General features: G+C 64.4%; 854 protein-coding genes, 6 tRNA genes, 8 pseudogenes, 1 riboswitch and 1 other annotated feature (2 of these 870 only partly in view). Of the genes and pseudogenes, 470 read left to right on the top strand and 398 right to left on the bottom strand.

Translation table 11 applies throughout. From position 1 onward, the window contains the following. From hisD to U8330_RS15295, 6 genes are all read right to left on the bottom strand, one after another. On the bottom strand, positions 1–1,139 hold the 5' portion of the coding sequence (gene hisD / locus U8330_RS15320) for a histidinol dehydrogenase (protein ID WP_323106117.1). 190 nt of this gene lie to the left of the window's left edge; only the first 1,139 of its 1,329 coding nucleotides appear in the window; its start codon is at positions 1,137–1,139; its stop codon lies off the left edge, out of view. Positions 1,140–1,199: 60 nt separating this feature from the next. Further along, positions 1,200–2,000 carry an ABC transporter permease gene (locus U8330_RS15315; RefSeq protein ID WP_323106116.1) on the bottom strand — a complete coding sequence of 267 codons (801 nt, stop codon included), beginning with the start codon at positions 1,998–2,000 and terminating at the stop codon, positions 1,200–1,202. 7 nt (positions 2,001–2,007) lie between these two features. Continuing rightward, the gene (locus U8330_RS15310) at positions 2,008–2,952 is read right to left on the bottom strand and encodes an ABC transporter permease (protein ID WP_323106115.1); all 945 of its coding nucleotides are present in this window, start codon (positions 2,950–2,952) and stop codon (positions 2,008–2,010) included. 68 nt (positions 2,953–3,020) lie between these two features. After that, a complete protein-coding gene (locus tag U8330_RS15305; RefSeq protein WP_323106114.1) occupies positions 3,021–4,136 on the bottom strand; it encodes a PotD/PotF family extracellular solute-binding protein in 1,116 nt (371 codons plus the stop codon). Positions 4,137–4,170: 34 nt separating this feature from the next. Beyond that, on the bottom strand, positions 4,171–5,307 hold the full coding sequence (locus U8330_RS15300) for an ABC transporter ATP-binding protein (RefSeq protein ID WP_323106113.1): 1,137 nt from the start codon (positions 5,305–5,307) through the stop codon (positions 4,171–4,173). Between the two features lie 267 nt (positions 5,308–5,574). Then, positions 5,575–6,342 carry a glucose 1-dehydrogenase gene (locus U8330_RS15295; protein WP_323106112.1) on the bottom strand — a complete coding sequence of 256 codons (768 nt, stop codon included), beginning with the start codon at positions 6,340–6,342 and terminating at the stop codon, positions 5,575–5,577. Positions 6,343–6,530: 188 nt separating this feature from the next. On the opposite strand from U8330_RS15295, the gene U8330_RS15290 reads away from it, so the two are divergent. Together U8330_RS15290 and U8330_RS15285 are read left to right on the top strand one after the other, a co-directional pair. After that, positions 6,531–6,710: a DUF3606 domain-containing protein gene (locus tag U8330_RS15290; protein WP_323106111.1), complete on the top strand. Its 180-nt coding sequence runs from the start codon at positions 6,531–6,533 to the stop codon at positions 6,708–6,710. 136 nt (positions 6,711–6,846) lie between these two features. After that, positions 6,847–7,845 carry an SDR family oxidoreductase gene (locus tag U8330_RS15285; protein ID WP_416236864.1) on the top strand — a complete coding sequence of 333 codons (999 nt, stop codon included), beginning with the start codon at positions 6,847–6,849 and terminating at the stop codon, positions 7,843–7,845. A 178-nt stretch (positions 7,846–8,023) separates the two neighbouring features. On the opposite strand, the gene U8330_RS15280 is transcribed toward U8330_RS15285, so the two are convergent. The 4 genes from U8330_RS15280 to U8330_RS15265 form a co-directional block, all read right to left on the bottom strand. Next, on the bottom strand, positions 8,024–8,611 hold the full coding sequence (locus U8330_RS15280; protein WP_323106110.1) for a DUF2076 domain-containing protein: 588 nt from the start codon (positions 8,609–8,611) through the stop codon (positions 8,024–8,026). A 202-nt stretch (positions 8,612–8,813) separates the two neighbouring features. Further along, on the bottom strand, positions 8,814–9,530 hold the full coding sequence (locus U8330_RS15275; protein ID WP_323106109.1) for a Bax inhibitor-1/YccA family protein: 717 nt from the start codon (positions 9,528–9,530) through the stop codon (positions 8,814–8,816). A 41-nt stretch (positions 9,531–9,571) separates the two neighbouring features. Continuing rightward, positions 9,572–10,360 carry an anti-sigma factor gene (locus U8330_RS15270; protein WP_323106108.1) on the bottom strand — a complete coding sequence of 263 codons (789 nt, stop codon included), beginning with the start codon at positions 10,358–10,360 and terminating at the stop codon, positions 9,572–9,574. Then, positions 10,347–10,886, bottom strand: a complete 540-nt coding sequence (locus tag U8330_RS15265; protein WP_323106107.1) for a sigma-70 family RNA polymerase sigma factor — start codon at positions 10,884–10,886, stop codon at positions 10,347–10,349. The genes U8330_RS15270 and U8330_RS15265 overlap by 14 nt, the downstream gene beginning before the upstream one ends. Before the next feature lie 156 nt (positions 10,887–11,042). Here U8330_RS15265 and U8330_RS15260 point away from each other — a divergent pair, with 156 nt between their 5' ends. After that, on the top strand, positions 11,043–11,177 hold the full coding sequence (locus tag U8330_RS15260; RefSeq protein ID WP_323106106.1) for a hypothetical protein: 135 nt from the start codon (positions 11,043–11,045) through the stop codon (positions 11,175–11,177). Positions 11,178–11,206: 29 nt separating this feature from the next. Here the strand turns inward: U8330_RS15260 and U8330_RS15255 are convergent, their stop codons facing one another. From U8330_RS15255 to U8330_RS15240, 4 genes are all read right to left on the bottom strand, one after another. Next, positions 11,207–11,599, bottom strand: a complete 393-nt coding sequence (locus U8330_RS15255; protein WP_323106105.1) for a DUF930 domain-containing protein — start codon at positions 11,597–11,599, stop codon at positions 11,207–11,209. A gap of 83 nt (positions 11,600–11,682) precedes the next feature. After that, positions 11,683–12,141: a YbaK/EbsC family protein gene (locus tag U8330_RS15250; protein WP_323106104.1), complete on the bottom strand. Its 459-nt coding sequence runs from the start codon at positions 12,139–12,141 to the stop codon at positions 11,683–11,685. Between the two features lie 75 nt (positions 12,142–12,216). Next, positions 12,217–12,396, bottom strand: coding sequence for a hypothetical protein (locus tag U8330_RS15245; protein ID WP_323106103.1), 180 nt, complete (start codon positions 12,394–12,396; stop codon positions 12,217–12,219). 23 nt (positions 12,397–12,419) lie between these two features. Continuing rightward, complete coding sequence (locus U8330_RS15240) at positions 12,420–12,674, bottom strand: GlsB/YeaQ/YmgE family stress response membrane protein (protein ID WP_323106102.1); 255 nt, start codon at positions 12,672–12,674, stop codon at positions 12,420–12,422. A 736-nt stretch (positions 12,675–13,410) separates the two neighbouring features. Here U8330_RS15240 and U8330_RS15235 point away from each other — a divergent pair. The 14 genes from U8330_RS15235 (at position 13,411) to visR (ending at position 26,387) form a co-directional block, all read left to right on the top strand. After that, complete coding sequence (locus U8330_RS15235) at positions 13,411–15,030, top strand: globin-coupled sensor protein (RefSeq protein WP_323106101.1); 1,620 nt, start codon at positions 13,411–13,413, stop codon at positions 15,028–15,030. Then, positions 15,027–15,224, top strand: coding sequence for a hypothetical protein (locus U8330_RS15230; protein WP_323106100.1), 198 nt, complete (start codon positions 15,027–15,029; stop codon positions 15,222–15,224). Before U8330_RS15235 ends, U8330_RS15230 begins: the two co-directional genes overlap by 4 nt. 4 nt (positions 15,225–15,228) lie before the next feature. Then, positions 15,229–15,522, top strand: a complete 294-nt coding sequence (locus tag U8330_RS15225) for an STAS domain-containing protein (RefSeq protein ID WP_323106099.1) — start codon at positions 15,229–15,231, stop codon at positions 15,520–15,522. Between the two features lies 1 nt (position 15,523). Next, complete coding sequence (gene cheY1, locus U8330_RS15220) at positions 15,524–15,889, top strand: chemotaxis response regulator CheY1 (RefSeq protein WP_264220499.1); 366 nt, start codon at positions 15,524–15,526, stop codon at positions 15,887–15,889. A 79-nt stretch (positions 15,890–15,968) separates the two neighbouring features. Continuing rightward, positions 15,969–18,287, top strand: a complete 2,319-nt coding sequence (locus U8330_RS15215) for a chemotaxis protein CheA (protein WP_323106098.1) — start codon at positions 15,969–15,971, stop codon at positions 18,285–18,287. A 4-nt stretch (positions 18,288–18,291) separates the two neighbouring features. Further along, complete coding sequence (locus tag U8330_RS15210) at positions 18,292–18,756, top strand: chemotaxis protein CheW (protein ID WP_323106097.1); 465 nt, start codon at positions 18,292–18,294, stop codon at positions 18,754–18,756. Beyond that, complete coding sequence (gene cheR / locus U8330_RS15205; protein WP_416236863.1) at positions 18,753–19,661, top strand: protein-glutamate O-methyltransferase CheR; 909 nt, start codon at positions 18,753–18,755, stop codon at positions 19,659–19,661. The genes U8330_RS15210 and cheR overlap by 4 nt, the downstream gene beginning before the upstream one ends. After that, complete coding sequence (locus U8330_RS15200; protein WP_323106096.1) at positions 19,658–20,731, top strand: chemotaxis response regulator protein-glutamate methylesterase; 1,074 nt, start codon at positions 19,658–19,660, stop codon at positions 20,729–20,731. Before cheR ends, U8330_RS15200 begins: the two co-directional genes overlap by 4 nt. Further along, positions 20,731–21,120 (top strand): response regulator, encoded by a 390-nt coding sequence (locus U8330_RS15195; protein ID WP_323107311.1) that lies wholly within the window; start codon positions 20,731–20,733, stop codon positions 21,118–21,120. Before U8330_RS15200 ends, U8330_RS15195 begins: the two co-directional genes overlap by 1 nt. Further along, positions 21,117–21,671, top strand: coding sequence for a chemoreceptor glutamine deamidase CheD (gene cheD, locus U8330_RS15190; protein ID WP_323106095.1), 555 nt, complete (start codon positions 21,117–21,119; stop codon positions 21,669–21,671). The genes U8330_RS15195 and cheD overlap by 4 nt, the downstream gene beginning before the upstream one ends. A 106-nt stretch (positions 21,672–21,777) precedes the next feature. Continuing rightward, on the top strand, positions 21,778–22,167 hold the full coding sequence (gene cheT / locus U8330_RS15185; protein ID WP_323106094.1) for a chemotaxis protein CheT: 390 nt from the start codon (positions 21,778–21,780) through the stop codon (positions 22,165–22,167). A 298-nt stretch (positions 22,168–22,465) separates the two neighbouring features. After that, on the top strand, positions 22,466–24,151 hold the full coding sequence (gene fliF, locus U8330_RS15180; RefSeq protein ID WP_323106093.1) for a flagellar basal-body MS-ring/collar protein FliF: 1,686 nt from the start codon (positions 22,466–22,468) through the stop codon (positions 24,149–24,151). Between the two features lie 761 nt (positions 24,152–24,912). Beyond that, positions 24,913–25,653 carry a transcriptional regulator VisN gene (gene visN, locus U8330_RS15175; protein ID WP_416236862.1) on the top strand — a complete coding sequence of 247 codons (741 nt, stop codon included), beginning with the start codon at positions 24,913–24,915 and terminating at the stop codon, positions 25,651–25,653. Positions 25,654–25,664: 11 nt separating this feature from the next. Then, positions 25,665–26,387 carry a transcriptional regulator VisR gene (gene visR, locus U8330_RS15170; protein ID WP_323106092.1) on the top strand — a complete coding sequence of 241 codons (723 nt, stop codon included), beginning with the start codon at positions 25,665–25,667 and terminating at the stop codon, positions 26,385–26,387. 70 nt (positions 26,388–26,457) lie between these two features. Here visR and U8330_RS15165 read toward each other — a convergent pair whose 3' ends face one another. The 6 genes from U8330_RS15165 to motA all read right to left on the bottom strand — a co-directional run bounded on the left by U8330_RS15165 (position 26,458) and on the right by motA (position 31,748). Next, a complete protein-coding gene (locus U8330_RS15165; RefSeq protein WP_323106091.1) occupies positions 26,458–26,898 on the bottom strand; it encodes a hypothetical protein in 441 nt (146 codons plus the stop codon). A 5-nt stretch (positions 26,899–26,903) separates the two neighbouring features. Next, positions 26,904–27,983: a flagellar biosynthesis protein FlhB gene (gene flhB, locus U8330_RS15160; protein WP_323106090.1), complete on the bottom strand. Its 1,080-nt coding sequence runs from the start codon at positions 27,981–27,983 to the stop codon at positions 26,904–26,906. Between the two features lie 120 nt (positions 27,984–28,103). Continuing rightward, the gene (fliG, locus tag U8330_RS15155) at positions 28,104–29,135 is read right to left on the bottom strand and encodes a flagellar motor switch protein FliG (protein ID WP_323106089.1); all 1,032 of its coding nucleotides are present in this window, start codon (positions 29,133–29,135) and stop codon (positions 28,104–28,106) included. Positions 29,136–29,197: 62 nt separating this feature from the next. Then, a complete protein-coding gene (fliN, locus tag U8330_RS15150; protein ID WP_323106088.1) occupies positions 29,198–29,872 on the bottom strand; it encodes a flagellar motor switch protein FliN in 675 nt (224 codons plus the stop codon). Positions 29,873–29,930: 58 nt separating this feature from the next. Beyond that, the gene (locus U8330_RS15145) at positions 29,931–30,869 is read right to left on the bottom strand and encodes a FliM/FliN family flagellar motor switch protein (RefSeq protein WP_323106087.1); all 939 of its coding nucleotides are present in this window, start codon (positions 30,867–30,869) and stop codon (positions 29,931–29,933) included. A 3-nt stretch (positions 30,870–30,872) separates the two neighbouring features. Further along, positions 30,873–31,748: a flagellar motor stator protein MotA gene (gene motA / locus U8330_RS15140; protein ID WP_323106086.1), complete on the bottom strand. Its 876-nt coding sequence runs from the start codon at positions 31,746–31,748 to the stop codon at positions 30,873–30,875. Positions 31,749–31,966: 218 nt separating this feature from the next. Here motA and U8330_RS15135 point away from each other — a divergent pair, with 218 nt between their 5' ends. The 36 genes from U8330_RS15135 to U8330_RS14960 all read left to right on the top strand — a co-directional run bounded on the left by U8330_RS15135 (position 31,967) and on the right by U8330_RS14960 (position 63,295). Then, positions 31,967–32,746, top strand: a complete 780-nt coding sequence (locus U8330_RS15135) for a DUF1217 domain-containing protein (protein ID WP_323106085.1) — start codon at positions 31,967–31,969, stop codon at positions 32,744–32,746. Positions 32,747–32,748: 2 nt separating this feature from the next. Continuing rightward, a complete protein-coding gene (flgF, locus tag U8330_RS15130; RefSeq protein ID WP_323106084.1) occupies positions 32,749–33,474 on the top strand; it encodes a flagellar basal-body rod protein FlgF in 726 nt (241 codons plus the stop codon). Next, a complete protein-coding gene (gene fliI, locus U8330_RS15125; protein ID WP_323106083.1) occupies positions 33,471–34,868 on the top strand; it encodes a flagellar protein export ATPase FliI in 1,398 nt (465 codons plus the stop codon). Before flgF ends, fliI begins: the two co-directional genes overlap by 4 nt. 6 nt (positions 34,869–34,874) lie before the next feature. Then, on the top strand, positions 34,875–35,423 hold the full coding sequence (locus U8330_RS15120; RefSeq protein ID WP_323106082.1) for a flagellar protein: 549 nt from the start codon (positions 34,875–34,877) through the stop codon (positions 35,421–35,423). A 281-nt stretch (positions 35,424–35,704) separates the two neighbouring features. Beyond that, positions 35,705–36,085 (top strand): flagellar basal body rod protein FlgB, encoded by a 381-nt coding sequence (gene flgB / locus U8330_RS15115; protein ID WP_323107309.1) that lies wholly within the window; start codon positions 35,705–35,707, stop codon positions 36,083–36,085. Positions 36,086–36,090: 5 nt separating this feature from the next. After that, the gene (flgC, locus tag U8330_RS15110) at positions 36,091–36,510 is read left to right on the top strand and encodes a flagellar basal body rod protein FlgC (RefSeq protein ID WP_323106081.1); all 420 of its coding nucleotides are present in this window, start codon (positions 36,091–36,093) and stop codon (positions 36,508–36,510) included. After that, on the top strand, positions 36,510–36,854 hold the full coding sequence (locus tag U8330_RS15105) for a flagellar hook-basal body complex protein FliE (RefSeq protein ID WP_323106080.1): 345 nt from the start codon (positions 36,510–36,512) through the stop codon (positions 36,852–36,854). Before flgC ends, U8330_RS15105 begins: the two co-directional genes overlap by 1 nt. Positions 36,855–36,890: 36 nt before the next feature. Next, entirely contained in the window at positions 36,891–37,679 is a 789-nt protein-coding gene (flgG, locus tag U8330_RS15100; RefSeq protein ID WP_323106079.1) for a flagellar basal-body rod protein FlgG, read from the top strand. Positions 37,680–37,699: 20 nt separating this feature from the next. Then, entirely contained in the window at positions 37,700–38,212 is a 513-nt protein-coding gene (flgA, locus tag U8330_RS15095; RefSeq protein ID WP_416236861.1) for a flagellar basal body P-ring formation chaperone FlgA, read from the top strand. Continuing rightward, on the top strand, positions 38,209–39,336 hold the full coding sequence (locus U8330_RS15090; RefSeq protein ID WP_323106078.1) for a flagellar basal body P-ring protein FlgI: 1,128 nt from the start codon (positions 38,209–38,211) through the stop codon (positions 39,334–39,336). The genes flgA and U8330_RS15090 overlap by 4 nt, the downstream gene beginning before the upstream one ends. Beyond that, on the top strand, positions 39,333–39,869 hold the full coding sequence (locus tag U8330_RS15085; RefSeq protein ID WP_323106077.1) for a MotE family protein: 537 nt from the start codon (positions 39,333–39,335) through the stop codon (positions 39,867–39,869). Before U8330_RS15090 ends, U8330_RS15085 begins: the two co-directional genes overlap by 4 nt. Further along, positions 39,866–40,573 (top strand): flagellar basal body L-ring protein FlgH, encoded by a 708-nt coding sequence (gene flgH, locus U8330_RS15080; protein ID WP_323106076.1) that lies wholly within the window; start codon positions 39,866–39,868, stop codon positions 40,571–40,573. Before U8330_RS15085 ends, flgH begins: the two co-directional genes overlap by 4 nt. Before the next feature lie 30 nt (positions 40,574–40,603). After that, entirely contained in the window at positions 40,604–41,161 is a 558-nt protein-coding gene (locus tag U8330_RS15075; protein ID WP_323106075.1) for a flagellar basal body-associated FliL family protein, read from the top strand. After that, a complete protein-coding gene (gene fliP / locus U8330_RS15070; protein WP_323106074.1) occupies positions 41,158–41,895 on the top strand; it encodes a flagellar type III secretion system pore protein FliP in 738 nt (245 codons plus the stop codon). The genes U8330_RS15075 and fliP overlap by 4 nt, the downstream gene beginning before the upstream one ends. 311 nt (positions 41,896–42,206) lie before the next feature. After that, positions 42,207–43,163, top strand: a complete 957-nt coding sequence (locus U8330_RS15065; protein ID WP_323106073.1) for a flagellin — start codon at positions 42,207–42,209, stop codon at positions 43,161–43,163. Between the two features lie 276 nt (positions 43,164–43,439). After that, on the top strand, positions 43,440–44,396 hold the full coding sequence (locus tag U8330_RS15060) for a flagellin (protein WP_323106072.1): 957 nt from the start codon (positions 43,440–43,442) through the stop codon (positions 44,394–44,396). Positions 44,397–44,705: 309 nt separating this feature from the next. Then, complete coding sequence (locus U8330_RS15055; protein ID WP_323106071.1) at positions 44,706–45,674, top strand: flagellin; 969 nt, start codon at positions 44,706–44,708, stop codon at positions 45,672–45,674. 364 nt (positions 45,675–46,038) lie between these two features. Then, positions 46,039–46,695 (top strand): hypothetical protein, encoded by a 657-nt coding sequence (locus U8330_RS15050; protein ID WP_323106070.1) that lies wholly within the window; start codon positions 46,039–46,041, stop codon positions 46,693–46,695. Further along, complete coding sequence (locus U8330_RS15045) at positions 46,692–48,041, top strand: MotB family protein (RefSeq protein ID WP_323106069.1); 1,350 nt, start codon at positions 46,692–46,694, stop codon at positions 48,039–48,041. Before U8330_RS15050 ends, U8330_RS15045 begins: the two co-directional genes overlap by 4 nt. A 4-nt stretch (positions 48,042–48,045) precedes the next feature. Next, a complete protein-coding gene (locus U8330_RS15040; RefSeq protein ID WP_323106068.1) occupies positions 48,046–49,425 on the top strand; it encodes a chemotaxis protein in 1,380 nt (459 codons plus the stop codon). A gap of 233 nt (positions 49,426–49,658) precedes the next feature. Then, positions 49,659–51,032, top strand: a complete 1,374-nt coding sequence (locus U8330_RS15035; protein WP_416236927.1) for a flagellar hook-length control protein FliK — start codon at positions 49,659–49,661, stop codon at positions 51,030–51,032. Beyond that, entirely contained in the window at positions 50,959–51,543 is a 585-nt protein-coding gene (locus U8330_RS15030; protein ID WP_416236926.1) for a transglycosylase SLT domain-containing protein, read from the top strand. Before U8330_RS15035 ends, U8330_RS15030 begins: the two co-directional genes overlap by 74 nt. A gap of 281 nt (positions 51,544–51,824) precedes the next feature. Further along, entirely contained in the window at positions 51,825–52,496 is a 672-nt protein-coding gene (gene rem / locus U8330_RS15025; RefSeq protein ID WP_323106065.1) for a transcriptional activator Rem, read from the top strand. Between the two features lie 226 nt (positions 52,497–52,722). Further along, a complete protein-coding gene (locus U8330_RS15020) occupies positions 52,723–53,931 on the top strand; it encodes a flagellar hook protein FlgE (RefSeq protein WP_323106064.1) in 1,209 nt (402 codons plus the stop codon). 27 nt (positions 53,932–53,958) lie between these two features. Then, complete coding sequence (gene flgK, locus U8330_RS15015; RefSeq protein WP_323106063.1) at positions 53,959–55,431, top strand: flagellar hook-associated protein FlgK; 1,473 nt, start codon at positions 53,959–53,961, stop codon at positions 55,429–55,431. A 2-nt stretch (positions 55,432–55,433) separates the two neighbouring features. Next, positions 55,434–56,480 (top strand): flagellar hook-associated family protein, encoded by a 1,047-nt coding sequence (locus U8330_RS15010; RefSeq protein WP_323106062.1) that lies wholly within the window; start codon positions 55,434–55,436, stop codon positions 56,478–56,480. Positions 56,481–56,516: 36 nt separating this feature from the next. Further along, positions 56,517–56,864, top strand: a complete 348-nt coding sequence (gene flaF, locus U8330_RS15005; RefSeq protein WP_323106061.1) for a flagellar biosynthesis regulator FlaF — start codon at positions 56,517–56,519, stop codon at positions 56,862–56,864. Then, the gene (gene flbT, locus U8330_RS15000; protein WP_323106060.1) at positions 56,861–57,310 is read left to right on the top strand and encodes a flagellar biosynthesis repressor FlbT; all 450 of its coding nucleotides are present in this window, start codon (positions 56,861–56,863) and stop codon (positions 57,308–57,310) included. The genes flaF and flbT overlap by 4 nt, the downstream gene beginning before the upstream one ends. Further along, on the top strand, positions 57,301–57,717 hold the full coding sequence (gene flgD / locus U8330_RS14995) for a flagellar hook assembly protein FlgD (RefSeq protein WP_323106059.1): 417 nt from the start codon (positions 57,301–57,303) through the stop codon (positions 57,715–57,717). Before flbT ends, flgD begins: the two co-directional genes overlap by 10 nt. 53 nt (positions 57,718–57,770) lie before the next feature. Continuing rightward, the gene (fliQ, locus tag U8330_RS14990) at positions 57,771–58,037 is read left to right on the top strand and encodes a flagellar biosynthesis protein FliQ (RefSeq protein ID WP_323106058.1); all 267 of its coding nucleotides are present in this window, start codon (positions 57,771–57,773) and stop codon (positions 58,035–58,037) included. 117 nt (positions 58,038–58,154) lie between these two features. After that, positions 58,155–60,242, top strand: coding sequence for a flagellar biosynthesis protein FlhA (gene flhA / locus U8330_RS14985; protein WP_323106057.1), 2,088 nt, complete (start codon positions 58,155–58,157; stop codon positions 60,240–60,242). Further along, positions 60,239–60,991, top strand: coding sequence for a flagellar biosynthetic protein FliR (locus tag U8330_RS14980; protein WP_323106056.1), 753 nt, complete (start codon positions 60,239–60,241; stop codon positions 60,989–60,991). The genes flhA and U8330_RS14980 overlap by 4 nt, the downstream gene beginning before the upstream one ends. Positions 60,992–61,120: 129 nt before the next feature. Further along, positions 61,121–61,537: a hypothetical protein gene (locus U8330_RS14975; protein ID WP_323106055.1), complete on the top strand. Its 417-nt coding sequence runs from the start codon at positions 61,121–61,123 to the stop codon at positions 61,535–61,537. 114 nt (positions 61,538–61,651) lie between these two features. After that, the gene (locus U8330_RS14970; RefSeq protein WP_323106054.1) at positions 61,652–62,227 is read left to right on the top strand and encodes a rod-binding protein; all 576 of its coding nucleotides are present in this window, start codon (positions 61,652–61,654) and stop codon (positions 62,225–62,227) included. 130 nt (positions 62,228–62,357) lie between these two features. Continuing rightward, the gene (locus U8330_RS14965; protein WP_323106053.1) at positions 62,358–62,726 is read left to right on the top strand and encodes a hypothetical protein; all 369 of its coding nucleotides are present in this window, start codon (positions 62,358–62,360) and stop codon (positions 62,724–62,726) included. Beyond that, positions 62,726–63,295, top strand: a complete 570-nt coding sequence (locus U8330_RS14960; RefSeq protein WP_323106052.1) for a hypothetical protein — start codon at positions 62,726–62,728, stop codon at positions 63,293–63,295. The genes U8330_RS14965 and U8330_RS14960 overlap by 1 nt, the downstream gene beginning before the upstream one ends. 63 nt (positions 63,296–63,358) lie before the next feature. On the opposite strand, the gene U8330_RS14955 is transcribed toward U8330_RS14960, so the two are convergent. After that, positions 63,359–65,164, bottom strand: a complete 1,806-nt coding sequence (locus tag U8330_RS14955; RefSeq protein WP_416236925.1) for a bifunctional diguanylate cyclase/phosphodiesterase — start codon at positions 65,162–65,164, stop codon at positions 63,359–63,361. A gap of 114 nt (positions 65,165–65,278) precedes the next feature. Beyond that, positions 65,279–66,268, bottom strand: a complete 990-nt coding sequence (locus U8330_RS14950) for a glycosyltransferase family 2 protein (protein WP_323106050.1) — start codon at positions 66,266–66,268, stop codon at positions 65,279–65,281. A 165-nt stretch (positions 66,269–66,433) separates the two neighbouring features. Here U8330_RS14950 and U8330_RS14945 point away from each other — a divergent pair, with 165 nt between their 5' ends. Genes U8330_RS14945 through U8330_RS14935 form a run of 3 tightly spaced genes read left to right on the top strand, consistent with a single transcriptional unit; the run spans position 66,434 to position 69,411 of the window. After that, positions 66,434–67,690: a glycosyltransferase family 4 protein gene (locus U8330_RS14945; RefSeq protein ID WP_323106049.1), complete on the top strand. Its 1,257-nt coding sequence runs from the start codon at positions 66,434–66,436 to the stop codon at positions 67,688–67,690. Next, entirely contained in the window at positions 67,687–68,511 is an 825-nt protein-coding gene (locus U8330_RS14940) for a WecB/TagA/CpsF family glycosyltransferase (RefSeq protein ID WP_323106048.1), read from the top strand. The genes U8330_RS14945 and U8330_RS14940 overlap by 4 nt, the downstream gene beginning before the upstream one ends. A 6-nt stretch (positions 68,512–68,517) precedes the next feature. After that, positions 68,518–69,411 (top strand): DUF6492 family protein, encoded by an 894-nt coding sequence (locus U8330_RS14935; protein WP_323106047.1) that lies wholly within the window; start codon positions 68,518–68,520, stop codon positions 69,409–69,411. A gap of 67 nt (positions 69,412–69,478) precedes the next feature. Here the strand turns inward: U8330_RS14935 and U8330_RS14930 are convergent, their stop codons facing one another. After that, on the bottom strand, positions 69,479–70,744 hold the full coding sequence (locus U8330_RS14930; RefSeq protein ID WP_323106046.1) for a lipopolysaccharide biosynthesis protein: 1,266 nt from the start codon (positions 70,742–70,744) through the stop codon (positions 69,479–69,481). Between the two features lie 159 nt (positions 70,745–70,903). Here U8330_RS14930 and U8330_RS14925 point away from each other — a divergent pair, with 159 nt between their 5' ends. Together U8330_RS14925 and folD are read left to right on the top strand one after the other, a co-directional pair. Next, on the top strand, positions 70,904–72,946 hold the full coding sequence (locus U8330_RS14925; RefSeq protein ID WP_323106045.1) for a GumC family protein: 2,043 nt from the start codon (positions 70,904–70,906) through the stop codon (positions 72,944–72,946). A 153-nt stretch (positions 72,947–73,099) separates the two neighbouring features. Beyond that, positions 73,100–73,999: a bifunctional methylenetetrahydrofolate dehydrogenase/methenyltetrahydrofolate cyclohydrolase FolD gene (gene folD, locus U8330_RS14920; RefSeq protein WP_323106044.1), complete on the top strand. Its 900-nt coding sequence runs from the start codon at positions 73,100–73,102 to the stop codon at positions 73,997–73,999. 27 nt (positions 74,000–74,026) lie between these two features. Here the strand turns inward: folD and U8330_RS14915 are convergent, their stop codons facing one another. After that, complete coding sequence (locus tag U8330_RS14915) at positions 74,027–75,079, bottom strand: LacI family DNA-binding transcriptional regulator (protein WP_323106043.1); 1,053 nt, start codon at positions 75,077–75,079, stop codon at positions 74,027–74,029. Positions 75,080–75,370: 291 nt separating this feature from the next. On the opposite strand from U8330_RS14915, the gene U8330_RS14910 reads away from it, so the two are divergent. The 5 genes from U8330_RS14910 to U8330_RS14890 all read left to right on the top strand — a co-directional run bounded on the left by U8330_RS14910 (position 75,371) and on the right by U8330_RS14890 (position 81,796). After that, positions 75,371–76,729 (top strand): ABC transporter substrate-binding protein, encoded by a 1,359-nt coding sequence (locus U8330_RS14910; protein WP_323106042.1) that lies wholly within the window; start codon positions 75,371–75,373, stop codon positions 76,727–76,729. 104 nt (positions 76,730–76,833) lie between these two features. Beyond that, positions 76,834–77,844: a sugar ABC transporter permease gene (locus U8330_RS14905; RefSeq protein ID WP_323106041.1), complete on the top strand. Its 1,011-nt coding sequence runs from the start codon at positions 76,834–76,836 to the stop codon at positions 77,842–77,844. Position 77,845: 1 nt separating this feature from the next. Beyond that, complete coding sequence (locus U8330_RS14900) at positions 77,846–78,991, top strand: carbohydrate ABC transporter permease (RefSeq protein ID WP_323106040.1); 1,146 nt, start codon at positions 77,846–77,848, stop codon at positions 78,989–78,991. A 28-nt stretch (positions 78,992–79,019) separates the two neighbouring features. Continuing rightward, on the top strand, positions 79,020–80,678 hold the full coding sequence (locus U8330_RS14895; protein WP_323106039.1) for an alpha-glucosidase family protein: 1,659 nt from the start codon (positions 79,020–79,022) through the stop codon (positions 80,676–80,678). Between the two features lie 29 nt (positions 80,679–80,707). Further along, entirely contained in the window at positions 80,708–81,796 is a 1,089-nt protein-coding gene (locus U8330_RS14890; RefSeq protein ID WP_323106038.1) for a sn-glycerol-3-phosphate ABC transporter ATP-binding protein UgpC, read from the top strand. Here U8330_RS14890 and U8330_RS14885 read toward each other — a convergent pair. The 8 genes and pseudogenes from U8330_RS14885 to U8330_RS14850 all read right to left on the bottom strand — a co-directional run bounded on the left by U8330_RS14885 (position 81,784) and on the right by U8330_RS14850 (position 90,637). Further along, positions 81,784–83,031 (bottom strand): multidrug effflux MFS transporter, encoded by a 1,248-nt coding sequence (locus U8330_RS14885; RefSeq protein WP_323106037.1) that lies wholly within the window; start codon positions 83,029–83,031, stop codon positions 81,784–81,786. The two genes, U8330_RS14890 and U8330_RS14885, sit on opposite strands and share 13 nt — an antisense overlap. Before the next feature lie 12 nt (positions 83,032–83,043). Then, a complete protein-coding gene (locus U8330_RS14880; RefSeq protein WP_323106036.1) occupies positions 83,044–83,331 on the bottom strand; it encodes a HigA family addiction module antitoxin in 288 nt (95 codons plus the stop codon). A gap of 8 nt (positions 83,332–83,339) precedes the next feature. Next, positions 83,340–83,612 (bottom strand): annotated as a pseudogene (locus tag U8330_RS14875) (type II toxin-antitoxin system RelE/ParE family toxin); the annotation flags it as partial. 97 nt (positions 83,613–83,709) lie between these two features. Continuing rightward, a complete protein-coding gene (gene edd, locus U8330_RS14870) occupies positions 83,710–85,530 on the bottom strand; it encodes a phosphogluconate dehydratase (RefSeq protein ID WP_323106035.1) in 1,821 nt (606 codons plus the stop codon). 86 nt (positions 85,531–85,616) lie between these two features. After that, positions 85,617–86,315 (bottom strand): 6-phosphogluconolactonase, encoded by a 699-nt coding sequence (pgl, locus tag U8330_RS14865; protein ID WP_323107307.1) that lies wholly within the window; start codon positions 86,313–86,315, stop codon positions 85,617–85,619. A 7-nt stretch (positions 86,316–86,322) separates the two neighbouring features. Further along, complete coding sequence (gene zwf / locus U8330_RS14860; protein WP_323106034.1) at positions 86,323–87,798, bottom strand: glucose-6-phosphate dehydrogenase; 1,476 nt, start codon at positions 87,796–87,798, stop codon at positions 86,323–86,325. Positions 87,799–87,901: 103 nt separating this feature from the next. Then, positions 87,902–89,188, bottom strand: coding sequence for an FAD-binding oxidoreductase (locus tag U8330_RS14855; RefSeq protein WP_323106033.1), 1,287 nt, complete (start codon positions 89,186–89,188; stop codon positions 87,902–87,904). A gap of 12 nt (positions 89,189–89,200) precedes the next feature. Further along, entirely contained in the window at positions 89,201–90,637 is a 1,437-nt protein-coding gene (locus U8330_RS14850; protein ID WP_323106032.1) for a glutamine synthetase family protein, read from the bottom strand. A gap of 152 nt (positions 90,638–90,789) precedes the next feature. Here U8330_RS14850 and U8330_RS14845 point away from each other — a divergent pair, with 152 nt between their 5' ends. The 3 genes from U8330_RS14845 to U8330_RS14835 all read left to right on the top strand — a co-directional run bounded on the left by U8330_RS14845 (position 90,790) and on the right by U8330_RS14835 (position 95,415). Then, complete coding sequence (locus tag U8330_RS14845) at positions 90,790–91,974, top strand: NAD(P)/FAD-dependent oxidoreductase (RefSeq protein ID WP_323106031.1); 1,185 nt, start codon at positions 90,790–90,792, stop codon at positions 91,972–91,974. Positions 91,975–92,149: 175 nt separating this feature from the next. Next, positions 92,150–92,299: a hypothetical protein gene (locus U8330_RS14840; protein ID WP_323106030.1), complete on the top strand. Its 150-nt coding sequence runs from the start codon at positions 92,150–92,152 to the stop codon at positions 92,297–92,299. Positions 92,300–92,889: 590 nt separating this feature from the next. Continuing rightward, on the top strand, positions 92,890–95,415 hold the full coding sequence (locus tag U8330_RS14835) for a methyl-accepting chemotaxis protein (RefSeq protein ID WP_323107306.1): 2,526 nt from the start codon (positions 92,890–92,892) through the stop codon (positions 95,413–95,415). A gap of 73 nt (positions 95,416–95,488) precedes the next feature. On the opposite strand, the gene U8330_RS14830 is transcribed toward U8330_RS14835, so the two are convergent. The 4 genes from U8330_RS14830 to U8330_RS14815 form a co-directional block, all read right to left on the bottom strand. Beyond that, on the bottom strand, positions 95,489–96,304 hold the full coding sequence (locus U8330_RS14830) for an ABC transporter permease (RefSeq protein ID WP_323106029.1): 816 nt from the start codon (positions 96,302–96,304) through the stop codon (positions 95,489–95,491). After that, the gene (locus U8330_RS14825; RefSeq protein ID WP_323106028.1) at positions 96,304–97,215 is read right to left on the bottom strand and encodes an ABC transporter permease subunit; all 912 of its coding nucleotides are present in this window, start codon (positions 97,213–97,215) and stop codon (positions 96,304–96,306) included. Before U8330_RS14825 ends, U8330_RS14830 begins: the two co-directional genes overlap by 1 nt. Positions 97,216–97,220: 5 nt before the next feature. Continuing rightward, positions 97,221–98,366 (bottom strand): ABC transporter ATP-binding protein, encoded by a 1,146-nt coding sequence (locus U8330_RS14820; RefSeq protein ID WP_323106027.1) that lies wholly within the window; start codon positions 98,364–98,366, stop codon positions 97,221–97,223. Positions 98,367–98,491: 125 nt separating this feature from the next. Next, entirely contained in the window at positions 98,492–99,562 is a 1,071-nt protein-coding gene (locus U8330_RS14815; RefSeq protein WP_323107305.1) for a polyamine ABC transporter substrate-binding protein, read from the bottom strand. Between the two features lie 273 nt (positions 99,563–99,835). Between U8330_RS14815 and U8330_RS14810 the strand changes: the two genes are divergently transcribed. Then, positions 99,836–101,788, top strand: a complete 1,953-nt coding sequence (locus U8330_RS14810; RefSeq protein ID WP_323106026.1) for an acetoacetate--CoA ligase — start codon at positions 99,836–99,838, stop codon at positions 101,786–101,788. Between the two features lie 272 nt (positions 101,789–102,060). Here U8330_RS14810 and U8330_RS14805 read toward each other — a convergent pair whose 3' ends face one another. Continuing rightward, entirely contained in the window at positions 102,061–106,128 is a 4,068-nt protein-coding gene (locus tag U8330_RS14805; RefSeq protein WP_323106025.1) for an ATP-binding protein, read from the bottom strand. Positions 106,129–106,465: 337 nt separating this feature from the next. Here U8330_RS14805 and U8330_RS14800 point away from each other — a divergent pair, with 337 nt between their 5' ends. Both U8330_RS14800 and U8330_RS14795 read left to right on the top strand, forming a co-directional pair. Then, complete coding sequence (locus U8330_RS14800) at positions 106,466–106,903, top strand: phasin (protein WP_323106024.1); 438 nt, start codon at positions 106,466–106,468, stop codon at positions 106,901–106,903. Positions 106,904–107,166: 263 nt separating this feature from the next. After that, positions 107,167–107,243, top strand: a tRNA-His gene (locus U8330_RS14795). Positions 107,244–107,294: 51 nt separating this feature from the next. On the opposite strand, the gene U8330_RS14790 is transcribed toward U8330_RS14795, so the two are convergent. Next, complete coding sequence (locus U8330_RS14790; protein WP_323106023.1) at positions 107,295–108,176, bottom strand: LysR family transcriptional regulator; 882 nt, start codon at positions 108,174–108,176, stop codon at positions 107,295–107,297. Between the two features lie 113 nt (positions 108,177–108,289). On the opposite strand from U8330_RS14790, the gene U8330_RS14785 reads away from it, so the two are divergent. Both U8330_RS14785 and rirA read left to right on the top strand, forming a co-directional pair. Then, the gene (locus U8330_RS14785; RefSeq protein WP_323106022.1) at positions 108,290–109,786 is read left to right on the top strand and encodes a CoA-acylating methylmalonate-semialdehyde dehydrogenase; all 1,497 of its coding nucleotides are present in this window, start codon (positions 108,290–108,292) and stop codon (positions 109,784–109,786) included. Positions 109,787–110,022: 236 nt separating this feature from the next. Then, positions 110,023–110,502, top strand: coding sequence for an iron-responsive transcriptional regulator RirA (gene rirA / locus U8330_RS14780; RefSeq protein WP_323106021.1), 480 nt, complete (start codon positions 110,023–110,025; stop codon positions 110,500–110,502). 33 nt (positions 110,503–110,535) lie between these two features. Here the strand turns inward: rirA and U8330_RS14775 are convergent, their stop codons facing one another. Continuing rightward, positions 110,536–110,925, bottom strand: coding sequence for a response regulator (locus tag U8330_RS14775; RefSeq protein ID WP_323106020.1), 390 nt, complete (start codon positions 110,923–110,925; stop codon positions 110,536–110,538). Between the two features lie 77 nt (positions 110,926–111,002). Beyond that, the gene (locus tag U8330_RS14770) at positions 111,003–111,710 is read right to left on the bottom strand and encodes a helix-turn-helix transcriptional regulator (RefSeq protein ID WP_323106019.1); all 708 of its coding nucleotides are present in this window, start codon (positions 111,708–111,710) and stop codon (positions 111,003–111,005) included. Positions 111,711–112,175: 465 nt separating this feature from the next. On the opposite strand from U8330_RS14770, the gene U8330_RS14765 reads away from it, so the two are divergent. The 9 genes from U8330_RS14765 to U8330_RS14725 all read left to right on the top strand — a co-directional run bounded on the left by U8330_RS14765 (position 112,176) and on the right by U8330_RS14725 (position 120,980). Continuing rightward, a complete protein-coding gene (locus tag U8330_RS14765) occupies positions 112,176–113,771 on the top strand; it encodes an ABC transporter substrate-binding protein (RefSeq protein ID WP_323106018.1) in 1,596 nt (531 codons plus the stop codon). Between the two features lie 83 nt (positions 113,772–113,854). Further along, a complete protein-coding gene (locus tag U8330_RS14760; RefSeq protein WP_323106017.1) occupies positions 113,855–114,859 on the top strand; it encodes an ABC transporter permease subunit in 1,005 nt (334 codons plus the stop codon). A 130-nt stretch (positions 114,860–114,989) separates the two neighbouring features. Continuing rightward, positions 114,990–115,880 (top strand): ABC transporter permease subunit, encoded by an 891-nt coding sequence (locus U8330_RS14755; RefSeq protein WP_323106016.1) that lies wholly within the window; start codon positions 114,990–114,992, stop codon positions 115,878–115,880. Beyond that, entirely contained in the window at positions 115,880–116,896 is a 1,017-nt protein-coding gene (locus U8330_RS14750) for an ABC transporter ATP-binding protein (protein ID WP_323106015.1), read from the top strand. Before U8330_RS14755 ends, U8330_RS14750 begins: the two co-directional genes overlap by 1 nt. Further along, positions 116,893–117,942 carry a peptide ABC transporter ATP-binding protein gene (locus U8330_RS14745; protein ID WP_323106014.1) on the top strand — a complete coding sequence of 350 codons (1,050 nt, stop codon included), beginning with the start codon at positions 116,893–116,895 and terminating at the stop codon, positions 117,940–117,942. The genes U8330_RS14750 and U8330_RS14745 overlap by 4 nt, the downstream gene beginning before the upstream one ends. Positions 117,943–117,988: 46 nt before the next feature. Further along, on the top strand, positions 117,989–118,282 hold the full coding sequence (locus U8330_RS14740) for a PepSY domain-containing protein (RefSeq protein ID WP_323106013.1): 294 nt from the start codon (positions 117,989–117,991) through the stop codon (positions 118,280–118,282). 170 nt (positions 118,283–118,452) lie between these two features. After that, a complete protein-coding gene (locus tag U8330_RS14735) occupies positions 118,453–119,127 on the top strand; it encodes a response regulator transcription factor (RefSeq protein WP_323106012.1) in 675 nt (224 codons plus the stop codon). Beyond that, positions 119,124–120,530, top strand: a complete 1,407-nt coding sequence (locus U8330_RS14730) for a HAMP domain-containing sensor histidine kinase (protein ID WP_323106011.1) — start codon at positions 119,124–119,126, stop codon at positions 120,528–120,530. Before U8330_RS14735 ends, U8330_RS14730 begins: the two co-directional genes overlap by 4 nt. A 105-nt stretch (positions 120,531–120,635) precedes the next feature. After that, complete coding sequence (locus U8330_RS14725; protein WP_323106010.1) at positions 120,636–120,980, top strand: RidA family protein; 345 nt, start codon at positions 120,636–120,638, stop codon at positions 120,978–120,980. A 57-nt stretch (positions 120,981–121,037) separates the two neighbouring features. Here U8330_RS14725 and U8330_RS14720 read toward each other — a convergent pair whose 3' ends face one another. After that, a complete protein-coding gene (locus U8330_RS14720) occupies positions 121,038–121,418 on the bottom strand; it encodes a hypothetical protein (RefSeq protein ID WP_323106009.1) in 381 nt (126 codons plus the stop codon). A gap of 211 nt (positions 121,419–121,629) precedes the next feature. Here U8330_RS14720 and U8330_RS14715 point away from each other — a divergent pair, with 211 nt between their 5' ends. Continuing rightward, the gene (locus U8330_RS14715) at positions 121,630–121,800 is read left to right on the top strand and encodes a hypothetical protein (protein ID WP_323106008.1); all 171 of its coding nucleotides are present in this window, start codon (positions 121,630–121,632) and stop codon (positions 121,798–121,800) included. A gap of 8 nt (positions 121,801–121,808) precedes the next feature. On the opposite strand, the gene U8330_RS14710 is transcribed toward U8330_RS14715, so the two are convergent. After that, positions 121,809–122,237 carry an Lrp/AsnC family transcriptional regulator gene (locus U8330_RS14710; RefSeq protein WP_323106007.1) on the bottom strand — a complete coding sequence of 143 codons (429 nt, stop codon included), beginning with the start codon at positions 122,235–122,237 and terminating at the stop codon, positions 121,809–121,811. Between the two features lie 123 nt (positions 122,238–122,360). On the opposite strand from U8330_RS14710, the gene U8330_RS14705 reads away from it, so the two are divergent. Together U8330_RS14705 and U8330_RS14700 are read left to right on the top strand one after the other, a co-directional pair. After that, the gene (locus tag U8330_RS14705) at positions 122,361–123,422 is read left to right on the top strand and encodes an ornithine cyclodeaminase (protein WP_323106006.1); all 1,062 of its coding nucleotides are present in this window, start codon (positions 122,361–122,363) and stop codon (positions 123,420–123,422) included. Positions 123,423–123,600: 178 nt separating this feature from the next. Further along, positions 123,601–124,728 (top strand): AI-2E family transporter, encoded by a 1,128-nt coding sequence (locus tag U8330_RS14700; protein WP_323106005.1) that lies wholly within the window; start codon positions 123,601–123,603, stop codon positions 124,726–124,728. 44 nt (positions 124,729–124,772) lie between these two features. On the opposite strand, the gene U8330_RS14695 is transcribed toward U8330_RS14700, so the two are convergent. Continuing rightward, positions 124,773–125,570, bottom strand: a complete 798-nt coding sequence (locus U8330_RS14695; RefSeq protein ID WP_323106004.1) for a response regulator — start codon at positions 125,568–125,570, stop codon at positions 124,773–124,775. Between the two features lie 190 nt (positions 125,571–125,760). Here U8330_RS14695 and U8330_RS14690 point away from each other — a divergent pair, with 190 nt between their 5' ends. Further along, positions 125,761–125,946, top strand: coding sequence for a NepR family anti-sigma factor (locus tag U8330_RS14690; protein ID WP_323106003.1), 186 nt, complete (start codon positions 125,761–125,763; stop codon positions 125,944–125,946). A 103-nt stretch (positions 125,947–126,049) separates the two neighbouring features. Here the strand turns inward: U8330_RS14690 and U8330_RS14685 are convergent, their stop codons facing one another. Next, the gene (locus tag U8330_RS14685) at positions 126,050–126,298 is read right to left on the bottom strand and encodes a YMGG-like glycine zipper-containing protein (RefSeq protein ID WP_323106002.1); all 249 of its coding nucleotides are present in this window, start codon (positions 126,296–126,298) and stop codon (positions 126,050–126,052) included. Between the two features lie 52 nt (positions 126,299–126,350). Further along, complete coding sequence (locus U8330_RS14680) at positions 126,351–126,506, bottom strand: DUF3309 family protein (protein ID WP_323106001.1); 156 nt, start codon at positions 126,504–126,506, stop codon at positions 126,351–126,353. Between the two features lie 405 nt (positions 126,507–126,911). Here U8330_RS14680 and U8330_RS14675 point away from each other — a divergent pair, with 405 nt between their 5' ends. Continuing rightward, positions 126,912–127,886 (top strand): PRC-barrel domain-containing protein, encoded by a 975-nt coding sequence (locus U8330_RS14675; RefSeq protein WP_323106000.1) that lies wholly within the window; start codon positions 126,912–126,914, stop codon positions 127,884–127,886. A 156-nt stretch (positions 127,887–128,042) separates the two neighbouring features. Then, positions 128,043–128,450 carry a cupin domain-containing protein gene (locus U8330_RS14670; RefSeq protein ID WP_323105999.1) on the top strand — a complete coding sequence of 136 codons (408 nt, stop codon included), beginning with the start codon at positions 128,043–128,045 and terminating at the stop codon, positions 128,448–128,450. Between the two features lie 12 nt (positions 128,451–128,462). Here U8330_RS14670 and U8330_RS14665 read toward each other — a convergent pair whose 3' ends face one another. Beyond that, positions 128,463–131,531 (bottom strand): PAS domain-containing protein, encoded by a 3,069-nt coding sequence (locus U8330_RS14665; protein WP_323105998.1) that lies wholly within the window; start codon positions 131,529–131,531, stop codon positions 128,463–128,465. Between the two features lie 222 nt (positions 131,532–131,753). Here U8330_RS14665 and U8330_RS14660 point away from each other — a divergent pair, with 222 nt between their 5' ends. From U8330_RS14660 to U8330_RS14640, 5 genes are all read left to right on the top strand, one after another. Continuing rightward, the gene (locus tag U8330_RS14660) at positions 131,754–132,014 is read left to right on the top strand and encodes a hypothetical protein (protein ID WP_323105997.1); all 261 of its coding nucleotides are present in this window, start codon (positions 131,754–131,756) and stop codon (positions 132,012–132,014) included. Positions 132,015–132,101: 87 nt separating this feature from the next. Continuing rightward, a complete protein-coding gene (locus U8330_RS14655) occupies positions 132,102–132,596 on the top strand; it encodes a hypothetical protein (protein ID WP_323105996.1) in 495 nt (164 codons plus the stop codon). A 193-nt stretch (positions 132,597–132,789) separates the two neighbouring features. Continuing rightward, a complete protein-coding gene (locus U8330_RS14650; protein WP_323105995.1) occupies positions 132,790–133,275 on the top strand; it encodes a BON domain-containing protein in 486 nt (161 codons plus the stop codon). 105 nt (positions 133,276–133,380) lie between these two features. Beyond that, a complete protein-coding gene (locus U8330_RS14645) occupies positions 133,381–134,241 on the top strand; it encodes a TIGR02587 family membrane protein (RefSeq protein WP_323105994.1) in 861 nt (286 codons plus the stop codon). A gap of 7 nt (positions 134,242–134,248) precedes the next feature. After that, positions 134,249–134,653, top strand: a complete 405-nt coding sequence (locus tag U8330_RS14640) for a TIGR02588 family protein (RefSeq protein WP_323105993.1) — start codon at positions 134,249–134,251, stop codon at positions 134,651–134,653. Between the two features lie 13 nt (positions 134,654–134,666). Here U8330_RS14640 and U8330_RS14635 read toward each other — a convergent pair whose 3' ends face one another. The 3 genes from U8330_RS14635 to U8330_RS14625 all read right to left on the bottom strand — a co-directional run bounded on the left by U8330_RS14635 (position 134,667) and on the right by U8330_RS14625 (position 136,657). Continuing rightward, complete coding sequence (locus U8330_RS14635; RefSeq protein ID WP_323105992.1) at positions 134,667–134,870, bottom strand: hypothetical protein; 204 nt, start codon at positions 134,868–134,870, stop codon at positions 134,667–134,669. A 145-nt stretch (positions 134,871–135,015) separates the two neighbouring features. Continuing rightward, a complete protein-coding gene (locus tag U8330_RS14630) occupies positions 135,016–136,269 on the bottom strand; it encodes an FAD-binding oxidoreductase (RefSeq protein WP_323105991.1) in 1,254 nt (417 codons plus the stop codon). Between the two features lie 223 nt (positions 136,270–136,492). Next, positions 136,493–136,657, bottom strand: coding sequence for a DUF1328 domain-containing protein (locus U8330_RS14625; RefSeq protein ID WP_037105882.1), 165 nt, complete (start codon positions 136,655–136,657; stop codon positions 136,493–136,495). A gap of 250 nt (positions 136,658–136,907) precedes the next feature. Here U8330_RS14625 and U8330_RS14620 point away from each other — a divergent pair, with 250 nt between their 5' ends. Next, positions 136,908–137,069, top strand: coding sequence for a hypothetical protein (locus U8330_RS14620; protein WP_323105990.1), 162 nt, complete (start codon positions 136,908–136,910; stop codon positions 137,067–137,069). Between the two features lie 62 nt (positions 137,070–137,131). Here the strand turns inward: U8330_RS14620 and U8330_RS14615 are convergent, their stop codons facing one another. Next, on the bottom strand, positions 137,132–137,317 hold the full coding sequence (locus U8330_RS14615) for a DUF2256 domain-containing protein (RefSeq protein ID WP_323105989.1): 186 nt from the start codon (positions 137,315–137,317) through the stop codon (positions 137,132–137,134). A gap of 18 nt (positions 137,318–137,335) precedes the next feature. Next, a complete protein-coding gene (locus tag U8330_RS14610) occupies positions 137,336–138,025 on the bottom strand; it encodes a L,D-transpeptidase (protein WP_323105988.1) in 690 nt (229 codons plus the stop codon). A 227-nt stretch (positions 138,026–138,252) separates the two neighbouring features. Here U8330_RS14610 and U8330_RS14605 point away from each other — a divergent pair, with 227 nt between their 5' ends. From U8330_RS14605 to U8330_RS14580, 6 genes are all read left to right on the top strand, one after another. After that, positions 138,253–139,017: a transporter substrate-binding domain-containing protein gene (locus U8330_RS14605; protein ID WP_323105987.1), complete on the top strand. Its 765-nt coding sequence runs from the start codon at positions 138,253–138,255 to the stop codon at positions 139,015–139,017. A gap of 6 nt (positions 139,018–139,023) precedes the next feature. Continuing rightward, the gene (locus U8330_RS14600) at positions 139,024–140,397 is read left to right on the top strand and encodes a GGDEF domain-containing protein (protein WP_323105986.1); all 1,374 of its coding nucleotides are present in this window, start codon (positions 139,024–139,026) and stop codon (positions 140,395–140,397) included. 207 nt (positions 140,398–140,604) lie between these two features. Next, a complete protein-coding gene (locus U8330_RS14595) occupies positions 140,605–142,518 on the top strand; it encodes a methyl-accepting chemotaxis protein (RefSeq protein ID WP_323105985.1) in 1,914 nt (637 codons plus the stop codon). Positions 142,519–143,053: 535 nt separating this feature from the next. Next, the gene (locus U8330_RS14590) at positions 143,054–145,204 is read left to right on the top strand and encodes an EAL domain-containing protein (RefSeq protein ID WP_323105984.1); all 2,151 of its coding nucleotides are present in this window, start codon (positions 143,054–143,056) and stop codon (positions 145,202–145,204) included. A gap of 239 nt (positions 145,205–145,443) precedes the next feature. Further along, a complete protein-coding gene (locus U8330_RS14585; protein ID WP_323105983.1) occupies positions 145,444–145,686 on the top strand; it encodes a DUF6894 family protein in 243 nt (80 codons plus the stop codon). Continuing rightward, positions 145,683–146,282: a DUF1003 domain-containing protein gene (locus U8330_RS14580; RefSeq protein ID WP_323105982.1), complete on the top strand. Its 600-nt coding sequence runs from the start codon at positions 145,683–145,685 to the stop codon at positions 146,280–146,282. The genes U8330_RS14585 and U8330_RS14580 overlap by 4 nt, the downstream gene beginning before the upstream one ends. A 35-nt stretch (positions 146,283–146,317) precedes the next feature. Here the strand turns inward: U8330_RS14580 and U8330_RS14575 are convergent, their stop codons facing one another. From U8330_RS14575 to U8330_RS14565, 3 genes are all read right to left on the bottom strand, one after another. Then, on the bottom strand, positions 146,318–147,244 hold the full coding sequence (locus U8330_RS14575; protein WP_323105981.1) for a MerR family transcriptional regulator: 927 nt from the start codon (positions 147,242–147,244) through the stop codon (positions 146,318–146,320). A 94-nt stretch (positions 147,245–147,338) separates the two neighbouring features. After that, a complete protein-coding gene (locus U8330_RS14570) occupies positions 147,339–147,707 on the bottom strand; it encodes a hypothetical protein (protein ID WP_323105980.1) in 369 nt (122 codons plus the stop codon). A 71-nt stretch (positions 147,708–147,778) separates the two neighbouring features. Next, the gene (locus tag U8330_RS14565) at positions 147,779–149,497 is read right to left on the bottom strand and encodes a methyl-accepting chemotaxis protein (RefSeq protein WP_323105979.1); all 1,719 of its coding nucleotides are present in this window, start codon (positions 149,495–149,497) and stop codon (positions 147,779–147,781) included. A gap of 364 nt (positions 149,498–149,861) precedes the next feature. Here U8330_RS14565 and U8330_RS14560 point away from each other — a divergent pair, with 364 nt between their 5' ends. Beyond that, positions 149,862–150,428: a GXWXG domain-containing protein gene (locus tag U8330_RS14560; protein WP_323105978.1), complete on the top strand. Its 567-nt coding sequence runs from the start codon at positions 149,862–149,864 to the stop codon at positions 150,426–150,428. A 107-nt stretch (positions 150,429–150,535) separates the two neighbouring features. Here the strand turns inward: U8330_RS14560 and U8330_RS14555 are convergent, their stop codons facing one another. The 5 genes from U8330_RS14555 to U8330_RS14535 all read right to left on the bottom strand — a co-directional run bounded on the left by U8330_RS14555 (position 150,536) and on the right by U8330_RS14535 (position 156,954). Beyond that, positions 150,536–151,324, bottom strand: coding sequence for an inositol monophosphatase family protein (locus tag U8330_RS14555; protein ID WP_323105977.1), 789 nt, complete (start codon positions 151,322–151,324; stop codon positions 150,536–150,538). 24 nt (positions 151,325–151,348) lie between these two features. Further along, complete coding sequence (locus tag U8330_RS14550; RefSeq protein WP_323105976.1) at positions 151,349–152,410, bottom strand: ABC transporter ATP-binding protein; 1,062 nt, start codon at positions 152,408–152,410, stop codon at positions 151,349–151,351. Then, positions 152,407–154,650 (bottom strand): iron ABC transporter permease, encoded by a 2,244-nt coding sequence (locus U8330_RS14545; protein ID WP_323105975.1) that lies wholly within the window; start codon positions 154,648–154,650, stop codon positions 152,407–152,409. The genes U8330_RS14550 and U8330_RS14545 overlap by 4 nt, the downstream gene beginning before the upstream one ends. 77 nt (positions 154,651–154,727) lie before the next feature. After that, positions 154,728–155,762 carry an ABC transporter substrate-binding protein gene (locus U8330_RS14540; protein WP_323105974.1) on the bottom strand — a complete coding sequence of 345 codons (1,035 nt, stop codon included), beginning with the start codon at positions 155,760–155,762 and terminating at the stop codon, positions 154,728–154,730. Positions 155,763–155,937: 175 nt separating this feature from the next. Further along, positions 155,938–156,954 carry an ABC transporter substrate-binding protein gene (locus tag U8330_RS14535; RefSeq protein WP_323107304.1) on the bottom strand — a complete coding sequence of 339 codons (1,017 nt, stop codon included), beginning with the start codon at positions 156,952–156,954 and terminating at the stop codon, positions 155,938–155,940. A 225-nt stretch (positions 156,955–157,179) separates the two neighbouring features. Here U8330_RS14535 and U8330_RS14530 point away from each other — a divergent pair, with 225 nt between their 5' ends. The 7 genes from U8330_RS14530 to U8330_RS14500 all read left to right on the top strand — a co-directional run bounded on the left by U8330_RS14530 (position 157,180) and on the right by U8330_RS14500 (position 165,590). Continuing rightward, positions 157,180–157,911 (top strand): response regulator transcription factor, encoded by a 732-nt coding sequence (locus tag U8330_RS14530; RefSeq protein ID WP_323105973.1) that lies wholly within the window; start codon positions 157,180–157,182, stop codon positions 157,909–157,911. Next, positions 157,908–160,031 (top strand): ATP-binding protein, encoded by a 2,124-nt coding sequence (locus U8330_RS14525; protein WP_323105972.1) that lies wholly within the window; start codon positions 157,908–157,910, stop codon positions 160,029–160,031. The genes U8330_RS14530 and U8330_RS14525 overlap by 4 nt, the downstream gene beginning before the upstream one ends. A gap of 88 nt (positions 160,032–160,119) precedes the next feature. Continuing rightward, the gene (locus U8330_RS14520) at positions 160,120–161,502 is read left to right on the top strand and encodes a cache domain-containing protein (RefSeq protein WP_323105971.1); all 1,383 of its coding nucleotides are present in this window, start codon (positions 160,120–160,122) and stop codon (positions 161,500–161,502) included. Further along, positions 161,502–162,164 carry a response regulator transcription factor gene (locus tag U8330_RS14515; RefSeq protein ID WP_323105970.1) on the top strand — a complete coding sequence of 221 codons (663 nt, stop codon included), beginning with the start codon at positions 161,502–161,504 and terminating at the stop codon, positions 162,162–162,164. The genes U8330_RS14520 and U8330_RS14515 overlap by 1 nt, the downstream gene beginning before the upstream one ends. Before the next feature lie 95 nt (positions 162,165–162,259). Next, positions 162,260–162,808 carry a TRAP transporter small permease subunit gene (locus U8330_RS14510; protein ID WP_323105969.1) on the top strand — a complete coding sequence of 183 codons (549 nt, stop codon included), beginning with the start codon at positions 162,260–162,262 and terminating at the stop codon, positions 162,806–162,808. Positions 162,809–162,823: 15 nt separating this feature from the next. Then, positions 162,824–164,425, top strand: a complete 1,602-nt coding sequence (locus tag U8330_RS14505) for a TRAP transporter large permease subunit (RefSeq protein WP_323105968.1) — start codon at positions 162,824–162,826, stop codon at positions 164,423–164,425. 49 nt (positions 164,426–164,474) lie between these two features. After that, complete coding sequence (locus U8330_RS14500) at positions 164,475–165,590, top strand: TRAP transporter substrate-binding protein (RefSeq protein WP_323105967.1); 1,116 nt, start codon at positions 164,475–164,477, stop codon at positions 165,588–165,590. Between the two features lie 993 nt (positions 165,591–166,583). Here U8330_RS14500 and U8330_RS14495 read toward each other — a convergent pair. Both U8330_RS14495 and U8330_RS14490 read right to left on the bottom strand, forming a co-directional pair. Further along, the gene (locus tag U8330_RS14495) at positions 166,584–167,372 is read right to left on the bottom strand and encodes an SDR family oxidoreductase (RefSeq protein ID WP_323105966.1); all 789 of its coding nucleotides are present in this window, start codon (positions 167,370–167,372) and stop codon (positions 166,584–166,586) included. Further along, positions 167,369–167,698, bottom strand: a complete 330-nt coding sequence (locus U8330_RS14490) for a nuclear transport factor 2 family protein (RefSeq protein WP_323105965.1) — start codon at positions 167,696–167,698, stop codon at positions 167,369–167,371. The genes U8330_RS14495 and U8330_RS14490 overlap by 4 nt, the downstream gene beginning before the upstream one ends. A gap of 95 nt (positions 167,699–167,793) precedes the next feature. Between U8330_RS14490 and U8330_RS14485 the strand changes: the two genes are divergently transcribed. Continuing rightward, positions 167,794–168,705: a LysR family transcriptional regulator gene (locus U8330_RS14485; protein ID WP_323105964.1), complete on the top strand. Its 912-nt coding sequence runs from the start codon at positions 167,794–167,796 to the stop codon at positions 168,703–168,705. A gap of 172 nt (positions 168,706–168,877) precedes the next feature. On the opposite strand, the gene U8330_RS14480 is transcribed toward U8330_RS14485, so the two are convergent. Then, positions 168,878–169,252 carry a DUF2382 domain-containing protein gene (locus tag U8330_RS14480; protein ID WP_323105963.1) on the bottom strand — a complete coding sequence of 125 codons (375 nt, stop codon included), beginning with the start codon at positions 169,250–169,252 and terminating at the stop codon, positions 168,878–168,880. Between the two features lie 380 nt (positions 169,253–169,632). Between U8330_RS14480 and U8330_RS14475 the strand changes: the two genes are divergently transcribed. Beyond that, a complete protein-coding gene (locus tag U8330_RS14475; RefSeq protein ID WP_323105962.1) occupies positions 169,633–170,037 on the top strand; it encodes a gamma-glutamylcyclotransferase family protein in 405 nt (134 codons plus the stop codon). Between the two features lie 298 nt (positions 170,038–170,335). Here the strand turns inward: U8330_RS14475 and U8330_RS14470 are convergent, their stop codons facing one another. Next, on the bottom strand, positions 170,336–172,552 hold the full coding sequence (locus U8330_RS14470) for an MHYT domain-containing protein (protein WP_323105961.1): 2,217 nt from the start codon (positions 172,550–172,552) through the stop codon (positions 170,336–170,338). A 329-nt stretch (positions 172,553–172,881) separates the two neighbouring features. After that, positions 172,882–173,130: a DUF6894 family protein gene (locus U8330_RS14465; protein WP_323105960.1), complete on the bottom strand. Its 249-nt coding sequence runs from the start codon at positions 173,128–173,130 to the stop codon at positions 172,882–172,884. Positions 173,131–173,620: 490 nt separating this feature from the next. On the opposite strand from U8330_RS14465, the gene U8330_RS14460 reads away from it, so the two are divergent. Further along, on the top strand, positions 173,621–173,875 hold the full coding sequence (locus tag U8330_RS14460) for a DUF6894 family protein (protein WP_323105959.1): 255 nt from the start codon (positions 173,621–173,623) through the stop codon (positions 173,873–173,875). A gap of 366 nt (positions 173,876–174,241) precedes the next feature. Further along, complete coding sequence (locus tag U8330_RS14455; RefSeq protein ID WP_323105958.1) at positions 174,242–174,625, top strand: response regulator; 384 nt, start codon at positions 174,242–174,244, stop codon at positions 174,623–174,625. Between the two features lie 388 nt (positions 174,626–175,013). Here U8330_RS14455 and U8330_RS14450 read toward each other — a convergent pair whose 3' ends face one another. Beyond that, positions 175,014–175,499, bottom strand: a complete 486-nt coding sequence (locus U8330_RS14450; RefSeq protein WP_323105957.1) for a MarR family transcriptional regulator — start codon at positions 175,497–175,499, stop codon at positions 175,014–175,016. A 147-nt stretch (positions 175,500–175,646) separates the two neighbouring features. Here U8330_RS14450 and U8330_RS14445 point away from each other — a divergent pair, with 147 nt between their 5' ends. From U8330_RS14445 to U8330_RS14430, 4 genes are all read left to right on the top strand, one after another. After that, entirely contained in the window at positions 175,647–176,432 is a 786-nt protein-coding gene (locus U8330_RS14445) for an alpha/beta hydrolase (protein WP_323105956.1), read from the top strand. Positions 176,433–176,814: 382 nt separating this feature from the next. After that, positions 176,815–178,404, top strand: a complete 1,590-nt coding sequence (locus U8330_RS14440) for a GMC family oxidoreductase (protein ID WP_323105955.1) — start codon at positions 176,815–176,817, stop codon at positions 178,402–178,404. 81 nt (positions 178,405–178,485) lie between these two features. Continuing rightward, positions 178,486–179,682 (top strand): cytochrome P450, encoded by a 1,197-nt coding sequence (locus U8330_RS14435; RefSeq protein WP_323105954.1) that lies wholly within the window; start codon positions 178,486–178,488, stop codon positions 179,680–179,682. A 568-nt stretch (positions 179,683–180,250) separates the two neighbouring features. Continuing rightward, positions 180,251–180,955 (top strand): response regulator, encoded by a 705-nt coding sequence (locus U8330_RS14430; protein ID WP_323105953.1) that lies wholly within the window; start codon positions 180,251–180,253, stop codon positions 180,953–180,955. Here U8330_RS14430 and U8330_RS14425 read toward each other — a convergent pair. After that, positions 180,945–181,100 carry a hypothetical protein gene (locus U8330_RS14425; RefSeq protein WP_323105952.1) on the bottom strand — a complete coding sequence of 52 codons (156 nt, stop codon included), beginning with the start codon at positions 181,098–181,100 and terminating at the stop codon, positions 180,945–180,947. The two genes, U8330_RS14430 and U8330_RS14425, sit on opposite strands and share 11 nt — an antisense overlap. Between U8330_RS14425 and U8330_RS22430 the strand changes: the two genes are divergently transcribed. The 4 genes from U8330_RS22430 to arsK all read left to right on the top strand — a co-directional run bounded on the left by U8330_RS22430 (position 181,047) and on the right by arsK (position 184,660). Continuing rightward, positions 181,047–181,289, top strand: coding sequence for a DUF1127 domain-containing protein (locus U8330_RS22430; RefSeq protein WP_416236924.1), 243 nt, complete (start codon positions 181,047–181,049; stop codon positions 181,287–181,289). The genes U8330_RS14425 and U8330_RS22430 overlap by 54 nt on opposite strands. Positions 181,290–181,323: 34 nt before the next feature. Continuing rightward, positions 181,324–182,418, top strand: coding sequence for an excisionase family DNA-binding protein (locus tag U8330_RS14420; RefSeq protein WP_323105951.1), 1,095 nt, complete (start codon positions 181,324–181,326; stop codon positions 182,416–182,418). A 332-nt stretch (positions 182,419–182,750) separates the two neighbouring features. Further along, positions 182,751–183,476, top strand: coding sequence for an arsenical resistance protein ArsH (gene arsH, locus U8330_RS14415; RefSeq protein WP_323105950.1), 726 nt, complete (start codon positions 182,751–182,753; stop codon positions 183,474–183,476). After that, a complete protein-coding gene (gene arsK, locus U8330_RS14410) occupies positions 183,473–184,660 on the top strand; it encodes an arsenite efflux MFS transporter ArsK (RefSeq protein ID WP_323105949.1) in 1,188 nt (395 codons plus the stop codon). Before arsH ends, arsK begins: the two co-directional genes overlap by 4 nt. A gap of 870 nt (positions 184,661–185,530) precedes the next feature. On the opposite strand, the gene U8330_RS14405 is transcribed toward arsK, so the two are convergent. From U8330_RS14405 to U8330_RS14395, 3 genes are all read right to left on the bottom strand, one after another. Further along, on the bottom strand, positions 185,531–186,094 hold the full coding sequence (locus U8330_RS14405) for a peroxidase-related enzyme (RefSeq protein WP_323105948.1): 564 nt from the start codon (positions 186,092–186,094) through the stop codon (positions 185,531–185,533). A gap of 62 nt (positions 186,095–186,156) precedes the next feature. Then, positions 186,157–186,876 (bottom strand): hypothetical protein, encoded by a 720-nt coding sequence (locus tag U8330_RS14400; protein WP_323105947.1) that lies wholly within the window; start codon positions 186,874–186,876, stop codon positions 186,157–186,159. Between the two features lie 37 nt (positions 186,877–186,913). Continuing rightward, entirely contained in the window at positions 186,914–187,492 is a 579-nt protein-coding gene (locus U8330_RS14395) for a MarR family winged helix-turn-helix transcriptional regulator (protein WP_323105946.1), read from the bottom strand. A gap of 243 nt (positions 187,493–187,735) precedes the next feature. On the opposite strand from U8330_RS14395, the gene U8330_RS14390 reads away from it, so the two are divergent. After that, positions 187,736–188,062 (top strand): hypothetical protein, encoded by a 327-nt coding sequence (locus U8330_RS14390; RefSeq protein WP_323107303.1) that lies wholly within the window; start codon positions 187,736–187,738, stop codon positions 188,060–188,062. A 277-nt stretch (positions 188,063–188,339) separates the two neighbouring features. Here the strand turns inward: U8330_RS14390 and U8330_RS14385 are convergent, their stop codons facing one another. Next, positions 188,340–189,458: a metallophosphoesterase gene (locus U8330_RS14385; RefSeq protein ID WP_323105945.1), complete on the bottom strand. Its 1,119-nt coding sequence runs from the start codon at positions 189,456–189,458 to the stop codon at positions 188,340–188,342. A 322-nt stretch (positions 189,459–189,780) separates the two neighbouring features. Between U8330_RS14385 and U8330_RS14380 the strand changes: the two genes are divergently transcribed. Both U8330_RS14380 and U8330_RS14375 read left to right on the top strand, forming a co-directional pair. Next, a complete protein-coding gene (locus U8330_RS14380; protein ID WP_323105944.1) occupies positions 189,781–189,942 on the top strand; it encodes a hypothetical protein in 162 nt (53 codons plus the stop codon). Positions 189,943–190,314: 372 nt separating this feature from the next. Beyond that, positions 190,315–192,870 carry a methyl-accepting chemotaxis protein gene (locus U8330_RS14375; RefSeq protein WP_323105943.1) on the top strand — a complete coding sequence of 852 codons (2,556 nt, stop codon included), beginning with the start codon at positions 190,315–190,317 and terminating at the stop codon, positions 192,868–192,870. A 251-nt stretch (positions 192,871–193,121) separates the two neighbouring features. Here U8330_RS14375 and U8330_RS14370 read toward each other — a convergent pair whose 3' ends face one another. Genes U8330_RS14370 through U8330_RS14350 form a run of 5 tightly spaced genes read right to left on the bottom strand, consistent with a single transcriptional unit; the run spans position 193,122 to position 198,008 of the window. Then, positions 193,122–194,318 (bottom strand): alpha-hydroxy acid oxidase, encoded by a 1,197-nt coding sequence (locus U8330_RS14370; protein WP_323105942.1) that lies wholly within the window; start codon positions 194,316–194,318, stop codon positions 193,122–193,124. Between the two features lie 4 nt (positions 194,319–194,322). Continuing rightward, positions 194,323–195,831: a tripartite tricarboxylate transporter permease gene (locus U8330_RS14365; RefSeq protein WP_323105941.1), complete on the bottom strand. Its 1,509-nt coding sequence runs from the start codon at positions 195,829–195,831 to the stop codon at positions 194,323–194,325. A gap of 21 nt (positions 195,832–195,852) precedes the next feature. After that, positions 195,853–196,311, bottom strand: coding sequence for a tripartite tricarboxylate transporter TctB family protein (locus U8330_RS14360; RefSeq protein WP_323105940.1), 459 nt, complete (start codon positions 196,309–196,311; stop codon positions 195,853–195,855). Then, positions 196,311–197,270, bottom strand: coding sequence for a tripartite tricarboxylate transporter substrate binding protein (locus U8330_RS14355; protein ID WP_323105939.1), 960 nt, complete (start codon positions 197,268–197,270; stop codon positions 196,311–196,313). Before U8330_RS14355 ends, U8330_RS14360 begins: the two co-directional genes overlap by 1 nt. Positions 197,271–197,312: 42 nt before the next feature. Continuing rightward, positions 197,313–198,008: an IclR family transcriptional regulator gene (locus tag U8330_RS14350; RefSeq protein WP_323105938.1), complete on the bottom strand. Its 696-nt coding sequence runs from the start codon at positions 198,006–198,008 to the stop codon at positions 197,313–197,315. Positions 198,009–198,144: 136 nt separating this feature from the next. On the opposite strand from U8330_RS14350, the gene U8330_RS14345 reads away from it, so the two are divergent. From U8330_RS14345 to U8330_RS14310, 8 genes are all read left to right on the top strand, one after another. Continuing rightward, a complete protein-coding gene (locus tag U8330_RS14345; protein WP_323105937.1) occupies positions 198,145–199,146 on the top strand; it encodes a hydroxyacid dehydrogenase in 1,002 nt (333 codons plus the stop codon). Positions 199,147–199,177: 31 nt separating this feature from the next. Continuing rightward, a complete protein-coding gene (locus U8330_RS14340) occupies positions 199,178–199,852 on the top strand; it encodes an RraA family protein (RefSeq protein ID WP_323105936.1) in 675 nt (224 codons plus the stop codon). Between the two features lie 402 nt (positions 199,853–200,254). Then, positions 200,255–200,932, top strand: coding sequence for an SDR family oxidoreductase (locus tag U8330_RS14335; protein ID WP_323105935.1), 678 nt, complete (start codon positions 200,255–200,257; stop codon positions 200,930–200,932). A 9-nt stretch (positions 200,933–200,941) separates the two neighbouring features. Further along, entirely contained in the window at positions 200,942–201,625 is a 684-nt protein-coding gene (locus tag U8330_RS14330) for an SDR family NAD(P)-dependent oxidoreductase (RefSeq protein WP_323105934.1), read from the top strand. A gap of 226 nt (positions 201,626–201,851) precedes the next feature. Then, a complete protein-coding gene (locus U8330_RS14325; protein WP_323105933.1) occupies positions 201,852–202,871 on the top strand; it encodes a nitrilase-related carbon-nitrogen hydrolase in 1,020 nt (339 codons plus the stop codon). Positions 202,872–203,079: 208 nt separating this feature from the next. Further along, positions 203,080–204,078 (top strand): ABC transporter substrate-binding protein, encoded by a 999-nt coding sequence (locus U8330_RS14320; RefSeq protein ID WP_323105932.1) that lies wholly within the window; start codon positions 203,080–203,082, stop codon positions 204,076–204,078. Positions 204,079–204,156: 78 nt separating this feature from the next. Beyond that, the gene (locus U8330_RS14315; RefSeq protein ID WP_323105931.1) at positions 204,157–204,975 is read left to right on the top strand and encodes an ABC transporter ATP-binding protein; all 819 of its coding nucleotides are present in this window, start codon (positions 204,157–204,159) and stop codon (positions 204,973–204,975) included. 2 nt (positions 204,976–204,977) lie between these two features. Next, the gene (locus U8330_RS14310; protein WP_323105930.1) at positions 204,978–205,796 is read left to right on the top strand and encodes an ABC transporter permease; all 819 of its coding nucleotides are present in this window, start codon (positions 204,978–204,980) and stop codon (positions 205,794–205,796) included. Between the two features lie 123 nt (positions 205,797–205,919). Here U8330_RS14310 and U8330_RS14305 read toward each other — a convergent pair whose 3' ends face one another. From U8330_RS14305 to U8330_RS14295, 3 genes are all read right to left on the bottom strand, one after another. Beyond that, positions 205,920–206,903, bottom strand: a complete 984-nt coding sequence (locus U8330_RS14305; protein ID WP_323105929.1) for a PDR/VanB family oxidoreductase — start codon at positions 206,901–206,903, stop codon at positions 205,920–205,922. Between the two features lie 77 nt (positions 206,904–206,980). Beyond that, on the bottom strand, positions 206,981–208,312 hold the full coding sequence (locus U8330_RS14300) for a Rieske 2Fe-2S domain-containing protein (RefSeq protein WP_323105928.1): 1,332 nt from the start codon (positions 208,310–208,312) through the stop codon (positions 206,981–206,983). Positions 208,313–208,334: 22 nt separating this feature from the next. After that, positions 208,335–209,408 carry a nitrilase-related carbon-nitrogen hydrolase gene (locus U8330_RS14295; RefSeq protein ID WP_323105927.1) on the bottom strand — a complete coding sequence of 358 codons (1,074 nt, stop codon included), beginning with the start codon at positions 209,406–209,408 and terminating at the stop codon, positions 208,335–208,337. Positions 209,409–209,602: 194 nt separating this feature from the next. Between U8330_RS14295 and U8330_RS14290 the strand changes: the two genes are divergently transcribed. The 8 genes from U8330_RS14290 (at position 209,603) to U8330_RS14255 (ending at position 216,317) form a co-directional block, all read left to right on the top strand. Then, complete coding sequence (locus tag U8330_RS14290; RefSeq protein WP_323105926.1) at positions 209,603–210,286, top strand: GntR family transcriptional regulator; 684 nt, start codon at positions 209,603–209,605, stop codon at positions 210,284–210,286. 154 nt (positions 210,287–210,440) lie between these two features. Beyond that, a complete protein-coding gene (locus tag U8330_RS14285; protein WP_323105925.1) occupies positions 210,441–211,058 on the top strand; it encodes an NIPSNAP family protein in 618 nt (205 codons plus the stop codon). After that, on the top strand, positions 211,059–211,517 hold the full coding sequence (locus tag U8330_RS14280) for a RidA family protein (RefSeq protein ID WP_323105924.1): 459 nt from the start codon (positions 211,059–211,061) through the stop codon (positions 211,515–211,517). A gap of 73 nt (positions 211,518–211,590) precedes the next feature. After that, a complete protein-coding gene (locus U8330_RS14275) occupies positions 211,591–212,952 on the top strand; it encodes a dihydroorotase family protein (protein ID WP_323105923.1) in 1,362 nt (453 codons plus the stop codon). Between the two features lie 18 nt (positions 212,953–212,970). Next, complete coding sequence (locus U8330_RS14270; RefSeq protein ID WP_323105922.1) at positions 212,971–213,897, top strand: dihydrodipicolinate synthase family protein; 927 nt, start codon at positions 212,971–212,973, stop codon at positions 213,895–213,897. A gap of 1 nt (position 213,898) precedes the next feature. Beyond that, a complete protein-coding gene (locus U8330_RS14265) occupies positions 213,899–214,657 on the top strand; it encodes an SDR family oxidoreductase (RefSeq protein ID WP_323105921.1) in 759 nt (252 codons plus the stop codon). A 269-nt stretch (positions 214,658–214,926) separates the two neighbouring features. Continuing rightward, the gene (locus U8330_RS14260) at positions 214,927–215,340 is read left to right on the top strand and encodes a Rid family detoxifying hydrolase (protein WP_323105920.1); all 414 of its coding nucleotides are present in this window, start codon (positions 214,927–214,929) and stop codon (positions 215,338–215,340) included. Beyond that, positions 215,337–216,317: a D-2-hydroxyacid dehydrogenase gene (locus U8330_RS14255; protein WP_323105919.1), complete on the top strand. Its 981-nt coding sequence runs from the start codon at positions 215,337–215,339 to the stop codon at positions 216,315–216,317. Before U8330_RS14260 ends, U8330_RS14255 begins: the two co-directional genes overlap by 4 nt. Before the next feature lie 64 nt (positions 216,318–216,381). On the opposite strand, the gene U8330_RS14250 is transcribed toward U8330_RS14255, so the two are convergent. Further along, on the bottom strand, positions 216,382–217,497 hold the full coding sequence (locus U8330_RS14250; RefSeq protein WP_323105918.1) for a mandelate racemase/muconate lactonizing enzyme family protein: 1,116 nt from the start codon (positions 217,495–217,497) through the stop codon (positions 216,382–216,384). 87 nt (positions 217,498–217,584) lie between these two features. Next, entirely contained in the window at positions 217,585–218,304 is a 720-nt protein-coding gene (locus U8330_RS14245; RefSeq protein ID WP_323105917.1) for a GntR family transcriptional regulator, read from the bottom strand. Positions 218,305–218,556: 252 nt separating this feature from the next. On the opposite strand from U8330_RS14245, the gene U8330_RS14240 reads away from it, so the two are divergent. From U8330_RS14240 to allB, 5 genes are all read left to right on the top strand, one after another. After that, positions 218,557–219,435, top strand: a complete 879-nt coding sequence (locus tag U8330_RS14240; RefSeq protein WP_323105916.1) for a transporter substrate-binding domain-containing protein — start codon at positions 218,557–218,559, stop codon at positions 219,433–219,435. A 214-nt stretch (positions 219,436–219,649) separates the two neighbouring features. Beyond that, on the top strand, positions 219,650–221,212 hold the full coding sequence (locus U8330_RS14235; protein WP_323105915.1) for an amino acid ABC transporter permease/ATP-binding protein: 1,563 nt from the start codon (positions 219,650–219,652) through the stop codon (positions 221,210–221,212). Positions 221,213–221,217: 5 nt separating this feature from the next. Further along, positions 221,218–222,288: an alpha-hydroxy acid oxidase gene (locus tag U8330_RS14230; RefSeq protein WP_323105914.1), complete on the top strand. Its 1,071-nt coding sequence runs from the start codon at positions 221,218–221,220 to the stop codon at positions 222,286–222,288. Beyond that, positions 222,281–223,204, top strand: coding sequence for an ABC transporter substrate-binding protein (locus U8330_RS14225; protein ID WP_323105913.1), 924 nt, complete (start codon positions 222,281–222,283; stop codon positions 223,202–223,204). Before U8330_RS14230 ends, U8330_RS14225 begins: the two co-directional genes overlap by 8 nt. 17 nt (positions 223,205–223,221) lie before the next feature. Beyond that, positions 223,222–224,601 carry an allantoinase AllB gene (gene allB / locus U8330_RS14220; protein ID WP_323105912.1) on the top strand — a complete coding sequence of 460 codons (1,380 nt, stop codon included), beginning with the start codon at positions 223,222–223,224 and terminating at the stop codon, positions 224,599–224,601. A gap of 113 nt (positions 224,602–224,714) precedes the next feature. Here the strand turns inward: allB and U8330_RS14215 are convergent, their stop codons facing one another. Continuing rightward, a complete protein-coding gene (locus tag U8330_RS14215; protein ID WP_323105911.1) occupies positions 224,715–225,617 on the bottom strand; it encodes a LysR family transcriptional regulator in 903 nt (300 codons plus the stop codon). 261 nt (positions 225,618–225,878) lie between these two features. Here U8330_RS14215 and U8330_RS14210 point away from each other — a divergent pair, with 261 nt between their 5' ends. Further along, positions 225,879–226,853, top strand: coding sequence for a hypothetical protein (locus U8330_RS14210; RefSeq protein ID WP_323105910.1), 975 nt, complete (start codon positions 225,879–225,881; stop codon positions 226,851–226,853). Between the two features lie 308 nt (positions 226,854–227,161). On the opposite strand, the gene U8330_RS14205 is transcribed toward U8330_RS14210, so the two are convergent. From U8330_RS14205 to U8330_RS14185, 5 genes are all read right to left on the bottom strand, one after another. Continuing rightward, a complete protein-coding gene (locus tag U8330_RS14205) occupies positions 227,162–230,182 on the bottom strand; it encodes a GAF domain-containing protein (RefSeq protein ID WP_323105909.1) in 3,021 nt (1,006 codons plus the stop codon). Between the two features lie 65 nt (positions 230,183–230,247). Then, positions 230,248–231,090, bottom strand: a complete 843-nt coding sequence (locus U8330_RS14200; protein ID WP_323105908.1) for an AraC family transcriptional regulator — start codon at positions 231,088–231,090, stop codon at positions 230,248–230,250. A gap of 10 nt (positions 231,091–231,100) precedes the next feature. Continuing rightward, positions 231,101–232,000 carry a glycosyl hydrolase 53 family protein gene (locus U8330_RS14195; RefSeq protein WP_323105907.1) on the bottom strand — a complete coding sequence of 300 codons (900 nt, stop codon included), beginning with the start codon at positions 231,998–232,000 and terminating at the stop codon, positions 231,101–231,103. Positions 232,001–232,131: 131 nt separating this feature from the next. Next, positions 232,132–232,506: a VOC family protein gene (locus U8330_RS14190; protein ID WP_323105906.1), complete on the bottom strand. Its 375-nt coding sequence runs from the start codon at positions 232,504–232,506 to the stop codon at positions 232,132–232,134. Between the two features lie 319 nt (positions 232,507–232,825). After that, positions 232,826–233,440 carry a TetR/AcrR family transcriptional regulator gene (locus U8330_RS14185; protein WP_323105905.1) on the bottom strand — a complete coding sequence of 205 codons (615 nt, stop codon included), beginning with the start codon at positions 233,438–233,440 and terminating at the stop codon, positions 232,826–232,828. A 74-nt stretch (positions 233,441–233,514) separates the two neighbouring features. On the opposite strand from U8330_RS14185, the gene U8330_RS14180 reads away from it, so the two are divergent. Beyond that, positions 233,515–234,456: an oxidoreductase gene (locus tag U8330_RS14180; RefSeq protein ID WP_323105904.1), complete on the top strand. Its 942-nt coding sequence runs from the start codon at positions 233,515–233,517 to the stop codon at positions 234,454–234,456. A 7-nt stretch (positions 234,457–234,463) separates the two neighbouring features. Here U8330_RS14180 and U8330_RS14175 read toward each other — a convergent pair. From U8330_RS14175 to U8330_RS14160, 4 genes and pseudogenes are all read right to left on the bottom strand, one after another. Then, a pseudogene (locus U8330_RS14175) lies at positions 234,464–234,833 on the bottom strand (hypothetical protein); the annotation flags it as partial. Positions 234,834–234,851: 18 nt separating this feature from the next. After that, positions 234,852–235,022 (bottom strand): annotated as a pseudogene (locus U8330_RS14170) (DUF6538 domain-containing protein); the annotation flags it as partial. 482 nt (positions 235,023–235,504) lie between these two features. Next, entirely contained in the window at positions 235,505–235,972 is a 468-nt protein-coding gene (locus tag U8330_RS14165; RefSeq protein ID WP_323105903.1) for a penicillin-binding transpeptidase domain-containing protein, read from the bottom strand. A 33-nt stretch (positions 235,973–236,005) separates the two neighbouring features. Further along, positions 236,006–236,938, bottom strand: a complete 933-nt coding sequence (locus U8330_RS14160; RefSeq protein ID WP_323105902.1) for a LysR family transcriptional regulator — start codon at positions 236,936–236,938, stop codon at positions 236,006–236,008. Between U8330_RS14160 and U8330_RS14155 the strand changes: the two genes are divergently transcribed. The 9 genes from U8330_RS14155 (at position 236,931) to U8330_RS14115 (ending at position 246,619) form a co-directional block, all read left to right on the top strand. After that, the gene (locus U8330_RS14155) at positions 236,931–237,869 is read left to right on the top strand and encodes an ABC transporter ATP-binding protein (protein WP_323105901.1); all 939 of its coding nucleotides are present in this window, start codon (positions 236,931–236,933) and stop codon (positions 237,867–237,869) included. The genes U8330_RS14160 and U8330_RS14155 overlap by 8 nt on opposite strands. Beyond that, positions 237,862–238,686: an ABC transporter ATP-binding protein gene (locus U8330_RS14150; RefSeq protein WP_323105900.1), complete on the top strand. Its 825-nt coding sequence runs from the start codon at positions 237,862–237,864 to the stop codon at positions 238,684–238,686. The genes U8330_RS14155 and U8330_RS14150 overlap by 8 nt, the downstream gene beginning before the upstream one ends. A gap of 46 nt (positions 238,687–238,732) precedes the next feature. Then, positions 238,733–240,253: an ABC transporter substrate-binding protein gene (locus U8330_RS14145; protein WP_323105899.1), complete on the top strand. Its 1,521-nt coding sequence runs from the start codon at positions 238,733–238,735 to the stop codon at positions 240,251–240,253. Between the two features lie 66 nt (positions 240,254–240,319). Then, entirely contained in the window at positions 240,320–241,237 is a 918-nt protein-coding gene (locus tag U8330_RS14140; RefSeq protein WP_323105898.1) for an ABC transporter permease, read from the top strand. Positions 241,238–241,241: 4 nt separating this feature from the next. Continuing rightward, entirely contained in the window at positions 241,242–242,132 is an 891-nt protein-coding gene (locus U8330_RS14135; RefSeq protein ID WP_323105897.1) for an ABC transporter permease, read from the top strand. A gap of 22 nt (positions 242,133–242,154) precedes the next feature. After that, positions 242,155–243,564 carry an amidase gene (locus U8330_RS14130; protein ID WP_323105896.1) on the top strand — a complete coding sequence of 470 codons (1,410 nt, stop codon included), beginning with the start codon at positions 242,155–242,157 and terminating at the stop codon, positions 243,562–243,564. A 5-nt stretch (positions 243,565–243,569) separates the two neighbouring features. Continuing rightward, positions 243,570–244,619, top strand: coding sequence for an AbrB family transcriptional regulator (locus U8330_RS14125; RefSeq protein ID WP_323105895.1), 1,050 nt, complete (start codon positions 243,570–243,572; stop codon positions 244,617–244,619). 62 nt (positions 244,620–244,681) lie between these two features. Then, positions 244,682–246,052 carry an amidase gene (locus U8330_RS14120; protein WP_323105894.1) on the top strand — a complete coding sequence of 457 codons (1,371 nt, stop codon included), beginning with the start codon at positions 244,682–244,684 and terminating at the stop codon, positions 246,050–246,052. Between the two features lie 195 nt (positions 246,053–246,247). After that, positions 246,248–246,619: an inositol monophosphatase family protein gene (locus U8330_RS14115; protein WP_323105893.1), complete on the top strand. Its 372-nt coding sequence runs from the start codon at positions 246,248–246,250 to the stop codon at positions 246,617–246,619. 234 nt (positions 246,620–246,853) lie between these two features. On the opposite strand, the gene U8330_RS14110 is transcribed toward U8330_RS14115, so the two are convergent. The 5 genes from U8330_RS14110 to U8330_RS14090 form a co-directional block, all read right to left on the bottom strand. Next, positions 246,854–247,609: a 5-formyltetrahydrofolate cyclo-ligase gene (locus U8330_RS14110; protein WP_323105892.1), complete on the bottom strand. Its 756-nt coding sequence runs from the start codon at positions 247,607–247,609 to the stop codon at positions 246,854–246,856. 18 nt (positions 247,610–247,627) lie between these two features. Then, positions 247,628–249,178 carry an ABC transporter permease gene (locus tag U8330_RS14105; RefSeq protein WP_416236923.1) on the bottom strand — a complete coding sequence of 517 codons (1,551 nt, stop codon included), beginning with the start codon at positions 249,176–249,178 and terminating at the stop codon, positions 247,628–247,630. Between the two features lie 25 nt (positions 249,179–249,203). Further along, on the bottom strand, positions 249,204–249,974 hold the full coding sequence (locus U8330_RS14100) for an ABC transporter ATP-binding protein (protein WP_323105890.1): 771 nt from the start codon (positions 249,972–249,974) through the stop codon (positions 249,204–249,206). Then, positions 249,974–250,888, bottom strand: coding sequence for an ABC transporter substrate-binding protein (locus U8330_RS14095; RefSeq protein ID WP_323105889.1), 915 nt, complete (start codon positions 250,886–250,888; stop codon positions 249,974–249,976). Before U8330_RS14095 ends, U8330_RS14100 begins: the two co-directional genes overlap by 1 nt. Before the next feature lie 93 nt (positions 250,889–250,981). After that, positions 250,982–251,719 carry a 5-formyltetrahydrofolate cyclo-ligase gene (locus tag U8330_RS14090; protein WP_323105888.1) on the bottom strand — a complete coding sequence of 246 codons (738 nt, stop codon included), beginning with the start codon at positions 251,717–251,719 and terminating at the stop codon, positions 250,982–250,984. A gap of 100 nt (positions 251,720–251,819) precedes the next feature. Between U8330_RS14090 and U8330_RS14085 the strand changes: the two genes are divergently transcribed. Continuing rightward, positions 251,820–252,671 (top strand): MurR/RpiR family transcriptional regulator, encoded by an 852-nt coding sequence (locus tag U8330_RS14085; protein WP_323105887.1) that lies wholly within the window; start codon positions 251,820–251,822, stop codon positions 252,669–252,671. 470 nt (positions 252,672–253,141) lie between these two features. Here the strand turns inward: U8330_RS14085 and U8330_RS14080 are convergent, their stop codons facing one another. Continuing rightward, complete coding sequence (locus U8330_RS14080; protein WP_323105886.1) at positions 253,142–254,485, bottom strand: adenylosuccinate lyase family protein; 1,344 nt, start codon at positions 254,483–254,485, stop codon at positions 253,142–253,144. Between the two features lie 75 nt (positions 254,486–254,560). Next, positions 254,561–255,544, bottom strand: coding sequence for a tripartite tricarboxylate transporter substrate binding protein (locus U8330_RS14075; RefSeq protein ID WP_323105885.1), 984 nt, complete (start codon positions 255,542–255,544; stop codon positions 254,561–254,563). A 159-nt stretch (positions 255,545–255,703) separates the two neighbouring features. On the opposite strand from U8330_RS14075, the gene U8330_RS14070 reads away from it, so the two are divergent. From U8330_RS14070 to U8330_RS14055, 4 genes are all read left to right on the top strand, one after another. Beyond that, positions 255,704–256,843 (top strand): GntR family transcriptional regulator, encoded by a 1,140-nt coding sequence (locus U8330_RS14070; RefSeq protein ID WP_323105884.1) that lies wholly within the window; start codon positions 255,704–255,706, stop codon positions 256,841–256,843. A gap of 1 nt (position 256,844) precedes the next feature. Then, positions 256,845–257,321 (top strand): tripartite tricarboxylate transporter TctB family protein, encoded by a 477-nt coding sequence (locus tag U8330_RS14065; protein ID WP_323105883.1) that lies wholly within the window; start codon positions 256,845–256,847, stop codon positions 257,319–257,321. A 10-nt stretch (positions 257,322–257,331) separates the two neighbouring features. Next, positions 257,332–258,834: a tripartite tricarboxylate transporter permease gene (locus tag U8330_RS14060; protein ID WP_323105882.1), complete on the top strand. Its 1,503-nt coding sequence runs from the start codon at positions 257,332–257,334 to the stop codon at positions 258,832–258,834. 823 nt (positions 258,835–259,657) lie between these two features. Continuing rightward, positions 259,658–260,530 (top strand): hypothetical protein, encoded by an 873-nt coding sequence (locus U8330_RS14055; protein ID WP_323105881.1) that lies wholly within the window; start codon positions 259,658–259,660, stop codon positions 260,528–260,530. Between the two features lie 219 nt (positions 260,531–260,749). On the opposite strand, the pseudogene U8330_RS14050 reads toward U8330_RS14055, so the two are convergent. The 7 genes and pseudogenes from U8330_RS14050 to U8330_RS14020 form a co-directional block, all read right to left on the bottom strand. Continuing rightward, positions 260,750–260,945: pseudogene (locus tag U8330_RS14050) on the bottom strand (ATP-binding protein); the annotation flags it as partial. Further along, positions 260,946–261,920, bottom strand: coding sequence for a 3'-5' exonuclease (locus tag U8330_RS14045; RefSeq protein WP_323105880.1), 975 nt, complete (start codon positions 261,918–261,920; stop codon positions 260,946–260,948). A gap of 3 nt (positions 261,921–261,923) precedes the next feature. Then, the gene (locus tag U8330_RS14040; RefSeq protein ID WP_323105879.1) at positions 261,924–269,441 is read right to left on the bottom strand and encodes a CHC2 zinc finger domain-containing protein; all 7,518 of its coding nucleotides are present in this window, start codon (positions 269,439–269,441) and stop codon (positions 261,924–261,926) included. A 230-nt stretch (positions 269,442–269,671) separates the two neighbouring features. Then, on the bottom strand, positions 269,672–270,877 hold the full coding sequence (locus U8330_RS14035; protein ID WP_323105878.1) for a GIY-YIG nuclease family protein: 1,206 nt from the start codon (positions 270,875–270,877) through the stop codon (positions 269,672–269,674). After that, complete coding sequence (locus U8330_RS14030) at positions 270,877–273,003, bottom strand: DEAD/DEAH box helicase (RefSeq protein WP_323105877.1); 2,127 nt, start codon at positions 273,001–273,003, stop codon at positions 270,877–270,879. Before U8330_RS14030 ends, U8330_RS14035 begins: the two co-directional genes overlap by 1 nt. Then, the gene (locus U8330_RS14025; RefSeq protein ID WP_323105876.1) at positions 273,004–275,679 is read right to left on the bottom strand and encodes a class I SAM-dependent DNA methyltransferase; all 2,676 of its coding nucleotides are present in this window, start codon (positions 275,677–275,679) and stop codon (positions 273,004–273,006) included. Between the two features lie 39 nt (positions 275,680–275,718). Then, positions 275,719–276,780 carry a restriction endonuclease gene (locus U8330_RS14020; RefSeq protein WP_323105875.1) on the bottom strand — a complete coding sequence of 354 codons (1,062 nt, stop codon included), beginning with the start codon at positions 276,778–276,780 and terminating at the stop codon, positions 275,719–275,721. Positions 276,781–277,371: 591 nt separating this feature from the next. Here U8330_RS14020 and U8330_RS14015 point away from each other — a divergent pair. From U8330_RS14015 to U8330_RS13990, 6 genes are all read left to right on the top strand, one after another. Further along, entirely contained in the window at positions 277,372–277,899 is a 528-nt protein-coding gene (locus U8330_RS14015) for a GNAT family protein (RefSeq protein WP_323105874.1), read from the top strand. A gap of 735 nt (positions 277,900–278,634) precedes the next feature. Beyond that, positions 278,635–279,765, top strand: coding sequence for a hypothetical protein (locus U8330_RS14010; protein ID WP_323105873.1), 1,131 nt, complete (start codon positions 278,635–278,637; stop codon positions 279,763–279,765). A 1,971-nt stretch (positions 279,766–281,736) separates the two neighbouring features. Then, the gene (locus U8330_RS14005; RefSeq protein ID WP_323105872.1) at positions 281,737–282,771 is read left to right on the top strand and encodes a hypothetical protein; all 1,035 of its coding nucleotides are present in this window, start codon (positions 281,737–281,739) and stop codon (positions 282,769–282,771) included. A 619-nt stretch (positions 282,772–283,390) separates the two neighbouring features. Beyond that, positions 283,391–285,322, top strand: coding sequence for an ATP-binding protein (locus U8330_RS14000; protein WP_323105871.1), 1,932 nt, complete (start codon positions 283,391–283,393; stop codon positions 285,320–285,322). Next, positions 285,319–286,167, top strand: a complete 849-nt coding sequence (locus U8330_RS13995) for an ATP-dependent Zn protease (protein WP_323105870.1) — start codon at positions 285,319–285,321, stop codon at positions 286,165–286,167. The genes U8330_RS14000 and U8330_RS13995 overlap by 4 nt, the downstream gene beginning before the upstream one ends. Before the next feature lie 235 nt (positions 286,168–286,402). Continuing rightward, positions 286,403–286,741 (top strand): hypothetical protein, encoded by a 339-nt coding sequence (locus tag U8330_RS13990; protein WP_323105869.1) that lies wholly within the window; start codon positions 286,403–286,405, stop codon positions 286,739–286,741. Positions 286,742–286,907: 166 nt separating this feature from the next. On the opposite strand, the gene U8330_RS13985 is transcribed toward U8330_RS13990, so the two are convergent. Further along, entirely contained in the window at positions 286,908–289,163 is a 2,256-nt protein-coding gene (locus tag U8330_RS13985) for a DUF6538 domain-containing protein (protein WP_323105868.1), read from the bottom strand. Positions 289,164–289,320: 157 nt separating this feature from the next. After that, positions 289,321–289,394 (bottom strand) — tRNA-Gln (locus tag U8330_RS13980). A gap of 903 nt (positions 289,395–290,297) precedes the next feature. Here U8330_RS13980 and U8330_RS13975 point away from each other — a divergent pair. Both U8330_RS13975 and U8330_RS13970 read left to right on the top strand, forming a co-directional pair. Next, positions 290,298–291,962 (top strand): exopolyphosphatase, encoded by a 1,665-nt coding sequence (locus U8330_RS13975; protein ID WP_416236922.1) that lies wholly within the window; start codon positions 290,298–290,300, stop codon positions 291,960–291,962. A gap of 90 nt (positions 291,963–292,052) precedes the next feature. Then, entirely contained in the window at positions 292,053–292,835 is a 783-nt protein-coding gene (locus U8330_RS13970) for an RlmE family RNA methyltransferase (RefSeq protein ID WP_323105867.1), read from the top strand. 4 nt (positions 292,836–292,839) lie between these two features. Here the strand turns inward: U8330_RS13970 and U8330_RS13965 are convergent, their stop codons facing one another. Then, positions 292,840–294,264 (bottom strand): MFS transporter, encoded by a 1,425-nt coding sequence (locus U8330_RS13965; protein WP_323105866.1) that lies wholly within the window; start codon positions 294,262–294,264, stop codon positions 292,840–292,842. 251 nt (positions 294,265–294,515) lie between these two features. On the opposite strand from U8330_RS13965, the gene U8330_RS13960 reads away from it, so the two are divergent. Then, positions 294,516–295,514: an MBL fold metallo-hydrolase gene (locus U8330_RS13960; RefSeq protein WP_323105865.1), complete on the top strand. Its 999-nt coding sequence runs from the start codon at positions 294,516–294,518 to the stop codon at positions 295,512–295,514. A gap of 41 nt (positions 295,515–295,555) precedes the next feature. Here the strand turns inward: U8330_RS13960 and U8330_RS13955 are convergent, their stop codons facing one another. Next, positions 295,556–295,864 carry an ATPase inhibitor subunit zeta gene (locus U8330_RS13955; protein ID WP_323105864.1) on the bottom strand — a complete coding sequence of 103 codons (309 nt, stop codon included), beginning with the start codon at positions 295,862–295,864 and terminating at the stop codon, positions 295,556–295,558. Positions 295,865–296,225: 361 nt separating this feature from the next. Between U8330_RS13955 and guaB the strand changes: the two genes are divergently transcribed. From guaB to U8330_RS13935, 4 genes are all read left to right on the top strand, one after another. Further along, the gene (gene guaB / locus U8330_RS13950) at positions 296,226–297,710 is read left to right on the top strand and encodes an IMP dehydrogenase (RefSeq protein ID WP_323105863.1); all 1,485 of its coding nucleotides are present in this window, start codon (positions 296,226–296,228) and stop codon (positions 297,708–297,710) included. Between the two features lie 77 nt (positions 297,711–297,787). After that, complete coding sequence (locus tag U8330_RS13945) at positions 297,788–298,195, top strand: MAPEG family protein (protein ID WP_323105862.1); 408 nt, start codon at positions 297,788–297,790, stop codon at positions 298,193–298,195. Between the two features lie 211 nt (positions 298,196–298,406). Continuing rightward, positions 298,407–299,189 carry a 3-hydroxybutyrate dehydrogenase gene (locus tag U8330_RS13940; RefSeq protein ID WP_323105861.1) on the top strand — a complete coding sequence of 261 codons (783 nt, stop codon included), beginning with the start codon at positions 298,407–298,409 and terminating at the stop codon, positions 299,187–299,189. An 804-nt stretch (positions 299,190–299,993) separates the two neighbouring features. Next, a complete protein-coding gene (locus U8330_RS13935; RefSeq protein ID WP_323105860.1) occupies positions 299,994–300,893 on the top strand; it encodes a dienelactone hydrolase family protein in 900 nt (299 codons plus the stop codon). 34 nt (positions 300,894–300,927) lie between these two features. Here U8330_RS13935 and U8330_RS13930 read toward each other — a convergent pair whose 3' ends face one another. Together U8330_RS13930 and U8330_RS13925 are read right to left on the bottom strand one after the other, a co-directional pair. Then, complete coding sequence (locus U8330_RS13930; protein ID WP_323105859.1) at positions 300,928–301,230, bottom strand: HigA family addiction module antitoxin; 303 nt, start codon at positions 301,228–301,230, stop codon at positions 300,928–300,930. A gap of 180 nt (positions 301,231–301,410) precedes the next feature. Beyond that, positions 301,411–302,310, bottom strand: a complete 900-nt coding sequence (locus tag U8330_RS13925) for a hydrogen peroxide-inducible genes activator (protein ID WP_323105858.1) — start codon at positions 302,308–302,310, stop codon at positions 301,411–301,413. A gap of 189 nt (positions 302,311–302,499) precedes the next feature. On the opposite strand from U8330_RS13925, the gene katA reads away from it, so the two are divergent. Further along, entirely contained in the window at positions 302,500–303,996 is a 1,497-nt protein-coding gene (gene katA, locus U8330_RS13920; RefSeq protein WP_323105857.1) for a catalase KatA, read from the top strand. 231 nt (positions 303,997–304,227) lie between these two features. Here the strand turns inward: katA and U8330_RS13915 are convergent, their stop codons facing one another. Continuing rightward, complete coding sequence (locus tag U8330_RS13915) at positions 304,228–304,617, bottom strand: YkvA family protein (protein ID WP_323105856.1); 390 nt, start codon at positions 304,615–304,617, stop codon at positions 304,228–304,230. A gap of 103 nt (positions 304,618–304,720) precedes the next feature. After that, the gene (locus U8330_RS13910; protein WP_323105855.1) at positions 304,721–305,671 is read right to left on the bottom strand and encodes a LysR substrate-binding domain-containing protein; all 951 of its coding nucleotides are present in this window, start codon (positions 305,669–305,671) and stop codon (positions 304,721–304,723) included. Positions 305,672–305,845: 174 nt separating this feature from the next. On the opposite strand from U8330_RS13910, the gene U8330_RS13905 reads away from it, so the two are divergent. Then, entirely contained in the window at positions 305,846–306,127 is a 282-nt protein-coding gene (locus U8330_RS13905; protein WP_323105854.1) for a DUF1127 domain-containing protein, read from the top strand. A gap of 179 nt (positions 306,128–306,306) precedes the next feature. On the opposite strand, the gene U8330_RS13900 is transcribed toward U8330_RS13905, so the two are convergent. The 7 genes from U8330_RS13900 to U8330_RS13870 form a co-directional block, all read right to left on the bottom strand. Continuing rightward, complete coding sequence (locus tag U8330_RS13900) at positions 306,307–307,116, bottom strand: DUF937 domain-containing protein (protein WP_323105853.1); 810 nt, start codon at positions 307,114–307,116, stop codon at positions 306,307–306,309. 87 nt (positions 307,117–307,203) lie between these two features. Further along, complete coding sequence (locus U8330_RS13895; protein ID WP_323105852.1) at positions 307,204–308,577, bottom strand: glutamate--cysteine ligase; 1,374 nt, start codon at positions 308,575–308,577, stop codon at positions 307,204–307,206. Between the two features lie 129 nt (positions 308,578–308,706). After that, a complete protein-coding gene (locus tag U8330_RS13890; protein WP_323105851.1) occupies positions 308,707–309,444 on the bottom strand; it encodes a 16S rRNA (uracil(1498)-N(3))-methyltransferase in 738 nt (245 codons plus the stop codon). Between the two features lie 10 nt (positions 309,445–309,454). Beyond that, positions 309,455–310,951, bottom strand: a complete 1,497-nt coding sequence (locus tag U8330_RS13885; protein ID WP_323105850.1) for an inorganic phosphate transporter — start codon at positions 310,949–310,951, stop codon at positions 309,455–309,457. A 183-nt stretch (positions 310,952–311,134) separates the two neighbouring features. Beyond that, a complete protein-coding gene (locus U8330_RS13880) occupies positions 311,135–311,653 on the bottom strand; it encodes an NUDIX hydrolase (protein WP_323105849.1) in 519 nt (172 codons plus the stop codon). 306 nt (positions 311,654–311,959) lie between these two features. Further along, on the bottom strand, positions 311,960–312,667 hold the full coding sequence (locus tag U8330_RS13875) for a L,D-transpeptidase (protein WP_416236860.1): 708 nt from the start codon (positions 312,665–312,667) through the stop codon (positions 311,960–311,962). 205 nt (positions 312,668–312,872) lie between these two features. Continuing rightward, entirely contained in the window at positions 312,873–313,676 is an 804-nt protein-coding gene (locus U8330_RS13870; RefSeq protein WP_323105848.1) for a L,D-transpeptidase, read from the bottom strand. Between the two features lie 220 nt (positions 313,677–313,896). On the opposite strand from U8330_RS13870, the gene U8330_RS13865 reads away from it, so the two are divergent. Beyond that, complete coding sequence (locus U8330_RS13865) at positions 313,897–314,553, top strand: DNA-3-methyladenine glycosylase I (protein ID WP_323105847.1); 657 nt, start codon at positions 313,897–313,899, stop codon at positions 314,551–314,553. Here the strand turns inward: U8330_RS13865 and U8330_RS13860 are convergent. The 3 genes from U8330_RS13860 to U8330_RS13850 all read right to left on the bottom strand — a co-directional run bounded on the left by U8330_RS13860 (position 314,531) and on the right by U8330_RS13850 (position 315,669). After that, positions 314,531–314,716: a hypothetical protein gene (locus tag U8330_RS13860; protein ID WP_323105846.1), complete on the bottom strand. Its 186-nt coding sequence runs from the start codon at positions 314,714–314,716 to the stop codon at positions 314,531–314,533. The two genes, U8330_RS13865 and U8330_RS13860, sit on opposite strands and share 23 nt — an antisense overlap. A 103-nt stretch (positions 314,717–314,819) precedes the next feature. Next, positions 314,820–315,146, bottom strand: a complete 327-nt coding sequence (locus U8330_RS13855; protein ID WP_323107300.1) for a DUF305 domain-containing protein — start codon at positions 315,144–315,146, stop codon at positions 314,820–314,822. A 163-nt stretch (positions 315,147–315,309) separates the two neighbouring features. Further along, positions 315,310–315,669 (bottom strand): hypothetical protein, encoded by a 360-nt coding sequence (locus U8330_RS13850; protein ID WP_323105845.1) that lies wholly within the window; start codon positions 315,667–315,669, stop codon positions 315,310–315,312. 203 nt (positions 315,670–315,872) lie between these two features. Here U8330_RS13850 and hisS point away from each other — a divergent pair, with 203 nt between their 5' ends. The 5 genes from hisS (at position 315,873) to U8330_RS13825 (ending at position 321,712) form a co-directional block, all read left to right on the top strand. Then, positions 315,873–317,360 (top strand): histidine--tRNA ligase, encoded by a 1,488-nt coding sequence (hisS, locus tag U8330_RS13845; protein ID WP_323105844.1) that lies wholly within the window; start codon positions 315,873–315,875, stop codon positions 317,358–317,360. Positions 317,361–317,658: 298 nt separating this feature from the next. Continuing rightward, entirely contained in the window at positions 317,659–318,801 is a 1,143-nt protein-coding gene (locus U8330_RS13840; protein WP_323105843.1) for an ATP phosphoribosyltransferase regulatory subunit, read from the top strand. Beyond that, positions 318,798–319,493 carry an ATP phosphoribosyltransferase gene (hisG, locus tag U8330_RS13835; RefSeq protein WP_323105842.1) on the top strand — a complete coding sequence of 232 codons (696 nt, stop codon included), beginning with the start codon at positions 318,798–318,800 and terminating at the stop codon, positions 319,491–319,493. The genes U8330_RS13840 and hisG overlap by 4 nt, the downstream gene beginning before the upstream one ends. A gap of 172 nt (positions 319,494–319,665) precedes the next feature. Then, positions 319,666–320,373, top strand: a complete 708-nt coding sequence (locus tag U8330_RS13830; protein ID WP_323105841.1) for a glutathione binding-like protein — start codon at positions 319,666–319,668, stop codon at positions 320,371–320,373. Positions 320,374–320,494: 121 nt separating this feature from the next. Further along, positions 320,495–321,712, top strand: coding sequence for an NAD(P)/FAD-dependent oxidoreductase (locus U8330_RS13825; protein ID WP_323105840.1), 1,218 nt, complete (start codon positions 320,495–320,497; stop codon positions 321,710–321,712). Positions 321,713–321,829: 117 nt separating this feature from the next. On the opposite strand, the gene U8330_RS13820 is transcribed toward U8330_RS13825, so the two are convergent. After that, the gene (locus U8330_RS13820) at positions 321,830–322,714 is read right to left on the bottom strand and encodes an RDD family protein (protein WP_323105839.1); all 885 of its coding nucleotides are present in this window, start codon (positions 322,712–322,714) and stop codon (positions 321,830–321,832) included. Positions 322,715–322,900: 186 nt separating this feature from the next. Here U8330_RS13820 and U8330_RS13815 point away from each other — a divergent pair, with 186 nt between their 5' ends. Further along, a complete protein-coding gene (locus U8330_RS13815) occupies positions 322,901–323,593 on the top strand; it encodes a hypothetical protein (RefSeq protein WP_323105838.1) in 693 nt (230 codons plus the stop codon). Positions 323,594–323,609: 16 nt separating this feature from the next. On the opposite strand, the gene U8330_RS13810 is transcribed toward U8330_RS13815, so the two are convergent. From U8330_RS13810 to groES, 5 genes are all read right to left on the bottom strand, one after another. After that, entirely contained in the window at positions 323,610–323,909 is a 300-nt protein-coding gene (locus U8330_RS13810; protein ID WP_323105837.1) for a hypothetical protein, read from the bottom strand. A 23-nt stretch (positions 323,910–323,932) separates the two neighbouring features. Further along, entirely contained in the window at positions 323,933–325,633 is a 1,701-nt protein-coding gene (locus U8330_RS13805) for an ABC transporter ATP-binding protein (RefSeq protein ID WP_323105836.1), read from the bottom strand. A 115-nt stretch (positions 325,634–325,748) separates the two neighbouring features. Beyond that, positions 325,749–326,129 (bottom strand): ester cyclase, encoded by a 381-nt coding sequence (locus tag U8330_RS13800; RefSeq protein ID WP_323105835.1) that lies wholly within the window; start codon positions 326,127–326,129, stop codon positions 325,749–325,751. Positions 326,130–326,291: 162 nt separating this feature from the next. Further along, positions 326,292–327,929 (bottom strand): chaperonin GroEL, encoded by a 1,638-nt coding sequence (groL, locus tag U8330_RS13795; RefSeq protein ID WP_323105834.1) that lies wholly within the window; start codon positions 327,927–327,929, stop codon positions 326,292–326,294. 64 nt (positions 327,930–327,993) lie between these two features. Continuing rightward, complete coding sequence (gene groES / locus U8330_RS13790; protein WP_323105833.1) at positions 327,994–328,290, bottom strand: co-chaperone GroES; 297 nt, start codon at positions 328,288–328,290, stop codon at positions 327,994–327,996. A gap of 258 nt (positions 328,291–328,548) precedes the next feature. On the opposite strand from groES, the gene chrA reads away from it, so the two are divergent. The 3 genes from chrA (at position 328,549) to U8330_RS13775 (ending at position 331,817) form a co-directional block, all read left to right on the top strand. After that, on the top strand, positions 328,549–329,886 hold the full coding sequence (chrA, locus tag U8330_RS13785) for a chromate efflux transporter (RefSeq protein WP_323105832.1): 1,338 nt from the start codon (positions 328,549–328,551) through the stop codon (positions 329,884–329,886). A gap of 96 nt (positions 329,887–329,982) precedes the next feature. Then, positions 329,983–330,831 (top strand): TIGR01459 family HAD-type hydrolase, encoded by an 849-nt coding sequence (locus U8330_RS13780; RefSeq protein WP_323105831.1) that lies wholly within the window; start codon positions 329,983–329,985, stop codon positions 330,829–330,831. Between the two features lie 5 nt (positions 330,832–330,836). Beyond that, positions 330,837–331,817 (top strand): bifunctional riboflavin kinase/FAD synthetase, encoded by a 981-nt coding sequence (locus U8330_RS13775; protein WP_323107299.1) that lies wholly within the window; start codon positions 330,837–330,839, stop codon positions 331,815–331,817. Between the two features lie 7 nt (positions 331,818–331,824). Here the strand turns inward: U8330_RS13775 and U8330_RS13770 are convergent, their stop codons facing one another. Next, the gene (locus U8330_RS13770; protein WP_323105830.1) at positions 331,825–332,022 is read right to left on the bottom strand and encodes a type II toxin-antitoxin system HicA family toxin; all 198 of its coding nucleotides are present in this window, start codon (positions 332,020–332,022) and stop codon (positions 331,825–331,827) included. Then, entirely contained in the window at positions 332,022–332,435 is a 414-nt protein-coding gene (locus tag U8330_RS13765) for a DUF1902 domain-containing protein (protein WP_323105829.1), read from the bottom strand. The genes U8330_RS13770 and U8330_RS13765 overlap by 1 nt, the downstream gene beginning before the upstream one ends. Before the next feature lie 193 nt (positions 332,436–332,628). Here U8330_RS13765 and ileS point away from each other — a divergent pair, with 193 nt between their 5' ends. The 6 genes and pseudogenes from ileS to U8330_RS13735 form a co-directional block, all read left to right on the top strand. After that, positions 332,629–335,634 carry an isoleucine--tRNA ligase gene (gene ileS, locus U8330_RS13760; protein ID WP_323105828.1) on the top strand — a complete coding sequence of 1,002 codons (3,006 nt, stop codon included), beginning with the start codon at positions 332,629–332,631 and terminating at the stop codon, positions 335,632–335,634. Between the two features lie 188 nt (positions 335,635–335,822). Beyond that, the gene (locus U8330_RS13755; RefSeq protein ID WP_323105827.1) at positions 335,823–336,437 is read left to right on the top strand and encodes a hypothetical protein; all 615 of its coding nucleotides are present in this window, start codon (positions 335,823–335,825) and stop codon (positions 336,435–336,437) included. A 4-nt stretch (positions 336,438–336,441) separates the two neighbouring features. Next, positions 336,442–336,978, top strand: coding sequence for a GNAT family N-acetyltransferase (locus tag U8330_RS13750; RefSeq protein ID WP_323105826.1), 537 nt, complete (start codon positions 336,442–336,444; stop codon positions 336,976–336,978). A 143-nt stretch (positions 336,979–337,121) separates the two neighbouring features. Continuing rightward, positions 337,122–337,233: riboswitch (TPP riboswitch) on the top strand. 200 nt (positions 337,234–337,433) lie between these two features. Next, a complete protein-coding gene (locus U8330_RS13745) occupies positions 337,434–338,417 on the top strand; it encodes an FAD-dependent oxidoreductase (RefSeq protein ID WP_323105825.1) in 984 nt (327 codons plus the stop codon). Next, positions 338,414–338,611, top strand: coding sequence for a sulfur carrier protein ThiS (gene thiS, locus U8330_RS13740; RefSeq protein ID WP_323105824.1), 198 nt, complete (start codon positions 338,414–338,416; stop codon positions 338,609–338,611). The genes U8330_RS13745 and thiS overlap by 4 nt, the downstream gene beginning before the upstream one ends. A 1-nt stretch (position 338,612) precedes the next feature. Then, a pseudogene (locus U8330_RS13735) lies at positions 338,613–339,380 on the top strand (thiazole synthase); the annotation flags it as partial. Positions 339,381–339,416: 36 nt separating this feature from the next. Here the strand turns inward: U8330_RS13735 and U8330_RS13730 are convergent. Beyond that, positions 339,417–339,866 (bottom strand): nucleoside deaminase, encoded by a 450-nt coding sequence (locus U8330_RS13730; protein WP_323107298.1) that lies wholly within the window; start codon positions 339,864–339,866, stop codon positions 339,417–339,419. Between the two features lie 73 nt (positions 339,867–339,939). On the opposite strand from U8330_RS13730, the gene U8330_RS13725 reads away from it, so the two are divergent. From U8330_RS13725 to U8330_RS13715, 3 genes are all read left to right on the top strand, one after another. Continuing rightward, on the top strand, positions 339,940–342,090 hold the full coding sequence (locus U8330_RS13725; protein ID WP_323105823.1) for a pseudouridine synthase: 2,151 nt from the start codon (positions 339,940–339,942) through the stop codon (positions 342,088–342,090). Between the two features lie 6 nt (positions 342,091–342,096). Next, positions 342,097–342,657, top strand: coding sequence for a 16S rRNA (guanine(966)-N(2))-methyltransferase RsmD (rsmD, locus tag U8330_RS13720; RefSeq protein WP_323105822.1), 561 nt, complete (start codon positions 342,097–342,099; stop codon positions 342,655–342,657). 133 nt (positions 342,658–342,790) lie between these two features. Beyond that, positions 342,791–343,705: a patatin-like phospholipase family protein gene (locus U8330_RS13715; RefSeq protein ID WP_323105821.1), complete on the top strand. Its 915-nt coding sequence runs from the start codon at positions 342,791–342,793 to the stop codon at positions 343,703–343,705. Between the two features lie 256 nt (positions 343,706–343,961). On the opposite strand, the gene U8330_RS13710 is transcribed toward U8330_RS13715, so the two are convergent. Beyond that, positions 343,962–345,782: a monovalent cation:proton antiporter-2 (CPA2) family protein gene (locus U8330_RS13710; RefSeq protein ID WP_323105820.1), complete on the bottom strand. Its 1,821-nt coding sequence runs from the start codon at positions 345,780–345,782 to the stop codon at positions 343,962–343,964. Between the two features lie 135 nt (positions 345,783–345,917). Here U8330_RS13710 and U8330_RS13705 point away from each other — a divergent pair, with 135 nt between their 5' ends. From U8330_RS13705 to lpxK, 6 genes are all read left to right on the top strand, one after another. Then, positions 345,918–347,264: a TldD/PmbA family protein gene (locus U8330_RS13705; protein WP_323105819.1), complete on the top strand. Its 1,347-nt coding sequence runs from the start codon at positions 345,918–345,920 to the stop codon at positions 347,262–347,264. A gap of 97 nt (positions 347,265–347,361) precedes the next feature. Continuing rightward, the gene (locus U8330_RS13700) at positions 347,362–348,180 is read left to right on the top strand and encodes a 3'(2'),5'-bisphosphate nucleotidase CysQ (protein ID WP_416236921.1); all 819 of its coding nucleotides are present in this window, start codon (positions 347,362–347,364) and stop codon (positions 348,178–348,180) included. Between the two features lie 56 nt (positions 348,181–348,236). Beyond that, positions 348,237–348,473 carry a DUF4170 domain-containing protein gene (locus tag U8330_RS13695; RefSeq protein ID WP_323105817.1) on the top strand — a complete coding sequence of 79 codons (237 nt, stop codon included), beginning with the start codon at positions 348,237–348,239 and terminating at the stop codon, positions 348,471–348,473. A 70-nt stretch (positions 348,474–348,543) separates the two neighbouring features. Continuing rightward, positions 348,544–349,875, top strand: coding sequence for a lipid IV(A) 3-deoxy-D-manno-octulosonic acid transferase (gene waaA / locus U8330_RS13690; protein ID WP_323105816.1), 1,332 nt, complete (start codon positions 348,544–348,546; stop codon positions 349,873–349,875). After that, positions 349,865–350,605, top strand: a complete 741-nt coding sequence (locus tag U8330_RS13685; RefSeq protein ID WP_323105815.1) for an HAD family hydrolase — start codon at positions 349,865–349,867, stop codon at positions 350,603–350,605. Before waaA ends, U8330_RS13685 begins: the two co-directional genes overlap by 11 nt. Positions 350,606–350,684: 79 nt before the next feature. Beyond that, a complete protein-coding gene (lpxK, locus tag U8330_RS13680) occupies positions 350,685–351,746 on the top strand; it encodes a tetraacyldisaccharide 4'-kinase (protein ID WP_323105814.1) in 1,062 nt (353 codons plus the stop codon). Positions 351,747–351,819: 73 nt separating this feature from the next. Here the strand turns inward: lpxK and U8330_RS13675 are convergent, their stop codons facing one another. Both U8330_RS13675 and mutL read right to left on the bottom strand, forming a co-directional pair. Continuing rightward, positions 351,820–352,044 (bottom strand): DUF2093 domain-containing protein, encoded by a 225-nt coding sequence (locus U8330_RS13675; protein WP_323107297.1) that lies wholly within the window; start codon positions 352,042–352,044, stop codon positions 351,820–351,822. Between the two features lie 275 nt (positions 352,045–352,319). Next, the gene (gene mutL, locus U8330_RS13670) at positions 352,320–354,152 is read right to left on the bottom strand and encodes a DNA mismatch repair endonuclease MutL (RefSeq protein WP_323105813.1); all 1,833 of its coding nucleotides are present in this window, start codon (positions 354,150–354,152) and stop codon (positions 352,320–352,322) included. A 295-nt stretch (positions 354,153–354,447) separates the two neighbouring features. Here mutL and U8330_RS13665 point away from each other — a divergent pair, with 295 nt between their 5' ends. Further along, positions 354,448–356,223 (top strand): response regulator, encoded by a 1,776-nt coding sequence (locus U8330_RS13665; RefSeq protein WP_323105812.1) that lies wholly within the window; start codon positions 354,448–354,450, stop codon positions 356,221–356,223. A gap of 160 nt (positions 356,224–356,383) precedes the next feature. Then, on the top strand, positions 356,384–357,748 hold the full coding sequence (locus tag U8330_RS13660; RefSeq protein ID WP_323105811.1) for a putative bifunctional diguanylate cyclase/phosphodiesterase: 1,365 nt from the start codon (positions 356,384–356,386) through the stop codon (positions 357,746–357,748). Positions 357,749–357,814: 66 nt separating this feature from the next. On the opposite strand, the gene U8330_RS13655 is transcribed toward U8330_RS13660, so the two are convergent. From U8330_RS13655 to U8330_RS13630, 6 genes are all read right to left on the bottom strand, one after another. Further along, entirely contained in the window at positions 357,815–358,477 is a 663-nt protein-coding gene (locus tag U8330_RS13655) for a PRC-barrel domain-containing protein (RefSeq protein ID WP_323105810.1), read from the bottom strand. Between the two features lie 332 nt (positions 358,478–358,809). Next, the gene (locus tag U8330_RS13650; protein ID WP_323105809.1) at positions 358,810–360,534 is read right to left on the bottom strand and encodes an IlvD/Edd family dehydratase; all 1,725 of its coding nucleotides are present in this window, start codon (positions 360,532–360,534) and stop codon (positions 358,810–358,812) included. 98 nt (positions 360,535–360,632) lie between these two features. Continuing rightward, positions 360,633–361,505 (bottom strand): SMP-30/gluconolactonase/LRE family protein, encoded by an 873-nt coding sequence (locus U8330_RS13645; protein ID WP_323105808.1) that lies wholly within the window; start codon positions 361,503–361,505, stop codon positions 360,633–360,635. After that, positions 361,502–362,143, bottom strand: a complete 642-nt coding sequence (locus U8330_RS13640) for a 2-dehydro-3-deoxy-6-phosphogalactonate aldolase (RefSeq protein WP_323105807.1) — start codon at positions 362,141–362,143, stop codon at positions 361,502–361,504. The genes U8330_RS13645 and U8330_RS13640 overlap by 4 nt, the downstream gene beginning before the upstream one ends. Before the next feature lie 46 nt (positions 362,144–362,189). Beyond that, positions 362,190–363,116 (bottom strand): 2-dehydro-3-deoxygalactonokinase, encoded by a 927-nt coding sequence (locus U8330_RS13635; RefSeq protein WP_323105806.1) that lies wholly within the window; start codon positions 363,114–363,116, stop codon positions 362,190–362,192. Beyond that, the gene (locus tag U8330_RS13630) at positions 363,113–363,880 is read right to left on the bottom strand and encodes an SDR family oxidoreductase (protein ID WP_323105805.1); all 768 of its coding nucleotides are present in this window, start codon (positions 363,878–363,880) and stop codon (positions 363,113–363,115) included. Before U8330_RS13630 ends, U8330_RS13635 begins: the two co-directional genes overlap by 4 nt. 155 nt (positions 363,881–364,035) lie before the next feature. On the opposite strand from U8330_RS13630, the gene U8330_RS13625 reads away from it, so the two are divergent. Continuing rightward, entirely contained in the window at positions 364,036–364,863 is an 828-nt protein-coding gene (locus tag U8330_RS13625; protein WP_323105804.1) for an IclR family transcriptional regulator, read from the top strand. A 25-nt stretch (positions 364,864–364,888) separates the two neighbouring features. Here U8330_RS13625 and U8330_RS13620 read toward each other — a convergent pair whose 3' ends face one another. Further along, on the bottom strand, positions 364,889–365,839 hold the full coding sequence (locus tag U8330_RS13620; RefSeq protein ID WP_416236859.1) for a nucleoside hydrolase: 951 nt from the start codon (positions 365,837–365,839) through the stop codon (positions 364,889–364,891). Positions 365,840–366,067: 228 nt separating this feature from the next. Between U8330_RS13620 and U8330_RS13615 the strand changes: the two genes are divergently transcribed. Both U8330_RS13615 and U8330_RS13610 read left to right on the top strand, forming a co-directional pair. Continuing rightward, the gene (locus tag U8330_RS13615) at positions 366,068–366,805 is read left to right on the top strand and encodes an autoinducer binding domain-containing protein (protein ID WP_323105803.1); all 738 of its coding nucleotides are present in this window, start codon (positions 366,068–366,070) and stop codon (positions 366,803–366,805) included. Then, complete coding sequence (locus U8330_RS13610) at positions 366,802–367,692, top strand: LuxR family transcriptional regulator (RefSeq protein ID WP_323105802.1); 891 nt, start codon at positions 366,802–366,804, stop codon at positions 367,690–367,692. The genes U8330_RS13615 and U8330_RS13610 overlap by 4 nt, the downstream gene beginning before the upstream one ends. Before the next feature lie 56 nt (positions 367,693–367,748). Here the strand turns inward: U8330_RS13610 and U8330_RS13605 are convergent, their stop codons facing one another. Beyond that, positions 367,749–368,840: a helix-turn-helix transcriptional regulator gene (locus U8330_RS13605; protein ID WP_323105801.1), complete on the bottom strand. Its 1,092-nt coding sequence runs from the start codon at positions 368,838–368,840 to the stop codon at positions 367,749–367,751. 501 nt (positions 368,841–369,341) lie between these two features. Between U8330_RS13605 and U8330_RS13600 the strand changes: the two genes are divergently transcribed. The 9 genes from U8330_RS13600 (at position 369,342) to U8330_RS13560 (ending at position 378,398) form a co-directional block, all read left to right on the top strand. Further along, entirely contained in the window at positions 369,342–370,505 is a 1,164-nt protein-coding gene (locus U8330_RS13600; protein WP_323105800.1) for an Mrp/NBP35 family ATP-binding protein, read from the top strand. 318 nt (positions 370,506–370,823) lie between these two features. Continuing rightward, complete coding sequence (locus U8330_RS13595) at positions 370,824–371,801, top strand: magnesium transporter CorA family protein (protein ID WP_323105799.1); 978 nt, start codon at positions 370,824–370,826, stop codon at positions 371,799–371,801. A 38-nt stretch (positions 371,802–371,839) separates the two neighbouring features. Next, positions 371,840–373,741, top strand: a complete 1,902-nt coding sequence (locus tag U8330_RS13590) for a potassium transporter Kup (protein WP_323105798.1) — start codon at positions 371,840–371,842, stop codon at positions 373,739–373,741. Between the two features lie 245 nt (positions 373,742–373,986). Beyond that, positions 373,987–375,138 (top strand): cell wall hydrolase, encoded by a 1,152-nt coding sequence (locus U8330_RS13585; RefSeq protein ID WP_416236920.1) that lies wholly within the window; start codon positions 373,987–373,989, stop codon positions 375,136–375,138. 289 nt (positions 375,139–375,427) lie between these two features. Next, complete coding sequence (locus U8330_RS13580) at positions 375,428–375,793, top strand: AtpZ/AtpI family protein (RefSeq protein ID WP_323105797.1); 366 nt, start codon at positions 375,428–375,430, stop codon at positions 375,791–375,793. Positions 375,794–375,921: 128 nt separating this feature from the next. Then, positions 375,922–376,686 (top strand): F0F1 ATP synthase subunit A, encoded by a 765-nt coding sequence (locus tag U8330_RS13575; protein WP_323105796.1) that lies wholly within the window; start codon positions 375,922–375,924, stop codon positions 376,684–376,686. Positions 376,687–376,766: 80 nt separating this feature from the next. Beyond that, positions 376,767–376,994 (top strand): F0F1 ATP synthase subunit C, encoded by a 228-nt coding sequence (locus U8330_RS13570; RefSeq protein ID WP_323105795.1) that lies wholly within the window; start codon positions 376,767–376,769, stop codon positions 376,992–376,994. A 171-nt stretch (positions 376,995–377,165) separates the two neighbouring features. Beyond that, entirely contained in the window at positions 377,166–377,888 is a 723-nt protein-coding gene (locus U8330_RS13565; RefSeq protein WP_416236858.1) for a F0F1 ATP synthase subunit B, read from the top strand. Between the two features lie 18 nt (positions 377,889–377,906). Further along, entirely contained in the window at positions 377,907–378,398 is a 492-nt protein-coding gene (locus U8330_RS13560) for a F0F1 ATP synthase subunit B (RefSeq protein WP_416236857.1), read from the top strand. Positions 378,399–378,696: 298 nt separating this feature from the next. Here U8330_RS13560 and U8330_RS13555 read toward each other — a convergent pair whose 3' ends face one another. After that, positions 378,697–379,407: a ribonuclease HII gene (locus tag U8330_RS13555; RefSeq protein ID WP_323105793.1), complete on the bottom strand. Its 711-nt coding sequence runs from the start codon at positions 379,405–379,407 to the stop codon at positions 378,697–378,699. 159 nt (positions 379,408–379,566) lie between these two features. Then, positions 379,567–380,724 carry a PA0069 family radical SAM protein gene (locus U8330_RS13550; RefSeq protein ID WP_323105792.1) on the bottom strand — a complete coding sequence of 386 codons (1,158 nt, stop codon included), beginning with the start codon at positions 380,722–380,724 and terminating at the stop codon, positions 379,567–379,569. Positions 380,725–380,944: 220 nt separating this feature from the next. Between U8330_RS13550 and U8330_RS13545 the strand changes: the two genes are divergently transcribed. Next, entirely contained in the window at positions 380,945–381,481 is a 537-nt protein-coding gene (locus tag U8330_RS13545; RefSeq protein ID WP_323105791.1) for a glycosyl transferase, read from the top strand. Between the two features lie 33 nt (positions 381,482–381,514). On the opposite strand, the gene moaB is transcribed toward U8330_RS13545, so the two are convergent. From moaB to U8330_RS13525, 4 genes are all read right to left on the bottom strand, one after another. After that, positions 381,515–382,060 (bottom strand): molybdenum cofactor biosynthesis protein B, encoded by a 546-nt coding sequence (moaB, locus tag U8330_RS13540; protein WP_323105790.1) that lies wholly within the window; start codon positions 382,058–382,060, stop codon positions 381,515–381,517. Between the two features lie 99 nt (positions 382,061–382,159). Beyond that, the gene (locus U8330_RS13535; RefSeq protein WP_323105789.1) at positions 382,160–383,062 is read right to left on the bottom strand and encodes a 4-(cytidine 5'-diphospho)-2-C-methyl-D-erythritol kinase; all 903 of its coding nucleotides are present in this window, start codon (positions 383,060–383,062) and stop codon (positions 382,160–382,162) included. A gap of 322 nt (positions 383,063–383,384) precedes the next feature. Beyond that, positions 383,385–385,214: a tetratricopeptide repeat protein gene (locus tag U8330_RS13530; RefSeq protein WP_323105788.1), complete on the bottom strand. Its 1,830-nt coding sequence runs from the start codon at positions 385,212–385,214 to the stop codon at positions 383,385–383,387. Positions 385,215–385,398: 184 nt separating this feature from the next. Further along, positions 385,399–386,415: a polyprenyl synthetase family protein gene (locus U8330_RS13525; RefSeq protein ID WP_323105787.1), complete on the bottom strand. Its 1,017-nt coding sequence runs from the start codon at positions 386,413–386,415 to the stop codon at positions 385,399–385,401. Between the two features lie 122 nt (positions 386,416–386,537). Between U8330_RS13525 and U8330_RS13520 the strand changes: the two genes are divergently transcribed. From U8330_RS13520 to U8330_RS13505, 4 genes are all read left to right on the top strand, one after another. Continuing rightward, a complete protein-coding gene (locus U8330_RS13520; protein WP_323105786.1) occupies positions 386,538–386,759 on the top strand; it encodes a DUF2007 domain-containing protein in 222 nt (73 codons plus the stop codon). Further along, positions 386,756–387,559, top strand: coding sequence for a tRNA1(Val) (adenine(37)-N6)-methyltransferase (locus U8330_RS13515; RefSeq protein ID WP_323105785.1), 804 nt, complete (start codon positions 386,756–386,758; stop codon positions 387,557–387,559). Before U8330_RS13520 ends, U8330_RS13515 begins: the two co-directional genes overlap by 4 nt. Positions 387,560–387,668: 109 nt before the next feature. Further along, entirely contained in the window at positions 387,669–388,535 is an 867-nt protein-coding gene (locus U8330_RS13510; protein ID WP_323105784.1) for a S49 family peptidase, read from the top strand. A 141-nt stretch (positions 388,536–388,676) separates the two neighbouring features. Continuing rightward, positions 388,677–388,862: a hypothetical protein gene (locus tag U8330_RS13505; RefSeq protein ID WP_323105783.1), complete on the top strand. Its 186-nt coding sequence runs from the start codon at positions 388,677–388,679 to the stop codon at positions 388,860–388,862. Positions 388,863–388,999: 137 nt separating this feature from the next. On the opposite strand, the gene U8330_RS13500 is transcribed toward U8330_RS13505, so the two are convergent. Next, a complete protein-coding gene (locus U8330_RS13500) occupies positions 389,000–392,539 on the bottom strand; it encodes a S8 family serine peptidase (RefSeq protein ID WP_323105782.1) in 3,540 nt (1,179 codons plus the stop codon). An 83-nt stretch (positions 392,540–392,622) separates the two neighbouring features. Then, on the bottom strand, positions 392,623–393,024 hold the full coding sequence (locus U8330_RS13495) for a hypothetical protein (protein ID WP_323105781.1): 402 nt from the start codon (positions 393,022–393,024) through the stop codon (positions 392,623–392,625). A 387-nt stretch (positions 393,025–393,411) separates the two neighbouring features. Here U8330_RS13495 and U8330_RS13490 point away from each other — a divergent pair, with 387 nt between their 5' ends. Then, positions 393,412–394,362 carry a glycine--tRNA ligase subunit alpha gene (locus U8330_RS13490; RefSeq protein WP_323105780.1) on the top strand — a complete coding sequence of 317 codons (951 nt, stop codon included), beginning with the start codon at positions 393,412–393,414 and terminating at the stop codon, positions 394,360–394,362. A gap of 7 nt (positions 394,363–394,369) precedes the next feature. Here the strand turns inward: U8330_RS13490 and U8330_RS13485 are convergent, their stop codons facing one another. Continuing rightward, complete coding sequence (locus U8330_RS13485; RefSeq protein ID WP_323105779.1) at positions 394,370–394,516, bottom strand: hypothetical protein; 147 nt, start codon at positions 394,514–394,516, stop codon at positions 394,370–394,372. 432 nt (positions 394,517–394,948) lie between these two features. Between U8330_RS13485 and U8330_RS13480 the strand changes: the two genes are divergently transcribed. The 5 genes from U8330_RS13480 (at position 394,949) to U8330_RS13460 (ending at position 401,606) form a co-directional block, all read left to right on the top strand. After that, positions 394,949–395,500 (top strand): LemA family protein, encoded by a 552-nt coding sequence (locus U8330_RS13480; protein ID WP_323105778.1) that lies wholly within the window; start codon positions 394,949–394,951, stop codon positions 395,498–395,500. A gap of 39 nt (positions 395,501–395,539) precedes the next feature. Next, on the top strand, positions 395,540–396,805 hold the full coding sequence (locus U8330_RS13475; protein WP_323105777.1) for a 3-phosphoshikimate 1-carboxyvinyltransferase: 1,266 nt from the start codon (positions 395,540–395,542) through the stop codon (positions 396,803–396,805). A gap of 38 nt (positions 396,806–396,843) precedes the next feature. Then, positions 396,844–398,817, top strand: coding sequence for a DUF2207 domain-containing protein (locus U8330_RS13470; RefSeq protein WP_323105776.1), 1,974 nt, complete (start codon positions 396,844–396,846; stop codon positions 398,815–398,817). Positions 398,818–398,927: 110 nt separating this feature from the next. Continuing rightward, entirely contained in the window at positions 398,928–401,039 is a 2,112-nt protein-coding gene (gene glyS, locus U8330_RS13465) for a glycine--tRNA ligase subunit beta (RefSeq protein ID WP_323105775.1), read from the top strand. Positions 401,040–401,045: 6 nt separating this feature from the next. After that, entirely contained in the window at positions 401,046–401,606 is a 561-nt protein-coding gene (locus tag U8330_RS13460) for a DUF523 domain-containing protein (protein WP_323105774.1), read from the top strand. 271 nt (positions 401,607–401,877) lie between these two features. Here the strand turns inward: U8330_RS13460 and U8330_RS13455 are convergent, their stop codons facing one another. From U8330_RS13455 to purD, 3 genes are all read right to left on the bottom strand, one after another. Beyond that, positions 401,878–402,009 (bottom strand): hypothetical protein, encoded by a 132-nt coding sequence (locus tag U8330_RS13455; protein WP_323105773.1) that lies wholly within the window; start codon positions 402,007–402,009, stop codon positions 401,878–401,880. Between the two features lie 147 nt (positions 402,010–402,156). After that, positions 402,157–402,687 (bottom strand): plant virulence effector HPE1-like domain-containing protein, encoded by a 531-nt coding sequence (locus tag U8330_RS13450; protein ID WP_323105772.1) that lies wholly within the window; start codon positions 402,685–402,687, stop codon positions 402,157–402,159. A gap of 151 nt (positions 402,688–402,838) precedes the next feature. After that, a complete protein-coding gene (gene purD / locus U8330_RS13445) occupies positions 402,839–404,104 on the bottom strand; it encodes a phosphoribosylamine--glycine ligase (protein ID WP_323105771.1) in 1,266 nt (421 codons plus the stop codon). Positions 404,105–404,522: 418 nt separating this feature from the next. Here purD and U8330_RS13440 point away from each other — a divergent pair, with 418 nt between their 5' ends. Beyond that, a complete protein-coding gene (locus U8330_RS13440) occupies positions 404,523–405,731 on the top strand; it encodes a glycosyltransferase family 2 protein (RefSeq protein ID WP_323105770.1) in 1,209 nt (402 codons plus the stop codon). Between the two features lie 12 nt (positions 405,732–405,743). Here U8330_RS13440 and U8330_RS13435 read toward each other — a convergent pair whose 3' ends face one another. Both U8330_RS13435 and U8330_RS13430 read right to left on the bottom strand, forming a co-directional pair. Further along, positions 405,744–408,113: a putative bifunctional diguanylate cyclase/phosphodiesterase gene (locus U8330_RS13435; protein WP_323105769.1), complete on the bottom strand. Its 2,370-nt coding sequence runs from the start codon at positions 408,111–408,113 to the stop codon at positions 405,744–405,746. After that, entirely contained in the window at positions 408,110–409,153 is a 1,044-nt protein-coding gene (locus U8330_RS13430; RefSeq protein ID WP_323107293.1) for a spermidine/putrescine ABC transporter substrate-binding protein, read from the bottom strand. Before U8330_RS13430 ends, U8330_RS13435 begins: the two co-directional genes overlap by 4 nt. Positions 409,154–409,322: 169 nt before the next feature. On the opposite strand from U8330_RS13430, the gene ubiA reads away from it, so the two are divergent. Continuing rightward, positions 409,323–410,282 carry a 4-hydroxybenzoate octaprenyltransferase gene (ubiA, locus tag U8330_RS13425; protein ID WP_323105768.1) on the top strand — a complete coding sequence of 320 codons (960 nt, stop codon included), beginning with the start codon at positions 409,323–409,325 and terminating at the stop codon, positions 410,280–410,282. Positions 410,283–410,505: 223 nt separating this feature from the next. Here ubiA and U8330_RS13420 read toward each other — a convergent pair whose 3' ends face one another. Next, on the bottom strand, positions 410,506–411,069 hold the full coding sequence (locus tag U8330_RS13420) for a DUF6101 family protein (RefSeq protein ID WP_323105767.1): 564 nt from the start codon (positions 411,067–411,069) through the stop codon (positions 410,506–410,508). Positions 411,070–411,411: 342 nt separating this feature from the next. Here U8330_RS13420 and U8330_RS13415 point away from each other — a divergent pair, with 342 nt between their 5' ends. Together U8330_RS13415 and U8330_RS13410 are read left to right on the top strand one after the other, a co-directional pair. After that, positions 411,412–413,709 carry a DUF1217 domain-containing protein gene (locus tag U8330_RS13415; RefSeq protein ID WP_323105766.1) on the top strand — a complete coding sequence of 766 codons (2,298 nt, stop codon included), beginning with the start codon at positions 411,412–411,414 and terminating at the stop codon, positions 413,707–413,709. Between the two features lie 78 nt (positions 413,710–413,787). Continuing rightward, positions 413,788–414,105, top strand: coding sequence for a helix-turn-helix domain-containing protein (locus U8330_RS13410; protein WP_323105765.1), 318 nt, complete (start codon positions 413,788–413,790; stop codon positions 414,103–414,105). A gap of 28 nt (positions 414,106–414,133) precedes the next feature. Here U8330_RS13410 and U8330_RS13405 read toward each other — a convergent pair whose 3' ends face one another. The 4 genes from U8330_RS13405 to U8330_RS13390 all read right to left on the bottom strand — a co-directional run bounded on the left by U8330_RS13405 (position 414,134) and on the right by U8330_RS13390 (position 417,705). Next, positions 414,134–414,481 carry a type II toxin-antitoxin system RelE/ParE family toxin gene (locus U8330_RS13405; RefSeq protein WP_323105764.1) on the bottom strand — a complete coding sequence of 116 codons (348 nt, stop codon included), beginning with the start codon at positions 414,479–414,481 and terminating at the stop codon, positions 414,134–414,136. A gap of 80 nt (positions 414,482–414,561) precedes the next feature. Further along, on the bottom strand, positions 414,562–415,998 hold the full coding sequence (locus U8330_RS13400) for an FAD-binding oxidoreductase (RefSeq protein WP_323105763.1): 1,437 nt from the start codon (positions 415,996–415,998) through the stop codon (positions 414,562–414,564). Positions 415,999–416,024: 26 nt separating this feature from the next. Further along, complete coding sequence (locus tag U8330_RS13395) at positions 416,025–416,999, bottom strand: L-threonylcarbamoyladenylate synthase (RefSeq protein WP_323107292.1); 975 nt, start codon at positions 416,997–416,999, stop codon at positions 416,025–416,027. A gap of 106 nt (positions 417,000–417,105) precedes the next feature. Then, positions 417,106–417,705: a DUF6656 family protein gene (locus U8330_RS13390; RefSeq protein WP_323105762.1), complete on the bottom strand. Its 600-nt coding sequence runs from the start codon at positions 417,703–417,705 to the stop codon at positions 417,106–417,108. Between the two features lie 552 nt (positions 417,706–418,257). Between U8330_RS13390 and U8330_RS13385 the strand changes: the two genes are divergently transcribed. Both U8330_RS13385 and U8330_RS13380 read left to right on the top strand, forming a co-directional pair. Beyond that, entirely contained in the window at positions 418,258–419,502 is a 1,245-nt protein-coding gene (locus U8330_RS13385) for an aromatic ring-hydroxylating dioxygenase subunit alpha (RefSeq protein WP_323105761.1), read from the top strand. A gap of 1 nt (position 419,503) precedes the next feature. Beyond that, the gene (locus U8330_RS13380; protein ID WP_323105760.1) at positions 419,504–420,604 is read left to right on the top strand and encodes a hybrid-cluster NAD(P)-dependent oxidoreductase; all 1,101 of its coding nucleotides are present in this window, start codon (positions 419,504–419,506) and stop codon (positions 420,602–420,604) included. A gap of 53 nt (positions 420,605–420,657) precedes the next feature. Here U8330_RS13380 and U8330_RS13375 read toward each other — a convergent pair whose 3' ends face one another. After that, positions 420,658–421,611: a glycoside hydrolase family 25 protein gene (locus U8330_RS13375; RefSeq protein WP_323107291.1), complete on the bottom strand. Its 954-nt coding sequence runs from the start codon at positions 421,609–421,611 to the stop codon at positions 420,658–420,660. Positions 421,612–421,842: 231 nt separating this feature from the next. Between U8330_RS13375 and U8330_RS13370 the strand changes: the two genes are divergently transcribed. Next, complete coding sequence (locus U8330_RS13370; protein ID WP_323107290.1) at positions 421,843–422,289, top strand: BA14K family protein; 447 nt, start codon at positions 421,843–421,845, stop codon at positions 422,287–422,289. 166 nt (positions 422,290–422,455) lie between these two features. On the opposite strand, the gene U8330_RS13365 is transcribed toward U8330_RS13370, so the two are convergent. After that, positions 422,456–423,469 carry a zinc-binding alcohol dehydrogenase family protein gene (locus U8330_RS13365; RefSeq protein ID WP_323107289.1) on the bottom strand — a complete coding sequence of 338 codons (1,014 nt, stop codon included), beginning with the start codon at positions 423,467–423,469 and terminating at the stop codon, positions 422,456–422,458. A 136-nt stretch (positions 423,470–423,605) separates the two neighbouring features. On the opposite strand from U8330_RS13365, the gene U8330_RS13360 reads away from it, so the two are divergent. Continuing rightward, complete coding sequence (locus U8330_RS13360; protein ID WP_323105759.1) at positions 423,606–423,971, top strand: winged helix-turn-helix transcriptional regulator; 366 nt, start codon at positions 423,606–423,608, stop codon at positions 423,969–423,971. 10 nt (positions 423,972–423,981) lie between these two features. On the opposite strand, the gene U8330_RS13355 is transcribed toward U8330_RS13360, so the two are convergent. After that, on the bottom strand, positions 423,982–424,971 hold the full coding sequence (locus U8330_RS13355) for a transporter (RefSeq protein ID WP_323105758.1): 990 nt from the start codon (positions 424,969–424,971) through the stop codon (positions 423,982–423,984). A 304-nt stretch (positions 424,972–425,275) separates the two neighbouring features. Here U8330_RS13355 and U8330_RS13350 point away from each other — a divergent pair, with 304 nt between their 5' ends. Both U8330_RS13350 and U8330_RS13345 read left to right on the top strand, forming a co-directional pair. Beyond that, positions 425,276–427,012: an acyl-CoA dehydrogenase gene (locus tag U8330_RS13350; protein ID WP_323105757.1), complete on the top strand. Its 1,737-nt coding sequence runs from the start codon at positions 425,276–425,278 to the stop codon at positions 427,010–427,012. A gap of 37 nt (positions 427,013–427,049) precedes the next feature. Continuing rightward, positions 427,050–427,802: a crotonase/enoyl-CoA hydratase family protein gene (locus U8330_RS13345; RefSeq protein ID WP_323105756.1), complete on the top strand. Its 753-nt coding sequence runs from the start codon at positions 427,050–427,052 to the stop codon at positions 427,800–427,802. Positions 427,803–427,816: 14 nt separating this feature from the next. Here the strand turns inward: U8330_RS13345 and U8330_RS13340 are convergent, their stop codons facing one another. Further along, positions 427,817–428,638, bottom strand: a complete 822-nt coding sequence (locus U8330_RS13340) for a hypothetical protein (RefSeq protein WP_323105755.1) — start codon at positions 428,636–428,638, stop codon at positions 427,817–427,819. Continuing rightward, on the bottom strand, positions 428,635–429,093 hold the full coding sequence (locus tag U8330_RS13335; protein WP_323105754.1) for an abscisic acid-deficient protein Aba4 family protein: 459 nt from the start codon (positions 429,091–429,093) through the stop codon (positions 428,635–428,637). Before U8330_RS13335 ends, U8330_RS13340 begins: the two co-directional genes overlap by 4 nt. Positions 429,094–429,184: 91 nt before the next feature. Between U8330_RS13335 and U8330_RS13330 the strand changes: the two genes are divergently transcribed. Next, entirely contained in the window at positions 429,185–430,102 is a 918-nt protein-coding gene (locus U8330_RS13330; protein WP_323105753.1) for a LysR family transcriptional regulator, read from the top strand. A 729-nt stretch (positions 430,103–430,831) separates the two neighbouring features. On the opposite strand, the gene U8330_RS13325 is transcribed toward U8330_RS13330, so the two are convergent. Together U8330_RS13325 and U8330_RS13320 are read right to left on the bottom strand one after the other, a co-directional pair. Continuing rightward, on the bottom strand, positions 430,832–432,085 hold the full coding sequence (locus tag U8330_RS13325; RefSeq protein WP_323105752.1) for a class I SAM-dependent RNA methyltransferase: 1,254 nt from the start codon (positions 432,083–432,085) through the stop codon (positions 430,832–430,834). Then, complete coding sequence (locus U8330_RS13320; protein WP_323105751.1) at positions 432,082–432,858, bottom strand: TlyA family RNA methyltransferase; 777 nt, start codon at positions 432,856–432,858, stop codon at positions 432,082–432,084. Before U8330_RS13320 ends, U8330_RS13325 begins: the two co-directional genes overlap by 4 nt. Before the next feature lie 209 nt (positions 432,859–433,067). Here U8330_RS13320 and U8330_RS13315 point away from each other — a divergent pair, with 209 nt between their 5' ends. Then, positions 433,068–434,180 (top strand): OpgC family protein, encoded by a 1,113-nt coding sequence (locus U8330_RS13315; protein ID WP_323105750.1) that lies wholly within the window; start codon positions 433,068–433,070, stop codon positions 434,178–434,180. Between the two features lie 21 nt (positions 434,181–434,201). Here U8330_RS13315 and dxs read toward each other — a convergent pair whose 3' ends face one another. The 9 genes from dxs to U8330_RS13270 form a co-directional block, all read right to left on the bottom strand. Then, the gene (gene dxs / locus U8330_RS13310) at positions 434,202–436,187 is read right to left on the bottom strand and encodes a 1-deoxy-D-xylulose-5-phosphate synthase (RefSeq protein WP_323105749.1); all 1,986 of its coding nucleotides are present in this window, start codon (positions 436,185–436,187) and stop codon (positions 434,202–434,204) included. A gap of 131 nt (positions 436,188–436,318) precedes the next feature. Then, complete coding sequence (locus U8330_RS13305) at positions 436,319–437,704, bottom strand: APC family permease (protein WP_323105748.1); 1,386 nt, start codon at positions 437,702–437,704, stop codon at positions 436,319–436,321. Positions 437,705–437,889: 185 nt separating this feature from the next. Further along, on the bottom strand, positions 437,890–438,564 hold the full coding sequence (locus U8330_RS13300; protein ID WP_323105747.1) for a DUF2268 domain-containing putative Zn-dependent protease: 675 nt from the start codon (positions 438,562–438,564) through the stop codon (positions 437,890–437,892). Between the two features lie 75 nt (positions 438,565–438,639). Then, complete coding sequence (locus tag U8330_RS13295) at positions 438,640–438,948, bottom strand: nucleotidyltransferase family protein (protein WP_323105746.1); 309 nt, start codon at positions 438,946–438,948, stop codon at positions 438,640–438,642. A 40-nt stretch (positions 438,949–438,988) separates the two neighbouring features. Beyond that, positions 438,989–439,249 (bottom strand): exodeoxyribonuclease VII small subunit, encoded by a 261-nt coding sequence (locus U8330_RS13290; protein WP_323105745.1) that lies wholly within the window; start codon positions 439,247–439,249, stop codon positions 438,989–438,991. Between the two features lie 2 nt (positions 439,250–439,251). Further along, positions 439,252–440,181: a histone deacetylase family protein gene (locus tag U8330_RS13285; protein ID WP_323105744.1), complete on the bottom strand. Its 930-nt coding sequence runs from the start codon at positions 440,179–440,181 to the stop codon at positions 439,252–439,254. Between the two features lie 40 nt (positions 440,182–440,221). Next, positions 440,222–440,785 carry a biotin transporter BioY gene (locus U8330_RS13280; RefSeq protein ID WP_323105743.1) on the bottom strand — a complete coding sequence of 188 codons (564 nt, stop codon included), beginning with the start codon at positions 440,783–440,785 and terminating at the stop codon, positions 440,222–440,224. A 36-nt stretch (positions 440,786–440,821) separates the two neighbouring features. After that, positions 440,822–441,424, bottom strand: a complete 603-nt coding sequence (locus U8330_RS13275) for an energy-coupling factor transporter transmembrane protein EcfT (protein WP_323105742.1) — start codon at positions 441,422–441,424, stop codon at positions 440,822–440,824. Further along, on the bottom strand, positions 441,421–442,101 hold the full coding sequence (locus U8330_RS13270; RefSeq protein WP_323105741.1) for an ABC transporter ATP-binding protein: 681 nt from the start codon (positions 442,099–442,101) through the stop codon (positions 441,421–441,423). The genes U8330_RS13275 and U8330_RS13270 overlap by 4 nt, the downstream gene beginning before the upstream one ends. Before the next feature lie 111 nt (positions 442,102–442,212). On the opposite strand from U8330_RS13270, the gene U8330_RS13265 reads away from it, so the two are divergent. The 3 genes from U8330_RS13265 (at position 442,213) to U8330_RS13255 (ending at position 444,135) form a co-directional block, all read left to right on the top strand. Beyond that, entirely contained in the window at positions 442,213–443,403 is a 1,191-nt protein-coding gene (locus U8330_RS13265; RefSeq protein ID WP_323105740.1) for a winged helix-turn-helix domain-containing protein, read from the top strand. Between the two features lie 82 nt (positions 443,404–443,485). Continuing rightward, positions 443,486–443,767 (top strand): nucleotidyltransferase, encoded by a 282-nt coding sequence (locus tag U8330_RS13260; protein WP_323105739.1) that lies wholly within the window; start codon positions 443,486–443,488, stop codon positions 443,765–443,767. Next, positions 443,764–444,135: a DUF86 domain-containing protein gene (locus U8330_RS13255; RefSeq protein WP_323105738.1), complete on the top strand. Its 372-nt coding sequence runs from the start codon at positions 443,764–443,766 to the stop codon at positions 444,133–444,135. Before U8330_RS13260 ends, U8330_RS13255 begins: the two co-directional genes overlap by 4 nt. A gap of 65 nt (positions 444,136–444,200) precedes the next feature. Here U8330_RS13255 and aroC read toward each other — a convergent pair whose 3' ends face one another. After that, entirely contained in the window at positions 444,201–445,301 is a 1,101-nt protein-coding gene (gene aroC, locus U8330_RS13250) for a chorismate synthase (protein ID WP_323105737.1), read from the bottom strand. Between the two features lie 375 nt (positions 445,302–445,676). Here aroC and U8330_RS13245 point away from each other — a divergent pair, with 375 nt between their 5' ends. Further along, positions 445,677–445,937: a DUF1344 domain-containing protein gene (locus U8330_RS13245; protein ID WP_323105736.1), complete on the top strand. Its 261-nt coding sequence runs from the start codon at positions 445,677–445,679 to the stop codon at positions 445,935–445,937. Between the two features lie 10 nt (positions 445,938–445,947). Here the strand turns inward: U8330_RS13245 and U8330_RS13240 are convergent, their stop codons facing one another. The 4 genes from U8330_RS13240 to U8330_RS13225 form a co-directional block, all read right to left on the bottom strand. Continuing rightward, positions 445,948–446,532: a histidine phosphatase family protein gene (locus U8330_RS13240; protein ID WP_323105735.1), complete on the bottom strand. Its 585-nt coding sequence runs from the start codon at positions 446,530–446,532 to the stop codon at positions 445,948–445,950. A gap of 68 nt (positions 446,533–446,600) precedes the next feature. Continuing rightward, complete coding sequence (gene fabI / locus U8330_RS13235) at positions 446,601–447,419, bottom strand: enoyl-ACP reductase FabI (RefSeq protein WP_323105734.1); 819 nt, start codon at positions 447,417–447,419, stop codon at positions 446,601–446,603. A gap of 237 nt (positions 447,420–447,656) precedes the next feature. Continuing rightward, complete coding sequence (locus tag U8330_RS13230) at positions 447,657–448,724, bottom strand: J domain-containing protein (RefSeq protein WP_323107288.1); 1,068 nt, start codon at positions 448,722–448,724, stop codon at positions 447,657–447,659. 251 nt (positions 448,725–448,975) lie between these two features. Further along, entirely contained in the window at positions 448,976–449,401 is a 426-nt protein-coding gene (locus U8330_RS13225) for an RT0821/Lpp0805 family surface protein (RefSeq protein WP_323105733.1), read from the bottom strand. Positions 449,402–449,501: 100 nt separating this feature from the next. Between U8330_RS13225 and pdxH the strand changes: the two genes are divergently transcribed. Further along, the gene (gene pdxH / locus U8330_RS13220; RefSeq protein WP_323105732.1) at positions 449,502–450,116 is read left to right on the top strand and encodes a pyridoxamine 5'-phosphate oxidase; all 615 of its coding nucleotides are present in this window, start codon (positions 449,502–449,504) and stop codon (positions 450,114–450,116) included. Here pdxH and U8330_RS13215 read toward each other — a convergent pair whose 3' ends face one another. The 3 genes from U8330_RS13215 to tldD all read right to left on the bottom strand — a co-directional run bounded on the left by U8330_RS13215 (position 450,117) and on the right by tldD (position 453,935). Then, positions 450,117–451,160, bottom strand: a complete 1,044-nt coding sequence (locus tag U8330_RS13215; protein ID WP_323105731.1) for a polysaccharide deacetylase family protein — start codon at positions 451,158–451,160, stop codon at positions 450,117–450,119. 185 nt (positions 451,161–451,345) lie between these two features. Next, complete coding sequence (locus U8330_RS13210; protein WP_323105730.1) at positions 451,346–452,272, bottom strand: hypothetical protein; 927 nt, start codon at positions 452,270–452,272, stop codon at positions 451,346–451,348. A gap of 247 nt (positions 452,273–452,519) precedes the next feature. Beyond that, the gene (gene tldD / locus U8330_RS13205; RefSeq protein WP_323105729.1) at positions 452,520–453,935 is read right to left on the bottom strand and encodes a metalloprotease TldD; all 1,416 of its coding nucleotides are present in this window, start codon (positions 453,933–453,935) and stop codon (positions 452,520–452,522) included. 181 nt (positions 453,936–454,116) lie between these two features. Between tldD and U8330_RS13200 the strand changes: the two genes are divergently transcribed. Beyond that, a complete protein-coding gene (locus tag U8330_RS13200) occupies positions 454,117–454,440 on the top strand; it encodes a hypothetical protein (protein ID WP_323105728.1) in 324 nt (107 codons plus the stop codon). Next, positions 454,412–454,948: a hypothetical protein gene (locus U8330_RS13195; protein ID WP_323105727.1), complete on the top strand. Its 537-nt coding sequence runs from the start codon at positions 454,412–454,414 to the stop codon at positions 454,946–454,948. The genes U8330_RS13200 and U8330_RS13195 overlap by 29 nt, the downstream gene beginning before the upstream one ends. Before the next feature lie 50 nt (positions 454,949–454,998). Here the strand turns inward: U8330_RS13195 and U8330_RS13190 are convergent, their stop codons facing one another. Then, entirely contained in the window at positions 454,999–455,544 is a 546-nt protein-coding gene (locus U8330_RS13190; RefSeq protein WP_323105726.1) for an invasion associated locus B family protein, read from the bottom strand. Positions 455,545–456,176: 632 nt separating this feature from the next. Between U8330_RS13190 and coxB the strand changes: the two genes are divergently transcribed. The 12 genes from coxB (at position 456,177) to rnhA (ending at position 466,040) form a co-directional block, all read left to right on the top strand. After that, positions 456,177–457,076 (top strand): cytochrome c oxidase subunit II, encoded by a 900-nt coding sequence (coxB, locus tag U8330_RS13185; RefSeq protein WP_416236856.1) that lies wholly within the window; start codon positions 456,177–456,179, stop codon positions 457,074–457,076. A gap of 26 nt (positions 457,077–457,102) precedes the next feature. Continuing rightward, positions 457,103–458,803 (top strand): cytochrome c oxidase subunit I, encoded by a 1,701-nt coding sequence (gene ctaD, locus U8330_RS13180; RefSeq protein WP_323105725.1) that lies wholly within the window; start codon positions 457,103–457,105, stop codon positions 458,801–458,803. Between the two features lie 162 nt (positions 458,804–458,965). Beyond that, the gene (locus U8330_RS13175) at positions 458,966–459,919 is read left to right on the top strand and encodes a heme o synthase (RefSeq protein ID WP_323105724.1); all 954 of its coding nucleotides are present in this window, start codon (positions 458,966–458,968) and stop codon (positions 459,917–459,919) included. Beyond that, positions 459,919–460,059, top strand: coding sequence for a hypothetical protein (locus U8330_RS13170; protein ID WP_323105723.1), 141 nt, complete (start codon positions 459,919–459,921; stop codon positions 460,057–460,059). Before U8330_RS13175 ends, U8330_RS13170 begins: the two co-directional genes overlap by 1 nt. Positions 460,060–460,075: 16 nt before the next feature. Continuing rightward, positions 460,076–460,684 (top strand): cytochrome c oxidase assembly protein, encoded by a 609-nt coding sequence (locus U8330_RS13165; protein WP_323105722.1) that lies wholly within the window; start codon positions 460,076–460,078, stop codon positions 460,682–460,684. Positions 460,685–460,814: 130 nt separating this feature from the next. Further along, positions 460,815–461,690, top strand: coding sequence for a cytochrome c oxidase subunit 3 (locus U8330_RS13160; RefSeq protein WP_323105721.1), 876 nt, complete (start codon positions 460,815–460,817; stop codon positions 461,688–461,690). Positions 461,691–461,815: 125 nt separating this feature from the next. Then, entirely contained in the window at positions 461,816–462,091 is a 276-nt protein-coding gene (locus U8330_RS13155; protein WP_323105720.1) for an addiction module antidote protein, read from the top strand. 61 nt (positions 462,092–462,152) lie between these two features. Then, positions 462,153–462,536, top strand: coding sequence for a DUF983 domain-containing protein (locus U8330_RS13150; protein ID WP_323105719.1), 384 nt, complete (start codon positions 462,153–462,155; stop codon positions 462,534–462,536). Between the two features lie 7 nt (positions 462,537–462,543). Continuing rightward, positions 462,544–463,323 (top strand): SURF1 family protein, encoded by a 780-nt coding sequence (locus tag U8330_RS13145; protein ID WP_416236919.1) that lies wholly within the window; start codon positions 462,544–462,546, stop codon positions 463,321–463,323. Positions 463,324–463,428: 105 nt separating this feature from the next. Continuing rightward, complete coding sequence (gene ispH, locus U8330_RS13140; protein ID WP_323105718.1) at positions 463,429–464,451, top strand: 4-hydroxy-3-methylbut-2-enyl diphosphate reductase; 1,023 nt, start codon at positions 463,429–463,431, stop codon at positions 464,449–464,451. A gap of 153 nt (positions 464,452–464,604) precedes the next feature. Continuing rightward, entirely contained in the window at positions 464,605–465,585 is a 981-nt protein-coding gene (locus U8330_RS13135; protein WP_323105717.1) for a homoserine kinase, read from the top strand. Next, the gene (gene rnhA / locus U8330_RS13130) at positions 465,582–466,040 is read left to right on the top strand and encodes a ribonuclease HI (RefSeq protein ID WP_323105716.1); all 459 of its coding nucleotides are present in this window, start codon (positions 465,582–465,584) and stop codon (positions 466,038–466,040) included. Before U8330_RS13135 ends, rnhA begins: the two co-directional genes overlap by 4 nt. Positions 466,041–466,369: 329 nt before the next feature. Here the strand turns inward: rnhA and U8330_RS13125 are convergent, their stop codons facing one another. Continuing rightward, the gene (locus tag U8330_RS13125) at positions 466,370–466,855 is read right to left on the bottom strand and encodes a peroxiredoxin (protein WP_323105715.1); all 486 of its coding nucleotides are present in this window, start codon (positions 466,853–466,855) and stop codon (positions 466,370–466,372) included. Positions 466,856–466,943: 88 nt separating this feature from the next. After that, positions 466,944–467,810 carry a protein-disulfide reductase DsbD domain-containing protein gene (locus U8330_RS13120; protein WP_323105714.1) on the bottom strand — a complete coding sequence of 289 codons (867 nt, stop codon included), beginning with the start codon at positions 467,808–467,810 and terminating at the stop codon, positions 466,944–466,946. A 250-nt stretch (positions 467,811–468,060) separates the two neighbouring features. Between U8330_RS13120 and U8330_RS13115 the strand changes: the two genes are divergently transcribed. From U8330_RS13115 to U8330_RS13105, 3 genes are all read left to right on the top strand, one after another. Continuing rightward, entirely contained in the window at positions 468,061–468,660 is a 600-nt protein-coding gene (locus U8330_RS13115) for a YqgE/AlgH family protein (protein ID WP_323105713.1), read from the top strand. A 180-nt stretch (positions 468,661–468,840) separates the two neighbouring features. After that, the gene (locus U8330_RS13110) at positions 468,841–469,032 is read left to right on the top strand and encodes a CsbD family protein (protein WP_323105712.1); all 192 of its coding nucleotides are present in this window, start codon (positions 468,841–468,843) and stop codon (positions 469,030–469,032) included. Between the two features lie 306 nt (positions 469,033–469,338). Beyond that, the gene (locus U8330_RS13105) at positions 469,339–470,439 is read left to right on the top strand and encodes a putative zinc-binding peptidase (RefSeq protein ID WP_323105711.1); all 1,101 of its coding nucleotides are present in this window, start codon (positions 469,339–469,341) and stop codon (positions 470,437–470,439) included. A 162-nt stretch (positions 470,440–470,601) separates the two neighbouring features. Here the strand turns inward: U8330_RS13105 and U8330_RS13100 are convergent, their stop codons facing one another. The 4 genes from U8330_RS13100 to thrC all read right to left on the bottom strand — a co-directional run bounded on the left by U8330_RS13100 (position 470,602) and on the right by thrC (position 476,937). Beyond that, complete coding sequence (locus U8330_RS13100; RefSeq protein WP_323105710.1) at positions 470,602–473,517, bottom strand: EAL domain-containing protein; 2,916 nt, start codon at positions 473,515–473,517, stop codon at positions 470,602–470,604. Continuing rightward, on the bottom strand, positions 473,517–474,128 hold the full coding sequence (locus tag U8330_RS13095) for a GNAT family protein (protein ID WP_323105709.1): 612 nt from the start codon (positions 474,126–474,128) through the stop codon (positions 473,517–473,519). Before U8330_RS13095 ends, U8330_RS13100 begins: the two co-directional genes overlap by 1 nt. Positions 474,129–474,208: 80 nt before the next feature. After that, positions 474,209–475,513 (bottom strand): pitrilysin family protein, encoded by a 1,305-nt coding sequence (locus tag U8330_RS13090; protein ID WP_323105708.1) that lies wholly within the window; start codon positions 475,511–475,513, stop codon positions 474,209–474,211. Positions 475,514–475,530: 17 nt separating this feature from the next. After that, on the bottom strand, positions 475,531–476,937 hold the full coding sequence (thrC, locus tag U8330_RS13085) for a threonine synthase (protein WP_323105707.1): 1,407 nt from the start codon (positions 476,935–476,937) through the stop codon (positions 475,531–475,533). A gap of 340 nt (positions 476,938–477,277) precedes the next feature. Between thrC and U8330_RS13080 the strand changes: the two genes are divergently transcribed. Next, entirely contained in the window at positions 477,278–477,841 is a 564-nt protein-coding gene (locus U8330_RS13080; RefSeq protein WP_323105706.1) for a hypothetical protein, read from the top strand. Positions 477,842–478,195: 354 nt separating this feature from the next. Continuing rightward, positions 478,196–478,390 carry a hypothetical protein gene (locus tag U8330_RS13075; RefSeq protein WP_323105705.1) on the top strand — a complete coding sequence of 65 codons (195 nt, stop codon included), beginning with the start codon at positions 478,196–478,198 and terminating at the stop codon, positions 478,388–478,390. An 83-nt stretch (positions 478,391–478,473) separates the two neighbouring features. Here the strand turns inward: U8330_RS13075 and U8330_RS13070 are convergent, their stop codons facing one another. Then, a complete protein-coding gene (locus U8330_RS13070; protein ID WP_323105704.1) occupies positions 478,474–479,169 on the bottom strand; it encodes an HAD family hydrolase in 696 nt (231 codons plus the stop codon). A 201-nt stretch (positions 479,170–479,370) separates the two neighbouring features. Here U8330_RS13070 and U8330_RS13065 point away from each other — a divergent pair, with 201 nt between their 5' ends. Continuing rightward, complete coding sequence (locus tag U8330_RS13065; RefSeq protein WP_323105703.1) at positions 479,371–480,513, top strand: site-specific DNA-methyltransferase; 1,143 nt, start codon at positions 479,371–479,373, stop codon at positions 480,511–480,513. Between the two features lie 654 nt (positions 480,514–481,167). On the opposite strand, the gene U8330_RS13060 is transcribed toward U8330_RS13065, so the two are convergent. From U8330_RS13060 to mutY, 3 genes are all read right to left on the bottom strand, one after another. Further along, positions 481,168–482,199 (bottom strand): calcium-binding protein, encoded by a 1,032-nt coding sequence (locus tag U8330_RS13060; protein ID WP_323105702.1) that lies wholly within the window; start codon positions 482,197–482,199, stop codon positions 481,168–481,170. A gap of 203 nt (positions 482,200–482,402) precedes the next feature. Then, positions 482,403–483,017 (bottom strand): HAD family phosphatase, encoded by a 615-nt coding sequence (locus tag U8330_RS13055; protein ID WP_323105701.1) that lies wholly within the window; start codon positions 483,015–483,017, stop codon positions 482,403–482,405. Next, the gene (gene mutY / locus U8330_RS13050) at positions 483,014–484,159 is read right to left on the bottom strand and encodes an A/G-specific adenine glycosylase (protein WP_416236855.1); all 1,146 of its coding nucleotides are present in this window, start codon (positions 484,157–484,159) and stop codon (positions 483,014–483,016) included. The genes U8330_RS13055 and mutY overlap by 4 nt, the downstream gene beginning before the upstream one ends. A 129-nt stretch (positions 484,160–484,288) precedes the next feature. Here mutY and U8330_RS13045 point away from each other — a divergent pair, with 129 nt between their 5' ends. The 4 genes from U8330_RS13045 (at position 484,289) to ppdK (ending at position 492,351) form a co-directional block, all read left to right on the top strand. Then, positions 484,289–484,798 (top strand): DUF721 domain-containing protein, encoded by a 510-nt coding sequence (locus U8330_RS13045; protein WP_323107284.1) that lies wholly within the window; start codon positions 484,289–484,291, stop codon positions 484,796–484,798. 131 nt (positions 484,799–484,929) lie between these two features. After that, positions 484,930–485,748: a DsbA family protein gene (locus U8330_RS13040; RefSeq protein ID WP_323105700.1), complete on the top strand. Its 819-nt coding sequence runs from the start codon at positions 484,930–484,932 to the stop codon at positions 485,746–485,748. Positions 485,749–486,069: 321 nt separating this feature from the next. After that, positions 486,070–489,534 carry a chromosome segregation protein SMC gene (gene smc, locus U8330_RS13035; protein ID WP_323105699.1) on the top strand — a complete coding sequence of 1,155 codons (3,465 nt, stop codon included), beginning with the start codon at positions 486,070–486,072 and terminating at the stop codon, positions 489,532–489,534. A 150-nt stretch (positions 489,535–489,684) separates the two neighbouring features. After that, entirely contained in the window at positions 489,685–492,351 is a 2,667-nt protein-coding gene (gene ppdK / locus U8330_RS13030; protein ID WP_323105698.1) for a pyruvate, phosphate dikinase, read from the top strand. Positions 492,352–492,375: 24 nt separating this feature from the next. On the opposite strand, the gene U8330_RS13025 is transcribed toward ppdK, so the two are convergent. Next, positions 492,376–492,768, bottom strand: coding sequence for a hypothetical protein (locus U8330_RS13025; protein ID WP_323105697.1), 393 nt, complete (start codon positions 492,766–492,768; stop codon positions 492,376–492,378). A 466-nt stretch (positions 492,769–493,234) separates the two neighbouring features. On the opposite strand from U8330_RS13025, the gene U8330_RS13020 reads away from it, so the two are divergent. Then, positions 493,235–494,140 carry a DUF1499 domain-containing protein gene (locus tag U8330_RS13020; protein ID WP_323105696.1) on the top strand — a complete coding sequence of 302 codons (906 nt, stop codon included), beginning with the start codon at positions 493,235–493,237 and terminating at the stop codon, positions 494,138–494,140. Between the two features lie 12 nt (positions 494,141–494,152). Here the strand turns inward: U8330_RS13020 and U8330_RS13015 are convergent, their stop codons facing one another. Continuing rightward, complete coding sequence (locus tag U8330_RS13015) at positions 494,153–495,067, bottom strand: MBL fold metallo-hydrolase (RefSeq protein WP_323107283.1); 915 nt, start codon at positions 495,065–495,067, stop codon at positions 494,153–494,155. Between the two features lie 253 nt (positions 495,068–495,320). Between U8330_RS13015 and U8330_RS13010 the strand changes: the two genes are divergently transcribed. The 6 genes from U8330_RS13010 (at position 495,321) to rfbA (ending at position 501,772) form a co-directional block, all read left to right on the top strand. Beyond that, positions 495,321–495,395 (top strand) — tRNA-Gln (locus U8330_RS13010). Between the two features lie 196 nt (positions 495,396–495,591). Further along, positions 495,592–498,252 carry a glycosyltransferase family 2 protein gene (locus U8330_RS13005; protein ID WP_323105695.1) on the top strand — a complete coding sequence of 887 codons (2,661 nt, stop codon included), beginning with the start codon at positions 495,592–495,594 and terminating at the stop codon, positions 498,250–498,252. A 94-nt stretch (positions 498,253–498,346) separates the two neighbouring features. Continuing rightward, positions 498,347–498,904 (top strand): dTDP-4-dehydrorhamnose 3,5-epimerase, encoded by a 558-nt coding sequence (gene rfbC, locus U8330_RS13000; protein ID WP_323105694.1) that lies wholly within the window; start codon positions 498,347–498,349, stop codon positions 498,902–498,904. 22 nt (positions 498,905–498,926) lie between these two features. Beyond that, positions 498,927–499,985 (top strand): dTDP-glucose 4,6-dehydratase, encoded by a 1,059-nt coding sequence (gene rfbB, locus U8330_RS12995; RefSeq protein ID WP_323105693.1) that lies wholly within the window; start codon positions 498,927–498,929, stop codon positions 499,983–499,985. After that, positions 499,985–500,875 (top strand): dTDP-4-dehydrorhamnose reductase, encoded by an 891-nt coding sequence (rfbD, locus tag U8330_RS12990; protein ID WP_323105692.1) that lies wholly within the window; start codon positions 499,985–499,987, stop codon positions 500,873–500,875. The genes rfbB and rfbD overlap by 1 nt, the downstream gene beginning before the upstream one ends. 24 nt (positions 500,876–500,899) lie before the next feature. Continuing rightward, complete coding sequence (gene rfbA, locus U8330_RS12985) at positions 500,900–501,772, top strand: glucose-1-phosphate thymidylyltransferase RfbA (protein ID WP_323105691.1); 873 nt, start codon at positions 500,900–500,902, stop codon at positions 501,770–501,772. A 154-nt stretch (positions 501,773–501,926) separates the two neighbouring features. Here the strand turns inward: rfbA and U8330_RS12980 are convergent, their stop codons facing one another. From U8330_RS12980 to U8330_RS12950, 7 genes are all read right to left on the bottom strand, one after another. Then, on the bottom strand, positions 501,927–503,765 hold the full coding sequence (locus U8330_RS12980) for a rhamnan synthesis F family protein (protein WP_323105690.1): 1,839 nt from the start codon (positions 503,763–503,765) through the stop codon (positions 501,927–501,929). After that, positions 503,758–505,761, bottom strand: a complete 2,004-nt coding sequence (locus U8330_RS12975) for a tetratricopeptide repeat protein (RefSeq protein WP_323105689.1) — start codon at positions 505,759–505,761, stop codon at positions 503,758–503,760. The genes U8330_RS12980 and U8330_RS12975 overlap by 8 nt, the downstream gene beginning before the upstream one ends. A 211-nt stretch (positions 505,762–505,972) precedes the next feature. Beyond that, a complete protein-coding gene (locus tag U8330_RS12970) occupies positions 505,973–507,400 on the bottom strand; it encodes a discoidin domain-containing protein (protein ID WP_323105688.1) in 1,428 nt (475 codons plus the stop codon). Positions 507,401–507,872: 472 nt separating this feature from the next. Continuing rightward, the gene (locus tag U8330_RS12965) at positions 507,873–509,036 is read right to left on the bottom strand and encodes a DegT/DnrJ/EryC1/StrS family aminotransferase (protein WP_323105687.1); all 1,164 of its coding nucleotides are present in this window, start codon (positions 509,034–509,036) and stop codon (positions 507,873–507,875) included. Further along, positions 509,029–509,970, bottom strand: a complete 942-nt coding sequence (locus U8330_RS12960) for a GDP-L-fucose synthase (RefSeq protein WP_323105686.1) — start codon at positions 509,968–509,970, stop codon at positions 509,029–509,031. The genes U8330_RS12965 and U8330_RS12960 overlap by 8 nt, the downstream gene beginning before the upstream one ends. After that, positions 509,970–511,103 (bottom strand): GDP-mannose 4,6-dehydratase, encoded by a 1,134-nt coding sequence (gene gmd, locus U8330_RS12955; RefSeq protein WP_323105685.1) that lies wholly within the window; start codon positions 511,101–511,103, stop codon positions 509,970–509,972. Before gmd ends, U8330_RS12960 begins: the two co-directional genes overlap by 1 nt. Before the next feature lie 389 nt (positions 511,104–511,492). After that, complete coding sequence (locus U8330_RS12950) at positions 511,493–512,395, bottom strand: LysR family transcriptional regulator ArgP (RefSeq protein ID WP_323105684.1); 903 nt, start codon at positions 512,393–512,395, stop codon at positions 511,493–511,495. A gap of 95 nt (positions 512,396–512,490) precedes the next feature. Between U8330_RS12950 and U8330_RS12945 the strand changes: the two genes are divergently transcribed. Beyond that, positions 512,491–513,099 carry a LysE/ArgO family amino acid transporter gene (locus tag U8330_RS12945; RefSeq protein ID WP_323105683.1) on the top strand — a complete coding sequence of 203 codons (609 nt, stop codon included), beginning with the start codon at positions 512,491–512,493 and terminating at the stop codon, positions 513,097–513,099. Between the two features lie 23 nt (positions 513,100–513,122). Here U8330_RS12945 and U8330_RS12940 read toward each other — a convergent pair whose 3' ends face one another. Both U8330_RS12940 and U8330_RS12935 read right to left on the bottom strand, forming a co-directional pair. Then, complete coding sequence (locus tag U8330_RS12940; protein WP_323105682.1) at positions 513,123–514,388, bottom strand: CHASE3 domain-containing protein; 1,266 nt, start codon at positions 514,386–514,388, stop codon at positions 513,123–513,125. Positions 514,389–514,599: 211 nt separating this feature from the next. Further along, entirely contained in the window at positions 514,600–515,010 is a 411-nt protein-coding gene (locus U8330_RS12935) for a hypothetical protein (protein WP_323105681.1), read from the bottom strand. 272 nt (positions 515,011–515,282) lie between these two features. Between U8330_RS12935 and U8330_RS12930 the strand changes: the two genes are divergently transcribed. Then, positions 515,283–515,359, top strand: a tRNA-Pro gene (locus U8330_RS12930). A gap of 213 nt (positions 515,360–515,572) precedes the next feature. Then, positions 515,573–516,574 (top strand): hypothetical protein, encoded by a 1,002-nt coding sequence (locus tag U8330_RS12925; RefSeq protein WP_323105680.1) that lies wholly within the window; start codon positions 515,573–515,575, stop codon positions 516,572–516,574. 34 nt (positions 516,575–516,608) lie between these two features. On the opposite strand, the gene U8330_RS12920 is transcribed toward U8330_RS12925, so the two are convergent. The 3 genes from U8330_RS12920 to U8330_RS12910 form a co-directional block, all read right to left on the bottom strand. Beyond that, complete coding sequence (locus U8330_RS12920) at positions 516,609–517,892, bottom strand: hypothetical protein (RefSeq protein WP_323105679.1); 1,284 nt, start codon at positions 517,890–517,892, stop codon at positions 516,609–516,611. Positions 517,893–517,990: 98 nt separating this feature from the next. Next, positions 517,991–519,244, bottom strand: coding sequence for a lipase family protein (locus U8330_RS12915; protein ID WP_323105678.1), 1,254 nt, complete (start codon positions 519,242–519,244; stop codon positions 517,991–517,993). Positions 519,245–519,510: 266 nt separating this feature from the next. Continuing rightward, a complete protein-coding gene (locus U8330_RS12910) occupies positions 519,511–520,506 on the bottom strand; it encodes an aldo/keto reductase (protein WP_323105677.1) in 996 nt (331 codons plus the stop codon). Positions 520,507–521,235: 729 nt separating this feature from the next. Between U8330_RS12910 and U8330_RS12905 the strand changes: the two genes are divergently transcribed. Both U8330_RS12905 and U8330_RS12900 read left to right on the top strand, forming a co-directional pair. Further along, entirely contained in the window at positions 521,236–521,517 is a 282-nt protein-coding gene (locus U8330_RS12905) for a hypothetical protein (RefSeq protein ID WP_323105676.1), read from the top strand. 291 nt (positions 521,518–521,808) lie between these two features. Then, positions 521,809–522,051: a hypothetical protein gene (locus U8330_RS12900; protein ID WP_323105675.1), complete on the top strand. Its 243-nt coding sequence runs from the start codon at positions 521,809–521,811 to the stop codon at positions 522,049–522,051. A gap of 265 nt (positions 522,052–522,316) precedes the next feature. Here U8330_RS12900 and U8330_RS12895 read toward each other — a convergent pair whose 3' ends face one another. From U8330_RS12895 to U8330_RS12875, 5 genes are all read right to left on the bottom strand, one after another. After that, a complete protein-coding gene (locus U8330_RS12895; protein WP_323105674.1) occupies positions 522,317–522,934 on the bottom strand; it encodes an MAE_28990/MAE_18760 family HEPN-like nuclease in 618 nt (205 codons plus the stop codon). Beyond that, entirely contained in the window at positions 522,921–524,003 is a 1,083-nt protein-coding gene (locus U8330_RS12890) for a DUF262 domain-containing protein (RefSeq protein ID WP_323105673.1), read from the bottom strand. Before U8330_RS12890 ends, U8330_RS12895 begins: the two co-directional genes overlap by 14 nt. A 256-nt stretch (positions 524,004–524,259) precedes the next feature. After that, positions 524,260–525,774, bottom strand: a complete 1,515-nt coding sequence (gene cysN / locus U8330_RS12885; RefSeq protein ID WP_323105672.1) for a sulfate adenylyltransferase subunit CysN — start codon at positions 525,772–525,774, stop codon at positions 524,260–524,262. Further along, positions 525,774–526,727: a sulfate adenylyltransferase subunit CysD gene (gene cysD, locus U8330_RS12880; RefSeq protein ID WP_323105671.1), complete on the bottom strand. Its 954-nt coding sequence runs from the start codon at positions 526,725–526,727 to the stop codon at positions 525,774–525,776. Before cysD ends, cysN begins: the two co-directional genes overlap by 1 nt. Positions 526,728–526,764: 37 nt before the next feature. After that, positions 526,765–527,616, bottom strand: coding sequence for a phosphoadenylyl-sulfate reductase (locus tag U8330_RS12875; protein WP_323105670.1), 852 nt, complete (start codon positions 527,614–527,616; stop codon positions 526,765–526,767). Between the two features lie 263 nt (positions 527,617–527,879). Between U8330_RS12875 and U8330_RS12870 the strand changes: the two genes are divergently transcribed. Continuing rightward, the gene (locus U8330_RS12870; protein WP_323105669.1) at positions 527,880–528,908 is read left to right on the top strand and encodes a hypothetical protein; all 1,029 of its coding nucleotides are present in this window, start codon (positions 527,880–527,882) and stop codon (positions 528,906–528,908) included. 66 nt (positions 528,909–528,974) lie between these two features. On the opposite strand, the gene betA is transcribed toward U8330_RS12870, so the two are convergent. Further along, on the bottom strand, positions 528,975–530,630 hold the full coding sequence (betA, locus tag U8330_RS12865; protein ID WP_323105668.1) for a choline dehydrogenase: 1,656 nt from the start codon (positions 530,628–530,630) through the stop codon (positions 528,975–528,977). Positions 530,631–530,764: 134 nt separating this feature from the next. Between betA and U8330_RS12860 the strand changes: the two genes are divergently transcribed. Together U8330_RS12860 and U8330_RS12855 are read left to right on the top strand one after the other, a co-directional pair. Then, the gene (locus tag U8330_RS12860) at positions 530,765–530,962 is read left to right on the top strand and encodes a cytotoxic translational repressor of toxin-antitoxin stability system (RefSeq protein WP_323105667.1); all 198 of its coding nucleotides are present in this window, start codon (positions 530,765–530,767) and stop codon (positions 530,960–530,962) included. Positions 530,963–530,968: 6 nt separating this feature from the next. Beyond that, on the top strand, positions 530,969–531,343 hold the full coding sequence (locus tag U8330_RS12855; RefSeq protein ID WP_323105666.1) for a helix-turn-helix transcriptional regulator: 375 nt from the start codon (positions 530,969–530,971) through the stop codon (positions 531,341–531,343). Here U8330_RS12855 and betB read toward each other — a convergent pair. From betB to betI, 3 genes are read right to left on the bottom strand one after another with little or no spacing between them, the layout of a single operon-like run. Further along, the gene (gene betB / locus U8330_RS12850) at positions 531,337–532,800 is read right to left on the bottom strand and encodes a betaine-aldehyde dehydrogenase (RefSeq protein WP_323105665.1); all 1,464 of its coding nucleotides are present in this window, start codon (positions 532,798–532,800) and stop codon (positions 531,337–531,339) included. The genes U8330_RS12855 and betB overlap by 7 nt on opposite strands. Before the next feature lie 4 nt (positions 532,801–532,804). Beyond that, positions 532,805–534,337 (bottom strand): choline-sulfatase, encoded by a 1,533-nt coding sequence (gene betC / locus U8330_RS12845; protein WP_323105664.1) that lies wholly within the window; start codon positions 534,335–534,337, stop codon positions 532,805–532,807. Continuing rightward, positions 534,334–534,948, bottom strand: a complete 615-nt coding sequence (betI, locus tag U8330_RS12840; protein ID WP_323105663.1) for a transcriptional regulator BetI — start codon at positions 534,946–534,948, stop codon at positions 534,334–534,336. The genes betC and betI overlap by 4 nt, the downstream gene beginning before the upstream one ends. Before the next feature lie 231 nt (positions 534,949–535,179). Between betI and U8330_RS12835 the strand changes: the two genes are divergently transcribed. Beyond that, the gene (locus U8330_RS12835; protein ID WP_323105662.1) at positions 535,180–536,178 is read left to right on the top strand and encodes an NAD(P)H-quinone oxidoreductase; all 999 of its coding nucleotides are present in this window, start codon (positions 535,180–535,182) and stop codon (positions 536,176–536,178) included. Positions 536,179–536,750: 572 nt separating this feature from the next. Here U8330_RS12835 and U8330_RS12830 read toward each other — a convergent pair. After that, positions 536,751–536,978 (bottom strand): hypothetical protein, encoded by a 228-nt coding sequence (locus U8330_RS12830; RefSeq protein ID WP_323105661.1) that lies wholly within the window; start codon positions 536,976–536,978, stop codon positions 536,751–536,753. Between the two features lie 244 nt (positions 536,979–537,222). On the opposite strand from U8330_RS12830, the gene U8330_RS12825 reads away from it, so the two are divergent. Beyond that, entirely contained in the window at positions 537,223–538,191 is a 969-nt protein-coding gene (locus tag U8330_RS12825) for a hypothetical protein (RefSeq protein WP_323105660.1), read from the top strand. Between the two features lie 23 nt (positions 538,192–538,214). On the opposite strand, the gene U8330_RS12820 is transcribed toward U8330_RS12825, so the two are convergent. Beyond that, a complete protein-coding gene (locus U8330_RS12820) occupies positions 538,215–538,952 on the bottom strand; it encodes a DUF3750 domain-containing protein (protein ID WP_323105659.1) in 738 nt (245 codons plus the stop codon). Between the two features lie 154 nt (positions 538,953–539,106). Between U8330_RS12820 and U8330_RS12815 the strand changes: the two genes are divergently transcribed. Next, positions 539,107–540,111, top strand: coding sequence for an asparaginase (locus U8330_RS12815; RefSeq protein WP_323105658.1), 1,005 nt, complete (start codon positions 539,107–539,109; stop codon positions 540,109–540,111). A gap of 12 nt (positions 540,112–540,123) precedes the next feature. On the opposite strand, the gene U8330_RS12810 is transcribed toward U8330_RS12815, so the two are convergent. Further along, positions 540,124–540,876 carry a DeoR/GlpR family DNA-binding transcription regulator gene (locus U8330_RS12810; protein WP_323105657.1) on the bottom strand — a complete coding sequence of 251 codons (753 nt, stop codon included), beginning with the start codon at positions 540,874–540,876 and terminating at the stop codon, positions 540,124–540,126. Positions 540,877–540,963: 87 nt separating this feature from the next. Here U8330_RS12810 and U8330_RS12805 point away from each other — a divergent pair, with 87 nt between their 5' ends. Further along, a complete protein-coding gene (locus U8330_RS12805) occupies positions 540,964–541,335 on the top strand; it encodes a DUF4406 domain-containing protein (RefSeq protein ID WP_323105656.1) in 372 nt (123 codons plus the stop codon). Between the two features lie 380 nt (positions 541,336–541,715). Then, positions 541,716–542,627 (top strand): LysR substrate-binding domain-containing protein, encoded by a 912-nt coding sequence (locus U8330_RS12800; RefSeq protein WP_323105655.1) that lies wholly within the window; start codon positions 541,716–541,718, stop codon positions 542,625–542,627. Positions 542,628–542,666: 39 nt separating this feature from the next. Here U8330_RS12800 and U8330_RS12795 read toward each other — a convergent pair whose 3' ends face one another. Further along, positions 542,667–543,326: a glutathione S-transferase family protein gene (locus tag U8330_RS12795; protein ID WP_323105654.1), complete on the bottom strand. Its 660-nt coding sequence runs from the start codon at positions 543,324–543,326 to the stop codon at positions 542,667–542,669. A gap of 352 nt (positions 543,327–543,678) precedes the next feature. Here U8330_RS12795 and U8330_RS12790 point away from each other — a divergent pair, with 352 nt between their 5' ends. Together U8330_RS12790 and U8330_RS12785 are read left to right on the top strand one after the other, a co-directional pair. Further along, positions 543,679–545,988 carry a putative bifunctional diguanylate cyclase/phosphodiesterase gene (locus U8330_RS12790; RefSeq protein ID WP_323105653.1) on the top strand — a complete coding sequence of 770 codons (2,310 nt, stop codon included), beginning with the start codon at positions 543,679–543,681 and terminating at the stop codon, positions 545,986–545,988. Positions 545,989–546,255: 267 nt separating this feature from the next. Then, on the top strand, positions 546,256–547,038 hold the full coding sequence (locus U8330_RS12785) for a L,D-transpeptidase (RefSeq protein WP_323105652.1): 783 nt from the start codon (positions 546,256–546,258) through the stop codon (positions 547,036–547,038). Between the two features lie 60 nt (positions 547,039–547,098). On the opposite strand, the gene U8330_RS12780 is transcribed toward U8330_RS12785, so the two are convergent. From U8330_RS12780 to U8330_RS12770, 3 genes are all read right to left on the bottom strand, one after another. Further along, the gene (locus tag U8330_RS12780; protein WP_323105651.1) at positions 547,099–547,488 is read right to left on the bottom strand and encodes a response regulator; all 390 of its coding nucleotides are present in this window, start codon (positions 547,486–547,488) and stop codon (positions 547,099–547,101) included. Continuing rightward, complete coding sequence (locus U8330_RS12775; protein ID WP_323105650.1) at positions 547,485–549,404, bottom strand: PAS domain-containing sensor histidine kinase; 1,920 nt, start codon at positions 549,402–549,404, stop codon at positions 547,485–547,487. The genes U8330_RS12780 and U8330_RS12775 overlap by 4 nt, the downstream gene beginning before the upstream one ends. Positions 549,405–549,610: 206 nt before the next feature. Beyond that, a complete protein-coding gene (locus tag U8330_RS12770; protein WP_323105649.1) occupies positions 549,611–550,144 on the bottom strand; it encodes a MarR family winged helix-turn-helix transcriptional regulator in 534 nt (177 codons plus the stop codon). Positions 550,145–550,351: 207 nt separating this feature from the next. On the opposite strand from U8330_RS12770, the gene U8330_RS12765 reads away from it, so the two are divergent. Continuing rightward, positions 550,352–550,771 carry an organic hydroperoxide resistance protein gene (locus U8330_RS12765; RefSeq protein ID WP_323105648.1) on the top strand — a complete coding sequence of 140 codons (420 nt, stop codon included), beginning with the start codon at positions 550,352–550,354 and terminating at the stop codon, positions 550,769–550,771. A gap of 117 nt (positions 550,772–550,888) precedes the next feature. On the opposite strand, the gene U8330_RS12760 is transcribed toward U8330_RS12765, so the two are convergent. Next, positions 550,889–551,356, bottom strand: coding sequence for a MarR family transcriptional regulator (locus tag U8330_RS12760; protein ID WP_323105647.1), 468 nt, complete (start codon positions 551,354–551,356; stop codon positions 550,889–550,891). Between the two features lie 60 nt (positions 551,357–551,416). Here U8330_RS12760 and U8330_RS12755 point away from each other — a divergent pair, with 60 nt between their 5' ends. Continuing rightward, a complete protein-coding gene (locus tag U8330_RS12755) occupies positions 551,417–552,202 on the top strand; it encodes a VOC family protein (RefSeq protein ID WP_323107282.1) in 786 nt (261 codons plus the stop codon). A 330-nt stretch (positions 552,203–552,532) separates the two neighbouring features. Here U8330_RS12755 and U8330_RS12750 read toward each other — a convergent pair whose 3' ends face one another. From U8330_RS12750 to U8330_RS12740, 3 genes are all read right to left on the bottom strand, one after another. After that, complete coding sequence (locus U8330_RS12750; protein WP_323105646.1) at positions 552,533–552,757, bottom strand: hypothetical protein; 225 nt, start codon at positions 552,755–552,757, stop codon at positions 552,533–552,535. A 324-nt stretch (positions 552,758–553,081) separates the two neighbouring features. After that, positions 553,082–553,291, bottom strand: a complete 210-nt coding sequence (locus U8330_RS12745) for a cold-shock protein (protein WP_323105645.1) — start codon at positions 553,289–553,291, stop codon at positions 553,082–553,084. A 298-nt stretch (positions 553,292–553,589) separates the two neighbouring features. Beyond that, on the bottom strand, positions 553,590–555,161 hold the full coding sequence (locus U8330_RS12740; protein WP_323105644.1) for a DUF853 domain-containing protein: 1,572 nt from the start codon (positions 555,159–555,161) through the stop codon (positions 553,590–553,592). A 279-nt stretch (positions 555,162–555,440) separates the two neighbouring features. Here U8330_RS12740 and U8330_RS12735 point away from each other — a divergent pair, with 279 nt between their 5' ends. Beyond that, the gene (locus U8330_RS12735) at positions 555,441–555,833 is read left to right on the top strand and encodes a hypothetical protein (RefSeq protein WP_323105643.1); all 393 of its coding nucleotides are present in this window, start codon (positions 555,441–555,443) and stop codon (positions 555,831–555,833) included. Between the two features lie 84 nt (positions 555,834–555,917). Here U8330_RS12735 and U8330_RS12730 read toward each other — a convergent pair whose 3' ends face one another. Further along, on the bottom strand, positions 555,918–556,766 hold the full coding sequence (locus tag U8330_RS12730) for an aldo/keto reductase (protein ID WP_323105642.1): 849 nt from the start codon (positions 556,764–556,766) through the stop codon (positions 555,918–555,920). A 248-nt stretch (positions 556,767–557,014) separates the two neighbouring features. Beyond that, positions 557,015–558,190 carry an MFS transporter gene (locus U8330_RS12725; RefSeq protein ID WP_323105641.1) on the bottom strand — a complete coding sequence of 392 codons (1,176 nt, stop codon included), beginning with the start codon at positions 558,188–558,190 and terminating at the stop codon, positions 557,015–557,017. 129 nt (positions 558,191–558,319) lie between these two features. Between U8330_RS12725 and U8330_RS12720 the strand changes: the two genes are divergently transcribed. Together U8330_RS12720 and U8330_RS12715 are read left to right on the top strand one after the other, a co-directional pair. Next, positions 558,320–559,252: a LysR family transcriptional regulator gene (locus U8330_RS12720; protein WP_323105640.1), complete on the top strand. Its 933-nt coding sequence runs from the start codon at positions 558,320–558,322 to the stop codon at positions 559,250–559,252. 188 nt (positions 559,253–559,440) lie between these two features. After that, complete coding sequence (locus U8330_RS12715) at positions 559,441–560,142, top strand: gamma-glutamylcyclotransferase (RefSeq protein WP_323105639.1); 702 nt, start codon at positions 559,441–559,443, stop codon at positions 560,140–560,142. 31 nt (positions 560,143–560,173) lie between these two features. Here U8330_RS12715 and U8330_RS12710 read toward each other — a convergent pair whose 3' ends face one another. From U8330_RS12710 to U8330_RS12700, 3 genes are all read right to left on the bottom strand, one after another. Then, on the bottom strand, positions 560,174–560,569 hold the full coding sequence (locus U8330_RS12710) for a response regulator (protein ID WP_323105638.1): 396 nt from the start codon (positions 560,567–560,569) through the stop codon (positions 560,174–560,176). A gap of 190 nt (positions 560,570–560,759) precedes the next feature. Then, positions 560,760–561,530, bottom strand: coding sequence for a trans-aconitate 2-methyltransferase (gene tam, locus U8330_RS12705; protein ID WP_323105637.1), 771 nt, complete (start codon positions 561,528–561,530; stop codon positions 560,760–560,762). 90 nt (positions 561,531–561,620) lie between these two features. After that, a complete protein-coding gene (locus U8330_RS12700) occupies positions 561,621–562,181 on the bottom strand; it encodes a phosphatase (RefSeq protein WP_323105636.1) in 561 nt (186 codons plus the stop codon). Positions 562,182–562,542: 361 nt separating this feature from the next. Here U8330_RS12700 and U8330_RS12695 point away from each other — a divergent pair, with 361 nt between their 5' ends. The 4 genes from U8330_RS12695 (at position 562,543) to U8330_RS12680 (ending at position 567,559) form a co-directional block, all read left to right on the top strand. Then, positions 562,543–564,870 carry a glucose/quinate/shikimate family membrane-bound PQQ-dependent dehydrogenase gene (locus U8330_RS12695; RefSeq protein WP_323105635.1) on the top strand — a complete coding sequence of 776 codons (2,328 nt, stop codon included), beginning with the start codon at positions 562,543–562,545 and terminating at the stop codon, positions 564,868–564,870. A gap of 126 nt (positions 564,871–564,996) precedes the next feature. Beyond that, on the top strand, positions 564,997–566,301 hold the full coding sequence (locus tag U8330_RS12690) for an MFS transporter (RefSeq protein ID WP_323105634.1): 1,305 nt from the start codon (positions 564,997–564,999) through the stop codon (positions 566,299–566,301). 64 nt (positions 566,302–566,365) lie between these two features. Continuing rightward, complete coding sequence (locus U8330_RS12685; protein ID WP_323105633.1) at positions 566,366–566,827, top strand: helix-turn-helix domain-containing protein; 462 nt, start codon at positions 566,366–566,368, stop codon at positions 566,825–566,827. Positions 566,828–567,040: 213 nt separating this feature from the next. Beyond that, complete coding sequence (locus U8330_RS12680; protein ID WP_323105632.1) at positions 567,041–567,559, top strand: GNAT family N-acetyltransferase; 519 nt, start codon at positions 567,041–567,043, stop codon at positions 567,557–567,559. A 59-nt stretch (positions 567,560–567,618) separates the two neighbouring features. Here U8330_RS12680 and U8330_RS12675 read toward each other — a convergent pair whose 3' ends face one another. The 4 genes from U8330_RS12675 to U8330_RS12660 all read right to left on the bottom strand — a co-directional run bounded on the left by U8330_RS12675 (position 567,619) and on the right by U8330_RS12660 (position 570,871). Continuing rightward, positions 567,619–568,536 carry a cytochrome c gene (locus U8330_RS12675; protein WP_323105631.1) on the bottom strand — a complete coding sequence of 306 codons (918 nt, stop codon included), beginning with the start codon at positions 568,534–568,536 and terminating at the stop codon, positions 567,619–567,621. A gap of 148 nt (positions 568,537–568,684) precedes the next feature. Then, the gene (locus U8330_RS12670; protein WP_323105630.1) at positions 568,685–569,122 is read right to left on the bottom strand and encodes a c-type cytochrome; all 438 of its coding nucleotides are present in this window, start codon (positions 569,120–569,122) and stop codon (positions 568,685–568,687) included. A gap of 172 nt (positions 569,123–569,294) precedes the next feature. Further along, entirely contained in the window at positions 569,295–570,152 is an 858-nt protein-coding gene (locus tag U8330_RS12665) for a metallophosphoesterase (RefSeq protein WP_323105629.1), read from the bottom strand. 119 nt (positions 570,153–570,271) lie between these two features. Next, positions 570,272–570,871, bottom strand: coding sequence for a superoxide dismutase (locus U8330_RS12660; protein ID WP_323105628.1), 600 nt, complete (start codon positions 570,869–570,871; stop codon positions 570,272–570,274). 197 nt (positions 570,872–571,068) lie between these two features. On the opposite strand from U8330_RS12660, the gene U8330_RS12655 reads away from it, so the two are divergent. The 4 genes from U8330_RS12655 (at position 571,069) to U8330_RS12640 (ending at position 573,949) form a co-directional block, all read left to right on the top strand. After that, complete coding sequence (locus U8330_RS12655) at positions 571,069–571,356, top strand: toxin-antitoxin system TumE family protein (protein ID WP_323105627.1); 288 nt, start codon at positions 571,069–571,071, stop codon at positions 571,354–571,356. Next, positions 571,353–571,715 carry a transcriptional regulator gene (locus U8330_RS12650; protein WP_323105626.1) on the top strand — a complete coding sequence of 121 codons (363 nt, stop codon included), beginning with the start codon at positions 571,353–571,355 and terminating at the stop codon, positions 571,713–571,715. The genes U8330_RS12655 and U8330_RS12650 overlap by 4 nt, the downstream gene beginning before the upstream one ends. Positions 571,716–571,832: 117 nt before the next feature. Then, positions 571,833–573,152 (top strand): hypothetical protein, encoded by a 1,320-nt coding sequence (locus U8330_RS12645; protein ID WP_323105625.1) that lies wholly within the window; start codon positions 571,833–571,835, stop codon positions 573,150–573,152. A 20-nt stretch (positions 573,153–573,172) separates the two neighbouring features. Then, positions 573,173–573,949, top strand: a complete 777-nt coding sequence (locus tag U8330_RS12640; RefSeq protein WP_323107281.1) for a hypothetical protein — start codon at positions 573,173–573,175, stop codon at positions 573,947–573,949. 251 nt (positions 573,950–574,200) lie between these two features. On the opposite strand, the gene U8330_RS12635 is transcribed toward U8330_RS12640, so the two are convergent. The 6 genes from U8330_RS12635 to U8330_RS12610 form a co-directional block, all read right to left on the bottom strand. Continuing rightward, on the bottom strand, positions 574,201–575,085 hold the full coding sequence (locus tag U8330_RS12635; protein ID WP_323107280.1) for a branched-chain amino acid aminotransferase: 885 nt from the start codon (positions 575,083–575,085) through the stop codon (positions 574,201–574,203). 100 nt (positions 575,086–575,185) lie between these two features. Further along, positions 575,186–576,664 (bottom strand): protein adenylyltransferase SelO, encoded by a 1,479-nt coding sequence (locus U8330_RS12630; RefSeq protein ID WP_323105624.1) that lies wholly within the window; start codon positions 576,662–576,664, stop codon positions 575,186–575,188. Between the two features lie 193 nt (positions 576,665–576,857). Then, positions 576,858–577,196: a hypothetical protein gene (locus U8330_RS12625; RefSeq protein ID WP_323105623.1), complete on the bottom strand. Its 339-nt coding sequence runs from the start codon at positions 577,194–577,196 to the stop codon at positions 576,858–576,860. 229 nt (positions 577,197–577,425) lie between these two features. Then, positions 577,426–577,890, bottom strand: coding sequence for a hypothetical protein (locus U8330_RS12620; RefSeq protein ID WP_323105622.1), 465 nt, complete (start codon positions 577,888–577,890; stop codon positions 577,426–577,428). Between the two features lie 114 nt (positions 577,891–578,004). After that, positions 578,005–580,101 carry a S9 family peptidase gene (locus U8330_RS12615; RefSeq protein ID WP_323105621.1) on the bottom strand — a complete coding sequence of 699 codons (2,097 nt, stop codon included), beginning with the start codon at positions 580,099–580,101 and terminating at the stop codon, positions 578,005–578,007. 128 nt (positions 580,102–580,229) lie between these two features. Next, the gene (locus U8330_RS12610) at positions 580,230–581,120 is read right to left on the bottom strand and encodes a VOC family protein (protein ID WP_323105620.1); all 891 of its coding nucleotides are present in this window, start codon (positions 581,118–581,120) and stop codon (positions 580,230–580,232) included. Positions 581,121–581,476: 356 nt separating this feature from the next. On the opposite strand from U8330_RS12610, the gene trhA reads away from it, so the two are divergent. Next, entirely contained in the window at positions 581,477–582,133 is a 657-nt protein-coding gene (gene trhA / locus U8330_RS12605) for a PAQR family membrane homeostasis protein TrhA (protein WP_323105619.1), read from the top strand. A 66-nt stretch (positions 582,134–582,199) separates the two neighbouring features. Here trhA and msrB read toward each other — a convergent pair whose 3' ends face one another. After that, positions 582,200–582,625: a peptide-methionine (R)-S-oxide reductase MsrB gene (gene msrB / locus U8330_RS12600; RefSeq protein WP_323105618.1), complete on the bottom strand. Its 426-nt coding sequence runs from the start codon at positions 582,623–582,625 to the stop codon at positions 582,200–582,202. A 657-nt stretch (positions 582,626–583,282) separates the two neighbouring features. On the opposite strand from msrB, the gene U8330_RS12595 reads away from it, so the two are divergent. The 3 genes from U8330_RS12595 to U8330_RS12585 all read left to right on the top strand — a co-directional run bounded on the left by U8330_RS12595 (position 583,283) and on the right by U8330_RS12585 (position 585,379). After that, complete coding sequence (locus U8330_RS12595) at positions 583,283–583,726, top strand: MucR family transcriptional regulator (protein WP_323105617.1); 444 nt, start codon at positions 583,283–583,285, stop codon at positions 583,724–583,726. A gap of 278 nt (positions 583,727–584,004) precedes the next feature. After that, complete coding sequence (locus U8330_RS12590; RefSeq protein ID WP_323105616.1) at positions 584,005–584,487, top strand: helix-turn-helix domain-containing protein; 483 nt, start codon at positions 584,005–584,007, stop codon at positions 584,485–584,487. Continuing rightward, positions 584,480–585,379, top strand: a complete 900-nt coding sequence (locus U8330_RS12585; protein ID WP_323105615.1) for a DUF6456 domain-containing protein — start codon at positions 584,480–584,482, stop codon at positions 585,377–585,379. The genes U8330_RS12590 and U8330_RS12585 overlap by 8 nt, the downstream gene beginning before the upstream one ends. Before the next feature lie 23 nt (positions 585,380–585,402). Here U8330_RS12585 and U8330_RS12580 read toward each other — a convergent pair whose 3' ends face one another. Continuing rightward, positions 585,403–585,837 (bottom strand): SufE family protein, encoded by a 435-nt coding sequence (locus U8330_RS12580; protein WP_323105614.1) that lies wholly within the window; start codon positions 585,835–585,837, stop codon positions 585,403–585,405. A gap of 84 nt (positions 585,838–585,921) precedes the next feature. Beyond that, on the bottom strand, positions 585,922–586,389 hold the full coding sequence (locus U8330_RS12575) for a DUF5330 domain-containing protein (RefSeq protein WP_323105613.1): 468 nt from the start codon (positions 586,387–586,389) through the stop codon (positions 585,922–585,924). Positions 586,390–586,941: 552 nt separating this feature from the next. Between U8330_RS12575 and U8330_RS12570 the strand changes: the two genes are divergently transcribed. The 3 genes from U8330_RS12570 to U8330_RS12560 all read left to right on the top strand — a co-directional run bounded on the left by U8330_RS12570 (position 586,942) and on the right by U8330_RS12560 (position 590,000). Then, a complete protein-coding gene (locus U8330_RS12570; protein WP_323105612.1) occupies positions 586,942–588,492 on the top strand; it encodes a HAMP domain-containing sensor histidine kinase in 1,551 nt (516 codons plus the stop codon). Then, entirely contained in the window at positions 588,464–589,546 is a 1,083-nt protein-coding gene (locus tag U8330_RS12565) for a peptidoglycan-binding domain-containing protein (protein WP_323105611.1), read from the top strand. Before U8330_RS12570 ends, U8330_RS12565 begins: the two co-directional genes overlap by 29 nt. Positions 589,547–589,640: 94 nt before the next feature. After that, positions 589,641–590,000 (top strand): DUF1491 family protein, encoded by a 360-nt coding sequence (locus tag U8330_RS12560; protein ID WP_323105610.1) that lies wholly within the window; start codon positions 589,641–589,643, stop codon positions 589,998–590,000. 68 nt (positions 590,001–590,068) lie between these two features. On the opposite strand, the gene U8330_RS12555 is transcribed toward U8330_RS12560, so the two are convergent. Next, positions 590,069–591,217 (bottom strand): DUF2336 domain-containing protein, encoded by a 1,149-nt coding sequence (locus tag U8330_RS12555; protein WP_323105609.1) that lies wholly within the window; start codon positions 591,215–591,217, stop codon positions 590,069–590,071. A gap of 371 nt (positions 591,218–591,588) precedes the next feature. Then, on the bottom strand, positions 591,589–592,356 hold the full coding sequence (locus U8330_RS12550) for an SH3 domain-containing protein (RefSeq protein ID WP_323105608.1): 768 nt from the start codon (positions 592,354–592,356) through the stop codon (positions 591,589–591,591). Positions 592,357–592,716: 360 nt separating this feature from the next. Between U8330_RS12550 and U8330_RS12545 the strand changes: the two genes are divergently transcribed. Further along, the gene (locus tag U8330_RS12545; protein ID WP_323105607.1) at positions 592,717–592,998 is read left to right on the top strand and encodes a hypothetical protein; all 282 of its coding nucleotides are present in this window, start codon (positions 592,717–592,719) and stop codon (positions 592,996–592,998) included. A 387-nt stretch (positions 592,999–593,385) separates the two neighbouring features. Next, complete coding sequence (locus U8330_RS12540; RefSeq protein WP_323105606.1) at positions 593,386–593,568, top strand: hypothetical protein; 183 nt, start codon at positions 593,386–593,388, stop codon at positions 593,566–593,568. A gap of 72 nt (positions 593,569–593,640) precedes the next feature. Here U8330_RS12540 and U8330_RS12535 read toward each other — a convergent pair whose 3' ends face one another. The 4 genes from U8330_RS12535 to U8330_RS12520 all read right to left on the bottom strand — a co-directional run bounded on the left by U8330_RS12535 (position 593,641) and on the right by U8330_RS12520 (position 597,399). Then, positions 593,641–594,240 (bottom strand): DUF1254 domain-containing protein, encoded by a 600-nt coding sequence (locus U8330_RS12535; protein WP_416236854.1) that lies wholly within the window; start codon positions 594,238–594,240, stop codon positions 593,641–593,643. Further along, on the bottom strand, positions 594,233–594,820 hold the full coding sequence (locus U8330_RS12530) for a DUF1214 domain-containing protein (RefSeq protein WP_323105605.1): 588 nt from the start codon (positions 594,818–594,820) through the stop codon (positions 594,233–594,235). The genes U8330_RS12535 and U8330_RS12530 overlap by 8 nt, the downstream gene beginning before the upstream one ends. 156 nt (positions 594,821–594,976) lie before the next feature. Further along, entirely contained in the window at positions 594,977–597,280 is a 2,304-nt protein-coding gene (locus U8330_RS12525) for a transglycosylase domain-containing protein (protein ID WP_416236853.1), read from the bottom strand. Continuing rightward, a complete protein-coding gene (locus tag U8330_RS12520) occupies positions 597,202–597,399 on the bottom strand; it encodes a hypothetical protein (protein ID WP_323105604.1) in 198 nt (65 codons plus the stop codon). The genes U8330_RS12525 and U8330_RS12520 overlap by 79 nt, the downstream gene beginning before the upstream one ends. On the opposite strand from U8330_RS12520, the gene U8330_RS12515 reads away from it, so the two are divergent. From U8330_RS12515 to U8330_RS12505, 3 genes are all read left to right on the top strand, one after another. Then, positions 597,398–597,895 (top strand): YcgN family cysteine cluster protein, encoded by a 498-nt coding sequence (locus U8330_RS12515; protein ID WP_323105603.1) that lies wholly within the window; start codon positions 597,398–597,400, stop codon positions 597,893–597,895. The genes U8330_RS12520 and U8330_RS12515 overlap by 2 nt on opposite strands. A 140-nt stretch (positions 597,896–598,035) precedes the next feature. Then, complete coding sequence (locus U8330_RS12510; RefSeq protein WP_323105602.1) at positions 598,036–598,650, top strand: hypothetical protein; 615 nt, start codon at positions 598,036–598,038, stop codon at positions 598,648–598,650. A gap of 193 nt (positions 598,651–598,843) precedes the next feature. Further along, complete coding sequence (locus U8330_RS12505; protein ID WP_416236918.1) at positions 598,844–600,109, top strand: DNA-packaging protein; 1,266 nt, start codon at positions 598,844–598,846, stop codon at positions 600,107–600,109. Positions 600,110–600,471: 362 nt separating this feature from the next. Here U8330_RS12505 and U8330_RS12500 read toward each other — a convergent pair whose 3' ends face one another. Next, the gene (locus U8330_RS12500) at positions 600,472–600,624 is read right to left on the bottom strand and encodes a hypothetical protein (RefSeq protein ID WP_323105601.1); all 153 of its coding nucleotides are present in this window, start codon (positions 600,622–600,624) and stop codon (positions 600,472–600,474) included. 383 nt (positions 600,625–601,007) lie between these two features. On the opposite strand from U8330_RS12500, the gene U8330_RS12495 reads away from it, so the two are divergent. The 27 genes from U8330_RS12495 (at position 601,008) to U8330_RS12365 (ending at position 628,739) form a co-directional block, all read left to right on the top strand. Continuing rightward, complete coding sequence (locus U8330_RS12495) at positions 601,008–602,147, top strand: phage portal protein (protein WP_416236852.1); 1,140 nt, start codon at positions 601,008–601,010, stop codon at positions 602,145–602,147. Between the two features lie 265 nt (positions 602,148–602,412). Then, the gene (locus U8330_RS12490; RefSeq protein WP_323105600.1) at positions 602,413–602,730 is read left to right on the top strand and encodes a DUF6107 family protein; all 318 of its coding nucleotides are present in this window, start codon (positions 602,413–602,415) and stop codon (positions 602,728–602,730) included. 267 nt (positions 602,731–602,997) lie between these two features. Further along, complete coding sequence (locus tag U8330_RS12485) at positions 602,998–603,573, top strand: HK97 family phage prohead protease (RefSeq protein WP_323105599.1); 576 nt, start codon at positions 602,998–603,000, stop codon at positions 603,571–603,573. Between the two features lie 32 nt (positions 603,574–603,605). Further along, positions 603,606–604,865 carry a phage major capsid protein gene (locus tag U8330_RS12480; protein WP_323105598.1) on the top strand — a complete coding sequence of 420 codons (1,260 nt, stop codon included), beginning with the start codon at positions 603,606–603,608 and terminating at the stop codon, positions 604,863–604,865. Positions 604,866–605,027: 162 nt separating this feature from the next. Further along, on the top strand, positions 605,028–605,600 hold the full coding sequence (locus tag U8330_RS12475) for a head-tail connector protein (protein ID WP_323105597.1): 573 nt from the start codon (positions 605,028–605,030) through the stop codon (positions 605,598–605,600). Then, complete coding sequence (locus U8330_RS12470; RefSeq protein ID WP_323105596.1) at positions 605,597–605,941, top strand: phage head closure protein; 345 nt, start codon at positions 605,597–605,599, stop codon at positions 605,939–605,941. The genes U8330_RS12475 and U8330_RS12470 overlap by 4 nt, the downstream gene beginning before the upstream one ends. Further along, entirely contained in the window at positions 605,938–606,342 is a 405-nt protein-coding gene (locus U8330_RS12465; protein WP_323105595.1) for a DUF3168 domain-containing protein, read from the top strand. The genes U8330_RS12470 and U8330_RS12465 overlap by 4 nt, the downstream gene beginning before the upstream one ends. A 46-nt stretch (positions 606,343–606,388) precedes the next feature. After that, positions 606,389–606,796, top strand: a complete 408-nt coding sequence (locus U8330_RS12460) for a phage major tail protein, TP901-1 family (RefSeq protein ID WP_323105594.1) — start codon at positions 606,389–606,391, stop codon at positions 606,794–606,796. 3 nt (positions 606,797–606,799) lie between these two features. Then, positions 606,800–607,180: a gene transfer agent family protein gene (locus U8330_RS12455; RefSeq protein WP_323105593.1), complete on the top strand. Its 381-nt coding sequence runs from the start codon at positions 606,800–606,802 to the stop codon at positions 607,178–607,180. Continuing rightward, a complete protein-coding gene (locus tag U8330_RS12450) occupies positions 607,177–607,407 on the top strand; it encodes a rcc01693 family protein (protein WP_323105592.1) in 231 nt (76 codons plus the stop codon). Before U8330_RS12455 ends, U8330_RS12450 begins: the two co-directional genes overlap by 4 nt. Beyond that, entirely contained in the window at positions 607,397–607,963 is a 567-nt protein-coding gene (locus U8330_RS12445) for a phage tail tape measure protein (protein WP_323105591.1), read from the top strand. Before U8330_RS12450 ends, U8330_RS12445 begins: the two co-directional genes overlap by 11 nt. An 83-nt stretch (positions 607,964–608,046) precedes the next feature. Then, on the top strand, positions 608,047–608,688 hold the full coding sequence (locus tag U8330_RS12440) for a DUF2460 domain-containing protein (RefSeq protein WP_323105590.1): 642 nt from the start codon (positions 608,047–608,049) through the stop codon (positions 608,686–608,688). Beyond that, the gene (locus U8330_RS12435; protein ID WP_323105589.1) at positions 608,685–609,566 is read left to right on the top strand and encodes a DUF2163 domain-containing protein; all 882 of its coding nucleotides are present in this window, start codon (positions 608,685–608,687) and stop codon (positions 609,564–609,566) included. The genes U8330_RS12440 and U8330_RS12435 overlap by 4 nt, the downstream gene beginning before the upstream one ends. Continuing rightward, entirely contained in the window at positions 609,541–610,011 is a 471-nt protein-coding gene (locus U8330_RS12430) for an NlpC/P60 family protein (protein ID WP_416236851.1), read from the top strand. The genes U8330_RS12435 and U8330_RS12430 overlap by 26 nt, the downstream gene beginning before the upstream one ends. A gap of 18 nt (positions 610,012–610,029) precedes the next feature. Continuing rightward, the gene (locus U8330_RS12425) at positions 610,030–613,887 is read left to right on the top strand and encodes a baseplate multidomain protein megatron (protein ID WP_323105588.1); all 3,858 of its coding nucleotides are present in this window, start codon (positions 610,030–610,032) and stop codon (positions 613,885–613,887) included. Positions 613,888–614,090: 203 nt separating this feature from the next. After that, positions 614,091–614,342 (top strand): hypothetical protein, encoded by a 252-nt coding sequence (locus tag U8330_RS12420; protein WP_323105587.1) that lies wholly within the window; start codon positions 614,091–614,093, stop codon positions 614,340–614,342. 185 nt (positions 614,343–614,527) lie between these two features. Then, positions 614,528–615,214: a response regulator transcription factor gene (locus U8330_RS12415; RefSeq protein ID WP_323105586.1), complete on the top strand. Its 687-nt coding sequence runs from the start codon at positions 614,528–614,530 to the stop codon at positions 615,212–615,214. 33 nt (positions 615,215–615,247) lie between these two features. Further along, positions 615,248–616,636 (top strand): ATP-binding protein, encoded by a 1,389-nt coding sequence (locus tag U8330_RS12410; RefSeq protein WP_323107274.1) that lies wholly within the window; start codon positions 615,248–615,250, stop codon positions 616,634–616,636. A 191-nt stretch (positions 616,637–616,827) separates the two neighbouring features. Continuing rightward, positions 616,828–617,241 carry a hypothetical protein gene (locus U8330_RS12405; RefSeq protein WP_323107273.1) on the top strand — a complete coding sequence of 138 codons (414 nt, stop codon included), beginning with the start codon at positions 616,828–616,830 and terminating at the stop codon, positions 617,239–617,241. Positions 617,242–617,370: 129 nt separating this feature from the next. Further along, complete coding sequence (ccmI, locus tag U8330_RS12400) at positions 617,371–618,516, top strand: c-type cytochrome biogenesis protein CcmI (RefSeq protein WP_323105585.1); 1,146 nt, start codon at positions 617,371–617,373, stop codon at positions 618,514–618,516. Next, complete coding sequence (ccmE, locus tag U8330_RS12395; RefSeq protein WP_323105584.1) at positions 618,513–618,962, top strand: cytochrome c maturation protein CcmE; 450 nt, start codon at positions 618,513–618,515, stop codon at positions 618,960–618,962. The genes ccmI and ccmE overlap by 4 nt, the downstream gene beginning before the upstream one ends. Then, positions 618,959–620,941 (top strand): heme lyase CcmF/NrfE family subunit, encoded by a 1,983-nt coding sequence (locus U8330_RS12390; protein ID WP_323105583.1) that lies wholly within the window; start codon positions 618,959–618,961, stop codon positions 620,939–620,941. Before ccmE ends, U8330_RS12390 begins: the two co-directional genes overlap by 4 nt. A gap of 248 nt (positions 620,942–621,189) precedes the next feature. Then, positions 621,190–621,726 (top strand): cytochrome c-type biogenesis protein, encoded by a 537-nt coding sequence (locus U8330_RS12385; protein WP_323105582.1) that lies wholly within the window; start codon positions 621,190–621,192, stop codon positions 621,724–621,726. A gap of 186 nt (positions 621,727–621,912) precedes the next feature. Next, positions 621,913–623,481, top strand: coding sequence for a Do family serine endopeptidase (locus U8330_RS12380; protein ID WP_323105581.1), 1,569 nt, complete (start codon positions 621,913–621,915; stop codon positions 623,479–623,481). A 127-nt stretch (positions 623,482–623,608) separates the two neighbouring features. Continuing rightward, entirely contained in the window at positions 623,609–624,310 is a 702-nt protein-coding gene (locus U8330_RS12375) for a response regulator transcription factor (protein ID WP_323105580.1), read from the top strand. Next, on the top strand, positions 624,307–625,728 hold the full coding sequence (locus U8330_RS12370; protein ID WP_323105579.1) for a sensor histidine kinase: 1,422 nt from the start codon (positions 624,307–624,309) through the stop codon (positions 625,726–625,728). Before U8330_RS12375 ends, U8330_RS12370 begins: the two co-directional genes overlap by 4 nt. Before the next feature lie 29 nt (positions 625,729–625,757). Beyond that, positions 625,758–628,739, top strand: a complete 2,982-nt coding sequence (locus U8330_RS12365; protein WP_323105578.1) for a bifunctional [glutamine synthetase] adenylyltransferase/[glutamine synthetase]-adenylyl-L-tyrosine phosphorylase — start codon at positions 625,758–625,760, stop codon at positions 628,737–628,739. A 9-nt stretch (positions 628,740–628,748) separates the two neighbouring features. Here U8330_RS12365 and U8330_RS12360 read toward each other — a convergent pair whose 3' ends face one another. Then, entirely contained in the window at positions 628,749–631,091 is a 2,343-nt protein-coding gene (locus U8330_RS12360) for a PAS domain-containing sensor histidine kinase (RefSeq protein ID WP_323105577.1), read from the bottom strand. 207 nt (positions 631,092–631,298) lie between these two features. Continuing rightward, the gene (pepN, locus tag U8330_RS12355; protein ID WP_323105576.1) at positions 631,299–633,947 is read right to left on the bottom strand and encodes an aminopeptidase N; all 2,649 of its coding nucleotides are present in this window, start codon (positions 633,945–633,947) and stop codon (positions 631,299–631,301) included. 329 nt (positions 633,948–634,276) lie between these two features. On the opposite strand from pepN, the gene U8330_RS12350 reads away from it, so the two are divergent. Further along, on the top strand, positions 634,277–635,215 hold the full coding sequence (locus tag U8330_RS12350) for a DMT family transporter (RefSeq protein WP_323105575.1): 939 nt from the start codon (positions 634,277–634,279) through the stop codon (positions 635,213–635,215). 3 nt (positions 635,216–635,218) lie between these two features. On the opposite strand, the gene U8330_RS12345 is transcribed toward U8330_RS12350, so the two are convergent. After that, positions 635,219–636,031 carry a calcium-binding protein gene (locus U8330_RS12345; protein ID WP_323105574.1) on the bottom strand — a complete coding sequence of 271 codons (813 nt, stop codon included), beginning with the start codon at positions 636,029–636,031 and terminating at the stop codon, positions 635,219–635,221. Positions 636,032–636,520: 489 nt separating this feature from the next. Here U8330_RS12345 and U8330_RS12340 point away from each other — a divergent pair, with 489 nt between their 5' ends. Then, positions 636,521–636,910 (top strand): hypothetical protein, encoded by a 390-nt coding sequence (locus U8330_RS12340; RefSeq protein WP_323105573.1) that lies wholly within the window; start codon positions 636,521–636,523, stop codon positions 636,908–636,910. A gap of 229 nt (positions 636,911–637,139) precedes the next feature. Here the strand turns inward: U8330_RS12340 and U8330_RS12335 are convergent, their stop codons facing one another. The 5 genes from U8330_RS12335 to U8330_RS12315 all read right to left on the bottom strand — a co-directional run bounded on the left by U8330_RS12335 (position 637,140) and on the right by U8330_RS12315 (position 642,240). Next, positions 637,140–637,952, bottom strand: coding sequence for a calcium-binding protein (locus U8330_RS12335; protein WP_323105572.1), 813 nt, complete (start codon positions 637,950–637,952; stop codon positions 637,140–637,142). A gap of 758 nt (positions 637,953–638,710) precedes the next feature. Further along, a complete protein-coding gene (locus tag U8330_RS12330; protein WP_323105571.1) occupies positions 638,711–639,127 on the bottom strand; it encodes a hypothetical protein in 417 nt (138 codons plus the stop codon). A 535-nt stretch (positions 639,128–639,662) separates the two neighbouring features. Beyond that, positions 639,663–639,839 carry a hypothetical protein gene (locus tag U8330_RS12325; protein WP_323105570.1) on the bottom strand — a complete coding sequence of 59 codons (177 nt, stop codon included), beginning with the start codon at positions 639,837–639,839 and terminating at the stop codon, positions 639,663–639,665. 160 nt (positions 639,840–639,999) lie between these two features. Then, positions 640,000–640,887 carry a uracil-DNA glycosylase gene (locus U8330_RS12320; RefSeq protein WP_323105569.1) on the bottom strand — a complete coding sequence of 296 codons (888 nt, stop codon included), beginning with the start codon at positions 640,885–640,887 and terminating at the stop codon, positions 640,000–640,002. A gap of 54 nt (positions 640,888–640,941) precedes the next feature. Beyond that, complete coding sequence (locus U8330_RS12315; protein ID WP_323105568.1) at positions 640,942–642,240, bottom strand: Hsp70 family protein; 1,299 nt, start codon at positions 642,238–642,240, stop codon at positions 640,942–640,944. 363 nt (positions 642,241–642,603) lie between these two features. Between U8330_RS12315 and U8330_RS12310 the strand changes: the two genes are divergently transcribed. Together U8330_RS12310 and U8330_RS12305 are read left to right on the top strand one after the other, a co-directional pair. Further along, positions 642,604–644,532, top strand: a complete 1,929-nt coding sequence (locus U8330_RS12310) for a putative bifunctional diguanylate cyclase/phosphodiesterase (protein WP_323105567.1) — start codon at positions 642,604–642,606, stop codon at positions 644,530–644,532. A 133-nt stretch (positions 644,533–644,665) separates the two neighbouring features. Next, a complete protein-coding gene (locus tag U8330_RS12305; RefSeq protein WP_323105566.1) occupies positions 644,666–646,324 on the top strand; it encodes an electron transfer flavoprotein-ubiquinone oxidoreductase in 1,659 nt (552 codons plus the stop codon). Positions 646,325–646,345: 21 nt separating this feature from the next. Here U8330_RS12305 and U8330_RS12300 read toward each other — a convergent pair whose 3' ends face one another. Together U8330_RS12300 and U8330_RS12295 are read right to left on the bottom strand one after the other, a co-directional pair. Beyond that, positions 646,346–646,720: a type II toxin-antitoxin system VapC family toxin gene (locus U8330_RS12300; protein WP_323105565.1), complete on the bottom strand. Its 375-nt coding sequence runs from the start codon at positions 646,718–646,720 to the stop codon at positions 646,346–646,348. A gap of 7 nt (positions 646,721–646,727) precedes the next feature. Then, positions 646,728–646,925, bottom strand: a complete 198-nt coding sequence (locus U8330_RS12295) for a type II toxin-antitoxin system VapB family antitoxin (RefSeq protein ID WP_323105564.1) — start codon at positions 646,923–646,925, stop codon at positions 646,728–646,730. A 134-nt stretch (positions 646,926–647,059) separates the two neighbouring features. Between U8330_RS12295 and U8330_RS12290 the strand changes: the two genes are divergently transcribed. After that, positions 647,060–647,677 carry a L,D-transpeptidase gene (locus U8330_RS12290; protein ID WP_323105563.1) on the top strand — a complete coding sequence of 206 codons (618 nt, stop codon included), beginning with the start codon at positions 647,060–647,062 and terminating at the stop codon, positions 647,675–647,677. Between the two features lie 52 nt (positions 647,678–647,729). Here the strand turns inward: U8330_RS12290 and U8330_RS12285 are convergent, their stop codons facing one another. Further along, entirely contained in the window at positions 647,730–648,164 is a 435-nt protein-coding gene (locus U8330_RS12285) for a DoxX family protein (protein WP_323105562.1), read from the bottom strand. Between the two features lie 111 nt (positions 648,165–648,275). Then, on the bottom strand, positions 648,276–648,398 hold the full coding sequence (locus U8330_RS12280; protein WP_323105561.1) for a hypothetical protein: 123 nt from the start codon (positions 648,396–648,398) through the stop codon (positions 648,276–648,278). 91 nt (positions 648,399–648,489) lie between these two features. Here U8330_RS12280 and U8330_RS12275 point away from each other — a divergent pair, with 91 nt between their 5' ends. Then, positions 648,490–649,407 carry a diacylglycerol kinase family protein gene (locus tag U8330_RS12275; RefSeq protein ID WP_323105560.1) on the top strand — a complete coding sequence of 306 codons (918 nt, stop codon included), beginning with the start codon at positions 648,490–648,492 and terminating at the stop codon, positions 649,405–649,407. Between the two features lie 36 nt (positions 649,408–649,443). On the opposite strand, the gene U8330_RS12270 is transcribed toward U8330_RS12275, so the two are convergent. From U8330_RS12270 to U8330_RS12260, 3 genes are all read right to left on the bottom strand, one after another. After that, positions 649,444–650,220, bottom strand: coding sequence for a M15 family metallopeptidase (locus tag U8330_RS12270; RefSeq protein WP_323105559.1), 777 nt, complete (start codon positions 650,218–650,220; stop codon positions 649,444–649,446). Positions 650,221–650,335: 115 nt separating this feature from the next. After that, positions 650,336–651,835, bottom strand: coding sequence for an AMP nucleosidase (locus U8330_RS12265; protein ID WP_323105558.1), 1,500 nt, complete (start codon positions 651,833–651,835; stop codon positions 650,336–650,338). Between the two features lie 538 nt (positions 651,836–652,373). Beyond that, on the bottom strand, positions 652,374–652,547 hold the full coding sequence (locus U8330_RS12260; RefSeq protein WP_323105557.1) for a hypothetical protein: 174 nt from the start codon (positions 652,545–652,547) through the stop codon (positions 652,374–652,376). A gap of 219 nt (positions 652,548–652,766) precedes the next feature. On the opposite strand from U8330_RS12260, the gene U8330_RS12255 reads away from it, so the two are divergent. Next, a complete protein-coding gene (locus U8330_RS12255) occupies positions 652,767–653,468 on the top strand; it encodes a glutathione S-transferase N-terminal domain-containing protein (RefSeq protein ID WP_323105556.1) in 702 nt (233 codons plus the stop codon). Positions 653,469–653,560: 92 nt separating this feature from the next. Here the strand turns inward: U8330_RS12255 and U8330_RS12250 are convergent, their stop codons facing one another. Then, positions 653,561–655,855, bottom strand: a complete 2,295-nt coding sequence (locus U8330_RS12250) for a HAMP domain-containing methyl-accepting chemotaxis protein (RefSeq protein WP_323105555.1) — start codon at positions 655,853–655,855, stop codon at positions 653,561–653,563. Between the two features lie 117 nt (positions 655,856–655,972). After that, on the bottom strand, positions 655,973–656,344 hold the full coding sequence (locus tag U8330_RS12245) for a DUF2147 domain-containing protein (RefSeq protein ID WP_323105554.1): 372 nt from the start codon (positions 656,342–656,344) through the stop codon (positions 655,973–655,975). A gap of 440 nt (positions 656,345–656,784) precedes the next feature. Here U8330_RS12245 and U8330_RS12240 point away from each other — a divergent pair, with 440 nt between their 5' ends. Beyond that, positions 656,785–657,051, top strand: a complete 267-nt coding sequence (locus U8330_RS12240) for a sel1 repeat family protein (RefSeq protein ID WP_323105553.1) — start codon at positions 656,785–656,787, stop codon at positions 657,049–657,051. A 295-nt stretch (positions 657,052–657,346) separates the two neighbouring features. Continuing rightward, positions 657,347–657,871, top strand: a complete 525-nt coding sequence (locus U8330_RS12235; RefSeq protein WP_323105552.1) for a DUF992 domain-containing protein — start codon at positions 657,347–657,349, stop codon at positions 657,869–657,871. A gap of 173 nt (positions 657,872–658,044) precedes the next feature. Here U8330_RS12235 and U8330_RS12230 read toward each other — a convergent pair. From U8330_RS12230 to U8330_RS12220, 3 genes and pseudogenes are all read right to left on the bottom strand, one after another. After that, a pseudogene (locus U8330_RS12230) lies at positions 658,045–659,161 on the bottom strand (pyridoxal phosphate-dependent aminotransferase). Positions 659,162–659,253: 92 nt separating this feature from the next. After that, positions 659,254–659,661 carry a DUF2177 family protein gene (locus tag U8330_RS12225; RefSeq protein WP_323105550.1) on the bottom strand — a complete coding sequence of 136 codons (408 nt, stop codon included), beginning with the start codon at positions 659,659–659,661 and terminating at the stop codon, positions 659,254–659,256. An 82-nt stretch (positions 659,662–659,743) separates the two neighbouring features. After that, the gene (locus U8330_RS12220; protein ID WP_323105549.1) at positions 659,744–660,109 is read right to left on the bottom strand and encodes a hypothetical protein; all 366 of its coding nucleotides are present in this window, start codon (positions 660,107–660,109) and stop codon (positions 659,744–659,746) included. 284 nt (positions 660,110–660,393) lie between these two features. Here U8330_RS12220 and U8330_RS12215 point away from each other — a divergent pair, with 284 nt between their 5' ends. Together U8330_RS12215 and U8330_RS12210 are read left to right on the top strand one after the other, a co-directional pair. Next, positions 660,394–660,657, top strand: coding sequence for a hypothetical protein (locus U8330_RS12215; protein WP_323105548.1), 264 nt, complete (start codon positions 660,394–660,396; stop codon positions 660,655–660,657). A gap of 80 nt (positions 660,658–660,737) precedes the next feature. Then, positions 660,738–660,827 (top strand) — tRNA-Ser (locus U8330_RS12210). 157 nt (positions 660,828–660,984) lie between these two features. Here U8330_RS12210 and U8330_RS12205 read toward each other — a convergent pair. Beyond that, positions 660,985–661,119: a hypothetical protein gene (locus U8330_RS12205; protein ID WP_416236850.1), complete on the bottom strand. Its 135-nt coding sequence runs from the start codon at positions 661,117–661,119 to the stop codon at positions 660,985–660,987. Between the two features lie 350 nt (positions 661,120–661,469). Between U8330_RS12205 and U8330_RS12200 the strand changes: the two genes are divergently transcribed. The 3 genes from U8330_RS12200 to U8330_RS12190 all read left to right on the top strand — a co-directional run bounded on the left by U8330_RS12200 (position 661,470) and on the right by U8330_RS12190 (position 664,530). Then, positions 661,470–662,852: a bifunctional enoyl-CoA hydratase/phosphate acetyltransferase gene (locus U8330_RS12200; protein WP_323105547.1), complete on the top strand. Its 1,383-nt coding sequence runs from the start codon at positions 661,470–661,472 to the stop codon at positions 662,850–662,852. Next, complete coding sequence (locus U8330_RS12195) at positions 662,849–664,087, top strand: acetate/propionate family kinase (protein WP_323105546.1); 1,239 nt, start codon at positions 662,849–662,851, stop codon at positions 664,085–664,087. The genes U8330_RS12200 and U8330_RS12195 overlap by 4 nt, the downstream gene beginning before the upstream one ends. A gap of 89 nt (positions 664,088–664,176) precedes the next feature. After that, positions 664,177–664,530 (top strand): hypothetical protein, encoded by a 354-nt coding sequence (locus U8330_RS12190; protein ID WP_323105545.1) that lies wholly within the window; start codon positions 664,177–664,179, stop codon positions 664,528–664,530. A gap of 90 nt (positions 664,531–664,620) precedes the next feature. Here the strand turns inward: U8330_RS12190 and U8330_RS12185 are convergent, their stop codons facing one another. Next, the gene (locus U8330_RS12185; protein ID WP_323105544.1) at positions 664,621–665,046 is read right to left on the bottom strand and encodes a hypothetical protein; all 426 of its coding nucleotides are present in this window, start codon (positions 665,044–665,046) and stop codon (positions 664,621–664,623) included. Between the two features lie 173 nt (positions 665,047–665,219). On the opposite strand from U8330_RS12185, the gene U8330_RS12180 reads away from it, so the two are divergent. Then, a complete protein-coding gene (locus tag U8330_RS12180; protein WP_323105543.1) occupies positions 665,220–665,729 on the top strand; it encodes a ferritin-like domain-containing protein in 510 nt (169 codons plus the stop codon). Between the two features lie 133 nt (positions 665,730–665,862). Here U8330_RS12180 and U8330_RS12175 read toward each other — a convergent pair whose 3' ends face one another. The 3 genes from U8330_RS12175 to U8330_RS12165 all read right to left on the bottom strand — a co-directional run bounded on the left by U8330_RS12175 (position 665,863) and on the right by U8330_RS12165 (position 669,366). Further along, positions 665,863–666,813, bottom strand: a complete 951-nt coding sequence (locus U8330_RS12175; RefSeq protein ID WP_323105542.1) for a site-specific integrase — start codon at positions 666,811–666,813, stop codon at positions 665,863–665,865. A 504-nt stretch (positions 666,814–667,317) separates the two neighbouring features. Further along, a complete protein-coding gene (locus tag U8330_RS12170) occupies positions 667,318–668,304 on the bottom strand; it encodes a porin (RefSeq protein WP_323105541.1) in 987 nt (328 codons plus the stop codon). A 75-nt stretch (positions 668,305–668,379) separates the two neighbouring features. Beyond that, a complete protein-coding gene (locus tag U8330_RS12165; protein WP_323105540.1) occupies positions 668,380–669,366 on the bottom strand; it encodes a porin in 987 nt (328 codons plus the stop codon). 620 nt (positions 669,367–669,986) lie between these two features. Here U8330_RS12165 and U8330_RS12160 point away from each other — a divergent pair. Then, positions 669,987–671,027 (top strand): porin, encoded by a 1,041-nt coding sequence (locus U8330_RS12160; RefSeq protein ID WP_323105539.1) that lies wholly within the window; start codon positions 669,987–669,989, stop codon positions 671,025–671,027. A 139-nt stretch (positions 671,028–671,166) separates the two neighbouring features. Here U8330_RS12160 and U8330_RS12155 read toward each other — a convergent pair whose 3' ends face one another. The 3 genes from U8330_RS12155 to U8330_RS12145 all read right to left on the bottom strand — a co-directional run bounded on the left by U8330_RS12155 (position 671,167) and on the right by U8330_RS12145 (position 674,566). Then, positions 671,167–672,030 (bottom strand): alpha/beta hydrolase, encoded by an 864-nt coding sequence (locus tag U8330_RS12155; protein ID WP_323105538.1) that lies wholly within the window; start codon positions 672,028–672,030, stop codon positions 671,167–671,169. Between the two features lie 156 nt (positions 672,031–672,186). Beyond that, the gene (locus U8330_RS12150; RefSeq protein WP_323105537.1) at positions 672,187–672,417 is read right to left on the bottom strand and encodes a hypothetical protein; all 231 of its coding nucleotides are present in this window, start codon (positions 672,415–672,417) and stop codon (positions 672,187–672,189) included. Positions 672,418–672,523: 106 nt separating this feature from the next. Next, positions 672,524–674,566, bottom strand: coding sequence for a lytic transglycosylase domain-containing protein (locus tag U8330_RS12145; protein WP_323105536.1), 2,043 nt, complete (start codon positions 674,564–674,566; stop codon positions 672,524–672,526). A gap of 350 nt (positions 674,567–674,916) precedes the next feature. On the opposite strand from U8330_RS12145, the gene dapA reads away from it, so the two are divergent. Both dapA and smpB read left to right on the top strand, forming a co-directional pair. Then, positions 674,917–675,801 carry a 4-hydroxy-tetrahydrodipicolinate synthase gene (gene dapA / locus U8330_RS12140; RefSeq protein ID WP_323105535.1) on the top strand — a complete coding sequence of 295 codons (885 nt, stop codon included), beginning with the start codon at positions 674,917–674,919 and terminating at the stop codon, positions 675,799–675,801. Next, a complete protein-coding gene (gene smpB / locus U8330_RS12135; RefSeq protein WP_323105534.1) occupies positions 675,801–676,280 on the top strand; it encodes an SsrA-binding protein SmpB in 480 nt (159 codons plus the stop codon). Before dapA ends, smpB begins: the two co-directional genes overlap by 1 nt. 101 nt (positions 676,281–676,381) lie before the next feature. Here the strand turns inward: smpB and U8330_RS12130 are convergent, their stop codons facing one another. Further along, a complete protein-coding gene (locus U8330_RS12130; protein WP_323105533.1) occupies positions 676,382–676,960 on the bottom strand; it encodes an NYN domain-containing protein in 579 nt (192 codons plus the stop codon). Between the two features lie 500 nt (positions 676,961–677,460). On the opposite strand from U8330_RS12130, the gene rpoZ reads away from it, so the two are divergent. From rpoZ to U8330_RS12075, 11 genes and pseudogenes are all read left to right on the top strand, one after another. Continuing rightward, on the top strand, positions 677,461–677,862 hold the full coding sequence (gene rpoZ, locus U8330_RS12125; protein WP_323105532.1) for a DNA-directed RNA polymerase subunit omega: 402 nt from the start codon (positions 677,461–677,463) through the stop codon (positions 677,860–677,862). 259 nt (positions 677,863–678,121) lie between these two features. Beyond that, positions 678,122–680,353 (top strand): bifunctional (p)ppGpp synthetase/guanosine-3',5'-bis(diphosphate) 3'-pyrophosphohydrolase, encoded by a 2,232-nt coding sequence (locus tag U8330_RS12120; RefSeq protein ID WP_323105531.1) that lies wholly within the window; start codon positions 678,122–678,124, stop codon positions 680,351–680,353. Positions 680,354–680,487: 134 nt separating this feature from the next. Beyond that, complete coding sequence (locus tag U8330_RS12115; protein WP_323105530.1) at positions 680,488–680,640, top strand: DUF3563 domain-containing protein; 153 nt, start codon at positions 680,488–680,490, stop codon at positions 680,638–680,640. A gap of 461 nt (positions 680,641–681,101) precedes the next feature. Then, positions 681,102–681,665 (top strand): DUF2062 domain-containing protein, encoded by a 564-nt coding sequence (locus U8330_RS12110; RefSeq protein ID WP_323105529.1) that lies wholly within the window; start codon positions 681,102–681,104, stop codon positions 681,663–681,665. Between the two features lie 12 nt (positions 681,666–681,677). Continuing rightward, complete coding sequence (gene acpS, locus U8330_RS12105) at positions 681,678–682,097, top strand: holo-ACP synthase (protein WP_323105528.1); 420 nt, start codon at positions 681,678–681,680, stop codon at positions 682,095–682,097. A 161-nt stretch (positions 682,098–682,258) separates the two neighbouring features. Continuing rightward, positions 682,259–683,002 carry a signal peptidase I gene (lepB, locus tag U8330_RS12100; RefSeq protein ID WP_323105527.1) on the top strand — a complete coding sequence of 248 codons (744 nt, stop codon included), beginning with the start codon at positions 682,259–682,261 and terminating at the stop codon, positions 683,000–683,002. Then, complete coding sequence (rnc, locus tag U8330_RS12095; protein WP_416236917.1) at positions 682,999–683,709, top strand: ribonuclease III; 711 nt, start codon at positions 682,999–683,001, stop codon at positions 683,707–683,709. The genes lepB and rnc overlap by 4 nt, the downstream gene beginning before the upstream one ends. A 205-nt stretch (positions 683,710–683,914) precedes the next feature. Next, positions 683,915–684,892: a GTPase Era gene (gene era, locus U8330_RS12090; protein ID WP_323107272.1), complete on the top strand. Its 978-nt coding sequence runs from the start codon at positions 683,915–683,917 to the stop codon at positions 684,890–684,892. Positions 684,893–685,011: 119 nt separating this feature from the next. After that, the gene (locus U8330_RS12085) at positions 685,012–686,010 is read left to right on the top strand and encodes a glutathione S-transferase family protein (protein ID WP_323105524.1); all 999 of its coding nucleotides are present in this window, start codon (positions 685,012–685,014) and stop codon (positions 686,008–686,010) included. A gap of 72 nt (positions 686,011–686,082) precedes the next feature. Beyond that, positions 686,083–688,255 (top strand): annotated as a pseudogene (locus U8330_RS12080) (Tex family protein); the annotation flags it as partial. Positions 688,256–688,793: 538 nt separating this feature from the next. Beyond that, positions 688,794–689,429 (top strand): sugar transferase, encoded by a 636-nt coding sequence (locus tag U8330_RS12075; protein WP_323107271.1) that lies wholly within the window; start codon positions 688,794–688,796, stop codon positions 689,427–689,429. A gap of 214 nt (positions 689,430–689,643) precedes the next feature. Here U8330_RS12075 and U8330_RS12070 read toward each other — a convergent pair whose 3' ends face one another. Both U8330_RS12070 and U8330_RS12065 read right to left on the bottom strand, forming a co-directional pair. Continuing rightward, on the bottom strand, positions 689,644–689,823 hold the full coding sequence (locus U8330_RS12070) for a hypothetical protein (RefSeq protein ID WP_323105522.1): 180 nt from the start codon (positions 689,821–689,823) through the stop codon (positions 689,644–689,646). Positions 689,824–689,988: 165 nt separating this feature from the next. Further along, positions 689,989–690,708 (bottom strand): metallophosphoesterase family protein, encoded by a 720-nt coding sequence (locus tag U8330_RS12065; RefSeq protein WP_323105521.1) that lies wholly within the window; start codon positions 690,706–690,708, stop codon positions 689,989–689,991. A gap of 419 nt (positions 690,709–691,127) precedes the next feature. Between U8330_RS12065 and U8330_RS12060 the strand changes: the two genes are divergently transcribed. Next, positions 691,128–692,345 carry a polysaccharide biosynthesis/export family protein gene (locus U8330_RS12060; protein ID WP_323105520.1) on the top strand — a complete coding sequence of 406 codons (1,218 nt, stop codon included), beginning with the start codon at positions 691,128–691,130 and terminating at the stop codon, positions 692,343–692,345. A gap of 351 nt (positions 692,346–692,696) precedes the next feature. Here U8330_RS12060 and U8330_RS12055 read toward each other — a convergent pair whose 3' ends face one another. Then, the gene (locus U8330_RS12055) at positions 692,697–692,984 is read right to left on the bottom strand and encodes a hypothetical protein (protein ID WP_323105519.1); all 288 of its coding nucleotides are present in this window, start codon (positions 692,982–692,984) and stop codon (positions 692,697–692,699) included. A 179-nt stretch (positions 692,985–693,163) separates the two neighbouring features. After that, positions 693,164–693,748, bottom strand: coding sequence for a transglutaminase-like cysteine peptidase (locus U8330_RS12050; RefSeq protein ID WP_323105518.1), 585 nt, complete (start codon positions 693,746–693,748; stop codon positions 693,164–693,166). A 231-nt stretch (positions 693,749–693,979) separates the two neighbouring features. On the opposite strand from U8330_RS12050, the gene U8330_RS12045 reads away from it, so the two are divergent. Then, complete coding sequence (locus U8330_RS12045) at positions 693,980–694,918, top strand: hypothetical protein (protein ID WP_323105517.1); 939 nt, start codon at positions 693,980–693,982, stop codon at positions 694,916–694,918. A gap of 93 nt (positions 694,919–695,011) precedes the next feature. Here the strand turns inward: U8330_RS12045 and U8330_RS12040 are convergent, their stop codons facing one another. The 3 genes from U8330_RS12040 to U8330_RS12030 form a co-directional block, all read right to left on the bottom strand. Continuing rightward, complete coding sequence (locus U8330_RS12040) at positions 695,012–695,221, bottom strand: KTSC domain-containing protein (RefSeq protein WP_323105516.1); 210 nt, start codon at positions 695,219–695,221, stop codon at positions 695,012–695,014. A 659-nt stretch (positions 695,222–695,880) separates the two neighbouring features. Continuing rightward, positions 695,881–697,308 (bottom strand): mannose-1-phosphate guanylyltransferase/mannose-6-phosphate isomerase, encoded by a 1,428-nt coding sequence (locus U8330_RS12035; RefSeq protein WP_323105515.1) that lies wholly within the window; start codon positions 697,306–697,308, stop codon positions 695,881–695,883. Positions 697,309–697,397: 89 nt separating this feature from the next. After that, the gene (locus tag U8330_RS12030) at positions 697,398–698,831 is read right to left on the bottom strand and encodes a phosphomannomutase (RefSeq protein ID WP_323107270.1); all 1,434 of its coding nucleotides are present in this window, start codon (positions 698,829–698,831) and stop codon (positions 697,398–697,400) included. A gap of 1,011 nt (positions 698,832–699,842) precedes the next feature. On the opposite strand from U8330_RS12030, the gene U8330_RS12025 reads away from it, so the two are divergent. Beyond that, positions 699,843–702,137: a polysaccharide biosynthesis tyrosine autokinase gene (locus U8330_RS12025; RefSeq protein ID WP_323105513.1), complete on the top strand. Its 2,295-nt coding sequence runs from the start codon at positions 699,843–699,845 to the stop codon at positions 702,135–702,137. Positions 702,138–702,293: 156 nt separating this feature from the next. Here the strand turns inward: U8330_RS12025 and U8330_RS12020 are convergent, their stop codons facing one another. Genes U8330_RS12020 through U8330_RS12010 form a run of 3 tightly spaced genes read right to left on the bottom strand, consistent with a single transcriptional unit; the run spans position 702,294 to position 705,725 of the window. Further along, on the bottom strand, positions 702,294–703,379 hold the full coding sequence (locus U8330_RS12020) for a glycosyltransferase family 1 protein (RefSeq protein WP_323105512.1): 1,086 nt from the start codon (positions 703,377–703,379) through the stop codon (positions 702,294–702,296). Between the two features lie 37 nt (positions 703,380–703,416). Next, complete coding sequence (locus U8330_RS12015; RefSeq protein ID WP_323105511.1) at positions 703,417–704,571, bottom strand: glycosyltransferase family 4 protein; 1,155 nt, start codon at positions 704,569–704,571, stop codon at positions 703,417–703,419. Next, on the bottom strand, positions 704,568–705,725 hold the full coding sequence (locus U8330_RS12010) for a glycosyltransferase (RefSeq protein WP_323105510.1): 1,158 nt from the start codon (positions 705,723–705,725) through the stop codon (positions 704,568–704,570). The genes U8330_RS12015 and U8330_RS12010 overlap by 4 nt, the downstream gene beginning before the upstream one ends. Positions 705,726–706,200: 475 nt before the next feature. Between U8330_RS12010 and U8330_RS12005 the strand changes: the two genes are divergently transcribed. From U8330_RS12005 to U8330_RS11970, 8 genes are all read left to right on the top strand, one after another. Further along, positions 706,201–707,364 (top strand): SGNH/GDSL hydrolase family protein, encoded by a 1,164-nt coding sequence (locus U8330_RS12005; RefSeq protein ID WP_323105509.1) that lies wholly within the window; start codon positions 706,201–706,203, stop codon positions 707,362–707,364. Between the two features lie 112 nt (positions 707,365–707,476). Then, positions 707,477–708,916, top strand: coding sequence for an O-antigen ligase family protein (locus U8330_RS12000; RefSeq protein ID WP_323105508.1), 1,440 nt, complete (start codon positions 707,477–707,479; stop codon positions 708,914–708,916). 140 nt (positions 708,917–709,056) lie between these two features. After that, the gene (locus U8330_RS11995) at positions 709,057–710,280 is read left to right on the top strand and encodes a glycosyltransferase family 4 protein (RefSeq protein WP_323105507.1); all 1,224 of its coding nucleotides are present in this window, start codon (positions 709,057–709,059) and stop codon (positions 710,278–710,280) included. A 3-nt stretch (positions 710,281–710,283) separates the two neighbouring features. After that, positions 710,284–711,531, top strand: a complete 1,248-nt coding sequence (locus U8330_RS11990) for a glycosyltransferase family 4 protein (RefSeq protein ID WP_323105505.1) — start codon at positions 710,284–710,286, stop codon at positions 711,529–711,531. Beyond that, on the top strand, positions 711,528–712,604 hold the full coding sequence (locus U8330_RS11985) for an acyltransferase (RefSeq protein WP_323105504.1): 1,077 nt from the start codon (positions 711,528–711,530) through the stop codon (positions 712,602–712,604). Before U8330_RS11990 ends, U8330_RS11985 begins: the two co-directional genes overlap by 4 nt. Positions 712,605–712,989: 385 nt before the next feature. Then, complete coding sequence (locus U8330_RS11980) at positions 712,990–714,075, top strand: acyltransferase (protein WP_323105502.1); 1,086 nt, start codon at positions 712,990–712,992, stop codon at positions 714,073–714,075. After that, positions 713,975–715,750, top strand: coding sequence for a lipopolysaccharide biosynthesis protein (locus tag U8330_RS11975; protein WP_323105501.1), 1,776 nt, complete (start codon positions 713,975–713,977; stop codon positions 715,748–715,750). Before U8330_RS11980 ends, U8330_RS11975 begins: the two co-directional genes overlap by 101 nt. A 14-nt stretch (positions 715,751–715,764) precedes the next feature. Further along, positions 715,765–716,706, top strand: coding sequence for a polysaccharide pyruvyl transferase family protein (locus U8330_RS11970; protein WP_323105500.1), 942 nt, complete (start codon positions 715,765–715,767; stop codon positions 716,704–716,706). 432 nt (positions 716,707–717,138) lie between these two features. Here the strand turns inward: U8330_RS11970 and U8330_RS11965 are convergent, their stop codons facing one another. The 7 genes from U8330_RS11965 to U8330_RS11935 all read right to left on the bottom strand — a co-directional run bounded on the left by U8330_RS11965 (position 717,139) and on the right by U8330_RS11935 (position 724,238). Next, positions 717,139–717,609, bottom strand: coding sequence for a hypothetical protein (locus U8330_RS11965; RefSeq protein ID WP_323105499.1), 471 nt, complete (start codon positions 717,607–717,609; stop codon positions 717,139–717,141). Next, the gene (locus U8330_RS11960) at positions 717,584–718,420 is read right to left on the bottom strand and encodes a hypothetical protein (protein WP_323105498.1); all 837 of its coding nucleotides are present in this window, start codon (positions 718,418–718,420) and stop codon (positions 717,584–717,586) included. The genes U8330_RS11965 and U8330_RS11960 overlap by 26 nt, the downstream gene beginning before the upstream one ends. Before the next feature lie 12 nt (positions 718,421–718,432). After that, complete coding sequence (locus tag U8330_RS11955; protein WP_323105497.1) at positions 718,433–718,720, bottom strand: hypothetical protein; 288 nt, start codon at positions 718,718–718,720, stop codon at positions 718,433–718,435. 657 nt (positions 718,721–719,377) lie between these two features. Next, on the bottom strand, positions 719,378–720,496 hold the full coding sequence (locus tag U8330_RS11950; protein ID WP_323105496.1) for an acyltransferase: 1,119 nt from the start codon (positions 720,494–720,496) through the stop codon (positions 719,378–719,380). A 72-nt stretch (positions 720,497–720,568) separates the two neighbouring features. Next, entirely contained in the window at positions 720,569–721,807 is a 1,239-nt protein-coding gene (locus tag U8330_RS11945) for a hypothetical protein (RefSeq protein ID WP_323105495.1), read from the bottom strand. 369 nt (positions 721,808–722,176) lie between these two features. Then, positions 722,177–722,362, bottom strand: a complete 186-nt coding sequence (locus U8330_RS11940; RefSeq protein ID WP_323105494.1) for a hypothetical protein — start codon at positions 722,360–722,362, stop codon at positions 722,177–722,179. Positions 722,363–722,501: 139 nt separating this feature from the next. Beyond that, complete coding sequence (locus U8330_RS11935; RefSeq protein ID WP_323105493.1) at positions 722,502–724,238, bottom strand: hypothetical protein; 1,737 nt, start codon at positions 724,236–724,238, stop codon at positions 722,502–722,504. Here U8330_RS11935 and U8330_RS11930 point away from each other — a divergent pair. The 10 genes from U8330_RS11930 to nadA all read left to right on the top strand — a co-directional run bounded on the left by U8330_RS11930 (position 724,216) and on the right by nadA (position 738,148). After that, complete coding sequence (locus tag U8330_RS11930; RefSeq protein ID WP_323105492.1) at positions 724,216–724,404, top strand: hypothetical protein; 189 nt, start codon at positions 724,216–724,218, stop codon at positions 724,402–724,404. The genes U8330_RS11935 and U8330_RS11930 overlap by 23 nt on opposite strands. A 275-nt stretch (positions 724,405–724,679) precedes the next feature. After that, positions 724,680–725,693, top strand: coding sequence for an NAD-dependent epimerase/dehydratase family protein (locus U8330_RS11925; protein WP_323107269.1), 1,014 nt, complete (start codon positions 724,680–724,682; stop codon positions 725,691–725,693). A 100-nt stretch (positions 725,694–725,793) separates the two neighbouring features. Beyond that, on the top strand, positions 725,794–727,215 hold the full coding sequence (locus U8330_RS11920) for an O-antigen ligase family protein (protein WP_323105491.1): 1,422 nt from the start codon (positions 725,794–725,796) through the stop codon (positions 727,213–727,215). A gap of 249 nt (positions 727,216–727,464) precedes the next feature. After that, positions 727,465–729,774 carry a polysaccharide biosynthesis tyrosine autokinase gene (locus tag U8330_RS11915; RefSeq protein WP_416236849.1) on the top strand — a complete coding sequence of 770 codons (2,310 nt, stop codon included), beginning with the start codon at positions 727,465–727,467 and terminating at the stop codon, positions 729,772–729,774. A gap of 48 nt (positions 729,775–729,822) precedes the next feature. Further along, positions 729,823–730,533, top strand: coding sequence for a hypothetical protein (locus U8330_RS11910; protein WP_323105489.1), 711 nt, complete (start codon positions 729,823–729,825; stop codon positions 730,531–730,533). Positions 730,534–730,573: 40 nt separating this feature from the next. Continuing rightward, positions 730,574–731,356, top strand: a complete 783-nt coding sequence (recO, locus tag U8330_RS11905) for a DNA repair protein RecO (protein ID WP_323105488.1) — start codon at positions 730,574–730,576, stop codon at positions 731,354–731,356. A gap of 247 nt (positions 731,357–731,603) precedes the next feature. Beyond that, positions 731,604–734,603, top strand: a complete 3,000-nt coding sequence (locus U8330_RS11900; protein ID WP_323105487.1) for a DUF2339 domain-containing protein — start codon at positions 731,604–731,606, stop codon at positions 734,601–734,603. Between the two features lie 78 nt (positions 734,604–734,681). After that, positions 734,682–735,545, top strand: a complete 864-nt coding sequence (locus U8330_RS11895) for an MOSC domain-containing protein (RefSeq protein WP_323105486.1) — start codon at positions 734,682–734,684, stop codon at positions 735,543–735,545. 90 nt (positions 735,546–735,635) lie between these two features. Beyond that, positions 735,636–736,886 (top strand): MFS transporter, encoded by a 1,251-nt coding sequence (locus U8330_RS11890; RefSeq protein ID WP_323105485.1) that lies wholly within the window; start codon positions 735,636–735,638, stop codon positions 736,884–736,886. A 146-nt stretch (positions 736,887–737,032) separates the two neighbouring features. Further along, entirely contained in the window at positions 737,033–738,148 is a 1,116-nt protein-coding gene (gene nadA, locus U8330_RS11885; RefSeq protein ID WP_416236848.1) for a quinolinate synthase NadA, read from the top strand. An 88-nt stretch (positions 738,149–738,236) separates the two neighbouring features. Here nadA and U8330_RS11880 read toward each other — a convergent pair whose 3' ends face one another. Next, a complete protein-coding gene (locus U8330_RS11880) occupies positions 738,237–738,968 on the bottom strand; it encodes a hypothetical protein (protein WP_323105484.1) in 732 nt (243 codons plus the stop codon). 106 nt (positions 738,969–739,074) lie between these two features. On the opposite strand from U8330_RS11880, the gene U8330_RS11875 reads away from it, so the two are divergent. The 5 genes from U8330_RS11875 to U8330_RS11855 all read left to right on the top strand — a co-directional run bounded on the left by U8330_RS11875 (position 739,075) and on the right by U8330_RS11855 (position 745,500). Continuing rightward, entirely contained in the window at positions 739,075–740,673 is a 1,599-nt protein-coding gene (locus U8330_RS11875; protein WP_323105483.1) for an L-aspartate oxidase, read from the top strand. An 85-nt stretch (positions 740,674–740,758) separates the two neighbouring features. Continuing rightward, on the top strand, positions 740,759–741,709 hold the full coding sequence (gene nadC / locus U8330_RS11870; protein WP_323105482.1) for a carboxylating nicotinate-nucleotide diphosphorylase: 951 nt from the start codon (positions 740,759–740,761) through the stop codon (positions 741,707–741,709). 57 nt (positions 741,710–741,766) lie between these two features. Further along, complete coding sequence (locus U8330_RS11865; RefSeq protein WP_323105481.1) at positions 741,767–742,495, top strand: sulfite exporter TauE/SafE family protein; 729 nt, start codon at positions 741,767–741,769, stop codon at positions 742,493–742,495. A 201-nt stretch (positions 742,496–742,696) separates the two neighbouring features. Then, complete coding sequence (locus U8330_RS11860; protein WP_323105480.1) at positions 742,697–743,212, top strand: superoxide dismutase family protein; 516 nt, start codon at positions 742,697–742,699, stop codon at positions 743,210–743,212. Positions 743,213–743,709: 497 nt separating this feature from the next. Beyond that, complete coding sequence (locus tag U8330_RS11855; RefSeq protein WP_323105479.1) at positions 743,710–745,500, top strand: ABC transporter ATP-binding protein; 1,791 nt, start codon at positions 743,710–743,712, stop codon at positions 745,498–745,500. 70 nt (positions 745,501–745,570) lie between these two features. Here the strand turns inward: U8330_RS11855 and U8330_RS11850 are convergent, their stop codons facing one another. From U8330_RS11850 to U8330_RS11815, 8 genes are all read right to left on the bottom strand, one after another. Further along, a complete protein-coding gene (locus tag U8330_RS11850) occupies positions 745,571–746,584 on the bottom strand; it encodes an NUDIX hydrolase (RefSeq protein ID WP_323105478.1) in 1,014 nt (337 codons plus the stop codon). Next, positions 746,538–747,056: a tyrosine phosphatase family protein gene (locus U8330_RS11845; RefSeq protein ID WP_323105477.1), complete on the bottom strand. Its 519-nt coding sequence runs from the start codon at positions 747,054–747,056 to the stop codon at positions 746,538–746,540. Before U8330_RS11845 ends, U8330_RS11850 begins: the two co-directional genes overlap by 47 nt. Continuing rightward, positions 747,053–747,658 (bottom strand): HD family hydrolase, encoded by a 606-nt coding sequence (locus tag U8330_RS11840; RefSeq protein WP_323105476.1) that lies wholly within the window; start codon positions 747,656–747,658, stop codon positions 747,053–747,055. The genes U8330_RS11845 and U8330_RS11840 overlap by 4 nt, the downstream gene beginning before the upstream one ends. Next, on the bottom strand, positions 747,655–748,497 hold the full coding sequence (locus U8330_RS11835) for a folate-binding protein YgfZ (RefSeq protein ID WP_323105475.1): 843 nt from the start codon (positions 748,495–748,497) through the stop codon (positions 747,655–747,657). Before U8330_RS11835 ends, U8330_RS11840 begins: the two co-directional genes overlap by 4 nt. Positions 748,498–748,579: 82 nt before the next feature. Next, complete coding sequence (locus U8330_RS11830) at positions 748,580–749,302, bottom strand: hypothetical protein (RefSeq protein ID WP_323105474.1); 723 nt, start codon at positions 749,300–749,302, stop codon at positions 748,580–748,582. Between the two features lie 11 nt (positions 749,303–749,313). Continuing rightward, positions 749,314–749,583 carry a hypothetical protein gene (locus U8330_RS11825; RefSeq protein WP_323105473.1) on the bottom strand — a complete coding sequence of 90 codons (270 nt, stop codon included), beginning with the start codon at positions 749,581–749,583 and terminating at the stop codon, positions 749,314–749,316. Between the two features lie 131 nt (positions 749,584–749,714). Then, a complete protein-coding gene (locus U8330_RS11820) occupies positions 749,715–750,194 on the bottom strand; it encodes a TIGR02301 family protein (RefSeq protein ID WP_323105472.1) in 480 nt (159 codons plus the stop codon). Then, positions 750,191–750,622, bottom strand: a complete 432-nt coding sequence (locus U8330_RS11815) for an NUDIX hydrolase (RefSeq protein ID WP_323105471.1) — start codon at positions 750,620–750,622, stop codon at positions 750,191–750,193. The genes U8330_RS11820 and U8330_RS11815 overlap by 4 nt, the downstream gene beginning before the upstream one ends. 129 nt (positions 750,623–750,751) lie before the next feature. Here U8330_RS11815 and U8330_RS11810 point away from each other — a divergent pair, with 129 nt between their 5' ends. After that, positions 750,752–751,543 carry an SOS response-associated peptidase gene (locus U8330_RS11810; protein WP_323105470.1) on the top strand — a complete coding sequence of 264 codons (792 nt, stop codon included), beginning with the start codon at positions 750,752–750,754 and terminating at the stop codon, positions 751,541–751,543. A 71-nt stretch (positions 751,544–751,614) separates the two neighbouring features. On the opposite strand, the gene U8330_RS11805 is transcribed toward U8330_RS11810, so the two are convergent. Together U8330_RS11805 and U8330_RS11800 are read right to left on the bottom strand one after the other, a co-directional pair. Beyond that, entirely contained in the window at positions 751,615–751,959 is a 345-nt protein-coding gene (locus U8330_RS11805; RefSeq protein WP_323105469.1) for a hypothetical protein, read from the bottom strand. A 264-nt stretch (positions 751,960–752,223) separates the two neighbouring features. Next, positions 752,224–752,388 carry a hypothetical protein gene (locus tag U8330_RS11800; RefSeq protein WP_323105468.1) on the bottom strand — a complete coding sequence of 55 codons (165 nt, stop codon included), beginning with the start codon at positions 752,386–752,388 and terminating at the stop codon, positions 752,224–752,226. 427 nt (positions 752,389–752,815) lie between these two features. Between U8330_RS11800 and cysS the strand changes: the two genes are divergently transcribed. The 10 genes from cysS (at position 752,816) to U8330_RS22425 (ending at position 759,737) form a co-directional block, all read left to right on the top strand. After that, entirely contained in the window at positions 752,816–754,261 is a 1,446-nt protein-coding gene (gene cysS, locus U8330_RS11795; protein WP_323105467.1) for a cysteine--tRNA ligase, read from the top strand. Between the two features lie 169 nt (positions 754,262–754,430). Next, on the top strand, positions 754,431–754,679 hold the full coding sequence (locus U8330_RS11790; RefSeq protein ID WP_323105466.1) for an AbrB/MazE/SpoVT family DNA-binding domain-containing protein: 249 nt from the start codon (positions 754,431–754,433) through the stop codon (positions 754,677–754,679). Then, on the top strand, positions 754,676–755,092 hold the full coding sequence (locus U8330_RS11785) for a type II toxin-antitoxin system VapC family toxin (protein WP_323105465.1): 417 nt from the start codon (positions 754,676–754,678) through the stop codon (positions 755,090–755,092). The genes U8330_RS11790 and U8330_RS11785 overlap by 4 nt, the downstream gene beginning before the upstream one ends. Further along, the gene (locus tag U8330_RS11780; RefSeq protein ID WP_323105464.1) at positions 755,089–755,577 is read left to right on the top strand and encodes a GFA family protein; all 489 of its coding nucleotides are present in this window, start codon (positions 755,089–755,091) and stop codon (positions 755,575–755,577) included. The genes U8330_RS11785 and U8330_RS11780 overlap by 4 nt, the downstream gene beginning before the upstream one ends. Continuing rightward, the gene (locus U8330_RS11775) at positions 755,574–756,059 is read left to right on the top strand and encodes a GFA family protein (protein WP_323105463.1); all 486 of its coding nucleotides are present in this window, start codon (positions 755,574–755,576) and stop codon (positions 756,057–756,059) included. Before U8330_RS11780 ends, U8330_RS11775 begins: the two co-directional genes overlap by 4 nt. Then, positions 756,056–757,045 (top strand): prolyl aminopeptidase, encoded by a 990-nt coding sequence (gene pip, locus U8330_RS11770; protein WP_323105462.1) that lies wholly within the window; start codon positions 756,056–756,058, stop codon positions 757,043–757,045. The genes U8330_RS11775 and pip overlap by 4 nt, the downstream gene beginning before the upstream one ends. Continuing rightward, positions 757,042–758,661, top strand: coding sequence for a citramalate synthase (gene cimA / locus U8330_RS11765; RefSeq protein ID WP_323105461.1), 1,620 nt, complete (start codon positions 757,042–757,044; stop codon positions 758,659–758,661). Before pip ends, cimA begins: the two co-directional genes overlap by 4 nt. Then, a complete protein-coding gene (locus U8330_RS11760) occupies positions 758,658–759,104 on the top strand; it encodes a DUF2442 domain-containing protein (RefSeq protein WP_323105460.1) in 447 nt (148 codons plus the stop codon). The genes cimA and U8330_RS11760 overlap by 4 nt, the downstream gene beginning before the upstream one ends. A gap of 157 nt (positions 759,105–759,261) precedes the next feature. Next, positions 759,262–759,486: a DUF433 domain-containing protein gene (locus tag U8330_RS11755; RefSeq protein ID WP_323105459.1), complete on the top strand. Its 225-nt coding sequence runs from the start codon at positions 759,262–759,264 to the stop codon at positions 759,484–759,486. Next, on the top strand, positions 759,486–759,737 hold the full coding sequence (locus U8330_RS22425) for a DUF5615 family PIN-like protein (protein WP_416236847.1): 252 nt from the start codon (positions 759,486–759,488) through the stop codon (positions 759,735–759,737). The genes U8330_RS11755 and U8330_RS22425 overlap by 1 nt, the downstream gene beginning before the upstream one ends. A gap of 80 nt (positions 759,738–759,817) precedes the next feature. On the opposite strand, the gene U8330_RS11750 is transcribed toward U8330_RS22425, so the two are convergent. Further along, entirely contained in the window at positions 759,818–761,797 is a 1,980-nt protein-coding gene (locus tag U8330_RS11750) for a bifunctional 2',3'-cyclic-nucleotide 2'-phosphodiesterase/3'-nucleotidase (RefSeq protein ID WP_323105458.1), read from the bottom strand. Positions 761,798–761,995: 198 nt separating this feature from the next. Here U8330_RS11750 and rarD point away from each other — a divergent pair, with 198 nt between their 5' ends. After that, complete coding sequence (gene rarD / locus U8330_RS11745; protein ID WP_323105457.1) at positions 761,996–762,985, top strand: EamA family transporter RarD; 990 nt, start codon at positions 761,996–761,998, stop codon at positions 762,983–762,985. A gap of 11 nt (positions 762,986–762,996) precedes the next feature. Here rarD and U8330_RS11740 read toward each other — a convergent pair whose 3' ends face one another. Beyond that, the gene (locus tag U8330_RS11740) at positions 762,997–763,617 is read right to left on the bottom strand and encodes a TIGR00730 family Rossman fold protein (protein ID WP_323107267.1); all 621 of its coding nucleotides are present in this window, start codon (positions 763,615–763,617) and stop codon (positions 762,997–762,999) included. Positions 763,618–763,847: 230 nt separating this feature from the next. Here U8330_RS11740 and U8330_RS11735 point away from each other — a divergent pair, with 230 nt between their 5' ends. From U8330_RS11735 to U8330_RS11715, 5 genes are all read left to right on the top strand, one after another. Further along, on the top strand, positions 763,848–765,812 hold the full coding sequence (locus U8330_RS11735) for a LysM peptidoglycan-binding domain-containing protein (RefSeq protein ID WP_323105456.1): 1,965 nt from the start codon (positions 763,848–763,850) through the stop codon (positions 765,810–765,812). A 220-nt stretch (positions 765,813–766,032) separates the two neighbouring features. Continuing rightward, complete coding sequence (locus U8330_RS11730; protein ID WP_323105455.1) at positions 766,033–767,919, top strand: ABC transporter ATP-binding protein/permease; 1,887 nt, start codon at positions 766,033–766,035, stop codon at positions 767,917–767,919. Between the two features lie 91 nt (positions 767,920–768,010). Continuing rightward, the gene (locus U8330_RS11725) at positions 768,011–768,709 is read left to right on the top strand and encodes a phosphatidylserine decarboxylase (protein ID WP_323105454.1); all 699 of its coding nucleotides are present in this window, start codon (positions 768,011–768,013) and stop codon (positions 768,707–768,709) included. 127 nt (positions 768,710–768,836) lie between these two features. Beyond that, on the top strand, positions 768,837–769,685 hold the full coding sequence (gene pssA, locus U8330_RS11720) for a CDP-diacylglycerol--serine O-phosphatidyltransferase (RefSeq protein ID WP_323105453.1): 849 nt from the start codon (positions 768,837–768,839) through the stop codon (positions 769,683–769,685). A gap of 58 nt (positions 769,686–769,743) precedes the next feature. Next, positions 769,744–770,004: a type II toxin-antitoxin system ParD family antitoxin gene (locus tag U8330_RS11715; RefSeq protein ID WP_323105452.1), complete on the top strand. Its 261-nt coding sequence runs from the start codon at positions 769,744–769,746 to the stop codon at positions 770,002–770,004. A 319-nt stretch (positions 770,005–770,323) separates the two neighbouring features. Here the strand turns inward: U8330_RS11715 and U8330_RS11710 are convergent, their stop codons facing one another. From U8330_RS11710 to U8330_RS11675, 8 genes are all read right to left on the bottom strand, one after another. After that, on the bottom strand, positions 770,324–771,067 hold the full coding sequence (locus tag U8330_RS11710; protein ID WP_323105451.1) for an SDR family NAD(P)-dependent oxidoreductase: 744 nt from the start codon (positions 771,065–771,067) through the stop codon (positions 770,324–770,326). 20 nt (positions 771,068–771,087) lie between these two features. Beyond that, on the bottom strand, positions 771,088–772,593 hold the full coding sequence (gene purF / locus U8330_RS11705) for an amidophosphoribosyltransferase (RefSeq protein WP_323105450.1): 1,506 nt from the start codon (positions 772,591–772,593) through the stop codon (positions 771,088–771,090). A 143-nt stretch (positions 772,594–772,736) separates the two neighbouring features. Next, the gene (locus U8330_RS11700; protein ID WP_323105449.1) at positions 772,737–773,348 is read right to left on the bottom strand and encodes a CvpA family protein; all 612 of its coding nucleotides are present in this window, start codon (positions 773,346–773,348) and stop codon (positions 772,737–772,739) included. Positions 773,349–773,548: 200 nt separating this feature from the next. Further along, positions 773,549–774,949 carry a DNA repair protein RadA gene (gene radA / locus U8330_RS11695; RefSeq protein WP_323105448.1) on the bottom strand — a complete coding sequence of 467 codons (1,401 nt, stop codon included), beginning with the start codon at positions 774,947–774,949 and terminating at the stop codon, positions 773,549–773,551. Then, positions 774,950–775,282 (bottom strand): type II toxin-antitoxin system RelE/ParE family toxin, encoded by a 333-nt coding sequence (locus tag U8330_RS11690; protein ID WP_323105447.1) that lies wholly within the window; start codon positions 775,280–775,282, stop codon positions 774,950–774,952. Continuing rightward, a complete protein-coding gene (locus U8330_RS11685; RefSeq protein WP_323105446.1) occupies positions 775,279–775,536 on the bottom strand; it encodes a type II toxin-antitoxin system ParD family antitoxin in 258 nt (85 codons plus the stop codon). Before U8330_RS11685 ends, U8330_RS11690 begins: the two co-directional genes overlap by 4 nt. A 59-nt stretch (positions 775,537–775,595) precedes the next feature. Next, positions 775,596–776,732 (bottom strand): alanine racemase, encoded by a 1,137-nt coding sequence (gene alr, locus U8330_RS11680; RefSeq protein WP_323105445.1) that lies wholly within the window; start codon positions 776,730–776,732, stop codon positions 775,596–775,598. Between the two features lie 107 nt (positions 776,733–776,839). Beyond that, positions 776,840–777,835: a nucleoside recognition domain-containing protein gene (locus U8330_RS11675; RefSeq protein WP_323105444.1), complete on the bottom strand. Its 996-nt coding sequence runs from the start codon at positions 777,833–777,835 to the stop codon at positions 776,840–776,842. A 129-nt stretch (positions 777,836–777,964) separates the two neighbouring features. Here U8330_RS11675 and U8330_RS11670 point away from each other — a divergent pair, with 129 nt between their 5' ends. Next, entirely contained in the window at positions 777,965–778,417 is a 453-nt protein-coding gene (locus tag U8330_RS11670) for an Lrp/AsnC family transcriptional regulator (RefSeq protein WP_323105443.1), read from the top strand. Between the two features lie 12 nt (positions 778,418–778,429). Here U8330_RS11670 and U8330_RS11665 read toward each other — a convergent pair whose 3' ends face one another. Both U8330_RS11665 and U8330_RS11660 read right to left on the bottom strand, forming a co-directional pair. Continuing rightward, entirely contained in the window at positions 778,430–779,200 is a 771-nt protein-coding gene (locus U8330_RS11665; protein WP_323105442.1) for a glycoside hydrolase family 16 protein, read from the bottom strand. Positions 779,201–779,225: 25 nt separating this feature from the next. Next, positions 779,226–780,725 (bottom strand): replicative DNA helicase, encoded by a 1,500-nt coding sequence (locus U8330_RS11660; RefSeq protein WP_323105441.1) that lies wholly within the window; start codon positions 780,723–780,725, stop codon positions 779,226–779,228. A gap of 339 nt (positions 780,726–781,064) precedes the next feature. Here U8330_RS11660 and U8330_RS11655 point away from each other — a divergent pair, with 339 nt between their 5' ends. The 3 genes from U8330_RS11655 to U8330_RS11645 are packed head-to-tail and all read left to right on the top strand — an operon-like array spanning position 781,065 to position 784,309. Next, positions 781,065–781,517 (top strand): MarR family transcriptional regulator, encoded by a 453-nt coding sequence (locus U8330_RS11655; protein WP_323105440.1) that lies wholly within the window; start codon positions 781,065–781,067, stop codon positions 781,515–781,517. Further along, positions 781,514–783,223 (top strand): MFS transporter, encoded by a 1,710-nt coding sequence (locus U8330_RS11650; protein WP_416236846.1) that lies wholly within the window; start codon positions 781,514–781,516, stop codon positions 783,221–783,223. Before U8330_RS11655 ends, U8330_RS11650 begins: the two co-directional genes overlap by 4 nt. Before the next feature lie 39 nt (positions 783,224–783,262). Then, positions 783,263–784,309 carry an HlyD family secretion protein gene (locus U8330_RS11645; protein WP_323105439.1) on the top strand — a complete coding sequence of 349 codons (1,047 nt, stop codon included), beginning with the start codon at positions 783,263–783,265 and terminating at the stop codon, positions 784,307–784,309. Between the two features lie 76 nt (positions 784,310–784,385). Here the strand turns inward: U8330_RS11645 and rplI are convergent, their stop codons facing one another. The 5 genes from rplI to U8330_RS11620 all read right to left on the bottom strand — a co-directional run bounded on the left by rplI (position 784,386) and on the right by U8330_RS11620 (position 788,205). Continuing rightward, complete coding sequence (rplI, locus tag U8330_RS11640) at positions 784,386–784,964, bottom strand: 50S ribosomal protein L9 (protein ID WP_323105438.1); 579 nt, start codon at positions 784,962–784,964, stop codon at positions 784,386–784,388. Between the two features lie 24 nt (positions 784,965–784,988). Beyond that, positions 784,989–785,978, bottom strand: a complete 990-nt coding sequence (locus U8330_RS11635) for a DUF2232 domain-containing protein (RefSeq protein WP_323105437.1) — start codon at positions 785,976–785,978, stop codon at positions 784,989–784,991. Positions 785,979–786,163: 185 nt separating this feature from the next. Continuing rightward, the gene (gene rpsR, locus U8330_RS11630) at positions 786,164–786,412 is read right to left on the bottom strand and encodes a 30S ribosomal protein S18 (RefSeq protein WP_323105436.1); all 249 of its coding nucleotides are present in this window, start codon (positions 786,410–786,412) and stop codon (positions 786,164–786,166) included. A 23-nt stretch (positions 786,413–786,435) separates the two neighbouring features. Continuing rightward, positions 786,436–786,876, bottom strand: a complete 441-nt coding sequence (gene rpsF, locus U8330_RS11625) for a 30S ribosomal protein S6 (RefSeq protein WP_323105435.1) — start codon at positions 786,874–786,876, stop codon at positions 786,436–786,438. 285 nt (positions 786,877–787,161) lie between these two features. Continuing rightward, a complete protein-coding gene (locus tag U8330_RS11620; protein WP_323105434.1) occupies positions 787,162–788,205 on the bottom strand; it encodes an aldo/keto reductase in 1,044 nt (347 codons plus the stop codon). A gap of 228 nt (positions 788,206–788,433) precedes the next feature. On the opposite strand from U8330_RS11620, the gene fabD reads away from it, so the two are divergent. The 7 genes from fabD (at position 788,434) to gmk (ending at position 795,462) form a co-directional block, all read left to right on the top strand. Further along, positions 788,434–789,375: an ACP S-malonyltransferase gene (gene fabD, locus U8330_RS11615; protein ID WP_323105433.1), complete on the top strand. Its 942-nt coding sequence runs from the start codon at positions 788,434–788,436 to the stop codon at positions 789,373–789,375. A gap of 100 nt (positions 789,376–789,475) precedes the next feature. Then, positions 789,476–790,213 (top strand): 3-oxoacyl-[acyl-carrier-protein] reductase, encoded by a 738-nt coding sequence (fabG, locus tag U8330_RS11610; protein ID WP_323105432.1) that lies wholly within the window; start codon positions 789,476–789,478, stop codon positions 790,211–790,213. Between the two features lie 421 nt (positions 790,214–790,634). Then, on the top strand, positions 790,635–790,871 hold the full coding sequence (locus U8330_RS11605; protein ID WP_323105431.1) for an acyl carrier protein: 237 nt from the start codon (positions 790,635–790,637) through the stop codon (positions 790,869–790,871). Positions 790,872–791,049: 178 nt separating this feature from the next. Beyond that, positions 791,050–792,309: a beta-ketoacyl-ACP synthase II gene (gene fabF, locus U8330_RS11600; protein ID WP_323105430.1), complete on the top strand. Its 1,260-nt coding sequence runs from the start codon at positions 791,050–791,052 to the stop codon at positions 792,307–792,309. Positions 792,310–792,561: 252 nt separating this feature from the next. Further along, a complete protein-coding gene (gene mltG / locus U8330_RS11595; RefSeq protein WP_323105429.1) occupies positions 792,562–793,800 on the top strand; it encodes an endolytic transglycosylase MltG in 1,239 nt (412 codons plus the stop codon). 103 nt (positions 793,801–793,903) lie between these two features. Beyond that, a complete protein-coding gene (locus U8330_RS11590) occupies positions 793,904–794,791 on the top strand; it encodes a YicC/YloC family endoribonuclease (RefSeq protein WP_323105428.1) in 888 nt (295 codons plus the stop codon). A gap of 2 nt (positions 794,792–794,793) precedes the next feature. Next, positions 794,794–795,462, top strand: coding sequence for a guanylate kinase (gene gmk / locus U8330_RS11585; protein ID WP_323105427.1), 669 nt, complete (start codon positions 794,794–794,796; stop codon positions 795,460–795,462). Between the two features lie 6 nt (positions 795,463–795,468). Here gmk and rsmA read toward each other — a convergent pair whose 3' ends face one another. The 7 genes from rsmA to U8330_RS11550 all read right to left on the bottom strand — a co-directional run bounded on the left by rsmA (position 795,469) and on the right by U8330_RS11550 (position 804,093). Continuing rightward, positions 795,469–796,308 (bottom strand): 16S rRNA (adenine(1518)-N(6)/adenine(1519)-N(6))-dimethyltransferase RsmA, encoded by an 840-nt coding sequence (gene rsmA / locus U8330_RS11580; RefSeq protein ID WP_323105426.1) that lies wholly within the window; start codon positions 796,306–796,308, stop codon positions 795,469–795,471. Beyond that, on the bottom strand, positions 796,308–797,333 hold the full coding sequence (gene pdxA / locus U8330_RS11575) for a 4-hydroxythreonine-4-phosphate dehydrogenase PdxA (protein ID WP_323105425.1): 1,026 nt from the start codon (positions 797,331–797,333) through the stop codon (positions 796,308–796,310). Before pdxA ends, rsmA begins: the two co-directional genes overlap by 1 nt. 4 nt (positions 797,334–797,337) lie before the next feature. After that, positions 797,338–798,312 carry a peptidylprolyl isomerase gene (locus tag U8330_RS11570; protein WP_323105424.1) on the bottom strand — a complete coding sequence of 325 codons (975 nt, stop codon included), beginning with the start codon at positions 798,310–798,312 and terminating at the stop codon, positions 797,338–797,340. Between the two features lie 205 nt (positions 798,313–798,517). Beyond that, positions 798,518–800,803 carry an LPS-assembly protein LptD gene (locus U8330_RS11565; RefSeq protein WP_323107265.1) on the bottom strand — a complete coding sequence of 762 codons (2,286 nt, stop codon included), beginning with the start codon at positions 800,801–800,803 and terminating at the stop codon, positions 798,518–798,520. A gap of 47 nt (positions 800,804–800,850) precedes the next feature. Then, a complete protein-coding gene (gene lptG / locus U8330_RS11560) occupies positions 800,851–801,927 on the bottom strand; it encodes an LPS export ABC transporter permease LptG (RefSeq protein ID WP_323105423.1) in 1,077 nt (358 codons plus the stop codon). After that, positions 801,924–803,084: an LPS export ABC transporter permease LptF gene (gene lptF, locus U8330_RS11555; protein WP_323105422.1), complete on the bottom strand. Its 1,161-nt coding sequence runs from the start codon at positions 803,082–803,084 to the stop codon at positions 801,924–801,926. Before lptF ends, lptG begins: the two co-directional genes overlap by 4 nt. 157 nt (positions 803,085–803,241) lie before the next feature. Beyond that, positions 803,242–804,093: a phosphatase PAP2 family protein gene (locus U8330_RS11550; RefSeq protein ID WP_323105421.1), complete on the bottom strand. Its 852-nt coding sequence runs from the start codon at positions 804,091–804,093 to the stop codon at positions 803,242–803,244. 149 nt (positions 804,094–804,242) lie between these two features. Between U8330_RS11550 and U8330_RS11545 the strand changes: the two genes are divergently transcribed. Continuing rightward, positions 804,243–805,736, top strand: coding sequence for a leucyl aminopeptidase (locus U8330_RS11545; RefSeq protein ID WP_323105420.1), 1,494 nt, complete (start codon positions 804,243–804,245; stop codon positions 805,734–805,736). Between the two features lie 7 nt (positions 805,737–805,743). Further along, positions 805,744–806,193, top strand: coding sequence for a DNA polymerase III subunit chi (locus U8330_RS11540; RefSeq protein ID WP_323105419.1), 450 nt, complete (start codon positions 805,744–805,746; stop codon positions 806,191–806,193). A gap of 201 nt (positions 806,194–806,394) precedes the next feature. Here the strand turns inward: U8330_RS11540 and U8330_RS11535 are convergent, their stop codons facing one another. Continuing rightward, positions 806,395–807,318 (bottom strand): Gfo/Idh/MocA family oxidoreductase, encoded by a 924-nt coding sequence (locus U8330_RS11535; protein ID WP_323105418.1) that lies wholly within the window; start codon positions 807,316–807,318, stop codon positions 806,395–806,397. A 99-nt stretch (positions 807,319–807,417) separates the two neighbouring features. Between U8330_RS11535 and U8330_RS11530 the strand changes: the two genes are divergently transcribed. Continuing rightward, on the top strand, positions 807,418–808,260 hold the full coding sequence (locus U8330_RS11530; protein ID WP_323105417.1) for a GNAT family N-acetyltransferase: 843 nt from the start codon (positions 807,418–807,420) through the stop codon (positions 808,258–808,260). Positions 808,261–808,363: 103 nt separating this feature from the next. Here U8330_RS11530 and U8330_RS11525 read toward each other — a convergent pair whose 3' ends face one another. After that, positions 808,364–808,666 carry a hypothetical protein gene (locus U8330_RS11525; RefSeq protein ID WP_323105416.1) on the bottom strand — a complete coding sequence of 101 codons (303 nt, stop codon included), beginning with the start codon at positions 808,664–808,666 and terminating at the stop codon, positions 808,364–808,366. A 214-nt stretch (positions 808,667–808,880) separates the two neighbouring features. Here U8330_RS11525 and U8330_RS11520 point away from each other — a divergent pair, with 214 nt between their 5' ends. Next, the gene (locus U8330_RS11520; protein WP_323105415.1) at positions 808,881–809,054 is read left to right on the top strand and encodes a hypothetical protein; all 174 of its coding nucleotides are present in this window, start codon (positions 808,881–808,883) and stop codon (positions 809,052–809,054) included. A gap of 101 nt (positions 809,055–809,155) precedes the next feature. Next, the gene (locus U8330_RS11515; protein WP_323105414.1) at positions 809,156–809,332 is read left to right on the top strand and encodes a hypothetical protein; all 177 of its coding nucleotides are present in this window, start codon (positions 809,156–809,158) and stop codon (positions 809,330–809,332) included. A 42-nt stretch (positions 809,333–809,374) separates the two neighbouring features. Here U8330_RS11515 and U8330_RS11510 read toward each other — a convergent pair whose 3' ends face one another. From U8330_RS11510 to U8330_RS11500, 3 genes are all read right to left on the bottom strand, one after another. Next, complete coding sequence (locus tag U8330_RS11510; protein ID WP_323105413.1) at positions 809,375–811,258, bottom strand: ABC-F family ATP-binding cassette domain-containing protein; 1,884 nt, start codon at positions 811,256–811,258, stop codon at positions 809,375–809,377. Between the two features lie 86 nt (positions 811,259–811,344). Beyond that, complete coding sequence (locus U8330_RS11505) at positions 811,345–812,454, bottom strand: GGDEF domain-containing protein (protein ID WP_323105412.1); 1,110 nt, start codon at positions 812,452–812,454, stop codon at positions 811,345–811,347. A 110-nt stretch (positions 812,455–812,564) separates the two neighbouring features. Then, positions 812,565–813,083 carry a DinB family protein gene (locus tag U8330_RS11500; RefSeq protein ID WP_323107264.1) on the bottom strand — a complete coding sequence of 173 codons (519 nt, stop codon included), beginning with the start codon at positions 813,081–813,083 and terminating at the stop codon, positions 812,565–812,567. Between the two features lie 254 nt (positions 813,084–813,337). Between U8330_RS11500 and ndk the strand changes: the two genes are divergently transcribed. Continuing rightward, positions 813,338–813,760, top strand: a complete 423-nt coding sequence (gene ndk, locus U8330_RS11495) for a nucleoside-diphosphate kinase (protein ID WP_323105411.1) — start codon at positions 813,338–813,340, stop codon at positions 813,758–813,760. A gap of 55 nt (positions 813,761–813,815) precedes the next feature. On the opposite strand, the gene U8330_RS11490 is transcribed toward ndk, so the two are convergent. After that, the gene (locus tag U8330_RS11490) at positions 813,816–814,325 is read right to left on the bottom strand and encodes a hypothetical protein (RefSeq protein ID WP_323105410.1); all 510 of its coding nucleotides are present in this window, start codon (positions 814,323–814,325) and stop codon (positions 813,816–813,818) included. Continuing rightward, the gene (locus U8330_RS11485; protein WP_323105409.1) at positions 814,322–814,873 is read right to left on the bottom strand and encodes a CGNR zinc finger domain-containing protein; all 552 of its coding nucleotides are present in this window, start codon (positions 814,871–814,873) and stop codon (positions 814,322–814,324) included. Before U8330_RS11485 ends, U8330_RS11490 begins: the two co-directional genes overlap by 4 nt. A 59-nt stretch (positions 814,874–814,932) precedes the next feature. Here U8330_RS11485 and U8330_RS11480 point away from each other — a divergent pair, with 59 nt between their 5' ends. Next, entirely contained in the window at positions 814,933–815,829 is an 897-nt protein-coding gene (locus U8330_RS11480) for a branched-chain amino acid ABC transporter permease (RefSeq protein WP_323105408.1), read from the top strand. A 29-nt stretch (positions 815,830–815,858) separates the two neighbouring features. Here the strand turns inward: U8330_RS11480 and U8330_RS11475 are convergent, their stop codons facing one another. The 3 genes from U8330_RS11475 to pgsA are packed head-to-tail and all read right to left on the bottom strand — an operon-like array spanning position 815,859 to position 817,201. After that, a complete protein-coding gene (locus tag U8330_RS11475) occupies positions 815,859–816,332 on the bottom strand; it encodes a molybdenum cofactor biosynthesis protein MoaE (protein ID WP_323105407.1) in 474 nt (157 codons plus the stop codon). Between the two features lie 4 nt (positions 816,333–816,336). Further along, positions 816,337–816,591 (bottom strand): molybdopterin converting factor subunit 1, encoded by a 255-nt coding sequence (moaD, locus tag U8330_RS11470; RefSeq protein WP_323105406.1) that lies wholly within the window; start codon positions 816,589–816,591, stop codon positions 816,337–816,339. A gap of 1 nt (position 816,592) precedes the next feature. Beyond that, on the bottom strand, positions 816,593–817,201 hold the full coding sequence (pgsA, locus tag U8330_RS11465; protein WP_323105405.1) for a CDP-diacylglycerol--glycerol-3-phosphate 3-phosphatidyltransferase: 609 nt from the start codon (positions 817,199–817,201) through the stop codon (positions 816,593–816,595). 268 nt (positions 817,202–817,469) lie between these two features. On the opposite strand from pgsA, the gene U8330_RS11460 reads away from it, so the two are divergent. After that, positions 817,470–817,970 (top strand): acyl-CoA thioesterase, encoded by a 501-nt coding sequence (locus U8330_RS11460; protein WP_323105404.1) that lies wholly within the window; start codon positions 817,470–817,472, stop codon positions 817,968–817,970. A 13-nt stretch (positions 817,971–817,983) separates the two neighbouring features. On the opposite strand, the gene uvrC is transcribed toward U8330_RS11460, so the two are convergent. After that, positions 817,984–820,026 carry an excinuclease ABC subunit UvrC gene (uvrC, locus tag U8330_RS11455; RefSeq protein ID WP_323105403.1) on the bottom strand — a complete coding sequence of 681 codons (2,043 nt, stop codon included), beginning with the start codon at positions 820,024–820,026 and terminating at the stop codon, positions 817,984–817,986. Then, a complete protein-coding gene (locus U8330_RS11450; RefSeq protein ID WP_323105402.1) occupies positions 820,023–820,787 on the bottom strand; it encodes an SDR family oxidoreductase in 765 nt (254 codons plus the stop codon). Before U8330_RS11450 ends, uvrC begins: the two co-directional genes overlap by 4 nt. Positions 820,788–820,820: 33 nt before the next feature. Between U8330_RS11450 and U8330_RS11445 the strand changes: the two genes are divergently transcribed. Both U8330_RS11445 and U8330_RS11440 read left to right on the top strand, forming a co-directional pair. Then, positions 820,821–821,144 carry a hypothetical protein gene (locus U8330_RS11445; protein WP_323105401.1) on the top strand — a complete coding sequence of 108 codons (324 nt, stop codon included), beginning with the start codon at positions 820,821–820,823 and terminating at the stop codon, positions 821,142–821,144. A 14-nt stretch (positions 821,145–821,158) separates the two neighbouring features. Beyond that, entirely contained in the window at positions 821,159–821,797 is a 639-nt protein-coding gene (locus U8330_RS11440; protein WP_323105400.1) for an outer membrane protein, read from the top strand. A gap of 81 nt (positions 821,798–821,878) precedes the next feature. Here U8330_RS11440 and U8330_RS11435 read toward each other — a convergent pair whose 3' ends face one another. The 4 genes from U8330_RS11435 to U8330_RS11420 form a co-directional block, all read right to left on the bottom strand. Beyond that, a complete protein-coding gene (locus U8330_RS11435) occupies positions 821,879–822,469 on the bottom strand; it encodes a glutathione S-transferase (protein ID WP_323105399.1) in 591 nt (196 codons plus the stop codon). 21 nt (positions 822,470–822,490) lie between these two features. Continuing rightward, complete coding sequence (locus U8330_RS11430) at positions 822,491–823,168, bottom strand: ribonuclease T2 family protein (protein WP_323105398.1); 678 nt, start codon at positions 823,166–823,168, stop codon at positions 822,491–822,493. Positions 823,169–823,173: 5 nt separating this feature from the next. Beyond that, entirely contained in the window at positions 823,174–823,623 is a 450-nt protein-coding gene (locus U8330_RS11425) for a hypothetical protein (protein WP_323105397.1), read from the bottom strand. Between the two features lie 80 nt (positions 823,624–823,703). Further along, positions 823,704–824,579 (bottom strand): 23S rRNA (adenine(2030)-N(6))-methyltransferase RlmJ, encoded by an 876-nt coding sequence (locus U8330_RS11420; protein WP_323105396.1) that lies wholly within the window; start codon positions 824,577–824,579, stop codon positions 823,704–823,706. Between the two features lie 68 nt (positions 824,580–824,647). Here U8330_RS11420 and U8330_RS11415 point away from each other — a divergent pair, with 68 nt between their 5' ends. Further along, the gene (locus tag U8330_RS11415; protein ID WP_323107263.1) at positions 824,648–826,810 is read left to right on the top strand and encodes a molybdopterin oxidoreductase family protein; all 2,163 of its coding nucleotides are present in this window, start codon (positions 824,648–824,650) and stop codon (positions 826,808–826,810) included. Beyond that, positions 826,807–827,403, top strand: a complete 597-nt coding sequence (locus tag U8330_RS11410; RefSeq protein ID WP_323105395.1) for an NUDIX domain-containing protein — start codon at positions 826,807–826,809, stop codon at positions 827,401–827,403. The genes U8330_RS11415 and U8330_RS11410 overlap by 4 nt, the downstream gene beginning before the upstream one ends. Positions 827,404–827,405: 2 nt before the next feature. Here U8330_RS11410 and dcd read toward each other — a convergent pair whose 3' ends face one another. Together dcd and U8330_RS11400 are read right to left on the bottom strand one after the other, a co-directional pair. Then, entirely contained in the window at positions 827,406–827,939 is a 534-nt protein-coding gene (gene dcd / locus U8330_RS11405; protein ID WP_323105394.1) for a dCTP deaminase, read from the bottom strand. Between the two features lie 12 nt (positions 827,940–827,951). Continuing rightward, positions 827,952–828,206 carry a hypothetical protein gene (locus U8330_RS11400; protein WP_323105393.1) on the bottom strand — a complete coding sequence of 85 codons (255 nt, stop codon included), beginning with the start codon at positions 828,204–828,206 and terminating at the stop codon, positions 827,952–827,954. Between the two features lie 216 nt (positions 828,207–828,422). Between U8330_RS11400 and U8330_RS11395 the strand changes: the two genes are divergently transcribed. Next, complete coding sequence (locus U8330_RS11395) at positions 828,423–829,244, top strand: alpha/beta hydrolase (protein ID WP_323105392.1); 822 nt, start codon at positions 828,423–828,425, stop codon at positions 829,242–829,244. A gap of 46 nt (positions 829,245–829,290) precedes the next feature. Here the strand turns inward: U8330_RS11395 and purN are convergent, their stop codons facing one another. Then, positions 829,291–829,911 carry a phosphoribosylglycinamide formyltransferase gene (gene purN, locus U8330_RS11390; protein ID WP_323105391.1) on the bottom strand — a complete coding sequence of 207 codons (621 nt, stop codon included), beginning with the start codon at positions 829,909–829,911 and terminating at the stop codon, positions 829,291–829,293. Further along, complete coding sequence (purM, locus tag U8330_RS11385) at positions 829,908–830,978, bottom strand: phosphoribosylformylglycinamidine cyclo-ligase (protein WP_323105390.1); 1,071 nt, start codon at positions 830,976–830,978, stop codon at positions 829,908–829,910. Before purM ends, purN begins: the two co-directional genes overlap by 4 nt. A gap of 261 nt (positions 830,979–831,239) precedes the next feature. Here purM and U8330_RS11380 point away from each other — a divergent pair, with 261 nt between their 5' ends. The 5 genes from U8330_RS11380 to U8330_RS11360 all read left to right on the top strand — a co-directional run bounded on the left by U8330_RS11380 (position 831,240) and on the right by U8330_RS11360 (position 837,220). After that, a complete protein-coding gene (locus U8330_RS11380; protein WP_323105389.1) occupies positions 831,240–832,370 on the top strand; it encodes an AI-2E family transporter in 1,131 nt (376 codons plus the stop codon). Further along, positions 832,367–833,092 carry a DnaA regulatory inactivator HdaA gene (gene hdaA / locus U8330_RS11375; RefSeq protein WP_323105388.1) on the top strand — a complete coding sequence of 242 codons (726 nt, stop codon included), beginning with the start codon at positions 832,367–832,369 and terminating at the stop codon, positions 833,090–833,092. Before U8330_RS11380 ends, hdaA begins: the two co-directional genes overlap by 4 nt. Before the next feature lie 65 nt (positions 833,093–833,157). Continuing rightward, a complete protein-coding gene (locus U8330_RS11370; RefSeq protein WP_323105387.1) occupies positions 833,158–835,344 on the top strand; it encodes an RNA degradosome polyphosphate kinase in 2,187 nt (728 codons plus the stop codon). A gap of 12 nt (positions 835,345–835,356) precedes the next feature. Then, a complete protein-coding gene (gene ppx / locus U8330_RS11365; protein WP_323105386.1) occupies positions 835,357–836,877 on the top strand; it encodes an exopolyphosphatase in 1,521 nt (506 codons plus the stop codon). A 136-nt stretch (positions 836,878–837,013) separates the two neighbouring features. Then, positions 837,014–837,220: a hypothetical protein gene (locus U8330_RS11360; RefSeq protein ID WP_323105385.1), complete on the top strand. Its 207-nt coding sequence runs from the start codon at positions 837,014–837,016 to the stop codon at positions 837,218–837,220. A gap of 242 nt (positions 837,221–837,462) precedes the next feature. Here the strand turns inward: U8330_RS11360 and U8330_RS11355 are convergent, their stop codons facing one another. From U8330_RS11355 to U8330_RS11345, 3 genes are all read right to left on the bottom strand, one after another. Continuing rightward, positions 837,463–838,818, bottom strand: coding sequence for an esterase-like activity of phytase family protein (locus U8330_RS11355; RefSeq protein ID WP_323105384.1), 1,356 nt, complete (start codon positions 838,816–838,818; stop codon positions 837,463–837,465). A gap of 449 nt (positions 838,819–839,267) precedes the next feature. Next, positions 839,268–840,458 (bottom strand): ribonuclease D, encoded by a 1,191-nt coding sequence (gene rnd / locus U8330_RS11350; RefSeq protein ID WP_323107262.1) that lies wholly within the window; start codon positions 840,456–840,458, stop codon positions 839,268–839,270. A gap of 119 nt (positions 840,459–840,577) precedes the next feature. Next, the gene (locus U8330_RS11345; RefSeq protein WP_323105383.1) at positions 840,578–841,984 is read right to left on the bottom strand and encodes a multicopper oxidase family protein; all 1,407 of its coding nucleotides are present in this window, start codon (positions 841,982–841,984) and stop codon (positions 840,578–840,580) included. A 195-nt stretch (positions 841,985–842,179) separates the two neighbouring features. Between U8330_RS11345 and aspS the strand changes: the two genes are divergently transcribed. Next, the gene (gene aspS, locus U8330_RS11340) at positions 842,180–843,970 is read left to right on the top strand and encodes an aspartate--tRNA ligase (RefSeq protein WP_323105382.1); all 1,791 of its coding nucleotides are present in this window, start codon (positions 842,180–842,182) and stop codon (positions 843,968–843,970) included. A 129-nt stretch (positions 843,971–844,099) separates the two neighbouring features. Here aspS and U8330_RS11335 read toward each other — a convergent pair whose 3' ends face one another. The 4 genes from U8330_RS11335 to U8330_RS11320 all read right to left on the bottom strand — a co-directional run bounded on the left by U8330_RS11335 (position 844,100) and on the right by U8330_RS11320 (position 846,341). Next, positions 844,100–845,062, bottom strand: a complete 963-nt coding sequence (locus tag U8330_RS11335; RefSeq protein WP_323105381.1) for an endonuclease/exonuclease/phosphatase family protein — start codon at positions 845,060–845,062, stop codon at positions 844,100–844,102. A 294-nt stretch (positions 845,063–845,356) separates the two neighbouring features. Next, entirely contained in the window at positions 845,357–845,737 is a 381-nt protein-coding gene (locus U8330_RS11330) for a DUF6481 family protein (RefSeq protein WP_323105380.1), read from the bottom strand. A 33-nt stretch (positions 845,738–845,770) separates the two neighbouring features. Then, positions 845,771–845,995, bottom strand: a complete 225-nt coding sequence (locus U8330_RS11325) for a hypothetical protein (protein WP_323105379.1) — start codon at positions 845,993–845,995, stop codon at positions 845,771–845,773. Positions 845,996–846,131: 136 nt separating this feature from the next. Further along, on the bottom strand, positions 846,132–846,341 hold the full coding sequence (locus U8330_RS11320) for a cold-shock protein (RefSeq protein ID WP_323105378.1): 210 nt from the start codon (positions 846,339–846,341) through the stop codon (positions 846,132–846,134). Positions 846,342–846,672: 331 nt separating this feature from the next. Continuing rightward, positions 846,673–846,730 (top strand) — a sequence feature (sul1 is cis-regulatory element that is thought to sense ions involved in sulfur or methionine metabolism; They are found in Alphaproteobacteria). A gap of 72 nt (positions 846,731–846,802) precedes the next feature. Here U8330_RS11320 and U8330_RS11315 point away from each other — a divergent pair. Continuing rightward, the gene (locus U8330_RS11315) at positions 846,803–848,281 is read left to right on the top strand and encodes a SulP family inorganic anion transporter (RefSeq protein ID WP_323105377.1); all 1,479 of its coding nucleotides are present in this window, start codon (positions 846,803–846,805) and stop codon (positions 848,279–848,281) included. 60 nt (positions 848,282–848,341) lie between these two features. Here U8330_RS11315 and U8330_RS11310 read toward each other — a convergent pair whose 3' ends face one another. Next, positions 848,342–849,556, bottom strand: a complete 1,215-nt coding sequence (locus U8330_RS11310; protein ID WP_323105376.1) for a hypothetical protein — start codon at positions 849,554–849,556, stop codon at positions 848,342–848,344. Between the two features lie 191 nt (positions 849,557–849,747). On the opposite strand from U8330_RS11310, the gene parC reads away from it, so the two are divergent. Then, positions 849,748–852,003, top strand: coding sequence for a DNA topoisomerase IV subunit A (gene parC, locus U8330_RS11305; RefSeq protein WP_323105375.1), 2,256 nt, complete (start codon positions 849,748–849,750; stop codon positions 852,001–852,003). Here parC and U8330_RS11300 read toward each other — a convergent pair. From U8330_RS11300 to U8330_RS11265, 8 genes are all read right to left on the bottom strand, one after another. Then, positions 851,993–852,385: a type II toxin-antitoxin system death-on-curing family toxin gene (locus tag U8330_RS11300; RefSeq protein WP_323105374.1), complete on the bottom strand. Its 393-nt coding sequence runs from the start codon at positions 852,383–852,385 to the stop codon at positions 851,993–851,995. The two genes, parC and U8330_RS11300, sit on opposite strands and share 11 nt — an antisense overlap. Beyond that, the gene (locus U8330_RS11295; RefSeq protein ID WP_323105373.1) at positions 852,382–852,603 is read right to left on the bottom strand and encodes an AbrB/MazE/SpoVT family DNA-binding domain-containing protein; all 222 of its coding nucleotides are present in this window, start codon (positions 852,601–852,603) and stop codon (positions 852,382–852,384) included. Before U8330_RS11295 ends, U8330_RS11300 begins: the two co-directional genes overlap by 4 nt. A 120-nt stretch (positions 852,604–852,723) precedes the next feature. Further along, positions 852,724–853,485, bottom strand: coding sequence for an arginyltransferase (locus U8330_RS11290; protein ID WP_323105372.1), 762 nt, complete (start codon positions 853,483–853,485; stop codon positions 852,724–852,726). Between the two features lie 140 nt (positions 853,486–853,625). Further along, positions 853,626–854,090, bottom strand: a complete 465-nt coding sequence (locus U8330_RS11285) for an RDD family protein (RefSeq protein WP_323105371.1) — start codon at positions 854,088–854,090, stop codon at positions 853,626–853,628. 69 nt (positions 854,091–854,159) lie between these two features. Beyond that, positions 854,160–854,423, bottom strand: a complete 264-nt coding sequence (locus U8330_RS11280) for a type II toxin-antitoxin system VapC family toxin (protein ID WP_323105370.1) — start codon at positions 854,421–854,423, stop codon at positions 854,160–854,162. A gap of 9 nt (positions 854,424–854,432) precedes the next feature. Beyond that, on the bottom strand, positions 854,433–854,549 hold the full coding sequence (locus tag U8330_RS11275; RefSeq protein WP_323105369.1) for a type II toxin-antitoxin system VapC family toxin: 117 nt from the start codon (positions 854,547–854,549) through the stop codon (positions 854,433–854,435). Positions 854,550–854,552: 3 nt separating this feature from the next. Next, entirely contained in the window at positions 854,553–854,840 is a 288-nt protein-coding gene (locus U8330_RS11270; RefSeq protein ID WP_323105368.1) for a type II toxin-antitoxin system VapB family antitoxin, read from the bottom strand. A gap of 52 nt (positions 854,841–854,892) precedes the next feature. Then, a complete protein-coding gene (locus tag U8330_RS11265) occupies positions 854,893–855,000 on the bottom strand; it encodes a hypothetical protein (RefSeq protein WP_323107261.1) in 108 nt (35 codons plus the stop codon). Positions 855,001–855,154: 154 nt separating this feature from the next. Between U8330_RS11265 and U8330_RS11260 the strand changes: the two genes are divergently transcribed. Continuing rightward, the gene (locus tag U8330_RS11260; RefSeq protein WP_323105367.1) at positions 855,155–856,174 is read left to right on the top strand and encodes a calcium-binding protein; all 1,020 of its coding nucleotides are present in this window, start codon (positions 855,155–855,157) and stop codon (positions 856,172–856,174) included. Between the two features lie 110 nt (positions 856,175–856,284). Here U8330_RS11260 and U8330_RS11255 read toward each other — a convergent pair. The 3 genes and pseudogenes from U8330_RS11255 to hemB all read right to left on the bottom strand — a co-directional run. Then, positions 856,285–856,419: pseudogene (locus tag U8330_RS11255) on the bottom strand (porphobilinogen synthase); the annotation flags it as partial. A gap of 96 nt (positions 856,420–856,515) precedes the next feature. After that, the gene (locus U8330_RS11250; protein WP_323105366.1) at positions 856,516–856,791 is read right to left on the bottom strand and encodes a hypothetical protein; all 276 of its coding nucleotides are present in this window, start codon (positions 856,789–856,791) and stop codon (positions 856,516–856,518) included. Positions 856,792–856,842: 51 nt separating this feature from the next. Then, positions 856,843–857,856 (bottom strand): porphobilinogen synthase, encoded by a 1,014-nt coding sequence (gene hemB, locus U8330_RS11245; RefSeq protein ID WP_323105365.1) that lies wholly within the window; start codon positions 857,854–857,856, stop codon positions 856,843–856,845. A gap of 221 nt (positions 857,857–858,077) precedes the next feature. Here hemB and U8330_RS11240 point away from each other — a divergent pair, with 221 nt between their 5' ends. The 3 genes from U8330_RS11240 to U8330_RS11230 all read left to right on the top strand — a co-directional run bounded on the left by U8330_RS11240 (position 858,078) and on the right by U8330_RS11230 (position 860,814). Beyond that, positions 858,078–858,515, top strand: a complete 438-nt coding sequence (locus U8330_RS11240; RefSeq protein ID WP_323105364.1) for a DUF6163 family protein — start codon at positions 858,078–858,080, stop codon at positions 858,513–858,515. Between the two features lie 129 nt (positions 858,516–858,644). Further along, positions 858,645–859,157 carry a transcriptional regulator LdtR gene (ldtR, locus tag U8330_RS11235; RefSeq protein WP_323105363.1) on the top strand — a complete coding sequence of 171 codons (513 nt, stop codon included), beginning with the start codon at positions 858,645–858,647 and terminating at the stop codon, positions 859,155–859,157. Positions 859,158–859,494: 337 nt separating this feature from the next. Beyond that, positions 859,495–860,814 carry a L,D-transpeptidase family protein gene (locus U8330_RS11230; RefSeq protein WP_323105362.1) on the top strand — a complete coding sequence of 440 codons (1,320 nt, stop codon included), beginning with the start codon at positions 859,495–859,497 and terminating at the stop codon, positions 860,812–860,814. Between the two features lie 436 nt (positions 860,815–861,250). Here U8330_RS11230 and nusB read toward each other — a convergent pair whose 3' ends face one another. Both nusB and ribH read right to left on the bottom strand, forming a co-directional pair. Beyond that, entirely contained in the window at positions 861,251–861,733 is a 483-nt protein-coding gene (gene nusB / locus U8330_RS11225; RefSeq protein WP_323105361.1) for a transcription antitermination factor NusB, read from the bottom strand. Further along, positions 861,730–862,191, bottom strand: coding sequence for a 6,7-dimethyl-8-ribityllumazine synthase (gene ribH, locus U8330_RS11220; RefSeq protein WP_323105360.1), 462 nt, complete (start codon positions 862,189–862,191; stop codon positions 861,730–861,732). Before ribH ends, nusB begins: the two co-directional genes overlap by 4 nt. Positions 862,192–862,357: 166 nt before the next feature. On the opposite strand from ribH, the gene U8330_RS11215 reads away from it, so the two are divergent. Then, positions 862,358–862,873: a GNAT family N-acetyltransferase gene (locus U8330_RS11215; RefSeq protein ID WP_323105359.1), complete on the top strand. Its 516-nt coding sequence runs from the start codon at positions 862,358–862,360 to the stop codon at positions 862,871–862,873. Positions 862,874–862,889: 16 nt separating this feature from the next. On the opposite strand, the gene U8330_RS11210 is transcribed toward U8330_RS11215, so the two are convergent. From U8330_RS11210 to glyA, 5 genes are all read right to left on the bottom strand, one after another. Beyond that, positions 862,890–863,960 (bottom strand): GGDEF domain-containing protein, encoded by a 1,071-nt coding sequence (locus U8330_RS11210; RefSeq protein WP_323105358.1) that lies wholly within the window; start codon positions 863,958–863,960, stop codon positions 862,890–862,892. Between the two features lie 146 nt (positions 863,961–864,106). Continuing rightward, positions 864,107–864,724: a riboflavin synthase gene (locus U8330_RS11205; RefSeq protein WP_323105357.1), complete on the bottom strand. Its 618-nt coding sequence runs from the start codon at positions 864,722–864,724 to the stop codon at positions 864,107–864,109. Further along, positions 864,724–865,863 (bottom strand): bifunctional diaminohydroxyphosphoribosylaminopyrimidine deaminase/5-amino-6-(5-phosphoribosylamino)uracil reductase RibD, encoded by a 1,140-nt coding sequence (gene ribD / locus U8330_RS11200; protein WP_416236845.1) that lies wholly within the window; start codon positions 865,861–865,863, stop codon positions 864,724–864,726. The genes U8330_RS11205 and ribD overlap by 1 nt, the downstream gene beginning before the upstream one ends. 4 nt (positions 865,864–865,867) lie before the next feature. Continuing rightward, on the bottom strand, positions 865,868–866,341 hold the full coding sequence (gene nrdR, locus U8330_RS11195; RefSeq protein ID WP_323105356.1) for a transcriptional regulator NrdR: 474 nt from the start codon (positions 866,339–866,341) through the stop codon (positions 865,868–865,870). A 13-nt stretch (positions 866,342–866,354) separates the two neighbouring features. Then, entirely contained in the window at positions 866,355–867,653 is a 1,299-nt protein-coding gene (gene glyA / locus U8330_RS11190; protein ID WP_323105355.1) for a serine hydroxymethyltransferase, read from the bottom strand. Between the two features lie 304 nt (positions 867,654–867,957). Here glyA and U8330_RS11185 point away from each other — a divergent pair, with 304 nt between their 5' ends. Together U8330_RS11185 and U8330_RS11180 are read left to right on the top strand one after the other, a co-directional pair. Next, positions 867,958–870,093, top strand: a complete 2,136-nt coding sequence (locus tag U8330_RS11185) for a sodium-translocating pyrophosphatase (RefSeq protein ID WP_323105354.1) — start codon at positions 867,958–867,960, stop codon at positions 870,091–870,093. 146 nt (positions 870,094–870,239) lie between these two features. Next, positions 870,240–870,575 (top strand): hypothetical protein, encoded by a 336-nt coding sequence (locus U8330_RS11180; RefSeq protein WP_323105353.1) that lies wholly within the window; start codon positions 870,240–870,242, stop codon positions 870,573–870,575. Between the two features lie 148 nt (positions 870,576–870,723). On the opposite strand, the gene U8330_RS11175 is transcribed toward U8330_RS11180, so the two are convergent. Next, on the bottom strand, positions 870,724–871,269 hold the full coding sequence (locus U8330_RS11175; protein ID WP_416236844.1) for an outer membrane protein assembly factor BamE: 546 nt from the start codon (positions 871,267–871,269) through the stop codon (positions 870,724–870,726). A 131-nt stretch (positions 871,270–871,400) separates the two neighbouring features. On the opposite strand from U8330_RS11175, the gene U8330_RS11170 reads away from it, so the two are divergent. The 6 genes from U8330_RS11170 to U8330_RS11145 all read left to right on the top strand — a co-directional run bounded on the left by U8330_RS11170 (position 871,401) and on the right by U8330_RS11145 (position 876,004). Then, positions 871,401–871,964, top strand: coding sequence for a ubiquinol-cytochrome C chaperone family protein (locus tag U8330_RS11170; RefSeq protein ID WP_323107258.1), 564 nt, complete (start codon positions 871,401–871,403; stop codon positions 871,962–871,964). After that, positions 871,961–872,512: a DUF177 domain-containing protein gene (locus tag U8330_RS11165; protein WP_323105352.1), complete on the top strand. Its 552-nt coding sequence runs from the start codon at positions 871,961–871,963 to the stop codon at positions 872,510–872,512. The genes U8330_RS11170 and U8330_RS11165 overlap by 4 nt, the downstream gene beginning before the upstream one ends. 229 nt (positions 872,513–872,741) lie before the next feature. Next, positions 872,742–873,800, top strand: coding sequence for a phosphate acyltransferase PlsX (gene plsX / locus U8330_RS11160; RefSeq protein ID WP_323105351.1), 1,059 nt, complete (start codon positions 872,742–872,744; stop codon positions 873,798–873,800). An 8-nt stretch (positions 873,801–873,808) separates the two neighbouring features. Further along, on the top strand, positions 873,809–874,780 hold the full coding sequence (locus tag U8330_RS11155) for a beta-ketoacyl-ACP synthase III (protein WP_323105350.1): 972 nt from the start codon (positions 873,809–873,811) through the stop codon (positions 874,778–874,780). A gap of 116 nt (positions 874,781–874,896) precedes the next feature. Further along, positions 874,897–875,235 (top strand): integration host factor subunit alpha, encoded by a 339-nt coding sequence (locus tag U8330_RS11150; RefSeq protein ID WP_323105349.1) that lies wholly within the window; start codon positions 874,897–874,899, stop codon positions 875,233–875,235. Positions 875,236–875,434: 199 nt separating this feature from the next. Next, positions 875,435–876,004: a MerR family transcriptional regulator gene (locus U8330_RS11145; protein ID WP_323105348.1), complete on the top strand. Its 570-nt coding sequence runs from the start codon at positions 875,435–875,437 to the stop codon at positions 876,002–876,004. Between the two features lie 149 nt (positions 876,005–876,153). Here U8330_RS11145 and U8330_RS11140 read toward each other — a convergent pair whose 3' ends face one another. Beyond that, the gene (locus U8330_RS11140; protein ID WP_323105347.1) at positions 876,154–876,924 is read right to left on the bottom strand and encodes a DUF3800 domain-containing protein; all 771 of its coding nucleotides are present in this window, start codon (positions 876,922–876,924) and stop codon (positions 876,154–876,156) included. 259 nt (positions 876,925–877,183) lie between these two features. After that, positions 877,184–877,260 (bottom strand) — tRNA-Pro (locus U8330_RS11135). A 207-nt stretch (positions 877,261–877,467) separates the two neighbouring features. On the opposite strand from U8330_RS11135, the gene U8330_RS11130 reads away from it, so the two are divergent. Continuing rightward, positions 877,468–877,956: a BA14K family protein gene (locus U8330_RS11130; RefSeq protein ID WP_323105346.1), complete on the top strand. Its 489-nt coding sequence runs from the start codon at positions 877,468–877,470 to the stop codon at positions 877,954–877,956. A gap of 92 nt (positions 877,957–878,048) precedes the next feature. On the opposite strand, the gene U8330_RS11125 is transcribed toward U8330_RS11130, so the two are convergent. The 5 genes from U8330_RS11125 to U8330_RS11105 form a co-directional block, all read right to left on the bottom strand. Continuing rightward, complete coding sequence (locus U8330_RS11125) at positions 878,049–879,212, bottom strand: glycosyltransferase (RefSeq protein WP_323105345.1); 1,164 nt, start codon at positions 879,210–879,212, stop codon at positions 878,049–878,051. Positions 879,213–879,281: 69 nt separating this feature from the next. After that, positions 879,282–880,520 (bottom strand): O-antigen ligase family protein, encoded by a 1,239-nt coding sequence (locus U8330_RS11120; protein ID WP_323107257.1) that lies wholly within the window; start codon positions 880,518–880,520, stop codon positions 879,282–879,284. 71 nt (positions 880,521–880,591) lie between these two features. Continuing rightward, complete coding sequence (locus U8330_RS11115) at positions 880,592–882,154, bottom strand: undecaprenyl-phosphate glucose phosphotransferase (RefSeq protein WP_323105344.1); 1,563 nt, start codon at positions 882,152–882,154, stop codon at positions 880,592–880,594. 56 nt (positions 882,155–882,210) lie between these two features. Then, the gene (locus U8330_RS11110; RefSeq protein ID WP_323105343.1) at positions 882,211–883,386 is read right to left on the bottom strand and encodes a glycosyltransferase family 4 protein; all 1,176 of its coding nucleotides are present in this window, start codon (positions 883,384–883,386) and stop codon (positions 882,211–882,213) included. 5 nt (positions 883,387–883,391) lie between these two features. Beyond that, a complete protein-coding gene (locus U8330_RS11105; protein ID WP_323105342.1) occupies positions 883,392–883,967 on the bottom strand; it encodes a polysaccharide biosynthesis/export family protein in 576 nt (191 codons plus the stop codon). A 202-nt stretch (positions 883,968–884,169) separates the two neighbouring features. On the opposite strand from U8330_RS11105, the gene U8330_RS11100 reads away from it, so the two are divergent. Then, complete coding sequence (locus tag U8330_RS11100; RefSeq protein ID WP_323105341.1) at positions 884,170–886,341, top strand: GumC family protein; 2,172 nt, start codon at positions 884,170–884,172, stop codon at positions 886,339–886,341. A gap of 18 nt (positions 886,342–886,359) precedes the next feature. Here U8330_RS11100 and U8330_RS11095 read toward each other — a convergent pair whose 3' ends face one another. Together U8330_RS11095 and U8330_RS11090 are read right to left on the bottom strand one after the other, a co-directional pair. Beyond that, positions 886,360–887,655, bottom strand: coding sequence for a GNAT family N-acetyltransferase (locus U8330_RS11095; protein ID WP_323105340.1), 1,296 nt, complete (start codon positions 887,653–887,655; stop codon positions 886,360–886,362). A 215-nt stretch (positions 887,656–887,870) separates the two neighbouring features. Further along, positions 887,871–888,083: a DUF2842 domain-containing protein gene (locus U8330_RS11090; RefSeq protein ID WP_323107256.1), complete on the bottom strand. Its 213-nt coding sequence runs from the start codon at positions 888,081–888,083 to the stop codon at positions 887,871–887,873. 165 nt (positions 888,084–888,248) lie between these two features. On the opposite strand from U8330_RS11090, the gene U8330_RS11085 reads away from it, so the two are divergent. Next, a complete protein-coding gene (locus U8330_RS11085; protein ID WP_323107255.1) occupies positions 888,249–889,346 on the top strand; it encodes a COX15/CtaA family protein in 1,098 nt (365 codons plus the stop codon). Positions 889,347–889,364: 18 nt separating this feature from the next. Here U8330_RS11085 and argC read toward each other — a convergent pair whose 3' ends face one another. Together argC and speB are read right to left on the bottom strand one after the other, a co-directional pair. Further along, positions 889,365–890,297: an N-acetyl-gamma-glutamyl-phosphate reductase gene (gene argC / locus U8330_RS11080; RefSeq protein WP_323105339.1), complete on the bottom strand. Its 933-nt coding sequence runs from the start codon at positions 890,295–890,297 to the stop codon at positions 889,365–889,367. Positions 890,298–890,377: 80 nt separating this feature from the next. Next, the gene (gene speB, locus U8330_RS11075; RefSeq protein WP_323105338.1) at positions 890,378–891,331 is read right to left on the bottom strand and encodes an agmatinase; all 954 of its coding nucleotides are present in this window, start codon (positions 891,329–891,331) and stop codon (positions 890,378–890,380) included. Between the two features lie 183 nt (positions 891,332–891,514). Here speB and U8330_RS11070 point away from each other — a divergent pair, with 183 nt between their 5' ends. Further along, complete coding sequence (locus tag U8330_RS11070) at positions 891,515–891,796, top strand: DUF1778 domain-containing protein (protein WP_323105337.1); 282 nt, start codon at positions 891,515–891,517, stop codon at positions 891,794–891,796. Beyond that, positions 891,784–892,290 carry a GNAT family N-acetyltransferase gene (locus U8330_RS11065; protein WP_323105336.1) on the top strand — a complete coding sequence of 169 codons (507 nt, stop codon included), beginning with the start codon at positions 891,784–891,786 and terminating at the stop codon, positions 892,288–892,290. Before U8330_RS11070 ends, U8330_RS11065 begins: the two co-directional genes overlap by 13 nt. 60 nt (positions 892,291–892,350) lie before the next feature. Here U8330_RS11065 and rpsI read toward each other — a convergent pair whose 3' ends face one another. The 3 genes from rpsI to U8330_RS11050 form a co-directional block, all read right to left on the bottom strand. Continuing rightward, positions 892,351–892,821, bottom strand: a complete 471-nt coding sequence (gene rpsI / locus U8330_RS11060) for a 30S ribosomal protein S9 (RefSeq protein ID WP_323105335.1) — start codon at positions 892,819–892,821, stop codon at positions 892,351–892,353. A gap of 2 nt (positions 892,822–892,823) precedes the next feature. After that, on the bottom strand, positions 892,824–893,288 hold the full coding sequence (gene rplM, locus U8330_RS11055; RefSeq protein ID WP_323105334.1) for a 50S ribosomal protein L13: 465 nt from the start codon (positions 893,286–893,288) through the stop codon (positions 892,824–892,826). Positions 893,289–893,539: 251 nt separating this feature from the next. Next, positions 893,540–894,376, bottom strand: coding sequence for an EamA family transporter (locus U8330_RS11050; protein WP_323105333.1), 837 nt, complete (start codon positions 894,374–894,376; stop codon positions 893,540–893,542). A 294-nt stretch (positions 894,377–894,670) separates the two neighbouring features. Between U8330_RS11050 and U8330_RS11045 the strand changes: the two genes are divergently transcribed. From U8330_RS11045 to U8330_RS11035, 3 genes are all read left to right on the top strand, one after another. After that, positions 894,671–895,099 (top strand): CoA-binding protein, encoded by a 429-nt coding sequence (locus tag U8330_RS11045; RefSeq protein WP_323105332.1) that lies wholly within the window; start codon positions 894,671–894,673, stop codon positions 895,097–895,099. A gap of 134 nt (positions 895,100–895,233) precedes the next feature. Further along, entirely contained in the window at positions 895,234–896,514 is a 1,281-nt protein-coding gene (locus U8330_RS11040; protein WP_323105331.1) for an O-acetylhomoserine aminocarboxypropyltransferase, read from the top strand. A 2-nt stretch (positions 896,515–896,516) separates the two neighbouring features. Continuing rightward, entirely contained in the window at positions 896,517–896,858 is a 342-nt protein-coding gene (locus tag U8330_RS11035) for a cupin domain-containing protein (RefSeq protein ID WP_323105330.1), read from the top strand. A 19-nt stretch (positions 896,859–896,877) separates the two neighbouring features. Here U8330_RS11035 and U8330_RS11030 read toward each other — a convergent pair whose 3' ends face one another. Next, positions 896,878–898,125, bottom strand: coding sequence for a cytochrome P450 (locus U8330_RS11030; RefSeq protein WP_323105329.1), 1,248 nt, complete (start codon positions 898,123–898,125; stop codon positions 896,878–896,880). 254 nt (positions 898,126–898,379) lie between these two features. Between U8330_RS11030 and U8330_RS11025 the strand changes: the two genes are divergently transcribed. The 7 genes from U8330_RS11025 to U8330_RS10995 form a co-directional block, all read left to right on the top strand. Next, complete coding sequence (locus tag U8330_RS11025; RefSeq protein ID WP_323105328.1) at positions 898,380–899,261, top strand: endonuclease/exonuclease/phosphatase family protein; 882 nt, start codon at positions 898,380–898,382, stop codon at positions 899,259–899,261. An 8-nt stretch (positions 899,262–899,269) separates the two neighbouring features. Beyond that, on the top strand, positions 899,270–900,826 hold the full coding sequence (locus U8330_RS11020; protein WP_416236843.1) for a phospholipase D family protein: 1,557 nt from the start codon (positions 899,270–899,272) through the stop codon (positions 900,824–900,826). Between the two features lie 151 nt (positions 900,827–900,977). Beyond that, positions 900,978–901,610, top strand: a complete 633-nt coding sequence (locus tag U8330_RS11015; RefSeq protein ID WP_323105326.1) for an ATP-dependent Clp protease proteolytic subunit — start codon at positions 900,978–900,980, stop codon at positions 901,608–901,610. 345 nt (positions 901,611–901,955) lie between these two features. After that, on the top strand, positions 901,956–903,233 hold the full coding sequence (gene clpX, locus U8330_RS11010; RefSeq protein WP_323105325.1) for an ATP-dependent Clp protease ATP-binding subunit ClpX: 1,278 nt from the start codon (positions 901,956–901,958) through the stop codon (positions 903,231–903,233). Between the two features lie 435 nt (positions 903,234–903,668). Continuing rightward, complete coding sequence (lon, locus tag U8330_RS11005; protein WP_323105324.1) at positions 903,669–906,086, top strand: endopeptidase La; 2,418 nt, start codon at positions 903,669–903,671, stop codon at positions 906,084–906,086. 228 nt (positions 906,087–906,314) lie between these two features. Continuing rightward, positions 906,315–906,587, top strand: coding sequence for a DNA-binding protein HupB (gene hupB / locus U8330_RS11000; protein WP_323105323.1), 273 nt, complete (start codon positions 906,315–906,317; stop codon positions 906,585–906,587). Between the two features lie 201 nt (positions 906,588–906,788). Then, on the top strand, positions 906,789–907,060 hold the beginning of the coding sequence (locus U8330_RS10995) for an esterase-like activity of phytase family protein (RefSeq protein WP_323105322.1). The gene runs 1,936 nt beyond the window's last position; only the first 272 of its 2,208 coding nucleotides appear in the window; it begins with the start codon at positions 906,789–906,791; the stop codon falls past the right edge of the window.

Here is a 907,060-nt window from a genome sequence, read left to right as displayed (position 1 = left end):
CGGCTGGTCGGCAGCACCGCGTTCGGCCCCAGCGAGAAGTTGGCGATCGAGACCGGCGTATGCGTGCCGAGCAGGATCTCCGCCGCCTCGGTGATATGGCCGAGATGGATGAAGGGCTCTTCCGAGAGCAGCTCGAGATGCTCGGGCGCATAGGCGTTGACGAAGGCGTAGCTCTCCTCGATCGACGAGGTCAGCACGATGCCGCCGGTCTTGCCGGTCAGCACCGCCTTGGAGAAGGCCACGCGCTGCTCGCTCATCTGCGCCCAGTGGTCGGGCAGGGCGGCCAGCGCCTCTTCCGCCACGCGGCGGCTGTGGGTGACGAGATAGGCGGAGGAGTCCGGGCCGTGTTCCGCCTCGATCAGCAGGTCGAGGGCCGCAAGGCCGCCATGCACCGTGTCGTCGGCAAGGATCATCACCTCGGACGGGCCGGCAGGCAGGCCGGTGTCGATGACGCCGGCCAGCGCGCGCTTGGCGGCCACCACCCAGGGGCTTCCCGGGCCGACGATCTTGAGCGCCGGCTTGACCGTTTCCGTTCCATAGGCCACGGCGGCGACGGCCTGGGCACCGCCAACCTTGTAGACCGTTTCCACGCCCGCCAGCCGCGCCGCGACCAGCGTCGCGGCATCGACCGTGCCATCGGGCGCCGGCGGAGTGACGATGGCAAGGTTCGGCACGCCGGCCACCACCGCCGGCACCGAGGTCATCATGGTCACGGACGGGAAGGAGCCCTTGCCGCGCGGCACATAGAGCGCCACCGACTGGATAGGGGTGAAGCGATCGCCGGCAAAGGCGCCGGGGCGGATCTCCTTCAGCCACATGGCCTCCGGTTTCTGCTCCTCGTGGAAATGGCGGATGTTGTCGATGCCGAAGCGGATCGACTCGACCACGCTGTCATCGACAAGCCCGAAGGCGGCGTCGAATTCCGCCTCGGTGACCTTCAGCGTCGCCTCGGTCACGTCCGCCTTGTCGAGGTCGCGGCCGAAGCGGGCCAGCGCCGCATCGCCCTCGGTCCGCACGGCCTCCAGGATCGGCGCCACCTTTTCCATGAAGCTCGAAAGGTCGGTTTCCGACCGGCGCAGAAGGGCCGCCTTTTCCTCCGCGGTCAGTGCCGCATATTCGTAGAAAGACACGTCGGTCATGGGTTTGTCCTTGGCTCTGGCAGGGGGCCTTTGAAAGGCCGCTCACTTGGATTTCAAAAATCACTTGGATTTCAGGAAGATGTCGAGGCCGACGAAGCGATCGAGCGCTGCGATCGCCAGGCCGGCGCAGAGAATGAACACGACGGAAATGGCGGCGAGATCCGGCGTGATGATCGAGCGGATGGAGTTGTAGATCTGGACCGGCAGGGTGACGCTGCGGGCATCGACCAGCAGCAGGCTGACCAGAAATTCGTTGAGCGCCAGGATGAACATCAGCAGCGATCCGGTGATGACGCCGGGCAGCACGGCGGGCAGGGTGATGTAGAGGAAGCGCTGCAGCGGCGGCGCCCCGCAATTGGCAGCGGCCAGCTCGAGATCGGGGGAAAGATTGCTGGCGCTCGCCGTCACCGCCCAGATCATGAAGGGCAGGTTGATGACGGCGCAGGCGAGGCCGACCGGCCAGAGCTGGCCGAGAACGCCCAGATTGCCGAAGACGAGCATCATGCCGATGCCCGAGCCGATCAGCGGAATGGTGAAGGGCAGGAGCAGGTAGACCTGCATGGATCGGGCAAAGCGCACCCGATACTTGGCAAGCGCAATCCCGGCCAGCGTGCCCACCGGGATAGAGACGAGCGTGCAGATGGCCGCGACGATGAGCGAGCGCCAGAAGGCCTGGCGCAGATCGCTCGCCTGCGCGATCTTGGCGTACCATTGCAGCGAGAAGCCGTCCGGCGGGAAGGTGATGATGTTGCCGGCCGTAAACGACGCACCGAGCACGACGATGGTCGGTGCCGAGAGCATGAGCAGGGCAAGGGTGACGAAGGTCCAGAGGGTGACGGACTTGCTGCGGCTTCCGGTCATGGCATCCTCATTTCCGCTCGCCGCCCATCGCCAGCGTGCCTGCGCCGAACAGCAGGAAGACGACGCCGACCAGCATGGAGCCGACCGCGACCAGCATCAGCGACAGCGTGGCTCCCATGCCCTGGTCGGAGGTGCGGAAGAACTGGTCGTAGATCGCATTGGCAATGAAATCCTGCCGCCCGCCGCCGAGAATGGCGGGAATGGCAAAGTCGGTGAGCGACAGCGTCACCACCACAAGCCCTGCGCCGACCAGACCCGGGCGGGCGAGCGGCAGGACGACATGGCGGAAGGTGCGCAGCCAGTTGGCGCCGAGCGAGGCGGAGGCAGCCTCGAGTTCCGCGGGTATCGCCGTCAGCGCCGGCGCCAGCATCAGGACCGCGAAGGGCAGCATGTACTGCACGAGGCCAAAAAGCACGGCCGGGTAATTGTAGAGAAGCTGCATCGGCGGCACGCCGACGAGGCCGAGCGCCTCGTTCACCATGCCCTGGCTGCCGAGAATGATCAGCCAGCCATAGGCGCGGACCACCTGGCCGATGAAGAAGGGCAGGAACAGTGCGACGAGCAGCAGCTTGCGCAGGCCGGACGACGGCGTGCGCACCATGAGATAGGCATAGGGAAAGGCGAAGATCAGCGTGACCACAGTCACGATCAGTGCGCCGATCAGGCTGCGGCTCGCCACCGTCAGGAAGAAGGGCTCCGTCAGCACGCGGCGGTAATTGTCGAGCGTCCGGACATCCGAAAGCAGGAAGGTGCTGGTGTCCAGCGTGCGCAGGCTCGTGTCGCCGATCTCGACGAGGCCGAGCACCAGGAGCCCGACCAAGAGAAGCGCCGGCAGCAGCATGAGATAGGGCAACGCACTGCCGAAGCGGGCAGGCCACACCATCGCCGCCAGGCGTTCCAGCGCATCCATCACGCGCCATGTCAGGGGATAGGCGGCACGAGGCGTGCGCATGGGGCCTTCCTTCACCGTGGATGGGACGCCTGCCGCCGGGCTTGCTCCGGCGGCAGGCGCTGCCGGGCTCAGCCCTGCATGATTTCCTTGAACTTGGCGAACCACTGGCTCTCATTCTCGACCTGCACCTTGGAGGAGATGCGGATGAGGTGTTTGAAGTCCTCGTCCTTGGTCGGGTAGGAGGGATCGTTTGCGAGATCGGCCGGCGGGTTGACGCCCGGGATAACGCCCGGCAGGCCGAGGCCGTCGAGCCAGATCTGCTGCGCCTCCTTGGTCAGCGCGTGGTTGATATATTGCTTGGCCCAGTAGAGCTCGTTTTCCGGCAGGCCCTTCGGGATCCACAGGCCATCGGTATCGAACTTCGCCCCTTCCTCCGGCACCACCCAGGCAATCTCGATGCCGTTCTTCTTGGCTTCGCGCGCATTGGTGGAGATGGTGCAGGCGGCGTCGATCTCGCCCTTCTGGAACCAGGTGGTGAAATCCGGATCCTCGCCGAGCAGCGGGTCCTGCGCCTTGATCTTGGTGATGAAATCCCAGGCGGGCTGCATGTTGCCGGGGATATCCTCCAGCTTGCCGCCGCCGGCGACCTGGGCGGGGAAATGGAAGCCGATGCCGTCATTATAAAGCGCGATGCGGCCCTTCAGCTTCGGGTCCAGCAGGTCCTTCCAGCTCTTCGGCGGTCCATCGGGGAAGGCGGATGGGCGATAGGCCAGAACATAGACATAGCCGTAGGTGTTGACGATCGGATAACCGTCGAGGCCGACCGGCTTGGCGAGGTCGGTGGCGTTCTTCAGGTTCGCCAGGTCCGAGAGATCCTCGGTCACGCCGCGCAGCGCCGATTTCGTGGCATTGGTCGTCGTGTCCCAGTTGATGTGGATCGGCGGCACGCGCTTCTGCGCCACGGCCGCCCAGACCTTCGGCTGGATCTCGTTGTCTTCGGTCAGGTCGTGGCGAACCGCGATGCCGGTTTCCTTGGTGAAGCTGTCGGAGACGCCGGCCTTCAGCGCATCGACCCAGCTGCCGCCCCAGGCGCGCACGATGATTTCGGCCGGCTTTTCCGGCTCTTGCGCAAAGGCGCGGGGCACGCCCAGCGTGGAGAGGCCAGCGGATGCGCCGGCCGCCGCTATCGAAGCAAGCAGGGTCCGGCGGCGCAGGCTCGCGGACAGGATCTTCTCGTCTGACATTGAAGCATTCTCCTCTGGCTGGACCTTCTCGGGGTCACTTTCGAAAGACGTGCATGTCTCGAACATTCCAGCCGAGGCGCACCGCGTCGCCCGCGCTGAACTGAAGGTGGGATTCGGCATCATGGTCGAAAACGCGCATCAGGGCGCCGCCGAGCATTGGCACGCGCAGCTCATAGACCATGCGCTCGCCCTCGAAGATGCAGTCCTCGACATGCGCCTCGACCAGGGTGGACAGCCCGTCGAGCCGCGCTTCGAGCGGCGCGATGCGGATCTGCTCGGCCCGGATCGCCCCAGCGCAGGCGGCGCCCACCGCAAGGCCCGCTTCCGCCGCAATGCCCGCGATCTGCACGCCGGCCGCCTCGATCGTCACCGCCGGGCCGTCGACCGCGATCACGCGGCCTTCAAGGAAATTGGTGACGCCAATGAAATTCGCCACGAAGGCATTGGCCGGGCTGCGATAGGCCTCTACCGGCCGGGCCTTCTGCTGGATGCGTCCGCCGTCCATGACGATCACCTCGTCCGACACGACGAGCGCTTCCCGCTGGTCGTGCGTGACGTTGATGGTGGTGACGCCGAGCTCCTTCTGGATGCGGCGGAATTCAAGCTGCATCTCCTCGCGCAGCTTGCGGTCGAGTGCGGCGAGCGGCTCGTCGAGCAGCAGCAGGTCCGGCTCGAACACCAGCGCACGGGCAATGGCGACGCGCTGCTGCTGGCCGCCGGACAGCGCGTTGATCCGCCGCTCGCCATAGCCGCCGAGCCGGACGAGATCGAGATAGCGCTCGACCTTGGCGGGGATGGTGCGCGCATCATGCCGGCGCATCTTCAAGGGAAAGGCCACGTTTTCGGCGGCGGTCATGTGCGGGAAGAGCGCCAGCTTCTGGAACACCATGCCGATGGCGCGGGCATGCGGCGGCACGGCGCTGACCGGGGCGCCATTGATGAAGATCTCGCCGCTGGTCGGCCGGTCGAAGCCCGCGATCATGCGCAGCAGCGTCGTCTTGCCGGAGCCGGACGGGCCGAGAATGGTGAGGAAGCGGCCGCGCGGCAAATCGAACGATGCATCCTTGACCGCATCCACCGGGCCGAACCGCATGCCGACATGCTTGACCGAAACGGCAATGGCCTCGGCTGCGGATACGGCCTGCCGGAACCCGGCGCCAGCAACGCCCATGGCGTTTCCCCTCACTGCCCTTGGCCCGATCGGGGCCTTGTCCTTACGCGTCGCCGTCGTCGCAGCGCCGCTTCTGTCGTGACTTGTCTATACAGGCCTGTACAAGATGCGTCAACGAAACTGAACATATTTTGCGCTGCAGCACAGCATGCGCAGTTTTTGTGCAGTCATTGGTTGGCTGCTGCTTTTGTCAGCTATTTCTTTCCGTCTGAGGCCAAAACACAAGCGTCCGCCGCTGTCTGTTCACAGCCTGTCGTGCGCCGACGCTCAGATCGACGCAAGGAATCCGCCGTCCACCGGGATGCAGTGACCGTTGACATAGGCGGCGGCGTCGCTTGCGAGGAACACGGCGACGCCGCCGATGTCGCTGTCCTGGCCGAAGCGCCCCTGCGGGATCTTCGCCAGCATGGTCTCTTGCCAGGCCTGGTTTTCGTAGAAGACTTCGGTCATCGCCGTGCGGAAATAGCCGGGAGCGATCGCATTGACGCGGATGCCCTTCGGCGCCCATTCCGCAGCCAGCGCCCGGGTGACACCCAGCAGGCCGGACTTGGACGCGCCGTAAGGAACCGCTGTCGGAATACCCACATAGGAGGTGAGCGAGCAGAGATTGATGATCGACCCCTGTCCGGCCGGCGCCATGATCCGCCCTGCCGCCTGGGCGCAGAAGAAGGCGCCCTTCAGATTGGTGGAGAGGATCTGGTCCCAGAGCGCCTCGTCGACATCGAGCGAGGGGCTGACCTGTTCGAAGCCGGCATTGTTGACCAGGATATCGAGCCCATCAAGCGCCGCCGCAGCCTCGGCCGTAACCCTTGCGCAGGCCTCCACATCGCGCACATCCTGGGCCAGCGCCACCGCGCGTCTCCCGCTTGCCTCGATGAGGGACCGGGTCTCGTCCAGCGTCGCGGTGCTGCGGGCGGTGACGGCCACATCGGCGCCGGCTTCGGCCAAGGCCCGCGCAATCGTCTGGCCGATCCCGCGGCTTGCCCCGGTCACGAGCGCGCGGCGGCCGGACAGGTCGAAGATCGGGCGGGTCATAGGGTTCTCCAGGTAAGGATTTTCGGACCGAGGCGGGGATCCATGACAGCAAGCCGGGCCGGAAAAGTCCATGCGCTCTCCGGTGCATCCCCGGCTTTCAGCCGTCAAAACCGCTCTTCCTGCACCGCTGCCGGAACTTCGGGACTCGCATCGTGTTTGTTCGGCAGGTTGAACAAAGGAGATGCACCATGTCGACCACCACGCGCGGGCGCAACCAGGACCGGGCCCGGGTCGCAGCCGGACAGGATCATGAACTTCGCTACGAGGCGGAAAAGGAAGGCGTGTCGAAGGACAAGGTCGCCGAGGCGGTGAAGTCCGTCGGCAACAGCCGCAAGGCGGTCGAGCAGTCCCTCGAGAACAAGCATTGACCTTTTGCGCCGCGCGAAAGGCTGGCCGGCGTTCCATCGAACGCCTGCCAGTCTTTCGCGTGCGCTGCTGGGAGCTTGCCCTGCTGACCCTTGATCGCGCTCCCGGCCGCCAGCACCTCAATCGTAGAGAAGAACCATGTCCTCCCCACCCGATTTCTCCCTGACGCGGCGCAGCGTGCTTGCCGCCACCACGGCGACGCTTGCCGCGTCCGCTATGCCGGCCTTTGGCCAAACCACCACCGAGAAGGAGGCTTCCATGCTGGAAGACCCGACGACCAAATATCCCAAGCCGCCATTCGAAAGGCAGTCACAGCCCTTTCCGGGCCTGGCCGGCAAGATGGTGCCGAAGCCCGATCATGGCGAGACCTCCTACAAGGGCTCCGGCCGGCTGATCGGCCGCAAGGCGCTGATCACCGGCGGCGATTCTGGCATGGGGCGCGCCGCCGCCATCGCCTATGCCCGCGAAGGCGCGGATGTGGCGATCAACTACCTGCCCGACGAAGAGCCGGATGCGCGCGAGGTGATCGCGCTGATCGAAAAGGAAGGCCGCAAGGGCGTGGCGCTGCCGGGCGACCTGCGCGACGAGGCCTTCTGCCAGAAGCTGGTGGAGGACGCGGCTGCGGCCTTGGGCGGTCTCGATATCCTCGTCAACAATGCCGGACGCCAGCAGCAGGCCCAGGCCCTCACCGACATCACGTCCGAAGCCTTCGACGCGACGATGAAGACCAATATCTATGCGATGTTCTGGCTGACCAAGGCGGCGCTCAAGCATCTGAAGCCGGGCTCGGCCATTATCCAGACCACTTCCGAACAGGCCTATGATCCCTCGGAGAACCTGGTGGATTATGCCATGACGAAAGCGGCCGGCATGAACTTCACCAAGTCGATGGCCAAGCAGCTCGGACCCAAGGGCATCCGCGTCAATGGCGTGGCGCCGGGGCCGATCTGGACGCCGCTGCAGGTTTCGGGCGGCGCCACCATGGAGAAGCTGATGCAGTTCGGCGGCGATACGCCGCTCGGTCGCCCCGGCCAGCCGGCGGAACTTGCCTCCATCTATGTCCAGCTCGCCGACAGCAGCGCCAGCTACGCGACCGGCCAGGTCTACGGCGCAGCCGGCGGCGGCGGCCAGCCGTAAGGCACGGCGCAGCAGCCCGGTGAAGATAAAGGAAGAGCCGGCGCGGGGATCCCGCGCCGGCTCTTCTTATGTCAATGCGCCGCCCTCATCGCCGCGGCTGAGGCCAAGGGCACGCTCGCTGATCACTGATCACCGATCACCGATCACGGACGAAGTTCTGCGCCCCGGCTGGACCTGCTCAGAACTCGAAATCGCCGCCCTCGTCGCCGCCGGCATCTCCGGCGTCACTGGCGTCCTCGGCTGCCGGGGTCTCGGCCGCTTCGGCATCGCCGGCAAACATGCCGCCGATCGCGCTGCCGATCAGCATGCCGCCGGCAACGCCCATGGCCGTCTGTGCCGCGCCGGCAAGAAAGCCGCCGCCGCCCGGACCGCGGCCTGCCGGATGCGCGCCGGGATAGGCGCCGTGCGGGGTGGCGGACTGACCGCCCCAGGGGCTGTTGGCGGGTGCCGCGGGCATCGGGTTGCGCGGCGGGGCGGAGGGCTGGCTGCTGCCGCCGAACAGGCTGGAGAACAGGCCGCCACCGCCGGATGCGCGTGGCGCGTTGCGGACCTGGTGCTCGAGCTCGCGGATGCGCTCTTCGGCCTGGGCGAGCGCCTGGTCCTGCACCACGATCGTCTGGGCCATCAGATAGGGGGCGGCCGGCTGGCGGGCCATGCGGTCGCGGATGAAGGCGTCGGCCTCCCGGTCGATCTGGGGGCTCTGCCGTTCGACATCGGCAATCCGCGTAAAGAGCCCGTCGATTGCCTGGCGGTCGTTCACGTCCATGGGTGTCGTCCTTTCGGGTTGGTCAGCGCTGTCCAGAGCCGCTCACGGCGGATCGCCGGACAACAGGGGGCCCTCGCGGGCGAAAGCACGCGCGGGAAGGGTCAACGAATTTGGGTTTCCATCAGGGGTCCGGTGGCCGGCGGCGGTACTCGCCGCCGGCTGAGGCCGGAGAGCGCGGGGCGTGCCCCGCGCAAGCTGGCGCTTATTCTTCGCGCTGGCCGGTCAGCTGCAGCAACAGCTGGAAGATGTTGACGAAGTTCAGGTAGAGCGAGAGTGCCCCGAAGACGGCGAGCTTCTGCTGGCTCTCCTGGTCCATGTTCTCGGCAAATTGCTCCTTGATGTTCTGCGTGTCATAGGCGGTGAGGCCGACGAACACGACGATGCCGATGACCGAGATCGCGAACTGCAGGGCGGAGGAGCCGAGGAAGATGTTGACGATCGAGGCGATGACGACGCCGATCAGGCCCATCATCAGGAAGGACCCCATCTTCGACAGGTCGGCCTTCGTCACATAGCCATATAGGCTGGTGGCGCCGAACATGGTGGCGGCGATGAAGAAGGTGCGCGCGATCGAGGTTCCGGTAAAGACCAGGAACACGGAAGCGAGCGACAGGCCCATCACCGCGCAGAAGGCCCAGAACATGCCCTGGGCCGCGCCGGCCGACATGCTCTGCAGGCGGAACGACATGAACATGACGAAGGCGAGCGGCGCCAGCATCACCACCCATTTGAGCGGGCTCTGGAAGATCGGCACGTAGAGGGCGGGCGTCGTGCCGACGACGAAGGCGACGATGCCGGTCAGAACGAGGCCGAGGCCCATATAATTGTAGACGCGCAGCATGTGCTGGCGGAGCGCCTCATCGAGATAGGCGCCCTGACGCAGGCTGGCATAGCCTTGGCGCGGGTCGGTGAAGCTCATGGTTTCAGTCTCCTTGGTTGAGAGGTGTTGAACTTGGTCGGTCAGTACAGCGTGCGGGACAGGCGTTCGGCCTCTTCCGAAAGCACAGCTTTTCCATCGCGGGCCGCAACGAGTGCATAGGCGACGTCGCCGATCTGCCAGGATGCGGCCTGCGTGCTGCCGATGGTGAAGGTGGCGACGGTTTTCACCGCAAAGGCGCCGGGCCGCACGGCGAAGAGCGACAGCGGGCCTTCGCTGGGCGTGGCGATGGCGAGCTCGACGCTCGGGCCGAAGCGCGAGGGAAAGATCTGGGCGTCCACCACCGTCCAGTCGCGCGGCAGCTCCGGCAGCACGATCGCGGTCGCGGCGCGGATCTCTTCCGGATCATAGGTGCCGCCTTCCGGCTGAGACTGCATGGCTTCGCGCAGCACGGCGGTCTCGTGCGCCCGCACCGCTTCCTCGACATGGGCCGGCGGCGGTTCGGAGGCGACCACTTCGGTGGCGCGGAAGGGGCCGAGCGCGCTGCCCGCCGCCCATCCGCCGGCCACCAGCAGGCCCACGGCGGCAATCTTCTGCAAACGTTGCCCGAAATGCGCGGTGCGCAGCGCGCGCTCCAGCCGCCGGGCGGCCTCGCGGGTCTCGCGTGCCTCGCCGCCGTCCACAGCCGGCCCCAGCGCCTGGCGCAGCTGACCGCGCAGGCTGAGATCCGCCATCACCCGCGCTGCCGCATCCGGCCGGCTGGCGAGATAGGCCTCGACGGCAGTGCGGCGGGCGGCGCTGAGCTGGCCATCGACATAGGCGTCAAGGTCGGACTGGACGATCGGTTCGCCGAGCGGATCATTCGCGGTCATTGTCGGTGCCTCCAACGATCTTCAAATGCGTCACCGGGGCGACGCCATCCTCGAATTCGCGCAGCCGGGCGCGGGCGCGCGCAATGCGCGACATCAGCGTGCCGACCGGAATGTTGAGAACCCTTGCCGCTTCCTGGTAGCTGAGCTCGTCGATGGCGACGAGATGCAGCGCTGCCCGCTGCTCCTCCGGCAGGGCGGCGAAGGCGGTGCGCAGCTGGGCCAGCCGCACGCTGTCGTGCTGGCCGCCGTCGCGGCCCTCGTCCTGCAGGTAGGCGGCATCCTCGGCGCGGCGCGCCAAAGACCGGCGGCGGCGCAGGCCGTCCACATGCGTGTTGTGCAACACGGAGAGCAGCCAGGCCTTGAGGTTGCCGCCGGTCCTGAAGGTCGGCCGCTTCTCGTAGGCGCGCATCAGCGCATCCTGCACCAGGTCTTCCGCGTCGGAGGGATCGCGCGTCAGCGATCGCGCATAGCGTCGCAGCGCGCCGATCTGGCCAATGACGTCAAAGGGGCTCTTCCTGTCGTCCATGCCCCATATACGCAGCCGGGCCTGATCTTATTCCCGAGGATAGAGAAAAAATTTGACCACGGCACGCCGGGTTTGCGCGATGTGCCAAATTCGGCCAACGGAGGCTGGAGGAGCAAGCTTCGGTTAACTCTATCAGCCTATGCTGATGGACGAGTGATGAGGCGGCTGTCCGTGGTTGGACCCACGCCACGAGGAGGCAGGGCAATGGCAGTGCATCTGATGAGAATGCTGCTCAATCTCTTCGCAGCCTTCACGCTGGTCTCGATCCTCGCTCTCGTGATGATCGTCTGAGGCGAAGGCCGGCGAGGGCGCTCTTCGGTTTACGGATAGAGATAGTGGGCCCGCCACTGGTCCTTCGGCACGCGCGCGCCGATCTGATAGCTGAAGGAGACGATGCCGATCCGGTCGGTTTCCGTACGGCAGCGGAACGCCAGGCGGTACCATTCGCCCTTGCTGCGAAACACCGCGCCCGGCGCCTCGATCCGCGTCTTGTCGATCGTCGGATCGGAGAAGGCGTAGGCGATGACCTTGTCCGCCTTGAAGCTGTTCTTGCCCTGGGTGATCCGCTCCATGGCTTCCGTATCGCATCGCTGTTCCAACCGCGTCTGCGGATCGAGCTTCTCGAATTGACGGACCATGGCCTGGTCTATTGCGAAGGCCTTGCCACCGGCGAGGGCGAGGAAAAGAGTGGTCGCGGCGCCGCGTCGAATCATGAGCTGCCTCCTGAGTGCCTGAAAGCGGCCCCTTCAATGCCGATAATGGGACCAGAGGATGGCAGCGGCGAGAAAGGAGGCGCTCAGGCGCAGACGTCGATCCAGTCGGCGCCCGTCAGCGCCGCCATCTGCTCCGGTGCGATCTTTACCGCTGCATTGATGGCGCCGGCGGCGGGAACGACGATGTCGAAGGCCTTCAGCGAGACATCGCAAAAAACCGGCAGGGGACGTGGCAGGCCGAACAGGCACACGCCGCCGACCGGATGCCCGGTCTCGGCTTCCACTTCACCAAGGTCCAGCATCTTGGCCTTCGCCTTGAAGCGATCCTTGAATTTGCGATTGTCGAGCCGGGCGTCGCCGCGGGTCGCAATCAGGATCACCTCCGGCCCGACGCGCAGCGCCAGGGTCTTGGCGATCTGGGCCGCCGCAACCCCGTGCCCGTCTGCCGCTTCGGCCACCGTGGCCGTGCTTTGCGACAGCTCGATGACGGTGATGTCGGGGGCGTGTTCGGCGAAAAAGGCTTGGACGGAGGCTAGGCTCATGGAAGGGCTCTCATCGGCGCGTTCGGCCCGTCAAGGCCGGAGGAGCCGGCCGCCGGGGGCCGGCCCTTCCTCTTCTCAATCGTCGTTCGACGCGTCAAGCTCTTCCGGGCGGAGGCCTTCCTGGCTGTGCGGCAGGTAGCCATGGCTGGAGAACCAGTTCTCCAGCACGGCGGCAATCGCCTGCTCGCGGGTCTCGATGTCCGGGTGATCGGCGATGAAAGCCTTCAATGCCGCTTCCAGGGTCTCGTTCAACATGCCTGTCTCCTTGTCCGCCGGCATCAGGCCCGCTTGATCACGCGGATCAGAAGCAAGAGGAGGATCGCGCCGATCGTCGCATGCACGATGGCCGCAAGGATGCCGCCGCCGAGGCTGAAGCCCAGTGCGGGGAAAAGATAGCCGGCAATCACCGCGCCGAGAATGCCGATGATGATATTGCCGAGCAGCCCGAAGCCGAAGCCCGAGACGATCAGCCCGGCCAGCCAGCCGGCGATGGCACCGATGAGAAGAAAGATAAGCAGCGATTCAATGCCCATGGACGGGTCCTTTCCTGATGGATCGGAACCTCAGTTAGGGCAGGCAATCATGGAGGGCAGTGGGCCGCGACGCTTTTTCGAGCGCCGGGTATGAGGCATGGCGCGTCGTTTCAGAAAACGCGCGGCGCCACGACCTTGCGGTCGTCGTCGATGTTGATCAGCACGGAGAGCGCGCCCAGAGTCAGAAGCGCGATCAAGGTTGCACTGTATGCGAGAACAATCATTGTCCGTTCCCCCGCGTCATCGTCATGATGTGGATCATCGAACCTGAGCAAGCTTGCTCCGGCCTGACCTCCCTGCGTTCTATACCACCCTTAGAACCTGCCCGACCTCGTGACAATTACTAGGATTAGGGAGTGAAAACTCAGCGTGTCCGAGCCGCCTCAGCCCCCGGTTTCTGGGGATTTGAGCGATCTCGCGCACCCGCCGTTAACCTTCAAGCAAGGAATTAACCATAAGAATTGTCTCACACGTCGGAATGGGGCCGAACCGGCCTTCGCCAAGGCATGATGCCGATCCGACGCGCCGGTTTGCAGTCCGGCATGTCCCACCGCATCGATCCGTCGTCTTCGCCGTCCCCGGCTGGAGCTTGCCGCCTGCCCGTCTGCGTCTTCGCAGGGGGCAGCCGGATCGGTCGATGCGTTCACGAACAAGCCGGCGCCAGAAGGAGCCGGACGGATGATCCGGCCGGATGCTGCCAGCACGTGTCCCCGGGAGCGAGCGATGAGGACAGAGCGTGGAGCAGGAAGCGGCAGAACAATCTCGGAGGGCGCAGGCGGGCAGCCTGGTCGAGCGCCTGAGATTTGCCGGCCTCGACACGGTCGAGACCGAGACCTTGCGTCGTCATCGCCCCATGCTGCAGGCCCAGGTCGAAACCGGCTTGCGCGATCTGTTTCAGCGCCTGCAATCCTCCTCCGATGCAGCGCGCCAGTTTACCAGCGACCGGCAGTTCGACCGGCTGCATGATCTCTACTCCGCCCACTGGAGCGTGCTGACCGACGCGCGCTTCGACAGCCTCTATGCCGAGCGGGTCAAGGTGCGCTCCGATGCGGAAAGCCGGATGGCGCTCGATCCGCGCTGGCAGCTGGCGGGCCAGGCGGTCGTGCTCGAGCACCTCGTGCTCGCCGCCGTGGAAAACTTCTGGCCGAAGAGCCTGATGAGCGGCAAGGGCAAGCGTGCCGAACTGACGACGCTGCTCTCCGCGCTCATCCGCACGGTCTTCGTCGATACGGAAATCGGCGTGTCGCTGCGCTTCAACGAACTGCGCGTCGCCTCGCAGCGCCAGGTCGCCGACATGCGCGCCTCGACGGAAGCGGATCTGACCGCCGCCGTTGCCGCCGTGGCCGAGGCGCTGGTCGCCGAAGACCTGACCGTCCGCCTTGCCGAAACCGCCCCGGCCGCGCTGGCCGAAACCGCCACCGACCTCAATGCCGGCCTCGATGCGATCGAGGCGAGCTTCCTGCAGATCGAGACGGGTCTTGCTGGCGCAAAGGACCGCGCGGCCGGTCTTGGCGACGACGCGGCCGGCATCGCGCGTGCTGCCGAGAGCGGGAGCCACGCCCTCGAACGGGCAGGGGCCGGCATCGCCGAACTATCCGGCAAGCTGGTAGACAGCGCCGAGGAAAGCCAGGCCGCAGAAAAGAGTGTCGTGGCCGCACAGGGCTCGGTCGAGCAGAGCGGCGAGATCGCCGGGCTGGCCATCTCCGCCATGGCCGATATCGAAGCCTCGGCCGAGAAGATCGGCCAGATCATCGGCGTGATCGACGAAATTGCCTTCCAGACCAATCTTCTGGCGCTCAATGCCGGGATCGAGGCGGCGCGGGCCGGCGAAAGCGGCCGCGGCTTTGCCGTCGTCGCGCAGGAGGTGCGGGCGCTCGCCCAGCGCTCCGGAGATGCGGCGCGCGAGATCAAGCAGCTCGTGTCCTCGACCAAGGCGCAGGTGGAAGCCGGCGTCGAGCGCGTCGGACGCACCCAGAACGCCATCAGCCGCATCGTCGAGGAAGTGCGCGCCATCAACCTGGCGGTCTCCGGCATCGCCCGCAAGGCCAGCGAGGAGATCGCCGATCTCGGTCAGTTGCGCGGCGAGATCGAAACGGCGAGCCGCGACATGCGCGCGGTCCATGAAGATGCGGCCCGGACGGCCGGCGAGGGGGCGGCGCTCGCCTCCGTTCTCGTCGAACTCGCAGGCAGCACCCATCGCTTCACCCTGCGCCGTGAACCCGTTTCGCCACGCGGCGCGGCGCGCCCGGCGCGCGCTGCGGCGTCCCGGTCCCTTCCGGCCCGTCCGGACCTGGAGACTGCAGGCGACGATGCCTTTCTCTCCACACCCTTGAGAGCCCTTGGAGGACGAGCATGAGCCAGAGTCATGATCTTTCCCTGTTCGGACTGCGCCAGGCGCCGCCGCGTGTCGGGCCCGCGCGCCGGGCGCAGGTGCGCGATCTCATCTTCGGTGCGCCGCCGGCCGCCGGCCCCACGCAGGTGACGGGCCGCAGCGCGGCGCCGTTCACGTTCTGCCTATCCAGCAACCGCCTGCTCAGCCAAGGGAAATGATGCAATGCCTGCACGCAAAGCCGCACCGAAAACGCTGGCGCTCGCGCCCGTCCTCGATCTCAACGAGGCAAGCGCGCTGCATGCGAAACTGATGGAACTGCGCGGCAACCCCGTCGAGGTGGATGCCTCGGCGGTGGAGCGGGTCGGTGCACTTTGCGTCCAGGTCCTGATGGCCGGGGCGAAGACCTGGGAAGAGGAAAAACTGTCCTTCAGCTTTTCGAAGATGTCGGACGCGTTCACGAAAACCACACAGCTCATCGGCGTCGATGTCGACCGTCTGATGGCCAAGGAGAATTGAAATGAAAAAGAAGGTTCTCACCGTCGACGATTCGCGCACGATCCGGAACATGCTTCTGGTCACGCTCAACAATGCCGGGTTCGAGACCATCCAGGCGGAAGATGGCATCGAGGGGCTGGAAGTCCTCGAAGATGCCAATCCGGATGTGATCGTCACCGACATCAACATGCCGCGTCTCGATGGCTTCGGCTTCATCGAAGGGGTCCGCCGCAACGAGAAGTATCGGGCCATTCCGATCCTGGTGCTGACGACGGAAAGCGACGCGGAAAAGAAGAACCGCGCCCGCCAGGCCGGCGCTACCGGCTGGATCGTCAAGCCCTTCGATCCGACGAAGCTGATCGACGCCATCGAGCGCGTCACGGCCTGACGAAGACGATGCGAGCGGAGCCCCCGCCCGCATCCTCGCCACGCAGTCGTCAAAGCACAACCCGTCAGGACGCACGCCCATGGACATGAACGAAATCAAAGAGATTTTCTTCCAGGAATGCGAGGAACAACTCGCCGAACTGGAATCCGGTCTCTTGCGGCTGAACGATGGCGACCGGGACCCCGAAACCGTCAACGCCGTGTTCCGTGCCGTCCACTCGATCAAGGGTGGCGCCGGAGCCTTCGGCCTCGACGACCTTGTCTCCTTTGCGCATGTATTTGAAACGACGCTCGACTGCGTTCGCTCCGGCAAGCTGGAACCGACGCAGGAGGTGCTGAAGGTCATGCTGAAGTCGGCCGACGTCCTGGCCGACCTGACCAACTGCGCCCGCGACGGCGGCAGTGTCGACGAGGCGCGCTCCCGACAGCTGATCCGCGAGCTGGAAGCCCTAGCGCATGGCACGCCGCTGGCGCCTGCCGCCGAAGCGCCCGCCAAGGCGCCTGCCGCAAAGGCGCCCGCTGCGAAGGCCGCCGCGCCGGCGCCTGCCGCGCCCGCAACCAACGACGAAGGCTTCGCGCCCGTCGCCTTTTCCTTCGACGATTTCGAGGGAGAGGCGGCTGCGTCGACCCTGCCGCTCTACGAAATCACCTTCAAACCGAAGGATGATCTCTATCGCAAGGGCAATGAGGCGACACTGCTTCTGCGCGACCTCGCGCGCCTCGGCGAGATGAGCATCCATTGCGACACCGACAGCCTGCCCAGCCTCGACCAGCTGAACCCGGAGAATGCCTATTTCTCCTGGAAGATCTCGCTGCGCACCGACAAGGGCGAGGATGCGATCCGTGCCGTCTTCGAATTCGCCGAATGGGATTGCGACCTCGAAGTGGTGGAAACCGCCGAGGGCGCCGACGCCGCACCTGGCGAAGACCTGCCGATGCAGCCGGTTCCCTTCGATCTCTCGGCCCTCTTCGATGAGCACGAGCACGAGCCGGCGCTTGGCGTCGTCGAGGAAGAAGAGCAGATCGCGGCCGGAGAGCGCGAAGCGGCGGTCGCCACCGCCGATGCGGCCAGCAACGTCCTGCAGATGGCAAGCGCGGCTGCCAAGACGGCGGATGCCGCCCGGTCTTCGGCAGCAAGCACGGCCAATTCCGCAGCCGGTTCGGCAGCCTCCGCCCAGCAGGCCGCCGCTGCCGGCCAGACGATCCGCGTCGATCTCGATCGCGTCGACCGCCTGATCAACCTCGTCGGCGAGCTCGTCATCAACCAGGCCATGCTCTCCCAGAGCGTGATCGAAAACGACACCAACGGTACGTCCTCGATCAATATGGGTCTCGAAGAGCTGCAGCAGCTCACCCGCGAGATCCAGGACTCGGTGATGGCCATCCGCGCCCAGCCGGTGAAGCCGGTGTTCCAGCGCATGGCCCGCACGGTGCGCGAAATCGCCGATATCACCGGCAAGTCGGTCCGCCTCGTCACCGAGGGCGAAAACACCGAAGTGGACAAGACGGTCATCGACAAGCTGGCCGAGCCGTTGACCCACATGATCCGCAACGCCGTCGACCATGGTCTGGAAATGCCGGAGAAGCGCCTCGCGCTCGGCAAGAATCCGGAAGGCACGGTGCGGCTGACCGCAAAGCATCGCTCCGGCCGCATCATCATCGAACTGGCCGACGATGGCGCCGGCATCAACCGCGAGCGCGTCCGCCAGAAGGCGATCGACAACGACCTGATCGCGGCCGATGCCAATCTGTCCGACGAGGAGATCGACAACCTGATCTTCCACGCCGGCTTCTCGACCGCCGAGAAGGTTTCGGACCTCTCCGGCCGCGGGGTCGGCATGGACGTGGTCAAGCGCTCGATCCAGGCGCTCGGCGGCCGGATCAACATCTCCTCGCGCCCCGGCCATGGCTCGGTCTTCACCATGAGCCTGCCGCTGACGCTCGCCGTCCTCGACGGCATGGTGGTGACGGTGGCCAACCAGACGCTGGTCGTGCCGCTGACGGCGATCGTCGAGACGCTGCAGCCCGACCAGGCCTCGATCCATTCCTTCGGGGCCACGCAGCGGCTCATCTCGATCCGCAACTCCTTCTGCCCGCTCGTCGATGTCGGCCGGATCCTCAACTTCCGCGCCACGCAGGCCAATCCGGTTGAAGGCGTCGCGCTCCTGGTGGAATCCGAAGGCGGCGGCCAGCGCGCGCTCATGGTCGATGCGATCCAGGGCCAGCGGCAGGTCGTGATCAAGAGCCTGGAAGCCAACTACACGCATGTGCCGGGCATTGCCGCCGCCACCATTCTCGGCGACGGCCGCGTGGCACTGATCTTGGATGTGGATGCGGTGGTCGCCGCCTCGCGCGGCCAGCCACTGCGCATGGAAATGGGTTTGGCAGCAGCGGGTTAAGCGTATGACGTTTGCGAAGACGATGATCAACGATGCTCGGGAGCTGATCGCGTTTCGGATCGGTGACCAGGAATTTTGCGTGGACATCATGTCCGTGCGGGAAATCCGCGGCTGGACGCCGGCAACACCCATGCCGCATTCGCCGTATTACATGCTCGGTGTCATCAATCTGCGGGGCGCGGTGCTGCCCATCGTGGATCTTGCGGTGCGCTTCGGAATGCGCCCGTCGGAGCCTACGGTGCGGCATGTCATCATCGTCGCGCAGGTGCGCAGCAAGGTTGTTGGACTGCTGGTCGAAGCCGTTTCCGATATTTTGACGGTTACGAACGACAATATCCAGCCAACCCCGGACATGAGTTCGGACTTTGAACGAACCTTCGCGCGCGGTGTGCTCGCGATCGACAAACGCATGATCTGCCTCATCGAATTGGATGCCGTCTTCCCCGACACCGAAAGCGAAGCCGCATGAACAGAATGGCCGCCATCGACACGAAACTGTCGCCTGACGAATGTCTGGCGAGCGGAGAATATCCGCTGACCCGGCGCGACCTCACGGAGATTGCGGCGATGATCTATGCGGATGCCGGGATCTTCCTCAACGAGAGCAAGGCCTCGCTCGTCTATTCGCGGCTGTCCAAGCATATCCGCAACCTGGGGCTGAGCGGCTTCCGGGAGTATTGCACGCTGGTCGCTTCCCCCGCAGGTGCCGCCGAACGGCGGGACATGCTGTCGCACCTGACCACCAACTTCACCCGTTTCTTCCGGGAGAACCATCATTTCGACCATCTGCGCGATACCGTGCTGCCGGGTCTGATCAGCCGGGCAAAGGCCGGCGGACGCGTGCGCATCTGGTCGGCCGCCTGTTCGGACGGCCAGGAGCCCTATTCGATCGCGCTGACGCTCCTGTCGGTGCTGCCCAATGCCGCCGACTACGACATCCGCATCCTGGCGACCGACATCGACCCGAAGATCCTGGCGATCGCCCGGGCCGGGGCTTATGACTTCAACGCACTGGAAACGGTCTCGCCGGCCATGCGCAAGCAGTATTTCTCGCAGGTCTCGATGAACGGACGCGAGAAGTGGCAGGTCGATGATCGGCTGAAGAAGCTCATCACCTTCAACGAGCTGAACCTGATGGCGCAATGGCCCTTCAAGGGTCCGTTCGACGTGATCTTCTGCCGCAACGTGGTGATCTATTTCGACGAGCCGACTCAGATGAAGATCTGGTCGCGCTTCGCCTCGATGCTCGATACGGGGGGCCACCTCTATATCGGCCATTCCGAACGGGTGTCGGGCGACGCCAAGGCGGTTTTCGACAACACCGGCATCACAACCTATCGCTACACGGGCAAACACATGGGAGGCAGGGCATGAACGCACCGGCACGTGTTCTCGTGGTGGACGATTCGGCGACCATGCGTGGCCTGATCACCGCCGTGCTCAATGCGGATCCTGCAGTCAGCGTCGTCGGCCAGGCCGCCGATGCGCTGCAGGCGCGTCAGGCGATCAAGGATCTCGATCCCGACGTCGTCACGCTCGACATCGAGATGCCGAACATGAACGGCCTCGATTTTCTGGAAAAGATCATGCGGCTGCGGCCCATGCCGGTCATCATGGTCTCAACGCTGACCCACAAGGGCGCCGAGGCCTCGGTGGCGGCGCTGGAAATCGGCGCCTTCGACTGTGTCGGCAAGCCGGCGCCGGGCGAGTTGCACCCCTTCGCCGATCTGGCGGAGAAGGTGAAGGCTGCTGCCCGCTCGCAGCGCAAATACATCCTCAGCGGCAACAAGAACGCCGCTGCGCTCGGACACGCCAATACCAATGCTCACGCAAGCCCCAGCGTCGATTATCGCGCCGGGCGCAAGATCATCGCCATCGGTTCCTCGACCGGTGGCGTCGAGGCCCTGATCACCGTCCTGCAGAAGTTTCCTGCCAATTGCCCGCCGACGGTGATCACCCAGCATATGCCGCTGAACTTCACCAAGAGCTTCGCCGAGCGGCTGAACCGCCTCTGCGCGCCGACGGTGGAGGAAGCGACAGATGGGGCCCGGCTAGAAATCGGCCGGATCTATCTGGCCCCGGGCGGCGACCGCCATCTCCAGGTCGTCAATCCGCATGCACCGGTCTGTCGGCTGGTGGATCGTGAGCCGGTGAATGGTCACCGGCCCTCGGTCGATGTTCTGTTCGATTCCGTTGCGGAGCTTGCCGGGCGCAATGCCATCGGCGTGATCCTGACGGGCATGGGACGCGACGGTGCCTCCGGCCTGCTCAAGATGCGCAAGGCCGGTGCCCGCACGTTCGGACAAAATGAAAAGACATGTGTGGTCTACGGCATGCCGCGGGTCGCCCACGAGATCGGCGCTGTAGAAACGCAATTGCCCCTCACCGCAATCGGGGAAGAAGTGTTGAAAAGCGCTGCCGCCCGAAGAGAAGGAACTGAATGATGTCGATCGCCGAGAAAATCAAAGTCCTGATCGTCGATGATCAGGTAACCAGCCGTCTTCTGCTCGGTGAAGCTCTGCAAAGCCTTGGCTTCAAGCAGATCACCGTCGCCGCGGATGGCGAGCAGGGCATGAAGATCATGGCGCAGCAGCCGCATCACCTGGTCATTTCGGACTTCAACATGCCGAAGATGGACGGGCTCGGCCTGCTGCAGGCCGTGCGCACCAATCCCAACACGAAGAAGGCCGCCTTCATCATGCTCACCGCCCAGGGCGACCGGGCGCTGGTGACCAAGGCGGCGGCGCTGGGCGCCAACAACGTGCTGGCCAAGCCGTTCACGATTGAAAAGATGAAGGCGGCGATCGAGGCCGTGTTTGGGGCGTTGAAATGATCGCTGACGCTGCGGCCAGACGTTTGCATGTCATCCAGGGCGAGTTCAAGGTCGTGACGGACCCGGACGTGGTCCTGTCGACCATCCTCGGCTCCTGCGTGGCAGCCTGCATGCGCGATCCGGTCGCAGGGGTGGGGGGGATGAACCATTTCCTCCTGCCCGGAAGCGCCGATGCGCTGGCCTCGGGCGGCGACGCGACGCGCTATGGCGTCCATCTGATGGAGCTTCTGATCAACGGTCTTCTCAAGAAGGGCGCCCGGCGCGACCGGCTTGAGGCCAAGATCTTCGGTGGCGCGAAAACCATCGCGCGCTTTTCCAATGTGGGCGAGCAGAACGCGCTCTTCGCCCGACGCTTCCTCCAGGACGAAGGCATCGCGATCGTCGGGGAAAGCACCGGGGGCGATCACGGGCGCAAGCTCGAATACTGGCCGCTGAGCGGCCGGGCCCGTCAATATGCGCTGACCGGCGTCGAGGCCCAGAAGGCCGTGGCCCAGGAAAGCCGTCCGGCGCCCGCGCCGAAACCGGTCGATCATTCGATCGAGTTCTTCTAAGGGCGGTCGGTCGCGGGGAGCGATCGAACCGAGCCATCTCAGTCGGATGGTGTGGCCAGAACAGACAAAACAGGGGCAGCCGCACCGCGGCGAAAGAGGGACACAGATGCTGAACGAGAAGAAAGCGGTCGGCCACGGCCTCGAGGAAGCATTGCCTGATGTCATGATGCGCGTGGTGAGCGAACTCCACGACGTCGCCTACCTGATCGAGCGGATCGAGCCCATGCTCAATGCGCTGGGCGAAGGCGCGATCGCCAACAGCGCCGACCACGTGAAGGTTCTCCAGGGCATCGACCTGGCCGTGCAGAAAACGCGTGGCCTGGCGGAGTTCATCGATACGGTGACGGCCGCGATCCCGCAATCCTGGCTGGTCGACGTCTCGACCGCGCTCAACCTCGTCAAGCTCGCGGATATGCAGCGCTCGCTGGCGAGCGGGCTTCGCCATGGCCATTCTCAGCCGTTGACGGAAGAGGCCGGAGATTTCGAGGCTTTCTAGCCGGTTGAACAGTGCCGGATCGACACTGCAAGAACGCCGCAGGCCCTCGGGCAAGCGGCTTTTTTGATGTCCGTACTCCAGGAGCGGCAGCCGGAACACCTCAGGTTGACGAGCCGGACAAAGGTCACGCTCGCGCAAGCTTCGCCACCTAGCTTGGCGACGGGTTCGGTGGATTCGTGCCGACATCGGACAGGGCATCAGGCCTTGTCCGCGGCGGGAAGAACCCTTCGTTTTGGACGGCGCATGACCCTTGTGCGGCAATCTTGCCGGATGAGGCGCGCTAACGGGTGCGGACAGAATGACTCTGTTGGATCAACTCTCTTCAGTTGCCAAGAACCTCAAGAGCCTGGGGCAGGGCAAGCTCATCGCCCTGGCCAGCGCGGGACTGGTCGCGGTCGGACTGGTCTTGGCCGCCGGGCTTTATGTCAACAAGCCAGCCTATGAGACCCTTTATGTCGGTCTCGAAAGCGCCGATCTGAACCAGATCAGCATCGCGCTCGCCGAAGCCAATATCGATTTCGAAGTGGGTGCGGACGGCACCAGTGTCCAGGTTCCGGTCGGCACCACCGGCAAGGCGCGCCTTTATCTCGCGGAGCGAGGTCTGCCGAACAGCGCCAATGCCGGTTACGAGCTGTTCGACAATGTCGGCTCGCTCGGCCTCACCTCCTTCATGCAGGAAGTCACCCGCGTCCGGGCGCTGGAGGGCGAGATCGCCCGCACCATCCAGCAGATTTCCGGCATTTCCGCCGCCCGCGTCCATATCGTCATGGCCGATCGCGGCAGCTTCCGCAAAACCGAGCAGAAGCCGACCGCCTCCGTCATGATCCGCGCCTCGGCGCAGCTCGGCCGCCAGGCCGCCGCCTCGATCCGCCATCTGGTCGCCTCCTCGGTTCCGGGCCTCTCGCTCGACGACGTGACCATCCTCGATTCGGCCGGCCAGCTTCTCGCCTCCGGCGAAGACCCGCAGAACGGGGCGCTCAACCAGTCGCTCGGCATCGTCCAGTCGGTCCAGTCGGAGATCGAGAACAACATCGACAAGGCGCTGGCACCCTTCCTCGGCATGGACAATTTCCGCGCCAGCGTCACCGCCCAGCTCAACACGGACAGCCAGCAGGTCCAGGAAACGATCTTCGATCCGGAATCGCGCGTTGAACGCTCGACGCGGGTGACGAAGGAGCAGCAGAAGTCGAGCCAGCAGCAGGCCGACAACGCCGCGACCGTGCAGCAGAACGTGCCGCAGGCCGCGCCCCGCGGCGGCGCAGGCCCGCAGTCGAGCGACCAGGCGGACAAGAAGGAAGAGCAGACCAACTACGAGATCAACCAGAAGACGGTTGCCACGACCAAGAACAGCTACAAGGTCGAGAAGCTGTCCGTCGCCGTCGTCGTCAACCGTGGCCGGATTGCGGCCATGGTCGGCGAGGGTGCCGACCAGGCCAAGATCGACGCCTATATCGCCGACATGCAGAAGATCGTCGCCTCCGCCGTCGGCATCGATCCGGCCCGCGGCGATGTGATCACGCTCACCGCCATGGATTTCGTCAATGCCCAGCTGCTCGACGAGCCGGTGGCCGGCCCGACGATCATGGAGACGCTGACCCGCAACCTCGGCGGCATCATCAACGCACTCGCCTTCGTCCTGGTCGCGGTGGTGGTGGTCTGGATGGGCCTGCGTCCGCTCGCCCGCTCCATGGGTTTCGGCGGCCCGGGGACCCTGGCCGAAGCCGAACCGGCAGGCCTCGAGCTTCCCGACTTCTCGCCGGCTCCGGCCGCTGCAGGCGGCGGGGCAGCGCTCATGGAAGGCTTCGGCTCGGATTTCGGTTTCGACAGCACCGACGACCTGCTGAGCCTCGGCGACGAGTCGAGCGGCGAGTTCAATCGCCGCGTCAAGGAAGGCCCGGAGCGCCGCTTGGCCCGCATGGTGGAAATCAGCGAAGAACGCGCCGCCAAGATCCTGCGCAAATGGGTGGCCGAACGGGCCGCCTGATCCTCCCAAGGACCCCCCTCGATCCCGCCTCGCACAGGCGGGATTTTTTTTGCCTTGCGACAACCGCTTTGTGAGCCGGCGCTCAATCACCTGGGGGCGGAGGACAAGGCTCAAAGCATCGGGCGCCCACGCGTCAGACATAGCCGGCACACGGCGGAATCGCGGCGTTAACCTTTCAGTCATATTTTTATGTGGAAGAGCGCGGTTTCTTAAAAGCCTGCCACAATGACTCTCGGCCTCCATGTACATCCGAGGCGATCTCATGTTAAAATCTGTAGATATACGATTAACGACCTGAAGAAGATACATGGAAGGGCGAAGCGTTACATAAGATGCAAATCTGCAACAGGAAGAATTCGAAATTTCTTAAGCAGAACAGAGCGGAACATCCGAACGATCCGACAGGCCATAAAAGCGCTTTGACGACTGCAAGTTTAAAGTTCATTGAATAAGAAGTCATACATATAATCGGAGGTATCGGCTTTTTTAATGAGTGAAAACAGTGCGTTGAGATATTTCTCAATGTGCCGCAAATCACCGGAAAGTCCCGTCAAGCGGTTTTGTCCGAATCAATCCAACCCAAAATGGAAAAGTAAATCCCGACAAGACGGCAGTAGTCTTTTGTCCACGTCTCTGTATAGTTTTAGACAGTGATTCGAGAGTGAGTCGCGTGATCCAAGGGAGGCGGAACCCGAGGACACGCTGCCGAAGCAGGCATGCAAGCGCGACACGATCGACGGATCCAACACGGGGACATCATCATGAACGCTCTACATGTGGAGATCGCGGCACGGCCTACTCCGGCCATGCCGATGCACGGTCATAGCCCGGCCGCGGCCAAGCGCCATCTTCTTGCCCGGTTGGCGGACTGCGCGGAGCGCGGCAACCTCAACCGCGCCCTGGCAGTTCTGACCGACTATGTCGGCGCCAGCCATTATCTTCTCGCCCGTTACGACCTGTCGCAGGATACCGGTCTCGATTTCGTTCTGTGTTCGGATTGGCCCTTCGATGCCGTCAAGCGGCTCGGGCAGATCCTCAACGGGCTTCATACGAAGTCGAGCGAACAGGAGAAATGCCTGTCGCTGCTGCAGCCCGCTTTCCTGACCCTGCCTGACGACGTGTCGCTCGGCCATGGTCTCAGCCGCGACTATTGCGCGGTTACCTTCTGTGTCGGTCGCGAGCGCTTTTCGCTCATGCTCCTCTTCCCGCAGGATGTCATCCTGTCGCGCGAGTGCCTGCGCGAGATCGGGCTGCTCACCGGCTATTTCGCAAGCTTCGCCAGCCAGAAGGTCATGCGGGCCGATCGCGATTTCGACCTGACCGAGCGCGAGCTCGAATGCCTCTACTGGATTGCCGAGGGCAAGACGAGCGAGGAGATTGCGCTGATCCTCGGCATCTCGCGCAACACCATCAACAACTACATCACCAGCGTGATGCGCAAGACGGCGACGAAGACGCGGTCCGAGGCGATCGCCTACGCTGTCCGCAACAACCTCGTCTAAGGAGCGTCGGCATGGCGGTCTATGTGACGGGAGGGCGGGGGAGCCAGAGCAAGGCGATGCGGGCGGCAACGCTGATCACGCGGCTGCAGACGATGCAGCGTGATATCGACGCCTCGCGTTTCGCCGTCTTCCGCCTGAACGGCAATGGACTGCCGGCCGCACGCAAGCTGACCTGCGTCCTCGACAATTGGGGCACGGAAGCCGAAATGATGGCGCACGAGCTCGTGCGGGCCTATGGCGACGAGCTGAAACTGCATCTCGACGATTCCCTGCTGCCGCTCTTGTGGAACGGCAGCGGAGAGGGGCAGACGGCCGATACGGTGGATTTCGAGCGCTTCGTCCGGCGCGTGAAGGGCCGGCAACTGCCCTTTGCCGGCATTGCCTTTCCCGTGCGTCTCGGCGCGCAGGGCAATGGCTATGTGATCTTCATGGCCGACGTGCTCGATCTCGCCAGCGAAACCATCCTCGACCTGCACGGCCGCGCCTGCCATGTCATGACCGATCTGCTGGCCTCCGACGAGCGTCGCCTGCAACCCTCGGAAGCGTTGAGCGAGCGGGAGCTCGGCTGCCTGCAGATGGCAGGGGACGGGATGATCAGCGAAGAGATCGCCGAGAAGATGGGGCTCTCCGTCCACACGGTCAACGCCTATCTCGGCGCTGCCACCACCAAGCTCGATTCCGTGAATCGCATCCAGGCGATCGCCAAGGCCCTGCGACTCGGTTACATCCGCTAGATCGTCGTCCACGGACGCCCGACAGGGGCGGGCAGGGCGCTTCCGCGATGAGGGAGGCGCCCCGTTGCGCTCAGCTGGCGAGCGCTGTCGGGTAGGATTTGAGGAATTTCGCCGCTTCGAGGCTCTGGGCCAGGAAGGCGGTGTTTTCCTCTGGATCGCTCGAAGGACTCTTGAACGCGATATGGTTGATTTCGAGGCCGGCGGCGTCGTTCTTCAGCGCCAGCTGGGCATAGACCGTCACGCCTTCCGGTTTCAGCTCGAGATCGAGCGTCACTTCCGGCTCGGTACCCCAGTCGCAGCGGTAATTGCCGCCAATGCCGAAATTGACCGTGCCTGGCTGGAAATAGAGTTCGGCGGCCGAGGAGACGAGATCGGCGATGCTGGCGTGCGATTCGAACCGCAGGAGGGCGATGAAATCGGCCGCATCGATCAGCCGGAGTTCAGTGGCAACCGGGCGGATGGCCTCGGCAACGATTTTCTCACGCTGTTCGGAATAGCGGCACTTTTTCATGGGGCTCAGTTCGTCCGTCTCGAGTTCGCGTTCGCAGCGTAGATCCGGTGGATCAGTTCCGCCACGGCCTTGTAGAACACCGGCGGAATGACACTATCCACCGAGACTTGCGCAAACATTGAGCGCGCCAGCGGCGGATCTTCGAAAACGGGGATGTTGTTTTCCTCGGCGATGGCGCGGATTTTCAGCGCAACAAGGTCCTGGCCCTTGGCAACCACGACCGGCGCATCGCCTTCCTCGCGCACATAGCGCAGCGCAACGGCGAAATGGGTCGGGTTGGCGATGACGAGCGTCGCGCGCGGCACGGCGGTGATCATGCGCCGGCGGGCGCGGTCGCGGGCGATCGAGCGCAGGCGCGCCTTGACGATCGGATCGCCCTGCATCTGCTTCATCTCTTCCTTCACCTCCTCCTTGGTCATGCGCAGCTCGCTGTACCAATGGTGGCGGGTCCAGAAATAATCGGCGATGGCCAGCACGCCGGTGCACAGGATGATGACGACCATGATCTGGTTCAGGTCGTCGCCGATTCGCGTGAAGAGCGTCGAGGGGTCGGAGAACATCGCCTCCAGCGTGCCGTAATAATCGTTCCACAGCACGAGCACGACGATGGTCGAGATGATGGCGATCTTGAAGAAGGCCTTGGCGAATTCGATCAGGCCGGGAACGCTGTAGATGCGGGAAAAGCCGGCAACCGGGCTGATCCGCTCCATCTTGGGCGCGATCCGGTCGAGCACCACGCGCGGCATGTTCTGCAGGATCGAGGAGGAAACGCCGAAGACGATCAGAAGCACGAAAAGCGGGATTAGCAGGCCGCCCGCTTTCCAGAAGAAATGGGTGATCAGCGCCACCACGTCATTGGCATTGGTCAGCTGCCAGGCATCCGGCTGCTCGAAAACATCCTTCAGGGCCTCCACGAAGGTCGAAAGCCCGCCAGGCAGGAAGAAGACCACGAAGATGTAGACGGCGAGCGCAGAGGCGAAGAGCGGGATCTCGCGCGAGACCGGGACATTGCCCTTCTCCAGCGCATCGGAGATGCGCTTGTCGGTCGGGCTCTCTGTTTTGCTTTCCTTGTCGTCGTCCGCCATGCCGCACCCCCGCTGCCCGGATGGCTGGTCGCGCGAAAACGCGCATCAGGCCGGGCGGGCCCGTTGTGAGCCTGTCCGGCCTGTCATGCAAGGGGAGGGGCGGCGTAGAACGCCGAACGATCAGGCCGCGACGGCGTCCTTTTCCTTCAGCTCGATCTGGCCGGCGGCGGAAAGGCGGATCGCTTCCTGCGTGACCGAGCGGCGCGCCACCGCGATGTCGCGCGGGTTGATGCCGGCATCGCCCGAAGCGAGATCCGATTCGATCATGCGGCGCTGGCGCGCGCCGATCGACGCGAGCACGCATTCGCGCAGATCCATGCCTGCGCCGCGCAGCGCCATGGTGATGATGTCGCCCGAGACCTCGTTGAACAGCGTGACGCGGCTGCGCTGCGGCATCTGCAGGATATCGTCGAAAAGGAAGATCTTCGGACGCACCTTCTTGACCGATTCGGCGTTGAGGGATGCGAGCGAGGCGAGCAGATCGTCGACCTGCGTCTTCTCCATCTCGTTCATCACCTCCGCCGCCTTGATCGAGCCGGTCGAGTTGCGCTCTTCGTGCATGGCGCGCAGCAGCTCCATCACGCGGGTCTCGATGATGGCGGCAGCCTTGGGGCTGACGTTCTTCATATTGACTGTGCGGTTGATGATGTCGGCGCGACCCTCTTCCGGCAGTTGCAGCAGCACCTTGGCACCGAAGCTCGACGGCATCATCGACAGGACATAGGCGATGGTCTGATGGTGTTCGCTGCCCAGGTGCCGCGCGACGAAAACCGGGTCGCTGTCCTGCAGCTGTTCCCAGATGCTCGATTCATAGGCCTGGAAGGCGGTGCGGCGTCCGAGCAGGCCGTCCACCTCGTCGGGCGTCAGGCCTTCTTCCAGGATCGCCTCGATCGCCTTGGCGTTGTCCATGAGGCCGGCGCCTTCGGTGAAGAGATCCTCGAACTCGTTGACGAGGACTTCCAGCTCCTGCGGGGGAATGGAGCGCAAGTTCTGTGCCGAGGCGATGATGCCCTGCAGCTCGCTCTGCGTGAAGAATTTGAGCAGTTTGCCCGCGATCGGCTTGCCCATGGCAAGCAGAACGGCCGCCGCCTTGTCCGTCTGGCTGAGCGGACGGGTGGGGGCCTGGGCCTGAAAATCGTCGAAATCCATCATGGATCGTTCCTTTTAGGCCCTGACCGGGTCCCGTCTGTCGTCGAAGGCGCGCGACGGCGCGCCTATTTCTTGCCGCCGATCACCTCGATCAGCTTTACGCCGAAGCGCGTATCGTCGTTTTCGAGCACCGTGATCTCGCCGCGTCCGATGATGCGGCCGTTGACCATGATCTCGACCGGCTCGCCGATCCGGCGATCGAGCCCGATCGTGGCACCCTCGGTGAGGTTCATGAGGCTCGCGACCTGCATCTTGCTCGAACCGAGGATGATCTGGACCTCGATCGGAATGTCCATGATCAGGTCGAGATTGCTCTCGAGCGCCGAGCCGGCCGGCTTGGTGGCGGACGGCATGTCGAAGCCGCCGGCGTTCAGGTCGCTGTCGCCGAAGTCGCTGCCGCCGAAGCTCGCGCCGCCGAAATCGCTGCCGGTGCTGGCACTGCCGCCGAAATCGCTGCCGCCGCCGAAGCTGTCGGCATCGAAGCTCGTTTCTTCCGCAGCCGCCGTGCCGAAGCTGCCGGCAAAGGGATTGTCGCTGTCGAGATCCGCGCCGAAGGAGGCGGAAAAATCGGAGGCGGGGCTTTCCGCGCCGAAGCTCGCATCGAAGCCCGCGTCGGGAACGCCGCCCTCGGCATCGGTTTTCAGGACGCCGCGCAGATCGTCGATCGCCTTGTCGAGCTCGTCGTCGCCGCCAAGGCCTGCCATCAGTGTGTCGTCGGTGGGTGCTGTTTTCGGTGCCATGTCCGGATTATTCCAATTGAAGCTTGCCCCAAGCCTGTCCGCGCTGGCGTGCCGCGCCTCAGCTCATGAGGTGGTGGAGGATGTCCTGTTCGGATCCGTGCGTATCGGCGATACGCACGGTGTAGCGGGCACCGGAGCGCCCGAATTCGCAGACGTAGAGATCGCGGCCATTCGCATTGACCTCGACCCGCACGTCCTTTGCATCATGAAACGGAATGATGTCGCCGGCCTGCAGGCGGCTGACCTGGCCGAGCGTCAGGTTCTCCAGGCGAATCCGCGCCTGAAGCTCCACCATGGACCGGCGCACTTGCTCTTCGATCTTGTCCTGGAAGGCGGACTTGTTCCGCCGCGCCTGGTTCATGCCCTGCGGGAAGACGATGCTGGTCTTGAGCAGCACCTGCTGCGGAATGACGATTGCGAAGGTAGAGAGAACCGGCCCGATGCCCATCGTGATCGTGACGCACGCGGCATAGAGGGTCGGCTCGTCCGGGCTCGGAGCCGGATGCTTGTCGGCGTTGCAGGGCTTGCCCACGAGCGGCTCGAAACCGCCCTCGGCATTGACCGCGCTCTTCAGGACATTGGCGATCTTCTCCACCATCAGCGCCGCCACCTCGAGCTCGATGGCCGAGAGGTTGCGGGGTGGACTTTCCTCGACCGCCTCCGGCTCCGCGCCGAGCAGCATTTCGGTGAGCGCGATGATGGCGGGGCTGTCGCAGCTGATGGTGAAGTCGCACCAGTTGCGCAGCGTACAGTCGCTCAAGGCCACGCCGTCGCCGAGCTTGCGCAACAGCGCGGTCTTCTCGCCGCTCTCGAAGCCGGCATAAGCGATCGCGATGTCGAGACCGGTTTCCGATTTGAGCACGTCGGGCAGGAACTCCCCGAAGACCTGGCCGAGCTCGGCGCAAATCTTGCCGAGCGTCTGCGGATCGCCGAGCGCGCCGGTCATTCGCGCAAGCAGCCGCTTGTCGAAGGTGTAGATGTTGGTGTTCGCCGTCATGGATCAGGCCGCCTTGCTGTCGCCGCCGCCGGGATTCATCATCTCCTGCTCGACCGCGTCGATCGACGGGCGCTCGTAGGCGGAGATGGTCTTGCGCCCGTATTCCAGCGCGACCTGCGGAACGGAGCCGTTCATATAGGCAAGCAGGGTCTGCTTCACGATGATGTAGAGCCGGTTCTGCTTCTCGCGCACATGCTTGACGTTGGCGATCAGCGGGCTGACCACGCAATAGGACAGGAAGATGCCGAGCATGGTGCCGACGAGCGCTGCGGCGATCTTGCCGCCCAGCACTTCCGGGCTTTCCGTGATCGCGCCCATGGCCTTGATGACGCCGAGAACGGCCGCGACGATCCCGATGGCCGGGAAGGCATCGCCCATCGTGTGCAGCGCATTGTAGGAATGCAGCTTGTCATGGGTGATCGTGTTGATCTCCTCGTCCATCAGCGCCTCGATCTCGTGGCTGCGGGCATTGCCGATGATGATGAGGCGGACGTAGTCGCAGATGAAGGCCGTCAGTTCCTTGTTTTTCAGAACCGTCGGCGCCTGCTGGAAGATCGAGGATTCGTCGGGATTGTCGATGTGGCTTTCGATCTCGTTGCGCGATTTGGTGCGCAGGTCGCGCATCAGGCTGTAGAGCACGCCCAGCGTGTCGAGATATTCGCGCTGCTTGGGGACCTTGTGCTTGAACCCTTCGCCCAGCGCCTTGCCGGCATCCTTCACGGTCTTCATCGAGTTGGCCATGATGAAGCCGCCGATGCCGGCGCCGCCGATGATGACGAGCTCGAACGGCTGGTTGAGGACCTCCATGTGGCCGCCCATCGCGATGAAGCCGCCGAGGATACAGCCGAGCGTCAGCACGAGGCCAATGATGATGTTCATGTCGTTCCCTGCCGCAATGGTGGAATAGTGAGGCCATCCCTAGGCGCTCAGCCTTGCGTCAGGCTGGCTGTAAGCCCCCGCGAACAGCCGGTTTTCGCCGATCAGCCTCGCGCAAGTTGCTTGCGGCAGCTTCACCGATGAAGACGCCGCCCCTGTGCCCCAGGAGGACCGGCTTCCCCTCCCGATCCAGGGGAGGCGGCAGGCGATGAGGATTCCGCGTGACCACCACCACCACGAGCTACCGACTGATCGCGACGGATCTGCCGACCTCGCTGAAGCGGGTTGCCGAGCAGCCCGACGTCAAGCGCGAAACCGACTATTACCTGAAGACGATCGGCAGCGTGAAGACGCTCGACCAGTTCTTCGCCGATACGCGCCTCTACAATTATGCCATGAAGGCGCATGGGCTGGAGGACATGGCCTATGCCAAGGCCTTCATGCGCAAGGTGCTGAGCGAGGGCATCGATGACGACAAGGCCTTTGCCAAGCAGCTGACCGACAGCCGCTACACCGATCTCGTCGCCTCGCTCAACTTTGCCCGCAATGGCGATGCCGCCACCAGCTTCGAGCGGGCGCAGAAGGGCGTTGCCGACAAATACATGCGGCAGACGCTGGAGCAGGAGGCCGGCGAAGACAATTCCGGCGTCCGCCTGGCGCTCTATTTCGAGCGCATGGCGCCGAGCATCACCAGCGCCTATGGCCTGCTGGCCGACGATGCGCTGGCGCAGGTCACCCGCACGCTGCTGCAGATGCCGGACGAAGTCGCCGCCGCCGATATCGACAAGCAGGCTGCGATGATCTCGGACGCCATCGATATCGCCGATTTCAAGGACCCGCAGAAGCTCGGCAAGATGCTGGATCGCTTCACCGCCCTCTGGGAGCTGAAGAACCCGACCAATGCCGTCGATCCGCTGGCGGTTTTCGGCGGCGGGTCCGGCACCGGCATCTCCGCCGACCTGCTTTTGTCCATCAACACACTCAAGCTCGGAGGCCGCTGACCATGCAGACCAGCCTTTATGTGGCCGTCTCCTCGCAGATCGCGCTCGAACGCCGGTTGAACACGTTGGCAGACAATGTCGCCAACGCCAACACGGTGGGGTTCCGCTCGACCGAGGTGAAATTCAACACCGTGCTCGGCGATACCAAGCCCACCAAGGTGGCCTTCGTCGACGAGGGCAAGGAGTACATCAACACCCAGAGCGGCGGCCTGAAGCAGACCGGCAATTCGCTCGACTTCGCCATCAAGGGCGATGCCTGGTTCGCGATCGATACGCCGGCCGGCCAGGTCCTGACCCGCGACGGCCGTTTCACGCTGACGGAAACCGGCGATCTCGTCACCCTCAAGGGCTATCCGGTGCTCGACGCCGGCGGCGCGCCGATCCAGATCAATGCCAATGCCGGCGAGATCAAGGTCGGGGCGGATGGCATCATCCACCAGAACGGCAACCAGGTCGCCTCGCTCGGCCTTTACGAGGCGGATTTCTCGAACGGCTTCTCCCGCTTCGAAAACTGCGGCGTCATTCCGCCGAACCCGGGCAACCCGGTCGTCGACCGGATGGATGTCGGCGTGACGCAGGGCTATCTGGAAGAATCCAACGTCGACCCGATCCAGCAGATGTCGCAGCTGATCATGGTCTCGCGCGCCTTCGAGAACGTCACGTCGCTAATGCGCGACAATGACACGACGCTCAACGAGGCGATCAAGACGCTCGGCGGGGCGAAATGAGCGATATCCAGTCCGAACCGCTGCAGATCGGCCAAGGCTCGCCGGCGCTTGCCGCCATGGCGGGCCTTGTCGGGCGATATGCCCAGCCCGATGCCTGCATCGCGCCGGGCGGGCATGTGCAGACCATCTCTCCGGGCCACTACACCGTCAGCGGCCTGTCGCGTCATGTGCGGCTCGGCGAATTCGTCGCCCATCTCGGCGCCGATGGCGTGCATCTGGGCGAGGTCGTCAAGGTCGAGCAGGAGACCGTGGTGGTCTGCCCGATCGGACCAGGCGACCCGATCGGCATCCACGACCGTGTCATCCGCAAGGGCGCCTTCCGCGTCGCGCCGGATGAAAGCTGGTGCGGCCGCACCATCAACTCGCTGGGCGAGCCGATCGATGGGCGCGGACCGATCAGCCAAGGCGACGACCGGCGTCCGATTTCCAACACCGCACCGCCCTCGATGACCCGCAAGCGCGTCGAGCACGGCTTCCGCACCGGCGTGCGGGCGATCGATCTCTTCTCGCCGCTCTGCCTCGGGCAGCGCCTCGGCATCTTCGCCGGCTCCGGTGTCGGCAAGTCGACGCTTCTCTCCATGCTGGCGCGGGCGGATGCCTTCGACAAGGTGGTGATCGCGCTGGTGGGCGAGCGCGGACGCGAAGTGCGCGAATTCATCGAGGATACGCTGGGCGACAATCTGGCGAAGTCGGTCGCCGTCGTCGCCACCAGCGACGAGAGCCCAATGCTGCGCAAGATGGCGCCGCTGACCGCCGTGACCATCGCCGAATATTTTCGCGACCAGGGCGACAACGTGCTGCTGATCGTCGACAGCGTTACCCGTTTCGCCCATGCGATCCGCGAGGTGGCCACCGCCTCGGGCGAGCCGCCGATCGCACGCGGCTACCCGGCCTCCGTCTTCACCGAACTGCCGCGCCTCCTCGAGCGCGCCGGCCCGGGCGCGGAAGGCACCGGCACGATCACCGCGATCATCTCCATCCTGGTCGATGGCGACAACCACAACGACCCGATCGCCGATTCCACCCGCGGCATTCTCGACGGCCATATCGTCATGGACCGCAGTCTTGCGGAGGAGGGGCGCTATCCGCCGATCAACCCGCTCGCCTCCGTCTCCCGCCTTGCCCGCAAGGCCTGGACGCCGGAGGAAGAGGTGCTGGTCGGCCGCCTGAAGGCGCTGATCCACCGCTATGAGGAAACACGCGACCTGCGGCTGATCGGCGGATACCGCCCGGGCTCGGATCCCGATCTCGACATGGCGATCAAGCAGGTGCCGGTGATCTACGACATCTTGAAACAGACCCCGAGCGAAGGCCCGTCCTTCGACGCCTTCACCGACCTTGCCAATGCGCTGAAGGCGGCCGCAGGCATGGGCGGGCAGCAGACCAGACGGTAGGATGGCATGAAACAGACACGGTTCGACGAACGCGACGCCGACGAGATCGTCCGCCAGCCTCGGCTGAAGGACCGCACGCCGATGATCGACCGGGCGCTGATCGCGACCGGTGTGGCGCTGGCGGGGCTTGCAACCTTTTTCCCCTGGTATGCCTTTCTCAACCAGGACAAGTTCGCCATGCCGTCGCTCTGGCAGGGGCAGACCCGCGACCTGTCGCAGAAGATCGGCCATGACGAAGCCACCGCCTCTCCGCTGGACGGGCAGATGGATGAGGAGACCAAGGCGCTCTTCGACCAGCTGATGACCGCCTCGACGCCGGCCAAGGCCGCCCCGTCATCACCCTCGGATGGGCAGGACCAGCCTTTTCCGGGCACCGCCGGCTTCAAGCTGGTGCATGTCGCCAGCGGCCGCGCACTGATCGAGGATGCGAACGGGCTCTACATCGTCAAGGTTGGCTCGCCGCTGCCGGACAACAGCCGGCTCGCCACGCTCGAGGAGCGGGATGGCGGCTGGGTTCTCGTCACCTCGAAGGGCGAGGTGTTCCGCGCCCCCTGACGGGTGCTGCCGACCGGCCTTTGCGAGGCCGGGTCCTGGGGTGATGCGCAGGGCATCGTCCCGCTTTCGCGGATGCGCTCGCGCGGATCCGCCGTCTCCATCTCCGCAGCATGATGCTCGCGCCGCGCTGTCCGAACCGGACAGCCTTGCCATGATGGCGCGACCCCTGCCGGCTGGTGCCGGACAGGACGGCGTCCGCCTGCGCGCGGCACGCTTCTGGCGACAGTCCCACGCAAGTTTACCGGCCTAGTGTCGGAGGCAATGAAGCATGGAGTCGCATGATGCAACCTATTCAGCTTTTCGAACTGGCATCGAGGCAAGCTCAGTGGCTTTCCGTCCGCCAAGGTGTCGTAGCTGGCAACATCGCCAACGCAAGCACCCCCCATTATGCCGCCAAGGATGTGACGCCCTTCCAGAGCGTCATGCAGCAGACCGGTGTCCAGATGGCCGCCACCAATCCCGCTCATTTCCGCGATGCGCCGCTTGCCTCGCAGATCACCGAAACGGCGCTCAACAATGAGGCCGAAGTTCAGCAATCCGGCAACAGCGTCGAGCTGGAGAAGGAGCTGATGAAGGCCGGCGAGATCAAGCGCGACTACGAGCTCAACACCGGGCTCGTCAAATCCTTTCACCGCATGATGCTGATGGTCGTCAGGAGATAATCGCGATGGATCCTCTCGTTTCTGCCCTCAAAGTCTCGGCCAGCGGCCTCGAAGCGGAATCCACCCGCCTGCGGATCGTGTCCGAAAACATCGCCAATGCGCGCTCGACCGGCGATGCGCCGGGCGCCGATCCCTATCGCCGCAAGACGGTCAGCTTCGCCGCCGAGATCGACCGCGCCAGCGGCGCCTCGACGGTCGAAGTCCAGCGCCTCGGCGTCGATGACAGCAGTTTCGTCTTCGAATACGACCCCGGCAACCCGGCGGCCGACTCCCGCGGCATGGTCAAGATGCCGAACGTCAACGTTCTCGTCGAAATGGCCGACATGCGCGAGGCCAACCGCGCCTACGAGGCCAATCTCCAGGCGACGCGCCAGGCGCGTGACCTGATCAGCCAGACCATCGACCTCCTGAGGGCTTCGCAATAATGATCGACGCGATCTCCACCATCACCTCCTCGCTCTCGAACCTCGCCGGCACTGCCGGCTCGAGCGCCACCAGCGCGGCAAGCACCGCCGCCTCGGCGCTCTCGGGTGCGACCGGCGTTCCCGGCGCCCAGAGCTTCGCCGAAGTCATGGGCAGCATGGCGAGCGATGCGGTCGGCGCGCTGAAGTCGGCCGAAACCGCCTCGATCCAGGGCATTCGCGGCGAGGCCAACACCCGCGAAGTCATCGATGCCGTCATGCATGCGGAGCAATCGCTCCAGACCGCCATCGCCATCCGCGACAAGGTCGTGACCGCCTATCTCGACATCACCCGCATGTCGATCTGACGCCTGATCCGCGCTCAATCTTGAAGGACGACCCGCATGAAGGCTCTCTCGATCGCTGCGACCGGCATGAACGCCCAGCAGCTGAACCTCGAAGTGATCGCGAACAACATCGCGAACATCAACACGACCGGCTACAAGCGCGCCCGCGCCGAGTTCTCGGACCTGATCTACCAGACCGAGCGCGCCTCGGGCGTGCCCAACCGCGCCAACCAGGCGATCGTTCCGGAAGGCGCGATGGTCGGCCTGGGTGTCCAGACCTCGGCCGTGCGCAACCTGCACATCCAGGGCAGCCTGATCTCCACCGGCAACGACCTTGATCTCGCGATCGTCGGTCGCGGCTGGTTCCAGGTCGAAACCCCGGACGGCCAGACCGCCTACACCCGCTCCGGCGCCTTCAACACCAATGCCAATGGCGAGCTGGTGACGATCGACGGCTATACCGTCGTCCCCGGCATCACCATCCCGCAGGGCGCCTCGCAGATCACCGTCTCCACCTCCGGCGAGGTGATGGCCCGCGTCGGCAACAATTCGGTGCCGCAGTCGGTCGGCCAGCTCACGGTGGCGAACTTCGTCAATGAAGCCGGTCTGGAGCCGCAGGGCGACAACCTCTTCAAGCAGACGGCCGCCTCCGGCGATCCTGTGGTCGGCGTGCCGACCGATCCGGGCTACGGCCAGATCAAGCAGAAATATCTGGAAGCCTCCAATGTCGATCCGGTCAAGGAGATCACCGATCTCATCTCCGCACAGCGTGCCTATGAGATGAATTCGAAGATCATCCAGGCCGCCGACGAAATGGCCTCCACGGTCAGCAAGAACCTGAGATAAGCGTGAAGGGAGCGGCGAACATGATGTTTGGTCCGAAGGCAGGCGGCCCGATCCGGAAGGGTCCTGCACCCCATATCCGGCGCTGCGGCGCGGCCATGGCCGTCTTCATCGGCGCGCTGCTTCTCTCGGGTTCCGCCTGCGCGGAAGGCCGCACCGCGGTCATTCCGACCGAGACGATCTATCCCGGCCAGACCGTGGAGCCGGGCATGCTGCAGGTGGTCGAGGTCACCAATCCCGATCTCGTCGGCGATTATGCGGTGAAGGCGGAGCAGGTCGTCGGCAAGGTGACCGACCGGACGCTGCTCGCCGGCCGCGTCATCCTCGTCCAGTCGCTGCGCGATCCCTATCTCGTCGAACGCGGCAAGGCCGTGCGTCTCGTCTACAACAACGGCCCGCTGACGATCACCGCCGGCGGCGCACCGCTCGAAAATGCGGGCATAGGTGCCCTTATCCGCGTCCGCAACACCGACTCCGGCGTCGTTATCTCCGGCACTGTCATGGCGGATGGTTCTGTACAGGTGGTGGCAAAATGATCGTCTGTCTCGCTCGGCGCCTGTCGCTCCTTGTGGCAGCCTGCGCCGTGGCCCTTCTTCCCCTGGCGCAGCCGGCAGCCGCCGCCTCGCGCATCAAGGACGTCGCCTCGCTGCAGTCGGGCCGCGACAACCAGCTGATCGGCTACGGCCTCGTGGTCGGCCTGCAGGGCACGGGCGACAGCCTGCGCTCCTCGCCCTTCACCGAGCAGTCGCTGCGCGCCATGCTGCAGAACCTCGGCATCTCGACCCAGGGCGGCGAATCCCGCTCGAAGAATATTGCCGCGGTTCTCGTCACCGCCAACCTGCCGCCCTTCGCCAGCCCGGGCAGCCGCATCGACGTCACCGTCGGGTCGCTCGGCGATTCCACCTCGCTGCGCGGCGGCACGCTGGTCATGACCTCGCTCTCGGGTGCCGACGGGCAGATCTATGCCGTGGCGCAGGGCTCGGTCGTCGTCTCCGGCTTCAGTGCCGAGGGCGATGCTGCCACGCTGCAGCAGAACACCACCACCTCCGGCCGCGTGCCGAACGGCGCGATCATCGAACGCGAGCTGCCGGCCAAGTTCAAGGACAGCGTCAACCTCACGCTGCAGCTGCGCAATCCGGACTTCTCGACCGCCGTCGGCATGGCCGCCGCCATCAACCGCTATGCCGAAACGCAGTTCGGCGGGCGGATCGCCGAAGCGCGCGACAGCCAGTCGGTGATCGTCGACCGGCCGAAGATGGCCGATCTTGCCCGGCTGATGGCCGATATCGAGAATCTGGTGATCGAAACGGACGTGCCGGCCCGTGTCGTGGTCAACGAGCGAACCGGCACGATCGTCATCGGTCAGGACGTGCGCATCTCGCAGGTGGCCGTGAGCTACGGAACCCTGACGGTCCAGGTGACGGAATCGCCGACCGTGGTCCAGCCGGAACCCTTCTCCCGCGGCCAGACGGCTGTGGAGCCGAACACCACCATCGACGCCACCCAGTCCGGCGGCAAGGTGGCGATCCTCAACGGCTCGAACCTGCGCACCCTCGTTGCCGGGCTGAACTCGATCGGCGTCAAGCCGGACGGCATCATATCCATTCTCCAGGGCATCAAATCGGCCGGTGCCCTCCAGGCGGAGCTCGTGCTGCAATGAGGACACCGAACCGTTCCCCGCGCGAGGCGCGCCTGCGCCGCCTGCTGCTCTCGGCTGCGGCCGTGGCACTCCTCTCGATCCCCGGCGCCTATGCCGAAGATGTCGCGGCTCCGGCCGCGGCAGAGACGGGCGGTGAGGTGCAGCAGTTCTGCACCAACATCGCCGATGCCGCGCGCGACCAGCGCTATCTCCTGCAGAAGAAGCAGCTCGAAGAGCTGCAGGCCAGTGTCGATCAGCGCATTGCCCTTCTGGAGAAGCGACGCGACGAATATCAGGACTGGCTAAAGCGCCGGGACGATTTTCTCAAGCAGGCCGAGCTCAATCTCGTCGGGATCTACAAGACCATGAAGCCCGACGCGGCAGCCGAGAAGCTGACGCTCGTCCATCCGGAGATCGCGGCGGCGATCATCATGAAGCTGCCGCCGCGCCAGTCGAGCCTGATCCTGAGTGAAATGCCAGGCGAGAAGGCGGCCGTGCTGACCAACATCATCTCCAGCGCCACCGATCCCAACACCTCGAAGGAACCCTCATGAGAACGCGTCTCACGGCTCTTCTGACCGCCGGACTCCTTTCGGGATGCCAGAGCTCGCTCCATGATGTCGGCCGCGCGCCGGCTATGAGCCCGATCGGCAGTGGCCTGCAGTATACGCAGACGCCGCAGCTCGCCATGTATCCCAAGGAGCCGCATCAGGTGGCGGCCGGCTATTCGCTGTGGAGCGACCAGCAATCGGCGCTCTTCAAGGATGCGCGCGCCATGAAGGTCGGCGACATCATTACCGTCGACATCCGCATCGACGACAAGGCCTCCTTCGACAACAAGACCGACCGCAGCCGCACCAATGGCAGCGACTTCAACATCGGCGCCAAGGGCAAGTCCGAGAGCAGCGATTTCGGATGGAACGGCGGGCTGAACTACGATTCCAGCACCAAGACGAAGGGCGAGGGAACGACGGAGCGGGCCGAAAAGCTGCAGCTGCTCGTGGCCGCCGTCGTGACCGGCGTGCTCGACAACGGCAATCTGTTGATCAGCGGATCGCAGGAGGTTCGCGTCAACCACGAGCTGCGCATCCTCAACGTGGCCGGCATCGCCCGGCCGCAGGATGTCGATGCGAAGAACTCGATCTCCTATGACAAGATCGCCGAGGCGCGCATCTCCTATGGCGGTCGCGGCCGTCTCACCGAGGTCCAGCAGCCCCCATGGGGCCAGCAGGTCATGGACATCATTTCGCCGATCTAACCCGCGCAGACGAAAGAACGAGGGCCGGAGATGGACAGTTCCGACGAGGCAAAGCCGAGCGCGAAGAAGGGCAAGATCCTCACGATCGCGGCTCTCGCCGCCATCACCCTGCTGGGTGCGGGCGGCGGCTGGGTCGTGGGCGGCATGCTCGCCACACCGCCGCTGACGGCCGAAGAGGCCAAGCTGGTCGAAGAGGCGAAGGCCGCGGTCAAGGCCAAGCAGGAGCACGGCACGGCACCGGAGGCCGGCGGCCATGGCGGCGGCTCCAAGAAGGAGGAAGGTCTGCCGACGATTTCGGCGGCCTTGCCGGGCCTGATGCAGCTCGATGCCATCACCACCAATCTTGCCTATCCGGCCGAGAACTGGGTCCGGATCGAGCTGGCGCTGGTCTTCAAGGGTCCGGCGGATGCGGAAATGGCGAAAACCGTTCAGAACGACATCACCGCCTATCTCAAGACCGTCTCCCTGCAGCAGATCGAGGGGCCGCGCGGCTTCGAGTACCTGAAGGACGACATCAAGGAGCGGGTTGACCTGCGTTCGGAAGGGAAGATATCGGATGTGATCGTCCGAACATTTGTCATTCAATGATTCGTCTTGCCGCCTTCATAGCCGCCTTCGGGGCGATGACCGGGATCGCGGTGGCGCAAGGCTTCCCGACCCAGCTTTTCAACGCGCCTATCGACGGCTCTGCCGCGTCCTGGATCATCCGCACCTTCGGGGTGCTGACCATCCTCTCGGTCGCGCCGGGCATCCTCATCATGGTGACGAGCTTTCCCCGCTTCGTCATCGCCTTCGCCATCCTGCGCAGCGGCATGGGGCTCGCCACCACGCCGTCGAACACGATCATGGTCAGCCTGGCGCTGTTCATGACCTTCTACGTCATGTCGCCCACCTTCGACCGCGCCTGGCGGGATGGCGTCGATCCGCTGATCCAGAACCAGATCACCGAGACGGAGGCGATGACCCGGATCAGCGAGCCGTTCCGTCAGTTCATGGTCGCCAACACGCGCGACCAGGATCTGCAGCTGTTCATCGATATCGCCCGGGAAAAGAACCAGACGGTGGTGACCAACGGCCAGGTCGATCTTCGCGCCGTCATCCCCGCCTTCATGATCTCGGAGATCCGGCGCGGTTTCGAAATCGGCTTTTTGATCGTGCTGCCCTTCCTGGTCATCGACCTGATCGTCGCCACCATCACCATGGCCATGGGCATGATGATGCTGCCGCCCACCTCGATCTCGCTGCCCTTCAAGATTCTCTTCTTCGTCTTGATCGACGGCTGGAATCTTCTTGTCGGCAGTCTGGTGCGTTCCTTCAATTGATCGCCATCGTGGTTAATCAACCCTTTCCGAATTGACCGCTGAAAAAGCGTTCGTCGGCGCTGCAACATGCTGTTTTCACGTTCCTATTCCATCATTAGATCGGAATAATGTGCGCGAGAGCTGACTGTGGACGGGCGGCCCGATTAAGCAGATCGCAAGCTTTGGATGCGACATTCATCCTCACATGACGGGTTTGGTTTTCTTCGGGACGAATGAAGAGCCGAGTGGCATGATGCCGAACCGCCATCACCGGTAAGTATTAAGTCCGGTATGTCCCTGTTTTGTTTTTCGTACCGTAGAGGGACAGTCTCATGTCAAGCGTCAACACCAATATCTCTGCACTGGCAGCACTCTCGACGCTGCGTTCCATTTCCAACAACATGGAAAGCACGCAGAACCGCATCTCCTCCGGCCTGCGCGTGCAGACGGCGTCCGACAACGCCGCTTACTGGTCGATCGCAACGACCATGAAGTCGGACAACAAGGCACTCGGCGCCGTTCAGGACGCCCTCGGCCTCGGCGCTGCCAAGACCGACACGGCCTATACCGGCCTCAACAACGCCATCGACGTCGTTTCCGAAATCAAGGCCAAGCTGGTTGCTGCCCGCGAGCCCGGCGTCGACCGCACCAAGATCAACAAGGAACTGACCGAGCTCAAGAACCAGCTCGCTTCCACGGCGAAGTCCGCTTCGTTCAACGGCGAAAACTGGCTCTACAACACCTCGACCACCGCTGTTGGCACGAAAACCATGGTCGGCTCCTTCACCCGCGCCGCTGACGGCACCGTCTCCATCGGCACGCTCGATTTCGACGCCTCCAGCTCGGTTCTCATCGACACCAACGACACGACCAAGGGTCAGCTGACCAAGGGTATCGCTGTCGACCAGACCGGCAACGGTACGGCTGCGAACACCTACTACCTCGTCTCGGTTTCGGGCGCGACCCAGACCGGCACGTCCATCTCGCTCTCGTCCACCACGACCGATGCAGACGTCGTCGGCATGATGAAGGCTGTCGACGCGATGCTGAGCACGCTGACGTCGTCGGCTGCAACGCTCGGTGCGACCAACAAGCGCATCTCGATGCAGGACGACTTCATGGCCGATCTGATGGGCACCATCACCAAGGGTGTTGGCCGTCTGGTGGATGCGGACATGAACGAGGAATCGACCCGCCTCAAGGCCCTGCAGACCCAGCAGCAGCTCGGCATCCAGGCCCTGTCGATCGCAAACTCCGACAGCCAGAACATCCTGTCGCTGTTCCGCTAAGCAAAGCCGAGAAGCAGTCGAAACGCCTTCTGCGGGCGTTTCGAGCTCACGCAGACGAAGCCGCGTTCCGAAAGGAGCGCGGCTTTTTTCGTTTCTTCTGATTTCCGCCTATGGTTTCAACTTTCCTTAACCAAGATGGTGTTTGATGTGTTTATCGAAACAGCGGGTTAACCAACAAAGTTAAGACGTTAGCAGGCATGATGCTGGCCGCTGTTTCCCGGTGAAGACCGGAGTGCCCTTCCTCAATCTTTGTCACATCAAAGGGGCAACACACCTATGACGAGCATTCTCACCAACGCTGCAGCACTGGCAGCTCTCTCGACCCTCCGCACGATCGGCTCCAACATGGAGAGCACCCAGGGTCGCGTCTCCTCCGGCCTGCGTGTCGAAACCGCCGCCGACAACTCCGCCTACTGGTCGATCGCCACGACCATGAAGTCGGACAACAAGGCACTCGGCACCGTTCAGGACGCTCTCGGCCTCGGTGCTGCCAAGACCGACACGGCCTATACCGGCCTCAACAACGCCATCGACGTCATTTCCGAAATCAAGGCCAAGCTGGTTGCCGCCCGCGAGCCGGGTGTCGACAAGACCAAGATCAACAAGGAACTGACGGAACTCAAGAACCAGCTCGCCTCCACGGCAAAGTCCGCCTCCTTCTCGGGCGAAAACTGGCTCTACAACACGTCTTCGACCGCCTTGGGCACGAAGAGCATGGTTGGCTCCTTCACCCGCGCCGCCGACGGCACGGTTTCGATCGGCATGCTCGACTTCGACGCGTCGAGCTCGGTGCTGATCGACACCTATGACTTCTCGAAGGGTGCGCTGACGAAGGCCGTGGCTGTCGACCAGACCGGCAACGGTACCGCGCAGAACACCTACTACCTCGTGTCCGTCACCGGCGCGACGCAGACGGGAACATCGATCACGCTCTCGGGCAGCACCTCCGATGCCGACGTTGTCGGCATGATGAAGGCTGTCGATGCGATCCTGCTCAATCTGACCGCGGCTGCCTCGACACTCGGTGCGACCAACAAGCGTATCTCGATGCAGGACGACTTCATGGCCGACCTGATGAGCACCATCACCAAGGGCGTCGGTCGTCTGGTGGACGCAGACATGAACGAGGAATCGACCCGCCTGAAGGCTCTGCAGACCCAGCAGCAGCTCGGCATCCAGTCGCTCTCGATCGCGAACTCCAACTCCGAAAACATCCTCTCGCTGTTCCGCTAATCGGATAACGGGAGGCTCCGACCGGAGCCATGATCAGGAAGCCGCTCTCCATCCCGGAGGGCGGCTTTTCGCCGTTCATGGCGAAGGCCGCCGCTCAATCCTTTGTTAACCATGAATCTTACGAAAAAATTGATCTTTATGAACGCCCGCAAGGTTGCGTAAAGCCTTTGTTAACTATGATGGGATTAACGTCTGCTTAACAGCAACGGGCTGCCCGACGGGTAAATCTGGGCAGAGAGCATGAAGCCCTCCCGTTCCGCCGGCATCAGATCCGGCATGCCGTTCTCCTTGACCAAAAGGGCTTTCCCCATGACCAGCATCATGACCAATGCAGCCGCCATGGCGGCGCTGCAGACGCTGCGGACCATCAACGACAATATGGAACAGACGCAGGCACGCATCTCCTCGGGGTACCGGGTCGAGACGGCTGCCGACAATGCAGCCTATTGGTCGATCGCCACCACCATGCGGTCCGACAACATGGCGCTGTCGACCGTCCAGGACGCGCTGGGCCTCGGCGCTGCCAAGGTCGATACCTCCTATTCCGCCATGGACTCGGTGATCGACGTTATTTCGGAAATCAAGCGCAAGCTGGTCGCGGCCCGCGAACCGGGCGTGGACAAGACGAAGATCAACAAGGAACTGACCGAGCTCAAGAACCAGCTTGCCGCTGCCGCCGAGTCCGCTTCCTTCTCCGGGGAAAACTGGCTCTACAACGCCAGCACCGTACCCCCGGGAACGAAATCGATCGTCGCCTCCTTCAACCGCTCGAACACGGGCGCCGTCTCGATCACGACGCTCGACTACGACACCAGCACATCCATCCTCATCGACACCAAGGACGCCTCGCGCGGCCAGCTGACGAAAGCCATCACGGTCAGCCAGAAGAGTGGTGCGACGACTGCGACGGCGACCTATCACCTCATCAGCGTTGCCGGCGGCACGGCGCCGGCGGGCTCGACCCTGATCGAGATCAATGCAACGACGTCGGACGAGACGATCGAGGGCATGGTCTCGGCCGTCGAAGCCATGTTCAGCACGCTCACCAACTCCGCCTCGACGCTGGGTGCCATCAGCAAGCGCATCGACATGCAGGAAAGCTTCGTCGCCAACCTGATCGACGTGATCGACAAGGGTATCGGCCGCCTCGTCGATGCGGACATGAACGAGGAATCGACGCGGTTGAAGGCGCTGCAGACCCAGCAGCAGCTGGGTATCCAGTCGCTGCAGATCGCCAACACCAATTCCGAAAACATCCTGCGCCTGTTCCAGCAATAAGGACAGGCCCGTCGCGACGCGACGACACGCGCTTCGCCACCGCCGCCGGTCATCGGCGATGGCGACCTGGTTGGACCGCGCTATTGCCCGAGCGCGGTCCAACTCTTTTTCGTTCCTCCCGCCTTCGCTGGTGGTCTGCCTGCCAGTTTTGCTTCGCACAAGTTTGACCGCCTAGGTTTGCCATGCGCTCCGACCAGGAGTGTCGATGCGCGCTGACAAGCGCATCGCCCGCTTGACGATGCGAGACGCCGGACCGAACCGGCTGATCTCGAAGGAGAAGACAGGCCGTGTCGCGAACTCACCTTCAAGGAGCCCGGACCCCTTCGCGCAGTGCTGGCGCGGCCGCGCTGAAAGTAGTCGGCCGATGAGCGCGCCCCTGTCTCGCTATTTGAAGGATTTCAGCGCGCCGAAGCTCAACATGACGGCACTGCCGCCCGTCCATGTGCCGCGCGCTGCCGAACCCGCCCGCAGTGACATCCACTACACGCCGAAACCGGCGCCGGAGCCCAAGATCGACATCGAGGCCGAGCGCCAGAGCGCCTATGGCCGCGGCCGCGAGCATGCGGAGGCCGAACTCGGTGCCCGCCACGCCGCGGAGCTGGAGGCCTTGCGGGCTGCCCATGCCGCCGAACTGGCCGTGCTCGAGCGCCGGCTCCTCGACGAGGCCGCCCTGACCATCCATCGGCGCTACAGCGAACTCGGCGCGGCGCTCGCCACGATCTTGACGGCACAGACCGCCGAGGTTCTCCGCCCCGTGCTCACGGACGCGCTGGCCGAACGGGCGATCGCCGATCTGGCTGCCGCGCTCCGTCAGGCGCTGGGAGACGGGGAGGGGGTCACGCTCACCGTCTATGGCCCCGCCGCCCTGTTTGCAGCGCTCACCGCGCGCTTTCCGGCGGATGCCCCGGTCTTCCGTCATGTGGAGACCCAGGAGATCGATCTGACGGTGGAGTTCGGCGAGGCGATCCTCATGACCCGGCTTTCCGCCTGGGCTGACACCGTAGGGAAGGTGCTCGCATGAGCGAGAATGACAGCCATCACGGCAAGAACGAGATCATCATCATCAAGCGCCATCATGGCGGTCACGACGGCCACCATGGCGGTGCCTGGAAGATCGCCTATGCCGACTTCATGACGGCCATGATGGCGTTCTTCCTTGTCATGTGGCTGATCAACGCCTCGAATGCCGAGACCAAGGCGGCAATCGCCTCCTATTTCAATCCCGTGCAGCTGACCGACGAAAAGCCCTCCGAGAAGGGCGTGAAGAAGCCGGCCAAGGATGCGAAGGGCGAAGAGACGCAGGAGAAATCCGAGGTCGACGGCGAACAGTCGAAGACCGGCGGCTCCGCCAAGACCGGCGACGACATGACCGCCACCTCCGGCGAGGAAACGAAATATTCCGACGCCGACTTCTTCGAGAATCCCTATTCCGTGCTCTCGGAGATCATGAACCAGACGGGCCAGCAGGCCAATATCAGCAGCAAGGGCGACGGCGGCGCAAGCGATTCCGGCCCGGCAACCGGTGCCGAGGGCGGGGAAGCCTTCCGAGACCCGTTCGACCCGGATTTCTGGGCCAAGCAGGTGGAACTGCAGGCCATCGCCAAGAACGGCGCGGCCGCCGCGACGGAAACGGCCGCTGCGAACCCGGCAGATGGAGCCGCGACGAGTGCCGCCGGCGCGACGGCGGCTGCAAGCCAGGCAGACGCCGCTGCGGCAAGTGCCGCCAGCGCGGCGCAAAAGGCGATGGTCGATGGCAAGGACGGCAAGGATCCTGTCGGAAAGGACGCTGCCAATCCGGCAAAGGACGCGCAATCCCGCGCGATGGAAATGGCGGCGCTGCAGGCCGAGAAGGATGTGAAGGACGAGGCTGCCAAGCCCGTGCCGGCGCCGACGCCCGCGCAGACCCAGGCGGCTGCCGCGCTCAAGGGTGACATCGAGAAGGCGATCGGCGGCGCGGCCGGCAAGCTTGCCGAAGGCTTGATCGTGACGCCCACCGAAGGCGGATTGCTGGTGACCATCAGCGAGCAGGTCGATACGCCGATGTTCACGGTCGGCTCTTCCGTGCCGGAAAAGGACCTTGTGGTGGCCATGGAGAAGCTCGGCAAGGTGCTGGCCGGGCGGCCCGGCGCCATCGCCATCCGGGGCCATACCGACGGCCGTCCGTTCAAGAACGGCGCCTACGACAATTGGCGGCTTTCGGCCGATCGTGCGCAGAGCGCCTATTACATGCTTGTCCATGGCGGGCTGGCCGAAAGCCGCGTGAGCCAGATCACCGGCTTTGCCGACAAGCGCCTGCAGGTGCCGACCGACCCCTACGCGCCGGCCAACCGCCGCATCGAAATCCTGCTCCAGACATCGGGAACCTGAAGGGATGAAGGGTCTGCTGCGCCATCTCCTGGTTTCGGCCTGTCTTCTGGGACCGGTGCTGGCCGCCTCCAGCCTGCCGGCGCAGGAGAAGGCGTCGCAGGACGATCTGCCGCCCTTCAAGATGGTGCGCTCGCTGCAGGCGATGCAGGATGCCGCCATCGGCGGCGATTCCGCCTCGAACGAGATGCAGGCCTTCATGCTCAGCGCCATCGACAAGCGCCTGCGTGCTGCCGACCGCACCGCCTTCGATGATCCACGCAATGTCGAAGCGGCGATGATCTATGCCATGAGCGGCGGCAATCCGCAGACGCTCGCCTTGCTCGTCTCGCGCGACATCGATGGGCGGTTCGACAACCGGCTGACCGATGCGCTGAACCATTATCTGACCGGCAAGACCGCCCTGGTGACGGAAGCGCTGTCCAAGGCCGTGGACGAATACCGCGACCAGCGGGTAGGACCCTATCTCTATCTCGTTCTCGCCAATTCGATCTCGCAATATGATCCCGGCAATGCCGTGCGCCATTACGATCAGGCGCGGTTGCTTTCTCCGGGTACCAATATCGAAGAGGCGGCGCTGCGCCGCTCGCTGCTGCTCTCGGTCCGCGGCCGGCTGGTGCAGAGTTCGACGGGCAAGGCCAAGGGCTCCTCCGACGCGCGCAATCCGGACAAGGCGTTCCGCTATGCCTCCGTCTATATGCGCCGATTCCCGCATTCGCCCTATGTCAGCCAGGTGGCCGATCTCTTCGTCGAACTGCTCGTCGGCCATGACAGTGCGGCGGCGCGCGAGACGACGCAGGAGGCTTTGCACTTTCTCGATCCGGTTCGCCGCCGCGAGGTCTATCTGCGCATTGCGCGTGCCGCCGTCATTGCCGGCCGGCAGGAGCTGACGCGCTTTGCCACCGATGCCGCGCAGGCCCTGTCGCCGCCCGGCGCAAACGTCGAAGAGGCGCTGACGACGCTTTATTCCGGCCTGATCAACGTGCCGTCCGGCGATGTGCTGGAAGCGGTGAAACAGCTCGATGCCGTGCCGGAAGAGGATCTTTCGCCGCGGGACCGCGCCCTGCGCGATGCGGCGCGCCAGGTTGCCGACAATATCCTGCGACTGCCGCAAGCCCCCGCGACACCGCCGCAGATCGAGGAGAAGCCCGTAGCGGACGCTGCGCCGATCGCCGATCCGGCGGTTTCGCTGGAGGGAACCGGCAGCGGCGCCAGCCCCTTCGCCGCCAAGCCGGCGGCCACGGCTGCGGCAGCGCCTGCATCACCTGCATCGACCATTGCCAATGCCCCAGACGAACCGGGCGCAGATCCGGAAGTTGCCAAGTTCCTGAAGGCCGGAACCAGCAAGCTTGGGGAGATTGACGCCCTTCTGGAGGACTCGCAATGACCAGCATCGACGATATCATGATGACCGCGTCGCCCCTGAAAAGCGGCCAAAAGCCCAGCGCCAAGGCCATGCCGGGCCTGGACGACGACCAGGGCTTCGAACGCGCAGTGAGCGACCTCGGCAAGCGTCCGGGCCATGGCAAGGCGGTGGGCAAGGCAACGCCCCACGCCGAGTCGAAGGACGACGCACTGGGCGCCAAGGGCGATGCGCAAAGCCAGGCCGGGCGCGAGTGGATGCCGGAGACCGAGATCGAGACGAAGACGTCCGACGGCGGCGACCCGCTGTCCAGTCCATCCACCGGTCAGGCAAAGCTGACCGCCGGGACTGGGCAGCTCGGTGCGCAGCTGCGGCTCTCCGATGCGCTGCGCCGCGCGGGCCAGCCGGCCAAGACGATGGCCGAGGTGCTTGGCAAGGACACGGGCGCAGAAGCGCAGGCTGAGATCGATCCGTCGGCGGCGGCGACCGCGAAATCTGGCGCCGTTGACCGCCACAGCCGGATGCACGCAAGGATCGAAGAAAAACTGCCGAATGCACTGAGCACAGCACCATCAGACGAGCCCATGGCGGCTGAGACCGCTCAACCCTTTACCGACCGGACGCAACGCGGGCTCAAGGCCGCAACGCCGATCGAGAACAGCGAAATAGCAAGCGACCTTGGTCTGCCGACCGCAGCGCCGGGCACGCAGGCGGCACCGGGCAGCGACACCCGCCAGCTCTTCGCGCTTCTCGGCGTGCCGTCGCCGGCGGCCAGAGGCCAGTCTCAGGTCAAGGGGTCGGAAGATCGGGCCGCGGCGGGCGAGACGACGGGCGAGCTTGCGCTGCCTGCCGGCATCAGGAAACAGCAGGGCGCGGCCACCAGCGAAGCAGCGCGTGCCAACAAGGCGGCGGCGAAGGATGCAGACCCCGGAGCGCCGGCGGACCGGATCTTCCGCTTCGCCAGCGCCGACGGCAAGGCAAGCCCGATGGCGGTCGCTTCAGGATCGGACGGCGCGAAGATCGGCGCTGCGCACGAGTCCGCCTCGGCTGGGCGGGCGGAGACCGTCACCGTGCTGGAGGCGCGTCGCTATCTGGGCCTCGCGCCCTCGATCAACACGCAGGCCGTCACCTCGGCCATTGCCGGCAGCCCGGAGCTCGCCCAGAGCCTGAAGGCCGGCGCCGACCCGCTGCAGAGCGGCGCCGGGCGCGTCATGAACACCTTGCGGATCCAGATGCACCCGATCGACCTCGGCACCGTCACGGCCACGCTGCGGCTCAAGGACGACGCCCTGCAGGTCGAGCTGAAGGTGGAGACCGGCGAGGCCTACCGGCAGCTCTCCGACGATCAGGACGCGATGATCCGCGCTCTGCGCGACCAGGGCTTTGCCGTCGACCAGATTACCTTCGTGCTCAGTCCCACGGCCTCCGGCGACCCGTCCCAGGCCTCGGGGCAGGGGCAGAACCAGTCTGCCTCCAACCAGCCCGGACGAGACCCACAGAATCCATTTTCCTCGAGCGAAGAGGGACGACAGAATGAGAGTTCCCGCAATCGTCAGCCTGGCCAGGACGCGCGCCCTGACATGGGCGGCGATCGCAACCGCACTGGCGGTCAGTCCGGCGTTTACATCTGAGGGGCGCGCCGCGACCTCCGGGGCAGGCGTCTGCGAGCGGGAGATTCTGTCGGCGGCCGAGCGCTACGGAATCCCCGCCGGCATCCTCTACTCGGTGGGGCTGACGGAGACCGGCGTGCGTGGCTCCCTGCAGCCCTATGCGATGAACATCGAGGGCAAGGCAGTGTTCGCGGCGGATGCCGCCGACGTGATGCGACGGTTCGAGGCGGCGCGCGCGCAAGGCGCGACCTTGATCGATCTCGGCTGCATGCAGATCAACCACCGCTTCCATGGGGAGAATTTCGCCTCGCCGCAGGAGATGCTCGACCCGCACAAGAATGTCGACTACGCCGCACGCTTTCTTGCCAACCTCCATGCGCGGCATGAAACCTGGACCATGGCGGTGGCGCGCTATCATGCCGGGCCGAACAACGATCCGGCGCAGAAGAGATATGTCTGCCGCGTGATCGCAAATCTGGTGGCGACCGGTTACGGGCAATGGACGCCGAACGCTTCTGCCTTCTGTCGGTGATGCAACCATTGCGCGACGAGGCAGGTCGGGAAGCGCGCAGAATACGGCATTCTTATGGTAAGCGGTCCTGCATATGCGCAAGGTGCGCTGTTAACGACCGTTAACCTTTCCACAAGATTTTTAGGCGTTGTATCGGAATGACCCACTAGATGTAGATCAAATCGGCGCAATGCCGACCAGCTAGTATCATTTGTTGCCTGCGAAACCATCTAGTTGTGGCAAAACGATACGATTCGTACCCCTTAGGCATCGAAACACCATACTGATTCGGAGGCGGACGAATGATCGTAGTGGTTGATGAACGAGAATTGGTTAAGGACGGGTATACGTCCCTGTTTGGGCGCGAAGGCGTGCCATCCACGGGCTTCGATCCGAAGGAATTTGGCGACTGGGTTTCGACCGCAGCCGATACGGATATCGACGCAGTCGAGGCCTTCCTGATCGGCCAGGGCGAGCGCTCCATGAGCCTGCCGCGGGCGATCCGCGATCGCTCCACGGCGCCGGTCATCGCGATCAGCGATACCCCGTCGCTCGAGACGACGCTCGCCTTCTTCGACTGCGGGGTCGACGATGTCGTGCGCAAGCCGGTCCATCCGCGCGAGATTCTGGCCCGGGCGGCTGCGATCCGTCGCCGGCTGAAGGCACTGGCCAACTACACCGATATCGGCCCGATCCGGGTGTTCTCGGACGGTCGTGATCCGGAAATCAACGGCGATGTCTTCGCCCTGCCGCGTCGCGAGCGCCGCATCCTGGAATATTTGGTCGCCAACCGTGGTCGCCGCGTCTCCAAGTCGCAGATCTTCAACGCGATCTACGGCATCTTCGACGAGGACGTCGAAGAGAACGTCGTGGAAAGCCACATCAGCAAGCTGCGCAAGAAGCTGCGCAAGAAGCTTGGCTTCGACCCGATCGATTCCAAGCGTTTCCTGGGATATTGCATCGACTGGTCCTGAAAAAGGGCAATCGGCACAGCCTGTCCTGCGGGGCCGCGAAGCTGGAGAGACTGCGAACGACGAGGGTTCGCACATCTTCCGCTCCGCGGCCCCGAAGCGTTTGTAAGTACTGACTTTTCTTGTGGTTCCGGAACTGCGGCAATCGAGCGGAAGCGCCAGGCTCGACAGGTTCACGCAAGGCCCGCCTTCTAGTGTTCGAGCGACCAAAGAAGCGAGGATCGGACCCATGAGTCTCTACGGAATGATGCAAACAGGCGGTTCCGGCATGAATGCCCAGTCGAACCGGCTCTCGACCGTTGCGGAGAACATCGCGAACTCCAGCACCGTCGGCTACAAGCGTGCCTCGACCGAATTTTCCTCCATGATCCTGCCCAGCTCGAACGGAAACTACAATTCGGGCGGTGTCGAAACGACGGTTCGTTACGCGATCAGCCAGGAAGGCGCGAAGACCTACACGACCTCGAAGTCGGACCTCGCTATTTCCGGCGGCGGCTTCTTCGTCGTCTCGAACGGCAGCGGCCAGAACTTTCTGACCCGCGCCGGCGCATTCACGCAGGACAAGGACGGCAATCTCGTCAATTCCGCCGGCTTCGCGCTGATGGGCTACGAATATGGCGACGGCAGCGAACCGACGGTCGTCGTCAACGGCTTCGATGGTCTGACGAAGGTCAACATGGCCTCCGACGGGTTGAAGGCCAAGGGATCGACCAAGGGTGGAATGGGCGCCAACCTGAACGCCAACGATCCGGTCGGGACCGAATCCAAGACCTCGCTCGTCACCTATGACAGCCAGGGCAACACGCGCATCCTCGATTTTGTCTACAAGAAGAACGCCGCCAACGACTGGACCCTCACGGTGACGGACCAGAAGTCTGGGACGACGCTTGCGACCAAGGCGCTCGCCTTCGATACGGCAGGTAAGCTGACGACAACGCCGGCGAGCCTGACGACAACGGCCATGACCAACCTGCCCGGCTCTGGGGGCGATCTCGCCGCCCTGACGATCGATCTCTCGAAGACCACGCAGCTCGGCTACAAGTTCAATCCGGATGGCGGCACGATCGACGGCAACGGACCGAGCAAGGTGGCCGGCTTCCAGATCGATGCCGAAGGCATCGTCTATGTCCGCTACGAGAACAACAAGCTCGAGCCGAAGTACCGGATCGCGCTTGCCACCGTTCAGAGCCCGGACAGGCTCAGCCCGCAGGCTGGCAACGTCTATTCGCAGGGCGCGGATTCCGGCGTCATCGTTACCGGTTTCCCCGGCCAGGGCAGCTTCGGTTCCATCACCTCCGGCGCGCTGGAAAGCTCCAACGTCGATATCGCCCAGGAACTGACGGCGATGATCGAATCGCAGCGCAGCTACACCGCGAACTCCAAGGTTTTCCAGACGGGCGCCGATCTGCTCGACGTTCTGGTCAACCTGAAGCGCTGATCTCCTTAAAGGAAGACGGGCCAAGCCATGTCACTCGCCTCCGCCATCTCAACGGCACAGACCATCTTCTCCAACACTGGCATTCAGACGGCCATTGTGGCGAAGAACATTCAGAATGCTGGAAATCCCGACTATTCCCGGCGTCTGGCCCTGATGTCGGTCGGCAGCGACGGGTATACGATCTCGATCCAGAGGGCGCAGAACGACGCCCTCTTCAAGCAGACGCTCAGCTACACCTCCGACGCCAGCGCCCAGGCACGCCTGGGCGACGGGCTGGAGATGCTGCGCTCCGTACTCGGCGGCAACAATTATCCGTCCTCGCCATCGACCTACATCGCAACGCTGCGCACGAGCCTGCAGACCTATTCCAGCTCCTCCAGCAGCCTTGCGGCCGGCGCAACGGCCGTTGCCAATGCCCGGGATATCGCCAATTCGCTGAACGCTGCCTCGGCTGCCGCCCAGAATCTCCGCGCCACCGCCGATCACGAGATCCGGGATCAGGTCGCAGACCTGAACAAGTATCTGAGCGACTTTCAGGAGGTGAACAACGGGATCGTGGGAGCCCTGGCGACCGGAAAGGACGCCAGCGACCTCCTCGACAAGCGCGACAACCTGTTGAAGTCGATCTCCTCCATCATCGGCATTTCGACGGTCGAGCGGCAGAACCACGATACGGTGATCTATTCGAGCGACGGTGCGGTTCTCTTCGAAACCGTGCCGCGCAAGGTCACTTTCTCGCCCACCGAAAATTTCGATGCGACCGTGACCGGTGGTGCCGTTGCCATCGATGGCGTCCCGGTCAAGCCCGGCAGCGGCGGCAATACCACGAGCCAGGGCACGCTGACGGCGCTCCTGCAACTGCGCGACACCATCGCGCCGGAGATGCAGAAGCAGCTCGACGAAATCGCCCGCGGCCTGATCAAGACCTTCGCGGAAAGCGATCCGGATCCGGCAACGAACCCGGTGGTCGCCACGAAGGCCGGCCTCTTCCAGCACAAGAACAGTGCCGGTGCCGCCGACAGCACAGTCCCGGCGGACGGCATCTGGGTTCCGGGCCTCGCGGCGTCGATCATCGTCAATCCGGCGGCCGTTGCCGACCCGACCAAGCTGCGCGACGGCGGCCTCAACGGACCCGACTATGTGTCGAACACCACCGGGGCAGCCGGCTATACGGCGCGGCTGGACAAATACATCACGGCGATGAGCACGAAGATCAGCTTCGACCCCGCCGCCGGTCTCAGCCCCGAAACGACGCTCATCGACTACGCCTCCTCCTCGATCGGCTGGCTGGAACAGCTGCGAAAGTCCTCGGCCAGCGCAGAGACGACCAAAACGGCCATGTATGCGCAAAGCAGCCAGGCGCTGTCCAATGAAACCGGCGTCAGCCTCGATGAGGAACTGTCGCTGATGCTGGATCTCGAACAGTCCTACAAGGCCTCCTCGCGGCTGCTCAGCGCCGTCGACGAGATGATCCAAACGCTCCTGGATTCGGTGAGATAATCATGAAGACCTCTTTCGTCTCCAATCTGGCGGTTCAAAACGCCATGCGCCTCACGCTCCAGCAAAGCCAGCTGGAGATGATGAAGCTGCAGCAGGAAATGACGAGCGGCGTGTGGGCCGACACGGGCACCGCGCTCGGCTCGACCACCTCCCGCTCCGTCAACCTGAAGGCCGAGCTCGACCGGCTGAAGAACATCAAGGACACGAATTCGCTGGCCACCCAGCGTCTCTCCGCCTCGCAAGGCGCGCTCTCGACCATGCGTACGTCGGTGGAAGAGATCCGCAAGCAGCTGATCAGCGCCAAGGGAACGGACGACAAGGGCAAGCTCGACGTCGCCCACACCACCTTCGTCACGCAGCTGTCCGCCTTCACAGCCGCTGCCAACACCCAGTTCAACAACGAGTACGTCTTTGCCGGCGTCAACTCGGATGTCCGGCCCCTGACGGATTACGGACCGGGTTCGCCGGCCAAGGTCGCTTTCGACACGGCGCTCAGCACGTTCCAGGCCGCGAACGGCAACGTGGCGCTGAAGGATTTCACCTCGGCGCAGATGACCGATTTCATCAACAACACGCTGCAGCCCATGTTCCTGGGCAGCGGCTGGGACGGGACCTGGTCGCAGGCCTCCAGCGACAACATCCAGACCCGCATCAGCCCGAACGAGGTCATCGAAACCTCGAGCAACACCAACACGACCGGCGTCCGCCAGTTCATGATGGCGACGGTGATCGCGACCGAGCTCATGAAGCCGGAACTGTCGACCGCCGCCCGCGACACGGCCCTGACGGCCGCGCAGGATCATCTGGAAAAAGGCCTGACGGGCATCATCCAGATGGGCGCGCAGATCGGTGTGGCGGAAGGCCGGGTCAAGGCGGCCAATACGTCGATCGACAACCAGGTGAAGCTGATCAACACGCATATCCTCGACATCGAGGGCGTCGATCCGACCGAAACGTCCTCGCGCCTCACCGCGCTCAAGACGCAGATCGAGATCTCCTACACGCTGACTGCACGCATTCAGGAGCTCAGCCTGATCAATTACCTCTGATGCAAGAGGTCTGAGACAAACATGAAGGGTGTCTGAATGTACCAGTTTTCATATGCCGAGATCATGGAAGACGGCGTTGCCGACTCCAAGGATCGTGAGCGGCAGGTGCTGGATCGATCCATTGCATTGCTCTCGGCGGCCAAGCAGCAGAAGGGCTATTCACGTGAGGCGATCGAGGCAGTCTATTTCACGCGGCGCGTCTGGATCCGCTTCATCGAGGATCTGCGCGCGGCTGACAACCAGCTGAATGAAGAGTTGCGTGCCAATCTCATCTCCATTGCCATCTGGATTCTCGGCGAAACGGAAAAGATCCGCAAACGCGAGTCATCGAACTTCCAGGGCATTATCGACATCACCACCATCATCAGGGATGGACTGAAATGAAAAGCACTTTGCGTATCTCTCTGAAGTCGGGCGAGCGGATCTTCGTCAATGGGGCTGTGCTGCGCGTCGACCGCAAGGTGGCCGTCGAGTTCCTGAACGACGTGACCTTCCTCCTCGAGAACCATGTGCTCCAGCCGGAAGATGCCACGACGCCGCTGCGCCAGCTCTATTTCATCGCGCAGATGATCCTCATCAATCCGGAAGGCGCCGACCAGTCGGCCATCATGTTCCGCAAGTCGGTGGTCATGCTGCTCAACTGCTTCAAGAACGAGGAGGTTCTCTCCGAGCTGAAGCGGATCGACGGCATGGTGGCCCAGGATCGCGCCTTCGACGCGCTCAAGGCCATCCGCGCGCTCTATCCGATCGAGGACCAGATCCTCAACACGCCGGAAATGCCTCCGGCAACGATCGAGCAGATCCGGAAGGAGATCGCACCATGGCGGTAGACGGTGTCACCGGAGTAGGGTCGGGCAACACCACCCTGACGGGCCAGTCGGATTCGGCGCAGGCGGCCAGCAAGGCGACGCTCAACTATGACAGCTTCCTCAAGCTGCTCGTGGCACAGCTGAAGAACCAGGATCCGACGCAGCCGATGGATTCCGCCCAGCAGATGGCGCAGCTCGCCTCCTTCTCGCAGGTCGAGCAGACCATCAAGACCAACTCCAATCTGGAGAACCTCCTGCAGCGGACCTCGCTCAGCGAGGCCAATGCGGTCATCGGCAAGACGGTGACCAGCGACGACGGCAAGATCACTGGCAAGGTGACCGAGGTCACGCTATATTCGGACGGAATCATCGCCACGCTGGACAACGGCAAGAAGCTGCCGATCGGTCCGGGCGTTGTCGTGAAGTAACGGGCTCCTGCGGGGGCGGTGGGATCAACAGCGCCCCTCGGAGACCCTCATCCATGAATGAAGCGGATGCACTGGACCTCGTCCAGACGGCGATGTGGACCGTGGTCGTCGCCTCCGGTCCGGCCGTGCTTGCGGCCATGGTGGTCGGCCTCGTGGTGGCGCTCATCCAGGCGCTGACCCAGGTTCAGGAAATGACGCTGACCTTCGTGCCGAAGATCCTCGCGGTGCTGGCCGCGGTGGCTCTTTCGGCACCCTTCGTCGGCTCGCAGGTCTCCATCTTCACCAATCTCGTCTTCTCCCGCATCCAGTCCGGCTTCTGACGCGCTGCCGGCGCAAGGGTCGCCGACCACCCTCGCGCAAGCTTGGCTGCCTAGACATGCCGTCAGATGGGGCAACGGATGAACGTTGCCTGCCTCTCATGATGAGACGGATTTCCGATGGCACAACCTCCTGCACTGATCATCCCGAAGGTGTCCCCGCGCGGGCGCGATGTGGGCTTCGCGCTCGGCATCGTGATGATCCTGTCGATCCTGTTCCTGCCGATCCCGCCCTTCCTCATCGACATGGGCCTTGCTTTCTCGATCGCCTTCTCGGTGCTGATCCTGATGGTCTCGCTCTGGATCCAGCGGCCGCTCGATTTCTCCTCCTTCCCGGTCATCCTGCTGATCTCGACCATGACGCGACTGGCGCTTAACATCGCCACCACCCGCGTCATCCTTTCGCACGGGCATGAGGGGCACGACGCCGCCGGCAGCGTGATCGCGGGTTTTGCCAGCCTGGTCATGTCCGGCGATTTCGTCATCGGTCTCATCGTCTTCCTCATCCTGATCACGGTGAACTTCATCGTCATCACCAAGGGCGCGACCCGTATCGCGGAAGTCGGCGCCCGCTTCACCCTCGATGCGATCCCCGGCAAGCAGATGTCGATCGATGCCGATCTCTCGGCCGGCCTGATCGACGAGAAGGAGGCCCAGCGCCGCCGGCGCGAGCTCGAGGAGGAAAGCTCCTTCTTCGGTTCGATGGACGGTGCCTCGAAATTCGTCCGCGGCGATGCCGTCGCCGGCCTGCTCATCACCGCCATCAACGTCTTCGGCGGCATCATCATCGGTTATTTCCGCCACGGCATGTCGATCGGCGAGGCAGCGGACGTCTTCGTCAAGCTGTCGGTCGGCGATGGCCTGGTCTCGCAGATCCCGGCGCTGATCGTCTCGCTCGCCGCGGGCCTGCTCGTCTCGCGCGGCGGCACCTCCGGCTCCACCGACCAAGCGGTCGTCGGCCAGCTCTCCGGCTATCCGCGCGCGCTCTATGTCGCCTCCGGCCTCGTCATGCTGCTCTCGGTCATGCCGGGTCTGCCCTTCCTGCCTTTCGCCATTCTCGGCGGCGGCATGGCGGCGATCGCCTATGTCATCCCGCGCCAGATCGCGGCAGCCAACCAGCTCAAGCGCGAGCAGGACCTGCAGACGGCGGCGCAGGTCAAGGAAACGGAGAAGGATTCGGTCAAGTCTGTCCTCAAGACGGCCGAGATCGAGCTGCTGCTCGGCAAGCAGGTCTCCACCCGCCTGCTCGGCGCCCATCAGGAACTGGCGTTCCGTGTCGGCAAGATGCGGCGCAAGTTCGCCGGGCAGTACGGCCTGATCGTTCCCGAGATCAAGGTGTCCGACGATATCGCCATTCCCGACAAGGCCTACCAGATCCGCGTCCACGGCACGACGATCGCCTCCAACACGGTGCGCGTCGGTGAGGTCATCGTGGTCACCGGCGGCGGTCGTCGACCGAGCATCCCCGGCGACGACATCCGCGAACCCGCCTTCGGCATGCCGGCGGTGTCGATCCTCGAAACCTTTGCCGAGGATCTCAAGCGCGAGGGCTTCCATCCGATCGACAACGTGTCGGTGGTGCTGACCCATCTCTCGGAAGTCATCCGCAACAACCTGCCGCAGCTTCTCTCCTACAAGGACGTCAAGATCCTCATCGAGCGGCTGGACCCGGAATATCGCAAGCTCGCCGACGAAATCTGCACCTCGCACATGTCCTATTCAGGCCTCCAGGCGGTGCTGAAGCTTTTGCTGGCCGAGCGCGTCTCGATCCGCAACCTGCACCTGATCCTCGAAGCCGTGGCCGAGCTCGCGCCGCATGTGCGCAAGACGGAGCAGATCGTCGAGCATGTGCGGGTGCGCATGTCGCAGCAGCTCTGCGGCGATCTCGCCGACAATGGCACGCTGCGCGTCCTCAGGCTCGGCAGCAAGTGGGACATGGTCTTCCACCAGGCGCTCAAGCGCGACGTGAAGGGCGAGATCGTCGAGTTCGACATCGATCCGCGGCATCTGGAGGAGTTCAGCGAGCAGGCGACCCGCGTCATTCGCGAACATCTCGATCGCGGCATGCCGTTCGTGCTGGTCAGCTCGCCCGAATCCCGCTCTTATGTGCGCATGATCATCGAACGTCTTTTCGCCACATTGCCGGTCTTGAGCCATGTCGAGCTCGCCAAGGGGCTCGAGATCAAGATTATCGGCTCCATTTCATGATCACCGACCCGGAAGGCACCGTGCTGGCGCTGTTTGCGGCCTTCTGCCGCATCGGCGCCTGCATCATGGTCATGCCGGGTTTCTCCACCGCGCGGCTCGCCATGCAGATCCGCCTGTTCACCGCGGTCGCGATCTCGCTCGCCATCCTGCCGCTCATGTGGAACGACATCTATCCGCAGATCGCCGGCAAGGGACATACCTATCTCTACATCGTCGCAACGGAGACGGTGATCGGCAGCGTCATCGGGTTGATCGCGCGCTATTATGTGCTCGGTCTGCAGTTCGTCGGCACGGTCATCACCAATCTCATCGGCTTCACCGCGCCGCCCGCCGCCGACATCCTGGAAGATTCGGGCGAAAACCAGCTGACCAACCTGATCTCCTTCACCGGCGTCCTAGTGCTGTTCATGATGGATTTCCATCACGTGATCTTCGAGAGCATCTTCGACAGCTACCGCGTCATGCCGCTCGGCGTCGGTTTCGATCCGCAGGGCGTGCTGATCACGCTGACCAACGGGCTGGAGGCGATCTTCATGATCATGCTGCGCTTGTCGAGCCCGTTCATCATCTACGGCATGCTGTTCAACGTGGCGCTCGGTCTCGTCAACAAGCTGGCGCCGCAGATGCCGCTCTACTTCATCTCCACGCCCTACATCATCATGGGCGGACTGTTCTTGCTCTATCTCGGCATCGCCGCGATGTTCCGCCTGTTTGCCGATGGGTTTGCCATCGTCATGCAGGCGATCTGAGGCCGGAGTGCTGCCGGTGATCTTGGGATCAGCGGCAACCCCCTCCGCCTCCGCTCTTGCCGCATTGTCCGACGCCGAAGCCCTTGCCCTTCGGCTGGATCGAATCTCTCCGTCGCTCGAAGGACCGCCATGCCCCAGTCCCGCTCCGAAAAGCTCAAGCGTCTCGTCACCGTGCAGCGGCATCTCGAGCGCATGGCGGAATATGAGCTGAACGAGACCGCCCGCCAGCGCCAGGTGCTTGGAGAAACGATCGATGTCGTGGTCGACGCCATGGGCTCGGGAACGCCGCTGCACGCCATGTTCTCCGGCCATTACAGTGGCCATCTCGGCCGGCTGATCCAGAAGGACCAGATGCTGCACGGCATCCAGCAGGTGCATGAAAGCCGCGTCCTGAAGGAGCGGGCCAAGGGCGACCGGCTGGAAGAGCATATGAAGGACGCCCGGACGAGCGAGGAGCGGACCGCGGCCGACGATGCGATCTATGATCTCGTCGATCAATATGTCCTCGGCGGCTCGCCAGCTTCCGGTAAGCTTGATCGCCCATAGTCCTCTGCAACAGCGGCAGGGAGCATGAGGCTCCTGACGACCCGCTCATCCAATCCTTGTCAGACCACGAAAGGCCGATGGCGTTTGCGCCGCGGCACGAGAGGACGCGTCTTCATGGCCATATCACCCCCCAGCGATCTGGTGCTCGATGTCGTTCGCGCGGCCGATCCGGCGCGGGTCGAGGAGGCGCAGGCCCGCCTGCAGGCGAACCGCGCCGCCTTCCGGGCCACCAGCCTTGCCGAAAACGGCAATGGCTTCGCCAATACGGTCGCCATTCTCAACCAGAACGAGGGCACGAGCGGGCTCGGCGATATCGACAACCGGGCCCCGGCCAAGCCGGTGCCGGAAGCCTATCGCAAATTCGAGTCCATGGTGCTGCAGAACTTCATGAAGTCGATGATGCCGCGCGACGGCGAAGAGGTCTATGGCCAGGGCATCGCCGGCAACATGTGGAAGGACATGATGGCGGAGCAGATGGGCACGGTGCTGGCGCAGGGCCGCGGCATCGGCATCGCCGAGCACATGATGACCGACCGGATCGACGATCCAGTTGCCGCCGGTCTCGTCAACGCCTCGCTCGGCGGCAATGATCGCAATGTCGCCCGCAGCATGGTCGAGCAATATCAGCGCCACACCATGGCCGATGTCATGACGGCGGATGACGACGACCGCACCACGATCGATCCGTAAGCCTCCAGCGAACCGGATCAAGACAAGGCGGCACGCATCCCGCGGGCCGTCACAAGACACCAGGAATGAACCTCACCGTCCTGAGCGCCCGATAACCGGGCGGGGCGGGGGCATGATACGGGAGTGACACATGGACGTTCAGGCAGCAGCCGATCTTCGCATCCGAGCCGTGCTCGGCCGGCTGGAAACGATTCTGGACAATGAGAATGCCCGGATCGGGGTCGATCCCTCCTTCGATCTGAAGGCGTCCAACCAGCGCAAAAGCCGCTGCCTCTACGAACTCGCCATGTTCAACCGCGACCAGGCCAAGATCGAGCTGACCGACACCTTCCGCTCGCAGACAGGGCACCTGCGCGAGAAGCTCTCCACCAATGCCGAAAAGATCGAGGCCCATCTCGAAGCCTGCCGCTCCGTCGTCGAGCTGATCAAAACCACCGCGCAGGATGTCGAAGCGGACGGCATCTACACCGAAGAGCAATTCCGCTACGGCGCCGTCTGATGATCAAACTTCTCCTCACGGGCGTCTGGGCAGCGGCGATCACCCTCGGGTCGGTCTACGTGTCGCTGCGCCACGCCTCCGCCCCGATCGAATCGAGCGAAGACGCGGCGCGCGCGGCCGTGCAGGAATATGTGCCGGGCGAGCTTATCACCGTCCCGGTCATCACCGGCGGTGCGGTTCAGGGCTATTTCCTGACCAAGCTTTCCTTCGCCGTCGACAAGACCAAGGTCGCCAAGCTCAGCGTTCCGCTGAAGGAAAGCGTCACCAACACCCTGTTCGACGTTCTGATCGGCAAGAACCTCATCAATGTCGCCGACAATTCCAGCTTCGATCTCGCCACCTTCAAGGACACGGTGAAGAAGGGGCTGAACGAGCAGATGAAGGGCGAGGTGATCTTCGAGGTCCTCGTCGAACAGCTCGAATATCTCTCCAAGGAAGACGTCAAGAAGCTCGGCAAGCCGAGCAAGGACCGCAGTCCGCCGGTGCCGATCGTCGACCGCAACGGCGACACGGCCCATGACGTGATTCCCGGCAAGGAAAAGGAAGAGGCCGCGGCCGGCGGCCACTGACGCGGCGCAAGCGGCGGCGGTCGAAGGCCGCCTGCCAGCGTTCGGCTGGCCCGGAGGCGGGGCTCACCGCCCCTCGGACAGCGTGTCGAAGACAAGGCCGGAGGCACTGGCCTTGGCGCGGCTCTTCAGCGCCGCGACGCGGGCGGTAACGCCCTGAACGTCGGTCATCACAAGGCCGGTCTCCAGTGCGAGAACGCCGATGCTGCAGCGCATCAGCGGATAGGTCCGGCTTTCGCCGTTCCGGTCGTGCCCATGAAGGCCCCCGTTCGCGCGGTCTTCCTGCGAATAGAGGGCGCAAACGCCATCGCTGAACGCGTCGAGCAGGCGGGTGAGCTCGGCTTCGATCTCCGCCTGCGCTTGACCGGCAACACCAATGAAGAAATCGTCCCCGCCGACATGGCCGATGAAATCCTCCTCGCCGATGAAGTGACGGCGCAGCAGGGCGGAAAATAGCGTGATTGCTGCATCGCCGGCGTGGAAGCCGTAATGGTCGTTGAACGGCTTGAAGTTGTCGAAATCGCAATAGCAGAAGAACCGTTGGCGATCGCCGTCGAGGATCGCATCGTGGACATGGTCGCGAATGGCGCGATTGCCGGGCAAGCCGGTCAGTGGGTTCTGGTCGCGCGCTGTTTTCAGCTGTTTCTCGCTGATGATGCGCAGCAGCGAGGAGGCCGACAGGATGCCGGCATAGCGCATGTTCTCCGTCAGGATCAGGCAGTCGCTGCCATTGGCGCCGGCAAAGATATCGAGCATTTCGTCGGCGGGCACGGTGATGTCAGCGATCGGCGCCGGGGTTGCGAAGTTTGCCACCCGCCGCTGGTACACCCTGTTCTTCAAGAGGTCCCGGCCGAAGGGATGGTAAATCAACTCCTTGAGATGGACCTCGTGGATCACGCCGCGCGGCTCGCCATTGGCGTTCAGCACGGGAAAGAAGGTCTGGCCGGGCGATGTGCGGAAAAGCTCGAAAGTGGTATCGAGCATGTCGCTTTCCCGCACCGTCGGCAGGCGCTCGATCTGTCGGCGGATGAGCACGGTATCGGCCGAGGCGGTGCGGCGGCGCGTTTCGCCGGCCTGCGCCAGATGCGGATAGTTGGGCCGCAAGTCCTCGAGGCAGACGGTCGGACGGGCGACGAAATAGCCTTGCAGCAGGTCGCAGCCGAGATCGCGGCAGACATGGAATTCCGCCTCCGTCTCCACCCCCTCGGCAATGACCCGCGCGCCGAGCTTGTGGGCCATGGTCACCATGTGCTTGACCAGATGGCGATGGCGCGGTGTGCTGTCGATCTGCGAAATGAAATGCCGGTCGATCTTCAGATAGTCTACCGCGGCGCGCGAGAGCAGCTTCAGTCCGCTGAAGCCCGCTCCGAAATCGTCGATCGCCAGCTTAAACCCGTGCTGTCGAAGGCGGCTCAGGACCCGGTCGAAGCCGGGCGCCGCATCGGTCTCGTGGCGCTCGGACAATTCGAAACACAGGCTGGACGGCGGGATGCCGGCCCGCTTCAAGCGGTCGTCCAGCCGCTGCAGCACGGCGTCGTCATCCATGCCCATCAGCCGCGTATCGAAATTGATGAACAGCGTCCGCTCCGCAAAGCCTGGGACGGCTGCGAAGGCGGCCAGAGCCCGTGTGGCCAGCATATGTTCGAGCGCCATCAGCTCGGCATTCTCATGCGCCTTGTCGAGCAGCGCGACGGGGGAGGGGAAGCCAAGCCGGTCGAAGCCGCGCATCAGGCTTTCATATCCGAAACAATCGCCCGTCGACGCTTCGACGATCGGCTGAAGCGCGGTTTCAATAACGAGTTTTGCCAGGGTGACGATCTGCTCGGCACCGAGATGGCAGGCGGGAAGCGCCGCAAGTGGAACAGCCAAGATCAACTCCTTTGGTAGATTGGCGGAACCATGACCACTGGAGTTGAATCTTTAGTTTTCGCAGTATGACAGTTCGATGAAGTTCTTTTGCAGTGCGGAATGTCGCTGCGCTTCGACTCAGTTCTTTTCGGGATTGCGATATTGTTCGCCCACCCGCCCCACTTCGGCCATCAGCCGGCCGAGAGCCACCTGGCCGTGATAGAGGCTGGCGGAGGGCAGGCCGGTGCGCCGCCACATCACGAGGCCGCGGGGGGCGGCGGCGGCAAGAAGGGCAATCGATTTGGCGAGCGTGCGGGCGCGGCCGAACAGGCCGGGCGCCGCGCGATGGTCCAGCATGGCGGAAATGGCGCCGTTGCGCAGGCTGCGGGCGTGAATCCAGTCCCATTCCGTGCGCCGCGCGGGAATCGTTTCCGTCACCGCCGCATCGGCCGCCCAGGCAAAGCGGAACCCTTTTTCACGCGCCCGACGGTAGAAATCGCTGTCGCCGCCGCCGATGAAGTTGAACAGCGGATCAAGGAAAGGGCGCGGCATGGCGTCCAGAACCGCGCGGCGGATCAGGACATTGCCGGAGGAATAGAGGATCGGCACCGGGCCGTTTGTGCCATAATGCGCCGTGAATACCGGGTGTCTGGCGCTTTTCTCCCGGGACCCTGTCTCGAAATGCGGCACCTGCGGCCCGCCCACCATGTCGGCACCGCTTTCCTTCTGTTGCGAAACGAGACGAAACAGCCAGTCCGGCTGGGCCAGCTCGTCATCGTCGATCACGGCGAGAGCCTCGAAGTTCGGATAGGCGGCCAGTGCATCGGTCCACCCGGCATTGTAGGCATGGCAATTGCCGCGCCGATGCGCGAGCACGATCCGCGCGGAGACAGGGGCCGTCTGCAGGAAGGCCCTGGCCGCCCGCGCGCCGGCCAGTCCGTCCGTGTCGTTCTCCATCACGATGATGGCGAAGGGCTTGCCAGGGTTCTGAACAACCAGGCTTTTCAGCGTCGCCACCAGATGGTCCGGGCGCCGGAAGGTCGGAAGCGTCACGACATAGGCGATGGCGTCGGCAGGGGTGACCGCGCGCTCGAAATTAAGGCTCACATCCTGGTCCGGCTCAGACATCGCGCGTGGCGCCTCTTCTTCGTAAGCGGTGACGAAATGCACTAAACCAAATCTTCCTAAACAGATGCTGAAAGCGCGAAATCGCTTTTGAATGAATGGTTTAAACGCGACTTCACGGCCCTTTGCTACTGTCCTGCCACTGCCTCTCTAACCGTGCGTGGCCTGATGCATCTCGTGTTCCTTTCCTCGCTGGTGCCGGTCGATCATCCGGCCTCGGGCTTCGACATCGCCAATCGCGTGGTGCTCGACGGTCTGCGGGCGCTGGGGCACAGGGTCACGGTGGTCGGCTATCTGCAACCCGGCCAGACGCCGGCGCCGGGCGGCGATCTCGTCCTGCTGGGTGAGCAGGAGGTGACCAATGCCAAGGTCGGTCGCGCCACCAAGGCGGCCTGGCTGGCACGGGCGATCCTGCACGGCACGACGGTTTCCTCGGCCAAGATGCTGGCCACGTCGACGGCGAAGATGCGCGCCATCCTCGCTGATCTCGCCCCCTTCGACGGTCTCGTTTTGAACTCCGTGCAGCTGGCCGGCGCCTTTGCGGGCGTCTTTGCGCGCTACCCCTTCGTCTATGTGGCCCACAATGCCGAGGCCGCGACGGCGCGGCAAAACGCATCCACGGCCGGCGGGCGTTTGGAGCGGCTGCTGTTTGCGCGCGAGGCGCGGCTTCTCGACGGGCTCGAGCGCCGCTTGACCCGGCAGGCGCTGGCGGTCTGGACCTTCTGCGAGGCCGACCGCCATGCCTTCGGCAGCGAGGTCGCGGCCCGTGCCAGTCTGGTGCCCCTGCTGCGCCAATGGCAGGCACCGCCGCGCGAGCCGGCGCACCCCGCCTATTGCCGCGATATCGGCCTGATCGGAACCTGGAGCTGGGCGGCCAATCGCACCGGGCTCGACTGGTTCCTGAACGCGGTCGTTCCGCATCTGCCCGCCGATCTTTCGATCGAGGTGGCGGGCAGCGTGCCGGACCAGCCGGTTTCGCCGCACCCGGGCCTGCGCTTTGTCGGCCGGGTCGAGGATGCGGCGCAGTTCGTGCGCTCCAGCCGCGTCGTGCCGCTGGTCAGCCGCGGCGGCACGGGCGTGCAGCTGAAAACCATCGAGACCTTTGAGGCCGGCATGCCGAGCGTCGCCACGCGGTCCTCGCTCCGCGGCATCGATGCCGTGCCGGACAATTGCGTGATGGCGGACACGCCGGAGGCGTTCGCGGCAGCGCTAGTGGACCAGGTGCGCGCCGTCCGCAGCGGGCAGACCGGACCCGTCTCCGGCTACGACTTCCACGAGCGCCAGAAGGCGGCCCTCCTTGCCGGCCTGTCTGCCGGGCTTCTGGCCTTGTCCAGGGATCCGCCGCCCATCCGCAGCGCCTTCGCGCTTCGCCCGTCGCGAAGCGCCGCCGTCCTCTCCATTCCCGACCGAGGTCTGTCCCAATGAAGATTTTTCCTCCGGTCTCGATTCGCGCCTCGCAGCGCCCGATCCTCGACCTGCCGGTCTGCGACTTCGACTGGGAGAACGCCCTGTCGTTTGCCGACGAGGTGTCGCGGCTTCCCTTCGGGCAGACGGTGATCTCGTTCCTCAACGCCAACAATGCCAATTTCCTCGTCGACGATCCGGAGTACCGGTCGATCATGGAGCGCCACGTGGTGCTGCCGGATGGGGTCGGCATGGACATCGCCTCGCAGATCCTGCACGGCGCGCCCTTTCCCGCCAATCTCAACGGCACGGATTTCGTGCCGGCGCTGATGACCTACATGACCCAGCCGCGCCGCGTGGCGCTTGTCGGGGCGAAGCGGGATGTGCTGGAACGGGCGGCCGAAGGCTTCCGGCGCCACGCGCCCTGGCACGAATTCATCCCCGTGGCCGACGGCTATTTCGACGCTGCCGAGTCCGACACGGTCATGGCCAAGGTCCGGGCCGTCTCGCCGGATATCCTCATCATCGCCATGGGCACGCCCAAGCAGGAGAAGTGGATCGACACCTATGTCGGGCCCGGGCATGCCCGCCTGGTCATGGGGGTCGGCGCGCTCCTGGATTTCATGGGCGGCGCGGTGCCCCGCGCGCCCGAAAGCGTGCGCCGGCTGCGGCTGGAATGGCTCTATCGCCTCACGGTCGAGCCCGGCCGGCTGTGGCGGCGCTACATTCTCGGCATCCCGATCTTCTTCCGCAACATCCTCTGGCAGAAATTCGCGGGACACACGATCGGTCACCTGCAGCCGGGAGCGCCCGCCAGGCTGCGAAGCTCCTCGAAAGGCTGATCGCTGATGGCCACCGCTCTGATGACCGCGTCCTATGCGCCGGATTACGAGCGCTGCCGCATCTTGTGCGACAGTCTCGACCGGCACATGCAGGGCGACTGGCACCACTATCTTCTGGTCGACAGCGGCGACGTCGCGCTCTTCTCCGCGCTTGCCGGGCCCCGCCGCACGGTGATCGACCAGCGCGCGCTCCTGCCCTGGTGGCTGCGGGCCGTGCCCGATCCCCGCAAGCCCAAGCGCAAGATCTGGCTTTCCCCCTTCGGCAAGCCGCTGCGCGGCTGGCACATTCAGCAGATGATGAAGCTCGACTTCAGCCGTCAGGCGCAGGAAGCGGCGATCATCGCCATCGACAGCGACGTGATCCTCGTGCGCGACTATGACCCGGCTGCGCTGTGGCGCGATGGGCGCCTGCGGCTCTACCGCCAGCCGAACGAGATCGTTCCGACGATCCGTTCCGACCATGTCGCCTGGCTCGCGCACAGCGACCGCCTGCTCGACATCGGCCCCTTCCGCCTTCCTGCCGCCGGGCATATCGACAGCATGGTCTCCTGGCGCGCGGACACGGCGCGGGCGCTGCTCGCGCGGATCGAAGAGGTGAACGGCTGCAGCTGGCCGCGCGCGCTGACCCGCGCCCGCGCCTTTTCCGAATACATGCTCTATGGCCGGTTTGCCGAAGAGGTGCAGGGCGGGGAGGGGCATTGGGCGACAGACCGGTCCTTCTGCCACGTCGTCTGGTTCGCCGATCAGTTGACGGACGGGCCGGACGGTCTGCGCCGCTTCGTGCGCGGTCTTGCCGATGACCAGATCGCGGTCGGCATCCAGTCCTTCATCGAATGTCCGCTGGAGGATGTGATCCGGATCGTTCGCGAGGAAGCCCCGGCACTCGCCCTCACCGGCTGACGCCGTCCTTCCCCTCAAAACCGTGTCGTGAGAGCCATTCGCGCGCCCGGTCGGGCAGCGGCGGACCTCAGATCGGCCGCGCGCCGGCTTTGGCGATCGCCGGATAGGTGAGAAGGGCGGAGGCGAGGTAGAGGGCGAAATAGACCCCGTTCAGCGTCGGCACCCAGAGCGTCGGCTCGACGCTCCAGACCATCAGCCCGCAGAGCAGGGCGATCTTCGACGCGCCGACCAGCGCCAGGTTGAGAACGCGGCGCACGGTGCGGCCGGTCGCGTAGAGCAATTCGGAGTGATATTCGACCAGATTGCGGAAGCCCGGCACGAGCAGGATCATCAGCACGAAGGGGGCGATCTCGGACACATTGCGCCCGAGCCCGTTCGGCAGGATCTTCAGGTACAGCGCCATCGAAAAGATCGCCGCAAAGGAGACGCCGGCGATGGCAAGCTCGATCAGCGGCCGGGCGAAGGGGCGGTCGAGCGTCTTCGGCGCCCGCATGATCGCCTGAACCAGGAGCATGTTGAAGGAGCGCACCGGCAGGGCGGTGAGATCGGCGAGCCGCATGATGATCGCATAGATGCCGGACACGGCCGGGCCGCCGATCGCCAGCACCACCAGCTTGTCGAATTCCGACTGCACGTAGAAGAGAATCTCGGCGCCGGCGACCGTCACGCTGTCGGCCCAGCGCCGTACATAGAGGCGCGGCTGCCAGCGTAAGCGGCGGCGCGGGTAGAAGTGGATGATGGCGATGGCGAGCGCGAGACAATTGGCGCCAAGATAGAACCAGGACCAATCAGACAGCGTGCTGTAGGACAGCGCGACGAAGGCCAGGGCCGCGAGCGTGCGCAGCGCCGTGCCCATGACCACCATGATCGAACTCAGGCCGAAGCGGCCGAGGCCGTTCAGCACGATCGACACCACTTCGAGCCCTCGCCAGCAGAGGATCTCGGCCAGCATGAAGCGCAGGAAGACACCGGCTGCCATATCGCCCCGAAACAGGACGAGGAAGATGCCGGCGCAGATGGCGGCCACAAGCGGCAGGGACAGAAGACCGGCCACCAAGAAGCCGAGTGTATAGGTGCCGACCAGGCGCGGCTTGACGGTGGCGACGCGATAGAGCGGCGAAACGAAGCCGAAGGCGAGCGCGCGCGACACCATGACCCCGGTCGCAGACGCCGTGGCGAACAGGCCGAAATCGCTGATCGGCAGCACGTTGGCAATGCAGATGAAATAGACGAGCGACAGCGCCAGCCGCACCGCCGATCCGCTGACCATCGACATATAGGCGCGGATCAGGCCGCCGTGCCGGCCATAGACTGTCTTAGCGAGCGTGATCACGAAAGGCGGTTCCTGTCTCCACGCCCTTCTAACCGGCAAAGCTTAAAAGCCTCTAACGCTGCTCGTTCGGATTGTCTCGAAGGGCGCGTCTTAACGCTTTGTTGGGCATGTTTGCTTAAGGTCCCTTCATCATCCCGCGCTGCAGGCCCGCGAGCACTCATGTTCGATCCGCACTACCCGAAAAAGGAAAGCGCTCGCCGCTCGCTGCTGGATCTGGCGCCGCCGCCGGTCGAGCCGGCTTCCGCTCCGGCCGCGCCGCGCCTGTCGTCTGCGGCCGAGGCCGCGCCTCTTCGGCCCCAAGAACCGTCGCCCACACAGCAGACGCCTCCCGAGCAGGCGCCCCCTCAGCAAGCGGGCGGGCGCGAGCCGCGCAATCGCCGGGCCAGCGACCAGCCGCTGATCGACCTCGGCACCATTGCCGACAGCGTCTGGCGGCTGCGCCGCGTCGTCATCGGCACAACGGTGCTCGGCGCGGTGGCGGGCGTGGCGCTGGCACTGACGACGCCGAATAGCTATCTCGCCGAAAGCAAGCTCTATATCGACCCGCGCGAAGTGCGGCTGACCGATTCCGATCTTTCCAAGGATGCGCTGGCGACGGAAGCGATCCTGGCCTTGATCGACAGCCAGCTCGAGGTTCTGCGTTCGCGCACCGTACTGGACAAGGTGGCCGCCGCGCTCGACCTCGACAACGACCCCGAATTCGGCTCGGCGAAGGGCAGGGCGGCCGGGGGCAGCGGACTGCCGGGCATCGGCGCCGTCACCTCCCTGCTGTCCGGCAGCCAGTCGGACCCGGCTCCGCAGCCGGAGCCGCAGAGCCGGGTGAACCCCCGCACGCTCGATACGCTCTCCGATGCCGTCTCGGTGTTTCGGGATCCGAAGACCTTCATCGTCAGCGTCGTCGTCAAATCGCGCGATCCGGCCAAGGCGGCGCGCATTGCCAACAGCATCGTCACCACCTTTTTCGCCGAGGAGCAGGCCGCGCAATCCGGCTTCTTCCAGCGCACCACCGCCGCGCTCGATACCCGGCTGGCGGAGCTGCGCAAGGAGCTCGACGTGGCCGAAGGTGCGGTGGAAGACTACAAGGCCAAGCACGATATCGTCGGGGCCGGCGGGCAGCTGATTTCCGACCAGACGCTGCTGGCGCTCAACACGCAGGTGGCCGCCGTGCGCAGCCGTATCGCCGAGGCGCGGGCCAAGGTGGACATGGCCAGCCGCACCCAGCTCAAGGACATTCTGAGCGGCGCCTACCCCGAAGAGGTGGCCTCCGCCACGCTGCAGGAGCTGCGGGCCCAATATTCGCAGGCGCGCGCCCAGCTGAGCGCGCTCGATGCCAGCCTCGGCCCGCGCCATCCCCAGAGGCTGGCAGCCAGCCAGGCGCTCGACTCCGCGCGGCTGGAAATCGACAACGAGCTGAAGCGCATCGCCGCCTCTACCCGCACGGAGCTCAACCGCGCGATCGCCACCGAGCAGGATCTCGTGCGCCAGCTTAGCGCCGGCAAGGCGGATCAGGTCAATGCCTCCGCGAGCTTCATCCAGCTGCGCGAGCTGGAGCGCAAGGCGAATGCCACGCGCACCATCTACGAATCCTTTCTGAAGCGCGCCAGCGAGACAGGGGAGGAGGAAAAGCTCAGCTCCAAGAATATCCGCGTCATTTCCGCGGCCGAGCCGCCGATCCAGCCGACCGGGCTGTCGCGCAAGGTGATCGTGGTCGGCGGCGTGTTCGCGGGCTTTGCCGCCGGCATCGGCCTCGGCGTCCTGCTCGGCATCGTCCGCAGTCTCAAGGACAGCTATCGCCGCAGCCGCCAGGGCATATCCTCCGCAATGGAGCACCCCTTGCCGCGCGACCCCGCACCGGCCAACCCGCCGCCCGCCCGGCCGCGCCGTCCGGCCGCAAACCAAGGACTCTCCACGGCGAGCCCGGTTCGCGCGCCCGCACCATCAAGACCCGCGACCGCCTCGGGCGTCGTGCGGGCTGCGGAAGGTCCCTTGCCGCCGGTGCCACCCACCCGCGAGCCGCGCCAGCCCTCCGCCCATCATGTCACCGCCACCGCCGCAGCGCTCTCCGCCCTGTCCGCGCGCCAGCGGGGCGAGCTTTCCGGACGCGACGCGTCGTCCGACGTCGCGCGGCTGCGCTCGGATCTCAAGGCCCTGAAGAGCCGCGTGCAGCAGTATCAGCAGAGCCGCAGCGCTGGGCACGGCTGAACCGCCGCTCGGGCAAAGCCGGCCTTGCCGGCCATACGTCCTTCGGATCCCTTGAATTTCTCCTGCCAGACCAGCATAGGACGCAGACGGGCCAGCGCTGGACGCGGCAAGGCCCGAGACTGGCGCAACGAGCGATCACGGCAGGAGCATTGCATGAGCATCGTCATCGACGGCAAGCAGGTGGCCGCGTCGGTCATCGACCGCGTGAAGCAGGCAACGGCCTCTCTGGAGCAGGAGGCAGGGCTGCGCCCCGGCCTGGCGGTGGTGATCGTCGGCAACGACCCGGCCAGCCATGCCTATGTCGGCGCGAAAAGCCGCATGGCCAAGGAATGCGGCTTTACCTCGATCCAGCACACGCTGCCGGAAGAGACCAGCCAGGAGGCCCTGGCCGCCCTGGTCGAGACGCTGAATGCCGACCCGGCGATCCACGGCATTCTTGTGCAGCTGCCGCTGCCCAAGCACCTGCAGGCCGAGCCGATCATCCAGTCGATCCGGCCGGAAAAGGATGTGGATGGCCTGCACGTGGTCAATGCCGGAAAGCTGGCGACGGGTGACCTGACGGGCGGGCTCGTGTCCTGCACGCCGGCCGGCGCCATGGTTCTGGTGCGCCAGGTGCATGGGGAGGATCTCTCCGGCCTCTCCGCCGTGGTCATCGGCCGCTCGAACCTGTTCGGCAAGCCGATGGCAACGCTGCTGACAGCGGCCAACGCCACCACAACCATCGCCCATTCCCGCACGCGCGATCTCGCCGCGGTCTGCCGGGAGGCGGATATCCTCGTTGCCGCGGTCGGCCGGCCGATGATGGTCAAGGCCGACTGGGTGAAGCCGGGCGCAACGGTGATCGATGTCGGCATCAACCGCATCGAGGCGCCGGAGCGCGGCGAGGGCAAGACGCGGCTGGTGGGCGATGTCGATTTCCAGGCGGTGGAAGCGGTTGCCGGCGTCCTCACGCCGGTGCCGGGCGGGGTCGGGCCGATGACCATCGCCATGCTGATGGCCAATACGCTGATTGCCGCCAGCCGCGTGGCCGGCCGCACGCCGCCGCGCTTCTGATCGGCCTGTTTGGAGCCGGCGGACGGCTCAGATCCGGGCGGACCGTGGCACGCGGGGAGCGGGCCCGGTCGATTCGCGCCGGATCAGCTCCGTGCGCCAGAGCTCCTGTTCGGGCGGCGCATCGCTCGGCTGCTCGCGCGAGGCGATCAGCCGTTCGGCCACGCGGGCGCCGGCAGCGCGCAGAGAGGATGTCGTGGTGGTCAGCGGCACGCTGAAGTGCTCGGGCTTCAACAGCGGCAGCACGTCGTCATGGGCGATCAGCGAGACATCCTCGCCGATCTTCAACCCGGCGCGGTTCAGCGCCCGCACGGCACCAAGCGCGATCACCGTACTGGAACAGAGGATGGCGGTCGGCGGCACGGTCGCTTCGAGAAAGCGGGTGGCGGCGCGATAGCCGAACTCGTCCGTCATGAAGCCATAGTCGATCGGCAGATCCTCGACCGGCAGACCCGCTTCGAGGAGCGCTTTCTTCATGCCCGTCTCGCGGCGGATCGAGAAGGTCAGCTGCTCCTGGCCGTTGATCAGCCCGATGCGGCGGTGGCCGAGGTCGATCAGGAGCCGCGCCGCATCATAGAAGGCGCCTTCGTTGTCGATGTCGAGAAAGGGATAGTCCTCGCCCTGACCGATCGCCCGGCCATGGACCATGTAGGGGATCTGCAGCGTGCGCAGCATGGGGATCCGCGGATCCTCGCGCCGGACATGGGCGATGAACAGCGCATCGACATTGCCGCTGGCCGCGAGCCGGCGGAAGGTGGTCTCCTCCTCCTCCGGCGAACTCGGATTGATGACCAGATGAACATCGTGGCGCTGCGCCGCTTCCCCGAGCCCGGAGAGGAACGAGCTGAAATGCACGTCGGTCTCGATGCCGGCCGCCACGGGCATGACGAGGCCGATCGACCCGGCACGCCCCGTCGCCAGGCGCTGGGCGGCCTTGTTGGGCCGATAGCCGGTCTCCCGCACCGCCTCCAGCACGCGCTGGCGCGTTTCCTCGTTCACTTCGGGATAGCCGTTCAGCGCGCGGCTGACGGTCGTCTGGGAGAGCCCGAGATGCGCGGCCAGCTGTTTCAGCTTGATGCTCATTGCGGGGGGAACCTCCCTTGCGTCCGGACGCATGATGGCAGAGAGTTGCCTTGCCACGTGCGTCTGTTAGCATCTGCCTCCTTAGCCGGTAAACGGGAAAATCCGGCTGCTGCACTGCAAACCTATGCTGCGCGGCAAAAGTGCAGGCGCATATGAGGGTGGACTGAATTTTAGCTTGACTTCATGCTGCAGAGGATGATTTGTAAGCGGCATCCAAAGCGCTTTGAGGAATGGATGTCCAGAGGTGGGACATCACCGAGGGCGCTTTCAACCCCGAGGGAGGATATGGCGTTGAGAAAGACTTTCCTTTTGAGTGCATGCGCTCTGGCCCTGCTTGCCGGCCCGCTGGCCGCGGCCGAGCTCAAGTTCAAGCCGGGCGAAGATTCGAAGTTCAATTGGGCGAGCTTCGAGGAGTTCAAGAAGGGCCATGACCTGAAGGGCCAGACCCTGACGATCTTCGGCCCCTGGCGCGGCGAAGACCAGGCGCTCTTCGAATCCGTGCTCGACTATTTCCGCGAAGCAACGGGCGCCGACGTCAAGTATTCGTCGTCTGAGAATTACGAACAGCAGATCGTCATCGACACCCAGGCCGGCAGCCCGCCGAATGTCGCCATTCTCCCGCAGCCGGGCCTGATCGGCGATCTGGCCTCCAAGGGCTACCTGACCCCGCTCGGCGAAGACACGCAGAAGTGGTTGATGGACAACTATTCTGCCGGCCAGTCCTGGGTCGATCTTTCGACCTATACGGGTAAGGACGGCGCGAAGGCCCTCTACGCCTTCCCCTACAAGATCGACGTGAAGTCGCTCGTCTGGTACGTGCCGGAAAACTTCGAGGATGCCGGTTACGAAGTTCCGAAGACGATGGAAGACCTGAAGGCGCTGACCGAGAAGATCGTTGCCGACGGCGGCACGCCGTGGTGCATCGGTCTCGGTTCGGGCGGCGCGACCGGCTGGCCGGCCACCGACTGGGTGGAAGACCTGATGCTGCGCACGCAGTCGCCGGAAACCTACGACAAGTGGGTCACCAACGGCATCCCCTTCACCGATGCCGCCGTGACCGGTGCGCTGGATGAATTCGGCTGGTTCGCCAAGAACCCGAAATTCGTGGACGGTGGCTCGCAGGCCGTGGCCTCGACCGACTTCCGCGACAGCCCGAAGGGTCTCTTCGCCTCGCCGCCGAAGTGCTACCTGCACCATCAGGGCTCCTTCATCCCGTCCTTCTTCCCGGAAGGCACCAAGGTCGGGGAAGATGTCGACTTCTTCTTCTTGCCGCCCTATGCCAGCAAGCCGGAACTCGGCAATCCGGTGCTCGGTGCCGGTACGCTGGCGATGATCACCAAGGACTCCCCCGCCTCGCGCGGTTTCCTGGAGTTCCTGAAGACGCCGATCGCGCATGAAGTCTGGATGGCGCAGTCGAGCTTCCTGACGCCGTACAAGTCGGTCAACCAGGATGCCTATGCCAACGGCCCGATGAAGAAGCAGGGCGAGATCCTGCTGAATGCGACCACCTTCCGCTTCGACGGCTCGGACCTGATGCCGGGCAAGATCGGGGCCGGCGCATTCTGGACCGGCATGGTGGATTTCGTGGGCGGCAAGTCCGCAGCCGATGTCGGCGCCGAAATCCAGAAGGCCTGGGACGCGATCAAGTAATCGACTGCAAACAAGCCATAAAGGCGCAGAAAACCGTCGCCCGGGCAAGGCCGGGCGGCGGCAACGACGTACCAGGGGGCAGCCTCTGTCTCCAAGGGGGAATCATGGAGCAACTAGCACTCGCCGTCGTCACCATGGCGGCCGGCGTCCTCGCCTGCGCAGCCTATTTCTATGTGACGAACCTGATCCTGGACCTGATCTTTCCTTCCAAGGGCAGGAGCGGTGCAGCAGCCTCTCGGAACCTGCGAATTACCAACGCGATCCGACCCTGGCTCTTTCTCTTCCCCGCACTCTTCGCCATGACGATCTATCTGATCTACCCGGTGATCGAGTCGGTCTGGCTGTCCTTCCATGATCGCGAGGGCCAGCGCTTCGTCGGCCTCGCCAATTATTTCTGGATGTTCAGCGACGGCGAATTCCGCCAGTCGATCTTTAACAATTTCCTGTGGCTGCTGGTCGTTCCGGCGCTCTCGACCTTCTTCGGCCTGATCATCGCCGCGCTGACCGACCGCATCTGGTGGGGCAACATCGCCAAGACGCTGATTTTCATGCCGATGGCGATTTCCTTCGTCGGCGCCGCCGTCATCTGGAAATTCATCTACGACTATCGGGCCGCCGGCAGCGAGCAGATCGGCCTGCTCAACGCCATCGTCACCGCCTTCGGCGGCGAGCCGCAGGCCTGGGTCACCATCCCCTTCTGGAACAGTTTCTTCCTGATGGTCATCCTCATCTGGATCCAGACCGGCTTTGCCATGGTCATTCTCTCCGCCGCCCTGCGCGGCATTCCGGAGGAAACGGTGGAAGCCGCGGTGATCGACGGGGCCAATGGGCTGCAGATCTTCTTCAAGATCATGATCCCGCAGATCTGGGGCACCATCGCCGTCGTCTGGACGACCATCACCATCCTGGTGCTCAAGGTCTTCGATATCGTGCTCGCCATGACCAACGGGCAATGGCAGACACAGGTTCTCGCCAATCTCATGTTCGACTGGATGTTCCGGGGCGGCGGGGATTTCGGCCGCGGCGCCTCGATCGCGGTGGTCATCATGGTGCTGGTCGTTCCGATCATGATCTGGAACATCCGCAATGCGACCCGCGAGATGAAGGCCCATTGACATGATCGCATCGAAACGTTCTCCGCTTGTCCTCCTCGTTCATCTCTCGGTTCTGCTGATCGTCGCGCTCTGGACCCTGCCCACCGCCGGCCTGCTCATCTCCTCGCTGCGCGACAAGGATCAGCTCGCCGTTTCCGGCTGGTGGACGGCCCTGTCGACCTCCAGCCAGGCGATCACCTATCGCGCACCCGGCGCGGAGGCCCAGGTCGAGAAAGACGGTAAGTTCGTCATTGCCGGCAATGTCCTCGACAATGCCGCCGCCAAGGTTTCGACCTTCGGCTTCAGCAGCCGCGAACCCGCCGCCTTCAAGGCCGGCGAAACCGCAACGCTTGCCGATGGCGAGCGGCTGACCGTGCAGGAGGATGGCCGCTTCGAGATCGTCTCCGATACGCGCATGGAGGAGGGACGTGGCCAGCGCATCTTCCTGAATGCCGCGATTCCGCCGCGCTTCACCTTCGACAATTACCGCGAGGTGCTGAACGCCGAGGGTATCGGCGCCTCCTTCATCAATTCGCTGACCGTTTCGGTGCCCGCCACCATCATTCCGATCCTGGTTGCCGCCTTTGCCGCCTATGCGCTGGCCTGGATGCCCTTTCCCGGCCGCGCCATCCTCATCGCCGTGGTGGTGGGGCTGCTGGTCGTGCCGCTGCAGATGTCGCTGATCCCGCTTTTGAAGCTTTACAACGGCGTCGGCGCCTTTCTCGGCGTGCCGTCCAAGACCTATCTCGGCATCTGGCTCGCCCATATGGGCTTCGGCCTGCCGCTCGCCATCTATCTGCTGCGCAACTACATGGCCGGCCTGCCGCGCGAGATCATGGAATCGGCCCGGGTGGATGGCGCCAGCGATTTCGATATCTTCATCAAGATCATTCTGCCGCTCTCCTTCCCGGCGCTGGCGTCCTTCGCCATCTTCCAGTTCCTCTGGACCTGGAACGACCTTCTGGTGGCCATCGTCTTCCTCGGCACCGGCAACAACGAACTGGTGCTGACCGGCCGCCTGGTAAACCTTCTCGGCTCGCGCGGCGGCAACTGGGAGATTTTGACAGCCTCGGCCTTCATCACCATCATCATCCCTCTTATCGTTTTCTTCGGCCTGCAGCGCTACCTCGTGCGCGGCTTGCTCGCCGGCTCTGTCAAAGGCGGCTAATCCCTTGTACAAGGACCATTCCTATCCCATGACGACTGCCCCTTCGACAGCATCGAGCCTCGTCGCTGACCGCGACTGGTGGCGCGGCGCGGTGATTTACCAGATCTATCCGCGCTCCTATCAGGACTCCAACGGCGACGGCATCGGCGACCTGAAGGGCATTACCGCCCGTCTGCCCTATGTCGCCGCGCTCGGTGTCGATGCGATCTGGATCTCGCCCTTCTTCATGTCGCCCATGAAGGATTTCGGCTACGACGTCTCCGACTACACCAATGTCGATCCGATCTTCGGCCAGCTCGCCGATTTCGATGCGCTGATCGCCGAAGCGCACCGGCTCGGCATCCGGGTGATGATCGATCTGGTCCTGTCTCATACTTCCGACCAGCATGCCTGGTTCGTGGAAAGCCGCTCCTCCCGCTTCAATCCCAAGTCAGACTGGTATGTCTGGGCGGATTCCAAGCCGGATGGCACGCCGCCCAACAATTGGCTGTCGATCTTCGGCGGTTCCGCCTGGCAGTGGGATGCCACGCGCCTGCAGTACTACATGCACAACTTCCTGACCTCGCAGCCCGACCTGAACCTGCACAATGTCGAGGTTCAGGACGCGCTGCTCTCGATCGAGCGCTTCTGGCTGGACCGCGGGGTCGATGGGTTCCGCCTCGACACGATCAACTTCTACTTCCACGACCGTCAGCTGCGTGACAACCCGGCCCTGGCGCCCGAGCGCCGCAACGCCACCACGGCGCCGGCCGTGAACCCCTACAACTACCAGGAACATCTCTACGACAAGAACCAGCCGGAAAACCTGGCCTTCCTGCGCCGTTTCCGCGCGGTGATGGACGAGTATCCGGCGATCGCCGCTGTCGGCGAGGTCGGCGACAGCCAGATCGGTCTCGAAATCGCCGGCCAGTACACCTCCGGCGGCGACAAGATGCACATGTGCTACGCCTTCGAATTCCTGGCGCCGGATCCGCTGACGCCGGCGCGCGTGGCGGAAGTCCAGCACGCCTTCGAACGGGCCGCGCCGGAAGGCTGGGCCTGCTGGGCCTTTTCCAACCATGATGTCATTCGCCATGTCTCGCGCTGGGGCCAGGATATCGCCGATCACGATGCCCATGCGAAATTCCTCGCGAGCCTCCTGATGTCGCTGCGCGGCTCGGTCTGCATCTATCAGGGCGAAGAACTGGCCCTGCCGGAGGCCGAGCTGGCTTTCGAGGATCTGCAGGATCCCTATGGCATCCAGTTCTGGCCGGACTTCAAGGGCCGCGACGGGTGCCGCACGCCGATGGTCTGGCACGCGGACGAGGCGAATGGCGGCTTCGGCGAAAGCCGGCCCTGGCTGCCGGTGCCGGCCGAACACCTGCCGCGGGCGGTGTCGGTTCAGGAGCAGGACATGCGCTCCGTTCTTCATCATTACCGCCGCTTCCTGGCATTCCGGAAGCGTCATCCCGCCTTCGCCAAGGGCGAGATTGAGTTCAAGCCCTATGAGGCGCCGCTGCTCGGTTTCCACCGGACCTTTGGCAACGAGACCCTGTTCTGCCTGTTCAATCTCAGCGCCGAACCGGTGACCGCGCCGCGTCCGGAAGAGCGCCTCGACGTGCTTGGCGGCCACGGATTTGATTCGCATCTTGGCGATGAACGCATCACATTGCCCGCCTGGAGCGGCTTCTTCGCCCGGCTCGTGTAAGCGCGGCGAAACAGAGAAAGGAGGCCATCATGGCAGGTTTGGAACTGCGTCAGATCCGTAAATCCTATGGTGCAGTCGACGTTATCCACGGCGTCGATCTCACCATCGAGCGCGGCGAGTTCATCGTCTTCGTCGGTCCCTCGGGCTGCGGCAAATCCACGCTGCTCCGCATGATCGCCGGGCTGGAAGAGATTTCGGGCGGCGAGCTCTATATCGAAGGGCAGAAGGTCAACGACGTGCCGCCCTCGCAGCGCGGCATCGCCATGGTGTTCCAGTCCTATGCGCTCTATCCGCATATGACGGTCTACGACAACATGGCGTTCGGCATGCGCATCGCCAAGGAAAGCAAGGACGAGATCGACCGCCGCGTGCGCGCCGCTGCGGAAATCCTGCAGTTGACCAAATATCTCGACCGCCTGCCCAAGGCCCTGTCTGGCGGCCAGCGCCAGCGCGTCGCCATCGGCCGCGCCATCTGCCGCAATCCCAAGGTCTTCCTGTTCGACGAGCCGCTCTCGAACCTCGATGCTGCCCTGCGTGTCGCGACCCGCATCGAGATCGCCAAGCTCAGCGAGCAGATGGCCGATACGACGATGATCTATGTGACGCACGACCAGGTCGAGGCGATGACGCTGGCCGACCGCATCGTCGTTCTCTCGGCCGGCCATATCGAGCAGGTCGGTGCTCCGCTCGAGCTCTACGAGCGGCCGGCCAATCTCTTCGTCGCCCGCTTCATCGGCTCTCCGGCCATGAACATCATTCCCTCTACGATCGTGTCCGCCGGCGCGCAGACGACGGTCGAGCTCGTCGGCGGCAAGCGCGATATCCTCGATATTCCCACCGCCGAGACCGAGATGGGCAAGACGGCGAGCTTCGGCGTACGGCCCGAGGATCTTCAGGTCACCACCGGCGACAGCTTCCTCTTCGAAGGCACGGTCTCGATCGTCGAGGCACTCGGCGAGGTGACGCTGCTTTATATCGAAGGTCTGGTGCCGGACGAGCCGATCATCGCCAAGATTGCCGGCATCCAGCCGATCGAACGCGGCCAGAGCGTGCGGTTCACGGCCGATCGCGCCAAGCTGCATCTCTTCGATTCGGACGGCAAGACCTACCGCCGATAAGGCTTCTCTCCGATCGGCTCCGCCGGGGACGATCCATCTCGTCGGCCGGCCTCCAGCAACAGGAGCCCGCCGATCCCGGCAAGCGTGAAGGCTGCGGCGAGCACCGTGGGCGTTGCGCGGGTGATGGCGCCGAGCGCGACGGCGAAGAGCGTCGCGATCAGGCTCGAGCCGGAGGCGACGATCGAACTGCCGAGCCCGGCCAGCCGGCCGAGCGGCTGCATGGCCAGCGCGTTGAGATTGCCGAACAGCAGGCCGATGCAGAAGAAGGCTGCAAGACCCAGCGCCAGAAACGGCGGCAGGGAAGGCCGCCCATCAGGTCCGAAACTGGCAATCAGCATCATCAGCCCCGTCGCGCCCAGCCCTTGAAACGCCCTGCGCGTGATCGGCTCCGAACCGAGCCGCTGAACCAGCCGCGCATTCGCGAAGGAGGCGAGCCCGAGGCCGGCGGAAAACAAGGCGAGAACCAGAGGCAGCCCTTCGGAGATGCCATAGACCTCGGCAAAGAGGTCCGCTGCGGTGGACAGGAAGAAAAGCTGCGCGCCGAAGACCAGCCCGGTTGCGACAATAAGGCTCGACACGCGGCGATGGCCAAGGATGCGGCGCCCATTAGCGAGAAGCAGGGTGGGGCGGAGGGGGATCCTGGACGCAGGATCAAGCGTCTCCGGATGCCGGAGAGCCAGCCAGAGCCCAAGCATCAGCGCGAGCGCGAGCGACAGCACGAAGAGGCTGCGCCAGCCGAACGCCATCATGATTGTTTGCCCGAGCCAGGGCGCCAGCAGCGGCACCAGGATGAACAGGGTGAAGATCAGCGAAAGAATCCGCGCCATCTGCGCGCCGGCAAACTGATCACGGATCATGGCCCGCGTGGCAATCTTCGGCCCGGCCACGCCGATGCCTTGCAGCACACGCGCGCAAACAAGAGTCTCCAGCGACCCGGCCGAGACGGCGAGAAGGGTGCCGAGGCCATAGAGCGCAAGCCCGGCGAGAAGCGCCGGCTTTCGGCCGGTGGCATCGGACACGGGCCCGAGAACAAGTTCGCCCAGCGCCATGCCGAAAATGAAGAGCGAGATGACGTGCTGCGTCGAGAGGGGCGGCGAGGGGGCAAGCGCCGTTTCAATCAGCGGCAATCCCGGCAGCATCGCATCGATGCTGAACGCTGTCAGCGCGGTCAGACATGCATAGAGCGCAATGCGTTCGCCGAGTTGCGGCGTGCGGACCGTCTCGTGGCGTCCCATTGGACTTGCCAGCTACGCGGCTTCAGGGCGCAGGGGCTCGACATGCGGGGGCTCGTGCTGCCGCGCTTTCCATAATTCATAGTTCGTCTGCAGAATCATCCAGAAGCGTGCCGTGCTGACCCCGGCAAGCTCGAGTCGATAAGCAAGGTCCGGGCTGATACCAGAATGCCCGTTCAAGACACGCGACAGGGTGGTGCGCGCAACGCCCAGACGTCGCGCCGCCTCGGTGACCTCGATACCCAGCGGTTCCAGCACATCGTCCCGAAGAAGGGACCTCGGATGAGGATGCGTCTTCATCATGTCAGACCTCAATGATAGTCTTGATAATCCACAAGCTCGACGTCCATTCCGATGAAGCGAAAGGTGACACGCCAGTTCGCGTTCACCGAGACCGACCAGTGGCCTCGCATCGTGCCTTTCGAAGCGTGCAGCCGGTAGCCAGGGAGATCCATATCCTCTGGGTCGGCAGCGCTATCCAGCGCAGCCAGGATCCGTCGAAGCTTCGCTGCGTGCGCCGCCTGAACCCCTTTTGTGGAGCCAGTTCGGTACAGCGTTTCGAGTTCCTTGTGCCGGAAGCTGACGTAGCATGATGCGCGACGCCCATCAAACTGAGTGACATGCTCGGCGTGACAGACAAGGGAGAGCCCGGCACGATAGACGGCCGAGCCCCACATTCACTTACGCAAACAACACGCTCGCCCCGCGATCCGCCGCGCCCGCGACGGCGCGGAAGGGGGCGAAGAGTTCGCGGCCCATGCCGTAATCATTGTCGCTGAGATCGGCGACAGCCGGTTCGCGGGCGGCGAATTCGGCGGCATCGACGAGGACATTCACCTTGCCGGTGGTGGCGTCGAGGCGGATGATGTCGCCTTCGCGGATTTTTGCGATCGGCCCGCCATCCTTGGCCTCCGGCGTCAGATGAATGGCGGAGGGCACTTTGCCGGAGGCGCCCGACATGCGCCCATCGGTGATCAGCGCCACCATCTGCCCGCGATCCTGCAGGATGCCGAGGACGGTCGTCAGCTTGTGCAGCTCCGGCATGCCGTTGGCCTTCGGGCCCTGGAAGCGGACGACGGCGATGAAATTGCCCTCGAGCTGGCCATCCTTGAAGGCGGCGTTCAGGCTCGCCTGGTCGTGGAAGATCTTGGCCGGCGCCTCGATGATGTGGCGCTCCGGCTTGACGGCAGAGATCTTGATGACGGCGCTGCCGAGATTGCCGGAAAGCATCTTCAGCCCGCCGCTCGCCTGGAAGGGCTGGTCGATCGTGGCGAGCACCTTCGGGTCGTGGCTGATGGCGGGCGCCGGCTCGCGGTGCACCGCGCCGTTCTCGCCGAGCTTCACGTCGATCGCATAGGCGTCCAGCCCCTGGCCGAAGACGGTGCGCACATCCTCGTGCAGCAGGCCCTTCTTCAGAAGTTGGGAAATGAGGAAGCCCATGCCGCCGGCGGCATGGAAATGGTTCACGTCGGCGAGCCCGTTCGGGTAGACGCGCGCGAGCAGGGGGATGATGTCGGAGAGTTCGGAAATATCCTGCCAGGTCAGCTGGATGCCGCCGGCGCGCGCCATGGCGACCAGGTGCAGCGTGTGGTTCGTGGAGCCGCCGGTCGCATGCAGGCCGATCACGCCGTTGACGATCGAGCGCTCGTCGATCATCTCGCCGGCCGGCGTGTATTCGTTGCCCTGTGCCGTGATGGCGAGCGCCCGCTTGGTCGCCTCGCGGGTCAGCGCGTCGCGCAGCGGCGTGCCGGGGTTGATGAAGGAGGCGCCGGGCAGGTGGAAGCCCATGATCTCCATCAACATCTGGTTGGAATTGGCCGTGCCGTAGAAGGTGCAGGTGCCGGGCCCGTGATAGGATTTTGATTCGGCCTCCAGAAGCTCGTCGCGACCGACCTTGCCTTCCGCGTAGAGCTGGCGCACCCGGGCCTTTTCATCGTTCGGCAGGCCGCTGGTCATCGGCCCCGCCGGAATGAAGACGGCCGGCAGATGGCCGAAGGTCATGGCGGCGATCATCAGGCCGGGAACGATCTTGTCGCAGACGCCGAGATAGACGGTGGAATCGAACATATTGTGCGAAAGCCCGATGCCCGCCGCCATGGCGATCAGGTCGCGCGAGAAGAGCGAGAGCTCCATGCCCGGCTGGCCCTGGGTCACGCCGTCGCACATGGCGGGCACGCCGCCGGCAACCTGCGCAATGCCGCCGGCCTCCGCCGCCGCGGCGCGGATCAACGCCGGATAGGTCTCGAACGGCTGGTGGGCCGAAAGCATGTCGTTATAGGAGGTGATGATGCCGAGGTTCGGCACGACATCGCCCGAAAGCGCTGCCTTTTCGGCGGGGGAACAGACCGCGAAGCCATGGGCAAGATTGCCGCAGCCGAGCACGGAGCGGTGCACGCCCTTGGAGGCGGCCTTGCGCACGCGGTCCAGATAGGGCTCGCGGGTCGGCTTGGACCGCTCGACGATGCGGGCGGTGATGGCGTGGATGCGGGGATCGACGGACATGGTCTATCCTTTCGGAGCCTGTCGCGGCTCCTTGTCTGACGCTAGTGTTTCACTCTGTCCGACGCTTTGGCGCCGGTCTGCGCATGTTACGGCGCCCAGTAGATCTCGACGGGCGACGGCGCGCGACGCAGGATCGCGCGAATGGGCATGTCGGTTTCCGGGCCCGCCGCCTCGGCGGCCTCCAGCACGGTCTTCTTGCCGGCACCCTCGATATGCAGCACCAGCAGCCTGGCATCGGCGAGGCTCGAGAAGGTGAAGGTCAGCCGCGGTTCGCCCGCGCCCTCGGCCTCCATGGTCATCACGCCGCGCGGCGTGCCGGCGTCAAGCGCTTCGTCGAGCCGCGAGCCGCCGGGGAAGAAGGAGGCGGTGTGGCCGTCACTGCCCATGCCGAGGATCACCACGTCGAAGGGCGTGCCGAAGCCGGCGGTCTGCTTGCTCGCCGTGGCGGCCGCCTCTTCCACGCTGGCCGTCGGATAATAGAGCGGGGCAAAGCGCGCCGCAGCGGCTTGCCCCTGCATCAGGTTTTCGCGCACCAGCCTTTCGTTGGACCGCTCGTGGTCCGGCGGCACGAAACGCTCGTCCACCAGCGTGATCGTGATGCGGGGCCAGTCGAGCGCCGCAGCGGACAGGGCCTTGAAGAAGGCCTTCGGTGTCGAACCGCCGGAAACGGCCAGGCTTGCCGAGCCGCGTTCGGCAAGGGCCGCAGACAATGCGCCGGCCACCCGATCGGCAAGAGACCGGGCCAGATCGGCCGAGGTGTCGAAAGCGTGCAGGCTGCTCGTCATCGCCGCCTCAGACCACTTCATGCCAGGTGCGGCCGTCCCGCTCGATCAGCGCGATGGCCTGGCTCGGACCCCAGGTGCCGGCCGTGTAGGACTGCACCTTCTGGCCCACCGTTTCCCAGGACTTCAGGATCGGGTCCACCCAGCGCCACGCGGCTTCCACCTCGTCGCGGCGCATGAACAGCGTCTGGTTGTTGCGGATCACGTCGAGCAGCAGCCGTTCATAGGCGTCGGCGCTGCGGGCGTTGAAGGCGCGGGCGAAGGTCATGTCCAGCGAGACATTGCGCAGCCGCATGCCGCCCGGACCCGGATCCTTGATCATCAGCGACTGCTTGACGCCCTCGTCGGGCTGCAGGCGGATGATGAGCTGGTTGGCCTCGATGCGGCCGGCGGCCTCGTCGAAGATCGAATGCGGGATCGGCTTGAAGGTGATGACGATCTCCGACATGCGGGTCGCCATGCGCTTGCCGGTGCGGATGTAGAAGGGAACGCCCGCCCACCGCCAATTGTTGACCTCGGCCTTGATGGCAACGAAGGTCTCGGTGTTGGAAACGCCGCCTTCCAGCTCCTCGAGATAGCCCTTGACCGGGCCACCGGCAGACGCGCCGGCCTTGTACTGGCCGCGCACCGTCAGCTTTTCGACATTGGCCGGCGTGATCGGCTTCAGGGCGCGCAGCACCTTCAGCTTCTCGTCGCGCACGGCTTCCGCGTTCATCGACGGCGGCACTTCCATCGCCACCAGGCAGAGCAGCTGCAGAATATGGTTCTGCACCATGTCGCGCAGCGCGCCGGCCTTGTCGTAGTAGCCGGCCCGGCTTTCAAGGCCCACCGCTTCCGCCACGGTGATCTGCACATGGTCGATATGGGAGGAGTTCCACAGCGGCTCATAGAGCGCATTGGCAAAGCGTAGCGCCATCAGGTTCTGCACCGTCTCCTTGCCGAGATAGTGGTCGATGCGGAAGATCTGCTCTTCCTTGAACACCCGGCCGATCGTGTCGTTCAGCTCGAGCGCAGAGGCGAGATCGCGGCCGATCGGCTTTTCCACGACGATCCGGGTGGATTTGGTGATCAGCTTGTGGTCGCGGATCTTCTCGGAAATATCGCCGAAGATCGCCGGGGCGACGGCGAGGTAGAAGGCGCGCACGCGCTCCTTGGCCTCGTCCAGCAGCTGCTTCAGCTTGTCCCAGCCCTGGTCGGACTTGGCGTCGACCGGCACGTAGAACAGCTTGTCGATGAAGATCTTGACTTGGGCCTCGTCGAACTCGCCGGGCTTCAGATGCTCTTTCAGCGCATCGGTGGCGAATTTGCGATATTCCTCATGGGTCAGCGCACTGCGCGAGGCGCCGATGATACGCGTCGGGTCGGTCAGCTGGCCGTCGAGCTGGCGGTGGTAAAGGGCCGGCAGGAGCTTGCGCTCGGCAAGGTCGCCGGTGCCTCCGAATACCACATAGTCAAACGGCTCGACGGGAATGATCTGGCTGCTCATGGGGTCTCGATCTCTCGCGGGGTCAGGGGATCTATAATTCAATCGATTTAAATTCGCTAGTGCGCTGCCGCAATTTTTTGCCCCGGGGAGAGGCGCGGCCGGTCTAGAGCCTGTCTCGCAGAGCATACCAAGTGAGAGCCAGGAACAAAAGTCCGGAGCGGAAGCGCTGACCGCCGGGGAAGGGCGGAACCTTGAGTGCTTTGAAAAGATCCAGATCGCTTGGCCGACCGAGAACGAGGTCGGCATAGAGCTTGCCGCAATAGTTGGACAGCATGACGCCATGGCCGGAATAGCCGCCGATCGCGGTCACGCCGGGCATCACCTCCCGCACGAAGGGCTGGCGCGGCAGAGTGATCCCCACCGATCCGCCCCAGGCGTGGTCGATCGAAACATCTTTCAGCTGCGGGTAGATTTCCGCGATCTGGCGACGGATATGCTCGGAAATATCGCGCGGGGAATCCGCCGTATAGGCCTCGCGCCCGCCAAACAGCAGGCGGCCATCGCGCGATTTGCGGAAATAGCGCACCACGAAGCGCGAATCGGCCACCGATTCCCCACCCGGCAGCACGTCGCTTGCCGCCCCCAGCGGCGGCGTCGCGCCGATAAAGGACCGGATCGGCATGACATGGGCAGAGGTAACGGGTTCCAGCCCGCCGATATGGGCGTTGCAGGCGAGGAGGGCGCGATCGGCGGTGATCGTGCCCCGTGCCGTCGTCACCCGCACCTTGCCGCCGGAGACGGTGATGGCCTCTGCCCGCGTCATCTCATGCAGACCGGCGCCGGCCGCCGCCGCGACGCGCGCCAGGCCGATCAGCAGCTTCATCGGCTGGATATGACCGGTGCCGGTGTCGAGCAGGCCGAGCTTGTAATGGCGCGAGCCGAGCCGGTCCGCCGTTTCCTCCGCATCCATGAAGCGGATCGGCTGATAGGCGTAGCGCTCGCGCATGGTCTCGGCAAAGGCGCGATAGGCCTTCTCCTCCCGAGCACGATGGGTCACGGAGAGATGGCCCGGCTGGAATTCGATGTTGATCTGGTGGTCGCGGGCAAAATCGAGCAGATGCCGCTTGGCATCCTCGGCCATGGAAAACAGGGCGCGAGCGCGGTCGCGCCCATATTGGCGCTCGAGCTCGTCCACCTCGGCGCGCTGGCCCGTGCCGAGCTGCCCGCCATTGCGCCCCGACGCGCCATCGCCGAAACGGCAGCCATCGATCAGCGTCACCCGCACCCCGCCCTTGGCAAGATTGTAGGCAGCCTGCAAGCCTGTAAAGCCGCCGCCCACCACGACGACGTCGGTCTCTAGAGACCCATCGAGCGCCGGATAAACCGGCCGCTCCGCAACCGCCGCCTCATACCACGAAACCCCGGGCGAAATCGGGCTCTGCCATGTCATGCTGTCGGTCCCTCACACGTTCAGCAGCAAATATTCCCGTTCCCACGGGCTGATCACCTGCATGAAGGTTTCGAATTCGCCGCGCTTGAGGCCGCCATAGATGGCGATGAATTCGGCGGAGAAGACCTCGTGGAAGGCGGGTTCGGCCTCCAGGGCGGCGACTGCCTCGAGCAGGCCGCGCGGCAGGTCGATCGTCTTGTCGTTGACCGTATCGTCGGACGGGGCGCTGGGCTCGATCTCGCGCGTCAGGCCCAGATAGCCGCAGCCGAGCGAGGCGGCGAGCGCCAGATAGGGATTGGCGTCCGAGCTCGGCAGCCGGTTCTCCACCCGCCGCGCTGCGGGCTCGGAATCCGGTACGCGAAAGGCGGTCGTGCGGTTGTCGTAGCCCCAGGCATTGTTGACCGGCGCCGACATATCGGGCGTCAGCCGGCGATAGGAATTCACATAGGGCGCCATCATCGACAGCGCCCTCGGGATGAAGGTCTGCATGCCGCCGATGAAGTGGAAGAATTCCTTGGACGCGCTGCCATCGGCATTGGAGAAGAGATTGCGGCCGGTGTTGATCTCCACCACCGACTGGTGGATGTGCATGGCCGATCCCGCCTGGCTCTGCATCGGCTTGGCCATGAAGGTGGCATAGATGCCGTGCTTGAGCGCCGCCTCGCGGATCGTGCGCTTGAATAGGAAGACCTGGTCGGCAAGTTCGATCGGATCGCCGTGGCGCAGATTGATCTCGAGCTGGGCCGGGCCCTCCTCGTGGATCAGCGTGTCGATCTCCAATCCCTGCTTTTCGGAGAAATGGTAGATGTCGTCGATCAGCTCGTCGAATTCGTTGACGCCGGCGATCGAATAGGCCTGACCGCCCTGGATCGAACGGCCCGAGCGGCCCTTCGGTGGATGCAGCGGATAGTCCGGATCGTCGTTCTTGGCGACGAGGTAGAACTCGATCTCGGGCGCCACCACCGGCTTCCAGCCCTTGAGCCGGTAGAGCTCGACCACGTGCTTGAGCACGTTGCGCGGCGTATAGGGCACGTTCTCGCCCTTCGAGCCGGCGATGTCGCAGATCACCTGCGCCGTCGGGTCGGTTTCCCAGGGAACGATGGAGAGCGTCGAGAGGTCGGGCACCAGCTTGATGTCGCTGTCGCGGGAATCATAGCGAAAGTCGCCGGTTTCTTCCGGATAGTCGCCGGAGATCGTATGGCGGTAGATGGCGGAGGGCAGGGCCAGCGAAGTGTTGGAGGTGAATTTCGAGGAGGGCATCATCTTGCCGCGCGGCACGCCGGCAATATCAGGGGTGATGCATTCCACATCCTCGATGCCGCGCAGCTTCAGCCAGTCGGCGGCTTCCTTCCAGGTCTTCACGCCACGGGCGGACTGCAGGGAAGGGGGGATCTTGGCACTCTTGGAGGGTTTGCTTGTCTGCTGTGCGATGGTTCTCTTCGCGGGCATAAATCACCGTTTTTGAGGTCGGATCGGAGCATCATAGCGGGAGTTCGGCCCGAGGCCAGCGCCAACTTGCCTCTCCCGGCCCTGCGATGACGAGGAATTGACATCTTAGGCCCGCTTGCCGAAGACGGGGCATCAGTAAGGAGACCCTTTGCGTGGCAGAGACTGTCGACGTGATCATTCTGGGAGCGGGCGCCGCCGGCATGATGGCCGCAATCGAAGCGGCGCGCCGCGGCCGGCGCGTTCTGGTTCTCGATCATGCCAAGGCGCCGGGCGAGAAGATCCGCATCTCCGGCGGTGGGCGCTGCAACTTCACCAATCTCGGAACGACAGCGGCGAATTTCCTCTCCGCCAATCCGCATTTTGCCAAGTCCGCGCTGGCCCGCTACACGCCGCGCGACTTTCTGGCGATGGTCGAGACGCACCGGATCGCCTGGCATGAGAAGACGCTCGGTCAGCTCTTCTGCGACGAGAGTGCCAAGGACATCATCCGCATGCTGCTGAGCGAGATGCGCGCGGCCGGCGCCGAGCTGCGGCTCGAAACCGCGATCCAGACAGTCGAAAAGGATCTCTCCGGCTTCCGCATCGAGAGCTCCGCCGGCACGATGCACTCCGAGACGCTGATCGTCGCCACCGGCGGCAAGTCCATTCCGAAGATGGGGGCAACGGGTCTTGCCTACCGCATTGCCGAGAGTTTCGGTCTCGAGCTGGTCGAAACCCGACCCGGCCTGGTTCCGCTGACGCTGGCCGACCCCTTGAAGGAGGCGCTCGCGCCGCTCGCCGGCGTCGGCGTTCCCGTTCGCGCCAAGGCCGGAAAGGCGAGGTTCGAGGAGGCGATGCTCTTTACCCATCGCGGTCTCAGCGGGCCGGCCATTCTGCAGATCTCCTCCTACTGGCGGGAAGGAGAGGCAATCGAGATCGCCTTCACGCCGCAGAGCGACCTTGCCGCTCTCCTGAAGTCGGCGCGCAAGACACAAGGGCGTCAGGTTCTGCGCACCGTTCTCGGCGACTTTCTGCCGAAGCGCCTGGCGAACCACCTTGCCGGAACGAGCCCCCTCGGTGAGCGTCCGCTTGCCGATCTCTCCGACAAGGCGATCGAGGGCTTCGCCTCGGATCTTTCCGCTTGGCCGATCCGCCCGGCGGGGTCGGAGGGGTATCGGACCGCGGAGGTGACGCTGGGTGGGGTGGACACCCGCGCCCTCGACAGCCGGACCATGATGGCACGCGCCGTCCCCGGCCTGTTTTTCATCGGCGAATGCGTCGATGTCACCGGCTGGCTCGGCGGCTATAACTTCCAGTGGGCATGGTCCTCGGGTTTTTCTGCAGGGCAGGCGGCATAAGAAGAAAAGGCTTCACGCCTTGTTAGCGAATGTCGGGGAACCTACTTGTCGGGGAGACAGGAGACCGCGGCCAGAAGCACATTTTTTCCGCATCGCGTCATGATGCGACAAAAAGGAGCTGGCGGATCGGGGCGACCGGGTCTATTCTTCGCTGAGGATGAAAGGACATGTTCTCATGAACCAGCATCGCCGCCGCACAGCTCGCGCCATCGCCATCGCCCGTACGCAGGAGAACCGCACGCTCGATCTCGTCAAGATCGGTGTGACCACGCTTGCTCTTGCCCTCACGGCGGTTGCCGTTCTCCTGGCACTTTCCGCCGGCTGATCGTGCACGCGGCAGCGCCTCGTAGAGCGCTGCTTGAAGCTTCGCCCGTATTGCGGGCCTGAAACGTTTTCCCCTTGGCTGACGTCTCTTCTCCGCTCGCCCGCTGGCGAGCGCTCGTTTCCCGGCAGAGCCTGCCCGCCATTCAGTGGCCGCGCACAGTCTCGCTCGACGGCTTTTCTTTCAAAAACGACCGGCCGCCCACCTCGCATCCGCCTTCCGGTTGCGGTTTTGCGCCGTGATGCCCAGCGTCCTTCGACGGTGCGGTCTTCATCGTCCATGTCAGCCACCGCCGCGTAAGTCCTACGTCCTCGGCGTGAAATCGTCGGCTTTCACGCGCGCGAACCACAACTGGAATATTAGTGAGTTGTGGCTTACCTCATCTTAACAGGTTGTAGGACACTCTCTTCAGAGAGGAGCCTGTCGGACTGTGCGTGGAGGGTATGCGCAGTCTGCGATGATCGCGTGACAGGTTTGCGGCCGCCCCGCATGTTCATCGACAGATTTGCTGCCTGAACGTCGTGCGCCGGGGGACCATCGATGAATGATGGGCTTGCGAGGGGCGGAGCGGGCGCGTGAACCAGGGTTCCCCGATGTTGATCGACAAGATTCTCGCCCGCTTCAAGATTCAGACGAAAGTCCTTCTGTTCATCTTTCCGTTCGTGGTCAGCATCTGCGCGGTCGGCATCACCGGGCTTTATGCCTCGGGTCTCCTCCAGGGGCGCATGGAGATTTCCAACAGCGTCCTGCAGTCGCTCTCCGGCTTCCGCGATGTCTATGACGGCATGAACCGGTTCCTGGCCGAGACCTCGGAGGAAAGCCGCGAAGCGGTTCTGAAAACCATTACCGCCCAGCGGGCCGTGCTTGAAGACACGCATGCGCAGATGGAAAATGCCGAGGGCGCCAGCGAGCTGGAAAACGCCATTGCCGGCACCGAGAAGATCGGCGACAGCGTGGCCGGTCTCTGGTCTCTGCATGAGAACGAGGTGCAGCTGCGCAGCTCGATCAACAAGGGCCTGCGTCTGCTTCTGTCCACGCAGATGAAGCTGGTCAACGAGGCCTCCGCCGTTGAACGCAGCGTGCGCGACGATGAGAGCGCCGCCAAGTCTCTGCTGCGCGAGGCAGAGCGGCTGACCTCGTCCAGCGAAACCCTGACGGCGCTGAGTCAGGACTTTGCCAAGGCCCCGGATGCCCAGGCGAAGATCACCCTGATCAAGGGGAAGATCCCGGCGCTGAACAAGCTGATCGCCAAGGTCGCCGGAAGCCTGCCCGACAATCAGAAGGCCGTCGTCGATACCTTCAAGAAAACCGTCGATGGCATCAAGGATCTCGCCGGCAACGGCGATCTCAGCGACGACAATGCCAAGGCGATCGGCCAGCTTCTGGCCCGCTTCCGCCAGACCAGCATTCAGCTTCAATCGGCCGCCGGCATCAAGATGCGGGCTGCGACCGAAACCTTCGGCAAGCTCGACCAGCCGCTGGTGAAGGCCAATGCGGTGCTCGACAGCACCCGCTCGATCGTGAGCGCCGTCTATGCCATCCGCCTGGCGGCCGGCAGCTTCCTCGACAATGCCGATCAGACCGGCCAGGCGCGTCTCGCCCGCGAAATCAACGTCTTCAACCAGGAAGTCAGCGGTCTGGCGCAGACGGCGCCCGATATCGCCTTCTTCGCCGAACTGCCGGACAGCATCCGCCCGGTCGCCGAGCAGATGAAGGCCGACAGCATCACGCTGATCGAGGTCAGCAGCGCGCGGGAGAAGCAGTTCGCCGATGCCGGCGCGCAGATCAACCAGATCTGGCAGCAGCTGGTCTCCTTTGCCGAAGAGCAGAAGACCAATGCCGCCATCGAGCGCGACCGCGCCAACCAGGTCTCGGTCTTCGCCACCGTCGCCGGCGTCGTCATCGCCATGCTGGCCGGTGCCGCGCTGGTGCTGACGCTGAAAGGACCGATCGGCCAGATCACCGCATCCATGCGCAAGCTCGCCGAGGGCGTGCTCGATACGCGCATCGACGGCGATGCGCGCCGCGACGAAATCGGCGACATGGCCCGCGCGCTCGGGATCTTCAAGGAGAATGCCTTGTCGAAACTGCGCATCGAGGCCGAGAGCGAGGAGCAGCGCCAGCAGGCGGAGGCCGATCGCGCCCGCAACGATGCGGAAAAGCGCTCGCTCGACAGCCAGATCGACTTTGCCGTCAGCCAGCTCGCCGCCGGTCTCGGCCGCCTGGCCCGCGGCGATCTGTCGGAGCAGATCGAAACGCCCTTTACCGGCCGTCTCGAACAGCTGCGTGTCGACTTCAACGGCTCGCTGATCCGCCTTCAGGATACGCTGCTTCAGATCCGCAACAATGCGCTGATGATCCAGAGCAGCGGCAATGCGATGAACGGATCCGCCGACCAGCTTTCGCACCGCACCGTCGCCCAGGCCGCCTCGCTGGAAGAGACCGCCGCGGCTGTGGACGAGATTACGGCCACGGTTCGCGCCTCGGCCGAGCGGGCGCACGAGGCCAATGTCGCCGTCACGGCCACCAAGAAGAGCGCCGATGGCTCCGCCGCCGTCGTTTCCAACGCCATGTCGGCCATGGGCCGGATCGAGGCCGCCTCGCGCCAGATCGAGCAGATCATCGAGGTCATCGACGATATCGCTTTCCAGACCAACCTTCTGGCACTCAATGCCGGGATCGAAGCGGCGCGGGCGGGCGAGGCGGGCAAGGGCTTCGCCGTCGTCGCCCAGGAGGTGCGGGAGCTTGCGCAACGCTCGGCCGGCGCCGCCAAGGAGATCAAGGGGCTGATCAACAAGTCGACGCTCGAGGTCACCTCCGGCTCCGAGGCCGTCAAGGAGACCGGCGCCGTGCTCGCCTCCATCAGCCAGCAGATCGTTGCCGTCAGCCACCATGTCGACATGATCGCCACTGCCAGCCGCGAACAGGCGGCCGCACTTCTGGAGGTCAACGGTTCGGTCAACCAGATGGACCAGATGACCCAGCAGAATGCCAGCATGGTCGACGACGCCACCGCCGCCAGCCGCAGCCTCGCCCAGCAGGCCGATACGCTGATGATGCTGGTCGAACAGTTCCGCCTGGAACCAGCCGAACGCAGCGGCTACAGCCGGGCGGCGTAGAGAAGTCGAGAGCGTGAAAACAAAAAATGCCGGCCTGGAAGCCGGCATTTTCCGTATGGAGGAATCGGCCAGCTCACGCCCCAAACGCGGCCCTTTCGTCGGCCTGGCGCTGGGCTTCGCGGCGGCGGGAGATGATGGAGGCGACGAGGACGCCGAAGGCGACGATGCCGATCAGGATCGTGCAGACGGCGTTGATTTCCGGCGTCACGCCCAGGCGGACCTGGCTGTAGATCTTCATCGGCAGGGTGGTGGCGCCGGGCCCGGAGGTAAAGCTGGAGATGACGAGGTCGTCGAGCGACAGCGTGAAAGCCAGCACCCAGCCCGAGAAGACGGCGGGGGCAATGACCGGCAGGGTCACCTGGAAGAAGGTCGCCACCGGCGTCGCGCCGAGATCCATCGCCGCTTCCTCGATCGACTGGTCGAAGGTGACGAGGCGCGACTGCACCACCACGGCGACGAAGCACATGGTGAAGGTGATATGGGCGATGGTCAGCGTCCAGAATCCGCGGTCGAAGCCGAGCGCCACGAAAAGCAGCAGCATGGAAAGGCCGGTGATCACCTCGGGCATGACCAGCGGCGCATAGATCATGCCGGAAAACAGCATGCGGCCGCGAAAGCGGGTGTAGCGGGTCATGGCAAGGGCTGCCAGCGTGCCGAGCACCGTGGCGATCGTGGCCGAGAGCAGGCCGACGCGCGCCGTCACCCAGGCGGCATCGAGCAGGCCCTGATTGTTGAGAAGGGCGCCGTACCATTTGGTCGAGAAACCCGCCCAGACGGTGACGAGCTTCGACTCGTTGAAGGAGAAGATGACCAGAAGCACGATCGGCAGATAGAGGAAGGCGAAGCCGACGACGATCGAGGCGATGTTGAAACGGGACCAGCGAGGCATCAGCGTGCCTCCCCGTCTGCCCGCGCCTGGGCGCGCTGGAAGATCATGATCGGCACCACCAGGATCAGCAGCAGGATGGCGGCAACGGCCGAGGAGACCGGCCAGTCGCGATTGGAATTGAACTCGTTCCAGAGCGTGCGGCCGATCATCAGCGTTTCCGAACCGCCGAGCAGGTCGGGAATGACGAATTCGCCGACGGCGGGGATGAAGACCAGCAGGCAGCCGGCAATGACGCCCGGCAGCGACAGCGGGAAGGTGATGCGCCAGAAGGCGGAAACCGGCGTGCAGCCGAGATCGAGCGCGGCTTCCGTCAGGCTATGGTCCATCTTCTCCAGTGCCGAATAGAGCGGCAGCACCATGAAGGGCAGGTAGGAATAGACGATGCCGATATAGATCGCCGTATTGGTGTTGAGGATGACCAGTGGCGTATCGATGAGGCCGAGCGACAGCAAGAGCTGGTTGAGCAGTCCTTCGGGCTTGAGGATGGCGATCCAGGCATAGACGCGGATCAGGAAGCTCGTCCAGAAGGGCAGGATCACCAGCATGAGCAGGGTCGGGCGGATGCCTGTCGGTGCCTTGGCCATGCCATAGGCGATCGGATAGGCGATCAGCAGCGTCAGCAGCGTCGAGAAGAAGGCGATGGTGAGGCTGGAAAGATAGGCATTGGTGTAGAGCGCGTCTTCCGTCAGCCAGACGTAATTGTCGAAGGAGAGCTGACCGAGCTTCTCCAGCGTGCCGGAAAGACCGTCGGCGAGCGAGAAGACCGGCTCGTAGGGCGGCATGGAGATCGCCGTGCTGGACAGCGAGATGCGCAACACGATGAAGAAGGGAATGAGGAAGAAGATCAACAGCCAGCCATAGGGGATGATGATCACGAGACGGTTGAAGAGGGCGGAGGCAAGCCGGTTCATGGCGATCAATCCTTCAGGACGACGCCGGCATCCCGGTCGAAGGAGATCCACACCTTCTGCTCGTAGCCGAGCGGGTCATCGACCGCACGCACGGCATTGAGCAGCGAGGCCTTGACCACCTTGCCGCTCACGAGCCTGACATGGAACACGGTCATGTCGCCAAGATAGGCGATGTCCCAGATCTCGCCTTCCGCCACATTGACGGCGGACGCGCTTGCCGGCGGCTTGCTGGAGACGCGGATTTTTTCCGGCCGGATGGCGAAGCCCGCTTTGGCGCCGGGCTGCGGCCGCTCGGGCGACAGCGTCTCGATCGCCAGCCCGGCCTCGGCGTCGATGCGGACGCTGGTGCCGTCCGCAGAGGTGACCGTACCGTCGAAAATGTTCACATCGCCGATAAAATCGGCGACGAAGCGGGAATTGGGCGCCTCGTAGATCTCGGCAGGCGTTGCCACCTGCACCACCTTGCCATGCGCCATGACGGCGATGCGGTCGGCCATGGTCATGGCCTCTTCCTGGTCGTGGGTGACGACGACGAAGGTGAGACCCAATTCCTGTTGCAGGTCCATCAGTTCGAACTGCGTTTCCTCGCGCAGCTTCTTGTCGAGCGCGCCGAGCGGCTCGTCGAGCAGCAGCACCTTCGGCCGTTTGGCGAGCGAGCGGGCGAGCGCCACGCGCTGGCGCTGGCCACCCGAAAGCTGGTGCGGCTTGCGGGTGGCGAAAGGCTCGAGCTTGACGAGCTTCAGCATCTGCTTGACCCGCTCGGCAATCTCGGGTTTCGCCATGCCGTCCTGCTTCAGGCCGAAGGCGATGTTGGCCTCGACGCTCATATGGGGAAACAGGGCATAGGACTGGAACATCATGTTCACCGGCCGGCGATAGGGCGGCGTGCCGGCCAGGTTCTGCCCGTCGAGCACGATCTCGCCGGAGGTCGGCTGCTCAAAGCCGGCCAGCATGCGCAGCAGCGTGGACTTGCCGCAGCCCGAAGCACCGAGCAGGGCGAAGAACTCGCGCGGATAGATGTCGAGCGAGAGATCGTTGACCGCGACGAAATCGCCGAATTTCTTGGTGACGTTGCGAAAGGAGATGAAAGGCGTGGAGGCCGGATCCGTCCAGGGAGCGAAGGAGCGCCGGATGCTGCCGAGTGACTTCATGATCGATCCTGGAAGGAGGCCGCAAGGGGCGGGCGGAGTGGGCGGGCGGAGGGAGCGGCCGCCTTGCCGGCGGCCGCGATAGAAAATTGCCCGGATCATGGATCCGGGCAAGAGCGGGGTCGGACTTACTGTCCCGTCGTCACCTTGGTCCACAGCCGCGTGACGACGCGCTGCGCCTTGGGGTCGAGCGGCGGTACGGTGAAGAGCTTGGCCATGACATCGTCCGGCGGGTAGATCGCCGTGTCTTCGATCACGTCCTTGTTCAGGAACTGCTGCGAGGCCTTGTTGCCATTGGCGTAGTAGACGAAGTTGGACGCCTTGGCCGCTACCTCCGGCTTCATCATGTAGTTGATGAATTCATGCGCCTCTTCCACATGCTGAGCGTCGGCCGGGATGCCCATGACGTCGAAGAAGATCTGCGCGCCCTGCGGCGGGATCGAGTAGTCCACGGTCACGCCGGCCTTTGCTTCGGCGGCACGGTCGCGCGCCTGGAAGACGTCGCCCGAATAGCCGAGCGCCAGGCAGATATCGCCGTTGGCAAGGCCGTTGATATATTCGGAGGAATGGAACTTGCGGATGAAGGGGCGAACGGCGAGCAGGGTCTCTTCGGCCTTGGCGAGATCGTCCGGCTTGGTGCTGTTCGGATCAAGACCCAGATAGACCAGCACCGAGGGGATCACGTCGGTCGGGCTGTCGAGCACGTAGATGCCGCAATCCTTGAGTTTGGCCGCTTTGGCAGGGTCGAAGAGCACATCCCAGCCCGGCTTCTGGTCGGTTCCGAGCGCGGCCTTCAGCTTGTCGACATTGTAGCCGAGGCCCGTCGTGCCCCACATATAGTCGACGCTGTATTCATTGCCCGGATCGAAGGTGGCGACACCCTTGGTCACCACATCCCACATATTGGTGAGGTTCGGCAGCTTGGACTTGTCGAGCTTCTGGTAGACGCCGGCGGCGATCTGCCGTTGGAGGAAGGAGGCGGTCGGCACCACGACATCATAGCCGGACCCGCCGGCAAGCAGCTTGGTTTCCAGCACCTCGTTGGAATCATAGACGTCGTAGACGACCTTGATCCCGGTTTCCTTGGTGAACTCCTCGATGATGCTCTGGTCGATATAATCGGACCAGTTGTAGACGTTGACGACGCGCTCCTGCGCCGCCGCGAGGCCCGCCGAACTGAAAAGCGCAAGCGCGGCCATCAGTCCCGTCGTCAGTCTCGATGTCGTCGTCGGCATGCCATTCCCCTTTTGACGTTCAAATGCGTCGACGCGATCCTGTGTTCAAATCAACGTCTTGGTGAAGCTATGCAGCTTTCTTGCCAATCTCAAGTCAGTCTTCGCCGACCATCCGGAGAAGCCTGAATGGCGGCTGCCCTCTGCGCCCGTCGCAGAGATCGTCGACGGCAGGCTTTTCATCCATTTACGATCCCGTTTCCGCGTTATAGATCGATGAGGGAACATGTGGAGGTGCTGATGGAATCAACCCTGCCGCTCTGGGAGCCGTCTGCTGCTTTTGCCGCCGAAACGCCGATGCGTGCCTTCATGGAGGCATGTGCGACACGCTTTGGGCAGCGCTTTGACACGGTGGATGCATTTCACGCCTGGTCGGTCGCCGAGCGCGGCGCGTTCTGGAGCGCCGTCTGGGATGTCTGCGGCGTGATCGGGTTGAAGGGCGAGCGGGCGCTGGTGGACGAGGGCCACATGACCGAGGCCCGCTTCTTCCCCGACGCCACGCTCAATTTCGCCGAAAACCTTCTGCGCAAGACCGGCCCGGGCGATGCCCTGGTGTTCCGGGGCGAGGACAGGGTGCGCGCCCGCATGAGCTTCGATGCGCTGCATGCGCTGGTTTCGCAGCTGCAGCAGGCCATGCTTGCCAGCGGCATCGGGGTCGGCGACCGGGTGGCGGCGATGATGCCGAACCTGCCGGAAACCATCGCCCTGATGCTCGCCGCAACCTCGATCGGCGCCATCTGGTCGTCCTGCTCGCCGGATTTCGGCGAACAGGGCATCGTCGATCGCTTCGGCCAGATCGAGCCGAAGCTGTTCGTCGCCTGCGACGGCTATTGGTACAATGGCAAGCGGCAGGATGTGGCCGACAAGGTGGTGGCCGTGGCCGCGCGTCTGGATGCGCCGGTCATGATCGTCCCCTATTGCGGCGATGCCGAAGGCTTGGCCGCCCGCATCCCGGGAGCGCGGACGCTTGCGCAGGCGATCGCCCCCTTCGCCGCCCGCGCCATTGCCTTCACGCCGCTGCCCTTTTCCCACCCGGTCTTCATCCTCTTCTCTTCCGGGACGACCGGCGTGCCGAAATGCATCGTGCATGGCGCAGGCGGCACGCTCCTGCAGCTGATGAAGGAGCATCGCTTTCACTGCGGCGCGCGGGAGGGCGACAAGGTCTTCTACTTCACCACCTGCGGCTGGATGATGTGGAACTGGCTTGCCGCCGGTCTCGCCAGCGGCGAAACGCTCTGCCTCTACGATGGCTCCCCCTTCCACCCGAGCGGCGCGGTCCTCTTCGACTACGCACAGGAGGAGGGGTTCTCGATCTTCGGCACCTCGGCTAAATATATCGACGCCGTGCGCAAGGCCGGTCTACGGCCGGCCGAGACCCATGATCTCGCGCCGCTGCGGCTGATCACCTCCACCGGCTCGCCGCTTTCGCCGGAAGGTTTCTCTTTCGTCTATGAGGGTATCAAGCCGGATGTGCAGCTTGCCTCCATTTCCGGCGGCACCGACATCGTCTCCTGCTTCGTGCTCGGCAATCCGCTGAAGCCCGTCTGGCGCGGCGAGATCCAGGGTCCCGGCCTCGGTCTGGCCGTCGATGTCTGGGATGAGGAGGGCCGGCCGGTGCGCGGCGAGAAGGGCGAGCTGGTCTGCACCAAGGCCTTTCCCAGCATGCCGGTCATGTTCTTTAACGATCCGGACGGGGCGAAATACCGCGCCGCCTATTTCGAGCGCTTCGCCAATGTCTGGTGCCACGGCGACTTCGCCGAATGGACGGCGCATGGCGGCCTCATCATTCACGGTCGCTCGGATGCAACGCTCAATCCCGGCGGCGTGCGGATCGGCACGGCCGAGATCTACAATCAGGTGGAGCAGATGGAGGAGGTCGCCGAGGCGCTGTGCATCGGCCAGGACTGGGAGGATGACGTGCGCGTCGTGCTCTTCGTCCGGCTCGCGCCTGGCGTCACCCTCACCGACGATCTGGAAAAGGCGATCCGCACCCGCATCCGCAGCGGCGCATCGCCGCGCCATGTGCCGGCCCGCATCGTCGCCGTCGCCGATATTCCGCGTACCAAATCCGGAAAGATCGTCGAACTGGCGGTGCGCGAGGTCGTCCACGGCCGCCCGGTCAAGAACAAGGAGGCGCTCGCCAACCCGGAGGCGCTGGCGCTCTTCGAGAAGCTGGACGCCTTGTCACGCTAGCTGCCCCGCTCTTTCTGCGCCGGTCTTCCGCCGCCTCCTCGAATCTCGGGATCGGATGTTGAAGAAGCGTTAGGGTTTGCCGTCGCAATGTCGGCTCAGACGCGGGGCCATGACGGGCCCATTGCCGGCCCGGGTGGTCTCTTGCCTCGGGCCCTGGGACATGAAGTCGGAATGGACAGGAACGTCAGCATCACCTTGACGAGGCGGCCTTCGGGCCGCCTCTTTTTGTTGGGTGTCAAGTGTCCCGGCCTTGCCCGCCTGGCGGCGCAGGCTCAGTCGGCCAGCACCCGCTGCGAGGGGAAGGCGACTTCGACGAGCGTGCCTTCGTTCGGCGCCGAGTGGATGGAGAAGGTGGCGCGGTTCGCCTCGGTCATCGCCTTGGTCAGCGGCAGCCCGAGGCCCGTGCCGTCGCCGCGCTTGCGCGCACCGGTGGTCACCTGGCGGAAGGGCTTCATGGCCTGGTCGAGCTCGCTGCGGGTCATGCCGATGCCGGTGTCGCGGATGCGCAGGATCACGCTGCCATTCGGCTCATAGGCGGTCGACACGACGATCTGTCCGCCCGACGGCGTGAAGCGAATGGCGTTTGAGAGGATGTTGAGCGCGATCTGCTTGATCGAGCGCTGATCCGCCACGACAGCCGGAACCGTGCCGGGCAGCGAGGTGCGAATGATCACCCGCTGCATATTCGCCTGCGGCTGCACCAGCGCCACGGCCTCCGACACCGCTTCGTTGATATCGACCTCGGCGAAATCGAGCTCCATCTCGCCGGCCTCGATCTTGGAAATGTCGAGGAGGTCGTTGACGATGTCGAGCACATGCCGGCCGGACCGGCCGATGTCTCCGGCATATTCCACATAGCGCGCATTGCCGATCGGGCCGAAATGCTCGCTCGCCATCATGTCGGAGAAGCCGATGATGGCGTTCAGCGGCGTGCGGATCTCGTGGCTGACGCGGGCCAGGAATTCGGTCTTGTGCGCGTTGGCCGTTTCGGCAGCCCGCTTGGCGGCGCGCAATTCCTCTTCCGAGCGCTTCCACTGGGTGATGTCGCGGATCACGGCGCAGTAGCCGTTGGAGGAGGAGAGACGGCCCATGGTCATGAACAGCGGAATGAAGCCGCCGCCCGCCTCGCGGCCGATCACCTCGCGCCCGTCATTGAGCACGCTTGCCACGCCATGGCCGGAGAGGCCGGCAAGATAATCCATCACCGCCCGCTGGCTCTCATGGGCAAAGAGCATGGCAAAGGGTTTTGCCCGCACTTCCGCATCGTCATAGTTGAACAGGGCGCTGGCCGAACGGTTCAGCGAGCGAATTTCGCCGTCCGCGCCGATCACTACCACGCCGTCGGTCGCCGTTTCCAGGATCGAGCGCAGCTCTTCGGCCTCCATGCCGAGCGCTGCAGCGCGTGCTTCGGCGGTCTCGAGCGCTCCCTGAAGATCGGAGGTCTGCGAAACCTCGGCATCCGACACCTCCGTCGCCACCGGCGGCGGCGCCGGAGGGACGAGCGACAGGGTCACGGGCGGCGGGGCAGGGGTGGGCGGTTCCGGCGCGACGGTTGCCAGCGACATCATCAGCGCGGCGCCACGATCCTCGAAGCGGATCGATTGCAGCCGCGCATAGACGGGCAGCAGCCGTCCGTCATTGCGGATCATCATCACCGCGCCGTCCGGCGTATCCAGCATGCCCTCATCGTCGCCGACGAACAGCGCATCCAGCCCGCCCTCGACGCGCAGCTCCTCGAGCGTCGCATAGCCGGTCAGCTTCAGGAATTCCGGATTGGCGTGGTAGAGCTCGTCGCCACTATGGACGAGCATGGCCATCGGCATGCGGTTCAGCGTCGCGACATTCAGCGAGGCCTCCTCGCGGGCCGTCTCGACTGCCGCTTCACGCTCGCCCCCGACGGCCGGCTCGCCCCCGACGGCCGGCTCGTCCTCGACGGCCGGCTCGGCCTCTGCCTCCGTTCCGCCGCGCTGATCGTCCTCGTCAGTGCTGGCGTCGTCGGACTCGGCCGCGGGGTTCGGGTCGGAATCGTTCGCCATCTCGTCGTGAAGCGTGTCGCCTGGCGCGTCGTCCAGCGCCGGCAGTTCGGCTTCGGCCGTCGGACTGGAACCCTCATCAAACTCCACCGCATCCGGGCGGTCGTCGGACTGCGGAGCTGTCTCTGCGGCAGGGGCGTCGGGCTGCGGGTCGCCCGGCACCACACCCGCCGTCTGTTCTGCTGCCTGCTCAGCTGCGTCCGGCGCCTCATGCGGCGATTGCCCAGCCTCCGTCGCGAGCGGGGACTGCGCCTCCTCGCCCGCCGCAGCGGTTTGAAGGGGGGACATATCGGCTTCGGGAAGCGACGGGGATGCTGGCGCTTCGGGCACATCGGGTTCGGCAGGCGGCGTCGTCCGCTTGCCGAAGGTCGTGCCGAGCTGGCGGGCAATCTCGCGGAAGGCCGCCTGTTCGGCGCGGCTCAGCGTTTCCGGCGTTCCCGCGCGGTGTGCCTCGATGGACACGATTTTGTCGGTCGAGCGCCGGTTCGGCGTTTCCACAAGCTTGAGCGCCGGGCGCTCGCCATGGAACGGATCGTCCTCATCGCCATCGGGGCCAGCCGCCGGCGCCGGTGTGTCGCGCGGGTCCCCTGCGGTCGGCACATCCTGCACAACGGGGGCTTCGGCAGCAGCCTCCACTTGCAATGTGGAAGGCGTTTCGGCCGCAGCCTCCTCTTGATCCATCGTGGCCTGCGGCGCCGCCGCCGTCGCGTCTGCTGCAGCAGGTGCGTCGTCGATGACCACCGTCTGCGTCGTCACCACGTCCGACATGCGCACGATACCAAAGCCGCGGAACCCGTCGAAATCGCGGTTGCGGGAATAGGTGGGCAGCGCCGCCAAATCCACAGGGACGCGCAGCGCCTCGCCCTCGACCGGCCAGAGCACGGTCTTGCCCGACCATGTGTCGCGCCGGCGCAGGAGCGTGGAAATCGTCTCGTCCGGATCGAGCCCGAGCCGGCTTGCCAGTTCCTCGAACGTCTGGCCGATCACATCGGCCGCCCGCGGACCGACGGCGAGCGCGAAATCCGGAGAAATTTCGCTGAAACGGCCGTCCGCGCCGATCTTCCAGACAAAGCGCACCGCGCGCATCGCCCGGTCGAAGACGAAGCGCGGCGCAGGGAGACCTGCGGTCTCGTCCTGCAGCGGCTCGGAAGAGGGGGCAGTCCCTTTGGGGACCGCTTCGATCGCGGGTTCCTCGCTCTGCTCCTCCGCTGCGACGTCGTCGGCTGGCCTGTCCTCAAGGTCCGCACGTGTCTCCTCTGCCATGGTTTCCGGCAGGGATGGCGCGGGCTCGGACTGATCGGTCTGTTCTGGGGCGTCCGCTGCTTCACGGTCTGCGGTGTGCGGTGCATCCGGCGACACGTCGTCCGCGGTGTCCGCGCCGTGATCGGGGTCGATGCGGGCCTCACTCGGAATCTCGACTGCGGCCTCGTCCTCGGCCGGGGCCGGGGCCTCCCACTCGAACGGGGCCTGCTCCTCGGCGGAGAGGTCATGCGCATCGTCGAGAAGCGGCGCGGCGACTTCGGTGCTGGTCGGGGCCGCGACAGGCGCAGGCGTTGAGGCCTCGGCAGCCGGCGCGTCCCCGCGAACCGGCGGCGAAGCCGGCGGGGCCTCGTCGAAATCGGGCGAGGCATCGAGATGGCCGAGAATGGTTTCCACGGCGAAGAGAAGATGCAGGGCCGGCGTATCGGACAATTTGCCGATCGCGGCAGGCAGGGTGCCACGGCCGGTCGGCACCGGCCGTTTCAGCAGCCAGTCGCTGTCGCGCCCGACGGCGGCAACCAGATGAGCAAGCGTCCGAGGCTGCATGGCAAGAGCCGAAAAGCCCGGCGAGGCGGCAACGATCGCCCCTTCGCCATCCAGCACCGCCATGTGCGTATCGGGATCGTCGAAGCCGGAAATCATTCGCGCCGCCGCCTGCGAAGGGCTGAGCGGCCCACCAGGCCGCGGGGTGGCGAAGAGCACGGCCTGCTCGCCCGGGCGAAGCGCGATGCGCTCCACCGAGGCGCCGACCGTCAGGCTGCGGAAGCCCTGCGGAATGCGTATGGTGAAGCGGCGGATCTCGCCGACGGAGGTCAGCGCACGGGCTGCGGCCTGCAGCTGCCGGAAGGCGACATCGCCCGTGGCCGGGCCTGCATCGAGAAAGTCGTAGATGAAGGCCTCGCCGAACAGCGCCGCGCCCTCGCCATTCGACCAGAGCACCGAGGACAGATCCGGCGCAAACAGGCAGACGGCATCCCCTTGCGCAAAATGCGCGCGCACCCGTTCGTGAACGGCGATATCGATAAAGGGGTAGGACGTGACGGGCATGAGGATTCCGGCTTCAGCAATCGGCGGGGCTCAACCGCATTAACGCTCTATTAATAGCTTCGCCCCGGTCAAGGGTCCAGCAGGCCGCCCATTTTCCCATCGCCGCACGCCCTGTTTCGCTGGGCAGGGTTAATGTTCGGGATTGACACATGGTGCGGCGCGAAATCGTGTTGCACTGCAGCATAAGTCGTGCTATGTCATCGCTTACGCAGGCTGGGCTGCGGCGCAAAGACCATCCACGCAGCGCGTGTTCATGGAAAGCCGTCACTGTCGAATGGCCTGACATCACGCGCAACCGACCTGATCGCGCCGATCGGGCAAGAGATGGGTAGAGCCAATGGCCCAGGACATGTTTTCGATTTCCAGCTTCGACCCCAACAAGCTCACCGAGAGCTTCCGTGATTTCGCCGAGAAGGGCGCCGCCCAGTCGCGCGATGCCTATGCCAAGATGAAGACCGCCGCCGAAGACGCCGCCAAGACCGTGGAAGCCACGGTCGAAAGCGCTCAGAGCGGCACGGTCGAACTCGGCCTCAAGGCCATCGAGGCGCTGCGCGCCAATGCCGACAGCTCGCTCTCCCACATGGAAGCCCTGCTGAGCGCCAAGTCGCTCTCCGAACTGTTCGAACTGCAGACCGCCTTCGTGCGCAAGCAGGCAGAGCTGGCCCTGGAGCAGGCCCGCGCCATGCAGGAAACCACCCGCAAGGTGGCCGAAAGCGTTGCCCAGCCGAGCAAGGATGCCGCGCAGAAGGCGATGGCCAGCTTCAAGCCGGCCTGATTGCCGCACGACGGCACATGCGCCGAGGTCGTCTCGCGCCGATGGCCAAGCAGAGGTCCTGCCCGTGCCTGTCGCAATTGCCCGGACGTCCATTTCCCAAAGGCCGGATGCCCTGCATCCGGCCTTTGGGCGTTTCGCTGCATCCGAGGCTTTGCAAGATTTTTGGCACGCGCGCTGAAGTTCGGGCTTGCCAAATCCGCTCTCTCCCCGTATTTCACCCGCCAAGACCGCCGCGCCGGATAAAGCGCAGCGCTGGTCTTCGTGCGGTTGTAGCTCAGTTGGTTAGAGCGCAGGTTTGTGGCACCTGAGGTCGGAGGTTCGAGACCCCCCAACCGTACCATTCCACTCTTCTTCTAATTGATCGTCGGGCTGTCTGCGCTCTTTCGCACGCTCACACGAACACGCCCTGTTCCTCCGAAACCAGCGCCTGCAGAAACGACACCACCGTTCGCACGCGGGGGAGGTTGCGGGCGGATTCGTGGTAGGTGGTCCAGTAGGCGCGGCGGATCGTGGTGTCCGGCAGAATGCGGATCAGCGTCGGGTCCAGCCGGGCGATGTAATTGTGCAGAATGCCGATTCCGGCGCCGGAGCGCACGGCCTCCGTCTGGCCGGTGGCGCTGGAGATCTCGAAGGCGGCATCCCAATTGCGCATCACCTCGCCGGTGAAATCGAGCGAGGCGGTAAACAGCAGGTCCTCGACATAGCCGATCCGCCGATGCGCCTTCAGCGCCTCGATCGTTGCCGGCGCACCGTGGGCGGCGAGATAGCCGGCCGAGGCATAGAGGCCGAGCGTATAATCCGTCAGCTTGGCCGAGACGAGGCGGCCCTGATCGGGGCGCTCGAGCGTGATGGCGATATCCGCTTCGCGCTGCGACAGGGAGAAGGAGCGCGGCACCGGCACCAACTGGATACGCAGCGCCGGGAAGCGGGCTGTCAGCGCGCCGAGCCGCGGGGCAAGGAAGGAAACGCCGAAGCCATCCGGCGCACCGATGCGCACCGTGCCGGACACCGCGCCATCGACCAGGCCAAGCGCGCCCTGTGCCGCCATCATCTCCGCCTCCATGCGCTCGGCCGCATGCAGGAAGATTTCGCCCTCCGCCGTCAGGTCGCAGCCATTGGTGCGGCGCACCAGCAAGAGCGTGCCGAGCGCCTCCTCGAGCGCCGTCACCCGGCGGCTCAGCGTGGCATGGTTGATGCCGAGCCGCTTCGAGGCGGACAGGATCTGGCCGGCTCGCGCTACGGCAAGAAACACGCGCACATCGTCCCAGTTCATCGGTTGCCGCCTTCCCCCGACTTCAATTTCTGCACAACGGTTGCTGAATTTCGCGCGTTGCTTTGTGAGAATTGTAGTGCGATCTTTGCTCCATAATCAATCGGGAGGATCACATGATCGAGGTCGGACATTTCATCGGCGGCCAGCGCGTTGCCGGCACCAGCGGCCGCACGGCCAATTTCTTCAATCCCGCCACGGGCGAGGTGCAGGGCACGGTGGCGCTGGCGAGCGATGCGGAACTCGCCGCCGCCGTGGAGAATGCCAAGGCCGCGCAGCCGAAATGGGCGGCCACCAATCCGCAGCGCCGCGCCCGTGTCTTCATGAAGTTCGTTCAGCTTCTGAACGAGAACATGGACAGCCTGGCCGAGCTCTTGTCGCGCGAGCACGGCAAGACGATCGAGGACGCCAAGGGCGATATCGTCCGCGGCCTCGAGGTCTGCGAATTCGTCATCGGCATCCCGCACCTCTCCAAGAGCGAGTTCACCGAAGGCGCGGGTCCGAACATCGATATGTATTCGATCCGCCAGCCGGTCGGCATCGGCGCCGGCATTACGCCGTTCAATTTCCCGGCCATGATCCCGATGTGGATGTTCGCCCCGGCGATCGCCTGCGGCAATGCCTTCATCCTCAAGCCGTCCGAGCGTGACCCCTCCGTGCCGATCCGGCTCGCGGAGCTGATGATCGAGGCCGGCCTGCCGGCGGGCATTCTCAATGTCGTCAACGGCGACAAGGGCGCGGTCGATGCGATCCTCACCCATCCCGATATTTCCGCCGTCTCCTTCGTCGGCTCCACGCCGATCGCGCGCTATGTCTATGGAACGGCGGCGATGAACGGCAAGCGCGCCCAGTGCTTCGGCGGCGCGAAGAACCACATGATCATCATGCCGGATGCCGATCTCGACCAGGCTGCCAATGCGCTGATGGGCGCGGGCTACGGCTCCGCCGGCGAGCGCTGCATGGCGATCTCGGTGGCCGTGCCGGTCGGCGAGGAGACCGCCAACCGGCTGATCGACAAGCTGACGCCGATGGTCGAGAGCCTGCGCATCGGCCCCTATACGGACGAAAAGGCCGATATGGGCCCGGTCGTGACCAAGGAAGCGCGTGACCGGATTCTCGGCCTGATCGACAAGGGCGTCGAGGACGGTGCGAAGCTTGTCGTGGACGGCCGCAACTTCTCTCTCCAGGGCTATGAGAACGGCTATTTCGTCGGCGGCTGCCTGTTCGATCATGTCACGCCGGACATGGACATCTACAAGACCGAGATCTTCGGGCCGGTTCTCTCCGTCGTGCGCGCCAAGACCTATGAAGAGGCCCTGGACCTGCCGATGAAGCATGAATATGGCAATGGTGTCGCGATCTATACCCGCGATGGCGATGCGGCGCGCGACTTCGCCTCCCGGATCAATATCGGCATGGTCGGCGTCAACGTGCCGATCCCGGTTCCGCTCGCCTATCACTCCTTCGGCGGCTGGAAGTCCTCCTCCTTCGGCGATCTCAACCAGCACGGCACCGACTCGATCAAGTTCTGGACCCGCACGAAGACGGTGACCAGCCGCTGGCCCTCCGGCATCAAGTCGGGCGCCGAATTTGTCATGCCGACGATGAAGTAACCCGCATCCTTGAACGGTGTGGGGAAGGGGCTCCGGCAGCGGGGCCCCTTTTTGCTGGTCCGACCGTGCGCGCGGCGCCGCGCTTTTCTTGACCTTTCGAGGAAGGATGCGGTTTTTGGAATTGTTCCAAACTGCAATGCGTCCTATATCTGGTGCCTGATCGCGATTTCGACCGGGCGTTTCCCGGCGGCATCAGCGGAACGGGATCCTCCCCGTCATGACCCGCGGAGTTCGCAATGCGCCTGACCAAGCAGACAAATTACGCCGTTCGCATGCTGATGTATTGCGCGGCCAATGACGGGCGCCTCAGCCGCATTCCGGAAATCGCCAAGGCCTACGGCGTTTCCGAACTGTTTCTCTTCAAGATCCTGCAGCCGCTCACCAAGGCCGGTTTGGTGGAAACCGTGCGCGGCCGCAATGGCGGCGTCCGCCTGCCGAAGCCGGCGACCGATATTTCCCTCTTCGACATCGTCAAGGTGACGGAAGACAGTTTTGCCATGGCCGAATGTTTCGAGGCGGGCGAGATCGACTGTCCGCTGGTCGACAGCTGCGGCCTCAACGCCGCGCTGCGCAAGGCGCTCAATGCCTTCTTCGACGTGCTCGCCCAATATTCGATCGACGATCTCGTCAAGGCCCGGCCGCAGATCAACTTCCTGCTCGGCCTCGACGATCTTCCGCGCCCTGCGCCGCGCGTGCAGCCGCAGTCGGCCGCCTGATCGCTTCGGAGCCCGATCCGGCCTGTCGCCCGGTCAGGCGGCAGAAAGATACTCACGCAGCAGAAACTCGATCGCGGTTGGGTCCAGTTCCGCCTTGTCGAGGCGGAAATCCGCCCCGTAGTCCTCGAAGGTCTGGAAATAGGGGTCGGCCAGCGACGACGAGATGACGCCGATCGGGCCGATGAACCCGGCCTGGCGGATCAGCGGTACGCTCTTGCGAAAATCCACCTCGTGCTGCAGGCGGTTGTCCATCAGCACCATGGAGACCGGGGCACCGGACGCAATCAGCGACAGCGCCGCATCGACCGTTTCGCAATAGGACAGCGCGATGGCGAAATTCTGCACCTTGCGCAATTGCCTGGCCAGAAGAACCTGCTCGGCCGGATCGTCGTCAACGAGAAGAATGTGAACGGTCTGGCTCATGCTATGCCCTGTCTGTCGATCTCAAATGCTTAGGTGGATAAACAGGCAGCCCGCAGCAGGGCGGGCGGCCGAGCATCCTACTGGATGATCTGCTCGCGGATGGCCTTGGCAACCATCTGCGTCCTGTTGACCACGTCGAGCTTCTTCAAGATCGTGGCCGTGTGCGAGTTGATCGTGTGCTCCGAGACGGAGACGATCAACGCGATTTCGCTCGCTGTCTTCCCGTGGGAAATCCAGCGCAGGATTTCCGTTTCCCGCGGCGTCAGGCCCATGCCCGCCTTGTTGGCCAGCGAGACGCGCGAGAAATAGTCGAAGATCGAGGCAGACTCGCAGCAAAGCTCATACAGCGCTGTCTTTTCAATATCTTCATTGTCGCCGAAATAGAGCACGGCAAAGCGCTGTCCAGTGATCGTCGCAACGGGACAGCAGACGAGCAATTCGAAGCCGAGCTGCGCTACGATATTCTGTCCCTCTGCCGCCGGGTCGCCGGCCCGCCAGACGGAGGCGATGGTCGAGGCATGCAGGCTGCGGATGAGCAGGGATGCGGCAAAGCGGTGCCGCCGATCATACTCCTCGGCCAGTCCGGAGGGCAGATCATGAAGAACCAGGCGTGTCGTCAGCGCGCTGAGATCCGCTTCGCTCCCCAGCTGCATCACCCCGAAGTGATCGAAGCCGTGGCGCAAAGCCGTGGTATGAAAGAGGCGGAAAAAATCGACCCGGTTGAGCGCCTTCTCCAGCTCGGCGCCCAATTCATATCGACGATGGTTGTGCAACAGTGCCGCCACGGCGGAACACCTTCATCTGATCCAGAATCGCAAGTCTATCGCAAGAATGTAGGTAAGCAACCACCTACACGCGAGCCTCCATCGAAGTGTACAGCCGGACAAGAAAATTTCAATCGCGGCGGTCGGGAGGATCCTCGCAGCAGCGCTCCGCCACCCCGAATGGCCACGGCGCCGGCCAGATCCTCCCTGTCCCCGCGGCCCGGTTGTGGCATGCCGCCGGTGAGCCGACTATCGGGCCGTCTTGCGATTGACAGAATCAGACCCCTATGCCGCGCGAAGCACTGTCTGCGGGGATTCTTCTGCCTCAAAAAACGTAAGGTATAGGTTATTTTTCCGTCTGGACAAAATCTCGTGGGTGCTTATTGCATAGCCACGCCAAATGTCGTTCCATCTGCGATAAGGGCGGCACTGACCGGCTCGAAAGAAAATCCGAAAGAACGAAGAACAAAACTGGGAAAATCGTTCATGAAAAAACTCCTCACGCTCGTGGCCGCCTCCGCGCTGGCCACGCTGATGGCCGGTTCGGCCTGGTCCAAGACGCTCGTCTATTGCTCGGAAGCCTCCCCGGAAGGCTTTGATCCCGGTCTCTATACCGCTGGCCAGACCTTCGATGCCGCCTCGCGCACCGTTTACAACCGTCTGGTCGAGTTCAAGAAGGGCGGCACGGAAATCGAGCCGGGTCTTGCCGAAAGCTGGAAGATCTCCGACGACGGCACCGTCTATACCTTCACGCTGCGCAAGGGCGTCAAGTTCCAGACCACCGAGTTCTTCACGCCGAGCCGCGAGCTGACCGCCGACGACGTGGTCTTCTCCTTCGAGCGCCAGCTGAAGGCCGACAATCCCTGGAACAAGTATGTCGCCGGCGGCGCTTGGGAATATGCCGACGGCATGGGCTTCCCGGGCCTCATCAAGTCGGTCGAGAAGGTCGATGACCTGACGGTCAAGTTCACGCTCAACCGTCCGGAAGCTCCGTTCCTGGCCGATCTCGGCATGGACTTCGCCTCCATCATGTCGAAGGAATATGCCGACAAGCTGGCCGCCGACGGCAACATGGCGCAGCTGAACCAGATGCCGCTCGGCACCGGCCCCTTCGCCTTCGTCGCCTACCAGCCGGATGCGGTCATCCGCTACAAGGCGCACCCGGACTATTGGAACGGCAAGCAGAAGATCGACGACCTCGTCTTCGCCATCACCACCGATGCCTCCGTCCGCGCCCAGAAGCTCAAGGCCGGCGAATGCCACGTGATGCCCTATCCGAACGCGGCCGATGTCGAGGAGCTGAAGAAGGACGAGAACCTGACGGTTCTGGAACAGCCGGGCCTCAACGTCGCCTATCTCGCCTACAACACCACCCAGGCTCCGTTCGACAAGCCGGAAGTGCGCAAGGCGCTCAACATGGCGATGAACAAGCAGGCGATCGTCGACGCCGTGTTCCAGGGTGCGGCTTCGGTCGCCAAGAACCCGATCCCGCCGACCATGTGGTCCTATAACGACAAGATCGAGGACGACAAATACGATCCGGACGCTGCCAAGAAGGCGCTCGAAGCAGCCGGCGTCAGTGGCCTGAAGATGAAGATCTGGGCCATGCCGGTCTCGCGTCCCTACATGCTCAACGCGCGCCGCGCGGCCGAGCTGATGCAGGCGGATCTCGCCAAGGTCGGCGTCGAGGTCGAGATCGTCTCCTATGAGTGGGCCGAATATCTCAAGCTCTCCAAGGACAAGAACCGTGACGGCGCAGCCATCCTCGGCTGGACCGGCGACAATGGCGATCCGGACAACTTCCTCGACACGCTGCTCGGCTGCGAAGCTGTCGGCGGCAACAACCGCGCGCAGTGGTGCAACCCGGAATTCGACAAGGTCGTGAAGGCTGCCAAGGCCTCCTCCGACCAGGCCGAGCGCACCAAGCTCTATGAAGAGGCGCAGGTCATCTTCAAGCGCGAAGCACCCTGGGCGACGATCGACCATTCGGTCGGCTTCACGCCCATCTCCAAGAAGGTCACCGGCTTCGTCATGGACCCGCTTGGCATCCACCGCTTCGAAGGCGTCGATATCGCCGAATAAGCGTCCTTGAGACACGCCCGGCCCGCCGGGCCTTTGCCGGCGGTCGGGGCAACCTGGCCGCCGGATCATTTGGGTAGAAGTGAATGTTCCGCTTTATTCTTGGACGCCTCGCGGTCCTCATCCCGACCTTCCTTGGCGTGTCCCTGATCGCCTTCTCCTTCATCCGCCTGCTTCCGGGCGATCCGGTCATGCTCATGTCGGGCGAGCGGGTGATGTCGGAAGAACGCCATGCGGCGATCATGCACGATCTCGGCCTCGACCGGCCGATGTATGTGCAGTATCTCGACTATCTCGGCTCGGTGGTTCAGGGCGACCTCGGCACCTCCATCGTCACCAAGCGCCCCGTGCTGCAGGATTTCCGGGCCCTGTTCCCTGCCACGCTCGAGCTTTCGCTCTGCGCGATCATCCTTGCGGTCGCCCTCGGCGTGCCGGCCGGCGTCTTCGCCGCCGTCAAGCGCGGCACCTGGTTCGACCAGTCGGTGATGGGGGTGGCACTGGTCGGCTATTCCATGCCGATCTTCTGGTGGGGCCTGCTGCTGATCATCTTCTTCTCGGGCTATCTGCAGTGGACGCCGGTATCAGGCCGCATCTCGCTGATGTATTTCTTCCCGCCGACCACCGGCTTCATGCTGATCGACAGCCTGCTCTCCGGGCAATCCGGCGCCTTCCGCTCCGCACTCTCCTATCTCATCCTGCCGACCATCGTGCTCGCCACCATTCCGCTCGCCGTCATCGCGCGCCAGACCCGCTCGGCCATGCTTGAAGTCTTGAGCGAGGATTATGTGCGTACCGCCCGCTCGAAGGGTCTTTCGCCCTTCCGGGTGATCGGCATTCACGGCCTGCGCAACGCCATGATCCCGGTCATCACCACGATCGGCCTGCAGGTCGGCGTGCTGCTCGCCGGCGCCATCCTGACGGAGACGATCTTCTCCTGGCCGGGGATCGGCAAATGGATGGTCGATGCGGTGTTCAAGCGGGATTATGCGGTCGTGCAGGGCGGCCTGCTGCTGATTGCCGGCGTGATCATGCTGGTCAATCTCGCGGTCGATGTCACCTACGGCTTCATCAATCCGCGCATCCGCCATTAGGGCCTGACACGCGAACCGCGGCGACGCTTCGAGCGCGCCACATCCGGGCGAGGGAACGGGCCGAAAGCGCCAACCCCGCCCGATCCGTTTTCTTTCTCTTTGCCCTCGCGGCAAAGGCCAGGAGCACATCATGAGCATGGCCACGACCAAGACCAGCCATCCCTCCGCCGCTTCGGAGTTCTGGTACTATTTCTCGCGCAACAAGGGTGCCGTCATCGGCCTGGCGATCTTCCTGATCATCCTCGTCGTCGCGATCTTCGCGCCCTTCGTGGCCCCCCACAGCCCGAGCGAGCAGAACCGTGAGGCGCTCCTGATGCCGCCGGTTCTGGCGGCCGGCGGGCAGTGGACCTATCTTCTCGGCACGGATGCCGTCGGCCGCGATATCCTGTCGCGGCTGATCTATGGCGCGCGCTTCTCGCTCTTCATCGGTCTGGTGGTCGTCAGCCTGTCGGTCGTCTCGGGCGTTCTGATCGGGCTGTTGGCCGGCTTCTTCCGCGGTTGGGTCGATACCTCGATCATGCGTGTCATGGATATCATCCTGGCCTTTCCCTCGCTCCTTCTGGCGCTGGTGCTCGTCGCGGTCCTCGGGCCGGGCCTGCTCAACGCCATGGTGGCGATCTCGCTTGTCAACCTGCCGCATTTCGTGCGCCTGACCCGCGCCTCGGTCATGACCGAGCGCAACAAGGATTATGTGATCGGCTCCCAGGTCGCCGGTGCTGGCACCTGGCGCATCATGTTCCGCACCATCCTGCCCAACTGTCTGGCGCCGCTGATCGTGCAGGCGACGCTTGCCTTCTCCGCCGCCATTCTCGATGCGGCAGCGCTCGGCTTCCTCGGCATGGGCGCCCAGCCGCCGACGCCGGAATGGGGCACGATGCTTTCCGAGGCCCGCGAATTCATCCAGCGTGCCTGGTGGGTCGTGACCTTCCCCGGCCTTGCCATTCTCATCACCGTGCTCGCCATCAACCTGATGGGCGACGGCCTGCGCGATGCCCTCGATCCCAAGCTGAAGAGGTCGTGATGCCGCTTCTCGATATTCAGAACCTCACCGTCGAGTTCCAAACGTCGACCGGCCTGTTCCGCGCCGTCGATGGCGTGTCGCTCACCTGCGACAAGGGGGAGATCCTCTCGATCGTCGGGGAATCCGGCTCCGGCAAGTCGGTTTCCATGCTCGCCGTCATGGGTCTTCTGCCCTGGACCGCCCGCATCACCGCCGACCGCATGGCCTTCGATGGGCGCGATCTGCTGAAGCTTTCGCCGCGCGAGCGCCGCATGATCATCGGGCGGGATATCGCCATGATCTTCCAGGAGCCGATGTCGAGCCTCAATCCGTGCTTCACCGTCGGCTACCAGCTGGGCGAGACGCTGCGGATTCATATGGGCCTCGACCGCGCCGCCCGCCGGGCGCGCTCGATCGAGCTGTTGACGCTGGTCGGCATTCCCGCACCGGAGGACCGGCTCGGCAATTTCCCGCATCAGATGTCGGGCGGCATGAGCCAGCGCGTGATGATCGCCATGGCGCTTGCCTGCAATCCGAAACTGCTGATCGCCGACGAGCCGACCACGGCGCTCGACGTCACCATCCAGGCGCAGATCCTCGATCTCCTGATCCGGTTGCGGGAAGAGCACGGCATGGCGCTGGTGCTGATCACCCACGACATGGGCGTGGTGGCCGAGACCGCAGAGCGCGTGCAGGTGCAATATGCCGGGCAGAAGGTGGAGGAGCAGCCGGTCAAGGCGCTGTTCCGCGATCCGCATCACCCCTATACGGCAGCCCTTCTCGCCTCGCTTCCCGAACGTGCCCGTGTCGGCGAGCGGCTGCCGTCGATCCAGGGCGTGGTGCCCGGCCAGCATGACCGGCCGGAAGGCTGTCTCTTCTCGCCGCGCTGCGCCTTTGCCACTGACCTCTGTCGCCGCACCGTGGTCAAGCAGGGGCCGGAGCTCGGCCATGCGCTCTGCAATTATCCCCTGATCGGCGGTATCCCGCAGAACCACCCGACGATGACAGTCGAACTTGTGAGCGAGGATGCCCGATGAGCGACATCACAACCCCCGTCGCCGCGGGCGCATCCACGCGGCCGGCGCCCACCTCCATCCCGGTCGTCAGCGGCCGCGACCTGCAGCGCTTCTATTCGGTGAAGCGCGGCCCGTTCAAACCGGCCGCGACGGTCCGGGCGCTGAACGGCGTTACCTTCGAGCTTCATTCCGGCCGGACACTGGCCGTCGTCGGCGAATCCGGTTGCGGCAAGTCGACGCTGGCCCGGCTCGTCACCATGATCGAGGATCCGAGCGGCGGCGAGCTGCTGATCGACGGGAAGCCGGCGCGCGTCGGCGACCGCTCGCTGCGTTCGCTCGTGCAGATCGTCTTCCAGAACCCCTATGGCTCGCTCAACCCGCGCCAGAAGGTCGGCACGCTGCTCGAAGAGCCGCTGAAGATCAACACGTCTGACGATGCGGCCACCCGCCGCGCCAAGGTAGAGGACATGATGCGCAAGGTGGGCCTGCGCCCCGAGCATTATGACCGCTATCCGCACATGTTCTCCGGCGGCCAGCGCCAGCGCATTGCCATCGCCCGGGCGCTGATGCTGCGGCCGAAGGTGCTCGTGCTCGACGAGCCGGTCTCCGCGCTCGACCTGTCGATCCAGGCGCAGGTGTTGAACCTCTTGATGGACCTGCAGAAGGAGATGGGGCTTGCCTATCTCTTCATCTCCCACGGCCTGTCGGTCGTGCGCCACATCGCCGATGACGTGATGGTCATGTATCTGGGCCGCCCGGTCGAGACCGGTTCGGCGGAGGCCGTCTTCGCCGCCCCGCAGCACCCGTACACGGCTGCGCTCCTTTCGGCGACGCCTGTCGCCAATCCGGAAGGCGAGCGCCGCCGCATCGAGCTCAAGGGCGAGCTGCCGTCGCCCCTGAACCCGCCGAGCGGCTGCCCGTTCAATCCGCGCTGCTGGAAGGCAACCGATCGCTGCAGGGAGATCATGCCGGCGCTGGCGGGCACGGCGGATCATCAGTTCGCCTGCTATCACCCGCTCGGCGATGCCCCGCCATCGCCTCCGGAGACCGGTTCGACAGCTTTCTGACGGCAAGGATCAGGCATCGCTCTGCGGGCCTTTTGCGGAGTCGTCCATGCCGTTCCTGCTCGCAGCCCTGCTTGCCGCGCTCGCAGCCCTGTCCCCGCCGGTCCTGTCCGCGCCGGCCCTGGCGGCGGAGGGCAGCTGTACCGCGGCCCCGCGCGAGCGCTGGATGAGCCGGGAGGCGATCGAAAGGCGCGCCGGCGAGGCGGGCTATCGCGAGATCGACATGGTGGCCGTGGAGGGAAGCTGCTACGCGCTGCACGGCCGCACCGTCGATCACCTGAATGCCGAAATCCTGATGAACCCGATGACCGGCGACGTGATGCATGCCGAGACCTATCGGTAAGTCGGGGTAAGTGCGAACCACTTCCCCCCGCGCGCAAAGCTGATAAGCTCGGCCCGAGCCTCTCCAGCACAGGCATACCGCCCTGGCGCCGGAGACGCGGCAAAGACATGAAAAGAGTGCGCCTCCTCGCCACGCCGCGTTGGCCGGGATCGCTCGAGCCGGATCCGCCCATGCGTCTTCTCCTCGTCGAGGACAGTGCCCGTCTTGCCGAACTTTTGGGAGAAACCGTGCGCGAGGCCGGGTGGCGCCTGGATGCGGTCACCAGCATTGCCGATGCCGAGGCGGCCCTGGCGCTGAGCGAGCATGATCTCGTGCTCCTCGATTTGGGCCTGCCCGATGGCAATGGCCTTGACCTTCTGCGCACCATCCGCCGGCAGCACAAGGATCTTCCCGTTCTCGTCATCACCGCCCGCGGCTCGATCGAGGAGCGGATCGAGGGGCTCGATGCCGGCGCGGACGATTATCTCGTCAAGCCCTTCCACCACCGGGAGTTCCTGGCCCGCTGCCGCGCCATGCTGCGCCGCAGCCCGACGGCTCTGCAGCCGGTGCTCGAATGCGGGGGCCTTCGCTTCGATCCGGCCACGGCCGAGCTTTCCTGCGACGGCGTGCCCGTGCCGCTGCCCCCGCGCGAGCGCGCGCTGGTGGAGCTGTTGATGCGCGATGCCGGGCGTGTGGTCCAGAAGAGGAAGCTTGAGCTGACGCTGTCGGAATTCGGCGAGGAAATGACCGCCAACGCGCTCGAGCTCGCCGTATCCCGCCTGCGCAAGAAGCTGCAGCCGCTGCCCACGCGCGCCAATCTCGTCACCGTGCGCGGCGTCGGCTACATGCTGCAGGCCGAGGCATGACGGGGCAGGCCAACCGATCGCTGATCGGCATCGTCGCCTGGCGCATCGTCATCTTCGCCATGCTCGCGCTGGTGCTCGAATTCGGCATCGTCATCATCGAATACTGGTCGAACGACGAGGATCTGGCCGGCTTCATCATCACCGAGGAAACCGAGCAGCTGGCGAGCGGCATCGTCGCCACCAATGACCGGCTTTCCTTCGTCATGAGCCCGAGCCTCGTCGAGCGCTACACCATGCGGGACGACGAGGGGGAGGGCGGGATCTTCGTGCGGGTGCGCACGGCGGCCGGCGCGGTGCTCTATTCCAATTGCGAGGAAATGTGCCAGCGCCACTTCCTGCCGATCGAGGTCAATCCGCCGGATCTCTGGCAGCGCGAGATTGCGCCCGGAAAGCCGCTCAGCGTCGCCGGTGGCCGGTCCTTCACGGTGGCGGGGCACGAAGTCTTCGTGGAGCTCGCCGTGCTGCGGGATCCGCACAATTTCGTGGTGGGCGTGCTGCTGCACGAGCTGCGCGACCATCTGATCATTCCCATGCCACTGATGTTCGGCCTGGTGGCCGGGGCCACCATTCTCTCGGTCGGTGCGGCGCTGAAGCCGGTGGTGGCCGCCGCGCGGGAGGCCGACCAGATCGATCCGCGCGCCGCCCTGCAGCCGCTGCCGACCGACGGCATGCCGCGGGAGGTGGCGACGCTGGCCCAGGCCGTCAATCGCCTGCTCGAACGGGTGGCGGATCTGATCCAGTCGCAGAAGATCTTTTCCACCTCGATCGCCCATGAAATCCGCACCCCGGTGGCCGTGGTGCGCATGGAGCTGGAGCGGATCGCCGACCCTAGGGCCCGCAAGGCCGAGAAGGATCTCGACGCGCTGACGCACATGCTGGAGCAGCTGACCTCGCTCGCCAAGCTCGACGTGGTCGATGCAAGCGCGTTCCGCACGCTCGACCTCGAAACGATCGCGGGCGACAGCGTCGCCGCGCTTGCCCCTTACGTCTTCGAAAGCGGCCGCACATTGGAATTCGTCGCCGATCCGCAGACCAATCCCATTCGCGGCGTGCCGGCGTTGATCGAAAACACCATCAGCAATCTCGTCGGCAATGCGGTCAAGCATACGCCGAAGGGCACGCACATCACCGTGCGCGCTGCGGCCCCGGCGGTGCTGGAGGTCACGGATACCGGCCCCGGCTTCAGCCAGGCGCCAGCCCAAGTGCTGGAGCGCGGCCGCATCAAAAGCTCGGATGCGCTCGGCGTCGGCCTGCGCATTGTCGAACGCATCGCCGAGCTGCATCAGGCGCAGCTGGTGGTCGACAGCGAACGCGGCAAGGGCACCTGCGTGCGCATCGCGTTTCCGGAAGAGGAGTTGGCGCAGCCGGCCGAGGATCGCGCGGCGGCACCCGCAAGGCTGTAACGGCAAGAGGCGTGCTTGGGGTTTTGCTCGCCCGCAAAACCTTGTAAGCCGCGCGGGTCATCCTCTAGCTCCGGCGCTGCCGAGCGGTGAAAAAAGGAAGTTTCCATGGATATCAAGCGTTTTGAAACCGGCCCGCGCATGAGCCAGGCTGTCGTGCACAATGGCACCGTCTATCTCGCCGGCCAGGTCGGCAAGCCGGGCGATGATGTGGCCACGCAGACGGGCCAGGTTCTCGAGCAGATCGACCGCCTGCTCGCCGCGGCCGGCACCGACAAGACGCGCATCCTGTCCGCCACCATCTGGCTGGCCGACATGGCCGATTTCCAGAAGATGAACGCCGTCTGGGATGGCTGGGTGCCGGCCGGCAATGCGCCCGCCCGCGCCACCGGCGAATCCAAGCTCGCCGGCCCGGAATATCTGGTCGAAATCATCGTCGTCGCCGCGCTCTAAGCGCTCGGCACGCAGGGCGCCCCCGTGGGCGCTCTGCCTTTGCGGAAGGGCGGCTGCTCAATCGCCGATCCGGGCGATGCCCGTTTCGCCGTCGTCGCGCACCCATTTGACCTTGCCCGGCCCGGCATCGGACAGGGCAAAGCACATGCTCTTGCCATTGTACCAGGTCTTGAACTGCTGGCAGAGCTGGTCGGACTGGATCCACCAGCGGCCGCTATCCTTCGGCTTGATGAACTTGCCGAGCCCGACGGCATCGCCATCGCCGCTCACCGTTCCCGACTTCGCATAGTTCAGCGGAAATTCGCCGCCGATCGGGGCCGCGAGATAGATGGTGCGGCCGATGATGCGATCACGGATTTCAGGCTCTTTCATCGTCTCCGCCTCGGCAAGGCCGGCGGAGGCAAGAAGGGCGCCGAGCATCACTCCAGTTTTGCGCATGCGTTCCTCCGTCAATACCGCCCGTTTACGACCGCGATTGCGCGGCGGATCATCGTTGTAGGCGGTTGCCGGCGCCTTGACGCGGAAGAAGCGAGCGGCCGGGAACAAGTTGCGGGCGGCTGCGTTCACCTATCCGAAAGAACACAGACGCTGAAATGCGAAGAGCAGCAGTCCGTCCGGTTCGCCCACAGTTTGTTCCGAGGATATCATCATGTTCTACTGGCTCCCGCGCATCGGGATGATCCTGCTTGTCTGCGCTGCCTTGGCGTTCGGTGCCTTCTCGGCCACGTCGGATGACGTGGCGCGCACCCTCGTCGTCGTTCTGCTCGGCCTCGGCCTGTTCTCGGTCACGCTGCGCATCTTCCCGCCGGAGCGCTACTGACACGACACTCAGACGGCGGTGAGCAGAATGCTCGTCTCGCTGTTCAAGACCCCGTCGATCGTGCGCACCTCGCGCAGGACGCGGTCGAAATCCTGAAGCGACGCGGCGCTGATCTCGGCCACGAGATCCCAGGCGCCGTTCGTCGTATAAAGGCGGTGGACCTCCGGCAGGCCGCGCAGCCGCCGCACTACGGCGCTCGTTGATTTGCCCGTCACTTCGATCATCATCACTGCCCGGACGCCCGAGCCGTCATGCTCCTCGCGCGCCCTCACTGTGAAGCCGAGAATGGCGCCTTGCTCGAGCATCCTGTCGATCCGCGCCTGAACGGTGCCGCGGGTGACGCCGAGGATATCGGCGAGCTTTGAGACCGGCGCGCGGCCGTCGCTGCGCAGCAGGGCCAGAAGGCGACGATCAAGATCATCCAGTCGAACCGTCACTTTGTCTAGTCTCCCTGATCGAACTGCTCGATCCATAACACGATTTGCCGCAGGCGCACGATTTCGTGCAGCAGGGCGCAGCGTTATCCTTGGCGATCATCGTCCCAGTCCATGGATCCGCACATGCTCGCCACGCCGCCGGTTGCCCAGAAGCTCAATGTCGTTCCCTTCGTCAGTGTCGATCACATGATGAAACTGGTTCTCTCGGTTGGAATCGAGCGATTTCTGACCGAGCTTTCGGGCGTTGTTGAGGACGATTTTCGGCGCTGGGAGCATTTTGACAAGACACCGCGTGTCGCGGCCCATTCACCGGATGGGGTCATCGAACTGATGCCGACGTCGGATGGTGCCGCTTACTCGTTCAAATATGTAAACGGCCATCCGAAGAACACACGCAGCGGCCTGCAGACCGTCACCGCCTTCGGCGTGCTGGCGGATGTTGAAAGCGGCTATCCGGTGCTGCTGACGGAAATGACGATCCTGACGGCGCTGCGCACGGCTGCCACCTCCGCCGTTGCCGCCAAGCATCTGGCGGCCAGGGGCGCGCGCACCATGGCGATCATCGGCAATGGCGCGCAGGCCGAATTCCAGGCACTGGCCTTCAAGGCGCTGCTCGGCATCGACCGGCTTCGGCTCTACGACATCGACCCGACAGCCAGCGAAAAATGCCGCCGCAATCTCGCGGGCTTCGGCTTCGAGATCACTCTGTGCGGCAGCACGGAGGAGGCGGTGCAGGGGGCCGAGATCATCACCACCGTCACCGCGGACAAGCAATATGCCACGATCCTGACGGACAATCTCGTCGGCGCCGGCGTGCATATCAATGCCGTCGGCGGCGATTGCCCGGGCAAGACGGAACTCCACGCCGATATTCTGCACCGCGCCGCCATTTTCGTCGAGTATCCGCCGCAGACCCGGATCGAAGGGGAAATCCAGCAGCTGGCGCCCGATCATCCGGTGACCGAACTCTGGCAGGTCATCGCCGGACAGGCGGAGGGGCGGCGCGATCCGAGCCAGATCACGCTGTTCGATTCCGTCGGTTTCGCCACCGAGGATTTCTCGGCCCTGCGCTATGTGCGCTCCAAGCTCGCCGGCACCGCCTTCTTCGAGGAACTCGACCTCGTCGCCGATCCGGACGAGCCGCGCGATCTGTTCGGCATGCTTCTGCGCGCGCAGCACGCTTAGCGTGTAGAGCGCGTTCTTCGCCGCCTTAGATAAGCCGGAACTTTCCTTTCTCGGGCGCGTTCCTCTGCGTCGCGCAGTGCATCCTGCCCTGCGTGGGTGTCGTATCGTATCAATCAGGAACGAGACGTGGAGAGGCGCGGCGGCCCAAAGCTGCGCGCGTGACCAGGAAGGTGGGGGGATGGGATCGGCCATACCGGAGCGGGCGCTCTTCAAGGCGAAGAAGAAGGGCGAAATTCCTGCTCCGCCCGTCGCAGAGGACGAGCTCAATTTCGAGCCGAAGAGCGGCCTCGATCTCGTCGTTGCCTGGAGCATCGTCGGCACCTTCGTCATCGCCATGTCCGCCGTCGTCTACACCTTGGAATCGATCCTGATGCCGGTGACGCTCGCCATCGTCGTCGGCATGGTGCTCGGCCTCGCCGCCGACAAGCTGGAGCGTTTCGGCCTTCCGCCGGTGCTTGGAGGGTTGACTTTCGGCGTCATCTTCGTCGTGCTCATCTTTCTGCTGGTCAATGAGCTGATCGACCCGCTGTCCAATATCGCCGCCGACGCGCCGGCCCTGATCGAACGCGGGGTGCAGCGCTTTCTGCCCTATCTCGAGCGGTTCGAATGGGCGCGCCGCGCCATTGCCGGGGCGGACGAAAAGGCCATGGCCGACATGGCGATCGCCAATGCCGGCGCCATGCTCGGCGTCGTGGCGGCAGGCATCACGCCAGCCTTCGTCCAGACCCTGATCTTCCTCGCGGCCCTCGGCCTGTTTCTCCTGGGCCGCACCCATCTGCGCAAGACGATCATCATGGGCTTTGCCACCCATGATCGCCGGCTGGCGGCCATTCGGGTCATGAATGCAACGGAGAGCGCGGTCGGCTTCTATTTTTCCACCGCCAGCCTCATCTACCTGACACTGGGGACGGTGACGGCGCTGATCGCCTTCGTAGGCGGGCTGCCGGGCGCCATGCTCTGGGGGCTGTTCGCCTTCGTCTCCAGCTTCATTCCCTATCTGGGCGTGACCGCCATGACTTTGGCGCTCGCCACCGGCGGATTGATGACGCATGACACGATGTTTTTCGCGCTCTTGCCCGCAACGCTGTTCTTCCTGCTGCATCTGGTCATGGAAAACCTGGTGACGCCCGCCATTCTCGGCCACCGGCTGGAGATCAATCCCTTTTTGATCTTCGTCGCCATCATCTTCTGGACATGGATGTGGGGCGCGGTCGGCGCCATGCTCGCCATGCCGCTGTCGCTCATCGCCATGACCATCTTCAACGAGGTCCGCACCCGCCCGCCGGAGCGGCAATTGCCGGGCTGAGGCGGGGTTATGGCGATAGGAGCACCGTCTGCGGGCAGGCCGGCTTAGCCGCGTCCGGCCTGGGCGTTCTCGTCGAAGAACAGGGCCTGACTGATCAACGCCTTTACCATGTCGGGGTTGAAGGGCTTGGTGACGAGGAAGGCCGGCTCCGGCTTCTCGCCGGTCAGAAGCCGCTCGGGGAAGGCGGTGATGAAGATGACCGGCACCGTCGTGCTCGCCAGAATCTCGTTGACGGCATCGATGCCCGAGCTGCCATCGGCGAGCTGAATATCGGCCAGGACCATTTTCGGCTTGGTTTTATGGAAAAGCTCCACCGCCTCGCTATGGGTGCGGGCAACGCCTGCCACGCCATGGCCGAGACTGCGCACCATATCCTCGATATCCATGGCGATCAGCGGCTCGTCCTCGATGATCAGGATCTCGGTCACCACCTGCTGGGCGATATCCTGCGAAGCCTTTGCGATCAGCCGGTTCGTTTCCTCTTCCGAAATGTCGAGGATTTCGGCGGTCTCGGTGCGGGTGAAGCCTTCCACAGATACGAGCAGGAATGCCTTGCGGGCGTCCGGCGCGATGCGGGAGAGATTGGCTGCCGCCTTCTTTTCCCAGCCAAAGGGCGAATCCGTTTCCGGCAGTTCGATCTCGATTCCTTCAAACTGCGAGCAATAGAGCTTGAACAGGCTGACCCGGTCGCTGGATGCAGAGGGGAAGAGCGACAGATCGGCAATCAGCGCCTCGAGCACGGCGGCGACATAGGCATCGCCCGAGGTCTGCGAGCCGGTGATGGCGCGGGAAAAGCGGCGAAGATAGGGGAGGTGGGCGGCGATCCGCGTGGAAAGTGACATTTAAGACGTCCTTCAGTATGGTGTCGCCTGCGTGACAAGGCCGCGCTTACGGTTTCCCGAGTCGGGCCTCAAGCGTTTGACCATGTTTCGCCGCGGATGGAAAGTTTGCACATCCAAAATCGAAGCGGTGCAAAGGGATTGTAAGCAAAGTGTTAAAAATTGGATGGACCGTGCCGGAAGGACCGAAAGGATGAGCGATCGTCCCGCCAAGCCGGCGCGCCCGCCTGCCACCGGGAAGGGGGCCATCCCGCTCGAAAGCCAGATCGCCGAAACGCTGAAGGCGTTCTACACCTCGGTCGAGCAGGAGCCGATCCCCGACCTGTTCCTCGATCTGCTCGAGCGGCTGGACAGCGTCGAAAAGGCCAGCAAGCGTTGACTGGATTTTCTTCCCACCCGCTTTGGTAAGCAATAACCAACAAAGCTGCAGACGTGAAAAAGCCCCGGCTGAGACCGGGGCTTTTCCATGCGTCCGTCTGCGATCAGCAGGCGGCGATGTAGCGGCGGCCGTAACGGTCGCGGTAGTAGCAACGGCCCGGCTCGTTGGCGCGGCCGATGAGGGCGCCGGCGACACCGCCGACTGCAGCGCCGACAGCAGCGCCACGGACATTGCCGGTGGCCACGCCGCCGATGATGGCGCCGGAGCCGGCACCGATGGCAGCGCCACGCTCGGTCTCAGAGCAGGCTGCGAGCGGCAGGATCAGGGCGACGGCGAGAAGAGCTTTTTTCATGGTGATGTCCTTCAGTTGGGGTTTCAAGCAAGCGGTGGTGGAGAGGGCTGGTTTAGATGCGTCCCATCAACACCAGAACGAGAAGGATGATCACCACAAGGCCAAGTCCTCCCGAGGGACCGTAGCCCCAGTTGCGACTATGCCCCCAGTTCGGCAGGGCGCCGATCAGGAGGAGGATAAGGATAATCAGGAGGATTGTGCCGAGCATGGCAGGTCCTTTCGGGTTCAATCGAAGTGCGAGCTGAAAACGTGGCAATCACCGTTTTGTTCCACGCACTTGCATCTTTGTGAGCGTGTGGTGATGGAGCGGCTTCTGCGCAGATAGACTGCGGATATTGCACCGTGTGCAGGTGGGTGGAGAGCGAACGCCCCTCTGTTGCCGAGCGGAACATTTGTCCTCGGTGCCGCGTTAGCAGGCCGTGAAAAACGACGGGGGTCGCGGATCGACAAGCCTGCGATCGCCCTCCGTCCTTGACGCCGGCCATGATGGCCATTCCGCAGGCTCGAGACGCCGATCGGTGGTGAGAGACCTGCGCTCCATCCCCGCCAGTCCGTTTCTCTCGCGGGCCGGCTGCCTGCGCTCCCGCCGTTTATCCTTCAAGGAGTCTTTCCCATGCTCAAGTCCTTTCTCGCCGGCACGGCTCTTGCCGCCGGCCTTTCCGGATTCGCCTTTGCCCAGCAGCCCGCTGCCCCCGCCGCAGCGCCCGCCGCCCAGACGTCGACAGCCGGCACGGCTGCAGAGCAGATGTTGGCATCGGCGGTGATCGGCAAGACTGTCTATGCCGGTGGCGATGAAGAGGGAGAATCGATCGGCAAGGTGCGCGATGTCGTCATCAATCCGACCGGCGGCACGCAGGCGCTCGTCGTCGGCGTCGGCGGGTTTCTCGGCATCGGGGAAAAGGATGTGGCGATCAACTTCGACCGGGTCACCTGGTCCAATCGCGACGGCGAACGCATCCTTGTCGCCTCGGTCACCAAGACCGATCTGCTTGCCGCGCCGCCCTTCGAGATGAAGCCGGTCATGGATCCCGCCGTCAGCACCGGCGATGCCGCGGCACCGGCGCAGACCGGCAGCGCGCCGCTCGCCACGCCCGAAAATACGGAAGTGCCGCTCGATGCTGCAGGAGCCGGCACCGCCGCCACCCGCGCCGCCGGCCAGACGCCGACCGTCGGCACCACGCCGGACATGACCGATCCCGACGCCGCGCTCGACACTGCGGGCAATGGCACGGTGCCGCCGGATGACGAGATGAAGCCGGTCGATCCCGCGATGCTCTCCACCGCCAAGCTGATCGGCACGCCGGTCAAGCAGGCCGACGACAGCCAGATCGGCAAGGTGGGCGACGTGATCCTCGGCGAAAACGGGGCGCTCGAAGCCTATGTCATCGACGTCGGCGGCTTCCTCGGCCTCGGTGAGAAGCCGGTCGCCATGAGCGCGCGCGATATCCAGGTGATGGCCGATGCCAAGGGCGCGATGACGATCTATTCGCCCTTCACCAAGGAGCAGCTGGAGAAGCAGAAAGCCTATGACGAGAAGGCCTACAAGGCCGACCCCGCCTCCATCCTGCTCACCAACCCCAAGCCCTGACCGGCAAAAATCGTTACCAGGTCGAAGGATCCAGCCGCCCGCGAGGCAGTCTCGCGGGCGGTCCTGCAGAGCGGGTGGCTGAAGAGGACCAAGACGGAACGGTTTGTTCGGTCTATCCTTGCCTCCGTCCGTCCTGACACTGAACGGGAGTTTATCATGAACATCACGCGTGCCGGTTCCGCACCATCGTCCGCCGGGTTGCCGGACTATTTCACCGGCGCCGTCCGGCTCGATTCCCCCTTCAAGGCCGAGGCGCCGGCCCGTGTTTCCGGCGCCACGGTCACCTTCGAGCCCGGCGCCCGAACGGCCTGGCATACGCATCCGCTCGGCCAGACCATCATCGTGACGGCCGGCTGCGGACGAGCGCAGCGGGAGGGCGGGCCTGTCATCGAAATCCGCCCGGGCGATATCGTCTGGTTTCCGCCGGGCGAGCGCCATTGGCACGGCGCAGCGCCGACCACCGCCATGACCCATATCGCAATCGCCGAAGCGGAAAACGGGTCCGTGGTCGACTGGCTGGAGCAGGTCAGCGACGAGGCGTATCACGCAGCCGTCGCCGGCTAAGGGTCCGGCCGCTCAGTCGGTTTGCCGGGCGGCGGCAATGGCTGCGACAAGCCGCGTCACGTCATAAGGCTTGCCGAGCAGAACCGCCCGTTCGACTGCGCCGCTCGGTGGGTGGCTGTCGCCTGTCGCATAGACGACGCCGATCCCAGCCTTGCGTGCCCGGATCTTCCGGGCAAGCTCGCTGCCCGACATGTCCGGCAGGCCGAGATCGGTGACGAGAACCTCGAAGTCCTGCGCATCGATCGCCGCCATTGCGGCCCCGGCCGTCGCCGCTTCGAAGACCTCGTGACCCAGCTCGATCAGCATCTCGGCCGTGTTCATGCGGATCAGGTCGTCATCTTCCACCAGAAGAATGCGGCAGGCGCGGTCGGGCGTCGCGCTGTTGAGAACGGACGCCTCGCCCGTCGGGGCAGAGACGGACGGTGTTGCGGGCGTGACGAAGCCCGGCGTGCGCCGGTGTGCGGCCATGCGTGCCTGGTCGCGGTTGGCCAGCAGGTGGCGCAGCCGCCGGGCGAGCGCCTCGCGCGTGTAGGGCTTGGAAATCAGCTCGACCCCCGCATCGAGCTTGCCGCCATGCACGATTGAGTTTTCCGTATAACCGGAGGTGAAGAGAACGACGAGCTCCGGCAGCCGCTCCTTGGCGCGCCGCGCCATTTCCCGGCTTTTCAAAGGCCCGGGCATGACCACATCGGTAAACACGAGATCGATCGGGATGCCGCTCTCGACCACGGTCAGGCCGGCCTGGGCATCGCGCGCCGTCAGCACGCGGTAGCCGAGGTCGGACAGCGTTTCGACCACGGTCTCGCGCACCGCCTCGTCATCCTCCACGACAAGAATGGTTTCGCTGCCGCCGACGATCGGTCCGGACTGCAGCAGAACCTCGCGGTCCTCGTCCGCATGGGCGCGGGGGAGATAGAGCCGCACCGTGGTTCCCTGGCCAAGCTCGCTGTAGATCTTGACGTGCCCGCCCGACTGCTTGACGAAGCCGTAGACCATGGAAAGGCCCAGGCCCGTTCCCTTGCCCTCCGGCTTGGTGGAGAAGAAGGGGTCGAAAACTCGTTCCAGCACCTCCGGCGTCATGCCGGCGCCTGTATCGGTCACCGCCACCATCACATATTGGCCGGGCTCGACCTCGGCATGGGCGCGTGCATAGTCCGCGTCGAGAGCGGCATTGCCGACTTCGATCGTCAGCTTGCCGGCGCCGTCCATCGCATCACGCGCATTGATGGCGAGGTTGAGAATGGCATTCTCAACCTGGGTCGGGTCCGCGAACGTGTTCCACAATCCGCCGGAGACGATGGTTTCCACCTCCACGGCCTCGCCGATCGACCGGCGCAGGAGATCGTCCATGCCGTTCAGAAAGCGGGCAATGTTGATGACCTTCGGCTCCAGCGCCTGGCGGCGGCCAAACGCAAGGAGCTGGCTGGCGAGCTTCGCGCCGCGGCTCACCCCGGCCAGCGCATTGCTGACCCGGCGTTCGGCGCGCGCATTGCCGGCCACATCGCGCGCCAGGAGCTGCAGATTGCCGGCCACGACCTGCAGGAGATTGTTGAAGTCGTGGGCAACCCCGCCGGTCAGCTGGCCGATCGTCTCCATCTTCTGCGCCTGCTGCAGCGCCTTCTGCGTGGTCATCAGCTCGCTCGTGCGCTGCTCGATCCGGCTTTCAAGCGTGGCGTTGAGCTCCGCGAGCGCGGCTTCGTTGCGCTTGGCGTGTTCGATGTCCGTGTTGGTGCCGATCCAGCGCTGGATGTGCCCGCCCTCGCCAAGAACGGGCAAAGCGCGCACCAGATGCCAGCGGTAGACACCATCCTTGCGACGCAGGCGATATTCGGTCTGGAACAGGGTGCCCGTTTCAAGCGCGCTCCGCCAGGCGGACAGGGCGGCCTCGGTATCCTCCGGGTGGATGAACGGGCGAAGCCCGTCCGGCATCTCCTCCGCCGTCACGCCGACGAAGTCATAGACACGGTCGTTGAACCAGATCGCCCTGCCGGTCGCATCCGCGGTCCAGACATGGTTGAGCATGGATTGGGACAGCGTGCGGAACTCCGCTTCGCTGGCTCGCAACGCCATTTCCATGCGGCGCTGCATGGTGCGATCATTGAAAAGCACGGCGACATGGCCGCTGTCCGGCCCGTCGATCGGGAAGGCCTGAACCTCGTACCAGCGGTCGTCCAGCTGTGTCGCCGGGTTTTCGAAGGCGATCGCTTCCTGGTCGCGCGCCACCTTGCCGTAGAGATCGAACCAGGACTGCTCGTGCTGCGGCGCGATTTCGCGCATGCGCCGGCCAACGGCATCCTCGATGCCGGTCTGGAACTTGAAGGCGGCATTGACCTCCAGGAATTCATAATCGACCGGCTTGCCGCTCTCATCGAAGATCATGCGGATCACGCAGAAGCCGGCATCGAGCCGCTCGAACAGCGAGCGGTAGCGGCCCTGATGGCGCATCGCCTCGCGCTCTGCCTGGCGGCGTTCGGTGACATCGAAGAGCACGCCCGGAAGCCGGGACGGTCGCCCGTCGCCGCCCTGCACGAATCGGCCGCGTGCCGCGACCTCCCGCACCCGGCCATCGGCATGGTGGACCCTGTATTCGCTGGTGAAGAGCCCGCCATTGCCGAGCGTGTGCAGGATCTCGGATGCGACCCGTTCGCGGTCGGCATCGTGAATGCCGGCGGTGAAGCGCTCGAGCGGAAGGCCGTTCCTCGCTTCCTCGGGATCAAGCCCGAAGGTCTCCGCAAAGCGTGCGTCAACGCTTACCTTATCGCGTCCGATATCCCAATCCCACGTGCCGATCACCTCGCTGTGCGAGAGGGTCAGTTCCAGCTGTTCACGCAGCGTCTGGTGCGCGCGCAAGGCAAGCGCGGTGAGGCCGCCGGGCGCGGCGACCGTCGAGACGGTCAGGTCCAGCACCCGCCCGTCGCGTGTGCGGAAGCGTTCCTCGCCCGGCAAACGCAGGCTTTGCAGCGGCTGGCCGACAACTTCGCCAGCCTGCCAGCCCAGCATGAATTCGGCGCCGTCGCTCCAGCCGGTTACCGTCTGGTCGGCATCGATGAAGATGAGGGGTGCCGGGTTCGTTGTATCCATGGATGGATAGACCCTTGTTAGCGGCGGCCCGAGGCCGCGAAAATCGGCGGGCTGATAGCATTTCACTGCCCGCGTCGCAAACGATTTGGGCCGTTTGCAGGCTGAAAAGGAAAGTAATGACTAACGCAGTTGTCGCACCCTCCAGGAGTGGCGGCAGGAACCATCGCACCCGGCGCGGCGTTGCCTCTGCACTTTCCGCTTGAAGACAGAAGGAGACGTTCAATGGACAGTGCTAAGACAGGCGCGGCAGGCGACGATCGGCAGGACCGCGCTCTCGATCTGCCTCATGAACCCGAAGCGATCGAAAGCGACGGCCAGTTGCGCGACCGCGAGGACGAAACCGGGATCGAACCCGATGACATGGCGAACCTCGCCGCCCGGCGCGAGGCAGCCCGCCAGCATGGCGATGCCTTCATCGTCGCGAGCGATCTCGAGGACGCCGACCAGCGCGAAGCGACGCCCGGCACCCGCGAGCAGGATTGAGCCCGGCGGAACATTCGCGATACCCTCGCGTTGAACGATCATAGGCCGGGAGGATCCGGCTCAACAGAGACCGAAAGGAAGCCCGTCATGAACCAGCGCTTCGACCCGAACGACAAGCGTCCCGTCAATCCCACCACCTGGCCTGCCGACAGTGCGACTGCCCGTGAGGAGGCCCGCGCGGCTGATCCGCTGGCCCGCCCGGTCAATGATCCGATCGTCAACAACTCGGTCGATATCAACGCACCGGTCACGGCCTCGCGCCGCAGCAGCTGGCCGATCCTGATCATCCTTCTGGCAGGTCTCGCCCTGGCGCTGCTCGTCTGGCTCCCGGCCGAAATGAACAACGGATCGGACACCGCCACCCAGCCGGCACCGGCCGCTCAAAACGCTACGCCGCCGGCCGCTGATACCACGACCCCGGCCGCCCAGACGCCCGCCGCGACGCCGAATGCGACGGCCCCGAGCGCTCCGGACGCTACCGCTCCGTCGACAGCCCCGGCTGCCCCGGCTGCCGGTACCAATGAAACGCCGGCCACGGGCGCTGCTCCTGCCACCGGTACGGCTCCGGCTACCCAGAACTAATCTGACCAGACGAAGCTCTGATCACGCAGTGGCGAGGCTCCGGCCTCGCCATTTTGCGTTCTGGTCACCTGTCGCGTTGGCTCGCGGCGTGCTGGCGATGCGAATTGAACAAAAGGGCGGTTCAGAGGTTTCTCTCCCGAGCCGCCCGGGTCTGAACCGGGCGGGTGAACGGAATGAGGGAAGGACCCCCGTCATGATCGAGAAGACAACCCGCCGCGAAGAAGACTACCGCGATTACGAGGAGCGCGACATCGGCGAAGGCTGGCCCTATGCCGACGGCGTTTCCGGCCCGGAGACGAAGATCGAGAACGCCGGCTATGGCGAGACCGCTGAATCGTTCGATGAAACCGGCAATCCCGGCTTTCAGCCGAGCGATGAAAGCGCCCATTTCGGCAAGGGCGGCCCGAGCATCCTGACGGACGATCCGGGGTCCGACTCCAATGACGACGCGATCGAGGATACGATCGCCAACGCGCTGGAAGACCACGAGATCGAAACCTCCGGTGTCGAGATCAAGGTCCGTCGCGGTGTGGCCGAGCTGTCCGGCTTCGTCGAAACCATGGAAGACCGCCGCGCTGTCGAGGAGCTGGTCTACAGAACCGCTGGTATCTCGGCCGTTCGCAACGGACTGACGACCCAGGCTGTGGATGCCGGCATTCCGACCGACTGGAACGATTGACGCCGTAAGCTTTGACTTGCGAAGTGGGGCCGCTGGTGTTGCAGAAACGCCGGCGGCCTTTCCGCTTTCGGGCGGTCGGTCGGCGGCGGGCGAGAGGAGACCAGGGTGAGCGAGACGGCGCAGGGCGCACATGACGCGCGAGACGACGGGTTCGAGGCCAGCGAATTCCTCGTCGGTCTTGGCCGCGGGCTGGCCGGCGCGCTGCTTTTCGCGCTCCCCATGCAGATGACCATGGAAATGTGGGATCTTGGCCATGCCATGGACCGCTGGCGCCTTCTGGCGCTGATGCTGCTCGCCATCCCGCTTCTCGTCGGCATTGCCCATGGCATCGGTTTCGAGCGCACCTTCACCTGGCGCGAGGGGATGCGGGATGCGATGGTCGCCTTCGCCCTCGGCATCGTTGCCAGCGGCCTGATCCTGGCGCTGTTCGGCCTTCTCGATGCGCGCGACTCGCTGAACGACATCGTTGGCAAGATCGCGGTTCAGGCGGTGCCGGCTGGCATCGGCGCCTTGCTCGGCCGCAGCCAGCTCGGCAGTGGCGGCGAGGAAGAGGCGGAGGAGGACGAGCCCGGCATGAGCTATGGCAGCGAGCTGTTCATGATGGCGGTCGGCGCGCTGTTCCTCAATCTCAACATGGCGCCGACCGAGGAGATGGTGCTGATCTCCTACATCATGACGCCGTGGCATGCCCTTCTCACCATCCTCTGCTCCATCGCCGTCATGCATGGCTTCGTCTATGCCGTGTCCTTCAAGGGCGGGCAGTCGCTGGAGGCGGATACGCCCTGGTGGCACGCCCTTATCCGGTTCACCCTGCCGGGTTATGCGATCGCCCTCCTCATCAGCCTCTATTCACTCTGGAGCTTCGGGCGGCTGGACGATGCCGGGTCCATGCCGGTGCTGATGTCTATGATCGTTCTTGGTTTTCCCGGTGCGGTCGGTGCCGCCGCCGCCCGGCTCATCCTGTGAGGCGCTGATGGCCGGCAAGCAAAGCAAGCGCGTCTCGCGCAACCCGCACTGGATCGAATGGGCGACCGGGGCTGCCTCGACGATTCTCGTCCTGAGCCTGATTGCAGTCATCGCCTATCATGGTGTCGCCGCGCGCGGTGCGACGGCCGAGCTTTCGGTGGCGCTGACCACCACCCGCAGCACGGCGCAGGGGTTCGAGCTGTCCTTCATCGTGGTGAACGGCGGCAAGCAGACCGCCGCCGGCGTGCCGGTCACCGGCCGCCTGCTGAAGGACGGGGAGCCGGTAGAAGAGCGGGAGGTTACGTTCGACTATGTGCCTGCCCAGTCGAGAGCGGAGGGTGCGCTGCTCTTTGCCAACGATCCCTCCCTCTATGAGCTGGAACTGCGCGCCTCGGGATATCGAGACCCGTAACGGGGCTTCACGCTCAGGAGGCCTTGGCTTCCGCCGCTTCGGCACAATTGTCGTTCAGATGCGCGGTCAGGGCCCGCAACGCGTCATGATGGCTGGCAAAGCGCTCGCCATCGAAGGGCCAGACGTGGAACTTGACCGCCATGAACCGGAATGCATCGCCCTCCGGCATCAGCGCGCCGACGGCTTCGCCGGCAATTTCAATGATCTGTCGTTTCACGAGAACCACTCCTGCAGGCGCCGATCACCGGCACCCGACGTGGCTCGAAACGGCACATCCCCCCGTTCGTTCCGTACAAAGTTTTCTTGACAGTTTTCGAATCGAACAGCGGCGGCGAGGTTTGCCGTGCGCCCGCCGCGCGCCTTCAGGCGAGGAAGCGCTCCGGACGATAGGGGCCGAGATCGACGACCGTGCGGTCGCCGGTCATCAGTTCCGCCAGTGCCCGTCCGGTCACGGGACCGAGCGTCATGCCGTGATGGGCATGGCCGAAGGCGAACCACAGGCCCTGGTGCCGCGGCGCCTTGCCGATGATCGGCATCATGTCCGGCGTGCAGGGGCGGGCGCCCATCCAGGGCTCGGGATCGCGCCGCTCAGCCAGCGGATAGAACTCGCGGGCGACGCGCTCGGCACGATCGAGCTGCACCGGCGTTTTCGGCGCATCGCGCGTTGCGAATTCCGCGCCGGTCGTCAACCGGATGCCGCGCAGCATGGGGGCGAGGAAATAGCCCTTTTCGGCGTCCAGAACCCAGTTGTTGAGCTGCGCCCCCTCCTGCGATCCATAATGCATATGGTAGCCGCGCTTGACGGCGAGCGGGAAGCGGTAGCCGAGCTTGCGCGTGACGGTATCCGCCCATGGGCCGAGGGCCACGACCACCTCCATGGCCTCGATCGGTCCATCCGGCGAAGCGACGCGCCAGCCGGGCCCTTCGAGAACATGCTCCAGCGTCGCTGCGTCGCCGGCAACGATCTGCCCGCCGAGCGACTGGAAATAGGAGAGGTAGGCCTTGTTCAGGCTGTGCGGGTCGCGGATCGACCAGGGGTCGCTCCAGCGCAGGCCGCCGGCCAGCTCGGCGCGGATCGAGGGCTCGATCGTCTTGATCTCGCTGCTGGACAGTTTTTGATGGTGGACGCCGAAGCCGGCGGAAAGCCGCTCGGCCTCGCGATAGGCCTCGTCACGCGCCTTTTCTGTGCGGAACACCTTCATCCAGCCGTCGCGCTGGATCAGATTGTCGGCGCCCGAGGCCTTGATCAGGTCGTCATGCTCGGTGATCGAGTTCTCGATCAGCGGTGCATAGAGCCGCGCGATGCGCTGGTGCTGGGTGAAGCCGGAATTCCACCAGTAGCGGATGAGAAAGGGCACGAGCCCCGGCAAGGCCTTGACGTGATAGTGGGCGTCGATCGTGTTGTTGAGCGCATAGCGGAACAGCGCGCCGAAATCATGCGGGAAGCCATAGGGCACCACGCCCTCGCGCTGGATGAGCCCGGCATTGCCGAAGGAGGTTTCCTCACCGACGCCGCGGCGATCGACCAGCAGGACCGACTTTCCGCGCCGCGCGAGATGGATCGCGGTCGATAGTCCGACGATCCCTGCTCCAAGAACGACCACATCCGCCTTCATTCCGTCCCGCTCCTTGCTTGGTGACTGGCACGCTCGCTTCGTCTCGCATCCCCGCGCGCTGGCGCGCCGCGGGAAGAGTTGTGCAACCGCGAAGATTTCCAACTTGAATAGCCAAGCCTCAGGCGCCCCGCAAGCGCCGGGCCGGGGCGGGTTGCCTCGGCTCAAAAAGAAAAAGGGGAGCGCCGTGGCACTCCCCTCGAAAGGCTCAATCTTAAGCTGTTCCTCAGGTCCGGCGCATCAGGCCGGCGACCAGGGAAATGACCAGGAAGGCCAGGAACAGGAAGAACAGAATTTGTGCAATGCCGGCCGATGCGCCTGCGATGCCGCCGAAGCCAAGAACGCCGGCAATGATTGCAACAACCAGGAAAACAAGTGCGTAGTAAAGCATGATCGGCTCCTCTCGATGACTGATGCCATTTAACGCGCCGATCACGAATTTGTTCCTCGTTCGACCTTGACCTGTGAGCTCAGGCATTAACCAAGCATTCACCATAAATCGCAAGAACGGGTCATTTTGGGACGGTTGCGCACATGGTGAATGGGAACTTCACCTTGTAGGAGGCGTTGAAGCAGCACTTGGACATCTTGCGAAAGCGACGAACATGACCGTATCACACTCCAATATATGGAAATCTGCGTTGGCTTCGTCACGTCCGGCAAACGGCTCGGGGGACAACAGCCATATTGGGCGAACCCTGAAGGACCTCTATTTCAACGGCGAGACACCGCGCACCGAAGGCCGGTTCGAGCAACTGCTCGACCAGCTCGACAGTGCCGAGCGCGGCCGCCGTCACCACTGAGGTCCTCATCCATCGCCACATGAAAAAGGGCGGTCTTGTGCCGCCCTTTTTCATGTCCTGCTTCAGGCTTTGCCGGCGCCGTTCGAAGGGGAGGGCTTGTCCTGCGCCGCACGTTTGTCGCGGCAGCGGTCGGAGCAATAGCGCACCGCGTCCCAGTCCCGCGCCCATTTCTTGCGCCAGGTGAACGGACGGCCGCAGGTGGCGCAGATCTTCGTCGGAAGATCTCCCTTGCGCACCATCTTGGCCATCCGCTGCTCCCGTAACCCTTACTGACGCACGACGATCCGCGCCTTGTAGGGAACGCGGGTATAAAGGTCGATCACGTCTTGGTTCATCAGCCGCACGCAGCCGGATGAGGTGGCCGTACCGATCGAATTCCATTCCGGTGTTCCATGGAGACGATAGAGCGTGTCCTGGCCGTTCTGAAAGATATAGAGCGCGCGGGCGCCGAGCGGGTTTTTCAGGCCCGGCTCCATGCCGCCATTCTCGATGGAATACCGGGCGAGCGAAGGCTGGCGGGCCACCATTTCGTTCGGCGGCTTCCAGCGCGGCCAGGCCTGGCGCCAGTGGATCACGCCTTCGCCCTGCCAGGCAAAGCCCTCGCGGCCGATGCCGACCCCGTAGCGCATGGCCGTGCCACCGGGTTCGACGACATAGAGAAGGCGCGACGGCGTATCCACGACCACGGTGCCCGGCGCCTCGCCGGTCGGGTCGATCACGCGCTGGCGGTAGAAGCGAGGATCGATGCGCTGGAAGGGAACGGCCGGAATCAGGAAGCCGCCATCTTCGACCGGCCCATACATCACCATCAGCTCTTCCTGCGTCGGCGGCACGATCGGCCGGCGAACGGCCTGGGGCACCGGCGCCGAACGCGGCAGCGAGGCCGAGCAGGAGGCAAGGGCCGAGGAAGCAAAGCCGACGAGAAGCAACCGGCGCGAGAGAGGTTGAGCGGACATGAACGATCCCAAATGAATACAGTGCCTTTCTGACATAGACGAGCCCCGGCCGGAGGCACAGGGCCGCCGCACATCAATTCCGCAGTGCCGCATTTCGGCAACGGATGATTTTGTAAGTCATTTGTTTCCTTTATCCACGGAACTCACAGGATGGGGGAATGCAACCGGAAGAGTCGTTAAGGACCATCGTGTCACGATCCGCCTACCGATTTGCGGAGTGCGTTGTGATGTCGCTGAAAACCCTGCTTGCCGCCGCCTGCCTGACCCTTGCCGCCCTGACGAGCGCCCACGCCGATGAGGCCGTGCTGCGAATCGGGACGGAAGGGGCCTATCCGCCCTTCAACTTCATCGATGCCAAGGGCGAGCTTTCGGGCTTCGACGTCGATATCGCCAAGACGCTCTGCAAGGAGATGAAGCGCCAGTGCAGCTTCGTCGCCGTTCCCTGGGTAGAGATCATCGATGGCCTCGAGCAGAACAAGTACGATCTGATCGTGGCCAGCATGGCCTATACGGAAGAACGGGCCAAGCGCATCGCCTATTCCGATCCCTATTACCGCTCGCACGCCGTGTTCATCGGCGATACGCAGCGCTTCACCGAAACGACGCCGGAAGCGCTCGCCGGGGCGCGGATCGTCGCCGGCGAAGGCACGATGCATGCCGATTATCTCGACAAGGTCTATGCGGCGCGCAGCACGGTGCTGCATGCCAAGGACCAGCCGGAGGCGCAGGCCATGCTCGAACAGGGCAAGGCAGACCTGCTTCTCGCCGATGCGATCGACCTGATGAGCTTCCTCGAAAACACCAAGAACACCGGCTTCGATTTCATCGGCGATCCGGTCACCAACGATCTGCTGCAGAGCACCTCGCACATCACCGCCCGCAAGAGCGATACCGCTCTGCTCGGCGAGGTGAATGCGGCGCTGAAACGCATCCGCCTCAACGGCAGCTACGATCAGGTCAACGACACCTATTTCCCCTTCTCCATCTATTGATCGATCATGCCGGGACTGTTTCCCCCCTTGCGCAGACTGTCGCTGAGAACGGCGGGGCACTTCGCCCTGCTGATGGCGGTGCTCTACGCGCTCTGCGCGTCCGCCTATTCGGTCAGCTTCCTCAATACGGTGGAAGAAAGCGCGCGGCTGACGCGCGAACAGCAGATCCCGCTGATCCTCTCGCAGAACCGCAATGCCCTGAAGGTGGAGCGCGCCGCCTCGCTGATCCGCTCCGTCTATCTCGCGCACGACCGCCGGGTGGAGCGGCAGATCCAGCTGCAGCTGCAAACGCTCTGCCAAAGCTTCAGCCTCGATGACAATCGCATGCTGATCGACGGGGCCCGCATCATCGCCGGCGAGGTGAAGAAAATCGTCGTCGGCCGCGAGGCCGCGCGCCGGCTGCAGGCCGGTGAGACCGCGGGCGACCAACCGCTCGACGCAGAGGAGCGCGATAGGCGGATTGCCCGTGCCGAAGCCGACAGCACGCAGGCCTACAAACGCGCCATCGCCACGGCCGACCGGTTGAGCGACAGCCTCTCGACCGATGCGGTCATGCTGGCGGATTCGCTGGTCTCCTCCGTCGCCAGCGCCGCGTCGGAGGTCAAGAAGCGCTGGATCCTGATCGTTATGCTGCCGGTCCTGTTCCTGATCGTCACGCTGTGGGTCGTGCGGCGCTTCATCGTCGCCCCCATCGGCGCCGCGATCCTGAAGCTGGAGGCGATCGGCCGCGGCGGAGAGGTGGAAGGCGCGCTGCCACGCCCGCTTTTCCAGGAACTTGCCACCATCGCCGATGCGGTCGACAGTTACGGGGCGCTTTCGGAGAACCTCAAGCGCACAAACTCGACGCTGCAGATCCTCTCGGATCGGGACGGGCTGACCGGCCTTCCCAACCGCCGCAAGCTCGAACGCCTGCTCGAGGAGGCTTTCTCCCGCGCCAGCGCCGCCGATGGCAATCTCTCGGTCATGATGATCGACCTTGACCACTTCAAGGCGATCAACGACACGCATGGCCACAAGGCGGGCGACCAGTGCCTGCGGGCGGTGGCGGAGTTGCTGCAGACGGTCGGCGAGGACCCCGCCATCTCCGTGGCGCGGTATGGGGGAGAAGAGTTCACTGCGCTGGTGGAAGGCCTGGACGTGCCCCAGGTCAAGGCGGTGGCCGAGCGTATCCGCCGCATGGTCTCCGCGCTCTCGATCGACCTCGGCGCCGGCCAGAGCGTGCATCTGACGACCAGCATCGGCATCGCCTCGCGCGGAACACGCCGCCTCAGCGATGTCGGCCTGCTTCTTTCCGAGGCCGACAAGGCGCTCTACGCCGCCAAGCATGGCGGCCGCAACCGCGTCACGCTGCACGACCCGATGGGGACCTGGGCGGCGTAAGCGGCCAGGCGCGAAGCCTCCCTGCCAAACGACTCCGTGCCTCCCCACGCCGCATCCCGAGGCGCTCTCGAGCCCTTCGGTCCATTTTACCTAAAGCAGTAAACTCTTTCAGTGTAAAACCTTGATTACTAAATCTATGAATTACTAAAACTTAACGTGTCGCATGCATGATCCAGAGCCATCGTTCGAGATAGCGGAGCCTCTTTCATGAAACGACCGAGTATCAAACTGACCCTCATCGTCATCTTTGCCACGGTGTTTCTCGCGGTGGGACTGCTGGCCCGCGCCGGCATATCCGGCGTTGCCAGCACCAATGGCGCCACGCGAGAGATCAGCACCAACTGGCTGCCTTCCATCAGCACCCTCAACGCTTTGAACACCGCCACCTCCGATCTTCGCATTGCAGAGGGCAGCCACATCATCTCGACCTCGCCGGCGGAGATGGACAAGGCGGAAGGCGACCAGAACGGCATGCGGGCAAAGATTGCCAGCCTGCGCGCTGCTTACGAACCGCTGATTTCCTCGGCCGAGGAGCGCGAGCTCTACCAGCGCTTTTCGAAGGCCTGGCTGGATTATGAAACGATCATGACCAGCGTTCTCGAGCTGTCCCGGGCTAACGAGAATGAGAAGGCTGCCGCGCTGTTCAAGGGCGATGCGCGACAGACGTTCGACGCGGCATCGGCTCTCCTTGACGATCTCGTGGCCATGAACCGATCCGGCGCCGAGGCAGCCTATCGTGAAAGCCAGGACTCCTACACCGCGACGCGGACCATGACCTTCTTCCTGGCGGGGCTGACGCTCTTGCTCGTCGCGGGCGGCGTTGGCTTCGCCCTCACCAGCATTTCCGCGCCGATCCTCAAGATCACCGCAGCCATGGGCCGGCTTGCCGGCGGCGATACGGAGGCCGCCATTCCCTATCACGGCCGAACGGACGAGATCGGGACCATGGCCCATGCCGTGGAAATTTTCCGCCAGTCGGCCATCAACAAGATGACGCTTGAAGCCGAGGCCGAGGAGAGCCGCCAGCAGGCTGCGGCCGCGGATGCCAGCCAGCGTGCGGCAGAGGCTCGTGCCAACGAGGCCCTTCGCCAGGCGACGGCAGGCCTTGCGGCCGGGCTCAAAAAGCTTGCCGCCGGCGATCTTGCCTTTCGTCTGGACGAGGCCTTCGCGCCGGAGTTCGAAAATCTCCGGCAGGATTTCAACGCATCGACGCAGCAGCTTGCCGCGACGCTGGTGGAGATCTCCCAGGCGATCACCACCCTCGATTCCGGCACGCAGGAAATCGCTGCCGGGGCCAACGACCTGTCCAAGCGCACCGAGCAGCAGGCCGCTTCGCTGGAGGAAACCGCGGCGGCGCTCGATGAGATCACCACCAATGTTTCCAACTCTTCTCAGCGCACGGACGAAGCGCGCCATGTGGCGGTCGATGCCAATCGCGCCGCCGAGCGCTCTTCCGAGGTCGTCTCGCTTGCCGTCAATGCGATGAAGGGCATCGAGGAAAGCGCGCAGCAGATCTCCAACATCATCGGCGTGATCGACGAAATCGCCTTTCAGACCAATCTCCTGGCCTTGAATGCCGGCGTCGAGGCAGCGCGTGCCGGCGAAGCGGGGAAGGGCTTTGCCGTCGTGGCGCAGGAGGTGCGCGAGCTTGCCCAGCGCTCGGCGCAGGCCGCGAAGGAAATCAAGGGCCTGATCCAGCATTCCTCCGGCCAGGTGGAAAACGGCGTTCGGCTCGTGCGGGATGCGGGCGAAGCGCTGGAAAGCATCGGCGGCTTCGTCCGGCAGATCAACACCCATATGGATTCGATCGCGCAAGCGACCAGCGAACAGCGCACGGGCCTTTCGGAAATCAACATGGCGGTAAACGCCATGGACCAGACGACCCAGCAGAACGCCGCGATGGTCGAGCAATCGACCGCGGCCGCCAACACGCTAGCCAATGAAGCGGCGCGCCTCCAGAGCCTCGTTTCCCGCTTCTCGCTCGGTCAGCAGGGACGGACATCGTCCGCCACCCTCACTGCCATGGCCCATGCCATGGCAACCCCCAGCCGCCCCGCCGCCCTCCGCCCGAAAAGAGCGGCAGGCGGCGGGGCCGGCGGCGGCCAGTGGAGCGAATTCTGAGCGGCATTCTCCAAGCAATGGGTTCCCAGCCGGGAGCAGGCGAGGTCTGCTCCCGGCAGACGTGCGCGATCAGCCCGCCTGTCGCACTACGTCTTGTCCTTCTTGTCCTGGTCGTGATGCCACTTGATGGCGAAGAACATGCCTGTTCCGAGCACGAGCAGCTTGAAGGGAAAGAAGACGATCGGGAACCAATCCCACATGGACGAGACCTCACTGCTCTCTGATGCGCTGGGCTGCGGCAGACCTATCCCATCGTCTTCGCTGCTGACATTCGCCATCTTGCCGCAGTGCAGCATCTGTACGTTGCCGCACGCGCAGGGTCGAATGGACCCTCAGGGTGGTTCGGTATCGCTTACGTATTTGGTCAGTCCAAGCCATCGCCTCCCCAGATCTAGGGAGGCGGGATCCAGGCGTTAACCGTGTCCTTTAGGACGGGATACATCGGCTGGGAGCATCCTGCGCCTGCGACAAGAGCTCGGCATGAGGCCACGAATGGGCGTTCGCAGATGCTGATGACCCCATTCCCGGAATGACCATGACCAACCGTGCCTTGTCCACGCGCGGGAGCTCGACGCTCTCCGTCGTCTTCGCAACCCTCTTCTTTCTCTTCGTCGGCCTGACGCTCTCCGCCATCATGGCCCATGTGGTAGGCACGATGGTGGGATCGGCCGATGCGATCGACAATGCCCGCGCCAGGCACGCCGCGCAGTCGGTGCTCTCCTCGCTGAAGGACAAGATTGCCGCCGTCACGGCCGACAACAGCGTCTGGGACGATGCCTATGCCGCGTCGCTCGGCAGCGATCCGGTCGGCTGGGCTTACAGCAACTGGGCCAAGACCAGTGCCGACTATGCGCTCTATGACGGCGTTCTCGTGATCGATCAGGATCGCAAGACCTATTCCTCCTATTTCAAGGGGCAACCTTTCGATGCCGCGGCCATGTTCGGCCCCGCGCTGGCGGATCAGACCGCGCTCGCCGCACAGGGCGGGCGCACCCCGATCGTGCATGTGTTGAAGAGCGACGGCCGCATCTTTCTCGTCTCCTCCAATGCCATCCAACCCTTCGACGCCACGACCGACACGGCGCGGCATCATGTGCTGACCTTCTTCAAGGAGTTGACGCCCGCCGTGCTGGCGGAAGAAGCGGAGGAGCATGATCTGCCAGGTCTCCGCCTCACCACGGCGCCGGTAGAGGGTGAGCTCAGCCTTCCGCTCGGGCTGGATCTCGGCTCTCTCGCCTGGGCCGCCAAGCATCCGGGCCATGATATCTACCGCGTCGTCGAACCCTTCATCTATGTGGCGCTGACCATTCTCCTCGTCTTCCTCCTCGGCATCCTTGCCTGCGGCACCGTCGAGGCGCGGCGGCTGAAGAGGCTGGCGAGCGCTGCCCAGTACGAGGCGGCCCATGATGGCTTGACCGGGCTCTTCAACCGCACGGGTCTGCTGCAGGACATCAGCCGCCTTCAGAACCTGGGGCTCAGCGATGGCGAACTCACGCTCCATCTCGTCGATCTCGACGGGTTCAAGGCGGTCAACGATGCCTGGGGCCATGCCGTCGGGGATGCGCTGATCAAGCAGGTCGCCGAGGCCTTCTCGAGCCTGCGTCCGCAGGTCGAGGCGGTCGCCCGGCTTGGCGGGGACGAGTTCGCTCTGGTTCAGTCCGGCGCCCTTTCGGCCGAGGTCGATGCCGCCATCCTCGACATCTTCCGTGTGCCCTTCGTCATCGCCGGCCGCACGATCGAGGTCGGCGCCAGCATCGGCACTGCCTCCGCCATTGCAACGGTCGATCCGCTGGAGATCCTGCGGCGCGCGGACATGGCGCTCTACCGGGCGAAGGAGGACGGACGGGGCCGCGTCGTCCATTACGACCCCACGCTCGATGCGGAGCGCGAGCACCTCTCCCTCCTCGAACATCAGCTGCGCGAGGCGATCGCGCAGGGCGAGATCCAGCCGGTCTTCCAGCCGCTGGTGTCGGCCATCGACGGAACGATCCGCGGTGTCGAGGCGCTTGCACGCTGGGAAGGGCCGAGCGGGCGGATCAGCCCCGACGTTTTCATTCCGCTGGCGGAAAAATCCGGGCAGATCGATGCGCTCGGCCGGCACATGCTTCTGACGTCGATCGCCTTCGCCAAGGGCTGGCCGGATCTCTACCTCTCGGTCAATGTCTCGCCGCTGCAGCTCTGCAATCCCGATTTCTCCTTCATGGTGCTCGGCCTCCTCTCCGCGGAGGGGTTCGATCCCAAGCGGCTGACGCTCGAGATCACCGAAGGCGTGCTGATGTCGAACCCGGACCAGGCGCGGCGGTCCATCGAGGGGCTGAAGAAGGTGGGCGTCAAGTTCGCACTGGATGATTTCGGTTGCGGCTATGCGAGCATCGGCGCGCTGCGCGCCTTTGGCTTCGACCGCGTCAAGATCGACCGCTCCCTGGTCACGGCACTGGAGGAAAAGGCCAACGGCCGCGACGTGCTGACCGCGACGGTCCTGCTGGCGACGGCGCTCGATATACCGGTCACCGCCGAGGGGATCGAGCATCCGACGCAGGCCGAAATCTTGCGCGAAGCCGGCTGCGACCAGTTCCAGGGCTACCTGATGGGCAAACCCATGCCGGGCAGCGAGATCGACCGGCTACTCCAACTCGGGCAGCCTCTCGGACCCTCGCACAGCGCCCGCACCGCAGCCGTCGCCTGATCGGCACTGAGACCGGTTTCCGGGCCGCACCGGCGTAGAGCCCGGTTCGAAGGCCTCTCCTGCCATCCGCACGCGCAGGGGAGGCAGCAAGCCCTTGCCGTCCCTCGGGCCTCCCATTCCCGCTCCGCATCACGCCCCGCATCGGGCGGAACGGTCGGGGAGCGTACCGGACCTTTCCCCCTATCGCGCTGTTCGGCGCTTCATCCGGCATCATCGCCGGCATGGAAGGACAGCGCGCATTGCCCCGTTACTATTTCCACCTTCGTATGAAAGACCGGGTCATCCAGGATCTGGAAGGAGACGATCAGCTTGCCTCGATCGTCGCCGCGCGCACCTGCGCCCAGATGACGATGATGGCGATCCTGGACGAGAGCCGGCAAAACGAAGAGCCGGTGGAAATCCTGGGCATCGAGGTGTGCGACAGTTCGGGGCCCCTGTTCGAGGTCCGCCTTCAGGATGCCGAACCGGCGGATCCGCAATGAGTTTGACCGGACCGGCCCCCGTCTCACCGACCACGGCGCATGACGATGCTCCGGTGGCAGACCGACGGCGCGGCGTCACGACCGAGGCTGCCGACGGACTGGCGCCTGCTCTGGCCCGCAACATCGACGCGGTGATGGAGCGGCGCCGCGAGGCCGCACGTGCCGCCTCTCTTCAGGAGCGCGCCGCCGCCGCCATCAGCCGTTTCGCCGGCTCCATGCCGTTCGTCTACATTCATCTGGTGCTGTATGGCAGCTGGATCCTTGCCAATCTCGGCATCGTGCCGGGTCTTCCCGTCTGGGATCCTTCCCTGGTGATCCTGGCCATGGAAGCCTCCGTCGAAGCCATCTTTCTCTCCACCTTCGTATTGATCAACCAGAACAGGATGGCCGCCGAGGACGATGCGCGCGCCGACCTCGACCTGCAGATCAGCCTTTTGAACGAGCACGAGACGACCCGCCTGATCGAGATGGTGGAGGCGATCGCCCGCAGGCTCGATGTGCCGATCGAAGCGAGCGAGGAGCTGACGGAGTTGAAAAAGGACGTTGCCCCCGAAGCCGTGCTCGACCGGATCGAGCAGACAGGCGACGCAGAGTGATTTCCAGGGCTAAACTGCGCGGCGAGCGTCCGGCGTTAGGAGGTTTCCCTCGCGCAGCCTGCGTCCGGCTTGGCCGATCCTGCCAGGTTCTGCAGGATTGCTTCCAGGGTCTGCATGTCGTTCAGGACCTGAAGCCCCTGCATCGGCGTCAGCTGTTCGGCGGCCAAGCCGCCGGCGATGATGAGGATCTCCGGCGGCAGGGCAGCGCGCAGTGTCGTGAGTTGGGCGGGAAGGCTGCGCCGCGCCGACCCCATGCAACTGAGAAGCACGAGGCCCGCCCCATATTGACGCGCCGCGCCGACGATCTGGTCGTTCGGCAGGTTTGGGCCGAGATAGAGCGTATCGATCCCCTGGCTGCGGGAGATGAGAGCGACCACGAGCGCGCCGAGCTCGTGCATCTCGCCCTCCGGTGTCGTCGCAATTGCCTTGAGAGCACCCGGAGCGACTGGAACCCGCGCCAGGCACGCGGCGAGAAAGCGGCGGATTTCCGCAGACGCCAGATGCTCGGCGGCGATGGAGAGGCTGCCCTCGTGCCAGCGCCGGCCGACCTCCTTCATCAGCGGAGCGGCAACGCGCAGCGCGAAGGCAACAGGTCCCAGCGCTTCCAGGCGTCGCTCCAGATCGGCGCCCAGCGCCGCCCCGTCCAGCCTCTGCACCGCATCGAGCGTCGCGCAGAGGTCCAGCCGCAAGGAATGCTCTGCGGAAATCCGCACCAGCTCGTCATCGGGAAGCTGAATGATCGCGCCGATTCGAAAGCCCGCTTCGGTGCACAGCTTGAGCAGCCGCAGCCGCTCGACCTGAAGATCGGTCATGTAGCGGCGACCGGTAACGGTCCTCTCGCTCAGCTCGACGTTGAAGCGCCGTTCCCAGGCATGCAGGACGAGTTTGGAGATGCCGGCACGCTTCAAGGCGTCCGAAAATTTCACCACCGCGGTCGAACTGCGTCCTGCGTCGTCCCTCATGGCTCCCGCTACAGCCAGCTGGTCGGTATCTTCGAAACTCTTTATGTAAGCGAGAATCCGTTTCCGATCAATCGCAAATCATCGCAAAGCGGCCTCAGCCGTCGTTGGCCGCCGGTCTCGCCGTGCGCGCGACGGCGAGCTTGGTGCCGCGCTGATGACGAAGTGTCTCGGCGCGGGAAAGGAGGCGCTCCATGGATCGCGGCACCTCCACGGGAGGCGGCACATCCGTTTCGTCCCAGGAGCGGATGAGTGTCGCGAGATGAACGGCCTCCCGGCGAACCTGCGCCGAAAACTGGGCCAGCGCCTCTGCGCCGGTCTGCCCGTCGGGAAACTGGCGGGCGATCGCGTGGGACAGGACGTTTTCGAGCGCGATGATGCGGCTGCTCAACATCATGTTCTGTTCCGCAAGCCGGTGCAGGATCTGTGCCGCGGCGGCGAGGCGGTCTTCAAGGTGGATCTCCACTGCAGCAACTCCATCTGTGTTGAACCAAAGGAAGGGAAGGGTGCGCCGGGGGCAGCGCACCCGGGCCGGTGTCACGCAGCGCGGGAATAGGGGGCGCCGGAGCCCTTGCTCCAGGAGGCCGGAGCCGAATGGCTGCTCGATGAGGTCAGCGTGAACTGGCCGATCATCGCGTGCAGCTTGGCGGTTTCCGAAGCCAGCGTGCCGGCCGCGGCGCTGCTTTCCTCCACCATTGCCGCATTCTGCTGGGTGGACTGGTCCATGCTGTTGACCGCGCCGTTCACCTCGCTCAGTCCCGTGGACTGTTCCTTCGCCGCCGTGGAGATCGCCACGATATGGTCGTTGATCTCGACGATCAGCTGGCTGATGGTCTTGAGCGCGAGACCGGTATCGCTGACCAGCTTGACGCCGGCCGAGACCTCCGAGGCGGAGTTGCGGATCAGTTCCTTGATCTCCTTCGCTGCCTTGGCGGAGCGTTGCGCCAGTTCGCGCACTTCCTGGGCCACGACCGCAAATCCGCGTCCCGCCTCGCCGGCGCGCGCCGCTTCCACGCCGGCGTTCAAGGCAAGCAGGTTGGTCTGGAAGGCAATTTCGTCGATCACGCCGATGATGCTGGAGATCTTGCCGGAGGAGTCTTCGATCCGGCTCATCGCATCCACGGCATGGGACACGACCTCGCCGGATTGCTCCGCGCTCATCTTGGCGCGCGATGCCACGTCGCGGGCATCTTGGGCGCGCTGGGCGGAGGCGCCGACATTGGTGGTGATCTCGTCCAGCGCGGCTGCCGTTTCCTCCAGGCTCGCGGCCTGGCTTTCGGTCCGCCGCGAGAGATCGGCCACCCCTTCGCTGATCTCGTTCGTTCCCGTGCCGATCAGATCGACACTCTGCGCGATCTGGCGGAAGGTGTCGCAGAGCTGCGCAACGGATCGATTGAGATCCACGCGGAGGAATTCGAACTCGGGCGCAAAGGGCTCGTTCAGCTGGAAGCCGAAATCGCCGGAACACAGGCGCTTCAGGCTTTCGCCGAGCGCATTGACCGTTTCCACCCGCTTGGTGACATCGGAGGCGAACTTGACGACCTTGGTCGCTGTCCCGTTTGCATCGAGGATCGGATTGTAGGAGCCGGAGATCACCACCTCGCTCCCGTCCCTGCGGTAACGCTTGAACTCGGCGGCGTGATAGCGCCCTTCGGAAAGCTCCTTCCAGAAGGTCTTGTACTCCGCGCTCGCGGCGAGGTCGGGGTGCACGAACAGGCTGTGATGCTTGCCGCGCAGCTCCTCGACCGAGGAATATCCCATCACCTCGAGGAAGTTCTTGTTGGCTGTCAGGATATGGCCGTCGACCGTGAACTCGATGATGGCCTGCGAACGGCCGATGGCCGCGATCTGCGCAGCATAGTCGACATTGAGCAGCCGCGCCTTCGCATCGGCCCATTCGACCACATAGCCCGTCGTCTTGGCGCCGGCCTTTAGCGGGGTGACCAGCAGGTCGAACACCCGGGTCCCGACGCGGATGGTCGCGCTGTGCCGGCTCTTCAGCGCTGCCAGCATGCCGCGCTGATGCGCCGGGTTCTTGTGGAACACATCGATATTGCTGCCGATCAGCGTGGCGACCGAAAAGCGCGGCAGCTCCTTCTTCAAGTCCGCCTCCGCCTCTTTCAAGAGCTCGAGGACCGACGGATTCATGTAGGTGATGGTCAGCTTGGCATCGGCAACCATCACATTGGCCTTCAGCGCATCGAGCGCGAGCAGCTTGTTGGCCTCCCTGGCATTCATCAATGAAGCGATCCCCATACCTTCCACCCCTCTCTCTCCCCGACTGTCTGCGTCAGGACGGTATGACCATGCTTTGTTCGCAATGACTTAAATATATACAAGAACCAAATATTCCGTTAATGTTCGAATATGTGTATATCTTTTCGAACGGAACCCCCTGGTTGCCGATGGCTTGCCGTGACCAACGACCGCCAGCCGCGCCTTTCTATCCGGCGCGAGGTCCCAAAGTGGCTGGGTTCAAGGCAACGTTCGTCAGTCGATTTCAGCCTCATTCACGACTGGATCACGCAGCAGTGTCGGAACCTCCCCTTTGAGCTCTTCATTCCCACGGCGCCGGACATCCGAATGATCGAGGACGTGATGACATGAGAGGGAAGACACCGTGAATCAGACGCCGCTGCAGGCGGCCTTGCAGGCCGAGGCTTTTCGATGGTTTCAGTCCCTCGGTCCTGTCCGGCCGCAGGAGATGGTCGGACTGTGGCGAGGCGTCAGCCGTCCCTCAGGGCATCCTCTGGATGGTGTCCTGGAGAACCTGCACTGGTTCGGCAAACGGGTTCACCCGGATCTGCGCGTCGATGCGCTGCTTTTCGAGGGCGAGCCCGGCCGGCTGGTGCCGGTCGATCCGAAATTTCTGCCTGCGCGGTTCCTGACGCGCTTCGGTGCGTTCGGCCGGTCGGTCCGCGCCCGGAACCTGTTCTCCCATCTCAGGCCGCGACTGCGGGCCCGCAGCACCACCGCGAGCCTCAAGACCTCTTCGGGCGACGACGCGCCGACCGCAAGCATGGTCTATGACTGGCAACCGATCTCCGACACGTTCCGACGCATCGACGACCACAGCGTCGCCGGGATGATGGTTCTGGACCGCGACCCGAGACGCTACTTCTTCGAACTGACGCGGGTCGAGGATCGTGCCGCCGCCGAGACCGACGGCGGACCGAGCCTCCGCTGACGCTGGGTGCCCTCGCTGCGTCCTATGCGACAGACCGACAGGTTCACGCCGCGGCATCCGGCGCGGTCAGATGCTGGACGGTGTCGGCCATACCGTCCCTTGCGCGATCAGACCCCGGCGATCCTGCGCAGATCGTCGATGGCGCCCGGCGCGGCGGCGAGCACCGGCGCGCCCTTGGTCAATCGCTCTCCCTCGACCGGGAAGGGGTGGTGCCAGCCGCCCGCTTCGGTGACCAGGCAATAACCGGCCAGGCAATCCCAGGCATGCATATAGGGTTCGTAATAGCCGACAAGCCGGCCGGCGGCGACATAGGCGAGCATGAGGGCGCCGGAGCCGTTGCGAATGAAATTCCCGCCGGCCTCCATCAAGGTTTCCACCATCTTGCCGACGAAGGCCGGTGTGACATGGTTGTTCGCGCCGATCCCGGTCACGGCGTTGCAAATGGTGCGCGAGGGGTCGAGCTGCAGGGTCTTGCCGTTGAGAACCGCGCCACGGCCGGCGGCTGCAGCATAGAGTTCATCGAAGCAGGGTGCATGGATCACGCCGATCACCGGCTTGTCTTCGAACAAGACGGCGATGGAGACGCACCAGCTCGGCATGCCGTTGACGAAGGGGCTGGTGCCGTCGATCGGATCGACCACCCATGTATAGCCTGAACTGCCGGCAACAAGGCCATATTCCTCGCCCAGGAAGCCATCGTCCGGGTGGGCGTCGGCCACCGCGTCGCGGATCAGCGTTTCCACCTGGCGGTCTGCGATGGAGACGACATCCTGCGCGTCGCGTTTGGTTTCGATGACCAGCGTTTCGCGGCGGTGGAAATAGTCGAGGGCGGTCGCGCCGGCGATGCGGGCGATCGTCTGCGCAAGGGCAAAACGGGCGTCGAGATCATGCGTCATGGAGAATCCTTTGTCTGCGAAGGGCTAGCCGTTGATAATGGCGATGCCGCGGCCCTTGAAGCCGATAGCGACATCGGTGGCCGGGGGCAGGGCGCGCTCCACGGCGGGATCGACGACGAAGAGCCGGCCCGTATCGGTCTCCACCTCATATTCCACATGGTCGCCGAGATAGGCCGAATGGGTGATGCGTCCGGGCAAGGCCGCATCCGAAGCCGGCTCCAGCGTGATCGCGTTCGGCCGCACGGCGAGCTTGGCCGGCCCCGGCCGCGCGTTGCGGCTCGGCACGCGGTGCTCCAGACCAGCAATGCGGATGACCGCATCCGCACCTTCGACGCTCAGCACCTCGCAGGGCACGACGTTCGCCTCTCCCATGAAGTCGGCGATGAAGGCGGAGGCAGGCGCCTCGTAAAGCTCGCGCGGCGCACCTTCCTGGGCGATCACCCCGTCCTTCATGATGATGATCCAGTCGGACACGGCAAGCGCTTCATCCTGGTCATGCGTCACATAGACAGCCGTGAAGCCGAGGCGTTGCTGTAGCTCGCGGATTTCGGTGCGGACCTGCCGCCGCAGACGGGCGTCGAGGTTGGAAAGCGGCTCGTCAAGCAGCAGAACCTGCGGCTCCAGCACAAGCGCGCGGGCAACGGCAACGCGCTGCTGCTGTCCGCCGGACAGCTCGGCCGGAAGCCGCTGGCCCATGCCGGCAAGGCCAACGAGCGCCAGGCCTTCCTCAGCCTTCTCGCGCGCCTCCTTCCGCTTCATGCCGGAGGACTCCAGACCATAGGCGACGTTCTCGAGCGAGCTCATATGGGGAAACAGCGCATAGGACTGGAACACCATCGAGACGTCGCGCTCGTTGGCCGGCAGCATCGTCACGTCCTTGCCACCGATCAGGATCTGGCCGGACGTCGGATGTTCGAGGCCGGCCAGCATGCGCAGCGTCGTCGTCTTGCCGCAGCCCGACGGCCCGAGCAGCGTCACGAGTTGACCCGGTTCGATGGTCAGCGAGAGGTCGTGAATGGCCGTGAAGGCTCCGAACTGCTTCTTGACGTGGTTGAAGACGACCGAGCCGGCGCGGGGGGTAATCATGCTGCTTTCTCCTGACCGAGAACGAGGGAAGGGGCCTTGGTGACGCCGGCGACGCGATTTTCGCGCCGCAGCCGTCGTTCGCCCACAAGAAGCTGGAAGGCGGCGATGATGACGATCATCACGACGATGAGCATCGAGGAGTAGGCGATCGCCACACCGTATTCCCCGTTCTCCACGAGTCCGACGATGTAGGAGGTTGCCATGTTATACTCGGCGCTCACCAGGAAGATGACGGCGCTGATGGAGGTGATCGCCCGCACGAAGGAATAGACGAGGGCGGCGGTGATCGCCGGGCGCAGAAGCGGCAGGATCACCTTTCGCACCGTGCGCAGGCTGGTGGCCCGCAGGGTCAGCGAGGCTTCGTCGAGGCTCTTGTCGAGCTGGCTCATGGCCGCCACGCCGCCGCGCACGCCGACCGGCATGTTGCGGAAGACGAAGCAGGCAATCAGGATCAGCGCTGTCCCGGTCATTTCGAGCGGCGGCAGGTTGAAGGCCATGATGTAGCTGATGCCGATGACCGTGCCGGGAATGGCGAAGCTCATCATCAGCGCGAATTCGAAGACGTTCCGGCCAACGAACCTCTGGCGGACGATGATATAGGCCGTCAGCAGTCCGACTGCTGCCGTCAGCGGCGCCGAGATCAGCGCGATTTCCATGGTGGTCCAGAAGGAGTTCCAGGCGACCCCCGTCCAGGCGATGGCGCCATCCCTGATATCGACGGAGAACGCCTTGGCGTAGTGATCGAGCGTCAGCGAATTGTCGAGACCCCAGGTTTTGACGAAGCCGCCGAACAGGATCATGCCGTAGATGACGACGGTGAAGAGCATCCAGGGCACGACGAGGGCATGGACGCCGATCGACAGCGGCCGGGGCAGGGCGATATGCGACCCGCTGTCGCCCTTGCCGGTGACGGTGGCGAAATTCTTGCCTGCCAGCCAGAAGCGCTGGGCGAGGAAGGCGGTCAGCGTGAAGCAGAGCAGGATGATGGCGAGCACGGCGGCGCGCGACGGATCGTTCTGCGACCCGACGACGGCGAAGAAGATCTCTGTCGACAGCACCCCATGGCTGCCGCCCAGCACCAGCGGGTTGCCGAAATCAGCCATGCTCTCGATGAAGCCGATGAGGAACGCGTTGGCGATGCCGGGCTTCATCAGCGGAAGGGAGACGCGCCAGAAGGTGCGCCAGCGGTCGGCGCGCAGCGTCTGGGATGCCTCTTCCATGGAGGGGGAGACGCCTTCGACCACCCCGATCAGGACAAGGAAGGAGATCGGCGTGAAGGAGAGGACCTGGGCAATCCAGATGCCCGTCATGCCGTAGAGCCAGCGGCCCGGCTCGATGCCGAACAGGCTCGACAGCGCTTCGGTCACGACACCGGCTCGACCGAAGAGCAGCGTCAGCGCCAGGCCGATGACGAAGGGCGGCGTGATGATCGGCAGAACGGTGAGAAGACGTAGACCCTTCTTGAAGGGAAAACGGGTGCGGGTGGCAACGAGAGCGAAAGCAAGCCCCATGATGGTCGAGCCGCCTGCCGTCATGATCGCCAGCCACAGGGTGCGCCAGGCAACGCCGCATCGCTCGCCACCCATGACGCAGCCGAGGCTCCAAATGGCCGGATCCTGGATGTTGCGGCTGAAGCCGTCCGGCTTGAAGGAGCCATCGAAATCCTGGAACGCGCCCACCAGCATGCTGCCGACGGGATAGAAGACGAAGATCGCGACGAGGAAGACGAGCAGCGCGATGGAGGCAACGACGAAGGCGTCGCCCTTCATGACGCCGCGTTCGGCAAGGCCGAAGGAGAAAAGCAGGACGAAGACCAGGGCAGACAGCATGGCGCCGGCCCCCATCGACGGCTGGCCGTCCGAAAGCGCCCCGAACAGCCGCTCGCTCACCGTCCAGGCCCAGCCTGAATAACCGATTGCCAAGCCCTGCAGCATGAGGAACACGACGCCGATCGCCCCACACAGGGTCAGAAGCCTGCCGCGCCGGCGGGTGTCCCCCGTGAAGCGGGCCAGCAGGCCGCCCACCAGCATCAAGGCCGGAACGGCAAGCCACCAGCGGCCATGAAGCAGGATCTGCAGCAGGCCAGGCGACACGGAGGCCTCTGTCGGAAAGCCGCTCAGCCAGCCAAAGCCGAGAAACCCGCCTTCGATCCGGTACCAGGGCACGAGCAGAAAGGCGAGGATGCCCAATCCGAGCACGATCTCCAGTCTGCGGTTGCGATTGTCTTTGCCGGTGTCCATCCCGATCCCCTCCTCAAGCCATGCCGTCATGCACGCGCAAGACCGGCCGGGGCGAGCCTTGGCCGGTCTTGTCTCACTCAGTTCGCGTTGGCGCTGATCTCGCGATCCCAGCGCTCGAGCAGTTCCTTGCGCTTGGCGGGCTCGCCATAGGTCTTGAAGTCGTAGTCGATCAGCTTGATGTCCTCGAAGCGCGGCGCCTCCTTCGGGATCTCGGCCGCCTTGTTCGACGGCAGCTGGAAGGACTTGGCGTCCTTCATCCGCGACTGCACGGCCGGCGACAGCGCCCAGTCGTACCAGGTCTTGGCATTGTCGAGGTTCTTGGCGCCCTTGACGATCGACATGGAGCCGATCTCGTAGCCGGTGCCTTCGCACGGTGCGACGGCCTTGACGGGGAAGCCTTCCGCCGTCTGCGCCACGGCATCATGCATGAACACGATGCCGATGGCCGTTTCGCCGCGGGCCGCCGCCTTGATCGGGGCAGAGCCCGACTTGGTATACTGGGAGACGTTGGCGTTGAGCTTCTTCAGATAGTCGAAGGCCTGGTCTTCGCCCATGATCTGCACCAGAGAGGCGAGTGCTGTATAGGCCGTGCCGGACGAGTTCGGATTGGCGATCTGGATCTCGCCCTTGAAGGCGGGATTGAGAAGATCGGCCCAGCACTTCGGCTCCGTGAAGCCTTTCGTCTTGAAGATCTCGGTGTTGTAGCCCCAGCCGAGCGCGCCGGCATAGACGCCGACCGTCTTGAACCCGGAGCCTTCGGCCTGCTTCTGCGCCCATTCCTGTAGCTGATCGAGGAGCGGCGACTTGTATTCCTGCGTCAGCCCGTCAGAGGCGGCCTGCATGTGCGGATCGCCCGTGCCGGCCCACCAGATATCCGTCTTGGGATTGCGGGCCTCGGCCCGGATCTTTGCATAGGTTTCGCCGGAAGACAGGCGAACCATGTTGACCTTGATGTCATGGTCCTTCTCGAAATCGCCCTTCATCTGCTCGCAGATGACGACGTCTGCCGAGCAAATCAGGTTGAGCGTGCCGGCCGCCTGCGCCGGAAGGGCGGTCAGAGCGGGCGCGGCACTCGCGGCGAGTGCCAGAAGGGCGGCTGTGTGGATCTTCATGGGTTTTCCTCCTTGGTTATCGGTCGTGCGTTCGGCATGGCACCGCCGGTCCCGCCTGGCGCTCCAGGCGGGGGGCAGGGTCTTGCCGGTCGGTGGATCCGCCGCCCGCTTGGTGGTCGGGGCGACGGCTATGCCGGGGAAAAGACGACAGGCGCCCTTCCCGCATGGCGTGCGATCAGGGGATCCGGCGGATCTCGCTGTCGAAGCGCTTGAGAAGCCGGCGGCGTTCGTCGGCCGAGCCGAAGGTCGCGAAATCGTAGTCGACCATCCGGATCATCGAAATGTCAGGCGCACCTGGCGGCAGGGAGGCTCTGGCATTGGACGGCACCTGGTTCTGCCCGGCAGCGGCCCCCGTCGCCTGCCCCTCCGCGCTGAGCGCGAAGCCGACGAAGGCCCGCGCCGCGTCCTTGTTCTTGGCACCCTTGACGATGCTCACCGCCCCGATCTCGTATCCCGTGCCCTCGCAGGGTGCGACGATCTCGAGAGGGTAGCCCGCCTGGCGCAGCGTCACGGCGTCGTGGATGAAGGAGATGCCGATCAGCGCCTTGCCATGGGCCGTATCCTTGACCGGGTCGGAGCCCGACTGCGGATAGGCGCGGATGTTGCCGGCAAGCTGCGCCAGATATTTGAAGGCCTCGTCTTCCCCGAACAGCTGAACGAGGGTGGCAAGCGCGGTGTAGGCCGTTCCCGAGGAGTTCGGATCGGCGAGCTCGACCGCGCCGGCATAGCTGCCGTCGATCAGATCCTTCCAGCAGGCCGGCGCCTTCAGCCCTTTCTGCTTCAGGAGATCGGTGTTGTAGGCAAAGCCGAGCGCACCCGCATAGATTCCGGCCGAGCGACCGCCGGAAAGATCGAAGAAGTTGTCGGCCCAGGGCAGCATCGCCGTGGTCGGCTCGGGCTGGTAGGGTTCGAGCAGTCCTTCGGCTGCGGCCTGCAATTGCGCGTCGCCGGTTCCACCCCACCAGACATCCGTCTGCGGATCGTCCTTCTCGCGGCGGATCTGGTCGAGGATTTCGCCGGTGCTTCGGCGCGTCAGGGTGGCATCGATGTTCAACCGGGCGAGAACGGCCGTCTTCATGGTGGCGCACCAGGCTTCGTCCACGCCGCAAAGAACGGTCAGCCGCGACGCGGGCTCTGCGCGTGCCGTGACGCCTGTTGCCAGGCAGGCCGCTGCGACCAGACAGACGAACATCCTCACCGAACTCTCCCATTCCGGAACCTCAAGCGGTTCCAGCCTCCGCCGTCAGAATGGCAGATACGGCCGTGGCTTCAAGAAAGGAGTGGTTACGCTTGTTACAGCCGGGCCGGTCATCGCCGGGAAAAACTTTCAAATCTTACAACTATGACATTTCCCGTCACGGGCGAGCGTTTGAACATCGGGCCGTCAGGCCTAAGATGGGGGCGGGAGGATGCGTGCATGCAGGTCAAGGTTCTGATCGTGGAGGACGATCCGGATATGGCGGAGATTCTGTTCGATCTCGTGGAGGCGGAGGGATGGGCGCCGTTTCTCGCCGGCTCCGCCGAGGAGGCAGGCGCCTTCCTGTCGCGTGAAAGCGTTCATCTCGTCCTGCTCGATCACAATCTGCCGGGCGCGTCCGGGCGGACCTTCGCTCAGCGCATCCGCAGCACCCTGGATGTGGCGATCATCATGGTCACGGCGGCCGGCAGTTCGGCCGAGCGCGTGCTCGGGCTCGAAACGGCCGCGGATGATTACATCGTCAAGCCGTTCGAGCCGATCGAGCTTGCGGCACGCATGAAGGCGGTGCTTCGCCGCTCGATCCCGAGCGCCAAGCCGGAGCGCGGGCCGGATCTCGCATCCGCGCCCTCGGCGCTGACCCTCGGAGACTGGACGATCGACCTCAAGCGCCGGCTGGCCTCCTGCGAGGGGTCGCCCGGCAAGACGCTGACCGGCGCGGAGTTCGCGCTGCTGGAGCTCTTGGCCGAAACGCCGAACCAGCCCGTCAGCCGGGCGCAGATCCTCGAGCGGCTGGGCAGCGGCACGGAGCGCTATCTGGATCGCAATGTCGACGTGCTTGTCCTGCGGCTGCGTCGCAAGATCGAGCAGAACCCCGAACTGCCGCGCTTCATCAAGACGCGTCGCGGTCGCGGCTATATGCTGGAGGCTCCGGGGCGCGAGACCGACCCATGACGCATCGCGCCTACTTCTCTTCGATCGCCTTCCGGCTGCCGGCCGCCATTCTGCTCATCGGAGCGCTTGTCCTCGGCATCTCGGCTGTTGCCATTTTCGGCCTCCTCAAGGCGCGCAACGAGATGGCGACCTATGGCACCGAGGCATTCGTCAGCCTCGGCAAGTCGGCGATCGTGTCCAAGCAGGTGTCCGATCTCGTGTCCAGCGCTCCCTTCCTGATGAATGCGACCTCGCCCTACCGCATCTCCAGCGAGAGCCGCGCCGTGCTGACGCAGGTGGATGGACTGATGAGCATGCTCCGTCCGCGCTCCGAGCGGACGGCGGCGCGCTCCGATGGCCGCGTGCTCGCCCTGCTCGAGGCGATCCAGGAGCAGACGGTGATCATGATGCGCAACGCCGAGGCGGCGCAGGCGCACAAGTCGGATGCCGCCATCGCGCTGAGCCAGATCGCGACGCGCGACATCACCACCGTCCGGAACCTGCCGCCGAGCCTCAACACCATCGCCCAGTCAGCCTCGACCTCGGACAGCCTGTTTCAGCTCGGCGAGCTGCAGAGACGCTACGTGCGGGACCTCTCGATCGCCCAACTTGCCCCCGTCCGCCTGGATCGGGACGCGCTCGACGCGCATCAGCGCATCTTCGCCGCGCAGACCCGCTATCTTCGGGAAATGTTTTCCATCCGCGCGGCGATCACGCGGCTGCATACGGTGTCGCGTGCGCTGTCGCGCGCCGTCGAAGCGCAGAACGACAGCGTCGTGCGGAAGCTGGGAGAGGATGTGCGGGCGACGTCGCAGATGCTGCAGCGGCTCTTGAGCATCGTCTTCGCCACGGCGCTCCTCATGCTGCTCATTGCCGCCTTCGCCATCCGCTCCGTCATGCGGGTCTCGCGCGGGATCATCGATCTCTCCGCCGGCATGAATGCCCTGGCTGTCGGCCAGACGCTCGATGCCGCGCCGCGCTATCGCGGCAACGAAACCGAGCTCGTCCGCCTGGTCAATGCCTTCAGCGCCTTTCGGGACAATGTCGATCGCGTCAGCCGGATGCGGCGCAAGGCAGAGACCGCGGCACGGACCATTCGGGCGGTTTTCCGCAGCATGAACGAAGGGATCGCCGTCTTCGACCAGACAGGCAAGCCGCTTGCCATGAACCGCCGCGTCATCGAACTCGTCGGCCGCAGCAGCGCTGCGCGCAAGCTGCCCCTGCGCCGCTTCCTCGATATCCTTCCTGCCGCCGAGATCGGCACTTTGAAGGAGATGCTGGCGGACGACGACCGATGGACGAAGCCCTTCGTCTTTCGTCATCGCCGCGCCGACGGGCAGGTGGTCGAGGTTTCGCTCTCGCGCCAGAAGGACGGCGGCTTCGTTCTCCTGGCCCGCGATGTCACCGAAGCCGATCGCCAGGAGGCGGAGGCGGCGAAGGCGCAGCGGCTGGTGGGGATTACCCGCATGACGCACCAGCTGGCCCATGAGGTTGGCAATATGATCGGCATCGTGACCGGCAGTCTCGGCCTGCTGGAGCGCGAGACCGGCATCACCGATCGGCAAAGGCGGCATCTCAACCGCATTCGCAAGGCGGCAGACCGCGGCCGCGCCTTGTCCTCTAGCATGCTGTCCGTCGCCAGCCAGCAGCAGCTCTTCCCCGTCTCCGTCGATCTCAAGGCCGTCCTCACCGGCATGATCGACGTTCTGGAGATCGCCGTGGGTGAGCGCTGCCAGGTGACGCTTCGCGTCGCCCCGGACCTGTCGCCGGTCTTTCTCGACCCGGCCTTGTTCGAACAGTCGATCCTCAATCTTTGCCTGAACTCGGCAGCGGCCATGCCGAACGGCGGCGAGATCGCGATTGCAGCAGGCAATGACGCAACATCCGTGCTCGTCACGGTGTCCGACGAGGGCATCGGCATGACGCCCGAGGCAATCGACAAGGCCTTCGAGCCCTATTTCACGACACGGATCGAAGACGGCGGCGCCGGCCTCGGTCTCGCGACCGTCTACGGCTTCGTCCGCCAATCCGGCGGGGACGCCACGATCAAATCCAGACTCGGCCACGGCACGGAGGTCACGCTGACCTTTCCCAGGCACCCGAGCGGATCGATCCAACTCGGTCTCAACGTGGCTTCGTAGCTGTAATCAGACGAAGAGCCGATTTTCGTCCTCAGAAGCGTGATATCAAACAGCTCTGGTCTGAAACGACGCCAACCGAGAACCACCGATGCAGTTGCGCTATCAAATCGTCGCCCTCGCCATCGTGCCCTTGATCGTCGCCATCATGACGATCACCGCTTTTATCACCTGGCAGTCGACCCGGCTTGCGCAGAGCAGCATCGAGACCTTCGAGCGAAACATGCTGAAGGCGAAGGAGACCGAGCTTCTGAACCTGACCAACCTCGCTCTCTCCGCAATCCAGGATATCTATGCCAAGGCCGGGCCGGACGACATGGTGGCCAAGGAGCGCGTCCGGTCGATCCTCTCGTCGCTGGACTATGGCGTCGACGGCTACTTCTTCGTCTATGATTACGACGGCAACAATGTCGTCCATCCCCGGCAGAGCTTCCGCCCCGGCAGGAACTGGCTTGCCCTGACCGATCCGGATGGCGACCGGGTCATCGCCAACCTGATCGAGAAGGCGAAGGAGGGGGGCGGTCTGCATCGCTACAAGTGGGAGCAGCCGTCCACCGGCAAGATGGCCGACAAACTGTCCTTTGCCGCCGGCCTCGACAAGTGGCGCTGGATGGTGGGAACCGGTGTCTATCTCGACGAGGTCTATGCCCAGACCGCCGCCGCGAATGCCGATACGAGGCAGAATATCCGGGGCACCTTCGCGATCGTGGCGATGATCGCCGTGCCTGCGGTCCTGCTTGTCTTTGCGACCTGTATCTGGATCACCCTGAGCGAGCGGCGGCTTGCCGACCGGAAGCTCGCGGCGCTGACCCAGCGGGTCATCGACGCGCAGGAGGAGGAACGGGCAAGGCTTGCCCGCGAACTGCACGATGGCATCTCCCAGAGCCTGATCGGCGTGCGCTATGCGATCGATCTCGCCAGCCGCAGGGTCAGCAGCCATGCCGACGACGCCTCGGCCGCGATCGAGCGCGGTGCCGAGGCGCTGAACAGCGCGATCAAGGAGGTCCGGCGGCTTTCCCACGAACTGCGGCCGCGACTCCTGGACGATCTCGGCCTGACGCCGGCTCTCAAATCACTGGCGGCCAATTTCAGCGAGCGCACGGCGATCCGTGTCGAGATCGAGACGGAGGCGCCGGACCGGCTGAAACCGGAGGCGAGCACGGCGCTCTACCGCATCGCGCAGGAAGCGCTGACCAATGTCGAGCGCCATGCAGAGGCCTCGCGGGTCGACATCCGGCTCTGGAGCGAGCGTGGCCGCATGCGGATGACCATTGCCGATAATGGCACGGGGTTTCAAGCGCAGATGGGCCAGACGCCGAACTCGGGCGGACTGGGTCTTCGAAACATGGCTGAGCGAATGGCGCATTTCGGCGGCATCCTGCTGATCAAGTCCGGGGAAGGGGGAACTGTCCTGACGGCGATGCTGCCGAAGTCCGCCAACCGCCAGGGATCACAGGAAAGGGATGCCGCCTGATGCCCTCCGCCCCGATTTCCGTCCTCCTCGTCGACAATCACCCCCTCGTTCTGGATGGGTTGAGAGCGCTGCTCGGCACCTATGGAACCATCGCCGTCGTCGGCACGGCCGTGCTTGCCAGTGCCGGCGTGGAGGAGGCCAAACGGCTGCGGCCGCAGATCGTGCTGATGGACATCAACATGCCCCAGATGAACGGCATCGATGCGATCACCCTGTTCAAGTCCGCCGTTCCGGACACCCGCATCGTCATGCTCTCCATGCATGACAACCGCGAGTATATTTCCGCCTCCGTCCTGCGCGGCGCCTCCGGCTACATCCTGAAGGACGTGCCGACCGAGGAGATCGTTGCGGCGATCGAATGCGTCGCGGGCGGTGGAACCTATTTCTCGTCCGGCGTCTCCGACGTTCTTCTCGAACGCCACGACCAAAGTGGGCCGGCGGCGATCACGGCACGCGAGCGGGATGTCCTGCTGGCGCTCGCCTCCGGACGCAGCAACCGCGATGTGGCCCTCGCGCTGTCCATTTCCACGGCAACGGTGGAAACCCACCGAAAGAACATCAAGAAGAAGCTTGGCATAGCGAGCACCGCCGGTCTGATCCGCTATGTGATGGAGCATGGTCTGGCGCGGACCTCCACGGATGATCTACCCAGTTCTGGGTAGGACGGGCACTCGTCCGCGCAAGTGCCCTTGTCCAACCAGAACGGGACACGTACTAGTTTTCTTCAGATCCGGGAGTGGGTTCGGGAGGGAACATCATGGCGGGCCTTTTGGCAGTGTCGCGTCTTATCGACGCGGCAAACACATTCATTGGAAAAGCCGTTTCGTGGCTCATCCTGCTGGCGATCATCATCAGCGCGGTGAATGCGACGACGCGCAAGCTGTTCAACGTCAGCTCGAACGCCTGGCTTGAGGCGCAATGGTATCTGTTCTCGGCAGGCTTCCTGGTGGCTGCCGGCTATACGCTGCTGAACAACGAGCATGTGAAGGTCGATCTGGTCTATGGCCGACTGTCCCGCCGCACGCAGCTGTGGATCGAGATCCTCGGCACGCTGTTCTTCCTCTTCCCCTTCTGCCTGATCACCATCGCTCTCTCCTGGCCGCGCGTCACCTCGAAGTTCATCAGCGGCGAGATTTCGAATAATACCGGCGGTCTCATTCTCTGGCCGGTCTGGGCGCTCATCCCCCTCGGCTTCGGGCTGCTCGCCCTTCAAGGCCTGTCCGAGCTCATCAAGCGGATTGCCATCCTGCGCGGGGACCTGCCGGATGCCATCGCGCTCGCCGACGCCGAAGCACAAACACTCTAGGGCCGGATCACCGTCATGTTTGCTTTCTTTGCGGAAAATCTCGCCCCCATCATGTTCCTGTCGCTGATCGTCGTGCTGTTGCTCGGCTATCCCGTGGCATTCGCGCTGGCCTTCGTCGGCTTTGCCTTCGGCTTCGTCGGCATCGAGATGGGCCTTCTGCCGGTCAATCTCTTCGGCGCCATCCCGGATCGCATCTTCGGTCAGATGTCGAACGAAACGCTTCTCGCCATCCCCTTCTTCACCTTCATGGGCCTGATCCTGGAGCGAAGCGGAATGGCGGAGGAACTGCTCGACACGATCGGCCAGCTTTTCGGCCCCATTCGCGGCGGCCTCGCCTTCGCCGTCATCTTCGTCGGCGCGATCCTCGCCGCGACCACCGGCGTCGTTGCCGCCTCGGTCATTTCCATGGGCCTGATCTCGCTGCCGATCATGCTGCGCTATGGCTATGACCGGCGCGTTGCGGCCGGCACGATCGCCGCCTCAGGCACGCTGGCGCAGATCATCCCGCCAAGCCTCGTTCTGATCATCCTGGCCGACCAGCTCGGCCGCTCGGTCGGCGACATGTACAAGGGTGCGCTCGTCCCGGCTCTCATCATGGTGGGCGCCTATATCGGCTACATCGTCCTGATCTCGTTCCTGCAGCCGAAGAGCGTGCCGGCCCTGCCGCTGGAAGCGCGGTCGCTGCGCGGCTGGAAGCTGTTCAACAAGGTCATCATCTCGCTCGTCCCGCCGCTGGTGCTGATCTTCCTCGTTCTGGGCACGATCTTCATCGGCCTTGCCACGCCCACCGAAGGGGGCGCCATGGGCGCCGTCGGCGCGCTTGCGCTCGCGGCGCTCAACCGGCGCCTCAGCCTTGGCATCGTGACGTCGGCGCTCTACGCCACGGTCAAGCTGTCCTCCTTCGTTCTCTTCATCCTGCTCGGCGCCCGCGTCTTCTCGCTGACATTCTATGGCGTCAACGGCCATGTCTGGGTCGAGCATCTGATGACCTCGGTCCCGGGCGGCGAGATCGGCTTCCTGATCGTCGCGAACCTGCTGGTCTTCTTCCTGGCGTTCTTCCTCGATTATTTCGAGCTCGCCTTCATCATCGTGCCGCTGCTGGCGCCGGTGGCCGACAGTCTCGGGATCGATCTGGTCTGGTTCGGCGTCATGCTGGCGATCAACATGCAGACCTCGTTCATGCATCCGCCCTTCGGCTTCTCGCTGTTCTACCTGCGCTCCGTCGCCCCCTCGCGGGCCTACAAGGACCGGGTGACGGGTGCGACCATCCAGCCGGTGACCTCCGGGCAGATCTACATGGGCGCACTTCCGTATCTCGCCATCCAGCTGGTCATGGTCGCGGTCGTGATCCTCTTTCCCGGGCTCGTCACGCATTACAAGTCCGGTTCGTCCGACGTCGATCCGAACTCGATCCAGATCAACATTCCGATGCCGGGCGCAGGCGGCATGAACCCGTTCGCCGCACCGGACGCCTCCGGCGTGCCGTCGCCACCGAGCTTCGGCGCACCGCCGCCGCCCAGTTTCGGCGCACCGCCATCCGACGCCCCGCAGCCGGCGCAGCCGAGCTTCGATTCCCCGACACCGAGTTTCGGCACTCCGCCGAGCTCGAACCCTTGAAGACGCGGCGATCTGATCGACCGCAAGACGATCACCGAGGAGGACAAAGATGACCAAGGATGTAAGCCGTCGTGGCTTCATGACGAAAGGGGCGCTGGCCGGTGCGGCCGCAGCGGCCGGCTCGACGCTGGCTGCGCCGGCCATTGCCCAGAGCCTGCCCACTCTGCGCTGGCGCCTGACCTCGGGTTTCCCGAACAATCTCGACACCATCTATGGCGGCGCGGTCGTCATGGCGGATGCGCTGAACAAGATCACCGAGGGCAAGTTCCAGATCCAGGTGTTCCAGGCCGGCGAGCTGCTGCCGGGCGCGCAGGCGATCGATGCGGTGCGGGAGAACACCGTCGAGATCGCCCATACCTGCGGCTATTATTTCACCGGCAAGGATCCGACATTCGCGATCGGCTCGACCATTCCCTTCGGTCTCAACGGCCGCCAGCAGAATGCCTGGCTGTATCACGGCGGCGGCAACGAGGCCTACAACGAGTTCCTGTCGAACTACGGCGTCATCGGCATTCCGGGCGGCGCGACGGGCGCGCAGATGGGCGGCTGGTTCCGCAAGGAGATCAACAGCCTCGCCGATCTGAACGGCGTCAAGATGCGCATTGCCGGCGTGGCCGGCCAGGTCATGTCCCGCCTCGGCGTCGTGCCGCAGCAGCTGCCCGGCGGCGATATCTACCCCGCGCTCGAGCGCGGCACCATCGACGCCGCCGAGTGGATCGGCCCCTATGACGACGAGAAGCTGGGCTTCTACCAGATCGCCAAGAACTATTACTACCCGGCCTATTGGGAAGGCGGGCTGACGATCCACTTCTTCATCAACCAGGCGCAATATGCCGGCCTGCCCGACACCTACAAGGTGGCGCTGGACACCGCCTGCAAGGCGGCCAATATCAACATGCAGGCGCTCTACGACGTCAAGAACACCTCCGCCATCCGCTCGCTCGTGGCCAAGGGCGTACAGCTGCGCCCGCTTCCGCGCGATGTGATGGACGCAGCCTACAAGGCGTCGTTCGAGCTTTATGCCGAATACAGCCAGCAGCATCCGACCTGGGCCAAGATCTATCCGGGCTGGAAGAAATTCCGCGACGAGAGCTTCGAATGGTTCCGCGTCGCCGAATACAGCTATGACAGCTACATGTACGCAGCACAGGCTGCCGGTCGCTGATCGCCAACAGGACCGGAGGCGCGATCCTCCGGTCCTGTTCATGCAGCGTCCGCATCGCCAAGACACTACCGCGTACGCACTCGACTTTCGAAGACACTGATGACTCCCTTGCCGTGTCCGGTGATCGGGGCGACCGGGCGCCCCCCCCAACCGCCATGCGTGGACACCCCCTCAATGGCCGACGGTCGAGAAACCGGAGAGGCGTACGCCGCAGGGGTGGCACCACGCCCCGGGGGAAGGCGGCAACCTCCTGGCGGCGGGCTCTGCGTTTGGACGGGAACGGTCGCGAGCAGTCGGCTCCGTGATGGCGCCTGGCCTGCATGACAGCAAATCTGACTGAGCCCGGTCCACGCGAGGAACTGCCGGTGGCATGTCCAGTTTGCAGGAGCAACACGCGTGACAGGGCTGTCCATTGATCAACAAACCATACGACGGGACGCAGGAGGAGCGGACCCCTCGCTTTGGCTTTGCCTTTCGGGTGGCAATGCGTTGGGCGCCGTTCATGCCGACGCCTGGGAGGAGCTTGAGGCGCGGGCCCTCACTTCGAGCCTGATTGCCGGGTCCTCTATCTGGCCGGTCTTATCTTAAGGTCACCGTGTTCCACGATGCCAGCAGCCGCCCGCACAGAGTTCTCCTGTCGCAAAACCAGGCGCTTTTTCCAAACGGTATCAGCAAGGTCGATCTCCTCCAACGAACGAAGGGTAAGCCATCGCCTTTGGAGCCTATCTTCATTGCACCAAGATTCGGACTTGGCTCTTTGCGGCAGCGGGTTCACGGAGCGCGCCGATGATGGGGTCGTTCGGGCAAGATCTGTCCCCTTGGCAACCGGCGTCATCAACCGCCGGCCGAAGATGATGACCGGCAGCATGACGATGCGGAGAGGCGTTAGATCATCGCTGTCCGGACCTGATCTGGCATAGGGGTATGCCGGCGCGCGCAGCCTTTTTTCCGGCATCGCCTCTCTGGGCGAGAGGGCGGGTGCCGAAGGCCTCGTCAAACGGTGCGGATCGTCCCCCCATCGATGACGAACTCGGCGCCGTGGATCGCGGCGGCACGGTCGGAAGCGAGGTAGGCGATCAGGTCGGCCACCTCTTCGGGCTCGGCGCCCCGCCCGATCGGGATCCCGCCAAGGGCATCGAGCACGGACTGGCGCGCGTCCTCGATCGTCCCGCCATTGGCGGCCTGAAGCCGTTCGACAAAGTCTCCTGCCGCTTGGGTCATGATCCATCCCGGCGAGACAGAGTTCACGCGCACGCCCTTCTGGCCGAGCTCCTTCGATATCGACTTGCTGTAGGTTCGCAGCGCCGCTTTCGCAGCCGCATAGGCCGTGGTGGAGTCGGGCAGCGGCAGAACGGACTGGATGGAGGTGACATGGACCACCGTGCCCCTGCCGCGCTCGATCATCTGCGGGATCAACAGGCGATCGAGCCGGACGGCCGCCAACAGGTTGAGGTTCAGTTCGGCGAACCAGTGGTCGTCGGTCAGCGCGGCAAACCCGCCCGCCGGCGACTTCGAGCCGCCGATCACATGGGCGAGGATGTCGATGCCGCCCAGCCGCTCCAGGGCCGCCTTGGCGAGCGCTTCGCTGCCCGCGGCCGTCGCCAGATCCGCCTCGATATAATCGACGCCCTCGATGGGGCTGTTGGTCGCGCGGGCGGCCGTGATAATCCGGGCGCCTCCGGCCAGGAAGCGCTCGACCGTTGCGCGGCCCAAGCCCTTCGTGCCGCCGCTGACGAGCACGCGCTTGCCGGCGAACTCTGCAGGATCGGCCTTGATGGTCATAGCCTCACCTCCAAGGTCTCGATGGCGCCGTTCGAAAGGGTGAAGCGATAGGTGAACCGCAGCGGGCTGCCGGGGAAATCACCGCGAGCGGGACCTTCGACGATGACATTGCCTCCCTCTTCCCGAACGGTGTCGGGCACGAAGATCGCCTTGACGGCGATCACCTCATTCTCGAACAGGTGCCGGATGGCCTCCTGCCCCTCGAAGGACTTGCCATTGTCGATAAAGACGGCATCGGGCGAAAAGAACGCCACCATGCCGTCCAGATCGAGACGGGCGTTCGCCTCGATATAGTCGGCAATGGGCTTGGGTAGCTGCATGGACATGGTTATCTCCTCAATGGTGCGAGTTGAAGATAACCATAGACGGCACGCCCGATAATCGGCACAAAGCGGCATAGCGCGTCACGGAGATCGGGATAATGGCTCGCCATTCGCTCATCGAGCTGGAAGCGGTTCTGGCCATCGTCCGGTGCGGCTCGTTCCGGGCAGCGGCGCTCGATCTCGGCATGTCGACCACGGCCATCAGCAATGCGGTGGCCAAGCTCGAGCGGGAGCTTGCCGTTCGATTGTTCAACCGCACGACGCGCAGCGTCTCGCTCACCCATGCGGGGCGGATCTTCGTCGCCCAGATCACGCCATCGCTCGAAGGCATCCAGAAGGCGATGAACACCGCGCGCGCCCAGCAGGAAACGCCCTCCGGCACCCTGCGCATCAATGCCTTCGCGACGGCGGCGCGCGAGATCATGGCGCCCCTGGTCCTCACCTACATGCAGCGCTATCCGCAGGTTCATATCGACATCGTTACCGAAGGGCGGCTGGTCGATGTCGTGGCGGCCGGCTTTGATCTCGGCGTGCGCAGCGCAGATCTGGTGCCGAGCGACGCCATCGCCATACCGCTGGGCCAGATGCGCCGCATGGCGGTTGCCGCTTCGCCTGCCTTCTTCCAGGGCAGGACTATCCCGCACGTGCCGCAGGAGCTGCTCAGCCACCCATGCATTCGCGTAAGGCTCCCGAACGGCGCCCTGTTTCGCTGGCGCTTCGAGAAGGGCGGCGAGGCGTTGCAGATCGACGTCGAAGGCCCGGTCACCCTCGACGAAGCCTCCCTGGCCCGGATCGCGGTCATCAACAGCGTGGGGATCGGCTATTTCATGGAGACCGATATCCGCGACGACATTGCGGCGGGACGGCTTATCCGCATTCTGGAGGACTGGACGCCGCCGCTCGCACCGCTGTGCCTCTATTATCCCAGTCGCCGCAACGCCTCCGCGGCCTTCCAGGCCTTCATCGCGCTCGCGCGCGACTTTGCCGCCGGACGGCTCACCGCACCCTGAGCCCGCTGATGCCTCCGCAAAACACAATGCATCCCCAAGCCGGCAAGTCGATGATGGGGCGGGTGGAAGGCAAGCAGTGTGACAAACTGCCGCCTGCTGCCGGCTAGGCATCTTGGTCAAACTGGGCGCACCGCAGGGAGGGGAACTCCCAGATGTCAGGCCTACAGCGATGTCAAAGACCGTCGATGATCAGCCGGCGCGACTGACGGTGCGAAACGGCATTGGCGGCAGACCCTTCCGTCGCCGCCGATGCATCAGTCGGTAAAAGCCTTTGGTCGCGGAGGAAGCGCTTCTCCTCCAGGTCGCGGTTGTCCTCGACTTCGACTTCGGACTTGCGGACCGTGTCAGACATCGTCTCCTCGCGCTCTGTTGCGGTCTTTCTCAGCTCGATCTCCCCGACGACGCGGGCTTCCTTGTTGATTGCAGCTTCCTCGCAATGCTCCTCGGCCTCGATGGTCCGATCGACGAACGCGAACGCGGCCGTTGTTGAGGTCGCGCTTGCCGACGCGACGTTCTTCTCCGACGACCGGGATGACGTCCTCGCCATCGGCTTCGAGAGGTCGACGCGCGGCCAGTCAGCCTGTAGTTGAACTTGTCGGCGAGCGGGCGTAACGTCCTTACGGCGTCAACGGAAAGCGTACGCTGGAAGAAGGGCGCGCGCTAAGCCATCAGCACGCGGGCCATCCCCACCTCGGCTCCGCTGTCGAAGACCGTGACACGACCCGGAAACCGAATCCACAACTCGTCGACGATCTCGATCTTTCGCATGTGCCTCGTCTTGAACCGACGGAACGATCGTCGCCCGTCATAGTAAAAGATCGCTGAACAGGAAGGCGCGAGAGCTGGGGTGCGACTTGGTTGGTAAAACCGCCAATCTCAGGACGTCGAGAACCGCCCCAGCTCATTTTGGGAACACAGGAAGCAGAATTGAAAGTCTTCATTTACGGAACGCTGAAGCAGGACTTTCCGCTTCACGACAAGGGTCTTGAGAACGCGCGCTACATCGGTGAGGTCCAGACCGTGCAGCCTTATCCGCTCTTTATCGCAGGAAGCTTCTTCGGGCCGATGATGCTGGACCGGCCGGGAGAAGGGCTGCGCGTTAGGGGCGAGCTCTACGAGATCGACGACGGGCGTCTTCCCGTGCTGGACGAGCTGGAGGCCGTCGGCGAAGCCGGAAGCTTCCGGTCCCGTGTGGATGTCGTGCCACTTGCGGGAGGAGATCATCTTTCAGCGGTTGCTTTCTTCAAGTCGGAAACGTGGCTCCGGCCGCTTCATGAGGGGCCTCTCGCAGACTATCAGGACCGTCGGTTTGTTCCGCCGTGGGAGCGTTGAAGGAAGGGCAAGGACGACGCGCCACATAGCAAGGGTCCCTGTCGGCCGGTTCCGGCTTCGCCGGGATCGACCTCGTGACTGGCCGTGTTCATCAGGAGTTTCCCGAACCATACGCCAACATCGACAAAGGCGGCAAAGGCGAATCCGAGACGATCGGGGCTCGGAGTTGTTGGGTTTCGACCTGGACCGCCGAGCTGTCTACGATCGAGTTCCTGTCTGCAGGGACTAAAGGACTTCGTCCCCGTTTTAGCGAATGTTCTCATTGCACGGAAAACTCGATGCGGGTGCCGGCGGGGCGTCAACCGGATGGGAACCGGATGACGTCTGCGGTGCGCGGTGCGATCTCCGCCGTCACGGCGCTGACGAGCGCTTCGGCGGCGAAGGGTTTCTGAAGCCGGGGATACTGCGCGATTTCTTCCGGAAACTCCGCATATCCCGACGCGACGATGATGGGCATGTTGGGATGGCTGACACGGACGGCCGCAGCAAGCTGAGCCCCTGTCATGCCGGGCATCGCGTAGTCGGTGAGAAGGCAACCGATCTCGGGATGACGGCGCACGACCTCCAGCGCCTCCACGCCGTTTGTGGCGGAATGGACCTTGGCTCCGGCTTCCAGCAGGACGTCTTCCGTACTCATCAGGATCAGCGGCTCGTCATCGACGACGAGGACAACCACGTGCTGTAGGGGACGGGTGGGTATCGAGCGAGTCTCGCGGGGGCCGCTTTCAATGACGACGTCCGCGGCATCCGAAACCGGGAGCCAGATATCCACGCGCGTGCCCTGTCCCTTCCGGCTCGTGATCTCGAGAAAGCCGCCGGACTGTTCGGCGAAGCCGCTCACCATGGCTAGCCCGAGGCCGGTGCCTCGGCCGACCCCCTTCGTGGTGAAGAATGGCTCGCGTGCCCGCGCGAGCGTCGCCTCGTCCATTCCGGTTCCATTGTCGATGACACTCACGCGCACGAAGCGCTCCTCGACGGGCGTACCCGGCGGCGACTCCGGACGGTCTGCTACGATCCGTATATCGCCTTCCTCCATGGCATCCCGAGCGTTCACGGCGAGGTTGAGAAGCGCCATCTCCAACTGGTTGGGATCGGCTTGTACGGATGGGAGTCCGGGGGGCAGTTCGAGGTTCAGTGCGATACGGGGGCCGAGCGACCGCGAGATCATCTCCTTCATCCCATCCACCAGCATCCGGATATCGATCGGTTGCGGGTTCAGGTCCTGACGTCGCGCGAAGGACATCATCCGTTGCGTCAGAGCCGCTCCCCGCTTGGCCCCTTCCATGGCGTTGTCGACCATCCGCAGAGCCCGATCGTCGGAAGAGACACGCTTGCGCAGCATTTCGAGACTTCCAAGGACGACCGCCAGGACATTGTTGAAGTCATGGGCGATGCCGCCGGTCAATTGCCCCACGGCCTCCATCTTCTGCGCCTGCCTGAGCGAGGCTTCGGCACTCTTCCTCGCCGTCTCGTCCACCAAGCCGCCAACCGCTCTGAGAACGTTTCCATCCTCGTCACGCTCGACCCGAGACGTCGAGACCACGTCGATGATCTCACCCTCCCGCGTGACCAATCTGTATTCCCGCTCGTGGGTCTCATCCGCCGAGAGCAGGGTCTTCCAGTCGGCTAGGCGCTGGCGCGCAGATTCCTCCGTCATGAAGTTGATGAGCGGACGTCCGATCACGGCGTCCCGGTCGTAGTGCATCAGGGCCAGCCACGCATCGCTTACCTCCTCAATCCGTCCTTCGACATCGAGCGAGTGGAGCGGCAGAGGCGTCCGGCGGTAAAGCAGTCTGAACTGCTCTTCGCTCCGCTTGAGCGCAAGCGCTTCGCGTGTGACGAGCGCGGCGAACCGTCGATCGAACATCGCTGCCACGATCGCTGCAACCAGAATGAGGAACGTGATCGAAGCCACGGCCAAAGCCAGCGTTCCCTGGTCCACGGTGGCCGGAGCCGCTTCTTCGGCGACGGTTGCATGAATGCCGAAAGATGCGGCCTGCATGCCCGCGAAGTGCATCCCGGACACCGCCAGTCCCATCGCGGCGGCAGCCTGGCTTTTCCGGACGAAGCCGCCGCCACGGAAGGCGAGCCACAGGGCGGAGATCGACGCTCCGATGGCAATGAACACGGAGAGTGCCACCCACGCCGCCTCGTATGACGGTGTGGCATGCATTCTCATCGCTGCCATACCGACATAATGCATCGCGAGGATGCCGATACCCATGAACAGTCCGCTCAGCAGAAGGGCGGCTGTCCCGGCCTGCGGGCGAGAAACGACCGCGAAACCTCCCCCGGTAACCGCTACGGCGATGAGAAGCGAAAGGACCGTGAGGAACGGATCATAGGCGACCGTCATGTCCGGAACGGAATAGGCCAGCATTGCGACGAAATGCATGGACCAGATGCCGCCGCCCATGCAAATGGCTGCGGCAGCCAGCCAGGCACGGGATCCGAGCCTTGAGGATGCCTCGCCGATACGCGCCGCAATGTCCAGTGACGTGTAGGATGCAGCCACGGCAATCAGCACCGCCAGTATGACCAGACTGGTACTATGAGTTCCAACCAACCCGCATCCTCCTGCGCTCTGCAGCGTCTTCCGGCTGCAACCTGCCTCGGGATGTTTCCATCTTCAGGCAAACCGTTTCAAGGGAATCCTCATGCAGTTGCGATCAGCATCGAGGGTCTAGAGGAGAGTGAGAGAAGTTCGTGCCGTTGATGGACAAGATTTTCATAATGGTTCTTCTACTGAGTACAGTATGTATTTCGATTACCGAATGTACGGCTGTTGCGGGAGGTGAACTGGCCTCAACAGTGGAGCTTTGCAGTCTATCCATTGCTCCGGCGTCAATGGGTTGCCGTGGGTGAGACGATACCGTCACGCAAATTGATCTTGAGAATTGGCTGAAAGCGCGCGTCTCGAACCCGTATGGCCGTTATCCGCACCTGTTCGCCGTTGCGCATAAAAGCCGCCGCCATCTCTCGCAAACATGAGGCAGCACGAGCAGCAGCCGCGTCACTGTCAACGAAGTGCACCGCTTCCCGGGTCTCGACGACCTCGTCTCCGAAACAGATATCGAAATAGAAGGCTTGCATACTCACTCCAGCATTGTGTGGCGGGCGAAGGAGCAAACACTGAAATGAAACGCAAGTTCTGTGCGGTTCCAGACGGTGGGCCAAGCGGCTTTGGTTCCACTTGCCACCCTGCATTCCGCGATTATCCTCAGAGCTCTCGATTCAGAAAAGGACTATCTACCGGGAGACTTCTCATGTTGTTTCGCGATGAACGTGCAGTACAAGAAATCACACCTCCTCAGCGCTTTGCCTGCCTGCAAGAGACGGCGACGTGCTCACCAACTGCCAATGCATCCACTCAGACCGTGTTGCAGGCATTTAGCAGGTACTTGGATAGTCTCTATCCGAAAGAAGACCCCGACAGACGCCACTGAACTTTCCTCGCCAACACGACAGGCCGAGGGCATCTGACCGTGCGGCCAGTCAACCTCGGATCGACCGCTGATGGGGCGGAACAGTGCCTCGCTCCCATAGTTCGTTGCCAACCGAAGGGAGATGGAGGCAGCAGGCAATGAAGGTAAAGTTTTTCACCGATGACGGAAGACGCATCGATGAAGATGGCGGTTCGGAATTCGTCGATCAATCCGCAGCAGAGCAGGAAGCGCTCGTCGGGCTGGTTGATTGGCTACGGGAACACGACATCAACGCCTTGCCCTATCAGGCGGCGGTCATTGCGAACAATGCGGACGGCCGACCGCTGTTTCGAATGACGCTCCGTGCGACAATCGATCGTTTCGACGGGGAGCACACTGATGGCGTCGGCTAGCAGCGCCATGGATTTGGCTTATCGGTTGGTTCGAACAAGACAGCCGGCAGCGAATCAAGGGTGCTGGGGAACATGCCGAGAATGCTCGGAAGGCCTCATCTTCCCACGCGTGATGCAGTCCTCCCCCTAGACCGTCGTCGCAGCCGTGCCTTCGAGAAGGCAATCCAGTCTGCCATGGCCGGGCACCCATATGTATACCACGTAAATCCGCAGTCTCGCGCTCAGCTTCGTACGGTATCTGACAGAACTCCTTCGCGCGACCCAAATCTAGCTAGATACCGACTGCGAGCATTCGTCTAAACCGATTTGATCCGAGGCAATGTTCGTATCTTTGCGTCGCATATGAGGCACTGAGAGGGACCTGCCGTGGGCCACCCATTACTGCTCATCGTTGAGGACGAGAGGCTCCTTCACCTCTTTTTGGAGGACGTTCTCTCAGCCGCCGGGTTCGCTGTGGTGCTTTCAGCAAATGGTGATGATGGGCTTGCTGAACTGGACGCAGATATTGGCCGCTTCTCCGGTTTGATCACGGATATCAGGCTGGGTAGTAAGGCAAACGGGTGGGATGTCGCACGGCACGCACGCGAGCTGAACCCGTCGATACCGGTCGTCTATATGACCGGCGATAGCAGCCATGAGTGGGCGGCTCAGGGTGTTCCAGGCAGCGTGGTGCTGACAAAACCCTTTGCCGAAGCACAACTCATCACCGCAATTTCGCAGTTGATGAACACTGCGCAAACGCCGATTTAGGTCTCTTTCAAAGCGACACGGGGTCGTGACCTCTGTCGCCGCTCCGGGTGTTGGGCAGCCTGCAATGAAGGGAGGCTGTGCAGGACGAACCAGGAGTGACAATGATTGACGACATGGTCCTCCTTGGCCGCAACTCGCCAGCCATAGTGGCGAGCCTCGTTTCATAGCGAGGAATGGCCTGAAGACCAGCCGCTAGAATTCTTTGAATTTTTTTGAGCAGCTGTCGCTTTATTCAGTAAGCAAAAGCCGACGCTGTAGCTGGCCGCCGAATGCGGCCATTCCTCATGGATCAAGGTAGCTGCCAAAGGCTTCCAGGTGTCTCCGAGCAGTGAGCTCAATCTTCGACGGGCGTTTCTTGGGTGGCAAAACGCCCGCCGACGCTTCGGTATCAAGCTGGCGCGTCCCACCCGCCGATCTGGGAATAGATGGCATTGCGCAGCGCGCGGACATCGCGATTGAGGGCTGCCAGTTCCTGCGGCGTCTGGGTCGAAGCGGCGAGCAGCGTATCGCTGAGGCAGCCGGCCCGATGCTGGAGGGCGCGGCCTTGCTCGGTCAGCGAGACGACCACCTGGCGCTCATTGTGCTGATTGCGCGTGCGGCTGAGCAAGCCACCCGCTTCCAGCCGCTTGAGAAGCGGTGTCAGCGTGCTCGATTCCAGCGCCAGCGCTTGAGCGATCGCTCCGACAGTCTGGTCCCCGTCCCGCCAGAGTACGTTAAGGACAAGATATTGCGGATAGGTCAGGCCGAGCTCATCGAGAAGCGGCTTGTAGGCACGCTGGATCGCGATTCCCGCTGTGTAGATCGCGTAACAGAGCTGATCGTGAAGCGCGGGCGGGTCATTGTGGGCGGCGGGGTCCGGCCGGGATGTTGTCATCGAAGGCACTCCTGTTTCCACTTATCTAATAAGCTTCACCACAAAAAACAATATCGCGATAAGAAAGGGGTTGACGATTGGAGGCAGAGCTGGCAGCTTATTTATATCGCGATAAAGGTTATCGCAGGAAACAAAAAGGAGATCATCATGTCCATCCTGAAGACGCTCGCTACCGCCGCCTTCGCCAGCGCCGCCATGCTGACCGCTGGCGCCAGCCATGCCGCCGATCGCATCCCGGCCGACCAGGCGGTCAAGAATGTCGTGCTCGTTCATGGCGCCTTTGCCGATGGGTCGGGCTGGAAGTCGGTCCACAGCCTGCTGACCGACCTGGGCTATCACGTCACCATCGTTCAGAATCCGCTGACCTCGCTTGCCGATGATGTCGCGGCCACCAAGCGAGCGCTGGAGCGGCAGGATGGACCGGCCATCCTCGTCGGCCATTCCTGGGGCGGGACGGTGATCACCGAAGCGGGCGTCGACTCCAAGGTCGCAGGCCTGGTTTATGTCTCTGCTTTTTCGCCTGACGCCGGCGAGACCAGCGCCCAGCAATATGAGGGCTTCGAACCGGCCAAGGACTTCGTGCTCGAAACGACGGCCGACGGCTTCGGCTATATCCGCCCCGACAAGTTCAAGGCCGGCTTTGCCCATGACGTCAGCGACGCGGACGCTGCCTTCATGCGGGACGCGCAGGTGCCCATCAACATGTCCGCCTTCGGCACCGTTCTGAAGAACGCTGCCTGGAGGACGAAGCCGAGCTGGGCCGTTATCGCCACGGAAGACAAGGCCTTCGACCAGGCCATGCTCATCCACATGGCCGAGCGGATCAAGGCAAAGGTCACCAAGGTTTCCGCCAGCCATGCCCTGTTCATGACGCAGCCGGGCGTGATCGCCGAAACGATCGACGCGGCCGCCAAGTCGGTCTCCGTCAAGTAAGTCACCACGGACGCGCATCGAGGCAGGCTTTGCCTCGATGCTTCTAGAGGCATCTCTGGAGCGAGGCGCGCCTAGACGGGATCCTGATCGGCCAGCGTCGGCGCATTCATGATCAGCGCATCCCGCCTTGGATGCCGCCCCTCCAAACGACGATCGACCTGTGCCTGAAGGTCCAGGTTCGATCGGCCGGCACCCGAACACGCTCGGCATCGCGGCACCTCACCGCATCCACGAACCAACCGCTGCAACCCTGCCGAAACCCACGCAACCCGCGTCGGGAACGGCGACCGTTACATCTGAAATTTGATGGAAATGATAAAATAATACGGAAACGGCAGTTTCCGGCCTGTCATCGACAACCGTGATTCACCGAGGAAGACCCATGACCCCACCCTCCCATCAGACCGAGAAGGTCGCGAAAACCCTCGATCAGGATGCGGCCCGGTTCGACTTCATCGTCTGCGGTGCCGGCTCCAGCGGATCGGTCGTGGCAGCGCGTCTGGCCGAATGCGGCGGGCCGCGGGTGCTGCTGCTCGAAGCCGGCGGCGATGCCGCCGCCGACTGTGTCAGCGAGCCGGGGCAGTGGCCGCTCAATCTGGGCTCGCAGCGTGACTGGGGTTTTGTCGGCGAGCCGACGCGGGGCCTTGCCGGCCGTCGGTTGCCCCTGAACATGGGCAAGGGACTCGGCGGCGGCTCGAGCATCAATGTCATGGTCTGGGCGCGGGGGCACAAGCAGGATTGGGAGCACTTCGCCGCTGAGGCCGGCGATGCGGGATGGTCCTACGAATCCGTGCTCGGCTATTACCGGCGGATCGAGGACTGGCAGGGCGTGCCGGATCCAATCCGCCGTGGCACGGGCGGACCTGCGCATGTCGAACAACCGCAGACACCGCAGCCTGTTGCCCATGCACTGCTGAGCGCGGCCGCTGCCGCAGGCATCCCGGTCTTCGACACGCCGAATGGCGCGATGATGGAAGGCGAGGGCGGTGCGGCCATTGCCGAGCTGCGCATCAAGGACGGAAAGCGCCAGACGGTTTACCAGTCCTATGTCGAGCCGCTCGAACACAAACGAAACTTGACGGTCATCACCGGCGCGATGGTGTCGCGGCTGCTGTTCGAAGGCAAGCGTGTGGTCGGCGTCGAGGCGATCGTGGATGGCCAGCGCCGGCAGTTTCGCGCTTCTTTCGAGACCATTCTCTCGCTCGGCGCCATCCAGACCCCCAAGCTCTTGCTGCAGTCGGGCATCGGCCCGAGCGCGATGCTCTCGCGGCATGGCATAGCGGTCGTCGAGGACCTGCCCGGTGTTGGCGAAAACCATCAGGATCACCTCGCTTTCGGCTGCACCTGGGCCTATCGCAAGCCGGAGAGCGTCGGCGGCAGCGGATGCGAAGCGACGCTCTACTGGAAGAGCGACTCCCGGCTCACCCAGCCGGACATCCTGCAGTGCCAGCTCGAATTCGCCGTTCCCTCGCCGGTCGAAGCGGGGCTCGAAACCCCGGCGCAGGGCTGGACCATGTTTGCCGGTCTCGCGCAGCCGAAGAGCCGGGGCCGGCTGCAGCTTTCCGGGCCGAATGTCGAGGATCCATTGCTGATCCAGCCGAATTCTTTGAGCGAGCCGGAGGATGTCGAGGCGGCGATCGCGGCCGTGGAACTCTGCCGCGAACTTGGCAACAGTGCCGCCTTTGCGCCGCTGGTCACAGGCGAGACCGCGCCCGGCGCCCGCGACCGGCGGGGGTTGATCGATTTCCTTCGCCGCGCCGGCATTACTTTCTGGCATCAGTCCGGCACCGCCAAGATGGGGCGCGACCCTCTCTCGGTCGTGGATCATCAGTTGAAGGTCCACGGCATCAAGGGGCTGCGCATCGCCGACAGCTCGATCATGCCGCGCATCACCACCGGCAACACCATGGCGCCCTGCGTGGTAATCGGCGAGCGCGCCGCCGACATGATCCGCGCCCAACACGACCTTTGAATCGGAAGCTGCCCGGCCTCACTCCCTCTGCGTGAGGTGAGGCCGGAGCCGGCGCGTCGGCCATTCCCAGAAAGATCCGTTATGCTCGATCAAGTCCGCCCCGTGCCCATCGTCGAGGCTGCAGCCCTCGAAGCCGACATCCACGGCACCTTCGCCGCTTACCGCGCGACCCATCCGCTCATCGCGCTCGCGGGCGGCGGCTATGTCGTGCTGCGCTATGCGGATGTCGAGCGGCTGATGAGCGATCCGCGCCTGCAGGCCACCGAGACCGCCCTGCCGCATCAGGCGGGGCTGACCAAAGGCGCGCTCTTCGACCTGTTCGAACACGGCATGCTGACGGCGAACCGCGAGACGCATGCCCGCCGCCGCGCCGCCGTGTCTTGCGCTTTGGCGCGGGAGAGCCTGGAGCGTTTCCGCCAGCATGTCCGCGACGCAGCCTCCCACTTGATCGATGCTTATTTGGATGACGGGAGGCTCGAGCTTGTCTCCGGTTATGCGCGGAGGCTTCCGGTCCTGGCGCTCGCGCGCCTGCTCGATCTGGCGGATGATGCGTTGCCGGCATTCGAGCGGGATGTTCTGACCATGAACGCCTTCTTCCGGCCGGGACCGACGCCGGCGGCAGTCGATGCTGCGGAAGGGGCGGCTTCGCGCCTGCAGAACGCCCTCGGCGACCGTCTCGATCAGGTGGACGTAGAACGATCCGGGAGCTTCTTCTCGACATACAAGACCATTGCGGGCGAGAATCAGCTCTCGCCGCTCGAAGCGCTGATGCAGATCGTCTCCGTGGTGCTGGGCGGCAGCGACACGACGCGCGCGGCGATCGTTGTCATGGTCGGGCTGCTTGCTGAGCGCGGCCTCTGGCAGGAGGTGCGTCGCCAGCCCGCGCTCATCGGTGCGGTCGTGTCGGAATCGCTGCGCTGCGAGCCGGCCGTCGGCTCGGTGCCGCGGCTGACTGTCGAGGAGATCGAGCTCGACGGCACGGTCGTTCCGGCCGGGCGTCCCGTCCTGCTCAGTACGATGTCCGCTCTTCGCGACCCGGATGTCTTCCCCAATCCCGATGCCTTCGACCTCACGCGCCCGCCCTTGCGCTGGCACCCCATGTTCGGCGGCGGCGAGCATCGCTGCCTGGGCGAAGCTCTCGCCAAGATCGAGATGGAGGAGGCGCTTTCGGTGCTCCTGGCCAGCCTTCCCGATCCGCGTATCGACGGGCAGGGGCTAACCATCCATGGTCATGCAGGTGTCCGCAAGGTCGATGAACTGACGCTTCGCTGGCACTGAGCAGCCGGCCGAAAAGATAGGCCCGAGCTGTCTTTCGAAGCGAGGCGCGGCGACCCTATCCCATGCGCACCGGTCCAGCCACGCTCAATGACACGAACGGGCGAGCAGCGCGGTCGATACCAGGAGCAAAAGAGGCTCATCATGCCCATCACCCGTCTCGACAAGAGCCTCACGAGCCGCACCGCGGCTGGCCTCTGGTGCCTGAGCGAGCGCCTGGAGCGCCTTATGCCGATCCTTCTCGAGGCCTTTGGCTCGGCAGCCATGGCATCGATCCATTTCTCGCCCCTCTATCCGCTTCCGGACGATCGCCCTGCGGCCGAGAGACATTCAGAGCCGCTCGACCTCGACGGAACGAGAACCGCAAAGACGAGGTCACCCGGTCATGACAGGCCGCAGCCTGCCTCCCACTCTTCAGCTCCTGTCCCACTGCATGGAGGACGTGAATGAACCGCTCGACCGCCATCTGTTCAGCCGCACCCGACCGGCCATGCTGCAAGCGGAGAGGACAACCAATCCGGATCGCGCCAGAGCCTGCCTCGGCCGCGCCGCCTGCCAAGGGAGCTGCGCCATGAAACATGTCCTGGTCATCGACGACGATCCCACCCTTCGCGGCATCCTGGTCGATTATCTCTCGCAGCATGCCCTGAAGGTGACAGGCTTGAGCGGCAGCCGGGATCTGCAGCGGATCCTGAATACCGAGCCGGTTGATCTCTTCATCATCGACCTCAATCTCGGCCGCGAGGATGGGCTGGATATCGTCAAGCGGCTGGCAGGCACGGCGAATGGCCCGATCATCATCATGAGCGGCGATCGGATCGAGGAAGCCGACAAGGTGGTCGGCCTTGAACTGGGCGCCAGCGACTATCTCACCAAGCCCTTTGGAACGCGCGAATTGCTGGCCCGCGTGCGCGCTTCGCTGCGCGAACGTCCGGCGCCGGCGTCGAAGAAGGACCGAACCATCTATCGCTTCGCCGAGTGGCAGTTGAACGTCAAGCTGCGGCGCCTTGCCCGGCCGGAAGGGGAGGTGAAGCTGACGGCCGGCGAGTTCAACCTCCTGACCGCCTTTTTGCGCGCCCCCCGGCAGATCCTCTCGCGCGAACAGCTTCTCTCGGCAAGCCGTGTCCATGACGAGGAGGTCTACGATCGCAGCATCGATGTCCTCATCCTCCGCCTGCGGCGAAAGCTCGAGGAGGACGCCTCGCGGCCGAAGCTGATCCGCACCGAACGCGGCGTCGGCTACCTGCTCGATGCCGATGTCGAGGTCAGCCGCTGAGGCGGATGACGAACAGGGAATGATGATGATGAGACACGTCCATATAGTCTCCGAGCTGCAACTGCCTTGGCTGCGTCGCATTGGATTTCTGGTGCTCCCGCGTCGTCTCCTGCGCCTGCTGGCGCGGCAAAGGGCGCTTGATCATCTCCGCAACCTGCCGGACCATTTGCTGAAGGACATCGGCCTGTCGCGCTTTGACGTCGTCTTCCCGGACGCTGGGCCCTTTGATCGGGATGCCGCGGAGCGGAAGGGCAGCTCGGTTTGCGCAGACCCAGACTCAGCAGAACCCAGCCGAGCTTCCGCACGGTCTTTATTTCCCGAGCCGTTCGCATAAATCCAAGGTAAGGCCCGAGCATGTGGACGCATCGATGAAGGATATTCTCACCACTGCCAAGGCCGCCGAGTACCTCGGCGTGTCGATCCGAACGACGCAGCTCTGGGTCGAGAGCGGCCGCCTGGCGTCCTGGAAGACCCCGGGCGGCCATCGCCGCATTCCGCGCCAAGCGGTTCTTGATTTGATCGATGAATCCCCACGCCCTTCAACGGTGTTGCTCGCTCGTGCGGTCGTATGGGCCGCACGAGGCCGGGCTGCTGAGTGGAAGACCACAGGGTTGCCGGGGACCGGTCTTCTGCTGCATGCGGTAGAAGAGGCGGCGGACGTGAAACTGTTGCTCGATGAAGCGACGCCGACCGTGCTGGTCATCGAGGCAGCCGAGGATGATGACTGCGGCCGCCTTCGCAGCGAATTGAGCCGGGACAGCCGCTATGCGCAGACGATCCTGGTGACGATCAGAGACCGATTGGCCAAGCCATCGGTGTCTCGGGATGGTCGGCGGATCACGTTGCAAAGGTCGCCCGACGTCCGGTCACTGAGTGAAGCGCTCGTGACTGCGCTTGGCCAGCGGCGCGGAGTGAGCCATCCGAGTTCAGCCTACCCGACACCCCTGAACGAGCCGGCGCGGCTTGCTGCCGTGCATCGCTCCGGCCTCGTCGGTTCGCAGCCCGATCCCCGCTTTGATCGTCTGGTCCGTCTGGCTGCCATGGCGCTGCATGCGCCGATTGCCATGTTCACGCTCATCACCGAGGATCAGCAATGGTTCAAGTCGAGGGTTGGCTTCGACGGGCAGAGCACGGCCCGCGACTGGGCGTTCTGCAACGAGACCCTGGTCGCCAACACCTTGACCATCATCGAGGACATGACCACGTCGCCGGCCCTGGCCGCGAACCCGACCTTGCAAGAGCCCTATGGGTTCCGTTTCTACGCCGGCGCGCCTGTGCGCGATCCGCTGGGCTTCGCGCTTGGCTCGGTCTGCGTCATCGACGTGGTCCCGCGAAGCCTGAAGCCGGATGAACGGGACGCGCTGACGACGATCGCCGACGCCCTGTCCAACCTCATCCGCCTGCAGCCTCTCGAAGCCGGGCAGACGCGGCAACGCGACAAAGCAGTTGCCGACTCTCGATGAGCGCACCCGTCAGGACCAAGGCCGACCATGCAGCTCCGCTCAGGCTCTCGTTGCTCGATCATCTTCCTGTGTTCGATCTGTACAGGATACCGCGCTGCTGACATGGTTGTACCATAACCGGCTGGCAGAGAGGGGGCTGACGACATGTCGGAAGGATCCTCCGATGCCAAGCCGATCGCCTTGTCCCTGCACCGGTCGCGGGGTCTCGATCCACGAGGACGGAAAGGCGTTCTCCACGTTCAGAGAGGAGTTCCCCTTGCTTTCTCCACCTCGCTCTTCTTCGGCTGAGCCGGCGTTCCTGCAGCGCGTGAGCACTCCCGCACCTTTCCTCGATGGGGAAGGCAAACGCATTGGCTGACCTGCCCGCTGCCTCGCTGGCCCATCTGCGCCAGCCGGACCTGGACGCGCTACGGCCAGTGTTCTCGACCCATAAGCCACGTATTCTGATCCTCTACGGCTCTCTGCGCGCCGTGTCCTACAGTCGGCTGCTGGCGGAGGAAGCCGGACGGCTGCTGGAGCACTTCGGCTGCGAGGTGCGGATCTTCGACCCGGCCGGACTGCCGCTTCCGGACGCCGAACCCGTGACCCATCCCAAGGTTCAGGAGCTGCGCGCGCTGACGCAGTGGTCGGAGGGCCAGCTGTGGGTCTCGCCGGAGCGGCATGGGGCGATGACCGGAATCATGAAGGCCCAGATCGACTGGATCCCGCTCGCGGTCGGGTCGATCCGGCCGACGCAGGGCAAGACACTCGCCGTGATGCAGGTCTCGGGCGGCTCCCAGTCGTTCAACGCGGTCAACCAGCTTCGTGTGCTTGGTCGCTGGATGCGCATGGTCACCATCCCCAACCAGTCCTCGGTCGCCAAGGCTTTTCAGGAGTTCGACGCGGACGGCCGCATGAAGCCGTCTTCATACTATGACCGCGTCGTCGACGTCTGCGAGGAGCTGGTGAAGTTCACGCTGCTGACACGCGACGCCAGCACCTATCTCACGGATCGCTACAGCGAGCGGAAAGAAGAGGCGGAGAAGCTGGAAGAGCGCGTGGGCCTCGAATCCCTATGACCGAAAGGCTGCCGATCGGCGCGATCTCCGCGTTGGGCGTGACGCAGATCATCGGTTACGGCACGCTGTATTACAGCTTCAGCATCCTCGCGCCGAGCATGGGCGCTTCCCTCGGCTGGTCGCAGGAATGGATCTTCGCCTCCCTTTCGATTGCGCTGCTCGTGGGCGGGTTCACGGCACCCTGGTTTGGCAGCCTCATCGACCGGGTCGGGGCGGGTGTCGTCATGACGTTCGGTTCCGCCGCGGCGGCCGCCGCCTTGATCGCTTGCGCCTTCGCGCCCGGTGGAAGCACCTTCGTCGCCGCGCTGATCGGCATCGAGGTCGCCGCCAACCTTGTCCAGTACGGCGCAGCCTTCGCGCTGCTTGTCCAGCTTCAACCGAACGCGGCCCAGCGTAGCATCACCGCCCTGACGCTGATCGCCGGCTTCGCTTCGACCCTGTTCTGGCCACTGACGTCAGGGTTGCATGCGGTTCTTTCTTGGGAAAAGGTCTACCTGATCTTCGCCGCGTTGAACCTTCTGATATGCCTTCCACTGCATGCATGGCTGGCACAAGGCGCATCACGCAGCCGCAAGCAGACCGCGTCACCCTTGCCACTGCCGGTGGCCGGCACCCTGCCGCCAGAGCGACGGCGTGCGGCATTTGTGATCATGACGCTGGGCTTCGCCCTGCAATATCTTGCCGGCTCCGCCGTGCTGGTGCACATGGTCCCCCTGTTGGCCGGGCTGGGGCTTGGCGCGAGTGCTGCTGTCGTCGGTAGCCTATTCGGTCCCTCGCAGGTGGCGAGCCGCCTGCTCAACATGGGGCTTGGCAGGCGGCTCGCTCCCCTCCATCTCGCTCTGATCTCCGCCGCTCTGATCCCGGTCAGTGCGGCGATCCTCATCCTGACCGCTCCGCTCGTTCCAGGCGCCATGATCTTCGCCGTGATTTTCGGCATGGGCAATGGTTTGTTGAGTATCGTCTCCGGCACACTCCCCCTGTCGCTCTTTGGCAGCGACGGCTATGGCAGGCTTCAGGGACGAATGATGGCGGCTCGTCTGGTCGCTTCGGCACTGGCGCCCTTTATGCTGTCCTTTACGATGACCTCGTTCGGGATCCCGGCATCGATCGGTGGCATCATCAGCCTTGCGGCCATGGCCGTCATCGCTTTCGCAATCCTGCTCCGATTTCATCGGCCACGCTGACCGCACAGAGAGGAGCTCGATCTGTTGAGGTTGTCCTCGATATGCGTCGAGCGCGTCCAAAGCCGGCGGACGTTCCGAAGGATCGGGCGGCAGGTGTGGTCCGGCTTGATCTCCCGCATCGGAGACGACGCCGTCCCGCTCGACCACCTATCGGGCCGGCAGAGGCCAGCGCCCATTCCGACCTGCACTGTCCTGCAAGAGGTTGCTGCCGAAGCGCTTACAGACCTCGATCAGCCCGTCCGGCAGCAGGCCAGACGTCCACCAGAGAGCACGAACCACGGCTGACCGTCGATCTCGATCACGCGGATGGAATTGGAGAGAGAGTTGGGGTTCGGATCAAGGCTGCCAGAGGTACATAATCGGGTACCAAGCGAGGGCTGCGGTCCATTCTAAGCATCTGTTTTGATTGTGAACTGGAACGTTGGCTGGGGAACCTGAGTTCACATGATTTTAATAGCTTAGAGAAAGATCTTTGAAATTCCCTCTGTTTTCCCATCGCGAGCGACCGTGGATGCCAGCTTTGTGCCTTGGCTTTGGGTCCCAATCAACCGGATGGCGAAGCGGCAATAATTTCCGCTTGCGGATCTCAAGTTTGCTGGGGCGCAGACATAAGACTGCCCCGCAGCTTTGGCCTTCATATCCGACATAAGAAACGTCTGTCGCGTTCATGAAAGCGGGTGTGGTCCAGAGCGCAGCGATCGGCGCTATGCGCGCAAGCTGAAGGGTTTAGCGGACGCCACCCGATCGCTGTCGCCTACCATCAATGTAGTGAAGCTGGCGCGGGAGCGTCCGTCCTGTCAGCAGATGCCGTCACTACTCTTGTCCGTGACGTCACGGTCGTCTTCGACATCGACCCCCTTCGACATTGGCTTAGCGTGACACGCGGCTCAGCTTCACGCCGGGGAAATCGACCGGTACGTCCAACGCGACATTCACGTAGTTGGTGAACAGGTTGAGGGCCACGTGTGCGATGATCTCGACAACTTCCCCGTCGTCGAAGCCAGCATCGCGAAGGCCATCGACATCGGACGCGTCGATGTTCGCGCGGTTCTCAACGACGTGGAGCGCGAAGGCCAGAGCGGCTGCTGTGCGCGGGTCGGCCGAGCGGCCGACCTGGGCTTCCGCCATCTCCTCAGCCGTCGCACCGGCCCTGCGGCCAAGGCCGGTGTGGGCTGCCAGGCAGTAGTGGCAGGCGTTGCGGTCAGCGATCGCAACCGCAATCTGCTCTCCGAGCTTCGCGCCCAGTCGGCCGTGGCCAAGCGCGCCGAAGGCGCTCCACATGCTCGACAGCGCGGCCGGCGAGTTTGCCACTGCCTTGAACATGTTGGGCACGACGCCGAAGGCGGACTTCACTTGGGCGAGCGTGTCGGCGACGCCGCCTGTTGCGCTGGCGGGATCGATAAGGGTAATTCTTGTCATGTTCTTTTCCTTCATTTGCCTGGAGGGGAGAATGAGCCGGTTCGTCGATGGCAGTCGGCGAACCGGCGCCTGCAAGCTTACCTGGTCTGATCGACCTTGCCTGGGAGACTGAGGGTGCCGGACGCGACCTTAAAGACGTCGCTGACGCAGAGCAGCGGCGCATGCAGGTTCCCGTTCACCTTGAGACCCGCAGTTACGCCGTCGAAGGACGCGCCCTTGATCCCGTCTATCAGCGAAACGGGAATTTCGACATCGACTGCGTCGCCCGAGAACCTGGTCGGATAGTCGGGGCTATCGATCAGAAGCGGCACACCTGGCCAGGTCTTCGGGACCTTCGGCTTGGCATCCTTCGCGATGTCGACGACCTTCAGCCCTGCGCCGCAGGCTGCGTCCTTCGCAAGCACCACCCAATGCGGATGCCAGACATGGCGGTTCTTGCCGCCATAGGCCGCATCGTCGAAGTCCGGATGGAAGGTGACGGCGAGGGCGACGATGCCCTGCTTGCTGTCGAAGCCAATCTCGCCGCTGTCGAGCGTGGTCGGCCAGACATAGGCATAGACGCTCGATCCACCGAACTTGCCGGTCGTGTCTGGCTTGTCCTTGCCGGCTTCGCCACGGACGCGGGTCGTGAACACGGCCGTGTCGCCCTTGGTGATGATCGTCGTCTCGACGATGTCGAACGAGGCCTGCACGGCCTGGTCCGGTGCAGCCTTGACCGGATGCGCGAGCGCAGGCGTCAGCCATAGCGAGACCGTCCCGGCGGCGGCGAGCGCCCCGGTGAGGATCGGGTTCCACATGATGATGTCCTTTCTATTCTGCCTGGAGGGGTTGAGATTATCCCGTTTGAAATGCGGCCCAGGTGGCAGCCCGGATCGCGGGATCGGCTTGTTCGTGTTCACGGCAATCGACGCGCAGATCGCGCTGACCAAAGGCCGCATTCACGAGATGGCAATGATGGGGGCGGTCCTCATCCGGATGGGCGAAGGGCCCGAAGTAGCGGCAGGTCACGCACATGCGCTGGACGGGAATAGCGTTCTGCTCCTGAAGATGCCGGATCATCTTGACGAGGGCGAGCAGCAGCTCTTCCTGTTCGCGGTCCTCCAGCGATCCGACCGCCTGCTCGCCGAGATCGCCGCCTTCATGGGCAAGCGCCGCGAGGCCGTCCTCGGTGAGCGCGACGCTGACGGCCCGTTTGTCGGCTGCATCAGCCCGCTTCACCACGAGTCCCTTCTTCTCCAGAGCGAGAATGGAATCCGTCGCAGTGGGCTGCGATACCCCGAGGTGCGCGGCGACGTCCTTCACGCCCATGCCGCTTCCGCGTCCCTCAAGCAGGGTCAAAATGGCCAACTGTGTCGGGTTTACTCCGGACGCCTTCGCCCGGTTCCACTCGTCCAGACGGGCGATCATGGCCATCCGAGCAAGGCCCTCGCGGATGCGGTAGTTGATCGACAGGGGGTTCTTCGGCGTTTCCATAGTGCAAGGATAGATAGGATTCCTATCTATGTCAAGCAGTCACCATTGGCGCGGCTTGATCCACGTGATCTCGGAGACGTCACTAAACGACCACTTCAGCGCGGTCTCATGCTATACCGTTATAAAGGCCGAGTGCTTCTCGCGTTTCCGTGTCGGCGCGCCGCCGCCATGAGATCGGCCGTGATGTCCAGGACAGCGGACAAGCTGATCGGTTCAGGACTGTGTTCGCCTCTTGGGATGGCACTCTTCGAACTTCAATATGACAGGGTAGATCGAGCGATGTGGGATTGGGTCCCAGTAGTCTTTCTGGTGTTCAAGGTCGGTGCGCTCGGAACAGCGATGTTCTACGCCATCAAGTGGCATTACGATCAGAGCGAAAGAGGAAGCGGCCGGGCATTTATCCGAACAGGCGCCTTGCTTGTTGCCGGTTTCCTGGTCTCGCTGTTAGTCGTCGGGTTTCTCGCGTACTTCCTCAGCAGCATGCTTGGGCTGGATTTGAGTATGCCGTGACACCCGAAACAAGGATCCCGTATGCGAGCTGCTGATAGGTCCTTACCAAGCACTGAACCAGCGGGCAGCTAGTCTATGCAGGAAAAGCACGCGCTGTCGCCAGAGCAGGGCCGTGCGTCCCGAGACACGGAATCCACACGGCGATACGCCAAGCGTTTTCGGCTGACGCTTACCGTGAGAGGGCGGGTGGTCGGTCCCGATGCTGAAGCGCTCTTATTCCTCATGAAAACGAGTCCCGGACAGCTCCTGTCCAAAACAACGCTGGCCCGGAGCGAGTTCATTGCTTTCTACGCAGCGTGATCCTTGTCAGCTCGGAGGAGACGCCGAGCCTCAACGCAAACCCCGGCCAGAGGCCGGTCCCGTTGCTCACGTAGAGCGTCATGCCACCGATCTCGTAGCGGCCGGAAACAAATCCGTTGTTGGCTCGGGCGACCAGGAGGTCCAGCCCCCGGATCATGCCGCCATGGGTATGCCCGGAAAGCTGGAGCGATACGCCTGCCGCCGCCGAATTCCGGGCCATCATGGGTTGGTGGTCGAGCAGGATGACGGGAGTGTTGGCCGGCGCTCCCGCGAGTGCTTTCGTCAGATCGGGAGCCGGTGCGCCGTGTCCGGGCGCTGAAAGATCCGTGACGCCGGCGAGGATGAGCGCATCGTCGCCTCGCGTAAGCACGGCATGATCATTCAGAAGGAACCTCATGTTCAGCATCGCGAGGTGGCGCATCCACGCATCGTAGCTGAAGAAGTACTCGTGGTTGCCGGGGATAGCGTAGACACCGTCGCGGGCACGCAGTCCGGCAAGCGGAGCGACATCGTTCCAGCGGTTCTCGACGCTCCCGTCGATGAAGTCTCCGGTGACGACGATCAGATCGGCTTCCAGCCCGTTCGTCCTCTTAACGATCCTCTCTGCCCAGTATGCGGGGAAGAGCCGGCTAATGTGCAGATCGGTGAGCTGTACTAGGCGATACCCATCGAAGGCAGGCGGCAACCCGGAAATCTCGATTTCGACGTCCCTCACGGGCGGGACCCTGATCGCCTGACTGACACCGAGTACGGAAAGCATGAGCGCGGCCGAGCCGATAGCGTATCGGAGGGGAGGGGGCACCGGCTGAAGTTGTCCCCTAATTGCAGCAATCGCAAGAAAGAGGACGTCAATCGCGATCTGGAATACGGCAAGCAGGACAATAGCGCCGAACAGGATGTTGAACGTGATGATCAGCGGTCGTGGGAACTCGGGCGAGAATACCGAGCCGGAGGACAGCCGGCTGACCAGATGATACTGCGAGGCGATCAGAAGTAGGACGGCGACCGCCACCTTCACCGACCAGAGCCACGGCAGGGGCTGAAGAAAGCGGAGGACGACGACGAGCCATGGGAGGCCAAAGATCAGGTGGAACATAAGCCTCTTTCAATGGCCTGCCGATGATGGCACGAGCTTCACCATACCTTACGCGGTTCCGCCATCGGATCCTGAGTGGTGAAACTCGTGCGGAAGGTGTGATGCATAGCTACCGCTTGCAGCGTTCATTCTCCAGTCGAACTATCTTCACTGGCAAAAACTACGAAAGGACACAACGTCACTGCCTCTGCAGCGCGAGCCAGATGCCGAGCTCGATTTGGCGTGTACCGATCGCCTTGCCCATCTATCAACCCGCTCCGGCACGTCTGCGCATCAGGCTTCCGACGGGCCGGCTCCGAGCGTCAAACGCGCCGTTACGGCGATGCTCAGTCCCGTAATCAAACCGAAGGCCTTCGCGCGCTCGCCATCCAGCCAGATTGTCGTCGAGTTCGAGCAGCGTGTCTTCAAACTCGAAAGGCTGCCGCTGGACGGCGAGTGGGAGCATGATCTGAAGGATGAGACGGTGAAGCACGCCTTCGGATGAGCGACAGAAAGATCGTGCGGTGGGATACGGTTTGACAACCAAGGTCCTAAAGACTTCTGCAGCCCAGCACCGTCGGACCGCTCTCACCAGGGTTTGAGACAATAAAGCCTTAGAAGCCTCCCATCAATGGATCCCGGAGTTTCGGTTGGGCAGACCGAGATGGAAGCCGATAGTCTCTGGCGGGCTCGCCCGGCGTGTGCATCAGCGGAAGATTCTACTGAATTCAGAGCCCTGACGCAGTAACATTTAACGTTTGCTCAACGCAATATCCCCAATGCTAGGGACATCGTCCCAGCATGAAGCAGGGGATCGTGCACGACGCTCGCAGATTTTCCGATGCGCAGCCGGCACAACCGTCGCCCAGAGGGTTTTATGTCGCTGATCGATCGTCTTCTCCAAAGCCGCAAGATTGTTACGAAAGTGCTTCTTTTTGTGGTGCCGCTCATCCTGCTGATCGCCGGTGTCGGACTGGCGGGCTACTATACGGCGAGCACGCTCAACGGCCACATGACCGTTACCCGTGCGACGATCGAGAACATCGGCGATTTCGAGAACGTTCAGGGGGCCTTGCAGAGTTTCACGGACGAGCCAGGGGAGGCGTCCAGGGCAGCTCTCAAGGCAGCAATCGATCGGCAGGACAAGGGCGTCAAAGCTCTCGATGCGTTGATCGTGGCGCCAGGAGATCGCGAACGGCTTGCCGCAATCGACGGCTTGGCGGAAACCATGCACCAGAAGGCCGATATGCTGTGGGCGATCAAGCAGAAACGCGACAGCAGTGCCGCGTCGATCAGCGCCCAGACAACCGAGATCGTTGCACTCGGCGGGACGATCGAGCAGCGGATTGTCGACATCCGCAAGCAGTTCGAGGGCAGGGAACGCTTCGCCAAGTCGGCGGTGCTGGAATCCTTCGCCTTCAAGACGATCTTGGACCGCATCACCAACATGCAGAAGGCCGTTGGCGGCAGTTTCAGCGACGATGGCGTCGTTCAATCCGCTGCCCTCTACATCGATCCGCTGATCAAGGAATTTGAAAATGTCCGGCCGCTAGTGGCCGCCAAGGTGATGAAAGGACTCGATCCGATACTCAAGGCAGCCGTCGATCTTCAGCAGGTCGCTGCCTCTGCCGGTGACGTCGCCGCAAAGAGTCAGCAGGTCCGCGACGCCATGAGCACGTTCCAGCGCTTCCAGTCGGATCTTCAGGCCAAGATCGTCAAGAAGTCGGGGGACGCGGCCGATCGGTTCGCAGGGCTCGAGGGCGAGGTGAACACGCTAAGGGAACTGCTGGCACAGGTGGAACAGTCCTCAACGCTTATCGATTCGCTCAACCTGCACATGGAACGGCTGCGCGGCCAGCTGAGCGCTGAGGCTCAGGAGGTCGTGGCCGCCGACATCGCTGCCCTGCGGGCCGCTGCCGCCAGGGTGTCCGAGCTTGGCAGCTCTGACGAACACTTGAAGGATTTTGCCCGCAATCTCGGCCAACCGCTTAACGTCCTGGAGCCCGAGAGCCGCGCCATCCTGGCCATTGAGGGGGATTGGCACATGGCACGGGATGAAGCGACGGAAACTCTGAAGCGGGGCATGAGCGACCTCAAGAACTTCGTCGCCCAGGCGCAGGAGGTCGGCAAGGAAGACAGCGAATGGTCGGCGAACGTCTCTGTCGTAGCAATGGTGCTCGGAACGCTCCTGGCGATCGCCGGGGGGCTGATGCTTGTGGAGACGCTGCGCGGTCCGCTGCGCCGGGTCACCGAGGTGATGAAGCGTCTGGCAGACGGCGATCTCGACGTACGGATCGAGGGTCGTGAGCGGGGCGACGAGATCGGCGAAATGGTTCGTTCGGTGAATGTCTTCCGAAGCGCGGCTCTCGAGAACATCCGGCTCGACCAGGAGGCCAAGGCGGCGCGAGAATTGTCGAGCGCAGAAGCGGAGCGCCGCAATGCCGAGCGGGGGCGTATCGCTGCAGAACAGCGTCAGGCGTTGACCGCCTTGGCCGGAGTGCTGGCGAGCCTTGCAGAAGGCGACCTCGAGACCTTGATGGACGAGAAACTGCCGGACGACTTCGCCGAGATGGCCAGTACCTATAATCTGGCTGTCGAGGCGCTGCGCGCAACCTTGTCGGATGTTCGCTCGGCAACCTCGGAGATCGACGGCGGAACCGGCAATCTGGCAGCTTCGGCCGATGAACTGGCGCACCGGACAGAACAGCAGGCCGCAGCTCTCGAACAGAGTTCGCGGGCGCTGCACCATCTGAGCGAGATCGTCAAAGGCACGGCCACGAGCGCGCATCAGACGTCGAAATCGGTCAATGAGACCGAGGCATTCGCAGTCCGCTCTGGCGAGGTGGTCACGCGGGCCGTCGAGGCGATGGGCGAAATCAGCCGCTCGTCCGAGAATATCGCGCGGATCATCGGCGTCATCGACGAGATCGCTTTCCAGACCAACCTTCTGGCCTTGAACGCCGGTGTCGAGGCCGCTCGCGCTGGTGAGGCGGGCCGTGGATTTGCCGTCGTTGCCCAGGAGGTCCGCGAGCTGGCGCAGCGTTGCGCCAGCGCTGCCCGCGAGATCAAGACCCTGATCTCGGCTAGTTCGACACAGGTGGAAAGCGGTGTTCATCTGGTCGAGGAGACTGGCGGGGCGCTGAGCCAGATCATCGCCCACATATCGGACGTGCGCAAACTGGTGGCGCAGATTTCCGCCGCTGCCGAGGAACAGTCGACCGAGCTGACGCAGGTGACCCGCGGCGTCCAGGAGGTCGAGCTGATCACCCAGCGCAACGCCGCTATGGTCGAGGAGAACAATGCGGAGATCCATGGACTGCGCCGACGGGTCGAGGCCCTGACCTCGAAGATTGCCCGTTTCAAGACAGGCGAGCGGGCCCTGCAACTGCAGGCGGACGGGATCGGCGGCGACAGACGCCGTAATGCCGCCTGAGGCGAAATAGCCGATGCGTGACTTCGTAGCCTCGTTTCGAGGTGAACGGCACTTCGAGGCCTTGATCGTTGTGGCGAGCAGCGGAGCGACACTAAGACGGGGCTTACTCAGGCAGATCTCCGGCCCCGTTGCGGAAATGGTTTCCGCTTTGCGCCTCCAATTTCTGTCAATGGGAGGGTTACGACATTGCTCGCTGCACTGTCGCTGGGCTTAGAAAGGCAATCGGACTGCAGGGCGTCATTCGTGCGCCGTCATGAGCCCTTCACTCTGAAGAGGTCGCTCGCACCTATCTGGCTCAGGCTGGTCAGGCCCATAAGGGCCAAATTGCGGTGGAGTTCCGTTTTGAGGATATCGGCCGCAAGCAGGGTGGCGTCGAGGCCGCCGATCGAGGCGGCGTAGAGGAATGGGCGGCCGACGAAGACGAAGCGAGCGCCGAGTGCCAATGCCTTCAGGATGTCGGAGCCGCGTCGGATGCCGCCGTCCAGCATAACAGGCAGCTTGTTCCCGACCGCCTCGGCGATCGGTGGCAGCGCGTCGAGCGGGGACAGGGCGCCGTCCAGCTGGCGCCCGCCATGATTGGAGACGATGATGCCGTCGACACCCAGGTCTGCCGCCTGGTGGGCATCGTCTTCGTGGAGAATACCCTTCACGACAAGGCGTCCCGCCCATCGCGTGCGGATGCGTTCAAGATGCGCCCAATTAAGATGGTCCTTCTTACCAAAGTCGCGCATGACCGAAGACGAGATGATCGGAGCGCCGCGGGTCGCGTAGGAATTCTCGAAATGTGGGATGCCCTGCCGCAGGATCGTGCGCAGGAAGGTGCCCGCGGTCCAGCGCGGATGCGAGATGCCTTGCCAGGCAAGGCTGAGGCTGGGCCTCAACGGCGTCGAGAAGCCGGCGCGAATATTGTTCTCGCGGTTGGCGAGTGCGGCCGTATCGACGGTGAGCACGAGCGTGCCGAAGCCGGCGGCGGTCACCCTGTCCACCAAAGCGTCGATCCGGTCGGTTTCGCCGGGCAGATAGGCCTGGAACCAGGCGTCCGGCGCAGCTCTGGCGATCTCTTCCATCGGGATCAGCGAGGAGCCGCTCATGATCACCCCGATGTCCGCGCGTGCGGCGGCCTCAGCCAGCACCAGATCGCCGCGATAGGCCATCAGCGCGCTAATCCCCATCGGAGCGATCCCGAAGGGCGCCGCATAGGTCTTGCCGAAAAGCTCGGTGGTCATGGAGCGCTCGGAGACATCGCGCAGTACTCGCGGCCGGAAGGCGTAAGCCTGGAACGCGGATGCATTCATTCGAAGTGAGGCATTGGTTTCCGATGCGCCGGCGATATAGCCGAAGAGCGGGCGCGGCAGGTGGCGCTGCGCCCGCGTCTCGAAATCGTCGAGCGAGAGGATGCCCGTCAATCGTCCCCGCCCGAGCGGGCGGGGCTGGGTTGGCTTGCCCATGCTGCTAGTCCTCGCTAGCCTCGAAGGCTTCCTTGCGGCTCTTCCGGATGGCGGGCAGGATCAGCGTCAGCAGCATGCCGGCCGTGATCAGAAGCAGCACAGCGCTGATCGGACGTTCGACGAAGACCAGCGGATCGCCCTGGGAGAGGAGAAGGGCGCGCCGAAGATTGGTCTCGAGCAGCGGTCCGAGAACGAAGCCGAGCAGCAGCGGCCCCGCCTCGCAGCGCGCCTTGCGCAGGACATAGCCCAGAATGCCGAACAGGATGACCAAAGCGACGTCGAAGCCGCGATTGTTGACGCTGTAGACGCCGATGCAGCAGAAGAGCAGGATTGCGGGATAAAGCAGCCGATAGGGAACCTTCAGCAGCCGCACCCAGATGCCGATCAGCGGCAGGTTGATGACGAGCAGCATCGCATTGCCGAGCCACATGGAGGCGACCAGCCCCCAGAACAGTTCCGGCTGGTTCTGGATGACCGAGGGGCCGGGCGTGATCCCATGGATCGTCATCGCGCCAAGCATCATCGCCATGATCGAGTTGGAGGGGATGCCGAGAGTGAGCAGCGGGATGAAGGAGGATTGCGCGCCGGCATTGTTGGCCGCTTCGGGGCCGGCGACACCGGCGATCGCGCCATGGCCGAACTTTTCCGGCGTTTTTGAGATCTTCTTTTCCACCGAATAGGCGCTGAAGGCGCTGAGCGTCGCGCCGCCCCCAGGCAGGACGCCGAGCAGCGTGCCGACCGCCGTGCCGCGCAGAACGGCGGCCCAGCTTTCCTTGAACTCCTCCCGCGTCGGCCAAAGGCGCCCGATCGTGCTTTGCAGGACGCCGCGCGCTTCCTTGAATTCGAGATTGCTGGCGATCTCGGCGACGCCGAACAGGCCGACCGCGATGACGACGAAGTCGATGCCGTCATAGAGCTCGGTCGAGCCGAACGTCAGGCGGGTCGAGCCGCTGTTGACATCGATGCCGACCATGCCGAGCACAAGGCCAAGGCAGACCATGCCGATCGCCTTGATCACCGATCCATGGGCGAGGATCGTCGCCGCAAGGAGCCCGAAGACGCAGAGCGAGACATATTCCGCGGGGCCGAAGGACAGGGCGAAGGAAGAGAGCGTGGGGCCCGCCACCGCGAGGCCGATTGTCGCGACGGTTCCGGCGAAGAAGGAGCCGAGCGCCGCGATCGCCAGCGCGGCACCCGCTCGTCCTTTGCGCGCCATCTGGTAGCCGTCGATCGCGGTCACCACCGCCGAGGCCTCGCCAGGCAGGTTGACGAGGATCGCCGTGGTCGAGCCGCCATATTGCGCGCCGTAGAAGATGCCGGCCAGCATGATGAGGGCGGCGAGCGGCGGCAGGAAGAAGGTGACCGGCAGGAGAATGGCGACCGTCGCGGTCGGGCCGATCCCCGGCAGGACCCCGATCAGCGTTCCGAGGAGGGCACCGATGAAGCAGAACAGGAGGTTGGTAGGCGTCAGGGCTTCGGAGAAGCCGAGCATGAGAACGTCGAGAAAGGCCATGGATGTTTCCTCCGGTCCCGGTCAGAACGGCAGGATCGGCATCTGGACGCCGAGACCGTAGATGAAGACGAGCGCGCCGAAGAGCGTCAGCAGCAGCGTCGAGATGGCGATCTCGCGCCAGCGCGATTCCTGATCGGCCAGACTGCCGATGACGAGCAGCCAGATGGTCGAGACGACGAAGCCGAGTGGTTCCGCCATCAGGGCAAAACCCGCAATCGCCACGACGAGGATGATCAGCGGCTTGATGTTGGACTCGCCGATCGGATCGAAGCTTTTGGCCAGGCCTTTGACGAGCACCCAGCCGCCGATCGCGATCAGCAGGCCGCAGATGACGTCGGGCAGGAAGCCCGGTCCCATCATGGCGGCGGAGCCGAAGCGCAGGTCGCGCCCGGCCCAAAGGCCAAGCGCTCCCAATCCGACCATTAGCACGCCCGCCAGGATATCGGGACGATCCCCTTTTGTCTTGGAGGAGCCGCTCATCACTGCACCCAGGGTGTTTCGTTCCAGATCTTTTGGAAGCGCGCCAGGCGATCGGGCATCTGCTTTTCCCAGTCCGGCCCGGAGAGGTAGGCGAGGGGCAGAGCGAGCTGCTTGGCCTGCTTCTGGAACTCCGGATTGTCGAGGACCTTCTTCATCGCCTCGGAGAACTTCAGAGTAATGTCGTCGGGCAGATCGCGCGGCGCGGCGATGCCGCGTTCTGACGTCATCTGGACGTCGAAGCCCTGTTCCTTGGCGGTCGGGACATCGGGCAGCTGCGGCGACCGTTCGGCGCCGAAATGGCCGATCATGCGCAGGCCCGAGGTGTCGTTGCCGGCAAACTCGCTGACATTCAGGCCGCCGCCGGAAACCTGCGCGCCGAGAACGGCGGTCCGCGTTTCGCCCGCGCCGCTGAAGGGGATGTGGGTGAAGGTGGTCCCGGATGCCGCGCCGAGCAGGATGATCGCTAGATGGTCATCGGTGCCGACGCCGGAGGAGCCGTAGGAGATCGCGCCGGGATTGGCCTTCGCCGCATCGACGAAGTCCCTGAGCGTCTTGATCTCGGAGGCGGCGGGCACGACCACGGCGGTCGGATCGTCGACGATGCGGACGATCGGCTTGATTGTCGCCGGATCATAACCGAGCTTGCGCTGCACCTGCATCGACAAATAGCCGGGCGTGTTGATGTAGGAGAAGGTGTAGCCGTCCGGCTTCGACTTCGACAAGGCGGTATAAGCGATCTCGCCCGAGGCGCCCGGCCGGTTCTCGATGACGATATCGGCGCCGAGTTCCTTTTCGAGGAAGGGCTCGATGGCGCGGGCCATGACGTCGGTGCTTCCGCCCGGTGCGAAGGCGACGATCATCTGGATCGGGCGGTCGTTCGGCCAGTCGGCATGCGCCAGTGAGACGGAAGCTGACAGCGCCACAGCGGCCAAAGCGAGTTTCGTGGTCAGTCTCTTCATGTTCCAATCCTCCATTGGAAGCTGCGGGCCCGGTCCCGCCGATCAGCCGGGTTCTCCTCCCATGGCCGCCGAAAGCTTGTTGGCGGCCATCTGGAGCGTCTTGAGATGGGTGGTGATGGCGTCTTCGGTGAAGCGGGCCGGCGGCCCGGTCAGCGCCAGCGATCCGAACAGCGTGTTGCCATCGCGGAAGATCGGCACGGCGAGGCTGGCGACCTGCGGGTCGCGCTCCCCGAAGGTGGCGAAGAAGCCCTGGCCGCGAATCTCGTCATAGACGGAACCCTGCTTGCCGGTGAAGGCCAGGATGACGCGACCCGGTGCGCCGAGTTCTAGCGGCATCGTGTCGCCGACCCGGGCGGAATGGCGGATCGATTGATGGGAATCGTGGCGAAACAGGCAGACGCGCATCTGCCCCTCGCGGACATAGACCGCGGCGCTCTCGCCCGTTTGATCGACAAGCTCCGTTAGCAGCGGCTCAACCACATCGGCCGCGCGGAAGGTGGACTGGTAGATATTGCCGAGCTTCATAAGCTTCGGACCGAGCCGCCAGCTGCCATCCTCGTTGCGGATGAGCAGACCGAATTTTGCGAGCGACCGCGCGATTCGCAGGACCGTGGATTTGTCCAGTTCGACTCGACGCGAAAGTTCGCCGAGCGACAGCGAGAAATCGCGCTCGGTAAAGGCTTCCAGCAGTGAGGCCGCGCGTTCGACCGCAGCGACGCCGTTCGAGTTCCCAGGCATTAGCTCCTCCCAAAAAGATGCTCTACGTTGTACCGAGTACAACACCTTTTCATCAAGTACAATACGCGATAAACGTTATTCGTCAACGGGTACTGACCGTTTGAGTGAACGCACTGGGTGAATGAGGGAGGAGCAGATGATCGCAGCAGCCGAATCGGGCGCAGGGAAGGGTGGCCGGGTCATGGTCACAGGCGCCGAACTGGTGGAGGAGGCCAGGGAATTGCTGGCCGCCCATCAGGTGGATGTCATCTATGCGCCCGCCTACTCGACCTCCGACGACCTAGCGTCACTGGCGCGCGAAAGCGCGGTGGACGCGATCCTGGTTCGCCAAGGCCAGATCTCCCACGCCGTCATCGAGGCATCGCCCCGCCTGCGCGTGGTTGCTAAGCATGGCAGCGGCGTCGACAATATCGATCTTTCTGCCGCCACGGCCCGTGGCGTGCCCGTGCTCCGGGCGCTTGCCGCCAATGCGCAGTCGGTCGCCGAGCTAGCGATCAGCCTGACGGTGAGCCTGATGAAGGACGTTGTGCCGCTGGATGCAGCCGTGAAGGGCGGATCCTGGCCGAAGACCAAATATGTTGGGCGCGATCTCGCCGGTGCGGTGTTCGGGGTGATCGGTTTCGGCGAGATCGGCCAGCGGGCGGCAGCGCTTGCGCGCGGCCTCGGGATGGAGGTCGCCGCCTATGACCCTTTCGCCGGCGATGTGTCGGGCATCGTCGTCAGTCGTGATCTCGCCGAGGTTCTGAAGAAAGCCGATATCGTCAGCCTTCACTGCCCGCTGATCCCGCAGACCCATCACCTGATCAATTCTGAACGACTGGCCCTGATGAAGCCGACGGCTTTCCTCGTCAACACCGCCCGTGGTGCCGTGGTTGACGAGGCAGCCTTGGTCGCGGCTCTCCGTAACGGGACGATGGCCGGCGCGGCGCTCGACAGTTTCGAGTCCGAGCCGCCGGCCAAGGACAATCCGCTCTGGACGCTGCCCAATGTGATCGCCACCCCGCATGTCGGCGGGGCAAGCCGCTCGGCGCTCCGCAACATGGCGGTGCAGAGCGTCCGGCACATCATCGGCGTCCTCGAAGGCCATGGCTACGACCGCCAGGCGCTCGCCAACACGGACCTGATTGCCGCTGCCTGAGGCGGCCATCTCTTTAAGAAGGAGGAATGGAATGATCGGATTTCGAGTCTGCCGCCGGGAGCGGAAGGTCGAGACACGATGGGTGGAAGCCTTTCGCAGCCTGCCCGTCGCCAATGTAAGCGATGTGATGAGCCGCATGACCGCGGCCGGCGCGGCGCTGCGGCCCTTTTACACCGGCGCCACCATGATCGGCCCGGCAGTCACCGTGAAGGCGCGGCCGGGCGACAATCTCATGGTCCACAAGGCGCTCGACCTTGCCGAGCCGGGCGATGTCGTCGTGGTCGATGCCGGCGGCGACCTGACCAATGCCATCATCGGCGAGCTCATGGTTGCCCATGCCGACCAGCGCGGCCTGGGCGGCATCGTCATCTTCGGCGCTATCCGCGACAGCGCCGAGCTCAGCGCCGGCTCCTTCCCCGTCTTTGCCTGCGGCGTTACCCATCGCGGCCCCTATAAGGACGGCCCTGGCGAGGTGAACGTGCCGATCTCCATCGGGGGCATGGTCATCCACCCCGGCGATCTCGTCTGCGGCGATCGCGACGGCGTGCTGAGCGTGCCGATCGACGATGTCGAGACCATCTACACGGCTGCCACCAAGAAGCACGAGGCCGAGACCCGACAGATGGAGAATATCCGCAACGGGAAGAACGACCGTGCTTGGGTGGATGCCGCGCTGCAGAAGCAGGGTTGCGTCATCGAGGGCTGATCGGTCGACAGTTACGAAGGAATGACTTCCACTCCTCGCAACTGCAAGCCTACGTTCTTTAAAGATCGTGTCCCACGCTGTGGGGCACGGCCTCTCGAACTTGCAAGCGCGGGAGCCGGGTCGAAGCGTGGCCTTTGTCGCTGCGACCTTCCCCCGCCACAGCGCCCGGCTCCGTGTGTCGATTGACACGCCCTATTTTCGCTACTGAGGCGCGCGCTTTGCAGGGGTGCGCACATGTCACCGCCGCGAAGGGCGAGGCGTGGAGCGCAGTGCGGTTTAACCTCGGGGCTACTTCGCAGGCCTATCACCACTGCCGCTTCATTCTCTCCCACGTCGACCATTTCACCATTGTGCAACCGGCAGATTTTGGTATACCAGCAATATGCCAAGAGGTAATGCGCTATGTCGACTGTTTTGATCTCGGGGGCCAGTCGCGGTATCGGCTTCGAACTGGCGCGCCAATTCGCCAATGACGGCTGGAGCGTGATCGCGACAGCGCGGGATCCGGCCTCCGCCGCGGCGCTCGCCGCTCTGCCGAACACACGCGTACTGCCGCTTGAAGTGACCGATGCCGCATCAATCGAGGCTCTGCTGACCGCGCTCGATGGAGAGCCGATCGACGTGCTGATCGCCAATGCCGGGATTGCGATCAATCTCGAGGCCAAGCCGATCGAGGTGACGCGCGAGGATTTTCTCTTGCTGCAGGAGACGAACGCCTTTGCTCCGCTCGCGCTGGCAGCGGCGCTCAAGCCCAATATCCTCGCTGGCGAGCTGAAGATCGCGACCGCCATGTCCAGCCTGATGAGCTCTATCTCTGCCAATGACTGGGGCACACAATATACCTATCGCGCTTCGAAGACCGCACTCAACGCGCTGTGGCGTCAGCTCGCGCAAAGATGGGCACCCGAGGGCATAACTTGTACCCTTCTGCGCCCCGGCCTCGTCGCCACGCAGATGACCGGCTTCAACGGCCTGCCGGTCGAGGTGAGCGTTCGGGGCATGAAGGCCGTCGTCGAGAGGCTGAGCCTGAAGGATAGCGGGCGGATCATCGGTTATGACGGCACCGACGTGCCCTGGTAGGAGCAAGACATGCCGACCATTCTCATCACCGGTGCCAATCGCGGGATCGGTCTAGACGTCGCCCGGGCCTACGCCGCCGATGGCTGGCGCGTCATCGCGGCAAACCGAACTCCTTTTGCTGCGGAGGCTGCTGCCATGCTGGGCAGCGTAGTCGAGGAGATCCCCTACGACGCGTTGGACGACGCCGCGACCGATGACCTCGCGAAGCGGCTTCGGGGACGGCCCGTCGACGTGCTGTTCTGCGCAGCGGAGCTCAGGGGCGGGGAACGCCTGAAGCCTGATGTGATAACGCGGGACGTGTGGCGGCCGATCATGCTTACCAATGCCTATGCTCCGCTTCGCCTCGCAAGCCTGCTTGAACCGAACCTGCGCGCCGGCTCAGGCAAGGTGCTGGCGGCAATCTCGCGGCACGCCTCGACGCTCGCGACCGATGGACACGCCTCCGATTTTGCCTATCGGGCGTCCAGGGCCGCGCTCAACCAGCTGTGGCGGACGCTGTCCGTCGAGTGGCGGGACTGGGGCTGCAAGGCCCTGCTGCTCTGCCCCGACAGCATGCAGCCGCCGCAGGGCGCGACACCCGGCTTCCCCACGAGATCCGATGCGGTCGCCAGCTTACGGACGCTGATCGCATCTGTCTCGCTGGAGCAGAGCGGCCAGCATTGGAGCGCTGATGGCCACGTGCTGCCCTGGTAGCTCGACTGCCTTTCCGTCAGTAAGCACTCTCACTCGACATCCCTGTTCGATCGACGGTGGCTCGAAAGTCGTGGGCGTAGCTCGCGATTGCTGGCACCAGCTCGCGTTGGGACCGAAGCTTCCAAGCGCACGCAGCGGAGCCAAACGCACTCGTTGAACAAAGGCGTTGACCATTGTGTACCGTTGGTATTCCAATGGAGTGCCAAATCTTAACGGAGATGTCATCATGCCTATCAAGCCGTGGCGCGCCACCTGCATCCAAATGGACAGCCGTGTCGCCAGCAATGCCGAAAGCCGCGAGGAAGCCTGGGCGATCATTGAGAACAATCTTGCTCGCGCCATCGAAAAGATTGAAATTGCCTGCTCAAGCGCCGAGCCGCCAAAGCTCGTGGTCTTGCCGGAATTCGCCTTCCAGGGTCCGCCGCGGGCGACGCCGGTCAGTGTCTGGATCGATCGAGCCTGCGCCGAGATCCCTGGGCCGATCACCGATCGTCTGGCCGCTGTTGCCCGGACTTATGAGATATTCATCGCCGGCAACCATTTCGAAGTCGATCCCCGCTGGCCGGACCGCTACTTTAATTCCTCCTTTCTCCTTGATCCCAAGGGCGAGGTGATCCTGCGCTACAGACGTATCAACACCGCCAGCTGGACCTCGCCGCACGACATCCTCGACAACTATCGCGAAGCCTATGGCGAGGATGGCATCTTCCCCGTCGTCGAGACCGAGCTTGGTCGCCTGGCAATCTTTCCCTGCGGCGAGGTCAGCGTGCCCGAGCTTTCGCGCGTCTTCATGCTGCGCGGCGCCGAGGTGCTCCTGCATCCGTCCAACGAGCCGGTCAGCGCGCGGGCCGATGCCGCCAAGCTCTGCCGTGCGGCGGAGAACATGTGCTACCTGATCAGCACCAATGTCTCGGGCAGCATTGGTTTCTCCGACGCCGATCGCGGCGGCCATTCCCAGATCGTCGACTTCAACGGCACCTATCTGGCTTTCGAGACGAGCGATGCGGAAAGCAATGCTGCCTCGGCCATGATCGACATCGAGGCGCTGCAGGCCGCGCGGCGTGATACAGGCATGGGAAATGCCCTCCTGCGCTCCCGCTTCGACATGTACCGGGACTATTTCGCCAAGGCCAACTTCTACCCGGTCAATGCCCTCGCCGACGGGGCGTTCGAAACTTATGGCGAGCTGACGCCGATCCACGACCAGGCCGTCGCCAACCTGACCAAGGCCGGCGTGATCCGTTAGCGGTTGAGAGAACTAGCGAGGCGGGGTTGCCCCGCTTCGTATTGGCTCGGTAAGCGCGCCATCGCGTAAGTGATTGGCTCCATTTTGACGACTTTTGCCTATAAATGCATCGTGATTTCTGGTTGCCTACAGAAGTTACAAAGCCGCGTTGACAGCCGATATTCCCTTGGCATACCATCAGAATGCCAAATAAGAATAGGGGAACCAAATGGGACTTCGAATGATGCGCTTCATCGCGCCGCTTCTGGGATGTGCGGCGCTCAGCGTGCTTGCCGCCTGTCCGTCTCTCGCACAAGACAAGGTCAAGGTGCGTCTTGCCTGGGTGGCGGGCGGCGTCGATGCGCCGATCTTCATGGCGGCCTCGAAGGGGTACTTCAAGGATGCGGGGCTCGACGTCGATATTGTCGACGGCAATGGCAGCACCGGCACGATCCAGGCCATTGGCAGCGGCGACTTTGACATCGGCATTGCCGGTCTCGGAGCCCTGGCGCAGGCGCAGCAGGGTTCGGGCGCCGATACGATCATCGCGGTTGCCGGCCTTCTGCAGAAGGATCCGACCGCCATCATCAGCCTGAAAGGTTCCGGCATCACCAAGCCCAAGGATCTCGAAGGAAAGCGGCTCGGCACCGATGCCGGCAATTTTGAAGATGGGATGATCAAGGCCTTCGCGGAAGCGAACGGCGTCGACATGGGCAAAATCGAGGTCGTCATGATCAATGGCGGCGGTGACCGTGTCGCTCTTCTGAAGCGCGACGTCGATTTCATCAATGGCTGGGCCAATCCCGACGGTGACAAGGTGGCCGCCCAGGCGCCGATCGAGCCGCCGATGCTGTTCGCCGATTACGGCGTCAACATTCTGGGTTCAAGCGTCATCGTGCGCAAGGACTACCTCTCGACCCATGCCGAAACGGTCAAGAGCTTCCTCGTCGCGCTGCAGAAGGGCAAGGCAGCCGCCGCGGCCGATCCTGATGGGGCGCTGAAAGTACTGATGGAGGCGCGGCCCGATTCCGATGAGGAAGGCATCCGCGGCGAAATTGCGACCATGCCGAAATACGAGCACACGGCGGCATCCGAGGGCAAGGCTTACGGCTGGATTGCCAAGGAGGATGTCGATCTGACGATTTCGCTTCTCGAAAAGTACAGTGGCATGAAGCCGGGGCTGACGTCCGACAAGATCTATGACGGCTCCTACCTGCCTGCCAACTGACGCCCCCGGAGGGTGGCCTCAGGCCACCCTTCGCCTGACCATTGCGCCATCAGGGCGGCCACTCCTCCGGTAGAATCGATGAACGCTATTCCTGCGACTGAGACCCTCCAGACTGCCGCACCCACGCATATCGCGATCTCGGGCGTGTCGAAGACCTTCGAGACCCGCACCGGCACCGTCCATGCGCTCCAGAACATCAACCTCAACATTCGCAAGGGTGAGTTTGTTTCCGTTCTCGGGCCAAGCGGCTGCGGTAAGAGCACGCTGATGATGTTGCTGGCGGGCCTGACCTCGGTCAAGCTCGGCCGCATCATGGTTGGTGACAAGCATATCGACGGACCCAATGCGGATGCCGGCATCGTCTTCCAGCAGGACGTGCTGCTGGAATGGCGCACGGCGATCGACAATATCCTGCTGCAGGCCGAGATCCGGAAGGCGGATATGACGCAGGCACGCGAGCGGGCCCGCCAGCTCCTCGAAATGGTGTCGCTTCAGGATTTCGAGACGGCCTATCCCAAAGAGCTGTCCGGCGGCATGCGCCAGCGCGTCTCGATCTGTCGCGCGCTCTTGCACAAGCCGCCGCTGCTCTTGATGGACGAGCCCTTCGGCGCACTGGACGCGATGACGCGTGACCAGCTGCAGATCGACCTGCTGCGCCTGTGCGCCGACAATGAGATGACGGTGTTCTTTATCACCCATTCTATCCAGGAGGCGATCTTCCTCAGCGATCGCGTCGTCGTCATGTCGCCGCGCCCCGGCCGCATCGAGCGGATCATCGATATCGACCTGCCGCGACCGCGCCGGCTGGCCATGCGCGAGACCGCAAAATTCACTGCCTATACCCGCGACCTGACCGCGATCTTCAAGAGCCTCGGCGTCTTCCGGGAGGAGTACTGATCATGGCCCCCGATGTCCAAGACTATGCCGAAGTGCGACCAAGCCGGATCGACCGGCTGCTCGGCCGCGTGCCGCCCGCGCTCTGGATGATGACGGTGCTGCTTCTCGTCTGGGAATTCGTCGTGCGCGCTGCCGAAGTGCCGCCCTTCATCCTCCCGGCACCCTCCGCCATTCTCGAGGAAATGATTACTTACGGGCACCGCCTGCTTCCCAATGCCTTGGTGACGCTGAGCGAGGTGCTGGTCGGCTTTATCTGTGCCGTTCTGGTCGGCGTGCCGCTCGCCGTGATGATCGTCTATTCCCGCTTCATGGAAAAGGCGGTCTACCCGCTGATCGTCGCCAGCCAGACGATCCCGAAAGTGGCGATCGCGCCGCTGATGCTCACCTGGTTCGGCTATGGCATTGCGCCGAAAATCGTCATCGTCGTGCTGCTCTCCTTCTTCCCGATCGTCATTAATTCCGTCATGGGGCTCAAATCGACGACGCGGGAAATGGTCTATCTGTCCCGCTCCATGGGAGCGACCGGATGGCAGACCTTCTGGAAGTTCCGCCTGCCGCAGGCGCTGCCCAGCATCTTCGCCGGCTTGAAGCTCGCGACGGCGCTGTCGGTCATCGGGGCAATTGTCGCCGAGTTCATCGGGGCGGACAAAGGTCTCGGTTACCTCATCCTTATCGCAGGGGCCAACTTTAACATCGCCCGTCAATTCGCCGCCGTGGTGCTGATCTCGCTGATCGGCGTGCTGTTCTTCATCGTGCTCGAACAGATCGAGCGGATCGCCATTCCATGGCGCGCTCGCAGCGCGGCGAATGGCGACGGCTGAACGGCGTCTGGATCGACGAACACGAGAAACCGCCCGGCCAGGAGACTGGCAGGGCGGTTTTCCATTGTCGCCATGTCGTTGGCCAAATGCCGCATCGGTTGCGCGTACCGATTGCGATTTAACTCAGATGTCGAGAACGAGCCGGTCGGTCTTGGCGCCGGAGCAGCAGATCATGATCAGCCGATTGGAGTCTTTCTCGCGGGCGGACAGCACAGTGTCCTTGTGGTCGCACACGCCTTCGAGCACGACCGTCTCGCAGGTGCCGCAGACGCCTTCGCGGCAGGAATGCGCGACGGCGATGCCGTTGGCTTCCAGCACGTCCATGATGCTTTGGCCCGCCGGCACATGGAACTCCTTGCCCTGGCGCTTCAGAACGACGGTGAAGGCCTGAGTTGGTCGAGCATTGGTTCCAGAAAAGTGCTCGATATGCACATGCTCGGGCGGACGCCAGCCGGCGGAAGCCTTGAAGGTCTCGATCATCTTCGACGGCCCGCAGCAATAGAGATGTGCAACCTTCGGGATCGTCATGACGAGCTTGAGCAGCGGCATGACCCTGCCGGCTTCATCGTCGAAATGGAGGTGAACGCGGCCGGGCTGGGCGGCTTCAAGCTTGTCGAGTTCATCGAGGAAGGCGGCGCTGGCGCGGCTGCGCGCTGCGTAGAATAGTGTCCAGGGGCGGCCTAGCGCCTCCATCCGGCGGACCATCGCCAGGATCGGCGTAATGCCGATGCCGCCGGCGAAGAAGGCGCTTCGGTCCGCCTCCTCGAACAGGGGAAAGCTGTTGTGCGGCGGATCGGCAGGCAACACATCGCCCTCCTGCAGCCGCTCGGCGATATAGGACGAGCCCCCACGGCTCGCGGCATCGCGATTGACGGCGATCACATAGCGATCGCGCGTCTCAGGGCCGTTCGTCAGCGAATAGGAGCGACTGAGGTCGCCCGGCAATTTCAGATTGATGTGCGCCCCGGCGGTAAATGACGGGAGCGGCGACCCGTTTGCCGAGACCAGCTCTACGGCCCTGACCCCTTCTGCAACCGTGCGGATCGCGTCGACGCGCAGCATCAGCGGCTGCGCTGCGGCGCGGGGTTGAGGCTCTGCCATCGACATGGCATCTCCTGCTGGATCGTCGCGTTTCGAAAGAAGATCCGGCGACGGCGCGCCGGATCTCAGGGTCGGACTGGCGCTCATTCGGCAGCGGAGAGCCGGGGGCGGTGGCCTTTGATCTCGGCCATCTTCTCCTCATAGCCTTCCAGCCAATCGGTACCGTAGGGGACGACGATGTCGCCGCCGCGGGCGTCTCGCGCGAGCTCGGGGTTCGTCACCACCTCGGGGAGCTTGCCGGAGACGGCGAATTCCTTGGCGGCGTCCAGCATGACGCGGCGCGTCAGGATAACCATGCGGTCGGAGGCAGCGAGATGCTCCATGTCGCGATCGACGATGTGCCCCATCGATTCCTGGATGGCCTGGTCCTGCAGGGGAACGCCAACGATCCCGGTATAGCTGTCGCCGTTCCTCTGCCAGTCGCGGTCGATGCCGTAATCATTGCTGCGGTCCTTCACCGGACGCCAGCGCCCCTTCCAGTCCGTCGTGTTCGGCAGGTATTCGAGCGGCCGGGCAAGGCCGCCGACCGGCGTGCCGTCCTTGTACATCAACCCCTTCTTGCCGCCGCCTGAGGCGCGGCGCAGGTCGATGTTGAAGATCATGGTCGAGGTATCGTCGATCGGCACCCAGGCATTGACGGTGACGTTCTGGTCGATCTCGCCGGAGGGATAGGTAACCCAGAAGGGGAAGATATAGCTGGCGAAACGATGATGCTCGGTGCCTTCATAGGCATTGCGCTGCGCCGAATACATGGTGCCGAAGCGCATGACCGAGACATTGATCTTCGGCGCCTTCTCGGTGACGGTGAAGACTTCCGGATCGCTCAGATCCAGCTTTTCGCCATCGATGCCGCCGACATGCAGGAAGCCCAGATGCGAGGTGTCGATGTCGCCTTCCAGCGCCTGCATATAGTTGCAGTCGCGATGGGTAAGCGCGATGTTGCGGTCGTCCGGCTCGCCCATGATCGCTTCGATCTGCGGCAGCTCCGGCGGGTTTTCCTGCGCCTCGCCCATATAGGCAAAGACCATGCCGCCGGATTCCTTCACCCGATAGGCGATCGCCGGCGTGCCTGCCGGATATTTGGATTTGTCCTCGAGATTTGGCTGGTCGAGACACTTGCCGGTGACGTCGAATTTCCAACCGTGATAGGCGCAGCGGATGCCGCCCATCTCGTTGCGGCCGAAGAAGAGCGACGCGCAGCGGTGAGGGCAGCGGTGATCGAAGACGCCGACCCGGCCTTCACTGTCGCGAAAGGCGACCAGCTTCTCGCCGAGAATCATCAGACGGACCGGATCGCCATCCGCCTTCAGTTCGGACGAGAGGCAGACCGGGATCCAGAACTGACGGAAGAAATTCCCCATCAGCGTGCCCTTGCCGACGCGGCAGAGCTGTTCGTTTTCTTCAGCAGTGATCATATCGTGTCTCCTGATGGTCGGACTAATGGGCGGATCGGGCGACCGGCTCTTCGGCGCCTGGCGGCAGCGGGGCGAGAATATGCGCGCGCTCCATATTGGCGCGGGCAATTGCGACGGCGGCCCTGGTCTCCGAAGTCTCCGCCATTGGGCGGTGGAGGAAGTGATCCGGGGGATAGAATTTGGCTTCGCTGTAATAGGGCACGTACATTTCGTAGCGTGCGCGCAGCAGCGGATTGGAGAGGCCGGTGTCGGTCCTTCGGTCGCGGCGGAGCGCCTCGATGTCGATTAGGGCGCTGACGGCAATGCTCTCCTCGGCATCCTCCTGGAAGGCCAGCGTCTGGCCGTGGTGGTCGAGGATATGCGAGCGGCCGCCAGGGATGCTGTTGTCCGGGGAGAAGCCGATCGGCCCGGCGACATTGGCGCTGACAAGATAGACCATGTTTTCGGCGACACGGGTCAGCTTGGCCGCTTCCTGAGCCTCCGTCCGCATGGAATTGGTGGGATGCAGGATCACCTCCGCGCCCTGCATCATCATGACCCGCGCCACTTCGGGCACATTGATCTCGCCACAGGGGATCAGGCACACGCGGCCGAGTTCCGTGTCGACCACTGGAAACACCTCTTCCTGCGGCGTGGCGGCCAGATAGTCGCTCATGAAGTCATGCACGGAGGGGAAGGCCGCGGTGTTGACGCGCCGATAGTTGAGGATGATCTCCCCCTGCCGGTCGATCAGAAAGGAGGAGTTGAAATAGCGCCCAGGCCATTCCGGCGGCGCCTCGAACATACTGCCGGCGATGTAGATGCCTTCGCGTTTGGCGAGCGCCTGAAGCGGCGCCGTCAGCGGGCCGGGGATCGCCGAGCAGGCGCGCCTGATCCAATCTTCCACGCCCATCTGCAGCGGTGGCCCCTGCATGGCGAATTCCGGGAAGACTACGAGGTCCGGCTTCTCGTCGGAGTCACAGGCCTGCTCAATGAGCGTCAGGAGGCGATCGAGGTTGCGTTGGATGAGAAGGGCGGCCTCGCCATCGTCCGCGGCCTGACAGGCACGCTCGCTGCGCATCTGGATGCTCGTTGCCCGCCAGGTTCTGACTGCCATTTCCCGCTCTCCCTATCCGGCAGACACGCTGCACGCCATTGGTATACCAGTTTGTAGCGCTCATAATCCGTCTTGCCAAGAGGCTTTCGACAGGAGGTGCTCGGGACCACTAACTCTCGGATGCCAGCGGCATGCCTGTGGTCTATCGGTTCGGCAGATGCTGGGCTAGAAGGGGACATTTGAGGGGGCAGACCATGACCATAGCAGAAGAAGATCTTGTCACGATGGATGGACCAGTCGAGCGCGTGAACCTGACCGAGCAGGTCTATGAGCAGATTATCGAGATCCTAATCCGCGGCGAACTTAAGCCGGGAGACGTCATCGTCGAACGGCGCATGGCCGAGCGGTTGAACGCCTCGCGGACACCTGTGCGCGAGGCGCTCGGTCGGCTGGAAGCGGAAGGGCTCATCTATAAGCAGGCCGGCCGAGGCGTGACGGTCAGTCCGTTCTCCACGGAAGCCTTCGTCGAGCTCTTGAACGTGCGGCAGCTGCTCGAGGCGGAGGCCGCGCGACTGGCGGCGGGGCGAATTCCGCAAAGCCGCATCGACGCGATCCGTCAGGCGCTGCATCAGCTCGCCGAGAAAACCAACCCCACTCTCAGCGAGATCTGGGACATTGATGACATGCTGCATGGCGAGATCGCCGATGCGGCGGGCAATCTGCTGCTCGCAGGGATGATCCGCGATCTGCGCCGACGCACCCATGTCTTCAACGCCTATCGCAACCCGACGCGCTACAAGTTCAGTGCCGAGGAGAATGCGGTGCTGCTGGATGCCATCGCCACTGGCGACCAGGATAAGGCCCGCCAGGCGATGAAGGATCATATCGAGGCCGTGAAGGTTGCGGTGATCGACCGGCTGAGCGGTGCGAGCCGCTGAGGCGCGGCCTCATTAGTCCTTAAGGCCATTTTCAGAGACCTCGGACAGCCAAACCGGCTGCTCTTCCTTTTTTGGCGTGCAAATGGCATTCTGTTGGTGTACCAAGATTGGCAGCCCGCAGCCGGCGTCTTTCCGCACTTCCAACATCGGATGTATGATGATCTACGACCTGACGATCCTGTCGCTTCTCCCCAACACGCTCGGCGCCGTCATGCCGATCCTACCGCAAACCTATCGGCAGTTCTCGTCGACGGGAACATCGCTCGGCGCCTTTGCCTGCGAGTTCGGTACGCTGAACCGCTTCGCTTTCCTGACCGCCTATGAGACGATCGAGGCGCTGACGCAGGAGCGCGCGCGGCTGATGACGGAAGAAAACCCCTATGGCATCGGCCAGTATCTTGGCGGGGTGAGCACCGCGGCCTTCAAGCCGCTCGCCTTCGCCAAGCCCATCGTTCCCGGCACCTACGGACCTTTCTACGAATTCCGCACCTATACGCTGGCGCCCTTCGGCCTCGCCGAGACCGAAGAAGCCTGGTCAAAGATCATCGACCGTCGGCATGCCATGTCGCCGCTTCTGACCAATATGGCCTCGATCGAGGACGGGCCGCAGAAGATGGTCCACATCTGGCCTTATGCGACGATCGAGGCCCGGATGGCTGCGCGCGCCGAGGCCAGCAAGGAAGGTATCTGGCCACCGCCGGGCGGCTCCGGCAAGCTCACCAACCTTCAGTCCGAGCTCTTTGTCGCAACTGCCTTCTCGGACTTGAAGTGAATGGGCGCCTCGCGGCGACTGATCGAGCTGGGCCTCGTCCTTCCCCCGCCGCCGGCGCCCGTTGCCCGGTTCCTGCCGGCCGTGGAAGCCAACGGCTTGCTCTTCCTGTCCGGGCTCGCACCGCTTGGGCCCGATGGTGCGCCAGTGATCGGCCTGGTCGGCCAGGACTTTACGGCCGAGGAGGCGCAAGGCTTTGCCCGGCTGGTGGGTCTCAATCTGCTTTCGGTCATGCAAGCGACCTTGGGCAGCCTGGACAGGGTGCAGCGGATCGTGAAAGTGCTCGGCCTCGTCAATGCCGTCCCGGACTTCACCCGCCACCCGTTCGTCATCGACGGATGCTCGACGCTCTTCTACGAGGTCTTCGGCGATCAAGGGATGCATGCGCGCACCGCCATGGGCGCAGGCTCTCTGCCAAGCGGCATCCCGGTCGAGATTGAGGCCGTCGTGCAGATCGCCTGATGCTGGCCTGCGAATTGGGGAAGCGTGATGAATCAAGACGCCGTATTGACCTCTGGAACCAACAGGACGCGCTATGTGTGAACTCCTTATACGCGGCACGATCGTCACGCCGGATGGTCCAATCGAAAACGCCTGGTTGGCCATTGAGGACGGCAAAATTGCTGCGGTAGGCAGCGGGCCAGCGCCCGCCGCCGCGGAAGTCTTCGATGCCGGCAGCGCGCTCGTCATGCCGGGGATCATCGATGGTCAGACCCATGCCGGCAGCTATGGCGGCTTGGAAGGCCTCCGCTCGACCACGCGCTCGGCCGTCGCCGGCGGGGTCACCACGATCGTCGACATGCCCTATGACAATCCCGTACCCTTGAACGACAAGGCGACGCTTGAAGCGAAGATCGACGCGATCGGCCAGCATGCCCATGCCAATGTGGCGCTCTATGGCACCATCATGCCGGATCAGACCACCGAGGATCTGAAGGTACTGATCGAAGGCGGCGTCTGCGCCTTTAAGATTTCGGCCTTCGAAAGCAGTCCGACCCGCTTTCCGCGCATTCCCGCGGATCGGATGCTCGACATCTTCGAAGCCCTGGCGCCGACCCAGCTGCCGCTCGGCATTCACAACGAGGATCAGGAGATCGTCCGCGCCAGGATCGCCCGCGCCAAGGCCGAGGGTCGGGACGGCATCGCCGCCCATTCGGACAGTCGCCCGCCCGCAGCAGAACTTTCCTCCACCGCCCATTTTCTCGAACTTGGCGCCGCGACCAGTGCCCATGCCCATATCGTGCACCTCAGCCTGGCGCGCGGCTTCCAACTGGTCGATACCTATCTTCAGGCAGGCTACCGCGCCACCGGCGAGCTCTGCGTCCATTATCTCTGGTTCGACCCGTCCACGCATGGCGCGGAGCTCGGCGCGCGCATGAAGGTCAATCCGCCCGTCCGTCCCGGAGAAATCGAGCGGCTCTGGCAGGAGGTCGTCTCCGGCCGCGTCGCTTTTGTGAGCTCTGATCATTCGAGCTGGCCAATCGACAACAAGTTCACGCCGTCGATTTTCGAAGCAGGGGCGGGGGTGCCGGGGCTCGAAACCCTGCTTCCGGCCTTCTTCACAGGCGCCGCGGCGCGCGGACTCGACGCCGTCGCGCTGACGGCGCAGCAGCTCTGCGAGAACCCGGCTCGCTTCTTCGGGCTGTGGCCGCGAAAGGGTGCCCTGATCGCCGGTGCGGATGCCGATATCGCCATCGTGGCGCGTCAGGCGCATATCTGGAACGCGCAGTTTGCCCATGACGGGCTGAATTGGTCGCCCTTCGATGGACGAGAGTTCGGGATCAAGGTCGCACGCACTTATGTCAATGGAAAGCTGGCTTATGACGGGGCAAAGGTCTGCAACGCGCCCGGTGATGGGCGCTATCTGCCGCGCGGCGATCATCACTGGTTTGCATGAGAAGAAGCGAAAACTGACATGAGCTTGATCACCACTGAAACGAGGGGCGTCTTCGTCATTGCCGTCACGCCCTTTCGCGAGGACATGTCGATCGATGTAGAGAGCATCGATCGCGTCACCGATTTCTACTACGAAAAAGGGGCCGACGGGCTGACAGTGCTCGGCATGATGGGCGAGGCACCGAAGCTGACGCAGAGCGAAGCGCTTGCGGTCGCGCGGCAATCCATCAGGCGATCGAACGGCAAGCCGGTGGTGGTCGGCGTATCCGCACCGGGGCTCGCCGCGATCGGCGAGCTGACGAAGGCGGTGATGGACGAGGGTGCCGCCGGCGTCATGGTCGCGCCGCCTTCGACCTTGAAGACTGATGAACAGATCCTCGGCTATTATCAGACTGTCGTTGCAACGATCGGGGCCGATGTCCCTGTCGTTCTTCAGGATTTTCCGCTGGTCACCCATGTGCAGATCTCGACCGGAACGCTCGGGGCGATTGTCGAGGCCTTACCAAGCATCGTCATGCTCAAACATGAGGACTGGCCGGGGCTACAGAAGATCAGCGATCTCAGAAAGGCTGAAGCGGCCGGGCGCCGGCGCATCTCGATCCTGTGCGGCAATGGCGGCGTCTTCCTGCCCGAGGAGATGAAGCGCGGCGCCGATGGCGCCATGACGGGCTTTGCCTTTCCAGAAATGATGGCCGATATTGTCCGCCTTTCCAATGCCGGCGAGCATGAGCGCGCGATGGATCTTTTCGAAGCCTATCTGCCGCTCGTTCGCTATGAGCAGCAGCCTAGCATTGGCCTTGCCGTCCGCAAGCATGTACTGGCAAAGCGCGGCGCGATCGCCAGCGCCACCCAGCGCCGCCCGGGTACGGGCCTCAGCCCGGCGGCGATTGCCGAGGTCGAGGACATGATCGCGCGCCAGGCGCGCAAGCTCGAACAGGTGAAGTAGAATGGATCTCGGACTTTCCGGAAAAAAGGCGCTCGTGCTCGGCGCGAGCCGCGGCCTTGGTGCGGCCGCCGCGCAGGCGCTGGCCGCCGAAGGCGTCACGGTCTTCGCGGCCGCGCGCAATGTCGGTGCGCTGACGCCAAGCGAGGCGATCAGGCCCATCCAGGTCGATCTTGCCGACAAGCAATCGATCGGGGCACTGATCGAGACCGTCCAGGCCGAAGGCGGCGTCGACATTCTCGTCAACAATGGCGGGGGCCCGAAGGCCGGTCCCGCGCAGGGGCAGCCCACCTCCGCCTGGACCAGCGCCTTCGAAGTCATGGCGCTGCCCTTCTTCGGGATCACCGATGCGCTGATCGGCGGGATGATCGAGAAGGGCTGGGGCCGCATTCTGACGATCGGTTCGTCGGGCATCGTCCAGCCCATCCCCAATCTCGGCCTTTCGAACGGCATTCGCGGCGCCATTGCCGGCTGGTCGAAGACCCTGGCGAACGAGGTGGCGCCGCACGGGATCACGGTGAACATGATCATTCCCGGCCGTGTCGCCACCGACCGGCTGCAGGAGCTTGATTCCGGCAAGGCTGAGCGGACAGGTGCGAGCCTCGAGGATGTCCAGGCCGCTTCGCGCGCTGAAATCCCTGTCGGCCGCTACGGTCGCCCCGACGAGTTCGGCGCAGTCGCGGCCTTCCTGGCGAGCCAGCAGGCAAGCTACATCACCGGCTCGATCATTCGCGTCGATGGTGGGCTGATCAGGGGGCTTTGACGTCCTGAGCCGCGTGCTGTGACGGAGCCCAAGGGCTTAATCGACAATCGGGGCCTGTGCGGATCCCACTCAAGGCTGACAAGGAGAGGCGTTCGCTACTCGGCTCTCGTTGTTCCTGAGACTGGCGCCACCGAAGTTACCCCCGGCGACTGGTCATTTTTACTGGTCAGGTCCTCATCCCCCAAGCACGTGGCGGTGAGAGCCTGAGCGAGCTTGACTTCGAGAGGCAAGACAGCAAGATTGTATCTTCGTATACAAAAGGTGCTGTAATGTTTGAGATCGTCAACTATCCCGGCCATGCGCCATCCTCCAAGCCTCTTGGCCCGGCGCCGCTCAGTCCGGCGTTGGTCGGAGGCGACGTGCTGTTCATCTCCGGTCAGGTCGGGATCGATCCGGATACGGCCGAGATTGTCGGGCCAAGCTTTCCCGAACAGGCCCACCAGGCTCTCAAGAATGTCCGATCGCTGGTCGAGAATGCCGGCTTCTCGATGAGCGATGTCGTCAAGGTCACCATTTTCCTGACCCGGCTTGAGGACTTCGCCGAGCTCAACGCGATCTACCGCCAATATTTTGCCGAACCCTATCCCACCCGCTCCACGGTCGGGATCTCGCTTCAGCCGGCAAGCCTGCTGATCGAGATCGAGGGCATCGCCATGCGACGTAACGCGGGAGGACGACCATGACCAAGACGATTGAGATCCTCGTCGAAAGCGATCCTGCACAGGGCCTCGGCCTCCAGATCGAGGGTGACGCTGTCTCTTCCCGCTGCCGCGCAGCGGGCATCGCAGTGTCCGTCACGACCAATACGGATCCCGCTCGCCTCGCCGAAGCGGCGCGCAGTGCGGATGTCATCATCAGCAATCACAAGTTCGATATCGGGCGCGTGAAGGAAACGGCACCGTCCTTCGCCTGGCTTCAGGTCACCTCGGCCGGTGTGGAAGCCTATCTGAAGACGTTGCCGGACGATGTCATCCTCACCAATGCCTCCGGCGTCCATGCGGAGAAGGGGGCGGAGTTTATCCTTGCCTCGGTGCTGATGCTGAACTACCGCATCCCGTACTTCGCGTCGCAAAAGGTTCAGCGGGCCTGGACCCCGGTGTTCGAATCGGTCGTCCGCGGCAAGACGGCAACCATTCTCGGCGTCGGCGCGATCGGCGGCGCTGCCGTACCACTGCTGAAGGCACGGGGGATGAGGGTCATCGGCGTCACCAGCCGCGGCACCACGGAAGCGCCCGTCGATGCCTGCTACCGCCTGGACCAGATCTCCACTGTCCTGCCCAAGACAGACTTCCTGATCTCCACCCTGCCGCTCACTCCGGAGACGGAGGGGCGGATCGGCGGCGAGGCGCTTGATCTCCTGCCGCACGGCGCCGGGGTGGTGGTAGCCGGCCGCGCCAAGGTCCTCGATTATGGCGCCCTGGCGGCGCGTCTCGAGAGCGGCCGGCTTAGCGGGGCGGTGCTGGACGTGTTTCCCGAAGAGCCGGTTCCCGCCGACCATCAGATCTGGTCCGTACGGAACCTGGTCATGACGCCGCATTGCAGCGTCGACGATCACGCCGGCTATATCGATCGCTGCCTCGATATCTTCATGGACAATCTCCCCCGCTTCCTGGCCGGCGAGCCCATGCGCAACGTCGTCCGTCCTGAAAAGGGCTACTGAGACGGCCAAAGCGAAGCCTTGGTTGAAAGGGAGAGGCCGGCGAAATCGCCGGCCTCTCCTGTGTTCAGTTCCTGACGAGATATTTCTCGATGATCGCCGGATCCGGCTCGACGCCGAGGCCCGGCTCAGTCGGCAGATGGGCAAAGCCGTCCTTGATGGTGACGGGGTTGCGGGCGAGCTTGCGGGCGATCTCGTTCGGCTCGACGCAATATTCCATGACCAGCGCGTTTTCGGTGGCGCAGAGGAAGTGGAGAGACGCGGCGGTGTTGATGTCGGTCGTAAAATTGTGGTTGCAGACCTTGCGGCCGCGGCTCATGGCGTAGTCGGCGATCCGGACGGCCTGGGTAAATCCGGTGCGGGTCAGATCGATCTGCACGACATCGATGCCGCCCTCGTCGATTAGGCGCTCGAAGCCGACGACGCTGCATTCCTCCTCGCCGGCAGCGATATATTGCGAGCAGGCCTCGGAGACCTTGCCATAGCCGGCATAATTGTCCGGGTGCAGCGGTTCCTCGATCCAGAACAGGCGGTAGGGTTCGAAGAGCGAGGCGCGGCGGATCGTGGTCTTGGCATCCCAGGTGAGACCGACATCGAGCATGAAGTCGTTGTCGTCGCCGATCGCCCTGCGCACGGCCTCGACATAGGCAAGGTCGGCGCGCTCGTCGCGGCCGAAGGGCTCCCAGCCGAACTTGACGCCGGTATGACCGGTATCGATCGCCGCCTTGGCGCGATCGACCGTCGCCTCGATGGTGAACTGGAACATGTTGGAGGAGTAGACCCGCATCCTGTCGCGGAAGGCGCCGCCGAGCAGCGTCGAGATCGGCTGGCCAAGCGCCTTGCCCTTGATGTCCCACAGCGCGATGTCGATCCCGGCCATGGCCTGCAGGGTGGCGCCGGCGCGGCCATAGAAGATCGTCGCGCGATGCATGAGCGACCAGAGGCGGCCCGTGTCGAGCGGGTTCTCGCCGATCAGCAGCCGCTTCAGGCCCGTCACCATCGTGTGCGAATAGGGAGCGTCGATGATGGACTTCACGACCGATGGGCATCCGTCCACCTCACCCCAGCCGACGATGCCCGCATCCGTGCTGATTCGGATCAGCAGCGTGTCCTGCGAGCTATCGGTCCGGCTCTCGATGGTCGGCAGCTTGAGATAGAAGGTTTCGACGTCGGTGATTTTCATGCGGGACTCCTAAGCAGAAAGCCAAGCCTCGCATATCGTCTAATTATATACAATCCACAGCGTTCGAAAATCGCTTTTCGGTTACGATCAGTCTGCGCGCGCCGCTTTCCGAGCGCGACGTTCCTCAACAATGGCAGCGAAATCGATGCCGGCGGGTTGATCGAGCGCATGTTCGCGAATAGCCGCTTCCGTCGCTGCCAAATGTCCGGTGGCGAAGATTGACAGCAGCGTCCGATGCTCCTCGATGATGTCGTCCATGCTCTTCCCGAAGGTCGAGAGGCCGAAGATTACCGTTAGCTGCCGGGCGATGGACTGCCAGAGTGTCAGGAGCACAGGGTTGCCCGAAAGTTCGCAGAGAACGCGATGGAATTGGGTATCGGCCATGGCAAAACCATAGGCATCGCTGCGGTCGCGCATCAGGATCAGTTCCTTGAAGGCCGCTTCCAGGCGCGCGAGATGGCGGCCCTTGTGGTGACCCTTCTCGATCGCCCGCCGAGCCGCATGGCTTTCCAGTGTGGCCCTGACGTCGAGGACATTGTCCAGCGTGGCCTTGTCGATCTGCATCAGGCGAATGCCCTTATAAGGCTCGTTTGTCACCACCCCCTGGCTCTCGAGGATCCGCAGCGCCTCCCGGATCGGAACGCGGCTCATATTGAGAAGCTCGCTCAACTCCTTCTCGGTCAGTCGCTCGCCGGGCAGGATCAGGCCGCGGGCGGCTGCCGACATGATGACATCGATCGCATGGTCCACCAGCGTGCGTGGGCGCTCGGGCTGCCAGTTCTCGACATTCATTGGGGTGGCGGTCATGTCCCTCTCCTCATCAACCGGTCTCATCTCTACCCCGAGATGATATGCAAAAATACACGTTTCGCCGCCCAACCGCGATAATTTCTGCCGATTTTAGCGGCACATGTCATAAACGACCAACAAGAAGGCAGGGCGGCTTGACATTCGTATAATAGTATACAAAATGGCGGTAAGCAATTGCTTCCCAGGTCCGGGCCTGACGCGCGCTGCGGGCTGGGGTAACGAAAAAAAGCGCGCTCAGGGGATAAGATCATGATGAAATGCCTGGTGTCGACTATGCTTGCCGCCTTGCTTGCCGGAGCGACAACCGCCGCCGCCGAAGACACGCCCAGCCCGGCCCCGGCGGAGTTCGCGGCCATGCCGGCCTGTCAAGCGCTGCAGACCAAATATCCCGGGCTTAAGGGCAAGGAGCTGGTCGTCGGCCTCGGTGGCTACAACAAGGGCTTCCAGTCGCCGAAGGCCGGCAATCCGGATCAGCTCGAGGGTCTCGATCCCGACATGTTCGACCGCCTCGGCGCCTGCCTCGGCTTCACCTATAAATTCCAGCTCGGCGCCTTCAACGTCCTGATCACCTCGCTGACCTCCGGCCGTATCGATATCGGGCCGTCTCTCTATGTCACGCCGGCCCGCCTCGAACAGGTAGCATTCGTGTCGTCCTATCAGGTGATCGACGGGTCCGTGGTCGCCAAGGGGAATCCGAAGAAGCTGACGTCGCTCGACGATCTCTGCGGCATGACCATCTCTGCAGCCGCTGGCACCTTCGAGGCTTCGACGCTCGCGCCCGAACAGACGAAGAAGTGCCTGGAGGCCAAGAAGCCGGCAGTCGACGTCCTCCTCGTCCAAAACACCGACAATGCGATCATGGCCGTCCAGGCCGGCCGTGCCGATATTCATCTCACCTCGGCGGCCGTCGCCCGCGGCCTTGTTGCAGCCGACCCCAAGCTCGAGCGCGCCTTCGATGTCAATCTGCCGATCCGCAACGGGTATCCCATCGCCAAGGAAAATACTGAGCTGCGTAGCGCCATCACCGAGGGCATCAAGATCATTCAGGACACCGGCGTCCAGAAGAAGCTGCTCGAAAAATGGGGTCAGGGCGGCGATGCTGAGCGCCCGGTCGAAAATCTCGGCTGATCATGGCGCGATCGAGCCGATGTCCTACGGCTCGACTCTGTAAACTTCCGCCGTTCCCGAGATCGGCCTTCGCCTTCGGAAACGGCCTAACGCCTGACGGTCGCGCCGCCACGCAGAGATCTTCTCTGCCTGGCGCGGCCGGCTGCATGCACATCCAGGTCTCTCCCGCTCTTCAACAGCGTCGGGACGCCCTTTCCGCTCGCAGGCTTTTCCGATGGATGCATTTTTCCAGTATCTGACCTTCCCCTATCTCTGGCAGGGCGCGGTCATCGCCGTTCAGCTCATGATCGGCGCGCTCTTCGGCGGCATTGTCATCGGCTTCTTCCTGGCGCTCGGCAGCATGTCGAAGCACCGGTTCATCAGCTTCCCGGTCAAGGCCTATATCTATTTGCTGCGCGGCACGCCGGTGCTGCTGCAGCTGATCCTGCTCTATAATGTGCTGCCACAGTTCGGCATCCGGCTGTCGCCCTTCTTCAGTGCGCTCCTGGCCCTGACCATCAACGAGACCGCCTACTGCGCCGAGATCATCCGTGGCGGTATCATGTCGGCCAATCGCGACCAGCGCACGGCGGCCCAGGCCTTCGGCTTTACCCGCACGGCGGAGATGATCCATGTCGTCATCCCACAGGCGCTGCGCGCGATCATGCCGACGCTCGGCAATGAATCCGTCGGCCTGCTCAAGTCAACCTCGCTCGCCTCCGTCGTCGGCGTCAGCGAGCTGACCATGCGCAGCCAGACCATCGTGTCAGAAAACTTCCTGTTCATTCCCGTCCTCATGGCAACGGGTGCCATCTATGTGCTGATGTCGAGTGTCATGGCGATCGGACAGTGGTGGCTGGAATCGCGGGTCGGGCTGGAGTTTCGCGCGCAGCGCGCCCGCAAACGCAAGCCGGGCGCGGTCGCCGCCCTGCCGGCACCCGGCGCGGTCTCTGCGGATGGCGCGCCGCAGAAGGTGCTCGATGTCATCGATCTCAAGGTCGCCTATCACGGCAAGGAGGTGCTGAAGGGCCTCTCGCTCACCGTGCGTCGCGGCGAGGTCGTCGTTCTCCTCGGCCGATCCGGCTCCGGCAAGAGCACGCTGCTCAAATCCATCCTGGCGCTGGCGCCGGTCCTCAGTGGTGATATCCGGGTCGGCGGCGAGCGGATCGGCCGCAGTGCCAGCGGCGCCCCGCTGCCGGCCCGCGCTCTGCCCGGCAATCGCGCCGCGGCCCGCATCGGCATCGTCTTCCAGAATTTCGCGCTCTTCGATCATCTGACCGCGGAAGAAAACGTGATGAGCATTCCGGTCATCGTCCAGAAGCAGACCAAGCCAGTCGCACGCGCCAAGGCGCGTCGGGCCCTCGACCAGGTCGGCCTTTCCGCCTTCTACAATTCCCTGCCGCATGAACTATCGGGCGGCCAGCAGCAGCGCGTCGCCATCGCCCGGGCGCTAGCCAGCGATCCGCAGCTAATCCTTTTCGACGAGCCGACCTCGGCCCTTGATCCCGAGCTGGTCCGCGAGGTGCATCTGACGATCCGCAAGCTCGCCGAAGCAGGCATGACCATGGTCATCAGCACCCATGACGTCGAATTCGCCCGCAGCGTCGCCGATCAGATCGTCTTCCTGCAGGACGGCGTGCTGGTCGAACAGGGCCCGCCGGCCATGATCGACAACCCGCAGACCCAGACCTTCGCAGCCTATCTCCGTCAGGAGGCGGCCGGCGAGATCCCGCATCCAGTGGAACGTCCCAAGCCTGCGCCGCTCCCAGTGCAGACACTGATTCATACGGACCGATGAGCGCGATGCTACCCTTTGAAACGGAAGCGCGGGCTGCGATCGGGGACGAGCTGTTTGGCTATCTGCTGGGCCGCGCGGTGGATGGCGGTGATGAGGACGCCAATGAAGCGGCGCTCCGCCAGTTCCGCCTCGTGCCGCGCATCATGGCCGATGTGCAGGCGGTGGATCTCAGCACCCGGATCCTGGGGCTGGAGGCCGCGGCGCCGCTGATCGTCGGCGCCTTTGCCGGCGACCGTCTCTTTCATCCGGAGGGGCTGCTTGCGGTGGCGCGCGCCTGCCATCGCCTTCGTCTGCCGCTGATCGTGTCGGAGGAGACGGTCACGCCGCTGGCCGAGATCGCTGGCATCCACGACCAGGTGCTCTTGCAGCTGCGGGCTGCCGGCCCGGTGGCGCGCGTCATGGCCCTTGCGGATCATGCCGCGAAGGTCGGCGCGCGCGGGCTGGTGCTGACCGTCCTGGCACCGGCGCATCCAATCGACGGCCTGCGGCCCGGCGGCTTCAATGTCGGCCAGGAACTTCGCGACCGCGGCTGGACGACGATCGGCTCCGACCGGCCCGGCCCCATGCCCTTGCCGGCCTTTCCGAACTGGACAACCGCCGAGGTCAGCCAGATCGCCGCCCATTCGAAGGCGCTCGGGCTTGCACTCATCGTTAAGGGCGTTCTGCATCCGGACGATGTCGCACGCTGTGAGCAGGCGGGCGCGGATGCCGTCATGGTTTCCAATATCGGGCTGCGGCAATCCTCCCGCTGGATTGCGTCTGCTCATGCTCTAGCGGCCGTTCGTACGGGCTCGTCGACGAAGACACCCCTGCTTTTCGATGGCGGCGTCCGCCACGGCAGCGATGTGCTGATCGCCTGCCTGCTCGGTGCGCAGGCGGCGGTGGTTTCGCGGCCCATCCTCAGCGCGTTGGCGGGCAGGGGCGAGCAGGGTGTTGAGGCCACCCTTCGCAGCCTGATCGACGCGACGATGGCGATGACGCTCTGGATGGGGGCAGGGCGCATCGATGCCCTGACGCAAGATCAGCTTGTCACGGCGGATGGACGCCCAGTCGTAGGAGGAGAACACCATGGCTAAGCGCCGCCCCGTCTTGAAGCTCAATGAGGGCGATCCCAGCGAGCAGCGCCTGTATTACCTGCCGCATTATGTGGCCGCCGAGCGCGGTTTTTTCGCCGATGCCGGCCTCGACGTCGTCTTTACCCGAACTGCCAGCGGAGGAGAAACGATCCGCGGTGGCCAGATCCCGGCCGTTCTCTCCGGAGAAGCGGACCTGACGATCGGCGGCCCGATGGTGACGATGAAGATGCTGGAGGAAAACTCCGCCCATCTGGTCAATATCTGTGCAGCGGTGCGAACCCATCCTTGGTTCATCCTCTCGCGCCGCCCGATGCCGGCCTTCGTCTGGGATGACCTGCGCGGCAGCACCGTGATCGACCTCGCCAGGATCGGGACCGCGACCTTCACCTTCACCGCCCTGCTGCAGGAGAGGGGGCTCGCCGACGCGGTGACACTCGTCCCGGCCTCGCTGCCGGAAGACGAGGCGCTCGCAGCCTTTGCCGGCGGGGAGGGCGATTTCGCGATCCAGCATCTGCATGCCGCCGGCCCGGCGCTTGAAAGAGGGACGATCTTCGCGGTCCAGGATTTGGCAAGACCAACCGGCCCCGTGCCCTGGAGCGCCTATATCGCCTTGCCGGACGTCGTCGAACAGCGCCGGGCGGACTTCCGGGCCTTCGTCCATGCCATGGATCGCGCTTTCTCCTGGATCGCCGGCCATGCCGGCAGCGACATCGCTGCCCTCGTCGGCGATCGATTTCCCAATCTCCCGCAGCCGGCCATGGCGAAGGCAATCGACCTCTATCGAAACGTTGATCTCTGGCCCTCCGACCGACAGATCGCGGAGCCCGATTTCAAGCGATTCTCGGATCTGCTGATCCGATCCGGATGGCTCTCGGCGCCAGCCCCTTACTCGATGCTGGTTCGCGATCCCGGCTGAAACGACTGGAGAAGACGATGGACACTCTCATTCTCGGCGGCACAGTCGTTACCGAAGACGGCGTTGCCACGCTCGATATCGGCATTTCCGACGGCAGGGTCGCCCTGTTGTCGGCACCGGGCAGCGCGGTGTCCGCCGACCGGATCATCGATGCGACGGGTCTCCTGGTCGTGGCCGGCGCCGTCGATGCCCATGTCCACTTCACAGGCTCCAATCCCTTTCCCGAACAGGAGCTGTTTGACGGCACCTGCGCGGCGGCGATGGGGGGTGTCACCACCATCGTCGAGATGCCGCACTCCACCCCGCCGGCAACGACGCTCGCCGCCTTCGAGGCCAAGAAGGCCATGGCTGCGCGGCAATGCGTCGTCGATTTCGGCTTGTGGGGCGGACTGGACGGGAAGAACCTGGACGAGCTGCCGCGCATGCGCGACGCCGGGGCCCTGGCTTTCAAGGGCTTCCTCTGCAGTTCGGAACGCGACCGCAAGGCGAGCGATCCCTCCGGCCTGCCGGCGCTGAATGATGCCGAGCTGCTTGAGGCGATGCGTGTAACAGGCGCGTTCGACGGATTGATCGGCCTGCATGCGGAAAATCACGACCTTCTGATCGAAGCGCAGGCGAGGCTGAAGGCGGCTGGACGGCACGACATGCGGGCGCACGCGGAAGCCGGGCCGGAAATTGCCGAGATCGAGGCGGTCGCCCGCATCATTACCTTGGCCCGCGAAACCGGCACGCGCTGCCACATCGTTCATCTGAGCTCCGGCAAGGCGGCGGCGCTGATCGCTGCAGCCAAGGGTACCGCGCCGATCTCGGTCGAGACCTGCTCACACTATCTTCTGCTCGATGAGGACGATTTGATCCGCATCGGTCCATGGGCGCGATGCGGCCCGCCGCTGCGCCGCCGCGAGACGATCGATCTGCTCTGGAAACATGTGCTGGATGGGACCATCGACAGCCTCGCCTCCGACCATTGCCCCTATCTGCCCGAGGCAAAGGCGATTGGCGCCGAGAGTGTTTGGAAAGCCGGCATGGGGCTGACGGGCGTGCAGACCACCGTGCCTCTGCTCTTCAGCGAAGGCGTGCTCAAACGCGGCCTCAGCCTCGAGGACTTTGCGCGCATGACGGCGGCCGGGCCGGCTAAGCTCTTTGGCCTCTATCCGCGCAAGGGTACGATCGCGACCGGCAGCGACGCGGATCTCGCCTTCTACCGGGCCGATGAGAAGTGGACCATTTCCGGCAAGGACTTCCCAGGCCATGCCCCATGGACAGCCTTCGAAGGCACGACTTGCACCGGACGCGTGGTCCGCACCATGGTGCGGGGTATCGACGTTTTCAAAGACGGTGAGATCCAGGTCAAAGCAGGCTTCGGACGATTTCAGCGCAAATCCGAGGCGCTGTGAAGGATCTTTGCCCGAAAGCACTCGCGGCTGCGCGTTCGAGGCAGCCACGTCTCCTTATTGGCCTAGGCGAGTGCACGCAGGCAGGTCTTGGCGTGGCATGCACAATCGCTGAGTTAGAGTTGGTCATTCATACCAGCGTCCATTCGTCCCTCGACCTTGGCAGCGACGGTTCGCATGGTGTGACGTATCCGTTCGCAGAGAAGCCTGACCCGAAGGGTTTGCCGGGTGTCGACATGCGTCAACAGCCATACATCTCCTGTGTGTTTCACCGGGCTGCCGGGGACACGCGACAGCAGCGGGTCCGCGTCGCCGACAAAGCAGGGCAGGGACGTCATCCCCATGCCAGCGCGTGCTGCGTATAGTCTCGACCGCATTTCCGAAAAGCGGACAGGAACCTCGGCTGATCTGAAGCTGTCTCGAGGTGCCCAGTCGCTCGGAACATCCTCGCCGGGCCCGAGCAGCCACGCCAAGGGAGGCGCGATGCCCTTCGTCCTATCAAGACGGCGGGCATAATAGGCCGTGCTGAAGGCGCAGAGCCGGCTTCCATAAAGGTTGTCGGGCGGCGATCCATCTCCGAGAACCACCCGCAAAGCCACATCCGCCTCGCGATTGCTGAGATTTGCAACCGTTCCCGTCCCGATGATCTCGAGCGCGATATCAGGGTAGGACGATCGGAAGTCTGTCAGCGTCTCCATGAGAAGATCTGTCGCGAAGGAAATGGGCAGGGTGAGGCGCAGCGGTCCGGAAACGCTCTGGTCGCGCGCGAAGATCCGCCCCTCGATCTTGGTCGACGCCTCCGACATCTGTGCGGCCAGATCGACAATATCGGTCCCGGCCGACGTCAGCCTGTACCCTGATGGAAGCTTGTCGAAGAGCTTCGTTTTAAGCCGCTGCTCCAGGCGCGCTATGCCCCGGAGAACCGTGGCGTGGTTGAGCTGGAGCGCGTCTGCTGCCGCACGCACCGTGCCGCCCTTCGCAACAGCGAGGAACATCCGCAACTCATTCCAGTGATCCATGGTGCGTTTCTTCACAACCCCTATGCCAAGCCGCCCAGTTTATCTGCCGTTTCCTGCCGTTGTATAGCCTGATGCACGGTCGAGCTGTGATTTCGCACCACCAATACGACTGTCGACCTTCATCGAACAAGCACGCAAAAACGAAGGTCAATGATGCGCAGAGTGTTCCAAATGCAGGCCGCCATGCTTGCGCTCCTCCTCGGTTCAACGGCCGCGTCGGCGCAATCCCTTTCCGACATTGAGCCGTCACGGGAGCCGCTGGTGCTCCAGAGCCAAGGCAGCTTTTTCGTCGGTGGCCGAACCGTCAGGACGGAGTCCGCCGGCTGGGGCGATCTGAAAGATGTTTTCGGAGAAAGCTTCGAAGCGGGCGATGTCGTCGTCGATCAGATGTATGTGCAATTTCAGGCGCCACCCAAGCCGACGCATTTGCCGATCGTCTTCATGCACGGCGGGCTTCTCTCCTCGAAGCAGTGGGAGACCACGCCGGATGGCCGCATGGGCTGGTTCGAATATTTCACGCGACAGGGATTTCCCACCTATCTGGCCGAGCAGACCGGCAGGGCCCGGTCTGGCTTCAATGGTACGGCCTTTAATCAGGTCAAGAACGGACGTTTGCCGCCTGGCGCGCAGCCGAAGGTCTTTCTTGGCACATCGAGCATGGCCTGGAAGGTGTTCAGGTTCGGTCCTGAGCTTGGCAAGGCTTGGCCCGATGTCCAGTTTCCGGTGAAGGCCTTCGGCGAATTTGCCAAGCAGGTTATCCCGGACATGATCGAGACCGAGGTGCCGAGCCTTCTGAACGAACTGGTTCAGCCGGAAACGAAAAACCCGACCGTCGACAACGTTGCCGATCTCGCCGCAGACCTCGGCGGAGCCATCCTGGTTGGCCACTCCCAGTCGGCGGGGTTTCCGACCCAGGCGGTCCTGAAGGGCAAAGGCGGGATCAAGGGGCTGATCCAGCTGGAGACCGGCTGCTTCTCCAACCTGACGGATGAGCAGGTGAAGGCGCTTGCGCAGGTTCCGATCCTGGTCGTGGTAGGCGACTATCTCGGCAGTGACCCGTCCGCAGCCTGTGGCAAGGAAATGGATCAGATCAAAGCAGCCGGCGGTGACATCACCTTCGTCTCGCTCCCCGCCGCAGGCATCAAGGGCAGCACGCATATGTTCATGCAGGGCAAGGAGAACATCAAAGTGGCGGATCTGCTGATCGAGTGGGTCGACAAGCATGTCAAACGCTAGAACCAGGTCGTGAGCTCTGGCGCCACGATCGACACGCGAGGCCCTTGGTTGGTGTCGATGCCCGCTGACAGCAACCCGTGAGCCTCCCGTGGGGGCTGTCGCTCTCCCATGACGGCCCCCGCAAGATGAAGACTCTAGCCAGGGTATTCTTCGCCTCACGGTGCGCTGAGCCTGTCCAGAACCGGCAAGACCTTGGAAGGCTCGGGTGGCGGGTGTAGTCCGGGTTGACCCCCGCATAGGCGAGAGCTGGACAACAACTTTCGTTCAGTCGATGTCGGTGCGTCTCGCATGCGTAAACCGCATGGCGCTTACGACGGTTTGCTGAGCATGCTTGCGAGATCTTCTCTCCTGAACGGCTTGGTCAGCCGCGGCAGGTCCGGCGCCACGTCTTCGACCTCCGAGAAACCGGACACGATGAGAACTTGGACATCCGGATGGGCTGCAAGGACAGATCGCGCGAGTTGTGTCCCGCTGATGCCTGGCATGAGATGATCGGTGACCAAGAGCTTCGGCGTCAGTCCCTGTTCGAACAGCTTCAGCGCGTCCTCCGCGGACCTCGCTTCGACAACGTCGTAGCCGAGCTCGCGTAGCATCTCCGCCGTGCTGAGGCGGACTAGGTCCTCGTCATCGACAAGCAGCGCAGTGCCGGAGAGCGCGGCTGAGACGAGGCTTGCCGGACGCTCCCCTTCTTGAATGGCCTCCGCGCTGACCGGCAGCCAGATTTCGACGTTCGTGCCGATCCCTGGGCGGCTCCTGATGGTCAGTGTACCGCCCAACTGGAGAGCCAGGCCGTGAACCATGGAAAGCCCGAGCCCCGTCCCTTTGCCGATCCCTTTCGTCGAAAAGAAGGGCTCGGTTGCGCGCTTCAGTGTCTGCTCGTCCATGCCTGTGCCGGTGTCGGAAACCGACAGCCAGATGTAACGGCCTGCCGCCAGTTCCGAGGGCCTTGTCGGTCTCTCCGAAGACGTTCCAGCTGTAATCCTCAATGTTCCGCCATCCGGCATCGCATCACGCGCATTCACTGCAAGGTTTAAAAGGGCCATCTCCAACTGGTTGCGATCAGCCAAGGCAGGCGGAAGATGGTCCGAGACCTCGACTGCGATGCGGATTTGAGGTCCGGTCGTGCTGGAGATCAGCTCGGCCATACCCCGGATCAAATCGCCGACATCGACAGCCGCTGCCTGCAGGGGTTGCCTGCGCGCAAAGGCGAGCAGACGCTGAACAAGGACGCGAGCTCGCTCCGCCGCCTGGGCGGCGCCGGAAATCATGCGCTGCTCTCGTTCGCCGCCGAGTTGCTTGCGCTGCAGGATGTCGAGACTTCCGATGATCGGCGTCAGGAGATTGTTGAAGTCGTGTGCGACCCCGCCGGTCAGTTGCCCGATCGCCTCCAGCTTCTGCGCCTGTCGGAGCTGATCTTCGACAAGCGATAGGCGTTCCTGCTCGTTGAGAAGCTCCGTGACGTCGCGACCGATGAGATAGGCGGCGCTGACCACACCATCGTCGCCAAGGACCGGACGAAAACGCATCTCATAGGCGCGCCGCTTGGCATCGCCGTCGCCCCACCAACCGGTCTGGTCGAAGGATTGACCGGAGAGCGCCCGATCCCAGACAGCTCTTGCTCCATCTCTTTGCTGAGGAACATGGGCGAGGAGGTCCAGCAGGCTCTGCCCCGTTCGGGGCCGGACCCCAAAAACCCTTTCATAATCCGCCCGCGCAGCGGGATTGATTGCCAGGAACCGATAGTCGCGGTCGATCATCTGGATTGGCGAATCGGTATCCTCGACGATGCGTGCATAGATGCGGCGCTCGGCGAGGCTCTGGTTCACGCGCTCCTCGAGGGTTGCATTCATAAGACGCAGAGCGCTCTCGGCGCGGGCGCGTTCGACCGCTGCCCATGTCCGATCCGCAACCTCGGAGGCGATGGCTACCTCTTCATCCGTCCAACGCCGCGGCTGGCTTTCGTGGACATACAGGATCGCCACCAACCGGTCTTCCTTCAACAGCGGAACGACCAGCAACGACTTCGTCCCGATGCTCGCATATCCCTCCGCATAAGGCGCAGAGACCGGGTCGTCGGCAACCGAGTCCAGACGGAGCAGTCGCCCGGCCTTCAGCTCAGCGATAATCGCTGCTCCGAATATCTCCAGCCGTCTCGTCTCTCCACCGAGCGAGGACATCTTGCCATCGCTCCAGTCGCGCTCGACCGTGACATGCTCCTGGCTTGCGTCTATCTCGCCGTAGCCGGCTCTTCCTGCCGCCAGATGTTCGCCAAGCATTTGCGCTGCCATCTGCTTGATCTCGTCAGCGCTCGCGAGCGGACGCAGGTAGTCCGACAAGTTCAGCAGGAAGGATTGCCTTTTGGCGAGTGCACGCAGGCTGGTCTCGGCATAGGCACGCTCAACCGCTGACCACGTGCGCTCGGCCACTTCGCGGATCAGCGCGCATTCCTCAGCCGTCCACGCCCGCGGTTCCTTGTCATGCACATAGAGCGCCGCGACGAAACGACCGTTGCGGATCAGCGACACGGTCACCACGGATCGGATTTGAAGAGCCTGGAATGCCGATGCGGCTTCGGGGCCGATAACCCTCCTATCCGTGAGGGCATCGGAGATGACAAGCGAAACGCCGTTTTGTAATGCCGCAAGCACGTGAGGTCCGAAGGCGGCAAGATCATGCGTGCCGCTGTGGCTTTCTACGGTGCCATCGGTCCAGTTGCCGGGCGTGGTAAAATAGCGTTCGCTTTCATCGACCGATCCATAGCCGACGCGGCTGACGCCGAGATGCGACCCTAAAGCCTGCTGCGCGATCTCGATGATCCTGAACGGGTCATCACTGTTTTGAAATGCGGCTTCGAGATCGATCAGAAAAGCCTGACGAAGCCTGGCCGTCACGGTTTCTGTCGTTTCGGTACACAGGCAGAGAGCCGCAACGACACTGCCGTCTTCGCCGCGAACCGGGCTGTAGGAGAAGGTGAACCAGGCCGGTTGCGGCGTCGGCCGGCTCAGCATCACCCTCATGTCTTGAAAAAGCCTGGAGTGTCCGGCAAAGGCCTCATCGATGACGGGCGTCACCTCCTCGACGACTTCGGGCCAAACCTCGAAAAACGGCTTCCCCAAAGCGGACGGATGGCGGGCGCCAAGAATGGGTATATAGGCCTCGTTATAGACCAGGCGGCGGTCCGGGCCGATCACCATGAACATCGGGAAGGGCGCTTCCGCGATCGTGTCGACAACGCCTCTTATGCGCGGACATTGCTCCGCCAGGAGGAGCTTCAGATCCTTATCGGTTTCGAGCTGCTCGCCCAACAGTCGCTCCAGAAATTCACGCACTCAATGCTTCTCCGCGCCGTCGATGCGGTCTCTGTTTGACGGCTGACTATATGGCTGAACAGCGATCAGCAAAGATGGCGGCCGGACAGCTGAGACCGTTGAACAGATCTTGGAGACTTTCCGCAACCACGAAGAGTGAGCCGGAGCCGGCGGCATGAGCCAGAAGACATGCTTGCTGCGTGAAGAGCAAGGGCCTTTTCGAGCTTTATGAACAGATTAGCCGCCGTGGTCGCAAACCAGCTTTCGGATAAACCAACCGTTTTCGCCATCTCCGCGACCGAAAGCCGGCCGTCGGGAATCTCTGAGAAACGGTGGATCAGTTTGTTCATCTGCGCCTGCGTTAGCCGGGAAGACGATCTGGCAGCTCTTTCCGTTGGGATTTCAACCAGCCCGCAGATAAGGCTCCGGACAAGGCTCTCGGCGAAGACCGGATGTTTCGTCGGCTCCCTTATCTCATCGGCGAGGAGACTGGCGAGAAGCCGGATCGCCGGGTCGTCATGCACTTCAACCGGTCGGCGAACCGCAAGTTGCGCCATGGACGGCGCGATTGCTGGACCCAGGAAGCGGGAGAGCCGATCCGTTCGAAGGTGAAGATTGAGATGCGAAAAGCGTTGGCCGGCAAGGCTCTTCGTCCAGAGCGGCATTCCGGGTGGAACATAGATTGCGTTGGCAAGCGGTCGCCAGACCGAACCGACTGCCGGGTCGTCATTGGTAATCCGGAACGTATCGGACACATCATCAAGGAAGATCATGATCCAGGGATCATCGGCAAGGTAGTAGCCGCTGGCTCCTTCTTCCGCTTCGGCTTCCCAGACGACCCCGACCAAGCCCTCCCATCGATGCCACTTTACCGGTGCGGTCGCGCGAATGCCTTGTGTCTTCCACGACATCGCATGCCAGAAACTCATCGCAAGATTCCTATCCACAAACTGTCGAATGAACTTCGATAAGATCTGTATCCGAGGATCGGCCAGGAGGCCCGTCGTATGGTAACGCAGCGTCGATGCCCACGTCTTGCCGAACGCAATCGGTGCGGAGTGATCTCAACTCGGCGGAGAGAGGGGCATCGACGGAGAGGTCGGAGCGAATGAGGCCGTGGCTCCAGCGATCCTTGGAGAAAGGGCGGTGCCAGGGTGGGCAGTCGACAATCGGATACCAGCAGACGCCCGCGATGACCGCACCATGAAAGGCGGCGATGTCGACCTGATCCAGCACGTGTCGGAGCCAGGTGCCCTTGTTCAATCCGGGGTATCGGCGGTGGTGGACGGGATGGCCGTCGTGCCAGCTCGTTTCCGAAACCATGATCGGTTTGCGGTATCGTTTCCATGCTGCAAGCAGGACCTTGACGAGCGACGTCCGCGCCGTGTGCGGGTAATAGTTCACGCCGATGATGTCCACATCCACGGCGGAGACGATCGCATCGGTCGCCTCGAACTGCCGCTCTCCGACTCCCGTGATCGGGTCGTTGGTAAGGATGCCGACAGCGGGGTGATGGTCGCGGGCGACCTTGGCCATCTGGATCGCCATGTCGACAGCGTTGTGACGCGGCAGTCCAGCAATCATCGGATAAAGCGACGGCTCGTTCACCGGACAAAGCCAGAGCCGTTCCTCGCCATTGATCGCATAGGCCGCCTCGGCCGCGATGCGCGCGCATCGGACCGCATCCTGATTGCGATGATAGTGAGACAGGTCCCAGATCGCCTGGATCCCTGCGTCCCTCGCTGCGCGAAGACGCTGGAGGGCGCCATGACCAGGCACGAGACCATCGCGGACGGTGCGGAGTCCATGCTCTCCGACAATGCGGAAATGGTCGGCCATCCGCGCATCCGGCGTGTGGCCGGTCGTCACCAGGAGATCATGACGACCGCCGTGAACGAGCCCGCACTCGAAGCCAGCGATGACCGAACTTCGGAAGAGGGAAGCCGGTCGGATCGGCAAAGGCAGTTGGCTCATGCCGCCGTCTGACACCGGGCGGTCAGCTTGTTTCCGTCGGGGTCACGCAGGTAGGCAACGAAGACCCCGTCCGGACGGAGGGTCGGAGGTGTCTCGATCGACGTTCCCCCATTCAGCGCTCCGGCGTCATGCCACGCCTGAACATGAGCCCGGCTAGCCGCCAAAATCCCGATCGTTCCACCATTGGCGGCGGTCGCCGGCTTGCCGTCGATCGGTTTCGTGATCATCAGCCGACCGCCGTCGTGACGATAGATCAGCCGGCCCCTCTCATCCATCTCCCCGGCCTGCCCTCCCAAGGCAGCGAAGGTGGCATCGTAGAACCGTCTGGACAGTTGAAGGTCGTTGCTGCCGACCATGACGTGGGTGAACATGCGTCATCTCCGAAATCAGAATGCGGGCCCGACAGTGCCATGACGCGAACCTTGGTGGTGGCGAGTCGAGAAGGTTGAGAGACCGGCGGGAATTGGATCCTATCAGAGACTGCAGGCGTATTCTCGCTTTGACGCGGTAAACGGTTCAATCTATCCGATTGTTCTAGAGAGTGCCTGGCGGCTTTGATTGGGCTGCAGGCTCCCGTAGAGCTCTACAGTGATAACCCAGAGCGTCGCGCTGTGCTCATAACGGAACGGCGAAAACCGAGCCGTAGGAAGATGGCATATTTGCGAGCTTGGTTGCGGAAATTGTTTCCGCTTACTGGTGATTACGGATCAACTCTGCTTGCAGGCCCTCGAACGCGCCATCGAGGATCAAGGGAAAGGGGCGTTTTCCGCCTTCCTGATTGAAGATCTCCGAGGCAAGCCGCAACGCAGAGACAGCGACCATCGCGACGAGCCTGAGCCTCGGCTCACGATCAGGTTCTGGCCAGCGCTGTTGTAACGCCGAGAAAAGGGTCGCTTCGTGTCGTGCATAGCTTGCCTGTTTACGGGCCTGCACCGAGGCGCTTCCCCGCATCATGCGATCCAAAGCGAACATGTCTTCACTGGGGATCGATCCGGTGATCTTCAACAGAGCAAGGCGCACCGCGTCATAAGGGCTACTTTCCAACGGTGCCGTCCGGATTTCTCCAGCGATCATCTCGCTCATCCCGCTTTGGAGCGAAAGCAGAATATCGTCCTTCGATCCAAAATAGTGGAAGAACGTGCGTCGCGAGATCCCGGCCGCTTCTGCAATCTCATCGATTGTGGTGCCGTCTATGCCTTTCTCGATGAAAAGGCAGATACCGACATCGGTGATGCGGCGCAGCGTTTCTCGACGCTTTTGCTCCCGCACGCCGCTTTCTTTCGGAGCCTCCGTCCCTACACGCATGCTCTCTCCAAAATTTTCGTTGCACCGAGTGCAAAATAATCTTACACCCAGTGCAGTTTTTGAAAGGGACTGCCATGAAAAGATGGACAGCGAACGACATTCCTCCGCAATACGGCCGGACTGCTATTGTGACAGGCACAGGCGGGCTGGGATTCGAAGACGCACTTGCGCTAGCACATGCTGGCGCCTCGGTCATCTTAGCTGGGCGGAACTCCGTCAAAGCTGCAGAAGCGATAAGACGTGTGGAGCACGCTGTGCCGCAATCGGATATTCGGTTCGAAAAGATCGATCTGGCCAGTCTTGTTTCCATCGAAAGCTTTGCGGAAAGGGTCGCCAAAACCTGTAGCCGCATCGATCTGCTGATCAACAACGCAGGCGTCATGGTGCCCCCACGACGCTTGTCCACCGAAGATGGTTTCGAGCTGCAGTTGGGCACCAACTATCTCGGACATTTTGCGCTCACAGCCCATCTCATGCCGCTGCTGCGTAAGGCCGAGGCGCCCCGCGTTGTTTCGGTTTCCAGCGTCGCCGCTCGGGCTGGCGCCATTGATTTTGAAGACCTGAATGCTGTTCGCAACTATAATCCTATGGCTGTCTACAGTCAGTCGAAGCTTGCGTGCCTGATGTTTGCCTTGGAGTTGCAGCGTCGAAGCGAGGAGGGCAGGTGGGGCGTTATGAGCCTTGCCGCCCATCCGGGCATTGCTCGCACGGATCTTCTGCACAATGGACCTGGCCGGTGGAGCCTGCACGGGTTAGTGCGAACACTCCTGCCCTTTCTGTTCCAGCCTCCCACGATCGGCGCACTCCCAACGCTATTCGCAGCCACCGCGCCTGATGCGCTTGGCGGAGCCTATTATGGGCCTGACGGCATGGCTGAAACTCGCGGGTATCCCACACATGCAAAAGTTCCGAGCCAGGCACGTGACAGGGACGCTGCAGCCAAGCTGTGGCGGATCTCTGAACAGCTAACCCACACCCGCTTTCCTGAGAGGTCGCAAGACCCATCCGTTCACTAGCGTTCGAGCCCTCGCAGGTTCGGATGTAGGTGATGTCCGTGACCCACGCCTTGTCTGGAGCCACCACGTCGACTTGCCGGTCGAGCCTGTTGTCGAGAGCGACGGCAGGCCTGCCGCCATAGATGCCGGGACGGAGCTTGTAGCCGGTCTCGACCTTGATCCCCGCGAGACGGGTCAGACGCGCGATCCTGTTCGGGCAGCACATCCCTCCCTGATCGAGAAGGTCGTCGTACAGCTAGCGCCTTTCGGCGATTGTGGAACAATCGCCTGTCGGCCGATGGATAACCGTAGACCTTGCCGCTCTCTTCCCATGCCTTGAGGAGCAGATCGGTCTTCCGCTTGTCCTCGCTGGCTCGCCTGCTCAGCGGGCTCTTCATCTTCAGCTCAGCAAGCCGCAGGTTGAGCCGGCGGCCGATCATCTGTGCCTTTCTATGGTTGGAACACTGAAGGCTCAATGAAAGTCGGCTGCCGGGTCGACAATGTGTGAAGGCGCTCGGGATACGGGCGCGCCAATAAAAGATGTTGCCCCGGCGGATGAGATTTTCGACGTCGTGACGAACCGGCATGGCGCGACTGCCCTTACAGGCCACCGGTCAGGAACCACGTCAACGCACGCGTGGGCCTCACCTGTGGGCATCAGGTCGCCAATGATGCCAAAACGGGGTCCGGAGCGGCTGGAAAACTGAAGAAAAACAGGAATTTGGGAGAATTGGCTGGGGAACCTGGATTCTCAAATAATTTCAATGGCTTAGTTCAAAAGCCTTGAAATTTCCTCTGTTTTTCTGCCGCGAGCGACCGTGGATGCCACCTTTGTGCCCTGGCTTTGGGCATCGGTCAACTGGGCGCCAAAGCGGCAATAATTTCCGCTTTCGGACCTATAGTTTGCGGGTATACGGCGGTAGGGCGTCGGCAGCTCAGCACCACCGATCCGGACGATAAAGCGATGCCTCAAGGTGCGCGAAACGGACGTGTTTCTATCACAGTGGCATGTGCGTCGGTGACAGCCACCAAACGACGAAGCGTCACGACATGAGCTGCTTCTTGGCCTTTAAAACAGGCCAGGCGCTCCAGTCTCAATTGCCCTTCTTACGGATGGACTGAGCTCGCTTTGCATGCCGTCATCTTCGATGGTGGCCATTGCTGCAGGTGGTCGTGTGCCAGGCTTGAACGCCTCAATCACGGCATTAGGACCGTCAGCGGATGCTACCATCCCAGTGTGGAGGCCTATGCGGTACTCCTTCATTCCCGTCGGCATGCTGAACTGCGAGACCGGCACGCCTGCCAAAGCGGCATTCATGAAGTCGTTGAAGACCGGAGCGGCGAGTCTGCTTCCGCTTCCGCCTTTCTCCAAGCTCTTAGGAGCATCAAAGCCGATGTAAACCCCGGCCACCAGATCGGGAGTGAAGCCGATGAACCAAGCATCGTTGTTCCCGTTCGTCGTTCCGGTCTTGCCTGCCACAGGTCGCCCCAAATTCACTCTCCTCGACGCTGTGCCTTCTTCGACGACACCCTCCAATAAAGTTTAGCATCCGCTGCGGCTTCTATGATCTCAAATGAGCTTCTCGAGCGCAAAACCTTTGGCCCGCATCTCATCGCAATAGGCCGACAGAATCTTCCTTAAGACCGCCTCGAACCTCATGAGCAGACGCGGCACGGGACGATTGCGCGAATACATCATTGCAAAGGTAAGCGGCACTTCGAGTTCATAGGGGATGGCGGCCACGACGTCGCGATGGTCGAACGGAAGGATGAGAGGATGCGCGAAGGCAATGCCGAGGCCGTGCTGGACGAGATGCATCGACGCCATGGATTGATTGGTGGTCAGCATCATAAATTGTCCGACTTCGGCGCGAAGCCCCTCACGCAGAAGGATCCCCGGTGTCGTCTGCGCCCCATGGGCTATGATCGTCTCCCCCACGAGATCGGCCGCGGTAATGACCGTATGCGATGCCAGGCGGTGATCTCTTGGAACCAAACAGATCATGGACATGCGCATCAAAGGCTGAGCGGCGACACCAGCTTCGTCGAAAGGCAGGAAAGCGAAGCCCACGTCGCAATATTCTTGTCGAACTTGGCGCACTACGTCTGAAGCGCTGTGTATTTCGAGGCGCACTGCAACATTCTGCCTTTCGCTGCGAAAAGCCTTGAGCGCGGTCGGCAGAAGGTCATTGGTGAAGGAAGGCACGGAGGCGATGGACAGCGATCCTGCCTGAGTGTCGCGCAGCTCGGCTGCCTTGCCCTTGAGCGATGCCATCTGTGCAAACATGCGTTCGACGTCCGGCAGCACATTGTTGGCTTCGGTCGTCAGGCGCGTGCGGCCGTTGGTGCGAACGAACAGCGCAAAGCCGAACTGCCCCTCAAGATCCTTGAGGGTCTGGCTGACGGCGGGCTGCGACACTCTCAGAAGCCTAGCAGTTTCCGTCACGCTCTGAGTACGCGCGAATAGCCTGAACGTTTCCAATTGCCGGAAGTTGATGTTCATAACCTACGCCTTATGTGGGCATTGGGTTTTTGTATTAGTTCTAATGTCAGTCTTCTGCAATGGTTCTGCCAGTGAGTTTTTGGAATCGCTAACGGCCTTGCAGAACATTCTCGAAATAAGCGATCTTGAGATCGATATCCCCATGAAGAGCGGCACTATCAACGCTGTCCGGGGCGTGTCCTTCGCCATCGAAAAGGGCAAGACGCTCTGCCTCGTCGGCGAATCCGGATCCGGTAAGTCCCTCACGGCGATGTCGATCCTGGGCCTCCTGCCGGCACGGGGCATCCGGCGTCTTTCGCGTAGCCGGTTCGACGGCCGCGACATCGCGCACTTCTCCGAAAGAGAGATGCAGGATCTGCGGGGAAAGATGATTGGCGTGATCTTCCAGGATCCGATGATGGCCTTCAACCCGACCATGACGATCGGCCGCCAACTCGAGGAGGTCTATCTTCGACACATTTCGAATGACCGGGCGAAGGCTCGCGCCAAGTCGCTCCATCTGTTTCGTAAAGTCGGTATGACCGATCCGGAAGCCCGGCTCAGCCAGTATCCCCATGAACTGTCGGGCGGTCTCCGCCAGCGTGCAATGATCGCCATGGCGCTCATGTGCGAGCCGTCGCTGCTGATCGCCGATGAGCCGACCACGGCGCTCGACGTCACCATGCAGGTGCAGGTGCTGGCGCTGCTGCGCCAGATCCAGGACGATCTCGGCATCTCGATCCTATTCATCACCCATGATCTCGGAGTGGTCGCTGCGATCGCGGATCATGTGGCCGTCATGCAGTCTGGCCGGATCGTCGAGTTCGGCGATGTCCGCCAGGTGTTGAAGGCGCCGCGTGAGGATTACACCCGTGCCCTGATTGCCGCCGTACCCAAGACCAGGAGGCTCGACGCCGGGCCGACGGCAACCCCGGACGTGGCCCATGGATAAGGTCGCACGGAAAATCGCGCTTGAGGCGGCTGCAGTCGTTCGACAGTTTCCGGTCAAGGGCAGGAAGACCCCTTTCACGGCGGTCGATACCGTCAGCCTCAGGCTCTACGAGGGCGAGACGCTTGCCCTCGTCGGCGAATCCGGATCCGGCAAGACCACCCTGTCGCGCATGATGCTCGGCCTTCTGCCGCCGACGCGCGGCGACGTCCAGGTCTTCGGCCGTGATATCTCCACCTATTCTCGCCTCGACCTTGCCGGCCTGGTACAGCCGGTCTTTCAGGACCCCTACGCCTCGCTCAATCCGCGTAAGCGGCTGGCGGACATCATTGCCATGCCGCTGCGCGCCGCGGCATCGCCGTCGCGCGAGGAAGTCCGCAAGCGTGTCGAAGAACTCCTGCAGCAAGTCGGCCTGCCGGCCTCCTTCGCCGAGCGCTTCCCGCACGAATTGTCCGGCGGCCAGCGCCAGCGGGTGGCGATAGCCAGGGCCCTCATCAACCGACCCCGTGTGCTGATATGCGACGAACCGACCTCCGCGCTCGACGTGTCGGTGCAGGCGCAGATCCTCGAACTGCTGAAGGAGCTGCGCATGCAGTTCGGACTCTCCTACCTGATCGTCACCCACAACATCGGCGTCGTCAGCGAACTCTGCGACAGGGTCGCCGTGATGTATCACGGCCGCATCGTCGAATATGGAAATGTCGACGAGGTTCTGTCCGATCCGGCCGACGCCTACACACGCCGGCTTCTTTCCGCCGTCCTGCCGGTCGATCCGGATCTGGCGCGGCCGGCGGTGAGCGCCGCTATCTCCCTCGCCTGACCTGAAGAGCACACTTGACGTGACAATGCAAAACGGAGACTGCCGAATGCCCAATCTTGTCCGCCGGGGCGCTCTTGCCCTCATGGCAGCCAGCTTTTCCCTGATGCCCATGACAGCCTATGCCGACAAGGCGAACGATACGCTCGTCGCCGCCTTCCAGGCCAAGCTGCCGAGCCTTGACCGCTATCATGCACCGGGTCGCGAAGGCTTCCTGCTGGGACTGCTCGCCTATGACGCGCTTGTCTATCGCGACCCGAACACATTCGAGGTCAAGCCGCTCCTTGCAACTACCTGGCGCCAGATCGACGAAAGAACCTGGGAATTCGATCTTCGCGACGGCGTCAAGTTCCACAATGGCGATCCGATGACGGCCGAGGACGTTGCCTACAGCCTGACCTACGCCGCCGATCCCGACAACCGCGTATTTAACCGCATGACCGGCGGCTGGATCGACCACGTCGAAGTCGTCGGCCCCCTCAAGGTGCGTGTCGTCGGTAAGCAGATCACGCCGCTCGCCATCGAATACATCATCCAGTTGCCGATCGTGCCGAAGCGATATCGCGAAACCGTCGGCATTCAGGGCTTTGCCGAAAAGCCGGTCGGTACCGGGCCGTACAAGATCGTCAGCAGCACCGGAAACGACATCACCTTCGAACGCAACGACGACTATTTCGAGGGCGGCGGCAAGTCCAAGCCGGCGATCAAGACCTTGATTTATCGCGCCATCCCCGACGTCAACACGCAAGTGGCCGAACTCATCAGCGGCGGTGTCGACTGGGCCTACTATATCCCAGCGGACCAGGCCGAGAAACTGAAGCGCATGCCGATGGTCGACGTTATCAACGCCGAGACCTTCCGTATCGGCTTCCTGACCCTTGACGCCGCAGGCCTTTCCAATCCGAACAGCCCGCTGAAGAACGTCAAGGTGCGCCAGGCCATCGCCCATGCCATCGACCGCGAAGCGATCGCCACGCGGCTGGTCGGCGGCGCCTCCAAGCCCGTCCCGTCGGCCTGCACGCCGTCGCAGTTCGGCTGCGAGCCCGAAGTCTCGCAATATGCCTATGACGTGGAAAAGGCCAAGGCGCTGATGGCCGAGGCCGGGTTTGCCGACGGCTTCGACATCGACGTCTACGGCTACCGCAGCCGCCCGGTCGCCGAAGCGATCATCGGTTATCTCAACGCCATCAGCATCCGTCCCAACCTCCACTGGCTGCAATATTCGGCAGTCATCCAAGCCCGCCGCGATCACAAGACCCCTATCGTCATCGACGACTACGGCTCTGCCGGCGTCAACGACGCTGGCGGCATCCTTCCTTTCTTCTTCGCCGGATCTCCGGACGATCAGTCCCGCGACCCGGTCGTCACCGAAGCGGTCAAGGAAGCCGGCGCGATCGCCGATCAGGACAAGCGCAAAGCGCTCTACTCCAAGGCCTTAAAGCAGATCGCCGATCAGGCCTACTGGGTGCCGATGTTCTCCATGCCGGTCAACTACGTAATGTCCAAGGCTGCCGACGTCCCGGTCCCCGCCGACGAGAATGTCGAGTTCTGGCGCGCCTCGTGGAAGTGATGTCAGTCGGTCCCCGTCGGGCAGTCGTTTGACGGGGACCGAAGTTTTCGATGAAGGAAGAACCGAATGGCCAACTTTATCGCCCGAAGACTGGGCCTTGCTGTTCTGGTGATGCTGACGATCTCCTTCCTCAGTTTCATCATGCTCAAAATGTCCGGCGACCTCGCCATCTCCATGGCGGGGGAGGGAAGCGGTGCCGACTATGTCGAGTTTCTCCGCAAGACCTATGGCTGGGACAAGCCGCTGGTGGTTCAGTACTGGAACTGGCTTCTCAATGCATTGAGCGGGGATATCGGCACATCCTTCTATTACGGGAGCCCCGTCACCACGCTGATCGCGGAGCGCATGCCCGCCACGCTGGCACTCGGTGCGATGGCGATTGTCATGGCGCTGGTCGTTGCAATTCCACTCGGTATGTCGGCCGGCCGCCATCAGGGCAAGTTCGTAGACAGGATCGCCTTGTTCATCGCGCTTCTTGGCGTCTCGACGCCCATCTTCTGGCTGAGCTTCGTTCTGATCCTCTGGCTGGGTCTGCAGTGGGCGATCCTGCCGATTTCCGGCGGCGGTTCAGTCCGGCATCTGCTTATGCCCGCCATGGCGCTCGCTTTCTATTCCATGCCGGCCATCATCCGCATTTCCCGCGCCGGCATGATCGACGTCATGCGGTCCGACTATATCCGCACCGCGCGCGCCAAGGGACTGCGTCCCCGGCAGATCTATCTCCGTCACGCGCTGCGCAATACGCTGGTGCCGGTGGTCGCGGTAGCGTCGGTGCAGTTCGGCTTCTTGCTCGGTGGGTCTGTCGTGGTCGAAAACATCTTCGCCGTCCACGGCATCGGCTACCTCACCTGGGAAGCCATCAACCAGAACGACTATCCCGTCGTGCAGGCAGCCTTGCTCACCGTGTCCGCCGCCTATGTCGTCCTCACGCTCCTCGCCGACGTCGTCAACGTGATGATCGATCCCCGTATCAGATTGAATTGAAGCCATGACCACGGAACTTGCAGAACACACTAAGGCCGCCCGCCTCTGGTCGCGGCCCCGACTGCCTGTCGGACGGCTGGGCCTTCTTACAGGCGCCGTCGTCATCGGCCTTATCTTCCTGGTTGCCGTATCGGCGCCCTGGATCGCGCCGCACTCGCCCTACGAACAGTCGCTGACGGATCGCCTGATACCGCCAGTCTTCATGGAGAACGGTAGCTGGAACCATGTGCTTGGGACCGACCATCTCGGCCGTGACTATCTCAGCCGGCTGATCTATGGCGCCCGCCTGTCCCTGCTGGTCGGCTTCGGTACGATCCTGATCTCGGCAATCGTCGGCATCGGTCTCGGCCTGCTGGGTGGCTATTTCGGCGGCCGCACCGACATGGCGGTGATGTTCATCCTCACGGTACGCCTCAGCCTGCCGATTATGCTGGCGGCGATCTCGCTCGTCGGCCTGCTCGGTAATTCGCTTCCGCTGATGATGCTGATCCTTGCCTGTTTCCTCTGGGATCAATTCCTGGTCGTAACGCGCTCGCTCACCATGCGCCTGCGTGACGCGGAATTCGTTCTCGCGGCCAAGTCGGCAGGCCTGTCCGATCTCCGCATCATGACATCGGAAATCCTGCCCAATCTGGTCAGTCCGCTCGTTGTCGTAGCAACGCTCGAAATGGCTCACGCCATCCTGCTGGAAGCGGCGCTTTCCTTCCTCGGCCTTGGCATCCGCCCCCCGGATACGTCCTGGGGCTTGATGATCGCCGAAGCCAAGGACTTCGTCTTCTTCGAATCATGGCTCGTCAACATTCCGGGCCTCGCCATCTTCGTGCTCGTCGTCGGGATCACCCTGCTCGGCGAAGGACTGCGTGTCCTGCTCGCGCCCGATTCATCCCAATCATAAAACGATAATGGAAGCTGGGAACATGACCTCGGACATCCATCGACTGTCCATTCGCGAGATGGGCGCTCGCCTGCGAGACGGCTCTTTGAGCGCGTCGGTAATCCTCGACCATTACCTGCACCGCATCGAGCGGCTCAACCCCGTGCTCAACGCGATCATCCATCTGGATGCGGAGGGCGCGCGCAAAGCGGCCGTGCAAGCCGATGAGCGGTTTGCCGCGAAGGCGCCGCTGAGCCTGCTCGATGGAGTTCCCGTGGCAGTCAAGGACAATATTCTGGTCGCCGGCATGCCCTGCGTGTGGGGGAGCAGGCTTTTTGCCGACTTTGTCGCCGATCATGACGAACTGCCCGTGCGTCTGTTGCGGGAAGCCGGCGCAGTGATCGTCGGCAAGACCAATGTGCCGGAATTTACCCTGCGCGGCTTCACCGGAAACCCAGTCTTCGGCGTGACGGGCAATCCCTGGGATCTCGAACTGACACCCGGCGGGTCGAGCGGCGGCTCGGTCTCGGCAGTCGCCGCCGGCCTTGTGCCCTATTCGCTCGGCACGGACGGCGGCGGGTCGATCCGCAGGCCGGCGGGTTATACGGGGATCGTTGGTCTCAAGACGACGATCTCGCGCATTCCGCGCGCCAACGGCCTGCCACCATTGCTCGCCGATTGCGAGGTGATCGGCCCGCTAGCCCGCTCGATCGACGACACCCGCCTCGTTTTGAGCGTGCTGGCCCGCCCGCATTCCGACGACCAGCACTCCCTGGGCTTCCCGCCGATCGCAGAGGAGGCGGCTCCGGTCCGACCGCTCAACATCCTTTTCGTCGAACGTTTCGGCGATGCACCTGTCGATGTGGAGATCGCCGCCATCTGCCGGGAGGCTGCCGGGTCTTTAAAGGCCTTGGGCCATTCCGTTTCCTTCGGCCCGCTGCCGCTTGATCTTTCCGCCATCTCGGCCAACTGGCAGATTCTGGCGAATGCCGGCCTGGCCAAGCTTGCCGCTGACATGCCGAGATATTTCGATCTCGTGACCCCGCCTTTCGCCGAGCAGGCCCGCGCCGGCGACAGGCTGAAGGTCCCAGATTACCTCGCCTTCCTCGAGACGATCGCAACCTTCCGTGTCGAGGCTGCGCAGCTCTTCCGCGATGTCGACGTTGTCATTACGCCCACATCGGCGGCTAACCCCTGGCCAAAATCGACGCAGTTTCCGCCGATCATCGACAGCCGGGATGCAGGCCCCCGCGGGCATGCGATCTTCACAAACTGGGTGAATGCCTGCGGTCATCCCGGACTGTCTGTCCCCGCCGGCTGGAATGCTGCGGGGCTGCCGGTTGGCATGCAGATCGTTGGTGCTTTCGGGGCGGACGATCTGCTGCTCGATCTCGCCGCCCAGTATGAAGGCGCCGCGCCCTGGGCCGATCGCTGGCCGGCCATGGCAGGGTAAGCACGATGGTCACAATCCTGAAGCCTGTAGGCTGGCGCTCCACGCGCCGGCTGGTGGAAACCCTTGCCTGTGGCGCTGCGGGCGGCGCCCTTCTCGAATCCGGCGGCTTTCCCGCGGGGTGGCTCTGCGGATCCATGGCCGCGGTGATGATTGCGGTCTTGTGCCGCCGTGATTTGAAAGTTCCCGAACGTCTGCGCGGAGTAGCCTTCGTATTTCTCGGTGCTTCAATGGGCAGCAGCTTGACGCCTGACACGTTCGCTAAGATTCAAACTTGGCCTGTCAGCATCACACTTCTTATGCTTTCGGTGATTGCCACCATGGTGGTCGGCACGCAATATCTGATGCGTCGCCATTGCTGGGATATTGTATCGGCACGGCTTAGTTCCGTACCGGGCGCCCTGTCTGCCGTCCTCGCCATCGCAGCCGACTCCAGAGGCGATCTGGGCAAGATCACCGTCAGCCAGGGGCTGCGACAGGTCGTGCTGGTCTGCATGGTGCCGGTCATGCTGTATTTCAGTCCGGAACTTGCGCCGGTGACGAAGGCGGCCGTGGCCTCCCTGCTAGATCTCGTGTTGATGACGGGTGCGGGCATCGCCGGTGCAGCCCTTTGCACGCTGGTGCGCATTCCTGGCGCCCTGCTTGTCGGTGCGCTGCTGGGTAGTGGCCTCGTGCATGCCATGGGTTTGGTCAGCGGCACCATGCCACCAATCGTGCTCATCATTGCCTATGTCGTTGCCGGGTCATCGATCGGCACGCGGCTGCGCGGCATGTCATTAAGTGCGCTCAAAGCGATCTGTATTCCAGCAATAGGCAGCATCTTCGCAGCGATCATCATCGCCGCCTTGTTCGCCGCGCTGACGGCCAGCCTGACGGGCCTGCCCTTCGTCGAGGTCTGGCTTGCCTTCGCGCCGGGCGGCGTGGAATCCATGACGATCCTCGCCTTTGTCCTCAATCTCGACCCGAGTTTCGTCAGCTCACACCACATCATCCGGTTGATCGCGCTGATGCTTCTCAGCCCTCTGTGGACGATGGGTCTACAGAAGCCCTCCGCCTAGGACATCCGGTAACGGGGCCGGCCGCGGCCCGAACCTGACAAAGCCATGACAAAGGAACGACCATGACTGGACTCCTCTGGAAACTGTCGGCGACTGAACTGGCCACGGCCTATCGCCAGGAAAAGACCAAGCCATCCACGGTGCTGGCCGATATTCTTGAACGGATCGCTATCGTCGATCCGCAGCTCAACGTTTTTGCTCTGCTCGACGCGGCAGGCGCGCGAAAGTCTGCTGCCGAAAGCGATTTGCGGTTCGCCGAAGGACGGCCGCTTGGCCCCTTCGACGGCATCCCAGTTACGATCAAGGACAACATCGAAGTTGAGGGGCTGCGATGCGCCTGGGGCAGCAAGCTCTATCTCGACCGGATCTCCCCGACCGACGAATTGCCGGTGGCGCGCCTGCGCGCGCAAGGGGCCGTTATCCTCGGAAAAACCAACGTGTCGGAGTTCACGCTTGGACGCGGCAACGTCAACACGCTCGCTTTCGGCACCACCCGCAATCCCTGGAACCCGGCGAAGACGAGCGGGGCATCGACCGGCGGCGGCTCGGCGGGTGTCGCGGCGGGTCTCGGCCCGGTGGCCTTCGGCACCGATGGCGGGGGCTCCATTCGCCGTCCGTCCTCCTACAACAATCTGGTCGGTCTCAAGCCTTCAACCGGGCGTGTGGCGCGCACCGATGGCCTGCCAGCGATCCTGCACGATTTCGAGGTGATAGGGCCGATCGCCCGCACGGTCGACGATCTCGCCATGGCGCTTTCGGCAATCGAAGGACCCGACGCTCGCGATCGTCTTTCCTTCGGCTTCACATCCGGCGCCTTCGAAGCGGTCGAAACGGGACTGAAGGTCCTGTACGTGCCTCATTTCGGCTCGTGGGACGTGGAGGAGCCGATTGCGCGATCCTGCGCCAGGGCGGCCCAACAGCTTGCTGCTATCGGCTTCTCGGTGGAAGAAGGCGAAACACCCTTCGACCTCGACCTGTTTGAGACCTATTGGCCATTGATCGGCGGTTCCGGCCTCGCCTGGCTGCTGAGGGATACGGACTGGCAGGGCCGTATCGGCGATGCCTATCCGCCGATGATCGAAAAAGGCAAATCTGCGTCTGCAACCGATTATGTGGCGGCGCTGGATGCTGCCCGACGTATCTATCTGCAATTGATGGAAAAATTCGACAGCTACGATCTCATCATGACGCCATCGGCGGGAGGGATGCCGTGGAAGGCGGAAGACCACGGGCCGGCCTACCACAGGGTCTTTACCGGTTTCGTCAATGCGGCAGGCCTGCCGGCAATTAGCATTCCCTGCGATCCTTCAGAGGACGGCATGCCGATCGGCTTCCAGCTGATTGCGCCGTTTGGTCGCGACTGGCAGTTGGTGTCGATTGCGAAGCTGTTCGAAGAGACCTATCCGTGGGCACAACGCTGGCCCGTGATCTAATCTCGGGCGCACCGATTATCGGTGCTCAGATTGCTCGAAGGGCTAAGTGTCGAATGAAATTGGTGTCCGGAAGGAGGGGCTTGGACGGTACCGTTGATGTCGCAGCATACATAAGGATCGTTCTCACCTTTTTTCTAGCGCCGAGTTGGTGGCAAAACGCGCCGGTGTCTCCCGTGCGGGCTGGTCTATAGCCCGGTGACGGAGGAGATATTCACCGCTGAGAAGGGGCGAGGGGCCTTCCTCAACGGTCGGCAGCTCGCCATGCGAGACAACCCCGACATAGGGCCGATGGTGGTTGGCACGGGTCTCCCGACGCCGAACCTCACCAATTACGAGGGCGCCTATGCCTGGCTGGACCAGATCCGCGCGCCGATCGGTGCCGTCCGGGTCCTTGGCAGTACCGCCAGTTGCTGCGCTTACGTCGCCTGCGGGCGCTTCACCGGCTATTTCGAGCAGACAGGCTTGGTCGATAGAGCGGCAGGCGTCCTGCTCGTCGAGGAGGCTGGCGGCATCGTCACAGACTGGTGGGACGTGGGCCAACCAATTTCGAAAAGTCCAGCTTGCTGATCGTCGCCAACCCATCGACGCATGCCTTTCTCTTGGGTCATCTGGGCGAGGTTGAAAGACAGGGAGAGGGTGGCGAGCAGAAGGCCTGACAGCGGCTTACATCTCGCCTATGACGAAAATGGCTTCAAGGGCTCCGTTCCACAGCATCGTCGCGATTCTTACTTCCACAAAACCTTCCAGGCGCTACAACGACGCTTGTTGGCTCCTTTGACTGCTGACGACGCGAGGCGTTGTTCACAAACCCATCGCCTTTAGCTCCTGCAATGGCGGTATGGTCTCGAACATGTGTTGGTCGAGGCGGTCCCAGAGAATGCCGCATGTGGGCTTGTGCGGAGAGTTGATTTGGATGGTGCGTGTCGGCGTGAAGATTAGGTCGACAACAGTGTCATAGACGTCCGGCCTCAGTTGCTCGGAAAGAACCTGGCAGTCGTGAACCACGGCGGCGCAGGGCGTGTCGACTGATATGCGGCCGATTTGGTACAGCATGCCCCATTCCGCATCGAAGAAGCCATGGCCTTTGCCGAAACGCACGCCGTCCATATTAATGGCGCCGGTTCCCGTGACCATGTAGTCGATCACCGGAAGTTCGTCCCGGATTTCCGCCAGCGTCATCTGGCGTCCGATCCGTTCCATGCCGTCGAGAGTCGAGGCGTAGAGATGAAGGTCCGGTTTGATCCTGGTCGGATCGAGAAGCCAAAACCCACGCTTGATCGAGTATGTCGTCATCAGGATCGTCTTGCCGTCCTGCAACGCTTTCAGCCGAAGCCGGTCGAGGCAATTGTCGGGCGTGATGAAAATAATCTCGGCATTAAAATAAGCCTCGTGAGCGGTCAGTCTTGCGACAGCCTCTTCACCACCATCGAAATCAGCGATGAACTCGCCGAAGTCGAAATGAAAGCGGCTGTCTGCGACTGCGACCTTGCGCAATTCGGCCCAGACGCGCTCGCGGACGGAGGTCTTGTGGTCCGCTATTTCGGCGAGGGTAGTCATGCAAACTCCTTCAAGCATTTAATTGGCCGGACGCATCCCGCGGCGCGGAAGGACCTGTTGTTCGATGATGACGATGAGCTGATAGAAGAAGACGGAGACTAGGACGGAGACAAGCGCCACCGACCAGATCATTCCGTAATCGAGATAGCCGCGCGACTGGTTGAGCAGATTGCCGAGCCCTGTCCCCGTTGCCAGCCATTCGGCGATCATGACCCCCAGCAATGCGCGCGGCACAGCGAGGCGGATCGCGGCAAAGACATAAGGCAGCGAGGCGGGAATCGAGACGAGGCGGAGCTGCGTGATGGGCCCGGCGCCATAAGCGCGGACGACGTCGAGCGCGCCACGCGAAACCATGCCAAGCCCTTGGGCGAGGGTCACGAAGGCCGGGAAGAAGGTCACGGACACGGTGATCCAGACAATGACGGCCGGGCCGCGGCCAAGCATGAGAACCAAGAGCGGCGTCAGCGCGACCAGTGGCATGGTCTGCGTGACCAAAGCCACCGGCATGAACGAGCGAACGATGCTGGGGCGCACGACCGAGGCGAGCGCGAGGGCGAAGGCGGCGGCAAGGCCAGCGATCATGCCGATTAGCGTCATTGGCAGAGTTTCGAAAAGCGCGGCAGCGAGCTTCGCTTGAGCAGAAGCAGAGGCAGGTCCGAGGAAGAGATAGTCGAAGACGCCGGCGGGTGTCTTGGCGATCATATCGGGCGTGCCCAACGCTTTCAGCGCCAACCACCAGACGAGGAAAGGCAGGACGATCGCGGAAACCGTCACTGCAACTGAGAACGGACGAAGGCGCTGGGAAGTCGGCGGGCTCGGGGGTGTGGCGGCGATGGTGACGGCACGTGTCGAATGCGTCAGCCGACGCTCCGTCCAGGAAAACAGGGCGTAGGCCAGAAGCGCCAGGGCAGTTGCCGCAAGGCCGATGCCCCAGAGGCGGGTGGGTTCGGCACGGCCGAGCGAGCCGATGAGATAGGCGCCAAGGCCAACCCGTCCTCCGCCGCCGAATTCCGCCAGGATAGAGCCGAGCACGGCGGCAGGTGCTGCCACGCGCAGGCCAGCGAGGATCGCAGGAAAGGCTGAGCGCAACTCCACCAGCCGCAGCGTTGCCCACCGCCCGCCGCCATAGGCCCGGACAACATCCACCATGCGTCGATCGGTTTGTTCAATCCCGGTGATGGTGGCACTCATGGTGATGAAATAGCAGCCCAACGCAGCGAGAACGATCCGTGGCGTCATGCCCGAAAAGGTGAGAACCAGGATCGGTGACACTGCGATGGGCGGGAGGGCGAAAAGCGCGACGTTTACGCCGCGAGCCAAGCGGGCGGAGAGCGGCGAGACCGCGAAGAGGATGCCGGCGAGAATGGCGATGGCATTGCCGCAGACGAAGCCGAGCGCCGCCCCTTCAGACGTCGCCATCAGATGTGGCGGATAGTCGGCGCGATCCGTGATCAGTCGGAGGAGGATGGCGCTCGGAGCCGGCAATGCGCCATCTGCAATGAGGTGAAAGTGCCCAATAAACTCCCAAACGAGAAGCAGGATCGCCAGATTCCGGAAACCGTTGAGCATGTGAATGGTTTGGCGGCCAACCGACTCAGGAACCATTGAGCGCCTCCGCTACCTGGGCTTCGAGTGCGTGGAAGGCGGGTGTGGCGAAGATCTCTGCGCGCCGTGGGCGCGCAAAGGGGACCGGGATGATGCTTGCGATCCGGCCGGGTCGACTGTGCATCACGACAACACGGTCGGCTAGAAAGATCGCTTCGTCGATTCCATGCGTGACGAGCAGCGTGGTCGCGCGGCTTTCCATCCAGATCCGCTGGAGCTCCAGATTCATCTGGCGCCGGAGAATCTGGTCCAGAGCCCCGAAGGGCTCGTCGAGGAACAAGACTTTGGGATCTGTGACCAAGGCGCGCGCAATCGCAACGCGTTGGCGCATCCCGCCTGACAATTCTCCCGGCAGCGCCTTCTCAAAACCCGTGAGACCAACGAGGGCGATAAGCTCGGCAATTTTTTCCGCATGATCGGCGCGACGGCGCGACAGCACATCAAGGGGGAGGGCGATATTGTCCTCGACGCTGCGCCAAGGCATCAAGGCCGCATCCTGAAAGGCAACACCCGTCAGCCCGGCTCGCGCCGCCTGCTGCGGTGTAAGCCCGGCAACCGTGATGGTGCCGGATGTCACGATGTCGAGACCAAGAGCCAGTCGAAGAAGGGTGGATTTACCGCAGCCGGAAGGGCCAATCAGCGCGGTCAACGAGCCGGCGGGTGCGTTGAGAGAGACATGATCGAGCGCATGGACGATCGTCTCGCGCAATTGGAAGCTGCGCGAGACGTCGCTAATCAGGATGCCGCTTGGCTCGGTCATTAGATCTCTTCGAGCAGCGTCGTGTCGAAGGATGAACGGTTAGCCTTGATGCCGACAGCCGCGAGCGCTTCAATGTTGGCGGCGATCGCCTCTTCAGTCATCGAGAAGATGCCGTTCGAACTTTCGATCAACGGTTTCTGTGCCGTGTTAAAGAACACCTCGTTCTCGATCGAACGGCCGGTGCCTTTGAACCAACTCTCGGCGAAGGTCTTTGGATAGAACGTAGGATCAGCCAGGTTCTCCTCCCAGCCCTTTCGGCTTGCTTTCAGGAAAGCGACGATTTCCTTGCGTTTCGCCTTCAGAACGTCTTCGGTTACGACGACCGTATCGTTGAAAATGGTGAAGCCAAAATCGTAGAGAAGGAAGGATGTCGCCTCTTCGCCCGCCTGCTTGATGGTGAAGGGCACATTTGTCGTAAAGTCGAGCGAAGCGTCGATCTCCCCTTTGATCAGCGGCGTAGGGTCGTAGGCATAGGGGACGATATTGACCTGGCCGCGGTCGACACCGGAAATCTTCAGCATTGCTTCGACCGAGATGACGTTGACTGGTGGGACGGCCAGCGTCTTGCCGACCAAGTCCTTGGGCTCGCGGATAGGGTTCTTGGCCAGCGAGACGATGCCGATCGGGTTCTTCTGGTACTGTGCTCCGATGATCTTGAACGGCGCGCCCTGTTCCGCGATCGCTTTCAAAGTCGTGTCGGGTGTTGTGAGGGTGAGATCGGCCTTGCCGGCGATGATCGTGCTCTCTGGAATGACGTCGGGACCGCCGGACAGATAGGTAAGGTCAAGGCCTTCCTCTTTGTAATAGCCTTTGTCGGCGGCCACGAAGTAACCGGTGAACTCGGCATCGTTGATCCAGGAGGCCTGGAAGGCGAAGGGCGAGGCTGCTTGAGCAATGCGCCCGAGCAGCGGCATGGAAGAGGCCGCGCCCATCAAGCCTAGGAAGCGACGGCGGTCGAGGGTTAGATGCATATAAGCTGTTCCTTCTTTTTGTTGATTGCTGGGAGGTCAGGCGACGCCGCGCATTCGGGCGAGTTCGTTCAGCGGTGGCAGGCTGGCGATCTCTTCACGCGTTAAGCGCTCCCATCGGACACCACGGGGACGCCGCTTCTGACGCTCGATCGTGGCGAGCCGGCTCGGCGTCGCGATGTAATCGACCTGAATATCGGTCTCGCTCTGGTTTAGCTGTTCTTCAACGACCTGGACATCGTGGACGATCGCGGCGACCGGCGTCTGCTCGTGAACAAGGCCGATATCGGTAAACATGGCCCACTCGAGATCAAAGAACGTGTGCCCTTTTCCGAAACGGATACCGTCTCTGGTTACAGCGGAAGCGCCAGTCGCCAGCAGATCAAAACGGCCAATCTCTGAGAGATCGGCGAGATCGACCGGCCTTGCGAAATACTCCATGCCGTCAAGCCAAGCGGCGAAGGACGCGGCTTCCGGTGGCACGATGCCGGGTGCCATGTAGAGAAACCCGCGTTGCATGTTGTAAGTCGACATGACGAAACCCTTGCCCTCGACGATCAAGCGCCGACGAAGTTCGGTCATGGAATTGTCCGGTGTCACAAAGGCGAGGCGGCAGTCGCGAAAGGCCTTCAGGCGGGTGAGCCTGTCGGTTGCGACATCGGCACCGATAAAGTCGGGAATAAACTCGGAGAAGCTCAGGTGGAAGCGTGTATCCGGACGGGCAACGGCCTTGAGGCTGTCCCAGATTTTTTGCCGGATGACGCGGGGTTGAACCATCTTCGCCTCAGTTTCATAGTTTCATAATCCTGAAACAATGGTTTCATCATTGCAAGAGGGGTGCTAATCTTTTTATTCAGAGCGTCACAATGGGGAACTCATGGCATCGCGTCTCGTCTTGCGGATCCAGGAACGCTACGCACGGCTGACAGCCGGCGAGCAGAAGCTTGCGCAGCTCATTCTCGACCGCCAAGACGATATCCTCATCCATTCCGCGACCGAGATCGCGGAAATGGCGGGCGTTTCCAAAGCGACGGCGGCGCGCTTTTTCCAGCATCTCGGCTATGCGGACTTCAACGAGGTGAAGCTACAAGCGCGTGAAGAACGCAATCGCACCGAACCCTACGGCTATTCAGTAACGCAGTCGGAGGAGGTGGCGCTCGGGCGCACGATTGGCGCCCATCTTGAGCTGGAACTGAAGAACCTGACGAAGACCTTTGAGGAGATGCGCTCCGATACCGTCAGGCATGCAGCCGAATTGATCGGCGCTGCGCCGAAAGTCTGGGTTCTGGGGCTCGGGACAGAGGAGGGGGTGGCGCGCTATGCGCGGCTGATCCTATCGCGACTGAGGCATAGTGTGATGATCCTCGGCATCAATCATGGCTCGTGGGCGGAGGATCTTGCAATGACGGGGCCTAAGGATGTTCTGCTTGTCGTAACACTTCCGCCGCACCAGCCGATTCTTAAACCCATTCTCGGTCATGCGGCAACCAGTCGGCTCAGTGTCATCACCATCACCGACCGGACATCGATGCTGGAGGCGCAGCGCTATTCCCATGTGGTTTTGCCCTGCCATGTTGCGAGCTTCGCGCTCGGCCCCTCGCATACCACAGTGCTCAGCACGGTGCGGCTCCTCGCTCTAACTTATGCAGCTCATGCGGGGCGCTCGGCGCAGCAGCGGGCGGAAATCATTGCTGCAATCGAGGAAGAGCTTGGCGACTTGGAGTCGTGAACTGCTCCGGGTTTGCCCGAGCCTCAAACTTCTTAAAAAGGGAGGCTGACATGAGCGCGACAGCGAACAAGTCTTGACCCGAAGTCCGCGAACGTTCCATGCGGATGGTGCTGGATCACGAGGCAGAACACCGATCACGATGAGCGGCCGTTTCATCTCTCGCGGGCAAGATCGGTTGCTGGCTAGCCACGCTCCCTCAGCGAAAGTGCTGCACCGGTCCGGTTTGATGGGTCCGCAAGGCGTTCAAGTGGGCGGCCTGGACCCGCCAGAGCGGCAATAATTTCCGCTTCTAGACCCCGACTTTGCAGTGCCGTCGCGATGATACGTACGGCAGCTTTTTGTCGTCACTGCACACGTTCAGACGCAGATATTTTCGAGCGCAGCAATTGCAATCTTGAATTGCGGAAGGGCGAGAATGAGGCCGCCGAGCCTGTTGTGGTCACGACAGGCTCGGCTCGCAATTCCATCCCTTATGACTGAAGCTCCTCATCACTCGAGCCATCTCTGATAATCTCGCCGATCTCGCCCAGATAGGCCGATGGAGAGAGATCCAGGTGCACGTCGCCTAGCTCGACGCGGTGCAGGGAATGCCGCATCGTTTTAAGGAATGGCGTCCCCTGCGTCGCTGTTTCCTGGGCGGCCTCGTAGAGAAGATGATGGGCCTTGTGGCGTCCGATCATGGGAGATAGCTGCATCATGGCTGCTTCAGACATGATCAGCCCTTGCGTAAGTTCGAGATTTCGAGCCATCGCCGCCTCATTCACCTGGAGACCGCCGAGCACGCGTTCTGCGGCTTCGGCGATAGATACAGCAAGGATCGCCATCTCGCTGACGACAATGTCAGACACGTTCGTGGCGGACGAATCGCCTTCGTCCATGCGCACCATGCTTGACAGAATTAGCGGCATTCGCGCTTCGAGAAGGCGGCAAAGGCTAATCAGAACAAGGGCTGTGGAAGGGTTGCGCTTCTGGGCCATCGTTGAACTGCCGACCTTACCCATGTGGAAGGCTTCTTCCACCTCGCCTATCTCCGTCCTCTGCATGAAGACAATGTCGCCGGCGATCTTTTGAAGCGTGCCGGCCAGGACGGAAAAGCCGCCTAGATAGTCTGCCACCCGATCAAAGGACGAGCGCACAGGTAGCTTTGCGGGCGCAAGGCCGAGCAGCCGGGCGGCGGCTTCCTCCACGGCCCGACCCTTGCCGCCCATGGCCGCAAAGGTGCCGATGGCGCCGCCGAAATAAGCCAAGAAAGCCCCATCAGTCCTGGCCGCAAGGCGCTCCCGGCCACGCCGCAGTTCCGCATGCCAAGCGGCCGCTTTGAAACCGAATGTCATCGGCAGGGCGTGCTGACCATGGGTGCGACCGGCCTGCAGCGTTGCCTTGTGCTGCTGCGCAAGCCGGCCGACATGATCCTCGCACCGCTGCAGAACGTCGGTCAGATGCGCGTGGGTCTGCTTCAACTGAAGAGCAATTGCTGTGTCGAAGATGTTCTGGGTCGTGGCACCCCAGTGCACGTATCCGGCCGTTGGCTCGCCGCAGCGTTCTTCCAGTTGTTTTAGCACGGGCACGAAGGGGTGTTGCGCGAAGGCGATCTCGCGACTGAGACGTTCGTGATCGAAACCTTCAGCGCGGCAGCATCTCGCGATCCGGTCCGCGGCGTCCTGCGGGATCATCTTGAGCTCTGCCTGGGCGCGTGCCAGCGCCGCTTCCACATCCAGCCATGCCTGCAGGGTCGCATCGTCCGACCAGATGCGGATCGCGGTCGGGCTAAACCAGTGCCGGGTGATGAAGGACGTGAACATGCCGATGGTCATGCGGTTACCTCAGTCAATCTGTGAACGCAAAAAGCCGCGGCGCCACCAATATCGGGGCGCCACAGTACCAATGATTTATTCCGAAACGATCTTTGCGCGGTCGATGACACCCTTGTAGGTAGCTGCCTGTTGCCCGACGAAAGTCTTGAAAGCAGCAGAAGCGAGCGGCGCTGCAGTGAAGCCCACATCGGCATAGCGCTTCTGCACGGCCGGCGTGGCTAGGGCTTCCGCAATCGCCTTATCCAGCGCAGCCACAAAGTCCGGCTTTGAACTTGCCTTGGCAAACACGCCCTGCCACAGCGGCAGTGACAGGCCGTTCAGCCCCGGTAATTCGGACAGCGTCGGCACATCCGGAAGCTGCGCGGCACGCTCGGGTCCCGAAACGGCCAGCACCCGGATCTTGCCTTCCTTGGCAAGCGGCAGGGCCGTGGATAGTGTAAGAACCGCGGAATCCAGAACGCCAGCCAGGAGGTCATTGGTCACCTGCGCGCCGCCGCGATAAGGCGCATGCAGCATTTTGACCCCTGCACGCTGGGCAATGATCTCGCCCAGCAAATGCTGTGCGGAGCCTATTCCGGGAGAACCGTAGCTGACGCTTTCCGGCGCTGCTTTGGCGGCGGCGATAAGCGCTGCCATGTCCCTTCGCTCGGACTCGGCCGGCACGACCATCGCCATAGAAGTCGTGGTTGTTCGGCCAATTGCGATCGTATCCGTTTCCCAGTTGACCTTGACCTTGGCGTTAGTCATTGGCACGGCGACCGTGTCGAAGCCGCCGTAGTAGATCGTATTGCCATCGGCTGCTCCGTTGACCAGCTTCCCGAGCGCGATCATGCCGCTGGCGCCGGTCGCGTTTTCGACGATGACCGTGCGGCCGATACGGCTGGAGATCTCGGGGGCAATGATACGCGCGGCCAGGTCCGCGCTGCCGCCGGCGGAATAGCCGACTAGCAATGTCAGCGGAGCATCCGACTGAGCCAGAGCGACCGGCGCGGCAACCGGAGCTGTGACCGCAAGCGCAAGAGCCAGGCCCGCCAGTGCATTTCCAATCCTGTAAAACATGTAAAATCCTCCTCAATCTGATACATATTGTATCTGTACAGCCTCGTGTTGGCTTCGCTTATCGATTATGACTGACTAGCGATTGGAGCAATGTGTTTTTCTCTTCAACGCCAAAATACATTCTTGATGATACAATTTGTATTGTGATAGGGGGCCGGCATGGAGAAGATTGGGAAGCTGCAAGACTATCTGAAGTCGCTGGCCGAGACGGCGCAGCCGGGAGATCGGTTGCCGACAGTTCGTGGCCTCATGCGCGATTTCAAGATATCGCAGCCGGGGGTTCAGCGTGCGCTGCAGGCGCTGAAGGAGGAAGGGCTCGTTGATGCGCAGGTCGGGCGCGGCACTTTTTTCGTCGGAAGCGGCGCCAACTCTTCTGCAGCAGGCGCGCGCATCCTGCCACAAAAGGGGCGCAGCGTCATTCTGCTGCGCCGGCCAAGCGCCACGCAGCGGGCCCGTTTCGTTATGGATCGGCTACAAGCGATGGTGGCAGATGGCGGCGATATAACGCTCGAAGTCGCCTATTCCAATGCCGATCATGCCCGCCGCGTGCTGCAGTCGCTGCCGCGTTTTGATGCCTGCGTCATACAGAATTCGTTCGAGCAGATGCCCGTCGAGATGCTGGCGGCGCTCCGCCGCAAGTCGGACAATGTCATCGTTGATGGCGCATGGCTGGTCGGCACGGATGTTGATGCCGTGGGCTTCGAATGGGGCAGACCGGTCGAACGGGCGGTCCGCCTGCTGTTGAGAGGCGGGCATCAGCATATCCACTACATCACGACGGCGAACTCCTTTCTTGCCAATGAACTCGGCCTGCATCGATACCGGCAGATTCAAGAGGAGGCCTCCCCCGCCACGCTGCTGCACGAGCCCGACCTGCTGCCTTCCCTGCCATCGCGCGAGTTCGAATTAGCCGTGCTGGAGCGGCTGGCTGCCATTTCCCGCGAACCCGGAGGCAAGCAGCGGGGCGCGCTCGTCTGGGGCATCGAGAGTGGCCAGCGACTTCGAGCAGGTCTGCATGCCCGCGGCATTCGAGTGCCGGAGGATATCTCGATCGTCCTTCTGGGCCGCAGCGACGTCGAGGCTGAGCGGGAAGGCTTCTTCCACCTGATCGGCTATAGCGCCCAGGAACAGGCCGAGGCGCTTTATGCGCGGCTGAAAAGCCGGTGGAGAGATCCGCAAGCACCCTACGGACTTTCATTAATCACCATGCACGAAATCGAGGGGCACTCGGTGCTTCTGGCGGCATCTAGCGCCACGGAAGGCCCGTCGAGCCAGGCCAAGAATAAACCGGGAGGATAGTATGATACTGAAAATAAGATCGGCGAAAGAGTTTGGCAGTGCGCTGCTTTATGGAGCACTAGGCATCGCCGGTTTAGTCGTTGCAACCGATTATAGTTTCGGCACGGCCGGCCGCATGGGACCCGGATATTTTCCAAGGGTCATTTCCGGTCTGCTAATCCTGGTCGCTCTCGTATCGCTGCTGCGCAGCCTGCAACGGGATGGGGACCCGATAGGCCCGATCAACTGGAGGGGGCTGCTGCTGGTCACGGCATCGGTGTGCTTGTTCGGCCTAGTGCTGACAGGAGCAGGGTTGGCGGTGGCGCTGACCGGGCTTCTTTTGGTGTCCGCCCTAGCAAGCGATCATTTTGCCCTTTCGGTTCGTTCTCTCGCCGCTCTGGTGGCGCTTGTCGCTGTTTGCACGCTGGTCTTCGTCAAGGGACTGGGGGTACCCATGCCGCTCATCGGAAGCTGGCTTTCACCTCTGTTCGCCTCCTGAGGACCGTCCAATGGATATGCTGTCTAATCTCTGGATGGGGCTCACGGTTGCCTCGTCGATCATAAATCTCGGCTATTGCCTGCTTGGCGTTTTTCTTGGTACGGCGATCGGCGTGCTGCCGGGCCTTGGCCCGGTTGCAACCATTGCCATGCTTTTGCCGCTGACCTTCGGCCTGCCGCCGGAAACGGCACTCATCATGCTGGCGGGCATTTATTACGGCGCCCAGTATGGAGGCTCCACAACCGCTATCCTTGTCAATTTGCCTGGTGAGCCGTCTTCCGTGGTGACCGCGCTCGACGGCCATCAGATGGCCCGTCAGGGCCAGGCGGGACGAGCCCTATCGACTGCCGCCATCGGCTCGTTTATTGCCGGAACGATCTCGACGCTGCTGATCGCGCTCTTTGCACCTGCCCTGGCGGTGGTGGCGCTGCAGTTCGGGCCAGCAGAATACTTCGCGCTCATGGTACTTGGCCTCATCGCCTCCGTCGTCATGGCGTCTGGCTCGCTGCTGCAGGCCTTCGGTATGATCTTAACCGGATTGCTGCTCGGCATGGTCGGCACGGACGTCAACTCTGCCGTTCCGCGTTTCACCTTCGATGTACCCATGCTCTCCGATGGTATCAATTTCGTCGTCCTTGCCATGGGCATCTTCGGACTAGGCGAGATTGTCGCCAATCTGGAGGCGGAAGGGGAGCGCACGCTGCTTACCCGCAAGGTAACCGGCCTCATGCCAACGCGCGAGGACTGGCGCCGAATCATCGGCCCGATCGCCCGCGGCACGGCGCTGGGTTCGGTGCTCGGCATCCTGCCCGGTGGTGGAGCAGCACTTGCTTCCTTCGGCTCCTATTCGCTGGAGAAACGCCTTTCAAAGGAGCCGCAGCGTTTCGGCAAGGGTGCAATTGAAGGGGTGGCAGGGCCGGAAGCGGCCAACAACGCCGGTGCGCAAACGTCGTTCATCCCGATGTTGACACTCGGCCTGCCATCGAATTCGGTAATGGCCTTGATGATCGGCGCCATGCTCATCCAGGGCATACAGCCGGGACCGTCGGTGATGACGGAACAGCCGGCGCTATTCTGGGGACTGATCGCTTCGATGTGGATCGGCAATCTGATGCTGCTCGTGCTCAACCTGCCGCTGATCGGCCTGTGGGTGCGCATGATCGCCATTCCCTACCACTTCCTGTTCCCCACCATCATCGCTCTGTGTGCCATCGGCGTCTTCAGCGTCAACAACAGCCTGTTTGATGTGTATGCCATGGCGCTGTTTGGCGTAGTCGGCTACCTCTTCCGCAAACTGGACGTCGAGCCGGCGCCCATGCTGCTCGCCTTCATCCTCGGGCCCATGATGGAGGAATTCCTGCGCCGGACGCTTCTCTTCTCAAAGGGTGACCCGAGCGTCCTCTTTACCCGGCCGCTGAGCGCGGGCCTCCTCTTGATTGCGGCAATCATGCTGCTTGTGGTTGTTCTGCCGTCGGTCAGGAAGAAGCGGGAGGAAGCGTTTCAAGAGGGGTGATGGAGAAAGAAACAAGCGGTGACGCCGGGAGATCCTCCGGAATACATTTGCATGACTACGCGCAGGTTCCGCGACACGGCTCGTCCTTCTGCCGCGGACAGCACCCAATCCTAGCTTAAACGGGATGTCCGCTTCATCGGTTCAACAGATCGAAGCGGACAGCCCGCTCATGGCCCCGTTGCAGTCATTGATCGCGGGTCCCCAGCCGATTTTGCGAGACCAGTTTTAGCACGACGGATGGCCCGATAAAAGGACCTCAGAATTCGTTAACTTGTTGAGAAGACACCGCTTTTATCGGTAAGGAACACCGGCCAGATTTACGCCAGAGAGAGACCCGAAATGGACTGCCTGGAGAACCTGGATTCTCACATGATTTCAATAGCTTAGCTGAATAGCCTTGAAATTCCCTCTGTTTTCCCATCGCGAGCGACCATGGACGCCACCGTTGTGCCCTGGCTTTGGGCATCAATCAATATGGGGCGCGGAACGGAAGTAATTTCCGCTTTCCAGGCCAGTTGGCCATACGACGGGTCACCGCACGCATGACCGCTTCGCGCCAATTGCGGAAAGCCCTCGAAGCGTTCATGTCAGTCCGCTCCCGCCTCCTTCGCGGACATTCGAGGCGTCTTCAACAAGGTTGGAAAGCGGACGTTGGACATCCTCACGCGGATGCCCTACCGTTCCAAATTTATAAAACTAGGGTTGGGGGCAGCACTTCGTCGCAGAGTTGGACGAGCCGCACGTTTAGAGCGTCGGACAGATCGGCCACCGACGTGTGTGCTTCTGCTCCGCGTTAACAATGTACTACGGACATAATCAGATCATGATTCACAGATTACATTTTGAGCGCGGCCGGATATATTCCAACTACGCATGCCTCGCGGACGAGATGCATAATAGGAACGCCTTTGGCCCAATTGAGCATTTCGTTCGGAAAAGCTTCAGGCGGCGTATCGAGCTTCTCGCAGCTCTTAATCGTTTCCTTGACGATCTCGCCGCGACGGGCGGCTGCGACGAGGAACACGAGCGCGTCGCGCTTCAATCCTACGACTTCCTTCTTCGGAAATGGTCGGAATTTATGGATCTGTATCAGGAGAAGCAGGTAGGGACGGCCATCGAGAACTGGAATGTTCACCAAGAGTCGGTGTCAGCATACGTTTCTAAGGCGAAGAAAGCTCGCGACGGTTGGGCTGAGATCAGCAACCTGCTCAAGCACAACGATCGATTCCTAAATCCACTACAGGCTGTTCCTGACCGGTCCAATCTCGTCGTGCGAGGCTATTGCATCATGGAGACTTCTAATGGCGTCGATCGGTACGATGCTGCGGTCCACAGCAAGGGACGAGGACGTCAGGGTTTCAAGCACGAAGCTTTCTCTTACCATCAAGATGTACACGCGCTCATGACGGCGGCGCTGCGAACGGACATCGCGTTCGGCAGACTGCTCCATACGATCGGAAGATTGGATCCGGAGGAGGGCTTTCGACCTTTCTTTGACGCAAAACCGTTTGAGCGCATATCCTCGTTGCCTAGAGTGGTCTTTCCTTGGGAGACGGCGAGATCAGAAGGCATTTCAATCGAAGCCGACACACTGACGATCGGGCAGATGGACTTCACGCGGCCGTCAGTCGCCTGGAATGTGACCGTGTTCCACACGGTGGGTGCTAACAGATCGCACGAGTTCGCAAGAACGTGAGCGCGGCGAACGCGTATGGGACGAAGTTAAGAGTTCGCATCGGCCCCTCTCACTGACGTTCGTCAACAAACACGCGAAGCCGCCAACCTGTCAACGGCGGAGTAGAAACCGGCCATGCGGCGGCGCAAAAGTCGGCCGCTGTGGCGCGCGGATGAGACCCCGGGAGGGCGTAGCCCGAGCGGTGGTCTCATCCGCGCGTTGCGATTTTTTTGAGGGGTTTCAGCCGGCCTTTCGGGCGCGGCTTTGGGCGAGGCGATAGCTGTCGCCGTTCATCTCAAGGATGGTGACGTGGTGGGTGATGCGATCCAGCAGCGCGCCGTTCAGGCACTCTGCCCCTAAGAGTTTCCGTCCATTCGTCAAACGGAAGATTGCTGATGATGAGGGTCGCGCCTCGCTCGTATCGTTGCGACATCAGTCAAGGGCGAACGGAGGACGCCAGATGTTCTCGCGAATCCGCCTGCCGAAGCGCGCGTCTGGTCATCGGGATTGAGTAGCGATCGTATGCCGTCATTTCCTCCATTGGTAAGCTTATAGGACGGTGAAAAATCTCATTCTCAAGGAATTGAAGTTCAGGCTCGACTTCCTTCATTCCCAGATCGATCCACCACGATTTGGGTCCGAATTCTGGGGAAGCATTCCAGCGGTATCCGCGTTGCCGCAGTAATTCACGAGCGTCGTAAGGCGCATCTATTGCGAAGATCCTCCAACATGGCTTTCGGGCTGTCTCCAAAAGCATCTCGAGTACGCGGCGACCCGAACATGGAACCTTCTGGGCCAAGAGACCTACGCCAGCCTCACAGTCATCCAAGGCGCGGTGAGCATCGAAAAATACCCCAAACGCTGCCAACAATTCGCCCAGGCGTCGGCCTTCGAATCCCTCGCTTTTCCAATCGACATCCGACATAGTGCATGCCCAAGGTTTGGCAATGAACGCGGGCGAAATTCGCTCGGCGATTGGACGGTCGAACGCAGCGTTGTGTGCGATGATGATAGCGGCATCTTCGACAAAATTCGCAACGGTGGCGGGATCGATGTGATGTCCAGAGACCATTTCATCGTTGATGCCAGTGATCTTCGTAATGTTGGGAGGGATGGGAGCCGACGGCTGATTGACTTGCTGAAAAGGAGGGTGAATGGCCACGATTGCTCCATCGAGACGATACTCGAAGGGTAAGATCGCCAATTCAATCGGCTCGCATGTCAAAGGATCGAGACCGGTGCATTCGATGTCGAGAAACATGCCGAGCCGCGTCGGACTGCTGTCACGGTCAGCCAAGCATGCAGCGAGATCCAGCCGGCGGAGCACCCGGTACCGTCCGGATGCTTCGAGCTGGCGAGCGGCCGCCTCCAGTAGCTCCTCGGAGGCAGTATCTCCAATTACACTGCTCACAACTTAGGCCTTAAATTCTGTTGTACCACCATCACGCGGTACATGGAGCACACTCTCGTCGACCTCGTATGGATGGCGGTCCCCCAAGTCTACCTTGGTCTCGCGCCAACTGTCGTCAACATATAGCCAGTCGATCAGAGCCGGAAGATTCGACGGCGGTGGATAATGCCACCTTTTTTCACAAAATGCAGCAGAGCGGCGCCGCAACCATTCAGGGTCGTCGGCAAAGCAAACGAGCATCTCCAACGCTGCGACAGTCTTCTGAACGATCGCTGTCTGTCGTCGCTCTATCAAAGGATCCGGGTCGGGCGCAGCACGCTCATGACGCCAGTTCGGATCAGGTGTATCCAAGACTTCTTGCACAGCTATGGCAGCCTCAAGAAAGGTCTTTTGCGCATCGCCGACGTGGCGAGTTCGCTGCATCCGTTCGCGAGTTCCGCGAGCTTCAGGCGATGGATTGGATTCAGTGGCAAAAATGAGCGGAAGATGCGCGACAAGCTGTAACGACCGACCTTGATGGTGCGGACGCGGCTTCAGGTCAGTGGTACGGATCGGATCGATGTCCGCAATCACCATCGCGGCCTCATGCTTGCCAAGTGCATCGCTATGCTTACTACCGAGTTGGAAGATCCCCGGCGCTAAGGAGCCGTAAGGCGTCGCCGTCTCAATTCCGGATTTCCAGCCATCAAGTCCAATGAAAGCAGATCCCCCGACCCCCGCCGTTGGTTCCACTGCATTGCAGAAAGCAGTCACGAGCCCCGCTGCAAGATACTGGTTCTGGCCGAAAATGTGATAGTCGGCAGACCGTGACGTCATGGCCGGGAGAATGATCAAGGTTCGCTGCATTGCTTCGCCGCGAGAGAGCTCTGGCGGCTCTTCGACACTACGATAGGACGTCCAACGCGCGAACTCGTGCACGTCGGCATTGAGCGTTTGGACGGCATCGGATGTTGGCCATGGGATTGCGTAGCGTTGAGCGAGGCTCCGGTTTTCTTCGAGAATGCCTATGTAATTGGAAGCGCTTGCGTGGAGAAACATTTCCGAGCATACGAGTTCAACCGTATAGTTTCCGAGGCGGAACGGATCTTTCACGTGAGAAAGCAAAGGCTGCCAAGGCTCGTTTGCAGAGGGCCTAATCAATTCGCCAGCGGCTGACGAAGGGTACCGCTTGCGTCGTACAGCGCACCGAATTTGAATCCTATCTTCCGAAGCCTGTGAGTCTACACAGGTTAGCAAAGCGGAATGCATGTCCCACTCAATCGCTCCAGCACGCCCCATGGGCGTTGGCCGAAGGAAAGGCGAAGGTCCGTTGGACGGGATTTCTGTCGAGATTGACGAGCCGTCAGGAACGCGGAACGTTCCGCACCAGACGGTCAGCGATAAATTTTTGGCGGAGAGCTGGCGTGTAAGCCAATTCACGGTCTCGGGTCGCAGGCTGTATTCTGGCAGCACAAGACCATCGACTTTGAAGCGGGCGCAGGCGCGAAGCACTTCGAGCAAAATAGCTCGTCGCCGGCCTTCGGCGATCGATTGGAATTCTCCTCCTTTGCTTACTGTCGCTGCGGTGACCTTGCCACCGTTGAGATCGCGCAAACCCTCGTGCTTTCCACCTCCGGTGCCAGGCGCGTAATATGTGTCGACAACATCCCATTGCACTATGGCGAGCCGTTGGTGGCCGTGGCCACGTTTGGCTCGATCGCCCCAAAGCCGATCTTGCCACTGAATGATACGGGCCATCGCGTCGACGGGCGCCAATGTGCTGGGTACCCCACCCTTGGTGCTTTGTGGCAGCGTTGCTGGAGGATCCTCGGTAGTAACTTGGCCGAGACGTGAACCATTGTTGACTGCTAGATGCTCTTCTTGAGAGTTCGGGCCTTCTATCGGCCCTTCCTGCACATCTCCAGTGATTTGTGTCACTACTGAAGTTTCAGTTTGCCCGGCAGTTCTATGTGCTACCAGTTCGTCGCTATTGGTTTCTGCGCTCCCAGCGGTCCCATCTGACGCGGCGCAAAACGCCACTTCGGCCAGGCTTTGAGACACGAGGTGGAGACCAACGACCCGGTCATTGTTCCAGGCTACTGAATAGCGATAGTGAATGCGGCTTTCATGCTCCTCGCACTCGGTAGATAGACGGCGCTCGCCTGCCACATATGCTACATCGATCTGCCATTCGGACAACCGATGTGAACTGCCGTCCGCGAGCCGCAGCACTGGCCGTCCGTCGACGACTTCACCCGTTCGCGGATTGATAGTTGAGCGCAAAACATCGATGCGGATCGCTGCCGCTACGGACAATTCTGTCAAGTAGTCTTTGAGGCCCCCAGGCATCGCAGTGCGAAGCGGCTCAAAGGTGTTCCAAGGCCAATCGCCGTCTTCTGCAACATCAGGCGCCGCAGCCGCAAGGAACGGCAGCAGACCGGAAATTGCCGTTGCCGCGCGTTCGAAACCGTCTGATGTCATACGCCATAGGGCTGGTCGAACTTCCCCAAACTCTGTGGTTACTGGTGGTGTAAGTTGCAACAGCGTCGACACAAGAATCAGCCATCCGAGCGGCGTTATCGCATCGCGCGCCGCCGCCGCTGCGGTGCGGCGTCCCTCGACGATCTGCCTGAAGACTAGCAACATGCGCCTTGTCTGCACGTTCGGATCGCCGTCAAGATGGCTCTCCGCATCGTCGATCAATGCGATCTCGCCGCCCAGGTGTTGGGCAGCGAAGGACAGATCGATCGGAAGATTTTGCAGGCGCTCGAGACTCCCCGAGGGCAAGGCGGCAGCCATCTCGAAAGCTAGAGCGCGTAATTCGGCCATAGTTCCCAGAAGGGTAAGTCCTATACCGAGTGTTGCTAGCGGAATCGCGGCTGCCTCGCCAAGTTCGCCGACCTGCGTTTCAACGCGATGTGCAGCGGCGAACCATGCAGCCGCGCTTCTTCGCTCAGCGCTGGTGAAAGACTGCCTGACAGGCCACAATCGGCCGGCGGCCGGAAGGGCCCGGCTCACACGCCGCGCGGCCCGAGCCGCTATCGCAGCCGGCCGACCGCTATGGCTCGCATCTCCGACCGTACCCAGCCGTTCGCTCATAAATACGCCTTCGGCCGTTGCCGCGACAAGATAACTTGCATGTTGGTCGGGGAGTACGGTCGTACCGAATGCGGTCAGCAGTCGAAGCGCTCGAGCAATACGTGTGGGAATAGCACCGTCATCGGATTGTAGTCCGGCACCCCATCGATCGGCTCCGGAGAGCCGGGGCAGCACACGCGCTAAAATCGCCTCGCGGCGGTGACTTAAACGGTCAAGCTTAGTGTCGCTATGACCTTCCAAGGCCGTAATATCTTCCGCGGGACCTTCTGGTCGGCGACAGAGATCACGTACCGCCCAGCCGTAACGCCAATGGTCGGCGTCAAGGAGATGGACCGGCCGCGCTTCAAGAGCGCTTCCGTTCCGCACGAAAGCGTGACCATCGACTGCCGGACGGGGGGCGGTCCAGCAGATAAGGGTTGTACGGTGGATGTCGGGCATCTCGTTCGCATCGACAGGAGCAAAGAACGAAAAGACCGTTGGAACTGGTACATGCTCTGTCGTCGCGGCGGCGAGCAGGCCGCGATATGATCCATACCCTGCTTCGTATAGCGCGGCGATATCTTGCGCATCCCAATCCCTTTCAACCGCGAACATCGGCCTGATATCGGCAGCCAGGTCGGCCTTCCATAAATGAAGGAAACCCTGCCCATTGGAGTTCTCTTCGCGCCACTGAGCACCCACTGGACGCGGCGCATCGCTCAGCGGCGCTGCAAAAAGCAGATGACCATTAGCGCACCATAACATCAAACCCGAGGCTTCAAGACCTGGCGGTGACGGAAGCGCTGTCGCGTCGCTTCTGTTCGAGATCATCCGTATCAACCGCGGCCTTGCAGGAGCGATATTGGCGAAGTGTCGGTGGGTGACGTTGACGAGCGTAGCCGCGGCATCGACTTCCACCGGGTCGATCTTTGCGTCGTCATCTGCGCCAGGTGTCCAGATCTTTAAGATATTCTCGACCACCTGTTCAATTTCCGTCGCAAAGGTATCAGCAATTGGAGTCGGGGATAAGTCGGGCGCCCCGTCGTCGAGCCTTTGCAGTTTCACCAGTGCGGTCTCGAGACGATGAAAGGCGTTGCGGGTCTGCTGCTCGGATGGGACAGTTAGTCCAGGAAGACGGGGCTCAAGGTCCCCATCGTGACGGTACAGCGACAGTCGCAAGCCGTCGTACATAAGTTCGACGCCTTCTGCTGGAGAGAGATATGGCATGAGCGAGGCAAACGGGTGCTCGCCATTGGCGACCTTCGCATCTTTTAGAACTGAGAGCGCCAAACAGGCGATGATGGCAACATGGCAGCGAACATCATGGCGCCGAAGGAATGACTCTGCATCTGTGCCCATAAAGGCGCTGGCAAGGGGGGCAAAAATGTCGGCTAGAACCGCCTCCGCTAACCAGCGTCGGCGCTCTGACCAGTAGTCGCGCGCGTCTTCCTCCAATGCTTCTGGAATATGGGCGCGTAACGCGCGCTCGATCGCTTCTAGGGCCGTAACCGTGATATCGAACGGAGCGTCAGCCATCCGCGCGCCCACGTCCACGCGAAGGGCTTCGGTCCGAAATGAGCGTGCGATCTCGGTGGGCCCCAAGTGATTTTCGCCCGCCGCGATCAGCCAAAGACGCCGATAGGCGTTAGCGCGGTCGCTAAATCGCACCTCGTCGGCACGAAATGCCCGTTCTAACCGTTCCTGTATGCGCTCTGGGCGCCGCAAGTCGTCGAGTTCGGGGTCGAAAAGTAAACCAAGCGCAGTTCGGCGATCAATGTCGCCGGCATCGGCCAGCGGATCCATCGTATCTGTCACTGGCATGTCTGCCAGAGGACCAGAGAAGCCGAAGCCCATGCGGCTATCTGTGAGCCACTCGCGCGCTTCTTGGCGGGTCATCAAGGGTGGGGTCGCGTTCTTTCGATTCAGCGAAAGCCCCCTCAGTTGAAGGTGAGTTTCGATCTTTCGTCGCAGTAGCCCGGCAACGTCGGCGTTCGGGCATATAAGGATTATATCATCCACATAACGCGCATAGGCTGCACTACATTGATTTCGGCGCTGCTCTTGTTTGACGTCGCCGTGAGTCTCCTGTGATTCGTGGGGGTTTGGCGTGCCCCGCTTTCGTTCGCTCTCAAGTTCTTTATCTATGTAAGCGGCGTCGATACGCTTCACCTCGGCCCGCATCATGTCATCAAGCTCGAAAAGCGAAATGTTTGCAAGATAAGCTGATAGGTCAGGACCTTGCGGAAGGCCCCTAAGACGCGCAGATTGGCCTGATTTGGGATCTGCATGCTCATTGTGGAAGGCATGACGGAGCAGGAAGTCGGTAAAGACGTTTGCACGAAGAGGCGCATCTGCACCGGAATCGGGAAGGAGCAGCGGGGCGAACCCCATAGGTCCGCCGTCGGCTTGCGCAAAATGGCCAAGAGCACGTTCTAGCGGCCCTTGCAGAGCATCACCGACCACTTCAGGACGCACGAACTCATAGAATCCTGTAATATCGAGCCGCAGGATCTGTAGATCTTCATGCCGATAGTGCCGGATCTTGTTATCCAAATGATCAATAAAGGCACGCCAGCATTCGAAGTAGGGTCGAAAAATACCTTCACGCATCGGTGGCGCTTCGCCGTTAACAATCGCCATATCGACCTGATAGGCAAAGCTCAAGGCCTCGGTTTCTCCCTCGACACCTGTCCGGTAAATCCCTCTGCCACCCGTTCGGCGATCGAAGCGGACGGCGGGGATCCGATCGGAGAAACCGGGAGCGCCAGAACGATCACGCAGCAACTCAACAAGTGCATATTGTTGAAGCAGCGCGTCAGCCGCGACTGGCCCAGCTTTGAGGCGGTATCGCCCACCACCCTTGGGGAGATGGCGCGCCAGGAGCGGTGCCATCGGGCCATCACCGATTTTTAGGCGTTCACGATGGAGATGGAACAGCGGCGAGGCGGCGACCGCTAACCGCTCCCATGCGTCGTCATCGAGAGGATATTCACGGCGTTTTGTAGAAGATCGCCCGAGACTCAGAGCAGTGATCAAGTCTGCTCGCGGATCGCCCGTTGTTTCGCGCCGGTCGACAGGTTTAAGCGCCCCACGCGGTACACCGTCGCTATAGGTCCGGATCATCGCAGCGAATCCGCCTAAGGTTTCCGCTACATCCAGTGGCGCCAAAACTCTGTCCCAGTTTACATCAGGAAGGGCGTGGGCAATGCGACGCGCGCTGCTTGCCAGTTGGACGGGGGACAGCCCCTCGATATTGATAGGAAGTTCGCCCTGTCCGGTCCGCATCCAGAGCATGAATTCGAGTGCTGGATAGGCGTTACGGTCGAGCAGCGAATCTGCGTCCTCGTGATTTCGGCCACGTAAATAGCTGTCGGGATCAGCTTTCTCGGCATTTGGAGGCGGCACCACTACCTCAATCCCGAAAGCGCTACCACCATCCAGCAGGCGCAACAGCGCTAAAATCAAGTCGTAAGTGCCGTCTCGCCCTGCAGTGTCGGGGTCGAGAAAAAGGCGAAAATTGAGAGGCCGATCGGCCTGGCTGGCGATGTCTACGATATGCGCGAGCGCAGCGACTTGGCCCGGTGCAGCACGTGAGCCGAGCAAGGCAACCGCGGTGAAATTAAGGGACTCCAGACGCAACTGATCGAAAATTCCTTCGACCACATAGATATATGCCATGTTCCCGCGTAACTCGCGCCGGCTGAGCATTGCTTCGACACGCTCGGCCCCGTACAGCGTGTCGCGGCGCGGGAAGTCGAAGGAATATAAGTATCGGGGATCTTCATTCCCTAAAGCCCGAGCGGCAAACCCTACGGGTGCGCCGCCTCGACTGCCCAAAGGAAATACGATCCGCTTGCCCGAGTAGAAGCCGCGTAGCCAATTTCGCGTTTCACTGTCTGGAAGCGCCGCTGCCTCGGCACGCAAGATGCCGGCTTTGCACAGCGCTTCTTCAAGTGCACGATCCGTCGAGGCTTCGCGACGGAGCCTGGTGAGATCATAGACGCTAGCGCCGATCCTCCTAAGCATATCGGGCTCGAACCCGCGATGTGCCGCGATGCGCTCAAGCTCCTGTTCGTCAGATCCTCCGCGCAACCATTCGACAAATTGTTTTGCCCCGCTGCGCCGATCAATGCTCGGCCTTCGGATGTTTTCGGCAAGCGAAACGCCCGCGTGTGGGGCGAGCCATTGAACCGCATCCCAGAAGTTGAGATTATTCCGCCGCTGCACAAGCGACAGAACATCGCCATGGGCGCCACATGCGAAGCAATGGAAATTGTCACGTTTTCCCGCCCGCTGATAGAGATTCAGAGATGGACTATGGTCGTCATGAAAGGGGCAAAGCGCCTTATGAGGCCGAGATTTAGTTCGGTCGACCTGAAGACCGAGGGCAGTTGCGACCGCCACGATGTCGCATTGCTCAATTATTCCCTTAAGGTCAACGTTTCCCCTCGATTTTAACGCCAACAACCCCTCCTATTTCTACGCAAGGTTTTAGAAATCTAGGCTCATCAAGTTCTGTTATAATTAACGACAAATTCAACTAGTGGTAAACTGCACCGAAGCATTGCCGTTTCGAAACTCTCGTGACCGGACTCGGTTGGACAACGAAAGCGCGAAGCACAAGCCGATTTGAAATTGAACAGAAGGCATGGCGGCGCTATCCTGGCATCGGAAATAATTTCCGCGGCCCAGCCCTACGATCTCCTGACAATCTTCTGCGTCTCGCGGTCGTATCGGTACAGATGTAGCTGTCCGTCCTTGATGAGCTGAGCTGCGTGAGCGACGTGCTCCGGCAGCACATAGAACCATTCTCGCGGTCGAATTCTTTTGCCGAAGCGGTCAATAATGAACAGCTCTCCGGGCCTTGCGGCGTCAAAGAACCGATGGAGCAGATTCTCGACTTTGGAACGCGACAGGTTCTGCAGCTCGTAAGTCGCGACAATCTCGACTGGCGCAAGAAGGAAGGTCGGGTCGTTTCGGGCGTCAGCTACGCGACGCCGGACGTCTTGTGAGGTGACACCGATCTTGTAGAGGATGTCGCGCTGCGGTTTGATCGCCGGATCTTCAGAAAGGCTGCGCGCCACATAGATTGTGCCGGAAAGCGAAACCTTGTCGGTCTCCCAGTCGGGATCGAGCGGACCGAGGCCCAGGCGCTGAATGATGCGAGCCGTTTTGTCGTCATTGAGGGATTTGCGGAACGACGACATCAGCGGGTCGCTTTCAGTGCCGTTCGAGAAAATCACCCGCAGGCGATGGTCGCGCGCGCCGCCGCGCTGCGTGCTTTCGCTCTTTTCCGCGATAAAGGCCAGAAGGCCGTTGCGAATGAAAAAGTCGCCTTCCAGTGGCTCGATAACGGCCCATTTTTCAATGAGCGTGGCTTCACGTGCACCGCTATCGAGGGCCTGTTCCATGGTCTCGAACAGACCGGCGAACTGATCGAAATCCTTGCAAGGTATGAAATCCGCCCGATGGTCAGGCAGTAGGCGTTCTGCCGCTGGCGTGACGTGTTTGAGCTGAACAAGCTCAGGCTGAACATCCAGGCCGTCATCGGCGAAGATGTCATCAAGCGAGTTGGGAATGTTGTCGTCTTCAACCTCATCGCGCCAGGAAACCTTAGCGACGTCCTCTTTCCGTGCCAGAAGTCTAAGCCTGTCCGCTTGCCGAAGCTCCTCACTCGGATACTTGGCAAGGTTTTCCCAGATCGTGCCAAGCCGCATCTCTTCGTGGTTGGATGCGTTGGCATCGGGCAAACGTCCGTGGTGCTCGAAAAAGCGCGTCACATCATACAGAATTGATAGGCCATTGTTGCCTGAAGATGAGGCCCTTGGTTTCAGCTTCACAGCAAGAAGACCAAATTCGTCTGGCTCTGCAAAGATCTCTTCCAGCGTGGGGCGGGTCATCAGCTTGCCGTCTCCCGCATCATCTGGGTCTTGCGGTTCTTGAGCCAGGCCAGCGCTTCTCCCATGCGCTTTTCCAGCGCATCTTCGGCATGGACATTCGGCTCGCGCCCCTCCTGCGCCCGGAACCGCTTGATCCGGGGCCACAGCGTCCGTGCTTCCTCTTCCGTCATCTGCACACGCATGGCCACCATGGCCGACTGTACCTGAGACAGAAGCAGGGCATCGAAGCTGCGCGAGGCCACCTCGAAGCATTCCTGAAAGGCGTTGACGCTGTCGATGAGATCAATGTCGAGTTCACGAACATTGATGAAGCGGCGCACCATGGCCAGCAGCGTGTTGGGTGCCACCCTTATATCGTCGTCTGCGTTTTCGCTATCCGCCTGTCCGGCGTCGCCGCCCATTCGGGGCGCTTCCCCGCCTTCCTGATCGGCACCGACGAACGGCGCGCCCGCTTCCTGAAAACCACGTTCGGCTTCCTGGCGTGCCAGCGTCAGCAGGTTCATGCGTGCGGCGAGGTTCTGGCGAATGGCTTCGGTTTCGTCATCGTTGAGGTTCACATAGCGATGCTCGATAATGTCCGTCAGCAGCATCTGGGTTGCCACTTCCGGTGCCGTGTCTGGCGAAACGATGCGGGCATCGACGGCCTGACAGGCGGTTGCCATCAGATCGGCCATATCGTTTTCGCAAATGTCTCGCGCCCGGTCGGTCGGCGGATCCATCAGGCCCTTGATGCCGATGGTGATCGTGCCCTGTCCGTCATCGGTGATTGGTTCGCGAATGTCGCCATCTTCGCGGCGACAGAATTTGAAATTGGGCGCCAGCACCTGTTCCATCAACAAGGAGCCGGAAATGGCCTTCAGCATGTCGTTAACGGCATCCTTCACAGCCGCCGTTTCCACGCCGGGTTCCGCGACTAGATTGGTGAAGATGGCTTTCGGCTTGCCCGGCGCATCGCGCGTGGCGCGGCCAATGATCTGGACGATTTCGGTCAGTGATGCCCGATAGCCGATGGTCAGCGCGTGTTCGCACCACACCCAGTCAAACCCCTCCTTGGCCATGCCGAGCGCAATGATGATGTCCACCTTGGCGCGGTCCGCCTCATCGTCGCGCTTGCCATTTGGACCTTTGATCTCGCGGGAAAGTGCCGCCTTTACTCCCTCGCGATCCGGGCCATCGTTGACGAGATCGGCCACCTTCAGCACCCGGCCATCTGCCGTGCGAATCAGATCGAAGCCGGTGCCGTCCTCCACGCCGATATGCTCGCCGATCAGATCGAGAATGCGGCCCACCTCATCGTTCTTCTCGCCAAAGGCTTCCGCCGAACCGCGATGGGGAATGTGGATGATGGTCTTCAGCGTTGTGTCCAGCACATCCGGCAGGCCGTTGATGTATTGGCCGCGATAGAAGCTGTAGTTGACGCCGAGCGCCTTCAGATACTCATAGCCTTCAAGCTGCTCGTAATAGGAATAGGTGATCGTCTTGAAGCGCGCCTCGTCTTCCGGCCGCAGCACCGGCACGGCATCGCCCCGGAAGTAGGAGCCGGTCATGGCCATCACATGGCACTGGCCGCGCGCAATGATCTGCCGCAGAATTTCGCCGAGACGGTTGTTATCGGCTGCCGAGACATGGTGAAACTCATCGATGGCGAGGAACACAGTGTCGAAGGCCTCAATGCCATGCAGCCGCTCCACCGCCTCAAAGCCGAAGCGGAAGGTGGCATGGGTACAGACCAGAACGCGGGCGTCGGATTGCATGAAGTCTGAAAACGCCTTCACCTTCTGCGCGGTCGAGCCATCTTCGGTGCCGGAAAGGCAGAGGTTCCAGCGGTCCTCCACCTGCCAGTCAGCATCGAAGCCGTAGCTTTTCAGATCGGTTGAGCGGAAGGAGCCGCCAATCGAGGTTTCCGGCACGCAGACAATGGTTTTCGCCAGCCCCTGATGGTTCAGCTTGTCCAGCGCCACGAACATCAGCGCCCGGCTCTTGCCCGCCGCAGGCGGGGCTTTCAACAGAATGAACTGCGCGCTGCGGGCGGCATAGGCGCGGGCCTGCATGGGCCGCTGGCCCAGCGCATTGGTGGCCTTGGATTGCCCGGTGCCGTTGTAGCGCACATTGACCATCTCAACCATTTACTTCGCCCCCTGCTTCACCCGCGCCGCGTAAAGCTTGAACAGCTTTTCCAGCCGCTCCGTGTCATTGCGGAAGGGGCGGCCAATATACATGCTCTCCAGAAGCTCATCATTTTCCCGGTGCACGGCCCGCAGATCATCCGGCATCTTGTCCGGGTCGTAGAGATCGGCAATGGTTTTCGGGTAATGCTGATAGCGCGTTTTCAGAATGCGACGTGCGGAGGCTGAAAGCTGATCCAATTGATCAGCGGTGAATTTCGGCACCGGAAAGGTGTTCCAGCCCAGCGTGTTGGAATACTGAAATCTCGATTCGAGTCGACCGCAAACGGTTCCGATCCAAATTAAATGAAGCCTAGACGCTATGAGCGCGATACACCATTCGGGACCATCATATATAACAAAGTTTTTATTCGATGAAACAGTTTTTGAGTTCACCCAATCAACAGGTAGATAAGGCCTATTTTCCGAAGATATACTTGGGATTAATATAGCATGATCGTCTGCATTGATGTACTCTCTAAACTGGTGAGGGCGCTCTGCTAGTGCCTTTCCAGCTACATCTTTCATTTTGAGACGAGCAATTCTATTTTTCTCTACGCGATCCCATATAGGCTTGCAAAGTTTAGCTATTTCTAATTCTTGATCATGAATCCAAATACAGTAACGCGATATTCCATGGATGACCTCATCAGATCCAACAAATTTTCTTATGAAACGATCTGCTGCGGGCGCTATCTCAATTAGCTCATCTCGCTCTGAAGCCGACAATCTAAGATTACCGGCATCATAGGGCATGCAGCCGAAGTTCATAACTGGGAGACCGTTTGAAGGTAACGATGTAGGGCGAACGAATATTTCAGATTCGTCAATTAGATAGGAGTTTATTTTTGTTGCAATGGTCTTGACATCGGAATCAATCAGATAGCGGTTACTATCTGATTGATTTCTGATTCCAACGATTACACAAGTGACGGTAGCATTTGCGGCTGCGTTGTTTCTCCACTTAAATGAGCGATAAGCAAAACCAATTTCAACACCGTTTCTTAGTATCTCAGGCCACAGGCTTGACGCTGACGCTCCCTGACAAATTGAGTTTGTGGCAACCAATGCTGCCTTAGCCACCCGGCCAACTATATATTTGGCGGCTTTGAAATACCAAGCAGCAACTAAATCATAGGCCCGATAATTTCTAATTTCACCCGAGAAAACATAATCCATATCTGCTTTATGTGTCGCTTCTTGCTTTGCTTTTCCCAAAAACGGCGGGTTTCCCGCAATGTAAACCTCGTCCTCCCCAACGGGTGGCGGACAAACCTCATCCCAATTTACCCGCAGAGCATTGTCGCACCTGATCTGTCCACCATCCCGCAGCGGCAGCAGCGGAGGCATGCGCCCGAACACATCGGCAAAGCGGGCATTGGCCTGATATTCGGCAATGAACAGCGCCAGCTTAGCCGTTTCCGCCGCAAAGTCCGTCAACTCGATGCCGTAGAACTGGTTGAGGCTGACGGAGGAGAACATGACGTTCTGCGGATTATACTCCAGCTCTCCCAACCGTTTCAGAATGCGAATTTCGCGCTCCCGCATCTGCCGATAGGCGACGACCAGAAAGTTGCCGGAGCCGCAGGCGGGATCGAAGACGCGGATTTTTGACAGGCGGTGAAGCTGGACCTTCAGCGCCGCTGGCTTGTCCCAGGCCTTGTCCAATGCCTCATCCAGATCGTCCAGAAACAGCGGCCCCAGCACCTTCATGATATTCGGCACCGAGGTATAATGCATGCCCAGTTCGGCGCGCGCCTTGGGATCGGCAATCGACTGGATCATCGAGCCGAAAATATCCGGGTTGATCAGCTTCCAGTCCAGCTCTGCGGCATCGCGCAGATAGCGGAAGGAGATGGGGTCGAATTCCGGGGCTTCGATGGCATCAGCAAACAGCCCGCCATTGACGTATTCGAACGTGTCCGTCCAGGCAGGCAGTCCCTCCCGCTGGCCTTTGGGCAGGTTCATGGCGGTGAACGCCTGAACCAGCACATGGCGCGCATGTTCACCCTTATTGCCGCCATAGGAGAAGACGGCGAAGGAGAACTGATCTTCCTTGAAGACACCGACATCCTCAGAAAACAGGCAGAAAATCAGCCGCGTCATGAACAGGTTCATGGCATGGCGGCGCTCCGGCACGGCCCAATCCGGGTTTGCCTTCAAAAGCGCATCGTAAAGTTTCGCCAGCTTGCCGGTGGCCTTGATATCGACCGGGTTTTCCTCTGCCGCCCGATACCGCTCCTTGCCAGCAGCAGGCAGGAAGAAGGAAAAATGCGTGCCAAGCTCGGCAAAGGGGCAGTGCAGCGTTTCCCCGGACTTCGGGTGCTCGGCGGCAATCATCTCGCCATCCGTGGCAATCAGGATTGCGGGCTTCGCTTTTGCCGTGCGCTTGGAGGCACGAAGCGCATCAAGCATGTCAGCCGCCCTGCCTTGCAAGGCAGGTGCATAATGGAACTTGCCGTTCAGCAGAACGCCGCCCGCAATATCCGACTTGTTGGTGCTGCCCACCCTCAGCTTGGCAATAGTTGCCTGCGCATTGTCTGTCGCCTGCGCAAAGGCATAGCCGCACTCGGTGGGATCAAACTTCGTCTTGGCAATGGCATCAAGGGCATCGGCAATTTCGGTGGGGTTCATCATGAAAGGTCAGGCTTCTTCTTATCGTTGCAGGCGGTGCGGTCAGACCCAGGCCGGAATGAAAATGCGCTTCAGGGGAATGAGCTGCTGGGTCTCGAGATCGAGCTTATCGTACTGCTCCAGCAGGCTTTTCACCAGGTCATCGAGATCCATAAGCGCAGTCGGGATGCGGGCGCGTTCGGCCTCATAGCGCGCCTCGCGGGTAAAGCCGCCGGTGCTGACGTAAAGGCCTTTGTCGAGATCATGACGCCCGGCAATGAAATTGCGCAGATCCGGCGCGCCCATGGAGCCTTTGCGATGCTTGACCTCCACAACAATGCGGGGTGCCTCAAAGCCGAAACCATCGGGCGAGGCGACGATGTCCTTACCTTGATCGGGACCAGCGTCCGAGACGCGCGTCTTGTAGCCGAGGGAGCGGAGCAGACCCGCAACGAGATCCTGCATTTCCGACCAGCTCAAGGCGTTCACCTTGTCCTTGATGAATTCATGGGCTCGGCTGGCCATGGATTCGAACAGATCCTCCTCGGCAGCCTCGGCCGCGGGGGCAGACAATTCGGCGGGGGTAGTGATGTTGCCGGACAGAGCCTTCTTGAGTTCTGCCGCCACGTCATCCGATAGGCGAAACAGTGTAGATATGGAGCCGAGGCTGTTGCGGCTTTCGACAGAGAGCAGGTCGCGGCTGACTTCGCCATCCCATCGCACCGAGCGAACCTGTGTGTCTTCCGGGTCGATCGAAGCATCGTGGCGATAGGCGCTGGCGATCTCCCCCACCAGATAGACCCTGCGCGACGGATCGTAGGTCACGACCATATCGCCGATGGTCATCTCATTGACGAAGCGATGAAGCTGCCCGGCTGCCATGGCCTGGCTCTGCGGCCTGGCGCCAGCGTAGACCTTTGCCAGCGCTTCGCCGATGGCTTTGCGGCTCTTGGCGTCAGACAGGTCGCCCAGCGCCGGCCAACCAATGGCAACGACCGACTTTTCCTTGAACGCATCGAACAAGCGGCCGTTGCGTTCGGCGCGAACCATCCACGATTTTGTCATGTGCATCCCCCTGTCGCAAGATACATTCATCACGCATCGCAGAATTGCAAGATTGATCAAGCCTCTACGCTATGGCTGTAGCGACGGTGTCACCGGTCTGGAAATTATTTCCGCTTTGACGGACATTCGATGATGTCGGGGATCCTGGCTGTCGCGAAATATACCTGCTTGCCATCCGTTTTCGTCGGATTGCCGCTCGGCGGCCGTGGCTTGTAGTAGACGATCCAGTCTCCCCCGCGCGGCTTCGACCTGACGCAGATAGGTGCGTGGGAAATGGTCCGCTGCTCCGGAAGACGTCGTAGGTCGGATCAACTTTTGACGTCAGGACCGCTTTTCGCCGCCGATACTAGAGAGACTATAGAGCCCGAAGAAATAGCGCTGTTTATCAAAAATGTGTGGTCATCTGACCTTACGGCAAGCGACCGAGTACGTATCGCCAGAGTGGTATATAACGGCAGCGAAATCGTCGACAGCAACTCGGTCGGCGAAAAACGGCAGCATCCGACCGTTATTTCCTCTTGAGCGCCTCCAAGCCGACGATCCGCTCCCGGCCCGTTCGCGGGAATAATTTCCGCTTCGCGCCAGAAGGGGACGTTGCACTGTGGATGCGCCGGCTATAGGCCTAATTTCGGTTCAGTGTGTAATGAGCTGATGATGACTTTAATCGATTTCGAAGCAATCCACTTTCCGGTCCTTCGCAGTTGGCTGGGCAGCGAGCGCGATGTGGTGCAGTGGGGCGGACCTGATCTGACTTATCCGGTCACCGACGATCAGCTTGAACAGATGATTATCGACGGGCAAACGTTACCGCCCAAGCGGCTATCCTGGATGGCTGTTAACGCCTCCCAGGTTATAGCAGGGCATCTCCAATTAGCTGTGGACTGGAAAAATGGCGTCGCAAGGATCGGCCGCGTCATAGTCGCGCCAACAATGCGGGGGCAAGGACTAGCTAAAGCGTTACTGGAAGCGGGATTGGAGCGGGCGTTCTCTCACTCGCAAATCGAGAGGACTGAGCTGAATGTATATACCTGGAACATTGCCGCTATCCGAACCTACAAAAAGCTCGGTTTTGTCCACGAGGGAGTGAGGCGGTCGTCTACCAAAGTTGGTAACGAGAGATGGGACACCGCGATCATGAGCATGCTTCGTTTGGAATGGGAAACGGGACTGCCCAAATGACCGCTTCGGGCGGCGAAGCTGATGTCGAAGGTTCGGGTCAGAACGGCAACTCATAGGCTCTCCAAAAAAATCTCCCACTGGCTGCAATGGGGTCGGGAAGCGGTAATGAAGGTCGCCCACGCTCTAAGGCAGCCAATTCTTTCTCGAGCACCAGAACCAGTCAGTCTGCTCACGGCCCCATACCGGTCGTTGCCCAGCAAAAAAGTGAGACTTCATGTACTCACTTCACTCTCGTTGAACTTTGACATTTGTGGTCGGCGGCATGTGGAGCGGAAATAATTTCCGCATCCTGATCCCTGGCTAGTTTAGCCCAAGCACGCATAGTAGGTGCGAATGTTCCCTTCGAGCTTGCCACCACACGGGACGCATCTTCGGTACGATGATGCCGGAGATGCGTCGGGAGCTGCGCGTTAAAGGATTTTCAGGCGGCCTTCCGTGGCAGGCTGCACTGACCTCTCCACCTCCTGGTTCTCACCATCACAACTAGCACCAAACACCCGCAGTGGCGCAAAAACGCTCGCGCTGTCGAGATAAGTATAAGATTTATTAAAAAAAAATTCTATGGGTCTAACTAGTCGATTTTCAAAATTATAAATAGTATTATCTAAGCAAGTCTGTGTAATGTTTCGGCCTTCTCTAAAGTTATCTATTTGACAGGCTTACGTTTATCTCCAAAACTATATGAGGTTGCTTGAATGGTTCAGCAACCAACGGTGTCAACATGGAGATGTCCGCATGACCACAGCGATTACCGCTGCTGACTACGACTACGCCGCCGACGAGATCAACGAGGAGGTCAAGACGCGACTGGAAGCCGCGGCCTCCAGCATCCATCAGCTTGGACGGAAATCCACCGAGCAGGCTTTCGAACTTGGCAGGCACCTGTCCGATGCCGCGGACCTTCTTCCCGAAGGGGCCTTTGGCAAATGGGTCGCCAAGCGGTGCGGCATGACCGATCGCCACGCACGCAACTTCCGGGCAATCCATCGCTCGCTGTCACGTTACCGGCAAACGCTGGTGCAGCATGCCGTCAATTCGACCGTGCTGTTCAAGCTCGCGTCGGCGACCGACGAGCAGATCGAGGCGGCAATCGACCTTTGCAAGGAAACTGGGTCGATCAAGGTGAAAGACGTCCAGGCCATCCTCGCGGAGGCCACGGCGGGCGAGAGTGCGCCTGCAGCCGATCCCTACGATGTCGGCGGCATCGACGGGCTGAAAGCGCTGATCGCAGACAAGGTTGCCACCGGCCTGAAGTCCTTCGTCGGGCATCTCGAGACGCTGCAGTCCAGGATTGGTGCTGCTTGCACAGGCAGGAAGGTCGTAAAGGCCAAACTCGCCGACGAGATCGAAGCGCTCGCGCGGATCACCAAAGCAGAGCTGAAGAGCCTTGCACACTTCGTTACACCGAACCCGACGACGCCGGGAAACATCTGCGACGTCCCGTTCCCAATCAACAGCCGATGGGCGAGCGTGTTTGCGATCTTAGACAAGCTCGGGGGGCACGCCGCTTGGCCCGAAAGCGGCAAGATCGGCTCCTGGCTTCGAGACGAGGTTCTGCCGGCCTTGGCATGGGCGTTAAGCAAGACCAAGAACCCGGAATGGACCTTGGACCCTATCGCGGCTCACTCCGAGCCGACTTCGAAGGCCGGCGCCGAGCTCGACGCGGCCCCGATCGCTCTGCGGGAAGAGGCCGCAAAGGTTGCCCCGGCCAGGATGATCGATCTTGATGTGATCCGGCCGGCGAAGAAGGATGAGATGCGGGCGCTTCCTGGGCTTGTCCCGGAGGACGACATCGATCCCGCAGGCGTGGTCGTAGGGTCGGAACAGCTCTTGGAAGCAGAAGGCTCGGTCATGGGCATGCGCTGACCGCGCTCCGCTCTGGATCACTTACCATCGAACATTGCAAAGGGCCCATGCGGCCCTTTCGCTTGTCCGGGCACAGCGCATCCTCTTCGCCCGGCTACCGACCGACCTCGCGGGGACAGCCCGCGCGCAGGCCGGTCGACCGCACCCCCTCTGCCGGATCGTCGTGCTACCCCACGGCGGGGTCGCGCCAAGCTTCGAACAGCGCAAGACCAATCTTGATCGAGAAGATGGACCGCCTCGAAAGCCTGACAGGCAGTTGGCTTTCCGCATGATCGAAGGCGGACCCTCTCTCGTCTATCGTCTCTCGCCGCAAACGCTATTTGGCTCTGCAAATCCGATTCAACTGCAAACGGCGTTTGATGAAGTAACGGGGGGAGAACGCACACGTTGCTCTGTTCGGAGAACGCGCAGGACCTCAGGAAGATGGCAGCTCGACCCTTCGAGAAGGTCGGCTCCCCTTGAGTTGGCCGGTAGCGAGTGGGAGCTGCCGCAGTCCCGCTCTGCCAGCGTTCGAGCAGTTGGCCACGCTGTGCTTCGCCCGCTTGGCCATACTGAAGGCAGCGTGGCGCTTGCTTCCGCTTCCCTGGTTACCCGAGGCTTAGGCCTTGGCGCAACGGTCTGCCAGCGCCGAATTCAGGGGGCCAGCAAGGCCTCAACATGACCGTCGTGGCGGCGCTGACGATGAAACATCCTCGACGAACCGGCACGCCAAGGTTCAAAGCCGCAGCCGATGGAGCCGCATCAGCCGAGACTCCGTGCCAGCGACCTCAGGTTCGACCATGCCGCAGACGACCGGCCTCTGTCGGGTGCAATGAGGGAGCGGACACCCAAGCCGGGCTTGAAGCGCAGTGGCAGGTCTACGAGCGTCTCGGGTCGTCGTGAGAGATCGGGTGTATGCTGGCATCGCCTGAGCGGTCGGGGAGGCTCGGTCGAACGGCTGGCTTGCCGTCGGAATCGGTTTTGCAGAGTTGCGCACCACCATTCATAAATCAGGAATCACGAATGCGTGCTTTTGAATCGCTTATGCCGACGTCGGAATCAGAAGGCCGCGGACCTAAGAGCCGGTTCGATGGACAATAGACGGAAGCCTGTCCGCGACGATACGGAAGCAGCGGCTACCGAGGCAGCGGGACCTCGTCTGATGGCTGATGGGTCGGAGGTGCGGTTCGTGAGACGTAGCTACCACAAGTGCTGTGCGATCAAAACATCTGAGTCAGGCGCAAACGACGTTCGATGAAGTAACGGGGGGAGAACGTACAAAATGGATGACGCCGGTCACGGAAGGCGTGACGAACGAACGGGACATGCGTACTCCTGCCAGGCTGGTTTAAGTGGCGCTATCACAGAGGAGACGCGTAGGCGATCCCGCCGAAAGACAGATGAGCACGCAACGTCTCTTGCAAAGGTCAGCCCGACGAGGACCTCGACCATGCAGGCGCGGCGGATCGCCTGCAACAATGAGAGAGAGGAAGCACATGTCCATTGGAGCGATGGAGCATCCGGTGCCGTTGACCTGATGCCGAGCTGCACTTCAGCGGACAGAAGAGAACACCGGCTCACAGGCTGTGGACGCAGTGTCGTGGAGCGGCCGATCCAACCAGAGAGCCGGCACGCGCACCTAGCCCAAACTGCAAGCGGGTCTGTGCCGCCACCGGCCCATCAAGCCTGGAAGCAAGTGGACCTGCGATGACGTCCGACGCCGTTCCTCTCCGTGTTCGAAGCATCGTTGGAGGGTCATCCTGCCAGGCCAGCCGGCCAAGACGTCGTCAGGCAGCCTACGCCGCTGGTACGCCGTTCATGAGCCCGCCGTTAACCTTGCGATCGCTTCGAGCCCCTGGGGCTCCTTGAGCTCGGGCTCAAACACTGCCAGGTTAGGCGTGTTCCTCATGGGGAACATCAAGCGGCCCAAGCCGGTGGTGGAACACCGACAAGGGCCTGACCCTCACTCCTTGTTTGAGAAGGAATCGGGCTATGGACATCCATATCGCCTCCGCATCTGCCGGGGAAGGACCCCGCGCGTTCCGCCGGTCCGGTACGGCCGCACCGTCGCTGTTGTCGGTCGAGCCGGCCATTCTCCGCCGCCATGCGCATCTCGTCCGCTTCTCGGACGTCGAAGCCGACTTCACTGCACTGATCGACGCCGCGATTGCTGCGATCGTCGATGGCGAACCCTGCGACGACGACATCCTCGGCGACTACATCCATCTGGCGTCGCTCGTGCGTGCTGTCAGCTTCCGGGAGGGCAAGTTGCTCGAGCAGGCGCTCGAACGTGTGTCGCGCGCCAATCCCGATCTGCTTGTCCTCACGCAGTCGATCAAGCTGCCGCTGGTCAAGAGCGCGCTCGAGGCGATCGCCGGCAACGACTGGAGCCAGCTCGACGGCATCACACTCGACTGCGAGTCTCCGGCCAAGGGCAGCTATACGCCGGACATGATCGTGGTTCATCGCACGCGCCATGTCGCTACCATCCTCGATCTCAAGCGCTCGCTTGCTTCCTATGGCGACACCAGTCGGCTCGAGGAACTCAAAGCCAAGATGATGGCCGCAGCCCTGGTTCTGCCCGACTGGCTTTACAAGCAGCACAAGAGGGTAATGGTTGATACGGTCGGCGTCGCGATCGTCGATGGCGCAAGTCGTCCAAGCGATCATGAGAGCGGCATCTGGGCGCTGTCGGAGATCGACGACCTCATCGGGATCGACGGAGCCGCCGCTTGCATGGCGGAGCTGCGGCTGCGTTTTGGTTATCGTGTCCAGCAGGTTCTCGAAGGGGCGGCCCGCAAGGTCCTTCGCCCGCTCGTCAGCTCTCACCCGTCCGAGATCACGACTCTGCCGGTGGCTCCTTCTGTCAGCGCGCGCATCAACTTGAACGCCCATGGCGACTGGCCCGAGCCGGTGCTGGCCGACCTGCCTCCCGGAAGGCTTGACGAAGCCGAAGAAAGCCAGCCGCAAGGCCGTTTGCCGGCCCGCGTGCGCGTCGGCTTCGCCCGGCGATCGCTTCAGAGCTGAGTGAGCTGACGCTCGCGCGGACATCGTCGCGCCAACAGTCCTGCCTTCCCGTTTCTTTCTTCATGACCTGACGTCGTCCCGCTGATCGTGGACGCCGCAGGCGGAGCTTTGCCATGTCCTCCACCACACCGTTCCCGCCGTCCCCTCCGACGTCTCTCACGTCTCTCCAGCAGCGATCGCCGCTAGTGCGATGCCAGCCGGTCAACGCCGCGGCCGTCACCTCGACCGACTGCGACCGGCACATGGATGCCGCTGTTCTCATCGGCCTTGCCTATCTCACGCTACGCCAGGGGCTATCTGTCCCGGCAGCCATCCTCACGCCCCTTGAAGAGCGAGCTGCACTCGGTGACGCCACGTGCCGACTTGTCGTAGGCTGGGTCGCCCAGCGCCAAGCAAGCATCCTCGTGGAAGAGACCGGTGTCGCGGCTGATCCGGCCTCGTCGAAGAACGGCGGTGGCGTGCCGGCTGCCGGATCCGGATCCGCATCCACTGCCCGAACGCGCCGGGATCGTATCTCGATGAAGGAACCGCCGCCTGTAGGCTCGACCGCTCTTCGTCCGCGAGGTCGGAGCCGACCGCGTCATGTTCAGCCGCCGTCCCGTCACCTGCCGCAGGAGGAATGCTGATGGACCGACTGTCTCGCCTCTTCGTCCTCCGCCTCAAGCACCTCGCACGGCGCGACCGCATTCGGCAGGCGACTGCGAGCGGCTTGCTCGTTGAAACGCTCGTCGATGTCGATGGGCATCTCGTCCGCCGGTTCGCGGCAGCCTTCGATCTCCACGCGCTTTCCGGTGATCCCGAACGGGACGGCGTCTTGCTCAAGCGCTGGGAGCAGCACCGCGCTGTGTTGGCCGGTCTGACGGTACAGGCTGTACCGCCGAGCGTAGGGCTCTCAGACTCGGTGCAGGCCGTTGGACGTTCAGGCAGCGCAGAGCCTGCGCCCGAGACCTCGCCGCTCGGCGGGCAGGCTGCCTATGCCGTTCGTCTGGTCGGTTCCACGGCCGAGCCACCACCTGTTCCCCACATGCTTCTCGCGCTCCTGCTCGCAAGGGCGATCGGAACTGCCGGCCTGTCGCTGCGGCACGTCGTCGACATCGTCCGGCGGCCAGCACCGATGGTGATGCTCGAGGCTCCGACTGTTGGCTTCCTGACGGCGATGGCGGACTTCCTCGAACTGAGCGCCCTGACGCCGACCGGTCCCTTCGCATCGGCGTCCGGCCCGATCTATCGCGGCAGGCCGGATGAAGATTTTGCGGCGGACGAGCAGCGGCGGAGGATCGTGCGCTTTCTCGGGCACGAGTATCATGGGCAGGGTCTGCACAACAGTTCGGGCTTGGCAGCAGCCTTCGCTGCACGCCTGCCGGTCGTGATCGTTGTCGAGGAAGGTGCAGATGTCCCAGCACCCCTCCGCGACGATCTCGATCTCGACCTGCGGCTCGGCGCGGTCGACGCCGACCTCGTCGCCAGTCTGCTCGACGCCATCTACGGCGACGAGGCCGGTGATCCCGATGACGGAACGGCAAGCTACGACGACCTTCGGCTACTGACCGTCGATGATGTGGTGCTGGCTTTGCGCCCCGGCCGCAGCCGCGCCACGGCCTGGACAGCTCTCAAGCAGCGCGCTGCGCTCAACCGGCCAGAAGACGATGACGTCGCTGACGACACCGCCTCCGAGCCGGAGCGGGACCGCAACAGGAAGCCACAGCGTCCGGAGAAGCCGCTGCAGCGGAAGGCCAGGCCGCAGAAGCAGCCGGACAAGACACACGGCCGGCTGACCGGCCTCGGGATCGAGCTGGTCCAGCCTCAGGACGTCGGAGAGACGACCGATACCAAACCCGCGCTGGCGATCGAGACCATGCCCGGCCTCGGAGCGGCTCGCGAATGGGCTTTGGATCTCAAGGTCGATCTTGATGACTACCGAGCCGGATCGCTCGACTGGTCGGCCATGTCGACCAAGCTGCTGCTGTCAGGTCCGCCTGGGACCGGCAAGACGACCTTTGCCCGTGCGCTCTGCAACACGACACAGATCCCGTTGCTGGCAACCTCGGTGTCGACCTGGCTTCAGGGCCGGCACCTCAACCACGTGATCGACCGCATGCACCAGACCTTCACCGAAGCACGGTCTCACGCGCCGGCGATCCTGTTCATCGACGAGATCGATGGCATCGGCAAACGGCACGATGCGGCGATGGAGCATGCGGACTACTGGAATACGATCGTCAACAAGATGCTGGAGCTGCTCGACGGCGTATCACGCAGCGACGGCGTCATCGTTATCGGCGCAACCAACCGCCCGGAGCAGATCGATGCGGCGATCACGCGGTCCGGCCGGCTGGAAACACACATCCACATCGCGATGCCCGACATCCCGACGCTCGCTGCCATTCTCGCGCATCACCTCGGTGAGGATCTCCAGCGGCTGGAGCGTGAGCATAACGGCACCAAGGTGGACCACGAACAACTCGCAGCAAGCACAGACCGCAACACCGGAGCGCAAGAGACTGCAGGGATGGAAGCTGGACACGTAGGCAGAACGGGAGATCGGACATGACACGCACACAGATGCACCACGAGCCCGCCAGCACCAGCAACCCGGTACCTCTTCGATCGGGATCCGTCGAAGACCGGCGCAACGAACGGGCACCATCTCCAGCGTCAGGAGCCAGCTCGCTCTTACGGCATCTCGCAAAGCGAGCGATGGGCTTGAGCGGTGCGGATATCGAGCGCATCGTGCGGCAAGCGCGCTCGAGAGCAAGGCGCAGAAAGCGCGATCTTCGGTTGGACGACATCGTGGAGGTCCTACGTGGTCAGCGGCCGGTGCTGCCGGAGGCAATCCGCTGGCGCTACGCCGTGCACGAGGCCGGTCATGCCGTCGTGCATCATGTGCTCGGCCTCGGGGCCGTCGAAGGGATCACCATCGATGCTGCGACGGGTGGGCTCAACACCATGAGCTTCGCGAAGCCGGACGAGTCGCTCGCCTGGTACGAGCAGATGTTGGCGATGGTCATGGCGGGCAGAGCGGCCGAGCTTCTCGTGATCGGTGATGCCTCGACGGGGTCAGGCGGATCCGAGAAGTCCGATCTCGCCAAGGCCACCGAGCTGGCACTGACGATGGAAACGCGGCTTGGCTTCGGAGGAACACGGCCGCTCCTGTACCTGGCGCACGCGCAGCCGGCGCAGGTGCTGACCTTCGATGCCGCACTTGCCACGCGGGTGCACGGTCGCATCGAGGCGGCGGCACAGGCGGCAACTGATTGCCTCACCGAGAACCGGCGCACGCTGGATGTCCTGGCGGCGTCTTTGTTCCGACAGACCGTGCTCGATGCAGAGGATGTAGAACGCATTCTTGGTCAGGCTGCGCGTGGGCATGTCAAGCCACGAGCGTCCCCTGGCTGATCGCGGTACGGCTTCAGCCGCAGTCGCGCTGGCATCCGAGAGGGCAATCAACTGCAGTACACTCGGCGACAACCGGTTTGCCTTTGTCTGCAAGTGCATTGCCTTTGCGGGTATCCGATTCAGGAGTCTGGATTTTTGATTCAAACATCTCGTTTACCGATTCACCTGCAAACGTGTTGCGCCGGAGGACCGGCCGGGTGACCCTTGCAGCAAGAAGACGACGAGAGAGAGCTGGATGGCAGGCAAGACGTATGAGGCGCGCAACCGCGAGCAGACCGAGCGCCAGCGCAAGCTCCGGGCGAAAAACAAGGCCGAGAAGCGGCCGGGCCGCGATGACTTCGCTCGCGTCGCGCTGCATTGGATGATTCAAGATGCACTGGCGAAGAACGACGAGCAGCAGCTTGATGGCATACAAGACGAACTCGTTTACCGGCTGGTGGAGCAAGGGTTCGATGAAGCTGCGGCTAACACTGTCTTCGACGATCTGGTCGAGAGATACGGCCGTGAGAGATGGGGGTTTCGTCGCAAGATGCACCTCTTCGCGCGGCCCAACGAGGAAAACCCTGAGGACTAGTGGTTCTCTGCGAGCAGGGCTTGAACGCTGAAAGCCAACTGATCGCGTAGCCGACTTGAGTTCCAATACCGACGCAGACGTCGAAAAACGCTCTACACTCGCAAGTAAGCAGAGCCGCTCAGGGTTGCGCTGATGGCCAGCAGCGGAATGATGGCGCATGATCGCGTCATTTCCGTCTCGACTCTGAAATGGCCGAGCGTGCCCATGGTGGCGGCTGCAGATCCTGCACCCATGGCAGCAGTCGGATAGGCTTGGCTTCGATACCACTCGTGATGATCGGGTACTTCTTCAATGTCTGCCGGATCAGCGCGAGGTTTGCGGGGTTGGTATAGCGGGTGTTGGTTTCGCTGCCCGCACTTAGCCGGCCGGAGATATCGTCAATCACCTCACTTGAAACTCCGGCCTGCTTTAGCGTGTCCGCCATGCCATGCCTGAGAGCGTGAAACGCGCGGCCCCACATCTGCTCACCTAGGGCTTTCGTCATGATGGGCGTGAAGACATCGTAGAACCGGTCACCCGGATCGTTCTTGGTTCGATGTGAAAAAAGGTCCGGAAAGACTTCCCGGTAGCCGAGCGCCTTCAATGCCGCGAGATAGTCAGCGAAGCCAAGCCGCAGCAGTTCGTCAGGCACGGGAAGCTTTCGCTCCGACTGTTCCGTCTTCAACCGACGGAACTCGTTGCTCTGGATGTTGATGATCATGCCGTCTGCATCCTCAACGATGTCGTCCAATGCCAAGCCCGCGAACTCCCTGCGTCGAGCGCCGAGATAGGTGAACATGATCGGAAGGAAGTACGCGGCGTCGTGATAAACGAAAGGACCGGGCTTGCCGCGTCCGCGGCGATCATCTCGCGAGCCGGTGTAGACAGGAGAGGCGAAGATCGGCGCAATATCTTCCGGCTTCGGTTTCATCTGCTGTCTGCGGACACTGCCTGGCTTCGGCTTCTTTGGACGTAGGCCCTCAAAGGTCCAGGACGTCAGTGCATAACCGTGACCACTGATATGTTTGAGAAAATGGTCGAGATTCCCCATGTGCTTTCGGATCGTCGCAGCACTTAAGCCCACAGCGGCAACAGTCTTTGTTTGCTCTGCTTCGAGTTTCAGCTTCCCGCCCTCAGCGCGGAGTTCGGCAGTGGACATGGCACGCATTCGGGCGCTTTGACCCCAGCGCACTGGAATCGCATTAAAGTGCTGGCGAAGCTGGCCGATGTGAAACTGGGTGATCTCGCCGGAGTGTTCGACGCCGTGTTCTTCAAGCACGCCCTTGAACATCCGCACCAGCGCGTAGACATCACGCGCCGTTGCCTCGTCCCAGCTATCGCGCATGTTCTTGACCAACTTGTCGCACTCAACTTCGAAATCACGGACGGCGACAACATGGTTCCGCTGGGCAGGTGTCGGCGAAAGGGCAGGAGAAGTGAGGGCAGACGGCGTGGTCGTTGCAGGGAGAGCCGAAGCGGCGTGTTCGGCCTCCTCCCTTGAAGGCTGGTAATCGAGTGTTCCAACGACAATCGCGTGGAGATCCGTTGAACGATGCCCTGCCTTGCCAGGTGCAGACAGATCCTGCCCCGTATGCGTCCCTGAGAAAGCATCATTCCGAATGTGTTGCGGTGTGGAATTTATTTCCGCTTTCGCTGGAGCAGCCGGTGCTACATTCAGGCTGGTATGCACCGGATAGCCAGCGACAGAGGCTTGCCATTCCTGTGGTGCCGATGCAGCGGCTCTCTGAGCCTTTGACGCACCGCCAGTCAGTTCACTCAAGCTGTGGTCTGCAAGCGGGAATCGCTCGCTCGTTTCCATCAATGCCTCGGCTCGGCCACCAAAATACGCCTGCATCGCGCGTTCATGGTTGAGCGAGGTCGCCTCGATCTTGAACTGCGTCATCATGGCCTTGATGGCATTCTGGAAGACTTGGCTCCGTGCTTTCTGCACCTGCGCGCGGTAGTTTGCTGCGATGGCGTGCATGTGCGAAGCAGGCACGCCGTTCTTCAGGAGATAGGCGCGGCCCTCGCAGTCCTCTTCCAGTGTCAAGCGGCGACTGACGCCGAACAGTGCGAGCAGCTTGTAGGCCCAGCCGTTTTCGAGGTCGAGTTCGACATCCCGAATGTCTGACGGCCGGCCCATGCGCTTGGCGGCTGTCGCCACGTCGTCGAGATGCTCGAGCATGGCATTCCGCTCGGCTTCGAAAAGCTGTCGAAGGTGCTCTCTGTCGGACATGACGTGTACCTGGCCCATTTTCAGCTCAGCAAGCCGCAGGTTGAGCCGGCGGCCGATCATCTGTGCCTTTCTATGGTCGGAACACTGAAGGCTCAATGAAAGTCGGCTGCCGGGTCGACAACGTGTGAAGGCGCTGGGGATGCGGGCGCGCCAATAAAAGATGTTGCCCCGGCGGATGAGATTTTCGACGTCGTGACGAACAGGCATGGCGCGACTGCCCTTGCAGGCCACCGGTCAGGAACCACGTCAACGCACGCGTGGGCCTCACCTGTGGGCATCAGGTCTGGGCATCAGGTCGCCAATGATGCCCAAACGGGGTCCGGCACGACGGAAGAACAAAGGAATCAAGGGATTTAGGGAGAATTGGCTGGGGAACCTGGATTCGAACCAGGACTAACGGAGTCAGAGTCCGTGGGTCTACCGTTAACCTATTCCCCAGCAGGCCGGTGGGCGGTGGCTTGGCCGGGCGCCGTTCGGTGAGCGGGCTTATAGACAAAAGCGGGGCGGATGCAAAGCGGTTTTTGACGAAGAATCCCGAAAAGATGAGGATCGGCTGTCCGAAGGGCGAGAGGGGTGGGCGCGGGGTGCCGGGCGGCTTGCGAAGGGGGATCGAGTGGTCGCGGTCGGCGGGGGTGGCCGGGCCTTGGTCCGTGGCGGCGGCGGGTTCGGCCAAGCTGCGGAACGAGGTCGGCAGGACGGGGGCTTTGTTCGGTGTGGCTTGCGCAGGGAGGGGCAAAAAGGGTTTGGCGAATGCGCGGCCGGCTGGTAGTGTTCGCCCAACGTTCATAGTGAGAGCGTCTTGAGCGGCCTTCGGGCTTGCGCGGCGCCATGGTAGATACAGTGAAAGACCCCGATCACGGCGATCAGCCGTCTGTTTCCGGGGTGTCGGCCGAGGGCCGGAGCGAGGGGCAGGGTCTGCCGCGCGCCGGAAAAGCCAAGCGCAGGCGCGGAAAACGCGCCCGCGCCGCTTCGCCCCATGCCGCCCCCCTCCCTGTCGCCTCCTTGCCTGCTGCCTCCGCGCCGGCTGCCGTCGGTGCGGGCTCCGCCGCGTCGCCCATGGGCGATCGCGGCGCCGATGCCGCAGCCGGTTCGGGTCACGGCTCTGCCTGGCCAGGTTCCGGCGGGAGCGGTCCCATGTCGGGCGCGCGCCCTTCGCTGGCATCGTCCTCGGAGAGCCGATCCGCTTCCGAGAAAGGGTCCGCGTCCGAGAAAGGGTCCGCTGGGCCGGAGCGCAAGCGGAAGCGCCGCCGTCGTGGCAAGGCCTCGTCCGCCGGCACCGGGCAGTTCCCCGCTGCCGGGGCGCAGGCCGAGCGCGCCGCGCGTGCCGGGTCCGATCGCCCGGTGAACCCGGCGCAGGACGGGGGCAGGCCTGCAAGCCCATCCGGCGCGGAGCCGCGCAAGGGGAAGCGGCGGCGCAAGCGGCACGAGCAGGCGGGGCGCCATCCTGGCCACGCCTCGAATGCGACACCGTCACTTCTCTCCCGCGCTGCGGGTGCGGCTGGTTCGCAGGAAGGCGATCCGTCGTCGGATCGTTCCGCTGATCATCACGGTCAATCTTCGCTTTCGCAGAACGGCCAGACGCGCGGCGGGCCGGCGGAGCCCGGCCACCGCCATGCCGGGGCGCGTCCAGCCGGTCATGCCGGCGCGTCCAAGGGGCGTCCGCGCTCCTTGCAGGGCCGTCCCCTGCCGGCCCACGAGGCCAAGGCCTCCCGCCATCCGGCGCCTGTGGGCGAGGGGGGCTCGGCCGGGCGGAATGTGTCCGGTTCGCAGGCGGGGTCGGCTTCGCAGGTGGGCTCGGCCGGCAGGCGCTCGGGCGAGGCTGAAGGCTCGGCCGGCCAGCTCCCGCAATCCGGCCTTGGCGGAGCTGAGGGATTAGCGGCGGCACAAGGTTGGGGCACGGCGCGTCCGCCGGGCCGCGGGGCGGGCCAGGCGCGGCCGATGCCGGGTGCCGGCTGGGCACGCAGCCAGTCCGGCGCCTCTGCCGGAGACGAGGCGGCGCCGCTCTATGCCGCGCTCGATCTCGGCACCAACAATTGCCGCCTGCTCATCGCCCAGCCGACCCGGCCGGGCCAGTTCCGCGTCGTCGATGCCTTTTCCCGCATCGTGCGGCTGGGGGAAGGCCTTGCGGCGAGCGGCCGGCTGTCCGACGAGGCGATGCACCGCGCCGTCGAGGCGCTCAAGGTCTGCGCGGTCAAGCTTGCCGGGCGGCCGGTCCGCAGGCGGCGGCTGATCGCCACAGAGGCGGCGCGCCGGGCGGAGAACGGCGCGGCCTTCATGGCGCGGGTGGCGGCCGAAACCGGGCTGGAGCTCGAAATCATCGACCGGGAAACCGAGGCGCGGCTTGCCGTCTCCGGCTGTTCCTCGCTGGTCGGGCGCGAGGCCCGCTCGGTCGTGCTGTTCGATATTGGCGGCGGCTCGTCGGAAATCGCGGTGCTGAAGATCGGCGAAAGCCGCTCCTCCCGGCTTGCCAATCATATCACCCACTGGACCTCGCTGCCGGTCGGCGTCGTCACCCTTTCCGAACGCCATGGCGGGCGCGACGTCACGCCCGAGCGCTTCGAGGCGATGGTGCAGGAGGTGGAGGCGATGCTCTCCGGCTTCGATTGCCCGGCCATCGAGACGTCTCGCTCCAACTCCGGTGCGGAGAGCGATTTCTACCTGATCGGCACGTCGGGCACGGTCACGACGCTGGCCGGCGTCCATCTCGACCTGCCGCGCTATGACCGGCGCCGGGTCGATGGGGTCTGGCTGACGAATGACGAGGTGACCGCCATGCAGGCGCGGCTGCTCTCGTGGGATTTCGCGGCGCGGGCCGCCAATCCCTGCATCGGGCCGGATCGCGCCGATCTCGTTCTGGCGGGCTGCGCCATTTTGGAGGCGATCCGCCGCCGCTGGCCCTCGACCCGCATGCGGGTGGCCGATCGCGGCCTGCGCGAGGGGCTGCTGACCGACATGATGGCCGATGACGGCGTCTGGCGGCGCGGGCGGCCGCGGCGCGGCGCCTGAGGGCGGTTTGCATGCAAGAGCAAGGGCTGCGATGCTGCCTCGCCTGAACGCAGGGCGGCGCTTCTGCGGCGATGAAAAGGATTGAAACCCATGACCAAGCCACCGATCGGCGGCAACCGCACCGGCCGCAAGCTCGGCCAGAAGGTTAAGAAGGGCAAGCTCAAGGCCTCTTCGCGCCGCTGGATCGAGCGCCACATCAACGATCCCTATGTGCAGCGCGCCCAGCTGGAAGGCTATCGCGCGCGCGCCGCCTTCAAGCTTCTGGAGATCGACGAGAAGCACAAGATCCTTTCCGGCGCCCGGCGCATCATCGATCTCGGCGCCGCCCCCGGCAGCTGGTCGCAGATCGCCGCCAAGGTAACGGATTCCCATGATGCCGATCCGCGCGTCGTGGCGATCGACTTCCTGCCGATGGATCCGCTGCCGGGCGTGACGATCTTCGAGCTCGATTTCCTCGATCCCTCCGCGCCCGACCGGCTCATGCAGGCGCTCGGCGGCGCGCCGGATCTGGTGCTCTCCGACATGGCGGCGCCGACAACGGGCCACCGCCAGACGGACCATATCCGCACCATGCATCTGTGCGAGGTCGCGGCCTATTTCGCGGTCGATGTTCTGGCGACAGGCGGCCACTTCCTTGCCAAGACCTTCCAGGGCGGCACCGAGCGCGATCTCCTGACCATGCTCAAGCTCAACTTCCGCCAGGTCATCCACGTCAAGCCGGCCTCCTCGCGCGCCGAATCGGTCGAGATGTTCCTGCTCGCCAAGGGCTTCAAGGGCCGCCCGGCGCAGGGCATCGGCGCCGGCCGGGACGAGGCGGACGAGATGGCGATGGACGAGGGGCCCGATCAGGCAGCCGAGGATCGCGACGCCTGATCGCTCACTTCCCAGCCGCCACCTCCAATTCCTTTTCCGCCCGGCGTTTTGCCGGCGTGCGGTGGCCGGAAACGGAGGCGCCGGCGTCCTTGTTCATGCGCAGGAAGGGAATGACCGAGACGAGCGTGATCGCGGAGATGATCATGAAGGCGAGCTGGAAGTCGTCCAGCGTCAGCGCCGTGCCGGTGATCCGTGTCTCGATCTCCAGGATCGCGCCGGCCACGGCGACGCCCATGGCAAGGCTCATCTGCTGCAGAACCGCGCTCATCGCGGTGGCCTTGCTCGCCATGCTGTCCGGAATATCGGCAAAGGACAGAGCGTTGACGCTGGTGAAGAAGAAGGAGCGGGCAAAGCCGGCAAGCAGCAGCACGCCCGCCATGACAGCCCAGGGGGTCGCGGGAGTAAAGAGCCCGTTGACGAAGGTCAGCACCGTGCCGATCACGGCTGCGGCGATCAGCGTCGTGCGGAAACCGGCGAAGACCAGCACGCGCTTGGCAAAGAATTTCGTCGTCAGCGCGCCGATCGCGCCGACGAAGGTGATCATGCCGGACTGGAAGGGCGACAGACCGAAGCCCACCTGCAGCATCAGCGGCATCAGGAAGGGAATGGCGCCGATCGAGATGCGAAACAGCGTGCCGCCGAGCGAGGCCGCGCGAAAGGCGCTGTCCCTGAACAGAGCCAGATCGAGCAGCGGCGCGGGGTGCTGGCGCGCGTGGCGCACATAGAGAATGCCGGTCAGGAGCCCGATCGCCGTCGAGATCGCGCCCACGATCGGCGGCAGGGCCGGCAGGCTCATCACCGAGAGGCCGAACATCGTGCCGGCGGCGGCAATGGCGCTTAGGAAAAAGCCCGTCACGTCGATCGGCGGCGGCTGCTCGCTTTTGACCTCGGGCAGATAGAGACCGGAGAGAATGTAACCGAGGATGCCGACCGGCACGTTGATGAGGAAGATCCAGTGCCAGGAGAAATAGGTGGTGATGAAGCCGCCGAGCGGCGGGCCGGCCAAGGGACCGGTCAGCGCCGGAATGCTGAGCAGCGCCATGGCGCCCACCAGCTCGCTCCTCTGCGTGGAACGCACCAGGACCAGGCGGGCGACCGGCGTCATCATCGCGCCCCCCATGCCCTGGAGGAAGCGCGCGCCGACGAAGGCAAGCAGGCTGCCTGAGACCGCGCAGAGGATGGAACCGACGATAAAGACGAGGATTGCCAGGCGAAACACGCGCTTGGCGCCGAAGCGGTCGGCCATCCAGCCGCTCAAGGGAATGAAGATCGCCAGCGACACCATGTAGGAGGTCAGCGCCAGCTTGAGCGTGATCGGCCCCACCCCGAGGTCCCGCGCAATGGCGGGCAGGGAGGTGGCGATTACGGTCGAATCCATCTGCTCCATGAAGAGCGCGACGGCGAGAATCAGCGGGACAATGCGGTTCATGCAAACGAGGCCTTGCGGGCGCGAGGACAGGCCGCCTGCAAGACGCAGGCGGTCCGGCGAAAGGTCGCTACAGGGCAGGCGATGCGCGGCCGGAACTTGAACTTAGGGCAGCGAAGGCCAAAAGGCAGCAGCCCGATGCACGGCGCTATCACAACGGCGTGAAATGATCCGGCCGTTCTGTCCGCCCGTCTTCATTGCGCTAGGTTGGCCTTACGAAAAAGAGACCGCACGCTCGAAACGGAGTTTGAACCATGGACAAGGTCAATTTTCGCCGCCGCACGCTGTTTGGTGCAACGGCGCTCACGGCGCTCGCCGCGCCGATGATCCTCAGGCCCGGTTCGGCCTATGCGCAGGAGGGCGCCAAGCCGATGAGCCAACCACAGACCACGCCGGCCGGGCGGGCAAACAGCATCAAGCTCGGCGATTTCACCGTCACCGTGATCAGCGATGGTATCCGGGTCGCCGAAAACCCCAACGAGACCTTCGGCATCGACCAGCCCAAGGACGCGGTTGCCGCACTGCTGGAGCAGAATTTCCTTCCCTCGGACAAGTTCGCGAACGGCTTCTCGCCCGTGGTCGTCGATACCGGCAGCGCCGTCGTGCTGTTCGACACCGGTTTCGGCGAAGCGGGCCGTGAGGCCGGCAATGGACAGCTGATCAAGGGCCTGGCCGATGCCGGCTACAGCCCGGATTCCATCACCCATGTGGTGCTGACCCACATGCATGGCGACCACATCGGCGGGCTGATGGAAGGCGGAAAACCGGCCTTCCCGAAGGCCGCGATCATTGCCGGCGAGGTGGAATATGCCTTCTGGACCGACCCCGCCCGCGCCGGCACCCCGGCGGAAGGCAACCAGAAGGCGGTCATGGCCAGCGTCGTGCCGCTGAAGGACAAGATCACCTTCATCAAGGAGGGGGCCGAGGTGGTGCCGGGCATCACCGGCATCGAGGCCTTCGGCCATTCGCCGGGCCACATGATCTTCCGCGTCTCCTCCGCCGGCAAGGACCTGATGCTGACGGCCGATACGGCGAACCATTATGTCCTGTCGCTGCAGAAGCCGGACTGGCAGGTGCGTTTCGACATGGACAAGGACAAGGCCACGGCGACGCGCCGCAAGGTCTTCGACATGATCGCCGCCGAGCGCCTGCCCTTCATCGGCTATCACATGCCCTATCCGTCGCTGGGCTATGTCGAAAAGGCAGGCGAGGGCTATCGCTTCATTCCCGCCTCCTACCAGTTCTATTTGTGAAGCACTGAAGGGTCGGCGGCGGCAGCGCCGCCGGCCTCGTCTCAGCGGCGATGCATGTCGTCGGCGATCTCGCGCAGCATGGCGACCATGCGGGCGCGAATTTCGTCCTCGAGGCAGATGACGCCGGCGGCATCGAAATCGGCGCGCAGCTTCTCGATCACCGCTTCGGGATGTTCCACACCGGCCTCGACCATGTCGCGGGCATAGGTTTCCCGCTCCGGATGGCGCAGCGCATCCGCCGCCCAAAGGCCGATCAGCGCATTGCGGCGGGCCTCCGCCTTGAAAAGAATTTCCTGGTCGATCGCAAACCGCGTTTCATGGGCCTGCGCACGCTTCTTCAATGCCGTCATGGTTCATCCCCGTCATCTGTTTCCCGTCCGCCGGCCTCTTGCGTGCCGCAGCGCTGACCTTCTTACAGGGCGAGCTTTAAAACCTGTGTAAGGGAAAAGGCTAATAAAGCTTCAAAACCATCAGGCGCCTGTCTCAGGGCCCGTGGCTGACGGCCGGAGGGGGGAGGGACGGCTCGTCCACATCGCACATTGCCTCGCATTTTGTGCTGCGGCTTTTTCTATTTGCATCCCGTCATATCCGTGTTACGAGCCCTCGCCAACTTCCCTGCAACCTCTTGCCGGCCTCTCCTCCCAAAGGTCCCGGCAGGCAGTGCTCCCGGCGGCTCGCTTCCGGGCACGTCATCTTTTTAAGGAAATTGGCATGGCACGCATCATTGAAACGGCAACCGGGCTCGAGGCCCTGACCTTCGACGACGTCCTGCTGCAGCCGGGCCATTCCGAAGTCATGCCCGGCCAGACAAACATCGCCACCCGCATCGCCCAGGATATCGACCTTAACCTGCCGATCATCTCCTCCGCCATGGATACGGTGACCGAGAGCCGGCTGGCGATCGCCATGGCCCAGGCCGGCGGCATCGGCGTCATCCACCGCAATCTCACCCCGGTCGAACAGGCCGAGCAGGTTCGCCAGGTCAAGAAGTTCGAAAGCGGCATGGTGGTCAATCCGGTCACCATCGGCCCGGAGGCCTCGCTCGCCGAAGCGCTGGGCCTCATGAAGGCGCACGGGATTTCCGGCGTGCCGGTGGTCGAGGGCGGCAAGGGCGGCCGGCTCGTCGGCATTCTCACCAATCGCGACGTCCGCTTTGCGTCCGACCCGTCCCAGCCGATCCATGAGCTGATGACGCGCGACAATCTGATCACCGTCAAGGAAACCATCGACCAGCAGGAGGCCAAGCGCCTGCTGCACAGCCACCGGATCGAGAAGCTGCTGGTCACCGATGGAGAAGGCCGCTGCGTCGGGCTGATCACCGTCAAGGACATCGAGAAGTCGCAGCTGAACCCCAACGCCTCCAAGGATGCCCAGGGCCGCCTGCGGGCCGCCGCCGCCATCAGCGTCGGCGATGACGGCTTCGAGCGGGCCGAACGGCTGATCGAGGCCGGGGTCGACCTGATCGTGGTCGACACGGCGCACGGCCATTCCCAGCGCGTGCTCGATGCCGTGACAAGGGTCAAGACGCTGTCCAATTCGGTGCGCATCATGGCCGGCAATGTCGCGACGGCCGATGGCACGAAGGCGCTGATCGATGCCGGCGCGGATGCGGTCAAGGTCGGCATCGGCCCGGGCTCGATCTGCACCACGCGCATCGTTGCCGGCGTCGGCGTGCCGCAGCTGGCCGCCATCATGGCCTCGGTCGAAGCGGCAGCGGCGTCCGGCATTCCTGTCATCGCCGATGGCGGCATCAAGTTCTCCGGCGATCTCGCCAAGGCGATTGCCGCCGGCGCCTCCGCCGTGATGATCGGCTCGCTGCTGGCCGGCACGGATGAAAGCCCGGGCGAGGTCTTCCTCTACCAGGGTCGCTCCTTCAAGGCCTATCGCGGCATGGGTTCGGTGGGCGCCATGGCTCGGGGTTCGGCGGATCGCTATTTCCAAGCGGAAGTGCGCGACACGCTGAAGCTCGTGCCGGAAGGCATCGAAGGCCAGGTGCCCTACAAGGGGCCGGTTTCCGGCGTGCTGCATCAGCTGGCCGGCGGGCTCAAGGCCTCCATGGGCTATGTCGGCGGCCAGACGCTCAAGGACTTCCAGGAGCGCGCCACCTTCGTGCGCATCTCCGGCGCGGGCCTGCGCGAAAGCCACGCCCATGACGTCACCATCACCCGTGAAAGCCCGAACTATCCGGGCGCTTGAGCTCTCCTGAACAGCCTTTCCCGCCGCAAACGGCGGGCAAGGCCACGCGATCGTTGCTCCGGGACGGGAGATTAGTGATGCAGACTGCGATCTTCTGGCCGGTCATCGCGCAGGTCGTGCTGGTCCACGCTCTTTATATCCTGATGCTGCGCCGGCGCATTGCCGGCGTGCGCTCCGGCTCCGTCTCGGTCTCCGCCTTTCTCATACCCTCGGTGGAACCGGCGCCCAGTGCCACCGTTGCCCGCAGCCTCGTCAACCAGTTCGAGCTGCCGGTGCTGTTCTACCTCGTCACCGTGCTCCTGTTTCTGACCGGCGGCGCCGGCTGGCTGGCGGTCGCGCTCGCCTGGGGCTTCGTGGCGACGCGCTATGCCCATGCCATTGTGCATGTCACCGTCAACCGGCTCTTCGTCCGCCAGAAGCTTTTCATGGCCGGCATGGCATTCGAAAGTGCCCTGTGGCTGTTGCTCGCCCTGCAGATCCTGTGATCCCGGCTTCGGTGTCCGGGCCGGGCTGATGCTTTACAGCCGGACGGATCGGCCTATCCTCCCGCGCATCATGATGATGACGGCGGACGGGCGTCGATCCGGCGCCCCATGGCAAGGCGCAGATTTGCTGCCGATGAGACGGATGCGGAACACGGGCTCGGGACCAAAGGAGCCTGTTGCGGAGTGTGACGAAGAGGGAAGGAGAAGGCGCATGAAACTGAAGGACAAGGTCTGCCTGGTCACCGGCTCGGCCAGCGGCATCGGCCGCGCCATCGCCGCGAAATATGTCGGCGAAGGCGCGCGCGTCGCCATTGCCGATCTCAAGCAGGAGGCCGCGGATGCGACCGCCGCCGCGCTGACGGCCAAGGGGCCGGGCGAAGCCTTCGGGCTTGCCATGGATGTCACCAGCGAGGCGGCCGTCAATGACGGCGTCGCTTCCGTCATCGACCGCTGGGGCCGGGTGGACGTGCTCGTCTCCAATGCCGGCATCCAGATCGTTCATCCCGTGGAGGACTTCCCGTTCGAAGACTGGAAGCGCATGCTCGCCATCCATCTCGACGGGGCTTTCCTGACGACCAAGGCCTGCGTTCCACACATGAAGGCACAGGGCGGCGGCGCGATCATCTATATGGGCTCTGTCCACAGCCACGAGGCCTCACCGCTGAAATCGGCCTATGTGACCGCCAAGCACGGTCTTCTGGGCCTCGCCCGCGTCATGGCCAAGGAAGGCGGGCCGCACGGCATCCGCGCCAATGTCATCTGCCCCGGCTTCGTGCGCACGCCGCTCGTCGACAAGCAGATCCCCGAACAAGCCAGGGCGCTCGGCATTTCTGAGGACGAGGTCGTGAAGAAGATGATGCTCGGCGGCACGGTGGACACCGAATTCACCACCATCAACGACGTCGCCGAAGTCGCCCTCCTCTTCGCCGGCTTCGAAACCAACGCGCTGACCGGCCAGTCGCTTGTGGTCAGCCACGGGTGGTATATGCAGTAGGCGTGCTGATCGCGGGAAAGAATTCTCGCAGTTTGGAAGCCGCCGCTCGCGTTTCTTGACCGAGAGCAGGTTTGGCCCTAATTTATAGGCGTGACATAAAGAGCTTTTTGAGCCGGCATCACCTGTAAATCGGCCCGCTCATGGGGATGGTGGTCCTTGCAGGAGGACCATTTGCAGGACATTGAGTTGGTCTCCGACCCTTCAAGCTAAGGCGACGCTGCTACTGCGATCACGCATTAAAAAAGCACGGTCCCGATCAGGGTGCCGTGCTTTTTACTTGCCGAAAATGCTGTGACCACCGACCAGAACGAAGTGTTCCGCTGTTCCCGAAACTCCAGAATGGCTGTTCCCGCCGCAGCGCGCACAGCCATGAGCCGAACGCGTCTGATCGTCTCTCCACCGTAATAAAGCGGGGCCCCGGGCCTGATAATATGGGCGACATATGCCGGAACATCGCCTTCGAAGAGAAGGCCGAGACTGCGCATCTCCTTTTGGTGTTCAGCCCAGATATGGCGCGCCCCGTAGCCACGGTGTGGCCCAGTATGCACGCCTCGAAGCAGCCGGATCTCTCCCCCTTGAATCAGTGCACCTCGGCTTCGTGTCGTCGGCACGAGGCCGAAGGACACGCAGCCGGACAGAGGGTGCAAGAGGATCGTGGTTGGCATGATGTAGGCGTATCTAAAACATGAGTGTCACGCCATTGGCTCGTTCTTTCGAAAGCTACCCTTCTTCAAGCCTCTCACGCTCTTGTGCTTTGCGCTGGCCGTCTGGCTTGGGGAGAGTGGGGTGTGGAGGACGGAACGGATGAGCAGGGAACCGAGAATCGAGGCCGAGGGCCCGGTCATCACGCAGGCGATGATCAAGGCCTATGACGACTATACCCATCTGACGCTCGACCGGCGCGGCTTCATGCAGAAGCTGACCGCGCTGACCGGATCGGCGGCGAGTGCGGCGGCGATCGCGCCGCTGCTGGCGGCAAACGGTGCAAGGGCGGCGATCGTCGCGCCCGACGACGCGCGGCTGAAGAGCGAGACGGTCACCTATCCCACCGAGGCCGGCACGATGAGCGGCACTCTGGTCCGCCCGGTCGAGGCCACAGGCCGCCTGCCGACGGTCATCGTCATTCACGAAAATCGCGGGCTGAACGCGCATATTCGCGATGTCGCGCGCCGCATGGCGCTCGAAGGCTTCGTGGCGCTGGCGCCGGATTTCCTTTCGCTGAGCGGCGGCACGCCGGAGAATGAGGACGAGGCCCGCACGAAGATCGGCGCCCTCGACCCGGCGCAGACGGTCGAGACTGCCAAGGCGACCATCGCCTATCTAGCCGGCCTTGATGGGACCAATGGCAAGGTGGGGGCGGTGGGGTTCTGCTGGGGCGGGGGGCTCGTCAACCGGCTGGCGGTGGCCGCGCCCGATCTCGGCGCCGGCGTCGCCTATTACGGCGCGCAACCGCCGGCCGATCAGGTTCCCGCCATCAAGGCGCCCCTGCTCCTGCACTATGCCGGGCTCGACGAGCGCATCAATGCGGGCATCGAGGCCTATCGCGCGGCGCTGACCAAGGCCGGCAAGACCTTCACCATCGAAGTCTATGACGGCGTCAACCATGCCTTCAACAACGACACCTCCGCCGCCCGCTACAACAAACCCGCCGCTGACCTCGCCTGGGGGCGGACGGTTGCGTTTTTCAGGACCTATCTGGGGTAGAGCGAGATATCCGAACCGTCGGCTGCGAGGCGGCTTAGCGGGCAGTGAGCCGTGGGATCGCCGATGTATCGACATCGCGTTCCGCTCGCCAGGCGTCATGCGCGGCCTGCATGCGTAGCCAGATTGCCGCGCCATCGCCGAACATCCTGCCGAGCCGAGCTGCGACGGCCGGCGAGATGGGGCGACGCTGCTTGAGTATGTCGATCAGCTGCTGGCGCGGCATGCCGAGCAGGTTCGCGACATCCGTCTTCGATCGCCCGGTTGCGGCGATGATCTCTTCGAGAAGAAGGCCAGGATGCGAGGGGCAACGCTCCTGTGTTACCTCTTCGTTCGGCATGGTTTCTCCCTCCGCAAGGCGAAGCGCTCAAAGCAGGATCCGCCTATGAGGCGCGGGCGCAACACGCCGCGTCCGTCCCGTGTTGAAGAGCTCCGCCAGCCCTTTGCTTCGGAAAGAGAGGGTCGTACTTTATAATAAAGAAAGTCATCATGGTTTTCAATTGAGGCTAGCGCTTGGATTCTATTCCAGCAACCCTTTTGCCGCTTCCCTGCCTGCCTCCGCCAGCGCCCGATAGTCGCCGGTGCGGCGGGTGCGGTGGCGCCAGATGAGGCCGATGGTGCGGGCCGGCTGCGGCTCGGCGAAGGGGACGATGCGCATGCGGTTTCGGCCGCGCTCTTCCTTGACCGCGATTTCCGGGATCAGCGTGATGCCCATGCCGTGGCTGACCATCTGCAGGAGCGTCGCCATGGAGGTGGCGCCGTAATTGGCGACCCGCCGCCCTGCGGCCGTGCCGCAGACGGCGAGCGCCTGGTCGCGCAGGCAGTGCCCTTCCTCCAGCAGCAGCAGCCGGTCGAGATTCACCTCCGCCTCGCTCATCGGCGAAAGGAGAACGGTCTGCTCGTCCTCGGAGCTGGCGATCAGGAACCGGTCGCGAAAAAGCTCCTCCGCCTCCAGCGCCTCGTCGCGGTGGGGAAGCGCGATGATCGCGCAGTCGAGCCGGTTGGCCTTGACGTCGTCGATGCAGGTGGAGGTCAGCGTTTCGCGCAGCTCCACCTCGAGCCGCGGGTAGCGGTGCTTGAGAAGGGGGATCAGCCGCGGCACGAGATAGGGAGCGACGGTCGGGATGATGCCGACCTTCAGGCGTCCGATGAGAATGCCCGAGGCCTGGCGCGTGCGCTGATAGAGCCCATCGATGGCGGCGAGGATCGCACGGATTTCCGGCAGCAGCGCCTCGCCCTCGGTCGTCAGCCTGGCGCCGGCGCGCTGGCGCTCGAACAGGGTGACCCCCAGCGCCTTCTCCATCTCCGCGATCTGGGCGGACAGCGCGGGCTGGCTGACATTGACCGCCTCTGCGGCGCGGCCGAAGTGGCGGGCTGTCGCCAGCGCCTCGAAATAGCGCATCTGCCGAACGGTTGGCATGATCGGAAAAACCTATCGTCGCTTTCATCAAATACGATTGGAAATTATAACACAGCGATGCGATAAGCACAGGGCCATGTCTGAGGCCATCGCCGCCTTGCGCGCTGCCATGCGCGCGCCGCGATGGAGGGATATCCATGGTCCTGCCGGCTCGCGCCGGTCCCGCACAGGAAGAAGAGGAAATTGGCAATGACCGATCGCCCGACAATGACCACCACGGCCGGCGCACCGGTGCCGGACAACCAGAATTCGCTGACGGCCGGCCCGCGTGGCGGCATCATGCTGCAGGATTACCAGCTGATCGAGAAGCTGGCGCATCAGAACCGCGAGCGCATTCCGGAACGCGCCGTCCATGCCAAGGGCTGGGGTGCCTATGGCACGCTGAAGATCACCGGCGACATTTCCAAATACACGAAGGCGGCCGTCTTCCAGCCGGGCGCCGAGACCCCCATGCTCGCCCGCTTCTCCACCGTAGCCGGTGAGCAGGGTGCTGCCGACGCCGAGCGCGACGTGCGCGGCTTCGCACTCAAGTTCTACACCTCGGAAGGCAACTGGGATCTGGTCGGCAACAACACGCCGGTCTTCTTCGTCCGCGATCCCTACAAGTTCCCGGACTTCATCCACACGCAGAAGCGCCACCCGAAGACCAATCTGCGCTCCGCCACCGCCATGTGGGACTTCTGGTCGCTGTCGCCGGAAAGCCTGCATCAGGTGACGATCCTGATGTCCGACCGCGGCTGTCCGGTGTCGCCGCTGCACATGAACGGCTACGGCTCGCACACCTTCTCCTTCTGGAACGATGCCGGCGAGCGCTACTGGGTCAAGTTCCACTTCAAGACCCAGCACGGCCACAAGTTCTACACGAACGAGGAAGCCGAGACCGTCATCGGCAAGACGCGCGAAAGCTACCAGGAAGCGCTGTTCGGCGCGATCGAGGAGGGCAATTATCCGCGCTGGACCGTCCAGGTTCAGATCATGCCGGAAATGGATGCCGAAAAGACCAGCTACAACCCGTTCGACCTGACCAAGGTCTGGCCGCACAGCGAGTACCCGCCGATCGATGTCGGCGTGCTGGAGCTGAATCGCAATCCCGAGAACTATTTCGCCGAGATCGAGAACGCCGCCTTCTCGCCCTCGAACATCGTTCCGGGCATCGGCTTCTCGCCGGACAAGATGCTGCAGGCCCGCGTCTTCTCCTACGCGGATGCGCACCGCCACCGCTTGGGCACGCATTACGAGCATATTCCGGTCAACCAGCCGAAGTGCCCGGTGCATCACTACCATCGCGACGGCCAGATGAACACGTTCGGCGGCATCCGCACCGGCAATCCGGACGCCTATTACGAGCCGAACTCCTTCAACGGCCCGGCCGAAGCGCCGGCCGCCAAGGAACCGCCGCTCAGGATCGATGGCGACATGGCCCGCTTCAATCATCGCGACGGCAATGATGATTACGGCCAGCCGCGTGCGCTGTTCAACCTGTTCAGCGCCGAGCAGAAGGCCCGCCTGTTCTCCAACATCGCCGCCGCCATGGGTGGCGTTCCGGGCTTCATCGTCGAGCGCCAGCTCGGCCACTTCAAGCGCGTGCACCCCGATTACGAGGCCGGCGTCCGCGCCGCGCTCGAAAAGGCGCATGGCTACACCGCCGACACGATCAGCGCCGACCAGCCGGCCGCTGCCGAGTAATCGGGCTCTGTCATGACATCAAACGCCGGGGGTGGCAGCATCCCCGGCGTTTTTGCGTTTTGGTGAGTGCGAGCGGGTCTCAGGCGGCATTCCTTGTCGCAGCCGAGAGGAGGTTTTGGTGGCGGAGAAACCAAACCTCGCCTCGTCCTAGCCTGAAGCAACACGGTCCTGCGCCTTGCGCCCGCCTTCGGCGGAAGGCCCTCTCTGCGCTGATGACGGAGGGGCGGACGTTCAACTTGCCCGCAGGAGCCACCACGCAGTTCCGCCCGCCGCTGCCAGCCAGATGGCGACGATCGCCACCAGTCCGCCCCGGCTGACAGGCCGTTCAGCCTGCGCCGCCGCCTTTGCGCGCGCCTCCTCCATCAGCTGATGGGGCACGAGCCGCAGGGCAAGGAGGATGCCGAGGGGCACGATCAGCAGATCGTCGAGAAGCCCGAGCACGGGGATGACGTCGGGAATGAGGTCGATGGGCGAGAGTGCGTAGGCGGCAACCGCAGCGGCCACGAGCTTCGCCAGCCACGGCGTGCGCGGATCGCGGGCCGCGAACCAGAGCGCGACGACCTCTCTCTTGAGGTGGCGGGCCGCCCGTCGGGCGCGGGTGAGAAGCGGCTCACCTGTCATGCTGCCGCGGTCCGATCAGCTGTTCCGGCTTCGCGTCCCATGGGGTTTTGCGCGGACACGAGGGGCCATCGCCGCCGAGGTCGCATCGGCTGCTTGAGCCTTGCTACCACCCGGCCAGCAACTGCCCCTGCCGCAGGCGCGACTGGCGGGAGAGGGGGCGGACGTTGACGTCGAGATCTTCGTCCGCCGAGGGCAGCGAGATGTTGTCCAGGCAGGCGGTGATGTGGTTGGTGATGGCGCTGGACAGCGAGGGCGAGAGGCCCGGCCGCTTCATGATGCCGATCTGCACCGGGGCGAGCGGCGGAAAGCCGTCGGCCTGTGTCAGCACCTTCATGCCGCTGCGCAACGCCGATTCCGGCATGACCGAGACCGCCATGCCGGCCAGCACCGCGGCGGCGATGACGGTGGAGGACCAGCTGGTGAAGAGGATGTTGTAGTCCTTGCCCGTCGCATCCAGCGACGCGCAGGCGGCCTGCCGCCACTGGCAATCCCGCTTGCCGACCGCGAGCGGCACCGGCGCATGTTCGGGCAGGGGGTGGCTGTTGGACGCCACCCAGCAAAGCGGCTCGGTCCGCACGACATCCGAGGCACGGGCGCGCGGCGAATGGGTGACGAGCGCGATATCGAGATCGCCGCGCGCCATCTTCTCCGACAGATCGACCGAGGGCTCGCAGACGATATAGAGCTCGACATTGGGATGGGTCTTGGCGAAACGGGCGATGATTTCCGGGATATAGCGGTCGGCATAATCATCGGGCGTACCGATGCGCAGCGTGCCTTCCAGCCGATTGTCGTCGAAGGCGGCCACGGCCTCGTTGTTGAGGCGGATCATGCGCCGTGCATAGTTGAGAAGCTTTTCCCCCTCCAGCGTCAGCCGGTTGCCGCGCCCGTCCTTGGTGAAAAGCGCCTTGCCGATCCGCTCTTCCAGACGACGCATCTGCATCGAGACGGCCGATTGCGTCTTGAACACGCGGTCGGCGGCGCGCGTGAAGCTGCCGGTATCGGCAATGGCCACGAAGGTCTGGAGCTGGTCGAGGTCGAGCGGAGACGACATGGGCGGCGCCTATCAGTGAGTTTGATGAATTACATTAAAAACATTCGTTGGACTGATCAATACTCTTTCGCGACACTGCAACCGTCAAGCAGAGAATGCCCGACGCCACCAGCAACCGTGGATGGTCTCCGTTCGCGGATCGATTTTTCGTGCCTTGCAACAGGAGTGACCCCCATGCGCACGACCAGCTTTGCCCCCACCAGCATCTTCGCCGGACGCAGGCCCGCTCTGCGGGATGTTCTCCAGGCAGTGGCGCGGCTCTGGCATGTGCTTGGCAATCGGCGAAAGACCGCGCGCCTGACGGAGCTGACCGACAACCAGCTCGCCGATATCGGGCTGACGCGGGTCGAGCTGCGCGATGCCTTGTCGGCGTCGCTGCTGCAGGATCCCTCCGGCGCGCTGACCATCGCCGCCCGCAACCGCGCCGCGCTCTTCTATCGCGAGGCGCGCCGCTGAGCGGCATCTGCCCGCGCGTTGCGCTGTCTTTCAGAGGAGAGGAGAGACCCACTTCCCATCCTTGCCCGGCCTGCCGGGCAGAGAGCCCCGCAGGGTGAGAGCCAAACGTCCCCTGCCACCTGACCCGGCCCGGCACCCAGCCGGCGCCGGGATTTTTTCGGCGCGAGACGGCGCGACCCTCAGCTCTTGAACCGGGTGAAGAGCGTGTCGATCGCCTTCTGATATTCCTTCTGCACCTCGATCCCGCTGTCGAACATGGCATTGACCATGTCGACCATTGGTCCCTTGGCCGGCGGCGGCTCCGCTGCCTTGGGTGCGGCGGACGCCGAGACCATCATGTCCTGAAAGGCTTTCATGAACGGGTTCATGGCGAACATGTCGGGGGCGGCCTTCGGCTTCTCCTCCGCCTTCGGCGGCGTGAAGAAGGCCTGCATCGCCTGCGTGAAGGGGTTGTCGAAGGGCGTCATCGGTGCGGTCGTCTCCGGCTTGCGGCTGAAGCCGGCGGCCTCGAGCCAGCTCTGCATCGCCGCGCCGAACGGGTTCGCGTCGGAAGCGGGCGGTTTCATCTGGCCCGTCGCCTGCTTGAAGAGCCCGCCCATCAGGGCGTTCGCCACCGCCGGCATCATCGACTGGTAGATGTCCTGGCCGATGCCGGTCAGGCGCGCGGCCTGTTCCGCCACCGCGCGGGCCGTCTCCGGCGAGCCGAACAGGGAAAGGAGTGCGGCATTGCCGTCGGCTATGCCCTGCGGCGTAAAGGCCTTGGTCAGGTCCTCGAAATAGCGGGCATAGTTTGCCTGGCCCATGGCCGTCAGAAAGGAGCCGAAATCATAGGGGTTGGTCGCCTTTGTCTTCAGCCCGGCGGAGAAGGCGGGCATCAGGGCTGCCATGGCCCGCGCCATCTGTTCCTGGGCCAGCCCATATTGCTTGGCCATGATGTCGATCGCGCGCCCGTCCTGAGCCTGCATCATCATGTCAAAAAGCGGGATCATGCGCGCATTCCTTCCGTGCCGGCCAGTGGATGGCCTGCACTATAAAGGGAATTGGCAGCGAGGAAATCGGTTTATGCGCGAAAGCTGTCAATACTGGTAGTCGGCAAAGACCGGTTCCACCGAGCCGTTCCAGGCGCCGTGATAGCGCGCCAGCATGTCTTCGGCGAGCGTCGCCCGCTTGGCCAGCACCTCTTCGACCGGAAGAAGGAAAATGCTTTCGTCCATGCCGTCGCCGTTCAGCCGGGCGCGGCGCTGCAGTCCGGCCTTGGAAAGCGCCACGACCTCGCGGCCGATCTCGTGCAGGCTGCGGCCGGCGATTTCGGCCGAAAGACCCTTGGCCGGCGCGGCATCGCGCAAGGCGACGACCTCGGCATGCGTCCAGCCTGCGGTCAGCGCATCGGCGCCGGCAAGCGCATCGGCATCATAGAGCAGACCGACCCAGAAGGCGGGCAGGGCGCAGATCCGCCGCCACGGCCCGCCATCGGCTCCGCGCATTTCCAGAAAACGCTTCAGCCGCACATCGGGGAACAGGGTGGAGAGATGGTTCGTCCAGTCGCCCATATTGGGCGTCGGGTCGGAGAGCTCGTCCTTCAGCGCCCCGTTCAGGAACTGGCGGAAGGTGACGTGGGTACAGTCGTGATAGCGCCCATCGCGCACCACGAAATACATCGGCACGTCCAGCGCCCACTCCACATAGTCGGCAAAGCCGAAATCGGGGCGGAAGACGGCGTCGAGCACGCCGGCGCGCTGGTTGTCCGTGTCGCGCCAGATCTCGCCGCGCCAGGACAGGAGGCCATTCGGCTTGCCCTCGGTAAAGGGCGAACTGGCGAAGAGCGCGGTCGCGAGCGGCTGCAGCTTCAGCGAGGTGCGCATCTTGGCCGCCATGTCGGCTTCGGAGGAGAAGTCGAGGTTCACCTGGATCGTGCAGGTGCGGTACATCATGTCGAGCCCCTGGCTGCCAACCTTCGGCATGTAGCGGGTCATGATGTCGTAGCGCGATTTCGGCATGCGCGGCGTGTCCGCCAGCGTCCATTTCGGGCTGCCGCCCATGCCGAGGAAGCGGATGCCGAGCGGTTCGGCGATCTCGCGCAGCATGGCGAGGTGGCCGTTCGATTCCGCACAGGTCTGGTGGAGTGTCTCCAGCGGCGCGCCGGAGAGCTCGAACTGTCCGCCCGGTTCCAGCGAGATCGCGCCGGCGCCGGTCGGCGAAACGAGGCCGATCAGGTTGCCGGCGTCGATGATCGGATCCCAGCCGGTGCGAGCCTGCATGCCCTCCAGCAGCGCCAGGATGCCGCGCGCGCCGGCATAGGGCACGGGGCTGTTGTCGGCGCGGTAGAAGACGAATTTCTCGTGCTCGGTGCCGATGCGGAACGCCTCTTCGGGCTTGCATCCGCCGGCCAGATACTCTGTCAGCTCGGAGAGGGAGGTTACCGGCGTCTGGTCGGTGGTATCGCGGGCCATGGGCGTCTTCTTGCAGCGGCGGGACCCCTGGAAGGCAAGGGCCGGGATAGGGTGATTGGACCGGATCGGCAGGCCGTGCAAGTGAAATTCTTTGAACGCGCCGTCAAACTTACATAGCGTGGCGGCGGCCTAGCGCCAGTCGCCGCGGCTGGCCTGCAGCACGGCGAGCGCTGCCACCGCCGCAGTATCCGCCCGCAGGATGCGGGGGCCGAGCGGGATGGCGGTGACGAAGGGAAGGCTGTGCAGGCGCGCCCGTTCCTCCTCCGAAAACCCGCCTTCGGGCCCGACCAGCAAGGCCAGCGCCGGCTCGGCGATCGTCTCGAGGATCGGCAGCGGATTGTTGCTCTCCGCTCCCTCGTCGCAGAAGATGATCCGCCGGTCCTGCGGCCAAGCCTCAAGGACGGCGTCGAGCCGCAGCGGCTCGCGCACCTCCGGCACGGCGAGGATGCCGCATTGCTCGGCCGCTTCGACGACATTGGCGCGCAGGCGGTCCAGGCTGCCGAGCTTGCCCTGCACATGCTGGGTCATCACCGGCTGCAGCAGGCCCGCGCCCATTTCCACCGCCTTTTGCACGAGATAGTCGAGCCGCCCGACTTTAAGCGGTGCGAAGAGATAATGAAGGTCGGGCAGGGGCGGCTGCGGCCGCGTCTGCTCCTCGCTCAGAAGCTCGATGCGCTTGCGCGTCGGGAAGGTCAGCCGCGCCCGCCACTCGCCGTCCCGTCCGTTGAAGAGCAGCACCTCCCGCCCTTCCTCCATGCGCAGCACATTGGCGAGATAGTTGAACTGCTCGCGGTCCGCCTCGATGCGGGCGCCGGCGGCAAGGGGAGCGGCCACGAACAGGCGCTGCAGGCGAAAATTGGCTCTCATGGCCCGTCCTTTACAGGAAGATGGCGGCAAAGACGGCATAGACGAGCGCCGCCAGCAGCGCCGAGGCCGGCACGGTGACGACCCAGGCCGCGACGATGGTGAGGAAATGCGAGCGCCGCACCAGCCGGCGGTGCTGGATCTCGTCCGCGCTGCGTTGCACCGCCGCCTTGAACTCGGTCTGCCCGGTCTTCTTGCGTACATACTCAAGCCGAAGTTTCGAATGTCGGGTGAACCATTCGCGGAAGAAGCCGATGCCGAAGACGGCGCCGACGGCGATATGGGTGGTCGAGATCGGCAGGCCGAGCGTGGAGGCGATGAGCACGGTGATGGCGGTGCCAAGCGCCACGCAATAGGCCCGCATCGGATTGAGCTTAGTGATCTCCTCGCCCACCACCGAGATCAGCTTCGGCCCGTAGAAGATCAGCCCGCAGGAAATGCCGAGCGCGCCGATCAGCAGCACCCAGAAGGGCACGGCCGCCGCCATCGCCGGTCCGCCGGGGCCGACATTGGCGACGATGGAGGAAAGGGGGCCGACGGCGTTCGACACATCATTCGATCCATGCGCGAACGACAGCAGCGCGGCGGAAAAGATCAACGGCAGGCGAAAGAGCGGACGCAGGGCCTGGTTGCGGTTTTCGAGCCCGACAGCCTGGCGTGCGATGACCATGCGCGCCAGCGGATAGGTCAGCGCGAAGACGGCAAGGCCGATCGCCAGCCCGCTCAACGGCGCGATCGCGTAGACCCTCTCCATGCCGACCATTGCGAAATAGGCGGCAAAGGTGCCGCTCATCAGCGCGACGAGGATCGGCATCCAGCGCACGGCGGCGGCAATCTTGTCGTCGCGGTAGAGAATGAAGACCTTGAGGAAGAAGAGCAGGGCAGCGGCCACCGCACCGCCGAGAAAGGGCGAGACGATCCAGCTTAAGGTAATGCCGCCGAGCGACAGCCAGTGGACGGAGGAAAAACCGACCGCCGCGACGCCGGCCCCGAGAATGCTGCCGACGAGAGAATGGGTGGTGGAGATCGGCGCGTTCAGCCAGGTGGCAAGATTGATCCAGACGGCCGCCGAGACCAGGGCCGCCATCATCACCCACACCAGCATCTCCCCGGTCGGGAAGGCGCTCGCCTCGACGATCCCGCCTTCGATGGTGGACACGACCCGCCCGCCCGCGAAGACAGCGCCGGCGATTTCGAACACGGCGGCGATGCCGAGCGCCAGCGGCAGGCTGATCGCGCGCGCACCGACGGCGGCGCCGACATTGTTCGTCACGTCGTTTGCGCCGATATTCATCGCCATATAGGCGCCGATCGCCGCCGCGGCGATGATGACGATGGCGCCGGGCGAGCCGGTGACCGCGCCGGCCGCCATCACCATGGCCAGAATCAGCATGATCAGTCCGAAGCCGATCCCGACCGAGCCGCGCAGCACATGGTTCGAGGCAGCCTCCTGCAGGGAGAGCTTGTCGAGATCCTTGTCCAGCGTCGGTTTTTCCAGAAAATGCGCCATCGGTCCTGTCGGTCGTCGCGGCGCGGATGCGCAGCGAATCATTGGGGTCTATTAAAGCATGGCAGCCGAGGCGCGGTCAGCGTCTTGCGGAACGGACGGCAATGATCGCGCTCAAGCGCGACCGGCGCTAGCCTTGGAAGGGTTGAACGTGGGGAGGCGCTCCCCGCGAGCGCAGGTCCGGCTCTAGCCGGCGGCGGAGCGCGGCGGGTCCTGCTGGTCCGCCTTCATCGTTTCCAGAAGCTTGGTCTGGAAATCGAGGATCAGCGTGCGCAGGCTCGGCTCGGCGACATTGCCGGCCGCTTCGGTGAAGCTCATCCATTCGAGCCGGCGGCTGCCCTTTTCGGGGAAGCGCTTGGCCATGTCGAAGACGACGAGAGGGTAGACCTTGACCATGACCGACAGTTTGAGCCCGTTGCTCATGCGCTTGTCGTAATGATAGGCGCCGATCGAATCCGGGGAGACCTCGCCCTTCACGCCCGCTTCCTCCCACGCTTCGCGGGCCGCGACCTCGTGGGAACAGCGGTTTTCCATCGGCCAGCCCTTCGGGATCACGAAGCGGCCCGTGTCGCGGCTGGTGATCAACAGCATCTCGGGCATCGCGCTCTTTTTGCGGAAGCGATAGCACAGGGCTGCAAACTGGACCCGCTCGGGACGGCGAAACATCAGGCGGACCTCCGAAAGAAGGCTGTCGATCAGGTTCAATTCAAGGTGGTCCTTTCCGGAATCATGCAGCGACGCGGGAGAGATCCATCATGCTCTTGCCTGCGGCGCGTGTGAATATCGGTATTTGACGTAGATAGGGCGGCCAGCGGTGCTTTTGTAGGCTGCGCCGGCTGGAACCGTCCTCATGCGTACACGCTGCAGTCGGTTTAAGCACTGTTTCGACCGACACGGGCCCGCCCAAACGCGACCCTGCCGACCTGCATCTCCGCCCGACGGCAACCGGGCGAAGACTGTAGGTTTATACTTACCGCCCAAGCCTTGCCCGGGCCTGCCGTTCTGCGGGGTTCAGCCGCCGAAGATCGTGCGCAGGAAGTCCACGCCGCGATCGTCGAAGGAAACGGCGCCCTGCTTGTTGCCGGGGCCGACCACGATGACCTTGGTGCCGATAGAGGTGCGGGCATAGAGGTGCTCCACATCTTCGTTCATCATGCGGATGCAGCCCGAGGACATGTTCTGGCCGATGCTCCAGGGCTGGTTGGTGCCGTGGATGCGGAAGCCGGAATCGCTCTTGCCCTTGTAGAGATAGAGCGCACGCGCGCCGAGCGGGTTGTCGATTCCGCCGGGCTGGAAGGCCGGCAGGATATGCCCCTTCTTGCGCTCGCGGGCGATCATTTCCGGCGGCGGCGTCCAGCCGGGCCATTCCGCCTTGCGCTGCACCTTCACCACGCCCGACCAGCCGAAGCCCTCGCGCCCGACGCCGATGCCGTAGCGCGTCGCCTTCTTCGGCCCTTCGACCAGATAGAGGAACTTGTTGTTCGTATCGACGATGATGGTGCCCGGCGCCTCGTTCGTCTGCAGCCGCACCTTGGTGCGCCAGAATTTGCTGGCGGGCTTGCGCGGCTGCGCCGCAACCGGCGTCACGGCACTCACACCGTTTGCCACTGCGGGCCGCTCCAGCGTTACCGCGCCCGCCGTCTGGGCGCCGAGCACCAGCGTCGCCGCCACCACGGCCAGAAGCCGCTTGGCCCTGCTCGAACCTGTTGTCATCGTCATCGTCTGTCCCTCTTCAACCCGTCTGCCACGCCGGCCGGTGCTGTTTGCAGCCCGCCGGATGTGGCGGACAACCGTAAGTCACAAATTTCGCTCGGCAAGTCCGAGCCGCCTCGCAAGGGCCGAATGTGATCGGCCGATCCGTTCCCAGTGCCGCCCCTGTTGCGCAAAGGACACGCGGCGCGCCTCCGCCGCGTGTCCCTCCTGCTCAGATGACCTTTACCGTCGTGCCGACCTTCACGCGCTCGTAGAGATCGGTCACGTCTTCATTGCGCATGCGGATGCAGCCGGAGGAGACGGCATAGCCGATCGTCCAGGGCGCATTGGTGCCGTGGATCCGGTAGAGCGTCGAGCCGAGATACATGGCGCGCGCGCCGAGCGGATTGGCCGGTCCGCCCTCCATGGAGGCGGGGAGATAATGCCCCTTGGCGGCTTCGCGCGCCCGCATCTCGGAGGGCGGCGTCCAGGTCGGCCATTCGGCCTTGCGGGTCACCCGGTGGGTGCCGGCCCATTCGAAGCCCGGCTTGCCGACTCCGACGCCGTAGCGCCGGGCCTGGCCATCGCCCTCCACGAGGTAGAGAAAACGATTGTTGGTGTCGATGACGATCGTGCCCGGCTTTTCCGCGCTGTGATAGGCAACGGTCTGCGGCAGGAACTGCGGGTCGATCGGGCGCACCGGCCGTTCGGCCGGCGCAAGGCCGATCGGCTGAACCTGGGCCCGCCGCGGCTTGAACAGCGGCTGGCGCGCGGCCGGCACCTGTCCGACCCGGACGCCGGGCGGGGCTTCGAAGCTCATGCGCGCGGGCGGCGCCTGGCGCAGCAGCACCTGGCGGCGCGGCGAACGGACCGCGCCCGCCGGAGCGCCGGCGCCCAGCTGCATGAGCCAGGGCGCCGTCAGGTCGGGGCTGACGATCACCGGCGGCCGGTCGCCATAGCGCCCGCGCTGATCGGCCGCGGCCGTATCGGCCAGGATCAGCGACAGAGCGGAGGTGAGGAGAAGCAGGATCTTCATCGGAACACTCGTTTCGTCTCGGGAACATCGTCGCCACGAAGGCGGGCCTTCGCCCTGCCGGGCTTCGGTCAGGCAAAACCTCTCACCCCCGCGGACTCGGAAGCGTAAACGGCAGGGCAGGAAGCGGGTGTCGGAGGATGAAACCTTCCGGTAGGGTTATCGCCAGCTTGTCAGGCATGGTTGACGCCGGGTGAACGCCAGGCGCGAAAAGGCGAGGAGGATGCAGATGGATGGATTGCTGGAAGGCACGGATGGCGTGGTGCGCTGCGCCTGGCCGGCCAATCTGCCGGACTATCTCCACTATCATGACACCGAATGGGGCGTGCCGGTCGATGAAGACCGGCGGCTGTTCGAGAAGATCTGCCTGGAAGGCTTCCAGTCCGGCCTTTCCTGGCTGACGATCCTGCGCAAGCGCGAGGCCTTCCGCGCGGCCTTCGCGGGATTCGACATCGACGCCGTCGCCGCCTTCACCGAGGCGGATGTGGCGCGCTGTCTCGCCGATGCCGGCATCGTCCGCCATCGCGGCAAGATCGTCTCGACCATCAACAATGCCCGCCGCGCCCAGGCGCTGCGGGCGGAATTCGGGTCGCTCGCCGCCTATTTCTGGTCGCACGAGCCGGGGCCCGACACACGGCCGGACAGGATGACTCTGGAGGTGCTGCGCGCCAATCCGACCACGCCGGTCTCGATCAGGATTTCGAAGGATTTGAAGACGCGCGGCTGGACCTTCGTCGGCCCGACGACGATCTATGCCTTCATGCAGGCCATGGGCCTGGTCAACGACCATCTGGAGGGCTGCGCCTGCCGGGAGCGGATCGAGGCGCTGCGGGCGGGCTTCGTCCGGCCCGTGTCGGTCACGGCCGCTTCGAAAAGCTGATGCCGAGAAGACCGAGGCCGGCCAGCACCAGCACGCCGCCGATCACCAGCCATTGCGTCTGGCCGGTCATGAAACTGCCGCCGACAAGCCCCACGCCCTGCAGGGCCCAGAGCCCGCCCAGCACGAGACAGATGATCCCGGCAATCCGCGAAACACGCTGCATGGGCTGACTTCCCTTCTTGCCGCCGGCCTTCGCCAAGCCGCTCCCTTGTCCTGGAAGCGCGCCGTTCAGCCGCGGCGCGCCTCCCTTGTGCTGGAGAGGGGCTTTAGCCGCCGTTGCGCGCCAGCCAGGCCTTCATCTCGGCGATCTCCTTTTCCTGCGCCGTGATGATGTCTTGCGCAAGGGTCTTGAGTTCGGGGTCGCTGCCATAGCGCAGTTCCACCCTGGCCATGTCGATCGCCCCCTGGTGGTGGGCGATCATGCCGCGAACGAAATCGACGTCCGGCTTGCCGGTATAGGTGATCGCCATGCCGGCATGCATTTTGGCGTTGGCGGCCGCAAAGGCCTGGCTGGATTCGCCCTGGTCGCCCTTCGGCATCGCCATGCCGGCATCGCCGTTCATGGCGATGCCGTCCATCATCGTGCCGTCCATGGCATGACCATTATGGGAGGCGTCCTCGGCTGCGGCCGGAGCGAGGCCAAGCGGGGTGGTGAAGGCGGCGAAAGCAAGCCATGCGCCGGCCACGGCCGCGCGCGTCGTCAGTCTGGAAGACATGGATGTCTCCTTTGTCCATGCTGATTGAAGGAATGTTCGGTCAGGCGGGACAGGCAGGCTTGGGGGGCGGCACACGGGGCGCCGGCGCGCGCGCGGCGAGCGTCGTCTCGCAGGGGCGCGGGAAGATCGGCCTGTAGGCTGGCGGAACGGGCGCTGCCGTCTCCTCCGCCTGGACCGCGAAACAGGCCGCGCAGAGCATGGGATGGGTGGTACGATGCCCCGAGCAATCGCGGCATGCGGGCTGGCCCGCCGCCGCATGTCCCTGTGCGCCGTGGTGTCCTTCACCGGTCGCATGATGGGAATGCGCGCCGCCCTCATGCCCCGGCAGTTGCGCCAGCGCCGGCATCCACCCTGAAAGGATGGCGCAGAGCACGGCAAGGGCGAGAGCGAAGCGGCGCATCGAGGCACCATAGACCCTTCTGGGGCGAATGAAAGGCCGCGGCGCGCTTATCCCGTCCCCCTGCCCAACCTTGCCGCTCAACCCAGGCGCCCAGCCCGCCCGTCCAGCCCGGCGGCGGACCGGCGGCAAGGCTTGCCGGGCAAAGCCCTTTCGGCTAGGGAAGGCGCCGTTCCCGATCCCCGCCTGCCGAAGGTTCGATCCTCATGAGCGACAAGAAGAAAAAGCCTCAGAAGCTCAAGGCGCGCCTGCCGCGCGGCTTTGTCGACCGCTCCGCCGCCGATATCCGCGCCGTCGATGAAATGGTGGCCAAGATCCGCGCCGTCTACGAGCGCTATGGCTTCGATCCGGTGGAAACTCCGCTCTTCGAATATACCGATGCGCTCGGCAAGTTCCTGCCCGACAGCGACCGCCCGAACGAGGGCGTCTTTTCGCTGAAGGACGACGACGAGCAGTGGATGAGCCTGCGCTACGACCTGACCGCGCCGCTCGCCCGCTATGTCGCCGAAAACTTCAACGAGATCCAGCTGCCCTATCGCAGCTACCGCGCCGGCTGGGTGTTCCGCAACGAAAAGCCGGGCCCGGGGCGCTTCCGCCAGTTCATGCAGTTCGATGCCGATACGGTCGGCGCCAGCGGCGTCCAGGCGGATGCCGAAATGTGCATGATGATGGCCGACACGATGGAAGCGCTCGGCATCGCGCGCGGCGACTATGTGATCCGCGTGAACAACCGCAAGGTCTTCGACGGCGTGCTCGACGGCATCGGCCTTTCCGGCGAAGACAATGCCGGCCGCCGGCTGACCGTGCTGCGCGCCATCGACAAGCTCGACAAGTTCGGCTTGGAAGGCGTGCGCCTGTTGCTCGGTGCCGGACGCAAGGACGAAAGCGGCGACTTCACCAAAGGCGCGGGCCTTTCCGAAGAGGCGATCGCCAGCGTCCTCGCCTATCTCGCCCAGGATGACTACCACCCATCGAGCGATCTTTACACGCAGGGCATCGAAGAGTTGACGCAGATCGAAGCACTGGTGCGCGCCGGCGGCTATGGGGCCGATCGCATCAAGATCGACCCCTCCGTCATCCGCGGCCTCGAATATTACACCGGTCCGGTCTTCGAGGCGGAGCTTACCTTCCCCGTGACCAACGAGAAGGGTGAGACGGTGGTGTTCGGCTCGGTCGGCGGCGGCGGGCGCTATGATGGGCTCGTCTCGCGTTTCATGGGCCAGCCGGTGCCGGCCACCGGTTTCTCCATCGGCGTCTCGCGGCTGATGACCGCCTTGAAGAACCTCGGCAAGCTCGGCACGGACGAGGTGCTGGCCCCGGTCGTCGTCTGCGTCATGGACCGTGACATCGAGGCGCTCGGCCGCTACCAGCGCTTCACCCAGGCGCTGCGCCATGCCGGCATCCGTGCCGAAATGTACCAGGGCAACAAGAAGAATTTCGGCGACCAGCTGAAATATGCTGACCGCCGCGGCGCGCCGCTCGCCATCATCCAGGGCTCCAGCGAGCGCGAGACGGGCGCGGTGCAGATCAAGGACCTGATCGAGGGCAAGCGACTGTCGGGCGAGATCGAGGACAACGCCGCCTGGCGCGAGGCCCGTGTCGCCCAGGTCTCCGTGCCGGAAGACGCGCTGGTCGAGAAGGTCAAGGAGATGCTCGCCGCCCAGGCCGAGGACCGCGCCCGGAGCGCTCCGTGACCACCCCCGTCGCGCCATCGGCCCCCGTCGCGCCATCGGCCCCCAAGTCCCCCTCTGCCTGCCGGCATCTCCCCCACAAGGGGGGAGAGGGCTGGGGGCGCTCGCTACGTGCCCTGTCTGACGTCTGCGGGTCGGCGCTCGCGCAAACCGCAATGCACCCGGCATCTTGCAGACCTCCAACCCCTCTCCTGGCAGGCGCCCGCCTCACGGTCTCTCGCCCCTTGTGGGGGAGATGGGCGGCAGGGCAGAGGGGGGCTAGCGTTGGTGCGTCAGCCTCTGCCTTTGGGGCGCGCAGCGCATGAGCCTCGTCGATCTTCCCGATTTCGCTCCCGCCCTTCTGGCCGAATTCGCCGTGCGCTCGGCCGAGCGGGTCAATACGCCGGTGATCCAGCCGGCCGATCCCTTTCTCGACATGGCGGGCGAGGATCTGCGGCGGCGAATCTTTCTGACCGCCAGCGAGACCGGCGCCAATTTGTGCCTGCGTCCCGAATTCACGATCCCCGTCTGCCTGCGCCATATCGAAACGGCGACGGGCACGCCGAAGCGCTACGCCTATCTGGGCGAAGTGTTTCGCCAGCGGCGCGGCGGGGCGGAGGAGTTCTACCAGGCCGGCATCGAAGATCTCGGCGAGCGTGACACGGCGACGGCCGATGCGCGCGCGATCCTCGACGCCAGCCAGATCCTCGGCCAGCTGCTGCCTGAACGCCGTCTCCAGGTGACGCTCGGCGACCAGGCGGTCTTCGAAGCCGTGATCCAGGCGCTCGGCCTGCCGCTCGGCTGGCGCAAGCGGCTGATCCAGGCCTTCGGCGACCGCGCCCAGCTCGACCAGTTGCTCGACCGCCTGGCCCGGCCGCAGCCCATGCCGGGTCTCGATCCGGAGACGGAAGCCCTGTTGTCCTCCGGCGACGAGGCCGAGCTTGTCGCCCGGCTCGCGGCGCGCATGGAGGCGACCGGCTATTCCACCAATGCCAGCCGCTCGCCGCTGGAGATTGCCCGGCGGCTCAAGGAGAAGCGCGATCTCGCCGAAACGCGGCTGGACGGCACGGCGCTGCTTCTGCTGCGCGAATTCCTGACGCTGGAACTGCCGCTCTGCGAAGCGCCGGCCGCGCTGGCGGGCTTTGCCGATGCGGCGGGCCTGCGCCTTGCCAGTGCGCTTGCCCCTTTCGCCGCGCGTCTCGCCGCGCTCGAGACGCTCGGGGCCGATCTTTCCGTCATGACCTACCGCGCCGCCTTCGGCCGCCCGCTCGATTACTATACCGGCCTCGTCTTCGAGATCGCCGAGCCGGGCGCCACGGAGGTTCTGGCGGGCGGCGGCCGCTTCGACCGGCTGATGACGCTGCTTGGCGCGCGGGACCATATTCCGGCCGTCGGCTTCGCCCTCTGGCTCGACCGGATCGGCGCATTGCGCGACGGCGCCGACAGCATGAGGGGGCCGGCATGACGCTGACCATCGCATTGCCCTCCAAGGGCCGCATGAAGGAGGAGGCCTCGGCCATCTTCCAGCGCGCCGGGCTGAAGATCGTCGTCATCGGCAATGATCGCTCCTATCGCGGCCGGCTGGAGGGGATCGACGATGTTGAGATCGCCTTTCTTTCGGCGTCCGAAATTGCGCGAGAGCTCGGCGCCGGCGCGGTGGATTTCGGTGTCACCGGCGAGGATCTGGTGCGCGAAGGCATGCCCGAGGCCGACCGCCGCGTCGAGATCTGCGTTCCGCTCGGCTTCGGCCATGCCGATGTCGTGGTGGCCGTGCCTGATCTCTGGCTCGATGTCGACAGCATGGCCGACCTCGGCGATGTCGCGGCCGATTTCCGCGCCCGCCACGGCCGCCGCCTGGCGATCGCCACGAAGTACTGGCGGCTTACCCAATCCTTCTTCTCCGGCAGCCACGGCATCCAGCTCTACCGCATCGTCGAGAGCCTCGGCGCAACGGAGGGGGCCCCGGCCTCCGGCTCGGCCGATATCATCGTCGACATCACCTCGACCGGCGCGACCTTGCGCGCCAACCACCTCAAGATCCTGGAAGACGGCATCATCCTGCGCTCCCAGGCCTGCCTGATCCGCGCCCGCAAGCCCGCCCACGAGGCGGACGCTCGGGTGCGCGAGATCGTGGAGCGGGTGCGCAGGGCGGTCTAGGCGAGGGGCGATTCCGGGGACCGGAAACGGGCGTGCCGCCTCGTCGCCAGCGCTGCGGGAAGCGGCGCGAGAGGCTGGGAAAGGCAAAACCCTCCGCCTTGTTTCGCCCCGCCGACACCCCTATCTCCAGCGTCTCATCCCGCCGCCCCCTCCCGCCGCAAGGAACCCGTCCATGGCTGATCTCTCCGCTTTTCCCATCACCACCCGCTGGCCGGCCACCCGGCCGGATGTCATCCAGCTCTATTCGCTGCCGACGCCGAATGGCGTGAAGATCTCGATCGCGCTCGAGGAACTGGGGCTCGACTACGAGCCGCATCTCATCAATTTCTCCAGCAACGACCAGAAGTCGCCGGAATTCGTGTCGCTCAATCCGAACGGCCGCATCCCGGCGATCATCGATCCGAACGGGCCGGAGGGGCAGCCGATCGGCCTGTTCGAATCCGGCGCCATCCTGGTCTATCTCGCGGAGAAGACCGGCCGGCTGCTGCCGGCCAGCGCGGCCGGGCGGTACGAGACGCTGTGCTGGGTCATGTTCCAGATGGGCGGCGTCGGGCCGATGTTCGGGCAGTTCGGCCATTTCTTCAAATATGCGGCCGACAAGGTCGCCAACAATTCCTATCCCATGGAGCGCTATCGCGACGAGGCCAAGCGCCTGCTCTCGGTGCTCGAAGCGCGGCTTGAGGGCCGGCAGTGGCTGATGGGCGACGACTACACGATCGCCGACATCGCCACCTTCCCCTGGATCGAGGGCGCGCGGAAGTTCTACGGCGGCGACCAGGTGCTGGAGTATGACCGCTTCCCGAATGTCATGGCCTGGGTCGATCGCGGCCTGGCGCGCCCGGCGGTGCAGAAGGGCATGGACATTCCGAAGCGCGATTGAACCGGCTCGCGTTCCCAAAGAGCGAAACGCCTCTTTCTCCCGCCATGCACGGCCCCGCCTCTGTTGACCCTGGGCGGGCCGACGCGTTAGGTCTCCGCCAGACAGGTGCGGGAGATTGGATGTGACGGGTAGGCTGGTTGTCGTTGGTGGCGGGCAGGCGGGCTTTGCCCTGATCGCGAAACTGCGGGCGCTCAGCGACACGCGGCCGATCACGCTGGTTGCCGGCGAGGCGAGCCTGCCCTATCAGCGCCCGCCGCTCTCCAAGAAATATCTCACCCGCGACATGACGCTCGACCGGCTGATCTACCGGCCGGAGAGCTGGTATCACGACAACCGGATCGAGCTCCGCCTCTCCACCCGCGTGACCGCGATCGACCGCGCGGCGCGCAGCCTCGCGCTCTCCTCCGGCGACATGCTTGCCTATGACACGCTGGTGCTCGCCACCGGCGCCACGCCCCGCCATCTGCCGGAAAGCCTGGGTGGCGCGCTGGACGGCGTCTACACCCTGCGCGATTTTGCCGATGCCGATCGCCTGGCCGAGGCCTTGCAGCCGGGAAAGCGGGCGCTGATCATCGGCGGCGGCTATATCGGGCTGGAAGCCGCAGCGGTCGCGCGCTCGCTCGGCCTCACGGTGACGCTGATCGAAATGGCAGACCGGATCCTTCAGCGCGTTGCCGCCCCCGCCACCTCCGATCTGGTGCGGGCGCTGCACCAGGCGCGTGGTGTCGATCTGCGCGAGGGCACGGGCCTGCGCGCGCTGATCGGCACGGAGGGGCGGCTGGCCGCCGCGCTGTTGAGCGACGGGACCGAGCTGCCGATCGATCTTGCCATTGTCGGCATCGGTGTCACGGCGAACGACGCCCTGGCGCGGGAGGCCGGGCTTGCCACCGCCAATGGTGTGGTGGTGGACGCGGAGGCCCGCACCGCCGACCCATCCATCTTCGCCATCGGCGACTGCGCGGTGCTGCCCTTCGGCGGAATGATGGTCCGGCTCGAATCCGTGCAGAATGCAGTCGACCAGGCCGAAGCCCTGGCGGCGATCCTGACAGGCGGAACGGAGCCCTACCACCCCAAGCCGTGGTTCTGGTCCGACCAATATGACGCCAAGCTGCAGATCGCCGGCTTCGGCCTCGGCCATGACCACACGGTGACCCGGCCCGGCACCCGCCCGGGCAGCGCCTCGGTCTGGTACTTCCGCGAGGGGCGGCTCATCGCGGTCGATGCCATCAACGACGCCAAGGCCTATGTGGTGGGCAAGAAGCTGATCGAATCCGGGCTCAGCCCCACGCCCGAACAGGCCGCCGATCCGGCCGCCGACCTCAAGGCGCTGCTGGGCTGAGAGCGGACTGCCAAGGCAGTCATGGTTTCGCCCGCCACCAGCTTCACGAGAGCCATTTTTGCTGCCGAACGGGCGAAATCCACCCGATTGTTCCAGGACGATCTGGAACCGGCTTTGTCACCCTGCCTTTCCGGGTTCAGGAGCCTTGATGAGAACGCAGCCGGCGATCCTGTCGTAGAAGGTCTGTCCCCGCCAGAAAAGAAAGGGCAATAGCCACCAGATATGCCCGACGATGAAGAGAACGACGGCTGGGAGCAGAATGGGCGGGACAATCGTTGGGCCGGCATCCCAAAACGCTTGCATCATGCGGAGTTGAAACCAGTAATCTCCGTCCCATGCGATGGCTGCAGTCATGATCAACATATATAAGGTGGAGGCGATGAACGGGGCGAATTTAAGGATCTCGCGCTTGGCGTTTCTCCGGATCCCCGGCGGGGTGCCATCCAGCTGTAGAATACGCAGCCGCATCAGCCGCTTCCCCGGCGTTCGTCGACCGTTGGCCGACAGGATCACAAGAGCCGCGAATGCTAGGGTTCCTAGCACGAGCAGAAAAACGCTGCCGACGACAATTGAGTTCGGCTGAGCCGCCTCCGGTGAAGCGCGACCGCTTTCATCAATTTGTACGGAGTTTGACTCACCCGCTCGTCCGAGGCCGTTCTGGGTCTGCGGGCTGGGAGTCGCGCTCGGCTGGTCGAGCGGCTCGTTGGTTGCGCAGGCGAACGTGCGCGGCATTTCGCTGCCCTGCAGTGGCGCTTCCTGATCCATTCTTTTGTTCAGTTCATTCAGCAGTTCTGGAGGGCAGTTCGTGCTGGATGGTGGAAGGTTCTCCCCGCCAAAAAAGAGCGGTGTGATTATAGTCAGCACGGAAAGGATCAATTGAGCGGCAATATTGAGGACGAAACCATCGATTAGAAAGGCCAGACCCCGACGGAAGAAATGCCGCTCCGGCTTACCCTTGAGGACCATCTCGCCGGCTCCGCTTGCGCCCGTTGCTTCGTCCAATCCAACCATCTCCTTCTGAATCATCTAATGCAGTATCAACTGAAATAAGGAATAAGGCAAGGGTTGGGGGACGGCGATTGCCGCACGAACGACAAAAGCTTCGGCGCGCTGCAGCTGGAAGCGCAAGAGTCGCACATGAAGCGACCGATGTGCTAAGCGCCGGGAAAACGGATTCGAAAGGCCGATATGCTCCCCTGGATCGAACTCGATAGCGCCGAAATTCCGGGCCTGGACGCGGTGGCCGGCGGGTCCACGCATCTCCGGCTGAAGCGGCGGGGAGACGAATTCTCGATCATGCTCGGCCCGACCGAGCTGATGAACAGCCGGTTGAGCGGCTCGGAAGAGGCATTGGCGACGCTGGCACAGGCAAGGATCGCCGAGCGCCCGCGGCCTGCCATGCTGATCGGCGGGCTCGGCATGGGCTTTACGCTGCGCGCGGCGCTCTCCGTCCTGCCGGAAGCGGCGAAGGTGACGGTTGCCGAACTGGTGCCGGCGGTGATCGCCTGGGCGCGCGGGCCGATGGCCCCGGTCTTCAAAGGCTGTCTGGAGGATGCGCGGGTGCGCCTGCACGAAGGCGATGTCGCAGCCCTGATCCGCAGCACGCCCGGCGCCTGGGATGCCATCCTGCTCGATGTCGACAATGGGCCGGACGGGCTGACCCGGGCCGGCAATGACAGGCTCTACAGCGCCGCCGGGCTTGCCGCCACCCACCGCGCCCTGACCCCTGGCGGCGTCCTCACCGTCTGGTCCTCCGCGCCCGATGCCGCCTTCACCCGCCGCCTGACCCAAGCCGGCTTCGCCGCAGAGGCGGTACCCGTCCGCGCCAACGGCAAACGCGGCGGCGCGCGCCATGTGGTCTGGGTGGCGGTCAAGCGGTAAGGGTACGAGGTAGGCGTCAGCTTTCGTCGGGTGACCTTGTCTCGGCTCGCATGCGCGCGAGCCGCTCGCAAAAGGCATCCACGCATTCCTGCGGGTAGCCGAGCAGGAACCCGGCGATCCGGTGGAGATCCTCCTCTGTGAACCCCGCAGCGATCAGATGCTCGCTAGGGCGCGTCATGAGGAAGCGTGCGAGCTTGCCGCGCCATGTTTCCCCCGGTTGACGATACCAGACCATTTCCGTCGTCGGTGGCGTCCAGGAGGCGGTCAGCTTGTCGAAGCGGCCTTCCGCCACGTGGGGCTCGAACTCATAACCCATATAAGTAGTTGGGTTTTTCAAGATCATTGCGGAGAGCTGGCTGCGCCCTCGTGTTCGATCAGGCCTTCCCCGTCCGGTGCCGTCAGCGTCACCACCTGATCTGCCGGCGTGATCACGCTGCGGCGGTGGGTGATGGCGAGGATGGTGACGGTGTCGGCGATCCGGCGGATGTGCTGCATGATGTCGGCTTCGGTCGCATCGTCCAGCGCGGCGCTGGCCTCGTCGAGAAAGAGCAGGGCCGGGTCCGCGTAAAGGGCGCGGGCGATCGCGATGCGCTGGCGCTCGCCGCCGGAAAGCTTCAGGCCGCGCTCGCCGACATTGGTGTCGAAGCCGTCGGGGAGGGCGAGGATGAAGGGGAGGATGGCGGCCTTGTCCGCTGCCTCGTGGAGCCGCGCCTCGTCGCGCGGGCGGCCGAGCAGGATGTTGTCGGCAAGGCTTTCGTTCAGGAGCACCACATCCTGCGGCACGATGGCGATCTGGCTTGTCCAGGCGGTGCTGTCGATGGTGGCGAGATCCGTTCCGTCGATCAGGATCCGTCCCTCGGTCGGTTCCAGCATCTTCAGTGCCAGCCGGAAGACGGTGGATTTGCCGGCACCGGTCTCGCCGACGAGGAAGGTGATCGCGCCACGCCGCGCCGAAAAGCTCAGCGGCGCCAGGCCGCGCCGTGTCTCGTAGCGATAGGCGACGGCCTCGAACCGCAGGCAGCCGGCGGAAAGCGGGGCGAGGGGCTGCGTTCCCGGCGCATCCATCTCGGGTGCAGCCCACATGCGCAGAATCGGCACGACCCGCGCCCTGGACCGGACAAGTGTGTCGATCGACTCGCCGACCATTTCGAAAGGGGCGTTCAACTGCAGAACCAGCATGTTGAAGAGCACGAGATCGCCAAGCGACAGGCTGCCGGCTTCATGGCGGGGCAACAGCAGCCAATAGGTGACAGCGAGCTGGATGGCGACGGTGACCCCCGAAAGGGTCACGAATGGCAACCGCCGCCCGATGAAGCGCAGGATATTGTCCCGTACGAGACGAGCGCTGGCGGCAAAGCGTTGGTTCAGCCAGTCCTGGCGCCCGAAAATCCTCAGTGTCTCCATGGCGCCGATGGCGTTGCCGACAAGCGAAGCAACGTCCTGTCCCGCCTCGATCGCGGCATCGAGATGCGGTCGCACGCGCTGGATGGCAATGACCGCAAGCGCGACGGAGACCGTGCCATGGACAGCGACGATGATCAGGATTTCCAGATCGATCTTCGCGCCGAGCGTCGCCACCGCCAACAGAATCTGCAGTCCGCCCGGGAGCAGGGCGACAAGCACAAGATCCGCAACCTGGGAGAGGGCCTGACACCCTTCCTGGCTGGCGCTCTGGATCTCGGCGGAGTTATGCTCGACGAAGAAGCCGCTGGTCTTGCGCAATACTCTCTCGAAGAAGCGCGTGTTGACGATGAAGCTGAGATTCTCCGCGCTCATAAAGGCAAGCGACTGGGCGATACGGGGAAGCGCCATCGACGCGCCGCTCAGCGCCGCATAGGCCAGGAAGCCGAGCAGCAGCGAGCGGGAAGGCCCCGCCTGCGACAGCGCGTCGACCAGCCGTGCGAACAGGATCGGCGCCGCCACCGAGACGAGGCTCGACAGGAGGATGGCGAGGAGCACGGCTGAAAGCAGCCATCGGTCCGCCTTGAGATAGGCGCGGGCAATCTCGACGATCGGGCGGAGACTCGATGATCTATCCATCAGGAAGGGCTAATTGACGATCTGCCGTCCGTCAATCCTGCGGCGACCTTTTGCTGCGGCGCCCCTTTGCTGTGGGACCGCCGGGCTGCGCCCGCAGACCGCCGCTCGCCCTCCGTCAGAGCTGGCGTTCGATCGCCGGCTTGTCGATCACCGAGAGAACCGTCCAGATCTTGCTGTCGCGATAGGTGTAGAAGACGTTTTCGGTGAAGGACACCGTCCGGCCATTGACGGGAAGGCCGAGGAACTCCCCTTTCGGCGTGCAGGTGAAGGAGAGCCGCGCCGCAAGATCCGGCGGCTCGCAGATCAGGAGCTCGACCTTGAAAGCAAGATCGGGAATGGCGGCCACATCGGCTTCCAGAAGCGCGCGATAGCCCGCAAGTCCGAGCGGACGGTCATTGTGACGCACGGAGTCATGCACGTGCTGGCCGAGTCTCGCCCAGTCCCGGGCGTTGAGGCAGTCGATATAGGCTTCGTAGAGGTCTTTGAGGTCGGTCATGGCCTGTCCTTTCCCGCCGTTCGCCGCTGGAAGATAAGCGCCGCAGGGCCGGCGGCGAGAGGGGCAGGCGGTTCGACGCGGCGGAGCGCAAGATGCGAAAAAGGCGGCCCCTTGCGAGGCCGCCTTCTCAATTCGGCATCCGGCTTTCGCCGAACGGCCTGATTACATCATGCCGTCCATGCCCATGCCGCCCATGCCGCCCGGCATAGCCGGAGCGTCCTTCTTGGGCAGTTCGGCGATCATGGCTTCGGTGGTGATCAGCAGCGAGGCGACAGAAGCTGCGTTCTGCAGCGCGGTGCGAACGACCTTGACCGGGTCGACGATGCCCATGGAGAGCATGTCGCCATATTCGGAGGTCTGGGCGTTGTAGCCGTAGTTGTCGTCGTTCTTCTCGAGGATCTTGCCGACCACGATCGAGGCTTCGTCACCGGCATTGTCGGCGATCTGGCGAACGAGCGACTGCAGGGCGCGACGGATGATGTTCACGCCGGCTTCCTGGTCGGAATTTTCGCCCTTCACGTCGATCTTGGTGGAGGAGCGCAGCAGAGCGACGCCACCACCGGGAACGATGCCTTCCTGAACGGCGGCGCGCGTTGCGTTCAGCGCGTCGTCGATGCGGTCCTTCTTTTCCTTGACTTCGACTTCCGTCGAGCCGCCGACGCGGATGACGGCAACGCCGCCAGCGAGCTTGGCCAGACGTTCCTGCAGCTTTTCGCGGTCGTAGTCCGAGGTGGTTTCCTCGATCTGCGCCTTGATCTGGGCCACGCGGCCTTCGATCTCGTTCTTGGCGCCGGCGCCGTCAACGATGGTCGTGTTCTCCTTGGAGATCGAAACCTTCTTGGAGCGGCCGAGCATGTCGATGGTGACGTTTTCGAGCTTGATGCCGAGGTCTTCGGAGATCACCGTGCCACCCGTCAGGATGGCGATGTCTTCGAGCATGGCCTTGCGGCGGTCGCCGAAGCCCGGAGCCTTGACGGCAGCGATCTTGAGGCCGCCACGCAGCTTGTTGACGACGAGGGTCGCCAGCGCTTCGCCTTCGACGTCTTCAGCGATGATGAGGAGCGGCTTGCCGGTCTGGACGACGGCTTCGAGAACCGGGAGCATCGCCTGGAGGTTCGAGAGCTTCTTCTCGTGCAGGAGAATGAAGGCGTCTTCGAGATCGGCGACCATCTTTTCCGGGTTGGTGACGAAGTAGGGCGACAGGTAGCCGCGGTCGAACTGCATGCCTTCGACGACTTCGAGTTCGGTTTCGGCGGTCTTGGCTTCTTCAACCGTGATCACGCCTTCATTGCCGACCTTCTGCATGGCTTCGGCGATATCAGCGCCGACCTGCTTGTCGCCGTTTGCCGAGATCGTGCCGACCTGGGCAACTTCTTCCGAGGTGGAGATCGGCTTGGCCTTGGCCTGCAGGTCCTTGACGACGGCGGAGACGGCGAGGTCGATGCCGCGCTTCAGGTCCATCGGGTTCATGCCGGCGGCAACGGCCTTGTTGCCTTCCTTGACGATCGCCTGGGCGAGAACGGTCGCGGTCGTGGTGCCGTCACCGGCGATGTCGTTGGTCTTCGAGGCCACTTCGCGCACCATCTGGGCGCCCATGTTCTCGAACTTGTCTTCCAGTTCGATTTCCTTGGCGACCGATACGCCGTCCTTGGTGATGCGCGGTGCGCCGAAGGACTTGTCGATCACGACGTTGCGACCCTTCGGGCCGAGCGTCACCTTCACTGCATCGGCGAGAACGTCGACGCCGCGCAGCATCTTTTCGCGCGCAGTGCGGCCGAACTTGACTTCTTTGGCTGCCATTTTTCAAACTCCCGGGCGGGTTGCCCAATGGTTGTAAACTCAGGATGGAAGGAAGGGATCGACCTTAGGCGATAACGCCCATGATGTCGGATTCCTTCATGATCAGCAGGTCTTCGCCGTTGAGCTTGACCTCGGTGCCCGACCACTTGCCGAACAGCACGCGATCGCCAGCCTTGACATCCAGCGGGATCACCTTGCCGGACTCGTCACGCGCGCCGGTGCCGACGGCGACGATTTCGCCTTCCTGCGGCTTTTCCTTTGCGGTGTCCGGGATGATGATGCCGCCCTTGGTCTTGGCTTCGGACTCGACGCGGCGAACCACGACACGGTCGTGAAGCGGACGGAAGTTGGTGCTTGTCATTGTCTTATCCCTCGATCAAATGACGCTGCGGATCGCTCCTCGCGAGCCGATCCGCCGGATGATGTTAGCACTCCCCTTTGGCGAGTGCCAGCGCCGTCGAGATAAGGATGGTCCGTGCGGGTGTCAAGACGAGGCGCAAGCCGACGGGCAAGATTTCATCGCTTCGTCACAGGCCGATCTGTCATCGTCCCGTCATCGCTCGCAGGGCAAAGGCAGGAGGCGCCGGCCTTGCACAGGCCGCAAATCGTAAGGACAGTCATGGCAGCCTTTGGCGACGGGAATGAGGCAGCGGGCACAGACGCGGCGTCCGCCCCCGTTCTCCCCAGCTTTTTCGAGGCCGCGCGCCTTTGGGCGGCGATCGGGATCTCAAGCTTCGGCGGCCCGGCCGGGCAGATCGCGCTCATGCATCGCGAGGTGGTGGAAAAGCGCCGCTGGATCGACGAGGCGCGGTTCCTCCATGCGCTCAACTACTGCATGCTGCTGCCGGGTCCGGAGGCCCAGCAGCTGGCCACCTATATCGGCTGGCTGATGCATGGCACGCGCGGCGGGCTCGTGGCCGGCCTGCTCTTCATCCTGCCGGGGCTCGCCGTCATTCTGGCGCTTTCCGTGCTCTACGCGCTCTACCACCAGACCGGGCTTCTCGCCGCCGTCTTCTTCGGGCTGAAGGCCGCGGTCCTCGCCATCGTGGTCGAGGCGCTGGTGCGGCTCGGCCGGCGGGCGCTGAAGACCTGGGCGGCACGGCTGATCGCGCTCACCGCCTTCGTCGCGCTGTTCCTTTTCGCCGTGCCCTTTCCGCTGGTCATCCTCGCGGCCGGCCTCCTTGGCCTTGCAGGCCTCGCCGGCGGGGCAGGGGCGGCGGACATTGGTTCGGGCGCGCCGGCGCGGGGACGCAGCGTTGCGCAGGTCCTTCGCCTCACCTTCGTCTGGGGCGCCTTGTGGATGGCGCCGGTCGCCCTTGCCGCGGCGCTCGGCGGCGAAATCTTCGTCGCCATCGGCCTGTTCTTCGCCAAGATGGCGGTCGTCACCTTCGGTGGGGCCTATGCGGTCCTGGCTTATGTGGCGCAGCAGGCGGTGGAGACTTTCGGCTGGCTGCGGCCCGGTGAAATGCTGGACGGGCTGGCGCTCGCCGAAACCACGCCGGGGCCGCTCGTGCTGGTGCTCAGTTTCGTCGCCGCCATGGCCGCCTTTCGCGAGGCGAGCGGGCTCGATCCGGTTCTGGCGGCGCTGGCGGGCGGTTTGCTGGCTGCGTGGGTCACCTTCGTGCCGTGCTTCTACCTGATCTTTCTCGGCGCGCCCTCGGTGGAGCGGCTGCGCGGCAACCGCCGGCTTTCGGCCGCGCTTTCCGCCATCTCCGCGGCCGTCGCGGGCGTCATCCTCAACCTCGCAGTCTGGTTCGCGCTCCATGTGCTCTTCGCGCGGGTCGAGCGGCTGAAGACGGGTCCTCTCTCGCTGGCCTGGCCGGACCCGGCCAGTTTCGAGCCGAGAGCGCTTCTGCTGGCCGGCCTGGCCGCCCTTCTGCTCTTCGTCTTCAGGCGGGGCGTGCCGCTGACCTTGCTCTTGTGCGGGCTTGCCGGCGTGGCGCTGGCGCGGTTCTGAGCCGAGGGCAATTCCAGCGTGGCGGGCGATCAAGACTTGTCTTTTCGCGCCGTCCTTGCGATGTGATCGGCAACGAAAAAGGAACTGGACCCGCCGATGGCCACGCGCATCAACAGCTTCAAGGACATTGTCGGCCGCTACGACGTGGTGCTGTGCGATGTCTGGGGCGTGCTGCACAACGGCGTCGAGGCTTTTCGCGAGGCCGGCCTGGCGCTCAGCGATGCGCGGCAGCGGGGCGCCACGGTCGTCCTCATCACCAATTCGCCGCGCCCCCATCCGGGCGTCATCGTCCAGATCCGCGGCCTCGGCGTGCCGGATGCCGCCTATGACCGGATCGTCACCTCCGGCGACGTCACCCGGGCGCTGATCCAGGCGGGCCCCAAGAAGATCTTCTTCATCGGCGCCGAGCGCGACCTGCCGCTGATCGAAGGCCTGGGCGTGGAGATGGTTTCGGCCGCCGATGCGGACATCATCGTCTGCGCCGGCTTCTTCGACGACGAGACCGAGACGCCGGAAGACTACCGCGCCACGCTGGCGCCGCTCGCCCGCCGCGGCGTGCCCTTCATCTGCGCCAATCCTGATCTCGTGGTCGAGCGCGGCCACAAGCTCATCCCCTGCGCCGGCGCGATCGCTGAAGTCTACACGGCGCTTGGCGGCGAGGCGCGCATTGCCGGCAAGCCGCACAGGCCGATCTACCGCGCGGCGATCGGCGAGGCGCGTGCTGCGCGCGGCCCCTTCGAGGCATCGCGGGTGCTGGCGATCGGCGACGGCATGCCGACGGATGTGCGCGGCGCACAGGAGTTCGGCATCGATCTGCTGTATATCGGCGCCGGGATCCATGCTGCCGACTACATGACTGGCGAAAAAACCGACGAAGCGCGGCTGAACGCTTTCCTGAAGAAGGAGGGCGTCGCCCCGAAATGGTGGATGCCGAGGCTTATCTGACGACCATGACCGTTTTCCATCGTAACGAGACGAAGGCCCCGCTGCCCGGTTCGCTCGAAGGCGGCGTGGTCGCCATCGGCAATTTCGACGGGCTGCATCGTGGCCACCAGTCGGTGTTGAACCGGGCCCTGGAAGAGGCACAGGCGCGCGGCGTGCCGGCGCTGGTGCTGACCTTCGAGCCGCATCCCCGCACGGCCTTCCGTCCCGACCAGCCGGTTTTCCGCCTGACGCCGGCGCCGCTGAAGGCCAAGATCCTCGAAGGGCTCGGCTTTGCCGCGGTGATCGAATATCCCTTCGACCGCTCGTTCTCTGCCCTGTCGGCCGAAGCCTTCGTCGAACGGGTGCTGATCGACTGGCTGAAGGTCGGCCATGTCGTCACCGGCTTCGATTTTCACTTCGGTAAAAACCGCGAGGGCGGCCCGGCTTTCCTGATGAAGGCCGGCGCGGAGAAGGGCTTCGGCGTGACGCTCGTTGATGCCTATCGCGACGAGAACGCCGAGGTGATCTCGTCAAGCCGGATCCGCGAGCATCTCTGCCGCGGCGAGGTATCGGAAGCGGCCGGGCTGCTCGGCTATCATTACACGGTGCAGGCCACCGTCATTGGCGGCAAGCGGCTTGGCCGCACGCTCGGCTACCCCACCGCCAACATGCGGCTCGGGCGGGAGGTGACGCTGGCGACCGGCATCTATGCCGTCCGCTTCCGCCGCCCGGACGGCGCGCTCCATGATGGCGTGGCGAGCTTCGGCCGCCGCCCGACGGTCGACAGCGATGGTGAGCCGCTGCTCGAAACCTTCCTCTTCGACATGACCGCCGATCTCTACGGCGAATGCTCCGCCGTCTCCTTCTTCTCCTATCTGCGCCCCGAGCTCAAATTCGATGGTCTCGACGCCCTGGTGGTGCAGATGAAGCAGGACGAGGCCGAAGCCCGCGCGGTCCTGCGCGGCGTGACGGCGCTGGGGGAGATTGACGCGCGGCTGTGTTTCTAGGCGCTGGTCAGAGCTTTCCACTATGGCCTGCGGTCTTCAAGATCGCGTTGGCCGTGTGCCGACTCATGAGATTGTAGGGCACGATCAGTGTCTTCTGGCTGGTCGAAGCCTGCCACTTCTCATGCGACCCTTTCGCGTTCCCAATTTTTCGGTAGCCAAGTTCAATCAGGATCTTGCGGACGTCATCGTAGTAGCCGTCCGGCATCAGGCCGCAGCCGGCAAGATCGGATGATGCCAGAAAATGGTCGGGATCAGGCTTTTCATCGGCATCGATGCGAGTTCGGCCTCGGAAAGATGGTTGGCGACGATCAGATCGCCCGCGACTTCGGTAACCACAGCCTCCAGCGATTGAAGATCCGCGGCTTCCGCATGCAGTCCGATGATATCGCTCTCGGTGTAGAAAACCTGAGCCTCATCATCCCACACAGCCCTGACGAAGAATGTCCGCTTCTGCATCCTGTTCTCCAACCCGCCGACATCGGGAGCCGCTTCCGGCCCGAGTTTAGCGAAATTCGCGTTCGGGCGAAAGGCGAAGGCTTTTGCCTCCTCCGCGCCGGATCGAGCCGCGAGTGAGCAGGGAGCGATGTCGGCCAGACTCCCCCTTCCTTTCGGCCCCAAAACCCCTTACAGAGCCGGCACGATGTCCAGTCCCGCCGTTTGCCGTTTTCGAATTACCGGCCCGGCCTTCCGCGCCGGCTAGCGTGCCGACGGGAGGGTCCGGGATTTTGCGCGGGGCGAGCGCTGGACCCAAGCGCGCCGCTTCACTCCCTTGACCGCATGCGCGCACCGCGCGCCAGAGACGATGTGACCGATGACCGCCGAAAAGATCGACTATTCGAAGACCCTCTATCTGCCCGAAACCGAATTCCCGATGCGCGCCGGCCTGCCGCAGAAGGAGCCGGAGATCGCCCGGCGCTGGAGAGAGATGGACCTCTACAAGCAGCTGCGCGCCTCCGCCGCCGGCCGCGACAAGTTCGTGCTGCATGACGGCCCGCCCTATGCGAACGGCAATATCCATATCGGCCATGCGCTGAACAAGGTGCTGAAGGACGTCATCACCCGTTCCTTCCAGATGCGCGGGCGCGACGCCAATTACGTTCCCGGCTGGGACTGCCACGGCCTGCCGATCGAGTGGAAGATCGAGGAGGCCTATCGCGCCCGCGGCAAGGACAAGAACGAGGTCCCGATCAACGAATTCCGCAAGGAATGCCGCGAGTTTGCCCAGGGCTGGATCGACATCCAGTCGGAAGAATTCCGCCGTCTCGGCATCGAGGGCGATTTCGACCATCCTTATACGACCATGAACTTCCACGCCGAGAGCCGCATCGCCGGCGAGCTGTTGAAGCTCGCCATGAGCGGCCAGCTCTATCGTGGCTCCAAGCCGATCATGTGGTCGGTGGTGGAACGCACCGCGCTGGCCGAAGCGGAGGTGGAGTATCACGAGGTCGAGAGCGACACGATCTGGGTGAAGTTTCCCGTGGCGGTAGATACCAATTCCCGCTTGTTGAAGAACGCTGAAGCGCGTTGGTATTCGGCAGGAGAGCTTGATGAGCAGAATGGTCTCCCGGATCCAAAGGTCGAACTGGAAACGCTGTCGCCTTCCAGTCTCACTGGCGCGTCCGTCGTCATCTGGACCACGACCCCCTGGACCATCCCCGGCAACCGGGCGATCTCCTATTCGGCGCGCATCTCCTACGGCCTCTATGAGGTCACAGCGGCCACCAACGACTTTGGTCCCCAGCCCGGCGAAAAGCTGATCTTTGCGGATAAGCTGGCCGGCGAGGCCTTCGCCAAGGCCAAGCTCGAATACAGGCGGCTGCGGACGGTCGAGGCCGGCGAACTCGCTGCCATCACCTGCGCCCACCCGCTCGCCGATCTCGGCTATACCTTCGCCGTGCCGCTGCTCGACGGTGACCATGTCACCGACGATGCCGGCACCGGCTTCGTGCATACCGCACCCAGCCATGGCCGCGAGGACTTCGAGGCCTGGATGGCGAATGTGCGGGCGCTGGAGGCCCGCGGCATCGAGACGAAGATCCCGTTCCCGGTCGACGATGCCGGCTTCTACACCGACGAGGCGCCGGGCTTCGGCCCCTCGGCGGAAGGGGGCGCGGCCCGCGTGCTCGACGACAACGGCAAGAAGGGCGATGCCAACAAGCGTGTCACCGAGGCGCTGATCGCCGCCAACACGCTGTTCGCGCGCGGCCGCATCAAGCACGATTACCCGCATTCCTGGCGCTCGAAGAAGCCGGTCATCTTCCGCAACACGCCGCAATGGTTCGTCTTTATGGACAAGACGCTTAGCGACGGCACGACGCTGCGTTCGCGCGCGCTCTCCGCCATCGACGAGACCCGCTTCGTCCCCGCCGGCGGCCAGAACCGGCTGCGCGCGATGATCGAGCAGCGGCCGGACTGGGTCTTGTCCCGTCAAAGGGCCTGGGGCGTGCCGATCTGCGTCTTCGCCGACAAGGACGGCGAGGTCCTGAAGGACGAGGAGGTCAACGGCCGCATCCTGGAGGCCTTCGAGAAGGAAGGCGCCGATGCCTGGTTCGCGGCCGGCGCCAAGGAGCGTTTCCTCGGCAATGGCCATGACGGCGACCGCTGGCAGATGGTCACCGATATTCTCGACGTCTGGTTCGATTCGGGCTCGACCCACACCTTCACGCTCGAAGACCGCCCGGATCTCAAATGGCCGGCGGATGTCTATCTGGAAGGCTCCGACCAGCATCGCGGCTGGTTCCATTCCTCGCTTCTCGAAAGCTGCGCGACGCGCGGCCGCGCGCCCTATGATGCCGTCGTCACCCACGGCTTCATCATGGACGAGAAGGGGGAGAAGATGTCGAAGTCCAAGGGCAATGTGACCGCGCCCCAGGACGTGATGAAGGATGCCGGCGCCGATATCCTGCGCCTGTGGGTCATGAGCTCGGACTATGCCGAAGACCTTCGCGTCGGCAAGACGATCATCCAGACCAACATCGACGCCTACCGGAAGATCCGCAACACGCTGCGCTGGATGCTCGGCACGCTCGCCCACGACACGGGCGAGGAGATCGCCTATGCCGATCTGCCGGATCTCGAAAAGCTGATGCTGCATCGCCTCGCCGAGCTCGACGAGCTGGTGCGCAAGGCCTATGACGACTTCGACTTCAAGCGCATCACCCGGGCGCTGACCGATTTCGCCAATGTCGAGCTGTCCGCCTTCTATTTCGACATCCGCAAGGACACGCTCTATTGCGAGGCGCCATCGAGCCTCAAGCGGCGTGCGGCGCTCCACGTCATCCGCAAGCTCTTCGATTGCCTGGTGCTGTGGTTCGCGCCGATGATCCCGTTCACGACCGAGGAAGCCTGGCTCTCGCGCGACCCCTCTGCCGTGTCCGTTCATCTCGAACAGTTCCCGGCCATTCCGGCCGAGTGGCGGAACGAGGCGGTGGCCGAGACCTGGCGCAAGGTGCGCACCGTGCGGCGCGCCGTCACCGGCGCGCTGGAGATCGAGCGCAAGGACAAGCGCATCGGCGCCTCGCTCGAGGCCGCACCGACTGTTCACATCGACGATCCGGCGCTGCTTTCGGCCCTCGATGGCCTCGATTTCGCCGAGATCTGCATCACCTCCGGCATCACCGTGCTGGCGGGACAGGGTCCGCAGGCGGCCTTCCGACTGGAGGATGTGCCGACGGTCGCCGTCGAGCCGACGCTGGCGGCAGGCACCAAATGCGCCCGCTCCTGGAAGGTGACGACCGATGTCGGCAGCGATCCGGCGTTCCCCGATGTCTCGGCCCGCGATGCGGCGGCGCTGCGCGAGCTCGGCTACGGCGCCTGAGGGCGCCGTGATCAGCGGCAGCTCTGCCGGGTCAATTGCGCTCCTGCGCATAATCCGGTAGATCTGCCTGAAATTCGGCGGATTTCTCCGCCAAGGGGACGAGAGCGGACAGGCGGGGCGCGCGTGGTCCGCGGGCAAGGGGCTCGGGGCAAGGGGCACTGGGCAGAAGGCTTGGCTGGAAGGATTTCATGCGTATGACACGACAGTTTCGGGCCGGTGCCGGCCTCGTCGCGGTTCTCGTCGCGGGCCTGACCCTCACAGGCTGCATCGGTGGCCCAACCTACGGAACGGACAAGACCGCCGGCGAGCAGCTGATGGACGACATCGGCTCTTCGGTCAGCATGGAGTCGGGCGCGCCGAAAAACCTGAAATACCAGCCGCGGCCCGGCCTTGTCCTGCCGCCGGCCCAGGAGCGCGTCGCCCTCGTCGCGCCGCAGAAATCGGCCGTGGCCGACAATCCGGCCTGGGTGGAAAGCCCGGAGGAAACGCGCCAGCGCCTGCGCGAAGAGGCAGACGCCAACAAGAATACGCCCGGCTATGTATCGCCGCTCGCCAAGGCCTCGGCCAATGGCCGCCAGCTGACGGCGGCTGAACAGACGGAGGCCTATCGCGAAGCCCGCCGCCTGCAGATGGGCGCCTATTCCGACCAGCGTCGGTCGCTGTCGGATCCGCCGCTCGCCTATCGCCAGGTGCCGGAAGAGGCCATGGCCGATCTCGGCGAGCCGGAGCAGCAGAAGGAGCGCGAGCGCAAGAAGGCCGCGCAGATCCAAGGCAGCGGCAAGCAGTGGTGGCAGATTTTCTAAGCGCATGACTTCATCACCGTCTTGCCTGCGCCTGCGCCGCGCGACCCCTGCGGACGCACCGACCATCCTGCGCTTCGTTCGGGAACTTGCCGAGTATGAGCGCGCGTTGCACGAGGTCGAGGCGACGCTCGACAGCGTCACCCAGTCGATCTTCGGCGAAGGCTCGATCACGCAGGCGCTCATCTGCGAGCGGCTTTGCGATGCCGCGCCGGCAGGGAACGAGCAATCTCCCGGACAGGCGGAGCCGATCGGCTTTGCCGTCTGGTTCTTCAGCTATTCCACCTGGCTCGCCCGCAACGGTCTCTATCTCGAAGACCTCTATGTCACGCCCGAAGCGCGCGGCGCCGGCGCCGGCCGCCTGATGCTGCGCGAACTCGCCCGCATCGCGGTCGCCGAAGGCTGTGGCCGTTTCGAGTGGAGCGTGCTCGACTGGAACGAACCCGCCATCCGCGCCTACAACGCCATCGGCGCCGCCCCCCAGAGGGAATGGATCCGCTACCGGCTCGACGGCCAGGCGCTGAAGGATTTCGCTGAAGGCTGAGCGAGGGATCATCGTCTCGACGCCGGTGCCGCGGCCTTTTGGTCGCCTCCTGTCTTCAGGCCTCTTGCGGCCGCGCTCACGCGGTTCCCCTGCGGCCGTCTCACCACGATCTTGACATCCTCCCGCTCGCTCGGGCAGTCTTCCCCCATCACCAGGGGAGCCCCGGCAGGGGGCTGAGAAACTGCCTGAGCGCGCAGTGACCCGTTGAACCTGATCCAGTTCATGCTGGCGGAGGGACGGTGCAGCCATCTCGGGCCGAGCGCGCAGCGCGTGCCGCCTTCGTGGTATCATCCTCTTGCGGCAGGAACGGGTCTCCTTTTGGTCGGAGCCTGCACCATGCGCCTGACGATGATGCCGCGATCGAACGAGCCATCGCACCCTGCTTGCCCGCTTCCCGTCCTTCCTCTCGCTGTCGCAGGATGGCCGGCTCTGGCCGTCTCTCGCAGGCAAAAGCCATGAGCGTCGTCGTTCGGGGTGCGGGCGTCGCCGGCCTGGCTGCGGCGCTGGAGCTGGCGCGTCACGGACTTCACGTGACGGTGGTCGAGCGTCGTCCCGCCATCGGCCTCGGCGCCTCGCATTGGGCCGGCGGCATGCTGGCGCCGTTCTGCGAAGGGGAGGTGGCGGACCCGAGCGTGGTGGAGCGTGGCCGCACGGCCGCCGCCTGGTGGGAAGCGGCAGTGCCCGGTTCGGTCACGCAGCGTGGCACGCTCGTCCTCAGCCACCCGCGCGACCGGGCAGATCTTGCCCGGTTCGCTGCGCGGACCACAGGCCATCGCCGGGTGGAGGCTGCGGCAATCGCGGCGCTGGAGCCCGATCTCGGCCATCGCTTCGATACGGGCCTCTTCTTCGAGACCGAGGCGCATCTCGATCCGCGCAAGGCGCTGCAGGGGCTCCACGATGCCGCCCTGCGACAGGGCGTCCGCTTTCTCTTCGGTCAGGAGGCCTTGCCGGGCGGAAAGGACGAGGTCGTGGTCGATTGCCGGGGACCGGATGCCATCGGCGGGATCGCCGGGCTGCGCGGTGTCCGCGGGGAAATGCTGATCCTCGAAACCCGCGACATCACCCTGTCCCGCCCCGTCCGCCTCCTCCATCCGCGTCATCCCCTTTATCTGGTGCCGCGCGGCGGGAGCCGCCTCATGGTCGGCGCGACGATGATCGAGACCGAGGATGCCGGCCCTGTGTCCGTCCGCTCGATGATGGAACTGCTGAACGCTGCCTATGCGCTGCATCCCGCCCTTGCCGAAGCGCGGATCGTGGAGACCGGCACCGGCGTGCGCCCGGCCTTTCCCGACAATGTGCCGCGCCTGGTCGAAACGGCCGAGGGCTTTGCGCTGGCCGGCATGTATCGCCACGGCTTCCTGCTTGCCCCGGCACTCGCCCTGGAGCTTGCGGCGCGCCTGACCGCTTCCCGCATGACGACAGAAAGGAAAACGGCATGATCCTGACCGTGAATGGAGAAACCGTGGACTGCGCGGTCGACCGCCTGGCCGCGCTGCTCACCGCACTTGATTTCGAGGGCGACTGGCTGGCGACCGCCGTCAATGGCGAACTCGTCCACCGCGAAGAGCGTGCCGCCCATCCTCTCAGGCCGGGCGACCGCATCGAGGTTCTCTCGCCGATGCAGGGAGGCTGAGATGACGATCACGCTCTATGGCGAGACGATCGCCTCGCGGCTGCTGCTCGGCACGGCAGGCTATCCGGCGCCGGCCGTGCTCTCGGAGGCGGTGCGGCGGTCGGGGACGGGCATCGTCACCGTGTCGCTGCGCCGGGAAATGGCCGGCGGGCGGCAGGGCGGCGCATTCCTCGGGCTTATTCGCGAGCTGGGCGTGCGCGTGCTGCCCAATACGGCCGGATGCACCAGCGCGCGCGAGGCGATCCTGACGGCGCAGATGGCGCGCGAGCTGTTTGCGACCAACTGGATCAAGCTCGAGGTCATCGGCAACCACGACACGCTGGCGCCGAACGTCTTCGAGCTCGCCGAGGCGGCCCGTGTTCTCGCCGCCGATGGCTTTCAGATTTTTCCCTATACGACCGACGATCTGGGTGTCGGCGAGACGCTGCTCAACGCCGGCTGCGCGCTGCTGATGCCGTGGTGCGCACCGATCGGCAGCGCCATGGGGCCGCAGAATTGGACTGCGCTCAAAGCCATGCGCGCCGCCTTTCCCGAGACGGTGCTGATCGTCGATGCTGGGATCGGGCGTCCCTCGCATGCGGCGGCGGTGATGGAGCTCGGTTATGATGCGGTGCTGCTCAACACTGCCGTTGCCGGCGCGGCCGATCCCCCGGCCATGGCCGAAGCCTTTGCCCAGGCGGTCGCGGCCGGCGCCTGCGCCTACCGCGCCGGCATGCTGGAGCCGCGCGACATGGCCGTGCCGTCCACGCCGGTGATCGGCCGGGCGCTCTCTCTTTGCCTGAAGGGTGACGGTTCGCCGTCCCGGTCACCGCCGCGCGGCGAAGAAGTCCTTGAGGATGCGGGCCGCCTCCACCTCGCCGAGGCCGGAATAGACCTCGGGCGCGTGATGGCAGGTGGGCTGGTGGTAGAAGCGGGGGCCGTGGTCCACCGCGCCGCCCTTTGCGTCCTCGGCGCCGTAATAGAGCCGTCGGATCCGGGCGAAGGAAATGGCGGCGGCACACATGGCGCAGGGTTCCAGCGTCACGTAGAGATCCGCCTCGGTCAGCCGCTCGCTGCCCAGCGCCTGCGCGGCGGCGCGAATGGCTTCGACCTCGGCATGCGCAGTCGGGTCGGAGCGCTCGCGCGTGCGGTTGCCGGCGGCCGCGATTACGGCGCCGTCCACGACGATGACCGCGCCCACCGGGACTTCGCCCCGTGCGCCGGCCGCGCGTGCCTCGCGCAAGGCCACGTCCATGTAACCGCCGGTCCCGACCATCCCTTGCGCGCCGATTTCCTCTTAACCCTTTGGCCCCGACCTGATAGGAGAGCCGAAAAGGCAGGCAACACAAATGACATCCAAAGACAAGCCCCCGCGCGGCGCCGCATCCGGCCGCCCCACCGGCAGCAAATCCTCCGGCTTCAAGCCCTCCCGCTCCTCGGCGCCCAAGGGCGAAGGGCGCAATGCGTCCGGCTCCGGCAAGCCCGGTGGCGGAAGTTTCGGCGCCGGCAAGTTCGGCGCTGGCAAGGCCAGGGCCGGTTCGAGCGGCGAGAGCAGGGGCGAGGCCCGTTCGGAAGGCCGCAGCCGCGATACGAAGCCCGATTTCGCCAAGCACGGCGCAGGCAAGCCCGGCGCAGCCAGGCCGCCGCGGTCGTTCGGCGCTGCCCGCGAAGATCGCGATGAGACGCGGGCACCGCGTCCGCGCTTCGACAAGGCGGACGGCAAGCCGGCCCGGGCCCGCAAGGCCGAGACGCTCGCCACCAGCGAGGATGCGCCGCAGCGCATCTCCAAGATCCTGGCGCGCGCCGGGGTCGCCTCGCGGCGCGATATCGAGCGGATGATCATGGAAGGCCGCGTGGCGCTGAACGGCGTCGTGCTGGAGACCCCGGTCGTCAATGTCACGCTGTCCGACCGGATCGAGGTGGATGGCCAGCCGATCCGTGGCATCGAGCGGACCCGCCTCTGGCTCTATCACAAGCCTGCCGGGCTGGTGACCACCAATTCGGATCCGGAGGGGCGGCCCACCGTGTTCGACCGCCTGCCGGACGAGCTGCCGCGCGTGCTCTCGATCGGCCGCCTCGACATCAACACCGAAGGCCTGCTGCTGTTGACCAATGACGGCGGTCTGGCGCGGGTTCTGGAGCTGCCTTCCACCGGCTGGCTGCGCCGCTACCGCGTGCGCGCCCACGGCGCCGTCGAACAGGCGGACCTCGACAAGCTGAAGGACGGCATCGCCGTCGACGGCGTGCTCTACGGCTCGATCGAAGCGACGCTCGACAAGGTCCAGGGCTCGAATGTCTGGATCACCATGGGCCTGCGCGAAGGCAAGAACCGCGAGATCAAGAATGTGCTCGGCGCGCTCGGCCTCGAGGTCAACCGTCTGATCCGCGTGTCCTACGGGCCCTTCCAGCTCGGCGAAATTCCGGAAGGCGCGGCGCAGGAAATCCGCGGCCGCATGCTGCGCGACCAGCTGGGCCCGCGCCTGATCGAGGAAGCCAAGGCCAATTTCGAGGCGCCGCTCTTCAACGATTCCCCGGCCGTGACCGAGGAACAGGCCGATGCGCCGCCGACCCGCAGCGCCGGCCGCGAGCGTTCGAGCTTCCGCGAGGATGACGGCGACCGCCGCGAACGCCTGCGCGCCCGGCTCGATACCAGGCCGGACGCCGGCCGGGGAGGCCGGGAAAGCAGGGATGCCGGCCGGGGAGGCCGCGACGGCAAGGATGCCGGCTGGAAGAGCCGCGATGCCCGCGACGGCGGCCGGGGTGGCCGCGATGGTGGGCGGGACGAAGAGCGGTTCGAGGCGCGGCCGAAGCGCCAGCCGGCGCAGCGCAAGCGCACCGCCAATGTCTGGATGGCGCCCGGCGCACGGCCTGTCTCCGAAAAGCGGGCCGAAGGGGAGGCCGCGGAAGCGCCGATCCGCCGCGACCAGACCGATGGCGTGCCGCGCGGCAAGCGCTATGGCCGCACCGCGGAGGGCCAACTGACCAAGGGCGCCCGCAAGTTCGATCCCGATCGCAAGACCGAGGATCGCGCGCCACCGCGCCGCACGCCGCGCGCGGCGCGCACCGTCGATTCCGAAGGCGAATGGATCAGCGCCAGCACGCCGGCCCCGCGCGACGAGGGCGGTTTCGGCCGAGGCAACCGTGAGGGCGGCGCCGGCAGGGGCGCCCGCGAGGGCGGTTTCGGCAAAGGTGGTCGCGAGGGCGGCTTCAGCCGCGGCGGCCGCGAGGGTGGCTTCGGCGATCGCCCCTCCGGCGGCAGGAGTTTCGGAGACCGTGCTGAGGCTCCGCGCGGCGGCAGGGATCTCTCCGGCCGGCCCGCAGGCGGCAAGCCTTCGGGGGGCAAGAGTTTTGGCGAAAAGAGTTTTGGCGGCCGCCCGTCCGGGTCCAAACCGTCCGGATCCAAGCCGTTCGGGTCGAAGCCGTCGGGGTCGCGGCCTTCGGGCGGCAAGCCCTTTGGCGGCCGACCGGGCGGCGGCAAGCCGCGTGGGCGCGGGAACTAGGCGGCGATGCGGATCGTCGGCGGAAGCCTGCGGGGCCGCAGCCTTTCGGCGCCGGGCTCGGCCGATATCAGGCCGACCACGGACCGGACGCGCGAAAGCCTGTTCAACATCCTGAGCCACAGCTATCCCGACAGTCTGGATGACACGCGGGTGCTCGATCTCTTTGCCGGTACCGGCGCGGTCGGGCTCGAGGCTCTGTCGCGCGGGTGCCGACAGGGGCTGTTCGTGGAAATGAGCGCCGAGGGGCGGGGCCTGCTGCGCACGAATATCGAGGCGCTCGGCCTCACCGGGCGGGCGCGCATCTACCGCCGCGATGCCACCGACCTCGGCGGCATCGGCACGGTGGAACCCTTCCAACTGCTGTTCGCCGATCCGCCCTATGGGCAGGGGCTCGGCGACCGCGCGCTTGCCGCAGCGGCGCGCGGCGGCTGGCTGGTGGCGGGCGCGCTCGTGGTGCTTGAAGAACGGGCCGATGTCGTGCCGGCGCCCGGGCCCGGCTATCGCAGCCTCGATGATCGCCAGTTCGGCGACACCCGCATGCATTTCTACCGTTTCGAGCCGGCCTGAGCCGGACCGGCCAAGAAGGAGGCGGCGCATTACAGACGAGCAGGACCTCGGGCGCAGTTCCCCAGCCCCTCTCTCTCCAACCTCCGTCTCTTCAGTCTCATCCCCCGAGACGACTGCCTTTCTGGCTGCGCACATGGCTCCCTCCGCCACGCCGCACGCCACAGATCCGGCGCCCGCCGGCCGGCCTTCCGCCGATCAGGGGTCGGCGAGCCTTGCGCTTGCGCTCGGCTGCGGCGGGGCGCGGGGGCTTGCCCATATCCAGGTTCTCGAAGCGCTGGACGAGCTTGGCCTCCGTCCGGTGGCGATCGCGGGGGCCTCGATTGGCGCGATCCTCGGCGCCGCCTATGCCGCAGGTCTCACCGGAAAGGAGATCCGGGCGCTGGTGCTTTCCAGCGTAGCGCGGCGGGACCAGCTGATGGGCCGGCTGTGGAAGGCGCGGCCCACCCGCTGGGCGGAGATCGCCAGCGGCGGCTTCGGCTTCGGCCCCTATCATCTCGAACGCATTCTCCAAGGATTCCTGCCGGACAGCATCCCGCTCGATTTCGCCGGCCTGCGAACCCCGCTGACCATCGTCGCGACCGATTATTACGGCCAGTGCGAGGCGCACCTGATGACGGGAGATCTGCGCAAGGCCATCGCTGCCTCCGCGGCCATTCCCGGGCTTTTTCAGCCGGTGATGGTGGAAGGGCGGGCCATGGTCGATGGTGGGCTGCTCAATCCCGTTCCGTTCGATTGTCTGGCCGGGAAGGCGGAGATCGTTCTCGGTGTCGATGTCGTCGGAGGACCGGAAGGGCCGGGCGCCAATTCGAGGCGCGGGCAGGCAACGGGTGCGCCGGGCCGCCTCGATGCCATGTTCGGCGCCAGCCAGCTGATGATGCAGACCATCATTTCGATGAAGATGAAGGCATCGCCGCCGGACCTCCTGATCCGCCCCGCCATCAACCGGTTCCGCGTGCTCGATTTCCTCCGCGCCGACGAGATCTTTGCCGCAACAGTCGGCACCAAGGATGAGGTCAAGCGCGCGCTGGCTGCACGGCTGGAGCAGTAGCGGAGCCATGGTGTGGTCTGCACGAAACCGCTCGCCCGCAAACCCCCTCAGGCCTGCCGGCCAGAGGGGGTTTTATCACTCACCATAATAAGGAATCCACCCTGCCACCCCAGGGAGGCTTCCGGTGCAGGCCAGGGCGCCCGAACCGTCCACCTAGAGCGTGTACGGTCACCCCAAGATCACCGGACATACTCTTCGCTTTTGCCGTCTCCGCATTCTCCAACGCCGAAGCGATGCCGCTTCGGCTGGACATGTTCTAGCTCGCCGCAACGCCGGCGGCGATTTCCTCGTCGGGGCCGACGGTGGTGGCGGTTTCGCGCTTGGGCTTGATCAGCGGCTCCGGCTTGACCGGCTTGGAGTGCAGCTGGTCGTGGCCGCCGGTGAAGCCGTCGACGGCCTGGGCGGCAAGGCGTGCCTCGTCGCGGCGGCGGATGTCTTCCACGATCGCTGCCGTCTGCGCACTGCCGACGCCGAGCTCCTCCAGCGTCTTCTGGCCGAAGAGGAAGCCGGATTCCAGTGTTTCGCGCAGCTCGTAATCGACGCCGCGCGCCCGCAGCGACAGCGTGTGCCGCCGGTCGTACGAGCGGACGAACAGGCGCACATCGGGATAGTTGGCCTGCACGAGGTCGACGATCCGGTCGGTGATCTCGATATTGTGGGTGCAGATCGCCACGATCTTCGCCCGCTCGATGCCGGCCGCGCGCAAGACGTCCAGCCGGGTGCCGTCACCGAAATAGATGCGGAAGCCGAAGGTGGCGGCCTGGCGGACGCGGGTGGCGGAGTGGTCGATCACCGTCACATTTCGCCCGCCGGCCAGCAGGATCTGCGAGGCGATCTGGCCGAGGCGCGAGAAGCCGATCATCAGCACGTCGGCGCCGGCTCCCTCGAAATCCTCCTCGATTTCTTCCTCCTCCTCCGCTTCCGCCTCCATCAGCCTTCCCGCCAGCGCGGCGGCGGCGGGGGTCATGGCCATGGAGAGCGTGACGACGACGACCAGCAGCGAGGCGATGTCGGAGGAGAAGACGCCGGCGGCGGCAGCGGCGCTGAACAGAACGAAGCCGAACTCGCCGCCCTGCGGCAGAAGCAGCGCGATGCGCACCGCATCATTGTGCGGCGAGCCGGTGAGGCGGCAGAGCGCATAGATCACCAGCGCCTTGATGACGACGAGCAGAGGCACGGCGACGAGCACCAGCATCCAATTGGCTAGGATCACGTCGAGCTTCAGCGACAGGCCGACCGCCATGAAGAACAGCGCCAGCAGCAGGCCGCGGAAGGGCTCGATATCGGCTTCCAGCTCGTGGCGGTAGGAGGATTCGGCGAGCAGCACGCCAGCCAGGAAGGCGCCCATGGCCATGGAGAGCTGCGCCATCTGCATCAGCGTGGCCGCGCCGAGCACGATCAGCAGCGCGGCGGCGATCATGATCTCCCGCGCCCCGGTGCGCGCCAGGATCTGGAACACCGGATTGATGATGTAGCGGCCGACGACGACGAGGATCAGCACCGCGCCGACGGCAATGGCGAAGTCCTCGATCGGCGGCGTGGTGTCCTCTGGCGCCTGTTGGGCCAGAAGCGGGATCAGCGCCAGCAGCGGCACGATCGCCAGGTCCTGCAGCAGCAGGACGGAGAAGGAGCGCTGGCCGTAATGGGTGTTGGTGTCCCCTTTCTCGTCGAGGATCTGCAGCGCGAAGGCGGTGGAGGAGAGCGACAGGCCGAAGCCGGTGATCAGGCTGCCCGCCCAGTCGAGCAGGCCGAGCGCATAGATGATGCCGGACAGCACGGCGCCGGTGGCCAGGACCTGGGCGGTGCCGAGACCGAAAATGTCGCGCCGCATCTGCCAGAGCCGCGACATCTTGAGCTCGAGCCCGATGACGAAGAGCAGGAAGACGACGCCGAGTTCGGCGAAGCCGAGGATCTCCTCCCCTTCCGTGATCTGGTGCAGAAGCGGACCGATGACGACGCCGGCGGCGAGATAGCCGAGCACGGTGCCGAGGCCGAGTTTCTTGAAGATCGGGGCAGCCACCACTGCGCCGCCGAGCAGCAACAGGGCCTGGCCGGTCATGGCCGACGTGGTCGACATCGAGCGTTCCCTTTCGGTTCGAGGCGCCGGTCGGCGCGATGCATGGATTGTGTCCAAGAGCGGCGAGAATCGCGCTATGGCCTTGATGCTGAGGTCAGTGCACAATAAATGGGGCGCGAAAGAAAGGCCACATCCATGTCCGAACCGATCAATTCCGCCGCGCTCGAAACGCGGGCCGCCGAACTTGTGGATCTGGCCCGCAAGGCAGGCGCCGACCAGGCCGATGCCGTGGTCGTGCGCGGCCGGTCCCGCTCCGTCAGCGTGCGTCTCGGCAAGGTGGAGGGCACGGAATCCTCCGAAAGCGACGATTTCTCGCTGCGGGTCTTCGTCGGCCGGCGGGTGGCGAGCGTATCGGCCAATCCGGGCTTCGATCTGAGGATGCTTGCCGAGCGCGCCGTCGCCATGGCCAAGGCCTCGCCCGAAGATCCCTATGCCGCGCTCGCCGACGAGGCGCGGCTGGCCCGCACCATTGCCGATCTGGACCTGTTCGACCCGACCGAAGTGCCGACGGAGGCGCTGAGCGAGGCCGCACTCGAGGCCGAGGCGGCGGCGCTTGCCGTGCCGGGCGTCACCAATTCCAGCGGTGCCGGCGCGTCCGCCGGCATGGGCGGGCTCGTCCTCGTCACCTCGCACGGCTTTTCCGGCGCCTATATGGGCACGCGCTTCGGCCGCTCCGTCAGCGCGATCGCCGGCGAAGGCACGCGCATGGAGCGCGATTACGACTACGACAGCACCCTGTTCTTCGCCGATCTGCGCGCCTCGGCCGAAATCGGGCGCCTGGCCGGCGAGCGAGCGGCCGGCCGCATCAATCCCCGCCAGGTGGATACGCAGAAGAACGTCACGGTGGTCTTCGATCCGCGGGTGGCCCGCGGCTTTGCCAGCCACATTGCCAGCGCCATCAACGGCGCGGCGGTTGCCCGCAAGACGACCTTCCTGAAGGACAGCATGGACAAGCCGGTGATGAAGGCCGGCATCCGCGTCACCGATACGCCGCAGATCCGCCGCGGCCCGTCTTCCCGCCCCTTCGATGGCGAGGGCATTGCCGGCGAGCCGCTGACCGTGGTGGAGGACGGGGTGCTGCGCCACTGGCTGCTTTCCACGTCTACCGCCCGCGAGCTGGGGCTCGAAACCAATGGCCGCGGCGTGCGCGGCGGGCCGTCGGTGAACCCGAGTTCGACCAACTTCGCGCTCGAACCGGGCGAGATGTCGAGGGACGAGCTGATCAAGGGTGTCGGCACCGGCTTCTACGTGACCGAACTGATCGGTCATGGGCTGAACATGCTGACGGGCGAATATTCGCGCGGCGCGTCGGGCTTCTGGATCGAGAATGGCGAGATCACCTACCCCGTTTCCGAGGTAACGATCGCCTCCAATCTCAAGCAGATGTTCATGGCGGTCACGCTTGCCGACGATATCGACCGCAGTTTCGGCACTGCGGCGCCGACGCTGGCGATCGAAGGCATGACGCTCGCCGGAAAATAGCCGCAGTCGCGCGGTCAGAAGCCCGCGGGAGGATTGATGACAGGCAGTGGCGGGAAACCCGCCGAGCTCCAGGCGACGGCCGGGAGCGCAAAGGATGATGATGACGGCTTCCGCCCTTCCAGACACGCAATGGCTTCGCGATCTCGAGCTCATCACCACCGCCGCCATGGCGGCCGGGGAAAAGGCCCTCGGGTTCTTCCGCAAGAATCCCGATTTCCGCTACAAGAACGAAGACCGCTCGCCGGTAAGCGAGGCCGATTACGCCGCCAACGACGTGCTGAAGGAACGGCTGCTTGCCGCCCGCCCCAATTATGGCTGGCTGTCGGAAGAGACCGATGACGACGAGGCGCGGCTCGGCTGCGAGACCGTCTTCGTCGTCGATCCCATCGACGGAACGCGCGCCTTCATCGCCGGCAAGGATGTCTGGTGCGTCAGCGTCGCGGTCGTGCATGAAGGCCGGCCGGTGGCGGGCGTTCTCTACGCGCCGGCGCTGATCGAGCTTTACCAGGCGGCGCAGGGCCAGGGGGCGCGGCGCAACGGCCTGCCGATCCGCACCAGCCAGGCCGGCGATGGCGACAAGCTGCAGATCGCCCTGTCGGAGCAGCGCGTGGCGCGCCTTCCGGCCGCCTTTCGGGCGGGCATGACCCGGATCGCCCATGTTCCCTCGCTCGCCTATCGGCTGGCGATGATCGCGGACGGGCGGATCGACGGAACGGTGGTGGAGCGCAATTCCCACGACTGGGATCTTGCCGCGGCCGATCTGATCCTCGACGAAGCCGGCGGACGGCTCGCCGGTCTCGATGGGCAGCCGCTCGCCTATAACGGCAAGCAGGTCACCCACGACCTGCTTTGTGCGGCACGGCTGTCCGTGCTCGACCCCCTCGTCGCCGCGGCCGGCGGCAGCGGACCCCATTGACCTTTCATCCGGGATGGCTCACATCCTCTCCTCACACCCATCAGGACGATCACACGATGGCTCCCCAAAGCGAGAAGAAACAACTCCTCCACCTGGTCTTCGGCGGCGAGCTGACCACGCTCACCGAAGTCCAGTTCCGCGATCTCGACAAGCTCGACATCGTCGGCATCTATCCCGATTACCAGAGCGCGCTTGCCGCCTGGAAATCCAAGGCGCAGCTGACGGTGGACAATGCGCATATGCGCTATTTCATCGTCCATATGCACCGCCTGCTCGACCCGGGCGCCCTCTGATGCGATTGGCGGAGCGGACGGTCCCTATGCCGGCCGCTGCGGTCGTTTTCGGCCGTCGTGAGGGTGCGGCATGAGCCGGTTCTTCGCCCGGGCGGTCCTGACCACCTATCGCGTCATGGGCACGGCGCTGACGCCCTTCATCTGGTCCTACCTCGCCACGCGCGCGGCCAAGGGCAAGGAAGACCGCGCCCGCCGGCAGGAGCGCTACGGACATCCGAGTGCACCGCGTCCGCAGGGCCCGCTCGTCTGGTTCCATGCCGCCAGCGTCGGCGAAACGGCTTCCGTCATTCCGCTGATCCGCGAGATTCACAAGCGCGGCATCGCCGTGGTGCTGACCACGGGCACCACGACATCCGCCCGCATCGCCACCGAGCGGCTGGGATCGGCGGCGATCCACCAATATGTGCCCCTCGACATCAAGCCTGCCGTGGCGCGCTTCCTCGACTACTGGGAGCCGGATCTGGCGATCATCGCCGAATCCGAGATATGGCCGATGACGATCATGGAGCTCGGCCGCCGACACATTCCACAGATCCTCGTCAATGGCCGCATGTCGGACCGCTCCTTCAAGCGCTGGCGCAAGCGCGCCAGCCTGGCGGACGCGCTGTTTGAAAACCTGGCGCTGGTGATCGCCCAGTCGGATGCCGATGCCGAGCGCTTCAGTGCGCTGGGGGCGCTGCCGGTGATGGTCTCCGGCAATCTGAAGGTGGATACGGATGCGCCGCCGGCCGATGCCGAGACGCTGCGGACCTATCGCCAGCAGCTCGGCAAGCGCAAGAGCTGGGCGGCGATCTCCACCTTCGACGGCGAAGAGGCGGCGGCGGCCACGGTTCATGCGGCGCTGAAGGAACGCACCGGCCTGCTGACCATCATCGTTCCCCGCCATCCCGATCGCTGCGACGCGATCGAGAGCATGCTGAACGCCCGCGGGCTGACCGTCGCACGCCGCACCCGCCGCGATCCGTTGACGCCCGATACCGATGTCTTTCTCGGCGATACGATCGGCGAAATGGGACTTTACCTTCGCCTGACCGAGGTCGCCTTCGTCGGCCGGTCGCTGTTCGGGGAGGGCGGGCAGAACCCGCTGGAGCCGGCCATGCTCGGCTGCGCCATCCTGTCCGGCGGCAATGTGCAGAATTTCCGCGAGAGCTACCAGCGCCTCGCCAAGAACGGCAGCGCCAAGATCGTGCGCGATGTGGAAATGCTCGCCAAGGGCGTCCACTATCTGCTGGCCAATGACGAGGTGCGCCGCACGATGATCGATGCAGGGCAGGAAACCATGCAGGAGATGCGCGGCGCACTGGCCGCCACGATGCGCGGGCTGGAGCCCTACATCAATCCGCTGACGGTGAAGGCCCGCCTTCTGCCGCGCGACGAGGGGGAGAGAAGCGATGCCCGCTGAGACGGCGGCCGGCAGCCCGGCGATCGCCGGCATCCTGTTCGACAAGGACGGCACGCTGCTCGACTATGCGAAGAGCTGGGTGCCGGTCAATTACGAGCTGGCGCGGATCGCGGCACGCGGCGACGCGGCGCTGGCCGACCGGCTGCTCTCCGCCTGCGGCATGGACCCCGCCACCGGCCATGTGGTGGCCGACAGCCTGCTTGCGGCCGGCAACACGGTCGAGATCGCGCAAGGCATGGTGGAGGCCGGCGCACCCTATCCGTTCGAGGAGCTGCGGGCGCTGTTCGACGACCTCTTTTCCCGGTCTGCCGCCTATGCGGTTCCCGTGGCCGAGCTGGCACCCTTCTTCGCCGGACTGAAGGCCGAGGGCTACCGGCTGGGGGTTGCCTCGAGCGACAACGAGACCTCGATCCGCGAAACGGCCAGGCGCTTCGGCTTTGCCGAGTGCCTGGATTATGTGGCGGGCTATGACAGCGGCCATGGCACCAAGCCTGGTCCCGGCATGGTTCTGGGCTTCTGCGCCGCCACCGGCCTTGCGCCGCACCAGGTGGTGGTGGTGGGCGACAACAATCACGATCTGCACATGGGCATCAGCGCCGGAGCGGGGCTGACGGTGGCCGTCCTGACAGGCACCGGCTCGCGCCAGTCGCTCGCCGATGCCGACCATTGCCTGAACGACATCACCGAACTGCCGGCCCTTCTCGCCGCCCGCCCCGCGGCCGGGGCCTGACCATGCATCAGAAGCGGGCGAGACGCGCGAAGGGGCAAGCGCCGGGTCAAGAGGCCGCGCGCGGGAAGGGGCACGGCTGATGGTCTCCGAAGCACCGCCCTTCTGGTGGGAAAAGCCGGGCTTCACCGCCGCCGCACTCGCCCCCGTTTCCTGGATCTATGGCCGGGTGGCCGGTGCGCGGATGGAAAAGGCCCGCCGCTGGGCCGCGCCCGTTCCCGTGCTCTGCATCGGCAATTTCACCGTCGGCGGCGCCGGCAAGACGCCGACAGCGCTGGCGCTCGCCCGGGCGGCGAAGCGTCGCGGCCTGACGCCGGGTTTCCTCAGCCGCGGCTATGGCGGCTCGCTGGACCGCACCACCCGCGTCGACCCCGACCATCACCGAGCCCGCGATGTCGGCGACGAGCCGCTGCTGCTCGCCCGCGAGGCCCTGACCGTCATCTCGCGGCGGCGGATCGAGGGCGCGCAGAGGCTGGTGGCCGAGGGCGCCGACCTCATCATCATGGATGACGGCTTCCAGAGCGCCCGGCTGGTCTTCGACTATGCGCTGCTGGTCATCGATTCCCGCCGCGGCATCGGCAATGGCCGCGTGGTGCCGGCCGGTCCGGTGCGTGCGCCGCTGCCGATCCAGCTCCGCCAGACCTCGGCGCTTCTGCAGATCGGCACGGATTCGGCCGCCGATCCTGTGGTGCGCGCCGCCGCGCGCGCCGGCCGCCGGTTCTTCGCCGCCGGCCTGCACCGCTCCGGCGACGATGCAAGCCTGAAGGGCACGCCCGTCCTCGCCTTCGCCGGCATTGCCGATCCGGAAAAATTCTTCCGCACCGTTCGGGAAACCGGCGCGACCCTCGTTCACGAACGCCGCTTCCCCGATCATCATCATCTCGCCGAAGACGAGATCGCCGAACTCCTGGAGATCGCCGAGCGCGAAGGCCTGACCCTGGTCACCACCGCCAAGGACTGGGTACGGCTGGAAGCCGGCCACGGCCGGAGCGGCGAACTCAAAGGCCGCGCCCAGGTCATCGCCGTGGAAATCCGCTTCGACGACCCCGCAGCCCCGGACGCCATCCTCGACGCCACCCTCGCCAACGCCCGCCAGCGCCGCCTGACCCATTCCACGATCGAAACCCTCGACCCCACCCCCTAACCTCACTCAAGCGCTACCACTGCATCAGCAGAGCCGCGATCGATCAGGGTGCAGCATCAAGGCGTCTTTCGCTTCACCCCGCCGCCGTGCCGGCCTGGCGTTCGGCGTCGAGGGAGGCCTGGGCGTCGGCATAGGCTTCCTGGCGAGCGACGCTCCAGTAGCGCAGTTCGTCCACGGGGATGGCGACGCCGGTGATGGCGCAGGTGACATGGGTGCCCGGCATGACGATCTGGAAGTCGCCGTCGAGATAGCGAATCTTTGCCGGCCTGTTGCCGCTGCCTTCAAACCGGTTCATGATCCGTCGTCCCCGCATTGTCTTCGTCCGCACGAAGCGTCCGCCTTTTCGTTCGAGAGGCAGTAGCGCCGCATCCGGCATCCGTCAAATCCACAAGAGTGACGGTTCGCTGCCTGCTTGGTGCGCCCGCATCAAGGCGGGCTGACGGTAGCAGGCCCGTCCCGTCCGCTGGCAGGGTGAGCCGGGGGGACCGTTCCGCCGGCGGACCGGGCGATTGGTCGGTCGATCCGTTCCCCCTTCCGATCGCCAAGACGCTGCCGCAGTCTGCCGGGCGTGCGTCAGCTTCGGCCGAACAGGCGTTCGATGTCGGCCAGCTTGATTTCGATATAGGTCGGCCGGCCGTGATTGCACTGGCCGGAGCCGGGGGTGGATTCCATCTGGCGCAGCAGCGCGTTCATCTCCTCCGGCTTCAGCCGCCGCCCGGACCGCACCGAGCCGTGGCAGGCCATGGTGGCGGCCAGATGGTCGAGCCGGCTGGCGAGGCCGCTGGCACTGTCCCATTCGGCGAGTTCGTCGGCCAGCTGGCGGATCAGCGCCGCCGCGTCGATCTCGCCCAGCATGGCCGGCGTGTCGCGAACGGCGATGGCACCGGGGCCGAAACGCTCGATCGTCAGGCCGAGGCGGGAGAACTCCTCCGCCCGGGCGATCAGCCGGTCGCAATCCTCCTCCGGCAGATCGACGATCTCCGGAATGAGCAGCGCCTGGGCCGGAACCGGGCGGCTGGCGAGCCCCTTGCGCAGCGCTTCGAAGACCAGCCGCTCATGCGCCGCGTGCTGATCGACGATCACCAGCCCGTCCTGCGTCTGCGCGACGATGTAGTTCTCATGCAATTGGGCGCGGGCGGCGCCGAGCGGATGCTGGATCTCGGCCGGACTGGCCGGCGGCAGCGGCGCGGCGCTGGCGGACGGCGCGGTGGCAAAGACGCTCTGCAGCCCTTCGGCAAAGCCGAAACCGGGCGCAGCACGCGCCGGTTCGTTCGGCTCGAATGACAGGGGGCGGGAAGGGGAGGTCTCTGCCGACCAGGGGGCAGAGGGTGGCGGATCGCGGCGGAAGGGCCAGCCGGGCGCGGCCCCCTCCGGCCGGAAGGCCTGCATCAGGCCGCGTGCGCCGAGCGTGGAGGCGCGGTCGCCATGCAGTGCCAGCACCTGGCGGATCGACCCGACGATCAGGCCGCGCACCAGGCCGGGATCGCGGAAGCGCACGTCGGATTTCGCCGGGTGGACATTGACATCGACCAGCGCGGGATCGATCGCGATCGACAGCACCACGACCGGGTAGCGCCCCTGCGGAATGGTTTCGGCATAGGCGCCGCGCAGCGCCGAGAGGATCAGCTTGTCCTGCACCGGCCGGCCATTCACGAAGACGAACTGGTGGAGCGAGTTGCCGCGGTTGAAGGTCGGCACGCCGGCAAAGCCGGTCAGCCGCACCTCTTCGCGCTCGGCTTCGATCGGAATGGCGTTGTCGCGGAAATCGCGGCCGATGACCTGGGCGATGCGGGCCAGCCGATCATCGCCGGTCGAGGGAAATTCGAGCGTCGCGCGGTCGGCCCCCGACAGGACGAAGCGCACCTGCGGGAAGGCGATCGCCATGCGCCGCACCACCTCGGAAATCGCAGCCGCCTCGGCGCGCTCGCTTTTCAAAAATTTCAGCCGCGCGGGCGTTGCGAAGAAGAGATCGCGGACCTCCACCACCGTGCCGATATTGGCGGGCGCCGGCCGGACGGGCGACAGCACGCCGCCATGCACCGCAATCTCCGCGCCTTCCGAACTGCCGGCCGCGCGGCTGGCGATCGTCAGCCGCGCCACGGAGCCGATGGAGGGCAATGCCTCGCCGCGAAACCCGAGGGTGCGGATGTCGAGCAGGCCTTTTTCGAGCTTGGAGGTGCAGTGCCGGCGGATGGCGAGCGCCAGGTCCTCGGCCCCCATGCCGCAGCCATTGTCGACGACGCGCAGCAGCGCCTTGCCGCCGCCGGCCGTGGCGATGTCGATGCGGGTGGCGCCGGCATCGAGCGCATTTTCGATGAGCTCCTTGGCGGCGCTTGCCGGGCGCTCGATCACCTCGCCGGCGGCGATCTGGTTGATGAGCGTTTCGGAAAGCTGGGAAATGGGCATGCCCTCTTTTCCCTCATTCCGCCGCGCGAGGAAAGTGCGGTTTCGCTCCTCCCCCGGTTTTACCGGTTTTTCGCGCGGATCGCGGCACGAGAATTAGCATCTCCGCTTAATCTTGGCTTAAGGTAAGACTGTCACTGTCCGGGCGTGGCGGGGTAATCCGTGAGCGATTCCTTACCACGTGGAGACGGTGCGCCGCTGACCGGCCGTTTCCCGCGCGTCCAGCGCCGCCCCGGTCAGGGCCCGGCGTCAGCATGTCACCGCCACACTGCCTCTCCGCCCTGACGAGGACGATGACATGACCGATGCGGCGCCTGGCGACGCAACCATCCAGTTCTCCATGCTCGAAGCGATGGCGGAGTCGCTCGACGTGGCTGTGCTTGCCTATGATCGCAACGACGAACTGCTGTTTGCCAGCCGTAACGTGCCGAATTTCTATGCCGTTCCGGCAGCGATGATGCAGCGCGGCACGCGCCTGCGCGACTTTTTGGGCGCGGTCTTCGATCTCGGCGTGCGGGCGAGCACTGGCGGCGAGAAGAGCCGCCGCCGCGTGAACCGGGACGAGTGGATCGCCGACCGCGTTTCGCTGCACTGGCGCGAGCGCTACGAGACCGTGGAGCGCCTGAGCCGCCAGCGCTGGATCAGCGTGCGCAAGCGCCGGCTCGCCAACGGCATCTGCATGGTCACGCTGACCGATGTGTCCGAGCAGAAGAAGAAGGAGGAGCAGCTCCATCTCGATCTCGAACGTGTCGAGGTGACCGAGAGCATTCTGGACAACCTGCCCAATCCCGTTTTCGTCAAGGATCGCAGCCTCAGCTATATCGCCGCCAACAAGGCCTTCTGCGCCATCCATGGCGTCACGCCTGAAAGCATTCTCGGCCGCTCGGTCTGGGATGTCTTCGAGCCGGCGCTTGCCGAAAAGGTCGAGGCCTCCGACCGCATGGTGCTGGAAACCGGCAAGACCTACACCCAGCCCGAACAGATCGTGGCCGCCGATGGCGACGATTTCTGGTCGATCACCCACAAGTTCCGGATCGGCGAGGGCAGCCGCGCGATTCTCGTGACCTACATGACCGATGTCACCGATGTCGTGGTGGGCGTGGGCCCGCTCGCACCGGAGCTCGCCGCCGCGTTCGACGTGCGCGATTTCAACCTTTTCGAGCCTGCCCAGAACTGCTTCGACGCTTTCCGCTCCGTCGACGTGCAGACCATTGCCGAAACCCGGCCGCTGATGGCCGCGACGGCGCCGCGCCAGACACGCAACATGCTGGTGGTGACCGGCGATCCGGCGCGCGAGGCGGAGCTGGTTTCGCTGCTGCGCGGGCAGGGGGCGGATGCCTGCGCCGTCCGAAGCCTTGCCGAGCTTTCGGCCTTCCTCTCCGCCGCGCGCGAGGCCGGCCTCGGTCTGGATGCGATCCTCGTCGATCCGCCGCTCGACCCGCGGGTGGCGCGCGAGAGCGGCATCCCCACGCTGCTTCTCGACCGTGCCTGGTCGCAGAGCGCCGTCGACACCGCGATCCACGCGCTGCTCGACCCCGCCGCGGAGCCGAGCCTGCCGGCCCTGAACGAGCCGGTGCACCATGACCTCGCGCCCTCGCCAGGGGAGGCGGAGCTTGCGCCGCCCGCCCCGACCGTTCTCGAATGGGACCTGATGACCCTGCCCATGCCGCCGATCGACCGCTCGGAGATCGATGTGCTCGTTGCCGAGGACAACGACATCAACCAGTTCGTCTTCTCGCAGATTCTCGAAGGCCTGGGACTGACCTATCGCGTCGCGGCCAATGGCGAGGAAGCCGTGCAGCTCTGGCAGCAGATGCGCCCCCGGCTTGTGCTGATGGATGTCTCCATGCCGGTGATGAACGGTTTCGACGCCAGCCGCGCGATCCGGGAGCGGGAAGAGGCCGGCACCCGTACGCCGATCATCGCCGTCACCACCCAGGCACTCGACAAGGATATCGAGGGAGCGAGAGAGGCCGGCATGGACGACCATATCGTCAAGCCGATCAGCCCGGACATGATCGAGGCTGTCTGGAGCCGCTTCTGCGGCGCGGAGTCCGCACGCGCGTGGCAATAGAAAGTGATTCGCCAGCTGCACTCGCAGGGCGTATGCTTGTGAAATTGTCGATCTTTCAGCCGCCGGACGAGATCTGGGGAGGCGATCCTCATTCTTCGTTAAGCCAAACGCGAAAAGGTCGTCCGCGCCGGTAGCGGCAGAAGCACGCGGAACATGAGCGATGACTCGACCAGACGACGGTTCGGCAGACTATCTCAGTCGCAACGACCTGCATGTCATGGCCTTCACCGACCCGCTGACCGGGCTCGGCAACGCCAACAAGATGCGCGACCGCGTGCGCGAGATCGCCGCCGAGCGGGCTGCTGATCCCGCACCCTTCACCATCGGCCTCGCCAATCTCGACGGGTTCAAGCCGCTCAACGATCTCTTCGGCCCCGGTGCGGGTGACGAGATCCTCTGCCAGGTGGCCAACCGCCTGCTTGCCTGCGTGCCGGACGGGGCGACCGTGATCCGGGTGGGCGGCGACGAATTTGCCTTCGTCCTGCCGCTGGTCTTCGAGCGGAAGGCGGCGGAAAAGATCGGCCAGATGCTGCGCGAGGTGCTTTCGGCCCCGTTCGATCTCGGCCAGCGGACGGTGCGGCTGTCCGCCTCCTTCGGATTTGCCATCTATCCCTTCGCCGGCGCCGATTATGAGGAGCTCCTGAAGAGCGCCGATACGGCGCTCTATCGCTCCAAGCGCCGCGGCCGCGGGCAGATCACCGTCTTCTCGCACGAGATCGCCGCGGAGATGAAGCGTGCGACGCAGCTCGAGCAGGCGCTGCGCAATGCGATCATCAATGGCGCGGTCGACGTGCATTTCCAGCCGATCGTCGATCTGGCGACCGACATGCCCGTGGGCTTCGAGGCGCTTGCGCGCTGGTGCGATGCCGATCTCGGCTATGTCTCGCCGGCCGTCTTCGTGCCGCTGGCGGAGGAGCGCGGCTTCATCCATTCGCTGACGGAAACGCTGCTGCGCAAGGCCGCGGAGGCGGCGCTTCTCTGGCCGAAGGAACTGTTCCTGTCCTTCAATCTGTCGTCCGCCCAGCTGATGGACCCCTCCACCAGCCGCGACGTGCTTGCCATCGTCAACCGGGTCGGTCTCGATCCGCGCCGGCTGGAGCTGGAGATCACCGAAACCGCCGTCATGACCGATGCCGACATGGCGCAGAAGATCGTGGCGGAGCTGCGGGCGGCCGGCATGCGCATCTCTCTCGATGATTTCGGCACCGGCCAGTCCAGTCTCGGACGCCTGCGCGATTTCACCTTCGACAAGCTGAAGATCGACCGCTCCTTCGTGTCCCGCATCGCCACGGACCGCGCCTCCGAACACATCATCAAGGCGATCGTCACCATGTGCGATGGCCTGAACCTCGAGGTGGTCGCGGAAGGGATCGAGGACTTCGCCGAAGCCCTGAAGCTCAAGGGGCTCGGCTGTGGCATGGGGCAGGGCTATTTCTACGGCAAGCCGGCCGACCTTCAGGCCACGATGCGCTATCTCGAAAAGCGCTTCGGCTCTCTCGACCAGAGCCAGAGCCAGGCGGGCTGACCCCCTGCTCAAACGAAAACGGCAGCGCCCGAGCGCTGCCGTCTCCATCCTGCGTAACCGCAGATTTTAGTTGTTGGTGGTGGCCGGAGCCGCACTGCCAGCCGGAGCGGCGCCATCAGCCGGAGCCATGGTGCCGGCCGGGGCGGTCGACGAGGTGGTCGAACCATCAACCGGCGTCGTTGCGTTCTGCTCGGCCATCTGGGCCGACTTGGTCTTGAACTCCGGAGCCGCCTTCAGCGAGTCCGCCGTTTCCTGGGTCGTCAGCTTCATGTCGTCGGAGTTCGGAACTTCGGCGACGGTGATCTTGTCGAGCGGCACGGCCACGTTCTTTTCGCCGATGCCGAGGAAGCCGCCGACGCCGATGACGGCCGCTTCGACCGAGCCGTCCTTGGTGAAGATCACGTCGTTGATCTCGCCGATGCTCTCGTCATTGCCGGTGTAGACCGACTGGCCGATATAGGTGTTGGCCGAAATCTGTTCCGGGCCCTGCTCGGTCAGATAGTCGCTACCGGCCGGAGCGGCCTGGGCAGCCTGGTCACCTGCGGGAGCGGCATTCATTGCGCCACCGGCCGGTGCCATCGGCTCGGCTGCCGGCGCGGTCGTGGAATTCTGCATGGCGTTCGGCTGGGCCGGCTGTGCGGCATCCTGAGCGGAGGCGATCGGTGCGAAAGCGGCAACGCTCGCAAACAGGGCACCAGCGGCAACTGAGGTGATGAGCTTGTTGGTCATGGCTGTTTCTACCTTTTCTCTTGTCTCTCGGATCAGGGCGCGGGGTCCAACACGCCGCACCGGTGATGCCCTGACAACGAGGGGTGCGCGAATGTGGTTCCGAAAAAAAATCGTGTGAAACGAGCGGAACTTGCCAATTGACCGGCGACTAGGCGTTGCGGAGCGCAATCTGGGAGAGTGGTCACGCAAGCGTGATTGCCACGTCAGAAAGCCGTACGCGTCTTCAGGCTTTCGCAGAGCATTCGGCGCGAGTCCCGGTCACTATCGACTGCCGGGACCCGCCTTCTACGCGCATAGACATCTGTTGGAGCAATGATGCTCCGGCAGATGGTTCAATGGCTTTCGCGCAGCACTTCGCTGCCGCTGGCGCCCACGAGGAAGTCGAGGTCGGCGCCCTTGTCGGCCTGGAGGACGGTGTCCTGGTAGAGCTTGTAGTAGCCGCGCGTCCAGCGCTGCTCCGGCGGCTTCCAGGCGGCCATGCGGGCGGCATAGTCGGCCTCGTCGATCAGGAGGTTCAGCTCTCCCTTCAGCGTGTCCAAGCGGATGCGGTCGCCCGTGCGGACGATGGCGAGCGGGCCGCCGGCATTGGCTTCCGGGCTCACATGCAGGACCACCGTGCCGAAGGCGGTGCCGGACATGCGGGCATCCGAGATACGCACCATGTCGCGCACGCCCTTTTCCACCAGCCGGCGCGGGATCGGCATGTTGCCGACCTCCGCCATGCCAGGATAGCCCTTCGGCCCGCAACCCTTGAGAACCAGGATCGAATCCTCGGTGACCGGCAGGTCCGGATCGTCGATCTTTTCCTTCAGGTCCTCGATCGATTCGAACACGAAGGCCGGGCCTTCATGCACGAGCAGATGCTCGCTGGCGGCCGAGGGCTTGATGACCGCGCCGTTGGGAGACAGGTTGCCCTTGAGAATGCGGATGCCGCCGGCCTTGCGCAGCGGATTGTCGAGCGGGCGGATGACGTCGTCGTTGAAGACCTCCGCATCCTTGTAATAGTCCGAGATCGGGCCGCCATAAACGGTCGGCGCGTCGGCGTGGAGGAGATCCTGGATGCGGTTCATGACCGCCGGCAGGCCGCCGGCATAGGCAAGATCCTCGATCAGATATTTGCCGGACGGCATACAGTTGACGATGCAGGGCACCTGGCTGCCGACGCGGTCGAAATCGTCGAGCGTCAGATCGACCCCGGCGCGCCCGGCGATGGCCAGGAGATGGACGACAGCATTGGTGGAGCCGCCGACGGCGGCATTGGCGATGATGCCGTTCTCGAAGTTCTTCTTGGTCAGGATCTGCGACAGGCGCAGGTCTTCATGCACCATCTCGACGATGCGCTTGCCGGTCATGTGGCTGAGCGCCATGCGCCGCGCATCGACGGCCGGCAGGGCGGCGTTCATCGGCAGCGAGAGGCCCATGGCCTCGACCACGGAGGCCATGGTGGTGGCCGTGCCCATGGTCATGCAGACGCCCGGCGAGCGCGACATGCCGCTTTCGGCCGCCATGAACTCCGACAGGCTCATCTTGCCGCCGCGCACATCCTCGGAGAATTTCCAGACGTCGGTGCCCGAACCGATATCCTTGCCGCGCCACTTGCCGTTCAGCATCGGGCCGGAGGAGACGACGATCGTCGGCAGGTCGACCGACGCCGCGCCCATCAGCTGGCCGGGGGTCGTCTTGTCGCAGCCGCCGAGCAGCACGACGCCGTCGATGCCATAGGCGCGGATCGCCTCTTCCACATCCATGGCCAGCAGGTTGCGGAACAGCATGGCCGTCGGGCGCATCTGCGTTTCGCCGAGCGAGGAGACCGGGAACTCGACCGGAAAGCCGCCGGCTTCCCAGACGCCGCGCTTCACGCCTTCGGCGAGCACACGCAGGTGGCTGTTGCAGGGGGTCAGCTCGGACCAGGTGTTGCAGATGCCGATGATCGGCCGGCCGTCGAAGACATGGTCGGGAAATCCCTGGTTCTTCATCCAGGACCGGTGGATGAAGCCGTCCTTGTCCGTGCCGCCATACCAGTGGCGGCTTCTCAGTTCTTTTTTCTTCTCGCTCATCGATGTCTCCTCAGTCGGCGCACCGCGCACGATCTGCAATTGTCATACTTTTTGGCGGTCGCCCTGTAAATCGCGCCGAACGGAAATTGCGCGGTCCGTCAGAGCTTGTAGGCGGGCTCGAAGCGACCCTTGACCGGAACCTTCAGCTCGAAGGTCATGCCGGCCTGCGGGTCCGATCCCCGTCCGGTCTCGTGCAGACCTTGCCAGGCGCTGGTGATGAGCAGCCGGTCGGCCGTCTCGCCGATGAAGGCGGGGCAGGAGGGCTGGGACACCGGCATGGCGTGGCGCGCGAGGCGCTTTCCCTCCGCCGAATAGACATCGACCGCCGATGCGCCCCAGCGGGCGGTCCACATCTGCCCTTCCGCATCACAGACCGCACCATCGAAGCCGCCTTCGCTTTCCGGCTCTTCGGCAAAGACGGTGGCCTCGCCGTTCGGCAGTCCGGTGGCGGGGTCGAGCGGCACGCGCATGACACGGTTGATCCCCGTATCGCTCCAGTAGCCGATCGTGCCGTCGGGCGAGAAGCAGATGCCGTTCGGGATGGTGATATCGGAGAACAGAAGGGTCACGACGCCGCGCGCCACATGATAGATCGCGCCGGCGCCCTGTTCGGCATTGCGGCCCATGGTGCTGATCCAGAGCGCACCGCTCTGATGGACGCGGCCGTCATTGGTGCGGTTGCCGGGCTTGTCCTCGAGCTTGGCATATTCGGACAGCGCACCCGTTTCCGCATCGCGAAGGAACAGGCCCTGGTCGGAGGCGATCAACTGCTGGTCGGCGTCAACCAGCGCGATCACGCTTGCCATCAGGTTCAGGGGCTGCACGCTCTTCGCGCCGCTTGCCAGATGCAGCGCATGCAGTTCGCGGCCCTTGATGTTGAACCACCAGGCGGTGCCGGTCGAAGGATCGAAGAGCGGCCCCTCGCCGAGTTCGGACGTTGCCTGGTCGAGGACGATGGCGGACGATGTCATGCGGACGCTCCATAATAGACTGCATCATAGGCCTTCACGGTGGCTTGGGCGCGGGCACCGATTTCGGCTGCGCTCATGCCGGGCTTGTAGAGGCTGGAGCCGAGGCCATAGCTCTTGATGCCGATCTTGGCATAATCCGCGAAGCTCGTCTCCGAGACGCCGCCCACGGCGGCGATTTCGAGATCGGTCGGCAGCACGGCGCGAATGGCGGAAATGCCGGAGGGCCCAAGCACGCTGGCGGGGAAGAATTTGAGCCCCGTCGCGCCGGCGGCCGCAGCGGCAAGCGCCTCGGTCGGTGTAAAGACGCCGGGCATGGTCACCATGCCCTTTTGCGCCGCATGGGCGATCACGGCGGTATCGACGTTCGGGCTGACGAACAGACGGCCGCCGGCGCCCTCCAGTCGCTCCACCTGCTCCTTCGTCAGCACCGTGCCGGCGCCGATCAGCGCGTCGGCCGGCGCGCATTTGACCGCGATCTCGATCGAGCGGAACGGATCGGGGGAGTTGAGCGGAATCTCGATCGCGCGCAGGCCCGCCTCGACGAGCGCGGCGATCGCCGCCTCCGTTTCTTCCGGCTTCAGGCCGCGCAGGATGGCGATCAGCGGATATTTCATGGTGGGGAAGGGGATGCGGGTCATGTCTTTTGTCCTTGGGGCCGCTTAAGGCGGCATGATCATGGAAGGGTCAGGCGGGCCAGACCGTGCGGGCGGCCAGAGCCAGGCCGTCGCGAACGGCGAGATCGGCGTCGATCAGGGTCGGGCTGAGCCCGGCGGCCTGCAGGGCGGCGCCGTAGAGCGCGGCGAGCGGTCCGGAAGCCACGAGGCTCACCTTGGTGCCGGGCGCGGTGCTGGCCAGCGCCCCGGCGATCTCCAGGCCGATCGTCAGGCCGGAGAGCCGCGCCTTGGAGCGCGTTGCGTCATAGCCATGCAGCAGCTGGCCGGAGCGCACGGTGAAGAACAGGTTGGTGGCAAGTGCCGGATGCGCCGCCGCCTCGGCAATAGCGGTGCGGAAGGCCTCATGGGTGCCGTCGAAGGGGGCAGCATCGGCAACGGCATGCGAGAGGATCGACTGCTTCGACAGAACGTCGAAGAGCTCGCCGCTCATGAACGTCGAGAAGCCGGTGACCCGGCCGTCTTCGACCCGCACCCATTTGGAATGAGTGCCCGGCATGCAGACGAGGTGGCTGCCCTGCGCGTCGCCGAGCGCGCCCAGAAGCTGTGTCTCTTCGCCGCGCATCACATCGGGCCGGTCGGCATCGCGCTGGGCGAGACCGGGAAGTATGCGGACATCGCGGCCTTCACCCGGCACGCGCACGGCCTGGCCGATACAATTCCCCAGCGCGGCGGGCACATCGAGATAGCCGGCCTCGACCCAGCCCTGCCGGGCGCCGGCCATGCCGCAGATCATCACCGGAAGATCCGCACCCGCGCCGAGCGCGGAGAGATGTGCGTTCAGGATCGGCGCGAAGCCGCTCTTGGCGGCGGTCGTCATGCCCTCCTGCGAGCGTCGCTCGCCCAGGATCTCGCCCGTGCCGGCGATCAGCCAGAGGCGGAAGCTCGTGGTGCCCCAGTCGACGGCGGCATAGGCAGGAGATGGGGAAGAAAGGGTCACAAGGCGCCTCCGTCGACGATCAGGGTTTGGGCCGTGATTCCCGCCGCGCTGTCGGAGGCAAGAAACAGGCAGGGGCCGACAAGATCGTCGGGAAGCAGCGTCACCTTCAGGCACTGGCGTGCCTGCATGGCCGCAATCTTGTCCTCGGTCAGCCACAGCGCCTTCTGGCGTTCGGTCAGCACCATGCCGGGAAGGATCGCGTTGACCCGCACGCCGTCCGGGCCGAGCCGGCCGGCGAGCGACTTGGTCAGGCCGATGATGCCGGCTTTCGCCGCCGCATAGGCCGGCATTTCGCCCATGTTCAGCAGAAAGGCGATCGAGGAGAAATTGACGATGGCGCCGCGCGTTCGCACCAGATGCGGGGCGGCCGCCTGGCTCGTGAAGAAGAGCGGCCGGAGATTGATCGCCTGGCTCTCGTCCCACTCCGCAAGGCTCGTCTGGCCGAAGACATGGCGGTCGTCGCGCGCGGCATTGTTGACGAGCACGCCGAGGCCGCCGAGCCGGTCCGCCGCTTCGGCGACCAGACGCTCGATCGTGGCAATGTCGGTCAGGTCGCCGGCAAGGAAGAGCGGGTCGTGGCGCAGCGTTCCCCCCAGCCCTGCCGCCAGCGCCTCCCCCGCCTCGACGGCGCGGTCGATGAAGGCGACGCGGGCCCCCTGGCGCGCAAAGCCCTCGACCAGTGCCGCGCCGATGCCGGACGCGCCGCCGGTGATCAGCACGCCACGATCCTGCAGATCCGGGAAAGAAGCGGAGGGGGCGGGCATGGAACCGGCGTCATCCTGTCTGCCGAAACCTGAGTGATCGGCGGTGGGGTTCCAAATAATGGAACATGTGTTTATTATCTGGAATTATCCTCTGTCGTTCGCGCCAGTGTCAAGCGTGGATCGGAAGCGAACGGCAACACAGAGCGGGGCAGGCGATGGACGACGAGAGACCGGCACAGCCGCTGGAGGCAGTGGGTTCGACCGGAACCCTGGGGAAGGCGATAAGCCTGCTCGACGCCGTTGTGATGGCCGATCAACCGCTGCGCTTCACCGAAATCCTCGCCATGACCGGCCAGCCGCGCGGCACGCTGCACCGCCAGCTCTCTCACCTCGTTCAGGAAGGTCTCCTCACCCAGCGCAGCGACCTTGCCTACGAGCCTGGCCTGCGCCTGCTCAGTTTCGCTCATAAGGCCTGGGCGCGCAATGACCTGCGGACAGTGGCCGCGCCGCATCTGGCGCGGCTTCATGCGGAAACGCTGGAGACCGTTCATCTCGGCCTGCTGCGCGGTGCGGAGATCGTCTACATCGACAAGGTGGAAAGCCGCCAGACGGTGCGGATGGAAAGCCAGGTGGGCAAGACCTCGCCGGTCTATTGCACCGGGCTCGGCAAGGCGGCCCTGACCGCCCTGCCACGCGCCAGGCAGGTCAGTATTGCCGAGCAGATCTCCTATCGCGCCTTCACGCCGCGCACCCATCTCTCGGCCGCCTCGCTGCTTGCCGATCTCGACCGGGTGTCCACACGTGGCGTCGCCTTCGACGAGGAGGAGCACGAGACGGATATTCGCTGCGTGGCTGCCCCGCTTGCCAATGCCGATCGAAGCCTCGTCGGCGGCGTGTCGGTGACGGGGCCCGCTTACCGGATCAGCATGGCGCAGCTCGAAGCCTGGTCGCCTCTCGTGCTCAACACCGCCCGGGCGATCGCCGAGGATGTCGCGGTCCGCATGGCGCCACGCGCGCCGGATCCGCACGCGGCACGGGATTGAGCACCCGCTGCAGGCATCCGGCGCTTCAGCGCGGGCGTGCGGCTGCGGCCAGGCGTTCGATCACCAGGTCGAAATAGCCCTCCGCATCGATCTCCGTCAGCACCAGCGCATTCTTCGGCCGATCCGTGACCGCGTTCCAGTCGACCACGGTCATCCCACGCGTGAGCGCATCGCAGCTGATCTCCACATTGACCTGCCGTCCGGCAAAAAGCTCCGGCTTCAACAGATAGGCAGTGACTGTCGGATCGTGCAGCGGGCCGCCATCCTTGCTCCAGCTTTCCTCGTCGAAACGCTTGTTGAAGACAAGCAGGTGATAGAAGGCCTCCATATGCGGCAGGCCGACGGCGCGCAGCCGCTCCATGCGGCGTCTGGTGGTCAGCGCCTTGTGCGTGCAATCGAGCGGAATCATCACGAGCGGCGCCCCACAGTCGAACACCCGTTTCGCCGCCTCCGGATCGACATAGATGTTGTATTCGGCTGCCGGGGTGATGTTGCCGCCCTCCGAGCGGGCACCGCCCATCAGCACGATGCCCGCGAGCCGGGAAGCCAGTTCCGGCTCGCGCGCCAGCGCCAGGGCAATGTTCGTCAGCGGTGCGAGGCAGCAGAGCGTGACCGTGCCTGCGGGACGGCTCATGACCAGCTCGACGATCCGGTCGGCGGCGAACCCGCTCCCGGCTTGCGTCACGGGATCGGGGAGCGGAAAGCCTTCGAAGCCGGTGGCGCCGTGCACATATTCCGCGGTCGCCAGGCTTCGCACCAGCGGCCCTTCTGCCCCTGCATAGACCGGAACATCCCGCTGCCGGCCGGCGAGCTCCAGCGCCATCAGCGCGTTGCGCGTCGTGTAGCGAAGCGGCACGTTTCCGCCGACGGTCGTAATCGCCAAAAGCTCGATCTCCTCCGGGGATCCGAGCGCCATCAAAAAGGCGACGGCGTCGTCGGGAGAAGGGTCCGTGTCGATAATAATCGATCTCTTCACATTTATGTTCCTTATGTAGGATAAAGTCAGAAACTTACCTTGGCTGGGCAAGGACCGGCAAGGGCGTGTACTCTGCGAGCGGATCGGAGACGGCAGCCGGTCTTGCGAAAGGTGAGGATTAATGACGTCACTGTTCTGGACGCGCATTCGTCATACCTGTAGCGTAGCGCCAGCATCCTGCTTCCGCCATGCGGACAGATCCACCGTTGATGAAAATGGGAGATTGTGATGGGTATCGGCCTGAACGAGGCTGCGATCCGCCCGCTCGCCGAAGATGTGATCGGGACTGATCTGGGGACCGAACAGCGCATCCATGCGGCGTTCCAGCGGGTGTGCTCGGTCTTCGGGTTCAAAGCCTTTCTCGTCATGAGCGTCCCGCCCCGGTCGGCCAGGCGCTTTGCCGAACATGTCATCATGAGCAACTGGCCGGACGCGATCATCTCCGATTACGATGCGGCCGGCATGCTGATCGACAGCCCCGTGGTCGAGCACCTGCACAAAAGCACGCTCCCTTTCACCTTCGATGTCGAGACCGAGATGCGTCGCCGCCGAAGCCCGCGCTCGCTCCTGGTCGGAACACTGTTCAAGCAGCGCAGCATGCCGCGCGGCGTCTATGTGCCGGTGCACGACAATGTCGGGCGCTGCGGGGCCGTGGCCTTATCCGGCGATCGCCCGGTCGTCGACCAGCGCGAACTCGCCATGATCACCTATGCGGCCGTCACGCTGTTCGATCGCCTGAGCGAGGTGCGCAACAAGGCGCCGCGGTCGGCAGCCAGCCTGTCGCGCCGGGAGATCGAATGTCTGCACTGGGCCGCTGCCGGCAAGACGACGGTGGAGATGGCGCAGATCCTCCAGCTTTCGGAATATACCGTGAATCACTATCTCAACCGCGCGACGCGCAAGCTCGACTCGGTCAATCGCGTCCAGACGGTCGCGAAGGCCATTCGGGCCGGGTTGATCGGGTGACCAGCACGCAGGACGGCCGCACGGCGGAGCAGGAAAGTGACACCCGCCAGGCGACGGGTCTGGACGATCCACAGGAGACCGGCCAGGCCTTGCCTGTGCAGAGCAGGGTGGAGGAGATGGACACGCCGGACACGGACACGCCGGACCTGCCGGAGGCGAGAGACGCGCTCGACCTGGGCGAGGCCGATCTGGCCGCCGACATTGCCGGGCTCCAGACCCAGTTCGACGTGGTGCGCTATCTCCGGCGCATGACGGAAGACCATGGCTTCCGCCATTTCATGATCTGCCTCATTCCGCCGATCGAAGTCGCCAAGCTCTCCGACACGTCCATCGTATCCAACCTGCCGAAGGAGATGCTGGCCAATTTCGACGACAGCCATCTCCTTCAGCACAGCGCCGGCTTCCGCCGCCTGCGCACCACCACGACGCCGTTCTTCCTGACGCGGGAAGAGTGGAGCCGGGAAACGACGCGCCCCGCCGAGGCTGCCCAGCATGTCGAGGTATCCGGCCGCCACCAGGTGGATCAGGTCGCCTACTTCCCCGTCCACAATGCCGATGGCACCCGTGCGGCGATGATCCTGATGGGCCAGCAGCGCGACATCTCCATGACCGAGATGATGGAGCTGCAGATGGTGGCGATCTATATCTACAATCGCCTGACCGAGATCGGTGCCTTCTGGCGCGAGAGCGAGGTCACCCTGTCCGAACGCGAGATCCAGTGTCTGAACTGGACGGCAGCCGGCAAGACCAGCGCCGAAATCGCCGGCATTCTCGGCCTGTCCGAGCATACGGTGAACCATTATCTCAACCACGTGACGAAGAAGCTGAACGCGGTGAATCGCACGCAGGCCGTGGTGAAGGCGCTGCGGCGCGGGCTGATCAGCTGAGGCTTGGCGGCTGAAGCCTTTGGCGCCGGTGCCGCTCCTTGCCCTGCCACGCTGCGTCACGCGTCGTCGTCGATCCGGCGGACGGAGCGCATGGCCGCCACGAATTCCGACTGGCGGTGCATGCCGGCCTTGCCGAGGAACGACTTCACATAGGTGCGGATCGTCTCGACGCTGAGATCGAGCGTGGCCGCTGCGCCCTTGACCGTGCTTCCCTTCGCAATCAGTCCCGCCACCCGCGCTTCGCCGGGGGTAAGGTCGAACAGGCCCTGGATTACATCATCTGCGGGCGCGCCGGACCGCCCGACCGGGGTTGCCAGAAGCAGGAACCGCGCCTGGAAGAACAGATCGCGCGCTGCCCCCCGGATCGGCACGAGATGCAGAACTGCCGGCGGAAGACGATCGCCGGCCGAGACGGGAAAGGAGCGGACCTGCCCTGGCTGCGCCCGCGCCTCGGCGACCAGCCGGTCGAAGATTTTCTGCGCGCCAGGCTGAGAGAAGAGCAGTCGATCCTGCGCGCCGATCGCCAGCTGCGGTTCCAGATGCCCGAACAGGCTGTTGCAGAGCAGCACCCGCCCATCCGCCCGCAGCATGGCTGCCGGCAGTTGCGCAACGCCCAGCGCCTGCACCGCCGCCTCGATGCGGGAGAACTGCAGGCGACTGGCGACCAGCGCGGCGCGGGCGAGATGCGGGCGCATCTGATCCAGCCGGTCGAGCTCATGAGCCGCCACCGGTCCAAGGCTGCGCTTGCGGTCGACCGAGACGGCGATGATCTCGCCGCTCGGCATGGGAATGACCGTGCCTGCGGCGTAGCCGAAGTCGCGTCTCCAGAGGAAATCGCGATAAACGGGTTCCTCCAACATCCACTCCAGGCTCAAATGCGCGGCATCGCTGATGAAACCGGCATGGCGGATCGTCATCAGCGCCTTCGTCCGACCATTGTCGAACCCCCAGCCTTCGCGGAAGTAGTCCTCGTACAGGGTGGCGACGCCTTGAGAGGCGATCGAGGTTTTTCCATCGGTGGTGAGATCGGCAAGCAGGGCGCCTTCGGCTCCGATCAGCCGCGCCAAGGCATCAAGCACGGCGGGCCAGAGGTCTGGCAGAAACGCCGCTTCGTAAATCCTGTCCTCGAGCAGAACACCTGTTGTCATCGCTCACCAGATCTCGCGTAAGAAGTGTAGTCGCGATCGGTCGCGGGTCAAGCCGGACTGGCATTCGGCAGAGCGCAGCGAAAATTTTAGGCAGACTGACAAAAAAGCGGGAGCATACGACGAGCCGCACCGCTCTTCGCTCGCGAAAACCCATAATTAAAGGGTTCGAACAGTCTGGCACGCTTCCTGCATGAGGACAAACAGGTCCAGAGGGGACTGATAAAACAAGACTGCGCCCCCAGAAGGTCGCGAAGACAGGCCGCTTTCCGCCTCGTGGTGATCCCGGATGAACGGACACCCGGGGCGGGAGCGGCCTCTCCATGTCTGGTTGTCACTCAGCCATCTCGCAGTTCCCCGGCCACGGCTGCCCGATGCGGCGTGGACGGTCTCTGCGCGCTCCGCACTCTTCGTGCCGAAACCGCAATTGGCGGATTGGCGAAGGGCGTTCGCTCGCTTATCTACGGCGGGGAGACTGAAGGCGTATCAAAAAAAGGGTTGATCATGGCGGATGTGACGCAGGCGGCGGTGATGGATGCGCTGAAAACGGTGCGCGGGCCGGACATGACCGGCAATATCGTCGACCTCAAGATGGTCTCCGACGTCTTCATCTCCGATTCCAAGGTCTATTTCTCCATCACCGTGCCCGCCGATCGGGCCAAGGACCTGGAGCCGTTGCGCGCGGCGGCCGAGCGTGTCGTGAAGGAGATGCCGGGCGTCAAGGGCGCCATGGTGGCGCTGACCGCCGATCGGAAGGCCGGCAGCACACCGCCGCCGCCGCGACCCTCGGCCGCTGCACCCGCCCACGGCCATGCACATCCGCCGGCCGCCGGCCAGCGCCCGGCCGGCCCGGCAAAGGCCGGCATCCCCGGCGTCGGCGCCATCATCGCTGTTGCCTCCGGCAAGGGCGGGGTCGGCAAGTCCACCACATCGGCCAATCTTGCGCTGGGTCTCGCGGCCAACGGCCTGCGCGTCGGCATTCTGGATGCGGATATCTACGGGCCCTCCATGCCGCGCCTCCTGAAGATCTCCGGCCGCCCGCAACAGATCGACGGCAAGATGATCCGGCCCATGGAGAATTATGGCCTCAAGGTCATGTCCATGGGCTTTCTGGTCGACGAAGAGGTGGCGATGATCTGGCGCGGACCGATGATCCAGTCGGCGCTCCTGCAGATGCTGCGCGAGGTCGCCTGGGGCGAGCTCGACGTCCTGGTGGTCGACATGCCGCCGGGCACCGGCGACGCGCAGCTGACCATGGCGCAGCAGGTGCCGCTTTCCGGCGCCGTCATTGTGTCAACCCCCCAGGATCTCGCCCTCATCGATGCCCGCAAGGGGCTTGCCATGTTCCGCAAGGTCGAGGTGCCGGTTCTCGGCATCGTCGAGAACATGAGCTATTTCATCGCCCCGGATACGGGCAAGCGCTACGACATCTTCGGCCATGGCGGCGCCCGTGCGGAGGCAGACCGTATCGGCGTGCCGTTCCTCGGGGAAGTACCGCTGACGATGGAGATCCGCGAGACCTCCGATGCCGGCACGCCGCTGACCGCGCTGGAGCCCGAGGGCCCCGTCGCCGAAATCTATCGCGAGATCGCCCGCAAGGTCTGGGAGCAGGTGGGGGCAGGGCGCGGCGAAGGCGCCCGCCAGCCGCCGAAGATCACCTTCGAATAGGGCTCGGCGCTCGTCATTTCGCCACGTCTTGCGGCGAATGGCCGTGCCTGACCTTAAGACCTGTGGCAAAATCAGGGCGAAACGGGGCGGGCGCCATTGATTTCGCGACGCTCATAGGCCATATGGCAGCCGCGTCGCGACCGGCCCTGCCGGGTGCGATGCCGACCATGCGCGAGGCCCGAAAGGGCGGAGCTGGCCGATGGCTCAAACCCGGGTCCTGCTCCATGGTGATCGTGACCATCCCTGACTGTCTGTCGCCTGCCGGCGTCGTGCCCGCCTGGGCTGCCGCTTCTGCCGTGTGCTTGTGAGGCCGCGCCGATGATTACCGTTTATGACGCGCGCGGCGAAGCCATGGTCGTCGAAGGCGATATGACGCCCGACAGCCTTCCCGACGACATCGTCTGGATCGACCTTTTGCGGCCGGACAAGGCCGAGGACCATCTGATCGAGCGCTTTCTGGGCATCGAGATTCCGACGCGGGAAGACCTGAAGGACATCGAGCCGTCGAGCCGGCTCTATTCGACCGAGGATGCCGTTTTCATGACCGCATCGCTCGTCTGCCGGGCCGAAAGCGGCCATCCCGTGCTGACCGACATCGCCTTCGTGCTGGCGCGCGGCAAGCTGATCACCGTGCGCTACGACGAGCCGAAATCCTTCGATCTGTTCCGCGCCGCCCTGCACCGCATTCCCGGCGGCTGCCGCAACGGCACCATGCTGGCCATGCGGCTGTTCGAAACCGTGGTCGACCGCACGGCCGAGATCCTCGAACAGGCCGTGGCCAAGCTCGACGACCTGTCCATGCAGGTCTTCGTGGAGCGCAGGGTTGGAAAGCGGCGGCCGCCTCATTATCTGGAGGCCAAGCTGCTCGATGTCGCCTCCTACCACCGGCTGGTGGCCAAGACGCGCGACAGCCTGGCTTCGATGGCCCGCCTGCTCACCTATGTCTATGCGACCCCGCTTCTCCAGGAGGAAAAGGAGGCGCGCGACCTCTGCCGGACGGTGACGCTCGACGTGCAGTCGCTGTCCGAACATGCCTCCTTTATCGCCAACAACATCACCTTCCTCCTCGACGCCTCGCTCGGGCTGATCGGCGTCGAGCAGAATGCCATCATCAAGATCTTCTCGATCGCCTCGGTCGTCTTCCTGCCGCCGACGCTGGTCGCCTCGCTCTATGGCATGAATTTCGCACACATGCCCGAACTGCAATGGACCTACGGCTATCCCATGGCGCTGATCGCCATGGTGATCTCGGCCGTGATCCCCTTCTATTTCTTCCGCTGGAAAGGCTGGCTCTAGGCGCGGTTTGAAGACGCGTCGAAGCCGGAAACAGGACCATGGGCCACAGGCACGAAAAGGCATCGCAGGAAAAGCGCGGACTGGGCGGCTTGCTCATGCTCTCGCTCGGCTCGATCGGCGTCGTCTATGGCGATATCGGCACGAGCCCGCTTTATGCGTTCCGCGAGGCGCTGCGCCCGGTCGCCGCCGATGGCGTGACGCGGGGCGAAATCATCGGCCTCGTCTCGCTGATGATCTGGACGCTGACCATCATCGTCACGCTGAAATACGTGCTCTTCCTGCTGCGCGCCGACAACAATGGCGAAGGCGGCACGCTGTCGCTCCTGGCGCTGCTGATGAAGTTCTCCACCGGCCGCACCGGCTGGCTCTTCGTCATGGGCATTGCCGGCGCGGCCCTGTTCATGGGCGATGCGATCATCGCGCCGGCGCTCTCGGTGCTCTCGGCGGTCGAGGGCCTCAAGCTGGTGGCGCCGCAATTCAGCGATTATGTCGTGCCGATCTCGGTCGTCATCCTGCTGGCGCTCTTTGCCGTCCAGTCGCGCGGCACCGAAGCGGTCTCGAAATTCTTCGGGCCGATCATGCTCGCCTGGTTCCTGGTGCTCGGCGTCGCCGGCCTTACCCACATCCAGGATGATCTGGCGATCCTTTCCGCCTTCAATCCGGTCCATGCCGTGCGCTTCCTGCTGCAGGCGGGCTTTACCGGCTTCGTGGTGCTGGGTGCGGTGTTCCTGACGGTGACCGGAGCCGAGGCGCTTTATGCCGACCTCGGCCATTTCGGCCGCCGGCCGATCCAGTGGGCCTGGATCTGTCTGGTCTTCCCGGCGCTGACGCTCAACTATCTCGGCCAGGGCGCGCTGGTGCTGAAACACCCGGAAGCCATGTCCGATCCGTTCTATCTGATGTTCCCGGACTGGGCGCTGCTGCCGGTCGTGATCCTCGCCACCTGCGCCACGATCATCGCCGCCCAGGCCGTCATCACCGGGGCCTTCTCGCTGACGCGCCAGGCGATCAACCTCGGCTATCTGCCGCGCATGGCGATCCTGCACACCTCCGAGACCCATACGGGGCAGATCTACCTGCCGAACGTCAATGTCGTGCTGATGTTCGGCGTCATGGCGCTGGTCTTCATCTTCGGCTCCTCGGAATCGCTTGCCACCGCCTATGGCATCTCGGTCACCGGCGCCATGCTGGTCGATACCATCCTCGCCTATCGTTTCGTGCGCATGCGCTGGCGCTGGCCCTTTCTGCTGGCGCTCGCCGTCATCCTGCCGCTGGCGCTCCTCGAAACCGTGTTCTTCAGCGCCAACATGCTGAAGATCCATGATGGCGGCTATGTGCCGGTCCTGATCGCGGCGAGCTTCATGCTGGTCATGTGGACCTGGCGGCGCGGTACGCGCATCCTGCATGACAAGACCCGCCACACCGATATCCCGCTCGCCGCCTTCGTCAAATCGGTGGAGCGCAAGAGCGCGCATGCGCCGGTCTCGGTGCCCGGCACCGCGGTGTTCCTGACCAGCGACCCGGATTCGACCCCGGCGGCGCTCCTGCACAACATCAAGCACAATCACGTGCTGCATGCGCAGAATTTCATCCTGACGATCCGCACCGTCAACACGCCCTTTGTCGCCAAGGACTTCCGCGTCAGCGCCTCCAGCCTGTCGGAGCGCTTCAGCCTGCTCGAAATGCGCTTCGGCTATATGGAATCGCAGAACGTCTCGCAGGCGCTCGGCCTGTTCCGCAAGACCGGGCTGAAGTTCGACATCATGTCGACCTCCTTCTATCTCGGCCGGCGCAAGCTGGTGCCGGACGCCCGTTCCGGCATGCCGCAATGGCAGGACCGCCTGTTCATCGCGCTCGCCAACGCCGCCACCGACCCCTCCGACTACTTCCGCCTGCCCACCAACCGCGTGGTCGAACTCGGCTCGCATGTGATCATCTGAGGCTCTCGCCGGCGATTCCCGGGCGGACCCGCCAAGAGTGATCGTCGGCATTAACCAAGCATCAAGGTTAATGCTTCATTGTCGCCTGACAGGTCGAGGCGGGCCGGTCGTGTGTTTGGTGTCACCAACCGTCTTCATGGAAATCGGCAGGAATCATCCTCGCGCTGCGCGCATGCGTGGCCGCGTGCGGGCGATGCTGCGTCTGTTCGCGTGGAGTGCGTCGGTTGGGTCAGCGTCACAAGAGTCTGCGCGGGGGCATCGTCTCCCGCTTCACGGGGCCGGTTGTTCTGGCTGCCCTCATCTTCACGGGCTTCCCCTCCGTCGGCGCCCATGCGGATCTCGCCACTTTTCTGTCCGGCATCAATCGCGGCGGCGAACGCTGGCGCATGCACATGACGCGTTCGCCCGCCGGCTCGGTGCATGATGTGGAAGTCGTCTTCAACGATCCGATCACCACGGCGGCTCTGAACGATGGGGCAGGGGTGACGCTGCCGGATGGCGAGCGCGTCTCGCTCGCCGCGGCCGACAAGGCGGGCGATGGCTCGCCGGACGAGGACCGCGTCAACCGCCGGGACAAGAAAGGCCGAATCGTTGCCGTTTCGCCCGTGACCCCGCCGAAGGATTTCTCCGCCGGCTCCATCCTGCAGCGCACCAGCGCGCTGACGCGCCCGGTGCTGGAAGGCGGCGAGCCGATGGTCTTCGCCCGCGCCAAGATCAAGGGCCGCGAAATCGAGATCGCCACCGCGTTCTACAAGATTGCGCCACCGAAGGCCGATCCGTCGCTCTCGCCCATGGTGGCGCGGCTCGTGACCAATCCCAGCGCCGATGTTTTGGCGACCGCCTATGCGCCGAGCGCGCCGGACTATGCGCGCGAATCGCCGTTCGATTCCATTCTGGCGCCTGATCACGCCACCGGCCGCTTCATTCCGGAGATCGCGCCGGAGGACCATGCCTGGGCCGCCAATCCGCTGCCTGCGGAGGTTTTCTCCGCGGCCGAGCAGAAATGCCTGACGGCCGGCATCTATTTCGAATCACGCGGCGAATCGGCCAAGGGACAGGCAGCGGTCGCCCAGGTCATCCTCAACCGCGTGCGCAATCCGGCCTATCCGGCCACCATCTGTGGCGTGGTCTACCAGAACAAGCAGCTCTACAACCGCTGCCAGTTCTCCTTCGCCTGCGACCGGATCCCCGACATCGTCTGGTCTCCAGCCCATTGGAAGACCGCGCAGGAGATCGCGCTGGCGGTGACTGCGGGTAAGATATGGCTTCCGGAAGTCGGCTCGGCCACGCATTACCACGCCACCTATGTGCGCCCGGACTGGGGTCCGACGATGAAGCGGCTGACGCAGATCGGCAAGCACATCTTCTACCGCACCTATGGCGGCGGCTGGAGCTGACCTGTCGCGCCAGAAGGCCTGCGCAGCAAGGCGCGGGCCGAAAAGCGCCGGCCCGGGCCATGCGGATTCCGCAGGGCTCGCTCAGATGGCCGACAAGGCCTTGTTTTCGATCACGAATATTGTCAACAGTCCACCGCCTTCCGCGCCTTGACTAGCGGGAACCCGGAAACTATGGTGCGGCCGACTTCAAAGGGGCCGAGAGTGGCTTGAAATCTGGCCTTTGTGTGGCCTTGCATCCAGAATGACCGTAGGGTCGGCAGGGATGCAGCCGGGGCGGAGGACGGGCCACATGGCGGACGACCGGAACGAAGGTCTGGAAGAGCGGCGCAAGCGCCTCGACAGCGAACTCGCGGCCCGCCGCGGCAGCGACGCGAAGGAGGCGGCCGACGAGGCGAGGGCGGTGGAGACCCGCAAGGGTTACCAGGTGGCGATCAAGCTCTCGAGCGAGTTCGTGGCGGCCATCATCGTCGGTGCGCTTCTGGGCTATCTTCTGGACCACTTTGCCGGTACAGCGCCCTGGGGGATGATCGTGCTTCTCCTCCTCGGTTTCTGCGCCGGCGTGCTGAACGTGCTTCGTTCGGCGGGCATGGTGGCTGCGCCGCATCCGGCCGATCGGACGGGGCGGAGCGGACGAGACGAGGGCGACCGCCTTTGAGGTGACGGCCGCAGGGCCGCGCACCGGACAAGATCGATCCTCAGGATCTGCGCGCGCGTTCTCGTGTGCCGGGACCTGGGGAGACCAAATGGCCGCCGGCGGGCGGGACAGAGCGAAGAGAGAGAAACGTGGCAACGGCTGACAAGGTAGATCCGACCCACCAGTTCCTGGTCAACAAGATCGTTCCGATCGAAATCGGTGGTCTGGACCTGTCCTTCACCAATGCATCGCTGTTCATGGTCGCCACGGTGCTGCTCGCATCCGGCTTCCTCTATCTCACCACCTCGCGCCGCGCCGTCATTCCGGGCCGCCTGCAGTCGGTGTCGGAACTGTCCTACGAATTCATCGCCTCCATGCTGCGCGAAGGCGCCGGCAGCCACGGCATGAAGTTCTTCCCGATGGTCTTCTCGCTGTTCATGTTCATCCTGACGGCGAACCTGCTCGGCATGGTGCCCTACTTCTTCACCATCACCAGCCAGATCATCGTCACCTTCGCCTTAGCGCTGTTCGTCATCGGCACCGTGCTGGTCTATGGTTTCTACAAGCACGGCTTCCACTTCCTGTCCGTGTTCGTTCCCTCGGGCGTTCCCGGCGTGCTGCTGCCGCTGGTTGTCGCGATCGAGATCATCTCCTTCCTCTCGCGCCCCATCAGCCTGTCTGTCCGTCTCTTCGCCAACATGCTGGCCGGCCACATCACGCTGAAGGTGTTCGCAGGCTTCGTCGCCTCGCTGAGCGCGCTCGGTGCGCTGGGCATCGGCGGCGCCATCCTGCCCCTCATCATGACCGTGGCGCTCACGGGTCTCGAATTCCTCGTCGCCTTCCTGCAGGCCTACGTCTTCGCGGTGCTGACCTGCATGTACCTGAACGACGCGGTCCACCCGGGCGGCCACTGAGGAATAGTCACGCGCAGTCCGGCACCTGCCGCGATTGTCAAGAAAAGCCGCAACAACCCTTCTACTCAAGGAGCATCACCATGGAAGCGGAAGCAGCAAAGTACATCGGCGCAGGTCTCGCATGCCTCGGCATGGCAGGCACGGCCCTCGGCCTCGGCAACATCTTCGGCAGCTTTCTGTCGGGCGCCCTGCGCAACCCTTCGGCTGCTGACAGCCAGTTCGGCCGCCTCGTATTCGGCTTCGCCGTAACGGAAGCACTGGGCATCTTCTCGCTGCTCGTTGCCCTCCTTCTGCTGTTCGCGGTCTAAGACCGGCATCGGACCGCGCGGCCCTCATCGGTCGCGCGGTCCTTTTCGCAGCCGCCGCGCTAAAGCGCCCGAGGCCGGCTGCCTTTCTCTTTTCTCCTGCATCGCCTGCCGCGGCTATTATGACCCCGGGGGAGACGCAGATGACGATTTTGACTGCACCTGGAGATGAGCATGTTCGTGACGGCGGCCTACGCCCAGACATCGACGCCCGAAGGCGCAGCGCCTGACGCCGCCGCCCCGAACGCCGTTGCCCCCGGGGCAGCCGCGCCGGACGCCGCCGCTCCGGGCGCCGCCGCACCCGAGGCTGCACCCATGACGGCAGCGCCCGAGGGGGCCGCACCCCATGCCGAGCCTGGCGAGGTCCACACCGAAACCGGCGTCGCCCATGAAGGCGGACACGGATCCGGCGTTTTCCCGCCCTTCGACCAGACGACCTTCGCCTCGCAGCTGCTGTGGCTGGTCCTGTCCTTCGGCGTTTTCTACCTCCTGCTCTCCAAGGTCATCCTGCCGCGCATCGGCGGGATCCTCGAGACGCGCAAAAGCACGATTGCCCGCGATCTTGACGATGCCGCCCGCTCCAAGGACCAGGCCGATGCGGCCGTGGCAGCCTATGAGAAGGATCTGGCCGAAGCCCGCGCCAAGGGCAACGCGATCGCCGCCAGCGCCCGCGACGCCGCCAAGGCCAAGGCCGCTGCCGACCGTGCCGCCATCGAGGCCGAGCTGAATGCCAAGATCCAGGCTGCGGAAGGCCGCATCGCCGAGATCAAGTCGGCCGCGCTCGCCGATGTCGACGCCATTGCCGAGGAGACGGCCGCCGCGGTGGTCGAGCAGCTGACCGGCTCGGACGTGCCGCGCGCCGAGATCGCCTCGGCCGTCAAGGCGCAAGCGAACTAAGGACGAAGGAGCAGACCCATGGATTTGACCTCACAGGCAACAGTCTGGGCCACCGTCGGCCTCGTCCTCTTCCTCGTGCTGATTGCCTATCTCAAGGTGCCGGGCATGATGGGCAAGTCGCTCGACGAGCGCGCTGCCCGCATCCGCAACGACCTGGATGAGGCCAAGCGTCTGCGCGAAGAAGCCCAGGCCCTGCTCGCCGAGTACCAGAAGAAGCGTAAGGATGCCGAAGCGGAAGCCGCCAACATCGTGGCCGCCGCCCAGCGCGAGGCCGCAGCCCTGACCGCGGAAGCCAAGCAGAAGACCGACGAATTCGTCGCCCGCCGCACCCAGCTTTCCGAGCAGAAGATCCGCCAGGCCGAAACCGACGCCATCAACGCCGTGCGCGCCACCGCCGTCGACATCGCCATCTCGGCTGCCGAACGCGTCATCGCCGCTCGTGCCGATGGCCAGAGCCAGCAGGCGCTGTTCGCCAAGTCGATCAGCGAAGTGAAGACCCGCCTCAACTGAAGCTGCGGTTTTTCCTCCATCACGTTCAAAGGCCGGCCTCTGCGCCGGCCTTCTTCGTTTGCACGACGAGAAACGTCGGAAAAACCCCCTCTGGCCTGCCGGCCATCTCCTCCACAAGGGGGGAGAGACCGTGGGAAATCGTCCCGCCCATCACGATGGCCCTGGCGCTGAAAGCCTACGCGTTGAAGACGTCACGGCGGAGTGAGCGCTCGCCTTTGGGTCTCTACCCCCTTGTGGAGGAGATGGCCGGCAGGCCAGAGAGGGACTTGCCTCCCATTTCACCCGCAGGAACGGCGCTCTACTCCCCCGCCAGCAAGTCCGGCTCAAGACCCTCTTCGCCCTCGCTTCTTAGCGGCCGGAAGGTCATGCGGTGGAGGGGGCAGGGGCCGTGGAGCGTGATGGCGGAGCGGTGGCGCAGTGTGGCGTAGCCCGCGTGAACGGCGAAGCCATAGGAGGGGAAGCGCGTGTCGGCGCGGGCCATCATCCGGTCGCGGGCAACCTTGGCGACGATCGAGGCGGCGGCGATGGAGAGCGAACGCGCATCACCCTTGACGACGGCGCGGCCGAGGCATGGCAGTCCGGGCGGCACATCGCGCCCATCGGCAATCACAAGGGCAGGGCGGCGATGAAGGCCGAGCACGGCGCGGCGCATGGCATCGAGGCTTGCCTTGCGGATGTCGGTCTCGTCGATCCGTCCAGCCGCCGAGGAGGCGATGGAGACGATGCTGCTGGAAAGGATCTCGGCAAACAGCGCCTCGCGACGCGCTGCCGTTAGCTGCTTGCTGTCGTTCAGCCCCCCAGGGATGCGGGTGGGATCAAGGATCACGGCCGCTGCAACGACCGGGCCAGCCAGGGGGCCTCGGCCCGCCTCGTCGGTCCCGGCCACCGGCCAGAGCCCTTCACGCAAGGCAGCATCCTCCAGCGAAAAGTCGGGTCCGTCAGTGACGGGCAGCACGGCCTTTGCTGCCGCAAACAGTGAAGGAGAATCGGGAGATGTGCGTCGCGCCATGGGCACAGAGGAGCACAGTCTCCCGATTCCCTTCAAGCCCCCCTTGCCATGGCGGCGGCGCCGGGGGGAAATGTGGCCGGTCCACGAGGAGGACAGGCCACAAATGTCGTTGCTTCACCCTGTCTACGCTGCCAGCGGACAACCGGATTACAGGAGGCTCTAAAATAGCGCGAGCTGCACGCCGGCGCCGAGCGGTGGCGTGAAAAGATCGCTGTTGAGGGTACGGCGCGTGGTGTTGAGCTCCAGCCGCTTGGCTGCGAGATCGAAGCGGCGGCCGATCTGCCATGCGTAGGGGCCGGTCCCCTTCATCCGCTTGCCGAACTCGGCGTCGTAATCCTTGCCGCCGCGCATGGAGCGAACCAGCGACATGACGTGGCGGTAGCGATCCGGATAATGGCGCAGCAACCAGTCGCGAAACAGCGGGCTCACCTCCAGCGGCAGGCGCAGCAGCACATAGCTGGCCTCCGCGGCACCGGCTGCCTTGCCGCTGTCCAGCACGCGTTCGATCTCATGGTCGTTGAGCGCCGGAATGATCGGCGACATCAGGATGCTGGTCGGGATGCCGGCGTCGGACAGCGCCCGGATCGCCTCCAGCCGCTTCGGCGGCGTCGAGCAGCGCGGCTCCATGGCGCGGGCCAGCTTGCGGTCGAGCGTGGTGACCGAGAGCGCCACGCGCACCAGGCCCTTTTCGGCCATCGGCGCCAGAAGATCGATATCCCGCGTAACCAGGGCCGATTTGGTGACGATCATCACCGGATGATCGGCCGCCTTCAGCACCTCGATGATCTGGCGGGTGATCCGCCATTCCTTCTCGATCGGCTGGTAGGGGTCGGTGTTGGTGCCGAGCGCCAGCGGCTTCACCTTGTATCCCGGCTTTGCCAGCTCGCGCTCCAAGAGCCGTGCGGCATCCGGCTTGGCAAAGAGCTTGGTCTCGAAATCGAGCCCGGCGGACAGCCCGACATAGGCGTGGCTCGGCCGCGCGAAGCAATAGATGCAGCCATGCTCGCAGCCACGATACGGGTTCACCGACCGGTCGAAATTGAGATCCGGCGAATCGTTGCGGGTGATGACGCTGCGTGGCTTCTCGATCTGCACCTCGGTCTTGAAGGGCGGCAGATCCTCGAGCGAGTGCCAGCCGTCATCCTCGATCGTGCGGCTCACCGGCTCGAAGCGGCCTGCCGTGTTCAGCGCCGCACCGCGCCCGCGCCGACGCTCGCTCTCGATGCGCAGGCCGCTCTCGGCCAGCATCGCTTCGGCCATGTCGGCCCCGTTGCCGGGCGCAAAGGCGCCCTGCCTGACATGAGACAGATCGGTCATGGGATACTCCGGCTGGGGCAACGGGGAGACGCGCGATGCAGCACGAGTCGGCCTCCCCGGTCCCGATAGCGCAGTGATACCGCGATGGATGGAACATTGCAAGAACAAACCCATGGAGATCAACCGGCCGCAACCCGGATTCATGATGAACATTGTTTTAAAGCGCTTCGGGGCCGTCTCTCGGTGGTGCTTTCTGCTGCGCTGCGGTAGCCTGAAGCTTATGTTGACCATTCTTCTCGAAACCCGGAACCATGAGGCCCGCCTGGCTCAAACGCTGGCGGCTTTGGTGCCGGGGGCGGTGGAAGGGCTGGTCAGCGATGTGCTGATCCTCGACCGCGGTTCCAGCGATGCCTCCGGCGCCGTGGCGGATGCCGCCGGCGCCCGGTTTCTGAAAGAGGGCACGCTGTCGGAGGCTCTCACCGCGGCGCGCGGCAGCTGGCTGCTCCTGCTGGAACCCGGCGCCCGTCCGCTCGGCAACTGGGTGAACGAGGTTGCCGAACATATGGCCGTCGGCCGCTCGCCGGCGCGGTTCTCGGCCTCGCAGCGGCATCGCCGGCCCTTTCCGGCCCGGCTCTTCACACGGGCGGGCCTGCTGGAACAGGGTTACCTCGTCCGACGCAGCGAGGCCGCGGCGCTCGCCCGTCCCGGCATGGGGCTCATCGATCTCGTTCGAAAACGGTCCGTGCATCGCCTGCCGAGCGAGCTGATGCCGGCCTGGGCCGCGGCGCCCGAAGGGGCGCCCTCCGAGCGGGCGTAGCCTGCCGACCGCTTCAGCCGGGGAAGGCCAAAGTCACCGCCGCAAATGTTCATCCAGCCGAGGCATGATCTCGACGAAATTGCAGGGCCGGTGGCGATAATCGAGCTGCTGACGCAGAATGCCGTCCCATGCATCGCGGCAGGCGCCGGGCGAGCCCGGCAGCACGAAGACGAAGGTCGCGTTCAGCACCCCTGCCGTGGCACGGGACTGGATGGTGGAGGTGCCAATCTTGGCCGCCGAAAGCTGGTGAAACAGAACGGAGAACCCGTCCATCCGCTTCTCGAACAGCGGTTCCAGCGCCTCCGGCGTCACGTCGCGCCCGGTAAATCCGGTTCCGCCCGTGGTGATCACCACATCGATCTCCGGATCGTCGCTCCAGGCTTGCACCTGCGCGGCAATGGCCGAGCGCTCGTCCGCAACGATCGCGCGCGCCGCAAGCCGGTGCCCTGCTTCGAGAATACGCGCCTCCAGCGTATCGCCGGACCGGTCGTCGGCCCGCATGCGCGTGTCGGAGACGGTCAGCACCGCGACGGTCACCGGAATGAACGGCCGCTCCGGTGCGGGGGTCTGGTCAGCCATGGCGAAGATCCTTTGAGGCGGAGGCCGCAACGCTGCGGGTGGCGAGAGATGATCGATAAAAGCGGCGAGTAATGGGTCTGCAAGACCCTGCGCGCAGCATCACGCCGCAGCCACGGTTTCGCAAGCCATCACGAACCAGTCCGGCCTAGACTGGCTGAGGGCGGCAGCGGCATGGTTGCGCAGCTCGGCACTTTCATAGAGCGCAAAACAGGTGGCGCCCGAGCCGGACATGCGCAGAACCGCAGCCTCGGTCAGTTCCAGCGCTTCCAGAACGGCGCCGATTGCCGGCTGAAGCGAGAGCGCCGGCGGCTGCAAGTCATTGCGCAGTTCATCGAGAGCCGAAAACCAGTCGGATCCTTCCGTCAGGTTCTCGGGCAGGGCGAGCGGGCTGTTGGTCTTCTGGATCAGCGCGCGGAAGACGGAGGGCGTCGAAACCCCCACCAGCGGATTGACGAGCAGGGCGTGGAAGGTGGGCATGGGGAGCGGGGTGATCTCTTCGCCAATGCCGCGCGCAATCAGCGGCCTGCCCTCCAGGCACATCGGCACGTCGGCGCCGAGAGCAAGCCCGAGCGCCGGCAGCGCCCGCGCGGCGCCTTCGGCCTGCCAAAGCGTCGAAAGCCCCTTCAAGGTCGCCGCCGCATCGGCCGATCCGCCACCGATTCCGGAGGCGATCGGAAGGTTCTTCTCCAGATGCAGGTGAACGGGCCCGGTGGCATAGCCTTCCGCCTGCAGCGTGTCGCGCAGCAGGTCGCGGGCCGAAAGCACCAGATTGCCGTCCCCAGCCTCGCGCGGCAGCTGGTCGGCAAAGGGGCCGGAAAGCGTGAACCGATCCTCCTCGGCCGGCGCCATCATCACCCGGTCGCCGCGATCGGCAAAGGTCACCACGCTTTCCAGCAGATGATGCCCATCGGTCCGTTGGCCGACCACATGCAGCGCAAGATTGATCTTCGCCGGCGCATGCACCACCAACGCCATATCCAGCCCGGTCTCGGAGTCAGTCATGAGAGACACTTTCGTTCAACGGTCTGAAAGAGGGCACGGCGCTGCATCCAGGTCTCCCCCCTTGTAGAGGAGAGACCGTGGCGTGGGACCTTTGCCCAGCATTGCGCGGCTGAGAGGAGGAGGCAGGGAGGGACATTGGAGAGTAGGCACGGCGCGACCTCCGGGTCTCCCCCCTCGTGGGGGGGGGAGATGGCCGGCAGGCCAGAGGGGGTCTTGCGTGCGGCTGGATGCGGCGCTCGGGGTGAGAGCGCCGGATCGGCGGAGACCGCCGCCGGCGTGACAGGACCGTGTGGTGCACGCCGCGGGATCATCGCCCGTCGGGTCAGGACTTCTTGTCCGGCGTCTCGGTCACCGCCGGCTTTTCCGGCTTGGCGTCGGCCGCGGCAGGGACCTTGGGCGTGAGCGGGGGCAGGCCGTTGGCGATCTTGTCCTTGATCTTCGGGATCTCCGCCTCTTCCGGCTTCAGCTCCAGAGCCTGGTTCCACTGGAACACGGCTTCGAGCTGCCGGCCGACGCGCCAGTAGGCATCGCCCAGATGGTCGTTGATCGTCGGATCGCCGGCCTTCAGCTCGGCCGCCCGCTCCAGCTCCGCCACCGCCTCGTCGAAGCGGTTCAAGCGGAAATAGGCCCAGCCGAGCGAATCGACGATATAGCCGTCATCCGGCTTGAGCTCGACGGCGCGGCGGATCATGCTCAGCCCCTCGTCGAGATTCATGTTCATGTCCACCCAGGAATAGCCGAGATAGTTCAGCACCTGCGGCTGGTCGGGGTTGAGCTCCAGCGCCTTCTTGAAGCTCGGCTCCGCCTTGTCCCAGATCTTCAGCCGCTCATAGGCGATGCCGCGCTGGAAGAAGACTGTCCAGTCGCCGCGCTTGGGCACCGGGCCGATTTCGGCGACGGCCCGATCGTAGATCTCGGCCATCTCCTTGTAGTCCTTGTTGTCGGACAGAACGCTGCCATAGGCGAGATAGCTGCGGATATCCTTCGGGTCGAGCTCGATCAGCCCGCGAAGGTGCTTCTTGGCCTCGTCCTTGTCGCCGACTTCGGCCAGCGCCAGGCCGAGCTGCATTTCCGAGAGGCGGCGCATGGGCGACCCCTCGGGCACCGCGCGGTAGAGCGCGATGGCGCGCTCCGGCTGTTTCAGCGTTTCGGCGATCCCGCCCAGCATGACGAGAATATCGGCGCTGTCCGGATCGAGCGCGCGGGCCACCTGCAGATAGAGCGAAACGATGTCTTCGGCACCCTCGCGGTTCAAGGCCGCACCGACGGAGAAGAGCACGGCAGCCGCACCCTGGGCGGCGTTGCGCACCTGCTGCTCCTGCGGCTTGCCATCCTCGACGCTCTTGCGCAGCGCATCGAGCGGCGCATAGTTGCTGACGAAGTTCTGGCCGACGGAGATGGCGTCCAGCGCCTTCTGCTTGTTGCCATCGCGCGCTTCCAGGCGGGCGAGCGCGGTGATGGCGCGCAGGAAGGTGTCGGGTGCGGCGGCAGCGCCGTTCTTGTCGGAAATGGCGTCGGTCAGCTTGGCGCGGGCCCGCGTCTTGTCGCCGGCGGCGAGCGCGATGGCGCCGGCCTGGTAGTTCTTGAAGATGGCGAACCAGTCCGGCCCATCCATCTTGTCGATGAGGGCGATCGCCTCCTTCGGCTTGCCCTGGCCGGCCTTGGCCCAGGCGAGCAGCAGCGAGTTCATCATCCGGTCCAGATCGTTCGGGCCGGAATAGTTCAGGATCTTCTCGGCGTTGCGATATTCCTTCTTGCGGATCGCATCGACGCCGCGCACCACGGTGGTGATCCGCTCGACCGAGGCGTCGTCCTTCAGCTCCTTGGCAAGGGCCGCGCCCTTGTCGAACTCGCCGTTCATCAGCAGCGTCACCATCAGCCGCTGCTTCACATCCACATTGGTCGGCTCGAATTCGAGTGCCGTGCGGTAGAGCCGGGTGGCGGTATCGAGGTCATGGTCGACATCGGCGGTCCGCGCCGCAAGGAATGCGCCGGAGAAGGTGTTGACGGAATTGACGTCGAAGGGCTTGCCTGCCGTCTGCTCGGTCGCCGGCTTCTCCGCCTCCGCCTGGCAGAGGCCCGCACCGGACACCATGGCCAGTGTGAGGAAGGCCACGCCCGAGAGCATCCGCACTGTTCTTTTCTGCCGCATGACAAGCCTTTCGTGAGGATGGCGCCCCCGGCGCCGCCCGGAATCAGTTCTCTATGATGTAGCGCATCGCTGGCCGAAGCGGAATCATCCTCCGATCGGAGGATGCGCCCTTTCCGCGCCTGTGCCAGCAAAGAACGGCTTTTTTGGGCTGACCGCCTCGGAAACGGAGCGATGACCGTTGTTGTCAGCTTACCCGGTCGATGCAGAAATCGATCACCTCGAGCAGCGCCGCCTTGTGCGGCGAGGCCGGCAGCGGCGCCAGCGCATCGCGCGCGATCGTTCCGTAATGCTGGGCACGGGCAATGGTGTCGGTCAGTCCGCCATAGCGGGTGATGAGGCCGAGCGCCCGCTCCAGATTGGCGTCGCTGCTTTCGCCCTCTTCGATGGCGCGCCGCCAGAACTCCCGATCCTCCGCCGTGCCGCGGCGATAGGAGAGGATGATCGGCAGGGTGATCTTGCCCTCGCGGAAGTCGTCGCCGACATTCTTGCCGAGGTCGGCAGCCGAGCCGCCATAATCGAGCACGTCGTCGACCAGCTGGAAGGCGAGGCCCAGATTCATGCCGTAGGATTTCAGCGCATTGCGGCTGGCGCGGTCGGCCTTGGCGACGATCGGGCCCACCTCCGCCGCTGCGGCGAAGAGCGCGGCCGTCTTGGCGCGGATGACGGAGAGATAATCGTCTTCGGTCGTGTTCAGGTGCTTGGCGACGGAGAGCTGCAGCACCTCGCCCTCGGCGATCACCGATGCAGCGGTGGACAGAACGTCGAGCGCTTCCAGCGAGCCGACATCGACCATCATGCGGAAGGCCTGGCCGAGCAGGAAATCGCCGACGAGCACGCTCGCCTGGTTGCCCCAGATCATCCGCGCCGTCGATTTGCCGCGTCGCAGATCGCTTTCGTCGACCACGTCGTCATGCAGGAGCGTGGCGGTGTGCATGAACTCGACGCTGGTCGCGAGCTTGATGTGATGGTCGCCGCTATAGCCGAACAGGACGGCGGAGGAGAGGGTGAGCATCGGCCGCAGCCGCTTGCCGCCGGAGGAGATCAGATGATTGGCCACTTCCGGAATCATCTGCACGTCCGAACCGGCCTTGGACAGGATGAGCTGGTTCACCCGCTCCATGTCGGCCTTGGTCAGATCGACCAGCGGCTTCACGGAAGCCAGTTTGTTCTTGCCGTCATCCAGCGGTATTACGACGCCCAAAACGAGCCACTCCTGTTCAATCTCATTGACGGAGAATAGAAAGGGGGGGCTTTGGCGGCAAGGGGCATTTGCGCGCTCCGCCGGACGCCAACTGTCGCAGCCCTCGTTTTTCCAAGGATATGATGCAGGAACTCATCCGAACCAATGATGCCGTGACGCTCTCTTTCGCCGAAACCCTGCTGCGCGAGGCCGGCATCCTCTGCTTCATCGCGGACCAGGGAATGAGCATTCTGGAGGGCTCGCTCGGCCTTCTGCCGCGCCGGCTGATGGTGGAGGGCGACCGGGCCGACCAGGCGCGCCGCATCCTGCGCGATGCGGGCCTTGAGAAGGAACTCCGCGGGTGACGCCCGACTGGCAGGAGAAGCCTGCGCCGACGGAGACGATCGACAGCTTCCACCGTGGCGGTTTCCACCTCATCCAGCCGCTCGGGCGCGGCCATCGCTCCGGCATGGATGCGATGCTGCTCGCCTCCCTCGTTTCGACGCCCGGCCGGGTCGTCGATCTCGGCGCCGGTGCCGGCGCGGCGGGCCTGGCGGTGGCCGCCCGCCTCGAAGCGGCGAACGTTCTCTTGGTCGAACGGGCGCCCGACATGGCGCAGTTTGCCCGGCGCAGCCTGATGCTTGCCGAAAACGCGCATCTTTCAGCCCGCTGCCAGGTGCTCGAAGCGGATGTGACGCTCGCCGGCCGCGCGCGCCAGGCGGCGGGGCTTTTGGACGATGCCTTCGACCATGCCATCATGAACCCGCCCTTCAACAATGCCGCCGACCGGCAGACGCCGGATCCGCTCAAGGCAGCGGCCCATGCGATGAGCGACGACCTGTTCGAGGCCTGGATCCGCACGGCCGGTGCGCTTCTGCGACCCGGCGGCCAGCTCTCGCTGATCGCCCGGCCGGAATCGATCGCCGAGATCATCCTTGCCTGCGGGCGGCGCTTCGGCGGGATCGAAATCACCGCGCTGCTGCCGCGGGCGGGCGAGGATGCGGTGCGCATTCTCGTCACCGCCATCAAGCAGTCGCGCGCCCGGCTGCGGCTTCGCGCGCCGCTGATCATGCATGAGGCCGGATCGCATCGCTTCACCCCGACCGTCGATGCGCTGAACAATGGCCGCGCTGCCTATGAGCGTCGAAGCCTGACACGGCGCTGACGGAAATGTCATTGCGGGGGAGGGACGAGGCCCACGGGCGGCCATTGCGTTGCGATGCGCAGTTCCTACATGGCGGACGGACACTTTATGGATCAAAGGACGCTCGACCATGGGACTGAAGCTCAAGAAGCTGCTTCCGAAGCGCTTTCGCAAGGAGGGCATCACGATCCCCGTCGTGCGCCTGCACGGCACGATCATGAGCGGCGGCGGCAGCTTTCGACCCATGCTCAACCTCGCCACGGTCGCGCCGCTGCTCGACAAGGCCTTCGCCATGAAGGAGGCGCCCGCCGTGGCGTTGTCCGTCAATTCGCCCGGCGGCTCGCCGGTGCAGTCGCGGCTGATCTTCCGCCGCATCCGCGACCTGGCGGAGGAGAAGAACAAGCGCGTGCTGGTGTTCGTGGAGGATGTCGCGGCCTCGGGCGGCTACATGATCGCGATTGCCGGCGACGAGATCTTCGTCGATCCGAGCTCGATCGTCGGGTCGATCGGCGTCGTCTCCGGCGGCTTCGGCTTTCCCGAGCTGCTCGACAAGATCGGGGTCGAGCGGCGCGTCTATACCTCGGGGGAGAACAAGGTCATGCTCGACCCGTTCCAGCCGGAAAAGCAGGACGACATCGCCTATCTCAAGACGCTGCAGCAGGAGATCCACGCCACCTTCATCGACATGGTGAAGAGCCGGCGTGGCGCGAAGCTGGCCGATGATGGCGATCTCTTCTCCGGCCTGTTCTGGACCGGCGGACGCTCGCTCTCGCTCGGCCTTGTCGATGGACTCGGCGACATGCGCAGCGAGATCAAGCGGCGCTATGGCGCCGATGCCGAGATGGCGCTGATCTCCGCCGGGCGCTCCCTGTTCGGCCGCAAGCAGCCGGGCGTCTCGATCGGTGAAAATGCCGCAGCGCATCTCGGCGCCGGTGCCGTTTCAGGGCTTGCGGATCTCGCGCAGGAAAAGGCATTATGGGCCCGCTACGGTCTCTAGAGGCGATGCGGCGCGCGCGGGCTTTCTCCGTCGGACAGCGCGCAACGCGGCCCGGCCATGGCGGGCGCGGCCTCCCGCGCCCGGCCGTCTCGTGACATCGCTGCCTGTCTTTCCGCCCGCCCAGCCCTTCGGACCCGAACCATGCCGCAACTGATCCTCTTCCTCATCGTCGCCTTCATTGCCTGGTTCGGCTACCGCAAGTTCGTCATGGACGCCGAGCGGCTGGCCCGCCAGCGCGAGCAACTGCGACGCCAGAAGGAAACCGGCTCGCAGGGCACGCTGGTGAAGGATCCGACGACTGGCGAATATCGGCTGAAGCGGGATTGACGATCCGCCTGACGAACGCCGCGCTTTGATCGGGGATGTCTTCCAAGCGCGCCACGACGAGCGACGCCGAAAACAGCGCGAAGCCGGGCAGGAGGCTCACCTGCCCGGCTTCGTCCATGGGGGATGATCCGACGCCGTCAAGCGGCGAACAGGCCATCCGACCAGTGGAGGTGCAAGGTGTCGATCATCGCGAAGGCGTCCCGGTCGCTGACATGCATGATCTCGTGCAGGATTGCGGCGAGGTCCTTGTCGCTCAGCATCTTGCCGAAGGCGCTGTTCTTCTGGCTGGCAGTAAGGACATCGCCATTGGCCTTGAAGAAGTCCTGAAGCGTCAGGGTCGAGGTGACACCGCCATCCTTGAAGATCAGTTTGAGGTCGTCGCCATCGGCCGAGCGTCTGCCGCTGATCGCGCCATCCTTGATCTCGTCCTTGATCCAGCTGTGGCCGGCTTCGTGCGCATCCGCGAAGATGAACAGCTGATCGCCATCGGCCAGGCTGAAGTCCTTGATCGTATCATGCCCGAAGCCGGCCGCCTTGCCATGCTCATCGCGCGTGAGGAGCAGGAAGGTATCGGCGCCGTTGCCCATCGTCAGCACATCATCGCCGTCCGACGCCAGGCCGGTCAGCCCGCCGAGCTGGATGATGTTGTTGCCGCCAGCATCGCGAACCCGGTCATCGCCCGCGCCGAGAAAGATCAGGTCACTTCCCGAGCCGGTCAGAACTCTGTCGTCACCCGCGCCAGCGTCGATCAGGTTCTTGCCGTCGCCGGCGATGATCGTATCGTCGCCCGCGCCGCCATAGAGCAAATCATTGCCCCCTTCGGCCGTCAGCCTGTCATTGCCCGTTCCGCCGAGGAGGATGTTGGAGCCGGCACCGCCGGACAGGGTGTCATCGCCTGCACCACCGTCCAAGAGATCGTCCCCGCCACCGCCGTTGACGCTGTCGCTGCCAGCACCGCCGAACATCCGGTCATTGCCCAGGCCGCCCGACAAGGTGTCTCGGCCGCCTTGGCCGAGCATCATGTCGTTGCCATCGCCCCCTGACATGTGATCGGCCGCGATTGAGCCCTTCTGGAAATCGTCGCCCAGCCCACCGGAATAGACGCCGGAGGCAGCCTCCGTCTGGATCGTATCGTAAGCGGTATAGAAGGCCGTGAACGTTCCGGCGATCTTCCCGCCGTAACCATCATCAGCGACGTAGCCGAAGCTGTCGCCAGGACCCACCGAACCGCCACCGCCTTCGACCGCGCCGGCCAGCAGCGTAACCCGCCCGGCATCGATGTCGGCCTGCGTGAATGTGGCGCCGACCTTGGCAATCTGGCCATTGATGAGCAGCGTGCCGACAGGGAGCTTCTTGACGGTGTAGGTTACCCTGTCGCTGCCCTTGGCGAGCAAATCTGACCGGTCGATCACCATGCCGGCAGCGCCGGTTTCCAAGACTGGTATCGAACTGCTCGGCGCGATGTGCAGGAAGGGCGTGAATATTCCGGTCTTCACGTCATAGATGCCGTTCTTGAAACGGAGCGTTTCCACGCCCGAGAGCGTGTCCGTTCCGTCTCCGGTCACCGTCACATTCGCTCCGTCATGACCGATCTGATAGTCGGAGAACCCACGCGCATAGGCGGCGGTGTCCTTGCCGCTTCCGCCGATCAAGACATCGTCTCCGCCGCGGCCGCACAGGCGATCGTCGCCGCCTCCGCCCTCGATCCGGTTTGCGCCGTCGTCGCCCGTCAAGCGGTCCTTGAACTTTGAACCGATCAGGTTCTCGATCGAGATATAGACATCGCCGCGCGCATCGCCGGTGTTGGCCGACCGGTCCACGAGGCTGGCGACGATCGCTGTCTTCGATTTCAGATAGCTCGCCGTATCCGTTCCAGCGCCGCCATCCAGGCGGTCGCCGCCGGCGCCGCCGGTCAATGTGTCGTTGCCCCGCATTCCCACCAGATGGTTTCGCCCGCTGCTGCCCGTGATCGTATCGTTGCCATCGCCGGTGACGACGTCTTCGATCCCTGTGACGGTCATCTGCACGCCGTCGATCCAGGCCTTGCCCGTGGTCAGATTGATGTGTGAATCATGGGTGACGGCTGCCGCATCGATCCAATCGACGCCGCCGTTCTTGTCCACGAGCTTCATGCGCTGCGACTGGCCCGACAGGGCGGCCATGTCGGAAAACTCGTCCGTGTAGTGATAGACATTGTAGTTCGTCGCCCGCGATCCATAAGCCAGGAACTTGGCGGAAATGACGTCACCGAACTCCAGCGGCGTGTCGCCGAGATTCTCGAACGTAATAGTCCACGTGCCCTTTGAGTGTTCGCCGCGCAGATTGTCCAGCCCGAAGGGATGGGCATGCCCGTCATCGAAGACGTCGTCATAGGGATTGTTCGATGTCGTCCTCACAGCGGTCTGGTTGCCGCTCGGGTCGGTCAGGACGATGCGGATGTTCCGGAAGTCGCTGAAGCGCATGCGAAGCACGAGATCGACATGCTCGAGCGCAATGTCCTTGCTGATCGTGAAGGAATAGCTGACCGAGCCTTTCGACGTGAGCGGCTGGTCGATCGCCATGGATTTGCCGATCGTCTGCTCGTTGAAGGAGGTCTGGGCCTCCGGCGTGAAATAGGAATAGGCTTCCGCCATGCGAACGGCGCTGAAAGCGTCTACTTTGCCGAAGCCGTAGTCGATGTTGAAGTGGCGGCCGCCGCCGTTCCAGTCGTTGGCCTGGGTGAAGCCCCAAAGCGCGTTCTCGTTCTTGCCGAAGTCCTGCGCCCCGATGGCGCTTCCCGTATGCACGGCGGTCAGACTCAGGATGTTCTGAACATCGCGCCAGCCGAGCTCCTTGTTTGCCTGGAGCATCAGCGCGACCGTTCCCGTCACGAGAGGCGCGGCACCGGAGGTCCCGCCCATCTTGTAGGAATAGTCACCGCTGCCGTCGAAACCGTCGTCGCCGCTCTCCGTGTCGCCGGCATCCCCGGTCTCGTCCAGCGTGTTTAGCCAGTCCGGGTCATCGGAATCGCCGTTGCTCGGCGCGGTAACCAGCACTCCGCTGCCGAAGTTGCTGTAGGTCGCAACGAAGCCGTTCTTTCCGACGGCTCCGACCGTGATCGAATAACGCGAAGAGGCAAGGGACTCTCCACTCATGTCCGAGTAGTCGTTTCCGCTTGACTGAACGATGTTGGTGCCCAATCCGCTACGGCCATGATCGATCGCATAGGCGATGGCGGATTCAAGTTCCGGATCTTCGTCAATGAAGGCCGGTTCGTTCCCCCAGCTGTTGTTGGTCACGTCGAAGCTCGCCATTTGGCGAATGCAGTCGTAGAACCCTTCATTCTCGAAGTAGAATGGCGATTCCGAGTAGAAGACGTTGACGCTGCTCAGCGACGCGCCCCAGGACACGCCGGTCATGCCGATGCCATTGTTGCCGGTGGCGCCGATCAGGCCGGCAACGTGTGTTCCATGCGGATCGAGCGCATCGACGATCGAGCCGTTCTGCCACTCGCCCTCGTAGGACAGCTCTCCCTTGACGTTATAATTGTCGATGAGGTCCGGGTGGTCCGAGTTGACGCCGTTGTCGTAGATCCCGACCTTGACGCCCTTGCCTGTATAGTCGTTCCAGACGGTTTCCAGATCACCCATCTGCTTGAGGTGCCATTGTCTGTCGTAGAACGGATCGTTCGGTTTCATGCGTCGTTCCCCTTTTTTGATTTTCGCTTGGTCGGCCCGGACTGTGCAGGATCATCGCGAGGCGCGACCGGTTCGCCGGATGCTTATTCGAGGCGTTCGATCGTCTCGAAGGAGACGCCCTGGCGACAAAAACTTTTTGACAGCACCGTTCCCCGCAGCCGTAGACGCGTACCGGGCGGCGGATGCGGTTGAAACCCTTGGAGGGTGAGCGCGCGGCCACCCTCGGTCTGCAGCAGCGGACACTCGATGCCGCCCTCGATCACGACCCCCTGGACGACGAGTATCCTGCCCGAAGAGAGCTCGCCCGACGCCGGACCGCTCGTCATCCCAACAGAGATCATGACAGCAGCCGAAAAGATGACGCCACGCAGGGTGCGACCGCGATGAAGCGCCTGATGCCTGCTGGCCGCCTCACCGTGGATGACCGGTGCCCCGTTCACGCGGTGGGAGTTTGGATCGGCAAAGGGCCTTGGAAGACGCGTCACGGAAAGGCCTTCAGAAAATGGATACGGAAACGAGAAAGCGTTCAATATGCGCGCACTCTAATGATCAGACCTCACGATATCCATAAGAAAAATGGCAGTTAGAACATATTAAACTACTCATATTGCGGACTGCGCCGAGCAACTTGCATAGATCTGCGGCACATCGCGGGGGCGTCTAAAATTTGAGCGAATCCCGGGCGTGGATGGCTGCGACGTCGCCTTTATCGAGAGCTGCACCTCTCTGACGTTTCACACGGCCGGGTAACTGGTCGGTTCGTCGTGGGCGCGAGGGTCTCTCGGATGCAACAGCGCATTGACCCTCGGCCCTCCGCGTGGCACTCGTCCGGCACGTCAAGACCAAGGGCGCCAGCAGAACGGCAAGAGACCATGACGATCGTACCCGACCATATGAATCCGAAGCGTTCCTTCCAGGCGCTGATCCTCACGCTCCATGCCTATTGGGCCGACAAGGGCTGTGCCGTGCTGCAGCCTTATGACATGGAGGTCGGCGCCGGGACGTTTCATCCGGCCACCACGCTGCGGGCTCTGGGGCCGAAGCCCTGGCGCGCGGCCTATGTGCAGCCCTCGCGCCGGCCGACCGATGGCCGCTATGGCGAGAACCCCAACCGCCTGCAGCATTACTACCAGTATCAGGTGATCCTGAAGCCGAACCCGTCGAACCTACAGGAGCTTTATCTCGGCTCGCTGGAGGCCATCGGGCTCGATCCGCTGCTCCATGATATCCGCTTCGTCGAGGACGACTGGGAAAGCCCGACGCTCGGCGCCTGGGGGCTTGGCTGGGAATGCTGGTGCGATGGCATGGAGGTCTCGCAGTTCACCTATTTCCAGCAGGTCTGCGGCATCGAATGCGCGCCCGTTTCAGGCGAACTGACCTACGGGCTGGAGCGGCTGGCCATGTATGTGCAGGGCGTCGACAATGTCTATGACCTGAACTTCAACGGCCGCGAGGGTGCGGAGAAGATCAGCTACGGGGATGTGTTCCTGCAGGCCGAGCAGGAATATTCGCGCTACAATTTCGAATATGCCGATACGGCCATGCTGCATCAGCACTTCATCGATGCCGAGCGCGAGTGCCTGGCGCTTCTCCAGGCCGGGGCGGCGGACGGCAGCGCCAATTCCCAGCTGCACAAATGCGTGTTTCCGGCCTATGACCAATGCATCAAGGCGAGCCACGTCTTCAATCTTCTCGATGCCCGCGGCGTGATCTCGGTCACGGAGCGTCAGGGCTATATCCTGCGCGTCCGCACGCTGGCCAAGGCCTGTGGCGAAGCATTCCTGCTGACGGACGCCGGCGGAATGTCGCTGACCGCCGCGTGAAAGAGCTTTACCCGCGCTTCGGGCGGTGAATGTGCAGCGGCGCGCTTTCGAGCGGGGCATGCAGTCCGCGCGGGCGTTCGGTGCGCAGCGCCACGAGATGGCTGATGCCCATCAGCAGCACGGCGGAGAGGGTGATGATGGCGAGGAGCGTCATGGGAACCTTTCACGAAGGGTGCGGCGCAACGGGCGCAGGAAGCCGGTCCGGAGGATGGCCGCGCAGAAAGCGCACCATCGACCGGGTCTGAAACGCAAGGAATATGGATTACCCGCCGGACGACGCACGCTGCCCGGTTCGGCTCTGCCTCATGGCAGATCGTAAGCCGGCATCGGCCAGGAGCGATGACACCGGAACGAGAAACTGGATAGCATGGTAAGCCGGTGCGAAACTTGTTTCTATCGCGAAACCTGACGATACGCCGCGCATCGGTTCGCAGCACGGCACGAAGCGGCTGAGGGCTCGCGCGGCTGCTGGACGGCCGGACGGGGCACCGCACGCTTTGAAGTGGCCGGCGGCGAAAAAGGGCGCTATGAGACGGAAAAACCCGGCGGGGCGTGATGCCGGGGAGAGACGAGAAGGGGAACGGGCATGATTATCGGGCTGATCATTCTGGCCGTCGCGGCGGTCGCTCTCATCCTGCTCTACAACGGGCTGGTCAAGGCGCGGCAGGTCAAGGAGGAGGCCTGGTCGGGCATCGACGTGCAGCTGAAGCGCCGCGCCGATCTCATTCACAATCTCGTGGAAACCGTGAAGGGCTATGCCGCGCATGAGCGCGGGACGCTGGAGGAGATCGTGGCGCTGCGCAACAAGGCGCAGGCCGTGCCCTCCGGCGATGTGGCAGGGCGCGCCGCCGCGGAAGGCATGCTCTCCCAGGCGCTCGGCCGGCTGTTCGCGCTGGCCGAAGCCTATCCGGACCTGAAGGCCAACCAGAACTATGCCGATCTGCAGGCCTCGCTGGAAAAGACCGAAAACGAGATCCAGATGGCGCGGCGCTACTATAACGGCGCGGCGCGCGACCTGAACGTTCGCGTCGAAAGCTTCCCGGCCAATCTCGTCGCGGGATCGTTCGGCTTTTCCAAGGCGCCCTATTTCGAGATCACCAACGAGGCCGACCGCGCCGTTCCCACCGTCAAATTCTGATTGCGCGCCCCCGCGCGGCGCGGACGAGAGACAGACAGCATGACCATGACCGAGAAGAAACTGACGCTCGAGCCCGCCACCGGACCGCTTGTCGGCGCCGTGCGTCCGCCAGGCTCCAAGTCGATCACCAACCGCGCTCTGCTGCTGGCCGGCCTTGCCCGCGGCACCAGCCGGCTCACCGGCGCGCTGAAGAGCGACGACACCCGCTATATGGCCGATGCCCTGCGCGCCATGGGCGTCGGCGTCGAGGAGCCGGATGCCACCACCTTCGTCGTCACCGGCTCAGGCAAGCTCGCGGCGCCCTCGGGGCCGCTCTTTCTCGGCAATGCCGGCACCGCCACGCGCTTCCTCACGGCCGCCGCTGCCCTTGTTGATGGTCGGGTGGTGGTCGATGGCGACCAGCATATGCGCAAGCGGCCGATCGCGCCGCTGGTCGAGGCATTGACCCGCCTGGGCGTGGCCGTGGACGCGCCGAGCGGCTGCCCGCCGGTTACGGTTTCGGGCACCGGCACCATTCCGGGCACGCGGGTCGAGATCGATGCCGGCCTGTCCAGCCAATATGTTTCCGCCCTGCTGATGGCAGCGGCCGGCGGTTCGGCCCCGGTCGAGATCGCGCTGAAGGGCGAAGAGATCGGCGCGCGCGGCTATATCGACCTGACGCTTGCCGCCATGCGCGCCTTCGGGGCCGATGTGCAGCAGCCGGGCGCGGCGCTCTGGATCGTCCAGCCGACCGGCTATATGGCGACCGATTTCGCCGTCGAGCCGGATGCCTCGGCCGCGACCTACCTCTGGGCGGCGGAGGTGCTGACGGGTGGGCGGATCGATCTCGGGGTTGCGGCAGAGGATTTCTCCCAGCCCGATGCGCGGGCACATGCGGTCATCTCCGCCTTTCCCCATCTCCCCGCCGTCATCGATGGCTCGCAGATGCAGGATGCCGTGCCGACGCTCGCCGTGCTCGCCGCCTTCAACGAGACACCGGTGCGCTTTACCGGGCTGGCCAATCTGCGCGTCAAGGAATGCGACCGGGTGCGGGCGCTCTCGACCGGGCTTACGGCGATCCGGCCGGGGCTCGGGGTCGAAGAGGGCGACGATCTGCTGGTCGCGTCCGATCCTGCCCTTGTCGGCGCGGTTCTGCCGGCCGAGATCGACACCTTCGCCGATCACCGCATCGCCATGAGCTTTGCGCTGGCGGGGCTGAAGATCGGCGGCATCACCATTCGCGATCCGGATTGCGTCGGCAAGACCTATCCGGGCTATTGGGATGCGCTGGCCTCGCTCGGCGTCGGCATGGCCGTGAAGGACTGAACGTAGCACGGGTTTCAAATTCCGGAGGGAAGGGGTGCATGACGCGGTTCCTGGCAGGTCTCGGCATTGTCTTCCTCCTCCTCTCCGCCGGCCTCGCCGCGGCGGCGGAGCGCATCCGCGCCTATGACGCGGCGATCGCGCTTTCGGCCGACGGTCGCCTGACGGTGACCGAGCGCATCCGCGCGACGGTGGAGGGCGAGCGGATCCAGCGCGGCATCTATCGCGACTTTCCGCTGCTGATGCAAGATGCGGAGGGGCGCACGCATCGCGTCGGCTTCACGCTCCTTTCGGTTCGTCGCGATGGAAAGGAGGAGCCGTATCGCACGGAGACGATCGACGGCGGCATCCGGATCTACACCGGCGAAAAGGATGTGATCCTGCCGCATGGCGAGCACGTGTTCGAGCTGACCTACGAAACCGACCGGCAAATCCGCTTTTTCGACAGCTATGACGAGCTCTACTGGAACGTCACAGGCAATGGCTGGATCTTTCCGATCGACACGGCCTCGGCCCGCGTGACCGTGCCAGACGGCGTCCGGGCGGAAGAGCTCGCCGCCTACACCGGACCACGCGGGTCGATGGCGCGCGACGCGCGAGGCGAAACCACCCCCGATGGCGCCCTGTTCCGCACCACCCGCCTGCTTGCGGCCGAAGAGGGGCTGACGATCCTCGTCAAGCTGCCGAAGGGGGCCGTCGCTGCGCCGGATGCGAGCCAGGAGCGGCTCTGGTGGATGCGGGACAATCTCGCTTTGCTGATCGCCGCGCCGGGGCTTGGGGTCGTCGGCCTCTCTTATCTCTTCGTCTGGTTCCGGGCGGGGCGCGATCCGCAGCGCGGCGTCGTCGTGCCGCGCTGGGAGCCGCCGGCCGGGCTTTCTCCGGCGCTGGTCAATTATGTCGACAACCGCGGCTTTGCCGATGGCGGCTGGACGGCGCTCTCCGCTGCCGCCCTCAATCTTGCCGTCTCCGGCCGGCTGGTGCTGGAGGATTTCAAATCCTCGCTGACGCTGAAGCGGGTCGCAAACGAGAGCGGCGTGCCGGAGGGCGGACCATGGAGGGCGGCAAGGCGAACCGCCGCCGACGCCGGCAGCGCGGTCGGCGAGACGAGTCTGCTGTCCGCCATCGACCGGGCCGGTGGCACGCTGGTGATCGACAGGGCCAACGGTCCGGCCGTCCAGCGCCTCGGCACGGCCTTCCGGGCGGCGATCGAGAGCGAACATCGCGGCAAATATTACAGCGCGAACTGGGGGCTGATCCTCCTCGGTGTCGCGCTGTCGGCCGCCATTCTCGCGGCGATCGTGCTGTTCGGCAATCTCAGCGAAGAAGGCATCGGCATCGTCATCATCCCGGTCTTTGCTGCCGGCTTCGTCACCCTCATGCTTGGCGGCCTCGTCAAGTCGGTGCGCCGACGGGTGGGGCTGGCGCGGCGCATCCTTTCGGTCGTGGTGCTGGCCTTCTTCGCCCTCGTCGCGCTCACCATTTTCGGCGGCCTGTTTTCCATGATCGCCCTCGAAGCGGTGGAAACGCACCAGCTGCCCTTGCTCGTCTGCGTCGGCGGCATCGTGCTCGTCAACGGGCTGTTCTACTTCCTCATGGGCGCCCCGACGCCGCTCGGCGCCACGCTGTCCACCGAGATCGCCGGCCTCCGGCAATATCTGACGCTGGCCGAGGCAGAGCGGATGAACATGGCCGGCGCGCCCAGCATGTCGCCAAGTCATTACGAGACGCTGCTGCCTTATGCGGTCGCGCTCGGCGTGGAGGAGCCCTGGTCGCGCACCTTCGAGACCTGGCTGGCGACGGCTGCAGCTGGGGCGGCGGCCTATTCGCCGGTCTGGTATCACGGGCAGGGCTTCGACGGCGGCTTCGCAGACCGGATGGGTGGCTTTGCCGGCTCCATGGCCAGCACCATGCAGTCCTCCCTGCCGCCGCCGCCCAAGAGCTCCTCCTCCGGCTTTTCCACGGGCGGTGGCTTCTCCGGCGGTGGTGGCGGCGGCGGCGGTGGCGGGGGCTGGTAGGGCCCGCGCCTTTCCACATGCTTTGGCGTGACAAGAGGCGGCCGGCTTGGTAGAGCGACGGCACTCCGGCCCTGCCTGGGCCTGCCCGTCGTCCAGCCACGAGCCCGTCCATGCCCGATCTTCTGCTAGAACTCCGCTCCGAGGAAATTCCCGCCCGCCTGCAGCGCAAGGCGGCCGGCGATTTGAGGAAGCTGTTGACGGATGCCATGGTGGAGGCGGGCCTCACCTATGAAGGCGCGCGCGAATACTGGACGCCGCGCCGCCTGACGCTCGATATTCGCGGCGTCACGGCCCGCTCCGCCGATCAGCGCGAGGAGAAGAAGGGCCCGCGCACCGATGCCAACGAGAAGGCGATCGAAGGCTTCCTGCGGTCGGCCGGGCTGTCCTCGATCAGCGAGGCCCATGTCCACAGCGATCCGAAGAAAGGCGAGTTCTACGTCGCCCATCTGCTGAAGCCGGGCCGGCCTGCGGAAGAAATCATCGCCGAGGTGATGCCCGGCATCATCCGCAACTTCCCCTGGCCGAAGCCCATGCGCTCGGGCGCGGCCTCGGCTCGCCCCGGCGCGCTGCGCTGGGTGCGCCCGCTGCAGTCCATTCTCTGCACCTTCGGGCCGGAAAACGAGGAAACGCAGATCGTCGATTTCGAGGTCGATGGCATTCGCGCAGGCAATGTCACCTATGGCCACCGCTTTCATGCGCCGGGGGAGATCACCGTGCGCCGCTTCGCCGATTATGTGGACAAGCTCGAGCGCGCCAAGGTGGTGCTCGATGCCGAGCGGCGCAAGCAGATTATCGAGACGGATGCCCGCAACCTGGCCTTTGCCAGCGGCCTCGACCTGGTGGAGGATGAAGGCCTGCTCGAGGAGGTCTCCGGCCTCGTCGAATGGCCGGTCGTGCTCATGGGCCGGTTCGAGGAGGATTACCTCGCCATTCCCGGCGAAATCATCCGCCTGACCATCAAGACCAACCAGAAGTGCTTCGTCACCCGCAAGGCGGGCGAGGAGGCGCTGTCGAACAGCTTCATCCTCGTGTCCAACATCGAGGCGAAGGACGGGGGCGCGGAGATCATCCACGGCAATGGCAAGGTGGTACGCGCCCGCCTGTCCGACGCCCGCCACTTCTGGACGCGCGACCAGGGCAATCTGCCGGATCTCGAGACGTTGAAGCCTTCGGCCGAACGCTTCGGCCTCGATCTCGCCAAGCCGCTCGACCAGCGCATGGCCAAGCTCGACACGCTGAACGTCACCTTCCAGGCCAAGCTCGGCACGCAGGGCGCCCGCGTCGCCCGCATTCGCACGCTCGCCGCCCGCCTTGCGCCGATCACCGGCGCCGATCCGGCGCTGGTGGACCGGGCCGTCGTGCTCGCCAAGGCGGATCTGCGCACCGAGGCCGTCGGCGAGTTTCCCGAGCTGCAGGGGCTGATGGGCCGCAAATATGCGCTGCTCCAGGGTGAAGATCCATGCGTTGCCGCGGCCATCGAGGATCACTGGAAGCCGAACGGCCCCTCCGACCGCCTGCCGCAGGACGCGGTCGGCCTGACCGTGGCGCTGGCCGACAAGCTCGACACGCTGACCGGCTTCTGGTCGATCGACGAGAAGCCGACCGGCTCCAAGGACCCTTATGCGCTGCGCCGCGCCGCGCTCGGCGTCGTGCGCATGCTTCTGGAGCGCAACATCCGCCTGCCGCTCTCCAGCGTCGTCGATACCGATCTGCTCGCCTTCTTCCACGACCGCCTGAAGGTCTATCTGCGCGAGCTCGGCGCCCGGCATGATCTGATCGACGCCGTGCTGACGCCGGGGGCGGACGATCTGTTGATGGTGGCCCGCCGTGTCGAGGCGCTGACCGCCTTCATCACCGCCGAAGAGGGGCTGAACCTGCTCGCCGGAACCAAGCGCGCCACGCAGTTGCTGAGCGCCGAGGAGAAGAAGGGCACCGTCGTCGCCGCCTCGATCGATCCGGCGCTCTTCACGCTCGATGCGGAGCGCGCGCTCTATGAGGCCGTGCAGTCCGCGTCCAAGGCTGCGGCGGACGCCGTTGCCAGGGAAGATTTCCGCTCGGCCATGGAGGCGCTGTCGACGCTGCGCGGTCCGGTCGATCAGTTCTTCGCCGACGTCCTGGTGAATGACGAGAACCCGGCCATCCGCGCGAACCGCCTGGCGCTCCTCTCGGCCATCCGCACGGCAACCGGCACCGTCGCCGACTTCTCCAAGATCTCCGGATAAGGTCGGATGGGCGCCGGCGACCGGATCCTCGTCAGCGCCTGCCTGATGGGGGCGGCCGTGCGCTATGACGGGCGCGCCAAGCCGCTGGATCATCCGCTGCTGGCGCGCTGGCTGGAGGAGGGACGTCTGGTGCCCTTCTGTCCGGAATGCTCGGCCGGCATGCCGGTGCCGCGCCCGCCGGCGGAGATCGCGGCGGCGAGCGGAGCCGATGTGCTGCGCCAATCGGCGCAGGTTTTCGAGGCGGGCGGCAGGGACGTCACCGACCTGTTCCTGCGCGCTGCGCAGAATGCTCTGGCGGAGGCGCAACGCAGCGGGTGCCGGTTCGCGCTCTTGATCGATGGCAGCCCCTCCTGCGGCTCGACCCGGATCTATGATGGCCAGTTTGCCGGCCTGAGGCGCAGCGGCGAGGGTGTGACGGCAGCTCTCCTGCGCCGCCACGGGATCGAGGTCTTCGCCGACCATCAGATCGACATTCTGGCGCGGCAGATCGACAGGCTGGCGCGGCAGATCGATGGAGAACCGGGCGCGGGGGACGGCGCCGAAGGGCTCTCCGGCCTCCCGTCTTGAATTTTACCGCTTGCCGATGTACGCTCCCAGAGTGGCAACCGGGGTGCTCGCCCCGATTGCCCTTCGCTTAGACCAGGACTGTTACCCGCACGGCGAGATACCAGCCCGTGCGGGTTTTCCTGATCGTCAGCGTGATGCTGATTGGAAAGAATCCCATCCGCGTCACTCCGGATCGAGAGCAAAGCCCTCGCCGAGGTCGGGGAGGCTGATCATCCCCGAGACGCCGGCCGGCGCGGCGCATCTGCTTCCGCCCCACGACAGGCTTATCATATCAGAAAAAACGAATATATTGGAAGAGACTGTCGAGCGGCCGGACGATCTCGATCATCTTCCATGTGCCGGGAGAGCCGGCGGCATGGGCGCGGCTGGCCTGACGCGCACGGGGCGCAGCAGCGCGCTGCATCGTCCTTTCAGGCCGCAGGACGTTTCGTAGGCACAAAAAAATTGCGCCCCTGCTTCTCTCAGGGGCGCAATTCTTCGCCTTTTACAGCGAATGCCCGATGCGGCCGTTACTGGGTGGCCGTCGAGGGCAGGGACCGAAGGTTAAAAATCAATCTAGCCGAAGTTGGAACGCTTTGCCATCAAAATTCCGTGACGGCGATTCGATCATCGCTGCGGCCTTGGGGCCGGTGGTCGTTGCGTCCAATGCTGCGGTTGTCATGCGGTCCTGCCCGTCGGCATGCGCGGCCTGCGCCGTCTGCGCCTTGGTTTCGGTCGTGGCGGGCAGGGCCGCATTCGGCATCTGGTCCAGGCCGGCGAGCGAGGCAGGGGCTTTGAGTGCGGCCAGCTGTGAGTCGCTCGGTGTCGTCACGAAGCGGACGGGAGAGCCGCCGAGCCAGGCCTCGGTCCGAACGATCTTCATGCGCCCGCCAATGTCCTTGACCTCCGTCCGGTCGGTGTTCGGGGCGATTTCGGGAACCACATAGGTTCTGCGCTGCGTCTCGATCAGCGGCGGGCAGGCGGTGCAGGCCAGCACCGTGATGCTGTTCGCATCGCCGATCTCCTTCGGCACTTCGATCGACGAAGCGGCTGCCGGAGCGGCGAGCAGGATGCCGAGAAGGGGAAACGCCGAGCTGCGCATTGTCTGTCTCCTCACGCAACGGGCGCAAGGCGAGTGTGCCGCAGGCCCGGTCCCGCGCCGGACGGAAAAAGCCCAGCGCTCATCGACCGGACTCTATCAAGGCGCTCTTACCGAGCCGTCAGGAGAAAGGGTAAATATTGACTGAAGCGTGTCAGCCGCGGGTGAGCGCCCGCCAGCCGATATCCCGCCGGCAGAACCCGTTTTCCCAGTCGACCTTGTCCACCGCCTCGTAAGCCCGCGCGCGCGCCGTGGCGACATCGGGACCGATGGCGGTGACATTGAGAACCCGTCCGCCGACCGCAACGAGTTGATCTTCCTCCAAGGCCGTTCCCGCCTGGAAGACGCGGGTGGTCGTGTCGTTGGCGGGAAGCGCGCGGATCGGCGTCGACTTGGCATAGGCACCGGGATAGCCCTTCGAAGCGAGGACCACCGTCAGGGCGGTCTCGTCGCGCCAGACCGCCTCCACCTGATCGAGCCTTCCGGTGGCGGCGGCAAGCAGGATGGGCAGCAGATCGCTGTCCAGGCGCATCATCAGCACCTGGCATTCCGGGTCGCCGAAGCGGACATTGTATTCGATCAGTTCAGGGCCCTTGGCCGTGATCATCAGCCCGGCAAAGAGCACGCCGGTGAAGGGGTGGCCGTCGGCGGCCATGCCGCGGATGGTGGGGAGAATGATCTCGTCCATCGTCCGCGCCACCATCGCCTCGCTCATCACCGGCGCGGGGGAATAGGCGCCCATGCCACCCGTGTTCGGGCCGGTATCGCCGTCTCCGACCCGCTTGTGGTCCTGCGCCGAACCGAGGGCCAGCGCCGTCCGGCCGTCGCAGAGGCAGAAGAAGCTCGCCTCCTCGCCGTCGAGAAACGCCTCGATCACCACCTCCGCGCCGGCAGCGCCGAAGGAGCCGGAGAAGCAGTCGCGCACGGCTGCCTCGGCCTCCTCGCGCGTCATCGCCACGGTGACGCCCTTGCCGGCCGCCAGCCCGTCCGCCTTGACGACGATCGGCGCGCCGACCTCGGCAAGATAGGCAAGCGCCGGCGCTTCCGTCGTAAAGCGGCGATAGGCGCCGGTCGGGATGCCGTGGCGGGCGCAGAGATCCTTGGTAAAGCCTTTCGATCCTTCCAACTGGGCAGCGGCGGCGGAGGGACCGAAAACGGCGAGGCCGGCCGCGCGCAGATCATCCGCCAGCCCGGCGACCAGCGGCGCCTCGGGGCCGACGACCACGAACTCGATCCCCGTCTCGCGGCAGAAGGTTACAACCGCCGCATGGTCGGTGCTGTCGAGCGCCACCAACTCGGCGACATCGGCCATGCCGGGATTGCCCGGTGCAACGTACAGGCGGGTGAGCTGGGGCGACTGGGCGATCTTCCAAGCCAAGGCGTGCTCGCGTCCACCCGATCCAATCAAAAGAACCTTCATCGCCGACCCCCGGAAAAGCTGCTGCTGAGCGCCTAGAGCGAGGGAGGCACAGGGTCAAGCCGAAATGCGGCTGGGACGGGCGAGGACGCGTACCTCAAGGCACTGCGGTCGCGCAGCCGCCTGCCGCTCGACGCGGATGGACCCGCATTGCAAAAAGAAAACGGCCCACCTCGAAAAGAGGAGTCTGTGAACTTGACGACACTCCAGGAATTTATATAAGTAAATCTTGATCTATGAAGAATTAATTGAATTGATCAGCATGTAAAACAGACTTTTTGTCTTCGACAACCCTGAATATACGGCGGGTTGTAACGATGATTCCATCCAGAAACTGCTACGTCCCGAGGCGGGGTGCGGCGGAGATGTGTCTTGTTCTTCGCCAATGCTTCGCGGCGGAGTCCTGCTGAGGATCGCTCTCATGACCCTGGCTTCACTGCTCTGCGGCGGTGCCGCGGACCTGTGCCTGATCGCCCTGTGGGGGCGCTCCCTTGCCGCCACGGTGCTTGGCTGCCTCTTTCTCGCGCGACCGCGCGGCGGCACGGTCGCGGGTTGGGAAGATGCGGCGGTTGCGGGGCGGATGGGCGCGATCGTCCCCGCCTATAATGAGGAGCGGTCCATCGAAAAGACGGTGTCGCGCCTTGGTGCCGCGCTCGGCGCCGGGTGTCGGCTGCTGGTCATCGATGACGGCTCGCGCGACCAGACCGCGGCGCGCGCAGAGGCGGCGATGCACGATCCCGCCATGCGGCTCATGCGCCTGCCGCAGAACCGTGGCAAGGCAGCGGCCCTGAATGCCGGGGTGAGGGCGCTGAGCGAGTCCTTTCTCCTGACGGTCGACGCAGACACGGTCACGGATCGCGCCTCGGTCTCTGCGGCGCTGGCTCTGGCGGAAGAGAGCGGGGCGGATGCGGTCTCTTTCTGGATCGACGTCGATCGCGATCAAGCCGGCTGGCTCGCGCGGCTGCAATTCATCGAGTATGCGACGACGATGAATTTCGAGCGCGCGGCGCAATCCTGGATGGGCTCGATCTCCGTCATGCCTGGCGCCGCCACTCTGTTCCGGGCGTCGGCACTGCCCACAGGTCCGTTCAGTGCCCGCACCTCGACCGAAGATGCGGATCTGACGCTTCAGATGATGGCCAAAGCACGCCATCTGGTCCTGTGTCCCGCTGCCCGCGCGCGGACGATCGCGCCATCCACGATCAGGAGCCTTCTGCGGCAGCGATGCCGGTGGACGCTCGGCCATCTGCAATGCTGCCTTCTCCACACCCTGCAGAGCCAAGGGGCGTGGCGCTTCCGGTGGCTCACCCTTCCGAACTTCGCCTTGTCGACGGTCGCCCCGGTTCTGATGCCGCTGGCGCTGTTGCTGCTCGTCTTGGCGGGGACGACGCCGGTCTTTCACTTGACCCTGCCGGCAGCCTTCCTGATCTCGACCGGTCTGGTCTACGGCCAGCGTCTGCTCGCCACCCTCCTGCTCGGCCTGCCGCCGTCCGATTGGCTCCCTGTCCTGATCGAGCCGATCGTCTCGGGCTTCATCCAGGCCGTGTCGTTTCTCCTGGCCTTTGCGCGGCTCTGTAGCCTTTCGCGGCACGGCCGGCTGGAATGGGGGCGCCCGGACTGGACCAAGTGACGCGTCCGCCGGTCAGGGGCGCCGGGCTGCCGGGCCGGGAAGAGCCTGCCGCGCCTCGGCCTTCGTCTCCGCCAGGCGCTGCAGGGCCCAGAGGCCGAGCTCCTCGAGGGGGAGGGGGCGCGAGATCAGATAGCCCTGGAACAGATCGCAGCCGGCGGTGATCAGCAGGTCCATCGTCTCCTGCGTCTCCACACCCTCCGCCACCACCGACATGCCGCGCGCATGGCACAGCGCGATCATCGCCTGCAGCGCGGGCAGCATCTGCGGCTTGGCCATCACGTCCACCATGCCCCGGTCGAGCTTCAAGGTATCGGCGGGATATTCGATCAGTTGCTGCACGGAGGTGTAGCCGGCGCCGAAATCGTCGATCGACAGGCGGAAGCCGCGGGCGCGCAGACCGTTGATCGCATCGCGCAGGGCAGCGCCGGCCTCGACCGCATAGGTTTCCGTCAGCTCGATCTCGATCGCGCCGGGTTTAAGCCCCAGCCTATCGGACTGGTCGCTGAGATGCTGGCCGATCGCGCGCGAATGCAGCTCCGCCGACGAGACGTTGATCGCCAGAACCGTATCCTGCCCGAACATCGCTTCCAGCCGGCGGTAGTCGCTCATGGCGCGGCGCACCACCCACCAATCGATCTTGCCGAACAGGCCCGAGCTCTCGGCGATCGGCACGAACTCGTCCGGACCGATCCGACCAAGCGTCGGCGAGGCCCAGCGCAGCAGCGCCTCGCAGCCGGTCACCCGGCCGCGGCGATCGACGATCGGCATATAGACCAGGTGGAACTCCTCATCCGGATCAAGACTGCGCAGCTCGTCCTGGATCTGACGTAGCCGGTCGCGCCGAGCCTTCAGGGTCCGGGAGAAGCGAGAGACGCGGTTCTTCCCCTCGGTCTTTGCCTGATACATGGCAGCATCGGCATTGATGACCAGCGTCACCTCGTCGGCGGCGTCGTCTGGGAAGAGCGCCACCCCGATGCTCGCCGTCACCGGATAGGCGGTGCCCGCCACCGCGAAGCCGCCCTCAAAGAGCGACAGGATGGCGTCGGCGATCCTGTCGACGGCGCCATGGTCCTTCGGGACGGTCAGCAGCACGGCGAACTCATCGCCGGACAGGCGGGCGAGAACCGCGGGTGGAAGGGCATCGGCTTCGGTTGCATGGGTCACGCAGGCACGCAGGCGGCTGGCGAGAGCCTGCAGCAGTTCGTCGCCCACAACATGGCCATGCTTGTCGTTGACGAACTTGAAGTTGTCGATGTCGAGGAAGAGCAGCGCCACCTGTTGCCCCTCGCGCGCCGCACCGGCGAGCGCATCGGTGGCAAGCGCCTGGAAGCGGGCACGGTTGGCAAGGCCGGTCAGCGGGTCGGCCCAGGACGCGGTGCGCACCAGGTCCAGAGCCCGCATCGACTGATCATGCAGGGTTTCGATATTGGCGGAGAGCCGCCCGATTTCGCCGTCGGTGATCTCGGGAGCGATCCGGCTGGCCCTGCCAGTCATGACTGCCGTCACGTTGCGGTCAAGGACGGCGATCGGGTCGCAGATGAAGCGGCGGATCAGCGTCGTCATCGTCACGATGGTCAGCACGCTCATGGCCAGCGTGCCGATCGACAGCAGGATCTTCAGCTGCAGCAGGCTTGCGGACACATGAGCCTGCGGAACGGTAAGCGTCAGGAACAGCGAGGGGGCCAGCCGGACGCTGGCGGCAACCCGCGCATCCTCCTCCACCGGCCGGGAGGTGATGGTCGCCTCGGTTCCATATTCGGCCTGCAGTGCGTTCTTCATGCCGATGAACTGATCCGGCTGGATCGCCACCTGCAGCAGGAGGGCGCGCTCCTTGTTGGCGGTCAGCGCGCGGTTGAGCGTGACGGGATCGATGAACTCCGACTGCACGATGAGCGGCCGCTCGGTCCCGTCATAGAGGTAGCTCCAGTCGTGCAGCTGCGTACCGGCGATCAGGCGCCCGGCAAGCGCTGTCTGCGCGCTGCTGATCTCCGCAAAGGGATCGGCGCTGTTTTCGAAATAGTAGCGGGTGGAGCGGTCGGGGCCGGTGATCGAGAAGGAGATGAACTTGGCCGGATCGTCGGACAGCGAGCGGATCGATTGCTGCAGGCGCAGCGACAACGCGTTGTAGCGGTAGGTCTCGTCGGTCTCCTGCATGAAGCTGCGGATCGCATCGCCTTCGAGCAGGGAGAAGAGGAAGCCGCGCGCTTGCGCCACATCCGCGCGAAACAGAGATTCGGTATGCGCCAGCTGCTGGGAAAGCCGGGCACGCTCCAGCGAAAGCATGGCGCCGCTCTGCGCCCAATAGACGAGCGCTGCGGCCGTCACATAGCCGGCGATGACGATCGGCAGGATGAGGAAGGTGGCGCGATGAGCGAGGGTCACTGATAGTTCGCCATGGATGAGATGATCCGCCGGCGCGTCTGCACCGACTGGACGGACAGCGGGATCTGGTACTGGCTGCGCGAGAGCACGGCGTCCGGAATGTAGACGGAGGCATCCTGTCGCATGGCCGGCGGAATGAGCGGCAGGGCCTTGAGGCTTGCGGTCGGCATGTCGAGCGTCTGCGCGTTGCGCGCGGCATTCCTGGCCGAGACGATATGCTCGACCAGCGCCAGCGCAACGGCCTTCTGCGGCGAGGCCGCCATGACCGAGATGCAGTCGAGCCAGGACAGGGTGCCTTCCTTCGGCACGGCGTAGCGCCAGAGGTCGCTCTTCCCCACCTTCTCGTTCAAGGCCCGCTGATCGCCGCTATAGCCGAGTGCCATATAGATCTCCTTGCCGATCGCCGGGTCCTGGACGGCCGTCACCACATAGTCGTAGGTCAGCACGTAGGGGGCCTGTGCCTTCATCAGCGCGAAGGCGGCCTTCAGGCTTTCCGTATCATTGGCGTTGATCGATTTGCCGAGCAGCACCAGCGGCGCGATGAAGGCCTCGTTGTGGTCGTCATACATGGCGATGTGCCGGCGCAGGCTCTCTGCCGGCTTCATCAGGTCGTTCCAGGAGGTGGGAGCCGTCGTCACCTTGTCCGTGCGATAGAGGATGCCCATCGTGCCCCAGAGATAGGGCACGCCGTAGCCGGCGCAGCGCGCGCTCCAGCGCGTGTCGTAATCGGAAAGCGAGGGAATTGCCGCCGTATCGATCGGCGCCAGCACACCGCGCGTGCCGAACAGCGCGGCCGCGTTCTCTCCCACGACCGAGACGTCGATATTGCTGCGCGGATCGGCCATGATCTCGTCGCGCGCATCGCCGCTGTCGTACAGGACCTGGTTGACGGCGATGCCGGTCTCGGCGGTGAAATCGGCGAGGATCGCCGGGTCGATATAGCTTTCCCAGATCAGGAGATTAAGCGGCCGCGCCTCGGCCGCAGTCCCTGCACCACAGAGAAAGGCCGCCAGAAGGGCGCTCATCTTCAGAAGACACATCGGCATGATCTCCCGCTTTGTTAGTGGGAGTTTACGATACAAATCTTGACGATTTTCTACCTGATGATGCAGGAAGTTGTGGTGCCTCGCGTAAAATGAGCCATCGCGCGGCCGGACGGCCGGCCTGCGATCCGCTTGACCGGGTCGCGGCGGCGCGGCACAGAAGGTCATGCAGATTCCCGACACCGACACCGGGCGCGTTTCGGACGCGCCTTCGCAGAACTGGGTCTATCGCGCCCTGCCGCGCGGCCTCTGGCCCTATGCCCAATTGGCGCGGTGGGACCGGCCGATCGGCTGGCAGCTGCTCATGTGGCCCTGCTTCTGGTCGGCAACGCTTGCAGCGATTGCGGCGGCCGGGCAGGGCTCGCTCTCGCCAGCGCGCTTCATCGGCCATCTCCTCCTGTTCTTCATCGGCTCCGTTGCCATGCGCGGCGCAGGCTGCACCTATAACGACATCGTCGACCACAGGATCGACGAGGCGGTGGCGCGCACGCGCTCGCGCCCGCTGCCCTCGGGGCGCGTCTCGCGGCGGGCGGCAAAGCTGTTCATGGTCGCCCAGGCGCTGGTCGGCCTCGTCGTGCTCCTGCAGTTCAACGGCGTCGCCATTCTCCTCGGCATCGCCTCGCTCGGGTTCGTCGCCATCTACCCCTTCGCCAAGCGCTTCACCGACTGGCCGCAGTTCTTTCTCGGTCTTGCCTTTTCATGGGGCGCGATCATGGGATGGGCCGCAGAGTTCGGGAGGCTTTCGGCGGCGCCGCTGGTGCTCTATCTCGCGGCCATTGCCTGGACCGTCGGCTATGACACGATCTACGCCTATCAGGACCGCGAGGACGATGCGCTGGTCGGCGTGCGCTCCACGGCGCGTCGCTTCGGCGAAAATCCGCGCCCGTGGCTGATCGCGCTCTACGGGCTGACGGTTCTCCTGCTGGCGTCGTCCTTCCTCCTGGCCGGCGCCGGCCTGCTCGCCTTCCTGGCCCTGCTGCTCGCGCTTCTCCTTCTAGGCTGGCAGATCCTCGTGCTCGACATTCACGACCAGGCCCAATGCCTGGCGCTGTTCCGCATGAACGGCACGATCGGGCTGATCCTGTTTCTCGGCCTTCTCGCCGATCTCGCCGTCGCCCTGCTTTAGAGACGGCGGCGCGGCTCAGCGTCTTCGGCCACGCCGGGTGAGGGCGAGCAGCGCCTGAAGAACGGCGAAGATGGCGAAGGCGAGCATGCGGCGTTTCCCGGTCGTTGATGACGCAGGCGATCTCGCATGGCGGAAGCGTGCTCGGCGTTCCTCAGGAAACAGCGCAAACAAAAAACCGACCGCAGGGACGGCCGGCCTTTTGCACTGGAGAGGATGAAGGCGTTCAGCGGCGGGCGATGATCTCGCAGCCGTCGATCTTCATGGCGACGCCGAGGCTGGTCGTGGCGCGGCGCATGAGAAAGCGCGGACGGCGGCGGTGCAACTGGTGGCGCCGGCGCGGCGTGATCTGGCGGGTCTTGACCTCGCCCAGATGCTCCTCGAGCGGGCGGGCCACGCCATCGGCCTCGATCATCAGCATCGGGATCTTGTAGGCTTCCGACCAGGCACGCCAGTCGGCGGCGATGTCGGAGAGGTCATGGGCAACGAGCAGCGGAATGCAGAGCTCGATGTCGTCATGGTGCAGCTCGAGCGTCACGGTCACCTCGCCGTCGCCGTGGTCGATGGCACGGGCGGCCACGCCGCGGAAGGCGCGGGCCGGAAGGGCGATGGACAACGGCAGGCCGCTGGTGGGCAGGATCTTGCGCATCACCGCACCGCGCTCGTCCAGGCTGATGCTGACATCGCTTATCGTCCCGGCGGGGACGAAGCTTGCCTGCTGCGGGAAGCGTTTCGGATCGAGTCTGAGCGTGGTTTCGGCCCAGGCGGGTTGGGAAACGGTCTTCAACATGTCATTCGCCCTTGTTTTCCTTGAGAGCCGGTTTTCCGGTCTTCTTCGCGAGGCATTCGCCTTCTGTGAGGGTGAGACTACGCCGGGGGTCTTTGTCGCAGCTTAAAAATCGCGGTTAAAAAACTTCGCGCTTTCCGATGGTTAGCAAAATGGCACGCCACAGGGTTTAGAAGGAATGAAGGCTGGCGACGTCTCGGCGCTAAAGGCTCGCGCAAGCCCGCATTGCCAAGGTCGCGCGCACGGGCGGGCAAGCGCCGCCATGAGACGCTGACGCAGTTTCTTCTCGCCACCACCCCTTCACGCCGCCCGGTTCCCGGGCTGGCCTGCGCACCGGAGCGGCACATGGTCTCGACCTATCTCCAGTACAATCTCCTGACACGGGACATGAAGACCAGCCTGAACCGCACCGCGGAGCAGACGCAGGTTGCCCGCGATACGGCCTACTACAAGGAGAACATCGGCAAGGTCACGACGATCGACGAGTTCCTCGACGACTACCGTCTCTACTCCTATGCCATGAAGGCGCATGGTCTTGAGGACATGACCTATGCCAAGGCCTTCATGAAGAAGGTGCTGGAAAGCGATCTCAACGACGACAACAGCTATGCCAACCGCCTGACCGACGAGCGCTACCGCAACTTCGCGATGGCCTACAGCTTCTCGCAGGGCAAGGCCGTGGTGCAGACCACCGCCCAGGAAGATGCGGTCATCGGCCTTTACAACCAGACGAGCGCGCGCCTGGACGACCGGGTCAAGGCCGATACGAGCTATTTCAATGCCGCGATGGACCTGGTGAAGAGCGTCGACGATCTCTGGGGCAACGAGCGCCTGCGCACCTATGTGCTGACCAGTCTGCGCTACGACACCAGCATGTCCTACCAGCACTTCAAGGCGGTGGTGACGAGCGACCTCAACGATCCGCAAAGCTACGCCAACACGGTCACCAATGACTACAAGGCCGGTTTCCAGGCCAAGATCGATGCGATCAAGGCGTCAGCTAAGCCGGAGGATCTGAAGAACCCGAACAGCGCTGCGTCGATTGCGATCGCCGGCTACCAGGCACAGATCGACAGCGTTCCGGACTACAAGCCGCTCGCCGCGGTCTTCAATTTCGGAACCGACGGGAAGGTCGTCTCGGGCAAGATGGCCATGGATGCCAGCAACAAGGCCAGCCTGAACGAGGCCTATATTCTTTCGCAGCCGCGCGTCACGGCCTCGGCCGCGCTGATCAACCGCTCCTATTTCGAAGCGCATGTCGGGACCTTCACGACCACGACCGATCTCCTGGCCAACAGCCGCATGCGCTCCTTCATCATCACCGCTTTCGGCCTGCCGAAGTCGACGGCGACGGACACGCTCGACAAGATCCTGAAGAGCGATCCGAACGACGCGAACAGCTACGCCAACAAGAATGGCGGCGAGTTCAACGCGAACTACAAGGAGCTCGCCAAGGCCTTCAATTTTAATTCCTCCGGGACGCTCAACACCGGCACCCCGATCCAGACGGCGACGCAGACGGGGACGACGGGCGATGTCTATATGTCGCGCTACAACGATGCCGACGACGCGGCCGACGAAACGCTCGTCAAACAGTTCAAGCAGCTGATCGGTACGGTCAGTTCGGTCGACGACCTGCTGGACGACATGAAGATGATGCGGTTGGTGCTGAACGCCTTCGACCTGCAGGACGCGGGTGACAGTCGCCGCAAGCTCAAACAGGTGCTGACCAGCGACCTCGCCGATCCGAAGAGCTACGCCAATTCGCTGAAGGACAGCCGCTACACCGACATGGTGAAGGCCTTCAACTTCAAGGCCGATGGAACGATCGGCCCGCCGGTCCTGCCGCAATCGCAGTCCGAAATCATGCTGACCGCCAAGAACTACGTCATCAACAAGTCGCAGTTCGGCACCGAGGATGAGAAGAAGAAGGCGAAGGAAGAGGCGAGCTACTACAATGCGCAGATGGAAAAGATCGGCTCGCTCGACAGCTTCCTGAAAAACAAGCGGCTGGTCGAGTTCGTGCTTGTCGCCAACCATATCGATCCGGACTCGGTGACGGACGACCAGCTGAAGAAGATCTTCAAGTCCGATCTCGAGGATCCGAAGAGCTATGTGAACACGGAGGCTGACCCCCGCTTCCGCGAGATCGTCGCCTCCTTCAATTTCGACAAGAACGGCAAGGTCGCCCGCCAGGACAGCCTCGGCATTCAGACCCGGCGCGGCAAGCTGGAAACCGAAGAGCTCTACTACAATCAGACGCTCGAAGAGACGCAGGGCGAGGACAATGCAGGCGTCCGCCTGGCACTCTATTTCCGCCGCAAGGCATCCGACATCGGCTCGGCCTACGATCTGCTGGCCGATACCGCCCTCATGCAGGTGGTGCGCACCGCCTTCCAGATCCCGGAAGGCCTGTCGAGCGCTGACATCGACAAGCAATATGCCTATATCAACCGCGTGATGGACATCAAAACGCTGCAGGATCCGGCCGAGGTCGAGAAACTGCTCAAGCGCTTCACTGCGCTCTACGATGTCGACAACAATGTCGACACCTCCGCCGCCGGCCTCATCCTCTCCGGCCAGGGCGGCGGCATCAGCGCGGATGCGCTCTACACGCTGATGAGCCTGCGCAAGGGGGGGTAGGACGAGCATCCGGGGGTGCTGCGCTTGATTCGGCGCGCGATCCGCAATACATACAGAAATATGTATAAGGACATCGGGATGAGTGAGACGCTCATATATGACAACGTCTTCGAATCGCTGGTCGATGATGTCGATGAGGCTGCCGACCTGAGTTTTCGCGCCGATCTGATCTCCGCGCTGGTGGAGTGCTGCCGGGAGCGAGGCTGGAGTCAGGCGGAGATCGGTGCGGTTCTTGGTATTCCACAACCCCGTGTCAGTGAGCTGATGCGGGGAAAGGTTCACTTGTTTTCTGCGGATCGGCTGATCGGTTTCCTCAGTCGCTTGGGCGTGAGGCTGCGGCCCTCGTTCAGCGGCTCGCAATTTCTTTGCGTCGTCGAAACATATCCGGCGGCCTGACACGCGAGGCGGGGACCTTTTGCGGGGTTCAAGCGTCCCCGATCATCGCCTTCATCAGCTTGATCCGACCTTTCACCGTCTCCATGGCAGCGCGGTCGACACCATTCGTCGTTTTGGCGAATGCATGGAGAACGAAGACCGTGTCCTTGTATTTGGCGCAGTAGACCAGCCTGTATCCTGGTCCTCGCCCACCGTTCTCGATGAGCTCGACAATCCCGGCACCAAGGCCTTTCAGAATCTTGAAATCGGAGAGCGGCGTTTGCCCGTGCTGGACACGCTGCAGGTCGGTAGCGAATTGGAGCTGGATCTCGCGTGGCAGATCCTTGAGCGACTCCAGCGCTGCGCCGTTCACATAGGTGACCTTGCGCTTGACCATTGCCGCCGTGACCCCGCCGAACTCCGTCCATCAAGGTTTTCTAACGTTCTGGCCTGACAGACAAGCGTCGGGCCGGGAGTTTATTCTGCCGCCCGCAGCACCTTGTCCGGGTTCATGATGCCCGCCGGGTCGAAGGCGGACTTGATGCGGTGCATGAGGTCGATTTCGATCGGGCTTCGGATGGCGGCGAGTTCGTCGCGTTTGAGCTGGCCGATCCCATGTTCCGCTGAGATCGAGCCGCCATGCGCAAGCGCGATGCCGTGGACGAGATCGTTGATCTCGCGCCACCGGTCGAGAAAGGCCTGCGTGTCCGCGCCGACGGGTTGCGAAATGTTGTAGTGGATGTTGCCGTCGCCCATATGGCCGAAGGAGCAGAGCCGGGCGCCGGGAATCGCCGCCAGCACCGCCGCATCCGCCTGCGCCATGAAGGCGGGGATGGCGGCCACGGGCACCGAGATATCGTGCTTGATCGAGCCGCCTTCCGGCTTCTGTGCGGGCGACATGCTCTCGCGCATGTGCCAGAGCGCCTTGCGCTGCGTCTCGCTGGCCGCCAGCACGGCGTTTTCGACGAGGCCATCGGCGATCGCCTGCTCCAAGAGATCCTGCATCAGCCGCTCGGCCCCCTCCGCGCTGTCGGCGGTCGAGATGTCGATCAGCGTATACCAGGGATGAACCGTGTCCATCGGGTCGCGCACGCCCGGAATATGGCGGGCGGTGAATTCGACCCCGATGCGCGGCATCAGTTCGAAGCCGGTCAGCGCCGGGCCGCAGCGGGTCGCCGCCCGCTCGAACAGCGTCAGCGCATCCTCGACGCTTTTCACGCCTGCGAAGGCCACCTGGTGGCCGAGCGGGCGGGGAAAGAGCTTCAGCACCGCGGCGGTGATGACCCCGAGCGTCCCCTCCGCACCAATGAAGAGATCGCGCAGATCGAAGCCGGTATTGTCCTTCTTCAGCCGCCGCAGGCCGTTCCAGATCTCGCCCGTCGGCAGGACGACCTCAAGGCCGAGGCAGAGCTGGCGCATATTGCCATAGGCGAGCACCGCTGTTCCCCCCGCATTGGTGGAAAGATTGCCGCCGATCCGGCAGGATCCTTCCGAGCCGAGCGAGAGGGGAAAAAGCCGCCCGGCTGCCTCCGCCGCCGCCTGGATGTCGGCAAGGATGCAGCCGGCTTCGGCCACCAGCACGTTGCCGACCGGATCGACGTCGCGAATGCGCGTCATCCGTTCCAGGGACAGCACGATGTCGGCGCGGCCCTCTCGCGGGATCTGCCCCGCCACATGGCCGGTATTGCCGCCCTGCGGCACGATCGCGACGCCCGTTTCGCTGGCGAGGCGCAGGATGGCGGAGACCTCCTCGACGCTGTCCGGCTTCAGCACCACAGGCGTGCTGCCATAATAGAGACCGCGCGTATCGGCGAGGTAGCGCCGCCCGGCGTCCTGCCCGGCCACGGCATGGTCCGCGCCCACGAGGGCGATGAAGCGGTCGATCAGGTCGGGGGAGGGGATGGTGCTGGTCATGGCAAAGGCTTTCGCTGAGGGCCTGGTCAGGGGCGGGGCGCGGCGGCGCGCTTCAGCCGGTCGCGGATCGCCTCGCCCAGGCCATCCTGCGGAATGGGGCCGACGGCGATGCGCCCGGCTCCGCTCGCATCGGCGCGCTTGAGGTAGGCAAAGAGATGGGCGGCCGCTTCGCGCAGGCTGCCGGCCGGGCTGAGGTCGAGCACCAGCCGCGCCTGCGCTTCGCCGGGAAGCCGCCTGCCGCCAAAGCGGATCAGCGCCTCGCCCGGCCGGACATCCTCGGCATCGAGCCGCAGCGTGGCGTCGGGCGCGTAATGCGAGGCCAGCATGCCCGGCGCTTCGATGGCGGCACCCGCCTGGGCGGGGCGCTGCAGCGGGCGGCCGGCCACGGCCTCGATCGCCGCCGCCTCCAGCCCGCCGGGCCGCAGGAGCCGGATCGCATCGCCCTCCACCTTGACGATGGTCGATTCGAGTCCGACTGCGCAGGGGCCTGCATCGACGATCAGGGGGATGCGACGGCCGAGATCGGCGGCCACATGGCCGGCTTCCGTCGGGCTGACGCCGCCGGACGTGTTGGCGCTGGGCGCGGCCAGGGGGCGGCCGACGCCGTCGATGATGGCGCGGGCAATGCCGTCCGGCATGCGCAGCCCCAGGGTCGACAGGCCGGCCGTGGCCAGATCATGCACCGTGCTGGTGTCGGCCCGCGGCAGGACGAGTGTCAGCGGCCCCGGCCAGAAGGCCTCGGCAAGAGCGCGGGAGAGGGGATCGAAGACACCGTGGCGCTCCGCCATCGCCATGCTGCTTACATGCGAGATCAGCGGATTGAAGCGCGGGCGGCCCTTGACCTCGTAGATCCGGGCGATCGCCTCGGCGCGGGTGGCGTCTGCGGCGAGACCATAGACGGTTTCGGTCGGGATCGCGACCGGCAGTCCCTCGGCGAGCACCGCGACCGCGCGGGCCAGCGCTGCATCCGGTGCGGCCAGCGCATCCACCGTTTCCGCCAAAAGCCGCGGTGCCTCCCGCGGCGCGCCGTCCTTCGTCATCTCGCACCTTCCTTTGTCCGCCTCTTAGCGGATCGGGGTGCGAAACTGAACGATTTTCTGGCGCGGGCTAGAGCGCCTTGATGATCGCGCGCAAGGCGTCGTTCTTGGCGCCGAGCATCAGCACGTTCTTCAGCGCCGTCTTCGGGTCCTGCGTGCGGAACAGGAGCCCGCCATCGCGGATCGTGCGGTTGATGACGAGCTTGCCGGCCTCCTTGTCGACATCGGTGGCAACGGCGAAATACATGCGCGAATAGCCGCGCTTCACATCGTCGAAGAAGGCGCCGTCCTTGCCGATCTCGGAATAGAAATTGGCCATGTAGAAGGACCAGCGCACCTCGTCGAACTCGGCGAATTTGGTGCGCGCCGCCGTCACATGGCAATAGCCGAGATGCGGGCTCCCCTCGATCGTGCGGTGAAAGATCATCTTCGGAAAGCGGATCGAGGCGTGGAAGCCGTTGATCTTCTCATAGGCCTGCGTGCCGGCCGCCTCGAGCTTCCGGCCCGTGCGGGCGGCCACTTCGTCATAGGACAGATAGCGCTTGGGCTGGCGGTTCTCGTTGGATGGCCGGCTGATGCGCCCCGTGCGCAGGAAGTCGACATAGATCGCAGCCTTCAAGCCCGTGTCTTTCTTTTCCGGTCCGGCGGCGAAATATCTCAGCTTCGACATGGCTCTCATCCGTTGCAAAAGGGACGGGGCTGCAAGGCCTTGAAAGCAGTGCCGCATCGTGGTGACGCGTCCCTCCTGCTTCCGCGTGTAGAGACCTATCGGCCGCCCATGGTGCGAAGCTTGCGCTGCGGCCGGGCTTGCGCGCGAACCCGATGTCGCAAACATGCTGTCCCGGGGCGACGCCGCCCGCGCCTGAACGAAAAAAGGACAGTTGCCGCGTTTTTGCGCATCGCCCTGTTTTCACTACCCGAATGCCCGCCGCACGCCTCTGCCGGCGCTGCCTGTGGCTTGTCGCCAAAACCTCAGGCCGTGTCGCGATCTGGCGTCTCCGGCGCCCCGCTCCGCGTCTATGGTGCAGCGCATCGGGGCCTGCTGCCGCAGTCGCTCTGGCCGGTGCGGCCGCTGTGGCGGCCGGGCGGGCGCGGAGACCCCCGGGACACTGTTTTCTTGCAATGACGCCGCGCCGATCAGCGCCGGCCGGAGCCCCTGCGCCGCCGCGGGGTGCGCGCCCGTGCCTGCGCTCAAGCGACCCGCGGACCAAGGACGAGGCCGATGGACCTGACCAGCGAAGTGCTCCGCAAGCTTGCCAACCGGCGTGTCGATCACAGCCTGGAGCAGGCCTTCTACACCGATCCCGAGCTCTACAAGCTCGACCTGCAGGAGATCTGGTACAAGGACTGGCTGTTCGTCGGCCATGATTGCGAGATCCCGCGCGCCGGCAATTACTTCACCCTGCAGGTCGGCGATTATCCGGTCGTCGTGACGCGGGACCGCCAGGGCACCATCCGGGCGCTGCACAATTCCTGCCGCCATCGCGGCTCGCGCGTCTGCAGCGGCGCCAAGGGCGCTTCGGCCAAGCTCGTCTGCCCCTACCACCAGTGGACCTACGAGCTGGATGGCTCGCTGATCTTCGCCCGGCAGATGGGCGAGGACTTCGACAAGGCTGCCCATGGCCTGAAGCCGATCGCCTGCCAGAGTGTCGCCGGCTATATCTTCCTGTCGCTCGCCGATGAGCCGATGAGCTTCGAGCCCGTGCGCGAGATGGTGACGCGCTATCTCGCCCCGCATCGTCTGGAAAACACCAAGGTCGCCTTCGAGAGCACGATCGTCGAAAAGGGCAACTGGAAGCTCGTCTGGGAAAACAACCGCGAGTGCTACCATTGCGCCGCCAACCACCCTGAACTCTGCCGAACCTATCCGGAGGCGCCGAGCGCCACCGGCGTGCAGGGCGCCAAGGACGATCCGGTGATTGCCGAGCACTGGGCGCGCTGCGAGGCCGCCGGCCTGCCGAGCGAGTTCCGCATGCATGACAGCGGACAATACCGCATCGCCCGCATGCCGCTGGTCGACGATGCCGAAAGCTACACCATGTCGGGCAAGCGCGCCGTCCGCCGTCCGCTGTCCGACGAGGTCCGCCAGAGCCAGATCGGCACGCTGCTCTTCTTCCACTATCCGACCACCTGGAACCATGTGCTGGCCGACCACGCCATCACCTTCCGCGTCCTGCCGCTGGGGCCCGAACTGACGCAGGTGACCACCAAATGGCTGGTCCACAAGGATGCGGTAGAGGGCGTGGATTACACGCTCGAGGAACTGACCCATGTCTGGACCGAGACCAACGACCAGGACCGGCAGATCGTCGAGGAAAACGCCTTCGGCATCCGCTCGCCGGCCTACCAGCCCGGGCCCTATTCGCCCGAGCATGAAGGCGGCGTCATGCAGTTCGTCGAGTGGTACACGAATTTCCTGCAGACGCGCCTGAAGGGCGTGTCCAAACCCCTGATCCGCGTGGCCTGACATGACCGCCCTGACCCCGTTCCGCCATTTCGACGAGCTGCAGCCCTTCAACGACCGGCAGCATCTGCTCGAATGCATCGCCGCCACCGAAGAGGCGCCCGATGTCATGACCTTCGTCTTCAAGTCCGATCGGGACGGCTGGTTTCGCTATCTGCCCGGGCAGTTCGTGACGCTGGAGCTGCCGGTGACGCCGGACGAGCCGGTGATGCGCACCTACACGCTGTCCTCCACTCCCTCGCGGCCCTTCTCCGTGTCGGTGACGGTCAAGGCGCAGGCGGGCTCGGTCGGCACGCGCTGGATGCTCGAGCAGCTCAGGCCCGGCATGCGGCTGAAAGCCTTCGGCCCGCTCGGCGATTTCTCCTTCGTCCGCCATCCGGGCGAGCGCTACCTGTTCATCTCGGCCGGCTCCGGCATCACGCCGATGATGTCGATGACCCGCTGGTTTGCCGATTGCGCGCCGCAGACCGATGTCGCCTTCCTTTCCTGCGCCCGCCGCCCCGGCGATCTCCTGTTCCGCAGCGAGCTGGAAACGCTCGCCGCGCAGATGCCGAACCTCGCGCTCGGCTTCGTGGTGGAAGGTCATGCACCGAAGGATGGCTGGCATGGCCTGCGCGGCCGTATCGACGCCGCCAAGCTCGCGCTTCTCTCCCCGGATTTCATGGACCGCACCGTGTTCTGCTGCGGTCCGGAACCCTTCATGCGCGGCGTGCGCGGCCTGCTCGCGGAGGCCGGCTTCGACATGGCGCGCTATCACGAGGAAAGCTTCCAGCCGGCCGCAGCCCCGGCGGAGGAGGAACTGGCAATCCGTGGCGGCCAGGCCGAGGGCGCCGAAGCGCCGGCCAGCCACACCGTCACCTTCACCATGGCCGGCAAGCAGGCCGACTGCCTGCCTGGCCGCACGATCCTGCAGACCGCGCGCGCTGCGGGCGTGCGCATCGGCGCCGCCTGCGAAGGCGGTCTCTGCGGCACCTGCCGCGTCATGAAGCTCTCCGGAGAGGTCGACATGCAGCACAATGGCGGCATTCTCGACGAGGAAATCGAGGAAGGCTACATCCTCGCCTGCTGCTCCCGGCCGCTGGGGAACGTGCAGATCGAGGCGTAATCGTCTTCTTGCGTGCTTGACCGGCGAGGTTCCGGCCAAACCGTGTCCTCCCTCTACCGCAGCGCCAGATGCGGGTTGGGGATGGAGGCTGTGGGGATCGGGTCCGGGGGGAGGAGAGGGGTGGCTGTCGGGGGCTTGGCTTTGAGGCCGGCTTGCGCGGTGGCCGTGGCGTCACTTTCGAGCGGCAACGGCTTGGCGGGAAGCAGGGTGCCTGTCGCCCAGGCGGCCTTCAGGGCCTCGGCATTGCCGGGGGCGACATTCACGTCGATATCGGACAGCGTGCCGGCGACGCGGTAGGGGCAGCGGCGCTTGCCGCAATTGGCGGAGGCGGAGAACTGCCAGAGCGCGTAGCTCTCCCAATTGCCCATGGGAAAGACGTTGCGGATGCCCGGCTGATAGCGGGCATACCAGAGCGGCAGGCGGGATAGGATCGGGTGCTTGGCCCGGTGCTCGGCAATATATTTCGCCGTCGAGTGATTGGTGTAGAGCATCGGATAGCGGCCGGTGCGCGTCTTGATATGGCCGGCGAAGATCGCTGCATCCTCGAGCGACATGTATTTTTCCGCATCCATGCCTTCGAGATCGAGCACCATCAGCTCGTCCGCCCTCGGCTCGGCATAATCGAGGAAATGGTTGGCCTGGTCGATCGGGTTGCCCGGCCGGGCGAGGTGATAGGCGCCCCAGAGCAGGCCATGGGCTTTGGCGACCATGCGCCGTGTCTGGTAGAGCTCGCGGCTGACCGCATATTTGCGCCACATCGTCCTGCAATGCGCCACCGTGTCGCCGCCATGGTCGCCCACGCAGCTATAGCTTTCCGGCAGCCCGTCGGAGGCCTTGGAGATGAAGCCGGCAATGCGCTTGTCCGTCACCAGCGCTTCCCAGTCGATCGTGTTCAGCTCGTAGGCGTCGATGACAAGGGCGTGATCTTTCGACTTCCAGGGCTGCAGCTCGCGGGCGTTGAGATCGGGCGCGGCTCCGAGCGCAAGAGCCAGCGCGCCCAGCTGCATGGCCAGGCGAAACCAAGGGCGGGAACGGGCGCTTCCGAAGGTTCGCATCGGAGGATGCTGCGCCCCTATGGTTAACCGAAGCTTAACAGCCGTAATTTATCGGTTACCGAAGTGCCCTGTACGCCTCCGCACAGAGGCAGGGTGGCGGAACAAACGGAAGAAACGACCGTTACTGCACCCGAGAGACTGATCCGCCAGTCCTTTGCTTTTGAACGGAGAATTGCCATGCGTTTGCTCAACACCCGCTTCTTGTCCGCGGTCGGTCTGTCCGCCGCAGTCTTTGTCACCTCGCTGATGCCGGCAGAAGCCATGGTGCCGATTCCCGTTCAAAAGCCGGTCCAGGCCACCACCACCAATGTCGAGACCGTTCAGTATCGTGACCGTCGCGCCGACTGGCGCCGTGGCTATCATCGCCGCAACGGCTATTCCTATTATAACGGCCACCGCGGCTACCGCGAATACCGCCCGGGCTATCGCCGCCACAATGGCGTCTGGTTCCCGCTGGCCGCCTTCGCCACCGGCGCAATCGTCGGCGGTGCGATCTCCAACAACAACACCGTCCGCTACGGCGGCAGCCATGTCGAATGGTGCCAGAACCGGTATCGCTCCTACCGCGTGTCGGACAACACCTTCCAGCCGAACAATGGCCCGCGCCGCCAGTGCAATTCGCCCTATTGAGGCGTCCTGCATAAAGCGTTTGGTCGATCCCCTCGATCACGCCTGATCGGCTGAACCGATCACCTCGAAAGGCCGACCGGCACTTGCCAGGTCGGCCTTTCGCGTTTTCAGCGTCCCTCGGATTCTCAAAGGTGGAGGCTGCCGTCGCAGCCTCCGCTCTCACGTCTTAAAAACCTTCCAAAACCAGCTTGCCGATCGACCGTCCGCTTTCCAGCCGGCGGTGGGCCTCGATCAGGTTCGCCGCGTTGATCGGCGAAAGCGTTTCCGTGCGGGTGCTGCGCAGTCTGCCTGCGTCGACCAGGTCGGCCACCGCGTCAAGCAGCCGGCCCTGCTCGGCCATGTCAGCCGTTTCAAACAGCGGGCGGGTAAACATCAGCTCCCAGTGCACCGACACGGCCTTGCGCTTGAAACCGACGATATCGAGCACCTTGGGATCGTCGATCAGCCCGAAGCGGCCCTGCGGCGCGATGATCTTCGGCAGCACGGCGAGATGCGTGTCGGTGGCGGTGGTGGAGAAGATGAAGGCCGGATCGCCGAGCCCAAGCGCCGCCACCTCTTCATCAAGCGGCTTGCTGTGATCGATGACGTGATGCGCGCCGAGGCTTTTCACGAAGTCGCGGGTTTCCGCACGCGAGGCCGTGGCGATCACCGTCAGGTCCGTCAGCGCGCGCGCAAGCTGGATGGCGATCGAGCCCACCCCGCCGGCGCCGCCGATGATCAGAATGGCGTTGGCCGCACCCGGCACGCTGCGGCGGACATCCAGCCGGTCGAACAGCATTTCCCAGGCGGTGATCGCCGTCAGCGGCAGAGCCGCCGCATCGGCATCCGACAGCGTCGCAGGCTTGCGCCCGACGATCCGCTCGTCGACCAGGTGATACTCTGCGTTGGTGCCCGGCCGCGTCAGCGCGCCGGCGTAGAATACGGCGTCGCCCGGGCGAAAGCGCGTGACCTCGGCACCCACGGCATCCACGATGCCGGACGCGTCCCAGCCAAGCACCTTCCAGCCGCCGGGCTCGGCATCGGACGAGGCGCGCACCTTCGTATCGACGGGATTGACGGAAATGGCGGCAATCCGCACGCGCAGATCGCGCGGGCCGGGGTCCGGCCGGTCGAGGGTGATGTCACGCAAGGCATCGGCGCGGTCGATCGCTCCGGCGGTCTGGTAGGCTACGGCTTTCATCATAGAGCTCCTTCAACTGCTCGGCCTCGCGCCTGCCCAACTTGGCAAGCGCGCCGGCATGGGACAATATTGGGCATAGGCCCGCCAAAGGCCAATACGCACAACGATCGCCCCTAGTGTCGAAAAGGATACCGTCATGGCCAAGCCGCGCCACAACCGCTTCGATTGTTCGCCGGGATGCGCCGTGGAGGCGGCGATGGCCCTTATCGACGGCAAGTGGAAGAGCGTCATCCTGTTCCACCTCTCCGATGGGACGCTGCGCTTCAACGAACTGCGGCGCGCCATACCGGGCGTCACGCAGCGCATGCTGACCAACCAGCTGCGCGAGCTCGAGGCGGACGGGCTGATCGAGCGGCAGGTTTATCCGCAGGTGCCGCCCAAGGTCGAATACTCCCTCTCGCCGCTCGGCCGCAGCCTGCAGCCGGTGCTGGTGGCGCTTCAGACGTGGGGGGAGAGCAACATGCATCTCTTCAAAGGCGCCGGCACAAAGGCGGCCGCCTGACCGCGCATCGTCACAGAATGCCGATGCGCTTGAGGATCGTCCAGGCAAAGCCCATGGAGGCGAGGATGAAGAGCCCGGCGATCAGCGTGCCGTGCACCCCGCCTGCCAGCGGCAGGTCGCTGGTGTTCATGCCGAAGAAGCCGGTGACCAGCGTCGGCGGCAGCAGGAAGGCGGTCATCAGCGACAGGATGTAGAGATGCCGGTTGGTTTCCGAGGAGAGCTTGCTGTCGATCTCTTCATGCAGCAGCCGCGCCCGCTCCTGCAGCGCGAAGACATCGCGGTCCACTGCCTCCAGCCGGTCGCAGAGACGTTCCGCCACATCGAGGAAATCTGGCGGCACCTCGTCTTCCTCGGCGGTGGAAGCGCGGCGCAGGAGGGCGAGCACGGTGCGCAGATGCCGATGCAGCCGCACCGCCGTGCGGCGCAGCGGCGCCAGCTTCGGCTGGCTGTTGTGCCCGGCGCCCCCGTAGACATCGTCCTCGATGATATTGAGATCCTCGGTCAATTCGAGCACGAGGCCGATCAGCGTGCGCTGGAATTCGGTCACGATCATCTCGAAGAGATCGATCGGCCGGGCGCAACGCGGGTTCTTTTCGATGAGCGCCTTGACGCGGTCGATGCTGCGCAGCGGATGCAGACGGGTGGTGACGATCATCCGCTCGCTGACGGCGAAGTGCAGCCAGCCGATCGTCTTCGTCAGTTCGTCGAAGGTCCGTTCGAAATCCACCAGCGTCCCGAACACCACCCCGTCCTCCGCCAGGATCGAGGCCTGCGTGTCGGCGCTGACCAGCGTCGTCAAGGCCGGGCGCGGGATGTCGCAGACCCGTTCGAGCAGGGTCGGCGTGCGGGAATCGCTGAGCGCCAGATGCACCCAGACCCAGCCCTCGCCGGGCGCAATCGCCGAGATCGGTGCGTCGGAGGGGATTCGCGTCGCGCCTTCGCCCGGACGGAAGCGGTAGGCCCAGACGAGGCCGGGGATATCCGGAGAGACAAGGTTCATCGGCGCTCTTCTTCCTGCACGCTCTGCTCTCCTCACGCAGCAGCCCATTCCAGGCTGGCCCCGTGCCGGAGGTGCAGCCGCGTGCCAAGGCCGTCGGCCCAGCCGTCAGCTGCCGTCATCGGGTTACCGTAGCGCCGAAGCATCAGCGGCGGAAGCATCGGCCATAGCGAAGTTTTGCGACAGGACGGTTGCAGACGGATCCGACGCTTCACAGGCCGCTCTCGACGCGCGCCCCGCGGTGTTGACGTTTACGTAAAAATCAATAGGTTTTCGCCCGAGGTCGAGACGGCGGAGGAGAGAGACCATGTTCCAGACACCGGTGGAGGAGATCCTCTTCACGCTCTCCGTCGTCGCCAATCTTTCAGACGGCGAGGGGGCGGTGGAACCCGATCTCGCCGAAGCGGTCGTCCGCGAGGCGGGTCGCTTCTGCGACGAGGCAATCGCGCCGCTCGCCTCCGTCGGCGACCGCATCGGTGCCACCCTGAAGGACGGCGCCGTCGCCGCGCCGCCCGGCTGGCCGGCGCTTTACCGCGCCTGGGCCGAAGGCGGCTGGAACGGGCTCTCGGCACCGGAAGCCTATGGCGGACAGGCGCTGCCGCATCGGCTGCATATCGCCGCCATGGAGATCTGGAACGCCGGATCCATGGCCTTCGCGCTCGCCCCCATGCTCACCGCCGGTGCCATCGAGGCGCTTGCGGCCCATGGGTCGGAGCCGCTGAAGGCGCTCTACCTGCCCAGGATGGTCTCCGGGGCGTGGACGGGAACGATGAACCTCACCGAACCGCAGGCGGGTTCGGATCTCTCCACCCTGCGCACCCGGGCCGAGCGCCGCGACGACGGCAGCTACCGGATCTTCGGCCAGAAAATCTACATCACCTGGGGGGAGCATGATCTCAGCGAGAACATCGTCCATCTCGTGCTGGCCCGGCTTGCCGATGCGCCGTCGGGGACGCGGGGCATCTCGCTCTTTCTGGTGCCGAAATTCCTGCCGGATGCCGAAGGGCGGCCGGGCGCGCGAAACGATCTCATCTGCCATTCGATCGAGGAGAAGCTCGGCATCCATGCTTCCCCCACCTGCACGATGATTTTCGGCGACGGCCGCTTCGGCAGCGAACCCGGCGCGGTCGGCTATCTCATCGGCGAGGAGAACCGGGGTCTCGCCTGCATGTTCACCATGATGAACAATGCCCGGCTGGCGGTGGGCGCGCAGGGGGTGGCGATCGCCGAAGCCGCCACGCAGAAGGCGCTCGCCTATGCCAAGGCGCGGGAGCAGGGCCGCGCACCGGGTGCCGCCGCCGCCGGTCCGATCCTCGACCATCCCGATATCGCCCGCACTCTCCTGATCATGACGGCGCTGACGCAAGGGGCGCGCGCCATCACCTATCTCTGCGCGGAAGCCGTGGATCGCGCCCATGGCGGGGAGGCATCCGGCCACTGGCGCGACCGCGCGGCCGTTCTGACGCCGATCGCCAAGTCCTTTCCGACCGATATCGGCGTCGAGGTCGCCTCGCTCGGCATTCAGGTGCATGGCGGCATGGGCTATGTCGAAGAAACCGGTGCCGCCCGCCTTCTGCGCGACGCCCGCATCGCGCCGATCTATGAGGGCACGAACGGCATCCAGGCGATCGATCTCGTCACGCGCAAGCTGCCGATCGACGACGGCGGCCATGTTCGCGGCTTGATCGACGAACTGCGCCGCATCTCCGCGACCGTCGCCCTGTCGCCGCAGCCCTTCGGCCTCAGCGCCGTCCGGCTGGAGCAGGCGCTGGATGCCCTGAGCACGGCAACAGAATGGCTGCTGGCCCGACTGTCCGCCGGCGACCAGGCTGCCGCGCTTGCCAGCGCCACGGCCTATCAGCGCCTCTTCGGTCTGGTGCTGTGCGGCAGCCTGCTCGCGCGCATGGCGCTGGCGGGGGACGAGCGACGCGTGGCGCTCTGCCGCTTCTTCGCCGATCAGCTGCTCGGCGAAACCTGCTCGCTCTCCCGCGCCATCTGCGAGGGCAGCGACAGTCTGCACGCGGCGCGGACCGTGCTTGCCTGATGGCGCGGCCAGACCGGGACCTGCAAGGAGCAAGGCAATGACGGACGAGATCAAGGTCGAGCATCCCGATACCCACCCCGGCGTCTGCGTGCTGCGCTTCGACCGGCCGGGCAAGAAGAATGCGCTGACGCAGGCCATGTACCGCACGCTCAACGCCGCACTCGATGCGGCCGAGGCCTCGGATTCGGTCCGCGCCATCGTGTTCCTCGGCAGCGAGGGGTGTTTTTCCGCCGGCAATGACCTGGCGGATTTCGCGGCCATGGCAAAAGGCGGCGCGGTTGCAGGCGAGATCCTCGGGTTTCTCGAGCGGCTTGTCCGCGGCCGCAAACCGCTCTTGAGCGGGGTGGACGGATTGGCGATCGGCATCGGCACGACTCTGACGCTCCATTGCGATCTGACGATCGCCTCCGAGCGGGCGCTCTTCCGCACACCCTTTGTCGATCTCGCCCTGGTGCCGGAGGCCGGCTCGAGCCTGCTCCTTCCGCGGTTGATCGGCCACCAGCGCGCCTTTGCCATGCTCTGCGCCGGCCTGCCGATGAGTGGGGCAGAGGCGCTCCAGGCCGGCCTCGTCGCCCGTCTGGTTCCCTCCGATACGCTCGAGGCCGAGACGCTGGCTCTCGCCGCAGCCTTGGCCGCCAAACCGCCCGAGGCGTTGCGTCTCTCGCGCAGCCTGCTGCGCGGGCAGACGGCAGAGCTCGTCGCCCGGATCGAAGAGGAGGCCCGCCTTTTCGCCGAGCGGCTGCAGAGCGCGGAAGCCCAGGACGCCTTCCGCGCCTTCCTCACCCGCTAGCGGCAGTACCTCTTCTAAAGGATCGGCAGACCGGCCAATGCGGTGCCGAGGGTGCCCAACGTCAGAAGAGTGAGCGCGACAGCCGAGAGCCAGACCATCGTTCGGCCCCCTGCCGGCATTCTCCGGGCGGCAAGCCAGCCGGCAAGCGGCAGGGCCTGCGCGGCATGCAGGCCGAGGAAATGGCTGATGCGCAGATCGCCCGCCTGCCGCGACCAGCCGAACAGCGGCACCACGACCTGCTGCCCATCGACCCCTCCAACCAGATGACCGCCATGAACGCTGATGACGGCGCCGGTCACCAGACCGAGCAATCCGGACAGCATCAAACCCAGCCCGATCGAGAGACGGATCGTCGTTTCCCGGTCCGATTCCTTAGTCGTGCGGCCCTTGAGGATCGCGGCGCCGAACGCGGACGTGGCGAGGGTCAGGATGACGGCGAAGACACCCATCAGCGCGAACATCCCCCGCGTATAGGCTGTCGACAGGTTGAAATGCGAGTCCTGCCCGGCTGCCGCCTGGGCTGCGATATAGGTCATCTCGAAGAGGCTTGGGACGAGTAGGAGCGCCGTCAGCAGCAGGCCACGCCATCCTTCCCGCAGGGTCGCCGGGAGCCAGCGCCAGAAGAGAGCGAGGGTGGCGAGATGGACGCCGAGCGACAGCGCGAACTTCATCGGCTTCACCCAGGCAGACAGCCCGAAGACGGTGCGGGTGTCGCTGCCCATCAGCAGGCTGAAGGGAAGGAGAAGCAGGAGGAAGAGCGCGGCAGTCTGCAGCAGACCGGCATGGAGCTCCGCACGCGCCACAGCTGAGCGGGGTTTGAGGAGGATTTCGGTCACGCGCTCGCCCCCGTTGCGATGCCCGTACGAGGCCGGCGGCCGAAGCCGGCAAGGGCTGCCGCCGCGAGGAGGCCGAGCGGGCCGAAAAGGAAGGTCAACGCCAGCGCGGGGAGGATGAGAACAGGCGGCGCGCCGCGCGCAAGCGCCTCCTCGGCCAGCAGCGTGCCGACCATGAGGTCGAAGGCCAGATAGTGGACCCATCCGGCCAGCAGGAGTTCCGGCGTGTCAAACAGCGCTCGGACCTCCGCCAGGGACCCGTATCCTCCGCCCGCCGAGCCGTAAAATCCGGCTATCAGTGCCGCATAGAGGACAGCCAGCATCAGCGGCACGGCAAAGCGGGTCGTCACGATCATTTGCCTGCGCCAACGGGGCAGAAAGAGGGCGATCGACAGGGTAATCCAGCCAGCCAGGGCGAGCAGGCTCGCCGCCGAGAAAAGTCGTTCCGTCTCCACCATGAACCCTCGATCGAAAAGAAGTGTTTCAGGCTAGCCTAGACGAAAGCGTTTGGCACTTGACAGAATATGCATGCAGGCCATGCATCAGCGCATGACAAGCACTGATCTTCCCCATTATCTCGGTTCTCTCGACTGGGACCTGATCCGCGCCTTCACGGCCGTGATGCAGACCGGCAATCTCACCCGCGCCGCCGGCCTGCTCAGGACGACCCAGCCGACCGTCGGTCGTCAGATCAGGCGGCTGGAAGCCATCGTTGGCGAGGTGCTCTTCGACCGGACCGCCAGCGGCCTTCGCCCCACCGCGCAGGCAGCGGCACTGTTCGAGCGGGCGGAGGCTCTCGATCGGGCGGTGACACAGTTCATGACGTCGCTGAGCGCCACTCCGGCCGGCGTCAGCGGCACGGTGCGGATCACGGCAAGCCAGATCCTCGGCATCCATGTCCTGCCGGTCATCATCGCGCCGCTGCTGGCGACTCATCCGGATCTGGAGATCGAGCTTCTCGTCAGCGACGTGGTCGACAACCTTTTGCGCCGGGACGCCGATATTGCCGTGCGCTTCGCCCCGCCCGATCAGCCGGACCTGATCACGCGCCGCCTCGGCGCGGTCTCTCTCGGGCTTTATGCCAGCCGCGCCTATCTGGAGCGCACTGGACGCGGTGTTCCGCTCGTCCCCGCCGACCTTCTCGGTCACCGCGCCATCGGCGAGGAAGAGGGCAGCCGCGCGGTCGCTTTCGGCCGGCAGTATCAGGTGCCGCTGCGCAAATCCGATGTCGGGTTCCGCTCCGCCTCGCTGCCGGCGCAGAGCGCCGCAATTCGCGCCGGCATCGGCATCGGACCCATGCTGGTTCATCTCGCGCAGCGGGATGAGACCCTCGTGCGGATCCTGCCGGACATCACCGTCGCGACCCTGCCGCTCTGGCTCGTCGCCCACGATGATCTTCCCCGCAGCGCCCGCCTGCGCGCCGTTTTCGATCATCTCGCCGCCGCGCTCAAACCCATCGTCGATTGATCCATCAGCGCGTGCCGATAAACGATCTTGCAAACATCAGACGATGAACTTATTCTTCAGGCTCGCCGACCGGAGCGCTCACTCCGGCCGGCGACGCTTAGATCAGAAAGTTGACCCGCACGGTGATGATCCAGCTCGTGCGGGTTTTCTGAATCCGAAGCGTGATGCTGATGGGAAAGAAGCCCATAGGCGCCACTCCTGGTGACCGACAAAGCCTTTGCCTGAGGTCGGGGCGGCTTATCCTCCCCGACGCGCCGGCTGGCACAGCGCATGCTGCTTCTGCCTGCCACCATGCGACCGTAAATGCGAAACATCTAAAATAAAAGTGTTGACTGATCGTAGGCGTGGAAGATCGTCTCGGTAACACCGCGATCCTTCGTGTTTGCCGCTCTTGTTAATTTAGAGAATAGGAATGCGCTGTCTTGTCTCGTGGCTTTGGATCGGCTAGTCTGCACGAGCAGCGGCCGGAGGGGCTACTCCGGCCGCCGACGCTTAGATGAAGAATGTGACCCGCACGGTGGCAACCCAGCCCGTGCGGGTTTTCTTCACCTGAAGCGTGATGCTGATGGGAAAGAAACCCATTGGCGCCACTCCTGGTGACCGGCAAAGCCTTTGCCTGAGGTCGGGGCGGCTTATCCTCCCCGACGCGCCGGCTGGCACAGCGCATGCTGCTTCTGACGATCACGCCGAGAGTCTATCGTAAATTCCTAATAAAAGGAAACGCTGGTGTCAGTCCCGCACGAGCGTGGCGACGGCTTCGACATGGCTGGACCAGAGAAACTGGTCGATCGGCGTGACCGAGGTGACGCGGTAGCCGCCCTTGATGAGGACGGAAAGATCGCGTGCGAGCGTGACCGGGTTGCAGGAGACGGCGGCAATGATCGGCACGGCGGAGCGGGCAAGGTCCTCGCACTGTGCCTCGGCACCGGCGCGGGGCGGATCGAAGACGACGGCATCGAAGGCCTTGAGCTCGGAGACCATCAGGGGGCGTCGGAAAAGGTCGCGCTTCTCCACCGTCACCGGCTTCAGGCCCTGCATGGCCCGTGCTGCGCTGTCGAGCGCCTGCAAAGCCTTCGCGTCGCCTTCCACGGCGTGCACGCGCGCCTGGCGGGCAATCCGCAGGGAAAAGGTGCCGGAGCCGGCGAAGAGATCGGCCACGCGCTTGGCCTTGCCGAGATGGGCAAGAACGAGATCCGCCATTGCCGCTTCGGCAATCCGGCTTGCCTGGGCAAAGCCGCCCGGCGGCGGCGAAACCGCCACGCCGCCGAAATCGAGGACGGGGCGAACCGGCTCGACCAGGATTTCGCCGGCGACGGCGAGCCGGGCGAGCCCGGGGACGCCGAGCACCGTATCGACCACATGCCGCCGATGGCGGTCGGACAGGGGTTTCAGCCCATCGACCGAAAGATCGAGACCGACCGCCGTTTCCAGAATGGTGATACGAAAGGGGTCGGCATCGCTCGACAGCGCCGCCGCAATGCGTCGGATCGCGTTCAGCCTCGACACGATGCCGGGGCTGGCGATCGGACATTCGACGACCGAGACGATGTGGTGGCTCTCCGCCTGGTTATAGCCGAGCAGCATCGCCTTCTCGGTGCGTCGCGCCGTCATGGTCACCCGCCGGCGTTCGCCGGGCCGGGCCAGGACCAGGGGCGCGACCTCCGTCTCGATGCCGCGCTGCGCCAGCGCATCCACGACCAGTTGCCGCTTGAACCCATGATAGAGCGCATCGCCTGCATGCTGCAGGCTGCAGCCGCCGCAGGTGCCGTTTTCGCCGTGCGGACCGAAATGGCGGCAGGGCGGCTCGACCCGGTCCGGCGAGGTTTCGAGCAGCGCCATCACTGTGCCACGCTGTTTGGTCACCGCGAGGCTCGCCAGCTCGCCAGGCAGCGTGAACGGCACATAGACCCGACCTTCGGGCGTTGCGACCATGCCGTCGCCCTGCGGCGCCAGGCGGTCGATCCGCAGCGTTTCGGCGCTCATTCGGCGTCCTCGTCGATCTCGGGTTTGCGGCCGGCGAGGAGGAACTCGACATTGCCGTCGCCGCCGGCAATCGGGGAGGGGATGAGGCCGAGACTTTTCCAGCCCATGTCCTCTGTCAGCCAGATCTCAAGGCTGCGCGCCACGTCGGGCGCAGTCTCCGGCGCCTTCAAAAGACCGGCCTTGCTGATCGCCTCGCGGCCCGCCTCGAATTGCGGCTTGACCAGCAGCAGGCAGTGAGCGCCCGGCTCCGCCATTTCCAGCGCCGGTGGCAGGGCCAGCCGCAGAGAAATGAAGGAGACATCGGAGACGATCATGCCGATCGACCGGCCATCGAGCTGGTCTTCCTCCAGCGCACGGGCATTGACGCCTTCGAGGCTCGTCACACGCGGATCGGCCTCCAGGCGCGGGTGGAACTGGCCGTGGCCGACATCGATGGCGATCACATGGGCAGCACCGGCTTCCAGCAGCACCTCGGTAAAGCCGCCGGTCGAGGCACCGATGTCGAGACAATCCAGCCCCTCGGCGGACAGGCCGAAATGGTCGAGCCCGGCGCGGAGCTTCAGCGCCGCACGGGACACATAGGGCTGGGCGGGATCGTCGATCTCGATACGTGCATCTTCCGCGACGCTGGCGCTTGGCTTGGTGACCACGCGGCCGTCGATCGTGACCGTGCCGCGCTGAATGGCGTCGCGCGCGCGGGCGCGGCTGGCGACGAGGCCTTTCATCAACAGCAGCTGATCGAGGCGAAGGGAAGTCTTGGTGTCCTGGCTCATGGGCTCCTCTTCGCGCGCACATGCCCGGCTGGCAAGCCTTTCCGCCATCTTGCCGCGGGAAAACGCGCCAAAAAACGGCAAATGCATCAAATTGTAGGGATGCCGTCAGCCGGCTTCTCATGCTTATCCGCTAGTCTGCCTCGCCAAGGGGAAGCCTGTTCGCGTCTGGTCGCCGCACAGACGCGAAAGAGAAAGGGCATGGGGCCGTGATGAAGGCACGACGTGAGAACCGGATCGATCTGTTGCGGGGCCTCTGCCTTCTGCTCATCTTCATCGGCAATGCCGAGTACAGCTTTTCCGAAAGCTTCCGCAACGCGCGCGGCTTTTCCGATGCGTCGGAGATCTTCGTCGTGCTGGCCGGCATTTCCGCAGTGCTTGCCTATGTCAGGCGGGGCGAGGGGCCAAGCTTCCTGCGTCCATGGCGGCGGGCGGGACGGCTCTACAGCGTCCATATGCTGCTGTTCGCCTGCAAGGCGCTGGCGGCAGGCGCGCTGATCGCGCTCTCGTCGCCCTATGCGCTGCCGCTGGATATGGATGGGTTCTGGGCCGATCCGCTCGGCCATCTGCCCGGCGTACTTACGCTGTCCTATCTGCCCTACAATCTCGATATCCTGCCCATGTACATGGTGCTGCTGCTCGTCGCACCCTTTGCCATGTGGCTTGCCATGCGATCTCCTTCCGCGCTGGCCGTGGCGTCGACCGCGCTCTGGCTGATGGCCGGGGTCGGGCATCTCAACCTGCCGAACAGCGCCAATGCGCTCGGCGTGTGGTTCTTCGATCCGATCTCCTGGCAGGTGCTGCTGGTCATCGGCATCGTGCTCGGCCTGCGCATGAAGGAGGGCAGGACGATGCTGCCCTATCACCCGATCGCCTTCTGGGCGGCGGCGCTCTTTTGTATCGTCGCCGTGCCCTTCGCCTATCTCGCCTATTTCGAGATGATCGAGACACCCTTCGGCGCGCATTATCATCAGGTCGTGTCGAAGACGAATGTCGGCCCGCTGCGGCTGATCAATGTCGCGGCGCTCCTCTATGTGGCCTGGAACCTCTCCTGGGTGGAAAAAGCAGCCGATTCGCCCGCCTTCGCGCTGCTGCGGGATGCGGGCCGGCACAGCCTGGCGGTCTTTGCGACCGGGATCGCGCTGTCCAATCTCTGCGCCGCGGTGATGAAGGTTCACCCGGACCTGCCGCTTGCGCCGCAGATCCTGTCGATGATCGTCGGCTGCGGGCTGCTTCTCGCTCTCGCCCGGATCCTGGAAAACAGGCGCAAATCCACAAGCGACCGCAAGAGCCTTGAAGGCTCCGCCGGCATCGTCGCTGCTTGAGAGGTCCTGCTCGTCCGCTCGTCAGAGGTCCGCGATGCGGCTGCCCCGCCCGTTCAGCCGGTCCTGACCAAGCGCCTTGAAGACGGTGGAGACGATGCCGGCCCGGTCGAGACCGGAGCGGGCATACATGACCTCCTGCTTGGCCTGTTCCATCCACACATCCGGCAAAACCAGCGGGCGCACCTTCAGGCCGGTGTCGAGCAGACCTTCGAGCGCGAGGAACTGCAGCACGTGGCTGGCAAAGCCGCCGACGGCGCCTTCCTCGATGGTGATCAGCACCTCGTGATGGCGCGCGAGCTGGCGGATCAGGTCATGATCCAGCGGCTTGGCGAAGCGGGCGTCCGCGACGGTCGTGGACAGTCCGGCCGCATCGAGATCTTCCGCTGCGAGCAGACAGTCGGCGAGGCGGGTCCCGAAGGAGAGCAGGGCCACCTTGCTGCCCTGCTTCACCACGCGGCCCTTGCCGATTTCCAGAATCTTGCCGCGCACCGGCATGTCGACGCCAACACCTTCGCCGCGGGGGTAGCGGAAGGAGATCGGGCCTTCATCGAAGGCCGCCGATGTTGCCACCATATGCTTGAGTTCCGCCTCGTCGGCCGCGGCCATCACCACGAAACCGGGAAGCGTCGCCAGATAGGTCGTGTCGAACGAGCCGGCATGGGTCGGCCCATCGGCGCCGACGAAGCCGGCGCGGTCAATGGGAAAGCGCACCGGCAGGCCCTGGATCGCCACGTCGTGCACCACCTGGTCATAGGCGCGCTGCAGGAAGGTCGAATAGATCGCCGCGAACGGCTTCAGCCCTTCCGTTGCAAGTCCCGCCGCAAAGGTCACCGCATGCTGTTCGGCAATGCCGACATCGAAGCAGCGCGACGGGTGGGCGAGCGCGAATTTGTCGAGCCCGGTGCCGGAGGGCATGGCTGCGGTCACCGCGACGATCTTGTCATCGTGATCGGCTTCCTGGACCAACGCCTCGGCGAAGACGGCGGTGTAGGAGGGGGCGTTGGGCTTGGCCTTGGCCTGGGCGCCGGTAATCACGTCGAAGGTGTTGACGCCGTGATACTTGTCGGCTGCGGCTTCGGCCGGGGCGTAGCCCTTGCCCTTCTGGGTCACGACATGGATCAGCACGGGACCATGGGCATTGTCGCGCACATTGCGCAGCACGGGAAGAAGATGCTCGAAGGAGTGCCCGTCGATCGGCCCGATATGGTAGAAGCCCAGTTCCTCGAACAGGGTGCCGCCGGTCATATAGCCGCGGGCATGCTCGACGGCGCGGGTAATCGCCCGGTCCACCGACTTGCCCAGATAGGCCGTCAGCTTCTTGCCGATTTCGCGGAAGCCCATATAGGTCCGGCCCGAGGCAAGACGGGCAAGATAGGCGCTCATCGCGCCGGTGGGCGGCGCGATCGACATGTCGTTGTCGTTGAGAATGACGATCAGGCGGGCATCCAGCGCGCCGGCATTGTTCAGCGCCTCGAAGGCCATGCCGGCCGACATGGCGCCATCGCCGATCACCGCGATCACGTTGCGCTTCTCGCCGATCATCTCCGAGGCGACCGCCATGCCGAGGCCGGCGGAGATCGAGGTGGAGGAATGGGCGGCGCCGAAGGGATCGTAGGGGCTTTCGGCACGGCGGGTGAAGCCCGACAGGCCATCCTGCTGGCGCAGGGTGCGGATGCGGTCGCGCCGGCCGGTCAGGATCTTGTGCGGATAGCACTGATGGCCGACATCGAAGATCAGCCGGTCGTTCGGCGTTTCGAACACCTTGTGGATGGCGATGGTGAGCTCGACCACGCCGAGGCCGGCACCAAGATGCCCCCCGGTGCGCGAGACCGCGTCGATCATCTCCGAGCGCAGCTCCGCCGCCAGCTGCGGCAGGTCCTTGTCGTCGATCGCCTTCAGGTCGCTCGGCAGGTGCACCCTGTCGAGAAGCGGCGTCGACGGCGGAGATGTCGGATGGGTCACGCTCAGTCCTCTTTCGGCGGCGCGCTCCTGCGCCTCCCTCGTCATTCCTGTTTCAGACTCGCGTCCTGCCAGCAATCCCGCAGTGATTGCAAATTGCGGCGCAGCTACGGCGGGCGCTCAAGCCGTTCAATCTAGCCGATCGCACGCCGCCCGCCTAGGGGCGTCGATGGCGCAGCTCAGCCGGCTGCCGTGCCGAGACGGCGCATCAGGCCGACGGTCAGCGCCCACAGCACCAGGCCGATCGCCACCAGACATCCGCCGATGACATATTGCACCGGATCGCGGCCCGTCCACGGACCGGCCAGAAAGGCGCAGGTGATGGCGCCGAAGATCGGGAGAACGGTCGGCGTGCGGAAATGCTTGTGCGAGACCGGATCGCGCCGCAGCACCAGCACTGCAATGTTGACCACGCAGAAGACGCAGAGCAGCAGAAGCGCCGTGGTGCCGCCAAGTTGCGGCACGCCGCCTGCAAAAACCAATAGGCCGATGGCGAGCAGGGTGGTGAAGACGATCGCCACATAGGGCGTGCGCCGGGTCGGATGCACCTTGCCGAGCAGGTCGGGGATCACCTTCTCCCGCGCCATGCCATAGATCAGCCGGCTCGCCATCATCATGTTGATCAGCGCGGAATTGGCGACGGCGAGCATGGTGATGACGCCGAAGATGCTGACCGGAAACCAGGGGGCGCCGGTTTCCACCACCTTGAGAAGCGGCGTCTCGCCCTCGCTCAGCTGATCGGCCGGAACCAGCGTGATCGCGGCGATCGAGACGAGGACATAGATGACGCCGGTGATGCAGAGACCGGCCAGCAGCACCTTCGGAAAGATCCGGCTCGGATTCTTGCACTCCTCGGCCATGTTTACCGAATCCTCGAAACCAACCATCGCGAAGAAGGCGAGTGTCGTGGCGGCCACGACCGACCAGAAGACGCCGCTTTCCCCCTCCGGTGTAAAGACGAAGGCACGGTTGATGTCGCCCTGGCCATTGCCGAGCGCATAGAAGCCGATGCCAATGATGATCAGCAACCCGCTGAGTTCGATCAGCGTCAGCCCGACATTCAGCTTCACGCTTTCCCCGACGCCGCGGAAATTGATCGCCGCGACCAGCGCCAGGAATGCGACCGCGACCAGCACCACGATGCCATCTGCCGCCTCGAGGCCGAGCGAGGCCATGAAATTGGCGGAGAAGGCCCGCGAGGCGGTCGCCGCTGACGTGATGCCGGAGGACATGACCGCGAAGGCAACCAAGAAGGTGAGGAAATGCACGCCGAAGGCCTTGTGCGTGTAGAGTGCCGCGCCCGCCGCACGCGGATATTTCGTCACCAGTTCGAGATAGCTGAAGGCGGTGAGCAGCGCGACGAGAAAGGCGACCAGAAAAGGCACCCAGACGATGCCGCCGACCTTGCCCGCCACCTGCCCGGTCAGGGCATAGATGCCGGTGCCCAGAATATCGCCGATAATGAAGAGCAGCAGCAGCCCGGGACCCATGACCTGCTTGAGCTCGGTCCCGCCCGCTTCCGTCGCCTCGCTGCGCAAGCCCGGTCCATCCAGCCTCTCAGCCATCCTCATCCTCCCCGTGTGGTTCGTCAACCATAACTAGTGGCAGGGAAAGGGAAGGGAAGAGATGAGGTGGGGGACGAGGCGGCGAATAGCCATCTTGCCCTGGATGCAGCATTGTTCGTCAAAGGTGCCACTAGAGCGGCGCTACCGTTGATTGGAGCAGCGAGAGACTGCGACGAAATCAGACTTCAGCGATAGTGCTTGATGAGCCCTGCGCTCAAGGCAGCTGAAATGATTTCTGATGCTGGAACCGTAATGAAAGCTTTCAAACTCGCGTCCTTGCCAGCAGCACTCATCCACGCATGGACCATGTAATATCCCAGTGTATAGCCCGTCCAGCGATGCAGCGAGCCGCTGCCGTAGAACCACTCCGCATGTTCATAGTCTGTCGATGAGAGATCGTTGAGATCGACCGGCAATTTCAACAAATCCTCTTCTTCAAGCGCTCTCTCCCACGGCTCGGGAGCCGTACCGAGCAGTTTGCCCACGAACTGTCCCGCCAGCCCCTCGCTGACCAAGGCCTCGCCCAGAGTGTGACCGTATCCCGGGCTCACCCAGCGCATGGCGTGGTGTACTTCATGGAGGATCTGCCTGCACAGCGCGCCATCCTCCAGGCTCGAAACAAAGTTCGGGTTGTCGGGGTCGAGACTCATCGCCACCAACGTCTCGCGATGGGTATAGCCGACGATCCCCATTTCTGGGATCGTCTCCCCTGGGCGCCGCTCGATGATAATGTCAAGGCGCGGCGGCATGAGCAATTCGGAGAGTTTTTGGTACGCTGTCTCGAAACTGGATAGGATCTCGCTGCGGAAGTTTCCGAGATCCCCTGAGGCACTTAACCAATGAAGCGTCCACTGATCCATTCGAACAAAACCTGTCGGGGAGAGTTGCCCAACTCTGCGAGTAACGAACGAGCGCAACTTGGAATGCTCTGAAATTCAAAAGGCAGAAACGCGATCGCGCTCAATTTCGGCGCGCAGCCGATCCTTCTTGATCGGCTCTGCGGTAATGTGAGCCGGCCTGTCGGTGAAGGACTCGATCGTCGTGCGCAGCGTCTCCAACGCCCCGAAATAGCCGAGCCCCTGGAATTCGGGGTCTTTGGACAATGTCACGAGGATGTCGAGATCGGACTCCGGCGTTTCCTCCCCGCGGGCGACGGAGCCGAACAGGGAGACGTGCACCGCACCGGCTTCTTCTAGCACGGCGCGGTTGCGGCGCAGCATCTCGATGACGTCGTCTCTGGTCATGAGCGACAGTCTACAAGATACAGCTAATGCTGTCGAGCCTTCAGGCGGGGTCGAGCGGTTCGACGCCTTGGGGCTTGCCGGCGCGGTCGAGGCGGATCTTTTCGATCCGGTTTTCGGCGGCATTGAGAAGCGCCTCGCAGTGCTTCTTCAGCGCTTCGCCGCGCTCGTAGATCTCGATCGATCGGTCGAGCGGAACGTCGCCTCGTTCCAGCCGCGTCACGATCGATTCAAGTTCCTCGACGGCCTTCTCGAAGGAGAGCGACTGGACATCGGTCTCGGCGCGTGTCGTCTCTGTCGCCATGCTCATCCCCTCATCAGGCGCTGGATATGAAGCCCGGCCGACTCGGCAAGGCCCACAAGGTCATAGCCGCCCTCGAGCAGGCTGACCACCCGGTTGGCGCTGTAGCGGCCGGCGACGTCCAGCAGCTTGCCGGTGGCCCAGTCGAAATCCTCGCCCGTCAGGTTGATCTGGGCCAGCGGATCGCGGTGGTGGGCGTCGAAGCCGGCGGAGATGATGACGAGATCCGGCCGGAAGTTCTCCAGCGCCGGCAGGACGCGGCTCTTGAAGGCCTCGCGGAAATGCTCGCTGCCGGTATCGGGCGAGAGCGGGGCGTTGACGATCGTGCCGTGGCGGCCGTCCTCGTCCTTGGCGCCCGTGCCGGGGTAGAGGGGCATCTGGTGGGTCGAGCAGAACAGCACCGAGGCGTCGTCCCAGAAAATGTCCTGGGTGCCATTGCCGTGGTGCACGTCCCAATCGACGATCGCCACCCGTTCGACGCCGTGGATGCGCTGGGCATGGCGGGCAGCAATGGCCGCATTGTTGAAGAAGCAGAAGCCCATGGCCTTCGTCTTCTCGGCATGGTGGCCGGGCGGGCGGGAGGCGACGAAGACATTGTCCGCCTCGCCGGCAAAGACCGCGTCGACAGCCGCCACGGCGCCGCCGATCCCGGTCAGCGCGGCCTGCAGGCTGGCGGGGCTCGCATGCGTGTCCGCCTCGAAGGAGTTGATGCCCTCTTCGGGAATCACCGCCATCACGGCGCGCAGATGCTCCTCCGGATGGGCGAGCAGGACGAGGTCCTCATTGCCCTGCGGCGCCTTCAGCCGCTTCAGCGGCGCGAAGCGCTCGTGTTCGAGCGCAAGGTTGAGCGCCCGCAGCCGGTCCGGCCGTTCGGGGTGGCCCTCCGGCACCTGGTGCTCGAGAAAGATCGGGTTTTCATAGAGGATCGTGGTCATGCGGCTGATCTAACGCGGTTGCCGGTCCCGTCCAGCCTTGTCACGCCCGCTGCGGCAGCAGCGGATAGCCGACCATGACGGCGCGGGCGGCAAGCGTCGCGACCACAGCCTTGACGAGATCGCCGGGGATGAAGGCGAGCGAGCCGAGCGCCGCCTTTTCGAGGCCCATGCCGGTCGAGAAGGCCAGCCAGACGATGCCGAACAGATAGACGAGGCCGATGCCCCCGGCGATCGAGGCCAGGAAGAAGCCGAGCATCTGCCGGGGTGCCGTCTGGCTTTCGCGCACCAGCGTCTCGGCCAGCAGCCCGGTCAGGAAGGTGCCGACCACCCAGCCGGCGATGAAGCCGGCCGTCGGGCCGACGAGCACGGCCAGGCCGCCGCGGCCGCCGGAGAGCACGGGAAGCCCGACAGCCACCAGCAGGATCAGAAGCAGATAGGCGAGCGCGCCGCGCTTGGCGCCGATGATGCAGCCCGCCAGCATGACGCCCATCGATTGCGCCGTGATCGGCACCGGAATGAATCCGAGCGAAATCGGCGGCAGCACACCGAGCGCCACGATGATGGCGGTAAAGAGGGCAATCAACGTCAGATCACGGGTCGACATGGCGGGGCTCCGAAACGAAGATGAGCAGATGCGCGATTACTGGCGGCGCAGCGCGCGCGCGTCAATGGCAAGCGCGACCATATCCGCATCTTTGAGCGTCAGGATGATCAGCGGCACGATCAGCGTCGAAAACCCGGGCTTCAGCCCGCGCGCCCGATGAGCCTCGCGGATCTGAGAGGCGCGGGTGAGGATGTCCGGCACGAAACGCAGGACCAGGCCGAAGGCAAGCGCCACATCGCGCGCCTTCAGAAGGCCGATCCGCTCCAGCGGGGTCAGCAGGCGCAGGATCTCGTCCATGAAATCGCCGAGCTCGGTCGAGGCCGTCACCAGCGTGGCGAGAACCACGAGCGTGAGGAAGCGCAGCGCCGAGACGACCCCCGCCTCGATGCCCTCGAATGCCGCGGTGAAGGCGGCAACGAGCAGAATGGAGACGACCAGCCAGCCGAGCCGCGCAAGAAGATCACGCCAGGACAGGCGCAGGCTCGCCAGCAGCGCGACTGCGACGAGGAGGCAGGCCGCAAGGAAGATCGGAGAGGGAAACAGAAACAGGAGCAGGCTGCCGAGAAACAGCCCGGCAAGCTTCAGCCGGATCGAGACCCGGTGCAGCGGCGTCCGGCCTTCGACATAGAGGCTCTTCATGACAGCGCGATCCGCTCGTAGCGGCGGACCGTCTCCTCCACCCCGCCATCCGCCACCAGCCGCCCCTCATGGAAGAGCAGGACCCGCTCGAAGCCGTCGAGCAAGGCGAGGTCGTGGGTGATGGCGATGACCGTTTCCGGCAGGCTGGCGATCGCTTGCACGACGCGGGCGCGGTTGCGCAGGTCGAGCTGGTTGGTCGGCTCGTCGAGGATCAGAAGATCCGGCGCGCCGACGAGCACGCTCGCCATGGCGACAAGCTGGGTTTGCCCACCGGACAACGAGTGCGCCCTTCGGCGCGCGAGGTCTGAAATGTCGAAACGGGCGAGAATGGCGGACACGGCGGTGGTAATCTCGCCTTTCGACAGGCCGCGGCTCTTCAGCGTCAAAGCGATATCGTCCTCGACGATCGGCAGGATGATCTGGTTCTGGGGCGACTGGAAGATGAAGCCGGCCTTGGCAAGCACGGCCTTCTCGTCCTTGACCGTGTCCAGCCCGTCGATGGTGACCGTGCCGCTGCTCGGCTTGACGAGTCCGTTGATCGCTCGCGCAAAGCTGGTCTTGCCGGAGCCGTTGAGGCCGATGATGCCGATCCGCCGTTCTGTCAAACGGAGCGACAGGGGGTGAAGCGCGACCGTCTCGCCATAGCGGATGCTGCAATCGGTAAAGCGAATGTCCAAGCGTCTCGGTCCCGGCGATCTGGCTGGGCGCTGTTTAAGCCCATTTGCCCGAAAGGCAACAGAGGTGACTGCCCGATTGATTCCGCGCCAGAACAAAGCATGATCGGACCCATGACGATTCTCCTTACCAATCCCGTTGCCCGCCGCGTCTTCCTCGATCGTTCCGGGCTCAGCGATCCGCCTGGGCGGGCGCTCGACAAGGCGGGGCTGCTCGCGCTCATCACGCGGCTTGGCTTCGTGCAGGTGGACAGCATCGCCACGGTGGAGCGGGCCCACCAGATGATCCTGTTTTCCCGCAACCAGACCTATCGGCCGGACCAGCTGCGCCAGCTTCTCGAAGAGGACGGCGCGCTGTTCGAGCACTGGACCCATGATGCCTCGATCATCCCGGCCGCCTTCTTCCGCTATTGGAAGCACCGCTTCGTGGAGGAGGAGCAATCGATCCTCGCCCGCTGGAGGACCTGGCAGGGCGAGGCGTTCGAGGCGAGCTTTGCCGACACCCTGGCTCACATCACGGCCAAGGGCCCGGTTCTGGCGCGCGATTTCAAACATGAAGGCCGCACGTCCGGCGGCTGGTGGAACTGGCATCCGTCGAAGACGGCGCTCGAATATTTCTGGCGCACTGGCCGTTTGGCGATCGCCCGGCGCGAGGCCTTCCAGAAGGTCTATGACCTGACAGAGCGGGTGGTGCCGGACGTGCACCGGCTGCCCGAGGTGGACCGCGAGGGCTTCGTCGACTGGTGCTGCCGGGCCGCGCTCGAGCGGCTGGGCTTTGCCACCCACGGCGAAATCGCGGCCTTCTTCAAGCTCGTCTCGCCCGAGACCGCGCGGGACTGGGTGCAGGCGCATCAGGATGAATTGACGACCGTCGTCATCGAGCCCGCCGATGGCAGCCGGCCCCGGGCATCCCACGCGCTGTCCGGTTTTCCAGAAACGCTCGCAACGCTGAAGGAGCCGCCGGCGCGGCTCAGAGTGCTCAGCCCCTTCGATCCTCTGCTGCGCGACCGGGCACGCGCCGAGCGCCTGTTCAATTTCTCCTATCGAATCGAAATCTTCGTGCCCGAGCCGAAGCGCGAATACGGCTACTACGTTTTCCCGCTGCTGGAGGGCGACCGCCTGGTCGGCCGGATCGACATGAAGGCGAACCGCAAGAAGGGCACGCTCGAGGTCAAGCGGCTCTGGTGGGAGAAGGGCGTGCGGACGAGCGCCGGGCGGATGGAGCGCCTGGAGGCGGAACTGGCCCGGATCGCCCGCTTTGCGGGGGTGGGGGAGGTGGTCTGGCTGGAGGGAGCGAGGGGTTGAGCAGTACTTTTATTTCAGGCTTTTCTGTTCTAGAGTCGTATCATTATGGTGTGCCCGCCGCCCCCAACCTTCTGGAACCGCGATGAAGCCGTCCGTTGCCGTTGAAAAGCACCGTGAAGCCGTCCACGCTCTGGTACGGCGTTTCAACCTGTCCAATCCGAGGATCGTCGGTGCCGTTGGCGAAGTGGAGGGCAACGAGATCGAGCTTCTCGTCGACGATCGCCCGGGCACCACCCTCTTCGACCTTGGCGGTCTTCAGATCGAACTGGAAGAATTGTTCGGAACGGAAGTGTCCGTACTCACGCCGGGGGATGTTCCGGAACATATGCGCACGAAGCTGTTGAAAGAAGCGCTTCCTTTATGAGTTCTTTGAACGCGGTTGCCCATCTCCGCATCATGCAGGAGGCCAGTCTTCAGGCGCTTGAATACTGCGCGCCACTCGATCGCTCCGAATTTTTTGCGGACAAGAAAACCTACCAGGCCGTTCTCTTCAACCTGATGCTTGTTGGCGAATCATCGGCGCGGATTCTGAAGATCGATCTGTCGTTCACCGAGCGCTTTCCCGAAATCCCCTGGCGGAACATGAAAGGCATGCGAAATCGTATCGCCCATGCTCACACTACGATCAATCTTGCAACGATCTGGGCGACAATCGAGCAGAGCATTCCAGCGCTTGTGGACACCCTGCCTGTTCTCATCGCTCAGGCCAGGAATTCGAATAGCCTATCATGAAGCCGAAGCGCCCCTGTCGATGATCTCGTCACGCCCACACGGCAAGTAAACGGCTGCGCCTACCGTTACCCCGAGATCCGTCCCGTCTGCCCGCGGTCGCGCAGATAGTGGTCGGCGAGGGTGCAGGCGAGCATGGCTTCGCCGATGGGGACGGCGCGAATGCCGACGCAGGGGTCGTGGCGTCCCTTGGTGCGCACATCGACCTCCTGGCCATCGGCATCGATCGAGCGCCGCTCGGTCAGAATGGAGGAGGTCGGCTTGATGGCGAAGCGCGCCACGATCGGCTGGCCGGTGGCAATACCGCCCAGGACGCCGCCGGCATGGTTGGAGAGAAAGACGGGCTTGCCATCAGGGCCGATGCGCATTTCGTCGGCATTCTCTTCGCCGGTGATGGCGGCTGCCTCGAAACCATTGCCGATCTCGACACCCTTGACCGCATTGATCGACATGAGATTGGCGGCGATGTCCTGATCGAGCTTGGCATAGACCGGCGCGCCGATGCCTGCCGGAACGCCCTCGGCCACGACTTCGATCACGGCACCCACCGAAGAGCCCGCCTTGCGGATCTCGTCTAGATAGGCCTCCCAGACCGGCACGATCTCAGGATCGGGGGCGAAGAAGGGGTTGTTGCCGACCTCGGCCCAGTCCCAGTTCGCCCGGTCGATCTTGTGCTTGCCGATCTGCACCAGCGCGGCCCGTACCGTCATTCCGGGCACCACGCGCCGGGCCAGCGCGCCGGCTGCCACCCGCGCCGCCGTTTCGCGCGCGGAGGACCGGCCGCCGCCGCGATAATCCCGGATGCCGTATTTGACATCATAGGTGTAGTCCGCATGTCCCGGGCGATAGCGCCGGGCAATCTCGCCATAGTCCTTGGAGCGCTGGTCGGTGTTTTCGATCATCAGCGAAATCGGCGTGCCGGTCGTCACCAGGCCGTCGCCCTCTGCCTCCGGCATCACGCCGGACAGCACCCGCACCAGATCCTCTTCCCGACGCTGCGTCACGAAGCGAGACTGGCCGGGCTTGCGCTTGTCGAGATCGGCCTGGATGTCGGCCACGGTGAACCGCAGGCCGGGCGGGCAGCCATCGATGACGCAGCCGAGCGCCGGCCCGTGGCTTTCGCCCCAGGTGGTGACGCGGAAGAGGTGACCGAACGTATTGTGCGACATGACGCCTCGCGAACCGGCGGCCCCGCCGCCCTTTATCCTGGCGCCCCTCTTAGAAAAAAACACCGCCATCCGAAAGCCCTGCCGCGCGGAATCGAAGGAGCTCCGACCCTCGGGGTACGGGGTGGGAAGGGCTGGAACGCGTAGGGCGGGGCGACAGGCTCTGTATCAAGAGGCAGACGAGCAGGATCAATGACTTGGTAAGTAATTTTAAACCTTTAGCGAAGCGTGAAAAAGGTTAACCAAGCGTCAACCACGTTGCGCGAAACTGGCGTTGCTCGGAAAAAGCCATCGACGCGGTGAATTTTTGCCACAATCTGGAACGACAACATGCCTCGTTCCGGCACAGCTCATTCCGCCATCCGAGAGGTTTAGACGATGCGTTTCTTGGTAGCGACACTGATGGCCACCGCCAGCTTCTTCTCCCCGCTTGCCGCCTTTGCGGAAAGCGCTGACGTCGAGGCAACCATCACCAGCGTCGATACAGAGCGTCTCAGCCTCTCGCTCGACGACGGGAAAAGCTACCAGGCCCCGGAGGAGTTCAACTTCGAAGGTCTGAAGGCCGGCGTGAAGGTCGTGGTCTTCTACACCGAGGTCGACGGCAAGCGCGTCATCAACGACCTCGAAGTTCTGCAGTAATCAGCCCGCGTCAAAGCCAGCCGATCGTCTCGCCCTCGATCTTCAGGATCCTGTCCTGCGGAATGGCCCCCATGGCGGCCTGTTCGGCGCTCATCGCGCCTTTCAGCTTGAAGAGGCTGCGGATCACCCCGCCATGGCTGACGCAAACAGTCGGGCGGTCGACCTCCTTGAGCCAGGAGCCGATGCGCCAGGAGAGGATTTCGTAGCTCTCGGCATCATTGCCCGGGGGGATGAAGTCCCACTTCGAGGCGTCGCGCTCGGCGATCTTGCCGGGAGCGATCTCTTCCAGCTCTTCCAGCGTGTAGCCTTCCCAATCGCCGAAGGAGACCTCCTTCAGCCGCTCGTCCGTGCGGTAGGCCGCGGGGTCGAGGCCCATGGCCGCGCGCAGCAGTTCCATGGTTTCGCGCGTGCGGCCGAGCGGGCTGGCGACGAAATCATAGCTCCCGGCGGTTTCGCCGAGCAGGGCGGCGAGCGCCGTGCCGTTGCCTCGCGCCTGGGCGCGGCCGGTCTCGTTCAGCGGAATATCCTTCTGGCCCTGCAGGCGGATCTCGGCATTCCAGTCCGTCTGGCCGTGGCGGATCACATAAAGGGTCAAGGCGAAGTCCCGATCGGTAGGGAAAGGGGCCGGGCCCCGGAACAGCGAAGGTCGATCCGGCCGCCGCGTCAGTCCTTGACGACCGCGATATCCGGCGCATCGACGGCCTTCATGCCGACGACATGGTAGCCGCTGTCGGCATGGTGCACCTCGCCGGTCACCGAGCGCGACAGGTCGGAGAGGAGGTAAAGGCCGACATCGCCCACCTCTTCGATCGTCACCGTGCGGCGCAGCGGCGCGTTGTATTCGTTCCACTTGAGAATGTAGCGGAAATCGCCGATGCCGGAGGCGGCGAGCGTCTTGATCGGCCCGGCCGAAATGGCGTTGACGCGGATGTTCTTCGGGCCGAGATCGACCGCCAGATATTTCACGCTCGCCTCGAGTGCGGCCTTGGCCACGCCCATGACATTGTAGTTCGGCATGACCTTCTCGGCGCCGTAATAGGTCATGGTCAGCAGCGAGCCGCCCTCGGTCATCAGCTTCTCGGCGCGCCGTGCGACGGAGGTGAAGGAATAGACCGAGATCTGCATGGTCTTGGCGAAATTGTCCGGCGAGGTGTCGACATAGCGGCCGGTCAGCTCGTCCTTGTCGGAGAAGCCGATGGCATGGACGACGAAGTCGATCTTGCCCCAGAGCTTTTCGATATGGTCGAAGACCGCGTCGATCGTCGCTTCGTCGGAGACGTCGCAATGGCCGGCGAGAACGCCGCCAAGCTCGGCAGCCAGCGGCTCGACCCGCTTTTTCAGCGCGTCGCCCTGATAGGTGAGAGCGATTTCGGCACCCTGCGCGCGCAAGGCCTTGGCGATGCCCCAGGCGATCGATCGATTGTTGGCGACGCCCATGATGACGCCACGCTTGCCACTCATCAGACCGATTGCCTGCGTCATGGTGTCTGCCCCCAGATGCTGATTGTCATGCCGACCGGGCAAATGACCCGACGAAAACATGGTGAACGAGATAAGCGGGTCGCTCCCACGCCTGTGGAAGAAAGCCCGGAATATGGAGGCATGGCTATGGCATAGGCCATTCAGGCGTTCAAGCGCAGGCTCCATCAGGAACTGTTAGTTTCCGTAACATTGGGTCAGTGTCGTCATGCCGCATGGCAGCGGCGCTGGCGTTTCCGCTCAAACGACCAGCCCGTCGCGCTGGCTCTTCATCAGGTCGAGAAGGCGCGGATCCGGCTGGTCGGAGAGCATGATCGCCAGCTCGACGATCAGCGCACCGCGCCCGCCCGCACCATCGCGCAGCCCATGGCCGTCGATGCGGATTTCCCGGCCGGCGCCCGACCAGGGCGGAACGGTCACCTTCACCCTGCCGGTCGGCGTTTCGATCGTCGTCTCGGTGCCGAGCACGGCATCCTGCAGCGGCAGGCTGAGCAGGGCGTAAAGATTGTAGCCATCCAGCCGGTAGCGGGCCTCCCGCGCCACCCGCACCTTGACGACGAGATCGCCGCGCAGCGCCCCCATGCGGAAACCTTCGCCCTTCAGGCGGATTTCGCTGCCCTCCGTCGTGCCATCGGGAATGGCGACCTTCAGCGTCTGCCCGTCGGGGAGGATCGTGTCGGCCCTGCGTCGGCGGTAGATATCCTCGATGGTGACGGTGGTCTCGCAGAGGATATCGGGCACCTTGTCCGTGGCCTTCAGCCCGCCGGTCATGCCGAAGCGGCGCATCAGCGCGCCCAGAAGCTCGGCGGCCTGCGTGCTGGGGCGGGCGGCCACGCCTGCGGCGACGGCGGCCTCGTTCGTTTCGGCCTGCGCCGGTTCGGCCTTCGGCTCGGGCTTGGCATCGACCGGCCTGTCGCCGCGCGGTGTCTCGCCCTTCGGCGCCTGGGCCGTGGGCTGGGCTTTGGTTTCGGCCTGGGCGGCGGATTTGCGGGCCTGGTCGGCGGCGAAAATCCGGTTCATCGCTTCCTCGGCGGTCTCGGCATCCACCGTCTCCGGCTCGTGGCGCCGCTTTGCCTCTTCCATCCGGCGCAGATCCGCCTCGCGCCGCGCCTGGTCATAGCGGCTGCGCAGCACAGGGTTCTTCAGGACCTCATAGGCCCTGCCCAGTTCGGCAAAACGGGCGGCTGCTTGTGGGTCTTCGCGATTCTGGTCGGGGTGCACGGCCTTGGCGACCTGGCGCCAGGCTGCCTTGATCTCCTCCGCGCCGGCATTGCGGCGCACGCCGAGCACCGCATAGGGGTCCCGCATCGACATGGTTCTCGCTCCGAGGTCAGAGCGGCGGGTCGAGGCCGCCGCGCCATTGTTTGGGCAGGATCATGCGAATCGGGCGCTTAATGCGCGGTTAGTTCACGGGCGGTGAGGGCGGCCAAGGAGACGACGGCGCAGCCTTAAGACAAAAGCTGGTTAATGGCGGGTGAAGAGCGGCGGCGCTGATGTCTCGTTTCAGGGTTCCGGCACAAGTCCTTGATGTGACTCGAAGCCCGCCTTCATGCATCACGTCAACTGCGGGGTGCGAAGCTTGTCAGGGTCCAGTTGCCATTGGCCGTTCGACAGGTGTTGCCGTCGAACTTGGCGATGCCTTCGTAGGAGTGGCGCGTGGTGGTGAAACGGCGGCAGACCCGGCCGTCCACCTCGGCTTCCTCGATCCTGGAAATCACGCCATTGCTGCCGGAACTGGCGTTGGCCCAGGGAATGGGGTTGGCGGAGGCGCCGGCAACATCGGCGCTCTGCACGGCTGTCTGCACCGCAGCCGCATCGGCCATGCCGGGGCCGGCGGGCGCCGGAATGGAGCCGGTGGTGCGCAGATCAACGCCGCTGGCATCGGCAAGTCCGATGCCATTGCCCATGCAGCCGGTCAGGCAGAGCGTTCCGCCGATTGCCAGCGCCAGACGCAGGATCCAGACTTGCGGCTTGGTGTCGGCCATGCACTTTGCTATGTGTCCCACGGTCACCCTGTAGCAGTCCAGCGGCCCTCTCGCACGGGTTTTCGACCCCGCAGAGACCTCTCTCATTCGGAAAGCGATTATGAACGAAATCGGGTTAACAACTGGTGACTTCACCACCGCCGACGAGCCCTTTACCCTGTTCGGCGACTGGCTGGAGGAGGCGACGAAAAGCGAGATCAACGACCCCAATGCCATGTCGCTCGCCACCGTCGATCCCGATGGACTGCCGGATGTCCGCATGGTGCTTCTCAAGGATTTCGACGGCCGCGGCTTCGTGTTCTACACCAATTTCGAGAGCCGCAAGGGCGGGGAAATCCTTGCCACCCGGAAGGCGGCACTCGGCTTCCATTGGAAGAGCCTGCGCCGGCAGGTGCGGGTGCGCGGGGATGTTGAAATCGTCAGCAATGAGGAAGCCGACGCTTACTTCCAATCGCGGGCGCGCGGCAGCCGCATCGGCGCCTGGGCGTCCAAGCAATCCCGCCCCCTCGAAAGCCGCTTCGCGCTCGAGAAGGCGGTGGCGGAATATACCGCGCGCTTCAACATCGGCGAAATTCCGCGCCCGGATTACTGGTCGGGCTTCCGGGTCGTGCCGCGCTCGATCGAATTCTGGAAGGACGGCGCTTTTCGCCTGCATGACCGGGTGGAGTTCCGCCGGGAAGGGGACGGCTGGACGCGGACCCGGCTCTATCCCTGATCAGCCCCGCCGGCCACGCCCGGCAAGGAAGGGAATGCCCGAAGCCAGCGCCGAGACGTAAGCGGGCTTCTGATAGAGCCCGTTGAGCGAGACGCGCGGCAGGGCCTCAAGCGCACTGTCTCCGTCGAGCGTGCCGGGCGTGGTCGTGACCGCAAGGATCTGCCGCTCGGCAAGCAGGGCCTTGCTGCGCTCCGACACGGCGGCCGGGTTGCCGTAAGGGTAGGCGAAGCTCGCCGGCGCGCGGCCGATCAGGCCGGCGACGAGGTCCAGCGAGGCGTCGATTTCCCTCGCCGCTTCAGCATCGCTCAGCCGGCCGAGCGCCCTGTGGCTCACCGTATGGCCGCCCAGTTCGGCCAGCGGGTCGGCCGCCAGCCGGGTCAGCCCCTCGCGGTCGAGCGTCAGGGCCTCCGTCAGCGCCAGCGGATCGACCCCCTCGCGCAGTGCCAGCGCATCGAGCCTTGCCACCGCCTCGGCCTCGTCTGTTCGATGGATGAGGTCCGCAAAGCGGGCGAAGGCCGCCTGCTTGGCGGCAGGCGTGGCGAGCGCCAGCGTGACCTCGCCCGTGCCGAAGTCGAACGACAGGCTGTCCCGTTCGCGCAGCAGCACGGCCAGCGTTTCCCACCAGAGCGAATGGGTGCGCTCCACGAACCCCTTCGAAACGAAGACGGTGAAGGGCACGGCATAGCGGGCGAAGACCGGTGCTGCCACCTCCAGCGTGTTGCGATAGGCATCGTCGAGCGTGAAGATCGCCACCTTGTCCTGCAGCGAGGAATTGAGGTGCTGGGGCAGTTCGGAGAGCGCAATGAAGCGATAGCCCTCGCGCGTCAGCTGCAGGATCGCCGCCTCCAGGAAGGCGGGCGTGATCTCCAGATGCGCGTTGGGCGCAAAGCCCGTGTCGGTGAAGGGGCGGACGTGATGCAGCGTGAAGATCACCCCGCGGCCGCCGGCACCCCGGGCCAGGCCTGCCGCCTTGGCAAGCCGCGCCGCCTCCAGTCCTGTGACGATCGCGGCGCGCTTCAGGGTGTGTTTCAGACCGGTCTTCACGAGGCAGGGCTCCTTGCTGTCATGGCAGGATCGAAGACACGCGCCGACCCGTCAGCCGAATCGGCACCGCGTGCAGCCGGACCATAGGAAGCACGACGTTAACCCCTCGTGAACATCTGTGGCGGGACAAACGACAAACGGGCCGCTTTCGCGGCCCGTTCGGCAGTTTTGCGGGATCAAGCGGCTCAGCGCGTCAGGGCAACGAGATCGTCATCGCGCTGGCGGCCGCCGATCACCGCGCCGATGCCGGCGCAGAAGGCGCCGATCAGCATGGAGATGGCGCCGACAAGAGCCGCACCGGCACTGGCCTTGCGGGCCGTGTCCGCCGCTTCGAGCGCCGCGTTCTTCGCGTCCTCGACGCTGCGCAGCACCGTATCGACGCGGGCATTGGCGTCGCCTTCCGAAAGGCCGGTGCGCGCTGCCACGAGCTGGGCGAGGTAGGCGCGGTCACCTTCCGGGATGCTGCCGGCGGTCGCGCCGTTCATGAGAATGCGCGAGACCTCCTGGGTCGCATCGGCGGCGGAGGCATTGGCGGGTGGCGTGCGCGGATCGGCGGGACGCAGCAGCGTATCGACGAAATAGGCGGTTGCGGCATTGCCATCCGTCTCGCTGCCGGCGCCGGAGGCAGCGGCCGCCGTCGCGGCCGTGCTGGCCGTGGCACCCGTCACCGATGCGGCGGCCTGGACGCCGGTGCCGATCAGCGAAGACAGCGAGGAGGTGAGCAGGCCGACGGCGACCAGGGTCGCAAGCGCCCAGGCGAGAATGCCGTGCGCGCTATCGCGGAAGAAGGCCTCGTCATTGTGGATGCCGCTCCACTTGGTGCGCAGGCGCCCGGTCATATAGCCACCGAAGGCGGAGGAGAGCCACTGCACGACAATCAGCCAGATGCCAGCCGACACCGCGAAGGTGGCCGCCGAGGCGTTGTCGTTCGATGTGGGCGAGACCAGGCTGAGGCCGAGCCCGGAGCCGAGCAGCGTCATCAGCAGCGTGAGAGCCGAAGCCGCAACGGCGCCGGCGATGATGGCGCCCCAGCTGACGGCGGAAACGGAGGATTCGGACGCCGAAACCGCAACGGCGGCAGCCGGCACGGACGAGGAGGCGGAGATGCTCATCGCCGCGCCCTCAATGCCAGAACAGCATGATCAGCAGAATGATCGGGATCGGAACCCCCAACAGCCAAAGCAGAATACCGCGCCCCATGAAACTCTCCCTGATGTGACCTGTCGTGATGGAACCAAGTATTTGGTTCGCCATCGCTAACTAACTAGACAGGGAGAAGTTCCAGAAGAGGATGCATCAACGGGGACGCGCGCCTGTTCATCGCGGCGTAGGAGGATGCGGCGAGGCCGGCAGCAGGGCTCAAGCCTGCGTGCCGCCCACCGTCATGTCGTTCATGCGCAGATGCGGCTGGCCGACGCCGACCGGCACCCATTGGCCGCCCTTGCCGCAATTGCCGATGCCGGTGTCGAGCGCCATGTCGTTGCCGATCATGGTGATGCGCTTCATCGCATCCGGCCCGTTGCCGATCAGCATGGCGCCCTTCACCGGCGCGCCGATCCTGCCGTTCTCGATCAGATAGGCCTCGGTGCAGCCGAACACGAACTTGCCGGAGGTGATATCCACCTGGCCGCCGCCGAAGGAGACCGCATAGATACCCTTCTTGACGGAGGAGAGGATCTCCTCCGGCGTCTTGTCGCCGCCGAGCATATAGGTGTTGGTCATGCGCGGCATCGGCACATGGGCATAGGATTCACGCCTTCCGTTGCCGGTCGCGCGCATGCCCATCAGCCGGGCGTTCTGGCGGTCCTGCATATAGCCGACCAGCTTGCCGTCCTCGATCAGCACGTTGTAGGCGGACGGCGTGCCTTCGTCGTCGATCGTCAGCGATCCGCGCCGCTCGCCGATCGTGCCGTCGTCGACCACGGTCACGCCCTTGGCGGCCACCTGCTCGCCGATCAGTCCGGCAAAGGCCGAAGTCTTCTTGCGGTTGAAATCGCCTTCCAGCCCATGGCCGACCGCCTCATGCAGCATCACGCCCGGCCAGCCGGAGGAGAGCACCACATCCATCGTGCCGGCCGGCGTGTCGATCGCCTCGAGGTTGACGAGCGCCTGGCGCAGCGCCTCGTCGGCGCCGTGCTTCCAGCTCTGCGCCGTGATGAGATCGCCAAAGCCGCGCCGCCCGCCAATGCCGTAGGAGCCCGCCTCCTGGCGGTCGCCCTGGCCGGCCACGACCGAGATGTTGATCCGCGTCATCGGGCGAACATCGTGCATATGCTCGCCATCGGCGCGCAGAATATCCACCACCTGCCAGCTGGCGGCGATGGAAACCGTCACCTGGCGGACCTTCGGATCCTTGGCGCGCAGATAGGCGTCGATCTCGGAAAGCAGTGCCACCTTTGCCTCGAAGCTCGGCTCGCCGATCGGGTTCTCGTCGCCGTAGAGACGGTGGTTGGTTTTCTGGGGCGCCGCGGCATAGGTGCCGGAATGGCCGCGGGTGACGGCCTGGACAGCATCGGAGGCGCGCGAAAGGGCCGCCAGCGAAAGCTCGCCCGAATGCGCATAGCCGACCGCCTCGCCCGCGACCGCGCGCAGGCCGAAACCCTGATCGGTGTTGAAGCTGCCGCCCTTCAGGCGACCATTGTCGAAGGCGAGCTGTTCGGACTGGCTGTGCTCGATGAAGAGCTCCCCGTCATCCGCCCCGGCCAGCGTCGCCTCCAGCACCCGCCGCACCTGAGCCTCGTCGCCATCAAACAGGGTGATCAGCTCGGTCGTCATGGCGCGCTCTCCGCTTCAAAAAGGTCCCCGCTATGTATGCGCGGCGCGGGGAGGGGGCAAGGCGCCGGGCATAAATGCGAGGGGCAATCGGGAAGAAACGCTGCAAATCGCCGTCGTGCGCTCGCAATCGTTTTAGAATTCGTGAATAAAGCGGCTGGCACTCATTCGTGGACACCCGGCTGTGACCCTCGACCTTCTTGGCATGGCAATTCTCAAGCTCTTCAAGGGTTACAGGCGCGAGCTCTTCCTCGCACTCGCCCTGCTGCTCACCGTCTTCCTGCTCATCCGCAGAGGGGTGATCGATACGCTTGCCATCTTTGCTCCCGGCTTTTTCAGCATTCTCTACTTGGCAAGCGAGTGCATCGACTATTATTTTCAGTACCGGATGAAGCAGTTGGATATTCGCAGGATCGAAGCAGACCAGGGGTTGGTTGTGCGGCGCAAGGCTGCCGCTGCCATTGCGCGGAGAGACAGACATGGACGGGATAGGTCTGACGAGTCTTGATCCGCTCGACGCGGCCGCTGCTTTCTGCTTTTGCGCCGGAGTGCTTTTGGTCGTCCGGCAATGGTTGAAAACAAGGCTGCACGGTCTGCGTATCGCGGAACAGGCGTTGGTCGACCACCTGATGAGAATGGAGCAGGTCATCTCCGATCCGGCCTTGCCGGCGAACACGCAGCGCTTCCTTGCTGCCTTTGCCGATGCAGTCGCGGATCCGGCCGCCGCAGACGCTTTTGATCGAGGCCTCGAGAGCGAGTCGCGACTGAAAGCGGACGAGCTCCAGATCCTTGAAGAGCTTGATCGACTGGCACTGACACGCCCTGACCTTGCCGAAGGCGTCCGACAGGCCGTGAGCAAGGGAATTCTGTTCCTGCTGCTCCGCCGGTCTCCCAGCAAGCGCCAGATCAGCGAATTTCTGTTTCGCTTCGCCGGCGATCCGAACCGGGAAGTCGGGCTGGCCTCACGCTACCTGCTGAAGCGTCCGGTCGCCTCTTTCGGTCTTCTCCGGGCGTGACTGCCTGCGGCCCAGCCGGCCGAACACAACTCTCACGACGCCACGCAACCTTACGGCAGGGCGTCATAGCCTTCGCCGAAGCCCTTGAGCTCGACCGGGATGCCGATGCCTTCTTCGGGAGATTGGAAGACGATGAAAGTGGCCTTGGCGCCGGAGCGGAAGGTCTTCAGCAGTTCGTCTTCCAGCACCACCTCGGCATAGCATCCGTCGGAGAAGCAGCGGACGAAATAGGCGCGGCCGATATCCTTTCCGTCGACATTGAGGCCCAGCCCGTTCGGCAGCAGGACGCCGAGCGGGGCGAGCACGCGCAGGATCTTCGCCTTGCGGTCGGCGGTCTTCAGGACCACCACCGAGAGCCCGAGTTCGGGGCGATCCTCGGCAATGACGTTCTGCATCAGGGCGCATTGTTCGGCGCTGGCGCCGGCCGGCTGGTCGCAGACGATCGACCAGGCGCCATGGTTGGACTTGACCGTGCCCGGCGCGGCGGGCTGCGTCTGCTGTGCGCCTGCCGCCTGCGGCATTGCTGCCAGGACAGAGCCGAGCGCCAGGGCCGAAAGGAGGGAAACCGGCAGTCGGAACGGAAGGGACAGGCCCATAGAAACCTCGAAGGTACGAATCAGTCCGGCTATTCTTGAAGGGCCGGCACCAAAATGGAAAGCCCCGGACAGGAGACCCGCCGCTGTCCGGCCCGAAGCCGCCGCCGACCGGTCGAGACGCTTGTCCTCGACCATGTCGGCCGGATCGGCGGCTGTTCAGCGTCGGCCGCAGCCGGCCTGCCTTGCGACATGAAAGCCGCGTGTGGCCAAAATGCGGCCCGCGCGCGAATGCCGCATGGGCGGCGCGTTCTCAAAGATGGATCGGCGCGCGAAGATGTGGCATTCTCCACATTGAAATTCTTCGCCTTTGGCGCCTTCGTCACGCCCCTCTTTCCCTTGCGTTCAGGGCCGGAGGCGGGGGGAGGGCGCTTCCGGGCGGGTGCGGGGCTTTCCCCGCGCGTCGCCGCCGGGTGGAGAGAGGTTGCGAGCCCTTGCAAACTGTGGTTTGAAGCGCTTGGCGGGGAGGCGGAGTCGCGCATCGGCGCGGCCTGTCCTGTTCGTGCTCGACGGTGCGGCGGCGGGAGGCCTCCCACCAGACTGCCTATTTCCTTGAACCGGGCCGCGGTTCAAGGATGTATGCAGGCGGGCCGTCCGCTGGCGCCGGCCGCTTGGGGAGGCGAATGGGGAGACTGATGATCGTGAGAAAGATGGGTTTTGCCGGCATGCGTGCCGGATTGGCGTCCTTGGCAGGCTTGATGTCGGCAACGGCGGCGCTTGCCGACCAGCCGGCACCCTGGCAGACCAATCTGCAGCCGGCCGCCACGGGCATCATGGAAGAGGTGACCTGGTTCGAGCATTATACGCTCTGGTTCATCGTCCCCATCACGCTGTTCGTGCTGGCGCTTCTGGTGATCGTCGTCATGCGCTTCCGCGAATCGGCCAATCCGACGCCGTCGCGCACCAGCCACAATCATATCCTGGAGATCGCCTGGTCGCTCGGCCCGGTTCTGATCCTTCTGTTCCTGGCCTTCCCGTCCTTCGCGCTTCTGACCAAGCAGCTGACGCCGCCGGATGCGCCGGACCTGACCGTCAAGGCGATCGGCAACCAGTGGTACTGGTCCTACGAATATGAAGTCGGCGAAACGCCGGTCACCTTCGACAGCCTGCTCCTGAAGGACGAGGACCGTGCCGGTCTCGGCAAGGAAGACAAGGGCGCCTATCCGCGCCTGCTCGCCGTCGACAACGAAGTCGTCGTTCCCGTCGGCAAGACCGTGCGCATGCTCGTGACCGCCGCCGACGTGATCCATGCCTTCGCCATGCCGTCCTTCGGCGTGAAGATCGACGCGGTCCCCGGGCGCCTCAACGAGACCTGGTTCCGCGCCGAGCGCGAGGGCCTGTTCTACGGCCAGTGTTCCGAGCTCTGCGGCAAGGACCATGCCTTCATGCCGATCGCGGTTCGCGTCGTCAGCCAGCAGCAATATGACAGCTGGATTTCGGCTGCCGCCACCAATATCGGCGCGGCCAACAAGGCGCTGATGGCGTCCGTGGAGCGGGGCGAGACCGTCAAGGTCGCCGCCAACGCCGCCGAGTAAAGAGAGTCTAGGGGAGCTCGACCACCATGGCCGGAACACATGCCGATCATCATCCGCTGCACGATCATGCGCACGACCACGCCCATGACCACCAGCACGACCACGCCCACAAGCCGCTGACCTTCTTCCAGCGCTGGTTCCTGTCCACCAACCACAAGGACATCGGCACGCTCTACCTGATCTTCGCGATCATCGCCGGCATCATCGGCGGCACGCTGTCGGTCTTCATGCGCGCCGAGCTGCAGGAGCCGGGCATCCAGATCTTCCACGGGCTGGCCTCGATGGTCTACGGCTTCGAGGGCGATGCGGCGATCGACGGCGGCAAGCACATGTACAATGTGTTCACCACCGCCCATGCCCTGATCATGATCTTCTTCATGGTCATGCCGGCGCTGATCGGCGGCTTTGCCAACTGGATGGTGCCGATCATGATCGGCGCGCCGGACATGGCCTTCCCGCGCATGAACAACATCTCCTTCTGGCTGATCGTGCCGGCCTTCCTGCTCGTTCTCCTGTCCATGTTCGTGGAAGGACCGGCAGGTGCCTATGGCGCGGGCGGCGGCTGGACCATCTATCCGCCCTTCTCGACCTCCGGCCAGCCCGGGCCGGCCATGGATTTCGTCATCCTCGGCCTGCACATTGCCGGCGCTTCGTCGATCCTCGGCGCGATCAACTTCATCACCACCATCCTCAACATGCGCGCCCCGGGCATGACGCTGCACAAGATGCCGCTCTTTGCCTGGTCGGTGCTGATCACCGCCTTCCTGCTCCTGCTGTCGCTCCCGGTTCTGGCCGGCGGCATCACCATGCTGCTGACCGACCGCAACTTCGGCACGGCCTTCTTCGCGCCGGATGGCGGCGGGGATCCGATCCTGTTCCAGCACCTGTTCTGGTTCTTCGGCCACCCGGAAGTCTACATCCTGATCCTGCCCGGCTTCGGCATCATCAGCCACATCGTGTCGACCTTCTCGCGCAAGCCGGTCTTCGGCTATCTCGGCATGGCCTATGCCATGGTCGCGATCGGCGCTGTCGGCTTCATCGTCTGGGCCCACCACATGTACACGGTCGGCCTGTCGCTCGACACGCAGCGCTACTTCGTCTTCGCCACCATGGTCATCGCGGTGCCGACCGGCATCAAGATCTTCTCCTGGATCGCGACGATGTGGGGCGGCTCGCTGCGCTTCACCACGCCGATGGTCTGGGCGATCGGCTTCATCTTCCTGTTCACGGTCGGCGGCGTCACGGGCGTTCAGCTCGCCAATGCCGGCCTCGACCGGGCCCTGCACGACACCTATTACGTCGTGGCGCACTTCCACTACGTGCTGTCCCTCGGCGCGGTCTTCGCCATCTTCGCGGCCTGGTACTACTGGTTCCCGAAGATGAGCGGCTACATGTACAACGAGTTCATCGGCAAGCTGCACTTCTGGGTCATGTTCATCGGCGTGAACCTGATCTTCTTCCCGCAGCACTTCCTGGGTCTCGCCGGCATGCCGCGCCGCTACATCGACTACCCGGATGCCTTTGCCGGCTGGAACTTCGTGTCCTCCATCGGGTCTTATATCGCAGCGGTCGGCGTTCTGGTCTTCCTCTACGGCGTCTTCGAAGCCTTCTCCAAGAAGCGCGTCGCCGGCGACAATCCGTGGGGCGAAGGCGCCAACACGCTGGAATGGCAGCTCTCCTCGCCGCCGCCGTTCCACCAGTGGGAACAGCTGCCGCGCATCCGCTGAGGAAAGGCGTGCGGGCCTTATTGCCCGTTGCCTTGAACCGGCGGTTCACATCGGGCCGGTCTCTCTCGCGAGAGGCCGGCCGTTCAAACACAGCCGACCCCGTATCCCGGCGGGGAGGGCCAGGGCAGCGGACTCCGAGGCCTGCCAGATGAAGGACTGTCCATGACCGTGCTCGACACCTCCGCCCCGCTCGAAGACGGCGCTGTGCGCCTGTCGGAAGCGACGGCGCGCGATTTCTTCGCGCTGCTCAAGCCTCGCGTCATGTCGCTCGTGGTCTTCACCGCCGTGGCCGGCATGGTCATGGCGCCGGGCAGCATCAATCCGGTCATCGGCTTCGTCGCCATCCTCTGCATCGCGGTCGGCGCCGGCGCGTCCGGCGCGCTGAATATGTGGTATGATGCCGATATCGACGCGCTGATGCGCCGTACGGCGAGCCGCCCCATTCCGGCCGGCCGGATCGTGCCGCGCGAAGCACTCGGCTTCGGCCTGACGCTTTCGGCCTTTTCGGTCGCCATCCTCGGTCTCGTCGTCAACTGGCTGTCGGCGGGCCTGCTCGCCTTCACCATCTTCTTCTACGCCGTCATCTACACCATGTGGCTGAAGCGCTCGACGCCGCAGAATATCGTCATCGGCGGCGCCGCCGGCGCCTTTCCGCCGATGATCGGCTGGGCTGCCGTGACCGGTGGCGTGTCGGTCGAAAGCATCGTGCTCTTCCTCATCACCTTCCTCTGGACGCCCGCGCATTTCTGGGCGCTGGCGCTGTTCAAGATGAAGGAATATGGCGCGGTCGGGGTGCCGATGCTCCCGAACGTGCATGGCATCCCCACCACCAAGGTGCAAATCGTCATCTATGCGGTTCTGACGGCGCTGATCGGCCTCTGTCCGACGCTGCTCGGCTTTGCCAGCCCGGTCTATGGCGCGGTCGCGCTGCTGCTCGGCGCGATCTTCGTCTGGTATTCGCTGCTGGTCTACCGCATGGCCGAGGACGACCAGGCCATGGTGCCGGCCAAGAAGCTGTTCGCCTATTCCATCCTCTACCTCTTCGCCATCTTCTCCGCCCTGATGATCGATCGCGGCGCAGGCCTGCTGATCGCGCATTATGCAGGAGCTGCGTGATGGATGTCGTCAAGCTCACCGACGCACAGAAGCGTGCGCGGCGCGGCCGCAACATCGCGCTCGGCCTCGTGCTCTTCTTTCTGGTGGCGCTGTTCTACGTCGTGACGCTGATCAAGTTCAGCAACGGCATGGCGCCGTGAGGAAAGCGGAGGGAGCATGAGCGAGACACGTTCACAAACCACGCCGCCGGCCCGCCGTCGCTCCGACGGGCTGATCGTCGGCGCCTGCTTGGCTTTCGTCGTCGGCATGGTCGGCATGGCCTATGCCGCCGTGCCGCTCTACGACATGTTCTGCCGTGTGACGGGCTATAACGGCACGGTCAAGCGCGTCGAGCAGGCCTCCGAGACCATCCTCGACCGCACCATCCGCGTCACCTTCGACGCCAATGTCAGCGGTTTGCCTTGGAAGTTCCAGCCGGTGACGCGCGAGATCACGCCGCGCATCGGCGAGACCGTGCAGGTCTCGTTCAAGGCGAAGAACATGTCGGCGGCGCCCTCCACCGGACAGGCCGTCTTCAACGTCACGCCCATGCAGGCGGGCGCCTATTTCAACAAGGTGCAGTGTTTCTGCTTTACCGAGACGACGCTGCAGCCGGGCGAAGAGCTAGAGATGCCGGTGGTCTTCTTCGTCGATCCGGCGATCGTCGAACAAGCGGAAACCAAGGGCATCGGCCTTATCACGCTGTCCTACACCTTCTATGCGCGCGAGCCGTCCAAGCCCGTCGCCGCCTTGAAGGCGAGCGCGCCCGAGGCGGGCAAGCTCTAGGGGGCGACGGGACGAAACGAATGACCGGCGGTTCGCCGCCGGAAGAAGAGAATTGAGGACCCGGTGGAAACGCGTCTTGCATGCGGGCCGCCGGGCGGGGATAAGCAAGAGAGGCTTCGGGGAGTTCGACATGGCCGACGTGCATCAGAAAAACCACGACTACCACATTATCGATCCGAGCCCGTGGCCGCTGCTCGCCTCGATCGGCGCGTTCGTCATGGCCTTCGGCGGCATCGCCTATATGCGCTACCTCTCGGGCGGCAGCTTTACGATGTTCGGCATGAACCTCGCCAACCCCTGGATCCTGTTCATCGGCTTGGCCATCGTGCTCTATACCATGTATGCCTGGTGGGCGGATACGATCCAGGAGGCGCATCAGGGCCACCACACCCGCGTCGTCTCGCTGCATCTGCGCTACGGCATGATCATGTTCATCGCCTCCGAGGTGATGTTCTTCGTGGCCTGGTTCTGGGCCTATTTCGATGCGAGCCTCTTCCCGGGCGAAGCGATCCAGGCAACCCGCACCGCGTTTACCGGCGGTCAGTGGCCGCCGAAGGGCATCGAGGTTCTCGATCCCTGGCACCTGCCGCTCTACAACACGGTCATCCTGCTGCTCTCCGGCACCACGGTCACCTGGGCGCATCACGCACTGCTTCACAATGATCGCAAGGGCCTCATCTCCGGCCTGACGCTCACCGTGCTGCTCGGCGTTCTCTTCTCCTTCGTGCAGGCCTACGAGTACATGCACGCCCCCTTCGCCTTCAAGGATTCCATCTACGGCGCCACCTTCTTCATGGCGACCGGTTTCCATGGCTTCCACGTGCTGGTCGGCACCATCTTCCTGCTGGTCTGCCTGATCCGCGCACTGCGCGGCGACTTCACGCCCCAGCAGCACTTCGGCTTCGAAGCGGCTGCCTGGTACTGGCACTTCGTCGACGTCGTCTGGCTCTTCCTGTTCTTCTCCATCTACATCTGGGGCGGCTGGGGCGCGCCGCTGGGCGGCTGATCCCGCCCTTCATGCCTCTCGCAAGGAGCCCTCGTTCCAACGGAGCGGGGGCTTTTTCTTGACCTCTCGCCGGCATCGTCGCAGGATGGAGATCGACTGTTTCGAGAGAGTGATAAGGCGCTTTCATGGCCATGCTCTTCGATGCCGCCACGTACATCACCGATAACGAGAGTGCCGCGGAATACCTTTCAGCCGCGCTCGAAGATCCGAACTCCGATGTTTTTCTGGCAGCCCTCTCCGACGTTGCGCGGGCCAGAGGGGTGGCCATGGTGGCGGAGAAGAGCGGGCTGGGGCGTGAAAGTCTCTACAAGTCGCTGCGCAGCGGCTCCAAGCTCCGCTTCGAAACGACGCAGAAGATAGTGGCCGCCCTCGGCTTGAAGCTGACCATCGAGCGCGCGTAGACAGGGAGACACCGGCCGCCCCACCATCGGGCCATGCGGCCCGGTGTCAGGGAGGCCGACCATGCACGAAGACAGCGCCCACTATCCGCCGGTCGATCCGGTACGTGCGGGAATGAAGGGTCTGTGCCCGCGCTGCGGCCAGGGTCGCCTCTTCAACGGGCTGATGACGCTCCGCCCCGCCTGCACGGTGTGCGGCCTCGATTATGGCTTTGCCGAGCCGGGCGACGGCCCCGTCGTGTTCGTGGCGATTCTGGCCGGCGCCATCGTGCTCGGCGGTGCGCTCTGGCTGCAGGCGCGCTTCGATCCGCCGCTCTGGGTCCATTTCCTGCTCTGGACCCCGCTGGCCGCCATCGTCACCCTGGGGCTGACGCGCATGATCAAGGGGATTTTGATCGACCTGCAGTATCGCAACAAGGCCGGCCAAGGCGAGATCGACCGTGGCTGAGTCGCCGATCGCCTCTTCATCCGACGCGCATCCGCTCCGCTCCGTTCGCCATGGCAGGGTGGTGCTGGCGGCTGTGCTCGTGCTGTGCGCGCTGGCCCTTCTCCTGTCGCTCGGCACCTGGCAGATGCAGCGCCTGCACTGGAAAGAGGGGCTGATTGCCGCCATCGCCGAGCGCCGCGCGGCGCCGCCGGTTTCGGTGGACGAGATCGAAAGCCATGCCGGCGAAGGCGCGGGCGAGGGGGAGGGCAGCGCCATCGATTTCCGCGCCGTCACCGCCACCGGCACCTTCCGCCATGCAGGCGAGCGGCATTTCTTCGCGACCTATGACGGCCGCACCGGCTATTATGTCTACACGCCGCTCGATCTCGGGGACGGGCGGTTGGTCTTCGTCAATCGCGGCTTCGTGCCCTTCGAACTGAAGGAGCCGGCGACGCGTCCCGGCAGCCAGCCAGAGGGTCCCGTCACCATCACCGGCCTCGCCCGCGCCCGGCTGGCCGCCAAGCCGTCCTGGGTGGTGCCGGACAATGATCCGGCCAAGAACATCTTCTACTGGAAGGACCTGACGGTCATGGCGCAGAGCGATGGGCTGGATCCCGCGCGCGTGCTGCCGTTCTTCATCGATGCCGATGCGACGCCCAATCCCTCCGGCCTGCCGATCGGTGGCGTCACGCAGTTCGACCTGCCGAACAACCATCTCCAATATGCGCTGACCTGGTACGGCCTGGCCGCTGCCCTTGCGGGCTTCTCGCTCTTCGCCGTCATCCGCATGCGGGCACGGCCGGCTTAAGCGGCGGGGCGGCTTCGTTCTTGTGCCTCAGCGCCTGATCGCTATATAGACCGAGGCCCAGGCGCAATGCCGGCCACGATCGATGAAGACGGGCAAGACACCATCATGGCTTCACAGCTCCCGGAAACGGCGCTTCCCTCCAAGCCGCCTCTGACGATCCGCCTGTGCGGCCCGCGCGGCTTCTGTGCCGGTGTCGACCGCGCCATCCAGATCGTCGTGCTGGCGCTCAAGGAGTTTGGCGCCCCGGTCTATGTCCGCCACGAGATCGTCCACAATCGCTATGTGGTGGAGGGTCTGGAAGCCAAGGGCGCGGTTTTCGTCGAGGAGCTGGACGAGATCCCGCCGGAGCATCGCCGCCAGCCGGTGGTCTTCTCGGCGCATGGCGTGCCGAAATCCGTGCCGGCCGATGCCGATCAGCGCAATCTCTTCTATCTCGACGCCACCTGTCCGCTGGTGTCCAAGGTCCACAAACAGGCCATGCGCCACAATCGCCTCGGCCGCCATGTCGTGCTGATCGGCCATGCAGGCCATCCGGAGGTCATCGGCACGATGGGCCAGTTGCCCGAAGGCAGCGTCTCGTTGATCGAGACGGTGGAGGATGCCGATGTCTATCAACCCGTCGATCCCGACAATCTCGGCTTCGTGACGCAAACGACGCTCTCGGTCGACGATACGGCCGGGGTGATCAAGCGGCTGCACGAGCGCTTTCCCAATCTGACGGCGCCCGCCGCCGATTCGATCTGCTATGCGACGACCAACCGCCAGGAGGCGGTGAAGCAGGCCGCCCCCGGCTGCGATCTCTTCCTCGTGGTCGGCGCACCCAACTCCTCCAACTCCAAGCGTCTCGTCGAAGTGGCGCTGCGGGCCGGCGCCGCGCGTTCGCTCCTGGTCCAGCGTGCCGCGGAGATTCCGTGGGACACGCTCGGCGAGATCCGCACGGTGGGTCTCTCGGCCGGTGCTTCGGCACCGGAGGTCATCGTCAACGAGATCATCGAAGCTTTCCGCGCCCGCTTCGCGGCCGTGGTGGAACTCGCCGATACGGTCGAGGAAAACGAAAACTTCCTCGTCAACCGCGAACTGCGCCATGTCCCGCTGACGCAGGACGACATGGCGTGGGTGAACGGCTAGGCTTTTTACTTGACAAATGTCGAGCGATCGCGCGCCCGTCTCGGCGGCTAGGCTTCGCCCATTTCCTATGTTCCAGATGCAATCGGGCTGGTCTGTGGCGGCGCTGCGCGCTATGGCTGCCTCGACATTCCGGAAGACCATGGGGCGCGGATCTTGGCCGTCTATACCGACATCACCGAAGCCGAATTGGCCGCCTTTCTCGCCGATTACGACATCGGCACGCTGACGAGCTACAAGGGCATCGCCGAGGGCGTGGAGAACAGCAATTTCCTGCTGACCACCACATCCGGCCGGTTCATTCTGACGCTGTATGAAAAGCGGGTCGATGCGGGCGATCTACCCTTCTTTCTCGGTCTGATGCAGCATCTGGCCGATCGCGGCCTTTCCTGCCCCCTGCCGCTTGCCCGGCGGGACGCAGCCTTGCTCGGCACGCTGGCGGGGCGCCCGGCGGCGATCATCAGCTTTCTCGAGGGAATCTGGCTGCGGGCGCCGGATGCGGAGCATTGCCGGCAGGTGGGCGAGGCTCTAGCGCGGCTGCATCTGGCGGGCGAAGGCTTTGCGCTGACGCGGCGCAATGCACTGTCCGTCGAAGGCTGGCGGCCGCTTTGGGAAAAGGCCGAGGCGCGCGCCGACGAGGTCCAGCCGGGCCTGCGCGAAACGGTCGCCACCGAGCTCGCCTTCCTCGAGGCTGAATGGCCGCGCGATCTGCCGCTGGGCGTCATCCATGCCGATCTCTTTCCCGACAATGTCTTCTTCCTGGATGACAGGCTGTCCGGCGTGATCGACTTCTATTTCGCCTGCAACGATCAGCTGGCCTATGACATCGCCGTCTGCCTCAATGCCTGGTGTTTCACGCGCGATGGCGCCTTCGAGATGGAGAAGGGCGTGGCGCTTCTGGCTGGCTATCAGGCGCTCCGGCCCTTGAGCGCGCCGGAAATCGCGGCCCTGCCGGTCCTTGCGCGCGGCGCCGCGCTGCGCTTCTTCCTCACTCGGCTCTTTGACTGGCTAACGACGCCAGCCGGTGCGCTGGTGGTGAAGAAGGATCCGCTCGAATATTTCACCAAGCTCCGCTTCCACCAGCAGGTATCAACCGCGCTAGACTATGGGCTTGCCGTTTCGGAGCCGAATGCATGAAACATATCGATATCTTCACCGATGGTGCCTGCTCGGGCAATCCCGGCCCGGGCGGCTGGGGTGCGGTGCTGCGCTATGGCGAGAGCGAGCGCGAGCTTTCGGGCGGCGAGGCTGCGACCACCAACAACCGGATGGAGCTGACGGCGGCGACGACGGCGCTGAACGCGCTGAAGGAGCCTTGCGAGGTCGATCTCTACACCGACAGCAAATATGTCATGGACGGCATCATGAAATGGATCCATGGCTGGAAGAAGAACGGCTGGAAGACCGGCGATCGCAAGCCGGTGAAGAATGTCGAGCTCTGGCAGTCGCTGGACGAGGCGAACCGGCGCCACAAGGTCACCTGGCACTGGGTCAAGGGCCATGCCGGCCACCCGGAAAACGAACGCGCCGACGAACTCGCCCGCACCGGCATGGAACCCTTCAAGACAAAACGTCCCGCCCGCGCGCTTTGACGGCGGTTGCCACCCAAAACTTGCCGGAACACCCCCTCTGGGCTGCCGCCCATCTCCCCCACAAGGGGGGAGAGACCAGGAGGCGCCGCCTCACGCCCCGTGACCCGTCCAAGCCCGCTGTCTCGCGCGCGCATCCTGCGCATCCTCGCACGACATCTCATCCACTCCACCGCGTGAATGGCACGAGCGGCCGCCCCACGGTCTCTCCCCCCTCGTGGGGGAGATGGGCGGCAGCCCAGAGAGGGTCTTTTCTGACCGCACGCCCGGTGCCTTCATCCCTTGGGTGAGGCGCGAACCAGAGCGTCACATTCAGAGCCAGTGAGAGCGGCTCAGATCTGCTCGAGCATCGTGGCGGCGGCGGAGACGGTGGCTTGGCCGGGGCTCTCTTCGACATTCAGGGACTTCACGACGCCGTCCTCGACCAGCATCGAGAAGCGCTTGGAGCGCAGGCCGAGCGTGCCTGCGGAGAGATCGACATCGAGGCCCAGGGCCTTGACGAAGCTCGCATCCCAATCGGACAGGAAGTGAATCTTGCCCATGCCGCCGGTGGTGGTTGCCCAGGCGCCCATCACATGCACGTCATTGACGGCCACCACGGCAATATCGTCGATGCCGCGGGCGAGCATCGCGTCGCGGTTTTCGAGATAGCCGGGCAGGTGGTTGAGCGAGCATGTGGGCGTGAAGGCGCCGGGAACGCCGAAGAGAACGACGCGCTTGCCGGCAAACAGCTCCTCGCCGGTCACTTCGACCGTGCCGTCCACGGTCTTTTCCTTAAACGTCGCCTTGGGCAGCGTGTCTCCGATGGCAATGGTCAAGGCCTGGTCCTTTCGGGATGGGGAGGGGGAATGGGCAAAGGCAGGATGATGCGGCGCGGCATCGATCGTTGCGCAAGATAGGAAATCCTCAGTCGAAGGCAAGCGGCGTTTCCATGCTCCGCCCGCCCGCCCGCACGGTCAGCACCAGTGCGTCGCCTTCGCCGCCATTGGAGGGCGCCTGACCAGGCTTCAGAGGGAACTCGAACCGCGCCGTCTGGCCGCTTCGCGACACCGCGACAGGCTCGCCGGCATGGAAATCCTCCGGCCCGGAGAGGAAGAGATCGACCGGCTGCCCGGCGGACGTGTCCGGCAGGCGCAGGGTGACGGAAAGACGTCCGGTCTCCGGATCGAGGCTGCTCTGCCCCAGGAAGAAATCCGGCCCCGGCGCCTCCGGCAGCGCTTTGCGCGCCGCATCGATGCGCGCCTGGTCGAGCGGAGCGGCGTGCCCATCGGCAGGCAGGGTCGCGGTCAGGGTGGCGGAGACCGGGATACAGATGTCCTTGCAGATGCCGACGAAAACCTCCGCCGTGATCGGGACGGCGACGCCGCGCGGAACGCCGGTCAGCGCCAGCGGGAAGGCGACGGGTCGGTCGTAGCCGATGATCTGCGCAATCCCTTCACCAAGCCGCCTCGGGGCGGGCAGGGAAAAGCGGGCGAGGGCAACCGATCCCTCCTCGATCGAGAGTTCCGGCGGGATGCCGCTGCTGCCCGGTGCCCGCCAATAGGTCTTCCAGCCCGGTTCGAGCCGGATGTCGAGAAGGGCAGGCAGCGTTCCGTCCGGTTCCATGGCGCCGAGGATCAGCCGCAGGCTGCCGCCCGGCGTTTCGACCAGCGCACTCTGTGCGGCCCGCGCCGGTAACGCGCTCGTCAACGGCGAGAGCGCAAAAAAACTCGCAGCAAGGCTTGCCAGCAAGGCTGGATGCGTCAAACTTGCAAGGAAAGCGCGCGCGATCATGTGTCGAGACCTATCGGGTTTCCTTCATATGGAAAAGCGGTGACCGGACGGGGATCGTTCAATTTTTCGAACGCCGCCCGGCGGAACGAATGGGGCCGGGGTGGATTGCGCCACGTCAGCGCCGGGGCGGCGAAGACAGGCTGGGGGCCTTCGTTCATTTGCTGCTTTACGATGCAGCGCGCGCGAGGGGGATGCAGAGGGGCAGGACAGAGCAACCGAACGAGCACGGGACAGATAGGACATGACCACGATGGCTAGTTTTCAGAAGACGCGCGAGCGCGGAATCCTCGACGGGCAATTCCTCATCGCCATGCCGGGCATGTTCGACACCGATTTCGCACGCACGGTGATTTTCGTTTGCGCCCATTCGAGCGACGGCGCCATGGGGTTCGTCCTCAACCGTCCGCAGCAGCTGACCTTCCCGGATGTTCTGCTGCATCTCGAGATCGTCGATCAGGACCAGGCGATCCGCTTGCCCGAGACGACCAAGGACTTCCAGATCCAGACCGGCGGGCCGATGGAGACCGGCCGTGGTTTCGTTCTTCACTCCGATGATTACCTGAGCGACTCCTCGATCCCCCTCAATGACGATCTGTGCCTGACGGCGACGCTCGACATCGTCCGGGCCATCTCGCGCGGCAAGGGCCCGCAGAAGGCGATGATGATGCTCGGCTATGCCAGCTGGGCTGCTGGCCAGCTGGAAAGCGAGATCGCCAACAATGGCTGGCTGACCTGCCCGGCAAGCGAGGAGCTGATCTTCGACCGCGCCTTGGGTGACAAGTACGACCGGGCCTTGGCGCTGATGGGCGTCGCGCCGGCCATGCTTTCTCCTGTCGCAGGCCACGCGTGACGCAGAATAGCCGGCCGCCGGCCTCTTCGATTTTGTTCCGCCGAAACAACCGGAGATATTAAAAATTCTCTTGCGTTTATGACAAAACTGTAACGGAACCTTTTTTCGGACGACCCGTTTCCATGACGAGCGGCGACGCAAGAGACAAGCGAGATCGCCGCGCTGAAAGGGAGTTTTACAATGGGTTCCGCATCCGACAAGATTTCCGGTGCAGCAAACCAGGCCGCTGGCAAGATCAAGCAGGCCGCAGGTCGTGCAACCGACAATGAACGTCTCGAAGCCGAAGGCAAGGGCCAGGAAGTCAAGGGCAAGGTCCAGTCGACCGCCGGCAAGGCCAAGGCTGCCACCAAGGACGCCGTCGACCGTCTCTAAGATTTGCCGATTGCCGAGGCGTCCCGCCCCGGCATCGAGGTGCGCAACTGTCGCCGTCCTGACGGGTTCAACTGGATGGTGATGTGCGCCGATGCCCGCTGAGCTTCGCGCCAGCGGGCATTCCTCGCTTGAAGGGCCGTCATGGCCTCCGGCGAGTTGCTTTGCATTCATTTCACAGACGAACTGCGCCGCTCCGGTGCAGGCTGAGCAGGAAGATAGCGGTCACACGCCGCGCATCCATGCTCGCGACCGAACAGTATTCACGGCACTTTTTCAAGCGGAGCGCGGGCTCCGAGGGGACATGAGATGAGGCTCTTTACCTGCAGCAACTGCGGCAATCCCGTTCACTTCGACAACAGCGTCTGCGTGAACTGCAATTCACGGCTCGGCTTCGACAGCGACAAGCTGGTCATGCATGCGCTGGCACCGGCCGGCGGCACCGACTGGACCGTCATCGGCGGCTCCACGGATACCGCTGTCCATTTCTGCGCCAATGCCGATCACGATATCTGCAACTGGCTCGTGCCGGCCGGGAGCCAGAACAGCTATTGCGTTGCCTGCAGCTACAACCGCATCGTCCCCGTGGCCGACAATCCGGAAGGCCTGTCGCGCTGGCAGAAGATCAGCGCCGCCCAGCGCCATCTCTTCTATTCGCTCCTGCGCTGGAACCTGCCGCGCCCCGGCCGTGATGTCGACCCTCAGGGCGGCCTCGTCTTCGACTTCCTGGCCGACGAGGTGGACGCGAACGGCAATGTCGTTCAAGCGGCGATGACCGGCCATGAGGATGGCCTGATCAGCCTGCGCGCGGCGGAAGCCGACGACGCGACGCGTGAGCAGATCCGCGTTGCCATGGGCGAGCCCTATCGCACGCTGCTCGGGCACTTCCGCCATGAGATCGGCCACTGGTACTTCGCCCAGCTCTGCCGCGACGAGCAAACCCTCTCCGAGGCCCGCGCCCTTTTTGGCGACGAGCGCGAGGATTATGCCGCCGCGCTCCAGCGCAATTACGAGGAAGGCCCGCCGGCCGACTGGCAGAACCGCTTCATCTCCACCTATGCAAGCTGCCACCCGGCGGAAGATTTCGCCGAATGCTGGGCGCATTTCTTCCACATCGTCGATACGCTGGAAACCGCGCGGTCCTTCGGCCTCTCCACCGATCCGCGCCGCCATGGCGACATGGCCGCCGAGGTGGACTTCAACCCCTACAACGCCGACAGCGCGCAGACGCTGGTCGATGCCTGGGTGCCGCTCAGCGTGGCGCTGAACTCGATCCAGCGCTCCATGGGCCAGCACGACAGCTACCCCTTCATCCTCTCCACCCCCGTCATCGAGAAACTCGACTTCATCAATGGGTTGATCCATCGGGCGGGGAGAGGGACGCAGGCGGGGGAGGCGAAGGCAGCGTAGTGAATTAGGCAGTCGGCAATCGGCAATCGCCAGTCGGGCTGACGCAGAGAGCGACTAGCGAGTGATTGACAGGCAAACTAGTCCCTGCATCCTATTCCGACTGCCGACTGCCGACTGCCGACTGCCGACTGCCGAACCCCATTCGCTCCCCACTCCCACACCTCACGCCCTCTTCATCAACGGAAACCGCTCCTTCAGCAGCCGGAGGATGAGGTCGGCGCTGATGGGGGGGCCGAAGAGGAAGCTTTGGCCGTAGTCGCAGCCGGTCTGGCCGAGCTGGATGGCGTCTTCCTCCGACTCGATGCCTTCGGCCACCACCTGCATGTCGAGGTCGCGGGCCATGGAGATCACCGATTTGAGCAGGATCGTGCGCTTGTCGCTCGGATCCTTCACCAGCGCCTTGTCGATCTTGATCGTGTCGAAGGGGAAGCGGGTGAGATAGGCAAGCGCCGAATGGCCGGTGCCGAAATCGTCCAGCGCCAGCTTCAAGCCCGCATCGCGCAGCTTCTGCAGGACGAGGCGGGCCTGCTCCGGGTTTTCCATCATCAGCGATTCCGTCAGCTCCACCATCACCTGGCTCGGGTCGCAGCGGTTCTTGTGGAGGATCGCCCGCACATCGTCATGCAGGTCGTTGTTGAGCAGCTGGGCGCTCGACAAATTGACCGAGACGAAGATCGGCAGATGGCCGGTCTGGATCTGCCATTCGGAAAGGTCGCTGGTGGCCCGTTCGAAGGCGAAGAGGCCGAGCTGGTTGATGATGTCAGAGCTTTCGGCAATCGGGATGAATTCAGACGGCGGCACGCTGCCGCGCTTGGGATGGTCCCAGCGCATCAGCGCCTCGAAACCGGCGATCTCAGCGTCCGCCAGCCGCACGATCGGCTGATAGACGAGGCTCAGCTCGTTGCGCTCGATCGCCCGCTTCAGATCGCTTTCGAGCTGCAGCCTGTCCGTGCCCGAGGCGCGGAAGGAGGGCCGGTAGGGCTCGACGCGGTTGCCACCGGCCTTCTTGGCGCGGAACATGGCAAGCTCGGCATCGTCCAGCAGCGAGGCGGCGTTTTCCTGCTGGTCCACCCAGGAGACGAGGCCGATCGAGGCGGTGAGGTTGATCTCGCGATTGCCGAAGGGGATCGGCACCATGATCGCCCGGCTCATCGCCTCGGCGAAATCGGCGATCTTGGCAGGGTCGCGCTCCGACATCAGGATCAGGCCGAACTCGTCGCCACCAAGCCGCGCCAGCGTGTCCTGCGGTTTCAAAAGCCGGCGCAGGCGTCTGGTCAGCGCGATGAGGATGTTGTCGCCGGCGGCAATGCCGAAGGCATCGTTCACGGTCTGCTTGTAATGGTCGATATCGACGGTGATGACCGTCGGGCGCACGCCGTTGGTGCCCGGTGCCAACGACAGGATCGACTGCAGCCGGTCGAGGAACACCTGGCGGTTCGGCAGGCCGGTCAGATTGTCGTGCAGCGCATTGTGCAGCAGCCGGTCGATCGAGTTCTTCTGCTCGGTCACATCCACCAGCGTGCCGACGCAGCGGATGATTTCGCCGGTGGAGCCCAGCACCGGCCGGGCGCGGATCGCCAGCCAGTGATAGTGCCCATCTTCCGCGCGCACGCGGAACTCGTGGTTCAGCCGGCCGCGGCGGTGCTCGAGCAGGATATCGAGCGTGGCGCGGAAACGATCGCGGTCGTCCGGATGCAGCCGCGGCAGCCAGTTGCGGGCCGCGCCATGCATGTCGCCCGGCGGCAGGCCCAGCCGCAACGAGATATCGGGGATGGTCACCACCTTGTCGCGCGCCACGTCCCAGTCCCAGACCGTATCTCCGGACCCGGTCAGCGCTAGCGCCTGCCGCTCGAGATCGGAGAACAGACCCTGGCCATAAGCGCCGCCGGCAAAGGCGTGCTGCATCACGGTGAAACCGATCAGGAGAACGATCAGCACCAGGCCGCCGCCCAGCGCCGGCTGGACGATGTCGTTCGACAGCCGCCCCGTGATCGTCAGCCAGCCGCCGAACAGCCAGAGGAGCGTAAGCAGCCAGGCCGGCACCAGGAGGATCGCCCGGTCGTAGCGGTTGAAGCCGAGATAGGCGATGAGCAGGATGCCGACGGTGCCGGTCAGCGCGAAGGAGACGCGCGCGATGCCCGAGGCAATGGCCGGATCATAGATGGCGACGCCGAACAGCAGGCCGAGACCCAGAACCCAGGCGAGCGTCGCATAGGAGAGATGCTGGTGCCAGCGGTTGAGGTTCAGATAGGTGAAGAGGAAGATGACGAGGCCCGCCGCCAGGAACACCTCCGTTCCCGCCCGGTAGATCCGTTCGTCGCCGGCCGTGATCGAGATGAGCTTGGAGAGGAAGCCGAAATCGACGCAGATATAGGCCAGCACCGCCCAGGCGAGCGCAGCCGTGGCCGGCAGCATGGAAGTGCCCTTGACGACGAAGAGGATGGTCAGGAACACGGCAAGCAGGCCGGCAATGCCGAGCACGATGCCGCGATAGAGCGTGAAGGCGTTGACCGTGTCCTTGTAGGCGTCCGGCTCCCAGAGATACATCTGCGGCAGGTCCGGCGTCGCCAGTTCGGCCACGAAGGTGATGACCGAGCCGGGATTGAGCGTGATGCGGAACACGTCCGCTTCCTCGCTCGGCTGCCGGTCAAGCGCAAACCCCTCGGACGGGGTGATGGAGAGGATGCGCTGCGAGCCGAGATCCGGCCAGAAGATCTTGGAATTGACCAGCCGGAAATGCGGCGCGACGATCACCCGCTCCAGCTGCTCTTCCGAAACATTGGCCAGCGCGAAGACGGCCCAGTCGCCCTGGTGGTTGTCGGCGCTGGAGCGCACCTCGATGCGCCGCACGATGCCGTCGGTGCCCGGCGCGGTAGACACCTGGAAGGCTTCGCCCCGGCCCGTATAGATCTCGGTCGTCGCCGTCAGGTCGAGCGCCGTGTCCTCCCGCGAGATCTTCACCGGCTCGATCGCCTGGGCGAGGCCGCAGTTCAGCCAGAGCAGCGCCGCGGCGAGGAGGGCCACCAGGCTGAGAAGCCGCGCTGAGAGCGCCGGCGGCGAGAAACGCATCGAATCCATCAGTCACTCAAGGTCCCGTTAGGCGCACGATCCGTGGAGAGCAGGGCGAAAAGCAGGTGGTCCCGCCATTGGCCGTTGATCCTCAGATAGTCGCGCAGATAGCCTTCGCGCTGAAAGCCGGCCTTTTCGAGAAGCCGGATGCTTCTGTCGTTCTCGGGAATACAGGCTGCTTCAATACGGTGCAACTGAAGGCTGGAGAAGATGTAGGGGATGGCGAGCTTGACGGCCGCGCCCATGTGCCCATGACCGGCATGGCGCTCGCCCATCCAGTAGCCGATCATGCAGCATTGCGCCGCACCGCGGCGGATATAGCCGATGGTCAGCCCGCCCAGAAGCTCCTCTTCCGCCTTCGAAAACAGGAACAGCGGCACCGACTGGCCGGAGGTGAACTCCTCCTCGTTGCGGATCGTGCGGGCGCGGAAGGCGGCCTGAGTCATCTCGTCGGCCCGCCAGGTCGGCTCCCAGGGCTCCAGGAAGCGGCGACTGGCCACGCGCAGCGCATACCATTGCTTGAAGTCGCTCTGGCGCGGCAGGCGCAGCACATGCCGGTCGCTGGAAAGCATGATCGGGTCCGGCTGCCGCGACAGGAACCGAAACACCGAGCGTGTCATGCCATCCTCCGCGATGCCGAAAACGGCTCGTCGTCCTGCCGGCGACACGAGAACGGCGGTCGCATTGCCGGGCCCTTGTCTCAGCCGCGGGCCGCGCGGGGCAGGGGAACCTGCTGGCCGGTCAGGGCTCCCAGAAGGTCGTCCATCGGCGCCAGTTTCTCCACCGGACCGATGGCAGAAAGCGTGGGTACGGTGTCGAAGAACAGCCGGCCGGCAAGGTCCGTCAGGCGGCCGACGGTAATGCCGGAGAGGCGCTCCATCAGCTCCTCATTGGGAATCGGCCGGCCGTAGAGCATCAGCTGGCGCGCCATCTGGCCGGCGCGGGCAGCCGGGCTTTCCTGGCCCATGAGCAGCTGCGCACGGATCTGCGCGCGCGCCCGGTCGATCTCCTGCTGGTCGATCGACAGCGAGGTCTTGCGCAGCTCGTCCATGATGACCGGCATCAGCTCGGGCAGGTTTTCACCCCCGGTCGCCGCATGCACGCCGAAGATGCCGGTGTCGGAAAAGCCCCAGTGAAAGGCATAGACGGAGTAGCAGAGGCCACGATGCTCACGCACTTCCTGGAAGAGGCGGGAGGACATGCCGCCGCCGAGGATGTTGGCGAGGATCTGCGAGCAATAGAAGTCGCGCGCATGATAGGCCTTGCCCTCGAAGCCTAGCAGCACCTGCGCATCCATGAGATCGCGGTCCTCGCGCGTCTCGCCGCCGGTGTAGCGCGCGGCCACGGGGGTGACCGGCGCCGTGCCGGCACCGGGCAGTCCGGCGAAGCGCTCTTCCACCTCGGCCACGAAGCGGTCGTGATCGACCGCCCCGGCTGCGACCACGAACATGCGGTCGGTGGTGTAGTTGCGGGACAGATAGGCGCGGATTTGGTCCGGCGTGAAGGACAGCACGGTCTCCGGCGTGCCGAGGATCGGCCGGCCGATCGTCTGGTCGGCATAGGCAGTTTCGGCAAAGCGGTCGAAGACCACATCGTCCGGCGTGTCGTTGGCCGCGCCGATCTCCTGCAGGATCACCTGCTTCTCGCGCTCGAGCTCATCCTCCTCGAACGCGGAGTCGACCAGGATATCGGCCAGGATGTCGACCGCGAGCGAGACATCGTCCTTCAGCACGCGGGCGTAATAGGAGGTCGTTTCGGTCGAGGTGGCGGCGTTGACCTCGCCGCCGACATTCTCGATCTGCTCGGCGATCTGGCGGGCCGTTCGGCGGCTGGTGCCCTTGAAGGCCATATGTTCGAGAAGATGGGCAATGCCATGTTCGGCATCGGTCTCGTCGCGCGATCCGGACTTGATCCAGGTGCCAAGCGCCACGCTTTCCAGATGCGGCATGTGCTCGGTTACGACGGTCAGGCCCGAAGCGAGCCGTGTACACTCAACTCTCATCATCCGTCTTTCTGCGCTCCTCAACCGAGAACGCGGGCATGGTCGCTGATGAAGGCTTCAACGGCTTTCAGCTCGGGCTCCAGGCTGTCGAACCGCTCCTCCCTGTGCATCAGGTCAGCAAGCCACGTCGGAAGCGCCGGGTCAATACCGCAGGCCGATTTTACCGCAGCCGGGAACTTGGCCGGATGGGCAGTGGCGAGGGTTACCATCGGCTCGTTGCTGCGCTCGAACTTCTCCGCCACCATGACGCCGATCGCCGAATGCGGATCGAGCAGCATGCCGGTTGCCTCCAGCATGGCGCGGATCGTCGCCGCCACCTGGTTCTCGCTGGCGCGTCCGGCGCGGAAATGCTTGCGGATCGCGGTCAAGGCCGGCTTCTCGATCTCGAAGGCGCCGGACTGCTTCAGCCCGGCCATGGCGCTGCGCACCTGGCCTGCGTCGCGGCCATAGCTTTCGAACAGAAGACGCTCGAAATTGGAGGAGATCTGAATATCCATCGAGGGCGAAGTCGTGGCCTTCACCGCCCGCATCTCGTAGCGGCCCGTCTTCAGCGTGCGGGAGAGAATGTCGTTCTCATTGGTGGCCACGACGAGCCGGGCGATCGGCAGGCCCATCTTCATCGCCACGAAGCCCGCGAAGATATCGCCGAAATTGCCGGTCGGAACGGTGAAGGAGACTTTTCGATCCGGCGCGCCGAGCGCCACGGCGGCGGTGAAGTAATAGACGATCTGGGCCATGATCCGCGCCCAGTTGATCGAATTGACGCCCGAGAGCTGCACCCGGTCGCGGAAGGACACGTCGTTGAACATGTCTTTGACGAGCGCCTGGCAGTCGTCGAAATTGCCGCGGATCGCCAGAGCGTGGACATTGTCGGCATGCGACGTGGTCATCTGCCGCTGCTGGACCGGCGAGACCTTGCCTTCGGGGAACAGGATGAAGATGTCGGTGCGGGCGCGGCCGGCAAAGGCATCGATCGCCGCGCCGCCCGTGTCGCCCGAGGTGGCGCCGACGATGGTGGCGCGCGCGTCGCGCTCCTTGAGCACATGGTCCATCAGCCGGGCGAGCAGCTGCATGGCGACATCCTTGAAGGCGAGCGTCGTGCCGTGGAAGAGCTCCAGCACGAAGCTGTTCGGCCCCGTCTGCACCAACGGCACCACCGCGCGGTGGCGGAAGGTGGCATAGGCCTCGTCGATCATGCCCTTGAGCGTCTGATCGTCGATCTCGCCGCCGACGAAGGGCTTGAGCACCGCGAAGGCCGTTTCCTGGTAGGTGAGGCCGCGCAGCGCCCGGATCTCCTTCTTGGAGAAGCTCGGCCAGCTTTCCGGCACATAGAGGCCGCCATCGCGCGCGAGCCCGGCCAGCAGGGCATCCGAGAAACCGAGAGCGGGCGCTTCGCCGCGGGTGGAGATATATTTCACCGTCACCATCCTTCGTCGTCGGGCAGCAGCCTCTGTCGCCCGCAAGCGGCGCTTCGCCGCGGAATTCTCGCCTGGCGCGCCGGCAAAAAATGATCGGAGGCCTTGCAACGCCAATCGATTTTCCGGCGCGCCGCTGCTATAGACCATCGCCGCCGCCGAAGGAAGCGCCGCGCGGCCTGCGCTGTCCCGCCGCTTCGGCCAGGGCGGATGAGCAAGGCGCAGACCGATTTCCGCCGGAGTTTCCGGCAGAAGACAGGCCGCCGGACGATCCGGCAGAAGAGAGAAGAGCCCGGCAAGGGGTCAGGCAGCCCAGCGCGGACAGGCGCGGGCCGGCTTGAAAGAACAGGGGATGGAACAGGTGCAGGTTCACTCAGCAGGCCGTTTGGCCATTGTCGCGTCGCTTCTCGTCGTTGCCGGATGCAACCAGACGCAGACCGGGGGCGCCATCGCCGCCGGCGGATCGGCTTCCACGCCGACACCGGCGGTCATTCAGGCCGTCTGCCCGCAGGTCTATCTGCGCGACGGCACGGCCATGTACCGGACTTATTCCAAAGGCGGCGCCAAGGATGATCCGAATGCGATCGTCTACCAGGCCTCGCTTGCCGACACGACGCGCCAGTGCATCCAGAGCGAGACGGAGCTGAAGGTGACCGTGGTCGCCCAGGGCCGTGTCGTTTCGGGCCCGGCCGGCGGGGCAGGCACCATCACCATGCCGATCCGCGTCGCCGCCACCGATGGCGACAAGGTGCTCGTCTCCGAACTCACCCAGTTCCCGGCCGAAGTCCAGCCCGGCGCCGGCGCCACCCAGTTCATCTTCTCCAAGGTCATCACCATCCCGGCCGGCGCCGGCAACTTCACGAAAATCTACCTCGGCTTCGACGAGGGGCCGGGCCAGAAGCCGAAGAAGAAGTAGCCGAACCGGTCTGGCAAGACCTGCGCCCCTACCGCGCTCCACCTTGCCACAATCGTCATCCTCGGGCTTGTCCCGGGGATCTGCGGTGGCTGCCGAGCATGCGCGGTCGAGGACTGGGGGAGGGGCGTAGATCTTCGGGTCAAGCCCGAGGATGACACGCGATGGGGGCGTTTTCTGCGAGGCCTGCAGCACAAGCGGGGGGCACAGACAGTCCATCAAGGAACGGTCATGTTAAGACTCTCTCATGCGAAGCCATTTGGAGAGACGATTGGCTCGTTTCTCAGGATTGATGGAGATTTGCATACCCGCGTCTAACAGCTTGTCAGCCGGCAGCAGCGCGCTGGGCATTGGATCATGATCGAAGCGATCCGGCAGCATCCGAACCGTCGGGATACCAAGAAGAGTTTTGAACAGGAGGCCTTGGCATCCTGGGTCGCCTATCAGGAAACAGGTCGTCATCTGACAGGCGAGGAGGTTGGGCTCTGGCTGGTTGGCTGGTGTACCGATGGTGAGAGGGCGCTGCCCGATTGCCACGCAGTGTTCTATTGATGGTCAATGACCGTTCTCTCGAGTCGGCGGTGCATGAGTGAGCCCGGCCGGGGCGAAAATGGACCGGGACCTCGTCTTCCGCCTCAGGCGCTCAGCGACCCCGACCATTCCGACAGCGCCTCAATGGTGGCGGGCAGGGCGGTCATGCGGGAGATGACGGTTTCGGCGCCGGCTTCCGTCAGAGCGTCGGCATGCGAGGGATAGCTGTGCGAGGCGCCGGTGAAGCCGATGACGCGCATGCCGGCGGCGCGGGCCGCATGCACGCCGTGAACCGAATCCTCCACCACCAGCACCGCCTCCGGTGCGACACCCATCTGAGCCGCGCCATGCAGGAAGATGTCGGGCTTTGGCTTCACCCGGTCCGGCCCGAGATCGCGAGCGGAGAAGATGTTCTTGCCGAACACCGCCTTGATGCCGACCATGGTCAGCATCTTGTCCAGCCGCTCGGAGGTCGAGTTGGAGCAGACGCATTTGCGCAGGCGGATCTGTGACAAGGCCGCCTTCACCCCGTCGACGATCTTGAGATCCGCATCGATCCGCGCCTCCAGCACCGCCTGCTGCTTGGAAAGCAGGCTGGCCGAAAGCGGGATCGAGGCATCCTTCTCCACGGCCAGAAGCGTGTTCTGCCAGGTCATCCCGGCAAAGCGCTCGGCCATTTCCTCGGTGCTGATCGGATAGCCCGCTTCCGTCAGCAGCGCCGCTTCGACTTCCGCCGCGATGATTTCGGAATCGACGAGCACGCCGTCGCAGTCGAAGATGATGAGCTCGATATCGGTCATTCCGCCGGTTTCCATTCCCGTTTCAGGTCTGCCGCGGCTCTATACCTTTCCGCCTGCCCAAACAACCGCCCTGCGCGCATGGCTGCCGCCCAGCTTGCCGAGAAAATGAGACGTCCCGCCTCCGCCTTCACGCTTTGCTAACCAAGATCGGTAACCATAACGGTGCGTAAATTGTTCGAGTCAGCGTTCAGCGAGTATCAGATGGCCCTTGTTTCCCCGCATGCAGACGTCCGTACCCCAGTTCGGCCCGACACCCGGCCCGGCAGCTGGCTCGATACCATCATCAAGGGGGATTGCGTGGCCGCCCTCGAGCGGCTTCCCGACAATTCGGTCGACGTGATCTTCGCCGATCCGCCGTACAATCTCCAGCTCGGCGGCGCGCTCACCCGCCCGGACCAGAGCCATGTCGATGCCGTCGACGATGCCTGGGACCAGTTTGCCTCCTTCGAGGCCTATGATGCCTTCACCCGCGCCTGGCTGCTCGCCTGCCGCCGCGTTCTCAAGCCCACCGGCACGCTCTGGGTCATCGGCTCCTATCACAACATCTTCCGCGTCGGCGCCACGCTGCAGGATCTCAACTTCTGGATCCTCAACGACATCGTCTGGCGCAAGACAAACCCGATGCCGAATTTCAAGGGCCGCCGGTTCCAGAATGCGCATGAGACGCTGATCTGGGCGAGCCCGGATCCGAAGGCCAAGGGTTACACCTTCAATTATGATGCGATGAAGGCCGCCAATGACGATGTGCAGATGCGCTCGGACTGGCTCTTCCCGATCTGCACGGGCAATGAGCGGCTGAAGGACGCCGCCGGCGACAAGGTGCATCCGACGCAGAAGCCGGAGGCGCTGCTCGCCCGCATTCTCATGGCCTCGACCAAGCCAGGCGATATCGTGCTCGATCCCTTCTTCGGCTCCGGCACCACCGGCGCGGTCGCCAAGCGCCTCGGGCGGCATTTCGTCGGCGTCGAGCGCGAGCAGACCTATATCGACGCGGCGCAGGCCCGCATCGATGCGGTGGAGCCGCTCGGCGGCGCCACGCTCTCCGTGCTGACCGGCAAGCGTGCCGAGCCGCGCATCGCCTTCAACGTGCTGGTGGAAAGCGGGCTCATCAAGCCCGGCGCCGTTTTGACCGATGCCCGCCGCCGCCATAGCGCCATCGTGCGGGCCGACGGCACGCTGGTCTCCGGCACCGATGCCGGCTCGATCCACCGGCTCGGCGCAAAGGTTCAGGGGCTGGACGCCTGCAACGGCTGGACCTTCTGGCATTACGAGGCCAAGGGCGTTCTGAAGCCGATCGACGACCTGCGCAGCCAGATCCGCGCCGAACTCGCCAAGCTCGCCTGAGGGCTTGGCTCTACCCCTTCCTGAAAGAGACCCTCCAGTCTCGCGCGGCCGGTGTTTCCCTGCACCGGTCGCTTTTTGCTGTTCGGCGAAATGACCTCCTCTCCCACAAAGGAGCGATAAGGGGGGGGAGAGACCCTGGGGCGGGACCGCCGATCCCTCTTCTCTGCTGGTGGAGATGCGAGATCGATGGCGGAGATGTTCGGTTTGGGCAGATTTTTAAGGGATAAGGCGAGCCCCAATTGGGAGCGAGCGGCCGCAGCACGGTTTCTCTCCCTTTTTCAAGGGAGATGGGCAGCAGCGCAGAGGGGGTCTTTGAGATCGCCGGCCGCTTAGGCTTAACCGCGCTCTGCTGTGCACAACGCCCCGGCGCCGCATGCCGAGTTAACAAAGGCTTTACCAGCTACGACATAGCTTCGTCGGGCACCGGGCGTCGATCAACCGACGGCCGGCCGCGCGCCGCCTGCATGACGGTGCCGTGCCTCGACGCGACGCCGTGGCACGGCGCGAAACTGCGACCCTCGTCCCTGCCATGGGTGCGTTCCGCCCGTCGCTCCAGTTCGTTGGCCGGTCCATGTACCTTCAGTCCCGGCGAACGAAAAAACGCCCGGAAACCGCAAGGTTTCCGGGCGTTTATCGTTCAGTCCTGAACTTCGTTCAGAGGACGAAGTCCGTGTCGTACATCTTGGTCACGCCGACCATGCGGATCTCGAAATCGGCGCGGCCGTCGCCGTTGACGTCGCCCTGCACCACGCCGTTGACGAAGCGCAGTTCGCCGGCCTCCTTGGTGAAGCGGCTGCCGCCGATGAAGTCGAACTCCTGGTTGCCGCCGCGCAGGGTGTTGGCATCGATGCCGGACAGGTCGACCAGATCGTCCTCGGATGCGCGGAAATCGGCAATGATGTCGCGATTGCCGCCGACGACCGACTCGCGGATGCTGTCGAAGACGAAGAGGTCGGCACCCGAGCCACCCTTGAGATAGTCGGAGCCGAGGCCGCCGATCAGGTCGTCCGCGCCGCTGCCGCCATAGAGATCATCATTGCCACGGCCGCCATAAAGGTCGTCATTGCCGCTGCGGCCGTCGAGAAGGTCGTTGCCGTCTTCACCGCGCAGGACGTTGCGGGCGGAGCTCCCGTAGATATCGTCCGCGCTGTCCGTGCCCGTCGCGTTTTCGATCGAGATCAGGTCCTCGATCTGGTCGCTGTTGATATAGGCCGTGCCATCGGCAAGATCGATTTCGACGCCCTGGCCTGCCTGGTCGCGATCATCGTCCTGCAGGACATAGCTGATCGTATCGACGCCCGAGCCACCGTTGAAATAGTTGTTGAAGCCGGTCGAGCGGAAGGTGTCGTTGCCGGAATCGCCGTAATATTTGCTCTGCTCGCTGTTGACCTCGAAGAGATCGTTGCCTTCTTCGCCATGGACGACGTCGTAGGCATCCACATCGACCGCGCGGATGTCGGCAATATAGGTGTCGTTGCCGGAGCCGAGGTAGATGTCGTTGTCACCCTCGAAATAGTTGACGACTGTATCGCGGCCCGAGCCGGCATCGACGAAATTGCCGCCGCCACGCGAGTCGGTGCGGTTCAGATAGATCGAGTCGTTGCCGCCATAGCCGTAGATGTCTACGGCAACCAGGTCGTCCTGGTAGATGCGGTCGCTATAGTCCGTGCCTCGGATCGTTGCCATTGTCAGGCCTTCCTTCCCTTATGCGGTTCGCTGCCGAGAATGCCGTCCGTTTGGTGAACGGTGTCTGAACCGAATATGGCATTTCGGTGATATGAATAGGGCAAGCTAAGGCGGCGGTGGCATGCGTCAAGGGTGCGGAAAGCCCGGTTTCGCGGACTTGCGCCAGGGGTCGTGCCGCAATCGCGGAGGCCGGGTTCGCCCGATCAGACGGGAAGGCCGAGCGCTTTCAAATCCCGGCGCAGCGTGTCGGCATCCTTGAAATGCACCGCCTGCCACCCGGCCGCCCTGGCCCCTTCGACATTGGCGAGGCTGTCGTCGATGAAGAGCGAGGCGGCGGGGTCGAGATCGAAGGCCTGCACATGCGTATCGTAAATCTCGCGGTCCGGCTTGATCTGCCGCTTCTCGCCCGAAACCGTGACGCCGCGCGGCCAGGCGAGAAAGGGGAACTTGGCCTGCGCCTCGCGAAACGTGTCCTCGGCGAAATTGGTCAGCATGGTCACGTCGCAGCCGGCATCGATCAGCGCGCGCATGATTTCGACCGTGCCCTCATAGGCATGCGGCACCATCTCGTTCCAGTGGGTGCGGAAGGCGCGGATGTTTTCGGCCTGGTCCGGCCAGTCGGCGATCAGCACGGCCTCGGCATCGGCCCAGCTGCGGCCGCGGTCCTGCTCCAGGTTCCAGTCATGGGTGCAGACGGTTTCGAAGAAGGTCGCGCGTTCGGCCTCGTCGGGAATGAGGCGGCTGAAGGGGATGTTGGGATCGTAGTGGATCAGCACGCGGCCGATATCGAAGACGACGTGGCGGATCGGGGTGGTCATGCGGTCAGGTCCTTCTTTTTGCTGCGGGTGCCGGCGGCACCCTTGGCGCGTGCGGCAAGCGACGGCTCGGCTGCGGCCAGCACCTTCTTCATCACCGTCGGCAAGGCCTCGTCCATCAGGCCGGCGCGGCCCTGCCACCAGCCATTGCCGAGCCGGCTGTCCGGCGAGGCCAGCGTGGCGCGGTAGACGGTGAGCCGCAGCTCGAAATGGGTGAAGACATGCACCACCGTGCCGACCTCTGTCCAGTCGGCGGGGAAGGGGGCGGCCTCCAGATCGGTGCCAGAGGGCGTGCTCGTCCAGTCGCTGCCCGGTACTTCCGTCATGCCGCCGAGCAGGCCGGTCTCGGCCCGCTTGCGCAGATAGACGGCGCCATCCGGGGCAAGCGCGACGAAGGCGGCGCCGTAGCGCACCGGCTTTGCTTTCCGCGCCGCCTTGACCGGAAAGCGCTCCGGCTCGCCTTGCCTGAAGGCGGCGCAGAGCGTGTTCAGCGGACAGAGCGCGCAGACCGGCTTGCGCGGCGTGCAGATCGTGGCGCCGAGATCCATCATCGCCTGGGCAAAGTCGCCCGGCCGGTCGAGCGGCGTCAGCGCTTCGGTCACGCGGCGGATTGCGGGCCGCGCGGCGGGAAGCGGCGTCTCGATCGCCTCCAGCCGGGAAATCACCCGCTCGACATTGCCGTCCACCACGGCGCTTGGCCGGTTGAAGGCGATCGCCGCCACGGCCGCCGCCGTATAGGCGCCGATGCCGGGCAGGGCGCGCAGACCCTCTTCCGTATCCGGAAAGCGGCCGCCATGCTCGCGCGCCACGGCCTCGGCGCATTTCTTCAGGTTGCGGGCGCGCGCATAATAGCCGAGGCCGGCCCAGGCCTTCATTACCGCCTCCGTCTCCGCCGCCGCCAGGTCTTCCACCGTCGGCCAGCGGGCGAGGAAGGCCTCGAAATAGGGTTTGACCGCCTGCACCGTGGTCTGCTGCAGCATGACCTCGGACAGCCAGACGCGGTAGGGATCGGCGCGCTCGCCCGCCGCCGCCATGGGTGGCGTGATGCGCCAGGGTAGGCGGCGGTGGGCGCGGTCATACCAGGCAAGAAGCAGGGCGGCGGGGGGCGGCGGCGCGTCGGCCGCAGGGGGCTGGCTGGGCATCATGGTCCGAACATGCTAACAGACCCCCTTGTGGCCGAGATCGCCGCGCGCTTCAAGCAGGCCCGCCGAATGGCGGCTGTTGCGGGCGAGGCGAGCGACGATCCGCGGACGAGATCAGGGACACCGGCCAGAATGGCAAAACCGGGCAAGATGGGCCGCAGAGGCGTGGTGCAGATCAGCGAGGTCGCCAATGCGTTGGTGGATCCGGTGCTCGCGCGCCGCGCCGGCATCGATACCATGCTGCTCGGCTCCTGGGACGAGATTGCCGGCGAGGCCTTCGCCGATTGCTCGCGTCCGGAAAAGATCGCCTGGCCGCGGCGGGGCGCGGAGATGGAGGGCGAGGGGGAGAACCGGCCCGGCACGCTGACCGTCGCCTGCGAAGGGTCGCGCGCCCTGTTCCTCGCCCATGCGGAAGGTGAGCTCATTTCGCGCATCAACGCCTTCTTCGGCTTCCCGGCGATCGGCCGCATCCGCATCGTCCAGAAGCCGGTGGCCCCTCCGGTCCGCCGACGTCCGCCCGCCCGCGCCTTGACCGGCGCGCCGGCGGCAAAGCTCGCCGACCTGGTATCCGGCATCGAGGACGACCGACTGAAGGCCGCGCTCGCCCGTCTCGGCACCGCCGTCCTCTCGGCCCGCCGCTGAAAGCCGGTCGCCAAAAAGGTCACAATTGTTTGACCCTCTGGTCGGTGCCGGCCCTTGCCGCCCTTGAAGAGGCGGGATATCGCAGGGGTCGACAGTCTCGTCCTCGCTTCGAACATGCGAACAGGTGAATCATGCTTCATACCGGAAAGCGCCTTCAGACCCGTCTCCTCACCGGCGCAGCCGTCGCCGTGCTCGCGCTCGGCCTTGCCGCCTGCAGCGACGAGAAGGAGAGCGCCACGTCGGCCGCGCCCGCCGATGCGATGACGACGGCCTCGACCCCAGCAACCTCGACCCCTGCAACCTCCACCGCGACGCCCGCCGCCTCGTCCACCATGGCACCCGCCACCGAGGTGGCGCAGGCAGCAGCGCCGGCCGCCTCCGTCGAGGTGCCGAAGCCGGATGGCGAAGTGGAGATGTCCGCGCTGATGGCACCGGGCGCGCTGCCGGAACAGGCGATCGGCAAGGCCGATGCCCCGGTGACGGTTGTCGAATATATGTCGATGACCTGCCCGCACTGCGCCCATTTCCACAACACCTCCTTCGAGGCGCTGAAGCAGAAATATGTCGAAAGCGGCAAGGTGCGGTTCGTCCTTCGCGAATTCCCCTTCGACCCGCGTGCTGCGGCCGCCTTCATGCTGGCGCGCTGCGCGCCGGAAGGCCAGTATTTCCCGATGGTCTCCATGCTCTTCAAGCAGCAGGAACAGTGGGCCGCGGCCCAGAACGGCCGCGACGCGCTGCTGCAGATGTCCAAGCTCGCCGGTTTTACACAGGAGAGCTTCGAAGCCTGCTTGACGAACCAGAAACTTCTGGATGATGTGAACGCCGTGATGCAGAAGGGCGCCAAGGAATTCGGCGTTGCTTCGACCCCGACGTTCTTCATCAACGGCAAGCGCTATTCCGGAGACATGTCGGTTGACACCATGTCGGCCCTTATCGACCCGCTGCTCTGATCGCTCCAGCGCCCGCCGCACGGCGGGGGGCGCTTTTTCATGCGTGCGACGGGAAGTGCCGGTTTGCCGCCCCTGCTTCGCAGAAGACCCCCTCTGGCCTGCCGGCCATCTCCCCCACAAGGGGGGAGAGACCCGGAGGCGGGCCGCTCGCTCCCTTTTGAGGGTGTCGAAGATGAGGACCGTTCTTCGTCCGACGTCCGTCGATGCGGAAAGAGTCGGCGCCCCCAGCGCTCTCCCCCCTTGTGGGGGAGATGCCGGCAGGCAGAGGGGGACTTTTCGCGCGCGGACTCTCCGGCCTGCCTCCCACGCCCGGTCGCGGCGATGAGGTTCACCAAGCTTCGTCTCGTCGGCTTCAAATCCTTCGTCGAACCCGCCGAATTCGTCATCGAACGGGGGCTGACCGGCGTGGTGGGACCGAATGGCTGCGGCAAGTCGAACCTTGTCGAGGCGTTGCGCTGGGTCATGGGGGAAAACTCCTACAAGAACATGCGCGCCTCCGGCATGGACGACGTGATCTTTTCGGGCTCCGGCAACCGCCCGGCCCGCAACACCGCCGAGGTGGGGCTCTATCTCGACAATGCCGACCGCACCGCACCGGCCGCCTTCAACGATGCCGACGAGATCCAGGTGACCCGGCGGATCGAGCGCGAGAACGGCTCGGTCTACCGCATCAACGGCAAGGAGGCGCGTGCCAAGGATGTGCAGCTGCTCTTCGCCGATGCCTCGACCGGAGCGCGCTCGCCCTCCATGGTTGGCCAGGGGCGGATCGGCGAGCTGATCGCCGCCAAGCCGCAGGCCCGCCGCCAGCTGCTCGAAGAGGCGGCCGGCATTTCCGGTCTCCACTCCCGCCGGCATGAGGCGGAGCTCAGGCTGCGGGGCGCGGAGACCAATCTGGAGCGGCTCGAGGACGTGATCTCGGCGCTGGAAAGCCAGATCGAAAGCCTCAAGCGACAATCGCGCCAGGCCAACCGGTTCAAGATGCTCTCGGCCGAGATCCGCGCGCATGAGGCCATGCTGCTGCATCTGCGTTGGGCGCAGGCGAAGGAGAGCGAGGCCGAGGCCGACAGCCTGCTCAACCGCGAGACCAATCTCGTTGCCGAGCGCGCGCAGGCGCAGATGGAAGCGGCCAAGGACCAGGCGGTCGAGGGGTTGCGCTTGCCGCAGCTGCGCGACGAGGAGGCGCGCGCCGCCGCTGCCCTGCAGCGCGTGCAGATCGCCCGCACCCAGCTCGACGAGGATATGAACCGGACGCTGCGCCGGCGCGACGAGCTCGGCCGAAGGCTCGCCCAGCTCCAGGACGATCTCGTCCGCGAGGAGCGGCTGACGCGGGAGAATGCCGAGCTTCTCGCCCGGCTCGAACGGGAGGACGAAGAGCTGCGCGAGGAGGCGGGCGAGGCAGCCGAGCGTGGCGAGGAGGCGCGCGAACGCCAGTCCGACGCCTCCGACCGGCTGGCGGAGAGGGAGCGTGCGCTCGCCGTCGTCACGGCCGAGCGCGCCGAGGCGCAAGCCGGGCGCAGCCAGCTCGAACGGCTGATCCGCGAGCTTGCCGACCGGCGCCAGCGCCTTGCGCGGCAACTGGCAGACCAGCAGGCCGTGCTCGACAGCCTCGACCGCGAGATCGCCGCGCTGCCCGATGGCGAGAGCCGGCGCGAGGCGGTGGAGGCGGCCGAGGCCGAGCTCGAGCGGCTGGAAGGCGAGGCGATCGAGGCTGAAACGGCTCTGGGAGAAGCTCGCAAGGCGGAGGCTGAGGCGCGGGGGCCGGTGGACAGGGCTCGCGCTGCGCTGAACGCGCTGGAAACGGAAGCACGCACGATCCGCCGCATGCTGGAGGCGGCCGGTGCCGCCAGCGGCGCCGCGCCGGTGGTGGACGCCATGACCGTGGAGCGCGGCTATGAGCCGCTGCTCGGCGCCGCACTTGGAGACGATCTGGACAGCCCGCTCGACACTGCCGCGCCGCAGCATTGGCGGATGCCGGGCGAGGCGACGGCCGACCCCGCTTTGCCGAGCGAGGCGACACCGCTGTCCCGCGTCGTGCAAGCGCCGGCGGAGCTTGAGCGCCGGCTGGCGCAGATCGGCATCGTCGCCGACGAGGCCGTGGCCGGACGCCTGCTTCCGACGCTCTCTGCCGGGCAAAGCCTTGTTACGCGCCAGGGCGCCGTCTGGCGCTGGGACGGGCATGTGACCGGCACCGATGCGCCGAGTGCGGCAACGCTGCGGCTCGAACAGCGCAACCGTCTGGCGGAGCTGGATGCGGAGATCGAGATGGCGCTGGCGGCGCTGGAGACGACCGAGACGCTCCACCGCCAGGCCGTCTCGGCCATTGCCGCCGGGGAGGCGGGGCTGAAATCGGCGCGGGAAAGCGAGCGGCTGGCGCAGCGCCGGCTGAGCGAGGCGCGCGAGGCGCTGGCCGCTGCCGAACGCGCCGCCGGCGACTTCCTGCGCCGCCGCGCGGTGGCGGCAGAGGCGGCAAGCCAGGTCGAAAGCCAAGTCGAAGAGGTGGCCGAGGCCTATGACGAGGCGGAAACCGCGCTCGCCGATGCGCCGGATACCGCGGCCCTCGATGCCAGACTCCTCGAACAGACGGCACAGGTGGCGCAGGATCGCGCCGCGCTGGCCGAGGCGCGGGCGCTGGCCGACGGGCTTGCCCGCGAGGCCGAGGCCCGCCGCCGCCGGCTCGCCGCCATCGCCGCCGAGAAGGCCACCTGGACCGAGCGGGCTGAGAGCGCCGTCCACCATATCGAAACCCTGCGCGAGCGCGAGGCGGAGGCGCGCGAGGAGCTGGAAGAGCTTGTCGATGCGCCGGAAGAGTTCGAGGACCAGCGCCGCGCGCTGATGAGCGCTCTGACCAAGCTGGAGGCGGAGCGGCGCCTGGCAGCCGATCACCTGGCCGAGGCGGAGACCCGGCAGCGCGAGGCCGACCGGCGCGCCGCCGCCGCGCTCGCCGCCCTTGCCGAAGCGCGCGAGCGCCGGGGACGGGTGGAAGAGCGGCTGGTCTCCGCGCGTGAGAAGCGCATCGAAATCGAAACCGCAATCCGCCAGGCGCTGCAGGTGGCGCCGCATGAGGTGCTGCGTCTCACCGGCCGCGCCGCCGACGCCGTGCCCGCCGATGCGCGCCAGGTGGAGCGCGAGCTCGACCGGTTGAAGATGGAGCGCGAGCGGCTCGGCGCCGTGAATCTGAGGGCGGAGGAGGAGCAGAAGGAGCTCTCCGACCGCCATGCCGGGATCATCCGCGAGCGGGAAGACGTCATCGACGCGATCCGCAAGCTGCGCAGCGCCATCCAGAGCCTGAACCGCGAAGGGCGGGAACGGCTGCTTGCCGCCTTCGAGGTGGTCAACGCCCAGTTCAAGCGCCTCTTTACCCATCTCTTCGGCGGCGGCACGGCCGAGCTGCAGCTGATCGAGAGCGAGGATCCGCTGGATGCCGGCCTCGAAATCCTCGCCCGCCCGCCCGGCAAGAAGCCGCAGACCATGACGCTGCTCTCCGGCGGCGAACAGGCGTTGACCGCCATGGCGCTGATCTTCGCCGTGTTCCTGACCAACCCCGCGCCGATCTGCGTGCTCGACGAGGTCGATGCGCCGCTCGACGACCACAATGTCGAGCGCTACTGCAACCTGATGGACGAGATGGCTGCCTCGACCGAAACGCGCTTCGTCATCATCACCCACAATCCTATCACCATGGCCCGCATGAACCGGCTCTTCGGCGTCACCATGGCCGAGCAGGGGGTCAGCCAGCTCGTCTCGGTCGATCTTCAGACGGCTGAGCGGCTGCGCGAGGCCGGCTGACCGGCCCTCTTTCCGTCGCTTTTGCAGCGCAGCATCCGTGCCGCGCGCGCATATTGCAGCGCAGCAGATTTTCTGTTTTGCCCTGTTCTCTCCGTGCTTTGGATGCGCTACACCAGAGCGGGGGAGCGTGTCAGGTGTGGAGGCCGGACAATGACCAAGTGGGTCTATAGCTTCGGCGGAACCGGCGCCGAAGGCGGCGCGGGCGATGTCGAGCGGCTGGGTGGCAAGGGCGCCAATCTGGCGGAAATGTGCACGCTCGGCCTGCCCGTTCCTCCCGGCTTCACCATCATCACCGAAGCCTGCAACGCCTATCTCTCGGCCGGACGGCAGATGCCGGGGTCGCTCAGGGGACAGGTGGAAAAAGGCCTTGCCACCATCGAGGCGATGACCGGGCGCGGCTTTGGCGACACGACGCGGCCGCTTCTCATCTCCGTGCGCTCCGGGGCCCGCGCCTCGATGCCGGGCATGATGGACACAGTGCTGAACCTCGGCCTCAACGACCGGACGGTCGAGGCGCTGGCGCTCGATTCCGGCGATCGCCGTTTCGCCTTCGACAGCTACCGCCGCTTCATCCAGATGTATGGCGACGTCGTCATGGGCATCGACCACGAGGTTTTTGCGGAGATCCTGGAGGACGAGAAGGCGCGGTTCGGCCATGACCAGGAGACCGATTTCTCGGCCGCCGAGTGGCACCACGCGATCGACCTCTACAAGGCGGCGATCGAGGAGGCGACGGGCGCGCCTTTTCCGCAGGATCCGCAGGTGCAGCTCTGGGGGGCGGTCGGCGCGGTCTTCGCCAGCTGGATGAGCCCGCGCGCCAAGACCTATCGCATGCTGCACGGCATTCCGGAGACGATCGGCACCGCCGTCAACGTACAGACCATGGTGTTCGGCAATCTCGGCAACAGCTCGGCCACCGGTGTCGCCTTTACCCGCAATCCCTCGACCGGCGTGCGCGAGCTTTATGGCGAGTTCCTCGTCAATGCGCAGGGGGAGGATGTGGTGGCCGGCATCCGCACGCCGCAGACGATTACGGAGGCCGCCCGCATCGCCTCGGGCAGCGAGAAGCCCTCGCTCGAAAAGGTCATGCCGGACGCATTCGAGGCGCTCAGCGCCATCTGCGATCGCCTGGAAGCGCATTATTGCGACATGCAGGACATCGAGTTCACCATCGAGCGCGGCACGCTGTGGATGCTGCAGACGCGCACCGGCAAGCGCACGGCGCGGGCGGCGATGCGCATCGCCGTCGATATGGCCGAGGAACGGCTGATCACCCGGCAGGAGGCAGTCTCGCGAATCGACCCTGCCACGCTCGACCAGCTGCTCCACCCGACCATCGATCCCTCCGCCCGGCGCGACGTGATCGGCGCCGGCCTGCCGGCCTCGCCGGGCGCGGCAACGGGCGAAATCGTCTTCACCTCCGAAGACGCCGTGACGGCGCGCAAGGAAGGCCGCGCCGTCATCCTGGTGCGCACCGAAACGAGCCCGGAAGATATTCATGGCATGCATGCGGCAGAGGGTATTCTGACCACCCGCGGCGGCATGACCAGCCATGCCGCCGTGGTGGCGCGCGGCATGGGCATCCCCTGCGTCTCCGGCGCCGGCGGCCTCAGGGTCGATCCGCGCCGCGAGATCCTGATTGCAGGCGGCCAGACCTTGCCCCGCGGCACGGTAATCACCATCGATGGCGGCTCCGGACAGGTGCTGAAAGGGCGGGTCGCGATGATCCAGCCGGCGCTCTCCGGCGATTTCGGCAAGATCATGGACTGGGCGGATGAAAGCCGGCGCATGACCGTGCGCACCAATGCGGATACGCCGGCCGATGCACGGGCAGCCCGCTCCTTCGGGGCCGAGGGCATCGGCCTGTGCCGCACCGAGCACATGTTCTTCGAGGGCGAGCGCATCAGTGTGATGCGCGAAATGATCCTTGCCGAGGACGAGGCGGGCCGCCGCGCCGCGCTCGACAAGCTCCTGCCGATGCAGCGCTCGGATTTCGTCGAGCTCTTCGCCATCATGCATGGCCTGCCGGTCACCATTCGCCTGCTCGACCCGCCGCTGCACGAATTCCTGCCGAAGTCCGAGGCCGAGATTGCCGATGTTGCGGCGAGCATGGGCATGGCCGCCGCCGATCTGCGCCAGCGGGTGGAGGCGCTGCACGAGTTCAACCCCATGCTCGGCCATCGCGGCTGCCGTCTAGCGATCTCCTATCCGGAAATCGTCGAAATGCAGGCCCGCGCCATCTTCGAGGCGGCCGTGGAGGCCGCGCGCACCACGGGGGCGGCGGTCGTGCCGGAAATCATGGTGCCGCTGGTGGGGCTGAAGGCCGAACTCGACTATGTGAAGGCGCGGATCGATGCCGTTGCCGCCGAGATCCTCACCGAGGCCGGCCTGCCGATCGCCTATCTCGTCGGCACCATGATCGAGCTGCCGCGCGCAGCCCTGCGCGCCCATGTGATCGCCGAATCCGCCGATTTCTTTTCCTTCGGCACCAATGACCTGACCCAGACCACCTTCGGCATCTCGCGCGACGATGCGGCCCGGTTTCTGCACACCTACCAGGTCAAGGGTATCGTCGAGCGCGATCCCTTCGTCTCGATTGATTATGATGGCGTCGGCGAACTGATCCAAATCGCCGCCGAGCGCGGGCGGCGCACCAAGAACGGGTTGAAGCTTGGAATCTGCGGCGAGCATGGCGGCGATCCGGCCTCGATCCGCTTCTGCGAGGAAACCGGGCTCGACTATGTCTCCTGCTCGCCCTTCCGCGTGCCCATTGCCCGCCTTGCCGCTGCGCAAGCCGCGATCAGCGGCCGGGGGTAGGGCGCTCGCCGCGCGGTTCAGGGGTTACAGGCGCTGGAAAACGTCCACGAAAGCCTGGGCGAAGGTCTGCAGACCGGCGGTCCGTTCGCTCGGCCGTTCGATGCGGATCGTGCCCTGCGGTTCGAGGCAGGCGAAGATCGTGTCCGCCCGGCCATCCGCGTCCCGCGGAATGCGCAGCACGGCGATGCGGTCGCAGTCCTCGACAAGGCCGGATGCCGGCAGGTCGAAGAGGAAGGCGCCCTTGAGGTCGCTCGCCGCCTGGCGCACCTTGTCGGCAAACCGGTCTTCCTCGCCATCGAGACTGTCGAGAGACAGTTCGAGCTCGAGCATCTCCATGGGAAAATCGCCGGCAAGATCGATTTCGCTGTCGCTCATGGGCTCGGCGGCAGCCTTGACGGCGGGTTGCGATGACAGCATCAACGGGATCCCCTTTCTCTCCTCCAGCCCGATCGTTCGTCACCGTCCTCACGGCGACCGGGCACGCGAAGCGCACGCAAGGGTCGCTTGAGACAAGCGTGGAACTGCGGCAAGCTGGTCAGCCCCGTCTAACGAAGCGAAGCGTCATCTTGTTCCACTGCGGCAGTGTGAAAACGCGCATTCCGTCGACCCTATCGGTTCGCCCACTGCTGCAGCGAAGACACGGCTGTCCGCCAAGCGCATCTGCCGGTCAGCCGCCGATTTCGGTTCGGGCGATTCTGCAGTAGGAGGAGGCGGGGCTGCTGACGAACCCGCACGCAGGCTGCAGAGGCGGGAGGATGCAGTCAGCGGCGCTACCGGGCTTGGCCTCTTGCCTGGATGTGCAGCACGACGATGACGGCGCAAGTGCGGTGAGATGTCCTCACCCGAATGCGCGAGACCAGGACAGGCAAGGACCCGCGCCGCGATGATCACCTTTGAACGCCCCGTCTCGCTTGCCGCCCTCTGGGCGCGTCGCCTGTCGCGGCTGGCCTTCGGGATCTTCGTTCTCTCGCTCGCCGCCCACCGTTTCGGCCCGGTGGATACGTCGAGCTTCGTCGCGCTCGTCCTGCTTTCGGCAGGGCTGGCGCTTGCTGGCGTGCTGCTGGCGATCGTCGGCCTCGTGCGGCTGTGGCAGGTGGCGGCGGTGGGCGGCATCGCTTCGGTGGCGGCGATCCTCTATGCCCTTCTGCCTCTCGGCGTGGCCGGCTACGGGCTGGAGGCATTCGCAACCAAGCCGGCCTTGAGCGATGTGACGACCGATCTTGCCAATCCGCCGCCCTTCATTCGTCCTCCCGTCGGCGAGGTGGGCTGGCTGAAGCCTCGACCGCCCACGCCAGCGGACCGCGCGGCACAGGCAGAGGCCTATCCGGCGCTGACCGGCCGCCGCTATGACGGCGCGCTCGATCGGGTGCTGGCGGGGGTCCGTACGGTCAGCGAGAGCATGGGCATCGCGCTCACTGCCGATCAGGGCCTGGAAAATGCAGAGCCGGACATCGAGGATCTCGGCCAGCCGGGGAAACTGCCGGAGGGGCCGCCCAGTGACGATGGCCCGGTGCCGATTCCGATGGCGCGGCCCGAGACCAGCCAGCCGCAGGATCTGCCGCCCGGCCTGCGCGCCACCGATATTCTGCTGCAGGGCGAATGGCGCAGCTTCGTGGTCGGCACGCGCTACGACCTGGTGATCCGCCTGCGGGAAGAGGCGGAGACGACCTTCGTCGATATCCGCACGGCCGCCCGCTTCGGCCCGCATGATCTCGGCACCAGCGCCGCGCTTTCCGAGCGCTTTCTCCACGCGCTCGACGCGGAACTCCTGGGCATCGCCGGCGACTGAGCCGGCGCCACGTTAGGTCTGCGGGAAGTAAACCCCGTTTAGCGCAGGCGGACCATCGGTCCGCGCTGCGCCGCGCGCCACGAGATCTTCCAGATGCGCAAAGACCGAGAGGCCGGCCGCACCATGCAGGCGCGGATCGGTCGAGGCGTAGATGCTGCGCACCAGCTCGCCGATCGTGCGGTCGCCCTTGCGCAGCCGCTCCAGCACCGCCCGCTCGCGCAGGCGGCGGTGCGCCTTCAGCCCGCGCAGGAAGGCATGAGGCTCCTCCACCGGTCCGCCATGGCCGGGCAGGTAGAGCCGGTCCTCCGGCCGGGCGAGCAGACGATCGAGCGAGGCCATATAGTCGCGCATGGCGCCATCCGGCGGAGCCACGATACTGGTCGCCCAGGCCATGACGTGATCGCCGGAAAAGACGATGCCGGTGCCGAGAAGCGCATAGGCCGCGTGGTTGGCCGTGTGGCCCGGCGTCAACAGCGCCTGAAGCCGCCAGCCGTCTCCCTCGATCGTCTCGCCGTCGTGCAGCCGCCGGTCCGGCGAAAAGACCTGATCGGCACTTTCCGAGAGCGGATTGCTCTCCCCCTCATGCAGGGGACGGGCTGCGCGGTGGGGCCCTTCGGCCACCACCTCGGCCCCCGTTGCCGCTTTCAGCCGGCGGCTGAGCGGGGAATGGTCGCGGTGCGTGTGCGTCACGGCGATATGGCTGACGGGGCGGCCATCGATCGCAGCCATCAGGGCGGAAAAATGCGCGTCGTCATCCGGCCCGGGATCGATCACCGCCAGGCTGCGCGTGCCGACCAGATAGCTGTTCGTGCCCTCGAAGGTCAGCGGGCCGCGATTGCCCGCCGTGATCCGAACGACGCCCTCCGCCACCGGAATCGGCTCGCCATGGGCCGGCGTGAAGGCCCGCGTGAAGCGCGGCTCGGCCAACTCCTCGTCCGCGGCGATCCGCTGTGGCGGGCCGCTGTCAGACTGGGGTGAGCCCGGCTTGGTTGCGTCCGGGGTCTGTGTGTCGAATGTCTCTGCGTCCGAAAGGATCGCGACTGTGCTGCTCTCGTCCATGGCCGATCTTCGTCTTTCTCGCGCAAAGCCGCAACTTCCCCGTTGTCGCTGCGCGCAGCCTTTGCTATCAGGCGCCCAACGAACCGAAACGCCGCAGGCGCACTCCCGGTTCGGCCGGCATTGGGGCGTAGCCAAGCGGTAAGGCAGCGGTTTTTGGTACCGCCATCCCCTGGTTCGAATCCAGGCGCCCCAGCCAGTTTTCCAATTTCAGACGACCGCGCCAGCGAGCCCGAGCATCAAGGTTGAGACGCGGAGAGCCGTTGGCGAGCGGTCAGCCGCGATCGAAGAACGGCTGACAGGGACTGGCCGCCTATGATAATGACTTGCTAAAGGACGGCCGGCGTCCTTCGCCTGGTTGACCTTCCCACCTTGATCATTCGAAAGATCAGTGCATGACGTTCGACGAGAAACTTCTGGCTGCTGCCGCGGCTGTGGAACGCCGAGATTTCGAGGCGGCGGCCGGATCCTATGCCGAAGCAATTCCCCTCGATCCCTCTGCCGGCCTCATCGTTCAATACGGCCACATGCTCAAGGAAGCCGGGCATTTGCGGTCAGCTGTCGGGGCTTACAAGGCTGCAGTTCGGTGGGACGGCACGGCCGGCGATGCCCATGTGCATCTTGGTCATCTTCTGAAACGGCTGGGCCGAATCGACGAAGCGATCGATGTCTTCATGGCGGCAGAGCGAATTCCCTACGGCCCGCATGTGCGGCCCGAGATCAACGGCCTAGTCGTCGCGAAGCTGAACGGCAAGCATGCCGGCAGGCCCGGCGATGGCGTCGATCTCAAGCCCTTGCCCGAGCCTTTACGTCGCCAGGATGACAGACTTCGGTCCTGGCTGCACGCTGAAGATTTTGCACGCGGCCAACGGTGGCCACAGATCCGCGCGAGCCTCAACGTCCAGCGCATTACGGAAAGACGGCCGGTAGCGCTGCGTCTCGAGCCCATGGCCGATCTGGTCATCGAGGAGGGATCTTACCGCGCGACGACCTCGAACCCTCGGATGCGCTTCCTGCCTGAGGGCGTCGTGCAGATGAGCATGCTGGCCGGGCGGTGGGTGGACATCAGTCTGTCGGTTGCCGGTCTGGAAACGGTCGTCGATCCAATCTTGCTCGTGGAGAACGCGGTCGGTTGGGCCAATTTCACCGCGACAAGGCTGCTCCAGACACAAGGAGATCGCTACAGCACCTTGGTCAAACTGCCTGAAACCTTCGTCTCCCTTCGCTTGGATCCCGTGCACGCACCTGGGCGGTTCTCGCTGGGCGATCTACGGGTCACGCTGTGCCCCGATCTCAGTCCCATCGGGCGCATGATGAACCAGCCGGGGCAGCCTTTGCTCGGCGCGCTTCTGCAGCGGGTCCGGGGTGGAGACGACAACGCAACCCCGCAGAGCGGTCCCGCCACCATGGCCGACGACTATGCTCACTGGATGGCGCTGCATGAACGTCCGTCCCAGTCGGCGCAGAGGCAGGCAGGCGAGGCCGGGAGGCTCGGCTTCTTCACTCTCGTCAGCGCGGAGGACGTTGATGGCGCTGCACGATCCCTGCGCAGTCTGAGGGCGCAAACCTGCCCGTCCTGGACGCTGATCCTGCTTCTCGACCCTGGTCTGTCAACGGCTGCGATCGCGGCGTTGGAGGCGGCGCGGGAAGGCGACTCCCGGTGCCACCTTGTTCGCCAGACGGAGCGGATGCAGCCCGCGCAGGCTTTTTCCGCCGCTATGGAACGCCTTCAGGCTCTCCTGATCGCGCATCTCCCCGCGGGCGACGAACTTGCTTCGGACGCCGTAGCGTCGATTCTGAACGAAGCCGATAGTCATCCCGACCTTGCCATCCTCGTCTGCGACCATGACGACCTCGATGCAGAAGGACGGCGCCTGTCGCCTTCGTTCAAGCCCGACTGGAACCTCGATTATCTTCTGTGCTTCAACTATGTCGGCCCGGCTGTTCTGTTTCGCCGTTCGGCTGCCGAAGACGCCGGGGGGTGGCAGAACCGGTTTCCTGGCCTTGAAACCTACGATCTCCTGCTGCGCATCGCAGCCCAGGTCGAGAGAGAGACGATCGTTCACCTTCCGCGGCCCATTTGGCATCGTCATGTATCTGGAAAACAGCCATCCATCCTCGAACCCGTCAGAGCCTTCCTCGATGCTCAGGGGCAAGGGGTGCGTGCGCAGGTCGGTCCCCTGCCGGGCACCGCGAAGCTCGTCTGGCCGCTGCCGGAGACGCCGCCGCATGTGACGCTCATCATCCCGACCCGTGACCGGATCGACCTTTTGAAGACGGCCGTCGATTCCATTCTCGAAAAGACCGCCTATCCGCGGTTCGACATTCTCGTCGTCGACAATGGCAGCGTCGAGCCGGAGAGCCTTGCCTATCTTGCGGAGGTCGAAGCGACCGGACGTGTTTCCGTCTTGCGTGACGATGGGCCTTTCAATTTCTCGCGGCTGAACAACCGCGCGGCTGCGGTGGCAAGGGGCAGCGTTCTCGCGCTGGTCAACAACGATGTCGAGGTTGAGGACGGGGACTGGCTTGCCGAAATGGTGGCGCCGGCGCTCGATCCGACGATCGGAGCGGTGGGAGCGAAGCTGCTCTACGGCAGCGGGCATGTGCAGCATGCCGGCATCATCGGAGGCGTGGGCACGGTGGCGGGGCATGGCCACAAGTTCGAGCCGCGCGATGCGGCGGGATACATGAACAGACTGGTCGTCCAGCAGACAGTGACGGCGGTCACCGGGGCCTGCCTGGTGGTGGAAGCATGGAAATACAATGCCGTCGGGGGGCTCGATGAAGCCAACCTCGTCGTTGCCTTCAACGACGTAGATTTGTGTCTGAAACTCGCTGCGTGGGGATGGCGGAGTCTCCTTGTCCCTTCCGCGGTGCTCTACCATCATGAAAGCCTCTCTCGCGGCCTCGACCTGTCCGGCGAGCGGGCGGCACGATTTTCGAGGGAGGCGGCGCATATGGTTTCGACATGGGGAGACCGGATCCTGCAAGACCCCTTCTACAGCCCGAACCTGACCCGCCAGCACGAGGATTTCTCGCTTCTTCTGTCGCATTAGACATCGAGACCAGATCGCCATCAGGCGTTGCGCCGCCCTTCCTCGGTTGCTATGAGCGCACTGCCTTACCCTTTTCGGACGCAAGGATCGAAGCATGCGGTTTGAACAGACAGAAATTCCCGGCGTGGTGCTGATCATTCCGAAGAAGATCGGCGACAGCCGCGGATATTTCTCCGAAACATTCCGCGAGGACAAATTTGCCGAGAATGTCGGACACTTTCCGTTCGTCCAGGATAATCAGTCGCTTTCGCGCGAAGTCGGAACGATTCGCGGCCTCCACTTCCAGCTTGCGCCAAGGGCACAGGGAAAGCTGGTCCGCTGTATTTCCGGCGCCATCCTTGATGTCGTGGTCGACATCCGCGAGGGCTCCGCGAGCTATGGGCGGCATGTAAAGGTCGAGTTGTCGGAAGAGAACGGTCAGCAGCTATGGGTGCCGCCGGGTTTCGCCCATGGCTTCTGCACGTTGCAGCCGAGCAGCATCATCTCCTACAAGGTGACCGACTACTACAGCGCCGAACATGATCGCGGGCTCCTGTGGAACGACCCCGCGCTCGAGATCGATTGGCCGGTCGATCCCGGCAAGGCCACGATCTCTGCCAAGGATATGGTCCAGCCGCGTCTTGCTGAGCTCGACGCCAACTTCTCTTTGTAGTCTTCCGGTCCGGAGTACAGGCATGCGCGTTATCGTCACTGGCGGAGCCGGGTTTATCGGATCTGCCGTCGTTCGTCATCTCATCGGCAAGGGCTATGAGGTCCTGACCATCGACAAGCTGACCTATGCCGGCAGCTTGACGTCGCTCGCTGCGGTGAAGGACGATCCACGCCATCGATTTCTGAAAGCCGACATTTGCGACCGGGCGGCGATGCAGGAGGCGTTCGAGACCTTCAAGCCAGACCGCGTCATGCATCTTGCCGCGGAAAGCCATGTCGATCGCTCGATCACCGGCGCGCGAGACTTCGTCGAGACCAATGTACTCGGCTCGTTCACACTTCTCGAAGCGGCCCGGCATTATTGGAACGATCTTGAGCAGGAGCGGAAGGAGCGTTTTCGGTTCCTGCATGTCTCCACGGATGAGGTCTATGGTTCGCTTGGCGACGAAGGCCTGTTCACGGAGGAGACGCCTTATGATCCCTCCTCCCCCTATTCGGCATCCAAGGCCGCGTCCGATCATCTCGCGAAGGCCTGGGCACGGACCTATGGCCTTCCCGTCGTCGTCTCGAATTGCTCCAACAATTACGGCCCGTATCATTTTCCGGAAAAGCTGATCCCGCTCGTGATCCTGAATGCGCTGCACGGCAAGCCGTTGCCCGTTTACGGAAACGGCGCGAATGTCCGTGACTGGCTCTATGTCGAGGATCATGCGCGTGCGCTGGATCTCATTGCCGAGCGCGGACGCATCGGCGAAACCTATAATGTCGGCGGGCGGAACGAACGGCGCAATATCGATGTGGTCACCCGCATCTGTGGCCTGATGGATGACCTCCACCCAAAGGCCGCCAGCCATGCGGACTTGATCACCTATGTCACGGACCGCCCAGGCCATGATGCGCGCTACGCGATCGACGCGACGAAGCTGGAGACCGAACTGGGCTGGACGGCAATGGAGACCTTCGAGTCCGGGATCGAGAAAACGGTGAAATGGTATCTTGAGAATGAATGGTGGTGGGGACCGCTGCGCGAAGGCTACGACGGCCGCCGCCTTGGCCTTTTGGCGCAGACGGGAGCGAAGTGATGCCGACGCGCTACGTTGTCACCGGCGTGACAGGACAGGTGGCCCGCGCGCTGCTGGAGCGAGCCCCTGCCGAGGCCGACCGTGAGATCTGCGCGATCGGCCGGCCGGACCTCGATCTGGCGCGGATCGAGACGATCGAGCCCGCGCTCCGTGCCGCCAGGCCGGATGTGATCCTTTCCTGCGCCGCCTATACGGCGGTGGATCAGGCCGAGGACGAGGAGCAGACGGCCTTCCGCATCAATGCCGAAGCGGTGGGGGAGATCGGCCGGGTGGCGAAGGACCTCGGCGTGCCCGTCATCCATCTTTCGACCGACTATGTTTTCGATGGCGAGAAGGCAACGCCCTATCGGGAAGACGACGCCGTCAACGCGCTTGGCGCTTACGGGCGCTCCAAGCTGGAAGGGGAGCGCCGACTTCGGGATTCGGGCGCAGACCATGTGATCCTGCGCACCGCATGGGTCTACAGCCCGTTCGGCAAGAACTTTCTGAAGACGATGCTGACGCTGGCAGAGACGCGCGACATGATTTCGGTCGTCGGCGATCAGTTCGGCAACCCGACCTCTGCGCTGGATATTGCGGACGCGATGGTGAAGGTCGGCGAAAATCTTCTTTCCTCGCCTGCCAGCAACCTGCGCGGCGTTTTCCACCTCACGGCAACCGGCAGCGCGAGCTGGGCCGAGTTCGCATCCGAGATCTTCGCTCAGTCTTCGAAAGAGGGTGGCCCGACCGCGGCGGTGCGGCCGATCTCGACAGCCGACTACCCCACGAAAGCGCGGCGCCCCAAGAATTCAAGGCTCGATTGCGGCAAGCTTCTCGCTTTCCACACGATCGCCATGCCCGACTGGCAGGACTCGGTGGCTGTTACACTCAAGCGGCTGCTGACGGCTTAGGGCCGACTGAGAAAAGAGGACTATATGAAGGGTATCATTCTTGCAGGTGGAAGCGGCACGCGCCTCCATCCGATGACGCTTGTTACTTCCAAACAACTGATGCCGGTTTATGACAAGCCGATGATCTACTATCCGCTTTCTACGCTGATGCTAGCGGGAATTCGTGAGATCCTGATCATCTCGACGCCGCATGATCTGCCCAACTTCCAGCGCCTGCTTGGAGACGGATCGGCTTGGGGCATCTCGCTCTCCTATGCGGAGCAACCTTCTCCGGACGGGCTCGCGCAAGCCTATATCATTGGCGCCGATTTCGTCGGCTCGGATTCCTCCTGCCTCGTGCTCGGTGACAACATCTTCTACGGGCACGGCATTACCGACCTGTTCAAGAGCGCCGCTGCCAGGAAGGAAGGCGCCACCGTCTTTGCCTACCACGTGCAGGATCCGGAACGCTACGGCGTCGTCGAGTTCGACAAGGAGATGCGGGCGCTGTCCATCGAGGAGAAACCAGTCAACCCGCGCTCGACATGGGCGGTGACCGGTCTCTATTTCTACGATGCGGCCGTCGTGGACATCGCCGCAAATCTGAGGCCCTCAGCGCGGGGCGAGCTCGAGATCACGGACGTCAATCGGATCTATCTCGAGCGTGGTCGGCTGAACGTTGAGCGGATGGGTCGAGGCTACGCATGGCTGGATACCGGAACGCCGGACAGCCTGCTGGAGGCCGGTGAGTTCGTCGGCACTCTGCAGAGGCGACAGGGCATTAAGATCAATTGCCCGGAAGAAGTGGCGTTCCATCAAGGCTTTATCGATGTGGATCAGTTGGAGCAGCTTGGCAGGAAGCTCGGCAAGAGCGAATACGGCAAGTATCTTCTCGCCGTCGCCGGAGGCCTCATCTAACTGCTTCCCGATCGAGCAGGGGATGCCGCGGCCATCGTGAATGCCGCGCGAACCCAAGTGGCAATGAACGGCTGGAACAACGAGGAACGGCCCTGTGGTCTCTCTCCACAGGGCCTTTTTTTGTCTCGACGAAGCCAACAGGCCGTCGGGTACCTTACTCCGCTGCGATCTCGTGACTGCGCGGCGCAAAGTCATAGGACGTTGCGATGGTGTCGTCGACGCGGAGCTGCCCCTGCGCCGTCGAGATCGGCTTGGTTGCGACCTTGAGGAGCCGGGCGCTGGCTGCAAATGTCCACGCGCGCTCGATGGCATGTGCCAGTGTGCCATCTGTTTGTGCCGCTTCGCTCTCAAAATCCTCTTCCGTCAGATCAAGATCGAGAAGGGCTTCGAGCGCAGCCGGCCTGGCCATGAAGATGGAGCCGGCGATGAAGCCGAGCTTGGCGTTCCGTATATCGCCCACACCCATCCGCCGCTTCAAATCCGAAAGCCTTCCTTCATTGCTTCCCATGTAGCCTTCCATCGAAACATTGTGTCCGGATGGGCCGAGAATGCCGATGTCGGGTCGATCGTCGAAGATCTTCACGGCGGCTTCCAACTCCTGCGGCTTGGTAAAGCATGCCAGCAGTTCTCGACGCCATGCCTCGCCGTTCTGAAGATGTTTGGACCGCTTGGTGTGCAGCTTGAGGACCAAACTGAATTCTTCGGGATCGATCTTTTTCAGCGCCGTAAGGAACGGGAGAACGTCGCGGCCACGATTGGCGCAGGCGAGAATCTCTGCTTCGAACTTGTACTGAGACAGGACATCCTTGACAGCGCCGACCTTGTCGCTCGGTACGGTCAGGAAAAGCTTCAGGTTCCCGCGGTATTCGGAAAGCTCTGCCAGCATCTCGTCGAGAAGTTCGGGATAGAACGCGTGAATGACGCAGGCAATCTTCGTCTGGCTGGGTTTGCGCAACGGATTGAAGTACCGCTTCTTGCCACTGACACGAAAACGCGCGGCGAATGATCCCGGCTCGACGGAAAAGGGATCGTCCGCCTGGATCGCCGCCAGGTTTTGCCGGAAGAAAACCCTTACGGATTTCGGAATGGCCGTACCATCGTCGAGGGCGGAATAGTGCCAGTACCGACCCGGGATTCCAGGCACTTCAAGAGCCAGCAACTGCCTTTTGTACCAATTCCAAACTTCGAAAACGGAATAGTTTCCGGCCGCGAAGCGCTTCGTCATCCCTTCGCCGTCCGAATTGATCTTTGTGAAATGGTAGAAGCGTAGAAGATCGTCGTTCACCTTCACGTTGCCATCATGCTCGATTTTCAGATGGCGGCGGCTGATGTTCCAGCTCGCAACGTTGAACCCGGGCTTGCGCTCGATATAGACGTTATCGAACAGACAAGGGATGAGATCGCAATATTTCTGATCGGTGAAAATACCGTTTTCGATCTCGTCATAGCATGCTCGATAAAGGCAAGTTGCCCACCAGTCAGCGACAGCGTTACCGACTGGATCGTTCTTTACAGCGATGAACCCAAGATTGTAGATTCCGTATTTTAGGGAAATCTGCTCGTTGTCACGGAAGTCATCCACGCTTTCATTCGGGTCGACCTGGTGAGGTGTGAGAACGACGGATGCCGTATCCAGTTTGTCGATGATCGGTTGGAGAGAGTGGAAAACGGCAATATCGGGATCAAGGTAGACGACCTTGTCCGCACCAGACGCCAGAAGGTGCTGCAGAGCTCGCCCCTTCACCGCCGTGCACGCCTCAACGATGTCGTGTTTGAACACGAAGGCCTTCCAGTCCGGAAACAGGACTTCCGGATCGAGAATCTCGTCGAAGTCCGACTGCCAGGCCGTTTCGCTAAAGCCGGGCGGCGGCCGGTCAACAAGGACAGCCCAGATCACCCAGTCCGGGTGAGTGCGTCTGATCGACTGCGCAAGGATGCGCGCACGGGACAGGTAGGCGTAGGAGAAGCTGGTGTAGACGTGGACTTTAGGCATTGAATTTCCCAAGGGCATTGACTGCTTCGGACGTGGTGCCGGTGAACAGGAAGTCGAACCGCTGCTTTGACGGGCTTCGCTTCTCGAGAAGCTCTTCAACGCCTGTGCCTTGGAAGAAGGATTCAAGCGCCGCTGAGGTTTCGAACACCTCACCCTTGTTCAGTCCGCGCACCGTTGCGGCCACGTTTCCGCTGTCCTTGACGGTGAGAACAAGACAGCCAGCGGCGATCGACTCGAAGGTGACGAAGGAGAATGTCTCAGGCCATCCTGATGGAATGACCACGACGTCGATATCGTGTTCACGCAAGAGGTCGATGACCGATCGCTCGGAAAGCGCGGAAATCTCGGTGTGAACGCGCCGGATATCTCTATCGGGATCGTGTTTGAATTTTTCGCTGACGAAGTGGATAAACTCGTAGCGATCGTCAAAACGATTGGAGCCTACGATCGCCTTGAAGGTTCGCCAACCCTTATGTTCGACGGGATAGCCTACGAAAGCAACCTTCACGATCTTCTTGTCACTCGCCGGGACGTTCTGTGCCTTGTTCTCGACAAGGGTTCCGTGAGGAACAACGGATGCCTCCGACCAGACGCCGTCGAACGATTTCAGCCAAATGTCGAGCGCGATCTGCGACGGGGACAAGACGTGGAAGCTGATGCGGTCAAACAGCGCCTTCATCTGCTTGACCCGCCGATGCCTTTCCTGGCCGAAAATGCACAGAGAGCAAGCCACGGAGTCGAGCGGTGGTGCCCCGCAATAGTCGATCTGATTTCTCAAAAGGTTGTAGCCGGTGCACAGGCTCGCATAATCATGCAGCCAGAAGTAGGATTTCGTCGGCTTGAAGTGATCATGCAGTGAATAGAGCGCTTCCAGGCTGTGGCCGAGCACGGAGTGGATAGCGAAGATCCGAGGCGTCGGAGACGATGTCTGTCGGCCAAGAACCTCGATCACCGACGCGACTGTGTAAACGCCGATGAGCACACCATCGACGACGACTTTGCAGTGCGTGTCTTCGGGCTCTGTCTCGAACACGAAATCAGAGAAGGACGCTGGGGAGAGGTGTATGTAGGCATATTTCGCGTCGTTGAACTTCAGCTGTTCCTTGCCTACGACGAGCTCTGTGCCGGCAACGACCTCAATATAACAGGAATGACTAACGGAAACGACCAAGCCGCGCGGATGCGCCGAGATGGCATCGGAAACTGCAGCAGTCAGCGCGGCATCGCTGCCGTGTACGCCTGAAAAAACCGGAGGGGCCGGCCGAGAAACGTCGCGAAGAGACGCCAGAAGACCCAGCCGTTCATCAGATGTTTCTTTTGTATTGCGGCCCTCCTCCTTTCCATATAAGACATAATGGAGAAACGGATTGATGCCGGATGACCGGACGTCGCCGTTCGTCCTGAGGTAGAAGGCCGTGTCGAACCAACCTGTCGGATTACGGTGTTCCTTCCAGCCATCGTTGCAAAAATGCGCGAGGGGATCCACTTTTGACTGTGCGACGTCTGGATTTCGCTCGAGATAATATGCCTCGTCGAAGTAGGGTAGAAGAATTTTAACCGTTTCATCACGTGGCTTGGTCTTCGCAACTGCGATATGAAGCCCCGGATTATTCAGTTCGTCGCGCGCGAAGCTGAAGTTGGGGTCGATGCGCAGTGCATCCTCATATGACTTAGCCGCACCGCTGAAATCCTCCCGCAATTTAAGGAGGTGGCCAAGCTGAAGATGGGTGTCGGCGTTTTGTCCGTTGAGCCCAATAGCCGTACGGTAGGCCTTCTCTGCCTGCTCAAGTTTTCCCTGTTCCTTAAGGCTGTGTCCGTATTGCACCCACAGCCCGTCGTTATCGGCAAGGATCGCTAGTGCCTTCTCGTAATATTTTGCTGCCTGACCCCAGTTTCTAGCACGATTTGCATGATCAGCGCGCTCAACCAGCTTAGTCGCCTGACTCTTCTTCTCTGAAATGAGGTTGAATCTCGCGAAAATGCTATCAAAGATCATGGTTTTTCTCTCGGCAGCATGCGCTGCAGTCGCCAAAAAAACGCGGCGGAGCCTAGCGGATTCAGGTACGACAAGACATGCTTCGCTTGTGGGAGTTCAGACGGGACTCAGCTGCTTCAGAGCTCGCCTCGAGTTCAATGCTGGCCGCAAATAGCATGATTTGCCTCTTCGGCAAATGATTGTGCAGTGCATCAAGACTGTTGTTGTTATGCTAAATAAGCATATTCAACTTGTCGGTCGGGTGGTCGACCATCAATGCGCGTTGGTTCTCGCTGTTCTGCCAAGCTCCAACCCGAATATAATCCCCTGACCCATCGACGACGTCGATAATTCGGCGGATGTTCGGGATGCGAGGAAAGCGCTGGCCGCCTTCCGGAACGAAATTGAAGACTGTATCGATCTCCTCGGAAAAGTGACAGACGGCAGGGCCGAAGGTGCCGTATCCGAAGGCCATGTAGCGCGAGTTGGCGATGGCACTGATGTCTTCTACGACGCTGCCGCTCTGACATGTGTAGGAGATACTATTCTCGACCAGGAAGGCCTCTAGCGGGTCGATCACAGGATTTCTGCGGTCTTCGAACACGAGCTTGACCGAGGAGATCGCGTTCTCGCTGCGAAGCGTTTCGATCACCAGCTTGTAGAAGGCGAGGGGCGGTTGGACGTAGTCCGCATGAACCCATGTCGAGAAGATGTCGCCGGATCGAATGTGAATACAAAGTTCCCGGGGTGGCTTTGTGTCCGAGACAATTGCGGGGAAGATTTTTCGGACGGCCTGGCTGATAACGGCGTGATAGCTCTCATTGGTGCGGTTGCCGGCTGGCTCGGTATGAAAGAAGTAGCCCTTCAGGAACGCGCCGTTCGCAGGTCGTGGATGATCGGAGGGCAAGAGCGTGATGCCATCGACCGCAAGCGGAGCGTCGAGTTGCACAAGCCCCCCGGCAGCCACCTGTACATAGGGTAGACCGGCTCTGCGCGCGAGCTCGATCGCATTGGCATATTGCGTGACACAATTTCCGAATGCGCCGTTCTGGTTCACGTTGAGGCCGATCAGCCGCGCAAAGGCGAAGCGGCTTTCTGGCAGAAGGATTTCGTAATTTTCCGGATAGACGGAGCCGGGCTGATGCGTCATCGGTAAAGACACACCGAGTTGATCGGCAATCTCGGCCACGCGGAACCGCGCGGTTTCGACAAAGATCTCAACCTGGGAAAGATGAAAATAATTCCGCTCCGTCAGCTGGAGCTTGACGAAACGTGCCCAGATCTGACCGCGAAGAGGGAGGGCAAGGGGCGGGGCGCCGTTGCCCGGTCCGAAGAAGCTGAGCCCGGCATGAATCGTGGTCCACTCTGTCTTGTCGAGCGAGGTGCTGACAGTGATGGTCTTTGCCTTGTCCGTAAAACCGTTTCGGCGGTTGTGCAGCACAATGGCTTCGAGAGGGAAGGGCCGGTGCAGATCCACGATCCACCACGGCTGATCCTCCTCATCCGTGTGGAAGCCGAAGTCCTCTGGGCATTGATCTCGAAGAACACCGTTTGCGCCCAGCGCGCTCGACCAGACTGATAGAGAGCTTTGCTCGGCTGTTCCAATCGGCGCTATATTGGTGAGGTTCAGGTCGGGGAAGGACAAGGGATAGACGCTCAAAGTGTCCTCGCTCACTCGATGGATGATTGCGCGATCCGTCGCGCGGCTACTCGTCACTCACCTTGTCGTCAGTCGGCTAGTACGAACGTCTTTTACGACTGCTTCTCGACAGCATGCTTGCCTGCGAAGGAGTAGCGCAACGGCGCGGGGAAGAAAAGAACCGAATTTCAGTCTCTGCTGTTATCCCAGTCTCTTCGGTCTCTTGAGACGACCTTGCACAAGCCTGCGGCTTCTTGAGCGGCGCCTAACGCTGAAGCCCTTCGACGCTGCTTCTATCCGCGATCTCCCCGCCTCAGTTGTGACGCAGCCCCGAAGGCTGCGTCACGAGACAGGGCTGGGCCCAAAGAATCACGGTCTTGGAACCTGCCTGCCGCAGCGCTCTTGCCAAAGCATGCATGCTGCGGCGGTCGACCGAGCGGCAGGCACAGAAGCAGAACGCACCTGTGGGAAGCTCGTGATCACCGACGATGCGCTAATCGAGGATCGCTCGGACGGCCTTCAGTTTGTCACCGACGGGGACCTGATGATTGCCGATAAAGAACCCGTGCGTGTCGATCCGTTCGGCACCGGCCAGGTCGCCTGCGACACGGTAGTCGAAGAAGCGGATCACCTCGTTCTTGACGAAGTTTCCGGCGACGATCGGACGCACGTCGACATTCTCGGCCCGGAGCCGGTCGAGCAGCTGCTTACGGGTGAGTTCCGCACCAGGACGCAAGGTCATCGCAAAGCCGAACCAGCTGCTTGCTCCAACCTCTTCTTGGATCATCAGATAGGGATGATTGCCGAAGAGATCCTGAAACACCTTTCCATTTTCGCGCCGAACGCGAATGAAGTCGGGGAGCTTGCGCAACTGCTCGCGGCCGATGGCGCCGCTCATCTCCAACGGGCGCACATTGTAACCGGGAAGGACGAAGCGGAACGATTCCTCGAATGGATCGTCGCTCTTCACACCGGTGACGTGGTTGTGCTTCGGGAGGTTCCGGGTCCAGCCATGGGCGCGCAGCGAAAGAAGAACATGGTAGAGTTCCTCGTCGTCCGTGACGACACATCCGCCTTCCATTGTCGCGATATGGTGGGAATAGAACGAGCTGAAGGTTCCCATAATACCGAAGGTGCCGGCCTGCCGGCCTTCGAACGTCGCGCCCATCGATTCGCAGTTGTCTTCGATCAGGGTGATATCCCGCTGCCCAATGATGCGCTTGATCTGCGCAAAATCATTCGGGTTGCCCAGCAGGTTGACCAGGCAAATCGCGCGTGTCTTGTCAGTGATCGCTCCCTCCAGCTTGGCAAGGTCGAGATTGAGCGTCGCGGGATCGATATCGACGAAGACAAGCTTCAAGCCATATTGCTGCAGCGGGAAGTAGGTGGTGGACCAGGATACGGCCGGCACGATGACTTCATCGCCGCGCTGCAGCCGCGGCGACTTCGTGAAGAACAATGCAGCCACCATGAGCAGGTTCGCCGTGGAGCCGGACGACACCATGACGGCATGCTTCGAACCGAAGAAATCGGCAAACTGACGTTCATAGGCCTCGACTTCGCGGCCCATGGAAAACATGCCGGACTCGATGACGCGCTGGATGGCAGCGTATTCCTTCTCATCCCAGCTGTCTGTGGCTAGCTTAAGGTCAATCATGGCTCTGTCCATTTCGATAAAAGTCGAGAGTTTTGCGCAGGCCCTCCTCAAGCGATGTCGGGGCGGACCATCCGAAGGCCTTCAATGTCTCCGTCGAGACGAGTTTCTGTCTCATGCCGGTCGGTTTCGTCAGGTCATGGCGGAACGCGCCGTCATAGCCGAGGACGTGCGCGACAGCCTGGTAGTACTCGTTGATCGTGTAATCATAGCCGAGTCCGACATTCATATAGGCCGGCAGCGCTTCGATGCGGGCGAGAGCCTCGACGATGAAGTCGGCGACGTCGCCGGCATACATGAATTCCCGGCGCGACTGGCCGTCGCCCCAGATCTCCACCTCCTGCGCGCCCTCGTCCTTCGCCTTGGCGATCTTCGCAATCACGGCGGGGATCATATGGGAGTGGACCGGATCAAACTTATCGTGTCGACCGTAGAGGTTGCAGGGGATCAGTGTCTTGTAGAGGAAGGAGGGGTCTTCCCGACTGATGTAGTCGCAAAGACGGGCGGTCGCGATCTTGGCAATCGCATAGCCTTCATTCGTCGGCTCCAGCTCGCCGGTCAGGATCATGTCCTCGCGAAGCGGGTTCTGGCCATTGCGAGGATAGACGCAGGAACTCGACAAATTGATGAGCCGGGTGATGCCGGCGCGGCGCGCGCCCATCACGACATTCGTCCCCATCAGAATGTTTTCTTGGAGGAAGCGAACCGGGGACGCGATGTTTGCCTGGATCCCTCCGACCGTGCCTGCCGCGTGAATGACGGCGTCGGGGCGTTCGCGCTCGAGAAATGCATCGATCGCCGAGGCATCGAGCAGGTCGACTTCAGAGTGGCGCGGGGCAAGAAGGACGAGGCCGGCTGCTGCGCCGTCCTGGCGGGCGACGCGCTCTTGCACGTTTCGCCCCACCATGCCGGATCCGCCGGTGAGCCAGACCTTCATCAGCGACCACCATGCTGCTCGACGGAGACCACCACATCGTGGCCGTGCGCCCTCAGGAACGCCTGCCGCTGGGCGACCTTGAGGTCTTCCTGCACCATTTCGATGCACATCTCCTGCGCTGTGATCTCCGGCACCCAGCCGAGCTGTTCCCGGGCCTTGGTTGGATCGCCGAGGAGGGTTTCGACCTCCGCAGGCCTGAAGTAGCGCGAATCGACGCGAACGATCACGTCACCCGGCGACAGCGCGGGGGCCTTGTCGCCGGAGATTGCGGCGACGACCGCATGTTCCTCGACGCCCTGATTGCGGAATTCAAGCGTGACACCCAGCTCCTCGGCCGACCAGCGAATAAAGTCACGTACCGAGTATTGAACGCCTGTCGCGATCACGTAGTCTTCCGGCCGATCCTGCTGGAGCATCATCCATTGCATGCGGACATAATCCTTTGCGTGACCCCAGTCGCGCAGCGCATCCAGATTGCCCATGTACAGGCAGTCTTCGAGCCCTTGAGCGATATTTGTAAGGCCGCGCGTGATCTTGCGCGTGACGAAGGTCTCCCCGCGCCGCGGTGACTCGTGATTGAAGAGGATACCGTTGCAGGCATAGAGACCGTAGGCCTCCCGGTAGTTCACCGTGATCCAGTAGGCATAGAGCTTCGCGACTGCATAGGGCGAGCGGGGATGGAACGGGGTCGTCTCCCTCTGCGGAATCTCTTGGACGAGGCCGTAAAGTTCCGAGGTGGACGCCTGATAAAAGCGGGTGCGTTTCTCCAAACCCAGGAACCGGATTGCTTCGAGCAATCTCAGCGTCCCCAGCGCATCGACATCCGCCGTGTACTCCGGCGCTTCAAAGCTGACGGCCACATGCGACTGCGCGCCAAGATTATAGACCTCGTCCGGTTGAACCTCGTTGAGAATCCGCGTGAGGTTGGACGTATCGCTGAGGTCGCCGTAGTGCAGATGCAGTTTCGCATCGGTCACGTGCGGGTCCTGGAAGATGTGGTCGATGCGTTGCGTGTTGAACAGGGAGGAGCGGCGTTTGATGCCGTGAACCTCATATCCCTTCGAGAGGAGAAATTCGACCAGATAGGATCCATCCTGGCCGGTAACGCCCGTGATCAAAGCCTTTTTGCTCATTCGCTCAGCTCGCTCCAATAATCTCTTCGTGACCCTTCGAGGTCGCTTCCGGCCTAGGCACGGTCCAAGGTCAATCTCATTTCGACACCCAGCGTCTCTTTGGCGGGCACGATCCTGCCATGGAGCGCGTCTTAGACAGGTTCGCCGGCAAAAGCTACCGCGAGACCGACAAATGCGCTCGCCTCAGGCGTGAAAGAGAGATCGCGGTTCTTGCGTCCTGTGACGTGGCGCGCCAGTGTGCAGGGCCCCGAATCGGCGCCCGGAGCGCAGCCCGATCGCGGGCAGCAATTTGGTCTTCACAGCACGGTCGGTCCTGTGCAGATGAACCGTCTCCTTTTTTCGAAGAAGCGAACCTCAGCCTGAGGCGGGAGCTCCTGCGGCGCTCCCCTTTACCCTCTCACCAGCCTCTCCCCCGCCACCGCCATCACGGCCTTTGTCAGCGCCTTCAGCGGTTCGGTCGCGAGTTGGGTGGTCTGCCAGGAGAGGGGGATGTCGAGGGGGGTGTTGGGGATGAGTTCGACGAGGCGGCCGGTTGCAAGGTGTTCCATGGCCAGGAGCTCCGGGTTCATGCCCCAGCCGATGCCGGCGAGGCTCGCCTCGATAAAGCTGCGGGTGGACGGCAGCCAGTAAGCGGGGGCCTGAATTACGGTTCCGAAGACCTGGCGCATCCAGGCCGCCTGCAGCCCGTCCTTCCGGTCGAAGACCAGCACCGGCAGGCGCGACAGGCTTTCGGCCGTCACCCCCTCCGGTGCCAGGCGCGTCAGGAGCTCCGGACTGGCGGTGGCGCGGTAGCGCAGCGCCCCCAGCGCATGCCGCTTGCAGCCGGGCACCGTCGTCTCAAGACTGCTGACAGCCGCCAGCACGCGGCCGCGCTCCAGCCATTCGGCCGTATGGTCCTGGTCGTCTACCGAAATTCGCACCTGATGGCGTGAGACGCGGGAGAAGCGGGCCAGCGCCTCGACGAACCAGCTGTCGAGACTGTCGGCATTGACCGCCAGGGGAATGGTAACGCCCGCTTGCCCCCTGTCTCCGCCGCTGAGCGCCGGCAGGCTGCCCGAGAGGGCCTGTTCGAGCAGCGACACGGTCTCGAAATGGCGACAGAGACGGTCGCCCGCCTCCGTCGCCACCGAAGGCGTTCCCCTAACGACCAGCACGACGCCCAGACGCTCCTCCATCTGCCGCACGCGCTGCGAGACGGCCGAGGGCGTGACATGCAGCCGCGCCGCCGCCCGCTCAAAACTGCCGGTCTCGATCACGGCAGCCAGAACACGCAGCGCGGCATAGTCGATCATGGTTTAGCTCCGCTTCATCGGCATTAGCAGGTTTAACTGGCCTAATGCGACTGTGCGATCTATCCGACGGTCTCGCAAGCCTGTGGAGACGCCCCGTGACCCTTTCGATCTATCTGACCGGCCTGATGATGGGTCTCAGCCTCATCGTCGCGATCGGCGCGCAGAATGCCTTTCTTCTCCGCCAGGGGCTGATCGGCCAGCATGTGCTGGCCGTCTGTCTCGCCTGCGCCCTGTCGGATGCGATCCTAATCTTGCTCGGTGTCACGGCGCTCGGTGCGGTCAGCGCGCTTCTCCCCTGGCTTGATCCGGCCATGCGGCTCGGCGGCGCGGCCTTCCTGCTGGTCTATGCGGCGCGCAGCCTCCTCTCCGCCTTCCGTTCCGATGCTGCCTTGCGGGTCGCTGCGGCACCGCCGGCCAGTCTGGCAACCACGCTCGCGACCTGCCTCGCCATCACCTGGCTCAATCCGCATGTCTATCTCGACACGGTCGTGCTGATCGGCACCATCGCCACCCGTTTCCCAGGCGCGGAATATTCCTTCGCGGCCGGCGCCATCACCGGCTCCACGCTGTTCTTCTTTTCCTTCGGCTATGGCGCCCGGCTGCTCAGGCCGCTCTTTGCTCGCCCGCTCGCCTGGCGGGTGCTGGACGGGCTGATCGCCTTAACCATGACAGCCATCGCCGTGCAGCTGCTTTGGGCGGTTTGAGAGGGCGCCTGAGGCTCTGCGCGTCAGGCCTCGCGGGCGGGGCGCACGCGGAAGGCGCTGATCGGGTGGGCGATGTTCTTCAGGGTCTGAAAGCCCAGATCGTCGAAGCCGAGATCGCGCTGCTTGCGAATATGGTCGCGCACCGTGCGGGAGATACAGATGCCGCCGGGATTGGCGAGCGCTTCCAGCCGGGCGGCGACATTGACCGTATCGCCGAACACATCGCCGTTGCGCACGATGACATCGCCGACATTGAGGCCGATGCGGAACAAGAGACGGTCGTTTTCCGCAAGCTCCCGGTTGTCCCGTTCCATGCAGGCCTGGATTTCCAGCGCACAGTCGATGGCCGAAAGCGCGCTGGCGAACGCGGCCAGAACGCTGTCGCCCGCCGTGTTGACGATCGTGCCCTGGTGCTCGACGATGATCGGATCGACCAGCTCCCGCACATGGCGCAGGCGGTCGAGCGTCACCGTCTCGTTGCCTTCCATCAGCCGCGAATAGCCGACAATATCGGCGGCCAGGATGGCGAGCAGCTTGCGGTCCAGCCGGGAGAGAAGCTCGTCGCGGGCCGCCTCTGCCGAGCGCGCGCGGCGCAGCGCGATATGCAGCATGGTCAGCCCCACCGCCGCTGCCACCAGCGACAGGCCGATGACCATCATTTCCATGATGAAGCCGGCGCGGCTGGCCTGCTCGGCGCGGCCCTCCATCAGCCGGTCTTCCTCCGCCCGCATGCGCGCCAGCACATCGCGCACGCCGTCCATCAGCACCTTGCCCTGGCCGGTCTTCAGCACGGCCAGCGCGCCGGCCTGGTCGCCCTCGCGCCGTCGCTGCACGCTCTGGCGCAGTTCGGACAGTTTCTGCACAATCAGCGACCGCAGCACCGCCACATTGGCGATCTGCACGCTGTTGTCGGCAACATTGCTCTCCAGATCGCTGATCGCCGCATCGATCTCGGAGAGCGCGCGATCATAGGGCTCGAGGTAGAACGGGTCGCCGGTCAAAATATAGCCGCGCTGACCGATCTCGGCATCCTGCAGCAGCGACTGGACGACCGAAAGGAGCTGGTGGTTGCGCACCGTGTGGTTGACCGCGGCATCGGCATTCTGCGCCTTGTCGGAGATCCACAGCGAGAAGCCGATCAGCGCGCCGACCGTGATGACGACGGCCAGCGTGATCGGCAAAAGGTTGCGCCGGGCCTCGTAGCCGACGCGCTTCAGGGCGACGCCGCGCCCGCGCTGGCGGATCGCCGTATCCTCGGCGGCAGAAAGCTCGTTCTGGTCGATCGTCACGCTCGTCCCTGTCGCCGGCCGCCGCCCGGCCGGGCGCGGCATCCACAAAGGCGAGAGATAGAGCGCCGCGCCCCCTTTGCCATTGCCGTCCGGGCAGGTGCTTGATCAGAAAAACGGCGGGCTTGGCTGCGCCCGAGTGTCCGCTCCCGCATAGATGGCGGGGCGGCGAACGGTCCGGCGAAGGGGCGCGCCGGACCGTTTGGTCTCGCCCTCAGGCGCCCTTGGCGCCGGCCAGGAACTCTTCGCACCAGCTGGGCCCGCCGGCGCGCTTGATGTCGGAAACGGTGCGGATCGAGCGGATCACGTAATCGCTGCCGACGGTCAGCTGCACGCTGCAGCTCAGGCGCTCGGTGCGGGTGGCGCGCTTGGTCTTGGGCTCGCCCTTCACCGGCGTCACCTCGACGCGGCGCGTGCGGTAGCCGCCCTTCCAGGTGTAAAGCGTGCTGTCGCCGCTCTGCACATCGCTGATCGGCGGGCCGAACTGGGCGAAGAAGGTGCCGGCCGGCTGGCCGTTCCAGCGGCTTTCGATCGGGTTGGCGGCAGGGCTGATCGTGGTGCAGCCGGAAAGGGCCAGGCCGAGAGCCAGGAGAAGGGAAGGGGCGGTGACAATCCGCGGCGTCATAAGCATCGTTCCTCGATGATCGGAGACTGAAAAGAAAAGGGGGCGGCCAGAGATAGGGCGCCGGCAAGGCGCAGCCCATTCCACCGTCCCTTGCCCTCTAGCGCCAAACCCGCCGCCTGACCATCGACCGCACCGGCCTTCACCGATTAAAAACGCAAGCGTTGCCGAAAGTCTCTACCGCCCATCCACAAGCCGCTGCCGCATCATCCGTTTTTTCGTGTTTTACCGCTTGTGGAAAGGAAATCCCTGTTCTATAGAGGCGCCGCTGGTCACGGAGTGTAGCGCAGTCTGGTAGCGCACCACGTTCGGGACGTGGGGGTCGAGTGTTCGAATCACTCCACTCCGACCAGCCGAAAACCCCGCTCCGGCGGGGTTTTTTCGTTTGTGGGGTGAGCCGTTTCGCGGTGTGGACAGCGGCTTTCGCACGATGTCGTTCGCGGATAAGCGCAGCCGCCTTGCCTGCGAGCCTGACCGAAGGCTAAACCGGGACTATCCTGCGCACAACCCCGTGCTCTGCCGTGCCGAGGATACTCGCAAATCTCCAACGGAAGGCAGCGTGCCCATGAGTCCGATCTTCCTGACCTATAACAATCGTGCCCATACGGATGGAGCCGGCGCCCAGCTCTATCGCATCTACGGGATCTATTGCCTCGCGCGCCAATTCGGCTTTGGCTACCTCCATTCGCCGCTCTGGCGGCTCGATAATCAGGGCCTTCAGGCTTTGCGAACGCAAAGTTTTACCGATACGCTTGCTGATCAATTCAACGCGCTCTGTGCCATCCCCTCGGACGCGGCCTGGCCGGCCGATGCCGAGGTCATCGACCTGCCGGATCCTCAACCGGGCTTCGAGACCGCACTGAAGGCGCAGGCGCGCGATCGCGCCGCGCCGCTTGTCGTTCGCATCACCCACCCGCACCCGGTTCTTGATTCCAATACGCATCTCTGGCGCGCGGTTTCTGATGTCGCACCTTTTGCAGGTCCGGCATATCGCTGGGATGGAAAGCGACCGCTTCGCGTGGCCGTGCACATTCGGCGAGGGGACATCCATGTTCTCGAGCGGAACCGGCTCATCCCGAACAGCTATTACATCGGCGTCATTCATCAGCTGCGCCGCGCCCTGCAAAAGGCAGGCCTACCACATCTGATCGAGGTGCATTCCGAGCGGGCGCAGAAATTCACGGTCGGAAAAAGCGATCGCGGCACTTACAACCTGACCGAGGATTTCCAGTTCGAGCCCGAGGACGATGCTTTTGACGAAATCGAGAACATCAAAGGGCTGCGCCTGCGCTTCGATGAGCCGGCGGTGGAGTCCTTTGCTCGCATCGCCACGGCGGACATTATCGTCACCAGCATTTCCTGCTTCAGCTATGTCGGTGCCGTGCTCAATCCGCACGCCCAGGTGATCTATCACCCGTTCTTTCATGCACCCCTGCCGGGCTGGCTCGTCGCGACACCGGATGGAGCGTTCGAAACGCAGAATTTGGTCGATGCCTTTCCGCAGCGCAGGAGCACCTTGCGGTCGGTCATCCAAAGTCTGCGGGTTGCCATGGGTCGTCAGGCCTGAAACGGACAGAGCCTGGCAGGTCTTTGCTCCTGCCTCACCAGCCCGGTTGTTCCTCGACATATCGCCGATCGCTGCCCCACTCGTCCACCTCCCGAGGCTGCGGGGCGAGGAGGCGGGTGGCTTGGCGGAAGGGGGAGGTGGCGAGATCGAGGATGCGGCTGCCGGGGGGCGAAACCGGGCCTTCGACGATCACCTCGTCCTCATAGGGCACGCCACGCGGTGGAATGGGCACCGGCGGCAGTTCGCGGACCGGGCGGCGGCGGGCATAGGCCTCCGGCGGGAGAGGTGCGTAGGCCTCGGGCGGAAGCGGCGGATAGGCCTCGGGCGGATCAGCATAGGCATCCACGAGCGGCGCGCCGGGGGCGGGCGGGCGGCCATAGGCGTCCGCTGCGCGATGGGCGGCGCGGGCGGAGGACCTTGGCGCGGGCGCATAGTCCTCTTCGCCGGCCGGGCGCCAGACGCGCATGTCCGGCACGGCGTCATCGCCACGCGCCACGCGGCGGAGAACGGGTCGCGGGCGGGGCACGGGCACGACCTCCGGCAGCGGCGGCGCGACGAGATCCGGCAGACGCGCGGCCTCATTCGCCGCCTGCGCCGACGGCGCGGGGCGGGGGGCTCCGCCAGCAGCAAGACCCGCCTCTGCCTGCGGATCGGCCAGAGCAAGCTGCCGGGCGCCCTCGTCGGCGAGGGGGGCCTGCGCCGTGTCGGCCGGTCGCGTGTTCGGCTCGATCGCGCGGGCGGCTGTCGGGGACAGGTCTTCTCCGGGCGTGGCCCTGGGCGATGGGGCCGTTGCCGGTGCTGTGCGGGCGGCGGTTTCGCTCTGGTCCGCAGAGCCTTCCGGCTTGGCCGGAACGGCGGTCCCGGCAGCGGGCTTTGCCGCGGGGCCCGGTGTCGGCGCGGCTGTGTCGCCCGGCAGGTCCTCTTCGGCGGCCGTCGCCTCAGCCGGCGAAGGCGCAGCCTGCGCGGCCGGAGTTTGCGCGGCTGGGCTCTCAGAGTTCGGGGTGTCCGGCAGGGCCGTGTCGTCGCCGCCGGCCTCGGCGGGAGGCGAGGCGGGGTCGGCGAGCGCCACCAGCGTTTCCGGAGCGGCTTCGGCGGTGTGAGCCTCGCTGGACCGGGCCTCTGCCGCCTTCGCCTCCGCAGTCTCTGCCTCGGCCGCGTGCTGGCGGCGGGTGGGGTCGGGCAGGCTGCTCAGCGCGATGGCCGAGAGCGGCGCCAGGATGAACAGGCCGAGCATGGCGAGCCGCGCCGCATCGCGGCCTTTGGCGCGGTGGCGCTTGCGGGGGGCAACCTCGTTCCAGGTCGGCAGCAGCTGCATCATCTCGGCTCATCCTGTTCGTCGCAGCCGAACAACGGGAGCATGGGGACCAAATTAGGGCGATGGCCGCAAAAGCATGAAGAAAGTCTTAATCGCCGGGCTCAGCGCTCCCGCAGGCTTTCTGCGGGGCGGGGGCCGGCGGTCAGCCGCGTGAAATCGAAGCGGCCGGGGCGATCCGGCCCCAGCACATATTGCCGGTGAACGCGCAGGAAGCTCAAGCGGATCCGCCGGTAGCGCTCCGGCGTCAGCACCTGTTTCAGCCGCAGTTGCAGGATCGAGGCGGCCGGGGCATCCGGGTGGCCGCAAAGCGCCACGACCGGCGCCTTGTAAAAGTGGATCGGGTCGGTCAGGCACTGGACATCCACCCAGACGAGGCCGGGATGGCGGGCGATGCGGCCGACATCGGCGCGCAGCCGTACGGCCGAGCGCAGCAGCGCGCATTGCAGGATGGCGCTGCCGAGCGTGACCATGGCGAGCCGCGCGGCAACGAGCCGCGCCGGGTCCCGCTCGATCAGCCGGCCGAGCAGCAGGGCGGCGATGCTGGCGCCCATGCTGTGGCCGCTGACGACGATCTCGTCCACCGCACCGGCTTTCTCGATCGCACCGCGCGCGGTTTCGAAGGCCTGGTCCAGCCAGGCATTGACCGGGGCGCTGTCCTGGCGGGCCACGGCCACGGCCATTTCCCAATCGGCAAAGAGCAGCAGCGTGTGCAAGGGACTGCCGAGCGGCAGCAGGACATGGGTGAAAAGCAACAGGGCCAAGGGCCCGCTCCAGGCAAGATGGACGGAGGAGAAGCCGAAGAGGACCGGCAAAGCGGCGGCGAGCCCGCTGGCCGCAAGCATCAGCGTGACCAGAAGGAAGGGGAAGAGGAAGAACAGAGCGAAGCGCCAGCCATGGCGCAGATAGCCGGCAAGCCCGCCTTCGCCCACCACCCGCGCCGCGCTGAGCGCGCCCGCGGCCAGTCGCCGCGCCAAGGGCCGGCGGGTCAGCCGCGCCACGAGGGCCGCATGGTCGAAGAGCACGATGCGGCTCGTCACCGCCGCGCCCTCCGGCGTCCGGCAGGTGACGGTGAAGGCCGAGGCGCTGCCTTCGGGCTCTAGCGGACCAGCCTCAACGGCGAGGCCGTGAACGGCGGCGCTCTGCCGGGCGGCGCGGACATAGCGGGCGCGGTGGGCCTTCGCATCGAGCGGCTCGAAGCCGGGGCAGTGGAGCACCAGCCGCGTGGCGATCAGCGCCTCCGCTTCACCGTCCCGCCCATCCGCTGCCGCCGTCTGCGCAGGCGGCGCTGCGGCGGGGGCGCGCGAAAGGCCGGAAGCCCCCTCCTGCACGCGGGCGAGACAGTCGGAAAGCACCATCGACGTCGGATCCTGACCTGAAGAACGAGAAAAGGCGGAGGCAAAACCGCCGCCCGTGAGCGAGAACGCCGCCAATGCGGCGAATTGGTGGCCCAAGAGGCCGATGGACCGATGCCTGTGCGCCCTTCGCTGAGAAGGGCCGGAAGCCTCGGCGGGGGGCAGGGCTTGAAGCATCCCAGCGATCAAGGGATCACTGGGGATGCTCCATGCGCTCGTTTCCCCGCATCGTCTCGCGCCGAAGGAGCCACGGGTCGGATGGACAAGCCTTAGCTGAAGCCCGCGACCGCGTGGGGCACATAGGGGGCCTCCAGCCGCTGGCGTTCCTCCTCGCTCAAGGTCAGCGCGAGGGCGGCGATGGCATCGTCGAGATGGCCGGGCCTGGAGGCGCCGATGATCGGGGCGGTGATGCCGGGCTTGGACAGGAGCCAGGCGAGCGCGACCTGCGCGCGTGGCACGCCGCGTTCGGCCGCCACGGCGCCGACGGCCTCGATCACCTGCCGGTCGGCCTCGGCCGTGGCGGTGTAGAGCGCGCGGGTGACGGTGTCGGTCTCGCCGCGCGTCGTCGTTTCCTCCTGCGCGCGGGTCAGCCGGCCGCGGGCAAGCGGGCTCCAGGGAATGACGCCGATGCCCTGGTCGGCGCAGAGCGGCAGCATTTCGCGCTCCTCCTCCCGGTAGAGCAGGTTCAGGTGGTTCTGCATGCTGACGAAGCGCTTCCAGCCATGCCGCTCGGACACGGCGAGCGCCTTGGCGAACTGCCAGGCATACATGGAGGAGGCGCCGATATAGCGCGCCTTGCCGGCCTTCACCACATCATGCAGCGCTTCCAGCGTTTCCTCGATCGGGGTTTGGTAATCCCAGCGGTGGATCTGGTAGAGATCGACATAGTCGGTGCCGAGCCGCCGGAGGCTGGCATCGATCGACTGGAAGATCGCCTTGCGCGAAAGCCCGGCCATGTTCGGCTGCGGCTTGGCGCCATGGGGGCCCAGCGGAAAGAACACCTTGGTGGCAAGCACGATCTCGTCGCGCCGGGCGAATTCCTTGAGCGCCCGCCCGACGATCTCCTCCGAGGTGCCGTCGGAATAGCTGTTGGCCGTGTCGAAGAAGGTGATGCCGCGCTCCAGCGCCTGGCGGATCAGCGGCCGGCTTTCTTCCTCCGGCAGCGTCCAGCTGTGATTGCCGCGCTCGGGCACGCCATAGGTCATGCAGCCGAGGCAGAGGGCGGACACTTCAAGGCCGGTGCGGCCGAGACGGGTGGTCTTCATCAAGACATCCTTCACTTGCAAGATCCCTCACCAGGGACGCTCGGGGCCGGACGGCCCGGAGAAAAGACAAAGGGCCGAATGGCCCGGAAGAGGACAGGGGCCGAATGGCCCGGAAGAGGACAAGGGCCGGAGGATCCGGCCAGAGACGAGAGCCGAAGCCCGAGAGAAGCAACGGGGCGAGCGGCCACGAAGAGTGGCGGAAGACGCCGCCACCGGACGGACGATCCGCCTGCCCTTGAACCGGGCCGCCGCCGCACCGCCAGCTTCGCCGACGCCCATGGCACACAGCCTGGACCAGGAAGCTAGGACGAAGCGAGACGGAAGGAAAGATGCTGCAGCGCAAACAGGCCGCTGCTCCCACCCCGCCGCCGGGCGGCCAAGCCGGCCACGCCGCGCCGGCCGGGACTTCGCCCGCCGCGCCAACCGGGCGCGCTTCCGGCTCGACACGCCGCTCGGGGCCGTTCCTCCCGCCGCCGGAGCCGGCCGGGGGGGCGCGCGGCACAGGCAATCGTCCGGCTCTTGGAACCGAAGCCGGCGCCCTATGTTCCCTGGACGAGCCGGGGCAGGGCCGGGCAGGCCCTGGCCGAAAGCCCGGCCCGGACCCTGACGAAGACCCTAACCAGAACCTTGGCCAAGACCTTGGCCGGGACCCTGGCTGAGACCCTGGCCGAGACCCCGTGAACGGACGATCCCCCCTATTCAGGGGTCGGCCCCTTGAGGACACAGACGATGCGCAAGACCCTTCTTCTCCTCGCCGCCCTCCTGCCGCTTGCCGCCTGCACGAGCACCGGCGGCACAGCCGGGCCGGAGCCCATTCCCGGCAGCATCACCTATTCCGGCCAGCCGCGCACCAAGCTCACCAAGGCGCCGGTGGGCAGCACCTTCACCCACCGCTTCCGCGGCGGGCCCTATGGCCTGGAATATGAGGAGGTCTATCGCATCGCGCCGGATCGCTCGCTGGAACTGCTCAGCCGCCGCCAGCTGCGCCGTTTCTTCGATTACAACGACTGAGGCTTACCCGCGAAGCCGGCACCACCGGCCGTGCCTCCGGCGTCCGTCTCTCCCGCCATGGCCGGCAGCCAGGCGTTCCCGCTTCGGCGCACGCTCAGCAAGGGCGCGGCGCGGCCGAAAAGGGCGGGGAGGGAACCGGCGGGCCGGTTCACGGGTTGACCCGGCGGAGCGCGTGCGGCCCACCCGGCCCGGACGCTCCGCCGAAGGAAGCCGCGGCAAGGGGACGAAGGCGGCCCCCGCCGCAGCCGGACCCGCAGGCCGCCGCGCCCGAACCCGAAGGAGACAAGAGCCATGAGCCTCAACGACCGCCCCGCCGGCCATTTCGAAAGCGAACGCGACGCGACCACCGCCGAACGCACGCTCAACGCCGTCAAGGCCGAAGCCAGCGCCGTCAAGGACGCTGCCCTCGACCACCCCCACACCGCCACCACCCTCCTCGCCCTCGTCGGCCTCGCCGGATTCCTGCTCGGCCATATGAGCGGCTATCGGGCGGCGGAGCAGGAGTATGAGAGCCGGCGGCGGCGGTTTTGGTAGGACGCAGGTTTGAGTGCTGGGATGGGGCCGTCCGCTGGGGAGACTTGGCGGGCGGTCCGAAAAAACTTAATCTCACAACACGATTGACTACATGAAGAGCTGGGGCCGGAGGCATCCTGCGGCACAGTAATCTACCTTTCTGTGGTTGCCTAGTAAATAAAAATTCAGAATTGGCTAAATTCAATAAAGAAACATGATTTCTCAGTTTTTAGGATAATTGCTCCGTTCTGGATGTGTATGACGCTCAACTATAACTCAAGTCTTGTCAAGCAATAGTAAATGGATCACATTTCAGTCGAGCATCTACTTGGTATGCAATATCATACATGACCTCATAAACAGCTCTTTCCTGTTCGAGATAGTCTGGGTAGCTAGCACTCACAGATTGCCCATGGGCTATTTTATTTCTCTTGCTTACAAGTGCTTTCAGCAAAATGCGATTCTTATCAACAGACGGACACTTGATGTCCGCAAAAGCTAGTAGATCTTCTAGCACATTGGGCCAGAGATTCGACTTAGTGTCGACTTCGGGGAAATCTGGTCGTTTCATGCCCATGGTAGCGCCGAACGTTTCTAGTGTCTCCAAAAACTCGACTGTCGGTAGTTGTCGAATGCGCTTCATCTCAGAAAACAACGCATACTCTTTCGTCTTCTTAGGAAGCGGACGACAAGAACCAACGAGTCGGGCAGCACGATCGAAAAACAGTGTGAGACAGAATTTCGCATACCCCTCGTAATGAGCGTAGAGGAGACTCCACGCTGCACGCGCTAAAACATCGTGCTGGCGCTGAGTGACGTCTTTGCGTTGGAAAAAAACCTTCAGCAGTGCTAACTCGGTTTCTCTCCATCCAAGATCAGCTGTCAGTTCGTCAATGGCTTCCATTAGGTAATGCCAAAAGGTGCTGTTTGACCACGGCGATGCGGCGATTGAATTTCTGATTCGAGTTCGCTCCAGGCCCAGTCGAACTAATGAATTCGTCGGAGGAAAAGGCCGCCTTCAATCGACTGCGCAGAAGATGAGGATCGACTTGGGAGACCTCCGCGTAGCTGTCTGTAATCGCACCTACAACAGCCTCGAAATACGCCGGAGCTAAGCGACCTGTAGGTTCGCCGTGACTATTATAACGAGAAAACGCGCCATCCCCAAAAGTTGAGAAGATAAGTCCAAAAACTTGCCTAAACACGCCGTCTTCCTCGAAGACATCGAAAGGCTTGTGGCGAAGCAGAATGTCTTCCATATAATTATTTAGCCACTCCTCGATATTGCCTTTGAACCCCTCCCTAAAGTCCTTGACAGCGAAAAACCGAAGAACAAGTTCTTCGTCAGCTCGCATATCTCTACCTGCCTCCGGTAGGCGAGCAATCGCCCCCTCAAACTCCGGTACGTTTGCCCATTTCTGCAACGCAGAATAGAAATTTTCCCCGCCTTTGATCATCCTGCAAGAGCAGTTTCGAATTTCTTGTGCTGAAAGTAGTGATCCGCCAGTATTTAGACGCTTGAACATCTCATACTTGACGAATTGATCGCCAGATTTTTTTATAATTATGGCGCGTATAGGCGTTCTCTTGATCTTAAGTTTCAGGGAGGTAGATAAATCATCAAAGCGTACTCCATTGAGCGCCTTGAGTATATCACACCCTTCTAGAACCAGCTCAGGCTGTCCAATCGCATCATGGTCAAGAAACTGTAGGACTGAACTGGTCCGCTGTAGTCCATCAATCAGTTCCAATACACTATCTTCGTTCTCGACCAGGAATATTGGAGGAATTGGCAGTCGGAGTAATACGGACTCGATCAATCGCGATCTCTGCTCATTCGACCACCGAAACAACCGCTGATATTCGGGACGTATGATGATTTCCTTCTCTCGGTGCAGATTTAGAAGCTCGCCGAATGAGAAATCAACAGCGTCAGTCGTTATTTCACTCTCGAGCTTTGATTCGTCGACCATGAGCACTCCTTCTAAGATCGCGCAACATATCTTGCCGAAGTCAGATGTTCAACGCGGGTTAGGACACGTCTGACGAGCAGTCGTCGGTGTATCGGGAGGTGGGCGAGTGACGGAGATCACTTCGATGTGCGGTTTGATTCGATCACTAATTGACGGCTCGCAGGACAGATGACACCTTATCCTGGCTTCCAAATAAAAACCCCCGCCTCCTTCCGGAGACGAGGGGCCCACCTCACCCATCAAACCTCACCCACCCTCACTCGTCGAGCAAATCCAACACCTGCCCCGCCCGGGCCGCCGTGACGCGGCGCACATCCACATCCTCCCGCCGCGACGACAACAGGTCGCTGGCCAGCAGGCGGTCGGCCAGGTCGGCGGGGAGGGAGAGGATGACGCGGGCGTCTTCGGTGTGGAGGCCGGAGAGGGAGGAGCGCTTGGCGGTGATCATGCCGCCGGCCACCGTGTTGTTGGTGTCCGGATCGATCAGGATGAAGGCACCGGTCGCGCGGTTCTGCTCATAGGGGTCGAAGACCGCCTGTTCGTCGAAGGCGAGATGCACCTTGCCGATCGCGTTCATCGGCAGCGAGGCGGCGGCGTGCCATTTGCCGGCCTTCAGGTCCAGCTGACTGATCGGCTCGACGCTGACGCGCTGGCGGCGTGAGCCGCTCTTCAGCCAGTAGCGCTTGCCGGGCAGAATGCCTTCGGCCTGCAGCGCCACGAGCTGGGCGTCGAAGGCGGTGCCGGTCTGCGGCTGGTTGTCGATGGCGACGATCATGTCGCCGCGCGCCACGTCCACCTGCCGGTCGAGCACCAGCGTCACGGCATCGCCGGTCACGGCGGCATTGCGCACGAGGTCGAAGGTGACGATCTTGGAGACATTGGCGACCATGCCGGAGGGCAGGATCACGACGCTGTCGCCGGGCTTGACCGAGCCGCCGGCGACCGTCCCCTGATAGCCGCGGAAACTTTCGCCCGGCCGCGAGACGCGCTGCACCGGCAGGCGGAAGCCGGTCGCCTGGCCGGAGCGCACGGTGGCGAGCTCCAGAACCTCGACCAGTGTCGGCCCGTCATACCAAGGCATGGAGGCGCGGCCGTCATAGACGACATTCTCGCCCTTCAGCGCCGAAACCGGGATCGCGGTCACCTGGCGCACGCCGAGCGAGAGCGCCAGCTCCTTGAACTCGTGCGAGATCGCATCGAAGCGGGCCTGGTCGTAATCGGTCAGGTCGATCTTGTTGACGGCCAGCACGAACTGCTTGATGCCCATCAGCGTGGCGATCGTCGCGTGCCGGCGGGTCTGTTCGAGAAGCCCGGCGCGGGCATCGACCAGCAGCACGGCCAGATCGGCCGTGGAGGCGCCGGTCGCCATGTTGCGGGTATATTGCTCGTGGCCGGGCGTATCGGCGACGATGAAGGAGCGCTTGTCGGTGGCGAAGTAGCGATAGGCGACATCGATGGTGATGCCCTGTTCGCGCTCGGCCTGCAGCCCGTCGAGCAGCAGGGCGAAATCGGGCAGGCCCAGATCGTTCTGCTGGCCGGAATCCCGGCGCAGCGTCGCGGCCTGGTCTTCCTTCACCGCCTTGGTGTCCCAGAGCAGCCGGCCGATCAGCGTCGACTTGCCGTCATCCACCGAGCCGCAGGTGATGAGCCGCAGCGGGCGCGAATCGCGCGGGGTGCGGGCGGCATCGGCGGGAAAGCTGGTGACCGTGGCGTCGCGCGCGGCATCCTGTTCGCCGGCAAGGGCAGCGGCCTGGAGAGGGGAAACAGTCATCAGAAATATCCTTCGCGTTTCTTCTTCTCCATCGAGCCGGACTGGTCCCGGTCGATGGCGCGGCCCTGGCGTTCGGAGACGGTCGCGGTTTCGAGCTCGGCGATGATGTCGTCGAGCGTCGTGGCGGTGGAGCGGATGGCGCCCGTCAGCGGGAAGCAGCCGAGCGTGCGGAAGCGGATCAGCTCCTCGCGCTTCTCTTCGCCGGGTTTGAGCTCAAGGCGCGGATCTTCCGCCAGGATCAGCATGCCGTCGCGCTCGACCACCGGGCGCCTGGCCGCGAAATAGAGCGGCACGATCGGGATATCCTCGGCCTGGATGTAGCGCCAGATGTCGACTTCGGTCCAGTTGGACAGCGGGAAGGCGCGCACGCTTTCGCCCTTGCGGATCATGCCGTTATAAACGTTCCACAACTCCGGGCGCTGGTTGCGCGGGTCCCAGCGGTGGTCGGGCGTGCGGAAGGAATAGATCCGCTCCTTGGCGCGGCTCGCTTCCTCGTCGCGCCGCGCGCCGCCAAAGGCCGCGTCGTAGCCGCCGGCATCCAGCGCCTGGCGCAGCGCCTCGGTCTTCATGATGTCGGTGTAGAGCGCCGACCCATGGGTGAAGGGCGTGACATTCTCGGCCGCCCCGCGCGGATTGGTGTGGGAGATCAGGTCGAGATCATAGTCGCGCACTATTCTGTCGCGGAAGGCGATCATCTCGGCAAACTTCCAGCCGGTGTTCACATGCAGAAGCGGAAAGGGCACGCGGCCGGGATAGAAGGCCTTGCGCGCCAGATGCAGCAGAACCGAGGAATCCTTGCCGACCGAATAGAGCATGACCGGCTTTTCGAACTCGGCCGCCACTTCGCGGAAGATATGGATCGATTCGTTTTCCAGCGCCTTCAGATGCGGATCGAGCGGCGCCTTCGAAGTCTGCGGATTGTGGAGTTCCGTTTCCGGAAGCGAGAGAGGCATGATGTCGGGTCTCCGAAGATCGGGGGAAGCGCCGCCTTCAGGCGACGCTGTCGGCGAGCGCCTGGCGCTCGGCGGATGAGGCGGCGGGATCGGGTGCGGCCTGATCGCGGCCGGACGCAAGGGCGGTGGCGCGGGCGGGGATGTCGGAGGCGGCATCGGCCACGTGCAGGCCGCATTCGCGCTTCTCGTCGTTCTCCCACCACCAGCGGCCGGCGCGCTCGGGCTCGCCCGGCTTGATCGCCCGGGTGCAGGGCTCGCAGCCGATCGAGGGATAGCCGCGGCCATGCAGCGGATTGACCGGGATCGCCTCGTCCGCCACCGTTCGGGTGATCGCGTCCAGCGACCAGTCGGCCAGCGGATTGACCTTGATCAGCCCGCGTTCGAGATCGGCTTCGGCCAGCGGCGTTTCGGCGCGGTTGCCGGACTGGCCGCGCCTCAGCCCGGTGATCCAGTAGTCCGCCCCGGCCAGCGCCCGGCCGAGCGGCTTCACCTTGCGCACGCCGCAGCAGGCATGACGGGCCTCGACGCTGTCGTAGAACCCGTTCAGCCCATAGGCCGCCACATAGGCGTCGACATCGGCCTGTTCGGGATAATAGCGCTTGATCAGCAGGCCATAGGTCTCCTCGGTCCGGTCGATCAGCGCCACGGTCTCTGTGAACAGGCGGCCGGTCTCGAGCGTCGCGATCTCGATCGCGCCGGCCGGCGCGCCTTTGGCGATTGCCCCCTCTGCGATCGCCCAGGTGATGACCTGATCCTCGATGCCGAGGCTGGTGGTGAAGACGGCGCGGCCGGGCAGGGTGGCGAGAAGCGCCAGCCGCTCCGTCAGCGTCAGGCCTTCCAGCCGCCTGGCAAGCTCCGCGGCAGCGGTTTCGAGCGATGGGGATGTCATGGGATATCAATCCTGTCTGTCCAATCGCCGGACTATCGCAGCCCATCATGACAAAAGACAGAAAAAGCAATTTTCGATATCACATCTGCCGGAGCAAATATCACTCCGTTCGGAAAAATTCGCAGAAAAGCCGGTCGAGTGGAGGCTGGAGGCGTCCCGCACGAAAAACATGATGAGAATTATCATGTTTCCTCGCATTCAAACTTGACTCGAATGATCAAGTTAAAATAGCACTGCTCTGTCCTCAGTCAGGAGCAGTTCCCATGACCATCACCATCAAGGCCGGCGCAGCCACAGGCGTCAATGTTTCGGCCTATCTCGCCAAGTTCACTTCCAGCTTCGCGCCTGTCGGCCGCGGCCAGTTTTCCGGCGCGGATATGGTTTCCGGCAAGCAATATGCCATGACCGATTCCACCGGGTACGGGGTGGTGCTCGGCGCCAGCAAGAGCGACTGGTCCTATTCCATGACCACCCACACGGTCGAAGGCTCGCTCGACAGCCTGTCCTTTGGCACCTCCACGGTGCTTGATACCCAGCATCACCGGTTTACCCAGAAGGCGGAGCTTTCCATCACCGGGCTCGGCATCGAAGACAGTGCGACGGCCAATGCCATCCGCTCCGAACTCGGCTCCAAGAGCACCGCCAGCCTGCTCGCCGAGCTTGCCAGCGACCAACTGGTCTTCAAGGGCTCCGGCGGCGCCGATGTCTTCAAGGCCTATGGTTTCAACGACACGCTTTCGGGCGGTGCCGGCAACGACGTGCTATGGGGCAATGGCGGCAATGACCGCCTTTCCGGCGGTGCGGGCGATGATACGCTTGTCGGCGGTGCCGGCACGGATGTGCTCATCGGCGATGCCGGCCACGACGTCGCCAAGGGCGGCGCCGGTAACGACACGATCAAGGGCGGCGCCGGGAACGACCGGCTGTTCGGCGATGCCGGACAGGACAAGCTGTTCGGGGATGCCGGCAACGATGTGCTGAACGGCGGCGCGGGCAATGACCGCCTGATGGGCGGTGCCGGCACCAACACGCTGACTGGCGGCGCCGGAAAAGATGTCTTCGTCTTCTCCTCCGCCGATAGCGGCCGCACCACCATCACAGACTTCGAAGCTGGCGCCGGTGTCGGCGACCAGATCCTGCTCGACCGCGATATCCTGTCTTCTTTCGCCGCGGTGAAGGATCACGCGCATCAAAGCGGCGCCAATCTGGTGATCGACTATGGTGAGGGCAGCATCGTGCTGCGCGGCGTCGAGCTTGCCGATCTCGCCCGCAATGATTTCGCCTTCGTGTAACAGGCGAACCCAGCTGTAGGATGCGGAGGCCAGGCGGCGACGCCCGGCCTTCCGCCGTCTCGCCGTCTATCGGTCGCTGACCGCTGCCCGCGGGTTCTGCCATGGCGTCTGGTTGGAGCGGGGCAGGGGCTGGCGGCCGAGAATGAGGTCGGCGGCTTTCTCTCCGGTCATGATCGAGGGCCCGTTCAAGTTGCCATAGGTCACATGCGGGAAGATCGAACTGTCGGCGACCCGCAGGCCCTCGACGCCGATCACCCGCGTCTGCGGATCGACCACGGCAAGCGGGTCGTCCGCATCGCCCATCCTGCAGGTGCCGCAGGGGTGATAGGCGCTTTCCAGGTGCTCGCGCAGGAAGGCGTCGATGGCTTCGTCGCTTTGCACCGTCTCGCCCGGCTGGATTTCCGGTCCGCGATAGGTGTCGAAGGCCTTCTGGCTGAAGATCTCGCGGGTCAGCCGCACGCAATGGCGAAACTTCTCCCAGTCCTCCGGGTGGCTCATATAATTGAAGCGGATCACCGGATCGGCCTTCGGATCGGCCGAGCGCAGCGTCACGCTGCCGCGCGATTTCGAGAGATTGTAGCCGACATGGACCTGGAACCCATGGCTCTTGGCGGCTGCCTTGCCATCATAGGAGATGGCGACGGGCAGGAAGTGATACTGGATATCCGGCTGGGCAAGCCCGGGGGCCGAACGCAGGAAGGCGCAGGCCTCGAACTGATTGGAGGATCCGAGCCCGCTGCGCGTCAGCAGCCATTGGGCGCCCGCCACGCCCTGCCAGAACCAGGGCAGCCAGGAATAGAGCGAGACCGGCTTGGTCGAGACCTGCTGGAAGTAGAACTCCATATGGTCCTGCAGATTGGCGCCGACGCCAGGCCTGTCGGCCTTCACCGCGATTCCCATCTCTCTCAGATGCTCGGCCGGCCCGATGCCGGAGAGCATCAGCAGTTTCGGCGAATTGAAGGAGGAGGCGGAGATGATCACCTCGCGACCCGCCCGCACGATCTCCACCCCGCCATTGCGCTCGATCTCGACGCCGACGGCGCGGCCGTTCTCGATCACGATCCTGCGGGCAAAGCCATGAACGAGCCGGCAATTGCCCCGCTTCATCGCCGGGCGGAGATAGGCATTGGCCGCCGACCAGCGCCGGCCATGATGGATCGTCTGCTCCATCAGGCCGAAGCCTTCCTGCTTGGAGCCGTTATAGTCCTGCGTCAGCTCGAAGCCTGCTTCCTGACCCGCCTTGATGAAGGCGTGGAAGAGCGGGTTCTTGACCGGCCCGCGCCGCACATGCAGCGGGCCATCCGTGCCGCGCCAGCCCTCCTCGCCGCCATGGCTCGTTTCCATCCGCTTGAAATAGGGCAGTACATCCGCATAGGCCCAGCCGCGGGCGCCGAGCGCCTCCCACCGGTTGAAGTCCTCGGCATGGCCGCGGACATAGACCAGCCCGTTGATCGAGGAGGAGCCGCCGATCACCTTGCCGCGGGGCGCCGTGATCCGGCGGTTGTTCAGGTTCGGCTCGGGCTCGGAAAGATAGCCCCAATTGTAGCGCTTCATGCTCATCGGCCAGGCGAGTGCGGCCGGCATCTGGATGAAGGGCCCGATATCCGACCCGCCCGCCTCGATCACGATCACCGAATGCTTGCCATCCTCCGACAACCGGTAAGCAAGCGCCGACCCGGCCGAACCGGAGCCGATGATGACGAAGTCTGCTTTGAGCGTCATAGACTTTATTTTCCAACGTGCTAATGGAGGGGCCGGGCGTTTGGGACCAAATTGCCTGTCTTATCGCTATGAGCTATAGGTGACTGGTGAGGCGGATCATCTATTCGCGAGAAGCCAAAAAGAGCTTGGCGCGAATGCAACCCAAGCGGCAGGCCGCAATCATTGCGAAGATTGAGGCCTATGCCAGTGGCGGGACGGTCGATATCCGTAAGATGCAAGCGAAGGGCTATTTTCGTCTTCGTGTTGGCCAAGATCGTGTCATTCTCGACGATCTCGGTGTTGTCATTCATATCATCAGCGTCGGACCGCGCGGCGGGATTTACAAGGAGTAGATCGACATGGGCGATATCCAGCGCCTGATCATCGACGGCAAGGCGTATGTTCTCCTCAGTGAGGAAGATTATCAGGACTTGGTCGACGGTATGGAGGCTGATGTCATCGCCGCACGCATCGCGGCTGGCGAGGAAACCTGGCCACACGAGCTCATTGTCGAACTGATCAATACCGACAGCCGTATCCGTACCTATCGAAACTATCGCGGCCTCACGGCATCTGAACTCGCAGCTTCCGCTGGCATCTCGCAGCCCTACCTCTCGGAGATCGAGGCTGGCAAGAAGACCGGATCGGTCGATGTGCTCGCCCGCATCGCCAAGGCGCTGCGGGTCGATCTCGATGATCTCGTCGTGGAGGCTGTGGGCGACGACCATCAATAGGGCGCCTCGACCTTGCCCATGCCGACATAGACGGTCTTGAGTTCGGAATAATGCTCCAGCGCGGCGAGCGAGTTTTCGCGGCCGAAGCCGGATTGCTTGGAGCCGCCGAAGGGGATTTCGACCGGGCAGAGATTGTAGGTGTTGATCCACAGCGTGCCGGCCTCCAACTGGTCGACGACACGGTGGGCGCGCTTCATGTCGGCGGTGAAGACACCGGCCGACAGGCCGAATTCGGTCGCATTGGCGCGGGCGATCACCTCGTCCTCCCGCTCGAAATCGAGCACGCACATGACCGGGCCGAAAATTTCTTCCCGCGCGATCGTCATGCCGTCCGTGACATCGGCGAACACGGTCGGCTGGATGTAGAAGCCGTCGCCCGAGACATCGTTGGGAATGGTGCCGCCGGTAACGAGCCGCGCGCCCTCCGCCGTTCCGGCTTCGATATAGCCGAGCACCTTGTCGCGCTGGGCTTTCGAAACCATGGGCCCGAGCTGGGTGTCCTCGTCCAGCGGATCGCCGATGCGGATCACCTCGGTCCGCGCCTTCAGCCTTTCCAGGAATTCGCTCTTCAACGAGGATTGCACGAAGACGCGGGTGCCGTTGGAGCAGACCTGGCCGGTCGAATAGAAATTGCCGAGCATGGCGCCGGAGACGGCGTCGTCGAGATCCGCATCCTCGAAGACGATCAGCGGCGACTTGCCGCCGAGTTCCATGGTGACATGCTTGAGCTGACCGGCGGCCGCCGCCGCCACCTTGCGCCCCGTCGGCACCGAGCCGGTCAGGGACACCTTGGCGACGTCGGGATGGTTGACGAGCAGCGGCCCGGTCTCGCGGTCGCCCTGGATGACGTTGTAGAGCCCCTTCGGTGCCCCGGCTTCCATCAGGATTTCGGCGATCTTCAGCGCGCCGAGAGGGGTCATCTCCGAGGGCTTGAAGATCATGGCATTGCCGGCGGCCAGCGCCGGCGCGCCCTTCCAGCAGGCGATCTGCTGGGGATAGTTCCAGGCGCCGATGCCGACGCAGACGCCGAGTGGCACGCGCTTGGTATAGGCGAAGTCGCCGCCGAGCGGGATATGGCTGCCATTCATCCCCGCCGCGATCACGCCGCCGAAGAACTCGAAACTGTCGGCCCCCGAGGTCGGATCGGCGACGATCGTCTCCTGGATCGGCTTGCCGGTGTCGAGCGTTTCGAGTTCGGAAAGTTCCCGGTTGCGCGCCCGCATGATCTCGGCCGCCTTCTTCAGCACCCGGCCGCGCGCCGTGGGGCTCAGGGCCGCCCATTCCTTCTGCGCCCGCTTGGCCGCGGCCACGGCCTGCTCGAGGATCGCGGGCGTCGCGGCATGGAGCTTGGCGATCACCTCGCCGGTTGCAGGGTAGACGCTGTCGAAGGGCGTGCCGGCCGTATCCTCGACATAGGCGCCGTCGATGAAATGCGAGGCTTTCGGTTGCGCTCTCATGGTCTCATTCTCCCCGCGGAAAGCGTTTGGATTGCTCGAGCGTGTCGAGGTTCATATGGTTGCGCATGTAGCGCTCGGAGGCATCGCGCAGCGGCTGGTGGTCCCAGGGGTAATAGGCGCCGTTGCGCAGCGCCTCGTAGACGATCCAGCGTCGGGCCTGGCTTTCCCGCACGGCCGCGTCGAAGGCGGCCATGTCCCAGCGTGCCTCGCGCATCTGGCGAAAGGCCTCCAGCGTCGCGGCGGTGGCCGCATCCGGCGGGTTCTCGGCGAGGTTCACCTGTTCCAGCGGGTCAGCCTCGAGATCGAAGAGCATGTCGGGGTCGAGCGCGCAGTGGACATATTTCCACTTGCCCTCGCGGATCGCCACAAGCGGCGCGTAGGATCCTTCCGCGGCATATTCCATCAGCACCGGCGTGGTGCGGCCGGCACCGTCGATGACCGGCCGCAGGCTTTCGCCATCGGTCCAGGGCATGATGTCCGCAATCGAGATGCCGGCGAGCTCGCAGAGCGTCGGGCAGATATCGAGATTGGAAACCGGTGCCGCGTGCAGGCCAGGAGTGATGCCGGGGCCGGCGATCATCAGCGGCACGCGGGCCGAGCCTTCGAAGAAGTTCATCTTGAACCAGAGGCCCCGCTCGCCCAGCATGTCGCCATGGTCGGAGCAGAAGAGGATGATCGTGTCGTCCAGCATGCGGGTGCGCGCAAGCACGTCGATCAGGCTGCCGACCTTGTCGTCGAGATAGCTGATATTGGCGAAATAGGCGCGGCGCGAGCGGCGGATGTCCTCCTCGCGCACATCGAAGTTCTTGTAGTCGCAGGAGTGGATGATGCGTTCGGAATGCGGGTCCTGGTTCGCGAGCATGCCGATCTTCGGCAAGAGTTCGTCACAGTCCGCGTAGAGATCCCAATATTTCCGGCGCGCCACATAGGGGTCGTGCGGATGGGTGAAGGAGGCGGTGAGGCACCAGGGACGACGGGTTTCGTCCTCGCTGTCGCGGGCCAGCTGATAGAGCTTCTGTTCGGCGAGGAAGGCAACCTCGTCGTCATATTCCATCTGGTTGGTGATCTCGGCAACGCCTGCGCCGGTAACCGAGCCGAGATTGTGGTACCACCAGTCGATCCGCTCGCCGGGCTTGCGGTAATCCGGCGTCCAGCCGAAATCGGCGGGGTAGATATCGGTCGTCAGCCGCTCCTCGAACCCGTGCAGCTGATCCGGCCCGACGAAATGCATCTTGCCGGAGAGCGCCGTGTAATAGCCGGCGCGGCGCAGATGATGGGCGAAGGTCGGGATCGATGAGACATATTCGGCGGCATTATCATAGACGCCGGTGCGGCTCGGCAATTGCCCGGCCATGAAGGAGGCGCGTGCCGGCGCGCAGAGCGGCGAAGCGGTGTAATTGTTGACGAACCGGGCCGAGCGGCGGGCGAGGCTTTTCAGATGCGGCGCATGCAGGAATTCCGCCGGGCCATCGGGAAACAATGTCCCGTTCAGCTGGTCGACCATGATGATCAGGATATTCGGTCTCTCGGCACTCACGCGTCTCGTCCTTCGGCTGGCATTTCAATGCCGGCGCGGGCCAGCGCGGCATCCACATAGGCTTCGGTGAGCGCGATCGAGCGCTCCCGGGAAAGCGGCGCCGCGGCAAGCGCCCGGCGCAGATAGAGCCCGTCGATCAGCGCCGCAGCACCATCGGCGATGCTGCGCGCCACCTCCGGCGGGCAGAGCGCGGCGAGACTGACGACGAGGTTCGAATGCAGCCGGCGGGCATAGAGCACGAGGAGATGCCGCATGGAGTCCGACTTCTGGGCCTGCGAATAGAAGGCGAGCCAGGCGGCCACCGTTTCCGGCGCGAACTGGCCGGCCTGGAAACTGACGCGGATCAGCGCCGAAACCCGGGCGCGCGGCGATGGCGCCGCACGCAACGCCTCGATCGCATCGCGCCGCAGATCGGAGAGCAGCGAGCGGATGGTGGCGATCAGCAGTTCTTCCTTGCTGCCGAAATAATGATGCGCGAGGGCAGGCGACACGCCGGCGCGCCGGGCGATGTCCGACATGGTCACGGTCAGCGTGCCCTGGTCGCCGATGGCGCTCAGGGCCGCATCGACCAGCGCCTTGCGGCGCACCGGCTCCATGCCAAGCTTCGGCATCTCACTCCTGCCTCCAAGAACCTCCGGGAACCCTCCCGCCGAGCGGGAAGGCTATTCTTGATTGATGCCTCAATCAACCACCGACAGCCCCTCTGCCTGCGCTGTCTGATGTCGCGTGCGCCTAAGCCTGCTGCGCGGCTCTCGATCGCGGGCCTGCGTCTGGGGTGGTGTCGCATTGTCAATGTCGAGGGTGGCGGTAGATAGAGGGCAGGCCAGATCAGAGGACCCATCATGACCCTGCCGCATGACATGAATTACGTCGATCTTTCAAAGCCCGGCGGACCGGAGGCGATGACGATCGCCCGCGGACCCTTGCCCGAGTTGAAGCCCGGCCATCTGCTGCTGCGCGTCGAAGCCGCCGGCATCAACCGCCCCGACGTGATGCAGCGCCAGGGAAAATATCCGCCGCCCGAAGGCGCAAGCCCGTTCATGGGTCTCGAAGTGGCCGGCGAGGTGGTGGCCATCGGCGAGGGCGTCGAAGGCTTCGCGCTCGGCGACAAGGTGACCGCGCTCGCCAACGGCGGCGGCTATGCCGAGTATTGCGCCGTGCCGGCAAGCCAGGCGCTGCCCTGGCCGAAAACCTATGACGCCACCCGCGCCGCCGCCCTGCCGGAAACCTTCTTCACCGTCTGGGCCAATGTTTTCCAGATGGCGGACCTGGTGGAAGGGGAATCCTTCCTCGTTCATGGCGGGACGAGCGGCATCGGCACCACGGCAATCCAGCTCGCCGGCGCCTTCGGTGCCCAGGTCTTCGCCACGGCCGGCAGCGCCGAGAAGTGCAAGGCCTGCGAAACGCTCGGGGCCCGCAGGGCCATCAACTACCGCGAGGAGGATTTCTCGGCCGTGCTGAAGGCGGAGACCGAGGGGCGCGGCGTCGATGTGATCCTCGACATGGTCGGCGCTCCCTATTTCGCCCGCAATCTCGACAGCCTTGCCCGCGACGGCCGGCTGGCGATGATCGCCTTTTCCGGCGGCGCGACGCTGTCCGATGTCTCGCTGGTGCCCATCATGACCAAGCGGCTGCGGGTCATGGGCTCGGCGCTGCGCCCGCGCACGGCGGTCGAGAAGGAGGCGATCCGCGACGATCTTCTGGAGGACGTCTGGCCGCTGCTCGAGGAGGGGACCGTCTCTCCGGTGATCCACGCGGTGCTACCCTTTGCCAATGTCGCCGAGGCCCATCGCCTGATGGAGGACGGCCAGCACATCGGCAAGATCATCCTGACCCTGTGACATTTCGCCATGTCCCGGCCCTTGCAATCGAGGAAAGACGCGCTCATATTCGTCTCATGTTCAACGAAGAGAAAGGAAGGTGATCCTATGTCTAATGAGATTACGGTGCTCGTGACGGACTTGGGAAGCGTGGCGGCGCAGGGGAGGCAGCCCTCGCTCTGAGCCTTCCGTTTCTGCGGAGCGTGCCAGCAGCCGCTCCGGGCCTCACGAGGCCGGATTTCGTGGAAAGGGTCGCGCAAGCGGCCCTTTTTCGTGCGTGGATGGCGGCAAGGCGGTTTCAAACGGTGCTTGTCGAAGCCCTTTTCAACGGCTTGCGTGCCGCGTGCCGAAAACGCTGGATGACAACTTCGTCGTGTCCGATGAAATAATCGATGTGATACGGGAATGGCGCTAAATAGGCTCGCCGGACATTGGCGATCGACGTTTGACGACCGGAAAAGGGATGCGCTTGCAAGCGCAGGAGTACGTCCCTCGGTCGCGCTTAACATTTGCAGCGCCTTGAGGCGAGTTCGCGGCGATGTGCGACAAGACTGTATCGATCTGCTGAAGAGCGCGCTTCTGGACGCGAAGCTTCAACGGCGGTACCTGGAAAGGACGGCTTCCACCTCTGCAGCTGTGGCGAATTCACCCCGCTCCATCTCGGACCGTGCGTCGAAGAGATCGGCGACTTCGTCGGGAGTGAGATGAATGGCGTCTTCGCCATCCCCCGCATAAGCAAGCATCATCCGCGCAATCTCATCCTGCTTTTCCAGCGGCAGGGTGCGGGCGGTTTCCATGGCGTAGTCGAGCAGAGCGGTCATGGCGGGATCGTGGCTTAAGAATTGGGGCGCATTGCTGCGATGAAGACGGCCTGGGTCGAACGGGCTGCGTAAACTATCTTGTGAGTGCTCTCTCTGCAGTCGTAGCATGACGGGCAACCACGGCCAATCTTACCAGGCTCATCAGCTCTAGGCAAAATCATTTAGAAAATTAAAAGATTCTAATTTTATTGTAGTCGTAACGAAAATGACTGCCTGATGCAGTCCGCGAACGATGGAGCATAGGATGGTCTCGGTCTCACTGACTGCCTCGTCCGGAAAAGCGGCAGCGCTTGCAATCCTCCGCTATGATGCCGTCACGGCGCAGCGAAAAGCCGACGTGATGTCGGCCAACACGCGACTTGCTCGCGCTATTATTGCAGAATTTGGTGGAGGGCCGAAAGGCGGTCTCTGGCTTCCGGATGGCGTCATACGCAGTACAGCCATCGGTACGAATGGACGAGCCTATTTCACCGGGCGGCACAGTGCGGTTTCCGCGACCTCTGGCGACGACTGGGTCAATGCCGACGAAGACTCAATCGTTGACGGCGGCGAAGGCAATGACGTTATCACCCTCAGGGAGGGCGGGGCAGCCTATGGCGGTGCGGGAGAGGATTACCTTTGTGGTTCGAACTCCTATCTGTTCGGCGGAGCAGGGAATGATGAAGTCAAGATCCTGAACGGCGGGGAAGGGCATGGAGGGAAGGGCTACGACCTGGTGTCCGCCTATTACGGCGGGACCGGTTATGGTGAGGAAGGCGACGACACGATGGAAGCCGGGAGTGGCAGTACTGTCTACGGCGGTGTCGGCAACGATCAACTTTTTGGGCGGGGCAAAGGCAACCGGCTTTCCGGCGACGAAGGAGATGACGATATCGATCTGACGAACGCAATTCAGTCGACTGTGATCTACCGGCGTGGGGATGGGCGGGACACGATTACCGTTGGAGCGGAGTCCCGAGAGGCCATCGAAGCCAAGAATGGAGAAAACACGTTGGCGCTCTGCGAAATCAACGAGTCAGACGCAACCATTGAGATGAACGGCGACGAGGCCACGATTCGGTTTGCCGGGACGAAAGGGGACTCGATCCGAATCAAGTTCACTGACGACACCGCACTCAAGATCAGCTTTCAGGATGGCACCATCCGAACTCTGTCGCGGCAGGCACAGGGCGGGCGGGTCGCTCAGGTCAACGCTGCCTACAAAAGCGTTTGAAGACGCGTGTCCTCTCCAACCCCTCACACCCCCAACCGCCCGAAACCCGGGATCTTGATGCCGGGATTGGTGAGGTCGAGGCCGGCGACGAGGCCGAGGATGTGGAGTTCGATACCGCTGCGAATCCCCGCCGAGAGGCCGATCAAGCCGAAGAGCGTGACATGAAGATCCCGGCCGTCCGCGTCGAGCGCGACGAGGCGACCTTCCGGCAGATAGTCGCGGCCGACGGCGTCCGGCGGCAGCACCGCGCCAAGCTCCGGCACCGAGCGCAGCACATGAGCGACGAAGGTGTTGGAGTTCGGCCCCGGCCAGAGCCGGTAGGCGCCGGGTTTTGCATAAGGATAGGACTGGATCGCCGCCTCGACCTCGGGAATCAGCCGCTCGGCCTCAGCGCCCTTGATCGCCACCACGAGCCGCGGCGGGTTCGAATACCAGAGGCCGTCGGCATCGCGCATGTTGCGGCGGATCGGCGTGCCCCAGCCCACCTTGTCATAACGGTTGTAGACCGTATCGCCCGCCGCCTTGGTGACGATCCAGGCATGGCTTGCCACCGCACCTTTCAGCCCGCCTGTTGCGGCTGACAGCACGTAGATCGCCGCTGCGCTGTCGTTCTCCGGTCGCGGCAGCAGGCCGGAGGATGACCAGTTGGCCTCGCTCCAGCGCGCCGGCCGGTCCCGCGCGATCCAGACGCCGGCGGCCGCGAGCGTCGGCAGGAGATAGATAAGCAGGAAGGCGATCGAGAGGTGGCGAAGGACGGTCATGGAACTCCTGGTCGGGGATGGGCGACGGGGTCTCGCCCGATCCGGTTTGCCTTTCGGTGGCGATGGTCTAAGAGGCGAGCGATCGACGCCCGTAGGACGAGGCGCTGCCCGCGATGACTTCGCGGGGCTGATTGGGGTTCTTTGAGGGCAGAAAATGGCAAATCCGGTTCTGGTCGAAGTCACGCGCGGCAATCTCGTCGAAAGCCGCCATCGCGGCGTGGTGGTGGTGGTCGATGGCGGGGGCCGCGTTGTCTTCTCGCAGGGCGATGTGGAGACGCCGGTCTTCCCGCGTTCCGCCTGCAAGGCCATGCAGGCGCTGCCGCTGGTTGAAGGGGGGGCGGCCGATGCCTATGGCTTCGGCGACAAGGAACTGGCGCTGTCCTGCGCCTCGCATGATGGAACCGAGGCGCATGCCGCGCTCGCCGCCGCCATGCTCGCCGCCGCCGGCCGCGATGTCGACACGCTCGAATGTGGGGCGCACTGGTCCTTTGCGCAAGGCGTGCTGATCGATCAGGCGCGCCGGCTGGAGCGGCCGAGCGCGCTGCATAACAATTGCTCGGGCAAGCATGCGGGCTTCGTCTGCACGGCCTGCCATGCCGGCGAGGATCCGACCGGTTACATCGGCTACGACCATCCGATCCAGCGCGAGATCCGCGCCGTGATGAGCGAGCTGACCGGCACGACGCTGGGGCAGGATGTCTGCGGCATCGATGGCTGCGCCATTCCCACCTATGCCGTGCCGCTGAAAGGCCTGGCGCATGGCTTCGCCAAGATGGCGACGGGGGAGGGCATCTCGCCCGGTCGCGCGCGGGCCTCGCGCCGCCTCATGGAAGCCTGCATGGCCGAGCCCTTCTATGTCGCCGGTCACAACCGCGCCTGCACGCGGCTGATGTCGCTGGCGCCCGGCCGAATCTTCGCGAAAACCGGGGCGGAAGGCGTCTTCTGCGCGACAATCCCCGAACAGGGCCTCGCCATCGCGCTCAAATGCGAGGACGGCACCACCCGGGCCGCCGAAGCCATGGTGGCTGCCACGCTTGCCCGCTTCTTCGCCGATGAGCCGGAACTCGCCGAAGCGCTGCAGTCCGAAGCGACGCAGACGATGAAGAACTGGAACGGCATGACCGTCGGGACGGTGCGCGTTACCGAGGCGCTCCTCTGAGGCACGGCGACCTCAGGCCGTGACGATCTCCAGCCCCGCTTCGGCATAGGGCGAGATTCGAGCCTCTTCCAGCCCTGCCGGTATGACCAGCCCCTGAAGGTCGGCGAGCGGCAGGATGCGATGCGGCGAGACGCGGTCGAACTTGGGCTCGGCCGCCATGAGCCAGGTGGCATCCGCCCGGGCGGCAATGGCGCGCTTGACCTGCGCCTCCTCATAATCGCCGGTCGTTGCGCCATGCACCGGGTGCAGCGCGGTGGCACCCAGAAAGAAGAGATCGACCCGAAGCGCAGCGAGCGCCTCGACCACGGCAGCCCCCGTCGTCACCATCGAATGCTTGTAGAGCCGGCCGCCGAGCAGGATCACCTCGGCATCGTGCCCCGCAAGGGCCGCCGCGATCGTCGGGCTGTGGGTCACGATCGTCACCGTCAGGCTGCGGGGCAGGGCGGCGACCAGCGCCGCATTGGTGCTGCCGCCATCGAGAAACACGACCATGCCCGGCGCGATCAACGCCGCTGCCCGCCGCCCCAGCGCCTGCTTCACATCGGCGGCAATCGTCTCGCGCTCCGCCAGATCCGGCAGGTCGGGTGAGAGCGGCAGGGCGCCACCATGTACCCGTTTCAGTTTTCCTTCACCCGCGAGCTCGCGCAGATCGCGGCGGATCGTATCTTCCGAGAGCCCGAGCTCAAGCGCGAGCCGAGTGGCGACGATCTGCCCGTCGCGGCTGAGGCGATCGAGAATATGCGCGTGGCGCTGGCTGGTCAGCATGGACTCTCCCTCTTGACGTTTCGGTATAATGCGTGTTTGAACGAGAAATAACAAGATATTTCGTGAATAATCGTGAAAGGACACGTCATGCTGATTTTGATCGCCGGCCCCTATCGCTCCGGTACGGGCGATGATCCCGCCCTGATGGCAGAGAACCTGAGGCGGCTGGAGGCGCCGGCCTATCGCCTGTTTCAGGCCGGCCACGTGCCGATGATCGGCGAATGGGTGGCGCTGCCGGTCTGGCGGTCCGGCGGTGGAAAGGTCGTGGGCGACGACCTCTATGAGGAGATTTTCCACCCCGTTGCTGGTCGTCTGCTCGCGCTTTGCGACGCCGTTCTGCGTCTGCCGGGCGAGAGCAAGGGCGCCGACAATGATGTTCGCATTGCCCGCGAACGCGGCATTCCCGTCTATCACAGGCTGGAGGACGTGCCGGGCTGCGCAGCCGAAGTGGCTGCGTAAGAAAAACAGCGACGCCCTCCGCTTGCTTCAAAGGAGGCGCGGCGGGTTGCGGCTCAGGCGCGATCGGGAAAGCGGGTCGGAGGAAGGTCGGCCTGCAGCCGCAGGCTCATGGCGGCAATATCGGGATGGACGAAAGGGTCGCGCATCCACGCCGGCAACTCCTGTCGTCCGCACTCCGCTACCCTCGAAACGGTGGGCTGCGCGGCCATCCTCCGGCGCAGCCAGCCTTGAATGCGGCGTTTCAGTCCGGGAAACCGGGACGGAGGGCGGCGGGGAAGGTCGAAGAGCGTCATGATGCCTGGTCCTGTTTGATACCATCCTTTCGTCAGCGCGCTCGAAGATCAATTGAGTTTGCCTGATCACTGCTATAGAAAATCTCTATGCGAGATCTCAATTCGGTTCATCTGAACGGGCTCAGGGCGGTCGAGGCGGTGGCGCGGCTTGGCTCCCTGCAGGCGGCGGCCGAGGAGCTGGGCGTCACCATCGGCGCCGTCAGCCAGCAGCTTTCCCGCACGGAGAAACAGCTTGGGCGGCCGCTCTTTGACCGCACGCCGCGCGGCCTGCAGCTGACCGCACTCGGCGAGCGGCTGACCCCGCGCCTGAAGGAAGGCTTTCTCGCGTTGAACGATGCAGTGGCCATCGCCCGCGAGCGCGACGAGCAAAGCCTGACGATCTCGGTCGCTCCGGTCTTCGCCGCGCGCTGGCTGGTCCATCGGCTCGATGGCTTCACGGCAGACCATCCGGATCTGCGGCTGCGGATCGAAGCGACGACGAAGCTGAACGACCTCGAGCGGTCCGATATCGATCTCGCCATCCGCGTCGGCAGCGGCCATTGGGCGGGGGTCAGGGCCGAGCCGCTGCTGGCGCAACGCGTCTTCCCGGTTTGTTGCCCGGCGGTCGCCGCGCGGCTCCGTACGCCTGAGGACCTGCTGCGCGAAGGCGCGGTGGTCGATGGCCAGGCCATGTTCGATTGGTCGATCTGGTTGACGGCAGCCGGGCTCGCGACCCGCAGCATGCCGACGCGTCATATCTTCAACGAGGCCTCGCTCTGTCTGGATGCGGCGATCGCCGGTCAGGGCATCATGCTTGCCTGGCAGACGCTCGCCGTCGATGCGCTCTTGCGCGGAAGCCTGGTCATTCCCTTCCCGATCTTCGCCGAAACCGGCTTTGGCCATTACCTCGTCACCGCCCCCTCGCGCCGCGAAAGCCGTATCACCAGCGCTTTCAAGGACTGGCTGCGCCGCGAGATCCGCGACAGCCTCACCGCCGCCGGCCTGCCGAACCAGGCGTGACCCGGCGCGGACAGGCGTCGCAGCCGTCGATTCCGTGCGTCAGAACCGCTCCGCCAGCCGGTTCTCCATCATCTGCTTGAATGCCGGGCGGTCATGGCAGCGCGCGACCCAGGCGACGATCGCAGGGTGGCGCTCGAAGAAGGCGGTCTGGGACATGGTGTAGCGGAACACCTCGGCCATGTTCAGGTCCGCCACGGTGAAGCGGTTGCCGACCAGATAGTCGCGCGTCGACAGGTGCCGTTCGGCGATGGCGAAACCCTGCGCCAGCGTGACGAGAGCGCCGGCGATGACGGCGCGGCCTTCCTCGGTCTCGCCCGCACCATCATCGATCGTCCGCACGATGCGCACGGCGGACGGCTCGATGGCGGTGGCGGCAAACAGCGTCCAATGGTCGATCTGCCCTTCTTCCCGAATATCGGCGGCGGCAAGCGGGCCGCCATGCTTGCGGGCGAGGTAGAGATTGTTGGCAAGCGATTCCGTCAGCACCAGCCCGTCATCGTCGATCGCCGGGATCTGCCCCATCGGATTGATGGCGAGGAAAGCGGGCGAGGCGGTGTTGATCGGCGCATCCGGCGCCTGCGGATCGGCAAGCCGCCGGGCCTGAACGACCGGCACGGAGCGGAATTCGAGGCCCAGTTCGAGAGCGAGCCAGTAATTGCGGGAGGCGCGCGAGGTGTAGCAGCCATAGATCGTCAGCATCGAGGGTCCTTCCTTCGTTTGTCCGGGCAAAACGCATGGGTGAGTCCGCAGTTCGAGACGATCGTCCGGCGGACGTTTCCCCCTGTCTAGGATCGGTTTGTCCGCCGTGGAAGCTGCGGATGCTGATGGAAGCGATGAAATTCGGTGATGACGGCGACCTACAGCCGCCTGCGGAGCTCTGCGCCCGATTGGCGAGCGCACAGGGCCTGGAGCAGCCTGCAGGGCGCGAGCGTCGCGGCCGGCCGACGCGCCGCGGCCTTCGTCGCAAAGCCCGCACACCTTTAGGGAAGAATAACTTCTGTACGTTAGGGGTTACGTTGTGCGTTGGTGAGCCGGAAGCCAGGGGGGCCCTGTGAGCAGGACGATCAATCGCTCGCGCGAGCGAAACAGGCACAAGGCTGGGAGCGACGACGAGACCCGCAGGCTGTTTGCGGCGAGCGAGCGGCTCGTCACCGAGGTCGCCCGTCTCTATGGCACGCCCGCCGATATCGTGGACCGCCATTACTGGCTGGAAACCATGGTCAACCACATTCCGGATTACATCTACGCCAAGGATAGCTGCGGCCGCTTCCTCATCGCCAACCAGGCGACGGTGACCGACAACGGTTTCACCGACATGCGCGACATCATCGGGCTCACGGATGCCGAGCTTCATGCGCCGGACGTGGCAGGCGCCATCGCGGAGAACGAGCGGCGGGTGATCGAAAGCGGCGAGCCGCTGATCGGCCTCATCGAGCGCGCCGCCGTCTCCGAGATCGGCGAACGCTGGCTGATGACCTCGAAGGTGCCGTTGCGCGACCAGCAGGGCCGCATCATCGGGATCGTCGGCGTCTCGCGCGACATCACCGACCGCAAGAAGGGCGAGCATCTGCTGATCGGCCAGGCGCGGGTGCTGGAGATGATCGCCAAGGGCGTCGAGCTTCCCACGATCTTCCGCGAGCTGATCGGCCTCGTGGAGGCCAACCAGCCGCAGCTCAAGGGCGCGATCCTGCTTGTCACCGCCGATGGAAAGCATCTTTCCGTCGGATCCGCGCCCAATCTCGATCCGCGCTATGTCAGCCTGCTCGATCACGTGCCCATCGGCCCGACAATCGGCTCCTGCGGAACCGCCGCTTATCGCAACGAACAGGTGGTGACGCGAGACATCTATGCCGATCCGCACTGGGCCGATTATGTGGAGATCGTGCGTCCCTTCGGCTTCCGCTCCTGCTGGTCGACGCCGATCCGCTCCTATCAGGGCGAGGTGCTCGGCACCTTCGCGCTCTACTCCGAAACCGTCAGCGAGCCGATGGATGCCGAACGGGAGCTGCAGACCTTCGCCACCAACCTGGCCGCCATCGCCATCGAACGCGACCGGACCGAGCGGCGCATCCACTTCATGGCGCATCACGACGCGCTGACCGGCCTACCCAACCGGACGCTGTTCGATGCCCGTGTCCGCGAGGCGCTGGAGGAGGCGGCGGCACGCCAGGAATGGGTGGCGCTCGCCTTCATCGATCTCGACAATTTCAAGCTGATCAACGACAGTCTCGGCCATCACGCCGGCGACGACCTGCTGCGCATCGTTGCGCGCCGGATGACCGAGAATGTCCGAAAGAGCGATATGATCGTGCGCCTGGGCGGCGACGAGTTCATCATTCTCCTCACCGCGCTGCCGGCCGATCAGAGCGTCGTCCTCTCGCGCCTGGAGGCAATCCGCGCCTCCGTGTCCCAGCCGATGGAGATCGAAGGCCGCATGCTTCAGGTCAGCTGCAGCATGGGCGTCGTTACCTTCCCCGATCACGGGGTCACGCCGGGCGAACTCCTCGCCAATGCCGATGCGGCCATGTACCGGGCCAAGGCGCATGGACGCAACAATCTCAAGCTCTTCTCGGCCGAAATGGCCGAAAGCGCGCGCGCCAAGCTGCTGCGCGTCGAGGAACTGCGTCTGGCGCTGGAGCGCGACGAATTCCGCCTGCATTACCAGCCGCAGCAGAACATCGCTTCAGGCCGCATCTTCGCGGCGGAAGCGCTGCTGCGCTGGGCGCATCCGCAGCACGGGCTGATCGCCCCCGGCCTGTTCGTCCCGCTAGCCGAAGAGACCGGCCTAATCGTCGAGATCGGCGAATGGGTGCTCAAGGAAGCCTGCCGTCAGGCCAAGGCCTGGCAGGAAGCCGGCCTTCCCGATCTGGTCGTCAGCGTCAATGTCTCGGCCCGCCAGTTTGCCGAGAAAGGCTGGGTGGAACGCGTTGCCGCCACGCTGCTCTCCACCGACCTGGCGCCGCGTCTGCTCGAACTGGAGATCACCGAAAGCCTGATCATGCAGGACGTACCGCAGGCCATTGCCACCATGCATGCGCTGGAGGAGATCGGCGTGCAATTGGCGATCGACGATTTCGGGACCGGCTATTCGAGCTTGAGCGCGCTCAAGCGCTTTCCCGTGCGCCGGCTGAAGATCGACCGGTCCTTCGTCAAGGATATTCCCGATGACGAGGACGACATGGCCATCACCGCGGCGATCGTCTCGCTCGCCCAGAAGCTGAAGCTCGACGTGATCGCCGAGGGCGTGGAAACGGTGGCGCAGCTCGACTTTCTGCGCGGCTGCGGCTGCCGGGATATCCAGGGCTATCTCGTGGCGCGGCCGCTCGAACCCGCCGCCCTTGCGGCGATGATGACCCGCTAGAAGCGGCGCGGGGCGCCCGACTGCGGCAGCTTTGCCACAGGTGGTGGGTGATCGGTTAAGCATCGCTCACAATCGATCCGCGCAAGTCTCGCTCCAGCGCGGGCATGACATAGATGCTGGCCATAAGCAGGACACGCTGCAGCATCCCGATCTCAAGCGGTTTTTTCGAGAAAGCGGGAAACTGCCGAGGGGCGTGCCGCGTTCCTGCGCCGCCGTGCCGGAGCTTCCGCGCGGTGCCGATCAGTCTTTGCGTAGAGCCGGAAGCCGATGACCACGAACAAGCCGATCTCCCGCCGCGGTTTCTTGAACCTGACCGGGCTCGCCGCCGCATCGGCGACCTTGAGCGCCTGCAACTATACGTCCAACACGCCGAGCTTCAATCAGGAGACGGCGCCCTATTTCCGCAACCCCGCCTTTGACAATCGCTTTGCCCCGCCCGGCGGCGGCTACCGCTATCTGGATGGGCCCGCGCAGTACCAGACGGGCCTTGCGCCGGACTCCTCCTACTATGCCGGCGTCTATGGCTCGATCTCGGATGGCGGCTACATCATTCCGGCCGTTCCCTATCAGCAGATCAACCAGCGCTACTATCGCCAGGAGGTCGCCGATCCGTTCGGCGAGGCGCCGGGCACGATCATCGTCGATACCAAGGACCGCTTTCTCTACCTGACTCAGGGCGGCGGACGGGCGATGCGCTATGGCGTCGGCATCGGCCGCGAAGGCTTTGCCTGGTCCGGCCGCGGCGTGATCCAGTGGAAGCAGGCCTGGCCGCGCTGGAAGCCGCCGAACGAAATGGTCGCCCGCCAGCCGCATCTCGAGCCCTATTCGATCGCCAATGGCGGCATGGAGCCGGGCCTGATGAACCCGCTCGGCGCGCGCGCCATGTATATCTTCAAGGACGGGCAGGACACACTCTACCGCCTGCACGGCACGCCGGAATGGAACTCGATCGGCAAGGCCGTCTCTTCGGGCTGCGTCCGGCTGATCAACCAGGATGTGATCGATCTCTATGATCGCGTCCGCGTCAAGGCGCCGATCCTCGTCGTCTGAGGCAGAAGCCGTGCGGACCGTGCGCTTGCGCAGGGTCCGCCGCTTCGGCGTGATCGCCGTTCAGGCCTGCCCGCTCAGCATGCGGTCGAGGATTTCCAGATCCTCCCGCTTCAGCGGCTTTTCGAAATAGCTCTTCACGAAATCGTAGCGCAGCGCCTTCTCCCGGTCGGCGCTCAGGTGCGAACTCGTCAGCATCGCCACGACCGGTGCATGGCCGTTGAACTCGCGGGCATAGCGCTCGAGAAATTCGAACCCGTTCATCACCGGCATGTTGATGTCGAGAATGATGGCGTCGGGCCGATCGATCGTCTGCAGCACCTCGATCGCCGCCAGGCCGTTCTCCGCCTTGTGCACCGTGATGCCAGGGTCGAACTTGCGGATCGTGTAGGCGCAGATGAACAGGTCGCTTTCATCGTCATCGACCGTCAATATCGAGCGTATGGCCGTCATGCCCTTCCTCCCTGCGGCAGCCGCACAGAAAACGCGCTGCCCTTCGGCCGGCGACGATAGGCGACGGTGCCGCCCAGATGTTCTGCGCTCTTGCGCAGGATGTATAGACCGAGTCCGCTGCCTTCTGCACGCGCAGGATGAAACCGCTTGAACATTTGAAACAGATTTCGCTCGTCCGCGGGGTCGATGCCGAGCCCGTTGTCGATGACATGCAGGGTCACCGTGCCGAGGCCGGACTGCGCAAGGATGCGGATCTCCGGCTCCTCCTCCGTGGGATCGGCGAATTTGATGGCGTTGGAGATCAGCGTGTCGATGATGATGCGGAAGCGGCTGATCTTGGTGTGGATCGTCAACGTCTCGGGAATTTCGAGAAGGAAGGCGATTCCTTCGCCCTCGCGCGTCAGCCGCATCCGGTCGATCGAGTCGCGCACGGCGCCCAAGACCTGCACCGGCGTCGTCGGCTCCTCCAGGACCTTGGTTCGGGTCAGCAGGATGATGTTCTGGATCAGCTGGTCGAGGCGGCGGAAGCCGGTCTCGATGCGGGAAAGCACCGGATCGATCTCGGCAAGGCTCGCGCCGTCGCGGATCATGTCGCGGCAGATGGCGATCAGGCCCAGAGAGGAGGCGATCGGCGAACGAAGATCGTGCGAGGTGCGGTAGGAGAATTCCTCGAGCTCGGCATTCGCCTCCAAGATCTGCCGTTCCTGCCGCTTGCGCAGGCTGATATCGCGCAGGATGGCCGAGGCCACGCGCTGGCGCCCGAGCTGGAAACGGGAAGTGGAAATTTCGAGCGCGACCGTGCTGCCGTCCCGCCGCAGGCCTTCCGTTTCCCGCGTGGCATCGCCCTCCTGCCCAGCGGGAGCGGGTTCGGGCATCAGCACGCCGATATCGCGGCCGACCATCTCGCTGACCGCATAGCCGAAGATGCGCTCGCAGGCGGGGTTGACCGATAGGATCGTTCCCCGCTCGCTGATCGTCACGATTCCATCGGGCGCGGTGTCGAACACCGCCGTCAGGCGGGCATGGGTGCCGGCCAGCTCCTGCGCGGTTTCGCGCTGACGGCGCACGGCGCGCAGCGCATAGAGGATGAGGCAGAAGAAGGCGAGGCCGGAGACGAGCAGGATGGCGATCAGCGTCGCCTGCACATCGACCACGCCTTGCGGCAGGGTGACGAGGGCGCGCTGCCGCTTCAGCTCGATGAAGGTGAGCCCGGTCACCAGCACATAGAGTGCCGCGACCAGCGCGGCCGCCAGCGTGGCACGGTCCTGATTGAGCGTTTCAGGACGCCGGAAGAACAGCGGCAGCACGAGCAGGGAGAAACAGACCGCAGTCTGCGGCGACATGCGGGCCAGCCGCATCCAGTCCTCTCCGGCCGCGATGTTCAGCACCGTGCCGAGCATGGACCCGGCGCTAATCATCAGCACCGTGGCGAGCAGCAGGAGGGAGAGGCGCGAGGCCCGCCGCAGCCCGCTCATGCGCAGGAGCGCGAGGTCGAGCGCAAAGAAGCAGAGCGCGGTGTTGACGGCCATGCCGCCGCGGCGCTGGCCAGTAGGGCTCGGCAGGGGGCTTGCGAGGAAGCGCTCCACAGGCCCGAGGCCGCGGCTGTGTTCGAAGAGCGCGATCACGGCGAGAAGCCCCGAAAGAAGAGCGCAGGCGCGGGCAAGGCGGGTGCGGCCCATCACCAGGCAAAGGGTCGATCCGGCACTGAGGAGAAAGGCGAGCCCCGCATTGAACGGCATGGCGAACAGCATGGGCTGCGCCTGAAACAGCGCCTGCGGCGCAACGACCCACAGAGCGAGCACCATGAGGGCCACCGTGCCGACGACAACGGCGCTGGCCTGCGCCGCGCGGTCGCACGGGTCCCGGTTGACCGGCGCGCCCCCCGCGCGCGCCTCGTCCATGCCTATCAACGCCACCAACCTCCTGTTGCATCCAGGCCCGCAAGACAGGCTGAGCCTAGGCCAGGGCGCGGCGCTTGAGAAGTGACCTTATCTGGCCCTTGCCATGCCGTCTGCAGAGACCTTGGTCGAAGGGCTGATCGATCCGAGGGCACTATGGGCCGGTGCGGGATGACGGAACGGCGCACGGTGCAGGCAAGCTGCGCCCGACCTTGGGGTAAGGGTCAGCGCGGGTCCGACACGCTGCCGGCATTCAACCGGTCGGCGACCCGGACAAGGGCGTCGCGCAGCGCCGATGCCTCGTCCAGCGTGCACCCGGTCGCTTCGCCGATCTGCGTAAAGACCGAGGCGGCCGTCTCGCGCAGGGCGAGGCCGGTGTCGGTCAGCGAGACGATGACCTGACGTTCGTCCGCCTTGTCGCGCTGGCGCGAGACGAAACCGGCGGCCTCCAACCGCTTCAAAAGGGGAGAGAGCGTGCCGGAGTCAAGGCCCAGCGCGTCGCCGATCTCCCGCACGGTCATGTCCCCATGCTCCCACAGCGCCAGAAGCACGAGATATTGCGGATAGGTGACGCCCATGGCCTCCAAAAGCGGCTTGTAGGCGCGGGTGAAGGCATGGGCGAGCGAATAAACGGCGAAGCACAAATGCTGGTCGAGCACCGGCTGCGGCGCATCGCCGGCACGCACAGCCTCTCTGGCCTTCGCGCCATGCCCGGCCTTCGCGCCATGTCCAACCTTGGTAAGGGGAGCCTTGATCATGGGCGGACTCTGTCACATTCACCCGAAAAAATCAATTTGCAAAATCATATTGCGCACAACGAAATTGTGCGCTAACAAGATGCCGGCGCAGCGTTGGGAGAGTTTGACGAACCTGGATGCCGCCGGTGCGGTGCCAGGCGCTCTTGCCGCGATCCGTTCACAGTTTTTCGCCCGTCGATCCGTCGACCCATAATCAAGGAGACGACCATGTCTATTCTCTACACCACCAAGGCCACTGCCAGCGGCGGCCGCGCGGGCCGCGCCGTGTCGGACAACGGCGTTCTCGATGTCACCCTCACCGTGCCGAAGGAACTCGGCGGCGATGGCGCCACCGGCACCAATCCCGAGCAGCTCTTTGCGGCCGGCTACTCCGCCTGCTTCCTCGGTGCGCTGAAAAATGTTGCCGGCAAGGAAAAGGTCAAGATTCCGGATGATGCCAAGGTCACCGCGACCGTGAGCTTCGCGACCCGCGACGACGGCGGCTTCCGCATCGAAGTCTCGCTGCTTGCCGATGTTCCCGGTCTCGATCGCGAAACGGCCGAGCGCCTGGTCGCCAAGGCGCATCAGGTCTGCCCCTACAGCCACGCCATGCGCACCGCGACGGAAGTCGAAGTCAGCGTCGCCTGAGCATTCGAAAGACCGGGTTTTCCCATTCGTTCAGAGCGCGGCGAGAACGGTCGCCGCGTTCGAGCCCCGTCCTGCCGGCGTGCAGGGCGGGGCTTTCTGCTTCGTGCCGCACCTTGATCAGGTCAGGCGGCCAAGCGTCACCAGATCCTGGCGCAGTCGGGTCGCGTTCCCGTCGGGCAGGTCTGCTTCCAGCGCCCCATGCACGCGCTGCCAGATCGGCAGGGCGTCGCGGAGCAGGCCGCGGCCGGGCTCCGTGAGCGCCAGCCTGCGGCCGCGCCTGTCCTTCGGGTCAGGCGTGATCGTCAGCAGGCCGCGCCGCTCCAGCACCTTGAGCGCAGCGGTCAGCGTCGTGCGGTCCATGGCCAGCAGCGCCGCCACCGGCCCCATCGCCACCGGCTCCGGCCGGTTCAGTGCCATCAGCAGCGAGAACTGCCCATTCGTAAGATTGAGCGGGCGCAGCGCCTCGTCGAAGCGCCGCGCCAGGGCCCGTGCCGCCCGCTGCGCATGCAGGCAGAGGCAGGTGTCGCGCACGAGGAGCGTCGTTTCAAAGCTGAGGCGGATCGGCGCATCGGACCGGTTTGACATGCGTTATATGTGTTGATATCAACGTAATATGTCAAGCCAAGCTTTCGCATGGAGGGGACCTTGGAGCGGGTGCACGGGAAATTCATCTGGATCGAGCTGATGACGACGGATGTCGAGAGCGCCTCGCGCTTTTATGGCGACGTGGTCGGCTGGTCGTCGCGCCCTATGGAGGGGACGGACTACACTGTCTTCGAAGCCGGCCTGCCGGGGGAGGCGGGGACCGTCGGGGTCGCCGGCATGATGGCGCTGCCAGCCTCGCTCGTGGGCGAGGGCGTGCCGCCGAACTGGACGGGTTACGTCGCCGTTGACGATTGCGACGCCACCGCTGCGCTGGCCGAGGTGAAGGGCGGCAGTATCCGCCGACCGCCGGAGGATATTCCGGGCATCGGCCGCTTCGCCGTCATCGGCGATCCGCATGGCGCCGTCCTCTGCATCATGACGCCTTTGCCGATGGATCCGCCGCCGCCGGTCCTGCCGGTGATGGCGCCGGGCCAGCTCGGTTGGGCCGAGCTGCAGGCCGGTGATGGAGAGGAGGCCTTTGCCTTCTATTCCGCCCTCTTCGGCTGGACGAAGGAGCGCGACATGGACATGGGGCCAATGGGCACCTATCGCATCTTCGCCCATGAGGGGCTGGCGATCGGCGGCATGATGACCCGCCAGCCGCAATGTCCCGTCGCCTGGTCCTATTATGTCGCGGTCCCGGCACTCGATGCCGCGGTCGACCGCATCGCGCTCGGCGGCGGCACGGTGATCTTCGGCCCGCAGGAAGTGCCGGGTCCGGCCTATATCGTCAACGCCACCGACCCCCAAGGCGCCCACTTCAGCCTCGTTGCCCCGACCCGGTGAGGGCGGTGGGGCACGCAGTGGCATGGCCCGACGCAGCATGCGCTTCAGCCCTCGAAGACGGTGACCGACGCGCGCAAGACCCCCTCTGGCCTGCCGGCCATCTCCCCCACAAGGGGAGAGACCGTGCGACGAACGCCTGCCACACTTGGCCGCAAGCGTCGCCTTCATTTCAGAGCGGGCGAATAGGGTCTCGAAGCCAACCCCACAGTCTCTCCCCCCTTGTGGGGGAGATGGCCGGCAGGCCAGAGGGGGTCTTTTGGCCAGGCGAAACGGGCGGATCGACGACCGCGTGCTTGCCACCGCGGCTGGGTTCTCGCCGTCCGGTCAGCCTCAGGCCTTCACCGCTGCCTTGCGCTTCGGCTTGGCCTTTGGCGGGGCTGGGATTTCGGTGGCTTGTTGGGCGATGCGGGCCTGGCGCAGGCGCTCGGTCTTGATGCGGCGCTGGCGTTCCTCGCTGTCGATGATCGCCCGGGCCTCGCTGTCGGTCTGGCTGGCCTTGGCGCCATGCGACCGGCGGGACGGCTCGGTCTTCGGCGGCGTGTCGGCGGGGGTCATTGGCGCTTCACTCCTCGGGCAGCGCCGCGCGTCGGGGATGACGGGCTTGAAGACGCGTGCAGGTCGATGATGCGGAACCTTGAAACGGGCGGCGGGAGCGGAGCTGCCGCAACGGACTGCGCGAGAGGGATCGCTGTGGCCCGGATCGAAGGTCCCGAAAAGAAAAAAGGCCGGGAAATCCCCGACCTTCCTCACGTCGTTTCGACGGAACCCTGCCAGTCCATCCGTGGTCAGGTTTCCGGAAACAACAGAACAATCCTGCGTGCCGAACCTTGCGCCAGCCTTGCGTCCGTACGGACGGGCAGCGCAGGCTCAGCCTGCCACTTAGGCGGCGCTCAGGTTGTCAGCTGCGGACTTGCCGCTGCGACGGTCCTGGACAACTTCGAAGTTGACCTTCTGGCCTTCGTTCAGCGTGCGCATGCCGGCGCGCTCAACGGCCGAGATGTGAACGAAAACGTCGGATGCGCCGTTGTCCGGAGCGATGAAGCCGAAGCCCTTGGTGGTGTTGAAGAACTTGACGGTACCGGTAGCCACGATGAAACCCTTTCAGTCGTGATGAGTAATCGCCCGTTCATAAGAACGAGCAGTGAGATCGACGTTGAAAGAGAAGATTACGTGGCGCCTCGGCGCGGGAGCAAAGCTCCAATACAAGATCGATGGACACAAGATAGGCGCTTCGATCAAGAATTGCAAGGCCCCATGTTTTCGTAAGTCTTGGCTGTGATTTTCATGCTTTTGACTCAAGGCGAGGCCCCTGCCGCACCATCTTGAAAGGGCAGGGCAAAAGGCCTGGTAGAAGAGGGAGGCGCCGGGGGGAAATCCGGCGCAAAAATCAGCGCTTAAGGCTGCCCAGGATGCCGCGCACCAGGGCCCGGCCGAGCGAGGAGGCGACGGTGCGGGCCACCGTCTTCATCGCGGCCTCGGCAATCGTCTCGCGCTGGTATCCGCGGCTGCGCGGCTTCTCGGCCGTTCCGGCGCGGGAAGGGGCGGGCGCCTCGTCGCCGAAGCCCGGCAGCGTCCAGCGGGTGGAGGCGGTGCCCGGCGCCGGTGCGGCTTCGTCGGAGGCGGCTTCGCGGGCCATTTCCGCCGCTTCGGTCGCCTTGGCCGCCCGCTTGGCGAGGATCTCATAGGCGGATTCCCGGTCGTAATCCTCGTCATAGAGACCGGCGACGGGGCTCTTGGACAGGTTTTCGCGGCGTTCCGCCTCGCTGAGCGGCCCGACCCGCGCCGAGGGCGGGCGGATCAGGGTGCGTTCGACCATGGAGGGGGCGCCCTTGCCTTCAAGCGTCGAAATCAGCGCCTCGCCGGTGCCGAGCGCGGTGATGGCGGTGGCGCAATCGAAGGCGGGGTTGGCGCGGAAGGTCTCCGCCGCGGTCTTCACCGCCTTCTGCTCGCGCGGGGTATAGGCGCGCAGCGCATGCTGCACGCGGTTGCCGAGCTGGGCGAGCACGGTTTCCGGCACGTCGAGCGGGTTCTGCGTGACGAAATAGACGCCGACGCCCTTGGAGCGGATCAGGCGCACGACCTGCTCGACACGCTCCAGCAGCATTTTCGGCGCGTCGTTGAAGAGGAGATGCGCCTCGTCGAAGAAGAAGACCAGCCGCGGCTTGTCCGGGTCGCCCACCTCGGGCAGTTCCTCGAACAGTTCAGAGAGCAGCCAGAGCAGGAAGGTGCCGTAGAGGCGCGGATTCATCATCAGCTTGTCGGCGGCCAGAACCGAAATGACGCCGCGCCCATCATTGGCAACGCGCATGATATCGGTGATCTTCAGCGCCGGCTCTCCAAAGAAATGCTCGGCGCCCTGCTGCTCGAGGATCAGCAACTCGCGCTGAATGGAGCCGACCGAGGCCTTGGAGATAAAGCCGAACTTGGCCGAGAGCTCGCCCGCATTCTCGCCCATATAGGTGAGCAGCGCCCGAAGGTCCTTCAAGTCTAGAAGCGGCAGGCCGCCCTCGTCGGCGAGCTTGAAGGCGATGTTGAGAACGCCTTCCTGCGCATCCGAAGCGTTCATCAGCCGGGACAAGAGCAGCGGGCCCATCTCCGACATGGTGGTGCGGACCCGGTGGCCTTTCTCGCCGTAGAGATCCCAGAAGATCACCGGAAACTGCTCGACATCATACTCGCTGAAGCCGATCTGCTCGGCGCGCTTGAGGAGAAAATCCTTCGCCTCGCCGAGAGCGGCAATGCCTGAGAGGTCGCCCTTCACGTCTGCGCAGAAGACCGGCACGCCCGCCTTGGAGAAGCCCTCCGCCAGAACCTGCAGCGTCACGGTCTTGCCCGTTCCGGTGGCGCCGGTGACGAGACCGTGGCGGTTGCCGAATTTCAGGTCGAGATATTCGCCCTTGTTGATCGTGTCGTCCGGGTTTCGGCTGGCGCCGAGAAAGAGCTTTCCGTCTTCAAGCATCGAAATCCTCCACCCTGATGAACCCTGTTTGTCCGGGCCGCAGCCGACGCCGCACGGTCACTGCTCGCTGGTCAGTGTCACCACCCGCTTATAGAAGGGCGGCGCGCCAGCGGCAACTGCGGCGCGTGCAGCCGGCGGGACGACGGCAGCGCATTGCCTCGGCGCTTTCCTTGTCTTCGGCCGAGGCTCGTGAAATGATCCGCCGGCGATCTGCATGGCGCGCTGCGCGCCGCGGACGAAGATGGCCCGGCCTCATGCCGGGGACAAGAGGAGACTGCCATGAACGAACTGGTTACGCGGGTTGCCGATACGGTCGGCATCGAGCCGGCGCTTGCCGAAAAGGCGATCGGCATGATGCTGGGCTTCCTGCAGCGCGAAGCCGCCGACGGGCCGGTCGCCCGCATGATCGAACAGACGCCGGGCGCCGCCGATCTCGTCGCGCGCTACAATGGCGAAGGTTCGGGCGGCGGCGGACTGTTGGGCAAGATGTTCTCGGCCGTCGGCGGCGGCGGCGTCATGGCGCTCGGCCAGCAGCTCATGGCCGAAGGCCTGTCGATGGGCGAGATCACGGCGCTCGCCAAGGAAACGATCCGCTATGCCAAGGAGCAGGCTGGCGAGGAAACGGTCGATGAGGTCGTCGCCTCGGTCCCGGGCTTGAGCCAGTTCGTCTGAATCTTCAACACCGAAGGCCGGCTGCGGAGTTCAGCCGGCCTTCGCCGGGCGCCCTCGGGCGCCGATGATCCTGTCCCTTCGGCCTCAGGCCGCCTTGTCCCATTCGGGGGCTAGCCCCTGCGGGCTGACGATACGGCCATCGGGCTTGGCCAGCGCATGAATCGCCTTCATCTCGTCGGCCGACAGCTGGAAGTCGAAGATGCCAAAATTCTCGGCAAGGCGCTCCTCGGTCGAAGTTTTCGACAGCGCGATGACGCCCTGCTGCTGGATCAGCCAGCGCAGCACCACCTGAGCGGCCGTCTTGCCATGCCGGCTGCCGATGTCGTTGAGCACCGGATCCTTCGGCACGCGACCGTCGGCCATGGCATAGTAGGCGGTGATCGACATGCCGAGGCGTTCGGCATCCTCAAGCACCTTCAGCTGGTCGAGATAGGGGTGATACTCCACCTGGTTGGTGACGAGCGGCACGTCGCTCAGCCGTGCAGCCTCGTCCATCTGCGCCGTGTTGAAGTTGCTCACCCCGACATGGCGGACCTTGCCCGACTGAACCGCTTTGTTCAGGCCCTCCACCTGCTCGGCGAGCGGCACGGGGCTACCCGGCCAATGCAGGAGCAGCAGATCGACATAGTCGGTCTTGAGCTTGCGCAGGCTTTCCTCGACCGAGGCCATGAAGCTGCCGCGGGCATATTTGTCGGTCCAGACCTTGGTGGTCAGAAAGATCTCGCTGCGCGGCACGCCGGAGCGCTCGATCGCCAGGCCGACCTCGGCTTCGTTGCCGTAGATCTGCGCCGTATCGACATGGCGGAAGCCGAGCTGGATCGCCTTCGGCACGATCGCCAGAACCTCGTCGCCCGGCATGCGGAAGGTGCCGAAGCCGAGCGCCGGGATCTCGGCGCCGTTGCACGTCACGGTCTTCTGGGTGGTGATGGTCATCTGTCGTCCTTTCTTGACGCCGCCTGGTCCGGCATGCGCCGGTGCGGCCTGGTCTGCCTCGCCGCGGGGGGAAGGCCGCCCACGGGGTTGAAAGAAAAAGGCCTGATGGCCGATCCGGGGCGCGGTGGCGCGCCTGGCGTGGATCAGCCCCATTCGTGATCGGCCGAGGCAGGTGTGCCTCGGCTGCAGGGCTAGATGGAACGCCGGCCCGGCGCGTCAAGCGCCAGGCCGGCGGCGTGCGGTTCCGCTCAGGCGGCGAGCGCCAGGCGGTGGCGGTCCAGACGCTGGCTGACCAGCGTCAGGCCGAGAGCGCCGAGGACCATCAGCCCGCCGACCCAGGGCGTTGCTTGAAGGCCCAGCGAGGATGCGACGGTCAGCCCGCCGATCCAGGCGCCGACCGCAATGCCGAGATTGAAGGCGGCGATGTTGAGCGCGGAGGCGACGTCGACGGCGGCCGGGCGGTGGATGCGGGCAAGCTCGACCACATAGAGCTGCAGGCCGGGAACGCTGGCAAAGGACAGGAAGCCGAGTGCGGCCAGCGTAACGAGCGCCGGAACGACCGCGCCGGCCGTGAAGGCGAAGAGCACGAGCACCGCAGCCTGCGCAGCGAAGAGCGCGATCAGGGCGCGGACCGGGTTGCGATCGGCGAAGCGGCCGCCCGAGAGATTGCCGGCGGCGATCGCCAGGCCATAAAGCACCAGAACCAGGCTGACGGCGGAGGAGGAGAGGCCGGTCACCTCTTCCAGCATCGGCGTCAGATAGGTGAAGGTGACGAAGGTGCCGCCATAGCCGAGCGCCGTCATGGCGAAGACCAGCAGCAACCGACCCGAGCCCAGCACCTTGACCTGGTCCATCAGCCGGGCCGGGGCGCTTTCCGGCAGCTCGGCCGGCAGGAGCAGGGCAATGGCCAGAAAGGCGAGGACGCCGAGGCCGGCAACGGCGGCGAAGGTGGCGCGCCAGCCGAAGGTCTGGCCGATGATCGTGCCGAGCGGCACGCCGGTGACGATCGCGACGGTCAGGCCCATGAACATCAGTGCGATCGCCGACGCGCGCCGATCGGGCGCAACCAGCCCGGCGGCGATCGTGGCGCCGACCGAGAAGAAGACGCCATGGGCAAAGGCGGACAGCACCCGCGCGATGAGCAGGATTCCGTAGCCGGGGGAAAGGGCGGCAAGCGCATTGCCGGCGACGAAGAGGGCCATCAAACCGAGCAGCAGCATCTTGCGGCCGATCCGGCCGGTCAGTGCCGTCAGAACCGGCGCGCCAAAGGTGACGCCGAGCGCATAGATCGAGACGATGAGGCCGGCCATGGGCAGGGTAATGCCAAGGTCGGAAGCGACCGTCGGCAGCAGCCCGACGATCACGAATTCGGTGGTGCCGATCGCGTAGGCCGCGATCGTCAGGGCAAAGAGAGCAAGGGGCATGAACGCATCCTGTCTGGCATGAGAAGGCGGCGAGCAGCCGCCGGATGCGCTGAGAGATAGCGGTTTGCGACTTGTTCGATTAGCGCAAGGCTGCGACAATGATCTGTGAAACACATTCACAGGTGGCAGATGGACAATCGGGCAGGGGAGATGGAAATCGTGGTGGCGGCGGTGGAAGCCGGCAGCTTTTCGGCCGCCGGACGGCGTCTCGGTCTGTCCGCCTCGGCGGTGTCCAAACTTGCCGCGCGGGTCGAGCGTCGGCTCGGCACGCGCCTTCTGGTGCGCACCACCCGCGCACTGCGGCTGACGCCCGAGGGCGAGGTTTATCTCGCCCGGGCGCGAGCGATCCTGTCCGAGATCGAGGAAACGGAGCGGCTGGTTTCGAGCGGCGCGCGCGCCGTGCCGCGCGGCCGGCTGCGGGTCAATACGCTGATGGCCTTCGGCGAGCGCTTCATCCTGCCGCTGATCGGCGAGTTTCGCGCGCTCTATCCCGAAGTGGTGCTGGACCTCACCTTCACCGACGGCGTGGTCGACCTTGTCGAGGATCGCACCGACATCGCCATCCGCTCCTCCGGCGCCCTGCGCGATTCGGCGCTGAAGGCGCGCAAGCTGATGGACAGCCGAAGGCTGCTGGTGGCCTCTCCCGCCTATCTCGCGCGTCGCGGCGTGCCGGAGACGCCGGAGGCGTTGGACCGGCATGAGTGTCTCGGCTTCAACATCGAGGGCATGCGCCAGACCTGGCCCTTCCTCGATCCGGCGAGCGGCCAGACCTATGATCGACCGTTCCGCCCGGCCATGCTGGTCTCCTCCGGCCTGATCATGCGCCGGCTCTGTCTCGATGGCCAGGGGATCGGGCGCATCGGCCGTTTCCATGTGGGGCCGGATGTCGAGGCCGGGCGGCTCGTGCCGCTGCTCGAAGCCCATCGGCCCGAGGACGGCGAGACGATCCACGCGGTCTTCGTCGGCCACGACCATCTCGCCGCCCGCATCCGCGCCTTCATCGACTTTCTGGTCAGCCGTCTGCAGCCCCGCAACCTCGACGCGCCGCCCCTCGAAGCTTGACATCGCGGCCGGCAATGCCTTGCTTAAAGGCGGGAGGCGCGCTTGACAGGAATCACAGGACCATGTCCGACACCGCGATGACCGCGCCCGCCCGATTATGCTCGCCTTTGCTCAGCCAGCCATCAGCCAGCTCTGATGACTTACCGGATCGCCCAGGAAGGGTACCGGCACGTTTCAGCGAAACGGCCGTGGCCGACGATATGGCGCTCACGGCCGATCTGGTGGCGCTCTGCCATCGTGACATTCCCGACCCCGGCCCCGATCTCGCCCGCACGCCGATGGGCGAGGAGGATTTCGACGCCTTGACGGCCGAACTGATGCAGGGGCTCGGCGATGGGCCGCTCTTTGTCTTTGCCTATGGATCGCTGATCTGGAAGCCCGAATTCAAGGCGCGGGAAAGCCGGCGGGCCACGGCCTTCGGCTGGCACCGTGCCTTCACCATGAAGATCGACCGCTTCCGCGGATCGGAGGAGCACCCCGGGCTGATGATGGTGCTGGAGCGCGGCGGGCGCTGCGACGGCGTCGTTTTCCGGCTGGAGGGCGAGGAGCGCGCCGTGGCGATCGACCGGCTCCTGCGCCGGGAAGTGACCTGCAAGGAATATGTCCCGAGCATTCGCTGGCTGACGGCGCGGACCGAAGCCGGGCCGGTGCGCGCGCTCTGCTTCTGGTGCGGCACCGCCGGGCACGAGGCGCTTCATCTCAGGCCCGAAAGCATTGCCGGCATGCTGGCGCGCGCCTGCGGCCATGCCGGATCGGGCGCGGAATATCTCTTCAACACGGTGGCCCATCTGGACATGTTCGGCATCCGCGATCGCAATCTCTGGCGCCTGCAGAAGCTGGTGGCCGAGGAGATCCGCGCGATCTACGGCGCGGGTCCGACGGCGGGGTAGTGGGTCACGCCTTTGGCTTGTCGCGGAGGTTCTAGAGACCCGGCAGGCCCGGAAGGGCGGCCATGCGGTGCAGCGTGGCGAGGATCATCCGCTGGTCGTAGGGTTTGGGGAAGAACACGGCCCGATCCGGCAGGGCGTCCGCCGCCTTCATCGAGACGCCGGAGGTAACGATGATCTCGACCGGCGGCCAGCGGTCGCGGATCGCGGCGGCGAGCTTCAGCCCGTCCATGCTGCCCGGCATGTCGATGTCGGTGAAGACGATCCGGATATCGCTGCGGCTTTCCAGAAGCACGATCGCTTCGTCGGCATTGCTCGCCTCGATCGCCATGCAGCCGGCATCTTCGACGATATCGGCCGCCATCATGCGCAGCAGCGGTTCGTCCTCGACGATGAGGACGACGGGCATGTCGAATTTGCTGGGGGTCATGGTTGAGGCGATGCCTCCGCCTGGACGCAGAGTTCTCTACCGGATGCACGGCACGTGGCTGGAGCGGGTCCTGCCTTCAAGCCTGCGCGCGACGCTGGTCTGCTCATCCGTCTATCCCTCTGTTGCGAGAGAACATGTCAAGCCAAAGCGCTAAGGCAAGGGCGGATGGTGAATTTTAGCGATGGCCGCATCATTGGCGGATCGCCAGAAGAAAGAGGCGGGGGAAGGGCAGCAGCACGCCGCCGCCTGCGAGCGGCGGATAGGCAGCTTCGATCCGCGCCGTATAGGCCGACAGGTAAGCCACGCGCGCAGCCGGCCCGAGGGGCTCGAGAAACGGCCGCAGCCCGGTGCCTTTGACCCATTCGACAATCGCCGCCGCATCGGCCAGGCGGTGATGATAGGTTGTCCGCCAGACATCGACCACCTGCGCTTGGGGCGACAGCCGCTCGACATAGGCGCGCGCCGGGGCAAGCGGAGCACGCTGCGGCGGCGCCGCTCCATAGGCCGGCGCAAAGGACGGGTCGCGGGCGAGCGCCAGCATGGCGCGATGCGAAGGCTCGTCCAGATTGTCCGGCATCTGCACCGCCAGCACGCCGCCCGGCACCAGCGTCTCGAGAAGCCGCTCCAGGATGGCCGCATGGTCCGGCAGCCATTGGAAGACCGCATTGGCGAAAAAGAGCGCGGCCGGCTCTTCCGGCTGCCACTCGGCGAGATCGCCTGCGAGAAACGGCGTCTCCGGCAGGCGGCGCCGTGCGCTGGCCAGCATGTCGGCATCGCTGTCCACACCGATCAGCCGGCGGCCGGGAAAGCGGGTGGCAAGCACTGCAGTGGAATTGCCGGGGCCGCAACCGAGATCGTACAGAGTGCCTTCCGGAAGCGACGGGATCTGCGCCGCCAGATCGAGGGCCGGGCGGGTTCGTTCCGCCTCGAAGGTGAGATAGTCCGCCGCCGACCAGGCCATGCGCGTCGTCCCTTTGCTGTTGCGGCGACGCACGGAAAAGGCCCGCCGTCCCCTCGCTGGCGTGGCGGCACGCGCAGAGGTCGCACGCCGTCAGGCCTTGGCCGGCTTCCACACCTTGGCCGGGAAGCGCAGGGCCTGCTTGGACAGCTTGCCCTTCAAGCCGAGTGCGGAATCACAGAGTGCCACGACATGGCGGTTCGGCTTGGCGTCCGGCTTCAAGGCGTGCAGCGCCGCTGCCGCATCCTCGGGCCCAAGATAGCGCGCCAGAATGCCGAGGGACAGAGCGGGCGCCCGGCCGATTCCGCGCAGGCAATGAACGAGAAGCCGGGCGTCTCCGGGCAGCCGATCGACGAAGGCCAGCGCCTCTGCAATCTGTTCGCCCCGGGCCGCGCCCGGTTCGTCCGGATCCAGCGCATCGCCGAAGATGAGCTCCAGATGCCGCTCCGGCGGCAGGTCGATCATCGAGAGCAGCTTGGTGCCGGGCGCGCGGATGGAAATGAGATGGCTCGGTGCCCAGAGCGCCCTGTTATGGCGCGCCTCGGTTTGCGAACTGACGAGGAGCCGCACCGGCCAGCCGGCGGCATGGCTGTCGTTGGACGAAAGAATCGGCGCGAAGACGTCCGTCTCCTGCCGCGCGGCAGCCATGGCCATGATCCACCCCTGAATCGCTTGCACCCGACGTCGAGTCTATCAGGTGCTGCTTGTCGAAGAAATGGGTCGCGGGCGAAATGCCTGTCTCGGTCTCGACCGTGGCGGGCACGGCGCGTGACTCGGTACGGCCGATGACGGGCGTATGCGGGAACTTCCGGCAGTGATCGACGGTTTGCGCCGGCGTGGGCGGCTTTCGAAGCGGCTCCAACAGGCGAGATTTCGCGTCGGCAGCAGTGCTTCCGCTGCAAGCGGCGCGTTGATCTTCCCTGTGCTTGCCCTAATTTTGCCTCCGTTCAGCCTCGTGCCGATCCGGCCGGGTTTCCAGAGTTCGCGGCGCCTCCCCGGCGCGGCAGGAGTTTTTTTGATGATCGTCTTCACCGCTCTCCTCTTCGCCGTGATCGGCCTGGCGCTCGGCGCCGGGGGGATCTGGCTCGCCGTGCTCGGCGGCAGCTGGTATTACATTTTCGCGGGCCTTGCCTTCCTGGCAACGGCTGTCCTGCTCTTCCAGCGGCGCGCCATGGCGCTGACGCTCTATGCGGCGTTTACGATCCTGACGCTGATCTGGGCCCTGTGGGAGGTCGGTTTCGATTGGTGGCAGCTCGGTCCACGCGGCGGGGTCATCATCGTGCTCGGCTTCTGGCTGCTGCTGCCGGCAATCCGCAAGCCGCTCGGCTTTACGAGCCCGACCGGCCATGTCTATCGCGCCAGCGGCTGGCCGCTTGCGCTCGCGCTTCTGGTTTCGGTCGGTGTCGCGCTGTTTTCCATGACGCAGGATCCGCTGGACATGAGCGGCGAACTGCCGGTCGCCTCCGTCAATCCGACGCCCAATCTCGGCGGCAATGTTCCGGACGGCGAGTGGCACCAGTATGGCCGCACCCCTTATGGCCAGCGTTATTCGCCACTTGCCCAGATCACCGCGGCCAATGTCTCCGGGCTGGAAGAGGCCTGGCGCTACCAGACCGGCGACGTCAAGCGACCCGATGACGTCGGCGAGACCACCTATCAGGTCACGCCGCTCAAGATCGGCAACGCGCTCTATGTCTGCACGCCGCACAATCTGGCGATCGCCATCGATGCGACGACCGGCAAGGAGAAGTGGAAGTTCGACGCCAATTCCGGCATGAACCCGGACCGCCAGCACCAGACCTGCCGCGGCGTCAGCTATTACCGCGACGCCGCAGCCGCGGCGGGCGCGGCCTGCGCCGAGCGGGTCTACCTGCCGACGGCCGATGCGCGGCTGATCGCGCTCGATGCGCAAAACGGCCAGGTCTGCACCGGCTTTGCCGACCAGGGCACGTTGCATCTCGAAGAGGGCATGAAGCACCGCCCGGCCGGCTATTACTACTCGACCTCGCCGCCGGTCATCTCCGGCAACCGCATCATCATCGGCGGCGCCGTCAACGACAACTACTCGACGCAGGAACAGTCGGGGGTCATCCGCGCCTTCGACGTCAACACCGGGCAGCTGCTCTGGAACTGGGATTCCGGCAATCCGGACGTGACGACACCGCTGCCCGAGGGGCAGACCTACACGACCAACTCCCCCAATTCCTGGTCGGTCTTCTCCTATGACGAGGCGCTGAACCTCGTCTACATCCCGCTCGGCAACCAGGTGCCGGATCAGCTCGGCATGAACCGCAGCGAGGCGGTGGAGAAATATTCCTCCTCCATCGTCGCGCTCGACATGGGGACCGGCCAGGTGCGCTGGGTGCGCCAGACCGTGCATCACGATCTGTGGGACATGGACGTGCCCGCCCAGCCGGTGCTGCTCGACATCGACGGCCGGCCGGCTCTCGTCGGCCCGACCAAGCAGGGCGATCTCTATGTGCTCGACCGGGCGACCGGCGAACCCATCATCCCGGTCAAGGAAGTCCCGGCGCCGGGCGGCGCGATCCCGGAGGATTTCTCCTCGCCCACCCAGCCGCTTTCCGGTCTGTCCTTCAACCCGCCGCCGCTGACCGACAAGAACATGTGGGGCATCACCATGTTCGATCAGCTCGCCTGCCGCATCAAGTTCAAGAGCATGAAGTATGAGGGCCGCTACACGCCGCCCTCGCTCGAAGGCACGCTCGTCTATCCCGGCAATTTCGGGGTCTTCAACTGGGGTTCGGTCGCCGTCGATCCGGAACGCCAGGTGATGTTCGGCATGCCGACCTATCTGGCCTTTACCTCCAAGCTCGTGCCGCGCGACCAGATCCCGCCGAAGGGCCAGGACGAGAAGGGAAGCGAGCAGGGGCTGAACCGCAACGAGGGCGCGCCCTACGGCGTCTATATGGGCCCCTTCCTCGGGCCGCTGCAGATCCCCTGCCAGGCGCCGCCGTGGGGCTATGTCTCGGGCGTCGATCTGAAGACGGGCGAGATCGCCTACAAGCACCGCAACGGAACGGTCTACGACATGACGCCGCTGCCGCTGCCCTTCAAGGTCGGCGTGCCGGGCATCGGCGGCCCGATCATCACCAAGGGCGGCGTCGCCTTCCTCGGCGCCGCGGTCGACAACTACCTGCGTGCCTATGACCTGACGACAGGGCGCGAGCTCTGGAAGGGCCGCCTCCCGGCCGGCGGCCAGTCGACGCCGATGACCTATGCGGCCGATGACGGCACGCAATATGTCCTGATCGTCGCCGGCGGCCATGGCTCGATCGGCACCAAACCCGGCGATTACATCATCGCCTACCGCCTGCCGAAGTAAGCCGGCGGACCGACACACTCGAAGCCCGGCCTGTTCCAGTGCCGGGCTTTGCCATTCCTGGCAGCAGGCCTTGCTCCGGCAGGCCGGACCGCCGGGCCCGCAGACGATCTTGCCGAAAGGCTTAGCATGACCTCCACCTTCGTCCCCGCCGCGCAGCCCGATCAGCGCACCCGGCTCAAATCCATCATCGGCGGATCGGCCGGCAATCTGGTCGAGTGGTACGACTGGTACGTCTATTCGGCCTTCACGCTCTACTTCGCCCCGGTCTTCTTCCCGTCCGGAAACCAGACGGCAGAACTGCTGAGTGCCGCGGCCGTTTTCGCTGTTGGTTTTCTCATGCGACCGATCGGCGCCTGGATGATGGGCATCTATGCCGACCGGCGCGGCCGCAAGGCCGGCCTGACCCTCTCCGTGACGCTGATGTGCCTCGGGTCTCTGATGATCGCTGTAACGCCGGGCTACGAGACGATCGGGCTTGCGGCACCGACGATCCTGGTGATCGCCCGCCTGATCCAGGGTCTTTCCGTCGGCGGCGAATATGGCGCCAGTGCCACCTATCTGTCGGAAATGGCCGGACGGGATCGACGCGGCTTCTTCTCCAGCTTCCAATATGTCACGTTGATCTCCGGCCAGTTGGTTGCCCTGCTGGTGCTGCTCATTCTGCAGCGGCTGCTCTCGCCGCAGGAGCTTTCCGACTGGGGCTGGCGCGTGCCCTTCTTCATCGGCGGTATTCTCGCCATCGCCGTCTTCATCATCCGCCGCGGCCTGGCCGAAACCCAGTCCTTTGAAAACGCCAAGGGTGGAGATGCACAGCGATCGAGCGGGTTGGCACTCTTCCGCCAATATCCCAAGGAGGCGCTCATGGTGCTGGCGCTGACGGCCGGCGGCACGCTCGCCTTCTATGCCTACACCACCTATCTGCAGAAGTTCCTCGTCAATACGTCCGGCTTTTCCAAGGAAAGCGCGACGGAGATCACCACGGCTGCCTTGTTTGTCTTCATGCTCTGCCAGCCGCTCGCCGGACTGCTCTCGGATCGTGTCGGCCGAAAGCCGCTGATGGTCGGCTTCGGCATTCTCGGCACGCTGTGCACCTATCCGATCTTTTCCGCCCTCTCGGCAACGACGGACGCGATGACTGCCTTCTTTCTCGTGCTGGCAGGTCTGCTGATCGTCACCGGCTATACATCGATCAATGCCGTGGTGAAGGCCGAACTCTTCCCCGCCCATATTCGTGCACTTGGCGTCGCGCTGCCCTACGCGCTCGCCAACACCCTGTTCGGTGGGACGGCCGAGTGGGTTGCGCTCAAATTCAAGCAGATCGGCCACGAGAACTGGTTCTTCTGGTATGTGACGATCATGATCGCCCTGTCGCTCATCGTCTATGTCCGCATGCGCGATACCAAGAATCACAGCCATATCCACGAGGACTGAGGGGCTTGAACGGTGATGCCGGGAGCCGACATGATCATGCCTGCGCTGAACAGGAGACATGCAGATGTATTCGATCGGAGATCTCGCCCGGCGGACGGGGGTCAAGGTGCCGACCATCCGCTATTATGAGGATGTCGGCCTTCTGGCGCCCGCCGACCGGACGGAGGGCAACCAGAGGCGCTACGAGCCGGCGGCGCTGGAGCGCCTTGCCTTCATCCGCCACGGCCGCGATCTCGGCCTGTCGATCGAGGCGATCCGGGACCTGATCGCGCTCAGCGACCACCCGGAAAGCCCTTGCGCGCGCGCCGATGCGATCGCCGCCGACCATCTCGCCCATGTCCGCCAGAAGATCGCGCAGCTCAAGCGGCTGGAACGCGAACTCGCCCGCATCGTCGCCGCCTGCGATGCCGGCCATAGGGCCGGAGACTGCTCGGTGCTGCGCGCGCTGTCGGACCATGGGCTGTGCGAAGGCGAGCACGAGGGCGATGCCTTCAGCGCGGGCCCGCCGGCCCGCGCGACCGTTTGATGGCGCACGGGCCCTACGGCGTCCGCACCCGTTGACTCCCGGCAAGAAAGCGCGCATGAGACGGGGCATGATCACGACCGCGCTCAGCCTTTCCTGGTATTTTACGGCTCACCGATAGGTGCGGCTGTCTGATCACGTTCAAACAAGCCGCCGCCAGGCGGCTTTTGTTTGTCAAGAACGCCTGGGGGCTCAAGTCCCGTTCAGGAGTTCGCCATGCCTGCCACCGCTCTGTTCTCTTCCCATCCGTCGCTGCCCGATCAGGCGCTTGCGAATGCGCGCCCGCCGGTCGTGACGATCCGCGCCGCCCGCCAGGGAGATCTGGAGTCGCTCTGTGCGATGATCACGGCGCTTGCCGCGCATCATGGCGATGCCGCGACCCCAACCGTCGCCGCCTTGTCCAACGACCTCTTCGGTGCCCGCCCATGGGTCACGGCCTTGGTGGCGGAGGCTGGCGGCCGGCTGATCGGCTATGCCATGCTGACGCCGCTCTACAGGGCCAACGAGACCGCACGCGGCATGGACCTGCACCATCTCTATGTCGATCCGGACCACCGCGGCACCGGCATCGGCCGGCACCTCGTGGCCCGCGCGCGGGAGGAGGCCGTTCGGGCGGGCTGCGCCTATCTCTCCGTCGGCGCCGCCACCGGCAATGTCCGCGCCCACCGCTTCTACGAATCCGAACATTTCACGCCGCGCCCTGTGACCGGGATGCGCTATCTGGCTCGGCTTTGAGCGGTAAAACTGAGGGAGGTAGCCGCGGGGCGCTCCGGAAGAGGCTTCAGCTGGCGGTATCACTCGCGTGCAGGGACGGCCTTGAGGTAGGCGGCGATGGCTTCGCGGTCGGCGGCGGGGAGGCGGGCCATGTTTTTCTGGACCTCGACCATGGAGCCGCCGACGCTGTCGAAATCGGGCGTGAAGCCGGTTTCGAGATAGGTGGCGATGTCGCCGGCGCTCCATCCGCCGATCGCCTTGGAGCCCGGGGTAATGTTCGGCACGGTGCCTTCGCCTTCCGGATTGGGGGCGCCGGCCAGCCAGCGGTCCCGCTCGAAACCGCCCAGCGCATTGCGCGGCGTGTGGCATTCGCCGCAATGGCCGGGGCCTTCGACCAGATATTGGCCGCGGGCGATCTTCGGGTCCTTGGTGTCCACGGTCACGCGCGGCTTGTCGGAATAGAAGAGCAGCTTCCATCCGCCGAGCAGACTACGCTGGTCATAGGGAAAGGGCAGGTCATGCGGCGGGGCGACAGAGGCGCTCTTCGGCAGGGTTTTCAGATAGCCATAGAGATCGTTGACATCCTTCGGCGTCAGCCGCGCATAGGAGCCATAGGGGAAGGACGGGTAGAGATGCTCGCCTTCAGGCGAAACGCCGCGGATCATGGCATCGCCGAACTGGGCGAGCGTCCAACTGCCGATGCCGGCCTGTTCGTCCGGCGAGATGTTGGGAACGTGGAAGGTGCCGAACGGGCTCTTCAGCGCCAGACCGCCGGAGAGAACCAGCTTGGCATCGCCCTCGGCGCCCGGAGCGGCATGGCAGCTGACGCAGCCGCCCGCCCAGAAGACCTGTTCGCCATTGGCGAGATCCGGCGCGCCGAGACCCTCCCAATGAGTGGCGGGAAGCGGCTCCGGCTTGGTCACGAACCAGGCGGCCCCGGCGCCGACTGCAGCCAGCAGGACCAGGGTGGTAAGGGCTTTGCGGGCGCGACGGGCCATGCGGATGCTCCTGGCGGGACGAAGACGGCGGCGGGAAGAGCCGCGTCATCATGTAGAGGCGCTGGCGGTTTGGGAAAGGCGCGCTGCGGCGCAGACGCGGCGGCAGACTGCGCGGGCGGATGCGCAGGCGCACCCGCCCGGCTCTTCGTTACTTCTTCAGGCGATAGGCCTGGTGACAGTCGCCGCAATGGGGGCCAAGCTTGCCGAGCGCTGCGCCAACGGCCGCCTGGTCGGCGGGCATGGAGGCCAGGAGCGCATCCGCATCCGCGCCGAGCGAGGCCGCCTTGGCCTTGAAGTCGGCCATGTTTTCCCAGATCTTCGGGCTCGCTTCCGAGCCTTCCTGCGATCCTTCCGGGAACTGGTCGGGGAAGCTCTTGATATTGGTGCTGATCGTCGAGAGCGAGGTCTTGACCACCTCGGCATCATAGGGCTTCTCACCCTTGGCGATCGCGCCGAGTGCGCCCATGGAGCGGGCGATGTTCTTCATCATCGCCTCGCGCGCCTCGATCGGCTGTTCCGCCGCCGTCACGCCGCCGGCTGCGAGCGCCAGCAGGGCGCCGGCCAGCAGGATCTTTTTCAGTCTCATGGGCATTCCCTCTCTCTTCGATCCGGCCGGACGCTGCGGGCCGCCGGGCATGGTGCCGGCCGCATCTTCTCATCCCGTCCGGTCCCGCAAAGTAAAATCTTTTTGAAGGCTTACGCAAGCCGGACGTCACCCTCGCGCCGCCTGCCTGTCCGGCCGCTGTCGGTGCGGCGGTTCAGGCTGGCACGGCGAGCGGAAGCGGCAAGACGCGGCTTTCTTCCCGCCCGAACCCTTCGATCTCCATCCGGTCTTCGAACAGGCTGACGATCGCGAAGGCGGTCTGGTCGGGCGTGTCCACCATGCCTTTGAAGGTCACGAACTGCGTGCCGCCGCGGATGCCTTCATTGCCGGCATGATTGTGCCCGTTGAGATAGGCGCGCACATTGGGGAAGCGCTCGATCAGCGCCAGCACGCGCGGGGCGTCCCAGAGGTCATGCTCGTTCGGTGGGAAGACCGGATAGTGGCAGAGGATCACCACCGGCTCGCCATCGTCCGCCGCATCCTCCAGCACCTCGGTCAGCCAGGCGAACTGCGCTTCGCTGAGCGTGCCGTTCCAGGCCTGCGCATTGTGTGCGCCGGCCTGCTGCAGGCTCGCCAGTCGCTGGGCGGCCATGTCGTGGCGCGGATGCCCGGCGGGAAGCGCAAAGGTGCTCACCTCGCTGCCGTCGAGGATCACCAGGCGGATGCCGCCGATCAGCAGGTCGTGATAGGGCGCCGGCATGCCCAGCCGCTTGTGAACGGCACCGAGATGGGCGGGATCGACGGCAAAGTCGTGATTGCCCGGCAGGAACAGCGCCCTGTGGTTCAGCGTCCGGTAGAGCGGCAGCACCGCGTCGAAGCTTGCCCAGTCCCGGTCGATCAGGTCGCCCAGGGTGATGACGACATCGAGATTGCGGCCGTTGAAGGTTTCGATGGCTTGCGCAACGCGCCGCAGGCTTTGGCGGAAGTGCCTGTCGAGCGCCAGGTCCGGATCGGCATCGGCATATTGCGGGTCGGCGATGACGCCGAAGCGGAGGAGGGGTGTCTGGCTCATGCCCCACGCCTAGCGGGCATTGATGACGGGACCGTGACGCGCGCAAAACCGCCTGACGGACGATGAAAAAAGGGCGGAGCCGAAGCCCCGCCCTGACTCTTAAAGCAGCGTCGATCGGCTCAGACGGCCTTTTCGTAGAGCTCGAGCACGTAGTCCCAGTTGATGAGATTATCGACGAAGGCTTCGAGATATTTCGGGCGGGCATTGCGATAGTCGATATAATAGGAATGTTCCCAGACATCGACGCCGAGGATCGGCGTAGCGCCGTGAACGAGCGGGCTTTCGCCGTTCGGGGTCTTGGCGATTTCGATCTTGCCGTTCTTGACTGCGAGCCAGGCCCAGCCGGAGCCGAACTGGCCGACGCCGGCCTGCACGAAGTCGGCCTTGAACTTGTCATAGCCGCCGAGATCGGACTTGATCGCCGCATCGAGCTTGCCCGGCAGCGAGGTGCCGCCGCCACCCTTCTTCATCCACTTCCAGAAGTGCAGGTGGTTGTAGTGCTGGCCGGCATTGTTGAAGAGCGGCTGGTTGGTACCGTAGGACTTCTTGACGATCTCCTCCAGCGGCAGGTCGGCAAGGCCCGCTTCTTCGGCCAGCTTGTTGCCGGTCGTCACATAGGCCTGGTGATGCTTGTCGTGGTGATATTCCAGCGTCTCGCGCGACATGAAGGGCGACAGGGCATCGTAGTCGTAGGGAAGCGGAGGAAGTTCGAAAGCCATGATAGATCTCCTCTTGGCGGGACCGAACGGGCCTGACGGGTGCAAACCCGAGCCGTTGGCGGGGAACATAGCACCGACCCTGCGCGAGGCAACCGGCGCAGACACCCTTTCCAGGCCCTGCGGGGGAAAATCATTCCGGGGGGTGGGAGGGCGAAGCCTGCATTGACGCCATGCGGCGCCCGTGGTGAGATCGTGCTATGACGGCCAGGCTGATCTATCGGGCGAAGAGCGTCTTCAACGACGGAGCCATTCTCGAACTGGTCATCTGGCTGGTCCCGGAGCCAGTACCCGGCAGCAAGCACAGCTACAAGTATCGGCTCTATTATGGCGTCGGGGGCCGGCGTGTGGTGGGCTTCGACAATGAGCGCATGAAAGGCGATCATTGTCATCTCGATGGTTGTGAGCACGCCTATGCTTTCACGACGGTCGAGACGCTCATTGAAGATTTTCTGCGGGAAGTCAGGCAGCGGAGGCAGGGACGGTGAGGAAAGCAACGATTCGGATCGTACGGAACGACGACACCATCCTCCGTGCGGCTGCGGATGGATTCGCCGCAGCCTGGGCTGCGGGCGAAGGCGAGGGCGATCTCTTCACCTTTTCCTCTCCAGCGCAGCTGTTCGCTGTCTTGCCTCCCACGCGTTGGGACCTTCTCGAGCGTCTGCAGAAGCTCGGACCGGCCACGCGCGCCACGCTTTCCTCGCTGCTGGAGCGGGATATCGCAGATGTCGAGGCCGATCTGGTTCCCCTTATCGAATGGGGGTTTGTTGAAGCGCAGCCCGACGGCAGGGTGCTGGTGCCGTTCGACGTCATCCACGCCGACTTCAATCTTTCCGCCGCAGCCTGATGGTATCGGACCAGACCCTCCATCGCATCCCGCCTGCTCGAAGCCTTCTCGCGCCAGCCTTGAAACCGCCCCGTTCTTCATCCTCTGTTAACCGAACAGAATCCCGGAGAAATGCGAATGGCGCTGGGCGCTTCCCACCGATTGGCTGACGGCGTCGAGGCCGTCGAAACGATGACGCGCTTTGCGCTGGCCGTGCTGGCGCTTGCCTCCGGCGTCTATACCTATCTCGGCGTGCGCTCGATCCTCGATGGATCGGCCACCGCCGTCTTCTTCGCGGCGATGATCTATTCCTGCGCCGTCTCGGTCGCGATCTATGCGTTCTGGACCTACATGGCGCGGTTCTTCCCGCATATCACCAGCCGCTCGGGCCGTACCGGCATGCTCGCCATCATGGCGCTCGGCTGCGCGATGATCATCGCCATGGCGAGCTGGCTGAATGCGGCGGCGCTCGCCGGTTCGGCCGCGGTCGAGCAGCATCTGGCCGAGACGATCCAGGATTACACCGCCGATCTCGACCGCGCCCATGAGAATGCGCTTGCCGCGCAGAGCCTGCTGCCGGATATCCAGCGCGCCTCGGAGCGCTTTCAGCGGCTGTCCGACCAGGAAAAGCAGAGCGGTGCGCTGACGGGCACGACCGGGGCCGGCAGCGTCGTCCAGCTTCTGGCGCAGATGGCCGCGCAGCTGCGCGAGCTGGAAACGGGCATCACCGCCTCGCGCGAGCAGGTGACGACGCTGTTTGCCGAGGGGCAGGCCCGGATTTCCACCATGCGGACGCTGCTTTCCTCGCCGGGTGCCATCGAGCCGCGCGCCGACAAGTTTTCCGAAGAGGCCGTGGCGCTGACGGGCGTGATCGCCTCGCTCGAGCAGACTTCGATCGCCGGTTCGGTCAAGCGCGCGGCCGAGGATCTTTCGCTCGGCTTCATCGCGCCCGTCGCCAGCGGCATGGAGGCCGATCTCGTCAACCGGCAGGATACGGTGATCGCGACGATCCGCACCTCGGTTGCCGCGCAGTCCAAGGTTCTCTCCGACGCCGCCAACCAGATCCTGACGCGCGAGCCCGTGCCGGAACGCCGTTTCGTGCCGCTTTCGGGGGCGGAGGCCGTGCTGCTCTATGCCTCCGATTTCATCCCGAGCTGGGCAGGCGCGATCTCGATCGACCTCCTGCCGGCGGTTCTGGTCTTCATGCTGTCGATCGCCCATGCCTCGCTGCGCAAGCAGGAACAGGGAATGGATTTCGCCGAACGCATCACCGCGGCCGAGCTCCTGGAAGCCATGCGCGTGCAGCGGGCTCTCGCTGCGAGCGGTGTCGATCTCGAGGCCGTCACCCGCCGCGAGCCGGAGGCCGCTGCGGCTGAAAGTGCGCCGACGGACGAGCCGTCCAACATCACCAGCCTCGACCTGCCGGCCAAGGGGCCGCGCAAGGGCCCGCAGGCGTGAGAGGGGGGGACGGCGGGATGATGGCGGGGCTGAAGGCCTTTTCCGCCCGGGTGGACGACGGCATGCTGATGCGCGCCTTCTTTCATCTGCTGCTGGGGGCGGCGCTGATCTTCGTCGTCATCGACTTTCGCGAGATCGCCGCGCAGAATGCTGCCGCGCCCTTCGACCCCGCCGATCCCTCGGTGGCTCCCGTGCTGCCGCCGGCTTTGACGACGGGCGAGCCGGAGGATGCGCCGGGCGAGGTCAAGACAAGCGCCGAGGCGCTGAAACAGGCGATCCGCTTCGATCTCCAGCCGGGCGGCATCCTTGCGGCCCGGGGCGCCATCGATCCCGGCGCAGCCGAGCGCTTCAAGACCGAGATCGAGGCGCGCGGTGAATATGTGAAGGTGGTCAGCCTGGATTCGCCCGGCGGCTCCGTGGCCGACGCACTGGCCATGTCGAAGCTGATCCGCGAGCGGCAGTTGAATACGGAGGTCGCTGCCGGCGCGCTCTGCGCCTCGTCCTGCCCGATCGTCATGGCCGGCGGTGTGGAGCGCAGGGCTGCCGAGACCGCGGTCATCGGTGTCCATCAGGTCTTCAACGGCGCGCGCGAACGCCTGTCGCCCGAGCGGGCCATGTCCGAGGCCCAGCATACCACCGCCGAAGTCACCCGCCATCTCGACGCCATGGGCATCAAGCCGGGCCTTTGGCAAAAAGCCATGGAAACCCCACCCGACCGCCTGGCCTATCTCGACGCCAAGACCCTGCGGGAGGTGGCGCTGACGACCGATGGCGCAAGCACGGCGGAGGCGAAGTAGGGCGCGTTCTGCAGGCGCCGTCGTTCCGGCTGCTCATTGCCCGACAACCCCCTCTGGCCTGCCAACCATCTTCCCCACAAGGGGGGAGGGACCGTGGGGCACGTTCCTTGCCTCGGAACGCGGCTCGAGCACGAAGCGGTCGAACGCCGAGTTCGGTGAGATAAATGAGTACAGCGGCGGTTCTGGCGCGGGTCGGCCGGTAGGTCATCGCGGTGCTGATTTTGGCTGGCGTTTCGAGATCGAACCGCGCCCTAAAGATCCGATCCCTTGCCGTGCGCCCAGTCCATGTAGAGTTCCAGCGTCTTGCGGGCGACGGGGCCTTCCTGGAGGGGGCGGTCGTCGAGGCGGATGACGGGGACGATCTTGGAGTAGTTGCCGGAGGTGAAGATCTCGTCGGCAGCCAGGAAATCCTCGACCGACAGCGTGGCCTCGACCACCTCGAAGCCGCCGGCCCGCAGCAGCGTCATGACGCGCGAGCGGGTGATGCCGGCGAGGAAGGTGCCATTGGCGACCGGCGTGAAGACCACGCCATCCCTGACCATGAAGATGTTGGACGAGGCTGTTTCGGCGACATTGCCGTTCATGTCGCGCGCCAGCGCATTGTCGAAGCCGCGGGCACGCGCCTCGATCAGCATGCGGCCGGAATTGGGGTAGAGGCTGCCGGTCTTGGCCATGGTCATCGCCACCTCGGGGCTCGGCCGGCGGAAGGGCGAGACGGTGAGCGAGGAAGGCTTGGCCGTGTGCATCGGCGCCTCGAACAGGCAGAGTGCGAACCGGGTCGACTCCGGATCGGCCGCGACGACGGACGTCGCCTGGCCATGCTCGGCCCAGTACATCGGCTTGATGTAGATCGCAGTCTTGCCGTCGAAGCGCTTCGCGCCTTCCCAGGCGAGCGCTTCGATCTCCTCGGCGGCCATCACGGGTTTCAGGCCGAGATTGGTGGCCGAGCGGTTGACGCGCTGGCAGTGGAGGTCGAGGTCGGGCGCAATGCCGTCGAACCAGCGCGCGCCGTCGAAAACGGTGGAGCCAAGCCACATGGCATGGGAGGTGGGGCCGATCAGCGGCGGGTTGCCTTCGATCCAGTCGCCTTCGACGAAGGTCCAGGTCTGACTGCGGGGCGCGGTATCGACGGCCATCATGTGCTCCTTGCGTTTGCGGGTTTCTCCATAGCGAAGATTTTGCCGCTCGGGCACGATGAATCGATCAAAACATGTGATGGATGCGGCGCGAAGCCTCTCAGGTTCCGCAGAAGGTCTTGGGAACCTCCTCGCCGGCGCCCGGCGGCTCGGCGAAGCGGGCAAGCTGCGGCTGGTCGTCATAGGGATGCGACAGCACCGCCTGCAGCGCCTCGAAGAGCGAGAAATCCGCCTCCGTCTGTGCCGCGGCGATCGCCTGCTCGATCCGGTGGTTGCGTGGGATGAAGGCGGGGTTCACCGCCCGCATGGCGCGCGCGCGCTCGGCTTCCGGCACTCCGTCGCGCGTCAACCGTGCCCGCCAGCGCTGGAGCCAGGCAAGGACCGGCTCATGATCCTTGAAGAGCGTCAGCATGTCGCTCTCGCCGCCCGGCTCGATCGCCGAGGCGAGGCTGCGGAAGCTCAGGGTAAAATCGGCGGCCTGGGCCTGCATCAGGCTCAGAAGATCGCGCACCAGCGTCAGGTCGTCGGCATCGTCCGGACCCGTCAAGCCGATCTTGGCGCGCATGGCGGCGGACCAGTGATGCTGGAACCGGTGGCCGTAGTCGGCGATCACGGCATTGGCGGCATCGACGGCAACCGATTCGTCGGCATTAAGCAGCGGCAGCAGCGCTTCGGCGAGCCGCGCGAGGTTCCATTGACCGATCGCCGGCTGGTTCTGATAAGCATATCGGCCGCCGCGATCGATCGAGGAGAAAACCTTTTCCGGATCATAGGCGTCGAGGAAGGCGCAGGGGCCGAAATCGATCGTTTCGCCGGAGATCGAGAAATTGTCGGTGTTCATCACCCCGTGGATGAAGCCGATCGACAGCCAGCGGGCAATCAGCGCGGCCTGGCGCTCGGCGACGGCCTTGAGCAGACCGAGCGCGCGGTCGGGCGTGCCGGCAAGCGCGGGGTCATGGCGGGCGATGGCGTAATCGGTCAGCTGACGCAGCGCCTCCTCGTCGCCGCGGGCGGCGAAATGCTGGAAGGTGCCGACCCGCAAATGGCTGGCCGCAACCCGCGTCAGCACGGCGCCCGGAAGCACCTGCTCGCGATAAACCGGCTCGCCGGTGACGACGGCAGCAAGCGCGCGGGTGGTGGGCAGGCCCAGCGCATGCATGGCCTCGCTGACGAGATATTCCCGCATGACGGGCCCGAGCGCGGCCCGGCCATCGCCGCGGCGCGAATAGGGCGTGGGTCCGCCGCCCTTGAGCTGGATATCGCGCCGCTGGCCCGCGCGGTCGATGACCTCACCGAGGAGGATCGCCCGGCCGTCGCCGAGCAGCGGCACGAACTGCCCGAACTGATGCCCGGCATAGGCCATGGCCAGCGGTTCGGCACCCGGCAGCAGACGGTTGCCGGAAAAAACTTCCGCCCCGTCGCGCTCCAGAGAAGCCGCATCCAGTCCCAACGCCTCGGCAAGCGGGCGGTTGAAGGCGATCAGCACCGGCGCCTCGACGGCGGTCGGATCGACCCGCGTGAAGAACGGCGCGGGCAGGCGGGCATAGCTGTTGTCGAAGGCGATGGCGGTGTCTGTCATCCTCCTAAGGTAGGCATGTGCGGATGCCAGACAAGCCTTGCTGAAGATGCTGGAGCCGATCCCGCCGAGGGCAGGGCGACACGCGGATTTCCGGCCAGGACATTGCGCCTTCACCGAAGAGGAAGCCCCGGTGGTGACACAACGGGGCTTCGTTTCTTCTCACTGGATGATCAGGACACGTGCATCTCGGGACTTATTCCCAGGTCAGCTTGTTTTCGAACATGTAGAGTGTCGAGACCTTGCAGTAGTCGACGTCGGTATCGAAGTAGGAGCCGTCGACGAAGTGGATCTGCGTGCGCACGACGCAATCGCCGTCCGAATGATTGAAGTCCATGTCGAACGTATCGCCCGGCTCGATGCGGGCGGAAATCCAGTTCTCGCTCCACTCGCCGTCTTCCTTGGTGCGGAACTCGGTGGCCGGAGTTTCCGACTTGTTGACGACTTCGAATTGCCAATGGCTTTCGCTGGCCGCAGCCGGCGAGAAGACGGCAAAGGACGAGATGGCGAGAGCGGCAGTCAAGCGAATGAGCATGTGATCCCCCTATAAAAACGATGTGGCGTGGTTGCCTCGTGTGCTTCCGCGGAGGGATGCGACCGCGGTACAGCGATCCGTGTCACTCCTCCCATGTGAAGCCGTGCTTATATAAGGTATAAGGGATGAAGACGACGTTACCTGCGCGATGGCTTTATGTCGTCCCGGTCATGAAAATCAGGCCGGCGCGACCTGTCGTTCGATCGCCGACAACGGGATCGGCCCGGCATCATGCGGTCTTGACGAGATCGTCCTCATGCCGGTCCTCGGCCTTCATGCCGCCCAGCTCGCGCTTGATGCGGTCGGCGATCTCCTTTTCGATCGCCTTGCGCTCGTCCGGCTCCAGATCCTTGAGCCCATCTTCGGTCAGACTGTGCTCTTTGAGAACCTGAGCGCGGATCCGCTCGGCCGGCGACATGCGGGCCCATTCGAAGAATTCGGCCTCGACCGGTTGAAGCTTGGCGGCTGCGACAGGATTGACAAGGGTCGAAGCGCCCGAAAGCGCGGCCGACAGCTTGAGCGTGCTGAACGATGCGGGCGTCGGGGTCCAGCTGCCCGCACCGCCGGCCATCGTCCCCGCACCCTGCGATCCGGCTTGGGCCATCAGCGAAAAACTGTCATCGCCGGCGCCCCCGGCCGAGCCGTCTCGCCGTTCGGAAAGAGAGCGGGACCAGCCCGCCGCAGTCACATGCATGACGCTGCCTCCAGAGTTGCCTGTCTGGATGCAGAGTTGCTCATGAACGTTGCGCGGGGCTCGCGACGCAGTGCGGAGGAGGCCGCGGCGATCCCCATCGCCGCGGCCAATGGTTCAGTGGGCGAGCCCGGCCACCTTGACGGCGAAGGCATATTCGAAGGCGACCTCTTCGAGCCGCTGGAAGCGGCCGGAGGCCCCGCCATGGCCGGCGCCCATATTGGTCTTGAGCAGGATGGGCGCGGTGCCGGTCGTGTTCGCCCGCAGTTTCGCCGCCCATTTGGTCGGCTCCCAATAGGTGACGCGCGGATCGGTCAGGCCGCTCAGGATCAGGATCGGCGGATAGGGTTTGGCGCCGACATTGTCATAGGGCGAATAGCTGGCGATATGGCGGTAGGCCGCCTCGTCCGCGATCGGGTTGCCCCATTCCGGCCATTCCGGCGGGGTGAGCGGCAGCGTGTCGTCGAGCATGGTCGTCAGCACGTCGACGAAGGGGACTGCGGCAATGATGCCGGCAAACTTCTCCGGCGCGAGATTGGCGATGGCGCCCATCAGCATGCCGCCGGCCGAGCCGCCCTGGGCGATCAGCCTGTCATGGGCCGTGAAGCCTTCGGCGACCAGGTGGTCGGCGGCGGCGATGAAGTCGGTGAAGCTGTTGGTCTTCTTCGCCATCTTGCCGTCTTCGTACCAGGCAAAGCCCTTGTCGTTGCCGCCGCGGATATGGGCGATGGCGTAGACGAAGCCGCGGTCGACCAGCGACAGGCAATTGGTGTTGAAGCTCGCCGGAATGGCGTAGCCATAGGCGCCGTAGCCATAGAGCAGGCACGGGGCGGAGCCATCGAGCGGCGTGTCCTTGCGATAGAGCAGGGAGACCGGCACCGTCTCGCCATCCGGCGCGGTCGCCATCACCCGGCGCGTCACATAGTCGTCGATCCGGTGGCCGGAGGGCACGTCCTGGGTCTTCAGGAGGCGGCGCTCGCGCGTCGTCATGTCATAGTCGAAAAGCTGGCTCGGCGTCGTCATCGAGGAGTAGGAGAAGCGGATGACATCCGTGTCATATTCCAGGGCGCCCTGCAGGCCGAGCGAATAGGCCTCTTCCGCGAAGGCGATCGCATGCTCCTCGCCGCTGCGCCGGTCGCGGATCTTGATCTGCGGCAGGCCGTTTTCGCGTTCCAGCCAGACGAGATGGCGGGCAAAGGCCATATGGTTGAGGATGAGCCGGCCGGGCGTATGCGGCACGACCTCGCGCCAATGCGCCCGTTCGGGCGTGGCGAAGGGCGCCTCGACGATCTTGAAGTCCTTGGCGCCATCGGCATTGGTGAGAATGTAGAAGACATCGCCGCCTTCGGCCATGTTGTATTCGAGACCAACCTCGCGCGGCGCCACGACCTTCGGCTCGGCAGCGAGATCGGTGGCGGGAATCAGGCGATATTCACTGGTCTCATGGTCGTGAATGTCGATGAAGATGACATCGTCGAGCAGCGAGCCGCCGACCGACACGAAGAAGCCCGCATCCTCTTCCTCATAGACCAGACGATCCTCTGCCTGCGGCGTGCCGAGCCGGTGGTGGTAGATCCGGGACGGGCGGTGATTGTCGTCGAGCACCGTGTAGAAGAAGCTCTGGCCATCCGGCGCCCAGGCACCGCCGCCGCCGGTGTTGTGGATCTCGTCGTCAAGATCGGTCAGGGTCTCGAGATCGCGGACGCGCAGGGTGAAATATTCCGACCCCTTGTCGTCATAGCCCCAGATGCCGCGGGCATGGTCGGTGGAATGGTCGAGGCCGGAGAGGCGGAAATAATCCTTGCCCTCAGCTTCCTTGTCGCCATCGAGCAGCATGACGCGCGCGCCGCCGTCGCGGGGCTCGCGGAAGTAGCGCGGCTGCTCGCCACCGGTCACATAGGCCGTCCCGTAGGCGAAGGGACCGTCCTTCATCGGCACGGAGGAATCATCCTCCTTGATGCGCCCGCGCATCTCGGCAAACAACGCCTTCTGCAAGCCGTCCGTGTCCGCCATGGCGGCGGTCATATAGCTGTTCTCGGCCTCCAGATAGCTGCGGATCTCGGGGTCGAGAAGCGAGGTATCCTTGAACATGGCCTGCCAGTTGTCGGCTCTCAGCCAGGCATAGTCGTCGGTCCGGGTGATGCCGTGACGGGTGTCGCTGACAGGCCTGCGGGCTGCAATGGGGGCATCGGGCAGAGATTTGAATGGGGACACGGGGTGCGCTCCGGCTTGGGGTTCCGCCGAGAGATAAAGGTCGCGGCGATTTGGTTCAAGCACGCAGGCGGCGCGCTTGGCGGCCACTTCCAAAGCGCTTGCAGACTGGCTTTCTACCACACAGAGCTTCAGGCGGAAACGCGAAGGCCGATGCCCCAAGGGTCGAGGAGGCTTGCGGTCCGACCGCTGCGGGTGACGGCGATCTCCATCCGGTCGAGGGCGGCAAGAGCCGCATCCAGCCGTTCGGTCGTATCGAAGCGCAGCGTGTACTCGGCAAGGCCCGCCATGCCGGCCGAACGCGGACCGGCCCGGCGGGAGTTCCAGATATTGGCCGCGACATGATGGTGGTAGCGCCCGGACGCAAAGAAGCTCGCGCCCGGATAGGTGGCCATCAGATCGAGCCCCAGCACATCGCGGAAGAAGTGGTCGGCGGTGGGGATATCGGAGACCTGAAGATGGATGTGGCCGATCGCCGTGCTTGGCTGCATGCCGCCCCAGGGCCCCTTGTCCGCCTCGTCATAGAGCGCCTGCAGGTCCAGCCGCTCGGTCGCCATCGCCACCTTGCCATCCGGCAGATAGGTCCAGTCGGCGCGGGACCGGTCTCGATAGACCTCGATGCCGTTGCCTTCGGGATCGGCGAGGTAGATGGCCTCCGAGACCAGATGGTCCGAGGCGCCCTGCAGGGCGACGCCCGCATGGGCGGCGTGGGCGAGCCAGGCAGCCAGTGCCGGGCGATCCGGAACGAGGAAGGCCGTGTGGAACAGGCCGGGCGCCTGGCGCGGCTGCGGCGCGGCGCCCTTGGCCTCCGTCAATGTGAGCAGCGGACGCCCCGCGACGCCGAGCGTCTGGCCGGAGGGGCTGCTGTCGATCGCCGTCAGGCCGAGGATCGTCTGATACCAGGCCGAGACCATGGCGAGATCGCCGACGCGAAGATGGGCGTGATCGACATGGGTGGGCATATCGAGCGCCGTCTTCGCGGGGGCGGGGCGTGAGCTCACAGGATGCGGTGCGGTCATCATCGTCTCCTTCAGCCCCGGTTTGGACGCGGGCGAATTCGCGGTCGCGGCGCCGGCCTGGGGCATGGATACTCTCGGCCATTGCACTTTGCTCCGCCAGTGCGGACAACGAGGATGCTGCGTTCGCTGGATGTTGACGATCCATTGCCATTGACGATGGCGGTCGTTCTCTGTCAGCTTTAGCGAACCGAAGGGCGTTCTTGGCCTTCGTCGGCTGATCTGTGGCTGAGATCGTCTTGGAGCAGAGCGCGCAGGCGGGCGCAGCTGTCACAGCTTTGCCGCAGCCGGCTGCGAAAGCTCTCCGGGAAAACCGCCCGCGCCGGATCGGCGGCGGGCGAGGCCGGAAGCAGGAGTGGGCCGTGCAGATCGAAGGCGTCAAATGGAACTACGACCGCTCGGAGCTGATTGCCGACGGAATCGTCCATGGGGTCGGTCTGGTTGCAGCCCTGATCGGCGTGGCGGCGTTGCTCGTGCTCGCTGTCACGCACAATGATGCCGGCCAGATCGCGGCTGCGGCAATCTACGGCGCGGGGTTGATCGCAACGCTGTCGATCTCCTTCGCCTATAATCTCTGGCCGGTGTCGCGCACCAAGGCGGTGCTGCGCCGGTTCGATCATTCCTCGATCTTCGTTCTGATCGCCGCCACCTACACGCCCTTCCTCCAGAACGGCTGGAGCGACCCGTTTCTTTTCTCCCTGCTCATCGCGCTCTGGGGTATCGCCGCCTTCGGCGTCTTCATCAAATGCGCCTTTCCCGGCCGGTTCGACCGGGTGGCGATCCTGCTTTATCTGGCCATGGGCTGGTCGGGTGTGTTTGCGGCGGGTCCGCTTCTGGCGCGGCTGCCGGAGGGCACGCTGCTTCTGATCCTGATCGGCGGAATCGTCTACTCCGCAGGCGTCATCTTCCATGTCTGGGAAAAGCTGCGCTTCCAGAATGCCATCTGGCATGGCTTCGTGGTGGCCGCTGCCGCCATTCATTTCTCCGCCGTGCTGTCCGTTCTGGGTCCGGCAGCCTGAACCAGAAGAAAAGCCCGGCGCTTGCGAAAGCACCGGGCTTGAAACCAACCGCTCTTGTCCTGCGGCTCAGGCCGGGTCAAAGGTCAGCGCCACGCCGTTCATGCAGTAGCGCAGGCCGGTCGGCGGCGGGCCGTCCGGGAAGACATGGCCGAGATGCGCATCGCAATCGGCGCAGCGGATCTCGGTGCGCGTCATGCCATAGGAGCGGTCGACATGCTCCGTCACCGCATCCTCGCCGATCGGCGCCGTGAAGCTCGGCCAGCCTGTGCCGGAGTTGAACTTGGTGCGGGCATCATAGAGCGCATTGCCACAGCAGACGCAGTGGTAGATGCCCGGCTTGCCCAGCTCGAAATCGGGGCTGGAGAACGCGCGTTCGGTGCCGTGCTGGCGTGTAATGCGATATTGCTCCGGCGTCAGCTGCGCCCGCCATTCCGCGTCGCTCTTGACCACCTTCAGCGGCGAAGCGCCGGTTTCCAATGACTGTCCGCTCATTGCGACCTCCTCTTCCAGGCTCAAGGCCTTGGGTGCGACACTGGGTTCGCTCCTCATATAGGCGCTTGCCATCAGATCCCAAGGCGGGACGCATCGTCTCGCCCTTCGTTGAAAGTATCGACTTACCGCATCAAGCATTCCGCCACGCGGGAGAGGAATGATTCGGCTTGTGATAGTCTTTGCTTCCCATTGACGCGCCTGATTTGTGCAGAACTTCAATCAGAGTTGGGGAAAAAGATGGCGGCACCACGGCTTCTGTAACGGAAAGTTGCGGCTGATTGCAGTGATGCACTCAGGGGCTGGCTGAGGCCGTCGGAGAAAGTTGAAGATTGGCTGCTGACGGAAAAAAATATTTGGTCAATCCATTGTTGAGTGTTAGATCAGTATTCGCAAAGTGTCCGTTTGGAAAATACTATTACACACAGCCTTGTTAGCGGCTTGACTCATTGAACTTGGCCTGACGATGTCCAGAAAGAGACGGGCAGGACATGGAGAGTGCGTCTTATAGGTTGTGTGTTCCTCTTTGGGTTCTTCCTCCGCGTGGGTGAAGGCCGTTTCCCGCTTTCTTCGCGGTCAGCGGTTCCATGGCGCTTCCGCATGGTTTGTCGCGCGTATGTGCGGCGTTGGTTACAGTAAAGATCGAAGGAGAACCGAAGAATGTCTGATGCATCGTCCGAGGCAGCAAATGAGTTGCTGGTGGAACTGACCGCCGAGATCGTCGCGGCCTATGTCAGCAACCATGTCGTGCCGGTCGCAGAACTGGCCTCGCTGATCGGAGACGTCCATACGGCGCTGAGCGGCACCGGCAATCCGGCTCCGGCCCCGGTGGCCGTGGAGAAGCCGAAGCCGGCGGTCTCGGTGCGCAAGTCGGTTCAGGACGACCAGATCACCTGTCTGGAATGCGGCGGCGGCTTCAAGTCCCTGAAGCGCCATCTGATGACGCATCATTCCGTGACGCCGGAAGAATATCGCGAAAAGTGGGATCTCGCCGCCGATTATCCGATGGTGGCGCCGGCCTATGCCGAGGCTCGCTCGCGCCTTGCCAAGGAAATGGGCCTGGGACAGCGCCGCAAGCGCCGCACGACGGCCGGCGCAAAGTAAGCATTCAAAGACTAAATGAGTCGTCTGCGGTGACGGCCGTTGGCCGTAGATCATCGCGCGTGGAAAGCCGGGCCGGATCCTCCGCCCGGCTTCTGCGTTTCTGACACTGCCTTTTCAAGAAGGCGGGGCAGCGTGCAGAGGAAAAAAAGCCTAGACAGCACAGGGCTTTAAGTGATTTCCGACCGTACTCCCCGGAAACTTGTGCCAGGTTGCTGGTCAACCTCCCCGATTCCGCACTAGGGTATATGAATTAATTCCTAGATCGAAAGGAGTTGTTCATGTCTCTCTCCCGGGCCTTTTCCACGCTTCCGCTCGGCGCCTCGACCGGCGCTGCTCCCTTGCTCGGCCGAATGACCGGCCAAACCTTGCCGCCGACCGTCGTCCATGGCGGACCTCCCGGCGGCGAACCCTTCGCGGCCCTCTGGTCCTGCGCCTTGCCCGCCCAGGCACGCTGCAGTGCCGTGCGGCAGATCACGGCGGAAATGGTGATGCTCGTCGAGGACCGGATGGTGTTCCGCCGCGACCGGCGCCGCGCCACCACCCATGTCCGGCAGATCGCCATGTATGTCTGCCATGTCGCGCTGCAGCTGTCGCTGACCGAGATCGGCCAGGCCTTCGGACGCGATCGCACGACGGTCGGCCATGCCTGCAATGTCGTGGAGGACCGGCGCGACGATCCGCGGTTCGATGATTTCGTCTCGGCGGTGGAGAGGGTCGTCACCGCCGTCTTCGGAGCCGGGATCGGAGGCGACCATGCGTGAGGGGGCGTTGAGCCGGCCGATGGCGGCACTGCTGCGTTTTCTCACCCGCGGCCCGGTCCTTCGCGAGGGCGGAGACGCATTGGTGACGCTGCAGCGGGAAGGCGCGCCGCCGCATTCTGTCACCTCGGCTCTGGTTGTCGAGGCCTTGCGCCGCGGTCTTGTCGATGAGGCGGGGAGGCATGTGAGGCTGACGCGCGAGGGGCGCGCGGCGCTGCGCCGGCATCTTGCCTGCGAGGGGCTGGTTTCGCCCGCCGACACACAGGCGTCAGTGGGCGAGACGGCACATGGCGTGGAGCAAGCGGCGACGCGGAGCGCTGCAGACCCTTGCGACGAGGGCGGGTTCCAGGCGCAGCATCGGATCATGGGGGAGAGGCTGCTGGTGGATGCGGGCAGGGTTGTCACCGCACGGGTCGATCTTGCCCACGCGCCGCTGGCCAGCCTTTCGCGCTTGAAAGAGAAATCAGGCGCGCCGTTCCTGAGCGAAGAGGCCTTGGCCGCCGGGGAGCGGCTGCATCGCGATTTCACGCGCGGGCAGATGCAGCCGCGCCTGGTCATGGCCTACACGCCGCGCCTGGAGACGCCGACGGTCCGCGCATCGGCGGAGGGGCAGGCAGTGAGCGACAGTGCCCTGTCAGCGCGGGCGCGTGTCGCGCGCGCCTTGGAGGCGCTCGGGCCGGACCTGAGCGGTGTGGCGCTGGATATATGCTGCTTCGAGAAGGGGCTGGAAACGGTCGAGCGCGAGCGGCAATGGCCGGTCCGCTCCGCCAAGCTCCTGCTCCGGGTGGCGCTGATGACGCTCGCTCGCCACTACGCGCCGGCCGTGCCGGAAAAGCCCCGCGCCACCCATGCCTGGGCGACAGCCGACGGCCGGCCCGTTCGACCGCGCAGCTGAGGGCGATGACCGTTGTCCGAGCCTCAGCTCAGACGGGCAGCGGCTTCGTCCTGGATCCGCTTGACCATGGAGCGCAAACCGTTGGCGCGCTGGGCGGTGAGGAATTCGATCAGGCCCATGCGGGCGAAGAGGTCGAGCGCATCGGTGGCGGCGATCTCCGAGGCGTGCTTTCCGGAAAAGATCGAGAGAACGATCGCGACCAGCCCCCGGACGATATGCGCGTCCGACTCGCCTTCGAAGGTGAGCACCGGATCGGCGCCGTCGCCGGCATGGGTGACGAGCCAAACCTGGCTGGCGCAGCCACGCACCTTGTTGTCCGCGGTGCGTTTTTCCTCCGCCATCTCGGGCAGGCTCTTGCCGAGCTCGATGACATAGCTCATCCGGTCCTGCCAATCCTCGAGATAGGCGCAGTTTTCCAGGATTTCGGCGAGGGGGGTGAGGGGCGTGGCGTCGGTCATGCTGGCTCTATAGCGCAGTTCGCTGCGTGAGACGACAGGCTTTCCGCCGCAGGATCGCCAGCGTTCCGGCAGATCGCGAAGGCGCTAGCGGCTGGTGCGGCCGGGCTCCAGACGCCATTCCGGCACGGGGATATGGCGGAAAGGCAGAGGCTCCTCGTCGCGCGCCGCCTCTATCCCGGCATCGGCCAGTTCACTCGGCTGTGAGGCTTCGGCGGTCGCAGCCGGTGCCGGCCCGGCGATCGTGCCGGTCATCACCGGATCGCCGCTGCCGCCGAACTGGGCGTCGAGCAGTTCATAGGCGATGCGGGCCCCTTCGCGGGCGCGGTGGCCGAGAGCGGTAAAGGTTTCCGCACCCTTGACGCAGACATCCGGCTTTTCCGCGCACAGGCCGCTGATATAGCCGAGCGCCTCGCTGGCGGCGGTCACTGTATCGGCCACACCCACCGCCTTGGTGTCCGCAACCTCCGGCGCCGGCTGCTCGTCCTTTACGAAAAAGGGCAGAACCAGAAGCACGACCGTGAACCAGAACGTTCCCTTGATCAGAAACCACATGTTGCACCCATTCTCCTGCGGGGCGCGCGATCAAGGCCCCAAGCGGGCGAGACGGCGCATCCCATGTCTAAGGACGATAGAGGCAGGGCGAAAACAGGGCGTTGAAAGCTCGAACCGAGTTTTCCACGAATTTTCCTCAAATCTTACCTTTTGTCGTTTCCGCGGTCTTTGAATGGCTTTCGAACGATCGGCGTTAAGGCTCAAGGCAGCGGCGGAGCGCCAAGGCACTGGAATGCCGGGCATGCGCGCGTCCGGCCAGCGTCACACTGATTAACATAAACGAAAAAACAACCAAAAACCGATGCTTACACCCCATTAACCACGTCGGCCGAAGCTTTGCCGAAATGGGACAGAAGGGGGGTTTGCGGGCGTTTGCGGCCGGCCGGACAGCCTCGATTTAGAGCTTCGTTAAGCCGCCGGTGCGACAGTCGGAACGGGCCGGAAGGGGCAGCACCCCCTCGCATTCGGCTCCATGAATACCGGCAGCAGGATGCGGTCGGATGAAAGAACAATGCAGGGTCAGGCGTGAGCGTATTGCGGAACAGGTTTGCCATGAGCGCGCGAAAGGCCCAGGATGGCACTGCAAGGCAAGCAGCCGCTCCGACGGCCGTCTCGCCGCTCGACCGGGCCGCCTCCGCGCTCCTTGCCCCTGCTGCTGCCGGTTCGTTCCGCCTGGCGGGCGCTCTTGCCCTCATTGCTTTTCCGAGCGTGCCGCTGATGCTGTCCGCAGTTCTTCCCGTATCGCTGGCTCTGCCGGTCGGCGCCGGCGTGGCTGGCGTGCTGGCCTTGGCGGGCGGTCTTCTCGCCCTCAACTCGTCCGAGCGCCAGCCGGTGGCACCGATGATCCCGCTTGTCGACCTCAAGAGCGACGCGCCGGACTATGATTGCTTTGCCGGCCTGGTGACGCTTCACGATCCTCGTGGCCTGGTGACGGGCGTTTACGGACGGGATGCGGCCAGCCTTCGCGCCATGATGCGGGATCCGATGGGGCGCGGCTTCCTTGACCAGATCCATGTGCTCGATCGCATTGCCTTCCTGCGTGCGATCGACCAGATTCGCCAGGGCGACCGCGCGGCAACGGTGGATCTGCGCATCGAGCGCGGCACGTTCACGCCCGAATCGGAACAGTTCCTCCATCTGCGCTGCGAACTTGCCGGCCGCTGGGACGGGGACGATCTCCTCGGTCTGCTCGTGCAGTCGCGCGATATTTCCGAGGAAGTGGCGCTACGGGCCGAAGCCGCGCGCAAGACGAGCGAGGCCGAGCGCGCCAACGAGGCAAAGACGCGCTTCCTCGCTGCCGTCAGCCATGAACTCCGCACGCCGCTCAACGCCATTCTGGGCTTTTCCGACATCCTCACCGGCGAATATTTCGGCAAGCTGGAGAACGACCGGCAGCGCGAATATGTGGCGCTGATCAACCAGTCCGGCGCCCATCTTCTCTCGGTCGTCAACACCATGCTCGACATGAGCAAGATCGACGCCGGTCGCTATGAGCTGATCGCCGAACCGTTTCCGATCGCCGATGCCGTCAAGGCCTGCGAGCAGATGCTGGCGCTGCAGGCCGAAAAGCGCGGCATCACGCTGATCGCCCGCGCCTCGCGGGGACTGGGCGAGATCCATGCCGATCGCCGCGCCGTTCAGCAGGTTCTGATCAACCTGGTCGGCAATGCCCTGAAGTTTACCGAGGCCGGCGGCGTCGTGACCATCGATGCCGACCAGCTGGGCAACCGCCTGCGGCTTGTCGTGGCCGATACCGGCATCGGCATTCCGGCCGACAAGCTGGCTCTGCTCGGCCAGCCTTTCATGCAGGTGCAAAATGCGCTGACCCGCCGCTATGAGGGCACGGGCCTCGGGCTCTCGCTGGTCAAGGGCCTGGTCGGCCTGCATGGCGGCGCCTTCGATATTGCCAGCCGCGAGGGCGAGGGGACGGTGATCACCATCACCCTGCCGATCGATGGGTCTGGAATCGTCTGCCCGCCTGAGGAAGACGAAACGACGGTGGCGGAGTTTCCGCCGCGCCTGTTGACGCCGGCGGCGCAGGCTGCCGCACAGACTGAAAGCGGAGGGCTCGCGCTTGGCGCCACGCACGCGAAAACCGCCTGAACCGGCACGCAAATCCACATCCGCCAAGAAGACCGGCCGTTCTGCCCCGGCAAAGAAGGCGGGTGGCGCGCGCGGCCAGCGCTCCGTGATCCTGCGCGCCGGGGCGGCGCTGCTTGGCCTTGCGGCCCGCAATCCGGCCGTGTTCGGCGGCTCGGCGGCATTCGCCATCGTCTTCGGCTTCGTGGCGGCCAACGCGCTGTGGTACCAGCCGGGCGCGCATCCCTCGCCCTTCCTGCGCACGCGGCTGCCCTTCACCCATCCCAACCCCGCCAGCCTGAACCCGGCGGTCAAGGAGCCGCAGACGGGCAAGGTCACCACCTTCGTGATCGAGCGGGAGGCGGATCTCGCTGCGGCCGAGCCGTCCGGCGCCTCGGTGGAGTCGGTGATCGCCGCCGACGAACAGGCGGCCCTCGACGCTCCGGCGGCAACCAGCGAGCAGACGGCAAGCCTGCCTTCCGCTCCCCGCAGCCCGGCCGCCCTGCCGCCGGCCCGGCTTGCCGCGCCGAGCGCGGAGCCGGCGACAACGCTGGACGAGGAGGATCTGGTTCGGGCCGTGCAGATCTCCCTCATCGCCCGCGGGCTCTATGATGGTCCCGCCGATGGCCGCCCGGGGCCGAAGACGTCGGCCGCGATCCGCGCCTATGAGCGCGCCTCAGGCCAGCCGGAGACGGGCACGGCCACGCCAGCCTTGCGTGCGGCCCTTGCCCGCAGCAGCGCCCCGCCGCAGCGCCTCGCCGCGGTGACCCCGGCACAGCGCCCGACGCCGGCCGCGGCGACGCGCGGAGAGCTCGACCCGGTGGCGGCCGCCATCCGCGCCGCAGACGGATCGGCGCTCGCCGTGCCCAAGGCCGACGTTCCCGCCTCCGATGCGACGGTGCTGGCGATCCAGCGGGGGTTGAAGAATCTCGCCTATACCGACGTGACGGTGGACGGCATGATCGGCGACCAGACCCGTGCGGCAATCCGCCATTTCGAAAAGCACTACCGGCTGCCGGAAACCGGCGAGCCCAACCCGGCCGTCTTGAAGAAGATGAAGGAGATCGGCGCGCTGTAAGCGTCCGGTTGCCCTAAGGCACCCGCGGACCGTGTCCCGGCGTTCGGGGTCGGGCGGTCTTTACGCTTTGCGGCATGCGGGCTAAGGCATCGTCATGCGTCTGCGCACCGATCTCTTCGTTTCCGCTCTCCTCCGCCGCGCCTTTGCGGGCGGCGGCTTTGCGGCCGTGCTGCACAAGGGCGCGGAGGAGGCAGGTGCGATCTTTCTCCGCCAACGCTCGCGCCTTGGGCTGGAGACGCTCTATGGGCCCGCGCCGCAAAGCCTGCTGGCGGACGATCCGGGGCCGGACCGCCTGTTCGAGCAGCGGCTGAGCGAGGCGGAGCCGGAGGCAGTCGAGGCCGTTCTCGAACGCGAACTGCGTTTCGACCCGGATTGCTGGATCATCGAACTCGAGATCGACGAACGGGGCGATCTGTTCGCCCTGGCCGAGGACCAGACCGAGCGCCGCATCTGACAATCAAGCCTTCGGACTGGGTGCAGTTCGAAGTGGTTAGCGATCGAAGCGCCGAGGCAGGGGCTGGCTCAACGGACCTTGCGCTGGACGAGGCGGCGGGGCTGGAGCATGTCGCCGAGCGGGCGATGGGCGGGGCTGCGCGGATCGTTCGGGCGGGCCGGCCCTTCGAAGGGACGGTGCACGGGCGGCACCGCGCGCATTTCGGCGGCAATCCATTCGGTCAGGCGCGTGCGTGCATCCTGCGGATCGATGGCGGCGAGCAGGGTGGCGCAGCGCGTGGCGGCAAGCCGTGTCTCGTTCAGGCCGGGATAGAGCGCCGCGAGGATGACGATCGCATCCTGCCGGGGGATCCGCAGGGCAGCCAGCGCCAAAGCGAGCTGCTGGCCGGAGGAATCGAGCACCAGCCGCTCGCCAAGCGACGGCGGGCAATCGAGAGCGGCGGCCAGCGCATGCACCAGCATGTTGACCTCTCCCAGCCGGGCGAAGCGAACCAGCACGGCCGAGCTGGTCGGCGCGACAGCGTCGAGCTTCGGCTTGGCGGCGCGCTCGACGCCGGGGGCGCGGACCAGCGCCTTCAGCTCGCGACGCAGCGCCTCGTCGCCCGCAAGGTTTGGCGCGGGACGCGGCGCTGCGGATCGGGGCGCGTCGATTGCGGACCGGCTTGCGATCGGCGAGGGGGCTGCGGCCTCTGTGGCCGGTGGGGTGGATCGCGGGCGGGCGGGCAGGATGGCGGCGATTTCGGCTGGCGTTTCGGCAAGGCGGGAGGGCAGCCTCTTCGCGTCGGTGGACGGCTCGATCTCCGCGCTCGTCTGGCGACGCTCGACGAGCGCATCGACGACGGCGACCGACAGATCTTCGCGCCGAGCGATGGCCACGGCATGGGCGGCGCTGCGGCTGCGGATGACGGACAGGAGCACGCGGTCGCTGATGGCGGCGGCCCGGGTCAGAAAGATGGCGGCGATGGCAATGGGTGCGCTGGCGATCTGCCGGGCAACGCGATCCGGCACATTGGGGCAGCGCGAGAGGGCGGCGGCGGCCTGGCGACGTGCCTCATCGCTGGCGGCGAGGAAGAGCGGTTCGAAGAGTTCGGCAAAGAGATGCAGATCGGACGGGCGGGGACGGCGGAGGCTTTCGAAGCTCGTGACCGTGGCCATGAGCACCGTATCCTTCACCCGGCCCGATTCCGGGCGCTCCAACTCGCGAAAACGATCCGCCACGTGATCCATCCCTTCCTACGCACAACTTGAGACTGATCCTGGCCGGGGGCCTTCGGTGCCGCCTTCCAGCATGTGCCGAGCGCGCCGGTTCCTCAGGGCATGGAGGAGAGCCGGACAACAATCGGGACGCGCAGAACACGGCATCGACGCCAAGCGCGACACGGTTCGACACTATCACCGCGTGGTTAATGGGCGCTTAAACGCGACGATACGGCGCGTGCCAATCTTGAACGGTGGCGGGGTGAGCCTGCTCGACAAAGAAAGGCGGCGTGGAGCGGCTGGAGGTCCGCTTCACGCCGCAAGGCAGTCAAAGACGATGGTTCAGGCATTGCCCGAGGGTGAGGGGGCCACACGGGCCCCGTCACCTCAACTCAGCACTGCGGATCGTTCGGGCCGCATTCGCCGCGGCGACGGGGACGATCCTCGTTGAACTGGACGCCACGATGTTCGCGCTGCTCGATCCGTTCGCGACGATTCTCGAGACGCTCCTGACGGCGATTTTCGATCCGTTCCTCGCGGCGGTTCTCGATGCGCTCCTCGCGCTCGCGGCGGCGGTCGCGCAGGTTTTCGGCGCGCTGGCGCTCCTCGGCCTGCAGGTCGCGGCGGCGATCCCGCAGATCCTCGATCCGCTGACGCTCGCGCTCGGCCTGTTCGCGGCGGCGATCCCGCTGGTCTTCGATCCGGTCGCGACGCTCCTCTCGCTCGCGGACATAGCGACCGGGGCCACGGTCGTCACGGTAGACATCGCGACGCCAGACCTCGCGATCGCGGTAGAAGGGGCGGCTGCGGTAGTAGCGATCCCAATAGTTGTCGATTTCAAAGGTGACGGTCGGAATGCCGAGCGGCCGGTAATATTCCGGCGCCAGCACGACGCGGCTCGATCGGTAGGAGGTCTGGAGGTAGGAGCCGGAAACCCAGCCGCGGCCGCTGTAGAACGAGACATCGCACCAATTGGCATTGGCAAGGCAGCCGTGGATTTCCACGGATGTTCCATAGGGGATGACGACGACGGCGGGATAGGCGGTGCTCGGCCCGGAGCGCATGTTCACATTGGCCGTGGCAAAGCCGGCAGCCGCCTGGGCAACCGCTGGAATGAGGAGGGCGGCGGCCAGTGCCGCGCCGGTCAGAATGGATCTCACGTGGGGTACTCCCTTGAAACGCTGGTGGCCTTATGGAGCCATCTCAGGACGCGGTTTACATGCAGCCGGTGTCTTTTCCGAAAGACGGGAAGACAGGGTTCAACCAGCCGGCCGAGGTCAGACATCGTGTGTTTTATGTCATTTCTGAGATCGGCTCCGGCCGATCGGCGACAACGGGCTGAGGGCTCGCGATCTCCGCGCCCAGAACGCGGACGGCAAGGGTTTCGTTCCTGAGCGACGCGGCGAATGCGTCGACTTTCTCTTCCACCGTGCCCGCCACGGTGCCCGCAAGAGGGAACTAAAGCAGGAGGCGCGCGTTAACGGTCCGAAACCCAAACCAGCGTCTAGGAGCCCCACGCTATGGTCGAAAAGAAATTCGCAACGGTTGCCGGTGCCGAGTCGGAAGTAGAAGCCTCGATCGCAAAGGCTGATCTCGACCAGCAGGTGGCCGACCTGCGCTCGGAAATTGCCCGCCTGACCGAGACGGTCACCAATATCGGATCTGGCGCCAAGGCCGTTGTTCAGTCGGAAGCCGAGGTTCTGACCGAGCGTCTGCGCGACCGCGTGCGCGACGAGCCGGTGACCACCCTGCTGACGATCGCCGGCGTCTCCTTCGTTCTGGGCCTGCTCGCCCGTCGCTGAGGCGCGAGGAAAGGTCCGGCCAGGCCGCCTTTCCAGCCTCACGCAGTCTTGGAAGACGAAGATCCGCCCGGCACATGTGCCGGGCGAAGCAGTGACAGGGATCAGCGGCAGGTTTTACTGATGTCTTCCATCGCTAAGATTGGTATTTCGACCATTAAGGCCCTGTTAAGGAGCCTATGGCGCAATGGTCCTGCAAGACGTGCCGACGATCCCGCTGAGTTTTCTGGGACCGTGGCGCAAAGCGAAGCCCGGGCGGTTCCGGGAGAAGGAGAGCCGAGAACAGCGCCGATTTCCGATCGATCGATCCATGCAAGGCGCGAGCCCGACGAGGGCAGGATGAAATGGACGTCGTGTTCATCCGTCTCGACCGTGTCGATGGAGACGAGAATGGCAAATGTGATCAGGCTGAAGGACCACCTGTCCCGATCCAGACCGAAGAGCGGCGACCTTCCGGCCGACCGAGAGGCTGCGATCCTGATGTTCACCGGCATTCGCTACGAGCGGATGGACCAGCGCGACAGCGAGCGGGCTAACCCTTCGCCTCTGCCCGGCGCCAACCAGAAGCACTAGAACGGAACAGACCTGCCCGACCCCGTCCGCACACGGAAGGGCCGGTCAACGTCATGCCGTGACCTGAGAGGGTTATGGCATCGCGGGTGTGGCATCGCGAATGATCGGTTCGCAGCCGGCGCCCTGCAGGAAGCCGCGTGCGGCCTCCTCGAAACTGTCGCTCGGCGCCAACGCGCGCAACACGGCGTAGCCTTCCTCCACCGGCATCTCCACCATGATCGACTGGGCCAGCGCCTCCACCGGACGCTTGCGCAGATCGACGAGCTGCAGCGCGGTCGCCGCGACGACATCGACGCCGCCATTGACGGCGGTGGCGTTGTTCATGCTGAACACCTCGTTGGAATCCGCATCATAGAGCGCCAGCGACCAGAAGGGGACAGTGCCATCCGCGGTGAAGCGGACGGGGCCGTTGGCGACGGAAAAGCCGCAGACGGCGACGCGCAGATAGGGGTCGTCATTGGCAAGCCCTGTCGGTCCCGGTTCGGCGGAGAGCGGGAAGAAGCTGTCCATTTCATAGAGACCGAGCACGCGGCTATAGGCATCGCCGCCGGTAAAGCGCGGCAGCGCCAGGATGATGACGATGTGCAGGAGCACGGCGCCGATCAGCCCGACGCCGACGACGAAGAGGCCGGTGCGCAGCAGGCGGAGCGGGGATAAGGAACGCTTACGCATTGGCGCAGGATCCGCGGGTGATCGTCGGCATGACCAGCTCGATGGCGCCGGAGGAATTGGCGGTCGGAGCATCGAGCAGGGTGAGCACGAGCCGGATCGGGCCGCGATGGGCGACCGCGAGCCAGTTGCCCGGCTGCGCCGTTGGAGAAACCGTGATGGCGAAGCTGCTGTCGCTCTCACGCATCACCGTCCAGGCGTTGAGTGCGGTCGGCCGGCCGGGAGCGTCCGTCAGCGGCGTATCGCGGGGATCGGTCGCAAACAGGGTCCAGAACCGGGCCGGCGGCGTGCGCCCGGTGATGCGATAGGTGCAGCCGCCCTGCAGGATCTGTCCCTCGTCATCGGCGGCCGCCACGAAGCGCATGCCCTCCGCCCGACCGTAGAGCAGCCGTCCGGCTCGGGCACGATGGGCCTTGGCATAGGGATCGGTCCCGGCCGTCTGGGCATCGGGAAAGGCGGTCCAGGGGCCGAGCCGCACCGCGCCGAAACCGATCGTCGCCTGCAGCGCCGTGATGGTGCCGGCAATCGCCCCGCCAAAGGCGATGGCCAGGATCAGGGCAACGAGGATCGGGACGCGAAACATCGGGAAGGCGACTTTCAGAGACGAGACTGGCAGAGGCGAGGCTGGCAGAGGGTAAGCTGGCAGGGCGTGGATCGGCGGGACGTTCGGGCGGCGGGCGTGGCGGAGTGCGTCACTGTCCCGCTCGCGTCAAGAGCGGCAGGCCGGCGCTTCAGGGGATCAATTGCTGACGGCATTGCCGGACGGCTCGTTGTTCTGCGCCACCTTGCCGCTTGCCGGCTTTTCCGGTCCGAGCGGCTTGGCGGTTGCAAAGCGCTCGCTCAGGCTTTTCAGCAGGCCGGTGACCTCGCCGGAGAGCATGCGCGGCCGGACCATGGGCGGCAGGGCGTTCTGGTCGCTTTCCTTGGCCGCCGTTTCCACCGGCTTCGTCTTGCCCGGTTCGGGCGGAGCGATGCCCGGAATGGCGCGATGCTCGATGCCCTGTTCGGCATAATCCATCAGGCGCTTGAAGGTCATGGCGGGCAGGGAGCCGCCGGTCATCTCATTGGTCGAGGTATAGTCGTCGTTGCCGTACCAGACGGCGGTGGTGTAATCGCCCGTAAAGCCGACGAACCAGGCGTCGCGATAGGATTGGGTCGTGCCGGTCTTGCCGCCCGCGACGATGCCGTTCGACAGCGCCGCCTTGCGCGCTGTGCCGATGATCGGGATCTGGGTCAGCATGTAGTTCATCTCGGCGGTCGCCTTCTCACTCAAGACCCGCTTGGCCGGCGGGGCGTCGCGGTTGAAGTCGTAGAGAATGTCGCCGTCGTAATTCAGGATCTGGCTGATGCCGTGGCGGCGCGCTTCCAGGCCGCCGGCCGGAAAGACGGCATAGCCGGTGGCCTGGTCCATGACGGTGAGCTCGGACGTGCCGAGCGGGATGGTCTTGTCCGGACGGATCGGTGTTTCGACGCCCATGGCCTTGGCAAGCTCGACGATGCGCGGAATGCCGAGCTGTTCCTTGGCGAGGCGCACAGGGACTGTGTTGATCGACCGGGCAATGGCATCGAGGAGGGTGATGCGGCCCGAGAACTTCCGACCGTAATTCTGTGGCGACCAACGGCCCCAGGTGATCGGTGCATCGACGACCACGCTCTTCGGGGTCAGACCCTTCTCCATGGCGGCAGCGTAGGTATAGGCCTTGAAGGAGGAGCCCGGCTGGCGGAGCGCCTTGGTGGCGCGGTTGAACTGGCTTTCGCCATAGTCCCGCCCGCCGACCATGGCGCGCACGGCGCCGCCGGTCTCGATCATCACCAGGGCGCCCTGCTTGACGCGGTAGCTCTCGCCATATTGGCGCAGGCTCGATTCGATCGCCTCTTCCGCCGCGTGCTGCAGGCCGGTGTCGATCGTGGTGCGCACGATGAGGGAGTGCTGGGCGAAGGGCTTGGCGATGCGCTGCACCTCGTCGAAGGCCCAGTCGAGGAAGAAATCCGGTGCGCTCACCTCGGCGCGGTCGATGACGCTTGCCGGATTGAGGCGGGCGGCAACCACTTGGCCCTCCGTCATCAAGCCGCCCTGGACGAGATTGGTCAGCACCTCGTTGGCCCGTGCGCGGGCAGCCGGAAGGTTGACATGCGGCGCATAGCGGGCCGGGGCCTTGAACAGGCCGGCCAGCATGGCGCTCTCGGCAAGATTGATATCGGTGATCGACTTGCCGAAATAGAACTGCGCCGCCGCCGCCGCCCCGAAGGTGCCGCCGCCCATATAGGCGCGGTCGAGATAGAGGCGGAGGATCTCCTTCTTCGTCAGGTTGCATTCCAGCCAGACGGCGAGAAAGGCTTCCTTGACCTTGCGCTCGATCGTCCGCTCGTTGGACAGGAACAGGTTCTTGGCCAGCTGCTGCGTCAGCGTCGAGCCGCCCTGGACGACGCCGCCGGCCTGCGCATTGATGGTGACGGCGCGGGCGAGGCCCAGGAAGTCGATGCCGTAATGATCGAAGAAGCGGCGGTCTTCCGTGGCGAGCACGGCCTTGACCAGCGTATCGGGCAATTCGTCCACGGGGACGGAGTCCTCGTGGATAATCCCACGATGGCCGATCTCATTGCCGTAGCGATCGAGAAACGTGACCGCGAAATCGCCCTGCGCGCGCCAATTGCCCTTGGTCTCCTCGAAGGCGGGAAGCGCCAGGACCAGCATGGCGACGGAGCCGACGGTGCCCCAGGTCATGCCTTCGCCGAGGATCTCGAACACCCAGCGCTTCCAACCGCGCACACGGAACCGGCGGAAGAAGATGGTGACATCCTCCCACCAGTCGGCAAGGCGGAAGCCGGTGTTCCACACTGTCGAATCGATGAAGGCATCGATGCGCAGCAGGATGTGGCGCTTGCGCGGCGTTTCGCCGGCGGGCTCCGGCTTCGGGTCGTGATCGGCGTTGAAATCTGCCAAGGCTCTTGCGCATCCTGGTTTCAAGTCTGGTCCTTGCCGGACGCCGAAGCGCGAGGCAGACCGCCGTGCCAATTTCGGCCGCGGCTGACATATTTGCATGACGCGGCTTCCGCTTCCACGCCCATATGGATAATCAGCCTTAAAAAACCGGCAATTCCGAGATAGCTGTTGCCGAAATCCTCTGACACATGATCGAGCCGCGGGGCAGGGACAAGCATGGGCGAGCTGCCCTTCTGGAAGACCAAAACTCTGGAGACGATGGACGCGGCCGAGTGGGAAAGCCTGTGCGACGGTTGCGGCCTGTGCTGCCTCAACAAGCTGGAAGACTGGGAAACCGGCGAGATCGCCTGGACCTCGATCCGCTGCACGCTTCTCGACGGCGATACCTGCCGCTGCCGCGACTATCCCAACCGCCAGGCGACCGTTCCGGACTGTATCCAGCTGACGCCGGAAGAGGTGCACAGCCTCACCTGGCTGCCACCGACCTGCGGCTACCGCCTCGTTCGCGACGGCGAGGATCTCTACTGGTGGCACCCGCTGGTTTCCGGCGACCCCGAAACCGTCCACGCCGCCGGCATTTCGGCGCGCGGTCGGACGGTGAGCGAGGATGGTGTCGATGTGGAGGACTTCGAGGATTATCTGGTGGACTGGCCGATGGAGGTGGGCGCGGCGAGCAACGAAACCAGCGCCCCTAAAAAAGAGAGAACAAAATAGGAAAATAGTCCTTGACGGCGTGACGGTGGTTTGATAGGGTTTGGGCATCGTCGGAGATTTGGGTCGGGCGGAACGGCAGGGATGCGGTTCCGCCCGATTGCGTTTCCGGGACGGGCTTGGACCGGGTGGGGAGCGGCGTCATGGAGGATGAGGGCGAGGGCCTTGAGGGCAGACCCCCGGAAGGTGCCGAGGCCGGAGGGTGGCTGGAGCGCAAGGCGCGGCGCGGTGCCGGGGCGCTGCTCGCCCTGGAGGCGATGCTGGAGGGAACGATGAGCGAGCTCAAAGGCGCGCTCGCCGTCTTCCGCGCCCGGCAGGCCGAGGAGCGCGCGCCGGAGGACGAGGCGGGGCGCAAGGCGCAGCAGGCCGAGGCCAAGGCGGCGATCGATGCGATCTCGCTCATCGTGCGCACGCTCGAAAAGATCGACAGCCTGCAAAGGACGCTCGCCGATGAGCAAGAGGCCACCGCCGAGCCGGACGAAGAGCAGTATGAAGCGCTCGTGGCCGAGCTCGAGCGGGTTCTTGCCGAGCGGATCGACGCGGCTGCCCGACGCTGCCCCGCCTGCGGCCTGCTCCACCCCGAGCCGGACGGCACGGAGGAAGGCGAAGGCGATCGAACGGGCGGCGGAGCGGGCGTTGCGCGCGGCGGACACGGGGCTTGCCGCGATCGCGGCGCGGACGGCCCGGGTGACCCGAAGCCTGGAGACGATGGGCACGGCGGAGCGACACGACGGGGCGAAGAGCGGACCGCAGCCTGAAGGCTCGACCGGCCTTGCGCCCGGCAGGAGGACCGCAGATGGCGCGGCAGAGCGGCAGCGCGGTGGAGGGGCGGTGTTCGCGGGCAGAAAGGCGCTTGCCGGAAAAAAGGCGATCGACAGCGAAGAAGTGCGTACGGGCGATGAGGCGCGTACGGGCGAAGAGGTGCTTGCGGGCGAGACGGCGGCGGGGCGGATGGTCCACCTCGCGGGGCTGACGGTGCCGGCGTCGATGCTGGTGCGGCTTTCCACCGACTGGCGGCTTAGCGGACGGCCGGAGCAGCGGATTCCGGCGGGCGACTGGCGGGTTTTTCTGATGATGGGCGGACGCGGATCCGGCAAGACGCGGGCCGGGGCGGAATGGGTGCAGGCGCTTGCCGCCGGACCCGGCGCCAGACCGGGGTTGCGGATCGCGCTGGTGGCGGAAACGCTGGGCGATGCGCGCGAGGTGATGATCGACGGCGTGTCAGGCATTGCCCGGATCGCGCCCAATGGACGGCGGCCACGGTTCGAATCGAGCCGGCGTCGGCTCCTCTGGCCGAACGGGACGGTGGCGCAGATCTTTTCCTCCGAGGACCCGGAGAGCCTGCGCGGGCCGCAATTCGACTATGCCTGGTGCGACGAGCTTGGAAAATGGAAACATGCCCAGGCGACCTACGACATGCTGCAGTTCGGCCTCAGGCTCGGCGCCGCACCGCAGGTGCTGGTGACGACGACGCCGCGACCGACGCCGTTGATCGCTGCGCTGATGGCCGATCCCGGAACGCAGGTGCGGCGCCTGCGCACGCAGGACAATGAGCGCAATCTGGCGCCCGGTTTTCTGGCGGCGCTGCACGCCCGCTATGGCGGCACGCGGCTCGGGCGGCAGGAGCTCGATGGCGAACTGATCGCCGACCGGGAGGACGCGCTCTGGAGCCGCAGCCTGATCGCCGGCCTGACCCGCCGCATCAGCGGCCCGATCGGCCGGATTGTGGTCGCGGTGGACCCGCCGGCCTCCTCGGGCAGCGAGAGCTGCTGCGGCATCGTGGTGGCGGGGCTGGACGAGGCGGGGCGCGGCGTCGTGCTGGCGGATTGCTCGGTGGAGGGCCAGAGCCCGGCCGGCTGGGCGGGCGCCGTGGTGCGCGCCTTCCACCGCTTCGATGCCGACCGGGTGGTGGCGGAGGTGAACCAGGGCGGCGAAATGGTGGCGGAGGTGCTGAAGGGCATCGAGGCGAGCCTGCCGATCAGCATGGTGCGGGCGACGCGGGGCAAGTGGTCGCGCGCCGAGCCCGTGGCCGCGCTCTATGAACAGGGGCGTGTGCTGCATGCGGGCTGCTTTCCCGCGCTCGAAGACCAGATGTGCGACTTCGGGCCGGACGGCCTTTCCTCCGGCCGCTCGCCCGACCGGCTGGACGCGCTGGTCTGGGCTCTGACGGCGCTGCTCTTCGACCGCCATGGCGAGCCGCGGTTGCGGTCGATCTGACGAGGAAGGCCAGTTGGGCACTGTGGACGCTACCGATCCGGCGGTCGCCGACAGGTTTCGCTGCCGATCGCAACGAAAAAACCGGCGCCGTGCGGCACCGGTTTGTGTTGATCAGGCATCGCAGCGATGCCGTCGATTATTTCGCTGCCTGGGAAGCGATCGGCTTGGCCGGGGCGCGAACACCATCGCGAACCTGGCGCCACTCGCTTTCGAACCGCTCGAACAGGCTCTGGGGGATTGTCTTGCTCGTCATGAACCGCTGCCTCCGATCACATCATGCTTAACGCTGGGTTGAGCGGGCCATAAACGGCATTGACTGAGGAAGGTTCCGCCTTTGCGCGAAAAAATTGTTCCGACCGCCCTCAATCCTTGCGGATCGTCTGCGGACGCAGCTCCAGGCGGGGAGCGGAGGCGGCGGAGCGCATTTGGCTCCATTCGTTCTCGATCCTGTTCAGGAGATGCTGCGGAATGATTTCGCGCTGCGTGACGACGGGCGACTTCTCGACATGCGACATGCTCACTCTCCTGAACTCAAGACCGGTTGCGTTTGATGGCAATGACGGTTGCACAGCGTAAAGACAAAGTAAATCCATGCCTTAAAGCTTTAAAACGGTTCAGTTGATTTCAATCGATTTAGGATCCGGCGTTTTTGCATTGCAGCATTGAGCCCCGTGCAGGCTGTGCCAAAACGGGACAGCGACGTTGGATTTGAAAGAGGCCAGCTTACCGTTCGGCCCGTTTCCTGCGGCGGATGTCGGTCGGGCACGTGGAGGTAAGGCCCTTTCGCCTGCTGGCGATGGGGAGCGTCCGCGCCGGCGCAAAGATGAACTGAAAATGCAACCTGAGCCTGACGAAGCCGATCCGGCAGCGTCGGACGGCCGGGTTCTGGAGGTATGGGATGACGCGACGAATGCGAATGCCGTGGTCGCGCCTGCGGGCGCCGAGCGAGGTCAAGGCGGTCGGGCTGCCGACGCTGCGCCGGGAGGTCCGGTTCTCCTCCGGTGGGCGCAGCTACACGGCGCTGGCGCAGGACGGGTTCCTGCGCAATCCGATCGCCTACCGCACGGTGCGGATGATCGCCGAGGCGGCGGCGGCCGTGCCGCTGCTCGCCTATGAGGGCGAAACGGAGCGACCGGACCATCCGGCGCTGGCGCTGCTCGCCCGGCCCGGCGCCGGGCGTTCGGGCGCGGAGTTCCTCGAGGCGCTGTTCGGCCATCTTCTCCTGTCCGGCAATGCGTTCATCGATGCTGTCACGCTCGGTGGCATGCCGCGCGAGCTGCATCTGCTGCGGCCCGACCGGGTGCGGATCGTCGAGGGGCGGGACGGGTGGCCCGAGGGCTACGAGTACCGCGCCGGCAGCAGCCTGACCCGCTATGGCGCTCAGGAGGGGCGGATCCTGCATCTCCGGCTCTTCCATCCGCTCGACGACCAGCTGGGCTTCTCGCCGCTTGCGGCGGCGCAGGCGGCGCTCGACCTTTCCAATGCCGCCGCGCAGTGGAACACGGCGCTGCTCGACAACGCCGCCCGTCCCTCCGGCGCGCTGGTCTACCAGCCGAAGGAGGGCGGCAACCTGACGAGCGACCAGTATGACCGGCTGCGCAGCGAGCTGGACGAGGGTTATGGCGGTCCCTTGCGCGCCGGGCGTCCGCTGCTGCTGGAGGGCGGTCTCGACTGGAAGGCCATGGGGCTTTCGCCGCAGGAGATGGATTTCATCGAGGCAAAGAACGGGGCGGCGCGCGACATTGCCCTGGCGCTCGGCGTGCCGCCGATGCTGCTCGGCATTCCGGGCGACAACACCTATGCCAATTATCAGGAGGCCAACCGCGCCTTCTACCGGCTGACGGTGCTGCCCATGGCCACCCGCACCGCCGCCGCGCTCTCCAGCTTCCTCGCCGGCCATTACGCCAGCCCCCTCAGCCTCGTCCCCGACCTCGACCGGGTCACCGGGCTCGCCGCCGAGGTGAGCGACCTCTGGCAACGGATCGGCGCGGCCACCTTCCTGACGGACGAGGAGAAGCGGGCGGCGGTCGGCTACTAAGGCGGGTCGACGGGCGCGGGATCGCGAACGCTGCGGATGGGGCGGGAAGACCCTCTCTGGGCTGCCGCCCACCTTCCCCACAAGGGGGGACGGACCGTGGGGTGGGGGCTGAGCGAGAGAGGCTGGTGACATGGGGATGATGGGGTTTTTGGGCGGTCAGGTGGTGGGTGAAGGGGTTTGCAGGCGGGGTGAGGGTTTGGCGGCAAGGGATTCACGGGACTCGGAAAATCGGGCTGCCTTCAGAGAGTGGAAGAGGATGAGGATCATGGCGGAGTTCGGTCACGAGCCGGGTTTCTGGGCGATGCGTGGACTTGGTGCTGTGGCCGGGGCGGCGGTGTCGCTCGTCTACATGCTGCCCAAGGGGCGGCAGGAGGCGGCCTCGCGGTTCGTGACCGGGCTTCTCTGCGGCCTGGTCTTCGGCGGACCGACGGGGCTGCTGGCGGCCGAGCATCTGGGGCTGATGGGCCGGATCTCCCGCAGCGAGCTGCTGCTCGGCGGATCGGCGGTCGCAAGCCTTGCGGCCTGGTGGGTGCTCGGCGCCGCCGTGCGCATGGCGGCGCGCTATGGACAGAAGAGACGCTGAGGCGCCTCGAGAGTGATCGTGCCGCGGTCGCCGAGCCGGCGGACGGGCGCCGCAGGACTGTCGTCGTCGACAGGCGACCGCCTCCGACCTGTCCCGGCTGAGTCCGGCGGCCGAACGTCCAAGACCGAACCGGCACTGAGGACGTGAAGGCGACTGACCGAGGTTCGGTCCGGCGGGCGATGCGCTTGCCGGCCTCGGCGCAGGCGCGACCGGGGAGGTCGGCTGTCCGGTACTGCGAGCCTGTTCTGCACTGACAAGGAGAGGGTGATGGCGACTGATCGAGGACCGGTCCGGCGGACGAGGGCGCATGCCGGCCTGACGCTGGCGGGCGTGACCGGCGAAGGCCGGTTTTCCGGCTATGCGAGCGTATTTGGCGAGGTCGATCTCGGCCGCGACCGGATCGAACGCGGCGCCTTTTCGCATTCCCTGACCCGGCGCGGGCCGGCGGGCGTGAGGATGCTCTACCAGCACGACCCGAACGAGCCGATCGGGGCCTGGACGGAGATCCGCGAGGATCTGCGCGGCCTCTATGTCGAGGGGCTGCTTTCGCCCGGGGTCGCGCGGGCCCGCGAGGTGCATCAGCTGATGAAGAGCGGCGCGCTCGACGGGCTTTCGATCGGCTTCCGCACGGTGCGGGCGAGCCGGGACGCCAAGAGCGGCGTGCGGCGCGTGCTGGAGGCCGATCTCTGGGAAATCTCGATCGTGACCTTCCCGATGCTGCCCTCGGCGCGGGTCTCCGACGTGAAGCAGGCCCGGTTCTATCGCGACCGGGAGACCGAGCTCGTCCGCACGCTGCGGCGGGCTTCGCGGATGATGGCGTTCAACCTGAAAGGAACCCGATGATGACGATGGCAGACACAGCGGATCAGGCAGGGATGGCGGGGACCACGGGGCTTTCGCGGCGCGCGCCCGAGGTCAAGGCCTCCGCCGACACGATGACCGCGGCGCTCGACGATTTCCTCCACACCTTCGAGGCGTTCAAGGAGAGCAACGACCGGCGGCTGGACGAGCTGGAGCGAAAGTTCGGCGCGGATGTGGTGACGCGCGAGAAGGTGGACCGGATTGCCCGGGCCATGGACGAGCAGAAACAGGCGATGGACCAGATGCTGCTGCGCAAGGCGCGGCCGGCGCTCAGCCGCGGCGAGGGGATCAGCCCGGATGCCGCCGAACACAAGGCGGCCTTCGAGGCCTATATCCGGCGGGGCGAGGAGGCCAGCCTGCGCGCGCTGGAAGAAAAGGCCATGTCGATCAGCGTCGGCGCGGATGGCGGCTTTCTGGTGCCGGCGCAGGTGGATGGCGAAATCGGCCGCCGCGTGGCGGTGATCTCGCCGATCCGCGGCCTTGCGACGGTGCGACAGGTCTCGGCCTCGCTTTTCAAGAAGCCGTTCTCGCTGGCGGGCTTTACTTCGGGCTGGGTGGCGGAAACGGCGGCGCGGCCGCAGACCAACACGCCGCAGCTGGCCGAGCTCTCCTTCCCGACCATGGAGCTCTATGCCATGCCGGCGGCCACTGCCGCCCTGCTCGACGATGCGGCGGTGGATGTGGAAAGCTGGATCGCCTCCGAGGTCGATATCGCCTTCGGCGAGCAGGAAGGACTTGCCTTCGTCACTGGTGACGGGGTGAACAAGCCGCGCGGCTTCCTGACCTATCCGACGGTCGCCGACAGCGGCTGGAGCTGGGGCAATATCGGTACCATCCTGAGCGGCGCGGCCGGCGCGTTCCGCGCGGCCAATCCCTCCGACACGCTGATCGACCTGATCTATGCGCTGAAGGCCGGCTATCGCCAGAAGGCGAGCTTCGTGATGAGCCGGCGAACCCAGGCAGAGGTGCGCAAGTTCAAGGATGCCGATGGCAATTATCTCTGGAAGCCGCCGGCCGCCGTGGGCCAGCCGGCCTCGCTGATGGGGTTTCCGATCGCGGAATCGGAGGAGATGCCGGATCTCTCGGCCAACAGCCTGTCGATCGCCTTCGGCGACTTCCAGTCGGGCTATCTGATTGTCGACCGCACCGGCACGCGGGTGCTGCGCGATCCCTATTCCGCCAAGCCCTATGTGCTGTTCTACACCACCAAGCGGGTGGGGGGCGGCGTGCAGAATTTCGAGGCGATCAAGCTGATGAAGTTCGCCGCCTCTTGATTGTCCGCGCGGCTGCGCTTGTTGTTTAGATCCAGCCCAAGGATCGTCCCGCGGGGGGATGGGCAGGCTCGCAAGAGCGCTTCCCCCGCTTGGCGGACGCGGACCCTCCTCCCACCGCGTCCGCCAATCCCGATCCTTCGCTTCTCCTCAAATGGGTGACACATGACCATCGTCGAACTGGCGCCGCCGCCGGTCGAGCCGCTTTCGCTCGGCGAAGCGCGGGCGCATCTGCGTGTCGATCAGACGGCCGAGGACGGGCTGATCGCCGGCCTCATTCGCGCCGTGCGCCACCATCTGGAGCGCGAGACGGGGCTGGCGCTGATCAGCCGGCCGTTTCGCCTCTATCTTGATCAATGGCCGGCGGGCCGCGTGCTGGAGATCGGCCGCGGGCCGGTGCGCTCGATCGAGGCGATCACGGTCTACAGGGCCGACGGGACGCCGGGCGCGGTGAACCTGACCGGCTTCTGCCTGGACGGGGCGGCACGGCCGGCGCGGCTTTTCCTGCCCGCCGTTCCGGAAACGCAGAAGGCGATCAACGGCATCGAGGTGGATTTTACCGCGGGCTTCGGCGAAACCCTGGCCGACATGCCGGAGGGGCTGCGGCGCGCCATGCTGCTGCATCTGACCCAGCTCTATTCTTTCCGCGGCGCGGTGGGCCTGGAGGAGCAGCCGGCTGCGGTGCCGAACGGCTATGACCGCCTGCTCGCGCCCTACCGGCTGAGGCGGATCGCATGAGCGCGCTTGGCAGCGGCGTGATCGATCCGGGGCTGATGACGGCGCGGCTCGACCTCGAAACCTTCCTGGAGACGCCGGACGGGCAGGGCGGGGTCATACGCAGCACGGTGGTTCTCGCGACGCTCTGGGCGCGGATCGAGCCGCTGGCGGTGTTCATCGGCGAGCGGCAGGACGAACGGCTGAGCGAGGCGAGCCACCGGATCGACCTGCGCTGGCGCGGCGACCTGAAGGCGGGCATGCGGCTGCGGAAGGGTCCGCGCCTCTTCGAGATCCTGGCGGCGATCGATCCCGACGAGAGCCGGCGGATCATCAGCTGCCGCTGCCGGGAGCTCCTGCCATGAGCGCGGCCAACGAGCTCCAGGCGGCGATCTTCGCCCGATTGTCGGGCGATGCGGCGCTTGCCGGACTGGTTGCCGGAGGGACGATCACCGACCGGCTGACGACGCCGGGGGCGCGGCCGGCCCTGCGCTTCGGCGCGATCGAGAGCGGCGATTATTCCACCGCGAGCGAGCCCGGCGAGGAGCATCGGCTGGCGATCGAGGTGCGGGGCGAGGAGGGCGGGCACAAGGCCGTGCAGGCCGTGGCGGCGCGGCTGCGCGCCCTGCTGCACGACCAGGCCCTTACGCTGCCGAGCCACATCCTCGTCAACCTGCGGCACCAGACGACGCGCACCCGGCGCGACGGCGAGACGCGCGGGCACCGGGCGGAGCTGATGTTTCGCGCGGTGACCGAGCCGCGCTGATGACCGAACGGCCGATGACGGCGATGGCGAAAACAGGAGAGGGCCGATGGCGGCGCAGAAGGGCAGGGATCTTCTGGTGAAGATCGACAATGGCACGGGGTTCACGACGGTGGCGGGGCTGCGCTCCAAGCGGCTGTCCTTCAACGCCGAGACGGTGGATGTGACCGATGCGGATTCGAGCGGGCGCTGGCGCGAGCTCCTGGCCGGGGCGGGGGTGCAGCGGGCGGCGGTTTCGGGAACCGGGCTCTTCAAGGATGCGGCCTCCGACTTTCTGGTCCGCGCCGCCTTCTTCGATGCCACGACGCCGAACTGGCAGCTGGCGATCCCGGATTTCGGGGTGATCGCCGGCCGCTTCCAGGTGACCGCGCTGATCTATACCGGCCAGTATGACGGCGAGCTGCAGTTCGAGATCACGCTGGACTCGGCGGGTGCGCTGACCTTTACGGCGGTGTGAGCGATGAAGGCACGAACCGAACCACGACGCGCCAATCGCCGGCGCGGGGAGATCGAGGCCGTGCTCGACGGCGAGCGGCGAATCCTCTGCCTGACGCTCGGCAGCCTTGCCGAGCTCGAAACCGCCTTCAGCGCGGACAGCCTGACCGATCTCGCCGCACGCTTTGCCGCCGGGCGGCTGAAGGCTGCGGACATGATCCGCATTCTGGCGGCGGGCCTGCGCGGCGGCGGCGCGGAGGCGAGCGAAGCCGAGGTGGCGCGGATGCAGGCCGATGGCGGGCTTGCGGCGCTGGCGCGGCTGACCGGGGCACTGCTGGCCGCGACCTTCGGCGAGCCGGACGAGACAGGGGCCGCGCACGGTGCGGGGGACGCCGCGGACCCTTGAGAGCCGCAGCCGCGACGGACGGACTGGAGCCCTTCCCCTGGGAGGCGGCGATCCATGCCGGCCTGGCGCGGCTGCGGCTTGCCCCGCGTGATTTCTGGGCGATGACGCCGCGCGAACTCTCGGCGGCGCTCGCCCCGCCGGGCGGCCCCCGGCCGCTGCGCCGCGGCGAGCTTGCCGCCTTGATGGCAGCCTTTCCGGATGAGGAGGAGGATGGCGATGAAGGGTGAGGATCCGTTTTCCGACCAGAGGGACGCGGCGCAGGCCTTGGGTGACGTGCTCGCCGATCTCGAGCGCCGCTCCGCCGCCTTCGGCGCGGCGCTGACCGGGGCGCTGAAGGGCGCGGCGCGCGAGGGGCGCGGGCTCGAGGGCGTGCTGAGAAGCGCCGGCCTGCGCATCAGCGAGATCGCCCTTTCCGCCGGGCTGAAGCCGCTTGAAGGGCTGATCGGCCAGGCGATTTCGAGCGCACTTACATCGGTGGGCGAAGGGCTCGGCGGCGCAGCGGCCGACGGCGGCGGAGCGACGCCCTTCGTGGCCGGCGGACTGGCGGCACCGAGGGGGCTGGCGCGGGCGCTGGCCGCCCAGACATCCGAGAGCGGACCTGACGGCGAGGCGACCCGCGGAAGCGACGCGGGGGCGGCGGGGCGAACCGGGGCCCAGGCCACGGCCGGGCCGACCATCCAGTTTCATGTGACGACGCCGGATGCGGAGAGCTTCCGCAAATCCGAAGGGCAGATCGCCGCCATGCTGACCCGCACTGTCGGGCGCGGGCGGCGCGGGGTTTGACGGGCATCGCGGGAGCCGGTGGATGCTGGCGCTTCGACCGGCGCGCAGAATGCGGATCGACGCGGAAAAGGGGGGGGGGGGCCATGGCGGCAGGATTTCACGAGGTGCGCTTTCCGCTGCGGCTTTCGCTCGGAACGAGCGGCGGGCCGGAGCGGCGCACCGAGATCGTCAACCTTTCCAACGGGCGGGAGGCGCGCAACCGCCGCTGGCGGGACGCGCGGCGGCGCTATGATGCGGGATCGGGACTGAAATCGCTCGACGATCTCTATGCCGTGCTCGCCTTCTTCGAAGCGCGTTCGGGCGCGCTCTACGGGTTTCGGTTCCGCGATCCGCTCGACTTCCGGTCCGGCCCGCCGGGCCGGGCGCCGCAGCCGAGCGACCAGCTGCTCGGGATCGCGACGGGGAGCCAGACGCGCTTTGCCCTGATCAAGACCTATGCCGATGCCGGCGGCGCCAGCCAGCGGGAGATCGCCAAGCCGGCGGCGGGCACGGTGATCGTGGCGCTGGACGGCGTCCTCGTTCCGCCGGCGCGTTACACCGTGGATACGGTGGCGGGCGCGGTCGAGTTCCTGCCGGCCTTCAAGCCGGGGGCGGGCGCGGCGGTGACGGCGGGCTTCGAGTTCGACGTGCCGGTGCGCTTCGATACGGAGCGGATCGAGGTGGGTCTCGCGGCCTTTCGCGCCGGGCGCATTCCCTCCATCCCGCTTGTGGAGATCAAGCCATGAGACGAGTGCCTGCAGCGCTTGCCGCGCATCTGGCCGGCGATGCGACGACCGTCTGCCACTGCTGGCGGGTGACGCGGCGCGATGGAACGGTGATCGGCTTTACCGAGCACGACCGCGATCTGCCCGTCGACGGCACGCTCTGCCGCGCGGCAAGCGGCTTTCGCGCCAGCGAGGCGGAGGCGGCGCTGGGGCTGGCGGTCGATGCCGGCGAGGTGGCAGGCGCCTTTTCAAGCGAGGCGATCCAGGAAGCCGACGTGATCGCCGGGCGCTATGACGGGGCGCGCGTCGAGGTGTTTCTCGTCAACTGGGCAGCACCCGAACAGGCGGTGTTGCTGCGCGTGCAGGAGATTGGCGAGGTGCGCCGCGCGGGCGCCCGGTTCCAGGCCGAGCTGCGCGGGCTCAGCCACCGGCTCGGCGAGCCGCATGGCCGCGTCTATGGGCGGCGCTGCGATGCGCTGTTCGGCGATCCGCGGTGCGGGCTCTCGCTGGCCGGCCGCCAGGAGACGGGAACGATCGTGGCAATTGCCGGGCCGACGGCCTTGAGGATGAGCGGGCTCGATGCGCCGGAGGGCGCTTACCGCGCGGGCACGCTGCGGGTGACGAGCGGGCGCGCGGCCGGTTGCGTGGCCGATCTCGACGACGACCAGCGGGAGGGAACCATGCGGCTGCTCACTCTGTGGCTGCCGCCGCCTGTGATGCCGGAGGTGGGCGACCGGCTGCTGGCGACCTTCGGCTGCGACAAGAGCTTCCGCACCTGCCGGGAGCGCTACGGCAATGCGGTGAATTTCCGCGGCTTCCCGCACCTGCCGGGGAGCGACTTTTCCTATGGCTATGCGGACGAGGATACGGTGCATGACGGGCGACCGCTGTTCGACTGAGATGAGGGGCCGGCGCGAGACGGCCGAGCGGGTGGTGGCGGCGGTGCGGGGCTGGCTCGGCACGCCCTATCGCCATCAGGCGAGCCTCAAAGGGGTTGGCTGCGACTGCCTGGGGCTTATCCGCGGGCTCTGGCGCGAGCTTTACGGCACTGAACCGGAGGTGCCGCCGCCCTACAGCCCGGACTGGGCGGAGCGCAGCGGCGAGGACCGGCTGCGCGCGGCGGCCGAGCGGGCGCTCGGGCCCGGCCATCCGGCAGAGGCGATGCAGCCGGGCGACCTGCTGCTCTTTGCCTGGCGAACTGACATGCCGGCCAAGCATGCGGGCATTCTCTCAAGCGCAGGCCGCTTCATCCATGCCTATGAACAGGCAGCCGTGGTGGAGTCAGCGCTGGTGCCCTCCTGGCGGCGGCGGATCGTGCGCGCCTTTTCCTTTCCCATGCTCTGACGAGAAGGGGGTTTCGCGATGGCGACCATCGTTCTGCAGGCGGCCGGTGCCGCGCTCGGCAGCGTGTTCGGCCCTGTCGGTACGATCCTCGGCCGGGCGGCCGGGGCGCTGGCGGGGGCGGCGATCGACCGCGCCCTCCTGACCGATCGGCCGGGCACGGCCGGCAGCCCGCTGATCGGCGCGCGGATTCCCGGTGCCGAGGAGGGCACGGCGATCACGAGACTGTATGGCACGATGCGGATCGGCGGCACGCTGATCTGGGCCACCCGCTTCGAGGAGAGCGTGCAGGACGAGCGCCAGGGCGGCAAGGCGAGCGGGCCGCGTGTCGAAACCTTCCGCTATGCCGCCAATCTGGCCATCGGTATCTGCGAAGGGCCGATCGCCGGGGTACGGCGGGTCTGGGCGGATGGGCGGGAGCTCGATCTGACCACGGTGGAGATGCGGCTCCACATCGGCGGCGAAGGCCAGGCGCCCGATCCGCTGATCGAAGCCAAGCAGGGGGCCGGCAGGGCGCCGGCCTATCGCGGCCTTGCCTATGCCGTGTTCGAGCGCCTGCCGCTCGGCCCCTATGGCAACCGTATTCCGGTGATCCAGTTCGAGGCGATCCGCCCGGTGGGGCGGCTGGAGAGGCTGATCAGGGCGGTGACGCTGATCCCCGGCGCCAGCGAACATGGCTATGATCCGCAGGTCGTGAGCGAGAAGACCGGGGCGGGAGAGAAGCGGTTGATCAACCGCAACATCTTCCACGCCGAGACCGACTGGCAGGCGGCACTCGACGAACTGCAGGCGCTGTGCCCGAACCTGGAGCGGGTGGCGCTGGTCGTCTCCTGGTTCGGGACCGACCTGCGCGCCGGCTCCTGCCGGCTGCGGCCGGGGGTGGAAACGCGCAGCCGACCGGGCGAAAGCAAGGCCTGGTCGGTGAGCGGCATGGACCGCGGCACGGCGCACCTCGTCAGCCGGATCGACGGCAACCCCGCTTATGGCGGCACGCCGTCCGACGACAGCGTGCTGGCGGCGATCGCCGATCTCAAGGCGCGCGGGCTGCAGGTGTTTCTCTACCCGTTCCTGATGATGGACGTGCCGCCCGACAACAGCCTGCCCGATCCCTATGGCGGCCAGCGGCAGGCGGCCTTTCCCTGGCGCGGGCGGATCACCGGCGTCAAGGCGCCGGGGCGTCCGGGCACCTCCGACAAGACGGCAGCGGCACGCACGGAGATTGCCGCCTTCTGCGGGCAGGCCAAGGCCTCCGATTTCGAGGTCGACGGAGGGCGCATCATCTCGCATGCCGGCGACGAGGGCTACCGGCGCTTCGTGCTGCATCATGCCCAGCTTGCCAGGCTCGCCGGCGGGGTGGAGGGGTTCATCCTGGGTTCGGAACTGCGGGGCCTGACGACCTTGCGCGACGAGCAGGGACGCTTCCCCTTCGTCTCGGCGCTGATCGATCTGGCGAATGATGTGCGGGCGCTGCTCGGCCCCGGCACGAAACTGACCTATGGCGCCGACTGGACCGAATATTTCGGCTATCAGCCGCAGGACGGTACGGGCGATGTGCTCTTCCATCTCGATCCGCTCTGGGCGGCAAGCGCCATCGATGCGATCGGTATCGACAGCTACATGCCGGTGTCCGACTGGCGGGACGAGGATCTGAATTCCGGCAACCCGGACGGAATGCGCACGCCGGAGGACAAGGCTGGCTTCCGCGCCATGATGATGGCGGGCGAGGGCTATGACTGGTTCTATGCGAGCGAGGCGGCACGCGCGGCCCGCACGCGTACGCCGATCACCGACGGGCAGGCGGGCAAGCCCTGGGTGTTCCGCTACAAGGATCTGGCCGGCTGGTGGACGAACCGGCACTATGAAAGGGTGGGCGGGGTGGAGAAAGCTCAGCCGACCGCCTTCCAGCCGCGCGCCAAGCCGATCTGGCTGACGGAGATCGGCTGTCCGGCGATCGACAAGGGCGGCAACCAGCCGAATGTGTTTCTCGACCCGAAATCGTCGGAGAGTTTCGCGCCCTATTTCTCACGCGGCGGGCGGGCCGATGCGCTGCAGCGCCGCGTGCTGGAGGCGCAGCACGACGTCTGGCGGGCGGATGCGGGGGCGAGCGGGGTCGAGGCGGATCACCTTTTCGTCTGGACCTGGGACGCCCGGCCGGTGCCGGCCTTTCCGGGCGACGGCACCCTGTTTGCCGACAGCGCCAACTGGACGACCGGCCACTGGCTGAACGGGCGGCTGGGAACGGCGAGCGTGGCCGATACGATCGCCGCCGTGCTGGAGGACCATGGTGTCGCGGATGTCGATACGGCTCTGGTCTGCGGCGATCTTGGCGGTTTCGTGCAGAGCGAGGTGGCGGCGGCGCGCGACGTTCTCGAGCCACTTCTGCAGGCGCTTGCCATCGACCAGACGGAACAGGGCGAGCGGCTGGTCTTCTCCTCGCGACTGCAGAACGCCGCCCCGCCGGTCGCGCTCCAGGTTCTGGCGGACGAGGATGGCGCGGCGCATTTCGAGTGCGAGCGCGGCCATGAGAGCGACTTTGCCAGCGAGGCGGTGCTCGACCATCTGGACCCCGAGGCGAACTACGAACGCGCGACCGCGCGGTCGCACCGGGCGAGCCCCGCAAACGATCGGATGCTGCGGCTTTCGATCGCCGGCGCCCTGCACGAGACGGCCGCGCTGGACGCGGTGGCGGCGGTGCTGCGCGACCACCAGGCCGGCCGCGAGCGCCTGCGTTTTGCCCTGCCGCCGGGCCAGATCGCGCTGATGCCGGGCGATGTGGTGACGCTGGAAGGCGGGCCGCTGCAGGGACCGGCCGGGCGATACCTGATCGAGCGGATCGAGGAGGGGGCCACGCGGCGGGTGGAGGCGCGGGCGTTGGTGCGCGGCGGTTCGGGACGCCTGAAGCCGCGGCGGCTGCCGGGCGACGAGAGCCGCAAGCCCTCCGCCGGCTTCGACCCGGTTCTGAGGCTGATGGACCTGCCGGCCTACAAGGAGGGCGCGGCGACCGACTTTGCGCGGGCGGCGGCCTTTGCCCGGCCGTGGCGGGCCATGGTGCTGTCGGCCTCCTCCCTCACGGAGGGCTATCAGTCGCGCCTCGGCCTCGACCGGCCGGCGACGATGGGCGCGCTTGCCGCAGCGCTGGGCCCCGGTGTGACCGGCCGCTTCGATCGGTCCCAGACCCTGACGGTCGACCTTTACGCCGGCGCGCTCGCCGCAGCGCCGCGTCTTGCCGTATTGAACGGCGCGAACCGGATGGCAATTCTGGCACAGAACGGAGCCTATGAGATCATCGGCTTTGCGGAGGCGGAGGAGATCGCCGCGGGCCGCTGGCGGCTGTCGACCCTGCTGCGCGGTCTCGCGGGCACCACGGATGCGATGGCAGCCGGGGCGGCGGGCGGGGCCGCAGTCGTGCTGCTGAACCAGGCGGTCAAGAGCCTGGGGCTGACTGCGGCGGAGGCCGGGCGGCCGCTCAACTGGATTGCCGAGGCGAGGGGCACGGCGGCAGCGCCGCCGGCGGTGCAGCGCTTTGCCGGCGGCCGGCGGGCGCAGACGCCGTTTGCCCCGGTGCACCTCCAGGCGGAGCGGCTGTCCGACCAGTCGATCGCGCTCCGCTGGATCCGCTGCACGCGCCAGGACGGCGACGATTGGGCGGATGGGGAGGTGCCGCTGGACGAGGCGGAGGAGGGCTATCGGCTCGAGATCCTCTCCGGCACCGGCGCCGTGCTTCGCCGGATCGACCTGTCCGTGCCGCGATTTCTCTATCCTGCGGCGCAGGAGATGGCCGATTTCGGAGCGCGCCAGACGACGCTCGGCCTTCGCGTCCGCCAGCGCGGGCGGATCGTGGCGCTTGGCCTGCCGGCTTCGGCCACGCTGCCGGTGTGACGCGATTCCTCCACTCTTGCAGCACGTCTGGACACATAAGGGTGAGGCAATCGCGGCGCGGCTCCGCGTTGCGTGCGGCGTGCAAATCACCCACACTGGGGCGCATGGTCCTTTTAAGCAGACGTTCATTTGCCATTCAGACGGGTTCATCTACAAGTTCGGCCACACGCGGCGGATGCCGGCCGGAAGCCAAGAGTGTCGTCATGTCCTCACCTCTCCTTGTCACAACGCTTGCCGCCGGCCTGATGGGCGCCGCGCCGTCGAGCGTGGACGGCACGGACCGTGTGCTCCGCGTCAGCGACGATTGCGGCATGGCGGCGCAGCAGGTGGTGAGCGAAACAGGCGGCGAGCTGCTGTCCGTGCAGCCGACGGGCGACGGCGAATGCGTCATCACCGTGCTCATTCCGGGCAATGGCGGGCGGCCGAAGAAGATGACGGTGCGGGTGCCGATGTAGGCGGTTCACATGGGCCGGGCGAAGAGGGGTCGGCAACCCCCGGCAAACGCCGGGCGAGCGGGATTGCTCTTGCGCCTCGTTTCGTCGCATTGTCGGACGACGGAGCGATGACGCTTCGTCTCTACAGGCTTTAGGAACACGTGCTGCCCCGCAAGGGCCGGCCAGCGGAAGGTGAAACGGCATCCATGCGCATTCTGGTGGTCGAAGACGACGTCAACCTGAACCGGCAGCTGGCGGACACGCTGAAAGAGGCCGGCTATGTCGTCGACCAGGCCTTCGACGGCGAGGAAGGGCACTATCTCGGCGAATCCGAGCCCTATGACGCGATCATCCTCGACATCGGCCTTCCCGAGATGGACGGCATCACGGTGCTGGAAAAATGGCGGGCCGCCGAGCGGCGCATGCCGGTGCTGATCCTGACGGCCCGCGACCGCTGGAGCGACAAGGTGGCCGGCATCGATGCGGGCGCCGACGATTACGTGACCAAGCCCTTCCATGTGGAAGAGGTGCTGGCGCGCATCCGCGCGCTGATCCGCCGCGCCGCCGGCCACGCGACCTCGGAAATCGTCTGCGGCCCGGTGCGGCTGGACACCAAGGGCTCGAAGGCCACCGTCAACGGCGTGGCGCTGAAGCTGACCTCGCACGAGTTCCGGCTGCTTTCCTATCTCATGCATCACATGGGGCAGGTGGTGTCGCGCACCGAGCTGGTCGAGCATATGTACGACCAGGATTTCGACCGGGATTCCAACACGATCGAGGTGTTCGTCGGCCGGCTGCGCAAGAAGATCGGCAACGACCTGATCGAGACGGTGCGCGGGCTCGGCTACCGCATGCAGGCGCCGGGTCTGGTCGACAAGGACGCCAAGCCTTGAGCCAACGCGACCGGGGAGGGCGATAGGACCATGCTGCGGCTCCAGTCGCTCACGGCCCGCGTGCTGCTCGTCTCGACGATCTGGGCGGTGGCCGCACTGGTCGTGATCGGCGTGGTGATTTCGACGCTTTATCGCCAGGGGTCGGAGCGCGGCTTCCAGGATCTGTTGCGCGCGCAGCTCTACAACGTCATCAACTCGATCTCGGTCAACGACAAGGAGGTGCTCGCCGGCAGCCCGCAACTGGGCGACCTGCGCTTCTCGCAGCCGCAGACCGGCTGGTACTGGATCGTCGAGCCGATCGGCGAATTCAACACGCCGCCGCTGGTTTCCACCTCGCTTGGCTCCGGCAAGCTGCCGATCGTGAGCGTCGACGAGGTGCCCTTCGACATTCGCTACGAGCGCTTCTACACGACGCGCGATTCCTTCGGCAACGAGGTGGAGGTGGCAGAGACCGAGGTGGTGCTGGATATCCAGGGCCATACGGCGCGCTTCCGCGTGGCGGGCAATCGCGACGTTCTCGAATCGGACCTCAACGACTTCAACCGCAATCTCTACGTCTCGCTGGCCATCTTCGGCTTTGGCGGGCTTGGGATGAATGCGCTGGCGATCCTCTTCGGCCTGCGGCCGCTCGACCAGGCGCGGCGCTCGCTGGAGAAGATCCGCGCCGGGGAGAGCGAGCGGCTGGACGGCGAATTTCCCCGCGAGATCCAGCCTTTGGCCAGCGAGGTGAATGCGCTGATCGAGAGCAACCGCCGCATCATCGAGCGGGCGCGCATGCAGGTCGGCAATCTCGCCCATTCGCTGAAAACCCCGCTGGCCGTGCTGATCAACGAGGCGCGCGTGCTGGAGGCGCCGCATGGCGAGCTGGTGCGCAACCAGGCGGATGCGATGCAGATGCAGGTCCAGTCCTATCTCAACCGCGCCCGGATCGCCGCGCAGCGCGAATCCGTGCTCGCGCGCACCGAGGTGGAAGCGGTGCTGGAGCGGCTGGTGCGGGTGATGCGACGGCTGCATGCCGACAAGGCCTTCGTGCTGACCATCACGCCGCCCGGGCTGGTGCTGGCCATGGAACAGCAGGATGTGGAGGAAACCGTCGGCAACCTGCTCGACAATGCCGCGCGCTATGCGACGGGCGAGGTGCGGCTGACGGCCGAGCTCGCCAGCGAGGAGGTGACGGGGCGCGATCCCGGGCGGCGGCACTGGATCATCATCGATGTCGAGGACGACGGTCCGGGCCTCGAGCCGGACCAGATCGCGGTTGCGATCAAGCGCGGGCGGCGCCTGGACGAGAGCAAGCCCGGAACCGGGCTCGGACTGTCGATCGTGCGCGAGATCGCCGGGGAATATCACGGCACGCTGGGCCTGACCCGCGGCGGGCTCGGCGGCCTGAAGGCGCGGCTGGTTCTGCCGGCGGCCTCCTGAGCGCGGTTGCCTGTTCCGATCGGCTCCGATTCGGGCAGGCGGGAAAGCGGCGCTTGCGGCTTCCAGTCTTCGATCGGCTGTTGCCTCGCCCGGCCGGGAGTGCCAGAAGAGGGGCAGCCACCCTTTGGACCAGCGCCCTGACGGATACCGGAATGATCGATTGCCCGCCTTCTGCCCGCCTTCGCCCGCTCATGCTCGCAAGCCTTGGCTTCGCACTGGTGGCGTTGGCCGGATGCGGGACGCGCAGCGGAACGGGCCCGACGGCGGCGCTGGCCTCGACCGGCCGGGTCGCCAATTCCGCGGCCTATATCACGGCGCTGCAGGGCGGGATCATTGCCAAGGGGGCCGGGCAGACCCTGAGCACGGCCGACCGCCAGCGCGCGCTGGAAGCCGAGTACCGCGCCCTTGAAGCCGCGCCGGGCGGTCAGCCCGTTGTCTGGCAGGGCGCCAAGGTGCGCGGATCGGTGGTGGCGACGGCGCCCTATCAGGTCGGCTCGCAGAATTGCCGGCAATACAGCCATACCGTGACCGACGGCAGCGGCGACACCGTGGCGCGAGGCGTGGCCTGCCGCAACAGCGACGGCAGCTGGACTCCGCTCACCTGACCCGTCCACTCCGGACGCTGTAAGGCAGAGCGGTGTGCCGGTCATCGCTTACGCGGCGAAAGGCCTCACTTCTCCGTCAGGGCCGAAATAGCGATTGGAAGCGGCAAACCCGCGGTGTAATCAGCCAGCATGCAGTTCTGGATCCTCGTTGCCCTGATGACGGCCGTCGTCGCCATCGTCCTGCTCAAGCCGCTGCTCGGCGCCCGCGCGGCGCCTGTGGTGGAGGGGCGGCATGATGCGGCGGTCTATCGCGACCAGCTCGACGAGATCGGCCGCGATCTGACGCAGGGCCTGATCTCGAGGGACGAGGCGGAGCTCGCCCGGGCGGAGGTGGCCCGGCGCCTTCTCTCCGCGGATGCGCAGGCCGGAACGCAGGCAAAGGAGGCAGGGCCCTCTGCCAATCGTCTGGCGCAGGCGCTGATCATCCTGCTTCTTCCTGCGGTGGGGCTCTGTCTCTATCTGACGACCGGCAGCCCCGGGCTGCCCGATGCGCCGCTTGCCGCGCGGCTGGCGAACCCGGCTGACGATATCACCCTTCTCATCGCGCGTGCCGAGCAACGGCTGGCCGACAACCCGGAGGATGGCCGGGGTTTCGATGTGCTGGCGCCCATCTATTACGGCAGCGGCCGGCTGGACGATGCGGAGAACGCCTTTTCCCAGGCGATCCGCCTGCTTGGCCCCACACCCCAGCGGCTCGGCGGGCTCGCCGAAAGCCGGATCGCCAAGGCGGGCGGACGAGTGACGGAGGGCGCGCAGGCCGCGCTGCGGCAGATGCTGACGATGAACCCCGGCGAGCCGCGTGCCCGCTATTACCTGGCGCTGGCGCTGGAGCAGGATGGCAAGACCGACGAGGCGAGGGCCGCCTATGGGCGGCTGCTCTCCGAAGCGCCGGCCGATGCGCCCTGGCGCGCGCAGGTGGAGCAGAACATGGCGCGACTGGCGACCCCGCCGGCCGGGCCTGCAGCCAATTCCGCTGCGCCCGGCAATCCGAGCGCGGCGGATGTCGCCTCTGCCGCGGCCATGGCACCGGCGGAGCAGCGGCAGATGATCGCCGGCATGGTCGAAAGCCTGGCGGCGAAACTCAAAGACGATCCGGCAAATCTCGAAGGCTGGCTGCGGATCATCCGCTCCTATGCCGTGCTCGGCGAGCGCGGCAAGGCGGAGGCCGCACTCGCCGACGGGCTGGCCGCCTTTCCCCGAGACAAGGCCGAAGGGCAGCAATTGCTGGCGCTGGCCGGCGAACTGGGCCTGAACCCCGAAGGACGCGCGCAATGACCCGCAAGCAGAAGCGCCTGAGCCTGATTGCAGCGGGTGTCGGCTTCGTGGCGGCGGCGGTGCTTCTGGTGCTCTTCGCCTTCGGCCAGGCGGTCGCCTATTTCTATGTGCCGGGCGACCTGCAGGCGGCGCATGTGGCGCCCGGAACGCGCATCCGGCTGGGTGGCCTGGTGGCCAACGGCTCGGTCGAGCGTGGCAGCGGCATGACGGTGCGCTTCGACGTGACGGATACGCGGGTCACGGTGCCGGTTCGCTATACCGGTATCCTGCCCGACCTCTTCCGCGAGGGGCAGGGTGTGGTGGCCGAGGGCGTGATGAGCGACCAAGGCACCTTCCTTGCCGACACGGTGCTCGCCAAGCATGACGAGACCTATATGCCGAAGGATGTGGCCGATCGGCTGAAGGCGCAGGGCGTCTCGCTCGGCGGCAAGGAGACCATTCGATGATCGTCGAGCTTGGCCATTATGCGCTGGTGCTGGCGCTGGCGACCAGCCTGATCCAGGCGCTGCTGCCGGCCTTCGGTGCCTGGCGGCGCGATGCGGCTCTGATGGAAAGCGGCACCGCGGCCGCGTCTGCCAGCTTCGTCCTGGTCGCCATCGCCTTCGGCTCTCTCACCTATGCGCATGTCACCTCTGATTTCTCGGTGCAGACTGTCTGGGCGAATTCGCATTCGATGATGCCGCTCGTCTATAAATTCTCCGGCGTCTGGGGCAATCACGAAGGCTCGATGCTGCTCTGGCTGCTGATCCTCGTCTTCTTTTCGGCGCTCGTGGCCCTGTTCGGGCGCAACCTGCCGGCCTCCTTGAAGGCGAATGTGCTCGCGGTGCAGGCCTTGATCGCCAGCGCCTTCGCGCTGTTCATCCTTCTGACCTCCAACCCCTTCACGCGCCTGATCCCTGCGCCGGGCGAGGGGGAGGATCTGAACCCGGTGCTGCAGGATATCGGCCTCGCGATCCATCCGCCGCTGCTCTATCTCGGCTATGTCGGCTTTTCCGTCAGTTTCTCCTTCGCCGTGGCGGCGTTGATCGAAGGGCGGCTCGATGCGGCCTGGGCGCGCTGGGTGCGGCCCTGGACGCTCGTCGCCTGGTCCTTCCTCACCGCCGGCATCGCCATGGGCTCCTACTGGGCCTATTACGAGCTCGGCTGGGGCGGCTGGTGGTTCTGGGATCCGGTGGAAAACGCCTCCTTCATGCCGTGGCTCGCCGGCACGGCGCTCCTGCATTCGGCGCTGGTGATGGAGAAGCGCGAGGCCCTGAAGATCTGGACCGTGCTGCTGGCGATCCTGACCTTCTCGCTGTCGCTGCTCGGCACCTTTCTGGTGCGCTCCGGCGTGCTGACCTCCGTCCATGCCTTCGCGACCGATCCGCGCCGCGGCATCTTCATTCTGCTGATCCTCATCCTGTTCATCGGCGGAGCGCTCGCGCTCTTCGCCCTGCGGGCGACGCGGCTGAAGGCGGGCGGCATCTTCGCGCCGATCTCGCGCGAGGGCGCGCTGGTGCTCAACAACCTCATTCTGACGACCGCGACGGCGACCGTGCTGATCGGCACGCTCTACCCGCTGGCGCTGGAAGCGCTGACCGGCGACAAGATTTCCGTCGGCGCGCCCTTCTTCAACCTCACCTTCGGCCTGCTGATGCTGCCGCTGCTCTTTGCCGTGCCCTTCGGCCCGCTTCTCGCCTGGAAGCGCGGCGACCTGATGGGGGCCGGCCAGCGGCTGATGGCGGCCGCGGCGATCGGACTGGTGCTGGCTGCCGCGCTTGCCTATGCGCAAGGCGGCGGGCCGATCCTGGCAGCCTTCGGCCTCGCGCTCGGTTTCTTCATGATGGCCGGGGCACTGACCGATCTGGCGCTGCGCGCCAATTTCGGCCGGGTTCCGGTAGGGGTGGCGCTGCGGCGGCTCACCGGGCTGCCGCGCTCGGTCTTCGGCACGGCGCTCGCCCATGCCGGCCTCGGCGTCACGGTGATCGGCATCGTCGGCGTTTCGGCCTTCGCCACGGAGCACATCGCCGAAATGAAGCCCGGCATGGCGCTGGAGGCGGGTGGCTATCAGGTGGTGTTCGACGGGGTGAAGCCCGGGCAGGGGCCGAACTTCACCGAGGAGCGCGGCCATTTCACCGTCCGCCGTACGGGTGTCGTCGTGGCGGATGTCTATTCGGCCAAGCGCGTCTATACGGCGCGGCGCATGCCGACCACCGAGGCCGGCATTCTCACCTTCGGGCTCAGCCAGCTCTATGTCTCGCTCGGCGACGATCTGCCCGATGGCGGGATCGTCGTGCGGCTCTGGTGGAAGCCGGTGATTCTCGCGATCTGGGGTGGGGCGGTGCTGATGATGCTCGGCGGCGCGGTGTCCTTGAGCGACCGCCGCCTGCGCATCGGCGCGCCGGCCCGGCGCGCAGCGCGGCCGCGAGCCGCTGCGGCGGAGTGAGCGGGGTGGGGCGCATGTCGAGCGATGAGCCCGTTTGGGGTGCCGAAGGCAAAGGCATCAATCTGCCGCAAGACCCCCTCTGGGCTGCCGCCCATCTCCCCCACAAGGGGGGAGAGACCGGGGGGCGGGACCGTCGCTCCCTCTCTGCGCAAGGCTGCGAAGATGGAGTTCAATTCGACGCTGGAGGAGACAGAGTTCGATTCGATGGTGGAGATGGGCCGAGCGGGTGCCGCTCGGTCTCTCCCCCCTTGTGGGGGAGATGGCCGGCAGGCCAGAGGGGGTCTTTCTTTCCAGGCGCAGTCCTCGCTCTTTTCCTTGCCCTTTCCGCCGCCCCGGCCTTTGCCGTCAACCCCGACGAGGTGTTGGCGGATCCGGTGCTGGAAGGGCGGGCGCGGGTTCTGTCGGGGCATCTGCGCTGCATGGTCTGCCAGAACCAGTCGATCGACGATTCCAACGCCGAACTTGCCAAGGATCTGCGCCGGCTGGTGCGCGAGCGGCTGCAGCGCGGAGACAGCGACGAGGCGGTGATCGATTATGTCGTCTCGCGCTATGGCGAGTTCGTGCTGTTGAAGCCTCGGGTGGAGGGAAAGACGCTGGTGCTCTGGGCGGCTCCTGCCGTGCTGCTGCTTGCAGGCGGCACCGCGCTGCTGATCGCCGCGCGCAGACGACGCGGGACGAGCGCGCGCGGCACGCCGCTGTCGCCGGAGGAGCAGGATGCGCTCGACCGGCTTCTCGAGCGGCAGCCGGGCGAGGCCTCCGGGCCGTCGACTGCTCCCGAGCGCTGAGCGGCCTCGATCCGACAGCCTCCAAAGGCGCGAAGGCTTTCCTCCGGGCGGTGTAAGACCGGAACAACATTACGAAGTTTTCATTCCCCGGTCACTGCGCCGTAAGGTCGGAAGCCCTATCTCTTTGTCATCGGCCGATGCCTCAAAGGGGTTCGGCCAGGCGTTAAGGACAAAAAGGTGACTCGGATGAGCAAGACCCAAACCCCCCGTTCTACCCTGAAAACCACGCTCAAGGCCTCGACCGTTGCGGGTCTGGCGGCCGTGATGCTGGCGACCGGCCTTCCGGCGATCAGCCAGTCCTTTGCCGAGCCGGTGAAGATCGCGACCCCCGACGCCGTTCCGGGCTTTGCCAATGTGGTCGATGCGGTGTCGCCCGCCGTCGTCTCCGTCCGCGTGTCCACCCGCGCCAATCCGGTGTCCGACGATGCCTCGAACGGATTCTCCTTCGATTTCGGCGGCCGCGGTTTCGACGATCTGCCGGACGACCATCCGCTGAAGCGCTTCTTCCGTGAATTCGGCGGCCCCAACGGCGGCGGCCCGAATGGTGGCGGCCCGCGCGCCGAGCGTGGCGACAAGGGCAAGCCCGGCCGTCTGCACCCGACCTCGCAGGGCTCTGGCTTCTTCATCAGCGAGGATGGCTACCTCGTCACCAACAACCATGTGGTCAGCGACGGCGCGGCGTTCACGGTCGTCATGAACGACGGGACCGAACTCGACGCCAAGTTGATCGGCAAGGACAGCCGCACCGATCTGGCCGTGCTGAAAGTCGATGCCAAAAGGAAGTTCACCTATGTCTCCTTTGCCGATGACAGCAAGGTGCGGGTCGGCGACTGGGTCGTGGCGGTCGGCAACCCCTTCGGCCTCGGCGGCACGGTGACGGCCGGCATCGTCTCGGCGCGCGGCCGCGATATCGGCTCCGGCCCCTATGACGACTATCTGCAGGTGGATGCGGCGGTGAACCGCGGCAACTCCGGCGGCCCGACCTTCAACCTGGCCGGCGAAGTGGTGGGCATCAACACGGCGATCTTCTCGCCGTCGGGCGGCAATGTCGGCATCGCCTTCGCCATCCCGGCCTCGGTGGCCAAGGATGTCGTCGCCGACCTGATGAAGGACGGCTCGGTTTCCCGCGGCTGGCTTGGCGTGCAGATCCAGCCGGTGTCCAAGGATATCGCCGACAGCCTGGGTCTTGCGGAAGCAAGCGGCGCCCTGGTGGTCGAACCGCAGGCCGGTTCGCCGGGCGAAAAGGCCGGCATCAAGAAGGGCGACGTCGTGACCGCGGTCGATGGCGACCCGATCAAGGGCCCGCGCGAGCTTGCCCGCAAGATCGGCGCGATGAAGCCCGGCAGCACCGTGGATGTCTCGCTCTGGCGCGACGGCAAGTCGATCAGCGTCGATCTGAAGATCGGCCAGCTGCCCGACGATCCGCAGCAGGCATCGGCCGAACCGTCCGACCAGCAGAGTGAGGAGCAGCCCTCGAGCGAGAAGGCGCTGGCCAATCTCGGCATCTCGGTCTCTCCCTCCGAGGACGGCAAGGGCGTGACGATCTCCACCGTCGACCCGGACTCCGACGCGAGCGACCGCGGCGTCAAGGAGGGCGAGAAGATCGTTTCGGTCAACAACCAGGAGGTCAAGTCGGCCGACGACATCCTGCGGGTGATCAACGCCGCCAAGAAGGACGGCCGCTCCAAGGCGCTGTTCCAGATCCAGGCCGAGAACGCCAGCCGCTTCGTGGCGCTGCCGATCGACCAGGGCTGAGCGGCTCCGACCTGACGAATGAGGCGCCGCGGGACCTTGCCGTCCCGCGGCGTTTTCTTCCCGGACGATGCTCCGGAAGAGAGGGCCTGATGCGCCAGGCCGTTGCGGGACGATGAGGACCGGGATTATGGTCAGCCACATGAAGATTCTGATTGTCGAGGACGATCTCGAAGCCGCCGCCTATCTCGCCAAGGCCTTTCGGGAAGCCGGCATCGTCTGCGACCATGCAAGCGATGGCGAAAGCGGCCTGTTCATGGCCAGCGAGAACAGCTACGACGTGCTGGTCGTCGACCGCATGCTGCCGCGGCGCGACGGGCTGTCGCTGATCTCGGAGCTGCGCCAGAAAGCCATCCACACGCCGGTCTTGATCCTCTCCGCGCTCGGCCAGGTCGACGACCGGGTGACGGGCCTGCGCGCCGGCGGCGACGACTATCTGCCGAAACCCTATGCCTTCAACGAACTGCTCGCCCGCGTCGAGGTTCTCGGCCGGCGCAAGGGCACGCCCGAGCAGGACATGGTCTACCGCGTCGGCGATCTGGAGCTCGATCGTCTCTCCCATTCCGTCAAGCGCCAGGGCCGCGAGATCCTGCTGCAGCCGCGCGAGTTCCGCCTGCTCGAATATCTCATGAAGAATGCCGGGCAGGTGGTGACGCGCACCATGCTGCTCGAAAATGTCTGGGACTATCATTTCGATCCGCAGACCAACGTCATCGACGTGCATGTCTCGCGGCTGCGGGCGAAGATCGAGAAGGACTTCGACCAGCCGCTGCTGCGCACGGTGCGCGGCGCCGGCTACATGATCAAGGATGATGGACGCGTCGAGGCATGAGGCGGATCGCCATCCTCTGGCGCACCACGGCGGTGCGCCTCTCGGCCCTCTACCTGCTTCTCTTCTCCCTCTGCGCCGCCTTTCTCGTCATCTACGTCACCGCCATGTCGCAGCGCCTGCTCGAACAGCAGACGCGCGACGCGGTGAGCGAGGAGGTCTCGCAGATCGAGACCATCTACAATCGCGGCGGAGTCAACGCGCTTCTGCGCACGCTGGAGCGGCGCGCCCGGCAGCCGGGCGCCAATCTCTACGTGATCGCCGGGCCGACGGGTGAAATTCTTGCCGGCAATGTCGCCTCTCTGCAGCCGGGCCTGCTCGACAAGGAGGGCTGGACGGAGGACAGTTTCCGCTACCAGCGCTATACGGAAGAGGCGCGCCGGCACTGGAACGTGGCGCTGGCGCAGGTGCTGTTCCTCGACAACGGCCTGCGCGTGCTCGTCGGCCGCGACCTGCAGGAGCCGGAAAAGTTTCGCGAGCTGGTGCGCCAGGCGCTGGTGGTGGCGCTCGGCGTCATGGGTGTCGGCGCGCTGATCATCTGGTTCGGCATCGGCCGCAACGCGCTGCGCCGCATCGACCGCATGTCGGATGCCAGCACGCGGATCATGGCCGGCGATCTCTCGCAGCGCCTGCCGGTCAACGGATCGGGCGACGAGTTCGACCGGTTGTCCGTTTCGCTCAACACCATGCTCGGGCGGATCGAGAAGCTGAACGAGGGATTGAGGCAGGTCTCCGACAACATCGCCCATGACCTGAAGACGCCGCTGACCCGGCTGCGCAACAAGGCGGAAGCGGCGCTCTCGCGCAGCGGCGCGCATGAAGGGCACCGGACCTCGCTCGAGGAAATCATCGCCGAATCCGACCAGCTGATCCGCACCTTCAACGCGCTTCTGATGATCTCCCGCGTCGAGGCGGGCTCCTCGGTGGCGGAGCTGAGCGAGGTGGATTTAAGCGCCAGCGTGGCCGATTGCGTCGAGCTCTACGAGCCGCTTGCCGAGGACCAGGGGCTACGCCTGACGGCGGATATCGCACCCGGCATTCGCCTGACCGGCAATCGCGAGCTGATCGGCCAGGCGCTCGGCAACCTGATCGACAATGCGATCAAATATGCCGATGGCGCGGACAACGCGGAAATCGCCGTGTCGCTGATGCTGCGCGAGGGCAATGCGGTGATCCGCGTTGCGGATCATGGGCCGGGGATACCGGCGGACAAGCGCGAAGCGGTGGTCGAGCGCTTCGTGCGGCTGGACGAGAGCCGCTCCAAGCCAGGTACCGGGCTCGGCCTGTCGCTGGTCGAGGCGGTGATGGAGATCCACAAGGGCAGCCTGAGCTTCCTTGCGACGAGCCCGGAGGCGGAGGCTGCGGAACAGGGCGGTCCCGGTCTGACGGCGGAGATGGTTTTCCCGGACGCGCGCAGCTGATAGCCTGACCGCCGCCACGGGAGGACAGGATGGCAGAGGAAGAGACACCGGTGGAGACACGTCTGCCGGAAGACGGGCGCGCTTCGTGCCTCGGCGCACTGACGCGGTGCGCGCTTGCGCCGCTCACCAAGGCGGACGCCAAGACGGCGCTTGCCGATCTTCGCACCATGGCGCGGGAAGAGCCGCGGCTTGCGGAGTTCATCGAGGAGGCGGGGCCCGTCCGCGATGTCCTCGTCGCGGTCTTCACTCTTTCTCCCTATCTGCGCGATGCGGCGGCGCTCCGGCCCTCGGTCCTGGCCGAGCTTTTGACAACGCCGCTCGACCGCTTCATCGAGGCGCGGATCGCCGCTGCACGGGACGCCTGGCAAGGCGAGGCGGTGAGCGATGGCGAGATCATGACGCGGCTGCGCAAGGCCAAGCGCGAGATGGCGCTCGCAGTTGCGCTTGCCGATCTTGCCCGGCTTCGCGACGCCAAGGCGAGCGCTGCGGCGCTCAGCCGCTTCGCAGGCGCCGCCGTTTCGGCCACGCTCGATCACCTGCTGCTCGGGGCGCACAGGGCCGGGCAGGTTCGCCTCGCCGATGAACGGACGCCCAGCGCCGGGTCCGGCGTGCTCGTGCTCGGCATGGGCAAGCTCGGCGCCGAGGAGCTGAACTTCTCCTCCGACATCGACCTCGTCGTCTTCTACGACCCCCAGGCGACCGGCATTGCCGATCCCGACGATGCGCCGGAGATCTTTGCGCGGCTGCTCCGGCGCCTGATCCGCATTCTCCAGGAGCGGACCGGTGACGGCTATGTGTTCCGCACCGATCTGCGCTTGCGGCCGGACCCGGGCGCGACGCCGCTCGCCATCCCTGTCGAGGCGGCGCTGATCTATTACGAGGGACGCGGGCAGAACTGGGAACGGGCGGCCTTCATCAAGGCGCGGCCGGTGGCGGGCGACCTGGAGGCAGGCACGGCATTCCTGCGCGAGCTCCGGCCGTTCGTCTTCCGCAAATATCTTGACTATGCGGCGATCGCCGACATTCACTCGATCAAGCGGCAGATCCATGCACATAAGGGCCATGGCGAGATTGCGGTGAAGGGGCACAATGTGAAGCTCGGCCGCGGCGGCATTCGCGAGATCGAGTTCTTCGTCCAGACCCAGCAGCTGATCGCCGGCGGGCGGGCGCCGAGCCTGCGCGGGCGCGAGACGGAAGCCATGCTGGCCGAGCTCTGCCGCGAGGGATGGATCGACGCCGAGACGCGCGACGAGCTGACGGCAGCCTACTGGTTCCTGCGCGATGTGGAGCACCGGATCCAGATGGTGCATGACGAGCAGAGCCATGTGCTGCCGACCGTCGAAGCCGAGCTCAAGCGCATCGCGCTGATGATGGGCTATGCCGACACGCGCAGCTTTTCCGAGGCCTTGTCGGCCGTGTTGCGCCGGGTCGAGCGGCGCTATGCCCAACTTTTCGAACGCGAGGCGGCGCTGACGACCGAAAGCGGCAATCTGGTCTTTACCGGGCAGAACGATGATCCCGACACCTTGGAGACCCTGCGGCGGCTCGGCTATGAGCGGCCGGAGGATATTTCCCGCGTGCTGCGGACCTGGCACAATGGGCGCTATCGCGCCACGCAATCGGTGGAGGCGCGGGAGCGGCTGACGGAACTGACGCCGGCTCTCCTGAAAGTGTTCGGCGAAAGCCGGCGTGCGGACGAGGCGCTGCTGCGCTTCGACGGGTTCCTCCGCCAGCTGCCGGCCGGAATCCAGCTGTTCTCGCTGCTCGGCAACAATCCGGCGCTGCTCTTTCTGCTCGTCACCATCATGTCGTTGGCGCCGCGCCTGGCGGAGATCGTCGCGGCGCGGCCGCATGTGTTCGACGGCTTGCTGGACCGGCGGCTCCTGGCCGAGCGGCCGGAGCGGGCGGCGCTGGCTCTCCGGCTCGCCGACTTCCTGGCGCCGGCCCGCCATTACGAGGATCGGCTCGACCGCCTGCGGATCTTTGCTGCCGAGCAGCGCTTCCTGCTCGGCGTCCGCCTGCTGACCGGCGTTCTGGATGGGGAGGCGAGCGGCGAGGCGCTGACCGATCTCGCCGATCTCGTCATCGCCGCCGCCTTGGAGGCGGTGGAGGCGGAGATGATTGCCGCGCATGGCGCGATTCCCGGCGGGCGGCTGGCGCTGATCGCCATGGGCAAGGCCGGAAGCCGCGAGCTGACGGCCGGCTCGGATGTCGACCTCATCCTGATCTATGACCATGATGACGGCGACAGCGAGAGCGACGGTCCCCGCCCGCTTGATCCGACGCGCTATTATGCGCGGTTGACGCAGCGGCTGATCGCCGCGCTCTCGGCGCCGACGGCGGAGGGGGTGCTTTATGCCGTCGACATGCGGTTGCGCCCGTCCGGCAACAAGGGGCCGGTGGCGACACGGCTCCCGACCTTTGCCCGCTACCAGCGGGAGGAGGCCTGGACCTGGGAACATCTGGCGCTGACCCGCGCCCGGGCGATCGCCGGCGATGCCGGGCTGATGGCGGCGGCCGGCGCGGTCTTCGCCTCGGTTCTCGCCGCACCGCGCGATCCGCGCCAGACGGCCAAGGACGTCGCCGAGATGCGGGCGCTGATCGACAAGGAGAAGGCGCCGGAGGGCAGCTGGGACCTGAAGCTCGTTCCGGGCGGGCTGGTCGATCTGGAGTTTTGCGCGCAGTTCATGATGCTGATGGCGGCGGAACGGGGCATTGCCGCGCCTTCAAGCGGAACACCGACGCTCACTGTGCTGGAGAGGCTGGCGCCGCACTTCCTGAAGGCGGAGGAGGCCGAGACGCTGATCCGGGCGCTGCGGCTGATGACCGCTCTTTCGCAGGTGCTGCGGCTCTGCCTGGACGATCCCTTTCGCCCCGAGGGCGCGCCGGCCGGCCTCATCGACCTGCTCTGCCGCGCCGGCGACGCGCCGGATCTCAAGGTTCTCGAGGCCGAGCTGCGCAGCCTCACCAAATCCGTCCGCCGCATCTTCCTCGCGCTTGTTGCGGCCTGACGGCCGTCCTCAGGCGAAGTCGGGGATGCGGACGGAAATGATCGTGCCCTTGTTCTCTTCCGAGTGAATGCGCATGCGCCCGCCATGCAGGATGGTCAGCGACCGCGAGATGGCGAGGCCGAGGCCGGAACCGCCCTTGCTCTTGGCGTATTGGCTCTGCACCTGCTCGAAGGGCTGGCCGATCTTGGCGATGGCGCTGCGGGGGATGCCGATGCCGCTGTCGGCAATGGTCAGCATCACGGCGCCGGAGACCTTGCGGGCCCGGAGCGTGACCTGGCCGCCTTCATTGGTGAACTTGACCGCGTTGGACAGCAGGTTGAGCAGCACCTGCTTCATCGCCCGCCGGTCGGCATGCATGGTCAGGCCGGACGAGATCGCCTGGATGACGCGGATGTTCTTCTGCTCGGCCGGAATGGTGGTCAACCGCAGCGTTTCCTCGATCAGCGGCGCGAGATCGATCGTTTCCCGGTCGATCTGCATCTGCCCCGCCTCGATCTTCGACATGTCGAGAATGTCGTTGATGACGTTGAGCAGATGCTTGCCGCTGTCGTGGATGTCGTGGGCATATTCGTCGTATTTCTCCGAACCGAGCGGGCCGAAGAGCCGGCTTTTCAGGATTTCGGAGAAGCCGAGAATGGCGTTGAGCGGCGTGCGCAGCTCGTGGCTCATATTGGCGAGGAACTCGGACTTGGCACGGTTGGCGGCCTCCGCCCGTTCCTTCTCGGCGAGATAATTGGAGTTGGCGATCGACAGCTCGGCCTTCTGCCGTTCGAGCGTCGACTGGGAGGTGGACAGGTCGCCGATCGTCGCCATCAGCCGGCGCTCGGATTCGCGCAGCCGGACCTGGTGGCGCTTGAGGAGCGTGATGTCGGTGCCGACCGAGACGAGGCCGCCGTCACGGGTGCGACGTTCGTTGATCTGCAGCCAGCGCTGGTCGGCGAGCTGGACTTCCGAGGTGGAGGAATGGGCCTCGCGGTCCGGATCAGTCAGGCGGCGTTCGATCATCGGGCGGGCGGAGGCGGCATAGACGACGGCGCGCTCGGTGCCGGGCACGAGCACCCGGTCAGGCAGCTGATAGGCTTCCTGATAGTGCTTGTTGCACATGACCAGACGGTCGTTCTTGTCCCACAGCACGAAGGCTTCTGAGGTGCAGGCGATGGCATCGGCCAGCCGCTGGTCGGCCTCGGCATAGCGCTGGGCCAGGCGGTGCTGCTCGGTCACATCCATGGCGATGCCGATCAGGTGCACGCGGTCGCTGCCGGTGCGGATCACCTGGGCGCGGGCGCGCAGCCAGACGTAGTGCCCGTCCGCATGGCGCATGCGGAAGACATGGTCGATCTGCGGCGCATCCCCGCGGGCAATGGCGCGGGCAACCTGGTAGATGCCGTTGTCTTCCGGATGCATGAGCCGGGCGGCATCGCCGAAGGAGAGGACGCTCGTCTGCGGTGTCATGCCCAGCATTTCATACATGGAGCGCGACCAGAACAGGCGCCGGTTCGGCAGGTCGAAATCCCACAGGCCGCAACGTCCGCGCGACAGGGCGGACTCGACGCGCAGGTTCGACTCGGCGAAGATCTCGTCGGCATCCCGCGCGCGCTTGGACTGGATGTAATAGGCGTAGAGCACGACGAGGAGGATGGCGGAGATGCCGGCAAAGAGCGTGACGTTGAGCGAGACCTCGTCGCGCCAGAGTTTTTCCATGTCGGCAAGCGGGGTTGCGACGAGCAGCGTGCCGGGCGCCCCACCGGCCTCGGACGAGGCGACCTGGATCAGCGCCACGATATAGTGCTCGCCGGCAATCGCGGTCTTCATCACGGTGGAGTGCTCGCCGAAATACTGGAAGGCCGCGACATCCGGGGCGATGGCCGAGAGCGTGCGGCCGGCAAAGACCGCGCCGTCGCCGGTGGCCCCGAAGATGCGCCCGTCATAGCGCACGGCGAGCGCGAAGGCGCCGCTCTGCAGAGTATCGGAATCCAGAATCTCGGAGAGGCGCGCCTCGACGCCGGCGCGGCTGGCGGTGTCGTAGACAAGGCCCTCATCCTGGCGAAGCACGGCCTCGCCCGCCATGGCCGCCAGCCGCGTCGTCTGCCGCGCATGGGCTTCCATGCGGCTGTATTCGACGATGATGCCGCTGATGCGGGCAATGGCCACGACGCAGAGAAACAGGATGATCAGAACGGGGATCGAGCGCTTGAGCAGCGGCTCGGCCTTGGTCAGCTTCAGGGCCGCCGGTTCGGTGAAGATCCGGGCGTGCTGGATCAGTTCCTTTTCCAGGCTTTTCAGAGCCTCGAATCGGGGACGCAGCCGCTCACCGGCCGCGCGCAGGGGCTGCGCTTCCGCCATCTTCGTCAATTCTTTAGACCTCGCTGATTCGGCGCGCCGCTCGCCCGAATCTGCCGTAATGAATCAACTCGGATTCCGCTTGTCCAGAGCCGGCGGTAAAGAAGTGTTAACCACTTCTCATCCATGCAATTTCACAGACTTGACGAAAAAGCCTGCGCTTTCCGATAAAAGCGCAGGCTTAACAATGGCTTGGAACATTCGTTCAGTCGAAAATGCTTAAGCCTTGAGCGTGCGATCGACGATATCGGAGACGTCCGCCGACAGCTTCGCGCCAGCTGCGATTTCCTTGAGCGCAAGTTTCGCCTTTTCGGCCCGCTTTTCCTCCAGCGACCGCCAGGAGCGCATGGAGGTGAGCAGCCTTGCGGCGAGCTGCGGATTGCGGCTGTCGATGTCGAGGATCTGGCTTGCCAGGAAGCGATAGGCCTCGCCGTCCGCCCGGTTGAAGCCGGTCGGGTTGGAGAAGGCGAAGGTGCCGATCAGGGCGCGCACCCGGTTCGGGTTGAGCGGATTGAAGAGCGGGTCGGCCATCAGCGCCTTGACGCGGCCGAGCGCGCCTTCGCCCGGAATGGTCGCCTGGGCGGCGAACCATTTGTCGAGCACCAGCGCCATGTCGGCAAACTGGGTCTTGAAGTCGTCCAGGGCGCGCGCCGTGTCCGGCGCATCCGGGAACCGATGGCATAGCGTCGTCAGCGCATGGATGCGGTCGGTCATGTTGTCGGCGGCGTCATACGCGGCGGCAGCGCGGACCGGGCTGTCTTCGGCGAGCACGAGATAGCTGAGCGCCGCATTGCGCAACGCCCGCCGGCCGGCGCTTGCCGCATCGGGGGAGAAGGGGCCGCTCGGCGCCATGCGGTCGTAAAGCGCTGCAAAATCCGATGCGCCGGCCTTCGCAATGGCGGTCATGATCTGCTGACGGGCGGCAAAGATGGCATCCGGATCGACCTGGCGGCCGATCTCTCGGGCAATATCGGACTCGCTCGGCAAGGCGAGTGCCTGGGCACGGAAGGCCGGCTCCAGCGTTTCGTCGCGTGCGGCGGCGAGCAGTGCCTCGATAAGCGCCGGCTCGACGGCGAAGGTTTCGCCGGTGCGCACCGAGGCCGTGCCCTCGACCAGGGCCAGCAGCGCCATGTCGTTCAGCGCCTGCCAGCGGGCGAAGGGATCGGTCTCGTACCGGGCAAGATGGGCGCGTTCGGCGGCGGTGCGCTCCAGATGCAGGTTGATCGGGGCGGAGAAATCACGGTTGAGCGAGACGACGGGGCGACTGGCGATACCCTCGAAGACGAGGGTCTGGCTGCGCTCTGTCAGATGCAGGACGTCGCCGGTCATTTCACCGCCGGAGACGCTGGATGGGGTGGCGATCGACCCGTCTTCCAGGACCAGAGCGAGGCGCAGCGGAATGTGCATCGGCTCCTTGCTGGATTGCCCCGGCGTCGGCGGCACCATCTGCTCAAGCGAAAGGGTGAAGCGCTGCCGGCCGGCGTCGTAGCTGCCCGAGGCGCTGACGAGCGGCGTGCCGGCCTGGTGGTACCAGAGCGCGAACTGCGAAAGATCGCGGCCGCTGACGGCGGCAAAGCAGGCGATGAAGTCCTCGATGGTGACCGCCTGGCCGTCGTGACGCTCGAAATAGAGGTCCATGCCGGCCTTGAAGAGATCGCGTCCCAGAAGGGTCGCGATCATCCGCGTCACTTCCGAACCCTTCTCGTAGACGGTCGCCGTGTAGAAATTGTTGATCTCGCGGTAGCGGGTCGGGCGCACGGGGTGGGCGAGCGGCCCGCCATCTTCCGGGAACTGCTCGGCCTTGAGGAAGCGCACCTCGGCGATGCGCTTGACGGCGCGGGAGCGCTGGTCGGCGGAGAATTCATGGTCGCGATAGACCGTCAGCCCTTCCTTCAGGCAGAGCTGGAACCAGTCGCGGCAGGTGATGCGGTTGCCGGTCCAGTTGTGGAAATATTCGTGGGCGATGATCGCTTCGATATTCGCATAATCCTGGTCGGTCGCCGTTTCCGGGTCGGCCAGGACATATTTGTCGTTGAAGACGTTGAGCCCCTTGTTCTCCATGGCGCCCATGTTGAAATCGGAGACGGCGACGATCTTGAAGATGTCGAGGTCGTATTCGCGGCCGAAGACCTCCTCGTCCCAGCGCATGGAGCGCTTGAGCGCGTCCATGGCATAGGCCGCACGCGGCTCGTTGCCGTGCTCGACATAGATCTTCAGCGCCACCTCGCGGCCGGTCATGGTGGTGAAGGTGTCTTCCACCACGCCGAGATCGCCGGCCACCAGCGCGAAGAGATAGCTGGGCTTGGGGTGTGGATCGAACCAGGCGGCGAAGTGGCGGCCATCGCCCATATTGGCGCCGCCGAGGAAATTGCCGTTGGAAAGAAGCAGCGGCACGGTGGCCTTGTCGGCGATGATGTTGACCGTATAGACGGCGAGCACATCCGGGCGATCGGGGAAATAGGTGATGCGCCGGAAGCCTTCCGCCTCGCACTGGGTGCAGTAGACATTGTTGGTGCGGTAGAGACCCATCAGCTGCGTGTTGGTCTGCGGCGAGAGCGACGTCGTGATGCAGATCTCGAAGGGGACGCTTTCGGGCAGGGTGCGGATGGTGAGCGCGGTTTCGGTTTCGGTATAGTCGGCTTCGGCGATCGGCTCCTGATCGAGCAGCAGGCCGGTCAGGGTCAGCGCGTCGCCATCCAGCACCAGGGGGGCCGAGGGATCTGCGCCCGGGCGGCGGTGGAAGATCAGCCGCGCTTCGACCTTGGTGTCGGTCGGATCCAGCTCGAAGGTCAGATCCACCCGCTCGAGGACGAAATCCGTTTCGCGATAGTCCTCAAGATGGATGATCTCGCCCGTATCTGTCCGCATGGTCCGTCCCGTTGTCTCCGGCACTCTGGCTGGCGCCCGGGCGTCGGAGTCCGCCGGGTTCCGTTTGCGACAAGGCTTAAGCCCATCAAGCTAACAATCGATAAAACTCTAAGCGATTCCCTGAAACACGAAAGCCCCGCGGACCGAAACGGGCTCCGCTTCGACCATCGACGGCGCCGGATTCGGCCGATCGGGGATGGTGCAGGCGGCACGGGCGCGCCGCACCCCTCTTTTTAGCCCCCCGGGTGGCGAAACCCATAACCGCTCTCTATAGCGGGCCCGAGAAGCGGGTGGCTCGAAGGTCGCCCGGGAGTGAGGCTGTGCCTGCCATGGATCGATCGGACAGAAACCCGCTTGTCGGCATCGGGCTGAAGGTGGCGTCCGTCATCGTCTTCGTCGGCATGTCGACGGCGATCAAGGCGGCCGGGGCGGGCATTTCCACCGGCCAGATCACCTTCTACCGCTCCGCCTTCGCCATGGTGCCGATCCTGCTCTATCTCGCGCTCCGCGGCGACCTGCGCCGCGCGTTCCACACAACCAATCTGACCGGTCATCTGTCGCGCGGCTTCATCGGCATTCTTGCCATGAGCTGCGGCTTCTACGGCCTGACCCGGCTGCCGCTGCCCGAAGCAATCGCCATCGGCTATGCCATGCCGCTGATCGCCGTCATCTTCGCGGCCGTCTTTCTCAAGGAGGTGGTTCGGGCCTATCGCTGGTCGGCGGTCGGGATCGGGCTCTTCGGCGTCGCCATCATCACCTGGCCGCGGCTGACGCTGTTCGGCGCGGCGGGGGCGGACACCGGCGCGGCGCTGGGCGCCATCGCCGTGCTCGCCTCCGCCAGCCTCGGCGCCACTGCCATGGTGCTGGTGCGCAAGCTGGTCGACCATGAGCGCACGCATACGATCGTCCTGTACTTCTCGCTCTCGGCCTCCTGCTTCTCGCTGCTGTCGCTGCCCTTCGGCTGGGCCACCCTTTCGGGCGAGCAGTTCCTGCTGCTGATGCTGGCCGGTTTCTGCGGCGGGGTGGGGCAGTTGCTGATGACCGAGAGCTACCGCCATGCCGACATGTCGGTGATCGCGCCGTTCGAATATACGTCGATCGTGCTCGGCCTCGTCATCGGCTACCTCCTGTTCGGCGATGTGCCGAGCGTGGAGATGCTGATCGGCACGGTCATCGTCATCGGCGCCGGCATCTTCATCATCTTCCGCGAACACCGGCTCGGCCTGGAGCGCAAGGGTGCCAGACGGCATGTGACGCCGCAGGGATAGCGCTCAGACGATCAGCAGGGAGGAGAGGTCGAAGGTGTGGTTGTCGCTCGTCACCAGGGTCTCCACCACATAATGGCCGCCCTTGTAGAAGTCCTTGATCGTCACCGAATTGTCGATGACGCCGTTGTCCTTCTGGTCGGCCTTGGAATAGATGACGAGATCGTTCCCCTCGCGCTTATGCGCCCAGTCGGCGTCGGTGTAGCCGACGATCAGCTTGTCGGATTTGTCGAAGAGCTTGTCCGTGCGCGCGGTCATCGAGGCGGTGACGCCGTCATTGATGATGTCGAAGCCCTTGCCGTCGAAGGTGTAGGTGTCGCTGCCGGCATCGCCAAAGAGAAAATCGCTGCCCGCGCCGCCATTGAGCATGTCCCGCGAAGCGCCGCCGTACAGATAATCGCTGCCATCCCCGCCCGACAGGGTATCCTTTCCAGAGCCGCCGCTTAAGCCATCATCCCCGGCGCCGCCGGACAGCGCGTCATTGCCCTGGTCGCCGGTCATCCAGTCGTCGCCATCGTCGCCCGACAGCGAGTCATTGCCCGCGCCGCCATAGAGCGTATCGCTGCCGGCACCGCCATAGAGCTTGTCGTTCCCACGGCCGCCATCCAGCGTGTCATTGCCGTTGAGGCCGGAGAGCATGTCGTTGCCGGCGCCGCCGAGGATCTGGTCGTTGAAGGCGCTGCCATAGACGGTGTCGTTGCCCGCCTTGGCATCGATCAGCCACCAGGCCTGGTATTTCGACCAGTCGCTGGGCGGGGTCAGCGGGTCGTTGCGCAGATCGATCGTATCGCTGCCTCGGGTTCCGGTCTTGCTGGGCATGGACTCTCCTTCTCGCACGGCCACAGCCGGCGTCGCGTGGTTGCTCGACACGCCTCCACGGCCAACCGGCCCCGCGCGGCGCAGGACGCCGTTGCACGGGATGGCTGTGTTCGCGGATGATGCATGTCGAAGGGTGATGGCGGAAGGATAGAGGATCGGAGACGGCTTGCAATAGAAAATTCTAATATCGCCTGCGGTGCCGCAAGCTTCGAGACAGGTTCGAGGGAGGCGGGCGGGCTGCGGGGGCTGACGTGTGTGGACGCATTCGGGGGTGGGCGAAGGAACGTGTTCGGGTTTTCTTTGGGGCGACGGCTTCGGAGGCGCGCGGGATAGGATCTACAGCGATCTTAAATCAGAATTTCCGAAATGCTGAATTCATACAAGGTTGGCGCAAGACCTCAAAGACACACTTCCTCAGAACCACGGGAAACTAAGCCTTGTCGGACGCGCTGAATCTGCGAATCCTCAACCAAACAGGAGACTGCAATCATGACCACAGTTGGCAATTCTTCTTCTGCTAATCTCTCTCGTCCATTTGACAGCGACAGGCGTGCTCACCTGCGGCCGGGACGGGGAGAGAGCGCGGAGAGCCGCCAGGATGCCTTTTCGGAAACACTTGCAAGGTCCAACTCGACAGCGTCGATCGAGCCTCGCTTCTCTTTGGCTGCGTTCGCGCCGAAGCTCATGAACTCGCTTGGCTCCGCGAATGACGACATGGCCGCTAAGGCCCAGCCAGTTCATCCCGACCAAGTCGGAGCAGAACAAAACGGTAAGGACACGAGGAGGAGCTTCACCTATGAGCTGGACGGAGAGACCTTCATTATAGAGGCTCAGTATGTCGGAAGGATAAGCGAAGTGCAGCGTAATGCCTCTAAATAGGAGATGATTTAAAACGAGACAGTGTATACACCTATAAGAAAATGGCTGTGAAAATACATAAGAATTATGCGTTGTGTAGGCTCCATTAATAATTAATATATGTAATTTATATCATTATATATGTTTCCCGGAATGGGGAGGAAATTTAATGTAATTTGAATCTTAATGGGAACTTAGGAACGATGCGGCGGGAGATCGTTTTAGTATCGATCTGTCCCGCCACTTCAAATCAAGCATTTAAAAGTAATGTCAAATCAAATGAAACGCCGTCTCCAGTAATGAGTGTCTCGACAACGTAATGCCCGCCTTTGTAGAAATCCTTGACCTTCACGGAGCTTTCAAAATGTCCGTCGGAGTACACATCCTCATGAGAAAAAAGGATAAGATCGTCTCCTGACCGCAAGTAGTCCACGTCTGAGTACAAATAGCTCACTTTGAGCTGATCGTTGGTATCATAATAGCTGTTTGTGCGTGGCGAGCCTGTTGCGGTCACGCCGTCATTGACAACGTCGTAGCCTGTTCCGTCGAAGACATACGTATCGTTTCCCGCATCTCCGAAGAGTTGATCGCTGCCAGCGCCGCCGATGATGGTGTCTGCTCCAGCGTCTCCGTAGAGAAAGTCTTTGCCTGTCTCGCCCCTCAAGATGTCATTGCCAGACCCGCCCGACAGGAAATCGTTGCCATCCCCTCCAAAGAGTTTATCGATCCCGCTTTCGCCTAGGAGGAAATCGTCGCCGCTTTCACCGTAGAGTTGGTCGTCGTCCGCGCCTCCGCGAAGAGTGTCGTCACCATTTCCACCGTAGAGGCGATCGTCGCCGCTTCCACCTTCCAGCGTATCCCTCCCGTTATAGCCAAACAGCCTGTCAATTCCAGTGCCGCCGTAGATAAGATCGCTATAGGCACTGCCATAGACGAGGTCGTTTCCACCCTTGGCGTTGACCACCCACCAGGCCTGGGTGGCCGGCCAGTCTTTTGGCGGCCTTGAATGTTCGTTGGTGAGGTCAATGGTTTCGCTCGAATTCGTTCCGTTCCATGTCGGCATGATATCTCCTTCGCGCGCTGGGTGTTGGCGTTGTTGATGCGTTGACATGCGACCACGACTGCGTTCTGCGGCCTGCGCGCGAGGATTGGTCGCGCGCCGCGATGCGGGACGATGGCTGGAAGAGATCAGGCGTGGATCAAGGAGATGCTACAACATCGAAGTTGAATTGCAATAAAAATCTTCTAAAACTCTAATATATTTTGTACTCTTGTAGTACATCTTACGCGAGCGGGAAGTTGTATTGATCGGATGTGCGATCGAAAGCGCGCTCCCCGTCCGCCGGATTTCACGCTGTCATGCTTGAGCCAGAAAACCCGTTGAACGGAGAGGGGCGTCTTCGTTCCAGCGACGATGGAAATCCGGTTTCGGTGGGTGAGCGGAGCGGCCGATGGACGCGGGTGATGCTGCGGTGAGGTGGGGAGCGCGCTCAAGCCGGCGCCGGGCCTTTGCGGGGTCGTCAACGGAAGCGGGCGCCGCTGAGGAGCGCTTGCCTGCCCGCGCGGTGTCGCTCGTTCAGCGCTCGGAACTTCGCGAACACCTTTGCAGGGCAGGTATCGCGAGGGAAGCCGACGTCGGCAATGCAAGAAGTCACTCAGCTTGCGCGGCTGATGACCGTTTTCGAGGCAGAATGAAGCCCTGTTTGCAACGCGTTGCGGCGTAACGCGTCCTGTTCGACTCTGTTGGCTGAACGCGGAGCTGCTCTGCGCTGGCTGTCGACGGGGAGTTCGACACTCCCCGTCATTTTCGCGTGCGGCGCGTCAGGCATGAACGAGTCCGGTCATATCGCACTCCACGCTGTGCGGGGCCTCAGTCGCTTCGTCCGCGTCGTTAAAGTCCTCGGAGAAGTGCCGGGCCGCCTTCTCGGCTTCAAGAAGCTCTTCAATTTCTTGTATGAAGTCGAATGAAATATGCATCGCCGGATCTGTTTCGCGATGTAAACCCGTAGCGTCCAAATAGTATGCTACTCCATCGACCATGCCGGAGCCGTAATTACCCTCCGCGGCGTAGCTAGGAACTTGATCGGAATTTCCGAAATCGAAGCTGGAATCATCGTCAGAATAGTCGCTGTCTTCGGTATCGCCCGAACCGTCAACGACGGTTTCGATGTCAGAGGCGTCGTAGGCTTCGTCATCGCCGTCGATGCTCTCGATCCAGTCGTTCTGCTTTTCAGCCATGATCGTCTCGCCCTCGGCGCTCCTTTTTTCCTGCCTCTGCGCGCGATGCCGCTTTGACCCGGCATGGCTGCGACCGGCAGATGAATGGTGATCTCACTGTGACCTAAGCAATGCTGCGAGCGCCACAAAAGGTTGCTACAGTCTGTGCCGCTAAAGTGTAATTTAGGAATTTGAAAATAGGTGTCAATAGAGTAGGGCTTCGGCTGTGTTTAAGGCGCGATCGGAAAAGTAAGTTCGTAATAACGATAAATATTGACGTCCATATATTCAGTCGATCCTCGAGGCGATCGCACTGTCTCTTCAGCCGGTTGCTTGCCTAAGTGAAGTTTGACCCAAGCGCCGCCCCGAAACCAAGAAGAGCGTTCCGGTGGGGGCCATTCGCCCGACACGGCAAGATATCGGACGCAAGGTGGTGTCGGTCCGGCTGCCGGGCGATCTTGAGGAGGGGGAGGAGCGGGCGGCAGCGACAGTGCGGCCGCCTCTTCGTCGTCGCGCCTGATCTCGTCGGGCGGGCGGAGCGGCGGGCGGGATGCGGCTAGCGCTGGATGAACTCGGCGAACATCGTGTTGGGGCGGACCGTGCGGGCGTAGCCGGCGGCGGTCAGCTGCTCGTTGGCCGCGGAGCCGAAGCCGGCATGCGGGGCGCGCCGTGCGGGGCTGGCGGTGCGGAGCGTTTCGAAGCCGCTGTGCAGAGGGCGGTAACGGGCGGTCATGGTCGTCGTCCTGTTGATTCCATTCCTCCCGTAGCGTCATATTGCGCTGCAGCAGGGCTTTCACAAGGACGGGTGACGCGGTCCTGCCATGCGGGTTGCGCATGGCTTGGTTCATTTTTCCTTCATGTTCGCGTTCGTTGCGGCTTTCGAAAGGCAGAGCTCAGCCTGCGGAGGCGGGCTTGGCGAGCGCGGCCTTGGCGAGCGCGGCCTGAACCAGCCTCAGGTCCTCCCAGGCCAGCCGCTTGCAGATGGGGGCGGAGAGCAGGTCCTGCGGGTGGAGGGTGGCGAGCGTCTCCACCTCGTGGCCGCCGGCCGCCACGCGGCGCCAGCTGCCGCGCGTCTCGTGAATGGTCTCCTGGCCGCCGAAGAGGAAGCGGGCGGCGAAATTGCCCATGGCGAGCAGAAGGCGCGGCCTGGCCAGCGCGATCTGCCGTTCGATGAAGGGGCGGCAGATCTCCATTTCGCGGGCGGAAGGCACGCGGTTGCCGGGCGGCCGCCAGGGGATGACATGGGTCAGAACCACCGCCTCGCGCGCCAGGCCGATTGCCGCCAGCATGCGCTCCAGCATCTCGCCGTGCCGGCCGGTAAAGGGGCGGCCTTCGCGGTCGTCCTCGCCGGTCGGGGCGGGACCAACGATCATCAGGCCCAGCGCCGGGTCACCTTCGGCAAAGACGAGGCTGCGGGCGCTGTTGCGCAGGTTGCAGCTCGTAAACCCTTCCATCGCCTGGCGAAGATCGATGAGCGTCTGGGCGGCGCTGGCGGCAAACCGGGCTTCGGCGATCGCCTGTTCATCCGGCACGGCGACGGCCACGCGGCGGGCGCCGGCGGGCTTGCTCTCCTCGGTCGCCTGTTTGCGGGCTGCCTGTTTTTGCGGCAGCGCTGGCGGCGAGCCTTGCGCCTCCCGCACGGGCTGCGCGGCGCGGGCGGCGGCGAAGGCGGCGATGCGGTCGATCGGATCCTCTTCGACGAGCCATTCCACCCCGGCATCGGCGTGGAAATGCAGAAGGGCGGCCAATTCCGCCGGGCTCATCGTCTCGATGTCGGTCATGGCTGAAAGCGTATCAGAAGGGCAGCGGGGGGCGAAAGGGCAAAACGCTGCGGCTCACGCCGCACCAGCCGTCCAGCGCTCCAGATCGTCGCGTTCGCCGATCAGCGCCAGGCCGTGGGCGATCGACAGGAGTTCGCCGCCGCTTTCGATCCGGTCACGGGCAAAGCGGGTCTCGAACAGCCGGCGGATCGCCGGAACGAAGGAGGTGCCGCCGGTGAGGAACACCTTGTCGATGGCGCCGGCCGGCGTCTGCGTCCTCTCCAGCACCTCGTCCAGCGCCGCCTCGATGCGGGCGAGATCCGGGGCGATCCAGGCCTCGAAGTCGGCGCGCTTCACGCGCTGCCGGCTGCGCTCGCCGAGTGGGGCGAAGAAGAACTCCGTTTCCTCTTCGGCGGAGAGGCGCATCTTGGTGGCCGAGACAGCCTGGTAGAGCGGATAGCCTTCGTCATGCTCGATCAGGTCCACGAAGGCCTCCAGCTTTTCCGGCTCCAGCGAGGCGCGCACCAGGTGCTTAAGATCGGCGAAATCCTTCAGCGTCTTGAAGATGGAAAGCTGGTTCCAGCGGCCGAAATTGGCGTAGTAGCCGGAGGGCACGTCCAGCACCTTGTCGAAGGAGCGGAAGCGGCTGCCCTTGCCGATCAGCGGCGAGACCAGATGATCGATGATGCGGAAGTCGAAATGGTCGCCGGCGACGCCGACGCCCGAATGGCCGATCGGCGTGGCGCTCAGGCGTCCGGCATGGGTTTCGAAGCGGATCAGCGAATAGTCCGTCGTGCCGCCGCCGAAATCGGCGACGAGGACGGTGGCGTCGCGCGTCAGCCCCTGCGCGAAATAGAAGGCAGCCGCCACGGGTTCGTAGACATAGTGGATATCGCGATAGCCGAGGCGCTCCAGCGCGGCCTGGTAGCGGCCAAGCGCGAGAGCATCGTCCGGATTGGCGCCGGCATAGCGCACCGGGCGGCCGACGACGATGCGCCGGCCGGAGGCGGCGAGCGCGCCATCCGCATAGTCGGAAAGCCGGGCGACGAAGGCCTGCATCAGATCCTCGAAGCTCTGCCGCCGGGCATGGACCAGCGTTCCTTGAAAGAGCGGGCTCGCGGCGAAGGTCTTGATCGACTGGAGAAAGCGCACCTCGCCCGGATTGTCGATGAACTGGCGGATCGCCGCCTGGCCGGCCTCCACCTGCAGGGCCGCGGCGCCCAGCGCATCATGCTTCCTGAAGGACAGCGCCGTGCGCATGCTGTCGAACCGGCCTGCCGGACTGTCGAAGGCGACGGCCTGCGTCTGGCCGTCCTCCACATGGGCGAGAACGGAATTGGTGGTGCCGAAGTCAAAGCCGAGGGCGTGGCGCATGGGGCGCTCCTTCGCAGATGGTCGTCCAAGAGGTGAGTGGATCTGGTGGGCGCCTGGCGGCGTGTTCCCTTCGCGCCGGAGCGGCGCAGCGGATCCTGTGGGCGGCTTCAAAGCATGTCCGTCCGGGTCAGGTCCAGCGCAAAGCGCGCCGACTGCGCGAAAATCAGTCCGCTTCACGCGCGCGCGGCAGGGAGGGCCGGCCCACCGAACGCGCGGCGGAGAGCAATTGTACGTTTTTTACCATAACACATGGAGCCGACTACGCTTTATTAGGATAATATGATAGTATAAGACCAAATCAGCGAACCAGGCAGGCAGACAGAGTTGGTAAAGACAGAACCGTCAGACAAGGAGATCGACGCCGTGGTCCTGCAGGAGCAAGCCCGGCTGATCCGGGAAAATTCGATTCCTGCGCTGATCGGGACGCAGCTGTCGATGGGTTTCGTTGCGCTCAATACCTGGATGCACGAGCCGCGTCGCGAGGTCATGATCGCCTTCTTCCTGTTCTCCCTGCTGCAGTTCGGGCGAACGGGGTATATTCTGCTTGCCGATCGAAAGGGTCTGGTCGACCGCAGACCGGACATTTTCATTTTCTGGGGGTCGATCGGCAGCTTCTCGACAGGCTTCTGCTGGATGGTGACGCCGTTCCTTTGCTGGTCCATCGGCGGCGGCTGGGCGGGCGTTACGGCCACCATCTCCGTCGCCGGCGTTTCCGCCGGGGCGGTCCTGCTCAGCGCCTCGCGCGCCACCTACGCGCTGCTCTACGCCATGCCGGCGCTGTTCGGGTCGTTTATCCTGTTTCTCTTGCAGAATTCTTCCGACGGCTATGTGCTGGCCATCGCCACGGTCCTTTTCGGTCTGCTGATGACCGTCTGCGCCTTTCGTTCGGAAGCGCTGGTCGTCCGCAACATTCGCCTGGCCTTTGAGCGCAGCCGCCTCGTGTCCTCGCTGGAAATCGCCAACCAGCGCGCCCAGGCCGCCGTGCAGCAATTCGAGTTCCTGGCCATGCACGACCCGCTGACGGGGCTGCTCAACCGCTCGGCGATCGGCGATCAATTTCAGGCGCGGATCGGCGAAGCTGTGGTCAGCGGGACGCGCGTCGGCGTCATGGTGCTCGATCTCGACCACTTCAAGCAGATCAACGACCTGTTCGGCCATCCGGTCGGCGACCGGCTGCTTGTCGAGGCGGCGGCCCGCATCAAGTCCGTCCTGCGATCCGACGCCCTTGTCGGGCGGCTGGGGGGCGATGAGTTCGCGATCGTTTTCGACATGACGACCAGCGAGGTGGGAACGATCGCCCAGTCGCTGATCGACGTCATGTCCGCGCCCTTTCCGCTCGGGGGGCGGCCGGTCAATGTCGGGCTCAGCATCGGCGTTGCACTCTGCCCGGACCATGGGGAAACGATCGATCTTTTGATGTCGCGCGCCGATATCGCGCTCTATGCCGCCAAACATGCGGGACGCCTGCGCTGGGCCATGTTCAGCGATCGGCTGGGCGACCGGGCGCGCGACGAACAGGAGATCGAGGCCGAACTGCGGGTGGCGCTGCGCAGCGGGCAGATCCGCTACCACTACCAGCCCCAGGTGGCGGTCACCGACCGCCGGCTGATCGGTCTCGAAGCGCTGCTGCGCTGGGACCATCCGGTACGCGGCCGCATCCCGCCGAACGAGGTGATCGCCGCCGCCCAGCGCTCCAACCAGGTCGAGGCGCTGATCGGCTGCGCGCTCAAGGATGCCTGTCTCATGCTTCGCCGGCTGGATGCCGCCGGCCATGGCGATGTGCGGGTCGCGCTCAACATCAGCCCGCGCGACTTCGAGCTTTGCAATGTCGCCGCGCTTGTCGAGACGGCGCTGCTGAATCACCAGGTGTCGGCCGCGAGGCTGGAAATCGAGATCACCGAGGACGCCATTCTCGAGGGCGAGATGGGCGGGCCGCAGCTGGAGCGTCTGGAGCGGCTCGGTGTGCCGCTGGCGGTCGATGATTTCGGCGTCGGCTATTCCTCGATCGCCCGGCTGAAGGACCTCAAGATCGACCGGCTGAAGATCGACCGGCGCTTCGTCATCGACATCGAGCGCTCTCAGTCCGTGCGCATGCTGTTCGAAGCCATCGCGGCTGTCGGCCGCAGCTTGAAGATCGAGCTCTTGGCCGAAGGCATCGAGAACATCGAGCAGTTGCAGGTGATCGCCGCGCTTGGCTGCGATGTGGCGCAGGGCTTCCTGTTCGCGCCCGCTTTGTCGCCCGACGATGCCATCGCCTGGCTGACGCGCGAGCAGCCCCGCATCGCGGTTTGACCGCACCATCCATCACCATCCCGCGAAGACGTCTGACAACGTCGCAGTTTGGCTCGACAAGGCGGACGCTATTTGCCATGACGACGGCGGATAGACATGCGGCGCAGGCCGCAAAGCCGAAGGGATGGCGCATATGGTTGAGGTGGATCTGCCCGAACGCGAGAGCATGGAGTTCGACGTCGTCATCGTCGGCGCCGGCCCGGCGGGGCTCTCCGCCGCGATCCGCCTGAAACAGGTCAATCCGGATCTGTCGGTCGTCGTGCTGGAGAAGGGCGCCGAGGTCGGCGCGCATATCCTCTCCGGCGCCGTGGTCGATCCGGCCGGCATGGATGCCTTGCTGCCCGGCTGGCGCGCGGAGGCCGATCACCCGTTCAAGACGGAGGTGACGGCCGATCACTTCCTCGTTCTCGGCCCCGCCGGCTCGCTGCGCCTGCCGAACGTGCTGATGCCGCCGCTGATGGGCAATCACGGCAATTACATCGTCTCGCTCGGCAATGTCTGTCGGTGGCTCGCGACCAAAGCCGAGGCGCTCGGCGTCGAGATCTATCCAGGCTTTGCCGCGAGCGAGCTGCTCTTTGACGATGCCGGCGCAGTGATCGGCGTCGCGACCGGCGATATGGGTATCGAGAAGAGCGGAGAGCCGGGGCCGAACTTTGCGCGCGGCATGGCGCTGCTCGGCAAATATGTGCTGATCGGCGAAGGTGTGCGCGGCTCGCTCGCCAAGCAGCTGATCGCCCGCTTCGATCTCGCCAAGGACCGGGAACCGCAGAAATTCGGCATCGGCATCAAGGAACTCTGGCAGGTGAAGCCCGAGCATCATCGCCAGGGCCTCGTGCAGCACTCCTTCGGCTGGCCGCTCGATCTCGCCACCGGCGGCGGCTCCTTCCTCTACCACATGGAAGACAATCAGGTCGTCGTCGGCTTCGTCGTCCATCTGAACTACAAGAACCCCTATCTCTCGCCCTTCGAGGAATTCCAGCGTTTCAAGACGCATCCGAGCATCCGCGGGGTCTTCGAGGGCGGCAAGCGCATTTCCTATGGCGCACGCGCCATCACCGAAGGCGGCTACCAATCGGTGCCGAAACTGACCTTCCCCGGCGGCGCGCTGATTGGCTGCTCGGCCGGCTTCGTCAACGTGCCGCGCATCAAGGGCAGCCACAATGCCGTGCTCTCCGGCATGCTGGCGGCCGAGAAGATCGCTGCGGCCATCGCCGCCGGTCGTCAGAACGACGAGGTGGCCGAAATCGAAGCCGAGTGGCGCGCAGGCCCCATCGGCCGCGATCTCAAGCGGGTGCGCAACGTCAAGCCGCTCTGGTCGCGGTTCGGCACGGCGCTGGGCGTCGCCATGGGCGGCATCGATATGTGGATCAACCAGATCTTCGGCAGCTCGCCCTTCACGCTCAGGCACGGCAAGACCGATGCCGCGAGCCTGGAGCCCGCCGCCCGGCACCGGCCGATCGCCTATCCGAAGCCGGATGGCGTGCTCACCTTCGACCGTCTGTCCTCCGTGTTCCTGTCCAACACCAACCACGAGGAGGACCAGCCGGTTCACCTCAAGGTCAAGGACATGGAGCTCCAGAAGCGCTCCGAGCACGATGTCTATGCCGGTCCTTCGGCCCGCTATTGCCCGGCCGGGGTGTATGAATGGGTGGAAAAGGACGGCAACCCCGCCTTCGTCATCAACGCGCAGAACTGCGTCCACTGCAAGACCTGCGACATCAAGGACCCGAACGGCAACATCATCTGGGTCCCGCCGCAGGGCGGGGAAGGGCCGGTCTATCCGAATATGTGAGACGGCGAGCCTGTCGGCACGCTATTGCAGCGTCGCCTCATAGGCGACGTTCAGTCGTGTCGCGACAGCGTGGAGCCGTTTGTCCCGCGTCCAGAGCCGGTGCCCGATGCTGACCGCAACGGAAAGCACCAGATGAGCATCGACATAGCCGATCCCTGAACCTGACAGAGCCAAGGATCGGATCGCGCGAAGCACATCCGCGTCCTGCATCATCACAATGGATGGAAGGCTTGCCAGGTCTAGAAGCCCCTGACTTGTAACCGATGCTGTGCCCAAGGCGAGTTCACCCAGAACGAACGGGTGAACGGTTACCTGCCGCGCTGTGAGCAGAGCGCTTAACATCGCATCGCTTGAGCGGATATGGTCGATCCAGATCGACGTGTCGACGAGGATCATCGCTGCCTTAGACCGGATCGAAACGGCGCCGGGGTGGAGCGACGGCGTTCGGCGCTGTTCCGCCAAGCGCGATCAGGCGGCGCGCTGCTTCAAGCTGCACGAGCGCCTCCAGTCCGGCCCTGATCAAATCCGGAGTCTCGCTGAGGCCCGTCGCTTCGCGCGCATCGGCAAGCAGTGTGTCATCAATGGTGACCGTCGTTCGCATCTCGATCTCCTTCAACACAACTTAGCACGCTCCGGATCGTCCATCAACAATCACTGATACGCCGGTTTTACCATCCATTAACCATAAACGCTTCACCTTGGCCTCCACAGAATCACCATTGCGAGGCCATCATCATGTCCATGTCACGCCGCGGCCTTCTCTTGGGGATGTCTGCCCTTCTGGCTGGGTGCGCGCAGACCGGGCCGAACTATCGGCAGCTGTACGCCGCCCGGCCGGACGAGACTTTTCCCCTGCCGGCCATGCCGCTGGAGCGGATCAAGCCGGAGTTGCGCCGCCAGGAGGTGGCGTTCGAAACAGCCTATGCGCCGGGGACGATCGTTGTCGATACGCCGATGCGCCGGCTCTACTATGTGCTCGGCGACGGCCGCGCCATGCGCTACGGCATCGGCGTCGGGCGGGAAGGCTATGCGCTTTCCGGCAGCGCCACTATAGGCCGCAAGGCGGAATGGCCGAGCTGGACGCCGACGCCCAACATGATCCGCCGCGATCCCGACCGCAATCTGCGTTACGCCGGCGGCCTGCCGGGCGGCCTCAACAATCCGCTCGGTGCCCGCGCCATCTATCTCTACCGCGATGGGCGCGACACGATGTTCCGCATCCACGGGACGAACCAGCCGCAATCGATCGGGCTTGCCATGTCGAGCGGCTGCGTGCGCATGCTCAACCATGATGTGATCGACCTCTATGATCGGGTGACGCCCGGCAGCCGCGTGGTCGTGCTCCAGGCCTGATCGACGGCGGAAAGAAGTGGGCCGGTGCATGGCACCCGCCCACCGATCGTGCTCAAACGCGCACGAGCCCGGAGTCTGAGGTCGCGACCGGCCGGCGTTCCGGCGCCGATTTCCAGGCGACGACCATGAGCGCGCCGATCACCGTCAGGTGCTCCACCGCCACATAGAACTCGACGCTGCGCATCGGCTCGTCCATGGTCCAGAAATTGTGGGCGATCGGGATGGTCAGCGCGGTGAAGACGCCGAGCATGCCGGCGCCGAGCCAGGTCCAGCGATTGGCGATGATCAAAGCCGAACCCACCAACTGCGTCAGCGCGACCGCGAGCGCGATGGGGGCCGCCGGCGACAGGCCGAAATGCGCCATCTCCGCCATGGCGGTGTCGAAATCAATGAGTTTCGCCAGGCCACTTGCCCAGAACATGAAGGTCAGCGCGATGCGCGCGGCAAGGCCGAACCAGCGGGAGGTGATAAGGGTGGTGATGGACATGCGAGGTTCTCTTTTCTAGCCTGATGATCGTCTGCGCCGCAGCCCGGATCTGCCGGCGCGGCTGGAGAGGCGGCGCCCTCTCCATGGCGCCCGTCTCGTTTCATCCTTATGTCAAAATCCGCCCTGTCCTGCGTTCCGCCGGGAACAGGGCCGATAGACATCGACGAACCCATCTGCGGCCGCACGCGGCAGGATGGCGCGAAGCACGGCAATCATGAAGAGCTGAAATGTCATGGCCGGCTCGTCTTGAAGAGGCTGGGGCTGCGCCGCATATACGCACCCGGCGGGCCAGACCCGCAATCCGCAGAGCCGAGAGCCGCCCTTCATGAAGCTGAAAGCCATTTTCAACCGCGACGGCGGCACCTTCCGGACGACCGACATGGAGGACTATACCGCCAAGGTCACCCAGGTCTTCCATGATGCGGGCCACGAAATCGAGGTGGCGGTGGTCGCCGGCAAGGAGATGGAGGGCGTGCTGGAGAAGACGGCACGGCGCGACGATCTCGACGCCATGATCGCCGGCGGCGGCGACGGCACGATCTCGGGCGCGGCGGCCGTTGCCTGGAAATCGGGCATTCCGCTCGGCATCGTGCCGGCCGGCACGATGAATCTCTTTGCCCGCTCTCTTAAGCTTCCTCTTGATATTGTTGCGGTTCTGGACGTCCTGGCCCAGGGCCATGTCATCGACGCCGATATCGGCAGCGCCAATGGCCGCGCCTTTGTCCACCAGTTCTCCATGGGCCTGCATGCGCGCATGGTGCGCTACCGGGAGTCCTACAGCTTCGCCTCGCGGCTCGGCAAGATTTCGGCCAGCACGCGGGCGGCGATCGGCGTCATCTTCAACCCGCCGCGCTTCAAGATAGATTTCGAGATCGACGGGGTGCGCGAACGGCGCAAGGTGTCGGCGCTCTCCGTGTCCAACAACCACTTCGGCGCCAACTCGCTGATGTATGCCGACAGCGTCAATGGCGGGCATCTGGGCTTCTACACGGCGCCGCCGCTCAAGCCCGCCGGCGTCGCCCGCCTGACCTTCGACATTCTGCGGGGCAAGTTCCGCGAGAGCGCCTTGATCACCGAGATGAGCGTGACGAATGTCACGCTGCATTTCCCGGATGCCAACCACAAGATAAACTGCGTCATGGATGGCGAGCTTCTGCCGCTGCGTGGCGATGTCGATTTGCGCGTGCATGCGGGCGAGCTGAAGCTGCTCGCCGGGCAGCAGGACATGCAGCCCTCGCCCTGAAACCTGCCGGGCGAGGGCGCGGCCGTTTGTCGGTGCTCAGGCTGCCAGCGCCTCGACGTCCGCCGGAAGCAGGGCGCCGGTAATCGGCGTGCCGCGCGTTCTCTGGAATTCCATGACTGCAGCACGCGTCGACGGCCCGAAAATGCCGTCGGCATCGAGATCCAGGCCGAGGACAAGATTGAGCCGCTGCTGCAGCGTCCGCACCGCCTCGCTGCGGTCGCCGAGCTCAAAAATTTCCTGCGTCACCTGCGGTCGAGCGTCCCCGAAGCGGCCCTCGCCATGCCACTGTCGGATGAGCTGATCAGAGGCTTCGAAATGCATCGAATCCTCGGTGGGGAAGGCGGCGCCCCAGAAGAAGGAATGGGCGTTGAAATATTTGGCGATCGCCTGAAGGCCGATCTGGGCGCGCCCGTCGCCGCGCTTGTCCAGCACGCCTTCGACCGTCAGGTCGATCGCCGTTCCCCAGGCGTGGTTGCTGATCGCCGTCGCGCTGCCGCGCACCCTCCGGCAGCAGAGCATGCCGGCCGTCCCGAGCACGGCATAGATCTCCGGCTCATGCTGGCGGATATCGACAAGAATCTGCTCGAGCGTCTCGACGGCGGGCCTGAGGCCGGCTACCTTGAACGGACCGACATCGCGCTGAATTACAAGATCCAGCACCCTCTTGTTCGTCGGCCAGCGGCACTGGTCGTCATAGGTGCCGCGCGGATTGCCAATCAACGACAGCATCGTCTTGTTCCGCGCGCCGATCAGCGCACCATTCAGGGAGGCTCGGTCAGGGCCGAGCGCGGTGGTGGATGAGTATTTGGGCATTGCTGATCCTCTCCAGGCAGCGTCATGCTGCACTGGAAGAATATCATGATGCCTAATGGAGTGAGGTTTAGATCAGGATAGCCTTATACGTTCCGGAGTTTCGCGTCGCTGGCCGCTATTGAAACGCCGTTTCGAAGAAGCTGCGGAGTTTGCGGGAATGGAGTTTTTCGGGCGGCATGGCGGCCAGTTTTTCGAGCGCCCGGATGCCGATCTGCAAATGCTGGCTGACCTGGGTCTTGTAAAAGGCGGTGGCCATGCCCGGCAGCTTCAGCTCGCCATGCAGCGGCTTGTCGGAGACGCAGAGCAGCGTGCCGTAGGGCACGCGAAAGCGGAAGCCGTTGGCGGCGATGGTGGCCGATTCCATGTCGAGCGCGATGGCGCGCGACTGCGACAGGCGCTTGACCGGGCCGCGCTGGTCGCGCAGCTCCCAGTTGCGGTTGTCGATCGTCGCCACGGTACCGGTGCGCATGATGCGCTTCAGGTCATAGCCTTCGAAACCGGTGGTTTCGGCCACCGCGCCTTCCAGCGCCAGCTGCACTTCCGCAAGCGCCGGGATCGGCACCCAGACCGGCAGGTCGTCGTCGAGCACATGGTCTTCGCGCACATAGGCATGGGCGAGCACGTAATCGCCGAGCCGCTGGCTGTTGCGCAGACCGGCGCAATGGCCGAGCATCAGCCAGGCATGCGGGCGCAGCACGGCGATATGGTCGGTGATCGTCTTGGCATTGGAGGGGCCGACGCCGATATTGACGACCGTGATGCCGCCATGGCCCTTTTTCTTGATGTGGTAGGCCGGCATCTGCGGCAGGCGGGCAAGCGCCAGGTCGCTGTCCGGCTGGTCCGACCCGGCCTTGGTGGTGATATTGCCGGGCTCGACGAACTCCGTATAGCCATTGCCGCCCTCGGCCATCTGCTTGCGGGCCCAGAGGCAGAATTCGTCGATATAGAACTGGTAGTTGGAAAACAGCACGAAGTTCTGGAAATGCCGGGCGCTGGTGGCCGTGTAATGGCTGAGGCGGGCCAGCGAATAGTCGATGCGCTGGGCGGTGAAGGGCGCGAGCGGGAAGGGCTCGCCGGGACCGGGCTCATAGGCGCCGTTGGCGATCTCGTCGTCCGTGGTGGAAAGATCGGGCGTGTCGAAGAGATCGCGCAGCGGCAGCTCGATCGCCTCGGCCATCGAGGCCTCGACATGCGCCCCTTCCTCGAAGGCAAAGTGCAGCGGGATCGGCACGCTCGATTCCGACACGGTGATGCCGACGCCATGGTTGCGCACCAGAAGCCCCAGCTGTTCCTTCAAATAGTGCCGGAAGAGCCGCGGCCGGGTGATCGTCGTCGTATAGACGCCCGGCGCCGTCACGTGGCCATAGGAGAGACGCGAATCGATGTGGCCGAAGCTCCCCGTCTCGATCGAAACCTGCGGATAGCAGGCGCGGGTGCGCGTCAGAGGCCGGTCTTTCGCCAGCGCCGTGAAGGCCTCGACGAGAAAGCCGGTGTTGCGCTCATACAGCGCCGACAGCGCATCCACCGCCGCCACCGGATCGGTGAAGGTCTGCGGCGTAAAGGGCTCCGGCGAGGCGACGGGAAGGGCGGCGGGCGAGGGGATTCGTGTGTCCATGGCGCATTATAGGTCGGCGCGCTTGACAAGCAAACGACAAGTCACGCGCGGCTTTCGCATAATCCTATCGCGACGGCAGAAGAATCACGAGCGCGCCGAAAGGGCCGGGGCAGCACCGGCGATGTCATGGCGGTCCGGCGGCAGGCCATCGATGCGGCCGCTTCGCCAAGGGCCGGTCCGAAATACCCCCTCTGGCCTGCCGGCCATCTTCCCCACAAGGGGGGAGAGACCGTGGGGCGGCCGCTCTGGTCACGGAGGAGAGACCGTGGGGCGAGCGCGCGGGACACGGAGGAGTCGCCGTGGGGCAGCCGCTCAGGTCATCGGGAGATGGATGTTTTGGTGACGTGGGGGCGGGGATGGCTTTTTTCCGCGCAACCGAAGAGAGGAAGCGTCGGGCCAGCCTCCTGGTCTCTCCCACCTTGTGGGAGAGATGGGCGGCAGCCCAGAGGGGGTTCGTTGCGGGTGGCAGGCCGGCGAGGACTGGCTTTCAACGGACGGTCCGGGCCGGCCCTGTTTCGTTTGAGATGCGCGGCCGGGCTTAGAGCTTGGTTCGGCAGAATTGGGCGGTGTGGACCGTGCAGTCGGCCAGGGTGGTCGTATAGTTGTGCTGGCGCCGGCGCTCGGTGTCCGCGCTGACGGCAGCGGCGAGGCTCATGGCGAAGACGACCATGAGGAGGCTGATGATGGTGAGGCGGCGAGCGAGAATGTCCATGTCCCTGGGTCCGTTCGAGAATGTCTTGCGCTCTTGATCGAGCGTTGGACTTCTTTTCGCACAGGCTAACTGAACTCTTGCTGAGCCCCCGGTTCATCTGGCGTTCAGGTGGAATGGTGCATTGCACGCGTTCGTCTCGGGTGTCGTTGAAGGCCTTGCGGCGCCTTTCCTTCACGGCGCTCCTTCCTACCTTTCCCACGCATGCAGAAGGAGACGACGATGGCTGCCCCGATCGACCTTTATTACTGGCCGACCCCGAACGGCTGGAAGATCACGATCATGCTGGAGGAGCTCGGTGCTCCCTACACGGTCCACTATGTGAACATCAGCCGGGGCGATCAGTTCGAGCCCGATTTCCTGAAAATCGCGCCGAACAACCGCATGCCGGCCATTGTCGATCCGGACGGCCCGGATGGGGCACCGATCTCGGTGTTCGAATCCGGGGCGATCCTGCAATATCTTGGCCGCAAGTTCCAAGCCTTCTATCCGACCGAGGAGCGGGCGCGGGTGGAGGTGGACCAGTGGCTGTTCTGGCAGATGGGCGGGCTGGGGCCGATGGCCGGCCAGGCCAACCATTTCCGCAATTACGCGCCGGAAAAGATCCCCTATGGCATCGATCGCTATACGAACGAGGTCAACCGCCTCTACGGCGTGATGAACCGGCGGCTGGCCGATCGGGAGTTTCTCGCCGGCGCCTATTCGATCGCCGACATGGCCTGCGTCGGCTGGGTGCGCCAGCATGAAGGCAACGGCCAGGATCTCGCCGATTTCCCGAACCTGAAGCGCTGGTTCGAAACGCTGTCCGCACGGCCGGCCGTGATCCGCGGTTTCGAGGTCGGCCGTGAGGAACGCGAGCGGCAGAAACATCTGTCGGAAGACAAGGACGCCCAAGCCATCCTCTTCGGCCAGCGGGCGCGCTAGCGCCACCGACGGAAGAAGCGGCGCGCTGGCGAAGGCAGCTGCCTCGCCCGGCGCGCCCGGTCACCGCCGCAGGGCAGCCTGCGGGCGGCCGCTCAGGCGCGCCGCCGGGGTGCCGCCTTGCCGGCCGGACCGCGCGCCGCCGGGCTGCCCATCGCCTTTGCCGTGGCATGCAGCGCCTGTGCGGGGGAGCCCGCAGCCTGCTTAAAGGTGAACTGGGAGATCAGGCTGCGCAGCATCTGCGCCTCGTCAGCCAGCGCCTTGGCGGCCGCGGTGGATTGCTCCACCATGCTGGCATTCTGCTGGGTCGTCCTGTCCATCTGGCTGACGGCGGAATTGACCTCTGCGAGGCCCGAGGATTGCTCCCTGGCGGAGGTGGCGACCGCCTCCATATGACCATTGATCTCGGCAATGAAGCCGCCGATCTCCGTCAGCGCCGCGCCGGTGGCGCGCACCAGCTTGACGCCGGAATCGACCTCCGAGGCGGAGTTCTTGATCAGCGTCTTGATCTCCTTGGCGGCCGTGGCCGAGCGGCTGGCAAGCTCGCGCACCTCCATGGCGACCACGGCAAAGCCCTTGCCCGCCTCGCCGGCGCGGGCGGCTTCCACACCGGCGTTCAGCGCCAAAAGGTTGGTCTGGAAGGCGATCTCGTCGATGACGGAGATGATGTTGGAAATTTCCTGCGAGGACTGCTCGATGCGCCGCATGGCGTCCTCGGCATCTGCGACGACCTTGGTCGATTGCGTGGCCGACTGGTTGGCGCGCACGGCAAGGCTGCGGGCGTCCTCGGTTCGCCTGGTCGCGTCGGTGACGATGGCGGTGATCCGCTCCAGCGCGGCGGCGGTCTCCTGCAGGGAATCCGCCTGATGCTCCGTCCGCCCGGACAGTTCGTTGGCACCGGACGCCATTTCATGGCTGCCGCTTTCGACGGCGTGAACCACGGTCGAGATTTCCGCCAGCGTTCCGCCGAGCTGGTGCAGGGAGCGGTTGAAGTCGAGGCGCAGTTTCTCGAAATCCGGGGCGAAGGCCTGATCGATCTGGAAGCCGAGATCGCCGTTCGACAGGCGTTCCAGCGCCAGGGCCAGGCCGGAGGTCGCGTTGCGCAAGCGTTCCGCCGAGCTCTCTTCCGCCTGGTGCTGTGCTGCGAGCAGATCGGCCTGGGCCTGGGCACGGGCCGCTTCGGCTTCCTGTTCGAGCTGCCGTTTGGCAATCGCTGCCTGTCGGAACACCTCGACGGCGGCAGCGATCTCGCCGATCTCGTCGCGGCGACCGGCAAAGGGAATCTCGCTGCCCGTATCGCCGGCGGCGAGCGCGCGCGTGGCCTTGGTGATCGTCTTCAGCGGCCAGATCACCCGGCGCCCGATGATGACGAAGATGACGACGCTGACCAGCGAGGAGACGATGAGGAGGGCAAACATCGTCATCATCCGCGACCAGGCCTGTTTGGCCTCGTCCTGCGCCAATTCCCGCGCGGTTTCGATGAAGACGGTGGCGGTCTGCGCCAGCGTCTGCAGCGCGTTCAGCGTCACGCCGTCCCAGTGCGGCCGGTCGAAGTCGAGCGGCTCGTTGTTGATCAGCTTGCGGAGCGATGTCACCTGCAGGGTCCGGAAGGACTCGTCGAAATAGCCGGACTTGGCCGCGGCCATGGCGGCAGCGGCCGCCTCGTTCGGCGCGAGCATCTTCAGCCGATCCTCGATGACGGACCAGAGCGTGTCGATCTTGCCGAAGGCGGCGGCCTGGTCCAGGGGCGCCTCGGGCTTGATCTCGCCGCGCACGATGATGTTGTTGGTGATCGGCGAGAGCGCCATGCCGGAGGCAAGACGCGCCTTCCAGGCCATTTCATGCAGATCGAGATAGCTGTTGATGACCGGATCGAAATCGCGGGCATAGGCACGAACGATGCCGCCGGATTCGATGATCTTCTTCTGCATCTCGTCGGCCAGGGCGACGAAGTCCTTGTAGAGGGTGGCGGGGCGTAGATCCTTGGCTCTCTTCGCGGCCTCGTCCGCCTGCTGCTGGAGGCTGCGCAGCTGGTCGAAGCCTTCGCTAAGCGCCTGGACGAGCGGAGCCTGATCGGGCAGAGCGAGCTGATGCAGCGGTTCCAGCGCCCGCGTCATGCCATCGAGTTCTGCTTCACGGGCGGGCTGCAGCCGCGGATTGGGGGTGACGGTGGGCTCGGCCTTCTCCAGCGCCGCACGCGTCAACGATGCTTCGACGCGCATATTGACCAGGGCCGTGAACAGGCTCGCCGCCGCCTCGGTCGCCAGCTCGATATGGCTGGCCCGATCGTACTTCGAATGGGCCTGGTAGGCACTCTGCGAGGTCAGCGACAGGCTGACAAGGCCCAGAACCGCCACGCCGGTTTTCAAGATCGCGTTCATCGAAAGCATGTTTGGTCCTCCTGATTGCGGAAGCAACTATGCACGCGATGAGTTTCTGTTTGATTAAATTAGGAGATATCAAGGAAGTCCGTTCTCACGCGCTTACGCAGTCTCAATGTCACCGGGTTATGGGTATGGTCCCGCCTCCATGCGCGTCCAGCTTTGCGGGCGGCAGAGCACCTTCAGGACGCAGCCCTTCAGCTTCAGCGTCGCCCCTGCGAGGGTCGCAGAGCCGCTACAGGTCTTCTCATTGGCGGGATCGGTCATCTCGCCGGTATAGTCCGGCGCCGAGCCGGAGAGCTGGCCGATCTGTCTGCCGGCATGCTTGCCGGTCTTCAGCGTGATGCAGACGGCGCTGCCGCACCGGTCGATCGCCGCCGTTTCGCCGCTCGCCGTTTTCCAAAGCCCGAGAAGAGGGTCGGCCGCCGAGGCCGACAGGCCAGGAGCTGCGGCGAGCGCGGCGGCTGCGATCAGCCGAAGACAAAGACGAACACGCATGACGATCCTCAAGCTATCTCCCTTGCCGGGTCACGAATCACGCGAACGTAAGCGGCATGTCGAGATCGCCGGGATCCCGGGCGTCGCTTGCTCTGCTCCTGGCCAGAGGCATCCGACGGCATGGTTAGGGAAGCGTTGAACCTGCGCACTGAAGGAAAGGTAAAGATCGGCCGGCATGCCCGCTGCGGCAGGCGCTTCGATGTTTAACAAAAACCCAAGTTTACCAAGCGTTTGAACTTTGTTCGGTGCAAATTAATCATGCATTTTAAGCGCCCGTTGAAGGCCGGCGGGTAGAGTAAGCCTATCAAAACGAGCGAGGCGCCAAGAGCTTCGCCACACCGCCGGACGGCCGAAAGCGCCACGCAAAGAGGGCCAGGCCAGCCGGCGAAAACAGGGACTGAAAACGGCAAGACCAACCAGATCAAACAGGGACAAGAACCATGGCACGCTTCGATTTCCACACCCCATCCGAGGTCAATTTCGGCGGCGAGAACCGCGCCGAGGCGTTCTGCGAAATGGGTCTCATGTATGCAACCGGCCGCGGCTGCGCGGTGGATCTCGTGGCGGCGCACAAATGGCTGAATATCGCGGCCATCAAGGGCTCGGACCGGGCCGCCGCGCTGCGGGCCGACCTGTCGACCACCATGTCGAAGAGCGAGCTGGCGGAAGCCCTGCGGGCTGCCCGGGAGTGGATGACCATTCACTGACCGCGCCGTCCGCAGCAGACTGCGGCCGAAGCTCCGCGCTGCGGCCCGGACGGAGCCGGCTCCTCACGGACTGGAAACCGCACCCCCTTGCAAGTCCGGGCACTGCTGCGAACTCCCGCGGCGGTGCCGGTCGCCCGGCCGGTGCATGAGCGGCCTCTGTCACCGCAATGCAACATGCGCGATGGATCGAAACGCGCGCTCGTGCGTTGGAACGTGCTGAACGCATTCTGGCCTTCTTCAGATGGCCTCCCTTCACGGGTGAACGTTGCGTATCTCGTTCTGACAGGAGACTTTTATGAAACTGACCCTCGCCAGCACCGTCTGCGCCGCCGCTCTTGGCTTCACTGCCCTGCCGAGCCTGGCCGCCGATCCCGTCGAGGCGGCCCCAGTCTATCGCGACGGCGGCGCCCGCAATGGTGTGAAGATCGGCTATCTCGATTGCCGTATCGCCGGCGGCGCCGGCTATATCCTCGGCTCCGCCAAGGAAGTCGATTGCGACTTCAAGTCCTCGATCGATGGAGAGCCGGTCGACAGCTATAGCGGCGCCGTGCGCAAGCTCGGCATCGACCTCGGCTTCACCACCCAGGCTCGCATGGTCTGGCTCGTCATGGCGCCGACCGCCGGCTACCACCACGGCTCGCTCGCCGGCCTGTATCAGGGCGCGACGGCGGAAGCCACGCTCGGCCTCGGCGTCGGCGCCAATGTGCTGACCGGCGGCACCTCCGGCTCGATCAACCTCCAGCTGGTCAGCCTCCAGGGCCAGGTCGGCCTGAACGTGGCGGCGACCGGCACCTCGATGACGCTGACCTCGGTCAACTAGAGCATTTCCAGCCGAAGCGTGATCGCTTCGGCGTCGGACAATGCGGCCAAAACAAAGACATAGAGCATTTCAGGTGATCCCGTGATCGCTGGAAATGCTCTCAGAGACAGCCTGAACGATCTCGAAGGGCGTCGGCTTCGGCCGGCGCCTTTTTCGTGCCCGGATGGAACGCCTCAGCCAAGCGCGGCGAGAACGGCGGGCAGCGCTTCCGCCAGCCGGTCCATTTCGGCCTGCGGTCCGGTGGAGATGCGGATGCAGCGGTTGAGCGGCGCCACACCGGGCATGCGGATGAAAACGCCGTGGTCTTCCATCAGCCGATCGACGATCGCGCGGGCATAGGCCGCGTCGCGTCCCGTATCCACGGCCACGAAGTTGGTGGCAGACGGCAGGGGCGCAAGGCCGGCGGACCCGGCGATCTCGCCGATCCGCGCGCGGGACGCGGCGATGCGGGCGATGACGGCTTCGAGATAGGCCTGATCCGCCAGCGCCGCCAAAGCGCCGGCCGTGCCGATGCGGTTCATGCCGAAATGGTTGCGGATCTTGTCGAAGGCGCGGGCGTTTTCGGGCGTGGTGATCACCGCGCCGACCCGCGCTCCTGCCAGCCCATAGGCCTTGGAGAAGGTGCGGGTGCGCATGACGTTCGGCCGATCGAGAAGCGCCGCGATGGGCGGGATGGTGCCGGCGGGCGCGGTTTCGCCATAGGCCTCGTCCAATACGAGCAGCGTCGTCTCCGGCAGCGCCTCGGCAAAGTCCACGACGCGCTCGGCCGGCCACCAGCTGCCCATCGGATTGTCGGGATTGGCGAGATAGACCAGCGGCGCCGCCTCGCGCCGGACGGCGTCGAGCAGGCCGTCGAGATCCTCGCGGTCGTCGCGATAGGGCACGGTGACCAGGCGGCCGCCATGGCCGGCGACATGGAAGCTGAAGGTCGGATAGCCGCCGAGCGAGGTGACGACGGGCTGGCCCGGCTCGACGATCAGCCGCACGATCTGGCCAAGCAGGCCATCAATGCCTTCGCCGATAGCGAGGTGGTCGGGCGAAACGCCGAGATGAGCCCCGAGCGCCTGCTTCAGCGCCCAGTTCTCCGGATCATTATACATCCAGACCGTCTCGGCCGCGGCACGCATGGCCTGGAGAACGGCGGGCGAGGGGCCAAAGCCGCTCTCATTGGCGCCGATGCGCGCGGTCAGGCTGCGGCCCTTCTGCCGCTCGATCGCTTCCGGCCCGACAAAGGGCACGGTGGCCGGCAGCGACTGGGTGAGGGGGGGGGAAGCGGGCAAAGCCGGTCATGTCTGCAAATCCGGATCAAGGCAAAGGGGCGCCAGCTATAGCACGCGCACTCCCTCACGCCACCGGCCTTGCACGCGCCGCCTGCCGCTGTCTCAGCCGGCAGAGACCAGGCGGGCTGCCAGCAGGCCGCAGACAGCGGAAATGCCGGTCAGCACCGTGCCCCAGCTCATGTCCACGAAGCTCATGGCCATCGGCCAGCCCTTCAAGGTCGAGAGGTTGGTCATGTCATAGGTGCCATAGGCGGCAAGGCCGAGGACGGCGCCATAGAAGAGCGCGGTCGTGAGCGACCCGGCTTTCAGCCCCGGCAGGACGGCAAGAATGACGACGGCGGCGGCAAAGAACAGGTAGAAGACGGCAGCGAAGACGAAGTTCGGCTGCGGCAGCATCAGATCGCCGAGCTGATCGCGGTAGAAATTGCGCGCCACGATGCCGAGCCAGACGGCATCCAGTGCCAGGAACGAAGCCAGCGTGCCGGCATAGGCCACGAGAAAGGTTTTCATCGATCGTCTCCCACTTTCTCCCGCTACGCGCCAGCAAAGTCACTGGATCAGGCGGTGGGAAAGAAGGCGCAGGTGTCTCGATCTAGCGCGAGGGCAGGCCGCCGGTCGCAAATTCGGCGCGGATGATGCGGCTCACATAATCGGACGGCAGCGGCATGTTGAAGCGCGCCCCGAGCTCGGTGCCCACCCGGTGAACCCGCGTGGCGCCATGCTCGCCCTCGAAGCCGACGATCTCGATGAAGAAGTGCGGCGGCAGCGGAATGGCGGCATTGAAATCGATCATCACCCCGCCGACGGAGATATGGCGAATCAGCCCCTGATACTTGGTCTTCGGCTTCAGCCGATCGGCGACGACGAGGATGCGACAGGGCCGTTCCACATAGAAATGCTTGTAGGTGGTGGCCAGCGCCCCCGGCCTCGGCTCCGCTCTGTGCATGATCATCGACATCGGCACGCTCCATTACTGCGCACATGGACCCTGCCAATCTGCCGATCGAGACTTGCGTGAATCTTTCAGCGGCGGGAGTTTCCTCCGATAAGGTTAAGTGATGACTTATCAAGGGCGCGACCAACGCGGATCGGTCGGGCGATCGGTTGGACAACCGCGCCGGTCACGGCGAAGTGACGCGAACGGATCGTCCCGAAGGATGACGACTGCCCCGAGCGCTCCATATGTCCAGCTATGCCCGTCGCCTGGCGCGGGCCGACCGTTCCACTCCCGGGGCCTTTCCCATGAAGCCTGCACTTCTCTCCCTTGCCGCCCTCGCCGTTCTCGCCGGCTGCACCGCCACATCCAATGCCGGGCCCGAGCCCATACCCGGCAGCATCACCTATGGCGGCCAGCCGAAAAGTCGGCTGACCAAGGCGCCGATCGGCAGCACCTTCACCAATCAACTGACCGACGAATATGGCCACCGCGCCGAAGAGGTCTATCGCATCGAGCCCGACCGTTCGCTGAAACTCCTTCGCCGCAGCCGGATCGACGACGAGGATTGAGCCGGCCGCGCCTCTTTGCAGGCCTCGTCCGCAAAAAAGCCTTGCAAAGGCGGGCGGACGACACTAGTCAAGCGCGTGACGGAGAGGTGGCCGAGTGGTCGAAGGCGCTCCCCTGCTAAGGGAGTATACCGGAAACGGTATCGAGGGTTCGAATCCCTTCTTCTCCGCCATTTTTGGGTTTGCTATGGCCCTTATGGTACATGATTGCAGCCATTTCTATGCACCGTTCCTTCCGCTCGCGGGCGCTGCGTCGGGCCTGAACGAGGCGATGCGGCGTTGACATCATCGATCCTCTGTTCCGCGTTCTCGCCGCGAACGATCGCTTGCTCAGCCCTTTCCCAAGGTGGTTATCCGTCTGGCGATGAGCCGGGCGACCACGATCATCAAGTTCAGGATCGCCAGACCCAGCACCGTCGAGAGCATGGTTCCGATGCCCGCCGACACGATCAGCCGGCCGGCCACGAGCGGGAAGCCGCTGCCCCATCAAGAGCAACAGGCGACGGATAGGGACCTTCTTGACGACTTCCATCCGGTTCCTCCGCCGGGCGGTCCCATCGAAAAATCGCTGTCCCGCCGAGTGAGCCTGCACGAAGAGCTTGCTTGGACAGAGGGTCATGAATAAAAGTAAATTATAAAATAGAGAACATCGATAAAGCGGCAGGATCGGTTCGGTGGGACCGTATGGTGCCAACGGGACAAGGGTTGGCCGTCATTACAACAGAGGCGCGGGCAGCGCGTTTGTGGGTCGAGACGGTGCGAAGCGGACGGTTTTTCCCTTTCGCGTTGACCCGCGCATGTGAGGTGAGGTGCGCATGCGGCTGACCAACAGGACGTTTGAAGAAATCGAGCCAGGCGAGTGCTGCGAGCTTCGGCGGCTCATCACCAGCGATGATCTCATCATCTTTGCGGCCTCCTCCGGCAATACCAACCCCCAGCATCTGACGGACAGCACGCCCGATGCCGAAGGCAGGAGCGAGCGCAGTGCGCCGGGCATGTTCGTCGCCTCCCTGATCTCGGCCATCCTCGGGACCAAGCTGCCGGGACCGGGCACGCTCTATCGCAGCCAGAGCCTCGACTTCCATGCGCGGGCCTTCGCGGGAGATGAGGTGATCGCCACTGTCCGGGTGCTGGAAAAGCGGGAGGATGGCGATATCCGCCTGGAAACCACCATTCGCCGCGCCGGTGACGATGCGCCGATCGTCACCGGCGAGGCGATCGTGGCAGCCCCGACCGAGAAGTTCGATCGGGATGGGATCGATGTGCCGGGGCTGATCGTCCAGCGGCATCGCCATTTCGAGGCGCTTCTGGAGCGCGCGCGGGCGCGCCCCGCGCTGCGCACCGCCGTGGTCTGGCCGGCCGAGCCCAATGCGCTGCAGGGTGCCGTGCTTGCGGCGCGGGAAGGGCTCATCACGCCGACTCTGATCGGCTCCCGGGATTTGATCACGTCTGCGGCCAAGGGGATCGACGTCGATCCCTCTGCCTTCGAGATCGTCGAGGCCGGCAGCGAGTCGGCCGCCGCCGCACGGGCCTGCGAGCTTGTTCATGAGGGCCGGGCGGGCGCGGTCATGAAGGGCCACCTGCATACGGACGATCTGTTGAAGCCGATGCTCGACAAGCAGCGCGGCCTGCGAATCGGCCGGCGCTTCACCCATGTCTTCGTCATGGACGTTCCCGGCCGGGACGAACCGCTGATGGTGACGGACGCTGCCATCAACATCGCGCCGGATCTCGCCACCAAGGTCGATATCTGCCAGAACGCCATCGACCTCGCCCTTTCCTTGCGCCTGGAACCGAGGGTCGGGGTTCTCTCCGCCGTCGAAACGGTCAATCCGGCCATTCAGTCTTCCATCGATGCCGCCCTCCTGTCGAAAATGGCCGAGCGTGGCCAGATTCGCGGCGGACAGGTGGAGGGGCCGCTCGCCATGGACAATGCCGTGGATCTTGCGGCGGCGCGCGGCAAGGGGTTGAAGGGCGGCGTTGCCGGACGGGCCAATATTCTCGTGGCGCCGGGGCTCGATGCCGCCAATATGCTTGCCAAGCAGCTTGCCTATATCAGCCATGCCGAGGCCGCCGGGCTGATGCTCGGTGCGCGTGTGCCGGTCATTCTCACCAGCCGCTCGGACAGTGCGATGTCGCGCCTGGCCTCCTGCGCCGTGGCGGCGCTGCACCAGGCGGCGGAGCGGCCCAAGGCATGACGGCGGCGGTTCTGACGCTCAATGCCGGTTCGTCCTCCTTAAAGGTTTCGCTCTACCCGGCCGAGGGCGAGACGCCGCTTGCCACAGCCCTTGCCGACAGGATCGGGCCGGAGGGAAGGCTTATTCTGAAAGACGCATCCGGGCAGGCGCTGGCCCTTGGCGCAGACCCTGCCGCTGGCGTGACGCAGGAACAGGGGGCTGTGCAGGGCCTCGCCGCCAGCCATGCGGCGGCGATGGAGGCGATCATGGCCGCGCTGTTGCGGCGCTGGCCGGATCTACAGCTGCAGGCGATCGGGCACCGGGTGGTGCATGGCGGGGCGAAACGGCGCGGGCCGGCCCGGGTGGACGGCGACTTGCTGGCCGAGCTCGAGGCGCTTTCCCCCTTCGCGCCGCTGCATCAGCCGCACAATCTGGCCGGCATTCGCGCGGCCCTTGCGGCCTTTCCGGGCGTGCCGCAGGTCGCCTGTTTCGATACGGCCTTTCACCGCGACCAGCCCTTCATCAACCAGACCTTCGCCCTGCCGCGGCGCTTTTTCGCCGAGGGCCTGCGGCGCTACGGCTTTCATGGGCTGAGCTACGAGTGGGTGGCCGGCCTCTTGGCGGAGGAAGTGCCGGCAGTGGCGGCCGGGCGCGTCGTCGTGGCGCATCTCGGCAATGGCGCCTCGCTCTGTGCCCTGCAGGGCGGCCGGTCCATCGCCTCCACCATGGGATTTTCGCCGCTGGACGGCTTGGCGATGGGCACGCGCTGCGGACAGATCGATCCGGGGGTTCTGCTTTATCTTCTGCAGCAGAAGGGCTTGAGCGCCGAGGCGGTGTCCGATCTCCTTTATCGGGAGTCCGGTCTGCTCGGTCTTTCCGGTCTGTCCAACGACATGCGGCAGCTGGAGGCGGCGGGGAGTGCGGAGGCGGCAGAGGCGATCGCCTATTTCGTCGCACGCTGCCAGAGGGAGATCGCCGCCATGGCGGCGGCACTCGGCGGGCTCGATGCCTTGGTGTTTTGCGGCGGCATTGGCGAGAACGCGTGGCGGGTTCGCGCCCTGATCTGCGAGGGGCTCGGCTGGATGGGCGTCGCGCTCGACCCGGAGCGCAATGCGGCGGGCGAGAGGGTGATCTCGTGCAGGGGGGCAACCCGCATCGTTCTGGTTATCCCCACCAACGAGGAACAAGTGATTGCCCGGGCGGCCCGCAGTCTACGGGACCGGAGCGTCGACCCGGCTGTGGCTGCCGAAGCGTGAGCGAGGGTTTTGCCGGTCTTGCACAGCTCTCTGCGGAACCTTCCCTCAGGGAAACGTGTTCTTCGGCCAGAGAAACAGGGAGACTGATCATGATGAACCAGGGCGACGTTTCGCCGGCCGTACAATCGATCCGGCGCGAGAAGGAACGGCAGGCGGCCAATGGAGGCGCCGGCGACCTCGAAGATGCGCTGAAAGACACGTTCCCGGCCTCCGACCCGATCGCCGCCACCGGCACGACGGGCCCGACGCGGCACACGGCAGACCGGCCCGGTTCGCGCTGGTCGGGCGAATCGCGCGGTCGTGCGCGTCCGCGCAGCGCGGCCGATGCCGGCGCGACGGTGGATGCCTATGTGACCGATCTCGCCCGCAGCGTGCGCGAGCGGCCCCTTGCCGCCGCAGCAATCGTCGCGGCCGCTGCCTGGCTGTTCGGCCGGACCCGCTGAGGTCGGACGTAGTCCGGGGCTCGCACCCGGTTTTTGATAGGCTGGTGAACACCGGAACCCTTTCGCGCCGACGCGCGGAAGGGTTTTTGCTTATCGGCGAAACCGGCGGAGGAGGCCGCAGGCCTGGAGCGGCCAGAGAACGAGGAGCGGCTGCAGCGCCAGCCGGGGGAGGTGGTACCAGAGCCCCAGCCCGCCGGTCGGGGAGGCAAGGTCGTTCAGCATGTGCTGGATATTGGCGGGATAGACGGCCACGGCATAGAGCGCCAGGCCGATGGCCGCGAGGGCGCGAAGCTTTTTCGAAGGGACCAGCAGAAGGACGGCGGCGAGAAGCTCGAACAGCCCGGTGAGGAGCACGATCGCGCGGGCAAAGGGCACGGCGGCCGGGACGATCGTCACCAGTGCATCTGCGAAGACGAAGTGGCCGAGCCCGGCCAAGGCGTAGAAGCCCGCGAGAAGAAAGCGCGACAGCGGATGCGTCTCGCGGGTGCGGACGGCGGGAGCGGCGGGAAGGGGCATGGTGGCAATCCTGAAGGCAAGGGCCGTGGACCGGACGCCATGGCGGCAACGCTTTCTACGCTGGCGGACCGGGATGGTTCACCGCTCGGCCGGGATCAGGCTGGAACCATTCGGCACGCGCCCTGTTCGGAGCGCTCGACCCTTCGATCCAACACCACGCGAGGAGACGCCGCATGGCCACTGATGTGAGAACGATTTTCGTAACCGGTCTGAAGAATGCCCACGCCATGGAAAACCAGGCGCTGTCGATCATGAAGCCGCAGGTCGCGCGCATCGAAAACTATCCGGAGGTTGCCGCCAAGCTGGAGCAGCACATCCGCGAAACCGAAGGGCAGATCACCCGGATCGAGACCGTGCTCGACAGCCTTTCGGAAGATCATTCGACGCTGAAGGACATGGCGCTGTCGCTGACCGGCTCCATGGCCGCGCTTGGTCACACGGTGGCGGGCGACGAAATTTTGAAGAACTCCTTCGCCAATTACGCCTTCGAGAATTTCGAGATCGCCGCCTATCGCTCGCTGATCACCGTGGCGGAACTGGGCGGGTTCCCCGCCGCCGTAGCGCCGCTGACCGCCAATCTCGACGAAGAGCGCGCCATGGCCGCCTGGCTGAACGACAATCTGCGCATGGTGACCATGCGTTTCGCGGCGCTGAAGGAAGCGGGCGCGACCGCCAAGATCTGACGCGCCACGGCCTGCCACCCTCCCAAGCCGAGCGGAGGCTTGCGACAGGCTCGCAGGCGCCGGTCGACCGAACGGCAGGCCTTCCGGGGGACCCTGTTTCCGGGATCCTGTCTCTCGGCCGAGAGCCGGTGCCTCAACGGCGCCGGCTTTTCGCGTTCGGTCCGGCCAAGGGGCCGGAGCGTTCCAGCACCGGCACGCAGAGAGCGAGATCGGCGGAGGCGAGGTGGGCATAGCGCATGGTCATCTGCAGGGTCTGGTGGCCGAGCCACATCTGCACGCGGCGAATATCGATGCCGCCGCGCACCAGCCGCGACGCGCAGGTATGGCGCAGCACATGCGGCACCAGATCCTTGTCCTCGAAAAAGCCGGCCTCTTCCTTCGCCTGTTTCCAGACTGCGCGAAATTGCTGCGGATCGATGCCCGCAAAGGGCCCGAGTCCGCGCCCGCGCGCCGCGCCGATCGCCTCCAGCGCCCGGCGGGTGAGCGGCACGGAGCGGCTGCGCCCGGATTTGGTGATCCAGAAGGTGGCAAGCGCGCCCTGGACATCGTTCCAACGCAGGCCCAGCGCCTCGCCCAGCCGCGCGCCGGTATCCACCAGGAAGATGCAAAGCCTGCGGTAAAGCTCTGAGCGCGCGCCGATTGCCGAAAACAGCCGATCCTCTTCCTCGATTTCGAGAAAGCGGATGCGGCCGGCCCGCTCCTTTTGGCGGGAGAAATCCGGCAGGCTCGGAATGTCGCCCATCTTCTGCGCCTTGCGCAAAAGCTTGCTCAGCGCCGAGATCTTGCGGTTGATCGTGGCATTGCTGTTGCCCTTGAGCCGGAGTGCGGAAATCAGCCGGTCGAGATCCTCCTGGCCGAAGCGGGAGAACTCCTTTCTCGGCATCATGGCATAGAGATCATGGAGGAAGGCGACGACATTGTCGCGATGGCGGCCCGCCTCCCACAGCGTCTCGCCATAGCGATCGAGCAGGGTGAGGAGCGTATGGGTGCGCGGCGCATCCTGACCCCCGGCATGCAGCCGATAGGTGAGGCCGGGCAAGGCACCGAATGTCGAAGGGGCCGACAGGGTCTCGCTGAACGTCATCCGTATGTCTCCATCATGCTGCGGGCAATCCGCATGTTGGCAAGGGGCGCGGGCGAGCCCGCAGGTCTGGCAAGGGGCTGCGGGCGACGCCGCAGGTCTGGCAATTCGGCTGCGAGAAGACCCGCAACACTGGCAGTTCACCGGGGAGGCGCGCAGGACGCGCCGACCGCCGGCCATTCGATGCACCGGCCGAGGCTGCACGGGCAGCGGGCCGGGATGGGCGGCCGTGCGGCGGCGGTGTCTCCATTGCCGCAGGACGCAGGGGCTCCTTCCCGGACTCGCGCGAGACCGGGTCAGGTCGTATCGGGGAGCGGAGGGCTCCGGCTTCGGATGGCAGAGCTAGGAAGCGTCCAGGCTCTCAGCTCTGCGTGAAACATGCGTCATGAAGCGAATGCTTAATCTCAAAACTCCAACACCGCAAGGCCCACAGTCCGCGAGGACTGCAGGCTGAAGTTTGCGAAGCCATCCTCGCGAACGAGGAGGGCAGGTTAAGCGGGGCGCGCCTTAGAAGGAGCGCTGCAGGCGGAGGAAGCCCGAAAGCTCGTGATTTCCCGGACCATCCGGGTCGAGATAGGCAATATCCGCCAGCGTCTTCAGGCCATCGGTGATCTGGTAGCCGACCTGCAAGCTGCCGTAATAGGCGTTCTTGCCGCTCTCGAAGTCGTAATCGCCGTAGTACTGAAAGCCCGGGAGAATGAAGAGCTTATCCGTGACGTTGAACTTGTAGTCGGTCGTGAACGACCACTTCGACGTGCTCCAGTAATAATTGGGATTTTCGGCGTAGACGGCGGAGAGTTCCCATGTGCCATTTCCGATATCCGTCGAAATCATGCCCTTGAAGGCAGGCCGATCGGCATCGAAATCATAGGAGGCCAGTCCCCAAACGGAGATCCCGTCTTCGACGGAATAGCCGATCTTGCCGCTCACGCCGATGTCGTCGTTGCTTGACGTGTTGCTGTCGATGAGCTCTTCGATCGAGGCGCCAGCGGTCCAGTTGTTGGCCTCATAGACATAGCGGATCCCGTTCTGCCCCGTCCGATCGGACGTGGTATCAACATCCCCGAGAGGATCGTCGCCCCAGAAACCGTAGAAATAACCGATGTCGAACCCGGCGATGTTGATCCACGCATCGTCGAGCGAAAGACTGTCCTTGTCCGGTGCGATGATATCGATGGTCCCGAGCAAGGTGCCGTAGTCGGTCTCGCTGTAGGATTCGACGGTCAAATAGGCCTTGGCCTTCGCGTCAAGGTCGCCCTTGCCGTCGATGCCGTAGCTGTCTTCCGAATAATTGATCTGCGAGCGAATGAAACCGCTCATGCCGAGGCAGGTTTCCGTGCCGGGAATGAAGAAATAGCCCGGTCCGTAGGCATCACACACGCGCACATAGTCAGCTGCTTCGGGCTCTGCGGCGACGATCGCGTCGGCAGCCTGGGCACTCGTCATGGTGGCCAAGGCGGCAGCAGAGCTAAGGAGGAGGCTCTTGAAGTTCATTTCATGACCTCTGGATTGGTTATTGTTGTTGTCACCCCCGCCGAAGCGGGGGTGATTCACGCAGAGTCGTCTGGCTTAGAAGTCGCGCTGCAGGCGCAGGAAGCCGGTCCACTGGTCGTTGTTCGGGCCGTCTTCGTCGAAGTACTTGACGGATGCGAGCGTGCGGAGACCTTCGGTCAGCTGGTAGCCGGCGGTCAGGCTGGTCTGCCAGGCTTCGTGGCCGGGGGTGAAGCCGTAGTCGCTGAAGTACTGAACGGCCGGGGTGATGGTCAGCTTGTCCGTGGCCTTGACCGAGTAGGAGCCGGCGATGGTCCATTCGGCAGTGCTCCAGTAGTAGCTCGGATCATCCGCATAGACGCCGGCGAGCTGGAAGGTGCCGGGGCCGACATCAGCCGAGAACTTGCCCTTGAAGGCGGCTTCGTCGGCATCGAAGTCGTAGGAGGCGATGACCCAGGCCGAGACGCCGCCGACCGCGTAGCCGAGTTTGCCGGAAAGGCCGATGTCGTCATTGCTGCTGGCGTTGGTGGTGACCAGTTCTTCAACAGCCGCACCGGCCGTGAAGCCGCCGCCATCATAGGTGTAGCGGATCGCGTTCTGGAGCGTGCGGGACGAACCGAGGCTCATGCCGTCGCCGTTGATGCCGTCATCCCACCAGTTGTAGAAGTAACCGACGTCGAAGCCGGCGACATTGATCCAGGCGCCATCGAGATTGACGTCCCCGGTGTCCTTCAGTTCGACGTTGATATAGCCGGTCAGCGCGCCGAATTCGGTGTCGGACTTGGCCTCGACGTTGAAGGTGGCCTTGGACGCTGCGTCGTAGTCGCCCTTGCCGTTGATGCCGTAGCCGTCTGCCTTGAAGGACAGCTGCGTGCGGACGTAGCCGCTGAGCTTCAGGCAGGTTTCGGTGCCGGGGATGTAGAAGTAGCCTTTGCCGAAGGCGTCGCAGACCTTGACGTATTCGACGGGTTCCGGCTCGGCAGCGACGATCGCGTCAGCCGCCTGGGCGCCGGAGACTGCAGCCATTGCAGCCACGGAGCCGAGAAGAAGGCTCTTGATATTCATTTCTGACCTCCAGTCAGAAATGGCCGCAGAATCCCCAAGTCCCTGAATCGAAAGCGGTGGCGAACGTAGTGCGTGCACGCGCGCGTACCCAGCGCCGTGGGAGCTCTCCCCGATCGCCGGCCGATTCCCAGGATCGGGAGAGAAGGGAATCGATCTTGAAGGGGGAATCGTCGCCCGAAATGGAACGAGTCGCCGCGTCACCTGGGGCCGGACCGAGCGGCGCATCGGCGCCGTGACGGCCTCGCGCGGCGCAGACCTGCGCCTCAAAATGATGATCCGCACCGGCAAAGCCACGATTCTGCCCACTTGCCGACCAGCCTCGCGCAAGCTTCGGCCTAGCTAAGGCCTTGCGTACGCTGAATTTTTTTAACCCCTTGTTAAGAGTTTGCTCGCCAGGCGGCAATTTTGTGTCGTTTCAGCAACAGCGCATGGGGAAGGGCCGACCAAAGCCACCGGACTTGCAAGTTGGTGATTGCGCCGCCGGGCCGGGCGAGTATTTTCAACTCCGGAAGCAAGGGCGGTTGATCGTCCAACTTCTCAAGTGTTGGGGATGGGGCAGGGAACGCTGTCCTTCAGCAAAATACCCAGACCCGTTTGAAACTTTTGACTGGAGGTCAGAAATGAACATCAAGAGCCTTCTTCTCGGCTCCGCTGCAGCTCTCGCAGCAGTCTCCGGCGCCCAGGCTGCCGACGCTATCGTCGCTGCCGAGCCGGAAGCAGTTGAATACGTCCGCGTTTGCGACGCCTTCGGCACCGGCTACTTCTACATCCCCGGCACCGAAACCTGCCTCAAGATCGGCGGCTACGTTCGTACCGAAGTTCGCTTCAACGACGACGCCTACGGCGCAAACGGCGAAGGCGACTATGACGCCTACACCCGCGGCTACCTGACTTTCGAAGCCAAGTCCGACACCGAATTCGGCGCTCTGACCGGCTACATCAACCTGCAGGCCGACACCGAAGGTGATACCTTCCTCGACGGCGCATGGATCAACATCGCTGGCTTAGACGTCGGTTACTTCTACAGCTGGTGGGACGATGGTCTGTCTGGCGAAACCGACGAACTCGACTCCTCGCTCGGCGCTCTGCAGAACTCCATCCGTTACACCTATGACGGCGGTTCGTTCCTGGCTGGCGTTTCGGTCGAAGAAATCGACAACGGCGGTGCCTACTCTGCTGACCGTGGCAACCTGCTCGACAGCAACGACAACGTCGGCTTCTCTGCCAAGCTCGGCGCAACCGTTGCCGGCTTCAACGTCTACGGCCTCGCTTCCTACGACCTGAACGCTGAAGAAGCTGCTTTCCGCATCCTCGCTACGGCCGACCTCGGCCCGGGCAAGCTCGGCATCGCTGCTGAATACGCAACCGACCCGAACTACTACTACGACCGCGCTGAGTGGACCGTTGCTGCCGAATACGCAATCAAGGCAACCGAAAAGTTCACCATCACCCCGGCCGCTCAGTACTTCGGCAACTACCGTATCGGCTCCGAGTGGAGCAACGGCGACGCTTGGAAGGTTGGCGTAACCGCTGGCTACCAGATCACGGAAGGCCTGCGCACGCTCGCAACCGTCAACTACACGGACATCGACGAAGAAGCTGGCTTCCGCGGCGACAGCGAAAACTGGTCTGGTTTCGTTCGCCTGCAGCGCGACTTCTAATCAGATCCGACCTCTGGTCGGTAACGGAAAGCCCGGCAGCAATGCCGGGCTTTTTGCGTCGTGAGCGCCGAAACTCGCCCTGCCGGCGGGCGGGATCATTCGTTTGGGCCGTCTGCGGGAAGCCGCGGCGCGCGCCGCTTCAAGGGAGCGTGGCGAGGAAGGCGCGCAGGGGCCCAAGCACCGCTGGATGATGGGGCAGGGGGACGTGGCCCTGGCCGGGAATCGTGGCGGCAAGCATGTGCCTGTTCCGGGCCTGCATTGCGGCCACGGTTTCGGGCGAAAGAAGAGATGAGGTCTCGCCGCGCAGGACGAGAAGTGGAATATCCGCCAGCGTCTCGAAGGCCGGCCAGAGATCGGCGAGCTCGGTCTGCCGCGTCAGGCTGGCGAGCGGAGCGGCGATGGCGGGGTCGAAATCCGGCACAAGCCCGTCGTCCGTTTCGGTGAAGATGCAGCGGGCCATCTCCTCCCAGTCCTTCGGCTCGAGGACCGGAAATTCCGCGCCGTATGTCCGGCGCAGGGCGAGGGCGGCCTCGGCCCATGTCGGATGACGGATCGGTCGGGTCAAGACGGCGGCAATCGCCAGGAGACCATCCAGGCCGATCACCGGCCCGATGTCATTGAGGATTGCCCCGGCCAGCAGGCCCGGCGCGAGCGCCGGCAGAAGATGCACGAGGAGCCCACCGCGGGAAGTGCCGAAGACGATGGCACGGTCGATGCCCAGTGCGGCGAGCACGGTGACGACATCGCCCGCCTCCACCGCAAGCGTATAGCGCGCCGGGTCTGGATCCCAGTCCGAGCCGCCACGCCCGCGCGAATCGATGGAAACGACACGCCGCGGCGCATCGCCATCCGCGACGAGGAGGCGTGCCAGCGGTTCAAAATCCCGGCTGTTGCGGCTGAGACCCGGCAGGCAGATCACCGGCAAGCGACCGCCATCGTCGCGCGGGCGCACATCGCGCACAGAAAGAGTGAGCCCATCGTCGACCGCAATCCGCCGTTCCACTGGTAAAACCCCTCCGTTCCGTTGGAGCCAAGCCTAGCATCAGGGCGGTTCGCGTGGGAGGTGGTGCCAGGCATGGGTGCGGCGCGGCGAATGGTCCTACTTGTCCGGCCGGTCTTGCGAAGGCGCCACCCGCGCCGGTCCGCGGTCGCCCTCCGTTCAACGCAGCATCGTCTGGCTGAGCGGCGAAGCCATGGACCGGTCCAGCGCCGATTCCGCCAGCAGGGCTTCGAGCGTCCGGCTCGTGCGGGCCGGGGCAATGGTCGGTCTGGAGGGAGTGGCATCGAAGCTCGGAAACGATCGCTCGTCTCTCGCCTGCGCATGGTCACCAGAAGAGCGGGATCCATAGCCGGGGAGGCGGTAGCTCTGCACCAAGGAGGAGATGTGCATGGTCTAATCCCTTCGATCATCATGATCGAAGTCTAAATTAGATGCGATCTCTTGCGCGAAGCTTTCCGTCGATGCCGACGCGGCCGCCCAGCACGGAGAGTTCTGTCTAGGAGGCCTGGCGGCCGACCGTCAGGTCGTCGACGATGTCCGGCCGCTGCCCCAGCCGCGCCTTGTAGACCTGGTAGTTCTCCATGACCCGCTGAACATAGCCGCGGGTTTCGGCAAAGGGAATGCGCTCGATCCAGTCGACCACTTCGTCGATCGACTTGCCGCGCGGATCGCCATAGCGCGCGATCCATTCCGGCACCCGGCGCGGTCCGGCATTGTAGGCGATGAAGGTCAGCACATAGGATCCGCCGAAAACGCTGATCTGTTCGCCGAGATAATGGGCACCGAGCGTGGCATTGTAACCGGCATCCGTCGTCAGCCGTTCCTGCGAATAGGAAAGGCCGTGGCGGCCGGCAACGCCGCGGGCCGTGGTCGGCAGGATCTGCAGCAGGCCGCGCGCATTGGCCGGCGAAATGGCGGCCGGATTGAAGGCGCTTTCCTGCCGGGCGATCGCATAGGCCAGCGCCTTGCCGGAGCCGGCAATATTGGCGCTCGGCGGAATGACGCCAAGCGGGAAGGCGAGGGCGGCGACATCGATGCCGCGGCCGAAGGCGAGCTTGCCCACCTGCAGGGCCAGGCTGTGGCTGCGGGTCTTCTCCGCCCGGGCCGAAAGCAGCGCCAGCTCGCCGGGGCTCGTCAGCTGGTCGGCCAGCGCGCGGTACAGGCTGTCGGCGCGCCAGCCATGGCCGGCCTGCTCGAGCCGGCTGATCGCGCGCACGGCTTCGCGCGCTTCGAATCGTGCGCGGTCCTCGGTGCTGGGGCTCGGGTAGCGCACGTCGAGCGTCGCGCGGTTCAGCCGGGCGGCGGCAAGCTGGCCGTAGAAGGTGCCGGTCAGGCTGGCGGCGCGGGCGAAATAATCCTTGGCGACGCCCGGTCCACCGGCCTCGGCGGCCCGACCGAGCCAGTAATAGGCGCGCGAAACGGAGATCGGGCGGTTGGAGGCCTTCAGGATTCGCTGGAAGTGCCTGGCGGCCGTCGCGCCGTCGTTCAGCCCGCGCAGCGCATACCAGCCGGCGTGAAACTCGGCATCGACCACATCGCTCGCCTCGCTCGCCACATGATTGGCGGCCACGCGGTAGGCGCCGCGGTAATCGCCGAGGTCGAGCAGGCCGCGGCTGATGATGCGCTGCTCCGTCCACCATTCGCCGGGATCGACCAGCAGGTCCTTGTCGCGTGGCAGGTCGGCCAGCAGCGCGGCGGCCTTGCGGTATTCTTCCTTCTTGCGCAACTGCTCGATGCGCACGAAGAGATAGGCCGGATCCTTGCGCCAGGAGGGGTCGACAGCGGCGATCAGGGCATCGGCATTGCCGGCCTTGCGCGCCATGGCCACCCAGGCGCGGTAGAGCGACTGCGCCTTGCCGAGATCGCTGAAGCGGGCGGCCTGTTCGATCCGACCGCGATAGAGGAGCATGTCCATCCGCCGCTTGTGGTCGGCCGTCGTCAGCAGGCTGGCAAATTCGGACAGCACCTTGCTCTCCGTGGCGACATCGAGCGCTTCGCCGTGCCAAAGCGCGGCGATCAGACCGGCCGCCCTTTGCGTCTTGCCGGCGGCCACGAGCGCACGGGACAGGATCATCGTTCCTTCCGGCGTTTCCGGCTTCGAGCTGCCGAAGGCGGAGAGGATTTCGGAGGCGGTGGGGTTCTCGCGGTAGAGCGCCCGTTCGGAATGGGCGCGCAGGCTGTCCAGCCCGGGCCAGCCGCGCAGCTCGCCCTGCGCGGCCGCGATATCATAGGAGGGAACGCCCTTCTGACCGGAGACCGCGATGGCCCAGGTCAGGATATGGCGGTCGAGCGTGCCCTCCGGCATCGCGTCGCGAATGGCGATGGCGCGCGCCGGGGTCCGGTTGGACAGGGCGTCGAGCCCATTCTTGAGAGCCGACGCCGTGGCGGTGCGGGTGGCCGAGGGAATGGCGCCGGTGATGTCGCCGGGAGCAGGCACGAAGCCGAGCGGTTTGGCGGCGGGACGCGGGGCAGAAGGGGCGGGCGAGGCATCCAGCGCGGCCGCGGGCTCGGCGAGGAGCGCGACGGCGAGCGCCGTCATCAGAGCGCGGCGCCTCAGGCCGTTCCCTCGCTGATGTGCGCGCATTCGAGCCCCCATGCCGATGTTGACGTCCTCCATTTGGCGATCGATGTCTTAAGCGGAGGTTAACCCGTTCACGCCGATCCGGCAAACCGGGTTGACGTTCGCGTGAAGCCCCTTATCTCCCGGCTGCCAAGACCGCGGCCGCCGTCTCTTCTTTAAGCCTATGTCCATGGCGCGACCGCGCTTTCCCCTGTGGACGGTCACTTGCCGGGGCGGCGGCGGGCGATTATGGTGCCGCGATTTTCTAACCCCGGAATACGGCCAAAGCGTGAGTTGCTGACGCGCAGTCCGCCGTCAGGAGACCGTCGATGTTCAAGGGATCCATTCCCGCCCTCGTCACCCCCTTCACCGAAACGGGCGCCGTCGACGAGAAGGCCTTCGTCGACCACGTCGAGTGGCAGATCGCCGAAGGGAGCCACGGTCTCGTTCCGGTCGGCACCACCGGCGAATCCCCGACGCTCTCGCATGCCGAGCATCGCCGCGTCGTCGAACTCTGCATCGAGGCGGCCCGCGGGCGCGTACCGGTCATTGCCGGCGCCGGCTCCAACAATACGCTGGAAGCGATCGGTCTGGCCCAGCATGCCGAACAGGCGGGCGCCGACGCGATCCTCGTCGTCACACCTTATTATAACAAGCCGACGCAGAAGGGGCTGTTCGCGCATTTCGATGCGATCGCCAAGGCCGTGTCCCTGCCGATCCTCATCTACAACATCCCCGGCCGCTCGGTGGTCGATATGACGCCGGAAACGATGGGGGCCCTTCACAAGGCGCATGCCCACATCATGGGCGTCAAGGACGCGACCGGCAAGATCGAGCGGGTGTCCGAGCAGCGCATCACCTGCGGGCCGGACTTCGTCCAGCTTTCCGGCGAGGACGCAACGGCGCTCGGCTTCAACGCCCATGGCGGCGTCGGCTGCATTTCGGTGACCGCCAATGTGGCGCCGCGGCTTTCGGCCGAGTTCCAGACGGCGATGCTGGCCGGCGAATTCGCCAAGGCGCTCACCTACCAGGATCAGCTGATGCCTCTGCACAAGGCGATCTTCCTGGAGCCCGGTCTCTGTGGTGCGAAATACGCGCTGAACCGCCTTCGCGGCATGAGCCGGGCCGTGCGCTCGCCGCTCCTGCCGACGCTGGAGCCGGCGACGGAGGCTGCGATCGATGCGGCGCTGCGTCATGCCGGGCTGACGAACTGATGGCGCCCAAAGGCCAGAGCCAGAGCACGGTCCGCAAGGTGGTGGCGGAAAACCGGAAGGCCCGCTTCAACTACGAGATCGTCGACACCTATGAGGCAGGCCTCGTGCTGACCGGCACGGAGGTCAAGTCGCTGCGCGAGGGCAAGGCCAATATCGCCGAATCCTACGCCACCGACGAGGGCGGCGAAATGTGGCTGATCAACGCCTATCTGCCGGAATATCTGCAGGCCAACCGCTTCAACCACGAGCCGCGCCGGCGGCGCAAGCTGCTCCTGTCGAAGCGCGAGGTGAACCGGCTGCAGGGGGCAGTGAACCGGGAAGGCATGTCGCTGATCCCGCTCAAGATCTATTTCAACGATCGCGGCCGGGCGAAGCTCGAACTGGCGCTCGGCAAGGGCAAGAAGCTGCACGACAAGCGCGAAAGCGAAAAAGAGCGCGACTGGAACCGGCAGAAGAGCCGGCTTCTGAAGGATCGCTGAAGCCCGGGCTCTGAAGCGCCCGCCCGTCGACCGTTCATTCTGTCAATTGTTGGGATGGAGCGTGTGGGAGACCGGCTGGCCAGCCTCCCACGCTGTGCCGATCAGGCGGCGTCGCCGGCCGGGGGTTCCACCACCGTGCGGGAGGCGCGTTCGGAGGGGTCGCGGCCGATCTCGGCCTTGAGGCTCATCAGATCGATGAAGTGATCGGACTGCCGGCGAAGATCGTCGGCAATCATCGGCGGCTGCGTGGCCATGGTGGACACGACGGAGACCTTGCGGCCCTTGCGCTGAAGGGCTTCGACCAGGGTTGTGAAATCGCCATCGCCCGAGAAGAGAACGAGGTGGTCCACCGTCTCGGACTGTTCCATGGCGTCGATGGCAAGCTCGATATCCATGTTCCCCTTCACCTTGCGACGACCGAGCGAGTCGGTGAACTCCTTGGCCGGCTTGGTGACCACCTTGTAGCCGTTGTAATCCAGCCAATCGATGAGGGGACGGATGGACGAGTACTCCTGATCTTCGATCAATGCCGTGTAATAATAGGCACGCAGCAGATAGCCGCGCTTCTGAAAGGCCTTCAGAAGCTTGCGGTAATCGATGTCGAAGCCCAAGCTCTTCGAGGCGGCATAAAGATTGGCGCCGTCGATGAACAGGGCGATTTTTTCACGCGGATCGAACATACTTACCTTCCCTTGTCCGGCCTGCTTCTGTGTCCGCTGGGGAGCGAGGAATCGGGCGAGAAGCAAAACCGGCATCGCAAGAAACTGGCATAACAAAAGACATGCCGGAGGGAAAGTTCGCCAAGCCCGCGATTTCCGTTGGTCTGATCCCTACACCTAGTAACAGCCGTGACTAGGCCGGCATATGGCGGTGGAGAAGCCCGGATTTTGCTCGATCTTAAGGAATGATTGCTCGTCAAACGAGCATTCTGATTTCACCAAGACACTTTGCCAAAAGCGGAAACGTTTCGTTACATTTCTCATCTTGGCACAGGCGCGGAAAAAGCGCGCCGTGCGACAAATCTTGCTCTTGTGCGAAAGACCGTGTAAGGGCAGCGAAACTGCACGATGCACGGCCTCGCGCGGCGGCTTCTGTCGTCCGCTGGCCGGCCGTCACATCAATCGGCTGGCCTGAAGCGAAAGCGTCGGGTCCGAGCCCACCCAAGCGATAAGGATAGGCAATGGCCCGCGTTACGGTCGAAGATTGCATCGACAAGGTCGACAACCGGTTTGAACTGGTCCTCCTGGCCAGCCACCGTGCCCGCCTCATCTCGCAGGGCGCGCAGATCACCATCGATCGCGACAACGACAAGAACCCGGTCGTGGCGCTGCGCGAGATTGCGGATGAAACGCTCTCTCCCGACGACCTGAAGGAAGACCTGATCCACTCGCTGCAGAAGCATGTGGAAGTGGACGAGCCCGAGCCTGATCCGGCGTCGATCTCCGATGCGCCGGCCGTTTTCGCCGACGCCTCCGAAGACGACGATCAGCCGGAAGCCGTCACCTTCGACCGCATGTCGGAAGAAGAGCTTTTGGCCGGCATCGAAGGCCTGGTGCCGCCGGAAAAGAGCGACGACTACTGATCAGAGGCGCTCGCCTCTGCTCAAGCGGCGCGCGGTCCGGACGGACCGGGCGCCGTTTGCGTTTCGCGAACCGTTCGCACGCCTTGAAATTGACGTGAAGCCGCCCTGACCATAGGGGTGGACATGGCAGGTGGAAGCGGGCCCGGATGCCGATTCGGGCCGCGCAGGATGCATGCCGCCAAAAAGGATGGACGCTGTCTCATTCGATCCGGGCCGAACGCGGGGTCGATTGGCGACGGTCTTGTGGAGCCGCCAGGGAATGATGCGCCAATACGAACTCGTCGAGCGGGTTCAGAAATACAAGCCGGATGTCAACGAAGCGCTCCTGAACAAGGCCTATGTCTATGCCATGCAGAAGCATGGCCAGCAGAAGCGGGCGAGTGGCGACCCCTACATCTCCCATCCGCTCGAAGTCGCGGCCATCCTGACCGAAATGCATCTCGACGAGGCGACCATTGCGGTGGCGCTGCTGCACGACACGATCGAGGACACGACGGCGACCCGCGCCGAGATCGACGATCTGTTCGGCGAGGATATCGGCGCGCTGGTCGAGGGCCTGACCAAGATCAAGAAGCTCGATCTCGTCAGCCGCAAGGCCAAGCAGGCCGAGAATCTCCGCAAGCTGCTGCTCGCCATTTCCGACGATGTGCGGGTGCTGCTCGTCAAGCTTGCCGACCGTCTGCACAATATGCGCACGCTCGACCATATGGCAGCGGACAAGCGCGCCCGCATATCGGAAGAGACGATGGAGCTCTATGCGCCGCTCGCCGGCCGCATGGGCATGCACGACATGCGCGAGGAGCTGGAAAACCTCTCCTTCCGCCATATGAATCCCGAAGCCTTCGACGCGGTCAGCGCCAAGCTCGAGGAACTTTCCACCCGCAATGAAGGGCTGATCAAGAAGATCGAGGACGAGCTGCGCGAGCTGCTCCACGCCAAGGGCCTGCCGGCGAGCACGGTGAAGGGGCGGCAGAAGAAGCCCTATTCGGTCTTCAAGAAGATGCAGTCGAAGTCGCTCTCCTTCGAGCAGCTCTCCGATGTCTGGGGGTTCCGCATCATCGTCGCCGACATTCCCGCCTGCTACCGCGCGCTCGGCATCGTCCACACGCGCTGGCGGGTCGTGCCGGGCCGGTTCAAGGATTATATCTCGACCCCGAAGCAGAACGATTACCAGTCGATCCACACGACCATCGTCGGCCCCTCGCGCCAGCGCATCGAGCTGCAGATCCGCACGCAGCTGATGCACGAGATCGCCGAATACGGCATTGCGGCCCACACGCTCTACAAGGACGGGACGCCGACCCCCGGCGACGTCAAGCTGTCGCCGACCTCCAACGCCTATTCCTGGCTCCGCCGCACCATCGAGGCCCTGGCCGAAGGCGACAGCCCGGAGGAGTTTCTGGAGCACACCAAGCTCGAGCTTTTCCAGGACCAGGTCTTCTGCTTCACGCCGAAGGGCCAGCTGATTGCCCTGCCGCGCGGCGCGACGCCGATCGACTTCGCCTATGCCGTCCACACCAATATCGGCGACACCTGCGTCGGCGCCAAGATCAACGGCCGCATCATGCCGCTGGTCACGCGGCTCGCCAATGGCGACGAGGTGGAGATCGTGCGCTCCGGCATCCAGGTGCCGCCGCCGGCCTGGGAGGAAATCGTCGTGACCGGCAAGGCGCGCTCGGCAATCCGCCGCGCGACGCGGGCGGCGATCCGCAAGCAATATTCCGGCCTCGGCTACCGCATCCTCGAGCGCACCTTCGAGCGCGCCGGCAAGCACTTCACCCGCGAGGGCATGAAGCCGATCCTCCACCGTCTCGGCCAGAAGGAGAAGGAGGTGGAAGACGCCATCGCCGCCGTCGGCCGCGGCGAGCTCTCCTCGCTCGACGTGCTGCGCGCCATGTTCCCCGATCACCAGGACGAGCGCGTCACCGTCAAGCCCGCACCGGACGACGGCTGGTTCAACATGCCCTCGGCCGCCGGCATTGCCTTCAAGCTGCCCGGCCAGTCGCGCGATGTCGCAACGCCGATCGATGCCGGCGGGCCGGAGGATCTGCCGATCCGCGGCATTTCCGGCAATGCCTCCGTCGCCTTCACCGAATCGGGCGCGGTGCCTGGCGACCGCATCGTCGGCATCATGGAGAAGGACAAGGGGATCACCATCTATCCGATCCAGTCGCCGAGCCTCAAACTCTTCGAAGACGAGTCCGAGCGCTGGATCGACGTGCGCTGGGATCTGGACCAGGCCAACAAGACCCGCTTCATGGCCCGCGCCAAGATCATCGCGCTGAACGAGCCGGGGACGCTGGCGGAAATCGCCCAGTCGATCGCCGATGGCGACATCAACATCCGCACCATCGCCATGGGACCGATCGCCGCCGATTTCTCGGAAATCATGCTCGACCTCGAGGTCTGGGACCTGCGCCAACTCAACCATATGCTGGCGCAGCTGAAAGAGCTGCCGGTCGTCTCCACCGTCAAGCGCGTCTTTCTCTAGGGTTCTGTCGATCCTTTAATCAACCATGAACATGGCCATGCATGAACTGCATGGCTGCCGCTCGGAGCTGGCGCTGGTGGACACGCGGCCTCGCACCTATCTTCCGTGTCGGGAGTAAACGAAAGAGGTTTACCATGTTCAAGCAGATGAAGAAGATCGCCGGCGCCCTGCGCGCCCCCTCCGCCGAGCAGCGCGAGCTCGACTATCTCAACGGTTCCTTCGACCGCATCGATCTCGAATACCGCCAGCGCCAGATCGACCGCGGCCTGTTCCGCAAGGGCTTCTGAGGCGAGTTTTAGGCAGGGCTGGTATGAGCTCTGCGCATAGCTGGTCGCTCGCGCGGCTGCGTCTCCTGTGTGGAGGCCGCGCGGCGAATACCGACGAAGACCGCACTGCGCAGGATGATCGACCGGGAAGGCCGTCTTTCCGGAGGAGGAGCATCCTGTCTGTCGGTTGCCGAACGTTTCGGACGAGGCCCATCCCCGTTCGCCGGGCCCGCAAACAGTCGGCAGCGCCGCGGGACCTGTTGTCTTTTCGCCGATCACTGAGCCGGCCGTGCTGTTTCGGTTGGCCCTTGCCTTAATCCGAGAGCGATCCTGGCCGGGTCGGCCCCGCGTGATGGTGGTGTCCATCTGGAACCGTCACGGGGTTCTTGCTGTTGTGGCGCAGCGGCAGGCTGTTGTGGCGCAGTGCCGGGCCCGCTGCATTTGCCATTGAACCGCCACACGGCCCTGTCTATCACTCGTTCATGTTGTTTCGCCGCCGCACGCCTGCTCCGTTTTCCGCGCGTCTCAGGGAGTTTCTCTGGCCGCGCAAGGGGTTTACGCGCGGCTGGCGCTATCTTGGGCTGAAGGTGCTGCGGCAGTCCGGCTCGCCGCATGCGATTGCGCTGGGCGTGGCCGCGGGGGCGGCTTCGTCTGCCACGCCCTTCATCGGCTTCCATATCGGGCTGGCGCTCGTCATCGCCTATGTCTTTTCCGGCAATCTGATCGCCGCCGGCATTGCCACCGCGCTGGCCAATCCGGTCACCATTCCCGTCATTCTCGCCACGTCCTATGAGCTGGGCGCGGCCCTTCTCGGGGCGGCACCCGGCGGTCGGGCGTTTTCGGGAGACGACATGCTGCAGATGCTGACTCAGCTCGATCTCGCGCGCCTCTGGCGTCCGGTGCTGATGCCGCTGATCGTCGGCTCGCTGCCCCTGGCGCTGCTTGCCGCCGCCATTGCCTATCCCGCCGCCTTCCAGGCCGCGCGCCTTTTCCGCCTTCGCCGCGACAGCCGGCGCCTGGCCCGTTTTGCAGCCCGGAACGGCTGAAGGATCCCAGTCATGATCATCGGCCTCGGCAGCGATCTCATCGACATTCGCCGCATCGAAAACTCGCTCGAACGCTTCGGCGAGCGCTTCGTGCGTCGCTGCTTCACCGAGATCGAGATCGCCAAGTCGGAAGGCCGCAAGAACCGCGCGGCCTCCTATGCCAAGCGCTTCGCCGCCAAGGAGGCCTGCGCCAAGGCGCTGGGCACCGGGCTGGCGGAAGGGGTCTGGTGGCGGGACATGGGGGTCGTCAACCTGCCGGGCGGCAAGCCGACGCTGCAGCTGACCGGCGGCGCGGCGGAGCGGCTGGCGGCCTTGATGCCGGAGGGGCACCGCGGCGTCGTTCACCTGACCATCACCGACGATTTCCCACTTGCACAGGCCTTCGTCGTTATCGAGGCGCTGCCCGTTGCTCCTGAGACCGGAAGCGGTTAGAGGAAGCCGGCGCAAAGCCCGCGTTTCCGGCCTTTCATGCGGCCGGCAAGCGGGTGCCGATGCATGGCCCGGCAGGCGCGGATGTTCCCGGGAACGAAACAGGCGACAGCGATCGCTTCAGGCAAAGGACCGCGGCGCGGTCGGATCAAGGAATGACGGGCGTGGTAGACAAAGTCGAGAAGAAGGAAGGCGGCCTCTGGGAAAACGTCAAGGTCGTCATCCAGGCCCTGTTGCTGGCCGTGGTGATCCGCACCGTCCTGTTCCAGCCCTTCACCATCCCTTCGGGGTCGATGATGCCGACCCTGCTCGTCGGCGACTACATCTTCGTCAACAAGTTCGCCTATGGCTATTCGAAATATTCGCTGCCCTTCTCGCCGGATCTCTTTTCCGGGCGCATCTTCGGCAGCGAGCCGGCGCGGGGCGACGTGGTGGTGTTCCGCTTTCCGCCCAATCCCGACATCGACTATATCAAGCGGGTGATCGGCCTGCCGGGCGACCGCGTCCAGGTCCGCAACTCCATTCTCTATGTCAACGACAAGGAAGTGGCGCGCGCCCCGGACGGCGCCTTCCGCGCCGACGACCAGTATGACACCGGCGCCGACGTGCCGGTCTTCCGCGAAACGCTCGACAATGGCGTCAGCTTCGACACGCTCGACCAGTTTCCGGATTCGCGCGGCGACAACACCCGCGAGTTCACCGTGCCCGAAGGCCATTATTTCATGATGGGCGACAACCGCGACAATTCGGCCGACAGCCGCTTCGATGTCGGCTATGTGCCGGCGGAAAATCTGGTCGGCCGCGCCAGCATGATCTTCTTCTCGCTCGGCAACGACACCTCCTTCCGCGAAATCTGGAAATGGCCGGCGAACCTGCGCTACGACCGGCTGTTCAAGGCCGTCCACTGATGCAGCCGCGGCCGCTTGCTCCGGCGGAGCGCCAGGTTCTCGAAAGCGTGCTCGGCCATGTCTTCGCCGACAAGGCGCTTCTGGACCGGGCGCTGACCCATTCGAGCGCCCGCACCAGCAAGGGTGCCGATTACGAGCGCTTCGAATTCCTGGGCGACCGGGTTCTTGGCCTCTGCGTGGCCGAGTTTCTGTTCACCACCTTCCGCGAAGCGAAGGAGGGCGAACTTTCCGTGCGGCTGAACCAGCTGGTCAGCGCCGAAAGCTGCGCGGCGGTCGCCGACGAGCTGGAGCTGCACCGCTTCATCCGCGCTGGGGCGGATGTGAAGACCCGCGGCGGCAAGCAGGTGCTGAACATCCGCGCCGACGTGGTGGAATCCCTGATCGCCGCCATCTATCTCGACGGTGGCCTGGAGGCGGCGCGACGCTTCGTGCTGGCCCATTGGCAGAACCGCGCCAGCCGCGCCGATGGCGCACGGCGCGACGCCAAGACCGAACTGCAGGAATGGACGCATGCGAAGTTCGGCCGCGCGCCGAGCTACCGCGTCGACGACCGCTCCGGCCCGGACCATGATCCGCGCTTTACCGTGACCGTCGAGATTGCCGGACTGGCGCCCGAAACGGGCACTGACCGCTCCAAGCGCGCAGCCGAACAGACCGCTGCGCAGAAGCTTCTGCAGCGGGAAGGGGTCTGGCGCAGCGATCGCTGACCTTGAGACTCGCTGCAACGAAAGCACCGTCTTTCCTTTGCAGGCGTGCGTTGTTGCGCGCGCCGTGCCATACTTGCCTATCCAATCGAGAGAGCCGGCCGAAGCGGCCCAAGAGACAAGAAGGGTGACCCCCATGAGCGACCAGCATGATATGAGCGACCAGCACGATATGAGCGACCAGCAGGAGATGAGCGACCGGCCGCATATGGCCGACGACATCGACACCGCTGCGGACGCCCTGCCGGCGGATGCCGCACAGGCCGAGCCTCAGGACACTAAGAGCGAAGCGCCGACGCGGTCCGGCTTTATCGCGCTGATCGGCGCCACCAATGCCGGCAAGTCGACGCTCGTCAACCGGCTGGTCGGCGCCAAGGTCTCGATCGTCAGCCACAAGGTGCAGACGACGCGTGCCATCGTGCGCGGCATCGCCACCCACAAGCGGGCGCAGATCGTCTTCATGGATACGCCCGGCATCTTCAAGCCACGCCGCCGGCTGGACCGCGCCATGGTCACCACCGCCTGGGGCGGCGCCAAGGATGCCGACCGGATCATGCTGCTGATCGACAGCGAGCGCGGGCTCAAGGGTGATGCGGACATGATCCTCGACGGGCTGAAAGAGGTGCATCAGAAGAAGATCCTGGTGCTGAACAAGATCGACCAGGTGTCGCGCGAGGATCTGCTCAAGCTTGCGGCCGCCGCCAATGAAAAGATCGAGTTCGAGCGCACCTTCATGATCTCCGCCCTTACCGGCTCAGGCTGCGAGGATGTGATGGACTATCTGGCCGATGCCCTGCCGGAAGGCCCCTGGTACTATCCCGAAGACCAAATCTCCGACCTGCCGATGCGCCAGCTCGCCGCCGAGATCACCCGCGAAAAGCTGTTCCTGCGCCTGCATCAGGAGCTGCCCTATTCCTCCCATGTGGAAACGGAGAAGTGGGAGGAGCGCAAGGATGGTTCGGTGCGCATCGAGCAGGTGATCTATGTCGAGCGCGACAGCCAGAAGAAGATCGCGCTCGGCAAGAACGGCGATGCGATCAAGGCGATCTCCATGGCCTCGCGCAAGGAAATCTCCGAAATCCTCGAACAGCCGGTCCACCTCTTCCTGTTCGTCAAGGTGCGCGAGAACTGGGGCGACGATCCCGAGCGCTTCCGCGAGATGGGGCTGGAGTTTCCGCGCGGTTGATCGGTGGAGCCGGTCGCCGTCGACCGTGCGCGTTGAACAGACTGTCGCCCATCGCTCGCCTTGCCCGGCGGGCGGGCCCGTGAGACCTGTGAACCCACACGGACACGGGGGATGCAGCCATGCCGCAATTGGTCGACGGGGTTTGGGTGAAGGGTGATGTGGCGGAGAGCGAGATGAAGGCGGGCGCGTTTCACCGCGAGCCGACCCGCTTTCGCCGCTGGATCACGCCGGATGGCAGCCCGGGGCCGGAAGGGCAGGAGGCTGTGAAGGCCGAGGCCGGGCGCTTCCAGCTCTTCGTTGCCTATATCTGCCCCTGGGCCAGCCGCACGCTGATGATCCGGGTCCTGAAGGGGCTTCAAGAGGCGGTGCCGCTTGCCGTCGCTGAACCCGAACTTGGCGAAGACGGCTGGGCCTATGCGCCGCAGGCCGATGCGGGCGAACGGGTCGGGCCGATCCGCTTCCAGCACCAGCTCTACACCGCATCCGACCCGCATTACACCGGCAAGGTCTCCGTGCCGGTTCTCTGGGACCGGCAGGAGGGGCGGATCGTCAACAATGAATCTGCCGATATCCTGCGCATTCTCAATTCGGGCTTCGAAGGGATCGCCGGCAATCGGGCCGATCTCGCTCCACCGGCCTTGCGCGGCGAGATCGACCGGTGGAACGCGGCGATCTACGACAGCGTCAACAACGGCGTCTACCGCGCCGGGTTTGCCAAGACGCAGGCGGCCTATGACGAGGCCGTGACCGGACTCTTCGCCACGCTGGACCGGCTGGAGACGCATCTGGCGACGAGCCGCTACCTTGCCGGACGCCATCTGACCGAGGCCGACCTGCGCCTCTTCGTGACGCTGATCCGCTTCGATGCCGCCTATCACGGCGTCTTCAAATGCAATCTGCGGCGATTGTCGGATTATCCGGTGCTTTCGGCCTATCTGCGCGACCTTTATCAGTGGCCGGGGCTGCGCGAGACGGTACGGATCGACCATATCAAGCGTGGCTATTATTCGATCGCGCATCTGAACCCGACCGGCATCGTGCCGCTGGGGCCGGTTCTCGATTTCGATCGTCCGCATGGTCGCGAGACGTTGCCAGGCGAAGGGATTGCCGAGCGCTGAGCCGCCGAAGGCGGCGCTTGGCCTTCGAGAAGCATGGGCTTATGGTCCGGCCGATTCGAAGGAGCGCCGCCCATGAAGAAGCCCGCCACCGCCATTCCCGTTCTTATCGCCGCCGAGATCGGCGCGACGCCCGCACAGGCCGTGTCCGCGATCGAGCTTCTGGACGGGGGCGCCACCGTGCCCTTCATCGCCCGCTACCGCAAGGAGGTGACCGGCGGCCTGGACGACACGCAGCTGCGCCAGCTGGCCGAGCGGCTGACCTATCTGCGCGAGCTGGAGGCCCGGCGCGGCGCCATTCTCGACTCGATCCGCGGGCAGGGGAAGCTGACCGAGGATCTCGAAACCCGCATCGGCGCCGTCACCACCAAGACCGAGCTCGAGGATATCTATCTCCCCTACAAGCCGAAGCGGCGCACCAAGGCCGAAATCGCCCGCGAGCGCGGGCTCGGCCCGCTGGCCGAGGCGATCCTTGCCGACAGGACGGTCGATCCCGCAAAGCGCGCCACCGGTTACCTCTCGGCCGACGTTCCGGATGTGAAGGCCGCGCTCGAAGGCGCGCGCGACATCGTCGCCGAGGGCATGACCGAGAATGCCGATCTCCTGCAGCGGCTGCGGGCCCATATGCGCGAGACAGGCCTGATCCGCGCCAAGGTGGCGGCGGGCAAGGAGGCGGCGGGCGCTAAGTTCTCCGATTATTTCGACCATTCCGAACGCTGGGCGACGGCGCCCGGCCACCGGGTGCTGGCCATGCTTCGCGGCTGGAACGAGGAGATCCTCTCGGTCGAGATCGCGGTCGACGAGGCGGAGGCCGGCTATGCGAAGGGGCAGATCAAACCGGTGGAGCGGATCATGGCGGCCGCCTACCAGGTGCGCTCTGCGCCGGGCGATGCCTGGCTGATGGAGGTGATTGGCTGGTGCTGGCGGGTGAAGCTGTCGCTGTCGCTCTCGCTCGACCTGATGCGCGAGCTGCGCGAACGGGCGGAGGAGGAGGCAATCCATGTCTTCGCCCGCAATCTCAAGGACCTGCTGCTCGCAGCCCCTGCCGGCTCGCGCGCCACCATGGGGCTCGATCCGGGCATCCGCACCGGCGTCAAGGTCGCCGTCGTGGATGGGACCGGCAAGCTGCTGGAGACGACCACCGTCTACCCCTTTCCACCGAAGAACGATATTCGCGGCACGCAGGCCGAGCTCGCCAGCCTGATCCGCAAGCATCATGTGGAGCTGCTCGCCATCGGCAACGGCACGGGCAGCCGCGAGACCGAGCGGTTGGTGGCCGACATGCTGGCCGCGCTGCCGACGCCGAAACCCACCAAGGTGATCGTTTCCGAAGCCGGCGCCTCGGTCTATTCCGCGTCCGAAGCGGCAGCGGCCGAGTTTCCCGCGCTCGACGTCTCGCTGCGCGGCGCGGTCTCGATCGCCCGTCGGCTGCAGGATCCGCTGGCCGAGCTCGTCAAGATCGAGCCGAAGTCGATCGGCGTCGGCCAGTATCAGCACGATGTCGACCAGGGGCGGCTCGGGCGATCTCTGGATGCCGTTGTCGAGGATGCGGTGAATGCAGTGGGCGTCGACCTCAACACGGCCTCCGCACCGCTGCTCGCGCGCGTTTCCGGTCTCGGAAGAGCGACGGCGGAAGCGATCGTCGCCCATCGCGACACGGCGGGCGCGTTCAAGAGCCGCACGGAGCTGAAATCCGTGCCGCGGCTCGGCGCCCGCACCTTCGAGCAATGTGCCGGCTTCCTGCGCATCACCGGCGGCAAGGAGCCGCTCGATGCCTCCTCCGTGCATCCCGAAGCCTATGGCGTCGCCAAGAAGATCGTCGCCGCCTGCGGGCGGGATCTGCGTGCCATCATGGGGGATACGGCGCTTTTGAAATCGCTCGACCCGAAGGCCTTTGTCGACGACCGCTTCGGCCTGCCGACGGTGCGCGACATTCTGGCCGAGCTCGAAAAGCCGGGCCGCGATCCACGACCGAGCTTCCGCACGGCGACCTTCGCCGACGGGGTGGACGACATCAAGGACCTCAGGCCCGGCATGATACTGGAAGGCACGGTGACCAACGTCGCCGCCTTCGGCGCCTTCGTCGATATCGGCGTGCACCAGGACGGGCTGGTCCATGTCTCCCAGCTCGCCGACCGCTTCGTCAAGGACCCGCACGAGGTGGTGAAGGCGGGCGACGTGGTGAAGGTGCGGGTGACCGATGTGGACGTTCCGCGCAAGCGCATCGCGCTCTCCATGCGCAAGGACGCCGCGCCTGCGAGCGGGAGGAACGTCACCGACCGCCAGCCCGACCGCAAGCCCCAAACGACCCGACCACCCATGCCCCAGAAGGACACAGGCGGCGGCGCGCTGGCGGCGAAGCTGGCCGAGGCGCTGAAGCGGCGGTGAGCCGCGTTTCAAACCAGCCTTTCGCGTTTGTTGCATTGCAGCTATGCGCGGAAGGCATGACTAATGTCCCAATTTGAAACGATTTAGTCATGAAGCTCGCTTTCGTCCAAGCGTTGGGTTCCCATCATCATTTTAAATATTGAAATGAAACAGACGCATAGCCTCCGTTAATGCTCTGTTCACCGCGTTTTCTGCATTCCGAATCCGTCCTTGTTCGGCATGCACTGGTTAACGGACTATGAGCCGAGGGGGTGACATTTGCCTCTAAGTTTGGCATGTTGCGTCGCACAAGAAATGACACGCTCAATCACGACGACCCGGAGAGCCCGATGAAGCAGTTCCGAGCGACATTTACGAGTGAGCCCGCGGTGGCAAACTTCCCCACCCCTGCCATTGACATGTTCCGCCGTGGCGAAATCGCCAGCAGCACCTTTCATTTCGCCGCCAAGCGCGCGCTGGACATCACGGTTGCGGGAACGGCCCTCTTGATACTGGCGCCGCTCTTCCTTCTCATCTGCATCGCCATCCGCCTGGAAAGCCCGGGCCCGGCTTTCTTCCGCCAGGTTCGCTGGGGGCAGAACTGCACGAAGATCCGCATCTTCAAGTTCCGCTCGATGCGCACCGATCTTTGCGATACCACCGGCGTCCAGCAGACGACACAGAACGACCCGCGCATCACGCGTCTCGGCGCGATCCTGCGCAAGACGAGCATCGACGAGCTGCCGCAGCTGATCAACGTTCTGCGTGGCGACATGTCGCTGGTCGGCCCGCGCTGCCACGCGATCGGCATGCTGGCCGCTTCCAAGCTCTATGAAGAGCTGGTGCCGCACTACCACTACCGCCACATGGTCAAGCCCGGCCTGACCGGCCTCGCCCAGGTGCGCGGCCTGCGCGGCCCGACGACCGACCCGGTCAAGGCCCGCGCCCGCATCGCCTGCGACCTGCACTACATGCGCAATTTCACCATCTGGATGGACCTGAAGATCATCTTCCTGACGGTCTGGACGGAACTGCGCGGCGGCAAGGGGTTTTAAGGCCCTTTTCCCAGACGGCGCGCATCAACAGCAAAACGGCCGGAGCGATCCGGCCGTTTTGCTGTTGATCACTTCCTCTTTCGAATTGGCCGCCGGCCCCATGAAGCCCGCCATGGGGGCTCGGTCGCGCGCATCCGCTGCTGCCGGCGCAAGGTTGAGGGGAGAGCGGTCATTGCTCTAGGCAGGGCAGGTCGCAGGACCTCTCGCCAAGCACTCAGCGCAGGACTGACGGGGCCGTTCGTCCGCTCTCGCCGAGCTCCGCGGTCCAGATCGGTGCGGTTTCGCCTGGTCCCGTGGCATAGGGGTAGAGGATGATCGCACTCTTGATGACGATCCCCCACAGCGCGAGAGAAACACCGAAGGCAGCGAACAGGCTTTTCATTCTCAGGGACATGCGAACCTCCAAAGATTGATTGGAGGCTACCGCCGGCCCTTCTCCGAAGGCTTAACGGACCAGGCTTTGGGACCGGCTCTGTCGATGTTCAGCCTGTCTTTCCAATGGGATGCTTTGCAGTCCGTCAGTCAAAACCGTCAAATTTGAACGATTGCCGGCAATCGGTCAGAGGAGGCGGGCCTTCCGTCCTGCAATGCGCAGGACAGACAGGGTGCCATGGGCATAGGCACCTGTATCGAGCGCGATGCGGCGATTGACGAATTCCGGCTTGGGAACGATCGTGTGGCCGTGAATGACGGTGAAGGGAAGGCGAGGCCCGAGACTGAGGAACGGCTCGCGAATCCACATCAGATGCATGTCGGACTGGTCTGCCAGAGCCCGTTCCGGAAAGACGCCGGCATGGACGAACAGATAATCCCGGCAGAGCCGCGCGCAAACGGGCAGTGCGTTCAAAAAGGCAATATGACGGGCCGAAACCCGGCGCTCCAGAACCTCGAGCAGACGCTGGGGACTGCGCGCCAGCCGTGCAATCTCCAGTGGCGACATGCCGTAGGACATCAGCGTTTCCCTTCCGCCAATTGTCAGCCAGTCACTTGCGTTCTCACGCCCGCGCAGCACGGACAGAAACATGTCGTCATGGTTCCCGCACAGCATGATCCGGTGAACGCCGTCGATCTCCGTTGTGGAGAGGTGTTCGAGGACCTGGGCAGACTGCGGCCCCCGATCCACATAGTCGCCGAGATAGACGATGTAGGTCGGCCCGGCGCTGCCGCGGCGATCGGCCTCGATCCGCTGCTCGGCCTCGAGAAGAGCATCGAGACATCCGTGAATGTCCGGGATCGCATAGATGAGCGTGTTGAACGGATCGAGCTGACTGAGATCCACCCGACGCCGCGGTAAGGGTGCCCGGACACCTGAATCTCTTCCTGAACCATCTCTCATGGAGCTGGCTTGGCGTGACTGGGGTCGCCTGTCAAGCGTCCTCCGCACGACACCGATCGACCCTGCCGGAGTAAACCATATTCCGGGAAAATCGGGTTGCAACTCTTGCGATTCCCTCGCACTTGGCTTAACGCACAGTTCATCATACTCTCATGAATGCCCTAAGGCGGGACCGCTGTTTACAAGATCTCAATCCTAAAGCCTCTTGCTCGACTTTACGAGCGCTCAGAAACGCGACTGTTGCGGCAGTGCAACGGTTGGTCGTCTGCTCAGCGAAAGAACGACATTAAAGTCATCTAGGATCTAGCAGTCCATCGCTAGAACTCGTTTGAATACTGGCATGTTTTATGGAGATTGGGGACTTGAACCTATTTCGCCTGACCCTCGTGGTCCTCTCCGCAGCGACCGCTTTGACGTCGTGCACGTCTCTCCCCGCGTCCGGTCCGGATTCCCGCGCCGTTGAAGCACAGGCGGCGATCAAGGTCTCCGACACGCGATCGAGCGGGCGGCGCATGGCGCCCGGCGTAGACTACGCCTTGGTCGATCTCAGCGCAGCCGTCATTGCCAATGTCGCCCAGGCGACGACGCCGTCGCTGCAGGGCAGCTTTGGTGGTCGCGGCGGGGGAGGCGGCTCTCCCAGTCTTCCGCTCGGCATCGGCGATGTCGTGAGCGTGACGATCTTCGAATCCCAGTCCGGCGGTCTTTTCATTCCGGCGGATGCCGGATCGCGCGCTGGCAACTTCGTCACCATCCCGAACCAGACGGTTGATCGGAACGGCACGATCACCGTGCCCTATGCCGGCCGCGTTCGCGCCTCCGGTCGTTCGGTCGATGAGGTGCAGCAGCAGATCCAAGAGCTTCTCTCCAATCGGGCGATCGAGCCGCAGGTGGTGATCACGAAGGTCAGCAGCCGCTCGGCGCAGGTGGCCGTGCTCGGTGACGTAAACCTGCCTAACAAGATAGAGTTGACCGAAGCTGGAGACCGGGTGCTCGACGTGATCTCGCAGGCTGGCGGCCTGAAGACGCCGGGCATCGAAACCTATGTCACGATGCAGCGTCGCGGCCGTACAGCAACCGTGCTCTACGACCACCTGATTAACACGCCGTCGGAAAACATTTTCGTGTCTCCCGGCGATACGATCATCGTCAACCGCGAGCGCCGTACCTACCTGGCCTTCGGCGCTTCGGGCGAGAACGGACGCTTCGACTTCGAGGATTCGAACCTGACACTGGGCGAAGCCCTGGGCAAGGCCGGCGGCCTGCTCGATGGGCGTGCAGATCCGGCCCAGGTTCTGCTCTACCGTGTCGTGAATCGTGAATTCCTGCGCGGCCTCAACGTCGATGTCAGCCGGTACAAGAGCGAAACGATCCCGGTCATCTTCCGCGCCAACCTGCGCGATCCCTCGACCATGTTCCTGGTTCAGAAGTTCCCGATGCAGGACAAGGACATCATCTTCGTCACCAACTCCAAGTCGACGGAAGTGCTCAAGTTCCTGGACATCCTCAACTCGGTCACCTCTTCGGCGTCCGGCGTCTCGTCGGATGTCATCTCGACCCGGGACTCGGTCAAGGATCTCTAAGGTCGCGCTGCGCCATCCTCAGTGGAGGGCGGCGCAGCGGTTTAAAGACAAGGCCCCCGGAGCCTTTTCTTCGCCTCGTCGAAAAGAAGCCGCGCGCACTCTTTGTGCCCGCGGCTTTTCTTATGGTCAGGCGTCGTCTGTTCCCGTCCGGCCGAGCCATATTCGGGCTGCGAGGGGGGAGGACCCGCGATTGTCTATTGAAGGTCCCACACGCCTCATCGGCAAGGTATTATTGTCGTTCCGTGAGGGTTGATTGGGCCTGCAAGCGTCAAATATCCCAGCCCACCGTCGGAGCGGAGCTTTCGAACGGTGGCTGAGCGTGGCCGACGATGGTACCGAGTCGACGGCCGTCTAATACCCAACTGCCCGGAACTGGCCGCGCCGGTTGATGTCGGCGCGCGGGGAGAGGTTCAGCGGGGGATAGCAAACCTGCACGATTTCGCTTCTTGGCGGGTTGGGCGGACGATAGTCGACGCGCAGCAGGCTGCAATCGACATAGGTAACAACGGGCATGACGACCCGTTTATGATGCCGGGGCGGCGGCGGCATATACCCCTCGATGAGATCTGCGGCATTCACCGCTTCGCCACCCGCAAGCGCTACAAGCCCGGCTATCGCCATGCATATCTGTTTCATCATCAGCCTCTCCACCGTTCGCCAAAGGAATATGGGCCGCTTTCGAAGACTGTCGAGTCCAGCCAAATGATGATCTTCATGCGCGTGACAAGAGAGCTGCAAGGAGGACTATATGTCGACAGAGAGCCGATCGCAGCCCGCGGCCGCACTAGGTGAGGAGCGCTCCGCCAGGGGCAGCGCCGTTAGAGTTCGAACCAGAGACGGGGGTTGGCACCCGACTGAATTTTGAGGATTCGCATATCGGTCGCGTTCCAGCGCTTGATCTGGTCGAACCGGTTATCAAGAACCACATCGCCGCGGTCGGTGCGGACGACCAGCACCGCGTGGCCCTCGCCAGACCATGTGCGCGCCACGGCAATGCGCAGCGCAGCGGGAGCGAAGCCGGCACCGATGAGGCGCCGGCGCTTGGTCAGCGCATAGTCCTCGCAATCGCCGGCGGTGACATCGGCCTGCCAGCGGTCCAGGGAGACCTGGTCGTACTGGGGCGTGATCGCCCGGTTGACGGCACCATTGATCGATTTGAGTTGGGCCACCCGTTCTGGCGACATGACGATCGTATCCTCACCGTCGCTGGCCGTGCAGTCGTCCGCATTCGCAACGCAAAAGCGCACGAAGGCGAAGGGCGCCATGCTAGGTCGTCCCGTGCTTAGATAGGGGCTCTTGAGGCCGGGCGGCATCATGCGCTGGGCAGGGGCACCGAGCGCCATCGTCGCCATGGCAACCAGGGAGCAGGCCGCCAGAGTGAAGGTTTTTGTCATGCGCTTCATGAGGAGCCCCTGCCAAACACTTTGATCCAGTGCCTCGAGGTTTAGCAGCCCTTCATGGAGCCCCCTTTAAGTGGAACGCGACAAGTTTAACGATCGCCGAAAAACTCGCGCTTTCTGGCTGCTTGTCGTCCTGCTGAGGACGCTGAACCCAAGCGAGGTGCCCAGGATGCCCGCGCACGTTAGCGATGTTTTAGGAAATTCCTTCAGCTTGCTTGATAGGACACGGCAATCGTGGCAAAGCTCTTGTCTAAAGTCTTGGACCCTGTCTTCTGGAGATTGTGCATGAGTTCTCGCCGTTCGCTGGGGCAACTTCTCCTTTTGGGGAGTGTCATCGCAGGTTTCCATGGTTTCTCCGAAACTGCCCATGCGCAGTCTGCGCCTTCCGCAGTCAAGGGTGTTCCGGGCATCAGCTGCTATCTCCCGCCGCTCAAGCTCTCCGACGCGGATATTGTGAGTTTCCTCGGCCGTTCTTCCGAGGATCTGTCGAGTTTCCAGGGGGCGGGGCTGCCTCTGTCGACCCGCGTTCGTATGCTCGCCGCCTCGGACGTACGAACCTTGGCGCCTATTCTCGCCCATGTCCGCACCCTGAAGGGGTCTGCGGCGCCCGGCGCTGCCGTCACGGCACCGACCACAGGGGGCGCGCAGCCCAGCGCGGTGACGCCGCCGGCCAGCTCGACCACATCCCCCGAAGCCGCAGGCGCGGCCGCTCCTTCTCAACCAGCTGTCGCCCCGCCGGTTGCAGGGCAGGCTGCGACCCCGGCGCCGCCGGCCTACATGACGACGCTGCAGGTGGCCGCCATTACGGAAGGTCTGGCTGCGGCCTCGGTTTCCTGCTCGCGGGTGGGCAACGAGCTTGGAACGATCATCCAGGAAGAGGTGGTCAAGACGGGCGACGAGGCTTTCATGCAGGCTTTCGTCAAGGCGCTCGAAACTCAAAACGTTCAGCAGCTGGAAACGGCGGCGCTCGGCGCGGCCGGTGCCGCCTCTGCGTCTCCTGCTGCCGCGATCGGCAATGACGGCCAGGCAGGCAGCAATACCGGCGACTTCGGCGACGAATCCGTTCTGACCACCAGCGGTGAATTCTCCGTCAGCAACGGCGGCGCGCGATACTTTTCGACCGACGGATCGGGCGGGTCGACCGACAATCAGGTAAGCCCGACGCTTCCCTAAGCGAACATTGGACAACCGGGTCTGCGGCGCGCGCTATCAGACCGTTCGACTACGCTACGGGAGAAGATGCGCTTTTGTGACGAAAGCCTCGGTTCAGGCGGCCGTGCGCGGAAAATGATTTCGGATGTGCTCGAGATAATGCTGGCCGGGCGATCGTGCCGACACCAGCGCCTCGACGGCTTTTCGAGGAACGTTTCGGTAGAGCCGCTGCTGACCGTTGCGAAACTCGATCCACAGCTGTCCGCCTGACGCCAGGAAGGCAACCTTCTTGATTATTCGAGAATTGACGTCGAACGTTTCCATGGCTGCTCCTGACCGTTCCTTCCGCTCTATCAGGCCGCTTTGAAAAAGTGCTGAAAGAACAGAATGAAAATCGGGTTTACAGCTTGGCTTTGACGATGCCTGCGTGATCCAAAACCGACCGTGTCCGGCGCGCCTTCAGGCTGCACCATGAGGAGGGGAAGCCTCGGTTGCCAGACTGCCGGGTACTGGCGCGGCGTGCATTGCCGGTGCTGCCTTTCAAAAGGCAGTCTCTTTGCCTTCGAAGGCAGGCAGTTTTTCTTATCCTGCTCTCGCATGACCGATTCTGGAATCCGGTCCCGTTCTGCCGGCGCAGGCTCGACGCGATGACGGCGACGTCAGGGAGAGGCCGAGATGTCGCGGGAGCGCTTCGTCGTCGCGCTCGAAAAGCGAATGATCCGTCCCGGCGGAGTTATCGCCTGTCGTCTGCTGATGGGAGCGGGAACGTAACTCAAGCGCCGATGTCGTCACTGCCCATGGGCAAGTTCGGGGCCTGGGGGGCGATCGACCGACGCTCCTGCCGCCGCAGGCATGCGTGCTCCGGATCATCCTGCCGAATGCGGCAAGACCGGAGCCGGGCATGGCCCGGATCCGGTGTCGATGAGGGAAGCGTCCGGCGCCGCGATTGGCATGGCGCTAGGCAATGGAATCCGGCGGCGCCGCTATTGCCTGCCGAACTCGTCGACCAGGCGGATGATGTCATCTTCGCCCAGATAGGAGCCGGTCTGCACCTCGATCATCTCGAGGAGAATCTTGCCGGGGTTGGCGAGCCGATGAATTTCACCCTGCGGAATATAGACGCTCTCGTTTTCGCACAGGGTCGAAACCTCATCGCCGATCGTCACCTCGGCCGTGCCCTTGACGCAGATCCAATGCTCGGCGCGATGGTGATGCTTCTGCAGCGACAGCTTCTTGCCCGGCGATACGAAAAGCCGCTTCACTTGGAAACGATCTCCCGTGAGGATGGAAGTATATCCGCCCCATGGCCGGTAGGAGGTAGGGTGCGTCTGCGTCAGCGGGAACGTTGACTTGCCCGCCGCGAGCTGCTTCACCAGGTGACCGACGCTCTGGCTGTCGTCTAGCCGACCGACATAGACGGCGTCTTCGCTGGCGATCACGGCAACGCCGTCCAGACCCTGAACAGCCAGATGCCCGTGTCGTGACATGATCAGCGAGTTGGTGGTGTTCAAGGATGTGGCATTGCCGGAAAGCACGTTGCCGGCCTCGTCCTGCTCGCCGAGCTTCCAGACCGCATCCCAGCTTCCCATATCGGACCAGGTGAAGGTGGAGGGGACGACGGCGCCGTTTGCCGTGTTCTCCATCAGCGCGTAGTCCACCGAAATGTCCGGGCTCTTCGCGAAGGCCTCGGCATCGAGACGGAGGAAGTCGAGATCGCCGACAGCCCGTTCCACGGCTTCGACGGCCGCTTCGACCACCAGCGGCGCATGGCTGCGCATTTCGTCCAGCACCTGACGCGCCTGGAACATGAACAATCCCGAGTTCCAAACGTAGTTTCCGGCCGCAAGCATCGCTTCCGCTTTGTCCCGCGCCGGTTTTTCCACGAAGCGCCGGATCGCGTGGGCGCCGGTTTCAAGCTGCGATCCCACTTCGATATAGCCGTAGCCCGTGGCCGGTTCGCTCGGTGTAATGCCGAAGGTCACCAGCTTGCCACCAATCGCCGTATCGCGCGCGATGCGGATCGCATCGTCGTAACGCGCGTCGGATACGATCTCGTGGTCGGAGGCGAGGACCTGAAGGATGGAGTCGTCTCCCATCCGGTCTGCGACGAACGCAGCCGCCACGGCGACGGCCGGAGCCGTATTGCGCGCCATCGGCTCCAGGAGGATCGCCGAAAGCGATATGCCCATCTCGCGCGCCTGCTCCGCGGCGAGGAACCGGAAATCCTCATTGGTGATGACAACCGCAGGGGCATAGAGCGTCTCGTCAGAAACCCGCGCCAGGGTTGCCTGGAAGAGTGTCCGATCTCCAACGAACTGAATGAATTGTTTCGGCGCGTAGGCGCGCGAGAGCGGCCACAATCTCGTTCCCTTGCCGCCCGCCATGATCACGGGGATGATCTTTTTCGTCATACTCTGCTCTCCGATACGTCGCGCGCCCCATGATCTGCTTGGTCCGTAGGGGCTGTCGCGAGACGCGTGATTTGCGGTTTGTCTCTCGCTTAACGGTTCGCCGCCCAGTTCCGGATCAAGTCGAGGCCTTGTTCCAGAAGCGCTTTGGCGGCGTCCTCGTCGGCTGCTTCAACATAGCAGCGCATTTCCGGCGCGTTGCCTGATGGCCTGAGATGAATGATGCGCCCATCGGTCAGCGTCACCCGCAGACCATCGATGTCGCTTTGGCCGGAAACGGTGCCGAGCGGGGCGAGAAACGCTGCCAATGCCTCTGGTGAGCTACGCAGGCTGGCCATCAAGGCGGCGCTCGTTTCCACCGGAAAATTCTCTAGCCGATCCGCGGCTGCGGCGGGCAGAGCGAAGGAGGCAACAATGCTGGACAGAGGCGCTTGCCGATCCTTGCGCAGCTTCAGCATGGCCAGGACAGGAAGCAGGCTGTCGCGCGTCGGCAGCGGGGCGAACGCTCCCGTGGCGGCTGGAAAGGTGGAGGCGGTCAGCGTTCCGCCGTTCGCCTCGAAGCCCACGACGCCGACTGCCTTGTCCGCAAGGGCGGCTGCCATACCGGCAATGACGAAAGGAGAGCCGACTTTGGTGCGGATGACGCGGAAGGATCCAGCGGCTTCGATTCCGGAATTGGATGTAATAGGGGTGACGACGACATCGGCCTTCAGGAACTGGGCTGCGACGAGGCCGAGAAGATCACCGCGCACCGGCTCCCCTGTTTCGTCGGACAGGAGCGGCCTGTCGCCATCCCCATCGGCAGAGACGATCGCGTCCAGACCGTGCTCTTTGCTCCATCCCTTCAGCGCACGCACCGTGTCCGCTGAGACGGCTTCCGTATCAACGGGGATAAAGGTTTCGGATCGGCCGAGCTCAAGGACCTCGGCACCAGAGAAACGGAGCGTCTCGACGAGGAGATCCCGCGCCACTGTCGAATGCTGGTAGACACCGACCTTGAGCCCTTGCAGGGCCGAGGCGGGCAACAGCTCTGCATTTCGCGCGGAAAAAGCCGACATGACGTGGGACGCGAGATCGGGGGCCGTTCCCGGGCCGATGTCGAGAGCGGTGCCGCTCTTCTCGGCCGCTTCGATCTCCGCAGCGATGGCGGTGATCGCCGCCTCGTCGGCCTTGTCGATCTCTCCGTCGGGCCGATAGAACTTGATCCCGTTGCGGTCGGCAGGGATATGCGACCCGGTCACCATCAGGGACGCTGCCCCGGTTGAAATGCCGTGAAAGGCGAGGGCTGGCGTGGGGACCGCGCCACAATCGATGGGCGATAGGCCCGCACGTTCCAAGGCGCCGATGCAGACCGCTGCAATATCGGGGCTGGAAGGGCGCAGATCTCGACCAACGAGAATCTTGCCGCCCGGTTTCGTCAAGCCTTCCCGAAGCAAATGATGTGCGAAGGCCGTAGCGTAGAGGGCCGACACACGACCCTCAAGATCAGTTACTAGACCCCGCAGGCCGCTTGTTCCAAATTTCATGCGCTGTCCGATCACTTAGCTGGTTGTATGGTTCATGCTGCCTCCGAGGCACAGAAAGGCCGGAGCAACAGCGGAATGACGAAGGCTTTGTCCTTCCCTATCCGGAGAGTCGAAGGAAAGCCCAGAGAAGGTGTTCCAGAACGGCAAAGCTGGGCTTTAGGTCTCCGATTGAAGGGCTTGCTGATCCTAAATTCAGTACTATCTAAAATAAAGGGTTCTGTTTCTCGAGTCTTGGAAGCACATGCGCGATCGTTCACCCGGGACGTTTGAATGAGGCGATGGACCCATCGATACGGCAATGTGGTCCTGCAATAACGAGTCATGTCAGACGCTGCTCCACTGCTCGAAGGGGTTGGGTGGCAAAGAAGAGGATCAGCACCAGCAATCGTATGGCACTGCACCATATTCGATCAAGAGCCTTTCGCAAGTGCGAAGACGAGGGGTCTTGCACTCGTCCCCGTTCATGTCCTTGTCGATCAAGCTTCCCCGGCGATTTCCGAGAGTGAATGCTCAGGCCAGTGATGGGATCGGACTCTTCTGGCGAGGAGTGAATCTGAATGTCGAGTTATAAGAGCGTAGTCTCGTCTCAACAGGGAAAGGCAGATGTCCCTAATTAAGAGAGGTGTCCGTCTTCTGCTGGGTCTTCATTGACTTCTCCTAGGCGTTCCGGTACCCGGTGAGGGCTGAAGGATGATGGGACGGTGCGTGACAGCGGGGACAAGGCAGCCACGTTTGTCTCCGTCGAAATCAGCGATGCCATGATCAGTCATTTTCCCTACCTGTCTACGCTGCTGGACTGGGTAACAAAGGTCTGATTGAAAGAGGGCATTTGAAGCTTGGGCTCGTGCACTGATCTCGCAACGCAAGGCTCTTTCGCGCGAACAGACCCGCATACAGGGAGCGTTCATGCTTCGATCGCCAGCCATTGCAGAGGATGGCGCTTTCCAAGCCTACCAGTGACCCCCCAAACGCGCCAACCGGCGTATCGAAAATCCCGGTCGAGGTTGATCCATGCAAGTCCACAATCGTGATCTTGCCAACAGTCTGAAGATCGACCTCGATCAGGACGAGCAACAAGCGGAGCCGATCAGTTTCGATGCGCTCGGTGGCATGCTCAGACGGCAATGGCTGTTCATTGCCGGATGCGTGATGGTCGCGATGATCCTCGGCATGGCTTATACGGTTGTCGCCGTGCCTTATTTCACCTCGAAGGTGACGGTGCTGATCGACCGCGGGAACAGCCAGGTCGTCGAGCAGCTGTCTCTGGTCAGCGCGGTCACCAACAATGATGCCTATGTGCTCAGCCAGGTCGAACTGCTGAAGTCCGATACGATCGCGCTTGCCGTCGTCGACAAGTTGGATCTGTCAAGCAACCCGCAGTTCATGGCGAAGACCGGTTCGCTCGTATCGAGCGTGAAAGCGCAAGCCGGATCGATTCTGGAAGCGTTCGGGCTCTCGACGCCATCCGGCCCGACGCCGGCGTCCGCTGAAGCAAAACGGAGGGAGGCGGCCGCCCGGCTGAAAACGGGCATCACCGTTTCCCGCGTCGGCAGAACCTATGCGCTCGCGATCGAATACGTGTCGACGTCGCCAGTCCTTGCTTCGCAGATCGCAAATGCGCTGGGGGACGCCTACCTTTTCGACAAGCTGAACTCCAAGTACGATGCAACCCGGCGCGCAGGCTTCTGGCTTCAGGACCGCATTGGCGAACTGCGACAGAAGTCGCTGGAAACAGACCTCGCTCTTCAGAGATTCAAAGCTGCCAACGGCCTCGTCGCGGCGGGCAAGACCTTGGTTTCCGATCAACAGCTGTCGGAGTTTGCGAGCGGGCTGGTCTTGGCGCAGGCCGAGACGGCCCGCGCGCGGGCGCGCCTCGAGCAGATCGAGAAGATCGTCTCGTCGGGCCAATCTGACGCCATCGTCAGCGATGTGTTGAAGAGCTCGATCTCCGAAGATCTTCGCCGGAAGTATCTGGCCGCTTCCAAGCTCCAGACCGAGATTGCTGCAAAGCTCGGACCGCAGCATGTTGCGGCTGTCCGCGTCCGCTCCGAAATGGAGGAGTATAAGCGACTGATGTTCGAGGAGGTCTCGCGGATCGCCGAAAGCTACCGCAGCGACCTCAGCGTGGCGGAAGCCAGGGAGAAGGAAATCCAGGACAAGGTCGCCGCGGCAACGCAGGTAACGGCGGTGGCAGGCGAGACCATGGTCCAGATGCGCGAACTGGAGCGCGAAGCCGAGACCTATCGCGATCTCTACCAAACCTTCCTCCAGCGTCACCAGGAAGCGGTGCAGCAGCAATCTTTCCCGGTCACCGAGGCGCGCATCATCACCAAGGCAGTGCCGGTCTGGCTGCCGACGTCGCCGCGCAAGTCCCTCACGCTAGCCTTGTCGATCGTTCTCGGCCTAGCAGCCGGCAGCGCGATCGGCGCCTTCCGAGAGTTCCGTGATCGCTTCTTCCGCACCGGTGACCATGTTCGATCTGCGCTGGAACTGGAATATCTTGGCATCGGTCCCTTGATCGAGGAGACAGGCCGGACCCGCGCCGAACCGCAATCCACCCATCCTCACCAAATACACAAGACATCCGCCATCACGAATTATGTCGTCGATCATCCGCTCTCGGCCTTCGCCGAGACGCTCCGCAGCGCCAAGATCGCCATCGATCTGACCATCCCCGGCAAGGAGTGCAAGATCATCGGCGTGGTTTCCGGCTTGCCGGGCGAGGGCAAGTCGACGGTATCGATCAACTTCGCCGAACTGCTGGCAAGTCAGGGTGTCAGGACCGTGCTGGTCGATGCCGATTTCCGCAATCCCGGCGCAACGCGGGCCCTCGCGGCGCATGCCGAAAGCGGGATCCTGGAAGCGCTGATCGAAGGCAGGAATGTGCGCAGTCTGTTGATGCGCAATCTCAAGACAAAGCTATCCTTCCTGCCTCTGGTTTCCAAACATCGAGTGGCGCATTCGTCGGAACTGCTGTCGTCGCCGGTCATGCGCAATCTGCTGGCGGAACTCAGCAAGGACTTCGACTATATCGTCCTTGATCTCCCGCCGCTCGGGCCGGTGGTGGACGCCCGTGCTATCGCGCACCGCATCGATGGATTCATCATGGTTGTGGAATGGGGCAAAATCACCCGCCGCGCCGCCCGACAGATCCTCGATGGCGAGCCGCAGATTTTCGAAAAATGCATCGGCGTGATCCTGAACAAGGTGGATCAGAAAAAGATGAAGCTTTACCAGACCCATGGATCGACCGAGTATTACGGTGCGAGGTTCGCCCAATACTACCATGAGAACGACTCGCTGTGAGCTGGGCGAGGCGTTCACCTCGGTGCTCTGCATTGATGGTGGATCGTATTCGCGCTGCGGCGCTCCTTTAGCGATCGCCCTCTAAACGTCATGGCGCAGCCCGACACAAAAGGGTGGTCTCGATGATGGCGCTCTGATGAGAGTCCCGGCTGGCGACTAAGCAAACAGGGCGCTGTAGGCTTTCGCGGCCGTCTTCCACGAGAACTGGGCGGCATTCACTTTGCCGAGCGCGCGCAGACGGGCGGCGGCAGTCTCATCTGTGAGAATGGCTTCGATCGCTCGGGCCGCATCGTCGGCATTGCGCGGATCGAAGGTGATTGCCCCTTTTCCCGCGATCTCGGGCGTTGCCGATAGGTTGGAACAGACGACAGGGCAATCTCTTTCCTGAGCCTCTAGCACAGGAAGGCAAAAGCCTTCATAGAGTGACGGGATGACCAAAGCGCGGGCATGGCGATACAGGGCACCGAGCTGAACGTCGTCGATTCCCTGAAGCCTGATCACGCGCTCCTTGACCGTGGGGTCTTGGATCGCTGTCCTGATCTCCTCGTCATCATCCTTCCCCACATGGACGAGACACAGGTCCGGGTGGCGCTTGCTCAGTTTGGCGAACGCATCCGCCAGAACCGCGAAGTTCTTGTTCCATGTAGCGTTTCCAACGGCGAGCAGATAGTGCCCATCCACCGGAGGCTGGCCCGTCTCTTCCGATGGAGTAACATCCAGGGTGCTTGCGGAATGGATCGTCGTGGCTTTCCCTGCAGTCGAGGGGTACCACTTCGCGAGGTCGCGCTGCGTGGCCTCGGAAACCGAAACGACATGATGCGAGCCAGACAGGACCATCTGGAAGATGACGTTGATGGTGAAAACGGCGCGACGGCCGATCTGCTCGGGTATCGTCTTGAAATAGAGGTCGTGGACGATGGTCACACGCCGTTTCGAGCCAGTCGGCGTTCCAAACGGGTCGGCATTGAGGATGGCATCGATGCCCAACCTGCGGCACAGGCGCGGCATCGTCAGAGCCTGTCGGAAGACATCGAAGATGATAAAGCCCGGTCTAGGGGTCACTTCGAGCGCGAGGCGCGAATTGCGCAGGGCCGCGGGCAATTGCTCCCGTGTCCAGGGCGAACGAAGCACGTAATCATGAGATGTCTGTTCGAGGAGTTGCTCCAGCAGGCAGAAGGTGACGCGCGCCACGCCGGATGGACGGCCGCCAAACTGGCTTGGCATATTGACCAAAATTCGCATGAATGACGCCTTGTCCCTATGACCGCGCTTCTTGTTCCTATGACCGTGCTGCCGAATGGAGCACCCGCGCCATCGATGTCCTTGTCTCCTCAAGCGAGAACCGCCGGGAGACATCCAGACGACCTGCGTCCGCCAGACGTGCAGCGCGCAAGGGGTCTGCCAGCACATCTCGGATGACTTCGACCAAGGCCGCCGGATCCTCCGGTGGGACCAGCCATCCGGTTTCACCCCGACGGACAATCTCACTGACGCCGCCGCCTTCCGTTGCGATCACCGGTCGTCCGGCCATCATGCCCTCGACCACGACACGGCCGAACGGCTCGGGAACGGTGGAGCTGTGCACGACGATATCGGTTGCCGCGATCAGGTCCGGCACGTCCGTTCGGAAGCCGAGAAAGCGAACCCGGTTCTCGAGGTCGAGCTCGGCGGCGAGGCTACGGATCGACTGTGCATAGGCATCCTCGCCGAACATTGCTGCGCCGACGATCACCGCCTGGACATCCGGGCATTTGGCAAGCGCCTGGAGAAGGACATGCTGTCCCTTCCACGGGCTCAGGCGACCAAACAGTCCGATGATCGGTCGATCGTCGAGACCCAATTCCGCCCGTAAGGCCTTCCCCCGAGCGGCCTGATGCGGTTTCGCGGCTGCCGGATCGAAGCCGTTATAGACGATATCGACCTTTTCCGCTTGGCCGCCGGCTCTGATGAAGGCATCGGCACTTGCTTGCGAGTTGACGGCGACCCGCGTAGCAAAATGCCGCGCGAAGTATAAAGCCGCGCGACGGTTGACCGAACTGAACGCCGGATCGGTGATGATGTCGTGCAGGAACCAGACCATTGGACGCCGCGATAGCTTCGAAGCCAGGCTGCAGACGAACAAGGCCTTTTGAGAGTTGGCGCAGATCACGTCGAAGCTGCGCGCCTGCCGCGCCAACTGGCGGGCCACAGCAAACACGTCTGCGGCGCCCGCCGCCAGGGTCGGCAGAGAGGATTCGCGGCGAATGGCCAGCATTCGGGCGCCGGCCTGCAGAACGATCGGAGGGCGTCCGGATGCGGTGAGGCGGTCGGCTGCGGCTCCCTGTCCAAGGAAGCAGGCTCTCCACTCCGGCGGACCGCCCTCAAGAAGATCAACAAGGAACAGTTCTGCCCCGCCAATCTTGGCGGTGTGACTGACGAACAGTGCGGATGTCATGTGGCGCTGACCTGTGCCCCGATTGCCTTGGTCGCGATCGCACCTTCGAAAATTCCCAACGTTTTCTTGGACACAATGTCATGCGTCATGTTTTCGTTGACATGGGCCAGCGCCGCCTTCGACAGACGCGCGGCGAGCTCCTTGTCCTCGATCAGCCGGAGCAACTGCTGGGCCAGGGAGTCCGCATCTCCCGGCGTCGCCAAAAGCGCGGTCTTGTCGCCGATCGACACGTCGGTAACGCCGGTTTGCAGGTTCGACGCCACCACCGGCGCGCCGCAGATCATCGCCTCCAACTGGGAGATGCCGAAAGCTTCAGTGATCTCGGTCGAGGGGAAGGCGAAAACATCGAGAGAGGCCAGCAACCGCAGTTTTTCGCGATGGCTGAGGCGGCCGAGGAAATGAACCCTGTCCGCAATTCCCAGTGCCTCGGCGCGCGCCTGCGCTTCGGCCCTGTAGGGACCGTCGCCGCCGATATATCCGTGAACACCATCGAGTTGGGCAAGCGCCTCCATCAAGACCGTCAATCCCTTGTACCGCGCATGGCGCCCCACGAAGCCAACCACCGGCGCCGTGCCGCTCAACCCCTCCCGCCAGGCGGCAGCCTCTTGTCTGAGGTCGGCATCGATCTGGTAATCCTGAGGGGTGATGGCCAGCGGCACAACGACATAATTGGCGTCGTGCGGAAGATCCTTGGAGATGGTCAGATTCTTGCGGGAGGTGACAATCGTCGTTACCGCACTGCGGATCAGGTGCCGCAGGAACGGCAAGGAGATCATGCGCAAGAGCTTGCGGCCGAAAATGTCCATATGGTGGGTGACCACCACCGGCGTCTTCGGCGACAGCAGGCTTCTCAACAGTAACTGGACGTTGGCGAGCGGGTTGGGCGAGTGAAAATGAATCATGTCGTAATCGCCGAACCGGATGCCGGAGAAGAGGCGCAGGCAGATCGGTTGTCCCTTGAACTGCCACTGGACATGGCGTCGCACGACGCGCACACCGTTGAGCGTCTCGACCTTGTTTCCCGGCTCATGATTGCTGGCAACCACGGTCACGTCATGGAACCGCGCTGCATATTCCGCCACGAACTTGACGCTTTCCTCGATGCCGCCGCTGAACGGGTAGTAATATTTGCTTACAACGAGGATCTTCGCCATGTGCGCCCCATAAGAGAACTCTGAACTTTAGACGGTGGTGGCTCGAAGAGCTTCATCACTGACTAGGCGTTATTCTTGACGCATTTTTGTCAAAGATTACGGTGTAGACACCGCCCACCCTGGTGCAGCCGACTTTGCTTTTCTCGCACGCGCCATCGAACCGCTGTGAGATCAATCGGTATCTTATATGCCCCGCCGGCCAAAACAACAAGAAAATGCTGCAATGCAAAAACGCATACGAGCTGAAGTGTAAAGGCAAAGCCCGATGACGACCGTGCCCTCCCTGTCCCTGTCGCGACGAACGCTTTTGGCGCTGGGGCTCGGTGTGCCGCTCGCCAAGGCTGCCTGTGCGGCGACATCCATCAACGCCTCTGCCTTTTCGCCCATCAAGCGGCGTCTCGCCAGCGGGCAAAACGGCGTCATCTTCGTCAATGCGGACAGCACCGGCTTCTCCGAGCACGGTCCGTTCTACAAGATGGCAGCCCGCATCGGAGAGCGGTGCGACGCGACGGTCGTTCTGCACCGTTGGGGCGAATGGGTGGGATCCGCGCCGTCCGGTCCCAAGGCCTATGCGGCTCCTGTCACATTGCGGCGTGGTTCTGGTCCAACCTTGACCGTCTATCTTGCCAGTCTGCCGGGACAGGTTGCCGGGGCCATGTTCGATGGATCGCGACGCGGCGCTGCCATCGACGCGATCCCGACCCCGGATCTCTGCATTCTGCATCACGGCCACAATATGCAGTCGTTCCATCAAATCGATCCGGAGGATATGTCTACGGGCCGGGGTCTCTTCTTCGGTCCGTTGGGACTGACAGAACTGAAATGGCCGGGCGTCCCTCAAGTGCTGACGACACAAAATCCCTGGCAGGATAGCACATCCTTCGACAAGGTCTATGCGTCGATCCTCGATGTTGCCCGCAGCCACCCCGGCCTGACGCTGGTGGACAGCCACGCTGCCTTCATCGACGCCGGCAAGGCGAAGTCTCTCTTTCGGGACAGTATTCACCCGAGCGATACGGCGAGGAACTCCGATGGAGCAGAGCTCGTCGCGTCGGCCCTTCTGTCCTCCTACGATCAGGCGGCAGCGGCCTCCTTCGCGACGCCAAGCTGGCCGCGATTGCGGGCTCGCAACGAGATCGCCAACGGAGATTTCCTCGATTGGAGCCAGGATTCTCCAGCAGGGTACAGGCCGCTCGCCGGGGCAAGCGCCGCCAAGGACAGCGCAGGTGCCTTTCCGGGCTTTGATTATGCGCTGTCGCTCAGGCCCAACGGAAACACGAGAGCCGGTCTCTTCAGGCCGATGACGGAAGATGAACGCCGAAGACTAGCCGGCAAGACGATCAGCCTTGCCGTGCTTGCAAAGGGATCGGCCTCGCAACCGCGCCCTTTCGGGTCGCTCGTGATCCCGACAGGCGGCGCGGTTAAATCCATCGTCATCGGCGATCTGTTGAACTGCAGGGACGGGTGGATGTGGTTGGTCGCAGCGGGGATCAAGGTTGACGCCAATGCGGCCACCGATCAGAATACCGGCATTTCGCTCTTTCCAGCTTTCGACCTGCATGCGCCGACCACCAACGAACCTCTGCTGGTCCAGAAAATCATCGTGGTCGAAGGCTCCTTGCCAATGGGTGCCCTGTAGGACCGAGCGCTGCCTCGCCTGGTGATGACCGCAGGGCGGTCGGCGCTGGGGCAGACTTTAAACGCCCGGGCTTCACGGCGGAGCCGTCGGGTCCACTCCATGAGGACCGAGGATGAATCAACTGCGTCGTAAAGCGGCAGGCACGGGTGAAGCGGATCTCGTCGTTCCGGATTTCGTTGCAGCGATGCCGATGTATCCGCCGAAGATCCTGCCGATTCCTGCAAAATTCCTCGCTCTTTTCGCTTTCGGAGTGGGCTTCCTCCTTCAATGCAATGTCATCACGAACTCGATCGGCCTTCGCCTCCTGCATATCAGTGACCTGATCGTGCTAGTCGGCTTGCCGGTCCTTTACGTCGTTTACGTGCGGCTGCTCGCATCGGGTCCGCTTATTCTGCATCTGGTTGTTCTAAGCTTCTCCTTCCTGCTCTCTGTCATGCTTTTTCATGAGCGTGGGGAAGGAGAGTTCTACACATCCATCTTCACCTATCTCTACACGCTCTTTTTCCTGCCGTTCACCTATATGCTCTTTAAAGAAAGGCTTCTTACGCCGTTCTGCTGGGGCATCTTCTACGGTTTTTCAGCGGCTGCCATGCTGTTGGGCCTTGATCTTGTGCTTCACGATCAGCTCTCCTCGATCGGGCTAGCTTTCGTGTTCGATCCTGCTGCTGTCGCCGAAGCACTGGCCCGTGGTGAAATTACCAGTGCACTGCGTCTTGAGAAGGCTGGGGGCATCTGGGCCCATGGGAACGAGGCAGGTCCCGTTTTTGCGCTTGCCGCCGCGGCTGCTGCCTACCTCGCAGAGAAAAAACAGAATTTTTGGATCTTCACTCGCTTTACGTCCATCTATCTGTCGACCTTCACCCTGACGCAGAACCGCTCTGGTCTGATCGCCGTCATCCTCGTTGGGCTCGTTCTCTATATACGCCGACTGTCGATGGCGACATTGAAACGCTCATTCTTTACGATCATCGCCGTTGCGATAGGAGTGATCGTTGTTTTGCCGTTCGGTGTTTTCGACTTCGTCGATTCGGCGATTTCGAAACGATTTCTCGAAGATTCGAATGTCAGCAACAATGCGAGTGAGCGCTTCAGTTCGCTCGGCCACGGGTTCGAGGTAATGTTCCAGTATCCGTTCGGGATCGGCTACACCGCCCGCTACAATCTGATGCAAGCCATCGGAGGGATTGGTTCGCCTCACAACGGGTTTCTTGCTACGGCATTCGCCAATGGACTTGTTTACGTCGTTCTGCTGGTGACGACCATATTGTACCTTGCGGTTCGCCGCCGTAAGATCGGCTTTTTCGCCTATGCGGCCGCTGCGCTGGTTACAGTCTATATGTTTGAAGAGCTAAGCTATAATCCATGTATGATGGCATTCGTCGCATTGATGATCTCGTATGTCGCACTCGATCTTGATTTCCGACTGGCGCGGGCAGGAGCTGTCTTGAGGCTGCGCTCGAGCCGGAAGCGGTTGGCGGGGGACGCGCTTCACGGGAGAGATTCAGGTGCACGTCCGGGCGGTCCGTTTTCCGCTGCGCCCGCCCCTCGCTAAAGATTTTGAAAAAAACATCCTCGCGGCCTAGAAACCGCAAATAAACGATGCTACCCATTTTGCAGTGCACCATAACCTGCTGTGCTGCACAATCGCGTTCGTGAGCATTCGATCATGCGTCGCATAGATCCAGGAGTCCAATGCGTATCCTCCATGTGACATCACTGTTCGCGCCCGACCGAGTCGGTGGTGCCGAGTTGTTCGTGGAAAATCTGGTGTCCCAGCAGAGAATATTGGGACACGAGGTTGCCGTGGCAGCGGTGACGCGCAGAGTCGAGCCGCCCCGCCGTCAGGGTGACGCCACACTCTATTCCCTCGGCCACGACACCCCGTTCTTCGTGTTGGATTGGCCGAACCAGCCCGGCTGGAAGCAGAAGCTCTATAAAATTGCGGTTCAGCGGAAAGGCGCGGTCGTTGGCCGGCTTGAGGCCGCGATACGCGACTTTCGACCGGACGTGGTGAACACGCATTCGCTTTCGGAACTGACCCCAACCATCTGGCCGATGATCGCGCGCTGTGGTGTTCCTGTCGTCCACACGCTGCACGATTTTACCAGCATGTGCTCCAACGGCTCCCTGTTTCACGACGGGCATATCTGCGACGGCAGTTCGATCAAGTGCCGGTTAATGACGAAGTACCATCGCCGGCAACAGCGAACCGTCAAGGCCGCGGTCGGCGTTGGCAGTGACATTCTCGAACGGCATGTCAGAGCCGGGTTTTTCGCGGACGTGCCGGTGCAGAATCGCAAGGTCATTTGGAATGCCATCGATGCTCCGACGGAGGCCCGCAAGCGTCAGCCGCCCCCGTTGGGCGAACCCGTCGTGTTCGGCTATCTTGGCCGCTTGGAAGCCCCCAAGGGGGCGGATGTTCTGCTCGAAGCCCTTGGCCTTCTGCCTGCGGAAGGTTGGTCTCTGATCATGGCCGGAAAGGCCCCGGATGGGCTGGATCAATATCGCCGGAAGGCTGCTCATCATCCTGTGACGTTCCCAGGCTATGTGGACGCCGACCAGTTCTTCGAACAAATTGACTGCCTCGTCGTGCCGCCTCTCTGGCCGGAAGCATTTGGCCGGACGGTAACGGAGGCTTTGCTGCGGGGGATTCCAGTCATCGGCTCGGATCTTGCCGGCGTCGCCGAGCAGATCGCCGCATCCGGCGCGGGTTTCGTTTTCGAGCCCGGAAACGTCATGGAGCTTGCCGCAGCGATGCGATCCGTCATGGATGATCGAACTCGCCTTCTGCAGGCTGTGAACCGCCAGTCGGCGATCGCGGCGCGGGTTGATCCCGACCGCGTTGCCGCAGACTATCTTGACCTTTACACGTCGCTGGCCGCCGGCTCGCGCGCGGACGTCAGAATGGACTCTTGAACGATGCGAATCCTTCATCTCCTTTCACTATACCCTCCCCATGTTCTCGGCGGTTGCGAACTGTCTGTTCGCGATCTTGCGGAGGAGCAGGTCCAGATGGGTCATACCGTTGGTGCAGCCTGCATCGAGCGTCAGGCGGAACCGAAGACCGTCATCAATGGCGTCACTGTTTATCGGATGTTCCACAACAACGATTTCTGGATCGAGGATGGAGCCGGCCATTCGTCGCATGAGCGACGGATGCAGAAGATCAAGCAGCAGTGGAATTTCAACGTCGAGAGGCAGTTCGAGCAGGTTCTCGACGACTTCAAGCCGGACCTGCTGAACACCCATTCTCTGCTCGACGTTCCGACCCTGGTCTGGCGTGCCGCGGCCCGCCGGAAGATTCCGATCGTTCATACGATCTGCGAATATGATCTGATCTGCGGCAACGCGGCGATGTTCCGCCGCGGCGAGAACTGTAACCATATCCACATGGGTTGCAAAGTCGTCAACTTCTCGAAGAAATTTACGCAGCGGCATATTGCCGGCGTTGCCAGCGTCAGCCATGAGACCCTGAGAATTCACACGGACAACGGCTTCTTTCACCATATTCCGGAGCGGCTTCGACGGGTCATCTATTATTCCTGCTCCGTGCCGGATGGTGATCCGGTCGCGCGCGCGCAGATCGATCGCAGCGGTCGCCCCCTGACCTTCGGCTATATCGGCCGGATCAATACCGAAAAGGGTGTTGGAACGATGGTCGAGGCCTTCAAGCAGATTGGCCAGGGTAATTGGAAATGTCTGGTGGCCGGGAAGGCGCTGGACGATTCCGTCGAACGGTTCAAGGCCGAGGCCGGCGACCTGCCGATTGAGTTCCTGGGCTTTACGAAACCAAAGGATCTCTATGATCAGGTCGACGTGCTGATCGTCCCGTCGATCTGGGCCGAGCCATCGCCACGCACGATCTACGAGGCCTTCTTCATGGGCGTGCCTTGCATCGGTGCGAAATCTGGCGGCATCCCCGAACTGATCGGCGAGCATCAACCCGATTATCTCTTCGAGCCTGGCAACGTGAATGAGCTGGCTGACAGGATCCGTCGTCTCCTTACGAAATCTCGCGAAGAGATCGTTACCGAATACGACTTCGGGAACGTGGTCGAGGAATCGACCTCGCGTCGGGTTGGTGAGAATTACGACCGCCTCTATCAGGACGTCATGGCGTCGGCAGGAAAGTCCTTCGTTTCGCCGATCCGGAGTGTCGCGCGATGAACCGTCTCGCCCACCTTGATTCCTTGCGCGGACTGGCCGCTCTCAGCGTAATCTATTACCACGTTGCAGAGTTCGCGCTCAAGACGGGCAAGGTCTCCTTCGGCGCCGAACACGCCTTGTTCGCGCTGTTGACCGAGTGGGCAGATCTCGGAAAGATTGCCGTCGCCGTCTTCTTCGCGATTTCAGGTTTCGTCATCCCCTATTCGATTTTGAAGCCGCGGGAACAGCCTCTGAAGCATTTCGTCATCAGTCGCTTTTTCCGTCTCTATCCGGCGTTCTGGCTATCCATTCCCGTCGGGCTTCTCGTCCTTTTCGTCATGCTGAATCGGCCGTTTACCCTGCCGATGGTGCTGGCGAATTTGACAATGGTCCAGCAGTTCCTCGGATTCCCGAACATCATCGGAGTCTACTGGACCCTGCAGATCGAACTCATCTTCTACGCTATCAGCGCAGGGCTCTTCGTAATCGGCTGGCTCGGCAAAGCCAGGATGGTGGCAGCGACCACTCTTCTCTTTCTCGGAGCGGCTCTGCTTGCGGCAGCGCTTCGCTATTGGACGGGCAAGAGCCTGCCGGTAGCGATCCCTCTGGGCCTGACGGTGATGTTCTGGGGGCTCCTGTGGCGCTACACGCTCGAGCAGCGCGAGAATGTCCGTCGACTGTTCATTATGGTCACCGCGGCGATTGCCGTTGTGCTGCCGCCGCTCTGCGTCCTGGCCTACAACTTCGATACGGGGTTCGGAGAGACCTGGTACCGATACCTGATCAGCTATTATGCCGCGATGGCGCTGTTCGTCCTGTTCACTGCGCGGATCCGGCTTACCCATCCCGTGCTGATCTATCTCGGAACCATCAGTTACTCGCTCTATCTCTTCGGCCCTATCGGTCAGGAACTGGCCAACATCCTGCTGGGCTCCGCGGTCGAAAGAATTCCGATCCACCTCTTCATCCTGCTGGCCATGGTATTCTCGATCATCATGGCGGCACTGACCTATCGCTTCGTCGAAGCACCCGCGATCGCACTGGGCAGAAGGCTTTCGGATCGCGGTATTGCCGATCGACGCCAGACAGCGTGACTCGCGAACAAAGCGATTGGGGGCACAACGCATCATGGTGCGGGTACTGTTCATGCGGTCTTATGACGAAGGCCGGTCTCCGGTTGACAGGCGCAAGCCGTTCCGACGGCAGGTGCTGGGCAGTGCCTCTCTCGGAGCATTACTATCGGAAGAGGCCGATCTGAGAGGCTCGGCAATGTTCGTTGGTTGCAGGCAAACCTTGCTGGACCCATTCCGGATGCCAGCGTTTGACGCGGTTGCTGCGCAAGGTTGTCCATTCCGGAAAGCGAGAACGTGACGAGACGTGGAAAAAATCAGGTGTCGGACGCCATGAGATCGAACGAGATGCCATACGTGCTCTCGTATGACGCCAGTGGATCGGCTCCCCTTGGGGAGGGCAGCTAAGATGTCGTCGACCAACACGACAGAGGCTTCCCGTCAACCATCATTGGCAGGTCAACGCCGCGTTGAATTCATCGATGTCGTCAAAGGGCTGGCCATCGTGCTGGTTGTCTACGGCCATGCGTTCAGAGGATTGGTGAACGCCGCGATGATCCCTGCTGGCAGTCCCCTTTTCGTGATCGACTATGTCATCTATGCCGCTCACATGCCTGTTTTCTTCTTCCTGTCCGGCCTGTTCTTCGAGCAGTCTTTGAAGAAGGGTGCGGGTAAGTTCTGGAGTGGGCGTGCCAAGACTATCGTCTATCCCTATCTCTTATGGTCGGTCCTGCAAGGCAGCGTCCAGGTCATGATTTCTGGTACGGGCGCAACGAATGGTGGTATGACCTGGGCAAGGCTCGGCGAAATCCTCTGGTCGCCGCTCTCTCCATTCTGGTTCCTGTATGCGCTGTTCTTCGCAAACCTGTTCGCTTACGTCATCCGCTCGATCACACCTCGTCGGGCGGGAATGCTGGTCGCGCTCGCGCTGAGCTTTGCCGCGTTTCTCCTGAGTTTCCGCTTCCCGAACCTTCCTGTTTTGAACGATGTCACCTACGCCATCTTCTATTTCCTTCTCGGATGCGTCACCGGTCTTGCCGGAGTGAGAAGATTGATCTCGATGGCAGGCCGCCTGTGGATGCCGTTCATGCTGTGCTATGTGGGGGGTGCGATCGGATGCTTTATGTTGAGCGTTCCCGAACGTCTGCCCCTGCCGGCCGCCTTCTTGGGATTAGCTGCGTTCCTTGCCACCGGCGCACTCATCGAGCGAAGCTCTTTCGAACGCCTTCACTTCTGGCTTCAGATGCTCGGGGCTTGCTCCATGGGTATCTTCGTTCTGCACATCCTGGTCATCGGCTTCACGCGAGCGGTCCTCGTACGGCTGTTTCATATCGACCAGGCGGGTGTCCTGCTTGTTCTGCTGACTGTAACGGGCGTGCTCGTTCCGTCCGTCGTTGTCATTATTGCTCAACGGTTGCGCATCGGGTCTTTGCTTGGCATCGCATCGACCGGCTTGCCGTCGCAGAAGACAGCGCACATGGTGCGATCACTATGACGGACGTCTGTGTAGAACGCGCATCAGCTGTGACCGCGGCGGTGATCGACACTGGTCGCGGAAGGTGCCCGTCCCTTTCGCCGCGCGAGCGAAGGTTTATGCGGGTTTCGCACCCTTCACCGTACATTGCGAGGCGATGGGCCGCGTCTTCGCAGTCCGTCGCCTTCCAGCCCACCATGGGTCAACGCCGGGGTTCACTTTGAGCAACGATCGAAAATTCGCACCGCTAGAGCGTCGCTCCGTCGTGGGAGCATTCTGGAGCGCGGTCAGCACGTACGGGAACGTTATCCTGTCGTTTCTTGTCTTTCTGGTGCTGGCAAGACTTCTAACGCCGGACGAGTTCGGCATCGTCGCAGTCGCCAGCGTCTTCGTCGATATCATTCTAATCGTCTCGCGCGGCGGGCTTCCGGAGGCTGTAATTCAACGTCCTGTCCTCGAGGAGGAATTCGCCGATACCGCGTTCTGGCTGTCGACCGGAGGAGGGTTCCTTCTCTGCATCATCCTCGTCCTTCTCGCCCTGCCGATCGCCCAGTTGTTTTCCATGCCGGAGCTTGGGCCGGTGCTCATGACCCTGTCGCTGGTGCTCGTCTTCGGCGGGGTTGGCGCGGTTCACGAGGCGCGGCTACAGCGCAGTTTCGCCTTCAAGCAGCTTGCAATGCGCGCGATCGCGGCAAATATCGTTGCGGGCGGGATTTCGGTTCTGCTTGCGGTCTATGGATGGGGGGTTTGGGCAATGGTCGCTCAGCGCGTCCTTGCAAGCCTGGCAACCGCCATCCTCAACTGGGTGACCCTCGGCTGGGTTCCCAAGATGCGGTTCGTGCCTGCCTTAGCAAAGGACCAGTGGACCTTCGGTTCCCGCGTCTTCGGCGCCAATCTGCTGATCGGGTTGAATGTCCGTCTACAAGAGCTGATTGCGGCAGCGTTTCTCACACCGGCCGCCGTTGGCTATATTCGCCTTTCCTGGCGCTGCATCGATCTGGTCAGCCAGCTTGCTGTCATTCCGCTGGGCGCTGTCGCTATGGCGAGTTTCGCGCGAACGGGTGCGGAAGGCGGTCGGGTCGACGAGGCCTATCTCGGCTTCATCCGCCTCTCATCAGTTCTGGCCTTTCCCTGCTTCTTCGGGATGGCGGCCATTGCGCCGGTGATGGTTCCCGTTGTTTTCGGGCCGAACTGGGCGGATGCTGTGCCAGTTCTGCAATTGCTCTGCCTGACCGCGGTCCCCTTCGTGGTCAGTTCCTTCATGTGGCCGCTGATGGCCGCCATCAAGCGCGCAGATCAGAACTTCTACATCTCGTTGGTCCAGGTCGGGGTCGGGACAACGCTCAGCCTGATGGCGGCGCCGTTCGGACTTTACGCCGTCACATTCTCGCATCTGTTGCGGACCTACCTCGTCTGGCCTATGACGCTCCGCATCATGCGCACGGACGCCGGTGTCTCCACTTCGCGGATCTTCTCGGCGATTGGCCCGCCGCTTCTTCTCTCGCTGGGCATGGCCGCCATCGTGTACGGCATCTACCTGACCGTTGCAGGACGAATCCCGGATCCAGCCCTTTGCGTCGTCCTGCTCGCAAGCGGCGGTATCGTTTATCTTGGTGGGAGCTTTCTCTTCATGCCGGACATCGTCCGCAGTGTCTCGAGCGAAGCTCTCAAAATACTGAAACCGAAGACGCTTTAATTGGGGATAGCATTATGAAGACAATCACCCTTATGGATACGACGGTAGCCTCGGACAATCTCGGCGACCAGATCATTGTTGATGCCGTCAAGGATGTCCTCCTGGAGGTCCTTCCCGACGCATATCCCTACACCGTCGCAACGCATGAATACATGACGAAGGCATCGAAAAGCCTTCTCCAGAAAAGCCAGTATGCGTTTGTCGCGGGAACGAACATTCTCGCCTCGAACATGGAGGCACGCGTTCTCTGGAAGCTCTACCCATGGGACGCATACAGCTTCAACAACGCAGTCCTGCTCGGCTGCGGCTGGATGAACTATATGAAGGCTCCGAACAAATATTCGGCTTGGCTCTTGAAGAAAGTCCTTTCCTCCGAGGTGATCCACTCGGTTCGGGATAGCTACACCGAAGAAAAGCTGCGCTCCTTTGGCAAGAGGGTGGTCAACACCTCCTGCCCGACGATGTGGAAGCTCAACCCTGAACATTGTGCTAAGATACCGACGACCAAGGCGCCGGCCGTCGTCACGACGCTCACGCATTATCTGAACCGCCCGGAAGAAGATGGTGAGATGCTGCGGATCCTCAAAGAGCGCTATGAGAGGGTCTACTTCTGGCCACAGCAGCACGCCGATATGGAGTACTTTCAGAAGCTGAGCATTCCGGGCATCTTGCAGATCAACCCGACGCTCGCCGCCTACAACGACTTCCTCGACAAGAATAATATCGACTTTGTGGGGACACGGCTGCATGGTGGTATCCGCGCGATGCAGAAGTTTCGTCGCGCGCTGATCGTCAAGGTGGACAACCGGGCAACGGAAATTTCCAAAGATACTGGTCTACCCACTATGGATCGGAAAGACTTCAAGCGCATGCGGGAGTGGATCGATGGCAGCCCGGTACCGGTCATCACGCTGCCTCTTGAGGCAATCGCGACCTGGAAAGGCCAATTCGTTTAAGGTCTTTCTGACCGACGAGCGTGTTGAACAGGAAAGAGACGAGTAGCCTACCAAAGCCGTAGCGAGAGAACAGACAGCACCTCAGATCGACTAAACCGCGATCCATGGCGGTTTAGTTGCCTATGGATGCATTCCCGCGCCTGTCTCGATTGTTCTCATCTCGTCCCCGTGCGAGGCGCATGTGCGGTTTCGCGCCTAGGGAAGGTGCCCGAAAAGCCGATCAAGGGCCATTCCTCCGTGCTGCAGTTCGTCGGCGACGGCCACCCGAGACGGTGTCTTTCCGCGGTTCGATCGGCAAACAGGATGAAAGGATCGACGCGAGGAACGCTTCGAGGCTGTCCGTCCGGCTGAAGCATCGTGCGTGCCTGGTTCATCCGCACCAGCGACAAAAGCATCAGGATAGGGCAAAGCGCCGGCGGGGGAGGGGCGCTTTTAAGCGGGTGTCAGTTGAGCCCAGTCGATGTTGACGGCGTTACACCCCGTGGAAGGTGATACGCCGAAGACGAAGGCCTTGGACACCGGCATTCCTATCTTCGTCATCACACGATAGTATTGGAGATAGGACCAAGTCCTCCACACGGGTTGTTGGCCCGGATAGACTTGTCCGCGCGTCACAAAAAGAAGATTGCGACCCGCCGCCATCACCATCATCTGCGACTCGTTCCACCCCTCCGGCGCAACCTCCTTGATGATGACATCACACGATCCGCTCGACGCCGTCACCTGGTCCTGTGTCTGCTGGGTGATTGTGAAGCCGTTTTTGTCGAGAAACGGCTTCACCGTCGAGTGAATCTCTTCCGTCGAGTGGATGTTGGCCTCCACAGGGCGCCATCGCAGCGCGACGAGCCCGAAGGTTATCAGCAGAACCACTGCAATCTTAGACAGCGAGTTGGTGTTGTTCACGCTTGATACCGGATGAGCAAATCAGGATGACGACGAAAGTGGTAAGGTAGCCCGCGACCATGGCACCCCACGGACCATGAACGAGATTGTAAAGGTCGGGCCGGACGGCGATGATCGAGATCCGTGTGATGTTGATCACGACGACATTCAGGCAGGCGTAGAAACAGGTGATATAATCTGCGGGTGTGCGCTCGCGCCTGCCCCGATACTCCATGAACATCAGCCAGCACAACATCGCCAAGGAAATGTTCCCGAACGAGGAGCAGGCGTCTGCAATCCACAGAAAGCCGCCGCCGTTCGGCAAAGCAACGACATTTCCCGTCCTGGCTGTTCCGGTCACCAGCGAAACCAAAGTCGCATCGGCTTTCAGAATAACACTGCTCGCCAGGCTGAAGACGAGCCGCCCCCAGAACATCGGCACCGTGGCGCCGATCATCAGGGCAGCGCCGCGCTTGAGAAGCGGATCCTGATTGCTCCGCAGATATTCGCGAGCCGCAACAAACGTAAGCGAAAGCCAGCTGATAATCGGTGTCGCGATCAGGTTCAGCGCGAGAATAGCGGAGAAGATGATGAGATCGGATCTTGTCAGAGGCTGTGGGGTTGCCGCCAGCACATTGCGCAGCGCCAGATAGAAAGCGATGAGGACGAGCGCGCTAATCCCGAAAAGGCTCATGAACGCCGGAGAAAGGCCGAATTCATGCACGTAGGCAGACGCCCGGGTGGCGACGCCATTCATGAAGCACAGAAAGAAAACGGCCGAAATTGCTTCCGACCGTTTCCACGACTTCAACCAAGGCAAGAGCAAACTCATGCCCGGCAATCGTCAAGCAGCGTTGTTGGCTGAGCGCGCGTTGCGGATTGCACGGTAAGAACCGTAGGCAATGGCAGCGGCAAGAATCGGTAGACCGGCAGCAAGTTCCGGACCGGGAACGCCGACATAGTTGACGTTCTGGTAGAAGGTCGACGACTGAACCGGGCCGGCGCCGACATTGTACATGACGGCAACAGACGTGCCGCCACCGATGAAGGTGAAGCCGGTAACGGTGGTGCCGAAGGAGGCGAAGCCAGCCTTAACGGACTGATAGAATGCCTGGAAGGTGGGAAGAGACATTTCCTGTTCCTCTTGTCTGCAATAAATACTGAAACAACCGTCTCGGCGCACTCTCTCCTCAGAAAGATACACCAATTAAGCGAGCAGTAACAGAATTTTGACTCTGAAACAACCGCTCTTTCGCGGGTGCGGAAAAAATTCCAAGCGTATCACTAACATTCGCTAGAAATTTAGTAAACTCTTAAATTTCGGCATAGGCTAAGTGCCTGCTCATTTAAAGCCCGTTTAGGCAGGGTCGTGGGTCGATTTGTCAGGTCCCGAGATGCTGTCATCCGAAGCAGAGGAGAGCCTTGGATCGCGGCCCTTGCAGCGCAGCGAATGCTATCGGATGCGGCCCGTGGTAGGATTACGAACGGAGCCAAATCTCGCCGAATTTGTCGAACCTCGAGCTCGGTGATCGTGACCGGCAAGGCTTACTGCGTCTATGCTTCGTGACGGTTGCCGATCAATGACGCAGGGGCCGCACAGAGGGTTACAGCGTTTTGTGTCCCGCTCGGTTGTGCAGAATCGACGATGCCTGCGTCACAACGCGGCCAACATGGGGCCAGCCTCGACGTACCATCGTGTTCTCGGCAGCGGACAAGGATTCGGTCAGGGCGGGTGTGTTGACTTGGATGCGCTGCCAGCAGGTCTGTCGCGACAGCGCGGGGGTTTGCCCTAGGACTGTTTCATCGCCGCGGACGGTTGGCGCACAGCCGTGAGACCACGTAGCTTAGCGTTGATACGACGTTCGATGAGGACGTGAAATGCGTGGGCACAGCTGATCGTTGCCAGCACCATCGCAGCAAGGATCAGCGGCTGCAAGGTCGGAATCGTCGGCAAGTACTCATGAATGGCCTTGAAGGCGAGCAGAACGAAAGGATGCAGCAAGTACAAGGCGTAAGAGGAGTCGCCAAGGGTTGAGAGAGACAGAAGCGGCTTGGGAAGGTCGAGGTCGCGGGTGAGCGTTGCTGCGGCCATGAGGCATATCGCGCCCCCTCCTAGGACGATGAACCTTGGGAAGGCGTAGTACCCCGGTCCCTCGCCTGAAGCATACTGGCTGAAGGTGTTACCGAACCAGATGTACAGGGCCGCGGCAACAAGCAGAACGCTGACCCAAGGAGAGATCCGCACGCCGCTCATGTAAATCAGAGCAAGCGCCATCCCGGAAACGAATTCGAGGATGATCGGCTGGAGCCAGAACCCGAAGGGAAGGGGCAAAGGGAAGACGAACGCCAGGCCGACTCCGAGCGCCATGACAAGGCCGCAGGCGAAGACCGCGCGCCGCATGGGCAGGGCTAGAAAGAACGCGAAGACGAGGTAGAAGAACATCTCGAAATTGAGCGACCAGCCGAGGTCGAGGATAGGGAAGGGGTAGGCGTCTCCGTATCCCATGCTGTCGTGCGGAATGAAGAAATATGAGGTCAGGATGTCCACGGCGTCGGGAAACGCCTTGACCCCCGCAAGCGCACCGGCTGCCAGCATGGCGAGGCGCAGCGTCAATGCCATCCAGTAGAGCGGGACGACGCGAATGATGCGAAGCAGGAGGAATCGCCGCCAGCCGCCGGGCTTCTCGAACAGGGACCGCGCCGAATAGACGATGACGAAGCCGGAGATGACGAAGAAGAGGTCGACCCCCACGCCGAAGCGCGGAATGAAGGGCAGTCCGCCCTCCGGATAGACGACGATCGAGGCGTGTAGAATGACAACCATCGTTGCAGCGATGGCACGAAGAAGTTGGATGCTTTCGAGTCTCGAAGCGCGCGACGGCGGCTGGACTTGAGATGTAACGGTCATCGGAAATCCCGCATGTCTAGGTGGAAAGAACCCGTCGCAGCGCAGCCGGCGAGCCTGCCATGACGAGACGCGTCATCCGATCTCGATGACGCTCATCTGATCGCTGACGACGGCTGTATAGTGTCCGGTGGCTGCCGAGATTTTTGTGACCTCGACAGTTCCATTGTCTCGAAACCTGTGAACTGAGACCGGGCGGTCCGCGTCCGCGAGGCGGAAACGAAGCGTGCGGTCTTCCGGCGGGCGTTCCACGCCACCGGGCCAACGCCACGCCGGTATTCCCAGCCAGACCGGAACCAAGGTCGTGCCATCGGCGCGCTCCAGCCTGAGGCTCTGGCGGTCGCTGTCCGGATCGAGGAAATCGACGGCCCCTTCATAAGGCTGCCGCGACCCGGATGTCGATGCGCTGCCGCGGCAGAGGTCGAGCAGAGCCTTGGTTGCCCTGAACGCAGGCGTCACCTCCAGCTCGTTGGTGATGAGCCCGAAGGACGCTTCCGGATTCGCCGGATCGGAGGGGAAGCTCGACACGAACTCGTAAAGGTAGGTTCGCACGATTCCCGATTTGAAAGACCACAGCAAAGTGCGCGGCAGATATCGCGTTTTGATGTCCTGCGAGACAGGGAAGAAGCTTCCCGTCGTGCTCGTGGCGATATGATAGCCGATTTCCGTCACGACGGCCGGCTTGTCTCGAAAGATTCGACGAGACGCGCCGACGGCTCTGGCCAGGCTGCCGTTCCGCTTTGTCTCGGGATGTTCCATCCCCGCATAGGGGTGAATATTGGCGTAGTCGCAATAGGCGGACTGCTCCAAAGCCAGTCCGATATTGCCCTGGACGTAGCTTGCTCCAGCCAGAGGGATATGTCGCAGTCGCTCGCTCCCCTTGATCCGCTCGAACAGCATCATCTGGTGCTCTTTTGAAATGAGCGGCTGGCGCCACGATGCCGTAGCAAGATTCGGTTCGTTGCTGCCCTCAAACATGTCGACGCCGCCGTCGCACCAGTCATAGATCGCCTCCAGCATGCTCGGCGGCGTATAGGAATAGGGGCTGTTGGCATCGAAACAGATCAGGCTGAAGGAAAAGCCTGACGCCACACATTGGCGGATTCGCTTGAAAGTGGGAGCATTTCGGCTCGAACGCACGCTCAAGCCCGCCTCGTCCCGGAGACGGCGGATACCCAACTCCTTCATCAGCTCGAAGACGCGATCGAAGCTGCGAGCGCCCGGGGTCTGCTCCTGCGACAGATGCGTGCAAATGCCGACGCTATCGACGAAGGCCGAAGCACTTAACCGAACCTCCTGAGCCTGTGTCGCCACTGGCCGAAGCGCCAGAGTGGTCGCTGCAATCGCAGCGGGCACAGTTGTCAGGAGTTGACGTCTACTGAAACCGGAAATGGAACAGTCTCCTTCGGACTACGGAGTGTCGTGCCGCGATTCCAGGCTCGGGCAGCGGCCTTGTCGATCCTAACGATCTCGTCGCGCGACCGTCGAACGCGGCCAATTGCCGCCTGACGCCGCACCCAGAACTCGGTCATCGCGCATCTCTGCCATGGCTCGATTTTCGCGACATCGCCGACGACATAGAGCATCCGGGATGGCTCATGTAAACCCTCCGAACGCGGAGATCGTTCTCGGTCAGGCAGAGGGACGGGAAAAGTCGCGGTCCTGGTGGCCGAACTCCTCGCCTCACGCGTCGCCCGGCATGCGCTCGTCATGGAGGGGCGGACGCTGGCAGACGGTCGGCGACGAGGTGAAAGCCTCATCGAAATCATCGGGGCAAATCGAGCTGGGCACCGATTGTCGGAGGGTGGAATAGGCTTTGCGATAGAACGCGGCAGCCACGTCGGTGGCGGCCTGTGTCGCCTGGGTCACCTGTCGCCTGGGTCACCTTGATGGGAGGCGGCTTCGCGGCAGGCCGATGGGACTGCTCGCCGAACACCTCCGGCCCGTCGCGGGCCGCGCTATGACGGCACCACGACACGTTGATGCACCGCCTCCGGATCCGTCATCGTCAGAGGTAGAAATCCCCGCTGACCAGTTTGGCGACATCCTTGAGATAGATGGCAAAATCGGCCTTTCCGTCGCCATTGACGTCGCCGTAGACCTGGACGCCCGAAGAGTCCGCTTCGTACCGCAGCTGCCCGTGCTTGCCCGAGAAGTCCTTGTCCCCGATGAAAGCAAAGGCCTGATCGCCAGAAGCCTTCGAGTTCGCATCGATCGCACGCAGGTCGATATGGTCGCCCTTTTCGAAGTCGTAGATCGTATCGCGACCGCTGGCTGCGACGGTGCTTTCCTTGATGTTCTTGAAGAGGAAGGTATCGGCGTCTGCACCCCCGAAGAGCTTATCCGCGCCCATGCCGCCGTGCAGAAGGTCCTTCCCGGCGTTGCCGTAGATCATATCGTTCCCGTTCCCACCGTAGAGCTTGTCCGAGCCGTCATTGCCAACGATGACGTCCTTAGACGACTGGCCGCGAATGACATCAGCGCTCGTGCCGCCCACCAGATGCCCGCCGACGCTGGCAGCCTTATCAGGGACAGCGCTTTTGCCGGTCGTTTCAATGATCAGGGGATGGTCGGATATATCGACCTTGATCTCGCGCACACCGAAATAAGTCTTGATCGCGTTCTTGCCGAGCAGCGGATCATAGACGGACACGATGCTCTCGACCGATCCGAAGGTAACAGTGACCGTCGTCGTGGGAGCAAGCACGCCTGTCTTGGTGTTCTGGTTCCAGAGAGTCGGTTCCGACCAGACGATGAGATCGACCGACCCGTTCCCTTTCGACAGAACCATGTCCTGACCTTTAAGCGGCATCCCCTTCAGCGAGTAGGTGAACGAGGCATTCGTCACCGGAGCCTTTAGCGAGCTGTCATTGGCGAGGATCGTCGTCATGTTGTGGATGGCGGTCGCGGCGAGCTTGGGGGTGCCATCGGCATTGAACAACCCGAAATGGCTGTTCGCGCTGCCCGGAGTGAGGTCCGGCCGAAAATCGAAGAGCTCGTAGAGATAGGTCTTGCTAACGCCCTTGTCGAAGGCCGAGGCGAGCGTGTTCAAGGTGTATTTTGCCTGAACGATGTGGGAAACACCGTTGTACCAGTAATTGTCGAGGGTCGTATATCCAGCCTCGGTAATGACCACGGGCTTGTTCGGCGCGGAGATTTTGGCAAAGCCGATGAGATAGTCGAGCCCTGCCGAGATCGTAGTCGTCGACATCACGTAAGCATGTGCGTTGGCGAAGTCGGTGTGACCGGAGAGATTGCCCAACTGCTTGTATTGATTGGCATCGGTCGAACCGAGGCTGACGTTGTAGATGTCCTTGTCTTTCAAGAGAGACGACTTGTTGATCGCAGCATAGAGCTGCTTCTGGACCTCGGCGCCCGAGGCAATGGTTTTCACGCCCTTGACATTCACGGCGTAGATATTGACCTCGTTCGGTCCTTCGATCGCGGCGATCGAGCCTGGGTGCGCTTTCTCGAATTTTTCGAGGCCCTTGATGAACGCTGCGACATCCACGGTCTTTTCGATCCAGTGAGGAATCGGAACGAAATCGAACTTGATGCCCGCATTTGCCAAAGCATTGATATTGTTCAACCCAAGACTGGTCTCGGCGTAATGGTTGCGCAGGTAGCTGACACCGAGATAATTCATCGCGGAGACAGTGCTGTTTGGATTGGCATAGGCAGACCCAGCTTGTTCGACGTGGCCGTTGACGCCGATGGACGCGATGAACGCCTCGGTGGATGCCATGCTGCTGATCTTGATCGTCGTCATTCTGATGCCCCTGCTTGGTAGAGCCCAAGATGGCGGCGGAGTTCTAACGGACCGAAATGCCGAAGCTGAAGATTTTAACGACCTGTTCGAATCTCAGAAAAAACGGCTGACCTGGATGGGTTCGGCAGCCGGCAGGGCTTGACTGCGGGATCTGAAAGCGTCCGCTCGTTCGGAAGCGCCACGAAATGAACCACGCAGACCTTGAAGGATCTCCGTCTTGCTCGAACGCGTCACCTCCTCACCGTGCTCCCTTCTCCAATTCTCGCTGCAACGACTGGCTGGGCGGATACCGCCCCGTATACTCGGCCATTCCGACATCTCCTGTGGTCGACATCCGAGGATTTGCAGGCTAAAGCCGCCCTGCCGACGGATCGCGAGGTCGGCCGACCGCCGTTCATTGCCCGCCTCGGAGCGTCCATGCACTATCTTGTCACCGGCTCAGCAGGCTTCATCGGCTACCACCTCAGCCGTCGGCTTCTGCAGGAAGGGCATCATGTCGTCGGCTTCGACGGGCTGACTCCCTACTACGACGTCGAGCTCAAGAGGCGCCGGCATCAGGACTTGAGCCAGTTCGCGGCCTTCACGCCGGTGATCGGACGCCTGGAGGATCGCGACGCGCTTCTCCGAGCGGTCGCGGGATCGGCGCCGGATGTCATCCTCCACCTCGCAGCGCAGGCCGGTGTGCGCTACAGTCTGCAGGACCCCGAAAGCTACGTCTCGTCGAACCTGATCGGCACCTTTAACATCCTCGAGCTGGCAAGACAGGTGCGACCGGGCCATCTCCTGATGGCGTCGACCTCGTCGATCTACGGTGCGAACACCAAGGTTCCTTTCTCCGAAGGGGATAAAGCCGACGAGCCGCTGACGATCTATGCGGCGACAAAAAAATCGTCCGAGCTGATGGCGCATAGCCATGCCCATCTCTACCGCGTTCCGACGACCGCGTTCCGGTTCTTCACGGTGTACGGCCCCTGGGGCCGTCCGGATATGGCGCTCTTCCGCTTCGTCGAGGCGATCCGCAAGGGTATGCCCATCGACGTCTATGGCGAAGGGAAGATGACGCGCGATTTCACCTATATCGATGATATCGTCGAAGGCATCCTGCGGCTTGCGGCGCTTCCTCCAAACACCGCCGTTTCGTCACCATCGACTGAGCAGGACAGCCTGTCTCCCCAGGCGCCGTTCCGGGTCGTCAATATCGGTGGCGGCCGTCCGGTCGAACTCTTCCGCTTCATCGACATCATCGAAACCTGCCTCGGACGGCGCGCCGTGCGGCATCTCCTGCCGATGCAGCAGGGAGACGTTCCGCATACATTTGCCTCTCCGGACTTGATGCAGGCTCTGACCGGCTTCCGACCCCAGATCGATATCGAAGAAGGCGTTCGTCGCTTCGTCGCGTGGCATCTTGCCACGTATCAGGACGGCTTCTAACGGATATCGATTCCTTTAAGTCTGCCCGATACCATGCGCGCCGGAGAGGGCGGGCCTTGCGCGTTCTGCAATCCGGCGCGCGCACCCTGTGTAGGTCCTGATGATTCTTGTTCGGCGGATTTTGTCGGTTGCGGCTTCTTTCGTGATCCTGCTCGCGCTCACGATCTATGGCGCGGTCGAGCCTGCGACCTATCTCTCCCTGACACTGGTGATGGGGGGCATTCTCCTCGCCGGCGTCAGCCTCTTCGGCCTTCCGGCAAAGCCCAAATCGGCCATTCTAGTTACGGTGGGGATCGCCGCTGCTGTTACAGTCTGGGTCGTGGCGCAGACGACGCCGCTGCCTGCGAAATTCATGAGCGACGACGCATGGCGGGAGCTGGCGGAACCTGCGGCCGGGGTGATCTCGCTCTCACCAGGCGATGATCTCGCCGCCCTGCTGAAGGTGCTGCTGCCCTTCGCGGGCTTCCTCGTGACCCTCATCCTGTTCGACACGGATGAACGGGCGTTGGGCTTCCTGAGACTGCTCGTGCTCGGCGCTGCCATCCTTGCGGCCGTGGCGCTGGCTCAATTTTTCGAAGACCCCGGGAGCTTGCTGTTCGTAGAAAAACGTTTCTACCGCGATAGTTTTACCGGCTTCTTCGTGAACAGAAACACTGCCGCGACTTTTTTTGCGACGGCGTTGCTCGCTTCGATTGCCCTGACGCTCAGAACGCTGAAACGCATTCCTGTTGCGGCTCTGACTGTCGCGTGGAACACTGTCGGGCCTCTCTCGCCGGTCGCCCGTTCGGCGCTGCTTCGCGCGGGCTTCAGCCTGTTCCTCACCTTGGTGCTGCTGGTCGCGCTCGTGCTGACCAAGTCGCGGGCGGGGATCGGATGCTTCGTCGTCGCCCTCGGTGTCCTGATGCTGATCCGGACGTTCGGATCCCGCAAGCATGGAGCAGCGTCCGGTACGACGCCCGTTCAGATCTGGCGACGGCGCGCGGGTGTCGGACTGGCACTGATTGCCGTGCTGTTCTCCATCAACCTCGTCTTCGGTCAGGTCCTGCTCAGGGCGCAAACGGCCAGCACGACCGACCCAAGGTTCTGCGTGATCCCCGCGATCGCCAGGGCCGTCCTCGACCATCTCCCGGCCGGTTCGGGGCTGGCCAGCTTCCGCACCGTCTTTCCGGCCTATCGCGACGCATCCTGCGGCATCGCGTTCGTCTGGGACATGGCGCACAATGTTTATCTGGAAGGGCTGCTCTCGCTGGGCCTGCTCTTCCCTGTCGTACTCCTTTGCGCCCTTTATACCCTCTCCAGGATCTTCGTGCTCGGGATGAAGACACGGCGGCGCTACCGCTTCGCTCCGCAACTGGGCTTGGCGGTCCTGCTTCTGGTCGTTCTCCACTCCGCTCTGGACTTTTCCATCCAGATCCCAGGCTACGCCCTTTATTTTGCTACAATTTTAGGCTGTCTGGTTACCATATCGACCGGCGGCGGAGCCGCCAAACGAGAAGACATGGACGGGTCGGCGTCGACGTGAATGCTGCACTGCAAAAAAATGTTGGATTCCTGATCAAGTGTTGTGGCATAACCCCTCAGACACTTGGATGATGATGCACTCCGCGGTGAGCGTAGGTCCGAGCCGCTTGGTGAAGTCGCAGAAATCGTAGATAATCACCCGAACGCCAGCGGGTTCGCACGGACGCAAGCCCGATTCGACGCGACTGGTACCATTTGACACTCGCGATGGCGGAGAAACTGGGCGTTCGCACAGTCTTCCGCATCGCCGATGAAGTGGAGACCGCCTTTGCAGCTGTTACAGCGCGACTTGTTGTCAAGCACGCAGGAGGACCGTCGTGGGTCCGAATCCACGGCGGAACTGATCGATCTCGACTCGATCCTCAGGGTCGCGCGCAGGCAGTGGATGCTGGTGGCACTCGGTCTCGCAGCAGGCGCCGTCGTCGGGCTGATCTACATCTTCACCGCCGTTCCGCTCTACACGGCGAGCACGAGTATTCTGATCGACCGTGGAAACCGGGAGGTGATCGAACAACTGACTGCCCCGAGCATGCTGGGCGAAGACGAGGCCACCGTTCTCAGCGAGGTCGAGCTTCTGAAGTCGGACAGCATCGCCTTGTCCGTGGTCGACAAGCTCGATCTGACCAATGAACCGCTGTTCACAGCGCCCAAGGCCTCCGCGCTTTCGGCGGTCCGCTCGATGATCCGGTCGGCAATCTCGCTGGTCATTCCGCGACAGGAAGGGGCCGTCGATCGGGAGCAGCTTCGCCAGGGCGTCGCAGCCAGTTTGCAGGCCAATCTCGGCGTCATGCGCGTCGGTCGGACCTATGTGCTTGAGGTCAGCTACACCTCTCCGTCGTCCGCGCTTTCCGCACGCGTCGTCAACGCCTTCAGCGATGCCTATCTGGTCGACAAGCTGAACGCGAAATATGAAGCGACGCGGCGGGCGGGCACTTGGCTGCAGGACCGGATTGCCGAACTGCGCCAGAAAGCGCTAGAGACGGACCTGGCCGTCCAGAAATTTCGCTCCGCGAACGGGCTCGTCTCGATGGGGACGGGGACGACGAGCACGCTCATCTCCGACCAGAAGCTCTCGGAACTGAACAGTGCGCTCATCGAGGCTCAGGGCCAGACGGCGCGCATGCGCGCCCGCTACGAAAGCGTCCAGGCGATCATCGCCTCCGGCCGGATGGAGGCGATCGTCACCGACGTTCTGGGCAGCTCCGTCTCGAATGATCTTCGCCAGAAATATCTGGAAGCGTCGAAGCGGGAAGCCGAGATCTCGGCCAGACTTGGCCCCAACCACGAACAGGCCGTCCGCCTCCGCAGCGAAATGAGCGAATACCGTCGCCTTCTGTTCGAAGAGCTGAACCGGATCGGTCAGAGCTACAAGAGCGACCTCGACGTCGCCGAGGCGCAGGAGCGGAGCCTGGCGGAGAGCGTCTCGTCGGCAACGGGCGTCAGCGCTCTGGCCAGCGAGACCCAGGTCCAGCTTCGCGAACTCGAGCGGGAAGCGGAAACCTACAAGAATCTCTACCAGACCTTCCTGGAACGCTATCAGGCAACCGTCCAGCAGCAGTCTTTCCCGATCACCGAGGCGCGTGTGATTACGGCCGCAACGCAGCCGACCATTCCCAGCCACCCGAAGAAGCCGTTGGCTTTGGCTCTGTTCATCATTCTGGGCATCGCCGCCGGCAGCTTGGCAGGCGCCTTCCGCGAGTTTCGCGATCGCTTCTTCCGGACCGGCGAGCAGGTCCGCGACAGCCTCGAACTGGAGTTTCTGGGCACGGCTCCGCTCGTGCCGAGCAAGGATCTCGCTCCGCCGAAGGTCGTGGATGGCGATCCGAGAGCGGTGCGCAAGATCTCGAGCATCTACAGCTACACGACCGAGCATCCGCTCTCTTCCTTCGCGGAGACCTTGCGAAGCGTGAAGATTGCCGCGGACCTGTCCTTCCCCGGCAAGGACTGCAAGATCATCGGCGTCATCTCGGCCCTGCCGGGCGAAGGCAAGTCGACCGTGTCGATCAATCTTGCCGAGCTCCTGGCCTCTCAGGGATCGCGCACGCTGCTGATTGATGCCGACCTTCGCAATCCGGGTGCGACGCGCGCCATGGGCCAACATGCGAACGAAGGCCTGATGGAGGTTCTGCTCGAGCAGACCGACGTGAAGAACGTGGTCTTGCATAATCCCGCAACCGGGCTTCGCTTCCTGCCGGCGGTGATCAAGCATCGTGTGCCCCACTCCTCCGAACTCTTGGGTTCAGCGGCGATGCGGAAACTCTTAACCGATGTCAGCGGCTTCACCGATTACATCATCGTCGACCTGCCGCCGCTTGGTCCGGTCGTCGATGCACGGGCGATTGCGCCGCGGCTCGATGGCTTCCTCTTCGTGACCGAATGGGGCAAGACGGCGCGTCGCGTCGTCAAGCATCTGCTCGATGTCGATCCGATTATTCGTGAGAAATGCCTGGGTGTCGTTCTCAATAAGGTCGACCAGGAGAAGATGAAGCTGTATCGCACTTACGGCTCCACCGAATTCTACCAGTCACGCTATATGAGCTATTATCAGGACGGCAAGTAAACGGTGCATGGGGCGCTTCGCAGGCTGAGCATTCTCCTTATCCAGGCCATGGCACTGTGTATCGTGCTTTTGGCCTGGATGGTGCTCCGGGAGGAGGTGGAGGCGGAACCCTTCGTCTCGCTGGCGCAACGTATCGAAAGCGGCAAGACGGTCGATCCGAACTATGTCATAGACCTGGCCGACACGGTTCTCGCCTTTCCGCAGGACGGGCGGTGCGCGTCGCAAACCGTGAAAGCCGGCTTAACGATCCTGCTGAAACGGCTCGATACGCTGGATCCGAAGGCGCAAGCGCCGGCGTTCTTCGAAGCTTTGGCGCAGACACGCGCCTATGTCGACCACGCCTTGGCCTGTACTCCGGCAGACGGCAACCTTTGGCTCCGACGGGCGATGATTTCGCTGGCAGAGGGTCGAAACCCGGAGCTGGTGCGCGCGGACATGGAGCGCTCTCACCGCTTCGCACCGGCGGAGCAGAAGGTTCTCGGAGGGCGATTCGCTGTCTGGAACCGGTTGCCGATCACTGAACTCTCTCGCTCTACGCCTGTTCTCCTGGCAGACCTGAAGGTCATCTGCCGCTCGCCCGACTTCATGATCAAATTGCCCAAGGCGAGTGCCTCGCTCGAGCGTTTCCTTGACGCCCAGGCGCAGCGGACCAAGCAGACGGTCCAGACCAAGCCGGTCGCAAAGGTGCGGCGAAACGATCAGACAGGCCGAAAGGAAGGGCCCGGCCTGTGGTGCGAACAGCTCTCCCTTCCTAATTAAGGCTGAGACGCGACCGGCGTCGACCAGGCAGGACACACGCATGCAATGGACCGATCAGGCCATCATTCTCGGCGTCAAGCGGCATGGCGAGACATCGGTGATTGCCGAGGTGATGACGCAGGCGCGCGGGCGGCATCTGGGGCTGGTGCGGGGCGGGCGGTCTCGCAAGATGCAGCCGGTGCTCCAGCCGGGCAACGAGGTTGAGGTTACCTGGCGGGCCCGGCTCGACGAGCATCTCGGCGAGTTTCGCATCGAGCCCGTGGCGCTGCGTGCCGCACGGCTGATGGAAACGGCCACCGCCGTCTATGGCGTTCAGGCCATGGCAGCCCTTCTGCGCCTGCTGCCGGAGCGGGATCCGCACCCGCATCTCTATGACGCGCTGGCCGTCATTCTCGAAAATCTGCACGATCCGAGCGATGCGGGCGAGCTGGTGCTCCGCTTCGAGATCGCCGTCCTCGACGACCTCGGCTTCGGGCTCGATCTGTCGCGCTGCGCGGCGACGGGGGCGGAAGAGGACCTGGCTTTCGTGTCGCCGAAGTCCGGCCGGGCGGTCAGCCGCGTCGCCGGCGAGCCCTATCGCGATCGCCTGTTCTTCCTGCCGGCCTTCCTGCGCGGCCCCGGCCGCGCCGCCGATGCGGCGAGCCTGGCGGAAGCGTTCCGCATGACCGACTTCTTCCTGCATCGCCATGTCTACGAACCCCGCGGTCTTGCCGTCTCCCCGGCGCGGGACGGCTTCGTCCAGGCGGCCTTGAAGGCGCTGACCGCTCTTCCCAAGCCGGACCCTGCCGCGCCTGTTGCCAAGGAGAACGAACCGCTCGGATGAGCTGTTGTCGTTCCGGCTGTCCTCGACAACCGGCTTCTCGGCGGGAAACAGCGGCCGCTTTCGGAATGGGAGCAGCGGACCGCGCCGCATTTGCGTTCTCCGAGCCTGCGTCTTCCTCGGCACTCATCCTCTTGCGTTCCTCCTCCCGGGTTGCAGGGGCGTGGTGAAACCTGCGATAGAGCGGGGAGGGGTCAGAGACTGGCCTTGACGCGGCGTGCCCGGCGCGCCCTCGCATCATGGAACCCTGATGATCGAACTTCTCGTTCTTGCCGCCTTCATTCTGTCGCTCAACGCTTTCGTGCGCGCCCGGCGGGCGACGGAGCGGGTGGAGCGGGAGCTTCTGGCGCTGAAGGAAGAGGTCGCAGCCCTTCGGGCGGCAGGCGGTGTCGGCGGTGCGCCGAGGGTCCTCGTGCCGGAGGGGCAAGGTGCCGCGGCGACTGCAGTGCCGGCTGACCCTCAGGACCAGGGCGAAACCACGCCCGAGGCGCTACCCGGATCGGAGGCGGGCCGTGCCGCCGCGACGTCGATTGAAGCTCCGTCGGCGGTTCTGGCCGCAGTGTCGCCGCAGGCGGATCGTGATGGTGGGGTAGGGGAAGCGGCCTCGATTTCTCCTGAGCTTCAAGCCGCATCCACCGCGCCGAAGGGAGCGCTGTCGCTTGAAAGCCTGATGGGCGGCCGCTGGGCCGTCTGGGTCGGTGGCGTGGCGCTGGCGCTCGGCGGCGTGTTTCTGGTCAAGGTGTCGATCGATGCCGGACTGCTCGGGCCCGGCCCGCGCTTGATTCTGGCCAGTCTCTTCGGCCTCATGCTCTTCGGGGCGGGCGAGATCGTGCGGCGGCGCTCCGCATCGGCGACTTTGCCGGGTGAGACGGCCGCGGACCCTGCAGGCCGCAGCGTTTCTCAGGGTGCGGACGACGCGCTCTCGCGAGCAGACGCGTCGGCGTCGCGCCGGTGGCGCGCCATGACGCCCGTGGCGACCTCCGGGCTCATTCCAGGCGTTCTGACGGCGGCGGGTGCGGTCACTCTGCTGGGCGCTGCCTATGCCGCTCATGGCATCTATGGGTTCATTGGTCCCGGCCTCGCCTTCGTCGCCATGGCGGCCGTGTCCTTTGCCACGCTGGCGCTGTCGCTGCTGCATGGGCAGGCGCTCGCCGGCCTCGGTCTTGCGGCCTCCCTCCTGACGCCGGCTTTGATTTCCACCGAGGATCCGAGCGTCGAAACGCTGTTCGGCTTCCTGACGCTCGCCTGGCTGGCATCGCTGGTGGCTGCGCGGCTCGGCCGCTGGCGGATCGTTCCCGTTCTCGGCAATCTGGGGCTCGGCCTCTGGGCGCTGGCGACGCTGGTGACGGCCGATGTCGTCGCGCCGACGCCCTTGACGCTTGCCTTCCTCGTCGTGGTCGCCGGGCTCGGCTTCATCTGGCCGGCCGGCGCGGACGAGGTGGGTCGCCCGGCCGAGCCGGCTGCGGAGCCGGCGGTCGATGCGGCGCGCGAGGCGCCCGTTCCGGGTTCGGGCTTCTCGCGCCTGTTCATGGGCGGCGATCGCTCCGCCCGTCCGCCTCGCCAGCCGGGTCCCTGGCGGCGGCTGCTGCTGCCCCGGCATGGCTGGGTGGTCCTGTCCGGTGCGCTCGTGGTGCTCATGGTGGCGCTCGGCTATCTCACGCCGGATCTCCTTGCCGAACGGGACCCGACGCTGGATGCGGTTCTCCTGATCGCGACGCTGGCAGGGCTTTCCGCCTGGCGCAGCGGGGCGGCCTGGGCAGGGGGGCTTGCCGGCTTCGGCGCGGTCGCTGCCACGCTCGTCGCCGCCTCCACGCCGGCCTTGAACCTGCCGGTCGACCTCACCATCGCCCCCGGGGGTCCTCTGGAGCCCTCCGGTGAAGCGGCGCGCCCGATCGCCTTCGGCCTTTCGGCGATCTTTCTTCTCCTCTGCGGCTTGGTCGTCCGCCGCCGGCGCTTGCAGCCCGGTGCGGCGCTGACCTACTGGTCGGCGCTGACGGCGCTCGTCACCTTGGCAAGCCCCTCCATCACCTTCCTGATGATCGGCCTGTTCGGCCTGGATCTCGTCCATGGCGGCGCGGCGCTTGCCATGGCGGCTGCTCTCCTCGGGCTCGCCGCGCTGGCGGGGCCGGCGGCGGGTGCCGCCCAGGTCTGGCTGCTGGCCGGGGCTCTCGCGCAGCTCGTGCTCGCCGCCCATGCGCTGACCGAAGGGCTGGTCACGGCGCTGGTCATCTCGGCCGTCGCGGCGCTCTTTGCGCTCGCCGGCCGGCGGCTGGCCTGGCCGGGCCTGCCCTGGATGACCGCGCTCGGCCTGCTCGCCATTCTCGGCCGCATCGCCATCGAGCCGACGGTGGTGGGGCAAAGCGCGCTCGGGCGAACGCCCATCCTCAATGCCCTGCTGCCTGGCTATGGCGTGCCGGCGCTGGTGGCGCTCGGCGCCGCCTGGGCCTATCGCCACAGCGCCGATCGAAGGCTGCGCAATGTGCTGCAGGGGCTGGCAAGCCTGCTCGCGCTGCTGACACTGGCGATCCTCGCCCGCCACGCCATGAATGGCGGCCAGCTTTCGGGCGGCCCGCCGTCGCTTGGCGAGCAGTCGATCTATACGCTGCTGCTGATCGGTGCCTCCGGCATCATGATGCGGCTCGATCTCAGCCAGCCGAGTTCGGTGCTGCGCCTGGGCAGCCTCGGGCTCGGCATCGCCTCGCTGCTTTCGGTTCTGTCCGCCCATCTCATCGGCCTCAACCCCTATTGGTCAGGCGAACCGCTCGGCCGCTTCCCCGTCGTCGACCTGCTGCTGATCGGCTATCTCCTGCCGGCACTTGCCTATGCGGGCCTGGCGCGGTTTGCGCAGGGTCGGCGTCCCAGGGCCTTCATCGTTGCGCTCGGCATCGGGTCGGGGCTGCTCGGCTTTGCCTGGGCGACGCTCAGCGTGCGTCGCGCCTGGCAGGGGCAGGGCATTGCCGACTGGAAGGGCTTCCTTCCCGGCGAGACCTATACCTATTCCGTGGTCTGGCTGTTGCTCGGCGTGGCGCTCCTGGCGCTCAGCAGCCGCTTCCGCTCGGCAGGCCTGCGTATCGCCTCTGCCGTGCTCGTGGTGTTGACGGTCCTGAAGGTGTTCCTGATCGACATGTCGAACCTGGAAGGCCTGTTGCGGGCGCTGTCCTTCATCGGCCTCGGCGCCGTGCTGATCGGCATCGGCCTCGTCTACCAGAAGATCCTGACTGGCTCCAAATCGCCTGCCGAAAACGCATAAAATAAAGCATTGGCGGTGGTTTGCGCCGCCCGGCTCGCTTTCTTTCTCACCGTCATGACTCAGATTCAGAGGTTTCCCATGTATCTTGCCGGCCTGTTCCAGTATCCGCTGAAGAGCGGCCGTGCCATTGCGCGCCAGGCCGCCGATATCCGGCTGGACGGGATGAGCGGCGATCGCCGTCTCATGCTGGTCGATGACAAGGGGCAGGGCGTGACGCAGCGTGATCTGCCGGCGCTCGCTGCCGTCGTCGCCTCGGTGGAAGGCGATCAGGCGACCCTGCACTTCGGCGGGAACCAGGTTTCTGCATCCTTCGAGCCCACGCGCCGTCTCTCCGTCACCGTCTGGTCGAGCCCTGTCGATGCGGCCTTGGCGCCGGAGGCGGTGAATGCGACACTGTCGGGCTGGTTCAGCCAGTCCCTGCGGCTGGTGCAGATGGATGGGCAGGCGGCGCGCCTGGCGGGCGGCGACTGGGCGGGCGCACCGGTTCCGGTCGGCTTTGCCGATGAGTATCCGCTGCTTGTGACCACCACCGGCTCGCTCGCTGCGCTCAACGCCACGCTGGCGGAAAGGGGCGAGCCCGCGGTCGGCATGGATCGCTTCCGCACCAATCTGCTCATCGCGCACGATGTGCCCTGGGACGAGGATCTGTGGGAGGCGGTCGAAATCGGCGGCGTGCGCATCGACCTCGTCAAGCCCTGCACGCGCTGCATCGTCACCACGCAGGACCAGGAAACCGGCGCGCGGACGGGTGGCAATCCCATTCCCGCCCTGTCGCGCACCCGCATGTCGGGCGACCGGCGCGTGGTCGGCGTGCTGTTCGGCTGGAACGCCGTGCCGCGCGGCGAGGGGAGGCTGTCGGTCGGCGAACCGGTACGGGTGCTTTCCCGCCGGGCCGAAGCCTGGCCGATGCGCCAGCCCGGCCAGCGCCGCGAAGGCCCATGAATCAACAGCGCTGATGCTCCGGCAACCAAAATTCGTTTCTCTTAGTGTCGGCGACGCCTTACGGGTAAGACATCGACATTGGGGGCCTTCATGTCCGTTTCCTCATCGGCAGTCCTGCCGCGCCGCGCCGAGCCGCGCGGCCTGCCCTGGCTGATCATCACCGCGGGCGCGCTGGTGGCGCTGCTCACCTTCGGCCCGCGTTCGGCCATGGGCTTCTTCCAGTTGCCGATGCTCGGCGAGCTCGGTTGGGACCGCACCACCTTCGGCCTGGCCATGGCGCTGCAAAATCTCGCCTGGGGTGTCAGCCAGCCGATCTTCGGCGCCGTGGCGGACCGTTTCGGCACCTGGCGGGTGCTGCTGCTCTCGAGCCTGCTTTACGCAGCCGGGCTGCTGATCATGGCTTTCGCCACCGCGCCGATCTGGCTGCATGTCGGCGGCGGCATCCTGGTGGGGCTGGCGGTCGGCGCGGGGTCCTTCGGCATCATCCTTTCGGCCTTTGCCCGCAATGTCACGCCGCAGCAGCGCTCCATGGCCTTCGGCATCGGCACGGCGGCCGGCTCGGCCGGCATGTTCCTGTTCGCGCCGCTGAGCCAGGGCCTCATCTCCGCGCTCGGCTGGTCGGACAGCCTCGTCGTGCTCGGCGCGCTGATGCTGCTGATCCCGGTCATCGCCATTCCCCTGCGGGGCAATGCCAATTCCGGCAGCCAGAGCGAGGCGGCCTACAAACAGTCGATCGGCGAGGCGCTGAAGGAGGCGCTCGGGCATAAAAGCTATGTGCTGCTGGTTCTCGGCTTCTTCGTCTGCGGTTATCAGGTCGCCTTCATCACTGCTCATTTCCCAGCCTATATCGGCGATCTCGGCATCGATGCGCGCTATGCGGTCATCGCGCTGGCGCTGATCGGCTTCTTCAACATCATCGGCTCACTGTCCTCCGGCATCATCGGCCAGCACTATTCCAAGCCCAAGTTCCTCGCCTTCATCTATATCGCCCGCTCGATCGTCGTGTCCGGCTTCCTGTTGGTGCCGGCCTCGCCGACGACGGTGGTGCTCTTCGCCGTTCTGATGGGGCTTCTGTGGCTGTCCACCGTGCCGCCGACCAACGGCCTCGTCGCCATCATGTTCGGCACGCGGCATCTGGGTCTGCTCGGCGGCGTGGTCTTCCTCTCGCACCAGATCGGCTCCTTCCTGGGCGTCTGGCTTGGCGGCTATCTCTACGACCACTTCGGTTCCTACGACCCGGTCTGGTGGATCGGCGTGGCACTCGGTCTTGTTGCGGCGCTCGTTCATTGGCCGATCGAGGAGAAGCCGGTGGCTCGTCCGCAGGTCGCAGCCATTGCCTGACGGCTGGCGACGATTTCAAGCGAGGTCCGCTTGAATCCCGTCACAAAACCTTCTAAATCAAGTCAACCGGCCCTGCCGGTTTTCTTTGGTCCCACTTATGCTCAAAGTGAGCAAATAATGGGGCGGCAAGTCTTGGACGGGAGTGGATGGCGATGACGAGCGTGACGATGACCAGGCCGGTTCAGGCCGCTGCCTTTCCGCCCGGATCGGAAATCGTCCCGTCCGAACCTGCGAGCGCAGCGACGCGTTTTGGTGTTCTGCCGCGGCCCGATCTGACCTTTACGCCGGAGGTGGCGCGCGAGACCGAGCCGCTTTACCAGCGCGTCAAGGAGTTCATCCCCGCCGTCGAATGGCCGGTCTACGCACCCTACATCGCGGCCATCAACCGGCTGAAGCGCGAGCGGAATGCCGTGATCCTCGCGCACAACTACCAGACGCCGGAAATCTTCCATTGCGTCGCCGATATCGTCGGGGATTCGCTCCAGCTCGCGCGGGATGCAACCAGGGTCGATGCCGAGATCATCGTCCAGTGCGGCGTGCACTTCATGGCCGAGACCTCGAAGCTGCTCAATCCCCACAAGACCGTGCTGATCCCGGACGGCAAGGCCGGCTGTTCGCTGTCGGAGTCGATCACGGGTGCCGACGTCCGGCTGCTGAAAGCGCGCTACCCCGGCGTTCCCGTCGTCACCTATGTCAACACCTCCGCCGAGGTGAAGGCCGAAACCGATATCTGCTGCACCTCCTCCAACGTTCTCTCCGTGGTTGAGAGCCTGGAAAGCGACACGGTGCTCTGCATTCCGGACGAATATCTGGCGATGAACGTCGCGCGGCAGACGCGCAAGAAGATCCTGACCTGGAAGGGTCATTGCGAGGTGCATGAGCGCTTCACCGCTCAAGAACTGCTCGCCTTCAAGGAGGCCCATCCCGGTCTCGAGATCATCGGCCATCCGGAATGTCACCCGGATGTGATCGCGGTGTGCGATTTCGCGGGCTCGACGGCCGGCATGATCAACTACGTCAAGGACAACCGGCCGGCGAAGGTTCTGCTCGTGACCGAGTGCTCGATGGCGTCCAACATCCAGGCGGAGGTGGAGGGTGTCGCGTTCATCAAGCCCTGCAATCTCTGCCCGCACATGAAGCGCATCACCCTGCCCAAGATCCTCGACAGCCTGTTGACGCTGACGGAAGAGGTCACGATCGACCCCACCATCGCCGACCGCGCCCGGCTCGCGGTGGAGCGGATGGTGGCGCTGAGCCGATAGGTGGTTGAGCGATGGGTGATATTCGTCTAGATTTCGCGTCGAAAGGGGAACCTCCATGTCAGGTCCATTGCCGCCGCTCCTCTAAAGGTCATGCGCTCCTGCCATCGGCGGGTTCGGCCAGCGTGCCACCGCGGCTTGAGACGTCGTCTCGGACGCTGAGCGCGCTGAGCTTCGTCGCAAGCACCTCCTGCTTCTGTCTGATCATCTCGCTCAGAGCGGCATCCCGCTTTACGAAGTGGTGGCGCTTGGCGATTTCCGAGGCAGCAAGTTCTGCGAAGAGCCGCGTGGTCAATCCGATTTTATGCCACTGCAGCAGCGTTTTGAGCTTCCGCGCCTTCGTCATCGTCGCGAAGTCGTCGGTACCGAGAAACAGGGTCATTCGCTCGTACAGTTCGCTGTTCGCCGTGTACCCGCGGACACATCGAAGCTCGCTGGAGCTCAGCCGATGAAGAAACGGCTTGATCTCGTCGATATCGAGCCTCTCGGAATGGCCCACGAAGAAGCGGAAATCATCCGGCCCATTCGAGACCATGTCCATGTAGATCCTGATATGCGCGTCGTCGAAGTGCATGTCGAATCCACTTCGCCAGAGTTCGACATCGTTGTGGAACCGGATGATCGCCGATCGGCGCTTGCGGTGATCCATCCAGAGCGTCACGGCTGCACTGATCACGCCTTTGAGAAGATACCGCAGCATCGCGATGATCGCCGTGACGATCAACGCGAGGATCGTCGCGTCGGTGTGCGTGTCAGGGAAGCGGAAGAGAGCAGTGGTCGACGCGATGAGCCGATCCATGTCGGCCAGAAAATGTTCGAGCATGGGTCGCACTTCCCCATCATGACACCGCGTCGAGCATCACATGAAAACATTCTGATATTCAATCGTTCTGTCGGTTCTCCGCTCGTTGACTGAAGGAAAGAAAGCCATGCCGACCGACCCCTTCCGCTCCCAGTCTTTCAACGGCGTCGATGACATTCTCATTGTCGGGGGTGGGTTGGCGGGGTTGTTTTGTGCGCTGAAGCTGGCGCCGCGGCCGGTGACCGTGCTGGCGGCCGCGCCGATCGGGCAGGGGGCGTCCTCGGCCTGGGCGCAGGGCGGCATCGCCGCCGCGATGAGCCCGGGCGATACGGTGGACAGGCATGTGGCCGATACGCTGGCCGCCGGTGCCGGCATCGTCGATGAGGCGATGGCCCGGATGATGGTGGCCGAGGGACCGGCGCGCATCGAGGATCTGCTGCGTTACGGCGTCCCCTTCGATCGGGATCTCGAAGGCAAGCTCTTGCTGTCCCGCGAGGCCGCCCATTCCGAGCGTCGGATCGTGCGGGTGCGTGGCGATATGGCGGGCCGGGCGATCATGGAGGCGCTGATCGCCGCGGTACGGGCCACGCCCTCGATCCGCGTGCTTGAGGGCTATGCCGTGGAGGACCTCTTGCGCGAGGGGCCTTCGATCACCGGCGTGGTCGCCCGGGCACATGGCGGGCGGGCGAAGGTGCGGGTCGCTTTTGCGGCGCGGGCGGTGGTGCTCTGCTCCGGCGGCGTCGGCCATCTCTATGCGGTCACCACCAATCCGCACGAGGCCTGCGGCCAGGGCGTCGGCATGGCGGCCCGCGCCGGCGCCATCATCGCCGATCCCGAATTCGTCCAGTTTCATCCCACTGCCATCGATCTCGGTCGCGATCCGGCGCCGCTCGCCACCGAGGCCCTGCGCGGCGACGGAGCCCAGTTGATCAATCGCGACGGTCACCGCTTCATGCTGGACCTGCATCCCGACGGCGAGCTCGCCCCGCGCGATGTCGTGGCGCGCGGTGTCTTTGCCGAAGTCGCCGCCGGGCGCGGTGCCTTTCTCGATTGCCGGACGGCGATCGGGGCGCATTTCGCCGATCTTTTCCCGACCGTGCATGCCTCCTGCCTTTCGGCCGGGCTCGATCCCGCCACCATGCCGATCCCGGTCGTTCCGGCGGCGCATTATCACATGGGCGGCGTTTTGACCGATGCGTCCGGCCGCACCTCGGTCGACGGCCTGTGGGCGGCGGGCGAGGTGGCGTCCACCGGCGTGCATGGGGCAAACCGGCTGGCCTCCAACTCCCTGCTCGAAGCCGTGGTCTTTGCGGCGCGCATCGCCGACGCCCTGTCCGGCACGCTGCCCGCGCCGTCGGCGCGCGGCCCTGGCTGGCCGGCCGGCGAGAGCGACGATCCCGTTACCCCCGTCGACAGCACCGCGCTTGGCACCCTGCGCCAGCTGATGAGCGCGCATGTCGGGGTCATCCGCAACAAGGACGGGCTCATCTCCGCCATCCGCGCGCTCCAGGCGCTGGAGCGCCGCACGCCGCGGCTGCGTTTCGCCAACATCCTCACCACGGCGAAGATGATGGCCGCCGCTGCGCTGGCGCGCGAGGAGAGCCGTGGCGGCCACTACCGCAGCGACTGCCCGGAACCGCGCGCCGCTTGGCAGCACCGCAGCCTCCTGACGCTGGCCGAGGCGGAAACCATCCTTGCCGATGCTGCCGAAAGCCGGGCCGCGTGAGCCGCACGGTTCGCCGCCCCATCTGCCTCGCCTTGTGGCGGAGCGCGTGTTGCCGCATGAAGCCCGAAATTGCCAAGGACATCTCATGACTGCCCTTAGACCTTTTCTGCCAGACCTTCTGATCGAGGAACCGGTCCGCCTTGCGCTCGCCGAGGATCTCGGCCGCGCCGGCGATATCACCACGGCGGCGACGATCGCCCCGCATCTCTCCGCCATGGCCGTTCTGGCGGTGCGCGAGGCGGGCGTCGTGGTTGGGCTTGATCTGGCGCGCATGGCCTTCCGCCTGGTCGATCCGGCGCTCGTCTTCACCGCCCTGGTTGCCGATGGCGACCGGGTGACACCGGGAACGGCGATCGCACGGATCGCCGGTCCGGCGCGCGGGCTCCTTTCGGCCGAGCGGGTTGCCCTGAACTTTCTCATGCATCTCTCCGGCGTCGCGACCCTCACCGCGCGCTATGCAGAGGCGATCGCGCACACCGCGGCGCGGGTCACCTGCACCCGCAAGACGCTGCCCGGACTGCGGGCGCTGGAAAAATATGCGGTCCGGCTCGGCGGCGGCTCGAACCACCGCTTCGGCCTCGACGATGCGGTGCTGATCAAGGACAACCACATCGCGGTTGCCGGCGGCGTGGCGCAGGCGATCCGCGCGGCCCAGGCCTATGCCGGACATCTCGTCCGCATCGAGGTGGAGGTGGACCGGCTCGACCAGATGCGCGCGGCGCTCGAGGCCAAACCCGACGTGATCCTGCTGGACAATATGGGGCCGGACATGCTGCGCGAGGCCGTGGCGCTGAACGCGGCCCATGCGGGCCTCTCCGGCGACGCCTATGCCGGCGACCGCCGCCGGGCGCAGCTCGAAGCTTCGGGAAATGTCGCGCTTTCCACCATTGGAGCCATTGCCGAAACCGGCGTCGATTACATCTCCACCTCCAAGATCACCATGTCCGCGCCGACGCTCGACATCGGCCTCGACATCGAGATCGGCCCGGACATCGAGAACGGCCCGGACATCGAGAACGGCATGGGCGGGGCCTGAAACCGGACCGCGTGCCGCCGGTAAGATCGAACGGAACAAGAGAGAGGGCAGGGGCGCATGGGTGATCTCTGGGTGTTTATCGTCATCGGCTTCTTCGCCCAGATCGTCGATGGTGCGCTCGGCATGGCTTTCGGCGTGCTCTCGACCACCAGCCTGCTTGCCTTCGGCGTGCCGCCGGCCACCGCCAGCGCCATGACGCATGTGGCCGAGATTTTCACCACCGGCGCTTCGGGAGCCTCCCATGTCTGGAACCGCAATATCAGCTGGAAGCTCGTCGCAAGGCTGGCGCCGGCCGGCATGGTGGGCGGGGCGATCGGCGCCTATCTCCTTTCCAATATCGACGGCAAGGTGATCGAGCCCTTCATCTCGCTCTACCTGATCGCCATCGGCCTCTACATCCTGTTCAAGGCCTTCCGACCGCAGTTCAAGCGTGATGTCGACGACTGGACCGTGCCCTTCGTCGGCCTGGCGGGCGGTGGTCTCGATGCGGCAGGCGGCGGCGGCTGGGGGCCGATTGTCACCACCTCGCTGATCGGCCGCGGCCATGATCCGAAGAAGGTCATCGGCTCGACCAGCCTCACCGAATTTGCCGTGACAGTCACCATCTCGGCAACCTTCATCCTCACCCTTGGCTGGTCCGAGCTCGACAGCGCCATCGGGCTGGTAATCGGCGGGGTCATTGCCGCCCCCATCGGCGCCTATATCGTCAAGCATATTCCTGTGCGCCCGCTGATGATCGCCGTGTCGATGATCATCATCGCCACCTCGCTCTTCCGGCTTTTCTAGAGCATTTCCGGCGATCACGGGATCACCTCCAATGCTCTATGTTCTTGTTCGGCCGCATTGTCCGACGCCGAAGCGATCACGCTTCGGCTGGAAATGCTCAAGAGGCGCCTGCCGCGCTTCACGCCCTGTTCACGCGCTCGTGGGGGAACATGGGCGAGGGCGCGGCGTTGCCGTTCTGACGCTCACTCAGGAGGATGGACCATGCTGAAGACCTGTCTCGCCGCCGCGCTGGCACTTGGAACCGCTGCTGCACCGGCATTGGCGCAGCAGACAAGCCAGACCGCCATGGCCAACTTCGTCGGCAAGGACGGCAAGGAAACCGGACGGGCGATGCTGACGGCCGGCAAGAACGGCGTGCTGATCGAGCTTGAAGTGAGCGGCATGCCGGCCGGAACCTGGGTCGCCTTCCACGTGCACGAAACCGGCAAATGCGATGGCCCCGGCGGCCATGAATCGGCGGGCGGCCATTTCAACCCGGGCGATACCGAACATGGTTTCCTCGCCGCCAACGGACCGCATGCCGGCGATATGCCCAATCAATATGTCAGCGCCGATGGCGTCTTGCGCGCCCAGGTGTTCAACAGCATGGTGAAGCTGGACGACAATGCGACCGGAATTCGTGGCCGCGCCCTGATGATCCATGCCAAATCGGACGACAATCGCAGCCAGCCCGCGGGCGATGCCGGCGAACGGCTTGCCTGCGCCGTGATTGAATGAGGCTTGAGCGTTCGGCACCCTCTGTAGGCGCGATGAACGATTTACGACAAACGGATCTCCGAACGACCGCTACAGGCTAGCCTGTGGCGGTCGTTCCCGCGTTCTGACGACCGCCGCTGCAGGAAGGTCGGCCACCGGCCGACGATGGTTGTGGCATTTCTGCATGAATCTTAGGAAGTCCTAAAGAGAGGCTTGGCGCCTCCGCGAATCTTCGCTACACAGGCACCATCGTTCCCCACCAGCGCAGGAGGCGTGCATGACACAAGCATTCACCGGCATCCTCCGCATGGGAATCGTCGCTCCTGTTTCCCGCCTTCAGGGGATGGCCGCCCGACCGGTCATTATGCGCGCGGCCGCCTGAGGTCTCGCTCACGCAGTCTCTTCCCAATGCTTTGACCTGGCCCGGCCGGACAGAGATGTCCGCGCCATCCGGCCATCCGTTTTTCACCCTCAACCAAGGGACCGGCCGCCGTTGCGCGCGTGCCGGACAGTGTCTCATGGCTCGCAGGAAATTCAATTTTCGCACGGACGCTTACAGGAAAGTCTTCGGCTTTCTCTTTCACCGCTGGACGCAGCATCGCGTGATGGTTGGCGCCACGATCCTGGCGATCGGTGCCGGTACTCTGGCGGAGGTCTTCGTACCGATCTTTTCCGGCCACATCATCGATGCGATTGCGGGCGGTGGCACCGCCGATGACGCCGTCCATGCCTTCCTCTTCGCCATTGCGTTGAGCATCGCCGCCGTCATTCTGACCTGGGCCTCGATCCAGGGACTGATCACGCTGAGCATCGTCATGATGGTCGATGTGGCGCAGGACGGCTTTCAGAAGGTCCAGCGTTTGTCCGCCGAGTGGCATGCCAACAGCTTTGCCGGCTCGACCGTCCGCAAGATCAGCCGCGGCATGTGGGCGGTCGACGCCTTGAACGAAGTGCTGCTCGTTGCGATGATTCCGTCGCTCTTCTGCCTGCTGGGTGCCACCCTGGTGCTGGGCAGCCGCTGGCCGGTCATGGGGCTGATCGTGGCTCTCGGCGCCATCTCCTACATCGCGGTGACGGTGCTGCTTTCGACCGGCTATGTTTCGCCGGCCGCTAAGCTCTCGAACGAATGGGACACGAAGGTCGGCGGCGCGCTGGCGGATGCGATCAGCTGCAATGCCGTGGTGAAGGCCTTCGGCGCGGAGGCGCGCGAGGATGCGCGGCTGGAAAAGGTCCTGTCGAAATGGAAGCGCCGCACCGTTCGAACGTGGAATCGCGGGTTGGTCAACGGAACGAGCCAGCATGGCCTGATGGTGGCGATGCAGACGAGCATCCTCGGCACCGGCCTCCTCCTGTGGAAGAGCGGCTCGGCCACGCCGGGCGACATTACCTTCGTGCTGGCGATGTTCTTCGTTCTGCAGGGCCATCTGCGCTCGGTCGGGCAGAACTTCCGGGATCTGCAGCGCGCCGTCAACGATATGGAGGAACTGGTCGAGATTGCGCAGCTGACGCTCGATGTCGAAGACAGACCGGGGGCCGAAGCGATCGCAATCGACGGTGGCGGCATCGTCTTCGATCGCGTCACCTTCCGCTATGGAGTCCATCCGTCGCCGCTCTATGAGGACTTCTCGGTCACCATCCGGCCGGGCGAGCGGGTCGGTCTGGTGGGGCATTCCGGGTCCGGCAAGACAACCTTCGTCAAGCTGATCCAGCGGCTCTACGACGTCGATGCCGGGGCGATCCGCATCGATGGGCAGGATATTGCCGGCGTCACGCAGGCAAGCCTGAGGCGGCAGATCGCCATCGTCCAGCAGGATCCGATCCTGTTCCACCGGACGCTGGCGGAAAACATCGCCTATGCCCGTCCCGGCGCATCGCGGCTGGAGATCGAGGAGGCGGCGCGGCAGGCAAGCGTGCACGACTTCATTCTCGGCTTGCCGAGGGGATACGAGACGCTGGTCGGCGAACGCGGGGTGAAGCTCTCGGGGGGCGAGCGCCAGCGCGTGTCCATCGCCCGGGCCTTCCTGGCGGACACACCCGTGCTGATCTTCGACGAGGCGACCTCCAGTCTCGACAGCGAGAGCGAGCAGCAGATCCAGGAGGCGATGGAGCGGCTGATGAAAGGCCGCACGACGCTGGTGATCGCCCACCGTCTGTCGACCGTCCGCGCGCTCGACCGGCTTCTCGTCTTCGACAAGGGCCGGATCGTGGAGGAGGGCACGCACCAGGCGCTCGTCCGGATGAACGGCGGCATCTATCGCCGCCTGTTCGAGCGCCAGGCGCTGGAGCTGACGAAGGGCATCGTGGCATGATGACGGGACACCGGAGGGCAGCCTCCGGTGTCGCCTTCGGACGGAGTGGGCGGCGAGCCGGTTTGAACGCTCAGACCTTGAGGCCCGGGGCGGGACGTTCGTCGAGGATCTGCCGGCGGAAGCGGAACAAGGCCGCCGGCCGACCGCCAGTGGCCGCCGTGCTCATGCCCGTCGGCTCTACCAGCTCGGCCCCCTCGACCAGCCGGCGAAAATTCTGCTTGTGCAGGTGGCGGCCGGAAATCGCCTCCACCGTGGCCTGCAGATCGGTCAGGGTGAATTCGGGCGGCATCAGCTCGAAAATGACCGGGCGGTATTTGATCTTGCCGCGCAGCCGCGCAATGGCGGTGGCGACGATCCGGCGATGATCATGCTGCATGGCGCGCCCGCTGCCGGTCTGCAGGGGGCCCTCACCGGCAGCGGAGGCATCTGCGGAGCCTCGGTCGATCATGGCTTCCGCAACGAGGCCCGCCTCGTAGAGAAGCTCGTAGCGCTCCAGAACGCGCTCTTCGTCCCAGGGAAAATCATCCGTGCCGAAGGCGAGGCGCAGGCGGGACCGGCGTTGTGCGGTGATCGGCGCGCCGCCCGTGCTTGCCCAGCGCATCAGCGCCGGCAAGATTACCCGGTCGATCAGAGACGGCCGCCCGGCCCGCCAGTCTTCCCAAGGCAGATAGACATACCAGTCGCGCCACAACACGCCGGCGCCGGAGAGACGAAGCGCGGCGTCAGGGTCGGCGCGAGTCAGCGCCAGATAGCCGACGGAGACGATATGCCGGTCCGCCTGCGTCTCCGGTCCATGCCGGCCGCGATCGCCGAAGGTGTAAAGCTGCTCGATATAGCCGAGATCGAGCGCGGTCTGATCCTCGACATGGGCGCGCAGGCTGGTCTCGAACGTGCGGTGACGGGCCGTGTCGAAGGGTCCGAAGGGCAGGGCGTCGCGCAGATCCTCCCCGGTTGCGACCAGAATGCGCGGGCTTCGCTCCGCCACCGAAACGATGGCGGCATTCAGTCCGATCTCGACCGTCATGGCGCGCGCCCCGTCACAGCGGCACGGCGGAGAAGACGAAGGGCGTGTCACCATCCGCATCCGCTCCCCGGCCGATCTCCTTGACCGCGGCAATCAGCCGGCCGCCGCGCTTCAGCCGGGCGTCGCCGATTTCGACCAGGCGCGGATTGGGTGTGGCAAAGGGCGAGGCAGCGCGCAGACGCTGCACCAGTGCGCGGTCATCCTGGTCGGGCGCGACGTCGAGTGCGACGAGAAGGGCGGCGGCTGGCGAACGGGAGACGCCCATCCAGCAGTGAACGAGCAGGGGCCGCTCCCGCTGCCAGGCGCGCGCGACGTCCAGAATGGCCTCGACATGGACCTCGGCCGGCTCAACCAGTCCTTCAGCCGCGGCAGCGATGTCGTTGAGACGAATCGTCTTATGGCGGTCAGGCCGGATAAGCCCGGGCCGGTGGAAATCATGGCCGTCGGCCATTAGGCTCAGCATGTCGCGGCACTGGTGCCGAACGGCCATTTCGGCGATCCGCGTCAGCGGCGAAACGACGATCAGGCTCATGGCACGGCGGCGAGCGCCGCCCGCTCCGCCTCCAAAGCCGCAAACCGTGCCGAAAAAGCCGATTGCGCCGCCGCCGTCGGCAGCGGGTCGATCGCGATCGTCTCGCGGCTGATCCCGCGCGGCGTGCCGAACAGCTTGCGGCCCTCTTCCAGCGTGAAGCCGGCCAGCAGGGTCGCCTCGAAATAGGCGGCCACCTGATCTGCCTTCTTGATCCGCTCCTTGATGGCAGCCGGCATGGTGGCGGGCAGGCCGAAGCGCAGGTGAATGGCTGCCTCCAGCCGTTTCTCCACCCCTTTGTAGCCGCCGCCGACCACCGCCTTGAAGGGCGAGATCATGTCGCCGATCACATATTCCGGCGCATCGTGCAGCAGCGCCAGCAGGCAAGCCTCGGGGCCGGGGTCATAGAGGCGGCGGACGATATCCTCGACGATCAGCGAGTGCTGGGCGACGGAAAAGGCATGGTCGCCGCGAGTCTGGCCGTTCCAGCGGGCCACGCGGGCAAGGCCATGCGCGATGTCGGAGAGTTCCACATCGAGCGGCGAGGGGTCGAGCAGGTCGAGCCTGCGGCCGGAAAGCATGCGTTGCCAGGCGCGCGCCGTCATCCGCCCTGCGCCTCGTCCGCGCTGTCCGTCGGGAAGCTCAGGCCCGTCCAGGCAGGCAGAGCCAGCGTCACGGGCAGCTCCCCCGCAAGAACCGGCAGGCCGGTGGCCAGCGCATCGCCCACCTTGTCGACGCGGACGATGGCAAGGCCGCGGCGGCCCAACACGCTGCCGAGCGTACCGATCGTCTTGCCGCCGGCCGTCAGCTCGGTGCCGGAGGTGGGCAGCGGGCTTTCCGCTTCCACCGTCACCACCCGGCGCCGCGCCGTGCCGCGATGCTGCATGCGCGACACCACCTCCTGCCCGACATAGCAGCCCTTGCGGAAGGAAAGGCCGCCATTCTTGTCGAGCAGCACATCATGGGGGAAGGTGTCCTGCAGCGCATAATCCGCGCCCGGCTCGGCAATGCCGAGCGCGATCCGATGGGCGTCATAGGCCGCCGCATCGCCCGCGGCGTCTTCGCCATAGAGCCGAAAGAGCGGGGTGCCGGCCGTTTCGAAGCGGACGTCGCGCAGGGCGCCGGGCCTCGGCTCGGCGCTCACGCCGACCGGCGTCGGCGCAAGCTGCGCCAGCGTCACCGCCGCTCGGAGCTTGTAGAGGGTCAGGCGCTTGAGGAGCGCGGGTGCCTGATCGGCGGTCGTGTCCAGCCGAAAGCCGCCATCGATGCGACTGATGAGAAAGGCGAAGAGGATCTTGCCCTGTGGTGTCAGCAGCGCGCCCGGCCGCACTTCGTCCACGGTGAGGGCGCCGAGATCGGTGGTGATCAGCCCCTGTAGAAAATCCTCGGCATCGGCACCGGTGACGGCGAGAAGCGCGCGGTCGGGCAAGGCTGCAAGACTCATGATCGGTCCATCCTCTGTTGCCCGTGAGAGATAGGCCCGCCGCTCGAAGGGCGCAAGATAAGGAGGGGCCGGCCAGAGAGGCTCAGTCGCCGCCGGCCAGGAACTTCCATTGACCATCCGGCGAGATGCCGATGCGGTAGAAATTGTAGCTGCCGAATTCCTGCATGTTCGCGAAATCGCCGGCGGTCATCAGGCGCAGAAGATCGACCTTTTCCGGCGGGCTCAGCTGGTCGAGCGGACGGGCGACGAAATAGGGCCAGACATAGAGTTCGTCCGGCGTGCCCGGCTCCAGCCGCACGAAGCCCGTGGACAGGACGTCGAGCATGATCGCCATGGTCTCCAGGCCCTCGCCATCGCCGGAAAGCTCCTTGATGGCGGTGATCGGATCCTCGTCGGATCCGTCGCCGACCTGGGTGGCGGTCTCCCCCTTGCCGAACAGCGGGCGCAGCCGCTCGACATCGCCGGAGGCGGCCGCCTCGACGATGAGCTGGCGCATGCGCCGGACCGGCTCGGGGATCTTGGAGATGTCGGTCAGTACCTCGGCCGGCGTCGTGCGCTCGTCCGCTGCCTCGGCGTCCGGATCGGGCTGCACGGGCTTGTTGACCAAAGGATCGGGCAGGGGGATGGACGGCGCATCCGGCGCCTGCACCGGCTTCTTGCGGTCATCAGGCGCCTCAGCGCCAGGAATCGTCCGCAACTCGCTTAATGCGAAGGCCGGCTCAACGGCGACGAGCGCCAGGAAGGCTGCAACGGCGAGCGCGGACCATCGTTCGGCCAGGGGCCGGCTTGTGCTCGTCGATGTCATTGCGCCTCGTCCTATTGAAGCGTCCGCTCGGGAGAAAACTCGCCGGCGAGCATGCGTTCGCGCAGCGCATTGAGCAGCGCCTCGGCGCTGTCCTCGCCATGCAGGCGAATGGTCTCGCGCATGGCAAGCGCAATGGCTGCATCGGCGATGATTTCCGGCTCGATGCCGTCCGCCATGCCGTCCGCCCAGGCCTCGTTCTGATGTTCGAGAGCCGCCTGCATCTTCTCATGGACGATCATGTCGTCGATTTCGTTGAGGCTCTGTTCCATCGATCTTTCCATGCCACATAACGCTTTCACAAATGGGCACCGCGTCTGGAATCGCGGGCGACACTTCTTACCACGGTCTTAACAACTTTATCAGCCTTTTCCCGAAACGACACGGCGTCATGCGAAAAGAGGTTAATTAAGGCTTAATTTCCGAAGCGTGCCACAATTTCCGCCGTCAGTGTTGCGCCTTCGGCACGATAGCGCTCATCCGCCAGCGCGGCCGATGCCGTGCATGAGGTGTAGACCGAGGCGAAGCTGCGGAACCCGCGGTTGAAGGCAGCTGTAAGCTTGGCCTTTCGGTCGGCTTCGGCGCTGGTTTCCCGGTCGATCAGGCGCTGCGTGGCCTCGCGCCAGGCGTCCTTGTCCGATGCGCCGCACAGGCTGCGCAGATAGGCCACGGAGCCCAGGATCTCCGAAAGCCGCATCAGACGGTCGTCATAGGGTGCGGCCGGCGATGGCGGCGGGGCCGCGGATGTGTCCTGCGAAGGCACAGTGGCCTTGGCCGGCGCCGAGGCGGCGCCTTTCTGCGCGAGTGCCGGGCCGGATGCCAGGATGAGACAGGTGGACAGGACTGCGGTCGCGACACGCAGCGTTTGGAAGGGGTGAAGCGGGGAGATCCTCATGCGGAGAGCGCCTCGAGGCGGGCAACACAGTCGCGCACACTGTCGGGCGCGGGTAGGTTGGCGATTTCGGCGGCGGTAAACCAGCCAAGGCTTTCGGCGTCGTCGGCGGCCACAGCGGGGTCGTCGCCATCCACGACGACGCGGAAGACGGAGAGAAAGAAATGCCGCGTCGTCGGCCCGTCGATGGTCAGCGGCGGCAGGTCATAGCTGGCAAAGAGGGTCGCGTCCCGGCCGGTCAGTCCGGTCTCCTCCTTCAATTCGCGCAGCGCCGTTTCGGCCGGCGTCTCGCCCGGTTCGGCCCGCCCGCCGGGAAAGGCATACATGGCGGCGGATGGCGGACGGGAGCGGCGCACGAGCAGATAGCGCCCTTCGCGCTCGACGATGGCGGAGGAGGCAAGCGAAGGCGAGGCGGAGGAAGGCAGGGTCACACGGGGGCTCTCACTGTGGTTTTTCGCGCGATTCGTTCTTACATAGCAGTCGAGCGCAGGCTCACGCGAGAGCCGTCCCTGCCGCCGTGCCGGGTCGATGCCAGACGAACTGAAGACGGAGCCATCGCCATGTGCGGACGCTATGCGCTGACTGCAATGCCGGAAGAGGTAGCCGAATCCATGGCGCTCGCCTTCCTCGAAGCCTTCCCGCCGCGCTACAACATCGCGCCGACGCAGCCCATGCTGATCGTCACCGCGGCCGAGCGTCCAGAGCCCGGCAGCAACCAGCCGACCCGCCGGCCGCTCCTCGTCCGCTGGGGTTTCCTGCCCGCATGGGCCGAGGATCCGAAAGAGTTTCCGCTGCTGATCAATGCCCGCGCCGAGACCGCGCATGACAAATCCTCCTTCCGCGCCGCGCTGCGCCACCGGCGCGTGCTCATCCCGGCCTCGGGATTCTACGAATGGCATCGGCCGCCGAAGGAAAGCGGCGCGCGGCCGCAGGCCTATTGGATCCGCCCGAAACAGGGCGGGATCGTCAGTTTCGCCGGTTTGATGGAAACCTGGGCGTCGGCAGAAGGGTCGGAGCTCGATACGGCAGCCGTGCTGACGACCGGAGCCAATGCCACGCTTTCGCCGATCCACTCACGCATGCCGGTGGTGATTGCTCCAGAGGATCGGGACCGGTGGCTCGACTGCAAGACGCAGGAGCCGCGCGAGGTCATGGACCTGATGCGGCCGGCACCGGACGACCTGTTCGAGGCGATCCCGGTTTCCGACCGGGTGAACAAGGTGGCCAACAGCCATCCCTCGCTCCAGGACCCGATCGCGCCAGGGGCTTCGGCAATTCCCGCCGTGAAGGCAGCGCTGGAAAAGGGAGCGGCGAACAAGGCAGCGGCGGGCGATCAGCTCTCGCTCTTCTAGCCGGCTGCTGCGACCCGGCGAGCGCGACAGCGCCACCGGGTCGCAGGCGTGGGTCTTGTTCTTCTCTCCTGTCAATCCCAGGAAAAGCCTTTGTCCTTCATGTAGATATTGCTGACGCCCTTGCACCAGTCGAGCTTGAAGTCGTCGGCACCGTAGCCGTCCCAGCTGACGCGGAAGGGCACCACGCAATTGCCCTCGTTGCTGTACCAGTCCATATCCGCGACATCGCCGGTGCGCAGGCGCCCCGACAGCCAGTTGTTGCTCCAGCGGCCATGCTGATAGGTGTAGAAGCCGTTGATCGTGTAGCCGGCGGCGCGGTTGTGGAGCCTGAAGCCGTAATCGCTCGCCAGCGCATTCGACCCGGCGGCGCCAGCGCCTGCCAGGCAAAGACCAAGCATGAAGAGAAGCTTTCTCATTCCAACCCTCTCATTTCTTTGCGGAGAAGCAGGGCGCGCCAAAAGGATCGGTTCAGCGCCCCGCGTGAAGACATGAGAAGTTTAGAACGTTCAAAATTAACCAGAGATGAAAAGACGAGGCTGCGGTTTGCAAGGCCTATCCCGAACTCTGCGGGTCTGCGAGCAGCCTGATCTTAACCTTGTCCATCCGCGCCGAACGCGCCGGCGCAGATCGGGCCATCGAGATGGCTGCGCGATGATCGCGCAGCCCGACGATCCTGTCGCTCAGGCGGGCTGGCGTTCGCGCGGCAGGAAGGGAACGGCAGGCTTTGCGGCCTTGCGGTTCACCAGGGCTGCGGCCAGAACCGCCTTCAGGCCCAGCGGCCGGTAATTGTCGATCAGGCGAACCTCTTCGCCGGCCGGTTTCTGGGTTTCGCTTTTCTCGATCATGTGGTCTCTCTCCTTCTTCGACGTGTCCGTCCCGGTGACGGGAACATGTCCTCCCTCATGCAGAGCACGAAGCGGCAGTTCCTCATTGTTCCGGAAGAAACAGGCTTTCTCGCGTCGTCCCCGCAGGCCCTGATCTTCCGGCATTCGCAGCCTCTCACCACCCTGAAATCATGACAAAACCATGACCGAACGCAGGGTCGCCGCAAACGGCCCGACAGTGTTGCCCGCGGGCCGCGCCCGCCCCTTGACCGGCCGCCCATGACGCGCGATAAAGCCGCCATGAGAACGGCATCCTGCACCCTCTGCGGAAAGCTTATTCGCTAGCGCGACCCGCTGGCCTGTCCGTTCTCGTCTCTCTCAAAGCCGGATGACAACGCGAAGGCCGGAAGGCCGCGCGAACCGTGCATCCTGTCACCTGGAGAGACCTATGGCCGACGCGCCGCATCTGATGCTCTACAACACGCTGACCCGCGAGAAGGCGGCCTTCCAGCCGATCGATGCGCAGAATGTGCGGCTCTATGTCTGCGGGCCGACGGTCTATGACTTCGCCCATATCGGCAATGCGCGCCCGGTCATCGTCTTCGACGTGCTCTTCCGGCTGCTGCGCCATCTCTATGGTGCCGATCATGTGACCTATGTCCGCAACATCACCGACGTCGACGACAAGATCAACGCCCGGGCGCTGCGCGACTATCCGTCGCTGCCGCTCAACGATGCGATCCGCGCGGTGACGGAGAAGACCGAGAAGCAGTTTCGGGCCGATGCGGCGGCGCTCGGCAGCCTGTCGCCGACGGTCGAGCCGCGGGCGACCGAGAATATTGCCGAGATGATCGCCATCACCGAGGCACTGATCGCCAAGGGCCATGCCTATGTGGCGGCCGGCGAGGTGCTGTTCGACACCACCTCCATGGCGGATTATGGCGCGCTCTCGCGCCGCAACCTCGAGGACCAGCAGGCCGGCGCCCGCATCGCGGTCGATGCCCACAAGAGGAGTGCGGGGGATTTCGTGCTCTGGAAGCTGTCGTCCGAGGATGAGCCAGGCTGGGAAAGCCCCTGGGGCCGCGGCCGGCCCGGCTGGCATATCGAATGCTCGGCCATGAGCCACCGCTATCTCGGCGAGACCTTCGACATCCACGGCGGCGGGCTGGATCTGATCTTCCCGCATCACGAGAACGAGATCGCCCAGTCGCGCTGCGCGCACGGCACCGCGGCCATGGCACGCGTGTGGATGCACAACGGCTTCCTGCAGATCGAAGGCCGCAAAATGTCGAAATCCGACGGCAACTTCGTGACGATTCACGAGCTGCTCGAAACCGAGACCTTCGGCGGGCGGCGCTGGCCGGGCGCGGTGCTGCGCCTTGCCATGCTGATGACCCACTATCGCCAGCCGATCGACTTCAGCCTCAAGCGTCTCGAGGAAGCGCAGGCGCTCGCGCGGCGCTGGGCGGATGCCAAGATCAAGCTGGTCGAGGCCGGCGCCGCCACCCCGTTCGTGCTCGACCCCGGCAGCCCGCTCCTCGACGACCTCAATCTCTCGCCGGTCTTCGCCGGCATGAGCCAGATGGCGGCCGAAGGGCTGAAGGGCGATGGCGAGGCGGCACGCTCCTTCTTGGGCCTCCTCGACCTTCTCGGTTTCGAGACGATCGAGAGCCTGAGCCAGGCGGCTTCCGATCTCGGCTTGAGCCTTGGCGATGAGGAAAAGTGGGCGTCGGTGACCGCACGCATCGCCGAACGCCGCGACCATCTCGCCGCCCGCAACTTCGCCGAGGCCGACCGCATCCGCGACGCGCTCCTGTCGGAGGGCATCCAGCTGAAGGACGGCAAGGACCCTGTGACCGGCGAGAGGGTGACGACCTGGGAGATCAAGCGCTGAGCGAGACCATCTCGGTGATCACGGGATCGCTGTGATGGTCTCTGCTCTTGTTTGCAGCGCCGTGTCCGATGCCTGAGCGAACACGCTCCGGCTCGAAAATGCTATAAGCACTGCGGGCGGGACCCTCGCCGGCGGGGCAAGGCCAAAGGGATAGGAAAGGAGATCGATCATGACTGCGCAGCGACATGTGAAGCTCGTTCGGGATGGCACCCACCAGTCCATCCAGATTCCGGCCGACCTTGAATTGCCGGGCGAGGAAGCCCTGATCCGCCAAGTGGGCGACACGCTGGTCATCGAACCCGTGCCAAAGCGCCCGAAGCAGACCTTGGCCGAATGGCTGAAGACGATCGAGCCGTGGGACGAGGAGTTTCCCGACGTGAAAGAGGGACAACTTCCGCTGAAGGATGTCGAGCTTTGAGCGAGCCTGTCTACATGCTGGACACGAACATGGTGTCGCACATGATCCGGTTCCCAGACGGGATCGTCATGGCGCGGGCAGATCGTCATGAGAAATCAGCCCTCTGTGTCAGCGTCATGACAGCGTCGGAGCTCCGATACGGCGTCAACAAGCGCGGGTCCAGCCAGCTTGCTCTGTTGGTCGAAGGGGCGCTGTCCTTGCTCAGCATCCTCCCGTTCGAGGAGAAGTCGACCCAAAGCTACGCCGATATCCGTCACATGCTCGCAGAGCGCGGACAGATGATCGGGCCTGTGGACCTCTTCATCGCCGCGCATGCACGTTCTCTCGGTCTGACGATGGTGACGGCCAATGTTCGAGAATTCTCCCGTGTGCCAGGGTTGCGGATCGAAAACTGGCTTGAGGGCGTATCATGAGCGGAAACGACATCCGCACCGGCGGCTGCCAGTGCGGGGCGGTGCGGTTTCGGGTCGAGGGGGTCTTGGGCGATGCCTCCGTCTGTCACTGCCGCATGTGCCAGAAGGCCTCGGGAAATTTCTACCTGCCGCTCGTCTCGGTGCGGGATGCAAGGCTCGTCTGGACGCGCGGCGCGCCGCAGCGCTTCCAGTCGTCCAACCATGTGCAGCGCGGGTTCTGTGCCTCCTGCGGCACACCGCTCACCTATGAGGCGCCGGATGGGGTCGCCTTGACGATCGCGAGCTTCGACCGGCCGGAGGAGATCGTGCCGCGCATCCAGTGGGGCATCGAGGAGAAGCTGCCCTATGTCGATGGCCTGCCAAGCCTCCCCGGCGAAAGAACGATGGCCGATATTCAGGCTGCTCCCTTTCTCGACACGCTGGTCTCGTATCAGCATCCCGATCATGACACGGTGGACTGGCCCAGGGGAGGAGCAAGTCAATGAGCGAGACGGTTGAAAAGCTGCGCACCGGCGGCTGCCAGTGCGGGGCAGTGCGCTTCCGGATCAAGGGCGCGCTGGGTCGCCCCTCCATCTGCCACTGCCGCATGTGCCAGAAGGCCTTCGGCGGCTTTTTCGGGCCGCTGGTCACCGTGCCGGAGGAGGGGCTTGCCTGGAGTCGCGGCGCGCCGTCATACTTCCAGTCCTCCGTGAATATCTCCCGCGGCTTCTGCGCCGCCTGCGGCACGCCGCTGACCTACCGCCATCCGGGCGGCATCGAAATCGCGATCGGCGCCTTTGACGAGCGGGCCGATCTCGCCCCGCAGATCCAGGTCAATTATGGGGCCCGCAACAGTTGGGTCACGACCATCTTCGACCAGCCGGTGCACGAGGATCCGGACTTCTATTCCCGCCAGGAAGCGATCATCTCCTTCCAGCATCCCGACCACGAGACGGATGCCTGGCCGAACCATGGACTGAATCTATGAGCATACCCCCGCCAGAACCAGTAGGCAGCGCGCTGCGAAGCGCCTATCCCGCGATCGAACCCTATGCCTCCGGCCATCTCGATGTCGGCAACGGGCACCGTGTCTACTGGGAGCGGGTGGGCACGCCGGGCGCGAAGCCCGCCGTCTTCCTGCATGGCGGACCAGGCGGTACGGCGGCCGCGAGCCACCGCTGCCTGTTCGACCCCGCACTTTACGATGTGCTCCTGTTCGACCAGCGCGGCTGCGGTCGCTCGACCCCGCATGCAAGCCTCGAGGCCAACACGACCTGGCATCTCGTCGCCGATATCGAACGCCTGCGCGAGATGGTCGGCGTCTCCTCCTGGCTGGTGCTTGGCGGGTCCTGGGGCTCGACGCTGGCGCTCGCCTATGCCGAGACCCATCCCGAGCGGGTCTCCGAACTCGTCGTCCGCGGCGTCTACACGCTGACCAAGGCCGAACTCGACTGGTATTATCAGTTCGGCGTCTCGGAAATGTTTCCCGACAAGTGGGAGCGCTTCATCGCGCCGATCCCTCCGGAAGAGCGCCATGACATGATGCGGGCCTACCACCGCCGGCTGACCGGGGAGGACAGGGGGCTGCGCCAGGAGCTCGCCAAGATCTGGAGCCGCTGGGAGGGCGAGACGATCACGCTTCTGCCGGAGCCGGACGCCAGCGCCAAATTCTCCGACGACACTTTCGCCGATGCCTTCGCACGGCTTGAAACGCACTACTTCGTCCATGGCGGCTGGCTGGAGGAGGGACAATTGCTGCGCGATGCCGGCCGTCTGGCCGATATTCCCGGCACCATCGTCCACGGCCGCTACGACATGCCGTGCCCGGCCAGGATCGCCTGGGAGTTGCACAAGGCCTGGCCGAAGGCCGAATTCTACCTGATCGAAGGTTCAGGCCATGCCGGGTCCGAGCCCGGTATCCTGGACCGGCTGATCCGCGCCACCGATCTCTATGCCGGAAAGACCCAGTCATGAGCCCCACCAAGGAGCGCATCTTCCTCTTCGACACGACCTTGCGCGACGGCCAGCAGACGCCCGGCGTCGATTTCTCGCTCGAGGAAAAGATCGCGATCGCCGACATGCTCGATCGTTTCGGCATGGACTATGTCGAGGGCGGTTATCCCGGCGCCAATCCGACCGATACGGCCTTCTTCGCCGAGCGACGCACGCGGACGGCCCGCTTCGTGGCCTTCGGCATGACGCGCCGTCCCGGACAGTCCACCTCCAACGATCCCGGCTTAAGCGCGCTGCTGCAATCGGAGAGCGACGCCATCTGTCTCGTGGCAAAAAGCTGGGACTATCATGTCCGCGTGGCGCTCGGCTGTTCGAACGAAGAGAACCTCGCATCCATCCGCGCCTCGGTCGAGGCCGTGGTGATCAGCGGCCGCGAGGCCATGGTCGATTGCGAGCATTTTTTCGACGGCTACAAGGCCAATCCCGCCTATGCGCTCGACTGCGCCCGCGCGGCCTATGAGGCCGGCGCGCGCTGGGTGGTGCTCTGCGACACGAATGGCGGCACGCAGCCCGACGAGGTCCGCGCGATCGTGCAGGCGGTCATTGCCGGCGGCGTGCCCGGAGACCGGCTCGGCATCCACGCCCATAACGACACCGGCCAAGCGGTCGCCAATTCGCTGGCGGCGGTAGAGGCCGGCGTCCGCCAGATCCAGGGCACGCTGAACGGCATCGGCGAGCGCTGCGGCAATGCCAATCTCGTCACCCTCATCCCCACCCTGGCGCTCAAGCCCCATTATGCCGACCGGTTCGAAACCGCGATCGATGCCGACCGCCTGCAGGAGCTGACGACGCTCTCGCACGGGTTCGACGAGCTGCTCAACCGTTCGCCGGATCACCAGATGCCCTATGTCGGCGCCTCGGCCTTCGCGACCAAGGCCGGCATCCACGCCTCGGCCTTGCTGAAGGACCCGCGCACCTACGAACATGTGCCGCCGGAAACGGTGGGCAATCTGCGCAAGGTCATGGTGTCCGACCAGGGCGGCAAGTCGAACTTCATCAATGCGCTGAAGCGGCGCGGCATTACGGTGGAAAAGGACGATCCGAAGCTCGACCGGCTGATCGCGCTCGTCAAGGAACGCGAGGCGGAGGGCTACGCCTATGAGGGCGCGGATGCGAGCTTCGCCATCCTCGCCCGCCGCATCCTCTCCTCGGTTCCGGAGTTCTTCCGGGTCGACAGTTTCCGCGTCATGGTCGAGCGGCGCTTCGATGCCAACGGCCAACTGAAGACAGTGTCGGAAGCGGTGGTGCGCGTCTCCATCGATGGAGAGACGACCCTCTCGGTTGCCGAAGGCCACGGCCCGGTCAACGCGCTCGACCTCGCGCTGCGCAAGGATCTCGGCAAGTACCAGTCGGAGATTTCCGATCTGGAGCTCGCCGACTACAAGGTCCGCATCCTGAACGGCGGCACGGAGGCCATCACCCGCGTGCTGATCGAATCGACCGACTCCTCCGGCGCCCGCTGGTGGACCGTCGGCGTCTCCGACAACATCATCGACGCGTCGTTCCAGGCGCTGATGGATTCGGTGGTCTTCAAACTGCTGAAGAACCGGGAGGATGTCGCACTGGCGGCGGAGTGAGGGGCGGAACCGGAGAAGGAGCTTTCATCGCAAAAAGCGATAAGAACATTCTCGACGAGGTCGCGGAGAGCTTTGCGCGGCGGGAAGATCCCGAGACGATCGCGCTTGAAGACGCGCGCTACGATGCGGAAACGCGCAGTCTGGTTCTTGCCTTTGCCGATGGGTCTCGCTTCACCTTGCCTATCCGCTCTCTGGCTGCCCTTGCCCATGCGGCGGATGACGAGGTCTCCGACGTCAAGGTGATCGGCGGCGATGTTCTGCATTTCGAAAAGCTCGACGCCTTCTACGAAGTCCCCGCGCTTATGGCGCAGCGCGTCGGGATTAATGCGCTGATGGCGCATCTTGCCGGCCGAGCCGGGAAGGTCTCGACGCCGGCCAAGGCCGCTGCAGCACGTGCCAACGGAGCAAAGGGCGGACGGCCGCGCAAGACGAAGGCAGCTTAGGCCTTCTTGTCAGCGTAGCTCCCGGACTTGCTACGAGCCTCACACAGTGCGTTAAGTTGCGTTGGCGTTTCCGCGTGCCAGCAGGCCGATGAGACCCGTTCAAGACAACGGTCAGTCTTCATGCTAAAATGCGTGTAGAGGCTGTGCAGGAGCAAAAATGAGCGAGTTGAGCAGAATCACTTTCGATCCCAACATCTGCCATGGTCGCCCGACAATCCGAGGCTTGCGCATTCGCGTGCGGGATGTGCTGGACTTGCTTGCTGCCGGAGCTGATGTGGCCGAAATCCTGAGCGACTACCCCTACCTAGAAGAAGCCGATATTCGGGCTGTTCTCGCTTATGCCGCACGCCAGAGTGATCATACGGTTCTGAACGTGGCCTGATGCGCTTCCTGATCAACGCGCAGCTGCCTCCCGACTTTTGCGAAAGGTTAAGGGGCCACGGCTGTGAAGCGGCCCACGTCTCTTCCCTCGGCATGGCGTCAGCCAGCGACGCAGCGATTTGGACACTGGCGAAAACAGAAAGCTGGGTCGTCGTCACCAAAGATGAGGATTTCGCGCTCCGCAAGAGCCTCGATCCGACGGACCGCCAATCCTCTGGCTGCGCTGGCCGAACACGCGGCGGGCCGAGCTGATCGCACGCTTCGAGGCCGCTCTTCCTGCTGCGCTTGCGGCTCTCGATCACTCCTCCCTTGTCGAGATCCGCTAAGTCCACTCACAACACCAGCCTCACCCGCGCAAACCCATCGGCGCCGTCGCCGGTGTCCTCCAGTTTGGCGGCCTTGACGCTGGCGATGAGGGGGCGGGCGCGGGGGCCGGTGTCGAAGAGGGCGGTGGTGCCGGGGAGCGGCGCGAAGCGCCAGTTGCCATCGGCGCTGGGGTTGATCGTGCCTTGGTCGTGAATATAGCGGACGATCACGTCGCGATTGGTGTCTGGGGCGACGAGGATCACCTTGTCGGCGGTGATGCCTGGGAAGTGTCCGCCGCCGCCGGCGCGGTAATTGTTGGTGGCGACCGCGAATTTCGCGGCCGGATCGATGGGCTTGCCGTCGAACCGAAGGTCGACGATCCGATGCGCCTCCGGGTTGATCAGCTTGCCATCGGCGTCGTAGCGCGGCGGTTGGGCGAGGTCGATCTGATAGGTCACACCGTCGATCACGTCGAAATTATAGGAGGGGAAGGCCGGGTTGATCAGCGGCTGGTCCTTCTCCCCCGGTTTCAGCGCATTGAAGATCCCGGCAGACATTTCCAGCCATTCTCTCACATCGGCACCGGTGATCGCCACCGCCTGCACGGTGTTGGGGTAAAGATAGAGGTCGGCCACGTTCTTGATCGCGATGTCGCCGGCCGGCACATCGGTGTAATAGTCCGCCCCGCCGCGCCCGCCGGCCTTGAAGGGGGCGGCAGCCGAGAGGACCGGCAGATCCTTCCATTCGGTGTCCTTCAGCATGTCGCGCACATACCAGCTCTGTGCCTGGGCGACGATCTGGATCGAGGGATCATCGGCCACCAGCGCGAAATAGGAATGGAGCGGTGCGGCGGTTTTGCCGACCGGGGTACGGACATAGGCGAGCGTCGCCTCATGGTCCGCTCTGGCGGCGTCGAGGACATCGAGGCGGTCGGCCACATCCGGAACGATCGCCTTGCCCTCGCGGTGATAGATCGGCCGCACTTCGGTGGTGAAATCGACGACGCGCCACCGTCCGCCATCATGTTCGAGCAGAAGGTCGATGAGGCCGAGATGCGACCCCCAGAATCCGGCCATCACCGCCGGCTTGCCCATCAGCGTGCCCTTGACCGGATCGACGCCGGGCAGCCCATCGAAGCTCTTCGGCCCGGGAAAGACCAGGTGCTGGTGGCCGGTCAGCACCGCATCGATCCCCTCGACACCCGCCAGATGCAGCGAGGCATTTTCCATGCGCTCGGTCGGGCTCGCCGCGTCGATGCCGGAATGAGAAAGCGCGATGACGAGGTCCGCGCCTTCGGCCTTGATGACGGGGACCCAGGCCCTGGCCGCCTCGACGATGTCGCGCGTCTGCGCCTTGCCCTCGAGGGTCTTCGCATCCCAAACCATGATCTGCGGCGGCAGGAACCCAATAATGCCGATCTTCAGCGGGCTGACGCCGCCGGCGCCGTCGGCGAGCGTCTTTTCGATGATCAGGTAGGGCTTGAAGAACAGCGGATCCTTGGTCGGGTCGGCGGCGAGCGTGCCTTTCGTCAGATTGGCGCAGACATAGGGGAAGTTGGCGCCCGCCAGCGCCGCCATCAGATAGTCGAGCCCGTAGTTGAATTCGTGATTGCCGAGCGTGGCGCCCTCATAACCGAGCACGTTCATCGCCTTGATGACCGGATGGACGTCGCCGCCTTCGAGCCCCTTCCGATACGCCATATAATCGCCCATCGGGTTGCCCTGCAGCACGTCGCCATTGTCGAGCAGGATCGAATTGGCGGCTTCTGCGCGGATGGCGTCGATGATCGAGGCGGTACGGGCAAGACCCAGCGTGTCGTTCGGTTTGTCTCCGTAATAGTCGTAGGGGTAGACGTGCACGTGGATGTCGGTCGTCTCCATGATGCGCAGATGGGCCTGGTTGGCCGCAGCCCGTGTGGCGAAAGGGTGCAGAAGGACGAGGCCGGAGGCGCCGGCGAGCCCGGCAACGAAGCGCCGCCGGGAGAGAGGAGCGAGAACGGACGACATGGCATGTTCCTTTCGTGCCGGCGCGCCCCGACAGCCTTGGCACGCGCTGGCCTCTTCTCTGCCTCCTCAAAGTGGCATGGCTGCGGCAGGGCGCCCGCGCGTCGCGTCAAGGAAATTGCTCGATGCTTCAGGGAAATGAATTGGAGGCTCCTCCGCTTTTGGCGTAAGCCGCGCCTTTAATTGGAGTGGGAGGCAAGCATGGCCGACGTGACGACCAGGGACGTGACGACACCGATCACGCCTGGGGCGGGGGCACCGGCAAGCGCGCCCGGCCCGCAGACCGGCGACACGCCGCGCGGCTTCCTGCTGGCCGCCATCGCCTATGTGATGTGGGGCTTTCTGCCTTTCTTCATGAAGGGCATTGCCCATATCCCCGCTGCCGAAGTGGTAGCGCATCGCATCGTCTGGTCGGTGCCCCTCGTCGGGGCCTATATTCTCTGGCTGGGACGGACGGAGGACCTGAAGGCGGCGCTGCGTTCCTTCCGGATGCTGCGCATGGCGGCGCTGACGGCGCTGCTCGTCACCTTCAACTGGGGCATCTATGTCTGGTCGATCGCCGTCGGCCGCACGCTCGAGGCAGCGCTCGGCTATTACATCAACCCGCTGTTCTCGATCTTCCTCGGCGCGGTGCTGCTGAAGGAAAAGCTGTCGCGGGCGCAGATGGTCGCCATCGCGCTTGCCGCCGCGGCGGTGGCCATCGTGGCCTATGACGCTGGCGGACTGCCCTGGGTCTCGCTGGGCCTGTGCGTCTCCTGGGGGTTCTACGCCTTCTTCCGCAAGACGCTGCCGATCGGCCCCAACCAGGGGTTCTTCCTAGAGGTGCTGCTGCTTTCCGTGCCGTCGCTTCTCTTCATTCTCTATCTGGAGGCGAGCGGGCAGGGGCACTTCGGCGATACCGGGCCGGCGGATGTGGTGTGGCTCTTGAGCTCCGGCCTAGTAACGGCCGTGCCGCTGCTCTTCTATGCCAATGGCGCCAAGCTCCTACGCCTCTCCACCATCGGCATCATGCAATACATCGCGCCGAGCATGGTGTTCCTGATCGCCGTCTTCATCTTCGGCGAGCCCTTCGGCATGGTGAAGCTCTTCGCCTTCGTCCTGATCTGGGCGGCGCTGGTCGTCTATACGAGCTCGATGGTGCTCACCAGCCGCGCCAACCGCCGCGCGACCTCCGCCAACGCCAAGGTCTGACCCGCAAGCCCTCAAAGGCGGGAGATGATGTCGCTCTCGCCCTCACGATCGACCTTGCCGGCCCAGTGGGCCTGCAAGGCCGGCACGATCTCTTCCGGGTCGTCGATCAGCATCGGCTGAACGAGATGGGCAGTATGGATGAAGCCCATCTCGGCCATGTGGGTGAGAAGCTTGGTCAGCGGATTCCAGAAGCCGCCGATATTGGCCAGCACGATCGGCTTGCGGTGACGGCCGAGCTGCGCCCAGGTCATGATCTCGACGATCTCTTCCAGCGTGCCGATGCCGCCGGGCAGGGTCACGAAGGCGTCAGCGCGCTCGAACATCTTGTGCTTGCGCTCGTGCATGTCCGGGGTGACAATCAGCTCGCTCAGCTGGCCGAGCGAATGCCGGGTCGCTTCCATATCCATCAGGAACTGCGGGATGATGCCGGTGACCCGGCCGCCCTCCGACAGGACGCCGCTTGCCACCGCGCCCATGACGCCCTTGGTGCCGCCGCCATAGACGAGGTGCATCCTGTTGCGGGCGATGGCGCGGCCAAGGGTACGGCCGGCATCGACGAAGGCGGTGTCGCGTCCCGGCTGGGAGCCGCAATAGACGCAGATGGATCGAATCGGGACATTTTCGCTGCTCATGGCCGGAGCAGACATGCGCTCCCCGGGCGCGTCAAGGTAAATGACAGAAAAACAACGCCGCCGCGGCGTCCGGACATGCGAGTCTCCTTGTGAAGGACGTTGGAAATCGGTAGCAGTTTCAAAGGCCGGCAAAAGCTGACGTTCGGTTGCCGGCATCAGTCACGCGTTGGGAAACACGCCCTCGGAACGGCCCGCATCGGGGCGGCTTCGAGGGGCGGGAGGATGATGAGATGAACAAGACAGGTTTGGTGGCGCTGATCGTTCTGGCGATTGCAAGCCTCTTGATGATCTTCGTCATCATGCCGAATATCGACAGCTCATCGCCCTCGCAGACGGCCGCCAATGCGCCGGCCTCTCCTGCAGCCCCGGCCGTTCCCGGCACGCCGGCCGCTCCGGGCGGAGCAGGCGGCACCATGGCGCCTTCCACCGATGCCACGACGCCGCCGCCGGCAGCGCCGGTCGCACCTGACGCCGCCGCACCTGCGACGACTGGCGAGAGCGCAACGCCCGGCAGCGAAACCGGCAATCCGGAGGGTGCAGACGCACCCGCGGCCGGCACGCCGGCAGTTGCCTCCAGGACTGAGCAGACAGCACCCAAGGGGGCCCGACCGGGCGCGCCGCAGGAGAGTGCCGCAGCGGCGCCCGACGCACCGGCCGCGCCGAGTTTCGATGTGCTGCGCGTCGAGCCGGACGGCTCGACCGTCATCGCCGGCCGTGCAGCGCCCAATTCCAAGCTCGAAATCATGAGCGGCCAGACCAAGCTCGGCGAGGCGAAGACGACCGAAAGCGGCGATTTCGCCGCCGTCTTCGATCAGCCGCTTGCCCCCGGCGACTACCAGATCACCCTGCGCGCCACCGCGCCGGACGGGAAGACCAGCGCCTCGGACGAGGTGGCGACGGTTTCCATTCCCAAGGCGGCTGGCGGCGAACTGCTGGCCATGGTCTCCAAGCCCGGCGAAGCCAGCCGCATCATCACCGCGCCCGGCCTCGCCGGCGAGGCCGCCACGGCCGGCCCGGACGCCGCAGCTGCGACCAATGGCGAGCCCGCTCCGGCAAACGGCGCCGCTCTCCCGCAGGCAGGTACGACCGGCGAACAGGCCGCGCTCGACCCGACGCAGAACGCCGCGGCGGCTTCCGCCCCCGCCGCCCAGCCGAACGCCGCTGGTGCGCAGATTTCGGTCACCGCCGTCGAGCTCGAAGGGGATCGGATCTTCGTCGCGGGGACGGCCCGCGCCGGCTCCACCGTGCGCATCTATGCCGATGACCGGTTCGTCGGCGAAGCGAAGGCCGATGCCGCCGGCCGTTTCATCGTCGAAGGGCAGCTCACGATGAGTATCGGCCAGCACATGATCCGCGCCGACATGCTCGGCCCGGACGGGGTGAAGGTGCAGATGCGCGCCTCCGTTCCCTTCGAACGGCCGGAGGGCGACCAGATCGCTGCCGTCGCGCCGCCCGTCACCGGCTCGGCGCCGGACTTCGATGGCGGTGCCTTCGATGCCGCGCGCATCGAGGCATCCAAGGCCTTCTCGCTGCTCAAGGGCCTTTATGCCGACGGCCGCACGCCCAGCGCCGAGCAGGTGGCCGCCGCGCGCTCGGCGACCGAATTCGCGCTGACCTCGCTGTCCGCCATCAAGGCTGCGCCGACCGTCGATGCCGCAACGCGCGCCATGGTCGAGGCGACCGCCCAGTCCGCCCGCGAGGCTCTCGGTATCCTGGCACCGCTGCCGCGCGACGTGGCCGCCGTCGGCGCGGCGATCGGCCGGCTCGAGGCCGCGCTTCAGCCCATCCTGAGGCCGGCGCAGGGCAACCCCGCCGTGGCGGCACCCGCCGCACCGCAGGCGACCGTACCCGGAACGTCCGCGGCGGACGGCAGCAGCCCGAATACCGCGGCGAATGATATGGCCGCCGCGCCGGGCGCGGCCGAGGGCCAGGATCAGCCGCAGACCGTGCAGCAGGCGCCGCTGCAGCAAAGCAAGACCTCCGTCATCATCCGCCGCGGCGATACGCTCTGGCAGATCTCCCGCCGCGTCTATGGTGCCGGCGTGCGCTACACGACGATCTATGTGGCGAACGAGGACCAGATCGCGGATCCCGACCGCATTCTGCCCGGCCAGATCTTCGGTGTGCCGGACAAGGCGCTGCCGGATGCGGAATCGGAGGAGATCCACCGCCGCCATATGCAGCATGGCCGATAGGCCGCTGTTGTCGCCGCCGCCTGCGGTGCGGCGGTTGCAGGCGGGCCTTGCCTCCCCTATGTGAAGCATGCTGCAACGGCGCTCTCGCAGAGCGCCGTTTTGGCATTCGTCGCCGTCTGATCGCGGCCGGAAACCCGGCGTGCCTCAGCATGGCCTTGCGAGGGGAAGAGAGGCGGCTGTCCCGTGCCGGGCGCATCGGAGGCCGCATCCGGAAGTGACCATGGCACCGCAGAAGAAGACCGTCTACGCCGACGCGGGCAATCCGTTCGGCACCCTCGTCAATCTCTGGCCCTATATGTGGCCGGGCGACCGGCCGGATTTGAAGCGGCGCGTGGTCTGGGCAACCGTGATCCTGGTCGTCGCCAAGCTGATCCTGCTGCTGGTTCCCTATTTCTTCAAATGGGCAACGGACGCGCTGAACGGCCGGGCCGACATGGTCGGCCTCTTGCCGGCGGTGATGACCGGCGCCCTGATGCTGGTTGTGGCCTATAATCTGGCGCGGCTGCTGCAGGCGGGGCTGAACCAGCTGCGCGATGCGCTCTTTGCCAGCGTTGGCCAGCATGCCGTGCGCCAGCTCGCCTATCGCACCTTCGTCCACATGCATCGCCTGTCGCTGCGCTTCCATCTGGAGCGACGCACCGGCGGCCTTTCCCGCATCATCGAGCGCGGCACGAAGGGCATCGAGACGATCGTCCGCTTCACCATCCTGAACAGCGTGCCGACGCTGCTCGAATTCACGCTCACGGCGGCGATCTTCTGGTGGGGCTATGGCTTCTCCTATCTTCTGGTCACCGCCGTGACCGTGGCCGTCTATGTCTGGTTCACCGTGCGCGCCAGTGATTGGCGCATCGGCATCCGCCGGGCCATGAACGACAGCGACACCGACGCCAACACCAAGGCGATCGATTCCCTGCTCAACTTCGAAACGGTCAAATATTTCGGTAATGAGGAGATGGAGGCCCAGCGCTTCGACAAGTCCATGGCGCGCTACGAGCGCTCCGCGACGCAGGTCTGGACCTCGCTCGGCTGGCTGAACTTCGGCCAGGCGCTGATCTTCGGCCTCGGCACTGCCGTGATGATGATCATGTCCGCACTCGCCGTTCAGCGCGGCGAACAGACGCTCGGCGATTTCGTCTTCATCAACGCCATGCTGATGCAGCTGTCGATCCCGCTCAACTTCATCGGCTTCGTCTATCGCGAAATCCGCCAGGGGCTGACCGATATCGAGCAGATGTTCGACCTTCTGGAGGTGCAGGCGGAGGTCAACGACCGGCCCGGCGCACGCGACCTCGTCGTCGATCGCGCCGCCATCGCCTTCAAGGATGTGCAGTTCGCCTATGATCCGGCCCGTCCGATCCTGAAGGGCATCAGCTTCGAGGTGCCGGCCGGGCGGACTGTCGCCGTGGTCGGGCCATCGGGCGCCGGCAAGTCGACGCTCTCGCGCCTGCTCTACCGCTTCTACGATGTGCAGGGCGGCGCGATCACCATCGACGGACAGGATGTGCGGGACGTGACGCAAAAGACCCTGCGCGCGGTCATCGGCATGGTGCCGCAGGATACGGTGCTGTTCAACGACACGATCGCCTACAACATCCGCTATGGCAAGCCGAGCGCCAGCGACGAGGAGGTGCGGGCCGCTGCCGCCGTGGCGCAGATCGACAGCTTCATCGGCTCGCTGCCGGGCGGCTACGACGCCATGGTCGGGGAGCGGGGTTTGAAACTGTCGGGCGGCGAGAAGCAGCGCGTGGCGATCGCCCGCACCGTGCTGAAGAGCCCGCCGATCCTGGTTCTCGACGAGGCGACCTCGGCGCTCGACACCCGCACCGAACAGGAGATCCAGGCGGCGCTGGACATCGTGTCGCAGAACCGGACGACGCTGATCATCGCCCACCGGCTCTCGACCGTCATTCATGCCGACGAGATCATCGTGCTCAAGGACGGCGGCATTGCCGAACGCGGCACGCATGGCGAGCTGATCGAGCGCAACGGGCTTTATGCCTCGATGTGGAACCGCCAGCGCGAAGCAACCGAGGTGGCCGAGCAACTGAAAAAGGTGCAGGAAGAGGACGATCTGGGCATCGTTCTGCGCGGACCCATCGCGCGGTAGGGCAGGTGGGGGCGGCGGCCGCGAGGGTCGGTTGCCGAAGCCCGCAATTCCCTATAGGTGCAAGAGCCGGGAAGAGCTTTGGAGAGAGTGCATGAGCCTGATTTCATCTGTCCGCAACACGCTGGTGCCGATCCACAAGGCGGGCTATCCCTTCATCGCCGTTTTCTTCGTCGTCTCGCTGCTGCTCGGGCTGCTGTGGGAGCCGCTGATGTGGGTCGGCTTCCTGCTGACCGCCTGGTGCGCCTATTTCTTCCGGGATCCGATCCGCATCACGCCGCTCGACGATGATCTGGTCATCAGCCCGGCCGATGGTCGCGTCTCCTCGATCGCGCGCATCGTGCCACCGGTCGAGCTCGACCTCGGGATCGAGCCGATGCTGCGCATCTCGGTCTTCATGAATGTCTTCAACTGCCACGTGAACCGCGCGCCGATGCGCGGCTCGATTACCAAGATCGCCTACCGCGCCGGCCAGTTCGTCAATGCCGAGCTCGACAAGGCCAGCAGCGAGAACGAGCGCAACGGCCTGGTGATCGAAACGGCGCATGGCGCGATCGGCGTCGTGCAGATCGCCGGACTGGTGGCGCGCCGCATCATCTGCTGGGCGCAGCCGGGCGAGATCGTCGATGCCGGCCAGCGCTTCGGCCTCATCCGCTTCGGCTCGCGGCTGGATGTCTTCCTGCCGGCCGGCGCCGAGCCACGGGTCAGCCTCGGCCAGCTGGCGATTGCCGGTGAAACGGTGCTTGCCGAGTTTTCAAGCGACAAGGGCCCGACCGTCAGCCGCCGCGGCTGAGGTCCGTTCCCGGCTTTTGCAAGGCCCGATGCAGCGAAACGGCGCCGCTCCGCGTTAGGGGAGGCCGGCGCGACCGGACAGTCGATCCACGACGCGGCACCCCGCCGCACAGAAGGAGAAAGCGCCGATGGAAACGCCGTTCCCCCATTACGAGCCGAACGGCCCGAATGACGAGGCGCGCGGTCCGCGGCTGAGGGACATCCCGGTCCGGCTGCTGGTGCCGAACATGATCACCGTGCTGGCGATCTGCGCCGGCTTGTCCGGTGTTCGTCTCGCCTTCGAAGGCCGCTTCGAACTCGCCGTCGCCATGGTCCTGATCGCTGCGTTCCTGGACGGGATCGATGGGCGGGTGGCGCGGCTGATGAAGGCCACCTCAAAGTTCGGCGTGCAGATGGATTCGCTTGCCGACATCGTCAATTTCGGCGTTGCCCCGGCGCTCGTCTCCTTCGCCTATGTGCTGGACGAAGCGCGCTCGGTCGGCTGGATCGCCGCGCTGCTTTACGTGATTGCCGCTGGCCTCCGTCTCGCCCGCTTCAACGTCATGGCGGAGCGCGACGTGAAGGCGAAGTGGCAATCGGAATACTTCGTTGGGGTTCCGGCGCCGGCCGGCGCCATGCTCGTTCTGCTGCCGGTCTATCTGGGCCTGATCGGCGTGGAGATGGGCCGCACGCTCGCCTTCTTCGCCTCTGCCTATACCGTGCTCATCGCCTTCCTGCTCGTCAGCCGGCTGCCTGTCTGGTCCGGCAAGTCGGAAAACCGCGTTCGCCGCGACCTCGTGCTCCCGGTCATCCTGGCCGTCGTCATCTATGTCGCGACGCTGATGAGCTTCACCTGGGAAACCATGGTCATCACCGCCGTCGCCTACCTCGCCACGCTCCCCTTCGGTGCCTGGGCCTGGGAGAAGAAATATGGCGGTAAGTGGCCGGAGCACCCGGAAGAAGTCCGCGAAGACGGGCTGCCGGTAGAGCGGCACTAGACGGACGCGGCCCACTGCGGCAAGATCAGCTGTTCGAAAAAGAACCCGGAGCTCAAACGTGGATTCGATAGAACTCAGCCTTGAGGATCGTGAATTTGTGGAGCGGCAGCTCAAGAATGGCGACTATGCCGATGCTAATGCGGTGGTTCATGCCGCACTACTTCTGCTAAGCGATGCGGAACGCACTCACGAAGCTTGGCTTATCGAAGTTGCGTCTCGTCGTGACGAGCTGAAGTCCGGCGCGGTCGAACCGCTTTCGCTGGAAGAGGCGCGCTCCTTGTCGCGAGCGCATCAAGAAGCGGCTCGGATGCGCGGTTAGTCAGGCGATGGAGCTCAAACTCCATCCAAAGGCCGTGCAGGAGATCAACGAGCTCTTCGACTATATCTCCCAGAAGGCGGGACGCTCCATTGCCTCGGCCTAGATCGACCGTCTCTATCAGTTCCTTGACAATCTGAAGACCTTCCCGAAACGGGGCAGCGTACGCGAGGGCGAGACCCTTGGCCTTAGAATCGTTGGTTTCGAGCGTCGCGCGAGTATAGCCTTTCAGGTTGAAGCCGACGTCATCACCGTCCTCGGTGTCTTCGCCGCCGGGCGCAACGTGACCGTCGATGCGCTACGGGACCGACGCTAGGCGCCCTTACTCCGGCAGCCGATAATCGACGATCTTTCCCTCGCGCACGATGAAGAGCTTGCCGGTTTCGGTCTGCTCGGGTCCGACCAGGGGCAGGAGTGCCTTGGCGATTTCGGAGGGGTGCGGCACGGTGGCGGGGTCTTCGCCGGGCATGGCCTGGGCGCGCATGGCGGTGCGGGTGCCGCCGGGATCGACGGAGAGGATGCGCAGCGGCAGTCGCTGGGTCTCGCCGGCCCAGGTGCGGGCCAAAGCTTCGACCGCCGCCTTGGACGCGGAATAGGGGCCCCAGAAGGGCTTGCACTTGTGGGCGGCCGAGGATGACAGGATCAAAGCCCGGCCGGCGTCCGAGGCAGTCAGCAGCGGATCGACCGAGCGGATCAGCCGCCAGGTGGCCGTGACATTGATGGCCATCACCTTCTCGAAGACCTTCGCCTCGACATGGCCGATCGGCGAGATCGTGCCCAGCACGCCGGCATTGGCGATCAGGATGTCGAGCCGGCCCCAGCGCTCGTGAATGGCCGCACCCAGCCGGTCGATCGCGCCCATGTCCGCGAGGTCGAAGGGAACAAGGGTCGCCGGCAGGCCGCCCTCGGCCTTGATCGCGTCGTCGAGCTCTTCCAGCCCGCCGACCGTGCGCGCGCAGGCGACGATTTGGGCGCCCGCCCGTGCCAGCTCCAGCGCGGTAAAGTATCCGATGCCGCGCGAGGCGCCGGTGACGAGCGCGATGCGCCCCTTCAGATCAATGCTCATTCTCTGTCAATCCTGCCTGCTCAGCCATTGCTCGCCATGACGGCGAGCTTGCGGACATTGCCGGCACCCTCGCGGTCGAGCAGGCGGGTCGGATAATCGCCGGTGAAATAATGGTCGGTGAACTGCGGTGCCTGCGCATTGCGCGGCTCGCCGCCGACGGCGCGGTAAAGCCCGTCGATCGAGAGAAACTGCAGCGAATCGGCGCCGATATAGGCGCACATCGAGGCAAGATCCTCATGCTGGTTGGCGAGCAGCTTGTCGGCGTCCGGCGTATCGATGCCGTAGAAGTCGGGATGGTAGATCATCGGGCTTGCGACGCGGATATGCACCTCGCGTGCGCCGGCCTCGCGGATCATCTGCACGATCTTGACCGAGGTCGTGCCGCGCACGATCGAATCGTCGATCAGCACCACGCGCTTGCCCTCGATCATCGCCCGGTTGGCCGAATGCTTGAGCTTGACGCCGAAGGCGCGGATCTGCTGGGTCGGCTCGATGAAGGTGCGGCCGACATAGTGATTGCGGATGATGCCGAGCTCGAAGGGAATGCCGCTTTCCTGCGCGAAGCCGATTGCCGCCGGCGTGCCGCCATCCGGCACGGGCACCACCACATCGGCCTCGACGGGCGCCTCGCGGGCAAGATTGATGCCCATGTTCTTGCGCGCCACATAGACATTGCGCCCGCCAACGACCGAATCCGGCCGCGCGAAATAGACATATTCGAACAGGCAGAGCCGCTCGGGCAGGGGCTTTGCCGCCTTGCGGGACTCGATCGAAATCGATCCGTCCGGCTGGATCTCGCAGATCACGACCTCGCCATTCTCGACATCGCGAACGAACTTGGCGCCGATGATGTCGAGCGCGCAGGTCTCCGACGCGAAGATCGGCTTGCCGTCAAGCTCGCCCATGACAAGCGGGCGGATGCCGAAGGGATCGCGGGCGGCGATCAGCTTGGTGCGGGTGATCGCGAGCATGGAATAGCCGCCTTCCACCTGGCCGATCGCATCGACGAAACGCTCGCCGGAGCCCGAATGCTTGGACCGGGCGATCAGGTGCAGCACGACCTCCGTATCCGAGGTCGACTGGCAGATGGCGCCATCGGCGATCAGCTGGCGGCGCAGGGTGAGGCCATTGGTAAGGTTGCCATTGTGCGCAATGGCGATGCCGCCGACCTCGAGCTCCGCAAACAGCGGCTGGACGTTGCGCAGCGCGACTTCGCCGGTGGTGGAGTAGCGGGTATGGCCGATGCCGATATAGCCGGGCAGCTTGGCGAGGGTGGCCGGGTCCGTATAGTGGTCGCCGACGAGGCCCATGCGCTTTTCCGTGTAGAACTGCCGCCCGTCAAAGGTCACGATACCGGCCGCTTCCTGTCCGCGATGCTGGAGCGCATGCAGGCCGAGGGCCGTCAGCGTCGCGGCATCCTCATGGCCGAGAATGCCGAACACGCCGCATTCCTCATGCAGCGTATCGCCGTCCTGTTCATCATGGATCTCTCGGGCCCTCTCGGTCTGGGCTCTCAGCTCGGTCATCGGATGTCCCTTCACTCTCGGCAGGCGGCGATTGTCATATCGTAGCATGGCCGGGCCCGTTCAAGCGACAGGCAGGGCCGGCGGCAGTATCAACGCGAAGGGCCCGCTTGAGCGGGCCGCAACACAGTCGTTCAGGTACGTGCTCAGCCGTTGGTCGGCTGGTCGGGTTCGATCGCCGGCGTATCGTCGCCCGGCGGCTGGTCCGGCGTTGCCGGCTGCGTGGCATCCGGTTCACCGGGCGGGTTGCGGCCCATCAGGCGGTTGGTGATGCTCGTGTCGATCTCTTCCGGCAGCATGGCGATCAGCTTCATGCCCAGATTGTCGAGCAGCGGCTTCGATTTCGCCTCGGTGATCCAAGTCGGCTGGCGCTCCGGAACGAGCCAGTTGAAGAACAGCATGGCAACGACGATCAGCAGGATGCCGCGTGCTGCGCCGAAGAGGAAGCCGAGCGTGCGGTCCAGCGCGCCGATGCGGCTGTCGATGATGAAATCGGCAATCCGCATGGTGATGAAGGAGATGATGATCAGCGCGACGAGGAAGATCACGCCGGCCGAGCCGGCCAGCGCCACCGTGTCGCTGCTCGTGTAGGTCTTCGCGTAGGGCAGCAGGAAGGGATAGAGGAAATAGGCGGCCGCCGCTGCGCCGATCCAGCTGGCAACGGAAAGGACCTCGCGGGAGAAGCCGCGCACCATGGCAAGCACCGCCGAGAACAGCGCGACGCCGATGACGATCCCGTCGAGAATGGTAATGGGCATGGGGTTCTTTCACTCCGAACAGACCTGCCGAAGGAGATTGTCCGCTCCGGCACTCTCGACTTGCTGCCGCGCGCCGCATCGCCTCGACGCGCCGACCCTTTTCTAAGACCTCGACCGACCGGCCGGGCGCGACGGCTGGATGTGTCCGCAGCCGCAGCCCCTTGCGCATGCCTTGAGTAAGCCTACCGCCGCGCAGGCGATCAGTCGTCGTCCGCCTGCCTCAATGCCCCCTTCGAGCCGGCAATGCGCGCCACGAGATCCGGCAGGCTTTCCATCTCGCCCCACCGCATGGCGGCGCCCTTCGGCAGATCGGCGGACAGAGCCGGCAGGACCGCCTGCGAAAAGCCGAGCTTCTCGGCTTCCTTCAGGCGCTGGGCCGTGTGCGCAACCGGCCGGATGGCCCCCGACAGGCTGACTTCGCCGAAATAGACGCAATCGGGAGGAAGGGCAAGTCCGGCAAGCGACGAAACGAGCGCCGAGGCGACGGCAAGATCGGCCGCCGGCTCGGCGATCCGATATCCGCCGGCCACGTTGAGATAGACATCGTGCTGGCCGAGCCTGACGCCGCAATGGGCTTCCAGAACGGCGAGGATCATCGACAGCCGCGCCGAATCCCAGCCGACGACGGCGCGCCGCGGCGTGCCGAGCGAGGTGGGCGCGACCAGCGCCTGCACCTCCACCAGCACCGGCCGTGTGCCCTCCATGCCGGCAAAGACGGCCGCACCCGGGGATTTTGCGTTGCGCTCGCCGAGGAAGAGCTCGGAGGGGTTGGAGACCTCGCGCAAGCCCTTGTCGCTCATTTCGAACACGCCGATCTCGTCGGTCGGGCCGAAACGGTTCTTCACCGTGCGCAGGATGCGGTAGTGATGGCCGCGGTCGCCTTCGAAATAGAGCACGGCATCGACCATATGCTCGACGACGCGGGGACCGGCGATCTGGCCTTCCTTGGTGACATGGCCGACCAGCACCACGGTGGCGCCCGTCTGCTTGGCGAAACGGATCATCGCCTGCACCCCCGTGCGCACCTGTGTGACGGTACCGGGCGCCGAATCGACGATGTCGCTCCACAGCGTCTGGATGGAATCGATGATGACGAGATCGGGCCGCTTGCCTTCCGAGAGCGTTGCCAGAATATCCTCGACATTGGTCTCGGCGGCCAGCAGCACGTCGCTGGAGGCGGCGCCCAGCCGCTGCGCCCGCAGCCGCACCTGCGCCACGGCCTCTTCGCCCGAGACATAGATGATCTTGTGGCCCTGGCGCGAGAGAGCGGCGGCCGCCTGCATCAGGACGGTCGACTTGCCGATGCCCGGATCGCCGCCGATCAGCACGGCCGAGCCGCGCACGAAGCCGCCGCCGGTCGCCCGGTCAAGCTCGGCGATGCCCGTGGCGACCCGCGGTGCATCCTCGGTTTCGCCGTCAAGCGTCGTCAGCGCCACCGGCCGGCCCTTTTTCGGCACCTTGCCCGGTCCGCCGCCGATGCCGCCCAGCGCATCCTCCTCGACGATCGTGTTCCACTGGCCGCAGCCCTCGCACTTTCCCACCCAGCGGGTGTGCACGGTGCCGCAGTTCTGGCAGATATAGGTGGTTCTGGCCTTGGCCATTCAGCTGTCTTCGCTTTTCTCGCTCCGGGCCATTGCAGACAGATGGGCCGGCAGGGTCAATCGTCGTGCATGGCGGATGCCGAGCACGATCAGGTGGCTGTCAGTGACGCGGACATAGACGCGATGGTCGCGAACGACGATCATCCGAAGCTGTTCGTCGGCTTCATCGACAGCGGTGCCGGTCAGGCCCACGCCGGCGATCGCCTCTATCTTCTCGGCAAAGATTCGGACAAGCCGCTCGGCGGCGGGCGGATTCTTAATTGCGAGGCCTCGGTAGATTTCGGTCAGATCATCGCTTGCGCGCGTCGACAGCCGGATACCGCGACGCTTCATAACCGACCAAGGGCGCGTCCGCGGGCGATGATCGATTCGGCGAGCGCTTCGGCACTCTCATACTCAGTGTAGCGACAGGCAGCCAAATCCTCGTCGCCTGCCCGGATCAGCGCGCGGAGTTCTGCCTGCTCCGCTTCCAGCTCTCTCAGGGAGCGCAAACCGGCTTCCACCACGGCTGCGGCACTGCGATAGGTTCCCGTGCGCACCCGCTCGTCAATAAAGGCCTTGTCTTCGTCGGTGAGCTGGATGTCCATCGTACGATCTCCTTTTGTTCCGTTCTACACCATCCCCCGCATCCTTCCAAGAGGCTCGCTCACTCCGCTTCGATATACATCCGGTCGTAGCGCCGGCCGAGGCTGGTCAGGAGTTCGTAGCCGATCGTGCCGCCCGCGCGGGCCACGTCGTCGAGCGCGATATTCTCGCCGAAGAGCTCGATGTAATCGCCCGGGCGGGCATCGGCCTGGGGGAGATCGGTCACGTCGAAGAGGCTGAGATCCATCGTCACCCGGCCGAGATGCGGCACGACATGGCCGTTCAGGAAACCTTTCGCCCCCGACGGCATGGCCTGGCGCAGCGTGACGCCGGCGCCGGAGACGGAGCGGTGGTAGCCATCCGCATAGCCGATCGCGACGATCGCCACCCGGCTGTCACGGGCAAACTGGGCGGAGCCGCCATAGCTCGCCGTTTCGCCGCGCGCCACATCGCGAATCTGGATGATGCGCGCTTCGGCTGTCACCACAGGGCGCATTGGATTGGGCACGCCGTTGACCGCCTCGCCGCCATAGGTGGCGATGCCCGGACGGGTGAGGTCGAAATGATAGTAGGGCCCGAGATGGATGCCGGCGGAATTGGCAAGGCTTGCCTCCACGCCGTCAAAGGCCTGTTGCGCCTGCCGAAACGCGTCCAGCTGGCGGCGGTTGAGCGGGTGGGCCGGGTCGTCTGCGCAGGCGAGGTGGCTCATGATCAGCACCGGCGAGAAACTTGCCGGGCGCGCGGGATCATCGGCCAGCGACAGTGCTTCCCCGAGCGACAGCCCCAGCCGGTTCATGCCGGTGTCGACATGCAGCGCGCATGGATGGTCGCCATGGTCGGACAAGGCCGCCATGAAGAAGGCGAGTTGCTCTTCCGAATTGATGACCGGCACCAGGCCGTGATCGAAGAAGAGCTGCTCATTGCCCGGCCAGAGGCCCGCCAGAACGAAGATCCGCCCTTCGGGCACCAGCGGGCGGAGCGCCACCCCTTCCTCGGCGCTGGCCACGAAGAAATCGCGCGCGCCGGCGGCGTAGAGCGTTTGCGCGGCCGGTTCGAGGCCAAGGCCATAGGCATCCGCCTTAAGCACGGCAGCGGCGCGGGCGGAGCCGGACAGGCGTCCCATCTGCCGCCAGTTCTCGGTCAGCGCCGCAAGATCGATGGTCAGCCGGTTGGATGCCGCCGCGAAAACCTCGTCCATAATCGCCTCTTACCGTTTGCATGGCACGGGGCAAGGGAAGACCCCGAGCCCATGCCGACACGGATAGCCGTGCCAGCCGCCTGCGGCAAGGGCAAGGCGGTGCTGCGTCAGGCGGCCCGCTGCACAGCCGCCTCCGGTTGCGGGGTCGGCAGCGGCTCGAACAGACGGGTGAAGAAGGTGTCATCGGACAGGCGGGCGAGGAGGGCGGCAAGCGCTGCGGTCGCAACCACGGCGAAACAGACGCGACCGACGAGCACGCCCCATCCATTGGCGCCGAGTGCCATGACCAGCAGCGAGTCTTCGATGACGCTATGGGCAAAGCCCATGAAGGCGCAGGCGAGAAAGACCTGGCGCGGCGGGATGGCGCCGGAGCGCGCCTCGCGGATCAGCAGGCCCGCGCCGTAGGATATGCCGAGGAAGAGGCCGATCGCCGTCAGATGCTCCGCCTCGCCGCGAATGCCGGTCAGGCGCAGCAGCGGCGACAAGGCAGCCATGATGCGCCGCAGCAGGCCGGAAAGGCGCAGGAGATCGAGACCGAAGGACAAGGCGAGGAGGATGACCAGCATCCAGAAGAGCGTTTTGACCAGGCCGAGGAAAAAGGACGGCCAGTCCGGCGTGCCCGCCATCGGGATCCAGCGGGGCGAGACGGGTTCGGACAGCCAGCCGGTCGCTGCCAGGAGATGGTGCAGGATCAGGGCATAGAGAAGCCCGCCGAAGAGTCGCAGCAGCGTCGTCACCAGGAGCTTCGGTCCCGCCTTTTCGATGATGCTTTGCTCGATGGGCAAGCCGTGGGCAAAGAGGATGAGGGCGGAGAAGACCGTGACATCGGCCGTGCTGAGGGCGGAGGCGGGCACGAGCGTAAAGAGCAGCGGTACGGCACCCCACAGGCCGACCAGAATGGCCGTGAGCCAGGCAAGTCCGAGCTCGCCCGGCAGGCCGACAAGGTTCATGACCGGCGCGAAACCGGGCGCGATCGCCTTGATCACGCCGAAGCGGGAGAGGAGCTCGGTGCCGATGGTAATCGGCACGGTGATGCGAACCAGCATCCAGTAGATCGACAGGATCGGACGTGTCTGGCGCCAGACGGCAGATAGAAGCGGCATGGGGCAGGTTCAGGTTTGGAGTGGAGAAGTCCCTCCGGACCTAGCAGCACCACCGTCGAAGATGTGGTCAAAAACTGCACCATGATGCAATTTTATTGCAAGGACAGTTTTCCAAGCTAGCTTCGGGTGATGGACCGGATCGACAGAACCCTTCTCAACCTGCTGCAGCGCGATGCCGCGCGCAGCAATGTCGCGCTCGCCGAGGCGGTCGGCCTCGCGCCCTCGTCCTGCCTGCGGCGGCTGCAGCGGCTCAAGGCCTCGGGCGTCATCGCCCGCATCGTCGCCATCCTCCATCCGGCAAAGGCCGGCCGGCCACTCAAGGCCTGGGTAACGGTGGAGCTGAAGCTGCATGGCGAACAGCACATGCGCCGCTTTCTGGAGCGGGCGGCGGCGGAGGAAGCGGTGGCGCAGGCCCACGGCGTCACCGGCGCGGTCGATGTCGTGCTGCTCCTTCAACTGCGCGACATGGAGGAGTTCGACGTCCTCTGCCAGCGCCTGTTCCGCGACGAGACCAATGTGGCGCGCTTCGTCACCATGGTCGTGATCCGCACGGCGAAGGAGGAGACGGCGATCGTGGTATGACGCTGTCGATGCTCAACCTCCGAGCCGCCAGGCCCGGATGACATCGATCTCGAACCAGCCTTGCTCGCTCTCCCGCGTATCGCCGGAGAGGTCGTAGATGTTGAGCATCAGTTGCATGGGATAGGCCGGCGACTGGTGCGTCCGCGTTACCTCTTGCCCGTCGACGAGGAAGCGGATGCCGGATGGGGTCCAGTCGAGGCCGTAGACGTGCCAGTCCTCGACCGCGAGGGGGAGGGGCCGGCTGTCGATTTCGTCGCTCAAGGTAGGATCGTTGATGCGCTTGATGCCGCGGTTGACGATGCAGGCACCTGGTTGCGCTCTGTTGCCAAACACCTCGAACAGCGTGATCTCGCCGGATCGCGCCGGTTCATCCTCGAAGCCCATCAGCCAGAGTGCGGCGAGGTTCCAGGGTTTGAGCGAGGCGCGCGCCCGCATGTCCAGCCGGCCATAGTGGTGCAGGAAGAGCTGCTCGGTGGGCAGCGCGCGGCGCACGCGCAGATCCGGCTGGAACCTGTGCTGCCCCTGCGTACTGCCGAGCGGGCCGGACCAATGGCCGGTCTGCAGGTTGGAGACGCGGATGGGACCGTCGAACTCCGGGCACCACGGAGGCTGGTCGGGTGCGATGCTCAGGCGCAGCACGCTGTCGCGGATCTCATAGGACGCCGCGCTGTCCACCGTCGTCCAGTGCGGCAGATAGTGGGGCGACCATTTCGACCGATCGAGCGCCGGGGTGTCGAAATGGTCTTCGAAGACCAGGTGCTCTCCGTCCTCAGCCTTACCCACCGACACCCCATCCATCAGCTGTCGCTCACGGTTCCTCATACTGCGTGAAGGACGGGTCCGCGAGGTCGGTGAAGCGGGTGAATTCGGACTGGAAGGCGAGCTTGACGGTGCCGGTCGGTCCGTGGCGCTGCTTGGCGATGATCACGTCGGCTGTGCCCTTGACCTTCTCGAAGGTCATCTTCCACTCTTCATATTTCGGGTCGAACTCGTCGCGCGGCTCCATGTTCTTCACGTAATATTCCTCGCGGAACACGAAGAGCACGACGTCGGCGTCCTGCTCGATCGAGCCTGATTCGCGAAGGTCGGAGAGCTGGGGCCGCTTGTCCTCGCGGCTTTCCACGGCGCGGGAGAGCTGGGAGAGCGCGATGATCGGAACGTTCAGCTCCTTGCCCAGCGCCTTCAGGCCCGTAGTGATCTGGGTGATTTCCTGAACGCGGTTCTCGCCCGATTTGCCGGAGCCGGTCATCAGCTGCACATAGTCGACCACCAGGCAATCGAGCCCGCGCTGGCGCTTGAGGCGGCGCGCCCGGGCCGAAAGCTGGGCGATGGAGATGCCGCCGGTCTGGTCGATATAGAGCGGCACCTTCTGCATCATCTGCGAGCAGGCGACGAGCTTCTCGAAATCGGCCTCGGTGATGTCGCCGCGCCGGATCTTGGAGGAGGAAACCTCGGTCTGTTCGGAGATGATACGGGTGGCGAGCTGTTCGGAGGACATTTCGAGCGAGTAGAAGCCGACGACGCCGCCGTTCTTCGCCTTGAACGAGCCATCCGCCTGCACCTCCGGCTCGTAGGCGGCGGCGATATTGTAGGCGATGTTGGTGGCAAGCGAGGTCTTGCCCATGCCCGGACGACCGGCCAGCACGATCAAGTCCGAGCGCTGCAGACCGCCCATCTTGGAATCAAGCGAATGGATGCCGGTGGAAATGCCGGAGAGATGGCCGTCGCGCTCGAAGGCAGCACCCGCCATCTCGATCGCCAGCGATACGGCGTCGTTGAAGGACTGGAAGCCGCCATCATAGCGGCCGGTTTCGGCCAGCTCGAACAGCCGGCGTTCGGCATCTTCGATCTGGCTTTGCGGCGGCATGTCGAGCGGCGCATCGAAGGCGATGTTGACCATGTCCTCGCCGATGGTGATCAGCGAGCGGCGCAGCGCGAGATCGTAGATCGCCCGGCCGTAATCCTCGGCATTGATGATCGTCACCGCATTGGCGGCAAGCTGGGCGAGATAATGCGAGATCGTCATCTCGCCGACCCGCTGGTCGGCCGGCAGGAAGGTCTTCACCGTCACCGGCGTCGCGGTCTTGCCCATGCGGATGATATCGCCCGCCACCTCGTAGATGCGGCGATGCAGCGGCTCGAACAGGTGGACCGGTTTCAGGAAATCCGAGACCCGGTAGAAGGCGTCGTTGTTGACCAGAATGGCACCGAGCAGCGCCTGTTCGGCTTCGACATTGTTCGGCGCCTCGCGATAGGCCTGGCTCGTCTGCTGGTCCATGGCCGCAAGCTTGCGCACTGCTTCGTTCATTCTGCCCACCTCGTCTCTTCTGTCGCCCCGATCGCCCCGGAGAAGTCTGCGCTCGGGCGGCCGATGTCAAAGCCCGTCGGCCGCTCGTTCCCGCTGTGCCCGTTAATCACAGGCAGAAAAGGCCGCCGCCCGTGGGGCCTTGACCGCGGTCTGCCTGAAACGAATCGGCGCTGGGGAAAGGCTATCCTATCTCAAAGGTGACGCTGAGACGACCGAAACCGATCCCCTGACCATCGGGACCATCTCCCTGCCTCCGTCGGCGGCAGGTATTGAAAAGTTCTCACTTACCGTTAAATAGGGCTCACATAGTTAGATACCTATTGATCGTCTGGACTTCCCTTGACCGAGCAGGATCGTAACCGCGAACTTTTCGACGCCTTGTCGTCGTTCAACCGCAAACTCCGGGCCATGTTCGATGCGCGGGTGAAGCAGCATGGGCTGACGCTGTCGCGCGCCCGGGCGCTCTTCATCCTGTCGCGTCGCAACGGGCTGAACCAGCGTGAGCTCGCCAGCGAGCTCGGCATCGAGACCCCGACGCTGGTGCGCGTGCTCGACGGCATGGCCGCCCAGGGCTTCATCGAGCGGCGCGCGGCGGAAGGGGACCGGCGCGCCAAGCAGGTGCACCTGACCGCCGAGGGTAAGGTGGCGGCCGCCGAGATCGAAGCGCTGGCCGACGATCTGCGCATCGAACTGCTCGGCGGCGTCAGCGCCGGTGAAAAGGCGACGACGCTCTCGGTCCTGCGCACCATGTCGGCCAATATGGCCGATCTCGTGCGGGAGGAGGGGGCGTGAGCACGATCCAGCCGACCACTGCCGGGCCGATGCCGGCCGATCCGGCGGCAGCAGTCCCGGTTGCTCCCGCGCAGGCGGCTCCGGGAACGGCGGGCGAGCCGGCCGCCCCCGCTGCACCGGCGGCGCCCCCCGCGCTGCCGCCCATGCCGCGCTGGAAGGCGGGCCTCTATATCTTCACCTCGGTGCTGATGTTCCTGACCCAGGGCCTCGGCATGAACATCGTCAACGCCAATCTCTATCAGCTGCAAGGCGCCTTCTCGGCGACGGTGGCGGAGCTTGCCTGGCTGTCGGCGGCTTATATGGCGCCTTATGCGTCGATGTCGGTGGCGCTGTTCAAGATCCGCACCCAGTTCGGGCTCCGGCGCTTTGCCGAGCTCGGCATCGTCTGCTTCGTCATCGCCTCCGTGGCCAATCTCTTCGTCTCCGATCTGCATTCGGCGCTGGTCGTGCGCTTCATCAGCGGCATGGCGGCCGCACCGCTGTCCACCATCGGCTTCCTCTACATGCTGGAGCCCTTTCCCCCGGCCAAGAAGCTGGCGCTCGGCCTCAGCCTGGCACTGACCAACACGCTGCTTGCCGCCCCCGTCGCCCGCATCATCTCGCCGACGCTGATCGATTTCGGCGGCTGGGAAGCGCTCTACACCTTCGAAGTGGCCCTGGCGCTTCTGGCGCTGCCGTTCATCTATCTGATGCCGCTGACCGCCCCGCCGCGGGTGAAGGCGATCCAGCGCATGGATATCTTCAGCTACCTGATTCTGGCGGGCGGCTTCGGTTGCCTGGCGGTCTTTCTCACCCTCGGGCGGTTCTACTGGTGGTTCGAGGCACCGTGGCTCGGCGTGCTGCTGGCCTGCACCATCGGCCTCCTCGCCCTCTTTGCCGCGATCGAGCTCAACCGGGAAGCGCCGCTCATCGATCTGCGCTGGGTGTTCAGCTGGCCGAACATCCACATGGCGGCGGTGCTGATCGTATTCCGCGTCGTCGCCTCGGAACAGACGACGACGGCGGCCGGCTTTTTCCAGCAGAACGGCTTGATCAACGACCAGACCGTGCCGCTCTATGCGGTCATCCTTCTGGCGTCCATCGCCGGCGGCCTGTTCTGCACGCTTCTGATGCAGACCAAGCATGTGGATCTCGCCCATATCCTGGCGCTGCTTCTCATCGGCACCGGCGCCTTCATGGACAGCCACTCGACCAATCTGACGCGCCCGGGCGACATGATGCTGAGCCAGGCGATGGTCGCGGCGGGCACGGCGATGTTCCTGCCGCCGGTGATGGCCAAGGGATTTGCGGCGGTGCTCGCCAAGGGGCTCACTTTCGTCGTCAACTTCCTGATCATCTTCCTCTTTACCCAGAGCCTTGGCGCGCTGATGGCCTCCGCTGCGCTGGGCACCTTCGTGTCGATCCGCGAGAAGTTCCACTCGAACATCCTCGTCGAGCAGATCCTGCTCACCAATCCCATCGTCGCGGCGAGGGTGCAGCAGCTGTCCTCCGCCTATAGCAAGGTGGTCTCGGATCGCACGCTTCTCAATGCCGAGGGGGTGCAGCTGCTCGGCCAGCAGGTGAGCCGCGAGGCCTATGTACTGGCCTATAACGATACGTTCGCGCTGATCTCGCTCGCCTCCTTCGCTTCCCTCGCGCTGCTCTTGCTCCACCACATCTGGCGCCGCCTGCGCAGGCCGCAGGATGCGGCGGCCGCCTCCGCCTGATCCGTTTTTTGTCCTTCCGTTCCGTTTCGAGTGCACCCCATGAAGATCTTCCGACCCGTGACGCTCATCACCATTCTCGCCGGCATTCTCGGCGTGCTTCTAGTGCTCTATGCCTGGCGGCTGCCGCCCTTCACCTCGGCCGTCGAGGTGACCGACAATGCCTATGTGCGCGGCTATGTGACGGTGATGAGCCCGCAGGTGGCAGGCTATGTCGTCGAGGTGCCGGTGCGCGATTACCAGGCGGTCAAGCAGGGCGACGTGCTGGTGCGCATCGACGACCGCATCTACCGCCAGAAGCTGGCCCAGGCGAAGGCGACACTGGAGGGCCAAAAGGCGGCGCTCGCCAATTCCCGCCAGCAGGAAGCCTCGGCCAAGGCCAATATCGCCTCCAGCGAAGCCGAGGTGGAAGGCGCCAAGGCGGCGCTTCGCCAGGCGGAGCTCGCGCGCCAGCGGGTGCAGACGCTCGCCCAGCGCAGCGTCGCCGCCACCAGCGAGGTCGAGGCGGCAGAGGCCGGCTATCTGAAAGCCCAGGCTGTGGAGCGGCAGGCCGAGGCCGCTGTCGAGGTGACGCGCCAGGCCCTGAAGACGATCATCGTCAACCGCGATTCGCTGGAAGCGGCCGTGGCCGGTGCCGAGGCTTCGGTCGAGCTTGCCGAAATCGATCTCGAAAACACCGCGATCCGCGCCCCGCGCAACGGGCATCTGGGCGAGGTGGGCGTGCGCGTCGGCCAATATGTGACGGCGGGCACGCAGCTCACCACCGTCGTGCCGCCCGATCTCTGGGTCGTCGCCAACTTCAAGGAAACCCAGCTCGACGGCATGCGGCTCGGACAGCCCGTCACCTTCTCGGTCGACGCCTTGGACCGCACCCGGCTCACCGGCCATATCGAGCGCTTCTCCCCGGCCGCCGGCTCCGAATTCGCGGTGATCCGGCCGGACAATGCCACCGGCAACTTCGTCAAGATCGCCCAGCGGCTGGCCGTGCGGATCTCGATCGACCCCGACCAACCGCTCGCCGAGCGCCTGGCCCCCGGCCTCTCGGTCGTGGTGCGGATCGACAAATCGGTCGAACCGGAAAGTCCTTGAGAGGAAAGGCTCTTCAAACGGAAAAGGGCCGGATCGCAGCGCGATCCGGGCCTTTTCTCATGCGAGGCGCGAAGGCTTATGCTTCGTCTTCGTCGCCATATTCGGCTTCCGGATTGAAGAAGTCTTCCGGACGCAGGGCGTCTTCGTCGACGCCGTAGATCGCGTCGGCGGAGTTCAGGTTCTCGCCCTTGGCCTGGCGCTCGGCTTCGTCGGCCGAACGGGCAACGTTGATGGTGACCGTGATCTCGACTTCGGCATGCAGGTGCAGCGTGACCTCATGCAGGCCGATCGACTTGATCGGCTGGTTCAGGTCGACCTGGTTGCGGCCGACGGAGAAGCCTTCGTTCGAGATGATTTCGGCGATGTCGCGGGCGGCAACGGAGCCGTAAAGCTGGCCGGTTTCGCCGGCGGAGCGGACGACGATGAAGGTCTTGCCGTCCAGCTGGTCGGCGATCGTCTGGGCTTCGCTCTTGCGCTCGGAGTTGCGGGCTTCGAGCGAGGCGCGCTCGCTTTCGAAGCGGGCCTTGTTGGCGGCGTTGGCGCGCAGCGCCTTGCCGGTCGGCAGCAGGAAGTTGCGGGCAAAGCCGTCGCGAACCTTGACGGTTTCGCCCATCTGGCCGAGCTTGGCAACGCGTTCGAGGAGAATGACTTCCATGGGACTTGTCCTTTCTGATGTGTCTCAGGTGTCGTTGGATGGGGGTGTTTTCGGGCCGGGACGGGCAGGACCCACCGGCGAGAGCGCGATAGCGCGGCGGGTGTCCACCATGCCGGTCACGAGGAAGAAGATGGCCGGCACGGTGAAGAGCGCCACCGAGAGATAACCGAGCCAGAGAACCGGCAACCGCCAGCTCTTGCCGCGGGTGCGGAAGTGGACGACGGCAAAGCCCGAGAGAAAGAATCCGGCGCCGAAGGTGCCGCAGACCAGCGCGCCGATGATCGCCGGAATGCCGCCGGTAAAGGTCAGCACGATGCCGATCAGGAAGGCGAAGATCGCGTAGCGATGCATGCGCAGCGTCGAGGGAATATCCTCGCGCGGGCGCAGGCTGCGGCCGGAAATCGAGACGATGCGCGTTGCCAGATAATAGGCCGCGAACAGCATCATGACCCAGAGCGCGCCCTGGATGAGCGGCAGCGCCAGCGCAAACAGCGCCTTCATCTGCACGACCGTCGCGGCATCCGGATTGTAGGTCGGCTCCTGGCTCTTCAGCGTTTCGATGACCATGTCGATCATCCGGCCGGACATGTCGGGATCGTAGCCGAGCATGGCGCCGATCACCAGCATGCCGATGGTCACCAGGCCGGCGAGGTGGGTCAGGATGTCGGAGAGCGGATACCAGGCCATGGCGCCGTCCGGCCCACCGATTTCGCTTGCCGGGCGCGCCAGATTGGCGAGGTGCGAGAGCCAGGCGGCAGGCACCAGCGTGACGCAGAGCACGAGCAGCGCATAGGTGGGCGAGACATAGAGGCCGGTCGCAAGCCCGGCAGTGACGACGGCGACGATGGCGGCAAGATTGCCCCAGCCGAGGCCGGCAATCAGGACAGGGAGCGCGGATGCCGCATAGAGCACGATCGCCAGCCCCGACGGCGTGTTGGCGCCGAGCGAGAGAAAGGCTGCGGTCAGGCCGGCAAGGATGCCGACAGGCAGCACGGTGCTGTTCAAGCGTGTCACGGTCGCTGTCCTGCGCGCAAGGCAGTTAGGGGAGAAGGCGCAGCGCGCCGAGGCCCCAACATGGGATGTGCCGAATCCGGCGGTTCCGATCCGCGCCCATCGCGGAAGGGAGAGCCCGGCGCGGGGGAAACCGCGCCGGCCGATCATGTCAACGGGCCGGCCTGAAGAGACCGGCGGTCCCGGTCTTAGGCCAGAACGTAGGGCAGCAGGCCGAGGAAGCGGGCGCGCTTGATCGCCTGGGCGAGTTCGCGCTGCTTCTTCTGCGAAACGGCGGTGATGCGCGAAGGCACGATCTTGCCGCGCTCGGAAATGTAGCGCTGCAGGAGGCGAACGTCCTTGTAGTCGATCCGCGGTGCATTGGCGCCCGAGAAGGGGCAGGTCTTGCGGCGGCGGTGGAACGGACGGCGTGCCGGAGCGGAAGAGATGTCAGCCATTGTCTTTTTCTCCTAAACAGGGCTCAGGCGCGGTCTTCGCGCGGGCGGCGCGGACGGTCGTCACGGTCGCCATCACGGCGCGGACGGTCACCGAAGGAACGCTCCGGACGGTCGCCATCGCGGCGCGGACGGTCGTCGCGGTCGCGCTTCTGCATCATGGCCGACGGGCCTTCTTCATGCTTCTCGACGGCGATGGTCATGTAGCGCAGAACGTCTTCGTTGATGCGCATCTGACGCTCGACTTCGTGCACGGCCGGAGCCGGGGCATCGATGTCCATCAGCACGTAGTGAGCCTTGCGGTTCTTCTTGATGCGGTAGGTCAGGGACTTGAGGCCCCAGTTCTCGACCCGGCCGACCTTGCCGCCATTGGCTTCGATCACGCCCTTGTACTGCTCGACGAGGGCATCGACCTGCTGTGCGGAAATGTCCTGGCGGGCCAGGAAAACATGTTCATAAAGAGCCATGGATGGCTTGCCTTTCTTGCGTTGAACTCACCCGATCGTGGCGCTAAGCCTCAACGACTGTTCTTTGAAGGCGCGTGCGCGCCGGCAAGAAAGTGTTGTTTCGAGACGGTCGAGAGCGGAGACACGGGAGGCTCGGACCCTCTGGTCCATGCGGCCCCGCCGAAAAGCGGAACCTGCCCTCCGTTCAGCCACCAGCCAGAAGACCGGGTGTTGCGAACAGCGCGGCTTATACGCGCTTTCGCCGGGAATGCAAGCCGTGCTGCGGCACGGGCTGCGAAGCCTGCCTCAAATCGGCATGGGATAAAGCCGGTGGATACGGCGGATGCCGTTCATCGCCTCGTCCGAAAGGGTGAGATCGGCCGCGCCCAGATTGGTCTTCAACTGCTCGATCGAGGTCGCGCCGATGATGGCGGCGGTGGTGAAGGGGCGGGAGAGGACGAAGGCGAGCGCCATCTGGGAGGGGTCGAGCCCGAGCTCGCGGGCAAGCGCCACATAGGCTTCCACCGCTGGTTCCTGATGCGGGGTGAAACGGCCGCCGAGATCGCCGTTGATCGTCAGGCGCGACCCGGAGGGGCGCACGCCGCCCACATATTTCCCACTCAACAGGCCGGCGGCGAGCGGCGAATAGGCAAGCAGGCCGACCGTTTCGTGGTGGGAGAGCTCGGCGAAGTCGAGGTCATGGGTGCGGTAGAGAAGATTGTATTCGTTCTGCACGCTGGCCACGCGCGGCAGGCCAAGCCGCTCGGCAAGGGTCAGGAAGTGCTGCGTGCCCCAGGCGGTCTCGTTGGAAAGGCCGATCGCCCGGATCTTGCCCGCCTTCACCTGCGTGCCGAGCGCCTCCAGCAGGCCCGCCATATCGTCGGCCACCGCTTTCGCGTCCTGGCGGGTCGGATCGTAGCTCCAGGCATTGCGGAAATGATAGTGGCCGCGGTTCGGCCAATGCAGCTGGTAGAGATCGATATAATCGGTCTTCAGTCGCTTCAGGCTTGCGTCCAGCGCCTGGGTCAGCCCCTCGGGCGTGGTCGGCTCGCCGTTGCGGATATAGGGACGACCGGGCCCGGCCACCTTGGTCGCCAGCACGACCTGGTCGCGATTGCCGCGCGCGGCCATCCACTCGCCGATGATGACTTCGGTCGCCCCGTAGGTCTGGGCGGACAGCGGCGTGGTCGGGTAGAGTTCGGCGGTGTCGATGAAGTTGACTCCGGCGCGGAAGGAGAGATCGAGCTGCTCGAAGGCCTCCTCCTGCGTGTTCTGCGAGCCCCAGGTCATGGTGCCGAGACAGATGGTCGAGACCTCGATGCCGGTGCGGCCGAGCGTGGTGTACTTCATGGTAAGAACCTTGGGAGAGAAGCGGACGGATCGATGGAAGGAGATCGGACAATGGTCCGCCTCCTTAACGTGAAGAAGCTGGGGCGGCGCGCGGCGGCGGCCTGTGGCGACGCACAATAATCCTGCCGACGCGTCGGTCAAGCCGCCCGGGCGGCTCCGGGACGCCTCCAACCCTTGACTTGCCGGCAGAGAATGTGAATGGAGGGCGAAATGGTGAAGGAGTGTCAGATGGCGGTTGCATTTACTTTCCCCGGCCAGGGCAGTCAGACGGTCGGCATGGGCAAGGACCTGGCGGACGCCTTTCCGGAAGCCGCGGCCGTCTTCGCGGAGGTCGATGAGGCGCTGGGCGAAAAGCTGTCCGACATCATCTGGACCGGGCCGGAGGATCAACTGACGCTGACCGCCAACGCCCAGCCGGCACTGATGGCCGTCTCGATCGCCGCGCTGAGGGTCATGCAGGCGCGTGGTCTCGATCTGAAGTCCAAGGTGGCTTACGTCGCCGGCCATTCGCTCGGCGAATATTCGGCGCTGTGCGCAGCCGGCACCTTCACGCTGTCCGACACGGCCCGCCTTCTGCGCATCCGCGGCAATGCCATGCAGGCCGCAGTCCCGGCCGGCGAGGGCGCCATGGCCGCGATCATCGGCCTCGACCATGCCGATGTCGAGGCTGTGTGCGTGGAGGCCTCGCCGCTCGGCGCCTGCCAGATCGCCAATGACAATGGCGGCGGCCAGCTGGTGATTTCCGGCCTGAAGCCGGCGGTGGAGCAGGCGGCGAGCCTTGCGTCGCAGAAGGGCGCCAAGCGTGCTCTGCTTCTTCCCGTCTCCGCCCCCTTCCATTCCACGCTGATGGCGCCCGCCGCCGAGGCGATGCGCGAGGCGCTCGCCTCCGTGCCTCGCCAGGATCCCGTCGTCCCGCTGGTCGCCAATGTGCGCGCCGCGCCGGTAACCTCGGCCGAGACGATCGTCGATCTCCTGGTGGAGCAGGTGACCGGGCAGGTGCGCTGGCGCGAAACGGTCAGCTGGTTCGCACAAAACGACGTGACGACGCTCTACGAGATCGGCGCCGGCAAGGTTCTCACCGGGCTTGCCCGCCGCATCGACAAAAACGTGACCGGCACGGCCGTCAATACGCCGGCCGACATCGAGGCGGTGCTGGCCGCGCTCGCCTGAACGTTTGAGATTGGGTCCGCGCCGTGAGGGAGAGCGGGCCACGAGGAAACCGGGACCGCAGCCCGCTGATCTGCCGACCCTGACGAGAAGGATGAAAACCATGTTCGACCTGTCTGGCCGCAAGGCTCTGGTGACCGGCGCCTCCGGCGGCATCGGCGAGGAGATCGCCCGCATCCTGCACGCCCAGGGCGCCACCGTCGGCCTGCACGGCACCCGTGTCGAAAAGCTGGAGACGCTCGCCAACGAGCTCGGCGAGCGCGTTCACCTCTTCCCGGCCGATCTCTCCGATCGCGCCGCGGTCAAGGCGCTCGGCGAAAAGGCGGAGGCCGATCTCGGCGGTGTCGATATCCTGGTCAACAATGCCGGCATCACCAAGGATGGGCTCTTCGTGCGCATGAGCGACGAGGACTGGGACAAGGTGCTCGAGGTCAACCTCACATCCGTCTTCCGCCTGACGCGGGAGCTGACGCATCCCATGATGCGCCGCCGCCATGGCCGCATCATCAACATCACCTCGATCGTCGGCGTCACCGGCAATCCCGGCCAGGCCAATTACTGCGCCTCGAAGGCCGGCATGATCGGCTTTTCCAAGTCGCTTGCCCAGGAGATCGCCACCCGCAACGTCACCGTCAACTGCGTGGCGCCGGGCTTCATCGAAAGCGCGATGACCGGCAAGCTGAACGACAAGCAGAAGGACGCGATCATGGGCGCGATCCCGATGAAGCGGATGGGAACCGGGGCGGAAATCGCCGGCGCCGTCGCCTATCTCGCCTCCGATGAGGCGGCCTATGTCACCGGGCAGACCATTCACGTCAATGGCGGCATGGCGATGATCTGATCCATGGGGGCGGGGAGTGCAAGCCGTCTCCCTGCCGCCACCGTGCGCGCAACGAAAAGCCCGGAAAACGGCTGTTGAGCGCCTCCCAAACCGCCAAATTCGCGCTTTGCGGAGTCTTTAAACCGTGTTAAGCGGGCCGTGGTCGTTCAGGCGGCCTTGCAGGGCTGCCGGTCGGACTTGACGGACGCGCACGCTGCAACACTTGCATTGCTGTTTGGAAGGCGTGATCTTGAACGATCGGCTGAGACGGCAAGGCGAGCCGTGGAGGGGGATGCCGGCGCCGGCCAAGGCGATGGGCATCCGGTACCCTTCCAATTGAACAACGGATCGGCCGCACCATTCAGGTTCGGGCGATGAGCAACGAGACGGCTGCTGCGGAGATCGCGGGGCCGAACAGATAACGAAGGTCGAGGAATCCGACATGAGCGACATCGCAGAACGCGTAAAGAAAATTGTCATCGATCATCTTGGCGTTGATGCCGACAAGGTCACCGAAGGTGCGAGCTTCATCGATGATCTGGGCGCGGACTCGCTCGACACGGTCGAACTGGTCATGGCTTTCGAAGAAGAATTCGGCGTCGAGATTCCGGACGATGCCGCCGACTCGATCCTGACGGTTGGCGATGCCGTCAAGTTCATCGAGAAGGCGCAGGCCTGATCGACCAGAACCGGGCGGGACGCTCTCGCGACCCGCTCGATGCCGCCCTGCGCCGTCCTGCAGTGACAGGGTCCGGCGCGGCGGCAGCCCTCGAAAGGTCCGGGCGTCCAGTACCGGGCAGACCATCCGGCCGGAGGGCGCCGGAGCATGACATGATTTTCAGGGTGGATTGCGGTTCATGAGGCGTGTTGTAATCACCGGAACCGGGATGGTTTCCCCTCTCGGCTGCGGGACGGAAATCAGCTGGTCCCGTTTGATCGCGGGCAAGAACGCCGCTCGCAAAGTCACCGAGTTCGAGGTCGAGGATCTCCCGGCCAAGATCGCCTGCCGCATCCCGACCGGCGACGGCACCGACGGCACCTTCAATCCCGACCAGTGGATGGAGCCGAAGGAGCAGCGCAAGGTCGACCCCTATATCATCTATGCCATGGCCGCCGCCGATATGGCGCTCGACGATGCTGATTGGCACCCGAAAAGCGATGACGACCAGATCGCCACCGGCGTGATGATCGGTTCCGGCATCGGCGGTCTGGAAGGCATTGTCGAGGGCGGCTATACGCTGCGCGACAAGGGCCCGCGGCGCGTCTCCCCCTTCTTCATTCCCGGCCGCCTGATCAACCTTGCCTCCGGCCAGGTCTCGATCCGCCACAAGCTGCGCGGCCCCAATCACTCCGTCGTCACCGCCTGCTCGACCGGTGCCCATGCGATCGGCGACGCAGCGCGGCTGATCGCGCTCGGCGATGCCGATGTGATGGTGGCGGGCGGCACCGAATCGCCGATCTCCCGCATTGCGCTGGCCGGCTTTGCCGCCTGCAAGGCGCTGTCCACCCAGCACAATGACGATCCGCAGAAGGCCTCGCGCCCCTATGACCGCGACCGTGACGGCTTCGTCATGGGCGAAGGCGCCGGCATCGTCGTTCTGGAAGAGCTGGAGCATGCGCTGGCGCGCGGCGCCAAGATCTATGCCGAGATCGTCGGCTATGGCCTCTCCGGCGACGCCTTCCATATCACCGCGCCCTCGGAAGACGGCGACGGCGCCTATCGCTGCATGAGCATGGCGCTGAAGCGCGCAGGCTTGAGCGCGGGCGACATCGACTACATCAACGCCCATGGCACCTCCACCATGGCCGATACGATCGAGCTCGGCGCCGTGGAGCGCGTGGTCGGCAACCATGCCGCCAAGCTGTCCATGTCCTCGACCAAGTCCGCGATCGGCCATCTGCTGGGTGCCGCAGGGTCGGTGGAAGCGATCTTTTGCGCTCTGGCGATCCGCGACAATGTCGCCCCGCCGACACTCAACCTCGACACGCCGGACGTCGATACCGCGATCGACCTCGTGCCGCACCAGGCGCGCCGGCGCGAGATCAATGTCGCGCTGTCGAACTCCTTCGGCTTCGGCGGCACGAACGCCTCGCTGGTCATGCGCCGCTACGCCTGACGCCATTGCGGCCGCCGATCCTGTTTTTGCCGCAATGCTCGGTTCAAAGGAGCGGCAGGCTGCGGTCGGACATCCGACATCGGCCTGTCATCGTCCGCGTCCAGGCTGGACTATGGGGTCATATCCGCGCAAGCTCGAAGGCTGACGCTGCATGCCCTTTGTACCGATGACCGCTGGCTCGATTCTCTTCTGGAGTTCGCACCGGGCTGCGGCGCATGAACCGTATCGGCGAACTCCGGAAACAGGACTGGCGTGAGCGACGCGAACGACAAGAGCGGGTCTGCATTTGGCCGCACCGAGGCAAGCCGAACAGAGGCGAGCCGAACCGAGGCAGGCCGCCCCGAGACGGGCCGCTCCGGGCCGATCATCCCCAAATCTCCGACCGAAGCCCTGCGCCCGGAAAAGGTTCCCCAACCGCCGAGGCGCTCGCGCAAGGCGCGCAGCCAGCTGGTCATCTTCCTCAACTTCCTGATGACGGTGGCGGTCTGCGTGACCATCGCCGCGGCCGGCACCGCCTATTACGCCATGACCTCCTACGAGGCACGGGGGCCGCTGACGGCCAACAGCAACTTCATCGTGCCGAACGGCGCCGGCATGGCCGAGATCGCCTCCAGCCTCGAGCGCAAGGGCATCGTTTCCGACGGCCGCGTCTTCCGCTTCATGTCGCAGGCCTATCTCGACGGCCAGACGCTCAAGGCCGGCGAATACGAGATCAAGGCCAGCGCCTCGATGCTCGAGGTGATGGAGCTTCTGAAGTCCGGCAAGTCCATCCTCTATTCCGCGTCCCTGCCGGAAGGGCTGACGGTCAAGCAGATGTTCCGTCGCCTGGCCGATGATCCGGTGCTGGAGGGCGATCTGCCCGCCACGCTGCCGCCCGAAGGCTCGCTGCGCCCGGACACCTACAAGTTCTCCCGCGGCACCAAGCGCGCTGAAATCATCGAGCAGGCGAAGAAGGCGCAGGAATCGATCGTCGAGCAGATCTGGGCCAAGCGCGACCCGAATCTGCCGATCAAGTCGCGCGACGAGTTCGTGACGCTGGCCTCGATCGTCGAGAAGGAAACCGGCATTGCCGACGAACGCTCGCGCGTCGCCTCGGTGTTCCTGAACCGCCTCGACAAGGGCATGCGGCTGCAGTCGGATCCGACCATCCTCTACGGCATTTTCGGCGGCGACGGGAAGCCGGCCGACCGGGCGCTCTACAAGTCCGACCTGGAGAAGCAGACGCCCTACAACACCTACATGATCAAGGGCCTGCCGCCGACGCCGATCGCCAATCCCGGCCGGGCGGCGCTGGAGGCCGTCGCACAGCCTTCGCGCACTAAGGACCTCTATTTCGTGGCCGACGGTACGGGCGGTCACGTCTTCGCGGCCACGCTCGACGAGCACAATCAGAACGTCCGCCGCTGGCGCAAGATCCAGGCGGAAAAGGCCAATGCCGCGGCCAAGACCCCGAGCGGCGAAGCCCCGGCACAGCTGCCCGTTCAGGATTGAGCGCGCATCCCTTTGTGGATCATGCGGCCCCGGCTCGCTTCGCCCTTGCGGCGGACCGGGCCGGGGCCGTAAACATTTGCCTCTGAGGCCCGAGGAGAACGCAATGTCCCTGCAGTCCATGACCGGCTTTGCCCGCCGCGAGGGAACGAGCGGGCGCACCCGCTGGGCCTGGGAGCTGCGCTCGGTCAACGGCAAGGGCCTCGACCTGCGCCTGCGCCTGCCGGCCGGGCTCGATCATCTGGACAGCGAGGTCCGCCGAAGGCTCGCCAACCATTTCTCCCGCGGCAACATGCAGGTCAATCTCTCCGTCAGCGGCAGCGAGACGCAGGTGGAGACGGTGATCAACCAGGCGGCGCTCGCTTCCGTGTTGTCGCTGCGTGCGCAGCTCGGCGATGCCATCGACCCTGCGCCGCTGCGGCTCGACACGCTGCTTGCGATCCGGGGCGTGGTCGAGTTCAAGGAACCGGAGGAAAAGGAAGACGAGAAGGCCGCCCGCGACGCGGCGATTCTCGACGGCCTGGACCTGGCGCTGCACGACATGGCGGCCATGCGCGAGAGCGAGGGTGCGGCGCTCGGCCATGTCCTTCACCGCATCGTCGGCGAGGTGGAGGAGCTGACGCGCGTCATCGAGGCCGATCCCTCCCGCAGCCCGGCCGCCATCTCCGCGCGGCTGACGCAGCAGATCGCCCTCCTGACCGACAATGCCGTCTCGCTCGACCGCGACCGCCTGCATGCCGAGATCGCGCTGCTCGCCGCCAAGGCGGATGTGCGCGAAGAGATCGACCGCCTCAACGCCCATATCGAGGCCGCGCGGCTTCTGATCGGCCGGGGCGGTCCCGTCGGCCGCAAGCTGGATTTCCTGAGCCAGGAATTCAACCGCGAGACCAACACCATCTGCTCGAAATCCTCCTCCGCCGCCGTCAGCGCGGCCGGGATCGAGCTCAAAGTGCTCATCGACCAGTTCCGCGAACAGGTCCAGAATCTGGAGTGATCATGACCCCCGTCGAAACGCCGACCTCCGCCTCCGGCATTCCCCGCCGCGGCCTGATGCTGGTCATTTCCTCGCCCTCCGGCGCTGGCAAGTCGACCATCGCCCGCAACCTCCTCGAAGCCGATCCGCAGATGAGCATTTCGGTGAGCGTGACGACGCGCAAGCGGCGCCCGAGCGAGATCGATGGACGGCACTATCACTTCAAGTCGATCCGCGAGTTCGAAGGCCTGCGCCAGACGGAGGCCCTGCTCGAATGGGCCGAGGTGCACGGCAATTTCTATGGCACGCCGCGCGACGCAGTTGAGCAGGCCATGTCGGAAGGGCGCGACATGCTGTTCGACATCGACTGGCAGGGCGCCCAGCAGCTACAGGAGAAGATGGGCGGCGATGTCGTCTCGATCTTCATTCTGCCGCCGTCCATGGCCGAGCTGCAGTCCCGGCTGCACCGGCGCGCCGAGGATACGGAAGAGGTGATCGCCACGCGCCTTGCCAATTCCCGCGCCGAGATCGAGCACTGGGTGGAGTACGACTACATTGTCGTCAACGAAGACCTGGACAGTGCCTTTGCCGCCGTCCAGGCCATCGTCGAAGCCGAACGCCTGCGCCGCGACCGCCGCCCCGGCCTCTTCGAATTCGTCCGCGGCCTGCTTACGGAAACGCCAAAGCTCTGAGGGCGGCTAGAGCGCATTCGCCAGACGGCAGAACTCCTCGACGCTCAGCGTTTCGGCGCGGCGTTGGGGGTCTATGGCGGCGCGGGTGAGGAGGGCTTCGCCGCCGAGAGACTTGACGCTTTGACGCAGCATCTTGCGCCGCTGGCCGAAGGCGGCCTGGGTCAGCCGTTCGAGCTTGGCGATGTCGCAGGGGATCGGCGCGACGATCGGCTCCAGATGCACCACGGTCGAGGTCACCTTGGGCGGCGGGGTGAAGGCCTGCGGGGGAACGTCGAAGGCGAGCCTGGCGTCCGTGCGCCATCCGGCGAGAACGCCGAGCCGGCCATAGTGATCGTCATCCTCGCTGGCCACGATCCGCAGCCCCACCTCGCGCTGGAACATCAGCGTCATCGACGCCCAGAAGGGCGGCCAGGCCGACGGCGTCAGCCAGTTGACCAGAAGCTGGGTGCCGACATTATAGGGCAGGTTGGCGATGATGCGCACCGGCCCGCCGTCCCCGTGCTCTGCCGCCAAGGCCGCGAAATCCACCTTCAGCGCATCGCCTTCGATCACCGTCAGCCGGCCCGGATAATGGGCAGAAACCTCGTCGAGCGCCGGCAGGCAGCGGCTGTCGCGCTCGATCGCCACGAGCTTGCGGGCGCCGAGCGACAGGATGGCGCGCGTGAGGCCGCCCGGGCCGGGGCCGACCTCGATCACGGTCGCATCCTCGAGCGGTCCGGCGGTACGCGCGATCTTCTGGGTGAGATTGAGGTCGAGCAGGAAGTTCTGGCCGAGCGCCTTGCGCGCGTCGAGTCCGAAGCGGGCGATCACGTCGCGCAGTGGCGGCAGGCCGTCGATCGCGGCCATCAGTGGGCTCCGGTCCCGGTATCGGCCAGGCGGCGGGCAAGCGAGAGGGCGGCCACCAGGCTGTCCGGTCGCGCGATGCCCTGTCCGGCGATCGGGAAGGCCGTTCCGTGGTCGGGGGAAGTGCGGATGAAGGGCAGGCCGAGCGTGACGTTGACGCTGTCGTCGAAGCCGAGCGCCTTGGCGGGGATCAGCGCCTGATCGTGATACATGCAGATCGCCACGTCATAGCCGGCGCGGGCGCGGTCGTGGAAGAGCGTATCGGCCGGCAAGGGGCCTTCGACGGACAAACCTTCCGACTTCAGCTTCTCGACGACCGGCCGGATCATGGCGTCGTCCTCGAAGCCCAGCGCACCGCCTTCGCCGGCATGCGGGTTCAGCCCAGCCACCGCCAGGCGTGGCTGGGCCAGGCCAAAACGCAGCCTCAGATCATGGATCGTGATGCGGCAGGTGGTTTCGATAAGGTCGGCTGTCAGCGCGGCCGGCACGTCTTTCAGCGGAATGTGGATGGTGACCGGCACCGCCATCAGCTTCGGCCCCGCCAGCATCATGACAGGCAGGAGCGGGCGGCCGCCGGCCTGCCCGCCAAGCTCGGCCAGATATTCCGTGTGGCCGGGAAAGCCGAAGCCGGCCTCGTAGAGCACGGCCTTGGCGATGGGGTTGGTCACCACCGCGGCGGCGTCTCCAGCGAGCGTCAGCGCTACCGCCTGGTCGATTGCGCCGATGATGGCGGAGGCATTGCCGCTGTCCGGCAGGCCGACGGTGACCGGCTGCGGGCAGCGGATCGGCAGAACGGGGAGGGCCTGGTCAAACAGGGCGGCCGCGCTGCTGCAATCGGCCTCGCGGATCGGCACGGCGAGGCCGAGCAGATCGGCCCGGGCCGAGAGCGCCGCGGGATCGCCGAGGAAGAGGAAGGGCGGGAGGCTCAGCGCATCCCGGCGCGTCCAGGCGTCCAGTGTGATGTCGAGGCCGATCCCGGAGGGGTCGCCCATGGTCAGGGCGAGGGGCACCTGTCGAGGATCGGTCATGAGATCACTTGTTCTGGATCTGCGCCTTCTTGCGCAGCTCTTCGATGTAGCGGAGGCTGTTCGGATCTTCGCCCGCCGACTGGGCCTTGCCGAGATCCTCGGCCCGGAACACGACTTCGGCGGCAAGGTCGTCGGAGACCTGGCGCTTCTTGCAGATCGCCAGGAATTCGACGCCGCGCTCGGTCACGCGCGTCCCGGTCGTGGTGCCGTCACCGGCTTTTTCCACCAGAGGCTTCCAGTCCTCCGGAATTTCCTGGATCATCATGCGTCCGAGATTGCGGACGGAGACGTCCCGCATCGTGGCGGCATAGACCTTGGACTGCTCGCAGCCCGGGAATTTTGGGCGCGCGGCATTGGCTTCCGCCTGACGCTTGCCGAGGATGGCGTTGCGCTTGGCGGCCGGCACGACGAAGATGATCTGCTGCAGGAAATATTCGGTTGTCACCGGCTTGGTGCCGCCATTCTCCTGCATGCGCCGCACCAGTTCCTCGTTGGAGATCCGGCCGCCGCCGGTGCCGTAGCGCAGCCGCACGGCGCGCGGCCAGCTCATCGAGACGGCGACGAAGGCCTTGAAATGGTCCATGCCGACGCCGGCCTTGTCGAGAACCTGGGTCAGCTGGGGAATGGTCAGCTTGTTGCCGGCGGCAAAGCGTTGCACCGCGGCGTCCACATCGCTGGTCGAGACGGACTGCTGCAGGCGCAGGATCTCGGCCCGCTTTAATTGCTCGTCGATCAGCTGCTGGCGGGCGGCGGCAGCACCGCCGGATTCGCGCTTCAGCTTCATGAAATTGAGACGCTTGGCGACATCGCCGGAGGTGATCGGCTGACCGTTGACGACCACGGCGACCGTGGTCGAGGCCGCTTCGGCCATCGGCGGCAGACTGGTTGCCGCGATGGCGGCGGAGAGCGCGCCTGCCAGAAGGATCGACGGAATGCTGCGGACGACGCTGCGTGCGCCGGTCTTTGCCGTGCCGGTCATGGTCTTTTCAGTCCCCTTTTTCGCAGAGGGGACGACCAGCCCTGGTCGCCCGCCCTTGCAAGGCCCTCCCAAGCGATCCCCTTGCCACGGACCGCCGTTTCCCGGCTCGATGCATAAACCATGCGGCCGAATGATGACAAGAGCGGGGTATTGCCGCGCGACCGGTTGCTGAAGCCCGCACATTCGCGTGACCACGGCACGATGGCTAGTTCAGGTCGTCGAACGTCGTATCGCCGATGTTGATGTCGCCCAAGGTGCGGAAACTCAGCCGTGCGCCGATCGACCAGTCGTTCGCCACGACATCGTCGGGGTCGCGCTCGTTCTGGTAGACGATCGAGAACAGCGTGTCCTGGTCGTCGTAGGTGATGCCGATGCCGTTGCGTGTCACGGTGTCATTGTTGATGTCGTAGGTCACCTGGCCGAAAACAGACCAGTAATCGCGGAAGCGCCAGGCGGCCGCGGTCTGGATTTCATCCTGATCGGTCGGCGAGCCATAGGTCGGCTGTGCCTTGATGCTCGTATAGGTGATGGCCGACTGCCACTGGATTCCCTCGTAGCCGAGCGTCGCGTCGGTGCGGCGCAGCGAGAGGTCCTGTTCGTCGAAGCGGCCGGAGAAGCTGCCGGTGATGCCGGACGGCGCATCGATGCCGATCATCGTCACATAGTCCGACCGATCGGTTTCGAGCCCTGAATCCGCGCCGACTTTTACCAGATCGTCGGTGGCGAAGGAGTTGACGCCGCCGAGATGGAAGGACTGGCCGGCGATCGCCCGCAAGCCGTAGCCATTGCCGAGCGTGCCCGTGTAGCGCAGGCCGACATTGGCGCGCGAGCCACCCTCGATCCGGTCGAAGCCCGAAAACTTGTCGCGTTCGAACAGGTTGGTCGCATCGAAGACGAAGCTCTGGGCATCCTCGTTGGGCAGGGCGCCGGCATACTGCTCGTTCGGCCGCAGATAGACCTGGGCGATCGGCTCCAGAATGTGGCTGCTGTTGGCGGTAGCCATCAGGATCGGATAGCGCGCCTCGAGACCGGCGGTCAGCATGCCGCGGGTGACGGCATCGTCATTGGTGAAGTCGCCGGTATAGCCGAGCGGCTGATCGGTCGAAATGCCGACCGCATCGCCGCGCGCAGCGAGAAGAGGGGTGAGCGACAGGCCACCCGGAATGATGAAGGTGCGCTTCCATTCCGTCTCGGCGGTGAAGCGCTGGTCCTCGCCTTCCAGGCCACGGAAGCGCTCGACGCCGAGAACCGTGTAACTGTCCTGGCGGCTGCGCTCGACGGCAGTCACGTTGACCTTTGCCGTCAGTTCGCCGCCCAGCACAGGCTCGGGTGCGGTGTACTGGTAGTCGAGAACCTGGGCGACCGCCTGCTGCTTTTCGGCCAGGCTGTCGGGATCGGCATCCTGGATATCGAAGTAGAAGGCACGCATGTCGAAGGAGTTGCGCTTGCCGAGCCCGGTCAGATAGGCCTGGTTGGTCAGCGTCGTGCCGTCGAAGGTCGAGAGTTCGTAGGTCTTGGAGAAGTTGTTGTCGCTCTGGACCAGCACATCCCAGCCAAAGGCCCAGCGCGGATTGATCTTGAAGTCGGCCTTGGAGCCGATCATGCCGCGCTCGCGCTCTTGTGCGTCGACCGTGTCGGCGGTGAAGGTCTGGGGGCTTGCCTGGCTGATGCCGGCAAAGCGCAACACATGCTGCCCCATTTCGAATCGCTGGCGGAACTCGCCCTCCAGAAGGAAGCCCTGGCGCGTCAGGCCGGTGGCCGTCACCGTCGCATCCATGCTCGGCGAGATCGCCCAGTAATAGGGGATCGACACGCCGGCGCCGAGCTTCTGCGTATAACGGAAGCCGGGGAACAGGAAGCCGCTCTTGCGCTTCACCGTATGGTCTGGAACTTCGAGCACCGGCAGATAGACGATCGGCTTGCCGAACAGCTCGAACCGGGCGTTTTCCAGCCGGACCGTATGGGTGCGGCCGTTCTGAATGATGCGCTGCGCCTTGATGTGCCAGAGCGAACGATGATTGGGATCGACCGCGCAGGGCGTGCAGGCGGTGTAGACGGCCTGGTTGAGGATGATCTCCTCGCCATTGCGCCGCTCGCCGTTGACGGCGGCGAGCTTGGTCAGGTCCGTCGTCTCGACGCGCATCGTTTCGATGAAGCCATCGGCGAAATTGTCCGTGACGTCCATCTTGTCGGCATAGATCTTGTTGCCGCCGGGCTCGATCAGCTCGATCTCGCCGGTCGCGACGATTCGCCCGGTCTTCTGGCTGTATTCGACCTGCTGGGCGACCATCTGGTAGCCGCCATAATTGATCTGCACCGCACCGCGCACGATGACGCGCTCGGAATCACGGTTGTAGACGAGCTCATTGGCCGACAGCAGCATCTTGGCGTCGGCGGGCATGTTGGGCTGGAGCGCGTCGAGGCGCGCCGACTGCGCGTGCGCAATCGTCATTCCAGCCGGAAGGAGAGCAAGAGCGGCTGCGCCGGTCATGAGAAGGGCGGCCAGTCGCCGTGTTACTCTGCGGTGTGCGGCCGCCACTAGCCATCCTCCTGATGCAACAAAATCGTAGATCCCAACGCCATCGCAACGACGACAGGCAACCAGGCGGCTACGAACGGAGGCACGATACCGCTGCTTCCGAACGCTTTGACAAGCATGGTTACGACATAAAGCACGAAGCCCGACAGGATTCCACCGAGAATCACCGAGCGCGATTGGTTGAACCGGCTGAACTTGAGCGAAACGCTTGCAGCAATCAGCGTCATTGCAACGAGAAGCAGCGGCAACGAGATCAGGGAATGCAACTGCGTCTGCATGCCATAGGTCGGGAAGCCGAAGGACTTGGCGACCGCAATCTTGCGCGGGAGCTCGAAAATCTGAATGGAATCAGGCTTTCCAAGCGTTTCCTGTACCAGTTCGGGACGGATATTGGTGGCGAGCCGTGCCGTTTTGAGGCGTTTGGGCAACACACCGCTGCGTGTTTCCGTCACCTCGTTAAGCTGCCAGTAACCATCTTCGAGTTTTGCACTGCGCGCATCCTGCCGAAAGGCGATGCGGCCCTGCTGGTCGAGGTGGATGATCGTCACCGTGTTCAGCAGCCGGCCCTCATCCTCGACCGAGCGTGCGCCGATGATGGCGTCGTCGCCGTTCTGGATCTGGCGCAGCCACGGGATGGAGTTGGAGCCGCGCGAGGAAGACGATCCCCAGGAGGCCTCCAGAAGCTCGGCGCTGCGCGCGCCCCAGGCGGCAATCGGGTTGAGGATGGCGAGCGCGGCAAGGCCGAAGAGCAGCGCGCCCACGACGAAGGGCTGCAGGAACTGCCAGGCGGAAATGCCGGCCGCGCGCGTGACGACCAGCTCGTAGCGGCGGTTGAGCGAGATGAGCGAGGCCATGCCGGCAAAGAGCGCCACGAAGGGCACCGTCTGCTGCAGGATGGTCGGAATGCGCAGCGTCGTCATGTAGAGCCCGCCGGCCACGGTATAGCCGGGCAGGTTGCCCATGCGGCTCGAGAGCTCGCTGAAATCGATGATGAAGACCAGCGAGAAGATGCCGATCAGGAAATAGATCACCGTCACGATGTAGCGCTTGAAGAAATAGAGCTTGAGCGTGCTCATCGCGGCACCTGCTTTCCGCCCAGGAGCCCACGAACGCGCGTGATCGTCTCGGACGCCATGCCGCTGACGGTCTTCGGCATGGTCAGTCGCTTGTTGCTGCGCAGCTGGATGACGCAGAGCGCCGTGGTGACGATCGGGATCAGATACATCAGCGGAACGAAGATCTGCGAATCTTCCGCCCCGTTCGCGGCATAGAAGGTCATCCAGCGGAACAGGAAGGCGAAGATCAGCGCCGAGCCCGTCGGGTGCAGGCGCGCCTCGCGGTGCGAGCGCGCATCGCTCGCCACGACCAGGCCGATCAGTGCGAAGATCAGCGGGTAGGACCACTCCGTCAGGCGGCGGTGCAGCTCGGCCGTGTAGGTCTGCGGGCGCTTCTGGTAATTGCTGTCTTCCGGATCGGGATGGAGAAGGTAGGCGAGGTCGCGGTCCTGGGCGCGCAGCGTCGCGGTGCCGGTCTTCTGCGTCAGCTCGGTCAGGTCGAAGGCGTAGGAATCGAACTTGATGATCGACACGCCGCCATCCGGCAGCTTGCGATGCACCTCGCCGTCCTTCATCACCAGCGCCGAGCTGTTCTCGTCGATCGCGCCTTCGCGCGCATAATAGATGAATTCGACATTCGGATCGCGCGAATCGGCCACGAAGATCTCGGTCAGCACGCCGCCGCGCCGCCCGCCGATCTGGATGTAGAGATCGTCGGCGATCCGCCGGAAGGTGTTTTCCTGCACGACGGTGGAGATAAGGTCGGCATTGGCCGTCGCGATCATCTGGCGCACCTGCTGGCGCACCATCGGCTCGACATAGTTGTCGACGGCGAAGGACAGCGCGCTGACAGCCACGGCGAGCCAGAGAATCGGGCGCAGGATGAGGCTTCGCCGGCCGCCGGCCGCCTCGATCACCGTCAGTTCGGAATCATTGTTCATCGTGCCCAGCGTCTGGGTGATGCCGATGACGATCGCGAAAGGCAGAACGAGCGGGATGACGGTCGGAAGGATCAGCGTCGCCAGTGTCAGGAAGGCGCCGATCGACTGGCCGGTATCGGTGACGAGATTGACGCGCTGCAAGGCCTGGGTCGTCCAGATGATGCCGAGCACCGGCATCAGCGCGGTCAGGAACATCTGGAAGACGCGGCGCAGAATATAGGTTTCGAGAATCCTCATCGCGCGCCGGCTCCGGCTCGCGCCTGCGCATCGGGCCGGCCAGGGGCGGCGGGCGGGACGCGGGAATGCCTGTCTCTCTGGATGCTCATAAGGCTCGCAGTACCCAAACCGGTCCGGGTCCGCAACGCCACCCCGGAAGAGGCGGCAGACATTTTCCCTATTGGTGGCTTTTTGGTGACGCATCCTCGGCCGCGAACAGTGCGGTCACGGCTTGGCGGATCGGCGGCGCGACGAGAAGCCCGACCACCATCAGCCAGGCGCCGACGAGTGGCGTGGACAGTGCACCGAGGGCGACATCCGACAGGAAATGCCGGCCGAAGGCGACCCGGAGCGCAAGGCCGCCACAGGCGATCAGCAGCGTCATCGGCAGCACGATCCGGCGCAGGGGCCGCGGCAGAATCAGGACGGCCAGCACGAGCCAGGCGATGCCCGCCGCTTCGCCCGACAGGAAGGAGCAATTGGCGTGGCAGGCGCCGTCGAAGCTGCCCGCCGGCCGGAAGGCGAGCGCGCCGCCGAACAGGTCGATATCGGCCGGTCGCGGCCGGCCGGAATGATCCTTGAGGAGCGTGTTGACGATCAGGCCAGGGCCGAGGCAGAGCGTGGCGATGAGCAGGGCCGCGCGCTGGCGGAAGACCGCAGTCGTTTTCAGGCGGCCGGTCAGGCAAACGATCACGACCAGGAGGAGGCCGATGCCGATCAGCGTCGGCAGGTGGAGCAGCACGATACGGATCAGCTGCAGCGTTTTCGCCTCAGCGAGCGGAAACGCGCCGCAGACGGCCGACGCACCGCCAGGAGAATGCTGGGGGCAGGGAAGGGCGCGAAAGAACAGGCGCTGCACATCGAGATCGATCGACGGGATGAGGTGGAACAGGAAGAGCAGCAGCAACCACAGGCCGGTCAGCCCGGCGGCCAGGCCGATCGCGCGGTGGAGACGGGGGGCTGGGCCGCTGCTCTGCCCCGGGTCGCGCATGGACGGCAGCGGCTCGCGCGCCGGGTTAAGCTTCGGCATCCCGCTCTGATCCATGGCGTCTCCGGCTGCATCCGTCCACGATGATCTTTCACTTGGCCTTTGGGTCCAGCCACGATACCACGTTTTAGAACGCGCGGTTGACAGTTTGATGATGCCGCGCCGCTTGTCGCGTCAGGATCGGAGTGGAAATGGCCGGGACGTTCGAGATCTCTTTCAAGGATAAGCAGAAGCCGCTGGAGGGCACGGTGGTGTGCCTGGCGGCTGCCGACGGCGCGATCGCCGGTGCCGAGCGGGCCGACCCGTCCGGCATCGTGGCGCGGGCCGCCAAGGCGGCGAAGTTCAAGGGCAAGGCCCTGTCGACCCTCGACATCCTCGTTCCGGAAGGCTCGACCGCCGATCGCCTGATCGTGCTCGGGCTCGGAGATCCGGCGGCGCTGAAGCCGCATGACTGGCTGAAGGCCGGTGGCACCGTGGCGGCCAAGGTTCGCACGGCAAGCGCCGTCACCATTTTCCTCGATGCGCCCGGCGTTACCGTTTCGGCACGCGAAGCGGCCGATTTCGCGCTCGGCATGCAGATGAACGCCTACCGCTTCGACGCCTACAAGACCGCGAAGAAGACCGAGGAGGATGCGCCGCCGAAGGCGGTGAAGGTGACGCTGATCAGCGCCGCCGGCGCGGAGGCCAAGAAGGCGATGGGTGTCAGCGAGGCGGTGACGGAGGGCGTGTTCCTTGCCCGCGATCTCGTCAACCTGCCGCCGAACGATCTCGGCCCGGTCGAGTTCGCCGCAAAGGCGAAAGCGCTGGAAGAGCTCGGCGTCGAGGTGGAGATCCTGACCGAGAAGGAGATGACTTCGCTCGGCATGGGCGCGCTGCTCGGCGTGGCGCAGGGCTCGTCGCGCCCGCCGCGCCTGGTGGTGATGCGCTGGAACGGTCTGAAGGGCAAGGACAAGCAGGGTCCGATCGCCTTTATCGGCAAGGGCGTCGTCTTCGATTCGGGTGGGATCTCGATCAAGCCGGGTGCCGGCATGGAAGAGATGAAGGGCGACATGGGCGGCGCGGCCGCCGTGACCGGCCTCATGCATGTGCTGGCCCGCCGCAAGGCCAAGGCGGACGTGATCGGCATCATCGGGCTGGTCGAAAACATGCCGGACGGCAATGCCCAGCGGCCGGGGGACATCGTCACCTCCATGTCGGGCCAGACGATCGAGATCATCAACACCGATGCCGAGGGCCGGCTCGTGCTGTGCGATGCGCTCTGGTACTGCAATGAAAAGTTCAAGCCGCGCTTCATGATCAACCTCGCCACGCTGACCGGAGCGATCATGGTGGCGCTCGGCAGCCATCATGCCGGCCTGTTCTGCAATGACGACGCGCTGGCGGCGCAACTGATCGAGGCGGGGCTTGCCACCAACGAGCGCGTCTGGCGCATGCCGCTCGGGCCGGACTATGACAAGATGATCGACAGCAAGTTCGCCGATATGAAGAACACCGGCGGGCGCTATGCCGGCGCGGTGACGGCGGCGCAGTTCCTTAAGCGCTTCGTCAAGGAAACGCCCTGGGCGCATCTCGATGTCGCCGGCACGGCCATGAACGCACCGACGGACGAGATCAACCAGTCCTGGGGCTCGGGCTTCGGCGTGCGCCTGCTCGACGAGCTGGTCCGCGCCCATTACGAGGCGTGATTCCTTCGTGACGGAGATCCTGTTCTACCACCTGACCGAGTCGCGCCTCGACGATGCCCTGCCGCCGCTCGTCGAGCGCAGCGTGGCGCGCGGCTGGCGGGTGGTGGTGCAGACTGCCGATGAGGCCCGGCGGGACGCTCTGGACGAGCACCTCTGGACCTATCGGGAGGACAGTTTTCTGCCCCATGGCACGGATGCCGGGCCGGCGCCGGAGACGCAGCCGGTGCTGCTTACCGCTTTGCCCGACAATGCCAATGCTGCGACCGTGCGCTTCCTGGTCGATGGCGCGCCACCGCCGCCGCTCGACGCCTATGAGCGCGTCGTCTTCATGTTCGACGGCCACAACCAGCCCCAGCTCGATGCCGCCCGCACCGCCTGGAAGCGGCTGAAGAGCGAGGGCCACAGCCTTACCTACTGGCAACAGACCGCCGAGGGGCGGTGGGAGAAGAAGGGCTAGGGCCTGCCCAGGGGCGAAGATTGTCCCGTTTCGTCCCCGGTCTCATGCAGTGCGCGGGCTCGGCAGGCGCAGGCAGGCGCGAAAGCCGGAGCGCGATCGCGGAAACGGATGCGGCCGCCAAACCCCAGCAACGGCCGCGCCTCTGCAAGAGGCCGATCGCCCTTCGTCTTGCACGCTAGCAAGATCCTAAACCCGCGCGGCTCAATCGTAGAACGCCTCGACCGTCTTGCGGCTGCCGAGCATGAAGATATCGGCGATGTGGCGGAGCGGTGCGACATCGACTTCGGAGCGGCCGGCGGTGACGAGGCTGTGGAAGCGCTCGTAGAGTGTCGGATATTCCTTCTCGCGCTCGTCTTCCTGCGAGACGCCGCCGATGGTCAGCCGCGCGCCGCCATTGCCGAGCACCACCTCGCCCTCCGTCGTCTCGATGACGAAGTCCCAGCGGTCGCCGGGCAGGCGCCAGTCCATGTCGGCCTCGACCACCATGCCGGAGGCAGAGCCGAAGGCGATCTTGGCGGCGATCGGCGCCTCTCGGTTTTCCGGCACCTCGAAGGTGGCGCCGGTCACGAAGACCGGTTCAGGCAGGATATGGGTGAGGATCGACAGGGCGTTGATGCCGGGATCGAAGACGCCGAGCCCGCCTGCCTCCCAGATCCAGGACTGGTTCGGATGCCAGCGCCGCACGTCCTCGTGCCAGAAAATCTCCACCCGCCGGATCGTCTTGTCGGCCAGATGCGCCCGCGCACGGTCGACCATCGGCGCGAAACGGGAGTGCCAGCTCGTAAAGAGCGTCACGGCCTTCCGTTCGGCCAGCGCTTCCAGAATGGCCACTTCGCTCAAGGTCGCGCCCGGCGGCTTTTCGAGGAAGACATGCTTGCCGGCGCTCAGTGCCGCATGCGCGGCCTCGAAGCGCACGCGCGGCGGCATGCAGAGCGAAACAGCCTCGATCTCCGGCACCGCTTCCAGCATGTCCTCGATCGTGGTGAAGTTGCGGATGCCTTCGACGCTGCCATGCCGGCTCGCGGCGGCAACCAGCGCGTAGCCGGGATTGCCGGCGATCGAAGGAAGATGCTGGTCACGCGCAATCTTGCCGACGCCGACGACCGCGATTTTAATGGGCTGCATGGTAAACCGCCGTTTAGTATGACTTAATCTCGGCCGCTTTGTAGCAGAACCGCAGGCTCGGACAAGGCGCATGACGCGGCGGATGACAAGGAGTGGGTGATGGCGATCGGCATTCGAACGGCGGAGCGCGCGGAGCTCGACCAGATCCTCGACTGGGCGGCGCGCGAAGGCTGGAATCCCGGGCTCGACGATGCGGGCGCCTTCTTCGCCGCCGATCCGGAAGGCTTCCTCGTGGCGGAGGACGAGGGCCGGCTGGCCGCAGCCATTTCCGTCGTCCGATTCGGCGCGGCCTTTTGCTTCCTCGGCTTCTACATGGCGCATCCCGATTTCCGCGGTCAGGGGATCGGCCTGCGCCTCTGGACGGCGGCGCTGGCCGCGCGAGAGGGGCGGACGATCGGGCTCGACGGCGTGGTGGCGCAGCAGGAGAACTACCGCCGGTCCGGCTTTGCCTATGCCCATGCCAATCTGCGCTATGGCGGCCGGCCGCAGGTCAGCGATCCGACCGCGAGCGACCTCGTCTCGGTCTCTCCGGTGCTGGTGCCGATGGTGACGGCCTATGATGCCGGGTTCAATCCCCAGCCGCGCGAGGCATTCCTCGCCCAATGGCTGCGCCCGCTCGACAGCCGCCAGAGCGTCGCGCTGCTGCGCAATGGCGCGGTGACCGGCTATGGCACGATCCGGCAGTGCCGGGCGGGCTACAAGATCGGCCCGCTCTTCGCCGATACGGAAAGCGGCGCCGACCTCCTGTTCCGCAAGCTCGCAGCAACGGCGCCGGGCGAGGAGATCTTCCTCGACATCCCCGAGCCGAACGCAGCCGCCCGCGCGCTCTGCGGCCGCTACAACCTCAAACCCGTCTTCGAAACCGCCCGCATGTACCGCGGCCCAGCCCCGGACCTGCCGCTCAACCGGCTCTACGGCATCACGACATTCGAGCTGGGATGAGGGAGACAAATCTTGCAGGAAAGACCTTGCAGACAGTCGATAGAGATCCTGCGACCAATGCAGGCGTGCCCGGTCTCCTGCTGTCCGCCGGTTGCGCGAAGATCTAGAAAATGCGGTAGCGCATCTCCACCCATTCGACCACCTGACGCTTGCGCGGGCGTTTGACGATGACGTCGCGGTTGCGTTCGTCGGGTTTGATGAGGATGATCTTGACCCGCTTGGAGCCGCATTCGGAGCAGTGGAAGCGCAGGCGGTGCGGGTCGCGGCCGGCGCCGTAGATCTCGGCGAGGTCGCCGGGCAGGAAGCTCGAGCGGCGGCCGCAGGGCTGGCCCATGCCGCGGCATTCGGCGATCAGGATATAGTTGTGGCGGGCAGCTTTGCCGAGACTGTCGAGCACGCCGGTCATGAGCAATCCTTCACGCGCAAGGCGCGTGTCGTCTGGGTCTTTCACTCCGCGAGTCAGAACCCGACCGGATTGTTCTCACTATGTTCTGTCGATGTCAGGAGTCAATTCCTATGATCGCGGACGCGTGCGATTCCGTTCCGTTCCACAGCCGATGCATCGCATCCGGCCCCTCCGGCGTTAGAGGAAGATCTGCGGACACTCACAGGAGACAATCGTGACCAAAGCTTTGAGAATGACCGCCGTGTGCGCGCTGTGCGGCCTGATGCTCGCCGGATGCGTCGGTGGCAACCAGTACCAGGGCAGCAACTACGGTATCAACCAGCAGGACGATTCCAAGCCCAATGCGCGCGGCGGCCGCAGCAATGAAGGGGTGGGGACGGGGCGGTAGCAGCCCGACCAAGCGGGGCGGCGGGCTTTCCTGATGAGCCTGCACGAAACGTGATTGCGGCTGCCGCATCTTGGCCGCATTCGCGGCAAAGTCTCGATCGCATGAAGGTTCAGATCTATCTCATTGCGATCCTGTCGAGCCTCATTCTCTGGAGTGCGTCCTTCGACGTGTCGCGCACTGTCTATCGCGAGGCGCATCAGGCCGGCCTGATGCCCAATCTCGAATTGCGCCATCATTTCCATGCCGTGATCACGCGCACGCTCGGGCAGGAAGCGTAAGGGGAAGGCGCCGCGTGCGCGAATGAGGACAGGGCGTCGTCCTCAGTCCGCCATGGCCTCTTCATACTCCGACGACAGCGACAGCCATTGTTCCTCGGCCTCGGAGAGCCTGGCGGCCGCCTCGCCGCGCTGGCGAACCTTCTCGGCCGCCTTGGCGGGCGCCTTCTCGTAGAGCTGCGGATCTGCAAGTTCCACATCAAGCCCCTGAATCTGTTTTTCAAGCTTCGCAGTCAGGGATTCGATTTCATTGATCTTCTTGCGCAGCGGCGCAAGCTGGGCGCGCCGTTCCGCATTGGCCTTGCGCTGTTCCGCCCTCGAGGCCGGTTCGTCGGTCTGCGCCGGTTTCTCGTCCTTCTTGCGCGCCGAGGACACGATGAGGCTGCGATACTCCTCCATGTCGCCGTCGAAGTTCGAAACCGTGCCGCCGTTCACGAGCCAGAGGCGGTCGACGGTCGCCTCGATCAGGTGACGGTCGTGCGAGATGAGGATCACCGCGCCGTCATACTCGTTCAGCGCCTCGATGAGGGCGCGGCGGCTGTCGATGTCGAGATGGTTGGTCGGCTCGTCGAGGATCAGGAGGTTCGGCTGGTGGAAGGCGGCGAGTCCCATCAGAAGCCTTGCCTTCTCCCCGCCGGAAAGATCCTTCGCCGCCGTGTTCATCTTTTCCGTCGCAAGCCCCATCTGGGCGACGCGGGCGCGCACCTGCGCCTCGCCTGCGCCCGGCATCAGCCGGCGGACATGATCGACGGGCGTCTCGTTCGGGATGAGGTCGTCCAGCTGATGCTGGGCGAAGAAGCCGATCTTCAGGTTCGGCGCCAGCAGGATTTCGCCGCCCTGCGCCTCCAGCCGGCCGGAGATGAACTTGGCAAAGGTCGACTTGCCGTTTCCGTTCGACCCCAGGAGGGCGATGCGGTCGTCATTGTCGATCCGAAGCGTGATGTTCTTCAGGATCGGCTTGCCCGGCTCATAGCCGACCGTGGCGCCGCGCAGCTGCACGATCGGCGAGGCGGGCTGCTTCTCGGGCTCTGGGAAGGTGATCGGCTGCACATGGTCTTCGACGACGGCGGCGACGGTTCCCATGCGTTCGAGCGCCTTGACGCGGCTCTGCGCCTGGCGGGCCTTGGTGGCCTTGGCCTTGAAGCGGTCGATGAAGGATTGCAGGTGCTTGCGCGCCGCCTCGTTCTTGGCCTTGGCCTTCACCTGCAGCTCGATCGCCTCGGCACGCTGGCGCTCGAACTGGTCATAGCCGCCGCGGTAGAAGGTCAGCTTCTTCTGGTCGAGATGGACGATGGCATTGACCGCGGTGTTCAAGAGATCGCGGTCGTGGCTGATGATGATGACGGTATGCGGATAGCGGCGGATATAGTCCTCTAGCCACAGCGTGCCTTCGAGATCGAGATAGTTGGTCGGCTCGTCGAGCAGCAACAGGTCGGGCTCGGAGAACAGCACGGCCGCCAGCGCCACGCGCATGCGCCAGCCGCCGGAAAAGGAGGAAGCCGGCCGCTTCTGCGCCTCATGGTCGAAGCCGAGGCCGGCGAGGATGGCCGCCGCCCGCGCTTCGGCGGAGTGGGCCTGGATAAAGGCAAGGCGGGTCTGGATCTCGGCAATCCTATGCGGATCCTGCGCCGTTTCGGCCTCGTGCAGCAGCGCCTCGCGCTCCTTGTCGGCCTTGAGCACGATCTCGATCAGCGGCTCTTCCGTGCCCGGCGCCTCCTGCGCCACCTGGCCGATGCGCGCCTGGCGGGGCAGGGAGACGGACCCCGTCTCGCTGTCCATCTCGCCGGTCAGGATGCGGAACAGCGTCGACTTGCCGGCGCCGTTGCGCCCGACCAGGCCCGCCTTCGTGCCTTCCGGCAGCGACAGGCTGGCATCGTCGATCAGCAGGCGCCCGGCAATGCGGGCGGAAAGGGCGGTGATGGTGATCATGGCCTGCGTTTTGGCCGAACTGCCGGCGGAAGGCAAGCAGGCCTGGGGCGGACACGAGCCTCCCGGCGGCCCGGTGGCGGCGTGGCTCAGGCGGCGCTGACGCGCGGGGTCTTCAGCGCCGGCGCCGCCGGCGGGCGCTTCTCCCGCCGGGTGTTCAATTGCGCGCCCATGCGCGGCGTGCACAGGAGGATGCCCTGCCGCCCGCCCTCGCGCACCGCCTTCAAGGCCAGGTTGGCGCGATCGACAAGGTCCGTCGCGTCGCGCGCCTCGCTCGACAGCGCGATGCCGGCGGACAGGCCGAGGCGCAGGCCGGAAAAATCGCGGTCGGGCAGGCGGATTTCGAGCGACTGGATCTGGTCGCGCAGCCGCGCGGTGATCGTCTGTGCCGCCTGGGCATCGACCTCGTAGAACAGGAAGGCGAACTCATCGGGACCGATGCGGGCGGTGAAGTCCCTGCGCTTGACGCTCTTGCGCAGCGCAGCGGTCACCTTCTTCACGGCCTTCTCGGCGACCGCCGGGCCATAGGTTTCGCCCAGCATGTGCAGCTTCTCCACCACGATCATCACCAGCGCGGTGGAGGACTCCGTCGCTTCGCGCGCAGCGTAGAGCGCCTCGAGCCGCTCGGCGAGCGCCGCGCGGTTGCCGAGCCCGGTCGAGCGGTCGACATTGCCGCTCTTGCGGCTTTCCTCGATCTCGCGTGCTGCAACCTTCAGGGTCTCGCGGGTCTCGCAGACCGTGGCGCTGATCTGCTTCTCCTTGCGCCGGAGCTGCGCCACGACCTCGCGCAGCGCCCGGGTCTCCTCGGCGAAATCGGTAGCGGCCAGCGGCGCCTCGGCAATCCGGTCCCAGAGATCCTCGAGCCGCGTCGTCATCAGCGCGTTGACGGCGCCGAGGTCCATGACCGGCTGTTCAAGGGCAACGAGCGATTCGTGCGCCAGCTTGTGGATGCGGTTGAGCTGTAAGGCGAGATGGCCCGGCAGGCGGTGGCGGAGACCCAGCTCGTCGAGCAGCCGCTGCTCGGGCTCGCTGCCGAGTGCCGCCAGATCGCGCAGCAGGTCCGGGCGACGACCCGAGAGAGCCTCGAACAGCAGTTCGTAGTTGCGCGGCAGGGCCGAGATCCCACGTTCCATCATCACCCGGCAGATCTTGCGCATCGTACCGGCCGCAGCGCTGCCGCCGGACTCCAACTCCACCACACACCTCTCCCTTCGCCTGCATTGCCCTTTGTCTTCCTGCCGCGTAGGGCAGAATCAGGACCCTTCCTCCATCTTGCTCCTTGAATATTTCCCAAGGCTTAACTGAAGAATCAAGCCCGCGACGCAGCCTGCGCCTCCGGCATGCGCTGGAACCAGGCGAGGTCAAGCGCGAGGCTCGGCTGGCCGAGCACGGTCAGGATCATGTGGCACTGGCCGCGATGATGGGTCTGGTGGTTGAAGAAGTGGGCAAGCCCGCCGGACAGCGGCTGGGTGACCGGCTCGGGCAGGGTGATCGGCCTGTAGGTGATGGAGCCGGCAAGCGCAGCGTCGTCGAGCGAGGCGATGTAGCGGCGGATGCGGTCATCCTCGGCCTGGCGTTCCGCCGTCAGCTGCGAAAGCGTTGCGGCCTGTTCGGCATCGAGCCGATCCGGCGCCGGCCCCGCTCCGACGAATCGCGCCATCCAGATCCGGTCGGCCGCGAGAATATGGTTGAGCGTGCGATGGAGCGAGCCGAAGAAAGCGCCGACCGGCCGGCGGTAGGCCTCGTCGCTCAGCCTTGCGGCGGCCTCGTAGACCTGCCGGTTCGCCCAGGCATTGTAGGCGGCAAACTGGGTGAAATGGGTGTGCAGGCTCATGGCCTCTCCTTCCTGCGCATCGGCATGCCGTCGGCAAGGAGCCGCGGCCTCGGTGCAAGACTATCAGCTGCCGGCGCGTGGCGGTGCGATGGCGCGCATGAAATTCGGTGATCGATCGCGCTTCGGCCTGCGGGTGTCGGCCGGAGGCGCGCGCCACCCCTTGTTTTGCCGGGCATTGGCAGTTAAGGAACCGCCAAACCCCTGACGAAACCCCGCAGCCGCGGGATCTCAAGCCGAGGACTTTACACATGGCGATCGAACGCACTTTTTCGATGATCAAGCCGGATGCCACCAAGCGCAACCTGACCGGCGCGATCACCAAGATGATCGAGGATGCCGGCCTGCGCGTCGTTGCGTCCAAGCGTGTCTGGATGAGCAAGCGCGAAGCGGAAGGCTTCTACGCCGTCCACAAGGAACGCCCCTTCTTCGGCGAGCTGGTTGAAGGCATGACCTCCGGCCCGACCATCGTCCAGGTCCTGGAAGGCGAGAACGCCATCCTCAAGAACCGCGAAATCATGGGCGCCACCAACCCGGCAAACGCCGATGAAGGCACGATCCGCAAGACGCATGCGCTGTCGATCGGCGAGAACTCGGTTCACGGCTCGGATGCGCCGGAAACCGCTGCCCAGGAAATCAAGTACTGGTTCTCCGACACCGAAATCGTCGGCTGATCGTCCAGAGCAGGACGGACAGTGCGAGACCGGGGCAGCGATGCTCCGGTCTTTTTCATGTCGGGCAGGCCCGCTCCGGTGTAAAATCCGTGGAGCCGTCGCCGCGAAACACATCCGGATTCGGCGCATAGAGCGGGCCGACCACCAGCGGCTTGGCCGGCAGGATCGTCTGGTCGTCGCTGGAGGTTACCGTCGTCTCCAGGCTCTGGAGGAGGCGGCCGTCTGCGGCGAAGAGCCGGATGCTGACGGCGTAGGGCCGGTCCTTGACCACGCAGTGCACCGGTGGGCTCTGCAGCGTGATGCGGGTTTCGACGGGGAAGACCTTTTGGCGCAGCACGAGCGGTGCGCCCTTTTGCGGATTTTCGAAGGTTGCCTCGATGATGCTGCCCTCCGGCAGGGCGGCGCTGCGGCTGAGCGTGACGAGATAGGTGGCGATCGCCACACGATAGTTGAAGACGAAAAGCCGTCCCGACAGGACGAGCGGCCCGGCCTCCTCCTGCCGCTGGCATCCGGGAAGGGCCGCGGCGAGGGTGAGCAGCAGCAGGAGGCGGGGGAAGTGGTTCATGGCACTTCCGCGGCCCGCCGGCGCTGGTAGTGGCGGCTGGCCTTCGCCCGGTTGCCGCACACCGCCATGTCGCACCAGAAACGAGTCCTGTTTCTGGAGCGGTCGAGAAAGAGCCAGCCGCACTGGCCGCAGATCTTCGTGCGCTCCGAGGCGGGGTCCGAGAGCAGGCGCATGGCCGAGTAGGCGCTCTGCGCCTCCAGCGCCTTTTCACTCGGCGCATGGCGCAGCGCATGGGACGCCGCATCCAGCAGCGACGCAAGCTGCGTCCGGTTTTCCTCTCCCAGAACCCGGCTTCGGAAGAAGACATCGATGCTTTCGCGCAGCGCGATAAGACGAGGGCGGTTGTCCGGCGCCGTCGGCTGCAGGCCGGACAGCAGCGGCGCGTCGGCGCTCAGCCGTGCCGCAGCGGCCGCAAAGGCATCGAGCGCCTCGGGGTCGGCGAAGCGGTCGACACGCCGGGCCGGATCGAAGCGCAGGATCACGCTGTTGGCGAGATCGAAGGCGAGCGCGCCGCCGGAGAAGCGGTGAGGGGTCCAGGAAAAAACCATCCGGCGATTATAACTGGCAAAATCAGTTTTGCCAGTTAGATTGGTGGCGGGAGGGGAGAATGGCCTATCTCGCACAACAGATTGCCAACGCCGTACCGCTGGCCGCGCTCTATGCCGCGCTCAGCTATGGTTATGCGCTGCTCTTCGGGCTTACGCGCCGGCCCGATCTCGCCTATGGCGCCCTGTTCGCCTTTGCCGGGCAGATCGGGCTCGTCGCTACCGATTGGGGCTGGAACCGGCTCTATCTCATTCTCCCTGCCGCACTTGCGCTCGGCGCTGCACTCGGCTTTCTCGCCGCGCTTGCGGCCGGTGTCGTCGTCGCGCGTGTGATCATGCCGCCGCTCCGCCACGGCGCACCCTATGCCGGCCTCATCGGCGGGCTCGCGGTAATGATCCTTCTGGGTGAGACCGGGCGGCTTGCCATGGAGAGCCACAGCCTCTGGCTTCCGCCGCTCCTCGCCGAGCCGGTCGTGTTCCTCGAAGAGGCCGGGTTCGGTGTGACGTTGACCCGACTGCAACTCTCAAACAGCGCGCTCCTCCTGTCGCTGATCCTGGTGCTGGAAGCCGTGCGACGGGCAAGCCGCATCGGCCGGATCTGGCAGGCCGTCTCGCAGGATCCGCTGGCCGCAAGGCTGTGCGGCGTCGATGCGGATGGCGTCATGCTGGTTGCAGCCGTCATGGGAAGCGCCATGGCCGGCCTCTGCGGCCTTGTCGCCACGGCGGCCTATGGAACGATGGACTTCGGAGCCGGGCTGGTCACGGGGCTGAAGGTGGTGGTGATCGCCGCCGCCGGCGGGCATGAGACGCCCTGGCGGGCGGCGGCGGGTGCCGCCGGTGTCGCTCTCGCCGAAACGCTGTGGAGCGGCTACGGGCAGAACCTCTGGCGCGACCCGGCCATCCTCTCCGCCCTCGTCCTCCTCCTGATCCTCTCCCGGCGCGAGCGGGCAGGGGCGTGAGGCGCTGCCGCTTGCAGACAGGGCAGAGCTCAGCCCTTCTCCGCCCATTTCTCCCGGGCGCGGTCGTCGGCGTCCTTGGCGCTGACCCATTGGCCGGCGGTGCCGTCCAGCGCGTGCTCCTTCTTCCAGAAGGGGGCGGAGGTCTTGAGGTAGTCCATGACGAAGGCTGCGCCGTCGAAGGCGGCCTGGCGGTGTGGCGCCGCGGCGGCCACCAGCACGATCCGCCCGCCCGGCGCGATGCGGCCATGGCGGTGGATGGCAATCAGGCCGTTCAGGGAGAAGCGCTGCACCGCCTGCACGCAGATGCGGCGGATTTCGGCCTCGGCCATGCCGGGATAGTGCTCCAGCTCGAGCGCGGCAAGCCGGCCGCCCTCATCGCGGCAAAGGCCGACGAAACTGGCAAGCCCGCCAATGTCACGCCGTCCTGCCGACAGGGCGTCGAGCTCGGCAGCCAAGTCGAAATCCTCGGGCTGGACGCGAACGGTGATGCGGGCGTCGGCCATCGCCTCAGCCGCCGGTCATCGGCGGAAACAGCGCGATCTCGCGCGGGTGTCCGATCGGCTCGTCATGCTCGACATGCTCCTGGTCGACCGCGACGCGGATCGCCGTTTCGTGTTCGAGCGCCAGCGCATGGGCCTCGTCCAGCGTCTTCAGGTGGCGGATCAGATCGCCTGCCGTCGTGACACCCTCGGGGAGCTCGATCTCTTCATCGCTGACGCCGATCTTCTCGCGCACCCAGGCAAAATAGACCAGTTTCACCATCTCATTCATCCACGATATGTTTCAGCCCGGCGCGGAAGTAATCATAGCCGGTATACATGGTGATGAGCGCCGCCACCCAGAGCAGGGCGATGCCGAGGCTGGTGGCAAGGCCGATCTCGGTGGCTTCCGGCGGAATGTTGTCAAGCGCGGGGCCGACGAGCAGGAGCGCGATTGCGACCATCTGCACCGCAGTCTTCCATTTGGCGATCCGCGTCACCGGCACGCTGACCTTCAGCGCCGCCAGATATTCGCGCAGGCCCGAGACCAGGATCTCGCGGCAGAGGATGATGATCGCTGCCCAGATCGTCCACCCGGCAATGGTTCGGTCGGCGGCCATCAGGAGCAGCACAGAGGCGACCAGCAGCTTGTCGGCGATCGGGTCGAGCATGCGCCCGATATTGGACGTCTGGTTCCAGATGCGCGCGAGATAGCCGTCCAGATAGTCGGTGATCGACGCGACCACGAACAAGACGAAGGCGGTCCAGCGGGCGAAGTCCGAACTCTGCAGCTTCCCCTCGATGAAGAAGCAGAGCACGATCAGCGGCACGGCAAGAATGCGCCCATAGGTCAGAAGGTTGGGAATATTGTAGGCGACGGGCACTCTGCGCATGGCGACGGGATCTCTGGCGTTTCGAGAGGCGATGAACGACGTTGAGGGCAGCTCGGTCAACCGCTTTTTCTGCGATGGGCTGGAATTGTGGCGGAATTGATCTGAACATGCCCTGAACCAAGGCGACATTCTTGGCCCTTCCGGCGACGGCGGACCGCGTGCAAGGCGCGGCCGTGACGGCGTTTTAGCAAGTCTGCGCTTTCGCTGTTGCGGTTTCGCGACGGCTGCCTATCCTCCCGGCACCGGAGCGGAACAAAGGGGGCAGGCGATGGATCGGGGACACGAGTCGAGCGAGCTCGAAATGGTCGTGCTGATGACGCCGGACATGGCCAATTTTTCCGGCAAGGTGCATGGCGGCGCGCTTCTGAATCTGCTCGATCGGGTTGCCTTCTCCTGTGCCTCGCGATTTTCCACCCGCTATGCGGTGACCCTGTCGGTCGATCAGGTCGTCTTCCGCCAGCCGATCCTCGTCGGCGAGCTGGTGACCTTCCGCGCAGCGATCAACTATGCCGGCCGCACGTCGATGGAGGTCGGCATTCGGGTCGAGGCGGAGAACATCCGCACCGGCGCCCGCCGCCACACCAATTCCTGCTACTTCACCATGGTGGCGGTGGACGAGGAGGGACGGCCGACCGCGGTTCCGCGCCATGTGCCGACGACGCCGGTCGGCGAACGCCGGCTGCGCGCCGCCGAGGCGAGGCGGGAGCTGCGCCGCGAGTTCGAAGCCCGCTTCCACGCGGCCGGCTCGGAAGGCGAGGCGGAGGCCTGAAAGGACATCGCGCTCAGCGCGGCTTCGCCCCGTCCTCGTGGAAGTGATCATAGACCAGGCGCGCCACGGCTTCCGAAATCCCTTCGACCGAAATCAGATCGTTGATGCCGGCGCGGGAGACGGCCTTGGCGGTGCCGAAGTGATGCAGGAGCGCACGTTTCCGCGTCGGCCCGATGCCGGCGATCTCGTCGAGCGGGCTCTTGACCATTTCCTTCTTGCGCCGCGCCCGGTGCGAGCCGATGGCGAAGCGGTGCGCCTCGTCGCGCATGCGCTGGATGAAGTAGAGAACCGGGTCGCGCGGCGGCAGGGAGAAGCCCTCGCGCCCGCCCGGCGGGAAGAAGCGCTCGCGCCCCGCATCGCGGTCGACGCCCTTGGCGACGCCGATCGCCACCACGCAGTCCTCGATGTCGAGCTCCTTGAGAATCGCCCGCACCGCGGTCATCTGGCCCTGGCCGCCGTCGATCAGGATCACGTCCGGCCAGGCGGGGAAGGCGGCATCCTCGGCCGGTTCGGCGCTGCGGTCGGGCTTGCCCTCTTCCTTCAGGAGCCGCGTGAAGCGCCGCGTCATCACTTCGCGCATCATGCCAAAGTCGTCGCCGGGCGTGATGTCGGTCGATTTGATGTTGAACTTGCGGTAATGCGCCTTGGCGAAACCCTCCGGCCCCGCCACCACCATGCCGCCCACCGCATTGGTGCCCATGATGTGCGAGTTGTCGTAGATCTCGATCCGCCGCGGCACGCGATCGAGCGAGAAGGTTGCGGCGAAACCTTCGAGCAGGCGCGCCTGCGAGGCGGTTTCGGCGAGCTTGCGGCCATGCGCCTCGCGGGCATTGGCAACCGCATGATCGACCAGATCCTTCTTCTCGCCGCGCTGGGGCGTCAGAATCATTACCTTGAAGCCGGATTTCTCGCTCAGCGCTTGGGCCAGCAGCTCCTGCTCCTCGACCGTATCGCCGAGCAGGATCTGCCGGGGGCAGGGCTTGTCGTCGTAAAACTGCGCGAGGAAGGCGGAGAGCACCTCCTGCGGCGTCAGCGTCGGATCGGCCTTGGGGAAATAGGCGCGGTTGCCCCAGTTCTGCCCGGTGCGGAAGAAGAAAACCTGGATACAGGACACGCCGCCCTCGTGGTGGATGGCGAAGACATCCGCCTCCTCGACGCCGGACGGATTGATGCCCTGATGTGCCTGGACATGGCTAAGCGAGGCCAGCCGGTCGCGATAGAGTGCGGCGCGTTCGAAATCGAGGTCCTCCGATGCCTCGCTCATCGCCTTGGCAATGGTCGCCTTCACGGCCTGGCTCTTGCCCGACAAAAAGTCCTTCGCCTCCGAAACCAGCTCGGCATAGTCCTCGTCGCTCACCTCGCGGGTGCAGGGGCCGGAGCAGCGCTTGATCTGATGCAAGAGGCAGGGGCGGGTGCGGCTTTCGAAGACGCTGTCTGTGCAGGTGCGCAGCAGGAAGGCGCGCTGCAGCGAATTGATCGTGCGCCCGACGGCGCCGGCCGAGGCGAAGGGCCCGAAATACTGCCCCTTGCGGCTGCGCGCACCGCGATGCTTGTAGAGCGCCGGCGCCCGGCTGTCGCCGGTGATCAAGATATAGGGAAAGGACTTGTCGTCGCGCAGCAGCACATTGTAGCGCGGCCGAAGGCGCTTAATCAGGTTCGCTTCCAGCAGCAGCGCTTCGATCTCGGTGCGCGTCGTCACGAACTCCATGTTCGCGGTCTCGCGGATCATCCGGGCGATGCGGTTGGAATGGCCGCGCCCTTGCGCGTAATTGCTCACCCGCTTCTTCAGGCTGCGGGCCTTGCCGACGTAAAGCACGTCGCCCGCCTCGTTGAACATGCGGTAGACGCCGGGATTGTTCGGCAGATGCTTCACATAGGCCTGGATCAGCGGCGCGCCGCGCAGCCCGTCGGGCACCGGCGCGGTCTCCGCCCAGTCGATCGGCAAGGCAGGGGCGGCGCTTTCCGCGCTCTCGGCGCCGTCCAGCGCATCGTCCTCGTCGTCGAGTGCCGTCTCGTCATACACAATGCCGCCGTCATCCGGCGTTCGTCCGTTCATTCCACAATCTCCAGGAGATCCGGCGTTTCCCACGCCAGATGCTGCCCGCCATCGAGCGCGATCATCTGACCGGTGATCGACGGCGTGTCGAACAGGTAGCGGATCGTGCGGCCGAAATCCTCGAGCCCGGGGCCCAGTTTGAGGATCAGCGCGTCGATCTGCGCCCGAAAGTCGTCCTCGCTCTGGCGCTCGTTCGGCAGGGTCGGCCCCGGGCCGATGCCGTTGACGCGGATCGCCGGTGCCAGCGCCTGCGCCATGGTCACCGTCGCCGTCAGAAGCGCGGACTTGGACAGCATATAGGAATAAAATCTCGGATTGGGAGCCCAGACGCGCTGGTCGATCATATTGACCACGAGCCCCGCCGCATCATTTGGCAACTGCGCGGCGAAGAGACCCGTCAGCACGGACGGCGCTTTGACATGCAGGGCGAAGTGACGGTCCCAGACGGTCTCATCGAAGGCGTCGAGGCTATCCTTGGCAAAGACCGAGGCATTGTTGACCAGCAGCCCGATCGGCCCGAGCGCCGAAGCTGCGGCCGCCATGAGACCGGGCAGGGCCGCAACATTCGCCAGATCGCCACCGACAGCGGCCGCGCGGCCGCCCCGGTCGCGGATCGTCGCAGCCAGCGCCTCGGCCTCGCCCGTGGAGCCGTGGGCATGGATCGCCACGGCGAAACCATGGCTGGCCAGATCCTCGACGATGGCGCGGCCGATGCGGCGGGCGCCGCCGGTCACCAGCGCTGTTTTTAGGGGGTGTCGCACGCAGTCTCCCTCTTCGAAAGATTCGGGTGGGTGATGCGTGAGCATATAGGCGCCGCGCGCCTGCAGCAAAAGCCGGCTGACGAAACGTTACCAAGCTGTGAAGAAAGTGTACCGAATTCAGCGTTTTCCAAGCGAAACAAAGTAACCATGCAAGTAACGCGTGCCATGGTTAACAAACTGCCTGTGGCGGTGCAGCAACATCGTTTTTCAGCCATGTCTCTGCCTCAATCATTTCACAATTCGGCTCTTGGAAATCCGCATTTGGACAGCAATTTCCAACTCAACCGGGCAGGGTTGATTTCAATTTTGCCGGTGCCCCGGAAAGGGACGCCGCGCCGCGACCTGGTTTCGGAATGATAAGGAGACTTAGTATGCGTACTCTCATCACCACTCTCATGGCATCCGCCATGTCGTTCGCCGCCTTCTCGGCCGCACAGGCCGCCGATGCGATCGACGAAGTGCCGGCCGCTCCGGCTGCCGCCTACAGCGAGCCGGTCGTCAAGAACTGGTCTGGCGCCTATGTCGGTGGTACGGCCAACTGGAACCACGGCGAGTTCAAGGCCACGGGCGACCGCACGGCGGCCGGCTTCGGCGGCGGTCTCTACACCGGCTACAACATGCAGAACGGCCAGATCGTCTACGGTGCCGAAACCGACATCAACTACCAGGATACGGATGTCGACGGCGATGCTCGCTCGATGAAGCAGGGCGTCAACGGCTCGCTGCGTGCCCGCGTCGGCTATGACCTGAACCCGGTTCTCGTCTACGGCACCGCCGGTGTTGCCGCTGCCGACATCAAGGCTCGCCAGAATGGCGGTTCCGACAGCAAGACTGCAATCGGCTGGACGGCCGGCGGCGGTGCGGAAGCCTTCGTCACCGACAACATCACGGCCCGCGTCGAGTACCGCTACACCGACTACGGCTCCAAGAGCTTCGACGTCCCCGGCCGCAACTTCTCCTCCGGCTATGACGAACACAGCGTCAAGGTCGGCATGGGCGTGAAGTTCTAAGCAAGCCACCGTCGCAAGACAGAACAACGCCGCCCCGGCTCCCGCCGCGGGCGGCGTTTTCGCGTCCGTGCCGAGACGCTTTCAAGCCTTGAACAGGCTGTAGTCCGGGAAATGCTTCTCGAATTTCTTCGGCCATTTGGCGAGCTTCGGTCGTCCCGCCTGCCATTCGCCTTCGAAGCGCAGTTCTATGTAGCGCAGCATGGCGGCGAGCGCGAAGTGGCCGGCGTGCAGGCGCGTGCCGATTTTCGGCAGATGGGCCTCCAGATGGTCGAGGCCGCGGCTGACCTTTTCCCATTGCCGGTCGATCCAGGGCTGATGCACCTTTTCCGGCGGGTGGAAGCGTTTCTCGTAGACGACCGCAAGCAGGCTGTCGCAGATCCCGTCGCACAGCGCCTCGAGGATCTCCGCGTCGAGCCGCTTTTCGGCATTGCGCGGCATCAGCTTGCCGCCGCTCTCGCGATCCAGGAAGCGGGTGATGACGCTGCTGTCATAGATCGCCCGCCCATCGTCCAGCACCAAGGTCGGGATCTTGCCGAGCGGGTTGCTGGCGATCAGATCCGGCGGGTTGGAGGTCGTGTCCGTCAGGACGTTCTCCACCGCCACGCCGGCATAATGAGCCGCCATGCGGGCCTTGGTGGAATAGGGGGAGGCGGGGGAATAATGCAGCTTCATCGGCGGGCCCTTTGATCGCGGTCAGCGGGAGGAGGGAATGGTGAGTGTGCGGGCGCGGCACCCGGCGCGGTCCACCTCGCGGCAGGCGCGGAAGTCGAGATCCTTGGTCAGGCAGATCCTCACTTCATCGAGTTTCCCACCGTCGCAGGTCACCGCCAGGCCATCCGGCGTGAGCCCTGGATTGGCCTCCGTCAGCAGGCGCTCGATGGCGGCGGGCGTCAGGCGCTCCTCCGCATCGTTGAGGGCCGGCGGGAGGGTGATGCGTTCACGGGCGGCACGCAGCGTCTGAAAATAATCGGCCTGCGACAGGCCCGAGCAGGTGCCATGCTTGCGCCACTGGTGGCCGATCAACCCCATCGACGGCATGAGGTCGAAGAGGCTGCGCCCCAGCCGCTCCGGCACGCGGGCCGGCTCGGAGCTGCGGCAAAATTGCGGAAAGCCGCTTTCCGCCTGCGGCCACAGACCGTGGACGATGAAGCCATGGGCCTTGCGGCACTGGGCCGTGCGCGCCCCGCGGTCGTTCTCGGCGCACCAGCTGGGCGACCAGGAGAGCGACAGGACGTAGAAATCGAAGGCGGAGGCGGCGTGGTCCGCCTGCGGGGCACGCTCTGCCCGCCCGCTGCCGAAGATCGGCGTCTGCGAGGCTGCCGGCGGCACGGAGGAGACCAGCAGTGCAAGCGCGGCAAGCGCGCCGCGCACGGACCTCACTGCAGCGAGGCGCAGTGCGCGCCATAGACATAGCCAGGGTCGAGGCCCAGAAGGCAATATTCGGTCTTCGAGCCGGTGCCGGCGAAGGCCCAGTCGCTTTCGATCAGATACCACATGGGCCGCACGACGCCGTCGCTGGTCAGCGCTGCCGCACCGCACCATTGCCGGCCGACCAGATGAAGCTTGTCCTTGCGCTGCGCGCGGCGCAGATGCATGTCGCGGATCTCGACAATGGCGATATCGGAGCGCAGCGCGTTGGCCGCCGTATAGTCGAAGCGAGTGACGATCGTGGACAGGACGGACGGATCTGCGCAGGCGCCGGATGCGGCCTTGCCCGGCACCACCCGGTAGGCCGGAGCCGCCGGACCGAGATCGGCCGCGAAGGCGGAGGTGACGGACGCGACGCCGAGCAGCGCCCCCACCAGAGACGATATCCATCCGGTCATGGCCAGGCCTCGATCCTTCTTCGCTGACGCCGCGATGTCTTTGCGTGTGGCTGGACTCTGCGTCGGTGGCCGGCGTGCCGTCAAGCCTCATCCGCGCGCGGCGCCACTGTTTCGCCCGACAGCCAGAACAGCCGCGTCCCCGCAAAACGATCCTGCGCCAGGCGTTCTTTCAGGAAAGGCAGGAGGCGCGAGAGCTCGTCCTTCAGCGTGAAGGGCGGGTTGACGAGGATCAGCCCGGAGCCGGAAAGCCCGGTCGTCTCCCTATCGCTGCGCAGGCTGAGTTCGGCACAGAGCATCTTCGGAATGCCGAGCGCCTTGAGGCTCTCGTGGAAGTCCTCGATCGGCGCACCGCGCTTCAACGGATACCAGAGGCAGTACAGGCCGCCGGGGAAGCGGCGATAGGCCTTGGCGAGATGGCGGGCCATGCGGGCATAGTCGTTTTCCTGCTCGAAGGGCGGATCGACCAGCACCAGCCCGCGCTTCTCCTTGGGCGGCAAGTGGGCACCGAGCGCCAGCCAGCCGTCGAGTTCGGTGATGCGGCTCTGATAATCGCCGTCGAACAGCCGGTGCAGGGTGGCGAAATCGTCCGGATGCAGCTCCATCGCCGCCAACCGGTCCTGCGGCCGAAGGAGCATGCGGGCGAGTTTGGGCGAGCCCGGATAGAAACGCACGCCGCCCTCGGGGTTCAGCTCCGCAACGGCATCGAGATAGGGGGCGAGCAGGGAGGCGACGGCGTCGGGAATCGGCACGTCGAGCAGCCGGCCGATCCCGTCGCGCCATTCGCCTGTCTTCTGCGCTTCCTCGGAGGACAGGTCGTAAAGGCCGATGCCGGCATGGGTGTCGAGCACCCGGAAGGCCTTGTCCTTCTGCTTGAGATAGGTGACCAGCCGGGCGAGGACCGCATGCTTGAGCACGTCCGCCACATTGCCCGCGTGATAGATATGCCTGTAATTCATCGGTCTCTTGAATGGCGTTGATGAAAACTTGAGATGCATCCGGAAACGCGCTTCCGGGGCTTGATCGCCTGTCCTATAGAAACCGCATGACTGTTGCGACCCCCATCATCTCCGAAAAGCCGGCCCGCGGCACGGCCCGCTACGCGGCCTCCGTCTGTCCGCATGATTGTCCCTCGGCCTGCGCACTGGAAGTGGAGCTCACGCAGGACGGCCGGATCGGCCGCCTGCGGGGCGCGGCCGACAACAGCTATACGGCCGGCGTCATCTGCGCCAAGGTCGCCCGCTATACGGAGCGGATCTATCATCCCGCCCGGCTTCTGCAGCCGAAGCGGCGCATCGGCGCCAAGGGCGGCGGCGACTGGCAGGAGATCGGCTGGGACGATGCGCTCGACCTCGTGGCCGAGGCCTTCCTGAAGGCGGAAGCCCGGCACGGCAGCGAGGCGGTCTGGCCCTATTTCTATGCCGGCACCATGGGCCAGGTGCAGCGCGATTCAATCGAGCGGCTGCGCCATGCCAAGCGCTATTCCGGCTTCTTCTCCTCGATCTGCACCAACCCGGCCTGGACCGGCTTCACCATGGCGACCGGCGCGCTGCGCGGACCGGACCCGCGCGAAATGGCGAAATCGGACTGCGTGGTGATCTGGGGCACGAACGCGGTCTCCACCCAGGTCAACGTGATGACCCACGCCATCAAGGCCCGCAAGGATCGCGGCGCCAAGATCGTCGTCATCGACATCTACGACAATCCGACGATGAAGCAGGCGGATCTGGCGCTGATCCTGCGGCCCGGCACCGATGGGGCGCTTGCCTGCGCCGCAATGCACATCGCCTTCCGCGACGGCTATGCCGACCGAGCCTATCTCGCCAGCCATGCCGATGACCCGCAGGGGCTGGAAGCGCATCTGAAAAGCCGGGATCCGGCCTGGGCGTCCGCAATCACCGGTCTCTCCATCGAGGAGATCGAGGCCTTCGGCCGGCTGGTTGGCACGACGCCGCGGAGCTTCTTCCGCTTGGGCTACGGCTTCACCCGCCAGCGCAACGGCGCGGCCGCCATTCACGCGGCGGCAAGCCTGCCGACCGTGCTCGGTTCCTGGAAGCACGAGGGCGGTGGCGCCTTCCATTCCAACAACGATATCTTCCGCTTCGACAAGCGGGCGCTGCTCGGCACGGCGCTGCGCGACGACACGATCCGCATGCTCGACCAGTCGCAGGTCGGCCGTGTGCTGACCGGCGATGCGCAAGCTCTGCGCGGCGGCGGCCCGGTCACCGCCATGCTGATCCAGAACACCAATCCGGTGAACGTCGCGCCGGAGCAGCGGCTGGTGAAGCAGGGTTTCCTGCGGGACGATCTTTTCGTCGCGGTGCACGAACAGTTCATGACTGACACGGCGCTTGTCGCCGATCTCGTGCTGCCGGCCACGATGTTCCTCGAGCATGACGATCTCTATCGCGGCGGCGGGCACCAGCATGTGCTGCTCGGCCCGAAACTGATCGAGCCGCCGGACAGCGTGCGCACGAACCTCTTCGTGATCGAGGAACTCGCCAAGCGCCTGGGCGTCGCCGATCAGCCGGGCTTCGGGCGCGACGAGCGGGCGCATATCGAGGCGATCCTCGCGCCCTATGGCATCGGCTTCGATGGGCTGAAGGCGGAGAAGTGGCTCGACGTCCAGCCGGATTTCGAGACGGCGCATTTCATCCACGGCTTCGGCCACCCCGACGGCCGCTTCCGCTTCCGCGCCGACTGGCGCACGACGCCGGCGCCGAACCGGCCGCCGGAGACCGTCGGCCTGCTTGGCCCGGTCGAAAGCCTGCCGGCCTTCCCCGATCACATGGAAACGATCGAGGCGGCCGACGCCGCGCATCCCTTCCGGCTCGCCACCTCGCCGGCACGCTCCTTCCTCAATTCGACCTTTGCTGAAACCCCGTCCTCCGTCAGTCGCGAAGGCCGGCCGGAAGCGATGATCCATCCGGAGGATGCCGCGGCCCTCGGCATTCTCGAGGGCGATATCGTCAAGCTCGGCAACCAGCGCGGCGAGATCCGGCTGCATGCGCGGCTCGGCGGCGGTGCGCGCCGGGGCGTGGTGATCGCCGAAGGGCTCTGGCCGAACGGCGCCCATCTCGACGGCGAAGGAATCAACGTGCTCACCGGCGCGGATCCTGTCGCCCCCTATGGCGGCGCCGCCTTCCACGACAACCACATCTGGCTGAAGAAGGACATGTCCGCGCAATGACCAAATTCGATGCCGTGAAGGTCGAGGTTCTCAAGGACGAGACGCTGTCCAAGAACTGGTATCACCTGCGCAATGTGACCGTTGCCTATACCGGCACGGATGGGCGCACGCGCAAGCTCAAGCGCGAGACCTATGACCGCGGCAACGGCGCGACGATCCTGCTCTATGATCCCGAGCGCGACAGCATCGTGCTCGTGCGCCAGTTCCGCGTGCCGCCCTTCATGAACGGCCACTCCGGCATCCTTCTCGAAACGCCAGCCGGCCTTCTGGATGGCGACGAACCGGCCGAGGCCATCCGTCGCGAGGTGATGGAGGAAACCGGCTACCAGGTCGACGCGGTCCGCCACCTCTTCCAGGCCTTCATGTCACCGGGCGCGGTGACCGAGATCGTCCATTTCTACGCCGCAACCGTTAAAAGCGGCGACCGCATCGCCACCGGCGGCGGTGTGGCGACGGAAGACGAGGACATCGAGGTGGTCGAACTCCCCCTCGACCAGGCGCTGGCCATGATCCCCACCGGTGAGATCTGCGACGGCAAGACCATCATGCTGCTGCAATGGGCGGCGCTGAACCGGGCGAGTTTGCGGGGGTAGCCTTACTCCGACTGCCCCGAAAAGATGCCGGAATAGCCTCGTTCCGGCGTGCCAGTCGTCATCTCGAATACCAGCTGGCAGACATACATTTCGGGCGTGAGTTCGATTTCGTAAGGTCCGAAGTTGTACATTTCCAGCTGGATCTGCCCCGTAAATCCGGAATGGATCACGGGAGCCGTGACATGGATGCTGATGCCTAGGCGTGCAAGAGAACTCTTTCCTTCGACTCGTGCAGCGAGGCGCGATTTGAACGGGATGACGACCCGTTCACGTGTCCAGGCCAACACGAATGCACCCGGCGCAAGTTTGAAGGGACCTTTATGCCCTTCCTGAAGATCAGAGATCTTCGAGTAGCTATACCCCGACTTGCCGGGGCTGATTGTCATGCCTGGCATCGCTTTCCACGTTTTAAATGTGTCGGAAAGCTTCAGGTCGATGCTCGTCGACGAAACGGCAACTTCAAGATCGGGCAACGGGGTAATTTCAAAAAGATGATCTTTCAATGCAATCCGGATTTCCCGATCGATCAGGATCATCTCGTTGCTCCACTAAGCGGCGATTGAATCCTTGATGATATTGTCTTCGTGCACCCAGGCACGCATGCGACCCGAGCTGGCTTCACGGGGTAATTCGACGAGGAACGCCTCGTTTCGACGGGTGATTGCTTCGCCGACGTCCACCGACCCTTCTTTAAGAATTGTCATGTCGACGATGACTTCCTCTGGTCCTGCAAGCGTGTCGACGAGGATGACAGCTTCGGACGGCCCTGGTCCTGCCATCACCCATTTGTAACGAACCAACATGCTTCTTCTCCTTTGATCTGCAGCTTTTTAGAGTGTGCGCGGAAAAGAAGAGTCGCGCCAGAACTGTCTGATCAAAAAATCGCGGCGGGATGGAGCTAGCCGCCTCGACACCGTCTGGCGCGCCCGACTCGTGAATCGACGTACGGTCACGATTTAGGAACATCTTCTTCCCGCGCCCGTTTTCGGCAGGACATTTCCAGGAAAAGGGTATTTGCAATGACCATGATTGAAACGCGCTCGGGCACCAAGCTCTATGTGAAGGAGTGGGGGCAGGGGCGGCCGGTGGTGTTGCTGCATGGCTGGCCGCTTTCGGCGGACAGCTGGGACGATTTTGCCTATGCGGCTGCCAACCAGGGCTTCCGGGCCATCGCCTACGACCGGCGCGGCTTCGGCCGGTCGGAGCAGCCCTGGGACGGCTACGACTACGACACGCTGGCCGACGACCTCGCCGATGTGCTGCAGGCCACCAGGGCTGAGGATGCCGCGCTGTTCGGCTTCTCCATGGGCGGCGGCGAGGTTGCGCGCTACATGTCCCGCCATGGTGGCCGTGGTGTCTCCAAGGCGGCGCTGATCGCCTCCGTCGTGCCCTATATGCTCCAGACCAGCGACAATCCCGACGGGACACCGCAATCGACCTTCGACGGCATGACCAAGGGCATGCTCGAGGATCGGGCGCATTTCTTCCATAGCTTCTTCAAGAGCTTCTACGGCGTCGGCGTCTTCACCGGTTCGGTCAGCGACGAGGTCATCGACTGGTCGGTCAACCAGTCGATGATGGCGGGCCTGAAGCCGACGCTCGCCTGCGCGGAAGCCTTCGCCACGACCGATTTCCGGCCGGACCTCGCGCATTTCCGCGTGCCGACGCTGATCATCCACGGCACCAGCGATGCGACGGTGCCGATCGACGCCGCAGCGCGCGCGGCGCATGCCGGCATCCCCGGGTCGACTCTGATCGAGTATGACGGCGGCCCGCACGGCCTGTTCGCTTCACACAAGGAGCGGCTGACGCAGGATCTGCTCGATTTCCTGCGCCGATAGACGAACCGGACCTGGGTGCTCCTGCGGGTGCCCAGGATCGTCTCCGTCAGGCGCGGTCCATGGTGACGGCGCCTGATGCGACCAGCGCCAAGGCGTCTGCATAGAGGCGATGCTCCTCGACTAGCACGCGGGCCGCGAGTGCCTCGGCCGTGTCGCCGCGGAGCACAGGTACGCGGGCCTGCAGGATCACCGGACCCTCATCCATGCCTTCCGTCACGAAATGCACGGTGCAGCCGGCCTCCGCCATGCCCGCGTCGATCGCGCGCTGGTGGGTGTGCAGGCCGGGGAAAGCGGGGAGCAGGGAGGGGTGGATGTTGAGGATCCGGCCTTCGAAGCGCTTGATGAAGGCGCCGCTCAACAGCCGCATATAGCCCGCCAGGCAGAGAAGATCCGGAGAGAGCGTTTCGAGATAGGCGAGGATTGCGGCTTCATGCGCGGCCTTGTCGGCAAAATCCTTGCGCTCGAAGACGGCCGTCGGAACGCCGCGCGCCGCCGCCTTGAGCAGACCGCCGGCCGCGGCCTTGTCGGAGACGACGCCAATGATCTCGGCCGGGAAATCCGGCTTCTCCGCGGTATTCAGCAGGGCGACCATGTTCGAGCCGCTGCCGGAAATGAAGACGACGACGCGCTTGCGCCCGGCGATCGGGCCTTGACCCGCCCCGCTCACAGCGTCAGCGTTCCGGAATAGAGGGTGCCCGGCGCGCCCTCTTGCCGGGCGACCATGCGGCCGAGCGTGAAGACCGTTTCGCCCTCTGCGGTCAGGATCTCGCCGACACGCGCGGCATCCTCCGCCGCCACGACGGCGATCATGCCGACGCCGCAGTTGAAGGTGCGCAGCATTTCCTTCGCCTCCACGTTGCCGGTGGCGGAGAGCCAGGAGAAGACGGCGGGAACGGGCACGGCGGCAAGGTCGATCTCGGCGGCGAGATGGTTCGGCAGCACGCGCGGAATGTTTTCGGGAAAGCCGCCGCCGGTAATGTGGGCGAGCGCCTTGACGGCACCGGTCTCGCGGATCGCCTTGAGGAGCGGTTTCACATAGATGCGCGTCGGCGTCATCAGCCGCTCGGCCAGCGTGCCATCGCCGAACGGGGCCGGGGCATCCCAGGCAAGGCCGGACAGGGCGACGATGCGCCGGACGAGGGAATAGCCGTTGGAATGGACGCCGGAGGAGGCGAGGCCGAGAATGACGTCGCCCTCGGCGAGATCGCCGGCCGGCAGCAACTGGCCACGCTCGGCCGCGCCCACGGCAAAGCCTGCGAGATCGTAATCGCCGTCGGAATACATGCCCGGCATTTCCGCCGTTTCACCGCCGATCAGCGCGCAGCCCGCCTCCCGGCAGCCGCTGGCGATGCCCGCGACGATCGCCGCGCCCTGGTCGGGATCGAGCTTGCCTGTGGCGAAATAGTCGAGAAAGAACAGGGGCTCGGCGCCCTGGACCACGAGATCGTTGACGCACATGGCGACGAGGTCGATGCCGACGGTGTCATGGCGGTCGGCCTCGATGGCGATCTTGAGCTTGGTGCCGACGCCGTCATTGGCGGCGACGAGGACCGGATCGGTGAACCCCGCAGCCTTGAGGTCGAAGAGGCCGCCGAAGCCGCCGATCTCGCCATCCGCGCCCGGCCGGCGGGTGGAGCGCACATGCGGCTTGATCTTCTCGACCATCAGGTTTCCGGCGTCGATATCGACACCCGCATCGCTGTAGGTCAGCCCGTTCTTGCCCGGCTCGCTCATGCTTGAAAGTCTCCGATCGGCCACGTTTGCCTGCGATTGGCATCAAAGCGCGCGAAGTGCAAGCTTGCGCAGCGCGGCAAAGCCGGGTTTTCACCGCTGTCAACGTGCAAATGAGGTCCGGCGCTTCTGTCGTGGCCGCATTTCCGCCTTCGCCGCCCGACACCCTTGACCCGTGCGGGCGGCGCGGCCTATCTCGACACGAACTCGAACGTCTGACGACGCGCCCATCAGGCGCGGCTGCAACCTCGGCGGAGCCTGCCCATGGCCTTGCGTTTCTCCGGCTCCACCTTTCGCCAGCACGTGCTCTTCTGGCTGGGCTTCTTCGCCGTCTTCATCCTGTTCCTCTATGTCTTCTCCTCGATCCTGCTGCCGTTCCTCGCCGGCATGGCGCTCGCTTATTTTCTCGATCCGGTGGCCGACTGGCTGGAGCGGCGGGGTTTGAGCCGGTTGATGGCGACGGTGCTGATCCTCGTCTCCTTTCTGGTGCTCTTCGCCGCCTCGCTGATCCTCATCATCCCGATCATCTTCACCCAGGCCTCGCAATTCATCGCCAAGATCCCGGATTACGTCGCGGCCCTGCAGGATTTCGCCGCCAGCGAGCATGCCGACCTCTTGCCGGACTGGCTGCAGCGGCAGATCCCGGAAATCCGCCAGAACTCCTCGCGGCTGCTGACCCAAGGGGCGAGCTTTCTCGGAACGCTCGTGACCCAGCTCTGGAACTCGGGCGTCGCGCTGCTCGACATCATCTCGCTGTTCATCGTCACGCCGGTCGTGGCCTTCTACCTGCTGCTCGACTGGGACCGCATGATCGCCAAGGTCGACAGCTGGGTGCCGCGCAGCCAGCTTGGCAATGTGCGCCGCATCGCGGCCGATATGGACGGGTCGATCGCCGGGTTCGTGCGCGGGCAGGGCTCGCTCTGCCTCATCCTCGGGCTCTATTACGGGATCGGGCTCACGCTGGCGGGGCTCAATTTCGGCCTGTTGATCGGCTTCTTCTCCGGCATGATCAGCTTCATCCCCTATGTCGGCTCCATGGTCGGGCTGATCCTCGCCGTCGGCGTGGCACTGGTGCAGTTCTGGCCGGATTACCCCTGGGTCATCCTCATCGCCTGCATCTTCTTCTCCGGCCAGTTCCTCGAGGGCAATATTCTGCAGCCGAAGCTGGTGGGAACGAGTGTCGGCCTGCATCCGGTCTGGCTCATGTTCGCGCTCCTGGCCTTCGGCACGCTGTTCGGCTTCGTCGGCCTGCTGGTGGCCGTGCCGGCAGCGGCCGCTTTGGGCGTGCTCGTGCGCTTTGCGCTGGCGCGCTATCTCGACAGCGACCTCTATAACGGCACCACCCGGCCGACGACGATCGAAGCCGCGCCCAATGTGCCGGACCGGCTGACATGACGGCGAAGCGCAGCGAACAATTGCCGCTGGCGCTCGATCATCCGCCACAGCTCGGCCGCGAGGATCTGCTCGATTCGCCGGTGCTCGCCGCGGCGATCGCGATCGTCGATCGCTGGCCGGACTGGCCGTCGCCGGTCGTCGTGCTGGTCGGCCCGCCGGGCTCGGGCAAGTCCCACCTCGCGGCGATCTGGGCGGAGGCGAGCGGCGCTGGCGCTATCCGCGCCGAGGCCGGCGGCGACGCCGCCGATCTGGCGGCCTCTGCGCCGGTTCTCCTGGAGGATGCCGACCGCACCGGCTTCGACGAGACGAGCCTGTTCCACACGATCAACAGCGTGCGCGAACATGGAACGGCGCTGATGATCACCGCCCGCAGCCGGCCATCGCGCTGGGGCGTGCAGCTGCCCGATCTCGCCTCGAGGCTCAAGGCCGCGACCGTGGTCGAAATCGGCGCGCCGGATGACGACCTCGTGGCGCGGCTTCTGGTGAAACTTTTCGCCGATCGCCAGCTTTTCCCAGACGACCGGCTGATCGCCTATCTCGTCGCCCGCATGGAACGCTCCATGGAGGCGGCCCGTGCACTGGTGGAGACGATGGACCGGCTGGCGCTCGCCCGCGGCGTTCGGCTGAGCCGGGCGCTGGCGGCGGAGGCTCTGGAACGGATCGGGCATGGAGACGGGGGAAAAGACAAGGCGGATGAAGGCGATGGCGATGGTCGGCATTGACTGTCACAGTTCCGTCGTCAAACTCGGATAGCTGCATGCGCATCGGGTAATAGAGGGATCGGGACATGGATACGGCCGCATCGGGGGCGACGCAGATCAATCCGGTGGAGAAGGAGGTCGACCTCCTCGACAGTCCCGAACGCTTCATCAACCGCGAATTTTCCTGGCTGCAGTTCAACAGGCGGGTGCTGGAAGAGACCTTGAACACCGCCCATCCGCTTCTGGAGCGGCTGCGCTTCCTGTCGATCTCGGCCGCCAACCTCGATGAGTTCTTCATGGTGCGCGTCGCCGGCCTGGAAGGGCAGGTGCGCCAGAGCGTGGCGGTGCGCAGCCCGGACGGCAAGACCGCCGCCGAGCAGCTGGAAGACATCCTGAAGGAAATCAACACGCTGCAGATGGAGCAGCAGGCCTCGCTTGCCGTGCTCCAGCAATATCTGGCCAAGGAGGATATCCTCATCGTCCGGCCGGTTTCGCTCTCGGCCGACGACCGCGTCTGGCTGGAGAAGGAATTCGACCAGTCGATGTTCCCGGTGCTTACTCCCCTGTCGATCGACCCGGCGCACCCGTTCCCCTTCATCCCCAATCTCGGCTTCACCATGGGGCTGCAGCTCGTCAGCCGTTCGGGCCGCGAGCCGATGACGGCGCTGCTGCGCCTGCCGGTCGCGCTCGACCGGTTCATCCGTCTGCCCGATGCGCGCCAGACCATCCGCTACATCACGCTCGAAGATGCAGTGAGCCTGTTCATCGACCGGTTGTTCCCGGGCTATGATGTGGCCGGAGCCGGCACCTTCCGCATCATCCGCGACAGCGATATCGAGGTGGAGGAAGAGGCCGAGGATCTGGTGCGCTTCTTCGAAACGGCGCTGAAGCGGCGCCGGCGCGGCTCGGTCATCCGCATCGAGATCGATTCGGACATGCCGCTGGAGCTGCGCCGCTTCGTCATTTCCGAACTCGGCGTGCCGGACAACCGCGTTGCCGTGCTCCCGGGCCTGCTGGCGCTGAACACCCTTTCCGAAATCGCCAAGGCGCCGCGCGAGGACCTGCGCTATCTGCCCTACAATGCCCGTTTCCCCGAGCGGGTGCGCGAGCATCTCGGCGATTGCTTCGCGGCGATCCGCGAAAAGGACATGGTGGTCCACCACCCCTATGAAAGCTTCGACGTGGTGGTGCAGTTCCTGCATCAGGCCGCGCGCGACCCGGATGTGCTGGCGATCAAGCAGACGCTCTACCGCACCTCCAACGACAGCCCGATCGTGCGCGCGCTGATCGATGCTGCGGAAGCCGGCAAGTCGGTGACGGCGCTGGTCGAGCTCAAGGCACGGTTCGACGAAGAGGCCAATATCCGCTGGGCGCGGGATCTGGAGCGGGCGGGCGTGCAGGTGGTCTTCGGCTTCATCGAGCTCAAGACCCATGCCAAGATGTCGATGGTGGTGCGGCGCGAGGACCGCAAGCTGCGAACCTACTGCCATCTCGGCACCGGCAACTACCATCCTGTCACCGCCAAGATCTATACCGACCTGTCCTTCTTCACCTGCGATCCGGTGATCGGGCACGATATGGCGAATATCTTCAACTTCATCACCGGCTATGGCGAGCCGGAGGCGAACATGCATATCGCCGTTTCGCCCAACACGCTCCGCCCGCGCATTCTCCAACATATCAACGAGGAGATCGCCCATGCCCAGGCCGGGCGTCCCGCCTCGATCTGGATGAAGATGAACTCGCTGGTCGACCCGGAGATCATCGATGCGCTCTACCGCGCCAGCCGGGCCGGCGTCGAGGTCGAGCTGGTGGTGCGCGGCATCTGCTGCCTGCGGCCGCAGGTGCGCGGTCTGTCCGAGAACATCCGCGTCAAGTCGATCGTCGGCCGCTTCCTCGAACACAGCCGCATCTTCTGCTTCGGCAATGGCCACGGGCTTCCCTCCGAGCATGCGCTTGTGTATATCGGCTCCGCGGATATGATGCCGCGCAACCTGGACCGGCGCGTGGAGACACTCGTGCCTCTGACGAACCGGACCGTGCATGAACAGGTTCTCTCGCAGATCATGCTGGCCAATCTCATCGACAACCAGCAGAGCTATGAAATTCTCGAGGACGGCACCTCGCGGCGCATGACGGTCGCGAAAGACAGCGAGCCGTTCAACGCCCAGCTTTATTTCATGACCAATCCCAGCCTTTCGGGCCGGGGCGAAGCTCTGAAATCCAGCGCGCCGAGGGTCATTGCCGGATGGGACAGAGACCGCAGGAAGTAAAACTGGACCCGCATGACTGAATCTGAAGCCCAGGGGCGTCTGCCTGGCATCGCCCCGGTCTCCGTCGTCGATATCGGCTCGAACTCCATTCGTCTCGTGATCTATGAAGGGCTGAACCGCTCGCCGGCGGTGCTTTTCAACGAAAAGGTCATGTGCGGCCTCGGCAAGGGGATCGATGCCACCGGCCGCATGGACGAGGACAGCGTCGAGCGGGCGCTCAAGGCCCTGCACCGCTTCAAGGCGCTGGCCGCCCAGGCCCGCGCGCCGGACGGCTTCGTGCTGGCCACGGCGGCCGCGCGCGATGCGTCGAACGGGCCGGACTTCATCCGCCGGGCCGAACTCATTCTCGGGCGAAAGATCCGCGTGCTCTCGGGCGAGGAAGAGGCCTATTTCTCCGCGCTCGGCATCGTCAGCGGCTATCATTCGCCGGATGGCGTCGTTGGCGATCTCGGTGGAGGCTCGCTGGAACTCGTCGACGTCGAGGGCCGGCGTATCGGCCACGGCATCACCCTGCCGCTCGGCGGCATCCGCTTGTCCGAACATGCGGCAGGTTCGCTGCCCAAGGCGCGCGCCTATGCGCGCAAGCTGTTGCGCGGCGCCGAGGTTCTGCAGCGCGGCGCCGGCAAGACCTTCTACGCCGTCGGCGGCACCTGGCGCTCGATCGCCAAGCTGCATATGGAACTCACCAACTATCCGCTGCACATGATGCAGGGCTACGAGATCCCGTTCGAGGAGGCGCTCGCCTTCATGGACGAGGTGATCGCGCCGAAGGATCCGAAGGCCCCGGCCTTTGCCGCCATCTCCAAGAGCCGCCGCAACCTCATCCCCTATGGCGCCATCGCGCTGCAGGAGGCGATCGCCATGATGAAGCCGTCGCGCGTCTCGTTCTCGGCGCTCGGCGTGCGCGAGGGCTATCTCTATTCGCTGCTGTCGGAAACCGACCGCAGCCGCGATCCGCTCGTCACCGCGGCCGGCGAACTCGCCGTTCTGCGCGCCCGCTCGCCCGAACATGCGCGCGAGCTCGCCGAATGGACGGGGCGGGCCATGCCCTTCTTCGATGTCGTGGAAACGGAGGAGGAGAGCCGCTATCGCCAGGCCGCCTGCCTGCTGGCCGATATCTCCTGGCGGGCGCATCCCGATTATCGCGGGCTGCAGGCGCTCAATATCATCGCCCATTCGAGCTTTTCCGGCATCACCCATGCTGGCCGCGCCTATATCGCGCTCGCCAATTATTACCGGCATGACGGCCTGAACGACACTGGCGCCACCGGCCCGCTCGCCACCATCATCCCGCCGCTGATGCAGGAGCGGGCGCGCTTGCTGGGCGCCCTGCTGCGCGTGCTCTACCTGTTTTCGGCCTCCATGCCGGGCGTGGTGCGGGGCCTGTCGCTGCAGCGCTCCAACCAGCCGGTTCTCGACCTCGAACTCGTCGTGCCGCCCGCCTTCAGCGAGTTCGCCGGCGAGCGGCTCGACGGCCGCCTCCAGCAGCTCTCCCGCCTCACCGGCAAAAAGATCGCCTTCCGCTTCCAGTAGGTGGGGCTGCCATGCCGGCTTCGACCATGCCCGACCGCACGATCGGGCATTTCGTCGCACGGCCTTGCACCGCCCATTGTCGCTGATAGATTAGCAGGTGCGAATTCTATCATGGTGCCTCACATGGGAGAGTGGCATGATTACCAAGCTCGTCAACATTTTGCGTCCGGTCTGCGTCGCCGCAACCATCGCACTCACCGTGCTGCTGATCCTCTGCGTCTGGGGGTGGGAGCTGATGGAATGGGACACCTTCTGGCGGTTGTTCTACAGCTACCTCGTGCTGATGCTCGCCTCCACCGTGATCTGCTACATCGACAACCCCAAGCGCATCACCGGCCGCTGAGCCACGCACCACTCTGGCTGAACGGATCGACGCTCCGAAAGACGGGACGCGTCTCCTGACGACCGCGTGGACTGTCCCCGCGAGACCGAACCAAAGCGGGCGGGGCTCCCATCGTCATGCTCCGGCCCGTCCCGACGATCCGCCGCCTCCTCCCGCCCGACCTCACCTCTGCCGCTCCTACGGCAGATCCTCGGGACGAGCCCGAGGAGGACGGCCGCGCAGGCCGGGGTCTTTTGCGGCTGCTACTCGGCCTTCAGGAAGTCGGCGACGTCGACTAGGACGAATTCGGTGTCGTCGGCTTTGGACAGAGCGCGGCCGGCAGAGAAGGGGAGGTTGTTGTCGTTGCCGACGACGATATGGGTCGCATCGACGCGGTCGACATTCTCGATGGTGACGAAGGGCATGGTGTAGGTGCCGTTCGTGGTTCCCTGGCGTGCCTCGCCGTTGGGGTCGGCGATTGCCATCAGGTCGATGAAGCCGATCTTGCGCACCGCCTTGCCCACGCGTTCCTCACCCATCTCGATCTTGTAGATGCGCTTGAGCTTGGCGGGGGTCGCGAAGCAGTCGGCCGTCGGGGCCTTGGGGTCCGGGCAGGCCTTGTCGCTGCTGCCGGCGCCGTTGTCGCGCTCGATCACCAGGGCGGTCTTGTCGTCGAGCATGTTGAAGTCGCCGATCGCCTCGCCGCCCTCGGCGAGCGGGTAGAGCCAGCTGCGGCCGGTCCAGGCCTTGGTGGCAACGTCGAGTTCGAGAATGCGAAGCGCCGGGCGGCCGTCCGCCTGCTCGACCGTCTCGCTGTCGGTCCAGATCGGCCCTTCGAGCAGGCCGTAGAGCTTGGACCCATCCGGAGAAAGGGCAAGCCCCTCATAGCCGCCGGAGCGCTTCAGGTTGAAGCTCGGCACGGGCTTGGAGGGGTCGGCCTGCAGGGTCAGCGTCGCATTGTCGGGCGAGGCGACCGGCTTGCCGTCGAGCAGGGTGGGAATGACATCGGTCAGGACGCCTGCGCGGCTGAACTTCAGGATGAAGGGGCCGAACTCCTCGCCGACCCAGAAACCGTCGGCCACCGGCTGGATCGATTCGACGTCGAAATCCGCTCCGGTGAGGTAGCGCGTCGCGGCACCTTCCATCGCGATCGGGAAGGGCGCCTTCCTGTCGGGATCGGTCAGGAACACGGTTTCGATGCGGTTGACCGTGCCAGTCGCCCAATCGAGCCGGAGATGGTGGAGCATCAGCATCGCGTCGGTCGAATTGAGCTTCGAGCCGAAACCATTGTCGGAGAGAGTCCAGGCCGTGCCGTCGGCTTGGGTGCGGATGCCGGAGAAGCCCTGCATCGGCTGACCGTCGAAGGGCAGCGACAGACCCGTTGACCGCTTGCCGTCCTTGCCCGGCACCGAGCCGAGCGCTTCGGCCCGCAGGCGATCGGCCGTCGTGAACTTGCCGGAGGTCTTCAGATAGGCCGGAGCATCCTCCGGCGCCTTCAGAAAGGTCGCGGCCGGCAGGATAGCCTGGGCGGAGAGCGTCGCGGGAAAAACCGTCTCCTCGGCATGGGCGGCGGAGGAGAGAAGCGCCAGCAGGGCAGCGGCAAAGAGAGAGCGTGTCATCGGGGGTCCTCGATCAGGTTTCGATGCCCGAGCGAATAGGCCGCCGAGATGATGCCGCCACGACGATTTGGCGACAGATCGGTGACAGGATGCGGGCTCGCCATGCGCCCGAGCGTGCCCCCGCCCGCCCGAAAGTTCCCCTCTGCCTGCCGGCATCTCCCCCACAAGGGGGAGTGGGGGTGGGGCGGGTGTGGTGCCACGATCGGGAGGGCGAGAGCCGTGCCTTGGTGGAGGTAGCTGTCATCCCCGAAAGCGCCCGAGGGGCAGACGCTCACCCCACGGTCTCTCCCCCCTTGTGGGGGAGATGGGCGGCAGCCCAGAGGGGGTCTTCGGGCGCCGCGCGGGCGGTCCCCCGATGCCTTGGTCTAAGCCGAGCGCAAGTCCCCCTCTGCCTGCCGGCATCTCCCCCACAAGTGGGGAGAGGGGGTGGGGCGGGTGTGCTGCGCGTATCAGGCGGCGGTGATGGTGGGTTCGGCCGGGGAGGGCGATGGGGGGGTGAGGTCGACGGCTTCGACCTTGCGGTCGACGAAGCGCAGGGCCACATCGCCGCGAATCAGGCGCAGGGCGGTTTCGCCGAACAGCTCGCGCCGCCAGCCATGCATGGCATCGACATTGGCCTTTTCGCCTTCGGCGGCGATGCGCTCCAGATCCTCGCCATTGGCGATGATCTTGGCGGCGACGCCCTGTTTCTCGGCGATCAGCTTCAGGAGAACCTTGAGCAGCTCCATGGCAGCCCCCGCGCCTTCCGGGGCCTGGGGCGCGCGCGGGATCTTCGGCATCTCGGCCTTGGGCAGGGCCAGCGCCTCGTTTACCGCGGCCATCACGGCGGCGCCGGCGGAGGAGCGCTCCCAGCCCTTCGGGATCGTGCGCAGGCGCGAGAGCGCTTCCGCATCCTTCGGCTGCTGCTGGGCGATCTCATAGAGAGCATCATCCTTGAGGATGCGGCCGCGCGGCACGTTGCGAGACCGGGCCTCGCGTTCGCGCCAGGCGGCGAGCCTTTGCAGGACAGCCAGTTCCACCGGCTTCTTCACGCGCATCTTCAGCCGCTGCCAGGCGTCGTCCGGATGCATGTCATAGGTTTCGCGCGCCTCGAGCACCGCCATTTCCTCGCTCAGCCAGCCGGACCGGCCTTCGCGCTCGAGCTCGGCGGAGAGATGCTGGTAGACGTCGCGCAGGTGGGTCACGTCGGCCAGCGCATAATCGAGCTGCTTCTCGGAAAGCGGCCGGCGGCTCCAGTCGGTGAAGCGCGAGGACTTGTCGATATGCTCGCCCTTGATGCGGCTGACAAGCTGGTCATAGGAGACGCTGTCGCCGAAGCCGCAGACCATGGCGGCGACCTGGGTGTCGAAGATCGGATGCGGAATGAGCCCGCCGAGATGGAAGATGATCTCGATATCCTGCCGTGCGGCGTGGAAGACCTTGACGACGCTGGCATCGGCCATCAGCGCGAAGAAGGGCGCGAGATCGATGCCCTTGGCCAGCGGATCGATGATCACCGCGCTTTCGGGGCCTGCCATCTGAATCAGGCAGAGCTCCGGCCAAAAGGTCGTCTCACGCAGGAACTCGGTGTCGATGGTGAGATAGGGACCCTTGGCAAGCGTGGTGCAGGCGGCCTGAAGCGCCTCTGTCGTATCGATAATCTCCATCGGATCCCTGCTGTCTGCCGGTTCTCGTTCTCTCTTTCCCTTTGTTGGTGCGATGTCAACCTTTGACACGAAATTGCCACGATCGGTCGGCGCCGCAAACGGATGCTCAACCCTCAGCTTACGCGGAGGTAGGCGGACATGCCGCTCTTCTGATGCTCGATGATATGGCAGTGGAACATCCAGTCGCCGAGGCTGTCGGCAACGAAGGCGAGTTCGGCCTGCTCGTCCGGCTGAAGCAGGATCGTATCGGTGGGCGGCGGCAGGGTGGCGTGCTTGCTGGCCGAAAGAACCTCGAAGGTCAGCCCGTGCAGATGCATGGGGTGGGCATGCGGCGTGCGGTTGGTGAGCTGCAGCACGTAGCTGCGGCCGAACTTGAGATCGGCGAGCGGCGCGACCGGGTCCGAGACGTCGCCCGGCCAGGCGACCTTGTTGATGGCCCAGAACGTATAGCCGAGCGAGCCGCAGATCGATTCCCGCGCGCCATGTTCGGCCGTGGCCGAGACATCGAGCGGGATGCGTTCGGCCGAGGAGAGGTCCGCTTTGGCGATCGGATTGGGTGCGAGCGCCGGCACGTCGCGCAGGTCCCGCTTCAAGGAGGAGCCTTCGGCGATGAAGCCGGCAACCGTAAAGGGCGCGGAGCCGCGGACATTGTCGAGCGTCACGCGCGCGCCCTCGGTTTGCGGCATGCGCAGCACCAGTTCCACGCGCTGGCCGGGGCCGAGATCCAGCCGGTCGAGCGGCACGGGCGCGGGCAGGGGGTTGCCGTCGAGCGCGAGGATGAGCGCCGGGGCGCCGTTAAGCGTCAGCGTGTAGATGCGCGTCACATCGGTGGCGGCGATGCGCAGGCGAAGGAGGCCGCCGGAGGGCGCGCGGTGATCCGGCGCGGTCTGCCAGTTCGTCGTCCGCACCGTGCCGTAGGTGCCGCCGCGGGCGGCATCGCGCGGCTTGAAGGCCGGCAGAAAGCCGCCATCCGCCCCAATGCGGAAATCGCGCAGGTTCATGACGATCTCGGCATCGAAGACGGGATCGGCGGGGTCTTCGACGACGATCACCCCGGTCAGACCGTGCCCCATCTGCGTCAGCGTGTTGCAATGGGGATGATACCAGAAGGTGCCGGCATCGGGCGGGGTGAAGGCATAGTCGAAACTGTCGCCCGGATAGACATAAGGCTGGGTCATCTCCGGCACGCCGTCCATCGCATTCGGCACGCGCAGGCCGTGCCAGTGCACGGTGGTCGGCTCGTCCAGTTGGTTGAGGAGGCGGGCGGCGAAGGGCTCGCCCTTGCGCAGGCGCAGCACAGGCGGCGGCGCGCCGGGCGCAACCGGCGCATCGCCGAGGCCGTAGGTCATCAGTTTGCGGGTGAGCGCGCCCGGCTGCAGGTTGCCCTCGGTGAACTGCGGCTGCAGCGTGACCGGTGCGGCCTCTCCCGTCCGCGCGGCAATGCCCGCGCCGAGCGCGAAAGCAGCGCCTGCGGCGGCAGAGCCCTTCAACAGGGAACGGCGGGAAAGAAACGGTGTCATCGATGGGTTCCGGCGCAAGATCACCATCTTCTAAACTTGAGCGGCGCATTCATCAATAGTGCCGCGAGCCCTGCGGCTCCGTGGCGCAGCCTTGACAAAATCGCCCTGCCATGCGCTTGTCCGCCCGATTTCGCCGCGGCCCTGCCACGGCGCCAGCCCGCGCGGCTTTTTGACAGACAGTTCCAGGATCGACCGATGCACCTTTACCGCAGCCACACTTGCGCCGCTCTCCGCAAATCCGACGTCGGATCCGATGTCCGCCTGTCCGGCTGGGTGCATCGCGTGCGCGACCATGGCGGCGTGCTGTTCATCGACCTGCGCGACCATTACGGCATGACCCAGGTGGTGGCCGACCCCGACAGCCCGGCTTTCAAGATCGCCGAAACCGTGCGCGGCGAATGGGTGATCCGCATCGACGGCACGGTGAAGGCGCGCACAGACGAAACGGTCAACAAGACCATGCCGACCGGCGAGATCGAGCTTTACGCCCGCGAGATCGAGGTGCTTTCCGCCGCCAAGGAACTGCCGCTGCCGGTGTTCGGCGAGCCCGACTATCCGGAAGATGTGCGCCTGCGCTACCGATTCCTGGATCTGCGCCGCGAGACGCTGCACCGCAACATCGTCAAGCGCACGCAGATCATCTCCGACATGCGCACCCGCATGAATGCCGCCGGCTTTGCCGAATACACGACGCCGATCCTGACGGCATCCTCGCCCGAAGGCGCGCGCGACTTTCTGGTGCCGAGCCGCATCCACCCCGGCACCTTCTTTGCGCTGCCGCAGGCGCCGCAGCAGTACAAGCAGCTGTTGATGGTGGCGGGCTTCGACCGCTATTTCCAGATTGCGCCCTGCTTCCGCGACGAAGACCCGCGCGCCGACCGCCTGCCGGGCGAGTTCTACCAACTCGACGTCGAGATGAGCTTCGTCACCCAGGAAGACATCTGGAACACGATGACGCCGGTCATCACCGAGGTCTTCGAAAAATTCGCCGAGGGCAAGCCGGTCACCAAGGACTGGCCGAAGATCCCCTATGATGTCGCACTGCGCAAATATGGCTCCGACAAGCCGGACCTGCGCAACCCGATCGTGATGGAATCGGTCACCGAGCATTTCGCCGGCTCCGGCTTCAAGGTCTTCGCGAACATGATCGCATCGAACCCGAAGGTGGAAGTCTGGGCGATCCCCGCCAAGACCGGCGGCTCCCGCGCCTTCTGCGACCGGATGAATGCCTGGGCGCAGTCGACAGGCCAGCCGGGCCTCGGCTATATCTTCTGGCGCGCCGAAGGCGAGACGATCGAGGGCTCGGGCCCGCTCGCCAAGAACATCGGCCCGGAACGCACCGAGGCGATCCGCACCCAGCTTGGACTGGACGTCGGCGATGCGTGCTTCTTCGTCGCCGGCGACCCGGCGAAGTTCTACAAGTTCGCCGGCGAGGCGCGCACGCGGGCCGGCGAAGAGCTGAACCTCGTCGACCGTGACCGCTTCGAGCTCTGCTGGATCGTCGACTTCCCCTTCTACGAATGGAGCGAGGAAGAGAAGAAGCTCGATTTCGCCCACAATCCCTTCTCCATGCCGCAGGGCGGGCTGGAGGCCCTGGAAAGCCAGGATCCGCTGACCATCAAGGCCTATCAGTACGACGCTGTCTGCAACGGTTTCGAGATCGCGTCCGGCTCGATCCGAAACCAGTCGCCGGAGCTGATGGTCAAGGCGTTCGAGCTGGTTGGCCTGTCCAAGCAGGATGTCGAAGAGCGCTTCGGCGGCATGTATCGCGCCTTCCAGTACGGCGCGCCTCCGCATGGCGGCTGTGCCTTCGGCATCGACCGGGTGATCATGCTGCTCGTCGGCGCCAAGAACCTGCGCGAAATCTCGCTCTTCCCGATGAACCAGCAGGCCCAGGACCTGCTGATGAACGCCCCCAGCGAAGCAACCCCGACCCAGCTGCGCGAACTCTCGCTCCGCGTCGTGCCGCAGCCGAAGAAGGACTAGCCCCAGCGCTTCGCCACGCTGCTGAGCCTAGCTAAAGAAGGCGAAAGCGCCTGCTCCAGCGCTCTCCCCCCTTGTGGGGGAGATGCCGGCAGGCAGAGGGGGACTTTCTGGCGGTGGTGGAGATGACGTCTAGAAGCTCACCGTCGCCATCGTTGCCCGGTGGTCCGATGGCCAGGGGGTGATGGCGATGTCGGCGGCGGGTTTTGCTTCGCCGACGATGCCGGCCTCGATGACGCGTAGGCTCTTGCCGCGCCCATAGGTGAAATCGATCCGGTCGTGATGGTCCTGCGGGTCGGTGGCCTCGCTGACCGGCGTCCAGGTCAGGCCGGGCTTTGCCACCGGATCGGGAAAGGCGGCCCGAAACAGATCCGTGAAGCCGAGCGCGACCAGCCGCTCGGAGCTCGGCCAGGCGACGGCGAGCGGCTGACGACCGGCGGCGACGGCTGCCGGTGTCCAGTCGAGATGCGAGGGTTCGTTGAAATCGCCGACGACGAAGGTGGCCGCCGCGTCCTTGGCCTCGGAGAGATCTTTCTCGAGCAGGTCCAGCGCCGGGCCGCGCGCGGCGCGCGCTGCGGCAATCGCCTCATCCGCCGTTTTCAAAAACGGCGCATCGCCATAGGAAATGTCGAGCAGTTGATAGGGCTGGTAGGGAAAGTCCGTCAGATGCAGCGAGAAGGCATAGACCTTCCGCCCTGCCACGTCGATCTCGACGCCGAGATCGTTGGCGGTCGCCTTGCGGATCGGATAGCGGCTGAGAATGGCATTGGCCCAGAGGGCGGCATTGGTCTTCGTCTGGTCGTAACAATGGTATCCGAGTTCCTTCGCCAGGGCGGCGGCCACGCTCTTGCCGGCCGGCGGGCAGGCATTCGCATCGCAATCCTCCGCCTCCGGCCGTGTCTCTTGGATGCCAATGATATCGGGATCCACCTTGCGGATGACGTCCGCCGTCTGGCTGAGCGGCGTATCGTCATTCTGTCCGCCGCCATAGATGTTGAAGCTCATCACCGTCAGCATCGTCGTCTGCCCGGCCGCCAGGCAGGGTGCGGCGAGCAGGAAGGAGAGGGGAAGAAGGGCAAGCATCACCAGGCGCATCGTCTTGTCTCCTAACGGGTTTGCTCCACGATAGAGTATCAGACAAGGGCGATGAAGAGACGATGACGGTCACGCGCGAGGCGTTCGAACAGCGGCCTGAGCGCGGACCTGCGCCAAGGCTGGCGCGGATGCTTGTGATCTTGGCCGAAAGTCTGGGTATGCAGAGCTTAGGCATGCCCGATCGGCCTCGATGAGGCGGGGCAGCGGGCGGTTTGGGCAGCATGGGGCGACGCAGGTTTGCGTCGCGGGGGCTGGCTTCGGTGGTTTCGAGCAGTGCGGGGCCGCTGTCGCTGCTTAGGCCTGGCGCGCCTTGCGGGCGGCGTAGCGGCGGTCGCGTTCGGCCTTGCGGGCGGCTTCGTCTTCGACGACGCGGGCGACACGGTTCCGGTCGGCGGCTTCGCGGGCTTCGATCTCGGCCCTGGCCGCTTCGGCAATGGCGGTCTCGCGTTCGGCTTTCTCGGCGGCGATCGCTTCGGCTTCTGCGCGCTTGGCCTGTTCGCGTTCCGCCTTGCGGGCTTCGCGAGCTTCGGCGATGGCGGCACGCTCGGCCTGTTTTGCTTCGCGCGTGGGCTCGGCTGCGGCCTTCGCGGCCTTGTAGGCTTCTAGAAGGGCGGCCTTGGCGCCCATGGCGGCGCTGCGACGATCGGCGAGTTCATTGTTTTTCGACTGTTTCAAATCGGCTCTCTCTGTTGGGGGTGGTGGAAGAGATCACGGCTTCCGGGTCCGTCTGGCGGGCGGCTTGGCCTGTGGCGTGGCGGCATCCCGCACTTCCTTGGCGAGCCGCGCTTCACGCAGCCGCACGGTCTTTTCATCGCGCGCGAGCGCAATCGAGTCCAGCTCCTCGAACGCCCGCTCACGAGCTGTGGACGGCGGAGCCGGTTTGGTGAACAGGGCCTCTGCCTGGCGCAGGGACTTGGCTGTGGTGTTTGTCATGGCAATCGCCTTGAACGGGTGCTCGCGGGCGAGCGGAAATGAAAAAGGCCAGGCAATCTGCCTGACCTCGTTTGGTCTCGTGCCTTCAACAGTGCCAGTACATCCGTGGTCAAGGGAAAGCAGGAGTCCGGATCGATCAGGCCGACTGAAGATTGCAGGCCGACATCTTGCCCGACTTGGCGTCGCGCTCGAGGTCATAGCCGATCTTCTGGCCTTCGACGATTTCGCGCATCCCGGCGCGTTCGACGGCGGAGATGTGAACGAAGGCGTCAGCGCCGCCATTGTCCGGCTCGATGAAGCCGAAGCCCTTGGTGGCGTTGAACCATTTAACTGTGCCAGTGGTCATGATGAACCCTTTCATAGCATGAAGAATTGACCGCAGACCGAAGGGTCCGCAGAGGAGGATACGATGCTTTAAAGGGAGGGTCGCTCAAAACGCGGTGCCAATCGCGCGGTAACCAAAGCTCGGCAAGAAAATATCGATAAGCCATATCTAGGCGATCTTGGGTCGGATGTCAAATTTTACTTTCGCTTTGCGCCAACTCCATTTTCGGGTGACGGTCCGGCTTTCGAAAATCGGTCGTAAAACGAGGACTATTGCAAGGACATCTATCGCTCGGTTCGACGAAGGTGCTGGTTGCCAAGGCGGCGTCCGCTCGCTATAGACGCCGCATCACCACGGACCCGGGTGCGATCCCCGGGTGGCTCTTCCGGCCGCCGATCCGCCGGACAACGCAAAGCACCGCCACGCTCGAACGCCTGGGACCTCGTCCCCGCGGTGCATCCCTGTTTGCGAAGCAGTCTCTCATGTTCTCATTGTCTACCTACCGCCAGGAATGGTTCTCCAACCTGCGCGGCGATTGCCTGTCCGGCATCGTCGTGGCGCTGGCGCTCATTCCCGAGGCGATCGGCTTTTCCGTTATCGCCGGTGTCGACCCCAAGGTCGGCCTTTTCGCCTCCTTTGCCATTGCCTGCGTCTCCGCCGTTCTCGGCGGCCGGCCCGGCATGATCTCGGCCGCGACGGCGGCCACCGCCGTCGTCATGGTCAGCCTCGTGCGCGATCACGGGCTACAGTATCTGTTCGCCGCCACCATCCTCATGGGGCTGCTGCAGATTGCGGGCGGCTTCCTGAAGCTCGGCCGGCTGATGCGCTTCGTCTCGCGCTCGGTCATCACCGGCTTCGTCAATGCGCTCGCCATTCTGATCTTCATGGCGCAGCTGCCGGAGCTGATCGGCGTGCCGCCCCTGACCTATCTGATGATCGGTCTCGGCCTGGCGATCATCTATCTCTTCCCGTTCGTCACCAAGGCCATTCCCTCGCCCCTGGTCTCGATCGCGGTGCTGACCCTGATCGCCGTGTTCGGCGGGTTCGATCTGCGCACGGTCGGGGATCTCGGCGAGCTGCCCTCCAGCCTGCCGGTCTTCACCCTGCCGGATGTGCCGCTCACCTTCGAAACGCTGAAGATCATCTTTCCCTATTCGCTGACGCTTGCCGCCGTCGGCCTGCTCGAATCCCTGCTGACGGCGCAGATTGTCGACGACATGACCGAGACCGGCAGCAACAAGAGCCAGGAATGCGTGGGGCAGGGGGCAAGCAACATCGCCTCGGCGCTGATCGGCGGCATGGGCGGCTGCGCCATGATCGGCCAGTCGGTCATCAATGTCTCGTCCGGCGGGCGGGGTCGGCTTTCCACCTTCGTGGCCGGCGCCTTCCTCCTGTTTCTGATCGTCGTGCTCGATGATCTGGTCCGGATCATCCCCATGGCGGCCCTCGTCGCCGTGATGATCATGGTCTCGATCGGCACCTTCTCCTGGCGCTCCATCCTGCAGCTGCGCAGCAACCCCCTGTCGTCCTCCGTGGTCATGCTGGCAACGGTGGTGACCGTCGTCGCGACGCACGATCTTGCCAAGGGCGTCATCGTCGGCGTCCTGCTTTCGGGCGTGTTCTTCGCCGGCAAGGTGGCCCGGCTCTTCCGTGTGACGCCGGTCGATGAGGCCGACCATCGGCTCTACCGGGTCGAGGGGCAGGTGTTCTTCGCCTCCGCCGAAAGCTTCATCGCCGCCTTCGAGACCGCTGACCCCGTCTCCGCCATGACCATCGACGTCACGCAGGCGCATTTCTGGGACATTACCGCCGTCGGCGCGCTCGACAAGGTGGTGCTGCGCTTCCGCCGCCGCGGCATTCCGGTCTCGGTTGTCGGCCTGAATGCCGAGAGCGCCGCCATGCTCGACCGCTTCGCCTTGCACGACAAGCCGGGCGCCGAGGCGCTGCAGCCCGCGCATTAAGACAAGAAAACCCGCCGATGCGAAAGCGACGGCGGGTTTTTCACTGCGACGGTGGGCTGATCAGTCGTTGGCCTTGACCGTGACGCCGAGCACGCTCGGCAGCGTCGCCGGCGCGCCCATGCCGGCGCCGACGATCATCGGCAGCGGCACCGGCTTGGCCGGTTCGGCGCGGATGGTCAGCGCCTTCGGGTCGTCGATGAAGGCGTTGACGGCAGCAGTCACCTGGTTCTGAAGGTCCGGCATGTTCAGCTGCGCCATCATGATCGGCACCAGTCCCTTGATCGACTGACCGAACTGTTCGCCGCTCATGCCCTGCTCGGCGCCGAAATAGGAAAGCAGCCGCTTGGTGATGCTCTTGTCCTCGAAGCGAATTTCCGCGCTGGTGAAATTGAGCTGCTGCATCAGGCCGAGCATGGATAGGCCGAGCGCCTGGTTTGCTTCTTCCTTGTTCGGATTCGCTTCGGCCGCCTTGGCCGCATCCTGCATCTGGCGGACCACCGGCATGGTGTAGCCCGACATGTCGAAGGCGAAGGCCAGCTTGCCGATCTTGTCGAAATCCATCGAGTAGTCGGAAATCGCCATGCGCCCGCTTTCGAGCTCCCAGCTTCCATCGATGGCCACCGTGCCGTTGATGGTCTCAAGGCCGAGCTTCTCGATGGCGTCCTTCGACTTGGCATCCTTGGCGCCGGAGAGATCGGCGGACAGCCCGCTGATCGTGGTGGTGAAATCGAAGCCCTTGTCGCCGTCCTTCCGGCTGAGAGTGGCCTCGGATTTGGCGATCGACATGAAGGGCTTGCCGTCGATGGTGATCGCGATCGGACCGGTACCGGCCGTTTCATAAAGCAGCAGGTCGTCGAGCGTCGTTCCGTTCGGATTGCCGGGGATCTGCAGACCGCCGATTTCCATGCCCTCGACGGTGAAGGCCGTTCCCTTGTCCTTCATGTCGACATCGGGCAGCGACAGGGTCTCGACCCGGTAGCCGCCATCGTCACGCTCCTCAACGCCGGAGAGCGTCACGTCGCCCACATGCAGGCTTTCGGGCTTGCTGCCGGTTGGCGCCTTCAGGGTCACGTCCTTCAGGAGCACCGTGTCACCATCGGTTTCCGCCGCCTGGTAGACGATCTCGCCGCCGGTGGTGTGATAGGCAGCCTTCAGCTTCGTCGCCACATCCTCGCCATCGAGCGCAAAGGCGGGCGAGGCAAGCGCGAGGGCGGCGGCACCGGCCCACAGGCGAAGCGCTGCAGGGCGGCGGTGCAGTCGGCTGAATTCGATCATGAAACATGTCCTCCAAACGGTCGGTGCGCCTGTCTCGGCGGCGATTGCGGCGAATTCATAGTCGCGGGGAAACTGGCACCCCGGCGGCCGGCTTTCAAGAGGAAGTTGTGCGGTGCGCAATCCCGCCAAACGGACCAGGTCCTTCGGCTGAAACGCTTGATGTTCACGGTTTGTTGAGATAGCAGAAAGCCATGGGAAAAAGCCTTACACCGCCTTCCGGCGGCGACGACGACAAGGTCGAGCCGATCGATCTTCGCTCCGCGCTCGAGGAGCGTTACCTCGCCTATGCGCTCTCGACCATCATGCACCGGGCCCTGCCCGATGTGCGCGATGGCCTGAAGCCCGTGCATCGGCGTATCGTCCATGCCATGAGCGAGATGGGCGTCCGGCCGAACACGGCCTTCAAGAAATGCGCCCGCATCGTCGGCGACGTCATCGGTAAGTTCCATCCGCATGGCGACCAGTCGGTCTATGATGCGCTGGTGCGGCTCGCCCAGGACTTCTCGCAACGCTATCCGCTGGTCGACGGGCAGGGCAATTTCGGCAATATCGACGGCGATAACGCCGCCGCCTATCGCTACACCGAAGCGCGCATGACCGAGGTCGCGGCCCTGCTGCTCGAGGGGATCGATCAGGACGCAGTCGATTTCCGCCCGACCTACAACGAGGAAGACGAGGAACCGGTGGTTCTGCCGGGCGCCTTCCCGAACCTGCTTGCCAATGGCGCGGCCGGCATTGCGGTGGGCATGGCGACCTCGATCCCGCCCCACAACGCGCATGAACTCTGCGATGCGGCGCTGCTGTTAATCAAGAAGCCCTCGGCCGAGATCGAGGATCTGGTCGAGCTCATTCCCGGCCCGGACTTCCCAACCGGCGGCATCATCATCGACAGCCGCGAAAGCATGATCGAAGCCTACCGGACCGGGCGCGGCGGGTTTCGCGTGCGGGCAAAGTGGGAGGTCGAGGATCTCGGCCGCGGCCTCTGGCAGATCGTCGTTACCGAAATCCCCTATCAGGTCCAGAAATCCCGGTTGATCGAGAAGATCGCCGAGCTCTTGATCGCCCGCAAGGTGCCGCTTCTGGAAGACGTGCGCGACGAATCGGCGGAGGATGTGCGCGTCGTCCTGGTGCCGAAGAGCCGAACCGTCGATCCGACGATCATGATGGAATCGCTCTTCCGTCTTACCGATCTCGAAAACCGCTTCCCGCTCAACATGAACGTGCTCTCGCTCGGGCGGGTGCCGAAGGTCATGTCGCTGAAGGACGTACTGGTCGAGTGGCTGCAACACCGGCGCGAGGTCCTGCAGCGCCGCTCGCGCTTCCGGCTGGCGGCGATCGACCGGCGCCTGGAGATTCTGGGCGGCTATCTCGTCGCCTATCTCAACATCGACGAGGTGATCCGCATCATCCGCGAGGAGGACGAGCCGAAGCCGGCTCTGATGGCGCGCTTCTCGTTGACCGACCTTCAGGCGGAATCGATCCTCAACATGCGGCTGCGCTCGCTGCGCAAGCTGGAAGAGTTCGAGATCCGCACCGAATTCGACGGGCTGACCAAGGAGAAGAGCGAGATCGAGGCGCTGCTCGCGTCCGACGAGAAGCAATGGAAGATGGTCTCCTGGGAGATCGGCGAGGTGAAGAAGAAGTTCGCCAAGGCGACCGAGCTCGGCCGCCGGCGGACGCAATTCGCCGAAGCGCCGCAGGCCGATGACGACGCCATCCAGCAGGCCATGATCGAGAAGGAGCCGATCACGGTCGTCATCTCGGAAAAGAGCTGGATCCGCGCGCTGAAGGGGCATGTCGCCGATACGTCGAGCCTCGTCTTCAAGGAAGGCGATGCGTTGAAGCTGTCCTTCTTCGCCTCAACCACCGACCGGATCGTCATCGTGACCACTGGAGGCAAGGCTTACACGCTCGGCGGCGACAAGCTGCCCGGCGGGCGCGGCCATGGCGAGCCCTTGCGCATCATGGTCGACATGGAAAACGACCAGGATGTGCTGACCGCCTTCGTGCATGACCCCGCGCGCAAGCTGCTGATGGCCTCCACCGCCGGCAACGGCTTCGTGATCTCCGAAAGCGACATGGTGGCCAATACCCGCAAGGGCAAGCAGATCATGAATGTCGGCATGCCCGACGAGGCGAAGATCGTCACCCCGGTGAAGGGCGACCATGTGGCGATCGTCGGCGAGAACCGGAAGATGCTGGTCTTCCCTCTGTCGCAGCTGCCGGAAATGGGCCGCGGCAAGGGCGTGCGCCTGCAGCGCTACAAGGATGGCGGCGTCGCCGACATCCGCTGCTTCGCCATTGCCGAAGGCCTGACCTGGACCGACACGGCGGGGCGGCTTTTCACCAAGAGCAAGGACGAGCTTCTCGAATGGCTGGGCGACCGCGCCACCGCCGGCCGCACCGTGCCCAAGGGCTTCCCGCGCAGCGGCCGGTTCAGCGGGTGAGGGGAACGGTGACGTCGCGCAGGAAGGCGGCAGCGCCGTCTTCGTCGATTTCGCCTGCTGCAACGCCGAGAACGCATTCGTAAAGGATGGCGTCGGTCGTTTCGATCTGAAGGCCGTTTTCCATGAGAAAGACGGCGCAGGCGACGATCGCGATCCGCTTGTTGCCGTCAACGAAGGCGTGATTGCGTGCAAGCCCGAACAGATAGGCCGCCGCCAAAACGATCACGTCTTCGCAGCCGTAAGCTGACTTGTGGATGGGGCGCGCCAGAGCTGATTCCAGCGCGTTCTCGTCCCGCAGTCCGGAAGCGCCGCCGAACCGCTCGATCTGCATCGCATGCAGCGCCTCGACGATCGGCCGCTCGAGAAAGATCGGCCCGCTCATTCGGCAAGTTTCTTCAACGCGACCTTGTACTTGTCCATGAAGGCGCGTGCATGGTCGAGCTGCCTGGTGAAGGCTTCGTCCGGCACGCTCAGCGCCATGCCGCTGCCTGTTACCGTCATGTCAAGCGTGTCGCCCGCCTTGACGCCCAACTGGTCCAGCACATCCTTGGGAATGATGATCCCTTCGGAATTTCCGATCTTGCGCACCGTAACGTTCATCGCGTGTCTCCTGTTATAACGGGATTATAACAGACATAGCGGCAATGTTCAAGGCTTTGCTGATGGACCGTCGACCGCCGCACTGCAGCCGAACGCGGCGGCTTTGCGCATGTCGGGTGATCAGTTTTCATCCAACGGCACGAACCGTTCCCAACCGCGCGCCATCAGATGTTCCTGGGGCAGGAACTTGGTCTTGTAGTCCATCTTGCGGGACCCCTTGACCCAGTAGCCGAGATAGACATGGGGCAGGCCGCGGTCCTTGGCTTTGCGCAGGTGGTCGAGGATCATGTAGGTGCCGAGCGAACGGTCGGCGAGAGTCGGGTCGAAGAAGGAGTAGACCATGGAGAGGCCGTCGCCCATGCTGTCGGTCAGCGCTGCGGCAATCAAAGGTCCCTTGGCCTGGCGGGCGATGCCATCGCCTTCAGCCCGCAGCCGGTATTCGATGATCTTCGTGTTCACATGGGTATCCTCGACCATCATCGCGTAATCGAGCACCGACATGTCCGACATGCCGCCGCGCTGGTGGCGGTGGTCGAGATAGCGGCGAAACAGCGAGTATTGCTCGCTGGATGGCTCCGCCGGATATTCGGTGGACACGACATCGGCATTGGTCGCCAGGACGCGGCGCATGGAACGCGTGGGAACGAATTCGCCGGCAAGGATGCGCACCGAGATGCAGGCGCGGCACCCCTCGCAGGCCGGGCGATAGGCGATGTTCTGCGAGCGACGGAAGCCGCCCTGGGTCAGGAGATCGTTCAGTTCCGGTGCCCGCTCGCCCACCATATGGGTAAACACCTTCCGCTCCATCTCCTGAGGCAGATAGGGACAGGTCGCCGGTGCCGTGAGGTAGAATTGGGGAGACGGGGCCGTTTGCGTGTTCATCAGTGGTCGGGACTGCTCGTAAGACCGCTTCGATGCGCTAAGCATCGCTCTAATCCGAAAAAGGTCAACCGGCCGCTGAGGGCGGCCGGCGAAAATCCTTCAGGCGCTACCGTGGGAGCGTAAGGACGGGGAGATGGACCTCAATACCGGTCGCGGCGGATGGTCACCGTGCCGATCAGGAAATCGTGCAGCAGGCGGCCGCGGTCCGTGAAAAGGCCGATCAGCAGGATGAACGGCGTCAGGAAGGCATTGGCGATCCAGAAGATCACCAGATGCACGATCGCCGTCAGGAAGTCCATCGGGCGCCCGTCGGTGCGCGCGATCTGCAGCCCCATCATCGCCATGCCCGGAGAGGCCTGCGCCCGCCCGCCGACCGTCCAGCCGAAATAGAGCATGGCCACGATCGCAAACAACGCCGGGTAGAGCATGAAGCCGAGCCCCAGCGTCAAAATGCCGAGGAAGAAGACGACGACGGCTGCCGGGATCCAGAGCAGGGCCACGAACAGATAATCGACGCAAAACGCCAAGGCCCGCCGGCTCAGCACGCCGCGATAGGCGCGCCAATCGGTGCTCGGGATGCGGACATCATCGTTGCGAATGCTCATCGTCGGTCTCCAAAGGGGTTCTCATCGCATATCGGAACGCGCCAAGTCGGATTCAAGCGGTGAGAAAGCCTAAGCCAGATCTGTAAGCGCGAAATCGTCACCCTTGTAGAGAAGGGGAAGTGCGAGGTGACGACAGTCCGCATAGGAAAAACAGTCGCCGGAATTCAGGGCCGCCTTATGCCGCCCTTTCCCATAACGCGCACACGCTCCAATCGCCAGATCGCCGATCTCTCTCGTGGCTGGAGCGACATCGATCGCCAGATCCTCCAGGAAGCGATTGACGATTCGATGCGCGCTCGCAATTTCGATTGAGCCGAGCCGCGCAAGTGCCAAAGCCGCTTCCTAAATCGAAAGCGGTGAAGTCACACGGGTCGGCGCGTTGAAAAGCGCGACGAGAAGGAGCGGCGCCTCTTCCTCGTCTGCAAGCATCGCTGTCAGTGCGGATGCATCGATGAACACCCTTCAATCCTCATACAATTGGTCGATGAGACTCCGATCGAGAGGTTTTCCGTTTGTGCGCCTGATCCGGGATCGCAGTTCTTCCCCGTGTGCCAAGCCCCGTCGAACGAAGTCTGCCTCTTCCTGCGCTATCGACTCCACCGCAGATGTGTCGTCCGAACGCTTTCTCTCCAGCTCGGCGACACTCCGCTCCAGAGCACGGCGAACAGCTTCCTCTTTCGTCACCGACAGCCTCTTGGAAAGTTCATCGGCCAATCGGTCGAGTTCCGCATCGACCAGCAATACGGACACTCAAGCCTCCATCGGTCCATCAGGCGAGACTTTCGACGACTTTGAGCCTATTCTAACGTTCCGCAAGCGCCCGCGCCACATCGAGCGCAAAATAGGTCAAGACCCCGTCGCATCCGGCGCGTTTGAAGGCGAGGAGGGTTTCCAGCATGACGCAATGCACAGAGCTCCATCTTCGCATTCTCAGGTTGTAACGCCTTTTTAATATATGAAATGTCTAATAAAGAAGAGGCAGGTGTGATCCTGCTGCGCGGTTATGAAGACGGCGGAAGTGCCTTCAATGAATGAAGGGGTCACGGCAAAAGGAGCAACAGATCATGGGCGTCATTGCACCGTTGGGCATTTCGTCGGGCCAGGCGGCCCTTTCGCTGCTGAGAAGCACGGCGGCCGGTCCTTCGATGTCCGGCACAGCCGGTCCCGTCTCGCCGGCTTCGTCCTCGGCCGCGCTGACGCTTCTGAAGGCAGCAGCAGCCGCCAACACCGACCCAATGGCGGTGGCCGTCGGCGAGATTACCAGGATCCTGCTGCAGGGCGGCGGCCAGTTGATCGTCGGCGGCGTGGGAAGCGTGGTCAATGGCACCGATGGCGACGACGTGATCTATGCCGGTCCCGGCAGTTCGGTGTCGGGCGGCGCTGGCAATGATCGGATCAGCCTTATCGGGGGGAACTGCGTCGCATCTGGCGGTGCGGGAAACGATATCATCGGAGGCGATAGCTGGAACTATATTTCCGGCGATGAAGGCGATGATATCCTTCGCGGCTATGGTCCCAAGAACACGCTGCTCGGCGGCAGCGGGAACGATGAGCTGTTCGCCCATGGCGACAGGAACACGCTGGACGGCGGCAGCGGCAACGACCGGATCTGGGCCTATAGGGGTGCCCAAGACGTGACCGGTGGCACCGGAGACGACTTTATCAAGATCGGTAATGACTTCGTGGATGGTGCGCAGACTATGGCAACAGGCTACTACTGTTACGATACGAGAACCACCGATATCGACACCGGCAAGGGTTCGGTCTTGCACTATTCGGTGGGCGACGGGCGCGATACGGTGGAGCTCTACAGCGATAGCGATGTAACGCTGGCTTTCGGAGAGGGCATCACGGCCGAGAACACGCATATCGAGGTGCAGGGCGACCGAGTGGTCATCACCTTCGCCGGCCGCGAGAGCGACCGTATCACGGTGAAGGCGGTCAGCGACAGCACGATGACACTGCGCTTTGCAGACGGCACGACGAAGGACCTGCCGACCGCCGGTCCGACCCCCTACAGGCCTCGCCCGGACGATGTCTCCTTACTCGATCATCTGATGAACGCCGCTTATGCGGAGCATTGACCGACAGGCCGAAACCGACGACACCCGCGGATCCGCCATACGGAACTGCGGGTGTCGTAAGCGGACGAAACACGGTGATCATCCTGACGATTTGAGGTGCATGGCTTGATCAAGACCCCATCGCAGCCGGCGCGTTTGCAGGCGAGGAGGGTTTCCAGCATGACGCTGGGTTCGTCGATGAGGCCGCGTTCGCCGGCGGCCTTGATCATCGACTATCCGCTGGGCACCTGATAGGCGAAGACAGGCTGAGAGTTGGCAATCCGGTTTCCCAGACCGCGAGAGGCGAGGTGATGCGTGTCGTTGCCAGCTCCAGCAAGGCGAGCGATCGCGCCGCGTCTGGCTCATCCGCAAGAATGGCGGTCGGCGCGGAAGCATCGGTGAACCTCAGTCTTCGTAAAGCGAGTCGATGAAGGCGCGATCGGCTGCGGTCGGATCGAAATGTGGCGCGATCGCGCGCAGGGCTTGGCATAGGCTCGCGAGCGTTCCACCAGAGTTTCGATGTCGCTGACCAGCGCACGACGAAGAGCAAACCGCAAAGCCTCCTCCGGCGCGCTGCCATGACGGTCCGCGAGCGTCTCTACCATTGCCTCGATGTCACGATCCTCGACAACCACCATGCCGACCTCTCTCGCCGAGAGGATAAACTCCAGCACAGTCCCGGCCAAGCTTCACCGCCCCGCAAGCGCCCGCGCCACATCGAGCGCAAAATAGGTCAAGACTCCATCGCAGCCGGCGCGTTTGAAGGCGAGGAGGGTTTCCAGCATGACGCGGGGTTCGTCGATGAGGCCGCGTTCGCCGGCGGCCTTGATCATCGAATATTCGCCGGAGACCTGATAGGCGAAGACCGGCAGGCCGAACTCCTGCTTCATGCGCCAGCAGATATCGAGATAGGGCAGGCCGGGCTTCACCATCATCATGTCGGCTCCCTCCTCGACATCGAGGGCGGCATCGCGCAGGGCCTCGGTGCCGTTGGCGGGGTCGATGTAATAGGTCTTCTTGTCGCCCTTCAGCAGGCCGCCGGTGCCGATCGCCTCGCGATAGGGTCCGTAGAAGGCGGAGGCGAACTTCGTGGCATAGGCCATGATGCCGACGCCCTGGTGGCCGCTCTCGTCGAGCGCCTGCCGGATGACGCCGATGCGGCCGTCCATCATGTCCGAGGGTGCGATGATATCGGCGCCGGCATCGGCCTGCAGCACCGCCGCGCGGGCGATCTGCGCCACCGTTTCGTCGTTGACGATCTCGCCGTCTCTCAGGATCCCGTCATGGCCATGGCTGGTGAAGGGGTCGAGGGCGACATCGGTGATGATGCCGATGTTCGGAACCGCCGCCTTGATCGCCCGCGTCGCCTGGTTGATCAGGTTGTCTGCGGCGAGGCTGTGGGATCCGGTTTCGTCGCGCAGCGCCATCGGCACGTTGGGGAAGGTGGCGAGCGCCGGGATGCCGAGATCGGCCGCCTCGCGCGCCGCCTCCACGGCCATGTCGACGCTCAGGCGGTTGACACCGGGCATGGCCGCAATCGGCTCGACGATGCCGCTGCCGGGGACGAGAAAGAGCGGCCAGATCAGGTCGTCCACCGTGACCCGGGTTTCCTGCACCATTCGACGCGTCCAATCGGCCTTGCGGTTGCGCCGCATGCGGCGATGGCCGGTAACGCGATCGACCAGAGACGATGTGTCGCTCATTGCCAAGCCCTTCCTCAATCTGTTGTGATGCCCGCGCTCTACCACGCCGGCGATGGCTGTCAAAGCCGGCCGCCTGCGGCCAATCGGCACCGCCGGCTCAAGCGAGGGCGGCTCAAGCGAGGGCGGCACGGGCGAGGGCGGCAAGGGCGAGGGTTCTGCGGCCTCTCCCTTCACCGCACTGGCGTCTGGTATCGCGGCGCGCGGGCCCCTATCCTGCGCCCATGTCGGATGATTCTGTTCACGTTCCGAAGATCTCGCTGACCGAACGGCTGTTCGCGGTCTTTCTGCGGCTGGTCGCCATCTCGTGCTTCTGGTTCGGGCTGAACTACTGGGCGCTGTTGATCGGCTATTCGTTCAACGGCTCCGGGCGCTTCGATCTGCTCGTCATTCCCTGGCGGGTCGCGGCGGTGACGCTGGCCGTCACCTATCCGGTGGCAGCCCTCGGCCTCTGGCTGCTGGTCTCCTGGGGGCCCGTCATCTGGGTGGTGGCGGCGAGTGCCGAGATCGTCATGTTCGGCTTCTATCCGGCCATCTTCGGGCAGAAGCCGCTGATCCTGATCCTGCATGGACTGGTCGCGGTCACCTTCGTGCTGTTTCGGGCCGTCATCACCTTCGAGCGCATCCGGCACAGCCGAACGGCAAGGTTTCATTCACCCTGAGACAGCGGCACGGAACGGTAAGTTCATGTTAAGCCTGCGGTTTAAGTAGAATTTTATGGGTGTTCGATAGGGTCTCTCACAAGGCGGAAACAAACAAGAACCGCCAAACGAAACAGAGAGGCAGTCATCATGAACACCAAGCTCAAGCCGCAGGCCGCTCCCGTCAAGGATCCGCAGGAAGATGCGATCCGCGCTCTCTACCTCGAATCCCTTCATCTTGTGGAACGCCTGCACCGCCGCCTGCTCGACGTCATCAAGGACGAATTCGACCGCCAGGGTCGCAGCGACGTCAACGCCGTCCAGGCCCTTCTTCTGTTCAACATCGGCAATTCGGAGCTGACCGCCGGCGAGCTGCGCTCGCGCGGCTACTATCTGGGCTCCAACGTGTCCTACAACGTCAAGAAGCTCGTCGATCTCGGCTTCATCAACCACCAGCGCTCGCGCATCGACCGCCGCTCCGTTCGCATCAGCCTGACGGAAGATGGCCAGCAGATCGCCGAGACCGTCGCCAAGCTCTATGAGCGCCATATCGGCTCGATCCACAAGGTCGGCGGCATCGGCACGGACGAGTTCGGCCAGATGAACAAGCTGCTGCAGCGCCTCGACCGCTTCTGGAACGACTCGATCGCCTACCGCATGTAAGCGGCAGAAGAACTCCCAAAAGGCCGGGCGCGGGATGGCGCCCGGCCTTTGGCGTTTTCGACGCTGTTGCGGGAATGACACGATGCCCATCGGGCCGATGCGGACGCGGTCCGGGCGGCTGCCGCCCTCTGGTCTGCGACACCCTTTCGCCATATTGGTGTGACACCCAAAAATCATGAGAAAAGCAGGAAATCGAGCAGGTTGCTCTCGCCGTTCGCTCACGCTCACGTGAGCGGATCGCGCCGCTGATGCACCGCCCGGCTTCTGTTTTGTTAACCCTGTTCGTGATAGCGCAGAGGGCCTTTCAAAGCCTTCCCGAAGCCTGATGGTAGGATCGATGACGAAGAAGATCGGACTAGACGCCCAAACCCGCCGCGCCTTCCTGCGCTCCGCCGCCGGCTTCGGCGCCGCCGCCTGGGCCGGCAGCGCGCTGGCGCAGGATGCGCTTTCCGACATCATCAACGCCCCGCAACGCGGCGGCTGGGACGATCAGTTCGACGCCAAGGCCTCGCGCACGGCCACCGCTGTCGTGTCGAACAACCCGATCTTCAGCATGGACACGATCTACAACACGCAAGCCGCGATCGGCCAGTATCAGCAGATCGTGTCGTCGGGCGGCTGGCCGCAGGTCAATCCCGGCGTCCGGCTCGAGCTCGGTGTCTCGGATCCGTCGGTCCGTGCACTGCGCCAGCATCTCATGGTGGCCGGCGACCTGCCCCAGTCCGCAGGTCTCTCCAATGATTTCGACAGCTATGTCGATGGTGCGGTCAAGCGCTTCCAGGCGCGCCACGGTCTTCCGCCGGATGGCGTCCTCGGCGAATATTCGCTGAAGGCCCTGAATGTCTCGGCCGATGTGCGGCTGCAGCAGCTCAACACCAACCTGATCCGCCTGCAATCGATGTCGGGCGATCTCGGCCAGCGTTATGTTGCCGTCAACATTCCGGCTGCCTCGATCGAAGCGGTGGAAAACGGCCGTGTCGTCCAGCGCCACACTGCCGTCGTCGGCCGCATGTCGCGCCCGACCCACATCATCAATTCCAAGATCTACGAGGTTATCCTCAACCCGTACTGGACCGCGCCGCGCTCGATCGTCGAGAAGGACATCGTGCCGCTGATGCGCAAGGATCCGGAATATCTGAAGAAGAACGCCATTCGCCTGATCGACGGCCAGGGCAACGAGGTGTCCCCGGAAACGATCGACTGGAATGCCGAGAAGGCGCCGAACCTGACGTTCCGTCAGGACCCGGGCAAGATCAACGCCATGGCCTCGACCAAGATCAACTTCCACAATCCGAACAACGAATATATGCACGACACGCCCTCGCAGGGTCTGTTCAACAAGCTCGCCCGGTTCGAAAGCTCCGGCTGCGTGCGCGTGCAGAATGTTCGCGACCTGACGACCTGGCTGCTGCGCGACACGCCCGGCTGGACCCGCCAGCAGATCGAGGCCACCATTCGCTCGGGCCAGAATACGCCGATCAACCTGGCCGTCGAGGTGCCGGTCTACTTCAAGTACATCACCGCCTGGGCGGCAAAGGACGGCGTCGTCCAGTTCCGCGACGATATCTATCAGATGGACGGCGAGCAGGAACTGGCGCTGCAGACCACGACCGGCATCGAGCCGATCACCGGCGGCAACGGCGCACTTCCGCAGTAAGGTATCGACGCCGGCCTGATCTGACGGCAGGGCAGCGTCTCAACGCCGCGTGATGCTGTCCATCGCGAGTTGCTTGCAAAAGCCGGGCGCTTCACCTATTTTCTGGAGGCAGCCGGAGTTTCCGCTCCGGCTGCCCTTTGCTTATCTGTAGAACGTGACCCGCACGGAGGCTTGCCAGCCCGTGCGGGTTTTCTTCAGGATAAGCGTGATGCTGAACGGGATGCGCCCCATTGGGGTCACTCCAGATCGAAGGCATTGCCTTGCCAAGGTTGGGGAGGCTCATCATCCCCGATGGGCCGGCTGGCGCGGCCACTCTGCTTCTGCCATCGATCCTGAAACTCTACCCGATTTAGAGATTTAGAAAAAACCAATATAAGAAGCCGCCCCTCAGTGAGGAGCGGCTTGGAGACAGGTCTTGGCAATCGGGGTGGCGCGGTCAGGTCCGGACGTCGGTGCGGATCTGGCGGGCGATGCGGTCGAGCACGGCATTGACCAGCTTCGGCTCTTCGTCCTGGAAGAAGGCTTGGGCGATCTCGACATATTCCGTGACGATGACGGCGACCGGCACATCCTTGCGCTCGATCAGCTCATAGGTGCCGGCGCGCAGAATGGCGCGCACGGTCGAATCGAGGCGGGAGAGGGCCCAGTCGTCCTGCAAGGCGCCGTCGATCATCGGGTCGAGCTTGCGCTGTTCTCGCACGACGCCGGAGACGATCGAGCGAAACCAGCCGGGATCGGCTTTGAGATAGGTGTCGCCGTCGAGTTCCTGGCCCAGCCGGTGGGTCTCATATTCCGCGACGATTTCCAGAACACCGGTCCCGCCGATGTCCATCTGGTAGAGGGCCTGCACGGCGGCAAGCCGCGCCGCGCCACGCTGGTTGGCCTGGCGAACCGGCGCCTGTTCCGTTCCCTCGCTCAAAGCTCGCCTCCAAGCTTCTGCTTCAGGGCGATCATGGTCAGCGCGGCGCGTGCGGCGAAGCCGCCCTTGTCGCCCTCGCTCTTGCGGGCGCGGGCCCAGGCCTGCTCGTCGTTCTCGACCGTCAGGATGCCATTGCCGATCGGCAGGCTCTCGGTGACCGTCAGGTCCATGATCGCGCGGCAGGATTCATTGGCCACGATATCGAAGTGATAGGTCTCGCCGCGAATGACCATGCCGAGCGCCACGAAGCCGTCATAGGCGGTGCCGCCATTGTCCATGCCGTCGAGCGCCATGGCGATGGCCGCGGGAATTTCGAGCGCACCGGGAACGGTGACGACCTCATAGGTCGCGCCGGCGGCGTCCAGTGCCGAGGTTGCACCGTCGAGCATGGCATCGGCCATGTCGTCGTAGAAACGGGCCTCGACGATGAGGATGTGGGGAGCACCGGAAGCGGTCATCGGTCACCTGTGTTCAGATCGGGGGAGGGCGCGCGCGGCGCGCGGCCGTCAGAGGCGCGGTCAAACCATGCGCCGCCGCCGATGGCAAGCATTTTCGGTCCTTCATCTGCTCCGCTCAGGCGCGGACCCTCTTCGCAGAGACCACGAATCGCGGCTAGAAAGAGGCATGACCTCCATTCCCACCATCGAAACAGAACGGCTGGTTCTCCGCCCCTATCGCAGGGACGATTTCGAACGCTATGCGGTGCTGTTCGCCGATGTTGCGGTCACGCGGTTCATTGGCGGCGTTCCCTTCTCGCGCGAGCAGGCCTGGACGCGGTTTCTGCGCCAGGTCGGCATGTGGCACTATTTCGGCTTCGGCTTTTTCGCGGTCGAGGAAAAGGGGCACGGCTTCATCGGCGAGGCAGGGTTTCACGATCTTCACCGGGTGATCTCGCCGACGCTGGAAGGCACGATGGAGACCGGTTGGGCGCTGTCGCCCCACGCCCATGGCCGGGGCTATGCGACGGAAGCCGTGGGAGCCGCGCTCGGCTGGGCGGAGCGCGCCTTTCCGCGGGTTAAGCGAACCTGCATCGTCGATATCGAGAACACCGCCTCGCTCCGTGTCGCCGCCAAGCACGGCTTCAAGGAAATTCGCCGGACGACCTATCACGGCGCACAGGTCATCATGTTCGAGCGTTAGCAGATAAGGGCGGCGCTCAGGCCGCTTCGGCGAGCTCGACCCGGTTGCGCCCGTTGCGCTTGGCGGCGTAGAGCGCCTCGTCGGCACGTTTGGTCAGGACCAGCAGCGGCTCGGCCCCATGCGCCGTTCCGGCGCTCAGTGTCACCCGAAGGTGCTCCGCGCCCTCGAAGGCATGGCCTTGAATGCGGGCGCGCACCGCATCGGCGATCGCAGCGGCCACGGCCGCACTGGCCCCGGGAATGAAGACGATGATCTCTTCCCCGCCATACCGCGCGACCAGATCTCCCTTGCGGATCTCGCTCTGGACAATCCGGGCGATCTCGCACAGCACCCGGTCGCCGACATCATGGCCATGCGTGTCGTTGATCGATTTGAAGTGGTCGATATCGAACATGATGACGGAGCCGTAGCCGGCCTCGGCCAGCAGCCGGTCGGCCTGTTCGGCGAAGGAGCGGCGGTTCTGCAGACGGGTGAGGGGATCGGTTTCCGCCTGGAACCGCAGGACGCGGGTTGCGGCATAGCTGCGCTTCGCATGCCGCAGGAAATCGTCGAAAACGATCGCAGCTGCGACGTTGAAGGCAATCAGGATCAGGATCTGAGTGAGCGGGACGACGAACACCGCCGGGCCGATGAAGAACAGGCTGCTGACGATCGAGACCACGATGGTTGCGGCAAGCAGCGCTCTGCGGGCAAGCGATCGGACCTTGTGGCGGCGAACGACCTTGGCACCGACGACGCCGAGACCGGCAGCCATCAGGATCGCGACGCAGCCGCCAAAGGCGCCCGCGCCACCGAGAAGAATGCGCGCGGTCAGCAAAGTCGCCGTGGATATGAATGCCGCAGGCAGGCCGCCGAAGGCATAGGACAGTGCAAGCAGCGGCAGGCGCGCATCGCTCTGAACCCCTTCCTGCAGGTGAAGCGGATCGATCATCGACAAGAGACCGCCGGCTGCAAAGATCAGTCCGATGATGCTCTTCTTGGCACGATGGCCGTCGAAGACCCGGATGCACCAGGAAAAACCCAGAACGACCATCGCCATCAGCCCAAGGATATGCGTCGTGCCGATGAAAAGCTGGATGGGCGCCATGAGTTTACCGAAGGTGTTGCGGGCCGGAAAGTGACACAGCCTTCTTACAACCTCCTTAATGAGCGGCCTTAAAGACATGGTTGCGGCAGAGGCGGCGCAGCAAACGTCTGCCGCCACGACGCGGAGCGGCTGCGTGGTCTTGCCGGTCAGCCACCTGCTGCCGGAAACTCCGCCAGCCGCGCCGCATAGCGGGCCATCGTGTCGACCTCGAAATTCACGCGGTCTCCGGCCTTGCGCTCGCCCCAGGTGGTGACCTGCAGCGAGTGGCGGATCAAAAGCACGTCGAAGTCCGTGCCCGAGACGGCATTGACGGTGAGCGAGGTGCCATCGAGCGCCACCGAGCCCTTCGGCGCAACGAAGCGGGCAAGATGATCCGGCGCGCGCAGGCGGAAGCGGGTGGCCTCGCCTTCCTCCTCGACGGAAAGAATCTCGGCCGTCCCGTCGACATGGCCGGAAACGATGTGGCCACCCAGCTCGTCGCCGATCTTAAGCGCCCGTTCGAGATTGATCCGCGCGGTTTCCTGCCAGCTGCCGATCGTCGTCAGCCGCAACGCCTCTTCCCAGGCCTCGACCTCGAACCAGCGCTCGTTCGATCCTTCCTCCGGCAGAGCCGTCACGGTCAGGCAGACGCCGGAATGGGAGATGGAGGCGCCGATCTCGATCGTGGCGGGGTCGTAATTGGTGGCGACCCGCAGCCGAATCCCTTCGTCGAGCGGAACGATACGCTCGACGGTGCCGATGTCGGTGACGATGCCGGTGAACATCAGAGTGTCCTTTCAAGGTCGTAGCGGTCGAGCCGGTCCGGCCCGAGCCAGGTGCTGTCGCGATGGGTGAAGCCGGCCGGGATTGTATCGCGCACGATCGGCGCCTCGATCCCTCCGGCGCCCACATGCGTCGGCGCTGTCAGGAGGAGGATGCGGTCGACAAGGCCTGCTTCGAGAAAGGCGGTGGCCGTGCGCGCGCCGCCTTCGACGAGGAGCGAGGAGACCCCCCGCGTGGCGAGCGCCGGCAGAAGCAGATCCAGGCGTCGCGGGTCGCAACCGAGAACTTCGACGCCGAGCTCTTCGAGCGCGCGCTGCCGGGGGGCCGGCTCCTGCGCCTCGCCTGCGGCCGTCTCGCCACCGATCACCAGCGTGGGAACCTGCCGCGCTGTCCTTGCAAGGACCGAGGTGACGGGAAGCTCCAGCCGGGCATCGAGCACGATGCGCAGCGGCGAGCGCTCTTCGAGACCCGGCAGGCGCACGGTCAAAGCTGGATTGTCGGCGATCGCCGTCCGGATGCCGACGAGGATCGCATCGCTGCGGGCGCGCAGCTGGTGAACGAAGGTGCGGGCGTCCGGACCGGTGATGGCCACCTGTCCGTCACCCAGGCGACCGATCATGCCGTCGGCGGAAACGGCGAGCTTCAGCGTCACGAACGGCCGGCCGTGATGCTTGCGGAAGAGATAGGCCTCAAGCGCCTGCGCCGCCGCTTCGCGTTCCACGCCGGTCTCGACGGCAATGCCGGCTGCCTCCAGCATGGCGATGCCCCGGCCGGAGACGCGGCTGTCCGGATCGACGAGCGCGATGACGACGCGCGCGACGCCGGCGGCGATCAGCGCTTCGGCACACGGCGGCGTGCGGCCGTGGTGGGAGCAGGGTTCGAGCGTCACATAGGCCGTTGCGCCACGCGCGAGCGGACCGGCGAGGCTGAGCGCCTGTGTTTCCGCATGCGGGCGCCCGCCCGGCGCCGTCGCCGCCGCGCCGACCACGCGGGGGCCGTCGCCATCGTCGCGCACGATCAGGCAGCCGACGGAAGGGTTCGGCCCGGTGAAGCCGAGCCGGCTGTCGCCAAGCGCCAGCGCCTCCGCCATGAAGCGGGCGTCGGTCCGGCGGGCGGCGCTCTGGTCGGTCATGTCGCCCATGGGATCAGGCCCCGGGGTCGCGGGCGATCTTGGCGGACAGTTCGGCGATCACCTGCTCGAAATCCTCCGCATGGGAAAAGTCGCGATAGACCGAGGCGTAACGGACGAAGGCCACGTCGTCGAGACCCTTCAGGGCTTCCAGAACCTGAAGGCCGATTTCCTCGGACGGAATCTCTGTTTCGCCCGAGCTTTCCAGCCGGCGGATGATGCCGGAGACCGCCCGGTCGATGCGATCGCGCTCGACCGGACGCTTGCGCAGCGCGATCTCGAAGGAACGCTGCAGCTTCTCACGCTCGAAGGGGACCTTGCGGCCTGACTTCTTGACGATGACGAGCTCGCGCAGCTGCACCCGCTCGAAGGTGGTGAAGCGGCCGCCGCAATCCGGGCAGATACGGCGGCGGCGGATCGCCGCCCCGTCCTCCGCCGGCCGCGAATCCTTGACCTGGCTGTCTTCCGATCCGCAATAGGGGCAGCGCATCCGCAGTCACACCTTACATATGAGCATAGAGGGGGAAGCGTTCGGTCAGCGAGACGACCTTGCCGCGCACGGCCTCTTCCACCGAGGCATTGCCCTCGTCGGAATTGGCGACCTTCAGCCCGTCGAGAACCTCGACGATCAGATTGCCGATCTCCTTGAACTCGGCCTCCTTGAAGCCGCGGGTCGTGCCGGCCGGGGTGCCGAGACGGACGCCGGAGGTGACGAAGGGCTTTTCCGGATCGAAGGGGATGCCGTTCTTGTTGCAGGTGATGTAGGCGCGGCCGAGTGCTGCTTCCGCCCGCTTGCCGGTCGCGTTCTTCTTGCGCAGGTCGACCAGCATCAGGTGGTTGTCCGTGCCGCCGGAGACGATGTCGAGACCGCCCTCGACCAGCGTGGCCGAGAGCGCCTTGGCGTTCTTGACGATCTGGGCCGCATAGTCCTTGAAGGACGGCTGCAGCGCCTCGCCGAAGGCGACGGCCTTGGCGGCGATCACATGCATCAGCGGGCCACCTTGCAGGCCGGGGAAGACGGCCGAGTTGAACTTCTTGGCCAGCGCCTCGTCATTCGTCAGGATCATGCCGCCGCGCGGGCCGCGAAGCGACTTGTGCGTCGTCGTGGTTGCGACGTGGCAATGCGGGAAGGGCGAGGGGTGCTGGCCGCCGGCGACGAGGCCGGCAATGTGCGCCATGTCGACCATCAGATAGGCGCCGACATCGTCAGCGATCTCGCGGAAGCGCTTCCAGTCCCAGATGCGGGAATAGGCGGTGCCGCCGGCGATGATCAGCTTCGGCTTGTGCTCCCGCGCGCTCTCGGCGATCGCATCCATGTCGAGCAGATGGTCGTCCTCGCGCACGCCGTAGGAAACGACGTTGAACCACTTGCCGGACATGTTGACCGGGGAGCCGTGCGTCAGATGGCCGCCGGAGTTCAGGTCGAGGCCCATGAAGGTGTCACCCGGCTCCAGAAGCGCGAGAAACACGGCCTGGTTCATCTGCGAACCGGAATTGGGCTGCACATTGGCGTAGCTGACGCCGAAGAGCTGCTTGGCCCGTTCGATCGCCAGTTCCTCGGCGATATCGACGAACTGGCAGCCGCCGTAATAGCGCTTGCCCGGATAGCCCTCGGCATATTTGTTGGTCATGATCGAGCCCTGGGCCTCGAGCACGGCGCGGGAGACGATGTTCTCCGAGGCGATCAGCTCGATCTCATGGCGTTGGCGACCCAGTTCCTTCTCGATGGCTCCGAAGATTTCCGGATCCGTATCGGCAAGCGACCGGGTGAAAAAGGCGTGCGTTTCAGCGGCTGCGGTCATGACAGATCTCCTTGAAGGCGATGGCTGGGTCTTTATCGTCCTCGCATGGCAAGAGCAAGCTTCGCCCCCCGATTTGCGCCATTTCCGGCCGGTCCTCCACCACGGCGACACTTGGCGCAAAAGCCCCATCACGAAGGCTTGACGCGGCCGATTCGCCACCGCACTCTCACCCCCACCTCGCCCGGAGGCTTGAGGAGGCCGAAGGGGGAAGGGGGAGCATGGGAGCCGGCACAGAAGAAGGGTCCGAGAGGCTCGCGCCGGCGTCTCACACGAGGTCGTTCGACCTCCATGGAGGACAATGGGAATGATGATTTTGTTGGGCGTGATCGCATGCGGGCTGGTGTCCGTCGTCTATGCGATCTGGGCGACGCGGTCGATTTTGGCCGCGGATCAGGGCAATGCCCGCATGCAGGAAATCGCCGGCTTCATTCGCGAGGGGGCCCAGGCCTATCTTGCCCGTCAATATCTCACCATCGCCGTGGTCGGCGCTGTCGTCTTCATCGGCGCCTGGGTTCTTCTTTCGGCCACGGCCGCCTTCGGCTTCCTGATCGGCGCCGTGCTGTCGGGCGCCGCCGGCTTCATCGGCATGCATGTCTCGGTGCGGGCCAATGTGCGCACGGCGCAGGCGGCTTCCGTCAGCCTCGCCTCCGGCCTCGACATCGCCTTCAAGTCGGGCGCCATCACCGGCATGCTCGTCGCGGGCCTCGCGCTGCTCGGCGTCTCCATCTATTTCCTGGTGCTCACTGCCTTTCTCGGTCATGAGCCCGGCTCGCGCGAGGTGATCGACGCGCTCGTCTCGCTCGGCTTCGGCGCCTCGCTCATCTCCATCTTCGCCCGCCTCGGCGGCGGCATCTTTACCAAGGGCGCCGATGTCGGCGGTGACCTGGTCGGCAAGGTCGAAGCCGGCATTCCCGAGGACGATCCGCGCAATCCAGCCACGATCGCCGACAATGTGGGCGACAATGTCGGCGACTGCGCCGGCATGGCGGCCGATCTTTTCGAAACCTATGCCGTCTCGATCGTCGCGACCATGGTGCTGGCGGCCATCTTCTTCGCCGCAACGCCGATGCTTGAAAGCGCGATGCTCTATCCGCTGGCGATTTGCGGCACCTGCATCATCACCTCGATCGTCGGCGCCTTCTTCGTCAAGCTCGGCACCAACGGCTCGATCATGGGCGCGCTTTACAAGGGGCTGATCGTCACCGGTCTGCTGTCGATCGTCGGCCTGGCGCTGGCCACCTCGCTCACCGTCGGCTGGGGCAGCATCGGCACCGTGGCCGGCAAGGAGATCACCGGCGCGGCCCTGTTCGGCTGCGGCATTCTCGGCCTGGTCGTCACCGCGCTGATCGTCGTCATCACCGAATATTATACCGGCACCAACAAGCGCCCGGTCAATTCGATCGCCCAGGCCTCGGTGACCGGCCATGGCACCAATGTCATCCAGGGCCTCGCCGTCTCGCTCGAATCGACCGCCCTCCCGGCGATCGTCATCGTGGCCGGCATCATCTCGACCTACCAGCTGGCCGGACTGTTCGGCACCGGCATCGCGGTCACCGCCATGCTTGGTATTGCCGGGATGATCGTCGCGCTCGACGCCTTCGGCCCGGTCACCGACAATGCCGGCGGCATCGCCGAAATGTCGCATCTGCCGCCGGAGGTGCGCAAATCCACCGATGCGCTCGACGCGGTCGGCAACACGACGAAGGCCGTCACCAAAGGCTATGCCATCGGCTCGGCCGGCCTCGGCGCCCTGGTGCTCTTCGCTGCTTATTCGAACGACCTCGCCTATTTCGCGGCGAACGGTGACCGCTATCCCTACTTCGCCGATGTCGGGACCATCTCCTTCGATCTCTCCAACCCGTACGTCGTCGCCGGCCTCATCTTCGGCGGTCTCATTCCCTATCTCTTCGGCGGGATCGCCATGACCGCCGTCGGGCGGGCCGGCGGGGCCGTTGTGGAAGAGGTTCGCCGCCAGTTCCGCGAAAAACCGGGCATCATGGAAGGACGCGACCGGCCGGACTATGGCCGGGCCGTCGACATGCTGACGCGGGCGGCCATCCGCGAAATGGTCATCCCGTCGCTGCTGCCGGTTCTGGCCCCGCTCGTCGTCTATTTCGGCGTGCTGATGATCTCGGGATCGAAGGCTTCGGCCTTCGCGGCGCTCGGCGCCTCGCTGCTCGGCGTCATCGTCAACGGTCTCTTCGTTGCCATTTCCATGACATCGGGCGGCGGCGCCTGGGACAATGCGAAGAAGAGCTTCGAAGATGGCTTCGTCGACAAGGACGGCACCCGGCATGTGAAGGGCTCGGAGGCGCACAAAGCGTCGGTGACGGGCGATACGGTCGGTGACCCCTACAAGGACACCGCCGGCCCCGCCGTCAATCCCGCCATCAAGATCACCAATATCGTGGCCCTGCTGCTGTTGGCGGTGCTGGCGTAGGGAGATCCATCGACGGTCGAGCATCCCCGAGCCTCGGCTTGGGGATGTCATCGCGATGTCGCCTCACTGTCCTACGCACGAGGTTTCGCGCGAGACAACGCCGTGAGACAGAACGTCGAAGCTGCGCTATAGGATGGCGGCTGCAAATGGCGGCGCTTCACGCCGTCTTCGCTCGGTCGTCGATGTCCAGGAAGGTTGAGATGGTGCAGCAGAGGTCGGCGCTTGAATCCGCGGCCGCGCATGGGGGTGTGAGCTACGGCTTTCTCCCGGCGGAGCGGCTGCGGGCGATCCTTCTTGGCAGCACGCCCACCGACAGCGAAAGACCGCAGGTCTACCAAGCCCTCTCGGAGACCCCGCTCTATCGGCTTGCCACGCTCGCCAAGGAAATCGACTTGCCTTTCGAGGCCCTCGATCGCCGGTTCGAGGCGCTGTTTGGCCAAAGTTTGGAGGACGCGCAGCAATGGACGCCTGGCGGCCACTAAGTTAGCACGCGCCTTCTCCGCCCTCCGCGTTCGTCCGCCAGAGCCGTCACTCGGCGGCGCTTGGCAGTCCCGGTCAAGGCCTCTCCACCATGAAAAAAGGCCACCGTCCGCATGGAGGTGGCCCTTTGAGCGCTGGAATTCGGCTGCCTCAGCTGCCGTCGGCGAAGATGGACTTCGCCATGCTCTTGCCGATGCCGTTGCCGGAGAGGAGCTGGCTGAGGAAGGTCATTTCGCGGCCGCCGGTCGGCGTGGTGCGCGAGATCGTGTCGAAGACCTTGCCGTCCTTCAGCGTGTAGTGCGCGAGCTGCGAGACCGTGCCCTCCTTGTCGAAATAGACGGCGAGGATCGACTGGTCGATCAGCTTCGGCTTCATGAAGGCCGCCGGGCGGCGCCGTGTTTGCGAGATGTAGAAGAACACCTCGTTGTCGAAGGTGGCCGTGGTCGAGGGCGTGCCGAGCGAAAGCAGGACCTGCTCGCGGCTGGAGCCGACCGGCGCGAGCGCCAGCGTCTGCTCGTCCACCACATAGCCCTGATGGTAGGTCTGCGAGACATTGAGAATGTCGCTTGAGCTCTGGCAGCCGGCAAGAAGACTTGCGCCGAGGGCCACGACCAGGGCGCCCGGAACCCGGAGCACGGTCGCCGAACGGCTTGAATGTTCCATGCCGGACTTGAAAGACGGTCCCGTCAACGACATCTCCCTAGAATGATACGCTGGCAGATGCGCCATTGCTTTTCGTGCCTGCTTGGGTAAACCAGCTTCCGCAATCATGCAATAAGACGATGCGGACGTCCGTCAGGTTGAAGCGGGCAAAACTGGGCGTAATGATGTTTTTCGGGCTGTTCGGCAAAAAAAACGGCAATGCCGCCATCGTCGCCCGGCAATATGAGATCCTGACCGAGGCGGCACGCCAGCCTGCGCTCTATCAGGCCTTCAATGTGCCGGATACGGTGATGGGGCGGTTCGAGATGCTCTCGGCCGTGCTGATCCTCTACTTCCGCCGCACCCGCAGCTCGGCCCGCGCCGGGCAGGAAATCGCCCAGGAGATCATCGACGCCTTTTTCGAGGATGTCGATCATTCGATCCGCGAACTGGGTGTCGGCGATGTCAGCGTGCCGAAGAGAATGAAGAAATTCGCCGGCATGTTCTATGGTCGGCTCGAAAGCTACGCCGCCGCCCTCGATGGTGGCGACCGGGCGGCGCTGGCGGAGGCGCTTCGGCGCAATATCTATCCGAAGGCAGGCGAGGCGGCACCGGCCATGGCGGCGCTCGCAGCCTACCTCTTCGAGGCAGAGCGCGTGCTGGCCTCGCGTGGCGAAGATGCCGTGGAGGCCGGCCAGCTCCTCCTGCCGCCGGCTGCCGCGATGGACACAACAGGTCAGACAGAATGAAGCCTCAGGATTCCGCCCCCTTTTCCTATCCCGTCCGGGTCGGCCACATCTCGCACAATCCGGTCGAAGTGCGGCTGGAGGCGAATGAAGCGGAGCGCGTAGCGCTCGCGGCGCTTTGGGACATCGTTTCGGTCGAGGGCCTTTCGGCCGAACTGCAGATCGGCCGGTGGAAGAAGGATGGCGTGCGCGTCAAGGGTCATGTCCGTGCGCGGCTGACCCAGTCCTGCGTCGTGACGCTCGAGCCGGTGGAGAGCGAAATCGACGAGCCGATCGAAGTGATCTTCGTGCCCGAAGGCTCGAAGCTTGCGCGGATCGCCGCCAATGATTCGGCCGAAATGATTCTCGATCCGGATGGTCCGGATGCGCCGGAGGTGTTCTCGGGCGATACGATCGACGTCGGCGAGAGCGTCGCCGAGCATGTGGCGCTTGCCATCGACCCCTATCCGCGCAAGCCCGGCACCGCTTTTGCCCCGCATATTGAGGGGACGCCGGAGACCGATGCCAAGCCCAATCCCTTCGCAGCGCTGAAGGACTGGAAGAAGGACTGAGTATGGCCCGCCTCGCGGCGTCGGGCTCGGCCGCAGGGAAGGCAACCTGATTTCGTCGTCTGGCGCTTTCGCAGGTCTTGGTGATTGTTTCGTGTGCCGAAATGGGTATTTTGCCGGCAAGAGGCCTGACCCGCCCGTTTGCGCGCCGATCGAGCCGACGGCGCGGGCGAGAGGGACATGCACGCCCGCCCGCCTTGGGCAGGGGCGGCACTAGCAAGGTAGGACAGGTGTGGTCAGAATTTCTCTTGATCTGATGGGCGGCGATCACGGCCCGGAGGTCATTATCCCCGGTGCTGCCAAGGCGCTGGAGCGCCATCCGGACATTCGTTTCGCGCTCTACGGCCTCGAGGAGCGCTGCCGCCCGCTGCTGGACGCGCATCCGAAGCTCAAAGCCGCCAGCACGCTGCATGCCAGCGAACTTGCCGTCGCCATGGACGAGAAGCCGAGCCAGGCGCTGCGCCGCGGACGCGGCAAGTCCAGCATGTGGCAGGCGATCGATGCGATGAACAAGAACGAGGCCGATGTCGTCGTCTCGGCCGGCAACACCGGCGCGCTGATGGCCATGTCGGTCTTCTGCCTGAAAACCATGCCCGGTATTCAGCGCCCGGCGATCGCGGCCATCTGGCCGACGCTGAAGGGCGAGAGCATTGTGCTCGATGTCGGCGCGACGATCGGCGCCGATGCCCGGCAGCTGATGGACTTCGCCTTGATGGGCGGCGCCATGGCCCGCGCGCTCTTCGAGCTCGACCGGCCGACGCTCGGCCTCCTCAATGTCGGCGTCGAGGAGATCAAGGGGCAGGAAGAGGTCAAGGAGGCCGGGCGGCTGATCCGCGAGGCCGATCTCGACGGCATTTCCTATTTCGGCTTCGTCGAAGGCGACGATATCGGCAAGGGCACGGTCGATGTGGTGGTGACGGAGGGCTTCTCCGGCAATATCGCCCTCAAGGCGGCGGAAGGCACGGCCCGGCAGATCGCCGAATATCTGCGCGCCGCCATGTCGCGCACGCTGCTTGCAAAGATCGGCTATATCTTCGCCAAGAGCGCCTTCGACCGGCTGCGCGAGAAGATGGATCCCCGGAAAGTGAACGGCGGCGTGTTCCTCGGCCTCAATGGCGTCGTGATCAAGAGCCATGGCGGGGCGGATGCCGAAGGCTTCGCGGCCGCGATCGACGTCGGCTACGACATGGTCCGCAATGGACTCAAGGCCAAGATCGAGTCCGATCTGGCGAAATATCACGCCACCCGGCAGCCCGAAGGCGCGCCCGGCGGTGTGAGCGACGAGGTTTGACGAAGACAATGATCCGCTCAGTAGTCCGCGGTTTCGGGGCAGCGCTCCCGAAGCAGGTCGTCACCAATCGTGATCTGGAACAGAAGGTCGACACCAGCGACGAATGGATCGTGCAGCGCACGGGCATTCGCCAGCGCTATATCGCCGGCGAGGGCGAAACCACCGCCTCGCTCGGCGAAGGCGCGGCCCGCCAGGCGCTGAGCCGCGCCGGCCTGACGCCGGACGACCTCGACGTCATCATCGTCGCCACGGCGACGCCGGACAACACCTTTCCGGCCACGGCGGTCAATATCCAGAACCGGCTCGGCATGCGCCATGGCGCCGCCTTCGACATGCAGGCCGTCTGCTCCGGCTTCGTCTATGCCGTCGCCACCGCCGACGCCTATATCCGCGGCGGCCTGGCTCGCCGCGTGCTCGTCATCGGCGCGGAGACCTTCTCCCGCATTATCGACTGGAGCGACCGCACCACCTGCGTGCTGTTCGGCGATGGCGCGGGTGCGCTGATCCTCGAGGCCGCCGAAGGCGCCGGCACGACCGCCGATCGCGGCGTCCTGACCGCGCAACTGCGCTCCGACGGCAGCCACAAGGAAAAGCTCTATGTGGATGGCGGACCTTCCACCACCGGCACGGTCGGCGTGCTGCGTATGGAAGGCCGCGAGGTCTTCAAACACGCGGTCGGCATGATCACCGACGTCATCGAGCAGGCCTTCGAGGCGACGGGCACGACGGCCGAGGACATCGACTGGCTGGTGCCCCACCAGGCCAACCGCCGCATCATCGACGGCTCTGCCAAGAAGCTGGGCATCCCGCTCGAAAAGGTGGTCGTCACCGTCGATATTCACGGCAACACCTCGGCTGCGTCCATTCCGCTTGCGCTGAACGAGGCGGCCTCCGATGGGCGGATCAAGCAGGGGGATCTGGTCCTCCTCGAAGCGATGGGCGGCGGCTTCACATGGGGCTCCGTCCTCATCCGATGGTAAGCCCGGCCGTTCATTCCCGATTCGTGAAAACCATGCGGAATGAGGTGCTTGACCGGACTGGCCAAGGGCAATAGTCTCCGCTCGCTACGCCAGAAATCGATGGGGATCGGTGGGACATGAGCGGTAAGACGGTAACGAGAGCGGACCTCGCCGAGGCAGTGTTCCGCAAGGTCGGCCTCTCGCGCACGGAGTCCGCCGAACTCGTGGAAACGGTCATCGACGAGATCTGCAACGCGATCGTGCGCGGGGAAAGCGTCAAGCTCTCCTCCTTCGCCACCTTCCAGGTGCGCGACAAGAACGAGCGGATCGGCCGCAATCCCAAGACCGGCGAGGAAGTGCCGATCTCGCCCCGTCGGGTGATGACCTTCAAGGCCTCCAACGTGCTCAAGCAGCGGGTTCTGAAGGCCCATCTCGCCCGCAAGGCCAAGCAGAAGCCCGCTTCGCCCGTCGCCTGACCGGCGACTCTGACTTTCCCGGTTGAAAACTCAAGCCTAAACCATTGAAATGCGGCAGCGTTGCTGGAATGCTTGTTGCGGCGGACAGCCGGGCGAGCGAGTCGGCACGGCGTTTCGCCGTGGTGTCAGACGACAGCGGCCATGCCGTGCCCCACCGGTTCTAAGGCCGGTGGCAGGCGAGCGTGAAGCGAGGACGAGAATGGACAAGAGCCCGGATGCCTTCCGCACGATCAGCGAAGTCGCGGACGATCTCGACCTGCCGCAGCATGTGCTGCGCTTCTGGGAAACCCGCTTCACGCAGATCCGACCAATGAAGCGGGGCGGGGGGCGGCGCTATTACCGCCCCGAGGACGTGGACCTCCTGAAGGGCATCCGCCATCTGCTCTATGACCATGGCTATACGATCAAGGGCGTCCAGAAGCTCCTGAAGGTCAACGGCAACAAGTTCGTGGCGGCGATCGCCAGCGGCGATCTCGCGACCGTGGAGGCGCTTGCCGCCGCCAGCAATGATGACGGGGCGGGGGAGCGGCCAGCCGCAGGGCATGCCGGCCCCCCGCACCAGGGCCCACGCCTGGTGATGAACGAGGACGACCAGATCGTCGGCCGCGCCAAACTTCCCACCAGCCGCCGCTTCTTCTCCTTCGGCGGCACCGACGAAGCCGAAGTCTCGATCGGCAAAACCTCGATCGGCAAGGAAGACCGCGCGCTCCTGCAGGAGGCGTTGTACGATTTGCTGGAATGCAAGCGGCTGCTGGATCAGGTGCGCTGAGATCAAGGCCTCTCCGGCAGCAGCAGCTGTCGCTGTCATAGGTCGATCCGGTCCTTGCTCCTCCGCCGAAGGAGCTCGCTCTTGTCACCATCGGGCCTTGGAGTTATCATCGTCCTGCGCTCGGGAGCCTGACATCTATGGCGTCTGGACTACGGTCCAGCCCGGCGTCCACCTCTTCGCAAGTTCGTACCAAACCGATCGCGAGGAAGCTGCACGATCCCATGTCCGAGGATTTTGCCGTCGTCACTTCTCCTGATCTTCGGTCGAATGAGGGTTGCGATCTCAGCATCACCCGTCGTGTAGGCTCGATGAATTGCACCGGCGACGAAGTCAGCGAGTTGTATGCCGACCGAATGTCGGGAATCCTGAAGAAACAGGCCCTCTATAAAGCGGTTATAGGCTGAGGTTGCTTTCCCCCGCTTGGAGAGAAGTGATTGATGATGGGCCCGGAAAAGCTTGTCACTGTCCCGACCTCTGTGATCGGCAATGACGATACCCTGACTGCCGTTATCCTGTAGGAAGTATTGAAAGCGCTCCGTTACGGGCTTGTAGGTGAAATGGTAAAGCTCTTGCTGATTGCTGACGGAGGCATATTCGAAAGCGACGCCGACATCTGTGACGCATGCGACCACGGTAAGCTCCGATGCCAGGATTAGGTGCGCGAGTTCGAGGCTGAGCCGTTTGCGGGTCGCGGCATCGCTGCCCAGAAGCGGGTTCTCGGCTGTTGCGTTATGAGGCGAGAAGTACCGCCATTTCAATTCGCCGCGAATGTTGTGCCTCAGGCAAAAGCCCAGAAGTTTCTTCGCAATCTCGCTCCAATCGTGGTCGCGAATGATGACCGCGGCCAACGTGAAATAAACTTCATGGCCCGATGGCCGTGATGGCGGCGTCCCACTTTCGTCGATGAAACACAGGTGCATGAGTGCGCCGAGAATTGGACCCGGATTCCGCTGAGGCCACAAGGCAGCCACATTCCGTGTCATGCCAACAAGGCATCAGTACTGCAGTCAAAAATATCAGGATAATATTAAATAAGTAAAGTAGGAAATGGCAGACGGCGGGTCACATGAGCGAACGGATCGGCTACCCGCACCGAAAAGGAGGCGCGGAGCAAACCAGCGTGAGGTTCATCAAGATGCAACGAGAGTCTGTATCTAGGGTTGGGGGAACCCTTGAAAATGGTCGGAATGGCCGGATTCGAACCGACGACCCCTTGACCCCCAGTCAAGTGCGCTACCGGGCTGCGCTACATTCCGACGTGCCGTGAAGGCACGAGTTCCCTAGTCGGTTCAGGGGGGAAGCGCAAGTGGAGGCGGTGAAAAAAACGGGAGGAGGGAAGCGGCGGGTGGCGGTTTCGGCCGGGAAGGACGCTTGCCTCTCCCCTTCGTGAAGGGCCGCTGGCGCGTTGGGGGTGGGTTTTCGCGTTTCGAGCGCCATATCCGGAGTATGGAAGGAGACCCAAGATGAAAAGACTCATGATTGCACTCATCTCTCTCGCCACCGCCGTGACCTCGCTTGCGCCGGTTCAGGCCATGCCGCTTGTTGCCGTGCAAAAGCCGGCGGAGGTCAGCTCGGACGTGCAGCAGGTGGCGTCGCGCCGCTATATCCGCCGCCACCACCGCAGCGCTTTCCGGCATGATCGCCGGTGGGATCGCCGCCATGCCGGTTGGCACCGGGGCCGTCATGACTGGCGGCACGACCGCCGCTATTCCGGCCGCTACTATCGGCATCACCGCCGCGGCTATGGCGTCGGCGTGCCGCTCGGTGCCTTCGCTGCCGGGGCGATCATCGGCGGCGCGTTGAACAGTTCGCCTGCACCCCGCAGCGTCTATCGTGCCAGCGGCTCGCATACGTCCTGGTGCTACAACCGCTACCGGTCCTACCGGGCCTACGACAACACGTTCCAGCCCTATAACGGCCCACGCCAGCAGTGCTATTCGCCCTACCGCTAGGGCCTGCGCTGCGCTTCACGCCGATCAGGCGCGCTTACGCCGGTGTCCGTCATGGATGCCGGCGTTTCCATGGGTGGGCCCAGATGCAGGGATCAGCGGGCGACGAGCCTTTTATAAAGGGCCTCGGTGCGGTCGATCATGGTGTCGAGCGAGAAGCGGCTGCGGGCGCGTTCGGCGCCTTCCTTCAGCCGGGCGAAGGTTGCCGGCTCCGCCACCTCGATCATGGCCGCCGCCAGCTTCGCCGTATCGCCGTCATTGGGAACGATGAAGCCGGTCACGCCGTGTTCGATGGCGGTCGTCGCGCCGCCGACATCGGTGGAGACGATCGGCTTGGCGACGGCAGCCGCCTCCAGCATCACATAGGACATCGCTTCGTAGCGGCTCGGCATGACCAGGCAATCGAAGGCGGAGACGGCCTGCGGGCCGGTGAAGGCCGAGGTCAGGTGGATGCGGCTTTGCAGGCCGCTGGCAGCGATCGCCGCCCGAACCGGCGTTTCGAGCTCGCCCGAGCCGATCATGATGAGATGGGCGCCGGGCACCTTGGCGGCCGCCAGCCGGAAGGCTTCGATCATCCGCTCGGGCGCCTTCTGATGCGACAGGCGGCCGATGGCGCCGAAGACGAAGGTGTCCGGCGCAATGCCGAAGCTGGCGCGCACCGTCGCGGCCATGTCTTTGACCGGCTGCGCCGCGCCATTGACGATGACGCTGAGGCGCGCTTCGGGAATGCCGAGGGAGAGAGCGTGACGATACTCGTCCTCGGAGACGCAGATCAGGTGGTCGGTCAGATAGCGCCCGAGAAAGCTCTCGATGGAACCATAAAGTCTCCGCGCGCCGGCGCTCAGCGTCGGGTCCATGGTGCGGAAGGCGTGCGGTGTATAGACCCGCTGCGCATGGCGGCCGGGCAGCCGCAGGCGGGTCAGCGCGCCGGCTTTGGAACTGTGGCCATGGATAATGTCGAACCGCCCGCGCGAGATGATCGCGCGCAGCGCCCGGTGCGCCGCAAGGTCCGAGCGGCCGGGTGCGCGGCGCATAGCCACCTTGTGGACGTCGGGAAGTCCCATGGCCTTCAGCTCACGGACGAAGCTCTTTTCCGCCCGAACGGGCGAATAGACCGCCTCGACATGGTGGCCCCGCTGCATGAGCCCGTGGCAGAGATCGAGAAAGTGGCGGCCCGATCCCCCACCGCTCGGCTCGATCACCTGCAGGATGCGGAGCGAGGCGCGCTCGGCGTCGGTCGTCGGGGCAGTCGGTGTCATGCGGTGGTTCCGGCGGGAGGAAAGGCGGCAGGCGCGGCGCGGCGTCGAGTGGCGGTGTCGTTGCCCGATTTAACGGTGGGAGCGGGGGCTCGGCAAGGCGGAGAAGCGGAATTTAGCGTCGGGCCCGGTCGGCTGCGAGACCGAGACGGCGCGCCGATGGCGCCATTCGAGCGCGCCGCAGCCCCAGACGATGCCGAGCAGCAGGAAGAAATGGCGCCAATGATCGGTATCGATGACATTGCCGATGCCGACATGGCCCAAGAGGACGATCCAGGCGATCATTAGCGCCGGCTGCCAGGGGCGATCGAGCAGCAGGCCCTTGAAGCCGATGGCGAGCGTGATGAGGATGAGCGTCACATAGGAGACGAAGCCGAGCCAGCCATAGGAGGTCAGGCTCTTCAGCCAGATATTGTGCTCGTCTTCGGGGAAGATCTTGGAAAACTCCATGGGCCCGATCCCGAGCGGCTTCTCCATGGACATCAGGAAGCCGATGCGGTGCCGGTCGAAGCGGCCAAGGTGACCGCCATCATATTCCTGCACGAGCTGGGTGCGGCTCGAAAAAAGGTTCGCGACCTGGGGTATCTGCAGCGCGACGACCAGCGACGACACCATCAGCAATGTGCCGAACAGGGTGATGACCAGGATCTTCAGCCGGAAGGCGCCGGTGCGCTCCTTGAGCAGCATGATGAAGACCAGCATGCAGGCCGCGAACAGATAGAGCGCCCAGGCAGCACGCGAGAAGGAGAGGAAGAGGCCAAGACCCATGACAAGGATGCCGAGCGCGCGCAGAGGCAGCTGCACGAGGCGTCCTGTCAGCAGACCGTGCATGAGATAGAGCGACGGGGCGACGAGAAAGGGACCGAAGACGTTCGGATCCTGGAAGGCGCCCTTCGCGCGGTCATATAGCGTGAAGGCCTCGCCACCGGGAATGACGCCGAAATAGCCGAGAATGCCGAGCAGCGCGGTGATGACGGCCGACCAGACCCAGGCCTGATAAATGAGCGTCAGCCGCGAGGCCTTGGCCTCGATGATCGCGGCATAGAAGATGCTGGTGAGGCAGAGGAAGCCCGAGACCGCCATGTACATCGGCGCGACCGAGAGATCGTCCATCACCGTCAGCGAGAGAAGGCCGCCGACCATGAAGAGGATCAGGAGTACGGCGAGCGGCGCGACGGCGCGCGAAATCGTCAGGCTGGACAGGGCCCAGACCGCGATCAGGCCCGCCATGAACAGCTCGTGCGGGGCCGGCTCGACGATGACGAAGCCCTGCAGAAACACCCCGAGGCAGACCGCACCCGAGCCGAGCATGGCGAAGGCGGAGCGCACCGGCGCGTCAAGCGGCGGCACGGTGCCGATGCCGGAAGGAGGGGCGAGCGTGCTCAATAGGCGTTTTCCGTGTCGAGCAGGCGGAAGGGAGTCAGAACCAGGATCTTGAAGTCGAACCAGAGCGACCAGTTCTCGATGTAGTGCAGGTCGAAGGCGGTGCGGAAGCGGATCTTGTCGTCGCTGTCGATCTCGCCGCGCCAGCCGTTGATCTGCGCCCAGCCCGTGACGCCCGGCTTGACCCGGTGACGGGCGAAATAGCCCTGAACGACATCGGCATATTTGCGATCCGCCGTCTGCGCTGCGACGGCATGGGGGCGGGGGCCGACGAGCGAGAGCTCGCCACGCAGCACGTTGAAGATCTGCGGCAATTCATCGATCGAGGATTTGCGCAGGAACCGGCCGACGCGGGTGACGCGCGGATCGCCCTTCGTGACGGCTGCCCGCGCCGTCGGGTCGCTCAGATGCGTGTACATGGAGCGGAACTTGAAGACCTCGATCGTATCATTGTTGAAGCCGTGGCGCTTCTGCTTGAAGAAGATCGGTCCCGGCGAACTCACTTTGACGGCGATGGCGGCGCCGATGAAGACGGGCCAGAGCAGGGCTAGCGCCAAAAGGCTGAAGACGATGTCGAAGATGCGCTTGGCGACCGAGTCCCAGTCGGCGATCGGCTTGTCGAAAACATCGAGCATCGGCACGTGGCCGACATGGGAATAGCTGCGGGGCCGGAAGCGCAGATCGGTGGCATGCGCGGCCAGCCGGATGTCGACCGGCAGGATCCAGAGCTTCTTCAAAAGATCCAGGATGCGCTTTTCGGCCGAAAGCGGCAGCGCGATGATCAGCATGTCGACGCGGGTCAGCCGTGCGAATTCCACCAGTTCCGGCACGGTGCCGAGCTTCGGGTAGCCGGCGACGATGCCGGGCGAGCGGCGCTCGTCGCGATCGTCGAAGATGCCGCAGATGCGCAGGTCGTTGTCGGTCTGGTTCTCCAGCGTGCGAATCAGCGCCTTGGCCGGTTCGCCGCCGCCGACGATGACGACCCGGCGCTCCATGACCCCATTGCGCGCCCAGCGGCGGATCGCAACGGCGATGACGATGCGCTCCAGGAACAGGAAGGCCGAACCGGCGACGAACCAGGTGCCGAAGGCGACGCGCGAATAATCCTCTCCGGCCTTGAGGAAGAAGAGCACCATCGCGACCAGCCCGAAGGCCAGCGCCCAGGCACCGAGGATGCGCGGCAAAGCGCGCGTGACGGCGCGCAGGATCGGCACCTGATAACCGTCGGCGACCTGCAGGAAGACGACGGTCATCAGCGAGCTTGCGAGCAGCATGGCGCAGTAGCCGAGCCACCGGTCGAAGTCCGGCGCGACATAAAGCGCATTGATTCCATAACCGATCAAGAAGAGGGCAAGGAACTCGAACAGGCGCAGAAGGCCGATGACGATGGTCGGCGAGCGGGTGTCGGTGCGGAACTGCTGCGCCACGCGGCGCGCCAGCGGGTTCAGCGGCTTCGGATCGGTCTCCGGCGCCGGCTCGCTGCGGTCATAGGTCCTGATTTCCGAAATCTTGCGCCGGAGGGCCTCGGTGTCGAAGGTTTCCGGCTTGTCGATCTGATTCATGAACCGCGTGCCCCATCTTTCGATCAAGGGCATAGCAGACGGCGCCTAAGAAACGCTTACGCCTGCGCGGGACGAGCAGGCTCGGACTGTGCCGTTTCGACCAGGAGCGAGCGATAGAGCGCCAGCATCTCGGCGCTCATCGTCTCCACGGAAAAGGCCTCGCGGAAGCGGACAGGATCGGGCAGGGCGGTCTTCGCCCAATCGGGGTTGTCATGTGCCGCGGCCATGATTTCGGCCAGAGACTGCGCGTCGTTCGGCGTGGCAAGCGCCGCGCTGTCCGGCCCGAAAATCTCCGGCACCCCGCCGACCCGAGTGGCGATGACCGGCATGCCGGCAGCCAGCGCCTCGAGCACGATATAGGGCATGGCCTCGGCGCGGGAGGGCAGCACGACGATGCGCGTGCGGGCGAAGGCGGCGCGGGCGTGGGTGGCGGGCGCCATGCCGATGCGCTTCCCCAGCCCGCGTTCGAGCTTCATGCGCATGTAGTCTTCCTGCTGAGGCCCATCGCCGATCATCAGGGCCGAAAGCGGCCGGCCGATGAGGCGCTCCGTCCGCGCGAAGGCATCGATGAAGATATCGGGACCCTTCAGGTCGCGCAGCATGCCGATATAGAGGAAATCGACCGCATCCGGACGCGGCACGACGGGCACGAACTCCTCCGCCGCCACGCCGTTGTAGATCCGTGCGGTCTTCACCGTCGGTGCGCCGATCTTGCGCGCATAGGTCTCGCGCTCATAGTCGCAGACGAAGACCAGCGCGTCGGTCCAGCGTTCCTGGAAGCGTTCGAGCGCCATGATTCCAAGGCCTGCAGGCGTTGCGCGGTCATAATGCAGGCTGCCGCCATGCGGGGAATAAAGGCGGGAGACGCAATACTTGTTCACCCGCAGCACCGAGCCGATCACCCTGGCCAGCGCGCCGCCCTTGGCGCCGTGGCCGTGCAGGATGTCCGGCTGCAAACTTCTGATCTCCTTGTAGCCTCGCCAGAGCGCCGCCGCGTCGGAAGGCCCGATCGCCCGGCGGATCGGCAGGCGAACGAGGCCGAGCGAGAGATGGGGCAGGATTTCCCGAAACAGCGCGTCCTCGTAGTCTCCCCCGGTCGTGCTGTCGCAGACGATACCGACCTGATGCCCGGCGGCGGCATGGGCAAGCGCCAGATCCCGCACATGCCGGAAAATACCGCCAACCGGCGAGCGAAAGCAGTGAATGATGCGCAGCGGCCTCTGCTCGGCCATGACGATCAGAAGAGCCGTTCGCGGATGTAGAGCGTGTCGCCCGCCATCACCGGATCGGTTATCGGCACGCGGCCGGTGACAATCCGTCCATTGACCTTGCGCGTGACATCGACGGTCGACTGGTTGGCGCGCGGCGAGAAGCCGCCGGCAACGGCAATCGCGTTCTGCACGGTCATGCCCGGCACGTAGGAATATTGCCCGGCCTGTCCGACCTCGCCCATGATGAAGACGGAGCGATAGCGATCGACCTCGATCGTCACGTCGGGATCGCGCAGATAGCCGCCGCGCAGTTTCTCGGCGATGGTGGCTTCGAGTTCGCTCAGCGTGCGGCCGCGGGCGGGTACCGAGCCGATCAGGGGGTAGGCGACATAGCCGGCCTGGTCGACCGTGTAGGTGCCGGTCAGGCCCGGCTGTTCGAAGACGGAGACGCGCAAGCGGTCGCCGCTGTCCAGCCGGTAGGGCTGGATGGTCGCTTCGCTGAAGGCCTTCGGGGCGGGCTTGTAGCTGGTGCAGCCGGACAGCACCGTGGCAACCGACAAGACGGCTGCCGTCACACTGATCGTTCCTTTCGCCCAACCCATTGCCACTACCCGCGCGCTTGGTGCCTGTTCGACTGCCGTTATCCATCCGTTAGGGTTAACGGCTGGTAAAAATCCGGGCCCCAGCGTGCGGAATCGGTGCGGCGTGTCGAACACAGGCGCAGCGGGCAGGGGGTGGCGTTAACCCTTGCGTTACCATGGTTGTTTACCTTGGCGAAAACGATCGGAAGTTCGGAGTATCGCGATGTCGGGTCTCAGCGGCAGCCAACAGGACGTGGATATCGACCTCGGGGCTCTGTTCCGCGCCATCTGGCGTCGTCGCACGCGCGTTCTCCTGGCCACCGTGGCGGTGGCGGGCCTTGCTTTTGCGGGTGCGAACCTGATGGCGCCGCGCTACGAAAGCGAGGCGCGGCTGCTGATCGAATCCCGCGAGCCGGAGTTTTCCGCCGCCGCTCCCGCCCCGCAGCCCCAGAGCGCGACCGCCTTCGACGAATCCGGCATTGCAAGCGAGGTGCAGGTGCTGCGCTCCATCGACCTGATCAAGCAGGTCGCCCGCAGTATGAAGCTCTACGAACTGAAGGAGTTCGACCCCACCGCCGATCCCTCGGCCATCTCCGACCTTCTGGTCATGCTGGGGGTGAAGCAGAACCCGCTCGATCTGCCGCCGGAGGAGCGCGTCCTCAAGATCTTCCAGGAAAAGCTGCAGGTCTACCAGGTCGAGAAATCCCGCGTCATCGCCATCCAGTTCTCCTCCGAGGACCGGCAGTTGGCGGCGGCCATTCCGAACGAGATGGCGAAGATCTATCTGTCGCTGCAGAGCGGGGCGAAGCTCGACAGCAATTCGGAGGCGACCCGCTGGCTGGAGCCCGAGATCGCCAACCTGCGGGAAAAGGTGCGGATGGCGGAAGAGAAGGTCGCGACCTATCGCTCCCAGTCCGATCTACTGGGCGCCGGCGACCAGAGCAATTTCGCCACGCGGCAGATGACCGATCTGTCGACCGAACTGGCCCGCGTGCGCGGCGAGCGCGCCAATGCCGAGGCACGGGCGGAAAACGTTCGTTCCGCGCTCACGAGCGGCCGCGGCGCCGAGACGCTCAACGATGTCGTCGGCTCGCAGATGATCCAGCGGCTGAAGGAATCGGAATCGCAGATCCAGAGCCAGATCGCCGATCTCTCCGTCACCCTGCTCGACGGCCATCCGCGGCTGAAAGGTCTCAAGTCCCAGCTCGTCGGCATTCGCGGCCAGATCCGCGCCGAGACCGAGAAGATCCTGGCGAGCCTGCAGAACGAGGCGAAGGTCGGCGAGTTGCGCGAGCAGCAACTGACCCGCCAGCTCAACACGCTGAAGGCCAATTCCGCACGTGCCGGGGAGGACGAGGTGGGGCTTCGGGCGCTCGAACGCGAGGCGGCGGCGCAGCGTCAGCTTCTGGAAACCTATCTGGCTCGCTATCGCGAGGCGACCTCGCGCACCGGCGCGAGCGCCGCGCCGGCCGATGCCCGCATCATTTCCAAGGCCGTCGAGCCCACCGAGGCTGCTTTTCCGAAGGTGTTGCCGATCACCCTCGTTGCGGCACTTGCCACATTCCTCATCTCCTCGGTCATTATCCTGCTTTCCGAACTGTTTTCAGGGCGTGCCCTGCGCCCGGTCGGCGCTGCGGCGCCGGCTGCAGTGGTGGCGACGCCCGTCGACCGGCAGCGCAGACGGGATCATGGCGAAGCCATCGCGCCCGCCGCATCTGCTGCCGTGCATGCACCGGCGCCCATTGCCGCACCGGCCCCGATCGCGCCCGCCCGCCCGCAAGAGGTCGAAGTGGAGGAGGGGTTTGCGGTCGAAGACGTGGCGGAAACCCTGCTTGCCGCGCGCGTCTCGGTCGCGGTCTGCGTGGAGCCCTCCAGCGAGGCCGGGTCGGACAACACCGTCCTCCTTGCCCGCCTGCTGGCGGAAGGCGGGCACCGGGTGGTGCTGATCGACCTGACCGGTGCCGGACGTCCGACGCGGCTCATGGCCACGAGCGGCGATCTGCCGGGAATCACCGATCTCCTGGCCGGCGATGTCGCCTTCTCCGACACGATCCATGGCGACCGGCACTCCGAAGCCCATCTCCTTCCGCAGGGCACGGCGGATGCCGCGCATGCCATGCGCGCGGTCGATCGGTTGCCGATCGTCGTCGAGGCGCTGTCGAATGCCTATGACCTTGTGCTGATCGATTGCGGCAATGCATCGAGCGCGGCCGTGACGCGGATCGCGCGCGACGGCGAGACGGACATCATCCTCTCCGCACCCGAGGTCGAGCCGGACAGCCTGGTGGCGGCGATCGAATCCTTCGCCGAGGCCGGCTATCGCAACATTCACGTCATGACCGGCTCCACCGGCGGTGATACGCGGGGAACGCGCCGCAAACCGCGCGCGGCCTGACGCAACTCGCGGCGCGCCTCAGGCCTCGTCCGCCTCTTCGACCGGCGGGACATAGCGTCCGGCCTGGCGGCGTTGTCGCAGCCGCTGGATGAAGGCGTAGCTGTGCCGGTTGCTCTTGATCAGCGCCTTGGCGTGCACAAGCGCGCGATGGAGTGCTGCGGCGGCGCGTCCGCGCAGCGTCAGCGGCAGAACGATGTCGCGCAGCGTCGTTTCCACCGTACACCAGGATCGCTTGTAGGGCTGGTCGCCGATGCCGAAATCGAAGAGGCGAATGCCGTCGGCGCAGCCATCCTCGATCATGCGGTAGAAGAGCAGTTCGCCGGGGCTCGCCTCGCTCGCCAAATCGTTGTCGATCGAGCCGAACTGGCAGATGACATGGTCGCCCTTGCGGGACATGCCGGCAATGGCCGCGATTCGCCCCTCGCTTCCGCCCTTCAGGCGGATGGCATGAAGCTCCAGAAGCTTGTGGGTCGGCGCCTTCGGCGCGGAAACCAGGCTGCGCAGGAAGGTCTGGGTCTTGCTGTCGGCAAAGACATTGGGCAGGCCCATGGCCTTGAAGCGGGTGGCTTTCTGCTCGAAGAAGCGCTCAAGGAGCGCTTGCCGCTCTCCTGGCGTTTCCGCCACCACATGCTCGTATCCGCCGAGTGCCTCCAGCCGTTTTTCGGACACGCGCTGCTTCTTGCGCCGGCGGCGTGCGTTCACCTGCGAAAGCGTCTCGGTGAAGGAGGCAGTCATCGGCAGCTGGTAGGAGCAGTTCTGGTTGCGCACCGACGGCAGCGAGGCGAGCGGGTGGCGGTGGCCGCGCCAGTCGAAGGGCATTTTCTCCAGCGTGACGATATCGGCAACCCGCGCCAGCTTTGCGCAGAGCTCGGCAAGCAGCATCTCCGCCAGCATTTCGGGCGTGAAGGGGCCGAGGTCGTCGGAGAAGAGGCCCGTGTTCAGATTGCTGTGCGGCGAGCCGATAAATCGGGCCGTGCGGAACAACCGTCCGCGCACGAGCTCGAGCGGCAGGATGAACACCGTCCGCGCCCCGATCCGCCCGCGCAAAAGCAGAAGCGGGTTGTGATGCGCCGCAGCCCAGGCGGCGCACCAGTCGAACCCCTGGTGGAGGGAGGCGCTGCTGGAGGCCTCGAGTGCTCGCCAATCCGCCTCCAGCGCCGCCATGCTGACATGGACGGAGACCGACAGGCGCTCGTCCTCCGTCCGCGTTTCAGACGCCGGGCGGGGCGGCAGAAGGAACTCCGCCGGATCCGCCGCCAGCGCTTTGTGAAAGCGGGGTGCGAAGGAAGCTGCGTCGAAGCGTGCCAAATCCATGTGCGTCATGCCACCGACCGTTGACGAAGGGTTTCTTGAGGCGACCCTAATGGGACAAATCCTCCATTTCCCTTACGCCCGTACCGGTTCCCGCATCGCTGTCGTCCGGAATTCGCAGCCGCGGTTATCGGATGCTTAAGACGGTTGTCCCGTTTCGAGCCAACCGCCGACGGGTGCTTGTGGTCTTGAGGGCATGGCGCATGTAGACCGGCACGTCATTCGCTATCGACCGGCCGCTCCATCCAGCGGATGATCAGCATGGCGGGGAGGATCCAGAGAAGGCCGCTCAGGAGGAAATAGAGGAGGTGGACCCACCAGGGCGAGGCGCCGAGCAGGGCGGAGGCGACGGTGGTGGCGATCAGCGCATAGAGCAGAACGAGGGCGATGATCAGAACCGTTCCGATCAGTTTGCGCAGGCGCAGCGGCATGGTGGCGTGTTCTCCCTTGGCGGCGCGGGTGCGCGTCCGTCGGCCATGCGCGACGGCATGCCGCAAAGCCCGGCCTTGTTTTGCACCCATGGGTGGGGCAAATCAACACGCGAGACGGAAGACAGCCACAGGCGAGGCCGCGCGATGACCGCGATCAACCAGACGATGGACTACCAAGCGCAGGCCGAGATCGACCGCGCAACCCGCAACCGCGCCATCCGCCACCGCGCCCAAGTGCGGGCCTGGCTCTGGGTGGTCGTCGTGGCGCTCTTCGCCCTCGTGCTGGTCGGCGGCGCAACCCGGCTGACCGAATCGGGCCTCTCCATTACCGAGTGGAAGCCTATCCACGGCATTGTCCCTCCCTTGAGCGATGCGGAATGGCAGGAGGAGTTCGCGCTCTACCAGCAGATCCCGCAATATTCCGAGCTCAACAGCGACATGACGCTGGAGGGCTTCAAGACGATCTTCTGGTGGGAATGGGCCCATCGCGTCATTGCGCGCTCGATCGGCATTCTCTTCGCCCTGCCGCTCGCCTTCTTCTGGCTGACCGGGCGGATCGAGCGGCGGCTGAAGCTGCCGCTGGTCGGCATCCTGGCGCTGGGCGGCCTGCAGGGCTTCATCGGCTGGTGGATGGTTTCCTCCGGTCTGACGGAACGCACCGAGGTCAGCCAGTACCGCCTTGCGACCCATCTGGTGATGGCGTGCCTGATCTTCTCTTCCTGCCTGTGGATCCTGCGTGGGCTGACCCCGCATCGGGGCGATGCGCCGCCGACGCGGCATTCCTATCTGGTGGCGGCCCTGATCGCCGGCCTTGCCTTTCTGCAGATCTATCTCGGCGCACTGGTGGCAGGTCTCGATGCCGGCTTGAGCTACAACACCTGGCCGCTGATGGATGGGGCGCTAATCCCCTCCGATCTCTTCATCCAGGTGCCGGCCTGGCTGAACCTCTTCGAAAACCCGAAGACCGTGCAGTTCGTGCACCGCTGCGGGGCCTATCTGCTGCTGGCGGTGGTGATCGGCCATATGATCGCCAGCCTGCGGCTCGCGCCGCGCTCCACCTATGCGCGGCAGGCGACGGTGCTGGCGGTGCTTGTCGTCGTGCAGGCGGCAATCGGCATCACCACGCTTCTGCTGCAGGTACCGATCCTGTGGGGCGTCGCGCATCAGGGCGGCGCGCTGATCGTGCTCGGCTTCGCGATTGCCCACTGGCGGGCGCTGGTGGGCGAGTATCCGCTTGAGACGGCAGTGGCGCTTCGCCGATAGCAGGCCGCGGCTCTCCGCTCAGGCGGAGAGCATCAGGTCCATGTTCTGGACCGCGGCGCCGGACGCGCCCTTGCCGAGATTGTCGAGCAGCGCCACGAGATTGACCTGCTCGCCGCCCGGCGTGCCGAAGACGAAGAGCTTCATCCGGTCCGTGCCGGCAAGCTCGGTCGCGTCGATCCGGGCGAGCTTGGCGCTGATGTCGAGCGGCACCACCTCGACGACCGACTGGCCGGCATAGTGGTCGACCAGGGCGGCGTGGATGGTCTCGAGGGTCGCGCCGGCAGCGAGATCGTCAAGATGCAATGGCACCTGTACGATCATGCCCTGCGGGAAACGACCGACGGAGGGCGCAAAGATCGGCGCGCGGCCGAGCAGTCCGTGCTGCGTCATTTCCGGCACGTGCTTGTGCTTGAGCGAGAGGCCATAGAGGAAATGCGGCGCGGTGATCGCCTCGGGATGGGCAGGGTCTTCCATCTGCGCGATCATCTGCTTGCCGCCGCCCGTATAGCCCGAAACGGCATTGACCGTGACCGGATATGTCTCGGGCAGGAGGCCCGCCTGGCGCAGCGGTCGGATGAGGCCGATGGCGCCGGTCGGGTAGCAGCCGGGATTGGCGACGAGCCGAGCGTCGCGGATGCGCGCCGTCTGCTCCTTGTCCATCTCGGCAAAGCCATAGGCCCAGTCCGGCGAAACGCGATGGGCGGTCGAGGTATCGATGATCCGCACCGTGTTGTTGCCGTCCAGCATGGCGACGGCCTGCTTGGCCGCATCATCGGGCAGGCAGAGGATGGCCACGTCGGCTGCGTTGAGCAGGTCTTCGCGCATCGCCGCATTTCGCCGTTCGGCCTCGGGGATCGAGAGAAGGTCGACATCGGCGCGATCGGCCATGCGCACGCGGATCTGCAGCCCGGTCGTGCCGTGTTCGCCATCGATGAAGATCTTCGGTTTCATGAGATATCCTGCCCGATCAAGATGTTGCGCGCCTGTGCGGACTCACTTTGGCAGAGGCTTGATTCAGTTTGATAACGGCCTCATGCCCCGGCGGCCAGACGCTCGGCGCGCAGGCCGAGCATATACATGGCGACAGTCGAGGCGGCAATGGCGGTCACATCCGCATGGTCGTAGGCCGGCGCAACCTCGACGACATCGGAGCCCCGAATGTCGAGGCCGGCCAGGCCGCGCAGCACCGACAGCAGCTTGGCGGAGGATGGGCCCCCCGCGACCGGTGTGCCGGTACCGGGCGCAAAGGCCGGGTCGAGCACGTCGATATCGACGGTCAGATAAGTCGCGGCATCGCAGACATGGTTGAGGATGGCCGAGGACAGCGTTCCGGCGCTCATCTCCTCCACCTCGTAGCCATAGAGAATGCGGATGCCGCAATCCTCCGGCGCATGGGTGCGGATGCCGATCTGGATCGAGCGAGCCACATCGACCAGCCCTTCCTCCACGGCGCGGCCGAGGAAGGAGCCGTGGTCGATCCGGCCCTTCTCGTCCGGCCAGGTATCTTGATGGGCATCGAAATGAACCAGTGCCAGCGGCCCGTGGCGAGCGGCGTGCGCTCTGAGCAGGGGAAGCGTGATGAAGTGATCGCCGCCGAGCGTCAGCAGATAGGCGCCGCTCGCCACGATCTTCGCCGCCGCCTTCTCGATCGAAGCCGGCGTCTTGCGGTGGTCGCCATAGTCGAGCAGGCAATCGCCATAATCGATCACCGCCATGCCCTCGAAGAGGTCGCGGCCGAAGGGATACTGCGGATCATTGTCGAAGATCGCCGAGGCGCGGCGGATCGCCTGCGGCCCGAAGCGCGCGCCCGGTCGATTGGAGGTCGCCGCATCGAAGGGCACGCCCATGACCGCCACATCCACCCCCTTCAGCCTCTTGGTGTAGCGCCGCCGCATGAAGGACAGGACGCCCGCATGGGTCGGGTCTGAGGCGGCGCTGCGCAAGGGGGCGGCGGAAATAGCGTGGTCGATGGTCTTGTTGGGCATGGATGAACTTCATGAAAGCAAAAGGGTCTTGCGAGTTTGTGATAGATTGACTCGAAATGCGAGCCAGCATCCACCGATTAGATCGCTGCTAAGACCTGGCGGGGCGTGCGGAAGCACGAAAAGAGCTGACGTTCGCATACACAACGTGTATCTTGTCCACGACAGGAAAAGGATTACACCACGATGGGCAGCAGACCGGAAGGACAGGAAACGCGAGCTGTTAATCTCCGTATGCGCGACGAGGTGAGGGCCTTGATCGATCGTGCTGCGAAAAGCCAAGGTCAGACGCGGTCCGATTTCATGATCTCCGCTGCGCGCCGCGCTGCGGAGGAAACGCTGGTTGCCCAGACTTTCGTCCAGGTGGATGCTGAGAGTTTCGACCACTATCGCGCGATCCTCGATGAGCCTGCAAGCGGTGATCAATTCGATCGTCTCATGCGGGCACCACAGCCATGGGCGAAATAAAGCTCTCGGCGCCAAAACTTCTATCGGACGATCACCGCTTGGACACATTCGACTGCGGAGAGGAGAGCCTGAACGAGTGGCTGCGGCGAAAGGCTCGGTCCAATCAACTGTCCGGCGCGTCGCGTACTTATGTGACGTGTCGAGGCGCAGATGTCGTCGGCTACTACTGTATTTCGTCAGGCGCCTTAGCGGCCGAGGCCGCGCCCGGCTCCCTTCGTCGCAACATGCCGGATCCGATACCCATGACAATCCTGGGTCGGTTTGCCATCGATCAGGACTGGCAGGGGCGCGGAGTGGGCGTGGCTCTGTTACAGGACGCAGTGACCCGCGCGGGGCAGGCCGCGGAGATTATCGGGGTGCGTGGGATCTTGGTTCATGCTCTAAGCGACAGGGCACGGCTCTTCTATGAGAAGCATGGCTTCCGAGCGGCCAGGGGGTCGCCAATGACGCTCGTCCTGTCGCTGAAGCGTCGCACGTTCCAGATACCCGAGTGACCAAGCAAAAAAAGCGGAGCCGAGGCCCCGCTTTTCGAGATGCAGAGTTCTGCAGGCAGCTTAGCGCTTGGAGAACTGGAAGGAACGACGGGCCTTGGCCTTGCCGTACTTCTTGCGTTCGACGACGCGGCTGTCGCGCGTCAGGAAGCCGCCCTTCTTGAGGACCGAGCGCAGGCCCGGCTCGAAGTAGGTCAGCGCCTTAGAGATGCCGTGGCGAACCGCACCGGCCTGGCCGGAGAGACCGCCGCCGGCAACCGTGGCGTCGATGTCGAACTGGCCGTCGCGCGCAGCGGCAACGATCGGCTGGCGCAGGATCATCTGCAGAACCGGACGGGCGAAGTAGCCGGTGAACGGCTTGCCGTTGATCGTGATCTTGCCGGAACCCGGCTTGACCCAGACGCGGGCAACGGCGTTCTTGCGCTTGCCGGTCGCATAGGAGCGGCCCTGGGCGTCAACCTTCTTGACGTGAACCGGAGCCGCGGGGGCTTCGGTCGCGACGCCGAGGTCTTTCAGAGAGGAGAGGTCGGCCACGATCAGGCGCTCCTTACGTTCTTGGCGTTCAGCTTGGCGACGTCAAGGACGGTCGGCTGCTGGGCTTCATGCGGGTGGTTGGAACCGGCGAACACGCGCAGGTTCTTCATCTGGCGACGGCCGAGCGGGCCGCGGGGAACCATGCGCTCGACGGCCTTCTCGATGACGCGCTCCGGGAAGCGGCCTTCGATGATCTGGCGCGCGGTGCGCTCCTTGATGCCGCCGGGATAGCCGGTGTGCCAGTAATATTTCTTGTCGGTGTACTTCTTGCCCGTCAGCACGGCCTTTTCGGCATTGATGACGATGACGTTGTCGCCGTCGTCAACATGGGGCGTGTAGGTGGGCTTGTGCTTGCCGCGAAGGTGGTTCGCGATGATCGTGGCGAGACGGCCGACAACGAGGCCTTCCGCATCGATCAGGATCCACTTCTTCTCCACCTCTGCAGGCTTCTGAACGAAGGTTGCCATGGTCTGTTCTTTCCGTTTTCAAGACCCGATGCGACAGGCGCCCGGGCGTTTCTTGTTGCTTGGCTTTGCCGCGTTGAGGACGGGCAAAAGGGACCGCTTGCCACGAAGGCTGCGATCTGCGGCGCTTATGACGGAACCCTTCGGCGGGGTCAAGTCGCGCGAGCCAGAGCGCCATGCTGGACATCATTAAAAAACAATGGCTTAATGATGTGGTATCATAAAACCACAAAAAATTCTCGTGCTTCTGCGCCTCAGCCGAGCTTGAGGAGGAGGGCGCCGAGCGCAATCAGGGCTGCAGCGGCGATGCGGATGTGGCTGACCCGTTCTTTCAGAATGACGACAGAGATGGCGATTGCAAAGAGGATCGAGGTTTCGCGCAGCGCCGCGACCGAGGCGACGGGCGCCCGCGTCATCGCCCAGAGCGCCAGGCCATAGGAGCCGATCGAGGCCATGCCGCCGAGCAGACCCCGCAGCCAGTGCGCGGCGATATAGGTCGTGACCGTCTTCAGCCCGCGCCGGGAGACGGCCCAGCCGATCAGCAGCACCGGCGGCAGAAGGGCCATCCACAGCGTATAGGAGATGGCGTTGCCGGAGAGCCGTGCACCGATCCCATCCACGAAGGTATAGCTCGCGATCACCACGGCATTGGCCAGGGACAGCGCCACCGCCCGCGCATTGCCGTGGCGGGCTTCGAAGGCGAGGGTGAAGACGCCGCCGGAAATGGCCGCCACGCCGGCAAGGGCCCCGGGGGTCAGCGCTTCGCCCACCAGAATGCGGCTCGCCGCCGCGACGATCAACGGTGCGCCGCCGCGCATCAGCGGATAGACGAGGCCGATATCGCCCGCCCGGTATGCGGCTGCGACCAGCTGGAAATAGATGAACTGCAGACAGGCCGAGCCAAGCAGGAAGGGGATGGCCTCGGCCTTCGGCAGCGGCAGAAAGGGCAGGCAGACGAGGCCCACCAGCCCGGAACCGAGCGCGATCATCGCCGCGTCCAGCGATTTCTCCGTCCCCGACTTCACGGACGCGTTCCAGCCGGCATGCAGGGCAGCGCCGAACAGGACCAGAAGAACGACGTCGAGCGACATGGGGGAGACTCAGAGGGAGACGGTTGCAGAGGGTGCGAACCCTGCTCTTCGCGCTCCTGAGGCCGGATTGCAAGCGTTTGCCCCGACATACGAATCGGTAACGGAGCGTAAGTGGAGGAGAGCCGAGCGCGGGACCGTGACGCGCAACGGGCAACAGCCTGCGCGCCGAACGCCTTCAAACGGCACTCCACGGGCGGTCCACGCGCGACTGCGCCGGTACTTCTCACTCGCCGGTTGCGAAAGCGCCGCAAAGCTGGAAAGGTTGTCGGCACACGAGAGCAGGGGAGCGGCCGCGTGGACCACAGTGACTATTCCGACAGCTATCTGACCGAGATCCTCAAGACGACGCGCACCATCGCGCTCGTCGGCGCCTCCGCCAATCCGACGCGGCCGAGCCAGCGGGTCATGGGCTTCCTGCTGCGCAAGGGCTATATCGTCCACCCCGTCAATCCGGGGCTTGCCGGCAAGACGCTGCTCGACAGGCCGGTCTTTGCGTCGCTGAGTGAGATCGACGAGCCGATCGACATGGTGGACGTCTTCCGTGCCGCCGACGCGCTCCCCGGCCTGGTGGACGAGGTGCTGGCCATGACGCCCTTGCCGAAGGTCATCTGGGGCCAGCTATCCGTGCGCGACGATGCCGCCGCCGCGCGTGCCGAAGCGAAGGGCATCAAGGTCGTCATGGATCGCTGCCCGGCAATCGAATATCCGAGGCTCATCGGCTAGGGCGCGCGCTGCGTTTGAAACGGCATACCCCGGTGGCCTGCCGGTCGAGGCAAAGTTTTCCTTCCGCGCTGACCCCCGCTCTGGAATAGTGCCCGCACGGCCGGATAAAACCGGCAGCTTGAGGAGGCACGATCATGACCAAGGCACCGGGATTCAACACGCTCGCCATCCATGCGGGCGCGGCCCCCGATCCGACGACCGGCGCGCGGGCGACGCCGATCTACCAGACGACCAGCTTCGTCTTCGACAATGCCGATCACGCCGCATCGCTCTTCGGCCTGCAGGCCTTCGGCAACATCTATACCCGCATCATGAACCCGACCCAGGCGGTGCTGGAGGAGAGGGTGGCAGCACTCGAAGGCGGCACGGCGGCGCTTGCCGTCGCCTCCGGCCATGCGGCCCAGTTGCTCGTCTTCCACACGATCATGAGCCCAGGCGACAATTTCGTGGCCGCCCGGCGGCTCTATGGCGGGTCGATCAATCAGTTCGGCCAGTCCTTCAAATCCTTCGACTGGCAGGTGCGCTGGGCCGACCCGGCCGCGCCGGAAAGCTTCGAAAAGAGCATCGACGCCCGCACCAAGGCGATCTTCATCGAAAGCCTCGCCAATCCGGGCGGCACCTTCGTCGATATTGCGGCGATCGCCGAGGTCGCGCATCGCCACGGCCTGCCGCTGATCATCGACAACACGATGGCCACCCCCTATCTGGTCCGCCCGCTGGAGCATGGCGCCGACATCGTCGTTCATTCGCTGACCAAATTCATGGGCGGCCACGGCAATTCCATGGGCGGCATTCTCGTCGATGGCGGCACCTTCGACTGGTCGGCCTCGGGCAGATATCCCGTGCTTTCCGAGCCGAGGCCGGAATATAACGGGCTCGTCCTGCACCAGACCTTCGGCAATATCGCCTTCGCCATTGCCGCCCGCGTCCTCGGCCTGCGCGATCTCGGGCCGGCGATCGCGCCGATCAACGCCTTCCTGCTGCTGACCGGCATCGAAACCCTGCCGCTGCGCATGCAGCGCCATTGCGACAATGCGCTCGCCGTCGCGCAATGGCTGAAGAGCCAGGACAAGGTCGCCTGGGTCAATTATGCCGGGCTGCCGGAGGATCCGAACCACCCGCTGCAGCAGCGCTACGCACCGAAAGGCGCCGGTGCGGTCTTCACCTTCGGGCTGAAGGGCGGATATGAGGCGGGCAAGCGCTTCGTCGAAGGGCTCGCCATGCTGTCCCATCTCGCCAATATCGGCGACACGCGTTCGCTGGTCATCCACCCGGCCTCCACCACCCACCGCCAGCTCGACCCCGAGCAGCAGGTCGCAGCCGGTGCCGGGCCGGATGTCGTGCGGCTGTCGATCGGCATCGAGGACGTCGCCGACATCATTGCCGATCTCGAACAGTCCCTGGCGAAGGTTTGAGTATGGACCGGGTTTTAGGCTTCGACCTCTCCTCCGTCACGCCGGAAGAGGGCACGCCCGCGGCAGACCGGATCGTCTCCGGCGCGCCGCGCTTCACAACCTGGAATCTGGAAGAGGCCGATGGCCTCTATGCCGGCGTCTGGGAGGCGACGCCCGGCGCCTGGCGGATCGTCTATGAGGAGTGGGAATATTTCCACATCCTTTCCGGTTATTCGCGCATCACCGGCGACGACGGCACCGTCCACGACCTCACCCCCGGCAGCCGCCTCATCCTCCGCCCCGGCTTCACCGGCATCTGGGAGGTGCTCGAAACGACGCGGAAGGATTACGTCATCCGGCTCTGAGAGGCGGGGTGTGCGCCTCTCACCACGCCAGATCGAGCCGCTCCAACCCATGGAAATGCCAGCTGTCTCTAACGTCCGGCGCGCAAGCGAGGCGGAGGCTGGGGAGGCGTTGGAAGAGGATGGGGAGGGAGAGGGCGAGTTCGAGACGGGCGAGGGGGGCGCCGATGCAGAAGTGGATGCCGGCGCCGAAGGAGAGGTGAGGGCCCTCGTCGCGCGCAGGGCGGAAGGCGAGCGGATCGGTGAAGCGGCGCGGGTCGAGGTTGGCGGCGGCGAGCATGAGGCCGATCTTCTCGCCGCGGCGGAGGATGATTCCCTCGTCGAGCGTTACGTCGCTGAGCGCATAGCGCTGGAACAGATGCAGGGGGGCCGCATAGCGCATGCACTCCTCCACCGTCCGGCTTGTCGCGGCGGGATCGGCGAAGAGCGGAGCGGGGTCGAGCCCGTGGGAGAGAATGGTCGACACCGCATTGCCGAGCTGGTGAACGGTCGCCTCATGCCCGGCATTCAGCAGCAGCACGGCGGTGGAGATCAGCTCGTCCTCGGTCAGGCGCTCGCCATCCTGCTCGGCGGCGATCATCAGGCTGAGGAGATCGTCGGCCGGCTGGCGGCGCTTGGCGGCAACGATCTCGCGCAGATAGGCGGCAAACTCGGCCGAGGCCTGGTTGGCTTCGAGCTGGGTCTCGTGACTGGGGTTGAAGACGTACATCTTGACCATGCTGTGCGACCAGTCGAGCAGCTTCGGCCCCATTTCCACCGGCACGCCCAGCATGCGGGCGATCACGGTGACGGGAATGATCTCGGCATAGGCCTTCAGGAGCTCGACCTTTCCGTCCTTCTCGAACCCGTCGATCAGACGGTTGGCGAGCGCTGCGATCTCGAGGCGCAGGCCTTCGATCTGGCGGGACACGAAGGCGCGGTTGACGAGCGTGCGCAGGCGCGTGTGGGCCGGCGGCTCGAGCTCCAGAAGCGAAGCAGCCTCCAGCTTGTCGAAGTCGGCGAGATGCGGCTCGGGCGCCGGCAGGCCAAGCTCGTCCCGCGTCGCGACATGCAGGATCTGGCGGCCGAAGCGACGGTCCCGCAACAGGGCATTCACCTGGTCATAGCCTGCGAAGAACCACTGCGCCTGCTCTTCCCAGTAGAAGGCCGGCGCGGCGGCGTGCAGGGCGGCATAGGTCAGGTGCGGGTTGCGAAAGAAGGCCGGGTCGTGGACGTCGAGCGAGACGCGCCGGGTGTGAGCGTCGATACGGATCGGGGAGGTTACAGGCATGGAGGGCTCGTCAACTGGCGGGGCGGCGGCATGGGCCGTGCAGTGCGGCGGACGGTGCCGGGCAGGGCGCGCGGAGTCAACCGGGCGTGTCGCTCGGTCCCCGGGGTTCGGCGGGATTTAAGACGTGATGCCCATGTGCGCGGGGGCGGCGGCTGCGCCTGCGCGCCCGCGATCCGAAAGGTCCTTCGCCCTTGTCAGTCCGGGCGGGCTCGCTATCTGATGAACGGCGAGACCAGGAGTTGCCGGACCCTTCGATGACCATGCCGCCGAAAAGCCTTCCCGCCGGAATCATGGCGGCCATCCGTGCCCGCCGCGTGCCGCTTGGCGGGCATGAGGCTTCGGCCGAGCGACGGGCGGACCGCCCGGGCGATACGCTGATCGCCTCCTACAACATCCACAAATGCGTCGGCATCGACAAGCGCTTCGATCCCGGCCGGATCGCCGAAGTGATCCGCGAGATCGATGCCGATATCGTCGCGCTGCAGGAGGCCGACCAGCGTTTCGGCGAGCGGGCCGGGCTCCTGGATCTGGAACGGCTGCGGCGCGAGTGCCATCTGGTGTCCGTCCCGATCGCCGCCTTTTCGCCGAAGGGCCACGGCTGGCACGGCAATATGCTGCTGCTGCGCGAAGGCTCGGTGGGCAAGGTGGCGCAACTCAAGCTGCCGGGCGTGGAGCCGCGCGGGGCGCTGGTCGTCGATCTCGATCTCAAGCAGGGACCTCTGCGCATCATCGCCGCGCATTTCGGATTGCTGCGCCATTCGCGCGGCCAGCAGGCCCGCGCGATCCTGAAGGCGATCCAGGAGGCGGAGGCGCGGCCGACCATTCTGATCGGCGATCTGAACGAATGGCGGATCGGCAAGCGCTCGGCGCTCAGCATGCTGAGCCCGGTCTTCGATCCCGCGATCGCCGTGGTGCCGAGCTTTCCCTCGCGTTTCCCCGTCCTTGCGCTCGACCGCGTGATGGGCAGCCCGCACAATCTCGTCGTCCATGTCGAGGCGCATAACACCGCCCTGTCCCGCATGGCGTCCGACCACCTGCCGCTCAAGGCCTTCATCGACCTCAAGGCCGCGCAGGCCGAGCGTGCGGCGGAGCGGGCCGAGGATCGGCCGCCCTCCATTTCGCTCTCCGGCGCCTGATGGACGCGATGGAGCTTCTGTTCCCCGTTCTGCTGACGCTCGGCCTTCTGGTCGTGGCCGGTACGGCCTATGTCTATAACCGCTTCAGCCAGAAGGATTTCGGTCTGCCGTCCTCGGCCTTGCCACCGGTCGAGGGCGAGACCGAGATCGACCGGCGCGCTCTTCCGCTGCTCAAGGCACAGGACGGCATGACCGGCGCCACGCTGATCTCCGACAATGTCGATGCCTTCGCGGCACGCGCCATTTCGGCGCGCCAGGCGGGCCGCAGCCTCGATCTGCAATATTACTACTGGCGGCGCGACTTGACCGGATATCTGTTGGCGCAGGAGGTGATTGCGGCCGCCGACCGGGGCGTGCGGGTGCGCCTGCTGCTCGACGATATCAATGCCGGACTGCACGATGCGCTCTGCATCGCCCTCGATGCGCATCCGAATATCGAGGTGCGGCTCTTCAACCCCAGCCGGGCGCGCACCGACAAGCTGCGCCGGGCACTGGAGATGATGCTGCGGCCGCTGCGCGCCACGCGGCGCATGCACAACAAGGCCTGGATCGCCGATGGCCGGCTGGTGATCGCCGGTGGCCGCAATATCGGCGACGCCTATTTCGACGCCGCCGAGCAGGCCAATTTCCGTGATCTCGACATGTGGATGATCGGACCGGCAGCCGAACAGGCCTCGACGATCTTCGACGACTACTGGAACAGCCGCATGGTGCTGCCGATCGGCTCCCTCCGCACGCCGCGCCGGCATTTCCTGCCGCGTCTGCGCCGCAAGCTGGCGCGGATCGCCCGCAAGGCGGATGCCCGCCACTATCTCGCTCATGTGACCAGGGCCGAGCAGACGGCAGCGCTGTTTCATGGCGAGGGAACGCTGCGCTTCACCCGCGACGTGACCTTCAAGAGCGACCCGCCTGAGAAGGCCTTCATGGAGCGGCGGCAGAACTGGCTGATGCGCGCGCTCATGCCGACGATCACCGGAGCGAAGGACGGTCTGCGCATCATCTCGCCCTATTTCATTCCCGGCGAGGAGGGGGTGGCGCAACTCACGGCGCTCACGGAACGCGGGGTCGATGTCTCGGTTCTGACAAATTCGCTGGCGGCGACCGATGTCGCGGCGGTGCATGGCGCCTATCGCAATTACCGCAAGGCGCTGCTGCGGGCCGGGGTGACGCTTTTCGAGCTGAAGGCCGTGCACGAGCCGACAGAAAGCCAACGGATCTCGCTCTTCGGCTCGCGCGGCGCCAGCCTGCATACCAAGGCCTTCACGATCGACAGGCAGACCGGCTTCGTCGGCTCGATGAATTTCGATCCGCGCTCCGCCTCGCTGAACACCGAGATGGGCGTGCTCTTCAGCCATCCCGAACTCGTGGCCGACGTCGATGCCGTCTTCGACATGGAGGCGGGGCCGGCCGGCAGTTTCCGCGTCGCGCTCGATAGCGGCAGCCTGGTCTGGCACGAGGCAGGCGACGACGCGGCACGCGTGCTGACCCGCGAGCCGGAGGCAGGTTTCTGGCGGCGGGTGACGGCCCGCATCATCGGCGTGCTGCCGATCGAATCGCAGCTGTGAGCACCCCGAAGCGCCGGATGCGCGATTTACCTTATGCCGCGGGATCGACTTGAAGTCGGATGCACCGACACTCTATGTATGAGAGGAGCTATGACTTTCATGATTCCGGTGTGCGGAGGGTTTCGCGCATCTTTTTGGACGAAGGGCTGACATGAGAAATCCCGTTGATACCGCCATGGCACTCGTGCCGATGGTCGTCGAACAGACCAACCGCGGCGAGCGGTCTTACGACATCTATTCGCGCCTTCTGAAGGAGCGGATCATCTTCCTCACCGGCCCGGTGGAAGACCATATGTCGACGCTGGTCTGCGCCCAGCTTCTCTTTCTGGAGGCCGAGAACCCCAAGAAGGAAATCGCGCTCTACATCAATTCGCCGGGCGGCGTCGTGACCGCCGGCATGGCCATCTACGACACGATGCAGTTCATCAAGCCGGCCGTCTCGACGCTCTGCGTCGGCCAGGCCGCCTCCATGGGCTCGCTGCTGCTCGCCGCCGGCCACAAGGACATGCGCTTCTCGACGCCGAACGCCCGCATCATGGTGCATCAGCCCTCCGGCGGCTTCCAGGGCCAGGCGTCCGACATCGAGCGTCACGCGCGCGATATTCTGAAGATGAAGAAGCGCCTGAACGACGTTTACGTCAAACATTGCGGCCGCACCTATGAAGAGGTTGAACAGACGCTCGACCGTGACCATTTCATGACTTCGGACGAGGCGCTCGCCTGGGGCCTGGTCGACAAGGTGATCACCTCGCGCGAAGCGATGGAGGCGGCCACCGAGGCCTGATCCCCGCACATGCCGGCCGGGGCTGAACCAGGCTCCGGCGGGCCAAAACTGAGAATGTCCGCGGAATGATGTAATTGTGACACAATTCTCCGCCTCAAAGGACTTTATCCGCGGATCAAAGCCGGTAATATCAGCCGTTAATGCTATGTTGAGTAATGAGGCCCTAGCATTCGGTTTTCGGTGGGAGAGTCGTTGCCACCGGTTGGCGCGCTCCATGCGCTGAGCCGGTTCGTACTCCCGAAAGCGAAGCACCCTGACGCCTGATCGTCGCGCCAGTTTGCGGAGCGGTATGAGTGGTCCGTTGCGGCCCGTCGGGGACGCGCGGCATGCTGGAAGGAAATGAACATGAGCAAAGTCAGCGGAAGCAACGGCGGTGACTCCAAGAATACTCTCTATTGCTCCTTCTGCGGCAAGAGCCAGCATGAGGTCCGCAAGCTGATCGCAGGACCGACGGTCTTCATCTGCGACGAATGCGTCGAACTGTGCATGGACATCATCCGCGAGGAGAACAAGACCTCGATGGTGAAGTCGCGCGACGGCGTGCCGACACCGCAGGAGATCATCAAGGTCCTTGACGAATATGTCATCGGCCAGCAGCAGGCCAAGCGCATCCTGTCGGTCGCCGTCCACAACCACTACAAGCGCCTGGCCCATGCCGCCAAGGGCTCGGACGTGGAACTGGCGAAGTCGAACATCATGCTCGTCGGCCCGACCGGCTGCGGCAAGACCTATCTCGCCCAGACGCTGGCGCGCATCATCGACGTGCCCTTCACCATGGCCGACGCAACCACGCTGACGGAAGCCGGCTATGTGGGCGAGGATGTCGAGAACATCATTCTGAAGCTGCTCCAGGCTGCCGACTACAATGTCGAGCGCGCCCAGCGCGGCATCGTCTATATCGACGAAGTCGACAAGATCAGCCGCAAGTCCGACAACCCGTCCATCACGCGCGACGTGTCGGGCGAGGGCGTGCAGCAGGCTCTGTTGAAGATCATGGAAGGCACGGTCGCTTCGGTTCCGCCGCAGGGCGGGCGCAAGCATCCGCAGCAGGAATTCCTGCAGGTGGACACGACCAACATCCTCTTCATCTGCGGCGGCGCCTTTGCCGGGCTCGACAAGATCATCTCGGCCCGTGGCGAGAAGACCTCGATCGGCTTCGGTGCTGCGGTGCGCGCCCCGGAAGATCGCCGGGTCGGCGAAGTGCTGCGCGAACTGGAGCCGGAAGATCTGGTGAAGTTCGGTCTCATCCCGGAATTCATCGGCCGTCTGCCGGTGCTGGCCACGCTCGAGGACCTCGATGAGGCGGCGCTGATCCAGATCCTGTCGGAGCCGAAGAACGCACTGATCAAGCAGTATCAGCGGCTGTTCGAGATGGAAGACGTGGAACTGACCTTCCACGAAGACGCCCTGCGCGAGATCGCCCGCAAGGCGATCGTCCGCAAGACCGGCGCCCGTGGCCTGCGCTCGATCATGGAGAAGATCCTGCTCGACACCATGTTCGAGCTGCCGACGCTCGAAGGCGTGCGCGAAGTGGTGATCTCCGACGAGGTGGTGAAGGGCTCTGCCCGTCCGCTCTACATCTATTCGGACCGCGCCGACGAAAAGGCCAACGTCTCGGCCTGATCGTCCCATCAGATCGCCAAGCTTACCCAAAGGCCTGCGCCCAGCGCGGGCCTTTCTCTTTGCGCGGCTACGGCTGCTCCTTCGCGAAAGCCAGAGCTTCCGCCACCACAGCATTTCGCGATTGCTAAATGACGGTGCGCGGTGAATGATGGCAGGCGGACCGATGGCGGGCGAGGCCGAGTCGGGGCAGGGCGTGACGTGTGCCGCCGGCCGTGGCGCAGATCGCATCCGGTAAGGTCCGCGACAGGCTGCTGCCATCTAGTGGTCGATGGACCCGTGCCATCCGGCCGGTCCGGTGAAGGGCCTGGGACTTCGTCGGACGCGGGTTGAAATGCGCCGCCGCAATCGCCACCTTTGCGTGGAAACGAATGACCGGAAGCACCCTTGACCTGCTTTTCGGTAACGCTCCCGGCAACGGGACGGAAAGGAACTGACATGACGAGCAAAACGTCTCCGGCTGCCGAAAGTGCGACCTATCCGGTTCTGCCGCTGCGCGACATCGTGGTTTTCCCCCACATGATCGTGCCGTTGTTCGTGGGCCGCGAAAAGTCGATCCGCGCGCTGGAAGAAGTCATGGGCACCGACAAGCAGATCATGCTTGCCACCCAGATCAATGCCAGCGACGATGATCCGGAGCCGTCCGCGATCTATCAGATCGGGACGATCGCCAATGTGCTGCAATTGCTGAAGCTGCCCGACGGCACCGTCAAGGTGCTGGTCGAAGGCCGGTCGCGTGCAGAGATCGACGGCTATACCCGCCGCGAGGAATTCTACGAGGCGATGGCGCATCCGCTTGCCGAGCCGAAGGAAGATCCGGTCGAGATCGAGGCTCTGTCGCGCTCGGTCGTCTCCGAGTTCGAGAGCTATGTGAAGCTCAACAAGAAGATCTCTCCGGAAGTCGTGGGCGCTGCCAGCCAGATCGAGGACTACTCGAAGCTGGCCGACACGGTCGCCTCGCATCTCTCCATCAAGATCGTCGAGAAGCAGGAAATGCTGGAGACGACGAGCGTGAAGGCGCGCCTTGAAAAGGCGCTCGGCTTCATGGAAGGCGAGATTTCCGTTCTCCAGGTCGAAAAGCGCATCCGTTCGCGGGTCAAGCGCCAGATGGAGAAGACCCAGCGCGAATATTACCTGAACGAGCAGATGAAGGCGATCCAGAAGGAGCTCGGCGACGGCGAGGAAGGCCGCGACGAGATGGCCGAACTGGAAGACAAGATCGCCAAGGCCAAGCTCACCAAGGAAGCCAAGGAAAAGGCCGATGCCGAGCTGAAGAAGCTGCGGCAGATGAGCCCGATGTCCGCGGAAGCCACGGTCGTGCGCAACTATCTCGACTGGCTGACCGGCATTCCGTGGAACAAGAAGTCGAAGATCAAGACCGATCTGAACGCGGCCGAAAAGGTGCTCGAGCACGATCACTTCGGCCTCGACAAGGTCAAGGAACGGATCGTCGAATATCTCGCCGTCCAGGCGCGTTCGGCCAAGATCAAGGGCCCGATCCTGTGCCTCGTCGGACCTCCGGGCGTCGGCAAGACCTCGCTCGCCCGCTCGATCGCCAAGGCCACCGGCCGCGAATATATTCGCATGGCGCTGGGTGGCGTGCGCGACGAGGCCGAGATCCGCGGTCACCGCCGCACCTATATCGGCTCGATGCCCGGCAAGGTCATCCAATCGATGAAGAAGGCCAAGCGGTCCAACCCGCTCTTCCTGCTCGACGAGATCGACAAGATGGGCCAGGACTTCCGCGGCGATCCGTCTTCCGCACTGCTGGAGGTGCTGGATCCGGAACAGAACTCGACCTTCATGGACCACTATCTGGAGGTCGAATACGACCTTTCGAACGTGATGTTCATCACGACCGCCAACACGCTGAACATTCCGGCGCCGCTGATGGACCGCATGGAAGTGATCCGCATCGCCGGTTACACCGAGGAAGAGAAGCTGGAGATTGCCAAGCGGCACCTGCTGCCGAAGGCGATTGCCGATCACGCGCTCAAAGCCCAGGAATTCTCCGTCACCGACGGGGCGCTGACGGCGGTCATTCAGACCTACACCCGCGAGGCGGGCGTCCGCTCCTTCGAGCGTGAGCTGATGAAGCTCGCCCGCAAGGCGGTCACCGAGATCCTGAAGGGCAAGGTCGAGAAGGTCGAGGTCACGGCGGAAAACCTGGCCGACTATCTGGGCGTCCCGCGCTATCGCCATGGCGAAGCCGAACGCACCGACCAGGTGGGCGTGGTCACCGGTCTTGCCTGGACCGAGGTCGGCGGCGAGCTGCTGACGATCGAAGGCGTCATGATGCCCGGCAAGGGCCGCATGACGGTGACGGGCAACCTGAAGGACGTGATGAAGGAATCGATCTCGGCCGCGGCCTCCTACGTCCGCTCGCGCGCCATCGATTTCGGCATCGAGCCGCCGCGCTTCGACACGAGCGACATCCACGTGCATGTGCCGGAAGGCGCAACGCCCAAGGATGGCCCCTCGGCCGGTGTCGCCATGGCAACCGCCATCGTCTCGATCATGACCGGCATCCCGGTCAACAAGGACGTGGCCATGACCGGCGAGATCACGCTGCGTGGTCGCGTGCTGCCGATCGGCGGGCTGAAGGAAAAGCTGCTCGCGGCGCTTCGTGGCGGCATCAAGAAGGTGCTGATCCCGGAAGAAAACGCCAAGGACTTGGCGGACATTCCGGACAATGTGAAGAACAATATGGAGATCGTTCCGGTCTCGCGTATTGGCGAAGTGCTGGAGCATGCGCTGACCCGCATGCCGGTGGCGATCGAGTGGGATCCGGCCAAGAATGCCGCCCCCCTCAAGCCGACCGAGGCCGACGAAGCAGCCAGCGGCTTCGCGCATTGACGCACTGCAGCGGGGCAGTCATGCCCCGCTCTCAAGCCCGCCCTAGCGTGGGCGGAGACGGATAATTGGTGGAAGACCGGCCTGCGGGCCGGTTTTTTGCGTAAAAGGCCGCGCAAAGCCTTGCATTCCGGGACGTTCGGCGCGAAGGGGTTGCCAAGCCGGTGGCGTTCTCTAAAGGTGCCCCGCTTGAAAGCGACTCGTTTCGAACCAGTATGAAAGGGTGGAAACATGAACAAGAATGAGCTCGTATCGGCCGTGGCCGATAAGGCCGGACTGTCGAAGAACGACGCCTCCTCCGCTGTTGAGGCCCTCTTCGAGGTGATTCAGTCGGAGCTGAAGAACGGCGGAGACATTCGCGTCGTCGGTTTCGGCAACTTCACCGTCAGCCGTCGCGAAGCCTCCAAGGGCCGCAACCCCTCCACCGGTGCGGAAGTCGATATCCCGGCGCGCAACGTTCCGAAGTTCACGGCCGGCAAGGGCCTGAAGGACGCGGTCAACTAAGCCGCCTTTCGATCGCCCTGTCGCGCGGCCATCGGCCGCCGCAGTCGGGGCGGACACGGATCGATCTCCAAGGGCCCGGGTCTTTCCCGGGCCCTTTCTTGTTGACGGCAGGTGTCGGCGGACCGGTCTGTCATGATGCGTTTACGGCTCTGTCATCGCCCTGTCATGCGCGCGCCGCACAAGCGGCCATTCACGATGAGCATGAGGGGATTTCCGATGATCACCACCCGCACCGCCGCACTGGCCGCAGCGCTTCTGAGCTGCGTTGCCGCGCCGGCCTTCGCCGAGCCGGTCTTCAATCGCATTGCGGCCTTTCCGGTTGCCGACAACCTGCCGGCGGAGCTTGACTCCAAGACCGTCACTTCGGCCGAAATTGTGACGGCCAGCGAGGACGGCATGACGCTCGTCTATTCCGACAGCCCGCTGAAGGCGATCGGCTTCGTCGATATCCGCGATCCCGCCGCTCCCAAAGC

The sequence above is a fragment of the Rhizobium sp. CC-YZS058 genome (assembly GCF_034720595.1).
GTDB lineage: Bacteria > Pseudomonadota > Alphaproteobacteria > Rhizobiales > Rhizobiaceae > Ferranicluibacter.
Note: the sequence above shows the minus strand (reverse complement) of the source record. Positions and strands in the feature narration are given on the sequence as shown.

Bases quoted from the DNA above. Each gene is read 5' to 3' on its own strand.
- U8330_RS12315 (WP_323105568.1), bottom strand. From the start codon at position 642,240: ATGCGCCACGCCCTCGGCTTTGACTTCGGCACCACCAATTCCGTTCTC.
- U8330_RS12050 (WP_323105518.1), bottom strand. From the start codon at position 693,748: ATGAAGCGCATGACAAAAACCTTCACTCTGGCGGCCTGCTCCCTGGTT.
- ribD (WP_416236845.1), bottom strand. From the start codon at position 865,863: ATGGGCGACATGACCGACCAGAGCGCCGCCCGCCGGACCGACGCCCGC.
- U8330_RS11155 (WP_323105350.1), top strand. From the start codon at position 873,809: ATGATCCGCTCAGTAGTCCGCGGTTTCGGGGCAGCGCTCCCGAAGCAG.
- dxs (WP_323105749.1), bottom strand. From the start codon at position 436,187: ATGACGAGGGAGGCGCAGGAGCGCGCCGCCGAAAGAGGACTGAGCGTG.
- U8330_RS13805 (WP_323105836.1), bottom strand. From the start codon at position 325,633: ATGGATAGATCATCGAGTCTCCGCCCGATCGTCGAGATTGCCCGCGCC.
- U8330_RS12465 (WP_323105595.1), top strand. From the start codon at position 605,938: ATGAGCGCGGCCAACGAGCTCCAGGCGGCGATCTTCGCCCGATTGTCG.
- U8330_RS15075 (WP_323106075.1), top strand. From the start codon at position 40,604: ATGGACAGTTCCGACGAGGCAAAGCCGAGCGCGAAGAAGGGCAAGATC.
- U8330_RS13505 (WP_323105783.1), top strand. From the start codon at position 388,677: ATGCCGCAACTGATCCTCTTCCTCATCGTCGCCTTCATTGCCTGGTTC.
- flgA (WP_416236861.1), top strand. From the start codon at position 37,700: ATGATGTTTGGTCCGAAGGCAGGCGGCCCGATCCGGAAGGGTCCTGCA.
- U8330_RS14735 (WP_323106012.1), top strand. From the start codon at position 118,453: ATGCGTCTTCTCCTCGTCGAGGACAGTGCCCGTCTTGCCGAACTTTTG.
- flhB (WP_323106090.1), bottom strand. From the start codon at position 27,983: ATGGCGGACGACGACAAGGAAAGCAAAACAGAGAGCCCGACCGACAAG.
- U8330_RS13040 (WP_323105700.1), top strand. From the start codon at position 484,930: ATGCTTCATACCGGAAAGCGCCTTCAGACCCGTCTCCTCACCGGCGCA.
- rsmD (WP_323105822.1), top strand. From the start codon at position 342,097: ATGCGGATCGTCGGCGGAAGCCTGCGGGGCCGCAGCCTTTCGGCGCCG.
- U8330_RS14980 (WP_323106056.1), top strand. From the start codon at position 60,239: ATGATCACCGACCCGGAAGGCACCGTGCTGGCGCTGTTTGCGGCCTTC.
- U8330_RS12130 (WP_323105533.1), bottom strand. From the start codon at position 676,960: ATGTTCGATCCGCGTGAAAAAATCGCCCTGTTCATCGACGGCGCCAAT.
- U8330_RS13580 (WP_323105797.1), top strand. From the start codon at position 375,428: ATGGCGGACGACCGGAACGAAGGTCTGGAAGAGCGGCGCAAGCGCCTC.
- U8330_RS11985 (WP_323105504.1), top strand. From the start codon at position 711,528: ATGAACCGTCTCGCCCACCTTGATTCCTTGCGCGGACTGGCCGCTCTC.
- U8330_RS11105 (WP_323105342.1), bottom strand. From the start codon at position 883,967: ATGGGTTGGGCGAAAGGAACGATCAGTGTGACGGCAGCCGTCTTGTCG.
- U8330_RS11015 (WP_323105326.1), top strand. From the start codon at position 900,978: ATGAGAAATCCCGTTGATACCGCCATGGCACTCGTGCCGATGGTCGTC.
- U8330_RS11395 (WP_323105392.1), top strand. From the start codon at position 828,423: ATGACCATGATTGAAACGCGCTCGGGCACCAAGCTCTATGTGAAGGAG.
- U8330_RS12305 (WP_323105566.1), top strand. From the start codon at position 644,666: ATGGTTGAGGTGGATCTGCCCGAACGCGAGAGCATGGAGTTCGACGTC.
- U8330_RS13210 (WP_323105730.1), bottom strand. From the start codon at position 452,272: ATGAGCATCTCCGCCTCCTCGTCCGTGCCGGCTGCCGCCGTTGCGGTT.
- argC (WP_323105339.1), bottom strand. From the start codon at position 890,297: ATGAAACCGAAGATCTTCATCGATGGCGAACACGGCACGACCGGGCTG.
- U8330_RS14140 (WP_323105898.1), top strand. From the start codon at position 240,320: ATGGCCAACTTTATCGCCCGAAGACTGGGCCTTGCTGTTCTGGTGATG.
- U8330_RS14690 (WP_323106003.1), top strand. From the start codon at position 125,761: ATGAGCGATCGTCCCGCCAAGCCGGCGCGCCCGCCTGCCACCGGGAAG.
- U8330_RS14590 (WP_323105984.1), top strand. From the start codon at position 143,054: ATGACCAACCGTGCCTTGTCCACGCGCGGGAGCTCGACGCTCTCCGTC.
- U8330_RS15010 (WP_323106062.1), top strand. From the start codon at position 55,434: ATGAAGACCTCTTTCGTCTCCAATCTGGCGGTTCAAAACGCCATGCGC.
- U8330_RS11825 (WP_323105473.1), bottom strand. From the start codon at position 749,583: ATGGAAAGATCGATGGAACAGAGCCTCAACGAAATCGACGACATGATC.
- nadA (WP_416236848.1), top strand. From the start codon at position 737,033: ATGGCGATGACGAGCGTGACGATGACCAGGCCGGTTCAGGCCGCTGCC.
- U8330_RS11915 (WP_416236849.1), top strand. From the start codon at position 727,465: ATGAAGTGGAGACCGCCTTTGCAGCTGTTACAGCGCGACTTGTTGTCA.
- cheT (WP_323106094.1), top strand. From the start codon at position 21,778: ATGCTGAACGAGAAGAAAGCGGTCGGCCACGGCCTCGAGGAAGCATTG.
- U8330_RS13350 (WP_323105757.1), top strand. From the start codon at position 425,276: ATGTTCCAGACACCGGTGGAGGAGATCCTCTTCACGCTCTCCGTCGTC.
- U8330_RS11690 (WP_323105447.1), bottom strand. From the start codon at position 775,282: ATGAAGCGTCGCGGTATCCGGCTGTCGACGCGCGCAAGCGATGATCTG.
- U8330_RS12960 (WP_323105686.1), bottom strand. From the start codon at position 509,970: ATGAAGGTCTGGCTCACCGGCGGATCCGGCATGGTGGGGCGAAACGTG.
- U8330_RS13485 (WP_323105779.1), bottom strand. From the start codon at position 394,516: ATGACGCTCCTCGCCATCATCACCCTCTCCGCCGTGCTGCTGATGGGC.
- U8330_RS13080 (WP_323105706.1), top strand. From the start codon at position 477,278: ATGGAACAGGTGCAGGTTCACTCAGCAGGCCGTTTGGCCATTGTCGCG.
- U8330_RS12085 (WP_323105524.1), top strand. From the start codon at position 685,012: ATGCCGCAATTGGTCGACGGGGTTTGGGTGAAGGGTGATGTGGCGGAG.
- U8330_RS13625 (WP_323105804.1), top strand. From the start codon at position 364,036: ATGGACGACGAGAGACCGGCACAGCCGCTGGAGGCAGTGGGTTCGACC.
- hdaA (WP_323105388.1), top strand. From the start codon at position 832,367: ATGACGGCGAAGCGCAGCGAACAATTGCCGCTGGCGCTCGATCATCCG.
- U8330_RS14550 (WP_323105976.1), bottom strand. From the start codon at position 152,410: ATGATTACCCCCCGCGCCGGCTCGGTCGTCTTCAACCACGTCAAGAAG.
- U8330_RS14540 (WP_323105974.1), bottom strand. From the start codon at position 155,762: ATGAAGATCCACACAGCCGCCCTTCTGGCACTCGCCGCGAGTGCCGCG.
- U8330_RS11420 (WP_323105396.1), bottom strand. From the start codon at position 824,579: ATGAATTACAGGCATATCTATCACGCGGGCAATGTGGCGGACGTGCTC.
- U8330_RS14065 (WP_323105883.1), top strand. From the start codon at position 256,845: ATGATACTGAAAATAAGATCGGCGAAAGAGTTTGGCAGTGCGCTGCTT.
- flbT (WP_323106060.1), top strand. From the start codon at position 56,861: ATGAAAAGCACTTTGCGTATCTCTCTGAAGTCGGGCGAGCGGATCTTC.
- U8330_RS14675 (WP_323106000.1), top strand. From the start codon at position 126,912: ATGCTCAAGTCCTTTCTCGCCGGCACGGCTCTTGCCGCCGGCCTTTCC.
- U8330_RS14445 (WP_323105956.1), top strand. From the start codon at position 175,647: ATGTCCATCCTGAAGACGCTCGCTACCGCCGCCTTCGCCAGCGCCGCC.
- coxB (WP_416236856.1), top strand. From the start codon at position 456,177: ATGATCGTGAGAAAGATGGGTTTTGCCGGCATGCGTGCCGGATTGGCG.
- aspS (WP_323105382.1), top strand. From the start codon at position 842,180: ATGCACCTTTACCGCAGCCACACTTGCGCCGCTCTCCGCAAATCCGAC.
- U8330_RS11875 (WP_323105483.1), top strand. From the start codon at position 739,075: ATGCCGACCGACCCCTTCCGCTCCCAGTCTTTCAACGGCGTCGATGAC.
- U8330_RS13830 (WP_323105841.1), top strand. From the start codon at position 319,666: ATGGCTGATCTCTCCGCTTTTCCCATCACCACCCGCTGGCCGGCCACC.
- U8330_RS12795 (WP_323105654.1), bottom strand. From the start codon at position 543,326: ATGCTGACGATCTATGGCTGCTACACCTCGCGCGCCTCCCGCAATTAC.
- U8330_RS13100 (WP_323105710.1), bottom strand. From the start codon at position 473,517: ATGGATTCGATGCGTTTCTCGCCGCCGGCGCTCTCAGCGCGGCTTCTC.
- U8330_RS15050 (WP_323106070.1), top strand. From the start codon at position 46,039: ATGAGCGCGCCCCTGTCTCGCTATTTGAAGGATTTCAGCGCGCCGAAG.
- pssA (WP_323105453.1), top strand. From the start codon at position 768,837: ATGGAAACGCCGTTCCCCCATTACGAGCCGAACGGCCCGAATGACGAG.
- U8330_RS12500 (WP_323105601.1), bottom strand. From the start codon at position 600,624: ATGTCGCATGTCGAGAAGTCGCCCGTCGTCACGCAGCGCGAAATCATT.
- U8330_RS13770 (WP_323105830.1), bottom strand. From the start codon at position 332,022: ATGCCGGACGGCTACTACGATGACGTCCGCAAGATCCTGATTGAACTT.
- U8330_RS15250 (WP_323106104.1), bottom strand. From the start codon at position 12,141: ATGAGCCTAGCCTCCGTCCAAGCCTTTTTCGCCGAACACGCCCCCGAC.
- lptG (WP_323105423.1), bottom strand. From the start codon at position 801,927: ATGAGCACGCTCAAGCTCTATTTCTTCAAGCGCTACATCGTGACGGTG.
- U8330_RS11315 (WP_323105377.1), top strand. From the start codon at position 846,803: ATGTTCTCATTGTCTACCTACCGCCAGGAATGGTTCTCCAACCTGCGC.
- U8330_RS11290 (WP_323105372.1), bottom strand. From the start codon at position 853,485: ATGAACACGCAAACGGCCCCGTCTCCCCAATTCTACCTCACGGCACCG.
- fliI (WP_323106083.1), top strand. From the start codon at position 33,471: ATGAGCGATATCCAGTCCGAACCGCTGCAGATCGGCCAAGGCTCGCCG.
- U8330_RS14120 (WP_323105894.1), top strand. From the start codon at position 244,682: ATGACTGGACTCCTCTGGAAACTGTCGGCGACTGAACTGGCCACGGCC.
- U8330_RS14345 (WP_323105937.1), top strand. From the start codon at position 198,145: ATGATCGCAGCAGCCGAATCGGGCGCAGGGAAGGGTGGCCGGGTCATG.
- U8330_RS14750 (WP_323106015.1), top strand. From the start codon at position 115,880: ATGCCGCTTCTCGATATTCAGAACCTCACCGTCGAGTTCCAAACGTCG.
- U8330_RS11325 (WP_323105379.1), bottom strand. From the start codon at position 845,995: ATGACAAACACCACAGCCAAGTCCCTGCGCCAGGCAGAGGCCCTGTTC.
- U8330_RS12810 (WP_323105657.1), bottom strand. From the start codon at position 540,876: ATGCTGACCAGCCAGCGCCACGCGCATATTCTCGATCGCCTCAGCCGC.
- U8330_RS12815 (WP_323105658.1), top strand. From the start codon at position 539,107: ATGGCAAATCCGGTTCTGGTCGAAGTCACGCGCGGCAATCTCGTCGAA.
- U8330_RS13555 (WP_323105793.1), bottom strand. From the start codon at position 379,407: ATGGCGCGACGCACATCTCCCGATTCTCCTTCACTGTTTGCGGCAGCA.
- U8330_RS11935 (WP_323105493.1), bottom strand. From the start codon at position 724,238: ATGGCATCCACCGAGGCGTTCATCGCGTCCATCGGCGTCAACGGCCAC.
- U8330_RS12580 (WP_323105614.1), bottom strand. From the start codon at position 585,837: ATGACCGACGCCACGCCCCTCACCCCCCTCGCCGAAATCCTGGAAAAC.
- U8330_RS12925 (WP_323105680.1), top strand. From the start codon at position 515,573: ATGAGTCCGATCTTCCTGACCTATAACAATCGTGCCCATACGGATGGA.
- U8330_RS12540 (WP_323105606.1), top strand. From the start codon at position 593,386: ATGGCAAATGTGATCAGGCTGAAGGACCACCTGTCCCGATCCAGACCG.
- U8330_RS11515 (WP_323105414.1), top strand. From the start codon at position 809,156: ATGAAGGTTCAGATCTATCTCATTGCGATCCTGTCGAGCCTCATTCTC.
- U8330_RS14615 (WP_323105989.1), bottom strand. From the start codon at position 137,317: ATGGCCAAGATGGTGCGCAAGGGAGATCTTCCGACGAAGATCTGCGCC.
- U8330_RS14885 (WP_323106037.1), bottom strand. From the start codon at position 83,031: ATGGGACGCCACGAGACGGTCCGCACGCCGCAACTCGGCGAACGCATT.
- U8330_RS11970 (WP_323105500.1), top strand. From the start codon at position 715,765: ATGAAGACAATCACCCTTATGGATACGACGGTAGCCTCGGACAATCTC.
- U8330_RS12245 (WP_323105554.1), bottom strand. From the start codon at position 656,344: ATGCGTGTTCGTCTTTGTCTTCGGCTGATCGCAGCCGCCGCGCTCGCC.
- U8330_RS14060 (WP_323105882.1), top strand. From the start codon at position 257,332: ATGGATATGCTGTCTAATCTCTGGATGGGGCTCACGGTTGCCTCGTCG.
- U8330_RS11790 (WP_323105466.1), top strand. From the start codon at position 754,431: ATGACTGCGCAGCGACATGTGAAGCTCGTTCGGGATGGCACCCACCAG.
- U8330_RS13930 (WP_323105859.1), bottom strand. From the start codon at position 301,230: ATGCCGAACGAAGAGGTAACACAGGAGCGTTGCCCCTCGCATCCTGGC.
- rnhA (WP_323105716.1), top strand. From the start codon at position 465,582: ATGAAACATATCGATATCTTCACCGATGGTGCCTGCTCGGGCAATCCC.
- pepN (WP_323105576.1), bottom strand. From the start codon at position 633,947: ATGCGGACAGATACGGGCGAGATCATCCATCTTGAGGACTATCGCGAA.
- U8330_RS14595 (WP_323105985.1), top strand. From the start codon at position 140,605: ATGAAACGACCGAGTATCAAACTGACCCTCATCGTCATCTTTGCCACG.
- groES (WP_323105833.1), bottom strand. From the start codon at position 328,290: ATGACAAGCACCAACTTCCGTCCGCTTCACGACCGTGTCGTGGTTCGC.
- U8330_RS14535 (WP_323107304.1), bottom strand. From the start codon at position 156,954: ATGTTCGTCTGTCTGGTCGCAGCGGCCTGCCTGGCAACAGGCGTCACG.
- U8330_RS12000 (WP_323105508.1), top strand. From the start codon at position 707,477: ATGAATCAACTGCGTCGTAAAGCGGCAGGCACGGGTGAAGCGGATCTC.
- ribH (WP_323105360.1), bottom strand. From the start codon at position 862,191: ATGACCGCTTCCGGTGCTCCCCACATCCTCATCGTCGAGGCCCGTTTC.
- U8330_RS11185 (WP_323105354.1), top strand. From the start codon at position 867,958: ATGATGATTTTGTTGGGCGTGATCGCATGCGGGCTGGTGTCCGTCGTC.
- U8330_RS12265 (WP_323105558.1), bottom strand. From the start codon at position 651,835: ATGGACACACGAATCCCCTCGCCCGCCGCCCTTCCCGTCGCCTCGCCG.
- U8330_RS14440 (WP_323105955.1), top strand. From the start codon at position 176,815: ATGACCCCACCCTCCCATCAGACCGAGAAGGTCGCGAAAACCCTCGAT.
- pip (WP_323105462.1), top strand. From the start codon at position 756,056: ATGAGCATACCCCCGCCAGAACCAGTAGGCAGCGCGCTGCGAAGCGCC.
- U8330_RS12750 (WP_323105646.1), bottom strand. From the start codon at position 552,757: ATGACCCCCGCCGACACGCCGCCGAAGACCGAGCCGTCCCGCCGGTCG.
- U8330_RS13380 (WP_323105760.1), top strand. From the start codon at position 419,504: ATGACCGCCCTGACCCCGTTCCGCCATTTCGACGAGCTGCAGCCCTTC.
- flgD (WP_323106059.1), top strand. From the start codon at position 57,301: ATGGCGGTAGACGGTGTCACCGGAGTAGGGTCGGGCAACACCACCCTG.
- U8330_RS14100 (WP_323105890.1), bottom strand. From the start codon at position 249,974: ATGACCGAGCCAAGCGGCATCCTGATTAGCGACGTCTCGCGCAGCTTC.
- U8330_RS14290 (WP_323105926.1), top strand. From the start codon at position 209,603: ATGACCATAGCAGAAGAAGATCTTGTCACGATGGATGGACCAGTCGAG.
- U8330_RS11115 (WP_323105344.1), bottom strand. From the start codon at position 882,154: ATGAATCAGATCGACAAGCCGGAAACCTTCGACACCGAGGCCCTCCGG.
- U8330_RS12770 (WP_323105649.1), bottom strand. From the start codon at position 550,144: ATGATCAAGGCTCCCCTTACCAAGGTTGGACATGGCGCGAAGGCCGGG.
- U8330_RS13300 (WP_323105747.1), bottom strand. From the start codon at position 438,564: ATGGATCAGTGGACGCTTCATTGGTTAAGTGCCTCAGGGGATCTCGGA.
- U8330_RS14630 (WP_323105991.1), bottom strand. From the start codon at position 136,269: ATGAAGGCGGATGTGGTCGTTCTTGGAGCAGGGATCGTCGGACTATCG.
- U8330_RS11295 (WP_323105373.1), bottom strand. From the start codon at position 852,603: ATGAACGTTACGGTGCGCAAGATCGGAAATTCCGAAGGGATCATCATT.
- U8330_RS11855 (WP_323105479.1), top strand. From the start codon at position 743,710: ATGGCTCGCAGGAAATTCAATTTTCGCACGGACGCTTACAGGAAAGTC.
- U8330_RS13095 (WP_323105709.1), bottom strand. From the start codon at position 474,128: ATGACACGCTCGGTGTTTCGGTTCCTGTCGCGGCAGCCGGACCCGATC.
- U8330_RS13455 (WP_323105773.1), bottom strand. From the start codon at position 402,009: ATGCAGCGCGCTGCTGCGCCCCGTGCGCGTCAGGCCAGCCGCGCCCAT.
- U8330_RS13605 (WP_323105801.1), bottom strand. From the start codon at position 368,840: ATGACAACAGGTGTTCTGCTCGAGGACAGGATTTACGAAGCGGCGTTT.
- U8330_RS12735 (WP_323105643.1), top strand. From the start codon at position 555,441: ATGAACGAACTGGTTACGCGGGTTGCCGATACGGTCGGCATCGAGCCG.
- U8330_RS11120 (WP_323107257.1), bottom strand. From the start codon at position 880,520: ATGCTCGGCTCGGGTGCGGTCTGCCTCGGGGTGTTTCTGCAGGGCTTC.
- U8330_RS14505 (WP_323105968.1), top strand. From the start codon at position 162,824: ATGTTTGCTTTCTTTGCGGAAAATCTCGCCCCCATCATGTTCCTGTCG.
- U8330_RS12350 (WP_323105575.1), top strand. From the start codon at position 634,277: ATGGATCGATCGGACAGAAACCCGCTTGTCGGCATCGGGCTGAAGGTG.
- U8330_RS11865 (WP_323105481.1), top strand. From the start codon at position 741,767: ATGGGTGATCTCTGGGTGTTTATCGTCATCGGCTTCTTCGCCCAGATC.
- U8330_RS14335 (WP_323105935.1), top strand. From the start codon at position 200,255: ATGTCGACTGTTTTGATCTCGGGGGCCAGTCGCGGTATCGGCTTCGAA.
- U8330_RS12655 (WP_323105627.1), top strand. From the start codon at position 571,069: ATGACGGCCAGGCTGATCTATCGGGCGAAGAGCGTCTTCAACGACGGA.
- U8330_RS12190 (WP_323105545.1), top strand. From the start codon at position 664,177: ATGATGAACCAGGGCGACGTTTCGCCGGCCGTACAATCGATCCGGCGC.
- tam (WP_323105637.1), bottom strand. From the start codon at position 561,530: ATGGCCTGGTCGGCGGCGGACTATCTCACCTTCGAGGCGGAACGAACC.
- U8330_RS13520 (WP_323105786.1), top strand. From the start codon at position 386,538: ATGCAGGAACTCATCCGAACCAATGATGCCGTGACGCTCTCTTTCGCC.
- U8330_RS14235 (WP_323105915.1), top strand. From the start codon at position 219,650: ATGGATGCATTTTTCCAGTATCTGACCTTCCCCTATCTCTGGCAGGGC.
- U8330_RS11730 (WP_323105455.1), top strand. From the start codon at position 766,033: ATGGCACCGCAGAAGAAGACCGTCTACGCCGACGCGGGCAATCCGTTC.
- U8330_RS11800 (WP_323105468.1), bottom strand. From the start codon at position 752,388: ATGATCGAGAAAAGCGAAACCCAGAAACCGGCCGGCGAAGAGGTTCGC.
- U8330_RS15270 (WP_323106108.1), bottom strand. From the start codon at position 10,360: ATGACCGCGAATGATCCGCTCGGCGAACCGATCGTCCAGTCCGACCTT.
- U8330_RS14300 (WP_323105928.1), bottom strand. From the start codon at position 208,312: ATGATCACTGCTGAAGAAAACGAACAGCTCTGCCGCGTCGGCAAGGGC.
- purF (WP_323105450.1), bottom strand. From the start codon at position 772,593: ATGACCGAGCTGAGAGCCCAGACCGAGAGGGCCCGAGAGATCCATGAT.
- U8330_RS12010 (WP_323105510.1), bottom strand. From the start codon at position 705,725: ATGGCGAAGATCCTCGTTGTAAGCAAATATTACTACCCGTTCAGCGGC.
- U8330_RS15210 (WP_323106097.1), top strand. From the start codon at position 18,292: ATGACGTTTGCGAAGACGATGATCAACGATGCTCGGGAGCTGATCGCG.
- U8330_RS12690 (WP_323105634.1), top strand. From the start codon at position 564,997: ATGACCTCCACCTTCGTCCCCGCCGCGCAGCCCGATCAGCGCACCCGG.
- U8330_RS13020 (WP_323105696.1), top strand. From the start codon at position 493,235: ATGATCACCTTTGAACGCCCCGTCTCGCTTGCCGCCCTCTGGGCGCGT.
- rsmA (WP_323105426.1), bottom strand. From the start codon at position 796,308: ATGGCCGCGATCGACGGCCTGCCGCCACTGCGCGACGTGATCGCCCGC.
- U8330_RS14965 (WP_323106053.1), top strand. From the start codon at position 62,358: ATGGACGTTCAGGCAGCAGCCGATCTTCGCATCCGAGCCGTGCTCGGC.
- U8330_RS11535 (WP_323105418.1), bottom strand. From the start codon at position 807,318: ATGCAGCCCATTAAAATCGCGGTCGTCGGCGTCGGCAAGATTGCGCGT.
- U8330_RS14245 (WP_323105917.1), bottom strand. From the start codon at position 218,304: ATGACCGCCACCCCAATGAATGTCGAGAACTGGCAGCCCGAGCGCCCA.
- U8330_RS12835 (WP_323105662.1), top strand. From the start codon at position 535,180: ATGACCCTGCCGCATGACATGAATTACGTCGATCTTTCAAAGCCCGGC.
- U8330_RS14905 (WP_323106041.1), top strand. From the start codon at position 76,834: ATGGAGCAACTAGCACTCGCCGTCGTCACCATGGCGGCCGGCGTCCTC.
- U8330_RS12535 (WP_416236854.1), bottom strand. From the start codon at position 594,240: ATGCGTAAGCGTTCCTTATCCCCGCTCCGCCTGCTGCGCACCGGCCTC.
- U8330_RS14180 (WP_323105904.1), top strand. From the start codon at position 233,515: ATGAAAAGATGGACAGCGAACGACATTCCTCCGCAATACGGCCGGACT.
- U8330_RS14810 (WP_323106026.1), top strand. From the start codon at position 99,836: ATGGAATCAACCCTGCCGCTCTGGGAGCCGTCTGCTGCTTTTGCCGCC.
- visR (WP_323106092.1), top strand. From the start codon at position 25,665: ATGGCGGTCTATGTGACGGGAGGGCGGGGGAGCCAGAGCAAGGCGATG.
- U8330_RS11565 (WP_323107265.1), bottom strand. From the start codon at position 800,803: ATGACCGGCGCAGCCGCTCTTGCTCTCCTTCCGGCTGGAATGACGATT.
- U8330_RS13390 (WP_323105762.1), bottom strand. From the start codon at position 417,705: ATGTCGAAGCTGAGATATTTCGCCGCCGGACCGGAAAAGAAAGACACG.
- U8330_RS13615 (WP_323105803.1), top strand. From the start codon at position 366,068: ATGGGTATCGGCCTGAACGAGGCTGCGATCCGCCCGCTCGCCGAAGAT.
- hisG (WP_323105842.1), top strand. From the start codon at position 318,798: ATGACGCTGACCATCGCATTGCCCTCCAAGGGCCGCATGAAGGAGGAG.
- fliQ (WP_323106058.1), top strand. From the start codon at position 57,771: ATGAATGAAGCGGATGCACTGGACCTCGTCCAGACGGCGATGTGGACC.
- U8330_RS11740 (WP_323107267.1), bottom strand. From the start codon at position 763,617: ATGAGCAGCGAAAATGTCCCGATTCGATCCATCTGCGTCTATTGCGGC.
- U8330_RS12640 (WP_323107281.1), top strand. From the start codon at position 573,173: ATGGCGGGGCTGAAGGCCTTTTCCGCCCGGGTGGACGACGGCATGCTG.
- U8330_RS14820 (WP_323106027.1), bottom strand. From the start codon at position 98,366: ATGAAGTCACTCGGCAGCATCCGGCGCTCCTTCGCTCCCTGGACGGAT.
- U8330_RS13650 (WP_323105809.1), bottom strand. From the start codon at position 360,534: ATGAGCGAGAAGAAAAAAGAACTGAGAAGCCGCCACTGGTATGGCGGC.
- U8330_RS13640 (WP_323105807.1), bottom strand. From the start codon at position 362,143: ATGACCCGCATCCCCTTCCCCACCATGAAATATCCGCTGATCGCCATC.
- U8330_RS13265 (WP_323105740.1), top strand. From the start codon at position 442,213: ATGACGATTCTCCTTACCAATCCCGTTGCCCGCCGCGTCTTCCTCGAT.
- pdxH (WP_323105732.1), top strand. From the start codon at position 449,502: ATGAACGAAATCGGGTTAACAACTGGTGACTTCACCACCGCCGACGAG.
- U8330_RS12490 (WP_323105600.1), top strand. From the start codon at position 602,413: ATGGCGGAGTTCGGTCACGAGCCGGGTTTCTGGGCGATGCGTGGACTT.
- U8330_RS13315 (WP_323105750.1), top strand. From the start codon at position 433,068: ATGAAGGCACGACGTGAGAACCGGATCGATCTGTTGCGGGGCCTCTGC.
- U8330_RS15040 (WP_323106068.1), top strand. From the start codon at position 48,046: ATGAAGGGTCTGCTGCGCCATCTCCTGGTTTCGGCCTGTCTTCTGGGA.
- rarD (WP_323105457.1), top strand. From the start codon at position 761,996: ATGGCCGACGTGACGACCAGGGACGTGACGACACCGATCACGCCTGGG.
- U8330_RS14650 (WP_323105995.1), top strand. From the start codon at position 132,790: ATGATCGAGAAGACAACCCGCCGCGAAGAAGACTACCGCGATTACGAG.
- U8330_RS12380 (WP_323105581.1), top strand. From the start codon at position 621,913: ATGAGCAAGACCCAAACCCCCCGTTCTACCCTGAAAACCACGCTCAAG.
- U8330_RS15245 (WP_323106103.1), bottom strand. From the start codon at position 12,396: ATGTTGAACGAGACCCTGGAAGCGGCATTGAAGGCTTTCATCGCCGAT.
- clpX (WP_323105325.1), top strand. From the start codon at position 901,956: ATGAGCAAAGTCAGCGGAAGCAACGGCGGTGACTCCAAGAATACTCTC.
- U8330_RS13105 (WP_323105711.1), top strand. From the start codon at position 469,339: ATGAGGCTCTTTACCTGCAGCAACTGCGGCAATCCCGTTCACTTCGAC.
- U8330_RS14580 (WP_323105982.1), top strand. From the start codon at position 145,683: ATGAGTTTGACCGGACCGGCCCCCGTCTCACCGACCACGGCGCATGAC.
- U8330_RS15310 (WP_323106115.1), bottom strand. From the start codon at position 2,952: ATGCGCACGCCTCGTGCCGCCTATCCCCTGACATGGCGCGTGATGGAT.
- U8330_RS11035 (WP_323105330.1), top strand. From the start codon at position 896,517: ATGGACCGGGTTTTAGGCTTCGACCTCTCCTCCGTCACGCCGGAAGAG.
- U8330_RS13405 (WP_323105764.1), bottom strand. From the start codon at position 414,481: ATGGTCAAGCGCAAGGTCACCTATGTGAACGGCGCAGCGCTGGAGTCG.
- U8330_RS14005 (WP_323105872.1), top strand. From the start codon at position 281,737: ATGGACATCCATATCGCCTCCGCATCTGCCGGGGAAGGACCCCGCGCG.
- U8330_RS14515 (WP_323105970.1), top strand. From the start codon at position 161,502: ATGCCCTCCGCCCCGATTTCCGTCCTCCTCGTCGACAATCACCCCCTC.
- U8330_RS13655 (WP_323105810.1), bottom strand. From the start codon at position 358,477: ATGACCAACAAGCTCATCACCTCAGTTGCCGCTGGTGCCCTGTTTGCG.
- rfbC (WP_323105694.1), top strand. From the start codon at position 498,347: ATGCGGTTTGAACAGACAGAAATTCCCGGCGTGGTGCTGATCATTCCG.
- U8330_RS12320 (WP_323105569.1), bottom strand. From the start codon at position 640,887: ATGACCGACATCGAGACGATGAGCCCGGCGGAATTGGCCGCCCTTCTG.
- U8330_RS13550 (WP_323105792.1), bottom strand. From the start codon at position 380,724: ATGACCGATCTGTCTCATGTCAGGCAGGGCGCCTTTGCGCCCGGCAAC.
- U8330_RS12260 (WP_323105557.1), bottom strand. From the start codon at position 652,547: ATGGACATTCTCGCTCGCCGCCTCACCATCATCAGCCTCCTCATGGTC.
- U8330_RS11100 (WP_323105341.1), top strand. From the start codon at position 884,170: ATGTCGGGTCTCAGCGGCAGCCAACAGGACGTGGATATCGACCTCGGG.
- U8330_RS11145 (WP_323105348.1), top strand. From the start codon at position 875,435: ATGGACAAGAGCCCGGATGCCTTCCGCACGATCAGCGAAGTCGCGGAC.
- U8330_RS13360 (WP_323105759.1), top strand. From the start codon at position 423,606: ATGGCCAAGCCGCGCCACAACCGCTTCGATTGTTCGCCGGGATGCGCC.
- U8330_RS11930 (WP_323105492.1), top strand. From the start codon at position 724,216: ATGAACGCCTCGGTGGATGCCATGCTGCTGATCTTGATCGTCGTCATT.
- folD (WP_323106044.1), top strand. From the start codon at position 73,100: ATGAGCATCGTCATCGACGGCAAGCAGGTGGCCGCGTCGGTCATCGAC.
- U8330_RS12700 (WP_323105636.1), bottom strand. From the start codon at position 562,181: ATGGCCATGGCTGCCGCGCGGCAGGAGACGGACGTCTTCGCGCCGATT.
- U8330_RS11590 (WP_323105428.1), top strand. From the start codon at position 793,904: ATGTCCCTGCAGTCCATGACCGGCTTTGCCCGCCGCGAGGGAACGAGC.
- U8330_RS15315 (WP_323106116.1), bottom strand. From the start codon at position 2,000: ATGACCGGAAGCCGCAGCAAGTCCGTCACCCTCTGGACCTTCGTCACC.
- pgl (WP_323107307.1), bottom strand. From the start codon at position 86,315: ATGACGAGCAGCCTGCACGCTTTCGACACCTCGGCCGATCTGGCCCGG.
- U8330_RS11925 (WP_323107269.1), top strand. From the start codon at position 724,680: ATGCACTATCTTGTCACCGGCTCAGCAGGCTTCATCGGCTACCACCTC.
- U8330_RS15085 (WP_323106077.1), top strand. From the start codon at position 39,333: ATGAGGACACCGAACCGTTCCCCGCGCGAGGCGCGCCTGCGCCGCCTG.
- U8330_RS14275 (WP_323105923.1), top strand. From the start codon at position 211,591: ATGTGTGAACTCCTTATACGCGGCACGATCGTCACGCCGGATGGTCCA.
- U8330_RS15020 (WP_323106064.1), top strand. From the start codon at position 52,723: ATGAGTCTCTACGGAATGATGCAAACAGGCGGTTCCGGCATGAATGCC.
- cysN (WP_323105672.1), bottom strand. From the start codon at position 525,774: ATGACTGTTTCCCCTCTCCAGGCCGCTGCCCTTGCCGGCGAACAGGAT.
- U8330_RS12670 (WP_323105630.1), bottom strand. From the start codon at position 569,122: ATGAGACTGAAAAAGATCCTGCTGGCCGGCGCCCTGCTGGCGCTCGCA.
- tldD (WP_323105729.1), bottom strand. From the start codon at position 453,935: ATGACGACCGAGCTGATCACCCTGTTTGATGGCGACGAGGCTCAGGTG.
- U8330_RS14765 (WP_323106018.1), top strand. From the start codon at position 112,176: ATGAAAAAACTCCTCACGCTCGTGGCCGCCTCCGCGCTGGCCACGCTG.
- U8330_RS13375 (WP_323107291.1), bottom strand. From the start codon at position 421,611: ATGCAGCTGGGCGCGCTGGCTCTTGCGCTCGGAGCCGCGCCCGATCTC.
- U8330_RS11490 (WP_323105410.1), bottom strand. From the start codon at position 814,325: ATGAACCACTTCCCCCGCCTCCTGCTGCTGCTCACCCTCGCCGCGGCC.
- rpsR (WP_323105436.1), bottom strand. From the start codon at position 786,412: ATGGCTGACATCTCTTCCGCTCCGGCACGCCGTCCGTTCCACCGCCGC.
- U8330_RS14760 (WP_323106017.1), top strand. From the start codon at position 113,855: ATGTTCCGCTTTATTCTTGGACGCCTCGCGGTCCTCATCCCGACCTTC.
- U8330_RS14390 (WP_323107303.1), top strand. From the start codon at position 187,736: ATGTCCAGGACAGCGGACAAGCTGATCGGTTCAGGACTGTGTTCGCCT.
- U8330_RS13065 (WP_323105703.1), top strand. From the start codon at position 479,371: ATGGCCCTTGTTTCCCCGCATGCAGACGTCCGTACCCCAGTTCGGCCC.
- U8330_RS13190 (WP_323105726.1), bottom strand. From the start codon at position 455,544: ATGGGCCTGTCCCTTCCGTTCCGACTGCCGGTTTCCCTCCTTTCGGCC.
- U8330_RS11180 (WP_323105353.1), top strand. From the start codon at position 870,240: ATGGCGGCGCTTCACGCCGTCTTCGCTCGGTCGTCGATGTCCAGGAAG.
- U8330_RS13325 (WP_323105752.1), bottom strand. From the start codon at position 432,085: ATGAGCGCCGAAACGCTGCGGATCGACCGCCTGGCGCCGCAGGGCGAC.
- U8330_RS11950 (WP_323105496.1), bottom strand. From the start codon at position 720,496: ATGACCGTTACATCTCAAGTCCAGCCGCCGTCGCGCGCTTCGAGACTC.
- U8330_RS12935 (WP_323105681.1), bottom strand. From the start codon at position 515,010: ATGACGCCGCGGATTGTCACCGCCCCTTCCCTTCTCCTGGCTCTCGGC.
- fabD (WP_323105433.1), top strand. From the start codon at position 788,434: ATGGCGGTTGCATTTACTTTCCCCGGCCAGGGCAGTCAGACGGTCGGC.
- fabG (WP_323105432.1), top strand. From the start codon at position 789,476: ATGTTCGACCTGTCTGGCCGCAAGGCTCTGGTGACCGGCGCCTCCGGC.
- U8330_RS11810 (WP_323105470.1), top strand. From the start codon at position 750,752: ATGTGCGGACGCTATGCGCTGACTGCAATGCCGGAAGAGGTAGCCGAA.
- U8330_RS11820 (WP_323105472.1), bottom strand. From the start codon at position 750,194: ATGAGGATCTCCCCGCTTCACCCCTTCCAAACGCTGCGTGTCGCGACC.
- U8330_RS11085 (WP_323107255.1), top strand. From the start codon at position 888,249: ATGGACTACCAAGCGCAGGCCGAGATCGACCGCGCAACCCGCAACCGC.
- U8330_RS12440 (WP_323105590.1), top strand. From the start codon at position 608,047: ATGGCGGCAGGATTTCACGAGGTGCGCTTTCCGCTGCGGCTTTCGCTC.
- U8330_RS13630 (WP_323105805.1), bottom strand. From the start codon at position 363,880: ATGCCCGCCCCCTCCGCTTCTTTCCCGGATCTGCAGGATCGTGGCGTG.
- U8330_RS13900 (WP_323105853.1), bottom strand. From the start codon at position 307,116: ATGATCCCGCTTTTTGACATGATGATGCAGGCTCAGGACGGGCGCGCG.
- msrB (WP_323105618.1), bottom strand. From the start codon at position 582,625: ATGAGCGGACAGTCATTGGAAACCGGCGCTTCGCCGCTGAAGGTGGTC.
- U8330_RS11620 (WP_323105434.1), bottom strand. From the start codon at position 788,205: ATGAAGTACACCACGCTCGGCCGCACCGGCATCGAGGTCTCGACCATC.
- U8330_RS12420 (WP_323105587.1), top strand. From the start codon at position 614,091: ATGTCCTCACCTCTCCTTGTCACAACGCTTGCCGCCGGCCTGATGGGC.
- U8330_RS12730 (WP_323105642.1), bottom strand. From the start codon at position 556,766: ATGACCATCACCACCCAGAAGACCGTGACGTGCAACGGCGCCGAGATC.
- U8330_RS12430 (WP_416236851.1), top strand. From the start codon at position 609,541: ATGACGGGCGACCGCTGTTCGACTGAGATGAGGGGCCGGCGCGAGACG.
- U8330_RS14110 (WP_323105892.1), bottom strand. From the start codon at position 247,609: ATGACTACCCTCGCCGAAATAGCGGACCACAAGACCTCCGTCCGCGAG.
- U8330_RS14970 (WP_323106054.1), top strand. From the start codon at position 61,652: ATGGCCATATCACCCCCCAGCGATCTGGTGCTCGATGTCGTTCGCGCG.
- zwf (WP_323106034.1), bottom strand. From the start codon at position 87,798: ATGAGCAGCCAGATCATTCCCGTCGAGCCGTTTGACTATGTGGTATTC.
- U8330_RS12825 (WP_323105660.1), top strand. From the start codon at position 537,223: ATGGTCTCGGTCTCACTGACTGCCTCGTCCGGAAAAGCGGCAGCGCTT.
- U8330_RS11660 (WP_323105441.1), bottom strand. From the start codon at position 780,725: ATGAACGAAGCAGTGCGCAAGCTTGCGGCCATGGACCAGCAGACGAGC.
- thiS (WP_323105824.1), top strand. From the start codon at position 338,414: ATGATCCTGACCGTGAATGGAGAAACCGTGGACTGCGCGGTCGACCGC.
- cheY1 (WP_264220499.1), top strand. From the start codon at position 15,524: ATGAAAAAGAAGGTTCTCACCGTCGACGATTCGCGCACGATCCGGAAC.
- dcd (WP_323105394.1), bottom strand. From the start codon at position 827,939: ATGATCCTGATCGATCGGGAAATCCGGATTGCATTGAAAGATCATCTT.
- U8330_RS12370 (WP_323105579.1), top strand. From the start codon at position 624,307: ATGAGGCGGATCGCCATCCTCTGGCGCACCACGGCGGTGCGCCTCTCG.
- ileS (WP_323105828.1), top strand. From the start codon at position 332,629: ATGACCGCCGAAAAGATCGACTATTCGAAGACCCTCTATCTGCCCGAA.
- U8330_RS11175 (WP_416236844.1), bottom strand. From the start codon at position 871,269: ATGTCGTTGACGGGACCGTCTTTCAAGTCCGGCATGGAACATTCAAGC.
- U8330_RS13560 (WP_416236857.1), top strand. From the start codon at position 377,907: ATGGATTTGACCTCACAGGCAACAGTCTGGGCCACCGTCGGCCTCGTC.
- U8330_RS13045 (WP_323107284.1), top strand. From the start codon at position 484,289: ATGGCAAAACCGGGCAAGATGGGCCGCAGAGGCGTGGTGCAGATCAGC.
- waaA (WP_323105816.1), top strand. From the start codon at position 348,544: ATGAGCCGGTTCTTCGCCCGGGCGGTCCTGACCACCTATCGCGTCATG.
- U8330_RS14490 (WP_323105965.1), bottom strand. From the start codon at position 167,698: ATGTCCATGCAGCTACCCAAGCCCATTGCCGACTATATCGAGGCGAAC.
- U8330_RS14360 (WP_323105940.1), bottom strand. From the start codon at position 196,311: ATGAGCGGCTCCTCCAAGACAAAAGGGGATCGTCCCGATATCCTGGCG.
- U8330_RS12480 (WP_323105598.1), top strand. From the start codon at position 603,606: ATGGCGGGGACCACGGGGCTTTCGCGGCGCGCGCCCGAGGTCAAGGCC.
- U8330_RS14695 (WP_323106004.1), bottom strand. From the start codon at position 125,570: ATGTCACTTTCCACGCGGATCGCCGCCCACCTCCCCTATCTTCGCCGC.
- U8330_RS14945 (WP_323106049.1), top strand. From the start codon at position 66,434: ATGCATCTCGTGTTCCTTTCCTCGCTGGTGCCGGTCGATCATCCGGCC.
- rplM (WP_323105334.1), bottom strand. From the start codon at position 893,288: ATGGCAACCTTCGTTCAGAAGCCTGCAGAGGTGGAGAAGAAGTGGATC.
- U8330_RS11605 (WP_323105431.1), top strand. From the start codon at position 790,635: ATGAGCGACATCGCAGAACGCGTAAAGAAAATTGTCATCGATCATCTT.
- U8330_RS11670 (WP_323105443.1), top strand. From the start codon at position 777,965: ATGGACCGGATCGACAGAACCCTTCTCAACCTGCTGCAGCGCGATGCC.
- U8330_RS12335 (WP_323105572.1), bottom strand. From the start codon at position 637,952: ATGCCGACATGGAACGGAACGAATTCGAGCGAAACCATTGACCTCACC.
- U8330_RS12590 (WP_323105616.1), top strand. From the start codon at position 584,005: ATGTCTCTCTCCCGGGCCTTTTCCACGCTTCCGCTCGGCGCCTCGACC.
- U8330_RS13775 (WP_323107299.1), top strand. From the start codon at position 330,837: ATGACCGTTTTCCATCGTAACGAGACGAAGGCCCCGCTGCCCGGTTCG.
- U8330_RS11920 (WP_323105491.1), top strand. From the start codon at position 725,794: ATGATTCTTGTTCGGCGGATTTTGTCGGTTGCGGCTTCTTTCGTGATC.
- U8330_RS13955 (WP_323105864.1), bottom strand. From the start codon at position 295,864: ATGACGGCATTGAAGAAGCGTGCGCAGGCCCATGAAACGCGGTTTGCG.
- U8330_RS12300 (WP_323105565.1), bottom strand. From the start codon at position 646,720: ATGATCCTCGTCGACACGTCGATCTGGATCGACCATATCCGCTCAAGC.
- allB (WP_323105912.1), top strand. From the start codon at position 223,222: ATGGACACTCTCATTCTCGGCGGCACAGTCGTTACCGAAGACGGCGTT.
- U8330_RS11485 (WP_323105409.1), bottom strand. From the start codon at position 814,873: ATGGTTTTTTCCTGGACCCCTCACCGCTTCTCCGGCGGCGCGCTCGCC.
- U8330_RS15300 (WP_323106113.1), bottom strand. From the start codon at position 5,307: ATGGGCGTTGCTGGCGCCGGGTTCCGGCAGGCCGTATCCGCAGCCGAG.
- U8330_RS13345 (WP_323105756.1), top strand. From the start codon at position 427,050: ATGACGGACGAGATCAAGGTCGAGCATCCCGATACCCACCCCGGCGTC.
- U8330_RS15230 (WP_323106100.1), top strand. From the start codon at position 15,027: ATGAGCCAGAGTCATGATCTTTCCCTGTTCGGACTGCGCCAGGCGCCG.
- rpoZ (WP_323105532.1), top strand. From the start codon at position 677,461: ATGGCCCGCGTTACGGTCGAAGATTGCATCGACAAGGTCGACAACCGG.
- U8330_RS14790 (WP_323106023.1), bottom strand. From the start codon at position 108,176: ATGAACTGGGACGATGTGCGCGTGTTTCTTGCCGTAGCGCGAGCCGGC.
- U8330_RS11345 (WP_323105383.1), bottom strand. From the start codon at position 841,984: ATGACACCGTTTCTTTCCCGCCGTTCCCTGTTGAAGGGCTCTGCCGCC.
- U8330_RS11880 (WP_323105484.1), bottom strand. From the start codon at position 738,968: ATGCTCGAACATTTTCTGGCCGACATGGATCGGCTCATCGCGTCGACC.
- U8330_RS12365 (WP_323105578.1), top strand. From the start codon at position 625,758: ATGGCAGAGGAAGAGACACCGGTGGAGACACGTCTGCCGGAAGACGGG.
- U8330_RS11070 (WP_323105337.1), top strand. From the start codon at position 891,515: ATGGGCAGCAGACCGGAAGGACAGGAAACGCGAGCTGTTAATCTCCGT.
- U8330_RS14900 (WP_323106040.1), top strand. From the start codon at position 77,846: ATGATCGCATCGAAACGTTCTCCGCTTGTCCTCCTCGTTCATCTCTCG.
- U8330_RS11440 (WP_323105400.1), top strand. From the start codon at position 821,159: ATGCGTACTCTCATCACCACTCTCATGGCATCCGCCATGTCGTTCGCC.
- U8330_RS12665 (WP_323105629.1), bottom strand. From the start codon at position 570,152: ATGAGCCAGACACCCCTCCTCCGCTTCGGCGTCATCGCCGACCCGCAA.
- U8330_RS13875 (WP_416236860.1), bottom strand. From the start codon at position 312,667: ATGACGATGACAACAGGTTCGAGCAGGGCCAAGCGGCTTCTGGCCGTG.
- U8330_RS14200 (WP_323105908.1), bottom strand. From the start codon at position 231,090: ATGAGTTTCTGGCATGCGATGTCGTGGAAGACACAAGGCATTCGCGCG.
- U8330_RS12635 (WP_323107280.1), bottom strand. From the start codon at position 575,085: ATGGCCGTCGATACCGCGCCCCGCAGTCAGACCTGGACCTTCGTCGAA.
- U8330_RS13710 (WP_323105820.1), bottom strand. From the start codon at position 345,782: ATGTCGACCACGTCGGCCATGACCGGCCAGGCCCTGTTGCTGCTCGGC.
- U8330_RS13665 (WP_323105812.1), top strand. From the start codon at position 354,448: ATGACCGATGCGGCGCCTGGCGACGCAACCATCCAGTTCTCCATGCTC.
- cheD (WP_323106095.1), top strand. From the start codon at position 21,117: ATGATCGCTGACGCTGCGGCCAGACGTTTGCATGTCATCCAGGGCGAG.
- rem (WP_323106065.1), top strand. From the start codon at position 51,825: ATGATCGTAGTGGTTGATGAACGAGAATTGGTTAAGGACGGGTATACG.
- U8330_RS11285 (WP_323105371.1), bottom strand. From the start codon at position 854,090: ATGAGCATTCGCAACGATGATGTCCGCATCCCGAGCACCGATTGGCGC.
- U8330_RS12505 (WP_416236918.1), top strand. From the start codon at position 598,844: ATGGTCCACCTCGCGGGGCTGACGGTGCCGGCGTCGATGCTGGTGCGG.
- U8330_RS14835 (WP_323107306.1), top strand. From the start codon at position 92,890: ATGTTGATCGACAAGATTCTCGCCCGCTTCAAGATTCAGACGAAAGTC.
- U8330_RS13810 (WP_323105837.1), bottom strand. From the start codon at position 323,909: ATGGGTTATGAGTTCGAGCCCCACGTGGCGGAAGGCCGCTTCGACAAG.
- U8330_RS14685 (WP_323106002.1), bottom strand. From the start codon at position 126,298: ATGAAAAAAGCTCTTCTCGCCGTCGCCCTGATCCTGCCGCTCGCAGCC.
- U8330_RS13970 (WP_323105867.1), top strand. From the start codon at position 292,053: ATGACCAAGCCACCGATCGGCGGCAACCGCACCGGCCGCAAGCTCGGC.
- U8330_RS13755 (WP_323105827.1), top strand. From the start codon at position 335,823: ATGCGTATGACACGACAGTTTCGGGCCGGTGCCGGCCTCGTCGCGGTT.
- U8330_RS11300 (WP_323105374.1), bottom strand. From the start codon at position 852,385: ATGAGCGGGCCGATCTTTCTCGAGCGGCCGATCGTCGAGGCGCTGCAT.
- U8330_RS11910 (WP_323105489.1), top strand. From the start codon at position 729,823: ATGGCACTGTGTATCGTGCTTTTGGCCTGGATGGTGCTCCGGGAGGAG.
- U8330_RS13965 (WP_323105866.1), bottom strand. From the start codon at position 294,264: ATGAACCGCATTGTCCCGCTGATTCTCGCCGTCGCGCTCTTCATGGAG.
- U8330_RS11830 (WP_323105474.1), bottom strand. From the start codon at position 749,302: ATGACATCGACGAGCACAAGCCGGCCCCTGGCCGAACGATGGTCCGCG.
- U8330_RS12435 (WP_323105589.1), top strand. From the start codon at position 608,685: ATGAGACGAGTGCCTGCAGCGCTTGCCGCGCATCTGGCCGGCGATGCG.
- U8330_RS13150 (WP_323105719.1), top strand. From the start codon at position 462,153: ATGCACGAAGACAGCGCCCACTATCCGCCGGTCGATCCGGTACGTGCG.
- U8330_RS14285 (WP_323105925.1), top strand. From the start codon at position 210,441: ATGATGATCTACGACCTGACGATCCTGTCGCTTCTCCCCAACACGCTC.
- U8330_RS14125 (WP_323105895.1), top strand. From the start codon at position 243,570: ATGGTCACAATCCTGAAGCCTGTAGGCTGGCGCTCCACGCGCCGGCTG.
- U8330_RS12895 (WP_323105674.1), bottom strand. From the start codon at position 522,934: ATGGAAGCCATTGACGAACTGACAGCTGATCTTGGATGGAGAGAAACC.
- U8330_RS13420 (WP_323105767.1), bottom strand. From the start codon at position 411,069: ATGTTGAAGACCGTTTCCCAACCCGCCTGGGCCGAAACCACGCTCAGA.
- acpS (WP_323105528.1), top strand. From the start codon at position 681,678: ATGATCATCGGCCTCGGCAGCGATCTCATCGACATTCGCCGCATCGAA.
- U8330_RS12415 (WP_323105586.1), top strand. From the start codon at position 614,528: ATGCGCATTCTGGTGGTCGAAGACGACGTCAACCTGAACCGGCAGCTG.
- U8330_RS12530 (WP_323105605.1), bottom strand. From the start codon at position 594,820: ATGTTTCGCGTCCCGATCCTCGTTGCCCTGATCCTGGCCATCGCCTTT.
- U8330_RS12830 (WP_323105661.1), bottom strand. From the start codon at position 536,978: ATGACCGCTCTGCTCGACTACGCCATGGAAACCGCCCGCACCCTGCCG.
- U8330_RS11250 (WP_323105366.1), bottom strand. From the start codon at position 856,791: ATGGTGGTTGTCGAGGATCGTGACATCGAGGCAATGGTAGAGACGCTC.
- visN (WP_416236862.1), top strand. From the start codon at position 24,913: ATGAACGCTCTACATGTGGAGATCGCGGCACGGCCTACTCCGGCCATG.
- U8330_RS14160 (WP_323105902.1), bottom strand. From the start codon at position 236,938: ATGAACATCAACTTCCGGCAATTGGAAACGTTCAGGCTATTCGCGCGT.
- U8330_RS13565 (WP_416236858.1), top strand. From the start codon at position 377,166: ATGTTCGTGACGGCGGCCTACGCCCAGACATCGACGCCCGAAGGCGCA.
- U8330_RS14255 (WP_323105919.1), top strand. From the start codon at position 215,337: ATGACCAAGACGATTGAGATCCTCGTCGAAAGCGATCCTGCACAGGGC.
- U8330_RS12030 (WP_323107270.1), bottom strand. From the start codon at position 698,831: ATGAAATTTGGAACAAGCGGCCTGCGGGGTCTAGTAACTGATCTTGAG.
- U8330_RS14660 (WP_323105997.1), top strand. From the start codon at position 131,754: ATGGACAGTGCTAAGACAGGCGCGGCAGGCGACGATCGGCAGGACCGC.
- U8330_RS13815 (WP_323105838.1), top strand. From the start codon at position 322,901: ATGCTCCCCTGGATCGAACTCGATAGCGCCGAAATTCCGGGCCTGGAC.
- U8330_RS11805 (WP_323105469.1), bottom strand. From the start codon at position 751,959: ATGAGAAAGCTTCTCTTCATGCTTGGTCTTTGCCTGGCAGGCGCTGGC.
- U8330_RS14260 (WP_323105920.1), top strand. From the start codon at position 214,927: ATGTTTGAGATCGTCAACTATCCCGGCCATGCGCCATCCTCCAAGCCT.
- cysS (WP_323105467.1), top strand. From the start codon at position 752,816: ATGGCCGACGCGCCGCATCTGATGCTCTACAACACGCTGACCCGCGAG.
- gmd (WP_323105685.1), bottom strand. From the start codon at position 511,103: ATGAGCAAAAAGGCTTTGATCACGGGCGTTACCGGCCAGGATGGATCC.
- U8330_RS12720 (WP_323105640.1), top strand. From the start codon at position 558,320: ATGGACAATCGGGCAGGGGAGATGGAAATCGTGGTGGCGGCGGTGGAA.
- U8330_RS13290 (WP_323105745.1), bottom strand. From the start codon at position 439,249: ATGGCGACAGAGACGACACGCGCCGAGACCGATGTCCAGTCGCTCTCC.
- U8330_RS11040 (WP_323105331.1), top strand. From the start codon at position 895,234: ATGACCAAGGCACCGGGATTCAACACGCTCGCCATCCATGCGGGCGCG.
- U8330_RS14530 (WP_323105973.1), top strand. From the start codon at position 157,180: ATGCAGGTCAAGGTTCTGATCGTGGAGGACGATCCGGATATGGCGGAG.
- U8330_RS12545 (WP_323105607.1), top strand. From the start codon at position 592,717: ATGGTCGAAAAGAAATTCGCAACGGTTGCCGGTGCCGAGTCGGAAGTA.
- U8330_RS12025 (WP_323105513.1), top strand. From the start codon at position 699,843: ATGCAAGTCCACAATCGTGATCTTGCCAACAGTCTGAAGATCGACCTC.
- U8330_RS14715 (WP_323106008.1), top strand. From the start codon at position 121,630: ATGTTCTACTGGCTCCCGCGCATCGGGATGATCCTGCTTGTCTGCGCT.
- U8330_RS11380 (WP_323105389.1), top strand. From the start codon at position 831,240: ATGGCCTTGCGTTTCTCCGGCTCCACCTTTCGCCAGCACGTGCTCTTC.
- U8330_RS12785 (WP_323105652.1), top strand. From the start codon at position 546,256: ATGACCACGAACAAGCCGATCTCCCGCCGCGGTTTCTTGAACCTGACC.
- U8330_RS12875 (WP_323105670.1), bottom strand. From the start codon at position 527,616: ATGACATCCCCATCGCTCGAAACCGCTGCCGCGGAGCTTGCCAGGCGG.
- U8330_RS11750 (WP_323105458.1), bottom strand. From the start codon at position 761,797: ATGTCGTCCGTTCTCGCTCCTCTCTCCCGGCGGCGCTTCGTTGCCGGG.
- U8330_RS13695 (WP_323105817.1), top strand. From the start codon at position 348,237: ATGGCTCCCCAAAGCGAGAAGAAACAACTCCTCCACCTGGTCTTCGGC.
- U8330_RS13490 (WP_323105780.1), top strand. From the start codon at position 393,412: ATGACGATCGTACCCGACCATATGAATCCGAAGCGTTCCTTCCAGGCG.
- U8330_RS11710 (WP_323105451.1), bottom strand. From the start codon at position 771,067: ATGAGCATTGATCTGAAGGGGCGCATCGCGCTCGTCACCGGCGCCTCG.
- U8330_RS12275 (WP_323105560.1), top strand. From the start codon at position 648,490: ATGAAGCTGAAAGCCATTTTCAACCGCGACGGCGGCACCTTCCGGACG.
- U8330_RS14425 (WP_323105952.1), bottom strand. From the start codon at position 181,100: ATGATCAAGCGCCCTTTGCCGCGCCAGCAGGCGCAGGAGACGACGCGG.
- U8330_RS14150 (WP_323105900.1), top strand. From the start codon at position 237,862: ATGGATAAGGTCGCACGGAAAATCGCGCTTGAGGCGGCTGCAGTCGTT.
- U8330_RS12110 (WP_323105529.1), top strand. From the start codon at position 681,102: ATGTTGTTTCGCCGCCGCACGCCTGCTCCGTTTTCCGCGCGTCTCAGG.
- U8330_RS14330 (WP_323105934.1), top strand. From the start codon at position 200,942: ATGCCGACCATTCTCATCACCGGTGCCAATCGCGGGATCGGTCTAGAC.
- U8330_RS14155 (WP_323105901.1), top strand. From the start codon at position 236,931: ATGTTCATAACCTACGCCTTATGTGGGCATTGGGTTTTTGTATTAGTT.
- U8330_RS13165 (WP_323105722.1), top strand. From the start codon at position 460,076: ATGAGCGAGACACGTTCACAAACCACGCCGCCGGCCCGCCGTCGCTCC.
- U8330_RS12900 (WP_323105675.1), top strand. From the start codon at position 521,809: ATGAGCCTCAACGACCGCCCCGCCGGCCATTTCGAAAGCGAACGCGAC.
- U8330_RS13440 (WP_323105770.1), top strand. From the start codon at position 404,523: ATGACCCTGGCTTCACTGCTCTGCGGCGGTGCCGCGGACCTGTGCCTG.
- U8330_RS13305 (WP_323105748.1), bottom strand. From the start codon at position 437,704: ATGGCTGAGAGGCTGGATGGACCGGGCTTGCGCAGCGAGGCGACGGAA.
- U8330_RS13475 (WP_323105777.1), top strand. From the start codon at position 395,540: ATGACCATGACCGAGAAGAAACTGACGCTCGAGCCCGCCACCGGACCG.
- moaD (WP_323105406.1), bottom strand. From the start codon at position 816,591: ATGGTGAAACTGGTCTATTTTGCCTGGGTGCGCGAGAAGATCGGCGTC.
- U8330_RS14565 (WP_323105979.1), bottom strand. From the start codon at position 149,497: ATGGGGATCGCTTCATTGATGAATGCCAGGGAGGCCAACAAGCTGCTC.
- smpB (WP_323105534.1), top strand. From the start codon at position 675,801: ATGGCGCCCAAAGGCCAGAGCCAGAGCACGGTCCGCAAGGTGGTGGCG.
- U8330_RS11895 (WP_323105486.1), top strand. From the start codon at position 734,682: ATGTATCTTGCCGGCCTGTTCCAGTATCCGCTGAAGAGCGGCCGTGCC.
- U8330_RS15105 (WP_323106080.1), top strand. From the start codon at position 36,510: ATGATCGACGCGATCTCCACCATCACCTCCTCGCTCTCGAACCTCGCC.
- U8330_RS11360 (WP_323105385.1), top strand. From the start codon at position 837,014: ATGATTACCAAGCTCGTCAACATTTTGCGTCCGGTCTGCGTCGCCGCA.
- U8330_RS12630 (WP_323105624.1), bottom strand. From the start codon at position 576,664: ATGACAGACACCGCCATCGCCTTCGACAACAGCTATGCCCGCCTGCCC.
- ldtR (WP_323105363.1), top strand. From the start codon at position 858,645: ATGAACACCAAGCTCAAGCCGCAGGCCGCTCCCGTCAAGGATCCGCAG.
- arsH (WP_323105950.1), top strand. From the start codon at position 182,751: ATGGGGAAGGCAAACGCATTGGCTGACCTGCCCGCTGCCTCGCTGGCC.
- U8330_RS11550 (WP_323105421.1), bottom strand. From the start codon at position 804,093: ATGCCGAAGCTTAACCCGGCGCGCGAGCCGCTGCCGTCCATGCGCGAC.
- U8330_RS14745 (WP_323106014.1), top strand. From the start codon at position 116,893: ATGAGCGACATCACAACCCCCGTCGCCGCGGGCGCATCCACGCGGCCG.
- U8330_RS11260 (WP_323105367.1), top strand. From the start codon at position 855,155: ATGGGCGTCATTGCACCGTTGGGCATTTCGTCGGGCCAGGCGGCCCTT.
- U8330_RS11240 (WP_323105364.1), top strand. From the start codon at position 858,078: ATGTCGGATGATTCTGTTCACGTTCCGAAGATCTCGCTGACCGAACGG.
- U8330_RS12280 (WP_323105561.1), bottom strand. From the start codon at position 648,398: ATGACATTTCAGCTCTTCATGATTGCCGTGCTTCGCGCCATCCTGCCG.
- U8330_RS12595 (WP_323105617.1), top strand. From the start codon at position 583,283: ATGTCTGATGCATCGTCCGAGGCAGCAAATGAGTTGCTGGTGGAACTG.
- U8330_RS14375 (WP_323105943.1), top strand. From the start codon at position 190,315: ATGTCGCTGATCGATCGTCTTCTCCAAAGCCGCAAGATTGTTACGAAA.
- U8330_RS14130 (WP_323105896.1), top strand. From the start codon at position 242,155: ATGACCTCGGACATCCATCGACTGTCCATTCGCGAGATGGGCGCTCGC.
- U8330_RS13320 (WP_323105751.1), bottom strand. From the start codon at position 432,858: ATGAGCCAGGACACCAAGACTTCCCTTCGCCTCGATCAGCTGCTGTTG.
- U8330_RS12660 (WP_323105628.1), bottom strand. From the start codon at position 570,871: ATGGCTTTCGAACTTCCTCCGCTTCCCTACGACTACGATGCCCTGTCG.
- U8330_RS11990 (WP_323105505.1), top strand. From the start codon at position 710,284: ATGCGAATCCTTCATCTCCTTTCACTATACCCTCCCCATGTTCTCGGC.
- U8330_RS14225 (WP_323105913.1), top strand. From the start codon at position 222,281: ATGGCTAAGCGCCGCCCCGTCTTGAAGCTCAATGAGGGCGATCCCAGC.
- ppdK (WP_323105698.1), top strand. From the start codon at position 489,685: ATGACCAAGTGGGTCTATAGCTTCGGCGGAACCGGCGCCGAAGGCGGC.
- U8330_RS14545 (WP_323105975.1), bottom strand. From the start codon at position 154,650: ATGGACACCGGCAAAGACAATCGCAACCGCAGACTGGAGATCGTGCTC.
- U8330_RS14840 (WP_323106030.1), top strand. From the start codon at position 92,150: ATGAACCAGCATCGCCGCCGCACAGCTCGCGCCATCGCCATCGCCCGT.
- fliF (WP_323106093.1), top strand. From the start codon at position 22,466: ATGACTCTGTTGGATCAACTCTCTTCAGTTGCCAAGAACCTCAAGAGC.
- U8330_RS13870 (WP_323105848.1), bottom strand. From the start codon at position 313,676: ATGAAGATCCTGCTTCTCCTCACCTCCGCTCTGTCGCTGATCCTGGCC.
- U8330_RS15195 (WP_323107311.1), top strand. From the start codon at position 20,731: ATGTCGATCGCCGAGAAAATCAAAGTCCTGATCGTCGATGATCAGGTA.
- rplI (WP_323105438.1), bottom strand. From the start codon at position 784,964: ATGGAAGTCATTCTCCTCGAACGCGTTGCCAAGCTCGGCCAGATGGGC.
- U8330_RS14785 (WP_323106022.1), top strand. From the start codon at position 108,290: ATGATCGAGGTCGGACATTTCATCGGCGGCCAGCGCGTTGCCGGCACC.
- U8330_RS13705 (WP_323105819.1), top strand. From the start codon at position 345,918: ATGTCCGAACCGATCAATTCCGCCGCGCTCGAAACGCGGGCCGCCGAA.
- U8330_RS15275 (WP_323106109.1), bottom strand. From the start codon at position 9,530: ATGAGCTTCACCGACCCGCGCCAAGGCTATGCCAGCCTGCGTCAGGGC.
- U8330_RS11400 (WP_323105393.1), bottom strand. From the start codon at position 828,206: ATGTTGGTTCGTTACAAATGGGTGATGGCAGGACCAGGGCCGTCCGAA.
- rirA (WP_323106021.1), top strand. From the start codon at position 110,023: ATGCGCCTGACCAAGCAGACAAATTACGCCGTTCGCATGCTGATGTAT.
- U8330_RS13170 (WP_323105723.1), top strand. From the start codon at position 459,919: ATGGATGTCGTCAAGCTCACCGACGCACAGAAGCGTGCGCGGCGCGGC.
- U8330_RS12160 (WP_323105539.1), top strand. From the start codon at position 669,987: ATGAACATCAAGAGCCTTCTTCTCGGCTCCGCTGCAGCTCTCGCAGCA.
- U8330_RS14830 (WP_323106029.1), bottom strand. From the start codon at position 96,304: ATGCCTCGCTGGTCCCGTTTCAACATCGCCTCGATCGTCGTCGGCTTC.
- U8330_RS14520 (WP_323105971.1), top strand. From the start codon at position 160,120: ATGCAGTTGCGCTATCAAATCGTCGCCCTCGCCATCGTGCCCTTGATC.
- U8330_RS11890 (WP_323105485.1), top strand. From the start codon at position 735,636: ATGTCCGTTTCCTCATCGGCAGTCCTGCCGCGCCGCGCCGAGCCGCGC.
- U8330_RS13685 (WP_323105815.1), top strand. From the start codon at position 349,865: ATGCCCGCTGAGACGGCGGCCGGCAGCCCGGCGATCGCCGGCATCCTG.
- recO (WP_323105488.1), top strand. From the start codon at position 730,574: ATGCAATGGACCGATCAGGCCATCATTCTCGGCGTCAAGCGGCATGGC.
- U8330_RS11025 (WP_323105328.1), top strand. From the start codon at position 898,380: ATGACCATGCCGCCGAAAAGCCTTCCCGCCGGAATCATGGCGGCCATC.
- U8330_RS12905 (WP_323105676.1), top strand. From the start codon at position 521,236: ATGCGCAAGACCCTTCTTCTCCTCGCCGCCCTCCTGCCGCTTGCCGCC.
- U8330_RS12180 (WP_323105543.1), top strand. From the start codon at position 665,220: ATGGCCACTGATGTGAGAACGATTTTCGTAACCGGTCTGAAGAATGCC.
- arsK (WP_323105949.1), top strand. From the start codon at position 183,473: ATGACCGAAAGGCTGCCGATCGGCGCGATCTCCGCGTTGGGCGTGACG.
- U8330_RS12455 (WP_323105593.1), top strand. From the start codon at position 606,800: ATGAAGGCACGAACCGAACCACGACGCGCCAATCGCCGGCGCGGGGAG.
- U8330_RS12255 (WP_323105556.1), top strand. From the start codon at position 652,767: ATGGCTGCCCCGATCGACCTTTATTACTGGCCGACCCCGAACGGCTGG.
- katA (WP_323105857.1), top strand. From the start codon at position 302,500: ATGACCGATCGCCCGACAATGACCACCACGGCCGGCGCACCGGTGCCG.
- U8330_RS15260 (WP_323106106.1), top strand. From the start codon at position 11,043: ATGAGGCGGCTGTCCGTGGTTGGACCCACGCCACGAGGAGGCAGGGCA.
- U8330_RS14725 (WP_323106010.1), top strand. From the start codon at position 120,636: ATGGATATCAAGCGTTTTGAAACCGGCCCGCGCATGAGCCAGGCTGTC.
- U8330_RS14895 (WP_323106039.1), top strand. From the start codon at position 79,020: ATGACGACTGCCCCTTCGACAGCATCGAGCCTCGTCGCTGACCGCGAC.
- U8330_RS13070 (WP_323105704.1), bottom strand. From the start codon at position 479,169: ATGACCGATATCGAGCTCATCATCTTCGACTGCGACGGCGTGCTCGTC.
- betI (WP_323105663.1), bottom strand. From the start codon at position 534,948: ATGCCGAAGCTTGGCATGGAGCCGGTGCGCCGCAAGGCGCTGGTCGAT.
- U8330_RS13915 (WP_323105856.1), bottom strand. From the start codon at position 304,617: ATGACAGGTGAGCCGCTTCTCACCCGCGCCCGACGGGCGGCCCGCCAC.
- U8330_RS11675 (WP_323105444.1), bottom strand. From the start codon at position 777,835: ATGCCGCTTCTATCTGCCGTCTGGCGCCAGACACGTCCGATCCTGTCG.
- U8330_RS12525 (WP_416236853.1), bottom strand. From the start codon at position 597,280: ATGCAAATATGTCAGCCGCGGCCGAAATTGGCACGGCGGTCTGCCTCG.
- U8330_RS12075 (WP_323107271.1), top strand. From the start codon at position 688,794: ATGTTCCGCCGTGGCGAAATCGCCAGCAGCACCTTTCATTTCGCCGCC.
- U8330_RS14460 (WP_323105959.1), top strand. From the start codon at position 173,621: ATGAAGGTAAAGTTTTTCACCGATGACGGAAGACGCATCGATGAAGAT.
- hupB (WP_323105323.1), top strand. From the start codon at position 906,315: ATGAACAAGAATGAGCTCGTATCGGCCGTGGCCGATAAGGCCGGACTG.
- U8330_RS14500 (WP_323105967.1), top strand. From the start codon at position 164,475: ATGACCAAGGATGTAAGCCGTCGTGGCTTCATGACGAAAGGGGCGCTG.
- U8330_RS14525 (WP_323105972.1), top strand. From the start codon at position 157,908: ATGACGCATCGCGCCTACTTCTCTTCGATCGCCTTCCGGCTGCCGGCC.
- U8330_RS12980 (WP_323105690.1), bottom strand. From the start codon at position 503,765: ATGCCTAAAGTCCACGTCTACACCAGCTTCTCCTACGCCTACCTGTCC.
- U8330_RS13945 (WP_323105862.1), top strand. From the start codon at position 297,788: ATGCAGACTGCGATCTTCTGGCCGGTCATCGCGCAGGTCGTGCTGGTC.
- U8330_RS11735 (WP_323105456.1), top strand. From the start codon at position 763,848: ATGAACAAGACAGGTTTGGTGGCGCTGATCGTTCTGGCGATTGCAAGC.
- pdxA (WP_323105425.1), bottom strand. From the start codon at position 797,333: ATGACCGATCCTCGACAGGTGCCCCTCGCCCTGACCATGGGCGACCCC.
- U8330_RS13075 (WP_323105705.1), top strand. From the start codon at position 478,196: ATGATCGAAGCGATCCGGCAGCATCCGAACCGTCGGGATACCAAGAAG.
- U8330_RS12870 (WP_323105669.1), top strand. From the start codon at position 527,880: ATGACCATCACCATCAAGGCCGGCGCAGCCACAGGCGTCAATGTTTCG.
- U8330_RS14405 (WP_323105948.1), bottom strand. From the start codon at position 186,094: ATGAAGGAAAAGAACATGACAAGAATTACCCTTATCGATCCCGCCAGC.
- thrC (WP_323105707.1), bottom strand. From the start codon at position 476,937: ATGGTGACGGTGAAATATATCTCCACCCGCGGCGAAGCGCCCGCTCTC.
- groL (WP_323105834.1), bottom strand. From the start codon at position 327,929: ATGGCAGCCAAAGAAGTCAAGTTCGGCCGCACTGCGCGCGAAAAGATG.
- U8330_RS14720 (WP_323106009.1), bottom strand. From the start codon at position 121,418: ATGCGCAAAACTGGAGTGATGCTCGGCGCCCTTCTTGCCTCCGCCGGC.
- flgB (WP_323107309.1), top strand. From the start codon at position 35,705: ATGCAACCTATTCAGCTTTTCGAACTGGCATCGAGGCAAGCTCAGTGG.
- U8330_RS14350 (WP_323105938.1), bottom strand. From the start codon at position 198,008: ATGCCTGGGAACTCGAACGGCGTCGCTGCGGTCGAACGCGCGGCCTCA.
- ndk (WP_323105411.1), top strand. From the start codon at position 813,338: ATGGCGATCGAACGCACTTTTTCGATGATCAAGCCGGATGCCACCAAG.
- guaB (WP_323105863.1), top strand. From the start codon at position 296,226: ATGGCACGCATCATTGAAACGGCAACCGGGCTCGAGGCCCTGACCTTC.
- U8330_RS15120 (WP_323106082.1), top strand. From the start codon at position 34,875: ATGAAACAGACACGGTTCGACGAACGCGACGCCGACGAGATCGTCCGC.
- U8330_RS12220 (WP_323105549.1), bottom strand. From the start codon at position 660,109: ATGTCGATGATCATGCACAGAGCGGAGCCGAGGCCGGGGGCGCTGGCC.
- U8330_RS13570 (WP_323105795.1), top strand. From the start codon at position 376,767: ATGGAAGCGGAAGCAGCAAAGTACATCGGCGCAGGTCTCGCATGCCTC.
- U8330_RS15065 (WP_323106073.1), top strand. From the start codon at position 42,207: ATGTCAAGCGTCAACACCAATATCTCTGCACTGGCAGCACTCTCGACG.
- U8330_RS14495 (WP_323105966.1), bottom strand. From the start codon at position 167,372: ATGACCATCAAGGCCGATCCTGCAGAGTTCGCCGGCAAGCGCGTGCTC.
- U8330_RS12240 (WP_323105553.1), top strand. From the start codon at position 656,785: ATGGCACGCTTCGATTTCCACACCCCATCCGAGGTCAATTTCGGCGGC.
- U8330_RS13715 (WP_323105821.1), top strand. From the start codon at position 342,791: ATGGCTCCCTCCGCCACGCCGCACGCCACAGATCCGGCGCCCGCCGGC.
- U8330_RS12285 (WP_323105562.1), bottom strand. From the start codon at position 648,164: ATGTCCATCACCACCCTTATCACCTCCCGCTGGTTCGGCCTTGCCGCG.
- fliN (WP_323106088.1), bottom strand. From the start codon at position 29,872: ATGGCACCGAAAACAGCACCCACCGACGACACACTGATGGCAGGCCTT.
- U8330_RS14435 (WP_323105954.1), top strand. From the start codon at position 178,486: ATGCTCGATCAAGTCCGCCCCGTGCCCATCGTCGAGGCTGCAGCCCTC.
- U8330_RS13280 (WP_323105743.1), bottom strand. From the start codon at position 440,785: ATGTCGACCCGTGATCTGACGTTGATTGCCCTCTTTACCGCCATCATC.
- U8330_RS12330 (WP_323105571.1), bottom strand. From the start codon at position 639,127: ATGGCTGAAAAGCAGAACGACTGGATCGAGAGCATCGACGGCGATGAC.
- U8330_RS15305 (WP_323106114.1), bottom strand. From the start codon at position 4,136: ATGTCAGACGAGAAGATCCTGTCCGCGAGCCTGCGCCGCCGGACCCTG.
- U8330_RS13660 (WP_323105811.1), top strand. From the start codon at position 356,384: ATGACTCGACCAGACGACGGTTCGGCAGACTATCTCAGTCGCAACGAC.
- U8330_RS12725 (WP_323105641.1), bottom strand. From the start codon at position 558,190: ATGCCCCTTGCTCTCTTTGCCCTGACGATCGCGGCCTACGCGATCGGC.
- U8330_RS14940 (WP_323106048.1), top strand. From the start codon at position 67,687: ATGAAGATTTTTCCTCCGGTCTCGATTCGCGCCTCGCAGCGCCCGATC.
- U8330_RS11845 (WP_323105477.1), bottom strand. From the start codon at position 747,056: ATGAGCCTGATCGTCGTTTCGCCGCTGACGCGGATCGCCGAAATGGCC.
- U8330_RS12035 (WP_323105515.1), bottom strand. From the start codon at position 697,308: ATGACGAAAAAGATCATCCCCGTGATCATGGCGGGCGGCAAGGGAACG.
- U8330_RS13230 (WP_323107288.1), bottom strand. From the start codon at position 448,724: ATGCGGGACCCCTATGCGGTGCTCGGCGTGCGCCGCAATGCCGGCGCG.
- U8330_RS12425 (WP_323105588.1), top strand. From the start codon at position 610,030: ATGGCGACCATCGTTCTGCAGGCGGCCGGTGCCGCGCTCGGCAGCGTG.
- U8330_RS12965 (WP_323105687.1), bottom strand. From the start codon at position 509,036: ATGATTGACCTTAAGCTAGCCACAGACAGCTGGGATGAGAAGGAATAC.
- U8330_RS13275 (WP_323105742.1), bottom strand. From the start codon at position 441,424: ATGAAGAGCCTCTATGTCGAAGGCCGGACGCCGCTGCACCGGGTCTCG.
- U8330_RS13110 (WP_323105712.1), top strand. From the start codon at position 468,841: ATGGGTTCCGCATCCGACAAGATTTCCGGTGCAGCAAACCAGGCCGCT.
- U8330_RS11210 (WP_323105358.1), bottom strand. From the start codon at position 863,960: ATGGCGCCCATCCAGCTTTTCATCGGCACGACGCATATCCTTGGGCTG.
- U8330_RS11335 (WP_323105381.1), bottom strand. From the start codon at position 845,062: ATGCGCCTGGTGATGCTTGCCCTTCTTCCCCTCTCCTTCCTGCTCGCC.
- motA (WP_323106086.1), bottom strand. From the start codon at position 31,748: ATGAACATCATCATTGGCCTCGTGCTGACGCTCGGCTGTATCCTCGGC.
- U8330_RS12915 (WP_323105678.1), bottom strand. From the start codon at position 519,244: ATGGTGCTTTCCGACTGTCTCGCCCGCGTGCAGGAGGGGGCTTCCGGC.
- U8330_RS12340 (WP_323105573.1), top strand. From the start codon at position 636,521: ATGACCACAGTTGGCAATTCTTCTTCTGCTAATCTCTCTCGTCCATTT.
- U8330_RS13925 (WP_323105858.1), bottom strand. From the start codon at position 302,310: ATGCCAACCGTTCGGCAGATGCGCTATTTCGAGGCGCTGGCGACAGCC.
- U8330_RS14085 (WP_323105887.1), top strand. From the start codon at position 251,820: ATGGCATCGCGTCTCGTCTTGCGGATCCAGGAACGCTACGCACGGCTG.
- U8330_RS15045 (WP_323106069.1), top strand. From the start codon at position 46,692: ATGAGCGAGAATGACAGCCATCACGGCAAGAACGAGATCATCATCATC.
- U8330_RS14145 (WP_323105899.1), top strand. From the start codon at position 238,733: ATGCCCAATCTTGTCCGCCGGGGCGCTCTTGCCCTCATGGCAGCCAGC.
- flgK (WP_323106063.1), top strand. From the start codon at position 53,959: ATGTCACTCGCCTCCGCCATCTCAACGGCACAGACCATCTTCTCCAAC.
- U8330_RS12270 (WP_323105559.1), bottom strand. From the start codon at position 650,220: ATGCCCAAATACTCATCCACCACCGCGCTCGGCCCTGACCGAGCCTCC.
- U8330_RS12005 (WP_323105509.1), top strand. From the start codon at position 706,201: ATGGCAGCCCGCATCGGAGAGCGGTGCGACGCGACGGTCGTTCTGCAC.
- U8330_RS11780 (WP_323105464.1), top strand. From the start codon at position 755,089: ATGAGCGGAAACGACATCCGCACCGGCGGCTGCCAGTGCGGGGCGGTG.
- U8330_RS12405 (WP_323107273.1), top strand. From the start codon at position 616,828: ATGCTCGCAAGCCTTGGCTTCGCACTGGTGGCGTTGGCCGGATGCGGG.
- U8330_RS14510 (WP_323105969.1), top strand. From the start codon at position 162,260: ATGGCGGGCCTTTTGGCAGTGTCGCGTCTTATCGACGCGGCAAACACA.
- U8330_RS14670 (WP_323105999.1), top strand. From the start codon at position 128,043: ATGAACATCACGCGTGCCGGTTCCGCACCATCGTCCGCCGGGTTGCCG.
- U8330_RS11125 (WP_323105345.1), bottom strand. From the start codon at position 879,212: ATGACACCGACTGCCCCGACGACCGACGCCGAGCGCGCCTCGCTCCGC.
- U8330_RS13225 (WP_323105733.1), bottom strand. From the start codon at position 449,401: ATGGCCGACACCAAGCCGCAAGTCTGGATCCTGCGTCTGGCGCTGGCA.
- mutL (WP_323105813.1), bottom strand. From the start codon at position 354,152: ATGCCCATTTCCCAGCTTTCCGAAACGCTCATCAACCAGATCGCCGCC.
- U8330_RS12575 (WP_323105613.1), bottom strand. From the start codon at position 586,389: ATGTGGTTTCTGATCAAGGGAACGTTCTGGTTCACGGTCGTGCTTCTG.
- U8330_RS14250 (WP_323105918.1), bottom strand. From the start codon at position 217,497: ATGAAAATCACCGACGTCGAAACCTTCTATCTCAAGCTGCCGACCATC.
- U8330_RS14280 (WP_323105924.1), top strand. From the start codon at position 211,059: ATGGGCGCCTCGCGGCGACTGATCGAGCTGGGCCTCGTCCTTCCCCCG.
- U8330_RS12950 (WP_323105684.1), bottom strand. From the start codon at position 512,395: ATGATCGACTATGCCGCGCTGCGTGTTCTGGCTGCCGTGATCGAGACC.
- U8330_RS13430 (WP_323107293.1), bottom strand. From the start codon at position 409,153: ATGTGTCTTCTGAAGATGAGCGCCCTTCTGGCGGCCTTTCTCTGTGGT.
- U8330_RS11320 (WP_323105378.1), bottom strand. From the start codon at position 846,341: ATGACCACTGGCACAGTTAAATGGTTCAACGCCACCAAGGGCTTCGGC.
- U8330_RS11020 (WP_416236843.1), top strand. From the start codon at position 899,270: ATGGAGCTTCTGTTCCCCGTTCTGCTGACGCTCGGCCTTCTGGTCGTG.
- U8330_RS13860 (WP_323105846.1), bottom strand. From the start codon at position 314,716: ATGCAGCGTGTTTCGCGGATTGCCGGGATCATCTGTCTCGTGCTGGGC.
- U8330_RS11510 (WP_323105413.1), bottom strand. From the start codon at position 811,258: ATGATCACCATCACCGCCCTTTCCGCCCGCATTGCCGGGCGCCTGCTG.
- U8330_RS12040 (WP_323105516.1), bottom strand. From the start codon at position 695,221: ATGGAAACGTTCGACGTCAATTCTCGAATAATCAAGAAGGTTGCCTTC.
- lon (WP_323105324.1), top strand. From the start codon at position 903,669: ATGACGAGCAAAACGTCTCCGGCTGCCGAAAGTGCGACCTATCCGGTT.
- U8330_RS12560 (WP_323105610.1), top strand. From the start codon at position 589,641: ATGCGTCTGCGCACCGATCTCTTCGTTTCCGCTCTCCTCCGCCGCGCC.
- U8330_RS12055 (WP_323105519.1), bottom strand. From the start codon at position 692,984: ATGATGAAACAGATATGCATGGCGATAGCCGGGCTTGTAGCGCTTGCG.
- U8330_RS11980 (WP_323105502.1), top strand. From the start codon at position 712,990: ATGTCGTCGACCAACACGACAGAGGCTTCCCGTCAACCATCATTGGCA.
- mutY (WP_416236855.1), bottom strand. From the start codon at position 484,159: ATGATGCCCAGCCAGCCCCCTGCGGCCGACGCGCCGCCGCCCCCCGCC.
- rfbB (WP_323105693.1), top strand. From the start codon at position 498,927: ATGCGCGTTATCGTCACTGGCGGAGCCGGGTTTATCGGATCTGCCGTC.
- U8330_RS12710 (WP_323105638.1), bottom strand. From the start codon at position 560,569: ATGACCCCCAGCAAATTCGACATGCCCGTCGTCCTCATCGTCGAGGAC.
- U8330_RS14365 (WP_323105941.1), bottom strand. From the start codon at position 195,831: ATGGCCTTTCTCGACGTTCTCATGCTCGGCTTCTCCGAAGCCCTGACG.
- U8330_RS14805 (WP_323106025.1), bottom strand. From the start codon at position 106,128: ATGCCCGTCACGTCCTACCCCTTTATCGATATCGCCGTTCACGAACGG.
- U8330_RS12515 (WP_323105603.1), top strand. From the start codon at position 597,398: ATGGGCGAGCTGCCCTTCTGGAAGACCAAAACTCTGGAGACGATGGAC.
- U8330_RS13535 (WP_323105789.1), bottom strand. From the start codon at position 383,062: ATGACTGACTCCGAGACCGGGCTGGATATGGCGTTGGTGGTGCATGCG.
- U8330_RS15145 (WP_323106087.1), bottom strand. From the start codon at position 30,869: ATGACGGCGAACACCAACATCTACACCTTCGACAAGCGGCTGCTTGCG.
- U8330_RS12920 (WP_323105679.1), bottom strand. From the start codon at position 517,892: ATGATGCAGCTGCTGCCGACCTGGAACGAGGTTGCCCCCCGCAAGCGC.
- U8330_RS12070 (WP_323105522.1), bottom strand. From the start codon at position 689,823: ATGTCCCTGAGAATGAAAAGCCTGTTCGCTGCCTTCGGTGTTTCTCTC.
- U8330_RS14705 (WP_323106006.1), top strand. From the start codon at position 122,361: ATGCTCGCCACGCCGCCGGTTGCCCAGAAGCTCAATGTCGTTCCCTTC.
- U8330_RS12195 (WP_323105546.1), top strand. From the start codon at position 662,849: ATGACGGCGGCGGTTCTGACGCTCAATGCCGGTTCGTCCTCCTTAAAG.
- U8330_RS13595 (WP_323105799.1), top strand. From the start codon at position 370,824: ATGATTACCGTTTATGACGCGCGCGGCGAAGCCATGGTCGTCGAAGGC.
- U8330_RS13460 (WP_323105774.1), top strand. From the start codon at position 401,046: ATGGGCGCCGGCGACCGGATCCTCGTCAGCGCCTGCCTGATGGGGGCG.
- nadC (WP_323105482.1), top strand. From the start codon at position 740,759: ATGACTGCCCTTAGACCTTTTCTGCCAGACCTTCTGATCGAGGAACCG.
- U8330_RS12685 (WP_323105633.1), top strand. From the start codon at position 566,366: ATGTATTCGATCGGAGATCTCGCCCGGCGGACGGGGGTCAAGGTGCCG.
- U8330_RS13175 (WP_323105724.1), top strand. From the start codon at position 458,966: ATGACCGTGCTCGACACCTCCGCCCCGCTCGAAGACGGCGCTGTGCGC.
- dapA (WP_323105535.1), top strand. From the start codon at position 674,917: ATGTTCAAGGGATCCATTCCCGCCCTCGTCACCCCCTTCACCGAAACG.
- U8330_RS11065 (WP_323105336.1), top strand. From the start codon at position 891,784: ATGGGCGAAATAAAGCTCTCGGCGCCAAAACTTCTATCGGACGATCAC.
- U8330_RS14680 (WP_323106001.1), bottom strand. From the start codon at position 126,506: ATGCTCGGCACAATCCTCCTGATTATCCTTATCCTCCTCCTGATCGGC.
- U8330_RS11725 (WP_323105454.1), top strand. From the start codon at position 768,011: ATGAGCCTGATTTCATCTGTCCGCAACACGCTGGTGCCGATCCACAAG.
- U8330_RS13415 (WP_323105766.1), top strand. From the start codon at position 411,412: ATGGTCTCGACCTATCTCCAGTACAATCTCCTGACACGGGACATGAAG.
- U8330_RS14925 (WP_323106045.1), top strand. From the start codon at position 70,904: ATGTTCGATCCGCACTACCCGAAAAAGGAAAGCGCTCGCCGCTCGCTG.
- U8330_RS14640 (WP_323105993.1), top strand. From the start codon at position 134,249: ATGGCCGGCAAGCAAAGCAAGCGCGTCTCGCGCAACCCGCACTGGATC.
- U8330_RS14320 (WP_323105932.1), top strand. From the start codon at position 203,080: ATGGGACTTCGAATGATGCGCTTCATCGCGCCGCTTCTGGGATGTGCG.
- U8330_RS14230 (WP_323105914.1), top strand. From the start codon at position 221,218: ATGCTACCCTTTGAAACGGAAGCGCGGGCTGCGATCGGGGACGAGCTG.
- ppx (WP_323105386.1), top strand. From the start codon at position 835,357: ATGACTGAATCTGAAGCCCAGGGGCGTCTGCCTGGCATCGCCCCGGTC.
- U8330_RS13995 (WP_323105870.1), top strand. From the start codon at position 285,319: ATGACACGCACACAGATGCACCACGAGCCCGCCAGCACCAGCAACCCG.
- alr (WP_323105445.1), bottom strand. From the start codon at position 776,732: ATGGACGAGGTTTTCGCGGCGGCATCCAACCGGCTGACCATCGATCTT.
- U8330_RS12520 (WP_323105604.1), bottom strand. From the start codon at position 597,399: ATGCTTGTCCCTGCCCCGCGGCTCGATCATGTGTCAGAGGATTTCGGC.
- U8330_RS12680 (WP_323105632.1), top strand. From the start codon at position 567,041: ATGCCTGCCACCGCTCTGTTCTCTTCCCATCCGTCGCTGCCCGATCAG.
- U8330_RS13330 (WP_323105753.1), top strand. From the start codon at position 429,185: ATGACAAGCACTGATCTTCCCCATTATCTCGGTTCTCTCGACTGGGAC.
- flhA (WP_323106057.1), top strand. From the start codon at position 58,155: ATGGCACAACCTCCTGCACTGATCATCCCGAAGGTGTCCCCGCGCGGG.
- purM (WP_323105390.1), bottom strand. From the start codon at position 830,978: ATGAGCGAGCCGGGCAAGAACGGGCTGACCTACAGCGATGCGGGTGTC.
- glyA (WP_323105355.1), bottom strand. From the start codon at position 867,653: ATGACCGCAGCCGCTGAAACGCACGCCTTTTTCACCCGGTCGCTTGCC.
- U8330_RS13500 (WP_323105782.1), bottom strand. From the start codon at position 392,539: ATGAAACCGAACGATCCGTTCTACGACAGACAATGGCACCTCAAGCAG.
- U8330_RS14960 (WP_323106052.1), top strand. From the start codon at position 62,726: ATGATCAAACTTCTCCTCACGGGCGTCTGGGCAGCGGCGATCACCCTC.
- U8330_RS11955 (WP_323105497.1), bottom strand. From the start codon at position 718,720: ATGTCTCTTCCCACCTTCCAGGCATTCTATCAGTCCGTTAAGGCTGGC.
- U8330_RS12390 (WP_323105583.1), top strand. From the start codon at position 618,959: ATGATCGTCGAGCTTGGCCATTATGCGCTGGTGCTGGCGCTGGCGACC.
- U8330_RS13060 (WP_323105702.1), bottom strand. From the start codon at position 482,199: ATGGCAACGATCCGAGGCACGGACTATAGCGACCGCATCTACCAGGAC.
- U8330_RS12225 (WP_323105550.1), bottom strand. From the start codon at position 659,661: ATGAAAACCTTTCTCGTGGCCTATGCCGGCACGCTGGCTTCGTTCCTG.
- U8330_RS13800 (WP_323105835.1), bottom strand. From the start codon at position 326,129: ATGACCGACCTCAAAGACCTCTACGAAGCCTATATCGACTGCCTCAAC.
- U8330_RS12115 (WP_323105530.1), top strand. From the start codon at position 680,488: ATGTTCAAGCAGATGAAGAAGATCGCCGGCGCCCTGCGCGCCCCCTCC.
- U8330_RS11850 (WP_323105478.1), bottom strand. From the start codon at position 746,584: ATGCGGATGGTGACACGCCCTTCGTCTTCTCCGCCGTGCCGCTGTGAC.
- U8330_RS15165 (WP_323106091.1), bottom strand. From the start codon at position 26,898: ATGAAAAAGTGCCGCTATTCCGAACAGCGTGAGAAAATCGTTGCCGAG.
- flgG (WP_323106079.1), top strand. From the start codon at position 36,891: ATGAAGGCTCTCTCGATCGCTGCGACCGGCATGAACGCCCAGCAGCTG.
- U8330_RS13055 (WP_323105701.1), bottom strand. From the start codon at position 483,017: ATGACCACCCCGATCCGCCACGTCGTCTTCGATATCGGCCGCGTGCTG.
- U8330_RS13450 (WP_323105772.1), bottom strand. From the start codon at position 402,687: ATGCGCAGCTCGGCGTTTCCCCTTCTCGGCATCCTGCTCGCCGCTCCG.
- U8330_RS15215 (WP_323106098.1), top strand. From the start codon at position 15,969: ATGGACATGAACGAAATCAAAGAGATTTTCTTCCAGGAATGCGAGGAA.
- U8330_RS14420 (WP_323105951.1), top strand. From the start codon at position 181,324: ATGAAGGATATTCTCACCACTGCCAAGGCCGCCGAGTACCTCGGCGTG.
- U8330_RS14480 (WP_323105963.1), bottom strand. From the start codon at position 169,252: ATGGCGAGGACGTCATCCCGGTCGTCGGAGAAGAACGTCGCGTCGGCA.
- U8330_RS11570 (WP_323105424.1), bottom strand. From the start codon at position 798,312: ATGACCGGCACGGCAAAGACCGGCGCACGCAGCGTCGTCCGCAGCATT.
- U8330_RS14755 (WP_323106016.1), top strand. From the start codon at position 114,990: ATGAGCATGGCCACGACCAAGACCAGCCATCCCTCCGCCGCTTCGGAG.
- U8330_RS14025 (WP_323105876.1), bottom strand. From the start codon at position 275,679: ATGATGAACCCCACCGAAATTGCCGATGCCCTTGATGCCATTGCCAAG.
- U8330_RS14465 (WP_323105960.1), bottom strand. From the start codon at position 173,130: ATGCAAGCCTTCTATTTCGATATCTGTTTCGGAGACGAGGTCGTCGAG.
- U8330_RS15240 (WP_323106102.1), bottom strand. From the start codon at position 12,674: ATGGGCATTGAATCGCTGCTTATCTTTCTTCTCATCGGTGCCATCGCC.
- U8330_RS14015 (WP_323105874.1), top strand. From the start codon at position 277,372: ATGATGACTTTAATCGATTTCGAAGCAATCCACTTTCCGGTCCTTCGC.
- U8330_RS13745 (WP_323105825.1), top strand. From the start codon at position 337,434: ATGAGCGTCGTCGTTCGGGGTGCGGGCGTCGCCGGCCTGGCTGCGGCG.
- U8330_RS14600 (WP_323105986.1), top strand. From the start codon at position 139,024: ATGCCGGGACTGTTTCCCCCCTTGCGCAGACTGTCGCTGAGAACGGCG.
- U8330_RS13285 (WP_323105744.1), bottom strand. From the start codon at position 440,181: ATGACCACGATCCTCTATGAAAACCCGATCTTTCTCGAGCACCAGGTG.
- flgC (WP_323106081.1), top strand. From the start codon at position 36,091: ATGGATCCTCTCGTTTCTGCCCTCAAAGTCTCGGCCAGCGGCCTCGAA.
- U8330_RS12120 (WP_323105531.1), top strand. From the start codon at position 678,122: ATGATGCGCCAATACGAACTCGTCGAGCGGGTTCAGAAATACAAGCCG.
- U8330_RS12145 (WP_323105536.1), bottom strand. From the start codon at position 674,566: ATGACGGCGCTCGCCGTCGCGCTCCTCGCCGAGCCCGCGGCCGCGCTG.
- U8330_RS11860 (WP_323105480.1), top strand. From the start codon at position 742,697: ATGCTGAAGACCTGTCTCGCCGCCGCGCTGGCACTTGGAACCGCTGCT.
- fabI (WP_323105734.1), bottom strand. From the start codon at position 447,419: ATGACGCAGGCAATCGGTCTGATGAGTGGCAAGCGTGGCGTCATCATG.
- U8330_RS14850 (WP_323106032.1), bottom strand. From the start codon at position 90,637: ATGCCCGCGAAGAGAACCATCGCACAGCAGACAAGCAAACCCTCCAAG.
- U8330_RS12325 (WP_323105570.1), bottom strand. From the start codon at position 639,839: ATGACCGCCCGTTACCGCCCTCTGCACAGCGGCTTCGAAACGCTCCGC.
- era (WP_323107272.1), top strand. From the start codon at position 683,915: ATGGCCGACGACATCGACACCGCTGCGGACGCCCTGCCGGCGGATGCC.
- U8330_RS11755 (WP_323105459.1), top strand. From the start codon at position 759,262: ATGAGCGAGTTGAGCAGAATCACTTTCGATCCCAACATCTGCCATGGT.
- U8330_RS13335 (WP_323105754.1), bottom strand. From the start codon at position 429,093: ATGGTGGAGACGGAACGACTTTTCTCGGCGGCGAGCCTGCTCGCCCTG.
- U8330_RS14370 (WP_323105942.1), bottom strand. From the start codon at position 194,318: ATGGGCAAGCCAACCCAGCCCCGCCCGCTCGGGCGGGGACGATTGACG.
- U8330_RS11355 (WP_323105384.1), bottom strand. From the start codon at position 838,818: ATGACACGCTCTCTCTTTGCCGCTGCCCTGCTGGCGCTTCTCTCCTCC.
- cimA (WP_323105461.1), top strand. From the start codon at position 757,042: ATGAGCCCCACCAAGGAGCGCATCTTCCTCTTCGACACGACCTTGCGC.
- U8330_RS12740 (WP_323105644.1), bottom strand. From the start codon at position 555,161: ATGCTTGAAGACGGAAAGCTCTTTCTCGGCGCCAGCCGAAACCCGGAC.
- U8330_RS14095 (WP_323105889.1), bottom strand. From the start codon at position 250,888: ATGCCGCTGCTCGGGCGCATTGCTCAAGCAGCCTCGCCCTTCGCCTTC.
- U8330_RS12475 (WP_323105597.1), top strand. From the start codon at position 605,028: ATGACCATCGTCGAACTGGCGCCGCCGCCGGTCGAGCCGCTTTCGCTC.
- U8330_RS11960 (WP_323105498.1), bottom strand. From the start codon at position 718,420: ATGAGTTTGCTCTTGCCTTGGTTGAAGTCGTGGAAACGGTCGGAAGCA.
- U8330_RS12495 (WP_416236852.1), top strand. From the start codon at position 601,008: ATGACGCGACGAATGCGAATGCCGTGGTCGCGCCTGCGGGCGCCGAGC.
- U8330_RS13400 (WP_323105763.1), bottom strand. From the start codon at position 415,998: ATGACCAGCACCATCCCCTCCCCCGACCTGATCGACCGCTTCATCGCC.
- U8330_RS12645 (WP_323105625.1), top strand. From the start codon at position 571,833: ATGGCGCTGGGCGCTTCCCACCGATTGGCTGACGGCGTCGAGGCCGTC.
- U8330_RS13260 (WP_323105739.1), top strand. From the start codon at position 443,486: ATGAAGCCGTCCGTTGCCGTTGAAAAGCACCGTGAAGCCGTCCACGCT.
- U8330_RS13850 (WP_323105845.1), bottom strand. From the start codon at position 315,669: ATGCGCCGCTTCGCTCTCGCCCTTGCCGTGCTCTGCGCCATCCTTTCA.
- U8330_RS14185 (WP_323105905.1), bottom strand. From the start codon at position 233,440: ATGCGTGTAGGGACGGAGGCTCCGAAAGAAAGCGGCGTGCGGGAGCAA.
- smc (WP_323105699.1), top strand. From the start codon at position 486,070: ATGAGGTTCACCAAGCTTCGTCTCGTCGGCTTCAAATCCTTCGTCGAA.
- U8330_RS22425 (WP_416236847.1), top strand. From the start codon at position 759,486: ATGCGCTTCCTGATCAACGCGCAGCTGCCTCCCGACTTTTGCGAAAGG.
- U8330_RS11310 (WP_323105376.1), bottom strand. From the start codon at position 849,556: ATGATCGAATTCAGCCGACTGCACCGCCGCCCTGCAGCGCTTCGCCTG.
- U8330_RS13935 (WP_323105860.1), top strand. From the start codon at position 299,994: ATGAGCAGGGAACCGAGAATCGAGGCCGAGGGCCCGGTCATCACGCAG.
- U8330_RS11445 (WP_323105401.1), top strand. From the start codon at position 820,821: ATGCGTGAGCATATAGGCGCCGCGCGCCTGCAGCAAAAGCCGGCTGAC.
- U8330_RS12975 (WP_323105689.1), bottom strand. From the start codon at position 505,761: ATGATCTTTGATAGCATTTTCGCGAGATTCAACCTCATTTCAGAGAAG.
- U8330_RS11480 (WP_323105408.1), top strand. From the start codon at position 814,933: ATGGCCTATCTCGCACAACAGATTGCCAACGCCGTACCGCTGGCCGCG.
- U8330_RS15285 (WP_416236864.1), top strand. From the start codon at position 6,847: ATGTCCTCCCCACCCGATTTCTCCCTGACGCGGCGCAGCGTGCTTGCC.
- U8330_RS14305 (WP_323105929.1), bottom strand. From the start codon at position 206,903: ATGTCGATGGCAGAGCCTCAACCCCGCGCCGCAGCGCAGCCGCTGATG.
- U8330_RS12175 (WP_323105542.1), bottom strand. From the start codon at position 666,813: ATGACGTTCAGCGAGACCCTGTCGGCCCCTTCGACATTCGGTGCCTTG.
- U8330_RS13855 (WP_323107300.1), bottom strand. From the start codon at position 315,146: ATGGACGGCACGATGATGGACGGCATCGCCATGAACGGCGATGCCGGC.
- U8330_RS14740 (WP_323106013.1), top strand. From the start codon at position 117,989: ATGCCGTTCCTGCTCGCAGCCCTGCTTGCCGCGCTCGCAGCCCTGTCC.
- U8330_RS11165 (WP_323105352.1), top strand. From the start codon at position 871,961: ATGAAGCCTCAGGATTCCGCCCCCTTTTCCTATCCCGTCCGGGTCGGC.
- U8330_RS14575 (WP_323105981.1), bottom strand. From the start codon at position 147,244: ATGAGGGACGACGCAGGACGCAGTTCGACCGCGGTGGTGAAATTTTCG.
- U8330_RS15225 (WP_323106099.1), top strand. From the start codon at position 15,229: ATGCCTGCACGCAAAGCCGCACCGAAAACGCTGGCGCTCGCGCCCGTC.
- U8330_RS11460 (WP_323105404.1), top strand. From the start codon at position 817,470: ATGGATCGGGGACACGAGTCGAGCGAGCTCGAAATGGTCGTGCTGATG.
- U8330_RS13025 (WP_323105697.1), bottom strand. From the start codon at position 492,768: ATGCTGTCATCGCAACCCGCCGTCAAGGCTGCCGCCGAGCCCATGAGC.
- hisS (WP_323105844.1), top strand. From the start codon at position 315,873: ATGAGCGACAAGAAGAAAAAGCCTCAGAAGCTCAAGGCGCGCCTGCCG.
- U8330_RS13905 (WP_323105854.1), top strand. From the start codon at position 305,846: ATGCGCACGACCAGCTTTGCCCCCACCAGCATCTTCGCCGGACGCAGG.
- ccmI (WP_323105585.1), top strand. From the start codon at position 617,371: ATGCAGTTCTGGATCCTCGTTGCCCTGATGACGGCCGTCGTCGCCATC.
- betB (WP_323105665.1), bottom strand. From the start codon at position 532,800: ATGAGAGCGCAACCGAAAGCCTCGCATTTCATCGACGGCGCCTATGTC.
- U8330_RS11095 (WP_323105340.1), bottom strand. From the start codon at position 887,655: ATGGATTTGGCACGCTTCGACGCAGCTTCCTTCGCACCCCGCTTTCAC.
- U8330_RS15265 (WP_323106107.1), bottom strand. From the start codon at position 10,886: ATGGACGACAGGAAGAGCCCCTTTGACGTCATTGGCCAGATCGGCGCG.
- lpxK (WP_323105814.1), top strand. From the start codon at position 350,685: ATGGTCTCCGAAGCACCGCCCTTCTGGTGGGAAAAGCCGGGCTTCACC.
- rfbA (WP_323105691.1), top strand. From the start codon at position 500,900: ATGAAGGGTATCATTCTTGCAGGTGGAAGCGGCACGCGCCTCCATCCG.
- U8330_RS11525 (WP_323105416.1), bottom strand. From the start codon at position 808,666: ATGACCGGCGTGCTCGACAGTCTCGGCAAAGCTGCCCGCCACAACTAT.
- U8330_RS14075 (WP_323105885.1), bottom strand. From the start codon at position 255,544: ATGTTTTACAGGATTGGAAATGCACTGGCGGGCCTGGCTCTTGCGCTT.
- U8330_RS13940 (WP_323105861.1), top strand. From the start codon at position 298,407: ATGAAACTGAAGGACAAGGTCTGCCTGGTCACCGGCTCGGCCAGCGGC.
- ubiA (WP_323105768.1), top strand. From the start codon at position 409,323: ATGCAGATTCCCGACACCGACACCGGGCGCGTTTCGGACGCGCCTTCG.
- U8330_RS13510 (WP_323105784.1), top strand. From the start codon at position 387,669: ATGGGACTGAAGCTCAAGAAGCTGCTTCCGAAGCGCTTTCGCAAGGAG.
- U8330_RS12780 (WP_323105651.1), bottom strand. From the start codon at position 547,488: ATGACGGCCATACGCTCGATATTGACGGTCGATGACGATGAAAGCGAC.
- U8330_RS14215 (WP_323105911.1), bottom strand. From the start codon at position 225,617: ATGGATCACTGGAATGAGTTGCGGATGTTCCTCGCTGTTGCGAAGGGC.
- U8330_RS14700 (WP_323106005.1), top strand. From the start codon at position 123,601: ATGGGATCGGCCATACCGGAGCGGGCGCTCTTCAAGGCGAAGAAGAAG.
- U8330_RS14485 (WP_323105964.1), top strand. From the start codon at position 167,794: ATGGCTCGCCATTCGCTCATCGAGCTGGAAGCGGTTCTGGCCATCGTC.
- U8330_RS12570 (WP_323105612.1), top strand. From the start codon at position 586,942: ATGAGCGCGCGAAAGGCCCAGGATGGCACTGCAAGGCAAGCAGCCGCT.
- U8330_RS11030 (WP_323105329.1), bottom strand. From the start codon at position 898,125: ATGCCTGTAACCTCCCCGATCCGTATCGACGCTCACACCCGGCGCGTC.
- U8330_RS11775 (WP_323105463.1), top strand. From the start codon at position 755,574: ATGAGCGAGACGGTTGAAAAGCTGCGCACCGGCGGCTGCCAGTGCGGG.
- flaF (WP_323106061.1), top strand. From the start codon at position 56,517: ATGTACCAGTTTTCATATGCCGAGATCATGGAAGACGGCGTTGCCGAC.
- U8330_RS13895 (WP_323105852.1), bottom strand. From the start codon at position 308,577: ATGGCCCGCGATACCACCGACCAGACGCCGGTAACCTCCCTCTCCGAG.
- U8330_RS14655 (WP_323105996.1), top strand. From the start codon at position 132,102: ATGAACCAGCGCTTCGACCCGAACGACAAGCGTCCCGTCAATCCCACC.
- U8330_RS12235 (WP_323105552.1), top strand. From the start codon at position 657,347: ATGAAACTGACCCTCGCCAGCACCGTCTGCGCCGCCGCTCTTGGCTTC.
- cysD (WP_323105671.1), bottom strand. From the start codon at position 526,727: ATGCCTCTCTCGCTTCCGGAAACGGAACTCCACAATCCGCAGACTTCG.
- U8330_RS11215 (WP_323105359.1), top strand. From the start codon at position 862,358: ATGACCTCCATTCCCACCATCGAAACAGAACGGCTGGTTCTCCGCCCC.
- radA (WP_323105448.1), bottom strand. From the start codon at position 774,949: ATGGCCAAGGCCAGAACCACCTATATCTGCCAGAACTGCGGCACCGTG.
- U8330_RS13730 (WP_323107298.1), bottom strand. From the start codon at position 339,866: ATGGTCGGGACCGGCGGTTACATGGACGTGGCCTTGCGCGAGGCACGC.
- U8330_RS12445 (WP_323105591.1), top strand. From the start codon at position 607,397: ATGAAGGGTGAGGATCCGTTTTCCGACCAGAGGGACGCGGCGCAGGCC.
- U8330_RS13725 (WP_323105823.1), top strand. From the start codon at position 339,940: ATGACATCCAAAGACAAGCCCCCGCGCGGCGCCGCATCCGGCCGCCCC.
- hemB (WP_323105365.1), bottom strand. From the start codon at position 857,856: ATGAGCGACACATCGTCTCTGGTCGATCGCGTTACCGGCCATCGCCGC.
- U8330_RS13195 (WP_323105727.1), top strand. From the start codon at position 454,412: ATGGACGGGATAGGTCTGACGAGTCTTGATCCGCTCGACGCGGCCGCT.
- U8330_RS13155 (WP_323105720.1), top strand. From the start codon at position 461,816: ATGGCCATGCTCTTCGATGCCGCCACGTACATCACCGATAACGAGAGT.
- U8330_RS12820 (WP_323105659.1), bottom strand. From the start codon at position 538,952: ATGACCGTCCTTCGCCACCTCTCGATCGCCTTCCTGCTTATCTATCTC.
- U8330_RS11700 (WP_323105449.1), bottom strand. From the start codon at position 773,348: ATGCCCATTACCATTCTCGACGGGATCGTCATCGGCGTCGCGCTGTTC.
- U8330_RS14975 (WP_323106055.1), top strand. From the start codon at position 61,121: ATGCCCCAGTCCCGCTCCGAAAAGCTCAAGCGTCTCGTCACCGTGCAG.
- U8330_RS14625 (WP_037105882.1), bottom strand. From the start codon at position 136,657: ATGCTTTACTACGCACTTGTTTTCCTGGTTGTTGCAATCATTGCCGGC.
- U8330_RS11475 (WP_323105407.1), bottom strand. From the start codon at position 816,332: ATGGCCGACGCCCGCATCACCGTTCGCGTCCAGCCCGAGGATTTCGAC.
- U8330_RS12200 (WP_323105547.1), top strand. From the start codon at position 661,470: ATGCGGCTGACCAACAGGACGTTTGAAGAAATCGAGCCAGGCGAGTGC.
- U8330_RS11530 (WP_323105417.1), top strand. From the start codon at position 807,418: ATGGCGATCGGCATTCGAACGGCGGAGCGCGCGGAGCTCGACCAGATC.
- U8330_RS13990 (WP_323105869.1), top strand. From the start codon at position 286,403: ATGGCAGGCAAGACGTATGAGGCGCGCAACCGCGAGCAGACCGAGCGC.
- U8330_RS14935 (WP_323106047.1), top strand. From the start codon at position 68,518: ATGGCCACCGCTCTGATGACCGCGTCCTATGCGCCGGATTACGAGCGC.
- U8330_RS12250 (WP_323105555.1), bottom strand. From the start codon at position 655,855: ATGCTTTCGATGAACGCGATCTTGAAAACCGGCGTGGCGGTTCTGGGC.
- U8330_RS12675 (WP_323105631.1), bottom strand. From the start codon at position 568,536: ATGGCCCGTCGCGCCCGCAAAGCCCTTACCACCCTGGTCCTGCTGGCT.
- U8330_RS11835 (WP_323105475.1), bottom strand. From the start codon at position 748,497: ATGAGTCTTGCAGCCTTGCCCGACCGCGCGCTTCTCGCCGTCACCGGT.
- U8330_RS13160 (WP_323105721.1), top strand. From the start codon at position 460,815: ATGGCCGACGTGCATCAGAAAAACCACGACTACCACATTATCGATCCG.
- U8330_RS13255 (WP_323105738.1), top strand. From the start codon at position 443,764: ATGAGTTCTTTGAACGCGGTTGCCCATCTCCGCATCATGCAGGAGGCC.
- U8330_RS14340 (WP_323105936.1), top strand. From the start codon at position 199,178: ATGATCGGATTTCGAGTCTGCCGCCGGGAGCGGAAGGTCGAGACACGA.
- U8330_RS12805 (WP_323105656.1), top strand. From the start codon at position 540,964: ATGCTGATTTTGATCGCCGGCCCCTATCGCTCCGGTACGGGCGATGAT.
- U8330_RS12215 (WP_323105548.1), top strand. From the start codon at position 660,394: ATGAAGCCTGCACTTCTCTCCCTTGCCGCCCTCGCCGTTCTCGCCGGC.
- U8330_RS12150 (WP_323105537.1), bottom strand. From the start codon at position 672,417: ATGCACATCTCCTCCTTGGTGCAGAGCTACCGCCTCCCCGGCTATGGA.
- U8330_RS12890 (WP_323105673.1), bottom strand. From the start codon at position 524,003: ATGGTCGACGAATCAAAGCTCGAGAGTGAAATAACGACTGACGCTGTT.
- U8330_RS12585 (WP_323105615.1), top strand. From the start codon at position 584,480: ATGCGTGAGGGGGCGTTGAGCCGGCCGATGGCGGCACTGCTGCGTTTT.
- U8330_RS14105 (WP_416236923.1), bottom strand. From the start codon at position 249,178: ATGCTCAACGGTTTCCGGAATCTGGCGATCCTGCTTCTCGTTTGGGAG.
- U8330_RS14190 (WP_323105906.1), bottom strand. From the start codon at position 232,506: ATGTTCACCCACGTCATGGTCGGCAGCAACGACCTTCAACTGTCCAGA.
- U8330_RS13985 (WP_323105868.1), bottom strand. From the start codon at position 289,163: ATGCCTGTTCGTCACGACGTCGAAAATCTCATCCGCCGGGGCAACATC.
- U8330_RS14825 (WP_323106028.1), bottom strand. From the start codon at position 97,215: ATGAACCGGCTTGCCTCCGCCCTCTTCAACCGTCTCGTGATCATCATC.
- U8330_RS12765 (WP_323105648.1), top strand. From the start codon at position 550,352: ATGTCTATTCTCTACACCACCAAGGCCACTGCCAGCGGCGGCCGCGCG.
- U8330_RS11410 (WP_323105395.1), top strand. From the start codon at position 826,807: ATGACCAAATTCGATGCCGTGAAGGTCGAGGTTCTCAAGGACGAGACG.
- U8330_RS14315 (WP_323105931.1), top strand. From the start codon at position 204,157: ATGAACGCTATTCCTGCGACTGAGACCCTCCAGACTGCCGCACCCACG.
- U8330_RS12610 (WP_323105620.1), bottom strand. From the start codon at position 581,120: ATGATGACCGCACCGCATCCTGTGAGCTCACGCCCCGCCCCCGCGAAG.
- U8330_RS11110 (WP_323105343.1), bottom strand. From the start codon at position 883,386: ATGGCCGAGCAGAGGCCGCTGCGCATCATTCACTGCTTTCGCTCGCCG.
- edd (WP_323106035.1), bottom strand. From the start codon at position 85,530: ATGTCCGTCGATCCCCGCATCCACGCCATCACCGCCCGCATCGTCGAG.
- U8330_RS14610 (WP_323105988.1), bottom strand. From the start codon at position 138,025: ATGTCCGCTCAACCTCTCTCGCGCCGGTTGCTTCTCGTCGGCTTTGCT.
- U8330_RS13780 (WP_323105831.1), top strand. From the start codon at position 329,983: ATGGCCACGCGCATCAACAGCTTCAAGGACATTGTCGGCCGCTACGAC.
- U8330_RS14775 (WP_323106020.1), bottom strand. From the start codon at position 110,925: ATGAGCCAGACCGTTCACATTCTTCTCGTTGACGACGATCCGGCCGAG.
- U8330_RS12625 (WP_323105623.1), bottom strand. From the start codon at position 577,196: ATGCTCATTCGCTTGACTGCCGCTCTCGCCATCTCGTCCTTTGCCGTC.
- U8330_RS11435 (WP_323105399.1), bottom strand. From the start codon at position 822,469: ATGAAGCTGCATTATTCCCCCGCCTCCCCCTATTCCACCAAGGCCCGC.
- U8330_RS14815 (WP_323107305.1), bottom strand. From the start codon at position 99,562: ATGGCCGCGCTTGCGCTTTTCAGTTCGGCGGGCCTCGCGGCGGCGCAG.
- U8330_RS11170 (WP_323107258.1), top strand. From the start codon at position 871,401: ATGTTTTTCGGGCTGTTCGGCAAAAAAAACGGCAATGCCGCCATCGTC.
- U8330_RS13410 (WP_323105765.1), top strand. From the start codon at position 413,788: ATGAGTGAGACGCTCATATATGACAACGTCTTCGAATCGCTGGTCGAT.
- U8330_RS14880 (WP_323106036.1), bottom strand. From the start codon at position 83,331: ATGATGAAGACGCATCCTCATCCGAGGTCCCTTCTTCGGGACGATGTG.
- U8330_RS14915 (WP_323106043.1), bottom strand. From the start codon at position 75,079: ATGAGCATCAAGCTGAAACAGCTGGCCGCGCATCTCGGGCTCTCCCAG.
- U8330_RS12015 (WP_323105511.1), bottom strand. From the start codon at position 704,571: ATGACATCCGCACTGTTCGTCAGTCACACCGCCAAGATTGGCGGGGCA.
- flgF (WP_323106084.1), top strand. From the start codon at position 32,749: ATGCAGACCAGCCTTTATGTGGCCGTCTCCTCGCAGATCGCGCTCGAA.
- U8330_RS12295 (WP_323105564.1), bottom strand. From the start codon at position 646,925: ATGCGAACGACGGTCACCATTGATGACACACTGCTTGCCGATGCGCGC.
- U8330_RS14605 (WP_323105987.1), top strand. From the start codon at position 138,253: ATGTCGCTGAAAACCCTGCTTGCCGCCGCCTGCCTGACCCTTGCCGCC.
- U8330_RS14395 (WP_323105946.1), bottom strand. From the start codon at position 187,492: ATGGCCATGATCGCCCGTCTGGACGAGTGGAACCGGGCGAAGGCGTCC.
- U8330_RS13750 (WP_323105826.1), top strand. From the start codon at position 336,442: ATGACTTCATCACCGTCTTGCCTGCGCCTGCGCCGCGCGACCCCTGCG.
- fabF (WP_323105430.1), top strand. From the start codon at position 791,050: ATGAGGCGTGTTGTAATCACCGGAACCGGGATGGTTTCCCCTCTCGGC.
- U8330_RS12470 (WP_323105596.1), top strand. From the start codon at position 605,597: ATGAGCGCGCTTGGCAGCGGCGTGATCGATCCGGGGCTGATGACGGCG.
- U8330_RS15200 (WP_323106096.1), top strand. From the start codon at position 19,658: ATGAACGCACCGGCACGTGTTCTCGTGGTGGACGATTCGGCGACCATG.
- U8330_RS14000 (WP_323105871.1), top strand. From the start codon at position 283,391: ATGCTGATGGACCGACTGTCTCGCCTCTTCGTCCTCCGCCTCAAGCAC.
- U8330_RS11645 (WP_323105439.1), top strand. From the start codon at position 783,263: ATGAAGATCTTCCGACCCGTGACGCTCATCACCATTCTCGCCGGCATT.
- U8330_RS15255 (WP_323106105.1), bottom strand. From the start codon at position 11,599: ATGATTCGACGCGGCGCCGCGACCACTCTTTTCCTCGCCCTCGCCGGT.
- U8330_RS12485 (WP_323105599.1), top strand. From the start codon at position 602,998: ATGGCGACTGATCGAGGACCGGTCCGGCGGACGAGGGCGCATGCCGGC.
- U8330_RS14555 (WP_323105977.1), bottom strand. From the start codon at position 151,324: ATGACGCATGATCTCGACGCCCGTTTTGCCCTTGCGCAGACGATCGCC.
- U8330_RS14400 (WP_323105947.1), bottom strand. From the start codon at position 186,876: ATGTGGAACCCGATCCTCACCGGGGCGCTCGCCGCCGCCGGGACGGTC.
- U8330_RS14385 (WP_323105945.1), bottom strand. From the start codon at position 189,458: ATGTTCCACCTGATCTTTGGCCTCCCATGGCTCGTCGTCGTCCTCCGC.
- U8330_RS14665 (WP_323105998.1), bottom strand. From the start codon at position 131,531: ATGGATACAACGAACCCGGCACCCCTCATCTTCATCGATGCCGACCAG.
- U8330_RS12165 (WP_323105540.1), bottom strand. From the start codon at position 669,366: ATGAATATCAAGAGCCTTCTTCTCGGCTCCGTGGCTGCAATGGCTGCA.
- U8330_RS12290 (WP_323105563.1), top strand. From the start codon at position 647,060: ATGTCCATGTCACGCCGCGGCCTTCTCTTGGGGATGTCTGCCCTTCTG.
- U8330_RS11050 (WP_323105333.1), bottom strand. From the start codon at position 894,376: ATGTCGCTCGACGTCGTTCTTCTGGTCCTGTTCGGCGCTGCCCTGCAT.
- flgH (WP_323106076.1), top strand. From the start codon at position 39,866: ATGAGAACGCGTCTCACGGCTCTTCTGACCGCCGGACTCCTTTCGGGA.
- U8330_RS11205 (WP_323105357.1), bottom strand. From the start codon at position 864,724: ATGTTCACCGGCATCGTCACCGACATCGGCACCGTCGAGCGTATCGTT.
- U8330_RS12375 (WP_323105580.1), top strand. From the start codon at position 623,609: ATGGTCAGCCACATGAAGATTCTGATTGTCGAGGACGATCTCGAAGCC.
- U8330_RS13385 (WP_323105761.1), top strand. From the start codon at position 418,258: ATGGACCTGACCAGCGAAGTGCTCCGCAAGCTTGCCAACCGGCGTGTC.
- uvrC (WP_323105403.1), bottom strand. From the start codon at position 820,026: ATGAACGGACGAACGCCGGATGACGGCGGCATTGTGTATGACGAGACG.
- U8330_RS14240 (WP_323105916.1), top strand. From the start codon at position 218,557: ATGATGAAATGCCTGGTGTCGACTATGCTTGCCGCCTTGCTTGCCGGA.
- U8330_RS13355 (WP_323105758.1), bottom strand. From the start codon at position 424,971: ATGAACCTTGTCTCTCCGGATATCCCCGGCCTCGTCTGGGCCTACCGC.
- U8330_RS12620 (WP_323105622.1), bottom strand. From the start codon at position 577,890: ATGCATGTGACTGCGGCGGGCTGGTCCCGCTCTCTTTCCGAACGGCGA.
- U8330_RS14310 (WP_323105930.1), top strand. From the start codon at position 204,978: ATGGCCCCCGATGTCCAAGACTATGCCGAAGTGCGACCAAGCCGGATC.
- U8330_RS13115 (WP_323105713.1), top strand. From the start codon at position 468,061: ATGGCTAGTTTTCAGAAGACGCGCGAGCGCGGAATCCTCGACGGGCAA.
- U8330_RS14355 (WP_323105939.1), bottom strand. From the start codon at position 197,270: ATGAAGAGACTGACCACGAAACTCGCTTTGGCCGCTGTGGCGCTGTCA.
- U8330_RS13545 (WP_323105791.1), top strand. From the start codon at position 380,945: ATGTTGACCATTCTTCTCGAAACCCGGAACCATGAGGCCCGCCTGGCT.
- U8330_RS14055 (WP_323105881.1), top strand. From the start codon at position 259,658: ATGATTCACAGATTACATTTTGAGCGCGGCCGGATATATTCCAACTAC.
- gmk (WP_323105427.1), top strand. From the start codon at position 794,794: ATGACCCCCGTCGAAACGCCGACCTCCGCCTCCGGCATTCCCCGCCGC.
- U8330_RS11545 (WP_323105420.1), top strand. From the start codon at position 804,243: ATGGCCGGGACGTTCGAGATCTCTTTCAAGGATAAGCAGAAGCCGCTG.
- U8330_RS14090 (WP_323105888.1), bottom strand. From the start codon at position 251,719: ATGGTTCAACCCCGCGTCATCCGGCAAAAAATCTGGGACAGCCTCAAG.
- U8330_RS11685 (WP_323105446.1), bottom strand. From the start codon at position 775,536: ATGGACATCCAGCTCACCGACGAAGACAAGGCCTTTATTGACGAGCGG.
- U8330_RS14070 (WP_323105884.1), top strand. From the start codon at position 255,704: ATGGAGAAGATTGGGAAGCTGCAAGACTATCTGAAGTCGCTGGCCGAG.
- U8330_RS13700 (WP_416236921.1), top strand. From the start codon at position 347,362: ATGATGACGGCTTCCGCCCTTCCAGACACGCAATGGCTTCGCGATCTC.
- U8330_RS13245 (WP_323105736.1), top strand. From the start codon at position 445,677: ATGCGTTTCTTGGTAGCGACACTGATGGCCACCGCCAGCTTCTTCTCC.
- U8330_RS11230 (WP_323105362.1), top strand. From the start codon at position 859,495: ATGACGAAGAAGATCGGACTAGACGCCCAAACCCGCCGCGCCTTCCTG.
- U8330_RS14380 (WP_323105944.1), top strand. From the start codon at position 189,781: ATGCTCAGTCCCGTAATCAAACCGAAGGCCTTCGCGCGCTCGCCATCC.
- U8330_RS15055 (WP_323106071.1), top strand. From the start codon at position 44,706: ATGACCAGCATCATGACCAATGCAGCCGCCATGGCGGCGCTGCAGACG.
- U8330_RS12170 (WP_323105541.1), bottom strand. From the start codon at position 668,304: ATGAACTTCAAGAGCCTCCTCCTTAGCTCTGCTGCCGCCTTGGCCACC.
- U8330_RS13005 (WP_323105695.1), top strand. From the start codon at position 495,592: ATGACGTTCGACGAGAAACTTCTGGCTGCTGCCGCGGCTGTGGAACGC.
- U8330_RS11370 (WP_323105387.1), top strand. From the start codon at position 833,158: ATGGATACGGCCGCATCGGGGGCGACGCAGATCAATCCGGTGGAGAAG.
- U8330_RS13910 (WP_323105855.1), bottom strand. From the start codon at position 305,671: ATGTCGTCTCCGCTCGACCTCGACCAGCTCCAGACCTTCGTGGCCATT.
- U8330_RS12185 (WP_323105544.1), bottom strand. From the start codon at position 665,046: ATGCCCCTTCCCGCCGCTCCCGCCGTCCGCACCCGCGAGACGCATCCG.
- U8330_RS14080 (WP_323105886.1), bottom strand. From the start codon at position 254,485: ATGACCATCGGCATGTTCACGTCCTTCATCACCCGGCACTGGTTTAGC.
- U8330_RS14890 (WP_323106038.1), top strand. From the start codon at position 80,708: ATGGCAGGTTTGGAACTGCGTCAGATCCGTAAATCCTATGGTGCAGTC.
- U8330_RS13960 (WP_323105865.1), top strand. From the start codon at position 294,516: ATGGACAAGGTCAATTTTCGCCGCCGCACGCTGTTTGGTGCAACGGCG.
- U8330_RS13365 (WP_323107289.1), bottom strand. From the start codon at position 423,469: ATGAAAGCCGTAGCCTACCAGACCGCCGGAGCGATCGACCGCGCCGAT.
- U8330_RS14325 (WP_323105933.1), top strand. From the start codon at position 201,852: ATGCCTATCAAGCCGTGGCGCGCCACCTGCATCCAAATGGACAGCCGT.
- U8330_RS13295 (WP_323105746.1), bottom strand. From the start codon at position 438,948: ATGACCAGAGACGACGTCATCGAGATGCTGCGCCGCAACCGCGCCGTG.
- U8330_RS14450 (WP_323105957.1), bottom strand. From the start codon at position 175,499: ATGACAACATCCCGGCCGGACCCCGCCGCCCACAATGACCCGCCCGCG.
- U8330_RS14730 (WP_323106011.1), top strand. From the start codon at position 119,124: ATGACGGGGCAGGCCAACCGATCGCTGATCGGCATCGTCGCCTGGCGC.
- fliG (WP_323106089.1), bottom strand. From the start codon at position 29,135: ATGATGGATTTCGACGATTTTCAGGCCCAGGCCCCCACCCGTCCGCTC.
- U8330_RS12800 (WP_323105655.1), top strand. From the start codon at position 541,716: ATGCGAGATCTCAATTCGGTTCATCTGAACGGGCTCAGGGCGGTCGAG.
- purD (WP_323105771.1), bottom strand. From the start codon at position 404,104: ATGAAGGTTCTTTTGATTGGATCGGGTGGACGCGAGCACGCCTTGGCT.
- U8330_RS12860 (WP_323105667.1), top strand. From the start codon at position 530,765: ATGCAACCCAAGCGGCAGGCCGCAATCATTGCGAAGATTGAGGCCTAT.
- U8330_RS12345 (WP_323105574.1), bottom strand. From the start codon at position 636,031: ATGCCCAGCAAGACCGGAACCCGAGGCAGCGATACGATCGATCTGCGC.
- glyS (WP_323105775.1), top strand. From the start codon at position 398,928: ATGCCCGATCTTCTGCTAGAACTCCGCTCCGAGGAAATTCCCGCCCGC.
- ctaD (WP_323105725.1), top strand. From the start codon at position 457,103: ATGGCCGGAACACATGCCGATCATCATCCGCTGCACGATCATGCGCAC.
- parC (WP_323105375.1), top strand. From the start codon at position 849,748: ATGGGAAAAAGCCTTACACCGCCTTCCGGCGGCGACGACGACAAGGTC.
- U8330_RS13590 (WP_323105798.1), top strand. From the start codon at position 371,840: ATGGGCCACAGGCACGAAAAGGCATCGCAGGAAAAGCGCGGACTGGGC.
- U8330_RS13530 (WP_323105788.1), bottom strand. From the start codon at position 385,214: ATGCGGCAGAAAAGAACAGTGCGGATGCTCTCGGGCGTGGCCTTCCTC.
- U8330_RS11840 (WP_323105476.1), bottom strand. From the start codon at position 747,658: ATGACGGCGCGCGCCTGGCAACGCATGCTTTCCGGCCGCAGGCTCGAC.
- U8330_RS12020 (WP_323105512.1), bottom strand. From the start codon at position 703,379: ATGCGAATTTTGGTCAATATGCCAAGCCAGTTTGGCGGCCGTCCATCC.
- U8330_RS15060 (WP_323106072.1), top strand. From the start codon at position 43,440: ATGACGAGCATTCTCACCAACGCTGCAGCACTGGCAGCTCTCTCGACC.
- U8330_RS14265 (WP_323105921.1), top strand. From the start codon at position 213,899: ATGGATCTCGGACTTTCCGGAAAAAAGGCGCTCGTGCTCGGCGCGAGC.
- U8330_RS14800 (WP_323106024.1), top strand. From the start codon at position 106,466: ATGGCCCAGGACATGTTTTCGATTTCCAGCTTCGACCCCAACAAGCTC.
- U8330_RS14430 (WP_323105953.1), top strand. From the start codon at position 180,251: ATGAAACATGTCCTGGTCATCGACGACGATCCCACCCTTCGCGGCATC.
- chrA (WP_323105832.1), top strand. From the start codon at position 328,549: ATGGCAGCCTTTGGCGACGGGAATGAGGCAGCGGGCACAGACGCGGCG.
- U8330_RS11995 (WP_323105507.1), top strand. From the start codon at position 709,057: ATGCGTATCCTCCATGTGACATCACTGTTCGCGCCCGACCGAGTCGGT.
- U8330_RS12510 (WP_323105602.1), top strand. From the start codon at position 598,036: ATGGAGGATGAGGGCGAGGGCCTTGAGGGCAGACCCCCGGAAGGTGCC.
- ccmE (WP_323105584.1), top strand. From the start codon at position 618,513: ATGACCCGCAAGCAGAAGCGCCTGAGCCTGATTGCAGCGGGTGTCGGC.
- U8330_RS14010 (WP_323105873.1), top strand. From the start codon at position 278,635: ATGACCACAGCGATTACCGCTGCTGACTACGACTACGCCGCCGACGAG.
- U8330_RS12460 (WP_323105594.1), top strand. From the start codon at position 606,389: ATGGCGGCGCAGAAGGGCAGGGATCTTCTGGTGAAGATCGACAATGGC.
- U8330_RS11090 (WP_323107256.1), bottom strand. From the start codon at position 888,083: ATGCCGCTGCGCCTGCGCAAACTGATCGGAACGGTTCTGATCATCGCC.
- aroC (WP_323105737.1), bottom strand. From the start codon at position 445,301: ATGTCGCACAATACGTTCGGTCACCTCTTCCGCGTCACCACCTGGGGC.
- U8330_RS11140 (WP_323105347.1), bottom strand. From the start codon at position 876,924: ATGCACCTGTGTTTCATCGACGAAAGTGGGACGCCGCCATCACGGCCA.
- U8330_RS12855 (WP_323105666.1), top strand. From the start codon at position 530,969: ATGGGCGATATCCAGCGCCTGATCATCGACGGCAAGGCGTATGTTCTC.
- lptF (WP_323105422.1), bottom strand. From the start codon at position 803,084: ATGAGGATTCTCGAAACCTATATTCTGCGCCGCGTCTTCCAGATGTTC.
- U8330_RS15035 (WP_416236927.1), top strand. From the start codon at position 49,659: ATGCCGGAGACCGAGATCGAGACGAAGACGTCCGACGGCGGCGACCCG.
- nrdR (WP_323105356.1), bottom strand. From the start codon at position 866,341: ATGCGCTGCCCCTATTGCGGATCGGAAGACAGCCAGGTCAAGGATTCG.
- betA (WP_323105668.1), bottom strand. From the start codon at position 530,630: ATGACGCTCAAAGCAGACTTCGTCATCATCGGCTCCGGTTCGGCCGGG.
- U8330_RS13865 (WP_323105847.1), top strand. From the start codon at position 313,897: ATGCAGATGGATGGATTGCTGGAAGGCACGGATGGCGTGGTGCGCTGC.
- U8330_RS11425 (WP_323105397.1), bottom strand. From the start codon at position 823,623: ATGACCGGATGGATATCGTCTCTGGTGGGGGCGCTGCTCGGCGTCGCG.
- rfbD (WP_323105692.1), top strand. From the start codon at position 499,985: ATGCCGACGCGCTACGTTGTCACCGGCGTGACAGGACAGGTGGCCCGC.
- U8330_RS14295 (WP_323105927.1), bottom strand. From the start codon at position 209,408: ATGGCAGTCAGAACCTGGCGGGCAACGAGCATCCAGATGCGCAGCGAG.
- U8330_RS12910 (WP_323105677.1), bottom strand. From the start codon at position 520,506: ATGAAGACCACCCGTCTCGGCCGCACCGGCCTTGAAGTGTCCGCCCTC.
- U8330_RS13600 (WP_323105800.1), top strand. From the start codon at position 369,342: ATGGCGGATGTGACGCAGGCGGCGGTGATGGATGCGCTGAAAACGGTG.
- U8330_RS13645 (WP_323105808.1), bottom strand. From the start codon at position 361,505: ATGACATCGTCCGCCATCGTCCTCGACCAGGCAACGTCCGAACTCGGC.
- pgsA (WP_323105405.1), bottom strand. From the start codon at position 817,201: ATGCGCAGAGTGCCCGTCGCCTACAATATTCCCAACCTTCTGACCTAT.
- U8330_RS13840 (WP_323105843.1), top strand. From the start codon at position 317,659: ATGAGCCTCGTCGATCTTCCCGATTTCGCTCCCGCCCTTCTGGCCGAA.
- U8330_RS13090 (WP_323105708.1), bottom strand. From the start codon at position 475,513: ATGATGAGAGTTGAGTGTACACGGCTCGCTTCGGGCCTGACCGTCGTA.
- U8330_RS14270 (WP_323105922.1), top strand. From the start codon at position 212,971: ATGAGCTTGATCACCACTGAAACGAGGGGCGTCTTCGTCATTGCCGTC.
- U8330_RS13885 (WP_323105850.1), bottom strand. From the start codon at position 310,951: ATGGCGCATTTTCTGGAAAAACCGACGCTGGACAAGGATCTCGACAAG.
- fliP (WP_323106074.1), top strand. From the start codon at position 41,158: ATGATTCGTCTTGCCGCCTTCATAGCCGCCTTCGGGGCGATGACCGGG.
- U8330_RS14030 (WP_323105877.1), bottom strand. From the start codon at position 273,003: ATGGTTGAGATGGTCAATGTGCGCTACAACGGCACCGGGCAATCCAAG.
- rpsF (WP_323105435.1), bottom strand. From the start codon at position 786,876: ATGGCTCTTTATGAACATGTTTTCCTGGCCCGCCAGGACATTTCCGCA.
- speB (WP_323105338.1), bottom strand. From the start codon at position 891,331: ATGCCCAACAAGACCATCGACCACGCTATTTCCGCCGCCCCCTTGCGC.
- U8330_RS12760 (WP_323105647.1), bottom strand. From the start codon at position 551,356: ATGTCAAACCGGTCCGATGCGCCGATCCGCCTCAGCTTTGAAACGACG.
- U8330_RS14195 (WP_323105907.1), bottom strand. From the start codon at position 232,000: ATGGCCGACCATTTCCGCATTGTCGGAGAGCATGGACTCCGCACCGTC.
- U8330_RS13890 (WP_323105851.1), bottom strand. From the start codon at position 309,444: ATGAGAGCCAATTTTCGCCTGCAGCGCCTGTTCGTGGCCGCTCCCCTT.
- U8330_RS13470 (WP_323105776.1), top strand. From the start codon at position 396,844: ATGACGCGGTTCCTGGCAGGTCTCGGCATTGTCTTCCTCCTCCTCTCC.
- U8330_RS14035 (WP_323105878.1), bottom strand. From the start codon at position 270,877: ATGACCCGCCCCACGCTGGAAGAGATCTTTGCAGAGCCAGACGAATTT.
- U8330_RS11900 (WP_323105487.1), top strand. From the start codon at position 731,604: ATGATCGAACTTCTCGTTCTTGCCGCCTTCATTCTGTCGCTCAACGCT.
- U8330_RS11130 (WP_323105346.1), top strand. From the start codon at position 877,468: ATGAAAAGACTCATGATTGCACTCATCTCTCTCGCCACCGCCGTGACC.
- ispH (WP_323105718.1), top strand. From the start codon at position 463,429: ATGGCTTCACAGCTCCCGGAAACGGCGCTTCCCTCCAAGCCGCCTCTG.
- cheR (WP_416236863.1), top strand. From the start codon at position 18,753: ATGAACAGAATGGCCGCCATCGACACGAAACTGTCGCCTGACGAATGT.
- U8330_RS15280 (WP_323106110.1), bottom strand. From the start codon at position 8,611: ATGGACGTGAACGACCGCCAGGCAATCGACGGGCTCTTTACGCGGATT.
- U8330_RS13480 (WP_323105778.1), top strand. From the start codon at position 394,949: ATGATTATCGGGCTGATCATTCTGGCCGTCGCGGCGGTCGCTCTCATC.
- U8330_RS13120 (WP_323105714.1), bottom strand. From the start codon at position 467,810: ATGATCGCGCGCGCTTTCCTTGCAAGTTTGACGCATCCAGCCTTGCTG.
- moaB (WP_323105790.1), bottom strand. From the start codon at position 382,060: ATGGCTGACCAGACCCCCGCACCGGAGCGGCCGTTCATTCCGGTGACC.
- U8330_RS11150 (WP_323105349.1), top strand. From the start codon at position 874,897: ATGAGCGGTAAGACGGTAACGAGAGCGGACCTCGCCGAGGCAGTGTTC.
- U8330_RS14135 (WP_323105897.1), top strand. From the start codon at position 241,242: ATGACCACGGAACTTGCAGAACACACTAAGGCCGCCCGCCTCTGGTCG.
- U8330_RS15295 (WP_323106112.1), bottom strand. From the start codon at position 6,342: ATGACCCGCCCGATCTTCGACCTGTCCGGCCGCCGCGCGCTCGTGACC.
- U8330_RS15290 (WP_323106111.1), top strand. From the start codon at position 6,531: ATGTCGACCACCACGCGCGGGCGCAACCAGGACCGGGCCCGGGTCGCA.
- U8330_RS14855 (WP_323106033.1), bottom strand. From the start codon at position 89,188: ATGACATGGCAGAGCCCGATTTCGCCCGGGGTTTCGTGGTATGAGGCG.
- U8330_RS15090 (WP_323106078.1), top strand. From the start codon at position 38,209: ATGATCGTCTGTCTCGCTCGGCGCCTGTCGCTCCTTGTGGCAGCCTGC.
- U8330_RS14950 (WP_323106050.1), bottom strand. From the start codon at position 66,268: ATGTCTGAGCCGGACCAGGATGTGAGCCTTAATTTCGAGCGCGCGGTC.